Below are 900375 nucleotides of genomic sequence, written 5' to 3'. Positions count from 1 at the left end.
TACGGTGACGGCCATGCCGGGAAGCGGATCGCCGCGGCGATCCGCGCGCGCTGGCAGCCCACCCCGGCCGTACCTGACCTCGGTCAGATGATCCCCTCGGCAAGCCTGGAAGCCGGCATCCCGGCCTGAACCGCATCGAGGAACCGGAACGCCTGCCAGGCGAACATGCCGGCCCAGGAATTCCGGTGCCGGGCCGTGGCGTCGAAGGCCACCGCGCCCTCCGGCGTCACCATGGCGCGCAACGACGCCGCCAGGGCTGCCCGGCCGCGCGGCCAAGCCGGCGCGACCTCCCCGGGCAGGGCGCCGGCCGCCTCCAGCACGAGGCCGGCGCGCAGCATCTGGGCCAGCACATCGCTGCGGAACGCCGGCGGCGGCGCCCCCACCACCGGCGGCATCCAACCGGTCGCCAGGTCGAGCTGGCCGAACGCCCAGGCGAAACCCGTCCGCGCCCGCTCCAGGTCCTGCGCCGCGCCCCCCTGCCCCCACAGCGTCAGCCAGCCTTCGATGCCGTAGAGGAAAGGATGCAGCTCCCGCATCCGCTCGCGGCCGTGGCGATCGAGCAGCCTTGCCTCCCGCGCCACCGTGGCCCGCGCGATCGCGGCGAGCTCTGGCCGCCCCAACCCGGCCAGCGCCGCCGCCGCCTTCAGATGATGCAGGCCGGGCAGGGTGGACCATTTCACCGGCACCGGCACGGATGGCTTCCCCAGCCGCCGCACATGTGAGGCCAGCGCCCCTTCGGCCGTGATGCCGGCGAGCGCGGCGGCATAAGGCTCCATCACCCCCGCCGGCAGCAGCCCCGGCCAGCGTTGCGCGGCGGCGTCGAGACCCCGCAGCACGATGGCAAGGTCGAAGGCAAACAGGCAGTGGTTGCGCCAGTCCCCGGCCTCGGTCTCCGCCCGCCGGTGATACAGGGTCAGCGGCGCCCCACCGGCGCCGACGGCGGCCAGCCAGAGCACGACACGCCGTGCCGCCTCCCGGTGCGGCCCGGCCTCCCCTTCGGGCGCGGCGGCGGCGAGGAACTGCAGGAAATAACCGCAGATCTCCGGATAGGCGCCGTTCCAGCCCCCATCCGGCTCCAGGTAGTTCACCACCGCCCCCGCGCAGCGCCCGGCGGCGGGGCCGAGCTGCGCCTCCGCCAGCAACCAGCGTTCGATGGCAGAGGCAAACCGCCACGCCTCACCGCGGCAATGATCGTCAATAAAGACCACAATACAAATCAGTATATCCGGCGACATCGCACCGCCCCGCTCAACACAACGTGGCCATGCTTTCCATGGCTCCCCGCCCTGTCCCATGCCAACCTCGCCACTCGGCTTGCTTGGAGCAAGGAGACAGGCGCCACGACCCGGCTGCTCGGTCTCGACTTCGCCGCCATGGATCTCGCGCAAACGGCCGCATGGCTCGCGGCCCGGCCCGCCGATGCCCCCTTCGGCTACGTGGTCACGCCCAATGCCGAGCACCTGGTGCAACTGGCCGGTGATCCAGGGCTGGCGGAAGTCTATCGCGCCGCGCTGCTGCGGCTGCTGGATTCCCGCGTGGTGGCACGCGCCGCCGCAGCACTCGGGCTGGCGGCCCCACCGGTGGTGCCGGGCAGCGACCTCGTGGCCACCCTGCTCGCCCGCCATCTCGCGCCCGGGGACAGGCTGACGGTCATCGGGCTGCAGCCCGAGTACCTGCCCCTGCTGCGGCAACGCTGCGGCCCGGTCGCCATCGCGCATCATCTCCCGCCCGTGGCCTTCGAGCACGACCCGACGGCCTTCCGGATCGCGCTGGACTTCGCCCTCGCGCATCCGGCCCGGTTCACGCTGCTGGCGGTCGGCATGCCGCGCCAGGAATTGCTGGCGGCCGCGCTGCGGAACTCGGGCCGGGCGCGGGGAACCGGCCTGTGCATCGGCTCGGCCCTGGAATACTTCATCGGTGCCCGCCGCCGGGCCCCGCGCGTCCTGCAACGGGCCAGCCTGGAATGGGCGTACCGGCTCTGCCACGAACCACGGCGGCTGGGCCGGCGCTACCTGCTGCAGAGCCCCCGGATCTTCCCGTTGCTGCTGCGGGAACGCCTTGGCGCGATCCGGCCGGGCCGCTGAAACGGCCAGTGCCGCCACCGCATTCGGTGGATCGCCGGGCGGCGGGCTGATAAGACGCCGCCCGGCCGGTCCGGCCTGACATCCAGGAGCCCCCGCAGCCTTGTCCAACGTCCTTCTCGCGGTCGCGGCCCTGCTGGTCGTGATCAGCGCCATCCAACCGCTGGCGCGGCGCCTGATGGTTTCCGACGCGGTGCTGCTCGCCCTGGTCGGCACCCTGATCGGCGGCGGCGCCACGTTCCTGCTGCAGACCAACCTGACCACCACCTTCGACGAGATCGCCGCGCTGTTCGTGCATTTTCCGGTGAACTCGCAGGTCTTCCTGTATGTGTTCCTGCCGGTGCTGGTGTTCCACGGCTCGCTGTCGATCGACGTGCGGCGGCTGGCGCGCGACACCGCCCCGGTGCTGGTGCTCGCCGTGCTCGCGGTGGTGGCGACCACGGCCGCGGTCGGCTTCGCGCTGCAGCCGATCGCCGGCCAGCCGCTCGCCGTCTGCCTGCTGCTCGGCGCCATCGTCGCCACCACCGACCCGAGCGCCGTCATCAGCATCTTCCGCGACATCGGCGCCGACGGCCGGCTGACCCGCCTGGTGGAAGGCGAGAGCCTGCTCAACGACGCCGCCGCGATCGCGCTGTTCACCATCCTGCTCGGCGCGGTGACGCGCCAGCAGGAGCCGGACATCGCCACCGCCGCAATGCTGCTCGCGACATCCTTCGCTGGCGGGGCGGTGATCGGGCATATCCTGGCCCGCGTCATGCTGACCATGATGCCGCTGCTCGGCGGCAATCGGGCGGCCGAGTTCACGCTGACCCTGGCCCTGCCCTATCTCAGCTACATCGTCTGCGACGAGTTCCTCGGCTTCTCCGGCGTGGTGTCGGCGGCCTGCGCCGGCCTGACGGTCAGCGCCATCGGCCCCTCGGTGCTGCGCCCGCGCAGCTGGTCCTTCCTGGTCGATGTCTGGGGGCAGCTTTCCTTCCTGGCCACCTCGCTGGTGTTCGTGCTGGCCTCGATGCTGGTGCCGCGGCTGATGCTGGGGCTGCGGCTGTGGGACCTGCTGCTGATCGTGGTGGTGGTGGCGGCGGCCCTGGTGGCGCGCGCGGCGGTGCTGTTCGGCGTGCTGCCGCTGCTGCGCTATTCCCGCCTCGCCCAGCGCGTGCCGTTCCGGCTCAAGCTACCGATGCTGTGGGGGGGGCTGCGCGGGGCGATCACGCTGGCGATGGCGCTGGCGGTCACCGAAAACTGGCGGGTACCGGTCGGGGTGAAGGAATTCGTCGCCATCCTGGCGACCGGCTTCGTGCTGTTCACGCTGCTGGTCAACGGCACCACGCTGCGCTTCCTGGTGCGCTGGCTGCGGCTTGACCAGTTGCCGGCGATCGACCAGGCGCTGCGCCACCAGGTGCTGGCGATCGGACTGGCCGAGGTGCGCGACCGGCTGCACCGGACCGTCACCGAGTTCGGCTTCGTGCCGCAGGCCGCCCAGCAGGTGGTCACCCAGTATGAACGGCGGGTGGCGACGGAAACCGAGGCCAACAGCTTCGACGCCGCGCTGACCGACCGCGACCGGGTCCGGCTCGGGCTGCTCACCTTTGCCTCCCAGGAAAAGGCGATCCTGCTGGAGATCTTCCGCGAACGCGGGGTGTCGCGCACGATCATGGAACAGTTGCTGCGCACCGCCGACAACCTCATCGACGCCACCCGCGCCGAGGGACGGCTGGGCTACCTGCGCGCCGCCAGCCGGCGCCTGCGGCCAAGCCCGCGCCTGCGCCTGGCGCAGGTCCTGCACCGCCGCCTGCGCATCGACGGGCCGCTGACCCGGGTCATGACCGAGCGCTTCGAGATGCTGCTGATCATGCACATGGTGTTCCTCGCCCAGTTGCAGTTCCTGCGCGAGCGCATGGAGCCGGTGCTGGGCGCGCGCGTCGCCGAGGTGGTCACCGACATCGCCCAGCGGCGCCGCACCCTGCTCGAGGACGCCATGGCGGCGCTGCACCTGCAATATCCCGGCTATGCCGAGGCGCTGCAGACCCGCCTGGCGCGCCAGATCGGATTGCGCTTCGAGGCGGACGCCTACACCGCGCTGCACCGGGAAGCCCTGCTGAGCGATGAACTCTTCGGCGAATTGCTGCGCGACATCGAGGCCCGCCGCGACACGCTGCTGCAGCCGATGACCTTCGACCTGCAGGCAGGGCTGACCGGCCGCCTGCACGGCATCCCGCTGTTCAGCACCCTCTCGGAACCGGTGCTGCACGACATCGCCATGCGCCTGACCATGCGCTTCGCGGTGCCGGGCGAGCGCATCCTCAAGCGCCGCCGGGGGACGTCCATGGTCTATCTGATCAGCTCCGGCGAGGTGGAGATCGACCATGCCGGCCGGCAGACCCGGCTTGGCGCCGGCGGGCTGTTCGGCGGCGACGGCATGCTCGGCGAGGCGGAGACCCAGGGCACCGTGACCGCCATGCGCTTCTGCCACCTGCTGGAACTGCGCACCGGCTTCTTCCGCCACCTGCTGGACGACCTGCCGGAGCTGCGGGACCGGCTGGCCGGGCCGGCGGAGCCGCTGCGCCTGCCCGCCCCGGAAACCGCCGCCGAAGCCTGACCCCCACGACGCCGCGCCGGCGTCAGGTCCGGCCGATGCCGTGCCGGCGCAGCTTGTTGGCGATCATGGTGTGCGAGGCCCGCAGCCGCGCCGCCAGCTTGCGGCTGGAGGGATAGCGTGGATAGAGCCGGCGCAGCAGCGTCGCCTCGAACTCCGCCATCGCCTCCTCCCACGACGCCGCCTCCAGGGGCGGCGCATCGGGACCGCCGGCAATGCCCGCGCCGGTGAGGTCGAAATCGGCGGCCTCGAGCAGTGCCCGGTCGCTCATGGCGACGGCGCGGAAGATCGCATTCTCCAACTGGCGCACATTGCCCGGCCAGCGATTGGCCAGCAGCGCCGCCGCCGCCGCGGCACTCAGCCGGCAGGGCGGGCGGCGGGTCTGCGCGCAGGCACGGGCGATGAAATGCCGCGCCAGCAGCAGCACATCCTCGCCGCGCTCGCGCAACGGCGGCACCGCCAGCCGCAGCACGTTCAGCCGGTAGAACAGGTCCTCGCGGAAGCTGCCATCGGTGGCCATGCGCCCGAGGTCGCGATGGGTCGCGCTGATCACCCGCACATCCACCTTCAGCTCGCGCTCCCCGCCCACGCGGCGGAAACTGCCATCGTTGATGAAGCGCAGCAGCTTGGCCTGCAGATAGGGCGACATCTCGCCGATCTCGTCGAGGAACACCGTGCCCTGGTCGGCCAGCTCGAACAGCCCGGGCTTGCCGCCACGCTGCGCGCCGCTGAAGGCGCCCGGCGCGTAGCCGAACAGCTCGCTCTCGGCCAGGCTCTCCGGCAGCGCGGCGCAATTGAGCGCCAGGAACGGCTTGCCAGCCCGCAAGCTGGCCCGGTGGCAGGCCTGCGCCACCAGTTCCTTGCCGGTGCCGGTCTCGCCCAGGATCAGCAGCGGCGCATCCACCCCGGCGATGCGCGCCGCCTGCGCCTTCAGCGCCCGCATCGGCGGCGATTCCCCCAGGATGCGCTCGAACCCGCCCTTGTCGGCATGCTGGATCGCATGCAGCCGCTCGCCGATGCGGCTCGGCGCCTGCAGCGTCACCACCCCGCCCGCGCCTTCCGCGACCGGGCGCACATCCAGCAGGAAAGGCCGGCCGCGCAGCATCACCTCGCGCGCCGGCAGGGCAAAGCCACCGGCGAGGATCTCGGCCGGCAACACCGGGTCGTCGAACAGCGCTGCCAGCGTCATGCCGATCAACGCCCCCGCGTCCGGCACCCCGGCCGCCGCCGCGGCAACGGCATTGGCCACCACGATCCCGCCCGCGCCATCGACCGCCAGCACCGGATCAGCCATCGAGTCCAGCAGCGCGTTCAGGTGCAGCCGCCGCTGCGTGCCTGGCAGCATGGCGACCTCGACCACCTCGTAGACGCCCGGCACCGAAGCCAGCGCCGCGCGCAGCCCCGGCAGGGCCGCCTCCACCAGATCGGGCACGTCGATATGCATGTGCGGCGGATCGACCTCGACCCCGACCACGTTGAGCTGCCGCCGCGCCAGCACGGCCAGGATCTCATGGGCAATGCCGACCCGGTCGGAAAATTGCACGTCGATTCGCATCCACGCCCCCGCTCACGCCGGGTGTAAACAAACGCTGCCAGTGTATGCGACCGCATACGCTTTGGATACTGCTTTGATTTAATTTAACCTATCCACGGCAAGCCGGGGTGCGGCCGGCTGGCTGTAAACATAGGCATACAGCCGGACCATGTCGGGGCGTTGCCCCGAACCCCACCAGGAGGCTTCGCCTCCTGGACCTCCACCAAGGGCTTCGCCCTTGGATCCCTTGCCGCGCAGCGCTTTTGGGGTGCAGGGGTCCCCTGACCCCTGCCGGGTCCAGGGCAGAGCCCTGGCCTTCCTTCACTCTGGCACGTCGCTTGCGATCCCCCCGCCAACGAGAGGGGGATGCATGACGGATTTCAGCTACGCGCGCGGCGCTGCCGTGCTGACCATCGACCTCGGCGCGGTCCAGGCAAACTGGCGTTCCCTGCGCGACCGCCTGCACGGCGCCGCCTGCGGGGCCGTGCTCAAGGCCGACGCCTACGGCCTCGGCGCCGCCCGCATCGCCCAGGCGCTCGCCGCCGCCGGCTGCCGACACTTCGTCACCGCCCATCTCGACGAGGCCATTGCGCTGCGCCCGCACGTGCCCGCGGCGGCCGAAGTCTTCGTCCTGCACGGCCCGCCCCCGGGCCTCGCCGCGGAGTTCCTCGCCCATGACCTGACGCCGGTGCTGAACAGCCTGTCTCAGATCGAGGCCTGGACCACGCTGGCACGGGAAGAGGCGCGCCGGCTGCCGGCGGTGCTGCAGGTCGACACCGGCATGTCGCGACTGGGCCTCTCGCCGGCCGAGCTGGTGCGCCTCGCCGAGGAACCGTCCCGGCTGGAAGGCGTCGCGGTGCGCGCGGTGATGAGCCACCTCGCCTGCGCCGAGCGTCCCGACCACCCGATGAACGCGGCCCAGCTCGCCCGCTTCGCGACGCTGCGCCGGCAATTGCCCGCAGCGCCGGCCAGCCTCGCCGCATCGTCCGGCATCTTCCTTGGCCCGGACTATCACTTCGACATCGTGCGCCCGGGCAGCGCGCTCTATGGCATCGCCCCGGTGGCCGGGCAGCCCAACCCCCTGCGCCAGGCGGTGCGGCTCGATGCCCCCATCCAGCAAACGCGCCGCATCGCGGCGGGCGAGAGCGTCGGCTACGGCGCCACCTGGCACGCCCCCGCCCCGGCCCGCATCGCCACCGTCCCGGCCGGCTATGCCGATGGCTATCTGCGCAGCCTCGGCAACCGCGCGCATGGCTATGTCGGCGGCATCGCGGTGCCGCTGGTCGGCATGGTGTCCATGGACATGGCTACCTTCGACGTCTCGGCGGTGCCGGAGGCGGCACTCGGCCCGGATGCCAGCATCGAACTGATCGGCCCGCACCAGACGCTCGATGCGCTGGCGCAGCGGGCCGGCACCATCGGCTACGAAATCCTCACCAGCCTCGGAAGCCGCTACCAGCGCCGCTATCTCGACGCTCCGGCTGCCGCCCCCACGACCTCCAGCAAGCAGGACGTCTTCGCATGAAAGTTCTCGTTCTCGGCAGCGGCGTCATCGGCGTTTCCACCGCGTATTTCCTCGCCCGCGCCGGCCACGAGGTCACCGTCATCGACCGCCAGCCCGGCCCCGCGCTGGAAACCAGCTACGCCAATGCCGGCCAGGTCTCGCCCGGCTACTCGGCACCCTGGGCAATGCCGGGCCTGCCGCTGAAGGCGATGAAATGGATGTTCAGCAAGCACAGCCCGCTGGTGATCCGGCCCAGCCTCGATCCCGAGTTCCTGCGCTGGAACATCGCGATGCTGCGCAACTGCACCGCCGCCGCCTACGAGCGCAACAAGGCGCGCATGGTGCGCCTGGCCGAATACAGCCGCGACTGTCTGCGCGAGCTGCGCGCCACCACCGGGGTTGCCTATGACGAACGCAGCCAGGGCACGCTGCAGGTGTTCCGCTACCAGAAGCAGGTCGATGCGGCCGAGGCCGACATCGCCGTCCTGCGCCGCTACGGCGTCGCCTTCGACGTGCTCGACCGCGACGGCTGTGTTGCCGCCGAGCCAGCGCTCGCGCAGGTGCGCGAGAAGATCGTCGGCGGGCTGCGCCTGCCCGGCGACGAAACCGGCGACTGCAAGATGTTCACCGCGGGCCTCGCCGAACATGCGCAGCGGCTCGGCGCGCAGTTCCGCTACGGCGTGCGCATCGACGCCATCCGCGCCACCGCCGGCCAGGTCAGCGGCGTCCTCACCGATGCCGGCGAGCTGACCGCCGATGCCTACGTCGTCGCGCTGGGCAGCTACAGCCCGCAGTTGCTGCGCCCGCTCGGCCTGCGCATCCCGGTCTATCCGGTGAAGGGCTACTCGCTGACGCTGCCGATCACCGACGAAACCGGGGCGCCGGTCTCCACCGTCATGGACGAGACCTACAAGGTGGCGGTCACCCGCCTCGGCGACCGCATCCGCGTCGGCGGTACCGCGGAACTGGCCGGCTTCGACCTGAGCCTGAGCCCGAAGCGGCGCGCCACGCTGGATCATGTGGTCACGGACCTGTTCCCGCGCGGCGGCGATGTCGCCAAGGCCGAGTTCTGGACCGGCCTGCGCCCGATGACGCCGGACGGCACCCCGCTGGTCGGGCCCACGCCGATCGGCAGGCTGTTCCTCAACACCGGCCATGGCACGCTCGGCTGGACCATGGCGGTCGGCTCGGCGCGGGTGGTGGCCGATGTCGTCTCCGCGCGGCAGACCGACATCTCGCTGGAAGGGCTGACCGTGGAGCGCCTCTTCGCGCAGCGGAACGCCGGCATGGCGATGCCGCAGGGCGCGACGGCCTGAACCATCGCACCCGGGCCGTGAAACGGCCCGGGTGCCGAGGTCAGCCCGCCAGCCGCCGCACCACCGCATCGGCGAAGTCGCTGGTGCCGGCGGTACCGCCGAGGTCGCGGGTGCGGATATTGTCCTCGCGCAGCACCGCATCCAGCGTGGTGCGCAGCGCCGTGGCGAGATCACCGCGGCCGACATGATCCAGCATCAGCGCGGTCGCCAGCAGCAGCGCCAGCGGATTGGCCACGCCCTTGCCGGCGATGTCGGGGGCCGAGCCGTGCACCGCCTCGAAGATCGCCGCCCCGGGCCCGATATTGGCGCCGGGCGCCATGCCCAGGCCGCCGACCAACCCGGCCATCTGGTCGGACAGGATGTCACCGAACAGGTTGGTGGTGACGATGACGTCGAACTGCCAGGGATTGAGCACCAGTTGCATGGCGCAGGCATCGACGATGCGCTCGTCCATCGCCACGCGGCCCTCGTAGCCACGGGCCACGGCACGGGCGGTTTCGAGAAAGATGCCGGTCAGCGCCTTCAGCACATTGGCCTTGTGCACCACCGTGACCTTCTTGCGCCCGTTGCGCAGCGCGTATTCGAACGCGAACTCGACGATCCGCCGTGCCCCCGCCTTGGTGTTCACGCCGGAGGAAATCGCGACCGCCTGCGGGTCGTCCCCCACCGGGATGTAGTGCTCGAAGGCAACATAGAGCCCTTCGAGATTCTCACGGATCAGCACCAGGTCGATATCTTCGTAGCGGCCGCCGGGCACCATGGTGCGGACCGGGCGCACATTCGCGTAGAGGCCGAATTCTTCGCGTAGCCGCACGTTGACCGACCGGAACCCGCCGCCGACCGGCGTGGTCAGCGGCCCCTTCAGGGCGAGCCGGGTCCGGCGGATGCTTTCGAGCGTGGCGGCCGGCAATGGATCGCCGCAGGCGGCGATGCCGGCAAGCCCCCCTTGCTGGACGTCCCAACTGAAGGGCGAACCCATGGCGTCGAGGATGCGGACGACCGCCTCGACGATCTCGGGGCCAATGCCATCTCCGGGAATGAGGGTTGCAGGGATCGGCGTGCCGGCTTGCTGCTGGGCCATGCTGTCCTCTCTCGCCGCGCTCTGGGGCATGCGCGCGCCTTCGCCTGATCACGCGCTACGCGAACGGCGTCAAGCAAACGATTCCGCCCCCCGGGCAACCGAGTGACCAGACGGCGCGGCCGGACGGAAACGGTTCCAGCCAGGAAAAGCCAGCAGGGCATGACGGCACGATCCGTTGCCACTGCCGATGCATTCCGCATGAGGCCATGGAAATTGCACCATTTCACGAAAGATATGGGCGAATTTGATGCGATCCACACCAACAACAACCATTGATATCAATCACACACCCGCACAGAACGCCAAATACCATTACCCCAATTTCCACAAACTTCTCTGATCGGGCATGCTCATGTCATGAAATTGATTATTTAAATCCCAACATTTGACAGTCTGCATTGAAGTTTTTTCGCTCAGGATGCGTCCTGGAGACAGGTTGATCCGACCAGGGGGCGCAGCAGTGTCATGACGGCACGGCCCACGCATGGCTTACCGACACACGCCGTCCAGGCGACTGCCGAAGCCGGCGGGGCCCCTTTCCCATCGCCCGGTCCCGCGGTCGACGAGGCCTTGCAGGCCGGCGGCATCGGGGTATGGGAGATCGACCTCGCGAGCGGCACGCTGCGGGGCTCGCCAGTGGCCGGGCAGTTGTGGAATCTCCCGCATGTCGCCGCAGCCACCGTCACGGATCTGTTGAACCGGATCGATCCGGCGGACCAGTTCGATTTTGAGTCAGACATGATCGCCCTGAAGGCAGGCGGCCGCATCTGCCGTCGCCTGCGCATGTCCCTGCCGGATGGCCGCGTGCGCTGGCTGTGGTTGCAGGGCGAGGCGCTGGCCCGGGCCGGCGAGGCACCGGCCCGGGCCAGCGGGATCACCGCCGATGTCAGCGCGCTGACGCCGCCCGAGGCGGATCTGGCGTCCGACCGCGACCACGCCGAGCGGCTCGCGGCGATCAGTGAACTGACCGGCGGCATGCTGCACGACCTCAACAACATGTTCACCGTGGTCGGCAGCAGCTACTGGCTGATCGACCGGCTCAGCACCGATCCACGGGTACGCGAGGCGACGGCGGCAGGGGCAAAGGCCACCGAGCACGGGATGCATCTGCTGCGCCGGCTGCTCGGCTTCGTCCGCCAGCGCCCGTCCGCGGCCACGACGATCGAAGTCGCCGGGCTGCTCGCCGGCATTGACCTGTTCATCCGCCAGGCCTGTGGACCGCGCATCCTCTGCGACGTGCAGGTGCGGCCGGGGACCTGGCACGTGATCGCCGACGCCCGCGGGCTGGAAACCGCGCTCATCGCGCTCGCCGTGGAGGCGCGCGAATCCCTGCCGCAGGGCGGCACGCTCCGGGTGGTGGCGGAGAACGTGGCGGCCGAGGTGCCGGGCGGCATGGGTCATGTCGGTTTCTCGATCTCGGCGGAACGCGGGGAGCGGGTGGCGGACGCCCCCGGCTGCATCGCTCCGGGCTTCTTCACCGACCCTGGCAGCCGCTTCGGCCTGACGGTGGCCCGGGCCTTCGCCGAGCGGTCGGGTGGCAACCTGCTCATGGCGGGCGCCCCGGGCGAGGCCGCGCGGGTCACCTTGCTGCTGCCCTGCGTCGGCGGCGCCGATCGCGCGGGCACACCCGCCCAGACCACTCCGCATGGTGGCGCCACTATCCTTTTGGTGGATGATGACCCAGCGTTGCGCACGCTATCGGCGGAAACACTGGTCGAACTTGGCTATGCGGTGCTGGAAGCGGGTGGCAGCGCCACCGCGGTGCTGCTCGCGCGCACCGAGCCGGCCATCGACCTGGCCATACTCGACGTGACGATGCCCGGACGAACCGGCACGTCCCTCGCAGCCCTGCTGCAGGTGGAGCGGCCAGGCCTGCCGGTCCTGTTCATTTCCGGCGACCCCGACGCCAGGGAAGCGTTGCCGGGCGAGGATCTGCTCGCCAAGCCGTTCAGCGGGCCGGATCTGGCCGCCACCGTGCTGCGCAAGCTCGGCCGGCGCAGCGCGGCGGCGCCCCGGCCGGATCCGCTGGCGGCCCGGCTGCACGATGCGCGGCTGCGCGGGGTCTATCAGGCCTGGACCAGGCTCGCCGTCGGCGGCAGCCTGCCGTCCCCCGAGGCAATCGATCTCGCCGCCCTGGATGTCGCCGACCATGCGGCGCTGGTCGAAGTGGATCCCCGTGCCGACCCGATCGCCTTCCGCTTCCTGCGGGTCGGCCGCTCGCTCACGGAGCGGCTCGGCCGGGACCTGGCGGGCGAGCCCCTGCACGCGCAGGCGGATGCGATGATCGGCTCGATCCGCGGTGCCTATGCGCGCTGCGCCAGGACGCGGCGGCCCGGCCTCAGCCATGTCCGGTTCTCGCTCGACGAGAGCCCGCCTGTCCGCATCGAGCGGCTGGTGCTGCCGCTGTCGACGGGCGGCGGCCCGATGACGCATCTGCTAAGCATTGCAATCATCGATTCCGATGCGGAGACCACGCATGACATCCAACGATCTGCCTGATTTCGATCGTCCCGACCTTGCCCGGGTGATCGAGCGACTGACGCCGGCGCAGATCGACGCCCTGTCCTTCGGCGTGATCCGGGTGGATGAGCAGGGCATCGTGCGCCACTACAGCGCCAGCGAAAGGCGGTTGTCCGGCAGCGGCGCGCGCGAGCGGCTGGGCCATACCTTCTTCACCGACATCGCCCCCTGCATGAACACGCCGGACTTCCGGGGCCGGATCGAAGCGGCGCTGGCGCGCGGCACCCTGGACATTCATTTCGAGCACACCGGCGACTTCGAGGATGCCGATCGCGTGCTGCAGGTGCGGGTCCAATCGGCGCGGGCCGGGGGCTTCTGGGTCTTCCTCCAGCGCCCCTGACCAAAACCCGCCGCGCAGCACGAATGGATTCCAGGGACCTTGTGGCCATCACGCGACTGCGTGCCTGCGCAGGACGGCGGGTCAAGGGCAAAGCCCTTGCCTTGCCTTATGCGGCGGCCCGCCCCGCAAGTAGCCGTTGCAGCGCCGGATAATCGATCTTGCCGCTGCCCAGCCGCGGGATCGCATCAACCGGCACGATCACCCGCGGCACCATCATCTCCGCCACGCCCCGCGCCGCGGCATGGACCACCAGCGCACGGGTCTCGGCGTCGCGCCGGGTGGTGACCAGCACCAGGCGCTCGCCCTTGCGCGGATCGGGCTCGGCGAGCACCGCGTGCACGTCATCGGGCCAGAGCGCGGCGACGAGTTCCTCGGCCGCTGCCATGGACACCATCTCGCCGGCGACCTTGGCGAAGCGGCCGGCGCGGCCGCGGATGGTGATGAAGCCGTCGGCATCGACCGTGACGATATCGCCGGTATCCGCCCAGCCATCGGGTGGCGGCTCCAGCACCCCGGGCGCGGTGGTGCGGAAATAGCCGAGCATGACATTCGGCCCGCGCACCAGCAGCCGTCCCCCCTGCGGCATGCCCTCGACCGGCAGCAGGCGGTGCTCGATGCCGGGCAGCAGCCGGCCCGCCGTGCCGGGGCGGTGCTCCATGGGCGCGTTCACTGCCAGGACCGGGGCAGCCTCGGTGATGCCATACCCCTCGAGAATGCGGACGCCGAAGCAGTCGGCATAGGTCCGGCGGGTTTCCTCGCGCAGTTTCTCGGCGCCGGCGACGACGAAGCGGATGGAGCGGAAATCGTAGGGATGGGCGAAGCGCGTCCATCCCGCAAGAAAGGTGTCGGTGCCGATGACAATGGTGGAATCGGTATCGTACAGCAGTTCCGGGATGACCCGGTAATGCAGCGGCGACGGGTAGAGAACGGTGGACACGCCGTGCAGCAGCGGCAGCAGGGTCCCCCCGGTCAGCCCGAAGGCGTGGAACAGCGGCATGGCGTTCAGCATGCGGTCGGAGGGACCGACATCGGCGACCGCGAGGAGCTGCGCGCAGTTGGACAGCAGGTTGCGGTGGCTGAGCACCACCCCCTTCGGCGTGCCCTCCGAGCCACTGGTGAACAGCACTACCGCCGGATCGCCGGCGGCCCCGCGCGCGCCCGGCAGGCGGTCGGCGCGCAACGCGTCCAGCATCCCGCGCAGGCGGGCGCCCCGGCCGATGCCGGCGCGCAGATCCTCGAGCCAGAGAATGCGGTGCCGCTCCTGCAGGCGGGCGACCACGGCGTCGAGCCGCGCCCGCGCGACGAAGGCCCGCGCCGTGACGATGGTGGTGATTTCGGCGGCGGCGCAGGCATGCAGCAGGGCTTCGGCGCCGGCCGAGAAATTGAGCATGGCCGGGACCCGGCCGAAGGCCTGCAGGGCGAAGAAGCTCACCACCGCAGGGATGGAGGTCGGCAGCAGCACGCCGATGCGCTCGCCCGCCGGCACGCGCGCGTCGAGGTGACGGCCGAGCACGACGGCCCCGGTCACCAGGCGGCGATAGCTGATCGGCTGGCGGGCGATGTCCTCGGCGATCGGCAGGCCAGCGCCGAAGCGGTCGCGCGCCGCGAGCAGGGCGCCGAACAGGGTGCGGTCGGTCGCCGCGCTGGCGAAGGCCGCCCCCACCATCACGTCCTGCAGCGCATTGCCGAGCGCACGGCGGCGGGCTCGCCCGGTAAGGGCCGGATCGACGGCGAGGCGCAGCGGCGGATGGATGTGCATCCGCAGCCGCGGCACCAGGCGCCGCCTCATCCGCCCCGGCATGCGCGCGAACGGCGTGAACTGCGTCCCGTCGATATGGATCGGCAGCACCATCGCCCCCGCCCGGTCGGCGACCAACCCGGCGCCGTCATAGACCTTCATCAGCGCGCCGGTCCGCGTCAGCCGACCTTCCGGGAACACCACCAGCTTCCGGTCCTGTTTCACCCAGCCGATGATCCCGCGCAGGGCCAAGGGATTGGCAGGATCGACCAGGAAGGTCTCCACTGCGGCCAGCACCGGCCGCACCCACCATTTCCGCGCCATCCCCAGATTGACGGCGAAGGCGGGCGCGTCCGGCAGGAAGGCGGCGACGAGGGGACCATCGGCCAGCGAGAGGTGGTTGACCACGATCACGACGCGGTCGCCGGCGGCGCGGTAATGCTCGAGCCCGGTGACCTCGGCGCGGCAGAGCCACCGGAGCAGCGGGCGATACAGGGCGCGCAGCGTGGCCGGCGGCAACAGGCGCAGCAGCCACATCGCCACCAGCAGGTTGGCCGCCGCGGTCAGCAGCAGGATCTGCGGGACACCGACATGGGCGGCGGTCAGCCCCGCGGCCACGCCGGAGGCCACCACCATGAAGGCCGCGTTCAGCACGTTGTTCATGGCGATCATGCGCGACCGCTGCGCCGGATCGGCCCGCTGCTGGATGAAGGCATAGAGCGAGACGGAATAGACGCCGCCGCACAACGCCAGCAGGAACAGGTCGGCCAGCAGCCGCCAGCCGACCGGCGCGGCCAGCACATCCATCGGCGTGGCGAGGCGCCCGACCGCGCCGGGCAGCGTGCAGGCATGGGCAAAGTCCGCGGTGAACAATGAGATGCCAAGTGCCGCCAGCGGCACCAGCCGCGGCGAGACCTCGCCATGCAGCAGGCGCGCGCAGCCGACCGAGCCGACGCCGACCCCCACCGAGAACACCGCCAGCAGCAGCGTGATCAGGCCGGCATCCCCGCCGAGCACGTCCTTGGCCGCCACCGGCAGTTCCGACAGCACGATGGCGCCGACCGCCCAGAACCAGGAGATGCCGAGGGCGGAGATCCAGACCTCGCGATTGCCACGGGCCAGGCGCAGCAGCGCCAGTGTCTCGCGCGGCAGGTTCCATCCGATCGGCAGGCGTGGCGCAGCCGGCGGCGCCGGCGGGATCGCCCATGCCGAGGCGATGCCCGCCAGTGAGATCACCACGCCGAGCCCCGCCACGATCTCCGGCCCGTGCGGCGCCCGGACCAGGGCGCTGCCGGCGATCGTGCCGGCCAGGATGCCGAGGAAGGTGCCCGCCTCGATCAGCCCGTTGCCGGCAACCAGGTCATGCCCGGGCAGGTGGTCGGGCAGGATGCCGTATTTCAGCGGGCTGAAGAACGTCGCCTGCACGCCGAGCCCGAACAGCACCGCCATCAGCAACGGGATGCTGCCGAGCAGGAAGCCGACCACGCCCAGCAGCATCAGGCCGAGTTCCCACAGCTTGGTCAGCCGGATCAGCCGCGCCTTGTCGCCGCGATCGGCCAGTTCGCCGGCCAGGGAGGAGAACAGGACATAGGGCAGGATGAAGACGCCCAGGCCGATCGCCACCAGTTCCTTGCCCCAGGCGGCGGAGGCGAACAGGGCCAGCACGCCCAGCGCGTTCTTGAACAGGTTGTCGTTCAGCGCCCCCAGCATCTGGGTGACAAACAGCGGCAGGAAGCGGCGGGCCCGCAGCAGCTTCGCGGAATGGCCGGGGGATGGCGGGGCGGCGAGGCTCATCGAGGCGCCTTTCTGTCCGGGGCGACGCGAGGAGACTACGCGGACAGGCGCCGCGCCAGTGTGACAAGCAAAGGGTCGGGGCCGAAACGCTGTGGGCCGGGACCATTCCCCTGACGGAGAACGATCCCGGCCCACATTGTCCCGACCGGATCCGGCCTTCGGGCGACATCCGGCATGTCACCCGGGACCGGATCAGGGAAGTGACGTCAGCGCGTCAGCTCCGGGTAGTCCTTCACCATGTTTGCCCCATAGAGCGGCTTGTAGGTGCCCTGGTGGCAGGTGGCGCAGTTGACCTTCGGGCTGTCGCCGCCAGGTCCAAGGCGCGAGGCCGGGAAGACGTTCTGCAGCGGAGCCAGGTAGTTCACGTTCAGCGCCCGCGTCATGGCGATGCCCTGGAACGCGGTCACGCGCTGCGGCGTGCTCTGGCTCCAGTCCGCGAACTGCCGGCTGTTGTGGCAGTAGGTGCAGTTTACGCCCAGCGCCGCCGAGAGATGGAACATGAACCCATAGGTCCATTCCGTGTTCTTGATGGTCGCCGGGTAGCCGATCGGCAGCGGGTCGGGAGTCTCGACGCGCAGCGAGTCGGCCTTCAGCAGGAACGGCGTGAACGGATCGGTCGGCAGCGAGGTGTAACCAGCCGCCGGCGAAGCGATGTTCTTGCCGGCGCGGTCACCCAGACCGCCGATGTTCACCGTCTGCGACGCCGGATCCGTGAACCAGATGTTCGCCGGAATCGGCTGGCCACGGTGGCAGGTGTAGCAGGTCACGCCGTTCGCGCCTTCCGGACCGGTCGCGGCGACGTGGTTCTTGTAGTTCTTGTTGATGTCGATGGTCATCTGGAACATCCGGCGCGACACCACCTTGGTGTAGATGTCGTCGGACGCCAGGTTGTTCGCATCAACGTGGCAGTACGTGCAGCCCTGCTGCGGCGCCACCCAGTCCGTCACCGCCGCCATCAGGCGGGTGAACTGCGCGACCGGCAGGTCCTTGAGCACCTGCACGTTCTTGTAGACGTCGCCGGCCTTGCCACCGATCGCCGGCACCTGGATCAGCGCGGGCGGGACGGTGTTGTTCGGGACGGCCTTGGCCACCGTGGCGGGATGGAACAGCTGGTTCATCCCAAGGCCGCGGAAGCCGCGCTGCACGACATCGACCGGCGGGTACTCGATGGTGAACAGCAGCCCGACGCCAATAGCAGCAGCGGCGAACAGCCCGAGGCCGGTTGTAAGGTTCAGCTTCATGACTGATCTCCTACAGCGTCGGGTCGGTCACGCCGGGGAAGATCACCGGATAGTGCGGCGCAATACCGTGCTTCACGCCCCACAGATACCAGTTGTCCACCACGGTGCCGGTCAGGAGGATGCCGATGCCACCGGTCAGGGTGACAAGCACTGCGAACCACCAGGCCCAGCGATGGATCGACTCGGCGGTCGCGTTGAAGCCCATGCACCAGCGCCACAGCAGCGCGCCGCGCTCATAGGCGGTGCCGCGGTCGACGATCTGCTCCACCTCGCGCTCGCCGCCGAAACGGCTGACCGCGAGCACCGTGCCGCCATGCATCGCGAACAGCACGGCCGAGCCGTACAGGAACGCGATCGAGAGCATGTGGAACGGGTTGTAGAACAGGTTGCCGTAGCGGATCGAGAACGCCGCGGTCCAGTCGAGGTGCGGGAAGATGCCGAACGGCGGTGCTTCACCCCAGTTCCCCATCAGGATCGGCCGGATGAAGCCGAGCGACAGGTACAGGAAGATCGCCGAGGCAAAGGCCCACGCCATGTGGGTGCCCATGCCGAGCTGCTGCGCACGACGATAGACGCGGGCCCACCACAGCAGGATCGAAGTGGTCAGGAAGAAGCCGGCCATCAGCCACCAGCCGCCCTGGTTCAGCGGCGGGATGCGCAGGCCATAGGCCGGCGGCGGCGGCTCGAGCGCGAGCCAGAACAGCTGACGGACGAACTGGACCGGGTTCCAGTTCACCGAGGCCAGCATGTTCAGGCCGATGATCTCGAAGGCCACGAAGAAGCACGCGATCGACAGCAAGCCAAGCCGGCCGAGATAGATCGGCCCGATCTGGGCGTCGCCGAACAGGCCGGCCAGGCGCGAGAAGGTCGTCTGCGGAAGGCGCGGCTCATCACCGGCGGGCAGCGGGACCCCGGCATAGGCCGGTCCTTTCACCTGCACGCGGTTGAAAACAACTTGGTATTCAGCCATGTCGGTGCGCTCCCACTACGACCAGATCGGCAGGTTGAGCCACCAGTTCCACCACTCCGGCCAGCCACGGGTCCAGAACGGGCCGCTCAGCACGATGCAGACGGCGCTCCAGAACGCGGCGGAGCAGGCGAGGAACACGCCGAGGCGATGAATGCCGAGGGTGCCCATCGAATAGCCGACGATGTCGCGGAAGAAGGTGTTCTCGTGCTCGGCGAACTTCACCGGCTCACCCTTCGGGGGGTTGGCGGCCGAGAGGATCAGCGAGCCGTGCATCGCCAGGGCCAGGGCGTTCGTGAAGAAGAACGTGATGGCCAGGCAGTGTGCCGGATTGTAGTGGAAGTGCAGGTGCTGGTAGCCGACGTTCGACACCCAGTCGAGATGGCTCATGAAGCCGTACGGGAAGCCATGGCCCCACGCACCCATCAGGACGGGACGAATCACCACCAGCGCGACATAGGCAAAGATCGCGAAGGAAAACGCAAAGGGAACGTGCAGGCCGATCCCGAGCTTGCGCGAAATCTCCACCTGACGCAGAGCCCACGACACGAACGCCCCGAGGGCGCAGATCGTGATCAGCTGCCACAGGCCACCCTCTGCCAGGGGAGCCGGCGACAAGCCATAGCGCAGATCCGGCGGCGCAATGTTGACCCGCCAGAAATTGAGGTCGCCATTCTGAAAGGCGCCCCAGAAGATCAAGGCCGTGCCGAGGGATGCGAAGAAGACCGTCAGAATTCCGAAGAAGCCGACGTAAAGAGGCCCCACCCAGAAGTCAAACAGATCTCCTCCAACTAAAGTACCCCCGCGCACACGGTATTTTTTTTCAAAGCTGAGCATCGCCATCTATCGGCTCCTCCGCCCGGGAGGCAGCTTGGCAACCTGCCTCCTTTCAGCACAGTTGGCTACGGACGAGGCCGATGCGCGCGGGCCCGGCCTCGTCCGCTGCCGTCGTCAGTGGCGCTACTTACTTCGCAGCCGGAGCAGTCTGGACCGCGGCCGGACGCACCGGGCCCTCGAGCCAGTTGAAGCGGCTGGTGCTCAGCAGGATGAAGTGGATCAGCAGGGCCAGCACGAACAGGAACACGCTAACCGCAACGAGCACGCGGCGCGGGTCGAAGAGCAGCCAGAAACGCCAAACGTCGGGCTCGCCAGGAAATTCGGCCATCGTCGATTCTCCTCTGTCTTACGCCAGGAACGCGGTGACGGTGTCGAGCAGGCTGGTGGTGTAGCCCTGCACCGACGGCAGCCACGGACGCCACGACCAAACGAGGACGTGAGCCACGACAGCGATGACGACGAAGGTCAGGAAGCTCGCCCGGTAGATGCGATGGAATTCCTTCGCCTCTTCCTCGGTCAGCCCCGACAGGGACTTTTCAGCCATCTTTAGTGCCCTTCAGATGACGGCCTTGCGGCCAAATTACCGCGCAACTCCCGCGCGGCGGGGATCGCCGGGCGGGCAGAGCCCGACCCGATCGACTCGGTGCCCCGACCGGAACGGCCAGGGGAATTCTGTCTGTGCGCGAGCGAACCGGTCACTCATGCGACCTGCCCCACCCGCAACGCGGCCAGCGTCGCCGCCACCCGCGCCGTCGTCACCCGCGCCTCGCCGGCCGTGCGCGCGTCCCGCTCGGCGCGGTCGCGCACGCGCTTGGCCGCCGAGATGCGCACCAGGAACGGCTCGCTTTCCACATAGGCGTCCAGCATCGCCACTGCGTCGTCGTCCCAGGGCGTCACGTCACGGGCGCGCGCCGGGGTCGGATCGATCCGATCGAGGTCGGTGCCGAGGGGCAGGATGTGGAACAGCGCATCGAACAGGGCGTTGCAATATTCCTGCACGATGTAGGTGGCACCGGCATAGCCCATGAAGGGGGTGCCGGTCGAGCGGCGAATGATGGCTCCTGGGAACGAGGCCGGGATGTAAGTGGCGCGGCTGCCACATTCGGCGGCGTACATCCGCTCGTTGTAGGATCCGAACAGCGCCAGCACCGGCTTGCCGCGCACCGCCTCGCGCACCGCCGCGTTGTCGGGCTTCGCACCGGGCTTGCGGCTGAACGAATAGGCGCAGGGAACGCCCATCTCCTCTTCCAGGAAGCGCCGCAGGCCGCGCACATAGGTTTCCGTGGCGACCACCGCGAAGGCGGCGCTGCCGAAGAAATCCTGGGTGACGCTGCGCCACAGGTCCCAGATCGGCTTGATCGTGGTGTGCTTCTCGCGGGTGATGAACGGCTCGGGATCCAGGCCGGTCAGTTCACCCAGCTTGCGCAGGAAGTTGGTGGTCGCGAACAGGCCGATCGGCGCCTGCAGATAGGGCTTGCCGAGTTCTTCGCAAAGCTGGCGGCCGAACTCGCGATACATGCAGATGTTGACGTCGGCATCGGCAAGTCGGGGGATGTCCTCGACATGCGAGCCGAGCGGGAACACCAGGTTCACCTCGCAGCCGATCCCTTCCACCAGGCGACGGATCTCGGCGAGGTCCGAAGGCATGTTGAAGGTGCCGTAGATCGGCCCGATGATGTTGACGCGCGGCCTGGCGCCGGCCGGCCGCGGCTGCGCCTTGCGCGCCTGCTTCGCACCGAACTCGGACCACAGCCAGTAGATCGCCCGGTCGGCGGCCTGCCACTGGTCCTCGTCGATGGTGCGCGAGAGGAAGCGCCGCATGTTCGAGCCTTCGGGGGTGACGCCACCGCCGATCATCTCGGCGATGCTGCCGGTCACCACCACGGCCGGCAGGTCCGGGTCCTGCGTGTCGGCCGCGCGCTTCAGCGCCCCCTCGGTGCCGCTCATGGTGAGCTGCTCTTCGGAAAGCCCGGTCACCACCACCGGCAATTCGTGCGGCGGCAGCGCGTCGGTGTAGTGCAGCACCGCCGTCACCGGCAGGTTCTCGCAGCCCACCGGGCCGTCGATCACCACGCGCAGGCCGCGCACCGCCGCGAAGGCGTAGATGGCGCCCCAGTAGCCGCCGGCACGGTCATGGTCGAGGACGAGCATGGCGCTAGCCTCCCATGGCCTGGTTGGCGGCAGCCCGGGCGCGGGCTTCACGAGCCCGCCGGGCGCGATCACGCGCACCGGCGGGCTCTTTCGGCACATCGGACCAACCGTAGCCGGCACCCTCGCCGGATCCCACATCGCCGAAGAACTCGACCATGCGCGCGAACCGCGAGGTGCCCCTTGTCTGCGCGGCCACGATACCTGCGAGGGCACCGGCGCCGGCGGGTCCGAAGAGTGGTCGTGCCGAAACCATATTGGTGAAATAAAGGGCTGGAATGCCGAGCGACTTGGCCTTCTGCACCAGCGGCGTGGTGCCGAGCGCGAGATCGGGACGCACGTCCTGCATCGCCGCCACGTCCTGCTCGAGCGAGGCGCGGTACTGCACGTGCACGCCGCGCGCCTGCAGCCATTCGCGGTCCGGATCGCTCCAATCGGTGCGCGGGGCGGCGGTGCCCACATAGGGCACCACCGCGCCCGCCTCGATCAGCAGGCGCGCCACCAGCAGCTCGGAGCCCTCATAGCCCGATACCGTGATGCGCGCGCTGATCGGATTGGCTTCCAGTGCGCCGCGAATGGCCGGCAGCAGCCGTGCCTTGGCCGCGTCCAGCTTATCGGCCGGCACGTCGGCAACCCGCGCGATCGCCTCCAGCCAGGCGGCGGTGCCGTCCACGCCGACCGGGCCGGAGCCCACGACCGGACGGCCGGCTGCCTGGAACTCGCGCGTCGTTGCCGTGTAGAACGGATGCACCGCGGCCGCGGCCACGCAGTCGAGCGCGCCATACAGGTCGCGCCACTCGCGGGAAGGCAATTGCGGGGCGACGGTCAGGCCGAGCGGTGCCAGCAGCGCGCCGATGCCGACCGGATCGGCCGGGAACAGCTCGCCGATCAGGGTGACGCGGCGTTCTTCCTCGACCAGGTCGCGCGGGCGCGCGACCGGGCCGGCCTCGGCTTCCAGCCGGGCGTAGCGCAGCATGGCGCCCGCCAGCACGTCCTTCGCCTCGGCATGGGTCGGTACGCCGAAGCCCGGCACGTCGATACCGATGATGCGCACGCCGTTGATCTGCTTCGGCAGCAGGTCGAGCGGCACGCCGGACGCGGTCGGCACGCAGAGATTGATGACGACGACCGTGTCGTATTGGTCCGGATTGGCACTGTCATAGACGGCCTTCCGGATGTCCTCGAAGAGCTGGCCGGTAACCAGGGTCTCCGAGCTGAACGGCACGTAGCCGACGCTGCGGCGCGCGCCGTAGAAATGCGAGGTGAAGCTCAGGCCATAGACGCAGCAGGCCGAGCCGGAAAGGATGGTCGCGGTGCGACGCATGCGCAGCCCGATGCGCAGCGCGCCGAAGGCCGGGCACATCGATTGCGGCTGGTCGTGCGGGCCGCGCGGATAATCCGCCATCAGCCGCGCCATCGCCTCGCCCTTGCCCGCCGCGCGGGCGGCTTCGAGCATGGTGTCGCGGCCGGCGTGACAGCCGGACCCATCCGCTGCGGGCGGGGCCGGAGGCCGATCCATGGTTGCGTTGCCGGAGGTCATGACCGCATCGCCCCGCTACGAACCCTCGTAGACGACTTCGAGCGACGGCTTCGCCACCACCGGCGCACCGCGCATGTCCTCGTCCGAGGCCGGGTCCAGCACGACGTCACGGCCGACGGTCTCGCCCTTGAACAGGCCGAGCAGGTCTTCCTGCGACAGCGGGTGCGGGCGCACCGGCGGTGCCTCGGCCACCTGGATGGCCAGCGCCTCGAACATCGCGCCCCACGGGCCGCCGGGCCGGCCGACGATCTCGTAGGCGGCGCTCTTGCGGCGGATATCCTCGTTGGCGGGAATGGCGGCGAGCACGGGAATGCCGGCCTTGGCGGCGAAGGCCTGCGCTTCCCCGGTGTGGTCGTCCTTGTTGATCACCATGCCGGCCACGCCGACATTGCCGCCGAGCTTGCGGAAATAATCCACCGCCGAGCAGACATTGTTGGCGACATAGAGCGACTGCAGGTCGTTCGAGCCGACCACGATCACCTTCTGGCACATGTCGCGGGCGATCGGCAGGCCGAAGCCGCCGCACACCACGTCACCGAGGAAATCGAGCAGCACGAAGTCGAAGTCCCAGTCCTGGAAGCCGAGCTTATCCAGCGTCTCGAAGCCGTGGATGATGCCGCGCCCGCCGCAGCCGCGGCCCACTTCCGGGCCGCCGAGTTCCATGGCGAACACGCCGTCGCGCTTGAAGCAGACGTCGCCGATGGTCAGCTTCTCGCCGGCCGCCTTCTTCTTCGCCGAGGTCTCGATGATGGTGGGGGTGCTGCGCCCGCCGAACAGCAGCGAGGTGGTGTCGCTCTTGGGGTCGCAGCCGATCAGCAGCACGCGCTTGCCCTGCTGCGCCAGCATGTAGGACAGGTTGGCGAGCGTGAAGCTCTTGCCGATGCCGCCCTTGCCGTAGATGGCGATGATCTGGGTCTTCTTGGTGGGCTCGCCGCTGGCCGGTGCCTCCGGCTCGATGGACGCTTCCGCTTTCAGTTCGTCGTGCATTTTCTCGTGCGGCCGCGCAGAGCCGGGTACGGTGAATGGTGCGTTCATGCTTGGACCCCCCTCCAGTCCAGGACCATTTTCAGGCAAGCGGGATCGCCGAAGGCCGTCTTGTAGGCGGTCTCCGCCTGGGTCGCGTCCCGCCGGTGCGTGATGAGGCCGTCGAGCGAAAGCCGCCCGGCCTCGACCAGCTCTTTGGTCGCCCGCAGGTCCGGCTCGCGCCATTCCGCGGCGATACGAAGGCGTGCTTCCCGCATGAACGCGGGCGGGAAGGCAAAGGAGAGGGGTTGGCTGTAGAAACCCGCCAGCACGACCTCGCCACCGGGGGCAAGGCGCGCGATCAGGCTGTCGAGAATGGCGGAATCGCCGCTGACGTCGATGATCGACCGGTAGTCGCGGCGCAGGTCGGCATCGGGTTCGAGAACGGTGTAGCCGTCAGCCCCGGCCATGCGGTCCTTGTTGCGCTCCCACACCACCGGGCTGCCGCCCAGGGCCACCACGACCCGCGCCACCAGGCGGCCCAGCACGCCATGGCCGATGACGAGGTCGGGCAGTGCCGCCCCGGGAGCGGCGACGGCATGATAAGCGGTGGCGGCGAGCGCCAGCAGCACGCCCTGCTCGCCGAGCGTGTCATCGATCGGGATCACCCGCGCCGCCGGCACAACCAGGCGGGAGGCGGCGCCGCCGAACAGGCCACGGATCTCGCCGTAGCATTTCGCGCCGGGGACGAACACGCGCTGGCCGGGCCGCAGCCCCGCGCGCGCACCCACTTGGCTGATCCGGCCAACGGATTCATAACCAGGCACGAGCGGGTAACCGAGCCCGGGAAAACTCGGCATCCGTCCGGTGTAAAGAAGGCGCTCAGTCCCCGTGCTGATGCCGCTCCACTCGATGTCGACGACCACGTCCTCCTCGGTGGGGGGAGTCAGGTCGATACGGCTCAGTGAGAGGCGCTCCGGGGCGTTCAGCACCACGGCGATGGTGTCCATGAGGACTCCAAATTCCCAGTCCCGGTCTGCTTCCGGCGTCGATGTCAGCCTACATTGACGTTCGGTAATGTCAAGGCGGATTTACAGCAACCTGACCGGAACCTGACATTGTTGCAACCATGACGCTGGTCAGCATCGGGCTGCGTGTCGGGATTCTGCGGATCACCGAAAAGCCTGCGGATTTCAGCAAGGTTTCAATCGCGGCCGGCGTTCGCGGCCGGCCGCGCCCCATGGCGAACAAATAAAGCCCGAAATAGGCGTCGCCCACCGCCTCGGCGCCCGGCGTGCCGGACATCGGCTCGGCGATCAGCAGCGTGCCCCCCGGCGGCAGGGCACGATGCACCGCCCGCAGCAGGGTCAGCACGGTGGCATCGTCATGATCGTGGATGATGCGCACCAGCGAAACGATATCGGCCCCCGCAGGCAGCGGATCGAGGCGGAAATCCCCCGCGACGGCGCGTGCCCGCCCCTCCAGCCCCGCCGCGGCGAACCGTGTGGCGGCGCTGGCGGCGACCGGCGGCAGATCAAACAGCGTCAATTGCAGCGCGGGCGCCCGGGCAGCGGCGGCAATCAGGAAGGTACCATTGCCGCCGCCGACATCGAGCAGGCAGCGATGGCGCTGCAGCGGATAGGCGTCCAGCACCTCGGCCGCGATCATCGGCTGGGAAGCCGCCATCAACGCGGTATAGCCGGCCACCGCTTCCGGATCGCGGGCGACGGCGGCATCGCTGCCCGCATAAGGCCAGTAACGGCCAAGTTCCGTCGTCGGGCGCTCGCCGCGCAGCAATGCCACCGGATCGGCAAGATCGGCATAGAGCATGGCGTGATGCTCCACCATGGCGGCAATGCCGGCATTGCCCACCAGGGCAGCGCCGAGCCGGCCGAGCCCGTAGCGGCCCACGCCGCGCCGCGACAGCAGCCGCAGCGCCACCGCCCCGTCCAGCAACCGCGCCGCCGCCTCCGGCGGCATCCCCATCCGTGACGCCAGGACATCCAGCTCCTGCGGCGCCCCCTGCAGCATGTCGAACACGCGCAGCCGCACGCAGGCATACAGGATCTGCGAATAGACAAAGCCCGCCACGAGATCGAACAGCGCCTGCGCGTCACGGCGGGCGATGCGGCGGGTCAGCGGGAACCCGGCCGCCCAACGCTGGAACCGCGGATCGCCGAGCACGCGGTCGCGCCAGCCAAGCAGCCGGTCACGCAGGTTCGTGGAAAATGGCATGCGCAGGGACTTCCCTACCGGGCCAGTCCGGATGCCAGGACGCGCGAGTGCCGACCACGGCAACACAACCGAACCCAACGCGGCCTTGCCGCGGCCTCGGACCCTACCGAGGACGCGGGTGACCGGCATCGGCCGGGCGTGACGGGATCAGCCCTGCCGCGCCCGGATCGCGTCCGGCGCGGCGCAGGCTCAGGCGGCCGCGGCCGCCAGCTTCGGCGGCACCAGCCGCTGCGATTCGCTGAGGATATGGGCGCGCAGTTCGGCCGCCCCCGGGCAATCCGGGATCGCGGCGACGGCGCCGGCAGCGAGATCCTTCAGCCGCGCCAGCGCGCCCTGCATGCCAAGCTGTGCCACCGCGCTCGGCCGCCCCAGCGCCGCGTCCTGGCCGATCGGCTTGCCAAGGTCCTCACGGCTGGAAGCGACGTCGCGGATGTCGTCGGCGACCTGATACGCCTCGCCGAGCCGCTCGCCGAGCAGGCGCCAGGGTTCCGCCTCCATGCCCGCGGCCGCCGCCCCCATCACGGTCGCGGCGGCGAACAGCGCGCCGGTCTTTTCCTGCTGGTATTCGGCAAGGTCGATCACCGGCTCGCATTCCCAGGCCTGGCCGGCGATGATGCCGGAGGGCGCGCCGACGGCGCGGCCGAGCGTCAGCATCAGGTGAGACAACCGCTCCGGCCGGCTGACCGTGGCCCAGGCAAGCACCTGGAACGCCATGACGATCAGCGCGTCACCGGCCAATACCGCAATCTGTTCCCCGAAAGCCTTGTGAACGGCGGGTTTCCCCCGACGTATGTCGGCGTCGTCGAAGCAGGGGAGGTCGTCGTGCACCAGCGAACCGCAATGCATCAACTCGATCGAAGCCGCGGCGGCATCGGTGATCGCCGGCTCGTCGTCGCCGCAGGCGCGCGCAACGGCCAGGCAAAGCCGCGGACGGATGCGTGCGCCGCGCGGGAACACGGAGTAATGCATGGCCTCGGCCAGCTTCGGCGGACCGCCCAGGCCCTCGGCTCGTGCCACGGCAGCCGCCAGGGCCCGTTCGATTCGCGAAGTCGCATCCATGGAAGCGCGCCTCCCGCCGGTGCGTAGGACTGTCAAGTTGGGTTGTCAGTTACAAGTGTCATGCCGTATGGACAAGCGAGTCAACGACATTCTTTCGGGGGCAATCAGACCTTGCGCACCAGCCGCGTCGCTGTAATCGGGGCTGGGGTGGGGGGCCTCGTCGCCGCCCTCGAACTCGCCGCCCAAGGCATCGAGGTGATCGTGCTGGAGCGCGCACCGACACCGGGCGGCAAGCTGCGGGAGCTTGCGGTCGGCAATGCCCGCATCGATTCCGGCCCGACCGTCTTTACCATGCGTTGGGTGTTCGAGGAAATCTTCGATGCCATCGGCGAAACCCTCCCGGCGCACCTGGACCTGCAACCGGTCGACGTGCTGGCCCGACACGCCTGGGACGGGCACGCAAGGCTCGACCTCCATGCCGATATCGACCGCTCGGCCGAGGCCATCGGCACGTTCGCCGGCGCGGCCGAGGCGCGCGGCTACCGCGATTTCTGCGCCCGGGCGCAACGGACCTACGCCACGCTCGAGCATTCCTTCATCCGTGTGCAGCGGCCGACCCTGCCGCAATTGACCGCGGCGGCGGGCATCCGCGGCATCGGCGATCTGTGGCGGCTGTCACCCTACACCACTCTGTGGAAAGCCCTGTCCGATCATTTCCGCGACCCGCGGCTGCGGCAATTGTTCGGGCGCTATTCCACCTATTCCGGCTCCTCGCCCTTCCAGGCCCCGGCGACGCTGATGCTGATCGCGCATGTCGAGCAGGAAGGCGTCTGGCTGGTGCAGGGCGGCATGCAGCGCATCGTCACCACCCTGGCCGACCTGGCCACCGCCCGCGGCGCGACGGTGCGCACCGGCGCGGAGGTCACCGAGGTGCTGGTCGCGGGGGGGCGCGCCTGCGGCGTGCGCCTGGCCGGCGGCGAGCGCATCGAGGCCGACGCGGTGATCGCCAATGCCGATGCCGCCGCCATCGCCGCCGGGTTGCTCGGCCGTGGCGCGGCCGCGGCGGCGCCGGGCGCGGACCGGGCGGAGCGGTCCTTCTCGGCGGTCACCTGGTCGATGGTGGCCGAAACCGCGGGCTTCCCGCTGATGCGCCACAACGTATTCTTTTCGTCCGACTATACCCGCGAATTCGACGACCTGCGGCGTGCCCGGCTGCCCGCCGGCCCCACCGTCTATGTCTGCGCGCAGGACCGCGACGCCGCCGGCGGCGCCCTCCGTGGCCCGGAGCGGCTGCTCTGTCTGGTCAACGCGCCGGCCGTCGGCGATACGCGGCCCTTCACCGCATCGGAGATCGCGCTATGCGAGGAGCGGACTTTCACCCACCTTCGGCGTTGCGGCCTGACCGTGCACCGGCGCCCGGAAGCGACGGTGGTGACGACGCCGGCGGGGTTCGAGCGTCTGTTCCCACGCACGGGCGGGGCGCTGTACGGGCGGGCGGTGCACGGCTCGACGACCTCGTTCCAGCGGCCGGCGGCGCGCAGCCAGGTGCCGGGGCTTTACCTGACGGGGGGCAGCGTGCATCCGGGCCCGGGCGTGCCGATGGCCGCGATGTCGGGCCGGCTGGCGGTGGCCAGCCTGCTCGCGGACCTCGCTTCGATGCAGCGGTTGCACCGGGTGGCTATGCCTGGTGGTATGTCGATGCGCTCAGCGATGACGGGCGGCACGGGCTCACGCTGATCGCCTTCATCGGCACGGTGTTCTCGCCCTATTACGCCTGGGCGCGGCGGCGCGGCGGCGGCGATCCGCTGCAGCATGCCGCGGTGAACGTGGCGCTGTACGGCAGCGGCGGCAAGCACTGGAGCATGACCGAGCGCGGCCGTGGCGCGGTGCAGCGCGATGCCACGACGCTGCAGATCGGCCCGAGCGCGCTGGAATGGGACGGCACCAGCCTCACCATCCGCATCGACGAGGTGGCGGTGCCGCTGCCGGTGCGCATCCGCGGCACGGTGCGGGTGCATCCGCAGGCGCTCGCCGGCCAGCCGTACCGGCTGGATGCCGCCGGCCGGCATCACTGGACGCCGATCGCGCCCTGCGCCCGGGTCGAGGTGGCGCTGGACCGGCCGTCCCTGCGCTGGAGCGGCAACGGCTACCTGGACTCCAACAAGGGCGACGAGCCGCTGGAGGCCGCCTTCAAGCGCTGGGACTGGTCACGCGCGGCGCTGCGACGTGGCACGGCGGTGCTGTACGACGTCACCCGCCGCGACGGTGCCGGCCCGCTGATGGGCCTGCGCTTCGATCCGTCGGGTGGGGTCGAACCCTTCGATCCCCCGCCTTTCGTGACGCTGCCCGGCACGTCCTGGCGGGTGCAGCGCGGCACGCGGGCCGATGCCGGGCGCGGCGCCCGCGTGGTGGAGACGCTGGAGGATACACCCTTCTACGCGCGCTCGGTGCTGGAAACGCACTTGTTGGGCGAAACCGCCACGGCGGTGCATGAAAGCCTGTGCCTGGACCGCTTCCGTTCAACCTGGGTGCAGGCCCTGCTGCCCTTCCGGATGCCGCGTGCCTTGCGCTGACGCCGCGCAGCGCGAATGGGTTCCAAGGGCCTTGTGGCCCTTGGTGGGGTCGAGGGGCAAAGCCCCTCGCCTTGCTTCCGGTCAGCCTTCTCCCGGCTGACCGCTGAAGGTAACGATGATTTCCTCGTCGCGCACCACGAACTGGCAGGCCAGCCGGTACGGCGGCGGGATGTCGCGCACTTCCGCGTCCTCGATCTGGGCCTGGGTGATCCGGCCCATTTCCTTCAGCCTGTCCTTTTCCTTCTCGGTCAGGGCCATTCCCATCTTGGGCTTGCCCTCGACGTAATCGACCTTGATCAGACAGGAGCCACACTCGCCGTCGCGGCAGTCATGCGGCAGTTTGACGCCGTTCTTCTCGGCGACGCTCAACAAGGTATGGGTATCGCCGGCGGTCGCATAGGCGCGCACATCGCGGTGCAGGGTGGGGGACGTGAAAGTCACGACTGGCATTTTACTCTCCTGTGGAGGGTGTGCGCCGGCGTCCCAAGTGAAGGCTTTGCCTTCCTGGCTTTACGTGCCTTCTTTTTGTACGGAAATGTTCCAAGTACTTCCGGCCGGCGCGCGTTGATCTGGATCAACGCGCGCACGGGGGAAGATCAGCGCGACCAGGCGATCTCGAAGACGCAGGCGTGGCCGCCCTTCGCCTCGCAACTGGTTTCCGTCACACGGGAACGCCGATGCACCAGCACGCGGAAGAGTCGTTCAAACGTGCCGGCGTAGAAGTCGCAGAGCGGCTCCTGCGCCGTGGCGCCGCGGCAGATCGGGCAGCGCGCGATCGTCACGCGCACCGGCCGGCCGGTTTCGGCGGTAAAGCTGCCGCTGCCCGCGAAGGTCCAGGCGTGGCGGCTGATGGCATTGAGCAGCACGCGCGCGGCCAGTAACGGCGGCAGGATGTGCAGCAGCCATTGCACCGGTCGCGGGATGCGATGTGCCAGCAGGTAATCGGCGGTGCGCACCCCTGCCGCGAAGGCGATCTCGTGTGCCCGCGGCAGCCCGAGAGTGGCGCGCAACGCCTGTTGCAACGCCGTAACCTCGGTTTCGTCGACCATGCGCTCGGGCATGGCGGCGAGGTAATGGTCCAGTCCGGCGGCGCGGAAGAGATCGGCCGTGGCCGCCTCCCCCGCTTCCGCACGCAACACCTCGGCCACCCGGATGATGGCGTTGGGCCCGATCCGCGCCGGCCCGTCATGGGCCGGCGCATCGGCATGCAGCGTCACGCGACGCCGCCCCGGCTCAGGGCTGGGCCGCTTGCTGCGGCGCGGCCTTCGGCGCCGCAGCCGCTTCCTCGGGTTCCTCGTAGACCAGGTCGTTCGGCGCGCCGCAGGCGGAGACCGGGACTTCCTTGATCCGCCGCTGCGGCTTTTCCTGGTAGACGAGGTCGTTCGGCGCGCCGCAGGCGGAGATCGCCACCTTGGGCGTGCCCTTGAAGTCGATGTCGGCGGCCAGTTCCGGACGCGCCGTCTTCAGCTCGGCGATCTGCTCGCGGGTCAGCACCCTGGTCTCGTCGAAGCCGAGATCGACCTCAGCCGACATACCCTTGTACTTGATACGCTCGAGATCGTAGAAGCGCTTCTCCCAGGTGGTCTTGGCGAAGGCCTTCAGGCAGCCGAGCATGTATTTCCGCTTGTACTTGTCGCGGATCCACGGATAGCTGAAGAAGGTCTTGCGCATGTAGAAGCGCGCATAGTTCTTCAGCACGCCCTTCAGCACCTGCTCGCGGGTCATCCCCTCGGGCTTCATGATGGGCGTGACGAAGTTGTACTTCGAGTAGTCGCGCACCTCGACCTTGTCGCCGAGATCCTCGAACAATTCGGCGAAGGGCCAGGGCGTGTAGCAGTTCCAGTTGACCATGTCGGGGGCCCAGTCCAGCGCCAGCCGGTAGGTTTCCTCGATGGTCTCCGGGGTCTCGTTCTCGAGCCCCATGATGAACTGGACCTCGGCGACGATGCCGGCGTCCTTGAGCAGCTTCACCGCGAGCTTGTTCTGCTCGACCGTGGTTTCCTTGCGGAACAGGTCAAGCTTGAGCTGCGCCGCCGCCTCGGTGCCGAGCGAGACATGCACCAGCCCCGCCTTGCGGAACATCGGCAGCAGGTCGCGGTCGCGCAGGATGTCGGTGACGCGGGTGTTGATGCCCCACTGCACCGGCAGGTTGCGCTCGATCAGCGCCTCGCACAGGCGGATGAACTTCTTGCGGTTGATGGTGGGTTCCTCATCCGCGAGGATGAAGAAGCCGACCTTGTGCTCCTTGACCAGTACCTCGATCTCGTCGACGAACTTCTTCGGATCGCGGGTGCGGTACTGGCGCCAGAACTTCCACTGGCTGCAGAACCGGCAGGTAAAGGGGCAGCCGCGCGCGAAGTTCGGCACCGCCACGCGGCAGTTCAGCGGCACGTAGATGTATTTGTCCCATTCAAGCAGGGACCAGTCCGGCGTCAGGCTGTCGAGGTCCTTGATCACCGGATGCGCCGGCGTCGCGACCAGTTGCCCGTCCTCGAGGAAGGCGAGCCCCTTGATCTCGCGCCGCTGCGCCAGATGCGTGCCGTCCTTGATCGCGCGCATCAGGTTGACGCAGATCTCCTCGCCCTCGCCGCGGACGATGTAGTCGATCCACGGCGCCTCGCTGAGCACCTGCGCATACATGAAGGTCGGGTGGATGCCGCCGAGCACGGTGACCGCGTTCGGCGCCGCTTCCTTGGCGATCTTCAGGGTCGTCTGCGCCTGGTAGATCATCGGCGTGATGGCGGTGGCCATCACCACGTCCGGCTGGTTCTGCCGGATGATCTCGCGCAGGCGGTCGTCGTCGATGTAGTTGGTCATCGCGTCGACGAAACGGATATTTTCGATACCCGCTGCCTTCAGCGCGCCACCGACATACGCCACCCAGCCCGGCGGCCAGTTTCCGGCGATCTCGGCGCCGCCTGCGTGATAGTTTGGCTGGATCATCAGCACGCGCATGAGCGACCTCCCGCCGGGCTTCTACAATGGAATTGGCGGGAACTAACCGCTCCCCGCCTCGCCTTCCTTGATCCAGGTCAAGCTGTTCCGCATCGGACCGCGAGGCGGGTTAAGAATTCTCCATGCGGCGACTGCGAACTTCGGTGAAGCGCAACGGCTCAGCGTGGCAGCGGGATGATGCGGTAGCGGGTGTTGATCGAGAACCACACGCCGTAGCCGAGCAGCATGAACAGGAAGCCGCCCAGATCGAAGAAGGAGAAATGACGGCCGCCATCGACAGCCATGTAGGACGCGGTCACCTCAAGTGCCGCCAGCACCAGGACGATCTGGATGATCGGCCGCATCGCCAGGGCAAAGCCCGCGAGCGAGGACATCTTCGGCGTCACGCCCGCCGCCACAGCCGCATGCCAAGAGGCGATCGCCGCACGACGCTTGCGCAGCGCGGAGAAGATCATCCACGCCCCGGCTGCAAACAGGATGGCTCCGGCCCAGTACCGCATCGCTTTTCCCCTTTCTGATGCGGCGCCGGGGCAGGGTGCGCCCTTACTGGGCGATTTCCACCGCCCGTCGCCGCTGTTCCGGCTGCTCCATGCGTTCGAGACGTTCGAGCTTGTCGAAGAGCTGCAGCACCCACGCGACCTTGTGGCCAACGGACGGCTCGGGCACTTCGGGAAACAACGGCCCGCTTTCGCGCGGCGGCGGTGCGTTGATGATCGCATCCACCAGGAAACGCGCCTCTTCCACCGCCGGCCGCTTCGCGTTGCGCGAGACGCCGACCGGGCCGGCGAGCGCGCGCGCGAGCAGCCGCGCCTTGCGGCTGCCCGACACCACGGCGCGGCGGGAGACGGAATCGTAGCCGGCCCGCGCCACCTCGCGGCCGATCTCCGCATACAGGTAACGCGCTGCCCAGATGCCGGGCTGGCAGGCGAGCGGCAGGCAGGCAATGCCGGCACCAGCGCGGGCGTAGAATTCGTCGGCGGCATCGAGCAGGCGCTTCACCACGCCGCCGAGCGCCTCGGTGAAGACCGGCCGCGCCAGGAACGCATCCGGGTCGATGCCGGCCTCGCGCAGCCATTGCCGCGGCAGATAAAGACGGCCGTTGCGCGCATCCTCGCCGACGTCACGGGCGATGTTGGAAAACTGCATGGCGATGCCGAGATCGCAGGCACGCGCCACCACGTCCGGGTCGCGCACCCCCATCAGCATCGCCATCATCGCGCCGACGGTGCCGGCCACGCGCACCGAATAGGCGGTGACGCCGGAGAAATCCTCGTAGATCCGCCCCTCGGCGTCCCAGGCGAAACCTTCCAGCAGGGCCGCGGGAATTTCCTTGGGGATGCCGAAGCGCGCGACGATCTCGGCGAAGGCGCGGTCGGCGGCGATCGGCACGGGCCGGCCGACATAGGCGCGGTCGAGCCGTTCGTACAGCCGCGCCAGCGCACCAGGCAGGTGGCCGTCGATATCGATCGCGTCGTCGGCGACGCGACAGAACGCATAGAGCGCGATGGCCGGGTCGCGCACGCTGCCCGGCAGCAGGAAGGATGCCGCGAAGAAGGACCGCGAACCGCCGCGCAGCAAGGCGCGGCAGGCGGCAAGATCGGCCGCGGTGGCCGGGGAACGTTCAGGTGAAGACACGTACATCCGGGACCACCCTGTCGAGAACCCGCGCGGAGGACAAAACGCCGGGCACCCCAGCTCCGGGATGCGTTCCGGCACCGACGAGGAAGAGGTTCTCGACGTCTTCGCTTTTGTTATGCGGCCGGAAATAGGCGCTCTGCAGCAGCACCGGTTCCATGCCGAAGCCCGCGCCTTTGAAGGAGAGCAGCCGGTCGCGGAAATCCTGCGGCGTGGTGACGCGGGAAGCGACGACGTGCTGCTCGAAGCCCGGGATCAGGTTGGCGTCGAGATAGCGGGCGATCGCCTGCCGGTAGGGTTCGGCCTGCTTCGCCCAGTCGATGTCGGCATCCAAATGCGGCACCGGCGACAGCGCGTACCAGGTGTCGCAGCCCTCCGGCGCCAGCGACGGATCGGTCGCCGTCGGCCGGTGGATGTAGAGGCTGAAATCCTTCGCCAGCACCTTGCGATCGAAGATGTCCTTCAGCAGGCCCTCGTAGCGCGGGCCCAGCATGATCGTGTGGTGCGGCACGTCGTCGTAGCGGCGGTTGGTGCCGAAATACCAGACGAACAGCCCGGTCGAGTAGCTCATCCGCTCGACCTTGCGGTCGGTCCAGCGGCGCCGCACGTCGGGCGGCAGCAGGTGCCGGTAGGTCCAGGCGGAATCGGCGTTGGAGACGACGATATGCGCCGCGATCTCCTCGCCCGTGGACAGCCGCACGCCAACGGCCCGGCCATCCTTGGTCATGATCTGCGACACCTCCGCGCCGTAGCGGATGGCGTTGCCCTGCGTCTCGATCAGCTTGACCAGGCCGCGCACCAGCGCGCCGGTACCGCCGATCGCCCAGTGGATGCCCCAGCGCTGCTGCAGCGATTCGATCATGCCGTAGATCGAGCTGACCCGCAGCGGATTGCCGCCGATCAGCAGCGGGTGGAAGCTCAGCGCGATGCGCAGATGGGGGTGCTTCACATAGCCCGAGACGATCGAGAACACGCTGCGCCAGGCCTGCACGCCGATCAACGCCGGCGCCACCCGCGCCATGTCGGTCAGCGCGCCGAACGGGACGTGGCCGAGTTCCTCGAAACCGACGCGGCACAGCTTGCGGCTGAGCTGCATGAAGCGGTCGTAGCCCTCGACGTCCTCGGGCGAGATGCGCGCCACTTCCGCCCGCACCTTCGCCGGGTCGCCGCAGACATCGAACAGCGTCCCGTCGTCGAAGCGCAGCCGGTAGAACGGGTCGAGCAGCCGCAGGTCGACATCGTCTTCGAGCTTGCGCCCGGCAAGCTGCCAGAGTTCCTCCAGCAGCCAGGGCACGGTGATGATGGTGGGCCCGGCATCGAAGGAGAAACCATCGATCCGGTGCACATAGGCGCGCCCGCCCGGCGCATCGAGGCGTTCGAGCACGGTCACGCGATAGCCGCGCGCACCCAGGCGCACAGCCGCCGCGAGGCCACCGAATCCGCTGCCGATGACCACCGCGTGGGGGGCCGGGCCGGCGTGTCCCGCGCCCGTCAGCGCGGATGCGTGTGTCAGGTCGAGCATGCGGGACGAGTGTAACACCAACTTGACACCCCCCGCCAGTGCCGGCGTGGCTTTTTGGTAATGCCGCAGCAATATCGCCCCCACGGCGCCAGGGCTGAGAACCGCCTCATGGAATGCGCGCGAGGCGACATCACGTCGCCATGCGCGTGACCATGCGGCGGATGGTGCGCAGGCCCAGCGCCGCCAGTCCGGCCACGATCGGCACCGCGACCCCCATCGCCAGCTCGGGATCCACGTACAGGCCGGCCGCCTTCGCGCCCTTGGCCGCATAGCCCACCAGCCCGACCACGTAATAGGTCAGGGCCGCCACCGACAACCCCTCCACCGTGGTCTGCAGGCGGAGCTGGATCTTCACGCGCCGGTTCATCGATTCCAGCACGGCCTGGTTCTGTCGCTCCAGCGTGACATCCACCCGCGTCGACAGCAGCCCGGTCGCCCGCGCCACGCGAAGTGACAAGGATTCCTGCCGTGCCGCCACCGCCGCACAGGTATTCATCGCCGGGGCCAGTCGCCGTTCCGTGAACTCCCGGAAGGTCTGCAGCCCCTCGATGCGCTGCTCACGCAGTTCCTCGATGCGGCGCTGCACCAGCTCGTAATAGGCCGCGGCGGCGCTGAAGCGGTACAGGTTGTCCGCTTCCCGGCTCTCGATCGCCGCCGCCAGCCGGGTCAGCCGGTCGAGCATCTCCGCCTCATCCTCGGAGGCGACATCGATCAGCGAGGCCGCGATCCCGGCCAGCTCGCGCTCGCGCGCGGCCAGATAGGGCGCCAGTTCCCGGGCCACCGGGAAAGCCAGCAGCGCCAGCATGCGGTAGGTGTCGATCTCCAGCAGCCGCTGCACCATGCGGCCGGCCTGGCGATGGGTGGTGCTGCGGTCCAGCACCAGGATGCGGCCGAACCCGTCCGCGTGGATGCGGAAATCGGTCAGCGCCGTCGCCGCCCCGTCCGCGAGCTGGGACCCGACCAGCACGTTGCCGCCGAACAGCTTCGTGGCGATCCCGTCGGTGTCGAGCGGCCCGCGCTTGCCGGAAACCAGCGCCACATGGGTCGCGGTCATCACCTGCCCGGACAGCGTGGCGATCCAGTCCGGCGGCACCGCCGCGATCGCCGGCTCGGCGAAGGGATCCTGCTCGTTCGCCCCGGGCGTGCTGAACAGATAGCGGGTGAACTCGGTATGCTGCTCCCAGCGCACCCGGAAGTTACCCAGGTCGGTGCTGAAATAGGTCGACCCAAGCGGCGGCGGCTCGACGTCGAGCCGCTCGCACAAGTCGCGGATCGGCCGCCAGCCCTCCTCGCGCGACATCCCCTCGGAAAACAGCGCCATGTAGGACAGCCGCAGCGGCGGGCGCAGCGCCTCCGGCGGGCGGGCATGCACCTCGTCATTCAGCTCGCGGCGCTGCGGATGGTCGGAGGGGAGGGCAATGCGTTCCAGCAGGGTGTCAGGCATGGGAGCTCTCCGTATGCGGCGCCGGCAACAGGCCGCTCTCGGTGGCCAGTCGCAGGATCAGTGCGGCGATCTGCTCGGGGTCCTCCTCGTGCGCGAGATGGCCGAGCCTCGGGATGGGGACGACACGCGCCGAGGATAGCAGGGCCTGCACGCGCTGCGCATCCGATGCCGGGATGGTGCGGTCGTTATGCGCCGCCACCAGCACCAGCGGCACCGCCAGCCGGGGCAGATCGCGCTCCAGCGGGCGCAGGTCCCAGTTGGCCATCATCGCCAGCCCCGCGGCGGCATGACCGGGGCTACGAATCAACCTTCGATAGAAATCCACCTGCACCGGCTCCAGGTTCGAGCCGGTGGCACGCAGCAACTGCTCGACCACCTTGCGATCATTGGCCGCCCGCCAGGCGAACAGCCTCGGCGCCAGCGAGGTCGCCGTCAGCAGCCGCGCGATCGGTGAGAACACATGGCCGGGAATGCCGCGCAAAGGCAGCAGCGCGCCGTTGAGGCTGACCAGCAGCCGCGCCGGCAGATGCCCGTCCAGCGCCATGCGCGCCAGGATCGCCGCGCCCGCCGAATGGCCCGCGGCGACCACCGGCCCGGCGCCCAGCGTGTGCAGCAGTTCGGTGACCAGCCCGGCCATGCCGGGCAGCGACAGGCGCTGCGGCGCCGGCGCCTCGGTGAAGCCATGGCCGGGCAGGTCCGGCGCGATCACCCGGAATTGCCGCGCCAGCAAGGGGGCCAGCCCGCGCCAGGAATGGGTGGCGGCGCCGGTGCCATGCAGCAGCAGCAGCAACGGCCCCTGCCCCAGCTCCTGCACATGCCACCGCAGGCCGCCCGCGCGCACGAAGCGGCTCGCCTCCCGGTTCGGCCAATCCCGCCCGTCCCGCTCCCAAACCGGTCTGTCTGCCATCACATCCGCCGCACAGGTGAACACCACGCCTCGCCCTCCCGTCAGCGGATCCGCGCGCGGGGCAGGCGACGCCGGTTCACAGGTATCCCCTTATCAGGGGCGTGCAAGTCCCTGTTCGGACTGCGCGGCCGACTTCACCGCGCGCGAGAGCGTGTCGGCATTGGCGTACGGCAGCGGCAGGTAGCGCGCGCCCATCTCGGCCGCGAGCTTCGCCGCCAGCGGCTGCGGCCGCGGCGAGGTGTCGACCAGCAGCACGGTGATCCGCTCCGCCCGCAGCACCCGGGCCGCGGTCATGGCGTCGGCCTCGGCGCGGGGACGGTCGGGCTTGCCGTCGCGGGCGATATTGGCGCGGCCGTCGGTCATGAAGATCACCACCGGGGTCTGGCCCTTGCGGCGCACCGCGTCAGCCAGCGTCAGCGCCGCGTCGATCGCCGCCGCCACCGGCGTGCCGCCGCCCCCCGGCAACGCCGCCAGGCTGCGCTTGGCCCGCACCAGCGAATTGGTGGGCGGCAGCAGCAGCTCGGCCGCGGTGCCGCGGAAGGCCAGCAACGCCACCTTGTCACGCCGCACGTAGCAATCGGCCAGCAGCAGGTTGACCGCGCCCTTTGCCTCGCCCAGCCGGTGCAGCGCCGCCGAACCGGAGGCGTCCACCACGAAGATCGTGGTGGTCTCGGTGCGCTGCTTGAAGCGGTTGACGCGGAAATCGTCGCGCCGCACCTCGACCCGCTTCGGGCCGTGCGCCGGCCGTTGCGCGGCGGCGGCGGCCGCGGCGGCCTCGCGCCGGCGCAGCGACTGCCAGGGGGCGGCGACGCGCAGCGTCTCCACCAGGTTCAGCCGCGCGCCGGTGCGCGGATCGCCCGCCCGCGTGCCGATCGGCCGGCCACGCTGCTGCGACAGCTTGAGCTGGCCGGCCTTGCCCGAAGAGGGCGAGCGCGCGCGGTTGGAACCGTTCATCTTGAGCTGCGACAGCAACCCGGCCGGAATCGCCGCCTTGGCGGCGGCGAGTACCAGTTCCTGCAGTTCCTGCTCCTGCAGCGGCTCGGCCTTCTCCTGCTCCTCGTTCTGCTCGTCGCTCTGCTCGGGCGGCGGCGGTTCGGGGGGCGGCGGCTCCTGCTCGGGATCGGCCGGCAAGATCGTCGCGCGCGGCCCCAGCACCAGCCTCGCAGCGACACGGGCATCCTCTTCCCCGACCTCGGGTCGCCCGCCCAACGCCGCCGCCGCACGGGCGACCCGCAAGGCCAGGATCGGAGCCCGAATGGAATCGATGCCGAGCGCCATCGCGGTGGAACAGAGCGCCTCGGTCACCTTGTCCGGGGCCGTCACGCCCGGCAGCCGCGCCCGCGCCGCGGCGATGGTGGCGGCAGTCAGCGGCGGGCGGGCGGCGTCCTCCACCCGGATGCCGGTGAAATCGAGATGGAAAGCCAGGCGGTCCAGCAGCGCCGCGGGGGGACGCTCGTCGGGCGACATGCCCTCGTCGAGGGCCACCACGCCGAAGGCCGTGCGCAGCCGCATCGCGATGCCGTCACGCTCGACCAGCACCTCCCCGGCATCCAGCACGGCCGCGAGCCTCGCGGCGATGCCGCCCGGCATGCGTTCGGCGGTGGCAACCATCACCACGCCACCATCCGCCTCGGCCAGCAGGCCCCGCTCGGCGATCGGGCGACCGGCACGCAAGGTGGCAGCCAGGTCCAGGCCACCAAGCAGGCGGCCATCGGTGACATGCACCGGCAGACGGCGCACCGGGGCGCCTTCCGGCAAATATTCACGCACCAGGGCGATCCAGCGCTCGCGCACCGGCCCCGTGAGCGAGCGCAAAGACACACCGCCAACACCGGCAGGGTCCAGGGCGAACAACGCCGCCGCCAACACCACGTCCTCCCAGGGGGACGGGGCGACAACGGACGGGGATGAAGGGGCGCTCATGTCCACGACGACCACCACAGGAAGAAAGGCCAGGGCTCTGCCCTGGACCCGGCAGGGGCCACAAGGCCCCTGCACCCCACTCGTTAGGCGCCGAACTGCTCTTGCAGGGCTCGCTCGACCCGGGTGGTCGCAACCGTCTCGTCGAGCGGATTGCGACGCAGACGATGCCGCAGCGCGGCCGGAGCGACACGACGCAGATGCACGTCGCCGACCACCTTGTCGCCTTCCAGCGCCGCCACCGCACGAGCAGCCCGCACCAGGGTCAGCTCACCACGCAGGCCATCGGTGCCGAGCGCCATGCACAGCTTGGCAGCACGCTCAAGCGTGGCATCGGGCACCTGCACATCGGCGATCCGGTTGCGCGCGGCGACGATGCGGCGACGGATGCGCTCGTCTTCCTTTTTCCAGTGCGCGGTGAAGCCTTCCGGATCGCGTTCGAACGCATCGCGGCGACGCACCACCTCGATGCGCGTGGGCAGGTCCTCGGGCGTGCGCACCTCGACCGACAGGCCGAAACGGTCGAGCAATTGCGGGCGCAGTTCGCCTTCTTCCGGATTACCGCTGCCGATCAACACGAAGCGGGCGGGATGGCGCACCGACAACCCTTCGCGCTCCACCACGTTTTCGCCGGACGCCGCGACGTCGAGCAGCAGATCGACCAGATGATCCTCGAGCAGATTCACTTCGTCGATGTAAAGGAAACCGCGATTGGCGCGCGCCAGCAGGCCCGGCTCGAACGCCTTCACGCCATCGGCGAGCGCGCGCTCCAGGTCCAGCGCCCCCACCACGCGATCCTCGGTGGCGCCCAGCGGCAGGTCGATGACGGGGACCGGCACCTGCGCGCTCTTGGCGGTGCCGCCATGGTCACGCCGCGCCTTGCAGTCCTCGCACAGGCCGCGCTCGCCGGCGGGATCACAGCCATAGCGGCAGCCCACCACGACCTTCATCTTCGGCAGCAGCGCCGCGAGCGCGCGCACCGTCGTGGATTTGCCGGTGCCGCGATCGCCGAAGGCGAGCACGCCGCCGACGGAGGCATCAACGGCTGCGACCAGGAGGGCGAGCTTCATCTCCTCCTGGCCGACGATCGCGGAGAATGGAAACGTAAGAGCCACGGTCATGCCACCCTGCGAAGCCCGGGTCGCCCGGCGAGCAGCCGCTTCGGCTTTGCAGATCGTGTTCCGGGGTCCGGGTGGCACCTGTCGCGGACAGTGCGCCGCGCGACCCACAGTCGAGCCGGCACGGCACCGCTTGCGCCCTCATCCGCCGCCCTGCCACCCTCCGGCCCCGGCTCGGCCCCCCAGCGCTCGTCCTGGGCGACCTCGGCCACTTGGAAGGTGAAGACGAGGAGAGTGTCGGCCCCGAATGATTGCGACGACATGGCACGATGTCGGCGCAACGTCCGCCCGGCGGTCACCGGCCCATGGCGACCGCCGGACGGCGCAGGCCAGTCGGTAGGCCTCAGGCCTTCGGCGCGAAGGCGCCGCACCAGCCGGTCGGGGAGATGTCACCGGCGATGATGGCGCAGGACTTCGGGGCCTGCCAGTGCAGACACTTGTCGCACTGCTGGTCGCCCTTCGGCTTGTCCTGATACATCACGATCGACTTCTCAAGCTTCTGCTGAGCCTTCGCCTCGGTGGCGGCGACGGCGGCGCCAGCCGTCAGAACCGCAACGCCAGCCTGCAGCATGGAGCGGCGAGAAGCCACCATCTTGCAATCTTTGCTCACGTTTAGTCACTCCTCTCTCGTCGGCAGTCGGAGACTTAACGTTTCTGTAAAGTCTTGGCAACGCCTGGACCGAATATCATTCCACCTCCGTCCCGTGACGGAGGTGGAATGCACGGGGAGACCATGCCCAATGGCCTCCGATCCGGACCCTGCGTGCAGGTGCGACCCGTTGGCTCAGGCCGCCCGCTTCAGGCTGAACTGCGACCAGATCTCCGAGAGCGACTGCACCAGATGGTCGATGTCGGCATCGCTGTGCAGCGGCGAGGGCGTGATGCGCAGGCGCTCGGTGCCGCGCGGCACGGTCGGATAGTTGATCGGCTGCACATAGATTCCGTAATTGTCGAGCAGCAGGTCGGTAATCTGCTTGGCCACCACCGGGTCGCGCACCATCACCGGCACGATGTGGCTCGGGTTCTCCAGGTGCGGCACGCCCACCTCGTCGAGCCGGCGGCGCACGGTGCGCACCCGCTCCTGGTGCCGCTCGCGCTCGGCCTGGCTGTTCTTGAGGTAACGGATGCTGGCGATGGCGCCAGCCGCCACCACCGGCGGCAGCGAGGTGGTGAAGATGAAGCCCGAGGCGAAGCTGCGCACGAAGTCGCACATGGCGGCCGAGCCGGCGATGTAGCCGCCACCGACGCCATACGCCTTGCCGAGCGTGCCCTCGATCACCGTCAGCCGGTGCGCGACGCCGTCACGCTCCGAGACGCCGCCGCCACGCTTGCCGTACATGCCGACCGCGTGCACTTCGTCCAGATAGGTCATGGCGTGGTGACGATCGGCCACGTCGCACAGTTCCGCGATCGGGGCAATGTCGCCATCCATCGAATAGACGGACTCGAAGGCCACCAGCTTCGGCCGGTCCGGGTCGAGCGAGGCCAGCTTGCGATCCAGGTCTTCCGGGTCGTTGTGACGGAAGATCATCTTCTCGGCACGGCTGTGGCGCACGCCCTCGATCATCGAGGCATGGTTCAGCTCGTCGGAGAGGATCACGCAGCCCGGCAGCCGGGCGCCCAGCGTGGCCAGCGATGCCCAGTTGGACATGTAGCCGGAATTGAACAGCAGCGCTGCCTCGGTGCCGTGCAGGTCGGCCAGTTCGCGCTCCAGCAGGACGTGGTAGTGGTTGGTGCCGGAAATGTTGCGCGTGCCGCCCGCACCCGCACCGCACTTGTCCAGCGCCTCGTGCATCGCCGCGAGCACCTGCGGCTGCTGGCCCATGCCGAGATAGTCGTTGGAGCACCACACCGTGACCGTCTGGGTCCCGCGCTCGCGATGATGCGTCGCGCGGGGGAAATCACCGCGATGGCGCTCAAGGTTGGCGAACACGCGATAGCGACCCTCCTTGCGGAGGCCGTCTAGCTGCTTATTGAAGATGGCATCGTAGTTCATCCGAGGCCTCCGTTGGGCTTCTTCCCGTTCGCACTTGCGTGATGCTACTCGATACTATTGCCGTATCAAGTATTCGCCGGGGTTAATTTCCGTTCATACCGTCGTTTCCGAGGCGCATGCATCAAATGCCATCTGCAGACGATGCTGATCCACGCGGCGCCCGATGGCGACCACGCGGGCCTCTTCTCCCTCTCGCGCCGCGAATGCGGCCATGCTTGGGCGGCCGCCCGCGACATCGAACCTGATCCAGCCGTCGCGGGTGCGGGCGATCCCTTTCACCCGCTCGACCTCGCCGAAGGCACCACCCGCCGTCGCCTCCAGCACTTCGTCCAACAACGCCGGATCACATGTGCCGGAGAGCACCATGCTCCACGACGTCATGCCCAGGGCTGCCGGCACATGCGCATGCACATGTGCTTCCGCCAGTCTGCCGTGTCCGCCATGGCCATGCGGGGCGTGCGCCGTCTCGTCCGCCTCCGAAGCCCCTGCATCCGTCTCGTCCCGGTGTGGGTCCGCCGCCAGCGCATCCAGAGCGCCGGGACGCACGGCCCCATAGGTCGCGGGCACGACGAGCGCAAGCGGATTCAGGCCATGCAGAGTATGTTCGATCGCACGCAGCTCAGCCGCCGAGACAAGATCGGCCTTGTTGATGACAACCGCATGCGCAAGTTGCACCTGCGCATCGAGCAGCGCATGCATCCTGCCGTAGTCTCGCAGGAACGAGCCGGCATCGACCACCGTGCTGACGCGCAAGGTCTTCACGCAGGCGCGGAGATCACGCCCGTGCAGCACGCCGAGCAACGCGGCGAGATCGGCGACCCCGCTCGGCTCGATCAGCACGCGTGCGGGGCGATAGCGCGCGATCATCGACAGCAGTTGCGCGGACAGGTCCTTGCGCAGCGAGCAGCAGATGCATCCGTTCGGCAGTTCCACCACCTCCGCGCCCCGCCCCCGCAGCAGCGTGGCATCAACGCCGAGGGCGCCGAAATCGTTGACCAGCACCACGGTGCGCTGCGCCGGGTTGGCCTGGTCGAGCAGCCGGCGCATGAAGGTCGTCTTGCCCGCGCCAAGGAAGCCCGCAACGATCTCGATATCGCATTCATGCGCGGCCGGGCGCGAGCGCAGCCCCCAGGCCCACAGCGCCGCCGAGGGGATCGGCAGCACCAGCAACCAGTGTTCCAGGATCGCGAGCGCCAGCATCGCGCCCACGCTCATGTTGCCGGTGACCGTGAAGCCGTCCGCCCCCACGGCGAAGGCCCGCTGGAACACCACCACCGCCGCCACGGTGGACAGCGTGATGGAGAACGGGAACAGCAGGTTCATCGGCTTCTTGGTGAAGAAGCTCTTGAGGAAGGCGACGTGGTCGGGGATGAACTCCTCGTTGAGGTTGCGCACCCCGAGGAAGACATTCAGCTTGGCGCTCTGGTGCATCCACCACAGCACCACGAAGATCCATAGCCCGACCTGGTTCGGCTGCTCCCAGGTCAGCGCCCCCACCACCGCTGCCAGCGCCAGGATCGCCAGTTCGTGCCAGAGGCTCGCCATGATGGCGTGGCCGAAATGGCGCCAACCGGAGCAACCGTCGGCGCAGGTCTCCTTGCGCGGCCCGGTGACGTATCCCAGGTAGAAGCTGACCTCGATCCAGCTCCAGGCGAGCAGCCCATAGGTGAAGGCGGCATAGGCGCCGCCGACGCTGACGTCCCCGCTGCTGTACCACACGCCGTACAGCGAGAACGCCAGCACCAGCGTCGAACCGAGCATCGTCCAGCGATGCGTCCGCCGCGGCAGCCCGTCGAGATAGATCACCACCCCGGTGCTGAACCACCAGACGAACAAGGCATGCAGCGCTGGTGAGAGATATTGCGACATCGGCGCGACGCTGAACCTTGTGAAGGAGCTACCAGGCGGCGGCGAGACGGGTCTGCGCAGGCAATTCGTTGCGCCTGGCAGGAATGAGATAGAGGCGGCCAATGGTGGCCGCCGCAGCGGCGAGCAGGCCGGCCTGCTTCACCCGCCCGACGACACCGCCCTGCGCCTTCGCCGCCGAGAGCGCGCGGGTGATGCGGAACAGCCGGTCGAGGCCACTGCGGAAGGCCGGCGCATCGATATCGAGCGTCAGCGGGAACACCTGCCGGCTGATCTCCGAGCAGACGCGGAAGACGCGATAATCATAGTCGGTGGGATCGATGCCGAGCGCGGCATGGAAGTCCGGCCTGGCATGGTCGCGCACATACATCGTTGTGTACACGGCCAGCAGGAAGAACTTGATCCACAGTTTGTTGAGCCCCGTCAACAGATGCGGGTTGGCGCGCATGACCAGCGCGAAAGCCTCGCCGTGACGGAACTCGTCCTGGCACCAGTTCTCGAACCACTTGAAGATCGGATGGAAGCGCCGCTCCGGGTGACGTTCGAGATGGCGGTAGATGGTGATGTAGCGGGCGTAGCCGATCTTCTCCGACAGGTACACCGCGTAGAAGATGAATTTCGGCTGGAAATAGGTGTATTTCTTCGCGCGCGCCAGGAAACCGAGATCGACGCCGACGCCGAAATCCTTCAGCGTGTCATTGATGAATCCGGCATGCCGCGCCTCGTCACGGCTCATGTAGCCGAACCAGTCGCGGATCTCCGGATTGTGGATGCGCTTCCTGATCTCTGCGTACAGCACGCAGCCCGAGAATTCGGCGGTCACCGAGCTGACCAGGAATTCCAGGAATTCCGCGCGCAGCCCCGGCGACAGGGTCGAGAGATCGACGTCGAATTCGGGAGTGCGGATGAAATGGCCCTTGTTGGTGTCGCGCCGGAACTCGGCCATCAGCTCGTCCCACTCGGCCCGGACGGGACTGATATCAAGGCGGTCCATCGCCGCGAAATCGGTGGTGTAGAAGCGCGGGGTCAGGATCGTGTCCTGGCGCGCCTGGTGTGTGGTTTCGTTCAGTGCCGGACGGAACGCGGCTGCGTCCATCGCATTATCTCCCCCGTTGGAATCCCACTTCGTAAAGCTCCGTCAGCTCGAAGGGGGCGCGGATCTTCGTCCACAGCCTCCCGAGCCATGACGCGCGCACGACCGTGGCGCGGCATTGCAGCGACACGCGGTCGCCGAAGCGGATGTCGGTGGGAATGCCATGCACGATCACGCTGTCACCCGGACGGATCTCGATCCCGTCGGGGATGGCGTGGGCATGCAGGCTTTCGGGGGTTTGTTCGATCTCGACCGTACAGGTCACGTCGACGGTCCGACGGCCGAAGATCATGGTGTGGCGCTCCTCCCGGAGAGCAGGCGTCCAAAGGCCTGCACATTGCTGGAGCCGAAGGCTTCCAGATCGACGCGGCGACCGGTGGCGACATCCTCGAGCGTCAGCCGTCCGTCCGCCCATCGGGTCAGGCGGAACGGCGCGACCGCGCCGAGATCGTCGCGCTTACGCTCGCGCGCCAGTCCGCGCAGCGTGGCGCGGGTAAATCCGTTGGTGCCGGGTGCGAGCACCTCGACGGTGCTGCCATCCTCGGCACTGATCACGACGATGCTGCCATCGGGCCGGTCCTCGAACCGCAGATCGCGGGAGGCAACCGGCGCGGCGGTCGGCGCGAAGACTTCCGTGCTGCCGCTGAGACGCGTCGCCGCGGCAAGGGTGATGGTGAAGGCAATGAGCAGACCCGCCCCGATCAGGACGCCACGAGGGATCGGACGGTTGTGGAACGGATCACTCATCGGGGTCGGTCGTCCTCAGGCCGCGGATGCGGCAGGCGAAGCCGGGGAATCGGGATCGGACACGGGGGTACGGGTCGCCATATCATCGGACAGGGCGCGGGCCAGCAACGCGGCGACCTTGTCGGCGTCAGGGATGCTGCGCAGCATCGGCTCGGCCCGGCGCAGGCGCCACGGCCGCACATGCGGCCAGAGCAGCACCCAGGGGACGCTGTCATCAGCCATCAGGGTCAGCGGAATGTCGCCGGTCCCATCACGCCGCCGGCGCAGCCCGGCCGCCTTGATACGACGGAACGGCAGGTTGATGGAGCCCGGGAAGGCCACGCCGACCCGCAGCACCACGCGCCGGTTGGTGATCGTATAGGTGGTGCTTCGTGCGATCGCCCAGGCGAAGGCCGAGAACAAGCCGATCGCGGTCGCGGCCACCAGCACCAGCCAGAACGCGGCTGCCACGACGTCGTCAGCCGGCACGCCGTCGTTGATGTTGGAAGCCACCTGCCAGGTCAGCAGCAGCGCGAAATAGAGCGCGATCTTGCGGACATGGAAACCCCACCTGGCCAGGGCGCCCCAACGGGGCGCCCCTTGCCAGAGGATCTTCTCACCGTCCGGGAGGCGCTCCGGGAGGCCCCGAACCGGCTTGTCCTCTTGCTCGTTCAAGCCAGCGGTTCCTGACGGGCGGGGACCGCATAGAGGTGACCACCGGCGTAGTAGCCGGCAATCTTGTCCTCTTCGAGCAGCGTGATGACATCGGGGTTCTTGATCGCCGGAACGCCGGCGAACTGCGCCGCGGTGATCGAGGCCACGGTCACGCGCTGCGCGGTGTCGTCGACCACGGCCAGGCGCGCCGGCAGGATCACGGTGCGACCGTCATTCAGCTTGACGTCGTAGTAGTAGACCTGCGGTTCGGCGCGATCGACCCACGCCTCGGTAATCTTGCCGGCCACGACGCCATCGGTGGCAACGACCGGATAGCCGCGCGGATCCGGATCCTCCGGGTCGAGCGAGAACTCGGGCGCGGCGCGCAGCGGCACCAGGCGGGGCTCGCCTTCCCAGGTGGTGTCGGGCTCGTCGGCGCGATCGGCATAGGAAGCCGGGCCGACCGCGTCACGCAGCGGATCGCCGGTCGGAACCGCCGGCGCGCCCTCGGCCGGGTCGGTCTTGCTGAGCGCCAGCGTGCGGGCCTTCTCGGCGCGCGGCAGGGTCAGGGTGCTGCCGTCCTGCAGCAGGTAGGTCTTCGGCTCCGGCGTCGCCGGGAACAGGCCATGGGTGGTCTCGCCGCCCTCGGCCAGAAGCGGATAGCCTTCACGCTTGTCCTCGCGCCGCAGGTAGACGACCAGCCCCGCGAAGAAGAGGATGAACGCCCACAGCGTGAGCTGTGCGACGTCGAAATAGGCAGTAATTGCGCCGGTTTGCATGTGCTTACCTCGGCTGAACAGTGGGAAGAAGTACGGCTCAGGTGGTCAGTTCCAGCGTCGGCACGCGCTGCTTCGCGGGGCGGACGAGCGGAGCGAGTGCGACGAGAGTGGCAACGAGCATGACGATCTCGATGCCGTAGACGACGCCGTATCCCGTCACCGGGACGGCGAGAGAAGGCCCGAATACGCCCTGTTCCGCAAGCGCCGAGACAATGTCCCGGACGACGCCGCCGAGGGCGATCGCCGCACCGGCGGCGAAGGCCTGCACGGCACCCCAGGTGCCGAGCGCAAGGCCGGTCAGACCGCCCTGCGCCTGCCCCATCGCCGCCGACAGCGTGCCGACGATGAACAGGGCACTGCCGAAGCCGATCAGCGCCGTGCCCAGGCCGAACGGGATGGCCGAATAGAGCCGGGCCGCCGACAGCACGCAACTGAAGGCCACGATCCCGCCGAGCACCCCGATGGCGGCCAGCCGGTACGGCGGCATGCCACGGTTGAGCAGCCGCGCCGACAAGGCGAAGCCGCACAGGCCGCCCACCGCGAGCAGCGCGGTCAGGATGGTGGTGGTGCCGACCGCCAGGTGCAGGATCTGGCCGCCGAAGGGTTCGAGCAGCACGTCCTGCGCCTGGAAGCCGAAGGTGCCCAGGCCGACCACGACCAGGGCACGGACCGACTTCGCCTCGTGCATGAAGACCGACCAGGCCTCACGGAAGGCCGGCGGCTTCGGCGCGCTTTTGTTGTTGAGCTGGTAGGCGGGGTTGCGCGCCTCCTGCTTCCACAACGCGATGAAGTTCAGGAACATGGTGACCACGGCCGCGGCCTGGATCACCTGGATCAGCCGGAACGGGCTGAAATCGTGCAGGGCGATGCCGAAGGCAACGGCGCTGACCACCATGCCCACCAGCAGCATGCCGCAGAGCAGCGTGACCACCTGCGGATGCTTGTCCTGCGGCGCGATGTCGGTGGCGAGCGCGAGGCCGATGGTCTGCACCGTGTGCAGGCCCGCGCCGACCAGCAGGAAGGCCAGGGCCGCCGCTGCCTGCCCGAAGATCGGCGGCGCGGTGGTATCACCCGAGAGCAGCATCAGCGAGAACGGCATGATCGCCAGCCCGCCGAACTGCAGCAGCGTGCCTTTCCACAAATAGGGCAGGCGCCGCCAGCCCAGCACCGAACGGTGCGTATCCGACTTGAAGCCGATCACCGCCCGGTACGGGGCCAGGATCAGCGGCAGCGAGATCATCACCGCCACCAGCCAGGCCGGCACGCCGAGTTCCACGATCATCACGCGGTTCAGGGTGCCGATCACCAGCACCACCGCCATGCCGACCGTCACCTGGAACAGCGACAGGCGCAGCAGACGGCCGAGCGGCAACTCGGCGGAGGCGGCATCGGCGAAGGGCAGGAAAGCGGGATTGATCCGCCCCCAGTTCCTCGCGAAGGACAACCTGCTCATCGGGGCACGAGCTCCAGGGCCTGGGACGTGTAGAAGCCTCGCACGATGCGGCGGGTCCGCCCGGCCTGCCAGGCCGACAGGGCGGGATTGCCGTCGATCAGCCGCAGCAAGGTCTTCTCGGCTACCGGCTCGATCGCCGGGGCCCGGTCGCTGCGGGGAAAAAACTTTCCTGCCGCGTGCATGGCCGCCAGCAGGATGGTCCGCGGCGCAAAGGTAAACACCACCGAATGCCTGGTCCGGTCGGCCAGGGTTGCCAGAACGTTGACGATGTCCGGAGCGTGGTAATGGATCAGGCTGTCCATGGCGACCACGTGGTCGAAGGACCCGAGCGCGGGGTCGAGCATGTCGCCGACCTTGAACTCCACCGTGCCGTCGCCGGTTTGCCCTTCGGCCCGTTCACGCGCCATGTCGACGAGGCTTGCCGCGACGTCGATCGCCACTACATGAGCCCCACGGCGCGCCGCCTCGACCGCGAGCGCGCCGGTGCCGCAGCCGGCATCCAGCAGCCGCCGCCCGTGCAGATCGGCCGGCAGCCAGTCGAGCAGGGTGGCGCGCATCTCCTCGCGCCCGGCGCGGACGGTGGCCCGGATGCCGGAAACCGGCGCATCCGAGGTCAGGCGCTTCCACGCTTCCGACGCGGTGCGGTCGAAATAGGTGGTGAGCTGGCCGCGCCGCTCCTGGTAGGTGGTGGAGGGCATCAATCGAATCCCAGCAGGTCGAAGATCTGGCGGTCCTTCAGCGGCGTCGCGATCGTCGGCGGCGTGCCGGCCCAAAGCGTCGCGGCGAGCTGCAGGTATTCCTGCTGCACCCGCTCCACTTCCGGGGTCGGCTCCATCTCGAACAGCGTGGCCTTCTTCAGCCGCGAGCGACGCACCACGTCCAGATGCGGGATGCGGGCGACCGTACGCAGCCCGACCGCCTCGTTGAACTTGTCGATCTGGTCGGTGGCGTCCGAGCGGTTGGCGATGACGCCGCCGAGCCGCACCTCGTAGTTCTTCGACTTCGCCTGGATCGCCGCGACGATGCGGTTCATGGCGAAGATCGAATCGAAGTCGTTGGCGGTGACGATCAGCGCGCGCTGGGCGTGCTGCAGCGGGGCCGCGAAGCCGCCGCACACCACGTCGCCGAGCACGTCGAAGATCACCACGTCGGTGTCTTCCAGCAGGTGGTGCTCCTTCAGCAGCTTCACCGTCTGCCCGACGACATAGCCGCCGCAGCCGGTGCCCGCCGGCGGGCCGCCCGCCTCGACGCACATCACCCCGTTATAGCCCTCGTAGACGAAATCCTCGGGGCGCAGTTCCTCGGGGTGGAAATTCACCTGCTCCAGCACGTCGATGACGGTGGGCACCAGGCACTTGGTCAGAGTGAAGGTGCTGTCGTGCTTGGGATCGCAGCCGATCTGCAGCACGCGCTTGCCAAGCTTGCTGAAGGCGACCGAGAGGTTGGACGAGGTCGTGCTCTTGCCGATGCCGCCCTTGCCATAGATGGCGAAGACCTTGGCCGTGCCGATCTGCAGGGTCGGGTCCATCTGGACCTGGACGCTGCCTTCGCCGTCCGGGCGGGAGGGCGTCGCGCCGCCGCCGCGGATCAATGTCGTGATCGTCATGCCGCCACCCCCACGTTTATGCCTTCGAGCTTGTCCTCGAGCTCTTCGCCGGCGCGGCGCAGGCTCTCCATCGTCGCCTCGTCCGGTGTCCAGTAATTGCGCTCGCTCGCCTCGATCAGCCGGTTGGCGATCTTGGCCGAGGCGGTCGGGTTCAGGGCGGCCATGCGCTCGCGCATCTCAGGGTCGAGCACGTAGGTCTGCGCCAGTTGCTGGTACACCCACGGTGCCACCTGCCCGGTGGTCGCCGACCAGCCCATGGTGTTGGTCACGTGCGCCTCGATCTGCCGCACGCCTTCATACCCGTGCGCCAGCAGCGCCTCGTACCATTTCGGGTTCAGCGCGCGGGTGCGGGTTTCCAGCGCCACCTGCTCGGAGAGCGTGCGCACCGTGCCCTCGCCGCGGGTCTGGTCGCCGATATAGACCGAGGTCGCGCCGCCGCGCGCCCGCCGCACCGCGCCGGTGATGCCGCCGAGCGTGTCGAAGTAGTTGTCGATGGTGGTGACGCCCAGCTCCACCGAGTCGAGGTTCTGGTAGGTGACGTCGACGCTGTTGAGCATGTGCGCCAGCACCTTGTCGCTGCGCGCCGGCCGCCCCGATACGCCGTAGGCGAAGCCCTTGCGCTTGATGAAGGCGTCGGCCAGCTCGTCCTCGTCGTTCCAGGCGCCGTTCTCCAGCATCTGGTTGACATTGGCGCCATAGGCGCCGTCGGCGTTGCCGAACACGCGCAGCGCGGCTTCCTCGATCGTGCCGCCATTCGTCGCCTGGAAGGCCAGCGCGTGCTTGCGGATGAAGTTTTGCTCGATCGACTCGTCCGCCTGCGCGGCCAGCAGCGCCGCCTCGGCGAGCAGCTTGGTCTGCATCGGCAGCAAGTCGCGGAAGATGCCCGAGAGCGTGATGATGGCATCGACGCGCGGCCGGCCCAGCTGTTCCAGCGGCACCAGCTGCGCCCCGGCGAGCCGCCCGTAGCTGTCATGCCGCGGCTCGGCGCCCATCAGCCAGAGCGCCTGCGCGATCGGCCCGCCCTCGGTCTTGATGTTGTCGGTGCCCCACAGCACCATCGCCACCGTCTCCGGCAGGCCGTTGCCGTCGGCGACATGGCGCGCCAGCAGGCGTTCGGCCTGGCGTGCCCCGTCCTTGACCGCGAAGGCGCTGGGGATGCGGAACGGGTCGAAGCCGTGCAGGTTGCGTCCGGTCGGCAGGATCTCCGTCGTGCGCAGCAGGTCCCCACCCACCACCGGACGGATATAGCCGCCATCCAGCGCATGCAGGATCGCCGGCAGCTCGTGGTCGGTGGCCATCAGCGCGTCGAGCTCGGCGCGGCGCACCGGATCGGTGACCCCGGCCGCTTCCAGCATCTCGGCCCGCTCCGCCGGGGTGGGCGGCGTGCCCACCACGTGCAGCCCGTGCGGGATCAGCGTGTATTCCAGCTCCAGCAGCGCCTGGCCGAGCTTTTCGATCTCCGGCGCGGCATCGGCGCCCCAGACCGGCTCGGCCGCGGCCAGTTCCACCTGCACCGCCTGCGCATGCACCAGCGCGGCCAGCGAGGCGCGCTGCTCCGGATCGGTGTCGGGATCGAGCTGGCGCCAGCGGTCCAGCGAGGCCTTCAGGTCGAGCAGGCCACGATACAGCCCGGCATGGGCGATCGGCGGCGTCAGGTAGCTGATCAGCGTGGCCCCGGCGCGGCGCTTGGCCAGCATGCCCTCGGACGGATTGTTCGAGGCATACAGGTAAAGGTTTGGCAGCGTGCCGATCAGCCGGTCGGGCCAGCAGGTGCCGGACAGGCCGGCCTGCTTGCCCGGCATGAACTCCAGCGCCCCATGCGTGCCGTAATGCAGCACCGCATGCGCGCCGAAATCCTCGCTAAGCCAGTGGTAGAACGCGACGAAGGCATGGGTCGGGGCGAAGCCGCCCTCGAACATCAGCCGCATCGGGTCGCCCTCGTAGCCGAAGGCGGGCTGGACGCCGACGAAGATGTTCCCGAAGCGCTCGCCCAGGATGAAGATGTCGCGGCCGTCGGTGTTGTGACGGCCCGGCGCCGGGCCCCAGGCGGCCTCGACGTCACGCAGCCAAGGGGTGCGGCGGACATGCGTGTCCGGATCGACCTTGGCGGCGACATTGGCCGGCATGCCGTAGCGCGCGGCATTGCCTTCCAGCAGGCGGGCGCGCAGCGCGTCCACGCTCTCCGGCACCTCGACCTGGTAGCCGGCCGCCGCCAGCGCGCGCAGCGTGTTGTGCAGCGATTCGAACACCGCCAGGTACGCCGCGGTGCCGACCGTGCCGGCATTGGGCGGGAAGTTGAACAACACGATCGCCACTTTGCGCTCGGCCCGCGCCGCCCGCCGCATCGCCACGATCCGGGCGACCCGGCCCGCCAGCGCCGCTGCGCGCTCCGCATCCGCGCTCATGTTGCGCGTGCAGTTCTTGCGGTCGGTGCGGGCGCAGGCGTTGCAGCGGGCATTGTCACCCGGCACGCCGCAACGGCCGCCGAAGGTCATCGGCAGGATCGCGCCGTCCAGCTCGGGGATCGCCACCATCATGGTGGCCTCGACCGGCATCAGCCCGCGCGGATCGGCCTGCCACTGCTCCAGCGTCTGGAACTCCACCGGATGCGCCGCGACATAGGGCACGTCCAGCTTCGCCAGCAGCGCCTCGGCCGAACGGGCATCGTTGTAGGCGGGGCCACCAACCAGGGAGAAGCCGGTCAGCGAGATCACGGCATCGACGGTGGCGACGCCGTCGCGCATGAAGAAGCGCTCGACCGCCGGCCGTGCATCCAGCCCCGAGGCGAAGGCGGGGATCACCCGCAGCCCCTTCGCCTCCAGTGCCGCGATCACGCCGTCATAGTGGCCGGCATTGCCGGCCAGCACGTACGAGCGCAGCACCAGCAGACCGACTGTGCCCGCCTTGCCCCCGGCCGGCAGGTGATCGATGCGGTCGGTGATCCGGCCCTTGGCCGCGGGGTGGTAGACGCCGATATCGGGATAATCGACCGGAGCGGCGGCGCGCAGCCTGCCGCGCAGGCCCTCGCGCGGGCCGGCGGCGTAGCGGTCCACCAGCAGGCGGATCATGTTGGCCATGTTCTCTTCCGAACCGGCCAGCCAGTACTGCAGCGACAGGAAATAGGCACGCACGTCCTGCGCCGTGCCGGGGATGAAGCGCAGCAGCTTGGGCAGCTGGCGCAGCATCTTCATCTGGCCCTGGCCGCTGGTGCCGCCTTCGGAGGAAGGCTTGCCGCGCAGGCGCTTCAGCCATTCCAGCGCGCCCAGCGCCTCGCCGGACATGTTGAACCGGCCGACGCGCGTCAGCCGCACGATCTCGGCCGCCGACAGCAGGCCGATCATGGCGTCGCACTGCTCGCGCCGCGCCTTCAGCGCCGGCAGCACCGCGCGCACATGCTCGTCGAGGAAGAGCATGGCGGCGATGATGATGTCGCCGCGGGCGATGTCGTCGAGACAGGCCTGCAGCACCACCGGGTCGTTCGCCCATTCATCGGCGGCGTGCACGACCAGGTGCAGACCCGGCAGCTCGGCCCGCAGGGCTGTCACCGCCCGCTCCGCGGCCCCCGTGAGATGGCTGTCCATCGTCACGACGACGACGCGGACCGGCGTGTTGTCAGCGGGCGTAGTGCGCTTTCGCATCGTACAGGGTCTCGACGGTGATCAGTGACACACCACGTTCCTGCGCGAAGCGCTCGGTGTTACGGCGAGCCTTGCCACGCACGAAGAACGGGATCTTCTGCAATTCACGCTCGGCATCGGGCGCCCAGGAGGGCGGTCCGCCGGGCGGGCTCGCGGCTGCCGGCGTGGCCGCGACCGCGACCGCCGGCGCGGGAGAAGGCATGGGCGGGGACTCAGCCCGGCGCTCGACGGCGCCGCCGAGATGCGACGGCGCGGCGGCGTCGTGGAACTCGAAATCTTCGCGGAACATCGTCAGCAGATGCTCCTCGAGCCCCATCATCAGCGGGTGGACCCAGGTGTCGAACAGGACGTTGGCGCCTTCGAAGCCCATCACCGGCGCGTAGCGGGCCGGAAAGTCCTGCACGTGAACCGGCGCCGAGATCACCGCGCAGGGCACGCCCAGGCGCTTGGCGGTATGGCGCTCCATCTGGGTGCCCAGCACCAGCTCGGGATGGGCTTCCGCAATCTTCGCCTCGACCTCGAGATAGTCGTCGGTGATCAGCGGCTCGACATCGTAGCGCTTGGCCGCCTCGCGCAGGTCGCGGGCGAATTCGCGGCTGTAGGTGCCCAGGCCTACCACCTGGAAGCCCAGTTCCTCGCTGGCGACGCGGGCCGCGGCGATGGCGTGCATGGCGTCGCCGAAGATGAACACCCGCTTGCCGGTCAGATAAGTGGAGTCGACCGAACGCGAGTACCAAGGCAGGCGCGACGGGATCTCGGCCAGGATGGGCTCGGGATCGGTGCCGGCCAGCGCCGCCACCTCGCGCGCGAAGTCGCAGGTACCGCCGATGCCGATCGGCACCGCCTTGACGGCGGGCTGGCCGAAGCTGCGGTGCAGCCAGGACGCGGCGATGCCGGCGATCTCCGGATACAGCACGACGTTGAAATCGGCCTCGCCCAGTCGCGCCAGGTCGGCGGGGGTGGCGCCGAGCGGGGCCACCACGTTGACGTCGACGCCGAGCCGCCCGAGCAGGTGGGTGATCTCCTGCACGTCGTCGCGGTGGCGGAAGCCGAGCGCGGTCGGCCCGAGCAGGTTGGCCCGCGCCCGTTCGCCCGGCGCGCGCGCCGGCCGCTTCGTGCCGGGCGGCGGCACCTTCGCGCCGGCGAAGGCGCGCACCAGCTGATAGAAGGTTTCGGCCGCGCCCCAGTTTTCCTTGCGCTGGTAGGACGGCAGTTCCAGCGGCACCACCGGCACCGGCAGGCCGGTGGCACGGGCGAGCCCCGCCGGGTCGTCCTGGATCAGTTCGGCGGTGCAGGACGCACCGACCAGCAGGGCCTGCGGCCGGAAGCGCTCATAGGCCGCGCGCAGCGAGGCCTGGAACAGCCCGGCGGTGTCGCCGCCGAGGTCGCGCGCCTGGAAGGTGGTATAGGTGACCGGCGGCCGTTTCGACCGCCGCTCGATCATGGTGAACAGCAGGTCGGCGTAGGTGTCGCCCTGCGGTGCGTGCAGAACGTAGTGCACCCCCTCCATCGCGGTCGCGACACGCATCGCGCCGACATGAGGAGGACCCTCGTATGTCCAGACCGTGAGCTGCATGATCTCAAACCCGCAGCCGCGTGCGTCGGATCAGCGGCCGCATGAAAAGTTCGGCGAGGTCGGCGGCCTGGTCGTAGCCCTGTACGGGCGTGAACAGCAACTCGATCGACCACTTGGTGGCGATGCCCTCGGCTTCCAGCGGGTTGGCGAGGCCAAGCCCGCAGACCACCAGATCGGGCCGCGCCGCGCGGCAGCGGTCGAGCTGGGCATCGACGTCCTGCCCTTCGCTCAGCGTGATGCCGGCGGGCAGCAGGGCGAGTTCCTCGGCCATGTGCTGACGGTGCAGGTAGGGCGTGCCAACCTCGGTCAGTTCCATGCCCAGCTCGCGTGCGAGGAAGCGCGCCAAAGGCAATTCGAGCTGGGAATCGGGGAAGAAGAAGATCCGCTTGCCGGCTAACTGCGCGCGGGCACGTTCCAGCGCCCCGCGTGCCCGCTGCTCGGCCATCGCGGTGGCGCTGCGGAAGCGCGCGGCATCGATGCCGAAGGCATTGGCCGCCGCCTGCAGCCACAGCGTGGTGCCCTCGACCCCGAGCGGGAAGGGCGCCGGAAGGCGGGTCGCCCCCCGCTTTTCCAGCAGGCGCGCCGTGTCAGACAGGAAAGGTTGCGCCAGCAGCATGCGGGTGTTCGGCCCGACCGCCGGCAGCGCGGTCGCCCGCCGCGGCGGGAAGAACCGGACATCCTCGATGCCCATGGCACCGAGCAGCCGCGTGAGCTGGTCTTCCACAACCTCCGCGAGTGCCCCCACGACCAGCAGCGACGGCGCCGCGTCCGGCGCGTCCACTGGCAGGCTTGGCACCAATGCGGCGAGACAGGCGTCCTCGCCTTGCGTGAAGGTGGTTTCGAGTCCGCTGCCGGAATAGCTGAGTACGCGGACGTCGGGCGCGAACCGTTCCGATAAACGCAGGGCTGCCCTCGACAAATCGAGCTTGATCACCTCTGACGGGCAGCTTCCCACAAGGAATAGAAGCCTAATATCAGGGCGTCGCTCGATCAGGCGGGTGACCACACGATCGAGTTCGGCATTGGCGTCGGCCAGGCCGGCGAGATCACGGTCCTCGATGATCGCGGTGGCGAAACGCGGCTCGGCGAAGATCATCACGCCGGCGGCGGACTGGATCAGGTGGGCGCAGGTACGCGAGCCCACCACCAGGAAGAAGGCGTCCTGGATCTTGCGATGCAACCAGACGATGCCGGTGAGGCCGCAGAAGACCTCATGCTGACCACGTTCACGCAGAACCGGAATCTCGCCGCACCCCCCGGATGCGGTGTCGGGAGAAAGGGCGGCGAGACGGGTCACTTGGCGGCTTCCAGGACGACACCCTCCGCCGCGGTGGCGGCGCCTTCGCGGCGGGCGGCACGCAGTTTCAGGATGAACTGCGTGGCATTGACGACATAGGTGGCATAGGCGGCCAGCGCGATCAGGATCTGCTGCTTCGGTGGCGCGCCGGTGAACAGGGCAACCAGATAGGCGGTGTGCAGCGCCAGCACCAGGAAGCTGAACACGTCTTCCCAGAAGAAAGCCGGCGCCAGCAGGTAGCGCCCGAAGACCTTCTTTTCCCAGATCGCGCCCGTAATCATGATCGTGTAAAGAACCAGCGTCTTCACCACGATCGAGACGGTGGCGGCATAGAGGCCGTTGCCGGTGGCAAGCCAGTAGAGGACGAGGCCCAGACTGACCAGGAAGACCAGGAACTGGACCGGCGCGAGCACGCCCTGCACGATGGTCCAGGCGGATTCATCGCGACGTTTGCGTTCTTCGGGGGTGTAAAGAGGCTCACCCTTGGCTTTCCAGAGGCGTCCGCCGTGGTCGCCGCATCGGCCGGCAGCCGCGGCAAAAGGACAAAAATCCATTGCGTCGACCAAACGGTCCAATACGTTAGAGGTAAACATTGCTTGACAACGTCCTGCCCTCGGCGTCCCGTGGAAACGCAGGTTCGGCGACCCCACCGAAGCTCGCCCGGCGTCCAAAGACATCATTTCCGCCAGACCGAGTGCCGCGGTATCGGCCTCGCTTTCTCCTTGAGCGTAACGCCCATGAGAGGAAGCGTAGATCGCCCACCGCCCAGGTGTCAAGGACACGGAACGTCAACGCGGCTTGACAGTCCCTGCTCAGGATGGTGAATGTGACGGGAGCACAAACCATGATGGCCGAGAGGCACAAGGTCGTGGCGAGCGAAGGCTGGGCGGTTCCTTTCTGCGGTCCGAGTACAAAATGCCAGAAAGTCGCCCGCTGCGATTGGCCGCGGCAGCGATTGACGTTGCTGACCAGCACGATCGAACAGGAGATCGTGCCTCGCCTGGTGCTGGCGCACAACGCCGCCCCGAAACCGGACGCCGTTCCCGTCGGCGACCTGATCGGGGACGAGGATGTCGCCACGCTGGCCCGCCACGCCACCTCCCGCGATCCCAATGCCGCACTGGCCTTTGTCCAATCCGTGCGCGACCGGGGCGTGCCGCTCGAGGGAGTACTCCTGCACTTGCTCGCGCCCGCCGCGCGCCGGCTGGGCGATCTCTGGACGGAAGACCTCTGCGATTTCGCCGACGTCACGATGGGGGTGTGGCGCCTGCAACAAGTGCTGCACGAGCTGGGTGGAACATTCCAGGACGGACTGGCGCAACAGGAGCACAGCCGCCGCGTGCTGCTGGTGCCTGCGCCCGGCGAGCAGCACACCTTTGGCCTGGTCCTGGTCGCCGAGTTCTTCCGCCAGGCCGGCTGGACCGTCTGGAGCGAGCCGCTGGCCTCCAGCAACGACCTGATCGGCATCGTGCGCAGCGAATGGTTCTCGGTGATCGGCTTCTCGCTCAGCTGCGACAGCCGGCTGGAGAGCCTGGCCGCCAGCATCCGCCGCGTGCGCCGCGCCTCCCGCAACCAGGCCGTCGGCATCATGGTCGGCGGCCAGGCATTCGCGCAGAAACCCGACCTGGTCGCCATGGTCGGGGCCGACGCCACGGCCGGGGACGGCCGGCAGGCGGTCTACCAAGCCGAGTCCCTGCTCTCCATGCGGAGGTCAGGCGATTGAACAATAAGACATCACCGGGGAGATGCTGCCGAGGAGAGAGACGGCATCAATAGAGGATCTGGTCTCTCGTGAAGGCTTTCAAAGCCCCGAACAGCACGCTTGGAAATCTCAATGCCGAGGCGGCAGCAACCTTGATCGCGGCAGCTGCCGACGTGTCGCTTATCCTGGACGAAGTCGGCGTGATCCGCGACATGGCCTTTCACAGCGACGATCTGGCGCGCGAGCTCGAAGGGGCCACGAGCTGGATCGGCCGCCGTTGGGGCGAGACGGTCACGGCGGAAAGCCGCGCCAAGGTGGACAGCGCGCTGCGCGACGCGGTGGCGCGGGCGACGCCGCGTTGGCGCCACATCAACCATGCCGCGCCCTCGGGCGAACCAGTCCCCATCCTGTACTCCGTCGTCTGGACCGGGACCGAGGGCCAGCCGGGCCGCGTGGTGGCGTTCGGCCGCGACCTGCGGGCCATCTCCAACCTGCAGCAGCGCCTGGTCGACGCCCAGCAGGCGATGGAGCGCGACTATTCCCGCCTGCGCCATGCCGAGATGCGCTACCGGCTGCTCTTCGAGCTGTCCTCGGAAGCGGTGATGATCGTGGACGCGCTGTCGCAGCGGGTCACCGAGGCCAACCCAGCCGCGCGCGAGCTGTTCGGCGAGACGGCGAAGCGCCTGCCCGGCCGCGGCTTCGGCGAGCTGTTCGACGCCGAGAGCGGCCCGCTCGTGCGCGAGCTGCTGTCCGGCGTGCGGGCCTCCGGCCGGGCGGACGAGATGCAGGCGCGGCTGGGCGAGCAGGACCGCGACGTGCTGGTCCGCGCCTCCCTGTTCCGCCAGGAAAGCTCCGCCTTCTTCCTGATCCGCCTCGTCCTCGTCGCCGAGGAGGCGGAAACGCCGCAGTCGCGCAGCCGCGCCCGCCTGCTCACGCTGGTCGAGCACGCCCCGGACGGCTTCGTCGTGACCTCCCCCGACGGGCGGGTCCTGGCCGCCAATGCCGCCTTCCTCGACATGGCGCAGCTCGCCACCGAGGACCGCGCGCGCGGCGAGCCGCTCGAGCGCTGGCTCGGACGGCCCGGCATCGAGACGGAAGTCCTGCTGGCCAATCTGCGCCAGCACGGCTCGGTGCGCCTGTTCGCCACCCATCTGCGCGGCGAGTACGGCGCCGATTCCGAGGTCGAGGTCTCCGCCATCGCGGTGCCGAACGGCGGCAGCACCTGCTACGGCTTCGCCATCCGCAACATCAGTCACCGCCTGGCCGATACCAAGCCGGGCCGCGAGCTGCCACGCTCGGTCGAACAGCTCACCGAGCTGGTCGGGCGGGTCTCGCTGAAGGACCTGGTGCGCGAGACCACCGACGTCATCGAGCGCCTGTGTATCGAAGCGGCGCTGGAGATGACCAACGACAACCGTGCGTCGGCGGCCGAGATGCTCGGCCTCAGCCGGCAAAGCCTGTATTCGAAGCTGCGCCGGTACGGTCTCGGCGAGCTCGATGCCGAGAGCGGAAACGAAGAATGAGCGAACAAACCGTCACAGCACGCCCGGCCATGCCGGCAGCCCTCGAGGTGCTGCATCCCATCACCTGGTTCGCGCCCATGTGGGCGTTCGGGTGCGGCGTGGTCTCCTCGGGCCTGTCGACCTCGGGGAAATGGCCGGAGATCATCGCCGGCGTGGTGCTGGCCGGGCCGCTGATGACGGCCACCAGCCAGGTGGTCAATGACTGGTACGACCGGCACGTCGACGCGATCAACGAGCCGAACCGCCCGATCCCCTCCGGCCGCATTCCCGGGAACTGGGGCTTCTACATGGCGCTGGGCTGGAGCGCGGTCTCGCTGGCGCTGGCCGCCTGGATCGGCACCTTCGTGCTGATCGCCGCCTCGCTCGGCATGGTGCTTGCCTGGATCTACAGCGCGCCGCCACTGCGGCTGAAGCAGAACGGCTGGTGGGGCAATGCCGCGGTCGGCGGCTGCTACGAGGGCCTGCCCTGGATCACCGGGGCGGCGGTCATGGCCGGGGGCGTGCCGGACTGGCGGGTGTTCCTGCTGGCGTTCCTCTACAGCGCCGGCGCGCACGGCATCATGACGCTGAACGACTTCAAGTCGGTCGAGGGCGACCGCAAGATGGGGCTCGCGTCGCTGCCGGTGCAGCTCGGCGTCGAGCGCGCGGCGAAGCTCGCCTGCGTGGTCATGGCGGTGCCGCAGGCGGTGGTGATCGCGCTGCTGCTCGGCTGGGACCGCCCGGTGCATGCCGCCGTCGTCGGCCTGCTGGTGCTCGCGCAGGGCTTCCTGATGGCGCGCTGGCTGCAGCAGCCGCGCGAGCGCGCGCCCTGGTACAACGCCACCGGCACGACGCTGTATGTGATCGGCATGCAGATCAGCGCCTGGGCGGTCGGCCCGCTGGTGGCCGCCGCATCATGAGCCCGCGCCCGATCGGCTGGCTCGGCATCGTCCGGCTCGGCTGCGTGCAGGCCGCGCTGGGCGCCATCGTGGTGCTGTGCACCTCCACCATGAACCGGGTCATGGTGGTGGAACTGGCCCTGCCCGCCATCCTGCCCGGCGCACTGGTGGCGCTGCACTATATCCTGCAGGTGCTGCGGCCGCGACTGGGCTACGGCTCGGATGTCGGCGGGCGGCGCACCCCCTGGATCATCGGCGGCATGGTGCTGCTGGCAGGCGGCGGCGTGCTGGCATCCCTCGCCACGGCCTGGATGGGCGGGCATCCGGCTTCCGCCATCGCATTGGCGTTGCTCGCCTATACGCTGATCGGCATTGGCGTGGGCGCCTCCGGCACCTCGCTGCTGGTGCTGCTGGCCAAGCGCGTGGCCCCGGCACGGCGCCCGGCCGCGGCCACCATCGTCTGGCTGATGATGATCGCCGGCATCGCCATCACCGCCGGCGTCGCCGGCAAGCTGCTGCACCCGTTTTCCGCGGAACGGCTGGTCGAAATCACCGCCGCCGTCGGCCTGCTCTCCGTCGTCATGACCGCGCTGGCGGTGTGGGGCATGGAAGGCACGCCCGAACGGGTCGAGGCCGCGGCGCCGGCGGCCCCGCAGCCGCCGTTCCGGGTGGCCTTCGCGCAGGTCTGGGCCGAGAAGCAGGTCCGCCATTTCGCCATGCTGGTGTTCATTTCCATGCTCGCCTACAGCGCGCAGGAACTGATCATCGAGCCTTTTGCCGGGGCGGTGTTCCACCTGCCGCCCGGCGCATCGACCCAGCTCGTCGGCGTGCAGCATGGCGGCGTGCTGCTGGGGATGATCCTGCTGGCGCTGGCCGGCGCCGCCTCGGCGCGCTGGCATGTCGGCTCGTTACGTCTGTGGATGGCGGTCGGCTGCTTCGGCTCCGCCATCGGCCTGCTGGCGATGTCGGGCGCGGGCTCGGTCGGGCCTGACTGGCCGCTCGCCACCTCGTTCTTCCTGCTCGGCGTGGCCAACGGCTTCTTCTGCGCCGCCGCCATCGGCTCGATGATGCAGCTCGCCGGCAGCGGGCGGGAATCGCGCGAAGGCGTGCGGATGGGGCTGTGGGGGGCGGCGCAAGCATTGGCCTTCGGCCTCGGCGGCCTGTTCGGCAGCGGCGCGGTTGACCTGGCGCGGCTGCTGCTGGGCTCCCCGCTGGCCGCCTACAGCGTGGTGTTCATGGCCCAGGCGGCGCTGTTCCTGTTCGCCGGCCTGCTGGCCATGCGGGTCGGCCAACCCTCCGCAACCCGGGGCGAAGTGGAAATGTCGGTCGCGGGCGACGCCGGGGTCGTCCGCGCGCGCGGATAAATGGTGGAAACGATGGCTGAACTCGAAACCTTTGACGTCGTGGTGGTCGGTGGTGGCCCCGCGGGTGCGACGGCGGCGACTGATCTCGCCCGCCATGGCCGCTCGGTGCTGCTGCTTGACAAGGCCGGCCGCATCAAGCCCTGCGGCGGCGCGGTGCCGCCGCGGCTGATCCGGGACTTCGAGATCCCCGATCACCTGATCTGCGCCCACATCACCTCGGCGCGCATCATCTCGCCGACCGACCGCCACGTCGACATGCCGATCGACGGCGGCTTCGTCGGCATGGTCAACCGCGACGTCTTCGACGAGTGGCTGCGCGAACGCGCGCGGGACGCCGGCGCGGTGCGCCGCAGCGGCAGCTTCGAGGATATCCAGCGGGAGTCCGACGGCACCGCCGTGGTGCTGTACCGGCCCAAGGGCGCCGCGCCCGACTCCCCACCGGAACGCGTGCGCGCCCGTACCATTATCGGCGCGGATGGCGCCAATTCCACGGTGGCGCGGCACCACGTGCCCGATGCCGGGCGCGCGCCCTTCGTCTTCGCCTACCACGAGATCATCCGCACGCCGACCAAGGCCGAGGCGCCGAATTTCGACGGCACGCGTTGCGACGTCTATTACCGGGGCACGCTCTCGCCGGATTTCTACGGCTGGATCTTCCCGCACGGCGACACCACCAGCATCGGCACCGGCAGCATGCACAAGGGCTTCTCGCTGCGCGAGGCCGTGGGCGAGCTGCGCCGCGCCGCCGGGCTCGAACACGCCGAGACCCTGCGCCACGAAGGCGCGCCGATCCCGCTGCGGCCGCTGAAGCGCTGGGACAACGGCCGCGATATCGTGCTCGCCGGTGATGCCGCGGGCGTGGTGGCACCGGCCTCGGGCGAAGGCATCTTCTACGCCATGACCGGCGGACGGGTGGCGGCGGAAGCGGTGCAGACCTTCCTGGTCACCGGCGACGCCACGTCCCTGAAACTTGCCCGCAAGCACTTCATGGCCGATCACGGGCGCGTGTTCTGGGTGCTGGAGAAGATGCAGAACTACTGGTACTCGAACGACAAGCGCCGCGAACGCTTCGTCTCGATCTGCGGCGATCGCGACGTGCAGCAGATCACCTGGGATGCCTACATGAACAAGCGGCTGGTGCGCAGCCGGCCGTTCGCGCATGCGCGGATCTTCTTCAAGAATATCGCGCACCTGACGGGGCTGGTGCCGGCCTGAAGAAAGCAAGGCCAGGGCTCTGCCCTGGACCCGGCAGGGGCCATAAGGCCCCTGCACCCCGAGTGCGCTGCGCGGCAAGGAATGGGTTCCAAGGGCTTTGCCCTTGGCAGAGGTCCAGGAGGCGGAGCCTCCTGGTGGGGCGCGGGGCAACGCCCCGCCGACACTTCCGAACCCGCAAAAAAGGGCCTGAGAAGACGCGGAAGCGTCCTCTCAGGCCCCTTTGTTCAGTGTGGCCTTCCCTTACGGAAGCGGCTGCGGATTCGCCGACAGGCTGCGCAGCCAGGCGATCACGTTGGCGCGCTGCTTGGCGTCGGGGATACCGGCGAAGGCCATCTTGTTGCCCGGCACGTATTCGGAAGGCTTGGCCAGCCAGTGGTTCAGGTCTTCGTAGGTCCAGGTACCGCCCTTGGACTTCATGCCTTCGGAATAGGCAAAGCCGGTCATATGGGCCTTGGGACCGCCGACCACGTTATAGAGGTTGGGTCCGACCACGGCGCGGCCACCTTCGTTGACGGTGTGGCAGATCGTGCAGATGGTCTTGGCGTAGGTCTCGCCGGCCTTGGCGTCGGCGGTGGCCAGCAGCGGCGCGATCGGCGGCAGCCCGCCCGCGTCGGCCGGGGCGGCGGCTTCCTTCACCTCGGGCAGCGGCTTCGGGTCATGCGAGAGGCTGCGCAGCCAGACGATGACATCGGCGCGCTGCTCCGGCTTGGAGATGCCGCCGAAGGCCATCTTGGTGCCGGGCACGACATCGGCCGGCTTGGCCAGCCACGCATCGAGCGCCTCGTAGGTCCACTCGCCGCCCTTGGCCTTCAGGCCGTCGGAATAGGCGAAGCCCTGCATGTGCGCGCGCGGGCCGCCGACGACGTCGTACAGGTTGGGGCCGACACCGGCCTTCCCGCCTTCGTCGAAGGTGTGGCAGATGCCGCAGGCGAGCTTGCCGAACATCGCGCCGGCCGTTGGATTCGCTTTCGCAAGCAAGGCGGGAAGCGAAGGCTGGGCTTCCTGCTTCGCGGCCGGGGGCGGTGGCGGAGCAGGCGGCTCGATCTTGATTGCCGGTTCTTTCAGGGTCCTGGGGCGAACAAGCAGATCCCCAACCAGGCCCGTGGTGAGAAACGCGATGCCGGAGACCAGGATCGCGGCGAGGCCCTTATTTATATCGCGAGTGTCCATGAAGTGCTCTGTCGGCCCAGGTATGAACGAAAATCCCCGCACGGCAGCGTGGTGCCGGCAGGCTCGGGGCTTCATTGCACTTTAGGGAAGCGGCCGCAACCGTCCAATCAGGTCAGCCTGACGCTTCGCGCAGGGATTGTCAGGCCGGGCTGGCATTGCACGGCATGGGAATGCGCGGAACTTGCGGAAGCCGCAGCATCAGAGCGGGAAATCGGCAAGCTCTCTTGCTTGTGACAGGCGCTGCCCGTCTCATGGGTCCACCGCACGTGACAGCAGGCCATGCGTCCTCAGGTAATGCCGGAACTGGTGGTAAGTCAGGCCCAGACGCTGCGCCGCGATCTTCTGGTTGAACCGCGCCTCCTCCAGCGCCTGCCGCAGCAAGGTGGCCTCATAGGCGCGGACACGACCGGTGAAATCGTCCGCCAGCGCCTCCGGCCGTGCCGCAGGCGGGGCGGCCGGAGGCGCATCCTCCGCCGCCGGGCGATACGGCGAGGCAAAAGGATCGAGGATGATCCTGCGCAGCGGTTTCCCGGGCTGGGTCATGCGCGAAACACTGCGCTCGACCACGTTGCGCAGCTCACGCACGTTGCCGGGCCAGGCATGGTCAAGCAGCGCCTGCAGCGCCGGCGCGGCAAAGCCGGCGAAGTAATCGCGCTTCAGCTCGCTTGTCATTCTGGTTGCGAAATACTCAGCAAGCAGCGGGATGTCGTCGCGGCGCTCGCGCAGCGGCGGCACCGTGACCACGTCGAAGGCAAGCCGGTCGAGCAGGTCGGCGCGGAACTTCCCGGCGGCGACCCGCGCCGGCAGGTCGACATTGGTGGCGGCGATCACCCGCACATCGACCTGATGGGTCTCGTTGCCGCCCACCCTTTCGAAGCTTCCGTACTCGATCACCCGAAGCACCTTTTCCTGTACGGCAAACGTGGCATTGGCGATCTCGTCGAGGAACAGGGTGCCGGTATCGGCCAGTTCGAAGCGGCCGATGCGGCGGCGGGTCGCGCCGGTGAAGGCCCCTGCCTCGTGCCCGAACAATTCGCTGTCGAGCAGGCTCTCGCTGAGGGCGGCGCAGTTCAGCTTGACGAAAGGCCGGTCCCAGCGGGCGGAGAGGAAATTCAACCGGCTTGCGACCAGCTCCTTGCCGGTGCCGCGTTCGCCCACGACCAGCACGGGTCGATCGAGCGGTGCCACCTGGGAGAGATGGGCGAGCATCGCCTGGAACGGCGCCGAGGACCCGATCGGGGTCGGCGGCGACGGGGTCGGATCGGGAGACATCACCATTCTTGGCAAATTCTGCCATTAAGTGGCCAAATTTGCCAACTTCCCCCAGCACTGCCCACCAAGCCCTTCGCAAACACCCCTCTTTTCAGTCTGTTATCCGATCGACGCCGCTGGCACGCCCCCTGCAATACCTGGCGCAACGGGTCCGCACCGGGCCCCGGCCACCATCGGGGAAACATGCCGTGGGAATCTTCTCGCGCCTGACCGACATCGTGAATTCCAACATCAATGCGATCCTCGCCCGCGCCGAGGACCCGGAGAAAATCATCCGCCTGATCATCCAGGAAATGGAGGACACCCTCGTCGAGGTGCGCAGCTCCGCCGTCCGCACCATCGCCGAAAAGAAGGAACTGGAGCGCCGGGCCGAACAACTTCGGCGCGAACAGGAGGAATGGCAGCGCAAGGCCGAACTCGCCCTCATCCGCAACCGCGAGGACCTCGCCCGCGGCGCGTTGCATGCCAAGGCCCGGGTCGGCCAGGCGCTGGCGACGATCGAGCAGCAACTGCCGCAGATCGTCGAGGGGCTGGCCAGGCAGAACGACGACATCGCCAAGCTGCAGGCCAAGCTCGCCGACGCCAAGGCCCGCGAGCGCACCCTGGTGGCCCGTCACAACACCGCCACCACCCGGCTGAAAGTTCGCACGCGGCTGTATGATGAACGCATCACCGATGCCTTCGCCCGCTTCGAGCAGGTAGAGCGCACGCTCGACGAGATGGAAGGCCGGGTCGAGGCCTTCGACCTCGGGCGCAAGAAGGACCTGCATACGGAACTCGCCGACCTGGAGGCCGATGCGGGCGTTGACGACGAGCTCAGGCAGTTGAAGGCCCGCCTGGGCAACCACATGCCGCCGGCCGGACGATAAGGACCCTCGATGAGCGGAGGTGAAGTGTTCCTCGGCCTGATCTTCCTGGTGGTGGTCGCGCCGATCTGGATCTTCGCGCATTACAGCACGCGCTGGCGCGCCGCCCGGATGCTGTCGAAGGACGACGAGCGCGCGCTCGCCGAGATCTGGGACAGCACGCGCCGCATGGAGGCCCGCATCGAGAACCTGGAGCGGATCCTCGATGCCCAGGCGCCGGGCTGGCGCCGCATGGCGGGAGAATGACGACGATGGACGGTTCGTCGGAGAACCCGTTCCGGCTGTACCGGAACACGGACACGCGCTGGATCGCCGGTGTCTGCGCCGGGATCGCCGACTACCTGGGAGTCGGGCCCGGCCTGGTTCGCGTGATCGCCGTGGCCTGCCTGGCGCTGTTCTTCGTCCCCACGGCGCTCGGCTACGTGGTGCTGGCCCTGGTGCTACGCCCCCGCCCGGCGGCGCTGTTCCGTGACCGGGGGGAAGAGGCGTTCTGGCGGGGCGTGGCGACCGACCCGCCAGAGACCGTGCAGGCGCTGCGCCGCAAGTTCCGTGACCTCGACGAGCGGATCATGCGGATGGAAACCCTGGTCACATCCGAGGAGTTCGAGCTGCGCCGCGGCTTCCGCGACCTCGGGCGCTGAGGCGTTCCGCCCGGTCAGACGCCTGCGTGCAGACCTGCACGACTGCGCGCAGGCAAGCCCGCCTCCGCCGCCAGCGCGGCGGAGGCCCGCGCGATGGCCGCATCGAAGCTCGCCAGCAGATCGGCGTGGGTCACGGCATCGTTCATCCGCTCGATCGACTCGAAGCCCTGCGCCCGGGCCAGCGTGGCCAGCGCGGTAGCGGCATCGAGCCTGGAGCGCCGCCCGAAGCGCGCCCCCACCGCTTCCAGCGCGGCGATGACGCAGCGACGATGGCCGATGACGTAGGTGCCCTGTGCCCAATCCCGCTCGTCGGCGATCAGGCTGCGTGCGGCCCGCAGGATCGTGAGCGTCGCCAGCGGCTCGGGACGGTTCGAGGCATTGCGCCGCATCCGCGCGATCCGGTCGCGGATCGCCTGCAGCACCGGGGGCAGGAACGGGGGAACCACCGGGCATGGGCCGGCTCCGGCCGGCACGCCGACCGCGTCGAACGGCATTGCATCCTCCCTTATCGGATCATTGTGGCCGGGCAGATGGGGACGGGACCGGCGGACTGCACGCCGCCGTGCCATATGCCGGGGGCCTGATCCGCCCTTTCCCCGTCCCGTGCCGGTCAAAAGACCGTATGAAGGGATGAAGATTTCGGCTTCAGACCGGATGCATGTCAGCAACATTATGACATAAAATTGAACAAGGCCCTGTTCAACCCCGGGGATCGTCGCCGTGCCGTTGACCCGTCGCCATACCATCGCGTCGCTTGCCGCCATTGCCGGCCCGCTTGGAGCACCGCTGGCAGCCCATGCCAGGCCACAGGTCACGCATCTGGACATCGGCAGCCAGCCTGACACGCGCGACTTCGAGGCCGTCCTGCAGCGCGGCAACCTGCGCCTGCTGGTGCCGTACAGCCGCACCCTGTTCACCGAGGACCGCGGCAACTTCCACGGCCTGCTCGCCACCGGCGCGGAGGCGCTCGAGGACTGGCTGCGGGAGCGCTATCCCGCTGTCCGCAAGACGTTGATCGTCTCGCTTCACCCCGTCTCCCGCGACCGGTTGCTCCCCGACCTGATCGCCGGCCATGGCGACATCGCCGCCGGCGAGATCACCGTCACCCCGGAGCGTGAATCGCTGGTCGCCTTCAGCATCCCGACCCGCGTCGGCGTGCGCGAGATCGTGCTCACTCAGGCCGGCGAGACGCCGATGGCCGCGCCCGAGGACCTGTCCGGACGACGCATCGCCGCCTGCCCCGGCACCACCCCCTACGAAAGCGTGCGTGCGCTCAATGACCGCTTGCAGACGGCCGGACGTGCGCCCGCGGTACTGCTCGACCTCCCCGCCACACTGGAGGCCGAGGACATGATGGAGATGCTCTCCGCCGGGCTGCTGCCGGCGATCCCCGCCGAAACCTGGATGTTCGAGGCGTGGAAGCGGGTCATTCCGGGCCTGATGGCGCATCCTTCGGTCGTGCTGCGCACCGATGCGCGCCTGGCCTGCGCGGTGCGCCCCGGCAATCCCCGGCTGCTGGAGGTCCTCAATGCCTTTCTTCTGAGCGTTTCCGGCTCGCTGGACTCGCTCTATTCGCGCGAGCGCGCCATCGTGCAGGAAGTGGTCCACCTGCATGCCGCCACCACGCCGGCCGAATTGCAGAAATTCAACGCCACGCTGGCCCTGTTCCAGCGCTACGCCCCGGAATACGGCTTCGATGAGCTGATGCTGCTGGCACAGGGCTACCAGGAATCGAAGCTCGACCAGACCTTGCGCAGTTCCGCCGGCGCGATCGGCCTGATGCAGTTGCTGCCGGCCACGGGGGCCGCCATGAAGGTGGGCGATATCCGCGAGCCCGGCCCGAACGTGCATGCCGGGGCGAAGTACCTGCGCCAGTTGCTCGACGTGTATCTTTCCGATGCCAGCTTCGACGAACAGAACCGGACGCTGTTCGCCTTCGCCTGTTACAACGCCGGGCCGAACCGGATTGCCCGGCTGCGCCGGGAAGCGGAGCAGGAAGGGCTGGACCCCAATCTCTGGTTCGACCATGTCGAGCGGATCGCCGCCCGGCGCATCGGCCAGGAAACCGTGCGCTACGTCCGCAACATCTACAAATACTATATCGGCTATCGCCTGGTGCTGGAGCGTCGCCAGACCACGGACGCCACGCGGGCCCGGTTCTCACCGCCGCAATAGCCGCACGCCGCGGAGCCGCCGGAACACGCTTGCCATAGGGTAGCCCCCTATTCTACCTTTTCCATGACGACGGAGCGGGAACCGGCCGATGACCCACACGATCCGTGAGAAGGCCAAGTTGCTCGCCCGGGTGCGCCGCATCCGCGGCCAGGTCGAGGCGATCGAGCGCGCCCTGGAATCCGAAGCCGGCTGCGAGAAAGTCATGCACCTCATCGCCAGCACCCGCGCCGCCATGGCCGGGCTGATGGCCGAGGTGCTCGAGGACCACGTGCGCGTGCATCTGGTCGACCCGGAAAAATACCCGGACGCCCTGAACCCGGATGGCGTCGGGCAGTTGCTCGACGTCATCCGCACCTATCTGAAATGAGGACGTCGCCATGAACGGCCAGGAGACCGCGTCCTTCGTCCACACCCACCATTTCCTCGGCACCGGCCACGCCCGGGCGGAACGCCGGACCTGGGCGGTCATCGCGCTGTGCAGCGGCATGATGGTCGCCGAAATCGTCGGCGGCATGGTGTTCGGCTCCATCGCCCTGGAAGCGGATGGCTGGCACATGGCCACGCACGCGGGCGCGCTGCTGCTCGCGGCCCTGGCCTATCGCTACGCCCGCAGATGGGACGGCGACGCACGCTTCAGCTTCGGCACCGGCAAGTTCGGCGACCTCGCCGGCTTCGCCAGCGCCATCGTGCTGGCGATGATCGCCGCGTTCATCGGCTATGAGTCCGTGCTGCGCGCCATCGCACCGGTGGCGATCGACTTCGACGAGGCGCTGGCCATTGCCGTGCTCGGCCTGCTGGTGAACGTGGCCAGCGTATGGCTGCTGGGCGGCCACGGACACGACCACCCTCATGGCCATCACCACGGCCACGCTCATTCCCATGGCCATGCGGATGAAGATGAACACCGCCTCGCCCTGGCGCAGGGGGCGGCGCGGCTTGGGATCCACGAGGACGGGATCTCGGCCCGGTTCCGTCTCTGCCTGGAGAATGCACCGCGGCCGGTGAGCGTGGCCATCACGACCGAACGTCCCGACGGCGGGCGCCAGTCCTTCCCCCTGGTGGATCGCGGCGCCTACCTGGAAAGCACCGGGGATATCCCGGAACCGCACGAGTTCATCGCCCGTGTCCGGATCGAGGCGGATGGGCGGACCAGCGAGCACAACATCGTTTTTGCCGAACACGACCACGCCGCGCATGAGCACACCCACGCCGCATCGCACCGCGACAACAACCTGCGCGCGGCCATCGTCCATGTCCTGGCCGATGCCGCCGTCTCGGTGCTGGTCATCATTGGCCTGCTGCTCGGTCGCACGCTGGGCTGGATCTGGCTGGACCCGATGATGGGCGTCGTCGGCGCCACGGTGATCGCCATCTGGTCCTGGGGCCTGCTGCGCGATGCCGGCGCCGTGCTGCTCGACATGACCCCGGACCACGAAACGGCCGCCCGGATCCGGAAGGCGATCGAAGCCAGCGGCGACCGGGTGACCGACCTGCATCTGTGGCGGCTCGGCCCCGGGCATCTGGGCGCCATCCTGTCGGTGGCGACGCAGCACCCCCGCGAGCCAGGCTTCTATCGCGAGCGTCTGGGCGGTTTCCCCGCCCTCTCGCACGTCACCGTCGAGGTCAACCGGATCGCCGCCCCGCTGCGGGATGCCGCCTGAAGCCGCGGGAGCGGCTCAGGCGAGCGTGTGCTCGATCAGGATCCGGGTGCCGATGGCGATCAGGCACAGGCCACCGACCAGTTCCGCCGCACGTCCGAACACCGGCCCCATCCAGCGGCTCGCGAGCGTGCCAAGCGTGGCCATCAGGAAGGTGGCGAGCCCGATCGCCAGGGCGGCCGAGACGATATCCACGTTGATGAAGGCCAGGGTGATGCCGACCGCCATGGCATCGAGGCTGGTGGCGATGGCGGTCAGGATCAGCACGCCCAGCGAATGCCGCTCGGGCACCGGCGCGCTTTCATCCTTGCCGCAGAGCGCCTTGAACACCATCTGGCCGCCGATCAGGCCGAGGATGATGAAGGCCGCCCAATGATCGATCCGGGCCACCCAGGCCGCCGCGACGAGACCGGCAGTCCAGCCGAGAATGGGCGTGATCGCCTCGACGGCACCGAAGATCATCCCGGTGCGGAGTGCCTCGGCCAGGCAGGGACGGTTCAGCGCGGCCCCCTTCCCCAGGGCGGCCGCGAAGGAATCCATGGACATGCTGAAAGCCAGGGCAACGATTGCAGCCGCGCTCATCCGAAGTCTCCATCCAGCGATCCACACGCCCCGCGATGGCCTGCATCGAGGCCGTCCGGGAACGTTTGGTCTCGCCAATCCGGTCACTCGGACCGCCGACCGTGCCATGCGCAACTGCGCAAGGATGTTGACACGGCCCTGCCAGCCGGCAGCGGCTACTCCCCAACGTGGGCAGAACTAGCGGCCACCGCCGCCGAGGTCAAAACGTTTCATACGTCGTTATCGCGGAGGCAGGCATGAGCGGAAACCGTCCCTCCCGAAACGGCCGATGGCAGGCCAGGACCTTTTGATTTCGGGAACAATCCGCAAGCGGCCTCGATTTTTGGTTGAGCCCCGACAGCTCGTGCTGGCGTCGCGGCCGATACCACCCGCGGCCTGCCGCTGCCGGTCGGGGCCGCGATCTACAGCACGCCCAGAGTGCGCAACGCGCGGATGGTGGTGCTGGCGCTGGTATGGGTGATCCAGCGCCCTCCCTTGCCGATCCAGAGAGCCTTGTACTTTTCCCAGTCGTCGATCAGGATATCGCCCGGTGCGGCATGGAGGCATTTCTCCTTCGACCGGCAGCATCGGACCTCGACGTGACTTCCCAGGTATTTCCGGACCCATGCCCGCTTGTTGTCGGGCGCCTCCCGCACCGAAGGCGGGACACCGGTCAGGACGATCGGGTCATGCGGCGCGACCGCCGCCCAGAGTTCCCGCATGTCCGGCATCGGCGGCAGGTTCAGATAAAATCCAGGAACGGCGCGGACCTTCTGCCAGTCGACATTGTCGGCCAGTTTGTCAGGCCGGTAGCCGAACACCCGCACGTGGCCGGCATCGAAATCGGCAAGAACACCGTCCATATCAACGAATATCTTCATGCGGCCGTTCCGGTCCATCCATGCCCTCGCGCCAGATGCAGCGCATGGCCCGGATAGCATATCGGCCCCGGACGAAGAACCGAAAGCCACGCCGGGCCCGCAACATCCCGCCCTGGATGAAGACGGCACGCCAATCGGAAACCGGCGCTATTGCGTTGCGGAATTCAAGGAGATGGGATCGACACGAACGCCATAGAGGGGTTGGATCGCAGGCGGCGTGACGGGGATGACGGGATGACGCCTGATGGGAACGGGAATGACCCCATAGAGAGGTTTGGCGACCCAGCCTGCCGCCACGGCATCGAGTTCCCGGTCCGTCAGCGCGCGTGGCGTCTCCACGCCGCCGGCGATGTTCGCCCAGCGTCGCAGGAACTGCCGTTTGGCGTCGGAATCCATATTTCTACTCCCAGAGTTCACCGATTTTCCGCAGGCTGCACGTCTCCACGTCGCTGTCGACGGGATCGAACAGGTGGCAACCGCCCCCCTTGCACAGATCCCAGTGGGCGCAGGCCCGGCATCGTGGTAGGGCCACCGTCTCGCGCTGGCGAAACAGGGTGAAGGCGTTGTTCCAGATCCCGAGGAACGGCGCGTCCCGCAAATGTCCCTGCACGAACCGTCGGGAAACGCTGGGGCAACCGGTCACCTGCCCGTCATACAGGATCGAGCCGATGTTGATGCCGGAACCGCAATAGTGGAAGCTCTCGCGGATGCGGCATTCCCAGTTCGGTCCCCAATAGCCTTCCTCGGACAGCGTCACGTCGATGTCCTTGCGGCTCGCGCGTTGCGTGGCAACGAAAGCCAGCAACTGCCGCGTCTGCTCGCCCGACAGCATCAGCCCGGATTCCGCATCGGCCCGGCCGCGCGAGAACACCGGCGTCAGCCGCACGCCCGGCACGCCGAGCCCGGCCAGGTAGTCGACGAAGGGCCCCAGGTGGTCGATGTTGATCCGGCTGACACAGCAGATCACGTCGAAGGCACGCCAGAACGGATCGGCCACCAACCGGCGCAGGGCGTCGCTGACCCGCAGGAACGCCCCTGGACGGCGGCGCAACGCATCGTGCTGCGCCGCCAGCCCGTCGAGGCTGACCGCGATGCTTGTCAGGCCGGCCGCCTTGAGCGACGCCAGCCGCTTCTCGTCCAGCAGCATGGCATTGGTGGTGATGCCCCAGTTGTAGCCGAGCGCGGCAGCATGCGCGCCCACCGCATCGATGTCCCGGCGCACCAGCGGCTCGCCGCCGATGATGGCGAAGGTGATGCCCCCGGGATCGTACTCCCTGGCGATCGCATCCAGTTCCGCGCAGATGACCTCACCCGCCAGTTCGCGGTCGGCGGTGGAATCGTCGCGCAGGCAATCGCTGCCGCAATGCCGGCAGAACAGGTTGCAACGGAGCGTCGATTCCCAGAACAGGTAGGTCAGCGGATGCTCTGCACGCTGGCGCTCCTTCCAGGTGATCATGTTTTCCAAGGCCTTCGCCCAGGCGTCAGCAGCCTCTGACATCCTTGACCTCGAATCGAAGCCCATCACTTTGGGGAAAATAAGTAAATCAACGCAACATCCAGAGATATGCATATCTATTTCATTGGATATGATGCGTTGTAAATGCAGATTTTCGTTATCGAATGTGATTCGATGTTATAAATAAACGTACAAAAGAACATCCAAGGCCCGGAGTCACGCAGATCGGTTGATCTGTTGATTGAACGATCACTTCACAGTTCCGACCGAAAGTCGGTCAACAGCATCCCAGGTTCCGGTTCTCCTGCGATCTGCGCAGATGCACCACCAGGACTGACCTGGCCTGCCGCGAGACGCACAGCGGCATCCCGAAAAACCCAGGCTGCAATGTAAAGTTTTAGATGATGCCCTTGCGGGACTGCGACTGCTTCGTGGCGGCATGGAAGAGCGAAGCACCGGATACGCGCGATCCGGTAACTTGTGGTTGCATCCCCCGGCGCGGTCCAGGCAACACAGCATGCCGCACCTGGACCTGGTGATTGGTGTCCCCGGCGGGATTCGAACCCACGGCCCCAGGATTAGGAATCCTGTGCTCTATCCGGCTGAGCTACGGGGACAGCCGAGACCTCATATAGCCGAACCCGTCCCGCGCGTCAGCCCATCCCGCGCCACGACGTGCCGGCGCCCCACCCGTCCATTCCCTGCCCGCATTGGATTTGTTCCCTCACCCGCTTGGCCTGCCGCCTCTCCCCGTGCAGAGTTGCCCCCACAAGCAAGCAACCGGGGAGAAAACAACATGTCCAAGGTCATCATTTCCTGTGCCGTCACCGGGGCCATCCACACCCCGAGCATGTCCCCCCACCTGCCGATCACCCCCGAGGATATCGCCGCCCACTCCATCGCCGCCGCCGAAGCAGGCGCCGCCATCCTCCACCTGCATGCGCGCGACCCCGAAACCGGCGAGCCCACGCCCGATCCCGCCGTGTTCATGCGCTTCCTGCCCATCATCAAGCAGAACACCGACGCGGTGGTGAACATCACCACCGGCGGCGGCCTCGGCATGACCGTGGAGGAACGCCTCGCCGCCCCGCTGCAGGCGAGCCCGGAGATGTGCAGCCTCAACATGGGCAGCATGAACTTCAACATCTCCCCGGCCGCCGCCCGCATCAGCGAATGGAAGCATGGCTGGGAGAAGGAGTACCTCACCCGCACGGAAGATTTCATCTTCCGCAATACCTTCAAGGATATCGCTCGCATCGTGGGGCTCATGGGCCACGGCCATGGCACCCGCTTTGAATTCGAATGCTACGACATCGGCCACCTCTACAACCTGGCCCACATGCTCGACCGCAAGGTGGTGGAACCACCGCTGTTCGTGCAGAGCATCTTCGGCATTCTCGGCGGCATTGGCGCCGATCCGCGCAACCTGCTGTTCATGCGCGAGACCGCCGACCGCCTGTTCGGCCGGGACTACGTGTGGTCGGTGCTCGCCGCCGGCCGCCACCAGATGGCCTTCACCACCATGGCCGGCATCCTCGGTGGCAATGTGCGGGTGGGGCTGGAGGACAGCCTCTATATCGGCAAGGGAAGACTGGCCACGTCCAATGCCGAGCAGGTGGCGAAGATCCGCCGCATCCTCGAAGACCTCAGCTTCGAGATCGCCACCCCCGCCGAGGCGCGCGCCATGCTGGCGCTGAAGGGCGGCGATCGCGTGAAGTTCTGATCCCCGGGCAGGCGGCGGGCTTGACGTGGCCCCCGGCCTGCCCCGACCGTCACGGCATGACCGACCCCGTCGCGCTGCACCGCAGTCTGCTCACCCTCGATTCCCATATCGACATCCCCTGGCCCGAAGGCCCCGCCTTCCGCGAGGAAACCTCGCGGCGGGTGGACCTGCCGAAGATGCGCCGCGGCCACATGGCCGCGGGCTGTTTCGCCGCCTATGTCCCGCAGGGTCCACGCAACGAGGACGGCAACGCCGCCGCCTTCGCCCGCGCCAATGGCATGCTGCAGGCGATCGCCGCCATGGGTGACGACACCACCCGTCTCTGCACCACCGCCGACGCCATCGAGCAAGCGCATCGCGACGGCCTCACCGCCATCATTCCCGCCGTCGAGAACGGCCATGCCTGCGGTGGCGACCCCACCCGCCTGCGCGGCTTCCGCGCCCTGGGCGCGCGCTATCTCACCCTCACGCATAACGGCCACAACGCCTTCGCCGACAGCGCCATCCCCCGCAGCGAGTTCGGCGACGCGGCGGAGGAACATGGCGGCCTCTCCCCGCTCGGGCGGGAGGCAATCGCCGAGCTGAACCGGCTCGGCATGCTGGTCGATGTCGCCCATGTCTCCCGCGCGGCGATGCTGCAGGCGGCCGAGGCATCGCGCACCCCGGTCCTGTCCACCCATTCCTGCATCCGCGCGCTGTGCGACCATCCGCGCAACCTCGACGATGCGCAGCTTGACGCCCTGCGCGATGTCGGCGGGGTGGTGCAGGTGACGGCGGTCGCGCATTTCCTGCGCCCGGGCCGCAAGGCCGAGGACGTCACCCTGGCCGATTACGCCGACCATATCGATTACGCGGTGCGGCGCATCGGCATCGAACATGTCGGCATCTCCTCGGATTTCGACGGCGGCGGCGGCTTCGTCGGCTGGCACGACGCGGCGGAATGCCCCAACCTCACCGCCGAACTGCTCAGCCGCGGCTATGGCGCGCGCGAACTGGCCTTGCTCTGGGGTGGCAACTTCCTGCGGCTTCTCCGCATCGCCGAACAAAGGGCAGCCTGATGCGCAGCGTGGCACTTCCGGACGGCACCAAGGTCCCCGCCCTCGGCCAGGGCACCTGGAAGCTCGGCGAGGGCGAGCGCCCGGCGCGGCAGGAAGCGGCGGCCCTGCGCCTTGGGATCGAACTCGGCCTCACCCTGATCGACACCGCCGAGATGTACGGCGACGGCGCCTCGGAAGAAGTGGTGGCCGCGGCGATCGCCGGCCTGCGTGACCGGGTGTACCTGGTCACCAAGGCCTATCCGCAGAATGCCTCGCGCACCGGCCTGCCCGCCGCCTGCATCCGCAGCCTGCGGCGGCTGAAGACCGATGTCATCGATCTGTATCTGCTGCACTGGCGCGGCGGCGTGCCGCTCGCCGAGACCGTCGCCGCCTTCGAGAAACTCAAGGCCGAGGGCAAGATCCGGCAATGGGGGGTCTCGAACCTCGACCAGGACGACATGGAGGAATTGCTGGCCGTGCCCGGCGGCGGCGCCTGCACCACCAACCAGGTGCTCTACAACCCGGAATACCGCGGCATCGAGTTCGACCTGCTGCCCTGGAGCGAGACGCGGCTGCCGCTGATGGCCTATTCGCCGGTCGGCCAGGGCGGCCGGCTGCTGCGCAGCCCGGCCCTGCGTGCAGTCGCCACCCGTCACGGCGTCACCCCGGCCCAGGTCGCCATCGCCTGGTCACTGCGCCATCCGGGCGTGATCTCCATCCCGAAATCCGGCAGCATCGACCATGTCCGCGAGAACGCGGCGGCGGCCGGGCTGAAACTGACGCCGGAGGACCTGGCCGAGATCGATCGTGCCTATCCCCCGCCCCGCCGCAAGGTCGCGCTGGCGATGCTGTAGTGCTGTAGCCCCGCAACCGGCCCGGCCCGCCGGGACCAGGGCGGCGGCGCGACGGCAACATCCGCTAACGCCCTGGCGTCGCCTTTTCCTCTTCCTGGACTGGCCAGCCGGGCGGTGGCTCGAACTGCGCCGGATCCAGCGGGCCGTATTCCACCCGGATGGCCTCCTGCCAGTGCAGATCCCCGTCGAGCGTCATCCGGCTGCGCAGGACCAGCCCGTCCACCGAGACGCACACCGTTCGTGCCGCCTCCTCCGGCTCGTTGCGGTCGCGGATGCGCCAGAGCGAGCAGGGCAGGCCGGCCACGTGGTCCTCCCCGTCCCGGATCACCTGCAGGTCCGGCTGGAGCGCAAGGTCCGGCAATGAGCCGTCCTCCTCGCCCATCCGGCTCATCGTCACCACGCCGGCGGCGGGATCCCCCGGTGTGACGACAAAGAACCAGGCCCGCTTCGCCCGTGGATCCACGATCCGCACGACACCGCCGCTCTCGAACCGTTCCCGTCCGGTCGCGGCGGCGTAGCAGGCGCGGGTCAGGATCTCGCCGTCCCCCAGGCCGCCCCCCACGGACGAGCGATAGGTCACGGCCACGTCGCGGGTCAGCCGGCGCGGCGGCGGCCCATCCTCGGTCCGTGCCGGACGCGACGCGACGAGACAGCCGGAAGCAAGACAGGTCAGGATCAGGACCAGGCGGGTGCAAACAGGCATGCGGCATGCTTCCACAACCACAGGCTGTCGCGGCAAGCGGATGCTGATCACGCCTCCGTGCGCCGTGTCCCCCTCGCCGGCCGGCCTCGCGCAGGCGTCATTGCCGACGGCTCCTTCGGAGCGCTATCGAACCAGCCATCCCCATCCACCGGAAAGCGCATGGCCCGCAACACCATCACGTTGATCTGGATCGCCGGCCTGGTGCTGGCGGTGCTGGTCTATTTCGTCGGCCCCGACCGCTTCATGTTTTCCGCCTTCGACCTGATCAACGGCATCTGGTTCGCCCTGCTCGCAGCGCTGCGCAATCTCTCGGGCATCACCTTCGACCTGGTGCGCGCCCTGGCGATCGGGCTGTGGTTCGTGTTCGCGGTGCTCGCCCTGCTGGTGATCCGTCGCACCGGCACCGGCCATGCGGCCCTTCTCGTCGTTTCGCTGATCTTCCTGGGCCTGATCTGGCATGGCGGCGGATACGCCGGCTTCGGTGCGCACACGCGCTGGGCCGCGGCCCTGATCCTGGTGCTCGTCGCCGCCCTGACGATGACGCGCCGCCTGACCCATCCTGCCGCACGAAGCCCGCTGGGGCCGCCGCCGCATCCATAGCAAAACGTTAATATTTCGTTATAGCATCGATAAATAGCCGGACCCGCAACGATTCTGGTTGCTCCCGGCGGCGCGGCCACGCCATGCTGGTGTCGGGTCGGTCCGGGCGTCGTGCGGCGCAGCCGTCGCCCCCGTGGATGCAAGCAGGTCGCCATGAACGAGCTGCCCCCCCGTGCGCCGCCCCCCGGCACCCCGTCTCTCTCGGGGGCAGGTCGCACAAGCGAGGAGCATGCCCTGATCCACGCCTCGGGCCTGCTGGATGCCGGCTGGTACGAGCAGCGTTATCCGGAAATCGCCGGGACCGGCACTGACCCGGTGATCCATTTCATCACCCGGGGCTGGCGGGAGGGGCGCAACCCCAATCTCTACTTCGATACCAGCTGGTACCTGAAGCAGAATCCCGATGTCAGCCGCGCCGGGCTCAATCCGTTGCTGCACTATATCCGGCGGGGCGAGGCCGAGAACCGCTTGCCCTGCCTGCATTTCGACCTGCCCTGGTACCGTACGCGGCACACGGCCCCGGAAGGCGGCACGCTGCTCGGTCACTACTACACGCATCGCCGTTCCGGCACGGTCACCCCGATCGCCGAGTTCGACCCCGCCTGGTACCTGGCGCAATATCCGGACATCGCCGCCGCCGGGGTCGACCCTTTTGAACATTTCCTGCTCTGGGGCTGGCGGGAGGGGCGCAACCCCTCGGCCGACTTCGATACCCGCTTCTACGTGCGCCGCTACCTCGATCCGGGCCAGGACGAAAACCCGCTGCTGCATTATCGCCGCCTGCGCCACGTCATCCGCCTTCACACGCGCCCGCCGCCGGACGAAACCACCATCCCCGAGGAGGTGCGCCGCTTCACCGCCCCCGGCCCAGAGTTCGAAGAGATCGCGCCGCTGCCTCGCTCGGCTCCGCGCCGGGCGACGGTGCTCGCCTTCTACCTGCCGCAATTCCACGCCATCCCCGAGAACGATGCCTGGTGGGGCCGCGGCTTCACCGAATGGACCTTCACCGCCCGCGGATTGCCGCGCTTCGCCGGGCATTACCAGCCTCGCATTCCCCGCGATCTCGGCCATTACGTGCTCGACAATCCGACGGTGCTGCGCCGGCAGGTGGAGCTGGCGCGCGGCGCCGGTCTCGGCGGCTTCATCTTCTACTTCTACTGGTTCAACGGCCGTCGCCTGCTGGAACGCCCGCTGGAGGCGTTCCTCGCCGATCATTCCATCGACTTTCCTTTTTGCCTGATGTGGGCGAACGAGAACTGGACCCGCCGCTGGGACGGTTCGGACCAGGACGTGCTGATCGCGCAGGACTGGCGCCGGCGCGACGAGACGGCGCTGGTCGACAGCTTCGCCCGCCATTTCCGTGATCCCCGCTATATCCGGCTGCACGGCAGGCCGCTGCTGATGGTGTATCGCGCCGGCCTGATTCCCGAATCCGCCGCCACCCTCGCCCGTTGGCGCGAGGCATTCCGGGTGCGCCATCACGAGAATCCGGTGATGGTGATGTCGCAGAGCTTCGACGCCTTCGATCCGCGCGGCTACGGCTTCGATGGCGCGGTGGAATTCCCGCCGCACAAGCTGGTGCTCGGCCAGAAGCCGATCAATGGCGACCTGGCCTGGTTCGATCTCGCCGCCACGGCCCAGGTGTTCGATTACGGGGCAATCGCCAACGCCTCGCTCGCCGAACCGCCCGCGCCATTCCCGCTGATCAAGACGGCGGTGCCCGGCTGGGACAACGATGCCCGCCGCCAGGGCGCGGGAATGATGCTGCACCGGGCCACGCCGGCGAAATACCAGGCATGGCTGAGCGAACTGATCGACCGCGCCGCCGCCCATCCCTTCTTCGGCGAGCGGCTGGTCTGCGTGAATGCCTGGAACGAATGGGCGGAAGGCGCCTATCTCGAACCCGATCAGCATTACGGCGGGGCCTGGCTGAACGCCACGGCCCGCGCGGTGGCTGCCCGGTTCGCCACCGGGGCTCCGCTGCTGCTGGTCGGCCATGACGGCTTCGCCGCCGGTGCGCAGCAACTGCTGCTGCACCTCGGCCGCATCCTGCGCCGGCGCTTCGGTGTCACAGTCGAATTCCTGTTGCTTGGTGAAGGGACGTTGCGGCCGCGCTATGCCACGACCGCGCCCACGCAGGTGATCACCGATCCGTCCCGACTGCAGCCCTTCCTGCTTGCTGCCGCGGCCCGCGGCATCACCACCGCCCTGGTCAACAGCGCCGCCGCCGCCTGGAGCATCCCGCAACTGCGGGCCGCCGGCATCGAGCCAACCCTGCTCGTGCACGAGATGCCTGGCCTGCTCGCCGAGAAACGGCTGCTTGCCGGCGCCCGCGCCGGCGCGCAGGCCGCCGGGCACGTGATCTTCGCTGCCGAAGCCGTTCGCGCCGGCTTCACCAGCGCCGTGCCGATCGAAGCGGAGCGCAGCGTGGTGCTGCCGCAGGGCAATTATCGCGATGTTGCCTTCTCCATCACCGCGCGCGCCGCCCTGCGGGCGCGGCTCGGCGTGCCGGATGAGACGCCGGTGGTGCTCGGTGCCGGATATGCGGATCTGCGCAAAGGCTTCGACCTGTTCCTGCAATGCTGGCGGCTGACCCGGCACGACCGCCCACAGGTGCGGTTCTGGTGGGTGGGTGAGCTCGATGCCACCCTGCATGCCTATCTCTCCGCCGAGATCGAGGCGGCGGAAGCCACCGGCAGCTTCCACCTCGCCGGCTGGCAGGATGACATCGCTGCCTGGCTCAGCGCAGCCGATCTGTTCGCCCTGCCCTCGCGCGAGGACCCGTATCCGACCATCCTGATCGAGGCCCTGTGCTCCGGGTTGCGGGCGGTCGCGTTCGATCACTCGGGCGGCATGCCCGACCTGCTGCGCGAGCGCGATTGCGGCGAGGTCGTGCCGATGGGCGATGCCGCCGCGCTGTCCGCGGCGATCCTGCGCGAACTGGACCGTCCCGCCGGGGATCGTGCCGCCCTGGCACAGACGGCATGCCAGCGTTTCCGCTTCGACCATTATGCCTTCGCGCTGCTGCAGCAGGCCCGTCCGGGTCTCCCGGCCGTCTCGGTCGCCGTGCCGGCCCACAACTATGCCCGTTACCTTGAACACCGGCTGGTCTCGGTGTTCACCCAGACCCACCCGGTGGTCGAGGTCATCGTGCTCGACGACGCCTCGCGCGACGACAGTGTCGCGGTGGCGCAACGCGTCGCCGCCGACTGGGGACGCGATATCCGGCTCATCGTCAATCCCACAAATTCCGGCTCGCCCTTCGCCCAGTGGCACCGTGCCGCCGAATTGGCCGAGGCCGAATGGGTATGGATCGCCGAAGCCGATGACGCCGCGGAGCCGACACTGCTCGCGACCCTGGCGGCCTTCGTGCACGACGTGCCCGAGTTGGAACTCGCCTTCTGCGACAGCCGCGCCATTGACGCCCAGGGGGCCCCGCTCTGGCCAAGCTACCACGACTACTATGTCCAAAGCGGTGCGCCGGCGCTGACGCAAGGCGGCGTGTTCCCCGCGCCCGACTTTGCCCGGCGCTTCCTGGCCGAACGCAACCTGATCCCGAATGTCTCCGCGGTGCTGTGGCGACGCCGCTCCCTGCTCGCGGCCCTGCACCGCTGCGGGCGCGAGCTATCCGGCTTCCATCTCGCCGGGGACTGGCGAATCTATCTGGAGATCCTGGCCGAGAGCACGGGCCAGGTCGGCGTGGCTCCCACCTCGCTCAACGTGCATCGCCGCCATGCCGCCGGCGTGACGCAATCGACCGCCGCGCGCCGCCATCTCGACGAGGTCACCCGCATCCACGCCATTGCCCGCAGCCGCCTGGATCTGCCACCGGAAACCATACGCCGCCAGGGCGTCTACCGCCGCCATCTCGCGCACACGCTCGGCCTGCGCTAGGGCATTTGCCGGTCGCAGTGGCGCGCGGCAAATGCTCCAGTGCTCTGCGGCTTCATGCCATCGCCCGCTTGTGGCGCAGGACGCGCGGCGCCGTCGCGACGATCCGCTCCAGGCGATCCAGGATGCGCAGGCCGACCGCGTGACGTCCATGGCTGCGCAACACCTCGGCCTGCCCCCGCCGTGCAATGCCGCGGCCACGTTCGGGATCGTCGAGAACGGGTCGCAGCAGGTCCCGGGCATGATCGAGGTCAGGCTCGGCCCATGACTGTCCGCGCCAGTGCGGATGGTCTCCTTTCTTCAACTTCACCAGACGGTGGCGGACCAGCAGCGAATTCTCGCCGGTCATGAGGTCGAGATTCCCTGACCACCCTGTGCCCATCGCCAGCCGGCCCCACGCCATCGCCTCACCCAGGTCACGACCGCCCCCTTCGGCATGATGCAGCGAGACGACGCAGTCGCAGGCGGAGATCAGGCTGCGCAGATGCAGGGAGTCGGGGGGGGTCGTGATCACCTTCACCTGCGGGTCGCCCGCGATCGTCGTGGCCCACGCCTCGTCTTCCGGACCGGCCGCCAGCACCTGCAGCACGAGTTGCACGTCACGGTAGGGATCGTCGCGCCGGAGCCGATCCAGCAGCGCCAGCACCGCATGTGAGTTCCGCTGCCTCACCCACGACGACGGATCGAAAAAATGCAGCAGCACGAAGGCAGATTCACGGACGCCGAAATACCGCCGCGGCAGGCATGGCCCTGGCTGCGGGTCCAGCGTCTGGCCGATCCAGTAGCTGTCCAGCCCGGATGACGCGAGGTTGTCACGGATGAAGCCGGACAGTGCCCAGATCTCGTCGAAACGACGGAGCTGTGTTGCCCATTGCGCTGGAATGACCGGCAGATCGTAAATCGGAACGATGATGTTGTAGCCATCGTCGAAGCGGCCGCCACTCTCCGCGAACGCCATCATCGCCTGCTCCACCTCCGCACCGCCGGCATGGAAGATGCGGATACCGCCGGGCAGGTCGTGCCGCTCACGTGCCGCCATAAGCTGCCGGTGTGCCGGGTCGGTGCGTGTGGTGGGGAAAAGTTCGAACACCCGATGATGCAGGCGCAGCGCGTCACAGGCCATGACATGGCCACGCAACGCCTCACCTGGCGCGACTGGTGCGAAAGGACGACCGATGAACGTCACCGGCACATCGTCCAGCACCGCCGCAGCGCGGCCCCGTCCAGCCGCCACGGCCTCGCCCGTGGTGTCCGGTTTGCCGGAGCCGGGACTGCGGGATCGCTTCATCGAGCAGGGCGCCTCATGGTCGCGCCTTCGCCTCGACCGCGTCGCGCAGGGCCTCCAGCCAACGATGGCCGTAGAAGCTGTCGGGTTCCAGATGCGCACCCTCGCTCCATTCGTTCCAGGCATTGACGAAGAGCAGACGCTGCTCGCCCGTCAGGGAGCGTCGGATATGCTCGATTTTTTCCTCGACATAGACCCGGAATGCTTCCGGGCTGGCGCCATCGAAGCTGGTGCCGCGCAGGCTTTGCCGCGGCGTGTTGTCCCATCCCGGGAACACCGCAGGATAGCGCCGGCACGGCACGGCGTCACGCTGCAGGAAGGCGAGAACCGTTGCCGGGTAGTCATAGCGGTAGCCACTCCAGTCTTCCTTGACGATCTCTGCCGGGCTGGTGGCGGGAACCGCATGCCCATGCGGCGGGAACTCGACACTGGCATCGAAGCCAAGATCGGCGGGATGGAGGTTTCGCGCCGCCGCTTCCACGCTTTCGACATAGGCGAGATGCACGCCCGGGAAACCTGCCGCCGCGAAGCCGGCCCGACAGGCCCGGGCGAAGGCCGGTGCATCGGGCAACAGCAACGGCCGGTAGACCAGGAACAAGGGCAGGCCGTCGACACGAATGTAGCGTGGATCGGCGGCATGTGACACCGCGTCGGCGATGACGGCATCAAGCGTGTCCGGATCATAATTCTGCGCCATCAGGATCTCGCGCTCACCGCCATCCCACTGCCGGGTCCAGTTCTCGTTGGCCCAGCACAGGCACCAGCGAAACGGAATTCCGGGATGCGCGCGCACGGTCGCGAGCGGACGGTCAAGCACGCGACGCTTGCCGAAGTTATAGTAATAGACGCAGAAACCTTCGATGCCGTAGCGGCGCGCGAGCAAGGCCTGGGCGGTCAGCGCCTCCGGCGTACGCAGGTCGTAGAAGCCGAGATCGGCGGGCAGATGCGGCTGGTAATGGCCGACATAACTGGGCTGCGCCTTGGTGACATTGGTCCATTCGGTAAAGCCAGTGCCCCACCACAGGTCGTTCTCGGGCGTCGGGTGGAATTGCGGCAGGTAGAAGGCCAGCACCCGCACCGCATCCAGCCGCCGGATCAGGTCCCCCCAGCGCGCGACCAGGCGTTGCCGGCCACGGATCATGGCGCGGAACGCGTGCACGTCCGGATCGCGGGAGTGGTGCAGCATCATGGCGCCGCCGACATGGCGCACGCGATGTCCGGCCGAGACAAAGCGCAGGCAAAGATCGGCATCCTCGCCGGACTCCGGATCATAGGCGTCGTCGAACAACGTCGCACCGGCGAGCGCCCGGCGAAACATCAGCGCGGCGCCCGAACAACAGGTGACGTCGCGGTCCTGGCAGAACCCGGCCTCGGACGGATCCGCATGCGATCCGACCATGCCGATCTCACCGTTGGCCCGCAGGAAACGTCCGGCCTCCTGCAGGCGGCCATCGGAGGCAAGCAGCCTGGGACCGACCGCCGCCACTGCGGGATCGGCATCCAGAGCGGCCACCAGCGCCTCGATGGCGCCCGGCATCACCTGCGTGTCGTCAGCGAGCAGCAGGACGTACTCGCCCCGGCAGCGGGCGAATGCCTGGTTGCAGGCGGCAGGAAAGGTGGTCTTCGTCGCCCGGCGCAGCCAGACGAGGTTCGGCACGGCCTGCAACCACGCCGAGGCAGAGGCCGGCATGCCGTCATCCACCAGCACAACCTCGAAAGCGAGCTGCGGCTGCACCGTCTGCAATGATCGCAGGCAGGCGATGGCGGCATCGGGCGCGTGCCGCGCGGAAATCAGGATGGACAGTCGCGGCGATGCCGTCCGGGGAAATGTCAGCCTGGCGCTGTCGCCGTTGGGGGAAGCGGCAGGATGCAGCGAAACACGGACCGCCTGACGGCGCTGCTCTCGCGCGGCATCGATGCGCGTGCGCAGGTCACGATCAATCGCGAGGACCGTATCGGGATCGATCGTGACCACCCGGCCGGCCCCGGCCGGAACCGCCAGCGCGGCCCGACGCTCGGTGGGCGCCTGCCGGCCCTCCCGCTCGCCATACTCCAGGTAATGGCGCAAGGGGGGAACCCCGGCCTCGGCAACGTCGGGATAACGCGCGCGGTACAGCGCTCCGTCAAAGGCCGGGCCGGCGGCGCGTCCTTCAGCATCGCCTTGCAGGAGAAAATGGCACATCGCCAGATAAGGATCGTTTGGAACATCATCGTAGCGTTGCGCATACCAGGCCGGATCGAGATGAGGATTCGGTCGTCGGCCGGCCTGCAGGCCATGCTGCAGGAACCGGCGAAGCAACCCGCTTCCGGCGGCCGCGGCGCCATCCGTCGCCAGATAATGGTCTGGATCGAAGTAGGGGCTCGGGCGTGCCAGATTGTGCTCCAGCATATCGGCCAGGGCGTCAGGCCGCGGCACCGCCCCGAGCGCCGCGGCATTCCCGGCAGCCATGTAGGGCAGGTCAACGAGCGGATGCGGCGAGCGCAACCGGGCACAACCACGTTCAATGAAGTGCAGCAGCGGGTCCAGTCCGGTTTCCGCGATGTCCGGATTGGTGGCGAGATAGAAGTCACGATCGAAATACCAAGACAACACTGGCCGCTGCCGCGGCGGCATCCGCAAATAAGCCACAACGCAGGAAATATCGGCGCGACCACCCCCAAGCGCCTGACGGAACAGATCCTCGCTTACGAAATTCGAACACAGCATATTGTGTGCCCGTTTCAGTTCCTCCATTGCCACCGATGGCATCCAAATCGATCCTTTTCGTTGCCGCGGTGCCACTCATAGACGCTTTACAACACGATAACTTCTCTTGCGCCGCATCCAGGGATACCTGGAAAACATTGATACAATAACAAAATTATTTACAGAGGATGGAGGCAGAGCGGCGGCGGCGTCCTGCCCGACGGATCTCCGACAAAATGATTTTTAAATTAAAAAAGTTATAATGCCGCAATATATCATCCCGCTGCATCCCGCAGTTCAATTCTGCACCAGCCTTACCCGGCCACTGTCCTCCCGCCCCTTCGTCGGAAATCCATGGCGGCATGCCCTCGGATCGGGCATCCCTGCCCTCAGGTTTTCGATGAAGATCGACGACAGCCACGAGAAGACAGTTTTCCGGCGACCATCGCACCAGGCATCCGCTCCATATGACTGAAAATCCGAACCCTGAAGCGATCCCAATTGAAACCATAGATTGCTATTGGTGCCCGGTGCTGGCGGGTTATAACGGTCCGATGCAGGCAAAGAGGTAACGGATGCGGGTGTTACTCACCGGTGGATGTGGATTCATCGGGTCGGCCGTTATACGTCATTTGATCCGGTCGACCGGGCACAGCGTGGTCAACGTTGACAAGCTGACATACGCTGCTTCCGAGGATGCCCTGGAAGACGCATCGCGGCATGATCGTCACACGCTGGTTCAGGCCGACATCGCCGACCATGCCGCCATGCGAGAGGTGTTCGCGACCCACGCCCCCGACGCCGTCATGCATCTCGCCGCCGAGACGCATGTGGACCGTTCGATCGACGGGCCGGGTCCCTTCGTCCAGACGAACGTGGTCGGCACATACACGCTGCTCGATGTCGCCCGCGCGTATTGGTCGTCGCTGCCTGTTGCCCGTCGGGATTCGTTCCGATTTCACCACATCTCGACCGACGAGGTGTTCGGGGCGCTGTCACCGACCGACCCGCCTTTCACCGAAACCACCCCCTATGACCCACGCAGCCCCTATTCCGCGAGCAAGGCGGCGTCGGACCATCTGGTGCGGGCCTGGCACCACACCTACGGCCTGCCGACCATCGTCAGCAACACCTCCAACAACTACGGCCCCTGGCAATTCCCCGAGAAGCTGATCCCGCTGGTCACGCTCAATGCGCTCGAGGGCAAGAAGCTGCCGGTCTATGGTGACGGATCCAACATGCGGGACTGGATCTTCGTCGAGGACCATGCCGAGGCACTGGTGCGGGTGCTCGAACGCGGCCAGCCCGGCGGTACCTACGCCCTCTCCGCCCGCCAGCCACGCACCAACCTGCAGGTGGTGCGCGCGATCTGCGCGGCCCTCGATGCCCGCCTCCCCGATCCGGCCGGCCCGCGTGAGCGGCTGATCCACTTCGTCACCGACCGGCCCGGCCATGATTTCCGCTACGAAATCGACCCCACCCGCTCCGAGGCGGCGCTGGACTGGAAGGCCGGGCACGATTTCGAGCGCGGCCTCGGCCGCACCATCGACTGGTATCTCGCCAACCGCGCCTGGTGGGAGCGCATCCGCGCCGCCCGCTATGCCGGTGAACGGCTCGGCCAGGGAACGAGGAACCCGACATGACCATGAAGAAGGGCATCCTGCTGGCGGGCGGCTCGGGCACGCGCCTGCACCCGATGACGCTCGCCGCCTCCAAGCAGTTGCTGCCGGTCTACGACAAGCCGATGGTCTACTACCCGCTGTCGGTGCTGATGCTGGCCGGGATCCGCGACCTCCTGGTGATCTCCACCCCCACCGACCTGCCGCAGTTCCGGCGGCTGCTCGGCGACGGCGAGCGCCTGGGCATGCACATCAGCTACGCCGAGCAGCCGAGCCCGGACGGCCTGGCGCAGGCCTTCCATATCGGCCGCGACTGGATCGCCGGCGAGCCCTGCGCGCTCGCGCTCGGCGACAACCTCGTCTTCGGCGAGCATCTCTCGGTGCTGCTGCAATCTGCCGCCGCGCGGCCGCAGGGCGCCACGGTGTTCGCCTACCAGGTGCGCGACCCGGAGCGCTACGGCGTGGTCAGCATGACCCCCGAGGGCCGCGCCCTCGACATCGTCGAGAAACCGGCGGTGCCGCAATCGAACTGGGCGGTGATCGGGCTCTATTTCTACGACGCCCGGGTCACCGAACTGGCCGCCCGCGTCCGCCCCTCCGCCCGTGGCGAGCTGGAAATCACCGACCTCAACCGCATGTACCTGGAAGAAGGCAGCCTGCAGGTCGAGAAACTGGGGCGCGGCTGCGCCTGGCTCGATGCCGGCACGCCGGATTCGCTGCTGCAGGCCGCCACCTTCGTGCAGACCATCCAGTCGCGCCAGGGCATGCTGGTCGGCTGCCCGGAGGAAGTGGCCTATCGCATGGGCTGGATCGACGCCGCCCGGCTGCGCCAGCACGCCCGCGCCCTCGGCAAGACCGAGCTCGGCCGGGTGCTGACCGAACTCGCCGATACCGGGCTGGAGGCCTGAGACAGCCATGAAAGTCGAACGGCTCGCCATCCCCGACGTGCTGCTGCTCACGCCGCCGCGCTACGGCGATGCACGGGGATTCTTCTCCGAAACCTACAATGCCCGGCGCTACGCCGAGGCCGGCATCGACCAGCCCTTCGTGCAGGACAACCACAGCCTCTCCGCCCGCCGCGGCGTGCTGCGCGGCCTGCATTGCCAGGTCGCGCCGAACGTGCAGGGCAAGCTGGTGCGGGTGATCAAAGGCGCGATCTGGGACGTTGCCGTCGACATCCGCCACGGCTCGCCCACCTACGGGCAGCACGTGGCCGCGGAACTCAGCGCGGAGAACTGGTCGCAGCTCTGGATCCCCGGGGGCTTCCTGCACGGGTTCTGCACGCTCACGCAGGATGTCGAGGTCATCTACAAGGTGACCGGCGACTATGACCGGGCGGCCGAGCGCGGCGTGATCTGGAACGACCCGGACCTCGCCATTCCCTGGCCGGTCGCCCCGGAGGAGGTCCAGCTCTCCGAGAAGGACACCCAGCTGCCCCGTCTCGCCGAATGTGACGTCTGGTTCCGGGCCTGACCGGCGCGGACCGAAAGGGAAACACAGCCATGAGCGTCACCGATGCGACGGGGCCGATCCTGGTCACCGGCGGCACCGGGCAGCTGGCCAGTGCGCTGGCAGAAGCCGCCGACGGGCTGAAGCTGCTGCGGGTCGGCCGCCCCGATTTCGACTTCGACCGACCGGATGCGATCCACCCTCTGCTCGACCGCACCCGGCCGTCACTGGTGATCAACGCCGCCGCCTACACCGCGGTCGATCGCGCCGAGACCGATGCCCTGGCGGCGTGGCGCGCCAACCACGACGGCCCGGCCGCGCTGGCGGCCTGGTGCGCCGCCGCCGGCGTGCCGCTGATCCACGTTTCCACCGATTACGTCTTCGACGGGCTCAAGGGCGCGCCCTATGTGGAGACCGATCCGACCCATCCCTGTGGCGTCTACGGCGCTTCCAAACTTGCCGGCGAGGCAGCGGTGCTTGCCACGGCGGCGCGGGCGATCGTGCTGCGGACCTCCTGGGTCTATGCGCCGCGGGGGCGCAACTTCGTCCTGACCATGCTGAACGCGCGGGCGAAGACCGACCGGCTGCGCGTCGTGGCCGACCAGATCGGCTGCCCCACCCCGGCCGGCGACCTGGCCGCGGCGATCCTGCAGATCGCCCGGCAGATCCGCGCGCAGCCCTGGCAGGAGGGTTGGAACGGCCTCTATCACGCCGCCGGCACCGGCTGGACCAGTTGGCACGGGCTGGCCAGCGCCGTCTTCGAGGAAGCGGCGCGGTACGGCATGGTGCCCCCCACGGTCGAGCCGATCACCACCGCCGACTGGCCGACGCCGGTGCGCCGCCCGCCCGATTCCCGGCTCGACTGCGCCAAACTGGCAGCGACCTTCGGCATCAGCCTGCCGCCATGGCGTTCCAGCTTGGCAAAAGTCATAGATATCGCCTTCGATATTTCACCCACAACGGGAACAAAGCTGTAATATTGCACCGGCGCCGCTAATATGCTCGTCAATGGCGCCGCAAGATCCCGCACCCCGGATCGCGATCCTGCTGTCGACGTACAACGGTGCGCGATGGCTGCGAGAGCAACTGGAGAGCATCCTTCACCAGACCCATGAGGAATGGGTGCTGTACTGGCGCGATGACGGCTCGGCCGACGCCAGCGTCGCCATCCTGCAGGAGTTCAGCCAACGCGCCGGCCAGGGGCGTTGCGTGCGGATCGAGCAGCCGGCGCATCGTCTCGGCGTGACCGCCAGCTTCCTGACCCTGTTGCGCGCCGTCGTCCCCCGGCTCGGGGAGCGCGACGCGATCGCCTTCGCCGACCAGGACGATATCTGGCTGCCGCACAAGCTGGAACGCGGGCTCGCGGCGCTGCACCGTGCCGGCCAGGGCCTGCCGGTGCTGTATTGCGGTCGCCAGATCCTGGTGGATCAGGATCTGAACCGCCTGGGCCTGTCCGGTGCGCTGCGGCGTGCCACCGGCTTTCCGGCGGCGCTGACCCAGAACGTGGCCACCGGCTGCACCGTCATGCTGAACCGCCAGGCCGCCTGCCTGGTCGCGGCCAGCCGCCCCGCCCCGGGCACGCTGCATGACTGGTGGGCCTACCTGATGGTGACCGCCGCCGGCGGGCTGCTCGTCCAGGACAAGGAACCGGTGATCCTGTATCGCCAGCACCGATGCAACCTGGTGGGCGCCCCGGCCTCCTCGCTGCGCCGCGCGGTGGGGGCCCTGCGCCGCGGCCCGGCCTTGTTCATGACGCTGCTGCGGGCCCATGTCGATGGATTGCTGGCCCAACCCGAGCTCATCACCGAGCGGGCCCGGGCCGAGCTCCTGCTGCTCAGCCGGGCGCTGCATGGTGGGATCCGGCTGCGGCTGATGGCCTTGCGGATGCCGGGACTGCACCGCCAGACCTGGCCGGAAACCGCCCTGTTCCGCTGCTGGTTCCTCATCGGCTGATCGCGGCGCCGCAGGCGGCCAGGGCCGCCCGCATATGCGCCGGCACCGGCGCCGTCACCGCCACCGGCGGATCGAGCCCGAGCGAAAGGCTGCGCGCCAGCAAGTGCAGCCGCTCCGCCTCCCCGCCCGGGCCGTACACCGGATCGCCCAGCAACGGACAGCCCAGCACCGCGCAATGCGCCCGCACCTGGTGCGTCCGCCCGGTGCGCGGGCGCAGTTCCAGCCAGGCCATCCCCGCCGCCTGCCCGCGCAGGCACCATTCGGTCACCGCGGGTTGGCCCGCCTCGTCGGCGACCATGCGCCACCCCGCCGGCGTACTGACCTTGCGCAGCTTCGCCTGAATCACGCCCGCCTCGCCCGGCGGCGCCCCGTGCACCACCGCCCAATAGGTCTTCGCCGCCCGACCGGCCGCGAACTCGGCCTGGGCCGCATGCAGCGCCGCCCGTCGCAGCGCCACCAGCAGGCAGCCGGCGGTGTCGGCGTCCAGCCGGTGCGCGAGCCACGGCCCGTCGCGCCGACGCGACAGCGCCGGGAAGCAATCCTCCACGCTGGGGCCGCCGCGCGGCCCGGGATGCACGGGCAGCCCCGCCGGCTTGTCGAGCACGACGAAACGCGAATCGTGGAACAGGATCGGGATGTCCATCGCGTGATGCTATGCCATGCCGCATGAAGCCCGACACGATCTGCGGCGCCAACGCCGTCGACGCCCTGTTCGCCCGTCGCCCCGACGACGTCATCCGCCTGTTCTACGCCACCGAACGGCGCGACCTGGTCGGTCCCTGGTGCAGCCGGCTCGCCGAGGCACGCCGGCCCTACCGCCTGCTGCCGGACGCGGAGCTGGTGAAGGTCGCCGGCACGCCACACCATGGCGGCGTGGTCGCGGTGGCCAAGCCCCGCGAGATCCCGCTGCTCGACCTGCGCGCCCCGCCGCGCGGGAATTTCCTGCTGGTGCTCGACGGCATCGGCAACCCGCACAATCTCGGCGCGATCGCCCGCAGCGCCGCGTGGTTCGGCGTGCCGGCGCTGCTGCTGCACGACATCCCCGGCGCCGCCCTGCCCTCCGACGCCGCCTACCGCACCGCCGAGGGTGGCCTGGAATGGCTGGCCCTGCACCGCACCCGCGACCTGCCGCGCGCCCTGGCCGCCTTGGCGCCCTACTACCGCATCGTGGCGACGACGCTTGCCGCTGATGCAGTGCCACCCGAGGCGATTCCGCGCGACCGGCCCCTCGCCCTGGTGCTCGGCGCAGAGGAACACGGCATCCGCGCCGAGGTGCTGGCGGCCTGCCGCCGCTCGGTGCGCATCCGTGGCACCGGGCGGGTGCAGAGCCTGAACGTTGCGCAGGCGGCCGCGGTGCTGCTGCACGCCCTCACCTGAGCGGACATCTGAGCAGGACAGGCCCTGGCCTTCCCGCAGGGCGGCGTGGCAGGGTTGGTCATGCGCATTCATATCCAGAACCGTTCCGCCTCCGCCCCCTTCGTGCTCACCCCCGCGCAATGGCACGCCGCCGCAGCGCGCGCCGGGGAAACCGACCACGAGGTCAGTTTTGGATTCGATACAGACGCCTTCACCGCCGCCATCGCCGAGGCGGAGATCCTGATCGCCTCGCCAAGCACGATCGGGAGCCTGCTGCCCTTCGCCGGGCCACGGCTGCGCCTGATGTTCACCACCGCCGCCGGGGTCGATGCCCTGCGGCCCTTCGAGCGACTGCCCCCCGGCGTCCTGCTGGTGAACAATCGCGGCGTGCACGGCGCCAAGGTGTTCGAATACGCCGCCATGGCGCTGCTGATGCTGAATACGCGGATTCCCGCCTATGCCGCCGCCCAGCGCCGCGGCAGTTGGGAACCGCAATTCCTGCCGGTCATCCGCGGCCGACGCGCCACCATCATCGGCACCGGCGACCTCGGGGCCGCCGCCGCCCGCGCCGCCCGGATGCTCGGGCTGTCCACCACCGGCCTGCGCACCCGCGCCCTCCCGCATGATGATTTCGACCGCATCCGCCTGATCGCGGAGCTCGACGCGGTGCTGCCGGAAACCGACTTCCTGGTGCTCGCCTGTCCGCTCACCCCCGCCACCGCCGGGCTGCTCGACCGTCGCCGCCTGGAATTGCTGCCGCAGGGGGCGGGCGTGGTGAACGTGGGCCGCGGCGGGCTGATCGACCAGGATGCGCTGTGCGACCTGCTCGATGCCGGGCGACTCGGCGGCGCGGTGCTCGACGTGACGACCCCGGAACCACCGCCGCCCGACCACCGGGTCTGGACCACGCCGAACCTGCTGGTGACGCCACATGTCTCCGCCGACGAGGATCCGGCCACCTACAATGCCGCCACCCTGGAGGTGTTCTTCGCCAATCTCCGGGCCTGGCGCGACGGAGGGATGCCACCGAACCAGGTTGATCCCGGCCGGGGATATTGACACTTCCGGGCGTAATTCTCGCGCATCATCCGTCGCATCAACGACAGCCGCTCGACCATTGATAAAAATAGGCATCACGAGAACCTGATTTCGTGGAACCGCGGTGGGGCCGGGGCCTTTTCCTCGCATGATGAAAAAGGACAGCAGCATCACCCGGCTCACCGCGGCAGCGATCGGCGCCGCGATGGCCCTCGCTCTGCCGGTGGCGGCCCATGCGGAACCGGAACTTTCCGATGGCCCGGCCTTGCGGGAAGCGCGGAAGCTCGCGGAACAACCGCCCGTGGCCGAGCCGCCCGGGCGCCGTCCGCCGATCGATCATTCCGGCCGCAAGCTGCGCGGCAAGGCCAGCTTCTATGGCGAGGAATTCCGGGGCCGCAAGATGGCCAACGGCAAGCGCTTCAACCCCGACTCCACGGTCGCGGCCAGCAAGTCGCTGCCGCTCGGCACCGTCGCGAAGGTCACCAACCTCAAGACCGGCAAGTCCGCCATGGTCAGGATCGAGGACCGTGGGCCCTATGCCCAGGGCCGCGTCGTGGACCTGACGCCGAAGACAGCGAAGAAACTCGACATGATCGGTGACGGCGTGGTGCCGGTGGTGGTGGCGCCGGTCGCGGTGCCGCAACGGTCAGGCGGCGCCAAGGCGGGTGCGGGAGCAGCCGAGGTGCCAGCCTCCACAGCGACCGAAGCGTTGCAACAGGCCGCCGCAGCCGCGCCGCCCGAGGAACCGCAGGCGCGGCGGTAGGATCGGCCCGGCACTGCACATCATTGGACCTATGCCTTCGGGAACAGGCCGGGAAACAGCACTTCGACCGCATCAAGGGGAAAGCGCAGCGAAACCGGTCCCTTGGGGGTATCGGAGCCGAGAATGCCCTCCGCCACCAAGGTGCTCAGGAGATCGCGGGCGGTCCGTTCCTTCAGGCCGGTGACGCGCGCCGCTTCCCCGCGCGGCAGTTCCCCGCGTTGCAGGACCTGTTCCAGAAGCGCAAAGGCTTCCGGCTTCAGCCCCCGCTGTTCCACATAGAATTTCAGGCGCTCGATGAGCGTGTCCAGGGCGAACAGGCCGCTCATGCAGGTGACCTGATCAAGGCAGACCTGAAGGAACCAGGTGGTGAACTCCGCCAGAGCCCGGAGCGAGAGGTTTCCCCGGCCGTCCAGATCGCCCTGCCGTAGCGAATCGGCGTGATCCATCATCCGCTTGTATTCGCCCCGGCTCTCCAGGCCCCGCGCCAGTCCGCGTGACACCGACCAGAGGCCGTGTGCGCCGATGCCGGCATGCAGCGCCATGGCGTGGCTCATCAACCGGCTGACACGCCCGTTCCCATCCAGGAAGGGGTGGATGTAATTCAGCCGGTGATGGGCCGCCGCCATTGCCAGGATGCGACTGCCCATGCGCAGCGGCTCGAAGCGGTAGCGTTTCTCGAAATGCTGCATGAACGCGGCCACGCGCTCGCCGGCCGGCGGCCAGTGCCGGCCAACCATGACCTCATGCTCCGCGGTCGAACGGAACTCGCCCGGCACCATGCGCAACGCGCGACCCGTGCCGCGCACAATCAGCATGGCTTCGGGAGCATCCACGTAGAAGGCGCGATGAACGTCACGGATGAATTCAGCTGAAGCCGGTTCCGGTAGCGCAGCTTCTGCAAAACGACGGTCAATGTCGCGCTGGACACGGATATGCGCGCGCGCTTCGACCTGAAGATTCCGGCGCTCCTCCGTGGGGTCGAGTTGATCGGCCAGAGCCCGCTCGATCTCGCGCGGGGTCGTGTTGTGACCTTCAATCAGGTTCGAATAGTAGCAGTTCATGATCCGCACGGCATCGGCAAGATTGGCCGCGGACCGGGCATGCAGCCGGATTCCAAGTGCGCTGCTGCTGGCCGAGAGGGCGGCGATCAGATCGACAATTTCCGGACCGGTTTCATCGAGAAGGCAGGGTTCGATCCGTGCCGGGGTTTCCTCAAACGCCACTTTGCCGATCCTGAGTCTGGATAACAGACTGACATTATAAGGTAGAATCCGGAAATCTGCCAAAATTCTGCCGATCATCACGCCGATGCGCGAAGCGCCGCCAGGAGCATGAAACAACTATGATTTCCGGGGACGAAAGGGCAGCTTTCCGCCGATCCCGCAGGCAAAGCCCTTCATGCCACTGGCGCGGCTCCGAATCGCCGCTATCGCCAGCTCGTCAGGTAGAAGCGGGGGATTTCGTCGGGGTAGGCCCTGAAGGACACTTCGCGACGTGCCGCATAGGACTGCACGCTCGTCATGATCGGCAGGAAATACATCTGCTCGGTGATCAGGCGGATGGCCGCAGCGTAGTAGCGGCGGCGTTCATCGGCATTGGTGCTCGCTCCGCCCTGCTCCACCAGCCGCTTCAGCTCCGGGTCGCGGGTGTTGTCGTTGTCGCTGAACCCCTCGGTGCCGGCGCTGAAGAACTGCGGCAGGAATGCCGAAACGTCGTTGATGGAGTAGCTGCCCCAGTTGGCGAGGTAGAGCGGATTGCCGCCTTCCAGGTTGCGCCTGAGCGCGGCTTCGGTCTGCAGATGCACCAGCCGGGCGTCGATGCCGACCGCCTTCAGGTAGCCCTGCACCGGGGCCTCGAACTGCGGCAACAGGTAACTGATCATCTCCGTCCGAAACCCGTCCGGATAGCCCGCTTCCGCCAGCAGCGCCCGCGCCCGGGCCGGGTCGTAGGCGTAGCGCACCGCCACCGAGGGATCACAGCCGAACTGCGTCGGGAAGCAGGGCGTGTCGATCGCCCGCGAGCCGCCCTGCATGATGTTCTTCGCGATCGCCTGCCGGTCGATCGCATGCGCGATCGCCTGGCGCACTTTCACCTTGGTCATCGGGTTGCCCGCGCCGGTGCGGCCGGCCGCGTCGAACATCAGGAAGTTCACCCGCATCGTCTCGGCCCGCGTCGTCTGCAGGTGCGGCAGCAGGCCGAGCCTGTCCACGTCATCGGGCGGCAGGTTCCAGGTCCAGTCCGCCTTGTCGCCGAGCAGTTCGCTCTGCGCCGTGGCCGGATCGGCGACCTGGTGGATGCGCAGGCGCCGGATCGCCGGCCTACCTTTCGGGCTGTCCGGAAAATAATCCTCGAAGCGCTCGAGATCGATTTCGGTCCCCCCGTCCACCCGGGTGATGCGGTACGGCCCGGTACCGACCGGCTGCCGGTCATAGGCCGCCTGCCCCACCCGCTCGCGATACACCTTCGGCAGGATCGGCAACGCCATCGCCATGTATTCCATGGCCGCGGGAAAGACGCGCCGGAAGCGCAGCCGCACTTTGTACTCGTCGATGCGGTCGGCGCCCGCAATCCAGGCAAAGTTGGCCGGCACCGCGATCTGCCGATCGGTCAGCACGGTGTTGATCGTATAGATCACGTCGTCGGCGCTGAACGGGCTGCCGTCGTGGAATTTCACCCCGCGCCGCAGGTCCAGCTCCAGCGTGGTGTCGTCGATGGCCTTCCATGACACCGCCAGCAGCGGCTTGATCACGAAGCTGTCCGGATCGCGATGGACCAGCGTATCGAAGGCATGGTGCGCCACCACCAGCCCGGCCCGGAGCTGGTTGTAGTACGGATTGATGTTGGCGATCTGGTCCCACCAGACGATGCGCAGCGTGTCCTGCGCCTTCTGCGCCTGCGCCGGGGCCCAGGTGGCAGCAAGCGCCCCCGCGAGACCGAGTCGTCGCAGCCAACTCCGCGCACGCATATCCGCCCCCACCTCGGCAGGCCCGGCTGACCGAGGCGAAACGGTAGAAGTCCAGGCCGCAGCGGGCAAGCAGGCAACGACAAAGGCGCGGCCGTGCCGCTCAACCCATCGTGCTGTTGAACGCGCCGCCGTCGAGCAGCAGGTTCTGCCCGACGATGAAGCCCGAGGACGCCGCGCACAGGAACACGCAGGCCGCACCGAACTCCTCGGGATCGCCCACGCGCCCGGCCGGTGAGGCGCGCCCGCGCTCGGCGATCACCTCGTCCACCGGCCGCCCTTCGCGCTCGGCCTGCGCCTGCATGGTGCCGCGCAGCCGGTCGGTCAGGAAGGGACCGGGCAGCAGGCCGTTGATGGTGACGTTGTGCCGCGCCACCTGCCGCGCGAGCCCGCCGACGAATCCGGTCAGCCCGGCCCGCGCGCCGTTGCTCATGCCCAGGGTGGGGATCGGCGACTTCACGCTGCCCGAGGTGATATTGACGATGCGGCCGAAGCGGCGCGCGCACATGCCGTCCACCACCGCGCGGATCAGGAAGATCGGCGTCAGCATGTTGGCGTCCAGCGCGCGGATCCAGTCATCGCGCTCCCAGTCGCGGAAATCCCCCGGCGGCGGCCCGCCGGCGTTGTTGACCAGGATGTCGGGCTCGGGGCAGGCGGCCAGCGCCGCCGCGCGCCCGGCCTCGGTGGTGATGTCGCCCGGCACCGCCGTCACCGTCGCGCCGGTGGCCGCACGGATCTCGGCGGCGGTGCGCTCCAGCGTCCCGGCGGTGCGCGCCGTGATCACCAGCTCCACTCCCTCGCGGGCCAGCGCCATGGCGCAGGCCCGGCCCAGCCCCTTGCTCGCCGCGCAGACGATCGCCCGCCTGCCCTTCAGTCCGGTCTCCATCGCGTTTCGCCTTCCTTGTGCGCGCCGTCACGCCGGCACGTGAATCGTCTCCAGCCCCGCGCGCACGGCATCCGGGATCGCGACCGGGCGCATCGTCGCGCGGTCGACATAGACATGCACGAAATGCCCTTCCGCCGAGGCCAGCGTCTCCGCGGCGCGGAACACGCCCACTTCGTAACGCACCGAGGATTTCCCGAGCTTCGCCACCCGGATGCCCACGCATACTTCGTCCGGATAGGAGACCTGGGAGATGTAGCGGCAGCCGGTCTCCGCCACGATGCCCACCACCGGACTGCCGGCCAGGTCCAGCAGGCCATGGTCGAGCAGGAAGCGGTTCACCGCCGTGTCGATCCACGAATAGTAAACAACGTTATTCACATGCCCGTAGGCATCGTTGTCCATCCAGCGCGTGGTGATGGTGTGGAACCAGCGGAACTGGTCGCGCGAGGCAGGCGGGTGACGGCTCATGCATGCATCCGGTCTTGTCGCGGGCCGATCACACCCCAGTTCCGCCCTCGCGTCCACCCGGCCGGCGCGGGCCTTCCGGGCGGGCGAGGTCGTCACATCGCGGCCGAAGCAATGGCCGATCGCAACAGAAGGTCCTGGCGATGACACATCCCTGGTGGCGGGCACTGCCCGTCCTGGCCGCCCTCTGCACCCTGCCGGCGGCGGCACAGGCGCACGCGATCCTGCTGGACATGCGCCCGGCCGCCAGCAGCACCGTCGCGCCCGGTTCCGTGACATTCCAGCTTCGCTTCAACAGCCGCATCGATGCCCATCGCTCCCGCCTGACCCTCACCCGGCCGGATCGCTCCCAGACCGACCTGCCGATCGCGGACGGCGGCAGCGCGGACGTTCTCGCCGCCACCGCCGATCTTTCCCCCGGCGCCTATACGCTGCGCTGGCAGGTGCTGGCGATCGATGGCCACATCACCCGCGGCGACATTGCCTTCAGCGTGAAGGCGCCCTGAACCGTGGCGCTGCTGATCGACCTGTTCGGCTATCTCGGCGTCATCCTGCACGGCGTGGCGATCGTGGCGCAGTCGATGGCGCTCGGCGGTGTGCTGTTCCTGCTGCTGATCGCCCGCCCGCTGCAGGGCATGGGCGCGGCGGGACCGATGGTGTTGCGCGACACCCTCCGCATCACCACCTGGGCGGCAGTCGCGCTGGCGCTGGTCGAAGCCGCGATCGTCGCCATGCAGGTGGCGATCCTGACCGACACGGTGGCGATCCCGACGGTCGATGCGCTGGGCTCGGCCTCCGCGCTCGCCGGCCTGGCCAAGCTGGCGGCGGCGCTGGCGCTGGCGGTGCTGCTGGGACGGCACGGCGCCGACGCCACTGCCCGGACGCTGCTCGGCCTGGGCGCGGTGGTGCTGACGGCGGCCACGCTGACCACCCATGCCGCCGCCCGCATCGAGGACCGGCCGCTTCTGCTGGCCGCCACCGCCCTGCACCAGCTTGGCGCGGCGATCTGGATCGGCGGCATCCCCTGCTTCGTCGCCGCGCTGGCACGGGTGCGGGACGGCCTCTCCTGGCGGGCGATCGGGGCACGGTTCTCGCGCATGTCGATGGCGGGGGTGGGCTGCATCGTCCTCTCCGCCGCCGTGCTCGCGGCGATCTATATCGGGGATTGGGCCGGGCTGTACGGCACCGCCTACGGCGTGATGGTCGGCGCCAAGGCGGTGATGTTCGCCGGCCTGCTCGCGCTCGGCTTCGGCAATTTCCGCGTGGTGGAACGGCTGCGCGCCGATCCCGCCACGCCGGTGCTGCGCCTGCGCCGCTTCGCCGAGGTGGAGATCGGCCTCGGCTTCACCCTGTTCTTCGCCGCCGCCGGCCTGACCTCCGCGCCGCCCGCGATCGACCTGCAGCAGGACCGCGTCACCTGGCAGGAAATCGTCGCGCGCAACACGCCGGTCTGGCCACGTCTGGTCTCGCCCGACCACGACGCGCTGGCGCTGCCGGCCTTGCAGGCGAAACTGGATGCCGAGGCCGCGCAACGGAGCGCCCCGGCCGCCCGCGCCTTCATCCCCGGGGCAGGCGAGCTGGCGGAGCGCAACGCCGCCGACATCGCCTGGTCGGAATTCAACCATCACTGGGCCGGCCTGTCCGTGCTGGCGATCGGCCTGCTCGCGCTGGCCAACCGGGCCGGGGTGCGGCCGGCCCGCCATTGGCCGCTGCTGTTCCTGGTGATGGGATCCTTCCTGTTCGTCCGCTCCGATCCCGAGGTCTGGCCGCTGGGCGAGAACGGCCTGCTGGAGAGCCTGCGTGACGTGGAAGTGCTGCAGCACAAGGCGCTGGTGCTGCTGATCGTTGCCTTCGGCCTGTTCGAATGGCGGGTGCGGCTGGGCCTGGCGCGACGCCGCTGGGCGCCCTACGTCTTCCCGATCGTCTGCGCCATCGGGGGTGCGGCGCTGCTGACGCACAGCCACGCCATCAGCAACGTCAAGGAGCAGTTGCTGATCGAGCTGACGCACACGCCGCTGGCGCTGTTCGGCGTCGCCGCGGGCTGGGCCCGCTGGCTGGAGCTGCGACTCGACGGACGTGCCGCCCGTATCGCCGCCTGGGTCTGGCCCATCTGCTTCGTGCTGGTGGGGCTGACGCTGCTGAACTACCGCGAGGCCTGAGCCCGTGGGGCGGCATTGCCGCCGGGGCTATCCTGCCGCCGCCCTTGCCGCCATGCTCCGCGCCGGCCGCCGCCACTGCGGCGCGGACCCTTTCCGGAGGAAACGGCATGGCCGAGCGAAGCGAAAAGGCGAAGATGCTGGCGGGCGAACTGTACCGCTCCATCGGCCCCGAGATCGAGGCCGACCAGCGACGGGCCCAGGCGCTGCAACAGGTCTACAACGCCAGCGCGGTCGACAGCGACCGCACGGCCCTGCTGCGCGAACTGCTCGGCGGCATCGGCGAGAACAGCGTCATCCGTCCTCCCTTCCATTGCGACTACGGCTTCAACATCCGACTTGGAAAGGGCGTCTTCCTCAATTTCGGCTGCGTGTTCCTCGACGTTGTCGGCATCGAGGTCGGCGACCTCGTGCAGATCGGGCCGGGCGTGCAGGTCTACACGGCGGACCACCCCCGCGACCCGGCACTGCGCCGCGCCGGCTATGAATTTGGCCGGCCGGTACGCATCGGCAGCAATGTCTGGATCGGCGGCGGCGCCATCATCCTGCCCGGCGTGACCATCGGCGAGGATGCCGTGATCGGCGCGGGCAGCGTGGTCACGCGCGACGTGCCGGCCGGGGCGACGGTGGCGGGCAACCCGGCACGAGTGCTGCCGGAACGGACCCCGCCGATCCGATAAACCGGCGTCAGCGCGCGTTCGCCTCGACCAAGGCGCGCAACCCGTCGAGCATCTGCGCCGGCGTCGGCGGGCAACCGCGGATCACCAGGTCCACCGGCACCGCCGCCTCGATCCCCCCGGCAACGGCGTAGCTGCCCTTGAACGCGCCGCCATCGATGGCGCAGTCACCGACCGCCACTACCCATTTCGGATCGGGCGTGGCGGTCCAGGTGCGCAGCAGCGCCTCCTGCATGTTGCGCGTCAGCGGCCCGGTCACCAGCAGCACGTCGGCATGGCGCGGACTGGCGACGAAGCGCAGCCCGAACCGCTCCAGGTCGTAGACGATGCCGTTCAGCATGTGGATCTCGAGCTCGCAGCCGTTGCAACTGCCCGCATCCACCTGCCGGATGGCGAGGCTGCGCCCGAGCGCCCGCTGCGACGCCGCCGCCAGCCGCTCGGCGAGCGCGCGCGTGGCCGCCTCGTCCACCCGCCCCGTCGCCAGCGTCGACGGCCCGTGCCGCAGGGATTTCAGCATCCGGCGCCAGGCCATCAGAGATCCACCCCGGAATAGGAGCAGTTGAACGACTTGTTGCAGAGCGGGAAGTCGGCGACGATGTTGCCGCGGATCGCGCTCTCCAGCAGCGGCCATTGCAGCCAGCTCGGATCGCGCATGAAGACGCTGCCGATCTGGCCGCCATCCAGCCGCAGCCAATGCCAGATATCGCCGCGGAAGCCCTCGGCCCAGCCGATCCCCTCGCCGGAGGCGAGCGGCAGCGGCACGCTGATCGCGCCCTCCGGCAGGTCGAGCAGCAATTCGCGCAACAGCCGCAGGCTCTCGGTGATCTCGGCGAAGCGGATGCGCAGCCGCGCGTCCACGTCGCCCTCGTTCAGCACCGGCACCTCGAAGCTCAACCGCTCATAGGGCGGATAGCCCGGCAGCTTGCGCGCGTCGAAGCCGCGGCCGGAGGCGCGCCCGACATAGCCGCCGGCGGCGAAGGCGGCGGCCAGCTCCGGCGCCAGGATTCCGGTGCCGACCGTCCGGTCGGTCAGCGAGGAATGGGTCTCGTAGACGCGCACCAAGTCCGGCAACTCGGCCTCGATCCCGGCGATCGCGCGCAGGATCGCCTCCGTCCCGCCCGGGGCGATGTCCGCCGCCACGCCGCCCGGCACCACCGCATCCATCATCAGCCGGTGGCCGAACGCGGCGGCGGCGGCGCGCAGCATCGCCTCGCGGTGGAAGCCGCAGCGCGCCAGCAGGAAGGTGTAGCCGGCATCGTTGGGGATCGCGCCGCAATCGCCGAGATGGTTGGCCACGCGCTCCAGCTCGGCCATCACCGCCCGCAGTGCCGCCGCCCGCGGTGGCGCCTCGGTGCCGGTGGCGACCTCGGCGGCGCGGGCGAAGGCCAGCGAATGCGCCACCGTGCTGTCGCCCGACAGCCGCGCCGCGAACCGCGCCGCCGCCCGCGGCGACTTGCCCCGCATCAGGCCGAGCGTGCCCTTGTGCAGCCAGCCGAGCCGCACCTCCAGCCGCAGGATCGTCTCGCCCTGCGCCGAGAAGCGGAAATGTCCCGGCTCGATGATGCCGGCATGCACCGGCCCGACCGGGATCTGGTGGATGTCCTCGCCCTCGACGGGCAGGAACTCCGGGGGATCGGGCGGGGTGGTGCGCGGCTCGGGCTTGGGCGAGAGCGGCATCGCGTGCGCCCAGCGGCCATGGTCGAGCCAGGAGCGCTGGTCGCACCCGCCGGTGGCGACGTGCCCCCACAGGTCGCGGATCATGCGCTCGAACCAGGCGGCCGAGGGCCGGTGCGGCGACAGCGCCGGATAACGGCCCTCCTCCACCCGCACGGACACCGGCAGGAACGCGCCCGCCGCGACGTCGTGCAGCAGCGCATGCACGCTGACGGTGTCGGCCCACAGGGCGAGCAACGACGGCGCCTCCGCCCCGCCGAGGGAAGCCGCCATCTCCGCCCAGGCATCGGCCGCCAGCACATGGCGTGGCCAGGGATGGCAGATCTCCGTCGGCGCGGCGCGGATCAGATCGACCGTGTTCACGGCGCCGCCTCCGCGATGGCGGTGAACCAGGCGGCCACGCCCGCCGGCATGGCGAGGCCGAGCACCAGCACGATGCCGAGATGCACCCAGGCCGGCAGCAGCGCGTACGGACCGGGCGGCGGCCCGCGATCCGGCGTCGCCGCCCCCATGCACAGGGTGATCAGCCGCCGCGTCAGCCCCCAGCCGCCCACCACCAGCCCGAACCCGAGCGGCAGCACCAGCCAGGGCTGGTACCCGACAGCGGCGGTGATCACCAGGAACTCGCTCGGGAACAGGCCGAAGGGCGGCAGCCCGGCAACGCCGACGATGCCGGCGGCGAGCGTCAGCCCGAGCGCCGGATGGCGCAGCAGCAGCCCGCCGATGTCGGAGAAGCGCTGGCTGCCCTTGAGCTGGACGGCGCGGCCGATGCACTGGAAGACGGCCGCCTTGGTCAGGGTGTGCAGGGTGATGTGCAGCAGCGCCGCGAAGGTCGCCGCCGGCCCGCCGAGGCCGATGGCGAAGGCCGCCACACCGGATTGCTCGATGGTGGAATAGGCGAAGAACCGCTTCACGTCCCGCCGCCGCCACAGGCTGAACGCCGCCACCAGAACGGTGATCAGGCCCAGCACCATGATCGGCGGCCCCGGCGAGATCGCCTCCGGGTTATCGTTCAGCACGCCGCGCAGGCGCAGGATCACGAACAGCGCCACGTTCAGGATCGAGCCGGACAGCACCGCCGAAACCGGGGTCGGCCCCTCGGCATGCGCATCCGGCATCCAGGTGTGCAGCGGCACCAGCCCCGCCTTGGTGCCGTAGCCCAGCAGCAGGAAAACGAAGGCGAGGTTCAGCAGGGTCGGCCGGCATTCCGCCGCCGCCGGGATCACCGCGTTCCAGGTCATCGCCGGCAGGCCCGACCCCAGCGCCGGCTGGGCGGCGAGATAGAGGACGATGGTGCCGAAGAACGCCAGCGCGATGCCCACACCGCAGACCAGGAACAGCTTCCAGGACGCCTCGACCGCATCGGCGGTGCGCGGCAACCCCACCACCATCACCGAGGCGATGGTCGCCGCCTCGATCGCCCCCCAGGTCGTGGGCAGGTTGTTCGACAGCAGCGCCAGCAGCATGAAGCCGAGATAGGTCTGGAACAGCGCGTGATAGGCACGCAGCCGCCCCGCGTCGATGCGCCCCGAGGCCAGTTCCACCGCGACATAGCCGCGGCTGAACCAGGCGGTGGTCATGCCCACGAAGCTGGTCAGGATGGCCATGTGCGCGGACAGGCGATCGACCAGCAGCAGGATCCCCGCGCCCTGCTGCCAGGGCAGCAGGCAGGCCAGCAGGAACGCCAGCGTGGCGGCGGCGATGCCGATCCAGGGGGCGATGCTCTGGTCGCGCACGAAGCCCAGCCCGGAGGCGGCCAGCAGCGGGACCATCACCACCAGCCCGGGCAGCGTGAACAGCTCCCGGACCATCGCGAACAGGATGCCGAACTCGCTCATGCCGGGCGGACCGGCGGACAGGTCGGACGCATCACCGGTAGGTCCCCGTCACCCGGTCGAGATGGCTGACATCGAGGCTTTCGAAGCGCTCGCGGATGCGGAAGAAGAACACGCCGAACACGGTCGCGCCGATCAGCACCAGCACCCCCACCGACAATTCCACCACCAGCGGCATGCCCTTCACGCCGACGGCGGCCAGGATCAGCCCGTTTTCCACCGACATGAAGCCGATCACCTGGGTCAGGGCGCTGCGCCGGGTGATCATCATCAACTGCCCGAGCAACACCACCGACAGCGCCAGCGACAGGTCCTCGCGCGTCAGGATCTGCGAATCCATGGTGGTCGGCAGCACCACCATGATGGACAGCACCACCAGCGCCACGCCGACCGCCATGCTCGGGAAGACGCCGAACGCGGTCTCGATGGCGCGATGGATGTTCAACCTGCGGACGATCGTATGCAGCGCCACCGGGATCGCCACCCCCTTGGCGGAAAGCGCGATCAGGGCGGTGACGTAGAGGTCCGCGGAGCCCTGCACCCAGGCCTGCCACGCCGCCGCCGCCGCCAGCACCCAGGCCTGCAGCGTGTAGATGTGGATCACCGCGGTGATGCGCCGCTGGTAGAGCAGGGCGAAGGACAGCACCAGCACCGCGCCGCCGAGCAGGTGCGCAAGATCGTAGGAAAACGCGCCGAATCCCAGAGTTCCGCCCACGCCGCCGACCCCCATCACGCGAATCCCTGGCTGACGAACAGGAACACCGCCGCCAGCAGCCCGAGCAGCAGGGCGACGCCGAGGAATTCCGGCACCCGGAAGATGCGCATCTTGGCCATGGCGGTCTCGAACAGGGCCAGCGCCACGGCCAGCAGGACCACCTTCAGCGTCCACAGCGGCAGCGCCAGCAGCCAGGTGATCGGCCCGGAGTCCAGCGTCGCCGTGCCGAAGGGGACGAAGATCACGCTGATCAGGGAGATCCAGAGCAGCAGCTTCAGCGCCGCGCCCCATTCGATCAGCGCCAGGTGACGGCCGGAATATTCCAGCACCATGGCCTCGTGTACCATGGTGAGCTCCAGGTGGGTCGCGGGGTTGTCGACCGGGATGCGGCCGGTCTCGGCGATGGCGATGGCGATCGTCGCCACCAGCGCCAGCCCGAGCGAGACGCGCAGCCCGAAGCTGGCCTCGCGCAACAGCCCGGCGACGACGTCGAGATTGGTCGAGCCCACCAGCAGCGCGAGGGTGAAGATCACCAGCATCATCGCCGGCTCGGCGAAGGCCGAGAAGGTCATCTCGCGGGAAGCGCCCAGGCCGCCGAAGGCGGTGCCGCTGTCCATCCCCGCCAGGGCCAGGGCACAGCGCGCCAGGGTCAGCAGCCCCAGGATCACCAGCAGGTCGGCCACGGAAGCAGACACCATGCCCAGGGCGAAGCTGGGCACCAGGGTCGCGGCCGCCAGGATGGCGGCGAAGGCGACGATGGGGGCACCGCGGAACAGCCAGGAAGTGCCTTCGGCCAGCACCGGCTGCTTGCGCGACAGCCGGATCAGATCGCGCCAAGGTTGCAGGATGTCGGCGCCGGTGCGCCCGAGCAGCCGTGCCTTGCACAGCCGGATCAGCCCGACCAGCAACGGGGCGGCCGCCAGCATCAATAATAAATGCAACAATTGCGTCGCGATGGAGACCAGCAGGGTCATCGCCTGCCCCCACCCGGGGCGCTGCCCCGGACCCTGCCAGGAGGCTTTGCCTCCTGGACCTCCACCAAGGGCCACAGGCCCTTGGATCCCATTCCTTGCCGCGCAGCGCTTTTGGGGTGCAGGGGTCCCCTGACCCCTGCCGGGTCCAGGGCAGAGCCCTGGCCTTCCTTCAGCCCTGCCATCAAAGCTGCTCCAGCACGGCGACCACGGTCAGGAACATCACCAGCGCCCCGAACATCAGCGACAGGGTACGTCGGATGGTCAGGAACTGGATGACGTCCACGGCCTCCGACAGGCGCTCGCGCACCGCCGCGACCGGGCGGAAGATCAGGGTCTCCGCCGGGTCCTGCAGCGTGGCGGTGATGCGGGCCGGCCGGGTTTCCCCCGGTTCGGGCATATCGACGACCTCCCGCGCCTGCAGCAGCGCGCCGCCGAGCGCCCGGCGCAATGGCTGGCCGAAGCTGGCGCCGCCGTACTGGGTGATCGGATCGCCGAAGGGCAGCCAGGCCGGGGGCGGGCCGAAGCCGCAATCCCAGGCGGGCCCGATCCGGTATCCTGGCGCCCTGCGGATCACCACCAGCCAGACCACCAGGGCCAGCGCCAGCCCGAGCAGGATCGCCAGGGCCAGGGGGATATAGCCCGCCCCGTCCGCCTGCGGCGCCACCATCAGCAGCCCCGCCCGGTCGGCCATCCCGGCCGAGAGCAGCCGCCGCAACGCGGGTTCGGCCAGTCCCAGCACGCCGCCGGGCAGCAGCCCGACCAGGACCGAGGCCACTGCTAGCCCGATCATGCCGCCGCGCGCCCAGGGACCGGCCTCCTCGGCCGCCGAGGCGCGCGGGGAGCGTGGCCGGCCCAGGAACGCTACCCCCACCAGCCGCACCGCCGCGGCGGCGGCCAGGGCGGCGGCCAGCGCCATCAGTCCGGCCACCACGCAGATCAGTGTTTGCAACCAGAGGCCGCCGATGCGCGGCCCGCCGAGCACCGCCTGGAACAGGGTCCATTCGCCCGCGAAGCCCGAGGACGGCGGCAGCGCCGCCAGCGAAGCCGCGCCCACCAGCACGCAGGCGGTGGTCACCGGCATGCGGTGGATCAGCCCGCCGAGCCGCACCATCAGCCGCGATCCGGCGGCGTGCTGCACCACGCCCGCGCACTGGAACAGCAGCGCCTTGAACAGGCCGTGCGCCATCACGTGCAGCAGGGCGCCGCCCAGCGCCAGCGCCGCCAGCGTCGAAAGGTCCGCCGCCCGCGCCGCCAGGGCGATGCCGAGGCCGATGGTGATCAGCCCGATATTCTCGATCGTCGAGCAGGCGAGCACGCCCTTGATGTCGCCTTCCATGTTGGCACGCAGCCCGCCGAGCACCGCGCCGGCGGCGCCGAGCACAAGCAGCGGCACACCCCACCACAGCGGCTGGGCCGGCCCGCACAGGTCGAAAAGGATTCTAATCAGTACGTACAGGGCGACCTTGGTCATCGCCCCGGACATCAGGGCCGAGACATGGCCCGGCGCCGCAGCATGGGCCGGCGGCAGCCAGACATGCAACGGCGCCAATCCTGCCTTCGACCCGGCCCCGACCAGGGTCAGCAGCAGCACCGCCAGCGCTTGCCAGCCTTCGGGCGGGTGCGCCCGGATCGCGGCGAAGCGCAGGTCCCATCCCGAACCTGCGGCCAGCAGCGCCAGCGCCGGGATCAGGCAGACCGCGCCCAGTGCCGCCATGCCGACATAGAGCAGCGCCGCCGCGCGCACCGCCTCGTCCTCGTGGCGCGTCAGCACCAGGGCGAAGGAGGCGAGCGACATCAGTTCGAAACCGAGCACCAGGGCGAAGGCGTCGCCGGCCAGCAGGGTCAGCGCCATGGCGCCAATGAAGACCGGGAAGAACGGCTCGGTGGCGGCGTACTCGCCATGGTCCTCCTGCGCCGTGGCCGCACTTGCCATGCCGGCCGCCATCAGCAGCAGCAGGAAGAAGCCCGACAGGCCATCGAGCGCGAGCGTGGTGGCGCGGCCCGGCAGGCCGATCGGCACCGACAGCGTGGCCGGCGCCGCCCCGCCCAGCAGGAAACCCAGGTCGAGCAGCAGCCCGAGCCCGCACAACGCCAGCGTGCCGGACGCGACGATCCGCCGCGGCACGAACGCGCTCGCGAGGCCAAGCGCCAGCAGCGCCGCCACGACCAGCGAAAGCCCTGTCATCGCGATCGCGCTCAGGACCGGCGCGCCCGTTCCGGCGCGGGAAGGAGGGATGGAGTCACCACAACACGATACAACCCATCCCATGCCTCCGGAAGGAACTGCTGCACGCGATCATGGCCGGGCGGGATCGTTTCAGGCAACAGCGCGGAACCATCACGATTTCCGCACGGACGCCACCTCGCATTGGACGGGTGAGCGATGTCGCGCGCCATGCGACAACCTGAAGATGCCTTGCCGTATCGCATCCATCTCCCGATGACACCGTTCCGCGCCAGCCTCCGTCTTGCCGCCGGCCTGCTCGCCCGCCACCCGCGCATCGAGGCCCTGAATGCCACCATCGCGACCACGGGGCTGACCGTGCTGCGGGACCTGCGCTACGGCCCCGACCCGCGCCACCTGTTCGACGTCTATCGCCCGGCCGCGGCGGCAGGGCCACTGCCCGTCGTGGTGTTCCTCTATGGCGGCGCCTGGCAGAGCGGACGGCGGCAGGATTATGCCTTCGTCGCCGCCCCGCTCGCGCGACGGGGGATGATCGTGGTGGTGCCGGACTACCGCCTGTTCCCGCAGGTCCGCTTTCCCGGCTTCCTCGAGGATGCGGCGCTGGCCGTCGCCGCCGTGCAGCGCGCCGCCCCGGGCTGGGGCGGCGATGCCACGCGGCTGTTCGTGGCCGGGCATTCCGCCGGCGCGTGGCTCGCCGCCATGCTGGCGGTGGCGCCACGCTGGCTGGCCGAGGCCGGGGGCGACCGGGCGGCGCTCTCCGGCGTGGTCGGGCTGGCCGGCCCCTATGACTTCCTGCCGATCCAGGACGAGGACATCCGCGCCGTGTTCTCCTCGGCCCCGGACCTGCGGCTGACGCAGCCGGTCCACCACGTGGACGGGCGCAACCCACCGTTGCTGCTGCTGCACGGGGCGGCGGACCGGGTCTGCTATCCGCGCAACAGCCTCGCTTTGGCCACCCGCGTCCGCGCCGCCGGCGGCCGCGCCGAGGTCCGGCTCTATCCGGGGGTGGGACATATCGGCATCGTCCTGGGATTCGCGCCGCTGTTCGGGTTCATCTCGCCTGTGGCGTCGGATCTGCGGCGCTTCGTGCAATCTCCGGTCGCGTCATTCACCTGCGACTGAACTCCGGGCTATAAGGCGCACCCCGTATCGAGAAGAGGCATCCCCTTGCCCGCGACAGGCCCCACCCTGGTCACCGGTGCCACCGGCTTCGTCGGCTCCGCCGTCGCCCGCGCGCTCGCCGCGCGCGGCCACGCGCTGCGCCTGCTGGCGCGCCCCGGCAACGACCGCAGCAACCTCGCCGGCCTCACGGCCGAGATCGTCGAGGGCGACCTGACCCAACCCGAGTCGCTGGCGCGCGCGGTGCAGGGCTGTCGCTACGTGGTGCATGTCGCCGCCGATTACCGGATCTGGGTGCCGGACCCGGAACCGATGCTCGCCGCCAATGTCGAGGGCACGCGGGCGCTGCTGCGTGCCGCCAAGGCCACCGGGGTGGAACGGGTGGTCCATTGCAGCAGCGTCGCCGCGCTCGGCCTGACCGGCAACAGGACCCCGGCCGACGAAACCACTCCGGTCAGCGAAGAGGCGATCGTCGGCATCTACAAGAAGTCGAAATACCGCGCCGAGCAGGCGGTGCTGGAGCTGGTCCGCACCGAGGGCGTGCCGGCGGTGATCGTCAATCCCACCGCCCCGGTCGGTCCCCGCGACATCAAGCCGACCCCGACCGGGCGCATGATCGCCGATGCCGCCGCCGGCCGCATGCCGGCTTATGTCGATACCGGACTGAACATCGTCCATGTCGATGACGTGGCGGAGGGCCACGTGCTGGCGCTCGAGCGCGGGCGGATCGGCGAGCGCTACATCCTCGGCAGCGAGAACCTGACCATGGCGCATATCCTCGCCCTGGTGGATGACGTGACGGAGGCCCCCCAGAGGCGGCGCCGGCTGCCGGTGCATGCCCTGTGGCCGGTCGCGATCGGCGCCGAGTTGTGGGCCCGCCGCCGCGGCGGCGAGCCGCTGGTGACGCGCGACCACCTGCGGATGGCGCAGAAGATCATGTTCTTCTCCTCGGCCAAGGCGCAGGCGGAGCTCGGCTATCGCGCGCGGCCGGCGCGGCACGCCATCGCCGATGCCATCGCCTGGTTCCGCGCCAACAACCGGATCCCCCGCGCATGATCGCGCCGGCGCTGCTCTCCCTGCTGTCCTGGCTGTATCTCGCCTTCCTGCACGGGCGGTTCTGGCAGGATGGCGAACGCCTGGCCCCCGCCCAGCCCACCACCGCCCCGCCGGTCGCCATCATCGTGCCGGCGCGCGACGAGGCCGAGGTGATCGCGCGCAGTATCGGCAGCCTGCTCGCGCAGGACTATCCGGGGCCGTTCCGCGTCGTGCTGGTGGATGACGGCAGCAGCGACGACACCGCCGCGATCGCCCGCGCCCTGCCCGGCGCCGAGCGCCTGACCGTGATCGCCGGCACGCCCCGCCCGGCGGACTGGGCAGGCAAGCTCTGGGCGGTGCAGCAGGGCGTGGCGGCGACCGAGGAGCCGCTGGTGCTGTTGACGGACGCCGATATCGAGCACGATCCCACGCATCTGGCGACGCTGGTGGCGCATGCCGGGCACCTTGGCGCCGACATGGTCAGCGAGATGGTGGAGCTGTCGTGCGAGAGCCCGGCGGAGCGGGTGCTGATCCCCGCCTTTCCCTACCTGTTCGCCCTGCTCTACCCCTTCGCCTGGGTCAACAACCCGCTGTGGCGCACCGCCGCCGCGGCCGGCGGCACCATCCTGATCCGCCGGCACGCGCTGGAGCGCATCGGCGGCATCGCCGCGATCCGTGGCGCGCTGATCGACGACGTGGCACTGGCGAAGGCGGTCAAGCGCGGCGGACGGATCTGGCTCGGGCATTCGCGACAGGCGCGCTCGATCCGGCCCTATCCCGGCCCGGGCGAGATCTGGGGGATGATCGCGCGCTCGGCCTACGTGCAGCTTGGCTATTCGCCCCTGATGCTGGCGCTGTCGCTGCTGGGGCTGACCCTGGTCTTCCTGGTGCCGCCGCTGGCGGTGCTGACCGGATCCTGGGTGGCCAAGGGGATCGGCCTCGCCGCCTGGGCGATCATGGCGCGGAGCTTCTGGCCGACGCTGCACCGCTTCCGTCTCTCGCCGCTCTGGACGCCGGTCCTGCCCGCGGTGGCGCTGTTCTACATGGCGGCCACGATCGGCTCGGCGATCAACCACCATCGCGGCCGCGGCGTGGTGTGGAAGCGCCGCGCCTATACCGGGCAGCAGGCATGAGCACGACCACCGAGAACGTCGAGGCGTGGTCCGGCAAGGACCGTGGCGACGAGAATTTCCCGGTCGGCTCGCTGCTGGTCAGCGCCCGGCTGCGGCCGCACATCCATGCCTTCTATGCCTTCGCCCGCAACGCCGACGACATCAGCGACAGCCCGGAGCTGACGCCCGCCGGCAAGGTGGCGCGGCTCGATGCCATGGAAGACGTGCTGCTCGGCCGCCGCGATAGCGGCAGCCCGAGCGCGCTCGGGCTGCGCCGCAGCCTCGCCGAGACCGGCGTCACGCCGCAGCACGCGGTGGAACTGCTGGTCGCCTTCCGTCGCGACGCGAGCAAGCTGCGCACCGCGAGCTGGGAGGATCTGCAGGATTACTGCCGCTATTCGGCCATGCCGGTCGGGCGCTACCTGCTCGACCTGCACGGCGAGACCAGGGCGGGCAGGGATGCCTCGGACGCGCTGTGCACCAGCCTGCAGGTGCTGAACCATCTGCAGGACGCCGCGAAGGACCTCGCGGCGCTGGATCGCTGCTACCTGCCGGCGGACCTGCTGGCGGAAGCGGGGGCTGGCATCGAGGACCTGCGCGGGACCGCCGCGACGCCGGGATTGCGGCGCGTGTTCGATGCCCTGCTCGATCGCTGCGACACGCTGAACCAGGTCGCGGCGGGCCTGGCCCGCCACACGCGCGACCGGCGGCTGCGGCTGGAGTCGATGGTGATCGTCGGCCTGGCGCGGCGGCTGACCACGCGGCTGCGACACGGCGATCCGGTGGCGCGGCGGGTGAAGCTGACCCGGCCGGACGTGGTCGCGAGCGTCATCGGCGCGCTGCGGTACCTGCCGTGAGCCCCCCCCTTGGAGCTGCGCCGGCCGACCTCGCGGAGGTCGAGGCGCTGGTGTGCGCCGCCGGCACGAGCTTTCATCGCGGTATGGTGGTGCTGCCGCCCGACCGGCGCCACGCTATGTTCGCGATCTACGCCTTCTGCCGCATCGTCGACGACATCGCCGACGACCCCGCCCCATTCGAGACGCGCCGGCGCCGCCTGGACGAATGGCGCGGGCGGGTCGCCGCCCTGTTCCGGGGCGAGGCGACGGATGCGGTCACCCGCGTGCTGCTGCGCGCGATTGCCGCCTTCGACCTGCGGCAGGCGGATTTTGAGGCTGTCATCGACGGCATGCAGATGGATGCGGAAACGGTGATCGTGGCCCCTGACCTCGCCACGTTCGACCTCTATTGCGACCGGGTCGCCGCGGCGGTCGGACGGCTGTCGGTGCGCGCCTTCGGCGATGCCTCGGCGGCGGCCGACGAGGTCGCCTGGCATCTCGGCCGGGCCCTGCAGGCTACCAACATCCTGCGCGACATCGCCGAGGACGCGGCGCGCGGGCGGCTTTACCTGCCGCGCGAGTTCCTCGACGCCGCCGGCGTACCGGCTGACCCGGGCGCCGTGCTCGGCCATCCAGGGCTGCCGGCGGCCTGCGCGCAGTTGGCGGCGCTCGCGCATGCGCGGTTCCGCGACGCGGATGCGGCCATGGCGCGCTGCGGGCGGCGGGCGATGAAACCGGCGCGGCTGATGGGGGGCATGTACAACGCCATCCTGGCCCGGCTGGAGCGACGCGGCTGGGAGCGGCCGGAGCAGCCGGTCCGGGTTCCCCGCTGGCAGAAACTCTGGATCGCCCTGCGGTACGGCGTGCCGTGATGCGGGTCCATGTCATTGGCGCCGGGCTCGCCGGGCTGGCGAGCGCCGTGGCGCTGGGCGCGCGCGGCGTGCCGGTCACGCTGTACGAGGCGGGGCCGGCGGCCGGCGGCCGCTGCCGCTCCTATTTCGACCGCGGCCTCGGCTGCCGCATCGACAACGGCAACCACCTGTTGCTGTCCGGCAACCAGGCGGCCATGGCCTATCTGGACCGGATCGGCGCCCGGGCGAGCCTGGGCGGGCCGGGAGAGGCGCTGTTCCCGTTCGTGGATCTGGCCAGCGGCACACGCTGGACGCTGCGGCCCGATGCGGGCCGGATCCCCTGGTGGATCCTGCGCCCGGACCGCCGGGTGCCGGGCACGCGGCTGCGCGAGTACCTGCAGTTGCTGGCGCTGCGCCGGGCCGCGCCGGAAGCCAGCGTCACCGATGTGCTGGATCCCGCGAGTCCGCTCTATCGCCGCCTGATCGAGCCGCTGGCGGTGGCGGCGCTGAACACGCCGCCGCAGGAGGCGCTTGCCGGGCTGCTGCGCCAGGTGGTCGAGCAGACGCTGTTGCGGGGCGGCGCGGCCTGCGTGCCGCTGTTCCCGCGCGAGGGGCTGTCCGAAAGCCTGGTCGATCCGGCCCTAGACTTCCTGGCCACGCGCGGCGGGCGGCTGCTGACCGGGCGGCGCATCGCCGCGATCGAGCACGGACCGGAGCGGGTGACGGCGCTGCACGGCCCGGATGGACCGGTCGCGGTCGAGGCGGCGGATGCGGTGGTGATGGCGGTGCCGTCCTGGGTCGCGGCCGACCTGCTGCCCGGCCTGCCCGCGCCGGCGGCGTTCCAGGCCATCCTCAACATCCATTTCCGCGTCAGCGCCCCCCCCGGCCCGGCCGGCTTCGTCGGCGTGGTCGGCGGCACGGCGGAGTGGATCTTCATGAAGGGAGACGTGGTCTCGGTGACCATCAGCGCCGCCAACCATCTGGTCGACCTGCCGGCCACGGACATCGCCGAAAAGGTCTGGTCCGAGGTGCGGCAGGTGCTGGCGCTCGAAGGCCCGATGCCGCCGGTGCGGGTGGTCAAGGAAAAGCGTGCCACCTTCGCCGCCACCGCGGCCGAGGAGCGGCGGCGCCCCGGTCCGTGTTGGCCAAAAGAGACACTGGGACTGCGAAATCTGCTGCTGGCCGGCGACTGGACCGCCACGGGGTTGCCCGCAACGATCGAAGGTGCCATCAGGTCCGGCAACTCTGCTGCCGGGATGATCCTCGCCGGCGTATGATGGAAAAATCACCATTGCCGCACGATCTGCTTGCCACCGTTCCGCACGACCAGTTGTCTGACGCGGTCAACCGCGCGAGGGCGGCGTTGCTGCGGCGGCAGCAGCCGGACGGGCATTGGGTGTTCGAGCTGGAAGCGGATGCCACCATCCCTGCCGAATACGTGCTGCTCGAGCACTTCCTCGACCGCATCGATGCGCCGCTGCAGGACAGGATCGCCACTTATCTGCGCTCGATCCAGGGCGAGCATGGCGGCTGGCCGCTGTTCCACGATGGTGACTTCAATCTCTCGGCCAGCGTGAAGGCCTATTTCGCGCTGAAAATCATCGGCGACGATCCGGACGCGCCGCACATGGTACGGGCGCGCGCGGCGATCCTGGGGGCCGGCGGCGCGGAGCGGGCCAACGTGTTCACCCGCGCGCAGCTCGCCCTGTTCGGAGAGGTGCCGTGGCACGCGGTGCCGGTGATGCCGGTCGAGATGGTGCTGTTGCCGAAATGGTTTCCGTTCCACCTCGACAAGGTTTCGTATTGGTCGCGCACCGTGATCGTGCCGCTGGTGGTGCTGATGGCGCTGCGCCCGCGCGCGCGCAATCCGCGCGGCGTGCATGTACCGGAGCTGTTCCGCACCCCGCCGGAGCAGGTGCGCGACTGGATCCGCGGCCCTTATCGCTCCGCCTGGGGTCGGTTCTTCAAGCATCTCGACTCGGTGCTGCGGGTGGCGGAGCCGCATTTCCCCAAGACGGTGCGCAAGCGGGCGATCGACTGGGCGGTTGCCTTCGTGACCGAGCGGCTCAATGGCGAGGACGGGCTGGGCGGCATCTATCCGGCGATGGCGAACACGGTGATGATGTTCGATTCGCTCGGTTATCCGTCCGATCACCCCGACGCCGCCATCGCCTGGGCGAGCGTGCGCAAGCTGCTGGTGGTCGAGGAAGACCGCGCCTATTGCCAGCCCTGCCTGTCGCCGGTGTGGGACACGGCGCTGTCCGGCCATGCCGTCGCGGAAGCCGACAGCGCTGCCGATCCGACGATCGACAACGCCTGTTCCTGGCTGCGTGGCAAGCAGGTGCTGGACCTGGTCGGCGACTGGGCGGCGTCGCGGCCCGACGCGGTGCCGGGCGGCTGGGCCTTCCAGTACGAGAACGCGCATTACCCGGACGTGGATGACACCGCCGTCGTCGGGATGTTGCTACATCGCAATGGTCAGGCCGGCGGCGATCCGGGCAATGACGAGGCGATCGCTCGCGCCCGCGACTGGGTCATCGGCATGCAGGGCAAGGACGGTGGCTGGGGCGCCTTCGACGCCGACAACAACCATCATTACCTCAACCACATCCCCTTCGCCGACCATGGCGCGCTGCTCGACCCGTCGACGGCGGACGTGACCGCGCGCTGCGTGTCGTTTCTGGCCCAGACCGGCATGCCGGCCGACCATCCGGTGATGGCGCGGGCGCTTGCCTGGCTGCGCTCGGAGCAGGAAGCGGACGGGGCGTGGTTCGGGCGCTGGGGAACCAACTACATCTACGGCACCTGGAGCGTGCTGTGCGCGCTGAACGCCGCGGGCGTGCCGGCCGAAGACCCGGCGGTGCGCCGTGCCGTTGGTTTCCTGCTGGAGACGCAACGCGAGGATGGCGGCTGGGGCGAGGACAACGAAACCTACGCGGACGCTCCGCGTGGCCGGTATCATCGCAGCAACCCGAGCCAAACCGCCTGGGCCTTGCTCGGCCTGATGGCGGCGGGCGAAGCGGAGCATCCGGCGGTGGCGCGTGGCATTGCCTGGCTGGCGGCGCAGCAGAAGCCGGATGGTGAGTGGGACGAGGCGCCGTACACGGCGGTCGGTTTCCCGCGCGTGTTCTATCTGCGCTATCACGGCTACAAGTTGTTTTTCCCGCTGCTGGCCATGGCGCGGTACCGCAACCTGATGCGCGGCAACGACCGCCGCGTGGCCTGGGGCTTTTGACCCGGGATCCAAGGGCTTCGCCCTTGGTGGAGGTCCAGGAGGCAAAGCCTCCTGGCGGGGCCGGGGCAGCGCCCCGGATCGGCGTCGTTACTGGCCTGACCGCCGAAGCCCGCATCGCGACGCCGCTTGGCCTGGTCGCCGCCGGCGGCGGCACCCCCATCGGCGCTGCCACAGCCGCCGAACGATTGGTAGCTCAAGGCGTGAAGGCCCTGGTCAGTTTCGGCCTCGCCGGGGGCCTTGATCCGGCGTTGCGTCCAGGCGACATCGTGGTGCCGGCGGATGTGCTCGACGGCGACTGTCGCCATCGCTGCGATCCTGCCCTGGCAGCGCGGTTCGGCGATGTCGGCGGAACATTGCTCGCGGAAGCCAGTGTGGTGGTCGAGGCCGCGGCCAAGGTGGCCTTGTTTGCCCGCACGGGGGCAGGCAGCGTCGATCTTGAAAGCGGCGCGGTTGCCCGGGTCGCCGCCCGGCATGGGCTGGCTTTCGCGGTCTTGCGGGCGATCTGCGACCCGGCCGGCCGTACCTTGCCCCCGGCGGCCCTGGTCGCGTTGACCGCCTCCGGTCGCATCGGGATGGTGCGGGTGCTGGCCTCGGTCGCGCGCCAACCGTCGCAGATCCCGACGTTGCTGGCGCTGGGCCGCGATGCCGCCGCGGCGCGGCGGGCGCTGCTGCGCCGTGTGGCGCAGGCCGCTGGTTAGCTGAACCGCCGGCGTGACCGGGGATGGAAATCCCCGGCCAGGCTGGTGGCCGCGATCACTCCGCCGCGTCGACGACCGTGCGCGACGGCGGAGTCGCGTGGCGCAGTTCCTCCACCTTCTCCTGGACGTGGCGGCTGAACACGTATTCGGCGGGACGCTGGTGCTCGAGCGGGATCTCCGGCGCCATCGGCCCTTCGGTGCGCGGGCCGCGCAGCGCCACGGTCAGCGGCTTCCAGGGACGGGTGACGGCATCGACCACGGCGGTCGCCTCATACCCGCTGTGCACCATGCAGTCGGCGCATTTCTCGTAATTGCCCGTGCCGTAGCGATCCCAATCGGTGGTCGCCATCAGCTCGGCATAAGTCTTCGCGTAGCCTTCGCCGAGCAGGTAGCAGGGGCGCTGCCAGCCGAACACGTTGCGGGTCGGCTTGCCCCAGGGCGTGCAGCGATAGCGCTGGTTGCCGGCCAGGAAATCCAGGAACAGCGAGGACTGGTTGAACTGCCAGCCCTTGCCTCGGCCGAGGCGGAAGATGTCACGGAAGAGCTGCTTGGATTTCTGGCGATTGAGGAAATGCTCGCGGTCGGGTGCGCGCTCGTAGGCATAGCCCGGCGAGATCATCACCCCGTCGATGCCGATCGCGGTGACCTCGTCGAGGAAGGCGGCGACGCGATCGGCCTGCGCATTATCGAACAGCGTGGTGTTGATGCAGACGCGGAAGCCGCGTGACTTCGCTGTCTTGATCGCCGCGACCGCGCGGTCGTAGACGCCGGCCTGGCTGACGGCGTGGTCGTGCGTCTCGCGGTCACCGTCGAGATGGACATCCCAGGCGAAGTTGCGATGCGGCCGGAAGGCGTCGATCTTCTTCTCGAGCAGCAGGCCGTTGGTGCAGAGATAGACGAACTTGCCGCGGGCGAGGATCTTCTCGACGATTTCCGGCATTTCCCGGTGCAGCAGCGGCTCGCCGCCGGCGATCGCCACCACCGGCGCGCCGCATTCGTCCACCGCGTCCAGGCATTCCTGCACCGACAGGCGCTGGTTCAGGATCTCGGCCGGATAGTCGATCTTGCCGCAGCCCGCGCAGGCGAGGTTGCAGCGGAACAGCGGCTCCAGCATCAGCACCAGCGGATAGCGCCGGCGGCCGAGCAGGTGCTGCTTGACCACATAGGCGCCGACGCGGACCAACTGATTCAGCGGAACGGGCATCGTCTTCTCCTCGGCTGCCGGCTCACGCGTCGGCCAGAACGGGTGGGAGGCGGAAACGCAGGTCCTCGACGTCACCGGCGAGGGTCGTGACCTCGACCACGTCAAGGCGGCGCAGGCGGTCGATCACCTCCTGCACCAGGACCTCAGGGGCGGATGCCCCGGCGGTGAGCCCGATCGTTTGCACCCCCGCGAACCAGTCGGGCTGCAGGTCGCGGGCGTCATCGATCAGGTAGCTGGGCCGGCCGGTCTCGGCGCCGATCTCGCGCAGCCGGTTGGAATTGGAACTGTTGCGCGAGCCGACCACCAGGATCACATCGACGCGGCCAGCGAGGTCGCGCACGGCCTGCTGGCGATTCTGGGTCGCGTAGCAGATGTTGCGCACGTCGGGTCCGACGATGGTGGGAAAGCGTGCCTGCAGGGCGGCGATGATCTGGCGCGTATCGTCCACCGAGAGGGTGGTCTGGGTCACATAGGCCAGGTTGTCCGGGTCGGCGGGCTGCAGCGCCGCCACGTCCCCGACGGTCTGCACCAGATGCACGCGACCGGGGATCTGGCCGATCGTGCCCTCTACCTCGGCATGGCCGGCATGCCCGATCAGCACGATCTCGCGGCCTTGCGTGGCGTAGCGGCGCCCCTCGTTATGGACCTTGGACACCAGCGGGCAGGTGGCGTCGATCACCGGCAGGGCGCGGATATGGGCGTCCTGCTCCACGCTGCGGGGGACGCCGTGGGCGCTGAAGACGGTGATGCCGCCGGGTGGGACCTCGTCGAGTTCGTCCACGAACACGGCGCCGCGCTTGCGCAGGTCTTCCACCACGTGGCGGTTATGGACGATTTCATGTCGTACGTAGATCGGTGGGCCATACCTGCGCAGCGCTCGTTCGACGATGTCGATTGCGCGTTCGACACCGGCGCAGAAGCCGCGGGGCTGGGCAAGCACAACCCGTAACATCACTCACTCCAGATACGAGACGTCGCTGTCCCAATCCATCCGCTCCCGAAAACGGATGAGCCCGTATACCTAATCCCACAAGTCGGATATTACAGGTTGCGTCGCGCGTGCAACGCCTCAAGCCAGAGGCGCTGGCGGTCCCTGTGCCGCGTGCAGGCCGTATGGCATGAATTGCGGGAGCGGAGTAGGGTGTACCGAGATTCGGCGAAATGCTTGGTTTCAGGCCGGGTTCCGCCTATCGGCACCGATATTCGTTGCCCCCTGCCCCCGGGGCGGCGTCGGGTCCGACCTTCGGGGAATAGGGCATTTTTGTCGCGATCGTGGCAATTCCGCCACATCCAATTTTGTTTCTGACAGGAAACCGGTGCCCGCATGACATCGGGTATGAATGACAACGCTGTCCAGGATCTGCCCGCCGCGCTGAGCCGGGTTGCGGCGGAGGTTGAAGCGGCGCTGGAAGACCTGCTGCCGCTGACGGAAGGGGCCGAGCGTCGCGTGATCGAGGCGATGCGGTATGGCTGCCTGGGGGGTGGCAAGCGGATGCGGGCCTTCCTGGTGATGGAAGGGGCGCGGCTGTTCAACGTGGACCGTCGGTGTGCGGCGCGGGTGGGTGCGGCGCTGGAGATGGTGCACGCCTATTCGCTGGTGCATGACGACCTGCCGGCGATGGACGACGACGACCTGCGGCGGGGCAAGCCGTCCTGCCACAAGGCGTTTGACGAGGCGACGGCGATCCTGGCGGGGGACGCGCTGCAGACGCGGGCCTTCGAGGTGCTGGCGGAGGCGGACACGCATTCCAACCCGGAGGCGCGGTGCGAGCTGGTAGCGGCGCTGGCGCTGGCGGCGGGGGCGCGCGGAATGGTGGGCGGCCAGATGATCGACATGGTGGCGGAGGGGCAGGTGCTCACGGCCGAGGAGATCACGCGGCTGCAGGCGCTGAAGACCGGTCGGCTGATCCAGTTCGGTGCGGAGGCGGGGGCGATCCTGGGACGTGCGGGGCCGGCGCAGCGTCATGCGCTGGCGGCGTATGGGCGCGACCTGGGGGCGGCGTTCCAGATTGCCGACGACGTGCTGGACCAGGAGGGGACGGCGGCGGAGCTGGGCAAGACGGCGGGCAAGGACCTGGCGGCGGGCAAGGCGACGATGGTGTCGGTGCTGGGGGTGGCGCGGGCGCGGGCGCAGGCGGAGATGCTGGCGGCGCAGGCGGCGCGGCACCTGGAGAGTTTCGGCGCGAAGGCGGGGCTGCTGCGCGAGCTGGCGGCGTATGTGGTCACCCGGCGCAACTGAGGCGGCGAAGGATCGGACGATGAACGCACCGACAGGAGACGGGCCGGCCACGAGTCCGCGCCCGAAGACGCCGTTGCTTGACCGGGTGCGGGTGCCGGCGGACCTGCGCAATTTCTCGGTCGAGCAGTTGCGGCAACTGGCGACGGAGCTGCGGGCGGAGACGGTGTCGGCGGTGTCGGTGACGGGCGGGCACCTCGGTGCCTCGCTCGGGGTGATCGAGCTGACGCTGGCGATCCACGCGGTGTTCGACACGCCGCGCGACCGGCTGATCTGGGATGTCGGGCACCAGTGCTACCCGCACAAGATCCTGACCGGGCGGCGCGAGCGCATCCGCACGCTGCGCCAGGGCGGGGGGCTGTCGGGCTTCACCAAGCGGGCGGAGAGCGAATACGACCCGTTCGGGGCGGGGCACAGCTCGACCTCGATCTCGGCGGGCTTAGGCATGGCGGTGGCGCGCGATCTGAAGCGCGCGCGCGGCATCGCCGACGACCGCCAGGTGATCGCGGTGATCGGCGACGGCTCGATGAGCGCCGGCATGGCGTATGAGGCGATGAACAACGCCGGGGCGCTGCGCAGCAAGCTGGTGGTGATCCTCAACGACAACGACATGTCGATCGCGCCCCCGGTGGGGGCGATGAGCGCCTATCTGTCGCGGCTGTTGTCGTCGCAGAGCTTCCTCAACCTGCGCGACGTGGCGGCGAAGATGGCGCGGCGCTTCCCGCGCGGGCTGGAGCGGACGGCGCGGCGGGCGGAGGAATTTGCCCGTGGCATCCTGACGGGTGGCACGCTGTTCGAGGAGCTGGGCTTTTACTATGTGGGCCCGATCGACGGGCACAACCTGGATCACCTGCTGCCGGTGCTGCGCAACGTGCGCGAGGCGGATGATCTGGGTCCGATCCTGGTGCACGCGATCACCAAGAAGGGCAAGGGCTACGCGCCGGCGGAGCGCAGCGCCGACAAGCTGCACGCGGTCAGCCGGTTCAACGTGATCACCGGCGAGCAGGTGAAGCCGCCGCCGGGTCCGCCGAGCTACACCAAGGTGTTCGCCAATGCGCTGATCGACGAGGCGGAGCGCGACCCGGCGATCGTGGCGGTGACGGCGGCGATGCCGACGGGAACCGGGCTCGACCTGTTCGGCAAGCGCTTCCCCGACCGCTGCTTCGACGTGGGCATTGCCGAGCAGCATGCGGTGACTTTCGCCGCCGGGCTGGCGGCGGAGGGGATCAAGCCGTTCTGCGCGATCTACTCGACCTTCCTGCAACGCGCCTATGACCAGGTGATGCACGACGTGGTGCTGCAGCACCTGCCGGTGCGCTTCGCGCTGGACCGGGCGGGTCTGGTGGGGGCGGATGGCTCGACGCACGCCGGCAGCTTCGACCTGGCCTATCTGGGGTGCCTGCCGGGGATCGTGCTGATGGCGCCGGCGGACGAGGTGGAGCTGACGCACGCGGTGGCGACCGCGGCGGCGATCGACGACCAGCCGAGCGCGCTGCGCTACCCGCGTGGCGACGGGGTGGGGCTGACCATCCCGCAGCATGGCGAGGTGCTGCCGATCGGGCGCGGGCGGGTGCTGCGCGAGGGCGGCCGGGTGGCGATCCTGTCGCTGGGCACGCGGCTGGCGGATGCGCTGGCGGCGGCGGAGGAGCTGGCCACGCGCGGCCTGCCGGCGACGGTGGCGGATGCCCGCTTCGCCAAGCCGCTCGATACGGCGCTGATCGAGCAACTGGCGCGCCACCACGAGGTTCTGATCACCATCGAGGAAGGCAGCGTCGGTGGGTTCGCGGCGGCGGTGATGCAGCATCTGGCCTGGAAGGGATTGCTCGACCGCGGCCTGCGCATTCGCCCCATGGTGCTGCCCGACCGCTTCATCGACCAGGACACCCAGCCCCGCCAGCTCGCCACCGCCGGGCTGACCGCAAAGGACATCGTTACCACCGTGCTGCAGACACTTGGACAGGACGCCGCCCTGACGGCTGTGGCAGGATAAGGACCACCATGAGCATCCTGCCACGCCGCCTTCTGCTTGCCTTGCTGCTGACCCCTATCGCCGCCCGGGCGCAGGCCGCGCCGGTGGCGCCGGTCCAGGCGCTCAACCAGGCCATCGTGCAACTCATGCGCTCCGCCCGCAGCACCAGCTTCGAGCAGCGCCTGCAGGCCTTCACGCCGGTGGTGCAGCAATCCTTCGATCTGCCGCTGATCCTGCGCACCGCCGTCGGCCCGCGCTGGACCTCGTTCCCGCCCGAGGTCCAGGCCGAGTTGCTGACCGTGTTCACGCGCTTCACGGTTGCCAGCTACGTCGCCAATTTCGACGACTTCAACGGCGAGCGCTTCGAGATCCTGCCGGAAACCCGTCGTGTCGGCGCCGACGAAGTGGTGCAGACGCGGCTGGTGCAACCCAGCGGTGACCCGATCCGGCTGGACTATGTCGTCCGCCCGGCCGGCGAGGCGTGGAAGATCGTTGACGTGCTGCTCAACGGCTCGATCAGCCGGGTCGCGGTGCAGCGATCGGATTTCCGCTCGCTGCTCGGCAACGGCGACGCGGCCCCCCTGATCGCCTCGCTGCGTCAGAAGGTTGCCCGACTGGCCGCGGGCGAAACCGAGTAACACGAACGCCCGGTCCGTCGTGTTTCACTGGTTCGCCCTGTTGCCGGCGGCGCTTGCCGCCGCCGGTGTCTGCCAGGCCGCGATGGGCGCCTTTGCCGCGCATCGCTTCGCCCGGGCGCCATCGCCGTCCGGACATTGCCCCCCCATCACCGTGCTCAAGCCGCTCTACGGCGACGAACCGCTGCTCGAGGACGCGCTCGCCAGCTTCTGCGCGCAGGATTATCCCTGCTTCCAACTGGTCTGCGGCGTGCAGCGGGCGAACGACCCGGCAATCGCCGTGGTCGAGCGCCTGCGCACCCGCTTCCCCGATTGCGACATCACTCTGGTGGTCGATCCCACCCTGCACGGCGAAAACCGGAAGATCGGCAACCTCATCAATATGTTGCCGCAGGCCCGACACGACGTGCTGGTGATCTCCGACAGCGACGTGCACGCCGCCCCGGATGCACTCGCCGCCATCGCCGAGGCGATCGACCAGCCCGGCACCGGGCTGGTCACCATGCTCTATGCCGGCCTGCCGGCGAACCGCAGCCTCGCGGCCCGACTCGGTGCCACCGCCATCACCCATTCCTTCCTGCCCGGCGCCCTGCTGTCCCGGACACTCGGACGGCAGGACTGCTTCGGCGCCGTCATGGCCCTGCGCCGCGAGACCCTTGCCGCAATCGGCGGACTGCAGGCGCTGGTGCACCACCTCGCCGACGACAACATCCTGGGACGGCTGGTGCGCGACCAGGGCCTCGCCGTCCGGCTGGCCCCCACGATCTGCGCCACCACGGTGCCGGAAGCGACGTTGCCGGCATTGTTCCGCCACGAGCTGCGCTGGGCCCGCACCATTCTCGCATTGGTGCCCGCCGGCTTCGCCGCCTCGGCCATCCAGTACCCGGTGTTCTGGGCCGCGCTGGCGGTGCCGCTCTCGGGCGCGGCCTGGTGGTCATTGCTCGGCGTCGCGCTCGCCTGGGCCGGACGCGCCGGCGCGGCCCGCATCCTCGACATGCGTCTCGGGCTTGCCGAATCCGGGCTTGCCACGTCCGCACCGATCTGGCTTCTGCCGCTGCGCGACATGCTTTCCGTGGCGGTCATGCTCGCAAGCACCGCCAGCGACCGGGTAGAATGGCGCGGAGAAGTGCTGCATACCGCGCTCGACAGGCTGGATGGCAAGACCGTTTCGGTTGTCACCACCGGCGATCGGCCGGAAACGGCATGAGGCGAAGACCTTTGGGGATGCTCTCGACATGATGAAGACGCTGTTCCTGCAGCCGCCGAGCTTCGACGGCTTCGACGGCGGCGCCGGCTCGCGCTACCAGGCCAAGCGCGAGATCAAGAGCTTCTGGTTTCCCACCTGGCTCGCCCAGCCCGCGGCCCTGGTCCCCGGCAGCAAGCTGATCGACGCGCCGCCGGCACGCACCAAGCTCAATACGATTCTGGCACAGATCCGCGACTACGAACTGTGCGTGATGCATACCTCCACCCCGTCCTTCGCGGCGGACGTGAAGGTGGCGCAGGCCCTGAAGGACGCCAACCCGTCGCTGAAGATCGGCTTCGTCGGCGCCAAGGTCGCCGTGCAGCCCGAGGAAAGCCTCAAGCGCGGCGCCCCGATCGACTTCGTCGCCCGCAACGAATTCGACTTCACCATCCGTGACGTGGCCGAAGGCCGCGACCTCGGCAGCATCGACGGCATCAGCTATCGCAACCGCGACGGCGCCATCGTGCACAACGCCGACCGCGTCCTCATCGAGGACATGGACCAGCTGCCCTTCGTCACCGAGGTCTACAAGCGCGACCTGCGCATCGAGGATTACTTCATCGGCTACCTCATGCATCCCTACGTCTCGCTCTACACGGGACGGGGCTGCAAGAGCCGCTGCACCTTCTGCCTGTGGCCGCAGACCGTCGGCGGGCACAGCTACCGCGTGCGCAGCCCGGGCCATGTGGCCGAGGAAATCCGGCTGCTGAAGTCGTACTTCCCGCAGGTGCGCGAGATCTTCTTCGACGACGACACCTTCACCGACAACCTGCCGCGCGCCGAGGCCATCGCCCGCGAACTCGGCAAGCTCGGCGTGACCTGGTCCTGCAACGCCAAGGCCAATGTGCCGCGCGAGACCCTGAAGGTGCTGCGCGACAACGGACTGCGGCTGCTGCTGGTCGGCTACGAAAGCGGCAACCAGCAGATCCTGCACAACATCAAGAAAGGCATGCGGATCGAGGTCGCCAAGCAGTTCACCAAGGACTGCCACGAACTCGGCATCAAGATCCACGGCACCTTCATCCTCGGCCTGCCGGGCGAAACCCGCGAGACCATCGAGGAAACCATCAAATACGCGATCGAAATTAATCCGCACACGCTGCAGGTTTCGCTCGCCGCCCCCTACCCCGGCACCTTCCTGCACCGGCAGGCCGTGCAGAACGGCTGGTTCGACGCCGAGCACGCCGAACTGGTCGACGAACACGGCATCCAGATCGCGCCCCTGCACTACCCGCACCTCTCGCACACCGAAATCTTCGAGTCGGTGGAAACGTTCTATAAGCGGTTCTATTTCCGGGCACCGAAGATCGCCTCGATCGTCGGCGAAATGGTGCGCAGCCCACAAATGATGCAACGGCGCCTGCGCGAGGGCGTGGAATTCTTCCAGTTCCTGCGCGAACGCCACCACACCGCGGCATGAAGAAAGGCCAGGGCTCCGCCCTGGACCTGCCGTCGTGCGCAGCGCGCGGTCGCGCGACGGCCACAAGGCCCTTGGATCCCATTCGTTTTCAAATTGCGGAACCAGCCCGCGAAATCATCGCCACCGCTGACGACTTTGGTTTGTCCGAAGCCGTCAACGAAGGCATTGAACGCGCCTTTCGCGACGGCATCCTCAACGCTACCAGCCTGATGGTCGGCGGCGCCGCGGTCGAGGACGCCGTCGAACGCGCACGGCGCAATCCGGGACTCAAGGTCGGACTGCACCTGGTACTCGTTGAAGGACCGGCCGTGCTGCCGCCTTCGGACATCCCCGATCTGGTCAATGCCTCGGGGCAATTTCCGTCGGATCAGGTGCGGCTGGGCGTGGACTATTTCTTCCGCCCGCGCGTGCGCCGGCAACTGGCCGCCGAGATCGAGGCACAGTTCACGGCTTTCGCCGCCACCGGCCTGGACCTCGCCCACGCCGACGCGCACAAGCACATGCACCTGCATCCAACGGTCGGCGCCCTGATGCTGCGCATCGGCCGCCGCTTCGGCCTGCGGCAAGTGCGCGTGCCCGCCGAACCACCCGAGGTGATGGCCGCCTGCGGCGTGGCCCCGACCCTCGGGGCACGCGCCCTGCACGCCTGGTCGCAGGTGCTGCGCCGGCAGGCAAGGCGCGCCGGCATGACCGTGCCCGACGCCGTGTTCGGGCTTGCCTGGACCGGCCACATGACCGAGGCCCGCCTGCTGCGGCTGATCCCCCACCTGCCGCAAGGCCGCAGCGAGATCTACTTCCATCCCGCCGCCCGCCGCGATCCGGTCATCGATGCCCTGATGCCGGACTACGAACACGAGGCCGAACTGGCCGCCCTGCTCAGCCCCGCCGTGCGGTCGGCCCTGGAACAACCCGCCTAAAACAGTCAGCGCAAATCCGGCCGCACCGGGCCTTGCAGCAGATCTCGAGGCCCGCCACCACGCAGCAGGTCCCCCCGAGCGGGGGGCCCCCGCAGCACGTCACCCGGCGGGACAGGCGGTGCGACACAGCGCGTTCCGAAAGCCGGCACATCCGTCACCCCGACAGCGACACCGGTCCGTGGCAGGGATGGGTACGGTCCCGGCCGCCGTGGCGCCTCGACATAGACGTCGAAGGACACCGGCGGACCGACCGGAATGGCGGCACAATCCGCGGGTTGGGCCAGCGCCGGACCGGAGAACAGGACGAGCAGAAGCCACCACATGCGCCCATGCTCGCCCCCCTGGATGAACGACAGCTTACCAGGGCCTCCGGGATCAGTGCGCTTCCGCCCAGCTCCGCCCGATGCCGGTCTCCACCACCAGCGGCACCGACAATGTCGCCGCCGCTTCCATCACCTCGCGAGCCAGCCGGGCGGTGGCTTCCGCTTCAGCCTGCGGTGCCTCGAACAGCAATTCGTCATGCACCTGCAGCAGCAGCCGGGCGCAAAGGCCGGCCTCGCGCAAGGCGGCGGGCAAGCGAACCATGGCACGCTTGATGATGTCGGCGGCACCGCCCTGCAACGGCGCGTTGATCGCCTGCCGCTCGGCATAGGCCCGTCGCATCCCGTTCTTCTCGTCGATGCCGGGGATCCAGCAGCGACGCCCGAACGGCGTGGTGACGTAGCCGGCGATGCGCGCTTCTTCCTTGGTCTTTTCCATGTAGGCGCGGATGCCGGGATAGCGCGCGAAATAGGCGTCGATATAGGCACGCGCCTCGCCCGGCTCGATGCCGAGCTGACGCCCCAGGCCGAACGCCGAAATCCCGTAGATGATGCCGAAATTGATCGCCTTGGCCCGTCGCCGCGTCATCGGATCCATCCCCGCCATCGGGATGCCGAACACCTCGCTCGCCGTACGCGCGTGGATATCTTCGCCGGCCGCGAAACTCTCTTTCAGCGCAGGGATGTCGGCGACGTGCGCCAGCAGGCGCAGCTCGATCTGCGAGTAGTCCGCCGAGATCAGCACATTTCCGGTTTCTGCCACGAAGGCGCGCCGGATGCGGCTGCCCTCCTCGGTGCGGATCGGGATGTTCTGCAGGTTGGGATCGGTCGAGGACAGGCGGCCGGTGCTGGTGATCGCCATGGCGAAGCTGGTATGCACCCGCCCCGTCTCGGGATTGATCTGGCCGACCAGCGCATCGGCGTAGGTGGATTTCAGCTTCTGCAACTGCCGCCATTCCAGCACGCGGGCAGGCAGCTCATGCCCCTTCTCGGCCAGCCCCTGCAGGACCGAGGAATCAGTCCCCCAGGCACCGGTCTTCATCCGCTTGCCGCCGGGAAGCTGCATGTGGTCGAATAGCACCTCGCCAAGCTGCTTGGGGCTGCCGACATTGAAGGCACTGCCGGCGAGGCGATGGATCTCCGCTTCCATCGTCGCCATGCGTGCCTCGAAATCCTTCGACATCGCCCGCAGATCGTCGGCGTCCACCTTCACGCCGGCGCGCTCCATCTCCAGCAGCACCGGGATCAGGCGGCGTTCCACCTGTTCGTAGAGCGCCAGCGATTTCGTGACCCGCAGCTCCGGCCGCAGCGTCCGCCACAGCCGCAGCGTGACGTCGGCATCCTCGGCGGCATAGGGCGTGGCCCGTTCGAGCGGCACCTGGGTGAAGGGCACCCGCGCGCGGCCGGTGCCGGTGACCGAGTCGTAGCTGATGCAGCTGTGCTGCAGGTGCAGCAACGCCAGCTCGTCCATGCCGTGGCCGTGCCGGCCGGCCTCCTGCGCGTAGGAGATCAGCATGGAATCATCCAGCGGCGCGGCCAGCGGAGCGCCGGCCCGCGCCAGGATCATCATGTCGAACTTGGCGTTCTGGAACACCTTCAGCACGCCGGCATCCACCAGCAGCGGCGCCAGCGCCGCGATCGCCTCGGCGACCGGCACCTGCTCGGCGACGCCTTCATGCCGTAACGGCACATAGCAGGCGCGGCCGGGCGCGGTGGCCAGCGAGAACCCCACCAGCGCCGCCCGCATCGCATCGAGCCCGTCGGTCTCGGTGTCGAGCGCGACCACGCCGGCGGCCGTCGCCTCGGCGATCCAGGACTGCAGCGCCGCCAGCGTGGTGACGGTCTCGTACGGCCCATAGGCCGCGCCGGGCCCGCCGGCGGGCACCGGCACCGGCGAGGCCGGCGTCTCGGCGAAGGCAAGCATGCCCTGCCCGGCGGTCCGAGGCGCAGCCGTGGGCGGCGGCGCCATGGCGGCGGGAGCCTGATCCTCGAGCCCCAGCCGCACCACCGTGCTGCGGAATCCCTGCTCGCGCAGCCAGGTGGCCAACCTGTCGCGGTCCGGTTGCCGCACCACCAGCGCCTCCAGTGGCGTTGGCAGCGGCGCATCCGCGCGCAGTTCCACCAGCCGGCGCGACAGCCGCGCCGCCTCGGCATGGGCGATCAGCGAGTCCCGCTTCTTCGACGCCTTCATCCCCGGCGCCGCGGCCAGCACCGCTTCCAGGTCGCCGTATTCCGTCACCAACTGGGCAGCGGTCTTGGGGCCGATGCCAGGCACGCCGGGAACGTTGTCCACCGCGTCGCCCATCAGCGCCTGCACCTCGACCAGCTTCTCCGGCGCCACCCCCCATTTTTCCATCACCTCGGCGGGGCCGATCGGCTTCTGCTTGATCGGGTCCAGCATGTCGACGCCGGGCCGGATCAACTGCATCAGGTCCTTGTCCGAGGACACGATGGTGGCGCGCCCGCCCGCCTCGCGGACGCACCGCGCGTAGGAAGCGATCAGGTCGTCCGCTTCCCATCCGGCCAGTTCGATCGCGGGCACGCCGAAGGCGGCGGTGGCATCGCGCACCAGCGCGAACTGCGGCCGCAGTTCCTCGGGCGGTTCCGGACGCTGCGCCTTGTAAAGATCGTACAGCTCGTTGCGGAAGGTGATCCGGCCGGCATCGAAAATGACGGCGAGATGGGTACCGACATGCTCCTTCACCAGCTTCGCCAGCATGTTGGTGAAGCCGAACACGGCGTTCACCGGCGTCCCGTCCGGCCGGGTCATCGGCGGCAGGGCGTGGAAGGCGCGGAAGATGAAGCCCGAGCCGTCGATCAGGACGAGATGGGGCGGCGTGGCGACGGCCTCGGCGGAGGGGGACACGTCAGTGGTGGTCGCCGCCGCCCGCGCCCGGCGCGAGCACATACAACCGCGAGCAGTACGGGCACATCACCTCGGTGCCGGCGATGCGCAGGAAGACCCGGGGATGGCCGAGCGCGCCGCCCCCGCCGTCGCAGGCGACCGTGCGGTCCTGCACGGTGATGGTCTCGGTCGGGGTGATGGCCGCGGGCGCGGTCACGGAGTCGCCGTCCGGCATGGGGGATCCTTTGATGATCGGGAGTGCCCGGTCGGGCGGGCGGTATGATACCTATGAGGACCGTGCTTTCAACCTTGTCGCCCACCCCGCCTGCCGTGACCGCCTCCCCCGATCGGGAACGATCTGGTATGGGACGTCGCCGCCTGCTCACGCTGGCGGGAGCGCTGGCGGCGAGCGGGTGCATGAGCATGGGAACGCCGCCCGGACCGGGTCTGGAGGCGGCGAGAATGGAGCAGAACGCGTTCACCATGCCGGATGGGGCGCGGCTGCCCTATCGTGCCTGGTTGCCCGAGGACCGGCCACAGGCGGTGGTGCTGGCCCTGCACGGCTTCAACGACAGCCGCGACGCCTGGGAGATGCCGGCGCCGTATTTCGCCGCGTCCGGGATCGCGCTCTATTCGCCCGACCAGCGCGGCTTCGGCCAGGCCCCGGATCGCGGCCTGTGGCCGGGCACCGACAGGCTGGTGGCGGATGCCGCCGAGATGGCGCGGCAGGTACGGGCGATGCATCCCGGCGTGCCGCTGGTGCTGATGGGCGAGAGCATGGGGGCCGCGGTGCTGATGGTGCTGGCCACCGGCCCGCTGGCGCCCGCCGATGCCCGCTACCTGCTGATCGCGCCGGCGGTCTGGGGCCGGGCGCGCATGAACCTGTTCCTGCGCAGCGGCCTGTGGCTGGTGGTCAGCCTGATGCCGGGCCTGGCGATGAGCCGTGGTCCGGTGCAGATCATGGCCAGCGACAACCACGAGGCCCTGGTCCGGCTGACCCGCGACCCGCTGACCATCAAGCGGACCCGCATGGACGCGCTCGGCGGCCTGGTCGACCTGATGGATGCGGCGCTGGCGGCGGCGCCCCGCTTCCGCGCGCCCAGCCTGTTCCAGTACGGCGGCAAGGACGAACTGGTGCCCAAGGCGGCCACTGCCTTCACCTGGCAGGCCCTGCCGCGTGGCAGCGCCGACGGGCCGCGGCTCGCCTACTACCCCAACGGCTACCACCTGCTGCTGCGCGACCTTGGCCGGGTGGTGCCGATCGGCGACGCCATCGCCTGGATTCGCGATCCCGCCGCCCCCCTGCCCTCGGGGGCCGAGCATGCGGCCGCGCAATGGCTCGAGGCCCAAAGCTGAGGCAGGCAGCCGGCGCGGGCGTTTTCCGTTCGCTCCGGCACACGCAAAATACTCGCGTCCTTCGCCTGGACTTGCATGCTTCTCCGCGGCGGCGATCGCCCTGATCCGGGCGGCAGCCCCTGCCGCTCGAAAGGAGATCCCATGCGCATCGCCTTGCTCGTCCTGGTGGTCCTGGCCGGCTGCAGCGCGCCCCGTGTGGTGCTAAGGAATCCGGCCACCGGCAACGTGGCCGAGTGCCAGGCCGATTCCTCCCTGAGCTGGGACCCGAAGAAGGCGGTCGAGATCTGCGCGCAGAGCTACGAGGCGGGCGGCTACCGGCGGATCGGCTCCTTCTGACCCGTGCGACCCCGCCCCGACGCACAACGGTGCAAGGGGTGCTGGCGCTCCCGGATATTCTGCGCTATGGAAAGCTTGGTCAGGACCCGTAGCTCAGCTGGATAGAGCGTCGCCCTCCGAAGGCGAAGGTCGCACGTTCGAATCGTGTCGGGTCCGCCAATTTTCTCAGTGAGTTAGATAAATTTCGCCGGAACCGCCAAAGGCACAAGCTAGCACATAGCTAGCGCCAGAGCGGGCATCGGGGTGTCTGGCGCGAACGAGGCCGCAGCAATGGAACAGCGGATGCCAAATGCGCCTGACGCGATCACTCGGCGGAGCCTGCTTCTTGTTCCGTTCGGCGCCTGCATCGCCCTCGCCGGTTGCGTCGTAGCGCCGCCTCCCAACCCCTACCCAGCCCCGCCGCCACCCCGGGTCGAGGTCGTTCCGTCTCCGCCGCCAGTGCGGGAGCAGGCTGTTTGGCAGCCCGGCCATTGGCATTGGAACGGTGCGGCCTACGAATGGATTCCGGGCCGGTATGTCGCGCGTGTGGTTGGAAGCCGATGGGAACCTGCCCACTGGGCCTGGCGGGGCGGTGCATGGGTCTGGGTGCCGGGACACTGGATCTAGCCCCCTTCTCCACCCTTTTCCGGACCTCGCCGCGGGTCAGGTCGAAGGACGGGGGGGTCTTGCGCTTACCACCCACGTAAGAGAGAGGGCACAGCGTCGGCCGTCACACGGACCTGGTGCCTGTACGGCGAGGTGGACACGCCTCAGCCAGGGTCTGCTGCCATCAGCTCCAGCAGGTTCCCGTCGGGGTCGCGGAAGAAGATGGGTGCGCCGCCCATGGCGAGTTGGCGGACCAGGACCTTCCCGGCCGGGGCGTATTCGTTGACCGGCTGGGCGTCGAACAGGCTGCGGCAGAAGGCGCACGAGGCCTCCATGTCCGACAGCGTGATCGCCACGTGGTCTATGCCAACGATCCTCGCCACGGCTTCCGGCCTTCATCCTCGCTGGGCGGGACGAGCCTGGCGACGAAGGGCACGGCGGCCAACCGAGCATCTGCACCGGGCGGGTGCCGGCGACCGTCTCCTGACTGCTCGTCTCTGGACACCTCCGGGACTACGCTGCGGAGGCCTCCGGCCCGTCCACAGAATGCGTCGCGCAATCGTCATCCGTCCCGGGATGACCAGTCCGGTTCAGGGACGGTCGGTGTCCCGCAGCACGTTGCCGTGCCTTTTTCAGATTTCAGAACGCCCCCGCCACGGCGAACTGAACGAGTATGTGCCATAGTTGTTGATGACGTTGGCGACCTACCGTCCACGGCATCGTCCGCATTGGCGGAACGAAGAACGGCTTTTGCGTCACCGACGCCGCCCGCGCTCCGGGAGGGAGTCAGCTCCCGGGCAATAGGTAGAGGCTGCCTGTACACCCCTCTGCCGGCACGGGGACATCTCCGGCGCCTGATGCACGAAGCGTTCACCGGTCCAGCCGCATAACCAGCGGGGTGAGGGCGTCACGGGTCATATCGGAGGACCGGAACTTCCTGCCCGGCGACATGAAGTTGCCGATGGTTTCCAAGACGGAGGCGTGCTCATTCCCGAACACCTCCGCCACGTCCAGGCTGCTCACCACCGGTACGCCACCGTCAGTCCGGGCCTTCCGCCGCCAGGATGGCGTGGGTGGCCTCGATCCGCGGGGCACCAAGCTGCAACGGCTATGTCTGCTCTTCGGAATCTGATCGAGACCGTAACGTAAAAGCCTTGACTTTCAGTTGAAGTAGATTTGTATGTATTCGACTGAATGGGGAGGCAGGCGGTCGATGCGTGGCCGAGTGGCTTTATGCTTATTGTTGCCTTTGGTCGCCGCTCTTCCTGCTTGCCAGGACCCCGAGTGGGCCAATAAGGCGGCTCTTCAGGTGGGCGCACCGCGGACCGATGCCCTGGTGCTTCGTGAGCGGCAGACAGCAAGATTTGCCTCCATATCTGAAGAGCGCCTTCTGGCTGAAGCCACGCAGGTTCTGCAGGATCTTGGCTTCACCATTGAAGAAAGCGCCCCCCGTTTCGGCGTCCTCGCGGGATCGAAGGATCGCGACGCGGTCGAAACACCGCAGGTCGCAGGGCAGATTGCGATAACTGTTTTCGCGGCCTTGCTGGGGGTTCATTACGACCCGATGTGGGACACAGACCAGGTTATCCGCGCCACCGTTTCCACGCGTTCACTTGGGCCACAGGAAACTTCCTTGCGAATTTCCTTCGAGCGTATTGTCACCAACAACAAAGGCATTTCGCGCGTGGAAGAACTGACCGCACCCGAGTTCTCTACGGGATTTTTCGAAAAGGTGCGCGCAGGCCTGGCGCAGCGTACGTCCTGATGCGCAAGCATATCCTCGTTCTTCCGCTGCTCGCGGGGCTTGCGGCATGCGCTGCATCGCAGCCTCAATTTGTGGCCAGCAAAAAGAGCGCCGTCGAACTGCGTTCCATTCAGGTTCGCACGATTTCCGCCGACGCTGACACCGCGATGCGCGGGGTCATCGAGACCCTGCACGATCTGGGGTACCGGATCACTCGGGTGGAATCGGACGCCAGAACAGTGTCGGCCACACGTCAGACGACGCTCCGCATGGCTGTGGTGGTTCAGCCCCGTGGCCCTGCCGAGAGCACTGTCCGTGCGAATGCCTCGATGATCGCGCCTGGCCAGGAGGCCCAGGTCGACAGCGCAGAGTTTTACCAGCGGAACTTTTTCGCTCCACTTGGTGCCACTCTCGGCCGATCGCTTGCATCTGCCCCTGCCGACATAACCGCGCCGGAAGCGCCTCGTCCTGTTGCTGAAATCAATACGGCCCGGGAGCGTGAGGCTGCTGCACGCCAGCAAGCCAAAGCACCGGCCAACACTGCGGGAGCTTCGCCTCGATGACGCTTTTCCACCGCCTGACTGTCGTTGCCATGGTGCTGTCCTTGGCGGCCTGCACCTCCGCGAGCGAACATGCGCGCAACGTCGCGGCTGGCCAGGATGCCCGCGACCGGCTTACCGTCGGCACCGTCCAGCGCGAAATCCGCCAGGGCATGAGCGGGGCCGAGGTCGCGGCAGCGCTCGGATCGCCAAACATCGTCACCAGTGATGAGCGCCGGCGCGAAACCTGGGTTTACGACCGCATCGCCACCGAGCAGATCTATTCGAATTCCTCGGGCGGGGTGAACGCGCTCTTTCTCGCCGGGGTCGGCGGCAGGTCAGGCGCTGCGCAGACGTCGCAGCGTACGCTCACCATCATCATCCGGTTTGATGAGAACGGACGCGTTCGCGACTTCACCTACCGTTCGTCCTCGTTCTGATGCTCCGTCGGCGAGCCTTCGCTCTCGCGCTGACACCGTGGCTCGCGACGGTTGTCGGCTGCGCCCCGACAGCAGAACAGCAGGCGGCAGCGCTCACCCCCACCGCCTCGGCAGTTGCCGCTCGTGCGCGTCAGACCCGTCGATTCGATACGGGTGATGAAGCATTGATGCTTCAGTCAGCCATTGGTGCCTTGCAGGACCTCGGTTTTACGATTGAAGAAAGCCAGGCTGCTTCAGGTGTGATCGTCGGATCCAAACTCTCCGGGGCTCGAATCCGGGCTCAGGTTTCGGTCAGGCGCATCCCGCAACAGCGGGCCATGCTTGTACGGGCAACCTTTCAGCGGATTGTGCCGCAACCTGGCGCCATGCTTGCTCTGGGTGACACGCTGGACGACCCGGCATTGTACCAGGGGTTCTTCGAGCGCATCGCGCAATCGGTGTTCCTCACAGCCCATGAAATCTAATCACATGCGCTACACGGCTACGATCTGGATCACCGCGGCCTTGCCACTCCTCGGTGGCTGCCAGATGGATAGCCGACAGCAGGTTCTGGCGACCACCAACACGCAAGTCGCACAGCGCGCCATCTCGACGCGGGTCTTCGACACGGGTGACCGTGCCAAGGTTTTCCAGGGCGTACTCGCCGCTTTGCAGGATCTTGGCTTCGTGGTTGATCGCGCGGATCCGGTCCTGGGCACCGTTTCCGCCACGCGATTCGGTGCCGGGCTGGTTCGCTTTACTGTCAGCGTGCGCCCCGGGGAAGGAGCGAGGACGATTGTGCGGGCGTCCGGGCAGCTCAATCAGTCCGAACTCTCCGATCCGGCGCCTTTTCAACGGTTCTATGAGGCGCTCTCGCAGTCGCTTTTTCTACAGGCCAACCAGATCGACTGATTGCGCTGGATCGAGGTGGTCCCTTCGATTGCCGGAGCTTCCCACGGCTCCGGCGGGAAGGAAGGACCGTCCCCCCATCACCTCAATGGCCTCGTGCCGCCGTCCTGCTCCTCCGCGCCGCCCAGATAGGTCGCGACCACGCGCGGGTCGTGCAGCAACGCCGCCGCCGGTCCCGCGAACCCGACCTCGCCGGTTTCCAGCACATAGGCATGCTCGGCGCTCTCCAGCGCCGCCCGGGCGTTCTGCTCGACCAACAGGATCGCCACCCCGGTCTCGCGCAGGCCCCGGATCATGTGGAAGATCTCGCGCACGATCAGGGGCGCGAGCCCCAGGCTCGGCTCATCCAGCATCAACAGGCGCGGCCGGCCCATCAGCGCCCGCCCGAGCGCGAGCATCTGCCGCTCGCCCCCCGACAGCGTGCCCGCGCGCTGGCCGCGCCGCTCGGCGAGGCGCGGGAACCGCCCGAACACCTCGTCGCGCCGCAGCCGCAGCGCCCGCCCCCCGAGCCGCACCGCCCAGGCCCCGAGCAGCAGGTTCTCCTCGACCGTCATGGTAGCGAACAGCTCCCGCCGTTCCGGCACCAGCGCGATGCCGCGCCCGACCCGGTCCTCGACCCCGAGCCGCCCGATCTCCTCGCCCGCGAACACCACCCGCCCGCGGCAGGGCACCAGCCCCATCAACGCCCCGAGCAGCGAGGACTTCCCCGCCCCGTTCGGCCCGATCACGGTGGCGATCTGCCCGGGGGCGAGCGCCACCGACACGCCCCGCACCGCCTCCACCCGCCCGTAGGACACCGAAACCGCCTCGGCCGCGAGCAGCGCGCTCACGCCACCCCTCCGAGATAGGCTTCCTGCACCCGCGCATCGGCGCGGATCTCGGCGGGCGTGCCCTCGGCGAGCCGGACCCCGAAATCCAGCACCACGATCCGGTCCACCAGCCCCATCACGAATTCCATGTCGTGCTCGACCAGCAGGATGGTCATCCCCTCGGCGCGCAGCTCCCGCAACAGCCCCGCGAGTGCCTGTTTCTCCAGCCGCCGCAGCCCCGCCGCCGGCTCGTCGAGCACCACCAGCACCGGATCCGCGGCGAGCGCGCGGGCGATCTCCAGCACCCGCTGCTGCCCGAGCGCCAGGCTGCCCGCCAGCGCATGCGGCGTCGCGTCGAGCCCGACCCGGGCGAGCGCCCGCATCGCCTCGGCCCGCAGCGCCGTCTCCTCGGCGCGATCGAGCCCGAGCGCACCGGCCACCAGCCCGGCCCGGCCACGTAGATGCGCGCCCAGCATGACGTTCTCCAGCAGGGTCATCGAAGGCCGCAGCCGCACATGCTGGAAGGTGCGCGCCAGCCCGAGCGCCGCCATCCGGCGCGCCGGCGCCCCGGTGACGTCGGCGCCCCGGAACCGCACCCGCCCGGCGGTCGGGCGCTGCGCCCCGGTGACCAGGTTGAAGGTGGTGCTCTTGCCGGCGCCGTTCGGCCCGATCAGCCCCAGGATCTCGCCGGCCCGGACGTCGAACGATACCCCGCCGACCGCGACCAGCCCGCCGAAGCGCTTCTCCAGCCCCTCGACCGCCAGCAGCGTCTCGCCGGGCGTGGGACAGGGCCGGCGCGGCAAGGGCGGCGCCGGCTCCGGCGGCGGCGGGTCGCGCCGCGGCAGCCAGCGCCCGAGCGCGGGCAGGATGCCGCCGCGCGCGGTCTGCAGCACCAGGATGAACAACGCCGCGAACACCACGATCTCGGCCCGTCCCATCCCCGGCCCGAACCGCGCCAGCCCGTCCTGCAAGGCATCGCGGCCCAGCGTGACCAGCGCCGCGCCGACCACCGCGCCGCCGACATGCCCCGCCCCCCCGAGCATCGCCATGAACAGCAGCTCGATCCCCGCGCGGAGCTCGAAGGCGCTGGGACTGACCACGCGCTGCACATGCGCGAACAGCCAGCCCGAGAGGGCGGCGCAGAGGGCGGCGATGACGAACACCCACAGCCGCACCCGGAACGTGTCGATGCCCAGGGATTCGGCCATCGCCGTGCCGCCGCGCAGCGCCCGGATGGCGCGTCCCTGCCGGCTTTCCAGCAGCCGTGCGGCCAGCAGCAGCGCCGCCACGGTGGCGCCCCAGACGAGGTAGTACGACGCCGCGGCCGAGCCGAGCGACCAGCCGCCGAGCGTCACCGGCGGGATCGCGCTGATGCCGGTGTGCCGCCCGAGCAGGTCGAGATTGCCGAACAGGAAGAACAGCGCGAGCCCCCAGGCGATGGTCGAGAGCGGCAGCAGATGCCCCGACAGCCGCAGCGTCGCCGCCCCGAGCACCATCGCCACCGCGCCCGCGACCGCGAGCCCGGCGAGCAGGCCGAGCCAGGGCGAGGCCCCGAATTCCGTGGTCAGCACCGCGGTCGCGTAGGCGCCGATGCCGACGAAGGCCGCCTGTCCGAAGGAGGTCAGCCCGCCCACCCCGGTCAGCAGCACCAGCCCGAGCGCGGCCAGCGCCGAGAGGCCGATATAGTTCATCAGCGTGACGCCATACGGCCCGAGCCCGAGCGGCAGCACGGCCAGGACCACCACGGCCAGAAGGCGAAGTGCCAATGTGCGGTGTGTCCGGGCGCGGTTCACAGTTCTTCCTCCGCCTCATTCTCATCCGCGCCGCCGCCCGCGAGCAGCGAGCGCAGCACCAGCACGGGCAGCAGGGACGCGAACACCACCACTTCCTTGAGCTGGCTGTCCCAGAACGCGGTGAAGCTTTCCAGCAGCCCGACGAACAGCGCCCCCGCCACCGCCCCCGGATAGCTCGCGAGCCCGCCGATGATGGCGCCAACGAACGCCTTGAGCCCGATGATGAACCCGGATTCGTAGGCGAGCGTGTTGATCGGCCCGATCAGCACGCCCGCCACGCCCGCGAGCCCGGCCGCGAGCAGGAAGGCGACCGCGCCGGTGCCCGCCGGCCGGATGCCCATCAGCCGCGCCCCCACCCGGTTGACCGCGGTGGCGCGCAGCGCCCGCCCCGGCATGGTGTGCTCGAAGAACAGCCACAGCAGCAGCGACATCGCCGCCGAGGTCCCGAGCATCAGCAGCATCTGCCCGGTGAAGACCAGCCCGCCGATCTCGACCGCGCCGCCCAGCAACAGCCGTGGCCGCATCCCCTCCGGCCCGAAGGCGATCAGCATCAGCCCGGAGAGCGCAAAATGCAGCGCCACCGCGACGATCAGCAGCACCAGCACCGGCGCATCCGCGATCGGCCGGAACACCACCCGGTGCAGCAACGGCCCGAGTGGCAGCACGAGCGCGACGGTCAGCGCCACCAGCACCCCGTCCGGCAGGTCCCACCGCGTCGCGGCCAGCGTCGCCACCACCGGCAGGACGGGCAGCGCCAGCCAGGCGAGCGCCGCGCGCGGCAACCGCGCCGCCGCCCCCGCCCGCCACAGCGTCACCGCCTCGAAGGCGAAGGCCAGCACCGCGAGCGCGGGCACCAGCCAGAGCGTGCCGGGCAGGCGCCGCTCCTCCAGCGTGGCGAGGGTCAGCGCGGTGCAGGCCACGAGGTCGCCGAAGGGGACGAAGATCACCCGCGTGACCAGGAACACCAGCACGATGCCGAGTGCCGCCAGCACATAGATCGCGCCATTGGCGATCCCGTCCTGCGCCAGCAGGGCTGCGAGTTCGGCGGTCATCCTGTTGCAGTGCCTGGCATGGCCGGCATCCCCATCACGCCGGCGGGTCGGGATGGCCCGGCTGCGGCCCCGTGCGCCATCGCGGCGCGCGCGCTCTCAGAGAGCATTCGCGCGGCAGCGTCAATCCGTTGCAACGACACCCCCCGCGTTCCTCCCGCGACTGCGGTGAAACCGTGTGGACAGCCCTGCCGGCCGGGCGGATAGTCCGCCCCCGTTTCGCCGGCATCCGCCTCACGGAGACGCGCCATGAGAAAATCGCCCGCTTATGCCCTGGCCGCGCTTCTCGTGCTGGCGGCCTCGTTGTTCGCCAGCGCCGCCGCGCGGGCCGATGTCACGCTCGGCGTGGTGATGTCGATGACCGGCCCGGTCTCCTCGCTTGGCCAGCCTTACATGAAGGGCTTTGCCGCGGCGGCGGCGGGCACGCCCATGATCGCCGGCCAGAAGGTCCGCGTCATCTCGATCGACGACCAGTCCGACCCCTCGGCCGGGGCGCGGGCGGCCCGCAAGCTGATCGAGGAGGAACATGTCGACGTGCTGGTCGGCTCGGCCGGCACACCGGTTTCCAACGCGGTCTACAGCGTCGCCGCCGAGGCCGGGGTCCCGATGGTCTACACCGCCAACGGCGCGATCGCGGGCGAGCGCGGCGCCTGGGAAGTCAGCATCCCCCAGCCGATGCCGCTGGTGCTCAGCGCGGTCGCGCAGCACATGAAGGCGGCGGGCATCCGCAGCGTCGCCTTCATCGGCTTCAACGACGCCTTCAGCGACACGGTGCTCGCCGGGCTGAAGCAGAACACCGATCCGCTCGGCATCCGCATCGTTACCGACGAGCGCTACGCCCGCAACGACGCCTCGGTAACACCGCAGATCCTCAAGATGATGGCACGCCGCCCGGATGCGATGTTCACCGGCGGCTCGGGCGCGCCCGGGGCACTGCCGCACCTCGCCCTCGCCGAGCGCGGCTGGCAGGGCCCGGTCTACAGCTCGCACGCCATCATCAACACGGAGTTCCTCCGCCTCGCTGCCCGCGCGGCCGACGGCGTGATCGCGCCGGCCGGCCCGCTGGTGGTGGCCGACCAGCTCCCGCCCGGCAACCCGCTCCGCGACGCCGCCGCGACCTTCCGCCGCCTGTATGAGCAGGCCAACGGCGACACGGCGATCAACCCCTTCGCCGGCTATGCCTACGATTCGTTCCTGGTTGCCTTCGACGCCCTCGGCCGCACGCTCGCGACCGGCGCCACCCCGGGCACCCCCGCCTTCCGCACCGCGCTGCGCGACGCCCTGGTCAGCACCCGCAACGTCGTCGGCGTGCAGGCGATCTACAACTTCCGGCCCGGCGAGCGCTTCGGGGTGGACGAACAGAGCCGCGTGCTCGTCACCCTGCAGAACGGCGCCTGGAAACTCCGGCAGTAGCACCGGTCCGGCCGAGCGGGGACACGGCTCATGCCGCGCGGGTGCCGAGGATGAACTGGTTGATTTCCCCCGACAGCCCGGCCGCCTGTTGCGCCAGCTCCCCGGCCGAGGCCAGCACCTGCGCGGCAGCGGCCCCGGTTGCGTGCGCCGCCTGATTGACGTCGCCGATATTGGTCGCCACCGCACGCGTGCTGGACGCCGTGTGCTCGATGCTGCGGGCAATCTCGTCGGTGGCGGCGCGTTGCTGTTCGACCGCCGTGGAAATGGTGGTGGCAATCGCGCTGACCGCTTCGATGGTCGTGGCGATTTCCTGGATCGCCGCCACCGCCTGACCGGTGGTGCCCTGGATGCGGCTGATCTGCTCGCCAATATCCTTGGTCGCCTGCGCCGTCTGCTGGGCCAGGTTCTTCACTTCGGAGGCGACCACGGCAAAGCCGCGCCCGGCCTCGCCGGCGCGGGCGGCCTCGATGGTCGCGTTCAGCGCCAGCAGGTTGGTCTGCCCGGCAATGCCGGTGATGAGATCCACCACCTGCCCGATCCGTCCGGCCCCCTCGGCGAGCGCACGGACCACCGTGTCGGTTTGCCGGGCCTTGGCGACCGCGCCCACCGCGACCGTCGCTGATTGCCCCACCTGCCGACTGATCTCGGCGATCGAGGCGGTGAGTTGCTCCGCGGCGCTCGCCACCGTCTGCACGCTGTTCCGTGCTTCCTCGGTGGCGGCGCCGACCGTCGCGGCGCGGGCATTGGTCTGCGCCGCGGTGGACGACATCGACCGGGCCGTTGCCTCCAGCATGGCCGAGGCGCCAGAGAGTGTCTCGGTCATCCGCGTGATGCGGCCCTGGAAGCCAGCGGTCAGGTCGTTCAGCCGATGCTGCTTCGCCAGTTCGTCCTGCTGGCGCTGGGCTTCACGCCGACCGGTCGTTTGTTGCGTGGCCATGGTATCGCGGAACACCTGCAACGTGACCGCCATCTCGCCGATCTCGTCGCCACGGTCGGTATCGGGGATGGCCGTCTCCAGATCGCCCCGGGCGACCGCCGTCATCGCCTGTTGCAGATGCGCGAGCGGGCGGCTGATGCTGCGGGCGACCAGCCACGCCGTGGCGACGGCGAACAGCACCAGCAGTCCCGCCATCGCCGCCAGGCGCTCCACGCCAGTCCAGAATTCGGCGCGCAGGTCGTCGGTATAGATGCCGGACACCACCGCGAGGTCCCATTGAGGAAACGGCGCGCTGTACATCAGCTTGGGCAAGGCCTCGCTGGTACCGGGCTTGGGATACCAGGCAAAGCTGGTGCCACCGCCGGCGCGGGCCGCGGCCAACTGGAGCTGCACGATCGGCTGGCCTTGCGTGTCCTTGAGATCGAGCCGGTTGATGCCTTCCTTTTCGGGGGTTGGCCCGAGCACGTGCAGCACGCCGTCCATCGTATAGACGACGAAATAGCCGTTTCCATTATCGAATCGCATCGGTCGCACGATGTCGCGGAAGGTGGCGAAGGCCTGCTCACGCGTCAGGGTTCCGCCCTGCACCTGCCTGTCCAGGGTTGCCGCGATCGAGATGACCGAATCGACCAGCGATCGCAGCTTCGCGGTGCGTTCGGCGTACATGGCCCCGTAGCGATCGAAGGCCGCCAACCCGGCCAGCAGGATCAGGGCAAGCGCCGCGATCGCCACGATGGACTGCAGCCGCAGCGCGAGGCGCGGCTTGCGAAACGTCTGCACAAGTGAGGCCATGTTGCGTCTTTGACACCGGTGTGAATTGAAACTGGAAAGTCACAAGCCCAACCGGTCATCGCCACTCTGGTCCGCCGGGCAAATCGATTTCACCGGAACAAACCGCAACAACAAGGTTACGATCATCCGTTGTTATTTGAGGTTTTTCTATTTGTTGTGGGTAATGTCAATGGAAATATAGTTTCTGTTTATTATAGTTTTGGCTTTCAGACCATTGCAGGCACGTCGTTAGCGGTCTGCCACGCGCTATCCTGCGGCACGGCAGAAATGCGGGAAGCATGAAAGAGCGCATCGCGGCCCATCCTGCCCCCTGCATCGAGGCCCTTCCCCTGTTGGCTCACAAATCCAAGGCGTTCCGCCGATACTATAACCTCCGTTATAATACGTATGCGAATCGACTGGACAAATACGCTTGCTTGCTGTCAAGGGATGGAGCGCTCCTGGAATGTGTCATAACATTATTTTACATACGGAATTTCGCAGTGCGACTGCATTTGCCTGATGACGACCTACACTATCACCCCCATTACCATTCCACAGTTCGAATCAGTATTTCACCAAGCCGCCGCCTTGCCGCCAATGCCGTTCCTTAATGAGCACAATGCCGGGGTCGGTGGGATCGTCACCACCCGGCCGGACGAAGCGCCCGTCACCGACTCCCCCCGGCCGGCGCCTGCCTCCCGCCCGAGAGAACACGCAGGGCAGGCGATGAACGATACCCAGGGGCTGCGGGACCTGCTCGCGCGGCGCCGCAAGGTACTGGCCCTCATGGCCGATGAACGGCTGCGCCGCGCCATCGAGGAGGAGATCGACGCCCTGCAGGCCATGCTGGAAGGGGATGACCGCACCGAGGCCCACCCGCCCGCCTGATCCCTCCCCCCGCAGCGGCGCTCACACGCCCCATACCAGGGCAATCAATCCGGTCCCCATCACCGCCACCAGCACGGAGAGCGGCAGGCCGAGCCGCCAGTAATCGCCAAAACTGTAGCCGCCGGGCCCCATCACCAGCAGGTTGTTCTGGTGGCCGATCGGCGTCAGGAAATCGCAGGACGCCCCGAGCGCCACCGCCATCAGGAAAGCGTCCTGGCTGAGCCCCAGATTGCCCGCGACCGCCGCCGCCATCGGCCCCATCACCACCACCGCCGCCGCATGGTGCAGGAACGGCGTGACCGCCATGCTCGCCACCAGCATCAGGCCGAGCGCCAGGATCGGCGGCAGGCCATGCGCCAGCGACGACAGCAGCGCGCCCAGCAGGTCGGCGGCCCCGGTCCGGTGCAGCGCCTCCCCGACCGGGATCAGGCAGCCAAGCATCACCACGATCGGCCAGTCGATCGCCTCGTAGGCCTCGCCCGGCGTCACCGCCCCCACGACCACCACCGCGACGGCACCCAGGAAGAAGGCCAGGTCCACCGGCAGCATGCGGGTGGACGCGAGCACGAGCACGACGACCAGGATGGCGAGCGAGAACGCCCCCGAACGCCGCGGCCGCGGGGCCAGTGAACGCACCGATACCGGCAGGCAGCCGAGCACGGTCAGCGTGTCGGCCAAGGCGAAGCCGCGCCCCTGCAGGACCAGCAGATCGCCGCTGCGCAGCCTGGTGTCACGCAGGCGCGTGCGGATGCGCCGGCCGTTGCGCCCGATCGCGAGCAGGTTCACGCCATGCTCGGTACGCAGGCAGAGGCTCCGGGCCGATTGCCCGACCAGCGGAGAGTCGGTCAGCACGACGGCTTCCACCGTCTCCATCCCGCCCGGGCCGGGGGCCGGCGGCAAGTCCCGCGCGGCGGCCAGGGCAAGCTGGCCGGATTCGAGCAACGGCCGCAGCGCGACAGGATCGACCTGCAGCAACAGGAGATCACCGCCTTCGATCGGGATCGCGGGATCGGGTGCCGGATGCCGCTCCGCGGCGCGCACCAGTTCGATGGTCACGATGTCGCCGGCGCCCTGTTCCTCCATCTGGCCCAGCGTGCGCCCGACCAGGGGGGAATCGGCCGGGACCGTGACCTCGCTGGTCACGCCCTCGCAGGCCGTGTCGGCGCGCAGCGCGGCATCCTTGCGGGGGATCAGCCGCCAGCCCACGGCCAGGAAGACCGTGGCCAGCAGCGCCAGCGGCAACCCGACCGGGGTGAAGTCGAACATGCCGAAGGCCTCCCCGCCGAGATCGCGCCGCACCTGCGAGATCAGCAGATTGGGCGAGGTGCCGATCTGCGTGATGGTGCCGCCGATCAGCGAACCGAAGGCCAGGGGCATCAGGTAGATCGATGGAGACCGCTCGCTGCGCGCCGCGGTGCGCAGCGCGATCGGCATGAACACGCCGAGCGTGCCGACATTCTTCATGAAGGCCGACAACAGCGTGACGCAGGCGGTCAGCGTGCCGACCTGCAATGTCGGCGTACGCAGGGATTGCAGCGCCGGGCGCACCAGCCTCTCGATGATCCCCGAATTCTCGACCGCGCGCCCCATCACCATCACCGCGGCGATCACGATGACGACCGGATTGGAGAAGCCGTCGAACATTGCCCGCGGGGGCACCACACCGGACAGGGCAGCCACCGATAGCGCCAGCAACGCGACGATGTCGTATCGAATACGGTCGGACGCGAACAACACGAGCATTGCGCCCACGATGGCGAATGCAATCCCCTGCTGCAGCGTCATTGCCGGCAAACGGTCATGTTTGCGACAGGTTCCACGCCGGCAGCACCGCCGCCATCATTCGCCATCATGTGGCCCGGCCTTCGCCAGGGTGTTGCCATTCCGGGAATGCAGCATCATGCCCGAAAGCGCATGCATGGATATGACCAATGCGTCAGAACCAACAGCCGCGCTTGACGTTTTGGGATCGTGATCCACAAGGAGCGGATACAGATGACCCGTATGGCCACTGTGACGGCAGCCCTGGGCCTGGCACTCGCCCTGGGCGCCTGCACCAATCCCTATGACCCGAGCCAGCGTGCCATTGGCGGTGGCTTGCTCGGGGCCGGCACGGGGGCGGCCATCGGCGGCCTGGCGGGCGGCGGCCGGGGGGCCGCGACGGGTGCCCTGATCGGTGGCGGCCTCGGCGCCGTCGGCGGGGCCGTCACCACTCCCTCGCCGCCCCCGCGTTACTACGAGGCGCCGCCGCAGCGCGGCTATTATTACGGCTATTGAGCACGGCTGGCCCCTCACGAGCAGGCTTTACCGGCCGACCGTCATCGGTCCGGCCGGCATTGCCCTAAAATGGGCCGGCGTCCACACCGGCCCGGCCGCAGCGGGGGGGGGGAACATGGTCCGACACATCAGCGAAGCAGAGGTCGATCGCGTGCTGTCGATGAAGGACGCGCTGCACGCGGTCGAGCAGGCCTTCCGTGACCGCGCCACCGGCACCGCCTTCGATGCGCCCCGCCAACGCACGCGCGCGCGTCCCGGGACGCTGCACATCCTGCAAGGCACCTCCGTCGCCCTCGGCGTCGTCGGGTTCAAGGCTTATTACGTGCTGCCGCAGGGCCACACCGCCCTGATGGTGCTGCTCGATGCCGCGACCGGCGAGACCCGTGCCCTGATCGATGCCGGGCGACTGGGGGCGCTGCGGACCGGTGCCGCCACCGGTGTGGCCACGCGCGCGCTCGCCACGACCGATGCCTCGGTGCTTGGCTGCATCGGGGCGGGGCGGCAGATGACCACCCAGATCGAGGCGGTGTTCGCCGTCCGTCCGATCCGCACCGTGCGCGTCCATGCCCGCACGACCGACCGCCTGCGCGCCTTCTGCCGCGACATGTCGGCGCGCCTCGACCTGGATGTGGAACCGGTTACCTCGGTCCCCGAAGCGGTCGCCGGCGCCGACATCGTCAACGTGATGACCCGCTCCGCGGCGACCCCGGTGCTGGATGGGGCGATGCTTGCGCCGGGCATGCACATCAATGCCGCCGGGGTGAACCGGCTCGACCATCGTGAACTCGACCTGGAAGCGGTGCGGCGCGCCGATGTCGTCGCGGTCGATTCACGGGAAACGGCCCGGCTGGAATCGGGCGACCTGCTGCCCGCGATCGAGGAAGGCGTGCTGCACTGGGAAACCCTGCCGGAACTGGGGGACGTGCTGCTTGGCAGGCATCCCGGCCGCAGCAGCGAGGAACAGGTCACGGTGTTCAAATCCCATGGCATGGCGCTGCAGGACATCTATGTGGCGCATCACGTGCTGCGGCAGATCGATGCCGGATAATGGCCGGATGCCAAAACGCGATTGATGCGGCCAATTATTGATTCGACCATTCCTGGAATTGCCGCCGGACTCCGGCGGTTCGGGGTGACGCCCCCGAAGCAGGGCAGGAGCCGACATGGAAGAGGTCGAATGCGTGGTGGTGGGCGCGGGCGTGGTCGGCATCGCGGTGGCCCGCGCGCTGGCGCTCGCGGGCCGCGAGGTGATCGTGCTGGAAGCGGCCGGGACCATCGGCACCGAAACCTCAAGCCGCAACAGCGAGGTCATCCACGCCGGCATCTACTATCCCCGGGACAGCCTGCTGGCGCGGTTCTGCGTGCAGGGGCGACGGATGCTCTATGATTTCTGCCGTGATCGCGGCGTGCCCTTCGCCGCCTGCGGCAAGCTGATCGTCGCCACGTCCGAAAGCGAAAACGACCGCCTCGCCGGCATCAAGGCGCGGGCCGAGGCCAATGGCGTGGAGGACATGCGCCTGCTGACGGCGGCGGAGGCGCGAGCACTGGAACCCAACCTCGTCTGCACCGCCGCGCTGTCCTCCCCGGTCACCGGGGTGCTCGACAGCCACGCCTACATGTTGGCGCTGCAGGGTGAGGCCGAGCAGGCCGGCGCCGTCTTCGTCTTCCACAGCCCGGTCGAGGGTGGACGCGTCGGCGAGGACGGCATCGAGGTCGTGGTGGGTGGTGCCGAGGCGATGGCGCTGCGCTGCCGCGTGCTGGTGAACGCGGCAGGGCTGCACGCGCCGGCGCTGGCCCACAGGCTGGCCGGCATGCCGGAACAGTTGGTGCCCACCGCCTATTTCGCCAAGGGCAATTACTTCACCCTGTCGGGCCGCTCGCCGTTCTCACGACTGATCTATCCGGTGCCGGAACCCGGCGGCCTTGGCGTGCACCTGACCATCGACCTGGGCGGCCAGGCGCGTTTCGGCCCGGATGTCGAGTGGATCGACCGCATCGACTACAACGTCGATCCGCGGCGTGCCGACCGCTTCTACGCGGCGGTGCGCCGCTACTGGCCCGGGCTGCAGGACGGTGCGTTGCAGCCCGGCTATGCCGGAATCCGCCCGAAGACGGTGCCGCCCGGCGCGCCCGGCCAGGATTTCACCGTGCAGGGCGTGCAGGCGCATGGCGTGCCGGGGCTGGTGAACCTGTTCGGCATCGAAAGCCCAGGCCTCACCGCGGCGATCGCGCTCGCGAAGCATGTCCGCGACGTGGCGTCCGGCAGGTAATCCGGGAGCGCCCTGCCCCGCCCGCACCGGCGGCGAGTGCCGGCGTTACTGTCGTCGCAAGCGGTTGGATGGTTAAAAAGGGGAGGAGAACCAGCCATGCTCGACCATGTTTCCATTGGTGTGCGTGATCTCGCGGCCTCTTGTCGCTTCTACGACGCGGCGCTTGCGCCGCTGGGGGGGCGCCGTGTTTCGGACGGCACGGAGTCGATCGGATACGGTCGTGAGGAGGGCGTCTTCTGGCTCGGGCCGACGGATGTGCCGGTGCCGCCGGATGAGCGTTCCGGCCTGCATTTCTGTTTTGCCGCCGACAGCCGGGAGGCGGTGGATGCCTTTCATGCCGCGGCTTTGGCCGCCGGTGGCACCGACAATGGTGGTCCCGGCCTGCGTCCGGAATACGGGCCGAAATACTATGCTGCCTTCGTCAAGGATCCGGATGGTTACCGCATCGAGGCGCATTGCGGAAAGTAATGGGATCCAAGGGCCTTCGGCCCGTCACGCGAATGCGTGCATGCGCACGACGTGGAGGTGCAGGAGGCAAAGCCTCCTGCCGGGGCCGGGGCAGCGCCCCGGATTTTCTTCAGGCGGCCGCCTTGAGCGCGACTGCTTTCACTTCCTCGTCCACGTGTTCGGCAAAAGTCGCGAAGTTGGCCTCAAAGCGTGCGAGCAGGTCCCGGGCGGTCGCGTCGTAGGCTGCCTTGTCGCCCCAGGACTGGCGTGGGTCGAGCACCTCGGCCGGCACGTCCGGCACGGCCTCGGGGATCGACAGCCCAAAGAACGGTTCCCGACGGAAGCTGCCCTTGGCCAGGGTGCCGTCCAGGGCCGCGCGCAGCAGGGCGCGGGTGTGGCGGATCGACATGCGGGAGCCCACGCCGTAGCTGCCGCCGCTCCAGCCGGTGTTGACCAGCCAGCAATCGGCGCCATGCCGGGCGATCAGCTCGGCGAGCATGTGTCCGTAGACTTCCGGCCGTCGTGGCAGGAAGGGGGAGCCGAAGCAGGTGGAGAAGGTCGCCTGCGGTTCCGCGCTCAGACCCTTTTCGGTGCCGGCCACACGGGCGGTGTAGCCCGACAGGAAGTGGTACATCGCCTGGGCCGGTGTGAGCCGGGCGATCGGGGGCAGCACGCCGAAGGCGTCGGCGGTCAGCATCACCACGTTGCGGGGCTGCCCGCCGCGCCCGGCCGGCACGGCGTTGGGAATGACGTCGATCGGGTAGCAGGATCGGGTATTTTCGGTGAAGCGCCCGTCGCCAAGGTCGAGCCGCCCGTAGGCATCCGCCACCACGTTTTCCAGCACGGTGCCGAAGCGGTGGCTGGCCGCCCAGATTTCCGGCTCGGCCTCGGCGCTGAGGTTGATCACCTTGGCGTAGCAGCCGCCTTCGAAGTTGAACACGCCGTCCGGACCCCAGCCGTGCTCGTCGTCGCCGATCAGCGGCCGGGCCGGATAGGAAGAGAGCGTGGTCTTGCCGGTGCCGGACAGGCCGAAGAACAGCGCGACCTCGCCGTCGGGGCCGACATTGGCGCTGCAATGCATGGGCAGCACGCCCTGCGGCGGCAGCAGCCAGTTCATGACGGTGAAGATCGATTTCTTGATCTCGCCCGCGTATTCGGTGCCGGTGATCACGATCAGCTTCTGCGAGAAGGACAGCGCGATCGCGGTCGGGCTGCGCACCCCGTCCCGCGCCGGATCGGCCTGGAAGCGGGGGGCGTGCAGGATGACGTAGTCGGGCTCGAAGCCGGCCAGTTCTTCCTCGCGCGGGCGGATGAACATGTTGCGGGCGAACAGGGCCTGCCAGGCGCCGGTGGTGACGATACGCACCCGCACCCGCCGGGCGGGATCGGCGCCGGCGTAGAGATCCTGGGTGAACAGCTCCTGGCCCTGCAAGTAGGCCTGGACGCGGCCCTTCAGCACCTCGAACTTCTCGGGCGCGAGCTTCTGGTTGACCTTGCCCCACCACACATCCGCCGTGGTCGCGGGCTCGTCGACCACGAACTTATCCTGGGGCGAGCGGCCGGTGTGCACGCCGGTGCGCACGATCAGGGCGCCATCGGCCGACAGCGTGCCTTCGTCACGGCGCAGCGCGTGCGCAACCAGCGCCGGCGCGGTCAGGTTGGCATGGACTGCCCGGTCAGGGCACACGCCGGTGCCGTCGAGCGGCGATCCACGCTGATTTTTCGCAAGTGCGAAGGGATAGGTCATGTTTTTGTCCCCCAACGGCCTGGCGCGCAGCGACGCGCCGGCCTGATTTCCTGGATCGGTTCCGTTCGTCATTGGGCCGGGCCGGGCCGCAGGGACCGGTCAGCCGCCGCGGGCGAGTCGAGCCAGGCGTGCCAGTTCGCTGCGCACATCCCCCGGATCGCTGACCGGCGCCTCCCACGCCACGCGGATCACCCGCTCACCGAGTGCCAGATCGCAGCCATCCACGTCCACACCCACCATGTTCCAGGTGTGACTTTCGGCAGGTAAATTCCTGGTCGGTTCCTCCTCCAGCGCCTGCCGGGCGATGAGCCGCAGGGCGTCGGCATGGTCCTGGTTGCAATGGGCCATGATTTCCCCGGCGGCGGCCGCCACCGCCGCGACGGCGGCGGGATCCGGTGCAAGGTCGGCCTCGCGCAGCCGCTTCGCCCGGGCAAAGCCGCCGACGAACAGGCCCTGGCGCGGGCGGATCCGCCACAGCGCGAAATCGGCGAAGTCGGCGTACAGCGCGCCATAGGGGTGCACCGCCAGCCAGCGGGCCTTCAGCGCCGGATCGGCCACTTTCTCGGCAATCCCGGTGATGGTCACCCGCGGCGCCGTCTGCGGGTTGGCGCTGACCGGGGGGCCCACCACCAGCAGCGAGCAGCGCGGATCGGCCATCAGGTGCCGGGTGTGCTCGGAGAGGGTCGAGAGCAACAGCAGGATGGAAAGGTCCGGCGCGGTCGCCGGGGTGACCAGGGTGGTGAAGGGCTGGGCCTCGATCACGGTGCCCAGCGACCCCACGCGCGCCGCCCGCAGCAGCCGGCGGCTGATCAGGGCGGGAGAATCCTCGGCTGTCTCGGCATGTGCCATATTTCGTTCACCCTCCATCCGCAATGCGCCACAATTGAACGTCATATTGCCGTCGCCGCGCGGAAGCTGGGAAGCGCACCGCAAGGCACACTCCGGAGAGATTTCCGATGAAGCAGACGATCGCCCTGGTGGATGATGACCGCAACATCCTCACCAGCGTCGCCATGACCCTGGAGCAGGAAGGTTATCAGGTCCGCACCTACACCGATGGCGAGAGCGCGCTGCAGGGACTGACGTCGCGTCCCGTCGACCTCGCCGTGCTCGACATCAAGATGCCCCGCATGGACGGCATGGAGCTGCTGCAGCGGCTGCGCCAGCGTTCGTCCCTGCCGGTGATCTTCCTCACCAGCAAGGACGAGGAAGTCGACGAGGTGATGGGGCTTCGGCTGGGGGCCGACGACTACATCACCAAGCCCTTCAGCCAGCGCCTGCTGCTCGAGCGCATCCGCACCCTGCTGCGGCGCAACGAGACCAGCCGGGCCGAGGGCTCCGGAGCCGCGCCCACCGGGGTGATGACGCGCGGCGAGCTTGTACTGGATGACAGCAAGCACCAGTGCCTCTGGCACGGCAAGGACATCCAGTTGACCGTCACCGAGTTCCTGCTGGTGAAGTCGCTCGCCACCCGCCCGGGGATGGTGAAGTCACGGGACCAGCTCATCGACGCGGCCTATGGCGAGAACATCTATGTGGACGACCGTACCATCGACAGCCATATCAAGCGTGTACGCAAGAAGTTCCGTGCCGTGGACGATACCTTCAACCATATCGAGACGCTTTACGGCATCGGCTATCGCTACAAGGAGTCGTAGGCTCTTCCGCATGCCCGACAGTGGCATCCTGTCCGCGCCGCTCGACGCCCCGGCCAAGTCGGAGCGGCGCCGGCGCGTGCGCTGGGTGCCGCCGCTGCTGCGCCGCATCCTGGCGGTCAACGCGGTGCCGCTGGTGCTGCTGCTGGCCGCGCTGCTCTATCTGGACCAGTACCAGAACGGGCTGCTGCAGGCCGAGGTCAGCACGCTGCGCGAGCAGGGCCGCATCTATGCCGGCGCGCTCGGCGAGACCGCGGTGCGGGAGGACGAGATCGACAAGCCCCGGCTGGTGCCGGAGATGGCGCGGCCGCTGCTGCGTCGCCTGACCGAGCCCACCCCGAACGCCCAGGCGAAGGTCTATGCGCCGGATGGCATGACCGTGGCCGACAGCCGGGTGCGCGAGGGCGCCGGCGGCGCGGTGGTGACCGAGCCGCTGCCGCCCGCGGTGGATCGCGGCCCGGTGCTCGGCACCATCGGCCATATCTATGACCGGCTGCTGTCCTTCCTGCCGCACGGCAACCAGATTCCGATGCTCGATACCGGCTCCACCGCCGCCGGCGCCGACTGGCAGCCCGACGTACGGGAAGAAGTGCGGCTGTCCGGCACCAACCAGTCGCGCGAGATGCCGCCCTATATCCGTCGTACCCAGGACAACCGCCTGCTGGTGACGGTGGCCGAGCCGGTGCAGCGCAACCGCCACACCGTGGGCATCATCCTGCTCACCCGCGAGGCCCGCGAGGTGGATGACAGCCTGCTGGCGGTGCGGCTGTCGATCCTGGGGCTGTTCTCGCTGGCGCTGGTGCTGACGGTGATGCTGTCCTGGTATCTCTCGCTCACCATCGCCCGCCCGATCCTGCGGCTGGCCGGGGCGGCCGAGCAGATGCGCGAGGGCCGCGGCCGTGCCGGCGCGGTGCCGCCGATGCTGCTGGAGCGCCGCGACGAGATCGGCGAGCTGGCCGGGGCGCTGTCGGATTCGGCACGGGCGCTGTGGGCGCGGATGGACGCGATCGAACGCTTCGCCGCCGACGTGGCGCACGAGATCAAGAACCCGCTTTCCTCCATCCGCAGCGCCATCGAGACGCTGCGCCGCATCGAGGACCCGGAGAAGCAGCGCCGCCTGCTCGCCATCATCGCCGAGGACGTGAGCCGGCTCGACCGCCTGATCTCCGACATCAGCGATGCCTCCCGCGTCGATGCGGAACTCTCGCGCGTGGCCACCGAACCGGTCGACGTGGCGCCGATCCTGGCGACGCTGGCCGAGATCAACGAGACCACCCGCAGCGAGGACGCGCCGCATATCGACCTGAGCCTGGGCGAGGGACGGCTGGTGGTGCGGGCGGTGGAAGGGCGGCTGGTGCAGGTGTTCCGCAACCTGATCGGCAACGCCCTGTCGTTCTCCCCGCCGCGGGGCCGCATCGGGCTCAGCGCGCGCGACGTGGGCGGCATGGTGGAAATCAGCGTCACCGACGAGGGGCCGGGCATCCCCGAGGCCAAGCTCGAGCACATCTTCGACCGCTTCTATTCGGAACGGCCGCAGGGGGAGAGCTTCGGCCAGCATTCCGGGCTGGGGCTGTCGATCAGCCGGCAGATCGTGGAAGCGCTGAAGGGGCGGATCAGCGCCGAGAACCGCCGGGACGAGCACGGCCAGGTGGTCGGCGCGAGCTTCACCGTCCGCCTGCCGAAGGCGGCCTGAACGACGGGCAAGGCGGCTGCGGGCCGGGCACGCAGCCCCGGCCCTATTCCCGGCGCAGCACCCGGTCGTTGATGAAGCGCCCGCACCGCCCGGGGACGAAGCTGCGGGCGATGGCGTCGGGATCGTAGTCCTCCCGCACCCAGTCCAGGAACGCCTTGCGGCCCTCCGCCTCCAGCGCATAGGCCTGGAAGAAGGTATCCAGGATCCCCGCCCGCGAGCGGGCCAGGTGCCCCCAGCGCAACGAGAGCTGGGCGGCGAGCGCCTCGGCGGTCGGCACGCCGTTGAGCAACAGGAACACCACCCCGGCGAAACCCGCCCGGTCGGCGCCCGACTTGCAGTGCACCAGGCCGGGCTCTTCCATGGTCTGCAGCGCGGCCGCCAGCGCCAGCACGCTGTCGCGCGCCGGCGGCTGGCCGCTGGAGAGCGGCATGTCCACGAAGAACAGCCCGAGCTGGCGGGCGCGTTCGCGGGAAAGCGCGTCGGAGCCGTTGCCGGTGGCGCCGCGCAAATTGATCACGGTGCGGATGCCCCAGCGCCCGACCAGCGCGGTCAGCCGGCCGGGCGTGGGATGGTTGCACCGGTAAAGTCGTCCCGGGATGACCGCGCCGGCATTGGTCCAGGCCAGACGCAGCACGGCGTGATCCACCAGCAGGCTGTCCATCCAGGCCAGCCGCCGGCCGCCGGGGGTATCCAGTCCACCGCGGAAGATCGTGTCCATGGCACCGATATACCGCTGACATGCCAGGGGCTTCCAGCGGCGGCCAGGGCACGAACAAGTCAACGCAGCCGGTCAGGCACCGCGGCGTTCTGCGGGCATGATGCCCCATTCCCCGCCCCGTGCCCCGCCGGCACGGTCTGGCCGCCGCCGCTGGCTGTCCGGATTGCGTGTTTTCCTTGCCGCCGGACTCGGCGGCTTCTGGGCCACCATCCTGATCGCCGGCTTCCTGATGGTCGAATCCCTGGCCGCCCGTGCCACCTCGGCCGTGGTGGCACCGCCGGATATCCGACGCGTGGTGCTGCAGATCGGCGACCGCCAGCGCAGCTACGTGTTGCAGGCCCCGCCAAAGGCGACCGGCGCGCGGCCGCTGGTGGTGGCGCTGCATGGCTGGCTCGGCACCGGCGAGGGGCTGGAGGAAATGTCCGGGCTGTCGGAAGCGGCCCTGCGCCGGGGCTTCACGGTCGCCTACCCCGATGGGGTCTGGCGTGCCTGGGGGGTCAGCCCCACCGAGGCAAAGGGGATCGCGGATGCCGCCTTCCTGAAGACCCTGGTGGCGGATGTGGCCGCGCGCATGCCCGTCGACCCGAAGCGGATCTACCTGGTCGGGTTCTCCGCCGGTGGCTTCATGGCGCAGTCCCTGGCCTGTTCAGGCGAGATGAAGGTCGCGGGCGTGGCGGTAGTGGCCTCGAACCTGTTCGCCACCGCCGCGTCCGCCTGCCCGCATCCACCGGCGGTGCCGTTCCTGGTGATCCATGGCACCGCCGATCCGATGGTGCCCTATGGCGGCGGGGAGACACCACGCGGCACCATCCTGTCCATCCCCGAGACCCTGGCCTACTGGGCACAGGCCAATGGCTGCGCCGGGCCATTCACCCGCGCCCCCGCGACATCGGCCGACCCGGTCGTGCCGGTGCTGCGCGAGAGCGCGATGAACTGCCCGGCGGGCCGCGCGGTCGAGGCGCTGCTGCTCGAGGGCGGCGGCCACGACTGGCCGGGCACCGCGGCCTGGCTGCCCTCTTTCATCGTCGGACAGCGCTCGGACGCGGTGAACGCCACCGGCGCGATCCTGGACTTCCTGCTGCGTGGCCAGGACGGCAGCCGGTCAGCCGCCCTTGGCCAGCGCCTTGACCAGGTCGCGCCGGGCGACGATGCCGCGCAACTGGTCGCCCTCCACCACCAGCACGCGGCGGATGTTGTTCCTGGCAATCAGCTTGGCGACGTCGCGCAGCGGCGTTAGCTCGGTGACGGTGACCACGTCGGTCTGCATGACCTTGCTGACCGGCCGGTTCCGCTCGTGAATGGCGGCGAGGTACTCGGGCGAGAGCTCGTCGCCTTCGGCCAGCATGTCGAGCCACCAGCGGGCGCGGTCCTCGGCGATCTCGTCGGGACGAACCAGATCCGCCTCGGAGACGATGCCGAGCAGGCGGCCGTCCTTGAGCACCGGAAGCGCGCCTATGCCGTGGTCCAGCATCAGCTGGGCCGCCTGCATGAGGGTGGCATCCGGCGCCACCGAGATGACCTCGCGTGTCATCACGTCGGTGGCGCAGAGACGGGATGAGTCGAACATGATCTTGGAGCCCCCCGGGGCCGCAGCCCCTAAATGGTCGTGGCAATGATATGACGGCGCGAAGGTGGATCAAGTGTCCCCCGCACCGCCGCGCGACTGGCTGAACCTTCAGCATTACCAGGAATCCGGTAATATCGCCTCCTGGTTGCCGCCACAGGCACAGGCAACGCCGCCTCTCCGCCGGCGTTGCGCCAGGGCATGGACGCGCGCGACCGCCCCCTTCCCGCGCCGGATGACGAGGCCGAGCGCCGGCGGGAGGCGCGCGCCGAAATGGCACGGGCCAACCCCGATGTCGCCACCATCTGCCTGGTGATCCTCACCGTCCTCGCGGTACTGGCGGTGCTGCATGCCGCGGCCGACATCGTCCTGCCGCTGCTGTTCGCGATCGTGCTGAACCTGTTGCTCGGGCCGCCCAAGCGGCTGCTGACCAACCGGCTGCGCCTGCCGCCGGCCCTCGCCGCGCTGGTGCTGATCGCCGGGCTGTTCATGCTGATCGCGGGGGTGGGCACCGCCATCTCGGTGCCGGCGTCGCAGTGGCTCTCGCGCGCGCCGGAAACGCTGCCGAAGCTGCAGGAACGGCTGGTGGTGCTGAGTCGGCCGATCGGCGAGCTGCGCAAGGCGCTCGAGCAGGCACAGCACCTGACTGAACAGCCGCCGCCGGAAGGCACGCAGCGCGTGGTGGTGCAGTCCCCTCCCAATGTCGGCGGGATGGGGGTCTCGGTGCTCCAGGGCACCCGCGCCGCGCTGGGGCAGGCGCTGACGCTCGGGGTAGTGCTGTTCTTCCTGCTGGTCGCCGGCGATACCCTGCTGCGCCGGCTGGTCGAGATCCTGCCGGGGCTCGCCGACAAGAAGCGCGTGGTCGGCATCGCCGAGGAGATCGAGGAGAACATATCGGCCTATCTGCTCACCATCACGGCGATGAACCTGCTGGTGGGCATCGCCAACGGCCTGCAGATGTGGGCGCAGGGGATGCCCGACCCGCTGCTGTGGGGAACGGTGGCGTTCCTGCTGAACTACATCCCCATCCTCGGCCCGGCGCTGGGGATGATGCTGTTCTTCCTGGTCGCCCTGTTCGCGACCGACGGCATCTGGTGGGCGCTGCTGCCGCCCTTCATCTACCTGCTGATCCACATGGCGGAGGGCGAGGCGATCACCCCCATGCTGGTGGCGAAGCGCTTCACCCTCAATCCGGTGCTGCTGATCGTGGCGCTGTTCTTCTGGGACTGGATGTGGGGGGTGGCCGGGGCGCTGCTGGCGGTGCCGCTGCTGGCGATCCTGAAGATCGTCTGCGACCACGTGCCGGCACTCACGCCGCTCGGCCACCTGGTGGGGGCGCCGCGGGGGCGCGGCGTCAACGGAAGTTGAGGCCGCGCGCGTCGCTCAGGCGGTGACGGAGGCGGGGTCGGTATTAGAGCCACAGACCAGCACACCCACCCGCGCACCAGCCGGCGGCTGCCACGCGCCGCAGAGCAGCGCCGCCAACGCGGTTGCCCCGCCCGGCTCGGCCACCAGCCGCACGCGTTCCCACAGCAGGCGCTGCGCCGCGCGGATCGCGGTGTCGGGCACCAGCACCGAGGCGCTCACGCAGGCTTGTGCGATCGGGAACATATGCGCCCCCACCCGACGCGCGCCGAGGGCGTCGGCCGCCACTCCGCCCGCGGGCACGTCCACCGGCTGCCCGGCCGCCAGCGCTGCATGCAGGCTCGGGCAGGCTTCCGGCTCCACGGCGATCACGCCGACGCTGCCGGCGTACCAGGCGGCCATGCCGCCGATCAGCCCGCCGCCGCCGACGGCCACCAGCACATGGGTGAGATCGGGCGCATCGCGTTCGAACTCGCGGGCCGTGGTGCCCTGGCCGGCCAGCACCGCCGGGTGATCATAGGCATGCACTTCCACCGCGCCGGTTTCGCTCGCCCGCATCCGGCTCGCCGCCAGGGCATCCGCATAGCTGGCGCCGCCGCGCACCAGCCGCGCGCCGCAGGCCTCGATCCGCGCCAGCTTGGCCGGCGGCGTGGCCTCCGGCACGAAGATCTCCGCGGGCACCCCGAGCGTTTGCGCTGCGTACGCGACCGCGGCCCCGTGATTGCCGCCTGAGGCGGCGATCACCCCCGCCGGCGGCAGGGAGCCGGTCTCCCGCAATGTTAATAAATGATTGAATGCCCCACGCGTCTTGAAACTTCCGGTATACTGAAGCAGCTCCAGCTTCAGGCTGAGCGCGAGCGGCAGCCCCAGATCGCCGGGGGCCAGTCTCAATACGGGGGTATGACGGATCCAGGGTGCGATGCGGGAAGCGGCCGCCGCAATCTGCTGTCGAAGGAGAGTGCCGGGCATGAACGTCATGATCCCGGACGCTGGCATACCGCTCCGCACCGGGCAAGCGCACCGCGCCGGCAGGCAGGGATGCCGTCCGGGCACCGGGGCCGGGGCAGTCCCGATTTCGGACTTCCGTTGCATGGCAGGAGACGCCATCTTCCACGCCATGCAGATGCACGGGAGTTGCGCAGCACGGAACGGCGCGGGAGTGCTGCTCATCGGCCCTTCCGGCGCGGGGAAGTCGGACCTGCTGCTCCGACTGCTTGACCGGGGGTTCGTCCTGGTGGCGGACGACCGCGTGGATATCAGCGACGGCTGCGCCAGCCCGCCCGCGGTGCTGGCCGGGCTGCTGGAAGTGCGCGGGCTCGGCCTGCTGCGGCTGCCGCATCTGCCACGAGCCCGGCTCGCGCTCGTGGTCACGCTGGGGGGGCGGATGGACCGCCTGCCGCAGCCGGCCCGCCACCCGGTCCTGGACCTGCCCATGATCGTGCTCGACCCCTTTGCCGCCTCGGCGGCGCAGCGTGTGGAACTGGCGCTGGATTGCGCCCAGGGCCGGCGGGAAGCGCTGGCCGGGGCCTTCGCGGCCGGGGATATGGGGACGGTCACATGAGCGAGGGCGCCCCCATCCGGCAACCGGTCGTGCTGGTGACCGGCCTGTCCGGGGCCGGCAAGGCTTCGATCCTGCGGGCACTCGAGGATCTTGGCTACGAGGCGATCGACAACCCGCCGCTCGAGCTGATCGAGGGCATGGTGGCGCCCCCCGCGTCCGGCACGGGACGGCGGATCGCGATCGGCGTGGACGCCCGCAGCCGCGGCTTCGACGCGCAGGGGGTGTTGGACACGCTGGCCCGGCTGCGCCTCAACCCCGCCATCTGGCCGGAGCTGATCTTCGCCTGGGCGGACGAGGCCATCCTGCAGCGCCGCTATACGGAGACACGCCGCCGCCACCCGCTTTCGCCGCGCGGCCGGGTCGCCGAGGGCATCGCCGCCGAGCAGGCGCTGACCGCCAAGCTGCGGGAGGTGGCCGACCTGGTGATCGACACCTCCGAGCTGCCGCTGGCGGAGCTACGCCGCCTGATCGACCAGCGCTATGGTGCGGAAGGGCAGCGCGAGCCACTTGCAGGCCTGTCGGTCACGCTGGTCTCCTTCGCATTCCCTGCGGGCCTGCCCCGCGAGGCCGACATGGTCTTCGACACGCGGTTTCTGCGCAATCCGCACTATGTTCAGGCACTCAAGCCCCATACCGGGCTTGAGCCGGCCGTTGGAGCGTATATCGAATCCGACCCCGACTACCGGGCCTTCTTCATCGCGCTGACTGGTCTGCTGGGGCTGGTCTTGCCGAGGTTCGTGCAAGAGGGCAAGAAGTATGCAACCATCGCGGTGGGGTGCACGGGAGGACGGCATCGCTCGGTTCACATTGTCGAGAGGCTCGCGTTCCATCTGACCCAGGCAGGCTGGCGAGTGACCACGACCCATCGTGAACTGATCCGCGAGGAAGCTCGCGCGCGCGCACCGGCGCTGGCGTCGGACGTTGGATTCCCCGACGCCAGCCGGCCGCCCGGACCGTCCGTCCAGGCACAGGAGGCCTGACAACATCCATGATCGGTCTTGTACTGGTCACCCATGGCCGTCTCGCCGACGAGTTGCGCTCGGCCATGGAACATGTCGTCGGCACGCAGCGGAACGTGGCCACGGTCTGCATCGGGCCCGATGACGACATCGAGGGGCGGCGCGCCGAGATCCAGCGCTGCATCGACACCGTGGACACCGGCGACGGGGTGGTGCTGCTCACCGACATGTTCGGCGGCACCCCGAGCAACCTCGCCATCTCGCAGATGGATCGCCGCAATGTCGAGGTGATCGCCGGGGTGAACCTGCCGATGCTGGTGAAGCTGGCGAAGGTGCGCTCCAACCAGCCGCTCGCGGATGCGGTGGACTGCGCGCAGATGGCCGGGCGCAAATACATCGCCGCGGCCAGCCACGTGCTGCCCAACACCCGCAGAAGCGAAGTCCCCGCGCGCTGCCTGAACGGGGTCTCCGTCGCCCCCATGACCGGCCCCCCGGTGGTGGCCGGCGGGGCCGCCGTCACCGTCGCCCCGGCCGTTCCCGCTGCCAAGGAAGGCGGCGGATGAGCGAGGCCGACGGCCCCGATGCCACTCCCGTCCTCACGCGCACCCTCACCATCACCAATCGTCGCGGCCTGCATGCCCGCGCCGCGGCGAAGTTCGTGACCCTGGCCGAGCGCTACGGGGCCGCGGTGGACGTGGTGAAGGACGGACAGGTGGTTCCCGCGCGCTCCATCATGGGGCTGATGATGCTGGGCGCCGGCCTGGGATCGACGATCGAGCTGCGGGCCGAGGGATGGGACGCCAAGGAAGCGATGGACGCGCTCGCGGCCCTGGTCGAAGCGGGGTTCAACGAGCAGGACTGACGACGCAGCAGCAAGCCGATGCCTGTCGCGCGCCTGCAAGGACGGCAGACATGAAAACGACGGGCAATCCACCCTCCCCTCGCGCCATGCGGGAGCCCGACGAAACCGCCCCGCCGGCCGATCAGCCCGAAGGTGAGGCTGCGCGCCCGCCACGCCGCCGTCCGCGCAGCCCCGTCCCCCAGCAGGACGAACGTCGGCTGAACGGCATCCCGGTCTCCGCCGGGGTCGCGATCGGCCCGGTGTTCGGGGCCACCGAGCCACGGACCAAGATGGTCCGCCAGAAGATTGCAGCCGCCGATATCCCCGCCCAGGCCACGCGGCTGGACGCCGCGGTGGCGCAGTCACGCAAGCAGGTGCTGAAGCTGCGTGCCCGGCTGGGCATGCTGCCCGAGAACAGCCAGGCCGAGATCACCCCACTGCTCGATGCCTATCTGCAGATGCTCGGCCCGTCGCGGCTGGTCCGCGGCGCCCGCCGGCGCGTCACCGAGATGCTGGTCTCGGCCGAAACCGCGGTCGCCGACGAGACCGAGGCGATCGCCGCCGCCATCATGGCAGTGCCCGGTGATGACGACCCCGCCGGCAAGGCTCGCCGGGCCGGGGAAGTCCGCGAAGTCGGCCGGCGCCTGGTGCGCAACCTGACGCAGACGCCGTTCCGCAGCTTCGCCAGCGTTCCCGAAGGCTCCGTGCTGGTCTGTGAGTCGCTGCGCCCGGCCGACGCCGCGCTGCTCGATCCCTCGCGGCTGGGCGGGGTCGCCACCGACGAAGGCGGCTCCGACGGCCATACCGCGGTGATGCTGCGCGCGCTCGGCCTGCCGGCGGTGCTGGGCGTGCCCGGCCTTTCCCAGGCGGCACGGCCGGGCGACACCGTGGTGGTGGACGGCGCTGCCGGCACCGTGGTGATCCATCCCGACCCCGCCACCCTCGCCGCCGCCCGCCGCGCCGTCACCGCCTTCGCCCGCGAGCGCCAGAAGCTCGCCCGGCTGCGTCGCCTGCCCGCCATCACCGCGGACGGCCAGACGGTCGAGTTGCAGGCGAACATGGAGATCCCGGCCGAGCTGCCGCTGGTGGCGCAGGCCGGGGCCGCCGGCATCGGCCTGCTGCGCAGCGAGTTCCTGTTCATGAACCGCGAGACCCTGCCCGACGAGCAGGCGCAGACCGAGACCTACCGCACCATCATCGAGGCGATGGCCGGCGATCCGGTCACCATCCGCGTGCTCGACTGGAGCGGCGAGAAGGACATCGAGGCACTGCAGAGCGAGGGTGTGGTGCCGGAGGTGGGCGAGCAGAACCCGGCGCTGGGCCTGCGCGGCATCCGGCTGCTGCTGCGCCGGCCCGAGCTGTTCGAGACCCAGCTCGCCGCCATCCTGCGCGCCGCCACTGCCGGCCCCACCCGCGTGCTGCTGCCCATGGTCACCACGGTCGGCGAGGTCCGCGCCGCGCGCGAAGTATACGAACGTGTGGTGCGCCGCCTGCGCCGCCGCGGCGAGCGCCTGCCCGACCCGATCCCGCCGCTCGGCATCATGATCGAGACCCCCGGTGCCGCGCTGTCAGCCGATGCACTGGCACTGGAGGCGGATTTCTTCGCCATCGGCACCAACGACCTGACGATGTACACGCTGGCGGTGGACCGCAGCGAAAGCGACGTGGCGTCGCTGTACGATCCGCTGCACCCAGCGGTGCTGCGGCTGGTGCAGTTCGCCACCGAGGCGGCGCTGCGCATCCGCAAGCCCGTCTCGGTCTGCGGCGAACTGGCGGCCAATCCCCGGCTCACCCCGTTGCTGCTCGGCCTGGGGCTGCGCAGCTTCAGCATGAACGCCTCTGCCGTGCCGCGGGTGAAGCAGGCGGTGCGCGCGGTCAGCATCGATGACTGCGCCCGCTTCGCCCGGCGCGTGATGGAGCAATCCGACCCGGTGAAGATCCAGGCCCTGGTGATGGGAGCGGGCGAAGCGGCGGAGTGATCTTCGCGCCGCGCGGCTTCAGTCGCGCTGGCGATGGCCGCTCATCTCGGACGCGGCGTTGCGCGACATGCCCAGGGAGGTCGGCGCCGCCAGCAGCGACACCAGGGCCACGACCAGGAACGCCACCGAGAAATCGCCGAGCCCCGGCGCGGTCTCGCCCCGCAGGGCCATGGCGACGGTCAGCGAGGCCGCCCCCACCGAAATGCCCAGCGTCAGCGAAACCTGCTGGATGGTGCTGTAGAGGCTGGTCGCCGCGCTCATCCGCGTCCGCGGGATGTCATCGAAGGCCAGCGCGTTGTAGGCGGTGAATTGCAGGGAACGGAAAAACCCGCCGGCGAGCAACACCGCGTAGATCGCCACCACCGGCCAGCCCGGATTGAACCCGGCACACAGGGCAAGCAGCAGCGCCGAGAGGATGCCGTTGCAGAGCAAGGTGTCGCGGAAACCGAAGCGACGCAGCACCGCCATGGCAACCGGTTTCATTACCAACGCCCCGGCGGCGCTGGCGAAGGTGATCAGACCGCTCTGCACCGCGCTCTGGCCGAATGTCAGTTGCAGCATCATCGGCAGCAGGAAGGGGATCGCGCCGACGCCGACGCGGAACAACGTCCCGCCGATGACCGAGACCAGGAAGGTGCGGTAGCGCAGCAGGGTGAAGTCGAGCAGCGGCGCCGGATGCCGGCGCGCGTGCAGCGCATAGGCCAGGCCCGCGAGCAGGCCGACGCCGAGCGTGGCACCGGTCAGCCATTCGGGCGCGATGCCCCGTCCCACCGTCTCCAGCCCGAACATCAGGCAGCCCAGCGACAGGCCGGCGAAGGCGAAACCGACCCAGTCGAACCTGGAATCGCTCGGCTCGCGCACGTCCTCGATGAACAGGGTGACCAGCACGATGCCGATGATGCCGATCGGGATGTTGATGTCGAAGACCAGGCGCCAGGAGAAATAAGTGGTGAGAAAGCCCCCGAGCGGCGGCCCCACCACCGGGCCGATCAGCGAGGGCGTGGTGAACCAGGCCATGACCGCCACCAGGTCCGATTTCGGCGTGTTGCGCAGCAGCAGCAGCCGGCCGACCGGAAGCATCATCGCCCCGCCCAGGCCCTGCAGCACCCGGAACACCACCAGGGAGGACAGCGACTGCGCGCTGCCGCACAGCACCGAGGCCAGGGTGAACACCGCGATCGCCACCCGGAACACGTTGCGGGCGCCGAAGCGGTCGGCCATCCAGCCGCTCGCGGGGATGAACACGGCCAGGCTCAACAGATAGGCGGTGAGCGCCACGTTCATGTGGACCGGATCGGCGCCGAAGGCCCGGGCCATGGTGGGCAGCGCGGTGGCGATGACCGTGCTGTCCAGGTTCTGCATGAACAGGGCGCAGGCCACGATCATCGCGGTCAGGCGGGCACGCCGCCGCTCGACCGGGACGACAGGCGACGACCGCGCTGCCCCGGTTGCGGTTGCAAGAGGGGCTGGAGGCGGCGTGCTGTCGCTTTCGGTCATGCCGGCAGGATCGGGGCAGCCGGGCGACAGCAGAAGCGCGCGCAGTGCATGGGCAGGCTGCGTACGCCCCTGTGTCTTTCACCTCTTCGGAGTACGGGCCGCCCTGCCTATGGCAGCAGGACCGTGCTGCCCGTGGTCTGCCGGGCCTCCAGCGCCACATGGGCCTTGGCGGCCTCCTGCAGCGGGAAGGTCTGGTTGACGCGGATCTGCACCGCCCCCTTCCCCACCACCTCGAACAGGTCCTCGGCCGCGCGGACGAGATCGGCCCGCTTGGCGGTGTAGGTCGCGAGGTTCGGCCGGGTCAGGTACAGGCTGCCCTTGGCCGCGAGCAGGCCGACATCGATCGGACCGACCGGCCCCGAGGCATTGCCGAAGCTGACCATCAGCCCGAGCGGCGCCAGGGAGTCGAGGCTGGTGGTGAAGGTGTCCTTGCCGACGCTGTCATAGACCACCGGCACCATGGCCCCGCCGGTGATGCGCTTGACCTCGGCAACCAGCCCGGCATGCCCGACCACGACATGGGCGGCGCCGTGCGCGCGGGCAAGCTCGGCCTTCTCCGGCGTCGAGACCACGCCGATCACGGTGGCGCCGAGATGCTTCGCCCACTGGCACATGATCAGGCCGACGCCACCGGCGGCGGCATGCACCACGATGGTGTCGCCCGCCTTCACCACATAGGTCCGGCGCAGCAGGTACTGCGCGGTCATGCCCTGCAGCATCATCGCCGCGGCGGTGTGGAAATCGATCCCGTCCGGCAACTTTACCAGACGGTCGGCAGCGATGACGCGCTCGGTGGCATAGGCACCGATCGGGGCGGTGGCATAGGCGACGCGATCGCCCGGCTTCACCTCGGTCACGCCGTCCCCGACCGCCACCACCGTGCCGGCCGCTTCCATCCCCGGCACGGCCGGCAGCGCGGTCTTGTACAGGCCGGTGCGGAAGTAGACGTCGATATAGTTCAGGCCGACCGCCCCGTGGCGGACCAGGGCCTCGCCCGGGCCGGGCTCCGGCGTGGGAACGTCCTCCCAACGCAGCACCTCGGGGCCGCCATGGGCGTGGATGCGGATGGCCTTCGTCATGGCTGTTCCATCATGTTCAGCGATTGCAAGCAGAGCAGGGTCACAACAGCGCCGCCTGGATCGGGCGCACCAGCATGCGGCTCTCCAGGTCGAGCAGGAAGCGCTTGGTCGGCAGTCCGTCACCGCCGGAATAGCCGCCGAATCCGTTGGTCGCGACCACACGGTGGCAGGGGATCAGGATCGGGATGGGATTGGCGGCATTGGCGCCGCCGACCGCACGGGGAGATCCCCCGGCGCTGCGGGCAATATCGGCATAGCTGCGGGTCTCGCCCGGCGGGATCGCGCAGAGCGCCTGCCAGACACGACGACGGTACGGCGTTCCCGCGGGTTCGAGCGGCAGGTCGAAGGTGACGCGAAGGCCGTCGAAGTAATCATGCAACTGCTCCCGCGCGCGCAGCAGCAGCGGCGTTTCCGTCTGGTCCCGCCCCCACCCCCAGTCGAGGGCCACGATCGCTCCGTCTTCCTCGGAGAGGGTGAGGTCGCCGATCGGCGTATGCAGGGAAAGCTGGGGCAAGCCAGGGTGTCCTGAGGAAAGGGCGGGCAAGAACGGCCGGATGGCACTGCCAGAGGACGTTTCTGTCAAGTCGGGCCGCGCCGGTGCCGAAGCAGGGCGGCAAGCGCGGCCGGATCGGCGACCGGCGGGGCGCAGACACCACCGCGGCAGAGATAGGCCACGGCCTCGCCGGCAGGGGCCGTCTTGCCATGCGCCGGATGGTCTGGCGGCAAGGGGACGGTCCCTGCCCGCAGCACGGCCAGGGCCGGATCAGGGGCGGCCAGCGCGGTACGCAGCAGTGCCTGCGTCACCCCGGCCACGGGATCACCGGCGATCACGACCAGCGCGCCATCCTCCAGCAGGTCGGCCGCGGCCAGCAGCGTCGGGGCGCTCGCCAGCGCGTTGCCGAGGCCGCCGAACGCCGCCACCAAGCGACGCGCCCGTGTGGCGAAGTCCGGATCGCCGGTCAGGTGGAAAAGGCGGGCCAGCACCTCCGCCAGCATGCCGTTGCCGCTGGGCGTGGCGGTGTCGATGGCGGTGCGCGGACGGGCCTCGGCGCCGAGCGGCACGTCGGTGGCGTCGTCCGCCGTGGCGAAGAAGCTGCCGTCGTGATCACCGAAGCGCGCCTGCGCCGCCGCCACCAGATGCCGGGCCTGATCGAGCCGCCGCGCCTCCCCGCCTGCCTCGAACAGGGCGAGGGCCGCGCGGGCCATCGCCGCCTGGTCGTCGAGCAGGCCGGCGGCGGTGCTGCGCCCCAGCCGCCAGACATGCCGCACCCGCCCGTCCGGTCCGGCCATCGCCGCCATCACCGCGTCGAAGGCCGCACTGGCATGCGCGATCCACTCCGGACGGTCGAACACCGCACCGGCGCGGCAGAGTGCCGCGATCACAAGCCCGTTCCAGTCGGCCAGCACCTTGTCGTCGCGGCCGGGTCGCACGCGGCGGGCGCGCGCGGCCAGCAGGATGTCGCGGCTGCGGGCGAGGCCGGCTTCCGCCATCGCGTCGCCGGTAGGGGTCACCCGGCGCAGGATGGTGCGCCCCTCCCAGTTGCCCACGGGGGTGACGTCATAGGCCTGCTTGAACGCGGCGCTGTCGGGGCCGAGCAGCGCGTCGATCTCCGCCTCGGTCCAGACATAGAAGCGGCCTTCCTCGCCTTCGCTGTCGGCATCCTCCGAGGCGGCGAAGGCAACCCCGCCTCCGACCGGTGCGGCCATGTCGCGCAGCATCCACCCGACCGTCGCGGCGGCACAGGCGGCATAAAGGGGATCGGGCCGGTCGGCCGCGGCCAGTGCCAGCAGTTCAAGGAGCTGCGCGTTGTCGTAGAGCATCTTCTCGAAATGCGGCACCAGCCAGACGGCGTCGGTGGCATAGCGCGCATAGCCGCCGCCAAGATGGTCGTGGATCCCGCCCAACGACATGCGCCGCAGCAGCAGGTGCAGCGCCTCGATGCCGGCCCGGCCGCCGGTGCGGAAACCGTCCTGCCAGAGATAACGGAAAATCGGCGCGTTCGGGAATTTCGGCGCCCCCCGCATCCCCCCTTGCTCGGGATCGGTCGCCTGCAGCAGTGCCGCCGTCACCTGGTCCAGCGTGGCCGGCTCGATCTCCGCCCCCGGACGGGCCGCCGATTGCGCGGCCAGGGCCTGGCGAAGGGCGTCGGCATTCTGGCGGACGGCATCGCGCTGGGCCTGATAGGCCTCGGCCACGCCCTGCAGCACCTGCCGGAAGGAGGGTCGGCCCCAGCGCGGCTCGGGTGGGAAGTAGGTGCCGCCCCAGAAAGGCTCGCCCTCGGGGGTGAGGAACATCGTCATCGGCCAGCCGCCATGCTCGCCCAGGGCATGCAGGGCGGACATGTAGAGATGGTCGATGTCCGGTCGCTCCTCGCGATCCACCTTCACGTTGACGAACAGCCGGTTCATCAGCGCCGCGGTCGCGGCGTCCTCGAAGGATTCATGCGCCATCACGTGGCACCAGTGGCAGGCGGCGTAGCCGACCGACAGCAGGATCGGGCGGTCCAGTGCCCGCGCCTCCGCCAGCGCCGCTTCCCCCCAGGGGCGCCAGTGCACCGGATTGCTGGCGTGCTGCAGCAGATAGGGCGAGGTCTCGTGCTGCAGCAGGTTCTCGGCAGGTGCCATGGCGGGGTCCTTGCGTCGGATCGGTCGATTGCAGATAGGTGCTCGGCCCCGACCCGCGAGGGATGATCCGCCACCGGACCGGGGCCGACCACCGCTCTTCCACCATCCCCGCCCGCCCGCAGGGCGACGCGGGAAGCGAGGTGCCATGCCGAACGCCCGCCGGCCCGATGACCCGCCTTTGCATTTCGAGGCGCATATCTTCGTCTGCTGCAACCGCCGCCCGGACGGGTACCGCCGCGGCTCCTGCGCGGCCAAGGGCTCGGAAGCCCTGCGCGACTACATGAAGGTACGGGTGAAGGAACTCGGGCTCACCAATATCCGCGTGAACATGGCAGGCTGCCTCGATCGCTGCGAACAAGGTCCGGCCCTGGTCATCTATCCCGAGGGCATCTGGTACAAGGTGGCGACGCGCGAGGACGTGGACGCGGTGCTGGAACAGCATGTCCGTGACGGCGGCCGGGTGCCCGCGCTGATGCTGCCGGCCGAACCCGGGAAGGAGTGACGGTGCAAGCCGGCGCGGACCAGGACACGATCTTCGCCCCGGCCTCGGGCGCGGGGCGCGCGGCGCTGACAGTGCTGCGGCTGAGCGGCCCTCGCGCCGGCGACATCCTCGACCGTCTTTGCGGCCGCCGGCCGCCACCGCGGCTGGCCTCGCTGCGCAGCCTGCGCGCGGCGGATGGCGAGGTGCTGGACCGCGGGCTGGTGCTGTGGTTCCCAGGGCCGCGCAGCTACACCGGCGAGGACGGCGCGGAACTGCATCTGCACGGCGGCCGCGCCGTTCTGGCGGCCGTGAGCGACGCGCTGGTCACCGCCGGCGCGCGCCCGGCCGAGCCGGGCGAGTTCACCCGGCGCGCCTTCCTGAACGGAAAGCTCGACCTGCTGGAAGCCGAGGCGGTCGCGGATCTGGTCGAGGCGGAAACCCAGGGCCAGCGCCGGCAAGCCCTGCGCCAGCTCGATGGCGCGTTGGGGGCGATCTATCGCGACTGGAGCGACCGGCTGACCGCGTTGCTGGCCCGGCAGGAAGCGCTGATCGACTTCCCCGACGAGGACCTGCCGCCGGAGCTGGAAGCGGAAGCAGCGGCGGAGATCGCGGCGCTGGCGGCCGAAATCGCGGCGCACCTGAACGACCGCCACCGCGGCGAGCGCCTGCGCGAGGGCCTGGTCTTCGCCGTGGCCGGGGCACCGAACGCGGGCAAATCGACGCTGGTGAATGCCCTGGCGCAGCGGGAAGTCGCGATCGTCTCTCCCCTGCCCGGCACCACCCGTGACGTGCTGGAAGTGCGGCTCGACATCGCGGGCGTGCCGGTGACGCTGCTGGACACCGCCGGGCTGCGCGACACCACGGACCTGATCGAATCCGAAGGCGTGCGCCGCGCGCGGGCACGGGCGGAGACGGCCGATCTGGTGATCGCCGTGCTGGACGCCTCGGCCCCGGAACCGGGCACGGCACTGCCGCAGGCGGCCCCCATCCTGTGGGTCGCCACCAAGATCGACATCGCCCCGGTACCGCCAACCGCCGATCTTGGTGTCTGCGCCCCGACCGGAACCGGGCTCGACCGGCTGCGCGCGCTTTTGGCCGAACGAGCGCGCACTCTGGTCGAGGGCGCCGGGCCACCGCCGCTGACCCGGGCGCGGCACCGGGCCGCCCTGGTGGAAGCGGCGGCGCGGCTCGAGGATGCGCTGGCCGCCCCCCTGCCGGAACTGCGCGGCGAGGATCTGCGGCTGGCGCGGCGGGCGCTCGGCCGCATCACCGGACAAGTCGGGGTCGAGGACATTCTCGATTCCGTGTTCCGGGCATTTTGTATAGGCAAGTAGCCAAGGCGGCCTTGCGCCGCATCTCGTGTTCCGGTCCCGGCAGAGGCGTCCGCTCCTCGCGTGAATCGGAGCACCCACTTCACAGGGAGTGTTCCGGTGCGACGGCCTGTGCCGTCGTGTCGTGACCCTCGCGCCGGAAGAGAGGCCGGGATGAATGAACGCTACGACGTGGTGGTGATCGGCGGCGGCCATGCCGGCTGCGAGGCCGCCGCAGCTTCGGCGCGGATGGGGGCCCGTACGCTGCTGCTGACCCATCGCCTGGACACGATCGGCGAGATGTCCTGCAACCCGGCGATCGGCGGCATCGGCAAGGGCCACCTTGTGCGCGAGATCGACGCGCTGGACGGGGTGATGGGCCGTGTCGCCGATCAGGCCGGCATCCATTTCAAGCTGCTGAACCGCAGCAAGGGCCCCGCGGTCCGTGGCCCGCGCGCCCAGGCGGACCGGGCGCTGTACCGGCAGGCGATGCAGCGCCTGCTGGCCGAGCAGCCAAACCTGACGATCAGCGCCGCGGCGGCGGAGGACCTGGAGATCGTCGCCGGACGGCTGGTTGCGGTGATCTGCGCGGATGGCGCGCGAATTCCGTGCGGCGCCGCGGTGCTGACCGCCGGCACCTTCCTGCGCGGTGTCATCCATGTGGGGCATGAAACCACGCCGGCCGGTCGGGTGGGCGAAGCGCCGTCGCTCGGGCTTGCGGCGACGCTCGCCCGCCTTGAGCTGCCGCTCGGGCGACTCAAGACGGGGACGCCGCCGCGGCTCGACCGGCGCTCGATCGACTGGGACGGGCTGGAAGCGGATCACGGCGATGCCGCTCCGGAACCGTTCAGCGTGCTGACGGAGCGGATCACCAACCCGCAGATCGCCTGCCGCATCACCGCCACCACCCCGGCCACGCACGAGCTGATCCGTGCCAATCTCGCGGCCTCGGCGATGTACGGGGGACAGATCTCGGGACGGGGCCCGCGCTACTGCCCGTCCATCGAGGACAAGGTGGTGCGCTTCGCCGCCCGCGAGCGTCACCAGATCTTCCTGGAACCGGAGGGGCTGGAGGACGACACCGTCTACCCCAACGGCATTTCCACCAGCCTGCCCGCCGCCGTGCAGGAAGCCATGCTCGCCACCATCCCGGGATTGGAGCATGCGCGCATGGTCCGTCCCGGCTATGCCGTCGAGTACGATTATATCGACCCGCGCGCCTTGCTGCCGTCACTGGAACTGAAGGCGGTGGCCGGGCTGTTCCTCGCGGGTCAGGTGAACGGCACCACCGGCTACGAGGAAGCGGCGGCCCAGGGGCTGATGGCCGGTCTCAACGCGGCCCGGCGCTGTGGCGACAGTCTGCCGGTCGTGCTGGACCGGGCCGATGCCTATATCGGCGTGCTGATCGACGACCTGACCACCCAGGGCGTCACCGAGCCGTACCGGATGTTCACTTCGCGCGCCGAGTATCGCCTGACGCTGCGGGCGGACAATGCCGACCTGCGCCTGACCGGGCGTGGCATGGACTGGGGCTGTATCGGCCCGGCGCGCGCCTCGGCCTACCAGGACCACGGCGCGGCAGTGGAAACCGCACGAGCCCGGGCGCGCGCCGAGACGATTGGCACCAGCGTGCTCCGCGCCGTTGGCCTGCCGGTGCGGGCCGACGGCCAGCCGCGCTCGCTGCTCGACCTGCTCGGCCATCCCCGCATCCCGGTCGATTTCATCGAGGGCCAGTTCCCCTGGCTGCGCGACCTGCCCCCACGGGTGCGCGGCCAGATCGAGGTGGAGGCACTCTATGCGGGCTATCTGTCACGCCAGGAGGCGGATGTGCGTGCGTTCCGCCGCGATGAAAGCATGAAACTGGACCACGATCTCGATTATCGGCTGATCGGCGGGCTTTCGACGGAAATCCGCGAGAAGCTGGCCGCCGCTCGCCCGGCCAATTTGGGCGCGGCGGCCCGGATCCAGGGCATGACCCCGGCCGCGCTCACCGCCATCATGGCCTATGTCCGCCAGCGCAACGCCGTGTGTTTCACGTGAAACACGCCCCGACCGAGATACCCGGTGTTTCACGTGAAACACGTGAGCGCCTGGACCTCTACGCCGAGACGCTGCTGCGCTGGAACCGCACGATCAACCTGATCTCGCGGCACGACGAAGCCGAGTTCTGGCAGCGCCACATCGTCGATTGCCTGCAGCTTGCCCCGCTGGTGCCGGCCGGGATCTCCCATGCCATCGACCTCGGGTCCGGCGGGGGGCTGCCGGGGTTGGTGCTGGCAATCGTAACGGGCATTCCTTTCCATCTGGTGGAAGCAGACCAGCGCAAGGCCGCCTTCCTGCGGGAAGCCGCCCGACGCACCGCCGCCCCCGCCACCGTGCACGCCACCCGCATCGAAGCCGTCACCCTGCCCCCCGCCCCCCTGGTCACCGCCCGCGCCCTCGCGCCACTGCCGACCCTGCTCGGCTGGTCGCACCCGCTGCTTGCATCGGGCGGCGTTTGCCTGTTTCTCAAAGGCCGAAGCGTCGATGACGAATTGACCGCCGCGTCCGCAGAGTGGCACATGACGGTCGAGCGGACGCCGAGTCGAACCGACACAGCCGCTTCGATTCTCCGGATCAGCGAGATCGACCGTGTCCGAAATGCCCCCTGAGTCCCTTACCTCCTCCCCTCCCCCGTCCGCGCATGGCGCGCCACGCATCCTCGCCGTGGCCAACCAGAAGGGTGGCGTCGGCAAGACGACCACCACGATCAACCTTGCCACCGCCCTGGCCACGGCCGGCCACCGGGTGCTGTTGATCGACCTCGACCCGCAGGGCAATGCCTCGACCGGTCTTGGCATCGGCCGCAACGACCGCGGCAACGGGACCTATGCCCTGCTGGCCAACGAGGCGCCCTCGGCCGAAGTGCTGCGCCAAAGCTCCGTCCCGAACCTGACGATCATCCCCGCCGAGCCCGATCTGGCCGGCGCCGAGATCGAGCTGGTCGGCGAACCCCGCCGCGAATTCCGCCTGCGGGATGCGCTGCGCGGCAACCCGGAGCTGCGCAACTTCGCCTATGTGCTGATCGATTGCCCGCCCAGCCTCGGCCTGCTGACGCTGAACGGCCTGGTGGCGGCGGATGCCGTCCTGGTGCCCCTGCAGTGCGAGTTCTTCGCCCTGGAAGGCATCAGCCAGATCATGCACACCATCGAACTGGTGCGGCGCGGCCTCAACCCGGGCCTGCGCCTGCAGGGAATCGTCCTGACGATGTTCGATCGCAGGAACAACCTGTCCGACCTGGTTGCCGCCGATGCCCGCGGCTTCTTCGGCGAGCAGGTCTACGAAACCGTCATCCCCCGCAATATCCGTATCTCGGAAGCGCCGAGCCATGGCAAGCCGGTCATCCTCTATGATGCCCGCTCGCCGGGGGCCCAGGCTTACGTCCGCCTCGCCGGGGAATTGCTCAAGCGCGAGCGTGCCCTGCTCGGCCAGGCCGCATGACCCGTCGTGACACGGGCCCACGCCTCGGCCGTGGACTTGCCGCCCTGATCGGTGACGTCAGCTTCGGCGCGGATCTCGCTCCCGCCCCGTCAGCCCTTGCCCCGGCCCCCGCCCCGACCGGCAGCCGGCAGATCCCGGTCGAATTCCTCGAGCCCAGTCCCTTCCAGCCGCGCGGGCCGATCGACCCTGCGAGCCTGACCGAACTGGTGGAGTCGGTGAAGGCCCGCGGCATCCTGCAGCCGCTGCTGGCCCGCCCCCATCCCGACCAGCCCGGGCGCTTTCAGATCATCGCCGGGGAACGCCGCTGGCGCGCCGCCCAGGCCGCCGGCCTGCACGAAGTGCCGGCCCTGGTGCGCGACCTCGACGATGTCGACGCCATGGCCGCGGCGCTGGTGGAAAACCTGCAACGCCAGGACCTGAACGCCATCGAGGAAGCCGAAGGCTATCGCCGGCTGCTCAACGACTACGGCATGACACAGGAAAGCCTGGCTACCGCGGTCGGCAAGTCACGCAGCCATGTGGCGAATACCCTCCGCCTGCTGAACCTTCCCGCCTCGGTGCAGGCAGGGGTGCGCGACGGCGCACTCACTGCCGGCCATGCCCGCGCCCTGCTCGCCTTGCCCGATCCGGAAAAGGCCGCCCAGCAGGTCATCGCCCGCGGCTTGAACGTTCGCCAGACCGAAGCCCTGGCCAACCAGGCCGCCGACGGGGCCGATCCCAGCCGCACGCGCACCCGCAGCAAGGATCCGGAAACCCAGGCGCTGGAGAATGAACTCTCCGAACGCCTGGGGCTCAAGGTCGAGATCAGCTTCGATGGCAAGGGCGGGATGGTGCGCATCCATTACCGCTCGCTCGATCAGCTAGACGGGGTGATCGCACAACTGAACCGGGGCTGACCGCGGCGGGGCGTTGCCCATCGGTCCGCTTCGCGGCCCGATCCTACCAGGAGGCTTCGCCTCCTGGACCTCCACCAAGGGCTTCGCCCTTGGAACCCAATACTCTGTGCCGCGCAGCGAGACTGGGGTGCAGGGGCCTCCTGGCCCCTGCCGGGTCGAGGGCAGAGCCCTCGCCTTCGCTTCAGCGCCGCCGCGCCACCATCGCCCGCTGCGCCAGGCCGATCACCGCATTGCGCGCGATCGTATCCGCCGGTGCACCGGTGCGTTTGCAGGCCCGTTCCGCGTCCCAGAGCCGGTTGGCCGCCCATTCCAGCGCGGCCGGCGACCAGAGGTTCAGCGCCTGGGTAAACGCCGCCACGCGCCGGAAGAACACCGGCGGCCTGGCCGCCCGTGCCGCCTCGGCCGCCGAGAATCCATCCTGCATCAGCGCGCGCGCCCGCTGCAGGCGCTGGATATGTCCAAGCCCGGCCCGCACCACCTGCACGTTGGCGGCCCCTTCCGCCATCGCCAGTTCCAGCGCGCGATCGGTGGCCGCGACATCCCCGGAGGTCGCGGCGAACAACGCGTCTTCCAGCGACAACCCCGCCGCATCGCCCACGCAGGACCGCGCCGCTTCCAGGTCCACGCGCCCGCCCGGCCCCACGAACAGCGCCAGCTTTTCCAGCTCCCCTGCCGTTACCGCGCGATCGCTGCCGAGCTGGCCGGCCAACCAGCCGACCGCCTCATCGTCCACCGAAACCTTCAGCCCCGACAGGGTCGAACGGATCACCTGCTCCAGACCGCGTTCATCGAGCGGATAGCAGCCGATCGCCACGGCATCGCTGGCCCGCTCGATCAGAGCCCTTAATTTCGACTTCGACGCCAGCCCCGGCGCCTCCAGCACCAGCAACGCCTCGCCGCGCCCGGACAACGCCGCCTGCACGGCCGTGGTGGCGGCATCGGTGGCCTCGCGGACGCGCACGACCCGCCGTCCTCCGGTCAGGGCCAGGGCCGCCATCTCCGCCGGGATCGCCCCGAACCCCTCACGTTCCAGCTCAGCCAGACGGAACGGGTCGTCGGCGCCGCCGATCACCGCCCGCACCAGCCGGGCCCCGCGCTCGCGGATCAGTCCCACATCGTCGCCATACAGCAGCACGGCGCGAACCCGCGCCGGATCGCGCAGAACCTCCTCGACACGGCGCGGCTCGAGCTTCATGGGCGTCCCGCCGTTCGGCTTCGCTCAGGTGGGATGCTTGTCGAAGTACGTCGCCAACTGCAGCGTGATCTGGTCCGCCAGGGCCTCGGTGATGCGCTTGGTCACCGCCTCGCCTTCCAGCTCCGTCGCGAAATACTGCTGGTTGAAGACGTTCAGCCCGTCCACGGAACGTGCCGCCCCGGACGTGACGGTCGCCCGCGTGGCATCGCGGGCCGCCAGCGTCCATGTCGCCTGCCCGATATAGCGAATGCGGGTGATCGTCGAATCCCGCTGGATGAAGATGCCTTCCTGCGCCACCGAGACCCCGACCAAAAGGTCATAGCGCTTGGGCTGCTCGGGCCCCCGCTGCAGGCGCGCCTGCAGGGCCTGGCGCAGCAACTGCCCGGTGCGTTCGGGAATCAGGCCCACCGAAATCGCCGACAGCCCGGCCTGCGCCGGGCCTTCGGTTCCAGAGGCGTAGATCGGCCGGAACCCGCAGCCCGGCGCCGTCAGCAGCAGCGCCCCGCCGAGCACCAGGCGTCGTGACAGCATGGGTCGGGATCCGGCCGCCATGGCGTTACCCCGCCACCACGAAGTTGACGATGCGTCCCGGCACGTAGATGCGCTTGACCACGCGGCGCTCACCGATGGCCCGCGCGACATTCGGCTCGGCCGCGGCCGCTGCCAGGACCTCCGCCTCCGTGGCGCCGGGCGCCACCTCGATCGAGCCGCGCAGCTTGCCGAGCACCTGCACCGCGATCGTCACCGTCTCCGCCGCCGCCAGCGCGGCATCCGAATCCGGCCAGCCAAGCTCGGCCACCAGCACCTCGCTGCCGGGCCGCAGCCGCGCGAAGATCTCCTCGGCCAGATGCGGCATCATCGGCGAGACCAGCCGGGCGACGATCTCCACCGCCTCGCGCCGGGCCCAGCGCAGGTCGGGCGAGTCCGCGGCCTTCTCGGCCTCGGCGATGGCGTTGGCGAATTCGTAGACCCGGGCCACCGCCACGTTGAAGGCGAAGCCTTCCAGCGCCTCGGTCACCGCCGCGATGGTCCGGTGGGTGGCCCGCCGCAGCGTCCGCGCCGCCGGCGAGAAATCCTGCGGCACCTCGTCGGTCGCCGGCAATGCGGCGACGCTCTCCGCCAGCCGGAACAGCCGCTGGGTGAAGCGATAGGCGCCGACCACGCCCGACTCGGTCCATTCCATGTCCCGCTCGGGCGGGTTGTCGGAGAGGATGAACCAGCGCGCCGTGTCCGCGCCGAAGCGGTCGATGATCGCCCCGGGATCCACCGTGTTGCGCTTCGACTTCGACATCGCCTCGACGCGCCCGACCGTCACCGGGGCGCCGCTCTGGCGATGCACGGCCGTGCCATCGGCGCGCTTCTCGATCTCTTCCGGGTAGAGCCAGTGCCCGTCGGCGCTCTTGTAGCTCTCGTGCGTCACCATGCCTTGCGTGAACAGCCCGGCGAAGGGCTCGTCGAGCGAGACATGGCCGGTGGCCTTCATCGCGCGGGTGAAGAAGCGCGAATAGAGCAGGTGCAGAATCGCGTGCTCGATGCCGCCGATGTACTGGTCGACCGGCATCCAGTGGTCCACCGCCGCCCGCGTCAGCGGCACTGCCGCGGTCGGGCTGCAATAGCGGGCGAAATACCAGGAACTGTCGACGAAGGTGTCGAAGGTGTCGGTCTCGCGCCGGGCCGGCCGCCCACAGCACGGACAGGCCACGTTCTTCCAGCTCGGATGATGATCGAGCGGATTGCCGGGCCGGTCGAAGCTGACATCCTCGGGCAGCTTCACCGGCAGGTCGGCATCGGGCACCGGCACCACGCCGCAGGCATCGCAATGGATCACCGGAATCGGGCAGCCCCAGTAGCGCTGCCGGCTGACGCCCCAGTCGCGCAGGCGCCAGTTCACCACCCCCGTGCCAATGCCCAGCCGTTCGAGTTCGGCGATCGCCACGGCCTTCGCTTCCTCGGGCGCCGGCTTGCCGTCCAGGAAGCCCGAATTGATCATCACGCCGACGCCGTCGAAGGCCTTGTCGCCGATGGTGAAGCCTGCCGCGTCCTCGCCCGCCGGCAGCACCACCGGGGTCACCGTCAGCCCGTATTTGCGAGCGAAATCCAGGTCGCGCTGGTCGTGGGCGGGGCAGCCGAAGATGGCGCCCGTGCCGTATTCCATCAGCACGAAGTTGGCGATCCAGACCGGATAGGTCGCGTCCGGCAGGAACGGGTGGCGGACCCGCAGGCCGGTGTCGTAGCCCTTCTTCTCGGTCGCCTCGATCGCCGCCTCGCTGGTGCCCAGGCGGCGGCATTCGGCGATGAAGGCCGCCGCATCGGGATTACGGGCCGCGATCGCTGCCGCCAGCGGATGCTCCGCCGCGATCGCCAGGAAGGACATGCCGAACAGCGTGTCGGGCCGGGTCGTATAGACCTCGATCCCGTCGATGCCGGCTTCCGGCGCCGCCAGGGCGAAGCGCAGCCGCGCGCCCTCGCTGCGGCCGATCCAGTTCGCCTGCATCAGCCGCACGCGTTCGGGCCAGCGATCCAGGCCATCCAGCGCCGAAAGCAGCTCCGGCGCGAAATCCGTGATCTTCAGGAACCACTGCGAGAGCTTCTTCTTCTCGACCAGGGCGCCCGAGCGCCAGCCGCGGCCATCGATGACCTGCTCGTTGGCCAGCACCGTGCCGTCGACCGGATCCCAGTTCACCCAGCTCTCGCGCCGCTCCACCAGCCCGGCCTTCAGCATGTCCAGGAACAGCTTCTGCTGGTGGCCGTAATAGGCGGGGTCGCAGGTGGCGAATTCCCGCCGCCAGTCGAGCGACAGCCCCATGCGCTTCAGCTCGGCACGCATGTTGGCGATGTTGTCCCAGGTCCAGCGAGCGGGATGGATGTTGCGCTCGCGTGCGGCGTTCTCCGCCGGCAGGCCGAACGCGTCCCAGCCCATCGGGTGCAGCACCGAACAGCCGCGCGCCCGCTTGTAGCGCGCCACCACGTCGCCGAGCGTGTAGTTGCGCACGTGCCCCATGTGGATTTTCCCGCTGGGATACGGGAACATCTCGAGCACGTAGTATTTGGGCCGGCCGTCCGTGGGCACGTCCTCGACATGGAAACAGGCACGCCGTTCCCACTCGGTCTGCCAGCGCGGCTCGGCGGCCCGGAAATCGTAACGCGGCGCCTCGGCCGCTGGAATGGAGGCAGGTGCGTCGACGGTCACGTTGCTCATGGGGCCGATCTGTCTGAAAACACGTGGCCTGTCTGTATCGGCCAGATCAGCCGCCCCGGCAACCGTCATGGCGCCCCGAACGAATCACCGACGCGACCCGTTCAGGCCGCGTCGCCGCAGCCGCGCGATCAGCTTCCCGTTGCCTGCGTGCGCAATTCCCGTGCCCGCGCCAACACCTTGTTCTCGATGTCGCTGGTGGTCACCGCGCTGACCGGGGCGTCGACCCATTGCCCGCCTTCCTGCACCTGGCGGAACACAGCAATGCGCACGGCGTCGGCCCGCAATTGCCGCCCGAGGATATAGGCGGTCGCCTTGAAGCGCTCGCCCGGCGCCGAGGGGGGCTGGTACCAATCGGTGATGATGACACCGCCGAACGGGTCAGCGGAAGCCAGCGGCATGAACGACAGCGTGTCCAGCGCCGCCCGCCACAGATAGGCATTCACCCCGAGCCCGCTGCCACCTTCCTCCGAAGGTGTCTTGCTGCGCCCGCCGAACAGGATCAGCCCGTCGCTACCGAATGCGCGTCCCTGGCCCGGCCCCGTATAGCGCGGGTCGTTGTATTCGGTCTCGCTCACTGGCGAAGTCTTGCACCCGGCCAGCATCAGGCCGGTCATCAGCAGGACGGAAAAGGTGGTAAGCCTCGGGGACATGCACTGCCTGCGTGAGAAGAAACTGCGCACCAATACAGGACCCCCGTCCCCGCGCCAAGGTCAGGGGGAAAGGCTGCCGGGCCGGAAAAAAGAAAGGGCGGTGGAGACCACCGCCCTTCCGACCGGATCGAGACCCGGCAGAGACTTCAGCCGAAGCCGGCTTACCAGCGCAGCTGCGTGCCGAGCGCGATACCCTGCGCCTTCACGTTGTTGTTCGTGGTGCCGTTGGCATTGTTCAGGAAGTCGAAGCCCGCCTGGTGGCGCTGGCCATACAGGTAGGACAGGAACAGGTAGGCACCCGGCGCCACCGTCAGCGTGCCGCCAACCGCCACGCCGACTTCGTTGCGGGTCTGGCCAACCGAGGTGTTGGTCTGGGTCCACGCACCGGGGTTCTGGAACTGGTAGAAGCTCGCACCGACGATCGCCGGGCCGAACGCATAGGACGCGCCGACCAACCAACCGAACGAGTTGCCAGCGCCCTTCGGCGACAGCGCATAGCCGCTGTTGAACTGACCGGCGTCGATGTGGCCGCCGACCGCGAGGCCGCCATAGGTCAGCTGCAGACCGGCATCGAGGACGCTCAGGCCCTTATAGTCGGTGAGCGACGAGCCGCCGTTGTACTGCACGTGGCCGGACTGGATGGTGCCGACGGTGCCGGCGATCCCGAACGGACCAACCGCGGTGCGCACGCGCGCCACGGCGTCGAGGGTGTTGCGGCGACGGGCCGCTTCGGTGGCAGAGGTCGTCGAGGACAGGGCATCGCAGCCCGTGCCAGCGACCGGGCACTGGCCGCTCGAGTTGCCACCGACGGTGCCGGTGCCCGGCTCATACGACACGCCGAAATCGAGCACGTCGAAGAACTTCGGCGACAGGTACACGACCTTGGTGGTCGAGTACAGGGCGCCGACGTCCGGCGCAATCCAGCCCGGGATCGTGCGGCCGGTGAAGAAGTTCGGAACGTCGCCGTTCCAGCCACCGTCGTTGAAGTTTTCGAAGGTGCCGGTGACGAACAGCGAGGTCGGCTGGTCGGTGGCGCCGAAGCGCAGGAAGCCCAGCTGATCGGTGCCGAAGTAGCCGGTCTCACGACGGAAGTAGAGCGCACCGCGGCTGTTGTTCGACCCCGAGGGGCTCGCCGTCGCGGCGGCACCGTTGTCCTGGCGGATTTCGAGGAAGGCACCGAACTTCAGGCCGTTCGCCGCAACCGCATCGAAGCTGGGATACAGGCGGGCGTATTCCCACATCGAGTAGCCGGAGAGCTTGTTGCCGCTCACGCTGGAATTGTTGCGGCCGCTGTCCGAGCCCGCGGCGAAGTACGCGGTCAGGCGCCCGGCCAGACGCACCGTCACGTTCGACGACGCCAGCGGCGGGTTGCTGGTGAACGACTGGATCGCCGTGCCGGTGCCCGGAGTCGCCACCGGGGTGCTGCCTTGCGGCGCCGTATAGGGGTACTGGGTCTGCAGCTGGGCACTGGCGACAGACGCCAGACCCACCGTGCCGCTCAACATGGCCACGCTGGCCAGCAGGAGCTTGCGCATTCGATCCTCCACATGTCGCCGACAAACCGGCGGGCTTGGCAGGCCCCGCCCCGTTTCCCCTTCAGATCCATCCGCACCGGACGGACGACATCCCCGCACGGGAGGGGCAGCCGGACCTGGGCGGAGTATTGGCGCTCCGTTCCGGAAGCCGCAACCCGCGCAACGAAGCAGGCATGGCATTTCCGAAACACTGTGTCCCAACCGCCACAAGCGATCAGCGCAGACCACCAATCGCGCCGGCCGCGACACAACCCCGCAGGCGCCGCACCGAATCGCCGGTCATGCCGCCCAGCGCCGCGACGGCGCCGCCACTGCGCCGGACCGCCAGCCCCCACCGGCACGGACCGAGTCCCGCTCCCCCGGGATGGCTCGCGGTCGGAAAGACCGGGGAGAGAAAAGCCAATGCCCCCATCCGCCGCGCCCGCAGCAGCTCCGCCACGCCATGCACCGAACTGGTCACCGCCTCCATCCAGCGCGGCGCGCCCGCCGGCCGGCGCCCGCCACGCAGGTGCAGCCCCGCGCGCAGCGCCGCCGCCAGCCGCCAGTCCCCCGCCACGGCGAGCGCCAGTCCGCGCCGGCGGCACAGCCGCGCGACCGCCCGGCCGAGCGCCGCCCGCTCCGGCGCCTCGTCATGCCGCAGCACCACCCCCGCGAGTCCCCGTGGCAGGCGAGCCACCGCCGGCAGCGGGTCGGGCAGCCGCCGCGCATCGGTGAACAGCCACAGCACCGCGCCCCTGGCACGGCCGTTCCAGCGTTGTCGCGACTTGACCGCACGGGCCCAGCCGACAAGCCTCTTGTCCATGCCAGAACTCTCCTCCGCCGATACCGCCGCCCAGCTTGCCGCCCGACTCGCCCAGGTGCGTGAACGGATCGCCGCGGCCGCGTGCCGCGCCGGCCGGCGGCCCGAGGATGTCACCCTCATCGCCGTTTCCAAGACCCATCCGGCCTCTGCCGTGCAGGCAGCGCTCGCCGCCGGGCAACATATCTTCGGCGAGAACCGGGTGCAGGAAGCCACCGCCAAGTTCCCCACCTTGCGCCCCGGCCACCCCGGCCTGCGCCTGCACCTGATCGGCGGCCTGCAGACCAACAAGGCGCGCGAGGCGGTCCGCGTCGCCGATGTCATCGAGTCGCTCGACCGTCCGCGCCTCGCCGATGCGATCGCCGACGCGATCGCCCGCGAGGGCCGCACCCCCGGTCTGCTGGTGCAGGTGAACGTGGGCGACGAGGCCCAGAAATCCGGCATCCCCCGCGCCGAAGCCGACACTTTTATAGAAGAGTGCAAGGCCCGCTTCGGGACGGCCTTGCTCGGCCTGATGTGCATCCCGCCGCTCGAGGGGGATCCGGCGCCGCATTTCGCCTGGCTGGCCGACCGCGCGGCGCGGCACGGGCTGGGGGTGGTGTCGATGGGCATGTCGGCGGACTACGAGACCGCCATCGCCCAGGGCGCCACGCATGTGCGCGTCGGCAGCGCCATTTTCGGCGCCCGCGGCTGAACCAGCCCTCCCCCGCCCTCCACAAGCCCGCGACCCCCGGCCGGGCCGGGTTCCCCCGGCGACGCTGGCGGCGGTATGCTTGCACCGGTCAGGAGGCCCGCGTATCCGTCCGCGCACACACTCCGGGAGGATCTGCAGTTCCCCCGGTTCCAGGGGGTCGCAGATGAACCGAGCCGTCGCCGGCCGACAGGATGATGCCGAAGCTGTCGGGAACGGCGCAGGTCGATGAACGTCGCGGCAATCGAAGCCGCCGGCGCGCGTCCCGGGGTCAGGCTCGGGCTGCTGCTCGGCGTGCTCGGCGTCGTCTACGGCGACATCGGCACCAGCCCGCTCTACGCCTTCAAGGCCAGCCTTGAGGTCTTCAAGGGCGACGGCATGACCACCTGGGAAGTCATGGGCATCCTCTCGCTCATGTTCTGGTCGCTGGTGCTGGTGGTCACCATCAAGTACGTGATCCTGATCATGCGGGCGGACAACCGCGGGGAAGGCGGCATCCTCGCCCTGATGGCGCTGGCGCTGCGCGTCTCCCAGGGCAGCCGCATGCACCGGGTGGTGGCACTGGTCGGCATTTCCGGGGCCTGCCTGTTCTTCGGTGACGGCACCATCACCCCCGCCATCTCGGTGCTCTCGGCCGTGGAGGGCCTGGAGGTCGTCTCCCCCGAGCTGAAGGAATTCGTGCTGCCCGGCTCGGCCGTGGTGATCCTGTTGCTGTTCCTGGTGCAATCCCACGGCACCGAGACCATGGGCCGGGTGTTCGGCCCGATCATGGCGGTCTGGTTCGGCACGCTCGGCGTGCTCGGCGTGATCGAACTGGTTGGCCATCCCTATGTGCTGCAGTCGGTCAACCCGTTCTACGCCTTCGAGCTGGTCGTGCATTACCGCTGGACCGCCTTCGTGGCGCTGGGCGCGATCGTGCTGACGGTCACCGGGGCCGAGGCGCTGTACGCCGACATGGGCCATTTCGGCCGCCGACCGATCCGCCTGGCCTGGCTGTTCTACGTGCTGCCCTGCCTCGTGCTGAATTATTTCGGCCAGGGCGCGCTGGTGCTGAGCGACCCGACCGCGGTGGACAATCCGTTCTTCAAGCTCGGCCCGGACTGGCTGCGCCTGCCGATGGTGATCCTGGCCACCGCCGCCACCGTCATCGCCAGCCAGGCGATGATCTCCGGCGCCTATTCGATCGCCCGCCAATGCACCCAGCTTGGCTTCCTGCCGCGCATGGCCGTCAGCCACACCAGCGCCACCGAGGAAGGCCAGATCTACCTGCCGCAGGTGAATTTCGCCCTGCTGCTGGGGGTGCTGATCCTGGTGGTCACCTTCCGCACCAGCGATTCACTCGCCGCCGCCTACGGCATCGCGGTGACCGGCACCTTCACTTGTACTTGCGTGCTGGCCATGGTGGTGTTCCGTCGCCAGTACGGCTGGTCCCGCCCGCTCGCGGTCGGCGTGTTCGGCCTGTTTTTCCTGATCGATTTCGCCTTCTTCGCCTCCAACGTGTTGAAGGTGCCGGAAGGCGGCTGGGTGCCGCTGGTGCTCGGTGGCGCGCTGGTCGCGATCATGACCTCGTGGAAGCGCGGCCGCGACCTGCTGCTCTCGCGCTGGAAGCAGGACAGCCTGCCGCTGGCGAGCTTCCTGGCCCGCCTGCCGCAATCGCGCACCATCCGCGTCCCCGGGATCGCCATCTTCCTCACCGGCAACCCCGACTACGTGCCCAATGCGCTGCTGCACAACCTCAAGCACAACAAGGTACTGCACGAGCGGGTGCTGTTCGTGACCGTCCACAACGAGGACATCCCGGAAATCCGGCAGGCCGAGCGCACCGGCGTCGAGCAGCTCGCGCCCGGCATCCACCGCGTGGTGATCCGCTACGGCTTCATGGAAAGCCCCAACATCCCCCGCGACCTGGCCGAGCTGCGCGCCAAGGGCGTCGAGTTCGACCCGATGCAGGCGAGCTACTTCCTCGGCCGCGAGACGATCGTGTCGGCCACGACGCCGAAGATGTCGCTGTGGCGGCTGTGGCTGTTCCTGCTGATGGCCCGCAATGCCGTCTCGGCCACCGAATTCTTCCGCATCCCCAGCGATCGCGTGGTGGAACTGGGCGTGCGCGTAGCAATATGACGGCCACGCCGCCGCAGTCCATGAAGAACGGGAACGCCCCGAGCAGGAGGGAGGCCATCGCGTGGCAAAGGTGACGATGCTGCTGGCCTATGCGCCGGACCGGCCGGAAGGGGACCTGGCAGACCGCATCGAGCTGCGCGCCTGCCTCACCCCGCAGGGACAGATCGACGTGCAGGCCTATCTCGCCGACCCGCTGCCCTGGCCGGCGCTGCGGGTGCTGCCCGACGGTACCGAGCGGGCCACCGAACTGGTCCAGGTCGAGAGCGGCTGGGCCTTGCGCAGCACCAGGGGCGGCGATGACGCGCCGCTCTGGACCCTGGACGGGCGGGTGTTCCGCCCCGGCGAGCTGGTGACGTTGCGCGGGCCGGATGCCGCCGGCCTCGTCTTCCGCATCGTCAACGTCGAAGCCGGCTGAGCGACCCGCCCCGCGGCCTACGCCGCCTTGCGCCAGCCGGCCGCATAGGCGCGGCAGGCCTCGCCGAAGGCGCGGAAGATCGCGAGACTGTCCTCGTTCTCCGCGAACTGCCATTCGGGATGCCACTGCAGGCCATAGGCCCAGCCCGGCACGCCGGTCACGCGCACCGCCTCGATGGTGCCGTCCTCGGCGAGCGCTTCCACCGCCACGCCCTCGCCCGGACGGTCGAGCGCCTGCTCGTGCAGCGAATTCACCATGGTCTCGGTCTTGCCCAGCATCAGGGCCAACTGCCCTGACAGCAGCACCTTGTGCTTCGGCCGGTAGCGCTGCTCCGGCGTGCCGGGGCCGCCGCGGTGATCCATCCGGCCGGGCAGGTCCTGCACCTGCTGGTGCAGCGTGCCGCCGAGCGCCACGTTGAGTTCCTGGATGCCGCGGCAGATCGCCAGCACCGGCAGCCCCCGCGCCAGCGCCGCGCGGATCAGCGGCAGGGTGGTGGCGTCGCGCTGCGGATCGTGCCGGTCCGGGGTCAGCGAGTGGGACACGCCGTAAAGCCGCGGCTCCACGTTGCTCGGGCTGCCCGAGAGCAGCAGCCCATCCAGCCGGTCGAGCACCGTGACCAGGCCTTCCCCCACGGGCGGCAACAGTACCGGATGCGCCCCCGCCCCTCCCACCAGCGCCGCCCCGTAGCGCGAGGGCGTCGCGTGCTGGATGGACCCGCTGATTTCCTTGCAGCAGGCGGGGATGCCGACGATCAGGCTCATGGAAGCAGATGTCCTCGTGTGATGCGGCGGTGGCAGACGCCGCCCTTTATGCGCGAACAGGTCGATGCAACGGGAATGCCATGGAAAGAAGGCAGGATTGGGCGCATTGCGCGTCCTCACCGCATCCCCTGGCCCCCGCCGCCGCGCCCCAGTTCGGCCAGGGTCGCCGCCAGCGCGCCGATCGCCAGCAGCGCCGCCATCGGTCGCGCCGTGCCGTCGCTCGCCAGGCCGACCAGCAATCCGCTGACCGCGCCCAGCACGAACATCAGCGTGCCCATCAGCGCCGAGGCACTGCCCGCATGCGCCGCATGCCGGCTCAGCGCGCCCACGGTCGCGTTCGGCAGGATCACGCCGGCGCAGGCCATGGTCACGAAGATCGGGGTGATGACGTACAGGAAATCCGCCGGCCGCGCCCAGGCGATCCCCAGCAGCACGATGTTGGCGAGCAGCATGGTCCGCACCGCCGCGCGCAGCACCCGCCCCGGGCCGAAGCGCATCACCAGGAACGGGTTGAACTGCGAGGCGGCGATGAAGCCGGCCGCGCAGGCGCCGAACAGCGCGCCATAGGCCGAGGGCGACAGTCGGTAGATGTCAATGAACACCGCCGGCGAGCCGCCGAGATAGGCAAACATGCCGAAGGTGGTGAACCCGCCGGCGAGGGCATGGGTGATGAAGCTGCGCTCGTACAGGATCGCGCCGTAGCGGCTGACCAACCCGGCGAGGTTGAGCCGCACCCGCCGCTCCGGCGGCAGCGTGTCGGGCAGCCAGGCCACGACCAGGGCGCAGCAGATCGCCCCGTAGGCGGCACAGATCCAGAAGATTGCCTGCCATCCGGCGAAGGCCAGTACCAGCCCGCCCAGCGAGGGGGCCAGGATCGGCGCCGCCCCCATGATGAGCATCAGCCGGCTCATCATCCGGGCCGCCGCGTGCCCGTCCGTCAGGTCGCGCACGATGGCGCGGGGAATGACCATCGAGGCCGAGCCGCCGAAGGCCGCGACCAGCCGGCAGGCCGACAGCGTCGCAAGGTCGGGGGCCAGCGCGCAGCCCGCGGTGCCCAGCGTGTAGATGGCGGTGCCGGCGACCAGCGGCCAGCGCCGCCCGAACCGGTCGGACAGGCTGCCCTGGGTGACCTGCCCGACCGCGAGCCCGGCGAACCAGGCGGCCAGCGTGGCCTGCGCCGTGCCGGCATGGCCGCCGAGCGCTGCCTCGATGGCCGGGAAGGCCGGAAGGTACATGTCGGTGGAGACGGGCCCGACCGCGGTCAGGAACCCGAGCAACAGGGGCAGCCAGGCGGGGCTCGGCATGCCGCCACCATGGCAGCGCGGGCGCCACGGGCGAAACCCACAAAGGGTCATGCCCGCTTCTCGCGAGACACCCGGGGGCAAGGGGCCCCCTGCCCCTTGCTTTCCCGCGCGTCCACCCTAGCGCCTGGGCTCAGTCGTCGTCGGAAGTCCTGCGCACCAGCACCTCGCGCTTGCCCACGTGATTGGCAGGCCCGACGATGCCTTCCTTCTCCATCTGCTCGATCAGCCGCGCCGCGCGGTTGTAGCCGATCTGCAGGTGGCGCTGGATGAAGCTGGTGCTTGCCTTGCCTTCGCGCGAGACGATCGCCACGGCCTGGTCGAACAGCCCCTTCTCGCCGTCGCTCGCCCCGGCGATGCCGGACATGGCGAGCCCCTCGCCGCCTTCCTCGGCGGCCTCGGTCACTTCCTCCAGATACTGCGGCTCGCCCTGCTCGCGCAGGAAGGCCACCACGTCCTCGACCTCGCGGTCGCTGACGAAGGGACCGTGCACGCGGGTGATGCGCCCGCCGCCGATCATGTAGAGCATGTCGCCCTGGCCGAGCAGTTGCTCCGCCCCCTGCTCGCCCAGGATGGTACGGCTGTCGAACTTGCTGATCACCTGGAAGCTGATGCGGGTGGGGAAATTGGCCTTGATGGTGCCGGTGATCACGTCCACCGACGGACGCTGTGTCGCCATGATCACATGGATGCCCGCCGCGCGCGCCATCTGCGCGAGGCGCTGCACCGCCGCCTCGATTTCCTTGCCGGCGACCATCATCAGGTCGGCCATCTCGTCGATCACCACGACGATGAACGGCAGCTTCTCCAGCGCGAGCGGAACTTCCTCGAAGATCGGCTTGCCGGTTTCCGGATCGAAGCCGGTCTGCACCCGGCGCGTCACCACCTCGCCGCGCGCCTGCGCCTCCGCCACCCGGTCGTTGTAGCCGCCGATGTTGCGCACGCCGAGCTGGCTCATGGCGCGGTAGCGCCGCTCCATCTCGCGCACCGTCCATTTCAGCGCCACCACGGCCTTGGCCGGCTCGGTCACCACCGGCGCCATCAGGTGCGGGATGCCGTCATAGACGGACAGTTCCAGCATCTTCGGGTCGATCAGGATCAGCCGGCACTGGTCGGGCGACAGCCGGTAGAGCAACGACATGATCATGGCGTTGATCCCGACCGACTTGCCCGATCCGGTGGTGCCGGCCACCAGCAGATGCGGCATGCGCGCGAGGTCGGCGATGATCGCCCCGCCGCCGATGTCCTTGCCGAGCGTCAGCGCGAGCCGCGCCGGATGCTTCTGCCAGGCCTCGGTGTTCAGCAATTCGCTCAGGTACACCGTCTCCCGCCGCGCGTTCGGCACCTCGATGCCGATCACGTTGCGCCCGGAGACGGTGGCGATGCGCACCGCCGTGACGGAGAGGCTGCGGGCCACGTCGTCGGCGAGCCCGATCACGCGGGCGCTGCGGATGCCCGGGGCCGGTTCCAGCTCGTACAGCGTCACCACCGGGCCGGGCCGGATCTCCACGATCTGGCCCTGCACGCCGTAATCCGACAGCACCGATTCCAGCAGCCGCGCATTCGCCTGCAGGGCTTCCTCGGTGGGCGCGCCGCTGTTGGCGCGCGAGGGCGGCGGCTTGAGCAGGTCGAGCGGCGGGAAGCGCCAGCCCGCCTCCACCGAGAAGCTCTCCTGCCGTAGTGGCGCCGGGGCCGGGGTCGGCTTCTTCGGCACCACCGGCACCTTCTTCGGCGGTTCGGCCGCGGGAGGGGGTGGCGGGATCGCGGTGCCGGTCAGCGCCCGCGCGGCCGGCGGGGCCGATTCCGCGGCAGGGGGCATGGTGATGCGCGGCTCCCGCCGCGGCATGAACGCCGGCGCGGCCGTCGGCTCGGCCACCGGGACGGGCTCCGGCTCGGACTCGCGCTCCGGCCGCGAGCCGTTGATCCGCTGCAGCACGCCGACCGAGGCCGATCCGGCCCGGCCGAGCGCCCGGCCCAGCATCCCACCGCCCGCCCGCGCCGCGCCGCCGGCGCGCCGGGCCATGCCCAGCGCCACGTGCCATTCCCCCGCGGTCAGTCCCAGGGCCAGCACCACCAGCATGCCGGCGAGGATGGCCGCCAGCGTCCAGACCAGCACCGGGCCGGCCGCCCCCAGCAGGTCCTGCCCTGCCGCCAGCACATCCACTTTCGCCACCGCCCCGGCGGCGCCGCCGGGCCCGGCCTCGGTGGGCCAGGTGATCTGCTCGCCCTTCGGGCCGGGGATTGCCGCCAGCACGGCCGCGCTCACCGGCAGCGCCGCCACCAGCGCGATCACCCGCAGCGGCAGGTTGGCGAGGCCCCGGTGCGAGCCGATCCGCCACGCCCAGGCCAGCAGGGCGATGCCCGGCAGCAACCCGGCGAAGCCGAATCCCTGCAGCAGCAGGTCAGCCACCAGCGCGCCGGGCTGGCCCATCATGTTGCGCGCGACCCGCACCGTCGCGGTGTTAAACGAAGGGTCCCGCGGGTCGTAGCTCGCCAGCGCCAGCAGCAGGGCCACGCCGACCAGCGCCAGCACCACCGCCGCCAGTTCCGCCAGGCGCCGGTGAGCCAGGGAACGCAGCGTGGGGGAAGCAAGTCGGCCCGCCTCGCGGCGGGCCTGAACAGCAGCAGGCATGCGGTATAACCCCCCAGCTTCGCGGACCGATCTGCCGCGCCGTGCGAAGTCTACCGTACAACGCGCTGACCGAAAAACCGTACATGAAGAACCCCCTCCCGCGACGGGAGGGGGTTGGGACGAAACCCGGGGTTGCCGCGGATCAGCCGAGGCGTTCGCCGTGCAGCACCACGTCGAGGCCCTCGCGCTCCTCCTCCTGGCTCACCCGCAGGCCGACCACCGCGCCGACCACCAGCAGGATGACCAGGGTGGCGACGGCGGTGTAGGTGACGGTCGCCGCCACCGCGATCGCCTGGATCTTCACCTGCGCCAGGCTGCCGATGTAGACGCCGTCCGGATGCCCGGCATCGGCCGAGAGCGGGCCATAGGCGAACCAGCCGGTCAGCAGCGCGCCGACGATGCCGCCGACGCCGTGCACGCCGAAGGCGTCCAGGCTGTCGTCATAGCCGAGCGCATGCTTCACCCAGGTCGCCGACCAGAAGCAGATCACGCCGGCGACCACGCCGATCACCAGCGCCGCCCCCGGCAGCACGAAGCCCGAGGCCGGGGTGATCGCCACCAGACCCGCCACCGCGCCGGAGATCACGCCCAGCACCGAGGGCTTGCCCTTGGTGATCCACTCGGCGAACATCCAGCCCAGCGCCGCCGCCGCAGTGGCGATCTGCGTCACCGCCATCGCCATGCCGGCACGGCCCGAGGCCGCCACCGCCGAACCGGCGTTGAAGCCGAACCAGCCCACCCACAGCAGCGAGGCACCGATCACCGCGAGCGCCAGGTTGAACGGCGCCATGTTGTCGGTGCCGTAGCCGATGCGCTTGCCCAGCACCAGCGCGCAGACCAGGCCGGCGACACCGGCGTTGATGTGCACCACCGTGCCGCCGGCGAAGTCGGCCGCGCCCAGCCCGGCCAGCCAGCCGGTCGGCGCCCACACCCAGTGCGCGATCGGCGCGTAAACCAGCAGCGACCACAGCACCATGAACACGCACAATGCCGAGAACTTGAGCCGGTCGGCAAAGGCGCCGGCGATCAGCGCCGGGGTGATGATCGCGAAGGTCATCTGGAACATCATGAACACGGTCTCGGGGACCGTGGTCGGGACCGCCGCGTCCGTGCCCGCGCCCAGGGTGAACGGCTTGTCCCACGCCTCGCCGATGCCGCTCAGCATGAAGCGCGAGAAATCGCCGAAAAAGGCGTTGCCGTTGGTGAAGGCGATGGAGAAGCCAGCCACCATCCATACCACCGTCACCAGGCAGGTGATGGCGAAGGACTGCATCATGGTGGCGAGCACGTTCTTCTTGCGCACCATGCCGGCATAGAACAGCGCCAGGCCGGGGATGGTCATCAGCAGCACCAGCGCCGTGCTGGTCAGCATCCAGGCGGTGTCGCCGGAATCGATCTTCGGCGTCTCCTCGGCCCAGGCCGGGGCGGCGGTGAGCAGCACGCCCAGCACCGGAAGCAACGCCGGGAGGGCGCGCTGCAGCAAACTCTTCATTATGTTGCAGTCCTTATGAAGGGCGTGCGTTTGGCACCCGCCAGGGGCGCCGATCGGCACAAAAGTCCGGTGTTCCGATCGCGACACATGCGTCGGTTCCGTCGCATCGACCGGAACACCAAATCAAGGGCCAGGGCTGCGGCGCGACGGCATTCTCCGCCGCAGTCCTGGCGTCAGAGCGCGTCCCCGTCCGCCTCGCCGGTGCGGATGCGGACGGCACGATCGACATCGACCACGAAGATCTTGCCGTCGCCGATCTTGCCGGTATGCGCCGCCTTCACGATCGCCTCCGTCACCTGCTCGGCGAGTTCGTCCGGCACCACGACCTCGATCTTCACCTTGGGCAGGAAATTCACGTGGTACTCCGCGCCACGATAGATTTCCGTCTGCCCCTTTTGCCGGCCGAACCCCTTCACTTCCGACACGGTAAGCCCCTGCACGCCCAGCGGCGTCAGCGCTTCGCGCACGTCGTCGAGCTTGAAGGGTTTGATGATGGCCATGATCAGCTTCATTTCGCAGCCTTCCCGGTTGCCTGGTGCCAAGCCATAATCAAGAATTGTGCCGCGCGATTCCGGCCCGAAGTCTGACGCCGCCATCCCATTTCTGCCCAAAGCGCAGGCAGACGCTTGCATTCCTGCGCAGGACCGCCTCCTTTCCTCCTGCCCCGGCACCAGGCGCCGGAAGGGAGAGCTGGACACATGGCCGAGACCATCGACGTCGATGTGTGCATCATAGGGGCTGGTCCCGTGGGTGGCACGCTTGCCTGCAGGCTCGGCGCCGCCGGCATTCCCACCGCCATCGTCGACCGCGCGCCGTTGCCGCCGATGGAGCATCCCGATTTCGACGGCCGCGCCTATGCCATCGCCGCCGGCCCGCGCCGCGTGCTGGAAGATGCCGGGCTCTGGGATCGCCTGCCGTTCAGGCCCGGCGCGATCACCGACATCCGCGTGACCGACGGGCGCATCGGCCGCCCCGCCTCTCCCCTGTTCCTGCATTTCGACAGCCGCGATGTCATCACCGCCCCCGATGCCGAGGCCGTGGGCGGCGCATTCGGCTGGATGGTGGAAGCGCGCAGCCTGCGCATGGCGATCAACGCCCGGCTCGCCGCCCTGCCCGACGTCCAGGTCTTTGCCCCCGCCGTCGCCACCGTCGAGCGCCAGCCCAGGACCGCCATCGTCCGGCTTGCCGGCGGCCCGACCGTGACCTGCCGCCTCGTCGTGGCCGCCGAAGGCCGCAATTCCCCGCTGCGCCGCCAGGCCGGCATCCTGGTGACACACCTGCCCTACCGCCAGACCGGCATCGTCTTCGCCATCGCCCATGAACGCCCGCATTTCGGCTGCGCGCTGGAGCACTTCCTGCCGGCCGGCCCCTTCGCCCAGTTGCCGATGGCCCCGACCGACCTGGCCCCCAATGTCTCCGCCATCGTCTGGACCGAGCGCGACGACATCGCGCGACGGATGCTGGCGCTCGACGACGCCACCTTCACCCGCGAGGCCGCGCGCCGGCTTGGTGACCATCTCGGCGCCATCCGCCTGCTTGGCCGGCGCTGGAGCTATCCGCTCTCGGCCATGCTCGCGCATCGCTACATCGACACCCGCCTCGCGCTGGTGGGAGACGCCGCGCACGGGGTGCACCCGATCGCCGGGCAGGGCCTCAATCTTGGCTTCCGCGACGTGGCAGCGCTGGCCGAGCTGGTGATCGCCGCGATCGAATCCCATGAGGACCCGGGCGCGCTGCCGCTGCTGCAGCGCTACCAGGCCGAGCGCCGACCGGACAACATGATGATGCTGGCCGCGACCGACATCCTTGATCGGCTGTTCAGCAACGATGTGCTGCCACTGCGGCTTGCCCGCGATGTTGGCATCGCCGCGGTGCACCGCATCCCGCCGTTGAAGCGGCTGTTCATGCAGCAGGCGATGGGGGCGCTGATGGCATAGCTTGGGGCGTTGCCCCAAACCCTACCAGGAGGCTTCGCCTCCTGGACCTCCACCAAGGGCGAAGCCCTTGGAACCCACTTCAGAAGGTCTCCACCCAGGGCCGCAGCTCCACCTCCCAGCTCCAGGCGCTGCGATGCTGGTGCAGCACCTGCCAGTAGCTTTCCGCGATCGCGTCCGGATCCAGCGTGGCATCCGGCCGCTCTTCCGCGCCCGTCTGGGCCGCACTGCGGATGGCGCCGTCGATGACGAAATGCGCGACATGGATGCCTTTCGGCCCCAGCTCGCGCGCGAGCGTCTGCGCCAGCCCCCGTAGCGCGAACTTGCCCATGGCGAAGCCGGCCGAGCCGGCGAAGCCCTTGACCCCCGCCGTCGCCCCGGTCAGGGCGATCGCGCCGCGACCTTTCGGCAGCATCAGCCGGGCCGCCTGCTGCGCCACCAGGAAGGCGCCGAAGGCAGACACCTCGATCGAGGTGCGCACCGCCTCGGGATCGAGGTCACCGACCGGGCCGCGCACCCGGGCCGAGGCGTTGTAGATCACCAGGTCCGGGGCACCATGCCGGGCCTGCACCTCCTGGAACAGCCCGGCGACGGCGAGCGGATCGCGCGCGTCGCAGGCATGGGCGGAGGCACGGGTGTCGGCGCAGAGCTCGGCGAGCTTCGTGGTGTCGCGTGCGGCCAGGGCAACGTTCATCCCGTTGCGGGCGAACAGCCGGGCGAGCGAGGCGGAGAGCCCAGGGCCGGTGCCGACGATCAGGGCGGTGTGATAGCGCGGCGCGTCCATGAGTCCTCCCGAGCGGTGATGCCGGGGTGTACATGTTGATCGCGCGCGCCCCCGGCAAGCGCGGCGCCCCCCGCACGAGAAGGAACTGCCATGGCCGCGACCGGACGCATCGACGTGATCTCCGACGTGACCTGCCCGTGGTGCTACATCGGCAAGCGCCAGCTCGAACGGGCGTTGCCGCTGCTCGCCGCCCAGGGGCTGGTATTTTCGGTGCAATGGCACCCCTTCCAGATCAATCCGGAGATCGGCGAAGCCGGCATGGACCGGCGCGACCATCGCATCGCCAAATTCGGCTCCTGGGCGCGCTCCCAGGAAGCCGAGGCCCGCGCGGCCGAGGCGGGGGCGGCCGTCGGGCTAGATTTCCGGTTCGACCTGATACGCCGCACGCCCAATACCATCGCCGCGCACCGGGTGATCTGGCAGGCCGGACGGGAAGGCGTGCAGGATGTCGTGGTGGAGGCGTTGTTCCGCGCCTTCTTCACACAAGGCCAGGATATCGGGGATGCCGCGACGCTCGCCCGGATCGCCGGCAGCGCCGGGCTCGATCCGGAAGCGGTCGGCGCGCTGCTGTCCGGTCCGGCGGGACGCGCGGAAGTCCTCGCCGAGGACCAGGCCGCGCGCGCCGCCGGTCTCGACGGCGTTCCCGGCTTCGTCATGAGCAATTACGTGCTGTTCTCGGGGGCCGTGCCGGCGGCGACGATGGCCGAAGCCTTCGCCCGGGCCCATGAGGTCATCTCCCGGCAGTCGACGCCATCGCCGGCATGAGGTGAGGCGGCCGGCCGGGCCGGCCGGTGGTGCAGCCTGGGCTTGCGGGAATCCCGGCAAAAATGCTTGGGAATCGGAAAAATGATCATGTGTGCAGGAATCCCGCCCGCAGCACACGCCCAGGCAACAGGAGGAAACATCCATCCCATGTTCGACGATCCCGAGAACGTCGGCACCATCACCGCGTGGCATGCCCACGTCTATTTCGACCAGGAAAGCCGTGCCACCGCCGCGTGGCTGCGCGAGCGTGTCGCCGAACATCATCCGGCTGCCCGGTTCGGCCATTGGCACGAGGTGAAGGTCGGGCCACACCCTGGGCCCATGTACCAGATCGCCTTCACCTCCGGAGACGCCGCGCTGCTGATTCCCTTCCTGGCGCTGAACCGCCGTGGCCTGACCATCCTGGTACATCCCGATACCGGACGGCCGCGGGCAGACCATCTCGAGCATGCGCTATGGATGGGGGCGGTCCTGCCGCTCGATGCCGCCGCGCTGGTGGAACGCCCGAAGTAACCGACGCCACCGCCGGGCTGGCCCCGGGGGCGGATCCGGGTTCTGCGCGGGCGGGCAGACCGGGCCGTAGCCTATGGTGTGACCTCAACACCTTTCCAGAACGCGACCCGCCCGGCGACCTGCCGGGCGGCCGGCTTTGGCTGCGGGTAGTACCAGATGGCATCGGGATTGGTCCTGCCGTCCACCTGCACCGAGTAGTAATGCGCCGTGCCCTTCCACGGGCAGGTGCTGGTATGGCTGCTCTCGACTACCAGGCTGCGATCCAGGGCAGTGGCGGGGAAGTAGGCGTTGCCTTCCACGGTGACGATGTCGTCGCTTTCGGCGAGCACCCGACCATTCCAGCTTGCCTTCATGGGCGTCTCCTCCTCGAGAAAAGCAGACAGCCTGCCATCGACTCCAAAGCGCAATATTCAAGCAGTGTTTATAAACTATAAGTTGATACCAAACAAGTTACGATAGTGAGATATCAAAATCTCTTGACCGCTCACGCGCATGTGAGTATAGAACTCGTGTTTCCTCCCTGAACTAACAAACTTGGGCCGCCCCTCTTGGGTGGCCCTTTTCTTTTATTTATCGCTATGGATGACAAGTTTTATTTCCCGCGATCATTCTTTACCAACTGTTTGCCTGGACAGCACCACGAGCCCACGCCGGACGCCACCCGGACCCACCGAGCGATCATCCCCGATCGCTGCCAGGCTGGAACGCAGCCTGCAAAGATGTGGTTCCAGCCGATACGTGAGGGGGGAGTCCCTGCGCGCCGCCGCGCTTCAGGGGCCGAGCGGAGAAGGCTGCGCGATCATGACGGCCGGGCATGCCCCGGGCATGAAAACGCCCGGGACCATGCCCGGGCTTGCAACGCAGCGAGATGGTCGCTGCCCACGTCCGCCCCACGGCCGGAAGGCCGGGGGCTCGCGGGGCGCACTGGTTCAGACCGTGATCACGAGCTTCTGGTAGAAGCCGCCGAAATATGAGGCGCGGGCAGTGACCTTGTCGCGATGGGAGGCCGGCAGCCAGGTGTCGACCGGATGGGTCCACAGATCCGGCGCAAAGGGCTCCAACCGGGTCAGCACGGGATGCCAGAGATATTTCAGCGGATGCCATTTGGACGGCTTGGCGAAATCCACGATCACCAGCTTGCCGCCCGGACGCACCACCCGCAGCGCCTCGCGCAGCGTCGCCTCGCGCACCGGCACCGGCATTTCGTGCAGCAGGAAGAACAGCAGGGCCCGGTCGTAGGTGGCGTCCGGCAGATGCATCGCCGAGCTGTCCATCTCGAGCAGCTTCACCGGCGCGTTCTCGGGCAGCTTCCGCCGCAGGTTCCTCAACTGGCCCGGCACCACGTCCAGCACGTCGAGCTGCGAGCCTTCCGGCACGCGCGCCGCCAGACGGGGGGTCAGGTCGCCATACACGCAGGCGATCTGCAGGGTGCGGCCGGGAAGGGTTTCACCCAGCTCCGCCACCGCGGCGTCGCGCATGGTGACGTACTTGCCCCACAGGATCAGGTTGACCAGCCAGGGGCGCTCGAAAAAGCGAATGGCGCGCGGGTGGATATAGGTCCACCAGTAAATCTCATTCAGGTAGTCAGGAATATGATGCTCGGCTCCGCCCGCGTCAGCAACCGACGCATTCGCGGACCCGGCCGAAAGCCCCGCCACGCCACGAGCAACCCCAGGGGAATACGATCCCATCACGCCTCTCCAGCTGTAGCCGCATTTGGCCCATCCCCCTGCTGTCACGATCTTGCGACCAGATCAACAGGTATGGAACCCTCGGCTATCAATGGGCTGATCAGCGTGGCAGGGAAAGCTCGGCGACGCGCCTCAGATCTGCAATAAACATATTGTATTCATTCTGTTTGGCGGCCGCGTCGGGAATGCGCAATAAATATGAAGGATGTACAGTTACAAATATAATGGCTTCCGATAACTTGATGGCCCGGCCGCGCTCTCGCGCGATGGTGATAGTGCGTCCCAATACCGCACGGGCGGCCGAGGCCCCCATCAGCACGGTCAAGGCCGGGTTTACCTCGTTTCGTTCAATATTCAGCCAGAACCGGCAGGCCGCGATCTCCGCGGAATCCGGTCGGGCGTGAATGCGCCGCCGGCCGCGTGTCACGAACTTGAAATGCTTCACGGCATTGGTGACATACAGTTCCCTGCGGTCGAGACCGGCTTCCGCCAGCGCCCGGTCGAGAAGCTGGCCGGCCGGTCCCACGAAGGGACGGCCGGCACGGTCCTCCTGGTCGCCGGGCTGCTCGCCCACCAGCATGATCCGCGCATCCGCCGGCCCCTCGCCGAACACCGTGCCGGTCGCGTGCTGCCAGAGCGGGCAGCGGCGGCATTCCAGCGCCTCGGCCGCGGCCAGGGCCAGCGGGGAACCGGGCGGCGCGGGATGGTCGGGTGAGGGCATGGGCGCCTCCATCGACACCGGCAACGTCGGGAGCGGCGGAAAGATCGGCTGCGACCAAGCTGTCCTCCCGCTGCAAGGGAGCTCCGCCCCGCCCCGTGATGACAGCAGCGGCCACCCGCGCCAGCATTCCGTTACGATTCGGGCCGACGCCCGGACACCCGGGCGGAGGGCGTGATGCAACGGCTGTGGCGAACGGCGTGGCTGCTGATGCTGACCCCGCCCCTGTTCTGGTCCGGCAACTTCATCACCGGACGGGCGGTGCGCGACGCCGTGCCGCCTGTCTCGCTGGCGTTCTGGCGCTGGGTCGGCGCCCTGGCGATCGCCCTGCCCTTCGCCTGGCCCCACCTCGCCCGTGACCTGCCGGTGCTGCGCCGGCATTGGGTGATCACCCTGGCGCTGGCGACGACCGGCATCGCCGCCTTCAACACCATGGTCTACACCGGACTGCGCACCACCACGGCCCTGAACGGCGTGCTGCTGCAATCCGCCATCCCGCTCTGCATCCTGCTGTGGGCAGTCGTGCTGTTCGGCGACCGCCCGCGGACCCGGGAGATCACCGGGACCTTCGTGTCCATGGCGGGCGTCCTGGTGATTGCCGGAGAAGGCTCGTTCGCGACGCTGGCCGCGCTGTCGTTCAATACCGGGGACCTGTGGGTGTTCGGGGCGGTGGTGGCCTATGCGCTCTACACCGCCCTGCTGCGGCGCCGGCCGGTGGTGCATCCGTTGAGCTTCCTGGTCGCGAGCTTCGTGCTCGGCCTGCTGGTGCTGCTGCCGTTCTACCTGGCGGAGCTGGCGGCCGGGCGGCACATCCTGTTCAGCACGGGCGCCGTGGCCGCGATGGCCTATGTGGCGGTGTTTCCCTCCTTCCTGGCGTACCTGGCGTTCAATCGCGGCGTCGAACTGATCGGGCCGGCCCGCGCCGGGCAATACGTGCACCTGATGCCGATCTTCGGCACGCTGCTCGCGGTCGTGTTCCTCGGCGAGCATGTCCACCTCTATCACGCCGCGGGCATCGGCCTGATCGCCGCGGGCCTGGTGATGGCGCAGCGCCGCCGCGCCTGACCCGACGCCCCCTGCCTCTCGGCGCCTTGTCACGCGCCGGGGTGGAATGGCACGCTCCGGCACAAACAACCCTGAGGAAAACGGGAATGGAGGAAGCGATCCGGGTGGAGGCGCGCGATGGCTGGCGTCGTCTCACCCTGAACCGGCCGGACCGGATGAACGCGCTCGACGAGCCGGCCATCGAGGCACTGCTGGCCGCCCTCGCCGATGCCGGCGCCGATGCGTCCTGCCGCGCCTTGCTGATCACCGGCGCCGGACGCGGCTTCTGCGCCGGTGCGGACCTGTCCATGGTCATCCCCGGCACCGACCTGGGCGAGCTCATCGACCGGGCCTGGAATCCGCTCGCCCGCGCGCTGCAGGCGCTGCCCATGCCCACGGTTTGCGCGGTGAACGGCGTCGCCGCGGGGGCGGGGGCCTCGCTCGCGCTGGGATGCGACATCGTGCTCGCGGCGCGCTCGGCGAGCTTCATCCAGGCTTTCGCCAGGATCGGCCTGGTGCCTGATTGCGGCGGCACCCATCACCTGCCCCGGCTGATCGGCGAGGCCCGCGCCCGCGCCGTGACCCTGCTCGCTGATCCCATCCAGGCCGGACAGGCCGAGGCATGGGGGCTGATCTGGCGCGCGGTCGACGATGCCATGCTGATGGAGCAGGCGGAGGCGCTGACGGCCCGGCTGGCCGCCGGCCCCACCCAGGCCTACCGGCTCGCCCGCCACGCCATCGCCGCCGCCGCAGGCAACACGCTCGACCGCCAGCTCGAGGTCGAGCGGGATGCCCAGCGCCGCGCCGGTGCCACGCCCGACTTCGTCGAAGGCGTGCGGGCCTTCCGCGAGAAGCGTCCGCCCCGCTTCACCGGCCGGCCCGCGTGACCCCCCCGGAAGACGCCCAGGCGCTGGCCCGCGCCTGCGCCGAGGCGATGTGGTCGGATGACCGGGCCTGCCGCAGCCTCGGCATCACGCTGGAAGATGTCGGGCCGGGGCATGCGCGCCTGTCGATGCGGGTGCGCGACGACATGGTGAACGGCCACGGCACCTGCCATGGCGGCTTCATCTTCGCCCTGGCCGATACCGCCTTCGGCTATGCCTGCAATGCCCGCAACGAGCGCAGCGTCGCCCAGCACTGCAGCATCACCTTCCTGCGACCGGGCCGGCTGGGCCAGATGCTGGTCGCCACGGCCGAGGAACGCGCGCGGGCCGGGCGGTCGGGCATCTACGACATCGTCGTGTGCAGTGCCGATGGCACGGTCATCGCCGAGTTCCGCGGCCATTCGCGGGGCCTGGGGGAAAAGTTCTTCCCCGGCTGACGCCGACAGGCCCCCTTCCCACGGCGGCTCAGGAAAAGCCGTACAGCGCCGCCGGATTGGTCTCGAGGATCTGGCTGCGGGTGGCCCGGTCGTCGGTCCAGGTTTCCACCACGGCGAGCAGATCCGGCAAAGGGGCCTGGCAGACCGGCCAGTTGCTGGCCCACAGGCAGCGATCCGGTACCTGGCGGGCCAACCGGCGGGCAAGCGCCTGCGGAACATGCGCGCCCAGCTTCACCCAGGCATTGCCGGCTTCCAGCGTGCGCAGCAGCGCCGCCGCCGCGGCCGCATCCGGCTCCTCGCCGAAATCGGCGAACAGCACGACCCAGCCGGGGATGGCGCGCACGCGTTCCTCGCAGGCCGGCCACTCCGAGGCATCGAACACCAGCTCGACATGCCAGCCGCGATCGTTCAGCCGCGGCGCGAGGCGCAGCAGGTGCTCCCAGGTGATGGCGCCGCCGAGGCAGCAGCGCGCGCCGCAAATGCCCTGGGCCGCCAACAGGTCCAGTTCGCGGGGGGTGATGTCCTCGGGCAGGATGACCACGCCGCGCGCCGCCGGTCCGACCGCCGCGACCGCGGCCAGGGTCGCCGCGTTATCGGTGCCGCAGCACTCCGGCTGCACCACCACGCAGCGCCCGATGCCCGCCGCGGCCATCCCGGCGCGGTACTGCGCCAGGGCCGCCGGGTCGCCGGACTCGCCGAGCGCAACATGCGTGTCGGTAATGTGGCTGGTCAGGGCTTGCGGCAAGGTTGGCTCCGACGTGCATGCGACAATGGTTGTGGTCTCGCGGGGGGGCCTGTCAAATCCACGGGCTTCATGACTTCGTCAGTATTCGGGGGCGAAGTCCGCCGGTTCCTGGACGGAAGCTTATCCTGAAGCAGGAACATTTGCCAAATCAATCACTTCGCCGTTGCCGGACGGGTGTTCCACGCCCGGCCCCTCCCTCACCCGGCCGCACGCCTCGCGCAAGAAGCGATGGAGGATCGCCGAAATGGCATGGCAGCACATGCCGGTGCGAGCGAGGGAGTCCCTTGCGTTCGCGGGTCCATTCCCCGATCCTGTGAACAGGACCTTACAGGTCCGGTTGCCAGTCAAGCACGGCCCTCCACAAGACCAGGGTCAGAACAGGGTCCGCCGTCATGTTCATCGAGACCGAAAGCACGCCGAATCCCGCCACCCTGAAGTTCCTGCCCGGTCGGGACGTCATGGGGGCCGCAACCGCCGATTTTGCGTCCGTCGAGGCCGCCGGGCGCAGCCCGCTGGCAACCGCGCTGTTCGCCCTGCCGGGGGTGACGCGGGTCTTCCTCGGCGGCGACTTCGTCACCGTCACCAAGACCGACGACGCATCCTGGCAGGCGCTGAAGCCGCAGGTGCTCGGGACGATCATGGACCACTTCGTCGCCGGCCGCCCGGTGGTCGAGGGCGCGGGCGCGGAAGCCGACGAGGACGTCGACCCGGCCGATGCCGAGGTGGTGGCGCAGATCAAGGAACTGCTGGACAACCGCGTGCGTCCGGCGGTTGCCGGGGATGGTGGCGACATCGTCTTCCGCGGCTACCGCGACGGCGTGGTGAAGCTGCACATGCAGGGCGCCTGCAGCGGTTGCCCGTCGTCTTCGGCCACGCTCAAGCACGGCATCGAGAACCTGCTGCGCCACTACGTTCCCGAGGTGCGCGCCGTCGAGCAGGTCGCGCGCTGAACCAGGACCGGGGCGTCTTGCGTCGGGAGGCATGGGCCCCATCTTGGCCCTGACTGTTCGATATCGAACGAAGGGACGATTCCATGCCGCTCGACGCCGATGCCCTCGACCTGCTGTTCCGCGAGGCGCGCACCCACTTCAAGTGGGCCGACCAACCGGTCAGCGATGACGAACTGCGCCAGGTCTTCGACCTGCTGAAGATGGGTCCGACCTCGGCCAACAGCTCGCCGGCACGGTTCCTGTTCCTGCGCACGCCGGAAGCGCGCGAGAAGCTGCGCCCGGCCCTCTCGGCCGGCAATGTCGAGAAGACCATGACCGCGCCGGTGACGGTGATCGTGGCGCACGACCCGCATTTCTACGATCACCTGCCCAAGCTCTTCCCGCATGCCGACGCGAAATCCTGGTTCAGCGGCAATCCCGAGCTGGCCGAGGAGACCGCCTTCCGCAACGGCACGTTGCAGGGCGCCTACCTGATCATGGCGGCGCGGGCGGTCGGGCTCGATGCCGGGCCGATGTCGGGGTTCGACAAGGCGAAGGTCGACGACGCCTTCCTGTGGGACCGCGGCTGGAAGAGCAATTTCCTGGTCAACCTGGGCCACGGCGACGCCTCGGCGCTGTTCCCGCGCTCGCCCCGTTTCAGCTTCGACGAGGCATGCGTCCTGCTCTGACCCCCCCTGCCCGGCCCCGGCCCCCGTGCCGGGGATCGGGACCATGCTGATCCTCGGATTGGACGCGGCACTGGCCCGTTGCTCGGTGGCCGTGCTGGCGGATGGCGTCCTGCGCGCCGAGCGCTGCGAGGATGGCGGGCGCGGCCATGCGGGCCGGCTGCCCGCCATGACCGCGGCCGTGCTGGCCGAAAGCCGCATTGCCGCGACCGCCCTCGACGCCGTCGCCGTCACCGTCGGACCGGGCAGCTTCACCGGCCTGCGCGCGGCGCTGGCGCTGGCGCATGGCCTGGCGCTGGCGATCGACCGCCCGGTGATCGGCGTCACCACCGCCGAGGCGCTGGCGGCGGCGGTGACCGCCGCCGAGCGCGACGGCCGGTCGCTCTGGGTGGCCATCGACAGCCGCCGCGGACGCGTCTTCCTCGATCGCCTGACCGATGCGGAAGGCGCACGGGCGTTCTCGCCGGAGACGCTGCCCCATCCCGCCGGGGCGCTCGCCCTGGCCGGGGACGCGGCCGAGGCGGTCGCGGCGCGGCTGGCCGCCGCCGGGGTGGACGCGCGCGCGACCGCGGTGCGCCTGCCGCGAGCGCGCGAAGTGGCCGCGGTGGGAGGGCGGCGCCTGGCCGGGGACCTGCCCCCGCTCGCGGCCTGGCCGCTCTATGTCGACCCGCCCGAGGCAAAACTGCCGGAAGGGGGTCTGCGGCCACCGCCCGCGGCGGAATAGACCGCAGTCATTTCTTTCATGTCATCTCCTGTCGTTGCTGCGACGTTCCATGCCCCCGCGATGGCAGCAATACATGCCGGCTGCTTTCCGCCCGGCGAATGCTGGAGCGCCACGGCGATCGCCGACCAGCTCGTGCTGCCCGGCACGTTCGGGCTGATCGACCCGGGCGGGGGGATGGTACTGGCGCGTGTCGCCGCCGACGAAGCCGAGATCCTGACGCTGGCGATGCTGCCGTCCTCGCGCCGGCAGGGACGGGCGCGGCGGCTGTTGCAGGCGGCCGAGGACCAGGCCGGCAGCGCCGGCGCCGGCGTGATGTTCCTGGAAGTTTCGGAGCGGAACATCGCTGCCCGGGCCTTGTATGCGGCTGCCGGCTACCTGCAGGCCGGCCGCCGTCCGCGCTACTACCCGGGCGGGATCGATGCACTGCTGCTGCGCAAGCAGCTTATCCCCGGCGCAACAACAACCGGGTGACGCCGTCCTCGCCGGTGGTCTGCTCCACCACCTGATGCCCCTGCGCGGTCGCGGTCTGCGGCACGTTGCGGACGGGTTCCTCGCCCCGCAGCAGCACCAGCAGGAGTTGCCCGGGACGCAGGCGATCCAGTGCCAGACGGGTGCGAACGAAAGTCATCGGACAGACCTCGGCGGTGATGTCGAGCGTCTGATCCGGCATCGAACTGGATGGGTTGGTATTTGGCATTGTTCGACTGTCTTTTTCCGTCAAAATATCTATTGCGAAACGGGTGGCGCTTAACCTATATGCACTTCCATGGCCAAAGTCGAAAGCCATGGAAGGGAGAACTGATGGCCGACAACTCTCAAAGTTCCGACGTGCTGGGATTGACGGCGCAGATCGTCTCCGCCCACGTTTCGAATAATTCTGTCACACCGGACGCACTTCCGGCACTGATTCAGGACGTCTACAAGACTCTTGCGGGCGTCGGAAAGGACCCTGTTCAGCCGGACAAGCCGCAGCCGGCCGTGCCGATCAAGAAATCAGTGTTCCCGGATCACATCGTTTGCCTCGAAGACGGCAAGAAGCTGAAGATGCTCAAGCGGCATCTGAAGACTGCCTACGATATGACCCCGGAGCAGTATCGGGAACGTTGGAGTCTGCCTCCCGATTACCCGATGGTCGCGCCGAACTACGCCAAGCACCGCTCTTCGCTGGCCAAGAAGATCGGCCTGGGAACCAAGCCGCGCGCCCGTCGCTGACTGTCTCCCCTGCGCCTGGGCATTTGCTCCGGCACTTTCCCCCATGTAGGCTGATGGCCCGATGCCACCGTCCCGGAGCGGCGGGCCACGGCCGTCATCCTTCCGGGCGCGGGTCAGCGCCCGATTGGACAGTCTGCCCCTGATCGGCTACGCCCGCCGCACGCCGCGTCTGCCCCCCACCGGGGGCAGAGCATGGACAGGGTGGCAGAGCGGATGCCGGGTGGTCCGAGGCGCGCCCGGACTTGGAGCCCGCAGCCGGGGCTCACACTTGGGGATCGGATGGAAAGCCGCATCGAACGCCTGTGCGTCGAGAGGGGATTGAAGATGACCGGCCAGCGGCGGGTCATCGCCCGCGTGCTGTCGGAGTCGGCGGATCATCCCGACGTGGAAGAACTCTACCGGCGTGCCGCCGCCCTCGATCCACGCATCTCCATCGCCACGGTCTACCGCACCGTCCGCCTGCTCGAGGAACGAGGCATCCTCGAACGGCGCGATTTCGGCGGCGGCCGGGCCCGTTACGAGGCCACTGACACCGAGCAGGGCCATCATCACCACCTCATCGACATCGAGACCGGACGCGTGATCGAGTTCTCCGACGCCGAACACGAACGGGTGCTGCAGGCGATCGCGGCCCGGCTGGGCTTCGACCTGGTATCCCATCGCCTGGAGCTGTTTGGCCGGCGCAGGCAGCCATCGCGCCCGGCCACGCGCGGCGCCAGCGCTGCCGGCGGCGAAGCCGGCGTGTCCGGAACCCCTGCCAACGGCCAGCGACGATGAGCGGCGGGCCGCAGATGTCCGAGGCCGTCGTGGGCTTCGGGGAATTGCGGAGCGGCAACCTGGGCGTGCGCGTTGCCGTCAGCGCTGCCGAAATCGAGGCGGCGCAGGCGTTGCGCTACCAGGTCTTCTACGACGAGATGGGCGCCATCCCCGATGCCGCCGCGACGGCGAGCCATCGCGACAGTGACGCCTTCGACGCGGTTGCCGACCATCTGCTGGTGGTGGACCACAGCGTCGGTCCGGGGCCCGAGGGCGTGGTCGCCACCTACCGGCTGATCCGCGCCGAGGCGGCGGCCAAGCTCGGACGTTTCTACTCGGCCGACGAGTACGACATCGCGCCGGTGGTGACCTTCCCGGGCCAGGTGCTGGAACTCGGCCGATCCTGCGTGCATCCGCAGTACCGGGGCCGCGCGGCAATGCAGATGCTGTGGCGCGGCATCGCCGCCTACGCCTTCCTGCACCGCATCGACCTGATGTTCGGCTGCGCCAGCCTGCCCGGCACTGACCCGGACGCCCTGGCGACCGAGCTGACCTATCTTCATGCCCACCATCTCGCCCCGGCGGAGATCCGCCCGCGGGCGCTGCCGCACCGCTATATCGACATGCGGCGGATGGATCCGGCCACGCTTGACGCAAGACGGGCGCTCGCGCAGCTACCGCCGCTGGTGAAAGGCTATCTGCGGCTGGGCGGCTTCGTGGGCGATGGCGCGGTGATCGACCACCAGTTCAACACCACCGACGTCGCTGTCGTGGTCAAGACCGACCTGGTGACCGACAAATATATCCGCCATTTCGCCCGCGACACGGTGGATTGATCGCGTCAGGTTGTAAGCCCGGCCGGGCCGCGCGCGCGGACGGCAACATGACACAATGCCGTGCTTGCGCGCGTTGCAGCACGCGTGTAGCGCGCCCCGCATGAGCTCGGTTCTGACACTGCGCGTGGAACCACGGCGCCGCGGACAAACGGTGCTGATGGCCTGCGGGCTTGGGGCGCTTTCGGCCGCGGCGTTGCCGCCGGTGCATGCCCTCCCGGTGCTGCTGATCGCCCTGCCCGGCCTGATCGCCCTGATCGGCTATCAGGCGCGGGCCCGCGACGCGGCCTGGGTCGGTTTCTGGTTCGGCCTCGGCCATCATGTCCCCGGGCTGTACTGGATCACCGAGGCGATCCTGTTCGAGGCGGCGCGCTTCTGGTGGCTGGTGCCGCTGGCAGTGCCGGCGCTCGCGGCCGTACTGGCCCTGTTCATCGCCCTGCCCTGCGCGCTGGCATGGTACGCGCCTGCGGGCTGGCGTCGCGTGGCCGTGCTGGCGGGGGGCTGGGTACTGGCGGACCTGGCACGGCAATTCATCGCCACCGGGTTCCCGTGGAATCCCTGGGGCAGCATCTGGGCGGTGCCCGGCGGCTTCGGCGACGTGATGCTGCAGCCGGCGGCCTGGGTCGGGGTGCACGGTCTGACCCTGGCGACGCTGCTGCTGGCGGCCACCCCGGCGCTGGGCCGGCGTGCCATGGCCGTGGGCGGTGCGGTGCTGCTGCTCTGGGCCGCGGCGGGCCAGGCCCGCCTCGTCCTGGCCGTGCCCGCCACTTCCCCCGGCCTCAACGTCGTCCTGGTGCAGGGCAACGTGCCGCAGGGACAGAAATGGGACCGGGGCTTCATGCTGGCCACCTTCTCACGCTATCTCGCGCTGACGCGGGCGGGCATGGCCAAGGCGGGCACCGGCCCGGCCGTGGTGGTCTGGCCGGAAACGGCGAGCCCGCTCCCGCTGGAGCAGATCGCCGAGGCGCGGGAAGCCATCGCGGCGGCCGCCGGCGTGCCGGCCCTGGTGGGAAGCGTGCGCTGGGACGCGACCGCCCATCCCCGCAACAGCCTGATGGCGGTGACCGGGGCGGGACCGGCGGTGGCGGTCTATGACAAATGGCATCTCGTGCCGTTCGGGGAGTTCCAGCCGGGATGGTTCCCGCTGCCGATCCAGGTGGTCCCGGGCGGCGGCTTCGCCGCGGGAAGCGGCCCGCGCACGCTGCATGTTCCGGGCGTGCCGCCGGTCGGCCCGCTGATCTGCTACGAGGCCATCTTCCCCGCCCAGGCCGCCGACGCCTCGGACCGGCCCGCATGGCTGGTGAACGTCACCAACGATGCCTGGTTCGGCAATTCCACCGGCCCGCGCCAGCACCTGGCCGCGGCGCGACTGCGCGCGGTGGAGGAAGGGTTGCCGTTGATGCGCGCGGCCAATACCGGCATCTCCGCCGGCTATGACGCACATGGGCGCGAGCTTGGCCGGATCGGCATGAACCAGGCCGGGACCCTGGTATTGCCGCTGCCGGGGCCACTGCCGCCGACGCTGTTCGGGCAGCTTGGCCTGGCCATCCCCGGTTCCCTGGCGGTGATCGCGGTACTGGGGGGATTGCTGCCCTGGCGGGCGCGCCGGCGCGACTGATATCGGCCGGCACGTATGAGAGCCGTGCGAAAGGGTCGGATCAGACCGAACGCATTCCGATTGCCTTCCCTCATCATTTATCGTAGCTTGGCAATCCTGAGTTGTGATTGCTGTGTACGGACCTACCCGCATCCTCCGTCCCAGGACTGATTCCCCCGGCCGTCAGCCGCGATGATATCGGTCACGCCACGAGTGATATCGGGCCACGATACTTGCCTCCGGCCAGCGTTTTTGCGATCTGCCCAGGCAAAGCCTTGAAATCATGGCTGATGCCCGGTTGCGCCGCAGACGCCGTTCCACGGGGCCGGCCAGGATGCCAGCGGCAATGTCGATCGCGGGCATGGGAGGGCCACCTGTATCATTTTTTAAAGATTGGATCGGAAATTTGGCCTCGCCTTGACGATCGGCGGTTGCAGCGTTAATGTGTCATCAACCTCGACCGGCGCAGCGGGTGTACGGGAGGCAGCCGATTTCAATCGGACTGGACGGCGAACAGGAGCCGAGAACGGATGTCAGGTGAGGAAGTGTTCCGGCACTCGGAAGAAGCCGGCAGTCTGCCCGATCGTCCCGAAAAGGAATCGCGGCCCAATCCCATCGACATCCATGTCGGATCGCGCATCCGCCTGCGCCGCACCTTGCTTGGCATGTCGCAGGAACGGCTGGGCGAGGCACTGGGGCTGACCTTCCAACAGGTGCAGAAATACGAGCGCGGCGTGAACCGGGTCGGTGCGTCCCGGCTGTACGATCTTTCCCGCGTGCTCGATGTGCCGATCAGCTTCTTCTACGACGACATGCCGGAAAGCCTCGGCGGGCATGGCGTCAATGGCGGGCGGCGTTCCCCGGGCCTGTCGGACGCGCAGGACAGTTTCGGCGACGACACCCTGAACCGGCGGGAAACGCTCGAACTGGTCCGTGCCTATTACCGCATCACCGATCCGAGCGTGCGCAAGCGCGTGTTCGAACTGGTGAAATCGCTGGTCCCCGACGCCGCGGCATAGATTGGTCGCGCGGCCGGCAAGCCGCGCGGATCAGCCACGCAACTGGGGATTATCGAACCGGGGATGGCGGCGGAGCTGCAGCGCCTGCTGCAGCTCCGCCGCCAGCACGCGCTTCGCCTCCTCCCCCAGCATGGTGGCCACTTCCTCCTGCAGGCCCGGCGCCGACAGGATCAGCGCCGGCACCCGTCCCGGCCGATCCCGCAAGGTGACGGACAGCCAGGGAGCCGGCAGCACCACCTCGCGCCGGCGCCCATGCCGGTCAGTGCGCACCACCTGCAGCCCGCTGTCATTCAGGGATAATGTCTCGCTCGTGCGTTCGCCGCCGGCGTGATGGCGCAGCAGCAGGGCAACGAGCAGGATCTCAGCGCCGGTGAAGCCGACCACCGGCCAGGCCCCCAGCGCCACCACGAGCGCGGCGGTCAGGCAGGATGCCGCGACGATCACGCCGATCAGGGTCCTCAGCGCGCGGGGCGAGAGGCTGCGGTGCGGTACGATGACCGCCCGAAACTGCGGCGGCGGAGCATCAGGGGGCATGAACCCGCTATATCTGGACAGGCTCGCCCGCTTGCCAGCCCCCCGCTTGCCAGCCTTCCTGCCGCCGCCGAAACTGTCGCCATGGTGGATTCCATGACTGCCGCGCAGGTGCGCGGCTTCATCGAGGCGCTGCGGCGTGCCAATCCAACCCCCCGCAGTGAGCTCGACTACGTCAATCCCTTCACCCTGCTGGTCGCGGTGGTGCTGTCGGCGCAGGCAACCGATGCCTCGGTGAACCGGGCCACCCCTGGGCTGTTCGCCGAGGCGCCCACGCCGGCGGCCATGGCGGCACTGGGCGCGGAAGGTGTGGCGAAGCACATCCGCACGATCGGGCTTTGGCAGGGCAAGGCACGCAACGTGGTGGAGCTGTCACGCCTGCTGGTCGAGCGCCATGGCGGCGAGGTGCCGCACGAGCGGGAGGCCCTGGAAGCTTTGCCCGGGGTCGGGCGGAAGACCGCCAACGTGGTGCTGAACGTTGCCTTCGGCGAAGCGGCCATGGCGGTGGACACGCATGTCTTCCGGGTGTCGAACCGCACCGGTCTCGCCCCCGGCAAGACGCCACGGGCGGTGGAGGATGCGCTGGTCAGCCGCATCCCGTCCGACCTGCTGCGCGATGCGCATCACTGGCTGATCCTGCACGGGCGCTATGTCTGCAAGGCCCGCACGCCGGAATGCTGGCGCTGCGTGGCGGCCACGTGGTGCCGCTTTCCGGACAAGACCCCGCCGCCGGTGATGAAGCCGGAAAAGCGCCGGCTGGCCTCGGGATAGCGGAAAGCTTTTTCAACGCCATCACCGCTGCATCATCAATCATACCGTCGCATATACTTGTACATTTCTAAATTTTTCGTGCGCCTGCCTTTCCAGATACAATGCGTTACTTCCGGCGCGGCTGTACTGCAGCCGCCCAAGGAAGGAAACGCTCCATGGCAAATGCTCAGGACAGCAGGTTCGTCGCGGCCGCGACAAAGTCAGGCATCGCGGAGATCAGGGAAGGTACGCTCGCGATCCAGCGCTCTCCCAATATCGCGGTCCAGGAATACGGGTTCTGGATGCAAACGGATCATACGGTGCTCAACCAATTGCTTGCCACCGCCGCGCGAGCCGCCGGCATCCCGGTCCCGACCACCCTGGATCCGGAGCAACAGGCCGGGATCGACCGGCTGTCCCGGTTGCACGGCGCGGCCTTCAGCAGGGCCTTTCTTCCCAAGGAGGTCACCGATCACCAGGAAGCCCTGGCGGTGTTCCGTACCGAGGTCCAGCGCGGCCAGGACCCTGGCCTGGTCAGGCTCGCCAGGACATCGATCCCCGTGATCGCGGCCCATCTGACCGAGGCGCAGACCCTGCAGGCGGCCCACGCCTGGAGCTAGGCTTTCGGTCAACGGGATTGCCCGCCGCAGCCAGGAACGGGCCATCCCCGGCCCGTTCCCGGTCGTGCAACATCCGCCGCGCTACAGGATGAAGCGGCTCAGGTCGCCCTTCTGCGCCAGCGGCGTCACCCGCTCGCGCACATAGGCAGCGTCCACCACCACTTCCTGCCCGCCCCGGTCCGAGGCGCTGAAAGAGATCTCCTCCAACAGCTTCTCCATCACCGTGTGCAGCCGCCGCGCGCCGATGTTCTCCACGCGGTCGTTGATGTCGGCCGCGAGATCCGCCAGCGCGTCCACCGCGTCGTCGCTGAAGGTCAGCTTCATCCCCTCGGTGCCGATCAGGGCCTGGTACTGCTTGAGCAGCGAAGCCTCCGGCTCGGTCAGGATGCGGCGCAGATCGGCGCGCGACAGCGGCGCCAGCTCCACCCGGATCGGCAGGCGGCCCTGCAGCTCGGGCAGCAGGTCGGCCGGCTTGGCCAAATGGAACGCGCCCGATGCGATGAACAGGATGTGGTCGGTCTTCACCGGGCCGTATTTGGTGGACACGGTCGTGCCCTCGATCAGCGGCAGCAGGTCGCGCTGCACGCCCTCGCGGGAGACGTCGCCGCCGCGGAACCCGCCCTCCGAGGTGCGCGCGCACACCTTGTCGATCTCGTCGAGGAAGACGATGCCGTTGTTCTCGGCATGCGCCAGCGCATCCTTGGTCAGCCGCTCGTTGTCGAGCAGCTTGTCCGCCTCTTCGCGCTCCAGCGCCCGGCGGGCGGCCTCGACGGTCATCCGGCGCGGCTGGGCATGGCGGCCGAACATGCCCTTCATCATCTCGCCCAGGTTGATCATCTGGGCCGGCGGCATGCCGGGGATGTCGAGCTGGCCGAGCGCGTTCGGCGGCGCCTCGGCGATGGCGACCTCGATCTCGCGTTGCTCCAGCTCGCCATTGCGCAGCATCCGCCGGAACTTGGAGCGTGTGTCGGCGGCGGCGCTCTCGCCGCAGAGCGCGGTGATCAGGCGTTCCTCGGCGGCCAGTTCGGCCTTGGCCTGCACCTCCCGACGGGAGATGTCGCGCAGCATGGTGATGCTGACCTCGACCAAGTCGCGGGCGATGCTTTCCACGTCGCGGCCGACATAGCCGACCTCGGTGAACTTGGTGGCCTCCACCTTCAGGAACGGCGCCTGGGCGAGCTTCGCCAGCCGCCGGGCGATCTCGGTCTTGCCGCAGCCGGTCGGGCCGATCATCAGGATGTTCTTGGGCACCACCTCCTCGCGCAGCGCCTCGGGCAGTTGCTGGCGGCGCCAGCGGTTGCGGAGCGCGATGGCGACGGCGCGCTTGGCGTCATCCTGGCCGACGATGAAGCGGTCAAGCTCCGAGACGATCTCGCGGGGCGAATAGGTCGGGACGTCCATGGTACGGGTCCTCCGTGGGGCATCGGAACGCGGCCGCGCGGGCCGATGCCTGGGCAGACCCTTCCGGGCCTGCGCAGGGGATGAAGGCGGCGCCGGTCACGCGCGCGCCATCAGCCGATCGTTTCGACGATGACCGAATGGTTGGTGTAGACGCAGATGTCGCCCGCGATCTTCATCGCGCGGCGGGCGATCTGCTCGGCGGAGAGATCCGGCACCTCGATCAACGCGCGCGCCGCGGCGAGTGCGAAATTGCCGCCCGAGCCGATGGCGATCAGCCCGTCCTCGGGCTCCAGCACGTCGCCATTGCCGGTCAGGGTGAAGGACCGCTCGCGGTCGGCGACCGCCATCATCGCTTCCAGCCGGCGCAGGTAGCGGTCGGTGCGCCAGTCCTTCGCCAGTTCGACGCAGGCGCGTTCCAACTGGCCGGGGAAGCGTTCGAGCTTGGCTTCCAGCCGCTCGAGCAGGGTGAAGGCATCGGCAGTCGCGCCGGCGAAGCCGGCGAGAATGGTGCCGCCCGGGCCGATGCGCCGCACCTTGCGGGCGTTGCCCTTCACCACGGTCTGCCCGAGCGTGACCTGGCCGTCGCCGGCCATGGCGACCTGCCCGCCGCGGCGAACGCTCAGGATGGTGGTGCCGTGCCAGCCGATCGGGTCATGCGCGAAGCCGGGCGCATAGCCGGGAGAGGATGGGATGTTCATGGTCCGTCGCAGATGGCCCCCGGGAAGGTTTGGCGCAAGACGCATGCGCTGGTCGCGGATCTGAAACGCGAAACCATCACATAGGTCCCGGCCCTGCACCCGGGATCCCGTCCGCGCGTTTCGCCGGCCGATGCGCCGCGAGGACCCGGGGTGCGTCCGCCCACCCTGCCTGAAGCCGTGTTCCCGGCCAAGGCCTATGCCAGCCCCCTCGCCCTGCGCTAACGTTGCAACGGCAACGGAGGGGACGACATGGATATCAGACCAATTCTGCTGCCCCAGGCCGAACGGCAGGCCCGCAAGGCAAAGGAGCTGAAAAGTCGGGGCTATGATCCCGACGAGATCGCCGCCGCCATGGGCCTGCGCACCGAGATCGTCGCTGAATTGCTCGACCAGCCGCCTGGCCATCATGGCGGCAAGGCCGCCGAACGCCGCGCCGCCCGCTGACCCCCAGAGTTCCAAGGGCCTGACGGCCCTTGGTGGAGGTCCAGGAGGCAAAGCCTCCTGGCGGGGCCGGGGCAGCGCCCCGGATCAGGTATTCATCGCGTCGAAGAAGTCCTGATTGGTCTTGCTGTATTTCAGCTTGTCCAGCAGGAAGTCCATCGCATCCATGGTTCCCATGGGATTGAGGATGCGCCGCAGCACCCACATCTTCGACAATGTGGCACGATCCACCAGCAATTCTTCCTTGCGGGTGCCGCTTTTGGTGATGTCGATCGCCGGGAAGGTGCGCTTGTCCGACAGCTTGCGATCAAGGATGATTTCCGAGTTACCGGTGCCCTTGAACTCTTCGAAGATCACCTCGTCCATGCGGCTGCCGGTATCGATCAGCGCGGTGGCGATGATGGTGAGGCTGCCGCCTTCCTCGATGTTACGGGCCGCGCCGAAGAAGCGCTTGGGCCGTTGCAGGGCGTTGGCGTCGACGCCGCCGGTCAGCACCTTGCCCGACGAGGGCACCACGGTGTTGTAGGCGCGGGCGAGGCGGGTGATGGAATCGAGCAGGATCACCACGTCGCGCTTGTGCTCGACCAGGCGCTTGGCCTTTTCCAGCACCATCTCGGTCACCTGGACGTGACGGGTCGCCGGCTCGTCGAAGGTGGAGGCGACCACCTCGCCCTTCACCGTGCGGGCCATGTCGGTGACTTCCTCGGGCCGCTCGTCGATCAGCAGCACCATCAGGAACACTTCCGGATGGTTGTTGCTGATGGCGGTGGCGATGTTCTGCAGCATCACCGTCTTGCCGGTGCGCGGCGGCGCCACGATCAGGGCGCGCTGGCCCATGCCGATCGGCGAGATCAGGTCGATCACCCGCGGCGTGAGGTCCTTCTGCGGCCCTTTCGCGACCGACTGGAAGTTCTCCATCTCCATCTTGAGCCGGCGGTCAGGATAGAGTGGGGTGAGGTTGTCGAAGTTGATGCGGTGGCGCACCGCCTCCGGCGGCTCGAAGTTGATCGTATTGACCTTGAGCAGCGCGAAGTAGCGTTCGCCGTCCTTGGGCGCGCGGATCTGGCCTTCGACCGTATCGCCGGTGCGCAGGCCGAAGCGGCGGACCTGGGCGGGGCTGATGTAGATGTCGTCCGGGCCGGGCAGGTAGTTGGAATCGGCGCTGCGCAGGAACCCGAAGCCGTCGGGCAGGATCTCCAGGGTGCCTTCCCCGTGGATCGCCTGCTCGTTCTCGGCGAGGTTCTTGAGGATCGCGAACATCATGTCCTGCTTGCGCAGGGACGAGGCGTTCTCGATCTGGAGGGATTCGGCGAAGCTCAGCAGGTCCGCCGGGGATTTGGCCTTGAGTTCGGCGAGGTGCATCGGGGGACGCCTCGGTGTGCGATCATTCGGGGGATGAGACAGCGGCCGCATGCCTGGGCATAGGATCGACCCGGCTGGCGGTCCGGCGGCGCGGATCCCGACATCGTCGGGCGGCACCGTCCTGTCCGGAGAAGAAGGAGGGAGCGACGAATCAACACGAACCCGACAGCGCCGCAGGATGCGCCCCGTGCAGGGTCGTGTCACCCGAAGCTAGGCGGGGTCCACCCCGGCGTCAACCCGCGCAGGACAAAAAACGGTCAGGATCAGCCTGATTCAGCCCTTGGGAGGGCGGTGCAGGACCATCTGGGTCTGCGGCGCGGGATGCACGACGAAGCCGAATTTTGCATAGAGCGCGTGGGCGTCGTCGGTCGCGAGCGACCACAGCCCGATCCCGGCGAGGTCCGGGTGATCCAGTGCCGCCCGCACCAGCGCCTGCCCGAAGCCATGGCCGCGCCAGGCCGGCAGCACGAACACATCGGCCAGATGTGCCCGTACGCCGTAGTCGGTGACGATCCGGGCGAAGCCCGCCTGGGCCCCGTCCGGGGCATAGAGTCCGAGACAGAGACTGCCGGCGATGGCCCGTTCGGTCGCCGCCGGCGGCCGTTCCCGCGCCCAGTAGGTGCCCGCCAGGAAGCGGTGCACCACTGTCAGGTCGAGCCGGGCCCGGTCGTCGCTGATTACCCAGCCATCGGCCAGGGGAACCTCGTGAGCCATGCCTGTGGTCGCTTCCCTGGTCCCGGTCAGAACGGCCGGACGATCACCATGATGACGATGACGATCATCAGCAGCGTCGGGATCTCGTTCATGATCCGGAAGAAGCGCTCGGACAGGCGGTTGCGGTCATCGAGGAAGCCGCGCCGCCAGCGTGCCAGCCCGCCATGGAAGCCGGTCATCAGCAGCACGCAGAGCAGCTTGGTGTGCCACCAGCCGGAGGTCCAGTCGATCACGCCCGGGGTCAGCACCAGCAGGATGCCGAACAGCCAGGTGGCGATCATGGCGGGGGTGGTGATCGCCTTCAGCAGGCGCCGCTCCATGACCTTCATCCGCTCGCTCTCGGCGGTGCCGACCGGGACCATGGTGTGGTAGACATACAGTCGTGGCAGGTAGAACAGGCCCGCCATCCACGCGATCAGGCTGATCACGTGCAGGGACTTGGTCCAGAGATAGTAATTGGCAAGCACGTCGATCGTCATGCGGTCCTCCGCGGTGCCACGGCCAGCAGGCCGGGCAGGTCGAACATGGACGTGAACGGAATGGCCCCAAGGGCCCGCAGCGCCGCCCCGTCGGAGTGGGGCGCATAACCCAGGCAATCCATGCCGGCGGCGGCAGCAGCCCTGGCACCGGGCAGGCTGTCCTCGATCACCAGGCATTCGGCCGGCGCGCAGCCCTCGGCGGCGGCGGCGGCCAGGAACAGGTCGGGGGCCGGCTTGCCACGCCCGACGTCGCGATGGCTGTGCAGCCGCCCGGCCACCAGGGCGGTGATGCCCAGGCAGGCGAACTTGGCCGCCATCTCCTCATGCGAGGAATTGGAAGCGATCCGCCAGCCCAGGCCGAGCGCGGTGGTGGCGTGCAGCGCCTCGACGGCGCCGGCGATCGGCCGGGCCTCCCGGGACAGCGCCGCCACCAGCCGATCCTGCAACCGGCCCGGCCAGTCCGGAGGGATGGACCGACCCAGCCGGACCTCGATCAGCGGCATCATGTCCGGAAGGGTCATGCCGAGGAACAACCGCTCGGCCTCGGTCGGCGTCATCGCCCAGCCCAGGGCGGTGAGGTCGGCGGCGACCAGCCGGTTCGCCACCTTCTCGCTGTCCACGATCACGCCGTCGCAGTCGAAGATCACCAGCCGCAGCGCACTGCGGCGGCCGCGCAGCAGTTCGGGCGGGGTCACGTCACCCCCAGCCGCTCGCGCGGATCGGACTGGGCGAAGGGGCAGTCGCGATGATGCCCCGCACAGGTCCGGCCGCCGACGAAGCTGCAGGTGCCGTTGCCGAAGCCCAGGGACCGCCGCACCAGCGCGGCCAGGGCCTTGATGAAGCCCGGATCGGCATTCTGCGTCGGTGCGCGGAAATAGTGCGGCACCCCGACCTGCTCGGCCAGTTCCTTGTACTCGACGTCGAGCTCCACCAGGGTTTCGGAATGCTCCGAGACGAAGGCGATCGGCACGACCAGCACCGCCACCTTGTCGCGCCCGGCACGTTCCAGTTCGTCCTCGGTGGAGGGGGCAAGCCATTCCTGCGGGGTCGCGCGCGACTGATAGCAGACCACGTAGTCCAGGCCGCGGATGCCCAGGCGCTGCACCACGCCGCTGACGCTGAGTTCCACCTGGAACTGGTAGGGATCGCCTTCCTGGATGATGATCTTGGGCAGGCCATGCGCCGAGAACAGGATGCGCAACGGCACGTCCGGCCCGAGTTCCGCCCGGGCCGCGTCCCAGGCGCGGCGGACGAGAGCGGCCTCGGCGCGGATGAAGTCGTCGTCGGCGTAGTAGCAGCACAACGAGACCGTCGGCTTGAACAGCCCCACCTGCGCCGCCGCCTCGCGCCAGGCGGTCAGGCTGCTGCCGGTCGTGGTGGTGGAATACTGGGGATAGAGTGGCAGCAGCATGATCTCGTCGGGATCCCAGGCCGCCACCGCCCGCGCCGTCTCCTCGCTCATCGGATGCCAGTAGCGCATGGCGATGAAGCAGCGGACGTCCATGTCGGGCAGCGCGTCCTCCAGCGCCCGCGCCTGTTGCTCGGTCAGTTCCAGCAGAGGGGAGCGGCCGCCGAGCCTGGCGTAGTTCTCGGTGGCCGGCCTGACGCGGGCGCGGGCGATGATCCTGGCCAGGAACGGACGCAGGAACGGGTTCACCCGCAGGATCGCCGGATCCGTGAACAGGTTGACCAGGAAGGGCCGGATGCTCTCCGGCCGGTCCGGGCCCCCGAGGTTGAACAGGACAATGGCGACGCGCGGCTTGGTCATCGAACGAAAGTGGCGGCCGGGCTCCCTTGGTCAAGCCGCGCGAACGCGGGCGACCAGTGCCGCCACATGATCGGGCGACGTCTGCGGCACGATGCCGTGGCCGAGGTTGAAGATGAACGGCCGCCCGCGCATGGCTGCCAGCAGTTCATCCGCTTCCCGCTCCAGAGCAGCACCGCCCGCGACCAGCGCCAGCGGATCCACATTGCCCTGCAGCGCCACCTTCTCCGGCACCAGGGCCGCGGCGCGCTTCGGGTCGGCCGAAGTGTCCATGCCCACGCCCTGCACCCCGGTCACTGCGGCGTATTCGCCCAGCATGGTCCCGGCGAGGCGCGGGAAGCCGATCACCGGCACGTGCGGATACCGGGCCCGGATCGCCGCGGTGATGCGCCGCGTCGGCTCGATCACATAGGCCCGGAACAGCGAGGGCGCCAATACGCCGGACCACGAATCGAACAGCATTACCGCCTCGGCGCCCGCGTCGATCTGGGCGGAAAGGTAGACGATGGTCTGCTCGGTCACGAGGTCGATGATGCGCCCATACAGCTCCGGCTCGCGCCAGGCCATCATCCGCACATGCTCGTATTCCTTGGAGCCGCGGCCCTCGACCATGTAGCAGCTGACGGTGAACGGGCTGCCCGCGAAGCCGATCAGGGTGGTGTCGCCCATCTGGGCGGCGAGTCGACGCACCGTCTCGATGATCGGGGTGATCGCCTCGGGCAGACGGGCCGGGTCGAGGGCGGCCAGCCCGGCTGCGTCGCGGATCGGCGGCAGCTGCGGCCCCTCGCCTTCGGCGAAGCGCAGTCCCTGCCCCAGGGCCCAGGGCAGCATCAGGATGTCGCTGAACAGGATGGCGGCGTCGAAGCCATAGCGCCGCAGCGGCTGCAGCGTCACCTCGGTGGCCAGGTCAGGACGGGTGCAGAGGTCGATGAAGCTGCCGGCTTCGGCCCGGACCTGTCGGTATTCGGGGAGATAACGGCCAGCCTGCCGCATCAGCCACACCGGCGGGGGCCACACCGCTTCACCCGCCAACGCCCGCAGAAGTTTCTTCGTCATGGTCCGTTCCGCCTGCTTTCGACGCGCCCTTCATAAAGAGAGAAATAAGAAAAGAAATGGGTGAAGAGGTAGATGGGCCTGTGGATAACGGGGTACAGGCTTTTCATTCCTTCATCCCCAGACCTGTCCACAGCCGAGTCTCCGTCCAAGCCGTTGGGAATCCAAACGATTCCGAAGATGTCCCGAATTCCGGAAGATACCCCCGGATTCCATCCCCAGATTCAAACCCGGCGGACTTATCCCCGCTTTCCCGGTCACCGCCTGCGGATCAGGGCTACCTATCCCCGTTATCCCCGTTATTCTCACCCCCATGCCGAACCGGATGAACCTCCACCTGGTCTCTGACGCCACCGGCGAAACGCTGAATTCCATTGCGCGCGCCACGGTCTCACAGTTCGAACACGCCAGCATCGTCTATCACCGCTGGAGCCTGATCCGGACCCGCTTCCAGTTGCACCGGGTGCTCGAAGGCATCGAGGCCGAGCCCGGCCCGGTGCTCTCCACCCTGGTGGAAAAGGGGCTGCGCGCCGAGCTGGAGACCTTCTGCCAGCGCCTCGGCCTGCCGGTGGTCAATGTCCTGGATCCGGTGATGACCATGTTCCAGGACCAGTTCGGCGAGAAATCGCTGGCCCGGCCCGGCCGGCAATACGTGCTGGACGCCGACTACTTCAAACGGATCGACGCCATGCACTACGTGCTGGCGCATGACGACGGCCAGGCCCAGGCCGGCATCGCCGAGGCCGATGTCTGCCTCATCGGGGTCTCCCGCAGTTCCAAGACGCCGACCTCGTTCTATCTGGCCAATCGCGGCATCAAGGCGGCCAATATCCCGCTCGTGCCCGGCCTGCCCGATCCGCCGGGCCTGGACCAGCCGCCCTGCCCCGTGGTCGGGCTGACCCTGGACGCCGAGGCGCTGATCGAAATCCGCCGCCACCGGCTGCGGCTGATCGGCACGATGGCCATGCAGCGCCAGGACAGCAGCGAATACGTCGATCTCGACGCCGTGAAGAGCGAGCTGGTCTGGGCACGCCGGCTGTGCGTGCGGCGCGGCTGGCCGGTGATCGACGTGACCCGGCGCTCGATCGAGGAAACCGCGGCGACGGTGTTGCAACTGATGGAGGCCTGGCACGAGCGGCGCCGCAAGGGCGGCATCGACAGCCCCTCCGCGCGGCCGACCCCCGGGCCATGAGCCTGCAGGCCGACACGCCGCGGCTGGTGCTGGCCAGCGCCTCGGTGACGCGCCGCACCCTGCTGGCGGCGGCCGGATTGCGCGTCGAGGCGCGCACGGCGCAGGTCGACGAGGCCCTCCTCAAGCAGGAGGCCCGCGCCGAGGGGCTGCGCGCGGAGGACACGGCGCTGCGTCTCGCCGAGGCCAAGGCCCGGCATATCGCCTCCGGTGATCCCGAGGCGCTGGTGATCGGCTGCGACCAGATGCTGGTCTGCGAGGACCGGTGGTTCGACAAGCCCGCCGACCTTGCCGAGGCGGCCACGCAGTTGCGGGCCCTGCGTGGGCACACCCACACCCTGGTCACGGCGGTCGCGTGCCTGCGCGGCTCCCAACGGCTCTGGCACGATATCGCCTGCCCGCGCCTGACCATGCGCGGTTTCTCCGACGCCTTCATCGAGGAGTATCTGCGGTTCGAAGGCGCCCACGTCACCACGACCGTCGGCGCCTACCGGCTGGAGGGACCGGGCGTGCAGTTGTTCAGCCGGGTCGAGGGCGAGCACGCCGCCATCCTGGGCCTGCCGCTGTTGCCGCTGCTGGGATTCCTGCGCCAGCAAGGTGTGGTATTGGACTGATTATTCTCGCTTTGATCGGTCTTTGCCTCTGGACCAATCCGGCGCCACGCTCGCGCCCATGCAACCGACCCCTCCCAGCGATTTCGCCCGGCTGCGGCGCAAGCCGCAGCGCGGCGCCTATGACCAGGCGACCATCCACGCCATCCTGGATGCCGCCCCGTTCTGCCATGTCGGCCATGTCATCCAGGGCCGCCCGGTGGTCATCCCCACCTTCCACTGGCGCCACGGCGACACCGTGTTCTGGCATGGCAGCAGCGCCAGCCGCATGATCCGGGCCAATGCCGCCGGCGGCGAGGTCTGCCTGACCGTCTCGCTGCTGGATGCCTGGGTGCTTGCCCGCACGTCATTCAATCATTCGGCGAATTACCGTTCGGTGATGTGCTTCGGCGTCCCGTCCCTGGTGGACGATCCCACGGAGAAGCTGGCGGCGATGCGGGGCTTCGTCGAGCGCCTGTTCCCCGGCCGATGGGAGACGCTGCGCCCGCCGACCGAGCAGGAGGTCAAGGCCACGGCGATCCTGTCGCTGCCCCTGACCGAGGCATCCGCCAAGCTGCGGAGCGGGCCGCCGGGCGACGATCCCGAGGATCGGGACTGGCCGGTCTGGGCCGGCACGCTGCCGCTGCGCCTGGTCGGGGACGCGCCGGTGCCGGATGACGACGTGCAGCCCGGCCAGGAGCCGCCGGCGACGCCCTTCGCGGGCTGACTGCCGTTGGCGAGCCTGTCACTTGCGGCAGAGGCAGGCGGCTTGCATACGCGTCCTTCATGGACACTTCGTATTGGTTGCAAGCCGCTCTGCTCGGCCTCGTCGAGGGGCTGACCGAGTTCCTGCCGGTTTCCTCCACCGGACACCTGATCCTGTTCGGCGACCTGATCGGCTTTGATGTCCCACAAAGCGACGTCTTCGAGGTCGTCATCCAGCTCGGCGCCATCCTGGCCGTCTGCGTGCTGTATGCGCGCCGGTTGTGGAATGCCGTGATCGGGTTGCCGACCGATCCCGCCGCGCGGCGCTTCGCCCTGACGATCCTGCTCGGCTTCCTGCCTGCGGCGGTGCTCGGCCTGATGTTCCACAAGGTCATCAAGACCGTGCTGTTCTCGCCCTGGGTGGTCTCCGTCAGCCTCATCGTCGGAGGCTTCGCCATCCTGCTGATCGAGCGCATCAAGCCGCGGCCGCGCTATGCCGAGGTCGAGGACATGCCGCTCGGTACCGCCCTCGGCATCGGGTTCTGCCAGGCCCTGGCGATGATCCCGGGCGTGTCGCGCTCCGGGGCCACCATCATGGGCGCCCTGATGTTCGGCGTGAACCGCCCGACCGCGGCGGAATACTCGTTCTTCCTGGCCATCCCGACCATGCTCGCGGCGAGCGTGCTCGATCTCTACAAGGCCCGCGAAGGGCTGACGACGGACAGTCTCGGCCTGATCGCGGTCGGCTTCGTCGTTGCCTTCCTGTCGGCGATCGTGGTGGTGCGGGCGCTGGTCGCCTATGTGCAGCGGCACGGCTTCGCGCCGTTTGCCTATTACCGCATCGTCATCGGCGCGGTGATGCTCGGGCTGCTGTCCCTCTAACCGCTTCCGGCCGCCCGCCGCAGCCGTGCCTTCGGCGGGCGGGCCCCGGTATCCAGCAGCGCATGCAGGGCCGCCACCGTTTCCGGCGACAGGCGCCGGATCGACTGCGCGAGACGGTTGGCCAGCGCCGTCTGCTCGGGGGTGAGCCCCGCCGTGTCGACCACCACGCGCGGGTGCGACAGGCGGGCCAGCTCGGCGAGGTTTTCCGCCTCGTCCCAGATCAGGCCGAAGACCTCGCAGACCTGGTGCACCAGTCCGGCGCTGGGGGCGCCGCGGCGGCCGTGCTCCAGGGCGGAGAGATAAGCGGCGGAGACCTGCAGCCGCGCGGCCAGATCCTTCAGCGCCATGGAGTGCTCGGCGCGGAGCGCCCGCACCCTGGCACCGAACGGGGTCATGGCAGACGAATGGGATCCAAGGGCCTTGTGGCCCTTGGTGGAGGTCCAGGAGGCAAAGCCTCCTGGTGGGGTCTGGGGCGAAGCCCCGGTGGTGGTTGTCGCCGGGGCTTTGCCCCAGACCCCACCAGGGCTTTGCCCTGGACCCACCAAGGGCCACAAGGCCCTTGGATCCCGTTCATTTCCTTCACCTTGGCCTCCGCAGCAGCACACGCACGGCCCCCGGATTGGCGGCATGCGGATGGGCGGCCGCCAGCACCAGCCCTCGCAGCCCGGGCAGGTTGAGCCAGAGCGGCAGTTCCCGCCGCAGCACGCCACCCGCCTCGCCGGAACCGCGGCCGGTGATGATCTCCACACAGCGCACGCCATCCGCCTGGGCCGTGTGCAGGAACGCCTGCAGCGCCTGGAAGGCACGCTGGGCGGTGCGGCCATGCAGGTCCAGCGTGCGCGCCGGCGGCAGCTTGCCGGCGCGGAAGCGGTTCCAGGACGCGTTGTCCAGCCCACCCGGCTGGTCGCCGATGCTCACGAAAGGGCTGGGCCGGGGCGGCGGGCGCAGCGGCAGGGACCGCACCGGCTGCGGCAAGGGATCGGCCACGATCGGCAGGACAGCGGGGGGCGGGGGAAGCACGCGGCCCGGCAGCGGCGTGATCTGGCGCGCATAGCTGGCCCAGTCGCTGAGATCCTGCTCAGTCAGCCCCGAACGGCGGAAGGCGGACACACGACGATCATTCGACGGCTCCCGGCACGGCGCCGGGAGCCAGGGTGGAGCGGGCATTCAACACTTCCAGCGCCACCAGCCGGCGGGACGCATCGAAGTCCAGGGTGATGCCGGGCGCCACTGCCTGCGATTCCGCGACAGGCGCATCGGCGAAGCGGACGTAGAACGCGTCCTCGACCGGGTCATAATGCGTCCTCAAGGCGTCGCTCCTCGCTCATACAGGGCAGTAACGATGACTATATCGTCACGCTCCCGGCGGTGGACAACGCAGATGACGCGATCCGAGGGTCCGGGCAGGCGCTTGCGGCTCCAGGTCAGGACCGGTCCGGCCATAACGCTGTCCGGATCGGCGACGACGGCGAGCACGGTTTCCAGCGGCAGCCGCCGTTCCGTCAGCACGATCTGGGCGTGGCGGGACACCATGATCCGGGGCGCGGGCGGGCCGGGATCCTGGTCCGGCATGTCAGGCCAGGGCGTCCGGGTCGTCGTCGACCAGCACGATATGCAGCCGCCGTGGCCCGTGCGCGCCCAGCTCCAGGGTGGATTCGATGTCGGCGGAACGAGAGGGGCCGCTCACCAGCATGACGTTGCGCGGCATGAATCCCCCCGTGGTGGCATCCTGCCGTTCCGCCCGCAGCCGGTCCCAGGCTTCTTCCAGCGCACCGACCACGCGGCTGGCACGCAGCACGACGATCTCGGTGTCGCACAGGATGTTCAGCGTGGTCGGCCGCTCGGGCACGCCCGGCAGCACCAGCGTGCCCGTCTCGGCCACCGCGGCATAGCCGTGCTGCACGCTGACGAGGTCGGAGGCCTCGGCCCGCCCTTCGCGGATGCTCAGCAGGGGACGCTGTTCCCAGGGAATTGCCCGCAGCTCCGGATGCGGTGCCATCACCAGCGTGCTGGGCAGGTTCTGGGCGGCGAGATAGGTGGCGATCGCCTCCGGCACCGCGGCGGCGTCGGGCACGCGGACGATGGTGCCGAACTCCTTTTCCACGTGGCGCATGAACAGCGCGATCTGCCCGGCGCGGGGCAGGCGGCTGCGTGCGGGGATCAGATGGCGCGGATGCCCCGCGAGCCGGGCGCGCAGCTCCTGCTGGCGTTCCTCGGGCAAGGGGCCGCGGTGCAGGCTGCGGCGAATGGCGCCCAGCATGGCTTCCTTCGACATGGTCAGGCCCTCCCCGCCCGCTGCTCGCGGGCATAGCGCGCGAAGAAGGTCTCGCCCTCCGGCGCCGGCAGGTCGCGTCCGGCGGTCCAGCCGCCGGCCAGCGGCAGGGAGGTGAAGCGTCCGCGCCGTTGCCCGAGCCACCCCAGGCCCCGTGCCAGGATCTGCGTCGCCAGCCGGTAAGCACCCGGCCGGCGGGCGAACCACCCCCACAGGCGAAGCCCGGCGCGCGTCGTCGGCGGCGTGAGATGTCGTTCGAATTCCCGCTCGCGCCAGTGCCGCATCAGCTTGGGTAATGGAATCTTCACCGGGCAGACGCTCTCGCAGCGGCCGCAGAAGGTGCTGGCGTTGGGCAGGTGGCCGGCCTTGTCCACCCCGATCAGGCCGGGGGTGAGCACGCTGCCCATCGGCCCGGGATAGACCCAGCCATAGGCATGGCCGCCCACGGTGAAATAGACCGGGCAATGGTTCAGGCAGGCGGCACAGCGGATGCAGCGCAGCATGTCCTGGAACTCGGTGCCCAGCATGGCGGAACGGCCGTTGTCGAGCAGCACGACATGGTATTCCCCGGGGCCGTCCAGGTCGTCCGGCCGGCGGCTGCCGGTGGAAAAGGTCGTGTAGACCGACATGTCCTGCCCGGTCGCCGAGCGCGCCAGCAGCCGCAGCAGCGTGCAGGCATCCTCCAGCGTCGGCACCACCTTCTCGATGCTGGCGAGCGCGATGTGCACCCGCGGCAGCGTCTGGGTCAGGTCGCCGTTGCCCTCGTTGGTGACGATGACGCTGCTGCCGGTTTCGGCGATCAGGAAATTGGCGCCGGTGATGCCCACGTCGGCGGCGAGGAAGCGCTGGCGCAGCTTGCCGCGCGCCTCCGCCAGGATGTCGCGGCGATCAGAGAAGACGCGGTCGGCGGGCAGGTCGGTGTGGGAGGCGCGGAAGCTTTCCTCCCAGTCCTCGCGGTTGAGGTGGAAGGCGGGGGCGATGATGTGGCTCGGCGGCTCGCGGCGGAGCTGGATGATGTATTCGCCGAGATCCGTCTCGACCGGGGTGATGCCGTTCTGCTCCAGGTGGTCGTTGATCCCGAGTTCCTCGGAGATCATCGACTTGCCCTTGGTCACGGTCTTCGCGCCGGCCTTGCGGCAGATCTCCAGCACCGCCGCGCGGGCCTCGTCGGCGGTGCTGCACCAGTGCACCTTGCCGCCGGCGCGCTCGACATTGGCGGCGAAGGTTTCGAGGTAGAAATCGAGATTCGCCAGGGTGTGGTTCTTGATGTCGCGGCCGACCTCCCGCAACTGCTCGAATTCCGGCAGTGCGGCGACGGCGGCGGCGCGGCGGGCGGGAAAGGCCGGCCGGGTATTGGCGAGCGCCTTCTGCAGCCCCGGATCGGCCAGGGCGCGGGCGGCATTTTCCTTGAAGGCAGGGCTGGTGGCGAGCATCGACGTCTCCGGGCGAGAACGACCAATCTAGCGGCCGTCGTCAGTGACGCCAGAGCCGTGTCCGGGGTTTAGACCGGACGGCGGCGCAGCACCCATTTCTGCATCCCCTCCATCACCAGTTCGCGCCGCTGGTTGTGGATGATGCTGTGCAGCCCCACCACGCCGGTGGAGGTGTTCGGCGCCAGCAACGTGACCGTCAGGCGTGGATACAAGGTGTCGCCTTCGTGCGCGGGGCGCAGGAAACGGCTGGATTGCTCGACCATCCCCACCAGCGCGGCCTCCACCATGCGGACGAACTCGCAGGCCCCCGCCGTGGTCTGCGCCGCGACCAGGAAGCCGTGCGCCAGCCTGCCGGGCAGGCCCAGGAGCTGGCAGTACGCAGGATCGGTATGCAGTTCGTGCATCTCGCCGCTGGCTTCGGCATAGGCACGGAAGTGCAACGGACCGAGCGTGCGGGGTGGCAGCGCGAAACTTTCACCGACGCTGAAATCCTCGAACCAGCGCGTCGGCTCCGGCGGTGCAAATTGCCAAATCAAGCCGTCCATGGTTGGAGGTCCCCGCAGAGGTTATTATTTCATGAATCCGATATTCATCTTAAGATTGTATATCATCTGGTGCTATGAACGCAACCGCCCTGCGCCGTCATAATGAATGACGGCGCACATCTAACAAATGATAAGCAACTATTTTACTTTTCGTTTGGTTCGCCGATTGGCGGCACCAGTGCGGTCATGTCCGCCAGGACTTCGGCGACATGGCGCACCTTGACCTTGCTGCCTTCGCGTTCCAGCCGCCCGGCCACGTTCAGCAGGCAGCCGAGATCACCGGCAAGCAACGTGTCGGCGCCGGTCCTGGTCACGTCGCGCGTCTTGTCGGACACCATGCGCGTGGAGATGTCGGGATACTTCACGCAGAACGTGCCGCCGAAGCCGCAGCAGGTTTCCGGCTCCGCCATCTCGGTCAGGGTCAGCCCGCCGACCGTGCCGAGCAGCCGCCGCGGCTGGTCTTTGACGCCGAGCTCGCGCAGGCCCGAGCAGGCATCGTGATAGGTGACGGTGCCCTCGTACCGGGCCTCGACCTTGTCCATGCCCATCACGTCGGTCAGGAAGCTGACCAGTTCATAGGTGCGCTCGCTGACGGCCTGGGCGCGGGTGCGCAGCTCCGGGTCGTCGTCGAACAGCCCGGGCACGTGGTGGCGCAGCATCCCGGCGCAGGAACCGGACGGCACGGCGATGTAGTCGTAGCCGGCGAAGGTCTCGATGAAGGCGCGGGCGAGGTCGCGGGCGGTGGCGCGGTCGCCGGAATTATAGGCCGGCTGGCCGCAGCAGGTCTGCCCGCGCGGCACTTCCACCTCGCAGCCGGCCGCCTGGAGCAGCTTGATGGCCGCGAAGCCGATGGTCGGGCGATGCAGGTCGACCAGACAGGTGACGAACAGGGCCACGCGCGGCCGCGCCGGCGGCGCGGCGGGGGATGACGTTTGCGACATGCGTCTATTCTATCGTGGCGCCCGCGGAAGGCGAGACGGGCGTGCCCTGCTTCGCCAGCCGGCTCGAGGCAATGGCGATGTAGGCGGGGTCGATGTCGATGCCGATCCCGTGCGCCCCTTCCTGCAGCGCCGCCACCACCGTCGTGCCGGTGCCGACGAAGGGGTCCAGCACCACCGGTGCCGCGCGGCCATGCAGGCGGATGCACCAGCGGGGCAGCTCGACCGGAAAGGTGCCGGGGTGGTGGAACTTTTCGGCGCGGCTCTGCACCGTCTCGTAGGGGATGAACCAGGTATTGCCGCGGCAGCGCAGGTCGCGCGGGTGGCCGCGGCGGGCGATGTTGGACTTGTCGGCGTAGGGGACGCCGATCGCCATCCGGTCCAGCTCCACCCGTCCGTCGCGGGTCAGGTGGAAGATGTGCTCGTGGGCGTGGTGCAGGAAGCGGTTGCCGCGCACCGGCTTGAAGTGGCCGACGCTCGCCTGCCCGGTGGTGATCGACTTGATCCAGGTGATGTGGTTCTGCAGCACGAACAGGCTGCGCAGCCGCACGATCAGCTCGAACGGCAGCCAGGGATGGTTCGGGGAGCCGGAAATATTGAGGAAGAACGACGCATCCGGCTTCATCACCCGCTTCAGCGCCGCCGCCACCTGCACCATCCAGTCGAGGTACTCCGCTTCCTCCCGGCTGTCCTCGTAGCTGGCGTAGCGCAGCTTCAGGTTATACGGCGGCGAGGTGACCACCACGTCCACCGACGCTTCCGGCAGGCCGGCCAGCATGGTGAGGCAATCGCCGCAAAGCAGGGTGGGACCGGTACCGATCCCCGAAGACCCGTCCATCGTAACTACCTGGAAGCGGCCTGCACCGCCTTCGGCAGCAGCACGTACTGGGTGCCGGGCTGGCGCATCCGTCCCGCCCGCGCCTCCGCGTCGGGGCCCCAGCCCCAGAACACGTCCGCGCGCACCGGCCCCTTGATGGCGCCGCCGAGGTCCTGCGCCATGGTCAGGCGCTGCAGTTTCGCCCCGGTCAGCGGATCGGTCGTGTCCAGCCACACCGGCGCGCCGAGCGGCAGATAGGCGCGGTCGATCGCGATCGAGCGGCCAGGCGTCAGCCCTGCCCCGAGCGCGCCGGGCGGGCCCTCGTCCTCGCGCACGCCGAGCAGCTCGCGGAAGAAGACGTAGGAGGGATTCTGGTTCATCACCTCCTGTGCCTCGGCCGGGTGGGCATCGAGCCAGGCGCGGATGGCCGGCATGGACACCTGGTCCAGCTTCATCTCGCCCCGCTCGGCGAGCACGCGCCCGATCGGCACATAGGGGCGGCCGTTCTGCGCGGCGTAGCTCACCCGCACCACCCGTCCCTGCGGCAGGCGCACCCGGCCGGAGCCCTGGATCTGCAGCACGAAGGCATCGACCGGGTCGGTCAGCCACAGCAGGCCAAGGCGCTGGCGAGACAGGGCCCCGCCCTCGATGGCGGCGCGGTCCCAATAGGGCAGCAGGCGTCCGCCATCCATCCGCCCGACCAGGCGGCGGCCCTTCAGGTCCGGTGCGAACTCGCCGAGATCGACCTGGATCAGATCGGTGGGCCGGCCCAGCAGCGGCACCCGGTACTGGCCGCCCGGGCTGCGGGCGCCCGCCACTTCCGGTTCGAAATAGCCGGTGAACAGCCCGTTCGGGTTGCCGTTGCCGGCAATCGCCCAGGGTTGGAAATAGCCCTCGAAGAAGCGCCGTGCCGCCGCCTCGTCACCCGGCGGCAGCGCCCGGGCCGCCTCGCAGGACGCCCGCCACTGCAGCGGGTCGCCGCCCCGTGCCGCCGCCTCGCCGGTGCCGCCAAGATCCCCCCCGGGGCGCATGGCGCTGCAGCCGGCCAGGAAGGCCGGCACCGCCTCGGCGGTGCGGTCGGCCTGCCAGCCGGGCAGGCGGTCGAAGCCGACCGGGGCCAGCGTCATGGCGCCGCCCTCCGGGGACGGCGGCGGCGGGGCGACACAGGCGGCCAGCCCCAGCACGGCGAGCGGAACCGCCAGGCGGGCCAGGGCCCGCCGCAACCCTTGACGCATCAGGCGCTGCGCGCGGCCACCAGCCGCCAGGTCGGATCGGTCGAGGTCAGGTCGCGCTCGAAGGTCCAGAGATCGGTGATCTCGGTGACCGCATCCGCGCCGGCCACCGGCAGGCCATTGGCGCCGAAGGTGACGTTCACCTGGTCGGTGACAAAGCGGACGGTGATGTCGGCGATGGTGCCGCGCAGGTCAGCCGCCTCGATGGTGGCGGAGTGGATGGCGCGCAGCTCCGTCTGCTGGCGCTCGTTGGCGGCTTCGCGCGCGGTGATCGCGGCCTCGAAGGCGCGATAGGTGTCATCCGAGAGCAGGGCGCGCAGCGTGGCGCGGTCGCCGGTGGCGAAGGCAGTGACGATCATGCGGAACGCCGCCTCGGCGCCGCCGAGGAACTGGGCCGCATTGAAATTGCGGTCGACGCCCTGCATGCGGGCCAGCGCCTGGCCAGGGGGCGAGGCAGGATCGGGCAAGGGACGTGCAGGCGGGGCCGCAGCGGCTGGCTCGGCCATGCCGTCGATGATCCGGCCCTCGGGCGCGGTACGGGGGGCGAGGCCAGGCTCCTGCATCGGCGGGCGTTCGAATCCGGTCCGCCGGCCCAGAATGCTGCGCAGGCGCAGCACCAGGAATGCCGCGATCATCCCGAACAGGACCAGGTCGATCGGGAAACTGCCGCTGGAACCCATAGCGCCCTCCATCGCGCCCAGATGGAAGTGGGCGCATTGACCCAGACATAGGCCCGACATCGCCGCGAGACAACGCACCACTCAAAGAACAGGGCTGGAAATGGCCCGAGGGAATGGTTGCGACCGGGGACGTGTCCCGCTATCCGATGTCCATGATTCTGCTCCGTCATGGCCAGAGCGAATTCAACGTCCGTTTCGCGGTCGATCGCCGTGATCCCGGTATCGTCGACCCGCCCTTGACCCCGCTCGGCCGGCAGCAGATCGGGCAGGCGGCCGAAGCCCTGGCCGGCGAGCGGATCCGCCGCATCCTGGCCTCACCCTACACCCGCACTTTGCAGACCGCGGCACTGCTGGCCGAGCGGCTGGATCTGCCGGTGCTTGTGCATCCGGTGGTGCGGGAACGTTTCGCCTTCACCTGCGACGTCGGCACCCCCCGCACCGGGCTTTCACGGACCTGGCCGGACCACGATTTTTCCCATCTCGAGGAAGTGTGGTGGCCGGCGCAGGAAGAGCCGTTGCACGCCCTGCTGGACCGGGCCGCCCTGTTCCGGGCCGAGATGGCGGCACTGCCGGACTGGTCGGATACGCTGGTGGTCACCCACTGGGGATTCATCCTGGCCATGACCGGCGAGCGCCTCGAGAACGGGGAATGGCGGCGCTGCGATCCGACCGGTCCCTGCCCGGAGGACGTCACCCTGCGGCACTGACGGCCTGGTGCCGTTGCGTTCGGTGGACAGCCCGCGCTTTCGCTCCGCGACGCGCTGTGCTACCGCGCCCGCGGTCGGTCCTGTCCAGTACGGCCCGCCAGTACACGGAGAAGCCCCCATGTCCGAGACCAACCCGACAGCCCAGCCCCAGGTGCCTCCGCTGGTGGTCAACATCCAGTACGTCAAGGACCTTTCCTTCGAGGTGCCGGGCGCGCCACAGATCTACACCCAGCTCCGCAACGCCCCACGCGTCGACATCAACCTCGATGTCCAGGCCCGCCGCATCGCCGAAGGCCAGGACACCTTCGAGGTGACGCTGGCGATCCGCGCCGAGGCCACCGAAGCCCAGGCCAATGGCAGCGCAGGCAACCGCGTGTTCCTCGCTGAACTCGCCTATGCCGGGGTGTTTACCCTGTCCGGCCTGCCGGAGAACACGGTCGAGCCGGTGCTGCTGGTCGAGTGCCCGCGCATCCTGTTCCCCTTCGCGCGCAACATCCTCTCCGACGTGACCCGCGACGGCGGCTTCCCGCCGGTGCTGCTGCAGCCGATCGACTTCGTCGCCCTGTGGCAGAGCCGCCGCGCCCAGGCACAGGCACCGGGCAACGATACCGTCGCGGGCATCGCCTAAGAAAGGGTCAGGAAGGCGAGGGCTTTGCCCTCGACCCACCAAGGGCCACAAGGCCCTTGGATCCCATTCTCGCTGCGCGGCTTTATTCCGCGGCTTCCTGTTGCGCCGGCGGGGGACGGCGGACACGGATGCGGCGGATGCGGCGGGCATCCGCCTCCAGGATGCGGAACTCGAAACCGCCACTGTGGCCGATCACCTCGCCACGGGCGGGAACCCGCCCGGCCAGGGTGAAGACCAGACCGCCGACAGTGTCGATATCGGCTTCGCGCTCGTCCTCGGTCAGCACCGGGCCGACGCGGGCTTCGAAATCCTCTACCGGCAGCCGGGCGTCGAGGTCGAGCGAGCCGTCGCCGCGCTCGGTCACCATCGGCCCGAGCACCTCGTCGTGCTCGTCGGAGATGTCGCCGACAATGGTCTCGACCAGGTCCTCGATGGTCACCAGGCCATCGATACCGCCGTACTCGTCCACTACCAGCGCCAGATGCATGCGCGCCTGCCGCATCTGCAGCAGCAGGTCGAGCACCGGAACCTGCGGCGCCACCAGCAACGGGCGGCGCAGGATGGATTCCAGTTTGAACCCTTCCGGTCGGCCCACGTAGGAGAAGACGTCCTTGATGTGGACCATGCCGGCAACGTCGTCGAGCTGCTCGCGATAGACCGGCAGGCGGGAATGGCCCTCGCGACGGATCTGGTCGATCGCCTCGTCGAGGGTGACGTCGATGCGCATGGCCACGATGTCGGCGCGCGGCACCATCACGTCGTCGGCCGTGGTGCCGCGCAGGCGCAGCACATTGGCGATCAGCGCGCGTTCCTGCCGGTCGAGCTCGGGGATCTGGCCGGGCACCTGTGGCGCTTGCGCCGCTTCCTGCACCAGTTCGGCGATCGAGGCACGGACCGAATGCTCGTTCTGCCGCCGGCCGAAATGGCCGAGGATGCGGTTGAGCAGACCGGCACGGGAGAGCGAACTCATCGTCCGGCGCCCACGGCGTGCGCTGCCGTTTCTTCGCCCTTGCCGCTGCGACGGCGCGGCCGCGCCGCCGAACGGGGCGTCAGGCCAGCCCCTCCCCTCCCCTGCAAGGGAGGAGCGGAGCAGGTCGGACGCATCAGCGTTTCCACGGATTGGGCACCCCCAGTCGCCGGAGGATGCGTGCCTCGGCCATTTCCATGCGCCGCGCTTCCCCGGCCTCCTCGTGATCGTGGCCCTGCAGGTGCAGGCTGCCGTGCACGATCAGATGCGCGAGGTGATGCGCCGGCCGCTTGCCGGACTGTGCCGCTTCCCGCCGCACCGTGCCCAGGGCGAGCACGATGTCGCCGGGCAGCCCCGGCGCGGCCGGTTCGAAGGTCAGCACGTTGGTCGGCTTGTTGCGGCCGCGATGGCGCGCGTTGAGCTGCTTCACCGCGGCATCGGAGGCAAGCAGCACGGTGCCGTGCACGCAAGCCACCTGGGCGGCGCGGGCGGCCACCCGTTCTGCCTGAGGGACGATGCGGCGCCAGGCCGGCTCGTCCACGATGATCTGGAACCCCGCGGCTGCGGGGCCCCGACTATGAGAAGGATCCATCTACGTCCCAGAGACTCCCACGGCCGCCGCACGACTGCGGCGGGCGTCGCGAGTGTCTTTTTCGGCCGCCTCGCGTTGATCGTAGGCGTCCACGATGCGGGCTACCAAAGGATGCCGTACCACGTCGCGCTTGTCGAACCTGCAAACGGCAATGCCGGCAACACCCTCGAGCGTGTCCAGCGCGTCACGCAGCCCGGAGCGGGTGCCTGAAGGCAGGTCCACCTGGCTGAGATCGCCGGTGATCACCATCCGCGTGCCCTCGCCCATGCGGGTGAGGAACATCTTCATCTGGACCGGCGTGGTGTTCTGCGCCTCGTCCAGGATCACGAAGGCGTGTGCCAGCGTGCGCCCCCGCATGAAGGCCAACGGCGCGACCTCGATCTCGCCGGTGCCCATGCGGCGCAGCACCTGCTCGCCGGGCATCATGTCGTGTAGCGCGTCGTACAGCGGGCGCAGGTAGGGATCGACCTTTTCCTTCAGGTCGCCGGGCAGGAAGCCCAGGCGCTCGCCGGCCTCGACGGCGGGGCGGGAGAGGATGATGCGGTCCACCTTGCCGGCCTGCAGCATAGCTACCGCCTGGGCGACCGCGAGATAGGTCTTGCCGGTGCCGGCCGGGCCGATGCCGAACACCATCTCGTTGCGGGCGAGCGCGTCCATGTAGCCGGCCTGGCCAGGGCTGCGCGGCCCGACCGCGCCGCGGCGGGTGCGGATGGCCGGCAGGTCGGAGAGTGGCAGGCGCGGGTCGTCGATCTCGCTCATGCGGATGGCGGCATCGACCTCGCTGGTGCCGATCGGTTCGCCGCGTTCCAGCCGGCGGTACAGCGCCGTCAGCGCGAGCTGTGCCGCCTCCACGCGCGCCGCCTCGCCCGCGATCGCCACCCGGTTGCCCCGGCAGGACAGCCGGACGCCCAGCCCCTGCTCCAGCCGCACCAGGTGGCGGTCATGGTCGCCGAGCAGCAATGGCAGCAGCGCATTGTCGGCGAAGGTGAGGGTCACGGCCTTTCCGGCCGGGACGACGGAGGCGGTGTCAGGCGTCGGAGACGCGACGGTCTGGCTCAAGCGCAGGCTCGCTCCTGTTCTGGCAGGCTTGCTGAAAGAGAGTTGGTGTGGGCGACCTCGATCTTCACGGGGGCTTCGCGTCCGATCAGGCTTTCCGGGCCGGAAAGATGCACCGGCTGCAGCCAGGGCGAGCGGCCGGCGATCTGGCCGGGATGGCGGCCGGGGCCGGTGAACAGCACCGGCACGGTCAAGCCGACGCAGCCCTGGTTGAAGCGGGTCTGCTGCTCGCGCAGCAACGCCTGCAGCGCCTGCAGGCGGCGGTCCTTCTCGGCTTCCGGCACCTGGGTGGTGGCGGCGGCGGCCGGGGTGCCGGGACGGGGCGAGTATTTGAAGCTGTAGGCCTGCGCGAAACCGATGTCGCGCACCAGGGCCAGGGTGGCCTCGAACTCGGCCTCGGTTTCCCCGGGATGGCCGACGATGAAATCCGAGGACAGGGCAAGGTCGGGGCGGGCTGCGCGCAGCCGCTCGACGATGCGGCGGTACTCGTCGGCGGTATGGCGGCGGTTCATCGCCGCCAGCACCCGGTCCGCCCCGGACTGCACCGGCAGGTGCAGGAAGGGCATCAACTGCGGCACGTCGCGATGGGCGGCGATCAGGTCGTCATCCACGTCGCGGGGATGGGAGGTGGTGTAGCGGATGCGCAGCAGGTCGGGGATGTCGGCGAGGCGGCGGACCAGCCGGCCGAGCGAGGAGGCCATCCCGTCGGCGCCGGCGCCGTGCCAGGCATTGACGTTCTGGCCGAGCAGGGTGATCTCGCGCGCCCCTTGCGCCACCAGCCGGCGGGCCTCGGCCAGCACGGCGGCTTCCGGGCGGCTCTGCTCGGCGCCGCGGGTATAGGGGACGACGCAGAAGCTGCAGAATTTGTCGCAGCCCTCCTGGATGGTCAGGAAGGCGGTCAGGCCCTGCGGCGCGGCGGCTTCCGGCAGGTGGTCGAACTTGTCCTCGGGCGGGAATTCCGTGTCGATCACCGTCCCGGCGGCGCGGCTGGCGCGGGCCACCATCTCCGGCAGGCGGTGATAGGTCTGCGGCCCGAGCACGATGTCGACGAAGGGCGCGCGCGCCAGGATCTCCTCGCCCTCGGCCTGGGCGACGCAGCCGGCGACGGCGAGGATCATCCGTCCGCCTTCCTGGGCCCGCGCCTCCTTCAGCAGGCGCAGCCGGCCGAGTTCGGAGAACACCTTCTCGGCCGCCTTGTCGCGGATGTGGCAGGTGTTGAGGATCACCATGTCGGCGCCCTCGGGCGCGGGGGCCGGGGCGTAGCCGAGCGGGGCCAGGACATCGGCCATGCGGGCGCTGTCGTAGACGTTCATCTGGCAGCCCCAGGTGATCACGTGCAGGCGGCGCGCGGGCGCGGCCTCGCGGGGCTGCTCAAAGCTCGGGGTGATCGGCAGGTCGTTCACGGGCGCCTTCTCCTTCCCGTCCGGGACGCCCGGTCGGAGAAGGCGAGAGACATCGTCAGTGCGGGTCGTCGGGTCAAGCGCAACGCCGCGGAAACACCCCTGTCCCTGGCGAAAGCTTCGCAGATCCGACCGTGGTCATGTCAAGTGACAGGTTATGTGCCGCGACTGATTTGCTGCGCCGGGGGAACGGCCGGCAATGCCGGCCGGGCCGGTCACGCGTAGGCCGGCCGGGCGGCCTCGGCCGCCTGCTCGGCACCGTCCGGAACGACCGGCCGGGCGGGACGGTTCTGCCGCAGCATCGCTGCTCCCTCGGCTGCCGCCGCCCAGGTGGCCTGGGCCAGCGCCTTGCGGCTGGCGAAGGCGCTCGGGTCGAGCGCCGCATGCAGCAGCACGGTCGCGCGCAGGCCGCGATGCTGGGCGAGGCGCCAGAAATGCGAGCCGATATCCATGTCGCCGTACCAGGCGAAGAGCGGGCGGTTGACCCGGCCGGTCGGCAGGCCCGACAGCCGGTCGTACACCACCGACACCGGCTGTACCAGCGCCGGCTTCCCATCCGCGGTCACCGGCAGCTCGGCGATCGAGAGGAAGCAGGAACGGAACGGCAGCACCCGCGAACCGTCGGAGGTGGTGCCTTCCGGGAACAGGATCAGGCTGTCGCCGCCGGCAAGGCGATCGCGCATCTCATCGCGCTCGCGCGCGGTGGAGCTGCGGCGGCGGCGCACGTAGACGGTACGGCCGAGTCGCGCGAGAGTGCCGATCAACGGCCAGCGCGCCACTTCTTCCTTGGCGATGAAGCAGGCTTCGAGCTTGCCCCCGAGCACCGGGATGTCGAGCCAGGAAGAGTGGTTGGAGACATAGACGATCGGTCGCCCGTCGGCGGTGCGGCGGGCCGGCGTACCGATCACGCGCACCGACATGCCGATCAGGCGGCAATTCACCATCCAGTAGAATTTGGCGAAGGCGATCTTTGCCTTTCCCGGCAGCGCGATCAGCAGCGCCTGGATCAATCCGGCCAGCAGCGCCCACAGCAGGACCAGCACCATGCGCCGCAGCGCGCGCAGCCGGCGCAGCATGGAGCGGCCAGGGGGCAGCATGGCGACCCAGTTGGCCGCGTCCGCGTCCAGGTCCGGACGGCGCAGCAGCAGGCGCTTGGCTTTCAGGCGGCGAGGAGTGGCTTGCATTGCAAATCGGACCGATAGCGCGCGACGCGTCCTGGCACAATGACAGGGATGTGACGTTTGCCGGAAATCAGCCAACGATCGTGCCGTCACGCCGGCAACGCGATTGCGCTGCCGGTACTGGCACCGGCACGCGCGGTGCGCGGGCGCAGTTTATTCCTTGATCGGTCTGATATCGCTGCGGGCTTGCCAACCTTGCCGCATCTGTCACGTTTGGAGACCGGATGCCGCGTGACCCTCATTTCCCTGGCAGTCGTCGCCGGCCACGCGCACCGGCCCTGGCCATGCTGTCGCTTGCCCTGGCGTTCTGGCTGAAGGACGAGCGCGGCCATGCTGCCGACCCGCAACCCTACGAGGTCACCATTGCGCCGACCGGCGACGCCGCGCTCGATGCCGCCGCGCAGGCGTCCTCCACGCTGCTATCGCTACATGACACCGCGCCGGTCGGGCCCTTCGCCCTGATCGGTCGGGCCCGCAACGATGTCGGGCGCATGCAGACCGCCCTGAACAGCTTCGGGTACTATGACGGACGCGTGGCCATCACGATCGCCGATCATCCGCTCGACGATCCGGCGCTGGTGGACCTGCTCGACCGGATCCCGCCGGAGACCAGCGTTCCGGTCAAGGTCACCCTGACCACAGGGCCCGAATTCCACCTCCGCAGCATCACCCTGCCGCCGGGCACCCCCGCCGCGGCCCGGGAGGCGTTGCAACTGCAGCCGGGCGATCCTGCCCGCGCCGCCGATGTGCTGGCCGCGGGCGAACGGATGCAGACGGCGCTGCTCAATGCCGGCCATGCCCTCGCCAGGGTCGGCGAGCCGCAGGCGTACCTGATTCCGGATGCCCGGGCGCTGGATGTGTCCTTCCCGGTCGAGGCCGGCCCGCGCGTCGATCTCGGGCGGATCGCCATCACCGGCGAACGGCGGCTGAACGAGTCCTATATCCGCCGCCGCCTGCTGCTGCAGCCCGGCCAGGTCTTCGACCCGGCCGCGATCGCCAAGGCACGCCAGGACCTTGCCGCCGTGCCGGCGCTGGGGGCGGTGCGCATCACCCCCGGCACCGCCCTGGATGCGGATGGGCGCCTGCCGATGACGGTGGACGTATCCGAGCGCCCGCTGCACGCGGTGAACCTGTCGGCCGCCTTCTCCACCGACGAGGGCGGCAGCGTCGGTGCCTCCTGGACCCATCGCAACCTGTGGGGCAACGCCGAGATGCTGACCCTGGGCGCGGCCGCCAGCCAGCTCGGCGGCACCGCGGCGCGGCAGCCGGGGTACAACGCCTATACCACGCTGGTGCTGCCGGACTGGCTGCAGCGCGGCCAGTCCCTGACGTTCAACCTGCTGGCGGTGCGGGAATACCTCGATGCTTACGATCGTACCGCAGCGATCATCGGGGCGACGCTGGCGCGCCGGCTGACCGAAGAGCTTACGGTCAGTGGCGGCCTGCAGTTCGAGAAGGCCTATATCGAGCAGGAGGGAATCGGCCGGAACTACACGCTGCTGCAGGCGCCGCTGGGCGTGACCTGGGACAGCACGCATGATCCGTTCAACCCGGTTTCGGGGGTGCGGGCGAACGTCTTGGTCACCCCCACCTACAGCATGGCTACCGGTGCGGGGCGGGACGCCAGCTTCGTGATCGTGCAGGCTTCCGCCTCCACCTACCTGGATGTGGGCAACTGGCTGCTCGGCACCGAGGGGCGCAGCATCCTTGCCCTGCGCGGCTTCGTCGGCGCGATCAACGGGGCCGCGGTGTTCGATGTCCCGCCCGACCAGCGCTTCTATGCCGGCGGCGGCGGCTCCATCCGCGGCTTCCGCTACCAGTCGGTCGGACCGAAATTTCCCAGCGGAAACCCGACCGGAGGCAATTCCGTGGATTTCGGCAGCATCGAGTTCCGCCAGCGCTTCGGCACCAGTTGGGGGGCGGCGGTCTTCGTCGATGCCGGGCAGGTCGGCACCAATGGCGTGCCGTTCAGCGGCAATCTCGCGGTCGGTGCCGGGGTGGGGGTGCGCTACTACACCGCGATCGGGCCGATCCGGGCCGATGTGGCGGTACCGCTGACGCGCGAACGCGGCGGCGACGATTTCGGCCTCTATATTGGTATCGGACAGGCCTTCTGATGCGCGCGCTGCGGATCCTCGGCTGGGTGACGCTGGCGCTGGGGATCCTGTTGCTGCTGGTGGTGGCGGCCGTGTTCGTGGGGCTCAACACCGATGCCGGGCGCCGCCTGGCCGAGCGGGTCACCGCCCAGGCAACCGGCGGGATGGTGGTGCTGCAGGGGCTCGAAGGCCGCTTCCCCGACCGGCTGCGCCTGGCCCGGGTGGAGATCCACGACACCGGAGGCGCCTGGCTGGTGGTGGAGGACGCGGCGCTCGACTGGTCGCCCACAAAGCTGCTGGCCGGCACCGCCAAGGTCGAGAGCCTGACCGCGGTACGCGTAGCGGTGCCGCGCCTGCCCGTCCCGGCGGAACCGACACCGGCGCCGACCTCCTCTTCTGGCGGCGGCTTCAGCCTGCCGGTGCGGGTGGTGGCCGATCGCGTGCACGTGGACCGGGTGGAGGTTGGTGCGCCGGTGGCTGGTGCCGCGGCGGTGCTGGCGGTGGATGGGCGCGCGGCACTGGACTCGCTCACGCAAGGCAGCGCCGATGTCAGCGTCACCCGGGTGGACTCGCCGGGTACTTATCATGTTTGGGGCGATATCGGGACGGATGCCCTGCAGGCGCGGCTGACCGCGCAGGAGCCGGCCGGCGGGCTGATCAGCCGCATGGCCGGCTTGCCGGATCTGGGCGCGATCGATGCCTACGCGTCGGTCGATGGTCCCTGGACCGGTGCCGCCACCCGCCTCACGCTGCGCGCGGGGGAACTGACTGCCTCGGCGAACGGGCGGATCGACCTGCGGGGTCGCAGCGCCGATCTGGATGTCGCGGCGGCGGCGCCGGCGATGCGGCCGCGCCCGGATCTCGCCTGGCAGGGGATCGCGCTGAAGGCGCACCTGACCGGGCCGCTTGCCACGCCCGAGGCGGCCGGGACGCTGCGGCTGGACCGGCTGGAGGCGGCCGGGGCGGGGCTGCGTCGCCTCGTCGCCGACGCCACGGTACAGCACGGGCTGGCGCGGCTGACCGCCAGTGCCGAGGGAATCCGCCTGCCCGGCCCGCAACCCGGCCTGCTGGAAGACACCCCGCTGCGCCTGACCGCCGAGGCGCGGCTCGACGCGCCGGACCGGCCGGTGCGCTTCGATCTCTCCCACCCTTTGATCGGCCTGCAAGGCACCGCCCGCACCGCCGGCGGGATTGCCGCCGACGCCACGCTCGATGTGCCGGAACTGGGCCGGCTGGCGGCAGCCGGCGGGGTGGCGCTGCAGGGGAGTGCGAAGCTCGACCTGAAGGCGGCCGTCGAGGGCGAGATCACACAGCTTCAGTTGGACGGGACGCTCGGCATCACCGGCGGCATGGCGCCGGTGCCGGCGCTGATCGGTCCCGCCGCTACGCTCACGGCCGCGGCCCGGCTGCACGGCGGCGATGTCACCCTCTCCCGCCTGAAGCTCGATGGCGATGGGGTGACCCTGGCCGCCAGCGGGGGGCTGCAAGGGGGCGCGGTGGCGCTGGACTGGCGGGTCGGGCTGTCCGACCTGAGCGCGCTATCCGACCGCCTGCTCGGCACGCTCAGCGCGCAGGGCCGGGCCGAGGGGCCGACCGATGACCTGACGGTGACCTCCGAGCTGACCGGCCTGCTGGCGACGACCGGCTTTCCCCTGGGGGCGATCCATGCCGCGGTCCGGGCACGGGGCCTGCCGTCCCGTCCGGAAGCGAGCATCACCGCCGAAGGTACGCTCGACGCGGCGCCGCTGACCCTGGCGGTGAGTGCCGCGCGGGCCATCGATGGTGCCGTGCACGTGGCGATCGAGCGCACGGAATGGCGCAGCACCCGGGCCGAGGGCACGCTCGACCTGCCGCCCGGGGCGGTGCTGCCGCTCGGGACCCTGTCGCTGCGGGTCGGCAGCCTCGATGATTTCCGAGGCTTCGTCGGCCGCCCACTCACTGGCGGCATCGAGGCCACGCTACGGACCGAGGCGGAAGGCGGTCCCCCGGTCGCCCGGCTGTCGCTGCGCGTCACCAGGGCCGGGTTGCCGGGCACGGCCACGCTGAACGAGGCCACCCTGACCGCCGAGGTCCGCGATCCCGCCGGCGATCCGGCCACCGACGCGCGGCTGGTGGTCTCCGGGCTGCAGGCGGGCGGGATCGGCGGCACCGTCCGGCTGGACGCAAAGGGACCGCAGCAGGCGCTGGCCCTGCGGCTGAACGCGGCGCTGAGCGGGATCGCCGGCGCCGACCTGGCCACCCAGGCGGCGGCCACGCTCGACGCCCCGGCGCGGACGCTCTCGGTCGGGTCGTTGCAGGCGCGCTGGCAGGGCGAGACGCTGCGCCTGCTCGCCCCGGTGCGCATCGCCTTCGCCGATGGGCTTGCTATCGACCGGCTCCGGCTCGGCCTGCGCGCCGCGGTGCTGGAGCTGGCCGGACGGATTTCGCCGACGCTCGACCTGACCGCGTCGCTGCGCAACGTCACCGCCGATCTCGCCCGCATCGTGGCGCCGGATCTGCAGGCGGACGGCAGGCTGGAGGCGCAGGCACGGTTGCAGGGCACCACGGCGCGGCCGACCGGGACGCTGCGGCTGAGCGCGACCGGCTGGCGCATGACCACCGGGGCGGCGGCGGGGCTGCCGGCGGCATCGCTCAGCGCGGATGCCACGCTGCGCGGCGAAACCGCCCGCATCGATGCCGCCCTGGTCGCCGGTCGCAACCGGCTGACCGTCGCCGGCACCGTGCCGATCGCGCCGGACCGGGCGCTCGACCTGCGCGCGCAGGGCAGCATCGACCTCACCACCCTCAATCCGATCCTGGCCGCCGATGGCCGCCGCCTGCGCGGCGGGGTGATGCTCGATGCGAGCATCGGCGGCACGCTTGCCGCCCCGCGCCCCAACGGCACCGTGCGGATCGTGGACGGCGAAGTGCAGGATTTCGCCCTCGGGGCCCGGCTGGACGAGATCCAGGGGACCATCCTGGTCGATGGCGAGACCATCCGCATCCCGCGCCTGGGCGCGCGCGCCGGTCGTGGTACTATCGTACTTGGTGGTTCGGTCGGGCTCGCCGCGCCGATGCCGGTCGACCTCACCCTGGTCGCCAGCGATGCCAGCCCGTTGCGTTCGGATCAGCTCAGCGTGGTGCTGGACGCCAATCTCGCGTTACGCGGCGCCGTGCAGCAACGGATGGACACCTCCGGCCGGATCCGTATCCAGCGGGCCGAGATCCGCATCCCCGAGAGCATGCCCGCCAAGGTGGCGGTGCTGAACGTGCGCCGGCCCGGCGAGAAGCCGCCACCGCCCCCCTCCCCCGGCCCGGAGATCGGCCTCGACATCACCCTGACCGCGCCGGGACGGATCTTCGTGCGCGGGCGCGGCCTGGATGCGGAACTGGCCGGCGACCTGCATGTCGGCGGCACCACCCTCGCGCCGAAGCCGGAGGGCAGCTTCAGGCTGCGCCGCGGCGAGTTCAACCTCGCCGGCCAGACCCTGACCTTCACCAAGGGCGAGGTGGGATTCGACGGCAGCGGCAAGATCGACCCGACGCTCGACTTCGTGGCGACCACTCAGACCGCCAGCGTCACCGCCAGTCTCGAGGTGACGGGCTACGCCAGCAAGCCGCAGATCACCCTGTCCTCGACGCCCCAGTTGCCGCAGGACGAGGTGTTGGCCCAGTTGCTGTTCGGCCAGAGCGCCACCAGCCTCGGCCCGTTGCAGATCGCCCAGATCGCCCAGGCGGTGGCGCAGATCAGCGGCGTGGGCGGTGGCTTCGACCCGCTCAATTCGGTCCGCAGCACGCTCGGGCTCGACCGGCTCACCGTGTCCGGCGGCGAGGGCGGCCGAGGCGCGGCGGTGGAAGCCGGGCGCTACGTCGCCCCCGGCCTGTATGTGGGGGCGCGGCAGGGCACCAACGGATCAGGCACCGAGGCGGTGGTGCAGATGGACCTGACCCGCGGCCTGAAGCTGGAGGCGACCACCGGGCAAAGCCAGGGCGCCACAGGGTCGAGCACCACCAACGACACCAACGGCACCAGCATCGGATTGCGCTACCAGTTCGAATACTGATCAACCCGATTCCGCCGCCACGTCCCCTTTATGCGCGGGAGGCCTGCGTGCTCGTGGTTGACCCGCGGGCCGCATCTCAGCACGTTGCTGGAAGGAGCGGAGGGAAAGAGACCCCATGCCCACCGAAATGGTCGCCATGCGCGACGGTGTGCGACTTGCCACCGATATCTACCTTCCCGAGGGGACCGGACCCTGGCCGGTCGTGCTGGAACGCACGCCCTATGGCCGCGCCGCGATCCGGCGCAGCGAGCTTTCCCAGGCCGAGCCGGCGCCGGTCGATGGCCCCGGCCTGGCCGCGCGCTTCACCGCGCGCGGCTATGCCGTGGTGCTGCAGGATTGCCGCGGCCGGCACGGCAGCGAAGGCCGTTTCGTGAAATACCTCGCCGATGCCGAGGACGGCGTCGACACCTGCCAGTGGATCACCAGCCAGCCCTGGTGCGATGGACACATCTGTACCATCGGGCTGTCCTACGGCGCGCATGCCGCGGCCGCCCTGGGCTGCCTCGATCCGCCGGGGGTGATCGCGCAGGTGCTGGACAGCGGCGGCTTCAACGACGCCTGGACCAGCGGCATCCGCCACAACGGCGCCTTCGAGCTGCGCCACATCACCTGGGCGCTGCGCGAGGCGCGGCAATCACCGGAGGCGCTCGCCGATCCGGTGCTGCGCGCGGCGCTGGAAGCCGAGGACATCCACGCCTGGATCACCCGCCTGCCCTGGCGGCCGGGCCACTCGCCGCTGCGCCACCATCCCGATTACGAGGCCTATCTGCTCGACCAGCTTCGGCATGGTCCCCGCGATGGGTTCTGGAAGCAGGCCGGCATCTGGGCGGAGGGGTTCTACCATCGCTTCAGCCGGGCCGATTGCGTGCACATGTCGTCCTGGTTCGACGCCTACGTGCCGACGGCGATCGGCAATTTCTGCGGGCTGAGCGCTGCGGGACGGGGGCGGCAGCGGCTGATCCTGGGGCCATGGACCCATGGCGACCGCAGCGGCCGCGTCGCCGGGGATGTCGATTTCGGGCCGGAGGCGCCGATCGACAGTTGGGCCGGCGACTGGCTGTCCTACCGGCTGCGCCATTTCGAGGCCGCGACCCAGGGCACCGCCAACACCGAACCGCCGGTGCGCGTCTTCGTCATGGGCGGCGGCAGCGGGCGGCGGACCGAAGCCGGGCATCTCGACCATGGCGGGCGCTGGATCACGGCGACCGACTGGCCGCCCGCCGAGGTGGCACCGCAGGTGTTGCACCTGCATGCCGACGGGCGGCTCGACGCCGAGGCGTCCGACAATGGCGGCGCCCTGGCCTTCGATTTCGATCCGGCGAACCCGGTGCCGACGATCGGCGGCAGCTTCGCCTCGCTTGAGCCGCTCGCGGTGGCGGGCAGCTTCGACCAGGTGGAATCGCCGGAGTTCTTCGGCTGCCGCCCGCCCTATCTGCCGCTTGCCTCCCGGCCGGACGTGCTGGTGTTCCAGACCGCGCCGCTCGCGGACGCCGTGCAGGTGGTCGGGCGGGTGGAGTTCGAGCTGTGGGTGGCGACCAACGGCCCCGACACCGACTTCACCGTCAAGCTGATCGACGTGCACCCGGCCAATGCCGACTACCCGCGCGGCTACGCGATGCTGCTCGGCGATACCATCCAGCGGCTGCGCTACGCCGAGGACCCGGGCGACCCGCAGATCCGTCGCCCGGGCGAGGTGGTGCGCATCCGGCTCGGCATCAACATCGCCAACCTGTTCCTGCCGGGACACCGCATCCGGATCGACGTGTCTTCCTCCAACTTCCCGAAATTCGATGTGAACCCGAATACCGGGGAACCGGACGGGATGTCGCGACGACACCGCGTGGCGGTGAATACCGTGTTCTGTGATCGCGGCCGGCCCAGCCGGGTCACGCTGCCGGTGTTGCCGCTCTAGCCGCTTCGTCGGGGCGCTGCCCCGAACCCTGCCAGGGGCTCCGCCCCTGGACCTCGCCAAGGGCTCCGCCCTTGGAACCCATTCTGTGCCGCGCAGCGCGAATGGGATCCAAGGGCCTTATGGCCCTTGGCAGGTCCAGGGCGGAGCCCTGGCCTTCAGGACTTCCCTTATGCCGCTTCGCCCCGCCCCTGATGCCGCCCGCACCTGGGCGCTGACCCTGACTGCCATACCCAGCGTCACCGGCACCACCGAGGAAGCCGCCTTCGCGACGCGCTTCGCCGATATGTTGCGCGCTCGTCCCGCCTTCGCTGGGCGCGCCGCGGATGTCTGGACCATTCCGGTCCCGGGGGGGCGTTTCCCGCGTGCCTGCGTCGCCGCCCTGGTGCGTGGCCGTGGCGCGGAGACGGTGGTGCTGACGGGTCATTTCGACACGGTCCGCACCGATGATTACGGCGATCTGCGCGACCTGGCGCTCGATCCGGAGGCGCTGCGGCCGGCCTTGCTCGCCCGTCTCGCCGAGCCGGCCTCGGACGCGGAGCGCCAGGCGCGGGACGACCTGGCCTCCGGTGCCTTCCTGCCGGGGCGTGGGCTGATGGACATGAAATCGGGGCTGGCGGCGGCGCTCGCGGTGCTGGAAGCCTTTGCCGCCGCGCCCGACCGCATCGGCAACCTGCTGTTCCTGGCGGTGCCGGACGAAGAGGCGAACTCCGCCGGCGCCCGCGCCGCCGCCCCGGCCCTGCACGACATCGCCGCCCGGCATGGCCTTGCCATCGTGGCGGCCATCAACCTCGATTCCATCGGCGATCCCGGCGACGGCACGGCGGGGCGGCAGGTGGCGCTCGGCAGTGTCGGCAAGCTGCTGCCGAGCGCGCTGGTGGTTGGCCGCGCCGCCCATGTCGCCGACAGCTTCACCGGCCTGGGGGCCTGTGCCCTCGCCGGCAGCCTGGCTGCGGCGATGGAGTGGGCGCCCGAACTGGTCGAGCGCACCGGCGAGGAGGTTGCCTCCGGGCCGACCCTGCTCGGCATGCGCGACACCAAGCCGGGCTATGACGTGACCATGCCGGGCTCGGTCTGGATGTTCTGGAACGTCGCCTGTCACCGGCAGGGGCCGGTGCAGGTGATGGACGCGGTCCGCGCCATCGCCGGGCGTGCCCTGGCGGACACGGTGGCGGCGCTCGGGGCGCGGCGGCAGGCGGCCCTTGGCGATGGGGCGCTGCCGGAGGTGGCGGTCCTGAGCTATTCGGAGTTGCTTGCCTCCGTGCTGGCGCGCCGCCCGCAGGCAGAGGCCGCGATCGCGGCGCTTGCCGCCGAGGTGGCGGAGGCGGGACTCGACCTGCCTGAACAATGCCGGCGCATCACCGAGAAGGTGTTGTCTCTCTCCGGACGCAGCGGGCCTGCCGTGGTGTTGGGTTTCGCTTCCCTGCCCTATCTGCCGGCGACGCTCGGCCCGGATGCCAACGCCGTCCGGCTCGCCGCCGCCGTGCGGGAGGCCACCTCATGCGTGGGCGCCCGGCATGGCACTTCCATTGGCACCTGCGCCTATTTCCGCGGCATTTCCGACATGAGCTTCATCGGTCAGGCCGACGCGGCGGCGATTCCGGCGATTGCGCGGGACACCCCCTGCTGGGGCGCCGGCCTGCCCTGGCCGGACGGTCCGGCGCTCGGCGAGGTGCCGATCGTCAATGCCGGCCCCTGGGGACGCGATTACCACACGCCGCTTGAGCGCGTGGACGCCGCCTATGCCTTCACGGTGCTGCCCGACCTGGTCGCGGAGATCGTCGAGCGGATGCTGGGGCACGTCGGATAACGATCTGGACGCGAAATATGCATCCGTCCCGTCCCGTGATCCGGGATACCCGATCAGGGGCGGGTGCTATAGCGCACCGCTACGATCCCACCGCAGTCGCAGCACCGGGCCGCCCGGCCTGGCATGGAGGTCCTGACGTGACTCGTTTCTTTCCGCGCTGGCCGGTCAGGACCGGCGGCGACATCGGCCCTGACGAGCGCCTGCCCTGGCCGCAGATGGTGGTCATGGGCGTGCAGCACGTCGTCGCCATGTTCGGGGCGACGGCTCTGGCGCCGATCCTGATGGGCTTCGATCCCAACACCGCGATCTTCTTCTCCGGTGTCGGCACGCTGGTTTTCTTCGTCATCACCGGCGGACGGCTGCCGAGCTATCTCGGATCGAGCTTCGCCTTCATCGCCGTGGTGGTGACGGCGACCGCCTATGCCGGGCAGGGCCCGAATCTGAATATTCCCGTCGCCCTCGGCGGCATCCTCGCGGCCGGCGTGCTTTACACGCTGATTGGCGCCGTCGTGCAGGTTGCCGGCACGGCCTGGGTGGAGCGGCTGATGCCGCCGGTGGTGACCGGCGCCATCGTGGCGGCGATCGGCCTCAACCTGGCGCCGATTGCCGTGCGTGGCATCTCGGCGGATGGGTTCGCGACCGTGATCGGGCTGGCGACGGTGCTGGCGGTGGCGCTGATCGCGGTCAAGGGACGTGGCATGGCGCGCCGCCTGCCGATCCTGCTCGGGGCGGTGTGCGGCTATGGCTGCTATTTCGTGGGGGCCAACCTGCTGGGCTTCGGGGCGCCGATCGACTTTTCCACCCTGGCCGCGGCGCCCTGGTTCGGGTTGCCCCGGTTCGAGCAGCCGGTGTTCTCGCTCTCCGCCATCGTCCTGATCGCGCCGGTGGCCATCATCCTGGTGGCCGAGAACCTGGGGCACGTGAAGGCGCTTGGCGCCATGACCGGGCGGAACTTCGATCCGCTGATCGGCCGGGCCTTCATCGCCGACGGCATCGCCACCATCGCCTCGAGCCTCGGCGGCGGCACCGGGGTCACGACCTATGCCGAAAACATGGGCGTGATGGCGGTGACGCGGATCTATTCGACGCTGGTGTTCGTGGTCGCGGGCTGCTTCGCGCTGCTGCTGAGCCTGTCGCCGAAATTCGGCGCGCTGATCCTGACCCTGCCGGGGCCTGTGATCGGCGGGGTGGCGATCGTCGTGTTTGGACTGATCGCGGCGACCGGCGGGCGCATCTGGGTGCAGAACGGGGTGGATTTCTCGCATGCCCGCAACCTTGTGGTCGCGGCGGTGGCGCTGACCGCAGGTGCGGGCGACCTGACCCTGCGGATCGGCGGTTTCAGCCTGGGCGGCATCGGCACCGCCACCTTCGGCGCCATCATCCTCTATCACCTGCTGGCGGGCTGGGAGCCGGAACGGGAGCGGGCCAGCACCGCCGATTCCGCCATTGGCGATTAGGGCAGGTTTCCCGGCCGCGTTCGCCGCGGCCGGGATCGACTTCTGTCAGTGCACCAGGCGGGTCAGCGGCCAGACATAGGCCTGCCCGAGCACCAGCAGCCCCATCAGCACGGCCAGGGCGACGCTGTGGAAGAACACGAAGCGCAGGATGCTGCCTTCGTGGCCGTACCACTTGGTGGCCGTTGAGGCGACGACGATGCTTTGCGCGTCGATCATCTTGCCCATCACGCCGCCGGAGCTGTTGGCTGCGGCCATCAGCACCGGGCTGATGCCGAGCTGCTCGGCGCTGGTGCGCTGCAGGCCGCCGAACAGCACGTTCGACGCCGTGTCCGACCCGGTCAGCGCGACGCCGAGCCAGCCGATCAGCGCACCAAAGAAGGGATAGAGCCAGCCGGTGCTGGCCAGCGCCAGCCCGAGCGTCGCGTCGGTGCCCGAGTAGCGGGTGACGAAGCCGAGGGCGAGCATGCAGGCGATGGTCAGCAGCGAGAACCGCACGACGTGCAAGGTCCGGCCATACATCCGGATCAGTCCACCCGGGGTGTAGCCGAGCAGGAAGCCGGAGACGACGGCGGCGAGCAGGATGCCGGTGCCGGTGGCCGAGAGCAGGTTGAACAGGTAGATCGCCGGCTCGGCTTTGGGCGTCGGGGAGACGGGCGGCACCTTCATGACCAGGTTGTGCAGGCCCGTGACCGGAAAGCGTGCGACCCAGAGTCCGTCGAGCCAGGCCTTCACCTGCGGAATGCCCCAGAGGAAGACGAACACGCTGAGGATGATCCACGGCAGCCAGGCACGGATCACGGCGCCGCGCGAGCCCGGGGCAGCCGGTCCCTCGCGGGATTCCTCCGGCGGCGAGGACCAGTCGCGCGGGGCTTCCTGCATGACGTTCTTCGGGTGCCAGACCCGCAGGAACAGGGCCAGGGCGCCCATCGAGACGATGGCCGAGACCACGTCGACCAGCCACGGGCCATGGAAGTTCGAGATGAGGTATTGCGGGACGGCGAAGGAGACGCCCGCCACCAGGATGGCCGGCCAGACTTCCAGGGTCTTGCGGAAGCCGACGAAGGCCCAGACCACCCAGAACGGCACGATGATCGAGAAGAACGGCAACTGCCGGCCGATCATGGCGGAGAGTTCCAGCAGGTCGAGCCCGGTGACGGCCGACAGCGCGATCACGGGCGTGCCGAGCGCGCCATAGGCGACCGGCGCGGTGTTGGCGATGAGCGACAGGCCAGAGGCGGCGAGCGGTGAAAAGCCAAGGCCGATCAGCATCGCCGCGGTGACGGCGACCGGTGTGCCGAAGCCCGCCGCGCCCTCGAAGAAGGCGCCGAGCGAAAAGGCGATGAACAGCAATTGCAGGCGACGGTCGTCGCTGATGTTGCGGATGCTGCTCTGCAGGACTTCGAACTCACCTTTGGTGGCGGTGAGCAAGTACAGGAAGATGACGTTCAGGATGATCCAGCCGATCGGCATCAGGCCATAGGCGGCGCCGTAGGCGGCGGACAGGGCGGCCATCGATACCGGCATGCCGAATGCCACGATCGCAATCACCAGGGCGGTGGCCAGGCCCAGCAACGCGGCGAAATGTGCCTTCATCTCGAGGATGCCGATGGCACCGAGCAGCACGATCACGGGAATCGCTGCCGCTGCGGTCGACAGCCAGAAGCTGCCGAAAGGGTCGTACATCTGGCTCCAGGGCATCACTTCGTTTCCTCTTCGGTCGTTGCGTGGTCGGCGGTCATCTCGTCATCAACCGAATGGCCGCATGCCCGGTGCATCGTCCGGTCAGCCGTTCATTGCCATATCGGCGTGAATGCGAGTTTAAGATCGCAAAGCAGACTACCCGGGTCTGGTGCGACCGCCCATTCGGCGGCGGCCGGGCGCGCGCCTTCCGGTTCGCACATCCTTTGGCGCGTGCCAGGAAAATGACCTGCTCCCCCATTTTCCGTTCCCTGGGCGTAGTGGATCCGAGGCTCCGCGGCCGGGGTATATCGTTACTGTATGGCCATGACTATGGCCTTTCCCAGGGCGTTGCGGGATCTCTGCAACAGGTCGTGCCAGCGTGTGCCGGGTGTTGGGGCACCCCTTGCGGTCACCATGTGACGTGATCGGGCGGGCCCATGTGCCTGCCCCGTGCCGCCCGGCGCCTGATCCGGAAGCTAGCGCTTCCGCCGGAATGGCCCATCAGGCGAGGGCACCGCTCGGGTTTTCGGAAGAAGGGCGAGTGTACGGATTATTGCCAAAAGTAGAATAATAACATTTTGCAATGATTATGGCAAAAAAAGGCGGCGCCTATGCGGCGCCGCCAAGTTTAGGGAGGAAACGTCCAAGAAGGCGGCATGCCCAGGGCAACGCCGCGACCTGAAGTATGCCGATTTCCGTTATCGCCTGCAAGGTATTTTTGTGCATCGCAATATGTGTCGATTGCGCAAATAGTTGCAAAAAGGACGGAATTTGGATCGGCAAGTCACTGTGGCCGGTTCCATCCCGTGCGATGCTGCCCGACCTTGGGGCAGCGTGGCCAATATCTCTCCGACATGTGATGGCACCGGATCAAAACATCCCTGTCCGGGCCACGGGTAGAAAGGAAACGGCATCAACCTCGTCCGAAGGGGGAACACCTCCTCGGGCAAGGCGGATCAGGAGACAGAGCAGGATGGATTCGACATGGCCCGGGTGATGCGTTGCAGCAGCCAGGAAATTCCCCGGTTGAGTTTCGCGACGAGAGCCCGCGCGATCTGCTGCTCGCCTTCGTAAGCGAGCAACATGGTTTCGCCCACTCTGATGAAATCGTTCATGATTGTCCTTTCGGGGTAAGATGCCGGCAGACCGGCAAGGTGATCCGAAGGACGCTTCCCTTATTGTGCGATGCAACATGAAGGGGAGCGGATCGCCGGTTTCAAGTCCGTAGCCATGAGCAGGGCGAAAGGGTGTCATTTCGCCGGCGCCACCTGGCCGCCTGTCCAGCCCGACGACGCGTTCGTGATCAGTGCGACTGCTCGCGCGGGCGGCATGATATTCCGTGCAGAAGAAGCCGTTCGAGGTCAGGAGCCGGAACATGGCCCGCATCGACTACGCGCCGATCGACCGTCCCGAGGACACCCGGCTGGTGGCGCAGATTTCCGCCCAGCGTGGCGGCGTGTTGCATCTCTACCGCATGCTGCTGCACAGCCCGCCAGTGGCGCATGGCTGGCTGCATTACCTCACCGCCTTGCGGGAGGGCTGCAGGCTGCCCGGAGCCTTGCGGGAAATGGTCATCCTGCGCGTGGCCATGCTCAATCGCGTCGGCTACGAGGCCGAGCACCACATACCGCTCGCCCGTGCCGAAGGGGTCACCGCGGCGCAGTTGGAGGGGCTGGCGGACTGGCGGAATTCGGATCTCTTCGATGCGCGCGAGCGGGTCGTGCTGGCCCTGACGGATGCGATGACGCGCGAGGTGCAGGTGGCAGAGGACGTCTTCGTCGCCGTGCGGGCGGAATTTGACGAGCGGACGCTGGTTGAACTGGTCGCCACCATCGCCGCCTATAATATGGTGTCCCGCTTCGTCGAGGCGTTCCGGATCGACCGTCGCGATCCGGTCTGAAACCATTCCCGGAATGGTCCGGAGCGGCCTTCGGCTCAGTGGCCGAGCCTGCCGTCCACGCGCCGCCAGACGCCAAGCGGGTTGTCGTCCCGGAGCGCCTCGGGCAACAGCCGTGCCGGCATGTCCTGGTAGCAAACCGGCCGCAGGAAGCGCCGGATCGCGAGTACACCAACCGAGGTCGTGCGCGCGTCCCACGCCAGGGCGCAGGCCCGCTCCGGTTCGGCCTCGCCGGTGAGAGGCATGACCAAGTCTCCTTCACGTTTTTCTTGCTGTTTACCCCAGCGCAGGACCAACGCATCCGGGCGGTGCGCGATCTCGATCAGCCCGGCGCGCGTGGCCGGATGCACGGGCTGCAGCGGATGGCTGGCGCACCGCCTCAGAGGTGATGATACCGCCTTCCCGCATCAGGATCTTGGCCGTCTGCAGGCCGGTCTGCCGGTTCTCGTAGTTGATCAGCGGCAACCAGCGCGCATGGGTGGCGATGGCCTCTTCGCGCCGGCCTGCCGCGTAGGCATCGACGATCTGCCGGATCCCGTCGGGATACCCGTCCCCCGTCATCGCTCCGGTCGCCCCGGCATCGAGATCGGCGAGCAAGGTGATCGCCTCTTCTCCATCCCACGGGCCCTCGATCGCCTCGCCGCGGCCTGCGGCACTTGAAATAGCTGAGATTGGGGATGCCCCGGGCCATGCGCGCGAGCAGTTCCACGGACAGTGCCGTGCCGCTTACCGGTGCGTCCTGGACCATCAAGGGGATGTCGATCGCACCAGCTACCGCACGGAAGAAATCGACAACTCTGTGCTCCGGCACGCGGACCGTGGCCCCGTGACAGGAGGGCATGACCATGGCCGCCCCCGCCGCCTGCGCGCCGGCTGCGGTCGGTACAGACAGGGTGCTGAAATGCGAGGTGGTGACGATCACCGGAACACGACCGGCGACATGGTCGAGCACCGCCTGCATCACCGTTTCCCGCTCGGCGTCGGTCAGTACGAACTGCTCGGAGAAATTGGTGAGGATGCAGATTCCGTGGGAGCCGGCATCGATCATGAAGTCGATACAGCGGCGCTGGCTGTCCAGGTTCAGTTCGCCGCTGGCGGTGAAGGTGGTTGGCGCAACCGGGAACACGCCCTTGTACCGCTCCCGGGCGCTCGTCATTATGCGTTCCTCTCCCTTTGCCGTCCCGGGGAAGCCCTTCGGTCCGCATGCGCTGCGACGGGCTGGTGTCACGATGCGGCGAGCGGGCCGCCATGCTCATGCGGGCGTAACGGTGGCACCACTTCCAGGGTGGCAAAGCCGACGCGCTCCCCTACCTGCGGCATGCACCCCCCAGCGGAGACCGCAGTGATGGACCTACGGCACAACATCCCGACCTCTCCATCCCCCGAGGTGGAAACGGTGATCATCCCGCGCGCCCACGACATTGGCGGCTTCGAGGTGCGCCGCGCCCTGCCGGCACAGCAGCGGCAGATGGTCGGGCCCTTCATCTTCTTCGACCAGATGGGACCGGGGGAGTTCCTGACCGGCCAGGGCCTCGACGTGCGGCCGCATCCGCATATCGGCCTGTCTACCGTGACGTACCTGTTCGATGGCGAGATCCTGCACCGTGACAGCCTCGGCTCCGCCCAGCCGATCCGCCCGGGGGACGTGAACTGGATGACCGCGGGGCGCGGCATCGCCCATTCCGAGCGGACCGATCCCGCAGCACGGAGCCATGCCAACCGCCTGTTCGGCATCCAGTCCTGGGTGGCGCTGCCGCAGGTGGCGGAAGAACGGGAGCCCGACTTCGCGCACCATCCCGCTGCGACGCTGCCGCTCGCCGAGGAGAACGGCCTGCGCCTGCGGCTGATCGCCGGGACAGGTTGGGGTCTCACGGCGCCGGTGGCAACCACCTCACCGCTGTTCTACGCCGACGCGGTGCTCGGCTCCAACGCCCCGGTGCCGCTGCCTGACGAGCACGAGGAACGCGCGGCCTACATTGTCCAGGGCGCGCTGGAAGTTGCCGGCATCCGCTTCGAGTCCGGTCGGATGCTGCTGTTCCGCGCCGGCGATCGACTGGCGCTGCGGGCCGGACCGGAAGGAGCCCGGCTGTTGCTGCTCGGCGGCGCGGCCATGGACGGGCCACGTTTTCTGTTCTGGAATTTCGTGTCGTCCCGCCACGAGCGGATCGAACAGGCGAAGGCCGACTGGAAGGCCGGACGCTTCGCCAAGGTGCCCGGCGACGAGCGGGAGTTTATCGCGCTGCCGGAGGTGCGTTGATCCGGGGCGCTGCCCCGGGCCCCGCCAGGAGGCTTTGCCTCCTGGACCTCCACCAAGGGCAAAGCCCTTGGATCCTTTTCAGGCGCCCTGCTTCAGGGCCTCGCCGACGATCTGCTGCGCTTCGCCCAGGATGCGTTGCAGATGCTCCTGGCTGCGGAAACTTTCAGCGTAGACCTTGTAGATGTTCTCCGTGCCGGAGGGGCGGGCGACGAACCAGCCGCCCTCCGTCACCACCTTCAGCCCGCCGATCGCGGCATCGTTGCCGGGCGCGCGGGTCAGCTTCGCCACGATCGGCTCACCGGCCAGGGTTGCATCTTTCACCGCTTCGGGCGCGAGTTTCTGCAGCCTTGCCTTCTGTTCGGGCGTCGCAGCGGCATCGATGCGCGTGTAGTGCGCCACGCCGAGTTCCTTGGTCAGCGCCGCGTAATGCTCGCCCGGATCGCGGCCGGTGCGCGCGGTGATCTCGGCGGCCAGCAGGTTCATCACCGGCCCGTCCTTGTCGGTCGTCCACACCGTGCCGTCGCGGCGCAGCAGGCTCGCCCCGGCGCTTTCCTCGCCGCCGAAGCAGCAGGTGCCGTCGAACAGCCCGGGGGCGAACCACTTGAAGCCCACCGGCACTTCGGAGAGGCGGCGGCCACGGCGGCGCACCACGCGGTCGATCAGGGCGCTGCTGACAAGGGTCTTGCCGACCGCGGCATCCGTGGGCCAGTCCGGCCGGTGCGTCAGCAGGTAGTCGATCGCGACCGCGAGGTAGTGGTTGGGGTTCATCAGCCCCGCCGAGCGGGTGACGATGCCATGCCGGTCCGCGTCGGGGTCGTTGCCGAAGGCGATGTCGTACTGGTCCTTGAGCCCGATCAACCCGGCCATGGCGTAGGGGCTCGAACAATCCATGCGGATCTTGCCGTCATGGTCGACGGTCATGAAGCCGAAGGTCGGGTCGAGCCGGGGATTCACCACGGTGATGTCGAGGCCATAGATCTCGGCCACCGGCGCCCAGTAATGCAGCGCCGCCCCGCCCAGCGGATCCACGCCGAGGCGCAGCCCGGCGGCACGGATCGCGTCCATGTCGACGACATGACGCAGGTCCTCGACATAGGGCCGCACGAAGTCGCGCGCATGCGTCGTCTCCGCCGCGAATGCGGTGTCATAGGCCACCCGCCGCACCGCGCGGTTGCCCTCGCGCAGCAGCGCGTTGGCACGGTCCTGCACCCAGCGCGTGACGTCGGTGTCGGCCGGGCCGCCGTTCGGGGGGTTGTATTTGAAGCCGCCGTCTTCCGGCGGGTTGTGCGACGGCGTGATCAGGATGCCATCGGCGAGCGCCTCGCTGCGGCCGCGGTTGTGCACCAGGATGGCGCGCGAAACGACCGGTGTCGGCGTCACCCCGTCATCCGGCTGGATGATGGTTTCCACCCCGTTCGCCGCCAGCACTTCCAGTGCCGTACGCTGCGCCGCAGAGGAAAGCGCGTGGGTGTCCTTGCCCATGTAGAGCGGGCCGTCGATGCCCCGGGCCTTGCGGTGCTCGCAGATCGCCTGGGTGATCGCCAGGATATGCGCCTCGGTGAAGGAGCCATGCAGCGAGGAGCCGCGATGCCCGCTGGTGCCGAACTGCACCAGTTGGTTGGGATCGTCGGTATCGGGGCGCCTTGCGTAATACGCGTGCTCGAGCGCGGCGAGGTCGACGAGAAGCTCCTTCGGCGCCGGTTTGCCGGCGAGTGGTGAAATGCTCATGCGTCCGGGTTCTCCGTTCGGCCTCTCGGGCAAGAGGCGCAAGGATATCCGACTCGCCTGGTTCTGCCAAAGGTGTGGGACAGCCAGCAGCGGTTTATTCACAAAAGAGCGAGCAGCGTGGCGCGTCGGGCATTGCAGCCGCCGCGCCGCCGCTGTCTGATCGCCGCACGTCGCGTGCTTGGGGAGGGCAGCGAGGCATGAAGAAGCTGATCAACGCGCCGGAGGCCGTGGTGGCGGAGGCGCTGGCGGGGATGCAGGCCGCGCATGGTGACCTGCTGCGGGTCTCGTTCGACCCTGCCTTCATCGCGCGGGCCGATGCACCGGTGGCCGGCAAGGTCGCCATCGTTTCCGGCGGGGGCAGTGGCCACGAGCCGATGCATGGCGGCTTCGTTGGGCATGGCATGTTGGATGCCGCCTGCCCCGGCGCGGTGTTCACCAGTCCCACGCCCGACCAGATGCTTGCCGCCGCGCAGGCAGTGGATGGCGGCGCCGGGGTGCTGTTCATCGTCAAGAACTACACCGGCGATATCATGAATTTCGACCTCGCGGCCGAGCTGGTCCGCGACGGCGGCATCGCCGTGGAGCAGGCAGTGATCGACGACGACGTGGCGGTGCAGGACAGCCTGTACACTGCGGGGCGGCGCGGCGTCGGCACCACCGTGCTGGCCGAGAAGATCTGTGGCGCGGCTGCGGCCGAGGGCCAGGACCTTGCCGCGGTGGCGGCATTGTGCCGGCGGGTGAACGCGCAGGGCCGCAGCATGGGGACGGCGCTGACCTCCTGCACCGTGCCGCATGCCGGCAAGCCCACCTTCAGCCTCGCCGAGGACGAGATCGAGATGGGCATCGGCATCCATGGCGAGCCCGGCCGCACCCGCATGAAGCTGGCGCCCGCCGACCGCATCGCCGAGCTGCTGCTGGAACCGGTGCTGGCCGACCTGCCGTTCCGCTCAGGCGATCGCGTGCTGCTGTTCGTCAACGGCATGGGCGGCACGCCGCTGATCGAACTTTATGTGCTGTATCGCCGGGCGGCGGAGATCTGCGCGCAGCACGGCCTGGTGATCGCGCGCAATCTGGTGGGCAACTACATCACCAGCCTGGAGATGGCCGGCGCCTCGATCACGCTGCTGAAGCTCGATGCGGAGATGGAGCGCCTGTGGGATGCACCGGTGCGCACGCCGGCGCTGCGCTGGGGGATGTAAGGCGATGGCCGAGGCGATCACCCTGCCGGTTGCGACCGACTGGCTGAACCGGCTCGCCGCACGTTACGCGACGGAACGGGACTGGCTGGTGGAGCTGGATTCCGCGATCGGGGACGGTGACCACGGCGCCAATCTCGCGCGCGGCTTCGCGGCGGTGCGCGACAAGCTGCAGGCGGCGCCGCCGGCGGATGTGGCGGCGCTGTTCCGGCTGGTGGGCATGACGCTGATTTCCACCGTGGGTGGCGCCAGCGGGCCGCTCTACGGCACCTTGTTCCTGGAGGCCGGCAAGAAGGCGGCCGGCGCCGCCAGCCTGGACGTGGCCGGATGGCGTGCCTGCCTGGAGGCTGGCGTGGCCGGCATCCGCGCCCGCGGCAAGGCGGAAGCAGGCGAGAAGACCATGCTCGACGCGCTGCTGCCGGCAGTCGCAGCCCTGGACGGGACAGCGCTGCCGGCGGCGCTGCTGGCTTCCGCGGCGGCGGCGACGCATGGTTCCGACGCCACCATCCCGCTGATCGCGCGCAAGGGCCGGGCAAGCTATCTCGGCGAGCGTTCGGTGGGGCATCGCGATCCGGGCGCGGCGTCCTCGGTGATGTTGCTCGACGAACTGGCGCAGGCAGCCGCCTGATGCCGGCGCAGGTGGGGCTGCTGCTGGTCTCGCACAGCCGCCCCCTGGGTGAGGCGGTGGAAGTGCTGGCACGCCAGATGGTCGGGCCGGCGCTGCCGATTGCGGTGGCTGCGGGCGCCGGGCCGGACGGCGCCGAGCTTGGCACCGATGCCGTCGCCATCGCCGCCGCCCTGGAAGAACTTGCCGCCGATCCGCAGGCCGGGGTGCTGGTGCTGATGGATCTGGGCAGCGCCATCCTCAGTGCCGGGATGGCGCTGGAGCTGGTGGCACCAGAGATCGCCGCGCGGGTGCGGCTCTGCGCGGCTCCGCTGGTGGAAGGCGCCGTCGCGGCGGCGGTGAGTGCCGCCGCCGGGGCGTCGCTGGAGGTGGTGACGGCCGAGGCGGAGGCGGCACTTACACCCAAGCGTGACCAGCTCGGGCCGACGGAGGATGGGGCGCCGCCTGCGGAAGCAACGTCGATCGCGAAGGAGGACACAGCGGAAGATGCCGAGGTTGCCGATCCGCTCGGCCTGCATCTGCGGCCGGCAGCGCGGATCGTTGCCTGTGCCGGCGGGTTCGCGGCGCAAGTGAGCCTGCGCAATCTCGCCACCGGGGCCGGGCCGGCTTCGGCCGCAAGCCTGACGGCGCTGACCGGCCTGGGCGTGCGGGCCGGGCAGCGGGTGCGGGTTGCGGCCAGTGGGACGGATGCCGCGGCGGCGGTGGCTGCGATCGCCGGCATTTTGCGTGCGCCGCCCGGGACCCCGGCCGATGTGGAGGTTGCGCCATCGGTGCCGGTTACGGGGCGGGCGATTCCGGTGGTGCCCGGCGTGGCGTTTGGGCCTGTGCTGCGGCTTGGGACGGTACGCCCGCCGATTGCGCGCGCGCCCGTGGCCGATCCAGGGGCCGAGGCAGCCCGCCTGCGACAGGTGGTCGCGGCGAGTGCCGCCGAGATCGAAGCAGAGGTGCGGGCCGGGGTCGGTGGCGACATCCTGCTGGCGCATGCGGCGCTTCTGCGCGATCCGGCGATCCTGGAACGGGCCTTGTCGCTGGTGGCGACGCAACGTTGCCCGGCCGCTGCCGGCTGGAACGATGCGATCGAGGAAACGGCTCGCACTTATGACGGGTTGGCCGATCCGGTGCTGCGCGGGCGTGCCGCCGATGTGCGCGATGCGGGCGCGCGTGTGCTGCGGGGGTTGCTTGGTGGGGAAGCGGCGGAGCTGCCGCCGGGGCCGCCGGCGGTACTGGTGGCCGAGGACCTGCTGCCTTCGCTCGCGGCGCGGCTCGATCCGGCGCGGGTGCTGGGAGTGATTGATCGGCGCGGTGGTCCGGCCTCGCATGCGGCGATCCTGCTGCGGGGGGCCGGGATTCCGACGGTGATGGGGGCGGCCGCGCTGGTGCCCGCGACCGGCGGCGGGGTCGCTGCGCTGGATGGTGGCAGCGGCGAGGTGTGGATCGACCCCGATGACGCAACGCTGGCGCAGGTACGGCAGCGTCAGGCGTCCGCCGCATCGGTGACGGCAGGTGTTGCTCTGGTGGATGGCGTTCTGCGGCTTGCTGATGGGCGGGGTATCGAATTCTGGGCCAATGTCGCGTCGCAACGCGATGCCGAGGCCGCCGCGCGGGCGGGGGCGCGGGGCATCGGCCTGTTGCGGACCGAGATGCTGTTCCTCGACCGCGCCGATCCGCCGGATGAGGCGGAGCAGGCCGCGTTGGTGGCCGCCATCATGGAGCCGTTCCGTGGCAGGCCGGTGGTGGTGCGTACGCTCGATGCCGGGGCCGACAAGCCGTTGCCCTGGCTTGGCATGGCGCCGGAGGCGAACCCGTATCTGGGTGTGCGCGGCGTGCGATTGTTGCTGGCCCGTCCGGCGGTGTTCGAGACGCAGTTGCGGGCGCTGTTGCGGGCCGGCAGTGGGCTTGACCTGCGCATCATGCTGCCGATGGTGACCTGCGCGGAGGAAGTCACTGCGGCGCGGGCCGCGTTGGAGTGCGCCCATGCAGCGCTGGTGGCGGCGGGTCTTGCGCATGCATGGCCGGTGCCGCTCGGGATCATGGTGGAGGTGCCGGCGGCAGCGCTGGAGGCAAAGGCCTTGGCGGGCTGTGCGGATTTCTTCTCGATCGGCACGAATGATTTGACGCAGTACGTGCTGGCGGCCGAGCGGGGACATCCCGCACTCGGGCGTTTTGCCGATGCGTCACATCCGGCTGTGCTGCGGCTGTGCCGGGACGTGGTGGAAGCCGGTTGTGCCTGTGATCGCCCGGTATCGGTCTGCGGCGAGGCCGCAGGTGATCCACGGATTGCGGCCTTGCTGGTGGAGCTTGGGGTGACGCGGCTGAGCATGAGCCCCGCCGCGTTCGCTGTGGTGGCCGGGGCTTTGCGCAACTGAAGAATAGGCAGTTCCCGGCTATCTTTCTTCCTTGCGGAACGGGATCAGCAGGCTGGCCGGTGCGCGGGCATCGCGTGAGACCAGCGCCATCACCGCGATGGTCAGCACGAAGGGCAGCATGAGGAACACTTCGTAGGGCAGTTGCAGGATGTTGGCGGCCTGCAGCCGCAACTGCAGGGCTTCCAGCAGGGCGAACAGCAGGGCCCCCGCGGCGCTCCGCCAGGGCCGCCACTGGCCGAACACCACCAGGGCGATGCAGACCCAGCCGCGTCCGGACACCACGCCGAAGGTGAAGGAGCTGAACTGGGCCAGCGAGAGATAGGCGCCGCCGATGCCCATCAATGCGCCGGCCAGCACCACGGCCTGGGTACGCATCGCCGCCACGTTCACGCCGGCCGCGTCCGCCGCGCGAGGATTTTCGCCCACGGTGCGCAGGTTCAGGCCCCAGCGCGTGCGGAACAACACGAGCCCCGTCAGCGGCACGGCGAGCAATGCCAGATAGGTCAAAGCGGTCTGTTGGAACAAAGCCGGGCCAAGCCAGGGCAGTGATGCCAGTCCCGGTACCGGCAGTGGCGCGAACGGAACTACCGCAGGGGGAACAGCGGGTTGTCCAAATACCAAACGGTAGAAGAAGAACGCGAGTCCGGTCGCGAGCAGGGTCACGCCGATGCCGCAGACGTGCTGGCTGACCCCCAGGCCCACGGTGAAGCTCGCCAGCAGGGCGCCGCAGGCGGCGCCGGCGAGGGCGGCGGCCAGGATGCCCAGCCACAGGCTGCCGCTGGCATGGGCGGCGGTGAAGCCGACCATGGCGCCGAGCAGCATGGTGCCTTCGATGCCCAGGTTGAGCACGCCGGCGCGTTCGCTGAACAGCTCGCCGAGGGTGGCAAACAGCAGTGGCGTGGCGATGCGCAGCAGGGCCGCGACGAAGCCGGCTTCCAGGAAGGGTTGCAGCAGGTCAGGCATGATCGCGTCCCACTCGCAGGCGATAGGTCGCGAACAGCCGGATGCCGACCATGGCCAGCAGGGCGACGCCCTGGATGACCTGGGCCAGGTACACGGGCACCCCGGTGGCGCGCGACATCGATTCCGCCCCGGTCAGCACCATCGCGAAGAACAGCGCCGCCGGCACCACGCCGAGCGGATTCAGCTCGGCCAGCATGGCGACGACGATGCCGGCATAGCCGTAGCCCGGCGAGATGTCGGAGATGACCAGGAAATGCACTCCGCCCACCTCGCCCGCCCCGGCCAGGCCGGCGAGTGCGCCGGAGATCGCCGCGGCGGTGACAAGCACGCGGTCGACGCGGATGCCGGCGTAGCGTGCCGCCGGGGCCCCTGCCCCCACGGCCCGGATGGCAAAGCCGAGCGTGGTGCGCGCGATCAGGGCCCAGGTCAGCACCGCCGCGACCAGCGCGACCACCACGCCGAGATGCAGGTCGCTGCCGCCGAGCATCGGGAATTCCGCTTCCGGCCGGATCGGCGCGGAGCTGGGGAAGCCGCCATGCGGATCCTTCCAGGCTCCTTCCAGCAACGCCATCAGCGCGTAAAGCGTGATGGAATTGAGCAGCAGCGTGGTGACCACATCGTCCACCCGCAGCCGCACCCGCAACAAGGCGGGCAGCAGGGCGATAGCGGCGCCCCCCGCGGCCCCGGCCGCCAGCATCAGGGGAACCAGCGCCACGTCCGGCAGGATCATGCGCTGGCCGACGAACCCGGCGGCGACCGCACCGGCGAGCAGTTGCCCTTCGGCGCCGATGTTCCAGAACTTCGCGCGGAAGGCCACCGTGACCGCAAGTCCGGTGAGCACCAGCGGTGCCGTCTTGATCAGCGTCTGCTGCAGGTCGAAGCTGCTGCGCACCGGGCCAAGGAACAACTCGGCATAGGCATCCAGCACATCGGCCCCCGCCAGGCGCACCAGCGCCGCGCACAGGAGCAGGGTGACGAGGACAGCCGCCAATGGCAGCACCAGTTGCAGCCAGAGGGGCGTGGTCTCGCGGCGTTCCAGGCGCAGGTGCATCATGCCGCCTCGGCCACGCCGGCCATCAGCAGGCCGATGCGCTCGACGCTCGCCTCGGCCACGGGCAGGTCGGCGACGATGCGGCCGGCGAACATCACCGCGATGCGGTCGGAAAGCGCGAACAATTCTTCCAGGTCCTCGCTGATCAGCAGCACCCCGCCACCCGCGCGGCGCAGGTCGAGAAAGCAGCGGTGCACGCGCTCGGCGGCCCCGATATCGATGCCGCGCGTCGGCTGCGCCACCAGCAGCAGGCGCGGATTCCAGGCAAGCTCGCGTGCCAGCAGCGCCTTTTGCAGATTGCCGCCAGAAAGCGTGCCACTGCGCGCCTGCGGCCCGCTGGTGCGGATATCGAAGCGGAAGATCTGCTCCTGGGCGAAACGCCGCATGGCGGCGCGGTCGAGCAGGCCGAAGCGGCTGAACGGCTTCTGGCCGAAGCGTGGCAGCGCCATGCTCTCGGCCAGTGACAGGCTGGGGATCATGCCGGTGACCAGCCGGTCCTCCGGCACGCGACCGATCCCCCGTGCCTGCATCTCCCTGGGATCGGGACGCGGCACGGGGACCCCTTCCACCAGCACGCGGCCCCGTTCCGGCGACAGCACGCCGGCAACAAGGTCCGCGAGTTCCCGCTGGCCGTTGCCGGCGACCCCGGCGATGCCGACGATCTCATGCGCGCGCACTGTCAGCGAAACCTCGTGCAGCGCACTGCGGCCCCGGCGGGCGGAGACGGTCTCGATCTGCAGCAGGGGACGGCCTGGCGCGAGCGCCTCGCGCACCGGCGGCGCCAGTTCCCGCCCGCACATCATGCGCGCCAGACCGGCCCTTGACAGCGTGCCGTCGTTGTCGCACGCCGCCACCACGCGGCCATGGCGCAGCACGGTGATGCGCGAGGTGAGATCAAGCACTTCGCCAAGTTTGTGGCTGATGAAGATCACGCCGAGCCCACGCGCCGCCATCGCCCGCAAGGCGGCGAACAGGCCACGGCTTTCCTCGGGCGTCAGCGTGGCGGTGGGCTCGTCCAGCACCAGCACGCGCGCGCCACGCACCAGGCTCTTGGCGATCTCGACCCGCTGCTGCTCACCCACCGACAGGTCACCGACCAGCGCATCCGGGGCGAGCATGAGACGGAAGTCACGGCCGATTGCTTCCAGCCGCGCCAGCGCGGTGGCGCGGTCGAGGCCACGGCCGACCAGCAGATTTTCCAGCACGGTGTGTCGCGGCACGAGCTGGAAATGCTGGTGCACCATGCCGATGCCAAGCCGCAGCGCATCCGCGGAACTGGCGACGCGCACGGGACGACCATCCACCTCGATCGATCCCGCATCGGCCGCATAGGTGCCGAACAGGATGTTCATCAACGTGGTCTTGCCGGCACCGTTCTCGCCCAGCAAACCCAGGATCTCGCCGGCATGGACCGTGAGATCGATCCCGGCGCAGGCCTGCACCGTGCCGAAACGCTTGGAAATCCCGCGCATGGCGACCAGCGCGCCGGGGCGCTGCCCCGGACCCCGGCAGGGGCTCTGCCCCTGCACCTCGCCAAGGGCCGGAGGCCCTTGGATCCCGGACATGAATGCTACTCGGATTTCGGCGTGGTCTCGATCACCGGTACGCGGAACGTGCCGTCGATGATCTCGGCCTGCTTCTGCGCCACCAGCTTGCGCACATCGGCGGGCAGCTTCTGCTCCCAGGCATGGAACGGGGCCAGCTTCGCGCCACCCTTGGCCATGAAGGAGAAACTGCCGAGATCCTGCGCGGTGAACACACCGGCCTTCACCATCTTCACCACCGCGTCGATCGTCGGCCACATATCCCAGACCGGGCCGGTGATGACCGTGTCCGGCGCCAGCGCCGATTGGTCGGACATGTTGGAGATGGCCAGGATGTTTCGTTCCTTTGCCGCCTCGATGACGCCGAAGCGCTCGGCGAAGATCACGTCCACCCCGGCCTCGATCTGCGCGACCGCGGCTTCCTTTGCCTTGGGGGGATCGAAGAACGAACCGATGAAGGTGACCTTGCACTTCACGTCCGGACGGGCATCACGGGCGCCGAGATTGAAGGCATTCACCAGCCGGGCGACCTCCGGGATGTCCATGGCGGCGACCGAGCCGACCACGCCCGACTTCGTCATCTTGCCGGCGATCATGCCGCTGAGATAGGCGGGCTCGTGAATCCAGTTGTCGAATACGCTGAAATTCGGATTGACCGGGCCCTGGCCGGAGCCGAAGGCAAAGGCTACCTTGGGATAGGATCGCGCGACGCGGCGGGCGATGGTTTCGGCGGCGAAGGCGTCACCCACCACCAGGGCACAGCCCTTCTCGGCATATTCGCGCATCACCCGGCCGAAATCGGCGGCGGCGACGTGCTCGGACCATTGATAGGCGATGCCGTGCACCTTCTGCGCCTGCACCAGGGCGACATGGATCTGGTGGTCCCACGGCTCCTCGATCGGGGTGGAGAAGATGGCGCCCACCTTCAGCGGTGCCGCGGCATGCCCGCGCGCCGGCAGGGCCCCGAGCAGGGTGGCAGCGCCAAGCGTCAGCGCGCCGCGGCGGCCGAGGCCGGCGGGGGAATCGGTTCGAGTCGTCATTGATATGCCTTCACCCTGGGATGCGCCCGGTTTGGACCTGCGGGCAGCGAACGACACCCCGCGCAGGAAAACCCGCGGAGAGGCAAATATCGTGCCGAAGGCGGCGCGCTCGTGCTCACGGCCGCGCAGTCTGGCGGATGGGCGAGCCGGGGCCAAGCCGTCATAATCATGACCAGATCGCCCGAGCGCGGAGGCCCTGATGAGCTTCGACCTGATCATCCATGACGCCTGCCTGCCGGATGGGCAGCGTGGCGTGGACATCGCCTGCGCCCAGGGCAGGATCCAGGCCGTCGCCCCCGGCATCACCGCCGCCGCCGGGCGGGTGATCGATGCCGGCGGGCGACTGGTCTCGCCGCCTTTCGTGGATGCTCATTTCCATCTCGATTCGACCCTTTCGCTCGGGCTGCCGCGGCTGAACCAGTCCGGCACCTTGCTGGAGGGGATCGCGCTGTGGGGGGAACTGAAGCCGACCCTGACCCGGGAGGCAGTGGTGGAACGCGCCCTGCGCTACTGTGACCTGGCGGTGGCGCAGGGGCTGCTGGCGATTCGCAGCCATGTGGATGTCTGCGACCCACGCCTGCTCGCGGTCGAGGCCCTGCTGGAGGTGCGCGAGTGCGTCCGGCCCTGGATCGACCTGCAACTGGTCGCCTTTCCGCAGGACGGCTATCTACGCGCACCCGGGGCCGCGGCCAACCTGGAGCGGGCGCTCGACATGGGCGTGGACGTGGTTGGCGGCATCCCGCATTTCGAGCGGACCATGGCCGATGGCGCGGAGTCGGTGCGCGCGCTCTGTGCCATCGCCGCACGCCGTGGCCTGATGGTGGACATGCATTGCGACGAGAGCGATGACCCGCACTCGCGCCACATCGAGACCCTGGCCGCCGAGACGCAGCGCCTGGGCCTGGCGGGCCGCGTGGCCGGGTCGCATCTGACCTCGATGCATTCGATGGACAATTACTACGTCTCGAAGCTGCTGCCGCTGATGGCGGAGGCCGGGGTCGCCGCGATCGCCAATCCGCTGATCAACATCACGCTGCAGGGGCGGCACGACACCTATCCCAAGCGGCGCGGCATGACGCGGGTGCCGGAGCTGCGTCAGGCGGGGGTCACGGTGGCGTTCGGTCATGACTGCGTGATGGATCCCTGGTACCCGCTCGGCGGCGCGGACATGCTGGACGTGGCGCATATGGGGCTGCACGTGGGCATGATGACCAGCCGCGAAGGCATGCGGTTTTGTTTTGATGCGGTGACGACCAATGCCGCGCGCATCCTCGGGCTGGCGGAGTATGGCCTGTCACCGGGGTGTCATGCCGACATGGTGCTGCTGGACGCGGCCGATCCGATCGAGGCGATCCGCCTGCGCGCCGCGCGGCTTGCCGTGGTGCGACGCGGAACCGTCATTGCGGAATCGCCGCCGCGTCACACGCGGCTGCATCTGCCCGGCCGGCCGGCGGCGGTGGCGCAGGCCGGGTACGCCCCGCCCTGAGCGGTAGCAGCGGACCACTGGCCCCGACGCTGCGGTGCGACCCACGGGAACGTCATCCGGCCCGGGACGATGCCATCTCCCCGGCGCCGGACCCGACCGGTATCAAAAGGAGGTGCCACGACGCAGCCGCCGCCGGTGGCCGTGGTCGTGCACAGGTCGGGGACGGGAGGGGGCATTCATGACCGGACACGTCTACAAGATGATCGACCTCGTTGGCACCTCGCGTGAGAGCGTCTCGGACGCGATCCAGGTGGCCATTGCCAGGGCCGCCGAGACAGTTCGCAACATCCGCTGGTTCGAGGTGGTCCAGGTGCGGGGCGAGGTGGTGGACGGCAAGGTCGGCCATTACCAGGTGACGCTCAAGGTCGGCTTCACCCTCGAAGAGGCATAACCAAAGGTCGAGGCTGTGCCGGAGGGTCCTCACCGGCCCGGCCATGCCGGGCGGCGGTGCCTCAGGGGGCTTGTTCTCCGCCACCCATGCGTGGAACCATGACCGGGATCGCCATCCCGGGCGAGCGGGACGGTGCATGCGGCCTCCCTGCGGGGTCGTCTGTCCGATTGGGCCGGATTTCGAACGAATGCGGGTTCGCATCCGATCAAATGGCTGTATCCTGTCCGCTCGGCAGAAGGCATACTCCGGAGCAGGGAAGCGGTGCGGTCAGCGTCGCCGGCATGGCGATCCGAACTGATCGCAACGGGTCCAGACACCTCGGTTGCTGCTGTCCGTGGTTTCAGGGCATTTTCGAATGAATGCCATCGCGCCGGGGGGATGCCGGCCACTGATCAGGCGCCGTTCGCCTTCTCTCAACCCACGGCGATACCGGCGCGCCAATCGGGAAGGATCGCATGATGGATGCTATTGCAACCGCACCAGACACCATCACCAACAAGAAGCTGCTTGCCTGGGTCAACGAGATGGCCGCTCTCTGCAAGCCCGATACGGTTGTCTGGACCGACGGCTCGCAGGCGGAATACGACCGGCTTTGCGAGATGATGGTGAAGGCGGGCACCTTCATCCGGCTCAACCCGGAGAAGCGCCCGAATTCGTTCCTCGCGCGCTCTCATCCATCCGACGTCGGGCGGGTGGAGGACCGGACCTTCATCTGTTCGCTAAACCGGGAAGACGCCGGCCCGACCAATAACTGGGCACCGCCGGCAGAGATGCGTGCCACGTTGAACGGGCTGTTCGACGGCTGCATGCGCGGCCGCACCATGTATGTCATTCCGTTCAGCATGGGGCCGATCGGCTCACCCATTGCCAAGATCGGGGTGCAGATCACCGACAGCCCCTACGTCGTCGCCAACATGAAGATCATGACACGCATGGGCAAGGCGGTGCTCGATGCGCTTGGCGACGGCCCGTTCATCCCCTGCATGCATTCGGTGGGCGCGCCGCTCGCACCGGGCCAGGCCGACGTGCCCTGGCCCTGCGAGGCCGACATCAACCGCAAGTACATCGTCCATTTCCCCGAGACCTACGAGATCTGGTCCTATGGCTCGGGCTATGGCGGCAACGCCCTGCTTGGGAAGAAGTGCCTGGCCCTGCGCATCGCCTCGGTGATGGCCCGCCACGAGGGCTGGATGGCCGAGCACATGCTGATCATGGGCATCGAATCCCCGGAAGGCGAAAAGACCTATCTCGGTGCCGCCTTCCCCAGCGCCTGCGGCAAGACCAACCTCGCCATGCTGGTGCCGCCGGCCGCGCTGACCGGCTGGAAGGTCACCACGGTCGGCGACGACATCGCCTGGATCAAGAAAAGCGAAGACGGCCAGTTGCGGGCGATCAACCCCGAGGCCGGCTTCTTCGGCGTTGCCCCCGGCACCAACCTCAAGTCGAATCCCAACGCGGTGGCGAGCTTCGAGCGCAACGCGATCTTCACCAACACCGCCCTGACCGATGATGGCGATGTCTGGTGGGAGGGCATGACTGATGAGGTGCCGGCGCATCTGATCGACTGGACCGGCAAGGACTGGACGCCGCAAAGCGGCCGCCCGGCGGCGCATCCAAACGCGCGCTTCACTGCCCCGGCCAGCCAGTGCCCGAGCCTTGATCCGGACTGGGAGAAGCCAGAAGGTGTGCCGATCCGCGCCTTCGTGTTCGGCGGGCGCATGAGCAAGAACATGCCGCTGGTGTTCCAGGCCTTCAACTGGGCGCATGGCGTCTATCTTGCCGCCACCATGGGATCGGAGGCGACGGCGGCGGCGATCGGCGTTACCTCGATGCGGCGCGACCCGATGGCGATGTTGCCGTTCTGTGGCTACAACATGGCCGATTATTTCAGTCACTGGCTGAACATCGGCCGGCGCGTGGCCAACCCGCCGCGGATCTTCCGGGTCAACTGGTTCCGCAAGGACGAGAACGGCAAGTTCCTGTGGCCGGGCTTCGGCGAGAACATGCGCGTGCTGAAGTGGATCGTCGACCGCGTGCACGGCCGTGGCTACGGCGTGGAGAGCCCGATCGGCTGGATGCCGCGCCGCGAAGATATCGACTGGCGTGGGTTGGATTACGATTCCGATACATTCTACGAGCTGATGGCGGTCGGCCGCGAGGCCGGGACGCAGGAAGCACGCTCGCACGAGGAACTGTTCGACCGCTTCTTTGACCGGCTGCCCAAGGAATTCATCTTCGAGCGAGAGCTGCTGCGTTCGCGGCTGTGGCGCTCGGCGGATCGTTGGGAGCTGGCACACGAAGCCTGAGCCGCACAGCTCGGATCTGCCTGCAGGCAGGGTGAAACCAGGGACGGGTGGCTTGCCACCCGTCCTTCGGCGTCGCCGATGTGTCACGGGGAATCGGACTCGTGATTTTTCGTACCCTTCAACGGATCCCGGCACTGTTGAGCAATCGACCGTGATGAGGGACACTGTGCGTCATGGAAGACGCAGGATGCCGGCGAAAGGGCAAAGAGTGACGGGGACCTTGCGTCCATACCGCCATGCTCGTCCGGCAAGACGAAACACAGGAGGGCGTCCATGCTTGGCAGGCTGAACCATGTCGCGATCGCCGTGCCCGATCTCGAGGCGGCGGCCCGGACCTATCGCGAGAAGCTCGGTGCCACGGTGTCCGACCCGCTGCCGCAGCCCGCGCACGGTGTCACCGTGGTCTTCGTCGATGTCGACAACACCCGCATCGAGCTGATCAACCCGCTGGGCGAGCGCTCGCCGATCGCGGCCTTTCTTGAAAAGAATCCCTCGGGCGGCATCCATCACATGTGTTTCGAGGTGGACGATATCCTGGTCGCCCGCGACCAGTTGAAATCCGTCGGATTGCGGGTGCTGGGCGACGGCGAGCCGAAGATCGGCGCGCATGACAAGCCGGTCCTGTTCCTGCATCCAAAGGATCTCAACGGCACGCTGGTGGAGCTGCAGCAGGCCTGACGCAACGATGCGGGCACCGCCGCGAGGGCGGTGCCTGGCGATGCAACGACGGGTGGAAAGAATGACGCTGTCTGCCAAGCTTTTGGAAGAACTGCGCGAGCGCAGCGCCAGGATCGCCACTGCTGGCGGCGAGGACAAGGCCAAGGCCCGCCACGAGCTGGGGCAACTCACCGCCCGCGAGCGGCTGAATGGGCTGTTCCAGGAGGGCACCTTCCAGGAAATCGGCATGCATATTCGCGCCAACCCGCAGGGTGGCGTGACCAAGGACTTCCCGGCCGATGGCGTGGTGGCCGGCACCGGCTATGTCGATGGTCGGCCGGTCGCTTCCTTCAGCCAGGATTTCATGGTGGCCGCCGGCACGCTCGGGAAGATGCATGCCGCCAAGATCGTGCGGGCCATGCAGCTTGCCGGCCGCGCCGGGATGCCGGTGGTGGCGTTCAACGACTCCGGCGGGGCGCGCATCCAGGAAGCGGTGGACGCGCTCTCGGGCTATGGCGAGGTGTTCTTCCAGAACGTCCTGCTCTCGGGCGTGGTGCCGCAGATCGCGGTGGTCTGCGGGCCCTGCGCGGGGGGCGCGGCCTATTCGCCGGCGCTGATGGACTTCGTCGTCATGACCCGCAACAACGCCCGCATGTTCATCACCGGCCCGGAGGTGATCAAGGCGGTGACCGGGCGAACGGTGACGATGGACGAGGTCGGCGGCGCGGCGATGCATGCCGCGGTCAGCGGCAACGTGCATTTCCTCGCCGAGGACGATGCCCATGCCGTTTCCCTGGTGCGTCGGCTGCTCAGCTACCTGCCGTCCAACAACGCCGAGGATCCGCCGCACCGGCCGAGCCTGGACATCGACGAGACACCCGACCTCGCCATCCACGACCTGATCCCCGATGACCCGACGCTGCCGATGGATGTGCGGCCGGTGATCGCGAGGCTGGTCGATGACGGCGAGCTGCTGGAAGTGCATGCCGACTTCGCCGGCAACCTGATCGTCGGCTTCGCCCGCATCGGCGGCTTCGTGGTGGGGCTGATCGCCAACCAGTCGCTGGTGAAGGCGGGCGCGCTGGACATCGACGCCGCCGACAAGGGGGCCCGCTTCATCCGCTTCTGCAACGCCTTCAACATCCCGCTGGTCACGCTGGTCGACGTGCCCGGCTTCCTGCCGGGCGTGGAGCAGGAGCGCGGCGGCATCATCCGCCATGGCGCCAAGATGCTGTTCGCCTATGCCTCGGCGACGGTGCCGAAGGTCACGGTGATCCTGCGCAAGGCCTATGGCGGGTCCTATCTTGCCATGTGCAGCCAGGAAATGGGGGCGGATTTCGTCTATGCCTGGCCGACCGCCGAGATCGCGGTGATGGGGGCCGAAGGCGCGGTCAACGTGCTCTACAGCAAGGAACTGAAGGCCGCCGAGGATCGTCGCGCCAAGGCCGCCGAGCTGGCCGCTGCCTATCGCGCCGAATTCGCGACACCCTATCTGTCCGCCGGCCACGGCTACATCACCGATGTGATCGATCCGGCGGCGACCCGCTGGACGGTGGTGCTGTCGCTGCGCAAGGCCGCGACCAAGCGAGAGACCCGGCCGCCCAAGAAGCACGGCAACATCCCGCTGTAGCGCGCAGGGCAAGGAGGTTTCCCCCATGTATGAGCCCCTCTTCCGCGGCCAGATCGGTGACTGGCTGGCCGTCATCGGGCTGCTGAGCTGCTTCTACTGGGGATGGCGCCTGCTCGTGGCGCTGATCCGCTACGCGCAGGACTCGCCGACCGACACCCGCGCCCCCACGACCGAGCTGGTCTCGGCGCGGGCCGCGGTGGCGGCGACCTCCCCGCCCGGGCTTGCCGAGGATCTGCCGGTGATCGCAGCCGCGGTCGCTGCCATGTTCGACAGCCATCGCATCGTGCATATCGAGGACACTGCCCGTGGGCAGGTCTGGTCCTCGCAGGGACGGTGGCTGCACCAGACATCCCATCGCCCCCACTGAGCCGGCCGGCGCGGAACCAGGACGAAACGCTCATGCCATCGCCAACCCGCCGCCCGGCCCTGAATGAAGATGCAAGCCCGCAGCGGTTTGCGTCGCCAGACGCCTGAACCCGGAAAATCGAGGAGCCATGCAGAGGACTTTTCGGATCACCGTCGATGGCCGCAGCTACAATGTCGTCGTCGAGGATCTCACCGCACCGGCCCAGCCGGGCGCGCCGCAGCCGGCTTCAGCCCCTGCTGCATCCGTCGTTCCCGCCGCCGCTCCGTCGGCGGCAGCCCCAGCCCCGGCTGCGGCGTCCCCGGTGGCCGTGCTGGAGGGCGGCGGCGCCGGTGCCGAGGTCGCACCCCTGGCCGGCGTCGTGGTCGCCATCGACGCGCATGTCGGGCAGGCGGTGAAGCCGGGTGACCGGATCGCCACCATCGAGGCGATGAAGATGAAAACCTTTGTGCTCGCCAAGAATTCGGGCACGGTCACCACCATTGCCGTCAAGCCGAATGACAGCGTCGAAACCGGCCAGGTGCTGATGACGCTGGGCTGACACCGAAGACCATGCAAGCCGGCGCCCCAGCCCGGGTCGGCCACAGGAGGCTCGAATGATCGTTCCGGATTCGCTGCAAGGTGCCATCATCCTGAGCGTGATCGATTTCTTCCTCAGCATCGTCATGATCGGCGGCATCGGTGTGGTGCTCGCGCTGCTGCCGCTGCTCAACCGGGTCGTCCGGCTCGATGACGACAGCCTCCGCCATCACTGAGCCGAAAGGAGGTTGACCGTCATGTTCAGCCAGTTCGAGGCCTTCTTCGCGGCGCTCGCGGCCCAGACCGGCCTTGCCCATTTCTGGTGGGGCAACCTGGTGATGATCGCCGTTGGCATCACCATGATCGGGCTGGCGATCATCAAGAAATACGAGCCGCTGCTGCTCGTCGGCATCGGCTTCTCCTGCGTCGTCTCCAATGTCCCGGGGTCCGACCTGATCCTGGAAGGAGGGCTGTTCCACTACGCCTACAAGGGCGTGGAACTGCTGATCCTGCCGCCGCTGATCTTCTTCGGCGTCGGCGCGATGACCGATTTCGGGCCGATGATCGCCAACCCGAAGCTGGTGGTGTTGGGCGCGGCCGCGCATCTGGGCATCTTCGTCGCCTTGATTTTCGCCAAGGTGATGGGCTTCACCATCAACGAGGCCGGTGCGATCGGCATCATCGGCGGTGCCGACGGGCCGATGGCGATCTTCATGGCAGTGAAGCTGGCGCCGCATCTGCTGCCGCAGATCTCGGTCGCCGCCTATTCCTACATGGCGCTGATGCCGCTGATCCAGCCGCCGGTGATGAGGCTGCTGACCAGCAAGCGCGAGCGCATGATCCGCATGCCGCAGATGCGCCCGGTCTCGCGCATCGAGCGGATCGCCTTCCCCGTCGTCATCGCCATCATCGTCAACCTGTTCCTGCCGCCGGTGGCGCCGCTGATCACCATGCTGATGCTGGGCAACCTGTTCCGCGAGGTGCTGGTGACGGAACGCCTGGCGCGGACCGCCGCGAATGGCGTGATGAACGTGGTGATCGTGATCCTGACGGTGGCAATCGGCTCCACCATGGCGGCCGACCGCTTCCTGACCGTGCAGACCATCATGATCGTGTTCCTGGGGCTGGTGGCCTTCGTCTTCGGCACCGCTTCCGGCGTGCTGGGCGCGAAGGTCATGAACCTGTTCCTCAAGGAGCCGATCAACCCACTGCTCGGTTCGGCCGGCATCGCTTCTGTGCCGATCGCGGCGCGCGTGACGCATGTGGTGGCGCTGAAGGACGATCCGGAAAACTTCCTGATCTATCATGCGATGGGGCCGAATCTGGCCGGCGTGTTCGGCACGGCCCTGTCGGGCGGGATCATGCTGGCGCTGCTGATGCCGTCGTAAGATCCGGGGCGCTGCCCCGGCCCCGGCAGGAGGCTCCGCCTCCTGCACTTCCACCAAGGGCTTCGCCCTTGGAACCCGATTTTCTGTGCCGCGCAGCGCTAGTGGGGTGCAGGGGCCTTGTGGCCCCTGCTGGGTCCAGGGCAAAGCCCTGGCCTTGCTTACTTCAGAGACGGCAACCCAAGTGCCCCCAGGATCATATCGGCCCCGCTCATCGGCGAGAGCGTGCCGGCCCGCACTTCGATTTCGACCTCGGCCGCGGTTCGTCCGATCATGTCGCCGGCCCGCAGCATGGTGCGGATATGCTGGTCGACCAGTGACCACATCCACACCGTGTTCTGCCGGGCGCGGCGGGCCGCCAACGACCCGGAGCGTTCGCGTTCGGCCTGACGGTCGCTGATGGCCTGCCAGATTTCTGCGAGTCCGGTGCCTTCCAGGGCGCTGCAGGTGGTCACCACTGGTTCCGGCTCCCCAGGCTCGCACAGCAGGTGCATGGCGAAGCTGTACTGGGTTGCCGCCCGCCGGGCCGCGGTGACGTTGCTGCCATCGGCCTTGGTGATGGCGATCATGTCGGCCAGTTCCAGCAGGCCGCGCTTGATGCCCTGCAATTCGTCGCCGGCACCGGCCAGCATCAGCACCAGCAGGAAATCCGTCATGTCGGCGACCGAGACCTCGGACTGGCCGACGCCGACGGTCTCGATCAGCACCACGTCGTAGCCGGCCGCCTCGCACAGCAGCATGGTCTCGCGCGTGGTCCGGGCGATGCCGCCGAGCACCAGCCCGCTCGGCGAGGGGCGGATGAAGGCGTTGGGATCGGCGCTCAGCCGCGTCATGCGGGTCTTGTCGCCGAGCAGGCTGCCGCCGGAGCGGGTGGAGGACGGATCGATCGACAGCACCGCGACGCGATGGCCGCGCGCGGTGAGCCAACTGCCGAGCGCCTCGATCAGGGCGCTCTTGCCCGCGCCGGGCACCCCGGTCAGGCCGACGCGGATGGCGCGGCCGGTGTGCGGCAGCAACCGGTTGATCAATTCGGCGGCCATCGCCTGATGCTCGGGCCGGCGTGATTCCACCAGGGTGATGGCGCGGGCGAGCATGCCGCGGTTGCGGGCGAGCAGTCCCGCGGCGTACTCGTCGACCCCTGGCCCACGCCGGGGCGCCGGCTCGGTCATCGCGGACATGCGCGCTGTCAGTCCGCCGCCGCCCGCCGGTCCAGCATGTCCAGCAGGGCCCCGGCGGAGTCGGCGATCACCGAACCGGGCCCGAAGATCGCGTCGATGCCGTTGCGCCGCAGCTCGTCGTAGTCCTGCGGCGGGATCACGCCGCCGGCCACCACCAGGATATGCGGCGCGCCGAGGGCGACCAAAGCGCGCTTGAGCGCCGGGATCAGCGTCAGGTGCCCGGCCGCCAGCGAGCTCGCGCCGACGATGTGCACGTCGTTGTCCACCGCTGCCTGCGCGGCTTCCTCGGGGGTCTGGAACAGCGGGCCGATATCCACATCGAAGCCCAGATCGGCGAAGGCCGAGGCGACCACCTGCTGGCCGCGGTCATGCCCATCCTGGCCGAGCTTGGCGACCAGGATGCGCGGGCGTCGTCCCTCGGCCTCCAGGAAGGCGTCGACCCTTTCGCGGATGCGCTGCACGATGGTGATGCCTTCTCCCATCTGGCGGGCGTAGACGCCGGTGGCGAGCTGGGGCTGCGGCTGGAAGCGGCCATAGACCTTTTCCAGTGCGTCGCTGATCTCGCCGACGCTGGCCTTCAGCCGGGCCGCCTCGATCGACAGCGCGAGCAGGTTGCCCTCGCCGCTGCGGGCGCTGGCGGTCAGCGCCTCCAGCGCCGCGGTCACCGCGTTTTGGTCGCGCGACGCCCGCAGTTCCTGCAGCCGGCGGATCTGCGCCTCGCGCACCGCGGTGTTGTCGATCTTCAGCACGTTGATCGGATCGTCATGCGTGGGCCGGTAGCGGTTGAGCCCGACGATGGTTTGCTGGCCGCTGTCGATCAGCGCCTGGGTGCGGGCCGCGGCGTCGGCGATGCGCATCTTCGGCAGCCCGGCCTCAATGGCCTTGGTCATGCCGCCATGCTCCTCGCATTCGACGATATGGCTCCAGGCCTTCTGGGCGAGCTCGTTGGTCAGCCATTCGACGTAGTAGCTGCCGCCCCAGGGATCGATCACCAGGTCGGTGTCGGTTTCCTCCTGCAGGAAAAGCTGGGTGTTGCGGGCGATGTTGGCGGAGAATTCGGTCGGCAGGCCGAGCGCCTCGTCCAGCGAATTGGAATGCAGGCTTTGCGTCTGGCCCTGGGTCGCCGCCATGGCCTCGACGCAGGTGCGCACGACGTTGTTGAATACGTCCTGCGCCGTCAGGCTCCAGCCGCTGGTCTGGCTGTGCGTGCGCAGCGACAGGCTCTTGGGGTTGTGCGGGTCGAACTGATTGACGATCTTCGCCCACAGCATGCGCGCGGCGCGCATCTTGGCGACTTCCATCATGACGTTCTTGCCGATCGACCAGAAGAACGACAGCCGCGGCGCGAACTCGTCCACCTTCAGTCCGGCGGCGATGCCGGTGCGCAGGTATTCCAGCCCGTCCGCGAGCGTGTAGCCGAGCTCAAGGTCGGCGGTCGCCCCAGCCTCCTGCATGTGATAGCCGGAGATGCTGATGCTGTTGAACGCCGGCATATGCTGGCTGGTGTAGCGGAAGATGTCGCCCACGATCTTCATGCTTGGCGTGGGCGGATAGATGAAGGTGTTGCGGACCATGAACTCCTTGAGGATGTCGTTCTGGATGGTCCCGGTCAGTTGCGCCTGCTTCACCCCCTGCTCTTCCGCGGCGACGACGTACATCGCCAGCACCGGCAGCACGGCGCCGTTCATTGTCATCGACACGCTGATCTGATCGAGCGGCAGGCCGTCGAACAGGATGCGCATGTCAAGGATGCTGTCGATGGCGACGCCGGCCATGCCGACATCGCCGGCCACGCGCGGGTTGTCGGAATCGTAGCCACGATGCGTCGGCAGGTCGAAGGCGATGCTCAGCCCCTTCTGCCCCGCCGCCATGTTGCGCTTGTAGAACGCGTTGGAGGCCTCGGCGGTGGAGAAGCCGGCATATTGCCGTACCGTCCAGGGGCGCGTGACGTACATCGACGCGTACGGGCCGCGCACGAAAGGCGGGAAGCCCGGATAGGTATGCAGATGCTCCAACCCGGCGATATCGGCGCCGGTATAGAGCGGCCGGATGGCGATGCCTTCTTCGGTGTTCCAGGCCAGTTCGGCCGGCGGCCGCCCGGCCTGCCGCGTGGCGGCCTCCTGCCAGGATTGCGGGGCGGTGGCCGCGGGACGGACGTCCGCCCAGGACTTGGTGGCGAAGTTCGGGATCCGGCTCATTACACCGCCTCCTCCGCGCGCAGCAGCGACCACAAGGTTTCCAGGACGTCGCAGCGAACAAAGATGAACCGGTCCACGCCGGCTTCCCGGTAGGCTGCTTCCGCCGCACCGGGATTGCCGGCCAGGATGACATGGCGCGCACCGGCCGCCTTCAGCTTCGGCGCCAGCTCGGGCACCACGGCCGGGTAACGCTTGTCGGTCGAGCAGATCACCGCGACCGTGGCACCGCTCTGCGCGAAGGCAGCAGCAGCCTGTTCCACATCCGTGGCGGCCTCGTGGCCGAGCACCTCGAAGCCGCCGCTCTCGAACAGGTTGCGGCTGAAGTTGCGGCGGGCCGTCTGCTCGGCGATGCTGCCGATGCCGGCGAGCCACACGCGCGGCGGATGGCCCTTGCGGGTCGCGAAAGCCTCGGCGGCGTCACGCAGGTCTTCGAAGGCTTCGTCGTAGGGATGCACGACCAGCGGCGACACATGGGCCGGCTCGCTGCCCGGCGGCACCAGCGCAGCGGCGATTTCGCCCAGGGTCGCACCGGCTTGGGCCGCCGCGATCGCGGCCGCGGTCCGTCCGTCCTGGGAGGCGGCGAGCGCGGCCAGCGCCGTACCCGATGCGTGCCCCGACCGCCACGCCGCCAGCTTCCGGGCCGTGGCGTCGCGCAGGGCGGCCCGGTCGATCACCTGTTGCGGCGTGCGCAATTCGTGGATGCTGGGATGCTCACTGATGCCGGTGATCGGCACCTTGCGGCTGGCGATGTCACGCTCGCGTTTCGTCTCGACGGCGGCGATGCGCTCTGCCACCCAGCCGTTGGCGATGGCTGCGATCATGCCGCCCTGCGCCTCGATCTGCTGGAACAGCGCCCAGGCCTGTTCAACGAAGGTTTGCGTATACCACTCGATGTACCAGGCCCCGCCGGCCGGATCGACGACATGGTTGAGGTGGCATTCCTCGGCCAGCACGATCTGCGTGTTGCGGGCGTTGCGCCGGCTTTGCTCTGTGCTGATGCCGGTCGGCGCGTCGAAGGGAATGGTGGTGATGGCCTCGGCGCTGGCGATCGCGCCGGCATAGGCGGCCACGGTGTTGCGCAGGATGTTGACGGACTGGCCGCGCGTGGTCAGCACGCGGCGCCCGGTCGCGACCCGCATCCGCATGGCCTGCGCGTCCGGGGTGCCTCCGGCGGCCGCCACCACCGCGGCCCACAGCACCCGTGCCGCCCGCAGCTTGGCAATTGCCTGGTAGAACCGGGCGCCGACACTGATGCTGAACTGGATCTGCCGGGCGGCCAGGCTCACGTCGAGCCCCGCATCGGTCAGCGCCCGCAGGTAGGCGACCCCGCTCCCGAGCAGGAATGCCAGGTCCTGCACCGAATTCGCGCCGGCATCATGATAAGGCGAGGTGTTCACCTCGACCGCGGTCATGCGCGGTGCGTTCGCCGCGGTCCACGAAGCAAGGTCGGCGGTGTCGGCGAGCGCCCGTTCCACCGGCACCGGCAGGCTGCCATCATGCATCAGCGTGCCGAGCGGATCGGCGTTGAAGCCGCCGAGCAGCCGGTCGGGCGTGACGCCGTTGGCCTGCGCCGTGGCGACATAGAGCGCCGCGGCCGGCAGGAAGGCCGCGCCCGCATGCAGCCATGCCCCGGCGACGTCGAGCCGGATCTTGTCCAGCACCTGCGCCAGATCGGCCGTGGTGGAGATCGCGACGCCATCCCGGCCGAACCACTGCCCGGCCTGCGGGGCGTCGGCATCGAGGCCGTGCCATGCGGCCGCATCCAGGCGCAGCGACACCGAAGTGCCGCCCCCCGCGAGATCATCAAGGATCTGCGCATTCGCCTGCGCCGGATCGGGATGATCGGGTTCCTGGCGGATGTCCCAGCCCTGCAGACGGTTGCCCAGGACCGAGGCCGCACGGGCGAAGGGCGGATGGCCCGGTACGCCGGACGGATCCTCGCGGGTCGGGAAGATGTCCTCGGTGTAGAGCGGCTGTAGCTCGATTCCCTCGTAGCCGCGCGAGATCATGCGTTTCTCGAAGGGAGCCCCTTTGAGATCGCCTTCCACGGCCTTGCGCCAGTCGGCGTAGCTGACCTCGGGGAAATCCGCGCCGAGTTGAAAATGCCTGGTAATCACCCCACCCCCCCTGATCGTCTCCGGTTGGGCGGGTGGTCCGGAATGGACGCACCCTGCCGGCGGGGGGAGTATAGGAAGGCCGGCGCGGCCTTCAAACACGTTTAGCGCGTCCCCTCGTCACCGGGGGGACGCCGCCGCATCATCGCGCCTTGCGAAAGTTCCGGATTTCGCCGCAGGATATCAGTTTGCCATCATGGCTTTCACGAACAGCGGCACATTGTGACGGAACATTTTCAGATAAGTATCCGCGGGCCCGCCCGGCTGTGAGAGCGCGTCGGAATAGACTGCCGGGCCGAGCACGGCGCCGCTTTCCCGTGCCACCGTGCGAGCGATGCGCGGGCTCGTCATGTTCTCCACGAAGACGGCCTTGATGCCTTCCTCATGGATGAGTTTCACCAATGCCGCGATGCTCGCCGCGGAGGGTTCCGATTCGGTGCTGATGCCTTCGATGCCATGGAACTCGATCCCGTAACGTGCCCCGAAATAGCCGAACGCATCGTGGCTGGTGAGAATGCGGCGCTTGCCGGGAGGCACTGCGGCAATCTGCTTTTCGATCCAGGCATCGGTCTCGGCGATGCGACGGGCATAGTCGGCGGCCGCAGCCCGGAACGCCGCCGCATGGTCGGGCACTGCCTTGGCCAGTCCCTCGCCGATGTTGCGGGCATAGATGACGCCGTTGCGCGGATCCTGCCAGGCATGCGGATCGGTTGCCACTTGCCCGCTTTCCTCGCGCATGGTCCGCGACGTCACGCCCTCGGTCGTGGTGACGACCGGCCCCTGATAGCCGGAGGCCGGCAGCAGGCGTTGCATCCACCCTTCGAAGGCAAGGCCGTTGATCACCACAAGACGTGCGCTGTGTACCGCCTGTAGATCGGAGGGGCGCGGCTCGTAGGTGTGGGCATCGCCATCGGGTGGTACCAGGGAGCGCACCGAGACGGCCGAGCCGCCGATCTGGCGAACCATGTCGGCGAGAATGGAGAAACTGGCCACGACCGGCACGGTCTGCTCTGCGCGTGCGATGGGGCCGGCGATGGCGGCTCCGGCCAGAGTGAACAGCATCCTGCGTCGATACATGGCGCCTTCCTTTGCATCTGCATTCGCCGGATGCCGGCACGGTGGGGAGTGGACCAGGCGGTTCCGTCGCTGACCTTGAGTGTAATGTTATAACGTTATATCCCTGGCGTCCAGGCCCGTGGCGGATGGCGGCGGTTGAAGCCGCCCCCGCGCGCCACAGGTCATGGTCGCGAGGACGAACCCGTTTCATGGAGGCAGTGCATGGGCGACGAGACCGCGACATCCATGCTGAAGCGTCAGGCCGCGGAGCACGCCGTGGCGTTCGTCCAGTCGGGGATGACCGTCGGGCTGGGGACCGGTTCGACCGCGATCTTCGCCACGCGCCACATTGCCGCCCTGTTGCAGGAAGGGGCGCTGCGTGAGGTCGTCGCCTTCGCCACCTCGGTGGCCGTTCGGCGCGAAGCTGAAAGCCTCGGCATTCCCCTGCTTGCCGACGACATGCCGCGTGCGATCGACCTGACCATCGACGGCGCCGACGAGATCGATCCACGGCTCGACCTGATCAAGGGCGGCGGCGGCGCGCTGCTGCGCGAGAAGATCGTGGCCGAGGCAAGCCGCCGCGTCATCATCGTCGCCGATGACGGCAAGCTGTCCCCGTGCCTCGGCACGCGCTGGCCGGTGCCGGTGGAGGTGCTGCCCTATGGCTGGCAGTCGCAGGCGCGCTACCTGGCCACGCTCGGCGCGGAGGTGGCGCTGCGCCGGGACGCGGCCGGCGCCGAGCTGCGCACCGACCAGGGCAACCTGATCCTGGACTGCCGGTTCGGTCCGATTGCCGATGCCGCGGACCTGGCGCGGTCACTCGCCGCCCGTGCCGGGATCATGGAGCACGGGCTGTTCCTCGGCATCGCGCATGACGTGGTCATCGCCGGTTGCGACGGCATCCGGCACCTGCGTCGCGGCGGCGGGGGCGCAGCCGGACTGGAGGGACGTCCATGACCCGGATGGCGGCGCGACCCGGCCTCAGTGCCGGACCAGGATGAAGTTCAGCGTCAGCAGCAGGTCGGCGCGATCCTGCGGTGTCGACAGCGGGAATGGCGGCAGCATCGCATTGCGGAAGATCGCGAGCGAGCCCAGGTCCAGCCACTGGCTGCCCGAGCGCATCTCCAGCTCGACCTTCTCCACCCGGCCGGAGCGGTTGACGACCACACGGATGCGTGTGGTGCCGTCCTCGCCCGCCGCCGCCGCCTGTGGCGGGTAGTAGCTGTGGCGGTTCCACCACTCGTGCAGTTGCCGCAGCCAGTCATCGCCGAGATCCGCGCCCTCGACCCGGACCATGCCGTTGGCCACGGTGGGATTGCGCGGGATCGCGCCCTTGCTCGCGCGGGCCGCCGGGCCGATGGCGAGGTCCATGCCCCGCATGCGCGGCGGCGAGGCGGGCGCGGACGGCGCGGCCCGCAGCACGGCGGCCGAGCCGAAATCCAATGACCGGGCCATGGGCTGCGGAAAGGCGGGCGACGGGCGGGGTGCCGCCGTCGTGGGTGGCCTCGGCACGGACAGTGCCGCCTGTCGCTGCGGCATGGGCGCGGGTTCCGGCGGCGGGATCGGTGGCGTGGGCAGTGGTTCTTCCGCCTCTGACGGCGCCTGTGCGCTGGCGGGCGGCGCCGGTGGCTGGGCGGGGATCTCGGCCGGGCGAGGCGCGGGGGCGGGTGGCGGTGGAGGCGAGGCAGGGGCGGGTTCGACCGCTGCCCTCGGCGCGGGCGCCGGCGTGGGTTCGGGGGTTGGCTGCGGGGGCGATGGGGTCGGCAGCGGCGGTGCTGGGACCCCGTTCCTGCCGGCCTCCGGGCTGGTCGGGTTGGGTTCGGGGGTTGGTGAGGGCGCCGCATCCGGGCTGCCGGGCTCGACCATCACCATGTCCACCGAGGGCGGCTGGGCGGCCTGCGGCAGTGTCACCTCGCGCTGCGGGTGGACCAGGATGGCGATGAGGATTGCCAGGTGCAGCAGCAGCGACAGCACCACCCAGGACGGCAGGCGCCAGCGCCGCGCGTGCCGTGACCTGGTGGCGGACCGCCGGTGCCGGCGGGCGGCGGTCATGCTGTCTGCCAGTCGCATTCCCGGATCCCTGGGGCCTGCAAATCCCATCGTCATCCTACGAATGGGGGAAGGTGTCGCCGGGGCCGGGCGGGCACGGAAGCGGGTGCAGCCCGGGGCCGGGGGAAGCAGGACGACGCAGCAAGGAATCTGGTGTCAAGGAACGGCAATCCAACCGTTGGGCCGATGGACCGGCGTGACGGCCGCCGGAGGCAAGGGGGCTCCGGGGCGGCAGCAACCTATCAGGCTGGGGCGGGGGTTCCCAGGGGCGCATTCGATGGCGCATTCGATGGCGCACTCGGTAGGGCAGAGCTTCTCGCTTCCGAGATTGCAATTGCAAGTTACTTGCAATTGCGCTAGCCAGCCCTGCGTCATTGTTCCGTTTCGTCCAGAGGCCATCATGCGCATCCCCCGACTGCTTCCCCTGACTCTTGCCGCCCTTGCGCTCGCCGGCGGCACCGCCTTCGCGCGCGAATACCCGATCGGCAAGCCGGTCAAGCAGTCCGGCATGGAAATCGGCACTGTCTATCTGCAGCCGATCGAAATGGATCCGCTGGGCATGATGCGTGCCGCCGCTGACTCCGACGTCCATCTCGAAGCCGACATCAAGGCCACCGCCGGCAACCGCAACGGCTTTCCCGACGGCGAGTGGGTGCCGGCCCTGGCCGTGCGCTACGAGGTGGTCAGGATCGACAACGGCCAGAAGGTCGAAGGCGACATGATGGCGATGGTCGCCAATGACGGCCCGCATTATGGGGACAACGTGAAACTGTTTGGTCCGGGCAAGTACAAGCTGACGGTGACCATTGCCCCCCCGGGCGAGATGCAGCATTTCGGCCGCCATGTCGACAAGGAGACCGGCGTCGGTCCGTGGTTCAAGCCGTTCCAGGTTTCCCATGAATTCACCTTCGCCGGCATCGGCAAGAAGGGCGGCTACTGAGGCCCGCATGCAGGGGCGCTTCCTCCTTCTGGTCAACGCGCTGGCTTTTGCCGGCGCGCTGGCCGCGGCGCCGGTTGCCCGGGCCGACGAGATGCCGGTGTTCCGCATCATCATGAAGGACGGCACCATCGAGCCGACGCGGCTGGAGGTTCCCGCGAACCAGCCATTCAAGCTGGAAATCAGCAATACCGGCGTGTCGCCGGTGGAATTCGAAAGTGCATCGCTGCACAAAGAGAAAGTATTGATCGGCGGTGCTACGTCGAGTCTTGTGTTTCGGCGACTCGCTCCTGGTGAGTACGATTTCTTCGATGACTTTCACCCGGATGCCAAGGCCGTTCTGATTGCGCGCTAGGATCAGTTCCGTGTCGTCGGTCATGCTTGCCCGCCCGCCGGGCCGCGTCGCGCTGCACCAGGCGCTGGCGCGGTTCGGCGACTGGCTCGCCCGCAACCGGCACCGGATCCGGATCCTGCAATGGGGGGTCGTCGGCTGCTACGTGGTGCTGGTGGCGGTGCCGGCCTTCCTGCCGCTGCCGCCGCGCACCGCGCATGTGTGGAACGACCTGACCCTGTTCGCCCAGTTTGCCTTCTGGGGCATCTGGTGGCCCTTCGTGCTGCTCAGCATGGTGCTGGTCGGGCGCAGCTGGTGCGGCCTGTTCTGCCCGGAAGGCGCGCTCAGCGAATTCGCCAGCCGCCGCAGCCTCGGCCGGGCGGTGCCGCGCTGGATCACCTGGCGCGGCTGGCCCTTCGTCGCCTTCGTCGCCACCACCGTCTACGGCCAGATGGTCAGCGTCTACCAGTATCCGGCGCCGGTGCTGGTGGTGCTCGGCGGCTCGACGCTGGCGGCGATCGCGGTCGGGCTGGTCTATGGCCGCAACAAGCGGGTCTGGTGCCGCTATCTCTGCCCGGTCAACGGCGTGTTCGACCTGCTCGCCCGCCTTGCCCCTGTTCATTTCCGGGTCGATCCGGTGGCGTGGCAGGCTTCGCAACGCCGCCGCGAGATTCCGCCGCCGGTGAACTGCGCGCCGCTGGTGCCGATCCGCACCATGACCAGCGCCGGCGGTTGCCATATGTGCGGCCGCTGCAGCGGCTTCCGCGACGCCATCACCCTCGCCGCCCGCTCCCCCGCCCACGAGGTCGTGCACGTGGCCGGCTCCCGCGCCAATCCCTGGGAAACGGCGCTGATCCTGTTCGGCCTGATGGGGGTGGCGGTCGGTGCCTTCCACTGGTCGTCCAGCCCCTGGTTCATCGCCGCCAAGCAATTCGCCGCCGACTGGCTGGTCGAGGCCGGCGTGCTCTGGCCGCTGGAGCGCTCGGCGCCGTGGTGGCTGCTGACTGACTATCCCGCGCAGAACGACGTGCTGTCGCTGCTCGATGGCGCCATGCTGCTGGCCTATGTCGGCGCCACCGCGCTGGCCTGGGGCCTGTCGCTTGCCGCCCTGCTGGCCGCGGGCGTGCGCCTCGCCGGTCCCTGGTCCTGGGGCCGTTTCCATCATCTCGCCCAGACGCTGATCCCGATGGCCGGCTGCGGCGTCTTCCTTGGCCTCAGTGCCACCACCATCACCCTGCTGCATGCCGAGGGCGTGAGCGTCCCGGGCCTCGCTGTCATCCGTGCCTTGCTGCTGGCCGGCGCGCTGGCCTGGTCGAGCTGGCTGGCCTGGCGGGTCGGCGGCACCTGGCCCGTCGCCAATCGGATCCACCGGGCCGCGACCACGGGCTGTGTTGCGCTTGCCGCCGGCTTCTCGGCCTTCGCCTGGGTTCTGCTGTTCTGGGTGTGGTGATGCCCCTCGTGCCCCTCCGTACCTCCCGCGAACGTCGAAAGAAGCGTAGATCCACGATGCATCCGCATTCATCATTCCGTCCGGCCGTCCTGGCATCATCGCCTGCGGTGTCCCGGTCCCTCCTCGCCTTGCTGCTTGCGAGCGTCGCCGCGCTGCCGGCGCTGGCGCAGACACCACTTCCGGCCGCCCCCGAAACCCGTGAGCAGCAGCCGCTCGGTGCCGGCCCGCAGACCGGGGCCGAGCCGGAAAAAGGCTTCTGGGAACGCGAGCACATGCTCGGTGATCTCGGCGGGCTCCGCTCCCGGCTGGAGGATGCCGGCGTCACCCTGACCCTGCAGGAGACCAGCGAGGTGCTCGGCAATGTCAGCGGCGGCTTCCGCCAGGGCGCGGTCTACGAGGGCGCCACGCTGATGGGGGTGCAGGTCGATACCGGGAAGGCGTTCGGCCTGCCCGGCGGCACCTTCAACGCCAGCGCCTACCAGATCCACGGCCGTGGCCTGAGTTCCAACAACATCGGCAACATCAACACCGTCAGCGGCATCGAGGCCACCCGCGCCACCCGGCTGTTCGAGCTGTGGTACGAGCAGGCGCTGTTCGACGACCGCGTCTCGGTGCGCGTCGGCCAGCAGGCGGCCGACCAGGAATTCCAGGTTTCCCAGTATGGCGGGCTGTTCATCAATGCATCGTTCGGCTGGCCGACCCTGGCGGCGGTAGACCTGCCCTCCGGCGGCCCGGCCTATCCGCTGGCCACCCCCGGCGTGCGGCTGAAGGTGAAGCCGCGCGAGGATCTCGCTGTCCTGCTCGGCGTCTACAGCGGCGACCCCGCCCCGGTCGGGGAGAATCCGGATCCGCAGGTGCGCAACCCCTCCGGCACCTCGTTCACCCTGAACCGCGGCGTCTTCGTCATCGGCGAGGTGCAGTACAGCATCAACGGCGGCGAGGACGCGACCGGGCTTCCCGGCACCTACAAGGTCGGTGGCTGGTACAACTCCAACCAGTTCTCCGACCAGCGCTATGCCAATGACGGCCTGCTGCTCGCCGATCCGTCGAGCAGCGGGGTGGCGCTGGGCCGCACCAACAACTGGAGCCTCTATGCCGTGGCCGACCAGATGGTCTGGCGCAAGCCCGGCACCAAGGACCAGGGCATCGGCGTGTTCGGCCGCATCACCGGCACCACCAATGACCGCAATCCGGTGAACTTCTTCATGAACGTGGGCGTCACCTGGAAGGGGGCGATCCCCGCCCGCGAGGACGACACGATCGGGTTGGGCATCGGCTATGCCCATATCGGTGCCAAGGCCCGCCGCTACGATCGCGACGTGACGTATTTCACCGATGCGTCCTATCCGATCCGCAACAGCGAGACGGTGCTGGAACTGACCTACCAGGCGCAGGTCACGCCATGGCTGATCGTGCAGCCGGACTTCCAGTACGTGTTCCGCCCGGCCGGCGGCGTGCCCGATCCGCTCGATCCCACCAAGCGCATCGGCGACGCCGCCATCTTCGGACTGCGCAGCACCATCACCTTCTGACGCGGCTTGGGCCCCATGCCGTTTCGGCATGGGGCCCGGCCGCTTGTCCCGTTCAGGCCCGGGTCCACAGCAGAACCAGTTCGCCCAGCAGGGCCAGCAAGACCCGCGCGAACAGCCCCAACGCCGCCGCGACCGCGCCGGCAGGGGGCGGGTTCACCGTGCGGAAGGCAAGGCCGCGCCGCACCCCGCCGAGGAAGGCCAGGATGGTGGCCGCCCACAGCACGGTCAGGTCCACCAGCCTTGTGGTGGTTCGGCCCTCGGCATGTCAGGCCAGCGCGGCCCCAATCAGGATCAGCACCGTGGCGCCGTAGCCGAGCAGCATGCCGGAAAGGGGCGTGCCCGCGGGCTCCTGCGGCCCGCCGCGGCGGCCGGGGTATCCTCTAGGGCCGTCTGCATCGCCCTTGAACATGGAAGGGCAACGTGCCGGCCGCGATCTATTGCCGTTGCACCATGCTGCTGTGGATCCACCCCCACGGCGCGGCGTCGCCGACCTGATACCAGCCGCCGGGCGCTTCCCCGAAGACCCGCAAGGTCGTGTCCCTGGGCACGACGCGGATGACCTCGCCGCCGCCGCTCGGGCCTGCGCGCAGGTTTCCGGGCTGCCGCAGCACCACGCTGCCGGAGGCCGGCGCCCTGGCCGGTGTGTCAGCCGTGACCTTGGGCGGGGTTGGTTCGCGCGCCGGCGTGACGGCCGGCGGGTGCGGCACCTCCCGGGGGGGCGGCGGAGGGGGCGGGGCTTCCCGCGGGCTGGCCGTTGCCGGGTCCTTCGTGGCCGTGCGCTCGCGGCGGGGCGGGGGCTGGGCATGGCCGCTGTCCGCCGGGGTGGCGGCCGACGCCGCCGGCGGCGTGGCCGCAGGTTCGGTCGCGGCCGTCGCCGGGGGCTGGGGTGCGCTCGCGGCGGTGGGTGGTGGAGGCGGCGGCGGCCCGCCGTTCTCGTAGCAGTAGGTGATCATCTTGGCCCACACCCGGTTTGCTGCCTCGACCGTCTCGGCAACGGTCTGGTCCACCTGGAAGCCGGGGGGTTTCGCGCCGGATCCGTCCTCGTAGGACACCACGGAGACGAACAGCGTGAACATGCCGCCATTGCCGCGCGCAAGGTCGACCTGGCCGCAGACGGCGATCTGCCGTGGCATGGCCTGCGGATACACCTGCACGCCGCGGATCCTGACGGCGGGCGGCGAGTCCGAAAGGGCACGCAGGTTCTGCTCGACGAGCTGCCGGGCATAGCCGGTCATGTCGAAGGCCGGCTGCAACGTCTCCTGCTTTTTATCGTCCTTGCATCCGGCAAGCAGCAGAGCCGGCAGGCTCACAGCGGCAACGATCCTGGTCCAGCGCATGCGCACATGAAGCCTTTCTGATCCTGGACCGGAGGGCGAGACGGCAGCTCGGCGGGCCAGCAGAGAGAAACGGTCAAACTCGAAGGTCAACTTATAGGGTTTCAGCGCCATGATCGGCACCGGGCCAGTCCGTGGCTGCCCGCAAGGCGGCCGCGCGGAATTTTCGCTAGTGCCGCGGTTTTGGCAGAAAGTAGCTGGGGTAAGCAGGATTGGTTCCTGTTTTCGCATCACGATTCACGTGACAAAACGCACATATTCCTCGTGAGCGGAGCACAGGTGTTCCGTTCGCGGTGCTACTTCCCGTTGCTGCTTCGATGCTGGTCTTTGATTTGATCGGGCTCGCCAGCCAGGGGCCGCCGCGGCCGCGTCGGGGGCCGCGGCGCAGGGGGGTCAGGCGGAGCCCAGGGTCGAGAGGTCGATCCGGTTGCGGAACGCCACGGACGCCGAGACCGGCCACAGCACGAACCCCTTGGCGGCCACGCCGGGCAGCCAGGCCGCCAGCCCGTCCAGGGTCTTCGGATGCGGATGGCCGATGGCGATGGCGTAGCCGCGATGCCGCGCGATGTGCTCCACCCGCGCGAGCTGCTCCATCACCGAATAGGTGCCCTTCACCGGGTCGAGGAAGATGTCGTTGCCCGCGGCCGGCACGCCGGCCTGCAGCGCGCAGGGCAGGCCCTGGCTGTGCGGGATCACCACGCTGTCAAGGAACAGCATGCCCTGCCGGTGGGTCTCGGCCGCCACCAGTGACATCAGGGCGGGGTCGCGCGTCGCCACGCTGCCCATGTGGTTGTTCAGCCCCACCGCCTCCGGCACCGCCGCGATCGCCGTGCGCAGCCGCGCCAGGTTCACTTCCGGGCGCAGGTCGATGCGCAGCGGATCGGGCCCGGTCTGGCTGGTGCTGTTGGAGAAGGACTGCATCGGCATGTGCAGCAGCGCCTCGTGGCCCCGGGCGGCGGCGGCGGCCACCTGCTCGGGCAGGCGCGGCGCGAACGGGAACCAGGCCAGCGTCAGCGGCCCCGGCAGCGCCACCGTGCGCTCCGTCAGGCGCGTCGCCCCGAGGTCGTCGATGACGATGCTGATCACCGGTTTCCCCTCGGCGGCGGCGGGGGAGATGGCATAGCGGCGCCAGGGCGGCAGCAGCGTGGCCGGACGGGCCGGTACTGTCGGCGGCAACACCGCCGGCTGCAGCACCGGCGTGGTCAGCGCCACCGGCTGCGGCACCGGGGCAGGCGGCGGCGGGGCCGCCGGGGCCGGCGCTGGCGCCGGCGAGCTCGTCAACAGGGGCACGGCCCCGAGCGCTGCCGCACCGCCGATCAGGCCCGCCACCACACCACGCCGCAGCATCATGGTCATCGTCCGTTGAAATCCTGCTTCACCCTGTCTCATAGCTTCCCTGACCAGGACATTCCAATGTCCTGATTGCCGGGCCGCTTCGCGCCATGCCGATACGCCCGCGCAATCGCCGCGCGGTTGGACCGGTTGCGTGCCGGGGCGATCGGGCCTAACACCTGGGGCAGGCGCCGGTGCCCGCAAGGGCTGAAACGGGAACGCGCCCGGGCCGCAATGGCAGTCCGGGGCGCGGCTGCTCCCGCAACTGTTGGCAGCGAGCCGGGTCCAACGAGCCATTGCCTCGCCACCGGGGTGAGAAGGCGGACACCGGCGAGGACCTGCGAGCCAGGAAACCGGCCGGCGTCGAGAATGCGCGCGTGCGCCCGGGCGGGATGAACCGGACGCGGCGGGAGAAAGACCCGCAGGCGGCACTCGCCGTATCGGATCGGCCGCGGTGCAGCCCACCCGGCACGCCTGCAGGACGCCATGCATGCCCGACGATCCCCCTGTCAGAGAGGTCCCATGAAGGCGCTTGGCGTGCTCGGCACCGGATCGGGTGCCGGCAAAAGCTGGATGACCGCGGCGCTGTGCGCCTGGCTGCGCCGCGAAGGCGTGCGCGTCGCGCCATTCAAGGCGCAGAACATGTCCAACAACGCCTGGGTCACCCTCGACGGCGGCGAGATGGCACGCGCCCAGGCGGTGCAGGCCGAGGCCTGCGGCCTGCTGCCGACGGTGGAGATGAACCCGGTGCTGCTCAAGCCTTCCGGCGGCATGGGATCGCAGGTGATCGTGCTCGGCCGCGCCGAGGGCCATTGCGCCGCCCGCGATTATTACGGCCGCGCCGAGCGGCTCTGGCAGGTCGTCGCCGACACGTTGGAAACCTGGCGGTCACGCTGCGACGTGCTGGTGATGGAAGGCGCCGGCAGTCCGGTGGAACTGAACCTGATGGCCCGCGACATCGCCAACCTGCGGCCGGTCCGCCACCTGGACGGACGCTGGCTGCTGGTGGGCGACATCGACCGCGGCGGCATCTTCGCCCAGCTCGCCGGCACCTGGGCCCTGCTGGACGAGGCGGATCGCGCCCGCTGCCTCGGCGCCATCGTCAACCGCTTCCGTGGCGACGCGTCGCTCTTTCCAGACCCGCAATCCTGGCTCGCCCCCTACGCGCCCGGCTTCCCCGTGCTCGGCACCGTGCCGCTGCGCCGCGACCTGCAGCCCGAGGAGGAGGACGGCTTCTCCGCCGCCGACCAGGATCGCGGACAGGGCGACACCCTGGCCTGGGTGCGCACCCCGCACGCTTCCAACCTCACCGACTGCCAGCCCTGGTGGGACGATGCCGGCGTGCGCGTGCGCTGGACCGAGGACGCCGACGTGCTGGCCCGCGCCCGCGCCATCGTGCTGCCGGGCTCGAAGAACACCATCGCCGACCTGCGCTGGCTGCGCGCCCGCGGCCTGGACCGGGTGATCCGCGACGCCGCCGCCGCCGGCACGCTCGTGGTCGGGCTGTGCGGCGGCTACCAGATGCTGGGGGAATGGCTGCACGATCCCACGGGCGTGGCCGGGGATGCCGGCGACGAAGCCGGGCTCGGCCTGCTGCCGGTGGCCACCACCTTCCACGCCGCCAAGACCCTGCGCGCGACCGAAGCCGAATGCGACGGTGACCGCTGGTCCGCCTACGAAATCCACATGGGCGAAACCATCGCCACCGGGCCCTGCACGCCCCTGCACCAGGTGTGGAACGACGGAACCCCACGCCCGGAAGGGACACAGGCTGGGCGGGTCTGGGGCACCTACCTGCACGGCTGGTTCGAATCCCCCCGCTCCCGCGCCCGCCTTGCCACGGCCGCGGGGTTCACAGACTACAAACCACATGCCGTTCCTTGGGCGGAACAGCGCCGCGCGCTCTACGCCGCCATGGCCGAACACGTCGCCGCACACGTCAACCTTGATCCGGTGCGGCGATACCTTGGGATCTGAACGCCCGGGGCGCTGCCCCGGCCCCGGCAGGAGGCTTTGCCTCCTGCACCTCCACCAAGGGCCAAAGGCCCTTGGATCCCCTTTTTCCCCGAAGTGACACCTCCATGAGCCATCCCGCGTCCTGGCAGGCCCCCGCGATCCCGCCGCTTGCCCACGATCTCACCACCGCCCTGCAGGCCCGCATCGACGCCAAGACCAAGCCACCCGGCTCATTGGGCCGGCTCGAAGACCTCGCGCTGCGGCTCGGGTTGATGCAGGGCACCACACGGCCGGTGCTGACCGCGCCGGCGGTGCTGGTCTTCGCCGGCGACCACGGCTTCGCCCGCGACGGCGTCAGCCCTTTTCCGCCGGAAGTGACGCCGCAAATGGTGGCCAACTTCCTCGCGGGCGGCGCCGGCATCAACGTGTTCGCCCGCCTCGCCGGCCTGCCGGTGAAGGTGATCGACGCCGGCGTCGCCGTCGACCTGCCGCCCCATCCCGACCTGATCGACCTCAAGGTCCGCCATGGCACCCGCAACGCCCTGCAGGAGACCGCGCTCACGCCGGACGAGGTCGCGCTCTGCCTCGACCGCGGCGGACAGGTGGTGGCCGACCTCGCCGCCCGGGGCTGCAACGCCATCCTGCCGGGCGAGATGGGCATCGGGAATTCCTCGGCCGCCGCGCTGATCACCAGCGCCCTGCTCGATATCCCGCTTGCCGACTGCGTCGGCATCGGCGCCGGGCACGACCCGGCCGGACACGCCCGCAAGCGCGAGATCCTGGCGCGGGTGCAGGCCCGCCACCCCGGCGTGCGCGACCCGCTGGAAGCGCTCGCCGCCTTCGGCGGTTGCGAGATCGCCATGATGGCCGGCGCCATGCTGGCGGCAGCATCGCGGCGCATGCTGGTGCTGGTGGACGGCATCATCGCCACCTCGGCCGCCCTCGTCGCCGCCCGGCTCGCGCCGGCCATGCTCGACTACGCCGTGTTCGCCCATGTCTCGGGCGACGGCCCGCATCGCCTCGCCGTCGAGGCCCTCGGTGGGCGCCCGCTGCTCGATCTGGGCCTGCGCCTGGGCGAAGGCACCGGCGCGGCCCTGGCCTGGCCGCTGGTGCGCGCCGCCGCCGGCTTCCTGGAGGAGATGGCGACCTTCGAGGCCGCCGGGGTCAGCGAACGGACGGGCGTGGCGCCGCAGCCATGACGCTGCTGGTCCGCGAGGCGCGCGCCGTCTGGGCGGCGGCGATGTTCTTCACCCGGGTGCCGCTGCCCTCGCTGCCGGAGCTGGTTCCCGAGGACCAGCGCCGCGCCAGCGCCTACTGGCCCCTGGTCGGCGCGGCGGTGGGGGCGGCGGTCGCCGGCGTCTGGGCGGTGTCGGCGACGCTGTTCCCGCCCGGCGTGGCGGTTGGCCTGGCCCTGGCCGCGGGGCTGCTGCTGACCGGCGCGCTGCACGAGGATGGCTTCGCCGATGTCTGCGACGGCTTCGGCGGCGGCACGACGCGGGACCGCGTGCTGGAGATCATGCGCGATTCCCGCATCGGCGCCTTCGGGGCGATCGGGCTGGTGATGCTGCTCGGGCTGAAATGGCAGGCCATGGCCGCCTTGCCGCCGGCACTGCTGCCCGCCGCGGTCATCGCCGCGCATGCGCTCAGCCGCGGCGCCGCGGTGGCGATGATGGTGGTGCTGCCCTATGCGCGCACCGACGCCAGCCGCGCCCGCCCGATCGTGGGCCATCCCGGGGCGCGGCTGATCGGCGTTGCCATCACCGCCCTGATGCCCTTGCTGCTCCTGCCGCCCCCTGCCCGGCTGGCCGGACTGGTGGTGGTGGCCGGCATCTGGGGGCTGTGCTTCCTGTGGTTCCGCCATCGCCTCGGCGGCTACACCGGGGATTGCCTGGGCGCCCTGCAGCAACTGGGCGAGATCGGAATGCTGCTCGCCGTGCTGGCGCAGGCATGAGACTGGCCCCATGAAACTTATCCTGGTGCGCCATACCGCGGTCGCGGGCGTGCAGGGCCTGTGCTACGGCCGCACCGAGGTCGCGCTGGCCGACAGCTTCCCGGCCGATGCCGAAGCGGTGCGCGCCGCCCTCCCGCCCGGTCCCTGGGTGCTCCAGGCCAGCCCCGCGCAACGTTGCCGCCGGCTCGCGGACCGGCTGGGCGGTCCGGTCGGCATCGATCCGCGGCTGCACGAACTCGATTTCGGCGCCTGGGAAGGCCAAAGCTGGGACGATCTGCCGCGCCCGGAGCTCGACCGCTGGTGTGCCGGCTTCGTCACCCTCTCCCCGCCCGGCGGTGAATCCTTCACCGATCTCGCCACCCGTGCCCTGGCCTTTGCCGCCGACATGGCACGCCGCCATCCCGGCGCCTGCGTGGTGGCCGTGACCCATGCCGGGGTCATCCGGGCCCTGCTCGCGGCCCGGCGCGGCATCCCCTATGCCGATGCCTTCAGCATCGCCGTCCCCCCCGGCAGCGTGCACCGTCTCGAAGCCGCCGCCTGATCCGCCCCCTCCTGCAAGGTTGGCCCGGGGTCACGCCGCTGCGCGCGCGGGATCGGGAATGAAAACGCGTGGCCGCTTGTTCATAAACGAACCAAAAAGAAAATTGACCTACGCCATTCGAATCGCCTAACAGTAGAACACAAGCAAAACATCAGCGGTTTTGCGATATATAACTATCGTCAACCATTTATGAGAGGCGGCCGGCGTGACTCGCCAGGTACTGACGTCCCCGAGTTTTCTCCAGTGTGACCGAGACTGGCTAGAGTTCGCCTCTGCGCGTGCGACTGAAATCACCGCGGAACTCCAGCAGACGTTCCTCAAGCCTTGCGCTCTGGCCATCCAGGAACGCAGCGAGGCAGAGCGCTACGTGGTCGCGGCGTCCGCTGCGGATTTCCCCCTCGACGACTTCCAGAAGCAGTTGGCGACCATGGCCCGCGGCATGGAAATGGCCGCCGCTGCCGAGGAAAAATACCAGAACGCCATCAGGACATTCCTGCTTTCCAACGAGACCTGGGGCAATCTGTTGCTGCGCTACGTGGGCAGCCTGTTCGCCCCCGAGGCCCGCGAAACCGTCCGCAGCGAACTGAGCGAAAAGCTGAGCGGTGCCTCTGTCGATCCGCGGACGGCACAGGAGCATTTCCGGCTTGAACGGGCCCCCGCGCTTGAACTGGTGGCGAACGCGGGCGAGCACGCGGCGCTCTGGATGGTCGAAGCCTGGCTGACGGCGCTGCTGCAGGACCGGCTTCCCAATACCGCGGTGCTGGAGGCGGCGGGTGGCTATGCCCAGGCCGTCAAGCCGCGTCGCGCGGTGTTCGGGCGCAATCTGGACCTGAAGGTGGCCGGCCGCAGATGCCGGCTGGAACTGCAGGTGCCGGAACGCACCAAGAAGCCGCCGGTGCTGATCTGGCCGGCGGTGCTGGGGGCGGACCTTCCCGCCGCGGTCGACAAGCCGCTGGACTGGGCGGTCAAGGTCGGTGCCTCGCATGTCGAGTTCACCGACGAAACCTGCGTGATGGATGTCGGCCAGTGGGTGGTGCGCCTGCCGCTCTCTATCGCGGGCAAGGCTTTCCTGGCGGACATGGCCCGCAAGCTGGGCCAGCAGGAGACGATGTTCTTCAGCTTCGCCGGCGTGCCGGAGGGGGCCGAGTCGTTGCGCCTGTTCCGGGAAAGGATCAGCCTGGATCGCTACCGCTATACCGTGTCCCTTTACTATCCGGTCCAGGCGCCCATCCTCAAACCGAAGGTCGCCTGAGACCGCCCGGGTCGGCGCCGGTCATGACATCATCGCGATGGCCGGTCCGGCCTGGGGGGGCAGGATGGTGCCGATCCAAAGGCACGGGCAGGAAGATGGGGCCGGCCTCGCTTCCCCGCCCGGCATGAAACCATTCCGACGCGACCCCGACCGACAGATGTCACGCAGCCTGCATCGGACCGTCACCGAAGAGACATGGTGGGTCGCGTAAACGCCGCCTGCGACGCGCGATACGCGGCCCTGGTGGCCGCGGGCGCAGTGACAGGAGCGATGACGGATGATGACGGACGGCGTGCAGAGCGTGCTTGCGCGGGTTGAGTTCTCCACGCCCGGCATCGACGAGCCTCCGGCCCAGCCCACGGCCGTTGCCCGTCCGGCCTTGTTCCTGCGCCGGTGGCTCGCGCATCCGTTGCGCACCGCCTCCATCGTGCCGTCCTCGGAGACGCTGTGCCGCCATATCGCCCGCCTCGCCTGGCCGGCGCCGGGCAAGGCGGTGCTCGAACTCGGCGCCGGCACCGGCGTGGTGGCCCGTGCCATGCTGGCGGCGGGCCTGGCGCCGGAGCGCCTGATCCTGGTGGAGATCGACCCGCAGATGGCCGCCCACCTGCGCGCCTGCTTTCCCGAGGCCACGGTGATCGAGGGCGATGCGCGGGCCCTGCCGGAGCTGCTGCCGGCCCGCTGGCAGGGGCGGATCGGCAGCGTCATCTGCGGCCTGCCGCTGGTCATGCTGCCGATTGAGGAGCAGCGCCGCTTCATCGACGCCATGACCGCGGTGGCGCCGGGGCGCGGGTTCCTGCAGTACAGCTATTGCCTGACCTCGCCGCTGCCGGCGCGCCGCCACGGGCTGGTCGCCCGCCGCGAGGCCTGGACTCCGCTGAACCTGCCGCCGGCGAGCGTCTGGCGCTATTCCTCGGCCGCCTGACCGGGCCGTCATCGCCGGCCTGGACATCCGGCGGCGCGACCGCATCTCCGCCTGATCCCTGCAAGGATGCCGACCGTGAACGGTCGCCACCTTGTGGGGCTCAGGGAGGAGAACACCATCCATGTCCGGCTTCGCCAGCCCCCGCGCTCAGGCCGAGGCAACGACGTCGCCCGGCTATCTCTCGGGTTTCGGCAACGGCTTCGAGACCGAGGCGCTGCCCGGCGCCCTGCCCGTCGGCCGCAATTCGCCGCAGCGCTGCGCCTACGGACTCTATGCCGAGCAGCTCAGCGGCTCGCCCTTCACCGCGCCACGCGCTGCCAACCAGCGTTCCTGGCTGTACCGCATCCGCCCGAGCGTGCGGCACTGGGGCCGCTTCGAGAAGATCGATGCCGGCTGGTGGCGCACCGCGCCCTGCACCGAGGTCGAGCCGCCGATCGCGCCGATGCGCTGGGATCCCATTCCCATCCCCGAGGCGAAGCTGTCCTTCATCGACGGCGTGCACAGCATCACCACCGCCGGCGATGCCGCGATGCAGAGCGGCATGGCCGCGCATGTCTACCTGGTCACCCGCTCGATGCAGGACGAGGCGTTCAGCAACGCCGACGGCGAGATGCTGTTCGTGCTGCAGCAGGGCGGGATGCGCTTCGTCACCGAGTTCGGCGTCATTGATGCCGCGCCCGCCGAGATCGTCGTCATCCCGCGCGGCGTGAAGCTGCGCGTGGAACTCCGGGACGGGCCGGCGCGCGGTTATCTCTGCGAGACCTACGGCAGCCCCTTCACCTTGCCCGAGCGCGGCCCGATCGGCGCCAATTGCCTCGCCAATCCCCGCGACTTCCTCACCCCCGTCGCCGCCTACGAGGACCGTGAGACGCCGTGCCGGCTGGTGGTGAAATGGGGCGGCACGCTGTGGCGCACCGATCTCGATCATTCCCCCTTCGACGTGGTCGCCTGGCATGGCAACTACGTGCCCTACAAATACGACCTGCGGCGCTTTTCGCCGGTGGGGCCGCTGCTGTTCGACCATGCCGATCCCTCGATCTTCACCACGCTCACCGCGCCCTCGGAGATACCGGGTACCGCGAACGTCGATTTGGTGATCTTCCCGGAACGCTGGATGGTGGCCGAGGACACGTTTCGCCCGCCCTGGTACCACGTGAACATCATGAGCGAGTTCATGGGGCTGGTCTTCGGCCAGTATGATGCCAAGCCGCATGGCTTCGTGCCCGGCGGGTTTTCGCTGCACAACTGCATGCTGCCCCACGGCCCCGATGCCGCCGCCTTTGCCGCCGCGAGCGAGGCGGAGCTGAAACCCCACAAGCTTGCGGACACCCTGGCCTTCATGTTCGAGACCCGCTTCCCGCAACGGTTGACGCAGTACGCCGCCGCGCTGCCCGGGCTGCAGCAGGACTACCTCGCGTGCTGGAGCGGGCTGCGCCGGCACTTCACGCCCGGGCGGAGGTGACAGGCGCCGGGCGATTGCATAATGCGAAGCCGTTACGACCGGTTCATGGTCGTACCTGACCGGCGAGAAGGAGAGGCCCCTCGATGATCATCCCCCGCCGTGGCGCTCTTTGCGGGGCACTCGCCGCCGCCGTGCCTCTGTCGCGGGCCCGTGGGCAGGACGCGGCGGTGCTGCGCCTCGGCGTACTCACCGACCTGTCCGGGCCGTTTCGCGACACCGCCGGTCCGGGCGCGGTCGCGGGCGTGCGGCTGGCCGCCGAGGAGGCGCAGGCCGCCCTGCCCGGCCTGCGCGTGGAGGTGCTGCAGGCCGACCACCAGAACAAGGCGGATGTCGGCGCCGGCATCGCCCGGCAATGGTTCGATCGCGACGATGTCGATGCCATCGTCGATGTGCCGAACAGTGCCGTGGGCCTGGCGATCGCCGGGGTGGCCCAGGAAAAGGACAAGGTGTTCCTCGCGACCGGTGCCGCCACCACCGACCTGACCGGCCCGCGCTGCGCCCCCACCACGGTGCACTGGACCTTCGATACCTACATGCTCGCCCGCTCCACCGGCGGGGCGCTGGTGCAGGCGGGGCACGACCGCTGGTTCTTCCTGGTCGCTGACTATGCCCTCGGCCATTCCCTGCAGCGCGACGCCACCGGCGTGATCGAGGCGGCGAAGGGCCGGGTGCTGGGGGCGGTCCGCTATCCCTTCCCGCAGACCACCGATTTCTCTTCCTTCCTGCTGCAGGCACAGAGCAGCGGCGCCAGGGTGCTCGCCCTGGCCAATGCCGGCGCGGACACCATCAACGCCATCAAGCAGGCCGCCGAGTTCGGCCTGACCCGGCCCGGTGCCGGCGGCATGCGCATCGCCGCCATGCTGATCTTCATCGGCGACGTCCACGCCCTTGGCCTGCGGGCGGCGCAGGGGCTGTTGCTGACCGAGAGCTTCTACTGGGATCTCGACGACCGCACCCGCGACTTCACCCGGCGTATCCTGCCGAAGATGCGGCCGGACTGGCGGCCGAACATGGAACATGCCGGCTCTTACGCGGGGGCGCTGCACTACCTCAAGGCCGCTCACGCCCTCGGGGCCGCGGCGGCGAAACGCTCCGGCAGCGCCACGGTTGCCCGCATGAAGGCGATGCCCACCGACGATGACGCTTTCGGCCCCGGCCATATCCGCGAGGACGGGCGCAAGCTGCACCCCGCCCACCTGTTCATGGTGAAGTCGCCCGCCGAGAGCCGGGGGCCATGGGATTATTACAAACGGGTCGCGACCACGCCGGCCGAACAGGCGGCACGCCCGCTCGGGGCCGGTGGCTGCCCGATGCTGCGGACCTGAGCCGAGGCTCCTGCCCCCCGAACCGGGATCCAAGGGCTTTGCCCGTCGTGCGCAGCACGCCTTCGCGTGACGTGGAGGTCCAGGAGGCAACGCCTCCTGGCAGGATCGGGCCGCGAAGCGGACCGATGGGCAGCGCCCCGGAGCGGCTCAGGCGCCTGACGCGGCAATGGCCTCGGCCAGCACCTGGACGGCCTCGCCCACCCAGTCCGCCTCCACGGCGGCGAAGCTCAGGCGCAGATAGGTGCCGGGTGGTTCGGCGGGAAACCAGTGGCGGCCGGCACTGACCAGCACGTCGCGGCGCGCAGCCGCGCGGACCACCTCCAGGTCCGACACGCCGCGTGGCAACTGCACCCACAGATGCAGGCCGCCGGGGGGCACGTTGGGCAGGCTTTCGGTCCCGAGCCGGCTGCGCACCGCCTGCGCGAGCAGGTCCCGCCTCTCCCGCAGGGACGTGCGCAGGGCGCGCAGGTGGCGTGGCCAGGCCGGTGCGGTGACCAGTTGCAGCGCGGTTTCCTGCATGATCCCGGGCACGAAGAAATCGTCCACCAGCCGGGCCATGCGCAGCCGCTCCAGCGCCGCGCCGCGGGCGCAGACCGCGCCGATGCGCAGGCCGGGGGAAGCGCATTTGGTGAGCGAGCGGACATAGACCACGTGCCCGTCCCGTGCGGCCGAGGCCAGCAGCGGCGGCTGCGGGCCGTCGAAATAGAACTCGTGTGCCCAGTCATCCTCGATCAGGAAGGCGCCGGCGCGCACCACCACGTCCAGCACCTCGGGCCGCCGTGCGGCTGAGAGCACGGTGCCGGTGGGATTGGCGCAGTTGGGCTGGCAGTAGAACAGGCGGGCGCCGCTGCGCCGGAACGCTTCCTCCAGCAGGTCCGGGCGTACTCCCTCGGCATCGGTCGGCACCGGGATGACGCGCAGCCCCGCCATCTGCGCCGCCGCGATCGCGCCGCTATAGGTCGGGCTTTCCACCAGCACTGCATCGCCCGCGGCGGCCAGTGCGCGGAACGCCGCGGCATTCGCCGGCTGGGTGCCTGGGCAGATGGTGACCTCGTGCGCGGCATAGGCACCGCCGGTCGCCTCGGCGAACCAGGCGCGCAGCTCCGCCAGCCCCTCCAGTGGCATGCGCCCCCACACGCCCGGCCGCCGCAACGCCCGCGCCGCCGCCGTCCCGAGCAGCGCGGTCGCCTGCAGGTCCTCCGGCAGGTAGCCGATATTGAGCAGATGCGCCCGCGACGGGGCCAGGGCGGTCAGTGCCGCCAGCCCGTCCGCCACCGCCCGCCCCGGGCCGAGGGCGATGCTCTGCCACGCCATGTCGGCGGGGGCGGCCGCCGGAGCAGGGATTTCCGCCACGAAGGTGCCCTGCCCCGGCCGGGCCTCCAGCACGCCTTCCCGCCGCAGCCGCTCCAGCGCCTGCTGCACCGTCACCGGGCTGACCCGCAATTCCCGCATCAGCTCGCGCACCGACGGCAGCCGTGTGCCCGGCGGCGCACCGGCCGCCAGGGCACGCAGGTGTTGAGTAACGCGGTCGGAGCTGTTATTAGTATTCATGAACATAATCAGTAACGCTACACCTTCTCTCCCGATAACGCAACCGGACCGGCCGTCGCTGCGGACGTGGCTCTCAAGGACCGCGCGGCGCGGCTGGCATCGCCTGTTGCACATGGCCGAGGTGATACGGACCCGGCGCATGCTCGCCGCCATGGATGCGCGCATGCTGGCCGATATCGGCCTCTCTCCGGGCGACGCCCGCATCGAGGCGTCGCGCTGGGCGTGGGATATCCACCCCTCGCCCCGGCATGCCGGGGACCGTGATCTTGACCCCTGATGCCCGGACAGGGCGGCCATGACCGGCGGGTGAGATTGATCAGGATCAGGCGCGGGTCAGGCGGTTGCCGCTATGCTGAGTAACACCAAGGGCGAGGGCGAGGCGGATTGCTCTCCAACCGCCGGCGGCCCGCCCGTATCCGGGAGGAGTGGGCAATGGACGCAGCAAGTGTCATGACACGGGACGTGCTCTCCGTTGGCCCCGACGACACCGTCGCCGAGGCCGCGCGCAAGCTGGCCGGGCGTGGCGTCAGTGCCGCACCGGTTCTGGATGCCGAGGGCCGGTTGCTCGGCATCGTCAGCGAGGGCGACCTGATGCGGCCCTTTGGTCGCGAGAAGCAGATGCACCGGGCCTGGTGGCTCAACGTCATCGCCGAGGGCCTGGAGTTCGCGCCGGACTTCCTGGAGTACATTCGCCTCGACCAGCGGCGGGTGCGCGAACTGATGCAGCCCTCCGTGGTCACCGTGACCGAGGAGGCGTCCCTGCCGGCGATCGCCGATCTGCTCGACCGGCACCATCTGAAACGGGTGCCGGTGCTGCGCGATGGCCGGGTGATCGGCATCGTCAGCCGGGCCGACATCGTGCGTGCCGTGGCGACGGCGCCGGCCGAGATCGTCGAGCCGGTCTGACCGTGACGCGCCGGTCGTCACGGGCCGGCGCGGCGGAAGAGGGACGCGGACATGCAGGGGCGGCGCCGGCGGGCGCAGGCGTGGATGGCGATGCTGCTGGCCGGCGCCGTCCTGCTCGGGGCGGGTGGTGCTGCGCGGGGCGACCGGCCCCTGGTTCCGGTGATCGCGCTCGACGGGGCGATCGGGCCGGCGACCGCGGTCTATGTCGTGCGCAACCTGCATCTCGCCGTGCAGGACCATGCGACGGCGGTCGTGCTGCGGCTCGACACCCCCGGTGGCCTGGACAGTGCGATGCGCGAGATCGTGCGCGCGATGCTGGCCTCGCCGGTGCCGGTGATCGGTTATGTCGCCCCGGCCGGGGCCCGGGCGGCCAGCGCCGGCACCTATATCCTCTATGCCAGTGCCATCGCGGCGATGGCGCCGGGCACCAATCTCGGGGCCGCGACGCCGGTGCCGCTGGGCGGCGAGGCGCCGCTGCCCGGGCCGGCACGCCCCCTCGATGCCGGGCGGCTCAAGGCCGTCAATGACGCCGCCGCCTATATCCGCGGGCTCGCCGCGCTGCACGGGCGCAATGCCGCCTGGGCGGAGCGCGCGGTACGCGAGGCGGTCAGCCTGTCCTACGAGGCGGCGTTGCGCGAGCATGTGGTCGACCTGGTCGCCTCCGGGCTGCCGGACCTGCTCGCTGCCGCCGATGGCCGCGAGGTGGTGGCGGCGGGCCGGCCGGTCCGGCTGGCCACGCGGGACGCGGTGATCCGTCCCGTGGCGCCGGACTGGCGTGACCGCCTGCTCGCCACCCTCACCAATCCCGGCCTGCTGTATCTGCTGCTGCTGGCCGGGATGGCCGGGATTGCCTTCGAGCTGTCCCATCCCGGCATCCTCGCCCCGGGCGTGCTCGGCGTGATCTGCCTGTTGCTCGCCTCCTATGGCCTGAACCTGCTGCCCATCGACCATGCCGGCGCCGCCCTGCTGCTGTTCGGCCTGGCACTGATGGTCGCCGAAGCCTGGGTGCCGAGCTTCGGGGCGCTGGGGATCGGGGGTGCCGCGGCCTTCCTGATCGGCTCGCTGATGATGTTCGAGGACCCGGGCTTCCGGCCGCCGCTCGCGCTGATCCTCGGCGCCACCCTCGCCTGTCTGGCGCTGTTCGCCGGCGTGCTGGCGATGCTGCTGCGGGCGCGGCGGCGGCCGGTGGTGAGCGGGGATGCGATGCTGATCGGGGCCGCCGGGCAGGTCACCGCCTGGCACGGCACCGAAGGCCAGGTGTGCGTGCGGGGCGAATACTGGAATGCCCGCTCGAATGCCGGCCCGGGGCGGGCGCTGGTGGTCGGCGGCAAGGTCCGGGTGACCGGCCGCGACGGGTTGCGCCTGCTCGTCGAGGCGGTCTGAACCGGGCGCCGGCGCGCCCACAGGAGGATCCGATGGGGAGCTTCGGCCCCGGCGTCCTGATGTTCCCGCTGGTCATCGCGGTGCTGGTCGCCATCCTGGCGGCGACGGTGCGCGTGCTGCGCGAGTACGAACGGGCGGTGATGTTCACGCTCGGCCGCTTCACCGGGGTGAAGGGGCCCGGCCTGATCATCATCATTCCCCTGGTGCAGCAGGTCGTGCGCGTCGATCTGCGCACCGTGGTGCTCGACGTGCCGAGCCAGGACGTGATCTCGCGCGACAACGTCGCGGTGAAGGTCAATGCGGTGCTGTATTTCCGGGTGGTCGACGCCGACCGCGCGGTGATCCAGGTGGAGAATTTCCTGCTCGCCACCAGCCAGCTCGCCCAGACCACGTTGCGCTCGGTGCTCGGCAAGCACACGCTCGACGAGATGCTGGCCGAGCGCGACCGCCTCAACAGCGACATCCAGGAGATCCTGGACGCGCAGACCGAGACCTGGGGCATCAAGGTCTCCAGCGTGGAGATCAAGCAGGTCGACCTCAACGAGAGCATGGTGCGCGCGATCGGCCGCCAGGCGGAGGCCGAGCGCCTGCGCCGGGCCAAGGTCATCAATGCCGAGGGCGAGCAGCAGGCGGCGGAAAAACTGACCGAGGCCGCCCGCGTGCTGTCTGCGACCCCGGGCGCGATGCAACTGCGCTATCTCGGCACGCTCGGCGAAATCGCCATCGAGAAGAACTCCACCATCGTGTTTCCCTTCCCGGTCGACCTGCTCAGGATCCTCACCCCGCCCCCCGCCTGACGGCGACGCCCGGGGCACCTGTCACGTCTTCGTCAGCTTCGGGGGCGCCGCCGGCGTCCGGCGGCCGGGTTGCCGGTGCCGGGTCCGGTCGTAGGAGGGCGCGGTTCAGCGGTATGCCGTTGTTCCGGCGGGTGACTTCCCCGCGATCCGGTGGTCCCGGACGCGTCCTGGCCCGCTTCCAGTGCATGCATGCCATGAGGAGCCCTGATAATTCAGTACCCCTGCCATAAGCTTGCACCCTCACACTGGGCCCCTACCTATGTTGCATCGCAACATAGGAAAAAAGCCATGGACTTCCGAGGTCTCCCGAGCAAGGGGGAGAGCTTGCTGCTGGCCTGCGCGACCATGCTCGCCACCACGGTCACGCTGGTCGGTGCCAGCAAGGCGGTGACCGGGCCGCACCAGGCCGCCGCCCGCGTCGGCCAGATCATCGTCTTCGAACGTCCGGCCCAGGCAAAGGCCGACGGGTTCACCTATGCCGACCTGCCCGTGCGGGCGCGTGTTCCGTCCGGCAACGAGGTCGCCCGCGCTTCCTGCGTGCTGGAGCCGCAGACCCTGGCCGCCGAGCGCGGCAGCCTGCTGGTGCATGGCTACGAGCCGAATGACGCCCAGGGCAGCTATCGCGTGCACTGGGAAGGCGGGCGCACCAGCTTTTCCGCGGAGGATTGCGGTCCTTCGGTCGACCTCACTGTCTCCAGGCGCGAACTGGACCAGTTGACCGCCGCGTCCTGGGAACTCAGGCATCCGGAGACGGCGCAGGCCTTGCACGACAAGCAATGGGCGACCGTCGCCGGCCTGCAGTGACGAGCGCATTGCCTGCGTCGGTGAAGGTGACCGGCAGCCCGGACCGGGCTTCCCGCCTTCCGCCGGCGCCCGGTTTGCCGACCCGCCTGTGTCTTTGCCGCGGTCGCTTCAGGCGGCCCGTGCCGTGGCCTGTTTCGGCGACTGCCGCAGCATGACCATCCTGGAGGCCGAACGGCCGAAGAAGTGATGGCCCGAGCCGCCCTCGGCCAGCACGTCCAGGAAGGTTTCCGGCGCAGTGATGCGCACGCCACCCAGGATGTCCACGCCGCGACGCAGGAATGCTTCCGGCATCAGTCCCACGGTCGGTCCGACCACCACCACCCGTGCCTCAGGGCGCGCCAGCAGCAGCAGATCCTCGAGCGTGTCGTTGAGCAGCGTGCTGCCGGTCAGCAGCACCACGTCGCCATGCGGGATCACCTCGGCGGCCGCAGCGGCGGGCCGGAAATGCGGCAGTTCCTCGGGCTTGAGCATGTCCGCGCTCAGTTCCAGCACGGTGTAGTCCTGGCGCATGCGCTTGAGCGCGCGTAGGAAGGGCACGAAGGCGCCCACCAGCACGACATGCTCGCCCGGTGCGATGGCGGCCGCGTCGAAGGCGTCCATATCCGGCCGCAGCAGCACGTCCGGATGCGGCCGGCGCTGCCAGCAGGTTTCGGCGAGCGCGTTCAACGTGGCGATGGCGAGCGCGCGGCGCAGCGGATGCGGTGAAGCGATTTCGTCGAGCAGGTCCACGGCGCGTCGGCCACGCAGCGTGCCCGGGGCCACGACGGTGTCGTCGGCGGTGGGGCAGCAGGTGGCATGGATCGCGGTCTTCGCCGGTGTGACGCACACGCCCGCGCTGCCGGTGTCGAGCGCCACGCCGGTGAAATAGAGGCCGACCACGGCGCGCGTGACGGCGATGTCCGCCAGCCCGGTCCCGAGTGTGGCGGCGACATCGGCGATGATGTCGGCGAGAATGCCGTCCTGGGGCATGGTCACGTCTCCTGGGTCGGCGTGGATATAGCGCCGTTGCGGCGCCGCTCCTACCGACGCGTGAGCCGTTCTCCCGTGGCGGCGGCGCTTGAACCAGCGGCGGGGCTATGGTGCGTTGCCGTGCCGATGAACGCGACGAGTGCACCCATGTCCTTCCCGATCCCGGATTCCGAGCTTCTCCGCCTGGTGCAGGAGGACGTCCCGTACGACGACGTCACCACCGAGGGGCTCGGCATCGCCGCCAGGCCGGGCCGGGCCGGCTTCACCGCCGCGGCGGACATGGTGGCCGCCTGCGTCGAGGACGCCGCGCGGCTGCTCGATCTGTGCGGCTGCCGCAGCGTCTGCCATGTGCGCAGCGGCACCGCCGTCGCGCGCGGCACGTTGCTGCTGGAGGCCACCGGCGATGCGGGCGCGCTGCACCGGGCCGGCAAGACGGCGCAGGTGCTGATCGAACTGGCCTCGGGCATCGCCAGCCGTGCCGCCGCCATCGTCGCCGCCGCGCGTGCCGTCGCGCCGCAGGTCGCCGTCGCCTGCACCCGCAAGCACATGCCGGGCGCCAAGCGGATCGCGCTCAAGGCGATCATGGCCGGGGGCGCGGTGCCGCACCGCCTGGGCCTGTCTGATTCCGTCCTGGTCTTCGCCGATCACCGCGTCTTCCTCGCCGAGGGCACCGACCTCGCGGCGGTGTTCCGGCGCCTGCGTGCGCACGCGCCGGAACGCTGTCTCCGCGCCGAGGCCGAGACCGAGGCAGAGGCCCTGGCGTTGGCCAGGGCCGGGGTGGACGTGGTGCAGATCGACAAGGCAACCCCCGAGAGCGTCGCCCGGCTCGCGGCCGCGTTCCAGGCGTGCTCACCCCGGCCGCTGCTTGCTGCCGCTGGTGGCATCAACGAAACCAACGCCGCGGCCTTCGCAGCCGCGGGCGCCGACCTGTTGGTGACCTCGGCGCCGTACTACGCGACGCCGCGCGACGTTAAGCTGCGGATGAGTCCCCTGCCCGCGGGGCAGGGAGCATGAGACGGGGTTGGGCGACCTGCATGCGGTCGGATGAAGATCCGGTCCGGCAGTCGCCCGGGGGCAGGAGGCGCGGTCCGGTCAGGCGGCCAGCCAGCCAGCCAACACTTCCGGTGTCGGGTGGCCGCTTGTCGTGGTGGCCTCCACGCGTTGCGGCGGGGCACGTTCGGCGGTGATCCGGTCCTGCGTCTCAGGGCTTTCGATCGTCGCCGTCTCGCCGTTCCTGTCTTCGCAGCCGAGCACCGTCAGGTCACTCATGATCATGGCCTTTCTCGTCAGTGAGAGACACGGGGCTGAACAGGCGGCCTAAACGCCAAGCCTGTCGCTTACGGGAGCGGTAAGGGGCTCCCGTAAACTCTTCATGAACGTTATCGATGGTGGTTGCAAGCACTACGCTCGGCCGGGGAACGAATTGTACCGTCCCCCTGCCGGCAGCGGGACCGCCCATCGTCAATTTCGATTTCTACGCGATGTTCTGTTGAAAAATAGTTATTTTTGAGAATGTGTCCTACTCTTGGCTGGGGGCGCCGGTGACGGTGGATAGGGCTTGCCCCGCAAGGACGCTTCCCGGGCCGCGTGGCGTGGCTGGCCAGATCGGCCATGCCCCATCGTCGCGGTGATCTGTTAAAGCAACGCCGGACATCCCAGGCGCCGCCTATCCGGTGCGGCGCATCGTCACGCCTCGTTCCTGCCCGCCGGATGCACGGGCGGGACATCAGTCTGGAAGGATCGGCTGCACGCCTCCCCATGCTCATGCTCGAACTGCTTCTCATCCTCGTTCTCGTCGTCCTGAACGGCGTCTTCGCCCTGGCCGAACTGGCGGTGGTGTCCGCCCGGCGGCCGCGGCTGCGGGCGCTGGCCGAGGCGGCGCGGCCCGGCGCGAAGGCGGCGCTGGCGCTGGCCGAGGATCCCGGCCGTTTCCTCTCGACCGTGCAGATCGGCATCACCCTGGTTGGCGTGCTGGCGGGGGCCTTCTCGGGCTCGACCTTCGGCGCGCGGCTGGCGGTCTGGTTCGCCGCCACCGGCCTGCCGCCGGCCGTGGCCGAGCCGCTCGGCTTCGCGCTGGTGGTGGTGGCGGTGACCTATCTCTCCATCGTTGTCGGCGAGCTGGTGCCCAAGCGGCTCGCCTTGCGCAATGCCGAGGGGCTGGCCTGCGCGATGGCGCCGGCGATGGCGATCCTCTCGCGGGTGGCGGCACCGGTGGCGTGGCTGCTCGACAATTCGACCGACCTGGTGTTCCGCCTGATCGGGCTGGCCGAGGAACCGGATCAGCGCGTCACCGAGGAGGATGTCCGTGTCCTGGTGGCCGAGGCACAGCGCCACGGCGCCATCGAGCCGGCGGAGCGGCGCATGATCACCGGCGTGTTGCGGCTCGGTGACCGGCCGGTGCGTGGCGTGATGACGCCGCGTGGCGAGGTGGACTGGCTGGACGCACGGGCGGATCTTGCGTCGCTGAAAGAGATCACGCTGGCGACCCGGCACACGCTGCTGCCGGTCGGCGAAGGCGCGCCCGACGTCATCGTGGGCGTGGTGCGCACGCGCGACGTGCTGGCCGCCCTGCTGCGCGACGGCCAGCTCGACATCCGCGCGCTGGTGCGAACGGCGCCGGTGGTGCCGGATGGCGCTGATGCGCTCGATGTGCTGGCGGTGCTGCGCGACGCCGAGGTGCCGATGGCGCTGGTGCATGACGAGTACGGCAATTTCGAGGGCGTGGTCACGCCGACCGACCTGACCGAAACGATCGTCGGGGCCTTCCGTGCCGATGCCGAAGGGATGGGCGAACCCCCGGCAGTGCAGCGCAACGATGGCTCCTGGCTGCTGTCGGGCTCGATGCCTGCGGACGAGGCGGCCGATCTGGTCGGCCTGCAACTGCCGGAGCCGCGGGCCTACCAGACGGTGGCCGGGCTGGTGCTGCAGGCGATGGGGCGCGTGCCGCAGGCGGGCGATGTGGTGGAGACGCTGGGCTGGCACTTCGAGGTGATGGACATGGACGGGCACCGCATCGACAAGGTGCTCGCCGCGAAGATCTCGGCGGCGGTGCGCCCCGTGGGGCTGCGGCGGCCGGGGGCAGGCGCCGACTGACCGGGGCGGGGGGCGGTCAGCTTTCCGCGTCGGAGCTGCTGCGGCTCACCAGGTCGATGCGCACGCGCATGAGCCCCTTGTCGCCCACGCCGAGCCGGGTCGCCGCCCGTTCGCTCAGGTCGAGGATGCGCCCCTTGATATAGGGGCCGCGATCGTTGATCCGGCAGGTCACCTGGGTGCCGGTGGCGACGTTGGTGACCGCGACGACCGATCCCAGCGGCAGGGTGCGGTGCGCGCAGGTCATCGCCCTGGGGTTGAAGCGTTCGCCATTGGCGGTCAGCCGCCCGGCATGCGAGCGGCCATACCACGATGCCGTGCCGATCTGGCTGGCGGCAGCCTTGGGCGGGGGCGGCGTGCCCTTGTGCATGGGGTGCTGGGGATGCTGTCCGGCATAGGCGGGCAGCACCTGCAGGAATGCCAGGAAAGGTATGAAAGCAAGCAGGTTCTTCAACGTTCCGTTCCCCTCGTTGTGGCACCCCCTGCCGATGCGTCCGGCAGCCGCGCGGCGGCTGCGATGGGGCGGTGCCAAGGTCGGCGACGTGCGATCTGCGGGTCGCATGCTGCTGCTCCGGCAACGCCGGGCAGGCGCATACGATCAAATACCGTGATGGGCTGGTTCAGGCGGGTGACCCAGCCGCGCCGGCGGCGTCATCCGGTAAGAGCATCTTTGAATTCTACGCGAAAACGCGTCGAAAAAAATGCTCTGGAGCAATATCGGCCCGACCTGTGCGGCCCACCGATGCAATTGCTCGCCAGCACCAGGAAGCAGAGTTCCTGGTCAAGCTGGAAACGCCCTCGTGCCGTGACTGCGACGGTTGCGGCCGTCGCGTCGCGGCACGGCCCTTGATAAGGCGGGACGACTCACGCGGCGGTGTTGAAAGCCTGGCCGGCCGCCTTCACGCGATCACCGAGCGGCGCCAGCGCGTCGGTGGCGAGCTTGGTTGACGCCGTGGTGAAGCGGGTGGTCTCGGCGAGCGCCTTTTCCATGGTGCTGCGGGCGTACGCGGTCTGCAGGTCAAACAACTGCTTCACCGACTTCGCCGCGGCGAACGCCTTCACAGTGGCCACGCCTTCATCGAGATGTGCCTGCGTGGTGCTGGCAAGATCCTGGGCAAGTGCCTGCACCCCGGCGCTCCAGACCTGTCCGGAGGCCACGAACGCCTCGACGTTTCCCTTGCCGAAATTGGCGAGTTCTTCGGAGATCCTGAAGGCCTTTTCCATCTTCTTCTTGCCTTTTCTTACCTGTTCGACCCGTCTCGCCGGGGTGGCGGGCGGGATTGGTCAATCCGCGAGGACCCAGGTCCTGCGGTGGCAACGATGCAGTACCGAAAGATCATGCTGCAGTGCAGCAATCGATAGATAGGGAAGGCATTGTCCCGGGTCAAGGCGAGAATGCTGCGCTGCAGCATTCTGCAATGTCAGATCAATCTGATAGCCGTGTCGCAGGATATCACAATATTGTGATCAAAAAATGCCGACATATGCCCAGGAGGATTTGAAACCTTCAGGAGCATCCATCATCTCGTCTTGCCGGATCAGTCCAGGCGCCTGAGGCCGGCGGCGAAGCGGTGGGCATTGGCGACGTAATGCTGGGCCGAGCCGCGCAGCAACGCGACCGTGGCCGCGTCGAGCGTGCGCACCACCTTGGCGGGGGCGCCGACGATCAGGCTGTTGTCGGGGAACTCCTTGCCCTCGGTGACCAGGGCATTGGCGCCGACCAGGCAGCCCGCGCCGATGCGGGCGCCGTTGAGGATCGTGGCGCCCATGCCGATCAGCGCGCCATCGCCGATGCTGCAGCCGTGCAGGATGGCGTGATGCCCGACGGTGACGTCGGCGCCGATGGTCAGCGGGAAGCCCTGGTCGGTGTGCAGCATCGCGCCATCCTGGATGTTGCTGCGCGCCCCGATGTCGATGGGGTCGTTGTCGCCGCGCAGCACGGCGGCGAACCAGATGCTGACATCCTCCCCGAGCCGCACCCGCCCGATCACCTGCGCATCGGGCGCGATCCAGAAGCGCCCGGGGCCGGGCAGGGAGGGGGCATGTTCGTCCAGGGCATAGATGGGCATGGTCAGCAGCCTTTCATGGGAAACAGGAACGGGGGAGCCACGGCACTATCCATTGCCGGAACGGTGCTCCCAGCGGCGCAGCGGTCGCACCGCCATCGCCGCGAGCGCCACCACGCCGGTGCCGCCGGGGAAGCACAAAGTGTGGCCGGGCCGGGGCTCCGCGACTTCCGGCCGCGGCAGCACGCGGAAGGCCACGATCACCGCGGCGATGCCAAAGGCGACCGACCCGAGCGCCTGGCCGACCAGCACGCCCTCGGGGCCGAACCGGGCGCCCAGGGTGACGAAGGGAATGGTCCCGAGCGTGGCGCGCCCCCAGTTGAACAGCGTGGAGAGCAGCGGGTGGCCGAGATTGTTGAAGGCGGCATTCGCCACGAACAGCGAGCCGGTGAACATGAAGCTGAAGGCGAGCACCGAGCAGAACAGCCGCACCAGCTCCGCGGTGATGCCCTCGGCCGAGAAGGCGCGGACGATCAGGCCCTGCCCGAGCGCCAGGACGACCCAGGCGCCGCAGACCGCGGCCAGCGCGAACACCAGGCTGTCGCGGAGCGTGCGCCGCACCCGGTCGGGCCGGTGGGCACCGTGATTCTGTGCCAGGATCGGGCCGACCGCGCCTGAAAGGGCGTAGACCAGCCCGAACGCGACCGGCGAGATGCGGTCGATGGTGGCCAGTCCGGCAACCGCTTCCGGCCCGAAGGTCGCCATGCTGTAGGTGACATAGGCCGCCCCCACCGGGGTGGCGATGTTGGTCGCCATCGCCGGAAGGGCGACCCCCAGGATCGCGCGCAGGTCGCTGCCCAGCCGCCCCGGTACGACCTTCCCCAGCAGGCCGTGCCGGCGGGCCACGCCGTGCCAGGCGGCCCCGGCGAGGATCAGGCGCGAGATCACCAGGCTGATCGCCGCCCCCTCCAGCCCGAGGCCCAGGCCGAAGATCAGCACCGGATCGACGGCGGCGGTGGCGACCGCGGCCAGCAGGGTGGTGTTCATCGCCCGCCGCGGATCTCCCGCCGAGCGCAGCACGCCCGAGAGGCACATGCCCACCCCCATCAACGGCAGCGAGGGCGCGCTGATGGTCAGGAAGCTCGTGGCAAGCCGGCGGGTTTCGCCGCTCGCCCCCAGCAGGTCCAGGATCGGGCCGAGCAGGGCGACCGTGCCGAGGCCGATGACGGCGCACAGGATCACGCTCAGCAGGGTGCTCACGCTGGCGAGGTGCCGGGCCTCGGCGACCGCGCCAGCCCCGAGCGCCCGCGAAACCGTCGCGCTGGCGCCGATGGCCAGTCCGATCGTCAGCGAGATCTGGAAGAACCCGACCACGCCGGCGAAGCCGACCGCTGCCGCGATGGCGCGGTCGCCGAGGCGCGAGATGTAGAACAGGTTCACCAGGTCGACGGCGAACACCGCCACCAGCCCGATCGCGCCGGTGCCCGCCATCACCACGACATGGTGCATGGTCGGGCCGGTGACGAAACGCGGCGCCACGCCCGCCATGGGCGCACCGGGGTCGCGCATCCGGGCCCTCCCTGCTTCCTTGTTGGTGGTCATCGGCTCGTGGCGTGCAGGATCGCGCCGTCCGGGGGCGGCGGGAAGTGTCGGATGCGGCACGAATCGTCACCTGTCTGTTGGCCGCCGCGGCACCACCAGTCGGGCGGTGAGGATCTGGACGACATCGCCATGCTGGTTGCGGGTCTCGCTGCGCAGCGTGACCATGCCCCGGTCCGGGCGCGAGCGCGAGGGCGTGATGTCCAGCACTTCGCTTTCCACCCGCAGCACGTCGCCCGGCCGGGTGGGACGCGGCCAGGAGATCTCGCCCCCCGCGCCGACCACGCCCCCGGCGATCGGAGCACCGCCGCCGACCAGCAGGCGCATGGTGATGGCGGCGGTATGCCAGCCGCTCGCGGCGAGGCCGCCGAACAGCGTGCGCTGCGCCGCCTGGGCATCGAGATGGAAAGGCTGTGGATCGAACTGCGCCGCGAACTGCCGGATCTGGGCTTCGTCCAGGGGATGCGTGGCACTGGCGAAGCGCTGCCCCACCTGCAGGTCGTCGAGGTAAAGGGAGTCCGCCGGTGCGTCGTGTGCGGTCACATCAGCGTGATGATCCGGTCGGTCAGGCGGGCTCTCGGGCATGGTGGCGTGGGTTTCCGTTGCGGTTGGCTGGCGCGGCTCTGAACGCGCGGGAAACGGTCGAGGTGCATCGCCGGATCGGAACGAAACTTGACCAAAGTCAAGGTGGCGCTGAGCGGGTGCCGCTAACGTATCAGCGGTCGTTCTGAAGGAACGGTCCCAGGCGGGGAGCGCGTCGATGAAAGCAATATTGCTGCTGACGGCCAGCGGAGCGGTGGTGTTCCTCTCCACTTATCCTTCGCTCACGCATCCGGGATTATTGAAGCGCCTGAAGCGAAAAGGGATCGGCAAGTTCATCGCCTACGAGATTCCGCTCGAACTGGCACGGCAGCGCTATGCCGGGCATTTCTTCGTGGTCGAGCAGGATCTCGATGACATCGATGATCTGCGTGTCCTCGACCTCGACGGCCAGCGCGCGTTCCGGCTGTTCCGGTTCGAGGAACTGGGCGCGCCGCTCCTGCAGGAAGCCGAAGCGGAGACGTGACGGGCCGCATCGCGGCGCTGTCCGGCTTGCACCCGTGTCGTCGCCGGGTGGAAAGATACACGCGCTTAAAAGAGACAGGGGCCTGCCGCGCCACCCTGCGCGGCAGGGCGCCGGTCAGGAGAGCGATGATGCGGTCCTCGGCGATTTTCGTGGCGGCTCTGGCAATGTCGGCGGTGCCAGCCGCCGCGCAGCAGAGCGGTGATCCGGCGACCGGGCGGGAAATCGCGCAGGCCTGGTGCAGCGAATGCCACATGATCGAATCCCGGCAGGCCCGGGGCAACGACGCCGTGCCGTCCTTCCCCGCCATTGCCGCGAGGTCGGACACCACGTCGATGGGGCTGCACGCCTTCCTTGCGACGCCGCATGCCAACATGCCCAATCTCCGCCTCTCGCGGGCGGAGATGGACAATCTCGTGGCGTATATCCTGAGCCTGCGCCACTGAGCCTGTGGCGGGGGGCTCAGCCGGCCGGCGCGGGTTGCGGATGGTGATCGTGCCCGGCCTCGTCCTCGCCATGGCACGAGCCGGCGCAGTCGCAGCCGACCACCGGCAGCAGCATGCCGGTGGCGCGGCGCGCGAGGTAGTCCTTGACCGCCTCGACGGGATCTTCCCGGTCGGTGATGGCGACCTCGATGCCGCGCTCGGCCATGACCTGGGCGAAATGGCCGCCGAAGCCGGCGGACAACAGCACATGCACGCCGTCGATCGGATGGGCGCCGACACCTTCCATGTCGTGGAAGGACTGCCCGGCCTCGAGATCGAGGCGGGCGGTTTCCTGCGGGGCGGCACCGGGCTGCACGTCATAGATCAGGAAGCGGCGGGCCCGGCCGGCATGGCCGGTGACCTGGCGGAAATTCTGGCTGGTGACGGCGATCTTCATGATGGGCGCGATCCTGCGATGGCGCCACGCCGGAGCGGCGCGGCAGATACGATATATCTTACGTACGACATATCATATCTGTCCCGTCGCGCAAGGCGCCCGGCCGGGCGGGTGCCTCAGCGCCGCCCGCCGACCTCGTCGAGATGGCGCAGCAGGTCGCCCGGATCCTCGTAGACGCGCACGGCGCCGGCGCGCTCAAGTTCTTCCTGGCCGTAGCCACCGGCGAGCAGCCCGACCCCGAGCGCACGGCAGCGGCGGGCGGCGAGCATGTCCCAGATGCTGTCGCCGACCACGACGGCGCTTTCGATCGGGGCGCCGATCCGCTCGGCGGCGGCGAGGAACAGGTCCGGATCGGGCTTGGCGTATTTCACGTCGTCGCGGGTCACGATCGCCACCTGGGCGGGGTCGATGCCGAGCGCATCGAGATTCCGCTTCGCTGTTTCCATGCGTCCGCTGGTGGCGATCGCCCAGGGGATCGCGGCGTCGCTGAGCGCCTGCAGCAGCTCCAGCGCCCCGGGCAGCGGCCGCACCCCGGCGGCGAGGTCCCCGTAGGCCTCGGCATGCAGGCGGCGGAGGCGGTCGATGCGCTCCGCGTTGATCTCCACATGCGTCTCGCGCAGCAACTGGTTGGTGAACAGGCCGCCGCTCATGCCGATGCGGCGATGGATCCGCCAGACCGACAGCTCGATGCCTTCCTGGTCGAGCGCCGCCTTCCAGGCGAGCACGTGCTGGTAGACGCTGTCCACCAGGGTGCCGTCGAGATCGAACAGGAAAACGGTTTCAATACGCATGGCTTCTCCTCGTGTCCGGAGATGTCCGGCTGCCTGATGGCGTGGGCAGGATGGCAAAGGCGGTCCGGCTTCGCACGCTGCCGCATGCACGTACAGGGGAGAGGGGGGGCGGGGTTGCATGACGGTGGCGAAAATTTGCTGATCGGCACAGCACTTCATCAGGTCCTGGCCACGCGGCTGCGATTGGCGAAGTGCCTCCATCCGCATGCATGATGGGCGGATGGACTGGCTGCCGGATCACCCTTCCGTGGTTTGCGGGACCCAGGGCGTCGTCGCCTCCGGGGTCTATGTCGGCGGCCGGCGTATCGCCGATGTCGCGATCGAGGAAGCCGGCCAGTGGGCGCGCCGTCCCGGCCATGTCGTCTGGCTGGGCCTGTGCGAACCCTCGCCCGAATTGCTGCACCGGGTGCAGGTCCAGTTCGGCCTGCACGACCTGGCCATCGAGGACGCCGGCAAGGCGCACCAGCGTCCCAAGATCGAGCAATATGGCGATGCGCTGTTCGTTGTGGCGCGGACGGCGCAGATGGTCGAGGGCCGCATCGCCTTCGGCGAGACGCATCTGTTCGTCGGCCACGGCTATGTCGTTTCGGTCCGGCACGGCGCCTCGACCTCCTATGCCGGGGTCCGGGGCCGTGCCGAGGCATCGCCGCTGATGCTGGCGCATGGCGAGGACTACATCCTCTACGCCATCCTCGACTTCATCGTGGACAATTACCGGCCGGTGCTGGAGACCATCCAGGCCGAGGTGGAGGAAATCGAGGATTGCGTGCTGGCCTCCAATCTCGGCGAGCATGCGGTCGAGCGGCTGTACATGCTGCGCCGCGACCTGCTGCGCCTGCGCACGGCGGTGCGGCCGCTGGTGGAGGTGTGCCGGCGGCTCGAGCATGTCGAGGCGCTGGCGATCGACGCGGCCATGCAGCCGCTGTTCCGCGACGTCACCGACCATGTCTACCGGGTGCAGGAGGAGATCGACGCGCTGCGCGAGGTGCTGGCCTTCGCCTTCGAGGCCAGCCAGATGATCGGGCAGGCGCAGCAGACGGCGATCACCCGCAAGCTTGCCGCCTGGGCGGCGATTCTCGCGGTGCCGACGGCGGTGGCCGGCATCTATGGCATGAATTTCGAATACATGCCGGAGCTGAAATGGCATGTGGGCTATTTCGCCGTGCTCGGCGTGATCCTGCTGAGCTGCGCCATGCTGTACCGGAAATTCCGGCGCGACCGCTGGCTGTGAGTTACCGGCGGTAGACTTCCTTCGGGAAGCGCCGGTGCAGCCATAGCCAGGATTCCGGCTGCGCGCGGACCCACTGCTCCAGCCGGTCATTGATCGCCTGGGTCAGGGCCGCGATATCGGCATGCCGGTCGCCGGTCGCGGGCAGGTCGAGCGGCGCGTCCACCAGCACGCGAAAGCGTGCCGGGCCGAGGCGTTCCACATGGGCCGCGATCACCGGGCAGCGGAAGCGCAGCGCGAAGGCGGCGGCGGCAACCGGCGTCATGACGGGGTGCCCGAACAGCCGTGCCTCGATGCCCTCGTTCATCTTCTGGTCGACCAGCATGGCGACCGCGCCGCCGCGGGCGAGATAGGCCAGGGCCCCGCGCGCGCCGGATGCCCCTTTGGAAAAGGCGGGCATGTCGGCCCCGACCGCGGAGGTGCGCAGGTCGGCGATGATACGGTTGGTGACCGGGTTGGAGGCAGTCCGGTAGAAGCTCGCGCAGGGAAGCCCGCAGGCGGCGGCGGCGCGCGGCAGCAATTCCCAGTTCCCGAAATGGGCTGACACGAAGACCAGCGGGCCGCCCCGGAGAGCCTGGGCGCGGACAATCTCTTCGCCAACCATCTCCCACCCCGGGCCGTGCGCGGTGCGATGCAGATCCGGCAGATGCGGCAGTTCGGCGACGGTGCGGCCGAGATTGTCCCACACGCCGTGGATGATGCGTCGCCTTGCGGGCGGGTCGAGCTCCGGCAGGGCATGGCGCAGGTTGGTCTCGGCGATGCGCGACGCCGCCAGCAGCGGGCCGACCGTCCGGCAGACCGCCCCGCCGAGATTGGAGGCCGTGACGGGACCGAGCGCCCGTAACAACGCGAGTGCCAGGCGCGCGAGCATCGCCTCACTGTGGAACCGCAGGCTTCGCCGCCAGGTCAGGCTTGTCATTCCCGGACTGCAGCATAACCCGGGCCGGTCGTCGAGCATGGGCAGGCGAGCGCCGGCCAGCCTTGGGGGCGGGGGCCTCGTGGGGCTCGACGGATGGACGCGGCGATGATAGCGGCCGGTCACCGGCAGGTTGAACCCCGCAATCCGCCGCCCCGATGAAGGAGGCACCGATGCTCCCGATCACACGCCGGCGCGCGACGGCCGGGCTGGCGACCATCCTGTCCGCCCCGCTCTGGGCCGCGCCGTCTGCCGCGCGCGCCGAGACGCTGACCGTGACCTTTGCCCATGTGAACGACATCTACCAGCACGAGCCGGTGGACGGGCGGGGCGGGCTGGCCGAGCTGGACACGCTGCTGACCGCGGCGCGGGCGCAGGCGCGCGGGCCGTTCTTCGTCACCTTCGGCGGTGACCTGATCTCGCCGTCGCTGACCTCCAGCGTCACCCAGGGCGCGCACATGATCACGCTGCTGAATGCGCTTGGCGTGGACGTGGCGGTGCTGGGCAACCACGAGTTCGATTTCGGCTCGGCGGTGGCGCGGCAGCGCATCGCCGAATCCCGTTTTCCCTGGCTCGGGGCGAATGTGCTGGCGGCGGATGGCCGGCCGTTCTCCGGCGCCGGCACGGTGCTGCTGGAGCGCGACGGGATGAAGGTGGGCTTCGTTGGCGTGCTGACCCGGCGGACGGGGGAACTGGCGGTGGGCGTCACCGACGTGACCTTCGGCGCGGAGGAAGCGGCCCTGCGCGCTGGGGCGGAGGCGTTGCGGGCCCAGGGCGCGGAACTGGTGGTGGCGCTGACGCACCAGGACCTCGCCGATGACATGCGCATGGCGCGCACGGTGAAGGGCATCGACCTGATCCTGGGCGGGCACGACCACGACCCCTACGCGCTGCAGGAAACCGGCGCCCCGGTGATGAAGGCCGGATCGGATGCGCAGTGGCTGGGCGTGGTGGAATTGCGTTTCACCCGCCCCGATGCAGGGGCACCCGGGCGGTCGCGCGTGGCGGCGGTGGGCTGGCGCCTGGTGCCCAATGTCGATGTGGCGCCGTCGCCGCGCCTGGCGCCGCTGGTGGCCGGCGTGGCGGCGCAGCTCGAGGGCATCCTCTCGCAGCCGCTGGCCACGCTGGCGGCACCGCTGGACAGCCGGACCGCGGTGGTGCGCCGGCAGGAATCGGCGCTCGGCGATGTCGTTGCCGATGCGCTGCGCGCGCATTTCGGGGCGGATGCCGCGCTGATCAATGGCGGTGGGTTGCGCGGCAACCGGGTCTATCCGGTCGGCCATGTGCTGACCCGGCGCGATTTGCTGGCCGAGATGCCGTTCAACAATGCCGTCACGCTGCTGGAGGTGAACGGGGCGGTGCTGCTGGCGGCGCTGGAACACGGGCTGTCCGGCATCGAGAAAGGGGCAGGGCGGTTCCCGCAGGTGTCCGGCATGAAGGTCACCTATGACCCTGCGGCCACGCGCGTCAGCCGGGTCAAGGCGGTGGAGATCGGCGGCAAGGCGCTGGACGTGACCCGGACCTATCGTCTGGCCACCAGCGACTACCTGGCCGGTGGTGGCGACGGCTATGCCATGCTGGAGACAGCGAAGGTACTGGTGGATGCGAGCGGCGGGCCGTTGCTGGTCAACGTCGCCGCCGAGGCGCTGCTGCGTGCAGGGACATTGGCTGTTGCCCAGGACGGACGGCTCGCGGCGGTCGAACGTCCGTAAGGCGTTTCCGGGAAACCGGGGCTGTGGATCTGCTCAGTGTCTGGCGTCTGGTGGCATCGGCATCCCCGGCTGCACCTGGGCGGCTCCTCCCGTGCCGCCACGCTTGCGACTTTGCCTGTACCGGCCGTCCGAAGTATTGGTCCAATGTCGGATCGGTCAGCCCTTCGGGCTGCCGGTATCAGATGTCGATCACCACGTCCTCCTGGGGCCGGGAGCAGCAGATCAGGACATTTCCTTCCGAAGGCAAATCGAGCGGATCGGGCTGGTAGGCGACGGACCCAGAGATCAATCCGCTCTCGCAGTTGTGGCAGACGCCAGTGCGGCACGACCACCGGACGGGCACGTCGCACGCCTCGGCCAGCTCCAAAAGGCTCTGATAGGATGTGGCCTTCCAGTGTGCGGCGATACCACTGCGTGCGAACGACACCAGCGGACCGGTGTTGGCATCGTCCGCCGGCGGGTGCGGGGTTCGCGCCGGCGCGCCCACGATGCCAGGGGTCATCGACTGACCGCCGTTGAAGGCTTCGACGTTGATATGTTCCGGTTTTACACCCAGATCTGAAAGTACTTCTTTCATCTCCGCCATGAAGCGGGTCGGCCCGCAGAGATAGACATCTGCTTCTCGTGGGACCTCCAACTCTTCAAAGGCCGATCGCGACAGGTGGCCGGTCGCGTCGAAATCCTCCCCCACCACATCGCGCGACCCTGGCCTGCTGTAACAGACATAGCTGCGGCCGTGCGCGAGCGCGGGCATGAGCCGACGGACTTCGGCGGAAAACGGATGATGCTGCCGATCACGAGCGCCGTGCAGCCACCAAACCTGCCGTGTCGACCGGACAGCCGCCAGCGCGTGCAGCATCGCCAGAACAGGGGTCGCCCCGATTCCCGCGCTGAGCAGCACCAGCGGTTGTTCTCCGGGCTGCAGAACGAAGCTTCCGCGGGGCGTGCTGACCTCGAGAACGTCGTTCACCCGGACATGCTCCCCCAGGTAGGTCCCGGCTGCTCCATTCGGCTCGAGTTTCACGCTGATCCGATAGCGCTCCGTTGAGAGGGGACCCGAGAGCGAATAGCTCCGCAGGAGCGGGGGATCGCCGGCGGTCGGCTGCAGCCGCACGACCACGTACTGGCCGGGCAGAGCCTCTCGCAGCGGCTGCCCGTCCAGGCTCTGCATCGTCAGAGAGCGGACATCCGCCGACTCCTGATCGATCGCCGTCACGGCGAGCCGCCGAAATCCTGGTGCGGCCGGTTGCGCGGCTGCTGCCGGCACCAGGCCCGCGTTGCCACGTCCGGTCGTTGGGCCGTTCACCAACGCCTCGAAGGATGCGCGCCACCCGGGTGAAAGCGCTTCGATCCGCAGTGCGCGTTCCAGTCGATCCTGCGCATGATTGGGCAAATAGAGAAGCGCGTTGATCTCTGCGACGGTCATTCGCTCCGTCGCCTCGCCCACCTTTACGATTTCGTCGCCGGCGCCCACATCGCCTTCCTCCACGACGCGGAAGTAGAACCCGGGCCGTCCGCTCGATGTCAGCAGCGCCGGCATGCGGGGCTCGTTCATGCGAATGCCGACGCGATAGCAGGTAACGCGCGGTTGCGTGATCTCGAACAACGCGCTGCCGATCCGATAACGGTCGCCGATGCACACCGCATCGTCGGGCAATCCCTCGATCGTGAAGTTCTCGCCGAACTGTCCGTGGACGAAATCGGTTCTCCCCAGTTGCTCCCGCCAATAGCCATACGATTCGATCTGGTAGACGAAAACGGCGCGCTGCTCGCCGCCATGCCCAGTCAGGTCGCCTTGACCGTCTCCGTCCAGGTTCAACCGGCCTACCCGACAGCGGCCACGCACCGGATTCTTCCAGATCCCGGTGTGCACAATGCGCCCCTTCCACGCGATGTCGCGCGGAAGTCCGACATTCACCGACAATAGTCGAGCCATGTCGCTCCCCCTTCCCCGTGCAACATCGGCCGGACTGGCGCCAGTCCGCCGATAAAATTTCTTGTTGAAAGAAACGGCAAGAGCATTCCGAACTCCACAGTCAGCCCGGAAATGCTCTAGTAACCGGAAGCTTCCTGTTGGGATGTCAAGGCAATTTCTCTGCCCTCGCGCGCGCGGTGCTTCTCCGCGCGAAACAGGACCCACAACGCCGTTCGAACGGACCGGTCTGTGACGGGTCCATCCTTGGGTGGGGCGGCAGCGGCCGAAAGACTGCCCGGGTCAGGTTCCGGGATGGGGCGTTGCGCGCTCGAAGAAGCACCGCTCGGGCAAAACCGGGCGTTCCGCGCCGAAAGAGAGCCGTACGCTCAGGATCCGACCACCTCGACGGCGCGGCGGCGTCGTACCACCCTGCCGGCAAGGCGCGAGAGATCATCGAGCAGCGTAAACACCACCGGCACCACCACCAGACTCAGCAGCGTGGAGGTGATCAGCCCGCCGATCACCACCAGCGCCATCGGCGAGCGAAATTCCGAATCCGCACCGATCCCCGCGGCGATATGGGCCATGCCCGCGGTCATGGCGATGGTGGTCATCACGATCGGCCGGGCGCGTTTGCGGGCGGCCTCGACCAGGGCGGCGGTGCGCTCCAGCCCGGTTCGCCTTGCCACGATGGCGTATTCCACCAGCAGGATGGAGTTCTTGGCGACAATGCCCATCAGCATCAGCACGCCGATCACCGCGGACACGCCCAGCGCTTTTTGTGCCAGCAGCAGCGCCATCAGCGCCCCGCCCAGCGACAGCGGCAGAGCCGACATGATGGTCAACGGCTGCACGAACCCGCCGAACAGCAGCACCAGCACCAGATAGACCAGCAGCACCCCGGTGCCGAGCGCCACGGCGAACCCGCCGAACAGCTCGCGCATGACTTCCTTGTCGCCGGTCTCGCGTTCGCGGATGCCGTCGGGCAAGACGTGCATGATCGGCAGCGCCGCCACCAGCTTGGTGGCGGTACCCAGCGGCATGCCGTTGAGTTCCGCTTCGATGGTTGCCTTGCGCACCCGGTCCAGCCGGTCGATCTGTGCCGGGCCGGCGCCGTAGCGGATCTCCGCCACCGCATCCAGTGGCACGGCGAGGTCGTTGCGTCCGGCGACCCGCAGCGCGCGCAGCGTGTCCAGGTCGCCGCGCGCGGCTTCCGCCAGCATGACCCGGATCGGGATCTGCCGGTCCGGTAAATTGAAACGCGCGAGGTTCTGGTCGATATCGCCGATGGTGGCGATGCGGGCGGTGGCGCCGATGGCGGCGGCCGAGATGCCGAGTTCCGCCGCGCGTGCCTCCCTCGGCAGGATCTGCAATTCCGGCCGGGCGAGGCTGGCGGTGGAGCGCGCCCCGGCAAGAGCGGGGATGCCGCGCATCTGCCGTTCCAGTTCCCGTGCCGCGTCGGCGAGCTTTCCCTGGTCGTCACCGATCAGGGTGATCGAGACCTTGGCCCCGCTCTGCCCGTCCGCGCCGAAGCGCACGCGCGCGCCGGGGATGGCTTCCAGTTCCGGCCGCACCAATGCCTCGACGCGCTGCTGGCTCAGCCGGCGCTGGTCACGCGGCACCAGCGTGACCGTCAGGTTGGCGGTGCGCGGGTCGCCCGAGCGGGTGACGTTGCCAAGCATCGGCGCGCCGCCGCCGGTGCTGGCGGTGCCCAGCGAGGCGAACACCGATGCCACTTCCGGCCGCGCCTTCAGGATGGCGGTGGCGCGCTGCACCACCACCTCGGTGTCGGTGAGGGTGGCGCCGGGGGCAAGCTCGATCGACAGCGCCGAGCGGCCGCGATCGGCGGCCGGCATGAAATCCGAAGGGATCAGCGGCACCAGCGCGATCGACAGGCCGAAGAACCCCAGCGCCCCGGCGATCGCCGCCCAGCGATGGCGCAGGCACCAGCGCAGCAGGCCCAGGTAGCGCCGCCCGATCGCCCCGTCGCCGACCTCGCCGGTAGGGCGGCCTTCGGCCGGCTTCAGCAGATAGGCGCTCATCAGCGGCGTCAGCAGCCGCGCCACCACCAGGGAGAAGGCGACGGCGGCGGCGACGGTCAGGCCGAACTGGCGGAAGAACTGGCCGGGGATGCCCGGCATGAAGGCGACCGGCACGAACACCGCCAGGATGGCGCCGGTGGTGGCGACCACTGCCAGCCCGATCTCGGCCGAGGCGTCCATCGCCGCCTGCCAGGCGCCGCGCCCTGGCCGGGTGCGCAGGTGGCGGACAATGTTTTCGATCTCCACGATGGCATCGTCGACCAGCACGCCGACCACCAGCGTCAGCCCGAGCAGCGTCACGTTGTTCAGCGAGAAGCCAAGCCACTTCATCAGCAGGAAGGTCGGGATCAGCGAGAGCGGCATGGCCAGGCAGACGATGCCGGTCGCCCGCGTGTCGCGCAGGAACAGCCAGACCACCAGCACCGCCAGCGTCGAACCCACCACCAGCGCCTCGATGGCGGCGTGGAACCCGGCCTCGACGAAGGTGACGGTGGAGGCGACCCGGCGCAGCTCCACGCCGGGATGCGCGGCCTGGACCGCGGCGGTCCGTTGCGCCACCTCGGCGGCGACCGTCACTTCGGACGAGCCACGGGTGCGCAGCACCTCGAAGCCGACCACTGGCCTGCCATCCAGCCGGGCGGCGCTGCGCACCTCGGCGGTGGCGTCGGTGACGTCGGCCAGATCGGCCAGCCGTGCGGTGCGCCCGCCCGGCAGGATGATCGGCCGTTCCCGCAGCGCCTGCACCGAAACAGCGGAACCGAGCGTGCGGATGGTCTGCTCGCTCGCCCCCAGCGTGCCGCGCCCGCCCGGCAGGTTGAGGTTCCAGTCGCGCAGTTGCTGGTTCACCTGCACCGCGGTGATGCCCAGCGCCAGCAGCCGGTCCGGCCGCAGCGCCACCCGGATCTCGCGGTCGACGCCGCCCACGCGGTTGACCTGGGCCACGCCGGGGATGGCCAGCAGCGCCTTGGCGACGGTGTCGTCGACGAACCAGGAAAGCTGTTCCTGGTTCATGAACGGGGCGGCGACGGTGTAGGTCAGGATCGCGCCGCCGGTGGCCTCGACACGGGTGATGATCGGGTCGCGGATGCCGGCCGGCAAATCGGCACGGATTTGCGCCACCTTGTCGCGCACGTCATTGGTGGCGCGGTCGGGATCCTTGCCGAGCGCGAATTCCACCGCCGTGGTGGAAGCGCCGTCCACCACGGTCGAGGTGATGTGCTTGACGTCGCCCAGCCCGGCGATCGCGTCCTCGACCCGGCGCGTGACCTCGGTTTCCAGGTCGGCCGGCGCGGCCCCGGGCTGCATCACCGTGACCACCACCGCCGGCAGCTCGATGTCGGGCGTGGTGTTGATGCGCAGCGACGGGAAGGCGACCAGCCCGCCGAAGGTCAGCAGCAGGAACAGGACGATGGTCGCGACCGGGTTGCGAATCGCCCAGGCGGAGATGTTGCGGGGCTCGCCTTGCTGCAAGGTGCGCGCCTCAGTGGCCGGTGGCGACGCGCACGCGGTCGCCGTCGGAGAGGAACCCGGCGCCGGCCGCCACCACGCGATCCCCGGCGGCGAGGCCCTGCGTCACTTCCACCAGCCCCTCGCGCCGCGCGCCGGTGCCAAGCGGGCGCTGCACCACGCGCTCGCCGCCCTCGGGCAGCACGAAGACGACCGGGCCGCCCTCGCGGAACACCACGGCTTCCTGTGGCACGGTCAGCACCGCGGCGGCGTCCGGCCGGATCTCGGCACGGGCGAACATGCCGGGGCGCAGGAAGCTGTCCGCCGGCAGGGCGACATGGACGACGCCCAGCCGGGTGTCGCTGGCCACCACCGGGGCGAGGGCACGGATCTGTCCCTCGATCTCCCGCTCGCCATGCAGCACCCGCACCTTCTGGCCGGGGCGCAGGCCGGCGAGTTCCAGTTCGGGAATGCGCGCATCCAGTTCCAGCCGGCCGTCGCGGATCAGCCGGAACAGCTCCTGCCCCGGCTGGACGACGGCGCCGGGCAGCACCCCGCGCTTGCTGATCACCCCATCGGCCGGGGCGCGGATGCGGGTCTGGTCGAGCCGCGCCACCGCCTCGTCGCGCCGGGCCCGCGCCGAGGCCAGCCTTGCCTCTGCCTGCCGCGCCGCGGACTGGCGCTGGTCAAGCGTCTGGCGGGAGACGGAGTCGCTGCGGGTCAGCTCCACGGAGCGGTTCAGGTCGATCCGGGCGAGTTGCAGCACCGCCTCGGCCTCGGTGACGGCCGCTTCCGCCTGGGCCGCCTGCGCGGCCGGCACGGCATCGTCCAGCCGGGCCAGTACCTGCCCGCGCGTGACCTTGTCGCCTTCCTCGACCGCGACTTCGCTGACGCGCAGCCCCCCGGTTTCGGTGCCGACCACCAGTTCCTGCCAGGCGACCACCGAACCGTCGCCGCTGACCGTGCGGGCGAGCAGCCGCGGCGTGGCCGGAGTGAGCAGGACAGTGAGCGCCGGCGGCGGCTCCGCCGGGACAGCCGCCGGCGCCACCGCCGCCGGCCGGCGTGCCGCCAGATGCGGCGCCGCCAGGACCACGGCGATGCCGGCAAGCAACACCACGCCGGCGCCAGCCAGCAACAGGGCGCGCCGCTGTGGCTGTGCCGCCGCAACTGCGGCAAGCTGCCTCCGGTCGGAGGAAACGTGGTCCTGCATGTGATCTCCCGGCGGGGCGGCTGCTTGCATCTTGACCGCTCGGTCAATATCTCGCCGCGTATCTAAGGTTGTTGACCGGAAGGTCAATCACCCTGGAGAAGGACGTCGCATGGTGGATGCGCAAGGCGCGGCCACGGTTGAAAACCACACGCGCCGGCGCCTCGCGCCCGCGGAGCGCATGCCCCAGATCCTGGAGGCGGCTCTCGGAGAATTCACCGCACGCGGCTACGCCGGCGCCAGCATGGCCGCGGTCGCGCTGCGCGCCGGAATCGCCAAAGGGTTGATTTACCATTACTTCCCGTCCAAGGCCGCCCTGTTCCGGGCAACCGTCCAGGCACGCATCCAGCCGGTGCTGGAAGAGGCGGAGCGACTGGTGGCGGAATTCCGCGGCCCGGCCTGCGACTTGCTCCGCTTGCTCCTGGCCCTGGCCTACGCCCGCGTAGCCGCCGCCCCCCAGGAACGGGCCCTGTTCCGCCTGATCGTCACCGAGGCCGAACGCTTCCCCGAACTGGCGAATCTCTACCAGGAAGACGTACTCGCGCGCGCCTTCCGGATCGTCGCCACCGTGCTGCGGGCGGGGGCGGAATCGGGAGAATTCCGGGCGGAAGTGGGCACGACGCCGGGCCTCGCCGAGACGGTGATCGCACCGGTGATCACGGCTTCGGTCTGGCAAATGATCCTGGGCCCGGCCGCCCCGGACGTGGCGTCGCTGCAGGCCGCGCAACTGGACCTGTTGGTGCATGGATTGACGAAAAGATAAGGGAAGTAATTGTAGGGCGGATAAGCGTAGCGCAATCCGCCAATGGAAGCCGATTACCTTACAGCGCTTTGCAATGGCGGATTGCGCTACGCTTATCCGCCCTACATTTTTGCTGCGCGGCGCTCATGCGGTGGAGACAGCGGCTCCGCCCCTGCAGCCAACCCGCCGATACTCGCCAGGACTGACCGCCATCCATTTGCGGAATGCCCGGTGAAAGGCACTCGGCTCGGCGAAGCCGAGCGCAGCGGCGATGTCGCTGACGTCGCGGTCGGAGTTGGTCAGCCAACCCAGGGCGAGATCACGGCGGATCTCGTCCTTGATCATCCGATAGCTCTGGCCTTCTTCGCGCAGGCGGCGACGCAAGGTCGAGGCAGGCAGGCGTAGCTGGCCGGCCAGTGCCTCGAAATCTGGCCAGTCGGCCGGCGGCAGCGCCCGTAGGCGCCGGCGGATCCCCGCGCCGAGCCCGGCATCGTGGCGATAGCGGACCAGGATGTTCATCGGCGCCCGGCGCAGGAAATCCTGCAGCGCCCGCTCGCTGCGATTGACCGGCAGGCGCAGGAAACCGGCATCGAAGGCCAGCCGGCTGGCAGGCTGGCCGAACCGCACCGGGGCGCCGAAGAACGAGTGGTACTCCGCGCCGTGGCTGGGCTCGGCACAGCGGAAATCGACGTGGCGCAGCGGGATGCGGCGCCCGACCAGCCAGCAGGCCACCCCGTGCAGCAGGATCCAGTAGGTGCGATAGGCGAAGGCGGACCGGGCGGCACCGCCATCCCGCAGCGTGATCCAGGCCAGGCCGCCCGCGACCGACACCTCGCCGCGCGGGTCGTCAAGCATCAGCGCCAGGAAGCGCGTCGCCCGCCGCAGCGCCTGCCCGAGCGTGGTGCTGTGCAGCACGCACAGGCACAGCATATCGAAGCCGCCCGGCCGCATCGGACGGGCGGCAAGGCCAAAGAACTCGTCGTCCAGCGCCGCCGCGACCTCGCGCCAGAACAGGCCGTACTGCTCGGCCGAGACCCGGCCGTCCCGGCCTTGCACCTGCTCCGGCGCGATGCCGGCGGCCTGCAGCAACGGCCCGGCCGGCAGCCCGCGTTCCCGCGCGCAGTCGAGCGCGTCGTGGACAAAGCAGGCCGCGATCATCCGTCGTTCCATCGCTTTTCCGCCGCCGGCCACGCCCTGGGAGATTGCAGAATCGCTCATGAATTTAGATCGGTCCGGGCATGGATTGCCACTTGCTTGCTGGTCTAGCCTCCCTTTCAGCGGTCGAGGCCGGTCAGGCCAGCCGACAAGAAGAACCCGTCGCGGAGGAAACGCCATGAGCGAGTACGCTCAGGGCCCCGGGCATCCGCCCCGGGGCCCCGACTACCAGGATGCCGTCGCCGCGTTCCGGCTGCAGGCCCTGGCGGCCAGCCTGCGGGGCAGCCTGGAGACGGGACTGAACGCCTGCGTGGAGTGCTGTGACCGCCACGCCGACGATCCCACCCGCATCGCCCTGCTCTGGGAAAGCCATGACGGCCGCAGCGAGACGCTGACCTTCGCCGCGCTGAAGGAGCGTGCCGCCCGCTTCGCCGGATTCCTGCGGGCGCGGGGCGTGCAGCCCGGCGAAGTGGTGGCCGGCATGCTGCCGCGGGTGCCCGACCTGCTGGCGGTCATTCTCGGCACCTGGCGTGCCGGTGCGGTCTACCAGCCCTTGTTCACCGCCTTCGGCCCGAAGGCGATCGAGCAGCGGCTGCAGACCAGTGGCGCGATGCTGGTGGTGACCGACCCGGTGAACCGTCCCAAGCTCGACGAGATCCCGGGCGCGCCACCGGTCGCCGTGATAGGGGGCACCGGCATCCGGGCCGGGGATTTCGACCTTGCCGCCGAACTCGCCCGGCAGGCGCCGGAGTTCGCGCCGGTGCCGCGGCGCGGCGAGGATCTGTTCCTGATGCTGTCGACCTCCGGCACGACCGGGCTTCCCAAGGGGGTGCCGGTGCCGTTGAAGGCGCTGCTCAGCTTCGCCGTCTACATGCGCGACGCGGTCGATTTGCGGCCGGAGGACCGGTTCTGGAACATCGCCGATCCGGGCTGGGCGTACGGGCTTTACTACGCCGTCACCGGCCCGCTGCTGCTCGGCCACGCCACCACCTTCTATGACGGGCCGTTCACCGTCGAGAGCACCTATCGCCTGATCGCGAAGCACGGGATCACCAACCTCGCCGGTGCGCCGACCGCCTACCGGCTGCTGATCGCCGCGGGGCCGGAAGCGGCGCGCCCGGTGAAGGGGCAGCTTCGTGCCGTCAGCAGCGCCGGCGAACCGCTCAATCCCGAGGTGATCCGCTGGTTCGCCGAGCATCTGGCGGCGCCGATCTACGACCATTACGGCCAGACCGAACTGGGCATGGTGGTGTGCAACCATCATGCGCTCAGCCATCCGGTGCGGCCCGGCTCGGCGGGGCTGGCGATGCCGGGCTACCGGGTCGCCGTGCTGGACGAGCAGAACCGGGAACTGCCGCCGCACCAGCCGGGGGTGCTGGCCATCGACATGACGCGGTCGCCGCTGCTGTGGTTCGGCGGCTACTGGCAGCAGCCGACGCCGGCGATCGAGGGCGGCTATTACCGCACCGGCGACGTGGTGGAACTGGGCGAGGACGGCAGCATCGCCTTTGTCGGGCGGGCCGATGACGTTATTACCTCGGCGGGGTACCGGATCGGCCCGTTCGACGTGGAAAGCGCGCTGATCGAGCATCCCGCCGTGATCGAGGCGGCGGTGGTCGGCAAGCCCGACCCCGAGCGCACCGAGATCGTCAAGGCCTTCGTGGTGCTGGCCGATGGGTACGCGCCGTCGGAGGAACTGGGCGAGGAACTGCGCCAGCACGTGAAGCGGCGGCTCTCGGCGCATGCCTATCCGCGCGAGGTTGCCTTCGTGCCGTCCTTGCCGAAGACGCCGAGCGGCAAGCTGCAGCGTTTCATGCTGCGCAACCAGGAAGTGGCGGCGTCCCGGCCGGTTTCGGCCTGAGCGGCAACGGAGTGGGCGGATGCGGATCGAGAATCGCGTTTTTCTGGTCTCCGGCGGCGCCTCCGGCCTGGGGGCGGCGACGGTGCGGGCGCTGGCGGCGGCAGGGGCGCGGGTGGTGATTGCCGACCTCGCGCGCGAGGCAGGGCTGGCGCTGGCGGCGGAGCTGGGCGAGCGGGCGCGGTTCGTCGCCACCGACGTCACCAGCGCCGCGGATGGCGAGGCGGCGGTGGCGCTGGCGCGCACGGCGTTCGGTGGGCTGCACGGGCTGGTCAACTGTGCCGGGGTGGCGCCCAGCGAGCGGGTGCTCGGCCGCGCCGGTCCGCATGGGCTCGACAGTTTCGCCCGCACTGTCGCCATCAACCTGGTCGGTAGTTTCAACATGATCCGGCTGGCGGCGGCGCTGATCGCCGAGGGCGAGCCGGATGAAGGGGGCGAGCGGGGGGTGATCGTCAATGCCGCCTCGATCGCCGCCTTCGACGGGCAGGTCGGGCAGGCGGCCTATGCGGCGTCCAAGGCCGGGGTGGTGGGCCTGACCCTGCCGGTGGCGCGGGAGCTGGCCCGGGTGGGCATCCGCGTCGTCACCATTGCCCCCGGTGTGTTTGAGACCCCGATGATGGCGGCGATGCCCGCCGATGTCCGGGAATCGCTCGGCCGCACCGTGCCGTTCCCGTCGCGCCTGGGTGATCCCGCCGAGTTTGCCGCGTTGGTACGGCACATCTGCGAGAATCCGATGCTGAACGGGTCGGTGATTCGCCTGGATGGCGCGCTGCGCATGCCGCCCCGCTGAAACGAATGGGGTCCAGGGGCCTTGTGGCCCCTGGCGGGTGCAGGGCGGAGCCCTGCCCTTAAACGGGAGGAACCGATGAGTGCCAAAGATCCCATCGTGATCGTGGGCTCTGCCCGCACGCCCATGGGTGGCTTCCAGGGCGACCTGAAGGACCTGACGGCACCGGCCCTGGGGGCCGCCGCGATTTCCGCTGCCATCGCGCGGGCTGGCATTGCCCACGATGCGGTGGATGAACTGCTGTTCGGCTGCGTGTTGCCGGCCGGGCAGGGCCAGGCGCCGGCGCGCCAGGCGGCGCTGGGGGCCGGGCTGCCGCTCGGGGTCGGGGCGACCACAATCAGCAAGGTCTGCGGCTCCGGCATGAAGTCGGCGATGCTGGCGCATGACCTGATCCTGGCCGGCAGTGCCGGGGTAGTGGTGGCCGGCGGCATGGAGAGCATGTCCAACGCGCCGTATCTGCTCGACCGTGCCCGCGCGGGCTACCGCATGGGGCATGGGCGGGTGCTGGATCACATGTTCCTCGACGGGCTCGAGGATGCCTACGACCGTGGCCGACTGATGGGCACCTTCGCCGAGGATTGTGCCACCGACTACCAGTTCACCCGGGCAGCGCAGGACGAGTACGCCATCACCTCGCTGACCCGGGCGCGGCAGGCGATCGCGGATGGCAGTTTCGCCGCCGAGGTGGTGCCGGTGACGGTGCGCACCGGCAAGGCCGAGCGTGAGGTTGCGCAGGACGAGCAGCCACCGAAGGGGAAGCCGGAGAAGATCCCGACGCTGAAGCCGGCGTTCCGCGAGGGCGGCACGGTGACGGCGGCCAATTCCAGCTCGATTTCCGACGGGGCCGCGGCGCTGGTGCTGATGCGCCTGTCGGAGGCGGAGCGGCGCGGTCTGACGCCGAAAGCCGCGCTGGTCGGCCATGCCACGCATGCGCAGGCGCCGCATCTGTTCCCGACCGCGCCGGTCGGCGCGATGCGTCGCCTGCTGGAACGCACCGGCTGGCGGCATGACCAGGTCGATCTGTACGAGATCAACGAGGCCTTCGCGGTGGTGGCGATGGCGGCGATGCGGGACCTCGACCTGCCGCATGACAAGGTGAACGTGCATGGCGGGGCCTGTGCGCTCGGGCATCCGATCGGGGCCTCGGGGGCGCGGATCATGGTGACGCTGCTGGCGGCGCTGGAGAAGTATGGGCTGCGTCGCGGGGTGGCCTCGCTGTGCATCGGTGGCGGCGAGGCGACCGCGGTCGCCCTGGAACGGCTGTCGTGAAGGGGGGGCGGGCATGATCCTGACCGACGCACAGGCGCAGATCCGCGAGGCGGCGCGCAGCTTCGCGCAGGAGCGCCTCGCCCCGTTCGCGGCCGAATGGGACCGGGCGCACCGCTTCCCGGCCGAGGCGCTGCGGGAGATGGGGGAGCTTGGCTTCCTCGGCATGCTGCTGCCGGAGGAGTACGGCGGCTCGGATGTGGGCGAAGTCGCCTATGCGCTGACGCTGGAGGAGATCGCCGCTGGCGACGGCGCCTGCTCCACCATCATGAGCGTGCACAGTTCGGTCGGCTGCATGCCGATCCTGCGCTTCGGCACCGAGGCGCAGAAGCGGCATTTCCTGCCGAAGCTGGCGAGCGGGGAATGGATCGGCGGCTTCGCCCTGACCGAGCCGCAGGCGGGCTCGGACGCGTCGAACCTGCGCACGCGGGCGCGGCGCGACGGCGATGACTACGTGCTGTCCGGAACCAAGCAGTTCATCACCTCGGGCCAGAACGGCCGGGTGGTGATCGTCTTCGCCGTGACCGACCCGGCGGCCGGCAAGAAGGGGCTGACCGCCTTCATCGTGCCCACCGACACGCCGGGCTACGAGGTAGTGCGGGTGGAGGAGAAGCTCGGCCAGCACGCCTCGGACACCTGCCAGATCGCCTTCAACGACATGCGCCTGCCGGCCTCGCTGCGGCTGGGCGAGGAAGGGCAGGGCTACCGGATCGCGCTGGCCAACCTGGAAGGGGGGCGCATCGGCATCGCTGCCCAGTCGGTGGGCATGGCGCGTGCCGCGCTGGAGGCGGCACGGACCTACGCGCACGAGCGCACCACGTTCGGGCGCAAGTTGATCGAGCACCAGGCGGTCGCCTTCCGGCTGGCCGACATGGCGACGCGTGTCGAGGCCGCCCGCCAACTGGTGCTGCACGCGGCGGCGTTGCGCGAGGCGGGGCAGCCCTGCCTGACCGAAGCCTCGATGGCCAAGCTGTTCGCCTCAGAGGCGGCCGAGGCGGTGTGCTCCGCTGCCATCCAGATCCACGGGGGGTACGGGTACCTGGCCGATTTCCCGGTAGAGCGGATCTATCGGGACGTGCGCGTCTGCCAGATCTACGAGGGCACCAGCGACGTGCAGCGGATCGTCATCTCCCGCAGCCTGTGAGGCGCGGGGGGCGCGCCTCGCCCCATGACGATGGGATGAATGGCATGGACAGGAGGCGGCATTCCGCCTCTACATGCCCCCATGCTCCCGGCCCCGATTGCTCCCCGACTTCATCGTCATGCGCCGCCCCCGCGCGATGTCCGTTCCCGTGGGGGCGTGGCGCTCGCTCTCGTGTTCGTGTTGGCTGGATGCACGTCCAGGCCGGATTTCCTGGCGCGCAGCCAGCAGGATTGCGGCCTGGGCGACCGCGAGGCCTGCCGGATGCTGCAGGTCCTGGACCCGCCCAGGATGGGCAAGGCGCCCTTGTCGCGGGCCACGCAAACCGAGAAGGACGTGCAGGCCATCCTGCAGGGCATGGCCCGGGCAAAGGCCTCGCCGCGCACCGGCTATCGCGAGAACGTTCCCTTGCCGGAGGCACCGGCGCAGGTGGCACCGGCAGCCCCCCAGCCCATGCCGGCGCAAGCCCCGGCGCAGGAACCGGGCCCGCAATAGGGTGATCGTGGCCCGTTTCCGACAGATGGATCTCTCCCGTCGCGTGACGCCGGACATCCGCTGACGGCGATGCAGCGCGCTAAAAGACAGCACGATGTTGACTTTCAATTGTATCCACGACTTTTTTCTCGCGCACTGCGTCCATTTCGTTCTGTATCCATCTCAGGTGCGACCTTGCTGAAGAATTCGAAGAAGCGGATTGGTGGCAGGAAGCTTGCCAACTTCATCAATATGCCCGGTCATTTGCTGCGCCGGTGTCACCAGATTTCCGTTGCGATCTTTCTTGACGAATGTCAGGCCTTCGACCTGACCCCCTTGCAATTCAGCGTTCTTGCGGCCCTGTCCAGTTACGGGGCGCTCGACAAGGCGACGCTCAGCCGCGTTGCCGCACTCGATCGCACGACGGTCTCGGTCGTGCTGAAGAACCTGCAGGAGCGCGGCTTCGTGGCGAGTCGGGCGTCCGATCAGGACCGCCGTGCCACATTGAATGACATCACTGAGGACGGGCTGGCGACGCTGCGCGCCGCACAGTCGGACGTCGTGCGGGCGCAGGAGCGGATGCTTGCCCCGCTCAATGAGGATGAACGCGTGGAATTCCTTCGTCTGCTGGCGAAGATGGCGGATGCCAACAACATGTTCAGCCGCGCACCGCAGCGTACGCCGAAAGCCTGACATCCCCCTGCGCGACGTTTCGCCGTTTCGCGTCGTTCCGGGTTTGACATACGCATAATTGTGCATTTAGCTATGCGTATCGCCGCGAAGCGGCGGCCAACAGGGGGAAGAAGCGGAATGGGCGCGTCCAAGGGGGACGTCGTCATTGCCGGTGGTGGCATTGGCGGCGTATCGGCAGCGATCGGGCTGGCGAACCTGGGCTACAAGGTGACGGTGCTGGAACAGGCACCCCAGTTCGGCGAGATCGGCGCCGGCATCCAGATCGGTCCAAATGCCTTTCACGCCATGGATTATCTTGGCGTGGGTGATGCCGGCCGTGCCAAGGCCGTGTACATCGACCGGCTGGTCATGATGGATGGCCTCACCGGGTCGGAAATCGCTCACATCGATGTCGGTGAGGCGTTCCGGGCCCGCTTCCGGAACCCGTACGCGGTGATCCATCGCGCGGATCTGCACGCGGTTTTCCTGGAAGCCTGCCAGGCCCACCCGAATATCCGCCTCGTGAACAACCAGCTTGTCCTGGGCTATGCCAACACCCCGCGCGGCGCCAAGGTGATCACTGCCTCGGGTGACAGTTTCGAAGCCGACGCGGTGATCGGCGCCGACGGCGTGCGGTCACGCATTCGTGCCCAGCTCGCGGGCAATGACGAGCTGAAGCTCTCTGGCCATGTCGCCTATCGCGCCGTGCTGTCGATCGACGAGATGCCCGAGGATCTGCGCTGGAACGCCGCCACGCTCTGGGCTGGGCCGAAATGCCACATGGTGCATTATCCGCTGCAGGGCTGGAAGACGTTCAATCTGGTGGCAACGTTCGTCACCAATGTCGCGGATGTCGGCAGCAACGAGCCGGGCACGCGCGAGGAAATCCTCGACCAGTTCGGGCAGATCGTGCCCAAGGCGCGCAAGCTGCTGGAGGTGCCGAAATCCTGGCGGCGCTGGGTGCTGGGCGACCGGGACCCGATCGAAAACTGGGTGGACGGACGCGTGGTGCTGCTCGGCGACGCGGCGCATCCGACCCATCAGTATTTCGCCCAGGGGGCCTGCATGGCCATGGAAGATTCGGTGATGCTGGCTCACCAGTTGGAAAAGCACGGCGGCGACTTTGCCGCGGCCTTCGCGGAATACCAGCAGGCCCGTATCGTGCGCGCCTATCGCGTGGTGCTGTCCTCGCGCGCCATCGGCAAGCATGTCTACCACGCCGAGGGCGCCGAACGCCTGGTACGCAATGCGGTGATGGGCGCGAAGACCCAGGACGAGTGGTGCGAGAGTCTGGCGTGGCTTTACGGCGGCACCGGCCTGACCACCATCACCCTCCAGGCCGCGGCGTAGGGGGCGTGGTCATGACCCAGCTTGGCACGCTCGAAGATCTTCCGGCCGCGTATCGCGACGCATTGACCGCCCACAATCTCGTGCCGCTCTGGCCCAGCCTGCGCGCGGCGCTGCCCTACGACATTCCGGCACGCCGCACCCGGCCGATCGCCTGGCATTACGCCGATATCCGGCCGCGCCTGCTGCAGGCAGGCGAGCTGACGCCGATCGAAAAGGCGGAACGTCGCGTGCTGGTCCTGGCGAATCCCGGCCTGGGCCTGGCCAACATGCAGGCGACGCCGTCGATCTATATCGGCCTGCAACTCATCCTGCCCGGAGAGACTGCCCCGAACCACATGCACAGCCCCAGCGCCGTCCGCTTCGTGGTGGAAGGGCAGGGGGGCTATACGGTGGTGGATGGCGAGAAGCTGCCGATGGACAAGGGCGACCTGATCCTGACGCCATCCGGCCTGTGGCATGAGCACGGCCATGAGGGCAGCGGCCCCGTCATATGGCTGGACGCACTCGATCTGCCGACCGTCTTTGCACTGGAGGCATCGTATTGCCTTGAAGGCGCACCGCAGGTCCTGCGTAACCAGCCGGACGCCTCGCAGACCTTCTATACCCGCTCGGGCTTCGTTCCCTTCGCATCGCTCAATGCGACGAAGCCCCGCTATCCGTTGCGACGTTTCCCCTGGAAGGACGCCAAGGCGGCGCTGACGGCCCTGGCGGGCGTGACCAATCCCGGGCAGCCGGTGCAACTGGCCTATGTCAATCCCGAGACCGGCGAGCCGTGCATGCCCGTGCTGGGTTTCTCGGCCATCATGCTGCGGCCAGGGGAGACCATCACGCCATGGCGCCGCTCGGCCTCCGCGGTGCTGCATGTCATCGAGGGCGAAGCCCAGGCGCAGATCGACGGCGTGACGCTCGATCTCGTCGAGAGCGACACCGTGGCGGCACCGACGCATGCGCGCGTCACGCTGGCCAACCGGTCCACTCTGCGGCCGGCCTTCCTGTTCCAGGTGGACGACGCGCCGATGCAGCGCAAGCTCGGGTTTTTCGAGGAATTCGAGTCCTGATAAACGCTTTTCGGTCACCGCCGCACAGCGCGTGACCGGCTGCCGGCTACGACACCGCGCATGCAAACATGCTCGGCCGAGGGGGAAAACCAATGAACGACTATCTGTGGACGCCGCCGTCGATCGCCTCTCTGCCGGTGCGGGGCGAGACCAGGCGACTGCCGGTCAACCGGCTGTTCTTTGTCGGCCGCAACTACCATGCGCATGCGGTGGAAATGGGCCGGCCGGTCGACAAATCCGTCGAACGGCCCTTCTACTTCACGAAGTCTCCGCAAACCATCGTGGAAAGCGGCGCGATCACGCCCCTGCCGCCGCAGACCACGGACTTCCAGCACGAAATGGAACTGGTTGTCGTCATCGGCAGGTCCGGTTTCCGCGTACCGCCGCAGGATGCGCACGCACTTGTCTATGGCTATGCCTGTGGCCTGGACATGACACGCCGCGATCTGCAACTGGCGGCGCGCGACAAGGGACGGCCCTGGGATCTGGGCAAGGATGTCGAAGCGTCTTCGGTTCTGTCGGAGATCGTGGCGATGCCGGGGATCGTGCTGGAACACGGCGAGATCGCCATGACGGTCAACGGCGAGATCCGCCAGCGTTCCGACCTGGGCAAACTGATCTGGAACATCCGCGAGATCATCGCTGATCTTTCGCTGTTCTACCACCTGCAGCCAGGCGACATCATCTTCACCGGCACCCCCGAGGGGGTCGGCCCGGTGGTGGCAGGCGATGTCATCGAAGGCAGCATCGCGGGGGTTGGCTCGATCCGGCTGACGATTGGGCCGTCAGCCTAGAGCAGCAGCATCCGAGGTACTGCCCCGGATCAGGTTGCGCATCGAAACCAAAATCATAACAAGCGCCTTTCCATGAATCTGCCACCAAGGCAGAAGGGGGAACTCATGTCCGGAGTCGTCAATGTCTCCGATCTGATCAATCATCGAAGGATTGGTCGTTTCCAGGTGGTGGTTGCCACGCTCTGTTTTCTGATCGTGGCCCTCGATGGCTTCGACACCGCGGCGATCGGCTTTCTTGCCCCGGCGATCCGGGCCGAATGGCAGCTTGGGCCGGCCGAGCTGGCGCCCCTGTTCGGCGTTGGCCTGGCGGGCCTGATGGCGGGGGCCTTCCTGTTCGGCCCGCTGGCTGACCGAATCGGCCGAAAGATGGTGCTGCTGATTTCGGTGATGCTGTTCGGTTTCGCGAGCCTGGTGTCGGCGTACGCGCCGTCGCTTGCGACGCTGCTGGTGTTGCGTTTCATCACCGGCCTGGGCCTGGGCGGCGCCATGCCGAACTCGGTGACGCTGACCTCCGAATACTGCCCAGAACGGCATCGCCTGTTCCTGGTTACCACCATGTTCTGTGGCTTCACCATCGGCTCCGCCCTCGGCGGCCTGGTCTCCGCCCACCTGGTCGAAGAGTACGGCTGGCGTTCGGTATTGCTGATCGGTGGCGTGCTGCCGCTGCTGCTGCTGCCCCTGCTGGCCTGGAAACTGCCGGAATCGGCACGGTTTCTGGTGATCGCGCAGCGTGGCAACAAGCGCATCACCGCCGTGCTGCGCCGGATCGCGCCGGAGATGACGTTCCAGGATGTGCGCTTCGTTCTCAATCATGCCAAGCCCAAGGGGCTGCCGGTCGAGCACCTGTTCAAGCCGGATCTGGTGCGTGGAACGTTGCTGCTCTGGCTTGCCTTCTTCGGCAGCCTTCTGATTATCTATTTGCTGTCCTCGTGGCTTCCGACGCTGGTCAAAAGCACCGGCGTGTCGTTGAGCACGGCTTCTGTCGTGACGTCGATGTTCCAGGTCGGTGGCACGCTTGGCGCCATCGTGCTCGGCTGGTTGATGGATCGTTTCGAGGCAAGCCGGGTGCTGGCGCTCAGCTATGCGCTGGCGGCCGTGTTCATCGCGGCCATCGGCAGTCTGACCGCGTCTCCCTGGCTCGTCGGGGTCGCGGTGTTCGGCGCCGGGTTCTGCCTGTCAGGCGGTCAGGTGGGAGCGAATGCATTCTCGGCCAGTTACTACCCGACCGATTGCCGGGCAACCGGCGTGGCCTGGGCGAATGGGGTGGGGCGCTTCGGGTCAGTGCTCGGCTCGATGGGCGGCGGCCTGCTGCTGGCGGCAGATCTCTCGCTGCCGACCGTGTTCCTGCTGGTGGGCGCTCCGGCGCTGGTGAGCGCGCTGGCGATGGCCATGATGGGGCGTCGCAGCGAGACCGTCGTTGTCACCGGAGAGCCGGCATGAAGCTCTACAATTTCTTCCGTTCCGGCACGTCGCACCGGCTGCGCATCGCCATGAACCTCAAGGGCGTGCAGGCCGAGTATATCGGCGTGGATCTACGCCGGGAGGAACACAGGCAGGACGCCTACCGCGCCATCAATCCGCAGATGCTGGTCCCGGCGCTGGTGGAGGACGGCGACGTGTTCATCCAGTCGACGGCGATCATCGAGTGGCTGGAGGAACGCTACCCGGATCCGCCCTTGCTGCCCCGGCAGGTCCGGGACCGGGCCCATGTCCGTGCCATGGCGTCCATCATCGGCTGCGATATCCACCCGCTCAACAACCGGCGGGTGTTGGAGTCCCTGCGCCGGAATTTCGCGGCTGATGCCGCGGCGGTCGACTGCTGGTGCGCCGAGTGGATCGGTGCCGGCTTCGATGCCATCGAGGCGCTGTTGGCGGCAGACCGGCACCGCGGCGCCTTCTGTTTCGGTGAGGCGCCGGGGCTGGCGGATGTCTATCTCGTCCCGCAGGTCGAGAGTGCGCGACGCTTCAATGTCGATCTGCAAAGATGGCCGCTGATCCTGGCGGTGGATGCGGCATGCGCGGAGCTGGACGCCTTCCGGCAGGCGGCACCGGGCCGACAGCCCGATGCCGGTGCCAATACCGGCCATGCCGGGATTGGTGTGAAGCAGGCCAGTCAGGCCCCGGCCGGATAATGAGCGATTCCGCCGTCGCCATGCGGCGACGGCGGAACGCTATGGTTTCGGCTTTTCCTGGTGGCCGCCGAATTCCCAGCGCAGGGCCGAGAGCAGCCGGTTGGCGAAATCCGCGCTGCCGCGTGACTCGAACCGATTGAACAGGGCCGCGCCGATGACCGGTGCCGGGACGCCTTCCTCGATGGCGGCCTGCAGGGTCCAGCGCCCTTCGCCGGAATCCGAGACCCGCCCGCTGAACGCGGCAAGATCGGGGCTGGCGCGCAACGCATGCGCCGACAGGTCGAGCAGCCATGAGCCGACGACGCTGCCGCGCCGCCACAGCTCGGCCACCCGGGCGATGTCGATGTCATAGGCATAGCGCTCGGGATGGCGCAGCGGCGTGGTCTCGGCGTCCTTGTCCCGCTTGACCAGCCCCGCATCGGCATGGCGGAGGATGTTGAAGCCCTCGGCGTAGGCGGCCATCAGCGCGTATTCGATGCCGTTGTGCACCATCTTGACGAAATGCCCGGCGCCATGCGGGCCGCAATGCAGGTAGCCCCATTCGGCCGGCTCGGGCGGGCCACTTGCGCCCGTGGTGCGCGGCGCCGCCTCCACCCCTGGGGCGAGCGTGCGGAAGATCGGGTCGAGATGCTGCAGGATCGGTTCCTCGCCACCGATCATCAGGCAATAGCCCCGCTCGCGCCCCCAGACCCCGCCGCTGACGCCCACATCCACATAATGCACCGCCCGAGGCCGCAATGCCTCGGCGCGGCGGAGGTCGTCGTGGTAGTAGGAATTCCCGCCATCGACCACGATGTCGCCCGGCTCGAGCAACGGGGTCAGGTCGTCCAGCACCGGATCGACCACCGCCGCGGGCAGCATCAGCCAGACCAGGCGCGGCTTTTCCAGCTTGCGGACGAAGGCTTCCAGGCTGTCGCTGCCTTCGGCGCCCTTGCCGACGAGGTCCATCATCGCGGCGGCGTGTGCGTCATAGACCACGCAGTCATGGCCCGCGGCGAGCAGGCGCTCGACCATGTTCGCGCCCATCCGCCCCAGTCCGATCATGCCGAGCTGCATCCCGGGTGTCCTTCTCCGTGGGTCTACCAGGGCCGAGCATGGGCCATGCGGCGGCGGTAGGCGATGGAGTACTTTTATTTTGAACACGTTATAAAAAACCGATCGCCGGTTGGTACTTTGTGATGGGACTGAATCTGCGGGATTGACGCAATAACAGTCCCGGTAATAAATGGTTCAGGAAGCGACACGGCGGCGGAGGGTGCGATGCGGAAGAAGCCGGGACAGGCCGTCGGGCGTGCGCTCCGGGCCCAGTTGCAAAACGCCTCCGGCTCCGCGGCATCGGTCGCGGACCGCTTCGGGGTGAATCCCAAGACCGTTCTGAAATGGCGCCATCGCGATGGGGTGGAAGAGCAGCGCCGGGGACCGGCGGTGTCGCGCTCGACCGTGCTCAGCCTGATTGAAGAGGCGGTGGCGGCCCTGGTCCGCCACCAGAGCCGGCTGCCCCTCGACGACGTCCTTGCCGCGTTGCACCCGGTCCTGCCGCGCCTCACCCGGTCCGGCCTGCACCGGCTGTTCCGCCGCCATGGCCTCGGCCGCCTGCCGGAAGCTGCCCCGGGGGACGAGGCCGAGGGCACGTGGCGGCTCGACGTCATCTCCCTGGCGGCACCGGCCGGCACGCGGGCAGTCTTCGTGGCTTTCGATGCCGCGTCGAAATTCGCCTGTGCCAGCCTGCACAGCGGCGCGACCGCGGCGGAGGCGGAAGCGGCCCTGGCCGCGTTGCTGCAGGCTGCGCCCGAGCGGCCGCGCGTGATCGTCACGCCCGATGCCCCGCCTTTTTCCGGCGACGACGCCTTTGCGCGGGCCTGCCGGGCTGTCGGCGCAACGCACCGGATCATGCCGGCCGATGTGCCGCTCACATCGATCCGACAGGTGCTCGCCGCCGACGGCACGTTGGCCGGTGTCAGCGATGCGGCGTTGACGCAGCATCTGGCCGATGCCCTGGCGGCGTACAACCGTTCCTGCACGTTGCGTGTGCTCAAGGGCAGGGCGCCGCTTGATGTTCTCGCGGCACGCCAGGCGCGCCCGCGCGGTCGCGCCGCCACCGTCCGCGACGTCGCCGCCCAGGTCGGCGTCTCGCCGATGACCGTCTCGCGCGTAGCCAACAACGACCCGGACGTGAGCGACAGCACCCGCCAGGCCGTGCTCGCCGCCATCGAGGCGCTGGGCTACGTCCCCAATGCCTCGGCGCGGCGCCTTGCGGGACGATGGGTGGCGCAGCTCGGCCTGCTCTACAGCAATCCCAGCGCCGCCTATCTCGGCGAGATCCTGGTGGGGGCCATCGAGGAAACCGGTCGGTCCGGCCATCACCTCGTGCTCGAACGCTGCCAGGACGCCGAGGATGAGCGGGCCATCGTGCGTCGCCTGATGCGGCGCAACATCGATGGGGTCATCGTTCCGCCGCCGCTGTGCGATTCGCCGGCGGTGCTGCAGGCGCTGCGCCAGGCCGACATCATCGCGGTCGCCGTCGCCGGCGGCAGTGCCGATACCGCGGAGTTGTCGGTGCGCATCGACGATGCCGCCGCCGCCGAGGCGATGACCCGCCATCTGATCTCGCTGGGGCACCGGGACATCGGCTTCATCAAGGGCAATCCCAACCAGCGTGCGAGCGGCCTGCGGGAGGCCGGGTTTCTCGCCGCCTTGCGCGCGGCGGGCCTGCCGGCGCCGCCGGAGCGCCGGGCGCAGGGCTATTTCTCCTACAAATCCGGCATCGCTGCCATGCATGAGCTGCTGAGCGCCGGCCGTCCCACCGCGGTCCTGTGCAGCAATGACGACATGGCCGCAGCGGCCGTTTCCGTGGCGCATCAAAATGGCCTTGCGGTGCCGCGCGACCTCAGCGTCGTGGGCTTCGACGATACCCTTGCCGCCACCATCGTCTGGCCGGCGCTGACCACGGTGCGCCAGCCGATCGCGCAGATGGCCGAGCGCGCGGTGAAGCTGCTCGCCGCCGCGCTGAAGGCGCGCGAGGCCGCCACGAAGCCGCCGGCCCCGCATGTCGTGATCCCCTACACCATTACGTTGCGGGACAGCTCGGCACCCCCTCCCATGTCGTCGCGGTGATGCAGACGCGCGGAGTTGACGGCATCGGCGTCTGATTGTTATCGGTAACGGAGACGACTGCGGCTGCCACGGGGGACCGGGCATGCCTTTGTCGCGCAGCCCTGCTGCGGCCTTGCGGCACCGATCCCCGGCTGGCCACCACGGCACCGTCAATGCCGCGTACCCCGGTTGTTGGGGCACCAATTGGAAACGCAAAGAATGCCGAAGATCAGAGGGCTCCGGTGGTGGATGATCGGCCTGATCATGTTGGGCTCGATCATGAACTACCTGACGCGGAGCACGCTCGCCGTCGCCGCGCCGACAGTGCTGCAGGAACTTCACATCACCACGCAACAATATTCCTGGATCCTGGGCGGATTCCAGGCCGCCATCATGGCGCAGCCGGTTGCCGGCTACGTGCTCGACGTGATCGGGCTCAAGATCGGCCTGGCCATCTTCACCACCGCCTGGGCGCTGATCAACATGGCCCATGGCCTGGCCGGTTCCTGGCAGGCCCTCGCCGGGCTGCGCGTCCTGCTTGGCTTCGCCGAAGGGTCGGCCAACCCTGCCGGCATGAAGGCGACCGCCGAATGGTTCCCCGCCCGTGAGCGTGGCATCGCCGGCGGTGTGTACAACATCGGCGCGTCGGTCGGCTCGATGATCGCGGCCCCGCTCGTGGTCTGGACCATCCTGCACTACAACTGGCAGATGGCCTTCGTGATCACCGGCGTGATGGGCCTTGCCTGGGTCGTGCTGTGGCTGATCTTCTACCAGGCGCCGGAGAAGCATCCCGCGCTCTCGCAGGAAGAAAAGGACCATATCGCCGCCGGGCAGGAGACGCATCTGCAGAGCGACGGCCGGCGTCCGGCCATTCTCAGCATCCTCCGCCAGCGTCAGTTCTGGGGCATCGCCATCCCCCGCTTCCTCGCCGATCCCACCTGGGGAACGCTGAGCTTCTGGCTGCCGCTCTATCTGACCAGCGTGCGGCATTTCGATCTCAAGGAGATCGCGATGTTCGCCTGGATGCCGTTCCTGGCGGCGGATTTCGGCTGCCTCTTCGGCGGCTTCGTCGCCGCGAGCCTGCAGAAATACGCCGGCTTCACCCTGCTCAACGCAAGGCGATCCGCCTTCACCCTCGGCGCCTGCATGATGATGGGTGTCGCCTTCGTCGGCATGGTCGACAATCCCTATCTCGCCGTTGCCCTGCTCAGCCTGGCGGGCTTCGCCCACCAGACGCTCTCGGTCACGGTGATCACCATGTCCTCCGACCTGTTCCGCAAGAACGAGGTCGCGACCGTCGCGGGCATGGCCGGAACCTGCGGCAATGCCGGGCTGTTCCTGTTTTCGCTGGCGATCGGCGCGCTGGTGACGACGGTGGGCTACACGCCGTTCTTCGTCTGCCTGGGCGTGCTCGATCTCATCGGCGCCTGCGTGCTCTGGACCCTCGTGCGGGACCGTCCCGCCCCGGCCGCCGCGCCGGCGCTGCAGCCGGGGAACTGAGAAGATGTCAGCCGACGCGACGAAAATCCTCAACCCCATTCTGCCGGGGTTCAATCCCGATCCGTCGATCCTGCGGGTGGGGGACGACTACTACATCGCCACCTCGACCTTCGAATGGTTCCCCGGCGTGCAGATCCACCACTCGCGGGATCTCGTCCACTGGCGGCTGCTGACACGCCCGCTCCGTCGCGCGAGCCAGCTCAACATGCTCGGCGACCCGGATTCCTGCGGGATCTGGGCCCCCTGTCTCAGCTACAGCGACGGGCTGTTCTACCTCGTCTACACCGACGTCAAACGCTACGGCCGCACGACCGTGGCCGGAAGCTCGGGCGCCTCGCTGCGCGACATGCACAATTACGTCGTCACCAGTCCGCGCATTGATGGCGACTGGTCGGATCCGGTGTTCCTCAACAGCGCCGGCTTCGATCCGTCGCTGTTCCACGACGACGATGGACGGAAATACCTCGTCAACCTCGTGTGGGATCACCGACCCGGCCGGAACCGTTTCGGCGGCATCCAGCTCCAGGAGTATTCGCCGCAGGAGCAGCGATTGCTCGGGCGCCCGCAGGTGATCTTCCAGGGGACGCCGCTTGGCCTGACCGAAGGCCCGCATCTCTACAAACGACAGGGCTGGTACTATCTGCTGACGGCGGAAGGCGGCACGGGATGGAACCATGCCGTCACCTGCGCACGGTCACGCTCGCTGACGGGGCCGTACGAATTGCACCCTGATACCTACATCCTTTCTTCGCGGCACCGTCCGGACGTCGCGCTGCAGCGGGCCGGGCACGCGGATCTTGTCGAAACGCAGCAGGGCGAAACCTATCTCGTCCATCTCTGCGGCCGGCCACTGCGCAATCGCGGACGCTGCACGCTCGGTCGCGAGACGGCGATCCAGCGCATGGTCTGGTCGGAAGATGGCTGGCCCCGCACGGAAGATGGCCAGGGCCTGCCGCACACGGAGATCGCGGCGCCGGATTTGCCGCTGCATCCGTTCCCGCCTCCGGCCAGCCACACGGAGTTCGATTCACCGGACCTGCCATTGGAGTTCCAATGGCTGCGTTCACCCTGGCCGGAGGAACTGTTCAGCCTCACCGCCCGTCCCGGCCATCTGCGCCTGTTCGGACGGGAGTCGCCCGGCAGCCAGTTCCGCCAGGCCCTGGTCGCGCGGCGGCAGCAGGCGTTCTGCTACAGCGCGACCACGATGCTCGACTTCGAGCCCGAGGACTTCCAGCAGATGGCCGGGCTGATCTGCTACTACAACGGCGCGAAGTTCCATTATCTCCACATCACGCATGACGAAGCCATCGGCAAGCATCTGCGGGTGATGTCCGCCCTGCCGGACAGCCCGCAGGCGGATGCGTTCACGGCACCGATTCCGTTGCCGTCTGGCCTGCCAGTGCATCTGCGCGCCGAAGTCGATGAGGAGCGGCTGTATTTTGCGTATTCGCTGAACGGACGCGATTGGCAGTGGCTGCCCGGGCAGTTCGATGCCAGCATCCTCTCGGACGAGGCGGCGGCGCCAGGCACCCCCAATTTCACCGGAGCCTTCGTGGGATTGTGCTGCCAGGACCTCGCCGGCGGGCGGCGCCCGGCCGACTTCGATTACTTCGACTATCGCGAACGTCCCTTCACCGCCGATCCACGCGGTGCCGCAGGCGCCTGAAGACGACGTAAAAGCCGGGATCCTTGCCAGACTTCTTTAGGAAACGATCGACCTATGAGTGCCCCTTTCTTCGGCGATCTCACCCCGCTCCGCTACGAGGGCCCCGAGACCGACAATCCCCTTGCCTATCGCTGGTACAACCCTGACCAGGTGGTGCTCGGCAAGCGCATGGAGGAGCATCTGCGCTTTGCCGCCTGCTACTGGCACAGCTTCTGTTACGCCGGTTCCGACCCGTTCGGCGCGGCGACGCTGGAGCGGCCCTGGTTCGGCGGCGACGCGATGGACGCGGCGCGCCGCAAGGCCGATGCCGCTTTCGCGCTGTTCGACATCCTTGGCGTTCCCTTCTTCACCTTCCATGATCGCGACATCGCGCCAGAAGGCGGCAATTTCGGCGAGTCTCTGCGCAACGTCCGCAGCATCGCCGAGCTGCTGGCCCGCAAGATGGAACAGAGCAAGGTGCGCCTGCTGTGGGGCACGGCGAACCTGTTCTCGCATCCCCGCTACATGGCCGGGGCGGCGAGCAATCCCGACCCCGACGTGTTCGCCTACGCGGCGGCCACGGTGAAGAACTGCATGGACGTCACGCGCGAGCTGGGCGGCCAGAACTACGTGCTGTGGGGCGGGCGCGAAGGCTACGAGACACTGCTCAACACGGACCTCAGGCAGGAACTCGACCAGCTCGGCCGGTTCCTCAACCTGGTGGTCGAGTACAAGCACCGGACCGGCTTCACCGGCACGATCCTGATCGAGCCCAAGCCGAAGGAACCAACGAAGCACCAGTACGACTTCGATGTTGCCAGCATCTACGGCTTCCTGTGCCGCTACGGGCTCGAGCGCGAGGTGAAGGTCAATATCGAGGCCAACCACGCGACGCTGGCCGGCCACAGCTACGAGCACGAGATCGCGCTGGCCAATGCGCTGGGCATCTTCGGTTCGCTTGATGTCAATCGCGGCGACCCGCTGCTGGGCTGGGACACTGACCAGTTCCCCAACAACGTCCCGGACATGGCGCTGGCCGTCTATCACGTGCTGCAGGGCGGTGGCTTCACCACGGGTGGCATGAACTTCGACGCCAAGATCCGCCGCCAGTCGCTGGCGGCCGAGGATCTGGTCGCGGCCCATGTCGGAGGCATTGATACCTGCGCCCGCGCCCTGCTCGCGGCGGCGCGCATGATCGAGGACGGCAAACTCGCCGGGGCAGTGCAGCAGCGTTACGCCGGATGGCAGAATCCTGCGGCGCAGGCCATGCTGGCCGGCAAGGAATCACTCGAGGCCATCGCCGATCGGGTGGCACAGGGCGGCATCGAGCCCAGGCCGGTTTCCGGCCGCCAGGAACAGCTTGAGAATCTCGTGAATCGCTACGTTTGAAGAAAAGGCCAGGGCTTTGCCCTGGACCCAGCAGGGGCCACAAGGCCCCTGCACCCCATTCGCGCTGCGCGGCACAGACTGGGTTCCAAGGGCGTAGCCCTTGGTGGAGGTCCAGGAGGCAAAGCCTCCTGGCAGGGTCCGGGGCAGCGCCCCGGAAACCTCTCAGTCGTCGCTGCCCTTCGCCTCCGCGGCCTCCGGCAGATACAGCGCCGACCCATGGGCCTTGAAGGACGCGCTCATTTCCTCCATCCCCGCCATCCGCTCGGAATCGGCGCGGATATCCTGGCTGATCTTCATCGAGCAGAATTTCGGCCCGCACATGCTGCAGAAATGCGCGACCTTGTGCGCTTCCTTCGGCATCGTCTCGTCGTGGTACTGCCGTGCGGTGTCGGGATCGAGGCCAAGATTGAACTGATCCTCCCAGCGGAACTCGAAGCGCGCCCGGCTGATCGCGTCGTCGCGCAGCCGCGCCGCCGGATGGCCCTTGGCAAGATCGGCCGCGTGCGCGGCGATGCGGTAGGTGACCACGCCCACCTTCACGTCGTCGCGGTCGGGCAGGCCCAGATGTTCCTTCGGTGTCACGTAGCAGAGCATCGCCGTGCCGAACCAGCCGATCATCGCCGCCCCGATCGCCGAGGTGATGTGGTCGTAGCCCGGCGCGATGTCGGTCACCAGCGGCCCGAGCGTGTAGAACGGCGCCTCGCCGCACTCGCGCAGCTGCTTGTCCATGTTGACCTTGATCTTGTGCATCGGCACGTGGCCGGGGCCTTCGATCATCACCTGGCAGCCCTTGTCCCAGGCCACCTTGGTCAGCTCGCCCAGGGTCTCCAGCTCGGCGAACTGCGCGCGGTCGTTGGCGTCCGCGTTGGAGCCGGGCCGCAGCCCGTCCCCGAGCGAGAAGCTCACGTCGTATTTGCGCATGATGTCGCAGATGTCGCCGAAGCGCTCGTACAGGAAGCTCTCGCGGTGATGGGCGAGGCACCAGCGCGCCATGATCGAGCCGCCGCGGCTGACGATGCCGGTCACGCGCTTCGCCGTCAGCGGCACGTAGGCGAGCCGCACGCCGGCATGGATGGTGAAGTAATCGACGCCCTGCTCGGCCTGCTCGATCAGTGTGTCCTTGAACACTTCCCAGTCGAGCTTGTCGGGATCGCCGCCGACCTTTTCCAGCGCCTGGTAGATCGGCACCGTGCCGATCGGCACCGGGCTGTTGCGCATGATCCAGGAGCGGATGTTGTGGATGTTCCGTCCGGTCGAGAGATCCATGACGGTGTCCGCACCCCAGCGGATCGCCCAGACCAGCTTCTCCACTTCCTCGGCGGCCGAGGAGGTGACGGCGGAATTGCCGATATTGGCGTTGATCTTGACCAGGAAGTTGCGGCCGATGATGACCGGCTCCAGCTCCGGGTGGTTGATGTTGGCGGGGATGATGGCGCGGCCCGCCGCGATCTCGGCACGGACGAATTCGGGGGTGATGAAGGGCGGGATCGCGGCGCCGAAATCCTCGCCGTCGGCCCGCCGTTCCTCGGCCCCTGCCACCATCTCCTGGCGGCCGAGATTCTCGCGGTGGGCGGCGTAGATCATTTCCTCGGTGATGATGCCGGCGCGGGCGAATTCCAGTTGCGTGACCGGCCGCCCGGCGACGCCGCCGAGCACCTCGCGCGGGGCGGGGCAGGCGGGGACCAGCTTGTCGTCGCCGATATTGCCGTTGTCCTCCGGCTTGACCGCGCGCGCGGCGATGGTGGTGAAGCCCCGCCCGGCGAGCCAGGGCCCGCGCAGCGGCGTCAGGCCGGCCTCGAGGTCGATATGCGCGGCGGGGTCGGTGAAGGGTCCGGAGGTGTCGTAGATGCGCACCGGCGGCTCATTGGCGCTCGGGTGCAGGTCGATCTCGCGGAACGGCACCCGGATGTCGGGTCGGTCGGCGGGGCTGGTGTAGAGCTTGCGGCTGCCGATCACCGGGCCGGTGGTGACGGAGGCGGGCTTCTGCTGGACGGTCACGGGCGATTTCCCCTTCTGTGTGGGTTTCCGGCCGGACGGAGAGCGTGGGCGCGCTGATTCCGTCCCTACGCCGGTGCAACCCGGATCAGGTTCAAAGGGTCACCGCGCCGGCCCATGCCCTGGCGGTATCTCAGCCCCCTGCCGGGGCCCCCCTCGGAATGGTCCACACTGTGGCGGCACGATCCGCCTGTCAATGTCACGCCTGAGTGGTGCTATGCCGCCGCCACCCGGGGCAGCCGGATCGGCAGGTTGAAGGCCGCCGCCACCAGCCCCGAGGCGGCGGTGGCGATGAAGCCGATGTCGTAGCTGCCGGTGGCGGTGAACACGAGCCCGCCGGCCCAGGCGCCCAGGAAGCCGCCGATCTGGTGGCTGATGAAGCAGACGCCGAACAGCGCGCCGATATCCCCCACGCCGAATTGGCGGGCGATCACCCCGTTGGTCAGCGGCACCGTGCCCAGCCACAGCAGCCCCATCACGATCGCGAACAGCGCCGTGGTCAGGTCGCCCTTGGGCGCCAGCCAGAAGGCCAGGATTGCCGCCCCGCGCACGGCATAGATCGCGGCGAGGCAGAAATGCGGCGGCAGGCGCTGCCCGGCATGGCCGCACAGCCAACTGCCGAGGATATTGGCTCCGCCCACCAGCATCAGCGCCCAGGCGCCGCTGCTCGCCGGCATGCCGCACAGCGACAGGTAGCCGGGCAGGTGCGTGGCCAGGAAGGCCAACTGGAAGCCGCAGGTGAAGAAGCCGAGCGACAGCAGCACGAAGCTGCGCTCCGACAGCGCCACCCGCACCGCCGCCCCGGAGCGCCGTGGTGCCGGCCTGACCAGCGCGGCCTGATCCAGCGGCCGCCCCAGCGGCAATGCCAGCAGCAGCATGGCGCCGAGCACGACCAGCCCCGCAGTGGCGCCGCCCCAGGCGATCGCAGCCGCGGTCACCGGCAACAGCAGCATCTGCCCGACCGAGCCGCCCGCGCTCGCCGCCCCCGTCGCCGCGGTCCGCTGCTCGGGCGGGAAGGCGCGCGCCACCCCCGCCATGGCGACGCCCCAGCCAAGGAAGGCCATGCCCACCCCGGTCAGCAGCCCGATTCCCAGCATCACCGACCATGTTGCCGGCCACAGCGCCGGCAGCGCGAAGCCCAGTGCATACATCACTGCGCCGAACACCTGCGGCCAGGTCGCGCCATGGCGGTCGGCGATTGCCCCGGCCACCGGTTGTGCCAGGCCCCAGGCCAGGTTGTGCACGCCGATCGCGAAGGCGACATCGGCCACACCGACGCCAAGCAGGTCCAGGGGGACCAGGAACAGCCCGAAGGTGGCCCGCGCGCCCAGGGCAAGAGACAAGGTGACGGAGCCGGCGATCAGCGCCCGGGTCCGGGCACGCGCCTGGATATCGATAACAATGGAACCGGACTGGTCCTGCGGCATGGCGGCGTTCCCCCGTTTTGACGGCGCCGCAGGCTTACATGATTGCCATCACGAATGAAGCGCCACTCCGGCGCGGGCAGGGCAGACCAATCACGCGGGTCTTTCACGCCCGGTCCGCGCCAGAGTAGCCGCCAATATCAGTCGCGCTGGCGTTCCAGCATCCGCCCGAGCGGACGGCCACCGAAGAGATGGACGTGGAAATGCGGCACTTCCTGGCCGCCATGCTCGCCCATGTTGGCGACCAGCCGGTACCCCGATTCCCACAGGCCGAGCTTCTTGGCGACATGCGCCACCACGCGCCAGAACCCGGCGACCTCGTCGGTCGAACCGTGGGAGGAGAAGTCGGCGACCGAGATCCACTTGCCCTTGGGGATCACCAGGACATGGATCGGCGCCTGCGGCGAGATGTCATGAAAGGCGAGTGCCCATTCGTCCTCGTAGATCTTCTTGCACGGTATTTCGCCGCGCAGGATGCGTGCGAAGACGTTCTGATCGTCGTACTCGCCCAGGCCCTTCACTGCCATCGTCCGCCTCCTGAGAGTGGTATCCCCATGCTGCGCAAACCGGCCGGCAGGAGCAAGTCAGGGGATCTTGGTGGTCCGCAGCCCGAACGACATCGGCAGTTGCCGCACGCGGCTGGCCTTCTCGGCGATGCCGGAGATGCCTTCGCGCCGCTGCAGTTCCGCCCAGACCTCTTCCGACCGCACGCCGGCATCAACCCACATGACCAGCAGGTGATAGAGCACGTCGGCACTCTCGGCGATCAGCGCCTCGCGTTCGCCGCGAGTCGCCTCGATCAGGCATTCGACCGCCTCCTCGCCGAATTTCTGGGCGATCTTGGCGGTGCCGCGCGAGAGCAACCGGGCCGAATGGCTGACCGAGGGATCGGCGTTGCGCCGGCTCATGACCACGGACCACAGCCGGTCCAGCACCGCCGGCGAGGCGCCGAGCGCCATCGGGGGCACCGGCGGCACCGGCGTCTGCGCGGGGGCGGCGACCGGCCCGGGCGCCGCGCCGTCAGCGTCCTTCTTCTTGGCCCCGCGCTTCTTGTCGGCGTTCTTCTTGAGCGCGCTCTTCTTGAGCGCGCTCTTGCGGGTCAGGTCCTTCAGGGCCGCGTCTTTCGGCAGCTTGGACATCTTCAGGCCGCCTCCGGCAGCGGGAAAGGGGGAACCGGCCGGGGCAGCCGCACCGGCAGGCCGGCCGCGGCGAGCGCGGCCTTCACATCGGCGATGGTGAAGGTGCCGAAATGGAAAACGCTGGCGGCGAGCAGCCCGGTCGCGCCGGCCTGGGCGCCCTCGACGAAATGCTGCAGGGTTCCCACCCCGCCCGAGGCCACTACCGGCACCCGCACCGCGCCGCAGACGGCGCGCAGCAGGTCGAGATCGAAGCCCGCGCCGGTGCCGTCGCGATCCATGCTGGTCAGCAGGATCTCACCCGCGCCGAGCCCGGCGACCTGGCGGCACCAGCCGAGCGCGTCGATCCCGGTGTCGCGCCGCCCGCCATGGGTGAACACGTTCCACCGTCCCGGGCCCACCTGCTTGGCGTCCACCGCCACCACCACGCACTGGCTGCCGAACTTGCGGGCCGCCTCGGCGACCAGCTCCGGCCGCGCCACCGCGGCCGAGTTCACGCTGCACTTGTCGGCCCCGGCCAGCAGCAACCGCCGCATGTCCTCGACCGAGCGGATGCCGCCGCCCACGGTCAGCGGCAGGAACACCCGCGCCGCGGTACGCGAGACCACGTCGAGGATGGTGTCGCGATTCTCGTGGCTCGCGGTGATGTCGAGGAACGTCAGCTCGTCCGCGCCGGCGGCGTCGTACACCGCGGCCTGCTCCACCGGATCGCCGGCATCGCGCAGCGAGACGAAGTTCACGCCCTTGACGACGCGTCCGTCCTTGACGTCCAGACAGGGAATGACCCGCAGCTTCAGCACCTGCACCTCCTTGGGGAAGTGTTTGCGCCGTTCTCGCCCGACGGCGCAAGCGGCGATCACGAAGGGTCGGATATCGTTCCGCCGCGAGCGAAAATAAAGAGCAAACCCGACCGGCTCAGGCGGCCAGCAAGGTCAGGGCCTCACGCGGATCGACGCGCCCGTCATACAGCGCCCGCCCGACGATGACGCCATCGATCCGCCCCGCGGGGTTGGCGGCCACGGCCTGCTTCAGCGCCGCCAGGTCCTGCAGGCTGCCGACGCCGCCCGAGGCGATCACCGGCGTCGAGATCCGTGCTGCCAGCTCCAGCGTCTGCCCCACGTTCAGCCCGCACAGCATGCCGTCGCGGCCGATATCGGTGTAGATGATCGCCGCCGCTCCGGCGTCCTCGAAGCGCAGCGCCAGCTCCAGCGCTGACATCGAGGAGGTTTCCGCCCAGCCTTCGGTCGCGACCCGGCTCTCGCGCGCGTCGATGCCGACGGCGATGCGGCCGGGATGGGCGCGGCAGGCCGCATGCACCAGCGCCGGGTTCTTCGCGGCGGCGCTGCCCAGGATGACCCGGCGCACCCCGGCTTCCAGCCAGGCCTCGATGCCGGCCATGTCGCGGATGCCGCCGCCGAGCTGCACCGGCACGGTCACCGCGGCCAGGATGGCGCGCACCGCCTCGGCGTTCACCGGCCGCCCGGCGAAGGCGCCGTTGAGATCGACCACGTGCAGCCAGTGGCAGCCGGCATCCTGCCAGGCCCGTGCCTGCGCGCCGGGATCGGCGGAATAGACGGTGGCGTCGGCCATCTCGCCGCGGCGCAGCCGCACGCAGGCGCCGTCCTTGAGGTCGATGGCGGGATAGAGCGTCAGCGGCATCAGGCGATGCGTCCCCCGGGCTGCAGCAGTTTGAAATAGTGGATGCCGCGGATGGTGCGCCCGCCCACCCGCGCATAGGCAGGATGCACGCCCCAGCGGATGTAGCCCAGGCCCTCGTACAGCGCGATCGCCGCTTCCTGGGTCTCGCGCACGTCCAGGTTCAGCACCTGGTAGCCGAGCGCCCGGGCCGCTTCCTCGACCCGCAGCGTCAGCCGGCGCGCGAGCCCGAAGCCACGGGCATAGGGGGCGATGAAGGAATGCATCAGCGTGGCGGTGAAGGCCTGCGCCTCGTTGTTGCGGGGCGGGCGGACCAATTGCGCCGAGCCGACGATGATGCCGTCGAGCCGGGCCAGGAACAATTCGCGCTCCGGCACCAGCAGCACGCCGCGGAAATAGCGTTCCAGCGCCATCCGGCCGGGCGGGTTGACCCAGCCGAACCCGCCACCGTCGATGATGGCGGCGTCGGCCGCCTCGCACAGCGCGTGCAGGTCCTCCTCGGTGAACTCGCTCGCGCGCTCGACCGAGAGGCTGTGCTGCAGGTTGCCCACGACGGAGGATGTGGTCGCGCTCATGGGGTCCACCGCAGGAAGTTGCCGAGGATGCGCAGGCCGACCTCCTGGCTTTTCTCGACATGGAACTGGGTGCCGGCGCGGTTGCCGCGGGCGACGATGGCGGTGACCTCGCCGCCATATTCGGTGGTGGCGACCAGCTCGGCCGGATCGCCGCCGCTGAGCGCGTAGCTGTGCACGAAATAGGCGTGATCGCCCGGTGCCAGCCCTTCCAGCAGCGGATGCGCGCCGGGCGTGAAGCGCAGCTCGTTCCAGCCCATCTGCGGCAGGCGCAGCCCGCCGTCCGGCTGCATCGCAGTGATCTCGCCGTGAATCCAGCCGAAGCCGGGGGTGACGGCGTGTTCCAGCCCGCGCTCGGCCATCAGCTGCATGCCGACGCAGATGCCCAGGAAAGGCTTGCCGCCCTCCACCCCGGCCAGCACCGCCTCGCGCAGCCCCGGGATGGCGGCGAGTCCCGCGGCGCAATCGGCGAAGGCGCCCTGTCCGGGCAGCACCAGCCGCTCGGCCTTCGCCACCGCGGCCGGATCGGATGTCACCTCGATGTCGGCGGCGATGCCCGCCCGCTCGGCGGCCAGCGCCAGCGCCCGCGAGGCGGAGGCAAGGTTGCCGCTGCCGTAATCGATCACTGCGACCTTCATGGCCGGCTCCCGCATGTCGTCGTGATCGGCCCACCGCGTCCGGGCCGGGGCGTTACCGCAAGCGAGCCGCGCGGGCGGATCATGCCACCGCCTCCGCGATCAGCTCGGGCCGTCCTTCCAGCAGGCGCGCCAGGGCCCCGTCGTCGTCCGGCGCCGCCACCACGCCGGCCAGGCGCCAGCCGCGCTGCTCCAGCGACCAGCGCCGCAGGTCCTGTCCGGTCAGGCCGAGGAACCAGGCGAGCGCCAGCGCCGCCAGCGTCCCGGCCGGCGCGGGCAGGGCAAGCCCGAGCGCGAGGCCGGCGCAGAGCGCCAGCACCGCGGCGATCCAGGCGCCGTGCACCGCCAGCCACAGCGGCCCGAACAAGGCGGCGCCCCAGGAAAACGTTTCCGGCACCAGCACCGGCGGACGGCCTTGGCGCAGATAGGCGGTCCAGATCGTCACAACGCCCCCTTGGTGGAGGGAATCGCGCTGCCCGCCCGCGGGTCGGCCTCGACCGCCATGCGCAGCGCGCGCGCGACCGACTTGAAGCAGGCCTCGGCGACATGGTGCGCGTTGCTGCCGGCCTTGCGGGTCACGTGCAGCGTCATCAGCGCGTTGAAGGCGAAGGCGCGGAAGAACTCCTCGAACAGCTCGGTGTCCATCTCGCCGATCTTGTCCCGCGGGAAGGGAACGTCCCAGGCCAGGAACGCGCGGCCGGACAGGTCGATCGCCGCCTCGGCCAGGGCTTCATCCATGGGCACGATCGCGTGGCCGAACCGCCTGATGCCCCGCTTGTCGCCAAGGGCGGTCCGCAGCGCCGCGCCGAGCACGATGCCGACATCCTCGGTGGTGTGGTGGAAGTCGATATGCAGGTCGCCCTTCGCCCGCACTGTCAGGTCGAACAGCCCGTGCCGCGCGAGCGCGGTCAGCATGTGGTCGAGGAAACCGATACCGGTGTCGATCTCCGCCCGGCCGGAGCCGTCGAGATCGAGCGTCAGCGAGATGTCGGTTTCGGACGTCGTCCGCGTGAGGCTCGCGGTGCGCGGCGGAGAGGGAAGCATGGGGGCGAGCACTAGCCGAAACGGAGGGCTGCAGCAAATCTTTGAAGTGTGTTGGCGGAGCTTCCGCAAGCGGTCCGGATGAGGGGATCGCGCGCCTGCGACTCGGTGGGACGGAACCGTTGCGCCGGCGTCTGCGTCGCGCGGGCTTCCGGCCGCGGAGCCGGCCGGGGGCGGGCAAAGCTTGCGGACATCAAGATATCCTTATATACGCCCGCCGAACGTCAGGAGCCTAACGCCATGCCCGCCACCGCCGACTACAAGGTCAAGGACATCAGCCTCGCCGAATGGGGCAGGAAAGAGATCTCCATGGCCGAGGACGAGATGCCCGGCCTGATGGCGATCCGCGCGGAATATGGCGACAGCAAGCCGCTGGCCGGCGCGCGCATCGCCGGCTGCCTGCACATGACCATCCAGACCGCCGTGCTGATCCAGACGCTCGAGCATCTCGGCGCGACCGTGCGCTGGTCGTCCTGCAACATCTTCTCGACCCAGGACCACGCCGCCGCCGCCATCGCCGCCGCCGGCACCCCGGTCTTCGCCTGGAAGGGCATGAACGAGGACGAGTTCTGGTGGTGCATCGAGCAGACCGTCCGCGGCCCGGACGGCTGGACGCCCAACCTGATCCTCGATGACGGCGGCGACCTGACGCTGCTGATGCACAACCGCTATCCCGAGATGCTCAAGGACGTGCGGGGGATCTCCGAGGAGACCACCACCGGCGTGCACCGGCTGTGGGAAATGGCGCGCGCCGGCACCCTGCTGGTGCCCGCGATCAACGTCAACGACAGCGTCACCAAGTCGAAGTTCGACAACCTCTATGGCTGCCGCGAGAGCCTGGTGGACGCCATCCGCCGTGGCACCGACGTGATGATGGCCGGCAAGGTCGCGCTGGTGAACGGCTTCGGCGACGTGGGCAAGGGCTCGGCCGCCTCGCTGCGCCAGGCCGGCTGCCGCGTCATGGTCACCGAGGTCGATCCGATCTGCGCCCTGCAGGCGGCGATGGAAGGCTACCAGGTGACCACCATGGAGGATGCGGCCCCGCTCGCCGACATCTTCGTCACCGCCACCGGCAACGTCGATGTCATCACCATCGACCACATGCGGGCGATGAAGCACCGCGCGATCGTGTGCAATATCGGGCACTTCGATTCCGAGATCCAGATCGCGGCGCTGCGCAACTACAAGTGGGAGAACGTGAAGCCGCAGGTGGACGAGGTCGTCTTCCCCGACGGCAAGCGTCTGATCGTGCTGTCCGAGGGCCGGCTGGTGAACCTTGGCAACGCCACCGGCCATCCGAGCTTCGTGATGAGCGCGAGCTTCACCAACCAGGTGCTGGCGCAGATCGAGCTGTGGACCGCCCCGGAAGGCCGCTACCAGCGGCAGGTCTATACTCTTCCGAAACATTTGGATGAGAAGGTGGCCGCCCTGCACCTCGCCAAGGTCGGCGCCAAGTTGACCAAGCTGTCTCCCAAGCAGGCCGAGTACATCGGCGTCACCGTCGCCGGGCCGTTCAAGCACGACCTCTATCGCTACTGAGGTCCTGCATCGACGGGGCGGCCAGCGGCCGCCCCGGACGCCGGGCATGTGGTCCTGTTTGACATGCCCGTGATGTCATCAACAGATCATCTGTTTGAAGGGCGCGGTAAACCGAAAAAGCGCTATGGACTCTCCCGTAGGATGGGCATGGCGGTCTGCCCCGACCCTGTGCTGTCTTTTTTTCCGGATCCCGGGGGGGAGTTCATATCGATGCCGGATACGATTGCTGCGACTCAGGTCGCCGCATTGCGGCGCCCATTGACCGCGGCCGTGCAACGCGCCTTGTCGCATTTTCGCGACGAATCTTCTGCATCCGACCTGCTGTTCCTCGAGCGGTGGGAAATCACCCCGATGCCGGGTGCCGCCGCTGCCCTGCGGGTCGGGCAGCTCCGGCGCGCCAACCCTGGCCTGGTGGCGGAGATCCGCGCCGAACTTGCCCGTGGCCGTCCGCTGACCGCGCCCGAGCGGGATGCGCTGCCCCCTGTTTCTGCCGCCCGCACCGCCAGGCTGCGTCCGGTCGCATGACCCGGGCCATCCCCGCATAAGGCGAATGCCGCGGCGCGATGAAGCCATGCGTCGCGGCAAACTCATTGTTCCCATCGACACGCACGGGCCGGGACCTTGTTCCCGGCCCGTTTTGCTTTGCCGGTCCTGACGCGGAATTGCGTGGCTTTGGTCGGAGTTGCAGCGGAACAGAATCACGTGACGTCAGGGTGGCGTCAGATTGTCGGCCATGTCCGCCGATGGCAGGCTCGCCGGCAGCGAACAGGAGGGAATGGATGGCGGTAGACAAAGTATATTCCGACGCCACGTCAGCACTTGAGGGGCTGCTGCATGAAGGCATGACCATCATGTCGGGTGGTTTCGGCCTCTGCGGCATTCCTGCAGTGCTGATCGATGCCATCCGCCAGTCCGGCGTCAAGGATCTCACCGTCATCAGCAACAATGCCGGCGTGGATGATTGTGGCCTCGGCCTGCTGCTGCATACCCGTCAGATCCGCAAGATGATCAGTTCGTATGTGGGGGAAAACGCCACCTTCGCGCGCCAGTACTTGGCCGGCGAACTGGAGATCGAATTCAACCCGCAGGGCACGCTCGCCGAGCGCATCCGTGCCGGCGGTGCCGGCGTGCCCGCCTTCTACACCCCGACCGGCGTGGGCACCCAGGTTGCCGAAGGCAAGGAAGTGCGGGAGTTCGACGGTCGCAAATACGTGATGGAACGCGGCCTGTTTGCCGACCTGGCCCTCGTGCATGCCTGGAAGGGCGATACCGAGGGCAATCTCGTCTATCGGAAGACCGCGCGGAACTTCAATCCGATCATGGCCACCGCGGCCAAGGTCACCGTCGCGGAGGTCGAGATCCTCTGCGAGCCCGGCGAGATCGAGGCGGACCACATCCACACGCCCGGCGTCTACGTCAAGCGCATCGTGCCGCTGCTGCAGGTGCACAAGCGGATCGAGCAGCGGACCGTGCGCAAGTGGCAGGCGCAGCCGGCATAAAGGAAAGGGAGAGGAGATGGCCTGGACAAGAGAGGAGATGGCGGCCCGCGCCGCCCGGGAATTGCAGGACGGGTTCTATGTGAACCTGGGCATCGGCATCCCCACGCTGGTGGCGAACTACATCCCCGAGGGGATGCGGATTCAGTTGCACAGCGAGAACGGCATGCTCGGCATGGGCCCTTTCCCCTTTGAAGGGGAGGAGGACGCCGACCTGATCAATGCCGGCAAGCAGACCGTGACCCAGGTGCCGACCACCAGTTTCTTCGACAGCGCGGCGAGCTTCGGCATGGTGCGGGGCGGCCATATCGACCTGTCGATCCTGGGCGCGCTGCAGGTCTCCGAGACCGGCGACCTGGCCAACTGGATGATCCCCGGCAAGATGGTCAAGGGCATGGGCGGCGCCATGGACCTGGTGGCGGGGGTGCGCCGCGTGGTCGTGGTCATGGAGCACACCGCGGGCGGCAAGCCCAAGCTGCTGCGCCGCTGCACCCTGCCGCTGACCGGGGCGGGGGTGGTGAACAAGGTGGTGACCGATCTCGGCGTCTTCGAGATCGGCCGGCACGGCGTGGTGCTGGTCGATATCGCCCCCGGCGTCAGCGTCGACGAGATCGTGCAGAAGACCGAGGCGACCTTCACCGTCCATCCGGACCTGGCGCTGGCGGCCTGACCGGCGCTGCGGGCGGCCAGGCGGGCGCGCGGTCGAAGCAGCGCGCCCCCGTCGGGTCCGCCACCAGCGCCGCGCCGGTCACGGCCAGCCCCGCAAGCGCCGGATCGGCCTGGTCGCCGGCCCAGAACACGCGGTCATCCGGCCGCACGCCCGCCCCCAGCAACCATCCGGCCGCCGCGTCCAGTACCGCCGCCGCGGCGGTCATGCCGGCGAACCCGGCGAAGGCCGCCCGGAATGCCGCCGGGTCGGCGCGTGCCCAGGCCCGCAGCGCCGCCGGGTCGGCCAGCGCCTGGCCGCGCACCGCGCGCAGCCATTCCAGCAGCACCGCCTCGGCCCCCACCGCCTCGGTTTCGTCGCGGGGGGGGCTGCTCTCAGGTGAAGTCGGGTCGGTCATGCAAAAACCTGCGTTTCCAGGCCTTGATCAAAGGACGGAGTCAGGCCTATATGCGCGCCTCCGCCGTCGGGACCCAACCCTGACGAACGGGCGGATGTGGGGCCATAGCTCAGTTGGGAGAGCGCCTGAATGGCATTCAGGAGGTCAGGGGTTCGACTCCCCTTGGCTCCACCATCCCTTCCCGGAGAACCCGGGCCAGGGATTGACGTTTCGGAAAACATTCCCAGGTAACATCACGGCTTCCGGGCCTGCGTCGGTTCATGGCGAATCGCGGCCAGGAAGTCTCGTCTGGCTTTCGGGAGGAAATGCCAGCCCCCCTGTCTGTCTGGAAGGTTCGAATGACCGTGAAGCCTGTCTTGGTCCGTCTTGTGCTTGCCACCACGGCATTGGTGGTGTTGTGGACCCTGTCCTGGGGCGCCCAGGAGGCGCTGGATGACCTGACCGACCCGGTGCTCGCCGTGGTTGATCGCCTGGTGCAGGATCCCATCCTGAACAGCCGGATCGGCGTGGTCCTCGACTTCCTGTACGAGATCGCGCAGGCGACCATCGCCGTGTTCTGGATCCTCGGCACCCTGGTACTGGTGATTGGCGCCGCCTGGGCCGTCCGCACCGGCGGCCGTCGCCCGCGCCTGACCTGGCGTTGATCCGGCCGCGCGACGAAACACTGGCCTCATTTGGTCATAACCCGTAGGTAGGGGGCTGCCATGCGGCCCCCTTTCCATTTTGTCCGGCCCGCCCGATCCTGGCCGACAATATTCCTTAAGCTGACGGTGGCCGTCGTGCTCGCCCTGCTCGGGCCGGCCGCCACGGTGCCGTCCGGTCGCAGCGATCCCTTCGTGACGCAGGGGGGGATCTGTGGGCCCGGGCACAGTGATCCGGGCCTGCCTGCTTCGTCCTCCGATCACCTGGACTGTCCGTGCTGCCAGAGTGGCACACTGCCGGCGTTGCCGCCGTCCGTGGCGGCGCTGCCGGTCGTACGGATGTCCCTTCTTCCGGCCGTGTCCGTGGCCTGGATCGCGCCGCTCGCTCAGGCTCCGGCACCCCCCTATGCGTCCCGCGCGCCACCCCGCCTCGGCTGACCTCCTGTTGTATCCGCCCAGAAATTTCCTGCCAGGAGTACCCGATGCGCCAGATTCTTCCCTTCTCCGGCCTGCCTGTCCGGGTCGCCGTTTTCGCCACCCTGCTGATCGCCGCCGCCCCTGCCTGGGCGCAGACCGCCAAGGTGACGCAGCCCTGGGCCCGTGCCACCGCCCCGAACGCCCAGACCGGGGCCGCCTTCGTCACCGTCGAGGCCAGCGGTGCGCCCGACCGGCTGACCGGCGGCAGTTCGCCCGTCGCCGGCAAGGTGGAGGTGCACGAGCACATCCACGACAACGGCGTCATGCGCATGCGCGAGGTCGCCGGCGGCCTGGCGCTGGAGCCGGGCAAGCCGGTCACGCTGCAGCCCGGCAGCTACCATCTGATGCTCATGGGCCTGAAGCAGCAGCTCAAGCCCGGTGAGAGCTTCCCGCTGACCCTGACCTTCGCCAAGGCGCCGCCCGTTACGGTGACCGTCGCGGTGGCGGCGGCCGGCGCGAGCGCCCCGCCGGCTCACGCGCACTGACGAAAGAACCGCCTACCGACACGCGGCGTTCTTGCCCTGTCACCGCCTCGGGGCGGACTCAAGGGGAGGACCTCACGTGTCGGTCATCGGATGGATCATTCTTGGCCTGATTGCCGGCTTCATCGCCAGCAGGCTCTCGGAAGGCTCCGGTCAGGGGATCCTTCTGGACATCGTGCTGGGAGTTGTCGGTGCTGTCGTCGGCGGTTTCATCTTCAATGCGTTCGGCGGCGTGGGCGTCACCGGATTCAATATCTGGAGCCTCATCGTCGCTGTGATCGGGGCGGTCGTGGTGCTCTGGCTGTACCACGCGATCGTGGGCAGAACCCGCAGCGTCTGACCTTCCCGGCGTCATGAATCGGAACGGGCCGGCAATCTCTGCCGGCCCGTTTGCGTTCCAGGCCCGTGGGGGGCGGCGGCGGCTATTTCAGGGTTTCGAGGTAGCTGACCAGGTCGGCGCGCTGCTTGTCGTTGCGCAGCCCGGCATAGGCCATGATGGTGCCCGGGATCACCACGCGCGGGTTGATCAGGTAGCGGTCCAGGATCTCGGGGGTCCAGATCAGGTTCGCGTTGCGGTTGGCATTGGAGTACCTGAAGCCCTCGACCGCACCGGATTGTCGGCCCACCAGGCCCGCTAGGCTGGGTCCGACCCGGTTCTTGCCGGGTTCGATCGCATGGCAGGCACTGCACTGCGCCTTGTAGACGCGCTCACCGGCAGCGGGATCACCAGCCAGGGCCGGAAAACTCAGTACGGTTGTACCAATAATTGCCAGCAACGCGAGAAGGCGGGGCGAGGGCATGCGGGGATCTTTCCTGTCCGGCAGTTATCCTGCCCGTCGTATATTCAGGACCCGCGGGATCGCATAGGGATGGGTCGGATCGCTGTCCCGCTGGTATGTCCTCGTCATCATGCAGTCCGTTTTCCCTCCGGCCGCCCTGGCGTTGCTGTGCCTGGCGGCCACGCCGGTGGACGGGACGCAGCCGCCGGTCCCTGCCGCCGCCGGGACGCCCCTGCTGCTGCCGGTCCGGCCCGCCTGCATCTCTTCCCCCTTCGGGGCCCGTGGCGTGGTTGGCCCGCATGCGAGCCGGATGCACAACGGTATCGATCTGCCTGCCCCGGCCGGCACCTGGGTGACGGCTGCCGCGGCGGGGCGGGTGGTGGCGGTGCGGCGGCTCGGCGCATCCGGGCTGGAGGTGGATATCGCCAGCGGGACCGCCGGGCAGGGCGCCTATGTTGCCCGCTATGCCCATCTGGGCAGCGTGGCACCGGCGATCGCGAACGGCCGTGCCACGGTGGCGGCGGGCGAGCGCGTCGGACGGGTCGGACGGACCGGCATCACCTACGGCACGCATCTGCATTTCGAGATCCGCAGCGGCGGTCAGCCGGTCGATCCCGCGCCCTGGCTGGGGGTCAGGCCGTGCTGATCGGGGAATAGGTACCAGTTAAAACCTTTTTGCTTGCCTGACATGCACGGGAATGTTACCGGGCGTGTATGCATATCCGAGGACGCCTCTGCCTCGCTCTGCTGCTGACGCTGGTGTTCCAGGCCACCGAGGCCGGCGCCGCCTGTCGCAGCATGCTGATGCCGGCTGCCCAACTGAAAACAGTCGGGCGCGGCATCGTTCTGGTTCGCGGCGAGATGGTGCATACCGGCATCGACCTGCTGGCTCCGCATGGCTCGCTGGTCCGGGCCGCGGCGCCGGGGCGGGTGATCTTCGTGGGGCGCTGGTACGGCTACGGCAACATGGTGGACGTGGAGCATCCGGACGGGGTGGTGACGCGCTACGCCCATCTCTCCCGCTTCGCGGCCGGGATCCAGCCGGGGGCCACGGTGCGGGTGGGCGCCCTGCTCGGTGCCGTCGGGGCCACCGGACGCGCCACCACGGCGCATCTGCATTTCGAGGTCCGGATCGACGGAAGACCGGTCGATCCGCGCCCCAACCTCGCCCTTGCCGCCTGTGCCCGCCCGCCCGCCGAGCGTGAGCCGCTCGAGGAAGCGCGCGCGCCCGACCGCTCCCGGGGCGGCTGAACCGCCGGATACGGCGACCGGACGTTTTTAGCGAGCGAGGCTCATGCCGCGGCGGGCCTGCCCGACAACCGGGCGGGAAGCCCGTGCATCCGCTCCGCGGTCGTGGCATCGAGCGTGAACGCAACGTGCAGCATGTCCGCCTCGACGGCCCGCACCACGAAGGGCAGCGGGACACCGACCGCATCCACGTGCAGGATGCCGCTCGTGCCGGCCGGCAGGGCCGGAGCCTCCTGCAGCCAGGCGCCGCCTTCGGACAGGTCGGCGAGCCGCGCCCGCATCTCCCGGCCATCGGCGAGCGTCATCCGTCCCGTGAGTGAGACCGGGAAGCGGGTGCCGGTGCGTCGGTTGACCTCCGGGGCGGCGTTGCGCACGGTGGCCACGACCATGCGCCGCAGGGCCTCGGTTTCGTCCGCCAGGGCCTGGGCATTGCCATGCACCATGCTCGCGCGGTCCCGTACGGTCCCGGCCTCGGTGGCGACGTCGGTGATGCGGGCAGCGAGCGCATGGGTGACCTCGGCCACCTTCCCCATGCCCCGGGTGATCCGGTCGGTCGCGGCGTTTTGCTGCCCGACGGCGGTCGCGACCGAACCAGCGATCACCTCCACCTCGCCGATCGTGTCCGCCATCCGTCCCACCGCCGCCACCGCCTCGCCAGTGCCGGCATCGATTTCGGCGATGGTGCGGCCGATTTCATGGGTGTAGCGCGCGGTCTGCGCCGCCAGCGCCTTCACTTCCCCGGCCACCACGGCGAAGCCGCGGCCGGCTTCGCCGGCGCGGGCGGCCTCGATGGTGGCGTTCAACGCCAGCAGGTTGGTCTGGCCGGCCAGCGCGTTGATCATGTTCGCGACATCGCCGATCTTCGCCACCATCTGCCCCAGGATGGTGATCGCGTCGCGCGCCCCCTGACCGGCCACGACCGCGCGGGCGATCACCGTGCCCGCATGCGTCATCTGCCCGGAGATCTCGTGGATCGACGCCGCCAGCTCCTCGGTCGCGGCGGAGACGGTCTGCACGTTGGCCAGCGACAGCGCCGCGGCGGTCGAGGCCTCGCCGGCGGCTTCCCCGGTGCGGTCGGCCGAATGCGTCATCTCGCCGGCGATGCGCACCAGTTCGGTGCCGCGGCCGCCGACGGCGCGGGCGGCCTCGCCGGTATCGGCCTCTACCTTGTCGGCCATCGCCAGCAACACCTTGTGCTTCTCCGCCTCGGTGCGGGCCCGGCCGGCGGTGGCTTCGGCTTCCAGCGTGCGCGCATGCGCGGCGGTGTCGCGCAGCGACCGCAGCGCCCGCGCCATGGCGCCGATCTGGTCGGAGCGGTTTGCGCCCGGCACGGTCCTGTCCAGCGTCCCGGCCGCGATCGCGCGCATCACCTCGGCGAACTGCGTGAGCGGCACCAGGCTGCGCCGCAGCAGCCAGGCGGTGAGCAGGCAGCAGGACAGCGCCGCCGTCAGCCCGCCGATCAGGGCGTCGCGGGTGATGCGGTCGAGCAGGGCATAGACACGGGCGACCGGCACGCCGACGAACAGGATGCCCACCGGCCGGCCCGTCGCGTCCCGTATCGGCTCGTAGATGGTGCGATGGGCGATATCGAGGATGACGTTGTCGCCCTGGTAGCTGCGTCCCGTGCCGATCACCGCATCCCGGGCCGGGCCCGCCGCGAGGGGGGTGCCGGTGCCGCGTGTGCCATCGGGGCGGGTGATGTTGGTGGCGATCCGCCTGTCCCCGAGGAAGATCGTGGCGGCCGCGCCGGTGGCCGCCTTGACCGCATCCACTACATCGTTGCGCCCGTTCAGGGGTGTCGTGCCGAGCCGCAACTGTCCGTCCTCGCCCGCCGACCACTCGGTCCCGAAGGCACGCAATTGTCCCTTCAGGTACTCCAGGCTGTGCTGTAGCTCGGCGGCCACCCGCGCTTCCTCGCTGGTGGCGACCGCGTGGATGGTCCAGGCCTGCAATCCGGCCATGGCGAGGATGACGACGAGCGTCGTCGGCACGACCAGGCGCCAGATAATGCCGATTCGATCGGAAAAACGCTTCTGGTTGGCCTGGGGCGAAGCCACATCGATCACAGCCGAAGCTCCAGATGAAAAATCAGGAAAATCCGAAAAAGATTTTCTGTTTATCGGATCGGAATCTTCTCATCCAATAGATGATACTGCAATCATCATATGATTGACGCACGTCAGGCATTCGTATGAACATAAACAATATTGACCATTATCAAAATGGATCATTATCGATCCATTTGGTTTCTGTGATCCGTCAGCCCGGGGCGGCGCCTTGTGTCTGTACCTGCAGCACGTACAGCGACTGGCTGGCGCAAATGAGCAAGTGGTTGCGCTTGGGGCCACCGAAGGTCAGGTTGGCCGCGACCTCGGGCAGTCGCAGCCGGCCGATCAGCCTGCCCGCGGGATTGAACACCAGCACGCCGGCATAGCCGAGCGGCGCATTGGCGCTGCACCACACCGCGCCGGTCACGTCGGTGCGCACCCCGTCCGGACCGCAGTGGACGCCGTCCACCACCATGTCGGTGAACAGGCGCATGCCCCCGAGCTTCTGTCCCTGTACGTCGAAGGCAAAGATGCTGTTCCGGCCGCCGGGGCCGGTGTCGCCCGGCCCCTTGCCAGTGCTGCAGACATAGAGCGTGCGGTGATCCGGCGAGAAACAGAGCCCGTTCGGGTCGGGGATCTGGTCCTCGGTGATCACCACGTCGAGTCGCCCGCCCGGGTCCCAGCGATAGACATTGGTCGGCAACGCGCGCCTTTGCCCGCCGATCGCCTCGGCATTTTCGGCGCCGATGCGCGGATTGAGCAGGCCCTGCGGATTGGTGGGGCCGCCGGCCACGTCCGGATGGCCTTCCGACAGCGTGGCGCCATAGGCGGGATCGGTGAACCAGATGCTGCCGTCCGGATGCGCCACCAGGTCGTTGGGGGAGTTCAGCGGCTTGCCCTCGAAGCGGTCGGCGATGACGGTCAGGGTGCCGTCATGTTCCCAGCGCACCACGCGGCGGAAGAAATCCTGCGTGGAGAGCTGGCGCCCCTGGAAATCGAAGGCGTTGCCATTGCTGTTGTAGGACGGCCGGCGGAAGGCGGTGACGCGGCCGTCGTCCCAGAGATAGCGGTACTGCGTGTTGGCCTGCACGTCGCTGAACACCAGGTACTGTCCCTGTGACGACCAGGCCGGCCCTTCCGTCCATTTGAACCCGGTGGCGAGGCGGTGCATCGCGGTGATCCCGAGCATGTACTGGGCGAACGAGGGATCGAGTACGATGATGTCGGGATCGGGATAGATCGTCGGCGGGCTGGCGCGGCCCCATTGCCGGGGCGGATTGGTCACCACGCTCGGGGGCGTGCCGGGCGTTGCGGCCGGCTGTGCCAGCGCGGCGGGGCCGAGCACCGCCGCGCCGGCCAGGGCGGTGGCGCCACGGATGATACCACGGCGCGTCGGGTCGACGCGGCGCAGGGCTGCGTGCTGCATGGGACTGCCTCCCCCGGTTCTTGGCCGTGCCGCCGGGTGGCGGCGGCATGACGGCGGAGGCAGCCTAGCATTACAGTTGCTTTTTTCTGTTCCCTCTCCATGTGTGATGCGCTGGTGGGAGGAACGGATGAGCAGTGCAGGCATGGAGACGACGCTCGAACTCTGGGCGTCGTCGCTGCGGGATGTGAAAGCCCGCATGCGTTCTCTGTTCACGCAGGACCGGGTGGCGGCCTCTGCGGGGCAGTTCCTGGATGGGTTGCTCGGGCCTGAGCGGCGCAAGACCGGTTGGATGCGTGCCGAGGCGGCAGGCGATTCGGGCCCCTGGCGGCAACAGGCCATTCTCGGTCGTGGTCGCTGGGACGCCGACGCCTTGCGCGACATTGTACGCGACTATGCGCTGGAGACGCTGGCCGACCCGGAAGCGGTGCTGGTGATCGACGAGACCGGCTTCCTCAAGCAGGGTAAGTCGTCTTGCGGGGTGGCGCGGCAATACACCGGCTCGGCGGGCAAGATCACGAACTGCCAGATCGGGGTGTTCGCCGCCTACGTGTCGCGCCATGGCCACGCCTTCATCGACCGTGCCCTCTACCTGCCGAAAGCCTGGACCGACTCCCCGGCGCGCCTTACGGCCGCGCATGTGCCGCCCGGGGTGAGCTTTGCCACCAAACCGCGGTTGGCGATGGAGATGATCAGGCGAGCCATTACCGCAGGCGTACCGTTTGCCTGGGTGGCGGCGGATACGGTCTACGGCGTGGGCGAGATCGAGATGGCGCTGCGCAAGGCGGGCAAGGGTTACGTGCTCGGCGTCAAATCGAACCAGACCTTCCAGTCCTGGATCGGCAAGCCGGAGATATCGGGCACCGCCGAAGACATTGCGAAGGATCTTGCCCCCTCCGCCTGGAAGCGCCTCTCGGCGGGCGCGGGCACCAAGGGAGCGCGGCTCTATGACTGGGCCTACTTTGAACTGGCCGACCTCAAGGCGGCCGAATACGACGATAGCCAGAGTGGGCTCTGGACCCGCGGTCTGCTGATCCGGCGCAACATCACCGACGGCGAATATGCCTACTTCACCACCTGGTGCCCGGCCGGAACCGGCATCGAGAGGTTGGTGACCGTCGAAGGCCAGCGCTGGACGATCGAGGACAGCTTCGAAACCACGAAGAACGAGCTCGGTCTCGACCACAACGAAACCAGGTCCTGGCACGGTTGGCACCGCCACGTCTCCCTGGTGATGCTTGCCTTCGCCATGCTGGCGACCATCCGCCACCATGCCAACTGCCTGCCACCCCCAAAAACAATCCTGCGGACAGCAACAAACCTGCCGAGCTCATCCGCTGGTCCATGCAGGAAATCCGACGCGTCGCCACACGTCTTGCGCAACGACGCATCCAGCCCGCACACGTTATCGCCTGGTCGCTCTGGCGACGCGCCCACCAAGCCGCTGCACAACGCTCGCATCTGAAACGAAAAATGCAACTGTAATGCTAGCCCTGGCGACAGGCGCCAGGGCAGTCACGATCGGGTTGTTTCAGACGCGCAGGAAGCCGACCAGATCCTCGGCCTTCTTCACGATCGGCTCGGCGATCGCCTCGGCCTGGCGGGCGCCGTCGCGCAGGATCGCGTCCATGGTGGCGGGATCGGCGAGCAGCCGCCGCATCTCGCCCGCGATCGGCGACAGCTTGTCCACCAGCAGCTCGGTCAGCGCCCCCTTGAAGGCGCCGAAGCCCTGGCCGCCATGCTCGCGCAGCACGCCCGCATGGTCGCTGTCGGTCAGGGCGGCGTAGATGCCGACCAGGTTGCGCGCTTCCGGCCGGCCCTCGAGTCCGGCGGGCTCGCCCGGCAACGGTTCCGGGTCGGTCTTGGCGCGGCGGATCTTCAGCGCGATCGTGTCGGCGTCGTCGGTCAGGCTGATGCGCGACTGGTCGGACGGGTCGGATTTCGACATCTTCTTGGTGCCGTCGCGCAGCGACATCACCCGCGCCGCCGGGCCCATGATCACGGGCTCGATCACCGGGAAGAAGGGCTCGCCGCCGCAGAAGTCGAAATTGAATTTCTGCGCAACGTCGTTGGCCAGTTCCAGGTGCTGGCGCTGGTCGTCGCCCACCGGCACGCGGGTGGCGTGGTAGGCCAGGATGTCGGCGGCCATCAGCGCGGGATAGGTATAGAGCCCGGCCGAGACGTTCTCGCGGTCCTTGCCGGCCTTGTCCTTGAACTGCGTCATGCGGTTCAGCCAGCCGATGCGCACCACGCATTCGAAGATCCAGGACAGCCGCACATGTGCATGCACCGCCGACTGGTGGAACAGGATGGAATGCTTCGGGTCGATGCCGCTGGCGATCAGGGCGGCGGCCATCTCCCGCGTTGCCTGCGCCAGTGCCTTGGGGTCGTGCGCGACGGTGATCGCGTGCAGGTCCACCACGCAGTAGATGCAGTCGTGGTCGTGCTGCAGCTTCACCCAGTTCCGCACCGCCCCGAGATAATTGCCGAGGGTGGGAATGCCGGTGGGCTGGATGCCGGAGAAGATGCGCTGCATGGGGATTCGGTGGCCTCCTGGGGTGGGGCCGCTCCACGGTTGGCGGGTGCTCGTCGCGGGAGGCCGGGGTATGGCCTGGACAGACGAAAGCCGCCTTGGCGGGGCGGCTTCGGTGTCGTCGGATGGAGCGTGGACCTAGGCCGCTGACTTATGACGCCAGCGCCGCCAGAGGCGATCGGTTCGAGGCTTCATCCGGACCATGACGGCAAGCCTAGCCGCGTCGCTTATGCAACGCAAGCTGCCGCCGGCTTGGGTCATTCCGCCGGCGCGCGGCGCCGCCGCAGCACGGCCTGCGCCGCCTTGCGCAGGTCGAACCCTCCCAGCAACTGGCCCGCGACGCCATAGGCGGCCAGCCCGGCCGAAACCAGCAGCGCCAGTGCCACCCAGCGCAGCCCGAAGCTGCCGCCCAGCGCCGCGAACACCGTCCGCTCCACCATCCACAGCACGGCGGTCATCGCCAGCCCCGCCGCCAGCATGCGCGGCACCCGCCGGCGCAGCTCGGCATCCGTCGCCAGGTGCCCGCGGCGGTGCAGTAGCCAGGCCAGCAGCACCACGTTGAACCAGGCCGCGATCGAGGAGCTGAGCGGCGGCCCCATGTGCTGCAGCGGCCCCATCAGGGCGAAGTTCAGCGCGAGGTTGACCACCACCGCCAGCGTGCCGGTCCAGACCGGGGCCTTGGTGTCGCCGCGGGCGAAGAAGGCGGGCACCAGCACCTTCACCAGCACGAAGGCGGGCAGCCCGACCGCGTAGGCCGCCAGCGCCTCGGCGGCGCGCTGCGCGTCCTCGGGCGTGAAGGCGCCGCGACCAAACAGCACGGAGACGATCGGCAGCGCCGCCACCACCAGCGCCAGCGCCGCCGGCAGGGTCAGCAGCAGCGCGAACTCGATGGCGCGGTTCAGCGTGGTCACCGCCTGGCCGGGTTCGCCGCCGCGCACCTGGCGTGACAGCGTCGGCAGCAACGCCGTGCCGACCGCGACCCCGATCACGCCGAGCGGCAACTGGTTCACCCGGTCGGCGTAATAGATCACCGAGACCGTGCCCGCCGGCAGCAGGCCGGAGATGAAGGCATCCACCGCGAGATTGAGCTGGATCACCCCCGAGCCGAGCAGGCCCGGGCCCATGCGGCGGAACAGCAGGCGCATCTGTGGCGTCAGCCGCGGCCGTGGCAGGCGCAGCGACATGCCGGCGCGGCGCACCGCCCAGTATAAAAGTACGATCTGCGCCACGCCGGAGACCGAGACGCCCCAGGACAGCGCATGCCCGACCGTCGGCACGAAGGGGGGCAGGGCCAGCATGAAGCCGATCGAGACCACGTTGTAGATCACCGGCGCGGCGGCCGCGGCGGCGAAGCGGTCGAGCCCGTTCAGCACGCCCGACAGCAGCGCGGTCAGGCAGATCAGCGGCATGTAGGGGAAGGTGATCCGCGCCAGCTCCACCACCAGCGCGAATTTCTCCGGCTCGTCGGTGAAGCCCAGGGCGTAGAGGCCCATGATCTGCGGCATGAAGATCTCGGCCAGCACGGTCAGGCCGAGCAGCCAGAAGGTCATGACCGCGAGCGCTTCCTCGGCGAAGCGGCGCGCCGCGGCTGGGCCCTCGGAGGCCAGCACCCCGGCGAAGCCCGGCACGAAGGCGGCGTTGAACGCGCCCTCGCCGAACAGGCGGCGGAACAGGTTGGGCAGCCGGTTGGCCAGGAAGAAGGCGTCGGCCACCGGACCGGCCCCCAGCATGGCGGCGATCAGGATGTCGCGGAGAAAGCCGAGGACGCGGCTGACCATGGTCCAGCCGCCGACGGTGAGGATGCTGCGCAGCATGCGGCTGCTCTAGCCCAGGCCGGGGCCGCGCCGCCATCCGTCGCCGTACAAACGAAAAGGCCGGCTACCTTTCGGCGCCGGCCCTTCGTTCCGTCCTGGATCAGCTCGCCTGATTGGTCACCACATAGTCGCCGCTGTCGGCGACCTGCTGGTTGGTGACGACATAGTCGCCGCCATCGGCGGTCTGCTGGTTGGTGACGACATAGTCGCCCCCGTCGGCGGTCTGCTGATTGGTGACGACGTAGTCGCCACCATCGGCGGTCTGGTTGGTCACCACGTAGTCACCACCGTCGGCGACGATGTCGCGGGCATCGGCGAAGGCGGGGATCGCGGCCAGCAAACCGAACGCCGCGACGGTCGCGAAAAGGGTGCTCCGCATGGTCATGCTCCTCGTGCAACAGGTCCGGCAAACGCTGCGCCCAGAGACCTGAACTCCCCCTGATCCCCTTGTTCATCCGCCGTTCATCTCCCTCGGGAGGGGCGGGCGTGGGGTTGGATGAGATGGGCTCGTCTGCCGTCGACGCGGAACATGGCCTGCGCGGCGCCATTCCAGAACGCGCGGGGTTCTCCTAAGACTTATGCGCCAAAGTATGAAACCAAGCCGAAAAACCCGTCATTCATCCTTCCGGGGACGGGAAAGCAGCGTTTCCATGGCCTGCAGCACCGTCATCTGCCCGGTCACCACCGCCGCAACCGCGGCACAGACCGGCAATTCCTCGCCAAGCTCGGCCGCGCGGGCGATCAGGGCGGGCGCCGTCATCACACCTTCGGTCACGGCGCTGCGCCGGCCCAGTATGTCTTCCAGCCGCTCGCCGCGGCCGAGCGCCAGCCCCAGGCTGTAGTTGCGGCTGGCCACGCCGGCACAGGTCAGCATCAGGTCGCCCAGCCCCGACAGCCCGGCCACCGTTTCGGCCCGGCCGCCCAGCGCCACCGCCAGCCGCGCGATCTCCGCCAGGCCGCGCGTGACCAGCGCCGCGCGGGCGTTCTCGCCCAGCCCGGCGCCGACCACCGCGCCGGCCGCGATCGCCACCACGTTCTTCGCCGCCCCCCCGACCTCGGCCCCCACCGGGTCGTCATTGCCGTAGATGCGGAAAGAGGGAGTGCCGAGCGACGCGGCCACCGCCTCGCGCAGCGCCGGGTCGAGGGCGGCGATCACGGTGGCCGCCGGCAGCCCGGCGGCCACTTCGTGGGCGAAATTCGGCCCCGTCAGCACCCCCGCCGTCCGTCCGGGCAGGATCTCGGCCAGCACTTCCAGCGGCAGGCGCCGCGTGCCCGCCTCCACGCCCTTGGCGCAGACCGCCAGCGGCCCGCCGGGGGGCAGCCGGGCCGCCACCTCGCGCATGTGCTGCAAAGGCACCACCAGCAGCACCAGCGGCGCCGAAGGCAGCTCGCCGGTCACCGTGACCGTTTCCGGCAGGCGGATGCCGGGCAGGCGCGGATTCTCGCCATCCACGATGTTTCCGGGATGGCGCGCCCACAGGGTCACGCGGCTGCCGGCCCGCGCCGCCTGCACCGCCAGCGCCGTGCCCCAGGCGCCGGCCCCGATCACCGCCAGGTCTCTCACTGTCGGGTCATTCATCGACGATCCGCGTCACCGCGACGCCCTCCCCGTGTTCGCGCGTGCCCAGGCGCTGCAACAGGGCGCGCAGGATATCGTTGGCTGCCGCCTCGAATTGCCAGGGCGGGTTGACCACCAGCAGGCCGCAGCCGTTCAGCCGGGCCGGATCCAGCGGCTCGCGCAGCCACAGCTCGGCCGCGACCACGTCGCGCAGGCCGCTCTCGCGCAGGGCGGTGTGGAAGGCGCGGACCGGGGCGCGGTGCTTGACCGGATACCAGGCCGCCAGCACGGCGGCGGGGAAGCGGGCATGCGCCCGCCCCAGCCCCGCGGCCAGCCGGTCGAACTCGTCGGGGACCTCGTACGGCGGATCGACCAGCACCAGCGCCCGCCGCAGCCCGCTCGGGGGCGGCAGCAATGCGCCCAGGGCTTCCCAGGCATCCCGATGATGCACGGCGATCCCGCTGCCAGCCAGCGTCCGGCGCAGCGTTGCATGATCCTCCGGGTGCAGTTCGCAGCAGGCCAGCCGGTCCTGCGGGCGCAACAGCGCCTGCACCAGCACCGGCGAGCCGGGATACAGGCCGCACTCTCGTACCAGGGTGACGTAATCGGCCAGCGCCGGCGGCGGATCCTCGAGCAGGCGGCCGATGCCGCCACGCCACTCCCCGGTGCGCTCGGCCGGGCCGGAAGAGAGGTCGTAGCGGCCGATCCCGGCATGAGTGTCGAGCACGAACACGCCGCCCGGCTTGGCCTGCATGGCCCGCAGCAGCCAGACCATCAGGGCGTGCTTGACGCAGTCGGCGAAATTGCCGGCGTGGAAGGCGTGCCGGTAATTCACCGGGGCATGTCCGCGGGCCCGGCCCCGGTCGGGCTCATGTCGGCGGCATCCAGCGGCCAGCGCGGCCGCGGCGCATGGTCCAGCGCGTCGGTCAGCCCGAGGCGCAGGCGTTCGATGCCGACCCAGGCGACCATCACCGCGTTGTCCCCGCACAGCCGCAGCGGCGGCGCGGCGAAGCCGAAGCCGCGCGCGGCGGCGACCCGCTCCAGCGCCGTGCGCAGCGCGGTGTTGGCGGCGACCCCGCCGCCCACCACCATCAGCCGTCCCTCCGGCTGCCGGGCCCGGAACAGCTCGATCGCCCGCGCCGCCCGGTCCGCCATCACATCCACCACCGCCGCCTGGAATCCCGCGGCGATGTCGGCCGCGTCCTGGGCGGGCAGCGGTCCCGGTGGATAGGCGGCGACCACCTGCGCCACCGCCGTCTTCAGCCCGGAGAAGGAAAAGTCGCAGCCAGGCCGCCCCCGCAGCGGCCGCGGGAAGGCGAAGCGCGTGGGATCACCCTGCGCCGCCAGCCGCTCCACCGCCGGCCCGCCGGGCCAGCCCAGCCCGATCATCTTCGCCACCTTGTCGAAGGCCTCGCCGACCGCGTCGTCGATGGTCGAGCCGAGCCGCACGTGCCGCCCCACCCCTTCCACCGCGATACATTGGCAATGCCCCCCCGAGAGCAGCAGCAGCAGGTAGGGGAAGGGCGCGCCGCCCAGCACCAGCCCCGGCAGGCGGGCGGTCAGTGCATGCGCCTCCAGGTGGTTGACGGCGACGAAGGGCAGGCCACGGGCGAGCGCGATGCCCTTGCCGACGCCGCTGCCCACGATCAGCCCGCCGATCAGCCCGGGGCCGCTGCTCGCGGCGATGCCGGCGAGCCCGTCGAAGCCAAGCCCGGCCTGCCGCATCACCTGCCCGACCAGCCCGGGCAGATGCGCCAGATGGGCGCGTGCCGCGATTTCGGGCACCACGCCGCCATAAGTGGCATGATCCGCCTGGCTCAGCACCGCCTCGGCCAGGATCTGCCCATCCGGTGCCAGCACCGCGGCGGCGGTTTCGTCGCAGGACGATTCCAGCCCGAGCACCGGCCCCGGGCGGAGGCGACTCCATCTGTCAGGCACACTTGACTCCTGGACAGCAAAAGTGACAAGCGGATTGGACATGCCGTTCCACCCTTGTACCTGACCGAACTTCCCCTCAGGGAGCGGCTGGTTCTAGAGTAAACACATGAATGAAGCCCACCCCGCCTCGGCGCATGCCGCCCCTCCCGGCAGCAATCCGGCCTACCCACATGGCCATACGGCGCGGGTGAAGCCCCACGCCCGTGACCTGCCCCTGCGGGTCGGCACGCGTGGTTCGCCGCTTGCGCTCTGGCAGACACGTCACTTCCTGGGCATCCTCCGCACCTTCTGCCCGGTGCTCCGCAGCATGGACGTGTTCGAGGAACACGTGATCGCCACCACCGGCGATACCAGCCAGGCCAGCGGGCAGCGCCTTGCCGATATCGGCGGCAAGGGGCTCTGGGCCAAGGAAATCCATGAGGCCCTGCTGGACGGGCGCATCGATTTCGCCGTCCACAGCCTGAAGGACCTGGAAACCGAGATGCCCCCGGGCATTTCGCTGGCCTGCACGCTCAAGCGGGAAGACGCGCGCGATGCGCTGATCCTTGGCCCGCGCTGCGGCGAGGTCGATCCGGCGCATCCCTTCGCCGCCCTGCCCAAGGACGCGGTGATCGGGTCCAGCTCGGTGCGCCGGCAGGCGCAGCTGATGGCGACGCGGCCGGACGTCAAGGTGCAGATCCTGCGCGGCAACGTGCAGACGCGCATCGACAAGGTGCGCAAGCACGGCGAGGTCGACGCCACCTTCCTGGCGCTGGCCGGGCTGCGCCGGCTGGGCCTGGAGGACCAGGTCTCGGTGGTGATCGATTCCGAGGCGATGGTGCCGGCTGCCTGCCAGGGCATCGTCGGCATCACCGTCCGCACCGATGACACCGAGCTGCTGGAACTGCTCTCCGCCATCGAGGATCCCGAAGCGCGCGCCGTCTCCACGGCCGAGCGGGCCTTCCTGGGCGAGCTCGACGGCTCCTGCCGCACCCCGATCGGCGGCCATGCCCGGTTGCTGCCCGACGGCAACCTGCATTTGACCGGGCTGGTGGCGCGCGCCGATGGCAGCTTCATGCTCAAGCGCACGCTTACCGGCGCCAAGGCGGATGCCGCCCGGCTCGGCCGGGAGCTCGGCTGCAGCCTGCGTGCCGACAGCCCGCGCGACATCTTTGCCTGAGGCGGTCTTGCCTCGGGCACCTGCCTTGATCCCGGTCGGATGACCGGATCGTCTGCCTTGTCGCGGGCGGAGGCGTTGCCTCCGCCCGTCTTGCGTTTCCAAGGGTCCCGAGAGGCGGCCCCGACCGGGGCCGGAATGGTGTGATGACAGCAGCGTCCGTTTCCCCGCAACTGAATGGTGAGAGGGCGCTGGTGCTGGTGACGCGGCCACAGCCCGGCGCGACCGAGACGGCGCGCCGGCTGGCCGCCATGGGCTATGAATCGGTGGTCGCGCCGGTGATCGAGGTCACCGCGCTGCCGGCCCGCCTGCCCCGGCCGGAAAAGCTGCAGGCGGTGCTGGTGACCAGCGGCAACGCCCTGCCCGCGCTGACCGGGCACACCGCCCTGCCGTTGCTGGCCGTCGGTGACGCCACCGCGGCGAAGGCGCGCGCGATCGGCTTCACCAATGTGCAAAGCGCCGGCCGCGATGCCGAGGCGCTGGCCGCGCTGGTGGCCCGCAACTGCGATCCCGCCGGCCTGCCGCTGCTGGTGGCCAGCCAGCGTGGCCAGGCGCGTCCGCTGACCCGGGCGCTGCGTGCTGCCGGGTTTACGGTGGTGCACCGCCACGTCTACGCCGTCCAGCCGGTCACCGCCCTGCCGGAACCGGTCCGCGCCGCCTTTACCGAGGGGCGCCTCGGGGCTGTGCTGTTCTTCTCCCCCGCAACTGCTCGCACTTTCGTGACCCTCGCGGCCGGTCTACCGTCGGCAGCCTTCGCGCGTGTCGAGTCGCTGGCGATCTCGAAGACGGCGGCGGCTGCGCTCGCTTCCTTGCCGTGGCAACGTATCCGTGTTGCTTCTGCGCCTAACCAGGATCAACTGCTGGGCCTTCTGTCATGATTGAAAACGATCCCACCCCGGACAAGACGCCCAAGGATCCGCTGCGTCCCCCGGTGCCTCCTGCCGCACCGTCCCGGGTGGAGCCGAAGGCCGCGGACCCGGCAAAGCCGGCCGCCGGCAGCGTTCCTCCGGCCGCCGGCAGCGTTCCTCCGGCCGCCGGCGCCGTGCCGCCGCCGGCCCGGCCGGCGACTCCGGCTACGCCCCCGGTGACCAAGGCCGCCGAGCCGGCCAAGGCGCCGGCCCCGCCGCCCCGTGCGGCCGAGCCGGCGAAGACGCCCGCCCCGCCCAAGGCCGCCGAGCCGCCGAAGCCCCATGGCCACGGCGGGGTCGTGTTCTTCCTGCTGCTCGGCTGGGCCGCGACCGCCGCCGGCGGCTACTGGCTGTGGCAGGAGCAGCAGAAGCTCGCCACCGCCGTCCGCGAGGCCGCGCAGCAGCCGCCGCCTCCGCCGGTGCCATCGGTGCCGTCGGTCGATCCGGCCCAGGTGGCCGCGCATGAAAGCCGGCTGAGCAACCTGCAGCAGCGGCTGAGCCAGCTTGAGCAGCGCCCGGCCCCCGCACCCGTTCCCGCTTCCGGCGGTGTCGCGCCGGCCGCGGATCTGGGGCCGCTCCAGGCCCAGCTGGCGCAGCTTGCGGCCAGGTTGGACAGCCTGCAGGCAGCGCAGAATCCCGCCGCCTCCCAGGCCTTTGCCGACCGGCTGCAGAGCTTCGAGCAGCGCCTCGCCGAGGACGAGCGGCGCAGCCAGGCGGTGACCTCCAGCGCCGCGCTGATCTCGCGCCTGCAGACGGCCACGGCGGCCCTGGACGCCGGCAAGCCACTCGGCGCCATCCCGGGCGCGCCGCCCGAGCTCAGCCGCTTCGCCACCACCGCGCCCCCGACCATGGCCTCGCTGCGCCTGTCCTTCCCGGCCGCCGCGGCCGCGGCCGAGCAGGCGAGCGACCCGCAGGCCGCCGAGAAGACGGCACTCGAACGGATGTGGGACCGCGCGCAGGCGCTGGTGACGGTCCGCCAGGGCGACAAGGTTCTGGTCGGCGCCCCGGCCTCGCGTGTCCTGGCGCAGGCGCGCGCGCGGCTGGATGTCGGCGACCTCGAGGGCGCGGTGATCGCTCTCGACAAGCTGGATCCGCCGGCCGCCCAGGCCATGGCCGGATGGCGTGGACAGGCCCAGTCGCTGCTCGATGCCCGGGCGGCGCTGGCCAAGATGGCGCGCTCCTGATGTTCCGGGTCATCCTGTTCGTTGCCACCGGGGCCATCGCGATTGCGGTGGCCTGGTGGCTTGCCGAACTCCCCGGCACGGTGTCCGCCACGGTGGCGGGCGTCACGATCGAGGCCTCCACCTCGGTCGCCATCGTCGGTGTGGCGGTGCTGATCCTGGTGGTGCACCTGCTGCTCCGCCTGCTGGGCGGCCTGCTGCGCGTGCCGGGCCGGGTCGGCTACTGGGCCGGTCGCCGCAACCGCGCGGCCGGTGACGCCGCGGTCAACCGCACCCTGGTGGCCCTGGCCGCCGGCGAGGCGAACCACGCCAAGCGCGATGCGGAACGGGCCCGGCGCCTGCTCGGCGACACGCCGCAGACCATGCTGCTGGCCGCCGAGGCGCGCCGGCTCGCCGGAGAGGAAAACATCGCCGAAGCCATCTACCGGTCGATGGCCGAGCGCAAGGACTCCGCCTTCCTCGGGCTGCGCGGCTTGTACCGGCAGGCGGTGGCGCGGGAGGACTGGGACGCCGCGGCGGCGATCGCACGCCAGGTGGAGGCGGCCCATCCCGGCGGGTCCTGGCTGCGCGAGGAACGGGCGCAGCTTGCCGTGCGCACCGGCAACTGGATCGACGCGCTGGCGCTGAGCGGGCCGCAGGAACCGGTCGCCGACTTCGCCGTCGCCGCGGCCGCGGCCGAGGCCGATCCGTACGAGGCGGCGCGGCTGGCCAAGCGGGCCTGGAAGGCCGATCCGGGGCTGACCCCCGCGGCCATCGCCTATGCCACCCGGCTGCGCGAGACCGGACGCGAGAAACAGGCGCTGGAGGTGATCCAGACCGCCTGGGCCAAGTCGCCGCATCCCGACCTCGCCACCTTCGCCCTGGCCAGGGAACCGGATCCGGAGGCGCGGGTGCGCGCCGCGGTGCAACTGGTGGAGCGCAACGCCGACCACCCGGAGAGCCATTTCCTGCTGGCGCAGGAGCATCTCGCGGCCGGGCTGACCCAGGCGGCGCATCGCCACGCCGAGGCGGCGCGCCGGGCCGGGGTGACGCAGCGGCGGCTGTGGGTGCTGCTGGCGGACCTGGCGATCCAGGAACTGGGCGATACCGAGGAAGGGCGCGCCGCCCAGCGCGACGCCCTGCGCAAGGCCGCCGCGGCCGAGGACGATCCGGCCTGGCGCTGCGAGAGCTGTGGCACCGTGCACGAAAGTTGGAAGCCGGCCTGCCCGGCCTGCCATACCGCCGGGCGGATTCGCTGGGGCGTTCCGTCCCGGCTCGCTTTGCCGGGCCCGGCCTGAGCCAGGCGAGGGAGGGGGAGCAAACCGGCGCCAACGCGGGCGCGGCGAGGAAGCCCCCCTCCCACCAGAAACCGAACAGCACACGAGATCCGCCGTGAACCGGTCTGACCGGCACGGCGGACGGTGCCGGGGTCATGGGTCCGCGAGCAGCATTTCGATTCTGTCGACCAGTTCGGAAATGCTGACCGGCTTGCGCAAGAGCGAGAAGGTTCCGCTGACCGCCCCGCGCATTGCCAGCGTGACATCGTCGCCCACGTAGCCGGTCAGCAGAAGCGCCTGCAGGCCGGCACGTCTTGCCTGTGCCTCACGGATCAGGGCAACGCCATCCATTTCCGGCATCAGCAGGTCGGTCACCAGCACGTCAACCACCTCACCTGCTTCAAGCAGTGCCAGGGCTTCGGCACCGCTCCGCGCCGTCACCACGGCAAAGCCGCATGTCCCGAGGCTTGCAGCCAGGGTGCTCAGAATAACGCTCTCGTCGTCCACGATGAGTATCCGCCGGCCGGCACCCTTGGCCGGAACGTGCCCCTGGATCGCAGGGGGGGGCTCCCACGCTTCATGGTCATCGGGAACCGGCAGCCAGAGCGTGACGGTGGTGCCCCGGCCTGGTTCGCTTTCGATCGTCAGCCCGCCGCCGCTCTGCTCGGCGAACCCCCTGGCCATGGACAGGCCAAGGCCGGTGCCCTGGCCAAGCGGTTTCGTGGTGAAGAAGGGCTCGCAGGCACGCGCCAGGGTCGTGCTGTCCATGCCCATCCCGGTATCGTTGAGACTGAGGTGGATATAACGGCCAGGCTCAAAGCCCATCAGGCAGGCAGCCTCTGCTGCGATCACTTCGGTCCTGGACGCGATCGTGAGGGTGCCGCCATCCGGCATGGCATCGCGCGCGTTGACAGCGAGATTGATCAGAACGGTTTCGAGCTGGCCCCGATCGGCCAGCAAGGTGGGCAGTCCGGGCCGGACGTCAAAGCGTAACAGCATCGTGCTTGCGAGCGTGTGCGACAGCACCTCGCGCAGGTTGTCCAGCAATTCCGCAAGGTCGATTCTTTCCTTGCGCAGATCCAGCCGCCGGGCGAAGGCCAGCAATCGCTGGGTAATGGCGCTGCCGCGTTCCGTCGCATCGGAAATCATGCTGGTGTATTGGCGGATGTTGCCGGTGCCGGACAACTCGCTGTCTATGAGCGTCGCGCAGTTCTCCACGATCTGCAGGAGGTTGTTGAAATCGTGCGCGACCCCGCCGGCGAGCTGGCCGAGCGCGGCCAGGTTCTCGCTTTGGCGCATCGCCTTTTCCGCGTGCCGCCGCTCCTCGGCCTCGCGGATCAGCGCGGCAGTGCGCCGTTCCACCAGGCGTTCCAGCTCGGCGTGGCTCCTTGCCAGCGCCTCGCGCGCTTCCTTCTGCACCGTGATGTCCTCGGCAGAGACGGCGATGCGCTCGGCGTCGAGCACGACGGCGCCATTGCGGAACCATCCGCTGATGCTCTCTGCGCCATAGCGCAGTTCCACCTCACGGTCCGCGTCCTCGCCGTTGAGGAGGCGGACATAGCGTGGAAAGAGCAGCGGGTGGTCGCGATGGTTGGGGAAGCGCTGCAGCAGGCTTTGCCCGAACAGGTCATCCCCGGCTTTCGTCATGCGCAGGGTGGCCGGGTTGGCATACTCCCATTCGAAGTCCATGACCGCGCCATGCGCGTCCCGCACCGCCCGCAGGATGGCAAAAGGAATGGGGGAGAGTTCCTGCGAGGCCCTGAGCCTCGCCTCGCTCTCGCGTTGTGCTGCTTCGGCGCGATGCCGCGCCGTCACATCAAGCAGAATGCCGGCGCCGCGCACCGGCTGTCCGGCCCTGTCACGCTCCACCCTGCCGCGCGCGAGCAGCCACCGCTCCTCGCCGTCCGGGGCGAGATAGGCGGAGCGGTAGATCGTCTCGTAAGGCCCGCCGCCCTCAGCGGCCCGTTGCCAGGCATCGGCGACCACGGCGCGGTCGTCGGGATGGATGTCCTCCACCCAGTCCTGTGCCGTGAAGAAGGCACGCGTGGTGCCGAACAACACCATCGTTTCCGCCGACCGGCGGCCTTGGCCGGTCACGAAGTCCAGTTCCCATATGCCTACCCTGGCGCTCTCGGTGGCCAGGCGCAGCCGTGCCTCGCTCTCGCGCAGCGCTGCCTCGGCGGCTTTGCGGTCGGTGATCTCCAGTAAGGCCAAGCTGATACCGGTGATGGTCTCGCCCTCCCGGACCGGGCAATAGCCGGCCAGGAAAGTCCGGCGTACTGCCGGCATATTCGGAGCCGGTTTCTCGACCTCCACGTTTTCCAGGGCCTCGCCGGTTTCCAGCACGCGCAGAAGGGCCGGCTCCATTACCTCCGCCACGGGTGGCAGCAACTCGCGGAGCGTCCGGCCGATATGCGCGGCAACCGGAATGTCGTGTATCGTCGCAAGGCGCTCGTTCACCTCGCAGAAGCGCAGGTCGCGGTCGAGCCGGGCCAGCCCGACCGGTGCCACCGCATAGGTCGCCGCCAGCCGTGCCCGCTCCGCCGACAGCGCCGCGAGGACGCGTCGTTCCTCCGTCACGTCGCGGGCCACCGCGGCAACTCCGATCACCACGCCGCTGCGTGGGTCGCGGAGCGGCGCCTTGTTGCACTGCCAGACCTTGATCTGTCCGGTTTGCCCGTGCGGGCCACCTAGGTCGAAGGTGACCGCCTCACCGCTTTCCAGGACGCGGCGATCGGTCTCCGCCGAGACCTGGGCCAGCGCACGGTCGCTGCTATATGCGTCAACGGTGAGACCGAGGATGTCCTCTTCCCTGGCAAAGCCGAGCGCAGCCAGCGCTGCGGGGTTGGCGTAGAGTACCCTCCCACATCTATCCTTGGTCATGAGGGTGTCAGGCGTCGCCTCCCCCATAGCCCGCAGCATCTGCTCGCGCTCGGCCAGTCGGGACGCGGTCCTGCGTTCCTCGGTGATGTCCCGGAAGAACACGGTGATGCCGCCATCATCGGCGGGGAAGGCACGCGCCGAAAACCACCGGCCCAGGGAGGCATGGAACTGCTCGGCCTCGGTTGGTATGTGCTCGGCCATACAACGATGGCACGCATGCCAGAACGCGCTGCCGGCGGGTTCGGGGAAGGCATCCCAGATGTTCCGCCCGATCAGGTCGCGTCCGCCCGTGATCAGCGCGCGGGCGCGGCCATTGAGAAAGGTGAACCGCCAGTCGGGCGACAGCGCGAACACTCCTTCGCCGGTGCTCTCCAGCACATTGCGCAGGGCGTGGTCACGCGCCTCGGCCACCTCCGCCATGGCGTCGAACGCGCGGCCGAGGCGGCCGAACTCTGAACTGTCCTGTTGCAAGCCCGAGCGGGCGCCGAGATTGCCGAGCCGCCACTGATCGGCCACGTCGAGCAATTGCCCGACCGGCCGACGGATCAGCAGGAAACAAAGAAGAAAGGTTATCGCCAGAGCCGAACCGGTTCCGGCAAGAACCAGGATCAGCCCCGCACGATTTGCCTGTGTCACGTTGGCGAAGGTGACATCCTTGTCCAGCTCGACCGTGATCAGCAATTGCCTGGGCTGGGCGCCCAGGGGGGAATAGCTGACGATACGTTCCCGGCCATCCCGACCGGCCAGCGGGATGGCCTCGTCCTGAGACCCCTCCAGCATGAAGCGGTCCTCTTCCGGCATGCGGTGGCCGACCTGCTGCCGCCCCCCGGGGGTTTTCGCCAGTATGGTGCCGTTGCGGTCCATGATCGCGACGGTGGCTCCCGGCGGCAGCGACAGGCGCCCGAGCTGCCGGTTCAGCCACTCGATGCTGAGGCCCAGTTGCACCACGCCCGCGGGGGTTCCGTCCTTGTGACGGAACGGCTTCGCCATGTGAATGGTCGGTGCATGCGACAGCCGGCCCATGGTGTAATCAGCCAGGACGAAACCTTCGGTTTCCAGGGCCAGGCGGAAGAACGTGCGGTCTGATGCATTGACCCCGGAGTCGAATGGACCCGACGCACAGATGACCTGCCCGTCCAGTGCAATGACTGCGGCGGCGTTATAGCGCGGCTGCTCCCGCACGATATTGGCCAGCAGGTGGTGGCATGCCGCAGGCTGCTTCTCCTCCACCGCTTGTGCGCTGTCGATCCCGCTCAGCAACTGCTCCGCGCCCTGGATCATTTGCTGCTGCTCGGAGGCGACGTGGCGCATCAGGCGGAACGCCTCGTCGTACATGAGCTGCTGCCGGATATGGCGTGCCTCGCGTTCCGTGTGGGTCTGGAACACCAAGGTTGGCACCAAGGCCAGAAATACAGTCAGAAGCATCCGAAGCGAGATGCTTTTCATGTACACCATATCGAAGCTTTAATCTGGAATGGTGACTAATGATATCCTAATGCCAGGGGATGGATTGGTCTGGCTGAAATCGGCTAAAATTTCGCCTGTGCATTTAAGTTTTGGTCTGAGGTGCATGCCCGGCCGGACCTGCGCCTGACTGGTTTATCTTGCCATTATTGCAAGTGGTGGGAATATCCGCATCGGAACCCATCACAACACCAAAGGCGGTGTTTCGAGGCGGATTCCTGCGCTTGCTGACCTGAATGACCGGATGCCAAGGCAGCTGCGAAGCTGGACCTGACGCCGGAATCCTGGCGAGTTATGACGTTGATGCTGAAAGCGGTACTCGCTTGGCCCGCCAACGCCCCGGGTCTGGTCCGGGTTGGCGCGTCAATGCGGTCGCCAGCGTGGGCGGCGAGGCTTCAGGCCGATCCGGGGATGTCGGCACCTGTTGCGCGGCCATGGCAGTACGAAAAAAAACCCGGCGCACGTGCCCCATCGGCGCCGGGTTCAGGTATTTGCCCTGGCCCGCTGTTCTCAAGCGGCGGGTCGGGCTTGGCGGCAGCGGCCGGGTCCGGGACGGGGTCCCCCCCCGCCCCCGACCGCCGCCGAAGTCACGTCACTTGGCCAGTTCGTGGCCATGCACCTTGTCGTCGTGGAACTGCGCCGCCTCGGTGCTGCCGGCGAAGGCCGTGGTCGAGGACTTGCCGCCGCTCGCCGCCGTGGCGACCGCGTCGAAGTAGCTGACGCCGACCTCGCGCTGGTGGCGCACCGCGGTGAAGCCCTGCGCCTCGGCCGCGAACTCGGCCTGCTGCAGCTCGGAATAGGCGCCCATGCCGCGATCCTTGTAGGCGTGGGCCAGCTGGAACATCGACAGGTTCAGGCTGTGGAAGCCAGCGAGCGTGACGAACTGGAACTTGTAGCCCATCGCGCCGATTTCACGCTGGAACTTCGCGGCCGCCTCGACGCCCATCTTGCGCTGCCAGTTGAAGGACGGGCTGCAGTTGTAGGCGAGCAGCTTGCCGGGGAACTGCTTGTGGATCGCCTCGGCGAAGGCGCGCGCGTCATCCAGATCCGGATCAGAGGTTTCCCACCACAGCAGGTCGGCATACGGCGCGTAGGCCAGGCCGCGGGCGATGGCGTATTCCTTGCCCACGCCGGGCTTGATGCGGAAGAAGCCTTCGGCGGTGCGCTCGCCCGACAGGAATGGCCGGTCGCGCTCGTCCACGTCGGAGGTCAGCAACTGCGCGCTCTCGGCGTCAGTGCGGCAGAGCAGCACGGTCGGCACGCCTTCCACGTCGGCGGCGAGGCGCGCGGAGTTCAGGGTGCGGATGTGCTGGCTGATCGGGATCAGCACCTTGCCGCCGAGATGGCCGCACTTCTTCTCCGACGCGAGCTGGTCCTCGAAGTGCACGCCGCCGGCGCCGGCCTCGATCATGGCGCGCATCAGCTCGAACACGTTCAGGGCCCCGCCGAACCCGGCCTCGGCGTCGGCGACGATCGGCGCCATCCAATGCGTGGAGGTGTTGCCCTCCATCTTGTGGATCACGTCCTGCCGGCGCAGCGCGTTATTGATGCGGCGCACCACCGTGGGCACCGAATCCACCGGATAGAGCGACTGGTCGGGATAGGTCTGGCAGCCGGTATTGGCGTCGGCCGCGACCTGCCAGCCCGACAGGTAAATTGCTTTCAGCCCCGCCTTCACCTGCTGCACGGCCTGCAGGCCGGTCAGCGCACCCAGGGTGTTCACATAGGGCTCGGTCTTCAGCAGCTGCCACAGGCGCCGCGCCCCCATTTCCGCCAGCGTGTGACGGACCCGGAACGTGCCGGAGAGACGCTCGACATCGGCAGGCGTATAGTCACGCACGATACCGGCGAAGCGATCGGGATCGACTGCGGGGGTACCGGGGAGGCCATCCGGCATCTGCGGAATGTCGTAAGGCTGGGGCATGGTCGGCTTCTCCTTGGAGGCGCGCCTGGGGTCGCGCCGACGGCGTGAACTATTCACAGATTTTCGGAGAAGCGTATCCATAAACTGCGTGACTCCACGCAATGGCGTAATCATCTTAACCACATTGGGCGGTAAAGTTGTAAAGGCTGTGAAGGCATGTCTCGACCTCTGATTGGGCGCACCCTCCGCCGCTTGCGCCAGGAGCGGGGCCTGACCCAACAGGCGCTGGCCACCCGGCTGGGCATTTCCGCCAGCTACCTGAACTTGATCGAGCACGATCAGCGCACCGTCACCGCCAGCCTGTTGATCAAGCTGGCGGAAACGTTGCAGGTCGAGCTCGCGGCGCTGTCCGGCGCGGCCGAGCGGCAGCTCGAGGCGCAGCTGCGCGAGGTGTTCGCCGATCCGCTGCTGGGGCCGGAGGAGGTGGCCGACACCGAGATTTCCGCCCTGGTCGGCGGCAGTCCGGGGGCGGCGCGGGCGGTGCTGGCGCTGTACCGGGCGTGGCGGGTGGCGCGCGAGGACGCCGGCGGCATTGCCCTGCCGTCCGGGCGGCGCATCCTGCTGCCCACCGAGGAGGCGCGCGACGTCTTCAACGACCGCTCCAACCACTTCCCCCAGATCGAGGAGGCGGCCGAGGCGCTGGGCACGGATCTCGCCGTGCGCCCATCGGAGATGAACCATGCCATCGCCGAGCGGTTGCGCCGGCGCCACGGCCTGACCGTGACGGTGGGGCCGTTGCCGGGGGCGTTGCGTCGCTATGATCCGGTGGCGCGCAGCCTGGTGCTGTCCGAGCAGCTTCCGCGTGAGAGCCGTGGCTTCCACCTGGCCTTCCAGCTGGTGCTGCTGGAGGCGCGCGAGCCGGTGGAGGCGTTGCTCAAGGAAATCGCGCCGTCCTCGCCCGAGGCGACGGCGCTGATCCGGATCGGCTTCCTGAACTATGCCGCGGCGGCCCTGCTGATGCCCTACGGCGCTTTCCTCGAGGCGGCGCAGGAACTGCGCCACGACGTCGAGGCCCTGGCCGCCCGGTTCGGCGTGAGCTTCGAGCAGGCCAGCCAGCGCCTGGCCTCGCTGCAGCGGTCGGGGGCGCGGGGCGTACCTTTTTTCTTTTTACGGGTGGATCCGGCGGGGAACGTCTCCAAGCGGTTCTCGGCGGCGGGGTTCCCGTTCGCCCGGTTCGGTGGGTCCTGTCCGCGCTGGGTGGTGTACGGGGCGATGGCGACGCCGGGACGGGTGGTGGTGCAGGTCGCCCAGTTGCCGGATGGCGGGACCTTCCTGTGCTTCGCGCGGGCGGTGATCGCGCCGGCGGCGCGCTGGGGGGACCCGCCCCCGGTGCGCATCATCGCCATGGGCTGCGACATCGCCCATGCCGAGCAGGTGGCCTATGCGGATGGGATCGACATCGAGCGGGCGATGGTGGCGATCGGCCTGTCCTGTCGGCTGTGCGACCGGCCGGACTGTCGCAGCCGCGCCTTCCCGCCGCTTGAGCATCGTCTGGCGCTCGATCCCATGACCACCGGAACCAGCCCCTATCGTTTTGAGCCCCGGCGGGGGTAAACCCGCCGCATGTCGTCGCGTCGTCCCGTCTGCGCCGTCTGCGGCGCCTCTGTCCGTTCGCCGTTCCGTCCCCCGCCGGCGGAGATGGCGCCCGATCTCGATCTGCGGCCGGGGGAGCCGACCCGCTCGACGCTGCCGCGCTGGCTGCAGGTCTGTGGGGGATGCGGCGCGGTGGCCCCGGATCTGGCCGCCTTGCCGCCCACCGCCGCCGCGGTGCTCGGCTCCGCCGAATTCGCCGAGTTGCGGACCAGGCTGCCGGGCTGCCTGCCGTTCCTGCGCTGGGCCATGCTGGCCCGGCCGGAGGAGCGGCGCGAGGCGTTGCTGCAGGCGGCCTGGGTCGCCGACGATGCCGGGGACCTGGCGGAAGCGGTGTCGCTGCGACGGCTCACGGCCTCGGCCTGGGGGGAGCCGGAGAGTCCCGAAAGTGCGTTGCGGCTGATCGATGTGCTGCGCCGGGCCGGCGAGTTCGAACTGGCCCGCGCCCGGGCGGCGGCGCTCGATCCGGATGCGATGGACGAGGTATCCGCCCAGATCCTGGTGTTCCAGCGGGCCCGCATCGCCGCGGGGGATGCGGGGCGGCATCTGATGAGCAGCGTGGTGCGGCCGCCGGCAAGCCGTCCGCATGTGGCCCAGGCGCGGCGGCCGAAACCCGCCCGCCGCGGCCTGTGGGGCCGGCTGCTGGGCGGGTAACGCGATCCGGCGGAGCGCGGAGGTTTACCGCAGCTCCGGCAATGCCGTGGCCTCAACCGGGGCCAGTCCCGGCTGCAACTGCACGAGCAGCACGCCGAAGCGCGGCAGCAGGGCGGTCCCGGGGCCGACCTTCGGCGCGAAGCCGCTCTCGGCCAGCACGTGGAACGAGGGATAGCCCTCCAGGTCCACCTGCACCGGTGTTTCGCTCAGGTTGAACAGGCACAGGATGCGCTCGTCCTGATCCTCCCGCAGGAAGCCGACCAGCGGCTCCGGCAGTTCGACCGGGGTCAGCGATCCCCATCTCAGGGCGGGGCGGGTGCGGCGCCAGGCAAGAAAGCGGCGCCAGCCGGCCAGCACGCTGGTGGGGGTCTCCTGGGTATCCACCGCGCGCGCCCGGTGGGACGCCGGCACCGGCAGCCAGGGCCTTGCGGTGGTGAAGCCGGCGTGGTCGGCGGAGGCGGTCCAGGGCATCGGGGTGCGGCTGCCGTCGCGGCCGCGGAATTCCGGCCAGAAGGCGATGCCGAACGGGTCGCGCATGTCCTCGAAGGCCAGCTCGGCTTCCGGCAGGGCCAGTTCCTCGCCCTGGTAGACGCTGACGCTGCCGCGCAGGCACAGCAGGAAGGCCATCAGCAGGCGGGCGAAATCGGTATCATTTTCCCCCGCGCGGCCCCGCGGGTGCCAGCGGGTGACGGCGCGCTCGACGTCGTGGTTGGAGAAGCTCCAGCACGGCCAGCCGTCGCGCATCGCGCCGATGTCCTGGATCAGCGTGCGCACGGTCGGCCAGTCGAAGCCGTGGCGCAGCGGGCGGAGCGTATAGGCCATGTGCAGGTGCTCGCTGCCGGCTGTGTACCGTTGCAGCCGGGCAAGGGCGCCGTCCTGGCTGGAGACCTCGCCGAGCGTGGTGGCGCCGGGGAACTGGTCGGTCAGGGCACGGATGCGGGCGAGCACGCCCATGGCCTGGGGCTGCAGCATGTCGTGCAGGTGTTGCTGCAGGCCGAAGATCTTGGCGGGCAGGGGGCCGGGCGGGCGCGGGGCCGCCGGGTTGGATCGCAGGGCCGGGTCGTGCATCAGGAAGTCGATCGCATCCAGGCGGAACCCGTCGACGCCGCGCGCGAGCCAGAAGCGGCCCCCTTCCAGGATGGCGTCCACCACGGCGGGGCTGTGCAGGTTCAGCGCCGGCTGGTGAGTGAGGAAATGGTGCAGGTAGTACTGGCGTCGCCGTGGTTCCCAGGTCCAGGCGCTGCCGCCGAACACCGAGAGCCAGTTATTGGGCGGGGTGCCGTCCGGGCTGGGGTCGGCCCAGACGTACCAGTCGGCGCGGGGATTGTCGCGGCTGGCGCGGCTTTCCAGGAACCAGCCGTGGCGGTCGCTGGTATGGCTCCAGACCTGGTCGATCAGCACCTTCAGCCCGAGCGCATGGGCGCGGGCGAGCAGGGTGTCGAAATCCGCCATCGTGCCGAAGATCGGATCGACGGCGAGGTGGTCGGAGACGTCGTAGCCGAAATCCTTCTGCGGCGAGGTGAAGAACGGGCAGAGCCAGATCGCGTCCACCCCGAGCCGCGCGACGTGATCGAGACGGGCGGTAATTCCCGGCAGGTCGCCGATGCCATCGTTATTGCTGTCGAAATAACTGCGCGGATAGATCTGATAAATGACCGCGCCGCGCCACCAGTCCATGTCGTTCCTGCCGTCCGTTGGTCTCGCGTAATCTTGATAGCGATCGCGCCGACGCAACCTCAAGCAGAAAATCTTCCGGCAAAATATTAATCATAAATTGTGACGCTTCCGCGTGGACCGGCTATTCCGCGGCGCTGCGCAGGGCGGCTCCGGCGGCCAGCGGGCAGAGCGGCAGCGCCGCCGCCAGCAGGGCGCTGAGCAGCAGCAGGTGTGGTCGCGGCGACAGTCCGCCGGAGGCGGCGTCGGCGGCGGCGACGCCGAAGATCAGCACCGGGGCGGCCAGCGGCAGCACCAGCAGCGGCAGCAGCACCCCGCCGCGTCGTGCCCCCAGCACCAGCGCCGCCCCTGTCGTGCCCAGCAGCGAGAGCAGCATCGTGCCCGGCAGCAGCCCGAGCAGCAGCACCGGGATCGCCTCTTCCGGCATGCGCAGCATGATCGCCAGCGGCGCGGCGGCGGCGAGCAGCGGCACGCCGGTGACCAGCCAGTGCGCGACGGCCTTCGCCAGGGTCACGCCCGAGGCCGGCAGGCCGCAGAGCAGCAGCAGGTCGAGCGAGCCGTCGTCGTGGTCGGCACCGAACAGCCGGTCCAGCGGCAGCAGGGCGGCGAGCAGGGCGCAGACCCAGATCACGCCCGGAGCGATGCGCCCCAGCGTCTCGGGGGCCGGCCCGATGGCCAGCGGGAACAGCGCGGCGGCGATCAGGAAGAACAGCAGCGCGGCCAAAGTGTCGCTGCCGTGGCGGAGCGACAGCCGCAGCTCGCGCGCCAGCAGGCCGGTCAGGGGGTGCATCGGATCCTCCGCGGGAAAGCGCGGTGCTGTGGGGCGGGCATCGGGATTTATCCGGCGGTGTTGGCGACCCAGGTGGCGTGGCGGGCCCCTGGCAACCGGGCGAGGCGATCAACCACCGCGTCCAGCTCCTGCGCATGCACCGAGGTGGTCATCAGCCGGGCGGCGATCTCGACCCCGTCGCCGGTTGGGGCGATGGTCAGCTCGGCCACCGGGAAGCGGGCGCTGTCCAGCAGCTCGATGATGGCGTCGGGCAGCTCCGGCGTGTCGGACACTGCCCGCACCCGCACGGTGTAGGTCGCCTCGGTGGCGCGTTCGTCCACGGGGATGCGATTGATGGCGTTGACCAACGGGCGCAGCAGCGTGTTGGCGGACAGCACGGCGAGCGTGACCACGATTGCCTCCACCATCATCCCCGCCCCGGCGCAGGCGCCGACCGCGGCGGCGCCCCAGAGCGTGGCGGCGGTGTTGAGGCCACGGATGTTGCGGCCTTCCTTCATGATCACGCCGGCGCCGAGGAAGCCGATGCCGGAGACCACATAGGCGATGACGCGCACCGCGCCCTCGGCGCCGCCGAGGCGCATGCCGAGATCGACGAAACCGGCGGCGCCGACCGCCACCAATACGGTGGTGCGCAATCCGGCGGTGCGTTGGCGATACTGCCGCTCGGCGCCGATCAGCGTGCCGAGCACGAAGGCGGCAAGCAGGCAAGCCAGGGTCTGCGCCTGTTCGGCCAGGGCCGCAGTGTGAAGAAACGACATCGTCCGCTCAGGCCAGGCGAAATTCGGTGGCGTCGGGCAGCGGCAATGGCAGGTGGGTAGCCGCCACGACGATACCGCCGCGGCTGCGATGCGCCGCCAGCAGCTCCCCGAAGCGCCCTACCGAGGCCACGTCCAGCCCGAGTGTCGGCTCGTCCAGCAGCCACAGCGCCGCGGGCGTCATCGCCATTCGCGCGATCGCCAGCCGACGCTTTTGCCCCGCCGAGAGCATCCGGCCCGGCAGGTCCGCCAGCCGGGCCAGGTCAACCGCTTCCAGCGCCCGGGTGATCGCCGTCGGGGCGCCCCAGAAGCGCAGGTTCTCGGCCACCGTGAGTCCCGGTTTCACCGCATCCTGATGACCAAGGTACCGCACCCGGCCGGCATGGGTCGGCAGGTCGGCGAGCGCATCCTGCCCGTCCCACAGCAGCCGTCCCGCCTCGACCCGCCCGAGCCCGGCCAGCAGCCGCAGCAAGGTGGACTTGCCCGAGCCGTTGGGCCCCACCAGCAGCATCGCGCCGCCCGCGGCCACGCTGAACGACAGGCCGGCAAACACCAGCCGCTCGCCGCGAAACGCCGCGAGGTTCTCCGCCTGAAGCACGACCCCTCCGCATACCGTTGACGCAACAATCTGGCAGGTTTGACCGTGGACGCCCCTGCCGGGGTGTGGTTTAAGCCGCCGCGCCGGAAACAACATGATCCGCGCGCTGCGGGAAAGCTTCCCGCCGCCTTTTCGCGCGGATGAACTGACGGGGCAATCGGGATGAAAGCAATCGGGCAGGACAGCCTCAAGACGCGCCGCACCCTGACGGCGGCGGGCCGCAGCTATGACTACTTCTCCATCCCCGAGGCCGCCAAGACCATCGGCGATGTGTCCCGTCTGCCGGTCAGCCTGAAAGTACTGCTTGAGAACGTGCTGCGCTTCGAGGACGGGCAGAGCTACACCGTCGACGATGCCAAGGCGATCGCGGGCTGGCTGGAAAAGGCCAGCAGCGTCCAGGAAGTGCCGTTCCGGCCCGCGCGCATCCTGATGCAGGACTTCACCGGCGTGCCCGGCGTGGTCGACCTTGCCGCGATGCGCGACGGCATCCTCCGCCTCGGCGGTGATCCCCAGAAGGTGAATCCGCTGGTGCCGGTCGATCTGGTGATCGACCACTCGGTGATGGTGGACGTCTCCGGCACCCCGGACTCGCTGCAGAAGAACGTCGACATCGAGTTCGAGCGCAATGGCGAGCGCTACACCTTCCTGCGCTGGGGCCAGAGCGCCTTCCGTAACTTCCGCGTGGTTCCGCCGGGCACCGGCATCTGCCACCAGGTCAACCTGGAATACCTCGCCCAGACGGTCTGGACCGCCGAGGTGGACGGCACGACCATCGCCTATCCCGACACCCTGTATGGTACCGACAGCCACACCACCATGGTGAACGGCCTGGGCGTGCTGGGCTGGGGCGTCGGCGGCATCGAGGCCGAGGCGGCCATGCTCGGCCAGCCCATCGCCATGCTGATCCCCGACGTGGTCGGCTTCCGCCTGACCGGCAAGCTGCCGGAAGGCGCCACCGCCACCGACCTGGTGCTGACCGTCACGCAGATGCTGCGCAAGCTGGGCGTGGTCGGCAAGTTCGTCGAGTTCTTCGGCCCGGGCCTGAACGAGCTGGCGCTGGCCGACCGCGCCACCATCGCCAACATGGCCCCCGAATACGGCGCCACCTGCGGCTTCTTCCCGGTCGACAAGCTGACGCTGGACTATCTGCGCCTCTCCGGCCGCGACGAGGCGCGCATCGCGCTGGTCGAGGCCTACACCAAGGCGCAGGGCCTGTGGCGCGACGAGACCACGCCCGATCCGGTGTTCACCGAGACGCTGGAACTCGATCTCTCCACCGTGCAGCCCAGCCTCGCCGGCCCGAAGCGCCCGCAGGACCGCGTGCTGCTGAAGGACGCCTCCGCCGCCTTCAAGACCGAGCTGACCAAGACCCTGGGCGTCGCCGCCAATGACCTCGGCACCAAGGCGAAGCCCGAAGGCAAGAACTACGAGATCGGCCATGGCGACGTGGTGATCGCCGCCATCACCTCCTGCACCAATACGTCCAATCCCTCGGTGCTGATCGCCGCCGGGCTGGTGGCACGCAAGGCCCGTGCGCTCGGGCTCACGCCGAAGCCGTGGGTGAAGACCTCGCTTGCCCCGGGCTCGCAGGTGGTGACCGATTATCTGGACAAGTCCGGCCTGACCCAGGACCTGGACGCGCTCGGGTTCAACACCGTCGGCTATGGCTGCACCACCTGCATCGGCAATTCCGGCCCGCTCGAGGACGCGATCGTCGACGCGATCGAGGACAACAAGCTGGTCGCGGTCTCCGTGCTGTCGGGCAACCGCAACTTCGAAGGCCGCGTCCACGCCAATGTGCGGGCGAACTACCTGGCCAGCCCGCCGCTGGTGGTGGCCTACGCGCTGCTCGGCACGATGAACGAGGACATCACCACCGCGGTCATCGGCACGTCGAAGGACGGCAAGCCGGTCCACCTCAAGGACATCTGGCCGACCAACAAGGAAATCGCCGACACCCTGGCCGCCGCTCTCACCCGCGAGCAGTTCGTCAGCCGCTATGGCGACGTGTTCAAGGGCCCGACGCAGTGGCAGGCGATCGGCGTCGAGGCCGACGCCGCCACCTATCGCTGGAACGACGGCTCCACCTACGTGAAGAACCCGCCTTACTTCGAGGGCATCACGCTGGAGCCGGCGCCGCGCAGCGATATCAAGGGGGCGCGCGTGCTGGCGGTGCTGGGCGACTCCATCACCACCGACCACATCAGCCCGGCCGGCAACATCCGCAAGACCTCGCCCGCCGGCGAATACCTGCTGGAACGGCAGATCCAGGCGAAGGACTTCAACAGCTACGGCGCCCGCCGCGGCAATCATGAGATCATGATGCGCGGCACCTTCGCCAATATCCGTATCCGCAACGAGCTGGTGGCGGGCGTGGAAGGCGGCTACACCCGCCACCTGCCCTCAGGCGAGCAACTTTCCATCTACGACGCGGCCATGAAGTACAAGGCCGAGAACGTGCCGCTGGTGGTGATCGGTGGCAAGGAATACGGCACCGGCTCCTCGCGCGACTGGGCGGCCAAGGGCACCCTGCTGCTGGGCGTGAAGGCAGTCATCGCCGAGAGCTTCGAGCGCATCCATCGCTCCAACCTCGTCGGCATGGGCGTGCTGCCGCTGACCTTCAAGCCGGGCACCGATCGCAAGACCCTCGGGCTCACCGGCGAGGAAGTGCTCGACATCGTCGGGCTCGATGACCTCTCGCCGCGGATGGACCTGCAGCTTGTGATCCACCGGCCGGACGGGAAAGTGGACACCGTGCCGGTGCTGTGCCGCGTCGATACCCTCGACGAAGTGGCCTACTACCGGCATGGCGGCATCCTGCACTACGTGCTGCGCGGGATGGCGAAGGCCGCCTGATAAAGAAAGCAAGCAAGGCCAGGGGGCTTTGCCCCCTGGACCCCCACCAAGGGCCACAAGGCCCTTGGAACCCACTCTTTTCCCTATGACTGCACCAAGGGGGCCCCACGGCCCCCTTCTTTGCGCCGCGCGAAAACGAATGGATTCCAAAGGCTCCGCCTTTGGTGGGGGAGCAGGGGACAAAGCCCCCTGGTCTGCCCGCCTGACCGGTCTTCCCTCTGCCATCGTCTTTAATCCACGCGCCATCAGCCTGGCCGAAGGCGTGCGGGCGGCCCTGGCCGTGGCGGTGATCATCGCCGCCAGCGAGGGACTGGGGTGGCCGCGACTGATTGAAACGGCCCTGGCGGCCTGGCTGACCTGCCTGTGCGACGCCGGCGGGCCGATCCGCAAACGCGTGCCCTTCCTGCTGGGCTTCGGCATCGTCGGCGCCCTCGTCACCGCCGGGTACGGCCTGCTGGCGACGATCATGCCCATCCAACTGGCGATCGCCGTCGCCAGCGTCGGGATATTCTGCGCCAGCCTGCTGCGCATCTACGGACAGCCGATGATGCAGGTCGGCAACCTGCTGACGGTGGTGCAGGTCCTGGCGCTCACACGCGAGGTCCCGAACCTGCACGAGGCGGCGCTGCAGGCCTCGCTGTTCCTGGCCGGCAATTTGTGGGCGCTGCTGCTGACCATGGTGATCTGGCGGGTGCATCCCTACGCCCCGGCACGGCGGGCGGTTGCCGATGCCTGGCGGGCGCTTGCCGTGCTCAGCGGCGACCTGCGCGGGGTGCTGCTGCATCCGGACCCGCATGAAACCGAATGGGACCGCCATGCCCGCGAGCATCGCCGCGGCGTGCGCGAGGCGATCGAGACGGCGCGTACGGCGGTGTTGCAGACCGTGCGCCAACGCGGGCCGATCAGCGGCCGGGCGGCGCAGAGCTCGATCCGCCTGGAAGCGGCCGACCAGATCTTCGGGGCCCTGATCGCGCTCTCGGATCTGCTGCAGGGCGACTGCACGCCGCAGGAACGGGTGGCCGCGGCCCGCATGCTGCGCCGGCTGCGGCCGATGCTGGTGCTGCTCGCCGCGGCGATCGAGACCGACGCGCCGGAGCGGTTGGACCAACTGAAGCGGGCGGCCGACAAGATTGCCACGACCGCGGCCTTGCTTCCGGACTGCCCGGTGCACCGGATCGCCGACACCATCGCCGAACGCCTGCGCGTCGCTATCCTGGTGACCACGCCGGAAGCCTTCGTGCCGGGCGAGGGGCCCGGCGTCACCTCGCAGGGCTGGCGCACCCGCGTGCTTAGCCCGCTGCGGGCGAACCTCAATTCGGCCTCGGCGGCGTTGCGTCATGCGCTGCGGGCCGCGCTGGCGGCGGCGGTCGGCCTCGCGCTCACGGTGGATGCGGTGGCCAGCCATGGCTACTGGCTGACGATCACGCTGGTGCTGACGATGCAGCCCTATTTCGCCGTCACCATCATGCGCGCGGCCGAGCGCATCGCCGGCACGGTGGTGGGCGGCGTGATCGGTGCGATCATCGCCAGCAATTGCACGACGCCGGTCTCGATGGCGGCGGCGCTGTTCCCGCTTTCAGTGGTCGCGCTGGCGGTGCGCGGGGTGAATTTCGGACTGTTCATGGCCTGCATCACCCCGGTGGTGGTGCTGCTGGTGGAACTGGGTCGGCCGGGACAGGGCAGCGAAGTGAGCGTGGCGGTGCTGCGGGCGCTCTACACCGTCGGCGGCGGCGTGCTGGCACTGCTTTTCAGCGCGTTGCTCTGGCCGGTCTGGGAGCCGGGGCGGTTGTTGGTCGAGTTGCGCGCCGCGATCGTGGCGCATGGGCGCTACGCCGCGTCCGAGATCGCTGCGGTGCTGGGCGAGGCGACGCCGCAGGAGGTCGAGCAGGCGCGCCGCGCCGCCGGCGTGGCCAGCAACAATGCCGAGGCCAGCCTGCAACGCGCGCTGCTGGAGCCGTCGCGCACCGACCGGGACCGGCTGGAGGCGGCGCTGACCATTGACGCGGCGTTGCGCCGGATCGCCGGGCGGGTGTCGGCCATGCAGGTGGACGCCGCAACCCACCCGCATGAACGCGCCGCCTGGCAGGCGTGGCGGGACTGGATCCTGGAAGCGACGACCCGGCTGGCCAGTGGGCGTGCCGACCTGCCGCCTCGCCCGCCGGTGCCGCGCGACGACGTGGATGGGCTGTCGCTGGCACGGATCGCGCGGCAGCTGGAACTGGCGGCCGGCGCGCTCCCCCGGCTGGGATGAGGCGGCGCCCCGATCCGGCTGCTACAGGTCCAGTTCCATGCGGTAGGCGCCGAGGATCTCGGCGCCGAAGGCGACGAAGCTGACCGTCTTGAGGGTGGTGTCGCCACTAAGGAACGCGTTGGTTTCGCGCACCGCGATCGCCGTCGCCCGGTCGATCGGATAGCCGTAGATACCGCAACTGATCGCCGGGAAGGCGATGCTGCGCAGCCCATGAGCAACAGCCAGCGCCAGGCTGTTGCGGTAGCAGGCGGCCAGCAGGTCCGGCTCGCCCTGCGTGCCGCCCTGCCAGACCGGCCCGACGGTGTGGATGACGTGCCGGGCCGGCAGGCGGTAGCCCCGGGTGATCCGTGCCTCGCCGGTCGGGCAGCCGCCGAGGCCGCGGCATTCGGCCAGCAATTCCGGCCCGGCGGCGCGGTGGATGGCGCCATCGACGCCGCCGCCGCCAAGCAGGGAGCTGTTGGCGGCATTGACGATGGCGTCGACCTCCAGGCGGGTGATGTCACCCTGCAGCACCCGCATGCGGGAGTCGTGCTTCGGTGGCGCCATGCCGTCCTCTCCCCGGGCCGTCTCCCGCCTCAGTCCGGCTTCAGGCCCTCCGCGAGGCGGCGGCGCAGCTCGAACTTCTGGATCTTGCCCGTCGACGTCTTGGGCAGTTGCACGAAGCTGACATGGCGCGGCGTCTTGAAGCCGGCAAGGTTGGCCCGGCAATAGGCAATCACGTCGGCTGCGGTCAGCGTGTCCTCGGCCCCCGGCTTCGGCGTCACGAAGGCGTGCGGCACCTCGCCCCATTTCTCGTCCGGATGGGCGACCACGGCCGCTTCCATGATGTCGGGGTGGCGGTACAGCACTTCCTCGACTTCCAGCGAGGAGATGTTCTCGCCGCCGGAGATGATGATGTCCTTCGAGCGGTCCTTGATCTCCAGGTAGGAATCGGGATGGCGCACGCCGAGGTCGCCGGAGTGGAACCAGCCGCCGGCGAAGGAAGCCTGCGTTGCCTTCGGGTTCTTCAGGTAGCCCTTCATCACGGTGTTGCCGCGCAGCATGAGCTCGCCGATGGTTTTGCCGTCGGCGCGCATCGGGTTCATGGTCACGTCCATGATGGTGGCGTCCTCGGCGGTCGGGTGCGGCACGCCCTGGCGCGAGAGGAAATGCGCGCGTTCGGTCAGCGGCAGGTCCTCGTGGCCGGGCTGCCAGATGCAATAGGTCAGCGGGCCATAGACCTCGGTCAGGCCGTACACGTGGTGCATGGTGAAGCCGAGCTTCTCCATCGACTCGATCACCGCCGAGGGCGGTGCGGCGCCGCCGGTGGCGATGTTCACGGTGCGGCCGCCGAAATCGCGGCGCACGGTCTCCGGTGCGTGGATCAGCATGGTCAGCACCACCGGGGCCGCGCACATATGCGTGACCTTGTGCTCGACGATCAGCGGATAGATCAGCGCGGGATCGACGCGGCGCAGGCAGACATGGGTGCCGCCCAGCATGGTGATGGCCCAGGTGAAGGTCCATCCGTTGCAGTGGAACATCGGCAGCGTCCAGAGATAGACGCTGCGCGGCGTGATGCCGAAGGCGAAGGCGTTGCCGATCGCGTTCAGGTAGGCGCCGCGGTGATGGCAGACCACGCCCTTCGGGTCGCCGGTGGTGCCCGAGGTATAGCCGAGCGAGATCGCGTCCCACTCATTGCCGGGATAGCTGACCGGGAAGTCGGGATCGCCGGAGGCGACGAAGTCTTCGTACTCGATCTCGCCAAGAAGTTCGCCCGCGGTGGTCAGCGCATCGTCGATGCCGATGACCAGCGGCTTCTCGCCCTTGACCAGCGCGAGCGCGGCCTTGGCGACGGGGGCGAGTTCCCGGTCGACGAGGAAGATGCGGGTTTCGGAATGCTCGAGGATGAAGGCGACGATCGGGGCGTCGAGCCGGGTGTTGATGGTGCACAGCACGCCGCCGGTCATGGGAACGGCGTAATGCGCTTCCAGCATCGCCGGGGTGTTCGGTGCCAGCACGGAGACGGTGTCGCCGCGGCCGATGCCATGGCGGGCGAGGGCGGAGGCGAAGCGCCGGCAGCGCTCCAGCATCTGGGTATAGGTGATGCGGCGATCGCCGTGGATGATGGCGATGCCGTTGGGGAACACCCGGGCCGCCCGCGAGAGGAACGAGATCGGCGTCAGCGGAACATAGTTGGCCGGATTCTGGTCGAGATCCTGGTCATATATCGACGATGGCATGGCGTTCCTCGCCTCTTGGACTGGTTCGCCGATTACACCAGGCGGGGTTGTTCCGCTAGTACCATGATCGCGACGGAATATTTCGTCCCGATCCAGTACTGATCGGGGCTTTTCCGTTCCGATTCATGCGCTTCCGCCCGGTTCAGCCCAGCGCCTTCGGCGCGCTGATGCGGCAGCGCGCCTCGGCGAGGCGGAGCAGGGCCGAGGCAGTTTCCTCATACATAGGTGTGCCAGGATCGCAGCGTCCGGCGCGGATGTCGCGGCACAGGGAGGCGGGATTGCCCAGCCGCGCCAGCAGCGGGGCGAGGTCCGTGGTGCCGAGCCGGGCCGCGCGGGCGGCGATCGCCATGGCGTTGGCTGCCATCAGCGCCTTGAAGCGGGCATCGCCGGACAGCCGGGGCACGATCTCGTCCAGCAGGGTGCGCCTGGCGGTTTCCAGCAGGTCCGGCGCATGGGGCAGTTCGGTGCCGTCCCAGGTCATGGCTGGCCTCCGGTGGTCATGCGCATCACCTCCAGCTCCAGTTCGGGGACGATGTGGCCGGTCAGCGCCAGTTCCAGGCTGGGCTCGCGGCCGCTGACATGGCGTTCCGCCTGGGCGATGGCGATTGCCGCCCAGCGGATATGCGCGGCGAGTTCCCACCAGCGGACGCGGTCCGGGTCGATGCTCCGGCCCGCCGCCTGTTCATAGGCGAGCACGAAGGGCCGGCGCGGGGCGATGCCGCCGACCTCGCCCTCGGCGCCGAAGCGCCAGCAGCGGGCGCAGAGCCAGCCGATATCGGCATGCGGGTCGCCCCAGCCGGCGAATTCCCAGTCCAGCACGGCGGTGATGCCGGCTTCGGTCACCATGTAGTTGCCGGTGCGGAAGTCGTTGTGACAGAGCACGATGTCGGCGGGCGGGGCGGCGTCGCGCTCCAGGTGGCGCAGGCCCCATTCCAGCATCGGCCGCGGCAGCCGCCCGGCATCGAGCTGCGCCTGCATCGTCGCGACGAAGCCGGTGCAGGGATCGGCTGGCGGGTCGCCGAGGAAGGCCAGTTCCGCGCACGGGGGCCGAATCGCATGGATGCGCGCGAGTTCCCGGCCGAGCGATGCCGCCAGGGCCTCGCGCCCGCCGCCGAGCGTGTCGGAGCGCACGACGCGGTGGCCGGCGGCGATGCCGTCGGCCTTGCGCATGACGAAGAACGGGCTGCCCAGCAGGGTCGGGTCGGCACACAGGAACAGCGGTTCCGGCACGGTGACGCCGGCGCCATGGGCGGTGCGCAGCAGGGCGAACTCCTGGTCGCGGGGGTGGCTGATGCCGGGCAGGGTCGCCGGGGCGTCCATGCGCAGCACCCAGGATTGCGCGACACCATCGGTTCTGACGTCGAGTTGCCAGTTCTGCTGGATGGCGCCGCCCGAGAGCAGGCGGACCTCCACGAGGTCGAAGGTGGATGTGCCGCTGCTTTGCTTCAGCCAGGCGGCGAGGTTGCTGCGCTGCCGGTCATCCATGCGGTGCCCCTGTTCCCCAGGCGTAGAAATCCGCCCCTTCGGCCAGCATCGCCCGGGCCAGCACCATCCGGTGGATCTCGCTGGCGCCGTCGACCAGTCGGGCCTGGCGGGCGTAGCGGTAGATCCACTCGACCACCGTATCCCTGGAATAGCCGCGCCCGCCCTGGAGTTGCAGCGCGGTGTCGGCGGCGCGGTGCAGCGCGTCGGCCACCACGATCTTCGCCATCGAGATTTCCTTGCGGGCGAAGTCGCCCTGGTCGAGCTTCCAGGCGGCGTGCATGGTCAGCATCCGGCCGATCTGGATCTGCATCCCGGCCTCGCCGAGCAGCGTCTGCACGGTTTCATGGTCGACCAGCCGGGCGCCGAAGGAGCGGCGGCGCTGCACGTAGTCGCCGGCGATCTCCAGGCAGCGGCGCGACAGGCCGAGCCAGCGCATGCAATGGGTCAGCCGGGCGGGGCCGAGGCGGATCTGCGTCACCTTCAGCCCGTCGCCTTCCCGCAGCAGCAGGTTCTCCCGCGGGATTTCCAGCCCGTCGAAGGAGATCTCGCAATGCCCGCCGTGTTCTTCGGGGCCCATGATCGGGATGCGGCGCTCGATGCGCCAGCCCGGCTGGTCGGCATGGTAGAGGAAGGCCGAGAGGCCGCGGCGGGTGTCCTCGCCGGTGCGGGCGATCAGGATGAAGTGGCGGGCTTCCCCGGCGCCGGTGATGAACCACTTGCGGCCGTGCACCCGCCAGCCATCGGCGGTGGGCAGCGCGGTCGTGTAGGTGAGCGCCGGATCGGAGCCGCAACCCGCTCCGTCCTCGTTCTGCGGCTCGGTCATGGCGAAGGCGCTGCGCACCCGGCCGTCGATGATGGGCTGCAGCCAGCGCCGTTTCTGTTCCGGGGTGCCGACGCGATCGAGCAGCATCATGTTGCCGTCGTCGGGGGCGGCGCTGTTGCACACGACCGGGCCGAAGATGGAGCGGTTCATTTCCTCGTAGCAGGCGGCCATGCCGAGCTTCGGCAGGCCGCCGCCGCCGAATTCCTTCGGCATCTGCAGTGCCCACAGCCCTTCGGCGCGGGCTTCCGCGCGCAGCCGGCCGAGCAGGTCCGGCGCGATGTTCTCGTGCGCGTCGTAGCTGGCGGGATCGGATTCCAGCGGGATCAGGCGGTCGGTGACGAAGGCGCGGAGCTTCCGGCGCAGTTGCTCGATGTCGGGTGGCAAAGTGAAGTCCACCTGGTCGTTCCTCCGGCGTTGTGTTTGGCGATCATGATGACCCGATCGCGCCACGAGGGCCAGGGTCGTCCCGAACATGTGGCGGGGTGATGCGTTGCCACGGTCGGATCGGTTTTCGATGGGGGACCAGGATGGCGAAGCAGAGCGATGCCCAGAAGGAGACGGTCGGTCGCGTGATGCACGAGTTCAAGCATGGCGAGCTGGAAAGTGGCCGCACCGGCCGGAAGGTGCGCAATCCCCGGCAGGCGATCGCGATCGCGCTGAGCGAGGCCGGTGCGTCGCGCGAGCAGGACGAGGGCAAGCGGCAGAGGGGTGCCAAGGCGAGGCGCTGACTGATCGTTCGGGATCCAAGGGCCTTCGGCCCTTGGTGGAGGTGCAGGAGGCAAAGCCTCCTGCCGGGGCCGGGGCAGCGCCCCGGATTTCATCTCCGGCGCAGCCCGATGCGGCGCGGGACGAGCAGGGTGGCGAACACGGCGAGCCCCACGGCGACGGCGAGGCGGTGGTGTTCACCCCACATCTGGGCGCTGCTGGCGAAGGCCTCGCGGCCGAACGGCCCGTGTACCAGGGCGGAGGTGGTGGGGGGATGGAACAGCGCGGGGTCGCGCAGGCGCTGCACTTCCTCGTTCGTGGTGCGCTGGGCGGGAAAGCCGATCACGGCCATGAGCCGGTCGGCCAGGCCGGGCGCCAGCTTGTCGAGCCAGGAGAGTTGCAGGGTGCTGCCGGTGATCCGGATTTCCCGCCGGCGTTCGGTGGCGGCGAGCCAGATTGCGTCGGCGATGATCTCGGGCTGGTAGACCGGTGGCAGCGGGCGTGGTTCGCCGGCCATGCGGGCGCCGGCATGGCTGAAGAAGGGGGTGTTGACGCTGGGCGGGTGGACGATGCCCAGGTGGATCGGGCTGCGGTCGTGGATCAGTTCGCTGCGGATCGCCTCGGTAAAGCCACGCACGCCGAACTTGGCGGCGGAGTAGGGCGCCTGCAGGGGGGTGCCGCGATAGGCCACGGCCGATCCGACGTTGATGATGGTGCCGTGCTGGCGCGGGCTCATGCGCTGCAGGGCGATGCGCGTGCCGTTGACGGTGCCGAGCAGGGTGGTGTGCAGGACCCGGTGGAACTCTTCTTCGGTGATGTCGAGGAACCGTCCGTAGAAGCTGGCCCCGGCGTTGTTGATCCAGAGCGTGACCGGGCCGAGCGCCGCTTCGATCGTGGTGGTGGCGCGATCGAGTGCGGCGCTGTCGGCGACGTCGGCCTCGGCGGTGGCGACATCGCCGCCGGCGGCACGGATCTGTGCGGCGGCTTCCGCGAGTCCCTCGGCCCCGCGGGCGATCAGGCCGACGCGCCAGCCGCGGGTGGCGAACAGCCGGGCGGTGCACAGGCCGATGCCCGAGGAGGCTCCGGTGATGACGGCGACGCGGCTCGGCACGAGCTCGGACATGCGGCTTGCTCCTGCATGGGATGTGCAGGGGGCAACGCGGCAGGGCGGGAACGGTTGAGGCGCCGGATCAGGGCGTCGGCAGCCCCATCAGCGCCGCCACGGCGGGAAAATCCGTTGCGCTGGGATGCTGTTCCACCGGGGGCGCATCGTTGCGCAGCACCTGGCAGGTGCGCATGCCCGCGGTCGCCGCGGCGTCCAGCTCTGCCTCGTCGTTGGAGAGATAGAGGATCTCCGCCGGGGGCAGTCCCATGCCGATGGCGAGGCGGGAAAAGCTCTCGGGCTCGCGCTTGTTGCCCACGCGGGTGTCGAAGCAGCCGCGGAACAAGCCCGACAGGTCGCCGGCGGGGCTGTGGCCGAAGATCAGCCGCTGCGCCTCGGTCGAGCCGTGGGAGAAGGAATAAAGCCGCAATCCGGCGGCGGCCCAGCGGCGCAGGGCCGGCGGCACGTCGGGATAGATGGCGCAGACGAGTCCGCCCGCGCCGTAGGCTTCCCGCCAGATCATCCCCTGCAGCACCTTCAGGGGCCGCGCCTTGGAATCCCGGTCGGTCCAGTGCAGCAGGGTCTGCAGTTCCGGCCGTCCCGGCGCCATGCGGCGCACTTCGGCCAGTTCGGCGAGCACCACCGGGTCGTCTTCGTGCGCCTGCAAAAAGGCAGGGAAGCGCTCGCGCGCGAGCGGGAACAGAACGTCGCGGATGAAGCTGAGCGGCGTGGTCGTGCCCTCGAGGCTGGTCACGACCGCGACGAGCGGCAACACCGCCGGTGCGCCGCCGGCCGGGTGCCGGTCAGACCTTTTGCGTCGTGTGCGGCTGCGCGCTGCCGGCCTGGGTGGCGGTGGGGCCGGGAATCGAGCCGGCCGGCTTCTGCTCGGCGCTGGCTTCCATCGAGGCGTCGGACTCGTCCGCCATGTTCTTCTTGAACGCCTTGATGCCCTTTGCGAAGTCACCCATCAGGTTGCTGACCTTGCCGCTGCCGAACAGCAGCAGGACGACCAGCAGCACGACGAGCCAATGCCAGATGCTGAAGCTACCCATAGCGTGTCCTCCAACCGGAGCGTGCCGCCCCGCCGCCTCGACATGGCTTGCCGGTGATCCCGATGCAAGCGATGTTTCCCGCCCTGCTAGCCCGGTTCGCCCGGAAAGGCGAGGGGCAACGATTTACGCTTCGGTCACCCGCCATAGGACCGCGCCCGGGACGGGGTGCGCAGATAGCGGGCCTGCAGGGCCAGCCGCGCGGCCGGCCTGGCGTTGCGGCGCAGCGCGTCATGCGTGGTGGGGCCGGGTGGCAGAATGAAGCCGTAGGCCGGATAGACGCGGATGCCGAGCGTGTTGGTGGGCGGCCACCACATGCGCACCGCGCTCCAGTCGTTGCGGGGTGACACGTCGATGGCGAGCTGATCCTCGGCCAGTTCGTCCGGCACCCAGTTGGCCTGGATGACATGCACCTGACGCGGTCCCAGCACCCGCGACACCACCGCGGCATGGCCGGCGTTCAGCCGGCTGGAACGGCGCAGGATCAGCACGGCGCCGATTTCCGGCTGGGAGCTGCGCTCGTAGCGGCCGGCGGCGGCGTCCCACCAGTCGGCGGCGTCGCCGTAGATCTCGATGCCGGAGAGCGCGCGGGCGAAGGGGGCGCAGGTGATGCCGGGATGGCGGCTGGTCGCGGCGACATTGGGGCCGGTGACGGAGCGTGACGAGGCGCAGGCCGACAGCAGCCCCGCCAGCAGCAGGGGGACCAGGGAGAATGTGCGCCAGGCCAAGGATCTGCGGGACATCTTGAGTGCGAAGTATGAACGGAGTCGGTCCGCCTGGGCAATCCACCGTGACTCACGCAGGGGTGAAGAAGCTGCGCTATTCGCGACTCTCGTGTCGCACGCCGTTAACGCTGCAGTGACAGCCGCAGTGCAGGATCACTGATGAAGCCCGGTTGGCTTCGGACTCCCTCCCCTTCCGCAGTCCCCTCTTTTGGGCAGGTCTGCGGCCACCTGCGGCGGCGCAGATCATGCGCCGCCTCTTTTTTTCCGGTCGGGCGCATTGCACCATGGCCGGGGCGGCGAAGGGCAGGCCATGGACGAGCAAACGATGGCGGCACTGGCCCGGCTGGCGGGCCTGGAGCGCGCGCAGGCAACTTTCCCGGACGACGTACTGGCCGCGGCGGCGCAGGCGATGTCCTGGCGTGAGGCCCTGCAACAGGCGCCCGCCGACCTGGCGGCCGAACCCTGGCCGCCGATGCGGGCCGGGACGGGGGCATGACTGCGCCCTGGTGGCTGACGGCCTCCGGCGCCGCGCGCGCCTTCTCGCGTCGGCTGGTCTCGCCTGTGGAGCTGGTGCAGGCGCTGCTCGACCGCATCGCCGCCCTGGATCCCCATCTGCATGGCTTCGTGCGAGTGGACGCCGAGGCGGCCTTGGCGGCTGCACGGGCGGCCGCGGAGGAGATCGCGGCGGGACGGGTACGCGGCCCCCTTCACGGCGTGCCGGTCGGCATCGAGGATCTGATCGACATCGCCGGGTTGCCCACGACCTGCGCCTCGCGCCTGCGGCTCGATCATGTCGCTTCCGCCGATGCGGCCTGTGTCGCGAAGCTGCGCGCGGCCGGAGCCATCTTGCTGGGCAAGCTGACGACGCATGAATTCGGGCTCGCCGGTCCGGACGCCGACGGGCCGTTCCCGTCGGCTCGCAATCCGTGGAGCCCGGCGCATCATGCCGGCGGGGCGGGTGTGGGGCTGGCGGCGGGGTTGTTCCCGCTGGCGGTGGCGGCCGACCATGCCGGTGGGGTGCGGCATCCGGCCGCTGCCTGCGGCGTGGTCGGCCTGAAGCCCAGTGCCGGCCTGGTGTCCCGGCGCGGGGTGGTCCCGGTGTCGTTCACCTGCGGCCAGGTCGGGCCGATGGCGCGGACGGTAGCGGATGTGGCGCTGCTGCTGGATGCGCTCGCCGGCCACGATCCGCTGGATCCGGGCAGCGTCGTGCCGCCGCGGCGCAATTTCGCGGCCATGCTGGGGCGCGGGGCCGCGGGGCTGCGCATCGGCTTCGTCCGCCATTTCCACGAGCGCGACCTGACAGCGGATGCGGCAACGGCGGCGGCGCTGGAACAGGTGCTGCGCACCCTGGCGCAGGAGGGGGCGGAGGCGCGCGAGGTCACGCTGCCGCCGCTGGCCGATTTCACGGTGGTGGGTGGCGTGCTGACCGCCGGCGAGGCATGGGCGGTCCACCAGCCCTGGCTGCGCGCGCGGCCGGGCGAGTACGGGCGGCCGGCGCGGCGGTTCCTGATGACCGGTGCGTTCCTGGGGGCAGGGGACTACGTGGCCGCGCAAAGCCGGCGGCGCCACCTGATCACCGCGGTCGAGGCGGTGCTGCGCGAGGTGGATGTGTTGCTGTGCGCCGCCTTGCCGGAGCCGGCCGGAGCGTCCTGCGATGCGTTGATGCCCTTCAACGTGACCGGGCATCCGGCGCTGACCATGCCGGCCGGGCTGTCCCCGAGCGGCATGCCGGTGTCCGTGCAATTCGTCGGCCGGTATTTCGAGGAAGCCACGCTGTTGCGGGCGGCCGGTGCCTGGGAACGGGCAGCGGGGACGGACGCACTGCATCCATCATCTGCCTGAATCGATAATCGGTCGGCAATAATTATTAATGTTGTCGAATTATTGTGGAGTTTTCCACTTTTAATTGAATGTATTGCTGCGTCGGAAGGCCGCATGGTCTATCACCCCGCCGATCATCATGGCGACCAGATGTCGTCGCGGGGACCAGATGTCGCTTGCCGTTCGAATCCTTTTGGCTGTCTCTTTTCTTGCGATAATTGCCATATCCTTGCTGGGCAGCCAGGTTGTGAACGCCTTCGGCGAGGCCGCGCAGGCTCGGGCGCACCAACGCCTCAATATGGCGAGCGCCGGGCTGACCGACGCGGCCGGGGCGTTCGCGGTCGAGCGCGGCCTGACCGCCGGGCTGCTTGCCGCCAACGGGGCCGCCAACCCGGCGGCACGGACCACGATGGCCACGGCGCGTGCCCGCGGCGAGACGGCGCTGCGGCAGGCTTTGGACGGGCTTGTGGCCATGGGGGGTGGGCCGGATCCGGCACCGCTGCAGGCGGCCCACGCCCGCCTCGAGGCATTGCGCGGCGATGTCGACCGCGCCCTGGCCGGTGACCGGGCGGGCGCACCCGCGCCGGCCGTCTGGTTCGCCGCGGCGACTGCGCAGATCGAGGCGGCGGTGGCGCTGCGCCGCGGCCTGGATGCCGCGGCCGATGTCGAGGGGCGGGTGACCCGCCTGGTGGCGGTGCGCGACCGGCTGGGGGAAATGAGCGAATATGCCGGCCGGCAGCGAGGCTCGCTGAACGGCCTGATCAGTGCCGGGGCGGTGGCATCGCTGGAGCAGGTGCTGGCGGCGGTGACCGCGGAAGGCCGGATCGACGGCGCCTGGGCCCAGGCCAGGGCCTTGCTGATCGACGCCTCGTCGCCGCTGCAGGCGAAGGTGAGCGCGGCGGAACAGTCCTGGTACCGCGATTTCGCGCCGATGCGGCGGCAGGTGCTGGCGGCTGCCCTGCAGGGGACGCCCTGGCCGGTCGCCGCGCCCGAATGGTTCGCCGGGGCGAGCCGCGGGATCGATGCCCTGTTGCAGGCGCAGGCGCAGGCCGGCGAGGACATCGCCGCGCTGCTGGCGACACAGCGCGCCGCCGGCGAGACCGGCGCCACGTGGCACCTGGTGATCCTGGTGGCCGCGGTGCTGCTGGTGGCGGTGCTCGGCTGGTACGTGCTGCGCCGGATCGTGCGCCCGCTGCGCGAGACCACCAACGTGATCGAGCGCCTCGCGCAGGGCGATCTGGAGACCGAGGTGCCGGCGGCCAGCAGCCAGGACGAGGTCGGCCGGCTGCTGATCGCCACGGCGCATTTCCGCACCACCGCCCGCGAGGCGCGGGCACTGACCGAGACCCAGGCGAAACTGCGGGCCGAGGCCGAATCCGCCCGGGTGGCGGCGCTGCAGGAAATGGGCCAGATGGTCGAGGAGATCGGGGCCCGCGCCATCGCCACGGTCCGCGGCAAGGCCGACGACCTCGCCGCGGTGGCCGAGCGCCTGCAGGGCGGCGCCGCGACGGTGGCGGATGCGACCGGGCTCGCCCGGGCCGATGCCGATGCGGCGCGGGCGCGCACCGACGCCGGGGCGGCGGCGGCGGCGGAACTGACCGCCTCGATCCGCGAGATCGCGACCCAGATGGACCGCGCCGCCGGGGCAAGCCGCAACGCGGTCACCTGCGGCGTGCGGGCGCAGGAGGTGTTCACCGCCCTCGAGACCAGCGTCCGCGAGATCGGCGAGGTTGCCGGCCTGATCAACGAAATTGCCGGCCGCACCAATCTGCTGGCGCTGAACGCGACCATCGAGGCGGCCCGTGCCGGCGAGGCCGGGCGCGGCTTCGCGGTGGTGGCGGGCGAGGTGAAGGCGCTGGCCCTGGAGACCGCGCGCAGCACCGGGCGGATCACCCGCCGCATCGCCACGATCGAGGAACATAGTCGCGCGGCCAGCGGCGCCATGGCCAGCATCACCGCCTCGGTGGCCGAACTCGATACCGTCGCCAGCGCGGTTGCCGCCGCGGTGGAGCAGCAATCCGCCGCCACCGCCGGCATTGCCGAGGCGGTCCGCGACGCCAACGCCGCGGCTGGCCGGGCCGCCAGCCGCATGGCCGAGGCCGCAGAGGGAACCTTGCATTCGATGCAGACCTGCGGCGAGGTGAACGAGATCGCCCATGTGGTGGCAGGCAGCGTGGGCGAGATGAAGACCTCGCTGGTCTCGGTGCTGCAGGCGCGCATCCGGGACCTGGATCGCCGGGCGGACCGTCGCCAGACGGTGCGGATGCCGGCGCGCCTGGAACATGCCGGCGGGACCTGCCAGGGGACGCTGGTGGATCTGTCGCTCGGTGGCGCCCGGCTGGAACCTGCGGCCGGCACCGGCCCCGCTCCCGCGGCCGGTGCCCTGGGGCGGCTGATCGCCGAGGGCCTGCCGCCCCTGTCCGTGACACTGGTGCAACGCACCGCCAGGTCGCTGCACCTGCGGTTCGACTTCGCCGACGCGGCCGAGAAGGCGCGGGTGCAGGCGGCTCTGGCCGGGCCGATGGGGCGCGCCGCCTGACCCGGCGGCGCCGCCGGTCAGCCGCGGCGCAACGCGGCGACCAGGGCCTCGGCCGTCTCCGGATCGCTGGCGAGCGCGCGCGCGGCGATGTCATGGGAAAATCCCGCGCGGGCCAGCACGCCGAATTCCCGCTTCGGATCCGCCACCGTGCCTTCCGGCCGGAACGGCCCGATGCGGCGGCGCCGCGCGCAGGCCAGGGCCGCCGCGAGTTCGGCATCGGGGGCGTCGGGCAACGCCGCTTCGGTCATGTCGCTGCCGACGCCCCGCGCGGCGAGATGGGCTGCGATGGCGCGGCGCGACCGTCCGCTGCGGGCGAGGCTGCGGGCGCGGGCCTCGGCGAAGGCGGCGTCGTCCACCACCCCGGCGGCGGCCAGCCGCGCCACCACCGCGCGCACCGTCTCGCGCAGCGCCGGGCGGGCGGCCTCGGCCACGTCCGGGGCGGCCGTGCGGGCCCAACGGTCCACCCGGCGGTCGAGCACGCGCGTCAGGCCCGTCCGCGTGGTTGCGTAGCGGGCCAGATGGGCGAGCGCCGCCTCATGCAGCGCGGCTTCGTCGGGGGGCGGGGAAGCAGGGGAGCCGGTGTCGGGTTTCCGCATGGATTTATTGGTACGATTGCATTCCGGGGCCAGGAACAAAACCAACCCCGGCAGGGAATGGAAAGGCTGGTCTGCTGTCGCGTCGCCGGTCCCGGGTTTGACTTGTCATGCAGGGGCAGGACATTCTGTTCGTTTCCCGCCACCGCTCGCGCAGGGGCGCGAGAGGGGGAACGCATGCGGGATGCCTGAGGACCATGCGGATATGATCCCCGCTTTGATGCCGACCTACAACCGCGCTGACCTCGCCTTCGAGCGGGGCGAGGGCGCCTGGCTGTGGACGGCGGATGGGCGACGATTCCTCGATTTCGGGTCGGGCATCTCCACCTCCTCGCTTGGCCACGGCCACCCGCACCTGACCGCGGCGATCGCTGAGCAGGCGCGCAAGGTGATGCACGTCTCCAATCTCTACCGGGTGCCCCAGGCCGAGACGCTGGCGCAGCGTCTGGTGGCGGCGACCTTCGCCGACAGCGTGTTCTTCTGCAACTCGGGCGCGGAAGCGAACGAGGGCATGGTGAAGATGATGCGCCGCGCCATGCACGAGACCGGCCGGCCGGAACGCTACCGGGTGCTCTGCTTCGAAGGCGCCTTCCACGGCCGCACCCTTGCGATGCTGGCCGCCACCGGGAAGGAGAAATACCTGCACGGCTTCGGCCCGCAGGTGGACGGCTTCGACCACGTGCCGTTCAACAACCTCAACGCGGTGCGCGACGCCATTGGGCCGCAGACCGCCGGCATCCTGGTCGAGCCGGTGCAGGGCGAGGGCGGCATCCGCACCGCCCACCTGCAGTTCCTGCGCGACCTGCGCAGCACCTGCGATGAATTCGGCCTGCTGCTCGGACTGGACGAGGTGCAGTGCGGCATGGGCCGCACCGGCAAGCTGTTCGCGCATCAATGGGCGGGCATCGAGCCCGACGTGATTTCCGCCGCCAAGGGCATCGCCGGCGGCTTCCCGATGGGGGCGATCCTGGCGAAGGAGCACGTCGCCAAGTACCTGACCGCCGGCAGCCATGGCACCACCTTCGGCGGCAACCCGCTGGCCTGCGCCGCCGCCAACGCCGTGCTGGACGTGATGCTGGCTCCGGGCTTCCTCGACGAGGTGACCCGCAAGGGGCAGGTGCTGTGGGATGCCCTGTCCGCTGTCGTGCGGGAAGAGCCCGAGGTGTTCGAGGAGGTGCGCGGCGCCGGCCTGATCCAGGGGCTGAAATGCGTGGTGCCCGCCGGCGAAGTGCAGGCGGCCTTCATGGCCGAGGGGCTGCTGTCGGTGAGCGCCGGCGAGAATGTGGTCCGGCTGGTGCCGCCTTTGGTGCTGACCGATGCGGATATCGCGGCCGGAGTCGCGATGATCCGGCGAGGGGCTGCAAGATGCCGGCCCTCTCTGGCCAAGGTGGCCGCGAAGTGAGCGGGGCGGTGCGACGCATGGCCCCCGCCGGCGGCCCGGGCGAGGCCCGGGAAGCCCCTCGCAACTTCATCGACCTGCGCGACCACGACACCGCGACGCTGCGGCAGATCCTCGACATCGCCAGCGGTTTCAAGGCGACGGGCAGCTCCCGCCCGCTCGCCGGCCGCACCCTGGCGATGATCTTCGAGAAGCCCAGCACGCGCACCCGCGTCAGCTTCGAGGTGGCGATGCGCCAGCTCGGCGGCGAGGTGATCACCCTCAGCGGCAAGGAAATGCAGCTCGGCCGCGGCGAGACCATCGCCGATACCGCCCGCGTGCTGTCGCGCTACGTCGACGCGATCATGATGCGCACCGACGCACACGAGAAACTGCGCGAGCTGGCGGCCTACGCCACCGTGCCGGTGATCAACGGCCTGACCGCGGACTCGCATCCCTGCCAGTTGATGGCCGACGTCCTCACCTTCGAGGAACATCGCGGCCCGATCGCGGGCCAGGTCGTGGCCTGGTGCGGCGACGGCAACAACGTCGCCCGCAGCTTCATCGAGGCGGCGGCCCGCTTCGGCTTCACCCTGCGCCTCGCCACCCCCGACAGCCTGCAGCCCCCCGCCGAACTGGTGGCCTGGGCCCGCGCCCAGGGGGCGACGATCGAACTGACCGACGATCCGGCGGCGGCGGTGGCCGGCGCACGCTGCGTCGTGACCGATACCTGGGTGTCGATGTCGGACGACCCGAATACCAGCCGGCATAACCTGCTGGCGCCGTACCGGGTGACCTCGGCGCTGATGGCAAAGGCGGCGACGGACGCGATCTTCATGCACTGCCTGCCGGCCCACCGCGGCGAGGAAGTGACTGAAGACGTCATCGACGGACCGCAAAGCGTCGTCTTCGACGAGGCGGAAAACCGCCTGCACGCCCAGAAAGGCGTGCTGGCCTGGGTGCTGGGGGCGGCGCGGTAAAGTAAGGCAAGGCCAGGGCTTCGCCCTGGACCCAGCAAGGGCCACAAGGCCCCTGCACCCCAATCGCGCTGCGCGGCACAGTAACCGTAGGGCGGATAAGCGCAGCGCAATCCGCCGCCCCGCAATCCCGGTTCAGGGACCGGGCAACTGCTTTTCCATGTCCACGAATGTCGGTTGCGCATAGCCCGGATGGGCATGCAATTCCGTCTCGATGAAGCCGCAACTGGCGAACAGGCGCCGGTTGTCGACCAGCATCAGGCGGGTGGACAGATGCAGCCAGGGCAACCGGCGTTGGCGGGCTTCGGCCTCGGCCGCCCCCACCAGGGCACGGGCAATGCCGTAACCACGCCAGCACGGCGCCACCGCGAGCCGGCCCATGTAGAGCCCCCCTGCCCGGGTCGCCCATAGCACCGCGCCGGCGAGCGTGCCGTCGGCGGCTTCGGCGACCGCGCCGCCCTCGAAGCCGAGCACGCCCGCCGCGGTCTCGCGCAGCGCCGAGGACGGCGGATCGGTGGCAACGCTCTGGCGGGCGAAGGCCGTCCGGATCAGCGCGGCCACCGCTTCGGCCTCGGCGGTCCGCAGGGCGCGCAGGCGCCATTCGTCGGTCGAACTCATGACCGGACGATACGCCCGCGATGCGACCTTGCGCAGCCATGCGCCCCCGCCGCACGGACATGAGTGACTCCCGGTGGCAGGGGCGCGCACGGCACCTTATTTCTGCGGCATGTCCAATACCCCTGCCTTTCTCGACAGCGGGCGTCCCGATGTGCCCGATCTCGTGGTGCCGCGCGGCGTCACCCCCTTCTACCTGCCGCGCCGGCCGGTGCGCGGACGGCTGGTGCGGCTCGGCCCGCTCGCCGACGCGCTGCTGACCCGCCACACCAATGCCGATGCGGTCACGCGCGTGCAGGGCGAGGCCCTGGCGTTGGTGGCCGCCCTGGCCTCGGCGCTGAAATTCCGCGGTTCGTTCAGCCTGCAGGCGAAGGGCGATGGGCCCCTGAGCATGCTGCTGGCCGATTGCACCGACCAGGGGGAACTGCGCGGCTATGCTCGCGCCGATGCCGAACGGCTGGACGGGTTGCTCGCGGAGGAACCGGCGCCGGCCGCCGGGCGGATGCTGGGAGAAGGCTACGTGGCCTTCACCATCGACCAGGGGCCGGACATGGAACGCCACCAGGGCGTGGTGGCGATCGAGGGCGAGAGCCTGGCTGACCTCGCGCTGCATTATTTCCGCGCCAGCGAGCAACTCCAGGTCTGGCTGCGCCTGGCCTGCGCCCGCACCCAGGCCGGCTGGCGGGCGGCGGCGCTGATCCTGGAGAAGATCGCCGGCAGTGGCGGCATCGATCCGGATCTGGACGAGCAGGCCCGGACCGAAAGCTGGCTGACCGCGACCACGCTGGCCGAGACATTGACCGAGGCCGAACTGCTGGACGACGACCTGCCGCCCGACCGGCTGCTCTATAACCTGTTCCACACCGAGGGCGTGGCCGCGGACCGGCCGCGGGCCCTGGCCTATGGCTGCCGCTGCTCGCGCCAGCGCCTGTCGGGTATCCTGGAAGGCTTCGATACCGACGATCTCGACCACATGGCGGTGGATGGCGACATCGTCATGACATGCGAATTCTGCAATCTCGACTTCCGCTTCCCTCGCGCCGAGGTGCGCGGGCGTCCGCCCGGGGAAGGGCACGGCAGCGCGCGCGGTTGAGTGCCGCCGGACGGTCATTGACCTCTGGGCTTTTGCTCCGCAGGGTGCCGCGTACTGAATCCACGCCGGCCTGACCGTGGTCATGCCGGCGTGGGTCGATGCCGCCATCCAACCGGACGGACTTGCTGCCCATGATGCCCCCCCGGATTTCGCGCCGTGCCGCCCTTGCGCTGCCGCTCGTGCTGGCGGCCTGCGGCGGGCGTGACGTGCCCACGACCTTCGAGCCGCTGGGATGGGACTACCTGTCCCGGCTGAAGCTGAACGTCGGGTCGATCGAGATCGACGATTCCTGGAAGCCGCGGCCCGGGACCCGTGATGTTGGCCACCTCGCGCCCACCCCGCCGGTCAAGGCGCTGCGGCAGATGGCCGAGGACCGCCTGATCGCGGGCGGCATGACGGGAGAGGCAACCTTCGTCATCGACGAGGCCTCGATCGTGGAGCAGCGCGAGAACTACGTGGGGAATTTCGCCGTCCACATCGCCCTCAGCACGCCGGACGGAACCCGCAGCGGCTACGCCGAGGCGCGGGTGACGCGCACGCGCACCATTGATGATGACAGTCCCGCCGTGGTCCGCGCCGATCTCTACGACATGGTCCGGCAGATGATGACCGACATGAACGTGGAGCTGGAGTACCAGATCCGCCAGCGCATGCGTGACTACCTGCAGACCACGGCGCCCTCGGCCCCCGAACCCGGTCCGGTTGAACAGCAGGATCTGGGATCGCCTGGGACGTCAACCCCGGCGCCGGCCCCGACCTTGGCACCGACGCTGACGCCGCCGCCCCCCGCCGCCGCCCCGGCCGGCCGGACGGCTCCGTCGGCGGTTCCGTTCACGAGCCCGGCGCCGACGAACTTATTACGTTAGAAAACAAAGTGCTCTCGCGTATGTCAAACGGCGTTGGTTGCAATCCGTTGCAACTGCCGGTGTCCGGTCGTATCGTTCCGCTCAGCGGCTGGCAACGTCCCCCGGACAAGAGGGCGAGGAGTCGTGCAGGCAGTGGGTGCGCCGAAGCTTGCACCCGCATGAAGGAGGCGGCACGTCTATGCCTAAGGGCACTGTCAAGTGGTTCAACCCCACCAAGGGGTACGGGTTCATTGCGCCGGATACCGGTGGCAAGGATGTCTTTGTCCACATCAGCGCGGTCCAGAAAGCTGGCCTGCGCACGTTGAACGAGGGCCAGAAGGTCGGGTTCGATGTCGAGCAGCAGCAGAACGGGCGCACGGCCGCCGTCAATCTGAGCGGCGGGGACTGACCCCGCTCTCCACAGCATCGCCAACAGGCTGATCTGGCCTGGATCAATCCAGGCGGGTTGGTCCTGTCTTCGTGTACGGTGATCACGATCGGATGCTGGCTTGCCTTCGCAAGCGGCAAAGGCGTTTGTCTGCCTTCGGGCTATCGAAGGGACCGCGTCACGCTGCCTGTGGAAGGCAGCCCCACTGCTGCGCAACCATGACTTCCGGGATCATGGGGCGTAACCAGCCTGTCCGACTTTGCTGCACAGGGTGTGATCGTGATCGCATCCGGTCTGCTCCCGTCTTTCATCCCTGGCGGGTCCGGGATATTGCGCTTTACGTAAAGGTCGGGGCTGCCATGCGTTCCTCGATCGACATCGACGTGTTAGACAGCCAAGGTCACCGTGGTGCGCCGCGCGTCTCGCTGCGCCCTCTTTCCACGATGTCCAGAGCGGACGGACCCAGAACATGAGCCATAGTACTATCTCCCCACAGCGTCGGGCGGAGCCGGCGGCGGCCCTGGATGCCGAGGCCGTGCGCCGGGCCTATCGGCGTTGGGCGGCGGTGTACGACGCCGTGTTCGGCGGCGTTTCCGCCTGGGGGCGGCGTCGCGCCGTGGCCGAGGTGAACCGGCTGCCGGGCAGCCGCGTGCTGGAAGTCGGCGTGGGCACCGGCCTTGCCCTGCCGCATTACCGGCCGGAAAAGCGCATCACCGGCATCGACCTGTCGGTGGACATGCTGGAGCGTGCGCGCTCGCGGGTGGAGCGCGAATCCCTCTCCAACGTCACCGCGCTGCTGGAAATGGACGCGGAGGCCACGGGATTTCCCGACGGCAGCTTCGACATTGCGGTCGGCATGTTCGTCGCCTCCGTCGTGCCCAACCCCCGCCGGCTGCTGGCCGAGATGAAGCGGGTGGTCCGTCCGGGTGGCCACATCCTGTTCGTCAACCACTTCGCCGCCGAGCGCGGGCCGCGCTGGTGGGTGGAGCGGGCCCTCGCGCCGGCCTCGCGCAAGCTGGGGTGGCATCCGGATTTCGCGCTTGAGGCGTTGTTCCCCGAAGAAGACCGCGCCAAAGCCGCGCTGGTGCCGATGCATCCCTTCGGACTGTTCACACTCGCGCGACTGGATATCTGATTCCCGCGGAATCAACTCTCGGTCAGGCACATCCGGCCTGATCGAGCCTTGATCCAGATCAAGCCGTCCTGTAGCCCATCCTCCTGAACTGCGCGGCGTTAACGCCGTGAAAATGATCAGGGGGATGGTCCGACGATGCATCGGATCCGGCGGCGTATTGCCGCGCTCGGCCTTATGACGATCGGGGCGTTCATCGCGCCTGCCGATCTCTTCGCCGCCGCACCGCAGCCATGGCAGACCGGCATGCAGCCGCCGGCGAGCCCCGTCCAGGCCGGCATCAATTCGCTCCATGACCTGGTGCTGGTGATTATCACCGCCATCACGCTGCTGGTGGCGGTGCTGCTGGCCTGGGTGCTGTTCCGCTACAACGCCCGTCGCCACCCAACGCCCAGCCAGACCAGCCACAACACCGTGCTGGAAGTGGCCTGGACCGTGCTGCCGGTGTTGATCCTGGTGGTGATCGCGATCCCCAGCTTTCGTCTGATCTACTTCCAGGATCGCACCGTGCAGGCCGACCTGACCGTCAAGGTCACGGGGCACCAATGGTACTGGGAATACACCTATCCCGATAACGGCGGCCTGAACTTTTCCAGCTACATGGTGCCCGACGACCAACTGAAGCCGGGGCAATTGCGGCTGCTCGACGTCGACAACCAGGTGGTCGTGCCGGTGGGCAAGAATGTCCGCATCCTCACCACCTCGGCGGATGTGATCCACAGCTTCTACATCCCGAGCCTGGGGGTACAGCGTTACGCCATTCCGGGCCGCACCATCGAGACATGGGTCCGGGTCGATCGACCGGGGGTCTACTACGGCGAGTGCAACCAGATCTGTGGCACCAACCATTCCATGATGCCGATCGCCGTCCGGGGGGTGCCGCCGGCGGAGTTCACCTCCTGGCTCGAGCAGGCGAAGACCCAGTTCTCGGACACCACGCCGGCCCCCGTGCCCGCCCCGGGCCAGCGCCTTGCCGAGGCCGCGCCCCAATGACCGGTCGATGCGTGCAGGAGATGCAGACATGAGCGTCACGACGCATGGGCATGCCCATCACGACCACGCCCCGGGTTTCATCCGTCGCTGGCTGTTCAGCACCAATCACAAGGACATCGGCACGCTGTACCTGATGTTCGCCGTCGTGGCGGGCATCGTCGGCACCGCGCTGTCGGTGTGGATGCGGATGGAGCTGCAGAATCCGGGGATGAAGTTCTTCGCCTCCGGCCAGCAATGGAATGCCGTGGTCACGTCGCATGGCCTGGTGATGATCTTCTTCGTGGTCATGCCGGCGCTGATCGGCGGCTTCGGCAACTGGTTCGTGCCGATCATGATCGGCGCCCCCGACATGGCCTTCCCGCGGCTCAACAACATCAGTTTCTGGCTGCTGGTGCCGGCCTTCACGCTGATCATGGCCGGGCTGTGGACCGGCAGCGGCGCGGGCTCGGGCTGGACGCTCTATCCGCCGCTGTCGAATGCGACGTACCAGAGCGACCCGTCGATGGATTTCGTGCTGTTCGCCCTGCACCTGGCGGGTATTTCGTCGCTGCTCGGCGCCATCAACTTCATCACCACCATCTTCAACATGCGCGCCCCCGGCATGACGCTGCACAAGATGCCGCTGTTCGTGTGGAGCATGCTGGTCACCGCCTTCCTGCTGCTGCTGGCGGTACCGGTGCTGGCCGGCGCCATCACCATGCTGATCACCGACCGCAACTTCGGCACCGCTTTCTTCGACCCGCAGGGCGGCGGCGACCCGGTGCTGTTCCAGCACCTGTTCTGGTTCTTCGGCCATCCCGAAGTCTACATCATGATCCTGCCGGCCTTCGGCATCATCAGCCACGTCGTCTCCACCTTCAGCCGCAAGCCGATCTTCGGCTATCTCGGCATGGCCTATGCGATGGTGGCGATCGGCGTGGTCGGCTTCGTGGTGTGGGCGCACCACATGTTCGTCTCCGGCATCGGCGTCGATACCCGGGCCTATTTCATGGCGGCGACGATGATCATCGCCGTGCCCACCGGCATCAAGATCTTCTCCTGGATCGCCACCATGTGGGGCGGCTCGATCCGCATGGAGGTGCCGATGCTGTGGGCGGCGGGCTTCATCTTCGTCTTCACCATCGGCGGCGTCACCGGCGTGGTGCTGGCCAATGCAGGGCTGGATCAGATCCTGCACAATTCCTACTACGTCATCGCCCATTTCCACTACGTGCTGAGCCTGGGCGCGGTGTTCGGGATCTTCGCCGGATTCTACTACTGGATCGGCAAAATGAGCGGCCACCAGTATCCCGACCTGCTGGCGCGCATCCATTTCTGGATGTTCTTCGTCGGCGTGAACCTGACCTTCTTCCCGATGCATTTCCTCGGGCTCGCCGGCATGCCGCGTCGCTACCCGGACTATCCGGACGCCTTCGCGGGCTGGAACCACGTGGCCTCGATGGGCGCCTATATCAGCGCGGCCTCGCTGGTGCTGTTCCTTGTCATCTGCTGGCGCACCTTCACATCCCGCGCTGCAATCGCCGGCAACTACTGGGGCGAGGGCGCGACCACGCTTGAATGGAGCCTGACCTCACCGCCGCCGTTCCACACCTACGAGGAACTTCCCCGCTTCCGCTGAGCGGGATCGAGCGAGGTGCTGCATGACCCATCCTGCCACCGGGGCCGAGCGGGCGGCGGACAGCCTGTCCGCCTTCCCGCTGCCCGGCCCGGATCTCGCCGTTTCCACCGTCGCCGACTGGGTCACCCTGCTCAAGCCCCGGGTGATCCTGCTGGTGCTGTTCACCGGCGTCGTCGGCCTGCTGGTCGCCCCGGCGACGCTGCATCCGGTGCTGGCCTTCACTGCCATGCTCTGCATCGCGGTGGGCGCGGGCGCGGCCGGGGCGATCAACATGTGGTACGACCGCGACATCGACGCGGTGATGCGGCGCACCGCGCGGCGGCCGATCCCGGCGGGGCGGATCGAGCCGGGCGAGGCGCTTGGCTTCGGGGTGACGCTGGCCGCCGCTTCGGTGATCCTGATGGGGCTTGCTGTCAATCTCGCGGCGGCGGCGGGGCTTGCGTTCTCGATCGGCTTCTACGTTCTGGTCTACACGATGTGGCTGAAGCGGCGCACGCCGCAGAACATCGTCATCGGCGGTGCCGCGGGGGCGTTCCCGCCGGCGATCGGCTGGCTCGCCGCCACTGGCGGGCTGGACGTGATGCCGCTGCTGCTGTTCGCCATCGTGTTCTTCTGGACGCCGCCGCATTTCTGGGCGCTGTCGCTGTGGGCGCATGGCGACTACGCCCGCGCCGGGGTGCCGATGTTGCCGGTGGTGGCCGGGGCGCGGGAAACCCGCCGGCAGATCCTGCTCTACACCGTGCTGCTGGTGCTGCTGTCCCTGGCCCCCTGGGCGCTGGGACTGAGCGGCTGGATCTATGGCGTGACGGCGCTGCTGCTTGGCGCGCGTTTCCTCGAACGAGCGTGGCGGGTGCTGCGCGACCGGCAGGATGCGCGCGGCGTCAGCCTGTCCGGTGACGCGCCGGCCCGCGCGGCGTTCCGGTTCTCGATCCTCTATCTGTTCGCGTTGTTCGGAGCCCTTGCCGTGGATCACTTCCTTGTCTGATGTCGTGACCCGCGCCGATGCGTCGCTCTCCCGCGCGGAGAGCGACGAGCTGCAGCGCCGGCGCCGCGGCCGCAACGTCGCGCTGATGCTGGTGCTGCTGGGGGTGTGCGGGCTGTTCTACCTGATCACCCTGGCCAAGCTCGCCGGGCACTGAGGCATGGCGCGGCGGCAGGCCCATCCGGATCGCGGGCGGCGCAACGGCGTGATCGCCGCGGCGCTGGCTTCGGTGATCCTTGGCATGGTGGTGCTGTCCTTCGCCGCGGTGCCGCTCTATCGGATGTTCTGCGCCGCGACCGGCTTCGGCGGCACGCCGCGTATCGGCCCCGCCGCCAGTCCCGGCGCGGTCGGACGGATGGTGACCGTGCGGTTCAACGCCGACACCAACCCGGCGCTGCCCTGGCGCTTCCGGCCGGAGCAGGTGGAGCTGCGGTTGCAGCTCGGCGCGGAGAGCGTGGCGTTCTACGCCGCCCGCAACCTGGCCGACCGGCCGGTGACGGGTGTCGCCGTCTACAACGTCACGCCCGAGAAGGTCGGCCGGTATTTCCACAAGACCGCCTGCTTCTGCTTCGATTCGCAGACGCTCGCGGCCGGGCAGGACATGCAGTTCCCGCTGAGCTTCTGGGTCGATCCGGCGCTGGCGACGGATCCGGACACGGCGGATGTGCGGACGATCACGCTCTCCTACACCTTCTTCCGCAGCCTCGAAGACGCCGCAGGCAGTGGCGCGGTCGCCACCGCGGGGCCGCATGTCGGGCCGGTCGTGCGATGAATGATGTCGCGTTGGGGGATGATGGCATGAGCAGCGATACCCAGGGGGCAACCCTCGGCGGCCACGGGGCGAGGCTTCCCGCCGAGTCCGGCCTGAAGCAGCCGTATCATCTCGTCGATCCCAGTCCCTGGCCGCTGGTCGGGGCGCTCGGTGCCGGGTTGACCGTGCTCGGCATCGTCTTCGCCGCGCATTACGGGAATTACGTGGCGCTCGGGATCGGCATCGCCGTGCTGCTGGTGGTGATGTTCGGCTGGTGGCGCGACGTGCTGCGCGAGAGCCGCGCCAAGGGTGTGCACACGCCGGTGGTGCAGCTGGGCCTGCGCTACGGCATGATGCTGTTCATCGCCAGCGAGGTGATGTTCTTCGTCGGCTTCTTCTGGGCGTATTTCCACTTTGCCCTGTTTCCCGGCCATGTGCTGGGCACCGCCACGCCGAGCTGGCCGCCGCAGGGCATCCACACCTTCGATCCGTTCCACCTGCCGTTCCTGAACACGATGATCCTGCTGTTGTCGGGCACCACGATCACCTGGGCGCATCACGGCCTGATCGAGGGCGATCGCCGGGCGCTGATCCGTGGCCTGATCCTGACGGTGTTGCTCGGCCTGAGCTTCACCACCTTCCAGGCCATCGAATATTCGGAAGCGCCGTTCAAGTTCTCCGGCGGCGGCATCTATCCGTCGGTGTTCTTCCTCGCCACCGGCTTTCACGGCTTCCACGTGATCGTCGGCACCTGTTTCCTGATCGTCTGCACCTTGCGGGCGATCCGGGGCGATTTCACGCCGCAGCGTCATTTCGGCTTCGAGGCGGCGGCGTGGTACTGGCATTTCGTCGACGTGGTCTGGCTGTTCCTGTTCGTGTGCATCTACTGGGCGGGCCAGGGCCCGGTCCTGCACGAGTGACCGTTCCGCCGTCCTGGTGGCAGGCCGGCCTGGGCTGCCGCTGCCCGCGTTGCGGCGAGGGCCGCCTGTTCATCGGCCTGCTGACGGTGCGCGACCGCTGCGAGATCTGTGGCCTCGACCTGCGGGCCAGTGACACCGGCGACGGGCCGGCGGTGCTGGTCATGTTCGTGCTGGGCACGGTGGTGGTGACGCTGGCCTTCTGGGTGGAGTTCCGCTTCGAGCCGCCGCTCTGGGTGCATGCGGTGTTGTGGCCGGTGGTGACGGTGCCGCTGGCGATCGGGATGATGCGTCCGTTGAAGGCGGCGATGGTGGCGCTGCAGTTCCGCTACCGTGCCAGCGAGATGAACCCGCCATGAGCGGAGCGGTGCGGCCGGGGCCGCGTCGCCTGCTGGTGCCCGGCCTGATGACGGCCGGGATGCTGGCGGTGCTGATCGGGCTCGGCGTGTGGCAATTGCAGCGCCTGGCATGGAAGCGTGATCTGCTGGCCCGGCTGGATGCCGCCGAGGCGGCCGCGCCGGTGCCCCTGCCGGCGACGCCCGGCCCGTTGCAGAAGGTGCGGGCCGAGGGGGACTGGCTGGACGGGCCGGTCGCCTGGTACGGCAGTGCGGTGCATGTCCTTTCCGGTGGTCCGGTACTCGGCTCCGATCTCATCGCTCCGCTGCGCCTGCCGGACGGCGCGGTGCTGCTGGTGGATCGCGGCTGGATGCCGGCGGGACAGGAGCCGGGCCTGTCCCCCGGCCGGGCGACGGTCACGGGCTGGCTGAGGCCGGCGGAACGGCCCGGCCTGTTCTCGGCGCGGGACGATCCTGCCGCGGGGCGTTTCTATACCCTGGATCCCCAGGCGATGGCGCGGACTCTGGGGGTTGCGCCGGTCCTGCCCTTCGTGCTCATCGAACTGGCAGACGCGGGGCCGGCGGCGGGGACTCCGATCCGGCCCGCGCACCTGCCGCGCCCGCCCAACGACCATCTCGGCTATGCGCTGACCTGGTTCGGCCTGGCCGTGGCGCTGCTCGTGGTGTTCGCGGCGTATGCGCTGCGACGACGGACGGGAGAGGAATGACGTGACCACGCCCTGGACCGAGGATCTCGCACCACCGCCGGAAACCTTGCCGACCCTCGCGGCGGTCGAGCCGGCGCCGGCCTATGAGCGGCTGGTGGCGCGCTTCGCCCGCATCGCCACCGTGCACGAGGCCGCCGGCATGCTGAACTGGGACGCCGCAACGATGATGCCGTCCGGCGGCGGCGCTGCCCGTGGCGACCAGTTGGCGGTGCTGGCGGGGCTGGCGCACGGCCTGCTGGTGGCGCCGGAGGTGGCCGAGGACCTGGCGCTGGCCGAGGCGGCGGGGGCGGACTCCGATCCGTGGCAGGCGGCCAATCTGCGGCTGATGCGCCATGCCCATACCAGGGCGACGGCGCTGCCGGCGGATCTGGTGGAAGCGCAGGCGCGGGCCAACTCGGCCTGCGAGAAGGTCTGGCGGGAGGCGCGGCGCACCAGCCATTTCGCCCTGGTGGCTCCCGCGCTCACCCAGGTGCTGGCGCTGGTGCGCGAGCAGGCGGCGGCGCTGTCGGGGGCGCTGGGCCTCTCGCCCTATGATGCGCTGATGGATGGGTTCCAGCCGGGCATCGGCGCGGCCGACGTGGCGCCGGTGTTCGCCGCCTACGAGGCATTCCTGCGTGACGCATTGCCGCGGGCCGAGGCGTTGCAGGCCGCGCGGCCGGCGCCGCTGCGCCTGCCCGGCCCGTTCCCTGCCGCGGAGCAGGAAGCGCTGTGCCGGCGGTTGCTGCTGCGGGTCGGGCTCGACGCGGACCATGCCCGACTGGACCGCTCCACCCATCCGTTCTGCGGCGGCATCCCGACCGATGTGCGCATCACCACCCGCTATGACGAAGCGGAGGTGGCGCAGGCGGTGATGGGCGTGCTGCACGAGGGCGGCCACGGGCTGTACGAGCGGGGCCTGCCGGCGGAATGGGCACGCCAGCCGGTGGGGCAGGCGGCCGGCATGGGCATGCACGAGAGCCAGAGCCTGATCATGGAAATGCAGGCCTGCCGTTCCGATCCGTTCCTCTCCTGGCTGGGGACGGAGCTGCACGCCAGCTTCGGCGGCGATCCGGAACCGTATCGCGGCGACAACCTCGCCCGGCTGTGGCGCCGGGTGAAGCGCGGCTTCATCCGGGTGGATGCCGACGAGATGACCTATCCGGCGCATGTGATCCTGCGCTTCCGGCTGGAACAGGCCCTGGTGGCGGGCGATCTGGCGGTGGCTGACCTGCCCGGCGCCTGGGCCGAGGGCATGCAGGCGCTGCTGGGGATCACGCCCCCGGACGATGCGCAGGGGTGCCTGCAAGACATCCATTGGTATGACGGCGCCTTCGGCTATTTCCCGAGCTACACGCTGGGCGCGATGGCGGCGGCGCAGTTGATGGCGGCGGCGCGGCGCGAGGTGGCGGGGCTGGATGCGGCGCTGGGACGCGGCGACGTCGCCCCCCTGCAGGGCTGGCTGCGGTCGCGCGTGCATGCGATGGGCAGCCGGATGGGGTTCAACGACCTGCTGCGCCATGCCACCGGCAAGCCGCTCGACCCGCAGGATTTCGAGGCGCACCTGACGGCCCGTTACCTGCGGGGATAAGCGGCCCCCGGTCGGTCCCGCCTATTCCGGGGCGGGCGAGGCGAGCGGCTTGTCCTTCTCGACCACATAGGTGACGGCGACGCGGGTCCTGGCCGGGCCGTTGCGCACGCTGTGCGGCACCCCCGGCGGGATCTGGAAGGCTTCGGACGCCTTGACGGTGCGGTCGGGCTGGCCCTGCACGAACAGCCTGGTTTCGCCCTCGATGACGATGCCGCTCTCGACGCCGGGATGGGTATGGCGTGCCACGGTGGCGCCACCCTCGATTTCGACCAGGACCTCGATGGTGGCGTATGTGTCGCCGGGGAAATCGGTCCGGCTGAGGATGGTGCGTTTGACCCCTCCGGTCGGCTGGGCCGCCACCCCAGTGGCGGTCAGGCCGGTGGCGGCGCAGATGGCGCAGGCCACGAAGCGTCGTCTCGCGAGCATGCCACTCCTTTCTGGTATTGCGGCCTGGACGCTAGCAGGCAACCGTTCCTGTTTGGTGACAAATGCCCGGCATGAGCCCGGCCGACCCGGCCCCGTCCCAGCAATGCATTGATCCCGGCGGCGTCCCGGTCCAGATAGGCCGTTCGATCAGACGCGGATCCGGCATCATGCGCTACGTCTCCACCCGCGGGCAGGCGCCCGTGCGCGATTTCTCCGGCGTGCTCCTCGCGGGGCTGGCCGAGGATGGCGGCCTCTATGTGCCGGAGACCTGGCCGTCGCTGTCGCACACCGACTGGCGGGCGCTGCGCGGCCTGCCCTATCCGGAACTGGCCGCGCGGGTGATCCAGCCTTTCGTCGGCACCTCCATTCCCTTCGCCACGCTGCAGCGCCTCTGCCGGGAGTCCTATGCCGGGTTCGGCCATCCCGCGACCGTGCCGCTGGTGCAGCTCGACCACGACCTGTTCGCCTGCGAGCTGTTCCACGGGCCCACGCTGGCGTTCAAGGACATGGCGATGCAGTTGCTCGGGCGGCTGTTCGACCATGTGCTGACGGCGCAGGACCGGCGCGTGACCATCGTCGGCGCGACGTCTGGCGACACCGGCTCGGCGGCGATCGAGGCCTGCGCCAATCGCGACCGGGTGGACATCGTCATCCTGCACCCGCAAGGCCGGACCAGCGAGGTGCAGCGGCGGCAGATGACCACGGTGCTGGCGCCCAATGTCGCCAATGTCGCGGTGGACGGCACCTTCGACGACTGCCAGGACCTGGTGAAGGCGATGTTCGCCGACGCCCCGTTCCGGGCGGAGCTGCATCTCTCGGCGGTGAACTCGATCAACTGGGCGCGGGTGGCGGCGCAGATTCCCTACTACGTGGCGGCGGCGCTGGCGCTCGGCGCCCCGGACCGGGACGTGGCGTTCAGCGTGCCCACCGGCAATTTCGGCAATGTGCTGGCGGCCTGGGCGGCGCGGCGCATGGGCCTGCCGATCGCGCGGCTGGTGGTCGGTTCCAACCGCAATGACATCCTGACGCGATTCCTCGCCAGCAACGACATGTCGGTGCGCGGGGTGGAGCCGTCGCTGTCGCCGAGCATGGACATCCAGGTCAGCTCCAATTTCGAGCGGCTGCTGTTCGAGCTGCTCGATCGCGACCCTGCCGCCACCGCCGCCGCCATGGCCGAGTTCCGGGCGCGCGGGCAGATGCCGGTGCCGGTGCCGGCCTGGCAGCGCGCGGCGAAGCTGTTCCACGGCTTCGCGCTGGATGACGAGGGGACGCTGGCGGAAATCCGCCGCCTGCATGCCGCCACCGGCTACCTGGCCGACCCGCATTCGGCGATCGGGATCGCGGCGGCGCGGGCCTTGCCGTGCCCGGGCGTGCCCATCGTGGCGATGGCGACCGCGCACCCGGCCAAGTTCCCGGATGCGATGGAGCGCGCGACCGGCTGCCGTCCCCCCCTGCCGTCGCGCCTGGCCGACCTATATGAGAGGGTGGAACGCTATCATCGCGCGCCCAACGACCTCGCTGCCATCGAGGCCCTGGTCCGTGCCACTGCCCTGAGGAATGCCGCATGAGCGAGACGCTTGCCGAGCAAGGGGGCGCCGTCCGCGTCACCCGCCTGCCATCCGGACTGACCGTGGTCACCGAGCGGATGGAGCGGGTGGAGACGGTGTCGTTCGGCGCCTATGTCGCCTCCGGCACGCGTCATGAGCTCGCCGAGGAAAACGGGGTGTCCCATTTCCTCGAGCACATGGCCTTCAAGGGCACCGAGCGGCGCAGCGCCGCCCAGATCGCCGAGGAGATCGAGGCGGTGGGCGGTCACATGAACGCCTATACCGCGCGCGAGCAGACCGCCTTCTACGTCAAGGCGCTGAAGGAAGATCTCGGTCTCTGCACCGACATCATCGGCGACATCCTGAGCCACTCCACCTTCGATCCCGCCGAGGTAGAGCGGGAGCGGGGGGTGATCCTGCAGGAGATCGGCCAGGCCAACGACACGCCGGACGACATCATCTTCGACCATTTCCAGGAAGCCGCCTATCCGGGCCAGCCGATGGGCCGGCCGGTGCTCGGCACCGAGGAGCTCCTGCGCGGCATGAGCCGGCAGACGCTGATCGACTACATGCGCAACCATTACACCACGGCAAACACCGTGGTGGCCGCCGCCGGCAACCTGCGGCACGAGACGGTGCTGGAACTGGTCGAGCGCCACTTCGCCGACCTGCCGCGCACGTCCGCGCCGCCCGCTTTGCCGGGGCTCTATGGTGGCGGTGAGTTCCGCGAGGCGCGGGACCTCGACCAGGTGCACATCGTGCTGGGCTTCCCGGCGGTGTCGTACGGCGATCCGGACTTCTACACGGTCATGCTGCTGTCCACCCTGCTGGGTGGCGGGATGTCCTCGCGCCTGTTCCAGGAAGTGCGGGAGCGTCGGGGACTGGTCTATTCCATCTATTCCTTCACCGCGCCGTACGTGGATGGCGGCCTGTTCGGCATCTACGCCGGCACCGGCGAGAGCGAGGCAGCCGAACTGGTACCGGTGATGCTGGACGAGCTGCAGAAGGTACAGACCGCGGTGACCGAAGCCGAGCTGGCGCGGGCGCGGGCGCAGGTGAAGGCGTCGCTGCTGATGTCGCTGGAGAGCACCGGCAGCCGCTGTGAGCAGCTCGCGCGGCATCTGCAGGTGTTCGGGCGGGTGCTGCCCACCGCCGAGACGGTGGCGCGCATCGAGGCGGTGACCATGGATGACGTGGTGAAGTCGGCGGTGCGGCTGTTCCGTGGCGCGCCGACGCTCGCCGCCATGGGGCCGGCCGGCCACGTGCCCGGGCTGCCGGCCATCGCGGAGCGGCTGGCGGCATGAAGGCCAGGGCTCTGCCCTGGACCCGGCAGGGGGCAGGGGCCCCCTGCACCCCAATCGCGCTGCGCGGCAAAACGGGTTCCAAGGGCGAAGCCCTTGGTGGAGGTCCAGGAGGCGAAGCCTCCTGGTGGGGCGCGGGGCAACGCCCCGCCCATGGTGCAAGGTCCCGGTGAAGCCGTTCACGATGCCGCCGCCGCCGCAGTCCCTGGACGTGCTGCGCAAGCTCGTCCGCCGGGCGCGGATGGATATCTGGCTGGTGCTGCACCCGCAGACGCTGCTGCGGTCCGCCGGGGTGCGGTTCGGCCTGATCTATGCGGGTCTGTTCACGATCAGCGCGCTCGCCTTGTCGGCCTTCCTGTGGTGGTCGACCGCCGGGCTGCTCGACCGTCAGACCGAATCGGCGATCAATGCCGATGCGCAAGGGCTGGTCGAGCGTGCACAGGACGGCCCGCTGCCGCTGATCGAGACCATCCAGGACCGGCTTGCCGCCAATATCGACGATGACGCGATCTACCTGCTGGCCGATCCGGTGCACCGGCCGGTGGCCGGCAACCTGGAGCAATGGCCGCGCGCGATCACCGACGACGTCGAATGGAGCGAGATCCCGATCGACCGCGCCGGCATCCGCGGCCTCGCCCGCATCCGCCAGATTCCCTTGCCGCAGGGCTATCACCTGCTGGTCGGGCGCGACGTGCGGGCGCGGGCGCAGTTGCGGCGCATCCTGGCCGATGCCCTGGTCTGGGCGCCGCCGATCGTGGTGGCGCTGGGCACGGCGGGGGCGCTGCTGGTGCGGGGATTGTTCCGCATCACCATCGCCGACGTGGCCGCCACCGCCGCCGCGTTCAGCCGCGGCGACATGACGCGGCGGGTGCGGGTGACCGGGCTGGGTGACGAGTTCGACCGGCTGGCCGAAGAGATCAACGACATGCTCGACCGCATCGCCCAGTTGATGGACGGGGTGCGGCAGGTCTCCAACGCCATCGCGCATGACCTGCGGACGCCGATCACCCGGGCCCGCGCCCGGCTGGAGGACGCGGCCAACCACGCCCGCGACGAGGCCGACCTGCGGGCGGCGATCGAGCGGGCGCAATCGGACCTCGACGGCATCGTCGCGGTGTTCCAGGCGCTGCTGCGTATCGCCGAGATCGAGGCGGGGGCGCGCCGCTCGGCCTTCGCGCGGGTGGATCTGGGGCCGCTGCTGTTCGACCTGGCGGAGCTGTACACCGCCGCCGCCGAGGAGCGGGAGCAGGCGCTGGATGCCGATATCCCACCCATCCTGCCGGCCTTCGGCGACCGCGACATGCTGCAGCAGGCGGTCGCCAACCTGCTGGACAACGCCCTGAAATTCTCCCCGCCCGGCAGCACGATCCGGCTGGCCGGGCGCAGTGCCGGGCGGATGGTGGAAATCGTCGTGGCCGACCAGGGGCCGGGCATCCCCGCCCAGGACCGCTCCCGCGCCACCGAGCGCTTCTACCGTGGCGAGACGGCCCGCAGCACGCCCGGGTCCGGGCTCGGGCTGTCGCTGGTGCAGGCGGTGGCGACGCTGCATGGCGGCGGCCTGCGGCTGGAGGACAACAAGCCCGGCCTGCGCGCGGTCATCACCCTGCCGGCCCTGACGGTCGCGCACACGCGGCCGGTCCGTTCCTGAACGGTCCGTCACCCACGGACCACGCGCCTGTCAGGGGCAGGCGCTTACGATGAAGGTGATGATTGGTCATTCCACCCTGCTCTGTCGTCGCCTGACCGCCGGGGTCTTCCTCGTGGGGTTGGCGGTGACCACCCAGGCCGAGTCGGTGGCGCATGACGTGGAGCCGACCCGGGTCACCACCGACAGCGCCGCGTATTGCGACGAACTGGCCACCCAGTTGGCAAGCGAGGACCGGGAGGGAAAGGACATGCCGGGGGAGGCGCGCGTGCTGGCCACGGAAGGCCAGCGCATGTGCCGGGATGGGCTGGTGCGGCCGGGAATCTACCGGCTGCGGCGGGCCCTGCAGATCCTGCACGGGGATCCCTGAGCGCCCGCCGGGAGGCGCGCCAGGTGTGATCGAGCGCGGGTGATCGAGCGATCGTCAGTGCATAATCCCGCCGATGCGTTGCATGCAGTCGGCGTGGCCCCGCATGAGCGATCCGTCCGGGGCACCCTGGCTTTAATATATCCGCTGACAGCGATCACCCCTGACCCGGTCCGGCAGAGTGCGGGCCGGGCCGACGAGCAGGAACCGGACGCCCCCATGAGCCCGCCCCGGCAGGCCCTCGACGCCATCGGACACTTGCCAGACCCCGAGATCGACATCGCCGACGCGGCGCTGCAGTTCGCCCGTGTCGACGCCCCGGAGGCCGACTGGCAGGAAGCACGCGCACATCTGTCGGAACTGGCCCGCGATGCGGTGGCGGTGGCCCACGGGATCGCGGAGGACGACCTGGTGTCGCGCGCCAACGCCCTGGCCGCGTTGATCACCGGCCGGCATCGTTACCAGGGCGATGCCAACGACTACGACAATCTCGACAATGCCAACCTGATCCGGGTGATCGCCCGGCGCCGCGGCCTGCCGGTGGCGCTGGGCATCCTGTGGCTGCATGCGGCGCGGGCGGCGGGATGGGGCGTGCACGGCGTCGATTTCCCCGGGCATTTCCTGGTGGCGCTGGAAGGGAGCCGCGAGCAGGTGGTGCTGGACGTCTTCGCCGGCGGCGCGGCCATGGACGGGCGCGAATTGCGGGCGCTGCTCAAGCGGGTCGAGGGCCCGCAGGCCGAGCTGCGGCCCGGCGTGCTGGCGCCGATGTCGCAGCGCGCGGTGCTGCTGCGGCTGCAGAACAACATCAAGATCCGCCGCCTGCATCTCGGCGATGTCGCCGGCGCCCTGGCCTGCACCGAGGACATGCTGCGCATCGCCCCGGACACGGCGTCGCTGTGGCGGGAGGCCGGGCTGATGAACGAGCAGCTCGACCGGGTGGCGGCGGCGCTGCGCTGCTTCGAGACCTTCCTGGGCCTTGTGCCGGAGGGGGAGGCGGCGGTTCGCACCCGGGCCGCGGTGGAGGCGTTGCGCTCGCGGTTGAACTGAACGGTGCCACGCGGCAGCGAGGCCGCCTTGCCGGCCGCCCGGCCCGGCGATAGACCGTGAGTCCAGACGAGCCCGGTGGAGACCAGGATGGCGCGGACGCTGACTGTCGCGGTCCAGATGGACCCGATCGAGACCATCAATATCGATGGCGACTCCACCTTCGCGCTGATGCTGGCGGCGCAGCAGCGTGGCCATACGCTGTGGCACTACGAGGTGAAGGACCTGACCCTGCGCGAAGGCATGCTGAAGCATGGCATCGCCCGCGAGGAGCGCCTGTTCGCCCGTGCCCGCCCGGTGACCGTCCAGCGCGTGCGCAACGACCATTACCGGTTCGGCCAGCCCTCGCTGGTGGACCTGGGCAAGATGGACGTGGTGCTGATGCGCCAGGACCCGCCCTTCGACATGGCCTATATCACCGCCACCCACCTGCTCGAGCACATCCATCGCGACGACGGATCGGGCACGCTGGTGGTCAACAACCCGGTTTCGGTGCGCAACTCGCCGGAGAAATTGCTGGTCACGCATTTCGCCGACCTGATGCCGCCCACCATGATCACCTGGGACCCGGAGGCGATCCGCGGCTTCCGCGCCACCCACAAGGACATCGTGGTCAAGCCGCTGTTCGGCAATGGCGGCTCGGGGGTGTTCCTGATCCGCCACGACGACCCCAACCTGAACGCCCTGGTCGAAATGCACTTCGCCCGCTCGCGCGAGCCGCTGATGATCCAGCGCTACGAGCCGGCGGTGCGCCAGGGCGACAAGCGCATCATCCTGGTCGACGGCGAGCCGGTCGGCGCGATCAACCGCGTCCCGGCCGCCGGTGAGGCCCGCAGCAACATGCATGTCGGCGGCCGGCCGGAGCCCTGCGAGCTGACCGCGCGCGACCGCGAGATCTGTGCCCGCATCGGGTCGACGCTGAAGCAGCTCGGTCTGGTCTTCGTCGGCATCGACGTGATCGGCGAATGGCTGACCGAGATCAACGTCACCTCGCCGACCGGCATCCAGGAAATCCAGCGCTTCGACGGCATCGACATCGCCGGCCGGATCTGGGATGCGATCGAGGCCAGGCTGGCACCCGTGGCTTGATCCCGTTGCAACCCCGCCGCATATCCGCCCCATGACCACCGATCCCTTCGTCGTCCCCGAGGACGCTTCCGCTGCCGACGCCATCGCCGCGATCGGCGAGGACCTGGCGCTGTTCGACGATTGGGAGGACCGCTACCGCTACATCATCGAGCTCGGCCGCAAGCTGCCACCGTTCCCGGAAGCCTGGACCGACGATGCGCACCGCGTGCCGGGCTGCCAGAGCCGGGTATGGATGGAAGCGGCGCTGCGTGACGGGCGGATGTACTTTGCCGGCCTGTCCGACGCGGCAATCGTTTCCGGCCTGGTTGCCCTGTTGCTGCGCGTCTATTCCGGTCGCACCCCCGCCGAGATCGCGGCGACCGATCCGGTGTTCCTCAAGGATCTGGGCCTGCTGGAGGCGCTGTCCACCAATCGCGGCAACGGCATCGCCGCGATGGCGCGCAAGGTGCGGGAAGTGGCGGCCCTGCATCACGCGCCGGCCTGAACGAAGCGGCTGCCAGGGAAGCCCAAACAAAGGCTTGCCTGGACTTCTTCGAATGGCATGATAATCACCATGCCGATCGGATTTCGTTTTGCCGCGCTCCGGGCCTGTGCCTGGCCGAAGCTTCTGGCCGCGCTGTTGCCGCTGGTGCTGACCGCAGCGGGGGCGCCACCTTCCATCGGCACGGAAACCGGCCAGCCATTGCCGCGGTTCGCCGCGCTCCGCTCCGACGAGGTCAATCTTCGTCGCGGTCCCGGAACGCGCTATCCGATCGACTGGGTGTTCCATCGCGCCGGGCTGCCGGTGCAGATCCAACGGGAATTCGATGCCTGGCGCCTGATCCGCACGTCGGACGGAACGCAGGGCTGGGTGCATGTCGCGCTGCTGACGCCCCGTCGCTCGGTGCTGGTGACCGGGGCGCCGCGGGTGCTGCGCAAGGCGCCGGCGGATGACGCGCCGGCGGTGGCGCGGCTCAAGCCGGGGGTAATCGGCCGGCTGCTGACCTGCCCGGCGGACACGCCGTGGTGTCGGGTGGCCGTCCGCTCCTATCGTGGCTGGCTCAGGCAAAACGAGGTCTGGGGGGTTTCCCCGGGCGAGACGGTAACCGGGTGACATGACGGAAACTCCGACCGGCCGGCGCTTCGTCCTTGGCGGCTTGCTGGCGACGCTCGGCCTGGCGCCGATCGGCGCCGAGGCGGCCCGGCGCCAGACGTCCCAGGCCCAGCCGAAATCCGGCACGAAACCGGTCCCGAAGACGAAGTCGTCGGCGAAAGCGCAACCGAAGGCCCCCGCCGCGAAGCCGCGGCCGGCGCGCGGGAGGCAGGCCGTCGGGTCGAAGCCGGCCGCGCCCCGGCCGGCGCCGGCCCCGCTGCCCTTGCTGGTCATCGATCCCGGCCATGGCGGCCATGATCCTGGCGCGATCGGCCCATCCGGCACGACGGAGAAGTCGGTCACGCTGGCCACGGCCCTGGAGCTGAAACAGCAGCTCGAGGCCACACGGCGCTATCAGGTGCGGCTGACCCGCAGCGACGACCGGTTCGTCAGCCTCGCCGACCGCGTGAGCTTCGCGCGGGAGAATGGGGCGACGCTGTTCATCTCGATCCATGCCGATTCTTCGTCCGACCACCGCGCCCGTGGGGCGAGCGTGTACATCCGCTCCGCCGCCACGCCGGCGAAGCTGAAGCGGGTGCCGCCGCGCTCGCGCGCCATTGCCCGCGCGCTGGTGGGGGAACCGCCCTCGCCCCGCTCGGCGTGGCTGCGCACCGCGCTGCTGGACAGCCTGGGCGAGGAAGTCGAACTGACCAACGATCCCGCCCGCGAGGCGCATTTCCACGTGCTGGGGGCAAGCGGCATCGCCAGCGTGCTGCTGGAGATGGGGTTCATCTCCAACCGCCAGGACGAGGCGGCGCTGAAGCGCCCGGCGCATCGGCGTCTGGTCGCCCGGGCGATCCGCGACGCGGTGGGAGATTATTTCACCCAGCTCCGCCAGCCGTCGCACCGCACCTGATCCTGACATCCTGCCCCGGTCCCGGCCGATGTCCGCGCGGCTGAGCACGGCCCTGTTCCTGACGGCGATGTTCGCCGCGGCCGGCGTGTCCATGGCCTTCCTGCCGTTGTGGCTGGTGGCCTGCGGGTTGACCCCGGCGGCGGTGGCGCAGGTGCTCGGTCTTGCCGCGATCCTGCGGCTGGCGGCGACACCGGCCTGGGGATGGCTCGCCGACCGCGTCGGCAGCCTGCGGCTGGTGCTGGTCCTGGCCGCCGCGGGCAGCACCGCCGCCACGCTCGGCTGGCTGCCGGCGCGGGGATTCGAGGCTGTGCTGGCGGTGACGCTGCTGCAGGGCTTCGCGGCGGCGGCGCTGCTGCCGCTGATGGACACGCTGTGCATGGCCCTGGCGCGGGAAGGGCGGGTCGAGTACGGGCGGATCCGCTCGGCCGGCTCGGCGGCGTTCATGGCGGCGACCGCCCTGGCCGGCCCGGTGGTGGCGGCGGCCGGTCCGGTGGCGGCGCCGATGCTGATGGCAGTCTGCTACGCCCTGGCCACGGCGATCGGGCCATTCCTGCCGGGCACGCGTGCCGTGCCAAAGGTGCCCGGCCCGGCGGGCGGCGTCCGCCTGCTGCGCCATCGCCCCTTCCTGCTGACCATCGCCGCGAGCGCGCTGATCCAGGGCTCGCACGCCGCCTATTACGCGCTCTCGACCCTGCACTGGCGCGCCCAGGGCCTGTCCGACACGGCGATCGGCCTGCTCTGGGCCGAGGGCGTGGTGGTGGAAACCGCCCTGTTCTTCTGGAGCCGCCGCCTGACCGGCCGGATCGGTCCGGCCGGCCTGACCGCGCTGGCCGGTGGGGCGGCGCTGCTGCGCTGGACCGTCACCGGCCTGACCACCGAGCTGGCGGCGCTGGTGGCGGTGCAGGCGCTGCACGCGGCGACCTATGGGCTGCAACATCTCTCGGCGATGCGCATGCTGGGGGAGACGGTGCCGCCGGACCGCGCCGCCACGGCGCAGACGCTGCATGCGGCCCTGGGTAACGTGGCGCCGATCGGGCTGCTGATGTGGGTCTGCGGGATCCTGTACGACGAGTCGGGCCGCGTGTTCCTGGCCATGGCGGTGCTGGGCGGTGCGGGCCTGCTGCTCGCCCCCCTGCTGCGGTCAGGACAGGGCGATGAGGTGCTCCAGCAGCCGTCGCGCATGCGCCGGTAGGGCGTCGCGTCGTCGCGCCAGCAGCAACAGCCGCCGCTCCGCCCACGCATCCGTCAGCCGCACCAGGTGCAGGGCGCCGTCGCGCCCGCCGCGCCGGGCCGCCGCTTCAGGCACCACGGCGATGCCGGCCCCGCCCGCCACCATGCGGCAGGCCACGTCCAGCCCGCGCACCCGCGCCCGCAGCCGCATCCGTCCCCCCGACCGGGTGGCGTGCCCGGCCAGGTGAAGCTGCAAGGCGTTGTCCTCGGCGAGGCCGATGAAGTCGTGCGCCAGCGCCTCGGCGAAGGGGATCCGGTCGCGCTGCGACAGCGCATGCCCGGGGGGAACCGCCAGCACCAGCCGGTCGCCACGGAAGGGGAAGCACTCCAGCCCGGTGACATCGGCATGGTCGGCGGCCACCCCCAGCTCGGCCAGTCCCTCGGCCACGGCGCGGGCCACCGCGGGGCTGGGCCGTTCGTCGAGGTCGATGTCCACATGCGGATGCGCGGCCAGGAAGCTGGCCAGGGCCTCGGGCAGGAATTCCGCCATCGCCGCCGTGTTCGCCAGCAGGCGCACATGGCCCTTCACGCCATGGGCATAGTCGCCGAGGTCCCCGCGCATGCGCTCGATCTGCCCGATGACCAGCCGGGCGTGGTGCAGCAGCGCCCGCCCGGCCGGGGTCGGGCGGACGCCACGGCGGCCCCGTTCCAGCAGGGCAACGCCGACCTGCGCCTCCATGCCGCGCACCCGCGCGCTGGCCGAGGCGAGGGCGAGACCGGCACGGACGCTGCCGGCGGTGATGCTGCCGGCATCGGCCACGTACAGGAACAGGCGCAGGTCGGTCAGGTCGAAATGCATCGTCAAGGTCCGTGGAAGCAGCCTTCGTCCTGACCGAAGCCAGGCTCAGTGACTCCCGCATTGTGCCGATCGATCACGCGGTGGAAAAGCCGTTCCATGTCGGATCTTCTGCTACAGGCGACCTTCGTCGCTGCCACCTTTCTGCTGGCTGGTGTGGTCAAGGGCATGATCGGCCTGGGTTTGCCCACGATTTCGATGGGGCTGCTCGGGCTGGTCATGGCCCCGTCCCAGGCCGCCGCCCTGCTGCTGGTGCCTTCGTTGGTGACGAATGTCTGGCAATTGCTGGCCGGCTCGGGCTGCGGTGCGTTGCTGCGCCGGTTGTGGGGCATGATGCTCGGCATCTGCCTGGGCACCGCGGCCGGATCGGGCATCATCGCCGGTGGCGACACAAGGCTCGCCACCGCGGGGCTGGGCGGGGCGCTGATTCTTTACGCCCTGGTCGGACTGGCGCGGGCGCGGCTGCGGGTGCCCGCCTGGGCGGAACGCCGGGCCGGGCCGGTGGTGGGGGCGGTGACCGGCCTGATCACCGGCGCCACCGGCGTGTTCGTCATCCCCGCCGTGCCTTTCCTCGGCGCGCTGGGGCTGGAGCGGGACGAACTGGTGCAGGCGCTCGGGCTGTCCTTCACCGTGTCCACGCTGGCGCTGGCGGCGGGGCTGGCCTGGCACGGCGCGGTGCCGGCGGCATCGCTGGGCCTCTCGCTGCTGGCGCTCGCGCCGGCGCTGCTCGGCATGGCGGCCGGGGGATGGTTGCGCGCGCGGGTGAGCCTCGGGGCTTTCCGGCGGTGTTTCTTCCTCGGGCTGCTCGGCCTGGGGGGCGAGATCGCGTGGCGGGCGCTGGCCTGATGGCCGCCGTCAGCCGCCGTGGTTCCAGGCGGCCCGCAGCGTCGCACCGATTATGGCGATCGTCATGTCCGAGGCGCGGATCATCCGGCCCATGGTCAGGAAGCCATGCATCTGGTCGGACAGGTGCACGCGGGTGACCTGTCCGCCTTCGCGTTCCAGCCGGTCGGCATAGGCCAGGCCCTCGTCGCAGAGCGGATCATGCGTGCAGGTCAGCACGAAGGCCGGCGGCAGGTCGGACAGGTCGGGCGCCCGCAGCGGCGAGGCCCGCCAGTCGATCGCATCGGCGGGGTTGGCCAGGTAATGCGCGACGAACCAGTGCACCGAGCGCGTCACCAGCGGGAAGCCGTCGGTCACGCGCGAATAGGAGGGGTGGCGCGCGGTCAGGTCGGTCGCCGGATAAATCAGCACCTGGTAGCCGATCGGTGGCACCGCACCGTCGCGGGCCATGATCGCCATCACCGCGGCGAGGTTGCCGCCGGCGCTGTCGCCGCCGACGGCGAGCCGGGCCGGATCGATGCCCAGGTCCTCGGCCTCGGCGACGACGAAGCGCAGCGCCGCGGCACAGTCCTCCACGGCGGCGGGGAATTTGTGCTCGGGCGCCAGCCGGTAATCGACCGAGATCACGGCGGCCCGGGCGGCATTGGCGAGCCCGCGGCAGACCACGTCGTGGGTGTCGATGTCGCCGATCACCCAGCCGCCACCATGCAGGTAGACCAGGGCGGGGAGGGCAGCGGCAGGATCGGTGCCGGCGCCACGATAGAGGCGCAGTGGGACCGGGCCGGCGAGGTCACGCACCAGCGCCACCTCGGGCGGATCGGGCTGCAGCACCGCCCGGCCGTTGCGATACAGCGCGCGGGCATCGGTCGCGGCCAGGGTCTCGACCGGCGGCAGGCCGGACGCGCGGATGAGATCCAGGACGCCCTGCACGTCCGGATGAAGGGTCCAGGTCATGGCGGTGGTGCTCCTTGGAGGGAAGCCATCACGACAGGAACCGCGCCAGGTCTCAGTGGCGGATGACGGCGGCGGCCAGCAGGAAACCCAGCGCCGCGAGATTGAGCCCGGCGCCGGCGGCGTGGGAATATTCCCATTGGGCTCGCAACGCTTCCCAGCCTTCGGGCAACATGGTCCATTGCGCCGTCGCGGCGTTGGCGGGGTAGGTCCAGCCCCAGAACACCACCTGCGTGCCGGCGGCGCAGAGGAAGGCGATCAGCACCAGCGACCCGCCGATCCTGCCGCGCAGTCGCCAGGCAAGCACGCCGCAGAGCAGGATCTGCAGGATCACCACGATGCCCAGCAGCGCCCAGCCGTGATAGATCTGCTGCACCAGCAGATAGGCCTCACGCGACAGCCCGATCTTGTTGGGCAGTTCCAGCGCGTGCGCGAGCGCCGGGCCGAGCGCGAGCGCGGTGAGGGCGATGGTGATGGCGTGCTGGCGACTCATCATTTCCGTTCCCGGGCGGCCTTGAAGCCGGCGACGAAGCGGGCGAGCGTGTCCGAGGTTCCGCCACGCGGCAGCATCGCCTCGATCAACTGGAAGCGCCCGCGCGTCGTGTGGGCGCGGGCGAGTGCCTCGGCCAGTTCACGGCGGGTGCGCACGCGCACGCCATCGCCGCCCAGCGGCCCGGCCAGTTCGGCGAAGCGCCAGTCATCGAGGTCGTTGAAGCGACTCTCGGGCTGGAACACCCGCAGCATTTCCCAGCTTGTGTTGTTGAACACGATCACGATCGGGTCCCAGCCATAGCGGCGGCAATTGCCGAGCTCGAAGCCGGTCATCTGGAAGGCGCCGTCGCCCACCAGGATCAGCGGCCGCGCCCCGGTGGCGACCGCGGCGCCAAGGCCGGCGGGCACGCCGAATCCCATCCCGGCATAGTAGCCCGGTGCCACCAGCGGCGCGTTGGCGATCTCCATGCCGGTGAACAGGCAGTCGCCCATGTCGGCGGCCATCGGCATCGGGCCGTGGCGGGTGAACAGGTCGTTCACCGCGGCGGCGATGTCGGACGGCCGCAACGGCGCGTCGTCGGCAAGCAGCGTGCTCGGCCGGGCGGCCGGCGGGGCGGTCCCGGCGGCGCCGGGCGCGGGCAGGCGGGCGAGCAGCGCGTCGAGCAACTCGTCGAGCGGAATGGCGGCGTAGCTGTGATGGCCGACCCGCACCTCGCGGCTGAGCGCCAGCATGGTGCGGCGCATGTCGATGCGGCGTTCGGAGACGGCGAAATTGGTGTCCGACAGGATCACCCCAAGCAGCAGCAGCCCGTCGGAGTCCTCGACCAGCGCGGTGACGGCGGGATCGCCGGCGGCGCCGAGATAGGTGCCGCGCACGACGTCGGGATGCGCCGAGAGCAGGCCGCGCCCCATGAAGGTGGTGACCACCGGCAGGCCGAGCGCGCGCGCCAGCGCCGCCACCTTGTCTTCGACGCCGTAGCGGCGCGTCTCCACGTCCACCATCACCACCGGCCGCTGCGCCACGCGCAGCCGGGCGAGGATTTCCTCGGCGCATTCGCCGAGCGCATCGGGATCGGCGGGGCGGCGCGACAGCACCTCGACCGGGTCTACCTCGGCGCCGACCAGGTCGCGCGGCAATTCGATATAGACCGGCAACGAGTATTCACGGGCGCTGCGCAGCACCCGGGCGATCTCGGCGGGGGCGCGGACCGGATCGTCCAGGATCGCCTGGTCGCAGGTGATCTCGCGGAACACCCGCGCCTGCGTGTCCATGGCGCGCGACATGTGGTGGATCTGCCAGCCTGCCAGGCGCTCGCCCACGCCGGGCGCGCCGGAGATCACCACCACCGGCGAGCGTTCGGCATAGGCGCCGGCGATCGGATTCACCAGGTTGAACGCGCCCGCCCCCCAGGTGACGACGGCGGCCGAGATCGAGGCGCGGAAGCGGGCCGCGGCATCCGCCGCGAAGCCGACCGCGGGCTCGTGGCTGAGCGTGTGGAACGGCAGGATGCCGCTGTCCTCGATGGTCTTGAAGAAGGGCAGGACGAAGTCGCCGGGAATGCCGAAGATCTCGCCCGCGCCATGGGCGTGCAGGGCCTCGAGCAAGGCGTGTCCAAGCGTGGGCATGGCAGTCTCCGGCGGAAGGAATGGAGGGGTGATGGCCGCTCAGGCCGGCGGTGGCGGCTCATCGGAAACGATGTTGCGCAGCACGCCGAGCCCGGTCGCCTCGATTTCCACCACGTCGCCCGCTTTCAGCCAACGCGGCGGATCGAAGCCGGCCCCCGCGCCCGCGGGCGTGCCGGTCAGGATGATGTCGCCAGGGGCGAGCGCGGTGAAGGTGGAGATATAGGAGATGATCTTGTCCACCGGGCAGAGCATGCGATCGGTGCTGTCATCCTGGCGCACCTCGCCGTTGACGCGGGTGATGAGGTGGAACGGCCCGTCGCCCACGGCGGTCCGGGTGGTGATCCAGGGGCCGAGCGAACCGGAGCGGCAGAAATTCTTCCCCGCCGTCACGTCGCCCATCTCGCGGCGCGTCCAGTCGCGCAGGGAGCCGTCATTGGCGAGCATGTAGCCGGCGACATGGTCCAGCGCACGTTCGCGCGGAATGCGCCGGCCGGCGGTGCCGATCACCACCACGATCTCGGCCTCGTAGTCGAACTGGGTGGATTCGGGCGGGCGCAGCAGCGGTTCCTCGGGGCCGGAAAAGCTGTCCGGCACGCGCTGGAACAAATAGAGCGGCATGGTGTCGGGGCCGCTCATGCGGCCGGGATAGTTCCGGCCGATGCAGAAGCATTTTCCCGGCCGCTCCAACGGCTTGAGCAGGCGGAAGTGACGCACCTCGGGCTGCGCCGAGGCGAAGCCCAGCGCCTTTTCCAGCAGCCCTTCGGCCAACATCGTCTCCATGTCCGGGACGTCCAGGCGATTTGCCAGATCGATGATCCCGCCGGCGGTCAGGATGCCGAAGGAGCGATTGAGCCCGTCCTCGTAGGTCGCCAGCCGCATATCGTTGCTTCCCTCATTGGGTACCGTGGCCGAGATAGAGTTCCACGACCCGGGGGTCGGAAGCCAGTTCCGCGCTCGGTCCCTGTAACGTGACGCGACCGGTTTCCAGCACGTAGCCGTGCGCGGAGACCTGCAGCGCCGCCCGGGCGTTCTGTTCAACCAGCAGGATCGCCACCCCGGTACGGCGCAGCTCGGTGATGGTGTGGAAGATGTCGCGCACGATCAGCGGGGCGAGGCCGAGGCTCGGTTCGTCGAGCATCAGCAGGGCCGGGCGGGCCATCAGCGCGCGACCCATCGCCAGCATCTGCCGCTCCCCGCCCGAGAGCGTGCCGGCCTTCTGCCGCCGGCGTTCCTGCAGGCGGGGGAACAGCGCGTAGATTTCTTCCAGCGCCCGGTTCGCGCTCGCGCGGCCGGCGGCGCGGTGGCGGAAGGCGCCGAGGCGGAGATTGTCCTCCACGCTCATGGTCGCGAACAGCTCGCGCTTCTCCGGCACCAGCGACATGCCGGCCTGCACCCGTGACTCGATGTCGCGGCCGCGCAGCTCCTGGCCCTGGAAGCGGATGGTCCCGCGTGCCGGCAGCACCCCCATCACCGCATTGAGCAGGGTCGACTTGCCGGCACCGTTGGGGCCGATGACGCTGACGATGCTGCCGGCCTCGACCCTCAGCGAGACATCGGAGACCGCCGGGATGCCGCCATAGGAAACGGCGACGTCGGCGAGTTCGAGGATCGTGCTCACGCGACGCTGCCCAGATAGGCTTCGATCACCGCCGGATCGTTGCGCACGGCGGCGGGCGCGCCCTCGGCGAGCTTGACGCCGAAATCCATCACCACCAGCCGGTCGGTCAGGTTCATCACGAATTCCATGTCGTGCTCGACGAGCAGGATGGTCACGCCCTCGCCGCGCAGGCGCCGCAGCAGCGCGGCGAGTTCGGCCTTCTCGTTGTGGCGCAGCCCCGCCGCGGGCTCGTCGAGCAGCAGCAGCACCGGGTCCAGGCACAGCGCCCGGGCGATTTCCACCACGCGTTGCTGGCCGAGCGCGAGGCTGGTCGCCGGCCGGTCGGCCTGTTCGGCCAGTCCGACGCGGGCGAGCTGGCGTGCCGCCTCGGCATGGAGCTGCGCTTCCTCGGCGCGGTCGAGCCGCAGCAGGCCGCGCAGCGGGCCGGCCCGGCCGCGCAGATGCGCGCCGATCACCACGTTCTCGATCACCGACATGCTCGGCACCAGCTTCACGTGTTGGAAGGTCCGGGCGATGCCCAGCCGGGCGATGGCAGGGGCGCCGAGCCCGACCAGACGGTGGCCGAGGAAGCTGACGCTGCCCGCGGTCGGGCGATCGACGCCGGTGAGCAGGTTGAAGGTGGTGCTCTTGCCCGCGCCGTTCGGGCCGATCAGGCCGACGATCTCGCCGGCGGCAAGGCGGAAGGAGACGTCGTTGACGGCGACCAGTCCGCCGAAGGCGCGCCGCAACCCCTCGACCTCCAGCACCGGCGAGCCACGCGGCGGCATCTGCCGGTGCGGCAGGCTCGGCGCGTCGTACCTGATCCGGCGGCGCCGCGGCCGGTGGCGGGCCAGCAGCGGCCAGAGCCCGTCCGGCGCGGTCTGCAGCGCCAGCACCAGGATGGCGCCGAACACGATGGTCTCGAAATTGCCGTGCGCGCCCAGGATCCGGGGCAGCCAGTCCTGCAGCAGGTCGTTGACCACGGTGACCAGACCGGCGCCGAGGATGGCGCCCGGAATCTGCCCGGCCCCGCCCACCACTGCCATCAGCAGGTACTGGATGCCGGCATTGATGCCGAACGGGGTGGGGTTCACCGAACGTTGCATATGCGCATAGAGCCAGCCGGCGAAGGCGGCCAGCATGGCGGCGTAGACGAAGGCCAGGGTGCGCGATTGTGGCGTGCGCACCCCGAAGCTCGCGGCCGCCAGCGCGCCGCCGCGCAGGGCGCGGATGGCGCGGCCGGCGCGGCTGTCCAGCAGGTTGCCGGTGGCCAGCGCCGCCAGCACCACCCCCACCCAGATCACGCTGCAATAGGCGCGCCCGTCCACCAGCGCGACGCCGAACAGGCGCAGCGGCGGGATGCCGGAGATGCCGTCATTGCGGCCGAACAGGTCGAGATTGGCGAAGGTGTAGTAAAGCGCGACCCCCCAGGCGATGGTGCCGAGCGCCAAATAGTGGCCGGACAGGCGCAGCGTGACCGCGCCGATCACCAGCGCCGCCAGCGCGGCCACCAGCAGGGCGGCGGGCAGGGTCAGCCAGGGCGAGAGCCCGGCCTGTGCCGTCAGGATCGCGGTGGTATAGGCGCCGAAGCCCAGGAAGCTCGCCTGGCCGAAGGAGGTGATGCCGCCCACCCCGGTCAGCACCACCAGCCCGATGGCGACGATGGCGGCGATGCCGATGTAGTTGGCCAGCGTGATCCAGAACGGCGGCAGCACCGGCAGCCAGGGCAGCAGCAGGCAGGCGGCCAGCGCCGGCAGCGGCCAGAGGACGGCGGCGCGGCTCATTCCTCGTCCTCCACCACGGCGCGGCCCAGGCTGCGCCAGAGCAGCACGGGGATGATGACGGTGAAGACGATCACCTCCTTGAAGGCGCTGGCCCAGAACGAGGCGAAGCTTTCCAGCACGCCGACGAAGATGGCGGCGAGGGCGGCGACCGGGTAGCTGGCGAGCCCGCCGATGATGGCGGCGGTGAAGCCCTTCAGCCCGATCAGGAAGCCGGTGTCGTAATAGATCGTGGTCAGCGGCACGATCAGGATGCCCGACAGCGCGCCGATGGCGCCGGCGAGGCCGAAGGCGACCTCGCCGGACTGCGCCGTGGCGATGCCGACCAGCCGCGCGCCCAGCCGGTTCACCGCGGTGGCGCGCAGCGCCTTGCCGAACAGGGTGAATTCGAAGAAGCCGAACAGGCCGAGCATCAGCCCCAGGCTGAGCCCGACGATCCACAGCGACTGCCCCGGCACCATCAGCGGGCCCAGGGTGAAGCTGGCATCCGAGAAGCCGGTGGCGCGCGAGCCCTCGGGGCCGAAGAACACCAGCCCGAGCCCGACCAGAGCGAGGTGAACGCCCACCGCCGCGATCAGCAGGACCAGCACGGAGGCCCGGGCCAGCGGGCGGAAGGCGACCCGGTACAGGTAGGGCGCCATCGGCGTGACGATCGCGAGCGCCAGCAGCGCCTGCACCAGCACGCCCGGCTGCAGCGGCAGCAGCAGGCGGGTCAGCCCCAGGACCAGCCCGGGCAGCAGGATGGTGCCGGCGAGCAGGCGCAGCACGCGGCGCGCCGACAGCGCGTGGCGCTCCGCCCAGAGCGAGGCGAGGCAGGACGCCGCCCCCAGCCCGCACAGCAGCCAGATGCTGCCGGGCACCTGCCCGGCGTCGAGGGCGGCATAGGTCAGCGCGCCGAAGGCCACGAACTCGCCCTGCGGGATGAAGATCACGCGGGTGACGGCGAATACCAGCACCAGCGACAGTGCCAGCAGGGCGTAGATGGCGCCGTTGACGACGCCATCCTGCACCAGGATCAGCAGGATCGCCGGATCGATCATCCGGCGGCCCCGCAGGCAACGAAAAGAGTCAGGGCCGGATCTTTCTGATAACGCACTAAACCAATGCCCCCGGCCGCACCGGCGGGCTGACACCGGCGTGGCTGCGTGGGGGCATGGGAACGATGCCGGGGGAGGCGCCGATCAGGGGAGCAGCTTCCAGGTGCCGTTCTGGATGGTGACCATCACGCGGGCGCGCTGGTCGAAGCCGTTGTGGTCCTGCGGCGTCAGCGTGGCGACCCCGTGGGTCAGCGGCAGTTCCTTCCGGCTTTCGATGGCGTCACGCAGCGCGGCGCGGAAGGCGGGGGTGCCCGGCCGGCCCTTCTCCAGCGCCACCGGGATGGCGGCCTGCAGCAGCAACCCGGCGTCATAGGCATGGGCGCCGAAGGAATTGGCGCTGCCCGGACCGTTCGCCGCCTCGTAGCGGGCGATGTAGTCGAGCCCCACCGCGCGGACCGGGTTGCTCTCGGGCAGCTGGGCGGCGACCATCACCGGGCCGGTCGGCAGCACGGTGCCCTCGACGTCCTTGCCGCCGATGCGCAGGAAATCGGCGTTGGCGGCGCCATGGGTCTGGTAATAGCGCCCCTTGTAGCCGCGCTCCTTCAGCGTCTTCTGCGGCAGCGCGGCCGGGGTGCCGGCGGCGCCGACCAGCACCGCGTCCGGCTTCGCCATCATCACCTTCAGCACCTGCGCGGTCACGCTGGTGTCGGTGCGGGCATAGCGCTCGGCGGCGACGACGCGGATGCCGTGCGCCTTGGCGGCGCGCTCGAACTCGGTGAACCAGCCGTCGCCGTAGCCGTCGTTGAAGCCGATGAAGCCGGCCGTCTTCACGCCCGACTTCGCCATGTGCTCGGCGATCGCGTCGGCCATCAGGCTGTCGTTCTGCGGCATCTTGAACGTCCAGCGCTTCTCCGGCGTCATCGGCACGATCACCGAGGCCGAGGCGCACAGCGCCAGCATCGGCACCTGCTTCTCGGCCGCCACCACGCTCATCGCCGCCGAGGCGGGGGTGGCGGTGGAGCCGATCACGGCATCGACATGGTCCTCGTCGATCAGCTTGCGGATATTGGCGACGCCCCGGGTCGCGTCGGTGCCGTCGTCGAGCACGACGTACTCGACCTCCTGGCCGGCGACCTGGCGGGGCAGCAGGGCGATGGTGTTGCGCTCAGGGATGCCGAGCGAGGCGGCGGGTCCGGTCGAGGAGACGCTCACGCCGACGCGGATGGGCTGGGCGAGCGCCGGTCCCACCGAAAACGCGAGGGCGGCGATCGCCGACAGCAGGGTGGCGCGCGAACTGGACATGGCCGTCTCCTGAGGGTGCCGTGCGGCCGGTCGCAGTCACGGTCTGGTGTGGCGGGAACGGCCGGGGGGGTGTGTAGTGGCGGGCTGCAAACGGCGTCAATACGGACGCCGGCCGTATCACCAGGTCCGGAATTGCCAGGATGAGACTGACCACCGCCGAGGCCACCCTGGACGCCCTGCTGCGCCATGGGGTCGACACGCTGTACGCCTTGCCCGGCGTCCACAACGATCACCTGTTCGACGCCGTCCAGCGCTCCGGCCGGATGCGCCTGTTGCACCCCCGCCATGAACAGACCTCGGCGTACATGGCCCTCGGGGCGGCGCTGGCGACCGGGCGGCCGCAGGCCTTCGCCGCCGTGCCCGGGCCGGGCATCCTCAATTGCACCGCCGCCCTGCTGACCGCCTATGGCACCGGCGCGCCGGTGCTGGCGATCGCGGGCCAGGTGCCCTCGGACGCGATCGACCGCGGCTGGGGGCATCTGCACGAACTGCCCGACCAGATCGGCCTGCTGCGGCACATGACGAAATGGGCGGCGCGCATCCCCGACGCCGCCGCGGCGCCGCGGCTGGTGGCCGAGGCGATCGGGGCGGCGCTGGGCGGGCGGACCCGGCCGGTGGCGCTGGAATGCGCCGTCGATGTCTGGGGCCGGCCGGGCAAGACCGCGCCGGTAGCCCCGCTGGCGCCCTGGAAGCCGCCGGTCGATCCGGAGGCGATCGCCGCGGCGGCGCGGCTGCTGGGCGCGGCCGAGCGCCCGATCATCCTTGCCGGCGGTGGTGCGCTGGGGGCGGGGCCGGAGCTGCTGGCGCTGGCCGAGATGCTGGAGGCGCCGGTGGTCACCTATCGGCGTGGCCGCGGCGTCATCCCGACCGGGCACCGGCTGGCGGCCTCGCTGCCGGTGGGGCAGCGCCTGTGGCAGGAGGCGGATGTGGTGCTGGGCGTGGGCAGCCGCATGCATTTCGCGCAATCGGTGTGGGGTACCGATCCGGGGCTGAAGATCGTGCGGCTCGACATCGATCCGGAGGAGCCGTCCCGCTTCCGCCGTCCGGACTGCGCGGTGGTGGCGGATGCCGCCGAGGGGCTGCGTGCGCTGCTGGCGGCCCTGCCGGCGCAGAACCGGACCCGCCGCCCGCGCCCGGAGGTTGCCGAGACGCAGGCCTGGTTCGCCGACCGGATCGCCCGCCAGGAACCGCAGATGGGTTTCCTGCGCGCGCTGCGGACCATTCTGCCGGAGGATGGCATCGTCGTGGAGGATGTCACCCAGGTCGGCTTCGTGGGCCGGCTGGCCTTCCCGGTGCAGGCGCCGCGCCGCTACATCTCTCCGGGCTACCAGGACAACCTGGGCTGGGGCTATGGCACGGCGCTCGGGGTGCAGGCGGCGTTGCCGGGGCGTGCGGTGGTGGCGCTGTGCGGCGATGGCGGGTTCATGTACCAGGCCCAGGAACTGGCGACGGCGATGCGCCACCGCCTGCCGGTGGTGGCGGTGGTGTTCGACGACGGCGCCTTCGGCAATGTGCGCCGCATCCAGGCCGAGCAGTTCGGCAACCGCCTGATCGCCTGCGACCTCGCCAATCCCGACTTCGTCGCCTTCGCCCGCAGCTTCGGCATGGCGGCGTACCGGGCGCGGGACGCGGCGGAGCTGGAACGCGCGCTCGGTGAGGCCCTGGCGGCGCGCGCCCCGGCACTGATCCATGTGCCGGTGGGGGAGATGCCCAGCCCCTGGGACATGCTGGCGCCAAGGCGGGTGCGCGGGCTGCACGACGCCTGGCGGCCGGCCTTGCCATAACCCATTGGCCTGACCGCGAATCTGATCGCGGCCTGGCCCGGCTGGCGCCGCGATCTCTGTAAAGCTTGCTTGTCATGGCCATTGTCGTGGTTTATTGACATAAACGGCGGCAGGACTTCGAAGGAGAAATGAATGCAGCCCGCAGCCCCTGGTCAGGCCGGGGGTGGTGTTCCGCTGCCGGGCCGGGACCATCGCATCCGGGGCGCGCGGCGGGGCTGCGCTCCGGCCCGTGGCGACATGGCACCGCGCCTGGCGCGGCGTCGCCATGCCCGCCCGTGTCCTGAAGTCGCACCGTCCGCCGAGACCGCGCGGACCAGCTTCACCTGTCCGGCGCTGGCCGGAGAACGAATTCGTCGTGACCGGCCGTGTCACGGCGAGTCCGGCTGTGTGCAGAAGCGCCGGCCGGCATCCACGGCCGCAATTCAAAGAGAGAGCGTATGGCAGACGAGAAAGTGTCCGCCTCCGGCCTGACCGAGGCCGAGGCGAAGGAGTTCCACGCGGTTTTCCGGCAGAGCTTCCTGATCTTCGTGGGGATCGCCGTTGTCGCGCACGTGCTGGTCTGGTCGTGGCGGCCGTGGCTGCCGTCCGTGGAGGGCTACACCACGTCGATGATCGACGGCGTGCAGCAGATCGTCTCGTTCCTGGTCTGAGGAGGCACCGATCATGTCATTCCTGAAGGACGATCCTTCCTGGCAACTGTGGCTGTTCTTCGACCCGAAGAAGGTGGTTCCGGCGACGCTGGCGGGCCTGTTCGCCTTCGCGCTGTTCATCCATGCCGCGCTGCTCACGACCCATCGCTTCAACTGGATCGAGAGCTTCGGTCAGCGGGCTTACCCGGCCCAGGCGCTGCCGCTGCCGGTGGTGGGCAAGTAACACCAGCCTGATGGCCGCCGCCCTGCCTGCCACGCGGCAGCCGGGGCGGCGGCCGAAGTCGGCGCGCCGGATCCGTCCTGGCCCGGATCCGTCCTGGCGATGTGATCAGCCGAAGCGGGTGATTGCTTCGGCGAGGTTTGCTGTGCCCGGTTGAGGCCATGCCTGCCCGGCCTGAAGCGGGCCGCAGGCGTCCTGTCGTTCTCCACGCTCTCTCCGCGTTTCCGGTCTCTGCCCGATGCCGCATCGGGCAGGCGCCGGTGGTTGGCCGCCCCGACGCCGGCTTCCGGCGTGGGGAACTGCCCGGATGGTGGCCTCGTTCTGGCCGCCGGGGCGCCGCTGACAAGGCGCCGAAAGGCGGGGGCGGTGCCGGATGGCGGCGATCTTCACGCCAGGCGCCAATCTGGCGGCGAAACTCGTCCTGATCGGCGGGGTCGCGGCAGGGGCGGGAGGGCTTGGCTGGTGGTGGCTCTGGCCGCGCACGAATTATGCCCGCCGGGTCGGTTTCCCGGTGGAGCAGCCGGTGCCGTTCAGCCATGAGCACCATGTCGCCGGGCTCGGTATCGATTGCCGGTTCTGCCACGCGGCGGTGGAAAGCTCGGCCGCGGCGGGATTGCCACCTACCTACACTTGCATGACCTGCCATTCGCAGGTCTGGACCAATGCCGCCGTGCTCGCGCCGGTGCGGCAGAGTTTCGCGCGGCACCGCCCGATTGCCTGGCAGCGCGTCACCGACCTGCCGGACTACGTCTATTTCCATCACGCGATCCACATCGCCAAGGGCGTGGGCTGCGAGGAGTGCCATGGCCGGATCGACCGCATGGCGCTCACCGCCAAGGCCCGGCCGATGACCATGGGCTTCTGCCTCGACTGCCATCGTGATCCGGGTCCCCGGCTGCGTCCGCGCGCGGCGGTGACGGAGATGGGGTGGCGGCGCGGGCCCGCCACACCGCCGGCGCAGGCGCTGCTGGCCGCGTACCATATCGGGGCTCGGCGGCTCACCGATTGCTCGATCTGCCACCGATGACCGTGCGGGACCGACCCGGTCGGGACGCACTGGCTCCACCGTTGGCGCAGCGGCGGCGGGTGCTGGGCCTGATGGCGGCGTCGATGGCATTGGCGGGCTGCGATCCGGGCGGAGAGGACCGCGCTTTGCTGCCTCCGGTGCGCCAGCCGCCCGGCATCCAGCCCGGCGGGGTCAACCGCTATGCCAGCGTCCTGACCGCCGGTGGCGAGGCCAGCGGCGTGGTGGTGACGCACCGCTCTGGCCGGCCCGTCAAGATCGAGGGGAATCCCAACCACCCGGCCAGCCTCGGAGCCACCGACGCGGTCGGCCAGGCGGCGATCCTGGATCTCTATGATCCCTGGCGTGCCGCTTCGCTGTCCCGGCAGGGGGTGCCGCAGGCGGAAGGGGTGCTGCTGGAGGCGCTCGCGGCGCTGCGGACCGGCTTCGCCGCCGATCACGGCGCCGGGCTGCGGTTGCTGACGGGCAGCGTGGTCTCGCCGAGCCTCGCGCGCGCGATCGATGCGGTGCTGGCGGCCTGGCCCGGCGCGCGGTGGCATCAATGGGACGGCATTCCCCGCGACAACGTGCTGCACGGGGCCATGCTCGCCTATGGACAACCCGTGGCCGTGGTGCCGCGGCTGGAGGCGGCCGGGCTGGTGCTCGGGCTCGACAGCGATCTGCTGGAAACCGCGCCCGGGCATCTGCGCCATGCCCGTTTCCTCGCCGCCGGCCGCAATCCCACGCGCGCCGACACACGCAACCGGATCTATGCCGCCGAGGCGACGCCGACGCTGCTGGGCGTGCGCGGCGATCACCGCCATCCCGCCGGCCCGCAGGAAATGCACCGCATCGTCATGGGGCTCGCCGCCTCGGTGCTGCGCAACGAGCGGCCAGAAGGCTGGATCGCCGCGGTGACCGGGGATCTCAAGGCGCATCCGGGACGTGCGCTGGTGCATGCCGGCCCCGACCTGCCGGCCGAGGCGCAGGCGCTGGTGCATGCGGTCAACGAGGCGCTGGGCGGGCGTGGCCGCACCTTCGAGGTGATCGATCCGCCGCAGCGGGATCCGGTGCTGCAGGAAGACAGCCTGCGCGCGCTGGTCGCTGACATGGCGGACGGCCGGGTGCGGGTGCTGGTGATTCTGGGCAGCAACCCGGTGTTCACCGCACCGGCCTCGCTGGGCTTCGCGGCGGCGCTGGCGCGTGTGCCCTCCAGCCTGGCGCTGGCGAGCGCGCCCGACGAGACCACCGACGCCGTCACCTGGTTCGTGCCGGCGGTGCATGAGCTGGAGGACTGGGGGGATGCGCTGGCCTTCGATGGCACGGCCGCGATCGCCCAGCCGCAACTGCTGCCGCTGCAAGGCGGACGCAGTCCGTTCGAGCTGTTGCCGTTGCTGTACGGTTTCACGGCCGGCGATGCCCGCGCCTGGGTGCGCGACACCTGGCGTGACCGGCTGGACGATACTGCATGGCGCGAGGCGCTGAGCCGCGGGGTAGTGCCGGGCAGTGCCGCCCCGGCGCTGCCGGTGGCGCTGCGCGCCGAGGCTGCCACGCTGGCCCCGCCCGCGCCGCCGTCCGGCCTGGCGCTGCGGATTCGTCCCGATTCGCATCTCGGCGACGGTCGTCACGCGGGCAATGCCTGGTTGCAGGAGGCGCCACGGCCGCTGACCCGGGTGGCCTGGGAAACGCCCGTGCTGATCTCTCCGCAGATCGCGGCGCGGGAGAGGCTGGCGAACGGCGACGTGGTCCGGCTGGCCTGTGGCACCGCCACGGTGACGGCGCCGTGCTGGATCATGCCCGGCCAGGCGGCGGAGGTGGTGGTTGCGGTGGCCGGTGGCGGGCGGTGGCAGGCCGGGCCGGTCGGCACGGGGGTGGGGAGCGATGTCACGCCCCTGCGCGGCCAGTCCGGAGTGGTGGGACTGCGGCGCACCGGCGACCATGTGGCGATCGCCTGTGGCACGCGGGCCGATGGTGGCCTCGAACTCTCGCGCGACGTTGCGAAGCGCATGGCTGCGGCGCAGCAGCAGCCGAAGCCTTCGCCGCAGCCGAGCCTCTATCCGCCGCGTTCCGGCGGGGGGGCGGTGCAATGGGGCATGAGCATCGATCTGAATGCCTGCATCGGCTGCAATGCGTGTGTGATTGCCTGTCAGGCGGAGAACAACGTTCCCGTGGTCGGCTGCGAGGAGATGCTGCGACATCGCGAGATGCACTGGCTGCGGATCGATCATTACGACGAAGGTCCCGTCGAGACGCCCCGCACAATGCTGCAGCCGATGCTGTGCCAGCATTGCGAACAGGCCCCCTGCGAGATCGTCTGTCCGGTGAACGCCACGGTGCATGATGCCGAGGGCTTGAACCTGCAGGTCTATAATCGCTGTGTCGGCACGCGGTTCTGTTCCAACAACTGCCCGTACAAGGTGCGGCGATTCAATTTCGGGGCCTATGCCCGCGAGGAATCGCGACCGCCGGCCACGCGCAACCCCGAAGTCAGCGTGCGCGGCCGAGGGGTGATGGAGAAGTGCAGCTTCTGCCTGCAGCGCATCGCCGAGGCCCGTGTTGCCGCCGACACGGCCGGGCCTGCGGCTGCCGAAGCCGGGGTGGTGACCGCCTGCCAGGCGGCCTGTCCGACACGGGCCTTCAGTTTCGGAAACGTCGCCGATCCTGACAGCGAGGTGTCACGCCGCAAGGCAGCGCCGTTGAGCTATGCGGCGTTGGAAAAGCTCTCGACCTCGCCGCGCGTCAGCTACGAGGCGCGGCTGGACAACCCCAATCCGGCGCTCGACCAGGATGACTGAGTCGATAAGCGACCTCGCGATCCCGCCTGTCATTGCCCCGGGGGAAACGGAAGCTGCCGTCACCGACCAGATCAGTGCCCTGGCTTTGCGCGAGGGCACGTGGCGCTGGTGGTGGATCGGCTTCGCCCTGTCCGTGGCTTTGCTGGTCCAGGGCATCTTCGCCGCCTGCTGGGCCTTCGCCCAAGGCATCCGGGTCTGGGGCAATGACTGGCCGGTGATGTGGGGCTTTCCGATCATCAACTACGTCTGGTGGATCGGCATTGCCAGTGGTGGTACCTTCATCTCCGCGTTCTTCTTCCTGGTGCGGGTGGAGTGGCGCACCTCGCTCTCGCGCATCGCCGAGACGCTGACCGTGTTCGCCGCCGCCTGTGCCGGGCTGTATCCGATCTTCCATCTCGGCCGGCCCTGGCTGTTCTACTGGCTGTTTCCCTACCCGAACACGATGGGGCTGTGGCCACAATTCCGCAGTCCGCTGTTCTGGGACTTCGCCGCGATCTTTGCCTATGTCACCGCCTCGGTCCTGTTCTGGTATTTCGGACTGCTGCCGGATCTGGCGACGCTGCGTGATCGTGCCTCCCGCCGTGGCACGCAGGTCTTCTACGGCGTGCTCGCACTGGGCTTTCGCGGCTCGGGGCGCGAGTGGGGACATTACCGCGCGGTCTATGCGGTGCTGGCGGCGATCATGGCGCCGATGGTGGTGTCGGTTCACAGCATCGTCGGGCTGGATTTCGCCGGCGCGCTGACCACCGGCTGGCATTCCACCCAGTTCCCGCCGTTCTTCGTGTTCGGCGCCGTGCATTCGGGGTTTGCCGCGGTGCTGTTCCTGGTGCTGCCGTTGCGGCGCCTGCTGGGGCTTGAACCTTTCATCACCGGCCGGCATGTCGATGTGCTCGGCCGGCTGCTGCTGACCACGGCGCTGTGCGTCGGCTATTCCTACATCATGGACGCGTTCTTCGCTTTCTATCGTGGCGAGGCCGCGGAACGGCTCTGGTTCCTTGATCGGGTCAGCGGTGTCCATGCCTCGGTGTACTGGGCGACCCTGGTGCTGAACGTGGCGCTGCCGCAAATGCTGTGGTGGCGGTCGCTGCGGGCGAGCCAGCCATTGCTGATGCTGGTGTCGGCCGGGGTGATCGCCGGTATGTGGCTGGAACGCTACGGCATCGTGGTGACCAGTCCGCAGCATGACCACATCCCCTCGGCCTGGGGGGCCTATGCGGCGACGGTCTGGGACTGGTCGCTGTTCACCGGCACGGTCGGGCTGTTCTTCACCGGTTTCCTGTTGTGCGTGCGGCTGCTGCCGGTGATCTCGATCTTCGAATTGCGCGAGCTGGTGCGAGGGCAACGGTGATGGCGCATCTGCTCTTCGGTTTCGCTTCGCCCGAGGCATTGCAGGAAGCGGCGCGGCGGTTGCGCGTGGAGCGGCTCGGCGCGGTGGAGACGTACACGCCGGTCCCGCTCACCGGAGGCGGCAGCTGGATCCCATGGCTGATCCTGGCCGCCGGCATGCTGGGCGCGACCGGAGCGTTCCTGCTGCAGAGTGTCGCCACGGTCTGGTCTGACCCGCTCAATGTGGGGGGACGCCCGGATTTCAGTTGGCCTGCCTTCATGCCGATGGCACTGGAATCCGGCCTGCTGTGCGGTGTGGTCGCAGGGGTCATCGGATTCCTCGTCGCCGCGCGGCTGCCGATGCCCTACCGGCCGGTCGACGAGGCGGAGACGTTTCGCCGGGCCAGTCGCGACCTGTTCTTCGTGGCGCTGCGCAGCGGCAACGCGGCGGCATTGGCACATGCGCGGGCGCTGCTGCACGATTTGCGCCCGGCGGTCATCGAGGAGGTGGCGGCGTGAGCCGGGGGGGCGGCAACGGCGTCCTCGCGCTTGTCGCCTGTGGCCTGCTCTGTGGCTGTGACGACATGTCGGATCAGCCGAAGCCGGGGCCGTATTCGGGCGATGTGGTGCGGCCCGCGGGCGTCGTCGCCTTCGGGGAGGCGCCGGACCCGGTGCCGCCGCTGACGCCGGCCTTGCTGCGACGCGGCCAGGAGCGCTTCCACATCTACTGCACGCCCTGCCATTCGGAACTCGGTGACGGCAACGGCATGATCGTGCAGCGCGGGTTTCCGTCTCCGCCCTCGTACCACATCGACCGGTTGCGTGCGGCGCCGCCCCGGCATTTCGTCGACGTCATCACCAACGGCTATGGCGTGATGTATTCCTTTGCCTATCGGGTGGCGCCGGCCGACCGCTGGGCCATCGCCGCCTACATCAAGGCGTTGCAGCGCAGCCAGCACGCCCGTCCCGAGGAAATTCCGCCTGATCAAAGGCAGGCTTTGCGATGAAGGCCGCCCTTGCCGCCATCGCCGGGCTGCTCGTTGCTATCCTCGCCTGGAAGCTCGATCCCGGCCGGTTCCAGCATGCGTGGCTGGCGGCGCTGTCGCTGTGGCTGGGCTGGCCGCTGGGCTCGCTTGCCTTGTTGCTGGCCCATGCGTTGACCGGCGGACGCTGGGGCGAAGCCGTGCAGCCGGCCCTGCTCGCGGGGGTGGCGAGCCTGCCGCTGCTGGTGCCCGCGCTGGTACCGCTCGGGCTCGGTCTGGAGGTGCTGTATCCCTGGACGCATGGGCCGCATGCGGCGGGCCATTTCTACCTTTCGGTGTCGTTCCTGGCCGGGCGGGCGGTGCTTTATCTGGTGGCCTGGCTTGGCCTCGCCGCGCTGGTGCTGCTGCGTGGGGCGACGTCGCAGATTGCCGCGCCGGGCCTGATCGTGTTGGCGGTGACCGTCACCTTCGCGGCGATCGACGGCACGATGGCGCTGGATCCGGCGTTCGGATCCTCGGTGTGGGGGATGGTGACGGCCGCCTCCATGGGCGTGCTGGCGCTGGCGCTGGCGACCTTCATGGCTGCGCCTGCGGTGTTACCGAACATCCGCTCCGATCTCGGCAGGCTGCTGCTCGGGCTCGTGGTGCTGTGGGCCTATCTCGAATCCATGCAGTTCCTGATTGTGTGGGAGTCCGACCTGCCGACGGAAGCCGGCTGGTATCTCGCGCGGGTGCAGGGCTCATGGCTCTGGGGCACGGTGGCGCTGGCCCTGGCGCATGGCGTGGTGCCGTTCTTTGCCTTGCTGTCCGCGCGTGTGCGCCGGTCGGCCGGTGGCCTGTCCGCCGTCGCCTGCCTGCTGGTCGCGGCCGAGGCGCTGCGAGCGCTCTGGATCGTGCTGCCGGCCGCGCCGCGCCCGATCGCCTGGACCGACCTTGCCTGCATCTTCGCCTTTGCCGCGCTTTCGCTGGGGATGGCATGGGTACGGCCGGCGTGGACGCCCGCCCATGCCTGAGCTGCGCCTGTCGCCGCCACGGCATGAGCGGCAGGATGTCGGCCCGCGCTTTGCCCTGACGGTCGCGGCGGGCCTGATCGCCGTGCTGCTGGTGGTGGCCGGGCTTGCCGGCTGGCTCTATCCGGCGGCATTGCACGGCCGGCAACTGGTCCTGCCGGCCCAACCGCATCCGCCGCTGCAATCGAGTCCGCGCCGCGACATGCAGCGCTTTCGGCAGGAGGAACTGCAACAGCTGAATTCGGCGGGCTTGATCGACCGCGAGCATGGCATTGTTCACATCCCGATCGACGCCGCCATGGACCGGATTGCCGCGGAAGGCATTCCGGGATGGCCGGGGCGATGAGGATAATGCTGGTCCTGCTGCTGCTGGCAGCACCCGTGCGCGCGGAGGATCTGCAGTGGACCCCGCATCCCGGCGCCGCCGTGCCGGATACGGCGGCGCTGCTGACCTCCGATGGTGAGGCAATGTCGTTCGGGGCACTTGCCCCGGGGCGTCCGCTGGTGCTGGCCCTGGGCTACTACCGGTGCACGACGCTCTGCGGCGTGGTCCGTGACGATTTGATCTCGGCCTTCATGGCATCCGGGCTGCGGGCAGGGCGTGACGCCGATCTGGTGGTGCTGTCGATCGATCCGCGCGACCAACCGGCGGATGTGGCACAGGCGTGGCACGCGGCGTTGGCGCGGCACGGTGGCGACGGAACGGGCTGGCATTTTCTGACCGGCGACAGCACGGCGGTGCAGCGTGCAGTCGGCTTCCGGGCACGCTGGGACGCGACGCTGCAGCAATTCATGCATCCGGCTGGCGCGGTGATCGTGGCACCCAATCACCGGGTTGCTGCCTATCTGTTTGGCGTCGGCTTCGACCCTGGTGCTCTCCGCAAGGCGGTGCAGGGCGCGCGCACGGGCGAGGTGCAGCCGCCGCCGTCGCTGGTGCAGTTGCTCTGCTTTCGCCTCGATCCGGTCACCGGCCACCGCACCCTCGCGATCGAGCGCGTGGTCAGCCTGGCCGCAGCGGTGACGGCCCTGTTGGTTGGCCTGCTCCTGTGGCGCGCGCATCGTGGCGGCCGGGGACGGGGCGATCCGGCATGAACCCGTTGCTGCTGGTGCAGGGCTCCAACCACGCGCCTGAGCTGGATCTGCTGTTCGGCGCCCTGCTGCTGATCACCGCCGCCGTGCTGCTGCTGGCCTTCGGCCTGATCTGGACCTACGTGATCCGCTACCGCGCGAGCAATCCGCTCGATCGTGGCGGGCTCGCGCAGAAGACCTGGCGGATGGAAGTCGCCTGGACGACGGCGACGCTGCTGGTGTTCTTCGGCCTGTTCATCTGGGGGGCGGATCTCTACACGCGCCTGTTCCTCCCGCCCGAGGACACGCTCAAGGTCTGGGTCGTGGGCAAGCAATGGATGTGGAAGGTCCAGCATCCGGGCGGCCAGCGCGAGATCAATGCGCTGCACGTGCCGGTGAACCGTCCGGTGCAGTTGATCATGACCAGCGAGGACGTGATCCATGATTTCTTCATCCCGGGTTTCCGCATCAAGCGCGATGTGCTGCCGGGGCGTTACACGACGCTGTGGTTCCGCGCCGATCGGCTCGGCAGCTACCACCTGTTCTGCGCTCAGTTCTGCGGCACCGACCATTCCCGCATGATCGGCGAGGTCATCGTGATGGAACCGGCCGATTTCGACATCTGGCTCGCCGAGAACGGCGGCGGTGCAACGTTGGCCGAGGCAGGGCAGGGCCTGTTCATCCGCTACGGCTGCAGCGGTTGCCATGGCGGCCGATCCAGCGTGCATGCGCCGCCGTTGGAAGGGGTCTATGGCAGCCCGGTGCCGCTGTCGGACGGCAGTGTCGTGGTGGCGGATGACCGCTACATCCACGACTCGATCCTGTATCCGGGGGCGCAGGTGGCGGCAGGGTACGCGCCGCTGATGCCGTCCTTCGCCGGGCAGATCATCGAGGAGGATCTGGTGAAGCTGGTCGCCTATATCCGCTCCCTGGCCGGGGCAAGGCCAGTCCCATGAGCATCGCTTTGGGCACGGACGCGCGCGTGGCGCCAAGCTATCTTCATCACGGAACCACGCTGGCATCCTGGCTGTTCACCACCGACCACAAGCGCATCGCGCTGCTGTATTTCGGCAGCATCACGGTCTTCTTCTTCCTCGGTGGCGCCGCCGCGGCGCTGATCCGCTGGCAACTGATCTCGCCCGAGGGCGCCCTGGTCTCGCCCGAGACCTATAATCGGTTGTTCACGCTGCACGGCGTGGTGATGGTCTGGCTGTTCCTGGTGCCGGCGGTGCCGGTGACGCTGGGCAATTTCGTGGTGCCGCTGATGCTGGGGGCGCGCGACCTGGCCTTCCCACGACTGAACCTGCTGAGCTGGTACATCTTCATCGCCGGCGGGCTGCTGGTGGTGGCCGGGCTGTTCGCGGGCGGGCTCGATACCGGCTGGACCTTCTACACGCCGCTGTCCACGGCCTTCGCCAAGGGGCATCTGGTGCTGGTGGCGGGCGGGGTGTTCGTCACCGGGTTCTCCTCGATCGCCACCGGGCTCAACTTCATCGTCAGCATCCACCGCCTGCGTGCCCCGGGCATGACCTGGTACCGGCTGCCGCTGTTCCTGTGGTCCCTGTACGCGACCAGCGTCATCCTGGTGCTCGGCACGCCGGTGCTGGCGATCACGCTGACGCTGCTGGTGTTCGAGCGCGTCTTCGGCGTCGGTGTGTTCGACCCCACGCTCGGCGGCGATCCGCTGCTGTTCCAGCACCTGTTCTGGTTCTACTCGCACCCGGCGGTCTACATCATGATCCTGCCGGGGATGGGCATCGCCAGCGAGGTGGTAACCACGTTCAGCCAGAAAGGGATCTTCGGCTACAAATTCATCGCCTGGGCCAGCATCTCGATCGCCGTGATCAGCTTCTTCGTGTGGGGCCACCACATGTTCGTGGCCGGCACCAGCATGTACGCCGCGATCGTGTTCTCGCTGCTGAGCTACCTCGTCGCCGTGCCCTCGGCGATCAAGGTGTTCAACTGGATCGGCACTCTGCACAAGGGATTCATCCGCTTCGACGCGCCGATGCTGTACGTGCTCGGCTTCATCGGGCTGTTCACCTCGGGGGGGTTGACCGGGCTGTTCCTGGCGGCGCTGGCGGTCGATGTCCACGTGCACGACACCTATTTCGTAGTGGCGCATTTCCACTTCATCATGGTCGGCGGCATGGTCAGCGCCTATTTCGCCGGCCTGCATTACTGGTGGCCGAAGATCACCGGGCGCCTCTATCCCGAGATCTGGGCCCGCATCGCCGCCTTCGTGATGTTCCTCGGCTTCAATCTGACCTTCCTGCCGCAGTTCGTCCTCGGCTGGCTCGGCATGCCCCGCCGCTACGCCACCTATCCGCCGGAATTCCAGGTGCTGCACGTGCTGTCCTCGGCCGGCGCCACCATCCTGGCCGCGAGCTACTTGATGCCGATGGTCTATCTGACCTGGTCGCTGCTGCGCGGCCCCCGCGCCCCCGCCAATCCCTGGCACGCGACCGGGCTGGAATGGCAGACGCCCTCGCCGCCGCCCTTCTGCAATTTCGAGGTCACCCCGGTCGTCACCGGCCCGCCCTATGCCTATCCCCCGCCCGAGGAAGTGGGCAGCCATGCCTGAACGGCTCGGCCCGCACCACCAGTTCCAGTTCGAGAGCCCCGCGCACCAGGCGGATACGGCGATCGCCGGCATGTGGCTGTTCCTGGCCACCGAGGCGCTGTTCTTCGGCGGGCTGTTCCTGGCATTCATCTTCTGCCGCCACCAGCACCCAGCGGGGTTCGACCTCGCGGCCCGGCACACGAAGCTGTGGATTGGTGCCGTCAACACCGCCCTGCTGCTGACCAGCAGCGCCGTCATGGCCGCTGCCCCGGTCCTGGCCGGGCACGGCCGAGGCCGGCAGGTGCGCTGGATCTGCGCCGTCACCGCCGCGTTCGGCATCGCGTTCCTGGCGCTGAAGGGGGTCGAGTGGAAAGGCGATTTCGACGAGCATCTCTGGCCGGGCCCGGATTTCGCCCTGGCCAGGGAGGCGGGGGGAGGGGCCGCCCTGTTCTTCGCGTTCTACTTCGTGGCGACCGGCCTGCACGGGCTGCACATGCTGATCGGGCTCGGCCTGCTGACCTGGCTGGGGCTGCGCGCCCGGGCGGGGGCGCTGGACGGCGGCCACGCGGTCCCGGCCGAGGTGGTGGGACTCTACTGGTCCTTCGTCGACATGATCTGGGTGGTGCTGTTCCCGCTGATCTACCTGCTGGGACGGGTGGGGGCATGAGATGACCGCGCCAGGCCCCCATCTGCGCCGGCTGGGCGGGAGCTGGCTGGCGGTGCTGGGCCTGCTGGCGGCGCAGCTCTGGGCGGTGCCGTTGCTGCCGGGCTGGCTGGCGGCCCCGGCCCTGGTGTTGCTCATGGCAGCCATGCTGATCGTGATCGGAACGGCATTCATGCGAATGTACTCAGTCTCTGGTCTGGCGCAGGCTTTCGCGGTGGCGGCGCTGCTGTGGCTCGTCATCCTGCTGGGGCTCGGCAGCGTGGACCCGCTGACCCGGACCGACTATTCGGTGCCGGTCACGCGTCATCCCTGACACCCGCCGAAACGGACCCTCCTGCCGATGTCGCTCTCCCGCCTGCTGGCCACCTTCGCCGAGGGGTGCCGCCGCCGTGCCATCCTGGTGCTGGTCGGTGCCCTGCTGCTCACGACCCTCTCGGGCTGGCTTGCCGCCACGCGCCTGGGCGTCACCACGGATACGGACACCTTGTTCGCCTCCAGCCTGCCCTGGCGGCAGCGCGCGATGGCCATGGACCGGGCCTTTCCCCAGTTCACCGACCTGCTGGTCGCCGTGGTGGACGCCGCGATCCCCGAGCAGGCGGAGCAGACCGCCGCCGCGCTCGCCCAGGCGCTGTCCTCCGACACGACCCATTTCCGCTCGGTCCGCCAGCCGGATGCCTCGCCCTATTTCGACGCGAACGGGCTGATGTTCCTGGACGAGGCGACGCTGAACGAGCTGATGGAACGCACCATCGACGCGCAGCCCTTCCTCGGCCAGCTCATCGCCGATCCTTCCGCCCGCGGCCTGTTCGCCGCGCTCGGCCTGCTGGGCATGGGGGTGGATCGTGGCCAGGCCGACCTCGCCCCGGTCCGCTCGGCGCTGGAGGCGTTCCGCCGCACCCTCGCCGATGCCGCCGCCGGCAAGCCGCGCCCGCTGTCGTGGCAGACGCTGCTGGGCGGCAAGCTGGTCGATCTGGCCGGGCAGTACCGCTTCGTGCTGGTGCAGCCGAAGCTCGACCATGGTGCGCTGGCCCCCGGCGGCGCCGCCACCGACGCGATCCGGGCCGCCGCCGCGCAACTGCCCTGGGTGAAGGCCGGGCAGGCGCATGTCCGTATCACCGGCTCGGTGGCGCTCGCCGACGAGGAATTCGCCACGGTCGCCGAAGGCGCGGTCGCCGGCATGATCGGCAGCATGCTGCTGGTGACGCTGTGGCTGGTGCTGGCGGTGCGGTCCTGGCGGCTGATCGTGCCGATCCTGCTCACGCTCGGGCTCGGCCTGGCGCTGACCACCGGCTTCGCCGCCCTGGTGGTGGGCACGCTGAACCTGGTCTCGGTCGCCTTCGCCATCCTGTTTGTCGGCATCGCCGTCGATTTCGCCATCCAGTTCTGCGTGCGCTACCGCGAGATGCGGCTGCAGGCCGGCGAACCGGTGGCGGCGCTGCAGATGACCGCCGCGCGGGTCGGGCCGCAGATCCTGGTGGCCGCCGCCGCCACCGCGGCCGGCTTCCTGGCCTTCGTGCCGACCGATTTCAGCGGCGTGGCCGAACTCGGCCTGATCGCGGGGGCGGGCATGGTGATCGCCTTCGCCTGCACCCTCGGCTTCCTGCCCGCCGCCCTGGCGCTGTTCCGCCCGCGCGGCGAGCAGGCCGAGATCGGCTTCGCCTGGGCCGGCCTGCTGGAGACGCAACTGGTGCGCCGGCGCGGTCCGGTGCTGGCGATCTTCGCCGCGCTCGCGGTGGCGGGCGCGGTGCTGCTGCCGCGGCTGGCCTTCGATTCCGACCCGCTGCACACCAAGAACCCGCACACCGAGGCGATGCGCACGCTCTCGGACCTGATGGAATCGCCGCTGACCAACCCCTACACCATCGACATCATCGCCCCCTCCCAGGCCGAGGCCGACGCGCTGGCAGTGAAGCTGCGCAAGCTGCCGCTGGTGGAGGACGCGCTGACGCTGTCCAGCCTGGTGCCAGAAAACCAGCCGGCCAAGCTGGCGGTGATCGCCGATGCCGCCAGCATCCTGACCGCGACCCTGGCGCCGCGCTCCCCGGCCGCCCCGGTCTCCGCCGCCGACCTCCGCCTTGCGGCCAAGGCTGCCCTGTCCAACCTGGAACGCGCCGCCGCCAAGGCCCCCGACACGCCGGTGCCGGGGATCGTGGAGGCGTTGCGCCGGCTGGTGGCCGCCCCCGATCCGGTGCTGCTGGAAACCGACGCGGCGCTCACCCGCTATTTGCCGCTGCAACTCGGGCGGCTGCGCACCGCGCTCGACGCGAAGCCGGTCACTCTGGCCTCGATCCCGCAGGACATCGCGCGCGACTGGCGCCTGCCGGACGGGCGCGCGCGGGTGCAGGTGCTGCCGCGCGCCCAGGCCCGCGATTCCGTCGGGCTGCACGCCTTCGTGGCCGAGGTTCAGGGCATCGCCCCGGAAGCGGCCGGCTCGGCGGTGACCATCGTCGGCAGCGCCACCACCATCGTCGGAGCCTTCCGCTCGGCGGCACTCCTCGCCCTGGGGGCGATCGCCATCATCCTGGCCCTGGTGCTGCGGCGCGTGATCGACGTGCTGCTGGTGATGGCGCCGCTGCTGCTGGCGGCGCTGATGACCGTGGTCGGCGCGACCGTCTGGCAGCTGCCGCTGAACTTCGCCAACATCATCGCCCTGCCGCTGCTGCTGGGCGTGGGCGTGTCGTTCAACATCTACTTCGTGATGAACTGGCGCGCCGGCGCCGACCGCTTCCTCGGCACCGCGACGGCCCGCGCGATCATCTTCTCCGCGCTGACCACCGGCACGGCCTTCGGCTCGCTCGCGCTCAGCGCCCATCCGGGCACGGCCAGCATGGGCGACCTGCTGATGCTCAGCCTCGGCTGCACGTTGATTGCGACGTTGTTGTTCGTGCCGACCTTGCTGCGGGCGCTCAATCTTTGGAGTCGCGGCAGCAGGTAGCGTTGGAAGGCGTAGGGCGGATAAGCGCAGCGTCATCCGCCGACGCAAGCTTCCGCAAGGTGGCTGGCTTGCGTTGGTGGACTGCGTCCGCCCTACGCCAAAGGACGGCTAGGGCGTGGTCCAGATCGGTTCCTTGAGCTTGCCCAGGAACGTCGCATGGGCCGCCAGTTCCGCTTCGTTCGGCGTGATGATCCGGGGCGAGCGGGGGCCGACCGCGTCGTAGACGGCCACCGGCATCGTCGCCTGTCCCGCGTCTGCCAGCGACAAGCCGCGTTGACGGCCCCCGGTCAGCTCGACATAGACCTCGGCCAGCAGCCGGCAGTCCAGCAGGGCGTTGTGCGTCGTGCGTTCGGACAGGTCGATGTCGAAGCGCCGGCACAGCGCGTCCAGACTGTTCGGCATGCCAGGGAAGCGGGCCTTGGCCAGCGCCAGCGTATCCACCATGCGCTCCATCGCCAGCGCCGGCCGGCCGAGGCGCGCGAACTCGGCGTTGAGGAAGCCGAAGTCGAACGGCGCATTGTGCGCAACCAGCGGGCCGTCACCGAGGAAGTCCAGCAGTGCGTCGGCGATCTCGGCGAAGCGCGGCTTGCCCACGAGCTTGTCGAGGGTGATGCCGTGCACGCGCGCCGCTTCTTCCGGGATGTCGCGCTCGGGGTGGATCAGGGTGTGATAATGCTGGCCGGTGGGCAGGTCGTTGATCAGCTCCAGGGCGGCGACCTCGATCACGCGGTCGCCGCTCAGCGGGTTGAGGCCGGTGGTCTCGGTGTCGAACAGAACTGAACGGGTCATCCGCGAAGTCTCCTGATCAGGCGCCGGATCGCTCGCAACGCATGATGTTTCGAAAGCCCGGTCCGCACTACCACATCGGCGCGGCGGCGCTTCTCGGCATCGGGCATCTGCCGCGCCAGCACCGCGCGCACCTGCGCCGGGTCCATGCGGCGGCGCCGCGCCACCCGGTTGATCTGCACCGAAGCGGGGGCGGACACCACCAGCACCAGGTCGGTGCGGATCCTACCCCCCGTCTCGAACAGCAACGGGATGTCCAGCACCGCGATCCGGGCCCTGGCACGGCGGGCGCGGGCAAGGAAGGCACGTGCCTCTTCGTATACCATCGGATGCAGGATCTGCTCCAGCCGCCGCAATGCCCCCGGATCGGCGAGGGCGATGTCACGCAGGGCGGCACGGTCCAGCACCGGGCGGTCGCGCGCGTCGGTGCGGACGGCCCGGGGAAAGGTCGCGGCGATGGCGCGCAACGCCCGCCCGCCCGGGGCCTGCAGCCGGTGCACGGTGGCGTCGGCGTCGAAGACCGGGATATGGGCGCGCCGGAAGGCGGTGGCGGCGGTGGACTTGCCCATGCCGATCCCGCCGGTCAGCCCGATCACCCGCATCTGCCGCTCCATGCCATGGTCCAGGCAACAAGCACGCGCGAGGGCAGGGGGCAAGACTGCTGAAATCATCAAACTGACACATGCCCTGCGCCACCGGCGCCGCTATCGGTGGACAAGGAAAATGATCACCGAGCCCCCCATCTCCCGCGCCGCCCCGGGCGGGCCTGCCGGCGCGTCCGTGCGGTTGCATGGCGTGAGCCGTCGTTTCGGCGCCGTCACCGCGCTCGATGCCGCGTCATTGCACGTCGCGGCCGGCAGTTTCTGCGTGCTGCTCGGCCCGTCGGGCTGCGGCAAGACCACATGCCTGCGCATCGTCGCCGGCCTGGAACAGGCGAGCGACGGACGGGTGGAAATCGGCGGGCGCGACGTCACCGCCCTGCCGCCGGCGCAGCGCGGTGTTGCGATGGTGTTCCAGTCCTATGCGCTGTTCCCGCATCTGAACGTTGCCGAAAACATCGTCTTCGGCCTGAAGGCGCGCTCCGTGCCGAAGCCGGAGCGCGCCCGGCGGTTGGAGCGGGCCGCCGCGATCCTGGGCATCGGGCACCTGCTGTCGCGCCGGCCCGGGCAGTTGTCCGGCGGGCAGCAGCAACGCGTGGCGCTCGGCCGCGCCATCGTTGCCGAGGCGCCCGTCTGCCTGATGGACGAGCCGCTGTCGAACCTGGATGCGCAACTGCGTGCCGACATGCGGCGTGAGATCCTGGCGCTGCAGCGCCGGCTTGGCATCACCATGCTGTACGTCACCCATGACCAGACCGAGGCCATGGGCATGGCCGATCAGGTGGTGCTGCTGCGCGAGGGCCGCATCGAGCAGGATGCGCCGCCGGCCGACATCTACGCCCACCCCGCCACCGCTTTTGCCGCGAGCTTCATCGGCACGCCGCCGATGAACCTGCTGCCGCTCGTGCCTGCCGCCGGCGGGATGGTGGTGCGCGGCACCGACGGCCCGGTGCTGGTACCGCCGCATCCCGCCGCGGCGCAGGCCGGCATCCGGCCGGAGGCGTTGCGCCTCGCCGGACAGGGCCTGCCCGCGACCGTGCTGCATGCCGAGTATCTCGGCGCCGACACGGTGCTGGCCTGTCTCGCGGGGGACGGGGTGCGGTTGCTGGCCCGGCTGCCGGGCCGGACGGTGCTGCCCGATGGGGCCGGCGTGCGCCTCGCCATCGATCCCGCCGACATCCACCTCTTCGATGCCGCCGGGCAACGCATCGCGCCCGTTCCGCACTTTGCCTGAGTCCTGCCCTTTCCTTCGAGAGGTCCGCATGTCCCTCACGCGCCGTACCTTGCTCGCCCTCCCGCTCGCGGCCCCCGCGATCACCAGGGCACAAGGCGTGACCGAGATCGAGTTCTATTTCCCGGTCGCGGTCGGTGGCCCGATCACGAAGATCGTCGATCGCTACGCCGCCGATTTCATGGCCGCCCATCCGGACATCCGGGTGAAGCCGATCTATGCCGGCAGCTACGTGGACACGCTCGCCAAGGCGATGACGGCGGTGAAGGCGGGGCAGGGGCCGGCGCTGGCGGTCACGCTGGCGGTGGATGCGCACTCGCTGGTGGACAACGAGCTGATCGTGCCGCTGGACACGCTCGCCACCAGCGTGGAGGACCGCGCCTGGCTCAACAGCTTCTATCCCGCCTTCCTGCGCAATGGCCAGATCGGTGGCCATGTCTGGGGCGTGCCGTTCCAGCGCTCCACCATCGTCATGTATTGGAACAAGGACGTGTTCCGCGAGGCCGGGCTCGATCCGGATCATGCACCGGCGAACTGGGAGGAGATGACGGCCTTCGCGCGCAAGACCACGAAGCGTGAAGGCGACCGCGTGACCCGCTGGGGCATCCAGGTGCCCGCCACCGGCTTTCCCTACTGGCTCTACCAGGCCTTCGCCATCCAGGCCGGTGCCGAGCTTGCGAACGCGGCCGGGAACCGGGTGAACTACAACGCCCCGGCCTGCGTCGAGGCGCTGCAGTACTGGATCGACCTGACGCGCAAATACGGCGTGCATCCCGACGGCATCGTGGACTGGGCCACCACGCCGCGCGACTTCCTGGAAGGCAGGGTCGCGATGATCTGGCACACCACGGGCAACCTGACCAATATCCGCGGCAATGCGCGTTTCCCGTTCGGGGTGGCGATGCTGCCCGCGCACAAGCGCCGCGGCAGCCCGACCGGTGGCGGCAATTTCCATCTGTTCAAGGGCGCCTCGCCAGCACAGACGGCGGCGAGCCTGCGCTTCGTGAAATGGATGACCTCGCCTACGCGCGCGGCGCAATGGGGCATCGATACCGGCTATGTGGCGACCCGGCCCGATGCCTGGACCACGCCGGAAATGCGGGCCTATGTTGCCGACTTCCCCGCCGCCGCGGTCGCGCGCGACCAGCTGGAATACGCCGTGCCCGAGCTGTCCACGCACGACAACCAGCGCGTGACCCAGGTGCTGAACGACGAGTTGCAGGCGGCCCTGCTCGGCCGCAAGTCGCCGAAGCAGGCGCTCGACGACGCGCAGGCCAATGCCACGCGCCTGCTGCGCCCCTATGCCCGTTGACCGTGGGAGTCCGACGATGATCCGCCGCCGTACGCTGCTTGCTGCGTCCGCCGCGACGCTGGGTGCGCCCGCCATCCTGCGGGCGCAGACCGTGACCGAGCTGTCGTTCTACTACCCGATTGCCGTGGGTGGCCCGATCCCCGCGGTGATCGACGGCTATTGCCAGGACTTCCAGAAGCAGAGCGGCATCGCCGTGAAGCCCGTCTATGCCGGCAACTATGCCGAGACCATGACCAAGGCGGTCACGGCCCTGCGCGCCGGCGGCGGTCCGCAGCTCGCCGTGCTGCTGGCGGCGGAGATGCACAGCCTGCAGGATCTCGGCGTGCTGGTCAGCCTCGACGAGATCGGCCTGGATACCGAGGCAAAGCGCTGGCTTGCCGGTTTCTATCCCGCCTTCATGGCCAACAGCCGGGCCCAGGGGAAGACCTGGTCGGTGCCGTTCCAGCGCTCGACGGCGATCCAGTACTACAACAAGACCGCGTTCGAGGAAGCCGGGCTCGACCCCAACGCCTATCCGCGCACCTGGGCCGAACTGGCGGCGGCGGCGACGAAGCTGACGAAGCGCGACGCCTCCGGCCGCGTGACGCGCTGGGGCATCAAGCTCGCTTCCGATCTTGGCAATGCGCAATGGACCTTCGGCGCGCTGGCGCACCAGGCCGGCCATCGCCTGATGAACGAGGCCGGCACCGAGGTCTATTTCAACCATCCCCGGGCGATCGAGGCGCTGACGTACTGGCGCGCCTTCGCCTTCGAGCGTCATGCGACGCCCGAGGGCCTCTCCGCCTGGCCGCAGCTCTCGCCCGACTTCCTTGCCGGCAACACGGCGATCATCCAGCACACAACTGGCAACCTGACCAACCTGCGCACCAACGCGACCTTCCCCTTCGGGGTCGCCGGCCTGCCGGGCAAGGACGGCCCGCGCACCGTGGTGGGTGGCGGCAACCTGTATTTTTTCAAGGCGGCGAGCCCGGCCGAGCGCACCGCGGCGCTGCGCTTCGCCCGCTTCCTGACTGCCCCCGAGCGGGCGGCCGACTGGTCAATCCGCACCGGCTACATCGCCAGCAGCCCGGCGGCGTATGAGACGCCGGCGATGAAGCAATACGTTGCCGATTATCCCCCGGCCGACATCGCCCGCAGCTTCCTGCCGGTTGCCACCGGGGAACTCTCCACCTTCGAGAACCAGCGCGTGTACAAGGCCCTCACCGACCAGATCCAGGCCTGCCTGAACGGGGCTAAAACGCCGGCGCAGGCGATGGCCGAGGCTCAGGCCGAAGCCGACCGCATCCTCCGGCCGTTCCGGCGTGCCTAGTGCGGAGGTGCTTTCCTCCTGCCATTGCCCCGTTTCAACGGGGCAATGGCGAAGGCGGAGATGCCCATGAAGCGTGAAACCCTCCACGCCTGGCTGCTGGTCCTGCCGGCCCTGGTGCTGCTGGTCGGCTTCACCCATTGGCCGGCCCTGACCACGATCCTCGACAGCCTCCACACCACGCCTCGCGGCAGCCGCCCGTCGGTCTTCGTCGGGCTGGAGAACTACGCCGACCTGCTCGACGATCCGGTGTTCCTCCAGGCATTGTGGAACAACACGATCTACGCCGCCGTCACCATCCCTGCCTCCGTGGTGATTGCCCTGGTCATGGCGCTGGCCGTGAACCAGGCGCTGCCGGGCCGGCCGTTGCTGCGCATGGCCTATTTCACCCCGACCATCCTGCCGATGATCGCGGTGGCCAATATCTGGTTATTCTTCTACACGCCCGATTACGGCCTGTTCGACCGCGTGCTCGGGCTGTTCGGCGGTGGTCGCCATAACTGGCTCGGCGACCGCGACACCGCGCTGCCTGCCATGATCCTTGTCGCGGTCTGGAAGGAAGCCGGGTTCTTCATGATCTTCTACCTCGCGGCGCTGCAGTCCATGCCGCCCGACCTGAAGGAGGCCGCCGCGCTGGAAGGCAGCTCGCGCTGGAATTTCTTCCGCCGCGTCACCCTGCCGTTGCTGATGCCCACCACCCTGTTCGTGCTGGTCAATGCCGTGGTCAACGCCTTCCGCATGGTGGACCATGTGGTGGTGATGACGCGCGGCGGCCCGGACAACGCCACTACCCTGCTGCTGTATTACATCTACGAAGCCGGCTTCCGCTTCTGGGACACCGCCATGGCGGCCGCCCTCACCACGGTCCTGCTCGCTATCCTCGCCACCCTGGCCGCCCTGCAGTTCGGCCTGCTCGGCCGGCGGGTGCATTACCGATGAGCACCACGTTCTCCCTGCCGCCACTTGCCGGCACGGGACGGGCGGTGTCCGCGACCGGGGGAATGGGATGGCGCGGCACGCGGTGGCTTGAGATCACCGGCGCCTGGCTGCTCGGCATTCTCTGGGTGCTGCCGTTGCTTTACGCGGCCTGGACCGCCTTCCATCCGGCCGCCTACGCCACCCGCTTCGATCCGTTCGCGCCGCTGACGCTGCACAACCTGGAACTTGCCTGGAACGCGGCCCCCTTCGCGCGCTACCTGGTCAATACCGTGCTGCTGGTCACGCTGGTCCTGGTTGCGCAGTTCGTGCTGTGCACGCCCGCCGCCTTTGCCTTCGCGCGCCTGAATTTCCCCGGGCGGGACACGCTGTTCGCGATCGTGCTGCTGCAACTGATGATCATGCCGGACGTGTTGCTGGTAGGAAATTACCGCACCCTGGCACAGCTCGGGCTGGTCGATTCCATCCTGGCGATCGCGCTCCCTTATCTCGGCTCGGCCTTCGGCATCTTCCTGCTGCGCCAGACCTTCCGCACCGTGCCGCAGGAGCTCGACGACGCCGCGCGGCTGGAAGGCTGCTCATTGCTCGGGCGGCTCTGGCGGGTCTACGTGCCCCTGGCGAAGCCGACCTATATCGCCTACGGCCTGGTGTCTGTCAGCTATCACTGGAACAACTTCCTCTGGCCGCTGGTTATCACCAATTCGGTCGGTACCCGTCCCTTGACGGTGGGGCTGTCGGTGTTCGCCTCCACCGACCAGGGCATCGACTGGTCGATCATCACCGCCGCGACGCTGATGACATCGGCGCCGTTGCTGGTTGCCTTCCTGCTGTTCCAGAGGCAATTCGTGCAAAGCTTCATGCGCGCGGGGATCCGATGACGGCACTCGAACGACGACTGGACACGGCCATTCGCATCGCGGAACAGGCGGCCGCGCTGGCACTCAGCATGCGCCCGCCCCCAGGGGCCGCCACCGCCGCGACGCTCAAGAGCGCCCAGAACTGGCTGACCGAGGCCGACGGCGCCACCGAGGCTTTCGTTGCGAAGGCGCTTGCCGAAGCCTTCCCGGAGGACGGGTTCCAGGGTGAGGAAACCGGCAAAGGCCGCGAGGGACGGTTGCGCTGGGTGCTCGATCCGATCGACGGCACCTCCAATTTTGCCCGCGGTGCCGATCGCTGGTGCGTCTCGCTCGGGTTGATCGAGGATCATACCGCCCTGCTCGGGGTGCTGGTGGCACCGGCCCTGCGCGAAACCTTCGCTGCCCGGCAAGGCAACGGCGCCACGCTGAACGGCCGGCCGATCCGGGCCGCCGCCACCACCGAACTCACCCGCGCCATGATCGAATGCGGCTGGTCGCCGCGCCGGCCGAACGATCGCTACTGGAAACTGGTCAGCGACGTGATGGGCGCGGGGGCGATGATGCGCTCCGGCGGATCAGGGGCGATGGGGCTTGCCGACGTCGCTGCCGGGCGACTCGATGCCTATGTGGAACTGCACATCAATCTGTGGGACGTGGCCGCCGTACTGGCGATCCTGGCCGAGGCCGGTGCCCATGTCTCGCCGTTCCTGGAAGGGGACGGCATGGAACGCGGCAACAAGATCATCGCTGCCGCGCCGGGGATTGCGGGGGAACTGGCCGGCGTTGTGGGGTTTGAAAGCTGGAAAGTCTAAGGAAGGCGAGGGCTCTGCCCTCGACCCGGCAGGGGCCACAAGGCCCCTGCACCCCAGTCTCGCTGCGCGGCTCAGTCGATGCTGCCGGCCGGGGAACGACCGATCATCGCCAGCAATTCCCGCCGCGTGCTGGCGTCCTCGCGGAAGGCGCCGAGCATCCGGCTGGTCACCATCGACACGCCCGGCTTGTGGACGCCACGCGTGGTCATGCACTGGTGCTGCGCCTCGATGATGACGGCCACTCCGCGCGGCTGCAGCACCTCGTTGATGGTGTTGGCGATCTGCGCGGTCATCTTTTCCTGGATCTGCAGCCGCTTGGCATAGGCATCCACCACGCGGGCGAGCTTGCTGATGCCGACGACGCGGCGATGCGGCAGGTAGGCCACGTGCGCACGGCCGATGATCGGCACCATGTGATGCTCGCAATAACTCTCCAGCCGGATGTCACGGAGCAGCACGATCTCGTCGTAGCCGTCGGTTTCCTCGAAGGTGCGCTCAAGCAGGGCCACCGGATCGATCCGGTAACCTTCGAAGAACTCCTCGTAGGAGCGCACCACCCGGTCGGGGGTGCCGAGCAATCCTTCGCGCTGCGGATCTTCGCCGGCCCACAGCAGCAGCGTGCGGACCGCCGCCTCGGCTTCTTCCCGCGTGGGGCGCTTCGTGCTCACGGACATGGACGGGCCCAGGCGGTCAGGAGGGGTCACGATATTCACCGCAGCATTCCTCGCACAGGTGATGGCTGATCTTGGATGTGGGCGAGGGACGTTGGCGCCTGTTGTCCGGCTCACCGTGAAGGCATATGGGCCAGACCGTCCGGCCCACAAGATGAGCGCGGTACGAATCCGGTGCGGTTGCGGAGCCCATCGAACCTGTCCGTCACGTCTCAGTGAACCCGGCCGTCCTGGTGCGGGCTGTCCAGGCTGAAGGCAGGGATGGCCACGTCGAATGCCTCGCCGCTGTCCGGCACGACCATGTGATAAGCGCCGACCATGAAGCCGGACGGCGTCTCCAGCGGCGTGCCGGAGGTGTATTCGAAGGTCTCGCCGGGCTCGAGCACCGGCTGCTGGCCGATCACGCCGGCACCGTTCACGGTCTGGGTGCGCCCGTGCGCGTCGGTGATGTGCCAGGTGCGCCGGAGCAACTGCACCGTCTCGCGCCCGAGATTGTGGATGCGGATGCGGTAGGCCCACATGAACCGCCCCTCCTCCGGCCGCGACTGGTCGGCGAGATAGAATGACCGCACGTCGACGCGGATCTCCCGCGTGGTCTGGCTGTAGTCCACACTCATGTTCGCCTCCCGGCGGGGATGACACACCGCCCGCCGGGAGCTTGTCCAGCCTTCAGGCCGTCGCGCGGCTGGCAAGTCCGTCGAGCGCCCGGGCGAGGTCCTCCTTCAGGTCCTCGACATCCTCGAGCCCCACCGACAGCCGGATGACGCCGTCGGTGATGCCCAGCCGCTCCCGCTCCTCGGGGCCGATGCGCATATGCGTGGTGGTGGCCGGATGTGTCGCCAGCGACTTTGCATCGCCGAGATTGTTGGAAACCCGCACCAGCCGCAGCCCGTTCAGCACCCGGAACGCGCCTTCCTTGCCGCCGGCGACCTCGAAGGTCACCATGGTGCCGCCGGCGGAGGCCTGCGCCATCGCCAGCGCATGCTGCGGATGATCGGTGCGGGCGGGGTACCAGACCCGCGTCACCCCCGGCCGGGTCGCCAGGAAATCGGCGATCGCCGCGGCATTGCGGCAGCCGGCCTCGACGCGCAGGGCCAGCGTCTCCAGCCCCTTCAGCAGCAGCCAGGCATTGAATGGCGAGATCACCGGGCCGGTGTTGCGGATGAAGGGGGACAGCACCTCCTCGATCCATTTGCGGCTGCCGAGCACGGCACCGCCGAGCACACGGCCCTGGCCGTCGATATGCTTGGTACAGGAATACACCACCACGTCGGCGCCGAGGGCGAGCGGCTTCTGCAGCAGCGGGGTCGCGAACACGTTGTCGACCACCACGAGCGCCCCGGCGGCATGCGCCAGCGCGGAGACGGCGCGCAGGTCGACGATCTCCAGCATCGGGTTGGACGGGGATTCCAGCAGCACCAGGGCGGCCGGTCGGGACAGCGCCGCCCGCCACTGCTCCAGGTCGGCGCAATCGACGAACTCGGTGGCGATGCCGAAGCGCGGCAGCAGCGTGGAGACGATCCAGTGGCAGGAGCCGAACAGCGCCCGCGAGGCGACCACGCGATCACCCGCCTTCAGCCCGGCCAGCAGCGCGGCGTTCACCGCGGCCATGCCGGTCGCGGTGGCGCGGCAGGCCTCGGCCCCCTCGATCCGGGCCAGCCGCTCCTCGAACATCGTGACGGTGGGATTGCCGAAACGGGAATACTGGTAGTGGTCGGTGGTGCCGTTGAACGTGGCTTCCGCCTGGTCGGCATCGTCGTAGACGAAGCCTGAGGTCAGGAACAACGCCTCGGCGGTCTCGGCGTACTGGGTACGTTCGATGCCGCCCTGCACCAGCAGGGTGGCGGGACGATAATGGGGGGTGCTGGACATCGGTACCGGGCCCTCGCGGCGGGTGGACCGACCGTGGACGCCGCGGGTGCGTGAAAAACTGCGGTCCCGCTGGCCTCTTTAGCGCGCTTGTTTCACCTCGCCGCAATCCGGCCGGACAAATCACGAGGTCCGGTCACGCGATGTCGGCCGGAGCCGCCCGTATGGACCCTCGGGCCGCCCGCGTCAATTCCCGGGCGTTGCAGAGCGCGCCAGGCTTGCGTATATAGGGACCGGCTTGCGGTGGCACTCCCGTTCGTTCGGGCGCCGCATGCGGGTGTAGTTCAATGGTAGAACGGCAGCTTCCCAAGCTGCATACGAGGGTTCGATTCCCTTCACCCGCTCCATCCTTGCTTCCCGATGATCATGCCGTTGTGGCCCCGCCCTCCGTCGCGGGCAGGGCGCCTGTGGCGATTGCGCCCCCCTCGGCCGTGACCTACCGTTGCAATGGAACCGTTTTCATTTCGAGTCGCACAGCAGACCGGACAATCTGAAACCGGTTCCCAACGGAAACCTCTCCGGTCGGAACGCTCTCATGCGCACGCATACCATGGCGAAACCAGGCTCCTTCGGTGCGGCATTGCTGCTGGCCCTGGTCCTTTCCCCAACGCAATCCCCCGCCCAGGGCACCTATGTGGAACTCCGGCGCGAGGCCTTCCAGAAGCAGGTCGATGGGCTGCAGACCGATCTCTTCACCATCCGCAACCCGGCGGGAATGGTGGTGAAGATCACCAATTATGGCGCCAAGATCGAACAGATCCTCGTGCCCGACCGTGACGGGCGGCTCGGCGACGTGGTCGCCGGCTACGACTCGATCGACGCGGTGATGGCCGGCCAGCCCTCGATGGGCGCTTTCATCGGCCGGGTCGCCAACCGCATCGCCAAGGGGCGCTTCACTCTCGACGGGCAACAATATCAGGTCACCATCAACAACCCGCCCAACTCCCTGCATGGTGGCACCAAGGGGTCCCGTCTGCTGGTCTTCGAGGCTCGTCAGCTCGCCCCCAACGCGGTCGAGATGACCCATGTCTTCAAGGACGGCGAGGAAGGCTATCCCGGCACCCTGCCGGTGCGCGTGGTCTACGCCGTGACCGACGACAACCAGCTGGTGCTGAGCTGGCAGGCGGTGGCGGCCGATAAGAAGACCATCGCCAATTTCACCGGGCACACCTTCTTCAACCTCTCCGGCGTGCCCGGCAGTTCGATCCTTGATCACGTGGTGACGTTGAATGCGGACCGCGTGCTGGACATCGACGAGACCCTGATCCCCACCGGCAAGCTGCGTGACGTGGCCGGCTCGCCGATGGATTTCCGCCAGCCCAAGCCGCTGGGGCGCGACATCGACCAGCCCTATGACCTGCTGAAGGCCGGCAACGGCTATGACAGCACCTGGGTGGTGAACAAGCCCGAAGGCCAGCTCGGCTTCGATGCGCGGGTGCTTGACCCGAAATCCGGCCGTATCATGGAAGTCTGGTCGACCGAGCCCAGCCTGCAACTGTTCTCCGGCAACAATCTCGAGGCCAAGGCGCCGCGCGACCAGGGCAAGGGTGGCGTGCTTTACCCGTTCCGCAGCTCCTTCGCCATGGAACCGGCCCACTACCCGGATTCGGTGAACCACCCGGAATTTCCCTCGACCGTGCTGAACCCGGGGCAATGGTACGTCGGACAGATCGTCTATAAATTCTCGACCAGCCGGTAAGGATCGGCAGGGAAGGCCAGGTCCCCGGAAGGGGGCCTGGTGCTCAGCCGCTCTGGATCCGGTTGTTCTCGACGCGCAGCACCAGGTCGGCGCCGCTGGCGATGTCGGGCCGGTGGGCGACGTTGATGCGGGTGATTTCCAGCCGGCGCAGATTCTCGTTGATCACCTTTTCCTTCGCCACGTCCAGATGCGCGGTGCCCTCGTCGAGGAACAGGATCTTCGGCTGGCGGTACAGCGCGCGCGCCAGCAGCACCCGCTGCTTCTGCCCGCCGGAGAGTGAACTGCCCATGTCGCCGATCAGGCTGTTATAGGCCATCGGCATGGCCATGATCTCGTCGTGGATCGCAGCGAGTTCGGCGCAGCGGATCATTCGCTCCTGGTCGAAATCGGGGTCGAAGAAGCAGATATTGTCGGCGACCGACCCGGAGAGCAACTGGTCGTCCTGCATCACCGCGGCCACCTGTTCGCGGTAGCATTTCACGCCCATGGTGGTGAGCGGCACGCCGTCGATCAGCACCTCGCCGCTGCTCGGCTCGATCAGGCCGAGCATGATCTTGATCAGGGTGGTCTTGCCGCCGCCGGAAGGGCCGGTGATGGTCACGAACCGGCCTGCTTCCACGCTGAAGTTGATGTTCTCGAGCACGAAGGGCTCGCTTTCGGCGTAGCGGAACGACACGTTGCGCAGCTCGATGCCGCCGCGGATCTCGCGCATATAGGCCAGCGGCTGGTCGTGGCCACGTTCGAGCGGATGCAGGGCGATGTCGGCCAGCCGCTCCAGGTGCAGGCCGAGCAGCCGGAAGTCGATCGCCCGTTCGACCAGCTCGATGGTCTTCTGGCTGAAATGGGTCTTGTAGCTGATGAAGGCGAAGACCATGCCGACGGTCAGCGCGTTCCCCAGCACCAGCCGGGCGGCGATATAGATCGTGACGATGGCCTCGATGCCGAAGATCAGCGTGTTCAGGGTCTTGAAGGTGATCTGCGCGCGGCCGAGCCGGACATTGGCATTGATCACATCGGCGAAGCGGTTCAGCCACTGGCCCTCGCGCTCGCTCTCGCGGTTGAACAGCTTCAGGCTCTGCGCCGCCCGCACCGTCTCGATGAAGGTGGAATCCTCCTGCGCGTGGGCCTGGATCGCGGTCTCGCTGCGCATGCGGAACATGCGGAACAGGCCGAGCCGCAGCGCGGTGTAGAGCACCAGGGCGCAGACGACGACGGCCGCCAGCTTCGGGGCATAGATGCACATCATCGTCAGCGTCGCGATCGCCATCACCCCGTCGAGCAGGGCGGTGATCAATCCTTCGGCCAGCAGGTTGCGGATCGGCTCGATCGAGCCGAAGCGCGACATGATGTCACCGACATGCCGCTTCTCGAACCAGGTCAGCGGCAGGCGCAGCAGATGGTGGAACAACCGGGCGCCGATCTGGAAATGCACGGCGTTCTGCACCACGAGCACCAGGTGCGAGCGCAGCGCCGTGGCGGTCACCGAGATCAGGGTCAGCAGCCCGAAGCCAAGCGCCAGCACCGTCAGCAGGTCCGCGTCCCCGCGTGCGACCACCTCGTCCAGCACGATCTGCATGTAGAACGGGCTCGCGATCACCAGCGCTTCCAGGATGACCGAGAGCACCAGCACCTGCACCAGCGGATGGCCGAGCCCGCGCATCTGGGCCCAGAACACCGAGAAGGGCAGCCGCCGGCGTTCGTCCTGGCGGATGAATTTCTCGGTGGGGGAGAGCTCCAGCGCAACGCCGGTCAGGTGCTTGGAGGCCTCCACCAGCGACATCCGGCGCTCGCCGCTGGCGGGGTCGTGTACTACCACGTTGCGGCCGGTGACCGCCTTGAGCACCACGAAGTGGTTCATGTCCCAGTGGACGATGGCCGGCAGGCGCAACAGCCTGAGCTGCTCGATTTCGAAGCGCAGCGGCCGGCAGGTCAGGTCCATGTGGGTCGCCACCTGGATCAGGCCGCGCAGCGTCACGCCTTTCAGCGACACCGGATGGCGCCGGCGCAGCGTGTTCAGGTCGATGCGGTGCCCGTAATAGGACGTGACCATGGCCAGACAGGCGAGACCGCATTCCGCGGCCTCGGTCTGCAGCACCAGGGGAAGGCGCTTGCGCCCGGCGAAATCCAGCAGCGAGCCGATCACGGCTGCATCCCGCGCAGGCTTGTTCCAAGCAATGAGCTCACCAGCCACTCCATCAGCGAGCGCCGGTCGAGGATGATGTCGGCGCGCAGCAGCATGTCGGGTTGCAGGGATCGTCGCTGTCCATGGGCCTCGACATCCGGTCGGTCGAGCGCGGCGCTGACGCGGTAGACGGGTTCGGTGGGGGTCAGCGGGCCGGTCATGTCGGTGCCGGTCAGCACCGTCCGCGACACCCGCACGATGTGTCCGCCATAGGTGCCGAAGTTCTGGTACGGGAAGGCTTCATAGAGAATGCGCACGCGCTGGCCGAGGCGCACGAAGCCCATCGCCCGTGTCGGCACCAGCAGCTCCGCCTGCATCGTGCCACCGGCGGGAACGATGCTCATCTGCTGGCGGCGCGGGTCTGCCTGTTCGCCGACGGTCGCCTGCACGGCGGAAACGCGGCCGGAGATCGGGGCGCGGATGATGTAGGCGCGCTTGCCGTTCACCTCGAAGATGCGCTGTTCCAGCGAGGACAGCTCGACATTCATGGCATGGGTGCGATCGGCCGCCGTCACCGGCAGTTGCTCAAGGGCGGATTGCTGCTCGGTCAGCTGGTTGCGGCGTTCGGCCAGTTGCTGCGACAGCGAGTCGAGGGAGATCTTGTGCTCGAGCACCGCCTCCTTGCGCTTGTTGAGGTCGAGGCCGGAGATGTAGCCCTTTTCGTAGAGCTTGACGGCGGGATCGACCAGCGCCTGCGCCAGGGTGATCCGCTCATGCTGCAGTTCGATCTGTGCTTCGAGATGCGTCACGCTGTCGGTCAGGCCCAGGATCAGGGTTCGCAGCCGGCGGGCCTCGGCGGCGGTGCGGTTGGCCTCCGCCTTGATCCGGGTGTTGAGGCGGTCGCGCTGCTGCAGCAGCGCGTCGAGGATTTCGCCGTTGACGTCTGCACCGTCGGTTGAGACCTGGGGGGTGGTGATGCTCAGCAGCGGTTGCCCGTCGACGACGTCCTGGCCTTCCTCGACGAAGACGGTGCTGATCACGCCGGGCTGCTGCGCGTAGATCCGCGCGGTGCCGGCGGTCGGCATCAGGTAGCCGGACACCGTTTCCTTGCGCGTATAGGGCGCCTGGCTGAGGAAGACGACGATGGCGGCGACCACGACGGTGACGAACCAGACCGTGATGCGCATCGACAGCGGTTGCAGCAGCGCGATTTCGCCCCACTGGCGATGATGCTGCTGGAATTCGATGGCTTCCTGGCGGAACAGGGTGCGCGGAACTGCCAACGCGGGTCTCCGGTCGAGAGGAAGCTTGGTCGGATCTTCGGCCCGCGCCCGCCGCATCGGCGCGACATCGCCCCTTCCCCGCGCAGGGCGCCGGGAAGGGGGAGGGAAGATGCCCGGCCGGGACCGGTGCTGCGGATCCTGGCAGGGCTCTTCCCGGCGATGATCAGGCGCTGTTTACGATTGGTTGATGCTGACGTTCACCTCGACATTGACGGTGGCGGTATTGGTGCTGGTCGGGGTGGACACGGGCTTCGAGGCATCCTTCTTGTGGCCCCAGTTATGGCGATGGCCGTGGTGACGCCAGCGGCGCGAGGCATGCCAATGTTCATTGAAGCCGTAGGAGCCGTGACCGGCGCCGACGAGATCCAGCTCGGTTCCACTGAGTTCGAGAAGTTGGTGCTGCATTCTCTTTGTTCCTCTTCCTGCGTATCGTGGGGAAGGTGTTCGGAGGCCTGCGCTTCGGCGTTTTGTGGGCGCTGAAGGCCGGCACTCTGGAACCTGAGGCGGCGGGATCTTGACCCATGCCGCCAGGTCCACCGCGACGTTGGCAGAGAGGGTCGGCGAAGGCCATTAGTCCGAAGCGTACAAGGTACCGGTACCCTTGATCATGAGGGGGCAGGTACCAGGCCCCGCGGAACACAGGAGTTTGCCGGCTGGCACGTCTGAAACCCCAAGGCGACGACTTTGCCGGGCCATTGCCCTCGCGGCTGGACGGCTGCCCCGCGCGGGAGGGTCGGCCGTCCATGACGCCGCAGGACCGGGCCACCTTCCGGGGCGGCTGCGGTCGCGCCATGGATCGGCCTGCCCCGGACCGGTTCGTCAGTTTCCGTTGCACATGGAATGGCTGAGCGCCTCGCCATGGCGGCGCAGCCGCGCCGCTGCCTCGCCGCGTCCGCGGGCCCGCAACTTCCGCAGGATGCGATGGATGTGGTTCTTGACGGTCGCAGGGCCGATCCCGAGTTCCCGGGCGATTTCCTTGTTGGAGAGTCCCTGTTCGACCAGGCTCATGACCTGGCGCTCCCGCGTGGTGAGCAACTCGGCTGTCTCGTTCGGGTAGCGCCGCTCCGACAACTCGGCGATGCGCGCGAACAGGCGGCCGGTGACACGGGCAGAGCAGCTTATTTCCCCGCGCAGCGCGGCTTTCACCGCTGCGATCAGGTCGCTGCCCGACCCGTTCCGTGCCACATAGCCGCTCGCGCCGGCCTCGGCCCAGGCCATGATGTCGGCTTCGTTGCTGGCAACGCCGAAGACGACCACGCACAGGCCGGGAACCAGCCGGCGTAGCAGGGGCGGCAGGGTGAAGCCGTTGCTGGCGCCGGCATCGAGCAGGACCACGTCGGGCCGCTCCGTCGCGACCCGCGCCGGCCCCTCGGTGCTGTCCGCCCAACCGATCACGTTCATATTGTCGCTATGCGACAGGCCGACAACAACGCTTTCCTGTAATAGTCGAATATCACTGATCACGAATACTCTTGCACAATCAGTGATGGACATTTCCTCTGCAGGGTTATCCCCATTCGGGATTAGTTCCAGATCGACTTCGTCGGTATCATCGAAGTCATTTGGTTCGTTCCCATCAGGTGCCATTTTGAACTTTCCGAAACCCTGATAAATATTCCGCCCCGTGTGTCATAATGCATATGCGGCCATAAAGGGAGAGCGATGGTATTCTTGAATATACATGTAACGAAGTTCTGAAATGGGATAGGGGCATGGAATCAAAATATCCACGGCAGTGTCTATGATGGCTGTCAAGCCATCAATTTGACTCAATTTTTAACTGCTGCGCACAATTCATGAGAGGTAATCAGTTTCAGGGAGAATTTAACATTTTGCAAAAATGGGTGGTGAGTGCGGTGCCGCGCCAGGCTGTGCTGGAAGTAATTTATTAATCGACCGTTCTTTTACGGAAGTCGTAATTGATATTCCGGCGCATGAATGTCCCATCGCATGATGGGGTGGTTTGTCCCGCGCAATTCAATAAATAATCGAGATGATTGGGCGGATTTGTGCTGGCGGATTCTCGGAATGTCGTGATTTCCGGAAATGGGCCCGGGACGTATCTGGCCGCGCGCAATGGCCGGGCCGTGGGCCGGGCCGTGTTCCGGACAGCCCGGTTGCGGGGTCGTTCAGGCCGGGCGGCAGGCGGGGTTTCAGCGGCTCAGGGCTCAGCGGGTCAGGGCATTGAACAGGGCGTAGGCGCGCTGGCTCGGCGGCCATGCCGCCATGATCTCCTCGCGCCAGTGCCACGCGGCATATCCCGCCCCACCCAGCAGAGCCAGGCTTAGCACCCACGCCGCCGCCGCGGCTGCCAGCGGGGCGCCGGCCGAAGGGGGGGCGGGGGGCATTTCCAGCTCTTCCGGCAGGACGCTGAGGGGCACGGGCCGCACCTTTGCCGTCAGCCTTGGTTCTGGCCTGCTGACGGGCGAGGGGGGCGGAGCAGGGGGGGCGTCGGCCGGGGAGGAGGGGGGAGGCGCCGGTTCTGGCGGCGTGAACACTGTTGCGCAACGGGCACACCGGACCGGTCGCGGCGGGGTCCCCAGCAATGTGTCGGGGACATCATAGGTGGCATGGCAGGACGGACAGGCGAGATGCATGCAACGACACTCTCGGATCGGGCGGGATACTGGGAGAAGAACACCGGCCTTGCAACGGCTGGCGGTCGTGCGGAGCGACCTTCCGGCACGATGGGATTCGATGGCAGAACACCGGCATGGTGTCCCTCGATGAGGTTGGTCTGCAGTATGGCGGGGCGAGTGGCGGGCGCTCCGCCCCGGAGGTCCTGCGTGGACTGACCTTCACAATTCCTGAAGGCGGCTTCCGGTGGCTGCTCGGTCCCTCCGGGGCCGGCAAGTCCAGCCTGCTGCACCTGCTTCACCTCGCCATGCGGCCGAGTCGGGGTCGCCTGGTGGTGCTCGGTACCGATGTAGGCCTCGCCGGGCGGCGCCAGTTGCCGCGGCTGCGTCGGCGCATCGGCATGGTGTTCCAGGATTTCCGCCTGCTCGCCCATCTCTCGGCCTACGACAACGTGGCGCTGCCGCTGCGCATCGCCGGCCGGCCGGAAGGCCAGATCCGGGCCGATGTGCTCGAGATGCTGCGCTGGGTCGGGCTGGAGGGAAAGGCCGGCGTGTTCCCCTCCGAGCTGTCCGGCGGCGAGCAGCAACGCGTGGCGCTGGCCCGCGCCGTAGTGCCGCGCCCGGCCTTGCTGCTCGCCGACGAGCCCACCGGCAATCTCGACGAGGTCCAGGCCGAGCGTCTGATCGTGTTGCTCAAGCGGCTCAACCGGCTTGGCACGACCGTCGTCATCGCCACCCACAACGACGGGTTGGTGGCGCGGCATCCGGGACCGTCGTTGCGGCTGGAACGCGGGCGGTTGGTCGGCGATGGCTAGGACCCATCTGCGACCCGCGCATTTCGACGACCTCGGCCTGCGCCGCGCGCTGGGCGACCGCATGCTGCCCTTGCTGGTCGCCGCCATGGCCTTCCTGGCGGCGCTGGCCCTGGCCGGCGTGGTCGGCGCGCGGGCCCTGGCCGGACACTGGCAGGCCGGAGCGGGGTCGACGCTGACGGTACAGGTGCCCGATCCCGGAACGATGGAGGCCGGGCAGAGCCGCCGCGATCGCGCTTTGGCCGCGCTGCAGGCGATGCCCGGGATCGCCTCCGTGCGGGCCCTTTCCGAGGGGGAGCTTGCGGATCTGCTGCGGCCCTGGCTCGGCGACGCCGCCGAGGAGATCGCCCTGCCCTTGCCCGCCGTGATCGAGGTGCGCCTTGCGCCCGATGCGCCGGCCGAGGTCGCCGACATCGCGGCACGGCTCGCGACTGCCGTGCCGGGAACCCTCGCCGAGGGGCATGGCGAGTGGGTGCAGCGCCTGGCCGTGCTGGCGCACAGCCTGCAGGCCTGTGCCTGGCTGGCGCTGGGCGTGGTGGCGGCGGTGGCGGCGGCGGTGGTCGCGGTTGCCACCCGGGCCGGCCTCGCCGCCCGCCGCGAGGCGATCGAACTGGTGCATCGCCTCGGCGCCTCCGATGGCTATATCGCCGGGCGTTTCTCCCGCCGCATCACCCTGCTTGCGGCCTTCGGCGGGGTGGTGGGGGCGCTGGCGGCCTTGCCTGTGCTGCTGCTGCTGGCGCAGTTCGCGGCGCCCTTTGCTTTCGCGCGGGCCTCCCAGGCCGAACCGCTCGCCATCGGCCTGCTGGCGGCGTTGCCGGCGCCGCTATGGGCGGCCCTGCCTGCCTTGCCCTGCGCCGCCGCGGCGATCGGTGCGGTGACGGCCCAGGCCACCGTGCGCCGCTGGTTGCGGCGGCTGCCATGATCGTGACGCCCCTGCAACGCCGGTTGGGCGCGCCATGGCGAGCGGATCCGCGATGATGCCGGCAGGAGCCTTGCTTGCCTCCCGGCGCATGGCGCGCTGGGTGCGCGGGATCTGCCTGTTGCTGGGCGGGCTGGTCGCGCTCGCCGGGCTCTGGCTGGCCGGCTTCGCCTGGTTCGTTCAGGTCGCCTGGACCGCCACCGCCGCGCCACCGCCGCAGGCGGACGGCATCGTCGCGCTGACCGGCGGGTCCGAGCGGGTCGAGACGGCGCTGCGGCTGCTCGCCGGGGATCGTGCCCGGCTGCTGCTGATCTCGGGGGTTGGCGGGACCACCGACTTCGCGGCGCTGGCGCATCGTGCCGGGGTCGATCCGGGCCTGGGCGAGCGCGTGACCCTGGGACGCAACGCCGCCTCCACCCGCGGCAACGCGGTCGAGACCGCGGAATGGGCGCATGCCAACGCCATCCGCTCGGTCATCGTGGTCACCGCGGCCTATCACATGCCACGCGCGCTCGCCGAATTGTCGCGCGCCCTGCCGGAGGCCACGCTGCATCCTGTTCCCGTGGTCCCGCAGGCTCTGCGCCAGCAGGGGGCGGGGGCCCTGCGCCTGCTGGCGAGCGAATACACGAAATGGTTGGCGGCGGAGGTGGGGCTGTCGGCGCTGGCCTCCCGCAGCGATGCGCATCCGCCGGCACGCGAGGAGAAACACGGCGGATGATCCTGCTCCGGTCCCTGGTCTTCAATATCTGGTTCTATGGTCTCACCACGGTCATCTGCCTCTGGTACGGCCTGTTCGGTCGTGATCCGGGGCGGGCCCGTGACGCCGCGCGGCTCTGGGCGCGGCTGGTGCTGGGTGGCCTGCGCCGCATCTGCGGCATCGACTGGGAGGTCAGCGGACGCGAACATCTCGCCTCCGGCCCTGTTGTTATTGCGCCAATGCACCAATCCGCTTTCGACGCGATCGTCTGGGTGCTGCTGGTGCCGGAGTTCGTCTATGTCCTCAAGCGGGAGCTCACTCTTATCCCGCTGTTCGGGGCTCTGCTGCTGCGGGCGGGCATGATCCCGGTGGACCGGCGGGCCGGGGCGACCGCGCTGCGGGACGTGATGCGCCGGGCTGAACGGGCCACGGCGGCCGGGCAGCGGATTGTGATCTTCCCGGAAGGTACCCGCGTGGCCCCCGGGGTGCGGGCGAAACTGCAGCCTGGCGTCGCCGCCGTGGCGGCGCGCACCGGCCTGCCGGTCATCCCGGTGGTGACGGATTCCGGTCATTACTGGGGGCGCCGGGCCTTTCTCAAGCGGCCCGGCACGATCCGCCTCGCCATCATGCCGCCGTTGCCGGCCGGACTGCCACGCGAAGCGGTGATGACCAGACTGAGCGATGCCTATGCCACAGGCTATGCCGAGCTGCGCGGCGGAACACCTGTGGACAAGTTCGGGAACGGGGGAAAGCCTGTGGACAACTCTGTGGGTTTTGCCGGTTCATTCCGCATAAAGAACTGAAAAATGCACATTCAAAACGTTGAAAGTAATAGTGTTTTCGACCTGTGCACGACAGCGGCGCGGTGCGCCCGTACGTTGGGGATTATGGCGCCTGGATGCACCCGGAAGTGCAGAGTCCGCGTAGCTGCCCGGCCGCGGATGAAGTCCTAGGGGCCGGTCATGGCAGTCTCTCGCGGTCGTTCCGGCCTGCGTCGCGCCCTGGCCGGCGTTCTCGCTGTCGCCCTGGTCGCCGCGTTGGGCCACCTGGCATTGTGGCTCGTCGCGGTCATCCGGCTCGAGGCCGAATTCGTCGCCTGGCAGACACAATGCCGCGACGCCGGCTGGACCGTGACCTCGGACCTGCCGTCCTGGGGAGGCTGGCCGTTCGAGGCGGCCCTGGACGTGCCGCGGCTTTCCCTCGGCGGTGGCGCGGCCCAGATCCCCGGCGGCTTCACCTGGCAGGGCACGGGGGTGCGGCTCGCGGTGACGCCGATGCAGCCGCGTGTGCTGCAGATCCGGCTGGGCGGGCCGCAGCGCCTGCGCGTCGCCGCCCTGCCCGAGGTGGTGATCCAGGCCGATCGCCTGACGTTCATGCTGAAGCTGGACCGCTCCGGGCCGGCTGAACTCGCTGCGAGCGGGCTGCGGCTGCGCACCGACGCGGGCGAGACCATGGTCGGGACGCTGACGGGGCAGGGCATGGCGCAGCGTGCGACCGGGCCTGATGAGGCGGCGCTGGCGGTCTCGCTGGCGGCCGAGGCGGTCAGCCTGCCGGGGAACTGGGGGCTGGGGTCGCGGATCGCCACGGTGTCCGCCGATGCGACCCTGACTGGTCCGCTGCGCCCGGCGAGCACGGCTGCTGCCTATGCCGCCGCCTGGCGCGACGGTGGTGGCACGCTGCAGGTCAGTCGGTTCGCGCTCGGGTGGGGGCCGCTGGGCCTGAGCGCGGGGGCCACGTTCCGGTTGGATGCCCAGTTGCAGCCGGCCGGCAGCGGCACGGCGCGCATCGTCGGCTATGGCGAGACCCTGGATGCGCTCGCCGCCGCGCGTGTCGTGGCCCCGCGCGCGGCGACGGCGGCGAAGGCGGTGCTGGGATTGCTCGCGACGGCGCCTGAGGGCGGCGGTGCGCCCCGGATCGATGTGCCGTTCGAGCTGCAGGACCGCCTGTTCTCGGTGGCGCGGTTTCCGCTCGCCCGGGTTGTGGAATGGGTCTGGCAATAGGCCATCGGTTCTGGTAGGGTTTTCGCATGACCATTCGGACGGGGATCGCGCGAATTATTTGCCGGGTTGCCTGAGCAGCCCGGTCAAGACGCGCCTGCGATCCAATCGCCTGATATCTCCGTCCGGAGTATTCTCCCATGTCGTTCGAGCCTTGGGCCCTGGTGGGCCTGCATGCGTCTGTCCGCTTCACCGTGGTGGCGGAGGCGTCGCCGGGTTTGTTGCCCCGGCTGCTGGAGCCTTTCGCCAGGCGTGACCTGACCCCCGACAGCTTCGAATCGGTCCGCCAGGGCGCCGACCTGCGGGTCGAGATCTTCATGCATGCGATGCCCGCCGAGGTGGTGCATCTGGTCGAGGGCAATCTGCGCCAGGTGGTTGGCGTGCGTTCGCTGGTGCGTCGCCAGGAGATCACCGGCTCGGTCCGTCGCCGGGCTGCCTGATCGGGAAACGAACAAACGTAGGGCGGATCAGCGCAGCGCAATCCGCCATCGCATGCCGCCGCGAGGGAATCACCTTGCGTTGGCGGACTGCGTCCGCCCTACATCCTGTGCGCGACCGCCCCGCTCAGGCCTGCTTCAGTTCGATCAGGCTGCGGCGAATAATCCGTCCCCGCCGGATCTTATCTTCGATATAGGCGGCGTCGCCCCATCGCACCGCCCGGGCCATGGCCTGGGCGTCCTCGGTGAAGCGTGCCAGCATTTCCAGCAACGCCTCGCGGTTGTTGAGGAAGACGTCGCGCCACATCACCGGGTCGGAGGCGGCGATGCGGGTGAAATCGCGGAAGCCGGACGCGGCGAATTGCAGCACCTGTTGCCGGCTTTCCCCTTCCAGGTCGTCGGCGGTGCCGCAGATGGTGAAGGCGATCAGGTGCGGCAGGTGGCTCACGATCGCCAGGACCCGGTCGTGGTGTGCCGCTTCCATGGTCTCGACCATGGAGCCGCAGCGCCGCCACAGCTCCGCGACCTTCTCGACCGCCGCCTCGTCCGCGCCCGGTGGCGGTGTCAGCAGGCACCAGCGACCCTCGAACAGCGTGGCGAAGCCGGAATCGGGGCCGGAATATTCGGTGCCGGCCAGCGGGTGGGCCGGCACGAAGTGCACGCCTTCCGGCAGCAGTGGCCCGACGTCGCGCAACACGGACTGCTTGGTCGAGCCCACGTCGGTCACGATGCAGCCGGGCGCGAGGTGCGGCGCGATCGCCTGGGCCAGTTCCGCGTAGGCACCGACCGGCGCGCACAGGATCACGCAGTCCGCGCCTTCGACCGCGCGTGCCGGGTCGGCTTCGACCCGGTCGGCGATGCCGAGCTCGCGCACGCGCGCCAGCGTGGCCTCGCTGCGGGCGTTGGCCACGATCTCGGCGGCGATGTCGCCGGTCTGCCGGGCCCGCCGCGCGATCGAGCCGCCGATCAGCCCGAAGCCGAGCAGGGCGACGCGCCGGAACAGCGGTTGTTCAGCCATGCCGTTGGCCGGCCATGAAACTGCCCAGGGCATCGGCGACCAGCGCGCATTCCTCGCCGTTGCCGATGGTGATGCGCAGGCAGTGCGGCAGGTCGTAGGCGGCCATGCCGCGCACGATGATGCCCCGGCCGCGCAGGAAGGCATCGGCGGCCTCGGCCCGGGCGGGCGTGCCGAAATCGGCCAGGATGAAGTTGCCGTGGCTGGGCCACACCTTGATGCCCACGCTTTCCAGGAAGCTGGACAGCTTGGCGCGGAATTCGGTGTTGTGGGCGATCGCGCAGTCGATCCAGCCCTGTTCCTCCAGCGCGGCGATGGCCGCCGCCTGGGCGCCGAGATTGACGTTGAACACGCCGCGCACCCGGTTGAGCACGTCGGTCACGGAGGCGGGCGCATAGCACCAGCCCACCCGCAGGCCGCCGAGCGCGTACACCTTGCTGAAGGTCCGCAGCATCACGGTGTTCTCGCCGGCATCGACCAGCTTCACGCCGGGGTCGTAGCCGGGCTCGGTGACGTATTCGGCATAGGCGGCGTCGATGGCCAGCAGCACCTCGGGCGGCAGGCCCGCGCGCAGCCGTTCCATCTCCGACTGCGGCAGCAGGCTGCCGGTGGGGTTGTTCGGATTGGCCACGAACACGATGCGGGTGTCGGGGGTGACGGCGGCGAGGATGGCGTCGACGTCGGTGGTCAGGTTGCGTTCCGGGGCCTTCAGCACGCGGCTGCCGGCATAGGTGCCGGAGATCTGGTACATGCTGAAGCCGTGCATCGACATGATGATGTCGGTGCCGGGGCCGCCGTAGATGTGGCAGAGATGCTGGATCAGCTCGTCGGAGCCGGTGCCGCAGACGATGCGCTCCGGGTCCAGCCCGAAGCGCTTGCCGAGCGCCTCGCGCAACGCCACCGAGCCGCCGTCGGGGTAGCGGTGGATCTCGGCCGCGACGCGCCGGTAGGCTTCCTGCGCGGCGGGGGCGGGGCCGAAGGCGCCTTCGTTGGACGACAGCTTGATGATGCGGTTGACGCCCTGAACCTTGGACTGGCCGGCGACATAGGCGTCGATGGTCAGGATCTCGGGGCGTGGCCTAGGCGCGGTCATGCGGCATCTCCCTCCACGGGCACGGCGTAGGCCCCCAGTACCACCGGCGGGCGCTGCGCGTCGACAAGAGCGGCCAGGCGGGGATCGCCGTCGGTCACGAAGCCTTCGACGTCGACCAGGGCCAGGGTGGCCTCGCTGTGCGCGTCGCGCCGCAGGATGGCGTGTCCGGGCACCAGGCCGGCGGCCGACAGCCCCGCGGTGAAGCGGGCCCGGCTCAGCCCGGCCGGCAGTTCCAGGCCGATCAGGGAACGGTCATCCCCGCTGGGATCGGGCGGCACGGCGGCGAGCACCAGCGCCTGCGCGCGTGGGGTGCCCTCGGGTCGGGGGGACCAGAAGGGCAGGCGGGCCACCACATGGATGCGGGGTTCGCCCTGGTGCAGCAGCGTGGTCCACCAGGGCGAGGGTTCGCCATCGACCGGCAGCGGCAGCACCGCGACAGTGGCGGTGCCCGCGGCGATCTCGGCCAGCGCCAGCGCCGGGGTGCGGTGCACCCTGAGCGGCGTCAGGGCGCCGAAATGCTCGCGTGCGCATTGCGCATAGCTGCCGTCCGCGGTCACTTCGCAGGCAGCGATGCTGTAGGGCGCCTGCATGGCGGTGGTCGCCGCCAGCAACTCACGCCAGATGCGCACGACGGCGCGGCGCGGCAGGTCGCCCTCATGGCGGGCGAGCAGGCGGCGGATGATGGCGGCCTCGCGGCCCGGCCGCAGGGCGATCCGGCCCTTGCCGCCAAGGCTTCCCACCTGGGTCACCACCTGTGCACGCGCCATCAACAGGTCATGGATCGTGTCATCCAGCCGGTTGATTTCGGCACGCAGTTCGGACAGCGTGGCGACGGGGGAATCCTGGTCGGGGTCGGGGATCGGGTCGGTCCTGGACATCGTTGTTGCCGTTTGGGGGCGCCTGAAATAGCGGAACCCGGCCGGCCTGCATAGGCAGAGCTGCCCGCGTCGAGGTTGCAGCCGCCGCCGCACGCCCTTATGCGTTCTCCCGCCATGGACACTGCCCTGCCCCCCGTAAACCATCAGCACGTCGCCTTCGACGATGGCTTCGTGCTGGAGTGTGGCGTTGCTCTGAAGCGGTTGGTCGTTGCCTATCGAACCTATGGGCGGTTGAACGCGGACCGCAGCAACGCGGTGCTGGTCTGCCATGCGCTCACCGGCGATCAGTACGTTGCCGAAACCCATCCCGTCACCGGCAAGCCGGGCTGGTGGGAGATGGTGGTGGCACCGGGGGCGCCGATCGACACCGACCGGTATTTCGTCATCTGCGCCAACGTGCTCGGCGGCTGCATGGGCTCGACCGGGCCGCTCTCGCCGCGCGACGACCAGGAGGTTGCAACCCCCTGGGGCACCGATTTCCCGCCGGTGAGCATCGGCGACATGGTGCGGGCGCAGAAACGGCTGGTCGAGCATCTCGGCATCACCCGGCTGTTCGCCGTGGTGGGCGGCTCGATGGGCGGGATGCAGGTGCTGGAATGGGCGGCGACCTTCCCGGAGATGGTGTTCGCCGCGGTGCCGGTGGCCACCGCCGCCTACCACACCGCCCAGAACATCGCCTTCCACGAGGTGGGGCGGCAGGCGATCCTGGCCGACCCGGACTGGCAGGGCGGGCGCTATTGGGAAAGCGGGCGCATTCCCGCGCGCGGCCTCGCGGTGGCGCGCATGGCCGCTCACATCACCTATCTCTCGGAAGAAGCGCTCAGCCGCAAGTTCGGCCGCCGGCTGCGCCCCGGTCCCAACCTCGCCCATGGCGGCCTGACCATGTTCGGCGAGATGTTCGAAGTGGAAAGCTACCTGCAGTACCAGGGCAGCACCTTCGTGCAGCGTTTCGACGCCAACAGCTACCTGACCATTACCCGGGCGATGGACCAGTTCGACCTGATCGCCGAGCACGGGGGCGACCTCTCGCGCGCCTTCGCCGGCACGCGCACCCGCTTCTGCCTGGTCAGCTTCTCCAGCGACTGGCTGTTCCCCACCGCCCAGAGCCGGGCCATCGCCCGCGCCCTGAACCGCGCGGCGGCCAATGTCAGCTTCGTCGAGATCACCTCCGACAAGGGCCACGACGCCTTCCTGCTCGACGAGCCGGATTTCCATCGCACCCTCGCCGGGTTCCTGGGCGGCTGCGCCGAGCATGCGGGGCTGCCGGCATGAACGCGCTCGATGGCGTGCGCTACGTCGCCAAGAACATGCGGCTCGACCTGCGCCTGATCGCCGAGATGGTGGCACCCGGCTCGCGCGTGCTCGACATCGGCTGCGGCGACGGCACGCTGATCGATTACCTGTACCGCACCCGCGGCTGCGATGCCCGCGGCATCGAGATCGACATGGCCGAGGTGACGCGGGCGGTCGCGCATGGCCTGCCGGTGATGCACGGCGATGCCGACACCGACCTCACCCAGTATCCCGACGGGGCCTTCGACTATGTCGTGCTCTCGCGCACCCTGCAGGCGGTCGAGCGGCCGCGCGAGGTGCTGCGGCAGATGCTGCGCATCAGCGAGCGGGCGGTCGTCAGCTTCCCCAATTTCGGCCACTGGCAGGTGCGCTGGCAGTTGCTGTCGAAGGGGCGGATGCCGATGACCTCGGTCTGGGACCGGCCCTGGCACGAGACACCGAACATCCATCCCTGCACCATCCGGGATTTCTTCGCGCTCTGCGCCGAGGAGGGGGTGCGGGTGGAACGTTGGCTGGCGGTGGACGATGCCGGCCAGCGCTCGCCCTGGCGGCGCTTCCCGGGCCTCGCCAACCTGTTCGGCGAGCAGGCCCTGTTCCTGCTGAAGCGGGGCTGAGGCCGCCGATCCGGCGTCAGAACTGGCGCAGCAGCCGGTCGATGTAGTCCAGCTCGGGCTGTGGCCGCGTCTTCTCGGCGCCGCGGCGGCGCAGCTCTTCCTGGATGGCGTGCGAGCGCGCTTCCTCCATCTGGTCGGGCACCTTCACCCCGCCTTCGTCCGGGCTCTGGCCGAGCCCGTCCTCGCGCAGCGGACGGCCGAGCGGATCGCGCCGGTCGGCCTCGCGGCGGTCGCCGGGGCGATTGCCCCAGCGTCCGTCGCGGTTCCAGTTGCCATAGCGCCCGCCGCGGCCCTTGCCGTCCTGCTCGCCCTGGCCCTCGCCGTCCTGCTCCCCGGCCATCTCGCCGTCGGCGTCCTCGCCCTCGTCGCCGGGCCCCCCCTGGCCGAATTGCTGGGCGAGCTGCTGGCTCATCGACCGCCCGCCCTTCTGCAGCGCCTCGATCGCCTTCTGGATCGCGGCCGCGGCGGTGGCGTCGTCGCCGGCCTCCAGCGCCCGCGCGGCGTCGCGCATGGCGATGTCCGCCTCGTTCAGCGCGTCCGGCACCTTGCCGGTCAGGTCGCCATGCTGCTGCATCAGTTCGCCGAGGACGTGCCGCAGCGCCGTCTGCGTGCGGCTGTCGCTGCGGTGTTGCGCCGAGGCGACCGGCGGCGGCGCGGGGGAGGCGGGCGGCATGGCGGGGCCTTGCGCCCAGGCTTCCTGCACACAGACGGGGCCGCCGCCGAGCAGCAGCGCCAGCGCCGCCCACCTGCCGGCGCGGCTCACGGGCGCCACCGCGGCGGCACGGGCGGGGCGTCGCCGCGCTCGTGCACGTGGTCCAGCAACGTTCCCAGGCGCTGCACGATGTCCTGCAGCGTGTTCATCTGCTGCTGGCCCTTCTGCCGTTTCTCCGCGCGCTCGCGCTCGCGTTCGGTCATGCGGCCCGGGCGGAAGTTCTTCATCTCCTCGAGCATCTTCTCGAGCTCCGCCAGTTTCTGCCGCGCCTCGTCCATGCGGCCCTCGCGGGCGGCATCGCGCATCTGCTCGGCCAGGCGCTGCATGTCGCGCGTGTCCAGCCGGTGCGCGTTGGGGTCGAACGCCTCGGAATCGGGGTTACGCCGGGCCTGTTCCGCCAACGCCTGCAGATTGCGCTGCAGGGCTTCCTCCACCGCCTGCATGCGACGGTCGATCTCGGCCGGATCGACCTTCTCGCCGCGCTGCTGCGCCTCCAGTGCTTCCCGCAACGCTTCCCGTGCCTGTTCCAGCGCCCGCGCCGTGCGGTCGGTGGCCCCTTCCTCCAGGTGCAGCGCCAGCGCCCACATCCGGTTCTGAGCCTCGTCCACCGCAGGCTGGCCACGGCCGCGGTCGAGCAGGGCGGTGATCGCGCGCAGGTTCAGGAAGGCCGGTTCATCGTCCTTCCAGATCTCGTCCATCGCGGCAATCAGGTCGAGCGCCTCAATGACCGGCGTGCGGTCTTCCGGGCGCAGCGTGAGCTGGCGGCGCAGCTCCATCAGCAGGCGCGCGGCCGGGTTGTCGAAGCGGCGCTCGGGCAGGGTGAACGCTTCCTCGGCGCTGCTGCCGGCCAGGCCGGACGCGTCGCGCGCCACCAGCCGGGCAATGACCGGCAGGCCGGCCCAGGGATGCGCCGTCAGGTCCTGCTGCCGGGCGCCTTTCGCCTGCTTCGGGGTGCCGCCCGGCAGCGGAACCGGCACCACCAAAGCGGGGGCCTGTGGCCGGTCACGCAGGTGCAATTCGGCCTGCAGCGCGACCACGCCATAGGCATGGCTGACCTGCCAGGGCAGCCGGGTCTGCGGCATCCGTCCGCCCGAGGGCGCGGCGCCCGGCGGTTCCGGCCAGCTCACCAGCGGGGCGGCGTTGGCCACCACCGTCAGGTCCCAGGCGGCCAGCTCGGTGCCGCCGCGCCGCACCGCCAGCCGCCCGCCGCCGGCGAGCTCGGCATCCGCCTGGAAGCTCGCCCCGTCCAGCGCCTGCATCGGCAGCGCCGTCCCGGCGAGCGAGAGTGCGGGCATGCCGCGTCCGCCTGTCACGCTGACGGTCAGGTGGGACCCGGCCGGCACCGTTGCGGCGCCACCTTCGGCCTTCAGGAAGACCGGTGCCTGCCGGGTATAGGCGGGTGGGGTGATCCAGGCCTGCAGCTCCGTCGCCGGCGCGGCGGGCGCGGGGGCCCAGGACGGCCAGAGCGCCCGCGCCAGCCGTGAAGGGGCCTCGTCGCCGGCTATGCCCAGGCTGGCGGCCAGCGCCACCACCAGGGCGCCGCGCAGCGCGCGCGGGTCGCGGGCGGCGAGGCCGGGATGCGGCAGGCCGACGCGCAGCCGGCCCAGTTGCGCCACCGTGCGGGCGACATGAGCGCGCCAGAGCGCGTCCGTTCCAGGCAGCGCCGGCTGGTCATGCAGCACCGTGAGCGGGCGGTGCCGCAGCCCGGACGCCTGTTCCAGCCGCCTGTCGGCATCGGCATCGTCCGGGCGGGAGATCCGGCGCAGCCCGCGCACCAGGGGAACGATGACCGCGACCACCGCCGCGGCCAGCAGCGCGGCATGCAGCCAGGGCGGCAGCAGCGGCAGCACGTCCAGCCAGGCCAGGCAGAGGAAAACCCCCGCCACCCCGAGCGGCGGCCACAGGGCCGGCCAGGTCCGCTCGAACAGCAGCACCGCCCGCGCCCAGGCGCGTTGCCGGTGCAACCGCTGCAGCAACACGGCCCGCCTGTCCTCGGTCTCCGCCGGTTCCCCCGTCATGCCGCCTCGTTGGTTCAGATGAACTCGGGAACGCGCTCCCCGGCCCACAGATCGGCATGGGCCTGCCGCTCGCGGATCACCGCCCAGCGGTCGCCATCCACCAGGGCAATGGGCGCCAGCGGGCGACCATTGTACGTGGAACTCATCACCGCACCATACGCGCCGGCATCCAGCAGCGCGACCCGGGCGCCCCGCTCCAGCCGGGGCAGCGCCCGCCCTCGCGCGAACGTGTCCGAGCTCTCGCAGACCGGGCCGACCACGTCCACCGGCGTGGTGGCGCCCACCGCAGTGCCGGCGGCGAGCGGCACGATGCCGTGCCAGGCATCGTACATCGCCGGGCGCATCAGCTCGTTCATGGCGGCATCCAGCACCACGAAGCGCTCCTGGCCCTTCACCAGCACGACGGTCGCCAGCAGCACGCCTGCCGGCCCGACCAGCCAGCGGCCCGGCTCGACCATCAGCTCCAGGTCCATGCCGCCGAACGCCGTCCGCATCGCCCCGGCCAGCGCCGCCGGCGAGCCGTCCGGTTCATCGCGATAGCCGATGCCGAGCCCGCCGCCGCAATCCATGCGCGACACCGCGAGCCCCTGGGCCCGCAGCGTCCGCACCATCTCGGCGGCGCGGGCGAAGGCGGCACGATAGGGCGCCGTCGACATGATCTGGCTGCCGATATGCAGCGCCAGCCCGACCGGCTCCACCCCCGGCAGCGCCGCGGCCCGCGCGTAGACGGCGGGCACGTCGTCATAGGGGATGCCGAACTTGGTCTCGGCCGTGCCGGTGGTGATCTTGGCGTGGGTGCCGGCATCCACGTCCGGATTGACCCGCAACGCCACCCGCGCGCGGCCCCCGAGCGCGCTGGCGATGGCCGAAATGACCTCCAGCTCCTCCGCGCTCTCGACATTCAGCTGGTGGATGCCCTCGGTGATCGCGAGCCGGATTTCCCGTTCCGTCTTGCCCACGCCGGAGAACACGATCGCACTGGCCGGAATGCCGGCCGCCCGCGCCCGGCGCAGCTCGCCCTCGCTGACCACGTCGGCGCCGGCACCCCCGGCCGCCATGATCCGCAGCACGGCGAGGTGGTCGTTCGCCTTGACAGCGTAGTGTACATCCGCCGGCAGCCCGGCCATGGCGGCTTTCAACTCCGCCAGCCGCGCCCGCATCGCCCCCGCCGAATAGACCCAGGCCGGGGTGCCGAGCACGTCGGCGATGCGCGCGAGCGGTACCTGCTCGAGTGTCAGACCGTCAAAGGCATGCATTGAAAGCTGCGGCCGCGCGGCAATCAACGCGGCGACAGAGGGCTCGTCATCGAGGACGGCGGAAGCGGGTGCGGCCATGCCGCCATGCTAGGGCGCGGCAGCCCGGTCTTCCAGTCTCCGCACCGTCGCGGCAGGGACTTCCCCAACGCACGGATCCGGTTCAGAAACACCGCGCCCCCGCACCGATGCGCCGCCATCCCGGGCCCGCGGCTGGCGCAAGACTGGAGTCGCAGACCCATGGAATTCTATGGCTACGAGATCCCCAAGACCGCGATCTTCGTCGTGGTGCTGGTGGTCCTGTTCTTCGCCGTCACCCGGCTGATGCCGTTGGCCTTCTCCAGCGCCGCCCGAATGCTCGGCGTCGCCGACCAGCCGCCGGGCATGGCCCCGCGCCGGTCCCGGCGTACGGCGGTGATCCCGACCGTCCTGCCGGCGAAAGCCCCCGCGGTCGCCTTCGGCCGCGCCGATGTGGTCGACGCCGGCGCCGACTGGCCCGCCATCCAGGAGCTGAACGCCGTGTTCGCCCGGCTGCAGGCCCGCCGCAAGCCCACGCTGCCGCGCGAGGGCGACCTGCTGAAATCCAAGGCCGCCTGGAAGCTCGCGGTGTTCGAACAGGCCATCCTGCACCGCATCCTGGCGCTGGTGTCCGGCACGACCGCGCTGTGGGATGCCCGCAACCCCCTCGGGGCCGCCCTGTGCGCCCGCAGCCTGCTCGAATCCGGGGCGATCGTGCTGGAGATCGAGCGCCAGATCCGCCGCCTGCTCGGCCGCGGCGACCTCGCCGGCATCGACGCCTGCCTCACCGAACGCGGCTTCGCCAGCAACCCCGACGGCTGGATCGAACAGGCGCGCAAGGCCCGCGGTCCCGACCTGCTGAAGATGATCGACGAGGCCGAGAAGGTCAGCCCCGGCGCACGCTTCTACTACGACCGGCTGTGCGAGATCGCCGCGCCGGAAGCGACCGGGCAACATGCCGTGTTCGGGTCGCTGGACAAGAACGGGACTTCGGCAACGTTTTCCGAGGACGAGAGCCTTGAGCCCTCGACCTTCCTGCTGATCCTCGGCGCCGCGAAGATCGTTGCCGCGGTCGAGACGGCGGTGACCGGGCTCGACGAGATCGCGCAGAAGACCGTGGAACTGGAGAAGGTCTGATCCGGGGCGCTGCCCCGGCCCCGCCAGGAGGCTTTGCCTCCTGGACCTCCACCAAGGGCCGAAGGCCCTTGGATCCCAAAGCTATCTTGACGGATAGGTGCGGGGATAGATGACCTGGTCGGGCGGGCCAGGGGGCTGCGGCCAGCCCTTGCGGCCGCAGCCCGCCAGCACCAGCAGCAGCGCCAGGGCCAGGAACAGCCTCATGCCAGGGCCGCCTGCCATTTCGCGGCCTGCTTCGCGACGTTCACCGGGGCCGTGCCGCCATAGACCGTGCGCGAGGCGACCGAAGCGTCCACCGTCAGCACCGAGAACACATCGGCGGTGATGCCCGGTTCCTCCGCCTGCATCTCGGCCAGTGAAAGACCGGACAGGTCCACCCCCTTGGCCTCGGCCGCCGCCACCAGCCGGCCGGTGACATGGTGCGCGGTGCGGAACGGCAGCTTCAGCACCCGCACCAGCCAGTCGGCGAGATCGGTGGCGGTGGCGAAGCCCGAGCCGGCGAAGTCACGCATCCGCGCCTTGTCCGGGGTCATGTCGCGCACCATCCCGGCCATGGCCGCCAGGCTCAGCGCCCAGGCGCCGGCGGCGTCGAACACCGGCTCCTTGTCCTCCTGCGTGTCCTTGGCATAGGCCAGCGGCAGCCCCTTCATCACCGTCAGCAGCCCGACCAGCGCCCCGGTGACGCGGCCGGTCTTGGCCCGCACCAGCTCGGCGGCATCCGGGTTGCGCTTCTGCGGCATGATCGAGCTGCCGGTGGTGTAGGCATCCGACAGCCGGATGAAGCGGTAGGGGGCGCTGCACCAGATCACCACTTCCTCGGCCAGACGGGACAGGTGCATCGCCGAGATCGCCGCGGTGGCGAGGAACTCCAGCGCGAAATCCCGGTCCGACACCGCATCGAGGGAATTGGCGGCCGGCCGGTCGAAGCCCAGCGCCGCCGCGGTGGCCTCGCGGTCCAGCGGGAACGACGTGCCGGCCAGCGCCGCCACGCCCAGCGGGCATTCGTTCAGCCGCTTGCGGCAATCGGCCAGCCGCCCGCGGTCGCGCGCCAGCATCTCGACATAGGCGAGCAGGTGGTGCCCGAAGGTCACCGGCTGGGCCGTCTGCAGATGAGTGAAGCCGGGCATCGGGTCGGCGGCATGGGCGGCGGCCCGGTCGGCGAGCGCGCGCATCAGGTCCACGACCTGCGCATCCAGCCCGTCGATCGCGTCGCGCACCCACAGGCGGAAATCGGTCGCCACCTGGTCGTTGCGGCTGCGCCCGGTATGCAGGCGCTTGCCGGCCTCGCCGATCCGCTCGGTCAGCCGCGCCTCGATGTTCATGTGGATGTCTTCGAGCGCCTCGGTGAAGGGGAAGCGCCCCGCCTCGATCTCGGCGGCGATCGTGGTCAGGCCCTCGGCGATCGCCCTCTCGTCCTCGGCGGAGATGATCCCTACCTTGGCGAGCATGGCGGCATGGGCGAGCGAGCCGCGGATGTCCTGGCGCCACAGTTTCTGGTCGAAGGCGATGGAGGCGTTGATCTCCTGCATCACCGCCGACGGACCCGCGGCGAACCGCCCGCCCCATTGCTGGTTGGTTTCGAGGCGGCTGGAAGCAGAGCGGAGGTCGGGCGTGTCGGTCACGGAGAGGCATCCATGCGGTATGACGTGAAGCGCCGGGGGCTGCTGGTCGCGGGTGCGGTCCTGGCGGGGGGGACCCTAGCGGCAGCGTGGCAGGCAGGCAAACCCGGAACCGGGCCGGTGGTGCACACCCCGTCCGCCGATCCCCCGCCGCCGCAGCCCGCCCTGGAGGGGCTCGCGGCCCTGACGCGCACCGATCCGCCGCTTCCCTTGCCCCCGGCGAAGCTGGTGGACGAAGCAGGGGTGGCGCACGGCCTGGACAGTTTCGCCGGCAAGGGGGTGGTGCTGAACCTCTGGGCCACCTGGTGCGTGCCCTGCGTCGCCGAGATGCCCTCGCTCGCCGCCCTGGCGCGGCGTGTGGCGGGGGAAGGGATCCTGGTGGTGGCCGCTTCCTCGGATCGCGGCGGGGCGGAGGCGGTCACGCGCTTCTTCGCCCGTCACCGGATCGAAGGGCTGCCGGTCTGGCTCGACCCGAAGGGGGAGGCCGGACGCGCCTGGGGCACGCGCGGCATTCCCACCACCATCATCCTCGACCGCGCCGGCCGCGAGCGCGCCCGGTTGGAAGGCTCGGCCGACTGGGCGAGCGATGCGGCGGTGGCGGAGATCCGGCGGCTGACCGGCTGAGGCCGGCGGTCAGGGCCAGGTGATCCCGCCCCCTGCCACCGTGGGCGCCAGGCTCTGCGTGATGCTCGGCACCACCATGGTGCCGCGGCCGATGACGACCCCCGCTGCGCCGCCGGCCTGCTCCTGGGCAGGGGTGGGGGGCGGCGGGGCGGCCATGACGGTGTCGGCCGGGGGTGGGATGCAGATGTCGCGCAATGTCGCCTCGATCAGCGGCAGGAAGCGCAGGGCGAACCGGTCTTCTTCCGCATTGGTGATTTCATCACGATTTAGGAAATAACTGTCATCGTAGCGGTCGGCCAGGTCCGTGCCGCTGAAGCGCCTTTGCTTGGCGCGAAACTCCTGGAGGGATTTCAGCAGATAGTGGTGCAGGCGCAGCGGCCCGGTCGTGACGATCCGCCGGGCCTTGCCCGGATGCGGGGTTCCTGGCTCGTAGGGCGTGCCGTCGGGGAACACGCAATGCCCGGTGTTGAGCTCGACGCTGTGCACGGTGCGGAACGGCAGCAGGCATTCGGGGCGTGCGATCGACTTGACGAAGCAATGTTCCGGCGAGTCCAGGCTGGCCCGGCGGGTGAACCGGCCCAGGACGGGCGCGGGCTGGTACTTGTCGTGCCAGGATGATCCGAAGCAGCGCTGGTTCACCGCGATCGCACCGACCGAATGATCATAGCCGGCCAGTGCCTCCGGCAGGCTCATCCCCTCCGCGGGCAGCAGGAATTCGTCGAGGTCGATGAAGGCGACGAAATCCGCGCGGCCGATGTACCAGGCGGCGGCATCGTCGAACGCCGCCCGCTGGACCGTGTCGTGGCCGGCGCCCGGCTGTGTCCAGGGAACCCGGACCAGCCGGAAATGCTGCGACAGGCGCGAGGCAAGCTCGGCGGTGTCGTCGTCGCTGCCGTTGTCATAGAGGCGGATCTCCCTGACCCCGAGGGCGAAATGGCAGGCAGCCCACTCCGCGAGCGCGCGTCCCTCGTTGCGGGCCATGGCGCAGATTGAAATCGAGGCCGTCACGATGCCTCATTCCCTTCCGGCGACAGTGCCACCGTCGCCACCGCGGCCGACAACCGGTCGCAGTCGATCGCGAACGAGGCGTCCTCTGGGGTGACCCTGGCGAGATAGAGATGCCAGCGATGGGCGAACAGGCAGCACATGGCCCGCGTCGCGCCATCGACGCAGGCATCGGGCTGGATTTCCAGGACCAGCGTGCCGGGTTGGCAGAAACCGAGACCGGCCATCGCCGGGCCGGACTCGCCGACCACCACCCGGGCCTCGCCCATCAGGCGGACCTGCTCGCGCAAGGTCAGCGAGGCCGGCCGGATGATGTCGAAGCCGATGGCCGCGAGCCGGGCCTCCACCTCTGCGCGGTTGCGCAGGGGGCAATGCGTATCCGTCCCGGCGCGGGAGAGAAACACCTTGCGCGTGGGCCGGCAACCCGATCCGCCGAACCGGAAGCGCAGGACATCGAAGATTGGGCGGACGAAGCCGGTGGGATAGGCCGCGTGCAGCGCCAGCATCGTCGTGGTCAGCACCTTCGCGAACACGACCGGGCCGGAAACCGGCCGGTAGCGGTCCAGCAGGTTCAGCGCCGCGAGAATGTCCTCCTGCCACGGCGCCAGGGCGGGCCCGACGATGGTCAGGTCGATATCGGGGAAAACCTGCCGGTGCAGCAGGATTCCCGGCAGTCCGTCGCACAGGAAATGGCGGTAGTCGTTGAACCCGCCGCCGCAGACCGGGGCGGCGATGGCGTCGATCCGCTCCGCCCTGCGGATGAAATCGTTGTCGAGGATCAGCCCCCCGCCTGCATCCAGGTGGTATTGCGGATCGAACCGGGCCAGTTCGGCTGGATCCGGCAGGTTTTCGATGGCCGGGACGAACACGCGTCGATGCCGGTCGAGCAGTGACATCGAACTGACGACGAAGCTGCAGTCGTTCAGGACAACCGAGGCGATGTCGCGCATCCGGCCAGGGCCGAGCGGGCTGCCGGTCATGGCCGGGGACTCGCCATCGCCGAACAGGGCCTCGCCCGGCGCCAGTCCCGCCGGCGTCATCGAAATTATATTGTTGTCAGAATGAAACAGACACAGGTCATCCGAGACCTCGGTGGCCAGGCCATGCCGGAATTCCTCGATCGTCCGGGTTCGCCGCAGGTCGTTCAGGCGGCAGGGAGTTACCGGGGGCACGTGCTGCCGTCAGCCATGTTGTTGCGAAAGCCGGCATTCCGATCCCGACGGAGGCATGCGCCCCGCCGGGTGAACCGGAACACCGGCTCCAGGGTCAGCGCGTCGGCCGCGGCGGTGTCTGGGTGTAGTCGTAGAACCCGCGCCCGGTCTTGCGCCCGAGCCAGCCGGCCTCGACGTATTTCACCAGCAGCGGGCAGGGCCGGTACTTGCTGTCGGCCAATCCGTCATGCAGCACCTGCATGATCGACAGGCAGGTATCCAGCCCGATGAAGTCGGCCAGTTCCAGCGGCCCCATCGGATGGTTGGCGCCGAGCTTCATGGCGCTGTCGATCGAGTTCACATGACCCACGCCCTCGTACAGGGCATAGACCGCCTCGTTGATCATCGGCACCAGGATGCGGTTGACGATGAAGGCGGGGAAATCCTCGGCCACCGCCGTGGTCTTGCCCAGGCGCTGCGCCAGGGTCATCACCGCCTGGAAGGTCGGCTCGTCGGTGGCGATGCCGCGGATGATCTCCACCAGCTTCATGACCGGCACCGGGTTCATGAAGTGCATGCCAATGAATTTCTCGGGCCGGTCGGTCACCGCCGCCAGCCGCGTGATCGAGATCGACGACGTGTTGGAGGCGATCAGGGCCGAGGGCTTCAGATGCGGCACGAGTTGGCCGAAGATGATCTTCTTGACCTCTTCGCGTTCGGTCGCCGCCTCGATGACGATGTCGCAGTCACCGAACGCGGCGTAGTCGGAGGAGGTCGAAATGCGCGCGAGCGCGGCCGCCTTGTCCTCGGCGCTGAGCAGGCCCTTGGACACCTGTCGGTCGAGATTGCGGTTGATCGTGGCGACGGCTTTCTCCATCGCTTCGGGCTTCGCATCCAGCATCACCGCCGGCAGCCCCGCGACGGCGCAGACATGGGCGATGCCGTTGCCCATCTGGCCGGCACCGATCACGCCGACGCGGGCGATCACGGGGGGCTCGAGCAGCGCGTCGGCTGCAACAGGCGCGGCTTTCACTTCGATATTCATCAGGAGTGCTCCAGCTCTGCCGCTAGTTCGGGCAGCGCAGTGAAGAGGTCAGCCACCAGGCCGTAGTCCGCCACCTGGAAAATGGGCGCTTCCTCGTCCTTGTTGATTGCCACGATGACCTTGCTGTCTTTCATCCCGGCAAGGTGCTGGATGGCGCCGGAGATACCCACGGCGACATACAGATCCGGAGCAACGATCTTACCGGTCTGGCCGACCTGATAGTCATTCGGCACGAACCCGGCATCCACAGCGGCGCGCGAGGCGCCGACAGCGGCCCCCAATTTATCAGCTATTTTGTCGAGAAGGTGAAAATTCTCGCCGCTGCCCATGCCGCGCCCGCCCGAAACCACCACGCGCGCGGCGGTCAGTTCCGGCCGCTCGCTCTTGGACAGCTCGGCCGAAACGAAGCGGGAAATGCCGGGCACCGCCACGGGGGCGACGTCCTCGACCGGGGCGTTGCCGCCTTCGGCGGGCACCGGGTCGAAGCTGGCGGCCCGCACGGTCAGCACCTTCTTCGCATCGGCGCTGCGCACCGTTGCCAGAGCATTGCCGGCATAGATCGGCCGCACGAAGGTGTCCGGCCCTTCAATGGCGGCGACGTCGCTGATCGGCTGCGCGTCGAGCAGGGCCGCCACGCGCGGGATGACGTTCTTGCCCAGGGCGGTGGAGGCCGCCACCACATGTTCGTACGCGGGGGCCAGCGAAACCAGCAGGGCCGCCACCGGCTCGGCCAGCATGTTCTCGTAGATCGGTGCCTCGGCCACCAGCACGCGGGCCACGCCCGGCAGCTTCGCGGCCGCAGCGGCGGCGCCGTGCGCGCCATGGCCCGCCACCAGCACGTGCACCTCGCCCAGGAGTTGCGCCGCCGCCACCGCGGACCGGGCCGGCTGCTTGATGCCGTGGCCGTCGTGATCGAGAAGAACCAGGGCCGTCATCTCAGATCACCTTCGCTTCGTTGCGCAGCTTCTCGACCAGCTCGGCCACCGAGCCCACCTTCTTTCCTGCCTGCCGCTTTGGCGGCTCGGCAACCTTCAGCACGGTCAGGCGCGGCGTCGGATCGACGCCGAGATCGGCCGGCTTCACCGTTTCGATCGGTTTCTTGCGCGCCTTCATGATATTGGGAAGGCTGGCATAACGTGGTTCATTCAGGCGCAGATCTGTCGTTACCACAGCGGGCAGGTCTAAATCGACAGTTTCCAACCCGCCGTCCACTTCGCGCGTTACTGTGACATTCCCGCCACTGACGACGATCTTGCTGGCGAATGTTCCTTGCGGCCAGCCCAGAAGGGCCGCCAGCATTTGCCCGGTTGCATTCATGTCATCATCGATCGCCTGCTTGCCCAGCAGCACCAGGCCCGGCTGTTCGCGATCCACCAGCGCCTTCAGCAGCTTGGCCACCGCCAGCGGCTGCAGGTCGACATCGGTCTCCACCAGGATGCCGCGGTCGGCCCCCATCGCCAGCGCGGTGCGGATGGTTTCGGAGCAGGCGGCGATGCCGAGGGAAACCGCCACGATCTCGGTGGCGACGCCTTTTTCCTTCAGCCGCACCGCTTCCTCGACGGCGATCTCGTCGAAGGGATTCATGGACATCTTGACGCCGGAGGTCTCGACGCCGGTGCCGTCCGACCTGACGCGAACCTTGACGTTGTAATCGACGACCCGCTTCACGGGGACGAGAATTTTCATTGACTGAGCCGCTTCCTGAACTTGCCGGACGTTGCCGGGTCGGATCTCGGCGGCGGCTCTTTGGGTCAGGACTGTTCCCGCGACAGCCCCCGCCTGTTCGCACCTGCAATATGAAAACCTTAGGGGGGCGCCGGCCTTGCTGTCAAACGCCGGTACGCAACAAAAAATACGCCCCCGCCGCGGATTACCGGGCCGGCTCAGCGCCCGAGCAGACTCAGCAGCAGCGCGAACAGCGCCAGGGCCGCGAATTGCAGGATCACGCGCCAGCGCATCAGGCGATTGGACCGGGCCGGATCGCCGCCCCCGCGCACCAGGCCGACCATGCCGGCAACCAGCACGCCGAGCACCCCGGCCATGGCCATAACCAGCAGAATGATAAGAAGAGTATTCATCGACACCTCGTGGGCGCTTGTTTCCGACGCGGCAAATGCGTCCCCACCAATGACGTGGTGAGCGATCGGAAAGATTGACATCCTGCGCCCTGGCATGGTCCGCCTCCCGCCATGATGCGCATGATCCTCGCTCTGTTACTGCTCGCGTCGGCGCTGGCCCCGGGAGCGGCCCTGGCCCAGGCTCCCGCGCCGGTGCAGCGCCAGCAACCTGCCCTTTCGCGCGCCCAGGCGGAATCCGCGCTGGAGGTGCTGCGCGACGATGGTCGCCGCGCCCAGTTTATCAATGTTCTCGAGGCGATCGCGCGTGCGGCCCCGCCTGCCGCGCCCGCGTCCGCCCCGGCCTCGCCCGCCCCCGCCCAGGCGGCCGCGGGGGATCCCGCGTCGCCACCCCCGGACCTGGTCGTGCTGGAGGAGACGGCCGCGCCGCCCCCGGAAGCCGCGGCCCCGGGCAAGCCGCCGCCCGCCGCCCCGGCCGCTCCCGCCGCCCCGGCCGAGGCGCCCGCCCTCGCCATTCCACTCGCCCCCGACAGCGTTGCGGCCCAATTGCTGACGGATGCCTCCGAGCATCTGTCCCAGATCATCGACGACGTCGCCACCAGCGCCCAGGCCGCCGGCGATATTGCCGTGATCGGCGACTGGGTGGCCCGGCTGGCGACCGATGCCCAGCGCCAGCGCCAGTTGCTTGCCGTGGGCTGGCGCCTGCTGCTGGTACTGTCGATCAGCCTCGGCGCCGAGTACCTGATTGCCCGGGCGCTGCGCCGGCCGGCCCGGGCCCTCGCCAACCGTGCCCCCTCACTCTCCGGGCTCTCCGGGGCAGGGGCGGGCGCCGAGGAGGACAGTGACGGCGCCGAGCCCCCGGTCACGTCGTCGCGCCGTGCTCCCGTCCTGCTGTTGCTGCGTCGCCTGCCCTATGCGTTCGGCCGTCTCGTGCTGGAGCTGGTGCCGCTGCTGGTCGTGCTGATCACGCTGGTGCTGCTGGAAACCGCGGGCACGCTGCGGGCCGGCTCGACCCTGATCGACAGCAACACCACCCGCCGGGTGCTGCTCATGGTGCTGCAGAGCTACATCGTCTGCCGTGTCACCGTGGCCCTGGTGCGGTTCCTGGTCGCCCCCGGCACGCCGCGGCTGCGCCTGCTGCCGGTGCCGGAGGACAGCGCCGGCTACACCGTGCGCTGGACCCGCCGCCTCGCCGGCGTCGCGGTGTTCGGCTACGCCTTCGCCGAGATCGGCCTGCTCTTCGGCATGTATCGCAACGCCTACGATGGCATGATGAAGCTGCTGTCACTGGCCGTGCTGGTCTGCCTGGTGATCATCGTGCTGCAATGCCGTGGCACGGTCGCCGCGCGGCTGCGCGCCGCTCCGGGCGGCGCCCTGGCCGGGCTGCGCAACCGCCTCGCCTCGATCTGGCACGTGGCGGCGATCTCCTATTTCCTGGCGCTCTGGCTGGTCTGGGCCTTCGAGGTGCCGAACGGCTTCACCCGCCTGCTGCGGGTGGTCGCTTCCGCCGTCGTGATCGCCCTGCTGGTGCGCCTGCTGGTCGCCGTCACCCATGGGGCGCTCGAGCGCGCGGTGACGGTTTCGCCGACGACCACGGTCCGCCATCCCCTGCTGGAGCCGCGGCTGCGCAGCTACCTGCCGGTGGCGCGGGCGGTCACCACCTTGCTGATCACCCTGCTCGGCGGCGTCGGGCTGTTCCAGGCCTGGGGCTTCGACGCCATCGGCTGGTTCTCCTCGCGGTCGCTCGGCGGGCGGCTGCTTGGCTCGATCGGGACCATCTTCACCACGCTGGTGGTGGCGCTGGTCGTGTGGGAAGCGGTCAACATCGGCATCCAGCGCCATCTCGCCCGGCTGGCGCGGGAGGCGCAGGCGGCCCGCTCGGCGCGGCTGCGCACGCTGCTGCCGATGCTGCGCACCACCCTGCTGGTCGGCATCTGCGTCGTGTCGGGCCTGATGATCCTGAGCGAGATCGGCGTGAACATCGCCCCGCTGCTGGCCGGTGCCGGCGTGGTCGGCCTGGCCATCGGCTTCGGCTCGCAGAAGCTGGTGCAGGACATCATCACCGGCCTGTTCCTGCTGCTCGAGAACGCCATGCAGGTCGGCGACGTGGTCAGTCTGGCCGGCATGAACGGCACGGTCGAGGCGCTGTCGGTGCGGGCGATCAGGCTGCGGGCGCTTGACGGCTCGGTGCACATCATCCCGTTCAGTGCCGTCACCACGGTCACCAACATGACCCGCGACTTCGGCTATGCGGTGGTGGACGTGAACGTGGGCCTCAACGAGGACCTGGACCAAGTGGCCGATCTGGTGCGTCAGGTCGCCAAGGAAATGCGCGAGGAGCCGCGCTGGGAGAGTGCCATCCGCGACGATCTCGACGTGCTGGGCATCGAGAAATTCATCGATACTGCGTGCGTGTTGCGCACGCGCATCAAGACCGTGCCGGGCCAGCGCTGGGCGGTCGGGCGGGAGCTCAACCGGCGCATCAAAATCCGTTTCGACGAGCTTGCGGTGGAGAGCCCCTGGACGAGCTACCGGGTCCTCAGCGGCGCCCCCCAGCCGCAGTCACGGGTCAGGCTGGCGGAGGACCTGACCGGAAACGGATAGTCTTCCTGCCGCGCAGCGCTTATGGGATCCAAGGGCCTTGTGGCCCTTGGTCGGTCCAGGGCGAAGCCCTGGCCTTTACCGATCGCAAACGCAATTGCGCTCTGATGTCCTGGGTTTGTCGTCGTTGGGCGATGCCGGGAATGGGAGTTGCGCGTGCGCTGGTGGAAGACGGTCTGTCTTGGTGTTCTCCTCGCCCTCGGCGGTGGCTGTGCCCCGCGGGTCGCGGGTGGCACGGCGGCGCCGAGTACGCTTGGCGGGACATGGATGTTCGGCATCGAGCGCATGCGCGACGATCCGTTGCCACTGCTGCCGTCCACCAACCGTTTCCTGGCCACGCTTGCGGCCATGCCGCGAGTGCAGGTGGTCTATCTCGACGCCGACCACAATGCCCGGCTGTTCGATGCTTATACGGGCAACAAGCTGCGGGTGCTGTCCTGGCTGCGCGGCGAGGGCCATTGCATGGAGATCACCTACACGATCAGCCAGGCCGGCCAGCAAGGCGGCGCTTTCGGCCTGGTCATTCCCGCCCTTCCCGCGGGACAGGAGCCCGACCCGGTCTGTGTCGACCGGGCGGCGTCCCTGTTCTACCAGGCCCTGGCGCGCCAGGGCCTGTGAGCGCCGGATCGGTCAGGGCCGCGCCAGCGACAGCACGATCTCGACCGCGATCAGCACCAGGATGGCGGTTTCCAGCAACTCGGCGCGGCTGCCCGCGGCCTCGCTGTGCAGCGCCGTGTAGGTCTCGCGGATGATGGCGAGCTTGCGATCCACCGCGGTGCTGACATTGGGAACCCGGAACAGCTCGATCGCCGCCGCGTAGACGCGGGCGAGATAGACGTCCTCGGTCACCTGCAACGCGTTGTCCACGCGTTCAGCCAGTTCGGTGACTTCCGCCACCAGGGCATAGAGCCGCCGGGCGAGCCGGGCATAACGGCGGGCGGCGAGCAGGTCGGCCCGGCCCCTGGCCGCTTCCACCAGGTCGTGCATGCGCGGCATCTCCGCGTCCAGCATCTCGTCATAGGTGCGCATTTCCAGAAGCTGGGCGTTGGCGATTTCCAGCACGTCGGCGACATCGGTCTCGTGCCGTGGCTCGTAGATGAAGGCGCGGTCCCAGGTGATCACGACGAAGTCGTCGGGATGGTACGAAAAGCGATGCCGCAGCAGATCGCGTCGCGCGCCTTCCGAGAGCGGCCGCTGCTCGCCCGAGAGCAGCGGCACCAGGTCCACGCGTTCCTGCAGCGCCTCGGCCGTCACCGCCTCGTCGAAGGATTCGGCCAGGGCGATCAGGTAGTCTTCCTGCAAGGGGGCGATGGTGGGGCGGTCGAGCGCCCCGCCGATCAGCTCCTGCATCTGGCTCAGCAGCCGCTCCCAGACCGGGCTGTTCGCCTCGGGCCCCACCGCGTCATGGGTGGCATTGACCAGCCGGGTGAAGTCGCTCCAGGGCAGGTCCTGCACCGGCAGCCGCAGCGCGAAGGCGACGATGCCGAAATTGTACAGGCGCAGGCCCGCCATGGCCTGCACCGATGTGCCATCCACCTCCAGGGTGAGCGGACCGAACTCCAGCGCCAGCGGCGGCACGCCGAAGGAGACCGCCTTGGCGGGCGTGCCGACCAGCCGGCTGCGCGCGCTCGGGCCCTGGGCCCGTTGCGCCCACAATTCCTCGGCGCGGCGGAGGTTGATTTCATAGGCGACGTCGAACAGGCGCAGCACGACCACCTGCCCGGACTGCACCTTCAGTTCATTGCGCGACATGATGTCCCCACTGCTGGAGTCCGGCCGCGACCGGGGGCGGCAGCATGGCATCGCCCCGCCGGCACAATTGCACGTTTGCACGCTTGCACGCCAGATGCTGCGCGACCTATGCTGACCTGTCGGTGGGTGGGGTCAGTCCACCCGTCCGGAATCGAAAGGATCGTGCTCGTCATGGGCCGTTTCCGTGCACTCCGCCGGGCGGCCGGGTGATGGCGAGACGCCAGACAACAGGAAACAGACAGATGCCGCGCTCCGATGATGAATCCGTGACCCCGAAGCGATCCGCAAGCCGGCGCACCGAGAGCGCCACGCCGGCGCCGGACGCCGTCGAGGCCGCGCCAGCGGAGCCGTCCGCCAGGAAGGGCAAGCACCACAAGCATGAGGGCAAGGTCGCCAGCCCCCCGTCCAAGGAGCGGACCGAGCCGCTGAATTTCCGCGTCGCGCCCGATTTCCGGCGTGCCTTCAAGCGGGCCGCGGCGGTGCAGGACTGCAAGAAGGTTGAGTTGCTCGAACGGATCTTCGCCGAATGGAGCGAGCGCAATCCGGCCTGAGCGGACGGGCAGCCGACCTGCCGGGGTGATGTGGCGGGTCGGGCGGCAAGGGTGGCAGGCAAGCATGTCATATGAATTCCTGACTTCGGGCGGCGCGGTCCGCCTCGTCAGTGTCGAGCGTCACTGGCTTCTGGAGTTTTCGGGACGCCGCCGCGGCGCCTGGCGCACCGCCGATGACGCGGCGGCGGCCGTGGCCCATCACAAATCGGGCCTGCGCCAATGGGATCGGCAGTCCGACGAGGTGTCGGAGGATCTGCTGGACTGGCGGCCGCTGGCTGAATCGCTCTGAGGCTCCCCCGCAAGGACCGGTGCGGCGGAACACGATCAGCCGCCGCGCAGGCTTGCGGAGACCGGTGCCCGCCAGGCGGCGAGGGCCGGGGCAAGCGAGAGCAGGCTGCCGGCGCCGATGAGCAGCAGGGTCAGTGACAGTTCCGGCCAGCCGGGGGCCACGCTCAGGTGCAGGCCGGTCTGCGCGGCGATCACCTCGGACAGGGCGTAGGATGCCGCCCAGCCGGTCAGCAGTCCGGCCACGCAGCCGGCAGTGAGCAGGCTGGCGGCGCCGAGCCAGGTGACCAGCAGCACATAGCCGCGCGGGGCCCCGAGCGCCCGCAGCACGGCGTAGCGGCGGCGGCGCAGGCTGACCAGGGTGACGCTCAGCAACAGCACCGCGGCGAACACCAGCAGGTTGTTCAGCGCCGAGGCCAGCACCAGCGCGTCCCGCACATCGCCGACGGTGCGATACAGCGACACCAGCACCTCGGCCGGGAACAGTGCCATGGTGCCGCCCTGGCGGTACTGGGCGCGCAGGGCGTAGGCATCGGCGACGCCCCGAGGCTTCACCACAAGCGCCGGCACGCCAGGCACGTGCCCGGCCTCGAAGGGCGGACCGAGCGGCGCCGGATCGGCTTCATGGCCGTTGCCCAGGCCATGCGTTTCCCACACGCTTTCGACCGGCACCAGGATGGCGCGGTCCCAGGGGCTGCCGAGGCGCGGCAGGCGGCCGACCACCTCGTATTGCACCCCTTCGTGGCGATGCGCGTGCTCCTCCTCGGTTTCCTCGCCCGGATGGGCGTGGCCGGCGGTGCCGTGCGACGGCGTCACCCGCTCGCCGAGTCGCAGGCGCACATCGGCGCCGATGATGGCCTCGTCCTCGGCCGCGAACAGGTGGCCCTCGGTGGGGGTGAGCCGGCCCCAGCGGGCGGCGAAGTCGCGCGTGGTGCCGACCACCGGCCAGCCGCGCACGATGTCGCCGAAGGCGATCGGGGCGACCCCGGCCACCCGCGGATCGGCGGCGAGCCGGTTCAGCAGGGCGCCCTCGACCAGCGGCAATGCCTCGGGCTGCAGGAACACGCTGGTGAGCACCAACTGCGTCTGACTGCCGGGCGCGCCGACCAGCAGCGGGAAATCGTCGGCGGCCCGCGCGGTGCCCTGGCGGATCGCCCGTTCCTGCGCGCCGACGGCGATGCCGATGGCGACGGCCAGCGCCACCAGCACCACCACGGCGATGGCGCTGCCGCGCATCGCGCGCAGGTCGGCGCGGACCATGGGGAAGGGGTTCATGCCAACCGGCCCTTGTCGATGCGGTGCACCACGTCCATGCGGCCAAGCAGCGCGGCGTCGTGCGAGACCGCGAGCAGCGTCGCGCCGACCGCGCGGGCGCTGGCCACCAGCAGGTCCGCGACCGCGGCGCCGGTGACGGCATCGAGGCTCGCGGTCGGCTCGTCGGCGAGGATCAGCGCCGGGCGGTGCAGCAAGGCGCGGGCGATCGCCACGCGCTGCTGCTCGCCGCGCGAGAGCAGGCCGGCGCGGCGGGCCGGGTCGGGGATGCCGACCTCCCGCAGCAATCCGGCGGCGCGGGTGGTGTGCCGGCGGGCCGACCAACTGCCGAACCAGACCGAAAGCAGCACGTTGTCCAGCGCCGTCAGTTCCGGCACCAGATGGAAATCCTGGAAGACGAAGCCGGCCATGCGCCGCCGCCAGCGGTCGCGCGCGGCTTCGCCCATGCGTGCGAGGTCGTCCTCGCCCCAGTTGATCTCGCCCGCCTGCGGGTGCAGCAGGCCCCCGGCGGCGTGCAGCAGCGTGGTCTTGCCCGAACCCGAGGGGCCAGAGATGCCGCACAGCGTCCCCGGCGGGATTTCCAGCCGGTCGATGGTCAGGGCGCGCAGCACGCCCTCGCGCTGGCGGTATTCGACCGCGAGGTCGCGCAGCAGCAGCGGCGGGACCTCACGCGCGGCGGTACTCGGCATCGACGAGTCGCAACAGGCTGACAAAGCCACTCTCCGGATCGGTCCAGGAGCCGATGTCCAGCCGCCCCAGCACCCGGACGGGTTCGCCCGCGCCGACCAGCGTGCCGGCGCGGCGCAGATAGATCACCACGATGTCGACCGGCCATTCCGCGTCGGACTGGCAGAAGGGGCAGAGCGACAGCGGTTCGCGGGTCAGCACGAAGAACGGGCTTTCGGCCTTCAGCGGCGGCGCCATGTAGCCGCGCATGCCGACCCGCCTGCCGGCCAGGGCCTTCACCCGGTCGGAGAACACCAGGCCACGCACCCCCCAGCCGCTGTAGAGCGTCTCGAAGGTGAGCGTCTCGTCCTCGGCCCGGGCCGGCCGCGACGCCAGCAGGGCGGCGCCCCCCAGAAGGGAGCGCCGCGTGGGAAGGCCGCCGCCGCTCACTCGCCGAGCGTCAGGGCGGTGGCGATCGTCCGGAACACCCGGGTGTTGTCGATGCGGCCGCGGAACTGCTCGCTGCCCGGCCCGGTCGCGGTCAGCACCACGTCGTCGGCGGCATGCACGCCCGAGTTCGCGTCCACCGGCAGGTTGCCGGTGATGCGGACCGCGCCCGGGGCGGTGCAGTATTTCTCGTTGGCAACGTAGGTTCCCGGCTTGCTGCCGGCGACGGCCGGCACGTTCTCGCCATCCAGGTAGGGCCGGGCGTTGAAGCAGAAATCCGGATAGCTGCCGAAGACGAAGCCCAGGCGGCGCGAGACATCGACCTTTTCGGGGTAGCCCTGGGCGTTGGCCGGCGGGTAGTTCGGATAGCCCGCCTCGGCATAGGTGCCGAGCTTCTCGCGCGGGGTTTCGCCGCGGGCGTCGTCATAGGTGCCGATGACCGACACCGGGTGGCCATGGTCGCCGACCACCACGATCATGGTGTCGTTGCCATGCGCGGCCGCCCAGTCCTTGGCCAGCTTCACCGCGTTGTCGAGCATGATGGTGTCGTAGATGGCGCGTTCGGCATCCAGCGAGTGGCTGTACTTGTCGATCCGCCCGGACTCGACCATCAGCACGAAGCCCTTCTGGTTCTTCTGCAGGATGTCCAGCGCGGCGCGCACCTGGTCGGTCAGGTCGGGCTGGTCCTGGAAGCGGGCGACGGTGCCTTTCTTCAGGAAGAACCGGTCCAGCGCGCCGTCGATGTTGCCGGTGTTGAACAGGCCGAGCAGCTTGGTGGCCCCGCCCTGCGCCGCGTCCTTCATCTCGGTCTGGGTGGAGGCGAACTTCCAGCCCGCCTTCTCGAACAGGCCGATATAGTCGGTCTCGTCGGTGCGCTTCGAGCCCGGGGTGGACTTGGCCAGCCAGTTCGGCGAGCCGCCGCCCATGATCACCTCGGGCTTCACCTCCCAGAACATCCGCACGATGTCGTTGTAGTCGGCGCGGCGGCGGGTATGCGCCACCATGCCGGCGGGGGTGGCGTCCTCGATCTCGGTGTTGGTCACCACGCCGACCGCCAGCCCCTTGCGCCGGGCGATCTCGCCGAGGGTCTCGACCTTCGGGTGTTCCAGCGTGTTCTTGTTGCGCGCGCAGTAGACGCCGAGCGCATTGACGCAGGATTTGTGGCCGGTGGTGTAGGCGCTCATGGCGTTGGCGCTGTCGGTCACGATCGAGTCGGTGCCCGAGGTGGAGACCAGCGCCATGTGCGGCATGTCGTCGATTGCCAGTTCGCCGCCGTAGCGGCCCTCGGCGATGCCCTTGGAGAGCATGCGCGCCGCGGTGCGATGGGCGACCGACAGCCCGTCGCCGATGAACAGGATCACGTTCTTCGCCGCGCGGGGGCGCTTCGTGTCGAACACGTCCCAGCCGACGCTCGCGCTGCTGCCGCCCGCCGAGGCCTCCACCTTGTAGTGCGTGGCGCCGGTCAGCTTCACGTCGCGGATGACATAGGCGGAATAATCCTGCCCGTCCTCGCGCTGCACGAAGCTCGCGGGCTTGCCGAACACCGCGGCGGGGTCGCGGCCGTTGATCGTGACCTTCACCTCGTTCTGCGCGGGGGCGCCTGGAAACTCGACCTTGAAGTCGAATTTCGCGCCCGAAAGGATCTCGGCGCGGTTCAGCGGGTAGATGGTCTGGGCGTGGACCGCCGGGGCGACGGCGCAGGCCAGCAGGGCCGCCGAGGCAAGTCTCGACTTGAGCATGCAGTGATGTCCGACCTTGGTTGGCACAGGAAGGCCGGTAGGAATAAGCGAGCCGCCCGGAGCCAGGCAGGGGCGAACCAAGAAGTTTCGATGACAATGCGACCGTTACCCCTGCGTGCCGGCCCCGCGGAGTCGGTACGGATGGCCGGCATTTCTCCCCCTCCGGCCGGCCTGCCGTAATGATCAAAAAATGTGTGATTACCGTTAACTATTCGCCGTCTTGAGAATTTTCGGTCGGGCATGATGCCGGCAGCCCCTTGTTTTCTCAGGATCTTGCGACAATGCGCTGATGTTCATGGGAACTCTCGCCACGCGAATGCCTCATGCTGCCATAAAACCGCCATGACGTGGAAACGAGAATGCCCGTGTGTTTCGGCCAGGGATCCCTGGCAGCCGTGATGTGCCGATCGCCTTACTCGTGACGAGCCGGAGGGAAGCATGACGTACCCCGACGCGGACCGGGAACTGTCCTACGAGAGCATGCTGACGGACCCGCTGATCCGTTTGGTGATGGACAGCGATGGTGTGACTCCGCAGCAACTCAGGGTCCTGCTGGAGGCGACCGCGCAGGCCGTGGCCGCACGCAAGGCGGCAGCGACCGATTGAATCCCGTTCCTGGGTGGCCGGGACCGTTGTGATCCGGCCTCAGGCGGGGAACGGTTGCGGGCGGGGGCCGAACAGTCCCCGCAATTCGTCACGACGCCGGTAGAGCAGCGCCACCGCCACCAGGTTGACGATCATCTCGGTCACCGTGAGGGCCGCGGCCACCCCGACCGCGCCGTACTGCCAGGCCAGCCAGGGCATGTAGAGCAGGCTCGTGGTTCCCGGCAGCGCCACCATCAGCAGGAAATCGCGGCGGTGGCCCAGTGGCAGCAGCAACTGGATGCCCAGCACGTTGCTCAGCCCCACCAGGAACGGCACGGGGGCCAGCGCCCGCAGCACGTCCACCGCGTCGGCGAAGTCGCGCCCGAGCAGCAGGCGCACCGCCAGCGGCGCGAACACCCAGGTCGCGACCGACAGGGCGGCGGTGAAGGCCCCCTGCCATCGCAGCAGGCGCCCCACCATCGCCAGCATGGCTCCCCGGTCCTGCGCCGCCAATCCTGCCAGATGCGGGTACATCACCAGGCTCACCGGTGTGATCAGCCCCTGCACGGCGTTGCGGAGCTTGTCGGCGCCGACGAACAGCCCCGCCTGCACCGGCCCCGCGATCGCCGCGACCATGATGGTATTGAGGTTGATGTACAGCGTCGTCGCCGCCGAGGACAGGAACAGCGCGGCGCCTTCCCGCAGGTAGTGCCACATGCGCCGCCAGGACAGCGCAGGCCGTCCGATCCGCCCGGTCCGCGCGGCCATGTGCAGCGAAACGCCCCCCGCGACGATGCTGGCCAGTGCCTGCAGGAACACCGCCATGCCCACGTCCGCGGGGCCGTGTACCAGCAGGAAGATGAAGGGAATCGGCACCGCGCGGCCGATCATCGCCGCGGTGGCGAAGCGTCCCATCAGTTCAAGCCCCTGCAGGAACCAGTCCGCCGTCATGATGCTGCCGAGCACCTGCAGCCAGCCCAGCAACAGGACCACGCCATAAGGGCGCAGCGCCGGCACCGCCACGACCAGCCCGGCCAGCAGCAGCAGCGACACCACGCCCAGGCAGGCCTTGGCGAACATGGTGTTCCAGAAGATCTCGGTCAGCGCCGCCGGGTCGTGGCGCCGCGCCGCGACCTGCTGGGTGGCGCTCAGCCCGAATCCCCAGCCGGTGAACAGGACGAAATAGGCGATGATGCTGTTGACGAAGCCCAGCACGCCATACTGCCCCGGCAGCAGCGTGCGGGCGAGATAGGGCAGGGTGATCAGCGGCAGGACGTAGCTCATGCCCTGCCAGGCGAACATGGCGGCAAGGTTGCGCAGCAGCGGGCCCCGCATGGATTCGGTGCCTCTCCTTCAGTCGGCGTGATGCACCGCCGGATCGGCGGTGGCTGGCGCGGCCGGCGGCTTGCTTGCCGTGCGCCAACTGCCGCGCAGGATCTCGCGGGCCAGGGGGCGTCGTGCCATGGGGGTATGCCAGAGTGACGGGAGGGTCCCGAGCAGCAGGCGCAGCGTCAGTTCCATCCGGCCCATCGTTGGCCGCAGCGGCGTCCCGTTCCGGGCCACGGCCGCATGCGTGCGGGGCTTCACGTCATGGGCAAGCCCGAGTGCCTCGCAGAACCGGGCCTTTTCCTCGTCCGCGGAGAGTCCGGCCGCACGCAGGCTCTGGTAGTTCGGCCCGCCTACCGGCCGTGTGTGGCGCACGCTCACGGCGTCGATCACTGCGATGCCGCGTGCGGGATCGTGGACGATGCGTGGCCATGCATGGTCGATGCCCCAGCCGCTCAGGCTGGCATCGAACAGCGGCAATGCCCGCTGCAGCGTCGGCGCTGACAGGCAAGGCGCCATGATCTCGACGAAATCGGTGAAGCGCAGCAGGGTGCCGGCATTGCGCAGTGTGATCGGGTGGCTGATGTAGCTGTTCCAGGTCAGGGCCGGCTGTGCCACTTCCAGTTGCCAGTCGCGGCAGATGTCGAACATGCGGTCGATCTCGGCCCCGCATGTCATCAGGTCATCATCCGGAAGCCAGATATAGCGGTAGCCGGTGGTGAATTCCGGGTGGCGGGTCAACAGGGCATGCAGCGCCGGCCATTTCGGGCCCTTGGTGTCCAGCCGCAGCACGTCGGGGGCGCGGAAACGATCCGGATCGTCGCCGTAGTAGCTGACCACCAGGTCCCAGTTCCGGCGCGTGGCGCCGGCCAGCCAGGCCGGGTGCAGCGACGCGTCGCCGGCCCGCACGATGACGAGGTTGTCGCGGGCGGCCATGGGGCGCTGCCGCCTTCGCTCAGGCCGGGACGACAAGCGGCATCACCTCGCGCTCGAAGGCCTTGAGCGCGGCGCCGATCGCCTGGTGCATGTCGAGATAGCGGTAGGTGCCGAGCCGCCCGCCGAACACCACCTGTGTTTCCTGCGCGGCGAGGGCGGCGTACTGGTCGTAGATGCGCCGGTCCGCCGGCGTGTTCACGGGGTAGTAGGGTTCGTCGGTGGCGGTGGCGAAGCGCGAATATTCGCGCATGATGACGGTACGGTCGCAGCGGTAGCGCCGCTCCGGGTGCAGGTGGCGGAATTCGTGGATACGCGTGAAGGGCACGTCCTGCTCGGCGTAGTTCACCACGGCTGTCCCCTGCCAGTCCGCCACCGGCGGGCGCTCGATCTGGAAATCCAGCGTCCGCCAGGACAGGCGCCCACAGCAATAGTCAAAGTAACGGTCGATCGGCCCGGTATAGATCACGATTGCATCCGGCCGAAGCAACGCGCGTACGTCGAAGAAGTCGCAGTTGGTGACTGCGTGAATCAATGAATTGGCGAAAATACGATCGAATATCGCGTGATAGCCATCGACCGGGAGGCCCTCGTAAATATCGTTGAAGTAAAAATCGTTGTAGTTGAGCCGCACCGGCAGCCGGGTGATCACGTCCGCCGGCAGTTCGCGCGGGTCGGTTTCCCACTGTTTGGCGGTGTAGCCTTTGATGAAGGCTTCATACAGACGGCGCCCGACCAGGGAGATGGCCTTTTCCTCGAGATTGGCGGGATCGGGATAGGGCTCACGCGCCGCCTCCCCGGCCAGGAAGCCCCGGGCCTGTTCCGGGGTCAGGTCGAGGCCGAACAGCGTGTTCAGCGTCATCAGGTTGATCGGCATCGTATAGGTCCGCCCCCGGTAGCGGGTGAACACGCGGTGACGGTAATGGGTGAAGCGGGAGAACCGCCCGATCCATTGCCAGACCGCGTCGCTGGATGTGTGGAACAGGTGCGATCCGTAGGGATGGATCTCGATGCCGGTCTCGGGATCCGGCACGGAGTAGGAGTTGCCTCCGAGATGATGGCGTCGTTCCAGCACAAGAACGGGCTCGCGCAGGATTGTGGCGATGCGCTCAGCCATTGCGGCGCCAAAAAAACCACTGCCGACAACAATGAATCGGAATTCTGACAAATTATTCATGTGCAATTTCGTATGGATCTAAATGAATTGGCATTCTATGCTCTGAGTCTCGAACGTATTGATCGTTAATTACATGTAGCAGAGATGCTCTGCAATCTTTTGCAATCTTTTGCAACACATCCTTGGGTTCCCGATTACGCGAGCCTGCACCATTGGTTGATAGTTACTGGTCGCTGAAAGAGTGATCCGGTTGATTTGCAACCGATTGGCATCACTGGCCCCGATCCGATCACCGGTGGCGACCTTCATGCGCGGGTTCATGTGCGGGACTGAATCCCGCTACGCCCATCTGTGCCGGCCGTGCCTTCTCCGGGCTCTGCGTTGAACCCCCGCCGTTGAGCAACTGCCCGCACGGCCCCGGCGTTCTGGCCGCAACGGCCCGGATCGGTCGGGGCGATTCCATTGCTTCGTGCCATGGCCGGGCTTCGGGGGGAGCGCGCGCCATGGCCAGCACGGTTGGTGATTTCCTGTGGCAACGCCTGCATGGCTGGGGCGTGCGCCGGGTCTACGGCTATCCCGGCGACGGCATCAACGGCCTGATCGGCGCACTCGACCGTGCCCGCGAACAGATCGACTTCATCCAGGCGCGCCACGAGGAAATGGCCGCCTTCATGGCCTGCGCGCACGCGAAATACACCGGTGAGGTCGGGGTCTGCCTCGCGACCTCGGGGCCGGGTGCGATCCACCTGCTGAACGGCCTGTACGACGCGCGACTCGACCACATGCCCGTGCTCGCCATCGTCGGCCAGCAGGCGCGCGCCGCCCTCGGCGGGCACTATCAGCAGGAGGTGGACCTTGCGACCCTGTTCAAGGACGTTGCCGGCGCCTTCGTGCAGCAGGCGAGCGTTCCCGAGCAGATCCGCCATCTGGTGGATCGCGCCATGCGCATCGCCTGGGCCGAGCGCCGCGTCACCTGCCTGATCCTGCCCAACGACCTGCAGGAGCTCGATGCGGTGGAAACGCCGCCGCGCACGCACGGCACCATCCATTCCGGCCTGGGCTATGTGCCCCAGCAGGTGGTCGCCTCGGAAGCGCAGTTGCGTGATGCCGCCGCGCTGCTCAATGCCGGGCGCAAGGTCGCCATGCTGGTGGGGGCCGGCGCGCTGGGGGCGACCGACGAGGTGCTCGCCGTCGCCGACCGGCTCGGCGCGGGCATCGCCAAGGCGCTGCTCGGCAAGGCCGCCGTGCCGGACGACCATCCTTTCGTCACCGGTTCGATCGGCCTGCTCGGCACCAGGCCGTCCTGGGACATGATGCAGGGCTGCGACACGCTGTTCATGATCGGCTCGGGCTTCCCCTATTCCGAGTTCCTGCCGAAGGAAGGCCAGGCTCGTGGCGTGCAGATCGACATCGATCCGGCGATGCTGAGCCTGCGCTACCCCATGGACGTGATGCTGCAGGGGGATGCCGCCGCCACGTTGCGCGCGCTGCTGCCGCTGCTGGAGCAGAAGCAGGACCTGTCCTGGCGCGAGCAGATCTCCAAGGGGATCGCGGAGTGGTGGGAGGTGCTGCGCGCGCGGGCCATGCACGCGGCCGATCCGCTCAATCCGCAGCGCGTGTTCTGGGAACTCTCGCCGCGCCTGCCGGATCGGGTCATCATCGCCGGCGATTCCGGCTCGCACACCAACTGGTACGCGCGCGACGTGAAGCTGCGGCGCGGCATGATGGCTTCGCTTTCCGGCGGGCTCGCCAGCATGGGCTCGGGCATGCCCTATGCCGTGGCGGCGAAGTTCGCCCATCCCGATCGCCCGGTGCTGGCCATCGTCGGCGACGGCGCCATGCAGATGAACGGCATGAACGTGCTGATCACCGTGCAGAAATACTGGCAGCGCTGGGCCGATCCCCGCCTCGTCGTGCTGGTGCTGAACAACCGCGACCTCAACCAGGTGACCTGGGAGCAGCGGGTGATGGCGGGCGATCCGAAATTCCTCGGTTCGCAGGAGCTGCCCGACTTCGCCTATCACCGCTATGCCGAGCTGCTCGGCTTCAAGGGCGTGCTGGTGGACAACCCGGACCGCGTCGCCGAAGCCTGGGACGAGGCATGGGCCGCCGATCGCCCGGTGCTGCTGGAAGCGCGCACCGATCCCAACGTGCCGCCGCTGCCGCCGCACATCACCCTTAAGCAGGCGCGCGCCTTCCTGGCCAGCATGGGCGGAGAGCCGGAACTCGGCAGCGTGCTCGCCAATACCGCCAGGGAAGTCGTCAGCACCATCCTGCCCGGGCGCGGCTGAGCCGTGCCGGGCATGGTGGGGTGACCTGATGCGCAACGTGGTCGTGACCGGCGCGTCCGCCGGCGTGGGCCGGGCGGTGGCGATGGCCTTCGCCCATCGTGGCGACAACCTGGCCCTGATCGCGCGCGACCCTTCGCCACTGGAGGCGACGCGCGCGGATGTGCAACGGGAAGGGGCGGGGCAGGTCCTCGCCCTGCCGGCCGACGTCGCCGAGAGCGAGGCGGTGTTCGCCGCCGCCGATGCCACGGTGGCGGCCTTCGGCGGCATCGACGTTTGGGTGAACGACGCGATGGCCACCATCTTCGCGCCGGTGGCCACGATCACGCCCGAGGAGTTCCGCCGCGCCACCGAGGTCACCTACCTGGGCACCGTGCACGGCACGCTCGCGGCGCTGCGCCACATGCGCCCGCGCGATCGCGGCAGCATCGTGCAGGTCGGCTCGGCGCTGTCCTATCGCGCGATTCCGCTGCAGGCGCCGTATTGCGGGGCCAAGTTCGCCATTCGTGGCTTCACCGATTCCCTGCGCTGCGAACTGGCGCATGATCGCAGCCGCATCCGCCTCTCGATGGTGCAGTTGCCCGCCGTCAACACCCCGCAATTCGACTGGGCCCGCAACCGCATGCCGCGTCGTCCCCGGCCGATGGGGCAGGTGCATCAACCCGAGGCGGTCGCCCACGCCATCCTGCGGGCCGCCGATGCCGGCCCGCGCGAGCTCTGGGTCGGCTGGCCGAGCCTGCAATCCATTCTCGGCACCCTGGCCGTGCCCGGGCTGCTGGACCGGGTGCTTGGCCGCGCTGCCTGGGATGGCCAGATGACCGCCGACGGCGTCGCAGGCGAGCAGCCCGGCAACCTGTTCGTCCCCGGCCCGGCACCGCACCGGATGCACGGCCGTTTCGATGCCCTGGCGCGGTCGGAGGTTCCGGTCTTCAACCCGACGGTGCTGCGCCTCGCCGCCCTTACCGGGGCCGCCATGCTGCCTTTCCTCTGGCCACGCCGGCACACGCGGAGATTGACACAGGTCAAGGTCAACCGGGCCTGACCCGCTAGACTGTTCCGCGCCGGGGCCGAAAAGATCACGGCACCCGGCAGGGAGATCCGCATGTCCCAAGCCGGGCCGCAGCCAACGGGCACTGCGGTGCCTGGGCCGACAGGGCTGGAAGGACCGACCGTGGTACGCATCGTCCACGGTGGGTTGCCTTGCGGCCTGGCGGGACGTGACGGGGCCGGTGTCTCCGGCCATTCCCCTTTTCTGTCGGTGGGCCGCAACGAGCGCCAGGACGTGCTCGTGCCGGCGGCCGGAAATGTCGTACAAGCTCGCATCATGGCATGGGCCGTTCAGGGCTCCCGGCTGCGGTGGCTGCGGGCATCACATCATCCGGTGCCCGCGGGCACCGGCATCACCGCGGAGGCCAGAGCCTTCCAGGAGGACCGCCATGGAAATGCTTGACCAGATCCTGCTCGCCCAACCGTTCTTCTCCGGGCTGTCCCCCCGCATTGCCGCCCTGATTGCTTCCTGCGCGCGCAACCATGTGTTCCATGCCGGTGACTACCTGTTCCACGAAGGCACCGAGGCCCGCACCTTCTATCTGATCCGCGAGGGCGAGGTGGCGCTGGAGATCGATCCGCCCGGCCACCTCACGATGGTGCTGAACACGTTGCACGAAGGCGACATCGTCGGCGCCTCCTGGCTGGTGCCGCCGTATCGCTGGAATTCCGACGCGCGGGCCGCCACCCGCGTGCGCGCGCTCGGCTTCGATGCGATCTGCCTGCGCCGCAAATGCGAAGCCGATCCCGATGTCGGCTACGCGCTGATGAAGCGGTTCGTGCCGTTGCTGGTCTCGCGCCTGCAGGCGGCGCATCTGCAACTGCTGGACGTCTACAGCCCGCATCGTGTCTGATCCGGACGGCGTCGCAGGCCACCGCCCGGGCCGGGCTGGCGCCCGTCGTGCTTGCGCGGCCTTCCGGCCATCGCCATCTCCGGCCTGGGATGGCGGGGCGGGCGCATGCCAGGGAATGGAAGATCGCGCTGTCCGCCTCCTGCTCCGGTGAGACGGGGCGAAAGGAGCGGGATGCTGCGCAACTGGCTTCTCGGCTGCCTGGCGATCGCGATCTGGCTGGTGAACTACCTGGCCTATTTCGCACCGGACATCCTTGCCTGGTGGCGACGGCGCCGGCTCGACGCCATGATGGATGCCGGGGGGCGGGGCCTGGACGGCCGCCTGCCCTTCGCGTCGCCCCCCTCACGGTCCGGCCGGATGCCGGCCCCGCGTCCATCGCGCCCCGCCCCGCCGCCGGCCGCCCCTCCGCCCCCCGCTGTCCCGCCACGGCGGGAAGCCGAGATCATTCCCTTCCCGCAGCGGCGCCGTCCGCGGCCGTGAGCCGGATTGATCCCGATCCGCGGGCGTGATTGGGTGTGCCCGCATGTCCGCGTTTCCATCCCGTTCCGTCGCCGGTCGCCAGCCCGCCCACCGGCTGAGCATCCGCATTGACCTCGCCTCAGGGGCCCGCATCGGCCCGGGCAAGGTCGCGCTGCTCGAGGAGATCGCCCGGGTCGGCTCGATTTCGGCGGCCGGCCGCGCGCTCAAGATGTCCTATCGCCGGGCCTGGGAACTGGTGGAGGATCTCAACCGCCATCTCGGCCAGCCCGTCGTCAGCACCGCCGCGGGCGGCGCCGGCGGGGGCGGCGCCCGCCTGACCCCGGCCGGGGAGGCGGTGGTCGCCGAGTACCGCGCCATCGAGGCCGCCAGCCGGCGCGCGGCCGAGCGCCATCTCGCCGCCATCGACCGCGCCTGCGGAGGGGCATGATGCACGAAGCTGCCGACGACCTGCTGAGCGACCTCTCCGGCCTGTTCGCGGGCGAGACCGACCCGATCGCCAACGCCGCCAACGCCGCGGCGGCGATCTGGCAGCACGTGCCCGACATCAACTGGGCCGGGTTCTACTTCCTCAAGGGCGAGGACCTGGTGCTCGGGCCCTTCCAGGGGCGCCCCGCCTGCGTGCGCATCCCGCTCGGCCGGGGCGTCTGCGGCACCGCCGCCCGGCGGCGTGCCACCGTGGTGGTGCCGGACGTGCACGCTTTCCCGGGGCATATCGCCTGTGACGCCGCCTCGCGCTCCGAGATCGTGGTCCCGCTGCTGCGCGCGGACGCGCTGCTCGGCGTGCTGGACATCGACAGTCCGCGCCCCGACCGCTTCGGGGAGGCCGAGCGCCTCCTGTTCGAGGCGGTGGCGCGGCTCTGGACCGCTTCGCTCGGCGCCTGACCGGCGTCGCGTCAGCTCACCACCACCCGGATCGGCGCCGGCGCGTCACTGATCGTCAGCGGTCCCAGCCCGGCCGGGTCGCCATCGGTCTGGGCCGGCACCGGTGCCTCGATCTCCACCCGGGTAGCGCGTACCTGCCGCACCCCGGGCATGCGCGGCAGCAGGTCGAGCGGCAGCGCCGCCCCGTAAGCCAGCGCCGCGAACGGGCCGCTGCGCTCGAACAGCACCGTCGTCAGGCCGGCCTCGGTCGGGCAGGTGCCGGGGGCGAGCCGGTAGCGGCCGGCATAGAAATGCCCCTTGGTCACGATCACGCTGGCCGCCTGCATCGCCTGGCCGTCCACCTGCACGCGGATCGGCTGGAACGGGTAGCGCACCAGTTCCCGCATGGTCTGCAGCACATAGGCCTGCCGTCCCAGTGCGCGCTTGAGCCGGCCCGGCAGCTGGTGCACCACCTGGGCGTCGAACCCGGCGCCGAGCATCTGCACGAACAGCCGCTCGCCCGCGCTGCCGCGCGCGATCCCGGGCCAGATCCGCCGGGTCCGCCCGAAGGCCAGCGCCGCCGCCACCGCCCGCGGCGCGAAGGGCAGATCCAGTTCGTGCGCCAGCACGTTCGCCGTGCCCAGCGGGATCACCCCGAGGCGGCAATCGCTGCCGGCCAGCCCGTTGGCCACCTCGGCGATGGTGCCGTCGCCGCCGGCCGCGACCACCATGCTCGCCCCGTCACGCACCGCCGCGCGCGCGAGCTCGGTGGCATGGCCGCGAAAGCTGGTTTCCGCCACTTCCAGCCGCACGCCGCTCTCCGACAGCACGTCCAGCACCCGCCACAGCCGCCAGGCACGCCGCCGCCCGGCGACGGGGTTGAACACGATCAGCATGAGGACGTCATTGGTGGCGCGACCCGTTTCAATATCAGCGCAGCAATAGACCAAGATCGTCGCGAACGATGACAGGCCCATGGCACGTCCGTTGCTGTGTCATGATTTTCATCCCTGGCGTGCAAAGCGGTGCCGGTCATCGAATATTCACAAGCCCCGCGCGAGGGCGCGGCGTATCTGCTGTGGCGCAACAGGGGCTTCAGATCGCATGAACGCTTCCGCTCATCCTCCGCAGCTTGCCAGCGTCCGTTATCGTTCCGTTTTTATTTCGGACACGCACCTTGGCACGCGCGGCTGCCGGAGCGATTTTCTTGCCGATTTCCTCCGCCGCATGAGCTGCGAGCGCCTCTATCTGGTCGGTGACATCATCGATGGCTGGCGTCTGCGCAAGTCCTGGTACTGGGACGAGATGCACGACGAGGTGCTGCGGCTGCTGCTGCGCCACGCCCGCAGCGGCACCGAGGTGACCTACATCCCCGGTAACCACGACGAGATGTTCCGCGCCTGGCTGCCGATGCTCTCCGTGCCCGGGCTGGAGATCTCCGGCATCCGGCTGCGGCAGGAAGCGGTGCACGTCACCGCCGACAACCGCCGCCTGCTGGTGCTGCATGGCGACGAATTCGACAGCGTGGTCCGCTACGCCAAGTTCCTCGCCCTGCTGGGCGACTGGGCCTATTCCGCGGCGCTGACCCTGAACCGCTGGTTCAATGCGGTGCGGCGGCGCCTGGGCCTGCCGTACTGGTCGCTCTCGGCTTTCCTCAAGCGCCAGGTCAAGGAAGCGGTGAAGGCGATCGACCGCTTCGAGGCGGCGCTGATCGGGGAAGCGCGGCGGCGCGGCATGGACGGCGTGGTCTGCGGCCATATCCACCATGCCGAGATCCGGGATGCCGACGGCGTGCTGTATCTCAACGGTGGCGACTGGGTGGAAAGCTGCACCGCCCTGGTGGAGCATCATGACGGACGGCTGGAACTGGTGGACTGGGCGGCGCTGAACCGGCTGTCCTTCTATGAGCCCCGCCAGACCGCCGTGCTGCAACCGGCCTGACCCCTATCCCCGGACCGACTCTTGAACGACGAGGGCGCCCGTGAATTTCATCCGCGGCTGGTGACGTCCGGCCCCATGCCAGCACGCATCCTGATCGTCTCCGACGCCTGGACCCCGCAGGTCAACGGCGTCGTCCGCACCCTTGCCACCGTCGCGGCGGAGCTCTCCGCCATGGGCCATACCGTGGAAGTGGTCGGCCCCGACCGCTTCCGCACCATGCCCTGCCCGACCTATCCGGACATCCGGCTGTCGCTGCTGCCGCGCCGGCGGCTGATCCGCATCATCGAGGCTTTCAACCCGGACGCCCTGCACATCGCCACCGAAGGCCCGCTGGGGCTGGCCGCCCGTGCCTGGGCACGCCGGCGCGGCTTCGCCTTCACCACCGCCTTCCACACCCGCTTCCCCGAATACGTCCAGGCGCGCATCGGGCTCAGCCCCGGCCTGGCCTATCGCTTCCTGCGGCGCTTCCACGGGGCTGGCCAGGGGGTGATGGTCGCCACCGACAGCCTGCGCGCCGAACTGTCCCGGCGCGGCTTCCACCGCCTGCGCCACTGGTCGCGGGGCGTCGATCTCGAGCTGTTCCGGCCAGAGCTGCGCACCGAGGCGCCGGATTTCGTCGATCTGCCGCGTCCGGTCTTCGCCTATGTCGGTCGCGTCGCGGTGGAGAAGAATATCCGCGCCTTCCTCGATCTCGACCTGCCCGGTTCCAAGGTGGTGGTCGGCGGCGGTCCCCAGTTGGCTGACCTGAAGCGCTCCTACCCGGGCGTGCATTTCACCGGCGCCCGCTTCGGCACCGACCTCGCCCGGGCCTATGCCAGCGCCGACGTGTTCGTGTTCCCGAGCCTGACCGACACCTTCGGCCTCGTGGTGCTGGAGGCACTGGCCTGCGGCACGCCGGTCGCCGCCTATCCCGCCACCGGCCCGCGCGACATCCTGGCCGGGGCCACGGTGTCGGTGGGCGCCATCGACGCCGATCTGCGCCAGGCTGCCCTGCGTGCCTTGCAGGCCGACCGCGCCGACTGCCGCGCCTATGCCGAGACCTTCAGTTGGCGGGCCTGCGCCGAGACCTTCCTGACCCATCTCGTTCCCCTGCACGCGCTGCACCGCGAGGCCGCGTAACCGGCGAAAAACCAGCCATCCGGGCCGGCCTCTCCCCTTGCGCCCCCAAGGGGAGAGGCACAGTGCGGTAACGAATCTAAAAAGGAACGATCCCCGGCCGCCTGTCTTCGATATCTTTCGCAATTTGCCGCGAGCGCGGCCGCATGCTACCCGCCGCGGCCATCATGCTCCGCGGCCGATTCCCCCCATCATGCTGAAACGCCTGCTGCGGCGCCCTTCGGTGCAGGCGCTGCTGGCTTCCCTGCTCGGTCGCTATCTCGCCTTCGCGCTCGGCACCACGCGCTGGACCCTGCACGGCGAGGCGCATCTCGCCGCCGTGCTCGCCGGTGGTCCCGCCGTGGATGCCTTCTGGCATGAACGCCTGCCGCTGATGCCGGCGCTCTGGCTGCGCGCGCAGGCGCAGGCGCCGGCGCTGCGGGGTCATGTCCTGGTCAGCCGCCACCACGACGGGCGCTTCATCGGCAGCATCATGCGGCGTTTCTCGGTCGGTGCCGTGCATGGCTCGACCGCGCGCAACGGCCAGGACCGCGGCGGGGCCGCCGGGCTGCGGGCGCTGCTCGGCGTGCTCGCGGCCGGCGAGCACGTGGTCATCACCCCCGACGGCCCGCGCGGACCGCGTCGCATGGCCGCCCCCGGCGTCGCCCAACTCGCCGCCCTGTCCGGCGCCCCGGTGCTTCCCTGTGCCGCGCAGATCTCGCGCCGCATCACCCTCGGCACCTGGGACCACATGGTGCTGCCGCTGCCCTTCGGCCGTGGCGTCCTGGTCTGTGCCGCGCCGATCACGGTGGCGCGCGATGGCTGGGAAGCGGCGCTGCCGGCGATCGCGGCGGCCATGACCGAAGCGGCCGGGGAGGCCGACCGGCTGTGTCCCTGATCGGTTCCGCCCTGATTTCCCTCTACGCCGCCGGGACCACGCTCGGCGCCCCCGCCCTGCGGTTGATGCTTTCCCGCCGCGTGGCCCGCGGCAAGGAAATCGCCCCGCGCCTGCCAGAGCGCCGGGGCATCGATGCCGCCCCGCGCCCGCCCGGCCGCCTGATCTGGCTGCACGCGGCGAGTGTCGGCGAGACCATCTCGGTGCTGCCGCTGCTGCAGGCGCTGGCCACCGCCCCGGGGACGGTGCTGATGACCACCGGCACGGTCACCTCGGCGGCGCTGCTCGCCCGCCGCCTGCCGGAACTCGGCCTCGAGGGCCGGGTGCTGCACCGGTTCGTGCCGCTCGACGTGCCTGCCTGGGTGGCGCGTTTCCTCGATCACTGGCGTCCCGATGCCGCCGGCTTCGTGGAAAGTGAGATCTGGCCGAACCTGATCATCGCCTGCCGGCGCCGGGGCATCCCGCTGATGCTGGTCAATGCCCGGCTCTCGGCGCGCAGCTTCGCGCAGTGGCAGCGGCTGCCCTGCCTCGCGCGCACCCTGTTCGGCGCCTTCGATCGTGCCCAGGCGCAGTCCGAGGCCGATGCGGCACGTCTGCGGCGGCTCGGCGCGCGCCATGTCTCGGCCCCGGGCAACCTGAAATTCGCCGCCCCGCCGCTGCCGGCCGACACCACTGAACTCGCCCGTCTGCGTGCCCGGGTCGGGGACCGCCCGGTCTGGCTCGCCGCCAGCACCTACCAGGGCGAGGACACGCTGGTCCGCCGCGTGCACGAGACCCTGCTGCCCGCCCATCCCGGCCTGCTGACCATCCTGGTGCCGCGCCATCCCGAGCGGGGGGCGGAGATCGCCACGCTGCTCGCCGGCCTGCCGGTCAGCCGGCGCGCCCTCGGCGAGGACCCGCCGGAGCAGGCCGGCATCTGGATCGGCGACACGCTGGGCGAGCTCGGCCTGCAGTACCGCCTGGCTCCCATCGTGTTCGTGGGCCGCAGCCTCGTGCCGGAAGGCGGGCAGAACCCGCTGGAAGCGGCCCGGCTCGGCGGCGCCGTCGCCATCGGGCCGCATGCCTTCAATTTCGTCGAGCCGGTCGCCGTGCTGCGCGCGGCCGGCGCGCTGACCGAGGTGGCGGATGCCGATGCACTCGCCGCCTGGGTGGACGCGCTGCTGCGCGATCCCGGGCGCCGCGCGGCGATGGGGCGGGCCGGGACCGAAGCCGCCTCGCGCCATGCCGGGCTGCCGGACGAGGTCACGGCGATGCTGCTGGGGCTGCTGCATGCGCGCTGATGCCGCCTGGCGGGGCGTTGCCCCGCACCCTACCAGGAGGCTTTGCCTCCTGGACCTCCACCAAGGGCAAAGCCCTTGGAACCCATTCTTTGCCGCGCAGCGCGAATTGGGGTGCAGGGGTCCCCTGACCCCTGCCGGGTCAAGGGCGGAGCCCTTGCCTTTCTTTTCTTCATGACCCGTCTGTTCGCCACATCGCCCGGATTCTGGCGCCATGGCCAGGGCGGCTGGCCGGCGCGGCTGCTCGCGCCCGCGGCTTGTGTCTATGCCGCCGCCACCGCGCAACGAGTCGCCCGCCCGGGCTGGCGGGCGCCGGTGCCGGTGATCTGCTGCGGCAATGCCACCGCGGGCGGGGCGGGCAAGACCACGCTGGCGCTCGATCTCGGGGAACGGCTGGCGGGGCGGGGGGTGGCGTTCCTCACCCGCGGCCATGGCGGGCGGGTGCGCGACGTGCACCGGGTCGATCCCGGCCGTGATGCCGCCGCCATCGTTGGGGATGAGCCGCTGCTGCTGGCTGGCTGTGCCCCCACGTTCGTTGCCGCCGACCGTGCCGCCGCCGCGCGGGCGGCGATCGCGGCGGGGGCGGGGGTGCTGGTGCTCGATGACGGGCTGCAGAACCCGACGCTCGCCAAGGACCTGTCCCTGTTGGTGATCGATGGCGCCAGCGGCTTCGGCAACGGCCATGTCATCCCGGCCGGGCCGCTGCGCGAGCCGGTCGCCGCCGCCGCCGCGCGCTGCGCCGCCGCCGTGCTGATCGGCGAGGACCGCACCGGCGCGGCCGCCCTGCTGCCGCCCGCGTTGCCGGTGTTGCGGGCGCGGCTGCAGCAGACCGGCGCCGACGATCTGGCCGGCCGTCGCGTGCTGGCTTTCGCCGGCATCGGCATTCCCGGCAAATTCTTCGCGGGCCTGGCCGCTGCCGGCGCCACGCTGGCCGATGCCATCCCGTTCCCCGACCACCATCCCTACACCGAAACCGAGATCCGCGTCCTGCTGGCCCGTGCGGTGTTGCTTCGCGCGCTGCCGGTGACCACGCCGAAGGATGCCATCCGGCTGCCGCCGGAGCTGCGCGCGCAACTGCGCCAGGTGGGCGTGCGTCTGGTCTGGGATGATCCGGCCGCGCTCGATGCCCGGCTTGCCTCCATGTTCCTGTCCCTCCCATGACCCGGCCGACCTTGCCGCGCCGCCTGCGATTCCGCGCCGAGGCCGCGCTTGCCCGGCTCGCGCTCGCGCTGCTGCGCGGGCTTGGGCCGGTTGCCGCTTCCAATCTCGGCGGTGCCGTGGCTCGCGCCATCGGACCCCGCCTGCCGGTGTCGCGCATCGCCGAGATCAACCTGCGCCATGCCCTGCCGGAGCTGGGTGCCGCCGCCCGCCGGCGCATCATCCGCGGCGCCTGGGACAATCTCGGCCGTACCGTCGCTGAGCTGCCGCATCTGCCCCGGCTGCGCCGCACCGCGGACGGCCCCGGCTGGGAGGTGGTCGGCGAGGCCATCCTGCACGATCTCGCCGTGCGTGGCGGGCCGGTGATCTTTGTCTCCGGGCATGTCGGCAACTGGGAGGTGCTGCCGCCGGCGGTGGCCGCCTGTGGCCGGCCCTTCGCCAGCTTCTACCGCGCCGCCTCCAACCCGATCGCGGACGGGCTGATCGGCGGGCTGCGCGCCCGGGCGCTCGGCATCGACCTGCCGGCCTTCGCCAAGGGCGCGGCCGGGGCCCGCGCGGCCATGGCGCATCTCGGGCGCGGCGGGGCGCTCGGCATGCTGGTCGATCAGAAGATGAACGAGGGCATCGAGGCCCGCCTGTTTGGTCGCCCCGCCATGACACCGACCGCCGCCGCTGCCTTCGCGCTGCGCTTCCGCTGTCCGGTGGTGCCCGGCCATATCGAGCGCCTCGGCCCCGCGCGCTTCCGCCTGATCGTCGATCCGCCGCTGACGCTGCCCGAAAGCGGCAACCGCCTGGCCAACATCGCCGCGCTGACCCAGGCGATCAACGACCACATCGAGCAATGGGTCCGTGCCCGGCCGGAGTCCTGGCTGTGGCTGCACCGACGCTTCCCACAGGAGGTCTACCGGCCATGAGCGCAGCCCCCGTGATGCTGATCGACCTCGACGGCACGCTGACCGATTCCCGGCCCGGCATCATCGACTGCCTGCGCCGCACGCTGCGGCTGTTCGGCCACGAGCCCGATCCCGCCGACGACCTGAGCTGGGTGATTGGTCCGCCGATGGAACAGACCATCGGCCGCATCCTCGCCCCTTACGGTGACACCCGAGAGGCCGAGGCGACCGCCACCTACCGGCGCCTCTATGCCGAGGGAGGCATGTTCGACAATTCCGTCTATGCCGGCATTCCCGAGGCGCTCGACGCCTTCACCGCCGCGGGCTGGACGCTGTACGTCGCCACCGCCAAGCGCACCCGCTTCGCCCGCCCGATCCTCGAGCATTTCGGACTGGCACGGTATTTCCAGGAGATCCACGGTTCCGAGGACGGGCCACGGCTGGATACCAAGCCCGAATTGCTGGCCCATATCCGTGCCTGCCACGGCTTCGACCCCGTGCGCGCCGTGATGATCGGCGACCGCCATCACGACATCCAGGGCGCGCATGCCAACGGGATTCGCGCGATCGGCGTGGCCTGGGGCTATGGCGGTCGGGCCGAGCTGGAGGAAGCCGGGGCGGATGCGATGGCGGAGCATCCCGGCGACCTGATTGCGCTGGCCGGGGCCCTGCTGAAGTAGCAAGGCAACACAGGCCGGAGATGGTGCAACGGCTCCGGGTGACGGCCGTTTCAGTGCACGTCACCGCGTGGGTCGCATCATGGGCAACCGCGACACGCCGCGCCTGCAGGCGATGCGGGCGCGGGCCTTCATCATTCCGACCGACCGCCCTGAGGGCGACGGGACGATGCAATGGGACTCCACCACCCTGGTCGTGGTGGAGGTCGAGGCGGGCGGCGAGATCGGGCTCGGCTATACCTACACGCACGGATCGGTCGCGCGGCTGATCGACGGCCGGCTGACCGAGCTGGTCATCGGGCAGGATGCGATGGACGTGCCTGCCATGACCGCTGCGCTGTGGCGGGGCGTGCGCAACATGGGCCGGGACGGGCTGGTGGCGAGCGCCATCTCGGCCGTCGATGCGGCGTTGTGGGACCTGAAGGCGAAGCTGCTGGGCCTGCCGCTGGCGACGCTGTTGGGACGCGTGCGCGAGGATGTGCCGATCTACGGCAGCGGCGGATTCACCACCTACACCGATGACGAACTGCGCGCGCAGCTCTCCGGTTGGGTGGAGCGCGACGGTTGCCGTTGGGTGAAGATGAAGATCAGTGCTCATCCGGGCCAGGATCCGCACCGCGTGGCGGTCGCGCGCGCGGCGGTCGGCGAGCATGGGTTGTTCGTGGACAGCAACGGCGCCCTTTCCGCCCGGCAGGCCATGCACGTGACGCGGCGCTTCGCAGACGCGTTCGGGGTGCTGTGGCACGAAGAGCCTGTCTCTTCCGATGATCTGGAGGGACTGCGGCTGGTGCGCCAACACGCTCCGGACATCACCGACATCGCCGCCGGGGAGTATGGCTACGACCTCGACTATTTTCGTCGCATGCTGAACGCCGGGGCGGTGGACGTGCAGCAGGCCGATGCCACGCGGTGCGGCGGCATCACCGGATTCCTGAAGGTCGGCGTGCTCTGCGAGGCGCATCACATCGACCTCTCGGGCCATTGCGCGCCGTCACTGCATTTGCACGCCGCCTGTGCCGTGTCGCGGCTGCGGCATCTGGAATGGTTCCACGACCACGTGCGGATCGAGCGGATGCTGTTCGATGGCGCGCCGGTGCCGCGCCAGGGGGCGATCCGTCCCGATCTGTCGCGGCCCGGATTCGGTCTGGCGTTCAAATGGCAGGATGCCGGGCGCTACGCGAACTAGGAAAGGCGCGACATGATCGGAGTGCCGATGCGCAGGTCCATGCCGCGAGAGCGCGGTGGGGTCCCGGCAGCCAGCCCCGATACGGCGACGGTCAGGGCGGCGCGGCGGCTGAACCGCGCGAGCGGCCTGCTCGCCACCTCGGTGCTGCTGGACAGTGCGCTCGCGCATTACCGCGGTGCCTTCGAGAACCGGGCAATGTACACACCCCTGGCCGTCGCCACGCTGACGCTCGCCACCGGTGCGCATGGTGACGTGGACCGGCGCGAGGGCGGCCATCTCCTGCGCGATGCGATCTACGATCTGGCGGCGCTCACCGGCCTCGCCGGAACCGGCTTTCACATCTACAACATTGCCAAGCGCCCCGGCGGCTTCTGCTGGCAGAACCTGTTCTACGCGGCGCCGATCGGCGCGCCGATGGCGCTGCTGCTGGCCGGGCTGCATGGTGCGGTGGCGGAGCGGGTGCGTGACACCCCGTCGCGTCGCGCGCCGCGCCTGTTCGGCTTGCCCGCCGGCCGGGCGATGGCGGCGCTGACCAGCGTGGGACTGCTCGGCACCGCCGGCGAGGCGGGGCTGCTGCATCTGCGCGGTGCCTACCACAACCCGTTCATGTTCGCGCCCGTCACCGTGCCGCCGGTCGCCGCGGCTCTGTTGGCCGATGCGGCCATCGGCCCGCGCCGCGCGCGTCCGTTCACCCGGTGGTGGCTGCGCCTGACGGCGTGGCTCGGCTTCGCCGGTGTCGGATTCCACATCTTCGGCGTGCAACGCAACATGGGCGGCTGGCGCAACTGGAGCCAGAACCTGCTGAACGGGCCTCCGATTCCGGCGCCGCCCGCCTTCACCGGCCTGGCCCTGGCCGGGCTCGCCGCGCTTGGCCTGATGGAGGATCATCCCGATGCCTGATCCTGGCTCGCGTGATCGCTATCCCGGCTATGACGTGCTGGCCAAGCGCAACACGCCGTCCTGGAATGCCAGGACCCGGGAGGTCATCGACCAGCGGCTGGCGCTGCCGCGCGAACCACGCTTCTTCACCGAGGCGGAATACGCCACCGTCATTGCCGTTGCTGACCGCATCGTGCCGCAACCGGGGGACCGCCCGCCCATCCCGGTCGCGGCCCTGGTCGACCACAGGCTTTTTATCGACCAGGGCGACGGCTACCGCCACGCCGGCATGCCGCGCGCCCGCGATGCCTGGCGGCAGGGGCTGCGTGCCCTCGATGCCGAGGCGCAACAGGCGCATGGCCGGGATTTCCGTTGCCTGCACGCGGCCGAACAGGACGCGCTGCTGCGGCACATGCAGGACGGCACGCTGCAACACCTTGCCTGGGGCGGCATGCCGCCGCAATTGTTTTTCCGGCAGCACCTGGGCCATGACATCGCGCTGGCCTACTACGCGCATCCGATCGCCTGGAACGAGATCGGCTGGGGTGGCCCGGCCAGTCCGCGTGGCTATGTCCGCACCGGGTATGACAGGCGCGATCCGTGGGAAGCCGCCGAGGTGAAGGACGGCGATGCGGCGGCGGCACGTCGGAAAAACGTCCATGTCGGATGAGGATCCCTGTCACGTCCCCCGTGCCCGGGGCGGTCGCGTCCCCGACGTGTTCACGCCCGGCGGCTGGGTGCCGATGCGGCAATACGGCGAGGCCGAAGAGGTCGACTTCGTGATCGTCGGCACCGGTGCCGGCGGCGGCACGCTGGCCTGCAAGCTGGCGGAAGCGGGGTTTTCCGTCGTTGCCATGGATGCCGGGCCGTACTGGCGGCCGCTCGAGGACTTCGCCTCCGACGAATCCGAGCAGAGCAAGCTCTATTGGACCGACGATCGCATCGTCGATGGCGAGAACCCGATCCAGTTGGGCAGCAACAACAGCGGCAAGGCGGTCGGCGGCAGCACCGTGCATTTCGCCATGGTGTCGCTGCGCTTCCGTCCCGAATGGTTTCGATCGCGCAGTCAACTGGGCTATGGCTTCGACTGGCCGCTCGATTGGCGGGAGATGTGGGGCTACTACCGCGAGGTCGAGCAGGCGCTGAAGATCGCCGGCCCCATGACCTATCCCTGGGGCCCGCCGCGGCCGCGCTATCCTTATCGCGCGCATGAGCTGAACGCCGCCGCCCTGGCCCTGGCCGAAGGCTGCGAGGCGATGGGCATTCCATGGTCGGAGACGCCACTTGCGACCTTGTCCGCGCCGCATGGCCGCGCGCCGCCCTGCGTCTATCGCGGTTTCTGCGTGCTGGGCTGTTCCACCAACGCCAAGCAGAGCGTGCTGGTCACCTGGCTGCCGCGCTCCATCGCCGCGGGGGCCGAGATCCGCGACCTGGCGATGGTCGGGCGGGTGGAGACCAATGCGGCGGGCCTGGTCACCGGTGTGCAGTATCATCGTGAAGGGCGCTGGCGTTTCCAGAAGGCGCGCCATGTCGTGGTCGCCGGCTATGCCATCGAGACGCCGCGGCTGCTGCTGAACTCCGCCAGCCCCTGTTTCCCGCAGGGTCTGGCCAACAGCTCCGGCCTGGTCGGGAAATATCTCATGGTGCAGGCCAACCAGGCGGTGTGGGGCGTCTCGGCGAAGGAGATCCGCTCCTACAAGGCACCGCCGTCGCTCGCGTTGACCGAGCACTGGAACTACGAGGACAGGGGCAAGGATTTCTTCGGCGGCTATGCCTACATGAGCCAGGGACCGCTGCCACAGCTCTGGGCCAACACGCAGCTCACCGCGCATGGTCTGTGGGGCGAGCGGCTGATTGCCGAGATGGCGAAGTACAACCATCAGGTCGGGCTGAAGATGGTTGGTGAGATGTTGCCGCAGGAGCGCAACGGCGTGTCGCTCGCCGGGGACAAGGACCAGTACGGCCTGCCGGTTCCGCGCGTGACCTATTCCTGGCACGACAACGACAGGCGGCTGATCGCCCATGCGCTGCGCTTCATGGGACAGGCGCTGCAGGCGATCGGATGCCGGGAAATCTGGGAACAGGCCGATGACACCTGCCATCTGAACGGCGGGGCCCGCATGGGCAATGATCCGCGCCGCAGCGTCGTTAATGCTGATTGCCGCAGTTGGGACATCCGCAATCTGTGGATCTGCGACGGCTCGGTGTTTCCGACTGTCGGTGGCGTGAACCCCTCGCTCACCATCCAGGCCATTGCCTGCCGCACCGGCGACCGGATCAGGGAGCTGGCGCGGCGAGGGGAGTTGTGACGATCGCGCGGCAGGGCGGCGCTACGCCCCGGTCCCGGGCGGAGGAGCGGGACGAACGCCGCTGTTCTGCAGCACGCGGCCGAGCCGCTCCAGCAGCGCCTCCGCCGCCACCGGCTTGCGCAGCAGCGCGAACGGTCCCCCGCGCTCGGCTTCCTCGATCTTGCCGGGCCCGGCATCCCCCGCATGCCCGGTCACCAGTACCGCCGGCAGCCGCGGCACCCGCAATCGCGCCTCGCGCAGCAGGTCGAGCCCATCCAGTCGGCCGGGCATGGTGAGATCGGTGACCAGGGCGTCGGGCCGGAATCCTTCATCGAGCAAGGCAAGCGCCGCAACGGCGTCCTCGGCCTCGCGTGTCGTGTAGCCGTGATCCTCCAACTGGGCCGCGATCACCGTGCGCACCTCGGCCTTGTCCTCGGCCAGCAGGATCGTCGCGCCGGTCGACGCCGGTGCCGCCCTTGTCGCATCTGTCGCCTCGGTCACGGGCGCCAGTCCCGCCGGCGCGCGGGGCAGCCAGAGCGAGACGGTGGTGCCGCGTCCGGGGGCGCTGCGGATCGACAGCCCGCCGCCCGATTGCTCGGCGAAGCCACGGGCCATGGACAGGCCCAGCCCGGTGCCCTGACCCTTTGGCTTGGTGGTGAAGAACGGCTCGGTGACGCGTTCCAGCACCTCGGCTGACATGCCCTCGCCATCATCGATGACGGAAAGGCGGAGATAGCAACCGGGCGGCAGGCCCGGCGGCGCGTCCTGCGATCCGGGGCTGTCCACCGCCTCTGCCGAGATCACCAGGGTGCCGCCCGCCGGCATGGCGTCGCGGGCATTGTTGGCGAGATTGACCAGCACCGCTTCAAGTTGGCTGCGATCGGCGAACAGCGGCGGCAGCTCCGGCACCACCTGCAGCGTCAGGGTGACATTCGCGCCCATGACCGGCCCCAGGAACGCCGCGAGCCCTTCCAGGAAGGGCGCGGGGGGCACCGGCTCGGAGCGGAGTTCGACCCGGCGCGCGAAGGTGAGCAACCGCCCGGTGACGGAGGCACCCCGCTCGGCCGCACTGGCGGCGAGGTCAAGGTAGCGCCGTATCTGCGGCGCCTCGTGCGTCAGGCGTCTGGATGCGAGGGTGATGCCGCCCTGCACGGCCTGCAGGATATTGTTGAAGTCGTGCGCGATGCCCCCGGCGAGCCGCCCCAGCGCTTCCATCCTGCTGGCCTGGGCGAGGCGGGCCTCGCTGACGGCAAGGGCCTGGCCGCGTTCTTCCGCCAGCCGGTCGAGCTGTTCCGCCTCGCGCGCCAGCAATGCCTCGGCCTGGCGCCGGGCGGTGACATCGAAATGCAGGCCGACCATGCGCCTGGCCCGTCCGCCCGCATCGGCCAGGGCATGGCCATGGGCGGCGATCCAGCGGATCTCGCCGGCGGGCAGCACCACCCGGAATTCGTGGCCGAAGGCGCCGTTCCCGGCGGCGATGGCGGCGTCGGTCACTGCCTTCAGGCCCGGCAGATCCTCCGGATGCAGGCGCGCATACACCTGTTTCCCGCTCGGCTGGCCGCTGGCGGGATCGATGCCGAAGAGCTCGAATTCCCGCGCATCCCATTCCAGCCGGTCGGTCACGAGGTCCCACGACCAGAAGCCCATGCGCCCCGCCTCGAGGGCAAGCCGCAGCCTTGCCTCGTTCTCCCGCAATTGCTCCGCCGCCGCGTGGCGCTCCTCGATGTCGAGCAGAACACCGGGAAAGCGCAGCGGCGTGCCGTCGGGGGCATGGTCGACACGACCATTCGCCTGGATCCAGCGATAGACGCCATCGTGTTGCCGCACCCGGTACTCGCAGGCATAGGGGCCGCCGCGGGCGATCACCTCGGCGATCGCCTGGCGCAGCCGCGGCAGGTCCTCGGGGTGGACCGAGGCGACGACCTGCTCGATGCCGAGCCCGCTGCGGCAGGTTTCGGGATCGAGGCCGAAGGATTGCGCGAAGCGTGCATCGGCGGTGAAGTGGTCGGTCGGCAGGTCCCAGGTCCAGGTGCCGACGATCGCGCCTGCCTTGAGCGCAAGATCCACCCGCTCGGCGGCGAGGCGCAGGCGGCTTTCGCTGTCGCGCAGCGCCGCTTCGGTGCGCTTGCGGCCGTCGATGTCGGTGCAGGTGCCCACCCAGCGACTGACCTGCCCCGCCTTGTCGCGAACCGGTACGCCCCGGCCAAGGAACCAGCGATAGGCGCCATCGTGGCGGCGGAAGCGGTACTCGATCTCGTAGGTTCCGCCCGCGCGCACCGCCTCCATCCAGGTCGCCAGGGTGCGGTCGCGGTCATCGGGATGCAGGATCGCGAGCCAGCCCTCTCCCATGAGCTCATCCATGGCCACGCCTGCATATTCGGCAAAGCGCGGGTTCAGGTAGACGACCTGGCCCTCGGCGTCCGTCTCGAAGAGCAGCGAGGGAATGGCCTCGGCCAATGCCCGGAAACGGGCTTCCCCCGCGGCCAGCGCGGCGGCGGCGGCCTTGCGGGAGGTCAGGTCGCGCGCGACGGCGACCCGCATCGGACGGCCCTGGTAATGAACGGCACGCCCTTCGATCTCGAGCGGGAAGGTGGATCCGTCCCGGCGCAGTCCGAGCGTCTCGTAGGGGGCCCGGGACTCCTGCCGGATGGCCTCGGCGACCGTCCGGCGTCCCTCGGGCGCGATCAGGTCCATCACGTTGCGACCGATCACCTGCTCGCGTGCGGCGAAACCATGCATGCGCCAGAAGGCGTCGTTCACGTCGCAGATGATGCCGCCGTCGTGGAAGACCACCCCTTCCCGCGTCGCCGCCGAAAGGGCCCGGAACCGCGCCTCGCTCGCGGCGAACTCGGCGCGTCCCTGACGTTCCCGGCGGAGCGAGGTGGTCATGACATGGATGACCGCGCAGTCCACCAGCAGGACGACGCCAAAGAAGCCGGTGGCGATGACGTCCGACCCTTGGGCGAAGGTAAAGGACCCGGTTGGAGCAATGAAGAAGTACTTCGCGGCGGCGATGCTGAGCAACGAGGCCAGCAGGGCGGGGCCGAGGCCGGCGAAGAGGGCCGTCAGCACCACCGCGGGGAAGAAGGCGAGAAACGGGAATTTCGCCAGCGGTGCGGCCAGGGCGAAACGCAGTGCCAGGGCGAGCGCGGTGGCGGCGATGGCCAGCGCATAGCCGCTGGCGCGGCCGTGCAGGGCGAAAATGCGGCTTTGCCAGGTCGGGCGGAGGACAGGCGAAGGTGGCGCGGCCACGGGGGAGGATGGATCCACGGGAGCGGTCACGGATCGGGCTTCAGGCGCGGTCAGGGCCGGCATGTCTTTGTTCCCCCTGCGGACCTGTTTTGTGCAGCGTTCCGCGACAAATGGGGGCATATGGTGCAGCAAAAATCAATTAGCCAGTGATGGGCCACGATATCAAGAAGGGCGTGGCGCGACGAAAATCAATATGGCGCTGTCAATCTGCGTATTATTCCTGGGGTTTACTATTATTAAACTGATGGATCTGGAAGTATTATGAAATCGATGTTTTATGATCCGACCATCATGCGGAAATCGTTCGCTATTTGTTCTAGATAAAAATTGTAACCTCCTGCCTTTGATGCGGTTCCACCGGGCCTCCGGTGGAACCGCATCGCCCCGAGACTTGTGCCCGACGCCGGTTCAGACGTCGAGATTCGCCACTTTCAGCGCATTGCCGACAATGAATTCGCGTCTTGGTTCAACAACGTCACCCATGAGGGTGGAGAACACCTGCGCCGCATCCTCGACATCGCCGACCTTGACCTGCAGCAGCGTGCGGGCCGCCGGATCGAGCGTGGTCTTCCACAACTGGTCGGGGTTCATCTCGCCCAGGCCCTTGAAGCGCTGGATGGTCAGGCCGCGCCTGCCATGCCCGAGGATCCGGTCGAAGGCGCTGGCGGGGCCGGCCGCCGGCTGGGTGTCGCGATCGAGCCTGAGCACGGCCGGTTGGGCGAAGCGGGTGACCAGCGCCTGCGTGCGCTCGGCCAGCCAGCGCGCATCGGCGCTGCGCAATGCCGAAGCCTCCAGCATGTGCCGCTCCGCCACCCCGCGCACCGTGCGCGTCAGCTTGAGGCCCTGCCCGTCGGCGGCCACCACCCAGGTGCGCTCGCTCGGCAGCGAGATGGCGTTCAGCCGTTGCACCAGCGTCTGTGCCGCCGCGGTGGCCCGCGCCGTATCCGCGGTCAGGGCGCCGGCGATGGCGGCCTGCTCGAGCAGGGCGGTCGGAACGTCGCCGGCCAGCCGGCGCAGCCGCAGGCTGGCCTCGCGCAGCCAGGACGCTTCCTCTTCCAGCTCCGGCCCCTGCAACTCGCGGCCATCGGCATAGGTCAGCCGCGCCTCGGCCAGCGCCTTGTCGAGCAGGAAGCGTTCGAGCGCCGCGTCGTCCTTGAGGTAGCGCTCCTCGTTGCCGCGCTTGGCCCGGTAGAGCGGTGGCTGCGCGATGAACAAATGGCCGCGTTCGATCAATTGCGGCATCTGGCGGAAGAAGAAGGTCAGCAGCAGCGTGCGGATATGCGAGCCGTCCACGTCCGCGTCGGTCATGATGACGATGCGGTGGTAGCGCAGCTTGGCGACGTCGAAGCCGCCCTGGTCGGCCTCGGCGCGGCCGATGCCGGCGCCGAGGGCAGTGATCAGCGTGCCGATTTCGGCGCTGCCGAGCATGCGGTCGAAGCGCGCGCGCTCGACGTTCAGGATCTTGCCTTTCAGCGGCAGGATCGCCTGGAACTTGCGGTCACGTCCCTGCTTGGCCGAGCCACCGGCCGAATCACCCTCGACGATGAACATCTCGCATTTCGAGGGGTCGCGCTCCTGGCAGTCGGCGAGCTTGCCCGGCAGCGTGGAGATATCCAGCACGCCCTTCCGGCGCGTCAGCTCGCGCGCCTTGCGGGCGGCCTCGCGCGCCGCGGCGGCGTCCATCACCTTGCCGATGATCGACTTCGCTTCCTTCGGATGCGTCTCGAACCAGTGCGCGATGGCGTCCGCGGCCACGGCCTGCACCACCGGCTGCACCTCGGAGCTGACCAGTTTCTCCTTGGTCTGCGAGGAGAATTTCGGATCGGGCACCTTCACCGACAGCACCGCGGTCATGCCTTCGCGCATGTCGTCGCCGACCAGGGACAGGCTGTCCTTCTTGCCCATCCCCTCGGCGTATTTCGTCACCACGCGGGTCAGCGCCTGGCGGAAGCCGGCCAGGTGGGTGCCGCCGTCACGCTGCGGGATGTTGTTGGTGAAGCACAGCATGGTCTCGTGGAAACTGTCGTTCCAGGACAGCGCGAACTCCACGCGGATGCCGCTGCCATTGGCCTCGGCCGAGACGCTGATCGGCGGCGAGAGCACCGGCGTCTTGGCCCGGTCGAGCCATTCGACGAAGGCGATCAGCCCGCCTTCGTAGTGGAATGAGATTTCGGTGGCCGGGGCGTGCCGCTCGTCGCGCAGGACGATGGCGAGGCCCGAATTGAGGAAGGCGAGTTCGCGCAGCCGGCGCTCCAGCACCGTGATGTCGAACTCCGTCTTTGTGAAGGTTTGCCCACTCGGCTTGAAGGTCACCTCGGTGCCGTTCGGGCGGTCCTGCGGCCCCACCTTGGCCAGCGGCGCCACCGCGTCGCCGTGCACGAAGCGGATGAAGTGCTCGGACCCGTCGCGCCAGATGCGCACGTCCATCCATTCGGACAGTGCGTTCACCACCGCCGCGCCGACGCCGTGCAGGCCGCCCGACACCTTGTAGGAGTTCTGGTTGAACTTCCCGCCGGCGTGCAGGCGAGTCAGCACCACCTCCGCGGCCGAGATCCCTTCCTCGGGATGGATATCGACGGGAATGCCGCGCCCGTCATCGCGCACGGTCACGCTGCCATCGCCGTTGAGCACAAGCTCGACGCGGGAGGCGAAGCCGGCCTGCGCCTCGTCCACGGCATTGTCGATGATCTCGAAGGCCATGTGGTGCAGCCCGGAGCCGTCATCGGTGTCGCCGATATACATCCCGGGTCGCTTGCGCACGGCATCAAGGCCGCGCAGCACGGAGATGGACGAGGCATCGTAGGCGTCGGACTCGGGAAGCGGCGCGGCGTTTTCGGACATGCCGACGAGGTGCTCCGGGGTGGTGGGATTCTTGCTATCTTATATAGCTCCCGCGCGCGTTCGGCCACCCGCTCAGGCGGGATGGAATTCGGGATCGGGCCGCACTGTGTCTTCGCCAGTACGCAGGCCCTCGGCCAGGTCGCGCAAAGGCAGGAACGTCTCGCGATCGGTGCCGGTCAGGAACACCTGGGCGGGCAGGGAGGCCAGCGCCGCGAACAGCGCCTGGCGGTGATCCGGATCGAGATGCACCGCCGGTTCGTCCAGCAGCAGCAGCGGGGCGGCGCCGCGCGCCTGCGCGATCAGGGCGGCATGGCCAAGCACCACGGCAACCAGCAACGCTTTCTGCTGGCCGGTGCTGGCCAGGCCGGCCGGCCGGCCGGTGACGGCATCGGTCAGCGCCATGTCGGCGCGGTGCGCGCCAAGCCCCGCGGAGCCGGCGCGGGCATCCGCCCCCCGTCCGGTGGCGAGCGCCGCGCGCAGCCAGTCTTCCACCGCCAGCGCCGGATCCCGCGCCAGTCGCTCGGCGATCGGGCAGACCAGCCCAAGCCGTGCCACCGGAAATGCCCCGGCGATGCCGCCCGCCAGCGCCGCGTTCAGATGCCCGACCAGCGCCGCGCGGGACGCCGCGGCGGCCACCGCATGACGGGCCATGGCTTCCTCCAGCCCCGCCAGCCACGCCGCATCCGCCCGCCCCTCGGCCAGCAGCCGGTTGCGTTGCGCCATCGCGCTGTCGTGAGCGGACACTTCCCGGGCATGGCCGGGCTCCAGCGCGAACACCAGCCGGTCGAGGAAGCGCCGCCGGCCGGACGCCCCTTCCTGGAACAGCCGGTCCATCTGCGGCGTCAGCCAGACCGCGGCCACCCGTGCGGCGATCTCGGCCTGGCTGCGCGGCGCGGCGCCGTCCAGGCGGAACACCCGCCGTTCCGCCGGGCCGCCGGGCGGCGTGCCGGTGCCGATGTCGAACCCTTCCTCCGGCGCCTCGAATCGCCCGGCCACCGCCCAGGCCCGTCCGCCATGCCGCGCCAATTCGCCCAGCCGCGCCCCGCGCAGGCCCCGGCCGGGCACCAGCAGCGAAATCGCCTCCAGCAGGTTGGTCTTGCCACTGCCATTGGGGCCCCAGATCGCCGCCACCCGACCCCGCGGTTGCCAGGTGAGCTCGGAGTAGTTGCGGAAATCCGTGAGCGCCAGTCGCGCGAGCCGCATGGATGGACCTGTTGGCGGGGCGTTGCCCCGCGCCCCACCAGGGCTTCGCCCTGGACCGACCAAGGGCTTCGCCCTTGGAACCCGATTTTCTGTGCCGCGCAGCGAGACTGGGGTGCAGGGGCCTTGTGGCCCCTGCCGGGTCCAGGGCAGAGCCCTGGCCTTGCTTTCTTCCCTTACACGCGCATCGGCATCAGCACGTACAGCGCGCTGGCGTCGGCGGCATCGCGCACCACGGTGGGCGCGGCGCCGTCGGAGAAGCGGAACTCCACGTCGCCGGCGATCTGGTCGGTGATGTCGTTGAGGTAGCGGGCCTGGAAGCCGATCTCGAGCGGTCCGGCGTCGTATTTGACGTGGTCGGCGTCGAGTTCCTCGGTGGCGGTGCCCTGGTCCGGGCTGGACGCCGAGAGCACCAGCAGGTCGCGGTTGAGCGCCATCTTCACCGGCCGCGAGCGTTCCGAGGAGATGGCGGCGACGCGGGCGACGGCGTCGGCGAAGTCCTTCTTGCCGACGCGCAGGACCTTGTCGTTGTCGCGCGGGATGACGCGTTCGTATTCGGGGAAGGTGCCGTCGATCAGCTTGCTGGTCAGGGTGATCGGGCCGACCTTGAACTGGATGCGGGTATCGGACAGCGCGATTTCGACGTCGCTGCTGACCTCGTCGAGCAGCTTGCGCAGCTCGCCCACGGTCTTGCGGGGCACGATGACGCCAGGGATGCCGGAGGCGCCCTCGGGCAGCGGTTCCTCAACCCGGGCGAGGCGGTGGCCATCGGTGGCGACGGCGCGCAGCACGGGGGTGCCGTCGGCCTCGGCCGCGTGCAGGTAGATGCCGTTGAGGTAGTAGCGGGTTTCCTCGGTGGAGATGGCGAAGCGGGTGCGGTCGATCAGGCCGCGCAGCGCCAGCGCCGGCAGGGCGAAGCGGTGGGGCAGGGTGCCCGCGGTCATCGAGGGGAAATCCTCGGTGGGCAGCACGACCAGGCTGGTGGCGTAGCGGCCCGAGCGCAGCGTGAGCTGGGCATCGCCGCCGGGGTGGTCGAGTTCGACCTCGGCGCCTTCCGGCAGCTTCCGGACGATTTCGTACAGCGTGGCCGCCGGGGCGGTGCAGGCGCCGTTGCGGCTGGTCTCGGCGGTGATATCCTCGACCACCGCGATTTCCATGTCGGTGGCGGTCAGCGTGAGCTGGCCATCGCGGACGGCGATCATGACATTGGCGAGGATGGGGATGGTGTTGCGCTTCTCCACCACGCTTTGTACGTGCGCCAGCGCCTTCAGGAGCGTCGCTCGTTCGGCCTTCAACCTCATGGCGTCATCCTCTTGGACCGGCGCGTCGGGAACCGACGGGGCACGGACCCAAAAGCACGCCGCCGGCCACGACTCGGGTCGATCAGTTTAGCAACCAGCTTGTCCAGCGAAAAGTGCGCCAGTGGCGAAAGCCCTATGATTCCAGCATCCGGCGCAGCAGTTCGACATCCTCGGCGAAGCTGGCGTCGCGTTCCATCAGCTCGGCGACGCGCTGGACGGCGTGCATGACGGTGGTGTGATCGCGGTTGCCGAACTTGCGGCCGATCTCGGGCAGGGAGCGGCTGGTAAGCTGCTTGGCCAGGTACATGGCCACCTGGCGCGGGCGGGCGACGTTGCGGGCGCGCCGGGCCGAGGACATGTCGGTCAGGCGGATGTTCCAGTGCTCGGCGACCTTGCGCTGGATTTCCTCGATGGTGACGCGGCGGTCATGCGCCTTGAGGATGTCGTGCAGCACCTCCTGGGTGGATTCCAGGGTGATGGTGCGGCCGAACAGGTTGGCGTGCGCGATCAGGCGGTTCAGCGCGCCTTCCAGCTCGCGGACGTTGCTGGTGATCTTGTGGGCGAGGAATTCAAGCACCTTGGGTGGCACGGGCACGCCGGCGCGGGCGGCCTTGGCCTCCAGGATGGAGACGCGCAGCTCGAAGGTGGTGGCGTGCAGGTCGGCGACCATGCCACAGCCAAGGCGGGTGCGGACGCGCTCCTCGAGCCCGGAGAGGTCGGAGGGCGACTTGTCGGCCGACACCACGATCTGTTTGCCGGCGTCCACCAGGGCGTTGAAGGTGTGGAAGAATTCTTCCTGGGTGGCGTCCTTGCCGATCAGGAACTGCAGGTCGTCGATCATCAGCACGTCGACGCTGCGAAGTTGTTCCTTGAACTCCATGGTCGATTGATTGCGGATGGCGGCAATGAAGCGGTACATGAACTTCTCGGCCGACATGTAGGCGACCGAGACCGGCACGCTGCCGCGCGGGCCGTCGCCGGTGAGTTCCCAGGCGATGGCATGCATCAGGTGGGTCTTGCCCAGGCCGACCCCGCCGTACAGGAACAGCGGATTGAAGCCGACGCTGGCCGGTTTCTCGGCGACGCGCCGGGCGCAGGCATAGGCGAATTCGTTGGGCTTGCCGACGACGAAGCTGTCGAAGGTGAAGCGCGGATCGAGCGCCGCGGCCAGTTCGGCGCGCGGGTCGGCATGGGCCGCCTGCGGCTGGCCACTGGCGGCGAGGCCGGATGGGATCGGTTCGGCAATGGGTTCGCCGATCGGCTCGCCCACGACGAGCGGCTCGGCGAGGCCGTCATCGCCGGCATTGCCGCCGACGCGGATATCCACCCGCCGGACCCGGCGGTTTTCGCTTTGCCAGAGCGCGTTGAGGCGATCGCCGTAATGGGTGCGGACCCAGTCGCGCAGGAAACGGGTGGGCAGACGAACGGTGATCTCGTCGCCATCAAGGCCGCCAAGCGTCATCTGGCGCAGCCAGGTACGGTATTCGACTTCGCCGACCTCGCTTTGCAGCCGGCTGCGCACACGGTTCCACTGGGCCGCCAGTTGCGCTTCCTCCAGGGAGCGCTGGTCGGTCATGACAGAGGCGTCACTGCCGATGTTTCCGCCGTTCGTCACGCACGCCCCCCTGCCCCGACCGGTCAGTCACGCGATCGCGGCCCACCGAATAGTTCCGGGTGAAGCCTGCCCCTCCTCATCCCGGCCGATATCAGCAGCAACACTGCCGATCAGGTAATGGTTAAGCATGATCGGGACGGAAGGCAACCGCATTTTGGGAAGTGCAAATAAAGATCAAATGAAGCTACCAACAGAGCAAGACAAAGTTCAGAAAATAACGATCCGCTCTGCGTCGCGTGATCCGGTATCGAAACAATAATCCGATATCGAAACAATACTTGCCGACTCCGGCCCGGGCACGGCGTGCCCGGCCGGGACGGAAATCAGGCGACCGGCAGCGCCTTGATGCGGGCGGACAGGCGCGAGATCTTGCGTGCCACGGTGTTGTCGTGGACCACGCCCTTGGTGGCGGCGCGCTGCAGCTCGGGCTGCGCGACGCGCAGGGCCTCGGCCGCCGCCGTCTTGTCGCCGCTGGCGATCGCCGCCTCGACCTTCTTCACGAAGGTGCGCATGCGTGACTTGCGCGCCTGGTTGCGCGCCGTGCGGCGCTCGGTCTGGCGGATGCGCTTGCGCGCGGACGCGGTATTGGCCATGGGCTCTCTATATCGACAAGTGGTGCAGAAGTCTGATTCGGGATGGTCGCTCGGCCCGGGCGCCGCAACCTTCCGGTGCGCCCGCCGAGATGAGGGGACGTGGTTTAGGCAGGGCAGCCCAGGGAGTCAAGGAAACCGGCTTGCGGGGGCCTGCATACCGCCGCCGCGGGGCATGCAGGCTCGCTGCCGGCCGGCGCCCTGGCGCCGGTTCAGGCCGAAAAGTCGGGCTTGCGCTTCTCCACGAAGGCGGCCATGCCCTCGCGCTGGTGCGGGGTGCCGAACAGCGACAGGAACAGCGCACGTTCGTAGCGCACGCCCTCGGTCAGGGTGGTCTCGAAGGCGCGGTTGACGCAATCCTTGGCGAAGCCGACGGCGACGGGCGAGAGCGCGGCGATGCGCTCGGCGACCTTCAGCGTCTCGGCAAGCAGCTGGTCGGCGGGGAAGATGCGGCTGACCAGGCCGGCGCGCTCGGCCTCGGCCGCGTCCATCATGCGGGCGGTCAGCACCAGGTCCATCGCCTTGGCCTTGCCGACCGCGCGGGTCAGGCGCTGCGTGCCGCCCGCCCCGGGGATGACGCCGAGATTGATCTCGGGCTGGCCGAACTTCGCGGTATCGGCCGCGAAGATGGTGTCGCACATCATGGCGAGTTCACAGCCGCCGCCCAGCGCGAAGCCGGCGACCGCGGCGATCACCGGCTTGCGGATGCGCAGGATGCTCTCCCAGCGCTTGCCGATGAAGTCTTCCAGCGGGTAGGTGCGGGGCTGCATCTCCTTGATGTCAGCCCCGGCGGCGAAGGCCTTTTCCGAGCCCGTCAGCACGATCGCGCCGATCGCGGGATCGGCATCGAAGGCGGCGAGCTGGCTGCCCAGCTCTTCCATGAGCTGGTCGCACAACGCATTCAGTGCCTGGGGACGATAGAGACGGATCAATCCGACGCGTCCCTGCGTTTCCACCTGGATCATCTCGGCCATGGACGTCCTCCGATGCTGCGGTGCAGCAGAATTTTACCTAGCGTTGCATGCGGCGGCAATAGAAGGTGCTGCGCCCGGACTGGACGATGCGGGCGATGCCGGTGCAGCCGGGCGGGCCCGGGCACTGTTCACAGGCCTCGCCTTCCCGGCCGTACACTTTCCAGGCGTGCTGAAAGTAGCCCAGTTCCCCGGAGGGCTGAACGTAGTCGCGCAGGGATGATCCGCCGGCGGCGATTGCCTCGGTCAGCGTGGCCTGGATCGCCGGCACCAGCCGCCGCACGGCGGCCCCGGCGACGGTATGGGCGAGTCGGCGGGGGCTGAGTCCGGCCCGGAACAGCGCCTCGCACACATAGATATTGCCCAGGCCTGCCACCGTACGCTGGTCGAGCAGCGCCGCCTTGATCGGGGTGATGCGTCCGGCCAGGGCCGCTTCCAGCACCGCCGGGGTGAATGCCGCCTCCAGCGGCTCGGGGCCGAGCCCGGCGAGCAGCCGGTGCGCGTCTTCCGCGGCGGTGGCCAGCAGGTCGACGCAGCCGAAGCGGCGGGGATCGACGAAGCCGATGCGCCAACCTTCCTCGGTCTCGAGCGTCAGGTGCTCATGCGCCGGCACGGTGTTGGCGCCGCAAGGCGTGATCACCATGCGCCCGGACATGCCGAGATGGATCAGCACCGACTCCCCGCCCGCCAGGCGCATCAGGATGTACTTGCCCCGCCGGCGGAAACCCAGGACGTGCGCGCCGGTGAGGCGCGCGGCGAGGCCGGCGGGGAAGGGCCAGCGCAGGTCGGGGCGGTGGATGCGGGCAAGCCGGATGGTCCGCCCTTCCAGCCGGGCGGCCAGACCTCGCATCACTGTTTCGACTTCGGGGAGTTCCGGCATGACCGGGAGGCAGGCTATAGAGGCCGGCCATGACCGACAACCCAACGCCTTCGGGCGCCAGCACCATCGATTTCGGCTACCGGCAGGTGCCGTATTCCGAAAAGCGGACCCTCGTTCGCGAGGTGTTCGACAGCGTGGCGACCCGCTACGACCTGATGAACGACCTGATGTCGCTGGGCATCCACCGCATCTGGAAGCGCATCTTCATCGGTGCCCTCGACCCGCGGCCCGGGCGGACCCTGCTCGACCTGGCCGGCGGCACCGGCGACATCACCTTTGGCTGGCTCGGCCGCGGCGGTGGGCCGGCGATCCTGTCCGACATCAACGCCTCGATGCTCTCGGTCGGGCGCGACCGTGCGCTCGGGCGCGGCTTCGCCAGGGACCTGTCCTTCCTGGTGGCCGATGCCGAGCGCCTGCCGCTGCCGGATGGCTGCGTCGACACGGTGTCCATGGCGTTCGGGCTGCGCAACTGCACCGACAAGCCGGCGGTGCTGCGGGAAGCCCGGCGCGTGCTGCGGCCGGGCGGGCGGTTCCTGGTGCTGGAGTTCAGCCGGGTGCAGGTGGCGGCGCTGTCGCCGGTGTATGACCTGTGGTCGTTCCAGGTGTTGCCGCGGCTGGGTCGCTACGTCGCCCGCGACGAGGACAGCTACCAGTATCTTGCCGAGAGCATCCGCATGATGCCGGACCAGGAGACGCTGGCGGGGATGATGCGCGAAGCCGGGCTGTCGCGGGTCAAGGTGCAGAATCTCTCGGGCGGGATCGCGGCGATCCACACCGGCTGGCGGCTGTGATGCCGGCGGGGCGGCGGATCCTGCTGATCGTCACCGGCGGCATTGCCGCCTTCAAGATCCCTGAGCTGATCCGCCTGCTCCGTCGCGAGGACCATGCCGTCCGTTGCGTGCTGACCGCGGGCGGCGCGCAGTTCGTCACCCCGCTCACGCTGCAGGCGCTGAGCGAGGATCGTGTGTACACCGACCTTTTCTCGCTGACCGACGAGAGCGAGATGGGCCATATCCAGCTTTCGCGCAGTGCCGACCTGGTGGTGGTGGCGCCGGCGACCGCGGACATCCTGGCGCGCATGGCAGCCGGAATTGCCAATGATCTCGCGACCACGCTGCTGCTGGCCACCGACAAGCCGGTGCTGGTGGCACCGGCGATGAATGTGCGGATGTGGCTGCATGCGGCGACCGTCGCCAACATGGCGACGCTGCGGGCGCGCGGCGTGCACGTGGTGGGGCCGGACGAAGGCGTGATGGCCTGCAACGAGGTCGGGCCGGGGCGGATGAGCGAGCCGCCGGCGATCCTGCAGGCCATCGATGCCCTGCTGGCCCCCCGGCCGGCCCCGGTGGTGGCGCCGGAGCAGGGGGCCGCGCCATCGCTCGCGGGGCGGCATGTGCTGGTGACCAGCGGGCCGACGCACGAGCCGATCGACCCGGTACGCTACATCGCCAATCGCAGCAGCGGCCGGCAGGGGCACGCCATCGCCGCGGCACTGGCCGGGCTTGGCGCGCGCGTGACGCTGGTCAGCGGGCCGGTGGCCCTGCCGGATCCCGCCGGGGTGACGGTGCGGCATGTGGAGACGGCGCAGCAGATGCTGGCGGCCTGCCAGACCGCGCTGCCGGCCGATGCCGCTGTCTTCGCCGCCGCCGTCGCCGACTGGCGCGTCGCGCACGAGGCGGCCTTGAAGCTGAAGAAGAAGCCCGGCGGGACGCCGCCGGAGCTGGCGCTGGTGCCCAATCCCGACATCCTCGCCGCGATCGCGGCGCCGGGACCGCAACGGCCGCGCCTGGTGATCGGTTTCGCCGCCGAGACGCACGAGATCCTGATGCATGCCGAAGGCAAGCGGCAGCGCAAGAACGCCGACTGGATCGTCGCCAACGATGTCCGGCCGGAAAGCGGCATCATGGGCGGGACGGAAAACCAGGTGCAGCTGGTGACGGCGGCGGGGGTCGAGGCCTGGCCGCGGCTGGACAAGGACGCGGTGGCGCAACGGCTCGCCGCCCGCATCGCCACGGCATTGGCCGCCCAGGCAACAGGGGCGGGCGACTGATCAGGCCGCGGAGCGGCCGGCCTGCAGCAACTGCGTGAACGCCTCGGGCGACATTGGCCGGCCGTACAGATAGCCCTGCACCTCTGCGCAGCCTTCGCTGCGCAGCAGGTCCGCCTGCGCCACGGTCTCCACGCCCTCGGCATTGGTGGTCACGCCGAGCGCCTCGCTGAGCCCGACCACGGCACGTACGATGGCGATCGCGTTGGGGTCCTCGTCGAGGCGCTTCACGAAGCTGCGGTCGATCTTGATCTTGTCGAAGCGGAATTTCTGCAGGTAGCCCAGGCTGGAATAGCCGGTGCCGAAATCATCCATGGCAATGTGCACGCCGAGCTCGCGGATGCGGCTCAGTTCGGCGAGCGTGTCGTCGGTGTCCTTCAGCAGCACGCCTTCAGTGATTTCCACTTCCAGCCGTGAGGGCGCGAGGCCGGATGCCTCCAGCGCGGTCCGTACGGTTTCGTGGAAGCCGGGCAGGCGGAACTGTACCGGCGAGACGTTGACGGCGATGCCGATCGGGTCCGGCCAGGTGGCGGCGACGCGGCAGGCTTCCTGCAGCACCCAGGCGCCGATCTGGCCGATCAGGCCGATTTCCTCGGCCAGGCCGATGAAGCGGTCGGGCGGGACCAGCCCGTGCTCCGGACGGTTCCAGCGCAGCAGCGCCTCGGCCCCGATCACCTGGCCGGTGCGCACGTCCACCTGGGGCTGGTAGTTCAGGAACAGGCTGCCATTGCCGAGTGCCGCCCGCAGGTCGAGCTCCATGGCGCGGCGCTCGAACAGGCGTGCGTTCATCTCGGGGGCGAAGAAGCAGAAGCCGCCCCGGCCGGCATCCTTGGCCTGGTACAAGGCGACGTCCGCATCCTTCAGCATCTGCCCGGCGTCGCTGTCGCCATTGCCGAAGGCGATGCCGATGCTCACGCCCACGCTCGCCTGCTGGCCGTTCAGGATGATCGGTTCCTCCAGCGCCTTCACCAGGCGGCTGGCCACGGTCTGGGCATCTTCCGAACGGACCGGGCGTGGCTGGATCACCGCGAATTCGTCGCCGCCCAGGCGGGCCAGCGTGTCGCTCTCGCGCAGGCAGGCGCGCAGCCGCGCCGCCACGGTGCGCAGCAACTGGTCGCCGGCGGCGTGGCCGAGGGTGTCGTTCACCTCCTTGAAGCGGTCGAGGTCGAGGCAGAGCACGGCGATGTGCCCGCCTTCGCGCCGGGCCATGGCCAGGGCCTGCTCCAGCCGGTCGCTGAACAGGCTGCGGTTGGGCAGGCCGGTCAGCACGTCGTGCGCCGACAGATAGCTTGCGCGTTCCAGCGCCTGGTGCAGCAGGCGCAGCGGGATGACGCGCAGCACGATGAACAGCAGCGCCCCGGCCAGCGCGGAGCCGAGCCCGATCAGGGCTGTCGTGATCAACGGCGCGCGAAACGAGCGCGATGCCTCGGCCTCGCCCAGCCGGCTCTCGCCGTCCATGACCGGGGCGCGTTGCGACAGCACCGGCCAGGCGAGATCCTCCGGGGGCACTGATTCAAGCACAAGGCGGCCCGAGGGATCGAAGACCCGGCGGCGTTCGGGAGGGGTGAGCGACTGGCCTTCCGGCGTGGCCGCGGACACCCGCAGCCCGTCGAATTCCCAGAAGGAGGGGGTCTGGCGGGCCAGGATCGTCACTTCCGCCGCATGCAGCCTGGCGCTGGTCTCGAGGGCGCCCTGCAGGCGCGAGAGATTTGCGAAATAGGATGAGACAGGGGGTGCCAGGGCAAAGGCCGTGGCGGCCAGGGCAGCCAGGATGGTGACGGTGAGCGTCACGGAGCGATCGGCGATCTGCCGCGTCGATCCGGCAAGGGAACGCAGGAGCGCAGCGCATTTCGCAAAAAGGCTGCGGTGATGCACGAAGCGGAAGGATGCCACGACCTGGTTCCCGAAAGAGGCATGCTCCGCGACGGGCGAAGCCCGGCAAACTATGCAAAACACGCCTCTTAAAGCCAGCGAAATTGCAGTGGGCATAAAGGGGTGTCCAGGGAGATGACCGGCCGTGTCCCGGACGCCACGTGATCAGAAGAACCCAACCTGAGGTAAAAAATCTCTCGCGTTCACTGCTGTCTCAGGTTATGCGAAATACAGAAAATTTGCGGATGCTGGCCGTCGCCGGCGACATCGCGAACCCTGACGTGGTGCGACTTGTGGACCTTCCCTGATCGCTGTGCCGTGCGGCATGTCTGTGCGAAAGGATGGCGTCATCCTGGGCGCCCAGGCCTGTGGCGAATGGTGATGGGCCTGATGGTTGCGCTTGCCGGCCTGGCCATGCCGGCACAGGCCGAGACCGGTGCCCGCGACCTGCAGTTGATTGCCCGCACGATGGGCTTCCTCGCCCGCCCGCCGAGCGGGACGGTCGAGATCGGGATCGTCCATCCTGCCGGCTCCGACCCCGGGCGAACGGAAGCCGAGCGCATCGCCGCCATCTTTGGCAGCGGGCTGGTGGTCGGTGCCCTCACGCTCCACCCGCGGGTGATGACGATCGAGGACGCGGCGCGCGCACCGGTGCCGGTGTTGCTGTTGACCAATGCCGCCTTGCCGCAGGCCACCTCGCTTGCCACTGCCCTGGCGGGGAAGGGCGTGCTCACTGTCAGCACCGACCCGGCCAGCGTGGATGCGCGTCAGGTCGTGGTCGCCGTCCGCAGCCAGCCCCGTGTCGAGATCTTCGTCAGCCGCGCCGCCGCCCTGGCCGCCGGCCTGGAGTTCTCTTCCGCCTTTCGAATGCTGATCCAGGAACGTTGAGCGATGTGCCCGGCTTGCCAGAAGGCCAAGGGGACAACCAGAAGGCTGTCGCGTCTGCTGCTGGTCCTGGCATGGGGCGGGGGGCCGGCGGCCGCTCTCGCCGAGAGCCTCGACCGCACCGCGCTGGAGCAGTTGTTCGGCGAGCCGGTCACCACCAGCGCCACCGGTAAGCCGCAGCGCGCCTCCGACGTGCCGGTGGCGATGGACATCATCACCGCCGAGCAGATCCGCCGGTCCGGTGCCCGCGATATCCCCGGCGTGCTGGCCCGCTATACCAGCCTCGACATCATGCGCTACGGGCCGGACGATTACTCCGTGAGCGCCCGCGGTTACGCGCTTCCCAACACGCCTCGCATGCTGGTGCTGGTGGATGGGCGGCAAGTTTATCTCGACGACTACGGCCGGACGATCTGGTCGGCGATCCCGGTGCAACTGGCCGAGATCCGCCAGATCGAGGTGGTGCGCGGCCCCAACAGTGCCCTGTTCGGCTTCAACGCCGTCGCCGGCGTGATCAACATCGTCACCTGGAATCCCGCGCGTGATCTGGTGAACAGCATCGTCCTGCGCGGCGGCACCGGCCGTTACGGCGAGCTGTCGGCGGTGGGCACCGCGAAGCTGCCGGCCGATGGCGGCCTGCGCATCTCCACCGGGCTGCGCCGGCAAAATGTCTTCTCCGACGGCTATGGCCCCGACGAGCAGCGGACGGCCCCGCGCAACGCCCAGCTCGCGACCACGGCGGAGATCGGCGTAGCTGAAGGCGTCCGGGTCGGGTTCGACGCCAGCTATGTGCGGGCCAGCGCCGACGCATTGGTGCCAAGTTTTTTCGTGCGCGAGCGCACCGAGACGTGGAGCCTGCGCGGTCGGGGCTCCGCCGAGACCGACGCCGGCCTGATCGAGATGTCAGCTTATCATAACGGCCTGAGCTATCGCGTGAGCGGTACGCCGGCGTGGCAGCAGGGCGTCACCACGATCGAGTTGAGCGACACCGTCAAGCTCGGCGCCGCACACACCGTGCGGCCGTTTCTCCAGTACAGGCGCAACGAGCTGCGGGAGAGTGAGGCGTTCAGGGTCAGCAACTACAGCACGGGCGCCTCGGTACGCGTCGGCTATCAGGTCGTTTCCGCCGGCGGCATGTGGAACTGGGCGATCGCCGATGGTGTGGAGTGGACGGCGGCGGTTCGTTATGATCACCTGTGGCTGAATGGCACCGGGTATGACGGGCCGCAGCAACCCTTCCCGACCCGCGACTACGACCACCGCGCCATGGGCACCCTCGCCTGGAACGCCGCTCTGGTCTGGAAACCGACCGGGGTGGACACGCTGCGCCTCTCGGCGGCCCGCGGCATTGAATCGCCGAGCCTGCTCGAGTTCGGTGCCCGCGTCAGCGGCGCATCGGGTGGCCAGTTCGGTTCGCCCTTTGCGCCCACCACGGTGGTGGACAATTACGAGGCCGGGTATCGGCGCCGTCTCGAACGCCTGTCGACCGACCTTGACCTCGCGGGCTTCATCCAGGCCAATCGCGCCCTGAGCAGTTCGTTCTGGGGCATGCCGATCCTGATGCCGCCTGCCGTTGCCATGCCGGTCACTGTTCCCTACAGCCTCGGCACATCAAAGCAGGCCGGTGTGGAGATAGCCCTCACCATCCATCTCGGCGCATTCGAGATCGGGACGAAATACCGCGGCGCCTTCATCGGCGGCGACCTCGCATCGAGCATGGTCGACTATGTCCATGCCTCGCCGCGGCACATCGCGACGGCCCATCTCGGCTGGACCCGCGATCGCTGGGAAGCAGACCTGTTCGCCCGCTACGCCAGTTCCTCGAGCGGCGTGCGCCTGCTCGCCACGGGCACGACGGTGGTCACCGTGAAGGACTACGTCACCGCGGCAGCCCGCATCGCCTGTCGCATCACGCCGAAGCTGACCGTGGCACTGGAAGCAGAGGACATGCTGCAGGCACGGCAGGCGCAGAGCATCGGAACGTTCGCGGAACGGAGGGTTTATCTCTCCCTGCGCGCTGATTTCTGAGATCCGGCCCGACGCAAAGCGGAGCGGCGAGCGAGCCGCTTCGTGTGCGGGACGAAGCGCGAATTTGTCGCGTCGTTAAAATATTTCGATAACGAAACAAATCTTGCGCTCTACCTTCGCAGGGAGACTGCCGATACGCCGGTTGCAAAAGGTCGTTGCAGCCGCGCGGTGGCTCTCAGGCAGCCTCCTCGCGCTTGTCGCGAACCTTGACGTACGCCAGCCCGGCATGTTCGGCGCAGTACGGCTTGCCGGGAAGGGCTTCGGCGTCGCAGAAACGGAAGCTGCGCGTGCCGGGCTCGCCAAGCGGCCAGCAGCAGGTATGGGCCCGCACGGGACGCACCGCGGCGACGGGGCGGATCGGCGCCACCTTGGGCGGCGGCTCGCTGACCGTCACGGAGGCGGTAGCCCGCGGTGCCGTCGCGGCCGCCGGTTCGGCGGCGACCAGCGGTGGCAAGGTCGGACCGGTCACCCGTCGCGCGGCAGCCGGGCGCGGCAAGGCGACAACGCCGTCACGGCGGATGGGCGAAGGGCGCGCCGGCAGGTTCAGCCGGTGGGCTTTGCCCACCACTGCATTCTTGGAGACGCACATGCGCCGTCCGATTTCTGCGGTGGAATGGCCCTCGGCCCAAAGTTCGCGCAGACGGGCAATGGTTTCGTCATTCCACTCCATATCGCGGGATCCCCCTCGGTGTGGCTACAACATATGGTAACGGGCGGAGCGCCGGCGTCAATCGCAACAACTGTGGGTAACTCAAAAACTTGGGGATAACAGCTCAGATGAGTCTCAAGATATAGGTTTCGTAAATTCATCGATCCGATATCGGAATCGACCCGTTCGCTTCATCTTAACATTTCCGCAATGCAAAATCACGACCTCTGTCTCCGATGGGGTTTCCCTTGGCATGCATGCCGGAAGTCCAGAAAATCCCGTGCCGGATACTTGAAAATCAGAAAATGAGTCCCTTGCGCAGCATTCCGTGCACACCTTTTTCGCCGTTCACGGTCTGGGTGATCCGGAAATCCACCGCAAGCGAGCAGAACTGGTACGCCTGCTGGCGTGAAAGGCGGGTGCGGCTGCAGATCACCGCGATCATCTCACGCAGCGCCTGCTTCATGGCGAGATCCAGATCTTCGTTCATGCCCATGGTGATGACATGGGTGGCGGTTTCGGCCCGCGGATAGGTCAGCAACGGCGCGTCCTGCGTCCGCTTGTGCAGGATCAGCCGGAAGGTGCCAGAGAGGCACATTTCCAGCGCATTGATACAGACCTCGCCATCACCCTGCACACCGTGGCCATCCCCTACGGAGAACAGTGCGCCGGGCGCCCAGACCGGCAGGTAAAGCGTGGCGCCTTCGCCAAGTTCCTTGTTGTCGAGATTGCCGCCGTGTTCGCGTGGCTGGATGGTGGAGATGATGCCGTAGGCCGGCGGCGGCGCCACGCCCATCACCCCGAAGAACGGCGCGAGCGGCAACTCCACGCCGTAGGGCAGGCGGCAGGTGCGCCGGGCGCGGTCGACCGGGATATGGGTCAGGAAGTGCTCCGGGAAATCCTCGGGCAGGGTGCCGGCGAGCGGACGGAAGCCGCAATAGCCCCAGTCGGTATCGAGCGTGATCTTCTCGATGCGCACTTCCAGCATGTCGCCGGGCTCGGCGCCGAGCACCGCGACCGGGCCGGTGAGGATGTGGCCCGGGCCGCGCGGGACCATGTCGTGGATCGCCGCCAGCGCCGGTGGCACCTGCATCCCCAGGCCCGGCGGCGGCATCACTTCAGGTGCGCCTGAGACGCATTCGATGACCACCGTGTCGCCCGAGGCCACCGTGAGCGCCGCCGCGTGGGACGCACTGAACGTGCCCCAGCGGACGGTCGCGGGCGTGGCGGGAAGGCGGTGCGTGGCCATGAGTGTGCTCCGGCGGGGCGAGGGACGATGGTTGCCCGGCGTGCCGGGCGGGGCAACGGTCACCGGCGCGCGGCAGGCGGCCGCGCAAGCAAGCTTGACCGCGCTCACGCTGTCCCCGCAGCGACCCCGCCGGACGCCGGCGCGGTCATTGCAGCGCGAACTTCGCGGCCGAGGCCACCGCGATCAGCCACACCGCGCCACCGACCTCGCGTGGCCGTCCGGCCAGCGTCTTGACCAATGCGTGCACGATGAAGCCCACGCCGATGCCGGTCGCGATCGAGAAGGTGAAGGGCATGGCGATGGCGGTGACGATGGCGGGCAGGTAGTCGGTCATGTCGTCCCAGTTCACGTCGCGCAGCGCGCGCGCCATCAGGCAGGCGACGAACACCAGCGCGGGGGCGGTGGCGAAGCCGGGGATCGAGGTGGCCAGCGGGGCGAAGAACATCGTGGCCAGGAACAGCAGGCCGGTGACCACGGCGGCGAGCCCGGTGCGTCCGCCCGCCTGGATGCCGGCGGCGCTTTCGATGTAGCTGGTGACCGTGCTGGTGCCGAGCACGGATCCCATGATGGCGCCGCCGGAATCCGCCGTCAGCGCCTGCCGCAGGCGCGGCACCGTGCCATCCGGGCGCATCAGCCCGGCCCGGTGCGTGGTGGCGATCAGCGTGCCCGCGTTGTCCAGCAGGTCGACCAGGAAGAAGGTCAGCACCACGCTGACGATGCCGAGCCCGAGCGCGCCGGAGATGTCCATCTGCAGGAAGGTCGGCGCGATCGAAGGCGGGGCCGAGACGATGCCGGTGAAGTTGGTCAGGCCGAACGGAATGCCCGCGGCGGCGGTGACCAGGATGCCGATCAGCACCGAGGCGGAGACGCCGCGTGCGGCCAGCGCCGCCATCACCACGAAGCCGAGGCAGCCGAGCAGCGTCTTGGTGGTGGCGAGATGGCCGAGCGTGACCAGGGTGGCGGGATGGGCGACGACGAGGCCCATGCCTTCCAGCCCGATCAGGGCGAGGAACAGGCCGATGCCCGCGCCGATGCCAAGCTTGAGCGACAGCGGAATGGTGTTGATCAGCCATTCGCGCAGGCGCAGCAGCGATACCGCGAGGAACAACAATCCCGACAGGAACACCGCCCCCAGCGCCACCTGCCAGGGCACGTGCATGCCGCCCACCACGACGAAGGCGAAATACGCGTTGAGCCCCATGCCCGGCGCGAGCGCGAGCGGATAGTTCGCATAGAGCCCCATGGCGATGGAGGCGAGGCCCGCACCGATGCAGGTGGCGGCGAAGACCGCGCCATGGTCCATGCCGGTGGTCGCGAGGATGCCCGGGTTCACCGCCACGATGTAGACCATCGCCAGCCAGGTGGTGATCCCGGCCAGGATCTCGGTGCGCAGGTTCGTCCCGGCCTCGGCGAACCTGAAATAGGCACTCACGACGTTCATGGATAACCCCTCGGGATAGGTCCGTGCTGTTCGGCGAGGGGTTCTTGCCCACGATGCATCGGCTGCGCAATCACGTGAGCGGCTGCCGGCCGGCGCTGCGCCAGGAAAACGGCCTGTCGGGGTGTCCGCCGGGAACAGCTCAGCCCTCGGCGCGCGGCCGTGGCGGGGCTGCGGCCATGACGGGCACGGCCAGGGCGGGGAGGTGTCTGCGGGAGAATATCACGGCAGGGCTCCGGACCGGATCATGCTCAGGAAACAGGTGAACCAGGCTGTGTAGCCGCCTGATATATTTTATGAAGCATTTCCCGATGATGGTGCAAGGAAATTTGCTCTGCCGGCATGGCTGGCGGAGGGGCGGGGGCCGGCGCGGGATGAGGCGGCGCGCCGGAACAACGGGTTAAATCAGGCAGAGCTCCTGCAGCGCGCGCCGCAGGGCCGGGGGCAGGGCGTCTGCCCCGGCCACGGGGGTGTCGGCGGTGAGATCGGGGGGCGCGGCCTCGGCGGCCAGATAGCGCCAGCCCTGGAAGGGCTTGGTGGGACGCCCGGCGACCGGCACCAGGACGGGATCGAAATGCAGCGCCGCACAGGCCGAGCCGTCCTCGTAGCGGTCCTCGCGGATGGCGGTGATGCGCTGGCGCACCACCATGGCGCCGGCGATGACCCAGAACATCGAGCCGCCGTCGAGGATCTCTCCGGCGCGACGGGGCAGGCTGCGGGTCAGGTGGCGCAGGTCCTCCTGCGCCGCCAGCCGTGCCGCCTGCAGCTCGCGCAGATGCGCGATGTCGCGGACGCCCACCGCGAGCTTCATCATATGGAGCATGCGCGCGATGTGGCGAAGGACCGGCCGCGCGGCAAGCGCCGGCGTGTGCAGACCCGGTCCGATGTCCGCGCCCCCCTGTCCTGGCGACAAGTGTCCTGGCGACAAGTGTCCTGGCGACAAGTGTCCTGGCGACAAGTGTCCTGGCTACAAGGCGGCGCGATGCGCCACGCCGGCCTTGAACACGGCACGGATGCTGCGCTCGGGGCTGGCGAGCACGGTGACATCGGCCAGCGGGTTGCCGTCCACCACCAGCAGGTCGGCGATCGCCCCGGGCGCCATCACGCCCAGCCGGCCTTCCATGCCGATCAGCTTCGCCGCGATCGTGGTGGCGGCGGCGAGCACGGTGCGGTTGTCGAGCACGCGGGCGCGGATGGCGAATTCCTCGTTCTGGCGCGGGTGCGTCTCGCCGAGCAGGTCGGAGCCGAAGGCCATGGCCAGGCCGGCCTCGCGCATATGCGCCAGGCTTTCCAGCCCGGCCCCGCGCACGGCTTCGATCTTGGCGATCGAGGCGGGCGGCAGGCCGAGCCGGGCGCCGTCGCCGGCCAGGGCCTCGTAGGCCACCAGCGTGGGCACCGCCACGCAGCCGGCGGCGGCGGCGAGCCGGGCGGTCGGCAGGTCGATGCGGTTGCAGTGTTCCAGGGAATGCACGCCGCAGCGGATGGCCCGCTCGATCGCGGCGGGGGTGTAGAGATGCGCGGCGACGTAGGTCTCGGCGTCGGCGGCTTCCTGCACCGCCGCGGTGATCTCCTCGACCGAGTAGCCCTGCCAGCCGACCGGGTCGGTGGGGCTGGTGACGCCGCCATTGGCCATGATCTTGATGAAGGCGGCGCCGTCGCGCAGTTCCTCGCGGCAGGCGTGGCGGATCCCGTCCACCCCGTCGGCGATGCGGCCGAGCGCGCCGGCGTTGCGGTGCCAGCGATTGGCGTCGTGGCGGTCGTGCCGTGGGCGCAGGTCGCCATGGCCGCCGGTCTTGGACAGTGACTTGCCGCAGACCACAAGCCGCGGCCCGACCGCGAGCCCCTGTTCCACCGCCTGCGCGAGGGCGCCGGAGGCGCCGCCGGCGTCGCGTACGGTGGTGAAGCCGCGGTCGAGCATGCCCTTGAGGATGGGCAGGGTGCGCAGCACCGCGATGGGGTCCGGCAGGGCCGCATTGGCGCCGAGATCCATCATGCCGGCAACGACATGGACGTGGCAGTCGATCAGGCCGGGCATGAGGGTGCGGCCGCGCAGGTCCATGACCATCCGGTCGGCGGCGGCGACCGGGCGGGCGGCGAGGTCGCGGATGACGCCGTCTTCCACCAGCACGTGGCCCTCGCGCGGCTCGGGCTGGGTGGCGTCGACGATGCGTGCGTTCTTGAACAGGATCTGCATGGGTGTCCGTGCCGGGGCGAGGGGAGGATGGGGCCGCCGCTGCGGGGCTGGCGATGATCTTCGTCCGAGGCGCGGATCCACGCGATCGGATGCGGCTCTCTAGCAGATCGGTCACGGGGCTGCGATCCGGGGCCGTGGCGCATTGCCCCGCCCGGGGGGCTCTCCCAAAGTCCCGGCCTGCGCGGGCGGACATCCCCGCCCGGCTTGGGAGCGTCGTTCCGATGATTCGACCCACCATCCTCTTCGCCGTGCTGGTCGCCGGCGTGCTTGGCGTGGCCGTGCCGGCGCACGCCCAGGGCAGTGGCTCGGCCACTCTCGATGCCGTGCGGGCCCGCGGACAACTGGTCTGCGGCATCGCCGGCGCGGTGCCCGGCTTCTCGTTGCCCGACAGCCAGGGCGTGATGCGCGGGCTGGACGCGGATTCCTGTCGCACCGTCGCCGCGGCGGTGCTGGGGGATGCCACGAAGATCCGTTTCGTGCCGCTGACCACCACGAACCGCTTCACCGCGCTGCAATCGGGCGAGGTGGACCTGCTGGTGCGCAGCACCACCTGGACGCTGGGGCGCGAGGCCAATCTGGGGCTGCTGTTCGCCGGCGTGAATTATTACGACGGCACCAGCTTCCTGGTGAAAAAGGCGCTGGGGGTGAAGTCGGCGAAGGAGCTGGATGGCGCCACGATCTGCGTGCAGCCCGGCACCTCGACCGAACTGGCCATCTCCGACTACTTCCGCATCAACGCCATGAAGTTCACGCCGATCCTGATCCAGGACCTGTCCGAGATCCAGCAGGCCTTCCTTTCGGGGCGGTGCGATGCCTATTCGACCGACGGCTCGGCGCTGGCGACCTTCCGGGCGACGCAGCCGAACAAGGACGATTTCGTTCTGCTGCCGGAAGTGATCAGCAAGGAGCCGCTCGGCTATGTCGTCCGCAAGGGTGACGACAAGTGGTTCGACATCGTGCGCTGGACTTACTTTGTGCAACTGATTGCCGAGGAATACGGCATCACCGGCAAAACCATCGACGGCTTCGCCGACAGCAAGGTGCCGGAAGTGCGCCGCCTGCTTGGGCTGGAAGGCGACATGGGCAAGGCGCTGCTGCTCGACAACAGGTTTGCCTACAACGTGGTCAGGCAGGTCGGCAATTTCGGCGAGATCTGGGACCGCAACATCACCGCGCTCGGCGTGCCGCGTGGCATCAACAATCTCTGGAACAAGGGGGGACTGCAATACGCGCCGCCGATGCGCTGAACGGCCCACCTGCGTCGTGGCGGGGCCGTGCCGAATGGCGGGGCGGCCCCGTAACAATGATAGTGATGCATTGATCGCACGGCAGGCTTGCGTATGTTTGGGCATGCGACCGCTCGGGTCGCTCCTGCAACGGAGGCTTCATGTTCCGACCGCTTGCCGTGCTCGCCAGCACCATCGTGTGTACCACCCTGCTCGCAACCAGCTCCGCCCCGGCCCAGGCCCAGGGCAGCGGTTCGGCCACCCTCGATGCCGTGCGCGCGCGCGGCCAACTGGTCTGCGGCATCGCCGGTGTGGTGCCTGGCTTCTCGCTGCCCGACAGCACCGGCGTGATGCGCGGGCTGGACGCGGATTCCTGCCGCACCGTTGCCGCGGCCGTGCTTGGTGATGCCAGCAAGATCAAGTTCGTGCCGCTGACCACGACCAGCCGCTTCACCGCGCTGCAGTCGGGCGAGGTGGACCTGCTGGTGCGCAGCACCACCTGGACGCTGGGACGCGAGGCCAATCTGGGCCTGCTGTTCGCCGGCGTGAATTATTATGACGGCACCGGCTTCCTGGTGAAGACGTCGCTGAAGGTGAAGTCGGCGAAGGAACTGGATGGCGCCACGATCTGCGTGCAGCCCGGCACCTCGACCGAGCTGGCCATCGCCGACTATTTCCGCGTGAACAAGATGAAGTTCACGCCGATCCTGATCCAGGACCTGGCCGAGATCCAGCAGGCCTTCCTCTCGGGGCGGTGCGATGCCTATTCGACCGACGGTTCGGCGCTGGCGACCTTCCGGGCGACGCAGCCGAACAAGGACAATTTCGTTCTGCTGCCGGAAGTTATCAGCAAGGAGCCGCTCGGCTACGTCGTCCGCAAGGGTGACGACAAGTGGTTCGACATCGTGCGCTGGACTTACTTTGTGCAACTGATTGCCGAGGAATACGGCATCACCAGCAAGAACGTGGACAGCTTCAACGACAGCAAGGTGCCGGAAGTGCGCCGCCTGCTCGGCCTGGAAGGCGACATGGGCAAGGCGCTGCTGCTGGATAACAAGTTCGCCTACAACGTGGTCAAGCAGGTCGGCAATTTTGCCGAGATCTGGGATCGCAACATCACCGTCCTCGGCGTGCCCCGCGGCGTGAATAACCTGTGGAACAAGGGCGGGCTGCAGTACGCGCCGCCGATACGCTGATCCGCGCACGCCCTATCACGGCTGCGCGAAGGGCCGTTCCCGGGCGGACGGCCCTTTTTATTTGCCTCGCACGGGTTGATCTGATGCCGATCCCTGGCGCAGGATAATGGATCCTGGCCCGCGGATTGTGCAACCCCATTCGGCCCGGTTCTTGCTTCCACCTTTCGCCGCCTACGCAGGAGCCTCTGCCCCCCATGTCCGGAACGACCGTCGATCCGCGCCTGTCCAGCCGAGCCGCCCCCAGGCGGCAGCATCGCCTGTCCTGGTCCGACCCGCTGGTGCGCAACATCGTCTGGCAGGTGCTGATCATCGGTGCCGTGATCGGCGTACTCTGGTACTTGATCGGCAATACCAACCGCAATCTCGAGGCCCGGCGCATCGCCACCGGCTTCGCCTTCCTCGGCCGCACCGCCGGCATCCCGATCGGCGAGCACCTGATCGACTACGATCCGGCCATCAGTACCTATGGCGATGCCCTGGTCGTCGGCATCCTCAACACGTTGAAGGTGGCGCTGGCCGGTGTGGTGCTTGCCACTATCCTGGGCACGCTGGTCGGCATTGGCCGCCTGTCGCGCAACTGGCTGGTGGCCAAGGCCACCGCGATCTATGTCGAGGCCCTGCGCGACCTGCCGCTGCTGCTGCAACTGCTGTTCTGGTATGGCCTGTTGCAGTCGTTGCCGGCCCCGCGCCAGGCCATCACGCTCGGCGAAGCCATGTTCCTGTCCAACCGGGGCATCAAGGTGCCGCTGCTGGACTGGCAGCCGGCGCATTGGTGGGCGCTGGCGGCTTTCCTGCTTGGCCTGGTCGGCACCTGGGCGTGGAACCGGACCAGTCACCGGCGACAGGAACAGACCGGGGTGCGTCCGCCGGTCTGGCCGGTCGCGGTGGGGCTGCTGATCGGCTTTCCCGCCCTGATCTGGGCCGCGCTCGGCGCCCCGTTCACGCTCGAATACCCGGTCCTGCGCGGCTTCAACTTCCAGGGCGGCGGCACGATCAGCCCCGAATACGGCGCGCTGCTGATCGGGCTGACGACCTATACGTCTTCCTTCATCGCCGAGATCGTGCGCTCGGGCATCCTGGCGGTGCCGAACGGCCAGAGCGAGGCCGCGGCGGCGCTGGGATTGCGGCAGGGCACGATCCTGCGGCTGGTGGTGCTGCCGCAGGCGCTGCGGGTGATCATTCCGCCGATGACCAGCCAGTACCTGAACCTGACCAAGAACTCCTCGCTGGCGGTGGCCATCGGCTACCAGGACCTGGTGTCGGTGGCCAGCACGACGCTCAACCAGACCGGGCAGGCGATCGAGGGCATCGCCCTGATCATGGCCGTCTACCTGACCATCAGCCTGGCCATCAGCCTGTTCATGAACTGGTATAACGCGCGCATCGCGCTGGTGGAGCGCTGAGACATGAGCGAGTCCGCCGTGACCGGAACCGTTCCCGTTCCCACCACTGCCCGCGCCCGTCCCCCGGTCGGAACCGTGGGGCCGGTGGCCTGGCTGCGCGCCAACCTGTTCAATTCGTGGTGGTCGAGCGCGATCACTATCCTGCTGGGCTATCTGCTGGTCCGCTGGGGCGTCGGCTTCATCGACTGGGCGGTGGTCAGCGCCATCTGGTCGGTGCCGACCGGCGCCACCGGCCAGCCGGATGCCACGGTCTGCCGCGCCGCCGAGCACGCCGGCGCCTGCTGGGCGGTGATCGGCGACAAGTACCGCTTCATCCTGTTCGGCCGCTTTCCCTACGACGAGCAGTGGCGGCCGGCGCTGTGCGTGGCGATCTTCATCGCGCTGTTCGCGATCTCGGCCAATCGCCGGTTCTGGCGCAAGGAACTGGCGCTGGTCTGGATCGCCGCCCTCGGCGCAATCGGCGTGCTGATGTGGGGCGGCGTGCTGGGCATGGAATACGTGCCGCAGGACGTGTGGGGCGGGCTGCCGCTGACGTTGATCCTCGCCACCTTCGGCCTCGCCTTCGCCTTTCCGCTGTCGGTCCTGGTGGCGCTGGGCCGGCGCTCGACCTCGCTGCCGGCGGTGCGGCTGCTCTGCGTGCTGTATGTCGAGCTGATCCGCGGCGTGCCGCTGATCAGCCTGCTGTTCATGGCCAGCGTGATGTTCCCGCTGTTCATGCCGGTGGGCATGAACCCCGACAAGCTGCTGCGGGCACAGATCGCCATCGTGCTCTTCGCCGGCGCCTACCTTGCCGAAGTGGTGCGCGGCGGGTTGCAGGCGCTGCCCAAGGGGCAGTACGAGGCGGCCGACGCGCTCGGCCTGTCGTACTGGAAGAAGACCTGGCTGATCATCCTGCCACAGGCGCTGCGGCTGGTGATCCCGCCGCTGGTGAACACCTTCATCGGCTTCTTCAAGGACACCTCGCTGGTGCTGATCATCGGCATCTTCGACCTGCTGACCGCGGGCAAGGTGGCGATGAGCGACCCGACGTGGCAGGGCTTCTCCACCGAGGTCTACCTTTTCCTTGGCGTCATTTATTTCGCTTTCTGCTACGCCATGTCCCGCTACAGCCGCGGCCTGGAGCGGGACTATGCCCGCGCCCGTGGCCGCTGATACAGGAACCCGCCGATGAGCCTGGCCGCCCGACAGAGCCCCGACCTCGCCAACGATCCCGTCATCACGCTCGATCGCGTCAACAAGTGGTACGGCAGCCTGCACGTGTTGCGCGACGTGTCGCTGAGCATCGCCGAGCGTGAGCGCATCGTGGTGTGCGGTCCCTCCGGTTCGGGCAAGTCCACCATGATCCGCTGCATCAACCGCCTGGAGACGCACCAGGAAGGGCGGATCGTCGTCGACGGCACCGAACTGACCGACGACCTGCGCGCGTTGGACACGATCCGGCGCGAGGTCGGCATGGTGTTCCAGTCCTTCAACCTGTTCCCGCATTTGACGGTGCTGGAGAACTGCACCCTCGCGCCGATCTGGGTGCGCAAGATGCCCAAGGCCGAGGCCGAGGAGCTGGCGATGGAGTACCTGCGTCGGGTGCGTATCCCCGAGCAGGCGAAGAAATACCCGGGCCAGCTTTCGGGCGGGCAGCAGCAGCGCGTGGCGATCGCGCGCGCGCTGTGCATGAAGCCGAAGATCATGCTGTTCGACGAGCCGACCTCGGCGCTCGATCCGGAGATGATCAAGGAAGTGCTCGACACCATGATCGAGCTGGCGGAATCCGGCATGACCATGGTGTGCGTGACGCACGAGATGGGGTTCGCCCGGCGCGTCGCCGACCGGGTGGTGTTCATGGACCGCGGCGAGATCGTCGAGATCGGCACCCCGCACGACATGTTCGAGAACCCGCAGACCGAGCGCCTGCAGCTCTTCCTTAGCCAGATCCTGCGCGGGCACTGACCCGGTTGGTTCAGGCCGCCGGCCGCAGCCGCTTGAAGAAGGCGGAGATGCGATGCCGGCGCAGCTCCGCTCGGGCGGCGCGGTCATTGGCCATGTAGTTGAGCTGGACGACGTAGCGCTGCCCGACATATTGCCGGTGACCGTGCCAGGCGGCCGGACCATTGGGAAAGACCAGCAGGGTGCCGTTGGTGGGCGGCACCTCGACGGCGTAGTTCTCGATGTCGTCCGGCCCGCGCAGCAGGCGCAGGCAGCCTTCCTGGCGGGCCCAGCAATCCTGCTCCGGGTTGAGATAAAGCAGGATGGTGACGCGCTTGGCGGTGGAATCGCAATGGATCCGCCCGTCGCGTTCGCCCGAACGGCCGCGCAGCGTCAGCATCGTGGCTGCCCCGCGCAGGTCGAGCCCGAACCGCCGGGCAATCACGTCGCGAAATCGTGAATCCGCCAATTCCCGCATCAATGCCGCGGCGGCAGGGCCGAGCGTGAGCGAGGTGAGCGGGAAGGAGCCGCGGCGGCTGATCGGCGGCAGGTCGGCGCGCACCTGCACAAGCCCGGCAGCCGGCACGAAGCCGGGCACCAGCAGATGCGGAAAGGGATCGCCGGCGATCGGGACCGTTTCCAGCAGGTCGTAGGCAAGGCGCATGGAGGCACTCCGAGGGAGGGCCGCGCCCGACCGGGTCGACGGCTCAGCCGCGCAGGCGCGTGCGGGGTTCAGGCGGAATACTGGTACCGAGGTGGCCCGCGCATTTCACGTCTGCGGGACAGCAATCAATGCGCCGAGGCCCGGTCGCCGCCGTGCGCAGCAGGCGGAGCCCGACATCGCGGCACACGCTCGGCGGCAAAGGTTGCACGTCCGACCAGGTCAGGGCGGCCGCGCGGCCCGGCATCGCCAGGATCGCCGCAGCCAGGATCATTGCGCCGGCCAGCAGCACGGCCTTCATCCGACGACTCCGTTCCCGTGGAGTTGCTGCGACATCAACGGCTAAATATTTGACAGGTTTTCGCCGGCGTCGGGTTCATTGATGCGCGAGCGGATTCCGGTTATGCGCGCCGCATCATGGACACTCACGCCGTCGATCCCGCCTTGCTCGCCCAGGGGCCCTTGCCGGCGTATCGCGCCCGCGTCGCGGCCAGGGACCTCGCACCCGATTCGTGCCAGGAACTGGCGGCCGAGCGGCTGCAGGACCTGTGGACGAAGCTGCGCGGCTACGATCCCTCGCCACGGCCGGTGCCGAACAGCGGCGGGTCGGGCATGTTCGGCCGCCTCATGCGGCGCAAGCCGGTGGAGGAGGCAGGGGCCGACCGGCGCAACGGGCTCTATCTCGTCGGCGAGGTCGGGCGCGGCAAGTCCATGCTGATGGACCTGTTCTTCGCCGCCGCCCAGGTGAAGCGCAAGCGCCGCATCCACTTCCATCGCTTCATGCAGGACGCGCACAAGCGGATCTTCGCCTGGAAGCGTGACAACCCGAAAGGTGCCGATCCGATCCCGCCGCTGGCCGACACGATCGCCGCCGAGGCGGCGCTGCTCTGCTTCGACGAATTCCAGGTCAACGACATCGCCGACGCGATGATCCTCGGCCGCCTGTTCCAGGCCCTGTTCGAGCGCTCGGTGGTGGTGGTGGCGACCTCGAACACGCTGCCCGACAACCTGTTCAAGGGGCAGCCGGGGCGGGATGCGTTCCTGCCTTTCATCGCCCTGCTCAAGCAGAACCTGGACGTGCTGGTGATGGAGGCCGGCCGCGACTATCGCCGCGAGCGCTTGCGCGGCATGCCGACCTGGTACGTGCCGGCCGACGCCCGCGCCGAGCGGGCGCTGGATGCCGCCTTCGCCGAGCTGACCGGCCATGAAGCGGTGCGGTCGGAGACGCTGCTGGTCATGGGGCGGCGGCTGCTGGTGCCGATCGCGGCCGCGGGGGTGGCGCGGTTCGACTTCCAGGCCCTGTGCGCGACTGCGCTCGGGCCCGGCGACTACCTGGCGCTGGCGACGCATTTCCACGCTTTGGTGCTGGATGGCATCCCCCGGCTCTCGCCCGCCAATTTCGACGAGGCGCGGCGCTTCATCATCCTGATCGACGCCCTGTACGATCACCGCGTGAAGCTGGTCGCCTCGGCCGATGCCCGGCCCGACCAGCTCTACGAGCGCGGAGAAGGGGCGAAGATGTTCGAGCGTACTGCCTCCCGGCTCGAGGAAATGCAGAGCCAGGAATACCTTGCCCTTCCGCACCTGACCTGAGGCAGAGTACGGGGATTTTGTTCCAGGTGACAGCGAGTGCACGCGTTCGTGCGGTGATAGGGGGGCGACTTGCTCGCTCCGCTGTGATGGGCTAGCAACGGTCGCCTTCCGGGCCCCCGGCCAGGTGGGCACAAGCTTTTGGTTTTGTTTGGAACGGCTGTTCCAGCCCCCACCCGCTTCGGAAGGTTCCCCGCGATGGCACGCAAGAAGATTGCCCTGGTCGGCGCCGGCAATATTGGTGGAACGCTCGCCCATTTGATCGGCCTCAAGGAACTCGGCGACGTCGTGCTGTTCGACGTGTTCGGCGGCGTGGCCGCGGGCAAGGCGCTGGATATCGCCCAGTCCGCCCCGGTGGACGGCTTCGACGCCCGGCTGAGCGGCGGGTCGGATTATGCCGCGATCGCCGGGGCCGACGTGGTCATCGTGACCGCCGGCTTCCCCCGCCTGCCCGGCATGAGCCGCGACGACCTGCTGACCAAGAATGCCGGGGTGATCGGCCAGGTCGCCGAGGGCATCAAGACCTATGCCCCGAACGCCTTCGTCATCTGCATCACCAACCCGCTCGACGTGATGGTGTGGGTGCTACAGCAGCGCTCGGGCCTGCCGGCGAACAAGGTGGTGGGCATGGCCGGCGTGCTGGATTCCGCCCGCTTCCGCCACTTCCTCGCCGAGGAGTTCGGGGTCTCCGTGGAAGACGTGACCGCCTTCGTGCTGGGCGGGCATGGCGATACCATGGTACCGCTGACCCGCTACTCGACGGTGGCCGGCATCCCGGTGCCCGACCTGGTGAAGATGGGCTGGACCACCCAGGAGCGGATCGACGCCATCGTCAAGCGCACCGCCAATGGCGGCGGCGAGATCGTGAAGCTGCTGGAGAAGGGAAGCGCCTTCTATGCCCCCGCGACCAGCGCCATCGCCATGGCCGAAGCCTATCTGAAGGACAAGAAGCGGGTGCTGCCCAGCGCGGTCTACCTGAACGGCGAGTACGGCCAGAAGGACCTGTATGTCGGCGTGCCCGTGGTGATCGGCGAGGGCGGCGTCGAGCGCATCGTCGAGGTGCAGTTCACGCCGGAGGAGAAGGCCGCCTTCGAAAAGTCCTGCGGCGCCGTGCGCGACCTGATCGAGGCCTTCAAGAAGCTGGGCGTCTGAGCCGATGAACATCCACGAATATCAGGCGAAAGAACTGCTCAAGCAGTACGGCGTCGCGGTCCTCGAGGGCCATGCCGCCTGGACCCCCGAGGAAGCGGAGGCCGCGGCGCGCAAGCTGCCCGGCCCCATCTACGTGGTGAAGTCGCAGATCCATGCCGGCGGCCGCGGCGCCGGCCGCTTCGCTGACGACCCGAACGGGAAGGGGGGCGTGCGGCTGGCGAAATCGCCCGAGGAAGTGCGGGCGGCGGCCGAGGCCATGATCGGCCACGTGCTGGTGACGAAGCAGACGGGACCGGCGGGCCGCAAGGTCCGCCGTGTCTATGTGGAGGCCGGTTGCGACATCGCACGCGAGCTGTATCTCTCGCTGCTGGTCGACCGCGCCACTGCCCGCGTGACCATCATTGCTTCCACCGAGGGCGGCATGGAGATCGAGGAGGTGGCGGCCCACCACCCCGAGAAGATCCTGCGCGCCGCCGTGGACCCGGCCACCGGGATCTCCGGCTTCCACTGCCGCAAGCTGGCCTATGGGCTGGGGCTGCAGGGCAAGCAGATCTCGGCGTTCAGCAAGTTCGTCACCGGGATGTACAAGGCCTTCACCAGCCTCGACTGCGCCATCGTCGAGGTCAATCCGCTGGTGGTCACCGGCGCGGGCGAGGTGGTGGCGCTGGATGCCAAGGTCAGCTTCGACGACAACGCCCTGTTCCGCCACCCGGAGCTGGAGAAGCTCCATGACGAGGCGGAAGAGGACCCGAAGGAGCTGGAAGCCGCCAAGAACAGCCTGAGCTACGTGGCGCTGGACGGCACCATCGGCTGCATGGTCAACGGCGCGGGCCTGGCCATGGCGACCATGGACATCATCAAGTTGTACGGTGCCGAGCCGGCCAACTTCCTCGATGTCGGCGGCGGCGCCACCAAGGAACGGGTGACTGCGGCGTTCAAGATCATTCTGTCCGATCCGAACGTCGAAGGCATCCTGGTCAACATCTTCGGCGGCATCATGCGCTGCGACGTCATCGCCGAGGGCGTGGTGGCGGCGGCGCGCGAGGTCAGCCTGAACGTGCCCCTGGTGGTGCGGCTGGAAGGCACCAACGTGCAGCTCGGCAAGGAGATCCTGGCCCGCTCCGGCCTGCCGATCATCGCGGCCGACAATCTTGCCGATGCCGCCGAGAAGGTGGTGAAGGCCGTGAAGGAGGCTGCCTGATGGCCATTCTCGTCGACGCCAACACCAGGGTCATCACCCAGGGCTTCACCGGCGCGCAGGGCACGTTCCATTCGGAACAGGCGATCGCCTACGGCACCAAGGTCGTGGGCGGGGTGACGCCGGGCAAGGGTGGCACCACGCATCTTGACCTGCCGGTGTTCGACACCGTGGCCGACGCGGTGGCCGCGACCGGCGCCACCGCCACCGCCATCTACGTGCCGCCGCCCTTCGCCGCCGATGCCATCCTCGAAGCGATCGACGCCGAGCTGCCGCTGATCGTGTGCATCACCGAAGGCATTCCGGTGCTGGACATGGTCAAGGTGAAGCGGGCGCTGGAAGGCTCGAAGTCGCGGCTGGTCGGGCCGAACTGCCCGGGGGTGATCACCCCGGATGCGTGCAAGATCGGCATCATGCCGGGGCATATCCATCGCCGCGGCAAGGTGGGCATCGTCTCCCGCTCCGGCACGCTGACCTATGAAGCGGTGGCGCAGACCACCGCCGCCGGGCTCGGCCAGTCCACCTGCGTGGGCATCGGCGGCGATCCGGTGAAGGGCACCGACTTCATCGAGGTGCTGGAGCTGTTCCTCGCCGACCCGGAAACCGAGTCGATCGTCATGATCGGCGAGATCGGCGGCCAGAGCGAGATCGACGCGGCCGAGTTCATCGCGGCAAGCAAGACGACGAAGCCGGTGGTCGGTTTCATCGCCGGGGCCACGGCGCCGCCGGGCCGGCGCATGGGCCATGCCGGTGCGGTGATCAGCGGCGGCAAGGACACCGCCGCCGCGAAGTTCGAGGCGCTGCGGGCCGCCGGCATCCACGTCGCCGACAGCCCGGCTGCCCTCGGCTCCACCCTGGTCAAGGCTCTGCGCGGCTAGGAGACGGTCGCGACCAGATGCGTCCGTTCCGTCGCGTCAACCGGAACACTCCCTCACAGGCGCGTGTCGCGGCGCGACGGTTTCTGCCGTCGCGTTCGCCGCACGAGTGAGGCGCAATGCTTCCGCGGCCGCCATGCATCGGAAGCAACCCTGCGGTACCGCCCGGCCAGCCCCCTCCCGGTAGGGGCTGGCCGGAGGTGTCGCCTATATGTTGGTGGCGGGATGCGCATTCCGCCCCCCGGACCGCCGGGGCCATATAAGGGGAGCACCATGGCTGGGGTCGATTTACTCGCCACTGCCTTCAACGGCGCCAACGCAGCCTTCATCGCCGATCTCTATGCCAAGTGGGCGGCCAATCCAGGCTCCGTCGACCCGAGCTTCGCCGAGCTGTTCGCCGCCCTGAACGACGAGGCGCGCTCCATCCTCACCGATTCGACCGGTGCTTCCTGGGCGCCGCGGCGGTGGGATTTCGGCGAGCCCGAGCCGGTGAAGCCGGCCGCGAAGGGCAAGGGCGCGCCGGCACCCAAGGAAGCCCCGATCAGCCAGGAGGCGGTGCGCGCCGCCACCAAGGACAGCCTGCGCGCCCTGATGATGATCCGCACCTATCGCGTGCGCGGCCATCTGGAGGCGCGGCTTGATCCGCTCGGCCTGCAGGTCCCCGATCCGCATCCCGAACTCGACCCCGGCACCTACGGCTTCACCGCCGCCGACATGGACCGGCCGATCTTCATCGACCACGTGCTCGGCCTGGAAGTCGCGCCGCTGCGGCAGATCCTGCAGATCCTGCGCGAGACCTATTGCGGGCCGGTCGGCGTCGAGTTCATGCACATCCAGGACCCCGACCAGAAGGCCTGGATCCAGCGCCGCGTGGAAGGCGCGCCCTGGCGGACGCATTTCGATGCCGAGGGCAAGCAGACCATCCTGCGCCAGCTCACCGAGGCCGAAGGGCTCGAGGCGTTCTGCCAGAAGCGCTATGTCGGCACCAAGCGCTTCGGGCTGGAAGGCGGCGAGGTCACCATTCCCGCGCTGCACGCCATCATCGTCACCGCGGCCAAGCGCGGCGTCCACGAAATCGCCATCGGCATGCCGCATCGCGGCCGGCTGAACACGCTGGTCAACGTGGTGCGCAAGCCCTACGCGGCGCTGTTCAGCGAGTTCAGCGGCACCAGCTTCAAGCCCGACGACGTGCAGGGCTCGGGCGACGTGAAGTACCACCTGGGCACCTCCACCGATGTCGAGATCGGCGGCAAGATGGTGCACCTGTCGCTGCAACCCAATCCCTCGCACCTGGAAGCCGTTGACCCGGTGGTGGTGGGCAAGGTGCGCGCGCGCCAGGACATGGCCGGCGACACCCGCTCCCGCCGCGGCGTCATGGGCATCCTGATGCACGGCGACGCCGCCTTCGCCGGCCAGGGCCTGGTCTACGAGACGCTGGCGATGAGCCAGTTGATCGGCTACCGCACCGGCGGCACCATCCATGTCGTGGTGAACAACCAGATCGGCTTCACCACGGTGCCGGCGCATGCCTATTCGGGCCTCTATTGCACCGACGTCGCCAAGTCGATCCAGGCGCCGATCCTGCACGTGAACGGGGACAACCCGGAAGCGGTGGTGTGGTGCGCGCAGACGGCGGCCGAGTTCCGCATGACCTTCGGCTGCGACATCGTGCTCGACATCGTCTGCTATCGCCGCCACGGCCATAACGAGACCGACGAGCCCGCCTTCACCCAGCCGCTGATGTACCGCGCCATCCGCGACCGCAAGACCACGCGGGCGCTGTACGCCGAGCAACTGGTCGGCGAGGGTGTGCTGGGTGAGGCCGAGGTCAAGCGGCTGTGGGACGAGTTCACCGCCACACTTGAGGACGCCTACCGCGCCGCGCAGGGCTACAAGCCCAACAAGGCCGAATGGCTCGAAGGCCACTGGGCCGGGCTGTCGCTGCCTTCACCGGACGCGGAATGGTCCGAAGGCGCCACCGCGGTGGCGCCGGAGACGCTGCGCCAGGTCGGTTTGGCGTTGGCCCGCGTGCCCGAGGATTTCGACGTCAATCCCAAGATCGCCCGCCAGCTCGATGCCAAGCGGGAGATGATCGAGAGCGGCAAGGGCATCGACTGGGCGACCGGCGAGGCACTGGCCTTCGGCACGCTGCTGGTGGAAGGCAACCGCGTGCGGCTGTCGGGCGAGGACTGCCAGCGCGGCACCTTCAGCCAGCGCCACGCCGTGCTGGTCGACCAGACCAGCCAGAACGAATACGTGCCGCTCAACAACATCGCGCCGACCCAGTCCAAGATCGAGATCTACAACTCGCTGCTCTCGGAAGTGGGCGTGCTTGGCTTCGAGTACGGCTACTCGCTGGCCGATCCGCGCACCCTGGTGCTGTGGGAAGCGCAGTTCGGTGACTTCGCCAACGGTGCCCAGGTCATCATCGACCAGTTCATCGCCAGCGGCGAGACCAAGTGGCTGCGCATGTCCGGCCTGGTGATGCTGCTGCCGCACGGCCACGAGGGGCAGGGGCCGGAGCATTCCTCGGCGCGGCCGGAGCGCTACCTGCAGCTCTGTGCCGAGCGGAACATCGTGGTCGGCAACTTCACCACCCCCGCCAACTACTTCCACGGCCTGCGCCGGCAGTTGAAGCGGAACTTCCGCAAGCCGCTGGTGCTGATGACGCCCAAGAGCCTGCTGCGTCACAAGCTGTGCGTCTCCACGCTCGCGGAGATGGGGCCGGGCACCCGCTTCCTGACGGTGATCCCGGAAACCGACGCGCTGGTGGCACCCGAGGAGGTGAAGCGCATCGTGCTGTGCAGCGGCAAGGTCTACTATGACCTTGTGGCCGAGCGGCGCGAGCGCGGCCTGCGCGACATCGCCATCGTCCGGCTGGAACAGCTCTATCCCTTCCCGCACATCTCGCTGCCCAAGGCGTTGGCGCCCTATCGCAACGCCGAGGTGGTCTGGTGCCAGGAAGAGCCGGAGAACATGGGCGCCTGGATGTTCGTGGACCGCCGCATCGAGCAGATGCTGGCGAAGATGGACATGGCTGCGAAGCGCCCGGCCTTCATTGGCCGGCCCTCGGCCGCGAGCCCGGCGACGGGCCTGGCCAAGACGCATGCCGCCGAGCAGGCCGCGCTGGTGAGCGCGGCGCTGACGCTCGGCTGACACTCGACGCAACGAAGGACGGACTTGCCGCCATGGCGACCGACATCAAGGTGCCCACCCTGGGCGAAAGCGTCACTTCCGCAACCGTCGCAAGATGGCTCAAGAAGGCCGGTGAGCCGGTGAGCGCGGACGAGCCGCTGGTCGAGCTGGAAACCGACAAGGTGACGGTGGAGGTGAATGCCCCCGCCTCCGGCACCCTTTCGGAGATCAGCGTCGCCGAAGGGAGCGAGGTCGAGGTGGGCGCCCTGCTCGGCGTGGTGTCGGACAGCGTCGGCACGGTGACGCCGGCGCGCTCCCCGGCGCCGCGGCCGGTCGAGCGCGACCGTCCCGCCGCCAATCCCGATGCCGGGATCCATCCGCCGCCGACGCCGTCGGGCCCGGTGGCGCGGCCGGGCATGGCGCATGCCGCCCATCCGGTGGCGGTCGCGGACGTGGTGCCGCTGCCGGCGGCCGCCAAGCTGATGACCGAGCGCGGCGTCAGTGCCGCCCAGCTCGGTGCCGGTTCCGGCAAGGATGGCCGCATCACCAAGGGGGACGTGCTGGACTTCCTTAGCCGCCCCGCCGCGCCGGTCGCCCCGGCCCCTGCCCCGGCGCCCCGCGCTCCGCGCGCGCTGGAGGAAGGCGAGGAGCGGGTGAAGATGACGCGCCTGCGCCGCACCATCGCGGCGCGGCTGAAGGAGGCGCAGAACACCGCCGCCATGCTCACCACCTTCAACGAGGTGGACATGAGCGCGGCGATGGCCCTGCGCGCCGAGTACAAGGACGCTTTCGAGAAGCGCCACAACGGGGTGCGGCTCGGCTTCATGAGCTTCTTCGTGCGGGCCTGCGTCGCCGCGCTGCGCGAGTTCCCGGCGGTGAACGCCGAGATCGAGGGCGACGAGATCGTCTACCGCAACTTCGTCCACATGGGCATCGCCGTCGGTGGCCCGAACGGGCTGGTGGTGCCGGTGGTCCGCAACGCCCACCGCATGGGCTTCGCCGAGATCGAGCGCACCATCGGCGATTTCGGCCGCCGCGCGCGCGACGGGGCGCTGAAGCTGGACGAACTCGCCGGCGGCACCTTCAGCATCACCAATGGCGGGGTCTACGGCAGCCTGATGTCCACGCCGATCATCAACCCGCCGCAATCGGCCATCCTGGGCATGCACAAGATCCAGGAACGGCCGATGGCGATCGGCGGCAAGATCGAGATCCGGCCGATGATGTATCTCGCGCTGTCCTATGACCACCGCATCATCGACGGCAAGGAGGCGGTTTCCTTCCTGGTGCGCGTCAAGGAAGGCGTCGAGGATCCCCGCCGCCTGCTGCTGGACCTTTAAGCCATGGCCGACAGTTTCGACGTCATCGTCATCGGCGCCGGCCCGGGCGGCTATGTCTGCGCGCTCCGGGCCGCGCAGCTCGGCATGCGGGTGGCCTGCGTGGAGAAACGCCCCACGCTCGGCGGCACCTGCCTCAATATCGGCTGCATCCCGAGCAAGGCGCTGCTGCAGTCGAGCGAAAGCTACCACGAGGCCACGCACGCCTTCGCCGAGCACGGCATCGTGCTCGAGGGCGTGAAGCTCGATCTGGCGAAGATGCAGGCCCGCAAGGCCGAGGTGGTCGGCGCCAACGTCAAGGGCGTCGAGTACCTGTTCAAGAAGAACAAGGTCACCTGGCTCAAGGGCCTCGGGCGCATCACCGCTCCCGGCCGCGTCGCCGTGGGCGGCACCGAATACGAGGCGAAGCACATCGTCATCGCCACCGGCAGCGAATCCATGCCGCTGCCCGGCGTGGAGGTGGACGAGGAACGCATCATCACCTCGACCGGCGCGCTGGAGCTGGAGGCGGTGCCGAAGCACCTGGTGGTGATCGGCGGCGGCGTGATCGGGCTTGAACTCGGCAGCGTCTGGCGCCGGCTCGGGGCGGAGGTCACCGTCATCGAGTTCCTCGACCGCCTGATCCCCGGCAATGACGGCGAGGTGGCCAAGCAGTTCGAGCGCATCCTCGCCCGGCAGGGATTGAAGTTCCGCCTGTCCTCCAAGGTGACGGAGGCGAAGCAGACCAACGAAGGCGTGGTGCTGACCGTCGAGCCCGCCGCCGGCGGCAAGGCCGAGCAGGTGGTGGCGGACGTGGTGCTGCTGGCGATCGGCCGGCGCGCCTATACCGAAGGGCTCGGGCTGAAGGATGTCGGCGTCGCCACCGACGAACGCGGCCGGGTGAAGACCAACGGCCACTTCGCCACCAACGTGCCCGGCATCTACGCCATCGGCGACGTCATCGCCGGCCCCATGCTCGCCCACAAGGCCGAGGACGAGGGCGTGGCCCTGGCCGAGATCCTGGCAGGCCAGGCCGGACACGTGAACTACGACGCGATCCCCGGCGTGGTCTACACCTGGCCGGAAGTCGCGGGCGTCGGCAAGACCGAGGAACAGCTCAAGGCCGAAGGCACCGCCTACAACGTCGGCAAGTTCCCCTTCACCGCCAACGGCCGCGCCCGCGCCATGGGCGCCACCGACGGCTTCGTGAAGATCCTGGCCGACAAGCAAAGCGACCGCATCCTGGGCTGCCATATCATCGGACCGGACGCCGGCACCCTGATCGCCGAAATCGTGACCGCGATCGAGTTCGGGGCGAGCGCCGAGGACGTGGCACGGATCTGCCACGCCCACCCCAGCCTGAACGAGGCAGTGAAGGAAGCGGCGCTCGCGGTCGAGGGGCGGGCTCTGCACATCTGACGACAAGGAAGGCCAGGGCTCTGCCCTGGACCCGGCAGGGGCCACAAGGCCCCTGCACCCCATTCGCGCTGCGCGGCACACACGCATGACCATGCCCCTCGCCCTGACCATGGGCGATCCCGCCGGTATCGGCGGGGAACTCACCTTGAAAGCCTGGCTGGCCCGGCGCCACGCCGCGCCGTTCGTCGCCCTCGACGATCCCGGCCGGCTGCAGGCACTGGCACGCAAGCTGAGCCTCGACGTGCCGATCCGCGAAGTACCGACGATCGACGTGGCAGCGGGCGTGTTCCGCGACGCGCTGCCGGTGTTCCCGGTGCCGCTTGGCACCCCGCCGGTGCCGGGCACGCCCGATCCGGCCAACGCCGCCGCCGTCATTGCCTCGATCGAACAGGCCACGCGGCTGACCCTGGCCGGCGAGGCGGCCGCGGTGGTGACCAATCCGATCCACAAATCCACGTTGTACGGCGTGGGCTTCCCGCATCCGGGCCACACCGAGTTCCTGGCCGCGCTCACCGGCACGGCGCTGCCGGTGATGATGCTGGCCAGCCCGGTGCTGCGGGTGGTGCCGGTCACGGTGCATGCCTCGCTGCGGCGGATGCTGGAGATGATCACCGTCGAGCGCATCGTCGCGGTCTGCCGGGTCACCGATGCGGCGCTGCGGGCGCAGTGGGGCATCCCCGCGCCACGGCTGGCGCTGGCCGGGCTCAATCCGCATGCCGGCGAGGACGGCACCATGGGCGAGGAGGAGATCCTGACCATCGCCCCCGCCATCGCGCAGCTCCGCGCCGAGGGCATCGATGCGTTCGGTCCCTTCGCCGCCGACAGCATGTTCACCCCGACGGCCCGTGCGGGCTACGATGTTGCCATGGGGATGTACCACGACCAGGCGCTGATCCCGCTGAAGACGCTGGACATGGCGCAGGGGGTCAATGTCACGCTCGGCCTGCCGGTGGTGCGCACCTCGCCCGACCACGGCACCGCCTTCGCCATTGCCGGCCAGGGCCGGGCCGATCCATCCAGCCTGATCGCCGCGATCGATCTCGCCGCCGACCTGGCATCCCGCAAGGAGGCAACTGCATGACGCCGATCCGCCTGGGCGTGAACATCGACCACGTTGCCACGCTGCGCAATGCGCGCGGCGGGGCGCATCCCGATCCTTTGCGGGCGGCGCAAATGGTGCTGGCGGCGGGGGCCGACGGCATCACCATGCATCTGCGCGAGGACCGGCGGCACATCCGTGACGCCGACGTGCAGGCGGTGAAGGCTGCCATCACCGCGCCGCTGAACCTGGAGATGGCCGCGACCGAGGAGATGGTGCGCATCGCCTGTGCGCTGCGCCCGCATGCCTGTTGCCTGGTGCCGGAGAAGCGGACCGAGGTCACTACCGAGGGCGGCCTCGATGTCGCCGGCCAGCGTGCGACGCTCGCGCCGGCGGTCGCGGCGCTCTCTGCCGCTGGTATCCGGGTCTCGATGTTCATCGATCCCGATCCGGAGCAGCTTGAGGCGAGTGCGGCCGTGGGTGCGCCGGTGGTGGAACTGCATACCGGCGCCTATGCCGAAGGCCGGGGTGGTGAACTCGACCGCCTGCGGGCGGCGGCGCGCCTGACGGCGCAACTGGGCCTGGAGTGTCATGCCGGCCATGGCCTGACCTTCGACAATGTCGGCCCGGTCGCCGCCTTCCCGGAAATCCGCGAGCTGAACATCGGCCATTACCTGGTCGGCGAAGCGATCTTCGAGGGCCTGCCTGCGGTGATCCGCCGCATGAAGGAGCTGATGGCTGCCGCCCGGTCATAATGGGATCCAAGGGCCTACGGCCCTTGGTGGAGGTCCAGGAGGCAAAGCCTCCTGGTGGGGCCGGGGCAACGCCCCGGATCTTTTTCACCGTTTCCCGGATTCCAATCTGGCCTCGATCCGTGCGGCCAGGGTGCGTCCGGCGACTGGTTTGCGCACCAGCGTAAAGGCATCCCCCGCATCAAGGGCGGCGCGTTCGCCGACGTAGCCGGTCAGCAGGAAGCAGGGCAGGTCCGGCCGCAGCAGGCGGGCCTTCTGGATGGTGACCACCCCGCTCATGCCGGGCATGGACAGGTCGCTCACCAGGGCGTCCACCACTTCGCCGGCTTCCAGCAGTGCCAGTGCTTCGGCTCCGTTCGCGGCGATCAGGGTAGCGAAGCCCATGTCCTCGAGCTGGGCGGCCAGGGTTTCGCGCACGAGGTCGTCGTCGTCGACCAGCAGGATGCGTGCCGATGGCGTGCCGGTGGTGGCGAGGCCGGGGTCATCGCCGTTGCGGCGGGTCGCGTCGCTGCGGGCCTGGCGCAGCCACAGGGTGATCGTGGTTCCCTGGCCGGGCGTGCTGGTGATCGACAGTGCCCCGCCTGATTGTTCGGTGAAGCCCTTCACCATGGCCAGCCCGAGGCCGGTGCCCTGGCCTTCCGGCTTGGTGGTGAAGAACGGTTCGGTGACCCGGGCGAGCGTGGCCGGGTCCATGCCGGTGCCGGTATCGGTGACGCGCAGGCTGATGTAGTCGCCGGGTGTCAGGCCATCCGGATGCGCGCTGCCCTGGGCGACATGCTCCGGCGCCGCCGACAGCATCAGCGTGCCGCCGTCCGGCATTGCGTCGCGGGCGTTGGTGCCGAGGTTGACCAGCGCCGTTTCCAGTTGCCCGCGATCGGCGAGCAGGGCGGGGAGCTCGGCGGGGGCTTCGATGCGGACCGTGATATGCGTGCCGAGCGTGTGCGCGAGCACCTCGCGCACGCTGTTCAGCAGCTCGGTGGTGGCGATCGCTTCCAGGCGCGGTTCGCCGCGGCGGGCGAAGGAGAGCAGGCGCTGGGTGATCGAGGCGCCGCGCGTGGTGGCGTCGATCGCCGTGCGGGCAAGGCGGCGGGTTCGCTCGTGGTCTTCCGGGCGTCGCTCGATCAGCATCGCCGCGCCGGAGACGGTTTGCAGGATGTTGTTGAAGTCGTGGGCGATGCCGCTGGCGAGCTGGCCGAGCGCCTGCACTTTCTGCACCTGGGCGAGTTGCCCGGCGAGTTCGCGCTGTTCGGTGATGTCGCGGCCTTCGGCGATGATCCACAGGACGTCCTGTGTCGCGGGGGCGCGCACCGGCGTGAGCGAGAAATCGACGTGGATGAGGCGTCCACCAGCGCCGTTGTATTCCACTTCGTGGCGGATCAGCACGCCCGCGGCGGCCCGCGCGATGTCCTGGCGCAACCGGTCGCGCGCGGCCTGCAGCCACCAGCCGGTTTCCCAGAACGGACGGCCGATGACTGCGCCGCGGGTCAGCGCCGCCGCATCGAGCGCGGTGCGGTTGACTTCCAGCACGATGCCGTCGGGCGCGAGCAGGGTGATGAACTGGAACTGGGAGTCGAAGATGGCGCGGAACCGTGCTTCCGCCGTGGCCAGCGCGGCGGTGCGCTCGACGACGTGGCGCTCGAGGGTGGCGGCGCTGCGTCGGGCCGCGGCGGAGGCCAGCAGCATGCGGGCCAGGACCACCCCGCTGAGCGCGAGGGTCAGGGCGGCGATGCCGGCCATGCCGTTCAGCACCAGCCGGCGCCGCCGCTCGACGCGTTGCTCCCCGGCCCGGCGCTGTTGCAGCAGGCCCTGTTCCTCGGCCTGGAGAGTGGCGATCATCTGGCGGATCGAGGTTGCGAGGTGCCGGTTCTCGTCGGCCCGCACCACCGCGCGCGCGCCCGCGAGGTCATCGGCGCGAGCGAGTTCGACGGATTGGTCGATCAGCAGCATCCGTTCGCGCAGCAGGTCCGAGAGGGCCTGCACCCGTCCCTGCTGGGCCGGGTTGTCGGCGGTGAGGTCCTGCAGCACGGGAATGGTGGCCCAGACCGCCTGTGAGCCGGTGTGGTAGCGCGGCAGGAAGGTGCCGTCTCCGGTCAGCAGGAAGCCGCGTTGCCCGGTTTCGACATCCTGGATGGCGGTGAGCAGGCGTTCGGCGGTTTCGATCACCGTGTGCGTGCGCTCGGTCAGCGCGGAGGCCGAGCGGGCGTCCCGCTCGCCGCGGGCGGACAGGTAGAGGGTGGCGCTGGCGATCGCGACCGCGCCGAGCAGGGTGCCGACGACGAGCAACCGGACGAGGTGCTGGCGATGCGGGGAGGGAGCGGCGGGACGCGGTGGGGACGCGGCGCCTCGGGGCAGCGGGCGGGCGTGATCCTCGGGCGTCTGGCTGTCCGTCACCTTGGTCTCCGGAAGCGTCTGCCGTGGCCTCACATGATTGTGAAGTCGTGTGATTTATGGAAGCTGTTGTCGTTAAATCCAAGAAGAAAATCACGAGATATAAAGCAATTATTCGGCGATCTAAACTGTGCTGTGGAAATCGGCTAATTTCGGGTGATTGTTTTACAATATATTACAGGAGCTTGGCCAAAATCGACTGATTGCATGCAATGGTATGCATCATTGGCCTGATATACTCCGGCGGGCCGAATCGTCCGATCACAGGCAGCGGCGTGGCGGCCTTCAGCCGCGCGGATGTGTCCGCCGCCAGACCTCCAGCAGCTTCGCCGCGTCCACCTCGGTGTAGCGCTGGGTGGTGGAGAGGCTGGCATGACCGAGCAATTCCTGGATCGCCCGCAGATCCGCCCCCGCCGCGAGCAGGTGGGTGGCGAAGGAATGGCGCAGGGCGTGCGGCGTGGCGTGGTCGGGCAGGCCGCGATGCGCGCGGAACTGCCGCATCCGCCGCTGGGCCACCCCGGCCGCGAGCCGGCCCCCGCGCGCGCCCACGAACAGCGGCGCGTCGGGCGAGGGGGCGGGGTGGCGACGCAGCCACTCGGCCATGGCCACCCGCACCGCCGGCAGCACCGGCACCAGCCGCTCCTTCGCGCCCTTGCCGAGGATACGCAGCATCGCCTCGGACCCTGGCAGGGGGGCGTCGCGCACATCCAGCGCGAGCGCCTCGGAGATGCGCAGGCCGCAGCCATAGAGCAGCGTGAACAGGGCGGTGTCGCGCGCCTGCTGGGCGATGTCGTCGGTTTCCTCGCCGATTTCCTCGGCGACCGCGCGTGCTTGCGGCGGTGCCAGCGGCCGGGGCAGGGGGCGGCGCGCCTTCGGTGTCTCCAGCAGCCGGAGCCGGGGGTTTTCGATGCCGTGCCGGCGCGCCAGGAAGCGGAAGAAGGTGCGCACGGCGGCAAGATGGCGCCCGCGGGTCGCAGCCCCCGCGCCCGCCATCGCTTCCTCGGCGAGCCAGGCGCGCAGGTCGGCGACCGTCAGGGCGCCCAGGGCGGCGAGGTCGGGTGGCGCGCCCAGATGCCGCACCAGGAAGCCGAGGAAGCTGGCCACGTCGTGGCCATAGGCCTCGACCGTCAGCTTCGCGGCCCGGCGTTCATGGGCGAGCCAGTCGCGGAATTCCCCGAGCGCCGCCTCGGCGGAGGCGGCCGCCCCGCCGGGCATCAGCGCCGCAGCGCCGCCGCGACGGCACGGCCGAGGAAGGTCAGCGCGCCCGCGCCCTGGGACGGATCCAGGGTCCAGCGTTCCCGCGCCGAGAGCGCGAGCAGGGCCGGCGGCTGGCCGGGCACCAGCACCAGGGCGTCGTGCTGCGCCAGCGGCGCCGCTTCCCCGTGCAGCAGCCGCGCCTCGCTGCCGTCGCTGCGATAGACGACGGCGCGCCCGCCGAGCAGCCGGTCCACCGTGCCCCCGGGGATCGCCCGCGTGCCCGGCAGGATCGCCTCCACGCACAGCGCCGCGGCGTCCACCGCCAGCAACACCGGGAATTCGCCGGTGATGCAGTCGGTGGGGGTCTCGGCCGCGATCAGCGCCAGCACCGCTTCCTGCACCCGGGCGGCGAGGCCGGCGGCGGCACGGCCGGCCGCCAGCACGTCGTCGGCCCGCTCGGCCATCGCCGCCGAGCGGGCGCGCTCGACCCGCAGCATCGCCGCCATGTGGTCGGTCAAGGCCTCGCCATGCACGCGCACCGGCGGCGCCAGGGCCCGGTACAGCTCCGGGCGTTCGGCCAGGAACAGCGGGTTCTCGCGCAGATAGGCGGCCACCGCCTCGGGGGAGACGGGGGACGAGGCCGCCGCGGTCTGTGCCGTCACGCCTGTTCCAGCTCCACGATCTGCTGGCCGGTCTTGGCCCAGTCGGCCAGGAAGGCGGCGAGGCCCTTGTCGGTCAGCGGGTGGTTATACAGCGCGCGCAGCACCGCCGGCGGCAGGGTGGCGACATGGGCGCCGAGCTTGGCCGCTTCCACCACGTGGATCGGGTGGCGGACGCTGGCCACCAGCACCTCGGTGGTGAGCGCGGGATAGTTGCGGTAGATCGTTACGATGTCCGAAATCAGTTTCATCCCATCGGTGCCGACGTCGTCCAGCCGGCCGACGAAGGGGGAAATGAAGGTGGCGCCGGCCTTGGCCGCCAGCAGCGCCTGGGCGGCGGAGAAGCACAGCGTCACGTTCACCATCACGCCCTGGTCGGCGAGCCGGCGGCAGGCGCGCAGCCCGTCCGGCGTCAGCGGCACCTTGATCGTGACGTTGGAGGCAATACGGCGCAGCACGTCGGCTTCGCGCAGGATCTGCTCGTATTCGGTGGCGGCGACCTCGGCGCTGACCGGGCCGGGCACGACCGAGCAGATCTCGGCGATCACGTCGAGGATGCGCCGGCCGGACTTGGCGATCAGCGTGGGATTGGTGGTCACGCCATCCAGCAACCCGGATGCGGCGAGCGCACGGATCTCGGCGATGTCCGCAGTGTCGACGAAGAACTTCATGAATGGCGTCCCATGGCGGAGGAAGGGCTGTCGCGGCTGCGATGAATCGGGCACATCCTAGCCGATGGCCGGCATGGACCGAAAGCGCGGGCGGCAGGATGCCTTGCCCATTGCCCCCCCCGCATCCGGGAGCACCCCCCAACGCCGGGTCCCGGTGCTGCTGCCCTATCCCTTCGCCGGCCCGTTCGACTACCGCGTTCCCGCAGGGCTGGAGGTGGCCCCCGGCGACCTGGTGCTGGTGCCGCTGAACCGGCGCGAGGAAGTCGGCGTTGTCTGGGACGGGCCGGCCGACGGCACGGTCGGCGACAACCGGCTGCGCCCGGTCTCCGCCCTGATCGACGGCCCGCCGATGCGCGCCGACCTGCGCCGGCTGATCGACTGGATCGCTTCCTATACCCTGGCCCCGCCGGGGGATGTGCTGGCGATGGCGCTGCGGGTGAACGCGCTGCGTCCGGACCCGGTCCCGGTCGGCTGGTGCCTGGCCGCGCCCTTGCCGGAGACCCGGCTCACCGAGCCGCGCCGGCGCGTGCTGGACGCGCTTGCCGGGGGCGGCATGGCGGGGGCGGAGCTCTGCCGGGTGGCCGGGGTCTCGCCGGGCGTGCTGCGCGCCATGGCGGAGGCCGGCCTGCTGCTGCCCTGCGCGGTGCCCCGTCCCGTGCCGTTCGAGCGTCCCGCGCCCGACCATCCGGGGCCGCAGCTCTCGCCCGGGCAGGAGGCGGCGGCGACGGCGCTGCGCGAGGCGGTGCGGGCACGCGGCTTCTCGGTGACGCTGCTCGACGGGGTCACCGGTTCTGGCAAGACCGAGGTCTACCTGGAGGCGGTGGCGGACTGCCTGCGCATCGGCCGGCAGGCGCTGGTGCTGCTGCCGGAGATCGCGCTGTCGGCGCAATGGCTGGATCGTTTCACCCGCCGTTTCGGCGTGGCGCCGGCGATCTGGCACTCCGACCTGACCGCGAAGCTGCGACGGACCACCTGGCGGGCGGTGGCGGCGGGGGAGGCGCCGGTGGTGGTGGGGGCGCGCTCGGCGCTGTTCCTGCCCTTCCCCGATCTCGGCCTGGTGGTGGTGGACGAGGAGCACGAGACCGCGTTCAAGCAGGAGGACGGGGTCGTCTATCACGCCCGCGACATGGCGGTGGTGCGGGCGCGGCTGTGCGAGGCACCGGCGGTGCTGGTTTCGGCAACGCCGAGCCTGGAGACGGTGGCGAATGTCGAAGCCGGCCGCTACCGCCGCGTCCATCTGCCTTCCCGGCACGGCGGTGCCTCGCTGCCCGGCATCGTGCTGGTCGACCTGCGCGTCACCCCGCCCGAGCGTGGCCGGTTCCTCTCCCCGCCGCTGGTGGAGGCCGTGCGCGCGACCTTTGCCCGCAACGAGCAGGCGATGCTGTTCCTCAACCGGCGGGGCTATGCGCCGCTGACGCTGTGCCGCGCCTGCGGGCACCGCATCCAGTGCCCGAACTGCACGGCGTGGCTGGTCGAGCACCGGGCCCGGCGGGAACTGCAGTGCCACCATTGCGGCCACGCCACCGAAATTCCGGCGCGCTGCCCGGAATGCGGCGCCGAGCACAGCCTCGCCCCGGTCGGACCGGGGGTGGAACGCATCACCGAGGAAGCGGCCGCCCTGTTCCCCGATGTGCGGCGCCTGGTCATGGCTTCCGATACGCTGCCGGGGCCGCATGCCTCGGCCGAGGCGGCGCGGGCGATCGCGGCGCGCGAGGTCGACCTGATCATCGGCACCCAGATCGTCGCCAAGGGCTGGCATTTCCCGCATTTGACGCTGGTGGGGGTGGTGGATGCCGATCTGGGGCTGGCGGGGGGCGATCTGCGCGCGGCCGAGCGCACGGTGCAACTGCTGCACCAGGTCGCCGGCCGGGCCGGCCGGGCCGAGGCGCCCGGGCGGGTGCTGCTGCAGACCTTCTCGCCCGAGCATCCGGTGATGCAGGCGCTGCTCTCGGGCGATCTCGCGGAGTTCATGGCGCGCGAGGCAGCGCAGCGACGGCCGGGCAACTGGCCGCCCTATGGGCGGCTGGCGGCGCTGATCGTCTCGGCCGACACGGCGGAGGCGGCGGACGTGACGGCGCGCGACCTCGGCCGCGCCGCCCCGACGGGGGAGGGGATCGTGGTGCTCGGCCCCGCCCCGGCGCCGCTGTCGATCCTGCGCGGCCGGCACCGGCGTCGGCTGTTGCTCAAGACCCGGCGCGACATCGCCGTGCAGCCGCTGCTGCGGGACTGGCTGGCGGCCGTGCCGGTGCGCGGCAGTGTACGGGTGGATGTAGATGTGGACCCCGTGAGCTTTTTGTGACGATCGCGCCCCCGGATCGAAATCGCCTCTCGGGGCGGATGGGGATCGAATCGACGTGGTGACGGTCGCGGCGGGCGTGGTGTCGCGGGGCCGGGGAAGAGATTCGGAACGGACCAAGCATGAACCGTATCCGGGCCGTGTTGCGCGGTCCGAAACCCCATGCTAGACGCCCCGCGCGCCAGGCATGGCGACGTGCCGGCGAATGTCCACGGCCGCGTCTGCGGCCTCAGCAGACGGAATCAGCAGCCTTGGCGTCTGGCGGAACAACGATCCCCACCGGCGGCCTCGCAGATCGCTACGCGACCGCACTGTACGCGTATGCCGACGAGCAGCATGCGCTCGATGCCACCATCGACCAGATGGAGGCGCTCGGGCGGCTGATCGACGAAAGCTCCGACTTGCGGACGCTCCTGCTTTCGCCTCTCGTGGACGTGAACACGGCCGGCAGGGCCGTGCGCGCGGTTCTGGAGGAGCAGGGCTTCGGCAAGATCGTTCAGGATTTCGTCGGCGTCGTCATCGCCAACCGTCGCATGAACGCGCTGCGCGGCATCGTCACGGCCTTCGTGGCCCTGGTGGCGCAAAAGCGCGGCGTGGTGGTGGCGCATGTCGCCTCCGCCCATCCGCTGACGGACGTCCAGGAGCAGCAGCTCCGCGCCCGCCTCATCGAGGCCGGTTACGGCAATGTGAACATCGTTCGCAGCGTTGATCCGTCCCTCCTCGGTGGCCTCGTCCTCAAGGTGGGCGCTCGCCTCTATGACACCTCGCTCAAGTCCCGGCTGCAGCGCCTGCAGTACGCCATGAAGGGAGCCGCCTGATATGGAGATCCGTCCCGCCGAAATCTCGGAGATCCTGAAGAAGCAGATCGCTTCCTTCGACACCGAGGCCAACGTCGCCGAGACCGGGCAGGTTCTCAGCGTCGGTGACGGCATTGCCCGCATCTTCGGGCTGCAGAATGTGATGGCCGGCGAACTGGTCGAGTTCCCCTCGGCCGGCCAGCGCGGCATGGCGCTGAACCTCGAAACCGACAATGTCGGCGTGGTGATCTTCGGCGACGACCGGGCGATCCGCGAGGGTGACACCGTCAGCCGCACCGGCCGCATCGTCGACGTCCCGATTGGCAAGGGGCTGCTCGGCCGCGTGGTCGACGCGCTCGGCAACCCGATCGACGGCAAGGGGCCGATCGAGGCCACAGAGCGCCGCCTCGTCGAGGTGAAGGCGCCGGGCATCATCCCGCGCAAATCCGTGCACGAGCCGATGCAGACCGGCATCAAGGCGATCGACAGCCTGATTCCGATCGGCCGTGGCCAGCGCGAGCTGATCATCGGCGACCGCCAGACCGGCAAGACCGCGGTGATCCTCGACACGATCATCAACCAGAAGCAGATCAACGCCGGCGACGACGAGAGCAAGAAGCTCTATTGCATCTACGTCGCGGTCGGCCAGAAGCGGTCCACCGTGGCGCAGCTTGTGCGCACGCTGGAAGAAAACGGCGCGCTGGAATACTCGATCATCGTTGCCGCCACCGCCTCTGACCCGGCGCCGATGCAGTTCCTGGCCCCGTACACCGGTTGCGCCATGGGCGAGTATTTCCGCGACAACGGCATGCACGCGGTGATCTTCTACGACGACCTGTCCAAGCAGGCCGTCTCCTACCGCCAGATGTCGTTGCTGCTGCGCCGCCCGCCGGGACGCGAGGCCTATCCGGGCGACGTGTTCTACCTGCATTCGCGCCTGCTCGAGCGCGCCGCCAAGATGAACGACGATTACGGCGCGGGCAGCCTGACCGCCCTGCCGGTGATCGAGACCCAGGCGGGCGACGTCTCGGCCTATATTCCCACCAACGTGATCTCGATCACGGACGGGCAGATCTTCCTGGAGACCGAGCTGTTCTTCAAGGGCATCCGCCCCGCGGTGAACGTCGGCATCTCGGTCTCGCGCGTCGGTTCGGCGGCGCAGATCAAGGCGATGAAGCAGGTGGCCGGGCGCATCAAGCTCGAACTGGCCCAGTATCGCGAGATGGCGGCCTTCGCGCAGTTCGCCTCCGACCTCGACGCCTCGACGCAGAAGCTGCTCGCCCGTGGCGCCCGGCTGACCGAGCTGCTGAAGCAGCCGCAGTTCCATCCGGTCCCGGTCGAGGAGCAGGTGGTGGCGATCTTCGCCGGCACGCGCGGCTATCTCGACAGCATCCCGGTCGGCAAAATTGGCGCCTTCGAGCGGCAGTTGCTGTCCGAGCTGAAGGCGCGTGAGCCCGGCATCCTGGAGGCGATCCGCACCGCGCGCGAGATCAAGCCCGAGACCGAGAAGAAGCTCTCCGCCTTCCTCGACAGCTTCGTCAAGTCGTTCGCCTGATCGCGCCGGCAGGGAACCAGCACCCATGCCCAGCCTGAAGGATCTGCGCGGCCGCATCACCAGCGTGAAGTCGACGCAGAAGATCACGTCGGCCATGAAGATGGTCGCGGCCTCCAAGCTGCGCCGCGCCCAGACCCAGGCCGAGGCGGCGCGGCCTTACGCCCAGCGGATGGAGCGCATGCTCGCATCCCTCGCCGCCAACGTGGCGGGCAGCCCGACTGCGCCGAAGCTGCTCGCCGGCACCGGCCGCGACCAGGTCCACCTGCTGATCGCCGTCACCGGCGATCGCGGCCTGGCCGGCGCGTTCAACGCGAATGTCGGCCGCCTGACCCGCAATCTCGCGCGCAAGCTCGAGGCCGAGGGCAAGACGGTCAAGATCTTCGCGGTGGGCCGCAAGGGCCGTGACTATCTGCGCCGCGAGTTCCCGAACGCCGTCATCGGCGACGTGAACTATGTCGGCCGCAAGACCATCGAGTTCGCCGATGCCGCCGCCATCGCCCAGCGCGTGGTGGCGATGCTGGACGCGGGCGAGTTCGATGTCTGCACCCTGGTCTACAACCGCTTCCAGTCGGTGATGACGCAGATCCCGACCGAGGTGCGGCTGATCCCGGCGCCCTTGCCGGAGCAGGTGGTGCAGGCCGGTCCCGGTGCGCGCGCGCAATATGAATTTGAGCCGGACGAGGAGGCCATCCTCGCCAGCCTGTTGCCGCAGAACCTCGCGATCCAGATCTACCGCGCCCAGCTGGAGAGCGCCGCTGGCTTCTTCGGCGCGCAGATGACGGCGATGGACAGCGCCACCCGCAATGCCGGTGACATGATCAAGCGCCTGACCCTGAACTACAACCGGGCCCGCCAGGCCAACATCACCAAGGAACTGATCGAGATCATCTCCGGCGCCGAAGCCGTCTGACGATCGCGAGCAAGACACAGGAGTCGACCCCATGGCCAGCAACAATGTCGGGCGCGTGACGCAGGTGATGGGCGCCGTCGTGGACGTCCAGTTCGACGGCGAGCTCCCGTTCATCCTGAACTCCCTCGAGACCAAGATCGGCGATCGCCGCCTGGTGCTCGAGGTCGCCCAGGAGCTTGGCGAGAAGACCGTGCGCACCATCGCCATGGACAGCACCGACGGCATGGTGCGTGGCCAGGAAGTGGTGGACACCGGCAAGCCGATCGCCATGCCGGTCGGCCCCGGCACGCTCGGCCGCATCCTGAACGTCATCGGTGAGCCGATCGACCAGCGCGGCCCGGTGACGGCGACCAAGACCTACCCGATCCACCGCGAGGCTCCCTCCTTCGAGGAACAGGCCGCCGCGGCCGAGATCCTGGTCACCGGCATCAAGGTGGTGGACCTGCTCGCCCCGTACCTGAAGGGCGGCAAGGTCGGCCTGTTCGGCGGCGCCGGCGTGGGCAAGACCGTGCTCATCCAGGAGCTGATCAACAACATCGCCAAGGCGCATGGTGGCGTGTCGGTGTTCGCGGGCGTCGGTGAGCGCACCCGCGAGGGCAACGACCTCTACCACGAGATGATCGACGCCGGCGTCATCAAGCTGAACGACGGCAACACCGACGGCTCCAAGGTGGCGCTGGTCTATGGCCAGATGAACGAGCCGCCGGGCGCGCGTGCCCGCGTGGCGCTGTCCGGCCTGTCGGTCGCGGAGTACTTCCGCGACGAGGAAGGCCAGGACGTGCTGTTCTTCGTGGACAACATCTTCCGCTTCACCCAGGCGGGCGCCGAGGTGTCGGCGCTGCTCGGCCGCATCCCCTCCGCGGTGGGCTACCAGCCGACGCTGGCCACTGACATGGGCGCGCTGCAGGAGCGCATCACCTCGACCAAGAAGGGCTCGATCACTTCGGTGCAGGCGATCTACGTGCCGGCCGACGACCTGACCGACCCGGCGCCGGCGACCTCCTTCGCCCACCTCGACGCCACCACCGTGCTGTCGCGCCAGATCGCCGAGCTCGGCATCTATCCGGCGGTGGACCCGCTCGACTCGACCTCGCGCTCGCTCGACCCGCGCATCGTCGGCGAGGAACACTACACGGTGGCCCGCGAAGTGCAGCGCATCCTGCAGACCTACAAGTCGCTGCAGGACATCATCGCCATCCTGGGCATGGACGAGCTGTCGGAAGAGGACAAGCTGGTGGTGGCGCGCGCGCGCAAGATCCAGCGCTTCCTCTCGCAGCCCTTCCACGTCGCCGAGGTGTTCACCGGCTTCCCCGGCGTGTTCGTGCCGATCGCCGACACCGTGCGCAGCTTCAAGGCGATCGTGGCCGGCGAGTACGACCACCTGCCGGAAGCGGCGTTCTACATGGTCGGCACCATCGAGGAAGCGGTGAAGAAGGCCGAATCCATGAAGGCGACGGCCTGATCCGGGCCTCGGCAAGGAGCGGACCATGCCTGTCGACCTGGAGATCGTGAGCCCGGAGAAGCTGCTGCTCTCCCGGCCCGTGGACATGGTGGTGATCCCGGCCGCCGAAGGCGAGCTCGGCGTGCTGCCGAACCACGCGCCCATGATCGTGCTGCTGCGCGGCGGCACGATCCGCCTTTACGAAGGGGCGAAGGTCACCGACCGGTTGTTCGTGGCCGGTGGCTTCGCCGAGATCACGCCCGAGCGCGTGACCGTGCTGGCCACCGAGGCGACCCCGGTGACCGAGCTATCCCGCAGCGAGGCCGAGCGGCGTCTTGCCGCCGCCCAGGCCGAGTATGACGGGGCGAACAAGCTGGACGTGCCGGCGCTGGATGCCGCCATGGCCCGCATCCAGTCCGCCAGCGCCATGCTGCAGGCCGCGCAGGCGGCCTGAGCCGGAACGAAACCGACGGAGTGACGGCGCCGGGGGCTGCCCCCGGCGCCGTTTTTCGTTCACGAACATCATCTTCCGGGCTTGAGCTGGGCCTTGGAACGACTCACATGCCATGGCAACGGGTGCCTCGCGTCACCCGTTAAGGCCGGGGCGCGGCAGGCGCCCGGGGCTGGCATGGAGGCGGACGACCGCAATGAAACACTGGCGCATCGAGGATGTGCCCTGGGATCGGTTCGATCGCAGCCTGGTGGATCCCGGGATCGTGCCGCTGGTCAAGGCGGCCGCGATGGTGGAGCGCAACGGCACTGATTACGGGATCTATCTGAACAACGTCTTTCCCGATGATCCAGATTTCCGGGCCGCCGTCGCCACCTGGAGCCTCGAGGAAGTGCAGCACGGCGACGCGCTCGGGCGCTGGGCGATGCTGGCCGATCCCGGCTGGGACTACCAGGCAGCCTTCGCGCGGTTCCGCGCCGGCTATCGCATTCCGCTCGACGCCGATGGCTCGGTGCGGGGCTCGCGCACCGGCGAACTGATCGCACGCTGCATGGTGGAGACCGGGACCTCCAGCTACTACACCGCGCTGGCCGAGGCGGCGGCCGAGCCGGTGCTGCGGGAGGTCTGCCGGCTGATCGCCGCCGACGAGTACCGCCATTTCAAGTTGTTCTATGACCACATGCGGCGCTGGCTCACGCGGGAGCGCATCTCCCTGCCGCACCGGCTGCGCATCGCCGCCGGCCGGATCGGCGAGAGCGAGGACGATGAACTCGCCTATGCCTATCATTGTGCTAACGAGCCGGCGGACCTGCCCTATGACCGGAACCGCTCCGTCGCCGCCTACATGAGCGGCGCCATGACGTTCTACCGTTTCCACCATGTCGAGCGGGGCGTGGGGATGGTCCTCAAGGCGGTCGGGCTGCCGCCGCGCGGGCGCTTGTCGGGCGCCTCCGCCCGGGTGGCCTGGGCCCTGGTCCGGCATCGCCGTCGCCAATTGGTCGCGCGTGCGGCGCAACGCCGCAAACAATCATCGGCCGCATGACGTCATTGGCGGGCATTGTCCGCTTGCTTTAACCAGATGATCCGGCATTCGTGGATAGGACGAACGATTCGAACATGGCACAACGTTTCCTTGTGACCGGCGGCGCGGGCTTCGTCGGCAGCCATCTGGTCGCGGCGCTGCTGGACCGCGGGGCGGAATGCGTGGTGCTGGACAGCCTGGTGCTCGGACATCGCGCGGCGGTGTTGCCGGGCGCGCGGTTGATCGAAGGCGATCTTAGTGATGCGGCGGTGCTGGACGCGGTGCTCGCGGACGGTCCGTGGGATGGCGTGTTTCATTTCGCCGCGCGTTCGCTGGTGGGCGAGAGCATGCGCGATCCGATGCGCTATTTCATCGAGAACGCCGGCAACGGGGCCCGGCTGATCGACGCCTGCATCCGCCATGGTGTCCAGCGCTTCGTGCTGTCCTCCACCGCGGCGCTGTTCGGCCGGCCCGCGGACGGTCCGCTCGACGAATCGACGCCGGTCGAGCCGGCCTCGGCCTATGGCGAGAGCAAGTGGATGATCGAGCGCATGCTGGCCTGGGCCGGGCAGGTGCATGGCCTGCGCAGCGCCTGTCTGCGCTACTTCAACGCCGCCGGCGCCGATCCGGCGGGGCGGCTCGGCGAGGACCACCGGCCCGAGACGCATCTGATCCCGCTGGTGATCGATGCCGCGCTGGGGCGGCGCGACACGCTCGACGTCTTCGGCAACGATTTCGACACCCCGGACGGAACCTGCATCCGCGATTACGTGCATGTCGCCGACCTGGCGGAGGCCCATCTGCGGGCGCTGGCCCGGCTGGACCAGGGCAGCGTGTCCTACAATCTCGGCACCGGCCATGGGCACAGTGTCATGGAGGTGATCCGCGCGGTGGAGCGGGTGGGCGGCCGTCCGGTGCCGTTCCGCGTGGTCGGCCGACGTGCCGGTGATCCGCCGGTGCTGGTGGCTTCCTCCGCCCGCATCGCCACGGAGACCGGCTGGCAGCCACGCTTCACCAAACTCGATGACATCGTCGCGACCGCGCTGCGCTGGCGGGAGCTTCACCCGAACGGGTACGCCGGATAGGACCGTGCCGGCCGCCGTTATGCCCGCCGGGGGACTCGAACCCCCACGCCAGAAGGCTGCGGATTTTAAGTCCGCTGCGTCTACCATTCCGCCAGGCGGGCGACGGTGGCGTCCTTTTTATTCGGTTGCCAGGCGTTTGGCGATGTCCAGTGCGCGGCGCACCAGCGTTTCGCTGGCTTCCGGGGTGCGGAAGGCGCTGTGCGCCGACAGCGTCACGTTCGGCAGCGTCGCCAGCGCGTGCCCGTGCGGCAGCGGCTCCTGCTCGAACACATCGAGCGCGGCATGGCGCAACTGCCCGGAGCGCAGCGCCGCCAGCATCGCCGCCTCGTCCACCAGCGCCCCGCGTGCGGTGTTGACCAGGATCGCCCCCGGCCGCATGCGGGCGATCCGCTCCGCCGAGAGCATGCCGCGGGTCGCCTCGGTCAGCAGCAAATGCAGGCTGAGCACGTGGCTTTCGCCCAGCAGCGTGTCGAGATCGACGAAGCGTACCCCCGGCGCGGTCTTCGGCGAGCGGTTCCAGGCCAGCACCCGCATGCCCATGCCGCCGGCGAGGCGGGCGACCTCGGCGGCGATGCCGCCGAAGCCGAGCAGGCCGATGGTCTTGCCGGTCAGTTGCACGCCTTCCGTGCGCGGCCAGTCATGGACGCGGATGGCGCGGTCCATCGCCGCGAGGTCGCGCGCGGCCGCCCACATCAGGGCGATCGCGTGCTCGGCCACCGCGGTGTCGCCATAGCCGCGGATGGTGTGGACGGTGACGCCGAGGGCGGCCAGTTCCGCCGGGTTCATGTAACTGGACGCACCGGTGCCCAGGAAGACGATGTGGCGCAGGTCGGTGCAGCCGCGCACGGCGTCGGTCGGCATGAAGCTGCGGTCCACCAGCACTACCTGGTAGCCCGCCAGCAGGCGCGGCAGATCGGACGGCGCGACATGCGGGGTGACCTGCACGTCGACCGGCGGGTCGTCGGGCCGCACCACGCGGCGGAACACGGCTTCCAGTTCCTCGGTGGCGTCGACGAACAGCCCGCGCATGCTTTCCCCCAAACCGGCGCACGCATCCTGCGCGGGCAACCCCGGCGCTGGCAACCCGAACGCGGTTGACGCCCCGCCCGCTGCCGGTCACATGCTACCGTCATGAATCGATGTGCCGTTCTCGCCGCCGGTCTCGTGGCGGCGCTCGTCGTCGCCACCCCGGCCGGGGCCCAGAAGCCGCCGCCGCTGGGGGCGCCGGACGTGCCATCCGGCAAGCCACCGCCGCTCGGCGCGCCGGAAGCCGGCCGTCCGCCGCTGCGCGAGCCGCCGCCCACCGCCGGGGAACGGCCCGCCGCCAGCGGCAGCGGCTTCCTGGTGGCGGACGGTCGGGTACTGACCAATGCGCATGTGGTGGCGGGCTGTCGGCGCATGACCGCGCGCAATATCCGCGGCGAACGCGTCCCCGCGCGCATCGATGCCCAGGACGAGCAGCGCGATCTCGCTTTGCTGACGGTCTCGCCCGGCTTCGGGCCGGCGCTCGCCTTCCGCAACACCCCGCCGGTGCTGCGCGGGGAGATGGTGGTGACCTACGGCTTCCCCTTGTCCGGCCTGTTGTCCTCCGGTCCGACGCTGACCAGCGGCGACATCAGTGCCCTGTCGGGGCTGCGTGACAACCCGATCCATTTCCAGATCAGCGCACCGGTGCAGCCGGGCAATTCCGGCGGACCGTTGCTCGACGCCCAGGGGCACGTGGTCGGGGTGGTGGTTTCCAAGCTGAACGCCGCGCGCATCGCCAAGATGACTGGCGGCGACATCCCGCAGAACGTCAACTTCGCCATCAAGGGCACCGAGGCGCAGGCATTCCTGCAGGGCCATGGCGTGCAGCCGATCCTCGAGGCCAGCACCGGCCCGGACCGCCGCGCGGCGGAAGTGGGTGAAATCGCCCATCCCGCCACCGTGTTCCTGCAGTGCTTCCGCTGATCCGGCTACGCCGTCCGCCGCAGCGCCATTCCGGCGCCGCACAACATCAACCCCATTCCCACGGCCTGCAGGGCGTCGATCTTCTCCCCCAGCAGCACCACGCCCAGCACCACCGCGATCACCGGTGAGATAAAGGCATAGGTGCCGGCACGGCTGGCTCCCCAGTCGCGCACGAGCAGGAAGTAGATGACGCTCGCCCCGAGTGAGCCCGGCAGCACCAGCCATAGCCAGCCGAGCCAGGCGGCCCACCCCCAGGCGAAGCCGGCGGCTTCCCAGGCGCCCGGCTCGAAGGGCAGTGACAGCACCAGCAGCGCCAGCCCGCCCAGCAGGTTGGTCAGTCCGGCAAGCTGCACCGGCGGCAGCGCGCGCATGACCGGGCGCGCCAGCACCGAGCCGACGCAATAGAGCAAGGTGCTGAAGGCGACGGCCACGGCCCCCAGCACTTCCGCCGTGTCCAGCCTGCCGGTGATCGCGCCCGGCCCGAACAGCAGCAGGATGCCGAGAATGCCGGTGGCGATGGCGGCGGCCTGATGCCAGCCCGGCCGTTCCTGCCGCAGCGCCACCGCGAAGCCCAGCAATCCGAGTGGGGTGAGCGCCGCGCTGATCACGGAGGCCAGTCCGCTGCTCATCTCGCGCACGCCATAGAGCTGGATGGTGGAAGTGAGGCTGATCATCAGGAAGGCGAGCAGCAGCACGCGCGGCAGCAGTCGCGGTGTCAGCAGGACCGGCTCGCCATGAAAATGACGCCAGGCCAGCAGCACCACCCCTGCCACCGTCCAGCGCACGCCCGAGAAGAAGGCCGGCGGCACCACCGAGATGCCCAGCTTCATGGCAAGCCAGGTCGTGCCCCAGACGAAGCAGAGAATCGCGAACAGCAGGCGCTGCCGCGCCAGCGGCGAAAGCGCAGGGAATGAGGCCACGGCGGTGCGAAAGATGCGTTTCCGGCGCGATCATAGGCAGCGGAGAGGGACGCTGTCGCCAGACGCGGGGACAGGGCTGCCCAGCTCGCCGATTGCGCGGGGCGTTGCCCCGCCCCCACCAGGGCTTCGCCCTGGACCGACCAAGGGCTTCGCCCTTGGAACCCACTCTGTGCCGCGCAGCGCGAATGGAATCCAAGGGCCTTGTGGCCCTTGGCAGGTCCAGGGCAGAGCCCTGGCCTTTACTTTCTTCCTGCGCGAGCTGACGCCACGAAGGCGCGGATGCGCTCGGGGTCCTTGACCCCCTTGGCCCGTTCCACGCCCGACGACACATCGACGGCCGGTGCGCCGGTGTTGCGAATGGCCTCCGCCACGTTCTCCGGCGTCAGGCCGCCGGCCAGCATCCAGGGCAGGGGCGCCTGCCAGCCGGCGAGGATGCTCCAGTCGAAGGTGGTCGCGTTGCCGCCCGGCCGGGACGCGTCCTGTGGCGGCTTTGCTTCAATGACGAATCCATCCACGCCATCAGCGCTGCGCGGCAGGTCGGACGGGGCGGCGACGCCGACGGCGCGCCACACCGGGCAGCCAAACCTTGCGCGGATCGCGGTGGCCCGCTCGGCGTCGGCATAGATCTGCAGGACGTCCAGGCGCAGGGCGGCGAGGGTGGTGGCGATGTCGTCGTCGGTGGGTTTGACGAACAATCCCACCCGGGCCGGCACGCCAGCGGCAAGCGCGGCCGCCTGCGTCGGCGTCACCGCGCGGGGCGAGGCGGGGAAGAACACGAAGCCCAGCCAGTCGGCACCGGCGGCAAGAGCCGCGTCACGGCCGGCGACATCGTTGATGCCGCAGATCTTCACGCGCACGGGTGGGGTCAAGGGACCGACGCGATCTCGGCGGCGATTTCGGCGGCGGCGGCGGCGGGATCCGGGGCAGAGGTGATCGGGCGGCCGACCACCAGCCAGTCGGCGCCGGCCTCGGCAGCCTGGCGGGGCGTCATGGTGCGGACCTGGTCGCCACTCGGGAAGCCGGCGGGGCGGATGCCCGGCACCACCAGGATGGCGGTGCGGTCCAGCGCCGCGCGCAGGGCGGCGACTTCATGCGCGCTGCACACCAGCCCGTCGGCACCGGCCTCCATGGCCAGCTTGGCCAGGCGCAGCGCCTGCTGGCGCGGGCCACCGGAAATGCCGGTCGCGGCCAGGGTCTCGGCATCGAGGCTGGTCAGCACGGTCACGGCCAGCAGGATCGGGCGGTCGGGCCCGGCCTGCTCGGCAGCGCGGCGCGCGGCCGTCACCATGGCGGGGCCGCCAGCGGCGTGCAGGGTCAGCATCCGGGGGCGCAACGGCAACACCGCCCGCACCGCGCCGGCGACGGTGTGGGGGATGTCGTGCACCTTGAGATCAAGGAAAACCGGGCGTGCCGCCACCGCGCGCACACCCGGTGCTCCGTTCGCAAGATAGAATTCCAACCCGAGCTTCACCAGGCCACAATGGGGTGCGACCTGACCTGCCCAGGCCCCGGCCTGCGCGACGTCAGTCGTGTCGAGCGCCGCGATCAGGCCGGCCATATCAGCGCGCGGCCACCGCGGTGGTGGGGGCCTTGGCCTTCTTCAGCTCGGCCACCTGGGTCCGGAGCTGCTGCGCGGTACGTTCGGCCCGACGGGCGCGGCCACGGGCGAACACGGCCGGCAGCCAGGTCGAGAAGGCACCGAGCAGGAACGCGCCGCCCATGCCGACGAGAATGGCGAAGGAAAGAGGCGCGGTCAGCGTGTAGTCAGTCGGCCAGAACTTCAGGGTGGCCGGTCCCGGGTTCGACAGAGCGAACACGATCAGTATCAGAAGGAACGGGAAGGCGATCAGGATGCGAAGCATGGCTTGACCCACCAAAAATAAACACAAGGGAAACTAACCCAAATTTCATCAGGCTGCCACCCCTTGGTCAGTGCGTCCCTTTGCATCAGACGCAGCGCGTCCCTCGCGCTTTCCGCGGTTTACCCGCTCGCGCAACTCCTTGCCAGCCTTGAAAAACGGCACCGCCTTTTCATCGACAGGTACTGCCTCGCCGGTGCGGGGGTTGCGGCCGGTGCGCGCTTCCCGCCGCTTCACCGTGAAGGCCCCGAAGCCACGCAGCTCAACCCGCTCACCGCGCGACAGCGCCGCCGTGATTTCGTTGAAAATGGTGGCGACGATCAGCTCGACGTCCTGCCCCCGCAGATGCGGGTTGGCGGCCGACAGCTCGGCGATCAGCTCCGACTTGGTCATGGACTCCGCCCCGCCTTTCGGCCTCAATTCTTCACAGGCGCGAAGGCTGCCAGAGTGCACGCACTTCGTCAAGCATAAGCCCTTGAGAGAGCACGCTTTTCAGAGTGTCGCCCAGAACGGTTGAAAGTCCGTCCGCAAGCGCCCGCTCGGCCAGGCCGCCGACCCGCACGTCGCGCACCGGCAGAGTCTCGGGAATGCCCTTCGCCTCGGCCAGCCAACTGCGTGCTTCCGGCTCGCCGCCGATCGCGTCCACCAGCCCGAGCGCCAGGGCCTGCCGTCCGGTATAGGCGCGGCCGTCGGCGACGTCCCGCACCTTTTCGGGGGCCATGTGGCGGCGCGTGGCGACCATGGCAACGAACTGTTCGTACATATCCATCACCAAGCCCTTCAACACATCGCGCCCGGCCGGGGAGAGCGGCCGGACGAAGGCCGGTTCGCCCTTGAGCGGACCCGAGGTGATGACATCGGCGGTGATGCCAACGCGCGAGAGCAGGCCGGAGATCTCGCCGGTTTCGAGCAGCACGCCGATCGAGCCGGTCAGCGTCGCCTCGCGCGCGAAGATCCGGGCGGCCGGCAGCGAGACCATGTAGCCCGCCGAGGCCGCGGTGCCGCCCATGACGGCGACCACCGGCTTCTGTTCGGCCACCCGGCCGATCGCGCCATACAGGCTTTCCCCGCCGGCGACGCTGCCGCCGGGGCTGTCGACGAACACGATCAGGCCGCGGACGGAGTCGTCCTTCGCCAGGGCCGACACCGCCTCGGTCAGCTTGCGGTTTTCGGTGATCAGGCCGGTCACTGAAAGCCGGGCGAGATGGGGGCCGCCGACGCGATCGAGCCGCGGCCCAAGCAGCAGCAGGGCGCAGCCGAAGGCGGCCAGCACTGCCAGGGTCCGCCAAAAGAACAGGCGGCGCTTGAGGCGCCGCCTGTCGATCAGCAGGTCAGATTCGAATGACATGCAGATCTGGCCGGATCAGTTCTCCGACTGGGCCTGCATGTTGCGCCGACGGATCGCCGCACCCAGGATGTCGCCCAGCGAAGCGCCCGAATCCGAGCTGCCGTACTCGGCCATCGCCTGCTTGTCCTCGTCCTGCTCCTTGCCCTTGATGGTGAGCTGGAGCTTGCGGCCGGCGCGATCGACCGACACCACCTTGGCGTCGACCTTCTCGCCGATCGCGAAGCGGTCGGGCCGCTGCTCGGACTTGTCGCGGGCCAGCTCGGCGCGCCGGATGAAGCCGGTCAGCACCTCGTCGACCTTCACCTCGATGCCGTTCGACTGCACCGCGGTGACCACGCAGGTCACGATGGTACCCTTGTGGACGCGGTCCAGAACGGTCGCGGCCGGGTCATCGGCGAGCTGCTTGATGCCGAGGGAGATGCGCTCCTTCTCGACATCGACGTCCAGCACCTTCGCCTTGACGATCTGGCCCTTCTCGAACTTCGCCATGGCCGCCTCGCCCGCCTCGTCCCAGGACAGGTCGGACATGTGGACCATGCCGTCGATGTCGGCGGTGAGGCCGACGAACAGGCCGAACTCGGTGATGTTGCGGATCTCGCCTTCGACCACCGACCCGATCGGGTGTTCGTCGACGAACTGCTCCCACGGGTTGCGCTGCACCTGCTTCAGGCCCAGCGAGATGCGGCGCTTGCCCGAATCCACGTCGAGCACCATCACCTCGACCTCCTGGGAGGTGGCGACGATCTTGCCCGGATGGACGTTCTTCTTGGTCCAGCTCATTTCGGAGACGTGGACCAGGCCCTCGACGCCCGGCTCCAGCTCCACGAAGGCGCCGTAGTCGGTGATGTTGGTCACGCGGCCGGTGTACTTGGCCCCCGGCGGGTACTTCGCGGCCACACCCTCCCACGGATCGGCCTCGAGCTGCTTCATGCCGAGGCTGATGCGCTGGGTCTCCGGGTTGAACCGGATCACCTGCACCTTCACCTGCTGGCCGATCTGCAGCGCTTCGGACGGGTGGTTGATGCGGCGCCAGGCGATGTCGGTGACGTGCAGCAGGCCGTCCACGCCGCCCAGGTCGACGAAGGCGCCGTAGTCGGTGATGTTCTTCACCACGCCATCGAGGATCTGGCCTTCACGCAGGCCCTGGATCAGCTCACTGCGCTGCTCGGCGCGGGTCTCTTCCAGCACGGCGCGGCGGGAAACCACGATGTTGCCGCGGGCGCGGTCCATCTTCAGGATCTGGAAGGGCTGCGGCGTGCCCATCAGCGGGCCGACGTCGCGCACCGGGCGGATGTCGACCTGGCTGCCCGGCAGGAACGCGACCGCGCCGCCGAGATCGACGGTGAAGCCACCCTTGACGCGACCATAGATGGTGCCGTTGACGCGCTGGCCGCCCTCGAACGCCTTCTCGAGATTGGTCCACGCCTCCTCGCGCCGCGCCTTCTCGCGCGAGAGCACGATGGAGCCGTCGCGGTCTTCGTAGCGTTCGACGTACAGCTCGATGACGTCACCGGGCTTCACGTCGGGCTTGGTGCCGGGAGGTCCGAACTCCTTCAGCGCCACGCGGCCCTCGCTCTTGAGACCAACGTCGACGATGGCGAACTCGTCGGTGAGGCGGACGACCCGGCCGGTGACGACGGACCCGTCAAAGCCGCTGTCGCGGCCGAGTGTCTCGTCGAGCAGGGCGGCAAAGTCTTCGACGTCGGGCTCTTGGGTGGAGCGGGAGGCGGTGGCGACGGCGCTGGATGCCATGAGGTTGGATATATCCTTGCTGGGCGACACGGGCCGCCCTGGGTGAGTGCGCCCCTCCCGGCCAGCCCCGAAACAAGACCGGGACCTGGGAAAGCACGACTTGCCCGCCCCGGTCTTGTTTCGGGGACGGGCCGGGTTGCTGATGAAGCCGGGAGAAGACAGGTCACCCGGCAGCGCGACAGGTTCGCCGCACGTAAGGCTGACAGATAATCCGCGTCCATCCGGAGTCAAGCGAAACCGGGATGACGAGGACGCCACCCGGCGCATGCCGACCCGGCCGTGGACGCTGCCTCAGTTTCCGGGGGCGAGAAGGGGGCGCAGCAGTTGCAACGCTGCCGCGAAGGCCCCGTCCGGGTCGAGGTCGGTGGTGTCCAGCAGCATCGCGTCCGCGGCCGGCTTCATCGGCGCGGTGGCACGGGCGGCATCGGCGGCATCGCGGGCGCGCACCTCCGCGGTCACCACGGCCAGTTCCGCCGCCACCCCGCGCTGCTGCAGTTCCAGCCAGCGGCGCCGGCCCCGGGCTTCGGGGCTCGCGGTGACGAACAGCTTGGCGGTGGCGTCGGGGAACACCACGGTGCCGATGTCGCGACCGTCCAGCACCGCGCCGCGGGCACGGCCGAAGCCACGCTGGAATTCCAGCAGGGCAGCCCGCACGCTGGGGATCGTCGCCACCGCGCTCGCCGCGGCATCGGCCGGCGGGCCGCGCAGGTCGTCGCGCGTCAGGTCGCCGGGCACCAGCGCCCGCGCGGCGGCGGCGGCGATGGCGGGGTCGTTCGGGTCGGCGCCGGCATCCAGCACCCGGCGCCCGACCGCGCGATACAGCAGGCCGGTGTCGAGGTAAGGCAGGCCAAGATGCGTCGCGAGGCGACGGGCCAGCGTGCCCTTGCCGGCGGCGGCGGGGCCGTCGATGGCGATGATCAGGGGCCGGACCGGACCTTCAGCCTCCGCCCCCCTGTTCGGGGCCGCTTGGTTCCCGTTCATACTGCGTTCCCCTCAGGCGCGGCGATCGGCGCCGGGCCGGCGATGAGGCCGTTCATCAGGTCGACGAAGCCCGGGAAGCTGGTGTCGATGAAGGCGGAATCGTCCACCGCGACCGGTGCCTCGGCGGCCAGGCCGAATACTAATGCACTCATTGCCAGGCGATGGTCCATATGGGTCGCCACGGTGGCGCCCCCGGCGGGGGGGCGGCCGCCATGGACGATCAGGTCGTCGCCCAGGATCTCCACCCGCACGCCGTTGGCGGTGAGCAGGGCGGCGGTCGCGGACAGGCGATCGCTTTCCTTCACCCGCAGTTCCTGCAGCCCGCGCATATGGGTGAGGCCCTCGGCGAAGGCGGCGGCGACGGCCAGCACCGGGAATTCGTCGATCATGCTCGGGGCGCGCTCGGGCGGCACCTCGACGCCGCGCAGCGGGGCGTGGTTGGCGACGATGTCGCCGACCGGCTCGCCGCCTTCCACCCGCTCGTTCTCCACCCGCAGGTCCGCGCCCATCTCGCGCAGCGTCGTGAACAGGCCGCAGCGCAGCGGATTGAGCCCCACCCCGGTGATGCGCACCGAGGAGCCCGGCACCAGCAGCGCCGCCACCAGCGGGAAGGCGGCCGAGGAAGGGTCGCCCGGCACCGCCACGTCGGCGGCATGCAGCTCCGGCTGGCCGACCAGGGCGATCACCCGGCCGGCGCCGCGCGTCTCCACGACGATTTCGGCGCCGAAATGGCGCAGCATGTTCTCGCTGTGGTCGCGGGTGGCCTCGGGTTCCTCGATCCGGGTGATGCCGGGCGCGTTCAGCCCGGCCAGCAGCAGCGCCGACTTCACCTGCGCCGAGGGCACCGGCACGCGGTACTCGATCGGCAGCGGATCGGCCGCGCCCTCGATCGCCAGCGGCAGCCGTCCGCCGCTGCGCCCGGTGAAGCGGGCGCCGCAGGCGGCCAGCGGCTCGGTGACGCGCCGCATCGGCCGGCGGCGCAGGCTGGCATCGCCGGTCATGACCGAGAAGAACGGGTGACTGGCCAGGATGCCGGCCAGCAGCCGCGCCGCGGTGCCGGAGTTGCCCATGTCCAGCACGTCCGCCGGCTCGGCAAGGCCGCCGACGCCACGCCCGGCGACCCGCCAGGCGCCGGGCCCGTCCTGGGTCACCTCGGCGCCGAGCATGCGCATGGCGGCGGCGGTGCGCAGCACGTCCTCGCCTTCCAGCAGGCCGCTGATGCGGGTCTCGCCCACCGCGAGCGCGCCGAACATAAGGGCGCGATGGCTGATCGATTTGTCGCCGGGAACGCGGAGGGTGCCGGCGAGCGGGGCGGCGGGGCGGCGCGCAACGAGCGGGCGGAGAGCGACATTGTGCATGGCCGGCGCGCTTAGCATGGAGAGAGTGCGTTTGACAGGCGCGCGCGACGGTGGCATGGGGCGCGCCCTCCGGCGAAGAGAGGCAAGGCGTACCTCATATGGCGAAGCCCGAACTCGGCAACAAGCGCGTCTGCGTGGCCTGCAGCGCCCGCTTCTATGACCTCAACAGGCAGCCGGCGGTCTGTCCGAAATGCGCCACCGAGCAGCCGGCCGAACAGCCCCGTCTGCGCCGCACCGGCGGCAACGTGGCGCTGGAAGAAAAGCGCCGTCCCAAGGTCCTCCCCGTTCCCGGCCTCGAGGACGCCGATGTCGACACGGTCGAGGGGGTCGAGGAAGAGGTCGAGGAGGATGTGCTGGAAGACACCTCCGACCTCGAAGGCGGCGACGAAAGCGTGGTCGACGTCGAAATCGAGCCCGAGGGCGGCGAAGAAGAGCGCTGAGCCGCTCTTTCTTTTCCGATCCTGTCCCTGGCTGCCGCCAGACGGCGGCAGCCAATCGCGCCTATAGCCGCCGCGAAGCCCGCAGCCACAGCACCAGCGCCGCATCCCATGGCAGCGCGGGCAGTTCCCGCAATCGCCAGTACCAGCGTGTGCGAAAGCGGGTGGCGGCCGGCCAGGGCGGCGGCGGGCAGCCATGCGCCGGCAGCCCTGCCAGCCGCAGCAGCAGCACGCAGCGGGGCAGGTGGTAGGCGCTGGTCGCCGCGAAGACCGGGCCGGCATGGCCATGGTCCCGCAGCAGCCGCCGTACCGCGCGCACCGAGGAGAGCGTGTCCGTCCCGGTGCGCTCGGCCAGGATCCGTGCCGGCTCCACCCCTGCGTCCCGCAGCAGCCCGGCCATCACGTCGGCTTCAGCCGGCGGGTGCCGGCCCAGCCCCCCGGTCGGCACGTACAGCGCCCGCGGATGGGCGCGGCCGAATGCCACCGCCGCCGCCACGCGGCGCAGCAGCGCCCGACTCGGCCGCCCGCCGGGACGCACCGCCGCGCCGAAGATCACGATTGCCGGTTGCATTGGGGACTCGGTGTCCTCAGGCCGGTGGGGCGAGCAGGATCCGGTTCAGCCCGACCAGCTTGGTCCAGACCTCCCGCCAGGCCCGCATGAACGCCGCCTGGTCGGTGCCGCGCCCGGCCAGTGCCGCGGCGATGTCGCCGACGCTGCGCCGGCCGTCGATCAGGCGCAGGATCGCGCCGGTGAGCGGCGGCAGCGCCACCGGGACCCGCAGCCCGTCGAACAGGAAGGACAGCGTGCCGTCCGGCCGCAGCGCGCGCGCGAGTTCCTCGGCCGGCATCTCGCGCGCCACCGGCACGGCGGCGGGATCCATCGCATCGGCGGGGGCCACCTGCTCGGCGGCCCGGACGCAATAGGCCACGTGGGTGCTCATGTTGCCGGTCAGCGATTCCGCGAGCGCCGCCCGCGCGACCGGGTCGAGCTCGCCGATCAGGCCGCGCAGCCGGGGATCGGGCAGATAGGTGGCCGGGTCGTAGCGCATCGGCTCCATCAACGCGGTCACCGCCAGTCCGGCGCCGGTCAGCAGGGCATGCAGGGCCGGGACGTCGAAGGCGCGGTCGCGCGGATTGAGCAGCAGGTCATAGAGCCCGGCATCGCCGCCGGTGATGTGGTCGGCAAAGGAACGGTTGAAGCGCAGCCAGTTGCTTTCCGGCAAATGCCGCATCACCCGCTTCGCGACATCCAGCCGTGCCGCCGGCGTCTGGTCGGGCGGCGCCAGCAACCGCAGCGCGTCCTGCACCATGTAGACGCCGGTGCGCCCGTGCGGCGCATAGACCATCAGCCCGAGTCCGCCCCCCGGCGCCAGCACGGACAGCAGCGCCGCCAGGCCCTCGGCCGGGTCCGGCAGGTGATGCAGCACGCCGCAGCAATCGATGTAGTCGAACGGCCCGAGCCCCGATCCCGGCAGGTCGAGCAGCGAGCGCTGCTCCCAGACGATGTTGTCCAGCCGGCGCGCCGCCGCCCGCTCCTGCGCGACGCGCAGCGCGGCGGTGGAGCGGTCGAGATAGGTGACCGTTCCCGGCTGGCCGAGCCGCGCCATCTGCGTGGCCAGCATGATGGTCGCATCTCCGGTGCCGCCACCGGCGACCAGCGCGCGCAGCGGGCGGGACCGTGGGCGGCGGGCGCCGAACACCCACCAGTCGACCTCGCGCAAATGGCTCGGACTGCCCACGATCAGCCGCTTCGCTTCCTCCCGCGGGTCGCGCTGCGGGTAGGGGTAGGCCTCGTACTGGGCGGCCAGCCGGTCATCGGTTGCATCGGTCATGGCCGGCGGCATAGAGCACCCGCATGCATCCCGCCAGAACCCGTGGCTATTTCGGCATCGGCGCCGAGGGCGTGTCGAAATCCGCCAATGTCGGCGCCCTGTTGCGCACCGCCCATGCCTTCGGCGCCGCCTTCTGCTTCACCATCGGCGCCGGCTTCGACGCGCGCGCCGGGCGGCAGGCCGATACCGCCGACACCCCGGCGCACGTGCCGCTGTGGCGCTTCGCCAGCCCCGACGACATCGTGCTGCCCGCCCGCTGCGAGCTGGTGGGCATCGAACTGACCGAGGACGCCGTCGACCTGCCGAGCTTCCGCCATCCGCTCAGCGCCGCCTATGTGCTCGGGCCGGAGCGGTCGAGTCTGTCGCCGGCCCTGCTGGCGCGCTGCCGCCATGTCGTGCGCATCCCGACCCGGTTTTCGCTGAACCTGGCGGTGGCGGGGGCACTGGTGCTGTACGACCGGCTGCTGCAGCACGGCCGCTTCGCCGAACGCCCGGTCATGGCCGGCGGCGCCGAGGCTCCTCCACCGCCGCGGCGCGGCCATGGCGATCCGGTGTTCCGCCAGCACATCCCGGACTGGAAGGCGACGCATGACACTGCGCCGCCTGCGGGAAAAACGCTGCACGAGCGCACAGGAAAGGAGACATGAGCGCGCGGCGCTTGTTCCTGTGCACGGCGAACCGTATCTGTTGATCCTATGCGCGCACTCCAGATCCTGGCGGCGGTCCCGGTCGTGGCCGCCCCGCTGCTTCTCTTCCCGCTCGTCGTCGCCCCGGGCGCTGCCGCCGAGAAGCCGGCAGCCAAGCCGACGGCCGCTCCCGCCGCCGCCAAACCGGGCGGGCCGAAAGCAATCGGCAAGTTCGATGACTGGACGGCGGCCACCACCGCCGAAGGCGGGCAGACCATCTGCTACGCCTTCGTGCGCGCCGAACGCTCCAGCCCGGCCGTGCCCGGCCGCGGCGACGTCATCCTGACGGTGACGCAGCGCGCCGTCGGCCGCGACGCGGTGGCGATCAGCGCCGGCTTCACCTATCCTGCCCGGGCGGCGGTGACCGTCCAGGCGGACCAGACCGCGCTCGATTTCTACACCGCCGGCCGCAGCGCCTTCGCCCGCGAGGGCGGCAAGGCGGTGGCGACCTTCGAAAAGGCCCGCCAGGTCACGGCGCGCTCCCCCGGGCCGAAGAACGCACCCGTGGTCGATACGTTCAGCCTGAAGGGTTTCGGCAAAGCCTACGACGCCATCAGCAAGGCCTGTCCACCCAAGTGAACATCCCCAGCCCCGGCCTGCCCAGCCCCGCCCAACATAGTCCCGACCTCACCGAGGCGGATCGCGAGCGCATCCTCGCCAAGACCGCCCGCTTCGCCCCGCCGCCCGCCCTGACCGCGGACGGGCGGCGCGACCTGGTCGGGCTGTCGCGCGCCGAACTGCGCGCCGAGCTGGAAGCCATCGGCGAGGCGCCGTTCCGCGCCAAGCAGGTCTGGCACTGGATCTACTACCAGGGCGTCACCGATTTCGCCCGCATGTCCTCGATCGCGCGGCCGACCCAGGCGAAGCTGGCCGAGCACTTCGTCATCGGCCGCCCCGAGGCCGCCACGGTGCTGACCAGCACCGATGAGACCCGCAAATGGCTGTTCCGCTTCCGTGACGGACAGGAAGCGGAAACCGTCTACATCCCCGACCGGCAGGAGGATCGCGGCGCCGTCTGCATTTCCTCGCAGGTCGGCTGCACCCTGTCCTGCCGGTTCTGCCACACCGGCACCCAGCCGCTGGTGCGCAATCTCGGCCCGGCCGAGATCGTCGGCCAGTTCATGGCCGCCCGCGACGCCTACGGCGAATGGCCCAGCCCCAAGGGCGAGACCCCGCGCCTGCTGTCCACCATCGTCATGATGGGCATGGGCGAGCCGCTGTACAACTACGAAAACGTTGCGCAGGCGCTGACCATCGTCATGGACAACGAGGGCATCGCGCTGTCGCGCCGGCGCATCACCCTCTCCACCTCCGGCGTGGTGCCGATGATGGATCGCTGCGGCGCGGAGCTGGGCGTCAGCCTCGCCGTCTCGCTGCACGCCGTGCGCGACGAGCTGCGCGACGAGATCGTGCCGCTGAACCGCAAATACCCGATCCGCGAGGTGATCGCCGCCTGCCGCCGCTACCCCGCGGCCAGCAACGCCCGGCGCATCACCTTCGAATACGTCATGTTGAAGGGCATCAACGACAGCGAGGCCGATGCCCGCGAACTGATCCGCCTGATCGCCGGCATCCCCGCCAAGGTGAACCTGATCCCGTTCAACCCCTGGCCCGGCAGCCCCTACGAGACCAGCACGCCGCGGGCGATCGAACGCTTCGCCCGCATCGTCAACGACGCCGGCTTCTCCTCGCCGGTGCGCACCCCCCGCGGCCGCGACATCCTCGCCGCCTGCGGCCAGTTGCGCACGGAGTCCCGACGGCAGCGGGCGTCCGCGACGGCGTGAGCGGCCCTGTCACGCTGCCGCTGACCCTGCTGGCCGCCGCGGGGTTCCTGTCCTCGGCCGGGGCAAGGGTGATCGATCCGTTGCTGCACGTGATCGCGACCGATTTCGGCACGACGGTGCCGGCGGTCTCGATCGTGGTGGCCGCTTTCACCTTGCCCTATGGCCTGTGCCAGCTGGTGCTGGGGCCGCTCGGCGACCGCTTCGGCAAGCTGCGGCTGATCCTGGTGATGCTGGTCTGCTATGCCCTGGCGACCGCCGCCTGCGCGCTGGCCGGGTCGTTGCCGGCGCTGACGCTGCTGCGGATCGGGGCCGGGGCGGCCAGTGCCGCGCTGATCCCGGTGAGCTTCGCCATCATCGGCGATTCCGTCCCCTACGCGGAGCGCCAGGTGACGCTGAGCCGGTTCCTGACCGGCATGGTGCTGGCACAGCTGCTGGCCGGCCCGCTCGGTGGCGTGTTCGGCGAGTATGTCGGCTGGCGGGGCGTGTTCCTGCTGCTCGGGGCCGGGGCCCTGGTGGTGGCGGCGGCTCTGGGCCGGCGCCTGCGCACCTGGTCGGACCGGCGCCATGCGGGGACGGATCTGACCCTGGCCAACTACCTGATGCTGGCGCGGCGGCCGTATTCCCGCCGGCTGCTGGGGCTGACGTTTTTCGACGGCATGCTGCTGATGGGCTGCTTCCCGTTCCTGGCACCCTACATGCACGAGCGGTTCGGGCTGTCCTATGCCGCGGTCGGGCTGGTGCTGTCCTGCGCCGGGCTCGGGGCGCTTGCCTATACCCGCATGGCAAAATTGCTGGTCTCCCGGCTTGGCGAGGCGAGGATGATGCTGGCCGGGACGTGGCTGATGGCGGCCGCCTTGGGTGCGGCCGTGCTCACGTCGCATTGGAGCGCCCTGGTTCCGGCCGAGATCGGCATGGGAATGGGGGCCATGCTGTTCCACAGCGTGCTGCAGGCGCGCGCCACCGAGATGCTGCCGCAGGCACGCGCCACCGGGGTGGCGGCCTTCGCCTTCATGCTGTTCCTGGGGTGCAGCGTGGGGGCGCTGGCGATCGGCGCCCTGATCGACGCGGTCGGCTACGGGGGAGCCTTCCTGCTGGATGCCGCGGCGATCCTGGCGCTGGGCGGGGTGGCGTGGCTGATGCCGGGGCGCTCAGCCGCCGCCTGAGACCTGGTTGCGCTCCAGCCAGGCGAGGATGCAGTCCAGGGCGCGCGGCCAGTCAGGGTCCATCATCATGGTATGGGACAGGCCGGGCAGCACGTCCGGATTGGTGCCGTACCAGGCGGCGGTCATCCACAGGTCGGACAGGCCGACGAAGCGGTCCTCGCCGCCGCCCATCACCAGCATCGGCGGCGCCATCCAGGCGGGCGGGGCGAAGGGGCGCCAACCCTGCAACTCCAGGCCGATGAAACGGCTCTCGTCATGTGCCCGGGCGGCGAAGGCGGCGAACTCCGCGGCGCTGATCCGGTTGGCGAACAGCCCGTCGCGCAGCACCGCCGGATCGGCGTGGCGCACTCCGGCGACCGACATCACCGCGACCTCGCGCCACAGCCTGGGATGGCGCGTCAGCATGGCGAGGTTTGCCGGCCACAGCCCATAGGGCGGCACCGAGGCCATCAGCACGGCGCCGGCGAAGCGGGCGCCGCCGGCGATGGCGGTCTGCACCACCGCGCCCCCGAGCGAATGGCCCACCACCACCACGGGCCGGCCGATTTCCGCGGCGACCGCGCGCACGTCCTCGGCATAATGGGCGAGGCCATAGCCGTGCAGACCGTCGCGGCCGGGGCTGCCGGCATGGCCGCGCAGGCTGAGCGCATGCACGTTGTAGCCGGCGGCGGCGAGGCCGGGCAGGAAGTGCCGCTCCCAGATCCAGGCACCGACGCAGATGCCATGGACGAGCAACAGGTCAACCGGGCGGGGCGTGCCCCGGGCGGGCGCACGCAGGACTTCAAGCTGCATCGGGGGCGGCCGTTCCTTGTCTGTTCGTTGCGCGGGGATGGAAGGGTTTGTTCCATCCGGGGCCGGCTTGCGCAAGCTTGAGCAGGGGTATACCTGCCCGACCCGGTCACAGCAGCCGAAGGATGACGCCCCCATGCGTGTGAAGGACGTGAAGAAAGTCGTGCTTGCCTATTCCGGCGGGCTCGATACCAGCGTGATCCTGAAGTGGTTGCAGACCACCTACAACTGCGAGGTGGTCACCTTCACCGCCGATCTCGGCCAGGGCGAGGAGCTCGAGCCGGCGCGGCGCAAGGCCGAGATGTTCGGCGTGAAGGAGATCTTCATGGACGACCTTCGCGAGACCTTCGTGAAGGATTTCGTCTTCCCGATGTTCCGGGCCAACGCGCTGTACGAGGGCCAGTACCTGCTGGGCACCTCGATCGCCCGCCCGCTGATCGCCCAGCGCCAGATCGAGATCGCCGAGCAGGTCGGCGCCGACGCCGTGGCGCACGGCGCCACCGGCAAGGGCAACGACCAGGTGCGCTTCGAGCTGAGCTATTACGCGCTCAAGCCCGACATCAAGATCATCGCCCCCTGGCGCGAGTGGGAGCTGACCAGCCGCACCAAGCTGCTGGAATTCGCCGAGCACCACCAGATCCCCATCGCCAAGGACAAGCGCGGCGAGGCGCCGTTCAGCGTCGACGCCAACCTGCTGCACTCCTCCTCGGAGGGGAAGATCCTGGAAGACCCGGCGGTCGAGGCCGACGAGATCGTCTACCAGCGCACCATCCGCCCCGAGGACGCGCCCGACAAGGCGACGGTGATCGCGATCGATTTCGAACACGGCGACCCGGTGGCGATCGACGGGGTCAAGCTGTCGCCGGCGGCGCTGCTGACCCGGCTGAACGAACTGGGCAAGGCCAACGGCATCGGCCGGCTGGACCTGGTGGAGAACCGTTTCGTCGGCATGAAGAGCCGCGGCGTCTACGAAACCCCTGGCGGCACCATCCTGCTGGCGGCGCACCGGTCCATCGAGAGCATCACCCTCGACCGCGAGGCGGCGCATCTCAAGGACAGCCTGATGCCGCGCTTCGCCGAGCTGATCTACAACGGCTTCTGGTTCAGTCCGGAGCGGCGCATGCTGCAGGCGCTGATCGACGAGAGCCAGAAATCCGTTTCCGGCCGGGTGCGGATGAAGCTCTACAAGGGCAACGTCACCTGCGTCGGCCGCGAGAGCCCGAACAGCCTCTATTCGATGAAGCACGTCACCTTCGAGGACGACCAGGGCGCCTATGACCAGTTCGACGCCCAGGGCTTCATCAAGCTGAACGCGCTGCGCCTGCGCCTCGGCGCCATCGCCGGCCGCCGCGGCGGGAGCCTGTAGCCGCATGCCGGTGTCGATGTACCAGGCCAGCATCCCGCTGTTCCGCCAGCTGCTGCAGGCGTTGTCGGACGTGCTCGACAAGGGCGCGGCCTTCGCGGCGGCGAAGGGGATCGATCCGCTGGTGCTGACCGGTGCGCGGCTCGCGCCCGACATGTTCCCGCTCAGCCGCCAGGTGCAGATCGCCTGCGACATGGCGCGCATGGCAGGCAGCCGGCTGTCCGGGCAGGTCCCGGAGAACTGGCCGGACGAGGAGCGGAGCTTCGAGGAGCTGAAGGAGCGGATTGCACGGACGCTGGCGTTTCTCGACAGCATCCCCGCCGGGCAGATCGACGGCTCCGAAGACCGCGAGATCACCGTGCCGACCCGTACCGATGCGCTGAAGTTCCGCGGCCAGCGCTATCTGTTCGGCTGGGTGATCCCGAACCTGACGTTCCACTGCACCACCGCCTACGCGATCCTGCGCCACAACGGCGTGGAGATCGGCAAGCGGGACTTCCTCGGGGCGTTCTGACCCCGGTCCGAACGGCCCCCTCCCGCCAGGGGAGGGGGCCGGGTTCGGGGAGCTACGACGACAACCGGCCGATGATGAAGCCGATGCCGAGCGCGACCAGCGCCGAGGTCAGCGGCTGGTCCCGGATCAGGTCGCTGGCCTGGCCGGTATAGCGTTCCGCCTGCCCGTAGGCCTGGTTGGCCACGCCCTGGGCGCGGGTGCGGGTATCACCGACGGCATTGCCGACCGTGTCCTGGACCCGCCCGGCCATGTCGCGCGCGGTGCCGCTGATCGTGTTGGTGTCGACCATGTCTGTCCTCCCTGACTTGGGTGTCCTGTTAAGGTCGCGACCCCGCCGCGGGTTGCACGTGGCAGGACTAATGACGGGACCGCAAGCTGCCGGTAAGACGAAGACCCGCAGCGGAAGCACCAAGCAAAAGGGGAAGACGATTCGATGCCCGTGATCGACCGCATCGCCGCCATGGCCGGCGAGCTGACCGCCTGGCGGCAGGACCTGCACGCCCATCCCGAGCTCGGCTTCGAGGAGCGGCGCACCAGCGAGCAGGTCGCCGCCCTGCTGCGGTCCTGGGGGATCGAGGTCACCACCGGCATCGCCACCACCGGCCTGGTGGGCACGCTGCGCCGCGGCAACGGCAACCGTGCCATCGGCATCCGCGCCGACATGGATGCGCTGCCGATGGACGAGGCCAATGATTTCGCGCATCGCAGCCGCAATCCCGGCCGGATGCATGCCTGCGGCCATGACGGCCATACCGCCATGCTGCTCGGCGCTGCCCGCTACCTTGCCGAATCCGGCACCTTCGACGGCACCGTCCACTTCATCTTCCAGCCCGCCGAGGAAGGCGGTGGCGGCGGCCGGGTGATGGTGGAGGAAGGGCTGTTCGAGCGTTTCCCCTGCGACATGGTTTTCGGTGCCCATAACGACACCACCCTGCCGGTCGGCACGATCGTGGCGGCGGAAGGGGTGGCCTCGGCCAATTCCGACCGGTTCCTGCTGACCATCACCGGGCGCGGCGGCCATGCGGCGCGGCCGCATGTCAGCATCGATCCGGTGGTGGTCGGCGCACATGTCGTGCTGGCGCTGCAGTCGATCGTCTCGCGCCGCACCGACCCGCTGGAGTCTGCGGTGATCTCCATCACCCAGTTCCATTCCGGCAGCGCCAGCAACGTCATCCCGCAGGAAGCCGTGCTGCACGGCAGCGTGCGCACGCTGAAGGACACGGTGCAGGACGAGGTGCAGCGTCTGGTGGAGCGGGTGGCGGCGGCCACCGCGGCGGCGCACGACGCCGTGGCGGAAGTGGATTACCGGCGGGGCTACCCCTCGATCATCAACGATGCGGAGGCGACCGAGCGCGCGGCACTGGCGGCGGCGCGGCTGGTCGGGGAGCAGCACGTGGTGCGCCGTCGGCCGTCCGGCCTGGGCGGCGAGGATTTCAGTTTCATGGCCCGCAAGGTGCCGGGATGCTTCGTGCGCTTCGGCCAGGCCAATGGCGAGAAGGGCAGCGTGCCGGTGCACCATCCCCGCTACGACTTCAACGATGAGATCCTGCCCCTGGGCGCCAGCTACTGGGCGAGCCTGGTGGAGCAGGAACTGCCGCGGCGATAGCCCCGCTTCCGCAGCCATACGGGGAACCGCATGACCTCGGTGAGCGCCTTCCTGCTGGCCTTTCCGGCCTTCTTCTCGATCGTCAATCCGCCGGGGGCGGCGTTCATCTTCAATGAGGTGGCCGCCGGATACAGTGCAGCGGAGCGGGCGGCGCTCGCCAACCGGGTGGCGTTCTATTCGCTGCTGGTGATGCTGGCCTCGCTGTGGGGCGGCGCCTATGTGCTGAACTTCTTCGGCATCTCGCTCGGGGCGCTGCGCATCGCCGGCGGGCTGGTGGTGGCGTTCCGGGCCTGGGACCTGCTCAATGCCCCCGAACTGCAGGAAGCCCGCAAGAGCGAACAGGCCTCGGCGCGGGCGGGGCGGGTGGACGAGGTGGCGTTCTTCCCCCTGACCATGCCGTTCACCACCGGACCCGGAACGATTTCGGTGGCGGTCACGCTGGGCGCGGAGCGGCCACGCGGCGGGGAAGCGCTGCTGGACTTCTTCCTCGGCGTCTCGGCGGCGGCGCTGGTGACCGCGGTGCTGGTCTGGCTGTTCTATCGGTCGGCCGAGCGGATCGCCGGCCTGCTCGGCGACACCGCCCGGCGCACCATCGCGCGGCTTTCGGCATTTTTGCTGCTGTGCATCGGCGTGCAGATTGTCATCAACGGCATCGCCGATGTCCTGGCCACGATGGAGCATGGATAAGGGGGCGGCGCATCAGCCTTCCGCCGCGGCGGCCGCCACGGGGGCTTTCGTGATGCCGGGCCAGGAATAGAGGATGTCCGGCTGCTCCTGCGCATCGGCCTCTTCGTCCGAGAGGCCGATGGCGGTGAAGCCGTGGTGTTCATAGAACATGCGGGCGCGGCTGTTGCAGCGGAAGCAGTAGCAGGTGAGGCCGTGCGGATGCCGTTCCTGCACCAGCCGGAGCAGGAGGGTGCCGACACCATGCCGCCAGTGCGTGGGACGGACGTGCAACTGGTCCACCCAGGAATCCCGCACGGCGATGTAGCCGACGATCCGCCCGCCCTGTTCGGCGACGAAGACGCCCCCGGACGGGATCAGGCTCTCGGCGATCCACTGGCGAATTTCCTCTGGGGAATGCACGCAATCGACATCCGGCAGGGCGGCCGAACGCGCGGCGAGGTCGACCTCGGCGACCTGACTGGCGTCGGCCGGACTGGCGGGCCGGAGGATCACGATCTCAGGGCAGTTGCTCGCTGGCCAGGGATCCCGGGGGCAGGTCCGGCCCCGGCGGGGCTGCGCCGATCTCCGCGGTCACCAGCCGGGGCTGCAGCCAGACGCTGATCACCTTCGCATCGGCCGGCAGGTTGCCCTGGGCCGCGTCGAAGCGCTCGCTGGCGAGTTGCCTGGCGTCCTGTTCGTTTCCGGCGTTCACCCAGACCGTGCCGCGATGGCCGGTCAGGCGCCAGTCAGGATCTTCCAGCAGGCCGACCACGGGTTTGAGCCGGTAGAGGGGCATGCGCGTTGCTCCTGTCAGCGGAGAGGGGCGGCTGAGGAACGCGGCGTCGGCCGGGTCGTTCATCGCTGAACGGCAACAATCACCCGGCTTCGTGTCGTCTTCGGCAACAGGGTCGGGATCGAGGCGGCGACGGGCGGGGGCGCCGTGCCCCCGCCCGTCCCGTGGTTTGCGTCAGCGCACCCGGTTCTCGACCAGCTCGGTGACCACGCCGGGATCGGCGAGCGTCGAGGTATCGCCGAGCCCGTCGGTCTCGTTGGCCGCGATCTTGCGCAGGATGCGGCGCATGATCTTGCCGCTGCGGGTCTTGGGCAGGCCCGGCGCCCACTGGATGGCGTCGGGGGCGGCGATCGGCCCGATCTCCTTGCGCACCCAGGCGACCAGTTCCTTGCGCAGCTCCTCCGACGGCTCCTCGCCGGCGGTGAGCGTCACATAGGCGTAGATGCCCTGGCCCTTGATGTCGTGCGGGAAGCCCACCACGGCGGCCTCGGCCACCTTCGGGTGCGCCACCAGCGCGCTTTCTACCTCGGCGGTGCCCATGCGGTGGCCGGAGACGTTGATCACGTCGTCGACGCGGCCGGTGATCCAGTAATACCCGTCGGCATCCCGCCGGGCGCCGTCACCGGTGAAGTAATAGCCCTTGAAGGTGGAGAAATAGGTCTGCACGAAGCGCGGGTGGTCGCCGAACACCGTGCGCATCATGCCCGGCCAGGGACGCTTCAGGCACAGATTGCCCTCGGCCGCGCCCTCCAGCTCGCGGCCGTCGGCGTCGAGGATCACCGGCTGCACGCCGGGCAGCGGCAGGGTCGCCGAGCCGGGCTTGAGCGGCGTGGCGCCGGGCAGCGGGCTGATCAGGATGCCGCCGGTCTCGGTCTGCCACCAGGTGTCCACGATCGGGCAGCGATGATCGCCCACCACGCGATGGTACCACAGCCAGGCTTCGGGATTGATCGGCTCGCCGACGCTGCCGAGCAGGCGCAGGCTGGCGCGCGAGGTGCTGTGCACCGGGGCCTCGCCTTCGCGCATCAGGCTGCGGATGGCGGTGGGGGCGGTGTAGAAGATGTTGACCTTGTGCTTGTCCACCACCTGCCAGAAGCGGCTGGCATCGGGGTAGCTGGGCACGCCCTCGAACATCAGGGTGGTGGCGCCGTTGGCCAGCGGCCCATAGACGATGTAGGTGTGGCCGGTCACCCAGCCCACGTCGGCCGTGCACCAGTAGATCTCGCCGGGCTTGTAGTCGAACACGTACTGGTGGGTGAAGCTGGCCCACACCATGTAGCCGCCCGTCGTGTGCAGCGCGCCCTTCGGCTTGCCGGTGCTGCCGGACGTATACAGGATGAACAGCGGATCCTCGGCCGCCATTTCCACGGGCTCGCACTCCGGCGAGGCCGCGGCGCAAAGCTCGTTGTAGGACTTGTCGCGCGGCGCGGTCATCTCGACCTTGCCGCCGGTGACGCTGGCCACCAGCACGTGCTCGACGCCCGGGCACTGCTTCAGCGCGGCGTCGGCATTCGCCTTCAGCGCGACTTTGCGGCCGCCGCGCCGGCCTTCATCGGCGGTGATCAGCACGCGGCAGCCGGCATCCTGGATGCGGCCGGCGAGGCTGTCGGGCGAGAAACCACCGAACACGACGGTATGGATGGCGCCGATGCGCGCGCAGGCGAGCATCGAGACCGCCGCTTCCACCACCATCGGCAGGTAGATGCAGACGCGATCCCCCTTCTGCACACCAAGCGATTTCAGCACATTGGCCAGCCGGCAGACGCGCGCGTGCAGGTCGCGATAGGTGACGTGCTCGTGCACGTTGGGGTCGTCGCTTTCCCAGATGATCGCCACCTGGTCGCCGCGTTCGGCGAGATGGCGGTCCAGGCAGGAGACCGATGCGTTCAGCGTGCCGTCCTCGAACCATTTCACCTGCACGTCGCCGGTGAAATCGCCGGAGAGGATCTGGGTCGGCGGCTTGATCCAGGCGATGCGCTTCGCCTCGGTGGCCCAGAAACCGTCCGGGTCCGACACGGAGGCTGCATACAGCTGCTGGTATTTCTCGGCGTTGATATGGGCCGCGGCGGCCACTTCCGGCTTTACCGGAAACAATTCTTCATGCATTGCTGCGTTTCCTCGTGCTGGACGCATGGGTGAACGGGCCGCCCTACGTGCGCAAGGCCGCCACCAGACTTAAAGACCGGCGTCCGGGGGCACGAGGATCGATCCGTCCCTGATCTGCATCATAACTACTTCCAGCGTGGCGCCAAGACAGGGGCCACGGGTGCAAACCCCGTCCTCGATGCGGAATTCCGCGCCATGCGTGGCGCAGACGATGCGGCTGCCGTCGACCGAGAGGAACCGGTCCGGCGCCCAATCGAGCGGTGTGCCGAGATGCGGGCACGAATTGACGTAAACGAGCACTTGTTCGCCCCGGCGCACGGCGAACAGGCCGGTGAAGCCGCCGGGGGCGGGGCCGAAGCCCTTGCTGCCGCCATCGGGGATCTCGTCGATGCGGCAGAGCGTGCGCCATGGCGGATCGGGCAACAGAGGCATGGGTTTCCTCCCGTGCTGCGACGGCGAGGGTCTTCGCCGTCGCAGCACGCACATGCGATCGTCTTCAGGCTTGCCAGTGTCCAAGCCGGCAGATGTGCTGCCAGTGCGATGCCGAGACCGGCAGCACCGACAGCCGGGACTGGCGGATCAGCGCCAGCCCCTCCAGCGCCGGGTCGGCCTTCATCGCCGCGAGCGTCACCGCCACCGGCATCGGCCCCACCGTGCGCATGTCCACCGAGACCCAGTCGCCCTCCGTGGCGGTCGGGTCCGGATAGGCTTCGCGCGCGACTTCCACCACGCCGACGATCTGTCGGCCGATATTGGAGTGGTAGAAGAACGCCAGATCCCCCGCCCGCATCGCCTTGAGGTGGTTGCGGGCCAGGTGGTTGCGCACGCCGGTCCAGGGCTCGGTGCCGTTGGCCACCTGCTGGTCCCAGCTGAAGGCGTCCGGCTCCGATTTGACCAGCCAGAACGCCATCAGCCGAGTTTCTCGCCGTCCTTGAAGATCGCCCGGAACGGCCGGATGATCACGCTTTCGAACAGCCCGGCCTTGGCGTAGGGATCGCCCTCGGCGAAGCCTTCGGCCTCGGCGCGGTCGGCGACGTCGATCACCAGGAGCGAGCCGCAGGGGCGACCGTCCACGTCCAGCATGGCTCCGGCATGCGCCAGCTTGGACTGGTAGGTTTCGAGATAGGCCAGATGCGCCGGCCGCGTCGCCATGCGGGTATCCAGCCTGCCGGGGCGGTCAGTGCAGATCAGGGCAAACAGCATCGAGCTTTCCTTTGTCAGGAGGCGATGACATTACGGTAATGCCCGGCGGCTTCAAACTGCCCCCCGCGCGGCGCTAGTGTCGTATGGCAAGGAACCTACCCGTGGACGCCAGCATCACCCCACCGCCGCAGCCCGGCCGCAACCTCCATCGCTTCGCCAATCCTGGCCGGTTTCTGCGCCTCTCGGGGCTGGTGCTGCCCTGGGTGGCGGCGCTGGGCCTCGGCCTGACGCTGACCGGCTTCGCCTGGGGCCTGTTCTTCGCCCCCGCCGACTGGCAGCAGGGCGACGCCGTGCGGATCATGTACGTGCATGTGCCCTCGGCCTGGCTGGCCTCGTTCGGCTATCTCTCGCTGGCCGTGTGCTCGGTGCTGTCGCTGGTGTGGCGGCATCCGCTCGCCGACCTCGCGGCGGCCGAGATCGGACCGGTCGGGGCGGCCTTCACCGCGCTCTGCCTGGCCAGCGGCAGCCTGTGGGGCAAGCCGATGTGGGGCGCGTGGTGGGTGTGGGATGCCCGGCTGACCTCCGTGCTGGTGCTGTTCTTCCTGTATCTCGGCCATGTCGCCCTGGTGCGCGCCTTCGACGACCCGCAGCGCGGCTACCGCGCCGGCGCGATCCTCGCCCTGGTGGGCGTGGTCAACCTGCCGATCATCAAGTTCTCGGTGGACTGGTGGAATACCCTGCACCAGCCTTCCACCATCAAGTTCACCAGCGCGCCCAGCATGTATGTCGGCATGCTGTGGCCGCTGCTGCTCTGCGCGCTGGGCTTTTCCTTCGGTTTCGTCGCCATCGTGCTGATGCGCACCCGGGCGGCGGTGATGGAACGGCGCATCCGCGGCCTGCTGATGGCGCGCGCACAGGAGGCGGGCTGAGGCCATGGACCATTTGACCTACATCATTGCCGCTTACGGTCTGACCATGCTGGTTGCCGGCGGCTTCACCGTCGACGCCTGGGCCCGCATGCGACGGGCGCGCCGGCGTCTGGCGGCGATCGATCCGCGCGAAGCCCGCATGGAACAGAGGTCCGCGAACCGCCCATGACACGCAAGCGCCGTCGGCTCGTCCTCCTGCTCGTCTGCGGCCTTGGCCTCGGCACCGCCACGGCCCTGGTGCTGACCGCGTTCAGCGACAATATGGTCTTCTTCGTCGCGCCCTCGGAGGTCGCCACCAAGGCCCCCACCGGCGGGCGCATCTTCCGCCTCGGCGGCCTGGTGGAGGCCGGCAGCGTCGAGCGGCTGCGCCAGGACGGCAAGCCGGCCGTGCGCTTCCGCATCACCGATGGCGCCGCCGCGGTGGCCGTCACCTATATCGGCATCCTCCCTGACCTGTTCCGGGAAGGCCAGGGCGTGGTGACGCTCGGCGCGCTGCAGCCCGACGGCGGCTTCCGGGCCAGCGAGGTGCTGGCCAAGCACGACGAGACCTACATGCCCCGGGAAGTGGCCGAGGCGCTGAAGAAGTCGGGCCACTGGAACCCCGAGAACGGGGCGCCGCCGCCCGCGTCCACCTGGAATACCCTGGTGCCGAAGACCAAGGCCGGTAGCTGAGCCATCCGCATCAGGGCGGCGGGATCTCGATTCGCGTCGTCTTGCACAGGTCCACGCCGGCGATGTCGCTGCCGGCGTCTGGACCGCTGAACACCACGTGGGCGCTGTAGCGGCAACTCGTGGTCCGGGCCAGCGTCAGGGTGATGGTGCCGCCATCCGGCAGCACCGTGGTGCCAAGCAGGTCGCGGCTGTTCGCCGGCGTGCCCTCGGCCAGCAGATACAGTTCGGTGACCGGCCGGCCGGAGCGGTTCACCACGACGATGCCGGTGGCCGGGCCGTCCTTCGGCCGGGGCGGCACGTCGGCGGTGGTCCAGCCGGGCTCGATGCTCAGGGCCGCGCTGGCGCACAGATCCAGGTCGCGGCGTTCCTCGGCCGAGCGGTTCTCGAACACCACCCGCAGGTCCATGGTGCAGGGCCCCCGCCAGGACAGGTCACGCTCATCGCCGACCGAGAGGCTGGCATCGGCGAGCCGGTCCTCCCCCCATTGTGCGGCCTCCGCCGCGGAGAGATAGACCTGCTTGATCGGCCGCGCCGACTGGTTGAGCAGGGTGATCCGATGCTCGGCCCCGATCTCCGGGGGCGCGATGGCGGCACTGCCGTCGAAGGCGACCTGGCGGCTGCGGCAGATGTTCTGCCCCCGGCGTTCCTCCTGGCTGGCGTCCTCGTAGATCACCTTCACGTCGTACAGGCAGTCACGCGACCGGCCGAGCTGAATCCGCAACGATCCGCCGGCCCGCAGGGGGCTTTCCCCCAGCCGGTCGAACCCCCATTGGTCGACCGTTGCCGGAGAGACGTACAGCTCGCTGACATTGACCTGGGTGTGGTTGACGATGGTCATGGCGCGCAAGGCAGGCTGGGTCTGTCCGCGCGGTGTTTCGGCCCGGCCGGGCGGCGCATGCAGCACCAGCCCCAGTGCCACGGCCGCACCACCCAGCCCCATCCGTCTCTGACCATGCGCCGCTGCCATGCGGTCCCCGTGATCCGTTTCGACCGGGTTTTGCTCCTTCGCCGCGGCACTGCAAGCGGCACCAGCCGGCGAGGGGCGATTTCACGCGAGAGTGTTGCATCCCTCCCGCAATTATCGCCCGACGCAAGTGAAGATCGTTCCTCCGTCGCGGACCGGCAGGGCAGAAGGGCATGGAGGGGTTGCCGGGAGTAGCGGGCGGGCCAATCATGGTCGGCATGAGCGATACCGAGACCCAGTCACCCCCCGACCCCGCGCCAGCCACCGGGCAAACGCCGGCCGCGCCCGCGGCCCCGAAGCTGCCCAAGGAAATCGGCGGCGCCCCTGGCCCTGAGCCGACGCGCTACGGGGACTGGGCGCACAAGGGACGCTGCACCGATTTCTGAGCCGGCCCGGTTGCTGAAGCCGGCCCGGCGAAACCGGGCCGGCTTCGGTCAGCCGCGCCGTGCCTGCGCGGCCGTCAGGGTGTTCTCGAGCAGGCAGGCGATCGTCATTGGCCCGACGCCGCCGGGCACCGGGGTGATCGCCGCGGCCCGGCCGGCGCATTCGGCGGTGGCGCAATCGCCCACGAGGCGCCCGTCCGGCAGACGGTTGATGCCGACATCGATCACCACCGCCCCTTCGGCCACCCAGTCGCCCCGCACCATCTCCGGCCGGCCGACGGCCGCCACCAGCACTTCGGCGCGGCGGCATTCGGCGGCGAGGTCACGGGTGCGCGAATGCGCGACCGTGACCGTCGCATCCGCCTGGGTCAGCAGGGCGGCCATCGGCTTGCCGACGATGCCGGAGCGGCCGAGCACCAGCGCGCGGGCGCCGCGCAGGGCGACGCCGGTGCTCGCCAGCAGCTTCATGACGCCGAGCGGGGTGCAGGGTACCAGCGTGGGCCGGCCCTCGTGCAGGTGGCCGACATTGACCGGATGGAAGCCGTCGACGTCCTTGGCCGGGTCGATCGCCTCGATCACCGCGCGAGCGTCGATCTGCGGCGGCAGCGGCAGTTGCACCAGGATGCCGTCCACCGTCGGATCGGCGTTCAGGGCCGCGATCGTCGCCAGCAGTTCGGCCTGCGCGGTGGCGGCGGGCAGGCGGATGGTGCGGGCGGCGATGCCGGCGGCGGCGGCGGCCCGGTCCTTGCTGCGGACATAGACGGCGCTGGCCGGGTCGTCCCCGACCAGCACCACCGCCAGCCCTGGCTGGTAGGGAAGGGTCGCGACCTTCGCCGCCACCTCGGCCCGCAATGCAGCGGCCACCTGCTTTCCGTCGATCAGAACGCCTGTCACAGTGTTTCCAGCCTTCGTCCGATGGCGTCAGGATCACCCTGAACGTGCAAAGTCTTCTCGCGGCTTGTCGCCCCCGCGACCACGGCGACCGCCGAGGCCGGCAGGTCGAGCGCCCGTGCCAGCGTGGCGCAGGCGGCGCGGTTGGCGCGGCCATCCTCGGCGGCCTCGCTGACCCCGATGCGCAACCGTTCCCCGCTCGCCGAGGGGGCGCGGCCCTGCAGCCCGGGCCGGCGTGACTTCGGTTGCACCTTCACCGCCACCGTGACACCGCCGGCGGCCGGGCGCCAGAACTCAGCCATGGCCGCCCGCCCCGGTGCGGATCAGAACAGCAGCCCGCTGATGTTCCCGTAGACGATCGCGGCATAGACGCGTGACAGGATCATCTGCACCACCGTGATCAGCACGATCAGGATGATGGGGCTGATGTCGATGTTGCCGAAGCTCGGCAGCAGGTTGCGAATCGGTCGCAGCGCCGGTTCGGTCACGCGGTAGAGGAAGTCGCCGATCGTCCATACCAAGCGGTTGCGGCTGTCCAGCACATTGAAGGCGAGCAGCAGGCTGAACACCGCCGCCAGAATCACGGCCCAGCGGTACAGATCCAGCAGGACTTGCAGTATCTGGAACAGGATGGTGATCACGCAGAGGTCCCCAAACAAACGGGGCGCAAGCTATCCGCGCAAGCGCCGTTCCGCAACCGGCCACCCCTCGCGCAGCGCGCGCAGAAACCTTGCACGAGGGCGCTTGACTTGGCCGCCCGTCATGCGCATGTTCCGCCCCCACGACGCCACGGCGTCGTGGTCGAAGCGGGATGGGGCTGTAGCTCAGTTGGGAGAGCGCCTCGTTCGCAATGAGGAGGTCAGGGGTTCGATTCCCCTCAGCTCCACCACCATTCCGCAATTTCAGACATTTGGCGTGTGGCGACCCGGCCTTGTCACGCAAGGTGCTGCACGGACCTGGTTGCCGCCCTTCAATCCATCCCGCCCGGCGGTTGCACGGCTGCGTGCCGCTGCAGCTTTCGCCGGCCGGGTCAGGCAGGTCGTGACCGGGGGGCGGGCCGTAGGCTGTACCGCGGGTCATTGCTGCAAGTAATGGCGCCAGGAAATCAGAGGCACCCGTTACGAAATCCGAGTGCCAATGGCGGTCAGATGCCTTGGCCTGGTTGAGCGTCAATGCCAAACCGGGTCACGAGCTCGTCCTCTGTGACTTCATAATCCCTGAACAAAGCGCTGGCCTTTGATGAGCGGGCTTTTGCGGGATTCGTGGTCAGGAAAATCGCGCGGGTTGCCTGCCCATCGGAAGCTACCGTGATCCGTGCGACGTCGGAATATGGAACGCAGAACATCACGTAGGGGCTCGATCGGTTTTTATAGCTATCGGACCAGCGGGTGTCTTTTTCACCGATCAGAATAAGAAAATCATACTTCTTTGCCCCAAACATTCCGAATGGCCTTTGCCACACCCATCGCAAGGTCGTTGCGGCGGGGTGTGGCTTGTTCAGGGCGGAATACTTGACCTCCAGGATGGCGCCGCTGGGTGTTTCCACATCGGCGCTCGCCGTTGGTTTCGTCAACAGTCCGGCGGTCAGAGTGGCGACAAGCGTTTCCCCTGCCATTCCCCTTGCCAGGGTGGGATGCCCGCGAAGGAAGGCAATCTCCTGTTCCAACCGGGCGATGCGTTTCCGCAGCGCCTGGTTTTCCTGTTCGAGAACAGAGATTTCAGGCGGCAGCTCGACCAAGGCCAACTCTCTTGCACGATCAATCGGAATTCGCTGGTTAGTCTGGTTACGAAATCGTTTCAATATTGGATGGGAACCGACGCGCATGACCAGCCTTGGCGCTCGCACCCCATCACGGTGCCCACTGGCCCTTTGATGTCATGGCGCCCGGTGGGGGCGAGGGGGCAACGTCCGACGAGCCTCGTCGTGACCCGATGTCTTCGAGATGGGAGGCGGCGATTTGAGAAGCCGGCACGTCCGGGCGGCCCAGGCCCCGGCCGGAAATCATTCCCGGGATCGCTTTCCGAAATATCCTTGACAGCCGATGCGGCTGGTCTCACAGTTTCACCATAAACAGAGAAGGAGGGCTAATAGATAGCATGACTCCACCGGGGTATTTTTAGTTGCCGAACTGCTTGGCGTCGGCGACTGACAGTCAAAGTCCAAGTTTCCTCTGGGATATAAAGCCCAGTGTGCGAGGATTATTCTTCGCACCATGACCCCCGCTTGACGCCAAGGGCGCACGGGGGTCTATGCTTTTCAGGGCCTTTCATTTTCTTCGGCCACTCTTTACGGCCGGAGCTGACAAGCCATGAATGCCTTCCGTCAGCACGTGATCCTGCGCTGAGGCCCTGCCTGCATCCTCTGCGTCCCGCCTGACGACGGCGCGGACCGCGTCCGTGTCAACGAAAGCCGTCCGCCCGCTGCAAGCCGAGGGCCCGGATCTTGCGGTGCAACGTCGCGCGGCTGATGCCCAGCAGGGATGCGGCCTGGCCCACATGGCCCTGGGACTGGGCCAGGGCCGCCGAGATGACGCCACGTTCCGCCGCCCTGAAGGTCCTGGGCTCGGCCTGCAACCCGTCCAGGGCTCCGGTGATGCTCACCCCGCGTTCCAGCGCGGCATCGTCCAACCGCAGGGCGGCGCGGGCCGCCCGTGTCGCGCCCTGGATCCGGCGATCCGCATCCAAGGCCAGTAACGGCACGGAGGTGTCGTCAGTGCGACCATCCTGGGGCCGCGGCAGCGCCAGGATCAGGAACCGCGCATGGATGTCGTGGAAATATGCCGCCTCGATCCGCCGCGCGGCTTCCTGCACGGCGGCCATGGCCAGCGGCAGGATGCAGCCTTCCGGGCCGGGCCGGAAGCAGGAAATGTCGAGCGCCCCGGCCAGCCGTCCCGCGGCATCGAAAAGCGGCGTCACGGTGCAGGTCAACGCGGTGTGGCGGCGGCGGAAATGCTGGTCGCGATGGACGCTGACCGGGCGTTCCTCGGCGAGGCAGGTGCCGACGCCGTTGGTGCCTTCGACTTCCTCGCTCCAGAGCGCGCCGGTCCAGAGCCGCCAGTCCCGGCAGCCGCGTTCGTCCCGCTCCGCCACGCGCCGGGCAATGACCGCGCCCTGACGATTCGTCATCAGCACGGAATAGCCGATGCCGTGCACCAGGCCGTGCAGCCGGTCCAGTTCCGGATCGGCGACGCGCATGAGCCGGCCGGCATGGCCGCGGACGTAGCGCAGTTCCAGGTTGCTGAGCAGGGTGGGCGGGTGGGGATGTTCGGGATCGAGGCGATGCTGCAGCAGACAGCGGCGCCAGGACGCGGCGATCCCGTCGGCTTCCGCGGGCTGTTGCAGCACGGCAAGAACCCGGTCGGCATGATGCGCCGCACTGGTACGGGCCATGGTTTCCTCTCCTGCGCCGTCTCTGGGGGACGGTCGCGGGAATTGTTGGCATGGTCAGGTCCCGGATGGAACACATCGCGTGCGCGACAGCGGAAATGCCGCGCCGCAGCATCATTGGTTTGCGCCCCGGTTGTCGCAGATGCGCGACACTTTCCCCGGTACACGAAAATATTGACGATGCCGGCGCGGTTCTCCCTTCCCCCGCCCGGGGCAGATCCGCCTGACTTCGCCCTGGCGAGCCGGAAACCGGCCGCACCCGGCCGCAGGCCGGGGCCATGGGAGGTAACGCGCGACATGGCCTGCGCCAGGGCCAGCCGGCACGACCGGCCTGCATGCGATCCGTTGTCCCGGCACGGCTGTGGCGCCGGTGCAATGACGGCGCGTCGCTTCCCTCCGCACCTGGGCCTGGGCCGTACGGATACTCCAGGTTCCGGCCGGACTGAAACGACACAGTTCCACACAGGGAGATTCCAGGAATGCAGATGAGCCGCGAGGACCTGCTCCGCGCCTACCGCATCATGCGGACGATCCGCGACTTCGAGGAGCGGCTGCACATCGAGTTCGCCACCGGTGAGATCCCGGGCTTCGTGCATCTCTATGCCGGGGAGGAAGCCTCGGCGGCGGGGGTGTGCATGCATTTGACCGAGCAGGACAGCATCGCCAGCACGCATCGCGGTCATGGCCACTGCATCGCCAAGGGCGTCGCGGTGGAGGGGATGATGCACGAGATCTATGGCCGCAAGCAGGGCGTCTGCGGCGGCAAGGGCGGATCGATGCACATCGCCGATCTCTCGAAAGGCATGCTTGGCGCCAATGGCATCGTCGGCGGCGGCCCGCCGTTGATCTGCGGCGCGGCGCTGACGGCGAAGGTGCTGAAGACCGGCGCGGTGGCGGTGGCGTTTCTTGGTGATGGCGCCTCGAACCAGGGCACGACGCTGGAAAGCTACAACCTGGCCACGATCTGGAAGCTGCCGGCGATCTTCGTCGTCGAGGACAACGGCTATGCGGAATCGACCGCCTCGTCCTATTCGGTCGGCGGGTCGCAGGCGAAGCGGGCCGAAGGCTTCGGCATGCCGTGCCATGAAGTCGACGGCTTTGACTTCTTCGCCGTGCACGAGGCCGCCGGCATCGCCATCGCCCGCGCCCGTGCCGGCGAGGGGCCGAGCATGCTGCATGTCCGGCTGGCCCGCTACTACGGGCATTTCGAAGGCGACGCCACGACCTATCGCGCACCCGGCGAGGTGGACCAGTTGCGCGAACGGCAGGACTGCCTCAGGCGGTTCCGCAGCCGTGTGACCGATGCGGCGTTGCTGCAGGCTGCGGATCTGGATGCCGTGGACCATGCGGTCGCCGGGGAGGTCGATGGCGCGGTGCGCCACGCCAAGGCCGCGCCGCTGCCCACCGAGGCCGAGCTGCTGACCGACGTCTACGTCAGCTACTGACCGACAGGGGGAGGAAAAACGATGAGCAGGAAAAGCTATCGCCAGGCCATCAACGAGGCCCTGCGCCAGGAAATGCGGCGTGACCCGACCGTGGTGCTGATGGGCGAGGACATCGCCGGCGGCGCCGGCGCGCCGGGCGAGGACGATGCCTGGGGCGGCGTGCTCGGCGTGACCAAGGGGCTGGTGGGGGAATTCGGCCGCGATCGCGTGCTCGACACGCCGCTGAGCGAGAGCGCCTATGTCGGCGCCGCGGCCGGCGCCGCCGCCACCGGCCTGCGCCCGGTCGCCGAGCTGATGTTCGTCGACTTCATGGGCGTCTGCTTCGACCAGATCTTCAACCAGGCAGCCAAGTTTCGCTACATGTTCGGCGGCAAGGCAAGCACGCCGATGGTGATCCGCACCATGTATGGCGCGGGCTTCCGGGCGGCGAGCCAGCACAGCCAGTGCCTGTATCCGGTCTTCACCCATATCCCCGGCCTGAAGGTGGTGATCCCGTCCTCGGCCTATGAGGCGAAGGGGCTGCTGATCCAGGCCATCCGCGACGACGACCCGGTGATCTTCTTCGAGAACAAGGTGCAGTACGACGAGGAGGAGGAAGTTCCCGACGAGAGCTACACCATTCCCTTCGGCGAGGCGAACCTGACCCGCGAGGGCGATGACGTCACCATCGTCGCCTTCGGCCGCATGGTCGGCATGGCCAACATCGCGGCGGACCGGCTGGAGAAGCAGGGCATTTCCTGCACCGTGGTGGACCCGCGCACCACCTCGCCGCTCGATACCGGCACCATCCTGGAATGCGTGGAAGCGACCGGCCGGCTGGTGATCGTCGACGAGGCGAGCCCGCGCTGCAACATGGCCACCGACATCTCCGCCCTGGTGGCACAGGAGGCGTTCGACGCCCTGAAGGCGCCGATCCGCATGGTCTGCCCGCCGCATGTCCCGGTGCCCTTCGCGCCCAATCTGGAGGATGCCTACATCCCCAGTGCGGAGAAGATCGAGGCGGCCGTGCAGGGCCTGATGGGCCGGGCGAGGAAGGCGGCATGAGCACGAGCACCGGCGCCATCATCCCCATCACCATGCCCAAGTTCGGGCTGGCGATGACGGAGGGCAAGATCGCCTCCTGGGCCAAGCCGGAAGGCGCGGCCGTCGCGGTGGGTGACGAACTGGCCGATATCGAGACCACCAAGATCACCAATGCCTATGAAAGCCCCGTGGCCGGGGTGCTGCGTCGCCACGTCGCGCCGGAGCAGGAAGACCTGCCGGTCGGCGCGCTGATCGCCGTCGTGGCGGATCCCTCCGTGCCGGAGGTCGAGATCGACGCCTTCGTTACCCGCTTCCAGGCGGAGTTCGTCACCCGCCAGTCGGTGGAGGCGACGCAGGGCGCGCCCGCCCCGGCCACGATCGAGGCCGGCGGCCACAGCCTTCGGTATCTCGAACTCGGGCAGGCCCATGAGGGCCGTCCGATCGTGCTGATCCACGGCTTCGGCGGCGACCTGAACAACTGGCTGTTCACCCAGCCCGCTTTGGCCGGGCAGGTGCGGGTCATCGCGCTGGATCTGCCCGGCCATGGCGGATCTTCCAAGCAGGTCGGCGCGGGCGATCTCGCCGCGCTCTCCGGGGCGCTGCTGGCGTTCCTGGCGGCGAAGGACATTCCCAGGGCGCATCTGGTCGGCCATTCCCTGGGCGGCGCGGTGGCGTTGCGCACGGCGCTGGACAAGCCGGCCCATGTCGCCTCGCTGACGCTGATCGCCCCGGCCGGGCTGGGGACGGAGATCGATGGCGCGTTTCCGGCCGACTTCATTTCCGCCGGTCGCCGCAAGCAACTGCAACCGGTGCTGCAGAAGCTCTTCGCCGACAAATCCCTGGTCAGCCACGACATGGTGGAGGACCTGCTGCGGTTCAAACGCCTGGACGGGGCGAAGGAGGCGCTGAGCGCCATCGCCGAGGCGAATTTCGGCGGCGGGCGACAGCAGGAGATCCTGGCGGGACGCCTGCCGGAACTGGGCGACCTTCCGGTTCAGGTGATCTGGGGCGAACTGGACGAGATCATCCCGGCCTCCCAGGCGCGGTCCTTGCCTGGCTCCGTGCGCGTGCAGGTCCTGCCGGGCGCCGGGCACATGCCGCACATGGAAAAGTCCGCCGAGGTCAACCGGATGATCCTGGGTCTCGCCCTGGGGTGAGGCCGGGCGCGGTCATCAACGAAGCAACAATCAGGGGGATCCATGTCGAACAGCGTGCAGGGCCGGGTGATCATCGTCACCGGCGCCGGCAGGGGCATTGGCGAGGCCATCGCGCGCGGCCTCGCCGCCGATGGCGCGCGTCTCGTCATCGCCGATCTGGACGGCGTCAGGGCGCGGTCAGTGGCCGAGGGCATTGCCGGGGAGGGTGGCGCGGCGATTGGCGTCGAGGTTGACGTGGCACGGCGCGACAGCGTCCGTGCCATGGTGCAGGCGACCGTCGATCGCTTCGGCCGGCTGGACGTGATTTTCAACAATGCCGGCATCGCCCAGACCCGCCCGTTCCTGTCCATCACCGAGACGGACTGGGACCGCGTCATGTCGGTCAACGCCCTGGGCGTGTTGCTCTGCACGCAGGAGGCGGTGAAGCAGATGCTGGCGCAGGGCGGTGGCGGCAAGATCGTCAACACCGCCTCGATTGCCGGCAAGCAGGGCTACGAGCCGCTGGCCCATTACTGCGCCAGCAAGTTCGCCGTGGTGGCGCTCACCCAGGCCGCGGCGCGCGCCTTCGGGCGGCATCGCATCAACGTCAATGCCATCTGCCCCGGCGTGGTGGCGACCGAGATGTGGAAGGTGATCGACAAGGGCTTCCAGGATGAGGGGCTGACCAGCCGCGAGAACGAGGCGTTCGAGCGTTTTTCCAGCGACATCCTGCTGGGGCGGCCATCGCGTCCCGACGATCTGCTCGGGGTGGCCCGCTTCCTGGCGTCCTCGGATTCGGATTACATGACGGGCCAGTCGCTGCTGGTCGATGGCGGCATGGTTCTGGTCTGAGCCGACCGTCGGAGGCCGGGGCAAGGACTGAAAGCGTTGCTGGCCTGCGCCGGCACACCGGTCCTTGCCACGGCCCATATTCCAGACCTTTGCCAGCCGGTGTTGGCCGAATCCTGGCTGGCATTCTCGGTCCGGCAAAATAATTCTTACAAATAGCATATGTCTGCGCAACAAAGATTATTTATTAAATAATGCTTAAATGTAATTTATCTTGGTCCATCGAAATTCTTTACGGCTAAGTCATATCAGATTATTATTCTGCTGATCTGATTTCGCGGGGCGTCGCGTTGTTTGCTGCGGAATCGTCGAATGGATTCCTGACGGTAAGGAACGTGGTCGTGAAGAAACTGGCCCCGCTGTTGCTCGGCGGGCTTTGGGTGGCGTTTTCCGCCCATGCGGCCCTGGCGCAATGGTACCCGCCGCCGCCTGACCGGCCGTATGCCGACCGGCCGTATGCTCGTCCCCGCGGTTACTATGAACCGCCGCCACGCCAGTACGGGCCCTGCGGGCCGTATATGCGGCCTTATTATCCGCCGCCCTATTATGGGGCGCAGTGGGTCTGCGGCCACCGTTCCGGTCAATGGCATTGGCGGTAGGGCGGCCATAATGCGCAGGCTTTGTCTGCCGCTCGCGATGGTCATGCTGCTGACGGGATGCGCGCAGCGGCTGGCCGGTTACGACAGGTATGGAAATCCCGTCTACGAAGAAGATTCCACGGGCGAGGTGGTCGGGATCGTCGCCCTCGTTGGGGCGGCGGCATTGCTTGGTGCCGTTCTGGCCAGCGACAATGACAAGCACGACGGCCGTCGTGCGTCACATGGCAAACGCTATCGCAGGTCCGACCGGGATCGATACTGAAGCCCGGCCGGACCGTTCAATGTTGGAGAATGCAAGTGTTGCTGCCGGCGCCAGAATGGCAGCACGGTGATTATTCGAAGGAAGCGCGGGTCACGTCATTGTTCTTGTCGTAGCGGATGGTGATCTTGCTGACTGAGCAAAGATCGATGTTGCTCCAGACCGCGCTGGAACTGTCCACCGTATAGACCACCTTCAGGTCCCAGCGGCAGGTGCTGGTGTTCCGGGAGAAATGGATATTGGTGCGCTCGCCGTCACCCAGGGTGTCCCGGCCGAGGACGTCTTCCTGCCAATCGTTGGATTTGCTGGGGGAGACGTAGACCTCACTGAGTTCATAGCCGGTCTTATTGATCAGGGTGAAGTCTTGCTTTGCCCCTTCTGCGTGCGCCACGCCGGCAAGAGAAGCCAGCACGATTGCGGACATTGCCGTGATGTGCATCTGGGTGTCTGTCCGCGAGGATCTTGAATTTGGGTAATGAGTTACCAGTTTCCTCGTATGTGGACCAAGGAGAACCGAGCCCGCTACGATCGTAGCGGTCTGCGCTATGAGAGCGACCTGACCGACGCTGAATGGGCGTTGGTGGCACCGTTGATTCCGCCGGCCAAGCATGGTGGTGCCACACGCAGTGTCGACGAGCGGGAGATCGTCAACGGGCTGATGTACATCCTGAGCACCGGTTGCCAATGGCGGGCGATCCCGAAGGACCTGCCACCGCGCAGCACGCTGTGGGGTTATTTCGACCGCTGGGAATGGGACGGCACGCTGAAGCGCATCCATCATGCGCTCTACGTGCAATGCCGCGAACAGGCTGGGCGTGAGGCCAGCCCGACGGCCGCGATCATCGACAGCCAGAGCGTGAAAAGCGCCGAAAAAGGGGGAAGTCGATCGATCCGCCTGCGTACGATTCGGGCAAGAAGATCAGGGGCAAGAAGCGCCATATTCTCGTAGATACCGAGGGCTTCGTGCTGGAGGCGATCGTGCATGCCGCCGACCTGCAGGATCGGGACGGCGGCGTCCTGCTGTTGGCCGCCCTGTTCGGCCTGTTCCCGTTCCTGCGCAGGCTCTACGCTGATGCGGCCTACCAAGGCCCCAAGTTCGAGGCGGCAGTGAAGCGTCTCCTGCGGCAGGTCAAGCTGGAGATCGTCCGTCGGGCCGATGCCGCCAACGGCTTTGTGGTGTTGCCGAAACGCTGGATCGTCGAGCGCACGATCGGCTGGCTCAACCGTTGCCGCCGCCTCGCCAAGGACTGGGAGAACCTGAACCGCAAGGCGCTCGCATTCCTGCGACTCGCCTCAATTCGCCTGATGGTCCGAAGGCTCTGCCAACCCGCATGAACTTCTCGGACAGACACTGGGACATCCTTGTAAAGTGGTGCATTATTCAAGAATAAATAATCAAATAACAAGCGTCAACTCTGAAAATTATGGAAGATTATTTGAATATCACGCACAATAAATAAATATTGCTGCCAATCCATATCAAAATTGGATGTATTTTATAATCGTATTTCATCGTGTTTGTAAATTCAGAGGTTGCCGGCTGAAACACGCCAGATTCCGAAAATATCCTGCAAATCATTGCAAATATGCGTCGTATTTGATGTGATGCCCTGCGTCGCATGCGTATCTGCACTCGGGGCACCTGGGGACACCAACCACCGAAGGCGGGACGCCGGAAACCTCGGCGGTGTCACCGGCATTGCACGGCGATCCTCCGGGAACAGTTGACCAGGCCGTGGCCGCTTCGGGGCGTGGCAGGGAGGCAGTGGAGAGGGCGCGCATGGATATTGACATTCCGCCAATGGTCGAGCGGATAGAAAGCCGGCTGGAGCGCCTCGATATCCCTGCTGAAGAGGCGTGCCGGCGGGCGGGGCTTCCGCCGGATTTCCTGTTCAGGTTGCAGGCGGGCAAGCAGCCGGTGCCGCGGGGGCGGCGGCTGGTCCGGCTTGCCGAAGCGTTGGAGACGTCCGTGTCGTATCTTGTCGGCCTGGATCCGGACACCCAGCCGCCGCCCGAACTGCTCGAGGAAGACCAGGGCTCGCTGGGGCTGCTGGCCGGGGATGAGGAAGCCTTGCTGCGCGCCTATCGTCGCCTGGACGTCTCTTCGCGCGCCGCGATCCTGCGGGTGCTGCACAAGATGGCGGGCCCTGAGCCGGAACCTGAAGTCACGACGGCGAAGCGTCGTCGGAAGGGCTGACCCCGCTGGCACCGGGGGCGCATTACGACGATTGCGGCAGCAGGCGGACGGTCGCCTCTTCCGGCACGCGGGTGAGCGCGGCGGCTCGGCGCAGGACGGAGGGGAACAGGGACGCGGCCAGCATGATCGCCGACTGACCCGTCCTCCCGCGGCCAAGGCAGTACAGCGCCATGGCGCGACCCACGGGCATGGCGAGATCGGCACGCAGTTGGCGATGATAGGCCGCCGCCGCCTGGCCCGCCAGGAACATGCGGGCCGCCAGGGCAGCGCTGTGCAGTGCGATTGCCATGCCATCCCCGGTGAAGGACGGAATCACTGCCGCCTGATCGCCCAGGCGCCAGAGCGCGGCCGGGTCGGCGGCGGAGGGTGCGTGCAGATAGCCATAGGGCACGCGGCAGATCGTCAATGGCGGCTCGAACAGCGGCACGGCGCCATCCAGCCGCGCATCGAGATGCCGGCTGGCGTGGCGCAGCGCCGGCAGCAGCGCGTCCCAGGTGCCGCCGGCCCGGGTCAGCCAGCCGCGGCGCACCAGCAGGCACAGATTGGCCCGGTCGGCTTCGACCGGCTGCAGGCCGGCATAGCCTTCGCGGAACAGGATCACTTCGACATGCCGGCGCAATGCCTGTCGCTGCGCCGGTGCAAGCCGGTAATGCAGCTTGAAGCCGACCAGATCATCGGGGTGGCCAGGCAAGGGGCGCCGCATCCCGCGCAGATCGTGCTTGCCGGTGGCCAGGAACAGCGCGCCGGTGCGGCAGGTGGTTTTTCCGTCCGTGCCTGTCAGCGCGATGGCGGTCCCGGCCTGTGGCGCGGCCCGGAGGATGGCCTCGCCGCGGCGCAGCGTGGCGCCGGCGGCGGCGGCGCGGGCCAGCAACGCCTCGTCGAGCACACGGCGCGACAGGCCGAAGGCCGGGAAGGGCAGGTCTGTCTCGACCTTTCGCCCGTCGCGCACCAGGCGCAGCGCGTGGATCCTTTCCCCACCCAGCGCGCCCAGGTCCACCCCCAGCGCTGCCAGGTGGCGGCAGGCTTCCCCGCTCAGGAATTCGCCGCAGATCTTGTCGGTGGCCCTGGCATGGCGTTCGAACAGCACCACCGGATGGCCGGCGCGGGCAAGCAGGAGGGCAGTGGCCGCGCCGGCCGGGCCGCCGCCCACGACGACGGCAGGCGATATCACCGCAGCCGCGCGACGCAGAGGCGGAACGGCATGTGCCATCGCACCCTGGCCTGCGTGACCCCTGCCTCGGTCAGCAGCGCCCGCCACTCGCCGGGGCGGAAGGCACGGGCGATGGAAATGGTGCCGTCCTCGCGGATGATGCGGTGCCAGCGCATCATCCGCGCCAGCAGGCGGAACCCGTAATAGGGCAGGGCATGGCGATGCAGGTCGGAGATGAACCAGCCCCGCCGCGCGTGCAGATCCATCCAGCGCAGGAAGGCCAGGATCTGTGCGTCGTTCAGATGGTGGGCGAACTGGGAACTGACGATGAAGTCCGGCGGCGGGTTGGGGACATGGTCGAACACGTCGCCGGTTTGCCAGGCGATCGTCATGTCCGCGGGCGTCGCGGCGGCGGCGATGCCGGCGCTGCGCGGGTCGAGGTCGAGGCCGGCCAGCACCGGCACCAACCCCGCGCGCAGGGCCCACCGATGGACGGCACGCAACAGGTCGCCCTGGCCGTACGCCACGTCCAGCACCGAGACAGGCGTGCCGCGCGGCCAGTCGCGCGTCGCCCGCGCCAGGAAGCGCAAGGTCGGGCGGTGGGTCAGGGTCAGCCGGTTGACCGTGGCGAGATCGGCGAGGCAGCGCGCCAGCACCTCCGGCGGGGTGGCGGGGTCGTTCATCACTTCCGGCAGATCGCTGCGACGCGACAGGTCCATGGATCATCCCACCCGGTGGAAGCGGAAGCTTTCCGCGGCCATGCCGGGCCCGAACGCCATGGCGAGGCCGCGCGCGCCCTTCGCCCGATCGGCCGCGGGGCCGTCGAGCAGGCGGCGCAGCACGAACATTACGGTCGCCGAGGACATGTTGCCATGCCCGCGCAGCACGGCACGTGACGCGCCCAGTGCGTCGGGGCCGAGCCGCAGGCCGATTTCCACCGCGTCCAGCACGGTGCGCCCGCCGGCATGCACGGCCCAGAGATCGACTGCCTGCGGTCCCTCGCCGCGCAGGATGCCGGCGGGGTCGGCGCGCGTCAGGTCGTCGCGCAGCGCCGCCGCGATGCGGCCGGGCACCTGGCCGGAGAGGTGCATCAGGAAGCCGCCATCGCCGATGTGCCAGGTGATCAGACCGGCGCTGTCGGGGATCAGCGTGCTGCGGAAATCGCCGAGGGCGAAACCGGTCGGGTCGGCCGAAACCAGCGCCGCGGCGGCACCGTCGCCGAACAGCAGGAAGGACAGCACCGTTTCCAGGTCGGCGGTTTCCTGGAAGTGCAGGGTGCAGAGTTCCAGGGTGACGACCAGCACGCGCGCGGAGGGATCGGCCCGCACCGCATCACGAGCCATGCGCAATGCCGGCACGGCGGCGGCACACCCCATGAAGCCGATCAGGCTGCGTGCGACACCGGGGCGCAGGCCCAACCGTGCCACGAGTTGCAGATCAAGCCCAGGCGCCGAGAAACCGGTGCAGGACGCGATGACCAGATGGGTGATGCGCGCCATCGCGGCGGCATCGAGGCCGAGATCGCCCACCGCCCGCACCGCCAGGTCCGGCGCGCCGCGCTCATACAGCGCCATGCGCGCGGCGGTGCCGGGGAAGCGGCCGCGCCCATAGAACCCGTCGGCGTCCACCTCGCCGGCGGCGAGATTGCCCGGGCGCAGCAGCGACCAGCGGCGCTCGATGCCGGCGCGCTCGGCCATGCGGTCGAGCACCAGCCGGGTGCGCGCATCGGGCAGCAGGGTGCGGGCGAAGGCGACGAAGGGGGCGTGGATGTCGTGCGCCGGCACCGCGGTGCCGATGCGGTTGAGATACGCCTCTGCGCTCATGGCCCGGCCCGCCGCGCCACCAGCACGGCGTTCAGCCCGCCAAAGGCGAAGGAGTTGGACATTGCCACCTCGATCGCAGCCGCCCGCGCCACATTCGGCACGCAGTCGAGATCGCATTCCGGATCGGGTTCGCGGAAATTGATCGTGGGCGGCAGCAGGCCGCGGCGCAGCGCCGCGACGGTGGCCAGGAACTCCAGCGCGCCACCCGCGCAGAGGCAATGTCCGAGCATCGATTTCACCGAGGAGACCGGCGGCGGGTGCGGGCCGAACACGCGGCGGATGGCGGCGGTTTCGGTGCGGTCGTTCAGTCGCGTGCCGGTGCCGTGGGCGTTGATATAATCGATCGTGGCGGCCGGCAGGCCGGCATCGGCGAGCGCCGCCTGCATCGCCTCGGCGGCGCCCTCCGCGCTCGGGGCGGTCAGGTCGGCGGCGTCGGCCCCCATGCCGAAGCCCAGGATCTCCGCATGGATCGTCGCCCCGCGGGCGTGGGCGTGTTGGTATTCCTCCAGCAGGAACACGGCGGCGCCTTCGCCCAGGACGAGGCCGGTGCGGTCGCGCGAGAACGGCCGGCACAGATCGGGGCTGAGCACGCGCAGCGCTTCCCAGCCCTTGACGCAACCGGGCGTGATCGAGGCATCGCTGCCGCCGGCCAGTGCCAGGTCGAGCAGGCCGCCGCGGATCATGTGGAAGGTGAGCCCGATCGCGTGGGTCGAGGAGGCGCAGGCCGAGGCGGGGGCGAAGCAGGGGCCGCGCAGGCCGAATTCCATGGAAACCAGGCTGGCCGCGCCACTGGGCATGCAGCGAGGAAGGGTGAGCGGAGGAAAGCGGTTGAGGCCCTCGGCGTAGAAGTCGTGATAGGCCGTCTCGTAGGTGCCCTGGCCGATGGCTGCCCCCAGCACGACCCCGGCGCGCGTCGGGGCAAGGCCGGCAAGTGCGTCCCCCTGCATTGCCTGCCGCGCGGCGACCAGGGCGAATTGCGCGGTGCGATCGAGCTGGGCGAGGCGGCGCGGCTCGAAATGCACCGCGGGATCGAAGCCGGTGACCTCGGCGGCGGTGCGGATGGAAAGACGGTCGGTCGGGATATTGGCGATCGGGCGGATGCCGCAGAGTCCGGCTGCCAGTGCTGACGCCAGCGCGACCGCGTCATGGCCGGTCGCGGCGATGCCGCCGAGGCCGGTGACGGCGACGCGCCGCAGGGTCAAGCGATGACACCGGGTGCGGTGTTCCCCGTCGTGGGACGGGGGCGATCGAGGGTGGCGAGCACATGCGTGACCAGTTCGGCAACCGTCGCGAACTCGGCCCCGGCGCGATCGGCGACGACCGGGATCTCGACATCGAAATGCGATTCCAGGGCGAACAGGGTCTGGGCCATGTCCAGTGAGGCGATGCCGAGGTCCTGGATGGTGGCGTCCGACCGCAGTGCGGCCTGCTCAACCCCGGTTTCCCTGGCGATGATCGCCAGGATCTCGTCGACCCGCGGGTCGGCGGCTCGCGGCATGGCCTCGGTCATGCGGGGTACGGGCTCCTTGTTCATCGCAGCTATCGTCGCCACGCAGATATAGTTGCGCTCGGTACAGCGAAACCCACTGCCCTGGCCCCACAATCCCGGCATCGTGCCTCACCTTTCACCGCCTGCCGCTCTTGCAGTCCCGCAAGCAACCAGGGCGCGCCGGCGCGAGTTTTCCTCCGCTGAGGGAGGACACGCCCATGCCCGACGACAAAACCGGAAAGAGACGCGAAACCACCGGAAAGCTGTCAGTCCAGGCGGAAAGCAACGGACGCACCAAGGCACCTCCGGCGGCGTCCTCCGGCATTTCATCTGGCTGCAACCTGGCAGCATATTGCCTGCGACTGGATCGCTCTGCGGCCTTCATTCGGTGGGGACGCGTGGCGGCTGCAGCAGGGGGCAGCACGCCCGAAACGGTTCCCGGTCGGGATCTGGGCGGTTTGCGGGCGTGATCGCCGCCGATGCCCCAACCCATCTTCTGGAAGCGGCCAATCCCGCTATCTCCCCCTATCTGCCGATCGATATCGGGCGGCGGGATGTGCGTGCGCCCGATGCGCCGCTGCGTCAGATGATCGAGGTCCTGGGGCAGGTGCTCGCCGAACTGGGCTCGGCTGAGGCGCTGGTTGCGCATGACTTGCCGGATGGTGACGATGACGACCTGCTCAATCTTGCCGGCGTACTGGCGCTACGGGGTGACGGCGGGGCCTTCACCCGGGCCTGCACAGACCACATGCCGCGCCAGACGCCGGTCGTGGCCACGTTGCGCTACTGAGGACGGAGATGCATGGAACGACCCCTCGAGATCGCCTTTCACGGCGTCCAATCCTCACCCAGCATCGAGGCGGAGCTACGCGAATATGTCAGCAAGCTCGAAACTCGCTTCGGGCGGCTGCTGATCGGCTGCCGCGTCTCGGTGGAGGCGCTGCACCGCCAGCACCAGACCGGGAACCTCTACGAGGTGCATGTCGTGCTGTCGGTGCCCGGGCGCGATCTCGCCGTCTCCCGCGAGCCGCAGAAGGCCAGGGAGCGCTATGCCCGTCCCGATCTGCGGACCGCCATCCGCGACGCCTTCAAGGCAGCAGAGCGGCAGTTGATGGGCTTCAAGGAGCAACTGCGCGAGGACACGACGGCGCCTTCAGGGTCTTCGCTCACCGGCCAGGTGACCTTGATCGAGCCGGGGCAGGACCATGGTTTCATTCTGACCAGTACTGGTTCACAGCTTTATTTCCATCGCGACAGTGTCACCAATGGCCGGTTCGAGGATCTGCGCCAGGGGGACCCGGTTACCTATGTCGAGGAAGAGGGCAATGCCGGTCCGACTGCCACGAAAGTACGGGTGGTGGCCGGCTGAGGCAGTCCCGGGCTTGACTTCCCCTGCCATGCTGCTGCACTGGAGGGCGTGGAGCGCGGGTGTAGCTCAATGGTAGAGCCCCAGCCTTCCAAGCTGGTTGTGCGGGTTCGATTCCCGTCACCCGCTCCAGTCTCCACTCCGCCGATCCCTGGCCGGGCCGCACTCAAGGCATGCAGCGCCCGTTCATGACGGGTGCTCCGGCATCGGCGCGCGTCCCGGCAGCAGGACGGCGACGGCGTCGCAGAGTCGGTTGGCCGGCACCGGCTTGCGCAGCACCAGGATCGTACCATCCCCAGCCGTGCGCACAGCGCGCCGCAGGCTCGCGCCGGCATAATCGCTCAGCAGCACGGCCGGCAGTCCGGGATCGCGCTGCCGAGCCGCCTGGATCAGCGCCAGACCGTCCATGCCAGGCATCGCCAGGTCGGTGATCAGCACGTCCACGTTTCCGCTTACGCCCAGCCGCTCCAGCGCCGCGGGGCCGCTTGTGGCCAACGTGACCTCGTACTCCGCCGATTCCAGGGCAATGGCCAGCGTCTCCAGAGTCAGCGGATCGTTGTCGACCAGCAGCACGCGTCCGGCCCGCGCTGTAACCGTCCCTGCGGACTCGCAAGCGGTCGGCACTTCGCCCGTCGTCTCGCCACATGGCAGCCAGAGCGTGACACTGGTGCCATGCCCCAAGGCGCTCTCAAGGCGCAACACGCCCCCCTGCTGCTCGGCGAATTCCCGGGCCATCGACAGGCCGAGGCCTGTCCCCTTGTCCTCCGGCTTGGTGGTGAAGAACGGTTCCGTGGCCCGGGCCAGCGTCGTCGCGTCCATGCCATGCCCGGTATCGGTGACGGCAATGCGCAGATACGGCCCAGGGGCGAGCATGGCATCGCCCGGCGCGATGCTTCCGGCCGAAGCGGTCAAGGTCAGCGTGCCACCCTCGGGCATGGCGTCGCGGGCATTGGCAGCGAGATTGACCAGCACCACCTCCAGTTGCCCCTTGTCGGTACGCAGCATCGGCAGCCCGCCGGGTGTGTCCACCTGCAGGGCGATCTGGCGGCCGAGCGTGTGCCGCAGGACATCCTGCAGGCTTTGCAACACCGCCGCCACATCGACCTGTCCGGCGGCGATCTCGCCGCGCCGGGAGAACGCCAGCAGCCGGCTGGTAACGGCAGAGCCGCGCTCGGCCGCCTCCGAGATCATGCGGACCAGGCGCTGCAGACGCGCCGGGTCGCCGGTACTGCGCTCCATCAGCGACGCCGCCCCGGCAATCGTCTGCAGGATGCCGTTGAAGTCATGCGCCATCCCGCCGGCAAGCTGCCCGAGTGCCTGCATCCGCTCGCCGTGCACCAGCCGCTCCTGCATCCTGCGGGCAGCGGTCACGTCGCGCGCACTGAACAACACCAGCGGCTCGGCGCTGTCGGCATCGTCGAGCGGCACAACCACGATGTCCATCTCGACGTGAGAGCCGGCATAGTCGCGTGTCGCTTCGTAGCGGACGGGCGCCCGGCTGTGCAGGCAGGCCCGGGCATGCGCTTCGGCCTCCTGGGCAAGCGTGGGCGCGAACAACTCCGCGAAGCGCCGGCTGATAAGCTCGGCCCGGGGACGCCCAAGCAATCGCTCGGCCGCGGCATTGACGAATTCCAGGACGAAGCCGTCCACGCCCGCCCGCGCGACGGTGATGGTTTCCGGCAAGTGCTCGATCATCCGCCGCAGCCGCGCCTCGCTCTTTGCCACCCGCCGCTCCATGGCGCGCAGGTCGGAAAGGGCGCGGCCCTCCGGGATCAGCAGGGTGACCGCGCCGGTGGTGCGGTCGCGCACCGGCTTGAGCGAGAAATCGAAGACCGCTTCCTGGCCGTCAGCGCCGGCCAGGATCACCTCGTAGCGGATGAAACTTCCCGCGGCGGCACGCCGCACGGCTTCACGCAGCCGCGATTGCTGCGCCGGATCACCCGTCCACCACTCGGTCTCCCAGAAGGGCCGCCCGACCACGTCCTCGGCGCGCCGGCCGATGAAGGCGAGCGCCGCCGCGTTGGCCTCCAGCAGCGTGCCATCGGGGGCGAGCAGGCCAATGAACTGGAACTGGGCTTCGAAGATGGCGCGCAGCCGTGCGTCGCGGTCGGCGAGGCGGCGGGTGTGCTCGTCCACCTCGCGCTCGAGCAGCCCGGCATAGCCGCGCAGCGTTGCCTCGGCCTCGATGCGGGCGGTCACGTCCTGTACGATTGTCACCGCGCGCCGGGGGGCGCCGGTCGTCGGGGCGCGCTCGACCACGGCGCCGGAGACGCTGATCCAGCTCCAGCCGCCGTCGGGCCGGCGCATGCGGAATTCCGCGCCGAGCCGATCCCCGGTGCCCTGCAGCAGGCTGTGCCGCAATGCCTCGTGTCGCTTCCGGTCCTCGGGATGCACGTTCGCAGCGAAGGCGGCGAGCCTCGGATCATCGAAGGCGATCCATTCCTTTTCCGGAAATATCCCCCCGGTCATCGCGGCGCCGCGCAGGTCCAGCCGGCCGGTCATGCGTTCGAAGTCGAATTCCCAGACGCCCAGATCGGCAGCTTCCATGGCCAGGCGCAGTCGCGCCTCGTTCTCCGCCAGCGTGGTCTCCGCCTGCCTGCGGGCGTCGATGTCCTCGATGGTGCCAAGAATCCACTGTGGCATGCCGGTCGTGGGATCGCGGGCAAGGGTCGCGGAGGCACGCACCCAGACCGGCGTGCCGTCGTGGCGCAACTGGCGGAGTTCGCGCAGGAAGACCTGGATCTCGCCGGCGAGCAGGCTGGCGAGCCCTGTCTGGTGGGTGGCCCGGTCGTCGATGTGGGTGAAGTCCCAGGCGCTTCGCCCGATCATCGCCTCCGGCGGGTGGCCCAGGGTCCGTGCGAAGGCGGCATTGACGCGCAGGATGCGGCCGGTGGCGGCATCCGCCTGCAGCTTCCCCACGTCGTCCAGTTCGAAGTTTGAGGAGAACGTTTCTTCCTGGGCCGTCATCGCCTCCAGGGCCTTGCCTGCCGTCGCCGCGTGGTCGTGCTGGCCTGGCGCGTCCGCTCGGGAGGGGACGGGGGCAGGCGTCATCCCTTCGCTCATGGGCGCGGCCACCAGCAGCCGCGGTTCCGGGCGGTATCCCTCATGCTTGCCGGCCGCTCCACCGGCAGCGGCTCACGTGCCATCGGGGCCACTGTTCTATGGTGCATGATCGTCACTCTGACCTCGACCTTCGCCTTCTCCCCGGGTGACGAGACGTCGATGATTCGGATCACCGCTGATCCGGTGATGATGTCGGGGCCTCCGGTGTCGCAGCGGTCGGACGAAGACAGCGGCGGTGTCGCTCCTGCGGATGTGTGGCGCGCCAGGGGCGGTGCCAGAGGGCAATCTGACGGATTTGCATTCAACCCGGGTTCGCATCATTTCAAATGAAATAATATGTGCGAACTGATCAGCGTTGTTGATTAATCCGCATTCGTGGAGTCATGTCCATTCCATGAATATTGTGGATTATAAAATAAACTACTTAATGACGGCCGCCAAGGTTGGAGATTTGATTGTGCGTTTTAGCATGTAAACTAATGCGATATAATAGGTTATTTGAAAATGACCTGTATTGCACGTATATATTCACGGTTGTGCGCTGGCGTCATGATGGTCGACAGATCCATGAAGGCGCGAGCGGCGCATATGCGCAGGTGGCGCGAGCCGGCGGCGTGCAGGGAAGGGGGCGGGAACGGGCTGTCATGATCGGGCAGCGCTGCCATGCGGCAGTTGCCGGGGACAATTCCACGAAGCCAGGGGTGCCGTGCCCCGGCCCTTGGTTTTGCTGCTCCCGCCGGGGCAATCCCGGCCCGGGAGCCCCCGGACGGGGGGACACATGCCGCACCCGCCATCATGGGGGGCTGCGACTGCGTCCGGGTGGCCGTGTCCGTGAGGCAATTTTTTGAATTTTCAGGGAAAATTCTGGCGGGCCGCGGAGTCCCGGCAGGGCGCGCGTGATCCGTGGCGTGCCACCCCGCCCGGTCAAAGACAGGCCCGGAAGCGGCAGGCCGGCGCATAAGGCGGGTGCTTGCACCGGTCCGAAGGGGGCACATGGGCCATGGCGGCATGTCGTGGGGGGAGGGATCCGTTGCACGGGGCCTTGACAGAATGCCCGCCACCCTCTTTTTAGCCGCTCTCCGCTCCCTGCGTGTCGGGCGGTGCCTTCGGGCGCCGCGGCACCGTGCGGGAGCCGGTAGGGGTGTAGCTCAATTGGCTAGAGCGCCGGTCTCCAAAACCGGAGGTTGGGGGTTCGAGACCCTCCACCCCTGCCATTCTTTTCCGGACATGGAAGGCGACTCAGGAGTATGAGCGGCGTGGCGTTCGAACCGGTCAAGTTCTTCCGTGAGGTGCGTAGCGAGGTGGTCAAGGTCACCTGGCCCACCCGCAAGGAGACTCTCGTCACGACCGGCCTGGTGTTCGCCATGGCGGCGCTGGCTGCCCTGTTCTTCTTCCTCGCCGATCAGGTGATCGGCATATTCGTGCGCCTCCTGTTCGGCGTGGCGGGCTGAAGGGGACCGGCTGATGGCGAAGCGCTGGTACGTCGTCCACGTCTACTCCGGCTTCGAGAAGAAGATCGCCCAGCAGATCAAGGAGCAGGCCGCCCAGAAGGGGCTGGACGACCAGATCGAGGATGTGCTGGTCCCGTCGGAGCAGGTGGTCGAGATGCGGCGCGGCCAGAAGGTCAACGCCGAGCAGAAGTTCTTCCCCGGCTACGTCCTGGTGAAGATGGAGCTGACCGACGACGCCTGGCACCTGGTGAAGGACACACCCAAGGTCACCGGCTTCCTCGGCAGCAAGACGCGCCCGAGCCCGATCTCGGACTCCGAGGCTGACCGTATCCTCCGCCAGACCCAGGAAGGCGTCGACCGGCCGCGCCCCTCGGTGGTGTTCGAGGTCGGCGAGCAGGTGCGGGTCGCCGACGGCCCGTTCACCAGCTTCAACGGCGTGATCGAGGAAGTGGACGAGGAAAAGGGCCGGGTGAAGGTCAGCGTCTCGATCTTCGGCCGCTCCACCCCGGTCGAGCTGGAATACAATCAGGTCGAGAAGGTCTGATCCCGGCGACAAGGCCGCCGGCCTGTCGCACCGCATACCGCGCGCCGCGGGGGGCTCCCCCGTGGCAGCAGCCCCGTCTCTTCCGGCCCGATCCTGCCGCCCTTGCGCCGGGCCGGCCGCTCACGGGGCCCGGTTGCGCATCACCCGTTTCAGATCGCGTTCAATCCATTCGGCAGCGGTGCTGCCTGTCTGCCGCACCACCTCGCGCCATTCCGCGATATCGGCGACCTCGCCGGGATTGCGCTGCAGCAACTCCCGCTTGATGAAGGGGAAGCCGCTTTCCAGCAGGTCGCGCCACAGATCCGAGGTCGGATTGAGGGGTGTCCGCTTGCTGGAGGCCGTGCGGATATACTGGCGGTGGGTCAGGCGGCTCTTCACCATCGGGTCGAGCATGCCCGGGTAAGCCTTGGCCTCCGCGTCTGCTTCCGGTTCCATTTCGGCCTGGATCCCCCCGAGCGGCGGCACGCGGCGTACCAGGTCGCTGTAGCGCCAGACCGCTTCCACCCGCAGGCCTGCCTTCACCATCGCCTGGGTCAGGCCGATCTCGTAGCGGGAGATCACCCACCATTTGGAGGTGACCGGCCGCACCTTGCGCCAGAAATTGCGGAAGGCGGGATCGGTCAGCGCCGTGCGGCCGAACGCCAGGAAGAATGATTGCAGGTGATAGCGGCGCTGCCAGCTTTCGGTCAGGCCCCAGACATCGGCCTGGTTGAAATCCATGCGTGCCAGAATGTCGTCAAGCGGACGCAGTGGGCCATAGACGCTGTCATTGACCAGCAGCAGCATCTCGGTATCTGCCCGTGGCAGGTCGAGATGCTCGATCACCTCCCGCATGGCGCCGAAATCGTAGCCGATATTGCGCCGGATGATGATGCCGGCGCAGAGCGACTGCAGGGCGAACAGCGCCTCGCGACGCAGCCGGCCGGAATTGGTGACGAATATGACCGAAAAACCTGCGGCCTTGAGGGCTGCGACATGGTCCAGCACGTCCTGCCGCACCGCCCCGCCGCGATCGAAGTGAACGAAGGCGGCGATCCGCGGCCCCAAAGGGATCCCGTTCGCCGGCCAGACCTCCACGATCTGCGAGGGTTTGCGCAGGAAGCTCGCGCCATAGGACAGGATGGGGAGCCCGCGTTGACTGAAGATGCGCCAGCCGGTGACCGACAGGCGCAGGAATCGGCGAAACGTGCTCAAGATGGGGGGGCTCGCATCGGGCTGGAGGACAGAAGTCCTTGCCGGCACAGGGCGGAACGTGTCGGCGCAGGTTGAAGGTCAGACCCCGCATAAAACCACGGGCAGCACGGTCGCAAGCATGTTGTGCCCGGCTCCCCTGCCGGGGCGGCGTTGCGCGGGGGGAGGCGATCAGACCGTGAACTGCTCGGCGATGATCCGTTCCGACAGCCCCTGGTCGGGGTCGAACAGCACGGTTGCCGCCACGTGGTGGTCCTCGCTGACCGCAACCGAGACGACATCGCGCACTTCGGTATCGTCGGCGACCGCGGCGACCGGGCGCTTTTCGGATTCCAGCACCTCGAACAGCACCTCGGCGCTGGCCGGCAGCAGCGCGCCGCGCCAGCGTCGCGGCCGGAAGGCGGAGATCGGCGTCAGCGGCAGCACATTGGCCGAGAGCGGCACGATCGGCCCGTGCGCCGAAAGGTTGTAGGCGGTCGAGCCGGCCGGGGTGGACACCAGCACGCCGTCGCACATCAGTTCGGCCAGGCGCACCCGCCCGTCGATGGTGATGCGGATCTTGGCGGTCTGGCGGAACTGGCGCAGCAGCGACACTTCGTTCAGCGCCAGCGCCTCCTCGACCGTGCCGGTCGCGGTCACCGCGTGCATGCGCAAGGGCCGTAGCACCGCTGCCTGCGCGCGCGCGAGGCGCCCGTGCAGGTCATCCTCGCTGAAGGGATTCATCAGGAAACCGACCGAGCCGCAGTTCATGCCGTAGACCGGAATGTCGCGGCCGAGGATGCGGTGCAGCGTTTCCAGCATGAAGCCATCGCCGCCGAGCGAAACGATCATCTCCGCCTGTTCGATCGGGCAATTGCCGTAGCGTTCGGTCAGGCGTTCCCGCGCGGCGGCGGCGAGCGGGGTGGCGGAGGCGAGGATGGCCACGCGGTCGGTGCGCACCATCTGCTCGGTGTCGGGTTCGCTCCGCCCCACACCCGGAACCAGAGGGGCCATGGTCGGCTCAGGCCAGGCGCCGGTGCTCCAGCACCGGCATGTCGCGGCGCACCCTGGCGGTCATCGCCGGGTCGATGCGTGCGCTTGCCCAGCCGGTGCCGTCCGACACCTTCGCCACCACATGGCCCCAGGGATCGCAGATCAACGAATGGCCGTAGGTGAAGCGCGGCTCCAGCTTCGCGCCGTCCAGGTGGCGGCCCCAGCAGGCGGGGGCGGCGAACCAGCACTGGGTTTCGATGGCCCGGGCGCGGATCAGCGTTTCCCAGTGATCCTTGCCGGTTTGCAGGGTGAAGGCGGCCGGCAGGAAGATCAGCTCGGCGCCGGCGCGACGGAGTGCCAGGAACAGTTCGGGGAAGCGCACATCGTAGCAGATGGCGCAGCCGATCTTCAGCTCGCCGGCCTGCCAGGTGACGATCTCCTCGCCGGCGCCGTAGGTGGCGCTCTCGCGATAGCCCTGGCCGTCGGGGGTGACGATGTCGAACAGATGGATCTTGCGGTAGCGCGCCAGTTCCCGCCCGTCCGGGTCGAACACCACGGTGGTGTTGAACAGGCGGTCGCCGCCACGCTCGCCGATCGAGCCACCATGCACGTGGATGCGGTGCTCGCGGGCCACGCTGCGCAGGAACTCGTAGGCGGGGCCGCCGGTTTCGTTGCTGCCGCGCGGCGGCAGGTCCTCGGCCTGTTCGAACTTGGCGGCGCGGTCGCCGCCAAGGCAGGTCCAGATCTCCGGCAGGCTGACGATGTCGGGCCGGTCGGAAGCGATGGCGCCGGCGATCAGTGTCCGGGCCTGGGCGATGTTGTCCGCCTTCACATGACCCGGATTCATCTGCACCACGCTGACGCGCATTCCTTCCCCTCCTTGATCGCGGCACAGGCCGCAGGGCGGGGCCGAGGCTAGCAGCCGCGGCTCACCGTGGCCAGTCGAGCCGCGGTTCGCTGCGCCGGGCCGGCTGGCCGGGCGTGCGCCGGCGCGGGGCCTCGTCCTCCGGGGCGGTCGCCTGATCCGGCGGCGGTTCCTCGGCCCGCCGGATCAGCGGCGTGCTGGGATCCGGGGCGGGGCGCCAGCTCGGCTCGATCGGCGGCGTGCGGCGCGGGGCCGGCATCGGCGCGGGCGGGATCGGCGGGCGGACGAGTCGTTCCTCGGTGTCGCGGGGCGGTGGCGCGATCGGCGGCGGATCCGCCCAGGTCGAGCCCGATCCGCCGCCGCGCAATTCCGGCAGGCGCAGCACGATGGTGCGGATTTCCGCCTGGATCTCGTCCAGCCGCTCCTCGATCGCGTCCAGCCGGCCCTTGAGGCCGAACACGCTGAACGGCATCAGCAGGAACACGAGCAGGTACAGCAGTCCCGGCACCAGCACGGCGACGGGCACCCACCAGGGCAGCCAATCAGGCAACGGGAAGGGAAGCGTCATATCGGCAATGTAGCAGCGTGACCCGTGCAGGGCGAACCTCATGGCGGCTGGATTCCGCGACCCTCCCGTGTCAAATCTGAGCGCCTTCAACGAGGTACCGTCGATGCTGCTTTTGATCCCCGGTCCCGTCACCACCCGGCCGGAGGTTCGGGCGGCGATGGCGCAGGATTTCGCCCCCTGGGATAATGATTTCCGCATCCTCTATGCCGATCTGCGCGGGCGGGTGCGGGCCATTTCGGGCGGCGCGCGCGAAACCCACAGCGCCATCGCGTTGCAGGGCTGTGGTCATTTCGCAACCGAAGCGTCGTTGCGCAGCTTCGTGCCCCCCGGCGGGCGCATCCTGGTACCGGCGACCGGCCAGTATGCCGAGCGCATGATGCGCCTGGCGCGCGAGGCCGGCCGGGTGCCGGTGCCGCTCGCCGTTCCCGGGAACGGGACCGTCCAGCCGGAGGCGGTGGCGGCGGCGCTGGCCGCCGACCCCGGCATCGGCCATGTCGGGCTGGTCTACAGCGAGACCAGCTCGGGCGTGGTGCACGATCCCGCGCCGGTGGGGAAGGTGGTGCGCGAGGCGGGACGGCGGATGATCCTGGATGCCGTCTCGGCCTTCGGCGCGCTGCCGCTCGACGTCGCGGCGATGCCGGAGCTCGACGCGGTCGCCTTCACCTCGAACAAATGCCTGGAGGGCATGCCTGGCCTGTCCTTCTCGGTCGTCCGTCTCGACCGGCTGGAGGCCTGCGCCGGCCAGGCCGGAAGCTGGTCGTTCAATCTCGCGGATGTGCAGGCCCAGTACCGGCGCAGCGGCGATGGCAGCTTCCGCTTCACCCCGCCTGCCCAGGTGCTGGCGAGCCTGCGGGTGGCGCTCGACCTGTACGACGCGGAAGGCGGCCAGGCCGCGCGGCTGGCCCGCTACCGGGAGAACGCACGCGTGCTGTATGACGGCATGGTCTCGCTCGGCCTGCAGCCCTGCCTGGCGTGGGAGGTGCAGGGGCCGATCGTGGTGAACGTGCGGGCGCCGGCCGATCCGGCCTGGAGCCTGCAGGGCTTCGTCGATGCGCTGAAGTCGCGTGGCTTCCTGATCAGCAACTTCTACAACACCGCCGAACCGAGCTTCCGGGTCGGCTGCATCGGGGCAGTGACGCCCGAGGACATGCAGCGCTTCGTCGCGGCGGCGGATGCGGCGTTGCACGCGCTTGGCATCCGCAACCGCGCCCCGGTCGCATCGGCGGCCTGATTGCTTCCGGCGCCGCTTCCGCCCGGGCGGGCGGAAGCGGCGCCGGAACGATCTATTTTTGCCGCCGCCGGGCGCCGGTCTGGCATCCGCCCGGCCGGCTTGTCGGTAAAGACCGAGCTGTCGGATAAGTAATGACGCGGCAAGGCAAATGGCCCGGCCGCTACGCGTGGGGACGAGACGACACATGGCCACCGACATCGAGATTGCTCGCGCGACCAGGCTCCGCCCGATCGCCGAGATCGCGGCCCGCGCCGGCATTCCTGCCGATGCGCTGGAGCCCTATGGGCGTTACAAGGCCAAGGTCGGCCTCGATTTCGTCCGCTCGGTGGAGGATCGTCCGGAAGGGGCGCTGGTGCTGGTCACCGGCATCAATCCGACCCCCGCGGGGGAGGGCAAGACCACCACGACCATCGGCCTCGGCGACGCGCTGAACGCGCTCGGCCAGCGTACGCTGATCTGCCTGCGCGAACCCAGCCTCGGCCCCTGCTTCGGCCTCAAGGGCGGTGCCACCGGCGGCGGGCGCGCCCAGGTCGCCCCGATGGAAGAAATCAACCTGCATTTCACGGGGGATTTCCATGCCATCACCGCGGCCAACAACCTGCTCGCGGCGATGGTGGACAACCACCTCTACTGGGGCAACGAACTCGGCCTCGATCCGCGCCGCATCACCTGGCGTCGCGCCATCGACATGAATGACCGCGCGCTGCGCAGCATCGTCACCAGCCTGGGCGGGGCGGCCAACGGCTTCCCGCGCGAAGACGGGTTCGACATCACCGTCGCCTCCGAAGTGATGGCGGTGTTCTGCCTCGCCCGCGACTTCGACGACCTGCGCGACCGGCTCGGCCGCATGGTGGTGGGCACGCGGCGCGACGGGTCGATGGTGCGGGCGAGCGACCTGAAGGCGGATGGCGCCATGGCGGCATTGCTGCGCGATGCGCTGCAGCCCAACCTGGTGCAGACCCTGGAAGGGTCCCCCGCGCTGGTGCATGGCGGCCCCTTCGCCAATATCGCGCATGGGTGCAATTCGCTGCAGGCGACCCGGTTGGGCATGCGGCTGGCCGACATCGTGGTCACCGAGGCCGGGTTCGGCGCCGACCTGGGCGGGGAGAAGTTCCTCGACATCAAGTGCCGGGTGGAGAAGATCGCGCCGTCCTGCGCGGTGGTGGTGGCGACGCTGCGGGCACTGAAGATGCATGGCGGCGTCGCCAAGTCCGCGCTTGGCCGCGAGGATCCCGCGGCGGTCGCGCGCGGCGTGGTCAACTTGGTGCGCCACGTCGAGAACATGGGCAAGTTCGGCCTGCCCGTGCTGGTGGCGCTGAATCGCTTTACATCCGACACGGATGCCGAGATCGCGGTGGTGCAGGAGGCGATGGCCCGGCTGGGGACGCAGGCCTATCTCTGCACGCACTGGAGCGATGGTGCCGCCGGGGCGACGGACCTGGCGCGCGCCGTGCTGGAACGCATCGGCGCGCATACCGCGCGCTACCATCCGCTTTATCCCGACGAGATGAAGCTGGCCGAGAAGATCCGCACCATCGCCCGCGAGATCTATCGGGCCGCCGATGTCAGCCTGCCCCCTGCGGTCGTGAAGAAGCTGGCGGCCTGGGAGGCGGCGGGCTTCGGCCACGTGCCGGTCTGCATCGCCAAGACTCAGTACAGCTTCAGCGCCGATCCGACGCAGCTCGGCGCCCCCGAGGGCCACGTGCTGCCGGTGCGCGACGTCCGCCTTTCGGCCGGGGCTGGTTTCGTGGTCGCGATCTGCGGCGACATCATGACCATGCCCGGCCTGCCGCGCGTGCCGGCCGCCGAGGCAATCAGCCTGTCGGCGGACGGGTTGATCGACGGCCTGTTCTGACAGGCGATCCAGGATCGTGCTCCGGCGGGACCAAACATCCCGCCGGAAGGGTCATTCCACGGTTTCCATGGCATCGAAGGCCCGGCACAGCTCCTCCGGCCATGGCGGATCATCCGCCGTCCCGTAGGCCCGGGCGAGCTGGGTTTTCAACCAGACATCGAACGCAGATTTCTCTCGCCCTGGGGGCGGGAGGGGCTGCCGTCCGTCGAGGGGCCACGTGCCATCCATGCCGGCCTAAAAGACCGAAGGGCCCCGGTGGTTCCAAATATTGCGGTCGGCCAACCGTTTCGCACCGATCATGAGGTCGTGTGACGGCCGGGTTCCCTCATTGCGCCAGTCCCGCCCCGCGCAGGAGCGTGGCGGCCAGGGCCTGACCGAGGCAGGCACTCAGGCGATCGGCGATTTTCGCCCGGTCCGCCCGTCGCGCGGTTTCCAGGTCGACCCCGCCGGCTTCCACCCAGTGGCGGATCAGGTCGAAGCGGTGGAACAGCACGATCTGGTTGCGGCGCGCCACCTGGTCGAGCGCCTGCCGGTAGGGAACCAGTTCGGCATGGGACTGCAGCAGCCGGCTGAACTGCGGATCCACCAGCACCAGGTCGGCGCCGACGCGCCGCACCGCCTCGGCGCCCGTATCGAGCGTCCGGCCCAGCTCCGCCGCCGGCAGTCGGCGCACCGCCTCGACCGTGCCGGTCTGCCAGATCACCAGGTCGATGCCGTGGCCATCGAGTTCCTGGATCAGCATGGGAAGCATCGCCGTGGCGGTCATGCCGCGCTGCCCTTGCACGGTTAGCCGGATATCGACGCCGGGGAAGGCGGCCCGCAGATCCTGGGCCATATGGTCGGCGAAGGACCCCTCGCTGCGGCCGTTCGGGCCTAGTACGGAGCCGGACCCGAGTGCCAGGATATCCAGCCTGCTGGCCTTCAGGGCGGCGGCCACATGGGGCAGCGACCCTGGGGCGACGGTGGGGGCGGCGATATCGGGGGAGAAAGGGCAATCCGGGCTTGCCATGGCCGGGCGGATCGCAACCGAGGCCAGCAGCAGGGCAGCAAGAAGGATGCGGCGCATGGACGCTCCGCGTATCAGTGCCGTCCCGATGCGACAAGGGTGGCTGGCGCGGGATCAGCCGTGTGCGAGGCGGGAAAGGGCCTGGGGCCGCTGCCTTGCAGCAGGCGGGTGGCGAGCAGGTCGGGCGTCAGCGGGACCAGCCCATCGGCGGCTCCCGCACCGATCCCGGCTTCCGCCAGGGCCAGCCCGGCCTGGGCCGCCGCCAGCACCCCGCCAAGCCGGCGGGCCTGATCCAGCCGGGTCGCGATCAGCTTGCGCGCGCCCCACGCCGCGTAGGCGCCAGCGAGGTCAGCCGCCTCGGCGGCGTCGAGCCCGGCCGGCAGCACCACCACCGGCTCCGCTTCGGCGATGCCGGCCAGGGCCATGGTTTCCTCGCGCTGAGCGGGATCGAAAGGATCGGTGCCCGGCGTGTCGATCAGGACGGGGGCCGCTTGCGCCCGGTGGGCGAGGCCGCGAGCCAGGGCCGGGGGGGTGCTGGCGACCAGAAGCTGCAACCCGAGCAGGCGGGTAAAGGCGGCGAGCTGTTCGGCCGCGCCGGCCCGTCGGCCGTCGGTGGTGATGACCAGGGGGGTGATGCCGCCCATCACCAGACGGGTCGCGAGCCGGGCCACGCTGAGCGTCTTGCCCGCTCCCGGCGGGCCGACCAGCAGCAGCGGCTTTGCCCCTGGCTGCAGGTCCAGCGACGCGAAACGCAGCGCGACCGACAAGGCGAAGGGAAGCGGGCCTGTCTGCAGCCGGCGGGCCAGATCGGCCGGCAAATTGTGCCAGAGCAGCGCCTGGGCGCGCTGTGGCGCGGGGGGTGAAGGCTCGACCACGGTCGTGACCTCGACGCCGCCGGTCACGGGGCGGGTTTCGAGAATGACCGCGTCCGGGCCGAGTTCGGATCGGATCAGGGCGACAGCTTCCGCCGTGTCGGCCGCGCGGTACCGTTTCAGCCGCATGGTCTGGCCCCTTTCAGGGTTCCGGCGTGGCAAGGAAGGCCAGGGCTCTGCCCTGGACCCGGCAGGGGCCAGGGGGCCCCTGCACCCCAATCGCGCTGCGCGGCAAAGAATGGGATCCAAGGGCCGATGGCCCTTGGTGGAGGTCCAGGAGGCAAAGCCTCCTGGTAGGGTCCGGGGCAACGCCCCGGCGCAGTCGCCCCGTTGGCATCAGATGCTTCCCACCGTGCGGATCCGTACCCGCGGGAAGATCTCCGCCTGTGCGAGCACGGGCGTCAGTGGCCGGATCCGTTCGACGATGGCCCGCACATGCAGGCGAATGCCGCCGCTGGTGAGCAGCACGGCCGGCTCGCCCGCCGCCGCGGCGGCGTCGAAGGCCGTGCGCAGGCGCTGCATAAAGTCGCTGACCTGCGAGGGGGGCATGGCGAGCTGGCGGTCCTCGGGGGGGCCGACCAGCGCCGTGGCGAAGGCGCTTTCCCATTCGGGGGACATGGTGACCAGCGGGATATAGCCGGACGGCCCAAGATGGGCATCGCTGATCTGGCGCGCGAGCCGTGCCCGCACATGCCCGACGATGGCCGGGATCACGCGCGCACCGCCGGTGCAGGCTTCCTGCACGCCTTCGAGGATGGTCGGCAGGTCGCGGATGGAGATGCGCTCGGCCAGCAGCATCTGCAGCACGCGTTGCACGCCGCTCACGGTGATCTGGCCCGGGATCAGCTCGGCCACCAGCTTCTGCTGCTCGCGTGGCAGGTCGTCGAGCAGCTTCTGGGTCTCGGCGAAGCTGAGCAGCTCCGGCATGGTCTGCCTGACGATCTCGGTGAGATGGGTGGCCAGCACGCTGGCGGGATCGACCACGGTGCAGCCCCGGAACACCGCGTTCTCCCGCGTGGCGGGATCGATCCAAAGGGCGGGCAGGCCGAAGGCAGGTTCGATGGTGCGTTCGCCGGGCAGGTCGGGCACGCCGCCCGATGGATCCATCGCCAGCAACTGGCCGGCGCGGATCTCGCCCTTTCCGGCCTCGATTTCCTTGATGCGGACGGAATAGGCGTCGGCTGCGAGCTGCATGTTGTCCTGGATCCGCACCGGCGGCAGCACGAAACCCATTTCGACGGCGATCGACCGGCGCATCACCTTGATCTGTTCGGTCAGCCGCGGCGTCTCGCCGCCAGCGAGCCCAAGCAGGCCGAGACCGAGCTCGAGCCGGATCATGTCCATGCGCAAGGCTTCGGCGATCGGCGGCTCGGCCGGCGCGGCCGGGGCCGGTGGCTCGGCCTGCGCCGTGGCGGTGCCGGCGTGGTGGCGGGCATAGGCGCCCGCGGCGGCGAGGCCGGCGATGGCCAGGAACGGCAGGGCGGGCAGACCGGGCATCAGCGCCAGCAGGGCGGCCGCGCCGGCGGCCAGGGCGAGTGGCTTGGGATTGCCGCCGAGCTGGCGCATCAGCGCCGCATCCGCGGAGCCCTCGGTGCCCCCCTTGGTCACCACGATGCCCGCGGCGGTGGAAACCAGCAGGGCGGGGATCTGCGAGACCAGCCCGTCGCCCACGGTCAGCGTGGTGAAGGTGGTGGCGGCGTCGGCGAAGGGCATGCCGTGCCGCACCAGGCCGATCGCGAGCCCGCCCAGGATGTTGATGAAGGTGATCAGCAGGCCGGCGATGGCATCGCCGCGCACGAACTTGGCGGCGCCGTCCATCGCACCGTAGAAGCCGCTTTCCTCTTCCAGTTCACGTCGGCGTACCCGTGCCGTCGCTTCGTCGATCGCGCCCGAGGACAGCTCGGCGTCGATCGCCATCTGCTTGCCCGGCATCGCGTCCAGGCTGAACCGGGCGGCGACCTCGGCGATGCGGCCCGAACCCTTGGTGATCACCATGAAGTTCACCACCAGCAGGATGGCGAACAGGATCAGGCCGATCACCACGTCGCCGCCCATCAGGAAGCCGCCGAAGGCCTGCACCACATGGCCGGCGGCGGCCGGGCCTTCGTGGCCGTGCGAGAGGATCAGCCGGGTGGTGGCGACGTTCAGCGACAGGCGCAGCAGCGTGGTCAGCAGCAGCAGCGTGGGAAAGCTGGTGAAGTCGAGCGGCCGGTGCAGGAACAGGGCCACCATCAGCACCAGCACCGAAGCGGTGAGCGAGATGGCGAGACCAAGATCGAGCACCACCGGCGGAAGCGGCAGGATCAGCACCGACAGCAGGGCCACCACGCCGAGTGCCAGCCATATATCCGTCCCCGGCGCGCGGCCGCGCAGCCTGGCGGCGAAGTCCTGGAGGTTGAGCGGAATTCCCTCGGCCATGGCGGATCAGGACCCGAGCGGGATGGCGAGGCCGGCCGGCGGTGGTGGTACCGCCAGCCCTTGCCCGGCATAATCCCGCAGCTTGTTGCGCAACGCGCGGATGGAGATTCCCAGGATGGTCGCCGCATGCGTGCGGTTGCCCAGGGTGTGGACCAGTGTCTGCAGGATCAGGTCACGCTCGACATCGTCCATGCGCCGACCGACCAGTCCGGCGACCGCATCTCCCCCCCAGGCGCAGGGCGACATCGTCGTCGGTACGGCCATGATCGCTCCCGCCGGGGCCTCGCCGGCAGCGGCCGTACCGCAGGCAGTCCCCGGCGCGAGCTCGATGGCACCGGCATCGAGCTCCGCGCCATCGGCGAGCAGGACGGCGCGATGCAGCGTGTTCTCCAGCTCGCGCACATTGCCGCGCCAGGTATGGTTGGTGAGGCGAAGCAGCGCCGCCGGCGTGAGGCGGCGTTGCGGCAGGCCGTTCACCTCCGCATAGTGTCGCGTGAAATGCTCGGCCAGCACGGCGATGTCGCCGGGGCGCTCACGCAGCGCGGGAATGCGCAGCGTCACCACGTTCAGGCGGAAATACAGATCCTCGCGGAAGGTGCCGCGTGCCACTTCGCCCGGCAGGTCGCGGTTGGTGGTGGCCAGGATGCGGACATTCACGCGCACCGGCGCATTGCCGCCGAGCCGGTCGATCTCCCGCTCCTGGATGGCGCGCAGCAGCTTGGCCTGCAGCCGCACATCCATCTCGCTGATCTCGTCGAGCAGCAACGTGCCGCCGTTGGCCGCCTCGAACTTGCCCACCCGGCGTGCCACCGCGCCGCTGAAGGCCCCCTTTTCGTGGCCGAACAGCTCGGATTCCAACAGATGATCGGGGATGGCAGCGCAGTTCAGCGCCACGAAGGGGCCGCCGGCCCGGCGCGAACGACGGTGGATGTGGCGTGCCAGCACTTCCTTGCCGGTGCCGCTCTCGCCGGTGATCAGCACCGAGGCATCCGCGCTGGCCACCTGCTCGGCCCGCCGGATGGCGGCGAGCATGACCGGGTCGCGTGCCACCAGGGTGTGGCTTTCGCCGCTCGCGGCCTGCAGGATGGCGGCGATCAGGTCCGGGTCGGCCGGCAATGGCAGGAACTCGCGCGCCCCGGCGCGGATGGCGCGCACGGCGGCATCCGCATCGGCATCGATGCCGCAGGCCACCACCGGGATCGCCATGCGCTCGGCGGCAAGCGCCCGCACCAGGGCCGCCACGTCGTGCGCGACATCGCACAGCACCAGATCGAAATGGCCGTCCCCGCGCAGGCGGGCGAGTCCGGGCTCGGGGGCGTCGGCCTGTTCGAGCCGGGCGCCACGCGCCATCGCCATGCGGGCCGCCTGCCCCAGCTCGCCTGCGAGCGAGCCGATGATCAGAACGCGCATCATCCTCGCTCCGTCAGCCTGGCCGCTCGCCCTTGACGATCTCGGTCATGGTGACGCCCAGCCGGTTGTCATCCACCATCACCACCTCGCCGCGCGCGACCAGGCGGTTATTGACATAGATGTCGATGGCCTCGCCGAGCTTGCGGTCAAGCTCGACGACGGCGCCGCGGCCGAGCTTGAGCAACTGGCTGACCTGCATGGTGGCCTTGCCGAGCACGGCGCTGACGGTGACGGGAATGTCGTAGACCGCTTCGAGGTCGCGCGCACTGCGCGGCCCGCTTTGCTCGGGCGCACCGTTGCCGGCATCGCCAAGATCAGTGAGGTCCATGGCATCGGACATGGCAGTGTTTCCTTGACGGTCAGGCGGGCACGGAGGGGGAGGGGGCAAGCAGGCCAAGTGGCGCCAGGGCCGCGGAAGCCGCCTGCAGCAGGGATGCGGAATCGCGGATGGCGGCGCCATCATGCCAGGTGATGCGCACATCGCCCGGCGGCACCGCCTCGCTTGCCGTCAACGTGACGCGTCCCTGCAGTTCCGGGTCGAGGGCGGCAAGTTCGCGTTCGATGTCCTGCACGAGATGCGGGCTGAGGCGGATGGTGACGCGCGGCTCGCGCGTGAGCGCGGGCAGGACCGCGCGCACCACCGCCGCGACTTCAGCGGCGCCGTGCCGGGCGCAGAGCGCCGGCAGCATGGTCATCAGCGTGCCCATCAGCAGCCGGGCCACCGCCTCGGCCGATTCCGCGGCGACGCGGCCGGCCTCGGCCTGGGCGCCGTCGAGCCGCTCGGCGATCAGGGTGAGCATCTGGCGGGTGATTTCCGCGCGGTCCGCCGCGGCCTGGGCGAGGCCGGTGCGATGGCCTTCCGCATAGGCTTCTTCCCGCGCGGCGGCGAGGTCTTCGGCAGTGATGGCAGGTGGGGGCGGAGGTGCGGGTGGGGCGGGGGGGGGGGGCGCGGGGGGATCGTCGAGCACGGTGATGCCGGAAGGTGCGTCGAAATCCTCGGCAAACACGATGGCCGGCCGGGGCCTGGCCGCGACGGTCGCATGGGATGTGCGTGAGTACATGGCCTAGTAAACCATCTCCTCGTCCTTGCTGTCGGAGATCTCGATCTGCCCTTCGGCGGCGAGGTCCTTCGCCAGGGCGACGATCGCCGCCTGCGCCTCGTCGACGTCGCGCAGTTTCACCGGGCCGAGCGCCTCGATTTCCTCGCGCAGGATGCGGCCGGCGCGCTCGGAGAGATTGGCGAAGAACAGGTCCCGCAACTTTTCCGATGCACCCTTCAGGGCCAGCGGCAGCTTGTCCTTCTCGACCGTGCGGATCAGCATCTGCATCGCCGGGGGGCGCAGGCGGTGCAGGTCGTCGAAGGTGAACATCAGCGCCTTGATCCGTTCGGCGGCTTCGCGGTTGCGTTCCTCCAGTGCGCCGAGGAAGCGGTGCTCGGCCTGGCGATCAAGGCTGTTGAAGATCTCGGCCATCATCTCGTGGGCATCACGACGGCTGCTGCGCGCGAGGTTCGACATGAACTCGGACCGGAGTGTGCGTTCCACGCCGTCGAGCACATCCTTCTGCACGCTTTCCATGCGCAGCATGCGCATGACGACTTCCATGGCGAAGCTCTCGGGCAGCAGGCCGAGCACCCGCGCGGCATGTTCCGGCTTCACCTTCGACAGCACCACGGCGACGGTCTGCGGATATTCATTCTTGAGGTAATTGGCGAGCACTGCCTCGTTGACGTTGCCGAGCTTGTCCCACATGGTACGACCGGCCGGGCCACGGATCTCTTCCATGATCTGGGCCACGCGCTCGCGCGGCAGGGTCCGCAGCAGCAGCTTTTCGGTGTTTTCAAAGCCGCCGACAAGATTGCCGGCACCGCCGATATTCTCCGTGAACTCGGTGCAAAGCTGCTCGACCACATCAGAGCGCACCGGGCCGAGCTGGGCCATGGCCGCGGAGATTTCCTTGATCTCGTCCTCGTGCATCATGCTGAACAGCCGGGCGCTCTGTTCCTCGCCGAGCGCCAGCATCAGGACGGCCGCTTTCTGCACGCCGTTCAAGGCACGATAATCGTCGGTCATCCCCGGCATCATGCATTCTCCTGCTGCATCCAGGCCCGCAAGATCATCAGGCTTTCCTCGGGATGCTTGTCCACCAGCTCCGCCAGACGGCGCAGCGACGAAGCGCGCATCTGGCCATCGATGTTGGCGAGGCGAACCATGCTTTCGTCCTGCAGCAGTGGCACGGTGGCGGCTTCCGCCCCGGCCAGCATGGCTGCGGAGGTGCCCCCCGGCAGGGCCGGCGCGCCCATGCCGCGGCCGCCGGCCAGCACCGCGGCGGCCGCGTCGGGGCCGGCGAGCGCGGAGGCATCGGCCGCGGCGGTGATCCGCAGGGCCATGGGGCGCAACACCAGCAGCAGCGCAGCCAGGGCAACGATCGCGAGCACCCCGGTTTGCGCCAGCCGCATCAGGTCGGCCCGTTCCAGCGGCAGGCCCAGCAAGCCCTGCGCGTCCGCCGCCCCGGCGGGATCGGAGAAGAAGCGCATGTTCACGACTTCAACATGGTCACCGCGGCGTTCATCGAAGCCGATGGCGCTGCGCACCAGGCGGTCGATGCGCTCCAGCTCCTCGGGGGTGCGGGCGCGCCAGAGGACGGTACCGTCGGGGGCGCGTTCCTCGGCGCCATCCACCAGCACGGCGAGGCTGACGCGGCGCAGTTGCGGCTGCTCGCGCACCAGGGTGCGGACGGTCTTGCCGATCTCGTAATTGGTCGTCTCTTCCTGCTTCTGTTCCTGGCTGCCGGCGCCTTCGCGCCCGGCATCGGCGTTCGGCAGGTTGTTCTGGACGGAGACGTTGCTGGCGGCCTCGGTGCTGCGGCTGTTGCCGTTGACGGTCTGCGAGCTGCGGACCACCTGGCCGTCCGGATCGAAGCGTTCCTGCGTCTCGTGCACCTGATCGAAATCCATTTCGATGCTGGCTTCGGCGCGCGAACGGCCCGGGCCAAGCCCGCGATCGAGCATGTCCTCGACGGCGCGGGCGATGCGCATCTCGATGCCGCGGCGCAGTTCCTCGGCATTCTGGGCCGCGGCGGCGGCGACCGGCGCGCCGGCGCGCGCCAGCACGTTGCCACGGTTGTCGATGACGGCAACGTTCTGGGCCCGCAGGCCGGGCACCGCGGAGGAGACGAGATTGAGGATCGCCTGCACGCCCTCGTGGTCCATGCGCGCGGTACCGACCATCGTGAGCACCACCGAGGCCTGCGCGTCCTGCCGGTCGCGGGCGAAGGGCTCGCGCCGTGGCAGCACCAGGTGGACCCGGGCGGCACGCACGCCGGAGAGGCTGCGGATGGTGCGGGCGAGCTCGCCTTCCAGCGCGCGGGCCTGGTTCAGGTTCTGCTGGAACTGGCTGGAGGTCAGGTTATCGCTGCGGTCGAACAGCTCGTAGCCGATCGAGCCGCCGGTCGGCAGGCCGTCCTTGGCCAGCAGCAGGCGGGCGCGCGCCACCTGGTCGGCCGGCACCAGGATCTGCGCCCCGCCGGCACCGAGCTGATGGGGGACGCGCTGCCGATCGAGCAACTCGGCCATCTGGCCGGCCTCGCGCGGGTCGAGCTCGGCATAGAGCAGCGCCATGCGTTCGGTGGGGCCGCGCAGCATCAGCAAGGCAAGCAGACCCAGCATGCCGGCGCCGACGGCCGCCATCGCGGCGAGCCGTGCCGTTCCGAGGGCCTTCAGGCCATCGAGCAGTGCCTTCACGACAGGTGCCTCCCCGATGCGGGGAGATGGCGTGACGGCAGAGCGAAGGGGAACGTCGTCATGGCGGCCCGTTCATGCACAACGCCCGGCCGGGTTGCCGGGCGGGATGCACGCTGCACGGGAGAAGTTGCGCGTCGGTTAAGGCCGGCACTTTTTGCCGCCCTTAACCGTTCGGCATCATCCCCGCCAGCCGGACAACTGAGCCACCTTGGACCGGCCCACCTTGCGGCAGGCCGGCTTCACTGCACCACGGATTGCACGTCGGCGAGGTCGGCGGTGAGCCCGCCGAGCTGGACCTGCAGCGTCGAGCCGCTTTTGCTGATGCCGGTCACGGTGCCGACCACGGTGAAGGGCAAGGCCGTGGCTGTGCCCTTGCTGTCATGGCCGGTGATGGTCACCTTGTACGCCCCGTCGACCATTTGCTTGCCGGACGAATCCTTGCCGTCCCATGTCCAGATATTGGCGCCCTTGCTGGCGGTCACCGTGGTTTCCATCACCTTGGTGCCGCTGGCGGTGCTGACCACGACCGACGCTTCTCCCGCCGTGTCGGCGGTGAACTGCAGCATTGCCGCATGGTCCTGCAGCGTGAGCTGGTCGCTGTCGAGCAGCACCGTGTGGCCGACCATCGAGGAGCCCTGCAGCATCTGCCCGGACTGCGTGAGCGAGATGAGCTGCGTGAGGTTGGTGTTGGCGTTGATCTGCTGCTCCACGCTGGCGTACTGCACGAGCTGATTGGTGAACTGATTGGTGTCCAGCGGGTCGGTGGGATCCTGGTTCTGCAGTTGTGTCATCAGCAATTTCAGGAAATTCTGCAGGTTGCCGGACAGCGAACCCAGCGCGGAGCTGGTCGTGCTCGTGGTGCCGGTGCTCGTCGTGGTGCCGGTGGCGCTTGTGGTGGTCATGGGATTGGAGATCCTTCAGGCGGTGATGTCGATGCCCGCGCGCAGCCAGCGTGCCGGTGCGGTGTCGTCGTCCTGGACGAGAAGGGAAGCCGGTCTGTGGTTCCGGCTGCCCGGACCTGTGTCGCGTTGCGTGAAGCCGCCGGCCCCATGATCGGCGCCGGCATTCGCTTGCGCTGATCCGCCCGAGGCGTCGGTCCCGGCCTGGGGGGCAGGTAGCTGCGTCGTGGCCGGCGCGGCATGCGGCGCGGCGGCGTGGGCCGACGGCACGACGCCCGACAAGGCTGTGGAGGCACCGGAGGCCACATCGGGGGAGGCCGCGGCGACGCGTACCTCGATCGAGCGGCCATCCGCCGGCAGCCCGGCCTGATCGAGCGCGCGGTGCAGGGCCGGCTGGTCACGTTGCAGCAGTTCCGCGGTGGCGGCACGCTCCGTGGTGAGGATGATGCGGGTGGGACCGTCCCCGCGACGCTCGATGCGGATCTGCAGGCCGCCGAGTTCGACGGGATCGAGCCGGACGGTGACCTGTTGCGCACCCGGGCGGCTGACCAACGAGATCAAGGCGGGAGCGGCCTGCTGCGCCGGCCCGGCCTGGGGGAGGGGGACTGCCGGCGTGGCCGCGGCTTGTGGGATGGATGGCGACGGGGAAGTGACGGCGGCGACGGGCATGTCCGGGACCTGTGCCGCGACCGTGAGGGTGGTGGGACTGGTCGGAGATGCGTCGCCTCGCGCCGGCATATCCCCCATCTCACCCGTGCCGGAGGCCGCCATCGGTGGCGGCGCGAAGGCGATGTCCCCCACCGCGTCCTGGCCGCTGCTCGCGGGCGCCCGCCTGTCCCCGGCGATGCGTCCACTGGCGGACACGGCTTCCCCGGCAGCAGAGGGCGATGCCGTGGGCATGGATGGCTCCGCTGGTGCCGGTTCGGCCCTTCGCGGGTCCTGCGGCATCCTGTCCGGCGATGTAGCCCCTTGGTGCGTGGTGCCAGGGCCGGCATCGGCGCTGGCCGGCAGCGCCATCATCTTTGCCGGGGGGGCGGCCGGTGCCGTCGGGCGCGCGGTCGCTGCCATGGGCGGGCGCGTGGAGGTGATGTCGTCCCGCGACGGCACGAGGCCGGAAGCCGGCGTGGTGTTGCCGTCGTCCGGCGCTTCCTGGCCAGGGCTGCCATCGGCGACGTCGGGCCGGGACTCCGCCTTTGCCTGCAGGTCGGCCGGCGGCTTTCCGCTGCCCGGGACGGCAGCCGCCGTCACGGCGACGTCCGTGGGGGCCGTCCGGGGCTGCGGACCTGCCATGGCCGGGGAAGCGGCGAAGGCATCGACGGGCGCGGCGGAAGCGTCCGGTTGCGGGAGGTCCGTGGCGGATGGCGACGGCGAGGCGGCGGTGGCCGCAATGCCGGGACCCGGGCAGCCGGCTTGTGCCGATGGGGCCGGTATGGACGGCGCGATGACGGGGGGGGGCGCGAGACTGGCGGCCATGCCTCCGGCCGTCACCACCGCGGCGTCGGTCGGTTCCTCGTCCGCATCGCTCCTGTCCGCATCGGCCGAAGGGGTTTCGCGTGCATCGGAGGGTGAGCGCAGCGCGCGGGACGGCGATGTCGTGGCCGTGGCGTGAGCCGGATTTGACGAAGGGGGAAGGTGCGTGGGCGCTGTGGCCTGTTCCCCGGCGGGCGGGGAGGCCGCGTCCGCCGGGGACGGCCCGGGAGTCCCATGGGCTGCGGTGGGGACGCTGCCGGCCGGGGGGGGCGCGTTGCCATCGTCGCCGGCCGCGTGGGGCATGACCGTTCCTGCCTTCATGCCCGGTGGAGATGCGACCGGCGTTCCCGGCGGGATCTCCGGCCCGCCGGCCGAAGGCGCGGTCGGAACAAGATCAGCGCCGGCCTGAGCGAGGGACTGCTCCGTTATCGCCGCCTCCGGGGCGGCGGCTGCCATGGCGACGCTTCCGTCCGACGGGGCTTTGTCCGGACGCGCCGGCACTCCGGGCTGGATCGTCTCTGGTTGCGTCATGCCCCGTGCCGACGGAAGCCCGGGCGAGCCCTGGGGGGCGACGAGAGCCTGGGCCATCTGCAGCGCGAACGCCGCGGTGCCTGCGGCCGTCGTGGGGGCGGCTTGCGGACTTCGACCGGCAAAGGCGGAAGAAATCGATGGGCAGGGGACAGGAGACATTGCAGGGTCCTCTGGCGGGTGATGCAGGACGTGCCCTCGCCGGCTGCCCCGCGAAGCAAGCGGCGCGCCAGTTCCGGCCGGGCCGGAAAGCCCAGGCTGCCGGGCTCTCCGGGCAGGTCGAGCGGCACAACCTGCCGGGTCCGGCGTGCCGGGCGGCAGCACGGGACGGGGCCGGACGAGGGGAAATTGCGGATTCCCGCGGGGCAAACGCTGGCACGCTTCCTGCGATGCGCAGGGCACCGCACGGTCCAGGCCCGCGGGTCACGCCAGCGCCGCGCGCACCGTCCCTTTACGCACGCAGGAGATTCGCATGTCACTCTTCGGTGCCATGAACACCGCGATCGGTGGGCTGAACGCTCAGTCCGTCGCGTTCGGCAACATCAGCGACAATGTCGCCAACAGCCAGACCGCCGGCTACAAGCGGGTGGACACCAGCTTCATGGATTATCTCACCACCAGCACGGCCACGGTGAACGAGCCCGGTACGGTGGTGGCGCGGCCGGACTACGTGAACACGGTGCCCGGCACCATCTCGCAAACCGACAACACGCTCGCCATGGCGATCACCGGCCAGGGCTTCTTCACCGTCAGCCATCCGGCCGGCACCGACGTGAACGGCAATGTCACCTTCGCGCCGCAGAGCTATTACAGCCGCGCCGGCGACTTCAGCCGCAACGACAATGGCTACCTGACCAACGGGTCCGGCGAATACCTCAATGGCTGGCTGGCCGACCCGGTCACCGGGGTGCTGGACCGGAGCACAGTGAAGCCGATCCAGGTCGCCGAAAGCGTCTACAAGCCTGTGGCGACGCAGAACCTTGTCATGGGTGCCAACCTGCCGACCGGCGCGATCAAGACCGTTGCACTCGACGCCAGCGGCAACGTCACCAAGATGTACGACTCCTCCGGGGCCCAGGTCTCGGCGATTCAGCCGCAGGTGCAGATCTACGATGCCCAGGGCGTCACCCATACGGTGCAGTACACCTGGACCCCGCAGCCCAGCGCCACGGCGAATCCCGACGGCAGCTACGACACCGTTGCCAACACCTGGACGCTCCAGGCCAAAATCGACGGTACCGACATGGGCAAGGTCACGGTGACCTTCGCCAAGGATGGCACGCTGTCCGGCATCAGCTCGAGTGGCACGCCAGTGGCCAGCAGCACGTCGGGCAAGTGCCTTATCACCTACGATACCGGTCTCCCGACCACCACCGGCACCCAGAGCATCACGCTCGATCTCGGCACGATCGGCCAGACCAACGGGGTGACCCAGTTCTCCAGCACCTACACCCTGCGTGGCCTGACCCAGGACGGTGTGCCGCCGGGCAGCTTCAGCAGCCTCACCACGACCAGCTCGGGTGATATCTATGCCAACTACGACAACGGTCAGAACCGCCTGATCGCCCGCGTGCCGATCGCCACCTTCCCCAATGCCGACGCGCTGCAGCGCCAGAACGGCAGTTCCTTCACCGTGACGACGGAATCCGGCAATCCCTCGCTGCAGGATGCCGGCACCAACGGGGCCGGCACCCTGGTGACCAAGGCCGTGGAAGGCTCCAACGTCGACATCGCCAGCGAGTTCAGCAAGCTGATCGTGGCGCAGCGCACCTATTCCGCCAACACCAAGATGGTCACCACGGCCGATGAGCTGCTGCAGCAGACCATCGACATGAAGCGCTGAACCAGGGAGGACCGGAGATCGTGTCATGAGCCTCGATGCCACACTCGCGATTGCCTCGGGGGGGCTGGCGAGCATCACGCGCCAGATCGGGGTGATCTCGCACAACGTCGCCAATGCCAGCACGCCGGGATACACGCGGCAGGTGGGACGCCAGTCCGCCCTCGTCGGCGACGGTGTCGGTGCCGGCGTTCGCACCGGGACCACGACCCGCAGCATCGACAGCCTGTTGCAGGAGACACGGTGGCAACAGCAGGGCGATGTCGCCGCGCTGCAGGTGCGCTCCGACGCGTTGGCGGCGATCGACGCGGCACAGGGGACGCCCGGGCAGGGCGACGACCTCGCCAGCCTCGCCGGGGCGCTGCGCAATGCCTTCACCGAGTTGTCCGCCGATCCCTCGAAGGTGGTGCAGCAACGTGCGGTCGTCAGCGCGGCGGACCGGCTGGCCGATGGCATCAACCGGGTGGCGGCCGCCTCCACCGGCCAGCGCCAGGCCGCGCAGGATGCGCTGGTTGCCGATGTGGACACGCTGAATGCCGCCCTCGCCGATGTCGGTCGGCTCAGCACGCGCATCACCCTGTTGCGCGCGCAGGGCGACAGCACCGCGGACCTGGAGGACCAGCGGGACGCCGCCATGGGCACCATCGCCGGGCTCGCGGATGTCCGCTTCGCCGAGGAGGCGAACGGCGACATGCTGGTGTTCACGGCGTCGGGCGTGCAACTGCCGACGCGTGCCACCACCGGTCCGCTCACGATGGCCCGGGCCGCGCTCGGCGCCACGGGGGATGGCCCTGCACTGATGCTGGGCGGTACCGATGTCACGGCCCAGTTCTCCGGGGGAGAGATCGGCGCCAATCTGGCGTTGCGGGACGTCGAGCTGCCGACCATCCAGGCCGAGCTGGACGAGTTCGCGCACGACCTGGCGAGCCGGTTCGATGCCGTCGGATTGCAGCTCTTCACCGATGGCGCCAACCCGGTGGCAGCGGCGGCGACTACGCCACCGGTGCAGGCCACCTATCTGGGGCTGGCCGGCCGGATCCAGGTGAATCCCGCGGTTGCCGCCGATGCGACTCTGGTGCGCGACGGCACGGCGGGAACCGCCAACGGGCAGGCCGGCTACGGCGAGGTGATCGGCAAGGTGCTCACCCAGGCACTGGGCACGGGCAATGTGTCGAGCACCACCCCGCCGGCGACGAGCGGGCTTGGCGCATCGGGCTCGCTCGCGGCGCGCTTCGCTGCCCCTGGCTCGGTGGCGGGCTTCGCCACGGCGTTCGCCGGGGCGCAGGCCGGGGCGGCGGCCGATGCGGCGACGGACCTGTCCGATGCGCAATCGGTGCAGTCCATCCTGGATGACAAGGCGGCCAGCGTTTCGAAGGTGTCCGTCGACACGGAGATGTCCACCATGATCGCCCTGCAGAACGCCTATTCCGCCAATGCGCGGATCATCAGCACGGTCCAGCAGCTCTGGCAGGACGTGCTGAACATGGTCGGAGGCTGACGATGACTTCGATGATGACGACCGGACTGGCCGGCGGTGGCCTGCTCGCGCATCTGGTGGCCGACAACGTGGCGGCGCGCGCGCAATTCGAGCGACTGACCCGCCAGTCCTCCGATGGCAAGGTGGCGTTGACCTATGCCGGCCTTGGCACGGGCGCGGCGACGTCGCTCAACCTGCGGCCGCAGGTGGCGCAGACCGAGGCATGGGGACGCAATGTCACGAAGGCGCAAACCCAGCTCACGGCGACACAATCGGCCCTGACGGGGCTGGCGGATACGGCAACCCGACTCTCGAGCGCCGCGCTGCAGCTCGGCACCCTGCAAGGCAATACGCCGGAGGTCCTGGCCGGGCAGGCGCGGTCGGCGCTTGCAGAGCTCAGCTCGGTGCTGAACACGCAGGTGGGTAACGTCTACATCTTCTCAGGCACCGACTCGGCGACCCCGGCCATCGATGCGACGGCACTCGACGGCTTCGTGGCTTCGGTCGGAACGAGGGTTGCCACGCTGGCGACGGATGGAGCAGCGGCGGTGACCGCTGACGTGCTCGATGCGGCCGCCGCGCAGGACTTCATGCCGGGCAGCACTGGCGCCGCGGTTGCGCAGGTCGAGACGGATGCCGGCCGCAGCGTGCCGCTTGGGGTGACGGCCTGGCAGAACCTGTATGCAACCCAGTCCGGCACGGATACCACCGGATCCTATATGCGCGACCTGGTTGCCGGCCTCGCCATGCTGGCCGGGCTGGATCAGGCGGGCACGCTGTCGAGCGAGCAACTGCAGGATTTCGGCACACGCGCGGCGAAGCTGTTGCAGGGCGCACAGGCGGCGATCACCGTGGATTCGGCGGGATTGGGTGATGTGCAGGCTGGTCTGAAGACCCGCGCGACCAGTCTTACGGAGCTGCACGATACGCTGAAGGACCAGATCAAGTCCGTTGAGGAAGTGGACATGGCGACGACGGCGGCGACGCTGGCGCAGGTGAAGACGCAGCTTGAAGCCTCGTACCAGTTGATCGCATCGATGCGGGAGATGACACTGACCGCCTATCTGTAGCCGCCCGCCGGGCGGGGCGTGACCATCATCGCACCTTTCATCAAATCTTCATTCTTACCGCACATCATTCCGGAACGTGAGGCCGTCAGAACGGTGGACCTCCGTTCCGGAAATTTCATTATAGGAAGTGGGAAAATCCCATGTCCGTCCTGGTTCTTGAAATGCGCCCTGGCGATATGATGATCGTCAACGGCGCTTCCTTGCGTTTCCGCTGCAAGACACGGCTGGAGCTGGCCGCGCGGGCGCGGTTCCTGTTCGGCAAGCAGATCATGTCGCCGGAATCTGCCGACACACCGGCGCGGCGCATCTATTTCGCGCTGCAGACGGCCTATATCGGCTCCGAGGAAGAGCGCACCGGTGGCCTCACGGATGCGCGCAGGCTGATCCATGCTTTCCAGGAAGCGACGACATCGGCGCTGGCGCGCGGGATCCTGGCCCGTGCCCTCGCGCTGGCCGAGGCAGACGATTGCTACACCGCGTTGAAGCTGGTGCGGCGCGTGATCCGCCACGAGGATGCGGTGCTGGGCCACGGCCCGGCTGAATGATCCGGGCCAGCCGGCTCCCCCTTCGCGTCCCGAAGGGGGAGGGCGTCCGGGGGCACGACGGTGCCGGTGCGTTCAGGCGAACAGAGCGAGCATGGGATCACTGCCGGAGGAGCTACTCCCCGTCTTGCCGCCGAGGATGCTCAGGATCGGGTCGGTTGTGGTGGCGGACGCCAGCAGCGAGGCGAGCGAGTATTTTTCCTTGTCCTTGGCGCCGCATTTCGTCGGATCATCCGCGGCCTTGATCAGGAACTGCTCGGCCATGCGATCCACCTTGGCGGGATCCTGCAGATCGTCGATGTCGATTGTGCTGGTCAGCAGCTTGACCTGCCGGTCGTAATCCATCGCGCCATAGCTGGTCCAGTCGAGCCCGGTCTGCACGACGGCGACCTTCAGCGCCGGCAGGTTCGACATGAGCTGGGCGATGGTCGTGATCCCCGAGGCCTGCCGCTTGAAGGCAAGCGCCTGCTCCATGCCGGGAATCTGTGTGCCCTGGTCTTTCTCGAAGCTGTTGAGCGTGTAGGCGTCCGTCACCGCCTGAACGCCGTCTCCCGTGGCAAAGGGATTGCTGGCGTACTGGGCCATTGCCTTGGCGAAGGCCAGGTAATTGGTGTTGCCGATTCTCTGCGCGGTGGAGCTGGTGCTGGTCGGATCCTCGGTGATCAGTTTGCGGATCAGCGCCGGGTACTGGATCTGATCGCTCATTCCATAGGCGCCGAGCAGGATGCCGAGCGCCCGGTAATCCTTCATCAGAGCGTCCGCGGTGTCGAGCGTTGGAGCCTTGCTTTCGAAGTAGTCGATATCGGCTTTGGCCTGAGGGTTGGTCTGCGCGAATTTCGCCGCGAGCTTCTCTTCGTCCTTCGAGGCAATGAGATAGGCGGGGATGGGCGGCAGGCCGGTGGCGCCGGTGCCCGTGCCGATCGTGGTCATGCGTCTGCTCCATGGGCGCGGCCGGAATGGCCTGCGCATGTCGATGAAGATTGCGCCTGGCGTCTCAAGGAGTGGTTAAGCAATTCGTCGCATGCTGCGTCTCGCGGCGGGGCAAAAGCCACGCTTGCAGCGGTCCAGCAAAAGGAAATTTCCGCATGTTCTCCGTGAACACGAATACCGGTGCCATGGCTGCCCTGCAGTCGCTCGGCGCGACGCAGAAGGCCCTCGAAGAGACCCAGAGCCGGATCTCGACCGGCAAGAAGGTCAGCCAGGCGACTGACAGCCCTGCCGTCTACACGATCTCCCGCACCATGGACGGGACGCTGGCCGGTCTGTCCGCGGTGTCGGACAACCTGAACTTCGCGCAATCGGTGATTGGCACCTCGCTCGATGCGGCCGACAAGATCTCCGAGCAGCTTTCGTCTCTGAAGAAGCTGGTCACCACGGGGCAGCAGACCGGCATCGACACCACCACGGTCAACAACCAGATCGGGGCCGTCCTCAAGGCCATCGATTCCTTCGCTGCCAGCGCGAGCCTCAACGGCGTGAACCTCGCCAATGGCGGTGGTGCGAATATGACCACGACCACGGACGTTTCCGGTGGCACGCTCACGGTCAATGCGGAAAACATGACCTCCAGCGGCTTGTCGTTGACCGGGCTGAACGTGAGCAGCGGTGGGCTGCGGCTGAACATCGACAGCACCACCGAGTTTGCGCAGAATGACTACATCAAGCTCGGCGACGGCACCGATTCGACCTATTTCGTGCTGAGCGACGGTTCGGGGGCTCCCACCGCGCCGGCCGCGTCCGACGCGCACAACAAGGTCGTCTTCGTGAATTTCGAGACGACCGACTCGACCGCCACCGTGATGTCGAAGCTTTCCTCCGCCATGCGGGAAGAAGGCTATGGCGCGTCGATCGCGACCTCTGCGATTGACGGTGGTGCGGGTGCTGACATCACCGCCGGTGATCTGGTTGTCACCGGAAAGGGGGTCACTTCTGCTGGGTCCGCGGTGACTCTTGCCACCGCGGGTACGGCGACGCTGGCCGCAGTGACCGGGTCGACGGCCGCGATCGCGACCGTGGATAACGCGATCAGCGCCCTCAATTCGAGCATCGCCAAGCTTGGCCAGAACTCCCAGCTGGTGACGGGCCTGCAGAACTATACGTCCAGCCTGTCCGACTCGCTCACCACTGGCCTCGGCGCCCTTACCGACGCCGACATGGCGGCGGAAAGCGCTCGCCTGCAGTCGCTGCAGACCAAGCAGCAGCTCGGCATCCAGGCGCTGTCGATCGCCAACCAGGCGCCGCAGTCCCTGCTGAAGCTGTTCCAGTAACCGACAGGGCGGTCGGGCCTGGTGGGGCCTGACCGCTCCCTTCCTGCTGAACCACTCAAGCGGATCATCCGATGCAGCGCAGTCTCAGCTACTTTCGCACGCCGCAGCTCGGCGGCGCCTCACCGCAGGAGACGGAGATCCTGGCCTTCGGATTGTGCAACGACCGCCTCGGCAAGGCGGCCACGGCACGGGAGCGGATCGAGGCGCTGCACAAGACACACCAGCTCTGGTCCTTGCTGGTCACGGATCTTCAGTCGGAGGGCAACCGGCTGCCGGATGTCCTGAAGCGCCAGCTCATCGCGCTCGGCTTCTGGGCGATGGCCTACAGCACGCGGGCGATGACCGCCGCAATGTCGCTGCAGCCGCTGATCGACGTGCACCAGAACATCATCGATGGTCTGCGCGCCCAGACGCCGTCCGCATCGCCTCTCCCTCTGCCCAAGGCGCCACAGGCTCTGGCGGCGCTGAGCGTCTGATCCTGAGTGTCGGCCGGGGCGCCAGGGCGTCTCAGGCCGGCCGCCAATTGAGGCGCATCGCCAGCCAGCGGCGCAGTTCCAACATCCTGGCCGCGTCGCAGGCCATTGTCGTCGTCGCCGCACTGGCTTCCGCACCGGCGAGCAGGCGCAGCCCGCGCGTCTGCGTCTGCAGATCCGGGGCGGCCTCGGTGCCGGCATGCCGCCACATCGCGACCAGCGTCGCCGGCGTCAACGGCGGCAGCACCAGGGCGAATTCCGTCACGGCCGCCGCCGCGGCAGCGCGCCAGGCGGCGACCAGCCCTGCCGTGGGGGGCGGCCCACGCAGCCGCCCAATCAGTTCAGGCGCGATCGGCAGGCCGGGCAGCAGCGGATCGCGGGCCGTGCCGCCCGCAGTCGGCATGCCCAGCGTGAACAAGGGGGCGGCCCCCAGCGCGGCGGCATCCGCCAGTTGTTCCCGTGTCATCGGGCCGCTGAGCAGCACCGCATCGGCGGCCTGGGTCGCCAGGGCCTGGCGCGCCGCGGCCGCATCATGGACACCCCGTACCGGCAGCGGCTCGATCCCCATCAGGTCGAGCCCGAGCAGGGCCGCCAGTTCGGGGCCGGTCTGCGAGGCACAGGCCACCCGCAACGATATCCCCGGATGCAGCGCCGTCGCCGGGATCCGGCTGCACAGCACGCCGGAGGTCAGGCCGGCGAGCACCGGCAGCCAGCCGGCCGCATCGAAACGGGCACGGGGGTCGCCGGCGAGCCACGCCAGCACGGTCTCGCCGGGCACCAGCAGGGCGGTGCCGCCATCGGGCGTGACGCGCGCGGTGAACTGATTGGCGGCGGTGACACCGTCCGCTCCCCCCCTGGAGAGATGCCGCAGCCGGGTTCCCGGCGGCATCGCGTCACGCAGCGCCGGCCCGATCAGCCCGGCCCAGCGCTCCATGCGACCGTCCTGTGGGCCGGGGACAAGCAGGCCGACCGTCTCCGGGAACGGCTCGGGCGGCGGGGCGCCAACGGGGGAAGCGGTGACACCGGTCGCGCGGGCAGTGCCGCTGAGCGCCATCAGCGCCGCGACACTGCGCAGCAGGACACGCCGGCCGGTTTGGTCGGGCGGAAGGCGGGTCGATGAGGACCCCGTCGGCGTCGGCAGGACGTCTCGCATCCAGACCCCCTCCCAGGCACAGGATCGCCTGTCGGCAGGGCGATCAGCCTTCTCCCTGCACCGGATGCGAGGGCTTGTCAAAATCCCCGGTCAGGAATCGTAGGAAACCAGGGTTTCGCAGGGCACGTCGAGGCGGCTGCGGCCCTGCAGGAAGGTCAGTTCGATCAGGGTGGCGGCCGCCGGGACAACGGCGCCGATGTTGCGCAGCAACTGGATGCCGGCGGCCATCGTGCCCCCGGTGGCCAGCAGGTCATCGACCACCACCACGCGCTGGCCGCGCTCGATGGCGTCGGCCTGGATCTCGATCCGGTCGGTGCCGTATTCCAGGCCGTAATCCAGCGGGATGGTCTCGCCGGGCAGCTTGCCGCGCTTGCGCAGCATCACGAAGCCGCAGCCCAGCTTCAGTGCGAGCGGGGCGGCCACCAGGAAGCCGCGGCTCTCGATGCCGGCGAGCAGATCGGGCTGGTGGGCGCGGACGGCGCGCGCCATGCGGCCCATCGCCACCTGCCAGGCATCGGCATGCCGCAGCAGGGTGGAGATGTCGTAGAAAAGGATTCCGGGTTTCGGAAAATCCGGGATGCTCCGGATGTGGTCCTTCAGATCCATCGGCTCGGCCCTCGTTGCCAGTGCAGCGCGTGTAGAACCCCCGCTCGGTCGCGGCAAGGCCGGTTGCAGGCGCGTGACGGTACCGGGACAGCGGAAAGCAGGGGATTCGCTGCGCCGCGATGGGACGCGCCCATCCTGGCATGGGCCACCCCGTATACCTGGATACCGGCGGCCAGGGCACGGTGCCGCGCAACCTGCCGGTTCCCGAGGCTTCGTCGAGGGTGCTGGCGCACACCAAAGGGGCGCGGTAACGGTGGGGGCATGTCACGCACCCCTCTCGCCCTGATCGCGGGCATCCTGGGATTTGGCGCCTACGTGGTGGGCGTGGTTTCCCTTGCCGACGCGCTCGCGCCCATGCATCCGCTGGCGGAACTGCTCTATTTCGGCGTGGCCGGGGTGGCCTGGGCCTTGCCGGGACGGTGGCTGCTGCTCTGGGCGGCCCGCCGGCGCTAGGGCGAAGTCGCGTGGCTTCAAGCAACCGTCATGATACTGTCATGGGATCGTCTCACGGAACGGCTACCCACCCCGCCGTCCGCAAGAAGAAGGAGGACCCGCGATGAACCGCCGCACACTGCTGGCCGGCGCGGCCGCTCTGGCTGCCGCGCCTGCCCTGGCACCGATGGCGCGCGCCCAGGCCGCCAGGACCCGGATCGTCTTCTGGCATGCGATGGAGGCCGCGCTCGGCGATGAGGTGAATCGCATCGCCACCGAATTCAACGCCAGTCAGCCTGCCTACGAGGTCGTGCCGGTCTTCAAGGGCACCTACGGCGAGACGCTGACGGCCACGATCGCCGCCTCGCGGGCCGGCCAGGCACCGCATCTGGTGCAGGTGTTCGAAGTGGGAACCGGCACCATGCTGACCGCCGGGCCGGCGGTGAAGCAGATCTGGCAGCTTGCGAAGGAGACCGGCGTCACCCTGGACCCTGCCGCTTATCTGGGCGGCGTGCGCGGGTACTATAGCCTGCCGGACGGGCGGCTGGCCTCGATGCCGTTCAACTCGTCCAGCGCGCTGATGTGGTACAACAAGGATGCCTTCGAGAAGGCCGGGCTCAATCCGGACGCGCCGCCTGCCACCTGGCAGCAGGTGGTCGAGGCCTGCCGTGCGCTGAAGGCCAAATCCGCGACCTCGGTGCCGATGACCACCGCCTGGCCGACCTGGATCCAGCTCGAACAATACGCGGCAATGCACAACCTGGTGTATGCCACCCGCGCCAATGGCTTCGAGGGGTTGGACACCGAGCTGCGCATCAACACCCCGCCTTTCGTCAAGCATATCCAGCGCCTTCTGGATATGTCGAAGGAGGGGCTGTTTCGTTACGGCGGCCGTGGTGACGCGCCCAACCCGCTGTTCATTTCCGGCGAGGCGGCGATTACCTTCGGCTCGTCCGGCTCACGGGCGAATATCGCGCGCGGCGCCAAGTTCCGCTGGGCGCCGGCGCTGCTGCCGACCGACCCGGAAGTGGACCCGAAGCCGATCAATTCGATCATCGGCGGCGCGAGCCTCTGGGCGATGACCGCCCCGGGGCGCAATCCCGCCGAGTACAAAGGCGTTGCGGAATTCCTGAAATTCCTGGCGGTGCCCGCGAATGACGCCACCTGGCACCAGCACACCGGCTATGTGCCGGTGACCTTCGCCGGCTACGAATTGTCGCGGCAGCAGGGCTTCTACGACCGCAACCCCGGCGCTGACCTGCCGATCAAGCAGCTCACCCGTGGGCAGGTGACGCCCAATTCGCGTGGCTTCCGGCTCGGGCGGATGCCGGAAATCCGCAATATCATCGAAGAAGAGCTGGAGCGGGCGCTGCAGGGCCAGCAGGGCGCGCAGGCGATGCTGGACACCTCGGTGGTGCGCGGCAACCGCGTGCTGCGCGAGTTCCAGAAATCGGTCAAGGCCTGAGCGGGCCAGGCGGGCGGCCGCATCGCCGCCCGCCGCCGTTTGCTGTCCATGGAACGTCGCACGATCTTCCCGGGCTGGCTGTTGCCGGTAGCCTTGCTGCTGCCGCAACTGCTGCTGACCTTCGTCTTCTTTTACTGGCCGGCCGGGCAGGCGGTCTTTTCCAGCCTCACACAGGCTGATCCGTTCGGCCTGCAAACCCGCTTCGTCGGTTTCGACAACTTCACCGATCTTCTGGCCGATCCGCTCTATCTTGAGTCGATCGGCCGTACCGTGGTGTTTTGCAGTGCGGTCACCGCGCTGGCGATGGGGGTGGCGCTGCTGCTGGCGCTGGCGGCCGATCACGAGATCCGCGGCCGCAATCTCTATCGGACCTTGCTGATCTGGCCTTATGCCATCGCCCCGGCGGTCGCGGCGGTGCTGTGGATCCTGATCCTGCATCCCCAGGTCGGCCCGGTCGGGCGCTGGCTCAACGGCATCGGCATTGCCTGGGATTTCCGGCTGAACGGGCTGCAGGCGATGCTGGTGGTGATCCTGACCAGTGCCTGGAAGCAGGTCAGCTACAATTTCATCTTTTTCCTGGCCGGGCTGCAGTCGATCCCGCGCAGCGTGCTGGAAGCCGCTCGGATGGACGGCGCGCGCGGCTTCTTCCGCTTCCGCACCGTGATCCTGCCGCTGCTGACACCGACCATGCTGTTCCTGCTGGTGGTGAACCTGGTCTATGCCGCCTTCGATACCTTCGGCACCATCCAGGCGCTGACCCATGGCGGCCCGGGCAAGGCCACCGAGACCCTGGTGGTGAAAGTCTACCGCGATGGCGTGGTCAATCTCGATATCGGCTCCTCCTCGGCGCAATCGGTGGTGCTGATGCTGGGCGTGGTGCTGCTGGTGATGCTGCAGTTCCGGCTGATCGGCCGGAGGGGCGGGGCGTGAACGGACGGACCGACTGGCCCGCGCATGCGGTGCTGCTGCTCGGCGTGGTGCTGTTCGTGCTGCCGATCTGGCTGGTGCTGGCGGGATCGACGCTGGATCCGGCCGCGGTCGATCGTGGGGAACTGTCGCTGATCCCGCGGCTGGAAGGGTTTTCCGTCTATGCCACGGTGCTGCGCGAGGGCGCGCCGGGGGTGGGGCCGGTGTGGCGGATGCTGCTCGTCAGCGCCGCCATGGCGCTGGCGATTGCCTTCGGCAAGATCGTCATTTCCATCCTCTCGGCCTACGCGGTGACGTTCTTCCGCTTCCCGTTCCGCCGGACCGCGTTCTGGATGATCTTCATCACCCTGATGCTGCCGGTGGAGGTGCGCATCATCCCGACCTACGCGGTGATGTCCGACCTGTCGCTGATCAACAGCTTCACCGGACTCACCGTGCCGCTGATCGCCTCGGCGACCGCCACGCTGCTGTTCCGGCAGACTTTCCTCGCGGTGCCGGACGAGCTGGTGGAGGCGGCGCGGATGGATGGCGCGGGGCCCTGGCGCTTCCTGGTGGACATCCTGATCCCGGTCTCGGCGGCCAATCTGGCCGCGCTGTTCGTGATCCTGTTCGTCTATGGCTGGAACCAGTATCTCTGGCCGCTGCTGGTGGCGACCGACCCGCGTCTCGACACCATCGTCATCGGCATCGTCAAGATGATCGGCAACGAGACGCAGACCGAATGGAACCGGGTGATGGCGACCGCGGTGCTGGCGTTGCTGCCGCCCGTCGCGGTGGTGATGCTGATGCAGCGCTGGTTCGTCAAAGGCCTGACGGAAGGCGACAAATAGATGACATCGCTGGTCCTGCAGGATCTGCGCAAGAGTTTCGGCGCGGTGCCCGTGCTGCACGGCATCGACCTGACCATGGCGGCCGGCGAGATGCTGGTGATCGTCGGTGCCTCGGGCTGCGGCAAGTCCACCCTGTTGCGGCTGGTGGCGGGGCTGGAGACGCCCACTGGCGGGCGCATCCTGCTGGACGGGCGGGATGTCGCCGGGCTCGACCCGGCGGAGCGGGACATCGCCATGGTGTTCCAGAACTACGCGCTCTACCCGCACATGACCGTGTTCGACAACATGGCGTATGGGCTGCGCATCCGTGGCCTGCCGCGCCCGGAGATCCGCCGGGAGGTGGAGCAGGCGGCGGAGATGCTCGGGCTCACGCCGCTGCTCGAACGCAAGCCGCGGCAGCTTTCGGGCGGGCAGCGCCAGCGCGTGGCGATGGGGCGGGCGATCGTGCGCCGGCCGAAGCTGTTCCTGTTCGACGAGCCGCTGTCCAATCTCGATGCCAAGCTGCGCGTGCAGATGCGTGCCGAGATCCGGCGGCTGCAGCGGCGGCTTGGCGTCACCAGCCTCTATGTCACGCATGACCAGGTGGAGGCGATGACGCTCGGCGACCGGCTGCTGGTGCTGCACCAGGGGCGGCCGGTGCAGCTTGCCACCCCCATGGACGTGTTCGAGCGCCCGGCCGATGCCTATGTCGCCGGCTTCATCGGTGCGCCGGCGATGAATTTCCTGCCGGCCCGGCTCAGCCATGGCGGCACCGCGGCGACGCTGGAACTGGGCGTGGTGCTGCCCTTCGCCGATGGCAGGCGCCCGGGGGCGGACGGGCAGCGCCTGACGATCGGCATCCGGCCGGAGCATCTGCGCCCCGAGCCCGCGGGGATCGGCATCGAGATCGACCTCATCGAGCCGCTGGGCTCGGAGACCGTGGTGATCGGGCGGCTGGCGGATGGGGAATTGCTCTCGGTCAAGCTGGCCGGGTCGGCCCCGGGCGGGGAGAGCATGACCGTCGCCATCCCGCCCGAGCACATCCATGTCTTCGATGCCGCGACCGGGTTGCGCGTGGATCCGGCCTGACAGCACCGACGCCCGAAGGGATCCGCCTCCGCCACCCCCTGCCGTGAGGCGGCAGATGCGGACAGGCGCACCTCAGAATCCATAGCGCAGGCCCACCATCAGATCGTGGCTGGCGGCATGGATATGGGCATGCAGGGGCTCGCTGCCGCCTGTGCCGATCGTGCTGTCGCCGGCGTCGATGTAGCGATAGCCGAGGTCGAAGGTGATGTGGGGGGTGGTTGCCCAGGAAATCCCGGCCCCCACCGACCATGCGAAATTGGTGGCGTTGCGGGCGTTGGAGAAGCTTTCCACCTCGCCCTGGCTGTCGAGCGAGAAGGTGCTGGCGTGGTTGAGGAAGGCCACGCCGATGCCGCCGCCGACATAGGGGGTGACGCTGCGGCCGGTGGGGATATCGATCCAGGCATTGGCCATCAGGGTCTGCAGGAACAGGCTGTCACGCTGGCTCATCCGGCCGGGGATGGTCATCGGCGTGCCGTTCCAGGTCATGTCATAGGTGACGTCGTGGCTGGCATCCGCCGTGGCGCGGTCACGGGCGACGTAGTCGAGTTCCAGGCGCAGCGGCAGCCGCAGCGCCGGGCGGAAATCGTAGCCGAGCGAGACGCCGCCGCCGAAGACCGGCTCCGTGCGATCCCCCATGGCCCAGGACTGCGCGGCACCGGAGTAGTCGTTCACGCCATCGGTCAGGCTGTAGGAATCCTGCAGGACACGACGGTCGCTGACGCTGAGCAGGCTCGCCCCGATTTTCGCGCCCACATAGATGCCGCTGCGGCTTTCCTCGGCCACGGCGGGGAAGGGGGCGAGCAACAACGCGGCGAGGAACGCCGGGAAATATCGCATGGCGAAGCTCATTGTTCCTGAAAAGGGTCGTTGCCGTATCGTTAGATGCAATTGATAATCATTCTTATGATCAGGTCAAGCCTGCCTCCTTTGCCCACGATGTGTCGGCAAAGAAGGGAAGGCGGAGGGCGGGGGGATTTTTCGTCCCGACCAGGGCAGGTCGCCGCGACCGGAAAGAATGCAGGATTAACGTGAAAATAATGAAATGATGACGTTTCCAGGCGGATCAGGCCGTAACGTTCCCTGATGTCCATAAGGACGGGCCAGGTTCGGGCGTTCACGATGATCGGCACGCAGGCCGTGCCGGCGATCGTCCGCGCGAGCGCTTCATCAGGGCCATCGTCCCTCCAGGTGACAGGGCTCCCCGAGGGATCGGCAACGCCGCTCGGCCGGCATGTCATTGCCGTGCTGTCCCGGTGTGGCGTGGACGTGACCGGAGCGCTGATCATCGACGTACGGCCCCCGCGGACAGAGGCAGGAGCGGGGCTTGATCTCGCTGTTGCGCTGGCCCTGCTGGTCGCCAACGGCACGATTGGGCAGGACCGGCTGGCGGATGTCGTCGCCGCCGGTGGCCTTGCTTCCGATGGGGGCCTTGAGCCGATCGACGATATGGACGCGGTGGCGATCCAGGCCGCTGCCCGTGGCCTCCTGCTGTTCTGCCCTGACGGTCAGGCCGAAGCGGCCGCCGCGGCCGGCCATGGTCATGTCATCGGCGCGCAGGGACTGGCCGCGGTGGTGGCGTATCTGAGCGATCAGCAATTCCTGCCGCCCTGGCAACAAGGCGATGGTGTTGCCCCGCCACGCTGGGGGGGGCTTGCCGAGCGTGCCGCCCCGGCGATCAGGCCGGTCATGCTGCCGGTTTCCGCCGATGGGATCATCCAGCCGCCCGCCCCGGCCTCGGCTGCGGTCGCCTCTCCCGTTTTTCCCGGCACGGGCCCCCAAGGCCATCGCAATCGCATGCGGGAGAAGGTGCTGATCCGTGGCACCGACGCGCTGGCCGACTACGAGCTGCTCGAGATGCTGCTCTTCCTGGCCTTTGCGCGGGGCGATACCAAGCCGCTGGCGAAGCGGATGATCAATGCCTTCGGCTCTTATGCCGGGGTGCTGTCGGCTTCTCCCGAGGCGTTGCTGGCCACGCCCGGCGTGAACGATCACGCGGCCACCGCGATCGCGGTCGTGCGCGCATCGGCCGAGCGCCTCGCGCGGGCCGGGGTTGCCGACCTGCCGGTGCTCAACAACTGGGACCGGTTGATGGCCTATCTCAATGTCACGATGGCGCACGCGCCGGTCGAGCAACTCCGGGTGCTGTTCCTGGACACGAGGAACCGGCTGATTGCCGACGAGGTGCAGGCCCGCGGGACGGTCAACCACACGCCCGTCTATCCACGCGAAGTGGTCAGGCGCGCGCTCGAACTGCACGCCACCGCCTTGATTCTGGTCCACAACCACCCGAGTGGCGATCCCACCCCGTCGCAGGACGACATCGCCATGACCCAGGAGGTGAGGGTGGCGGCAGGGGCCATGTCGATTGTCCTGCATGACCATGTGATCATCGGGAAAGGAAGCTGGTGCAGCCTGAAGAAGGAGCGGCTGCTGTAGGGGCCCGTCGCCTGCCAGGAGTCCTTCATGTCCGCGCATCCGCGCCCGGATGACGACGCCATCGGGGGTGGCACCATCCCGGGGGGAGCCTATATCCGCCTGAAACAAAGGGGATGGTTCCATGCGGCGCATCGTGTGTTGGCTTGGTCTGGCCATGCTGACGGCAGCGGGGATGGCGCGCGCCGAACTGCCCGCGGGGCAGGTCGCCCCCGACTTCACCGCGCCGGCCGCGATCGGCGGCGATGAGTTCAGTTTCACGCTGTCCGAGGCGCTGAAGCAGGGGCCCGTGGTGCTGTATTTCTACCCGGCCGCCTTTACGCGGGGATGCACCGCGGAGGCGCATGAATTCGCCGAGGCGCTTGACCGCTACAAGGCGCTTGGCGCGTCAGTGGTCGGCGTCTCCGGCGACAGCATCGCCACGCTCAAGAAATTCTCGGTCAGCGAGTGCCAGAGCAAATTCCCGCTCGTGGCCGATACCGATCTCAGGATCATGACGGCCTATGATTCCGTGCTGTTCCGGCTCACCGGCCATGCGAGCCGCACGTCCTACGTCATCACGCCCGACGATCGCGTGCTGTACGCCTACACGGCGATGAGCCCGGAGGATCATGTCGCCAACACATACAAGGCGCTGGCCGCCTGGCGGGCGCAGCACCCCGCCGAGTAGGCGGGCCATTGTCTGCCCGCCGTTTTCACGATCCGGTCGTCTCGCCAAAGGGCCGCGTCTGTGGATACGAAAGAGGGGCCGACGCGGAGGCGCTTTCTGCGCGCCGCGCCGGCCTGCCTGGCCCCCGTGGTTTCATGGAGCGGATCAGGCTGGCGCATTCCTACGCCATTTGGCGCTGGTATTCCGGTAAGAATTTTCAGGAATGTTCAACCCCCACATGGTCGGACCTTGATGGTGATCCGTTGGTGAGCCCGGATCAGCCGGTCACGGCATTCCCCAACGGGGGTGATGCCGTTGCGGGTCATGTGTGGGAACGAAGGGCTGTCTGCACTGGCCTGTCGGGACGGCCAGGCCATTGGAAAAACTGGTCGGAGTGAGAGGATTCGAACCTCCGGCCCCTGCGTCCCGAACACAGTGCTCTACCAGGCTGAGCTACACTCCGGCCGTGGGCGGGGCATATAGCCGCGCCTTGGCCGGGGCGCAAGCGGCTGCGAAGCGGAACCAGGGCTGTGGTTTCCCCGGTTTGCTCCGCGGCCCGGCCATGGCAGGGGCCGCGGCCCCGGGCCCTCAGAGCAGCGCCGCGGCGCCGCCCCGGGCCGCATTGAGGTGCTCCAGCCGCTCCACCGTGGCGGCGACGCCGTCCACCAGTTCGAACAGCTCGCGCACGTCCGGCTTGGCGAAACCGGCCGCAATCGCCGCATCCACGGCCGCCACCAGCGGTTCCGCCGAGCCGGCGACGTTGCAGATCAGGATCGGCTTGTCGTGCAGCCGGAGCTGGCGCCAGGTCAGGATCTCGATCGTTTCGTCCAGCGTGCCGAGCCCGCCGGGCAACGAAACGAAGGCGTCGGACAGCTCGAACATGCGGGTTTTGCGGCTGTGCATGCTGTCGGTGACGATCAGCTCCGCGACCCCGTCATGGGCCACTTCCCAGCGCGTCAGGAATTCGGGGATGACGCCGATCACATGCCCGCCCTGCGAGATCGCGCCATCGGCGACCGCCCCCATCAGCCCGACCCGGCCGCCGCCATAGACCAGGCGCATGCCGGCGCGGGCGAGGGCACGCCCCAGTTCGGTGGCGGCGTCGTGGAAGATGGGGGCATTGCCGGGATGGGCGCCGCAGAACACGGCGACGGCGTGGATGTCAGGCATGGCGCTGCTTCCTGCGTTCATCTGCAACTGCCGATGTCGGTTGCTCCAGGGGGGGGAGGCAAGCGAATTTGCGGCGATGCTTGTACCGCGACTGCGGCCGGGATGGAGCGCTGCGCTGCGCCTGCTGGATGCTGTGTCCGTCCCGGCCGCTGCCGCGCTGGCGTGCGCGTGTTCAGACCCGTGCCAGCAGCCAGACGGCGATGCCCGCCACGACGAAGATGGCCGCCGCCAGGATGGGGCTGGCCATGCGCGGCTGGCGGGTGGCAGCGGGCAGGCGCTTGATGCCAGTGATCATCGGCCGCACCAGGTCGTGCTTCTTCAACACCTTGTACGCCAGGACCGCCGCCACGTGCAGGATGATGACCAGCAGCAGCAGGTTGAAAGTGGCCCCGTGGATGAAGCCGGCGACCTTGGTCACGCCTTCGCCGACATATTTCACCAGGGGACCGGCGGCGGCGTAATCCGCGCCGTATTCCTCGGTATTGAACAGGCCCGAAACCACCTGGATGCCCAGCAACGCCAGCATGACCAGCACCACCCAGCCGCCGGCGGCGTTGTGGCCGATCTGTGTGTCGGGGGTCTGCTCGCGGAATTTGGCCAAATGCTGCAGGCCTTTCGCCGGGCTGGTCAGGAAGGCGCGGAAGCGCGCGGTCTCGCTGCCGACGAAGCCCCAGACCAGCCGGAAGATCAGCAGTGCCAGCACCAGGTAGCCCGAGATCAGGTGCAGCCCCATCCAACTGGCCTGGACGCTGACATAGCTCAGCAGCACCAGCAGCACGATCAGCCAGTGGAACAGGCGGATCGGCAGGTCCCAGACGCGCATCGGCAACAGCATCGTCCGGTTGAAGTCACGCAGCGCCATGCAGGCCTCCTCATTGCGAACCCGGCGCGACATTCTGGCGCAAGAACGCCGTTGGCGCGATGCCTCATGGCATGCGGGCTTCCGGATCCCCGGACGTCGCCGCGGCGCCGGCAAGACTGCCGGCCGGGCCTTGCGTCGGCCCGGCTATTCCGGGCCAATCCCGGGTGCTTCCGCACCCGCGGTCCCGGCCGGCTCGAAGGGCAGGGAGGCATCGGCAAGTTCGAGATACGGCGCCATCTGCAACAAAAACAGCGTGATCCCGGTGATCAGGGCCTCCGCGCTGGTCGGCAAGGTGATGGTGGCGCGGGCGTTGACCGCGACCCGGTGGTCGGGCAACAGGGCCAACCTCCATTCCTGCGGCAGCACGGTGCGCAGCGCCTGCAGCGCGGTGAAGGCTGCTTCACGCTGCGCGGTGCCCGGCGCCTCCGCGCGGCCGGTGCTGGGGATGCGCCCGATCACTGTCTGCAAGGCCAGCGTCCCGCCTGCCGCGTCGTGCGCGGCCAGCCGCGCCTGCAGCCGGTGGCCACGCCAGCGGACGTGGAAGGACGGGAAATGCTCGGGCGTGCTGGGGGCGAGTCGTCCATCCGGCTCGACCCTGAACGGTCCGATGGTGAAGGGAATGTCCAGCGGCATCGCGATCTCCTGCTCCGGGGCGATCCTTGCCGTGGCAGGGTGAAACATCCATAAACGCCGCCTTCCGCCCGCTTGCCCGACCGGAGTGCCATGTCCATTCCCGCGTCTTTCCGCCTTGTGCTCGCGCCGCCGCATCCGGCGGGCAAGCCCTTCATCCTGGCCGGTCTGGTCGCCTTCGCGGCCGGTCTGGCGCTGGCGGGCTGGCTGGCCTGGCTTGGCGCGCTGTTCGCCCTGTTCTGCCTGTATTTCTTCCGCGACCCGGAGCGTGTGGCGCCGGAGCGGACCGGCCTTGCCCTGGCCCCCGCCGATGGCAAGGTCGTCTCGATCGTCGAGGCGCCGCCGCCGCCGGAACTCGGGCTTGGCGACGCGCCGCGCTGGCGGGTGGCGACCTTCCTCTCGGTCCTGGACGTACACGTCAACCGCGTGCCGGTGGACGGCAAGGTCGAGCGCATCGCCTATCGCCATGGCAGCTTCATCGACGCCAGCCTCGACAAGGCGAGCGCCAACAACGAGCGCAATGCCCTGGCGATTCGCCTGCCCGACGGGCGGGACGTGGCCGTGGTGCAGATCGCCGGCCTGGTCGCGCGCCGCATCCTGTGCGACCTGCATGAGGGCGAATCGGTGCGCGCCGGCGCGCGCTTCGGCATCATCCGCTTCGGCAGCCGCACCGATCTGTACTTGCCGGTCGGCGTGCGCCCGCTGGTGTCGGTCGGCCAGAAGATGGTCGGCGGCGAGACCGTGATCGCGGACCTCTCGGCATGACCGAGCGCCCATCCTTCCTGGGGCCACGTCCCTTGCCATCGCCGATGCGGCGGCTGCGCAGCCGCTTCCACCGGCGCAGCCGGCCGCGCTTCAAGGGGCCGTCCTTCAACCACGTGATCCCCAACATCCTGACGATGCTGGGGCTCTGCGCCGGTCTGACCGCGATCCGCTTCGCGCTGGAAGGACGTTTCGGGGCTGCTGCCGTGTCCATCGTGGTGGCCGGGTGCATCGATGGCCTGGACGGGCGGATCGCCCGGCTGCTCAAGGCCACGTCCCGCTTCGGTGCCGAGTTCGACAGCCTCGCGGATTTCCTCTGCTTCGGCGTGGCGCCGGCGATCGTGCTGTACCTGTGGTCGCTGCAGAGCGCGCACGGCTTCGGCTTCATGCCCTGCCTGATGTTCGCCGTCTGCATGGCGCTGCGGCTGGCGCGGTTCAACGCCGCCCTGGATGCGCCGCATCCCGCCTACACCTATAATTTCTTCACCGGCGTGCCCGCGCCGGCCGGGGCCGGACTGGCCCTGTTCCCGCTGTTCCTCGGGCTCGAGGCGAAATCGCTGGAGCTCGACTGGCTGCTGCGGGTGGCGAACTTCCCCGGTTTCGTCGCCGCGGTGCTGATCGGCACCGGGATCCTGCTGGTTTCCACCCTGCCGGTGTGGAGCTTCAAGAACTTCAAGGTGCCGGCGGAATACGTGCTGCCGCTGCTGCTCGGCACCGGCCTGTTTGCCGCCCTGCTGGTCGCTGACCCCTGGGCCGCGCTGGCCGCGGCGGGGCTGATCTACATCGCCATGCTGCCCTTCAGCGTGCGCAGCTACCGCCGCCTCAAGCGCGAGGCCGAGGCGGCGGAGAGCGAGCAGCAACAGCAGCAGCCGGCCTGATCCACGGCGGCCCCGCCGGCCGCCAGTCGGACCTCAGCGCGGCTCGCGGGCGGTGGAGGGGGCCAGCGCTTCGCCGGCTTCCTGGGCGGCTTTCCGCAAAGCGGACTCGCGATCGGCGACGCTGTCCTCGGCGCCCAGCCATGAATGCAGCAACCCGGCCGCGACGGCGCCCGCGATCGGGGCGACCCAGAACACCCAGAGCTGCGACAGGGCCCAGCCTCCTACGAAGATCGCCTGGGAGGTGCTGCGGGCCGGGTTCACGCTGGTGTTGGTCACCGGGATGCTGATCAGGTGGATCAGCGTGAGGCACAGGCCGATGGCCAGGGGGGCGAAGCCGGGGGGCGCCCGCTCCGAGGTGGCGCCGAGGATGACCAGCAGGAACAGGAAAGTCATCACCACCTCGCTCACCAGCGCGGCGCCGAGGCCGTAGCCACCCGGCGAGTGCTCGCCATAGCCATTGGCGGCGAAGCCGGCATCAAGGCTGAACCCGGCCCCTCCCGAGGCGATCACATAGAGGATGGCCGCCCCGGCCAGGCCCCCGAGGAGCTGGGCGATGATGTAGCCCGGTGCTTCGATCAGCCGGACCCGGCCGGCGCTGACCAGGCCGAGCGTGACGGCGGGGTTGAAGTGGGCACCCGAGATATGCCCGACGGCATAGGCCATGGTCAGCACTGTCAGGCCGAAGGCGAACGCGACCCCCAGCAGGCCGATGCCGATGCCGGGGAATTTCGCCGCCAGCACGGCGCTGCCGCATCCGCCCAGGACAAGCCACAACGTTCCGAGGAATTCAGCCGTCAGTTTGCGTGACACCTTCGTCCTCCCGGGTCAATCCGAGCGCGACCTTAAATCGAGAGGGATGGAGGGCGTCACACATCATGTTTTGATCGCAGGTTATTGTTCAAACAGATCGCCTTTTGCTAAATTTGATGGATTCTGTATCAATTGCTGTGCATTTATTTCTGGAAAGATCACTTTCTTCTTTCTGTCATAATGACGCCTTCATGCCGGAGGGCCGTGATGTCCGCTGCGTCGAATCCGTGTTCGGCCAGGATTTCCTCGGCATGCTGGCCGAAGCGGGGTGGCTTGCCGCGCGTGCCGCCCGGCGTGCGCGACAGCTTGATGGGGGTGCCGAGCGCGCGATAGCCGTCGCATTCCGTCACCATCTGCCGGGCCGCCGTGTGCGGTGCCGCCAGCGCCTCGTCCACCGGCAGCACCGGCCCGGCGGGAACCCCGTTGCACAGCAGCCGCCCGGCGATCTCGTGTCCGTCCATCCCGGCGAGGATGTCGGAAAAGATGGCGATCATCGCCGGCCGGTTGGCCAGCCGGTCGGCGTTGTGCAGGAAGCGCGGGTCGCTTGCCATGTCCGGACGGCCGAGCAGGTCGCACAGCCGGCGGAACTGCCCGTCATTGCCCACCGCGACGAAGATCTCGCAGGTCCGCGTCGGATATTTCTCATAGGGCGCGAGGTTCGGGTGCGGATTGCCCAGCGGCATCGGCCGGCGGCCGTTCAGCAGATAGTTGGCGGCCTGCGGATGCAGCAGCGCCATGCCGCAATCATGCAGCGTCATGTCGAGGAACTGTCCGCGTCCCGAGCGATGCCGTTCCTGCAGCGCCATCAGGATGGCGATGGCGGAATAGAGCCCGGTCGCCAGATCGACGATCGGCGTGCCCATGCGCATCGGCCCGGTCGAGGGATCGCCGTTGATGCTCATCAGCCCGGTCATCGCCTGCAGGATGGCATCGTAGCCGGGCAGGCCGCCGAGCGGGCCCTCCGCCCCGAAGCCCGAGACCCGGCAATGGATCAGGCCGGGGAAGCGGGGGGCGAGGTCCTGCTCGTAGCCGAGCCCCCATTTCTCCATGCCGCCGGGCTTGAAGTTTTCCACCAGCACGTCCGCGCCCGCGAGCAGGCGCAGCAGCACCGCCCGCCCTGCCGGCTTGCCGATGTCCAGCGCGATCGAGCGCTTGTTGCGGTTGACCCCGATGAAGTAGCTGGCGTCGCCGTCCAGGAAGGGCGGTCCCCAGTCGCGCGTCTCGTCGCCCTGCGGCGGTTCCACCTTGATCACGTCGGCGCCGTGGTCGGACAGGATCATGGTGCAGTACGGCCCGCCCAGCACGCGGGTCAGGTCGATCACCTTCAGCCCGGCGAGCGCGCCCGGCGAGGTGGCCAGGCCCTGGCCCTTCGCGTCCGGTGGTGCCGGCGGTGTTTCCTCCATGGTCAGGCAGCCCTTTCAGCGTTGCTCCCACGCCCCCAGACGCGGCGGCAGAACGCGGGATAAGTCTCGAGCATCTCGTCACACACCGGGCCGCGCATCAGCTCGATCTGGTGCGGGGTCGGATCGGGGGTGCAGGGCGGGTTGGCATCGCCGTCGAAATCGAAGCCGGTGGCCATCCGCACGCTCTCCGCGGTCTCGCCCGGATGCACCGAGGCGAGGCGGAAGCGGGCATGCGCGCGGTTGAAGCGGAAGACGCATTTGCCGGTGACCAGGGCCTGGGCGGTGCCGCGCCGCCAGACGCCCGGCGGTGAGACGCCGGGGGCCGAGACGATGTCCACGCGCGGCACCAGCACGCGGCGGGAGTGTTCCTCGCGGAAGAGGATGGTGCGGGGCACCGCGAAATACATGAAGGCCGAGCCGAAGCTGCCGGGGAAGCGCACCCCGGTGCCCGGCCATTCGCCGGTGCCGATCAGGTTGAGGTTGGCCTGGGCGTCGATCTGCCCGCCACCGAGGAAGAACAGGTCGATGCGGCCCTGTCCGGCGAGGTCGAACAGCTCGCGCGAGCCCTCGGTGAAGGGATTGCCGTGCGGCCGGTGCAGCAGCGACAGGCGGAGCGGGTGGCCCTGCCTGGCCACCAGCCAGCAGGCAGCGGCCGGAATCGCGGAGGCGGCGCCGACCGCGGCATGGCGGACCGGCGGTGCCTCCGGATCGAGGATCAGCGCCGCGATTGCCGCGATCAACCTTTCCTCCGGCGCGATCGTGCTCATGCCGCCACCTCGTTCATGACATGGCGGGCGAGGTAGTCGCGGAACCCCTCGGCGCTGCGCGCCGCGCCGGCATATTCCGCGAGATGGGCCGCATCGATCGGGTAGTCCCCGGGCAGCCCGGCCGGCCAGGCGCCACGGGGGGCGAGGGCGATCGCCTCGACATAGGCGGCGCTGATGGTGCCGGCGGCCAGGTGCTCGTCTTCCAGCAGGTTGCCCGGCACCACGCGCTCGACAGTCACCAGCACGCGGCGGGAGGCATGCGCCAGGGTGGCGAGCTCGCGGCGGCGCCCGACATGGACATTGCCCACCGCGTCGGCGTAGCCCGCGTGGAAGGCCGCCACCTCCGGCGACAGTGCGGGCAGCAGCAGGATCGGGTCGCCGGACGCGGCGAAGGGGTTGTCGATCACCTTCCAATCCGGCCGGTGGGCAAGAAGATCACTGCCGATCACGCCGCGCAGCGGCATGAACGGCACTCCTTTCTCGGCGGCCTGCAGCATGGTGTGGATGGCCGGGCAGGTGGCGTCGATCACCGTGATCGTGCCGCGGGCAAGGGCCGCGGCGAAGCGCGGCGCCAACCCGGCCTCGCCGATCGTGGCCGCGCTGGTCTGCACCGAGGCAACGCATCCCGCGCCGATCAGTAGGTCGGTCGCATAGCCGGAAACCGGCACGCCCAGCAGCCGCAATCCGCGGGCCCCCCGGCGCACCAGCGCCCGGGCCAGCGCACCTGGCGACAGCGAGGTGTCCGGCGGCAATGCCAGGAGCGTCCCGTCGGGGATCAGCTCCGCCAGCGCCGCGAGTGCGATCGGCGTCATGCGCATTTCCTCCCATGCCCGGTCAGCTCAGGCGTCGGCGATATTGCCGTGAATTGCGACGGGACATCACTCATGTCCGCCCGTCGTCGGACGGCACGCAATCGTGCCGGGACAATCCTGCACCGCGATGATGCCGTGTGGCAACCGCCTGATGGTCGGGTGCCGGCGCAGGATGAGTTGCTCGGCCGGACGGAAATCAGACCAACAATATATAAGAACACCCGTGTGTCGGCGTTTGCTATATCAACCAGGGGTGGCAAGTTTCGGAGTGCTCTTGTGTCGATCCAGGCCAGATTGCTGTCTGTTGTTTCGCTGCTGATTATTGTGTTGCTTGGAATTTGTGGGGCAACCCAATCATTTTCGCTTCAGCAGGTCGCCAGTCTGGTGCAGGCCCGGCACGATGCGACCCGGCTGATCGCCGATCTGAGGCCGCTGCAACTGGCGGTCCAGGGCATCCAGGTCCACATCATCCAGGTGCAGCAATTCCTCCAGGATGCGGCCGCCACCCATCATGAGGACGGATTCGAGGAGGCCGCCAAGCACGCCACCAGCTTTGCCGACCGGCTGCGCGACGCCAGGGCGGTGCTCGGGCGCCTGCCGGCTGGCGCGGCGCTGGCAGGGCTGGACACGGAGCTCGACACCCTGGCCGCTGCCTTCGCCGGCTACCATGCGCTCGGCGTGAAGATGACGCGCATCTACATCGACCAGGGCATCGAGGCCGGCAACGCGTTGATGGAGGAATTCGATGCGGCGGCCGATGCCCTGACCGGGAAATTCGAGGCGATCGACCAGCGCGTCGAGGCGGCGATGCAGGCCGCCGGGCAGCAGACGCTGGGATCGGTCGAGGCCGCCGAGCAACTCGCGGTGCTGGCCAGCCGGGTCGTCAACGGCCTGACGGTCGTTGGCGTGGGCGTCTGCATCCTGGTGATCTGGATCCTGCGCCATTCCCTGATCCGGCCGATCATGGCGAGCATCGCGGCCATGCGCGACCTGGCGCAGGGCAACCTCGACATCACCGTGACCGGCCTGGGCCGGCGCGACGAGATCGGCCGGATGGCCGAGGCGCTGGAGGTATTCCGGGTGCAGGCGAGCGAGAACCGCCGGCTTGCCGCCGCCCAGGAAGAAACCCGCCGCGCCGCCGACGCCGACCGGCGCAGCGCCGTGACCACCATGGCGGCGACCATTGAATCGGAGACCAGGAAGGCGCTGGACCAGATCGAGCAGCGCACCGGGGCGATGGAAGCGGTCGCCAACACCATGACCGGGTCGGCTGCCCGTACCGGCGCCTCGCTGCAGGGTGCCTCGGCTTCGGCCACGCGGGTGACCGCCAATTCCCAGGCGGCGGCGAGCGCGGTCGGGCAGCTCTCGGCGGCGATCCAGCAGATCACCGCCCAGGTCGGGCAGTCGAGCGTGATCGTCGGTCAGGCAGTCACCGCCGGCAACGAGACCTGCGCGGCGATCGCGGCGCTGGACGAGCAGGTAACACGGATCGGCACGGTCGCCGACCTGATCCGCGATATCGCCAGCCGCACCAACCTGCTGGCCCTGAACGCCACCATCGAGGCCGCCCGCGCCGGCGAGGCAGGGCGGGGCTTTGCCGTGGTGGCCGGCGAGGTGAAGACGCTCGCGGCCCAGACCACCCGCTCGACCGAGGAGATCGCCCGCACCCTCGCCGAGGTCGGGCAGGCCACCGCCACTTCCGTCGCCGCGGTGCACCGCATCGAGCAGACGATCGGCGAGATGAATGCCATCGCCGGGGCGATCGCCACCGCGGTGCAGGAGCAAGGACTCGCGGCCAACGAGATCGCTCGCAACGTGACCGAGACCGCCGCCGCCACCACCGAAATGACGGCGCTGATCGGCGGAGTGCTCGCCGAGGCGGAGCGGACCGGCCATGACGCCGCCGAGGTGCACGGGAACGCCGCCGACCTTGCCGCGGCGGTCGGGCAGTTGAAGGCCTCCGTGGTGCGGGTGGTGCGCAGCGCGACCGAGGATGTGGACCGGCGCCTGTTCAAGCGCCATCCGGTTGCCTTGCCGGCACGGCTCAGCCTGGACGGGCGGGGCGGCACGGCGGTGGAGGTAACCGACATCAGCGAGGGTGGCGCGCGGCTGCGGGGCTGCGCCGGGCTGCGCATGGGTCAGCAGGCCAGCATCGATATCGGCGACGTGCGGGGGCTGGCCTGCGTGATCGGCCATGTCGAGAAGGATGGGGCCGGTGTCGCGTTCCGCCTGGACGAGGCGGGCCGGACGCGGCTGCGCCGGCTGTTGCAGCACGAGACGGGATCGGCTGCCGCCTAGGCGGCAGCAGCCATCGACGGTTCAATCCAGGGCGGCGGCCAGGGCCTCGGCGCTGCGGCCATTGGCGATCCAGGCCGAGCGCGCATGCCAATGCACCCCGCCGACCCGGGCAAAGGCGTGGTTGGCGTTCGGATAGACGTAGGCGCGGATCGCCGGATGGTCCTTGGCTGCGGCGATCACCTTCGCGCGGCCTTCGGGTGGGAAGAACTCGTCCTGGTCGGCGATGTGCAGCAGCAGCGGCTTGCTCACCCCGGCCAGCGCCCCGGCGAATCTGTCGAGCCCGACGCCATAATAGGAAACGTTCACGTCGGCGTCCGATTCCAGCGCCATGCGGACGGCCAGCAGGCCGCCGAGGCAGTAGCCCATGGTGCCGGCGCGGCCGTTGCCGCCGGGCAGGGCGCGCGCGGCGGCGAGCGTGGCCTTGAGGTCGGCGATGCCCTTGTCGTGGTCGAAGCCGTTCATCAGCGCGAACGCCTTGTCCCACTCGGCCTGCGACTTGTCGGTCAGGTCGACATTGCGTTCCTGCCGCCAGAACAGGTCGGGGGCGACGGCGAAGAAGCCGAGTTCCGCGACCTGTGCCGCGGTTTCCCGCAACGAGGCGTTGACGCCGAAGATTTCCTGGATCAGCACCACCGCGCCGGCCGGCCGGCCCGTGGGCTCGACCACGTACGCGTCGAAATGGCCGGTGCCGTCGCCGGCCTGGATGCTGATGCTCGCCATGGGGACCCCCTTTGCCGCTTGTTGTCGCGGCCGAGGATACCCGGGACTCTCCGTCCTGCCTCCTCCCCGCGCGGGGGAGGAGGCTTCAGGAAGACGTCAGATGTAATGCTCGGCGAGCGGGGCGAAGCCGTTGAAGGCCTGGCTGGCATAGGTGGTGACGTAGGCGCCGGTCGAATGCAGTTCCACCCGGTCGCCGCAGGTCAGCGCCATGGGCAGGCGGTAATTGCTGCGCTCGTACATGATGTCGGCGCCGTCGCAGGTCGGGCCGGCGATCGCCACCGGGCCGGTCGTCCCGCCGTCATGCGGCGTGGTGATGCGGTAGCGGATCGCCTCGCCTTCGGTCTCGGCCAGCCCGCCGAAGCGCCCGATGTCGAGATACACCCAGCGCACCGGTTGTTCCTCGCTGCGGCGGCTGACCAGCACCACCTCGGCGCTGACCACGCCGGCATCGGCGACGATGAAGCGGCCCGGCTCGATCACCATCTCGGGCAGGGCGTTGCCGAAGGCTTCGGTCATCGCATGCATGATGGCGTTGCCGAAGGCGTCGATGCCCGGCACCTCGTCGCGGTAGCGGGTCGGGAAGCCGCCGCCGAGATTGAGCATGCGCAGGTTCACCCCGGCCTCGCGCAGGTCGGTGAACAGCATGGCCACCCGGCCGATCGCCGCCTCGTAGCTGGCGGTGGAGGTCTGCTGGCTGCCGACATGGAAGGACAGGCCGTACGGATCGAGCCCGAGCTCGCCGGCGCGCAGCATCAGATTGCGCGCGGTTTCCACCGTGGTGCCGAATTTGCGCGACAGCGGCCAGTCGGCGCCGGCGTTCTCCACCAGGATGCGGCAATAGACACGGCTGCCCGGCGCGTGCTGGGCCAGCTTCTCCAGCTCCTCGACGGAATCGAACGCATACATGCTCACGCCGGCGGCGAAGGCGCGGCGGATCGCCGAAACCTTCTTGATGGTGTTGCCGAAGCTGACCGCCTCGGGCCGCGCGCCGGCGCGCAGGCAGGCCTCGACCTCTTCGAAGCTGGCCGCGTCGAAACGGCTGCCGAGGCCGACCAGACGCTCCAGGATGGGATGCGCCGGATTCGCCTTCACGGCGTAATAGATCTGGGCGAGCGGCAGGGCATCGCGCAACGCGCGGAAGTTACCTTCCACGCGGTCAACGTCGAGCACCAGGCACGGGGTTGCCGGCTGCTGCTCAGCAAGGAATCGGGCGATCTTGGGCGTCATCGCACCGTGCCTCCCTCTGATGAAGCGCCCACCTGTCAAGGCGATGGGCGTAGATTGCGAAACGGTCGAACGAACCAGCGAAAAGCGGCAGACTCATCACCCCGGAAACCGGGACGAGAATCCCTTGCCAGAACGCTTGACGTCGTTGCGTAACCCGAGGGCCAGAGGCACGTGCGTTGCTGCGTGGGGATCGCACATAGGCGCAGCCCCCCTGGGGTGCAAGTGGTTTTTTCCGTGATGGAAGCGGGCCTGACCAGAGGTGAGGACATGCCGCCGGCAAACCGTCCGGGGGCTGGTTGCGTTGGCCGGACACGGGGGGATGTCTGTCTGCAGGAGGGCGTGATGCGGTCGCCGGCACCTGAACCACGCGATGACCTGGCGGAGATCGTCCAGCGCGGCCACGGGCTCGGCCGCGGTGCCCGCAGCCCTGTCGCCATCCCCTGGCGCGGCTGGCGGCAGGTGCTCGGACGGACCTGGCGGGAGATCATTTCCGACCGCGTCTCCCTGGCCGCCGCCGGCAGCGCCTTCTTCGCGACGCTGGCGCTGTTCCCGGCGCTGTCGATGCTGATCTCGCTCTATGGGTTGATCTTCGATCCGGCCACGGTCGAGCCCCAGCTCGAGGTCTTGCGCGACCTGTTGCCGCCCGCCGCCTTCGCGTTGATCGCCGACCGCGTGCACACGCTGGTCTCGCATGGCCGTGCCGAACTGGGCCTGTCGTTGCTGATCAGCACCGGGGTGGCGCTCTGGAGTGCCACGACCGGCACCAAATCCCTGATCGCCGCCCTGAACCTTGCCTACGAGGAAGAAGAGAGCCGCGGCTTCCTGGAGTACCAGAAGACCAGTCTGCTGATCACGCTTTGCATGGTGCTCGGCGCCATCCTGGGCCTGGCCTTGCTGGTGGCGTTGCCGGCGACGATCAGTTTCCTGGGGCTCGATGCGCATGCGCGCGGGCTGGCGCGGCTTGGCTCGACCGCGGTGCTGGTGGGGTTCGTCCTGCTGGCGCTGGCGCTGCTGTACCGCTTCGGCCCGTCACGGCAGAAGGCACGCTGGCACTGGGTGACGCCGGGCTCGATGCTGGCGACCGCGCTATGGCTTGTCGCCTCGGTGCTGTTCTCGCTCTATGTCGTGCACTTGGCCAGCTATGACGCGACCTATGGGCCGCTCGGCGCCGTGGTCGGCGTGATGATGTGGTTCTGGGTCTCCGCCTACGCGGTGCTGGTCGGGGCAGAGCTGAACGCCGAGCTGGAACTGCAGACGGCCGAGGATACCACCACCGGCCAGCCGCGGCCGATCGGCAAGCGCGGGGCCTTCGTGGCCGACAACGTGGTGGTCGACGACAAATCCTGAACCGGCCGTTCCGGGCGGGGGCCTGCTCCCGGGCAGGAACGGGTCCCCGCGGCCGGGATCAGCGGATCAGCCCGGTGAGCGGGCTCGACGGATCGGCCCCCATCCGGCGCGGCATGCGGCCGGCAAGGTGGGCCAGCCGGCCTGCCTCCACGGCGTGGCGCATCGCCCGCGCCATCCGCACCGGATCGCGGGCATGCGCGATCGCCGAGTTCAGCAGCACCGCGGTGCAGCCAAGCTCCATGGCGATGGCGGCATCCGAGGCGGTGCCGACGCCGGCATCGACCAGCAGCGGCACCTTCACCGTCTCCAGCATCAACGAGATCATCGCCGGGTTCTGCAGCCCGAGCCCCGAGCCGATCGGCGCGCCGAGCGGCATGATCGCGACGCAGCCCATGTCCTCCAGCCGCTTCGCCGCCACCGGGTCGTCGGCGCAGTAGACCATCACCTCGAAGCCGTCCTTGATCAGGGCGGCGGCGGCCTCCAGCGTGGCCGGCATGTCCGGATACAGCGTGGGCGGCGGCCCGAGCACCTCCAGCTTCACCAGGTTCCACCCGCCGGCCTCGCGCGCCAGCCGCAGGGTGCGCACCGCGTCCTCGGCGGTGTGGCAGCCCGCGGTGTTGGGCAGGTATGTGTATTTGCGGGGGTCGACATAATCCTGCAGCATCGGCGCCTTGGGATCGGCGAGGTTCACCCGGCGCACCGCCACGGTGACCATTTCCGCCCCGCTCGCCGCGATCGCCGCGGCGGTTTCCTCCAGGTCCTTGTATTTGCCGGTGCCCACGATCAGCCGCGAGCGGAAACGCCGTCCCGCGACGGTCCAGCCGTCATCCTCCGTCTGGCCGTCCGTCGTCTGGATGTGGCCATCCATGTTCAGCCTCCGCCGATGAAATGCACGATCTCGAGGGAGTCGCCGGGGGCCAGCCAGGTTCCGGCATAGGCCGAGCGTGGCACGATCTCCCGGTTGCGCTCGACCGCGACCTTGCGCGGGTCGAGTCCGATCCGCTCGAGCAGGCCGGTCACCGTCAGGCGCCCGTCCAGCACGTGGGGCTCACCGTTCAATGTGAGCGTCAGGTCTTGCTCTCCCATGGTGTCGAGTATGGGGATCGGCCCCGTTGCGAACAAGCGAGCGTCCGGCCGATGCCGGGTTGCATGGGCGGCCATGCCGCCACGCATTGATGCGACGCTGTACCCGTGCTAGGGGGCGCCGCCATGTCGCCCGGACCCTCCCTGCCGCTGATCGCCGTCTTCAACGGCCCGAACATGAACATGCTCGGGCTGCGTCAGCCACATCTTTATGGCAGCGCGACGCTGGACGACGTGGAGGCGCTCTGCGCCGAAATCGCCGATCAGCTCGGGCTCGCCATCGATTTCCGCCAGACCAACGGCGAAGGCGAACTGGTGTCCTGGGTGCAGGAATGCCGTGGCCGTGCCGCTGGCATCATCATCAACCCGGCCGGCTACACCACCACCTCGATCGCGCTCATGGACGCCCTGCTGGCGACCGAGCTGCCGGTCATCGAGGTGCATGTCACGAATATTCACCGGCGCGAAGAGTTCCGGCAGCACTCCTATGTTTCGAAGGCGGCGGTGGGTGTGATCTGCGGCCTCGGAATCAACGGATACAAGCTGGCGCTGACCGCCATGGCCGACCTTCTGGAGGCGCCCGACGAATGAACGCCGTCAGTATTGACCCGGAGACGGTGAGGCAGCTCGCGCTGATCCTGACCGAGACGGGGCTGACCGAGATCGAGATCGAGGGCAAGGATGGCCGCGTCCGCGTGGCCCGGGCGCATCCGCCCGCCGCCCCGGCGCCGGTCTCCACCGTCCCGGTTGCCGCCCCGGTTACGGTGGCGCCGCCGGTCGCCACCGCCGGCCCCTCGGCCAACCCGGCCCCGCCGGCGGATGAATCGCAGCATCCCGGCGCGGTGCTCAGCCCGATGGTCGGCGTCGCCTATCTCTCGCCCGAGCCAGGGTCGCAGCCCTTCGTCACCGCCGGCCAGACCGTGGCCGCGGGGCAGACGCTGATGCTGATCGAGGCCATGAAGACCTTCAATCAGATCAAGGCGCCGAAGGCGGGCACGGTCACGCGCATCCTGATCGGGTCGGGTGCGCCGGTCGAGTACGGCCAGCCTCTGCTGATCCTCGAATAGCCCGAGGACGCGGGCACCGTGTTCCAGAAGATCCTGATCGCCAACCGGGGCGAGATCGCGCTGCGAATTCAGCGCGCCTGCCGCGAGATGGGCATCCGCACCGTCGCGGTGCATTCCACCGCCGACGCCGCCGCCATGCATGTGCGCCTCGCCGACGAGAGCGTCTGCATCGGCCCGCCGGCTGCCCGCGATTCCTACCTCAACGTGCCGTCGATCCTCTCGGCGGCCACCATCACCGGGGCGGATGCCATCCACCCCGGCTACGGGTTCCTCTCCGAGAACGCTTCCTTCGCCGAGATGGTGGAGGCGCACGGCCTGACCTTCATCGGGCCGTCGCCTGCGCATATCCGCATGATGGGCGACAAGATCGCGGCCAAGGCGGCGATGGGCGCGCTCGGCGTGCCACTGGTGCCGGGCTCGGCGGGGGCGATCGCCGACATCGACGAGGCGCGGCGCATCGCCAGCGATATCGGCTATCCGGTGCTGATCAAGGCGGCGGCCGGTGGTGGCGGGCGCGGCATGAAGGTGGCGGCGGGCCCCGACGAGCTGGAGGAGGCGTGGCAGCTCGCCCGCACCGAAGCCCGCGCGGCGTTCGGCAACGACGCCGTCTACATGGAAAAATACCTCGACCGGCCGCGCCATATCGAGCTGCAGATCCTGGCGGACAATTTCGGCCAGGTCGTGCATTTCGGCGAACGCGACTGCAGCCTGCAGCGGCGCCACCAGAAATTGCTGGAAGAGGCCGGCTCCCCCGCCCTGACCCCGGGCCAGCGCGATGCCCTTGGGTCCACCGTCACGGCGGCGCTCAGCCAGCTTGGCTACCGCAACGCCGGCACGCTGGAATTCCTCTACCAGGACGGGCATTTCGCCTTCATCGAGATGAACACCCGCCTGCAGGTCGAGCACCCGGTGACCGAAATGGTCTGCGGCGTCGACCTGGTGCGCGAACAGATCCGCATCGCCGCCGGCCGCCGGCTCTCCTACGAACAGTCGGAGATCGCCTTCACCGGCCACGCCATCGAGTGCCGCATCACCGCCGAAAACCCGGAAACCTTCATGCCCACCCCGGGTCGGGTGACCGCGTTCCACGCGCCCGGGGGGCTGGGGGTGCGGGTCGATTCCGCGCTCTATGCCGGCTACGTGGTGCCGCCCTATTACGACAGCATGGTGGCCAAGCTGATCGTCCACGCGCCCACCCGGGCCGAGGCGATCGCCCGGCTGCGGCGCAGCCTCGCCGAATTCGCCGTGGTTGGTATTGAAACCACCGTGCCACTGCACCAGCGTATCGTCGAACATCCCGATTTCATCGCGGGGCAGTACACGATCCACTGGCTGGAGCGGTTTGTCTCGCAGCAGGGGTAATAAAGGAAGGCAAGGGCTCTGCCCTTGACCCGGCAGGGGCCACAAGGCCCCTGCACCCCAAAAGCGCTGCGCGGCACGTTCCTTCCCTTCGCCGCGCCGCTCAGGCAGTATCGTCCGATGTCCCGCCGTTCCTTCGAGGTTACGCCGGATCTGATGCTGCGCGCCTATCGCGCCGGACTGTTTCCCATGGCGGAGACACGGCGGGGCGATCGACTGTACTGGCTCGATCCCGAACAACGCGGCGTGCTGCCACTTGAGGGATTCCACCTCTCGCGGCGACTGCTGCGCACCGCGCTCAACGGCGGGTTCGAGGTGGTGGCCGACCGCGACTTCCCCTCCACCATCGCCGCCTGCGCCGAGGCGGCGCCAGGGCGGGAAGACACCTGGATCAATCCGGAAATAGAACGGCTTTTCACCGATCTGCACCGGCTGGGACACGCCCATTCCATCGAGTGCCGGCTGCATGGCTGCCTGGTGGGCGGGCTCTATGGGGTCGCACTGGGCGGCGCGTTCTTCGGCGAGAGCATGTTCAGCCGGGTTCGGGATGCCTCCAAGGTCGCCCTGGTGCATCTGGTGGCACGGCTGCGGCTCGGCGGGTTCACCCTGCTCGACACCCAGTTCGTCACCAGCCACCTGGCCCAGTTCGGCGCGATCGAGATTCCCCGCGACGCCTACAAGACCTTGCTCGCCCAGGCGGTGGATACGCCGGCACGCTGGATCCTCGAGGTGGATCCAGGTCGGCTGGAGGCCGAGATGCGGCTTCTGGCCGGGCGTGGCGGGGCTGGGGACGAGGCCGGAAAGGACTGAATTTCATGCGAAACCTGCCCAGGATGGGGGGATTGGCCGCGGGTGCGCTGGCCGCCCTGGTGATGGCCGTGGGGATCGCCCGCGCCGCGCCCCGGGACCGTCCCGTCTTCCCGCCCACGCGCGACGTCGCGGTGACCTACGCCACCTCCCTGCCGCAGCCGGGCGCGCCGAAGCAGGTGCTGCTGCGCTACTCGGCGGCATCCGGGCTGGTGCGCATCGATGGCGCCCTGCCGGGCTGGATCCTGGTCGATCCGCGTGAGCGCCGTGCCAGCGTGGTGATGGAACAGCTCGGGGTGCTGCTCGACGCCCCGGCCAAGGCAGGATTGGATCAGGCCCTGGTGCTGGAGAACGGCCGGCACTTCACCCGGCGGGGCAGCGATCAGGTGGCCGGATTGCGCTGCACCGTGTGGGATGTCGCCGGCGAAGCCGCCAGCGGCACCGTCTGCGTGACCGGCGACGGCGTGGTGCTGCGCGCCAGCGGACATGACCGGTCCGGGCAGGAAAGCCGCGTCGAGGCCACCGGCGTGGACTATGCCGCGCAGCCGGACGCCTTGTTTCAGCCGCCGGGCCATCTGCGCCGGGTGAACATGCAGGCGCTGCTGGATGCCGGCGGCCTGACCGGCGGCCTCCCCTCTGGCGGCAGTGCCGGCGCCATCCTCGACCGCCTGCGCGGACGGCAATGACCCGGCTTCCGCCGCTGCTGGTGGCGGCGGCGCTGCTGGTGGCGGCGCAACCGGCGATGGCGGCCGGGGATCGCCCCCCGGTTACCCCGACCCGCGATGTCGATGTCGTCTACATGATGGTGCAGCCCGACCGGCCGGGCGGGCCGCGCGTGGTGGAACAGCGCATGCGCTGGGCCGCCGGGTCGCAATTGCTGCGCCTGGACCCGCCGACGCCGGGGATGTGGGTGGTCGTGGACATGCGCGCACACCGCCTCTCCGCGGTGCGCGAGGCGGACCGGTCGGTGCTGCAAATGCCGGCCGACCAGGCCCGGTTCAGCCCCGGCGCGCCGCCGGGGGCGGTGACGTTCCAGCGGCAGGGCCAGGCGGAGATCGCCGGTCTGTCCTGCACCGAATGGCGCACCGCCGATGTGACCGGCGCGCCCACCCTGGCCTGCATCACCGCCGACGGCGTGCTGTTGCGGGCCGCCGCCGCGGGGCGGGTGGTGGTGGAGGCACTGCGTGTCACCTATGCCGCCCAGCCCGAATCCGTGTTCCGGATTCCCCCGGATTACCGAAAGCTCACGCCGCCCCCTGGGCAACGCTGAGATCCGCCCCCTGATCATGCGGGCATGAACGCGAAGACGCGGATGGCGGCGCTGGCGGTGTGGCGGGACCATGCCGGGCGGTTTTCCTGGCTCAAGGCCGTGGTGCTGGGGCTGGTGCTCTGTCCGGGCGCCGAGCTGGCGGTGCTCTGGGCGACGCAGGGCCTCGGCCCGCGGCCGGTCACCGAGGTGCTGCACGGCCTGGGCGAGTGGACGGTGTGGTTCCTGCTGCTCACCCTGGCGGTGACGCCGGCGCGCACGGTGTTCGACTGGCCGCGTGTCGTGCAACTGCGCCGCCTGCTCGGTCTTGCCACCGCCGCCTATGCGCTCGCGCATCTGACGCTGTTCTGCGTCGACCAGAAATGGCGGCTCGGCACCGTTGTCACCGAGATCGCGCTGCGCTTCTACCTGGCGATCGGCTGCGCCGCCCTGGTGATGCTGCTGGTCCTCGCCGCCACCTCCACCGATGGCTGGCAGAAGCGGCTGGGACGGGACTGGAAGCGGCTGCATCGCCTGGTCTTCGTGCTGCTGCCGCTGGCGCTGTGGCACTATTTCCTGCAATCCAAGGCCGATGTCGGCCCGGCGGTGCTGGCCACCGGCGCCGCGTCCTGGCTGGTGCTGTGGCGGGTGGCGCCGCGCCCCTGGCGGGGGCGGTTCTGGCTGCTGCCCCTGCTGGCGCTGGTGGCAGGCGGCGTGGCGGCCGGGATCGAGGCGGCATGGTACGCGCTCGCCAACGGCGCGCAGGCCGGGCGCGTCCTGGCTGCCAATCTGGATATTGCCTTCGGGCCACGGCCGGCGGTGCAGGTGGCGATCTGGGGAGGCGTGGTGGTCGTGCTCGCACTGGCGCGGCGGGTCGGCCGGCGTCTGGGTGGGGCGCGCCGGCCTCGCGGGGCCGGGCCGCTCGGGGCGGCTACGCCGGGGGAATGAGGTCGGGCCACGCCGGGGCCACCCGACCATCGCGCCACGGTCACTCGACGCTTGCGTTGTTCTCCCTCAGAGTGGCAACCCTTCCGGCGATGCTTGCGTCCAATCGCATGTGCCGGGCATTGGCACTGGCCGATCGACCTCGCGGCGGCCCGGCCGGCCGTTCACCGACCGCAGGCGATGGACGCGAGCAAACGAAGGGGGATTCCGCATGACCGACGATGCCAGGCTGGCGGCGCTGCGCGCGCGCTATGCCGATGCCCGCAGCGACCAGACGGATGATCCTGATTTCCGCAAGGCGATCGGCCTGGCCTTCACCGGCGAGAACCGCCGCAGCCTGCCCTTTGCCGGCGTCTCGACCCTGCTTGGCGCGCCGTTCCGGCCGGAAGCGCCGGATCTGCCAGATTTCGGCGGGCTGCAGGTGGCCCTGGTCGGTGTGCCGACCGATCTGGGCGTCACCAACCGCTCGGGCTCCCGGTTTGGCCCGCGCGCCGTGCGCGCCGTCGAGCGGGTCGGCCCGTTCAACCACGCCCTGCGCGTCACGCCGCTGGCGGAACGGCGGGCCGCCGATATCGGCGACGTGCCGTTCCGCGGGCGCTTCAGCCTCGAGGACAACATCGCCGACATCGCCGGCTTCTATGCGCGCCTCGCCGCCGCTGGGGTGGTGCCGCTGTCGGTGGGGGGCGACCATTCCATCACCGGGCCGATCCTGGGGGCGCTCGGGCGCGACCGCCCGGTGGGGCTGGTGCATATCGACGCCCATTGCGACACCTCCGGGCCGCAGGAGGGTACCCGGTTCCACCATGGCGGACCGTTCCGGCAGGCGGTGCTGGAGGGCGTGCTCGATCCCGCGCGCACCATCCAGATCGGCATCCGCGGCTCGGCCGAGATGCTCTACGAGTTTTCCTACGTCTCCGGCATGACGGTGATCCATGCCGAGGATGTCGACACCATGGGCATCGATGCCGTGGCGGCGAAGGCGCGGGAGGTGGTGGGGGACCAGCCCTTCTATATTTCTTTCGACGTCGACGGGCTCGATCCGGCGTTCTGCCCGGGCACCGGCACGCCGGAGGTGGGCGGGCTGACCCCGCGCGAGGCCCAGCGGATCCTGCGCGCGCTTGTCGGGTTGCGCGTGATCGGTGGCGACGTGGTGGAAGTGGCGCCCCAATACGATCCCACAACCGTGACGGCGCAGGTCGCCGCCCAGATGCTGTTCGAGATGTTTTCCCTCGTCGCGCTGGCGCCATAATTACGGCCGTGATGGACACGGTCAATCTGGGGTGGCGGATCTTCTACCGGTTCGGGTTCCGGCTGGCGCGCCTGGCCTGGTGGGTGTGGCGGCCGGCGCATGCGGGCGCGCTGGTGGCGCTGTGGCATGAGGGCAGGCTGCTGGCGGTGCGGCTGAGCTACCGGCCCGGCCTGAACCTGCCGGGCGGCGGCGTCCATCGCGGCGAGGATCCCTGCGCGGCGGCCTGCCGCGAGCTGGAGGAGGAACTCGGCCTGGTGCTGCCCGCCGAGGCGCTGGTGCTGGCCTATGAAAAGCGCGCCCCCTGGGATTTCCGCAAGGAACATGTGCGGGTCTTCGAGGCCCGGCTGGCGGCGGTGCCGCCGTTGCGGCCCGACCGGCGCGAGGTTACCGCGGCCGGGTTCTTCCACCCCGCGCAGGTGCTGGCCGAGGCGACCTCCCCCTTCGTGCGCGGCTATGTCGCGCAGGCGCTGGCACGGCGGGAGCGGCCGGACGGTGATCCGCTGCCCCATCACGCGGCCGTGGCGAGCGGGGCCGCGGCCTCGCCGTGACCGGCGGGGAACCGGGGGGTGTTCAGCCTGGGTTCATCTGCGCCCGGTCACGATCAGCCATGTTCCGTCGCTCTTTTCTCCTGGCCCTGCTGGCGGCAGCTTCTCCGGCCCGTGCGCAGGACGACAGCGATTCCGCCCGGGCCCGTGCCGCGCTGCGTCGCGGCGAGATCCGTCCGCTGGCCGACCTGCTCGACATGGTGGAGGCGCGCTACGACGGTCGCGTCATCGAGACCGAGCTGGAGCAGAGGCATGAGCGCTGGATCTACGAGTTCAAGCTGCTGCCGCAGAGCGGCCGGATGTGCAAGGTGATCGTCGACGCCGCCACCGGCGAGGTGATCGCGACCCGTGGGCCGGCGCGGGAGCGACGCTGATGCGCGTGCTGGTGGTCGAGGACAATGCCGCGCTCGCCGGGCAGACCCGGGGCGCGCTGACGCAGGCCGGCTTCGCCGTGGACCTCGCGCCGGACGGGGAGGAAGGCCAGTTCCTGGGTGAAACCGAGACCTACGACGCCGTGGTGCTCGACCTGGGCCTGCCGAAGCTGGACGGGCTGTCGGTGCTGCGTCGCTGGCGCGCGTCCGGCCGGGCCATGCCGGTGCTGATCCTGACGGCGCGCGGCACCTGGACGGAGAAGGTGGAAGGGTTGAATGCCGGCGCCGATGATTATCTCGCCAAGCCCTTCGCCATGGCCGAGCTGGTGGCGCGGCTGCATGCGCTGATCCGTCGTGCCCATGGCCATGCCCAGCCCGAGATCGCCTGCGGGCCCTTGCGCATCGACATCGCCGGCCAGGCGGTCACGCTGGAGGGGATGCCGGTCCGCCTGACCGCCATGGAGTTCCGCCTGCTCGAATGCCTCGCGCACCATCTCGGCCGGCCGGTTTCCAAGACCCATCTGACCGAGCACCTGTACGCCCAGGATTTCGACCGGGATTCCAATACGATCGAGGTCATCGTCGGACGCCTGCGGCGCAAGCTCGGCGACCCGCTGATCGAGACGGTGCGCGGCCAGGGCTACCGGCTGGTGCCGCCCCTCGCCGCCGGGTGAGGGGGAGGTGATCCGGAAGTTGACGCGGGTGGTTCCTGCGTCGCTGACCGCGCGCCTGTCGCTGCTCACCTGCGCCTGGGTCGCCTGCGGGCTGGTTGCCGCCTGGCTGCTGGTTTCCGGTCAGGCCGCCGCCTATATCGAGCGCGCCTTCGACGAGCGCCTGACCGGCCTGCTGGACGCGGTGGTGGCGGGGACGGACCTGAATGCCGACGGCACGCCGGTGATGCGCGGCCTGGTGTCGGAGCCGCGCTTCGACCGGCCGTTTTCCGGCGTGTACTGGCAGATCGAGGGGCCGGGCGGGCGGATGGCCACCTCGCGCTCGCTGTGGGACCAGATCCTGCCGCGCGAGACGGTGCCGCATGACGAGGTGCTGATGCGCAAGGTGCCTGGCCCGGCCGGCCAGCATCTGCGCATCGCCGAGCGCGACATCGCCCTCGCCGAGGAAGGCGGCCGCCTGCGGGTGCTGGTGGCGATGGCGCATGACGAGACCTATCACGAGATCCGGCGGCTGCGCGGCGGGCTCGCGGTCGGCTTTGCCCTGCTCGGGGCGGGGCTGGTGGTGGGCACGGCGTTGCAGGTATCGTTGCTGCTGGCCCCGCTGCGCCGGTTGCGCCGCGCCGTCGCCGACCTGCGCGCCGGCCAGCGCGGCCGGCTGGAACTCACCGCCGGGGCGGAGGTGCAGCCGCTGATCGGCGAAATCGACGCATTGGTGGCGCAGAACCGGGCTACGGTCGAACGCGCGCGCGGCCATATCGGCAATCTGGCGCATGCGCTGCGCACCGATCTCGCGGTGATGCGCAACGCGTTGGAAGCACCTGACGGTACGGATCTTGCTTTAATTCGTCATCAGCTCGCTGCCACCGAGCGCCTCGTCCAGCATCACCTGGCCCGCGCCCGCACCGCGGCGCTGACCGGGGCAACCGCCGAGGACGTGCCTGTGCGCGCGGTGGTAGAAGAACTTTCGGTTGTACTGCGACGCCTGTTTGCCGCCCGTGGGATGCAGATCAGGGTCGACGGGGATGGAGAGTTGCGCGCCCGGTGCGAACGGCAGGATCTGGCGGAGATGCTGGGCAACCTGATGGAGAATGCCTGCAAATGGGGCCGCACTTTGGTGACGGTAACAGTGGCATACGCACCCGCACAGGTGCTAGTCGAGGTATCCGACGACGGGCCCGGCCTTCCGGAGCAGGAGATCCCGCAAGCATTGTCCCGCGGTGGCCGGTTGGACGAGGCTGCCCCTGGCACCGGCCTCGGACTGGCCATCGTCGCGGATCTCGCCTTGCTCTATGGCGGTGCCCTCAGCCTGGGCCGTGCCACGCTCGGAGGTTTGCGGGCGGGGCTTTCCTTGCCGGCTGCACCTGCGATCGGAACGCCGCGCCGTCCGGGCGGTGAAAATTGAAGCTTTCCCTGCCACGGATGCCTACAAAGACCTTCAAAGACCAGAGCGCTTGCAAGGAAGAGAGACGGCACATTGATTTCTGCCACAGCGACCGAACGGACTGACCCAGCATGAATGATCAGCCCCATTCCGCCAACGTCACTCTCCCGCGTGACGAGGATGTCGGCCGCCTGCGTGCCGCGATCCTGGAGAAGCTTGCCTATACCATAGGCAAACGGCGTGTGACCGCCAATGACCATGACTGGTTTGTCGCCACCGCGCTCGCCGTGCGCGACCGCGTCGTGGATGGCTGGATGGCCAGCATCGAGCAGGCCTACCGGCAGGAAGAACGGCGTGTCTACTACCTGTCACTCGAATTCCTGGTCGGCCGCCTGCTGTTCGACAACATGCAGGGGCTCGGCCTGACCGAGACCGTGCGCGCGGCGCTGTCCGGGCTTGGCGTGGACCTCGACCGCCTCGCCCAGCTCGAGCCCGATGCGGCGCTGGGCAATGGCGGCCTGGGCCGTCTTGCCGCCTGCTACATGGAAAGCATGGCCTCGGTGGGCATTCCCGCCCATGGCTACGGCATCCGCTACGAACACGGGCTGTTTCGCCAGGTCATCGTCAATGGCTGGCAGCACGAATATCCCGAGGAGTGGCTCTCCGCCGGCAATCCCTGGGAGTTCCACCGCCCGGAGGTGGTGCACGAGATCGGTTTCGGCGGCACGGTGCATGCCGTCCCGGTGGCCGGCCACATGGTGCGCCAGGTCTGGCATCCGGCCGAGAAGATCGAGGCGGTGGCTTACGATACGCCCGTGGTGGGCTGGCGCGGCCGACGCGTCAACACGCTGCGGCTGTGGTCGGCACGGCCGGCCGATCCGCTGCGGCTCGATACCTTCAACCTCGGCGATCACGCCGGCGCGCTGGTTGACCAGATCCGCGCCGAATCAATCTCGAAGGTGCTTTATCCGAGCGACGAGAGCCTGGCCGGCCAGGAATTGCGGCTGCGGCAGGAATACTTCTTCGCCTCCGCCTCGTTGCAGGATCTGGTGCGGCGGCATGTCGGTGCATCCGGCGACATCCGCACCCTGCCCGACAAGGTGGCGATCCAGCTGAACGACACCCATCCGGCGATCGGCGTCGCCGAGATGATGCGCATCCTGGTCGATCTGCACGACATCCCCTGGGATGAGGCGTGGCGGATGACGCAGGCGATCTTCTGCTACACCAATCACACCCTGTTGCCGGAGGCGCTGGAAAGCTGGCCGGTGGTGCTGATGGAGCGGCTGCTGCCGCGCCACATGCAGATCATCTACCTGATCAACGCCCTGCATCTCGACCGCGTCCGCGCCGCCGCCCCCGGCGACGAGGCGGTGCTCTCGCGGGTCTCGCTGATCGAGGAGAACCACGACCGGCGCGTGCGCATGGGCCATCTCGCCTTCGTCGGCTCGCGCCGCATCAACGGCGTGTCGGCGCTGCACACCGATCTGCTGAAGGAAACGGTCTTCCACGATCTCAACACGCTGCTGCCCGGGCGGATCGTCAACAAGACCAACGGCATCACCTTCCGCCGCTGGCTGCAGCAGGCCAATCCGCGGCTGACCGGTCTGCTGGTGGACACGATCGGCCCGGACGTGCTGGACCGGCCCGAGATCGCGCTGGAACGGCTGGAGCCGCTGGCCGAGGATGCCGGCTTCCGCCGCGACTTCGCCGCTGCCCGGCGCGCCAACAAGCAGGCGCTGGCTACGCTGATCCGCGAAAGGCTGGAGCTGCGGGTCGATCCGGATGCGATGTTCGACGTGCACATCAAGCGCATCCACGAGTACAAGCGCCAGCTGCTGAACATCCTCGAAACCATCGCGCTCTATTATTCCATCCGCGCGCAGCCGACGCGCGACTGGGCGCCACGGGTGAAGATCTTCGCGGGCAAGGCGGCGGCGAGCTATCACCGGGCCAAGCTGATCATCAAGCTCGCCCATGACGTGGCCCGCGTCGTCAACACCGATCCCACGGTGCGCGACCGGCTCAAGGTGGTGTTCCTGCCCAATTACGGTGTCAGCCTGGCCGAGTCGATCATCCCGGCGGCCGATCTTTCCGAGCAGATCTCCACGGCGGGCATGGAGGCCTCGGGCACCGGCAACATGAAGCTTGCGTTAAATGGCTCGCTGACCATCGCCACGCTCGACGGTGCCAATGTCGAGCTGCGCGAGCATGTGGGCGAGGACAATATCTTCATCTTCGGCCTCACCACCGAGGAAGTGGAGGCACGGCGGCGCCAGGGCATCAGCGCCGAAGCGGCGATCGCCGCCTCGCCGCGGCTGGCCGAGGTGCTGGGCGCGATCGAATCCGGCCTGTTCTCCCCGGATGAACGTGATCGCTACCGCGATCTGGTGTCGACTCTGCGCCATCACGACCACTTCATGGTCTGCGCGGATTTCGAATCATATTGCCAGATGCAATCATACCTGCATGGTCTTTGGCGCGAGCCTGAGGCATGGTGGCGCAAGAGTATCTTGAATGTGGCCCGGGTCGGGTGGTTTTCCTCCGACCGGGCAATCCGGGAGTATGCGGATGACATCTGGCGCGTGCCTGTCCTTCCCCAGTAGCACGCAGGCCGGTTCGGCAGCGTGGCATGCTGCCGAGCCCGATGTCATTGCCCTGGTCGCCGGGCGACATGGCGATCCCTTCGCCGTCCTGGGCCCGCACCGCACCCCCGCAGGGGTGGCGCTGCGGGCCTTCGTCCCCGGGGCGGAAGAGGTCGAGGCGTTGCTGCCGGGCCAGCGCAGCCCGGTGAAGCTGCAATTGCGCCACGAGGCGGGCTTCTTCGAGGCGAAGCTGCCGGGCAACCCTCCGGACCCCGGCTACCGGCTGCGTGCGAGGAACGCCCAGGCCACCTGGGAGTTCATCGATCCCTATGCGTTCGAGCCCATCCTTGGGCCGCTCGATGACCATCTCCTGGTCGAAGGCACGCATCGCAGCCTCTATGAGCGCCTCGGCGCGCATGTGCTGACCCACCAGGGCGTCGAGGGCGTGCATTTCGCGGTCTGGGCCCCGAACGCCGCCGTGGTGTCGGTGGTGGCGGATTTCAATTTCTGGGACGGCCGCCGCAACCCGATGCGGAAACGTATCGACAGCGGGTTGTGGGAGATCTTCATCCCCAGCCTGGGCGAAGGATCGGCCTACAAGTTCCGCATCCTCTCGCGCGACGGCGTGGAAATGCCGCTGAAGGCCGATCCTTTCGGCTTCTCGGCCGAATTGCGTCCGGCCACCGCCTCGGTGGTGGCGCGCACCGATCATTTCACCTGGACCGACGACGCCTATCTGCAGGCGCGTCACCGGCTCGATCCGCGGCGCGCGCCGATCTCGGCGTATGAAGTGCATCTTGGCTCGTGGCGGCGCGGCCCGGACGGACGCTTCCTGACCTGGGACGAACTGGCCGACACGCTGGTGCCCTATGCCGCGGATCTCGGCTTCACCCATCTGGAACTGCTGCCGATCACCGAGCACCCGCTCGATGCCTCCTGGGGCTACCAGCCGGTCGGCATGTTCGCGGTCACGCGCCGCTTCGGCCCGCCCGAGGGTTTCGCCCGTTTCGTCGATCGCGCCCATGCCGCCGGCCTCGGTGTGATCCTCGACTGGGTGCCGGCGCATTTCCCCACCGACGAACACGGCCTTGGCTGGTTCGATGGTTCGCCATTGTATGAACATGCCGATCCGCGCCGGGGGCGGCACGAGGAATGGGGCACGGCGATCTTCGATTATGGCCGGCGCGAGGTGTCCGCCTACCTGATCGCGAGCGCGCTCTACTGGCTCGACCGTTTCCATGTGGATGGGCTGCGGGTCGATGCCGTGGCCTCGATGCTGTATCTCGACTATTCGCGCCGGCCGGGTGAATGGCTGCCCAATCCGGACGGGTCGAACGACAACAAGGATGCCGTCGCCTTCCTGCAGCGCATGAACGCCGCGGTCTATGGCGCCCATCCGGGGGCCTTTACGGCGGCCGAGGAATCCACTGCCTGGGCCGGCGTCACCCTGCCCACCGATGTCGGCGGACTGGGCTTCGGCCTGAAGTGGAACATGGGCTGGATGCACGACACGCTGGACTACATGTCGCTCGAGCCCGTGCATCGTGCCTGGCATCACGACCGCATCACCTTCGGCCTGCTCTACGCCCATAGCGAGAACTTCGTGCTGCCGCTCTCGCATGACGAGGTGGTGCACGGGAAACGCTCGATCCTCGGCCGCATGCCCGGCGATGACTGGCAGCGCTTCGCCAATCTGCGGTCGCTGTATGCGATGATGTGGAGCTATCCCGGCAAGAAGCTGCTGTTCATGGGCCAGGAATTCGGCCAGTGGCGCGAATGGGACCATGCCGGCCAGCTCGACTGGAACCTGCTGGACTATCCGTTCCATGTCGGGGTGCAGAAGCTGATCCGCGACCTCAACCGGCATTATCGCGCCGTCGCCGCGCTGCATGCGCGCGATTGCGAGGGCGAGGGATTCCGCTGGCTGGTGGTGGACGACAACACCCAGTCCGTGTTTGCCTGGGCACGCCTGGCGCCGAATGCCCCGCCGCTGGTCTGCATCGCCAATCTCACGCCGGTGCCGCGTTCCGGCTATCGGGTGGGCCTGCCGCTGCCGGGCCGCTGGCGCGAGGTTTTGAACACCGACGCAACGGACTATGGTGGTTCCGGGGTCGGGAATCTCGGCTTCGTTGAGGCGGAGGAGCAAAGCGCGCATGGGATGCCAGCCTCGGCGGAACTGACGCTTCCACCGCTCGCGACATTGTGGATTGTCCCTGACCCGGACTAGACGGCGCGGCCGCTCAGGCCATTTGCTATCATTCGAGACCAGACGTCCGTGCGTGGCCCGTGGCGGCCGCCCGGATCCAGCAGCGGAGTGTAGGGGGATGTCCATGGCGGGACAGGGCAGGCGGCCTTCGACGACTGCCCCGATAGCACGTACGGCCATGGCCTATGTGCTCGCGGGCGGACGTGGCAGCCGGTTGCTCGAACTGACCGACCGGCGCGCCAAGCCCGCGGTCTATTTCGGCGGCAAGTCGCGCATCATCGACTTCGCGCTGTCGAACGCGCTGAATTCGGGCATCCGTCGCATCGGCGTCGCCACCCAGTACAAGGCGCACAGCCTGATCCGGCACATGCAGCGCGGCTGGAACTTCTTCCGTCCCGAGCGTAACGAGAGCTTCGACATCCTGCCGGCCAGCCAGCGCATGGATGACGAGAACTGGTATGCCGGCACCGCCGATGCGGTCTACCAGAACATCGACATCATCGACCCCTACCAGACCGAGCACATCGTCATCCTCGCCGGTGACCACATCTACAAGATGGACTACGAGAAGATGCTGCAGCAGCATGTCGAGCAGCAGGCCGACGTCACCGTCGGCTGCCTCGAAGTGCCGCGCATGCAGGCCACCGGCTTCGGGGTGATGCATGTGGACGAGACCGCCCGCATCATCGACTTCGTCGAAAAGCCCGCCGATCCGCCGGCGATGCCGGGCCGGCCCGACACCGCGCTGGCCAGCATGGGCATCTACGTCTTCAACACGCGGTTCCTGTTCGACCAGTTGCGGCGCGACGCCGCCGACAAGAACTCCAACCGCGATTTCGGCAAGGACATCATCCCGTACATCGTCAGGAACGGGAAAGCGGTCGCGCATTACTTCTCCCGCTCCTGCGTCCGTTCCGGTACCGAGTCCGAGGCCTACTGGCGCGACGTCGGCACGGTCGACGCCTACTGGGAAGCCAATATCGACCTGACCGCCGTGGTGCCCGCCCTCGATCTCTATGATCGCAACTGGCCGATCTGGACGTACGGCGAGATCACCCCGCCGGCCAAGTTCGTGCATGACCAGGAAGGCCGGCGCGGCAGCGCGGTTTCCTCGCTGGTCTCGGGCGGTTGCATCGTGTCCGGCGCCACCCTGAACCGCACGCTGCTGTTCACCGGGGTGCGGGTGCATTCCTATGCCAAGGTGGACAGCTCGGTCATCCTGCCCGAAGTGGACATCGGCCGGCATGCCCGGCTGCGTAACGTCGTGGTCGATCATGGCGTGCGCATCCCACCCGGGCTTGTGGTGGGCGAGGATCCCGAGCGCGACGCCCGTTATTTCCGCCGCACCTCGCGCGGCATCTGCCTGATCACCCAGGCCATGATCGACCGGATGACCGCGTGAGCGCGCTCTCCGTTCTTTCGGTCGCTTCCGAGGCCTTCCCGCTGGTCAAGACCGGCGGCCTCGCGGATGTGGTCGGTGCCCTGCCGGCGGCCCTGGCGGCTGAGGACGTGCAGGTCTGCACGATGCTGCCCGGCTACCCCGCCGTGATGGATGCACTGACCGAGGCGAACGAAGTCTTCGCCTACGCCGATATGTATGGCGCGCCGGCGAGGGTGTTGCGCGGCCGGGCTGCCGGGCTCGACCTGATCGTGCTGGACGCGTCGCATCTGTACCTGCGCGTGGGCAACCCCTATCTGGGTCCCGATCGCCGTGACTGGTCGGACAATTCCGTGCGCTTCGCCGCGCTCTCCGGCGTGGCCGCCGAGGTCGCCGCCGGGCGGGCGGGCCTGCCCGCCGCCGATGTTGTGCATGCGCATGACTGGCAGACCGGGCTCGTGCCCGCCTATCTGCGCTACCGCGGCGGCCCGCCCGCGGTGATGACGGTGCACAACCTGGCTTTCCAGGGCCAGTTCGGGCCCGGATTGTTTCCGACGCTGGGGCTGCCGCCGCAGGCCTGGTCGGTCGAGGGCGTCGAATATTACGGCGATGTCGGCTACCTGAAGGCCGGGCTGTCGCTGGCCGACGCGGTCACCACCGTCTCGCCCACCTACGCTGCGGAGATCCGTACCTCCGCGGGCGGGATGGGGCTCGACGGGCTGCTGCGTGCGCGCGGCAACCGGCTGGTCGGCATCCGCAACGGCATCGACGTCACGGTCTGGGACCCGGCCACCGATCCGCTGCTGCCGGCCGTATTCGAGGTCGGGCAGCTGAGCGGGCGGAGCCTGTGCAAGGCGGCGCTGCAGGCCCGGCTCGGTCTCGCCCGCGATCCGGACGCGTTGGTTTATGGCGTGGTCAGCCGCCTGACCTGGCAGAAGGGCATGGACCTGCTGCTGCAGTCGCTGCCGGCGCTGCTGGAGGGCGGAGGGCAATTGGCCGTGCTGGGTAGCGGTGAACGTTGGATGGAGGAGGGCTTCGCCCATGCGTCGCGGGTCCATCCGGGCCGTGTCGGCTGCATGTTCGGCTATGACGAAAGCCTCGCCCACCAGATCCAGGCCGGGTCGGATGCATTGCTGGTGCCGTCACGCTTCGAGCCCTGTGGCCTCACCCAGCTTTGTGCCCTGCGCTACGGCGCGCTGCCGGTGGTGGCCCGGGTCGGCGGCCTCGCCGACACCGTGGTCGATGCCAACGAGATGGCGCTGCAGGCCGGCGCCGGCAGTGGCGTGATGTTCGCCCCCGGCCAGCAGGAGATGCTGGAAGCCGCGCTGCACCGGACCGCGGAACTCTGGCGCGATCGCGCCCTCTGGCGTCAGCTCCAGCGCAACGCCATGCGCACCGACGTGTCCTGGGAGCGTCCGGCCGCCCGCTACGCCGCGCTCTTCCGCGACGTGGCGGGGCACGGAACCCTCTCGCGCGCCGCATGATCGCGGAAGGGCGCCCCGAACCGCTCGGCGTGGTTCCGGAAGAGGACGGGGTCAATGTCGCCGTCTTCTCCGCGCATGCCGAGGCGGTTGAGATCTGCCTCTTCGATGCGACGGGGGAGATCGAACTGGCCCGGCTGCGCCTGCCCGGCCGCACCGGCGCCGTGTTCCACGGCTATCTTCCCGGCGTGGCCCCCGGTGCCCGCTACGGGCTGCGGGTGCACGGGCCGTGGCAGCCGGCGCAGGGGCACCGGTTCAACCCGGCGAAGCTGCTGCTCGATCCGCATGCCGCCGCGATCGATCGTCCGTTCCGGCTCGATCGCGCGCTGTTCGACCCACCCGATGCGGCGCGTCCCGATCCGATCGACAGCGCCCCGGTGATGCCCAAGGGCATCGTGCTGCCACCGCCCGATCCCATCGCCCCGCGCCCGCCCTTCGACTGGAGCCGGGCGGTCATCTACGAACTGCATGTCCGCGGCTTCACCATGCGCCATCCGGACATCCCGGTGGAGCAGCGCGGCACCTTCGCGGGGCTGGCCCATCCGGCGGCGATCGCGCATCTGCGGCGGCTCGGCGTCACCGCGGTCGAACTGCTGCCCTCGGCCGCCTGGATCGACGAGCGGCATCTGCCGGCGCTCGGCCTGACGAATTACTGGGGCTACAACCCGGCGAGCTTCCTCGCCCCCGATCCGCGCCTCGCCCCTGGCGGCTGGGCGGAGGTGCGTTCGGCGGTGGCGGCGCTGCAGCAGGCCGGCATCGCCGTGCTGCTGGACATCGTGCTGAACCATACCGGCGAGAGCGACCGGCTCGGCCCGACCGTGTCGCTGCGCGGGCTCGATCACGCCACCTATTACCGGCTCGCGACCGACGATCCCGGCCGCTGCGTCGACGATACCGGCTGCGGCAACGCCCTCGCGGTCGATCGCCCGCCGGTGATGCGCCTAGCCATGGACGCGCTGCGCTGCTGGGCGCTGCGCGCGGGGGTGGACGGGTTCCGCTTCGATCTGGCCGCCACGCTCGGCCGCCGGCCCGGCGGCTTCGATCCGGCCGCGCCGCTGCTCGACGCGATCGCGCAGGATCCGCTGCTGCGCGGTCTGGTGCTGATCGCCGAGCCCTGGGATCTCGGCCCCGGTGGCTACCGGCTCGGCGCCTTCCCCCCGACCTGGGGCGAGTGGAACGACCGATTCCGCGACGGCATAAGGCGGTTCTGGCGCGGCGATGCCGGCATGCTCGGCGAACTCGCCACCCGCGTCGCCGGCAGCGCCGATTTCTTCCCCCCGCCACGGCCGGTCTCGCGCAGCATCAACTTCGTTACCGCGCATGACGGCTTCACCCTGGCCGATCTGGTCGCCTACACGGTCAAGCGCAACACGCCGAACGGCGAGGGCAACCGCGACGGCACCAACAACAGCTTTTCCTGGAATTGCGGCATCGAGGGGCCGACCGACGATCCCTCGGTGCGTGCCGCCCGTGTCCGCGACGCCCGCGGCCTGCTGACCACGCTGCTGTTCGCGCGCGGCACGCCGCTGATCTCCATGGGCGACGAGGCCGGCCGCACCCAGCACGGCAACAACAACGCCTATGCCCAGGACAATGCCGGCTCCTGGTTCGACTGGGAGGGCATGGACGAGCCCCTGGTGGCCTTCACCGCGGCGCTGATCCAGGCCCGGCAGGACTGCCCGGCGCTGCGGGCGGCGCAGGCGCTGACCGGGCGTTCCCCGGATGGCAACGGCCTGCCCGACGTGATCTGGCGCACCGCGCGCGGCCAGCAGATGACCTCGGCGCGCTGGCAGGACCCGTCCAACCGCACCCTGGTCGCCGTGCTCTACACCCCGGCCACCCCGACCGAGGCGGCCGACCGCGTGCTGCTGGTGCTGCATGCCGGCACCGAAGCGGAAACCATCGCGCTGCCGAGCCCACGTGCCGGCTTCGCCTGGTACCTGCTGACCGACAGCGGCAGCGGCGAGGTCGGCGGCGTCGGCGCGGGCGAGGCGATCGATCCACTGCCGATCGGCCCGCGGTCGGCGGTGCTGCTGCGCGAGCTGCCGGCGCCGCGCCGGCGCAGCATCGACGACACCGAGGCGCTGCACCGGCTCGGCCGTGCCGCCGGCATCGCGCCGGAGTGGTGGGATGTCGAGGGGCGCCGCTACGTGGTCAACGAGGACACCACGCGGGCGCTGCTGCAGGCGATGCGCCTGCCGGCGGGCAATCCCGGCGAGGTCATCGACAGCCTGGGGCTGCTCTCCGAGGACATGGGGCGCAAGTTGCCGCCGGCGCTGGTGGTGCGGGCCGGCGAGCCGGTGACGCTGCGCCTGGGCCCGGCCGTCCCCTGGGGGCGGCTGCGGCTGCTGGTCGAGCGCGAGGATGGCGCCCAGGTTCCCCTGGCCGTCGCCGCGACCGAGGGCGTGGCCGAGCCGCTTCCTACCCCGGATGGGCGCGTGCTGGTGACGCGGCGCGTGGCGCTGCCGCCGCAGCCGATCGGGCGGCACCTGATCCGCATCGACGGCGAGCCTGATGGCGCGTGCTGCCGGCTGACGGTGGCCCCGCCGCGCTGCCACCTGCCGCCGCTGCTGCGCGCCGGCAACCGCGTGTTCGGCGTTGCCGCCCAGCTCTATTCGCTGCGCCGCGCCGGCGGCGACCAGGGCGTGGGCGACTACACCGCGCTCGCCCGGCTTGCCCGAGAGGCGGGACGGGAAGGGGCCTCGGTGATCGGCCTCAATCCGCTGCACACGCTGTTCCGTCACGACCGGATGCGGGCGAGCCCGTACCACCCCTGCGACCGCCGCTTCCTCGACGCGATGCCGATCGACGTCGCCGTGCTGCCGGTGCCGCCGGATGCCGTGCGCACCCGCACCGCCCTCGCCGGCGCGGCGCCCGCCTTCGCGAAACTGTCCGAGGTGTCGCTGGTCGACTACCCGGCGGTCTGGGAAGCCAAGCAGCGCGTGCTGGAAGCGGCCTTCGCCGATTTCCAGGCGCGGGAAACCGCCGCCCCCACTGATCCGCTGGTGCAGGATTTCGCCCGGTTCGTGGCCGAGGGCGGCACCGAGCTGCAGGATCTCGCCCGCTTCGAGGCGATCACCGAGCTGCGCGGCAGCTCACACTGGCAGGTCTGGCCGGCCGAGTTGCGCGATCCGCGCAACCCGTCGGTGGCCGCCGCGGCGCCGTCCGAGCGGGTGCGGTTCGGCTGCTTCCTGCAATGGGTCGCCGATCGCCAGCTTGCCGCCGCCGCGGCTGCCGCGCGGACCGCCGGCATGCCGCTGGGCTTCTATCGTGACCTCGCGGTGGGGGCGGCCCCCGACGGCGCCGAGGCATGGTCGGCCGGGGCGTCGTTGATGGACCGGGTCTCGGTCGGCGCTCCGCCCGATCCCTTCGCGCCGCAGGGCCAGGTCTGGGGCCTGCCGCCACCCGACCCAAGGGCGATGCGGGAAAGCGGATACGCCGCCTTCGCCCGGCTGCTGCGCGCCAACATGCGGCACGCCGGTGCGCTGCGCATCGACCATGTCATGGGGCTTGCCCGGCTGTTCATCGTGCCGGACGGTGCCCCCGGCCATGACGGCGCCTATGTCGCCTATCCCTTTGACGACCTGCTCGGCGAAGTGGCGCTGGAGAGCGTGCGCAACAACTGCCTGGTGGTGGGCGAGGATCTCGGCACGGTGCCGGAAGGCATCCGCGAGCATCTCGGCGGCGCCGACGTGCTGTCCTACCAGGTGCTCCGCTTCGCCCGCGAAGGGGCGGGGCTGCGGCCGCCAGGGCGCTATCCGGTGAACGCCGCCGCCTGCGCGGCCACCCACGACCTGCCGACGCTCGCGGGCTGGTGGAGCGGCACCGACATCCTGGAACGCCGCGCGCTGGGCCTGCTCAGCGCTGCCGGGGCCGATGGCGCCGCCCGGGCGCGGGCGCTGGAAAAGGCCGAGCTGCTGGTGTTGCTGCGGGCCGAAGGGCTGGAGATCGGCAGCGGCGCGGTCGACGAGCCGATGACCGAGCTGCTGATGGCGTCGATCCATGCCCTGCTGGCGCGCACGCCATGCCGGCTGGTGCTGGTGCAGGCCGACGACCTCGTGGGCGAGCTGACCGCGGTCAACCTGCCCGGCACCGACCGGGAGCGGCCGAACTGGCGTCGCCGCCTGCGGCTTGGGGTGGAAACGCTGTGTGGCGCAGCGCCTTCGGTGTTGGCCGCGCTGCGGCGGCGGGAGGTGGCGCCGGCCCGGCGAGCCAGCCCGCCGGCGGGGCCGGTGGGGGACAGCGGCCGGCACGGATAAGGCAAGGGCTCCGCCCTTGACCCGCCAAGGGCCACAAGGCCCTTGGATCCCATAAGCGCTGCGCGGCACAGAGTCATGGGTTCCAAGGGCTTTGCCCTTGGTGGAGGTGCAGGAGGCGAAGCCTCCTGCCGGGGCCGGGGCAGCGCCCCGGAGACTATTCCAGTGTCGCGTCCAGCGTGATCTCGGCGTTCAGCACCCGCGACACCGGGCATCCGGCCTTGGCGCGTTCGGCGATCTCGCGGAACTGCGCCGCATCGATGCCCGGCACCTTGCCGTGCAGTACCAGCCGGGAGCTGGCGATCCGCCAGCCTTCGCCTTCCTGTTCCATGGTCAGCGTCGCCTCGCAGCGCAGCGTTTCCGGCTGGTGTCCGGCGCCGCCGAGCTGGAAGGCCAGGGCCATGCAGAAGCAGCCGGCATGGGCCGCCGCGATCAGTTCCTCGGGGTTGGTGCCCTGGCCGTCGCCGAAGCGGGCGACGAAGGAGTAGGGCGTTTCCTTCAGGGTGGCGCTCGGCGTGGTCAGGGTACCTTTGCCGTCCTTGCCGGTGCCATTCCAGACGGCGCTGGCGTGACGTTTGATGGCCATGGGTTCTTCTCCCCTTGTTGCGCGTCCGCGTGAGGCGCGACGCTACTCCAACCCGTGATCGTGGTGGAGGTCACGTGACGACGGCGCGAGTGTCGTCAGCGAAACGGTGGTTCGTCGAAGCTGCGCAGCTTGCGTGAATGCAGGGACCCGATCTGTCCGCGCAGGATGTCGAGCGCCGCCAGGCCGATCTTCAGGTGCTCGCCGACGGCGCGCTGGTAGAATGCGGTGGCGGCGCCGGGCAGCTTGATCTCGCCGTGCAGCGGCTTGTCGGAGATGCAGAGCAGCGTGCCGTAGGGCACCCGCAGCCGGTAGCCCTGGGCGGCGAGCGTGCCGGATTCCATGTCGACCGCGATGGCGCGGGAGAGATTGATGCGCCGCCGTTCCTGGGACCAGCGCAGTTCCCAGTTGCGGTCGTCGTAGGTCACGACGGTGCCGGTGCGCAGCCGCTTCTTCAGCGCCTCGCCGCGTTCGCCGGTGACCTGCGCCGCCGCCTCCTGCAGGGCCACCTGCACTTCCGCGAGCGCCGGGATCGGCACTTCCGGCGGCACCAGGTCGTCGAGGATGCGGTCCCGCCGCAGATAGGCATGCGCCAGGACATAGTCGCCGATCACCTGCGACTGCCGCAGCCCGCCGCAATGCCCCACCATCAGCCAGCAATTCGGCCGCAGCACGGCGAGGTGGTCGGTGATGTTCTTGGCGTTCGAGGGGCCGACGCCGATGTTGATGATGGTGACGCCGCCGGCATCGTCGCGCCGCGTCAGGTGGTAGGCGGGCATCTGGAAGCGGGTCCAGGGCGCCGCCGCCACCAGCGCATCGGCCGCGGCCGCGTCGAGCCCGGGGCGCACCACGCCACCGCCCGGCAGCACCAGGCTGTCGTACGGGCTGTCCGGATTGGCCAGTTCCTCGAGCGCCCAGCGCACGAACTGCTCGACATAGCGTTGGTAGTTGGTCAGCAGGATCCAGGGCTGGACAAGGCGCCAGTCGGTGCCGGTGTAGTGCACCAGGCGCCGCAGCGAGTAATCCACCCGCACCGCGTCGAACAGGGCGAGCGGTCGCGGCTGCCCCTGTTCGAAGGCCCACAGCCCGTCGGCGACCTCGTCGCCCACGGCGGAGAGCAGCGGGGTTGGGAAGTGCCGTGCGAGTTCGCCGGTGGCGACTTCGCCGCGGGCCTCGTCGCCGAGTTCCAGCACATAGGGATAGGGAATTTCCTGCGCGCTGTCGCCGACCGCGATGGTCGCGCCGAATTCCTCGACCAGCGGCCCGAGCTGGTCGAGCAGGTAGCGACGGAAGAAGCCTGGCTGGGTCACGGTGGTGCCGTAGCTGCCCGGCCCCTGGAACTTCGCCCAGGCACGCCGGGTGAAGGGGATATTCCCCGTCGGCGTCCAGGTTACGCGCAGTTCGGGGTAGCGGAACCGGGTCCGTTCCGTGGGTGTGGGAGGGGTTCCGGTGCGGATGAACCGCTCGAGCGCGGCTCGCAGCGCCGCGGTGGCGCCGGCGTGCCGGGCCTCGAGCAGATCGACGGCCTGTTCGGGGCTGAGCGAGGGGGGAGGCGGTTCGGTCATGGCAAGGGCTCTCGACAGGCGCGGAAAGAAGGGGAGTACCACTGCGGCAACATGGGATGTCATGTAGTGCGGCGCGGCGGTTGATCCATGTGCGCCCGCGCTTGCTCAGCGGTGGTCAGCCGTGTCGAGGCGCGCAGGCGCCGCGCGAGGGGCGCCTGCGGCGGTGATCATGCCATGATGTCGGGGGTCCAGCGCAGCAACGGCGCGGCGGCCAGGGCCGCTTCCAGCGGGGCGCCGTTGCGGTCGATGCGGGCGGCCAGTCTCTCGCCGAAAGGTGGCTCGGTCAGCAGGTCACGCCAGCCTGCGGGCAGGGCGGATCGATCGAAGCGGGCAAATCGCTCTTCGGTCGCAAGGAAGACGGACTCACGGTCCATCGCCTCGATCCGCAATCGGGATATCCTGGACATTGGTTCGCTCCCACCGAGATGATTGTCTGTGTTCCGATCCTGGCCAGGCGAACCACCTGACCAAGATCTTCAGATCTCTATAATAGTGCTTCTTTGTTGGGCGTTGACCGAAGTCAATACCTTTAATTATATGTTTGTGAACTATTTTGAAATTTATGAAAAAGTTTGGTCATCACTGAAGTTGGGCGGTGGGACTGATCGGGCCGTCGTCCGGCCGTGCGTCTATTCGCCGATGATTTTCACCAGCACCCGCTTGGCGCGCCGCCCGTCGAACTCGCCGTAGAACACCTGCTCCCACGGGCCGAAATCGAGCCGTCCGGCGGTGATGGCGATCACGACTTCCCGCCCCATCACCTGACGCTTGAGATGGGCGTCCGCGTTGTCCTCGCCGGTGCGGTTGTGATGATAGGTGGACGGCGAGGCATCGAAGGGGGCCAGGCGTTCCAGCCAGCGCCGGTAATCCGCATGCAGCCCCGGCTCGTCGTCGTTGATGAAGACGGACGCGGTGATGTGCATGGCATTGCACAGCAGCAGCCCTTCCTGCACCCCGCTGCGGGCCACGAGTTGCTCCAGCCGGTCGGTGATGTTCACGAATCCCATTCGCTCGGGGACGGTGAAGGTCAGGTACTCCGTCAGCGCTTTCATGCCGTGGTTCTCTCGTGCTCGCGCGGCGCGGGAAGCTGCCGCCAGGGGATGGGAAAGGACCACGATGCAAAGCCGGTCCCTGACAGGCAATGGCCGTCATGAGGCGCTCTTCCGGCAGCGCGGCCTCATCCCGAAACGACGGGGCCGGCAATTGTCCCAGCCAGGCTTTCACTGTCGGGTTTCGTTCATTTAATTGGCGCAGTGTATCGAAACGAACAATTGGCGAAATGGCGAATGTCGCTGGACGAGAACAGATGATTGGCGTTATGTGCTCACGTTCCGCCAGCACATGGCAGTTTCGCGTCTTCATGCCGGACACGTTTGCACCCACGCACCGGCATATCATTCAACTGTTAAATGCAACTTCAAGGTGCTATTCAGTCCCCGCTAAGCTTTCCCTGTCATTGAAACAAAGCTCGCGCGCACAGGTAGCCGATACCCCCTCGCCATGACGAAGATCATCAGTTGGAATCTCCTGCGCCTGACCGGTGCGTCCGTGGACGAGATCGTGAACCTGATCCGGCGGGAGCGGCCGGATCTCCTGCTGATGCAGGAAGCCACCCAGGATATCCGCCAGTTGCCCGAGCGGATCGGTGGATTTTATGCGCATGCCTTTCTGCCCGGCCGCATCCATGGGCTGGCGATGTGGAGTCCGAAGGCCCCGCTGCAACCCCCCGTGGTCATGCCGATTCCCCCCGGAGCCTTGATCGACCGCGTCAGCATGATCGTCGACCTCGGCGATTTCGCCATCGCGAATGTGCATCTCTCGCATGGCCAGGTGCTCAACCGCCGGCAATTGCGGCGCATCGCCCGGGAATTGCCGCTGAATGCCGCCGTCATCGGCGATTTCAACCTGATCGGGCCGTGCCTGCTGCCGGGATTCCATGATGTCGGCCCGCGCCGGCCGACGCATGTGGCGGGGGACATCGTGCCGCTGCGAATCGACCGCTGCCTGATCCGGGGCCTGCATTGCAGTGCCGCGGAAGCCTTGCCCCGTGCCTCCTCCGATCACCGGCCCATCATGGTCCGGCTGGAAGCCGCCAGCCACCACATGCTGGCCGCTGCCTGAGGGCGGCCAGGGAGCGTTTCAGAACGGCCGTCGCGCCCTGAGCGCCGCCGCCAGCGTGCCATCGTCCAGCACGTCGAGTGCCCCCCCGATCGGCACCCCCTGAGCCACCCGGGTGATCGTCACCCCGGTCGGCCGCAGCCGTTCCGTCAGCCAATGGGCGGTGGTGGCGCCGTCCACGGTGGCGCCGAGCGCGAGAATCACCTCCCGCACCTCGTCCCCCTCGATCCGCCCGAGCAGCGGTGCCAGGTTCAGGTCTTCCGGCCGGGTGCCGGCCAGCGCCGAGAGCGTGCCGCCGAGCACGTGGTAGATCCCGCGATGCACATGCGCGCGTTCCAGCGCCCACAGGTCGCCCACGCCCTCCACCACGCAGATGGTGGCATGGTCGCGGTGCGGATCGTCGCAGATCGAGCACGGATCACGGCTGTCGAGATTGCCGCAGAGGCGGCAGGGTTTCACCGCACGGGCCGCCTCGGTCAGCGCCGTGGCGAGGGGCAGCATGCGGGATTCCGGGTGTTGCAGCAGGCGCAGGGCGGCACGGCGGGCGCTGCGGGGCCCCAGGCCCGGCAGCTTCGCCAGCAATCCGATCAGCCGTTCGATCTCGGGACCGCCCATCGCCGCGGCGAGGCCGGGATCAGAAGGGCAGCTTCATCCCGCCCGGCAGGCTCAGCCCGCCCGTGACCTTCTGCATCTCGGCGGCCGCGGCGGCCTCGATCTTGCGGCGGGCGTCGGCGTGGGCGGCGACGATCAGGTCCTGCAGCATTTCCATCTCGGCCGGGTCGGCGAGCTTCGGGTCGATCTTGACCCCGCGCATCTCGCCCTTGCCGTTGAGGGTGATGGTGACCATGCCGGCGCCCGCGGTGCCTTCGAGCGTCATGCTCTCCAGCGTCGCCTGCATCTCCTCCATCTTCTTCTGCATCTGGCTGGCCTGCTTCATCAGGCCGGCGATGTTCTTCATCTTTCAGGTCTCCCATTCCTCGGGGGGGCCATCCGCGAACCCGGCGTCCGCGGGGGCGAATTCCAGATCGTCGGTGAATTCCGCCTCGCCGCCCAGCACCGGTTCGGCGGCGGGGTCCTGTGCGGTTAATCCATACGCGTCGGCACGGGTGTCATGCACGGCCTCGATGCGCGCGCCGGGGAATGTTTCCAGGATGGCGCGCACCAGCGGGTGGGCGGCGGCGGCGCTGCGGCGGGCGGCCTCGGCGGCGCTGCCCTGTTCGCCCAGGGTCGGCTCGCCCTCGGTGGTGGACAGGGCGATGGTCCAGCGCGTGCCGGTCACCTCGGTCAGCAGCGCGCCGAGCCGCGCCGCCAGGTCGCGAGGGGCGTCCGGCTCCGGGCGCAGCTCGATCACCGGCGGGGCGAAGCGCACCAGGTGCATGGAATGCACCAGATGCGCGTGCAGCATGATGTCCTGTCGCTCGGCGACCAGGGCGGCCACGTCGCGGAAGGAGGCCAGCCGCGGCGCCCCGGCCGGTACCGTCGCCCCGACCATGCCGCCATTGGCCACCGCGCGGACGCCGCCATGGCCGCCTTGCGGCACGCCCGGCCCCGGTCCGCCGGCGGGCGGGGTCTCGGTGAGGCGCCGGACCAGCTCGCCCGGCGGCGGCAGCTCGGCGACGTAGCACAGTCGGATCAGCACCATCTCGGCGGCGGCGCGGCGGTCCGGGGCCGCTTCCACCTCGGCGATGCCCTTCAGCAGCATCTGCCAGGCCCGGCCCAGCGTGGCCATGGACAGGTGCTCGGCCAGGGCGGTGCCGCGGGTGCGTTCGGCTTCCGGCAGGTCGGGCGAGTCGCGCAGGGCCGGCACCGCGCGCAGGCGGGTCAGGGTATGGACCAGCTCCAGCAGGTCCTGCAGCAGCACGCCGAGATCGGCGCCATGGGCGTGCGCCCGGTCGGTGATCGCCAGCACCTCGGCGGGACGGCCGGCCATCACCGCCTCAAACAGGTCGAACACCGCGGCGCGGTCGGCGAGCCCCAGCATGTCGGCGACGGCGGCGGCGCTGATCGGCACGTCCGGCTGCCCCTGTGCGATCGCCTGATCCAGCAGCGACAGCCCGTCGCGCGCCGAGCCGTCGGCCGCGCGCGCGATCAGCGCCAGCGCTTCCGGATCGGCCGCCACGCCTTCCTTCTCCGCGATCCGGGCGAAATGCGCGGCCAGCTCGGCGGTGCCGATGCGGCGCAGGTCGAAGCGCTGGCAGCGCGACAGCACCGTCACCGGCACCTTGCGGATCTCGGTGGTGGCGAACACGAACTTCACGTGCGGCGGCGGTTCCTCCAGCGTCTTCAGCAACGCGTTGAACGCGTTGCGGCTGAGCATGTGGACCTCGTCGATGATGAAGACCTTGGCGCGCGCCTGCATCGGGCGGAAGCGGGTGGCCTCGATGATCTCGCGCACGTCCTCGACCCCGGTGCGGGAGGCGGCGTCCATCTCCTGCACGTCGGGATGGCGGTCGGCCAGGATCGCCTGGCAGTCGGGGCAGACGCCGCACGGATCGGCGGTCGGTCCGCCCGTGCCGTCGGGTCCGGTGCAGTTGAGCGCGCGGGCGATGATGCGGGCCGTGGTGGTCTTGCCCACCCCGCGCACCCCGGTGAGCATGAAGGCATGCGCCACGCGCCCCATGGCAAAGGCGTTGCGCAGCGTGCGCACCATCGCTTCCTGCCCGACCATGTCGGCGAAGCTGGTGGGCCGGTATTTCCGGGCGAGCACGCGATAGGGCGTGGCGGCCGGGGCGGGGACGGGCGCCTCGGGCAGCGCGTCGCCGAACAGGCCCGGGCTGGATGGCGCCGGGGGTGGCGGCAACGCGTCGGGCGCGTCTTGTCCCGTGGGCGGGTCGTCCTGGAACAGGCCGGACATGCGCGGCGCCAAGCTCCGGCCGCCGCGGCGGCGCTGGGTAAGGGATAGGGTGGGAGGCCGGACAGACGACCCGAGCGAAAACTCGTTGCGGCTGCTTCCTTCCGGACCTGACCGGGTTGGCGAGGCGCCCGTCCGCCCGCCGACCTCCCGGAAACACATATCATCCATCCCGCGTCCGGACGCAAGGTTGCCGCGACCAGGTCCGCATGGCAGGGTCGCTGCCCCACCCGCCCCGCATGGGTTCGCCGTTCAGGACATGCCGTGCCCCTGATCCTCGCCAGCCGCCCCAATGCCTATACCGGCAGCCCGCTCGACCGGGCCGGCCATCTCCGCGAGGACGCCGGCTTCATCGCCGGCGCGCTCGCCCATCCCCAGACCCTGTTCGTGCCGGTCTGGCGCGCCCGCAACCTGATGCGCGGCGTCGCCGAGGGCCGCCCGGAGGCGGTGTTCCTGGCCGGCGAGGTCGCCGGGGCGGTGCGCATGTCCGGTGGCCCCTGGGCCTTCCTGGGCCTGAAGGGGCAGCAGGCGGTCTTCGCCGTCGATCTCAGCGAGGCCGAGGACCCGTTGCCGTTGCTGCCGCCGGACCTGGGCGGCTTCACCGACCTGCGCACGGTCGCCGGGCTGCTCGCGCCCGAGGACGCGTCCATCCTCGCGCATGCGCGCGGCCTGATGTACTGGCGGCTCCGCCATCGTTTCTGTGGCGTCTGCGGCACCGCCTGCGAGGTGCGCGGCGCCGGCCACGTGATGGCCTGTCCCGGCTGCGGGGCGCAGCATTTCCCGCGCACCGATCCGGCGGTGATCATGCTGGTGCACCGGGGCGGGCGGGCGCTGCTCGGCCGGTCCCACCGTTTCGCCGCCACCATGTTCTCGACGCTGGCCGGCTTCGTGGAGCCGGGGGAGAGCCTGGAGGAAGCGGTCGCCCGCGAGGTGCTGGAGGAAACCGGCGTGCGGATCGGTGCCGTGCAGTATCATTCCAGCCAGCCCTGGCCGTTCCCGGCCAGCATCATGCTTGGCTTCTATGCCGAGGCGCTGTCGGAGGACATCACCATCGACACCACCGAATTGCAGGATGCGCGCTGGTTCACCCCCGCGCAGCTACGCGACCCGGACGCGCACGGCTTCGCCCTGCCGCGGCTGGACAGCATCGCCCGCCGGCTGATCGAGGACTGGATGGCGGCGGCATGAGGCACGGGATCCTGCTGCTCGCGTTGCTGGCCGGGGCCTGTTCCAACTGGACCAGCTACGCCGCGTTCGACGACACCAGCCCGGACACGCTGCGGGGGCAGTGCGAGCGCGCCGCCTATGACGATCCGGCGGTGAAGGAGGAACTTGCCAAGGCCGCGGGGGTGGTCGGCACCTCGCAGGACCAGTGGGTGCTGCCGGTGAAGAAGATCAAGGAGGCGGCGGTGCAGCGCTGCATGCTCAAGCGCGGCGGCCCGATGAAGGGCGGCGGGGTCGAACTGCCGATTCGCTGATGTCCGCGCCGGTTCCGGTCCCCGACCTGTTCACCATCGGCTACGAGGGCAGCACCGTCGATCGGGTGATCGCGGCGCTGCGCGAGGCCGGCGTCACCCATCTGGTCGATGTCCGCGCGGTGCCGGGTTCGCGCAAGCCCGGCTTTTCCCGGCGCCAGTTGGAGGCCGCGGCAGTGGAGGCGGGGTTGCACTACACCCATCTCCGGGCGTTGGGCACGCCAAAGCCAGGTCGTGACGCCGCGCGGCGCGGCGACGCGGCGACGATGCACCGGATTTTCACGGCGCATCTGCAGGCGCCGGAAGCGCAGGCGGACCTGGCCCGTGCCGCCGCCATCAGCGCCGAGGCACCCGTTTGCCTGTTGTGCTTCGAGCGGGACCATCGGATGTGCCACCGTGACATCCTCGCCGGCCTGTTGCGTGGTCGAAGCGGCGTCGTTCACCACCTGCTTGCCGAAGGGGCAAGGCAGGGAGAATGAACGCGGTCCGAAGGTGAAGCCACCCGGTGGCGGCACCGCCGTCTCTGTTGAGTGCGGGGCAGGTTCCCCCGCGACCGCCAGTTCGTTAATGCTGTGATCCGGATGCGGCGGGCCGAGGCCCGGTTCCGCTCCCTCACGTGCCGCCGACGGCCTGCCCCATTCCCTCGCATCACAATCTAGGAGCGTCCGACATGCTGGAACTCACCCCGGAAGGGCGTCGGACCATCGAAGACGTGGCTCGCCGGCATGGCGTCAGCGGCGATGCCGTGCTGGTCCTGCTCGGCGCGCTGGTGGCCGGTGGCGGCACCATGGCCCAGTTCAGCCATCCCGATCTGGGGGGCATGGGCCAATGGTCGCAGGGCGGCATGATCATGGTCGGCGACATGTTCAACCAGGCGCTGAAATACCGGGTGGATGCCTTGTGTTCGGAGCTTGCCGGCCTGCTGCAGCGGGAGCAGCCCCGGCTGATCGCGCCCCCGCCGTCGCAGTCCCAATTCCAGTCGCAGGGCGGCGGATTGTTTGCCGGCGGCCAGTCGCCGATGCAGTGGTGGCCCGCAGAGCTTGGGTCCCCCGATACCGCCGGGGCCCAGAACGGGCTGCGCTACGCCTATTTCCGGGCGGCGCGGCGGCTGGCCGTCGAGCGTGACGGCCGGCTGACCCTGCATGATACCGGCGACCACCAGATCGGCGGCGTCTCCCAGCAGCAGGGCGGGGAGCAATCCCTGACCTTCACCAGCCAGTACGGCCCGGTGCGCGTCTCCGACCTGCCGGTGATCGGCCCGGCCCCCGCCAATGCGCCCGAGCCGTTCGTGGCGGCGCCCCAGGCCCCGGTTCCTTCCACCAATTTCGCGCCCGAACCGCCCGAACCGCCCGCGCCGGCGCCCCAGGCAGCGGCCGTGCTTCCTGTCGATGCAGGCAGTGCGCGCCCGGCCGGCGATCCCCTGGCCATGATCGAACGCCTCGCCGAGCTGCGGCAGAAGGGCATCCTCACCGAGGAGGAATTCGCCGCCAAGAAGGCCGAGCTGCTCAGCCGGCTGTAACCTTCCGCACCCGGACTGGTCCCGGTGTCGCGACCAGTCCGGGCCGGCGGCGGTCAGATCGTCAGCGTGCCGCCCTTGGCCGCCCCGAAGCGGGCCGAGATCTTCTCCCAGTCCAGCACGTTCCACCAAGCCGCGAGGTAATCGGCGCGCCGGTTCTGGTATTTCAGGTAATAGGCGTGCTCCCACACGTCGTTGCCGAACAGCACGCGCCCGCCCTCGATCAGCGGGGTGTCCTGGTTGGGCCGCGCCACGATCGCCAGCCGGCCGGTGCCGTCCACCACCACGAACACCCAGCCCGAGCCGAACTGCGCCGCGCCGGCCCGGTTGAACGCGGTCTTCAGCGCCTCGAACCCACCGAGATCGCGGGTGATCGCCTCGGCCAGGGCCCCGCTGGGCGCGCCACCCTTGCCCCCCATCACCTGCCAGAACATGGTGTGGTTGGCATGGCCGCCGCCATTGTTGCGCACCGCGGTGCGGATCGTGTCGGGAACCTCCGGCAGCCTGGCCAGCAAGGTTTCCAGTGGCAGGGCGGCGAGCTGTCCGTGGTCCTTCAGCGCCGCGTTCAGGTTCGCCACATAGGCCGCATGGTGGCGGTCGTGGTGGATCTGCATCGTCAGCGCGTCGATATGCGGCTCGTTGGCGTCGGCGGCGTAGGGCAGGGGCGGCAGGGTGAACGGGCCGGCGGACTGGGCGAACACGGGGCGGGCGAAGGCCCCGGCCAGGGCGGTGGCGAGCAGCGCGCGACGTGGCAGCATGGGCAGGTCCCCTCCTTTATGTCTCTGCGTCGCAGATGTCGGGCGCCGCCGGTCAGGTGCAAGCCGGCGGCGTCATGATCATGCCGCGGCGGCCGGCGCCGGCTCCGGCACCAGCTCGACCGGCACCGGACTGTTCCGGCGGACGGTATCGGCGAAGCTGCCATGCACCAGGTCACTGAGGTCTCCCGTGTGCCGGGTTCCCAGGACGATCGTATAGGCACCGCTCGCTTCCGCATGGCACAGCAGGGCCAGCGGGGCGCGGGCGGCGATGTCTTCCAGGCAGGTGCCCTCGACGGGTATGCCGTCCGCCCGCAGCGTCGCCACCGCCGCCTGCACCAGCGCTTCCGCGCCGGCCCGGCTTTCCTCGGCCGCCGACTGGTCGGCGAACACCTCGATGCTGCGGACATGGACGACCTCAACCGGCGCGCCACGGTCGGCGGCCAGCAGGCGGGCGCGGGCCAGCACCGCGGGGTCCGTGGCCGAGCCGTCGACGGCGGCGATCACCTTGCGCACCGGCGGCGCCTCGCCGGTCGGCGGCGCGGCGAAGCGGCCGAGATGGCGGCGCATGCCCCACAGCACCACCGGCGCGATCGCCGCGCCGGCGGCGGCCACCAGGAAGCTGACCCGGGCATTGCTGTGCTCGGCGATCAGCGGCGCGGCATAGGGCGCGATCACGCCGGCGAACCAGCGCACGAAATTATAGGCGGCGGAGGCGATCGGCCGCTGCGCCGGCGACACCTCCAGCGCCATTTCGGTGTAGACGGTGTTGTTCAGCCCCATCAGCGCGCCGGCGAGCACCACGCCGATCGCCACCACCAGCCGGTCGCCGAACGCCATCCCCACCAGCAGCAGCGCCAGCAGCAGCAGCACGACCGAGAGCAGCCCGAGCGGGCTGAAGCGGGCCTGCAGCCGAGGCGCCACCAGCACCGAGAACAGCGCCAGCATCACCCCCCAGCCGAAGAAGATCACCCCGACCGCATGCGGCGAGAGCTGCAGCACGAAGGGCACGAAGGCCAGCACGGTGAAGAAGGCGTAGTTGTAGAAGAAGGCGCTGACCGCGGTGGCGGCGAGGCCGCGATGCGTCAGCGCCTTGAGCGGATCGACCAGGCGGGATTTCACCGGCGGTTTCGGCTGGGCGGGCAGGAACAGCGCGATGGCGACGAAGCCGATCGCCATCAGCGTCGCCGTGCCGAAGAACGGATAGCGCCAGGACAGGTCGCCCAGCGCGGCACCGATCAGCGGCCCGACCGACAGTCCGAGCCCGAGCGCCGCTTCGTACAGCAGGATGGCGGTCGCCGTGCCGCCATTGGCCGCGCGCACGATCACCGACAGCGCCGTCACCACGAACAGCGCATTGCCCAGCCCCCAGCCGGCGCGGAAACCGACCAGCTCGGCGACCGAGGTGGAGGTGCCGGCCAGCGCGGCGAAGACGGCGATCAGCCCCGCCCCCAGCAGCAGCGTGCCCCGTCCGCCCAGCCGGCTGGAGACATAGCCGGTGACCAGCATCATCGCCGCGGTGACGGCGAAGTAGCTGGTGAACAGCAGCGATACCTGGCTCGGGCGGGCATTCAGCCCGGCCGCGATCGAGGTCAGGATGGGATCCACCAGCCCGATGCTGGTGAAGCCGATCGTGGCGGCGAAGGCGGTGGCCCAGACGGCACGAGGCTGCTGGAAGAACCGGGCGAAGGCGCCCGGTCCGGCACTGGGGGCATGCATGCACGGACCTTTCTGCGCCCGGGGGCGCGGCGGGGAGGGAAGAAGCTGTATGATGCAGATATTGGAGCGCCGGAAAGGAAACAAGATGTGTGCCTTACCCGATCATGCCTGGGGCGACGCGCAGCCATGACGTCGCGGGACACCCTGGTGCAGGCGATCGAGCACGACCTGACCTTCCTTGCCCGCGCGCTTGAGGGACTGAGCCGCCGCCGCGCCTGGCCGCTGGAACGGGCGCACTACCTGCTGCTGAATCTCGTGGGCAGCGAGGGGCCGCAAACCATCGGCACGCTCGCGGCCCGGCTGGCCCTGGATGGCTCGACCGTGACCCGGCAGGTGGCGCAGATGGAACGGGACGGGCTGGTGGAGAAACACCTCCACCCGGACGACGCGCGCAGCTTTGTGGTCAGCGCTACTCCCCGTGGCAGCGCGGCTGCCGCGGCGATGCGGGCGGCGCGGCGGGAAAATACCGGCCGGCTGCTGCAGGGCTGGAGCACGGCGGAAATGGCGGGGCTGGCGACCGCGCTGGCGCACCTGAATGCGTCGGTGGCGGCCGTGCTGGAGGATCCGGCGCCATGAACAAGCGTAGGGCGGATAAGCGCAGCGCAATCCGCCATGTCGCGGTGGCGGATTGCGCTGCGCTTATCCGCCCTACAGCACCTGATCGCCCGTCCCCTCAGTCCGGGTCGGTGCCCAGCGACATGATCGAGGCGCCGATCGCCGCGGAGCCGAAGGTGATCATGAAGCCGGCCGACAGCAACCCGACCGGGACAAGTCCCCCCGCCGGCCCCAGCACCAGCGTGCCCAGCGAACCGACATCCAGGAACAACAGACCAGCCACCGCCACCAGCCCGCCCAACGCTCCGGCGAGCCCTGGCAGAACCATGTAGCGGACGATTTCCATGAAGCCCCAACGCCGTCTCCGGCGCCGGGTGGTTATCACGACTGGACGACTCCAGTTTCGTCCGCTTCCAGCGAGAACGCCGCGGCCATCAGCGCCCTGGTGTAGTCCTCGCGCGGCTGCGCGAACACGACATCGGCCGGGCCTTCCTCGACCACCTTGCCGTGCCGCAGCACCACCACCCGATGCGCCAGCGCCCGCACCACGCGCAGGTCATGGCTGATGAACAGGTAGCCAAGGTCGCGATCCTGCTGCAGCCGGCGCAGCAGATCCACGATCTGCGCCTGCACGCTCATGTCGAGCGCACTGGTCGGCTCGTCGAGCACCACGAAGCGCGGCTGCAGCACCATCGCCCGCGCTACCGCGATGCGCTGGCGCTGCCCGCCGCTGAACTCGTGCGGGTAGCGGCCGAGGCACTCGCCCGGCAGCCCGACCTCGTCCAGCGCCGCCGCCACCCGCGCGTCGCGCTTGGCCCGCGACAGGCCGGGCTCGTGCACCGCGAGACCCTCGGCGATGATCTCGCCCACCGACAGGCGTGGCGAGAGGCTGCCGAACGGATCCTGGAAGACGATCTGCATCGATGCCCGCAACCGCCGCAGCGCGCGCCGGTCGAGCGTGTCCAGCTTCTGGCCACGGAAGCGGATATCGCCCTCGGCCCGTTCCAGTTGCAGCAGGGCGAAGCCGGTGGTGGACTTGCCGGACCCGCTCTCGCCGACCAGCCCGACCGTCTCGCCGGCATGCACGGTAATATCCAGCCCGTCCACCGCCTTCACATGGCCGACGGTGCGGCGCAGCACGCCGCGGCGGATCGGGAAATGCACGCGCAATCCCTTCGCCTGCATCAGCACTTCGGCGTCGTTGGCAATCGGGCGCGGCGTCCCGCGCGGCTCGGCGGCCAGCAGCGCGCAGGTATAGGGATGCTGCGGCACGGTGAACACCTGGTCGACCCGACCGCTCTCCACCACGCGCCCGTCCTTCATGACGCAGACGCGGTCGGCATAGCGCCGCACCACCGCGAGGTCATGACTGATCAGCAGCAAGGCAAGCCCCCGCGCCGCCTTCTCGGCGGCCAGCAGCTTCAGGATCTGCGCCTGGATGGTCACGTCCAGCGCCGTGGTGGGCTCGTCGGCGATCAGCAAGGCGGGGTCGTTGGCCAGCGCCATCGCGATCATCACGCGCTGGCGCTGCCCGCCGGAGAGCTGGTGCGGAAACGCCTCCAGCCGCTGCCCGGCATCCGGGAAGCCGCATTCCGACAGCAGCTCGATCACCCGCGCCCGCAGCGCCCCGTTCGACATGGGCCGGTGCAACTGGATCGCCTCGCCCACTTGCCGCCCGATGCGGGCGAGCGGGTTGAGGCTGTTCATCGGCTCCTGGAACACCATGCCGGCGCGGGCGCCGCGCAATTGCTGCAGCACCGCCTCCGGCGCGCCGATCATGGACTGGCCGTCCAGCTCGACATGGCCGCCGCAGCTTGCCCCGGGCGGCAGCAATTGCAGCAGCGACAGCGCGGTCAGCGACTTGCCCGATCCGCTCTCGCCGACCAGCGCCAGCGTCTCGCCGCGTTCGAGGGTGAAGGACACCCGATCAACCACCCGCCGCTCCCCGAAGGCGACGGTCAGGTCCTCGACCCGGACGAGGCTCATGCGGGCGTCCTCATGCTGTGGTCCGCCGCGGGTCGAAGGCGTCGCGCACCGCCTCGCCGACGAAGACCAGCAGGGTCAGCATGCCGCCGAGGACGACGAAGGCGGTGATGCCGAGCCAGGGCGCCTGCAGGTTGTTCTTGCCCTGCGCCACCAGCTCGCCGAGCGAGGGCGAGCCCGGCGGCAGGCCGAAGCCGAGGAAATCGAGCCCGGACAGCAGCGTCACCGACCCCGACAGCGTGAACGGCAGGAAGGTCAGCGTCGCCACCATCGCGTTGGGCAGGATGTGCCGCCACATCAGCGCGGCGTCGGAGACGCCGAGCGCGCGGGCGGCGCGCACATAGTCCAGGTTGCGCCCGCGCAGGAACTCCGCCCGCACCACCCCGGTCAGCGTCATCCACGAGAACAGCAGCAGGAAGACCAGCAGCACCCAGAAGCTCGGGGTGATGACGCTGCCGAGGATGATCAGCAGGTAAAGCTGCGGCATGCCCGACCAGATCTCGATGAAGCGCTGGAAGAACAGGTCGAGCCGGCCGCCGTAGAATCCCTGCATCGCGCCCGCGGCGATGCCGACCACCGAGGAGATCGCGGTCAGGGTGAAGCCGAACAGCACCGAGATGCGGAAGCCGTAGATGACGCGGGCGAGCACGTCGCGCGCCTGGTCGTCGGTGCCGAGCAGGTTGCGCCAGGAAGGTGGCGCCGGGGCGGGGACGGGCAGGTTCTTGACGATGGTGTCGTAGCGGAACGGGATCGGTGGCCAGATCATCCAGCCCTTGGCCTCGATCTCCTGCTGCAGCGTGGGGTCGGTGAAGTCGGCGAGGGTGGGCATCAGGTCGGCGCCAAAGGTGTCCTCGCTGTAGTCGCGCAACACCGGGACGTACCAATGGCCGTCGAAGCGCACCAGCAGCGGGCGGTCATTGGCGATCAGCTCGGCACCCAGCGACAGCCCGAACAGGACCAGGAAGATCCACAGCGACCAGAAGCCGCGCCGGTGGGCCGTGAAGGCGGCCAGCCGGCGCCGGGTGAGGGGGGTGAGGGTCATGGACGGGGCAGCGGCGCGGCGGGCGGTACCGGGGAGAAGGTCAAGATTGTCGCGCCTCGAAATCGATGCGCGGATCGACCACCGTATACATCAGGTCGCCGACGATCTGCATCAGCAGCCCGAGCAGCGTGAAGATATAGAGCGTGCCGAACATCACCGGGTAATCGCGCCGGATCGCCGATTCGAAGCCCAGCAATCCCATGCCGTCGAGCGAAAAGATGATTTCCATCAGCAGTGCCGAGGAAAACAGGATGCTGATGAACGCCGCCGGGAAGCCGGCGACGATCAGCAGCATGGCATTGCGGAACACGTGCCGGTACAGCACCCGTTGCTCGGACGCTCCCTTGGCGCGGGCGGTCACCGTGTACTGCTTGCGGATTTCCTCGAGGAAGCAGTTCTTGGTCAGCATGGTCAGGCTGGCGAAGCCGCCGATCACCAGGGCGGTGGTCGGCAGCACCATGTGCCAGAGGTAATCCAGCACGCGTTGCCACCACGGCCAGTCCGCCGCTTCCGGACTGGTCAGGCCGCGCAGCGGGAAGATGTGCAGGAAGCTGCCGCCGGCGAACAGCACCACCAGCAGGATGGCGAACAGGAAGGACGGCACGGCATAGCCGACCAGCACCATCGCCGAGGTGGCGAGGTCGAAGCGCGAGCCGTGCCGCACCGCCTTGGCGATGCCGAGCGGGATCGACACCAGGTAGACCAGCAGCGTCGACCACAGCCCGAGCGAGATCGAGACCGGCATCTTCTCCCGGATCAACTGCAGGACCGTCTTGTCGAGGAAGAAGCTGCGGCCGAAATCGAAGCCGAGATACCCCTTCAGCATCAGCACGAAGCGCTCGCCGGCGGGCTTGTCGAAGCCGAACATCTTGCGGATGTCGGCCACCATCTGCGGATCGAGCCCGCGCGCGCCGCGATAGGCGCCCTGCTCGCCGCTGCCCGGGGTGCTGCTGCTCACCGGCGCCACTTCCGACCCGCCCTGGCCGGTCATGCGCCCCATCGTCTCGCCGCCGCGGTTGCGCAGCTCGGAGATCATCTGCTCGACCGGGCCGCCCGGGGCGAACTGCACGACCACGAAATTGATGGCGATGATGCCGAACAGCGTCGGGATGATCAGCAGCAGCCGGCGGACCAGATAGGCGCCCATCGGATCAGGGACCGGCCCGCCGCGCGGCCTGCAGGGCGGTGTCCTTCTCCGGCGAGACCCACCAGGAATCGAACACCACGCCCGGCCGCACCGGGGCGGACGGGCGCCCGAAGCGGTCCCAGTAGGCGATCCACACCGATTGCAGGTGCCAGTTCGGCACCATGTACCAGCCCCACAGCAGCACGCGGTCGAGCGCGTGCACGGTGGTGAGCAATTGCGTCCGGTCGGCGGCGGTGACCACCTGCGGCACCAGCGCGTCCACCACCGGGTCGCACACGCCCATCAGGTTGTCGCCGCCTTCCAGGTTGACCGCGCCGCAGGTCCAGAACCCGACCTGCTCGTTGCCCGGGCTCTCCGACTGGGGAATCACCATCATCGTCATGTCGTAGTCGTAGGTGTCCAGCCGCCGCTGGTACTGGGCGGCGTCCACGGTGCGCACGCTGGCCTCGATGCCCAGGCGCGACAGCCACTGCTTGTAGGGCAGCGCCACCCGCTCGAAGGTCGGCTCGCTGAGCAGAATCTCGAAGGTGAAGGGCCGGCCCTGGGCGTCCACCAGCTTGCGGTCCTTCACCGTCCAGCCGGCTTCCTTCAGCAGCGCCAGGCCCCGCCGCAGCCCCTCGCGGTTATTGCCCGAGCCATCGGTCACCGGCAGGCGGAAGGGCTGGGTGAACAGCTCGGGCGGCAGCTTGCCGCGCCACTTGTCCAGCAGCGCCAGTTCCGCCCCCTGCGGCGTGCCGGAGGAAGCGAGGTCGCTGTTGCTGAAATAGCTCTCGGTGCGGGTATACTCGCCGTAGAACAGATTGGCGTTGGCCCATTCGAAATCGAAGGCCAGCGCCAGCGCCTCGCGCACGCGGCGGTCCTGGAACAGCGGCCGGCGGGTGTTCATCGCCCAGCCCTGCATGCCGGTGGGCAAACGGTGGCGGATGCTTTCCTTGCGCACCAGGCCCTTCTGCACCGCCGGAAAATCATAGGCAGTGGCCCAGTTCTTGGCGATGTTCTCGCTGCGGTAGTCGATCTGCCCGGCCTTGAACGCCTCCATCGCCACCGTGCCGTCGCGGAAATACTCGGTGCGGATGCGGTCGAAGTTGTACAGTCCCTTCGCCACCGGCAGGTCGCGTCCCCACCAGTCGGGCACACGCTCCAGCGTGATGCTGCGGCCGAAATCGACCTTGCCGATCCGGTAGGGGCCGGAGCCGAGCGGCACATCGGTCAGCGGGCGGTCGAACTCGCGGCCCTCCCAGAACCGCCGCGGCAGCACCGCCAGATCGCCCAGGATCATCGGCAGCTCGCGATTGGCATGGGTGCGGAAGCGGAACACCACCCGGCGCGGGCCTTCCACCACCGCCTCGGTGACGTCGCCGTAGTACTGCCGGTAATTCGGCCGCCCCTTGTCGCGCAGGGTGTTGAAGCTCCAGACCACGTCATCGGCGGTTACCGGCGTGCCGTCGTGGAACCGCGCCTCCGGCCGCAGCTCGAAGGCCACCCCCATGTGGTCGGCGGGGATCTCGATGACGCCGGCGAGGTTGCCGTACTCGGTCTGCGCCTCGTCGAAGTTGCGCACCATCAGCGTGTCGTAGATGCGCCCCGCCGCCCCGGCGGCGCGGCCGCGCACGATGAAGGGGTTGAGGCTGTCGAAGGTGCCGACCGCGCCGAGCGCGACCTCGCCGCCCTTCGGCGCATCCGGGTTGACCCAGGGGAAATAGGGGAAATCCGGCGGCAGCGCCGGGGCGCCCAGCAGCGAGACGCCATGGCTGCGCGTGGGCGCCTCGGCATGGGCGGGCGGCGCGCCGGCAACCGGGGCGCAGGCAAGCAGGGCCGTGATGAGGGCGATGATGCGCAAGAGGGTTACTCCCGTCGGCCGTCACATGTCATGGCAGGCGCGCCCGGCGGTCAGCCTTTGGCCAGCAGCCGGATCGCGTCCCCGAGCAGGGCGGGGTCGCCGACGGCGAGCACCTGCCCGTTGCCATCGGGGCGCAGCGCCGCGCCCTCCCAGTCGGTGAGCCGGCCGCCCGCGCCTTCGATCACCGGCTGCAGCGCCGCCCAGTCCCAGACCTTCATGTCCGATTCGGCGACGATGTCGATCTGCCCGAGCGCGAGCAGCCCGTAGGCGTAGCAATCCCCGCCGAAGGAGCTGCGCCGCGCCGCCGCCGACAGCCGCATCCAGCGCGGCAGGTCGTTGCCGAACATCTCCGGGCTGGTGCAGGACAGCTCGGCTTCCCCGACCCGGGCGCAGGGACGGCAGCCGGCGGTGCCGCCGAACGGTCCGCGGAACCGGGTCGGCCGGCCGACGGCGCCGATCCAGCGTTCGCCGGTGACGCACTGGTCGATCACCCCCAGGATCGGGATGCCGTCCTCGAGCAACCCGATCAGCGTGCCGAAGACCGGGCGGCCGGTGATGAAGGCACGGGTCCCGTCGATCGGGTCGAGCACCCAGCGCAGCCGCGCCGACGGGTTGTCCAGCCCGAATTCCTCGCCGAGGATGCCGTGATCGGGGAAAAGCTGGGACAGCACCGCGCGCATGGCCTGCTCGGCGGTGCGGTCGGCCAGGGTCACGGGGCTCGCATCCAGCTTCAGGTCAGCCGCGAGCCCGGCGCGGAAATGCGGGCGAATGACCGCCCCCGCGACATCGGCCGCCGCCTCGGCGGCGCGGATCAGCGCCTCGATCGGCGGCCGGGGCAGGTGTGTGCGCTCGTCATCAGGCTGCAAGGTTTGTGTCATCCGTCGTGACCGGCCATCCGCAGAGAAGAATCCGTGCGGCACATGGAGGCCCCTGACGGGGGCGGTGTCAAACCCTGCAGCCTGCCCCCATCAGGGTTGCGGCAGCGGGGCGGGGCTGGCGGAGAGGCTGCGCAGATAGGCGATCACGTTGGCGCGGTCCTGGTCGTTGCTGATGCCGGCGAAGGCCATCTTGGTGCCCGGGGCATAGGCCGCGGGCTTCTTCAGCCAGTGATTCAGCGCCTCGTAATCCCAGTTGCCCGGCTTGTCCTTCAGCCCGGCGGAGTAGCTGAAGCCCTGTTGGTGGCCGTGCGGGCCCATCACCACGCCATAGAGATTGGGGCCTACCCCCGGCTTGCCGCCTTCGTTGAAGGTATGGCAGGCCACACAGAGCTTCTTGACGGTCGCCTCGCCCTTGGCAGGATCGGCCTTGGCCAGCAGCGGCCCGATCGGCGGCACCGTCTCGGCGGCCGGAGCCGCGGTGGCGGCGACGGGCGCGCCGGTTTCGATCGGGATGGCGACCTTTTCCAGTCGCTTCGGCCTGACCAGGACGTCGCCGATCAGGCCGGCGACCATGAACGAGATGCCGCCGATCAGAACCGCGGCCACGGCCTTGTTGATTTCCAGCGTATCCATGCGGCGCCTCGTTCCCCCGGGCGATTGTGATGGCTGACGGGCCCACGTTGCACGCGAGGCCCCGGCTACCTAAGGTGCGGCGCAGCTTACGGGAACCGCTTCCCCCGCTTCAACCCGCGACCCCTGGTCCGGCTGCCGGACATTATCCTCATGAATTCGCTGTCATGACCCCGATCGTCGTCATTCCCGCGCGCATGGCTTCCACCCGCCTGCCCGGCAAGCCCCTGGCCGATATCCATGGCCGCCCGATGATCCTGCACGTGCTCGACCGGGCGCGCGAGGCCGGGATCGGCCCGATCGCGGTGGCCTGTGCCGAATCCGAAATCGCCGAGGCGGTGCGCGCCGCAGGGGCGATCGCGGTGATGACCGATCCCGCCCTGCCGCGCGGCTCGGACCGGGTGCACGTCGCCCTGGCCGCGCTCGACCCGCAGGGGCAGCACGACGTGGTGGTCAACCTCCAGGGCGACCTGCCGACCATCCCGCCGGAATACCTGCGCACGGTGCTGGCCCCGCTTGCCGACCCCGCGGTGGACATCGCCACGCTGGTGGCGCCGATCACCTCGCCCGAGGAGGCGGCGTCTCCTTCGGTGGTGAAGGCGGCCTGCGGCTTCGACCGTGGCCGCGCGGTGGCGCCGGCGCTCTATTTCTCGCGCGCCGCCATCCCTGCGGGCGAGGGGCCCCTGTGGCACCATATCGGCATCTACGCCTTCCGCCGCGCCGCCCTGGCGCGCTTCGTCGCCCTGCCGGAATCGCCGCTGGAGAAGCGCGAGGCGCTGGAGCAATTGCGTGCGCTGGAGGCGGGCATGCGCATCGCCTGCGCCCGCGTCGAGCGCCCCCCCTTCGGCGTCGACACCCCGGCCGATCTCGAACGCGCCCGCGATGAGCTCGATCCCGCCCGCCGGAGCCGTCCGTGACCGAGGCGCAGCCAGCCGCCCCGGTCGCCGCGCCGCAGACGATCGCCTTCCAGGGGCGGCCGGGTGCCTATTCGGACCTGGCCTGCCGGGCGGCCTATCCCAGTTGGCAGACCTTGCCCTGCCCAACCTTTGCCGCGGCCATGGAAGCGGTGCGCGACGGCACCGCCGGCCTCGCCATGATTGCCTGCGAGAACAGCCTGGCCGGGCGGGTGGGCGATGTGCACCAGTTGCTGCCCGGGTCCGGCCTGTTCGTGGTCGGCGAGCACTTCCAGCGCGTCGAGCACTGCCTGCTTGCCCCCCGGGGCGCCCGCATCGAGGGGCTCAGGCGCGCGCATTCGCATGAAGTCGCGCTGGGGCAGGTGCGGGGCATTCTCAGGGATCTGAAGCTGGAAGCCGTGGTGCAGGCCGACACCGCGGGGGCGGCGGAGATGGTGGCCGCCTGGAACGACCCGGCGCAATGCGCCATCGCCTCCTCGCTCGCCGCCGAGCTGTTCGGGCTCGACATCCTGCGTCACAATGTCGAGGACGCCGCGCACAACACCACGCGGTTCTACGTCATGTCCCGCCAGCCGGTGCAGCCGGCCCCGGAGACGCCGGGGCTGATGACCACTTTCGTATTCCGGGTCCGCAACGTGCCGGCGGCCTTGTACAAGGCGCTCGGCGGGTTCGCGACCAACGGGGTGAACATGACCAAGCTCGAGAGCTACATGCTCGGCGGCCATTTCACCGCGACCCAGTTCCTGTGCGACGTCGAGGGGCACCCCGGCCAGCCCGCGCTGCGCCGGGCGCTGGAGGAACTGTCCTTCTTCTCCCGCGAGGCAAAGATCCTGGGGGTCTACCCCGCCTCTCCGGCCCGCAAGGAACAGGCCAGGGCAGGGGATGACTGATCGCGGCTGAGACCAATACCATCCACCCGTCGTGTCGATCCGGTGTCGCGGAACGGCGCGGCGGGCGGATGATATGATCGTCTTCGGTCGGTTCGCGGGCGGCCCCGACCTTTGCGCCGGATTCGACACGGCGTCGGTTCACACGGCATTGCAACGATGGGGCGATGAAAGGCTGGCCGGTGGAAGCCGGGGCCCTGTGGCCCGACAATCGACATCGACAGGCAACTGCGGCGACGTTCCGACGTTACCCGCTTTGAATGAAACCGGTCGAATACGGTTTCCCGTATGGACGGGCCGCGTTGCCGCGGCCCGGTGGGAACACATCGCCTGAGCTTCCCGTCACGCCCGACGGAGCGATGGGTGCCCCCGGGGGCCGCCGGCCAGGGCCCCCCGCCCTGGCCCGCAGCGGCTCAGGCTCGGCCTTCGGACGGCGTCGAGTGTGACTGGGAAGCGAGGGCCCTGGCCATCTGGCTGAGCGCTTCCTGGTGCTTCTCGTTGTCAATGGCCGCGAAATTGCGCGCGAGCTCCAGGCACATGCGCTGGCGCTGCGTCATTTCCGTGGGCGCATCGGCGGTCGAGAGGCCGTCGAAGAACCAACTGACAGGCACACCGAGAACCTGGGCGATCTCGTACAGGCGTCCTGCCGAGATGCGGTTCAGGCCACGTTCGTATTTGTGTGCCTGCTGGTAAGTCACGCCGATCATTTGCGCGAGTTGCTGCTGGGACAGTCCCAGCATGATGCGGCGTTCACGGATACGGGCGCCAACGTGGTGGTCCGCGGCATTCGCCCGGGGGCTCGGCCGTGTTTCGACGTCCGGATCCTCCCGCGGTCCGTGGGCGGGCTCTGCCGGAACGGCAGCGGCGGGCGCCGGGCGGTCCGGGTCAAAGCCAGGCGCTGCAGCGTGGTCGCTGATATCGGGCATGCTGTGGATCCCTCCTACATCCGGAGCAAATGCCACACACTGACCACGATGTGGAATTAAAAGTTCCCCCCTCGCGCGAACGCTACTAATCGACTTGAGCGCCCAGAGTGCTCACGCCGCGTTGCATCAGTTCATGGGCGATCTGTTTTCAGCCTTATTATTGTATTCACTAGATGTAACCGTGCCGGTTACTTCTGTTCTCGCTTCGCGACATCGGCGGCTAAATCCTGTCGCGCCTGGGCCAGTTGCTGCTGCAGGCTCTCCACCGTTTCGCGAAGTGTCACCAATTCTTTTTCCACCTCTGGTGGAATCCGGACGGAGCGGCCACTCTCCTGTTCGTGCGGCTGGTAGAATGGTGAGAACAGACTCATGGCACGTTCGATCATGGCGAGGTTCTGGCGGCTGACCTCTTCCATGTCGAAGGGAAAAAAGTTACCCATCGTCTGCTTCATGGCGGCACGCATCTGTTCCTGCTGATGCGCGAAGTTCGTCATGGCCTGGTCGAGGTAGCGCGGCACCAGGTTCTGCATGGAATCGCCATAAAATCCGATCAACTGCCGCAGGAAACTGGTCGGCAGCAAATGACGTCCCTTGTTTTCTTCCTCGACAATGATCTGAGTCAGCACGCTTCGCGTAATGTCGTCACCTGTCTTGGCGTCGTACACCACGAAGTCGCGACCGTCTCGAACCATCTCCGCAAGTGTATCGAGAGTGATATAGCTTGAACTTTCAGTATTGTACAAGCGTCGGTTGGCGTACTTTTTTATTACGATCGGCGTCTTCTCGGCGGAGGACGCGCTGGTATCGGATTGCGCTGGCTGCGACATCTGGCCCCCTGCTGCCGGGCGAGCGTTCGCCACTGAAACGAACATGAACGGTCAAGGTAGCATGCCGCGGCGCAACATCCAAAATCCGCCCGGCCCTGCTATCCTACGCCCTGGAGGTTGCCGGAGTCGCGGCAGGAGGATGGATGAGGCATGACGGGAGGCGATCGATCCGGCCCCCCGCAGCCAGACGGGGCCGGAGAGGATCTGCGGGATCTTGCCCGCGACTGGATCACGCTATGGCAAAGCGAGTTGGCAGCACTGGCCGTCGATCGCGAATTGCAGGAGACATGGCACGTGGTGCTGGCGCTGTGGGCGGGGGCCGCCGGCGCGATGCTGCAGGGGCTGCCCCGCGGCATGCCCGATGACGGCCACGGTCCTGGGAACGGCGCCGGGGCCGCTGCTGCGCCGCGGCCCGCGCCCGCTGCTCATGCACCTGATGCTCGCGATGCTGAAGTCGAGCAGCTCCGTCACCGCGTCGCTGAACTCGAGCGCCGGCTGGCCGGGCTGGAGCGGCGCAGCCGCTGAGCGCGCCCGCGTGATCGCCGCCGCCGCCCGGGAGGCCGCCGGGGGGCGGCCCGAGGCCTTCCCACAGGCCGTCGTGATGGAAGCGCTGCAGCAGGATCGCGAGCTGGTGGCCGGCATCGCTGCCTACCGCCGCCATCCCTGGCGGCGCGAGCTGCCCGATCCGCCGGTCCTGTGGACGGAAGGCGAGACAAGGCTGCTCGATTTCGGCCGCGGGCGGGGTCGTGGCGGGCCCACCCTGCTGCTGGTGCCGAGCCTGGTGAACCGGGCCTATATCCTCGATCTCGCGCCCGGCCGCTCGATGGCGCGTTTCCTGGCAGATGCGGGCGTGCGGGTGCTGCTGCTCGACTGGGGCTGGCCGGGCGAGGTGGAGCGCAGCTTCACCCTGACCGACTACATCGCCGGCCGGCTTTCCCGCGCCCTGCAGGCGGCCTGTGCGCAGCCGCGCAGCTCGCGCGTCGTCCTCGGCGGTTACTGCATGGGCGGATTGCTCGCGGTCGCGGCGGCACAGGGGCTGCCGAGATATGTCGCCGGTCTCGCCTTGCTGGCGACACCCTGGGATTTCCATGCCGACGACCCCGATCGCGCCCACACCCTCGCCCGGCTCGCGCCGCTGCTCGAGCCGGCCATGGCCATTGGCGGGGCGCTGCCGGTCGACCTGTTGCAGGTGCTGTTCGCCCTGCTCGATCCCTGGGGCATCGCTTCCAAATATCGCGGCTTCGCCCGCCTGCCGCAGGACAGCGAGCGTGCCCGCCAGTTCGTGGCACTCGAGGACTGGCTGAACGACGGCGTCCCGCTCGCCGCCCCGGTGGCGCGCGAGTGCCTGCAGGGATGGTACGGCGCCAATGCCCCGGCCGCCGGAACCTGGCGGGTTGCCGGGTTGCCGGTCATGCCGGGCAGGCTCGACCTGCCCTGCTTCGTGGCGGTGCCCGCCCGCGACCGCATCGTGCCGCCCGAAAGCGCTCGCCCGCTCGCCGCCCTGATTCCCGGCGCGGTGCTGCACCAGCCGCAGGCCGGGCATATCGGCATGGCGGCCGGTTCGGGCGCCGAGGCGGCGCTGTGGCGGCCGTTGCTGGAGTGGCTGCGCGGGTTGCCCGGCCGGGCCTGACATTCTCGCTGCACTGCACCATAATCAGGGGGCTGGTATCGGCGGTACGCATGCAGGCAGCCGCCTTCAACGACGTGCGGGTCCAGCCCCGCGCAGAACGCAGCGGGCGCCTGCCCGCAGGGAGAAACCAGAATGGACGACATCGTCATCGTCGCGGCGGTACGGACGCCTGTCGGCAGCTTCAACGGTGCCCTTGGCACCTTGCCGGCGCATGCGCTCGGCGCCACGGCGATCCAGGCGGCGATCGCCCGGGCCGGCATCGAGGCCGGCGACGTGGACGAGGTGATCCTCGGCCAGGTGCTGACCGCCGCCCAGGGGCAGAACCCCGCCCGCCAGGCCGCCCGGCTCGCCGGCATCCCCGACGGCAAGACCGCCTTCGGCATCAACCAGGTCTGCGGCTCGGGGCTGCGCGCCGTGGCGCTGGCCGCCCAGCAGGTCCGCACCGGGGAAAGTGCGATCGTGCTGGCCGGCGGACAGGAGAGCATGAGCCAGTCTACCCACGCGGCCTATCTGCGCGCGGGGCAGAAGATGGGCGATCTGGGCCTGATCGACACCATGATCCGGGACGGGCTGTGGGACGCCTTCAATGGCTACCACATGGGCGTCACCGCCGAGAACGTGGCCCGGGCCTACGGGATCAGCCGCGAGGACCAGGACGCCTTCGCCCTGGCCAGTCAGCAGAAGGCATCGGCCGCGCAGCAGGCCGGCAGGTTCCGCGACGAGATCGCCCCGGTCACCATCAAGGGCCGCAAGGGCGAGGTGCTGGTGGAACAGGACGAATATATCCGCCACGACGCCTCGGCCGAGAGCATGGCGAAGCTGCGCCCGGCCTTCAGCAAGGACGGCACCGTCACCGCCGGCAATGCCAGCGGCATCAATGACGGCGCGGCGGTGCTGGTGGTGACCTCGGCGGCCGAGGCGTCCCGGCGCGGGCTGGCGCCGCTCGCGCGCATCGCCGCCTTCGCCACCGCCGGCGTCGATCCGGCGGTGATGGGCACCGGCCCGATCCCGGCCACCCGCAAGGCGCTCGCGCGGGCCGGCTGGACCCCCGGTGACCTCGACCTGATCGAGGCCAACGAAGCCTTCGCCGCCCAGGCCTGCGCGGTGAACAAGGATCTGGGCTGGGATACCGCCCGGGTGAACGTCAATGGCGGCGCCATCGCCATCGGCCATCCGATCGGGGCCTCCGGCGCCCGCGTGCTGGTGACGCTGCTGCACGAGATGCGGAAGCGGGACGCGAAGAAGGGCCTGGCCACGCTGTGCATCGGCGGTGGCATGGGCGTGGCGCTGGCGGTGGAGCGGTAACGCCATCGCGCCCGGGAGGCGATTTGCCTCCCGGGATTGCGGGCGGGCCTGGTCAGCACGCGTCTCTTCGCCTTCATCCGGCCATGCCGGCCCGGTCACGTCTGCTGCTGCATGCCTACGTGCAGATGTCATATGGTGCCTTTCGGCGCATCATGGACAGGCCCACCGGCAGCATGGTGCCGCGGCCCCGGCGGCTGTGCCGGGCGGAGGAGGGGGAGGTATGACCGACACGGCACGAGCCTGCCAGGACAAGGTGATGCTGATCCAGGCCGAGCTGGATGGGGAGTTGTCCGCCACCGAAGCAGCGCTGTTGCGGGCGCATCTGCGCGCCTGTCCGGCCTGCCGGGCACTCCGCTCCGAGCTCGCGCGCCTGTCCGATGCGGCGCGTGCCGAGGTGCCGGTAAACACGTTGCGGCCGCCGCCACGGGTGGCGGCGCCGCGCTCCGTGCCGCAGCGACGCCGGGGGGGCGTGCGGCCTCTCGTCGCCTTCGGCGCCGGCATGGTGCTGGCCGCGGCCATCGTGCTGCTGCTGCTGCCGGGGCCGGCCGAGCGGCTTTCGGAACAGGCGATCGCCAACCATGTCCGGGCGCTGCAGCCGGGCCATCTGACCGACCTGGTGTCTTCCGATCGCGACACCCTGCGCGACTCGTTCACTGGCCGCCTCGACTACCTGCCGCCGGTGCGCGACTTCGCGGCCGCCGGTTTTCTCCTGGCCGGGACGCGCCTCGACTATCTGGACGGCCGGGCGGTCGCTGTCCTCGTCTATCTTCGTAACCATCACCCGATCGACGTCTTCATCTGGCCGGCGGCCGGCACGACGGCGCCGGTGGTGGACGAGCGGCAGGGCTATGGGGTGGTGCACTGGCGGTCGGAAGGGATGGCATTCGTTGCCGTTTCCGACATCGACGCCGGCGAACTCGCCGCCTTTGCCCGGCTCTGGCTGGTCACCCGCGGCGGCTAGGGCGGGCCTGCCGACGACGTTTCGGCCTTCCCCTCACGATCGCTCATGTTGCGGTTGCGAACGTCACGCCCGTCGTGGTTACGGCAAGGGCGCAGGCCCCGACACGAGGGTTCGATGATGCTGTCGCGCAACATCGCCCCTGCCGCCCCGGATCCGCCGGTTGCGGTCAATCCTGCGAGATCCGTGCGGCGGTTCAACGCGCGACGGTGGAGGGGCGGCAACCGTGGCAACGTGACGGTTCATTTCCGGCCGTGATTGGCTGAATTCCCGGGGCGGACCGGGCGGGGGCGGCCGGGAAACAGACGATGTGTTTACTTTCGTCAACGGTTGCTGGCGCGCGCTGCCGTTATGATCCCTTCTGCCAGCCGTGCCTGCGGGCGCGGCCGGTCACTGTCTGCAAGGAGGGACCCAAGGAATGAGCAGGATCGCACTGGTAAGCGGCGGTACACGCGGCATCGGCGCCGAGATCAGTCGTGAACTGAAGGCCGCGGGACGTACCGTGGTCGCCAATTATGCCGGCAATGACGCCGCGGCACAGGCCTTCCGCGAGGAAACCGGCATTTCCGTCTACAAGTTCGACGTCGCCAACTTCGAAGCCTGCCGTGACGCGATCGAGCGGATCCATGCCGAGGTCGGCAAGATCGAAATCGTCGTGAACAATGCCGGCATCACCCGTGACAGTCCGATGAACCGCCTGTCGCGGGAGATGTGGGATGCGGTGGTTGATACCAATCTCGGCGGTTGCTTCAATCTCTGCCGGCTGGTCTGGGACGACATGCGGGCGGCGAAGTTCGGCCGTATCGTCAATATCGGTTCGATGAACGGCCAGGCCGGCCAGTACGGGCAGGTGAACTACGCCGCCGCCAAATCCGGCATCCATGGCTTCACCAAGGCCCTGGCGCAGGAAGGGGCGCGCTACGGCATCACCGTCAACGCGGTGGCCCCTGGCTACGTCGATACCGAGATGGTGCGGGCGGTGCCGGAAGACGTGTTGCAGAAGATCATCGCCCGGATCCCGATGGGCCGGCTCGGCCACGCCGACGACATCGCCCGTGGCGTGACCTTCCTGACCTCGGACGAGGCCGATTTCATTACCGGCTCGACGCTGTCCATCAACGGCGGGCAGCACATGTACTGAGATCCTGGTTCCGGGTTTCATCGATGCCGCCGCTCCCGGCCATGCCGGCCGGGAGCGGTCCGGCCCTACCGGTCCTGTACGGCCTGTCCCGGCTGCCAGCCGGGCGGGGCGAGTTCGAAGCCCTCGAAGCGGAAGGCCGGGCTCACCGTGCAGGTCACCAGGGTCCAGCCGCCCAGGCTGCTCGCCGCCTGCCAGACGCCGCGCGGCGCCACCTGCTGCAGGCTCTGCCCGCGGCGCGGCTCGGGGCCAAGGGCATGATGCGTCACCGCCATTGCATCGGCCGACAGGCGCAGCGCCAGCGGTGCACCGGCCTGCCAGATCCACAGCTCGTCGGCATCCACCCGGTGCCAATGGCTGCGTTCACCGGCGGCGAGCAGGAACAGGATGGCGGTGCCGGCGCCGCGGCTGCCATCGGGCGGCGTGTCGCGCCAGGTCTCGCGGTAATGGCCCCCCTCGGGGTGCGGCAGCAGCCCGAGTTCCCGGATGACCGCTGCCGCCGGCAGCGTCGGGTCGCGCAGGTCCATCGGGCGGCTCAGGCGGCCGGCGGAGCGGTCCGCGCCAGGGCCGGTTCCCGGCTGATCGCCGCGAACCAGGTGGCCAGCGCCGGGTGGTCGCGGCGCCAGTCATCAGCGGGGAAGCGCAGGTCGAGATAGCCCAGCGCGCAGGCCACGCTGATCGTGCCGATGTCGAGCACGCGGTGCGGCGGGTCCTTCTCCAGTTCGTCGAGGCTACGCTGGACGACCGCGCCCTGGCGGGCGATGACCGCCTGCCGCGCGGGATCCTCCGGCCGTTGGGCCTCCATCCGGCGCAGCACCGCCGCATCCATGATGCCATCGGCCAGGGCCTGGTATTTCAGCGCCTTCCAGCGGCCGCCGGCGGTGCGCGGGTAGAGCGATACCGCGCCGTCCAGGCTGTCGAGGTACTCGCAGATCACCGGGCTGTCGAACAGCGCCAGCCCGTCATCGGTGATGAGGCAGGGCACCTTCGACAGCGGGTTCGAGGCCAGCAGCTCCGCCGGCGATTCATGCGGGTTGGTGGGAACCAGCTCGATCTGCCGTTCGATCTCGCGGGCGATCGCGCAGGCCATGACCTTGCGCACATAGGGGCTCGTGGATGAGTGGAACAGCTTCACGGCGGTGGTTTCCTCAGAATTTGTCCTTGCGGGCGCGCAGGTCGGCGAATGTGGCAACATCCGGCGCGCGCAGGAAGGGGTTGGCGGCGAGTTCCTCGGCCAGTGTGCTGGGCACGCTCGGCCGGCCCTGGGCCCGCAGCGCCCTGACCTTGTCGGCATAGGCAAGCAAGGCCGCATTCGCGGGATCGACATGCAGCGCGAAACGGGCATTGCCCTCGGTGTATTCGTGGCCGCAGCAGACCAGTGTCTCGGGCGGCAGGGCGGCGAGTTTGCGCAGGGAGGCGAACATGTCCTCCGCCGTGCCTTCGAACAGGCGGCCGCAGCCCAGGCTGAACAGCGTGTCGCCGCAGATCAGCACGCCGCCCTCGGGGAAATGGAAGGCGACCTGCCCGCGCGTGTGGCCGGGGGTGCCGATGACATGGCCGCGGCTTTCGCCCAGGGCGACCACGTCCCCTTCGGCGACCTCGATGTCGAGCTTGGGCAGACGGTGGGCATCGGCCCTGGCGCCGACCACGCGGGCCCCGGTGCGGGCGCGGATCTCGTCGGTGGCGGCGACGTGGTCGCCGTGGTGATGGGTCAGCAGGATCAGGTCGAGCCGCCCGCCGGCGGCCTCGATCGCGGCGGCCACCGGTGCGGGCTCGGCCGGGTCGACGATGGCGGTGCTGCCGGTCGCCGCGTCGCGCAGCAGCCAGGCATAATTGTCCTGCAGGAGGGGCACGGGCTGGGCTGTGATCATGCGGCACTGTAAGGCGGTGGCCGCCTCGGGCAAAACGGCGAAGGCGTGAACGTGCGGGCCGTGCGACGGGCCGGCGGTGGCGTGGTATAAGGCAATGCCATGGGGACGGATTGTTGCGCGACGGCTGATTTCTATGCCACGCCACGCGGGGCCATGGTGGCGCGCTTGTTGCGGGAACGGATCGGCGTGATCTGGCCCTCGCTGCGCGGCCAGTCGGTGCTCGGGCTCGGCTATGCCGCCCCCTATCTGCGCCTGTGGCGGGAAGAAGTGCAGCGTTGCGTTGCCGTGATGCCCGCCCAGCTCGGGACCGCCCGCTGGCCGCTGAGCGGGCCCAATCTGTCCTGCAGCGTCGAGGAAGCCTGCCTGCCTTTTCCCGATCTCTGCTTCGACCGCATCCTGCTGGTGCACGGGCTGGAAGTGGCCGAGCACGCGCGCCGGCTGCTGCGTGAGGTCTGGCGGGTGCTCAAGGATGACGGGCGCCTGCTGGTGGTGGCGCCCAACCGGCGCGGCATGTGGGCCTATGTGGAGACCACCCCGTTCGGCCACGGCCAGCCCTATTCCGCGGGCCAGATCGGCCGCCTGCTCGCCGCCTCGATGTTCCGGGTGGAGCGGCGCGATGCCGCGCTGTTCATGCCGCCGCTGCGTCTGCGCCCGGTGCTGCGCAGCGCCCGGCTGTGGGAGAGCGGGGCGCGGCTGATGCTGCCGCTCGGGATGGCCGGGCTGACCATTTCCGAGGCGGTGAAGGATGTCTACGCCGCCATGCCGGTGGCCGCCGCCACGCCGCCCCGGCGGATGGTGATCGCCGAGGCGGCGTGGCGGCCGGCCGCGCGGGTCAGCGCAGCGGAAGAGCGTACATCAGACCCCCACGGGTCCACAGGTCGTTGAGCCCCCGGTCAAGGCCGATCGGGCTGCCACGGCCGAGATTGCGGTCGAACGCCTCGCCGTAGTTGCCGACCGCCTTGATCATGCGATAGCCCCAGCCTTCCTCGATGCCGAGTGCCTTGCCGAGCCCGGCCTCGACGCCAAGCAGGCGCCGGATGTCGGGATCGGTGCTGGTGCGCATCGCGTCGACATTGGCCTGGGTGACGCCGAGCTCCTCGGCGGCGATCAGGCCCATCAGCACGTATTTCGCGATCGCCGCCCATTGCTCGTCGCCGCGGCGCACGAACGGGCCAAGCGGTTCCTTGCTGATGCGCTCGGGCAGGATGACATGCGCCGAGGGGTCGCGCATGGCCGAGACGCGCAGCGCCGCGAGCTGGCTCGCGTCGGTCGTCATCGCATCGCAACGGCCGGACTGGTAGGTGTCCACCATGGTGTCCATGGAATTCAGGACCACCGGCTGGATCTTGATGTTGCTGCGCCGCGCGAAATCGCCGAGGTTGAGCTCGGTGGTCGAGCCGGGCAACACGCAGACGGTGGCGCCGTCGAGCTGCTTCGCGCTGGTCAGTTTGGTCGCCTTGGGCACCATGAAGCCCTGGCCGTCGTAGAAGTCGACGCCCACGCCGAGCAGCCCCAGCGCGGTCTCGCGCGTCAGCGTCAGGGTGACGTTGCGCGCCAGCACGTCGAGCTCGCCCGATTGCAGCGCCACGAAGCGGGTCTGGTAGGTGGTGGGAACGTATTTCACCTTCGCCGGGTCGCCGAGCACGGCGGCGGCGACGGCACGGCAGTAATCCACGTCGAGGCCGCGATAGACGCCCTGCGGGTCAGGGGCGGAGAAGCCGGCAACCCCGGTGTTCACGCCGCACACAAGCTGGCCACGCGAGCGCACCACATCCAGCGTCGCCGCATGGGCGCCGGTTGCGAACAATAACAGACAGGCAAGCATCGTGGGAAAACGGGGCATCGAAGCGGGCACTCCCGAACGTTGGTGATGAGACAGCTTGGCTCGCCCGCAGGGCGTGAACAAGCCGGCGTGATTGCGGTGCGGCCCTGGGCGGGGGGGGCGGCGAGGTTCGCCCCGGCCGCGCGGCATGCGTCTTTTCTGGACGGCGGGGGCGATCCCGGTGGATCGTGCCCGTGGCGATGACAGGGAGGCGCAGATGGACTGGCAGGCCGCGACGGTTGAAGCGGGGCGCATCGCGCAGGCCTGGACGGCGGAGGGCGGTCCCGGCGGCGCGGTGCTGCTGTTCGACGCCGACGATATCCGTGCCGAGGCGTGCGGCGGCCTGGCCAGCCTGGAACTGGCGATGCCGTTCCGCACCGACACCGTGGTGCGCTACGCCTCGATCAGCAAGCATTTCCTGGCTGCCCTGGTGCTGCGCGAGGGCTTCCCCGGCCTTGATGACTTCCTGGGCACGCATCTCGCGGTGCAGCCGGCGCTGGGCGCGGTCACGGTCGGGCGGGCGCTCGACATGACGGGCGGGCTGCCCGATGCGATGGAGACGCTGTGGCTGCTGGGCGTGCCACCCGGCGTGCCGATGGACCATGGCGCGCTGCTCGCGTTCCTGCAGCGCCTCGACCGTCCCGACTTCGCGCCGGGAACGGAGATCTCCTACTCCAACAGCGGCTATCGCCTGGTGCAGGCGGTGCTGGAGGCGAAGGGGATCGATATCGCCGACACGCTGCGCCGGCGCTTCCTGCGTCCGCTCGATCTGGCGCTCCGGCTGCCCTATGACGAGACCGAGCCGGTGCCCGGCCTGGCCGGTGGCTACTGGAAGTCGCCCGCGGGCTGGCGGCGCGGACGCTACGGGCTGCACATCTCGATGTCCGGCGGGCTGGCGGGCAGCGGACTCGACCTGGCGATATGGGCGCAGGCGCTGATGGTCGGGCGGGGCAATCTCGACGGGATGCTGCCGAAGCTCGCCCGCCTGCGCCATCTCGCCGACGGCCGGCCGACCGGCTATGGGCTTGGCCTTGCCCGCTATGGGCTCGGGCGGCGGGTGCTGGTCGGACATGGCGGTTCGTTGCCAGGATTCAAAAGCCATTTCCTGATCGACGCCGAGGCCCGGGCCGGGGTGGTCGTGGTCGCCAACCGCGAGGATGCCGACACGGCGACCCTGGCCCTGCGGGTGATGGCCGCGCTGCACGGCGTGACGGTGCCGGGGCCGGCCCGGGGGATCCTGCCCGAGGGACTCTATGCCATGCCCGGCACGCCGTTCTGGCTGGAACATGCCGGCGGCGTGGTGACCTGCCTGGGGGCGCAGGAAACCGTCTATCCCGAGGCGGACGACACGGTGTGCGGCCGCTCGGCGCACCTGCCGCTGCGGCTGACGGTGGCGGACGGCGCCATCTCCGGCGAGGTGGGGCATGCCCCGCGCCGCTTCGTGCCGGTCCAGGCCGGGCTCGCGCCCGATCCCGCCTGGGCCGGTGCCTGGACCTGCCTGGCCCAGAACGCCCGCCTGGACGTGGTCGTCACCGGCGAGACGGCCTATTTGCGCATCGGCGCGGGAGCGTTGCTGCGGGATCTGCCCCTGCGCCCGATTGGCGAGGGGCGGGCGCTGACGCTGCGCAGCGAAGGTCCCTGGACCCAGCGCGCCTGCCTGCAGTTCACCGGCGGGGAATTGCGGCTGGTGACCAGCCGGTCCCGCACGCTGCGCTTTACGCGGGCATCTTAAGGCAAGGGCTCCGCCCTTGACCCGCCAAGGGCCACAAGGCCCTTGGATCCCGCGACGCGCTGCGCGGCACAGAGTCTTGGGTTCCAAGGGCGTAGCCCTTGGTGGAGGTCCAGGAGGCGAAGCCTCCTGGCGGATCGGGCCGCGAAGCGGACCGATGGGCAGCGCCCCGCGATCAGCGTCCGCGGCGTCCGCGTTTCGCCTTCTTCGGATCGTATCCCCCCCCGCCGGGCCCGAGCGGCTCGGGGGTGCGGTCGCGCCGGGGGCGCAGCGAGGCGGAGGGTGCGGGCGGCGGCTCCAGGCCGAGGTCCAGGGCTTCCAGCCGCTTGATCTCGTCGCGCAGCCGGGCCGCTTCCTCGAATTCCAGGTCCGCGGCGGCGGCGCGCATCCGCTTTTCCAGCTCGGCGATGCTGGCCCTGAGGTCCTTGCCGACGAATTCGGTGGTGGCCGTATCGGCGACCGGGGCAACGGTCACGTAGTCCTGTTCGAACACGCTCTCCAGCACCTTGCCGATCTGTTTCTTCACCGATTGCGGGGTGATGCCGTGTGCCTCGTTCCAGGCCTGCTGCTTGGCGCGGCGGCGCTCGGTTTCCTCGATGGCGAAGCGCAGGCTGCCGGTCATGGTGTCGGCGTACAGGATCACCCGGCCCTCGACGTTGCGGGCGGCGCGGCCGATGGTCTGGATCAGGCTGGTCTGGCTGCGCAGGAAGCCTTCCTTGTCGGCATCCAGGATCGCCACCAGCGCGCATTCCGGGATATCGAGTCCCTCGCGCAGCAGGTTGATGCCGACCAGCACGTCGAACACGCCGAGCCGCAGGTCGCGGATGATCTCGATCCGCTCCAGCGTGTCGATGTCGGAGTGCAGGTAGCGCACCTTCACCCCGTTCTCGTTGAGGTATTCGGTGAGGTCCTCGGCCATGCGCTTGGTCAGGGTGGTGACCAGCACGCGCGCGCCGCGGGCGGTGGTGGCGCGGCATTCGGCGAGCAGGTCGTCCACCTGCCGCTCGACCGGGCGGACTTCCACCACCGGGTCGATCAGCCCGGTCGGGCGGATGACCTGCTCGGCGAAGCTGCCGCCGGTGCGTTCCATCTCCCACGGCCCGGGGGTTGCCGAGACGAAGATCGTCTGCGGGCGGAAGCGCTCCCATTCCTCGAATTTCAGCGGGCGGTTGTCGAGGCAGGAGGGCAGGCGGAAGCCGAATTCCGAGAGCACCGACTTGCGGGCGTGGTCACCGCGCTCCATGCCGCCGATCTGCGGCACGGTGACGTGGCTTTCGTCCACGATCAGCAGCGCGTTCTCCGGCAGGTACTCGAACAGGGTGGGGGGCGGCTCGCCCGGGTTGCGGCCGGAGAGATAGCGGGAATAGTTCTCGATGCCCTTGCAGGAGCCGGTGGTCTCCATCATCTCGATGTCGAAGGTGGTGCGCTGCTGCAGCCGCTCGACCTCCAGCAATTTTCCCGCCGCGGTGAACGCCTCCAGGCGTTGCTTCAGTTCGACCTTGATGTCGGCGATCGCCTGGGTCAGGGTCGGCCGCGGCGTCACGTAGTGGCTGTTGGCGTAGACGGTGACGGCATCCAGCTTCGTCGCCACCGTGCCGGTCAGCGGGTCGAATTCGCCGATGCTTTCGATCTCGTCGCCGAACAGCGTCACGCGCCAGGCGCGGTCCTCGTAATGGCTCGGCCAGATGTCGACGACTTCGCCGCGCAGGCGGAAGGTGCCGCGCGAGAAGCCGGCATCATTGCGGCGGTATTGCAATTCCACCAGTGCCTTGGCGAGCGCATCGCGGTCGATCCGCCCGCCCGCCTGCAGCTTGACCACCATGCGCGCGTAGGTTTCGACCGAACCGATGCCGTAGATGCAGGAGACCGAGGCGACGATGATGACGTCGTTGCGTTCGAGCAGGGCCTGGGTCGCGGCGTGGCGCATGCGGTCGATCTGCTCGTTGATCTGCGCGTCCTTCTCGATATAGGTGTCGGTGCGCGGGACGTAGGCTTCCGGCTGGTAGTAATCGTAGTAGCTGACGAAGTACTCGACCGCGTTGTCCGGGAAGAACGCCTTCATCTCCCCGTAGAGCTGGGCCGCCAGCGTCTTGTTGGGGGCGAGGATCAGGGTGGGCTTCTGCACCGCCTCGATCACCTTCGCCATGGTGAAGGTCTTGCCCGAGCCGGTCACGCCGAGCAGCACCTGGTCGCGCTCGCCGGCCTCGACGCCGGCCACCAGATCGCGGATGGCCTGAGGCTGGTCGCCGTTGGGCGCGAAGTCGGAGACCACGCGCAGCCGGTTGGTCAGCGGCCTGGCCGCCTGTTTCTGCGGGATGAACAGGACGGGGGCGGCGCGGGTCAGGACCTGGGGCATGACGATATCTCCTTATCCGTGAGATGGCGCCGCGGCCCCGCAGGTCCAGCGCACGGTGCCATTATGCACCGTGGCCCCGTCTTTAAGAGTCAGGCGCCGGCGGCGACCGCGCGCGCCGGGATCACGGGTGCCGGAAGGGCGGTCCGCCGCCGTTCCCGCATGCCGCGCCACAGGCCGATCAGGATCATGCTGACCGCCATGGTGTCCGCGGTCAGGCCCCAGACCGAGCCGACCACCAGGTTGTGGTTGGTCCAGAATGCCTCCGAGCCGAGGAAGGCGAGGCGCAGATGCTGCGGGTCACGCTGCAGCCGGCCGCAGGCCGCCATCAGCAGGCCGCCGAGCGCGAGTACCGAGGGCAGGCCCGACCAGGTGAGCGCGGTCACGACCAGGCTGAAGACGATGGTGGCGGCAACCGCGAGGTTGCGCAGCAGCGGCTTGCGCAGCAGCGAGACCGCCAGGCCCTGGGTCGCGCCGGTGGCGCACATCGCGGCGGCGGTGGGCGCGCCGAGCAGGCCGTAATGCAGGGCGAACAGGCAGGAGCTGAGTACCTGCACGGCCAGGATCCGCTTGCGTGTGCGCAGCAGCGGCCACAGGCAGTTCGCCGTGACGCCGAGCGCGCCGGCGACAGCAGCAGGGGTGATGCCGGCGAGGATCGCCGGCAGGATGTCGGAGAGGAAGTGCATCGGGGCAGGCCATTCTGGAACGGAAGAAGACGTCGTAGAACAACGAGGGCCGCAATGGGCGCGAGCTATCGACAGGTCTGTCATGGGCTTCGGGTGCAGCAGGGATCCAGGTGGCGCGGAGCCGCGTTACCTTGGCGCTGCCGCTCTCTCCTGCTACTCTGCACGCGGCCGACCCGCCATCCGGATTACGGTGTTACCGAATCCTCTCCCCGCGTAGAGCCCCGATGGGCGATTTCCAGGAAGGGATGACCTTCCCGGCAGCGCGCCATTGCCCGGCGCCGGAGGCATCTAACCTGCAGCAGGCCGACTCTGCGCGCTGACCCTGTATTCCAGGTTGTTGGTGATCCGCCCGAAGATTATGCAGGTCACAATTCCATACCATCATCCTGGGAGTTCCTAGATTGTCTGTTGCAGGACCACACGCTGTCCCTGGCCAAGAGTCTGCTTCTATTGTTGCAGACATCGAGTGGTTGTCCGATATTCAGACAGGGACAACGGAGATTCGATGCCCAAATTGTGACGATTTTGGTGCAAAGCGGCCAGTCCTGCGCGTCCCGCAACGGAAGCAGGCAAACGAAGCCGAATGGTCAACCTTGTTCCGCTGTTCCCATTGCGGATGTGGGTTCTTCCATCCCTATGACAGCGCGGATTACCGGGCCGAGCCGTCAGGGGGCGATGCAGCTCTGGCCTTCTATCTGCAGCAAGGCGCCGGCCTGCGGGGAATAACGTCGAATCTGATCACTCTGGGCAGGCCGGCTGGCTCTCAGTACCTCGAGGTTGGCTGCGGATTTGGATTCGGGGTGGACTTTGCGCGGCGCGCGCTTGGCTGGAATGTCCTGGGGCTTGATCCGTCTCCGTTCGCCCAGGCCGGGCGTTCCATGTTGGCGCTGCCAATCGAGTCCCGGTATCTGACGGCCGACGATGCTTCGTTACAAAATAGATTCGATGTCGTGATGGCATCGGAAGTCATCGAGCACGTGGTGTCCCCCTTGAGCTTCGCGCGGACGCTTTGGGCTTCTCTGCGCGACGGCGGCAGCCTGGTTCTGACAACCCCGGACGTTGACGCCGTGGATCCGGGGACGCCGGCTGGCCTTCTCGTTCCGCTCCTGTCGATCGGCTACCATCCGGTTCTTCAGAGCCAGGCCAGCCTCGCCGCGTTGCTCCGTGACGCGGGCTTCGTGGATGTTGCCGTGCGCCGCACAGGGGGCGCCTCGCTGGAGGCCCGGGGGCGACGGGGGCAAGCCGCAAGCGCTGCCACGGTCGTTGACGGTGACAGGCTGTACCGACGCTACCTCGACGACGTCCGGGCGGCGATTGAGCGCGATGGGGATCTGTGGCTTGGCTTCACGGCCCGCGCCTATCGCGAGGCCGTCAATGCAGGCGATCTGCCGGCCGCCGATACCATCTGGAAGGAATTCTCCGCGGCGTGTTCCCGGCGCTTTGGCTTTGATCCGGACGCTGGTGCGGCCCAGGCCCGGCTTCCGGGCGGCGAGACACTCGAGGCTTTGGTGAAGCGCGAGCCCCTTTGCCTGGGGCCCGTGCTGGCGCACCGGGCCTTGCATCGTCTGGTGGCCGGGGCGCCGCGGCCGGCGGTCGAACCCGTGTTCATGCGCGCGGTGGCGGCATGCCAGCGGCTGCGGATGGCGCTGCAGCGGATCGGCACGGATGACGCTGACGCCGAGGACATCGCCTGGGTGGCGCAAGCGGAAATCATCCTCTGTGCGGCCGCGCGCGGTGCCAGGGATGTCCCGGAGCGTATCGAGGCCCTTGGCCCTTCCCCCGCCGACGCGCAGGCGGCCCGCGGCGGCGTCCATCCGCGCCACGCCTTGCTCAGGCGGCGGGCCTTTGTCGGACTCGTCAACGCGGCCAGCCTCGATGAGGCAGGGCGCCTGGCCGGGGTCGTCGCGGAGGTCGAAGCGCATGCCACCACGCCAGGCGCGATTCTGGCGGATGACGAACTCGACGTTCTTTATTGCTCGGCCGCGCGGGAACTGCAGGTGCCGAAGGGGTCTGCGGCGCGGGCGCTCGATCTTCTGACCCTGCTCGACGCCGCGTGCGCGGCCGCGCGGCAGGCCGGGCGAACCGGGGGATCGGCCGTGACACTGGTCACGCCAGTGCGGGAGGCGAAGGCCCTCGCGCTGAAGGTTCTCGGCCGGACCGAGGAGGCAGAGCGCGAGCGGGCTGCTCGTCAGGGGTAACGGTTGCCCTGAACGGCAACAGGCCCGGCAAAGGAGCACTTTGCCGGGCCTGCAGGAGTGTACCGGTCATCTCGCCCGGCGTCAGGAATCAGCACCAGGGCCGTTTTACGACGGGCGCAAGCACCGCCTGGAAAACGGCCCTGGTTTCCTCTCGCTCAGACGAAGTCAGAGCTCTTCAGGTTCGAAACACCGAGGACGGTGATCTTCGATCCATCCGAAAGCGTGATGGTCGTATTGCCGCCACTCAGTGTCTGGCTGGCGAGGGCCTGGTTGACCGCGCCGGTGTCTCTCTGGGTGACGTCACCATTGAGGTACCCATGCAGCGACAGGTGGTCGATGCCGCTCACGAAGTCGGAGATGATGACGTTGGTGCTGGAGGAGGTCTGATTTGCGTTGAAAACAAACAGATCCTTACCGCCGCCACCCCAGATCGTCGCATTCCCGGAACCGGCAAAGATGGCGTCATCGCCAGTGCCTGCGCCGATCAGTGCGTTGGTGCTGTTGGAAGCGAAGTAGGTGTTGTTGCCCGTCGACTGGCCCCCCGAAAGGGTCTGGTCGCCTGTGCCGGCCACCAGCACGTCCGAGGCACTTCCGGCCGCGAACAGGGTGCTGTTGCCGCCACCGCCGAACAGGGTGGTGGTCTGCTCGCCGGCGACGAGCACGTTGTTGCCACCGTAACCGCCAGCAAAGTAGCCGCCGCCTGCGCCACCGAAGGTGGTGCTGCTGCCGCTTCCGCCGACCACCGTCGCAACGCCGGTGCCATTGACGAAAGTCAGCTTTCCGGACCCACCGAATGCCAGAACGTTACCGCTCTCTGCGCCGATGGTATCGTAGCCGCCGCCGGCCACGACGGTATCAGCGGTGCCCTGGCTGTAGACCACGTTGTTGCCAAGGGCGATGCCGATGAGGTTGTTGCCGCTTCCCGCCAGGATCGTGTTGTTGCCGACCGCAGCCACCACCGTGTCGTTGCCGCTACCGGTGGAGAAGAGGTTGTCGCCGCCCGCTGTCGCGTTGGTGCCGATGAGGTCGTTGCCGTCACCGGAGTACACGAACTGTTGAGCGGACCCGGCCGTAAACTGCAACGGAGAGCTGCCGGATACGATCGTAGCAACATCCGTGCCGCCAGCCACGGTTGCCGTTCCGGTGACCACCAGGGCCTTGTAGCCTGCGGGCACGGAAATCGCGGAATCGCTATCCGAGATGTATCCGACCGCTTGCTCGCCGCCCGGGACAGTCGGGAGCGCGCTGCCGGATGCTGCAAGTCTAATCGTAGGAGTAGTCGATTGGGTGAGTATATCCTCAACGTTTTGTAAAACTTGTGCTGCAAGCTTGGCAGACTGCTCAGTCGTAAACTCAAGTTTTACCGGTGTATCCCCCACACCTGGCACCGTTACGTCAAAACCCACCTGTAGACCTCCTTCACCTGACCCAGCCCAAGCCAAAACACCCACAAACCAATTTCAAATGTCAGAAATTTACGATTGAGAAACTATCTATGTGCGATCTAGCAAAGATTGCATGGAAGCACAAGCTTGTGAGGCAGCCATGCGAAAAACTGTTTGGTGACACGCATGGTGAGCGATGTGCGCCAGCCGGCGTCGTGCATTTTCCTTGACTGTAGCCGCTGCGCCGCGCCCGCTTTCACGGGTGTTGCGGACAGCCGTATGCGTTCCCGTCACGGCGGTTCGGGTGCAAGCCCGGCTCTGTAGGGGGGGGGGCTAGTGGTTCGGGCGAGAAGGCGTCAGCCGCCACGCGCGAACGCGCTCGCGGCGTTGCCGGCAAAAACGGCATCGATTGACGTGCGCGAAACCAACAAGACGTTCGCACGCCGCGGTGAGGGAACCATCAAATCAGGATGCCCCTGGCCATGGAAGGAACACCTCGCTGACCGCATCGAGGGTGAGCCCCGAAAGAAGGGCGACCGACATGCATCATTTTTTTCATGATACATATCAAGGAACATGCGTACAAGCAAAATTTCACGACAGAACAGCATAAGATGGAAAAACATACGCCGTGCTATTGATATTTTTGCGCCAGGGACTGTGAAGCCGGTCAGTTGAACGAGGGCGCCTGTCTGTCTGTTTCTCTCAGGTGTGGTCTGTCTTTCCCGACACGGCCACCCGCGCGCAAAAATCCAGGGAGATCCAGATGAAAGCGATGGACGACTTGTTCCTTTATATGCTCCAGGACGTCTATTACGCCGAGCGGCAGATCCTGAAGGCACTGCCGAAGATGACCAAGGCAGCGCAAAATGAACAGCTCCGTCAGGCCTTTACGCAGCATCGCGAGGAGACGCAGGGACAGGTGGACCGCCTGCAGCAGGTATTCGAACAGATCGGCAAGCGGGCTCGTGGCAGCACCTGTGAAGCGATCCAGGGTCTGATCGAGGAAGCCGAGGAAGTCATCAGCGAATTCGAGCAGGGCCCGGTGCGGGATGCCGGTCTCGTGGCCTGTGCGCAGGCGGTGGAGCATTACGAGATTGCCCGTTACGGCGCGCTGCTGGCCTGGGCGAAAGCCTGCGGCCTGAATGAGGCGGCGACGTTGCTGGAAGAGACGTTGCAGGAAGAAAAGAAGACCGACCAGTTGCTCAACGACCTGGCGAACAGCGAGATCAACCAGCAGGCTGCCAAACAGGCGAAGGCGGCGTAAGGCGATGGCGGTGCCTGCCGCGCGCAGGCACCGCCCGTCCGCGGCGAGACGGAACTTTCGTTCCGGACGGTTTGCGGCCTGGTCCTGCCCTTCTCCTTTCCCGGTAACCGGGGGCGGGCATGCCGTGCGCTACACCACCTGGGGCGGAGGAGGGGTGGTCGGTGGCTCATGAGGCATCGGCTGTGGGGGCAGCTCGATGGGAGGAGGCGGAACTTCCGGCTGTGGTGGCGGCGACTCGGGCACTTCAGGTGGCGACGGAGGGGGGTCAAGCGGGCGATCGCTGAACTGGCCCATGGGCATCTCCTGCAGGGGAAGGATGCGCTGACCGTTTTCCCGGGCCAGCGCGTCCTGGCTCTTGTGGTTTCTGTGGGCAACCAGATCGGTGGGCTGCCCCCGGTCTGGCTGATGTTGTTCTAGCGTTAACCGTTGACGACGGTTCCACCGTTCGGATGCAACACCTGACCGGTCATGCAGGCGGCATCGGGCCCGGCGAGGAAAATATAGCAGGGAGCCACGTCATCGGGGTGGCAGCGCCGCTGCAGGGCCGTGGTGTTCCCGTGCGCGGCGGCCTGCCCGGCCGGGAAGCTCACAGGAATGAGTGGCGTCCAGAAGGGGCCGGGGGCAACCGCATTCACGCGGATGCCGCGCTCGGCCAGATTGAGCGCGAGCGAGCGGGTGAAGGCAACGATGGCTCCCTTGCTGGCGGACTCATCGATCAGGTCCGGGTCGCCCTTGTAGGCGCTGACCGACGTGGTGTTCACGATGGCCGCTCCCTCCGCCATGTGCCGCAGGGCTGCCCGCGTCATGAAGAACGTGCCGAAGACGTTGGTGCGAAAGGTCCGCTCGATCTGTGCGTCGGTGATCTGCTGGAAGGCGGGTTGCGGATGCTGCTCCCCGGCGGTGTTGACGAGGATGTCGATCTGGTCGAAGCGGGCGACGACCTGGGTCAGGGCGTCATCGCAGAACGCGGAATTGCCGATGTCGCCGCAGATGGCCAGGGTCTGGCAGCCTGTCTCCTGGATCAGGCGCATGGTTTCCTGCGCATCCTCGTGCGCGTCGAGATAGATGATGGCGACATCCGCTCCTTCCTTGGCGAATCCGATCGCAACGGCGCGCCCAATGCCGCAATCGCCGCCGGTCACCAGGGCCACGCGGCCGGCAAGCTTGTTGGCGGCCCGGTAGCCGCGCATCTCGGCGGCGGAACACGGTGCCATCGTCGCTTCCTCCCCGGGCGGCCGTGGCTGGCTCTGCGGAGGCACGTTGGCCTGATCTGTGCTGCTCATGGGCCTCTTCCTCCCCCTGTTCAGGAGAGAACGGCCGTGTGCGGGGCGGGGTTCTCAGGGATGCGGAAACGGATGGAGTCACGCCGCGGCAGCCTGGCCGAGGGATTGGTTCCATTCATGAACGATTTCGGATGCGTGCCGTCGCCCGTCGTAAGCAGGCATGGCGGTTCAGCCGGTGATGCGGCTGCGGAAACCGATCAGGCTTCCTCACGACGCGCGAGCCGAACCGCCGTGCGCAGCAGCAGCGCCTGGTCCTCGGGCGTGCAATCGGCATAGGCGCGCAGGAGCGCCATTTCATCGGCCCGCGTTGCGATCGGAGGGGCAGCCGGACGATCCTGGCCCGTCAGCAGGAATTCGGCCGAGGTGCCAAGCGCGCGCGCGATCCGGGCGAGGTTGCCACCGACCTGGCCCGCCCGTCCGGTTTCCCATTGTGCGACCGCGCTGCGCGTGACGCCGACGGCGCGGGCGAGCTGATCCTGCGTCAGGCGCTGGGCCCGGCGTGCGGCACGGATCCTTTCCCCAAGGGCAGGAACGGTGGTGCTGTCCGGTTCTGACGACATGGTTCCCTGTATAGGTGAGTCCGCCTAACGGAGGAAGGGAGGGATATTGACGGGTGATGTTAATTATACTAACGTAATAACGTTAGTTGGAGGGTTTCATGCCAACCGCAAGACCTCTCTGGACGCCACCTCGCGATGCCCAACTCCGCCGGCTCCGTGCCGAAGGGGCCACATGGGCAGAGATCGCGGCGGCCCTCTCGGTGACCCGCATTGCCGCGATCGACCGGGGCAGGCGGATCGGGGCGCGCGCTCCTTTCAAGGCTGCGGCGCCTGCTCATGACGATCCTGCCCGGGATCCGCTGCCTGCCGGCCATCCTCGTGCCTGGGCGGTGCTCACGGCGGGGACGTGCCTGGCCGGCACCCTCTATCCGTTGTCGCTGGTCAGGGGGGCCTGATCCGCATCCGTCGCGGGATGCCTGCGTGCGATCGTCGCTGCCCTGGCCGGGCCGGTTCGGACGCGGTCAGGTGTCAGGGCAGCAGGCTGGGGCGCTGGCGTGGCAGGCGGAAGCTCACCTGGCATCGCGGCGTGGCAAAAGTCCCTTGGGCGGCTTCCTCGTCGAGGTGGCCGCTGACCTTCAGGACGAAGGCCGGTTTCGTGGTGGACTGCCCGATGTCGCGGCGGGGCGGGGCCGTGGTGAGCTGGCCGGAGAAGCCGCCGTCGGGTGACACGGTTCCTGAAATGACCAGGGAGCCGTCGTCGGGGGCGAAGCTGAAGCCGTCGCCGACCCGCACCAGCGTCGCCTGTGTCGGCGCGGCGGGCGCGGGCGCACAACCGGGGATGGTGCCGGCGTAACGAAACTGGGCAGTGAGCCGCGGCGTGCAGGCGGCGACGATCACCGCCCCCAGGGCCAGGGCCGCGAGCCCGGGCAGAGGCAGCCTGAGGGGGCCGGTGGCCCCTGCCGTGGCTGCAATGCGAATGGTCGTTGCAGTGCGGGGCCGGCTTCTGCCGGAGAGATCCGTCTCACGCGGCGCGTCGGTCACGATCGGACCCTCTGTATCGTCCGCCGGCCGGGTTGCCGGTCCAGGCAAGGCTCTGGAGTTCGCCACCCGCGCAGGGGTGGCGAAGCCGTTCCGGGTCAGAGTGAGGTGAGCGTGACGCGGGCGACGCCGCGGTCGAGGATGCCGAGAGCCTGGGCGGCCCCGCGCGAGAGGTCGATGATGCGGGTGCGGGTGCCGGGGCGATCATTGATGGTTACCACCACGTCGCGCTTGGCGCCGGCGAGGGCGACGCGCACCCGTGTGCCGATGGGCAGGGTGGCATGGGCGGCGGTCAGGGCGTTCTGATCATAGATTGCGCCGCTGCTGGTGCGGCGTCCATGCCATTCCGGGCCACCATACCAGGATGCCATGCCGGTCTGGACGAAGCTCTGTTTTGCCTGCGGGCCGTCGTCATGATCGACGAAGGCCGCCGTATGGGATGAATGTGAAACGAATTTGGTGGAAACGGCGGGAGGGGTGGGCGCCGGCTTGCGCAGCCTTGCATGCGAATGCGCGACCGGCCGACCGGGCCGCGCATGGGCGGATTTGCGGTGTTCAACGGAATTTGGAGCCCGGCGTGCCGCCGAATCCTGCGCCAATGAGGGGGTTGCCAATGCGGGTGCAACCAAAAGCACGGAAGCCACGACGCCCGAAAGGGCGGTTCTTGAGGGATTGAACATCAATCATCTTCCCATACTGGTGCCGCTGTCCCGTGTCGGGAACAGCGACAAGAATGGTTGTATCCCGCCAGCGCGAAGGCACAGCGGGAATGACCAGGATTAAACAGCGGCATACAGCCAAGGAAACGTGTGACGATCAACCCCGGAATTGAGGCTGAAGTATGGCTCGAGCCCAGGATGCTCAATCGGATGGTGCTTCGTAACTCCATCGCATCGGATGATTCGCAGAAGGACTGGACTATTCTGATTGAATTACAAATGCTTCCGATACGTTCCGAATGTGATGGGACGGACTGCGGACAGCAATCTTCTTCATGAGATTAGATTCCTTGACAAAGTGCCGTTGGGCATTTCTGCGCGGCTGCGTGCCCGGGGTCGATCCGGGGGCGTGACGACGGGTCCGCCGGCCGGTGGGGCGGACGTGCCGCTTCAGCCTGTTCCGGTGCCGCGACGCAGCAATCCCATGCGGGCCAGGAACAGTGGCGTCTGCACCGCGAGCGCGGAGCCGGCCTGGGCGAGGAAGCCGGGCAGGTCCGCGGGCGGGATCACCGCCAGGCTGCGGTATTCGCCGTCACCTGCAGCGGCGTGCGCGGCCCGGATCTCGGCTGCCCGCAGCCGCGTGCGCAGCGCGATGCCGAGGTCGAGGACATGGCTGCCCGCATGCTCGACGATGCCGAGCAGGCGGGGATCGTGCACGGCATCGGCCGGCAATCCCACTTCCTCGCGCAGTTCGGCGAAAAGCGCGGCGAGCACGTCCACGCTGCCATCCGGCCGGGCCGACCGGATATCGACGCTGCCCGCCGGCGGCGCCTGCCACTGGCCGGGCTGGTACACGGCATCGGCCGGCCGCTGCCCCAGCACCACCCCGTCGGGTCCCAGCAGGATGCCGTTGACCGCCAGCGGCCGCAGCCTGAGTGCCTCGAACAGCCCGGGTTGGTCCATCTGCGCCACGATGCGGCGGAACTCGGTCCAGTGGCCGGTGAGGTGGTCCGGGGCGATGGCGTCGGCGCTGAACACCCGGCCATTGAACAGCCGTCCATCCATGCGTCGCTGCGCCGCCGCCCAGAGCCGGTCGATTTCGGCTTCCAGCGCCGGCGACAGTCCGGGCATGTCACGCACCACGCGCATCTGCAGGTGTGGCACGATATCGTGGACGTGCCAGCCGGCCGGGCATGCAGGGTGCGGTGCCGGCATGATCAGCTCAGTTCGGGCTCCAGCCAGCGGGCCCAGGCATTGTAGTTGTTGGCGGCCCCCGGCGCCATGTCCGTGCGCAGCACCACCCGGTGCGGGCCCGAGAGCGCCGGCAGCCGCACCGACCACGGCATGCGCTCGCGTGAGGCCACCACCTGCTCGGCGCGCAGCAATTCCGCACCCGCCGCATCCTCGATCGCCAGCGAGAACACCACCGCCGCGGCCGGTCCGCCGGCATGATGCAGGGTGGTCGTGAACCGTGTCTGCCCCGCGAGGTCGCGGGCGAAGACGGCACAGGCGGATGGTTGTCCCGGCATGTTCGGATGCAACTGCATCGATCGCCCGTCGAAGGTGAAGAACGCCCAGGGCACGGCTTCCAGGTTCCGTGTCGCCACGGCCGCCGGCTGTGGCTCGGGGCTGATCAGTGGCAGCGGCGGTGGCGCGGGCGGATAGGCCCGCAGCGGCACGCGGCGCAGGAAGGTGGTGATCTCGTCCTGCGACCGGCGCTCGAACTGGTTGGCATCGAAACATCCGGCCAGTGCCGGTTCCAGCCCGGCGGGCAGCTTGCCCGGCAGCATGGCCGCGTCCAACTGGTCCAGCCAGCGGGCGGTGGGATCGGCGAATACCGCCGTTTCCGCCGCGCCGCCGGTGTCGCAGACCAGCAGGTCGAGCTGTGGCCAGCCCAGGTGGCGCAGCAGATCGGTGACGGTCAGGGCAGGAATGGTTCGTTCCGCCTCGTTCATCTGGTCATGCAACTGCACCAGCCAGTCCCCGATCACCCGCGCACCGACGCCCAGGCGGGTCGGGCTGTGCCAGGCCGCGGCCTGGATCATGCGGATTCGGGGCCATGGTCCGGCATTGAGCGCCAGCAGCCTGGCATTCGTTGCCAGCGGCTCGACGCAGGCGATCATTGCCCGCGGATGCCGCCATGCCAGCCATACGGCCGCATAACCCACATACCCGCCCAGCACCAGGATGCGCCGTGGCGTCGCCCGCATCTCCACATCCAGGCAACCGTCGCGGAACACCCGGGTCAGGCTGCCGATATCGGCGCTGGCACCGCGGAAATGCAGCGGCTGTCCCAGTTCCGGCAGCAAGGCGTGCGACAGGCCGGTGAACTGTGCCGCCATCTGGCCGAGATGGTCGAAATAAGCCCCGCGCAACGTCGTGTTCTGCGGATCGGCCAGCAACGCCGCTTCCAGCTCCGCCTTGTGGCGCTGCATCTGCTGCAGGAAGCCGGCGGGCGTGCCATCCGGCCCGGTGGTGGTCATGTCATGGGTTTGCATGGAATCCTCGCCGCCGCAGTCTCCGCAATCGGCGATGAAAAAGCGAGCGCCACTGTTTCCGTCAGGCACCCGCTGCGGATCCGGCATTTCCCGGGTGGCGGAAATACGGGAAAAATTGCAAAATAGAAACATTGCGATTTGAGCTCGGAAGGAAATCGCGATGCCAGATATCCGAATGTCGGCCGAGCACCTCTCCGGGGTGTTTCATCATGTCGTCATCGATATGGTGCGGCGGGATGGCCCCGATCTGTCGGCGCGGCAGTTCGCGGTCTTCATGATCTGCACGCTGCAGGATGGGCCCCATACCATCCGCGGTCTCGCGATGGACCTGAAGGTCTCCAAGCCCGCCATCACCCGCTGCCTCGACCGGCTGGGGATGCTGGGTCTCGTGCAACGCTTTCCGGACCCGCGCGATCGCCGCAGCGTCATCGTGCGTGCGACCGAAGGCGGGCTGAAGCTGCTCTCGGACCTGCGCGGATTGCTGGTCGGCGCCGACGCGGACCTTGCCGGGGTCCGGCCGGCCGGCGCCAGGTCGGGGGCGATCGGCTGAATCACGGCCGCTGCCGCGGTTGATGTTGCTCTATCGGAACAGCGGGGAGGCGCCGTCCGTCATGGCGATCTCGCTGATCAGCTTGCGCGTCATCGCCGCGCCGAAGCTGCGGAAATCCTGTATCTCGATGACGAAGCTGCCGGGACCACCGATGACGTGCTCGCGGTACCAGTTCGGCAGTCCTCCGGGGGGCTGCACATGGGCGAAGGTCCAGGACACCGGGTTCTCGTTGACGATGGCCAGCCCGTTCACCACCACGCCGCTTTCCACCGCGCGATCGCGGACCAGCTCGACGTCGGGGCCATTGTTGTTGGTGCCGTCACCACAGACATCGATCACCCGGCGCTGCGCCTCGAACGGGGCCGTCTCCAGCGCCTTCAGCGCATGCTCCATCCCCGCGCCGATCGCGGTGCGGCCCCAGAAGCTGCGCGGGGCATCCCGCAGCTTCTGGGCGAAGGCCTGCGCGCTCGGCTCGTCGCGGATCACCGTCCAGTCCACCACGGTGCGAACCTCGTAGCCGCTGGCGAACTCGATATAGGTGACGGCGATCGCGCCGAGCGGCCCGCTGCGGATGGCCTCGATGACTTCGCCGCTGGTGAAGGCGATCCGATATCCCTCCTTTTCCAGGGCGAATTCGGCATCGTCGACGCTGCGCGAGACATCCGTCACCAACGTGAGCAGAAGGTCCACCGGCTCGGCCGCCCGCGCGCGCGGGGAGGGCAGGAGGGAGGCGACCAGCAGGGAAACCATGAGCAGCCACCGCATCGGGCCATGCTCGCGGATTCCCACCTGCAAGGGGATAGTGCCGGCTACTGACTCGCCCACACGATGCGGTGAAGCCAGGTCACCTGCGGCAGTTCGAGACTGCGGTCGGGATAGGCCGGGTTCAGGCTTCTCAGGTCCACCCGCCGGGCCGAACGCCGGGTGAGCTGGCGGACCATCACCTCGCCGTCCTGGGTCCGCACCACCACGCGGTCGCCGCGCCGGATCGGGGCGACGGGGGAGACAATGACGACGTCGCCGTCGCGGAACACCGGTTCAGTCGAGGTACCGGCGATCTCCAGGGCATAGGCATGCGGATCGGCGATCTCGGGCAGTGCCATCTCATCCCAGCCGCCCCCGACCGGATAGCCGCCGTCATCGAAGAACCCCTCGCCGCTGGCCTGGGTCAGCCCGAGCAACGGGATGCGGCGCGCCGTGACCGGCGTGGCCCGGCCGCCCGCCGGCAGCGCCCGCGCCCCGGTCACCAGGGCGGTGAATCCCTCCAGCGAGGCGCCGGTCGCTTCCAGCACCTTGGCCAGGCTCTCGGTACTCGGCCAGCGCGCCCGCCCATCGGGCATGCGGCGTTTCGAAGGGTTGAACGTGGTCGCATCCAGTCCCGCCCGCCGCGCCAGGCCGGAAGCCGACAGCCCGTGCTCGGCCGCGAGCGTGTCCAGCGCTCGCCAGATGTCTTCGTGCTTCATGGTATGCAGTCCTGACCGCGCCGCGACGGTGCTTGCGATCCGAATGTGACGGCAATCGTGAACATGGTGTTATAGGAATTGCCGCCGAAGGGAACTAGGAAGATGTGCACAACATGCCTGCGGCCATCTTCCTGCCTGGCCGCCGCTGCTTGACCGCCGCCACCCGCGCGGCAGATTGGCGTCATGACCGTCTTCGCCAGCCCGTACCAGTACCGGATCGGCCTTGATCTCGGCGGCACCAAGATCGAGGCCGCCGCCCTGCTGCCTGACGGCAGCCTGCGGATGCGCCGCCGCATCCCGACGCCGGCCGGCTACGAGGCCCGGCTCACGGCCATGGCCGATCTCATCGGCGGCATCGAGGCGGAGCTGGGCGGGCGCGGCAGTATCGGCCTCGGCATTCCCGGGGCGATCAGCCCCGCCAGTGGCGTGGTGAAGAACGCCAATTCCGTGGTGCTGAACGGCCGCCCGCTCGACCGCGACCTGGCCGCCCTGCTCGGGCGCGAGGTGAGGGTGGCCAACGACGCCAATTGCTTCGCCCTCTCCGAGGCCGCGGACGGCGCGGGGGCCGGCCGGTCCTGCGTGTTCGGCGTCATCGTCGGCACCGGCTGCGGCGGTGGCATCGTGCATGACGGCCGCCTGCTGGAAGGCCGCCACCGGATCGCCGGCGAGTGGGGCCATATGTCGCTGCCCTGGCCCGACGCCGGGGAATTGCCTGGCACGACCTGCTGGTGCGGCCGCCGCAACTGCCTGGAAACCTATATCTCCGGCACCGGACTCGCCATGGACTGCGACGGTCCGCAGGCGCGGGATGCCAGTTCCATCCCGGGCCGCGCCGCCGCCGGCGAGGCGCGCGCCCAGGCCGCGCTTGCCCGTCACGCCGATCGCATGGCGCGCGGGCTGGCGATGGTGATCGACCTTCTCGATCCCGATGTCATCGTGCTCGGCGGCGGTCTGTCGAACATGGCGCATCTCTATGTCGACATCCCGCGCCTGCTGCCGAACTACGTGTTCTCCGATGTGGTTCACACCCCGGTGGTGCAGAACCTGCACGGCGATTCCTCGGGCGTGCGCGGGGCGGCCTGGCTATGGCCTGCCCCGCCGCCCTGAACCGTTCCCGCGATTGCCGTACTTTATTTAGGTACGTTCCGGGGCTTGCCCGGTGGCGCGTGCCCAGGGCGCGCCGGCCGCGATGGCCCGTGCGGCCACCGGGCAGTCCTCGGCATGCGCCCCCGGCAGGTACCCCAGGCTCATCAGGAACTCGCCCACGATTTCCCCGCCGGTGAACAGGAAGGTCTTGCGGAACAACCTGACCCAGTCGGGTTTTTCGCGGGGATGGTGCGCCTGGAGCCATGCGGCGAATCCGCCGTGGCTTTCCCGGAATGCCTGCACCCGCCGCGCATTCTCGATCACCGCCGCCACTTTCAGGCGGTTGCGGATGATGCCGGGATCGGCCAGCAGCCGGGCAGCGTCTGCCGGTCCCAGCGCCGCCACCCGATCCACCTCCCAGCCCAGGAACGCCCGCCGCAGGCTCTCGCGCCGCCTGAGCACCAGTTCCCATGACAGCCCCGCTTGCATGATCTCCAGGCAAAGCCGTTCGAACAGCACGGTTTCATCCGATGACGGGAAGCCGTATTCGTGGTCATGGTAGGGGCCGTGCAGCGGATGCCCGGGAGCGATCCGGCAGTAGCCGCTCATCGTGGTCCGGTCCTGCGCTGTGTGCCGTGGCCACGCGGCGACGTACCGTCAGGCCGCGGGCGGAGCTGGCGTGACCGGAACACCGGCGGACGCGCCGAAATGGTCAGAGAGCCGCCAGGATCGCTTCGGCCCGGCTGACGTCGAAGCCGCCAGGAGCCTCGATCGCCAGTTGCGTCACCTTGCCGTCCTCGGCGACCAGGGCGAAACGCTGGCTGCGCACGCCCAGGCCGCGCGCCACCAGATCCAGTTCCAGCCCGAGCGCCCGGGTGAACTGGCCCGACCCGTCGGCCAGCATCAGGATCCGGTCGCCCACGCCCTGGTCCTTCGCCCAGGCCCCCATGACGAAGGCGTCGTTCACCGCCATGCAGACGATGGTGTCGACGCCCTTTGCCTTCAGGGCCTCGGCCTGCTCGATGAAGCCCGGGAGGTGCTTGACGCTGCAGGTTGGCGTGAACGCGCCCGGCACGGCGAACAGGACGACTTTCTTGCCTTTGAAGATCTCGTCGGTGGAAATTTCCTTGGGGCCGTCGGCCGTGGCGGCCATCAGTTTCATGGATGGAATATTATCGCCGACCTTGATCGTATTCATGCCCCTGCCTGCTTCCCCTTTCGGGCGCCTGCGGCCGTTCCGCGGCGCGTAAGGCGGCATTCCTAGCCGCCCGTGCCACGGGAGTCACTGTGCGCTCCCTGCGGCCTTGCCGCGAGATCTCCGCCGTGGCGCTTGCGTCACGGCGTTGTCCCGCCAAGATAGGGGGCATGGCACACACTCCCACCGAACCGGACGTCTCCGAGACATCCCTCGCCGGTCAGATTCTCATTGCCATGCCGACGCTGGGCGACCCGCGCTTCGCCCATAGCGTGATCTATCTCTGCGACCATTCCGACAAGGGGGCGATGGGCATCGTCGTCAACCGCCCGCTCGAGACCCCGAGCTTCGAGGATCTGCTGCGCCAGCTCAATGTCGATCCGGTGCCGCCGGCCCGCTCCATCCGCCTGTGCAGCGGCGGCCCGGTCGACAATGCCCGCGGCTTCGTCCTGCACACCGCCGACTGGACCGGCGAGGGCAGCCTGCGCGTCGATGACCGCTTCGCGCTGACCGCTAGCCTCGACATCCTCAAGGCGATCGCCGGGGGCGGTGGTCCCCGCCAGGGCGTGCTCGCGCTGGGCTATGCCGGCTGGGGCCCCGGCCAGCTCGACACCGAGATCCAGCACAATGCCTGGCTGTCGGCCCCCGCCGATCCGGCGCTGGTGTTCGATGCCGATAACGACACCAAGTGGCGCCGTGCCCTGGCCGCGCTGCACATCGACCCGCTGCTGCTCTCGGCCACGGCCGGTCATGCCTGAGCGTTTCCATTCCACCGTGCACACGGTTTTCTGATTTTTTCTTCCTGCGCGAGAGATCGGCGTGAACCGGCCGCCGCTGGCGCCGTTTGTACTCCGGACGGCCCCGACGGTGGCGCGATGCGCTCCGGCGTGGCCGTTTGCCACAGGAGGAACACGCATGAAGACACTGCTTCTCGCCGGTGCCGCCCTGGTCATGACCGTGGGCATCGCGGCCGCCCAGACCGGGGGCCAGACCGGGGGCACGTCATCCGGATCCGGCTACTCGGGCGGCAACACGCATAGCGGTGCCACGGGAACCGGCAACAACACGCTGTCGGGGAACAAGGGAACCAGGATGCAGGACAGCGGCACCGTCCCGAGCCAGACCCCCGGCGGTGACATCTCAACCGGCGGCAGCAGCGGCGTGCCCGGTGGCGGCGGCGGTAGTGGCACCGGCAGCGGCACCGGCAACTCCCGCTGACATTCGATCAGGGGTCGGGCGCCTTGGGCGCCCGGCCGCCTACCAGATGAAGGACGGCACAGCGGCGACCGGCGCCAGCCCGGCCTGCCGGGCGGCCGCTTCCACCGCCCCGGGATTCCCGCCCAGCTCGGCGCCGTGGATTCCCCCCAGCACCCAGCAGGCATCGATGCCGACCCCGGTGGCACCGGCGATGTCGGTGCGCAACGCGTCACCCACCGCCAGCACGCGGTGCTTCGGCACCCCGAGCATTTCGACCACCGGCGTGTAGATCGCCGGGTCGGGCTTGCCGATCCAGCGCGTCACCCCGCCCAGCGCCTCGTAGCATTGCGCCAGCGTCCCCGCGCAGATCAGCCGCACCCCGCCGCGGATCACCTCCAGGTCGGGATTGGCGCAGACCATCGGCAATCCGGCCGCGAGGCAGGCCCGCAATTCCGGCATGTAGGGGCCGGGATCGGTGGGGCTGCGGTCATCGTCCGGGCCGGTGTTGAGCAGGAAGGTCGCCTGGTCCGGCCGGTTCACCGGCGTGATCGGCAGCCCTTCGAAGACGTTGCGATCGCGTTCCGGCCCCAGGTGGTACACCCGGTCGCCGAGGCCGGCGAAGAACGGATCGGTGCGGTCGCGCAGCATCCAGTGCGTCGCCTCGCCGCTGGTCAGGATGTCGGTGTACAGCGCATCGGCGATGCCCATCGCCCGCATGCCCCGCTGCGCCATGAAGGACCGCCGCGGCGCGTTCGACAGCAGCACCGAGCGCTTGCCCATGGCCTGCAGCCGCGCCAGCACGTCCACCGCCCCGGGATAGGGGCTCACCCCGTCATGCAGCACGCCCCAGAGATCGATGATGAATCCGTCGTAGCGGCTGGCCAGGGGCGCGAAGCCGGTCAGGTGTTCCATGGCCGTCACCTCAGGTCCGCGCCGACCGCCTCGGCGACCGAGGCAAATCCCTGTTCCTCCAGCGCCGCCAGCAATTCCCGGCGCAGGCGCCCGACCAGGGCCGGCCCCTCGAACACCAGCGCCGAATAGACCTGCACCAGCGAGGCTCCGGCGCGGATCTTCGCCAGCACGTCGCGCCCGCTGCCGATCCCGCCCACGCCGATCAGCACCAGCCGCCCGGCCGCGAGCCGCGCCGCCCGGCGCAGCATCTCGGTCGAGAGCGCGAACAGCGGCGCCCCCGACAGCCCACCGGCTTCCCGCGCCTGCGGCGAGCGCAGCCCGGCCGGGCGGGAAATCGTGGTGTTCGACACGATCAGCCCCGTCACGCCGCCGGCCACGCAGCTTTCCACCACGCTCGCGAGCCCGTCTTCCGACAGGTCCGGCGCCACCTTCACCAGCAAGGGCGGGTGCGGCCCGGCCCCCGCGCGCACCGCCTCCAGGATGCTCCGCAGCCGTGCCTCGCCCTGCAGGTCGCGCAGCCCCGGCGTGTTGGGGGAGGAGATATTGATCACTACGTAGTCCGCGTGCGGCGCCACCGCGGCGACCAGGGCCGGGTAGTCGCGCTCGGGGTCCGCGCCTTCCTTGTTGATGCCCACGTTGGCGCCGACCGGCACCCCGCCGGACGCGGCCCGTCCGGCGGCGAGGTGGCGCACATAGGCCTCGATCCCGCCGTTGTTGAAGCCGAACCGGTTGATCACCGCCCGGTCCTCGGTCAGCCGGAACAGCCGCGGCCGCGGATTGCCCGGCTGCGGCCGTGGCGTGACCGTGCCGGTCTCGACGAAGCCGAAGCCAAGCCGGGTCAGGGGGGCGACCGCCAACGCGTCCTTGTCGAACCCGGCGGCGAGGCCGATCGGGTTGGCGAAGCGCTGCCCCAGCACCGAGACCGCCAGCCGCGGGTCGGAGGGTTCGGTGTCCCGGCCCGCCAGGCCGAGCCGCAGGGCCCGCAAGGCCAGGCCATGCGCCTGTTCGGGGTCGAGGGTGTACAGCAGCGGCAGCAGCGCCGAGGCAAGTTGGGGCATCATGCCGGGCAACCTGTCGGAAAGCCGGGCCGAAGGAAAGCTTGCCTCCCCGCATGTCCGACCCGACATGCCGGGCATGTGGAACGAGCCCTATCTCGAAACCTGTTGCCGCTCGGCGCTGCACCGGGTGTCGCTGTGCGGCGCGGTCGGGCGGCCTGCCGGGCTGAAGGACGGCCCCTGCCTGGAACGGCTTGCCGGCATGGGCCTGGTGCGCCGGCGCGGGGACGGGCGCTACGAACTGACGCCGTCGGGCACGGCACGCCATGCCAGCGAGGTACTGAAGCGGGCCTGACCACGCCCCCGGGGGATGCACGCCTGCGTGTGACGGGCCGGGATTCCCCGGTTCCCACTCTTGCCCTGTCAGCTTCCCTCGCCGCAGGATAGGGCATGAGTGAGACGGTTCTCGACGTCAAAGGCATGACCTGCCCGTTGCCGGTTCTGCGGGCCAACCGGGCGTTGCGCGCACTGGCTCCGGGCGAGCGATTGCGCGTGCTGGCCACCGACCGTGCGGCGGTGTCCGATTTCCAGGCCTTTTGTCGGGAAACCGGTCATGCCTTGCTGGCCTGCAGCGAGGAGGAGGGGGTGTTCAGCTTCCTGATCCGCAAGCGGGCCGAACCATAAAAGGGAGACGTCCGTGGCGGTCGCGCTGATCACCCATCCTGCCTGCCTCGAACACGATACCGGGCCCTGGCATCCCGAATGCGCCGACCGCCTGCGCGCCGTGCTGCGGGCGCTGGAGACCGAGGAATTCCTGCCGCTGATCCGCGAGCACGCCCCGGTGGCGACCGAGGAACAGCTGCAGCGCGTGCATCCCGCCGACTATATCCAGGCCATCCTGAACATCCGCCCCGAGCCCGGCCTCTCGGTGCCGATCGACAACGACACCGTCATGAGCAGCGGCAGCGCCGAGGCGGCGCTGCGCTCGGCGGGCGGCGCGATCATGGGGGTGGACGCGGTGATGGAGGGCTGGGCCCGCCAGGCCTTCGTCGCCACCCGTCCGCCCGGCCACCATGCCGAGCGCTCGAAGCCGATGGGCTTCTGCCTGTTCTCCAACGCCGCCATCGCCGCGCGGCATGCCCAGGCCCGCTGGGGCCTGAAGCGGGTGGCGGTGGTGGATTTCGACGTCCATCACGGCAACGGCACCCAGGACATCTTCGCTTCCGACCCGACGCTGTTCTACGCCTCCAGCCACCAGTTGCCCTGCTTCCCCGGCACTGGCGCCGCCTCCGAGCGCGGGGTGGCCAACAACATCATCAATGCGCCGCTGCCACCGGGCTCGACCGGCAGTGATTTCCGCCAGGTGTGGGACGACATGCTGCTGCCGGCGCTGGAGGCGTTCGGCCCCGACCTGCTGATCATCTCGGCCGGGTTCGATGCCCACAAGCTCGATCCGCTGGCGCAACTGCGGCTGGAGACGGCGGATTTCCGCTGGATCACCGAACGCCTGCTGCAGATCGCCGGCCGGCACTGCCGGGGCCGCCTGGTCTCGCTGCTTGAGGGGGGCTACGACCTCGATGCGCTGGCGGCTGCGACGGCCGCGCATGTCCGGGCATTGTTGCACGGATGACTATCTGGTCCGCCGCGGGGTTGGCGCCGCCGGTCTGAAGGGCTACGAACGGGCACTTCTGTGACAGTTGTGTCCGATCGAGGAGACTGCGGATGTCCGGCCCCCGCCAGATGCCACCTCCAGCGGCGGCCGCGGCCGAACCCGCTCTCGCCACCCTTTCCTTCGAAGACGCCCTCGCCGAGCTCGAGAAGATTGTGCGCGGCCTGGAAGGCGGCCAGCAGAAGCTGGAAGAGGCCATCGCCGCCTATGAGCGCGGCGCCCGGCTGAAGGCGCATTGCGAGGCCAAGCTGGCCGAGGCCGAGGCGCGGGTGCAGGCGATCGTCGCCGGCACCGATGGATCCCTTTCGCTGCGGCCGGTGGAGTGATGAGCGAGTCGTTGACCGCCGCGCTGAGCCGGGTTGCGGCGGAGGTTGAAGCGGCGCTGGAAGACCTGCTGCCGCTGACGGAAGGGGCCGAGCGTCGCGTGATCGAGGCGATGCGGTATGGCTGCCTGGGGGGTGGCAAGCGGATGCGGGCCTTCCTGGTGATGGAAGGGGCGCGGCTGTTCAACGTGGACCGTCGGTGTGCGGCGCGGGTGGGTGCGGCGCTGGAGATGGTGCACGCCTATTCGCTGGTGCATGACGACCTGCCGGCGATGGACGACGACGACCTGAGGCGGGGCAAGCCGTCCTGCCACAAGGCGTTTGACGAGGCGACGGCGATCCTGGCGGGGGACGCGCTGCAGACGCGGGCCTTCGAGGTGCTGGCGGAGGCGGACACGCATTCCAACCCGGAGGCGCGGTGCGAGCTGGTAGCGGCGCTGGCGCTGGCGGCGGGGGCGCGCGGAATGGTGGGCGGCCAGATGATCGACATGGTGGCGGAGGGGCAGGTGCTCACGGCCGAGGAGATCACGCGGCTGCAGGCGCTGAAGACCGGCCGGCTGATCCAGTTCGGTGCGGAGGCGGGGGCGATCCTGGGACGTGCGGGGCCGGCGCAGCGTCATGCGCTGGCGGCGTATGGGCGCGACCTGGGGGCGGCGTTCCAGATTGCCGACGACGTGCTGGACCAGGAGGGGACGGCGGCGGAGCTGGGCAAGACGGCGGGCAAGGACCTGGCGGCGGGCAAGGCGACGATGGTGTCGGTGCTGGGGGTGGCGCGGGCGCGGGCGCAGGCGGAGATGCTGGCGGCGCAGGCGGCGCGGCACCTGGAGAGTTTCGGCGCGAAGGCGGGGCTGCTGCGCGAACTGGCGGCGTACGTGGTCACCCGGCGCAACTGAGGCGGCGAAGGATCGGACGATGAACGCACCGACAGGAGACGGGCCGGCCACGAGTCCGCGCCCGAAGACGCCGTTGCTTGACCGGGTGCGGGTGCCGGCGGACCTGCGCAATTTCTCGGTCGAGCAGTTGCGGCAACTGGCGACGGAGCTGCGGGCGGAGACGGTGTCGGCGGTGTCGGTGACGGGCGGGCACCTCGGTGCCTCGCTCGGGGTGATCGAGCTGACGCTGGCGATCCACGCGGTGTTCGACACGCCGCGCGACCGGCTGATCTGGGATGTCGGGCACCAGTGCTACCCGCACAAGATCCTGACCGGGCGGCGCGAGCGCATCCGCACGCTGCGCCAGGGCGGGGGGCTGTCGGGCTTCACCAAGCGGGCGGAGAGCGAATACGACCCGTTCGGGGCGGGGCACAGCTCGACCTCGATCTCGGCGGGCTTAGGCATGGCGGTGGCGCGCGATCTGAAGCGCGCGCGCGGCATCGCCGACGACCGCCAGGTGATCGCGGTGATCGGCGACGGCTCGATGAGCGCCGGCATGGCGTATGAGGCGATGAACAACGCCGGGGCGCTGCGCAGCAAGCTGGTGGTGATCCTCAACGACAACGACATGTCGATCGCGCCCCCGGTGGGGGCGATGAGCGCCTATCTGTCGCGGCTGTTGTCGTCGCAGAGCTTCCTCAACCTGCGCGACGTGGCGGCGAAGATGGCGCGGCGCTTCCCGCGCGGGCTGGAGCGGACGGCGCGGCGGGCGGAGGAATTTGCCCGTGGCATCCTGACGGGTGGCACGCTGTTCGAGGAGCTGGGCTTTTACTATGTGGGCCCGATCGACGGGCACAACCTGGATCACCTGCTGCCGGTGCTGCGCAACGTGCGCGAGGCGGATGATCTGGGTCCGATCCTGGTGCACGCGATCACCAAGAAGGGCAAGGGCTACGCGCCGGCGGAGCGCAGCGCCGACAAGCTGCACGCGGTCAGCCGGTTCAACGTGATCACCGGCGAGCAGGTGAAGCCGCCGCCGGGTCCGCCGAGCTACACCAAGGTGTTCGCCAATGCGCTGATCGACGAGGCGGAGCGCGACCCGGCGATCGTGGCGGTGACGGCGGCGATGCCGACGGGAACCGGGCTCGACCTGTTCGGCAAGCGCTTCCCCGACCGCTGCTTCGACGTGGGCATTGCCGAGCAGCATGCGGTGACTTTCGCCGCCGGGCTGGCGGCGGAGGGGATCAAGCCGTTCTGCGCGATCTACTCGACCTTCCTGCAACGCGCCTATGACCAGGTGATGCACGACGTGGTGCTGCAGCACCTGCCGGTGCGCTTCGCGCTGGACCGGGCGGGTCTGGTGGGGGCGGATGGCTCGACGCACGCCGGCAGCTTCGACCTGGCCTATCTGGGGTGCCTGCCGGGGATCGTGCTGATGGCGCCGGCGGACGAGGTGGAGCTGACGCACGCGGTGGCGACCGCGGCGGCGATCGACGACCAGCCGAGCGCGCTGCGCTACCCGCGTGGCGACGGGGTGGGGCTGACCATCCCGCAGCATGGCGAGGTGCTGCCGATCGGGCGCGGGCGGGTGCTGCGCGAGGGCGGCCGGGTGGCGATCCTGTCGCTGGGCACGCGGCTGGCGGATGCGCTGGCGGCGGCGGAGGAGCTGGCCACGCGCGGCCTGCCGGCGACGGTGGCGGATGCCCGCTTCGCCAAGCCGCTCGATACGGCGCTGATCGAGCAACTGGCGCGCCACCACGAGGTTCTGATCACCATCGAGGAAGGCAGCGTCGGTGGGTTCGCGGCGGCGGTGATGCAGCATCTGGCCTGGAAGGGATTGCTCGACCGCGGCCTGCGCCTCCGGCCCATGGTGCTGCCCGACCGCTTCATCGACCAGGACACCCAGCCCCGCCAGCTTGCGACCGCCGGGCTGACCGCAAAGGACATCGTTACCACCGTGCTGCAGACACTTGGACAGGACGCCGCCCTGACCGCCTGATCCGGGGCGCTGCCCCGGCCCCGCCAGGAGGCTCCGCCTCCTGGACCTCCGCCAAGGGCCGAAGGCCCTTGGATCCAATGGGGTGCAGGGGCCTTTCGGCCCCTGCTGGAGTCCAGAGGCGAAGCCTCTGGCCGGGCACGGGGCAGCGCCCCGTACGGCTATGCCGCCACGTCCACCATCACCACTTCGGCGTCCTCGGTCGCGGTGATCGTGATCGTGTCCTCTTCGGTCACGGTCACCCCGTCACGCGTGCCAGCCGGCGTCCCGTTCACCGTCACCGCCCCGGTGGCCGCCACCAGATAGCCGACCCGTCCGGCGCCGAGTGCCTGGGTCACGCTCTGTCCGGCGCGCAGCCGCCCGGCCAGCACGGCGGCGTCTGCATGCAGCGGCAGCGCCTCGCCATTGGCGCCGGCCCGTCCGTCGGCCAGTGGTGTCAGCGTGCCCTCGACCCTGGTAGGAAAGCGTCGCGTGCCCCAGCCCGGCGCCACGCCCTGCGTGCCGGGCAGGATCCAGATCTGGAACAGCCGGGTCGGTCCGGGTTCCAGGTTGTACTCGGCATGAACGATGCCGGTGCCGGCATGCATCACCTGTACGTCGCCGGCCTCGGTGCGACCCTCATTGCCCAGGCTGTCGCGATGGGTGATCGCGCCTTCCCGCACATAGGTGACGATTTCCATCTCCCGGTGCGGGTGCGGGTCGAAGCCCGTGCCGGGGGCGATCTCGTCGTCGTTCCACACGCGCAGGCCGCCGACCCCCATGCGGGCCGGGTCGTAGTACTCGCCGAAGCTGAAATGGTGCCGTGCGTTCAGCCAGGTGTTGCGGAACCGGCCGAGCGTGGCGAAGGGGTGGACCTCGATCATGGCGCGTCTCCTGCATCGTTCGATATCGAACGGTCAGGCGCTGAACTATGACCGCGCCACCTCCTCTTCAAGGGACGGGGCTGCTTCGGTCTGCTGCAGGGCTCCCATGCCCAGCCGGCGCAGCATGTCGCCCAGTTGCTCCAGTTCGGGCTGGGTCAGCGCGCCCATGGCCTGGGCGATGTCGGCGGCGTGGCGTGGGAACAGCTCACGGATCAGCGCGCCGCCGGCCTCGGTCAGCTCCACCCGGACCGCCCGGCGATCGGTGCAGTCACGCACGCGGCGCACCAGGCCCCGGCGTTCCAGCTTGTCCACCACGTCGGTCATGTTGCCGGCGCTGGTCAGCACGCGGCGGCCGAGCTCCCGATGGGTCATCGGCCCCTTGTGCAGCAAGGCCTCCAGCACCCCGAGCTGGGTCGGGGTCAGCCCGCAGGCGGCCAGCAGGGGCTCGATGCGGGCCACCACGGCGCGGCTGGCGCGCATCAGCTTCACATAGGTGCGGACCGCCTGCGCGACCGCGGGGTCATCGACGCCGAACACGTCACCTGTTCATCAGCACGGGGAGGTCGGCATGCTCCAGCACGTGACGGGTGACACCGCCCAGGATCAGTTGGCGCAGCCGCGAATGCGAATACGCCCCCATGCACAGCAGGTCGGCGCCGAACTCCCGCGCCGCCTTCAGCAGCCCGGCTCCGACCTCGCGGTCCACCGGCCGGAAGGTCGCCGGCTCGGCGCGGATCTCGTGCAGCGCCAGGTAGTCGAGCAGCTCCGGGGCGCAGGGACCGCGGCGCTGGTATTCGTCGGCCGAGAGCACCCACACCGCCTCGGCCCGCTTCATCCAGGGGATCGCCGCCCAGACCGCGGTGGCCGATTCGGCGGTGCCGTTCCAGGCGATGGCGATGCGGCGCCCGATCTGCTCGGGCGGAATCTGCGGGGCGATCAGCACCGGCCGTCCGGAATCGAACAGCACGGCATGCAGCGCATCGGAGGAGGAGACATCCTCGCCCGCCTCGGGATGCGGCACCACGGTCAGGTCGGCCAGCCGCGCCTGCTGCGCCACCAGCTCTTCCTCGCGGCCGGTCACGGCGGCGAAGCTCGCGGTGGCGGTGCTGGCACCGGCGCGCGCCTCCATCACCGGCACCCCGTGCGCGGCGACGAAACGGTCGAACATCGTGCGCACGGCGCGGGCGCGGTCGGCGCTTTCCTTCTCGGTGGCCGACATCATCTCCTCGATCATCGCGCCCGACAGGCCCTCGCCGGCCAGGGGGGCGACGTCGCGGCTGTCGATGCGAACATGCAGGGCGGTGACGTGGGCGTTCCAGCTACGCGCGATCATCAGCGCGGTCGACAGGGCCGCCTCGCCGGCGACAGTGCCGGAAAGCGGCAGGAGCAGCTTGCGGATGGCCATCATGCGGTCTCCCCAAACGGATCGCGGCCGGTTTTCATCTCGTGAGTCTTTCCTCCAAGGCGCTGCCGCACGGTCGCGAGCGCGGTCGCAGCCTCGGTGGCGTCCACCGCCAGCCAGTCGCCCGGTCCGGGATCGGCCAAGGCGGCCCGGCGCAGCACGGTGATGTCGGCGTCGGACGCATCCCCCCGGCGCGCCTCCAGGCGAGCTTCCAGCACGGCGAGCGGCGCCTGCAGCCACACGCCCAGAAAATGAACCCCGCCTGCCGCTTGCGCAACGGCGTCGCGATGGGTGGGGTTCAGGAACGTGGCATCGGCGATGGCGGCATGGCCGGCCCGCAGGGTTCCGGCGACGGCGCGGGCGAGCTCCGCGGTCACCGCCGCGGTGACCGGCGCGGCATAGGCGTCCGGCCCAAGCCGTTGTTCCGGCGGCACGCCTTGCAGGCGCTTGCGGATTTCGTCGCTGCGCAGCACCAGCGCGCCCGGGGCGGCCCCCAGCCCCGGGGCCAGGGCGCGGGCCAGTGTGGACTTGCCGGTTCCCTGCAACCCGCCCACCGCCAGGGCGACCGGCGGGGCGGGGCGCAGATAGGCCTCGGCGGCGTCCAGATAGCCCTGCCAGTCGCCGCGCCCGCGCGTCGCCTCGACATGGGCGCGGACCATTGCCCGCAGCGACAGGAACACCGGCAGGCCGCGCACCAGGTCCCAGTCGCCGTTGCGGGCGACGTAGCGGTTCAGCACCCGGTTCGCCGCCGCCCGCCCCACCCGCACGTCCAGGTCCATCAGCAGGAAGGCGAGGTCATAGCCGAGGTCGATGGTGGCCAGGTCCTCGTCGAATTCCAGCGCGTCGAACGGCACCGGCCGCCCTTGCCAGAGGCAGATATTGCCCAGGTGCAGGTCGCCATGGGCGCGGCGGACGAACCCCGCCGCGGCGCGGGCGTCCAGCCAGTCCGCGCGCGCGGCCAGCGCCGCCAGCATGGTGTCCTGCCAGGCCTGCACGCGCGCTTCCGGCAGCCCCGCCGCCCGGGCCGAGTCGGCATTGCCGAGCGCGATGCGCCGCATCGCCGCCGGGTGGTCGCGGGTGAGGGGGGGCAGGCGCGCGTGCCAGGCGGCGACGGCATCGCCCAGCCCGTCCAGCAGCGCCGGGGTCAGCCCGTCCGGCAGGCGGTTTTCCAGGAAGTCGCCTGCCGGCACGCGCGCCATGCGCACCACCCAGTCCACCGCCTCGCCCGGCGCGTCGAGGGCAAGCCGCCCGTCGGCGCGGCGCACCACCGGCACCACGTCGCGATAGAGGCCCGGCGCCGCGTCGCGGTTGAGCGCCAGTTCGCGCTCGGCGGTCCGCCGCCGCTCGGCCGGCGAGGAGAAGTCGAGGAACGGCAGCCGCACCGCCTTGCGCAGTTTCCAGACCGTGTCCGTGCCCAGGAACACGGCGGAGATATGGGTCTCGATCGGGTCGGCGCCGGCGAGGCCGCGCAGCAGCGCGGCGGTTTCGGCCTGCCCGGCGGGAATGGCCATGGCGCACAGCTCCCGGAAGCGGGGGGGAATGATACCGCAGTGCGGCCCGGCCTGTCCGGTTCAGGGATAGAGTTTCGTGATGTCCCAGCCCGACTCCGTGCGCCGGTACACCGCCCGGTCGTGCAGGCGGAACGGCATGTCCTGCCAGAACTCGAACGCCTCCGGCACCACGCGGAAGCCGGACCAGTAGGGCGGGCGCGGGATCTCGTCGCCGAAATAAGTGGCTTCGTATTTCGCTACCCGCTTCAGCAACTCCCCCCGTCCCGGCAGCGGGCGCGACTGCAGCGAGGCCCAGGCGCCGATGCGCGACAGCCGCGGCCGCGAGGCATAGTAGGCATCGGCCTCGGCATCGCTCACGGACTCCACCGGGCCTTCGATGCGGATCTGCCGCGCCAGGCTTTTCCAGTGGAACAGCAGCGCCACATGCGGATTGGCGGTGAGCTCGCCGCCTTTGCGGCTTTCCTTATTCGTGTAGAAGACGAAGCCGCGCTCGTCCCAGCCCTTCAGCAGCACCATCCGCGCCGAGGGCCGGCCCTCGGGGGTGGTGGTGGCCAGGACCATGGCATTGGGATCCTTCGGTTCGGCGGCTTCTGCCTCGGCGAACCAGGTCTGAAACTGCCGGAACGGATCAGCGGGAGCGGACATGCGGGGCCTCCTTGCGCAAGGGTTATGTGGCAGGGTGCCCGCGTCCCGCCAAGCCGCCCGCCTGGCCGGCAGCCCTGCCAGGAAAGCCCTCCACCTTGCCCGCCCGCCGCGCCTGTGCCACCACGTGGCTGAAATGACGATACAACCCGGGATGACGAGATGACCCACGCCGAGCAAACCCCTCCGCCGGTGAAAGGCACGCTGATGCAGGGCAAGCGGGGTCTGGTCATGGGTGTGGCGAATGACCGCTCGCTCGGCTGGGGCATTGCCGCGGCCTGCGCGGCGCAGGGCGCGGAGCTGGCCTTCAGCTATCAGGGCGAGGCGCTGGAGAAGCGGGTGCGGCCGCTGGCCGCCGGCATCGGCAGCTCCCTGCTGATGCCCTGCGATGTCGGCGATGACGACAGCATCGACGCCGCCTTCGCCAGCCTCGCCCAGCATTGGGATGGCATCGACTTCCTGGTGCATGCCATCGGTTTCGCCGACAAGCAGTATCTGCGCGGCCGCTATGTCGACACCCCGCGCGCGGCCTTCCTGCAGGCGCTGGATATCTCCTGCTACAGCTTCAGCGCGGTGGCGCGCCGGGCGGCGGCGATGATGCGGCCTGGTGGAGCGATGCTGACCCTGACCTACCTGGGCGCGGAGCGCTGGACCCCCCACTACAACGTGATGGGTGTGGCCAAGGCGGCGCTGGAGGCGTCGGTTCGTTATCTTGCCGCCGATCTGGGGCCGCAGAACATCCGGGTGAACGCGCTCAGCGCCGGCCCGATCCGCACCCTGGCTGCTTCGGGCATTGGCGATTTCCGCTACATCCTGAAGTGGAACCAGTACAACTCGCCGCTGCGCCGCAACGTCACCATCGAGGATGTCGGCGGGGCGGGGATGTATCTGCTGTCCGAGCTCGCCGCGGGCGTGACCGGCGAGGTCCACCACGTCGATGCCGGCTACCACATCCAGGGCATGAAGAACCCGGACGCGCCGGACATCACCATCGCCAACGAATAGTCGCAAAAGGGAGCGCCGCGGCGGGGCGGGGCAGACGCGATGTCGCACAACAGCTTCGGCCATCTGTTCCGCGTCACCACCTGGGGCGAGAGCCATGGGCCGGCGATCGGCTGCGTGGTCGATGGCTGCCCGCCGCGCCTGCCCTTGTCGGAGGCCGACATCCAGCCCTGGCTGGACCGTCGCCGCCCCGGCCAGTCGCGCTTCACCACCCAGCGGCAGGAGCCCGACCAGGTTCGCATTCTCTCCGGCGTGTTCGAGGGCCGCACCACCGGCACCCCGATCGCGCTGCAGATCGAGAACGTGGACCAGCGGTCGAAGGATTACGGCGACATCGCCGACCGTTTCCGGCCGGGTCATGCCGACCTGGCCTACGAGATCAAGTACGGCATCCGCGATTATCGCGGCGGCGGGCGCAGTTCGGCGCGCGAGACGGCGATGCGGGTGGCCGCCGGCGCCGTTGCCCGGCGCGTGCTGGGCGAAGGCGTTCGCATCCGCGGCGCGCTGGTGCAGATGGGCCCGCACGGCATCGACCGTGGCCGCTGGGACTGGAACGCGGTGGAAGGAAACCCGTTCTTCTGTCCCGATCCGGTCGCCGCGGCCCAATGGGAAGAATACCTTTCGGACATACGTAAGGCCGGGTCCTCCTGCGGGGCGGTGATCGAGGTGGTGGCCGACGGCGTGCCGCCCGGCCTCGGCGCCCCGATCTACGGCAAGCTCGATGCCGACCTTGCCGCCGCGCTGATGGGCATCAATGCGGTGAAGGGCGTCGAGATCGGCGATGGCTTCGCCGCGGCGGCCCTGACGGGCGAGGCCAATGCCGACGAGATGGACATCGCCGATGGCCTGGTCAGCTTCCGCGCCAATCATGCCGGCGGCATCCTCGGCGGCATTTCCACCGGTCAGCCGGTGGTGGCGCGGTTCGCGGTCAAGCCGACCAGCTCGATCCTGACGCCGCGCGCCTCGGTCGATCGGCACGGCAAGGCGGTCGAGGTGGCGACGCGGGGCCGGCATGATCCCTGTGTCGGCATCCGCGCCGTGCCGGTGGGCGAGGCCATGATCGCCTGCGTGCTGGCCGACCATCTGCTGCGCCATCGCGCGCAGAATCCCGACGCTCCGGACACGCTGCGCCTGCCGCGCAACTGACCCGGGGCGGGCTGCGCCGGCCCGCGACGACGACATTCCGATATGTCCTAGGTATAATTGCGTATAGGCCGGCAATCCTCTGATACGGAAAAATACCGTACCACACCAGTCCGGTCTGAACCGGACTGGTAGCGATATGATCAGAAGGGGCGACGATCCACGTCGCCCAGGGGAATGAGGTCGGCAAGATGGCAACCTCTGGCAGTTCCACCGTCGCCTCTCTCGATGCCTTCGTTGACATCGTCGGTGGCCGGCTGTGGCGTGATCGCCTTGCTACTCTCGGGCGCGAGGCTTCCGGTGGCCCGCGACTCGGCCAGGCGCTGTTGCAGCGCCATGCCATCGAGGCGGCGATCGAGCGGCAACGGCGTCCGTCCACCCGTCCCCCGACCGAGGCCGAGCGGCGGCTGGCGGTGCTGGCGGCCGATGCGGTGGCGTTGCACCAGGACCTCCCCCCTGACGGCCGTGCCCGTCTGCGGGTGGCCCTGCAGCAGGCGCTGACCGGCGCGCATACGCTGGTGCCGCTGTTCCATCTGCTGCGCACCGCGGCAATGCAACGCGCCCGTGGCTTCGACGTCGTCTTCGCCGGCTTCGCCGAGGCGGCGCCGTTCGATCTGCTGCTCGCACGGGGCTGCACCGAGGCCGAAATCGTCTGTGACGTGGTCTCGGCCGAGGATGGCCATGGCGTGCATCGCGGGGCCTGGGTGCGGTTGATGGACCGCATCGATCCCGATCTGCAGACCTGGCTTGCCGCGCATCCGGGGCGGTACCTGCTCAAGCTGACCCTGCCGCAGGGATTGCGCACCGATGTCACCGACCAGGACCAGCTCGCGGTCCTGCACCAGCGCATCCGCGCCATGCTGGCGGCCAGTCGCCGGGCCGATCATGACGAGGCGGCGGTGCTGCGGCTGGATCCGCTCATGCTCGCCGCCGCCCAGGCTGACGAGCTGGGCCTGATGTCGTCGCTGCGGCGGGAATTCGGGCACGAGGCGCATCTGGCGGTCACCGCCGCCGGGGGCGGGGTGTTCGTCCTGGCCGCCCGGTCGGCGCAGGAGAACGATGTGGCCGTGGCGATACGCCGGCGCATGGCTGCCATCGCCCCTGCGCGCTTCAGCGGCACCCGCCCGGGGATCCTCGCCATGTTCATCGAGGACACCGACCGCATGGAATGGCGCCACCTGCGCGAGAAGCTGGAGCTGGAAGGCGAGGCGCGGCAATTCCTGACCCTGCCCGAAGCCCGTTCGGTGGTGGCGGTCACCTGTGCGTCCCGCCAGGAGCTGTTCGGCGCGACGGATGGCGAGCCGGACGGAGAGCTGCGTTTCCGCAATCCCGGCCATCCGGCGGCGAAGGCGCCGGCCCTGGCGCCGGCGGTGATGTCATCGCTCTGACGTCATCGACGCGCCGATGGGTCGGGTCAGCGCGTCGCGCCGTGGCGTAACCCATTGATCTGGCATTTCGGTTCACCCGGTGCGGCGGATGGTTCCGCTGCGACGGGGGGACGAAATGTCATCTTTTTGTGATATTTTGCTGGCGGCCTGGGAACAGTTCGTGCTGGGGTCCGGTTTGCGACTATCATGTGCTGGCGACGTTTCTGGTCAGATTTCTTCCAGATGCGACGATTGCAGGGGCGAGCAGATGACAGAGGCTGATTACGCTCGAAAGCTTACCGAACTCGACCAGTTGCTGAACGACCCGGATGTGCCGATGCAGGCCGCGCGGGTCTGGTCGTTGTTGGCGGAGCTGTCGGAGCAACAGACGACTGCGACCGTGGCGCCGACACCGGAATAGCAACGGCCGGCAGGAGTGGCATTTTTCGCCACCTGCCAGGAGACCTCGATTACGGATGCCCGGGCTGGTCCCGGGCATCGTCGTTTCCGGCCCCCGGCTCCGGGACCGGCCGGCGCGCGGCGATCAGGAATTCGCGGTTGCCCTCCGGCCCGGTGATCGGGCTTTCGGTGATGCCAAGCACCTGCCAGCCCGGCAAGGCTTCCCACCATGCGCGCACCCGGTCGCAGACGGCTGCGTGCACGGCCGGGTCACGCACCACGCCGCCCTTGCCGACCAGGGCCGGCCCCGCCTCGAACTGCGGCTTGATCAGCGCCACGGCCCAGGCCCCCGGCGCGCACAGCGCCAAGGGCGCCGGCAGCACGGTGGCGAGGCCGATGAAGCTGGCATCGCAGGTCAGCACGCCGATCGGGTCGGGGATGGCATCCCGGGTCAGGGTGCGGGCATTGGTCTTCTCGTGCACCACCACCCGCGGGTCGGTGCGCAGCTTCCAGGCGAGCTGCCCATGCCCCACATCCACCGCATGCACCCGTGCCGCCCCGTGCGCCAGCAGCACATCGGTGAAGCCGCCGGTCGAGGCGCCCACGTCCAGCGCCGTCCGTCCCGTCGGGTCGAGCGCGAAGGCATCGAGCGCGCGGGCGAGCTTCAGCCCGCCGCGGGACACCCAGGGATGGTCCTGGCCGCGCACCTCCAGCGGCAGGTCCTCCGCGAGCGGCTGGCCGGGCTTTTCGATCCGTCGCTCACCCGAGAACACTTTTCCCGCCAGGATCAGGGCCTGGGCCCGGCTGCGGGACTCCGCGAGTCCGCGGTCCACGAGGAGTTGGTCGGCGCGCTGTTTCACGCACAGGCGCTTACACCCGTCCTACAGCGCGGAGAAGCCCGCGAACCCTCACCCGCCGCGCAGCGCCAGCCTCGCCGCCATCGCCCCGCCCAGCATCGCGCCGGTATAGCCGCCGCCTGCCGCCCAGGCGGAGGCCAGGTAGAGTCCCGGCACCGCCGTCGCCGGGGAGCGCAGCAGCGTCTCCGGCGCGAAGCCGTAGACCGCGCCGCCCGGCGTGTTCAGGTAGGCCTGCATGGTCGTCGCGGTGGCCATCTCCCGCTGCGTCACCGCCCTCGCGAGCCCGGGAAATTCGGCGTCCAGGGCGGCGACCAGGCGATCCATCCAGCTCTCCCGCCGGCGACGCGCGGTCGCCTCGTCCAGCCCGTCCCAGTTCGCCAGCCGGTCCATGCCGCACAGCGTGACCAGATGCGGCGGCCCCTCGTTCAGCCCGCTGTCGATGCGCCCGTAATCGGCCAGGATCATCGGCGGCAGGCGGTCGCCGTCCGGGTCGGCCAGCACGGCGGTCGCCTGCCGGTAGTCGGCGAGCGTCGTCATCCAGGAGGGCAGCAGGATGGTTTCGTAGGCGCGCAGGCCGAACCGCGCCGCCGGCTCCGACAGGCCCAGCGCCACCGTCCACAACGAGACCGATATCGGCCGGCGGGCGTACGGCGCGGCGAAGGGCCCCTGCCAGGCTTCCGGCAGCATCCCGGCCAGCACGGCCGGGGCGGCGTTGCCGAACACCACCGGCGCCAGTGCCTTGCGCACGTCGTTGCCGCCGCGGCGGCGATGCGCGACCCCGGCGATGCGCTGGCGGTCCACCACCAGGTGGAAGGCCTCGCGGTCGGTTTCGATGCGCCCGCCCGCTTCCTCTACCCGGGCGGCCAATTGTGCCGAGAGGGTGCGTGACCCGCCGCGCAGGTAATGCCCGCCGCCGGCCAGGAACGAGCCCTGTGCCACGGCATAGGCCAGGAACAGCATGCGTTCCGGGTCGTCATGGTAGTAGGGCAGGGCGGCGGCGAGCGCGCATTTCACCGCCTCGTCCGCCCCGAACAGGCCGCGCAGCACGTCGCCCACGGTCGCCCGTGCGTGGCGGATCAGCGGCCAGAGCCGGGTCGCCGCCTCCGGCAGGTGGCGCAGCCACCAGCCCGGCTCGTCCATGTGCGCGGTCAGCACAGTGGCCCCGCTGCGCACCGCCAGCACCGCGTCGATGTAGCGGCGCAGCGCGTTCTCGTGGCGGGGGAAACGGGCGATGCAGGCGGAAAGCGCCGCCTCCGGGCCGGCCGGCAGGGTGAACGGCGCGCCCACCGGCCCGCCGCGCACCTCGTACAATTCCGCCGGTTCGACATAGTCCAGGCCGTGATCCAGCCCCAGCGCGGCGAACAGCGGCGTCTTCGGGTCCTGGGGATCCAGCCCGTCGAGGGCGTGCAGCGAGGCCTCGATGGTCAGCGCGCCGTGGCGATAGACGGTGGCGGCGCCGCCGATGCCGGGGTTGCGCTCCAGCACCAGGACCCGCCTGCCGGCCCGCGCGACCAGCGCCGCAGCAGTGAGCCCGCCGAGCCCGGAGCCGATGACGACCGCGTCGAAGCGTTCTTCCACCATTGCCGCACCTCGGAGGAAGCCCTGCGCTGACCGCCGCCCGCGCCTCCTCGCCCCGTGCCTCTTCGCAACGTGGCCCGAGGGATTAGGAGCGGGCCGGGCGCGGCGCCTTGACTTCCGTCAACCGCGCCCCCAGCAGCAGCACGAAGAGTGTCGTCGCATAGACCAGGACCTGCAAGCCAGTGGGGCGGTCGGTGTAGCCGATCAGGGTATGCAGCACCCGGCCCGGCAGCGAGGCATCCGACAGCAGGGCCGAACTGTCCCAGAGCGTCGCATCCAGCGCCTCCACCACGCCGGCCTGCTGCAGCAGCGCCGCCGCCTGGGCGGCGAGGCCGGCGGCGAGCAGGGTGATCAGCCAGCCCGTCGCCGCGAACAGGGCGCGCGCGGGCAGCCTGACCATGCCGGCCCAGGCCAGCACCGACAGCCCGGCCCCGAGCGCCAGCCCGGCGAGCCCGCCGGCGAACATGCCGGCCGCGCCGGTGCCGCCGGTGGCGGCGATGCCGTAGAGGAACAGCACCACTTCCGCGCCTTCGCGCAGCACCGCCATCGCCACCACCACGACCAGGGCAGTGGGGGTGCGGCGGCCGGCGACGATCTCCTGGCCCACGCCGCGCAGCTCGGCGGCCATGGCGCGCCCGTGCCGCGCCATCCAGAGTGTGTGCCAGCCCAGCATCACCGCGGCGATGCCGAGGATGGCGGCGTTCAGCAATTCCTGGCCGCTGCCGGCGAAGGCATCGGTGATGGCGCCGGCGAAGGCCGCCACCAGGCAGGCCCCGGCCACGCCCGCGGCGATGCCGCCGGCGATACGCAGGCCGCGCCCGGGCATGCCTTCGGTCGCCGCCAGCACGATGCCGACGATCAGACCGGCCTCGACGACCTCGCGGAAGACGATGATGAGGGTTGCAAGCACGGCCTAGATCCCGTTCCCGACCACCAGCACGCCCCGCGCGGTGTCTGCTTCGCAGTCGCCGACGAAGCTGTAGCATCCGCTCGCCTGGGCGGGGATGCGCAGCACCGCCTGCCGCTGCCCGGCCACCACCGCGCCGAGCTTCAGCGCCGCGCTGCCGAATTCCGCCGCGGTGGCGTCCTCGTTGCGCACGGTCAGCACGATCGGGGTGTCGGCGGGGGCGTGCAGTTCGGCCGGTTCGAAACGGTGCCGGCGCAGCGTTACCTGCAGTTCGGTGGGCGGGGGGACGCAGGGGGGGCGGCAGCCGAAGGTGATGGTCAGCCCGGTGGCCAGCGCGATGGTGCGGGAGAGAGGGAGGTCGGGCTCCGTCAGGTAGGCGGGATGGGGTCGCATTGCGCAAGCCCTGCAATTGAGAGTCACTTGCAATTGCTTGATCACGGACCCCCTGTCAAGCGCCAGGGCAGGGCGTGCCAGGGCGGGGGATCAGGACCGGGGCGGCGGAGCAGCCCCCGAGGCGAGCAGCCGGAACAGCGTGACCTCGCGCACCGTGCGGTCCTCCAGCTCGGTGGTGGTCGGCACGGCGAAGGTCGCGAACGGGTCGAGTCCCTCGCGCGGCAGGTAGGCGCGGCCGGGATCGGCCACCCAGATCTCGGCCTGGCCGGCCATGCCGCGCAGCCAGGGCAGGATGTGCCGGGTCATCGGCGCCTCGTAGCAGACGTCGCCGCACAGGATCAGGTCCCAGCGACAGGGCGTCCCCACCAGATCCCCGGTCAGCGCCGTCACCGCCGCCGCGTTCGCCTGCGCATTGACGCGGATGGAGGCGGCGGCGATCGGGTCGATCTCGGCCGCCTCCACATGCGCGGCCCCCATGCGGGCGCAGGCGATGGCGGCCAGCCCGCATCCGGCGGCGAAATCCAGCACGCGCCGCCCGGCGACCACGCCGGGATGATCCAGCACGAAGCGGGCCAGGGCCTGCGCCCCCGGCCAGGCGAAGGCCCAAAACGGTGGCGCGGTGCCGGTCTCGGCCAGCCATGCTTCCGTTGCCTGCCAGATCGGCGTGATTTCGCTGGCAAGCTGCAGCGTGATCTCGGGCACCAGCGGCGCTGCCTGCGGCGCCGTCTGGGCGCGGACGAAGGCTTCCGCGTCCCTCACAGCCGCCCGAGCAGGATCGCCAGCGCCACCGCCAGCCCGACCTCCCGGTTCGACCTGAACAAAGCAAGGCAGAGCGGCGAGTCGTGGATGTCGACCCGGATCACCTGCCGGGCCAGCAGCCCCGCCGGCAGGATCAGGGCGACGAAATAGACCCAGGACAGGCCGGCCAGCCATCCCGCCAGGGCCAGCATCGCCACCGTGATGCCGTAGCAGACCGCCACGAAGGGTCGCGTCTGTTCGTTCCACAGCCGCGCCGTCGAGCGCACGCCGATCAGCGCGTCGTCCTCGCGGTCCTGATGGGCGTAGATCGTGTCATAGGCCAGGATCCAGGTGATCGTGCCGAGGTAAAGGGCGACGGGCGCCCAGTCCAACCGCCCCGAGGCGGCGGCGTAGCCCATCGGCGCCCCCCAGCCGAAGGTGAAGCCCAGCATCATCTGCGGCCACCAGGTCACCCGCTTGGCCAGCGGGTAGAGCAGCACCAGCAGCAGCGACGACACCCCCAGGATCTGCGCGGTCGGGTGCAACTGCAGCAGGATCAGCAGGCTCGGCGTGCACAGCGCGGCGAGGAAGACCAGGGCCTGGAACATGCTCAGCGCCCTGCTGGCCAGCGGCCGTCCCGCCGTGCGGGTCACCCGCCGGTCCATGTCGCGGTCCCACATGTCGTTGACCACGCAGCCGGCGCCGCGCATCAGCACGCTGCCGATGAAGAACAGCACGATCAGCCAGGCGCTGTATCCGGGCGACGCCTGGGCCAGCAGGATCGACCACAGCCCCGGCAGGAACAGCAGCCAGATGCCGATCGGCCGGTCGAATCGGCCGAGCAGGGCATAGGGAACCAGCTTGCGTGGCAGCCGGCCGATCCAGCCGCCCGTCACGATATCTGTATGCCCCCCCAGAGGGGTGGGATCTGTCGCTGCGCTCATGCCTGCTAATCTCTCCCGTGCCATGGATGCGTCAATCACCTCGCCGCGCCTGTTCGTGCCGGCGTCCCTCGCCGCCGGCGCCGCGATCGCCGTCACCCCCGCCCAGGCCCATCATCTCGGCACCGTCCTGCGTCGTGCCGTGGGCGATCCGGTGCGCCTGTTCAACGGCAGCGACGGCGAATGGGCCGGCCGCATTGCCATGGTGCGGCGTGATCGTTGCGAAGTCGTCCTTGAAACGCAACTCCGCCCGCAGGCGCCCGAGCCCGATCTCTGGCTCGCCTTCGCGCCCTTGAAGCGCGATGCCATCGATCTCGTGGCCGAGAAGGCGACCGAGCTCGGCGCCGCCGCCCTGCTGCCGGTGCTGACCGAGCGCACCGTGGCGTCCCGCGTCAACACCGAGCGGCTGGCCGCGATCGCCACCGAGGCGGCCGCGCAATGCGAGCGGCTGAGCGTGCCGCGCATCGAAGCGCCGGTGCGCCTGCCCGCATTGCTGGCGTCCTGGCCCGGCACACGCGCGTTGGTGGTGGCGGTGGAGCGCAGCACGGCGCCGCGCATCCATGGCTGCCCCGGCCCGGCTGCGTTGCTGGTCGGTCCGGAAGGTGGCTTCACGGGAGCAGAGCTTGACCTTCTCGCCCGGCATGCCTTTGTTCAACCCGTCAGTCTCGGGCCGCGCATCCTGCGCGCCGAGACGGCCGCGATCGTCGGGTTGGCGCTGTTGCAGGCGCCGGCCGGCGGCTGACCCTTCCCTGCGCGCCGCCGTGCCCGCCAGCAATGGAAAAGGCTGAATGTCCAACCCCGGAGATGCCGACGCGACGCCGATCACCTCCCTGCGCGAGCTGGCCGACTTCCTTGCCCAGGGGTGCCGGCCGCCGAGCGGGTTCACGATCGGCACCGAACACGAGAAATTCGGCTTCCGCCCGGATTTCTCCGCCCCGCCCTACGAGCCGCAGGGCATCCGCGCGCTGCTGGAAGGCATGGCGGCGGCCGATGACTGGGAGCCGATCGTCGATGCCGGCCATCCGATCGGCCTGAAGCAAGGCAGCTCATCGGTTTCGCTGGAACCCGCGGGGCAACTGGAGCTGTCCGGTGCGCCGCTCGCCACCCTGCACGAGACCCATGCCGAGATCGAGGCGCACAACGCCCTGGTCCGCCGCGTCGCCGGCCCGCTCGGGCTCGGCTTCGCCCCGCTCGGCTTCCATCCCACCCTCACGCGCGCGCAGATGCCGTGGATGCCGAAGGGCCGCTACGCCATCATGCGGCGCTACATGCCCCAGGTCGGCGGGCTCGGCCTCGACATGATGACGCGCACCTGCACCGTGCAGGTGAACCTCGACTTCGCGAGCGAAGCCGACATGGTGCGCAAGCTGCGGGTTTCGCTGGCGCTGCAGCCGCTGGCGACCGCGCTGTTTGCCAACTCGCCCTTTACCGAGGGCAGGCCGAACGGCTTCCTGTCCTATCGTGGTCAGATCTGGACCGATACCGATCCGCACCGCACCGGCATCCAGCCGGTGTTCTTCGAGGACGGTTTCGGCTTCGAGCGCTATGTCGAGTGGGTCGTCGATTCCGTGCCGATGTATTTCGTCCATCGCGACGGACGCTATATCGACCTCGCCGGCCGCTCCTTCCGCGACTTCATGGAAGGCCGGCTCGCCGATACCGGCGCGGGCCCGGCCACGATCGGCGACTTCGCCGACCACCTGACCACCGTGTTCACCGATGTCCGCCTCAAGCGCTTCCTGGAGATGCGCGGGGCGGATGCCGGCAGCGTCGGGATGATGGTGGCGCAGTCGGCCCTCTGGGTCGGTCTGCTGTACGACGATGCGGCGCTCGCCGCGGCCGAGGCGCTGGTGCACCAGCATCATTGGACCGAGTTCGCCGCTTTGCGACCTTTGGTTGTAAAATCCGCGCTGCAGACGCCGTGGCAGCGCGGCACGCTGCGCGATCTCGCCCGCGAGGTCGTGGCGATCGCCCGGGACGGGCTGCGCGCCAGGGCACGGTACGATGCGGCCGGCCAGGACGAATCCGTCTACCTGCAACCGCTGGAAGCGATCGTGTCCGGCGGCCCCACCCAGGCCGAGGCCTGGCTCGACCGCTTTCACGGCGCCTGGCAGGGCGATGTCACACGCATTTTCCAGGAGGCCGCCATCTGAGACCATCCCGCAGGGGGCAACATGAGCGCCATTGTGACCACCACATATGCCCCAGGCCCCTAGGATGCCCGGCAGTTGTGCGAAACACGGCTTGCTCGATACATCTTGCACGCTATGATTGCAGAGGCCCTTGCCGGCCGCAGTTGAACAAGCTTGTAATGGGCATATGATCGTAAGCGCGGTTCAACGTGGCATGATGCCGGCATCACCCTCGCATGGTGATCCCGTTCTCGTAAGGCTCCGGCTGATCGGCCAGATGGAAGCCTGGACGCTGACCAGCGAGAACGTCCTGCCCTCTGGCCGCAAGACGCGGGCCCTGCTGGCCATCGTGGCGCTGTCGGCGCCGCGGCCGGTGCTGCGGGGGCGGCTGGCGGAAATGCTCTGGAGCCGCCGGCCCGAGGAACAGGCCCGCGCCTCGCTGCGCCAGGAAATCCACCGCCTGACCGAGGCGCTCGCGCCGGTGGGGGCGCCGATCCTGACGGTCAATCGCGACCACCTGATGCTGCGGCCAGGCACGGTCTGGATCGACGTGGACGAGGTGCTGCGGGCCAGCCCCGAGCGGCCGGCCGCGCTCGGGCTGCTCGATGGCGACCTGCTCGAGGACCTCGACGGGCTCGACCCGACCTTCGATGCCTGGCTCGCCAGCGAGCGGGAACGGCTGATCGACCGCGCCCGGGTCCTGGCCGAACAACTCCTGCGCGAAAAGAGCGAGCCTGAACCCACCATCGCCGCCGCGCAGCAATTGCTGGCGATCGACCGCTCTCATGAAGGGGCCTGGCGGGCGCTGATGCGTGCCTATGCCGCCCGCGGTGAGCGCGGCATGGCGATCCAGGCGTACGAGCGTTGCCGCACGGTGCTGTCCGACCTGCTGGATGCGCATCCCTCCGAGGAAACCCAGCGCGTCGCCGCCGAAATACGGGCAGTGGCCCCGGTTCCGCGCTCCGCCCCCGTGACCCAGCCGGGGTCCGTCCCGCGGGATCTGGAGTCCCGCTCCGTCGCCCGCGGGCCGGTGCGCATGGATGTGCGGCACGAGGCCCGCGCCGAGCCCCATGCGGAGGCGCGCCCGCAGGCGCCACGCGGCGGGGCTCGCATTGGCGTGCTGCCGTTGCAGCCGATCGGCACCACCGAGGCCGAAGCGCATCTCTCCGCCGGCCTTGCCGACGAGATCACCGCGGCGCTCGCCCGGTTCCGCTGGATGTTCCTGGTGTCTTCTTCCTCGCTTGCGCGCTTCGCCACCCAGACGCGCGACGAGGCGGCGATCCGCCGGACCTTCAACATCGATTTCCTGCTCGATGGCACCATCCAGCGCGTACCCGACCGGCTGCGGGTGGCGTTGCGGCTGCTGGACCTGCGGGCGGGCAACCAAGTGGTCTGGTCGCGTCGTTTCGATCGCGAGATCACGGACCTGCTGACCCTGCAGGACGAAGTCGCCGCCGAGGTGGTCGCCCAGATCGATCCCGAGATCCTGCTGATCGAGGCGCAGCGCGTCACCGCCCGTCCGCCCGCCGACAGCACCGCCTATGACCTGGTGCTGCGGGCCATTCCGCTGCTCTCGCGGATGGACCGGGTGCAGTTCATGCAGGCGGGGGAATTGCTGCGCCAGGCGATCACGCTTGAGCCCGACTATGCCGCGGCATCGGCATGGTTCGCGTTCTGGCATATCTTCCTGTACGGCCAGGGTTGGACCAACGATCCGGCCGCGGTGATGGCCGAGGCCGGACGGCTGGCCAACCGCGCCATCACCCTCGATCCCCAGGACGCGCGGGCCCTGGCCATCGCCGGACATGTCAGGGCCTTCCTGCACAAGCGCCTGCGCGAGGCGCTGTCGCTGCACGAACGGGCGCTGACGGTGAACCCGAACCTGGTGATGGCCTGGGCGCTGTCGGCCGCCGCCTTCGCCTTTCTCGGCGACCTCGATACCGCGACGACGCGGATGGAGCGCTACAAGAAGCTCTCCCCCTACGACCCGCATGCGTTCTTCTACGACACCATCTTCATCCTGATCGCGCTGCTGCGGCATGACCACGAGGAAGCGGTGACCCGCGGCCGCGAGGTCAGCGAAATGAACCCGGCCTTCTCGGCGCCCTGCAAACCCTACCTGGCGGCGCTGGGCCATCTCGGCCGCGTCGAGGAAGCCGCCCTGGTGCGCGAGCGCCTGCTCGCGATCGAGCCGGAATTCACCATCGCCCGGTTCGTGGCGAGCAGCCCGTTCGACCGCATCGAGGATTGCGAGCACTATGTCGCCGGGTTGCGGCTCGCGGGGGTTGCCGAAGGGTAAAAGGCCAGGGCTCCGCCCTGGACCCGCAAGGGGCCACAAGGCCCCTTGACCCCATTCGCGCTGCGCGGCTCAGAAAAATCGGGTTCCAAGGGCGAAGCCCTTGGTGGAGGTCCAGGAGGCAAAGCCTCCTGGTGGGGTTCGGGGCAACGCCCCGACGGAGGGGGCCATGCACAGGCTGATGCGACGCCTCTGGCGCCGGCCGGTGCCGCGGCGGGCCGGGCCGATGCATCCGGAGATCGGCATCGGGCCGGGGGTGGGGCGCTACGACTGGGGGGATCCCTATTACCTCGCGCTGGCGTTGCCCTGGCGCTGGTTCCTGGCCCTGACCATGGCGTACTACCTGCTGGTCAACCTGCTGTTCGCGGCGCTGTATGTCGTGCAGCCCGGCAGCGTCGCCAACATGCGCGACGGTTCGCTCAGCGACGCCTTCTTCTTCAGCGTGCAGACCTTCGCCACCGTCGGCTATGGCGCGATGGCGCCGCGGACGACCTATGGGCACATCGTTTCGGCCATCGAGATCTTCTGCGGCGTGCTCTCGATCGCGGTGATTGCGGGGCTGATGTTCGTGCGGTTCTCCCGCCCACGCTCGCGCCTGTCCTTCGCTCGCAACATGGTGGTCGGGCCGGTCGATGGCGTGACCACGCTCGGTGCCCGGGTGCTCAACCGGCGCTTCAATCCGATCTACCAGGTGGAGGCGCGGATGGTGCTGATCATCCGTGACCGTGACGCCACCGGCCGCAGTGTCTGGCGGATCCGCGACCTGCCGCTGCTGCGCGAGCATTCACTGGTGGAGATGATGAGCTGGACGCTGGTGCATGTGATCGACGCGCGCAGCCCGCTGGCCGGGCTGGATGCCGCGGACCTGGCGCGGGCACAGGCACAGGTGATGGTCGTGGTGACCGGCAGCGAGGGCACCACTTTCGCGCCGGTGCGGGCCATGCACCTGTTCCACGCCGCCGACATCCTGTTCGATCACGCCTTCGCCGACCTGATCGCCGAGGATGCCGCCGGGCGGCCGAAATTCGATGTCTCCCGGGTCGATCAGGTGGTGCCGCTCAAGTAACGTCTGCTCTGATGCTATCCCGTTACAAAAGCACCAGGTCGTCGCGATGGATCAGCTCGGTGCGGCCGCGCCAGCCCAGGATCGCCTCGATGTCCTCGCTGCGGTGGCCGATGATGCGGGCGGCATCTTCGCTGGCATAGGCGGACAGCCCCCGCGCCAGCCGTGTCCCGTCCGGCCCGCACACTTCCACCGCATCGCCCCGGCTGAAGCTGCCCGCCAGCGCGGTCACGCCCGCCGGCAGCAGCGACCGGCCGTCCGCGAGCGCGCGCGCCGCCCCGGCATCGATGGTGAAGCTGCCCTGCGGCTGCAGCGTCCCCAGGATCCAGCGCTTACGCGCCGAGCGCCCTTCCGGCGCGGGCAGGAACCAGGTGCAGCGTGCCCCGGCTTCCAGGGCGGCGAGCGGGTGTTCCACCTGCCCGATGGTGATCGCCATGGCGCAGCCCGCGCCGGTGGCGATGCGGGCGGCCAGCAGCTTGGTGCGCATCCCGCCCGAGGAATAGCCCGGCGGCGGCTCGCCCCCCATCGCCTCGATCTCGTCGGTGAGGCGGGAGACGACAGGGATGTGCCGGGCTTCCGGGTCCCGGCGCGGATCGGCGGTGTAGAGCCCGTCGATGTCGGAGAGCAGGATCAACTGGTCCGCCTCCACCATCTCGGCGACGCGCGCGGCGAGGCGGTCGTTGTCGCCGAAGCGGATCTCGGCGGTGGCGACGCTGTCGTTCTCGTTGATGACCGGGATGCAGCCCAGGCCCATCAGCGTGGTCAGCGTCGCCCGGGCGTTGAGGTAGCGGCGGCGGTCCTCGGTATCGTCCACCGTCAGCAGCAATTGCGCCGCGGTCAGGCCGTGCCCCGAGAGCACTTCGGTCCAGGCCTGCGCCAGCCGGATCTGCCCGACCGCCGCGGCGGCCTGCTTTTCCTCCAGGCGCAGCCGCTTCTGCGTGAGCTTCAGCGTTCGCCGCGCCAGCGCGATGGCGCCCGAGGAGACCACGATCACGTCCACCCCGCGCGCGCGCAGCGCGGCGATGTCGGCGGCGATCCCCGCAAGCCAGGCCATGCGCGGCGCGGCATGTGCCGCGTCCACCACCAGCGCGCGGCCGATCTTCACCACCAGCCGGCGGGCCGTGCCGAGCGAGAGCCCCGACTCGGCCTGCCCGCCTTCCGGGATGGCCGGGGCAGGGGAAGCCACCGCGTCGTCGCCGGGGGCGGCATGCGGTGCCCCCCGGCCGTTGCGATGGCTGTTCATACGGTGCGCTCCTCCGCCAGGCCCTTCCGCTGTGCCCGTGCCGCCGCGACCTCCTGATACAGCGCCTGCAGCACCTCCGGCACGCCCTGGCCGGACACGCCGGAGATCAGCATCACCTTCCGGCCGGACGCCTTCTGCAAGGCGGTGCGGCGCGCGGAGGCTTCCCGCGGCGTCATCGCGTCGGCCTTGTTCAGCACCAGCACTTCCGGCTTGTCGGCGAGGCCCCCGCCATAGGAAACGAGTTCCTCGCGCACCGTGCGCCAGGCCTGCACCACGTCGCCGGCGGCGCCGTCCACCAGGTGCAGCAGCACCGCGCAGCGTTCGACATGGCCGAGGAAGCGGTCGCCCAGCCCGGCGCCCTCATGCGCGCCCTCGATCAGGCCGGGGATGTCGGCCAGCACGAATTCCTGGGTGGTGGACAGCCGCACCACGCCAAGCTGCGGATGCAGGGTGGTGAAGGGGTAATCGGCGATCTTCGGCCGCGCCGCCGAGACCACCGAGAGGAAGGTGGACTTGCCGGCATTGGGCAGCCCGACCAGCCCGGCATCGGCGATCAGCTTGAGCCGCAGCCAGATCCAGCGTTCCTCGCCCGGCCAGCCCTTGTCGGCGCGGCGCGGGGCGCGGTTGGTCGAGGTCTTGAAATGGGCGTTGCCGAACCCGCCATCGCCGCCGCGCAGCAGCACCACCTGCTTGCCCGGCACGTCGAGGTCGGCGAGCAGCGTCTCGCGGTCGTCATCCAGGATCTGCGTGCCGACCGGGACCTTGACGATGACGTCCTTCGCCCCCGCCCCGGTGCGGTTGGCGCCGGCGCCGTTGCCGCCCTTGGGGGCACGGAAATGCTGAGTATAGCGGAAGTCGATCAGCGTGTTCAGGTTCTCGACCGCTTCAAAGATGACGTGGCCGCCCCTTCCGCCGTCACCGCCATCCGGCCCGCCGAACTCGAGGAATTTCTCGCGGCGGAACGCGGTGACGCCGTCGCCGCCATCGCCGGAGCGGCAGTAGATCTTCGCCTGGTCGAGGAATTTCATGACACTTTTAACGAAAACGGGGGCCGGCGCGGCGCCGACCCCCGGAAAACGTGGTGCGTGCGGGAGGGCGCCGTTACTCGGCGGCCACCGGCAGCGGCGTCACCGAGACATGCACGCGGTCGTCGGCCTTGCGCTCGAAGGTGACGTGGCCGTCGATCAGCGCGAAGATGGTGTGGTCGCGGCCGAGGCCGACATTGCGGCCCGGCTTCCAGCGGGTGCCGCGCTGGCGGAGGATGATGTTGCCTGCCACCACCGCCTGGCCACCGGACTTCTTGAGGCCGAGGCGCCGGCCTTCCGTATCGCGCCCGTTGCGGGACGAACCGCCTGCCTTTTTATGTGCCATCTGAGTCTCTCCTTAGGCCGCGGTGATCTCGGCGACGCGCAGCACGGTCACGTGCTGGCGGTGGCCGTTCTTGCGACGGCTGTTCTGCCGGCGGCGCTTCTTGAAGATGATGACCGTGTCCAGCCGGTCCTGGGCGATCACGGTCGCGGTCACGGTGGCGCCGGCGACGGTGGGGGTGCCCACGGTGAGCCCGGACTCGCCGCCGACGGCGAGGACGTCGGTGAAGGTGACGGTGGCGCCGGGTTCGGCTTCCAGCTTCTCGACCTTCAGCACGGCGTTCGGGGTGACGCGGTACTGCTTTCCGCCGGTGCGGATGACTGCGAACATCGATCTGGCATCCTGTCGTCGATCATCGCCCTGGCGGTTGCGCCGGGGGTCGACCGACCCATGAGCATTCTTGTGACACGATTGCGGCGGCCAGGAGGAACCGGCCGCCGGAGAGAGGCGCGTTTACAGCGCGGAGGGGGGCGGAGTCAACGCGCAAGCAAGGGAAGGGGCGGCAGCGGGGCAATCCCCGCTGTCGCCCCTTCCCGTTGCGGTGTCATCGGCCCGCGCGGGTCACCGAGCTGATCTCGGGGCGGGGCTTGCCGGATGCCCGGCCGATCTCGATGTCCTGTGCCTCGATGATGGCCTTGGCCGGTTCATCGCCGTCCAGTCCACCAAGCGCCGTCATTGGCACCTTGCGGTTCGAGCTGCGCGAGCCGTCCACGTACAATACGTCGAACAGCACGAAGCTGGTTTCGGAGCGCCGCTTGAGCGCCATGTCTCATCCTCGCGATGGCCCCCTGATCAGGAGGCCGGTTCAGTGTCCGATGGGGAAGGCGGCGAGGACGGGTCCGAGGTGGCCTGCATGGCTTTCCGACGCGCGCGCGCCTCTTCCTGCTCCCGCAGTTTCTCGTCCTTCTTCGCCTGCTTGAGTCGGTTGCGCTCGGCGCGTTGCTGGTTGTAGTTCGGCTTGAACGCCATATCGGCTCCCTGGCTGGTCTGTTTTGACTGCGGCCGACCAGAATGCCCGACGGGGTAGCTTGCTTCCGCCGGGGATGCCCTGACGGCACCGGCCCGATGGGGAAGCTCCGGTCCCGCGAAGGGGGCGGAGCTTCGTCAATCGGGCGGACAGGTGTCAGGCGGACCGGAGATTGACGGCCGACACCTTGCCCTGCTGGCCACGCTCCAGGTCGAAGGACAGCTTCTGCCCTTCATTCAGCCGGCCTAGACCGGAACGTTCGACGGCGGAGATGTGCACGAAGACATCCTTCGAGCCGTCCTCGGGCTGGATGAAGCCGAACCCCTTCTGGGCGTTGAACCACTTGACGGTGCCGACGGTCATATCGCGGCGTCCCCTGATCAACGGCGAGTCACGGAATGCGACCCGGATTACTTTCCGGCAGTGGGGGGAGCGCGAACAGGCACGTTGACGCGTGACCGGGAGACGCGAGCCCAAACGCGGAAAGTGCCGTCAGGGAGGGTATGAGTACATGCGGAAGGAAATGCAAGGCGCAGATAGTCACGGCACCGTAATGCCCTTGGCCGCAAGCCGGCTGCAGACCTGCCCCCGCCCGGCACGGCCTTTGTTCCCGTCGTGCCGCCCCATATAAAGCACGCCATGGATGTGCCCTTCCTCAAGATGCATGGCTGCGGGAACGATTTCGTCGTGCTCGACCTGCGTGCCGGCCTCGCGCTCACGCCCGCCCGCGCCGCTGCCATCGCCAACCGGCGCACCGGCGTGGGGTGCGACCAGGTGATCGGCATCGAGCCCGCCCCCGCGGGAAGCAGGGCCGCGGCCTTCATGCGCATCCGCAATCCCGACGGCAGCGAGGCCGGGGCCTGCGGCAACGCCACGCGCTGCGTCGCCTCCCTGCTCGCGGCCGAGACCGGCCGGACCGTGCTGGCCATCCAGACCATCAGCGGCACCCTGCCGGCCGAACTCCTGCCCGACGGGCGCGTCCGCGTGGACATGGGCCCCGCGCGGCTCGGCTGGCAGGAAGTGCCGCTCGCCGAAGCGGCGGACACGCTGCACCTCGACCTCACGACGGGTCCGGTGTCCGACCCGGCCGCCTGCTCCATGGGCAATCCACATGCGACGTTCTTCGTGGATGACCTCGGCACCCTGCCGATCACCACGATCGGGCCGGTGCTGGAACACGCCCCCCTGTTCCCCAACCGCGCCAATATCGGCTTCGCCCAGGTGCTCGCCCCTGACCGCATTCGCCTGCGGGTGTGGGAGCGCGGCGCCGGCCTCACCCTGGCTTGCGGTTCCGGCGCCTGCGCCACGCTGGTGAACGCCGCCCGCCGTGGCCTGACCGGGCGCCGCGCCACGGTGGTGGTGGATGGCGGCGAGCTCGGCATCGAATGGCGGGATGATGGCCATGTGCTGATGACCGGGCCGGTGGCCACCGCCTTCCGCGGCAGCCTCGCCTGGGAGGCGCTGCCGCCGTGAGCGTCGACATCCTGACCTTCGGCTGCCGCCTGAACACCTACGAGAGCGAGGTCATCCGCGGCCACGCCGCCGGGCTCGACGACACCATCGTGGTGAATACCTGCGCGGTCACCGCCGAGGCCGAGCGCCAGGCGCGGCAGGCGATCCGCCGTGCCCATCGCGAGCGCCCGGGGGCGCGCATCGTCGTCACCGGCTGCGGCGTGCAGATCGATCCGGCGAAATGGGCGTCGCTGCCCGGCGTCAGCCGTGTCCTCGGCAACGAGGACAAGCTCCGGCCCGAATCCTGGGCCCCCGATGCCGTTTCCGTCGTCTCCGACATCGCCGCCGCGCGCGAGACCGCGCCGCAACTGGTCACCGAGTTCGCCGGGCGCAGCCGCGCCTTCGTGCAGGTGCAGCAGGGCTGTGATCATCGCTGCACCTTCTGCGTGATCCCGCAGGGGCGCGGCCCGAACCGGTCGGTCCCGCTCGGCGCCATCGTCGGTCAGGTGCGCACGTTGATGGCCGGCGGCTACCGCGAGGTGGTGCTGACCGGGGTCGATATCGCCAGCTATGGCAGCGACCTGCCGGGACGGCCCACGCTCGGGCAGGCGATCCGCCGGCTGCTCGCGCAGGTGCCTGAACTGCCACGGCTGCGGCTGTCCTCCATCGATCCGGCCGCGATCGACGATGATCTGTGGCGCCTGCTCGCCGAGGAGCCGCGGCTGATGCCGCATCTGCACCTGTCGCTGCAGGCCGGCACCGACCTGATCCTCAAGCGCATGCGCCGCCGTCATCTGCGGGCGGATGCCCTGGCGGTGATCGCCCGCGCCCGCGCGCTGCGCCCCGGCATCGCCATCGGCGCCGACCTGATCGCCGGCTTTCCCACCGAAACCGACGCGTTGTTCGAGGACACCCTGGCGCTGGTGCGGGAAGCCGAGATCCCCTTCCTGCACGTCTTCCCCTACAGCGAGCGCCCCGGCACCCCGGCCGCGCGCATGCCGCCGGTGCCGGTGCCGGTGCGCCGCGAGCGCGCCGCCCGGCTGCGCGAGGCCGGGCTGGAGGCCGCGCGTCGTTTCTTCGCCGCCCTGGTCGGCCACGAGGCAAGCGTGCTGGCGGAAACCGGCGAGGCCGGGCATACGGAGCACTTCGCGCCCATCCGGGTGCACGCCGCCCCTGGCGAGATCCTGCGTGCCCGGGTGGTGGCGGCCAACGACGACGGACTTCTGGCGGAGCCGGCCTGATGGCACTCGGATTCTTCTCGCGGCTGAAGGAAGGTCTCTCCCGCAGCACCCAGAAGCTGACCCAGAACCTGGGCTCGGTGCTGACGCGGAAGAAGCTGGACGAGGAAGCGCTGCAGGAGCTGGAGGACGCGCTGGTCGCGGCCGATTTCGGCACCGAGGTCGCCGCCCGCGTAATCGCCAATTTCCGCCGCAGCCGTTTCGGCCGCGAGGTGACGGACGAGGAAGTCCGCACCGCGCTGGCCGAGGAGATCGCCGAGATCCTTCGCCCGGTGGCGCAGCCTTTCGAGCCCGATCCGAAGCTGAAGCCGCACGTGGTGCTGGTGGTCGGGGTGAACGGCACCGGCAAGACCACCACCATCGGCAAGCTGGCGCAGAGCTATGCCGAGCAGGGCAAGCGGGCGATCCTGGTTGCCGGCGACACCTTCCGCGCCGCCGCGGTCGAGCAGTTGCAGGTCTGGGGCGAGCGCACCGGGGCGCCGGTGATCAAGGGGCCGCCCAATGCCGATGCCGCGGGCCTTGCCTTCGATGCGCTCACCCGCGCCCGGACCGAGGGCGCCGACGTGCTGCTGGTCGATACCGCCGGCCGGCTGCACAACAAGTCGGCGCTGATGGAGGAGCTGCGCAAGATCATCCGCGTCATGCGCAAGCAGGACGAGGCGGTGCCGCATTCGGTGCTGCTGGTGCTGGATGCCACCACCGGGCAGAACGCGCTGCAGCAGGTGAATGTTTTCAAAGAGATGGTGGACGTCACCGGCCTGATCGTGACCAAGCTGGACGGCAGTGCGCGGGGCGGGATCGTGGTGGCGCTGGCGCAGGAGTTCGGGCTGCCGGTGCATGCCGTGGGCGTCGGTGAGAAGGCAACCGATCTCAGGCCCTTCGACCCGATGGATTACGCCCGCGGGTTGGTCGGCATCGCCTGATCGGGTTCCAAGGGCCGATGGCCCTTGGTGGAGGTCCAGGAGGCGAAGCCTCCTGGTGGGGCTCGGGGCAACGCCCCGAAAATCCTTGTCCCCTACTGCAGCGGAACCTTCAGGTTGATCCCCGGGCTGGGCCGGAAGCCGCGTGTCTCGTTCGGGTCGTATTCCGCCGCCGAGCCCGGCAGGTAGCCTTCGCCCTTGCGGCGGTCGCGATGGTTGAACAGGCTCGGGCTCAGTTCCGTGCGGGGCCGGTCGGTCAGTTTGTCCAACGGTGTCCGGTCGAAGTCGATATTGGGCACCGGTGCCGGCGTGTAGTCCTTCAGGGTCTGCAGCGGCTGGACCTGTTGCAGCGGCTGGGCCGGTTGCGACAGTGAGGGACCGCTTTGCGGATCCGCCCCGGCCGACAGGGGCAGTGCCAGGGCCAGCAGCGTGACCGGCAGCAACCCGCCCGGTTTCACAGCGCCGCCTCCGCCGGCAGGTGCACGGTGCCGCGCGGATCCTCCGGAGGGTTGCCGGCCGGCGCCCCAAGCGGTCCGGTCCCCACGGCCCGCCAGGCATCGAGCGCCCAGCGCACGGAGGGAAATGCGATCGAATCCCATGGGATATCCTCCCATTCGAACAGCCGGACTTCCTCGGTCTCCGGTCCGGCTGCGAAGCTGGGCGGGCCGTCGAAGCGGGAACGGTAGATCAATTGCACCTGGCCGATGCGGCTGATGCTGTAGACGGCCAGCAGCCCTTCCAGGACCAGTCGGACCTGGGCTTCCTCCCAGGCCTCGCGGCGGGCGCCTTCCTCGGGCGTCTCCCCCATCTCCATGAAGCCGGCGGGCAGGGTCCAGAAGCCGCGGCGAGGTTCGATGGCGCGCCGGCACAGCAGCACGCGGCCCCGCTCGGCGACCACCGCGCCGACCACGATCTTCGGGTTCTCATAGTCCACGAACCCGCAGGTCGAGCACACGAGCCGCTCGTGGGTATCTCCGGCGGGGATCTGGCGCACGAATTCTGGCATCGTTCTAGCATTGCGCGCTTGCCCACAGCCGTTCAATGGTCGTGCTAAGCATGGCCGTGCGCACGCGCCCCGCCATGGCCGCTTCCTGCCGCCATGTGTTCCCGGAGCCACAATGTTGCGGCGCAATATTGCTCCGGAAGGTTTGGAAAGCGCGTGACGATTATCTCGCCGCGCGGGAAGCGGTCGTTGGTCAGACCGACAGGTTCAACAGGGACCCGCGCGGCAGCTTCTTCCCGGGGGCGGGTTCCCCGCCGGGGACGGCGAGCGGGTTCTGCGCCGGTGCCCCCGTTTCGCTCTCGGCCTCGGCCTGGGGGCGTCGCCTGCCCGTGGCTGCCTGCGTCCGGGGGGCGGCGGTGGACAAGGCGGGCAGGCTGACGGGGGAGATCATGCCGCCAGCCTGCGCCCTGGAAATGAGCAGGCGATGAAGAAGTTTCAGTCCAACTGGAACAACTGGCCTTTCAGATAGGCGCTCTCGGGCAGTTGCGGATGCACCGGATGGTCGGCTCCGGCGCCGCAGGTGGCCAGGATGCGGCCACCGCGGCGGGCGCGGTACAGGCCCTCGGCGATGGCGGCGGCAAAAGCCTCCAGCGGCGCGTGGTGGCTGCAGGAGGCGACGAACAGGAACCCGCCCGGCGACACCAGCGGCGCCGCGACCCGCGCCATCCGGCCATAGGCGCGCAGGCCCGCCGCCTGGTCCTTCTTCGACTTGGCGAAGGCCGGCGGATCGCACACCACGATGTCGTAGCGCTCGCCGGCCTGCGCGGCCTCGGCCATCACCTCGAAGGCGTCACCCCGGCGCACACTCACCCGCCCGGCGACACCGTTCAGCGCCGCCGCCGCTTGCGCGCGCTCGAGCGCCGGGGCGCTGGCATCGACCAGCACGACTTCCTTCGCGCCCGCAGCCGCGCAGCGCAGGCCGAAGGCGCCGACATGGCAGAACACGTCGAGCACCCGCGCGCCCTCGGCCAGGGCCGCCACCCGGTCGCGATTGGGCCGCTGGTCGAAGAACCAGCCGGTCTTCTGGCCAGAGAGCGGATCGACCGGAAAGCGCACCCCGCCTTCCTCGACCATGGCCGTCGCATCGCTGCCATGCAGCAGTGTCACCTCGGCGGGCAGGCCCTCATGGGCGCGCACCGGCGCATCGTTGCGCGCGACCACGGCCCGCAACGGCAACGACCCGGTCAGGGTCGCCACGATCGCGGGCGTCAGCCGGTCCATGCCGGCGGTGTTGGCCTGCAGCACGACGACGTCGCCATAGCGGTCGATCACCAGGCCGGGCAGCCCGTCGGCCTCGGCGTGCACCAGGCGGTGGAACGGTCCATCGGTGATGCGGGCCCGCAGCGCGATCGCGGCGTCGAGGCGCCGGCGCACCCAGGCGGCGTCGATCGTCGCCGCCGGATCGCGGTCGAGCAGCCGGGCGGCGATCAGGCTGTGAGGATTGAAGGCAAAGGTGCCGAACCGCCAGCCGTCATCGCCTTCCAGCCGCACCGGCGCGCCCGGCTCCATCTGCCGGTACTCCGGCTTCATGGCGATTTCGTTGGAGAAGGCCCAGGGATGGCCGGATTTCAGCCGGCGTTCCTGGCCAGGGTTGAGACGGATCAGCGGATGTTCGGTCATGCGCGGCGGCGTATCACCCCCGCGAGGCCAGGACGACCCCCGACACCGTCATGGCCAGCGCGACTCCCTGCCGCCATCCCAGCGGCTCGCCGAGCGCCAGGCCGGCCCCGAGCACGCCGATCATCGGCACCAGCAGCGTGCCGATGGTGGCGGTGCCGGCCGGCAGCAGCCGCAAGGCCCGGAACCAGGCGAAATAGGCCAGGCACAGCGCCACGAACGCCACGTAGAACGCCGCCAGCCAGCCACCGATGCCGATCGTCGTGACATCCCAGCGCTCGAAGGCCAGCGCCGCCCACAGGATCGGTACGGTGCCGAGCAGGATCTGCCAGGCCAGTCCGGACAGCGGCGGCATCCCCGTCGGCAGCCGCTTGGTCAGCACCGCGCCGGCCGCGAACATCACCGCCGTTCCCAGGATGCAGGCGATGCCCGGCCATTTCGCCGCCAGCGTTCCCATCGGCGCCCCCGACCCGGTCGCCACCAGCGGCCCGAGCAGCACGCCCACGCCCATGAACCCGACCGCAAGCCCGGCCAGACGGGGCAGTGTCGGCCGCTCGCCGAGCACCGGCCAGGCCAGCATCGCCGCCCAGATCGGCATGGTGTAGGCGATGATCGCCGCCTCCGAGGCGTCGAGCCAGCGCAGCGACAGCGTGCCGAGTCCGACGAAGGAGGTGATGTTCAGCACCCCCGCGAGCGACAGCCGCCCCCATTGCCGCCGGTCGCGCGGCCACAGGGTTTCGCTGCGCGCGGCGGCCAGGGCCAGCAGCAGCGCGGCGCCCGCGAGGCTGGTCACCACGCGGAAGGTGAAGACCGGCCATTGCGACAGGGCGAACTTCATCATCGGCCAGTTCAGGCCCCAGCCCAGGGCGGTGACCAGCACCCAGAGCAGTCCCTGCCACCGAAACGAGGAGTCTTCGCCCGCCGGGCGCGGCGCCCGGCTCATGCGCCGTCGCGACGGGTCCCGAACGGCATGCCGGGCTCAGCGCACATAGACGCGCACTTCCCGTGCCGGCGAACCGGGATCGCCACGCAGGCCGAGTCGGATCTGTCCGGGTGGCACGCCTTCGGTCGCGAGCGCGTCGGCGACGGCCCGCGCATCCGCAGTCCCGCGCCGCACGAAGGCATCCTGTGCCGCCGCCGGCTGCGCGCTCGGCACCGGCGTGACCACGTCGAACACCGCGTCCTGCTTGCGCGCCAGTGCTGCCTGCGCGGCTTCGGCCAGCACCGGGCGGTAATCGATGTCGGGCGTGTCGAAGCGGATGGTGACCAGCGGCCGTTCCGGCAGGGTGGCGCCGGCGAGATCGGCTTCGCTCGGGGCCTGGCGAGGCGATCCGAACCAGCGGGCAACGGTGCGCTGGTCGACCAGCTCGCAGCCGGTCAGCAACAAGGACAGGACGAGCAGGGAAGCGCGCATGGCCGCAGGCTTGCAGGAAGTGCCGCCCGGAGCAAGATGGCCGCAGATGACCAGGGTGTCCGGCCGGGAATGCAACGCCTGCGCCACGAGTGCCCGACTCCGGGACCGGGACTTGCCCGCCCGGTCCCCCCTCACTAAGACCGGCCGCGCGCAGGAGGTCTCATGGCTGCAATTACCGATATCACGGCGGACAACCCCGCGCTGGCCGCGCAGGCCGCCATCCTGGCCCGGCCGGTCACCATTGAACGCCAGATGGCCGACGCCGTCCGCATGCTGGCCGTCGACGCGGTCGAGGCGGCCAAGTCCGGCCATCCCGGCATGCCCATGGGCATGGCTGACGTCGCCACCACGCTGTGGACACGATTCCACAAATTCGATGCCGCCGATCCCCGTTGGCCCGACCGCGACCGGTTCGTGCTTTCCGCCGGGCATGGCTCGATGCTGCTGTATGCGCTGCTCAACCTGACCGGCCATGCCGGCATGGAGATCGAGCAGCTCCGGCGCTTCCGCCAGTTGCACGCCCATACCGCGGGCCATCCCGAATACGGCGAGCATCCGGCGATCGAGACCACCACCGGCCCGCTCGGCCAGGGCATCGCCACCGCCGTCGGCATGGCGCTGGCCGAGCGCATGCTCGCCGCCCGTTTCGGGAAAAGCCTGGTCGATCACCGCACCTGGGTGATCGCCGGCGATGGCTGCCTGATGGAGGGGATCTCCCAGGAGGCGATCACGCTCGCCGGGCACCTGAAGCTCGAGAAGCTGACGGTGCTGTGGGACGACAACTCGATTTCCATCGACGGCCCCACCAGCCTTTCCACGTCGGAGGACCAGTTGCGCCGCTTCGCCGCGGCGGGATGGGCGGTCAAGCGCATCGACGGCCATGACCCCGCCCAGATCGCGGCGGCCCTGTCGATGGCGGTGCGTTCGAAGAAGCCGACGCTGATTGCCTGCAAGACCATCATCGGCTTCGCCGCCCCCACCAAGGCCGGCACTGCCGCGGTTCACGGCGCCCCGCTCGGGACCAGCGAGGCCGATGCCACCCGGCAGGCGCTCGGCTGGACCCATCCGCCCTTCGAGGTGCCCGAGGCGTTGCGGGCGCGCTGGCAGCAGGCCGGCAGCCGGGGGGCCACCGCGCGCCGCGGTTGGCTGAAGCGGCTGGCCCGCCATCCCCAGCGCGCCGAGTTCGAGCGCGTCATCGCCGGGCGCCTGCCCGAAACCTTCCACGAGGCGATGGCCGCGCTGAAGGCGCAGTTGGCTGAAAGCAAGCCCAAGCTCGCCACCCGCGCCGCCAACCAGAAGGTGCTGGAGGCGTTGGTTCCGGCGGTGCCCGAGCTGGTCGGTGGCTCGGCCGACCTCACCGGTTCGAACCTTACGCTGGTCCGGAACATGGGGGCGGTCGCGCCGGGCAGCTATGGCGGGCGCTACATCCATTACGGCATCCGCGAGCACGGCATGGCCGCGGCCATGAACGGGATCGTGCTGCATGGCGGGCTGATCCCCTATGGCGGCACGTTCTTCTGCTTCTCCGACTACATGCGCCCGGCGATCCGGCTGGCGGCGCTGATGCGCATCCGGGTCGTGCACGTGCTGACGCATGATTCCATCGGCCTCGGCGAGGACGGCCCGACGCACCAGCCGGTCGAGCATCTCGCCAGCCTGCGCGCCATGCCGAACGTGTATGTGATGCGCCCGGCCGACGCGCTGGAGACCGCCGAGTGCTGGGAACTGGCGCTGCGCCGCAGCGAGGGGCCGAGCCTGCTGGTGCTCTCCCGCCAGGCCCTGCCGGCGCTGCGCGGCGACAGCGCCGAGAACCGCTGCGCGCGTGGCGGCTATATCCTTGCCGAGGCCGATGGTCCGCGCCAGGCGACCCTGATCGCCACCGGCTCGGAGGTGTCCATTGCCATGGCCGCCCGCGACGCCCTCGCCGCCGAGGGCATCAAGGTCGCCGTGGTATCGCTGCCGTGCTGGGAGCTGTTCGCCGCCCAGGACGAGGCCTGGCGGGCCGAGGTGCTCGGCGGCGCTCCCCGTTTCGGCATCGAGGCGGCGGCGCCGTTCGGCTGGGAACGCTGGCTTGGACCCGACGGATGCTTTATCGGCATGACCGGCTTCGGTGCCTCGGCGCCGGCGGACGATCTGTATCGACACTTTGGAATCACGGCGGAGACGGTGGCGGCCGCTGTGCGCAAGCGGGTATCGTAGGGCCGAGGAAACTAGGTCCTAGAGAAACAAGGAAGGGACATTCATCATGGCCGTGAAAGTAGCGATCAACGGTTTTGGACGTATTGGGCGTCTTGTTCTTCGCGCACTGGTCGAGAGCGGTCGCGATGACGTGGAAGTTATTGCCATTAACGATCTCGGCAGCACCGAGTCCAACGCGCATCTGTTCCGTTACGACAGCGTCCATGGTCGTTTCCCCGGCACGGTCGAGGTTTCGGGCAACACCATCACGGTTCGCCACAACGGCCGCGTCTATGGCCCGATCACGGTCTCGGCCGAGCGCGACCCGACCAAGGTGCCGTACCAGGGCGTGGACATCGCCTTCGAGTGCACCGGCATCTTCACCTCCAAGGAGAAGGCCTCGGCCCTGCTGCAGGCCGGCGCGAAGAAGGTGCTGATCTCGGCCCCGGGCGAAGGGGCGGACGCCACCATCGTCTACGGCGTCAACCACAAGACGCTGACCCGCGACATGACCGTGGTGTCGAACGCGTCCTGCACCACCAACTGCCTCGCGCCGGTGGCCAAGGTACTGCACGACAGCTTCGGCATCGAGCGTGGCTACATGGTGACGATCCACTCCTACACCGGCGACCAGCCGACGCTCGACACGCTGCACAAGGACCTGCACCGTGCCCGCGCCGCCGCGCTGTCGATGATCCCGACCAGCACCGGGGCGGCGAAGGCGGTCGGCCTGGTGCTGCCCGAGCTGAAGGGCAAGCTGGACGGCACCGCCATCCGCGTGCCGACGCCGAACGTCTCGCTGGTGTCGCTCGACGTGGTGCTGAAGAAGCCGGCGACCAAGGAAGAGGTCAACGCCGCGGTGAAGGCGGCCTCCGAAGGCGAGCTGAAGGGGATCCTCGGCTACAACACCGACAAGCTGGTCAGCTCCGACTTCAACCACAACCAGGCTTCGTCGACCTTCGATGCCACCCAGACCGCGGTCGTCGACGGCGCGCTGGTGCGGGTCATGAGCTGGTACGACAACGAATGGGGCTTCTCCAACCGCATGTCGGACACGGCGGCGTACTGGGGCAGCCTGTAAAACCAGGGAGAGAAGAGTCCATGGCCTTCCGGACGCTCGACGGCGTCGCGGTCGCGGGCAAGCGGGTGCTTGTCCGGGCCGACCTGAACGTGCCGGTGCGTGACGGCAAGATCACCGACCTGACCCGCATCGAGCGGCTGACACCCACGATCCGCGAGCTCTCCGAAAAGGGCGCGCGGGTGGTGGTGACCAGCCATTTCGAGCGCCCGAAGGGCAAGCGGGTGCCGGAGATGTCGCTCGCGCCCATCGCGGTGGCGCTCGGCGAGGTGCTCGGCCGCAAGGTGCGCTTCGCCGAGGACTGCGTGGGCCTGCCCGCGCAGCAGGCGGTGGAGACGCTGCACGACGGCGACGTCGTGGTGCTGGAGAACACCCGCTTCCATCCGGGCGAGGAGAAGAACGATCCGGCCTTCGCCGCCGAGCTGGCGAAGCTGGCCGATCTTTATGTCAACGACGCCTTCTCGGCGGCGCACCGGGCCCATGCCAGCACCGAGGGGGTGGCACGGCTGCTGCCGTCCTATGCCGGGCGGCTGATGCAGGCCGAGCTGGAAGCGCTCGGCTCCGCCCTGGGCAATCCGGTGCGGCCGGTCGCGGCGATCGTCGGCGGGGCCAAGGTCTCCACCAAGCTCGACCTGCTGGGCAACCTGGTCTCCAAGGTGGATGTGCTGGTGATCGGCGGGGCGATGGCCAACACCTTCCTCGCCGCCCAGGGCATCGGCGTCGGCAAGTCGCTGCAGGAAGCCGACCTGCACGCGACCGCGCTGGAGATCCTCGGCAAGGCCAAGGCCGCCGGGTGCGAGGTGGTGCTGCCGGTCGATGCGGTGGTGGCCACCGAGTTCCGGCCGAACCCGCCGACCCAGACGGTGCCGGTCGATGCCGTGCCGGCCGATGCCATGATCCTCGATGTCGGCCCGGCCACGGTGGCGAAGCTGCAGGAACGCCTGGCCGGGGTGAAGACGCTGGTCTGGAACGGCCCGCTCGGCGCCTTCGAGACCCCGCCTTTCGATACGGCGACGGTGGCGCTCGCCCGCGCGGTGGCCGCGCGGACCGAGGCCGGCGCGCTGCGCAGCGTGGCCGGCGGTGGCGACACCGTCTCGGCGCTGCGCCATGCCGGGGTGACGGAGAAGATCAGCTACATCTCCACCGCCGGCGGTGCCTTCCTGGAGTGGATGGAAGGCAAGACCCTGCCGGGCGTCGCCGCGCTCGAGGGCTGACCGGAGTCCGTGCTGCGGCGCCGGCGGATCGTTCCGTCGCGCCGCAGCACGGACGATCGGTCCGCTCTCGGCATTGTGCCTTCGGGGCAGCGAGGTGATGCGGCAAGGCTCGTGGTCGGAGGGATCCGATGCATCGAGCCTGGCAGTTTGCCTCGCTGTTCGTCCCCGCCGTGCTGGGACTGGCCCCGGGTGGGCCGGCGTCCGGCCAGACCATCGGTTTCGAGCTGCGCGCGTCCGGGGCGATCGAGGCCACCATTGCGGCGTCCCATGCCATGGATGCCGCGCATTTCTGCTCCGCCGCCGCCGATCCCTGGGGCGGTGACCGGCGCATCGATATCCGGCCCGCGCCGTTTCCGTTCTATCGCATGGTATTCGGCCAGTCCGGCCCGGGCGAGAAGCTGGCATCGCCCGGCCCGTCTTTGGCCATCACGCTGTCGCGCTGGTCGTCGCCCGCCCATCCCGGCTGGATCGAGGATCACGAGGACCCGGCCAACGATTCCGTCGAGGTCCTGCTCGACGGCCGCCATTTCGTCGGCCATGCCGAGTTGCCGGAACCCGGATCACGGCTGCAATTCGCCTACCGCCCCGATGGCGCCGGCGGCGGCTTCCTGGCCCGTGGCCTGCGGGAACTGGGCGGGCAGGGGGTGCTGGACATCGAAGGCACCTGGTCCTGTCCGCCGATCGACACGGCGCTTCCCGAAGTCGTGGTCGGGGTGCGTCCGCTGTTCGCGGCGGCCAGCGCCACCGCCATCGTCCCGGTGCTGCCCTTCAGGCTGCGCCACCGTGGCGAGGCGTGGCAGGCGGTCGGCCCCGATGGCGAGGCCTTTGCGGTCACCGTTCGCTTCGTGCAACCCAGGCCGGATGCCGTGCTTGGCTGGGCCGGGCGGGGCGAGGTGGATCTGCTGGTCGAAGCCGAGCTGCAGGGCGGCGCACCGCCGGAACTGGTGGTGCGCCGCCTGACCGGGATGCTGCCCGCGCAACGCTGAATGAACGCATCCGGGGGCGAGGCGCCCCGAGGCGTTATTGTTTCTGGCCTTGCCGCGTCGCCGCGATCGCCGATTGCAGGTCGGCCAGCTCCACCGCGCCCGGCATCATGCGGTCGCCGATCACGTAGGCGGGGGTTCCCTGGATGCCCAGCCGCCGGGCCAGCGTCAGGTTCGCATCGATCCGGGCCTGCACCGCCGGATCGGTCATGTCCTTCTGCAGCTTGTCCCAGTCGAGCCCGGTGCGCTCGGCCGCCGCCCGCAGCGTGTCGGTGGTGATGTCGGCGGGGCCGCTCATCAGGGCCGTCCGCAGCTTGAGGTAGCCGCCCTGCTTCTGGGCCGCCAGCACCGCGCGGGCCCCCAGCATGCTTGCCGGCCCGAGGATCGGGATATCCTTGTAGACGATCCGGACATTGCCGTCGCGGCGCAGCAACTCCGCAGCCACCGGCAGCATCCGCCGGCAATAGGGACAGCGGAGGTCGTAGAACTCGACCACGGTCACGTCGCCCCGGACGTTGCCCTCCACCGGGTCGCCCGGCGTCTTGGTCAGGGCGTTGCCCGCGGCGGCGATGGCGCTGCGCATGGCCGCCTGCTGCTGGGCGCCGTCGGCGTCCTGCAAGGCGGTGATCGCGTCGCGCAGGATACCGGGGTCGGTCTTCAGCGCATTGCGCAGGATCTCGACGATTTCGGCGCGCTGCGCCGGCGTGAAACTTTCCGCCGCCGCCAGGGTGGTCCAGCTCCCCAACAGCAGCATGGCCAGCAGGGCCAGGAATCGCCTCATGCGGAATCCCTTCCGGTTCGTTCTGGGTGGCGCCGCCGCCGGCAGCGGGATGTGCGCCGGCGCCAGGAATCGACGCCCCGGTGCCCGCGTGCAAGCGCCGATTGTGGGGGGATGCCTGCCGCCGTGTGTCGAGGACCCGCGAACAGCCGATTGCCGGTGCTCACGAACGAGTTTATGGCAACGTCCCTCGTCACGATGATGCGGACCAGGTTCACGTCGAGGCCGGCCGCGCGGAACAAGGGGTTGGCACAGGTGCGCAGCAGCGTCTTGGTCTCGGCGTCGCGGATGACAGCCAGTTTTCCAGGGGCGCCCTGCGGCGAGCCGACGGGCCGCAGCCAGGGCGGGCGACGCCGGGCCGGGCGGCGCGGGCTGGCCGGCGCTCTGCTGCTGGCCGTCGCTCTGGCCGGATCGGGGTGCTCGACCATCGATTCGGCCGCGACCTCGGTCGGCGACATCCTGACCGGCAACGGCGGTCCGCAGGCGGGGACGCCCGGCTATGTGAAGGGCTTTCTCGGCGGCGTGGTGGCCGACGAGCCGCGGGCGGCGCTGGTGGCGCGGGAGGTGCTGTCCTCCGGCGGCAATGCCGCGGACGCGGCGGTGGCGCTCGGGTTCATGCTGACGGTCACGCTGCCCTCGCGCGCGGGGCTGGGCGGCGGCGGCGCCTGCCTCGCCTATGATCCCGACCCGAAGAGCGTCAATGGCGGCGTGCCGGAGGCGATCCTGTTCGTGGTGCCGCCGGGCGGCGGCAGTGGCGACCGGCCGGCGGCGGTGCCGATGGTCCCGCGCGGGCTGTTCGCGCTCAGTGCCCGCTACGGGCGCCGGCCCTTCGAATCGCTCACCGTCTATGCCGAGCAGTCGGCCCGCTTCGGCATTCCCGCCAGCCGCGCCTTTATCCGCGATCTCGAGGTGGTGGCCGGGCCGCTGTCCGGCGACCCGCAGGCCCGCGCGGTGTTCTTCCAGCCGGATGGCAAGCCGCTGGCCGAGGGCATGACGCTGATGCAGCCCGATCTCGGCGCCACGCTGGCACAATTGCGCGTGGCCGGGGTGGGTGACCTGTATATCGGCGGGCTCGCCGCCCGGTTTGCCGCCGCCAGCCAGCAGGCCGGCGGCGGCGTCCAGCCTGCCGCCCTGCGCGCCAGCCTGCCCCGCACCGAACCGGCGCTGGTCACCGACGGGCTGCGCAACAGCCAGGTCGCCTTCCTGCCGCCGCCGGCCGATGGCGGCCTGGCCGCCGACGCTGCCTTCCAGCTGTTGCGGCGCGACCCGGCCGGGATTGATGCGGCGCAGGCCCGCGCCGTCGCGGTGGCCGCCGCCTGGCGCGCTTCCCGTGGCGCGGCGGACCCGGCCACCTTGCTCAACGCCTCGCTGCCGGCCGGCACGCTGCCGCCGCTGCCGGCGTCCACCAGCTTCGTCACCCTCGATCGCGACGGCCGCGCGGTGGTCTGCGCCATGACCATGAACAACCTGTTCGGCACCGGGCGGATCGCCCCGGGGACCGGCATCGTGCTGGGGGCCTCGCCGGCCTGGATGCCGCCGCCGCTGCTGGCGGCGGCGCTGGCCTGGAATCCCTACGTGCACGCCTTCCACGCGGCGATCGGCGGCTCGGGCCAGGAAGCGGCGGCCCTGGCGGTGGCGAGCGGGATGGTGCAGGCGCTCGGGCCGCGGGGCACCGGCAAGGCCTTTATGGCGCCGCCCTCCGGCAGCAATGCCGCCCTCTCCAATATCATCGATTCCGCGGCCCCGGTGGTGGACCCCACGGCGCCGGTCCCGCGCGCGGTGCCGGAGCCGGGCCGCACCAATGCCATCGCCTGCCCGGGACTGCTGCCGGAGTCGCAAACGAGCTGTGCCTGGGCCACCGACCCGCGCGGGTCAGGCCTGGCGATCGGGGGGGATTGATGGCGCTCAAGATCGGCCGCGGCGCCGAGGCGCCGCCGTTCATTGTCATGGACGTCATCACCGCGGCGAATGCGCGCCAGGCGGCGCTGCCACCCGGCGCGCCGCACGTGATCCGCATGGAAGTCGGCCAGCCCGGCACCGGCGCCCCCGCCGGCGCGGTTGCGGCCGCTGCTGCCGCGCTGCAGGCCGGCGCGCCGATGGGCTATACCGAGGCGCTCGGCCTGCGTTCGTTGCGTACCCGCATCGCCCGGCACTACGCCGACTGGTACGGCGCCGATATCGCCCCGGGCCGGATCGCGGTGACGGTGGGCGCGTCCGGCGCGTTTCCGCTGGCTTTCCTCGCCGCCTTCGATCCGGGTGACCGGGTGGCCATGGCGGCGCCGTTCTATCCGCCCTACGTGAACATCCTCGCGGCCCTTGGCATCACCCCGGTGATGCTGGAGGCCGGGCCGGAGACGCGCTTCCAGCCCACGGTCGAGATGCTGGAGCGGCTCGATCCGCGGCCGGACGGGCTGATCGTGGCCAGTCCCTGCAATCCGGCCGGGACCATGCTGCACCCGGACGAACTCGCCGCCATCGCCGCCTGGTGCCACGAGGCCGGGGTCCGGCTGATTTCCGACGAGATCTATCACGGCCTGACCTACGACAATCCGATCGCGACCGCGGCAGCGCTCAGCCCGAGCGCGGTGGTGGTCAACAGCTTCTCGAAATATTTCTCGATGACCGGCTGGCGCATCGGCTGGATGGTGCTGCCCGACGACCTGGTGCGGCCGGTCGAATGCCTCGCGCAGAACATGTTCATCAGCGCGCCGCACATCGCGCAGGTGGCTGCCGAGGCGGCGATGGACTGCACCGCGGAACTGCAGGCGAACGTGGCCCGCTACCGCCGCTCGCGCGACCTGCTGCTGCGCAGCCTGCCGGCAGCGGGATTCCCGAAGCTGTCGCCGGCGGAAGGCGCCTTCTATCTCTACGCCGACGTTACCGACCGTACCAATGACAGCCGCGCCTTCTGCGCGCGCATGCTGGCGGAAGCCGGGGTGGCGGCCTCACCCGGGGTCGATTTCGACCGCGCCCGCGGCAACCGCTTCATCCGCTTCAGCTATTGCGGGCCGGAAGCGGATATGGCCGAGGCGGCCTCGCGGCTGGCGGGGTGGCGGTAAAGGCAAGTAAGGCCAGGGCGCTGCCCTGGACCCGGCAGGGGCCATAAGGCCCCTGCACCCCAGTCTCGCTGCGCGGCAAGGAATGGGATCCAAGGGCCTTGTGGCCCTTGGTGGAGGTCCAGGAGGCGAAGCCTCCTGGTGGGGTTTGGGGCAACGCCCCAAGATCCCCGTTCAGCGTTTCCACCACCCCCGTTTGCGTTCCGTGACCGGTACCGTGTCCTGGCCGATGATCACCGGCTTCACCGCCGAACCGACGACCGGTTCGGACGGCGCAGGAGCGGCTTCCGCTTCCGCTTCCGGCTCCGGTGCCACCACCGCGGCTTCCGGTTCCGGCGCCGGTGCCTCGATGGCCGGCGGTGGGGCCTCGGGTTCGGCCGGTTGTTCGGCGCCGGCGTCATCGGGGGCGGCAACCGGGGCGGGCCGGGGGGCCTGCTGGGCGTGCTCCTGCTGCTCGATCAGGTCGAAGATGTCGTAGGTGTGACCGGCGAAGGGATCGGCCGGTGTCGGACCCGACCACGCGGCAGCCGCCGGAGCCGGCGCGGCCTGCGGGGCTTCGGCTTCGCCTTCGGTGGTCCCATCACGGCGCCGGCGACGGCCGCCGCGCCGGCCGCGACGCCGGCGGTTGGCGTCGCCTTCCTCCTCGCTTTCCTCCGTCGGAGCGGCTTCGGGGCGCTCGGCCGCGGCGGCCGGTTCGGCCGATTGTGGCGGTGCGACCGGTTCGGCCGGCTCCGCTTCCACCGGTTCGGGGGCGGCAACCTGCTCCGCGGGGGCGGCCACCTCTACTGCCTCTGCCGCCTCGGGTATCTCTGCCACCTCGGCGACGTCCGAAGGTTCGGTCACGCCGGCCGGCTCGGGGATGTCCACCGGGGCGAACTGGCGGAGCGATTCAGGCTGCTCGGGCACGACCGGGAAGGCACCGATCGGGATATCCGGCTGCTCGGCGCCCTCGATGGGGAAGGGCTCCTCATCGCTCTCGTCGCCGTCTTCCGTCTCCTCGCCGGAGACCACGCCGTTGCCTGCCGCGTCACGGCCGCCGCGCCGCCGCCGCCGCCGCCGCCGCCGGCGGCGTTCGCTCTCATCCCCGTTCCGTTCGGGCGCGGCGCTCTCGGCGGCCTCGACGATGACCTCGGCTTCCTCGACCTCGATCAGCGTTTCCTCGACATCGGCGGGCTCGGGCAACGGCGCGGGCGCGACCGGGATGACCGCCGGGGCGGGGCGCTCGGCCTCGATGACCGGTCCGCGCAGCTTCTCGACGCGCACCTGCGGCGGCACCAGCGTCTCGTCCGCCGCGAATTGCACGCGCATGCCGGTGCGCTGCTCGATCTCGGCCAGCCGCTCGCGCTTGTTGTTGAGGATGTACATGATCACCTGGCTGGCGACGTGCACCATGACCAGGCTCGCCCGGGCGCGGGCGCCCTCGTCCTCGATGGCGCGCAGCACGTGCAGGGCGCTGCTCTCCACGCTGCGGACCTGGCCCAGCCCGTTGCAGTGCGGGCAGGTGATGAAGCTGGTCTCGGCGAGCGAGGGCCGCAGGCGCTGGCGGCTCATTTCCAGCAGGCCGAAATGGCTGATATGGCCGACCTGGATGCGGGCGCGGTCGGTCTTCAGTGCTTCCTTCAGCCGGCGCTCGACCGAGGCGTTGTTCTTCTTCGACTCCATGTCGATGAAGTCGATGACGATCAGGCCGGCGAGGTCGCGCAGGCGCAACTGCCGGGCCACCTCGTCGGCGGCCTCGAGGTTGGTGCGCAGCGCCGTCTCCTCGATGCCGCGCTCGCGGGTGGAGCGGCCGGAATTGACGTCGATCGCGACCAGGGCCTCGGTCTGGTTGATCACCAGGTAGCCGCCGGAGCGCAACTGCACCGTGGGCGAGACCATGGCGTCGAGCTGCGCTTCGACCTGGTGCCGGCTGAACAGCGGCTGCCCGCCCCCTTCATATGAATTGGGGCGCCAGAGCTGCACCTTGCGGGCGTGGCTCGGCATCAGCATGCGCATGAAATCGTGGGCGGCGCGCCACGCGTCCTCGCCGTCGACGAGGATTTCCTCGATGTCGCGCGAGTAGACGTCGCGGATCGCGCGCTTGATCAGGCTCGCTTCCTCGTAGATCAGCGCGGGCGCGACCGAGCGCAGCGTGTGTTCACGGATGTCGTCCCACAGCCGCATCAGGTACTCGCAGTCACGCTTGATCTCGGGCTTGGGCCGGTTGGCGCCGGCGGTGCGCACGATCAGGCCCATGCCCTGCGGGATGTCGAGCTCGGCGGTGATCTCCTTGAGCCGCTTGCGATCGGCGGCCGAGGTGATCTTGCGGGAGATGCCGCCGCCGCGGGGGGAGTTGGGCATCAGCACGCAATAGCGGCCGGCGAGCGAGATGTAGGTGGTCAGCGCCGCGCCCTTGGTGCCCCGCTCTTCCTTGACCACCTGCACCAGCATGATCTGCCGGCGCCGGATCACCTCCTGGATGCGGTAGTTGCGCAGGAAGCGGGCCGTGCGCCGGGGGGTGACTTCCTCGGCGGCGTCGGCGTCGCCACCATCGCCACCGATGGTCTCGGGCGGCGGCAGGTGCGGGATCGGCTCGGCCTCGTCGGGTTCCTCGACATCGGCGGCCTCGGCCGGGGCCGGTTCGCTCGCCGGTTCCTCGCCGCTCACCACCGGGGCGGGGGGGATTTCACCGAGGCTGGCTTCGCCGACGCCGAACTCGCCATAGCGCACGTCGTGCGGCATCGATGCCGGCTGTGCCCGCGGGGGGCGTGCCTCTGTGATGTCGTCAGGGGCAGGGGCCTCGGGTGCCGCGGCGATGGGGGCATCAGTGCCGTTGTCGTCGGATGCGGGCTGCGCCGGTTCGGGCTCCACGGGCGCAGCCGCAGGCTCGGCCGCGGGAAGGGCCGTGGCCTCGGGGGCTTCAACCCGTGCCTCCGGCGCGGGCTCCGCGGCCGGTTCGGCAGTTGCCGTCGCTTCGGACGCCTCGGGCGGCTCCACCGGCGCGGGCTCGGTGGGGGCGGGGGCTTCCGTCGCCTGGGCCGCTTCCTCCGACAGGGGCTCCGGCGTCACGGCCGGGGCGGCCGCGAGCGGTGCATCATCCTGTTCGCCGCGCCGGCGAGGGGGCGGGGGGGCAGCGGGCTCCTCGTCCTCATCCTCGTCGCGGGCTTCCTCGGCCTGCATGGCGAGCAGGCGTTCGCGGTCGGCGATCGGGATCTGGTAATAGTCGGGGTGGATCTCGCTGAAGGCCAGGAAGCCGTGGCGGCCGCCGCCGTATTCCACGAAAGCCGCCTGGAGGCTCGGCTCCACGCGGACCACCTTGGCCAGATAGATATTTCCCTTCAGTTGCTTCTTGGTCGATGTCTCGACGTCGAAATCTTCGAGGCGGCTACCGTCCAGTACCACCACGCGGGTTTCTTCCGCGTGGCTGGCGTCGATCAGCATGCGTTTCGTCATTCGGTCCAGGGCTCCGGTGCGCCGCCCCGGGCGCGGTTGCGCGCCGATCGGGGCGGGAATCAAGTGAGGGCGGGAGGGGGCAGGACCGCAGACCAGGCAGGACGGAGGAAAGCAGGGGCGCACTGACCGGCCGGCCGCGCGTCATCCCTGGCGCCGCTGCGCGCGCGACGCGCGCATGGCAGGCAGGATAACCGCTTGCGGCGGCAATCCTCTCAGGGTGAAGCGGCGGGAAGGCGGTCATGAAAACCCTGTGTCTGCGGGCCGTGCGCGCCAGACGGCGCGCTGCCCCGGTTGTTCTGTGCTCGTCGACCGTCGTCCGTCGGTCCCCTTCGCCCCGCCGCGCGGCCTGCTGATGCAGATAGCGAGCATCTTGCCGGCGCAAAGACCTGGGCGTCGCCCCAGACCGTCCAACGAGGCTGGATTTCTGGGGGCGGCACGGGCGGCGACACGGATCCGGCTGCCGTCGTGCCCCTTTGCTCGGCCAATGGGCCACGGGGCGAGGCAGCCCCGATCGTAACCCGGAGGGCATGCCGCCCCCCGGCGCGGCGCCGGAGCGAGCCCAGACGATGAAGCAAACGCCGGCATATCGCAAGCAAAGCGTGGAGAGCCATGGCGGCAATGCCATTTCCGCGACATGAATCTGCCGTCATCAATGTGCAAGCTGCGGTTATCGAACGGTCATGTTAGACCTGCAGTAGATACTCGCTTCCATCGGAAGTTCAGCCCGTGATCACCCGCCGATTCCTGCTCGGTTCCGGTGTGGCCGCCAGCTTCCTGCTGCCGGCCGCGCACGCGCTTGCCGCGCCCCGGCCGGGGTCCGCGCTCGGCGGGGCGCCCACCCTGGCGCTGCCGCGCTCCGCCCCCCTGCCTCCACGGAGCCAGCCCCCGCGGACGCTGTCGCCGCCCCTGGTGCTGCTCGATCCCGGCCATGGCGGCAAGGATCCGGGGGCCACCGGCGTTTCCGGCACCTATGAAAAGCACATCGCCCTGGCCGCGGCGCTGGAATTGCGCCGCCAGTTGCTCGCCTCGGGCCGCTACCGGGTGGAGCTGACCCGCACGGGCGACGTGTTCATTCCGCTTGAGGAGCGGGTGGCGATCGCCCAGCGCCGTGGCGCCGGCCTGTTCGTCTCGATGCATGCGGACGCGGTGGGCGACCATGGGGTGCGCGGCGCCAGCGTCTACACCCTGGCCGATACCGCCTCGGACGCGCAGAGCGCCGCCCTCGCGACCCGGGAAAACGCGGCCGACCGCTTCGGCGGCCCGGCTTTCCGCAACGCTCCCCCCGACGTCGCGCGCATCCTGGCCAGCCTGGTGCGCCAGGAGACCCGGGCCGGATCGGCGCGCATGCAGCGTGGCGTGGTGTCCGCGCTGCAGGGCGACCTTCGCCTGCTGCAGAATCCCGCCCGGCATGCCGGCTTCGTCGTGCTGAAGGCGGCGGATATCCCCAGCGTGCTCGTGGAAATGGGGTTCATGTCAAATCGTGAGGACGAGGCGGCCCTGCGTCGTCCCCAGTACCGCGCACGCATCGCGGCTGCTATGAAACGTGCCGTGGATGCCTATTTCAACGGGGCGCCGGCCGGACCGCCGCAAGGCGGGCGCATGGCCGGATGACCGCCGCCGCGCCGGCCAGTGGCGCGGAGCCAGACAGGTGTGACGAACCACAATGACCGACAAGCTGACCGCGGGTGCAAGGCTCGTGCCACCGGCTCCCACGCCGCAGCCTCCCCCCTCGCAGCCGCCGCGCCAGGGGAAGGGAAAGGGCAAGGGCAAGCCGCGGGGCGCCCTGGCCTGGATCGGGCGGATCATGGGCCTGTTCGCGGGGCTGCTCACGCTTGGCGTGGCGGGCGCGGTGCTGGCGGGGTTCATCGCCTATCAGCGCTTTGCCGCCGACCTGCCGGACGTGACCGGCCTGCGCAACTACCAGCCGCGCATGATGAGCCGCATCTATGCCGGTGATTCCCGTCTGCTCTCGGAACTCGCGGTGGAGCGGCGCATCTTCGTGCCCTACACCGCCATCCCCGAGATCGTGAAGCGGGCCTTCGTCTCGGCCGAGGACCAGAATTTCTTCCTCCATGGCGGCGTCGACCCGATCGCGATCGCGCGGGCCGCGGTCACCGACCTGATGACCTACCGCCAGGGACGGCGCCCGATCGGTGCCTCCACCATCACCCAGCAGGTCGCCAAGAACATGCTGCTCGGCAGCAGCGAGGTCTCGCTCGCGCGCAAGGCGCGCGAGGCGATCCTGGCGATCCGGCTCGACCAGTCGCTGAGCAAGGAGCGCATCCTCGAGCTGTATCTGAACGAGATCTATCTCGGCCTGCAGTCCTACGGCGTCGCCGCGGCGGCGCAGAGCTACTTCAACAAGCCGCTCGACGAGCTGACCGTGCAGGAAGCGGCGTTCCTGGCGGCGTTGCCCAAGGCGCCGAACAACTACAACCCGTTCCGCTTCCCCGACGCGGCCAAGGCGCGGCGTGACTGGGTGCTCGACCGCATGGCCGAGGACCGGGTGATCACCGCCGAGCAGGCGGCGGCGGCGAAGGCGCAGCCGATCGCGCCGGCGCAGTACCGGCGTCCGGACATGGTGGCCGGGGCAGATTACTTCGCCGAGGAGGTGCGCCGGCGGCTGATCGACCGTTTCGGCGCCGACCAGACCACGCAGGGCGGGCTGGTGGTGCGCACCTCGCTCGATCCGGTGCTGCAGGCCGCGGCCGACACCGCGCTGCGCGAGGGGTTGATGCGTTACGACCGTCGCCGCGGCGGCTGGCGCGGCCCGGTGGCACGGCTGCCGGCGGGGCCGGCGCTGCGCACCGGCTGGGAAGGCCAGCTCGGCCAGGTGCAGCGTCCGCCCGGCATGCTGCCGGACTGGAAGCTCGCGGTGGTGCTGGAAGCCTCGGACACCGAGGCGAAGCTGGGTTTCGTCGACCGGGCCGCGGGGGCGGTGCCGCGGGTGCTGCCGATGCAGATGGCCGATCTCGGCTGGGCCCGGGTCGCGCATCTGCCGCCCGGGGCGCTGGTGCCGCCGCCCAACCTGCAGCTCGGCCCGACGCCGCGGCGCATCGCCGACGTGGTGAAGCCGGGCGACGTGGTGATGGCCGAGCTCGCGCCGGCGACGGCAGGGCAGGGGCGCAATGCCGGCCGGCCGGAGCGGCTGCTGCTGCGGCAGATCCCGCTGGTGCAGGGGGCGCTGGTCTCGATCGAGCCGTCCACCGGCCGGGTGCTGGCGCTCTCCGGGGGCTGGAGCTTCGAGATGTCGCAGTTCAACCGCGCCACCCAGGCCAGCCGGCAGCCCGGGTCGAGCTTCAAGCCCTTCGTCTACCTGACCGCGCTGGCGAACGGGATTTCCCCGTCGCAGCGCTTCCTCGACGCGCCCTTCGTGCTCGACCAGGGGGCGGCGGGGAAGTGGCGGCCCAACAACTACGAGATGGACTTCCTCGGCGCGGTGCCGTTGCGCATCGCGCTGGAGAAGTCGCTCAACCTGGTCACAGTGCGGGTGGCCAACCAGGTGGGCATGGACGCGGTGGCGCAGACCGCGATCGGCTTCCGCCTGTTCGACAACATGCCGCGGGTGCTGCCGGCGGCGCTCGGCGCGGTGGAAACCACGGTGCTGCGCGAGGCCGGCGCCTATGCGGGGCTGGCCATGGGCGGGCGCGAGGTGGTGCCGACGCTGATCGACAGCGTGCAGGACCGCGACGGCCACGTGATCTGGCGGGCCGGGGCGCGCAGTTGCCACGGCTGCGAGGATCCCCTGCACCTGCCGGTGCTGGCCGATGACCGGCGTCAGGTGGTCGATCCCGCCTCGACCTTCCAGCTCGTCATGATGATGCAGGGGGTGGTGAGCCGGGGCACCGGCGGCGCCGCCGCCAAGGGGCTCGATCGCGCCATCGCCGGCAAGACCGGCACCAGTCAGGACTTCCAGGACGCCTGGTTCGGCGGCTTCACGCCCGACCTGGTCACCGTGGTCTGGATCGGCTTCGACACCCCGACTTCGCTCGGCAACAACGAGACCGGCGGCGCGCTGGCGGCGCCGATCTGGCACGATTACATGGCTGTGGCGCTCAAGGGGCGGCCGAAGCTGGCCTTCGTGCCGCCGCCCGGCGTCGCCCTGGTCGCCTGGGATTCCGGCTGGGGCACCGTGACCGACGCCTTCAAGCCCGACCAGGTGCCGGGTGCCTCGGGTCCGGTCGGCGGCGGCGGGATTCCGCAGGCCGAAGGGCCGGGCGCCGACATCGCCGCGCCGGCGCCGTCAAGCGCCGGCGGGGTCGACAGCGCCCTGGGCGGGCTGTATTAGCCGCCGCTCCCCCGTTGCTCCTGGAAACACGATGTCCACGGAATCCGACGCCCTCAACGAACAGATCAAGCAGTCCGTGGCGCTGCTGAGGAGGCATCTTTGACTGGGATGTCGCCATCGCACGCCTCGCGGAACTGAACCATCGCGCCGAGGACCCGAATCTCTGGAACGACGCCGCCGCCGCCCAGGCGGTGATGCGCGAACGCAACCGCCTGGCCAGCCAGGTGGAGGGCGTGCAGCGCCTGGAGCGTGAGGTCGCCGACACGATCGAGCTGATCGCCCTGGCCGAGGCCGAGGGCGACGAGGCCATGGTCGGCGACGGCATCGCCACCCTGAAGGCCCTGGCCGGGGAGTCCAAGCACCGCGAGATCGAGAGCCTGCTCTCCGGCGAGGCCGACGGCAACGACTGCTACGTCGAGATCAACTCCGGCGCCGGCGGCACCGAGGCCCAGGATTGGGCCGAGATGCTCATGCGCATGTACACCCGCTGGGCCGAACAGCACGGCTACAAGGTGCAGTTGATGGAGGAGAGCGAAGGCGAGCAGGCCGGCATCAAGTCGGCGACGTTGCAGGTCTCCGGCCCGAACGCCTATGGCTGGCTGAAGACCGAGGCGGGGGTGCACCGGCTGGTGCGCATCAGCCCCTTCGACGCGGCGGCGCGACGGCAGACCAGCTTCGCCTCGGTGTGGGTCTATCCGGTGGTGGACGACAATATCGAGATCGAGATCAACGAGGCCGACCTGAAGGTCGACACCTTCCGCGCCTCCGGGGCGGGCGGGCAGCACGTCAACAAGACGGAAAGCGCGATCCGCATCACCCATATCCCGACCGGGATCGTGGTGGCCTGCCAGACCGACCGCAGCCAGCACCGCAACCGCGCCACCGCCATGGGCATGTTGCGCGCCCGGATGTACGAGCAGGAACTGCAGAAGCGCGAGGCGGCGGCGAGCGCCCAGGAAGCCGCCAAGACCGATATCGGCTGGGGCCACCAGATCCGCAGCTATGTGCTGGCGCCGTACCAGTTGGTGAAGGACCTGCGCACCGGGGTGGAAAAGGGCAACCCGGATGCCGTGCTGGACGGGGCGCTCGACGAGTTCATGGCCGCGGCCCTGGCCGCCCGCGTGGGGGCGACCCGCAGCGAGGCCAGCGCGCAGGCGCAATAGCCTTCGGCTATGCCCGTCCGGGGAGTGGACCCCCGGCGGGCAATGGCTGCACGATATTTCGGCAGTGTGACGTTTTTTCGTCTGGCCCCGGCGTTTCGCCGCGATGCCCGCGCGGGCGTCGCCGCAGCGTTGCCTGGGTTTTGCTGCGTTTTCTTGCCGGTTGCCTGTCAGGACGGGGCTTTGCTCGTTGCGGGTGATGCGCATAGGCTGCATGTCAGCCGCGCGACCCCTGCGGCAGAACTCCTGCATACGAAACACCTGCACACGCACTCCTGCAGACCCAGAAAACGAGGGACGAAGCATGATCAGAAGGACTTTGTTCGCCGGCGTGGCGCTGCTCGCGCTCGGCGCCCTGGCGCCGGCCAAGGCGGACATCCGGATCGCGACCGCGGGCCCGATCACCGGCAACTACGCGAGCTTCGGGGCGCAGCTGAAGGCGGGCGCCGAGCAGGCGGTCGCCGACATCAACGCGCGCGGCGGCGTGCTCGGCCAGAAGCTGGTGCTGGAAGTGGGCGACGACGCCTGCGACCCGAAGCAGGCGGTGTCGGTCGCCAATGACTTCGCCGCCAAGGGCGTGAAGCTGGTCGCCGGGCATTTCTGTTCGGGCAGCTCGATCCCGGCCAGCAAGGTCTATGCCGAGGAAGGCATCCTGCAGATCTCCCCGGCCTCGACCAATCCCAAGTACACCGATGAAGGCAGCTGGAACACCTTCCGCACCTGCGGCCGCGATGACCAGCAGGGCGTGGTGGCCGGCAAGTTCATTGCCAGGGAATTCAAGGACCGCAAGGTCGCCATCCTGCACGACAACTCAGCCTACGGCAAAGGCCTGGCCGACGAGACCAGGAAGGCCCTGAACGCCGCCGGGATGAAGGAGACGCTGTACTCGCCGTATACGCCGGGCGAGAAGGACTATTCGGCGCTGGTCAGCCGCCTGAAGCAGGCCGGCGTGACCGTGATCTATGTCGGCGGCTACCACACCGAGACCGGCCTGATCATGCGCCAGGCCAAGCAGCAGGGCCTGAACCCGACCATCATCGGTGGCGACGCCCTGGTGACCAACGAGTACTGGCAGATCACCGGTGACACCGGCGAAGGCACGATGATGACCTTCCCCTCCGATCCGCGGACGCGCCCGACCGCGGCGGCCGTGGTGAAGGAGTTCAAGGCGAAGGGCATCGATCCCGAGGGCTACGTCCTCTACACCTACGCCGCCGTCCAGATCTGGGCGGAAGCGGCGCAGAAGGCCGGCACCACCGATCCGAAGAAGGTCGCGGCGGTGCTGAAGGCGAACGGCCCGTGGGAGTCGGTGCTGGGCAAGATCGCCTACAACAAGAAGGGCGACCCCGTGGAATCCGACTACGTCGTGTATCGCTGGCACGCCGGCAGCTACGGCGAGATGTAAGGCCCCGCCGCGTCAGGTTGCATCCGCCATGGCCGGTCGGACCGGCCATGGCGGGTACCCCGCTGCCCGGCGCAGGGAGCACCGGGCGGGTCAGTCCGGCGTCGCCGCGCCGACGGGATGGTAACGGCGCCCGAAATAAATCAGCCCCGCCTTGCCCTCGCCCGGCACGATGGCCGCGACCTCGCAGAACAGCACCGAGTGGGTTCCGACTTCCACCACCTGGGCGATGCGGCAATCGAAGACGACCAGCGCCCCTTGCAGCACCGGTGCCCCGGTGACGGCCTCGCCCCAGGCGCCGGCCGCGAAGCGTCCGGCCATGTCGCATTCGGTCAGGCCGGCGAAGACCGATGACAGGTCCTGATGGGCATCTGCCAGCGTGTTCACGCAGAGTACGCCGTTGCGCTTGAAGGCGGCGTTGCTGTCGCTCGTGCGCTTCTGGCAGACGAGCAGCGTCGGCGGATCGTCGGTGACGCTGCACACCGCCGAGGCGGTGAAGCCGTGGCGCCCCGCCGGGCCGTCCGTGGTAATCACATGCACGGCTGCGCCGACGCGCGCCATCGCCTCTCGATAGAGTTGCCGATCTACTGCCATGTGTGCGCCTCCGGTTGGCATCATGCCCGGAAAAGCGCGGCTCCCCAAGGGGGAAGCATCATCGGGGACTGAGAATGATTTCATCCCTGACCAACAAATACATGGACCTCACGAATGCGTGATCGTTGCGTCGTTTCGCAGCCGTATGACAGACTCGCGAAACCGTGAGCGGCAAGGGCCGCGACGAGTGGAGCGTGTCCGATGACCGTAGCGCCGATCTTCGATTTCGATGCCGAGGCCAATGAAGCCTGCGTCCAGGCGGTGCCCGGTGCCGTGTTCCTGCGCCTGCGCCGCAATGTGGGGGGGGATATCCTGCGCCGCATGTTCGTCGAGATGACGCCGCAGCAGGCGCGGGCCTTGTCGCGGGACCTGCAATCCTGCATCCGCAAGGCCGAGCGCAACAATCGCCGCCTGTCCGAAGGCACGGCGGGGTAGGCGACGCACCCGTCCGGATTGCCTGACCCGTACAGGAAAGGGCGCCGCAGTCCGGCGACTGCGACGCCCCTGTTCATCCGAGCGGCCTGAGGCTGGCTACTCGGTCGCGTCGCGCACCGCGTCCTTGGCGCCCCCGACCGTGTTCTGCACCTTGCCTTCGGCCTTGTCGGCCTTGCCTTCGGCCTGGGTGCTGGTATCGCCGGTGACCTTGCCGACGCCTTCCTTTATCGCCCCCTTGGCCTGTTTCAGCGAACCTTCGACGCGATCTTTGTCGACCATTGCTGTTTTCCTCCATTTTCTTGCCGTCTGCTTTATCAACGGCTGAGCTCGGAGACGGTTGCAGGCTCCGCGATGGCCGCGGACAGCGGCGGGGCGATTTCCTCGAGCTGCTTGCGTTCGGCCGGCACGCCGAGCGCGGCCTCGAAGGCCGCGGCGACCAGCATCAGCCCGCCCCCCAGCAGGTAGCCATACAGGATCTCCGTCCGCGAGCCGCCCTCGATCAGCGCGCCGAACAGCACCGGCCCGGCGACGCCGCCGATGCCGGTGCCGAGCGCATAGAACAGGGCGATGGCGACCGCCCGCATCTCCAGCGGGAAGCTTTCGCCCACGGTGAGATAGGCCGAGGACGCGGCGGCGGAGGCGACGAAGAAGATGCCGGTCCACGCGGCGGTCTGCTCGACGGCGGTCAGCGACCCCTGGGCAAACAGCCAACCGGTGACGGCCATCAGCACGCCCGACAGCGCATAGGTCGCGGTGATCATGATGCGGCGGCCGACCGTGTCGAACAGCCGCCCGAGCACCAGGGGGCCGAGGAAATTGCCGATCGCGAAAGGCAGGATGAACAACCCGACCTGCCCGGACGGGATCGCGTAGAATTTGGTCAGGATCAGCGCGTAGGTGAAGAACACCGCATTGTAGCAGAACGCCTGCGCCCCCATCAGCGCGGTGCCGAGGATGGTGCGGTCCCGATACCTGTGCAGCAGGGCATGCACGCTGGGGCCGAACCAGGCGTTCACGTCCCTGCGCAGTCGCAGCCTTTGCGGCGGGACCGGCGGCAAGTCCCCGAACTGGACACGCACGCGGTCCTCGATCTCGCGCATGGCGGCCTCGGCGGCTTCCGGATGGCCATGGGTCATCAGCCAGCGCGGGCTTTCCGGGATCCAGCGGCGCAGGAACAGCACGACGAAGCCAATCAGGCCGCCGAGGACGAAGGAGCCGCGCCAGCCGATCTCGGGCGGAACCAGGGTGGGATCGAGCGCTACCAGCGCGCCGAGCGCGCCGAGCGCCGCCCCGAGCCAGAAGCTGCCGTTGATGACGAGGTCGGTGAAGCCGCGCCGGCGGGCGGGGATGAGTTCCTGGATGGTCGCGTTCACCGCGGCGTACTCGCCGCCGATGCCGGCGCCGGTCAGGGCGCGGAACAGGGCGAAGGACCAGAAATCCCAGGCGAAGCCGGTGGCGATGGTGGAGAGCAGGTAGACCAGGACGGTGATGGTGAAGAGTTTCTTGCGGCCCCAGCGGTCGGTGAGCCAGCCGAAGAGCAGCGCGCCGGACACGGCGCCGACCAGGTAGGCGCTGGCGGCGGCGCCGATCTGGGCGCCGGTCAGGCTGATCGTCTGGCTCTCCACGATGGCGCCGGACAGCGAGCCCACCAGCGTCACCTCCAGGCCATCGAGGATCCAGGTGATACCGAGCGCGATGACGACCAGCCAGTGGAACCGCCCCCAGGGCAGGCGGTCCAGCCGGGCGGGGATGTCGGTCTCGAAGATCTGCGAGGCGGGGGGCCTGTCCATGCGCGGGGCGAACGGTCCAGCCTGTGAGTGGTTCCCTGATGGTCCTTTCATCAGGAAGGATCCCGCGATTCAAGTGTGGCTCCCTGGCCTCGACCCGAGGGCGTGGCGGCGGTGTCACGATCTGCCCGGGCTGCAATCCCTCCCTGCATCGGGGCCGGGGTGCGTGGTCTCAATCCTTTTGGGGAAGGCAGTGATTCCAGGGGCCTTTCCGCCTGGCGCGAGGCCGTGGCGAAGCCATTGCGCGAACAGGCGTGATGGATTTTCGTTGCAAATGGTAATCCCGGCCGCGACGGGGGGCGTCCAGGGGGCGCTGCCCCTGGCCTTCCTCTCCCGAAACCGCTAGGAAGCGGCACCCTTCATCACAGAAATGTCGTGATGGCATGATCGTCGAGACCGGGCATTTCGCCCTGATCCTCGCTCTCCTGGTGGCGCTGGTGCAGTCGGTCGTGCCGCTGATCGGGGCCGCGCGCCGCGATCCCGCCTGGATGGCGGCCGGCCGCTCCGCCGCGGTCACGCAGTTCCTGCTGGTCGCGATGGCGCTGGCGGCGCTGATGCACGCCTACGTGGTGTCCGATTTCTCGGTCCTGAACGTCTTCCAGAACAGCCATTCGGCCAAGCCGCTGCTCTACAAGATCAGCGGCGTGTGGGGGAACCACGAGGGCTCGATGCTGCTGTGGGTCGCCGTGCTCGCCTTCTGCGGCGCCGCGGTCGCGGCCTTCGGCGGCAACCTGCCGCCCGAGCTGCGCGCCCGCGTGCTGGCAGTGCAGGGGATGATCGGGGTCGGCTTCCTGCTGTTCATCCTGTTCACCTCAAACCCGTTCCTGCGCGCCATGCCGCCGCCGCCGGACGGGCGCGGGCTCAACCCGATCCTGCAGGACCCGGGCCTCGCCTTCCATCCGCCCTTCCTCTACCTGGGCTATGTCGGCTTCTCGGTGTCCTTCGCCTTCGCCGTCGCCGCCCTGATCGAAGGCCGCGTCGATCCGGCCTGGGCCCGCTGGGTGCGGCCCTGGGCGCTGGTGTCGTGGTGCTCGCTCACGCTCGGCATCGCGCTCGGCAGCTGGTGGGCGTACTACACGCTGGGCTGGGGCGGCTGGTGGTTCTGGGACCCGGTCGAGAACGCCTCGCTGATGCCCTGGATCGTCGGCACCGCGCTGATCCATTCCGCCATCGTGGTGGAGAAGCGCGACACGCTGAAAAGCTGGACGATCCTGCTCGCCATCATCACCTTCTCGCTGTCGCTGGTCGGCACCTTCCTGGTGCGCTCGGGCGTGCTGAGCTCGGTGCATGCCTTCGCCACCGATCCGGCGCGCGGCACCTTCATCCTGGCGCTGCTGGCGCTGGCGATCGGCGGCTCGCTGACGCTGTATGCGGTGCGGGCGCCGGCGCTGAAGGGGGGCGGGCTGTTCGCGCCGGTCTCGCGCGAGGGCGCGCTGGTGATGAACAACCTGCTGCTGGCCTGCGGCGCCGCCACGGTGTTCATCGGCACGCTGTATCCGCTGTTCCTCGATGTGGTGGGCGGCGACAAGATCTCGGTCGGCTTCCCCTTCTTCAACCAGACCTTCGTGCCGCTGATGGTGCCGCTGCTGCTGATGGTCGGCCCGGGCTCGATGCTGGCCTGGAAGCGCGGCGACCTGCTCGGCGTTCTGCAGCGGCTGTGGGCTGCCTTCGGCATTGCCATCCTGGTCATGCTGGCCGCCTTCTGGGCCAGCCATGGCGGCCCGGTGCTGGCTGTGCTCGGGCTTGGCCTCGCCGCCTGGGTCTTTGCCGGCGCGGCCGTGGAGTTCGCCGAACGCATCCGGCTGTTCCGCATCCCGGCCTGGGAAAGCCTGCGCCGCGCCATCGGCCTGCCGCGCGCGGCCTGGGGCATGACGCTCGCCCATATGGGGGTGGCGGTCACCGTGGCCGGCATCGCCGCCTCGGCCTTCGAAAGCGAGAGCATCGACATCGTCCGCCCCGGCGGCGAGCTGAAGCTGGCCGGCTACACGCTGCGGCTCGACGGGGTGGAGCGCCGCAACGGCCCCAACTACATCTATGACGACGCCGCCATCGCCGTCCTGCGCGATGGCCGGACGGTGGCGGTGGTGCATCCGCAGCGCCGCTTCTTCCCGCTGCAGCAGCAGACCACCGCCGAGACCGCCATCCGCACCAACCTGCTCGCCGATCTCTATGTGGCGCTCGGCGATCCCGATCCCGCCGGCGGCTGGACCATCCGGGCCTACTACAAGCCGCTGGTTCCCTGGATCTGGCTCGGCGCCCTCGTCATGGCCTTCGGTGGGGTCGTCAGCCTGAGCGACCGGCGCTGGCGGGTCGGCATCGCCGCCCGCGCCCGCCAGGCGGTGCTGCAGCCTGCCCCGGGAGAGTGACCGTCGTGAAGCGCGTCCTGTACTTGCTGCCGCTCGTCGCGTTCCTCGCGGTCGCCGGCTATTTCGTGGTGGCCTTGCGCCCAGGCTTCGATCCGCGTGAGCTGCCCTCGGCGCTGATCGACAAGCCCGCCCCCGATTTCGACCTGCCGCCGCTCGGGGAGGGGAGCAATCTTTCCAGGGCGGGCCTCGCCGGGCAGGTGGCGGTGGTCAATTTCTTCGCTTCCTGGTGCGTGCCCTGCCGGATCGAGCATCCGGTGCTGATGCGCCTGGCCAGGCAGGAGAAACTGGCGCTCTACGGCATTGCCTACAAGGATAAGCCGGCGGATGCGCAGCGGCTGCTCGATCAGTCGGGCGATCCCTACCGCGGCATCGGCCTGGACCTGTCGGGGCGCACCGGCATCGATTTCGGCGTCTATGGCGTCCCGGAGACCTACGTGATCGACAAGTCCGGCCATATCCGCAAGCGCTTCGTGGGGCCGCTCAATCCCGATTCGGTCGAGCGTGAGTTGTTGCCGCTGGTCCGCCAGCTCGAGGGCGGCTGATGCGCGCGCTGCTGTTGCTGCTGCTGCTGCTGCCGGGGCTCGCCGGTGCGGTGGAACCGCGCGAGCGCCTGCCCGATCCGGCCATGGAGGCGCGGGCGCGCGAGGTCAGCCGGACGTTGCGCTGCCTGGTCTGCCAGAACGAATCGATCGACGATTCCAACGCCGACCTCGCCCGCGACATCCGCGTGCTGCTGCGCGAGCGCCTCAGCAGCGGCGATTCCAATGACCAGGCGCGGCAGTTCATCGTCGATCGCTACGGCGATTTCGTGCTGCTGAAGCCCCCGCTCAAGGGCGCCACGCTGCTGCTGTGGTTCGGCCCGGCGCTGGTGCTGCTGGTCAGTGGCATCGGCGTCGTCCTCTGGCTGCGTCGCCGGCCGCAGGCGGCCGTCCTGCCGGCGCCGTTGAACGAGGCCGAGCGGGCACGCCTCGCGCGGCTGCTGCAGGAGCCCGAGGCGTGACCGCCTTTGTCTTCACCTGCGCCCTGCTCGCGCTGGGCGTGCTGACCTTCGTCGTGCTGCCGCTGGTCGGCGTCCGTCGGGCGCTGCCCTCGCGTGCCCGCTTCGATCAGGCGGTCTATCGCGACCAGCTCAAGGAACTGGACCGCGACATCGCCCGCGGGGTCGTCGGCGAGGCCGAGGCCCAGACCGCCCGGCTGGAAATCGAGCGCCGCCTGCTTGCCGCGTCGGATCGGCAGGAGCCGGAACTGCCGCGGGCGCCGCTGCGCCGCAGCTCCCTGATCGCCGGCGTGGTCGCCGTGCTGGTCGTGGCCGGTGCCTCGGGGCTTTACCTGATGCTGGGGGCGCCGGGCATCCCGGATGCCCCCTATGCGCTGCGGATCGCCGAGCGCAAGGGCGGCGCCACCGACCCGCAGCACGCCGAGATGGCGAAGATGGCGCAGACCCTGGCCGAGCGCCTGCGCCAGGATCCGAACAACCGCGAGGGCTGGCAGCTCTATGCCCGCACCGAGGCGACGCTCGGCAACTGGCAGGAGGCCGCCGCCGCCTGGCGCAACCTGATCGCCCTGGGCAACGCTGACGCCGATGCCTATGCCGGCTATGGCGAGATGCAGGTGCTGGCGGCCCAGGGCACGGTGACGCCGGCCGCGCGCGAGGCCTTCGCACAGGCGCTCAAGGCCGATGCCGTCAACCCGATCGCCCGATTCTACCTGGCCGCGGCCGACGCGCAGGCGGGCGAGGGCCAGAAGGCGATCGACGCGTGGCTGAAGCTCGCCGGCGAGATCGCCGATCCGGACATGCGCGCCGAGCTCGGGCGCCGCATCGCCCAGGCCGCCCGGCTCAGCGGCGTGCCGGTGCCGACATTGCCGCCGCCCGCGCCCGAGTCGGCGCCTGAACCCGGGCCGACCGGACAGGATGTCGCCGCCGCGGCGAACATGTCCGAAGCCGAGCGCGCCACCATGATCCGCGGCATGGTGGAGAAGCTTGCCGCGAAGTTGCAGGCCGAGCCCAACGATTACGACGGCTGGCTGCGGCTTGGCCGGGCCTATGCGGTGCTGGGCGAGCACGATCAGGCGGGCGATGCCTTTACGCGGGCCGCTGCCCTGCGGCCCGGCGATGTCACGCCCCTGCTGCAGGGGGTGCAGGCGCTGGCTCAGGCACAGAAGGAAGGCGCACCGCTGCCGCAGCGCGCCATCGCCCTGTTGCACGAGGCCGAGCAACGCGATCCGAAGCTCCCGGAGACCCTGTGGTATCTCGGCATGGCGGAGGCTCAGTCCGGCCGAGTCGACCAGGCCCGTGGCTACTGGGAGCGCCTGCTGCCCCTGCTGCCGGAGGGCAGCAACGAGTCCAGGCTGGTCACCGAGGCCATTGCGACACTGAAGGCACACTGACGCGGCTTTTCGGGCACGGCACCGCCGGTTTCGCCCCGGCAGTGCCCCTGGCCATTGATCTGGGCCGGGAAGCACAGCTACATCAGCCCAATCAACGCCGTTGCCCGGCATGGAAAAGCGCCTGCGGCCGGCGGAAAATCTGCGGCCCCCGGTGGCAGCCAGGACGGGGGCGACGCGTTGCGGTGCTGCCGGGCGAGGGGTCCGGCACGAGACAGCGGGAGTGCAGCGACCATGGCACCCAAGACCGAGACCACGGCCGTCGAACTCGACCCGGGCGAAGTCGCCCTTGTCGTAGGGGAAGAGAGCGGCTCCATGTCGGTGCGCGTCGTCGCGGCATCCGACGTGGATACGGACGCAACCGATCTTTCCGCGGCGCCGGAAATCGTGCTGGCGCTGGCAATGCGCCTGCTCAAGGATCCGGATTTCCATGACGAGGTGCTCGACTGGTACTACGAGCACCAGGACGAGGACGACGACGAGGAAGAAGAAGAGGAAGAAGAAGAGGACGGCGAGAAAGAGAAGTAGGCAAGGCCAGGGCTCTGCCCTGGACCCGGCAGGGGCCATAAGGCCCCTGCACCCCGGTCGCGCTGCGCGGCTGTCCGGTCAGTCCGCCGTTGCTCCCATTTTTTCCGCCAGCGCGGGCATGGAACTGGTCCGCTTCGGCGCGAGCCAGCGTTGCAGGCGTTCCAGGTAAAGATAGATCACCGGCGTCGTATACAGCGTCAGGATCTGGCTGAGGGCCAGGCCACCTACCATCGCGAAGCCGAGCGGGCGGCGCAGTTCCGACCCGGCGCCGGTGCCGATCATCAGCGGCAGGCCGGACAGCAACGCCGCCATCGTCGTCATCAGGATGGGGCGGAAACGCAGCAGGCAGGCCTGTCGGATGGCGTTGAACGGGGTTTCGCCGTCGCGCCGCTCGGCGGTGATGGCGAAGTCCACCATCATGATGCCGTTCTTCTTGACGATGCCGATCAGCAGGATGATGCCGATCAGCGCGATCACCGACAGCTCGTAGCCCGCGCCCATCAGGATCAGCAGCGCCCCCACCCCGGCCGACGGCAGCGTCGAGAGGATGGTGATCGGCAGGATGTAGCTCTCGTACAGGATGCCCAGGATGATGTAGACGGCGATCAACGCCGCCGCGATCAGGTAAGGCTGGCTGGAGAGCGAGGACTGGAACGCCTGGGCGGTGCCCTGGAAGGTGCCGGAGATGGTGATCGGCGCGCCGAGATCGCGCATCGCCCCCTGGATGGCGTCCACCGCCTGGCCGAGCGCCACGCCCTCGGCGAGGTTGAAGGACAGCGTCACCGCCGGGAATTGCGACTGGTGGCTGATCGACAGCGGCGCCGTCCGGGTGGTGTCCACCTTCACGAAGGTCGAGAGCGGCACCGCCTGGCCGGCACTGGATTTCACGTACAGCTTGTCCAGCACAGTCAGATCGCCCTGCAGCTCCGGCAGCACTTCCAGGATGAGTTCATAGGTGTTCACCTGGGTGAAGTACTGGGTCACCTGGCGCTGGCCGAGCGCGCTGTACAGCGTGTCATCGATCTGGCGGGGCGAGATGCCGAAGCGGGCGGCGGCGTCGCGGTCGATGGTGATCATCACCGTGGTGCCGCCGTTCTGCTGGTCGGTGGCGACGTCACGCAATTGCGGCAGGGTGCGCAGCTTCGCGAAGACCTTCGGCGCCCATTCGTACAGCTCGTTCGCGTCGGCGTCCTGCAGCGTGTACTGGTACTGCGTCTTGGAGATGCGCCCGCCTACCCGCACGTCCTGACCGGCCTGCAGGAAAAGCTGTCCGCCCTCGATGCGTGCGAGCTGCGGCCGCAGCCGTGCGATGATCTGTTGCGCCGAGGCATGCCGTTCCTCGAACGGCTTGAGCGCCACGAAGAAGCGCGCGTTGTTGCCGGTCTGCCCGGACACGCCCGCCCCGACCAGCGAGACATAGTTGGCTATATCGGGATCCTGCAGCAGCACGGCGCCGAGTTCCCGGTTGATCCGCACCGCTTCCTTGAAGGAGACGTCCTGCGCGGTCTCGGAGACGCCGAGCAGCAGGCCGTTGTCCTGCTCGGGGAAGAACCCCTTGGGGATCTGGATGTACAGCACCACCGTCAGCGCCACGGTGGCCAGGAAGGTCAGCAGCGTCACGAACTGGTGGCGCAGCGCGATGTCGAGCGTGCGCCGGTAGCCGGCGAGCAGCAGGTCGAAGCCGCTCTCGATCACCCGGTAGAGCCGTCCGTGCCGGCCGGTTTCATGGTGCAGGAAGCGCGAGCACATCATCGGCGTCAGCGTCAGCGACACCAGCGCCGAGACGAGCACCGCCACGCTGACGGTGACCGCGAATTCCCGGAACAGCCGCCCGACGATGCCGCCCATCAGCAGCAGCGGAATGAACACCGCGATCAGCGAGGCGCTGATCGAGACGATGGTGAAGCCGATCTCGCCCGCCCCGCGGATGGCGGCGTCCATCGGCTTCATGCCGTCCTCGATATGGCGGTAGATGTTCTCCAGCATGACGATGGCGTCGTCGACCACGAAGCCGACCGCGATGGTCAGCGCCATCAGCGAGAGATTATCCAGGCTGAAGTCCAGCAGGTACATCACCGCGAAGGTGCCGACCAGCGCGATCGGCACGGTGATGCCGGGGATGATGGTGGCCCACAGGTTGCGCAGGAACAGGAAGATCACCATCACCACCAGGGCGATCGTCAGGATCAGCGTGAACTGAACCTCGTGGACCGAGGCGCGGATGGTCTGCGTGCGGTCCATCACCTTGTTGACCTCGATCGAGGGCGGAATCGCCGCCCGCAGCCGCGGCATGGCTGCTTCGATGCGCTCGACCGTGTCGATGATGTTGGCGTCCGGCTGCTTGAAGATCACCAGCTGGACGCCGGGCCTGCCGTTGCGGAAGCCGCCGACGCGCACGTTCTCGGCGTCGTCGACGGCCTGGCCGATGTCACGCACCCGCACCGGCGCGCCGTTGCGATAGGCGATCACCAGGTCCTGGTACTGGGATGCCTTGGTCAACTGGTCGTTGGCGTAGACGGTGAAGCTGCGCTTCACCCCGTCGATCGTGCCCTTCGGCGCGTTCACCGTGGCGGTGGCAAGGGCGCTGCGGGCGTCTTCCAGCGTGATGCCCATCGCCGCGAGCTTGGCCGGATCCACCTGCACCCGCACCGCCCGCTTGCGCTCGCCGCCGATGAAGACCTGGCTGACGCCGGAGATCTGGCTGATCTGCTGGGCGAGGATGTTGTCGGCATAGTCGTCGACATCGATCAGAGGGTGCAGGTCGGACTGCACCGCATAGATCATGATCGGGCTGTCGGAGGGATTGACCTTCCAGAAGGTCGGCGGCGAGGGCAGGTCCTTGGGCAACTGGCCCTGGGCGGCGGTGATGCGCGACTGCACGTCCAGCGCGGCGGAATCGATGCTGCGGTTGAGGTCGAACTGGATGGTGATGGAGCTCTGCCCCAGCACGGATGTCGAGGTCATCTGCGCGATGCCGGGGATCTGGGCGAATTGTCGCTCCAGCGGCTGCGCCACCGCGGTCGCCATGGTTTCCGGGCTCGCGCCGGGAAACTTGGCCGAGACGTTGATGGTCGGGAACTCGACGCGTGGCAGCGGGGCGACGGGCAGCAGCGGATAGGCGGCGATGCCGACCAGGACGATCGCCGCCATCAGCAGGGAGGTGCCGACCGGACGGCGGATGAAGGGGGTGGAGATGCTCATGCGCCGTCGTGCCTGTTGCTGTGCCGCATCATCGGCGGCGCGTCATCGGGGCCGCGTCATCGTGTGGGGTCAGCTCGCGGGGGAGCGGGTCTCCGCCACGCGGGTCCCGTCCTGCAGTCGCGACATGCCGCCCACGACCACGTGCGTGTCCGCGTCGAGGCCGCGCGATACCACCGCGATCCGGCCGTCGTCCTGGCCGATCTCGACGCGCTGCACCGCGACCGTCGAATCCGGCTTCACCACGAAGACATAAAGGCCGGAGGCGCCGCGCTGCACGGCGATGCTCGGCACGGTCAGCGCCGCGGTCCTGAGGCCGATCTGCAGCCGCACGTTCACGAACTGCCCGGGCCAGAGCCGGCTGTCGGGGTTCTGGAACACCGCCTTCAGCCGGATCGTGCCGGTGGCCTGGTCGATCGCGTTGTCGGCGGTCAGCAGCTCGCCGGTGCCAAGTTCGGTGCTGTCGTCCGGGGCGAAGGCGAGCACCGGCAGCGGGCCGGTTTTCATCGCCGTCTGGATCCGCGGCAGATCGGCCTGGGGCAGGGTGAACGTGACCGCGATCGGGTGGATCTGGGTGAGGCTGACCAGCCCCGTCGTGTCGGTGGCGCGCACCATGTTGCCGGGGTCCACCAGCCGCAGCCCGACCCGGCCGTCGAACGGCGCGGTGATGTGGCAGTATTCGAGATTGAGCCGGGCCGCCGCGATGGCCGCCTCGTCGCCCTGCAGCGTGGCGCTGATCTGTCCCACCTGCGCCGTCTGGTTGTCCACCTGCTGGCGCGAGGCGAAGTCGTTGCGGACCAGCGACTGGTAGCGGGCGAGGTCGCGCTTCGCATTGGCGAGCTGGACCTCGTCATAGGCCTTCTTCGCCTGGGCCTGTGCGAGGGCCGCGGCATAGGGGCGCGGGTCGATCAGGGCGAGCGGGTCGCCCTTCTTCACTTCCTGGCCTTCGTTGAAGAACACGCGCTCGAGCGTGCCGTCCACGCGCGCGCGGATCAGGGCCGCCTGAAAGGCCTGCACCGTGCCGATATTGCGCAGCAGGACGGGCACGTCCTGGCGGATGACCGCGGCCGTGGTTACCGGGACGGCGGGGGGGCTGGGCTGGGCGGGCTGGGCCTGGGCCGGCAGCCGGGGCAGCAGAACGGCGGCGGCGAGCACCGCCGCCAGCCCGATCGCGCGGGCGCGGCGCGGCCGCGCAGGGGAAGCTGTCATGGCCGGGCTGTCGTCATGGCGCGGAACGCCGCAACATCAGGGGCCGGATCCAGGCCGGCTCCGGCGGATAGGGTGTTGGCGTCGTCCTGCACGCGTTCAGCCCCCGTATTCGCAGGCCGGCGCGGCCGGCATGGGTCTCAGTGACATGGACCCGCTCACGAACCATTCAACGCGAGCTGGCGGGGATGAATAAACAAAATACGGGCCATTGGGGCGTGGCTCAGTCGTTTCATATCATCTGCTGCGACGCATCATAGGCTGCCGACCTGAACCTGACCTGAACGCGGGGGCGGCGGAGCGCGGTTTTCATGTCGCCATGCCAGCGAATGCGGGGACGGTTCAGACGATCTGCATGCCCACCCAGGTCAGCAGCAGGCTGGCGGCGATGCCGAGCGCTTGCAGCATGGCCCGGCCCGACGGCTCGCGCACGATGCGGGTGGCCCGGTCATCCGTCTCGTCGGCGATGTCGTCACCGTCTTCGATGGGGAGGGCGTCGGTGTCGGGCAGGGGATGCAGCACGGAAGCGCTGGCGGCCCGCTCGGCCAGATCGGCGTCGATCGCCACGACCCGCGCCACCACGTCCGATGTCTTCTCGCAAAGGGCCTGCGCCATGGCCGCGAAGGTTGCCGCGGTCGGGAGAGGCTGCGATCCGGAACCCTGCAGAGCCATCGTGATCATGGCGGGCACTCCAAAGCGTTCACGATGATGGGACCATACATGTTCACGGCTTCGTGATCAAACGATAAATCGTGATCCGGTGAAGAATTCCATTGTAAAGCCAAGGCCATGGCCTGGGCATCTGAAGTAGAAAACCAGAAACGTCGATTAACCCAAAATTGATTTCGCGTAGATATTTTTTTCGTTTGATTGGGATTGTCTGGTGAGGATTGAATTCATGCCGGAACCATAGCGCGCGGCCGTCATCCTGGCTGTGAGCCGGCGCACATGGGGGCAGGAAATGAAAAACGGGCCGGAGAGGCGTGGCGATGCCTCATCCGGCCCGTGTCGTCGGACCCGAAGATGCCGGGGGAAGCGGTGTTCCCCGGCCGTGCCGTCAGCGCGTCTGCTGGATCGCCGAAAGCACCCAGCGTTCGCCCGGCGCGCGCAGGAACGTCCAGATCTCGGTCGTTTCGGTGCGCCGGGCCGGATCACCCTCGATCACGCGGCCGCTGCCGTCGCGGGTCACGTCGATCATCGAGAAGCGCATGGCGACGGTGGCGTATTCGCGCGCCCCTTCCGACCAGGCTTCCGACAGGTCGCCCTGTTCCAGCCGCACCTCCGACACCGTGTTGCGCACGCCGCGGCGGGCCTGCTCGCCGATCTGCTCGGCGAAGTAGCCGGCCATCTCGGGCGTGGAGACCGCGCGCAGTGCGTTCAGGTCGTGGTTCGACCAAGCGCCCTGCACGGTCTGCAGCAAGTGTTCGAAGTTCTGGTAATCGGCCGGGGTGATCTGCACCGGCCGCTGCGCCTGGGCGGAACCCGCGCTGCCGCCCATCATCGGCCGCGGGCCAGGGCTGGCATTGTCGGTGTTGCCGCGGGCGAACAGGTTCGGCCCGGCGAAGGCCGTCTGGGCCCGGTTGCGCATGAACCAGCGGTACAGGAACCGCACCAGCAGCGCGACCAGGGCGATCTGCACCAGGAACCAGAAGAAGCTGCCGATGCCGTTGATGCCGCCGAACAGGCCGCCACCGAACAGCAGGCCGCCGATGCCGGCGCCGATCAGCCCGCCCATCAGGCCGGACATGAAGGCCGAGCGGCCACTCATCGGCGCGGCCGCCGGCGATGATGCCAGGGACGACGGCGCCGAGGGGCCGGCCTGCGGCGTCATGCTGCGCTGCATCGGCATGGTGGTGGAGGGGGCCGTGTTGGTGGGCGGCGGCGCCGAATAGGTCCGGCTGCCACGGCTGCCCATCGATCCACCGCCGCCCGCCTTCGCCCAGGCGAAGCCGGGCGCAAGCGCGAGCGACAGGGCCGCTGCGGCGGCGATCAGGGACGAAGTGCGACGCATGGGGTGCTCACGTTTCCTCGACATACCAACGCGAATATAGGGGGCCGCCCCTTCGTAATGAAGGGGAAGCCGCGTGATGTACTGTTACAGAGGAAACGCGTGCGGCGGCGTCAGGCGCCAGCCATGGTCATGCCGTCGACCCGGATCGTCGGGGCGTCGGTGCCACGGCGGAACACCAGGTCATTGGCCGGGGTCAGGTGGAGGAACATCTCCGGCATGGTGCTGGCGATGGTGATTTCCGCCACCGGCTCGGCCAGGGCGCCGTCGCGGATCATGAACCCGGCCGCGCCCCGGCTGTAGTCGCCGGTCACCATGTTGATGCCCATGCCGATCAGCTCGGTGACGTAGAGCCCTTCCTTGATGTCGGCCATCAGCTCGGCCGGGGAGAGCGGGCCCGGCTGCAGGTAGAGATTGGTGGGCGAGGGGCTCGGCGGCCCGCCGGTGCCCCGGCTGGCATGTCCGGTCGAGCGCAGCCCGAGCTGGCGGGCGCTGCGCGTATCCAGCAGCCAGGTGGTCAACACCCCGTCATCGGCGAGCTTGCGGGCCTCGGTCGGCAGGCCCTCGCCGTCGAAGGGGCGGGAGCGCAGGCCGCGCACCCGGCGGGGGTCGTCCATCACCACGATGCCGGGGGCGAACACGCGCTGCCCGAGCCGGTCCTTGAGGAAGCTGGTGCCGCGCGCCACCGAGGCGCCGTTGATGGCGCCGGCGAAATGCGAGATCAGCCCGCCGGCCACGCGCGGATCGTAGATCACGGGCAGTTTCGCCGTCTTCGGCCGGCGCGGATCCAGCCGCGCCACCGCCCGCTCGCCGGCGCTGCGGCCGATGCGGACCGGGTCATCGAGGTCGGCGAGGTGCACGCTGGTCGCGTAGTCGTAGTCGCGTTCCATGTGCGTGCCACTGCCGGCCAACACCGTCGCCGAGACCGAATGGCTGCTGCGGGCGAAGCGGCCGGCGAAACCGGTGGAGGTCACCAGCCCGATCTTGGTGCGGCCCCAGGAGGCCTCGGCCCCTTCGGAATTGGTGACGCCGGGCACCGCCAGCGCCGCTTCCTCGGCGGCGGAAGCGCGGGCGATCAGCGCCTCGGCATCCGGCTCGGTCGGGTCGTCCATGTCGAGCACCGCCCCGTCCGGCGCGGCCACGCTCTCATCGGGCAGGCCGGCATAGGGGTCTTCCGGCACCACCCGCGCCATCGCCACCGCGCGCTCGGCAAGCAGCGAGAATCCGGCGGGATCGACGGAGGTGGAGGAAACGATGGCCTGGCGCCTGCCGACGAACACCCGCAGCCCGAGGTCCCGGCCTTCGGAGCGCTCGAGATGCTCGGTCTGCCCGAGTCGCCGCTGCACGCCAAGCGAGGTCCCGGCCACCAGCAGCGCATCCGCCGCGTCCGCCCCGGCCTTGCGGGCGCGGGCGATCAGGTCGGCAAGCAGGTCGAGGTCGTCCATGCGATGGCTCCCAGACGATGCGTCCCCGCCAGGCGGCGCGGGGACGGGAACAGGCGATCGGACAGCAATATGGGCGCCATGCCCCGGCGTGGTGAGGGGCGGCGGCGGCGTTCCCTCACTCGGACCGCAACATGTAGCCGGCGTTGCGCACGGTATGGATCAGCGAGGTCGGGAAGGGCTTGTCGACCTTCTGGCGCAGCCGGGAGACGTGCACGTCGATCACGTTGGTCTGTGGGTCGAAATGGTAGTCCCAGACGCCTTCCAGCAGCATGGTGCGGGTGACCACCTGGCCGGCGTGGCGCAGCAGGTATTCCAGCAGCCGGAACTCGCGCGGCTGCAGGTCGATCTTCTGCCCGGCGCGGCGGACGGTGCGCGACAGCAGGTCCATCTCCAGGTCGCCGGCGGCCAGCTTGGTCAGCGGCGCCTCGGTCTTGCCGCGGCGCGTCAGCGCCTCCACCCGGGCGAGCAGCTCGGAGAAGGCGAAGGGCTTGGTCATGTAGTCGTCGCCGCCCGCCTTCAGGCCGCGCACCCGGTCGTCCACCTGCGCCATGGCCGAGAGGAACAGCACCGGCGTCACGTTGCCCTGGCCGCGCAGGGTTTCCAGCAGCCGCAGCCCGTCCACCCCGCCCGGCAACATGCGGTCGAGCACGATCGCATCGAAATTCTCGCTTGCCGCCAGGAACAGGCCGTCGCGGCCGTTATCGGCGTGCTCGACGATATGTCCGGCTTCCTTCAGGCCCTTCACCACGAAGCCGGCGACGTCCTTGTCGTCCTCGACCACCAGGATTCGCATCTGTTTTCAGTCCTCGTTGCTTGGTCGCCGGCCCACCGTCACGGGCAGCTCCAGTTCGCGTCCCTGGCGGCGCAGCTGCAGCCGTGCCGTCTGGCCCGGTGGAATGGCGGCGACCGAGCGCAGCATACCCCGTGCGTCCTCGACCGTCTGTCCGTTGACCCCGATGACGATGTCCCCCGGGCGCAATCCTCCGCGCGCCGCCGGTCCGCCGCGCACCACCTCGGCGATTGCCACTCCCCGGTCGCGCCGGCCTTCGCCGCTGCCGCCCAGGTCCTGCATGGTCACGCCCAGCCAGCCGCGCTCGATCCGCCCCTTCTCCCGCAGGTCGGCGGCGATGCGGCTGGCGATCTCGCTGGGGATCGCGAAGCCGATGCCGACCGAGCTGCCGGTCGGCGAGTAGATCGCCGAGTTGATGCCGACCACCTCGCCATCGGCATTGAACAGCGGACCGCCGGAATTGCCCGGATTGATGGGGGCGTCGATCTGGATGAAGTCGTCGAACGGCCCCGAGCCGATGTCGCGTCCGCGCGCGGACACGATGCCCGCGGTCACCGAGCCGCCCAGGCCGAAGGGGTTGCCCGCGGCGACCACCCAGTCCCCCACCTCCAGCTTGCGCGAATCCCCCCAGACCGCGCTCTGCAGCGAGGTGGCGCGGTGCACCCGGATCAGCGCGATGTCGGTCAGGTCGTCCACCCCCACGATCTCCGCCGGCATCTCGGTGCCGTCCAGCAGGGAGACGACGATGCGGCTGGCATTGCCCACCACATGGGTGTTGGTGACGATGTAGCCCGACGAGTCGATCACGAAGCCCGAGCCGCTGCCGCGCACCTCGCGCCGGCGCTGCGGATAGCGGCCGCGGAACTGGCGCTGGATCTCCGGCGGGAACATCGACAGCGGGTCGTTGCCGGAGGTGACCGATTCCACCACCGCGATATTGACCACGGCCGGCAGCACCCGCCGGACCAGGGGGGCGAAACTCTCGGGCCCTGAGCGTGCCACCGCCGGCCCGGCGCAGCCCGGCGCCGCAAGGCCGGCGCAGGCGAGGGCGAAGACGGCACGGCGAGGCAGCGGGGCACTCATGGGTTCGGCTCCATATGAACCTGAAGGTGAGTACGGAGGGGAGACGTAGCAGGTTGGGACTCGGTGCGACCCCAACAAGATTGCGTCAAGCCCGCCGCGGTGGCGAGGTGGCGGGATCGTCGGGCCAGAAATGCTTGGGGTAGCGCCCGCGCATGTCCTTGCGCACATCGGCCCAGGCGCCGCGCCAGAATCCGGCGAGGTCGGCGGTGATCGCCACCGGCCGCCCGGCCGGCGACAGCAGCGCCAGCCGCAGCTCCACCCGTCCGCCGGCCAGACGCGGGGTCTCGGCCAGCCCGTAGAAGAACTGCGCCCGTGCCTCGGCCACCGGCACCGGCTGGGTGTAGTCGACCGTGGCGCGCCCGCCCGGCAGCGGCAAATGCGACGGCAGCTCCCGATCCAGCCGGCTTGTCTGCTCCCAGCTCAGGGTCGCCCGCAGCACCGCGTGCAGGTCGAGCTTGTCCACCTCGGCGAGCCGGGAGCAGCCGTGCAGATGGGCGGCCAGCCAGGATCGGTCGGCGGCGAGCGCCGCATCCGAGAGGTCCGGCCAGTCCGCGCCTTCCAGCCCGCGCATCAGCGCCACCCGCGCCTGCAACTGGCGGGCGGCATCGCTCCAGGGCAGCCCGGCGATCGGCGCCGCCGCGGCCAGGGCGGCGGCCAGGTCCGCCGGATCGGCGGCCTCGGTGCGGTCTTCCAGCACCAGGGCGCCGAGCCGCCGGCGTCGCCGCGACAGCACCGCGCCGGAGACGGAATCGAAGCCGCTCTCCACCGTCTCGGTGATGCGCGCGGCGACCGAGGAGGGCAGCCGTGCCGGATCGAGCGGCGCGGCCAGCCGGATGCGGGCCGCGCCCTTGGCCTCCAGGCTGGCCACCGCCAGGAACGGCGCGCGGGCGAGCGGGTCGGCCAGCGGCAATTTGGCGCCGCCGCCGCCGGAGAGGCGGAAGCTGCCGGGCTCGCCACGGCGCTGGGCGATGCGGTCGGGAAAGGCGGCGGCGAGCAACGGCGCCGGGTCGCCCGCCGCCGTGGCATTGACCCGCAGGCGCCGGCGGTACTGGCTCGCCGCCCGGCGAATGCGTGACACGGCGCCCCGGTCGGCCTCCGCGGCAGCGCCTTCCAGGGCGGCGAGCCGCAGCCCGACATCGCAGGGGGCGTCGGGGCTGCGCAGCGGGTCGCGTTCTTCGAGCAGGGCGGCGAGGTCGGCCGCCAGCGCCGCTTCCGCCGGGTCGGCGGCGGCCAGCATCATCGCCGCCAGCCGCGGATGCGCCCCGAGCACGGCCATGCGCCGCCCCGTCGCGGTGATCCGCCCGTCCGCCAGTGCGCCCAGCTCGGTCAGCAGCGACGCCGCGGCGGCCAGGGCGCCGGGCGGCGGCGGGTCGGGGAAGGGCAGGTCGGCGGGGGCCGCGCCCCACGCGGCGCAATCCAGCAGCAGCCCGGACAGTTCCGCTTCCAGGATTTCCGGGCGGTCGAAGGCCGGCAGGCCGCGATGCAGCGCCTCGGTCCAGAGGCGGATGGCGACGCCCGGTCCCTCGCGGCCGGCGCGCCCGGCCCGCTGATCGGCCGCCGCCCGGCTGATCCGCCGCGTCACCAGCCGCGTCAGCCCGGTCGCCGGGTCGAGTGCCGGCGCGCGCCGCCAGCCGCCATCGACCACGATGCGCACGCCCGGCACGGTCAGCGAGGTCTCCGCGATCGAGGTGGCCAGCACCACCCGCCGGGTTTCGGCCGGCCGCAGGGCGCGATCCTGCTCGGCCGGCGGCAGGTCGCCATGCAGCGGCAGCACCAGCGCGCCGCAGCCCTCCAGCGCCGCCTGCGCCCGGCGGATCTCGCCCATGCCCGGCAGGAAGGCGAGCACGTCGCCGTCGTGCTCGGCCAGGGCGCCGCGTACCGCCCGCGCCAGCGCCTCCGGCAGGTCGCGCGCCGCGGCGAGGTCGCGCTTCGCATGGGTGACGGCTACCTTGTGGGCTCGTCCCGCGCTCTCGACGATCACCGCATCCAGCAGCGGCCCGAGCCGGGCCGCGTCGGCGGTCGCCGACATCGCCAGCAGGCGCAGCTCCGGCCGCAGATGCCGTTGCAGGTCCAGGCAGAATGCCAGCGCCAGGTCGGCTTCCAGCGCGCGTTCGTGCACCTCGTCGAGGATGACGCAGCCGACTCCCTCCAGGCCGGGGTCGGATTGCAGGCGGCGCACCAGAAGCCCCTCGGTGACGACCTCGATGCGGGTGGCGTCGGACACCGCGGCATCCAGGCGCGTGCGATAGCCCACCACCTCGCCGGCCCGCTCGCCGCGCAGGCTCGCCATGCGGGTGGCGGCGGCGCGGGCGGCGAGGCGGCGCGGTTCGAGCATGACGATGCGCCCGCCGCCGAGCCAGGGCGCGTCCAGCAGCGCCAGCGGCACCAGCGTGGTCTTGCCCGCGCCGGGCGGGGCGATCAGGACGGCGTTGCGCCCCTCGGCCAGGGCCGGGAGCAGGGCGGGCAGTGCCTCGGTGACGGGCAGGTCGGGCGGATCGGCGTTCACGACGCCCCGCTTAGCATCGGGCGATGACCCTGGACAGGCGCAGCACCGGCTGGCACAGACCCGACGGGAGAACGAGATGACACCAGTCTTGCGGAGTCTCGCCGCGGGCCTGCTGCTGATGCTGGCGGTTCCGGCGCATGCCGCCGAAAGCCTCGCGGTCAGCAGCCCCCGGGCGACCGCCACCCTGATCTCTGACACGGATCGCATCGCGCCCGGCACGCCCTTCAAGGTGGGGCTGCGCCTGCGCATGGCGGAGGGATGGTACACCTACTGGCGCAATCCCGGCGATGCCGGGGCACCGCCGGAGCTGTCCTTCACCCTGCCCCCGGGGGCGAGCGCTGGCCCGATCGCCTGGCCCACGCCGCAACGCCACGCCGAGGGGCCGTTGATGACCTATGGCTACAGCGGCGAGCTGGTGCTGGCCGTGCCGGTGAGCGGTCCGGCGCACAGTGTGCGCGTGCACGCCACCTGGCTGGTGTGCAAGGAGATCTGCGTTCCGGAGGAAGGCGATTTCCAGCTCGACCTGCCGGCCGGCACGCCCGCGCCCTCGGCGCAGGCGAAGCTGTTCGTCGCCGCCGCTTCGGCTTTGCCGCGTCCCTTCCCGGGCACCGCGCAGATCGGGCCCGATGGCACGCTGACCGTGACCGACGCGGCCATCGCCCCCGCCGCGGTCCGTGACGCCTGGTTCATGCCGGAGACCTCGGGGGCGGTGGAAGCGCCGGCCCCGCAGAAGCTGCGGGTGGGCGAGGGCGTGCTGACCCTGGCGCTGACGCCGGGACAGGCTTTCAGGCCGGACGCGCCGCTGCCCGGCGTGCTGGTGCTGCGCGATGCCGGCGGCCAGCAGGTGGCACTGCAGCTTTCCGCCGCTCCCGGCGGGCCTGTGGCCGAACCGGAATTACCACTCGGGCGGGTCCTGGGACTGGCCTTCCTGGGGGGGCTGATCCTCAACCTGATGCCCTGCGTCTTTCCCGTGCTGGCGATCAAGGCGGTGAAGCTCGCCAGCCTGTCCGGGGCGGCGCGACGGCACGCGGCGGCGCATGCACTGACCTATACCGCGGGGGTGATCACCACCTTCCTCGGGATCGGCGGCCTGCTGCTGGCCTTGCGGGCCGGCGGCGACGCCGTCGGCTGGGGCTTCCAGTTCCAGTCACCCGCCTTCGTGGCGGCGACCACCTGGGTGCTGTTCGCGGTCGGGCTGAACCTGTCGGGCGTGTTCGCGGTGCAGAGCCGCGCGGCGGGGCTTGGCCAGGATCTCGCCGCCAGGGGCGGGCATGCCGGCAGCTTCTTCACCGGCCTGCTGGCGGTGCTGGTGGCGACGCCCTGCACCGCGCCCTTCATGGGGGTGGCGATCAGCGCGGCACTCTCGGCCAGTGCCCTGATGACCGTGGGGGTGTTCGCCGCCCTGGGGCTCGGGCTCGCCGCGCCCTACGTGGTGCTGGCGGCGGTGCCTGCGTTCGGCCGGCTGATGCCGCGGCCCGGGGCGTGGATGGAAGTGCTGCGGCAGGCCCTGGCCTTCCCGATGTACGGCTCCTGCGTCTGGCTGCTCTGGGTGATCAGCCAGGAGGCCGGATCCACCGGGGTGGTCGGCGCCGCCGCCGGGCTGGTGCTGGTCGGCTTCGCCGCCTGGGCGGTCGGGCTCGGGCAGCGGGCCAAGGCCCGGGGGCGGCGCCTGGCAATGGCCGCGGCCGGGGCAGCCGTGCTGGCGGCCCTGACGGTGCTGTCGGGGCTGGCGGCCACGCCGGCCGGACAGGTCTCCGAAGCCGGCATCGAACCCTATTCCCCGGACCGGCTGGCGGCCCTGCGGGCGGAAGGGCGGCCGGTATTCGTGAACATGACCGCGGCCTGGTGCGTCACCTGCCTGGTCAACGAACGGGTGGCACTGTCGCCCGCGGCGGTGCGGCGGCAATTCGCCCAGCGCGGCGTCACCTATCTCAAGGGCGACTGGACGCTGCGCGATCCGGAGATCACCCGCTTCCTGCGCAGCCATGGCCGGGATGGCGTGCCCTTGTACGTGCTTTACCCGTCCGGGGGGGGGACGCCGGTGCTGTTGCCGCAGATCCTGACCGAGGCGGTGGTGATCGCGGCGCTGGAACGGATGGGGGAATAGAGGGAAGGCAAAGGCTCTGCCCTCGACCCGGCAGGGGCCACAAGGCCCCTGCACCCCCAAAGCGCTGCGCGGCAAAGAATGGGTTCCAAGGGCGTCGCCCTTGGTGGAGGTCCAGGAGGCAAAGCCTCCTGGCGGGGGCGGGGCAGCGCCCCGCGATTCAGCTCAGCCCGGTCGAGCCAAAGCCGCCCTCGCCCCGTTCCGTCGCATCGAGGCTTTCCGCCTCGACCAGCGGATATTGCGGTGCCGGTGCGATGATCGCCTGGGCGATGCGGTCGCCGCGCCGGATCGGGAACGGTTCGGACCCGAGGTTGATCAGGCAGACCGCCAGCGGCCCGCGATAGTCGCAATCCACCGTTCCGGGGCTGTTGAGCACGGTCACGCCGTGGTTCACGGCCAGCCCGGAGCGTGGCCGCACCTGCATCTCGAGGCCGGGTGGCAAGGCCACCGCGAATCCGACTGGCACCAGCAGGCGCTGGCCGGGCAGCAGAACGGTGGGCTCCCCCGCGGGCACGGCCGCGCGCAGGTCGAAGCCCGCGGCGCCGGCCGTTGCGTAGGTGGGGATCGGCAGGTCGGTGTTGCCGTCCAGGCGCAGGAAGCGGATGGCGGGCGAGGGCGGTTGGGTCATGTCGGCAGCCTTGTCAGTCCGGGCCTGTCTCGCACACCGGCGTCATCGAAGCGACACCATTGGCCGGGTGGCGGGAGCACGGCGGTTGCGCTAAGGGGCGGCCCGATCCTTTCCATTTACCGATCGGATGCGCCGATGCCCCGCACCATCACCTCGGCCGCGCTATCGCTCCGACGCCTGCCGAATGTCTGGGACATCGCCGCCCTGCTCTGCGTGGTGGGCGTGATCGTCGCGGTCGGGAGTGCCGCGCGCGGCTCGCTGGTGCCGCTGCAGGCGCTGGAAGCCACGCCGATCGACCTCGACCCGGGCGTCCTGCCGGGCTACGCGCTGCGCACCACGGTGCGCATGTTCATCGCGCTGTTCTTTTCGGTGGTGTTCACGTTCCTGTTCGCTCCGCTCGCGGCCAAGAGCCGCCGGGCCGAGCGGATCATGATCCCGGTGCTCGACATCCTGCAGTCGGTGCCGATCCTGGGCTTCCTGTCCTTTACCGTCATTTTCTTCATGAGCCTGTTCCCCGGCCGGGTGCTGGGGCTGGAGCTGGCGGCGATCTTCGCGATCTTCACCAGCCAGGCATGGAACATGGCGTTCAGCTTCTACCAGTCGCTGACCACGGTGCCGCCGGACCTGGACGAGGCGACGCGCATGTACCGATTGACCGCGTGGCAGCGGTTCTGGCGGCTGGAAGTGCCTTTTGCCATGCCCGGCCTGGTGTGGAATGCCATGCTGTCGATGTCGGCCGGCTGGTTCTTCGTGGTGGCCTCGGAGGCGATCACGCTGGGCAACCAGACCTGGAAGTTGCCGGGCATCGGCTCCTATGTCGCGGCGGCGCTGGAACAGCGTGACATCGGTGCCGTGTTCTGGGCGATCGCGGCCATGCTGGTGGTGATCCTGGTCTATGACCAGTTGCTGTTCCGCCCGCTGACGGCCTGGTCGGCGAAGTTCCGCGTTGAAACGATCGCCGGCGCCACCGCGGGGGATCCCTGGCCGCTGAAGTTGGCGCGCCGCACCACGGTGCTGCGCCTTGCCAGCGAGGCGCTTGGCACCCTGTTCGGCATGGTGACAGGGCTGCGGCTGGGGCGGCCGCCGGCGGCGGCGTCCCGGGCGGCACCGGCGCGCCTGGGCGATGCCGTGTTCGCGGGCGTGGTCGGACTGGCGGTGGCGCTGGCCGTGGCGAAGGTCGCCGCATACGTGGCGGCGGAGCTGAGTTGGGGCGATCTGCTGGAAACGCTCCTGCTCGGTTGCCTGACCCTGCTGCGGGTGATGGTGATGATGGTGCTGGCCTCGGTGATCTGGGTGCCGGTGGGCGTCTGGCTGGGCCTGCGGCCTGCCTGGGCGCGGCGGGCCCAGCCACTGGCCCAGTTTCTCGCCGCCTTTCCGGCCAACCTGCTGTTCCCGCCTTTCGTGCTGATCATCGTCCACTTCGACCTGAACGTGGACGTGTTCCTGACGCCGCTGATGGTGCTGGGGACACAGTGGTACATCCTGTTCAACGTGGTCGCCGGCGCCGCCGCCTTCCCCGGCGATCTGCAGGAAGCCGCGAGCAACCTGCGCATCGGCGGCTGGCTGTGGTGGCGCCGGGTCATGCTGCCGGGGATCATGCCGTACTACGTGACCGGGGCGATCGCCGCCTCGGGCGGATCCTGGAACGCTGCGATCGTGGCGGAGGTGGCGTCCTGGGGCGACACGAAGCTGGCCGCGCACGGGCTCGGCGCCTACATCGCGGCGGCGACCGATGCCGGGGACTTCCACCGCATCGTGCTGGGGGTGGTGGTGATGTCGTTGTTCGTGGTGCTGTTCAACCGTTTCTTCTGGCGCCCGCTGCATGCCTATGCCAGCCGCCGGGCCCTGGGGTGAAGGAGATCCCGATGGACGCGACCCTCGCCACCCCGCTGCTGCAGGTTCGTGCCTGCCGGCAGGCCTACACCAAGGACAGCAGCGCCGATCTGGTGGTGCTCGACGGCGTCGACATAACGCTGCACGAAGGCGAGATCGTCGGCCTGCTCGGGCGGTCCGGATCGGGCAAGTCGACCTTGCTGCGCATCGTCTCCGGCCTGCTGCTGCCGACCGCGGGGGAGGTCATCTGGCAGGGCCGGCCCCTGCATGGCCCGGCGCCGGGGGTGGCCATGGTGTTCCAGAGCTTCGCCCTGTTTCCCTGGCTGACCGTGCAGGAGAACGTGGAGCTTGGCCTGCAGGCCCAGGGGCTGCCGCGGGCCGAACGGGAGGAGCGCGCCGAGGCGGCGATCGACCTGATCGGCCTGGGTGGCTACGAGAGCGCCTATCCCAAGGAGCTGTCCGGCGGCATGCGCCAGCGCGTGGGTCTGGCGCGGGCGTTGGTGGTGCATCCCGATCTGCTGCTGATGGACGAGGCGTTCAGCGCGCTTGACGTGCTGACGGCCGAGACGCTGCGCACCGACCTGGTCGACCTGTGGGTGGAACGACGGCTGCCGGTGAAGTCGATCCTGATGGTGACCCACAACATCGAGGAAGCGGTGCTGCTGTGCGACCGCATCCTGGTGTTCTCCTCCAATCCCGGGCGGGTGTCGAAGGAGATCCGGGTGCCGTTCCCGCATCCGCGCAACCGCCTCGACCCGGCCTTCCGCCAGTTGGTGGACGAGATCTACGCGACCATGACCCGGCGGGCCCCGGCCCCGGCCCCCGCGGTCCCGGCCGCGCCGGACACCGGCTTCGCCACGCCGCTGCACCATGTCTCGACCAACCTGCTGGCCGGCCTGCTGGAGACGCTGACGGACCGACCCTACGAGGGACGCGCCGACCTGCCGGCGCTGGCCGCGCATTTGCAGCTCGAGTTCGACGAATTGCTGCCGCTGGGCGAGACGCTGCAGATGCTGCGCTTCGCCGAGATCGAGGAAGGCGACATCAAGCTGACCGAGGCCGGGCGGCGCTTCGTGCAGGGCGATATCGACGAGCGCAAGAAACTGTTCGCCCAGGCACTGCGCACGCATGTGCCGCTGGCGGCGGCGATCCGGCGCACGGTGGACGAACGCTGGAACCACCGTGCCTCGGCCATGCGCTTCCGCGACGAGCTGGAAGACCACATGTCGCCCGATTACGCGGACGAGACGCTGCATGCGGCGATCTCCTGGGGACGCTACGCCGAACTGTACAGCTTCGACGAGGAAGCCCAGCAGTTCAGCCTGGAGGACATCGACACCGAGGCCTGACCCATCAATCCCGAGGCGGCGGATCAGCCGCCCGGACCGCAGGGAGACGCAACGTGCCGCAACCCGACCACATCTCCGCCCTCGGCGTGCCCGATCCGGCGACGCTGGACGATGACCTGCAGGCGATCTGGGGGAAATGCGTGGAGAAGCTCGGCTTCGTGCCGAACGTCTACGCCGCCTACAGCCTGAAGCCGCAGCGGCTGCGGCATTTCATGCAGATGTACAACGAGATCATGCTGGCGCCGTCCGGGCTGTCGAAGCTCGAGCGCGAGATGATCGCCGTGGTCGTGTCGAGCGCCAATCGTTGCTATTACTGCCTGGTCGCGCACGGGGCGGCGGTGCGCCGCCTGTCGGGCGATCCCGAACTCGGCGAGATGATGGCGTTCAACTACCGGGTGGCGAAGCTGCCGCCGCGCCAGCGGGCGATGCTGGATTTCGCCCACAAGCTGACCACGGCGCTGCACGAGGTGAACGAGGCCGACCGCGAGGGATTGCGGGCGCTCGGCTTTTCCAACGAGGACATCTTCGACATCGCCGAGACGGCGGCGTTCTTCAACCTGTCCAACCGGATGGCGGCGGCGACCGACATGATGCCGAACCACGAATACCACGCCGCCGACCGATAGGGGCGGCGCCCTGGCGTCAGTTCCCGGTCGCTGCCAGCCGGGGGCGACGCTTGCGGGGGGCCGGGGCATGGGCCGTGAGCAGCCGGTCGAAATAGGTGATGGTCCGCGCCAGGCCCTCGGCCAGGACGATTCGTGGCTCCCAGCCCAGTGTCTCGCGGGCGCGCCGGATATCCGGGCAACGCTGCACCGGGTCGTCCACGGGCAGGGGCCGGAACACCAGCCGGGAGCGTGAACCGGTCATCGCCACGATGTGGTCCGCCAGGTCGCGCACCGGGATCTCGACCGGGTTGCCCAGGTTGATCGGCCCGGTGACCGCCTCCGGGCTCGCCATCATGCGCACGAGACCGTCGACGAGGTCGTCCACGTAACAGAAGGCGCGCGTCTGCCGGCCATCGCCATGAATGGTGATGTCGCGGCCCTGCAGCGCCTGGACGATGAAGTTGGAGACCACGCGGCCGTCATCGGGATGCATGCGCGGGCCGTAGGTGTTGAAGATCCGCACCACCTTCACCCGCAGCGCGTGCTGGCGGCGATAGTCGAAGAACAGTGTCTCGGCGCAGCGCTTGCCTTCGTCGTAGCAGGCGCGCGGCCCGATCGGATTGACGTTGCCGTGGTAGTCCTCGGCCTGCGGGTGGGACGTGGGGTCGCCGTAGACCTCCGAGGTGCTGGCCTGCAGCACGCGCGCCCGGGTGCGCCGCGCCAGCCCGAGCATGTTGATGGCGCCCATGACGCTGGTCTTGGTGGTCTGCACCGGATCGAACTGATAGTGCACCGGGGAGGCCGGGCAGGCGAGGTTGTAGATCTCGTCGACTTCGACATGCAGCGGGAAGCAGACATCGTGGCGCAAGGCCTCGAAGCCTGGCTCGCCGATGAGATGGGCGATGTTGTCGCGGCGTCCGGTGAAGTAGTTGTCGACCGCGAGAACGTCGTGGCCGTCCTCGATCAGCCTGTCACAGAGATGCGAGCCCAGGAATCCCGCGCCGCCGGTGACGAGAATCCGTTTTCTCACCATTCTCCTTCCCCGCGGGCCTGCCGTCGTCCAGGCAAGACACACCGCGGGGAGGAAAGTTCCCTATGGGATTACTCGGCCGTGGAGGGGCGGCCGATGGAATGGTAGACGAATCCTTCAGCCCGCATCGCCACGGGGTCGTAGACGTTGCGCAGATCCACCACCACGTTGCCGCGCATGGCGGCGCGCAGCTTGGCCGGGGCGAGGTTGCGGAACTCGTTCCATTCGGTCACGACCACCAGCGCGTCCGCTCCGGTGGCGGCATCGATCGCGTCCTGGCAGTACTGGACAGCCCCGGGCAGCAATGGCCGGGCCTGTTCGGTGCCCTCGGGGTCGAAGGCGCGCACCGTGGCCCCGTCCTCGACCAGGCGGGCGACGATCGGAATCGACGGGCTGTCGCGCATGTCGTCGGTCTCGGGCTTGAAGGTCAGCCCGAGCACGGCGATGGTGCGGCCACGGATGTTGCCGCCGCAGGCGGCGATCACCCGCATGGCCATGCCGGCCTTGCGGGCATCGTTCACGGCGACCACGGTTTCCACCAGGCGGGCGGCGGCCCCGGCATCCTGGGCGATGCGCACCAGCGCCAGCGTGTCCTTGGGGAAGCAGGATCCGCCGAAGCCCGGGCCGGGATGGAGGAACTTGCGGCCGATGCGCCCGTCGAGCCCGATGCCGCGGGCGACATCGTGCACGTCGGCGCCGACCCGCTCGCACAGGTCCGCGATCTCGTTGATGAAGGTGATCTTCATCGCCAGGAAGGAATTGGCGGCGTACTTGGTGAGTTCCGCCGTCTCGAGGCCGGTGAACAGGATCGGCGCCTCGATCAGGAACAGCGGGCGATACAGCCGGCGCATCACCTCGCGGGCGCGCTCGCTCTCGGTGCCGATCACCACGCGGTCGGGCCGCATGAAATCGCCGATGGCGCTGCCTTCGCGCAGGAATTCCGGATTGGAGGCGACGTCGAATTCCAGGTCCGGCCGGGTGTCGCGGACGATCTGGGCGATGCGCCGCCCGGTGCCGACCGGCACGGTCGATTTCGTCACGATGACGGTATAACCGCGCAGCGCCCGTGCCACCTGCTCGGCGGCGGCATAGACGTAGCTGAGATCGGCATGGCCGTCGCCGCGGCGCGAGGGGGTGCCGACCGCGATGAACACCGCTTCCGCGTCCGCGACGGCCGCGGCGATATCGCTGCCGAAGGACAGGCGACCGGCAGCCACGTTCTCGGTGACCAGACGATCGAGGCCCGGCTCGAAGATCGGGATGCGGCCTTCCTGCAGGGCCGCCAGCTTGGCCGGATCGGCTTCGACCACGGCAACGTCGTTGCCGAATTCGGCGAAGCATGCGCCGGACACCAGTCCGACATAGCCGCCCCCGATCATTGCGATCCGCATAAAGCTGCTGTCCCCGCTGTTTGTTCAGCCGTCAGACGTTGAAACGGAACAGCAACACATCACCGTCCCGCACGACGTAGTCTTTCCCTTCGACGCGCATCTTTCCAGCATCCCGCGCACCGACGTCACCCTTGTAGGTGACATAGTCATCATAGGCGATCGTCTCACAGGCGATAAAGCCTCGTTCGAAGTCGTTATGAATGACGGCCGCCGCCTGTGGCGCCTTGGTACCGCGCACGATGGTCCAGGCCCGGGTTTCCTTGGGCCCGACGGTGAAATAGGTGATCAGCCCGAGCAGGTCGTAGCCGGCGCGGATCACCCGATCGAGCCCGGAATCGTGCAGGCCGAGACCTTCGAGGAATTCGCCGCGATCCGACTCGGGCAACTGGCTCACTTCCGCCTCGATCGCCGCCGAGACCACCACCATGCGCGCGCCTTCGCTGACGGCGCGCTCGGCCACGCGGGCGGAATGGGCGTTGCCGGTGGCGGCGGAGGCTTCCTCGACGTTGCAGACATAGAGCACGGGCTTGGAGGTCATCAGTTGCAGGCGCTTCGCCGCCTCGGCGTCGGCCGGGGCGATCGCGGTGCGGGCCGGCCGGCCGGCCTGCAGCGCCGCCACGATCGGCTCGATCAGGGCGGCCTGGGCGGCGCTTTCCTTGTCGCCGCCGCGGGCGCGCTTCTGCAGGTTGGGCAGGCGCTTCTCCAGGCTGTCGAGGTCGGCGAGCATCAGCTCGGTTTCCACCGTCTCGGCATCGCGGATCGGATCGACGCTGCCTTCCACATGCGTCACGTCGCCGTCCTCGAAGCAGCGCAGCACGTGGATGATGGCGTCCACCTCGCGGATATTCGCAAGGAACTGGTTGCCGAGCCCTTCGCCGCGGCTGGCGCCGCGCACCAGCCCGGCGATGTCGACGAATTCCAGGCTGGTCGGCACCACCTTGACCGACTTGCCGATGACCGCCAGCGCGTCCATCCGCGCATCCGGCACGGCGACGCGGCCGACATTCGGCTCGATCGTGCAGAAGGGATAGTTCGCCGCCTGCGCCGCGGCGGTCGCGGTCAGAGCGTTGAACAGGGTGCTCTTACCGACATTCGGCAGGCCGACGATGCCGCAGTTGAAGCCCATTATCGTACATCCTCGGTCAGCAGTGCCACGCGGGTCATGAAGTCCTCGGGCTTGCCGGCTGCCAGCAGTGGCGCGGCGTCGGCCACGGCGTCAAGCATGGCCGTGAGCAACGGCTGCTCGGCCTTGGCGAAATCGCCGAGCACGTGGCCGGTGACGCGGTCCTTGCTGCCGGGGTGCCCGATGCCCAGCCGCACGCGCCAGTAATCATTGGAGCCGAGCATGCGGTCCATGCTGCGCAGGCCATTATGCCCGGCCGCGCCACCGGCGCGCTTGACCCGCATTTTGCCCGGCACGAGGTCGAGCTCGTCATGGAAGGCGGTGATGTCGCCGGGTGCCAGCTTGTAGAAGGCGGAGGCGGCCTGCACGCTCTCGCCCGATGCGTTCATGTAGGTCATGGGCTTGAGCGCCAGGACCTTGACGCCCGCGATGGACCCTTCCGACACCAGGCCCCGGAAGCGCTGCCGCCACGGGGAGAACCCGTGGCGGTGCGCGATGGCGTCGAGCGCCATGAAGCCGATGTTGTGCCGGTTGCGGGCCATCCCCGGCTCGGGGTTGCCGAGGCCGACCCAGAGCAGCACGGCGATATCTTACTTCTTGGCGGCCGGCTTGGCGGCGGCCTTCGCCGGCGCGGCCTTGGCGGCGGCCGGGGCGGCGGCAGCGGCGGCACCCTCGGCCGGCGCGGCTTCCGCCATCTTGGTCGGCGGCGCTACCGTGGCGACCACGAAGTCGCGGTCGGTGATGGTCGGCTTGATGCCTTCGGTGCCCTTCAGGTCGGACCAGCGCACCGTGTCGTTGATGTCGAGGGCCGCGAGGTCGACATCGAAATGCGTCGGCACGTGGTCCGGGTCGCAGTAGCACTCGACCGCGTGGCGCACGACGTTCAGCACGCCGCCGCGCTTGAGGCCGACCGAGGTCAGTTCGTTGTGGAACTGCACGGCGACGGCGACGCGGATCTTCTCGCCCGGCGCGAGGCGCTGGAAGTCGACATGCTCGGGCTGGTCGGTCACCGGATGGAACTGCACGTCGCGCATCAGCGCGCGGGTGGTCTGCCCGTCCACCGTGACCTCGTACAGGCGCGAGCGCCAGCCGGTCTGGGAGATCTCGCGCAGCACGGCGCGCGGGTCGAGGGCGATCAGGGTGGGGTCCGCGTGGGCACCGTAGATCACGGCGGGCACCTTGCCCTGCCGCCGGGTCGCGCGTGCTGCCCCCTTACCTGCACGCTCGCGCGCCTCGGCCGTGATGGACGTGAAGTTGGCCATGGTTCGCTCCTGAAACTGCAAGCGCCGGCCTCCAGGGGTGCCGGCGCGGGCGGGGGTGTAGCAACACCGCGCCAGGGGCGCAAATCCCTTGACCGGAGAGCAGGACTGCGTCTGCGATCATCGCATGGAGATCATTCTCGGCCTGGTCGTCATCCTGGTCGTCATCGGGGGATGGCTGCTCGGCATCCTCGGTTTCATCCGCGCCGCCCGCGCCGAGCGGGGGCTGGCCGCCTTGCGGCGCCAGGTCGAGGGCCTGATGACGGCAGCGGCCCCGGCCCCGCCACAGGTCCCGCCACAGGTCGCGCCCTGGCAGCCGGTGGCCCCACCGCCGCCTGTCGCGACACAGCCGCCCCCGATCCCCACCGCTGCCCCCGCACCCGGTTCCGCCCGTGATGTCGAGGCGCTGCTGACCCAGCGCTGGGGGACCTGGCTGGGGGCCGCGGCGCTGCTGCTCTCCGGCGTCTTCCTGATCCGCTACGCCGTGGACAATGGCCTGCTCGGCCCGGCGGCCCGCTGCCTGCTGGCCTTGCTGCTCGGGGCGGGGCTGCTGGGCGGGGCCGGGTGGTTGCGGCGGCGCGCGGAAACCGGGGCCGCCGCTGCGCTGGCCGCGGGCGGGGTCGCGGTGCTGTTCGGGGCGGCGTACGGCGCCGGCCCCTTCTATGGGCTGTTGCCGCCGCTCGTTGGGTTTGGGCTGATGGCGCTGGCCGCCGCCACCGGCCTGCTGGCCGCGCTGCGCTTCGGGCCCCTGGTGGCCGCGATCGGCGTGACCGGCGCCTTCGCCACGCCGGCGCTGGTGGCAACTTCCTCGCCCTCGCTGCCGGGACTCTTCGCGTATCTGCTGCTGGTTACCGCCGCCGCCCTGGCGGTGATGCGCCGCACGGCCTGGGTCTGGCTCGGTTGGGCGGCGACGATCGCGGGGGCGCTGTGGGTGGCGGTGATGGCGGGCGAGGCCGGCGGCATGGACGCCTGGGCGCCGGCGTTGTTCGTGCCCGCGGCGGCGGCGCTGCATCTGGGGCTGCTGCCGGCGGCCGCGCTGGACCACGTCGCCGGGCGGCGGTTGAGCTGGATCCCCTTCGCCGTGCTCGGCGTGGCCGGCCTGCTGCTGGAAGCGGTGGCGGGCGGGGCGGCGCCGCGCGTGGGCGTGCTGTTGCTCTCACCGCTCGCGGTCTGGAAAGGGTGGGCGGAGCCGCGCCTGGACCGCCTGCCCTGGCTCGCCGCCGGGCTGGGATTGCTGGTGTTGCTGCTCTGGGCCTTGCCGGACTGGCAGCCGACCGGCGAGGTCATCAGCATCGAGGGCGTGGTCCAGGCGATCCTGCCCGGAGCCTGGGCACCCGAGGTGATCCGGCCGCTGTTGCTGACCGCCGCGCTGCTGGCGGCGTTCCATGCCGCCGCGGGACTGCTGCTGGAGACGCGGGCGGCGCGGCCGCTGCCCTGGGCGACCCTGGCGGCGGCGATGCCGGTGCTGACGCTGGCGGTAACCTATGCGCAGGTCGCCCGTTTCCAGCGCGATGCGCTCTGGGCCCTGGCGGCGGGCCTGCTGGCCGGGGGGCTCGCCGCCGCCGCGGCGCGGGCGCGGCGGCAGGACAGCCTGCAGCGGGCGGGGGTGTACGCGGCCGGCGTGTTGGCGGCGCTGGCCCTCGGCTGCGCGATGCTGCTGCGCGCGCACTGGCTGACACTGGCGATTGCGCTGTTCCTGCCGCCGCTCGCCTGGGTGGAGGCGAAGGCGGATCTGCCGCCGTTGCGTTCCCTGGCGATGGCGATCGCCGCCGTGGTGCTGGTGCGGCTGCTGCTCAATCCCGCGGTACTCTCTTATGATTATGGTACGACCCCGCTGCTGAATGGCCTGATCCCCGCCTATGGCGTTCCGGCCGCCGGCTTCGCGCTGGCCGCGGCCATGCTGCGCCGGCGCGCGGATGACCGCAGCGTCGCCGTGCTGGAAGCCGGGGCGATGGCGCTGACCGCAGCGCTGGTGGCGCTGGAGATCCACCACCTGCTTGCCGGCGGCGCGTTGCCGGGACGGGTGACATTCCTGGATGCCGCGTGGCAGGTGGCGGCGCTGGCGCTGCAGGCGGCGTTGCTGCTGGGATGGGCGCAACGGCCGGTCCCGCGCGAAGCGGGGCGAGTGCTGGGCGGGATGGCTCTGGCCGGGGGCGGCGTGCTGATCCTTGCCAATCCGATTGTCACCGGCGCACCGGCCGGCTGGTCCGCTTTGGTTGCGGGCTATCTGCTGCCGGCGGCACTGGCCGCGCTGTTGCTGCACCGCCCGGCGCTGCGGGACGTGGCCAGTCTTGTCGGCGGCTACGCGGTGCTCGCGGCGGGCGTGGGGATCGGGCTCGCCATCCGCCTGGCCTTCCATCCGGACGGCGCGCTCGCGGCCCCGCCGGTCGGCGAGGGGGAGCAATGGGCCTATTCCGGGGCCGGCCTCGCCTATGGCGGGGCGCTGCTGGCGCTCGGCATCCGGCGGCAACAGCGAGGGCTGCGGCGGGCCGCGCTGGCGATCGCCGCGCTGGTGACCGGCAAGGCGTTCCTGCTGGACATGGGCGACCTCGCCGGGCTGTGGCGGGTGCTGTCCTTCCTCGGCCTCGGGCTCGCCCTGATCGCGCTTGGCGCGGTCTACCGCCGCTTCGTCATCCCGCCGGCGTCGAGACCGGACTGAGCACCCAGGGGCTGCCCGGCTCGCAGAGGAAGGGAATCCCGTTGGGCGTGCGCACATGCGCCGGCAGCCCCATCTCGGCGCGCAGGGCGCGGAACAGGGCGCCATGCGAGACGATCAGCACCGGCGCGGGACGGGCGAGCGCCCGGTTGGCCGCCGCCACCCCGCGCGCCCGCAGCGCCGGGAAGCTCTCCGCGCCCTCCGGCGTGAAGCGGCCCTCCACCCAGTCGTCGAACCAGGTGCCCATGGACTGGCCTTCCTGCACCCCGAACGAGACCTCCTTCAGCTCGGGGTCGAAGGTGACCGGCAGGCCGAGCGCCTCGGCGACGATTTCGGCGGTGGCCCTGGCCCGTGACAGCGGCGAGGCCATGACCGTGGCGATGCCGCGGTTGCGCAGCACCTGCGCGGCCGCGCGCGCCTGGGCGATGCCGTTGGCATTCAGCGGGATATCGACATTGCCCTGCGACAACCCCTGGGCATTCCAGTCGGTCTCGCCGTGGCGGAGGAACCAGAACGCCCGCGGGACGAGCGTCTGCACCGGGGGGCTCAGGCGAAGCCCTCGGTCTTGAGCACCGCGGCGACCGCGGGCCGGGCCTGCAGCCGGGCGAAATGCGCCGTGCAATGCGGCGGCAGCGCCAGTTGCAGCCGTTTGCTCGCCCAGAGCTCGATGTAGAACACCGCCGCATCGGCGACCGAGAAGCGGCCGGTGACGAAGTCGCGGCCGGCGAGCTGGTGGTCGAGCACCGCGAGTCCCTTGGTGAAGATCTCCATCCCCTGCGCCTTGACCGCCTCGTGGTCGGCCGGGTTCGGGGCGAAGCGCTCGGGGCGGTTGATGCGGGCGAAGCCCTGCATGTGCAGCGTGGCGACGCAGTAGTCGATCGTCTCCAGGGCGCGCGCCTGGCCTTCCAGATCCTCGGGGAGCAGGCCGGCCTCGGGATTGCTGCGGGCCAGCCAGTAGGCGATCGCCGGGAACTCGGTCAGCACCGAGCCGTCCGGGCGCACCAGCGTGGGCACCTTCGATTTCGGGTTGAGCCCGGTCAGCGCCCGGTGCCCCGGCGGCTCGCGCAGGTTGACCGCTTCGGCCGCGAAGGGGCGGCCGATCTCGGCGAGCAGGATGTGGATGCCGATCGAGCAGGCGCCCGGCGCGTAGTAGAGTTTGTTCATCGTCTCCCCTTCGGCCGCCGCGCCGGCGGCATCAGTCGAACAGCGAACTGACCGAGCTTTCGTCGCTGATGCGCCGCATTGCCTCGGCGATCAGCGGGGCGATGGTGATCTGGCGGATATTGGAGGCCAGCCGCACCGCCTCGGTCGCGAGGATGCTGTCGGTGATCGTCATCATCTCGATCGGCGAGGAGGCGATGCGCGCGACGGCACCGCCCGAGAGCACGCCATGGGTGACGTAGACCGAGGCGGACCGGGCGCCTTCCTTGATCAGCGCCGCGGCGGCGTTGCACAGCGTGCCGCCGGAATCGACGATGTCGTCGACGATGATGCAGTCGCGGTCGCTGACATCGCCGATCACGTTCATCACTTCCGACACGCCGGCGCGTTCACGCCGCTTGTCGATGATGGCCAGATCGCAATTCAGTCGCGTGGCGATGGCGCGCGCACGGACGACGCCGCCCACGTCGGGCGAGACGATCATCACGTTGCGGCCCTTGTAGCGCTCCTGGATGTCACGGCTGAACAGCGGGGCGGCGTACAGGTTGTCGACGGGGATGTCGAAGAAGCCCTGGATCTGCCCGGCATGCAGATCCATGGTCAGCACGCGCTGCGCGCCGGCCTCGGTCATCAGGTTGGCGACCAGCTTGGCGCTGATCGGCGTGCGCGGGCCCGATTTCCGGTCCTGCCGCGCATAGCCGAAATAAGGAACCACCGCGGTGACGCGGCGGGCCGAGGCCCGGCGCAGCGCGTCCAGCGTGATCAGCAGTTCCATCAGGTTGTCGTTGGCGGGGTAGGACGTCGATTGGATGACGAACACGTCCTCGCCGCGGATGTTCTCGTGGATTTCCACGAACACTTCCATGTCCGCGAAACGGCGGATGGAAGCGCGGGTCAGCGGCAGGTTCAGGGCGGCAGCGACTGCCTCGGCCATCGGCCGGTTGCTGTTGCAGGCAACGATCTTCATGAGGTCCGATCCAGACAGTCGATCCCGGGGCGCACGCGTGGCTTCTAGCAACGGCCCGGGGTGCTGTCCATGAAACGCGTGACGCTTCCGCGACAGTCCCGGCATGTGGTCACGACGATACACGCATGGCCCGGTCCCGTGCTCCCTGGCAGACTGGCTTTCCTTCAGCCGCCGGAGGTCCGCCCACCGGACTGCCGGATGAGCACGTCGTTCACGCCTCCGGCGGCTTCCTGCACCACCACCACCGCCACGTCGCCCCAGTAGCCGTCGAGCGATCCGGTCGGCACTTCATTCAGTTGCAGCACCCGGCCGAGTTCGCGGCCGTCGGGTGCGTTGATCAGCCACTGGATCTCCACCCGCGTCATCTTGCCGGCGATGGGGACGGCGGCGACGTGGCCATCCAGCACGTAGTCGGCGCCGGCCTGCGTGTCCTGCACCACCGGGCCGAGCCGCGGCAGTTGATCGCGCATCTGCCGGGCGAGCGAGGTGTCGCCGTCCCCCGGTGCGCCGGCGACGCCCTTGAAGAAGACCCGGGCCGGGCGGTTGACCAGGCTGTTGGGATCGCTCTGGCGCCGGGCCGCCTCGATGCGGGTCAGCAGGGACCCGATGCCCGGCGCGGCCTGGGTAGCCACCTCGTGCAGCAGCGCCGGCGTGGCCTGGGCCCAGGCGGCGGCCGGGACCGGCGCTCCCTGGGCAGCGCCCTGGTCCTCTCCGGCGGGGTTCTGCACGGTGAAGACCGGCACGACCTGCTGTTCGCGCAGTTCGGCGGTGGTCACCAGGCGCCAGTCACCGTCCCCGGGCTTCTCGGCGATCGCGGGGACTTCCTGGGCCTGCAGCGCTTCGGCCAGATTCCTGGTGAGCTGGCTTCCGGCCTCGTCCGACAGCAGGGCGGTGGTGGGGGGCGCCACGGCAAGCCGCGCCGGCGGCGGCTGCGCCAGCCGGCGGGCGGTGGCGCCGGGATTGCCCATGAACGGGCGCGGCAGGTCGCCGCAGCCCGCCAGCAGGGCGACCAGCAGGGCGGCGAGCAGGCGCTCAGGCCAGGACACAGCACACCAGCGCGGTCAGGAGGCTCAGGATCAGCAGCATCTTTATGTACGGCATGATGAACCGGCCCTACAGCACGATCGCCGACATCTGGTGCCCGATCGGGCCGCCGCCGGCGAGGGTGCGGCGGCGATGGCTGAAGAACCGCGCCGCATCGGCCTGGGTGTCGGTGCCGAGCGCCGCCACGCGGCCGATGCCGGCCGCGCGCAGCCGGGCCGCGCAGAAACCCGGCAGGTCGAACTGCCAGTGGCCGGGGCGGGCACCGGCGGCGAAGAACCGCTCGCGCGTGGCATCCTCCGCCAGCACCGCATCGCGCAGGTCCGCCCCCACTTCATAGGACGCCTGGGCAATGCATGGCCCGATGGCGGCGACGCAGCGGGCGGGATCGGCGCCGAGCCGGACCATGGCGGCGAGGGTGGCCTCCAGGATGCCGGCGACCGCGCCGCGCCAGCCGGCATGGGCGGCGCCGATCACCCCGGCCTCGGGGTCGGCGAACAGCACCGGGGCGCAGTCGGCGGTGACGATGCCCAGCACGATGCCAGGGCGGTCCGTGACCATGGCATCGGCCCTGGGGCCGGCGCCGGCCGCCCAGGGCGTCTCCACCGTGACCGCGAGCGCGCCATGCACCTGGGTCAGTCCGACCAGGTCGGCCGGCGCGGCGCCGAGGGAGGCGGCGATGCGGGCACGGTTCTCCATCACCGCGGCGGGATCGTCGCGGCCCGAGAGGCTGCAGTTGAGGCTGGCGAAGGGACCCTCCGACACGCCGCCGCGCCGGGTGAAGAACCCGTGGCGGAGCGGCAGGATGTCGATGGTGAGGGCCTCGGGGTCGGTGCGAAGGTCGCTCATGCGAATCCGGGCAAGGAAGGCAGGGCAGGGTGGCAGAGCGCCAGGGCCTTGAACAGCCGGCCCATGGCGTGCGGCTCGGTCAGCCGGCGGGTGCCGGCGAGCAGCGCGGCGGCGGCGGCGGGCGGCTGGGTGCGGGCCAGCGCCTCCACCCGTTGCGGCAGGCCGAGCCGGGCCAGGAACAGGCCCTGCGGCACCGGCCCCTGCGCCGCCGCGCCCGCCGCGCGGGCCAGGGTGGCGAGGGCGGCGAAATCGACATGCGCGGTCAGGTCGGCGGTGCCGGGGTCAGCCAGGGGGGGCGCGGGGGCGCCGTCGCGCAGCGCCTGCAGGCTGTCCCCGGCCATGGAGGCGGCCGGGCCGTAATCGACGAACAGGGCGGCGCCGCCCTGCGCGACCAATCTCGCCCCGAGGGCGGCGGCGAGGGCACGGGCGGGCTCGCAGATCTCCACCACCTCGTCCTCGGTGGCCGGGGGGCAGGGGGGCTCGGGGGCATCGGCCGGACGCTCGGCGAAGGCACCGTCGGCGACCCAGCGCTCGGCCCAGCCGGCGCCGCGGCGGAGGAACTGGCGGATCGGCAGGGCATCGAGGAATTCGTTGCCGATCAGGATCAGTGGGCCGGCCGGCAGGTCGGCGATGCGGTCATGCCAGACCGCCCCGGGCAGGCGCCCTGCCTGCAGCGCGCGCAGCCGCGGCGAGGTCTCCACCAGGTGCAGGCGCAGCGCCGCCCGGAAGGCCGGGACGGCGCGGGCGATGGCGCGCAGCGCGTCCGCCATCAGCGTGCCGCGGCCGGGGCCGGCTTCGGCCAGGATCACCGGATCGGGGGATCCCATGGCCTGCCATGTCACCGCCGCCCACAGCCCGAGCACCTCGCCGAAGGCCTGGGAGATCTCCGGGGCGGTGGTGAAGTCGGCGAAGGGGTCGCGGGCGGCGTAGTAGGCGGCGTTCGCCCGCGCCATGAAGGCGTCGAGCCGTTCCATCAGCCCGGTCGGCCGGGCGCGCGGGCGCGGAGGATCAGCCAGATGCCGGCGACCGCCATCGGGATGCAGAGCAACTGGCCCATGGTGGCGCCGGCATACAGGAAGCCCAGGAAGGGGTCGGGCTGGCGGAAGAATTCGCCGGTGCTGCGCGCGATCGCATAGCCCAGCAGGAACACCCCGGTGAGCAGGCCGAACCGGGACCGCAGCCGCTCCTGCCGTGCCAGCAGCAGCATGATCGCCAGCAGCACCGCGCCTTCCAGCAGCGCCTGGTAGATCTGGCTGGGATGGCGCGGGATCGGGCCGGCATGGGGAAACACCATGGCCCAGGGCAGCCAGTCCGGCGCCGGGCGGCCCCACAACTCACCATTGATGAAATTGGCGATCCGCCCCAACCCGAGCCCGAGCGGGGCCACCACGGCGATGCGGTCGGCGAACCCGAAGATGGGGATGCCCTGGCGGCGGCAGAACCAGATGATGGCCACCGCCACGCCCAGCATGCCGCCGTGGAAGCTCATGCCGCCCTGCCACAGCGCCAGGATTTCCCAGGGCGCGCCCAGGAACCGGCCGGGCTGGTAGAAAAAGACGTACCCGAGCCGTCCGCCGATCACCACGCCCAGCGTGGCCCAGGTGAGGAAATCGTCCACCTGCTCGCGCGAGGCGACCGGCGGGGCGAGGGCGGCAAGGCGGCGTACCAGCAGCCAGGCGAGCACCAGGCTGACGATATAGGCCAGCGCATACCAACGGATGGCAAGTGGCCCGACCTGGAGCAGCACCGGGTCGAACTGGGGGAACAGCAGGACGGGGATCAAGAGTGGCACTCCGGCCACATGACGGGGAGTGGCGAGGGCCTGCCCTTCTCCCACACGGTTGGATCGCCCATGTTCCCCGCTGCGCCTTGGTGTTGCGGCGGCGTCACGGGAACCTGCGGCTGGGAAGCGGTGGGATGCATGGCCAGGGATCTGGCGCCGGCGGTGTCCAGGAGCATGGGCGCAGGATATACGGGGGGGCTGCGGTGGGCGAAAGCCGTCCGCCGCCATTCTGACAGGAGATGATGATGGCCGAACGACCGCGTTTCTTCGATGATCTGGCCGGCGTGGCCGGAGGCGCCATTTCAGCGCTGACCGGCCTGCGCGACGAGGTCGAGTCGCTGGTGCGCGCGCGTATCGAGGAAGCGATCCGCCGGCTCGACCTGGTCAAGCGCGAGGAACTCGATGCGGCCATGGAGCTGGCGGCGAATGCCCGCGTCGGCCAGGAAGCCGCCGAGTCCCGGCTGGCCGCGCTGGAAGCCCGCGTTGCGGCGCTCGAGGAAAAGAAGGCTCCGGTTGGGGGTGGTCCCGGCATGATCGCCTGAGCCGGGCCGGTATCGCGTTGCAAACAATTGCTGTTGCATTGCAACATGAAGTGAGACGTGAAGTTCGGATGTCGCCGCGTTGACCCCTTGCGGCACGAATCCGCGCCCTTCTAGGCTAGCCTCGTGCCGTCGCGGGGCGGTTACACGACAGTGTGACTCCCGACGGCGCCCCGCTGACCCTGGTTGCCGGTGTGTGGCCAGGTGCCTACCGGCCTTCCTCCAGTTGGGAGACCTCGCATGTCAGCTCTGATGAGCAGCATCACCGAAGAAAGATCGGCCAATCCGCTCGACATGCTGGAACAGATCGCCAGCGCGAACGATTGGGCCTTCGACCGCCGCAACGATGCCGAGATGGCGGCCGAGGCGCCCGGCAAGTGGTGCGACTACGGGCTCTATTTCAGCTGGTCCGACGAGATCAGCGCCATGCACTTCACCTGCACCTTCGACCTGAAGGTTCCGGAGAAGCGGCGCGGTGCCCTTTATGAATTGCTGGCGCTGGCCAACGAAAGGCTGTGGATCGGCCATTTCGGGATGGACAGCGACGACGGGATGCCGGTGTTCCGCCACGCCGTGCTGCTGCGCGGCGCGCCCGGGGCATCGGTCGAGAGTTTGGAGGACATGGTGGATATCGCCATCACCGAATGCGAGCGCTTCTTCCCGGCCTTCCAGTTCGTGCTGTGGGGCGGCAAGTCCCCGGCCGAGGCACTGGCCGCGGCCATGCTGGAATGTGCGGGCGAAGCCTGAGGCGATGACCAAGACTGCGATCCCGCCCATCCTGCTGGTTGGCTTCGGCAAGATGGGCGGGGCCATGCTCGCCGGCTGGCGCGAGCGCGGCCTGGCTCCCTCGGTGGCGGTTGACCCGCAGCTTCCGCTCCCCCCCGGCCCGGAGGTGACGGTGGTGGCCGACGCCGCCGCGATCCCGGCGGATTTCGCGCCCGCGGCGGTGGTGCTGGCGGTCAAGCCGCAGAACGCCGCCGCCGTGCTGCCGCACTACGCCCGCTATGCCGGCAAGGCGGTCATGATCTCGATCATGGCCGGCCGGACCATTGCCGGGCTGCGCGCGGTGCTCGGCGAGCAGGCGGCGGTGGTGCGCGCCATGCCGAACACCCCGGCCGCGGTGCGGCAGGGGATCACGGTCGGCTGCGCCGGGCCCGGGGTCACGGCGGCGCAGCGCGCCCTGGCCGACACGCTGCTCTCGGCGATCGGCAAGGTGGCCTGGATCGACGACGAGGCCCTGATCGACGCGGTGACCGCCATTTCCGGGGGCGGCCCGGCCTATGTCTTCCTGCTGGCCGAGCTGCTGGAGCAGGCGGCGATCGCGCAGGGCATTCCCGCCGACCTCGCCCGGCTGATGGCCCGCCAGACGGTGTCGGGGTCGGGCGCGCTGCTGGCGGCGAGCCCGGAGGATGCGGCGGCGCTGCGGCGCGCGGTGACCAGCCCCAAGGGCACCACCGAGCGGGCGCTCGCCGTGCTGATGGCCGAGGATGCCTGGCCCGCCCTGGTTCCGCGGGCCATTGCCGCGGCGACCGAACGTTCCCGTGAATTGTCGGGCGGCTGAACGGTCGCCCCGAACGTCCTGGCCCTGTCCACGTTGAGCGCGCTCTTGGAATGAATGAAGCCCATGGATGATACCGCATTCGATCAGGCGCTGGTGGCCAGCGCCCTGCGGCTGGCCGCGGAGCGTGGCTGGACCGGCGTGAGCGTGGCGCAGGCCGCGCGCGATGCCGACCTGCCGCTCGACCGGGCCCGCCGCCGCTTCCCCAGCCGGCTCGCCATCCTGCTGCGCATCGGTCGGCTGGCCGACGAGGCGGCGCTGGCGCTGGCCGCCAGCGAAGGCTCCCGGCGCGACCGGCTGTTCGACAACCTGATGCGGCGGATCGATTACTTCCAGGCCAACCGGCCCGGCATCCTCGCGATCCTGCGGGCGCTGCCCTGCGATCCGCCCACCGCCTTCCTGGTCAGCACGCAGGTGCTGGCCAGCATGGGCTGGATGCTGGAGGCCTCCGGCATTTCCACCAGCGGGCCGCGCGGCCTGCTGCGCACCAAGGGGCTGCTGGGGGTGTGGCTGTGGACCCTGCGCGCCTGGCAGCGTGACGACAGCCAGGACCTCGCGGCGACCATGGCGGCACTGGATGCGGCGCTGTCACGGGCCGAGCAGGCCGATGGATGGCTGGGCGGCCACCGGTCCGGGCCTTCGCCCGAACCGCCAGACGGGGAGCCCGATTTTCCCCCGCCCCAGCCCACCTCGCCGCCCGAGGAACCCCCGCCGGAGCCGCCGCCACCCCCTCCGCCCGCTTCCCCGCCGGTATGAGCAAAACCGTCTCTTTTCCTGCTTCATGATTTTTACGGGAGGCTTCATTGAGTCGGCCCCTCCGCTCGCGTAAACCGGAATCGGCCCGTGCCGGGACGGTGCGGGAAGGGCCGCTGTCGACCGGGGGGACGATGGCGACCGAGCGGCTTATCAACGCACAGCAGGAGCCGACCATGGCGAACGAAACCACCAAGACGGGCGCCGACTCTCCGTTCTCCCAGGCCTTCGGACAGGCAAAGAGCGCCGCCGAGGACTTCACCCGCATCTTCTCGGAACTGAAGTTCCCGGCCGTGCCGGACCTGGAATTGCTGCTGAATGCGCACAAGCGCAACCTTGAGACGCTGTCGGCCGCCAATCGCGTCGCGCTGGAAGGGGCGCAGGCGGTTGCCAAGCGTCACATGGAAATCCTCCAGCAGACCGTGTCGGAACTGTCGGAGACGGTGCGCTCATTTACCAACGCCGGCGAGCCTCCGCAGGCCAAGGCCGCCAAGCAGACGGAATTGCTGAAGCGTTCCTACGAGCGGGCGGTGGCGAACACCCGCGAGCTGTCGGACCTGATCTCGCGTTCGAACACCGAGGCGCTGGAACTGCTGAACCGGCGCGTGTCGGAAGCGCTCGACGAGGTCAAGACCCTCGTCGAGAAGGCCGGCATCAAGGCCGGCTGATCCTGCGGGGCCGGCCGTCCTGCCCAGGGATGACCGGCCCTTTCTCTTCTCGGCGCTTTCCCCGCGCGGCCACCCGATCTCAGGCGGCACGCACCGCGCTGACGAAGCCCTGCACTTCCTTGGACAGATCCCCCGTGCGTCGTGACAGGTCCCCCGCGGCGCCAAGCACCCGCACGGCCGCCGCGCCGCTGGTCTGTGCCGCCTCGCTCACGCCGGAGATGTTGTGCGTGACCGTCTGCCCGGCGGATGCCGCCTGCTGGACGTTGCGCGCGATTTCGGATGTGGCGGCGCCCTGTTCCTCGACCGCCGAGGCGATGGTGGTCGCGATGGCGCTGCTTTCCTCGATCGTCGCGGTGATGCGGCGAATGGCCTCGACCGCCTGGTTGGTGGTTTCCTGCAAGGCGGCCACCTGTTCGCTGATCTCGCCGGTGGCCCTGGCCGTCTGCTGGGCGAGATTCTTGACTTCCGAAGCCACGACCGCGAAGCCGCGCCCGGCTTCCCCCGCCCGTGCCGCCTCGATGGTGGCGTTGAGCGCGAGCAGATTGGTCTGGCCGGCGATGCTGCTGATCAGGTCGATCACCTTGCCGATCTTCCCGGCGCCGTCGGCCAGCGCGCGGACGGTGGTGTCGGTGCGGCGCGCATCGGCCACCGCGCGTTCGGAGATCCGGGCGGATTGCGAGACCTGCCGGCTGATCTCGCTGATCGAGGACGAGAGTTCCTCGGCTGCCGAGGCCACGTTCTGCACGCCCGCGCCGGAGGTCAGCGCCGCATCCGCCGCCGTGGTGGCCTGACGGGTGGTCTGCTCCGCCGTCGTCGCCATTGAGGTGGCGGTTCCCTGCATCTCGGTCGCGGCGGAGGAGAGATGCTCGACCAAAGATGCGACCTTCCCTTCGAAATCCCGTACGATCCGGGTCAGTTGCGTGGCCCGCTGTTCCCTGGCCTGGCGTTCGGCTTCCTGCGCGGCGGCCAGCCGCCCGGCCGTGGCCAGGCCGTCGCGGAACACCTGCATCACCCCAGCCATGGCCCCGATCTCGTCACGCCGGTCAGCACCCGGAATCGGGACCGTCAGGTCGTTCTCGCTCATCCGGCGCATCGCCGCGGTCATGGCCGCGAGCGGGGCGGCGATCACCTTGGTCAACAGTGCGCCTGCTGCCAGTGCCGCAAGTATCGATATGATCGTGTCGCCAATGGTGATGAGTCGCGGGGTCGAGAACGCGTCACCCTGCCTGGCACTGCGCTGCGCCAGAAGCTGTTCCTCGACCTGTTTGATCTCATTCAACTTCGCCCGAATGCCGTCCATCGCGGCTTTGCCGGCGGCGGAGGCTTCCAGACGGCGGGCTTCGTCCTGGGTCTCGGCACGGCTCATCAGCGTGATTTCGCGCTCGGCGATATCGCGTTGCCAGATTTCGACCAGGCGGTTCATTTCCTGCAACCGCTGTTGCTGCGCCGGATTGTCGGCAGTCAGTTGCCGGATCTGCGCATAGCCGGTGGCGTAGGCGGTTCGTCCGGATTCGGTAGGCTCGAGGAAACGCCGATCGGCGGACACCAGATAGCCCCTGACGCCGGTTTCCTGATCCGTCATGGAGGCCTGTATCCGCTCGGCCTGACGCAGAACGTCCTGGGTATGCAGTGTCCAGCCGATGCTTTCCTGGATCGTGGAAAGTTGCTGATAGGTCATGATATTGGCAAGGAGCACAATCCCGATGATGGCGCCGAACGACATCAGGAATTTGCGATTTGTTGGCAAATTTTCGAAGAAAGATGCCACGCTGAATCTTTCGCTAATTGTGTTGTTGGTAAATAATTTATCGCAGAATTTTGTTTCGATGTGCAAGCGCATAATTAATTTCGATATCTATATACTTATGAAAGCATGTTGCGGATTATTTTAAAATTAATGCGCAAGATGAATTATTAATTTCCGGCACGAAAATGCTTTGGCCGGTTGATCCGACCCGTACCCCCGACAGGACGGATGATCCACAGCTTCGCCATGTGGCCGGGCACTGATGGTTGATCCGGCCGATGGCGGTCTATACGGGCAAAAGGAGCGGTCTATACGGGCAAAAGGATGCGCGCGCGCAGCCCACCGAGCGGGCTGTCCTCCAGCGTGATGTCGCCGCCATGCGCGCGCACGATGTCACGAGCGATGGTCAGCCCAAGACCTGTGCCGCCATCCTTGCCGCTTTCGAAGGGGCGGAAGGCGCCTTCACGATGGTCGGGGTGAATGCCGGGCCCGTCATCATCCACCGTGACCTGCACGTTGCGCACGCCGATCGGCGTCGCCGCCAACATGACACGCTGCGCATGGCGGCAGGCATTGTCGACAAGATTGGTGATCGCGCGCCGCAGCGCATCGGGGCGCAGCCGCAGCGTCAGCTCGCCCGGCAGGTCGAGCCCGATTTCCGTGCCGCTGCGGCGGGCGCCGGCCGCCACGTCCTTCAGCAGGTCCGACAGATCGATCAGGCGCGCCTGCTCGATGGCCTCGCCGCGGGCGAAGGCCAGGTAGCCGCGCACCATCCGCTCCATTTCCTCGACATCGGCGGTCATCGCGGTGATGTCCTCGCGCAGCTCCTCCTGCGCGGGCAACATGGCCAGGGCCAGCCGCAGCCGGGTCAGCGGCGTGCGCAGGTCGTGCGATACGCCCGCAAGCATTTCTGTCCGCTGCTGCAGGAAACGCCGGATGCGTTCCTGCATGCGGTTGAAGGCCGCGGCGGCCTGGCGGACCTCGGTGGCGCCCTCGGGCCGGATGGGCCCGATGTCGCGGCCCATGCCGAACGCCTCGGCGGCGGCCGCGAGGCGGCGGATGGCACGCACCTGGTTGCGCATGAACAGGGCGGCGATGATGAACAGCAGCACCGCCGAGCCGACCAGCCACAGGAAGAACAGGTAGATCGTGCCGGTGTACAGCCGCTTGCGCGGGGCCTGCACGTCCAGCACCGCATCGGGCAATTGCACGCGCACCAGCACCGACACCGGGTCGGAGGCCCAGTCGATGCTGAAGGGCAGACTGAGGCGCTGGCGCAGCGAGCCGGTGAGGTCGTCGTCCACCGGCCCGATCAGGCTGGCGCGCCGCCCGCGCGGCAGGCTTGCCCCCGGCTCGACGCGCATCGCGATCTCCCATTGCCGCCAGGCGTTCTGCAGGATCCACACGCGGTCCTCCGGCGAGGGATAGCGCTGCAGCAGCTCGACCGTGGTGGCGATCTCGCCGGAGATGGCGAGCGCGAAGCGGCGGGAGATGATGTCGAGATGGGTGCCGTAGAAGATCTGCAGCGCCACCGCCTGCACGATGACCAGCGGCACCAGGATCATCAGCAGGCTGCGCCACAGCAGCGTCTTGGGCAGGAAGCGCTTGACCAGGTGGCCCTTGGGGATGTGGACGCGCACCGCTCAGCGCCCGGGCTTGAGCACGTAGCCGCGGCCGCGCACGGTGTGCAGGAAGCGGGGCTCGCGCGGGTCGGCCTCGATCTTGCGGCGCAGCCGGGTGACCATGACGTCGATCGCGCGCTCGCCGGTCTCGTCCATGCTGAGCGCGGCGACGATCTGCTCGCGGGAGAACACGTCGCCGGGCTTGCGCGCCAGCACCGTCAGCAGCGCGGCCTCGCCGCCGGTCAGGCGGACCGGCCCGCCCGCGCCGCGCAGCTCGGAGCGGACGGGATCGAATTCCAGCACGCCGAGCGGCAGCGGGCCGGTCGGCGCGTCGGGGGGGGCGGGCGGCGGCGCGATGCGGCGCAGCCGGGCGCGGATGCGCAGCAGCAGTTCCTTGGGATCGAAGGGCTTGGGCAGGTAGTCGTCGGCGCCGGCCTCGAAGCCGGCGATGCGGTCTTCCGGCGTGCCGCGGGCGGTCAGCAGCAGCACCGGGATGTCGGCGGCCTCGCCGCGCAGCGCCTCGGTCAGCTCCAGGCCGCTCTCGCCGGGCATCATGATGTCGAGCACGAGCATGTCGGGCTGCAGGAAGCGCAGCTTCTCCCGCGCCTCGGCCGCGCTGGCCGCGGTGGTCACGCGAAACCCGTTCTCGGTCAGGTAGCGCGACAACAACGTGCGCAGCCGCACATCGTCGTCCACCACCAGGATCAGCGCGTCGTCGGACATCGGCGTCTCCGTCAGGCCGAGCGGGTCAGCCGCGGCCGCGGCAGCTCGGCCCGCTCGGTATAGCTGCGGGCGGCCTCGTCCATGATCCCCCGCATCACCCGCCGGAACCCCTCCACCGCCTGCGGCCCGGCATCGCGGTAGGCGGCGACCACGCGTTCGCGCTGGCGCTCGAACAGCCGGCGCTCCAGCGCCTCGCCGGTGGTGGTGAGGGTGAGCAGGCGCTGGCGGCGGTCGGCACGGCCCTGGGTCTGCGCCACGTAGCCCTGCGCGACCAGGGCGCCGAGCACGCGCGCCAGGCTCTGCTTGGTGATGCGCAGGATGGCGAGCAGGTCGGTCACGGGGATGCCAGGGTTGCGCCCGATGAAATGCAGGGCCCGGTGGTGCGCACGGCCGAGTCCCAGTTCGTCCAGGATCACGTCGGCCGCGTTGGTGAAGTCGCGATAGGCGAAGAACAGCAGGTCCTGGGCGGCGCGAATTTCCTCCTCGCGCAGGAACAGCAGGTTGCTGCCGGCAGGGGCGGGGGGCTGGGTCTTCAGGTCAGACATGCGCGCAGGACCTTGGTGGGCCGGAATGGCTGGGCTGGCATGGCTGGGTTGCCTCCCGGTTAGGACAGTCCGTTTGACGTATCATGAGCTCGATTATAACGTCAGGCCAACTTGAGCAACAATCTTGCGAGGAGAGCCGCGGTGGCGCTGGTTCCTTTCGACGACCGGGATGGTTTCATCTGGTATGACGGTGCTCTGGTGCCGTGGCGGGACGCGAAGCTGCACGTGCTTTCGCATGGGCTGCACTATGCCAGCGGCGTGTTCGAGGGGGAGAGGGCCTATGGCGGCAACATCTTCAAGCTCCGCGCCCATACCGAACGCCTGATCCAGTCCGGGCGGTTGCTCGGCTTCGACATTCCCTATACCGCCGAGCAGATCGACGCCGCCTGCAAGCAGGTGCTGGCCGCGAACGGCCAGGTCGAGGCCTATGTCCGCCCGATCGCATGGCGTGGCTCCGAGCAGCTTTCGGTCTCGGCGCAGGCGACCAAGATCCACCTTGCGATCGCCACCTGGGCCTGGCCGAACCTGTTCGGTGAGAACCGGATGAAGGGCGTGCGCCTGGGCATCGCCGAATGGCGCCGGCCACATCCGCAGACCGCGCCGAGTGCCTCGAAGGCGGCCGGCCTCTACATGATCGGCACGCTGTCCAAGCACAAGGCCGAGTCCGAAGGCTTCGATGATGCGCTGATGCTGGACTGGCGCGGCCAGGTGGCCGAGGCGACCGGCGCCAACGTGTTCTTTGCCATCGACGGGGAACTGCACACGCCGACGCCGGATTGCTTCCTCAACGGCATCACCCGCCGCACCGTGATGTCGATCGCGCGCCGCCGGCAGATCCCGGTGGTGGAGCGGGCCATCCAGCCCGAGGAGATCAAGCGGGCGAGCGAGGTGTTCCTGGCCGGCACCGCCGCCGAAGTGACCCCGGTGCGCCAGATCGGCGAACTGCACTTCACGCCGGGCCAGATCACCGAGACGCTGCTCGGGGATTACGAGGCGCTGGTGCGGATGAGCCCGGAAGAGGTCGAGCAGCGCGCCCCGATCTGATCGGAAGCAAGGCCAGGGCTCTGCCCTGGACCCGGCAGGGGCCACAAGGCCCCTGCACCCCGCGACGCGCTGCGCGGCAAGGAATGGGTTCCAAGGGCTTTGCCCTTGGCGGAGGTGCAGGAGGCGGAGCCTCCTGCCTGGGCCGGGGCAGCGCCCCGGATCAGGTCCTTTCCCAGCGTGCCGCCGCCGCGTCGTCGGCGTCCCGTGCCTCTACCCAGTGCTCGCCCCCGTCGGCGAAGCGTTCCTTCTTCCAGAACGGCGCGCGGGTCTTGAGCCAGTCGATCAGGAAGGCGGTCGCGTCCAGCGCCGCCTGGCGATGCGGCGCGGCGGCCAGCACCAGCACGATGTTCGCACCGGGCGTCAGCGTGCCGACGCGGTGGATCAGCGTGCAGCCAAGCAGGCTCCAGCGTGCCTCGGCCTCCGCGGCGATGGCGGCGAGGGCCCGTTCAGTCATGCCGGGATAGTGCTCGAGCGTCATTGCCGTGATCGGGTGGCCGCCGGCGCTGTCGCGGACGGTGCCGACGAAGCAGCCGATGCCGCCGATATCGGCGCGACCCGCGGTCAGGGCCGCGATCTCGGCGCCGATGTCGAAATCCGCGTCCTGGATGCGGATCGTGGCCATGCTCACCCGCCCGTCACCGGTGGGAAGAACGCCACCTCGTCGCCGGCGGCGACCGGCGTGCCGGGGTCGGCGAAATCCTGGTTGACCGCGCAGCGAATGCTGCGGGCAGCGGCGAAGGCGGCCTCGTGGCCGCTGCTGCGTCCGCGCAGCCAGGCGATCAGGTCGGTGACGGTGGCCACGTCCGGCGGCAGCGGCAGCTCTTCCTCAGAGGTGCCGACGCGCTCGCGCAGCCAGGCGAAATAGAGCAGGCGGATGGTGCCAGGGGGCATGGCGGTGCAACGTCGTCGTTCAGCGTGGGTTCGGGACCGTGGTGACCGTGCCGTCCGGCGCGATCATCGTGCTCGTGCCGTTCGCGTTGGGCACGATGATGCCGATCTGGCCCTTGGGATCGGTATAGGTCTGCACGCCATTGCCGGTCTGGGTGCCGGGCACGGCGCCACCGGGGGCGGGATAGCTGCGCACCGACGGCGGTGGGTTGGCCGGCAGATCGGGGGGTATCGTGGGGCCCTGGGCTGGCGGCGGCGCGGTGATGGAAGGCTGTGCCCCGGGCGGGGTGGAACTGCCGCGCCGCGGCGCGGGCTGTTCCGGCCGGCCGGACTGGTCCTGCTGGTTCTGCTGGTGCTGGATGTCCTGCAGCGTCGGTTCCGGCGGAGCCTGGCCAGGCCAGACATTGCCTGCCTCGGGGGTCAGTGGCTCGACCTCGGCGGTCCGGCCTTCGACCCGCAGGACATTCGGGCTGTCGCCGACCGGGCGATTCGGGTTGGCCTGGAAGCTGTGAGTGTCAGCGATGAAGCCGCCGAAGCCCACGAAAGGGCTGCCGGCATAGCTCTCGCAGCCCGCCAGAAGCAGAACGAGGCCGGGCAGGACGATGCGCCGCATGGGTTTGTCCTTGTCGCGCAAGGGAATGGGCGGTCCGACCGCCCGGTCGGGGCCAATCTGCCCCCGCAATGGCCTGATTTTCAAGGCGTCATGTGCATTGCACCGGTCCCCGGGGCGAGGCAAGGCCGCAATTGGCCGCCTTGTCGGGCGGTTGCGGGGCCATCCCGACCGACCCACCGGTCGGGCCGGGCGGCGTCACCCGAGTCGGACCTTCACTTGCTGACGGCGCCGCGGGGCGTGGTCGCGTGGCGCACGCCGGCGGTCAGGTAGTCCCAGCCGGTCACCAGGGTGAGGATCGCCGCGACCCACAGCATGGCCTCGCCGATGCCGGAGACCGGCAGCCAGGACAGATGCAGCCACGCCGCGCTGGTGTCCCCGGCCAGCAGTGTCCCGAGCGCGCCCATCTGGAAGCCGGTCTTCCATTTCGCCAGCCGCGTGACCGGCAGGCCGATGCTGATGCCGGCGAGGTATTCGCGCAGGCCGCTGACCAGGATCTCGCGCAGCATGATGACGATCGCGGGGTAGAGTCCCCAGAAGCTCAGCCGGTTCATGCCGGCCAGCATCATCAGCGCCGCGCCGACCAGCAGCTTGTCGGCGATCGGGTCCAGCATGCGGCCGATATCGGAGAGCTGCCGGCGCTCGCGGGCCAGCTTGCCATCGAAATAGTCGGTGATGGCGGCGGCGCTGAACACGATGCACGCCAGGAAATCGCTTGCGGGGGTGCGCACGGCCACCAGCGCCACCAGCACCGGGATGGCGGCGATGCGCGAGAGGGTCAGGAGGTTGGGAAGATCGGTCAGCATCTTTCCTCACACTAGGACGAAACCGCCGCCGGGTCAGCCCTGGTCGCGGGTCGCAGGGTGGCGGTCATGCGACCCGCGCGGGGCAAACCGGAACGGGATGTCCTTCGCCGGCATCCGGTTGAACCTCTATGCGTTCTTCACCCGCCACGACAAGCGCCACTCCTTGACAGATTGCAGGCTCAGGCCGCGCCTTCCACCCGCACGCCGGGATGGAAATGCGCGTAGACCCGCCGGGCAATCTCTCGCGAGATGCCCGGGGCCGCCTCCAGGTCGTGCAGGCCCGCCTGCTTCACGCCGCGCGCCGAGCCGAAATGGTTCAGCAACGCGCGCTTGCGGCCGGGGCCGATGCCCGGGATCTCGTCCAGCTCGCTGGTGACCAGGGCCTTCGAGCGGCCGGCGCGATGGGTGGAGATGGCGAAGCGGTGCGCCTCGTCGCGCAGGCGTTGCAGGAAATACAGCACAGGGTCGCGTGGCGGCAGTTGGAACGGCGCCCGGCCATCCATGTGGAACCACTCGCGGCCGGCGTCGCGGTCGGGTCCCTTGGCGATGCCGACCAGGCGCACGTCGTGCGCCCCAAGGTCGCTCAGCACCGCCCGTGCCGCCGAAAGCTGGCCGGCGCCGCCGTCGATCAGCACCAGGTCGGGCCAGCCGGGGGGCGGGGCGTCCGGGGCGGTGTTCTCGCGCAGGGCCCGGCCAAAGCGGCGTTCCAGCACCTCGCGCATCATGGCGAAGTCGTCGCCGGGCGTGACCGGGCCGCGGATGGAGAACTTGCGATAGGCGGATCGGGTGAAGCCCTCGGGCCCGGCCACGATCATCACGCCATACGGGTTGGCGCCCATGATGTGGCTGTTGTCGTAGACCTCGATCCGCTCGGGGCGGCCGGGCAGGCCGAACAGCTCGGCCACGCCCTCCAGCAGCTTCGCCTGCCCGGCGCTCTCGGCGAGCTTGCGTTCCAGCGCCTCGCGCGCGTTCAGCTCGGCATGGGCGACCACGGCGTGCTTCTCGCCGCGCCGTGGCACCGCGATCTCCACCCGCCGCCCGGTGCCGAAGCCTTCCGCCTTCAGGCGCAGCGCCTCCTCGATCAGGGGCTGCTCGGGCAGGTCGTGGTTGAGCAGCAGCAGCGGCGGCGGCGGCTTGTCGTCGTAGAACTGGCCGAGGAAGGCGGCCAGCACCTCGGGGGCTTCGTCGGCCTTGGCGTGGGCGGGGAAGAAGGCACGGTTGCCGTTGTTGCGCCCGCCGCGGATGAAGAACACCTGCACGCAGGTCTGGCCGGCGATCTGCCAGGCGGCGATCACGTCGGCATCGGTCAGGCTCGCCGGATTGATGACGTCGGTGCCCTGGACATGGGTCAGCGCGCGGATACGGTCGCGGATGGCGGCGGCGCGCTCGAATTCCAGGGCCTCGGCGGCGGCCTCCATCTCGGCGGCCAGTTCCCGCTGCACCGCGGTCTGCCGGCCCGAGAGGAAGGCACGCGCCTGCGCGACCAGGGCGGCGTAGCCATCGCGGTCGATGCGCCCCGCGCAGGGGGCCGAGCAGCGGCGGATCTGGTACAGCAGGCAGGGGCGCGAGCGGTTGGCGAACACCGTGTCGGCGCAGGAGCGCAGCAGGAACACGCGCTGCATCGCCGTCACCGTCTCGTTCACCGCCCAGGCCGAGGCGAAAGGCCCCCAATACCCGCCCTTGCGGGTGCGCGCGCCGCGATGCTTGGCGATCTGCGGGAAGTCGTGGTCCTCGGTCAGCATCAGCCAGGGGTACGACTTGTCGTCCCGCAGCACGATGTTGAAGCGCGGCTTGAGGCGCTTGATCAGGTTGGCCTCGAGCAGCAGCGCCTCGGCCTCGGTGTGGGTGGTGACGATCTCCATCGCCACCGTCTCCGACACCATGCGCCGCAGCCGCTCGGGCAGGCGGGCGAGCTGGGTATAGGCGGTCACCCGCTTCTTCAGCGAGCGCGCCTTGCCGACATAGAGCGCCTCTCCGCCGGCATCGAGCATCCGATAGACGCCAGGGGCGAGCGGCATGGTCGTGAGCGCCGCCTCGATGACGGCGACGCCGCGCGCGGGGGGAGGGGCCTGTTCGTCCGGAGCGGTCATGTCAGGGCATTAGGGGAGAAGCTGCCCGCCTCTCAAGCGGCTGTCGCTTTCGGTGGCAGAACCGGCCACGCCATTATCCCAATGATCCACCGAACCTGTGGATAACTTTGTGGGAAAGCTGTCGGCCAACATGTGCAAGGCGGCGGAATCCCTGCCTTTCACGAAATTGCCCAAATTCCATGCAGGACCATTAAGCTGCTGAAAATCAAAGCTATTTATGTTTCAGTGCGATTAATCGGCGGCCTTGACGTGCCATGTCCCTGGAATCCTTGCAGCCTCTGCCGGGGGGTGGACAAAAATCAGCGCCGACGTCGTTCCACCTCGACGCCGACACTCACGGAGTCGTGAAACACGTCAAGCTTTTCGACCCTCACGCGAGCGAACAGGACGCGAGAATCCGCGAGCGATGCCTGCGCGATGCGTTCGGCGAGGGTTTCCACCAGGCTGACATGGCCGGCCGCGACGATGGCGCGCACGGCATTGGCGACCGCCTCGTAATCCACCACGCGCGGCAATTCGTCGCGCCCGACGGCGGAGCGGGAGAGGGCAGGCATCCCTTCGGCGATGGCCGCGCGCGCGCCCTCGTCCTCCACCGCGAGGTCGACGTTGATGCGCACGCGCTGCGAGCCGTGGTGCTCGTGCGGATGCACGCCGATGCGCGCCGGCAGCACCATGTCGCGGATGAAGACGTGGCGCAGCCCGCGAACGGCGTCGGCGATGCGGGGGGTTTCCATCGGGTTACTCCTCGGGCGGCACGGGGTGCGCCGGGCTCCATTGCAGATGCTGTCCCCCGTCGAGCGCCAGCATCTGACCGGTCAGCGAAGGCAACGACAGGATGGCGAGGGCGGCGCGGGCGACCTCTTCGGGGCCGGTGCCGCGGCCGAGCGGCACCGAGGCGCATTGGCGGGCGAACTGCGCCTCGGTCTGGCGGGGGCTGGGCAAGGCGGGGCCAGGCCCGATCGCATTCACCCGGATGCGGGGAGCCAGGGCCAGCGCCATCGTTTGGGTCAGCGTCCACAGCCCGGCCTTGGACAGGGTGTAGGTGACGAAATGCGGGGTCAGCGACCAGACCCGCTGGTCGAGCAGGTTGATCACCACCCCGTCCGCGTCCGGCGGCAAGGCGCGGGCGAAATCCTGCATCAGCACGAAGGGGGCGCGCAGGTTCGGCTCGATGTGCTTGTCCCAGCTTTCGCGCGTGGCGTCGTGCCATTCGTCGCGTTCGAAGCTGCTGGCGTTGTTGACCAGCACGCCGATCGGGCCGAGCGCGGCGGTCGCCGCCGGCAGCAGGCGCCGCACCGCCGCTTCCTCGGCGAGGTCGGCCGGCAGCACCGCGGCGGCGACGCCACGGGCGCGGATTTCCGTGGCGGTGGCCTCGGCTTCCTCGGAACTGGCAAGGCAATGCACGCCCACGGCGAAGCCGGCATCGGCCAGGGCCAGGGCGATGGCGCGGCCGAGGCGACGCGCGCTGCCGGTGACCAGGGCCGCGCGGGGAATGCCGGGGGGGATGGCGAACATGCGCGCTGCTCTACGCCGGTGGTTTCATGGCCACAAGCACGCCTGAATGAATGGGATCCAAGGGCGAAGCCCTTGGTGGAGGTCCAGGAGGCGAAGCCTCCTGGTGGGGTCTGGGGCGAAGCCCCGGCGGCCAGATTGGCGGGGCGTTGCCCCGCGCCCCACCAGGGCTTCGGCCCTGGACCGACCAAGGGCCACAAGGCCCTTGGATCCCGTTCATTCAGGCGGCGTTCGCCCGCTTGCGCCTGGCCGGCGCCGGCACCGGGGCCGGCGGGTCCTCGGGATTGGCCAGCGCCGCCAGCAGCGCCTCGCGCAGCTTCTGCAGCTTGCGCTCGTTCTCCACCTTCAGCCCGAACACATCCTTCACGTAGAAGGAGTCGACCGCCCGCACGCCATAGGTGGTGACATGCGCCGAGGCGATCTGCAGGCCCTGATCGCTGATGGCGGAGGTCACGTCATGCAGCAGGCCCGGCCGGTCGCGGCCGTTCACCTCGATGACGGTGTAGCGGTTGGAGGCGTGATTATCGATCACCACGCGCGGCGGCACATGGATCGCCCGCATGCGCCGCCCGAGCAGCGCCTTCGACGCCTTGCGGATCTCCGCGCCGAGCTTGATGCGCCCGGTCAGCGCCTGCTCGATCAGCACATACAACCGCGCCAGCCGGTGCGGCGCGTCGAAGGCGCCGCCGGCGGCATCCTGCACCCAGAACGTATCCAGCGCCATGCCATTGGTCAGGGTGTGGATGCGCGCGTCCACGATCGAGGCGCCGGCGACGGCGAGCGCGCCGGCGATCTGGCTGAACAGCCCGGCATGGTCGGCGGCATAGACCGTGACCTCGGTCACCGCGCGCGCCGGCAAGGGCTGGGTTTCCACCGTCAGCGGCGCGCCGCGCGCCTCGGCGTCGCGGATCATGCGGGCGTGGCGGGCATGCGTCTCCGGGTCGAAGCCCAGCCAGTAGCCGCCATAGCCGAGCGAGAGGAAGCGCTCGCGCTCCTCCGCGGTCCAGTCGTCGAGCAGCAGCGCCGCCGCTTCCTTGGCGCGCTGCACCCGCACATCGCGTTCCGTGGTGGCCAGCCCCCCCGCCAGCACCTCGCCGACGCGCGCATACAGTTCGCGCAGCAGCGTTGCCTTCCAGCCGTTCCACACCTTGGCCGAAACCGCGCGCATGTCGGCGACCGTCAGCACCAGCAGCAGCCGCAGCCGCTCGGGCGACTGGATCACCTCGGCGAGGTCGAGGATGGTCTTGGGGTCGTCGATGTCGCGCTTGAACGCGGTCTGGCTGAGCAGCAGGTGGTGCAGCACCAGCCAGGACACCGTTTCGGTCTCCTCGGCCGAAAGCCCGAGCGACGGTCCGACATCCAGCGCCAGCTCGGCACCGAGCTCGGAATGGTCGCCGCCGCGGCCCTTGGCGATGTCGTGCAGCAGCATCGCCACGTACAGCGCTCGCCGCGACTGCAGGTTATGCACGATGTCGGAGGCGACCGGCGCGATCTGCGCGAGTTCCCCGTGTTCCAGCGTGTTGAGCACGTGGATCGCCTCGATCGTGTGCTCGTCGACGGTGAACACGTGGTAGGTGTCGAACTGCATCTGCCCGACGATGCGGGCCCAGTCCGGCAGGAAGCGGCCGAGCACGCCGGTTTCGTTCATGATCTTCAGCCACACCGCGCCATCGGCGTGGTGGTGCTCGCTCTCGCGGCCGCACAGCAGGTCCATGAACAGCGCCGCCGCCTCCGGGTCGTCGCGCAGCTCGACGGCGCGGCGCTCGTTGCGGATCAGCGCGCGCATGGCCAGGGGATGCAGCCGGAGATTGCGGTCGCGCGCCACCTGCAGGATGCGCAGCATCTGGATCGGCTCGCGATCGAAGGAGCGGCCCTTGGCGCTCAGCAACTGCCCGTCGGCGAGCACGAAGCCGGCGGCAGCGAGCTGCGCGTCGGTCTCCTGCGCCAGCGCCGGCGGGCCGAGGGCGGCGCGCATCAGCGCCGGCTCCAGCACATGGGTCAGGCGGGAGACCTCGCGGGCGGTCAGGAAGTAGTGGCGCATGAAGCGCTCCACCCCGTCCTGGCGGCCGTGGCGGGTATAGCCCATGCGCGCGCCGACCACCGGCTGCAGGTCGAAGGTCAGGCGTTCCTCGGCGCGGCCGGCGACGTAGTGCAGGTGAAAGCGCAGCGTCCACAGGAAGTCCCAGGACCGCCGCGCCAGCCGTGCTTCCGTCTCGGTCAGGATGCCGCCGGCCGGGCCCGCGGGATCGGCGAGCTCGGCCATGATGTTGGTGCCGAAGACGTAGCGGGCGATCCAGTACAGCGTCTGCAGGTCGCGCAGCCCGCCGCGGCCTTCCTTGATGTTGGGCTCCACCACGAAGGGGGAGTCACCGTAGCGGCGGTGGCGGGAGGCCCGCTCGGCCTGCTTGGCGGCGATGTAGGTGGCGGCCCCCGCCTCGGCGCAGGCGGTGCGGAAACGGGTGGCGAATTCCTGGAACAGCACCGCGTCGCCCGCGATCGGCCTGGCGTCCAGCAGCGAGGTGCGGATGGTGGCGTCGCCGTTCGCCTCGGTCAGGCAGTCGGCGACCGAGCGGGTGGCGTGGCCGACCTTGAGCCCGAGGTCCCACAGGAAATACAGCATGAACTCGACGCTGCGCAGCACCGAGGGGCTCGGTTCGTCGGCGGTCAGGAACAGCAGGTCGATGTCGCTGAACGGGGCCAGCACGCCGCGGCCGTAGCCGCCGGTGGCGGCGAGGGCGAGGCGCCCGATGCCGTTGGACTGCGCCGCGGCGGGCGGGTGCAGCGACAGCGCGTAATCGTGCAGGGCCCCGATCAGCCCGTCGGTCAGTGATGCCAGCCGGCGCGCCGCGCCCAGCCCCGAGGTGCCGCCTTGCTCGAACGTGTCGCGCACATGGTTCTGGATGCGCGCCAGGTGGCGACGGAAGGCAGCAAGGGCGGCCTCGCGCGGCACGACGCCCGCGTTCTCGGCTGCCAGGGCGGACAGCGCTTCCTGCAGGGCGGTCGCGGCAGGATCGGGGTCGGCCAAATGAGCGGTTGGGGACATCGTCTTCATTGTACCGGGTCGATGCGCGCTGTGACAGGCACGCTGTCGGGGGGCAGCAGTGCCCGGAGGCGATACAGGGCCTCGAGTGCCTCGCGGGGGGTCAGGCAGTCCGGATCGATCGCCGCCAGTTCCTCTCGCAACGGGTCGGCGGGCGGCAAGGTTTCTGGTGTGGCGGGCGGGCGGGGCTCCGGCTCGGCGGCCGCCGGGGTGGCCGCGGCGAACAGCGGCAGCGCGCCGGCATCGGTCAGGTCGCCCGCGCGGCGCTCCAGCGCGGCCAGCAGGGTGCCGGCACGGCGCACCACCGGGGCCGGCACGCCGGCCAGCCGCGCGACATGCACGCCCCAGCTCCGTCCCGCCGCGCCGGCGGCGACCTCGTGCAGGAACACCACCTCTCCCTTCCACTCCTTCACCCGCATGCTGTACGGCGCGAGATGCGCAAGTTCGCCCTCGAGCCGGGCGAGTTCATGGAAGTGGGTGGCGAAGATCACCCGGCAACGGGCGGCATTGTGCAGCGCTTCCAGGACCGCCCAGGCGATCGCCAGCCCGTCGAGGGTGGCGGTGCCGCGGCCGATCTCGTCGATCACGGCCAGGCTGCGCGGGCCGGCCTGGTGCAGGATGGCGGCGGTCTCGGTCATTTCCACCATGAAGGTGCTGCGCCCGCGCGCGAGGTCGTCGGAGGCTCCGACGCGCGAGAACAGCCGGTCCACCACGCCGATGCGTGCCGCGGTCGCCGGCACCGGCAGCCCCGCCTGCGCCAGCACCACGATCAGCGCGTTCTGCCGCAGGTAGGTGGACTTGCCCGCCATGTTCGGCCCGGTCAGCAGCAGCACGCGCCGCCCGGGCGAGAGGTCGCAGTCATTCGGCACGAAGGCGATGGTGCCCGCCAGCGCCGCCTCGACCACCGGATGGCGCCCCGCCGTGACCTGGAACGCCGCCGTGTCGGTCACCTCCGGACGGCACCATGTGCCGGGGGCGGCGAGGGCGGCGGCGGACTGGGCGACGTCCAGCAAGGCGAGGGCGGCGGCGCACCCGGCCAGGACCTCGCTCTCGTGCAGCGCCGCGGTGACCAGGTGGGCGAACACCGCGCGCTCGCGGACGGCGGCGCGATCGGCCGCCTCGGTGATGCGGCGGTCGAGGTCGGACAGTTCGGGCGAGGAGAAGCGGGCGCCGTTCGCCATGCCCTGGCGCAGGGTCAGGTCGGGATGCGCCCGCAGTTTCTCGACCGCGGCGGCCGGTGCCTCGATGACGTAGCCGAGCTGGGCATGGTGGCGGATCTTGAGGCTGGCGACACCGTATTTCTGTGCGTAGTCGAGCTGCAGCGTCGCCACCACCCGGCGGCTGTCGTCGCGCAACGACCGTTCGGCGTCCAGTTCGGCATCGAAGCCGGTGGCGATGGCGCCGTCTTCGAGCCGCGCCGGCACCGGCTCGGCGAGGGCCGCGTTCAGTTCGGCGCGCAGCGCCGGGGCGACGGGCAGGGCCGCGCGGGCCTCGGCCAGCAGCGCCGGCAGCGTGCCCTCGAGCGCCGCCTCGGCCTCCGCCGCGGCGGCGAGCCCGTCGCGCAGGGCGCCAAGGTCGCGCGGTCCGCCGCGGCCCAGCGAGAGCCGGGCCAGCGCGCGGGCCATGTCCGGGGCCCGGCGCAGCGCCGCCCGCAACGCCGTGGCCGCCGCCGGATTGACGAGCAGCCAGGCCCAGCTTTCCTGGCGGGCGCCGATCGCGGCGGGGTCGGTCAGCGGCGCGGCCAGCCACTCCGCCAGCAGCCGCGCCCCCGCGGCGGTGAGGGTGCGCTGCACCGCGGCGACCAGGGTGTGGGTGGTGCCGCCGTCCCGCGCGCGCAGGATCTCCAGGCTTGCCCGGGTGGCCCCATCCAGTTCCAGCCGCCCGGCCTCGCCGAGCGGGGCGGGGCGGGAGAGCAGCGGCAGCTTGCCCGCCTGGGTGGCCCGCACGTAGTCGAGCGCCTGCAGCGCCGCGACCGCCTCGACATCGGAGAAATTGCCGAAGGCGTCCAGGCTGGCGGCATGGAAGGTCTCGGCCAGCCGCCGCCGTGCCACCGCCGCGGGGGTGGCGCGCTGCTCCGGGGCGCGGCGCCCTTCCCATTCGCCGAGCGGCAGGACGGCCGGGGCGAGGATCTCGGCCGGATCGATGCGGCCGAGCGCGGCGGGCAGCGCGTCGGCGTGCAGCGCCTGGGTTTCGAAGGCGCCGGTGGAGACATCGAGCCAGGCGGCGCCGATGCGCCCCTCCGTCGGGACCAGCGCCAGCAGCAGGTTGGGCCGGCCGGGCTCCAGCAGCGCTTCCTCGGTGAGCGTGCCGGGGGTGATCAGCCGCACCACCTCGCGGCGGATCGGCGTCTTGCCGGTGCGGGTCTTCGGGTCTTCCATCTGCTCGGCGACGGCGACGCGGAAGCCGCGACGGATCAGCCGGGCGAGATAGCTTTCGGCCGCATGCACCGGCACGCCGCACATGGGGATCGGTTCCCCGGCATGCTCGCCGCGTTTGGTCAGCGCGATGTCGAGCGCGGCAGCGGCGGCCTCGGCGTCGCCGAAGAACAATTCGTAGAAATCGCCCATGCGGAAGAACACGAGCGCATCGGGATGGTCCGCCTTGGCGGCGAACCACTGCGCCATGGCGGGCGTGGCGCCCTCGGCGGCGGGGGAGCGGGCGGGGCCTGGCATCGCCATGGTGTAGCCAATCACGGTCGGGAGTGCGAGCAGAGGAGGGCTCGGGCCGTGCCGCCGGATCCTTTCTGCCGGTTCATGTGAAACTTATGGCCTTGTCAAAGCTTCGGCAACCCGCCGCAAAGCCGGCAACCGTTGCCGTCGCGCCTGCTCCCGGTGCATGGCGGAAATGCCGGAATGCGTCCGGATGCCTCGGTACCATTGCGTGCCGACACGCGTGCGACTTCCCCCTCTGGCGGCATGCCGCCATGATGCGCGGGCCGGCACGTTCGGCTCGCAGGAGGAATAAAAGTCATGACCAATGGCAGCTCCGATCCGCGCACGGCGCGCGTTTCGGCGGAGGAGGCCTTGGCGCTGCATGCCTCGGGTCGGCCCGGCAAACTGGAGACGCGGATCTCCAAGCCGTTGACCACGGCACGGGATCTCTCGCTCGCCTATTCGCCGGGCGTTGCCGAACCCTGCCTGCGCATCCATCGCGATCCGGCGGCGGCCTACGACTACACCACCAAGGGCAACATGGTCGCGGTGGTGTCCAACGGCACGGCGGTGCTCGGCCTGGGCAACCTGGGGGCGCTCGCCGGCAAGCCGGTGATGGAAGGCAAGGTCGCGCTGTTCAAGCGCTTCGCCGATGTCGATGGCATCGACCTCTGCATTTCCACCGAAAATATCGACGAATTCGTCAACTGCGTGCGCTATCTCGGCCCCAGTTTCGGCGGCATCAACCTCGAGGACATCAAGGCACCGGAGTGCTTCGTCATCGAGCAACGCCTGCGCGAGCTGATGGACATCCCGGTATTCCACGATGACCAGCACGGCACCGCGATTGTCGCCGCCGCCGGGCTGATCAATGCCTGCCACCTGACCGGGCGCGACCTGGCCCGCACGAAGCTGGTGGTGAACGGCGCCGGCGCGGCGGCGATCGCCGGGGTGGAACTGCTCAAGGCCCTGGGGATGCGGCAGGAGAACATCCTGCTCTGCGACACCAAGGGCGTGGTCTACCAGGGCCGCACCGAGGGCATGAACCAGTGGAAGAGCGCGCATGCCGCCACAACGAGCGCGCGCACGCTCGCCGAGGCGCTGGAAGGTGCCGACGTGTTCTTCGGCCTGTCGGTGAAGGGGGCGCTGACCCAGGAGATGGTGCGCGGCATGGCCGCCCGGCCGATCATCTTCGCCCTGGCCAACCCCGATCCGGAGATCACCCCGGAGGCGGCGCGCGCCGCCAGCCCGGAGGCGATCATCGCCACCGGCCGCAGCGACTATCCCAACCAGGTCAACAACGTGCTCGGCTTCCCCTACATCTTCCGCGGCGCGCTGGACGTGCGGGCGAGCACCATCAACGAACGCATGAAGATCGCCGCCGCCCAGGCGCTCGCCCAGCTCGCGCGCGAGGACGTGCCCGACGAGGTGAACGCCGCGGCCGCCGGCAACCGGCTGCGCTTCGGGCCTGACTACATCATTCCCAATGCCTTCGATCCGCGGCTGATCAGCCGCCTGCCGCCGGCGGTGGCGAAGGCCGCCATGGACTCCGGTGTGGCGCGCCACCCCATCACCGACCTGCGCAAATACGCCCGCGAGCTGTCCGGCCGGCTCGACCCCACCGCCAATGCGCTCGACGCCATCATGGAAAGCGTGCGCGCCGAGCCGCGCCGGGTAGTGTTCGCCGAGGGCGAGGAGGAGAAGATCGTCCGCGCGGCGGTGGCCTTCCGCAACGCCGGCTACGGCACGCCGGTGCTGATCGGGCAGGAAGACCGGGTGCGCGCCACGCTCGCCACGCTCGGCCTGGGCGATGGCAACGGCATCGAGATCCTGAACGCCCGGCTGTCGCAATCCACCGCCCGCTACACCGACTTCCTGTACCAGCGGCAGCAGCGGCGCGGCCTGCTGCTGCGCGACTGCCAGCGCCTGGTCAACCAGAACCGCAACGTCTTCGCCGCCTGCATGGTCGCGACCGGCGAGGCCGATGCGATGATCACCGGGCTGACCCGTGCGACCTCGGTCTGCCTTGAAGATATCGGCCGGGCGATCGATCCCGCCCCCGGCGGCATCGCCTTCGGGCTCACGCTGATGGTGGGCATCCGTGGCGCCACCATCTTCATTGCCGACACGCTGGTGCATTTCCGCCCCTCGGCCGAGCAGTTCGCCGACATCGCCGTCGGCGCCGCGGCGGCGGCACGCCGGCTCGGCCACGAGCCCCGGGTGGCGTTGCTGTCCTATTCGACCTTCGGCAGCCAGATCTCGGCGGCGGGCAATGCCATTCGCGACGCGGTGGCCATCCTCGACGGCCGCGGCGTGGACTTCGAATATGACGGCGAGATGAGCCCCGACGTGGCGCTCGACGAGTCCTACCGGGCGCTCTACCCGTTCTGCCGCCTGACCGGGCCGGCCAACGTGCTGATCATGCCGGGGCTGCACTCGGCCCTGATCACCTCGCGGCTGGCGCCACGGCTGGGCGGGGGCGGCACGATCGGGCCGCTGATCATGGGCCTGTCGCACGCGGCGCAACTGGTGCCGATGGACGCGACGGTCAGCCAGATCGTCGACATCGCCACTCTCGCCGCGCACCAGACGCTGCAACGCTGAGATCGTCTGCGCCCGCCGGGGGCGGCGTCATCCCCTGGCGGGCAGGCCCTGCCCGCTGCCGGGATCGAGGCGGTGCAGGCAGGTGCGTTCGCTGACCCGTGCCGCCCGTCGCCAGGCGGCATGGGCCACGCGGGGTTCGTCGCTGTCAGGAAACAGGATCAGGTCGAGCCGGCACTCCACGCCCGCCACGTACAGCCAGACCTCGGCGGGGCCGTCGCGCCGGCGCAAGGCCGGGCGCCCGAACATGGCGAACAGGTCCTCCGCCGAGGCGCCGATCAGGTCCTGGGTGGCGGCGGGCGGGGGGCGCTGTGGCGGGGGCGCCGCAGGGGCGGAGGTCCGCTCCGCCGATGGCGGGGCGGACACGCAGGCGGGGGCCAGCAGCGCCACCCCCAGCGCTGCGGCGCGAAACGTCCCGCTCAGTCCTGTTCGATGGACGCGGTCGGGGCGGCAGCCGGCACCGGCGCCGAGGTACGAAGCGGCGAGACCGGGGCGGGGTCGGTCAGCATTTCCATGCGGCCGCTGATCTGCCCGCCGTCCTCGACCTGCAGGCGGCGGCAACGGGCGGTGCCGAGCAGCTTGCCGCTGGCACGCAGGATCAGGTTGCCGCGCGCGGTCAGGGTGCCGTCGATGGTGCCGGCGACCTCGGCGTCCTCGACCTCGACCTCGCCCTTGAACACGCCGCCGGGGGAGACCACCAACTCGGCGGCCTGGATCATCGAGGCCTCGACCGTGCCCTCGACCACCAGGCGCTCGGCATCCTGCACCGTGCCCTGCAGCGAGATGCCACGGCCGACCACGAGCGTGCGGCGCTCGGTCGGCTCACGCACCTGCGGGCGCACCGGGGCCATGCCGGGGCGTGGCACGCCGGACCCTGGCTGCGGCTGCGGCTGGATCCCGACGGGTGCAGTGGGATTGGCGGCGAACGGCGCGCGGCTCATGGGCGGAGCCTCCTTCGGCGGAGCAGGGCGAAACGGGGGAACACCGAGGCCGGAATCGGTCGAACGCGTCGCGTCGTCCGGTCCGGGGGCCGCGTTTCCGGCCGGGCGCACCTGGTCCTGCCCACTGGCCGGGGCATTCAGGGTCGGCTCGGCAGCCGGGGCTTCATCGGGTTTGCGGCGCTTGAACACGAGGGCTCCGATTCACTCGGGTGAACGTTGGCGCCGTTGGCCTATCACAGTGGTGCGCGGGCGAACAACCAGGACGTGAAGATGGATTGAGTGCTGGAACGAGCACTGCGTTGCAATCATGACTGGACTGCAGCCGGTTCGGAGAAACAGGCACACAATTGCATTACCTCTTTCCATCTCCGGCGCCACCGATATTGGGCCATGGCGCGGCCGGATCGGGTGTCAATGCTCGGTGCGTGCCATGATCGTGTCATGGGGGAAGCCGAACCGGGTATCAGTCGCGGGCGTGCAGCACATGCACCATCGCCGCCGTGCCCAGGACCGGCGCGAGCAGGTTGAGCAGCGGTATCACACCCATCGCCGCCATCAGGCCCCCTTGCACGATCACCGCCCCACGCTGGCGCCGGTACAGCGCGGTGGCGGTGTCCCGGTCCATGCGGCGCATCGCCACCGCCACGAACAGCCCGCGGCCGATCGCCCAGGCGGCGATCAGCCAGCCCAGCACCAGACCGATTCCAGGCAGCAGCAGCGACAGCAGCAGCGCCACCACCTGCAGCGCCAGCACCCGCGCGCCGAGCGCGATGCCGTCCCATATCTGCACGCTCAGGGCGGCCGGGCGGGCCGGCGGGATGGCGGGGTAGTAGCGGTGTTCCACCGCGTCGGCCACGCGATCGACGAACAGGCTCGCGATCACGGTCGCGACCGGCAGGAACAGGAACAGCGCCAGCAGCCCGCCGCCCACCGGGCCGGCGGCATAGCCGAGCCAGCCGGCCCAGTTCGGCCCCCAGCTCTGCCCGGCCTCGTGCCCGGCCCAGGCCAGCAGCCCCGCCACCGCCGCGAAGGCCAGCACGGCCCAGGCGATGCTGCGCAGCACCACGCCCAGGAACACCGGGTCGTCGAGCTGGGACACGGCGCGGATCGGGGGCAGCAGCAGCGTCATGATGAACTCCGGTGAGTGTGGGGGCCGGGCGGGCGGGTTGCGGGGGCGCGGGTTGCGGGGCAGGGGGGCGGGTGATAGGCGGGGCGCGACCCCGCCCGTGGAGATCCTGCAGCACATGACAAGTTCCGCGCCCGCCGGAAAGGCCCGCTTCGACATCCTTGGCATCGGCAACGCCATCGTGGATGTGGTCGCGCCGGTGCACGAGGCGTTCCTCTCGAAGCACGACATGCACAAGGGCGCGATGGCGCTGATCGACGAAGCGACCGCCGAGCGCCTCTATGCCGACCTGCCGGCTGGCCAGGAGAGCAGCGGCGGCTCGGTGGCGAACAGCTGCGCCGTCGCCGCGGCGCTCGGCGCGCGGGTGGCGTTCCTCGGGCGGGTGGCCGACGACCAGCTCGGCCAGGTGTTCCGCCACGACATCGCCGCGGCGGGCGTGCATTTCCCGACCCCGCCGCTGGCGGGCGGAGCCTCCACGGCACGCTGCCTGATCGCGGTGACGCAGGACGGGCAGCGCACCATGAACACCTATCTGGGTGCCTGCGTGGCGTTCGGGCCGGACGAGGTGGACGCGGCGCTGGTGGCGGAGTCGGCCATCACCTACCTGGAAGGCTACCTGTTCGATCCGCCGGCGGCGCAGGCGGCCTTCCGCAAGGCCGCCGCCGCGGCGCATGCGGCGGGGCGGCAGGTGGCGCTGTCACTGTCGGACGCGTTCTGCGTGAACCGCCATCGCGACGGCTTCCGCGAGCTGGTGGCCGGGCATGTGGACATCCTGTTCGCCAACGAGGCCGAGATCTGCGCCCTGTACCAGTGCGACAGCTTCGAGGCGGCGGCCGCGTCGGTGCGGGGCGAGGTGGCGCTGGCGGCGCTGACCCGCAGCGAGGCCGGCAGCGTGATCCTGCGCGGCGCCGAGACGGTGACCGCCGCGGCGGTGCCGACCGAGGTGGTGGACACCACCGGCGCGGGCGATGCCTATGCCGCGGGGTTCCTGGCGGCCTACACGGCCGGGCGCTCGCTCGCTGCCGCCGCGCGGCTGGGCAGCATCGCCGCAGCCGAGGTGATCAGCCATTACGGCGCCCGGCCGCAGCGCGAACTGGCCGGTGAGATGGCGGCGCTGGCGGATTGATGGCCAGGGGGGCCGGGCCCGTCCCGGTCCCCGCCGGTGCGTGCCGTTCGCCCGGACGTTGTTTCAGACTGTATCAGAACCCATCGAGGCGTTTCGGCGTTCCCTGTCTGCCGGACCCGGGTGAATTTCCCCGGGTCCGGCGACGCTTTCACGGGAGAACGCCGAATGCACAAAGTGCTTCTCGCTTCGGTCGCGCTGCTCGCGCTGACCGCAGGTGGCGTGTCGGCACAGCGCGCGGGCGACGCCAGCCCCGAGCAGTTGCTGCGCAACGCGCAGGACGCCCTGCAACACCATCGTACCGCCGCGGCCTCGGAGGCGCTGGAGCGGGCCGAGACCCGCCTGCTCGACCGCTCGGTGGTGGGATCGGCCGCCGACCAGCCGGATGCCAGCCCGATGATCGAGAATATCACGGCGGCCCGGCAGGCGCTCGGACGCGGCGATTTCAACGGTGCCAGCCAGCAGGTGGACCAGGCGCTCGCGGCGGGCGGGGGCACCGGCATGAACCCGGCCCCGGCCGCATCGGCCATGCCGCAGGGCGGCCCGGGCATGCCCAATAACATGCCTGATAATATGCGCGGGACCGAGGATGGCGCCCTGGGCGCCGGTGGTGCCGCCGGCACGGCGGGTGGCATGCAGCAGCCTTATAGTGGGTCCGCCACCCCCGTTCCCGCGGGCGAGCCGGCCGGCACAGGTCAGTAGCCACAGCGGCCCGGGCCTTCGTCGGATGCATGCCGGAGGCCCGGTTCGCGACGCCGTGACATGTCCGGGTGAACCGTTTCGGCGCTCTGGTCGTTGGGGGGGTGACGCGCCCGCCTGCAGGCGGGCGCATCGCACTCGCAAGGGAGAATGCCAGATGCGCAATCTGCTTCTTGCCTCGGCGGCCCTGCTGGGGCTGGCCGTGGGGGGCGCTTACGCCCAGACGACCTCGCCCGGGCTGGGCAACGCCTCCCCGTCCGGCAGTGGCACCGGGCTCCAGGATCAGGGAAGCGGCGCCTGGACCGGCGGCACCGCGCCGCGCAGCAACCGGTCGAGCAATACCGGCACGGGTGACGTGCACAGCACCCAGGCCCAGCGCCTGCCCACCCCCCGTGTCGGCACCGACGCCGATCCCGACCAATACCTGCGGGCGGCCCAGACCGCGATCACCCAGCGCCGCACCGGCGCCGCCCAGGAAGCGCTGGAACGGGCGCAGACGCGTCTGCTCGACCGCGCGGTGGCGCCCTCGCTCGCGGCCGAGCCGGTCGCCGATCCGCTGGTCCAGCAGCTCTCCGATGCGCGCCAGGCGCTGGGCCGCGGCGACCTCGCCGGGGCCAACCGCATCATCAACCAGGTGCTGGCCGTGTCCGGGGGGACGGAAGCGGGAGGCGGCAGTCGGGCCGGCCTGGGACCCGCCGACACCGGCAGCCCGGTCGGGGGCGGCGCGCTCGGGGCGGGCGGTGGCGCCGGCATCGGTCCGGGCGGCGGCATGGGCGCCGACGGCAGCGGCATCGGTGGCCCGGGCGGAGGGGCGGGGACGGGCGAGCCCACGGTCGGCACGCCGGGATACCCGCGCTGATGATCTGAGCTGCCGGATCGGGACTCGAAAATCGCGTCCCGATCCACTATCTGGGGGCCAGAGCTTGGCGGGCCGTCGCGGGGGAACCCTTTCGCGACGGCTCTTGCCGCATGCGACAAAACCTCCCGAAGGCCCCAATGGACATCCGCAACATCGCGATCATCGCCCATGTCGATCATGGCAAGACCACGCTGGTCGACCAACTGCTGCGGCAGTCCGGTGCCTTCCGCGAGCACCAGCAGGTTGCCGAACGCGCGCTCGACCGCAATGACCTCGAGCGCGAGCGCGGCATCACCATCCTGGCGAAATGCACCTCGGTGGTGTGGCACGACACCCGCATCAACATCGTCGACACCCCCGGCCACGCCGATTTCGGCGGCGAGGTGGAGCGCATCCTCGGCATGGTGGATGGCGCCATCGTGCTGGTGGACAGCGCCGAGGGTGTGCTGCCGCAGACCAAGTTCGTGGTCGGCAAGGCGCTGGCGCGCGGGCTGCGGCCGATCGTGGTGGTGAACAAGATCGACCGCCAGGACGCCCGCCCCGACGAGGTGCACGAGGAGGTGTTCGACCTGTTCGCCGCCCTCGGCGCCACCGACGCACAGCTTGACTTCCCGATGCTGTACGCCTCCGGCCGTCAGGGCTGGGCGGACGTGGCGCTGGAAGGGCCGCGCAAGGACCTCTCGGCGCTGTTCGACCTGGTGCTGCGCCACGTGCCGGCGCCCGTGCTGGATACCGAGGCGCCCTTTGGCATGGTCGCCTCCATCCTCGACTACGATAACTACCTGGGCCGCGTGCTGACCGGCCGGGTCGAGCAGGGCCGCGCCCGGGTGAACATGCCGGTGCGGGTGCTGCGCGCCGACGGCTCGGTGGTGGAGATCGGGCGACTGACCAAGCTGATGTCTTTCCGCGGGCTGGAGCGCGTGCCGGTGGAAGAGGCGGAGGCGGGCGACATCATCGCCGTCGCCGGGCTCGCGGAGGCGACCGTGCCGGATACCATCGCCGCGCCCGAGCTGCCGGCGGCACTGCCGGCGATCCCGGTCGATCCGCCGACCCTGGCCATGACCTTCCGCATCAATGACGGTCCGCTCGGCGGGCGCGAGGGCAAGAAGGTCACGTCGCGCCAGATCCGCGACCGCCTGCTGCGTGAGGCCGAGGGCAACGTCGCCATCCGCATCACCGAGAGCAGCGAGAGCGAGGCTTTCGAGGTCGCCGGGCGCGGCGAACTGCAGCTCGGCGTGCTGATCGAGACCATGCGGCGCGAGGGCTTCGAGCTGACCATCGGCCGCCCGCGCGTGCTGACCCGCCAGAATCCGGAGACAGGCGAGCGCGAGGAGCCGATGGAAGAGGTGCTGGTCGATGTCGACGAGCCCTATACCGGCATCGTCGTGGAAAAAATGAGCCTGCGCAAAGGCGAGATGCAGGACATGCGCCCCTCGGGCGGCGGCAAGGTGCGGCTGACCTTCCTGATGCCGAGCCGCGGCCTGATCGGCTACCACGGCGAGTTCCTGACCGACACCCGTGGCACCGGCATCATGAACCGGCTGTTCCACGGCTACGGCCCCTGGAAGGGCACGATCGAGGGGCGCCGAAACGGCAGCCTGATCAGCACCGAGAATGGGGAAGCGGTGCAGTACGCGCTGTTCTACCTGCAGGAGCGCGGCACGCTGTTCGTCGATCCCGGCGACAAGGTGTACGTGGGCATGATCCTGGGCGAGCACTCGCGGGACAACGACCTCGAGGTCAACCCGATCAAGGAGAAGAAGCTCACCAATATCCGGGCCGCGGGCAAGGACGAGGCGTTGCTGCTGACCCCGCCGCGGCGGATGTCGCTCGAACAGGCGATTGCCTATATCGAGGATGACGAGCTGGTGGAGGTGACCCCGTCCGCCGTGCGCCTGCGCAAGCGCTACCTCGACCCGCACGAGCGCAAGCGTTTCGAGCGGCGGGTGGAGAGCGACGCGGTCGCCTGAGGTCTTCCCCGATCTGGTTTCATGCGATGGCCGGGCCTGTCCCGGCCATTTGCATGTACACGGCCGGCTTGTGGCGGGGGGATTGCGGCGCCTCCGCCACAGTACGCGCAGGGCGCGTGCCGGTCGTGAGGCGATCGGCTTGCAGTTGCTTCCGGCCGTGTGGTAACAAATTCGTCAATCACAGGGAGGTGATCTTGCGACGAGGCAAGTAAGATCGCCTGGGAAGATGCGCTCGCTGGCAGTTCTCTTCGGAAGATAGTCCCGAAATGCCATGCGTCGGCTCTGGTTCCTGGCGGCAACGTCGAGGAGAGCAGACCATGCAGCGTGCGAACACGATCAACGGCCTTGTCTTTCCCGGCGACGGGCAGGAACGACTCAATTTCCTCACGGCGGCGCTGCTGACCGGCTTCGGGCCGTTCATCGTCGTCTATCTCACCCGGCAAGGCTGGAGCCCGGCCGAGATCGGCTGGGCGGTGACGACCGCCACCGTGGCGGCGATGGCCGGCCAGGTGCCGGCCGGGGTGTTGGTGGACCGCCTGCCCTGCAAGCGATGGGCGGCAGGGGGAGCACTGATCGCCATCGGCGTGGCCGCCGCCCTGCTGGCCTCCTGGCCAGGGCTGGTGCCAGGGCTGTTCGCCAGTGTGGTGCAGGGGTTCGGTGGCTGCCTGCTCGGGCTGGCGCTGGCGGGGATCGCCGTCGGGTCGGTGGATCGCGGGGCCCTGACATTGCGGTTGGCGCGCAATCTGCGGTTCAGCGCCGCGGGGAACGCGTGCGGCGCCGTGGTGATGGGCGGTTGCGGCATGCTGCTGTCCCCGGCGTCGGTGCTGTGGTTGGCCGCGTTGCTGTGCCTGCCCTGCCTGCTGGTGCTGCGGGCGATGCCCGCGTCCGGCCCCGCTTCCGGCCACACCCCGGCATCGTCGCGAGATCCCCGCCCGAAGCTGTGGCCCTCCGATTGTCCGGGGATGTTGCCCTTCGCCGCGGTGGTGGTGCTGTTCCAGTTCGGCAATGCCGCGCTGCTGCTGCTCAAGGCCGCTGACCTCGGGGCCGCCGAAGGCGCGCGCGCCAGCCTGGTCGTGGCCGGCTGCATCGTGCTGCCGCAACTCACCATGATCATGGTGTCCCCCTTGCTCGCCCGGGCCACGGAACTTTGGGGCAGGCGCCATGTCATGGCGCTGGCCCTGGCCATGCTGCCCTTGCGCGCCCTGCTGTTCGCGGTGGTGAGCGACCCGATGGTGCTGGTGCTGGTGCAGGCACTCGACGGCATCAGCGGCGCGGCCTTCGGCCTGCTGGTACCATTGACGGTGGCCGACCTGACCCGTGGCAAGGGGGGGTTCAACGTGGTCGCGGCGGCGATCGGCCTGGCCGGCGGGATGGGGGCGGCGCTCAGCGCCGGCTGCGGCGGCAGCCTGGCGGCGGTGGTCGGCACCACCCCGGCCTTCCTGGCCTTCGCCGTGATCGGCCTGGCCGCAGTCGGGCTGTATGCGATGGTGGTCGGCCCGGCGCCGGTGATCCGGCCGAACCGGGTGCCCGGCAATGCGGCGATCGCTTCGGGCGGCCGGAAGGCACCGGGGGCGACCGGCCGGTCGGGAGGCAGGCCGGGGCTGGCCGAGCGCGTCCGTTCCGGAGGGGGCTGGCGCCATGCCATGGCGCCGAAGCAGAAGGCCCCGGGCCCCTTGCTGCCGATGCCCCCCGCCGCCCCGCCGTCTCCTTCCGCTTCATTGCTGCCGGTGCGCAGCCAGGCGGCATAGATCCCCCGCCGCCCCGGCCGCGGGCTGCACAAAGCACGGCATCACTGGTGAGCGGGCGCAACCGGGGTCGGGGCGTATCGTTTGTCGGGCCATGCAGTTCGCAGCACCCCCCGCGCACGCGGCATCAACATCCTCGGCCGAGCGGCTGCTTGCCGAGTACCAGATCGTCCGGGGGCACACCGAACGCCTCGCCGCCGCGCTGACCCCGGAGGATCAGTGCGTCCAGTCCATGCCGGATGCGAGCCCGGTGAAATGGCATCGTGGTCACACCACCTGGTTCTTCGAGGAGTTCGTGCTCGGCCCGCATGCGCAGGGGTATGCGGGGTTCGATGCGGCCTGTCGCTTCCTGTTCAACTCCTATTACGACACCGTCGGTCCCCGGCAGCCGCGACCTCGCCGCGGATTGATCACGCGTCCCTCGGCCGGGGAGGTCGGGCGCTATCGGGCGCATGTCGACCAGGCCATGGCCGCGCTGATCGGGGCGGGCGAGGCGCCGGGCGCGCTGGTGCTGCTGGGCCTGCAGCACGAGCAGCAGCACCAGGAATTGCTGGTCACCGACATGATGCACGCCTTCGCCGCCTCGCCGCTGGCCCCCGCGGTGCTGCCCGGCTGGCGTGAGCCGGCCGGCATGGAGGGGGAAGCAGGCTGGCTGGATCTGGCCGGTGGGCTCGCCACCATCGGCCATCGCGGCGGCGGGTTCCGTTTCGACAACGAGACTCCCTCGCATCTGGCCTTGCTGCGCCCCTATCGGCTGGCGGATCGCTGCGTGCGCAACCGCAACTGGCTGGAATTCATGCAGGACGGCGGCTACCGCACACCGACGCTGTGGATGTCGGATGGCTGGGAGGTGGTGCAGCGGGAAGGCTGGACCGCGCCGCTTTACTGGCGGGACAACGAGGCCGGATGGGCGCAGATGGGGCCGGGCGGGCTGGCGCCGCTCGATCCCCGGGCGCCGGTGCGGCATGTGAGCTGGTACGAGGCCGACGCCTTCGCCCGCTGGGCCGGCGCGCGATTGCCCACCGAGGAGGAGTTCGAGCATGCACTCGGGCTGGTGGCGCTGCACGAGGTCACCGGGCATGTCTGGCAGTGGACCGCCTCGCCCTACCGTCCCTATCCGGGCTTCGTGCCGGCTGCCGGGGCGATCGGCGAGTACAACGGAAAATTCATGGTCAACCAGATGGTGTTGCGCGGCGGATCCTTCGCCAGCCCCCCCGGTCACGCCCGCCCGACCTACCGCAACTTCTTCCATCCCGACCGGCGTTGGCAGGTGAGTGGCCTGCGCCTGGCCCGGGACGCCTGATCATTCCGGGCAAATAACAACAGAAACAGAACGGGAGAGAGGACATGCTCGACATGTCCGGCACGCTCGACGCCGCGGTCGCGGCGGAGGCGCTGGCGGGACTCGGGCGCAGCCCGAAGACCTTGCCGGCCAAGCTGTTCTACGATGCCAAGGGGTGCGCGTTGTTCGACGCCATCACCCGCCTGCCCGAATACTACCCGACCCGCACCGAGCTGGCCTTGTTGCACGCGACCGTGCCTGCGATCGCGCGGAGGGTGCCGCCGCGCAGCGTGCTGGTCGAGTACGGCGCGAGCAGCGAGGACAAGGCCGAAATCCTGCTCGAATGGCTGCAGGCTCCGGCGGCCTACGTGCCGATCGACGTGGCGGCTGCCGCCCTGGCGGCGCTGCGCCGGCGCATGCAGGCGCGCCTGCCGGTGCATCCCCTGGTCGCGGATTTCCTCCGCCCGCTGGTGCTGCCGCGCGAGGTCGCGGGTCACCCGGTGTTCGGCTTCTTTCCCGGATCGACCATCGGCAATCTCGAGCCCGATGTCGCCATCTGCTTCCTGCAGCAGGTGCGCGACACACTCGGCGCCGGGGCGCTGTTCCTGGTCGGCGTGGACCTGCGCAAGGACCCGGCGGTGCTGATCCCGGCCTATGACGATGCCGCCGGGGTGACGGCGGCCTTCAACCTCAATCTGCTGGCGCGGCTCAACCGCGAGGCCGGCGCGGCGTTCGACCTGTCTTCCTTCGTCCATGACGCCCGCTGGAACGAGCAGGAGGGACGCATCGAGATGCATCTGGTCAGCCTTCGCGCGCAGACCGTGCGCGTCGCCGGGCACAGCGTGCGTTTCGAGGCCGGCGAGAGCATCCATACCGAGAACAGCTACAAGCACACTGTCGGGGGCTTCATCGCCCTGGCCGCGCGCGCGGGCTGGCGCAGCGCCGGGCTGTGGCGCGATGCCGCCGGCCTGTTCTCGCTGCATCTGTTGACCACGGAGGATCGGGATGAAGCATGAGCTGCGGGCGGCACTTTGCGGGGTCGCCGCCGCCGGGATTCTGTTCATCGCCGCGCCGGCGGCCGCGCAGGGACCGGCGCCGGGATCGCGCGCCGATACCCCGACGGCACCGCCATCGAAGAATGAGGGATCGATGGGCGGAGATGCCGGC

Annotated in this window: 851 protein-coding genes, 10 tRNA genes, 1 other RNA gene, 6 pseudogenes and 4 riboswitches (2 of these 872 cut by a window edge); of the genes and pseudogenes, 439 read left to right on the top strand and 429 right to left on the bottom strand. The window is 69.4% G+C overall.

Annotated elements, in window-relative coordinates; translation table 11 throughout:
• On the top strand, positions 1-129 hold the 3' portion of the coding sequence (wecB, locus tag NBY65_RS11540) for a non-hydrolyzing UDP-N-acetylglucosamine 2-epimerase (protein ID WP_203330425.1). The gene continues 1083 nt to the left of window position 1, outside the view; only the last 129 of its 1212 coding nucleotides appear in the window; its start codon lies off the left edge, out of view; it ends in the stop codon at positions 127-129.
• Here wecB and NBY65_RS11535 read toward each other — a convergent pair.
• A complete protein-coding gene (locus NBY65_RS11535; RefSeq protein ID WP_150040096.1) occupies positions 84-1208 on the bottom strand; it encodes a hypothetical protein in 1125 nt (374 codons plus the stop codon). The two genes, wecB and NBY65_RS11535, sit on opposite strands and share 46 nt — an antisense overlap.
• A gap of 165 nt (positions 1209-1373) precedes the next feature.
• Between NBY65_RS11535 and NBY65_RS11530 the strand changes: the two genes are divergently transcribed.
• Both NBY65_RS11530 and NBY65_RS11525 read left to right on the top strand, forming a co-directional pair.
• Positions 1374-2084 (top strand): WecB/TagA/CpsF family glycosyltransferase, encoded by a 711-nt coding sequence (locus NBY65_RS11530; RefSeq protein WP_150040097.1) that lies wholly within the window; start codon positions 1374-1376, stop codon positions 2082-2084.
• A 100-nt stretch (positions 2085-2184) separates the two neighbouring features.
• On the top strand, positions 2185-4677 hold the full coding sequence (locus NBY65_RS11525; protein ID WP_239002730.1) for a cation:proton antiporter: 2493 nt from the start codon (positions 2185-2187) through the stop codon (positions 4675-4677).
• A 22-nt stretch (positions 4678-4699) separates the two neighbouring features.
• Here NBY65_RS11525 and NBY65_RS11520 read toward each other — a convergent pair whose 3' ends face one another.
• The gene (locus tag NBY65_RS11520; RefSeq protein ID WP_250265663.1) at positions 4700-6217 is read right to left on the bottom strand and encodes a sigma 54-interacting transcriptional regulator; all 1518 of its coding nucleotides are present in this window, start codon (positions 6215-6217) and stop codon (positions 4700-4702) included.
• A 361-nt stretch (positions 6218-6578) separates the two neighbouring features.
• Between NBY65_RS11520 and alr the strand changes: the two genes are divergently transcribed.
• Together alr and NBY65_RS11510 are read left to right on the top strand one after the other, a co-directional pair.
• Positions 6579-7733, top strand: a complete 1155-nt coding sequence (gene alr / locus NBY65_RS11515) for an alanine racemase (RefSeq protein ID WP_150040099.1) — start codon at positions 6579-6581, stop codon at positions 7731-7733.
• A complete protein-coding gene (locus tag NBY65_RS11510) occupies positions 7730-9028 on the top strand; it encodes a D-amino acid dehydrogenase (protein ID WP_150040100.1) in 1299 nt (432 codons plus the stop codon). Before alr ends, NBY65_RS11510 begins: the two co-directional genes overlap by 4 nt.
• A gap of 40 nt (positions 9029-9068) precedes the next feature.
• Here NBY65_RS11510 and NBY65_RS11505 read toward each other — a convergent pair whose 3' ends face one another.
• Entirely contained in the window at positions 9069-10109 is a 1041-nt protein-coding gene (locus NBY65_RS11505; protein WP_150040101.1) for an isocitrate/isopropylmalate dehydrogenase family protein, read from the bottom strand.
• Between the two features lie 465 nt (positions 10110-10574).
• Here NBY65_RS11505 and NBY65_RS11500 point away from each other — a divergent pair, with 465 nt between their 5' ends.
• Positions 10575-12608 carry a response regulator gene (locus tag NBY65_RS11500; RefSeq protein WP_150040102.1) on the top strand — a complete coding sequence of 678 codons (2034 nt, stop codon included), beginning with the start codon at positions 10575-10577 and terminating at the stop codon, positions 12606-12608.
• On the top strand, positions 12586-12969 hold the full coding sequence (locus NBY65_RS11495) for a PAS domain-containing protein (RefSeq protein WP_150040103.1): 384 nt from the start codon (positions 12586-12588) through the stop codon (positions 12967-12969). Before NBY65_RS11500 ends, NBY65_RS11495 begins: the two co-directional genes overlap by 23 nt.
• A gap of 106 nt (positions 12970-13075) precedes the next feature.
• Here the strand turns inward: NBY65_RS11495 and NBY65_RS11490 are convergent, their stop codons facing one another.
• From NBY65_RS11490 to NBY65_RS11435, 12 genes are all read right to left on the bottom strand, one after another.
• On the bottom strand, positions 13076-16501 hold the full coding sequence (locus NBY65_RS11490) for an acyl-[ACP]--phospholipid O-acyltransferase (RefSeq protein ID WP_203330427.1): 3426 nt from the start codon (positions 16499-16501) through the stop codon (positions 13076-13078).
• Between the two features lie 206 nt (positions 16502-16707).
• Positions 16708-17742 carry a photosynthetic reaction center cytochrome PufC gene (gene pufC, locus NBY65_RS11485; protein WP_150040104.1) on the bottom strand — a complete coding sequence of 345 codons (1035 nt, stop codon included), beginning with the start codon at positions 17740-17742 and terminating at the stop codon, positions 16708-16710.
• A 10-nt stretch (positions 17743-17752) separates the two neighbouring features.
• The gene (gene pufM, locus NBY65_RS11480) at positions 17753-18712 is read right to left on the bottom strand and encodes a photosynthetic reaction center subunit M (protein WP_150040105.1); all 960 of its coding nucleotides are present in this window, start codon (positions 18710-18712) and stop codon (positions 17753-17755) included.
• A 15-nt stretch (positions 18713-18727) separates the two neighbouring features.
• Positions 18728-19552: a photosynthetic reaction center subunit L gene (pufL, locus tag NBY65_RS11475; RefSeq protein WP_150040106.1), complete on the bottom strand. Its 825-nt coding sequence runs from the start codon at positions 19550-19552 to the stop codon at positions 18728-18730.
• Between the two features lie 121 nt (positions 19553-19673).
• A complete protein-coding gene (gene pufA, locus NBY65_RS11470; RefSeq protein WP_150040107.1) occupies positions 19674-19874 on the bottom strand; it encodes a light-harvesting antenna LH1, alpha subunit in 201 nt (66 codons plus the stop codon).
• Positions 19875-19892: 18 nt separating this feature from the next.
• Positions 19893-20090, bottom strand: a complete 198-nt coding sequence (gene pufB / locus NBY65_RS11465) for a light-harvesting antenna LH1, beta subunit (RefSeq protein WP_150040108.1) — start codon at positions 20088-20090, stop codon at positions 19893-19895.
• 155 nt (positions 20091-20245) lie between these two features.
• Positions 20246-21697, bottom strand: coding sequence for a chlorophyllide a reductase subunit Z (gene bchZ, locus NBY65_RS11460; protein ID WP_150040109.1), 1452 nt, complete (start codon positions 21695-21697; stop codon positions 20246-20248).
• 4 nt (positions 21698-21701) lie between these two features.
• The gene (gene bchY / locus NBY65_RS11455; RefSeq protein ID WP_203330428.1) at positions 21702-23213 is read right to left on the bottom strand and encodes a chlorophyllide a reductase subunit Y; all 1512 of its coding nucleotides are present in this window, start codon (positions 23211-23213) and stop codon (positions 21702-21704) included.
• A 36-nt stretch (positions 23214-23249) separates the two neighbouring features.
• A complete protein-coding gene (locus NBY65_RS11450; protein WP_239002731.1) occupies positions 23250-24269 on the bottom strand; it encodes a chlorophyllide a reductase iron protein subunit X in 1020 nt (339 codons plus the stop codon).
• Positions 24266-25207 carry a chlorophyll synthesis pathway protein BchC gene (gene bchC / locus NBY65_RS11445; protein ID WP_150040112.1) on the bottom strand — a complete coding sequence of 314 codons (942 nt, stop codon included), beginning with the start codon at positions 25205-25207 and terminating at the stop codon, positions 24266-24268. Before bchC ends, NBY65_RS11450 begins: the two co-directional genes overlap by 4 nt.
• 70 nt (positions 25208-25277) lie before the next feature.
• The gene (locus NBY65_RS11440; protein WP_150040113.1) at positions 25278-26432 is read right to left on the bottom strand and encodes a methyltransferase; all 1155 of its coding nucleotides are present in this window, start codon (positions 26430-26432) and stop codon (positions 25278-25280) included.
• A 189-nt stretch (positions 26433-26621) separates the two neighbouring features.
• Positions 26622-27491 carry a polyprenyl synthetase family protein gene (locus NBY65_RS11435; RefSeq protein WP_150040114.1) on the bottom strand — a complete coding sequence of 290 codons (870 nt, stop codon included), beginning with the start codon at positions 27489-27491 and terminating at the stop codon, positions 26622-26624.
• Positions 27492-27602: 111 nt separating this feature from the next.
• On the opposite strand from NBY65_RS11435, the gene crtD reads away from it, so the two are divergent.
• Both crtD and NBY65_RS11425 read left to right on the top strand, forming a co-directional pair.
• The gene (gene crtD, locus NBY65_RS11430; RefSeq protein ID WP_203330429.1) at positions 27603-29168 is read left to right on the top strand and encodes a 1-hydroxycarotenoid 3,4-desaturase CrtD; all 1566 of its coding nucleotides are present in this window, start codon (positions 27603-27605) and stop codon (positions 29166-29168) included.
• 17 nt (positions 29169-29185) lie between these two features.
• A complete protein-coding gene (locus NBY65_RS11425; protein WP_203330430.1) occupies positions 29186-30004 on the top strand; it encodes a carotenoid 1,2-hydratase in 819 nt (272 codons plus the stop codon).
• 81 nt (positions 30005-30085) lie between these two features.
• Here the strand turns inward: NBY65_RS11425 and NBY65_RS11420 are convergent, their stop codons facing one another.
• The 25 genes from NBY65_RS11420 to bchF form a co-directional block, all read right to left on the bottom strand.
• Entirely contained in the window at positions 30086-30454 is a 369-nt protein-coding gene (locus NBY65_RS11420) for a 2Fe-2S iron-sulfur cluster-binding protein (protein WP_150040116.1), read from the bottom strand.
• A gap of 146 nt (positions 30455-30600) precedes the next feature.
• Positions 30601-31221, bottom strand: coding sequence for a bacteriochlorophyll 4-vinyl reductase (bchJ, locus tag NBY65_RS11415; protein WP_150040117.1), 621 nt, complete (start codon positions 31219-31221; stop codon positions 30601-30603).
• 16 nt (positions 31222-31237) lie between these two features.
• On the bottom strand, positions 31238-32959 hold the full coding sequence (gene bchE, locus NBY65_RS11410) for a magnesium-protoporphyrin IX monomethyl ester anaerobic oxidative cyclase (protein WP_150040118.1): 1722 nt from the start codon (positions 32957-32959) through the stop codon (positions 31238-31240).
• A gap of 158 nt (positions 32960-33117) precedes the next feature.
• Entirely contained in the window at positions 33118-33459 is a 342-nt protein-coding gene (locus NBY65_RS11405) for a hypothetical protein (RefSeq protein ID WP_150040119.1), read from the bottom strand.
• A 43-nt stretch (positions 33460-33502) separates the two neighbouring features.
• Positions 33503-34594 (bottom strand): phytoene/squalene synthase family protein, encoded by a 1092-nt coding sequence (locus NBY65_RS11400; protein WP_239002732.1) that lies wholly within the window; start codon positions 34592-34594, stop codon positions 33503-33505.
• Positions 34581-36134, bottom strand: a complete 1554-nt coding sequence (locus NBY65_RS11395; protein ID WP_338110402.1) for a phytoene desaturase — start codon at positions 36132-36134, stop codon at positions 34581-34583. Before NBY65_RS11395 ends, NBY65_RS11400 begins: the two co-directional genes overlap by 14 nt.
• Before the next feature lie 112 nt (positions 36135-36246).
• Positions 36247-37560 (bottom strand): DUF3422 family protein, encoded by a 1314-nt coding sequence (locus tag NBY65_RS11390; RefSeq protein WP_203330431.1) that lies wholly within the window; start codon positions 37558-37560, stop codon positions 36247-36249.
• Entirely contained in the window at positions 37553-38467 is a 915-nt protein-coding gene (bchO, locus tag NBY65_RS11385; protein WP_150040121.1) for an alpha/beta fold hydrolase BchO, read from the bottom strand. The genes NBY65_RS11390 and bchO overlap by 8 nt, the downstream gene beginning before the upstream one ends.
• A gap of 93 nt (positions 38468-38560) precedes the next feature.
• Positions 38561-40390: a magnesium chelatase subunit D gene (locus tag NBY65_RS11380; RefSeq protein WP_150040122.1), complete on the bottom strand. Its 1830-nt coding sequence runs from the start codon at positions 40388-40390 to the stop codon at positions 38561-38563.
• Between the two features lie 83 nt (positions 40391-40473).
• Positions 40474-41508 carry a magnesium chelatase ATPase subunit I gene (gene bchI, locus NBY65_RS11375; protein ID WP_203330432.1) on the bottom strand — a complete coding sequence of 345 codons (1035 nt, stop codon included), beginning with the start codon at positions 41506-41508 and terminating at the stop codon, positions 40474-40476.
• A gap of 340 nt (positions 41509-41848) precedes the next feature.
• A complete protein-coding gene (locus NBY65_RS11370) occupies positions 41849-42115 on the bottom strand; it encodes a hypothetical protein (protein WP_250265662.1) in 267 nt (88 codons plus the stop codon).
• A 174-nt stretch (positions 42116-42289) separates the two neighbouring features.
• Positions 42290-43501 (bottom strand): 5-aminolevulinate synthase, encoded by a 1212-nt coding sequence (hemA, locus tag NBY65_RS11365; RefSeq protein ID WP_150040124.1) that lies wholly within the window; start codon positions 43499-43501, stop codon positions 42290-42292.
• A gap of 93 nt (positions 43502-43594) precedes the next feature.
• Positions 43595-45370 (bottom strand): putative photosynthetic complex assembly protein PuhE, encoded by a 1776-nt coding sequence (gene puhE / locus NBY65_RS11360; protein WP_150040125.1) that lies wholly within the window; start codon positions 45368-45370, stop codon positions 43595-43597.
• A 28-nt stretch (positions 45371-45398) separates the two neighbouring features.
• Complete coding sequence (gene acsF, locus NBY65_RS11355; RefSeq protein ID WP_150040126.1) at positions 45399-46463, bottom strand: magnesium-protoporphyrin IX monomethyl ester (oxidative) cyclase; 1065 nt, start codon at positions 46461-46463, stop codon at positions 45399-45401.
• 4 nt (positions 46464-46467) lie between these two features.
• Positions 46468-46752, bottom strand: a complete 285-nt coding sequence (locus tag NBY65_RS11350) for a ferrochelatase (RefSeq protein ID WP_150040127.1) — start codon at positions 46750-46752, stop codon at positions 46468-46470.
• Positions 46749-47207, bottom strand: a complete 459-nt coding sequence (puhC, locus tag NBY65_RS11345) for a photosynthetic complex assembly protein PuhC (protein ID WP_150040128.1) — start codon at positions 47205-47207, stop codon at positions 46749-46751. The genes NBY65_RS11350 and puhC overlap by 4 nt, the downstream gene beginning before the upstream one ends.
• Positions 47208-47222: 15 nt before the next feature.
• Positions 47223-47861, bottom strand: coding sequence for a photosynthetic complex putative assembly protein PuhB (puhB, locus tag NBY65_RS11340; protein WP_150040129.1), 639 nt, complete (start codon positions 47859-47861; stop codon positions 47223-47225).
• Positions 47858-48619, bottom strand: a complete 762-nt coding sequence (puhA, locus tag NBY65_RS11335) for a photosynthetic reaction center subunit H (RefSeq protein ID WP_150040130.1) — start codon at positions 48617-48619, stop codon at positions 47858-47860. Before puhA ends, puhB begins: the two co-directional genes overlap by 4 nt.
• 37 nt (positions 48620-48656) lie before the next feature.
• Positions 48657-50072, bottom strand: a complete 1416-nt coding sequence (locus NBY65_RS11330; RefSeq protein WP_150040131.1) for a BCD family MFS transporter — start codon at positions 50070-50072, stop codon at positions 48657-48659.
• Complete coding sequence (gene bchM / locus NBY65_RS11325; RefSeq protein ID WP_150040132.1) at positions 50069-50770, bottom strand: magnesium protoporphyrin IX methyltransferase; 702 nt, start codon at positions 50768-50770, stop codon at positions 50069-50071. The genes NBY65_RS11330 and bchM overlap by 4 nt, the downstream gene beginning before the upstream one ends.
• Positions 50770-51678, bottom strand: coding sequence for a ferredoxin:protochlorophyllide reductase (ATP-dependent) iron-sulfur ATP-binding protein (bchL, locus tag NBY65_RS11320; protein WP_150040133.1), 909 nt, complete (start codon positions 51676-51678; stop codon positions 50770-50772). The genes bchM and bchL overlap by 1 nt, the downstream gene beginning before the upstream one ends.
• Entirely contained in the window at positions 51675-55316 is a 3642-nt protein-coding gene (locus tag NBY65_RS11315; protein ID WP_150040134.1) for a magnesium chelatase subunit H, read from the bottom strand. The genes bchL and NBY65_RS11315 overlap by 4 nt, the downstream gene beginning before the upstream one ends.
• On the bottom strand, positions 55291-56892 hold the full coding sequence (gene bchB / locus NBY65_RS11310; protein WP_150040135.1) for a ferredoxin:protochlorophyllide reductase (ATP-dependent) subunit B: 1602 nt from the start codon (positions 56890-56892) through the stop codon (positions 55291-55293). The genes NBY65_RS11315 and bchB overlap by 26 nt, the downstream gene beginning before the upstream one ends.
• Before the next feature lie 4 nt (positions 56893-56896).
• Positions 56897-58189 carry a ferredoxin:protochlorophyllide reductase (ATP-dependent) subunit N gene (locus NBY65_RS11305; protein WP_150040136.1) on the bottom strand — a complete coding sequence of 431 codons (1293 nt, stop codon included), beginning with the start codon at positions 58187-58189 and terminating at the stop codon, positions 56897-56899.
• The gene (gene bchF / locus NBY65_RS11300) at positions 58186-58743 is read right to left on the bottom strand and encodes a 2-vinyl bacteriochlorophyllide hydratase (protein ID WP_239002733.1); all 558 of its coding nucleotides are present in this window, start codon (positions 58741-58743) and stop codon (positions 58186-58188) included. The genes NBY65_RS11305 and bchF overlap by 4 nt, the downstream gene beginning before the upstream one ends.
• Before the next feature lie 407 nt (positions 58744-59150).
• On the opposite strand from bchF, the gene NBY65_RS11295 reads away from it, so the two are divergent.
• The 5 genes from NBY65_RS11295 to NBY65_RS11275 all read left to right on the top strand — a co-directional run bounded on the left by NBY65_RS11295 (position 59151) and on the right by NBY65_RS11275 (position 64871).
• The gene (locus tag NBY65_RS11295) at positions 59151-59912 is read left to right on the top strand and encodes a cobalamin B12-binding domain-containing protein (RefSeq protein ID WP_162530480.1); all 762 of its coding nucleotides are present in this window, start codon (positions 59151-59153) and stop codon (positions 59910-59912) included.
• A gap of 68 nt (positions 59913-59980) precedes the next feature.
• Positions 59981-61414: a transcriptional regulator PpsR gene (gene ppsR, locus NBY65_RS11290; RefSeq protein WP_150040138.1), complete on the top strand. Its 1434-nt coding sequence runs from the start codon at positions 59981-59983 to the stop codon at positions 61412-61414.
• The gene (gene chlG / locus NBY65_RS11285; RefSeq protein ID WP_150040139.1) at positions 61411-62313 is read left to right on the top strand and encodes a chlorophyll synthase ChlG; all 903 of its coding nucleotides are present in this window, start codon (positions 61411-61413) and stop codon (positions 62311-62313) included. The genes ppsR and chlG overlap by 4 nt, the downstream gene beginning before the upstream one ends.
• Entirely contained in the window at positions 62310-63656 is a 1347-nt protein-coding gene (locus NBY65_RS11280) for a BCD family MFS transporter (protein ID WP_150040140.1), read from the top strand. Before chlG ends, NBY65_RS11280 begins: the two co-directional genes overlap by 4 nt.
• A 12-nt stretch (positions 63657-63668) precedes the next feature.
• Positions 63669-64871: a geranylgeranyl diphosphate reductase gene (locus NBY65_RS11275; protein WP_150040141.1), complete on the top strand. Its 1203-nt coding sequence runs from the start codon at positions 63669-63671 to the stop codon at positions 64869-64871.
• A gap of 240 nt (positions 64872-65111) precedes the next feature.
• Here the strand turns inward: NBY65_RS11275 and NBY65_RS11270 are convergent, their stop codons facing one another.
• The gene (locus NBY65_RS11270; RefSeq protein ID WP_162530481.1) at positions 65112-66041 is read right to left on the bottom strand and encodes a c-type cytochrome; all 930 of its coding nucleotides are present in this window, start codon (positions 66039-66041) and stop codon (positions 65112-65114) included.
• A gap of 249 nt (positions 66042-66290) precedes the next feature.
• On the bottom strand, positions 66291-67319 hold the full coding sequence (gene pspF, locus NBY65_RS11265) for a phage shock protein operon transcriptional activator (RefSeq protein WP_239002735.1): 1029 nt from the start codon (positions 67317-67319) through the stop codon (positions 66291-66293).
• 182 nt (positions 67320-67501) lie between these two features.
• Between pspF and pspA the strand changes: the two genes are divergently transcribed.
• Genes pspA through pspC form a run of 3 tightly spaced genes read left to right on the top strand, consistent with a single transcriptional unit; the run spans position 67502 to position 68820 of the window.
• Complete coding sequence (gene pspA / locus NBY65_RS11260) at positions 67502-68182, top strand: phage shock protein PspA (protein WP_150040143.1); 681 nt, start codon at positions 67502-67504, stop codon at positions 68180-68182.
• 9 nt (positions 68183-68191) lie between these two features.
• Entirely contained in the window at positions 68192-68425 is a 234-nt protein-coding gene (pspB, locus tag NBY65_RS11255) for an envelope stress response membrane protein PspB (RefSeq protein WP_150040144.1), read from the top strand.
• 5 nt (positions 68426-68430) lie between these two features.
• A complete protein-coding gene (pspC, locus tag NBY65_RS11250) occupies positions 68431-68820 on the top strand; it encodes an envelope stress response membrane protein PspC (RefSeq protein ID WP_162530482.1) in 390 nt (129 codons plus the stop codon).
• Between the two features lie 14 nt (positions 68821-68834).
• Here pspC and NBY65_RS11245 read toward each other — a convergent pair whose 3' ends face one another.
• A complete protein-coding gene (locus NBY65_RS11245) occupies positions 68835-69314 on the bottom strand; it encodes a hypothetical protein (RefSeq protein ID WP_150040146.1) in 480 nt (159 codons plus the stop codon).
• A 226-nt stretch (positions 69315-69540) separates the two neighbouring features.
• On the opposite strand from NBY65_RS11245, the gene NBY65_RS11240 reads away from it, so the two are divergent.
• The 3 genes from NBY65_RS11240 (at position 69541) to dmeF (ending at position 72656) form a co-directional block, all read left to right on the top strand.
• On the top strand, positions 69541-70995 hold the full coding sequence (locus NBY65_RS11240; RefSeq protein ID WP_150040147.1) for an MltF family protein: 1455 nt from the start codon (positions 69541-69543) through the stop codon (positions 70993-70995).
• Between the two features lie 88 nt (positions 70996-71083).
• Positions 71084-71362, top strand: a complete 279-nt coding sequence (locus NBY65_RS11235) for a metal/formaldehyde-sensitive transcriptional repressor (protein WP_150040148.1) — start codon at positions 71084-71086, stop codon at positions 71360-71362.
• Positions 71363-71372: 10 nt separating this feature from the next.
• Positions 71373-72656 (top strand): CDF family Co(II)/Ni(II) efflux transporter DmeF, encoded by a 1284-nt coding sequence (gene dmeF, locus NBY65_RS11230; protein WP_150040149.1) that lies wholly within the window; start codon positions 71373-71375, stop codon positions 72654-72656.
• A 15-nt stretch (positions 72657-72671) separates the two neighbouring features.
• Here the strand turns inward: dmeF and NBY65_RS11225 are convergent, their stop codons facing one another.
• The 5 genes from NBY65_RS11225 to NBY65_RS11205 form a co-directional block, all read right to left on the bottom strand.
• Positions 72672-73235, bottom strand: a complete 564-nt coding sequence (locus NBY65_RS11225) for a manganese efflux pump MntP (protein ID WP_150040150.1) — start codon at positions 73233-73235, stop codon at positions 72672-72674.
• Positions 73236-73250: 15 nt separating this feature from the next.
• Positions 73251-73411, bottom strand: a riboswitch (yybP-ykoY riboswitch).
• A gap of 225 nt (positions 73412-73636) precedes the next feature.
• Complete coding sequence (locus NBY65_RS11220) at positions 73637-74095, bottom strand: HAD family hydrolase (protein WP_162530483.1); 459 nt, start codon at positions 74093-74095, stop codon at positions 73637-73639.
• A gap of 147 nt (positions 74096-74242) precedes the next feature.
• Positions 74243-74491, bottom strand: coding sequence for a hypothetical protein (locus NBY65_RS11215; RefSeq protein WP_150040152.1), 249 nt, complete (start codon positions 74489-74491; stop codon positions 74243-74245).
• Between the two features lie 4 nt (positions 74492-74495).
• Positions 74496-75593: a radical SAM/SPASM domain-containing protein gene (locus NBY65_RS11210; protein WP_162530484.1), complete on the bottom strand. Its 1098-nt coding sequence runs from the start codon at positions 75591-75593 to the stop codon at positions 74496-74498.
• Positions 75594-76091: 498 nt separating this feature from the next.
• A tRNA-Arg gene (locus NBY65_RS11205) sits at positions 76092-76168 on the bottom strand.
• A gap of 179 nt (positions 76169-76347) precedes the next feature.
• On the opposite strand from NBY65_RS11205, the gene NBY65_RS11200 reads away from it, so the two are divergent.
• The 3 genes from NBY65_RS11200 to NBY65_RS11190 are packed head-to-tail and all read left to right on the top strand — an operon-like array spanning position 76348 to position 79165.
• Complete coding sequence (locus NBY65_RS11200; RefSeq protein WP_150040154.1) at positions 76348-77274, top strand: BKACE family enzyme; 927 nt, start codon at positions 76348-76350, stop codon at positions 77272-77274.
• A 56-nt stretch (positions 77275-77330) separates the two neighbouring features.
• Positions 77331-78332 carry a dipeptidase gene (locus NBY65_RS11195; RefSeq protein WP_150040155.1) on the top strand — a complete coding sequence of 334 codons (1002 nt, stop codon included), beginning with the start codon at positions 77331-77333 and terminating at the stop codon, positions 78330-78332.
• Complete coding sequence (locus NBY65_RS11190) at positions 78332-79165, top strand: aldo/keto reductase (protein WP_150040156.1); 834 nt, start codon at positions 78332-78334, stop codon at positions 79163-79165. The genes NBY65_RS11195 and NBY65_RS11190 overlap by 1 nt, the downstream gene beginning before the upstream one ends.
• A 64-nt stretch (positions 79166-79229) precedes the next feature.
• On the opposite strand, the gene NBY65_RS11185 is transcribed toward NBY65_RS11190, so the two are convergent.
• Complete coding sequence (locus NBY65_RS11185; RefSeq protein ID WP_150040157.1) at positions 79230-79868, bottom strand: hypothetical protein; 639 nt, start codon at positions 79866-79868, stop codon at positions 79230-79232.
• Between the two features lie 159 nt (positions 79869-80027).
• Between NBY65_RS11185 and NBY65_RS11180 the strand changes: the two genes are divergently transcribed.
• Entirely contained in the window at positions 80028-80468 is a 441-nt protein-coding gene (locus tag NBY65_RS11180; protein ID WP_150040158.1) for a hypothetical protein, read from the top strand.
• Positions 80469-80621: 153 nt separating this feature from the next.
• Entirely contained in the window at positions 80622-84362 is a 3741-nt protein-coding gene (locus NBY65_RS11175; protein WP_150040159.1) for a glycoside hydrolase family 99-like domain-containing protein, read from the top strand.
• A 52-nt stretch (positions 84363-84414) separates the two neighbouring features.
• Here NBY65_RS11175 and NBY65_RS11170 read toward each other — a convergent pair whose 3' ends face one another.
• Together NBY65_RS11170 and NBY65_RS11165 are read right to left on the bottom strand one after the other, a co-directional pair.
• A complete protein-coding gene (locus tag NBY65_RS11170) occupies positions 84415-85647 on the bottom strand; it encodes a glycosyltransferase (RefSeq protein WP_150040160.1) in 1233 nt (410 codons plus the stop codon).
• A gap of 13 nt (positions 85648-85660) precedes the next feature.
• Positions 85661-88234 (bottom strand): glycoside hydrolase family 99-like domain-containing protein, encoded by a 2574-nt coding sequence (locus NBY65_RS11165; protein ID WP_250265661.1) that lies wholly within the window; start codon positions 88232-88234, stop codon positions 85661-85663.
• 671 nt (positions 88235-88905) lie between these two features.
• Between NBY65_RS11165 and rfbB the strand changes: the two genes are divergently transcribed.
• From rfbB to NBY65_RS11140, 5 genes are read left to right on the top strand one after another with little or no spacing between them, the layout of a single operon-like run.
• Positions 88906-89973, top strand: a complete 1068-nt coding sequence (rfbB, locus tag NBY65_RS11160; protein WP_150040162.1) for a dTDP-glucose 4,6-dehydratase — start codon at positions 88906-88908, stop codon at positions 89971-89973.
• Positions 89970-90857 (top strand): glucose-1-phosphate thymidylyltransferase RfbA, encoded by an 888-nt coding sequence (rfbA, locus tag NBY65_RS11155; protein WP_408894961.1) that lies wholly within the window; start codon positions 89970-89972, stop codon positions 90855-90857. Before rfbB ends, rfbA begins: the two co-directional genes overlap by 4 nt.
• 7 nt (positions 90858-90864) lie before the next feature.
• Positions 90865-91422 (top strand): dTDP-4-dehydrorhamnose 3,5-epimerase, encoded by a 558-nt coding sequence (gene rfbC / locus NBY65_RS11150; RefSeq protein WP_150040163.1) that lies wholly within the window; start codon positions 90865-90867, stop codon positions 91420-91422.
• A 29-nt stretch (positions 91423-91451) separates the two neighbouring features.
• Positions 91452-92375, top strand: a complete 924-nt coding sequence (gene rfbD / locus NBY65_RS11145; RefSeq protein WP_150040164.1) for a dTDP-4-dehydrorhamnose reductase — start codon at positions 91452-91454, stop codon at positions 92373-92375.
• 31 nt (positions 92376-92406) lie between these two features.
• On the top strand, positions 92407-93351 hold the full coding sequence (locus NBY65_RS11140) for a glycosyltransferase family 2 protein (protein ID WP_150040165.1): 945 nt from the start codon (positions 92407-92409) through the stop codon (positions 93349-93351).
• On the opposite strand, the gene NBY65_RS11135 is transcribed toward NBY65_RS11140, so the two are convergent.
• The gene (locus NBY65_RS11135) at positions 93341-93994 is read right to left on the bottom strand and encodes an RluA family pseudouridine synthase (protein ID WP_150040166.1); all 654 of its coding nucleotides are present in this window, start codon (positions 93992-93994) and stop codon (positions 93341-93343) included. The genes NBY65_RS11140 and NBY65_RS11135 overlap by 11 nt on opposite strands.
• A 23-nt stretch (positions 93995-94017) precedes the next feature.
• On the opposite strand from NBY65_RS11135, the gene NBY65_RS11130 reads away from it, so the two are divergent.
• The 3 genes from NBY65_RS11130 (at position 94018) to NBY65_RS11120 (ending at position 96508) form a co-directional block, all read left to right on the top strand.
• The gene (locus NBY65_RS11130) at positions 94018-94728 is read left to right on the top strand and encodes a TrmH family RNA methyltransferase (RefSeq protein ID WP_239002736.1); all 711 of its coding nucleotides are present in this window, start codon (positions 94018-94020) and stop codon (positions 94726-94728) included.
• 60 nt (positions 94729-94788) lie between these two features.
• Positions 94789-95766, top strand: coding sequence for a D-2-hydroxyacid dehydrogenase (locus NBY65_RS11125; protein WP_150040168.1), 978 nt, complete (start codon positions 94789-94791; stop codon positions 95764-95766).
• Between the two features lie 127 nt (positions 95767-95893).
• The gene (locus tag NBY65_RS11120) at positions 95894-96508 is read left to right on the top strand and encodes a septal ring lytic transglycosylase RlpA family protein (RefSeq protein WP_239002737.1); all 615 of its coding nucleotides are present in this window, start codon (positions 95894-95896) and stop codon (positions 96506-96508) included.
• A 29-nt stretch (positions 96509-96537) separates the two neighbouring features.
• Here NBY65_RS11120 and NBY65_RS11115 read toward each other — a convergent pair whose 3' ends face one another.
• The 4 genes from NBY65_RS11115 to NBY65_RS11100 form a co-directional block, all read right to left on the bottom strand.
• Positions 96538-97848: a Fic family protein gene (locus NBY65_RS11115; protein WP_203330433.1), complete on the bottom strand. Its 1311-nt coding sequence runs from the start codon at positions 97846-97848 to the stop codon at positions 96538-96540.
• Positions 97849-97934: 86 nt separating this feature from the next.
• Positions 97935-99473 carry an ABC transporter substrate-binding protein gene (locus tag NBY65_RS11110; protein ID WP_150040169.1) on the bottom strand — a complete coding sequence of 513 codons (1539 nt, stop codon included), beginning with the start codon at positions 99471-99473 and terminating at the stop codon, positions 97935-97937.
• A 100-nt stretch (positions 99474-99573) separates the two neighbouring features.
• Positions 99574-100356: an SDR family oxidoreductase gene (locus NBY65_RS11105; RefSeq protein WP_150040170.1), complete on the bottom strand. Its 783-nt coding sequence runs from the start codon at positions 100354-100356 to the stop codon at positions 99574-99576.
• A 27-nt stretch (positions 100357-100383) separates the two neighbouring features.
• A complete protein-coding gene (locus NBY65_RS11100) occupies positions 100384-100824 on the bottom strand; it encodes an acyl-CoA thioesterase (RefSeq protein ID WP_150040171.1) in 441 nt (146 codons plus the stop codon).
• Between the two features lie 140 nt (positions 100825-100964).
• Between NBY65_RS11100 and NBY65_RS11095 the strand changes: the two genes are divergently transcribed.
• The 3 genes from NBY65_RS11095 to NBY65_RS11085 all read left to right on the top strand — a co-directional run bounded on the left by NBY65_RS11095 (position 100965) and on the right by NBY65_RS11085 (position 103657).
• On the top strand, positions 100965-101327 hold the full coding sequence (locus NBY65_RS11095; RefSeq protein ID WP_150040172.1) for a copper resistance CopC family protein: 363 nt from the start codon (positions 100965-100967) through the stop codon (positions 101325-101327).
• A gap of 3 nt (positions 101328-101330) precedes the next feature.
• Positions 101331-102980 (top strand): copper resistance D family protein, encoded by a 1650-nt coding sequence (locus NBY65_RS11090; protein WP_150040173.1) that lies wholly within the window; start codon positions 101331-101333, stop codon positions 102978-102980.
• Positions 102981-103087: 107 nt separating this feature from the next.
• Positions 103088-103657 (top strand): sugar O-acetyltransferase, encoded by a 570-nt coding sequence (locus tag NBY65_RS11085; protein ID WP_150040174.1) that lies wholly within the window; start codon positions 103088-103090, stop codon positions 103655-103657.
• Between the two features lie 7 nt (positions 103658-103664).
• Here NBY65_RS11085 and NBY65_RS11080 read toward each other — a convergent pair whose 3' ends face one another.
• The 6 genes from NBY65_RS11080 to NBY65_RS11055 form a co-directional block, all read right to left on the bottom strand.
• The gene (locus NBY65_RS11080) at positions 103665-104186 is read right to left on the bottom strand and encodes an NADH-quinone oxidoreductase subunit B family protein (RefSeq protein WP_239002738.1); all 522 of its coding nucleotides are present in this window, start codon (positions 104184-104186) and stop codon (positions 103665-103667) included.
• Positions 104186-105691 carry a hydrogenase large subunit gene (locus tag NBY65_RS11075; RefSeq protein ID WP_203330434.1) on the bottom strand — a complete coding sequence of 502 codons (1506 nt, stop codon included), beginning with the start codon at positions 105689-105691 and terminating at the stop codon, positions 104186-104188. Before NBY65_RS11075 ends, NBY65_RS11080 begins: the two co-directional genes overlap by 1 nt.
• Positions 105688-107166, bottom strand: a complete 1479-nt coding sequence (locus NBY65_RS11070; RefSeq protein ID WP_150040175.1) for a hydrogenase 4 subunit F — start codon at positions 107164-107166, stop codon at positions 105688-105690. Before NBY65_RS11070 ends, NBY65_RS11075 begins: the two co-directional genes overlap by 4 nt.
• A 31-nt stretch (positions 107167-107197) precedes the next feature.
• A complete protein-coding gene (locus tag NBY65_RS11065) occupies positions 107198-107893 on the bottom strand; it encodes a hydrogenase-4 component E (RefSeq protein WP_150040176.1) in 696 nt (231 codons plus the stop codon).
• The gene (locus NBY65_RS11060; protein ID WP_150040177.1) at positions 107893-108852 is read right to left on the bottom strand and encodes a respiratory chain complex I subunit 1 family protein; all 960 of its coding nucleotides are present in this window, start codon (positions 108850-108852) and stop codon (positions 107893-107895) included. The genes NBY65_RS11065 and NBY65_RS11060 overlap by 1 nt, the downstream gene beginning before the upstream one ends.
• 181 nt (positions 108853-109033) lie before the next feature.
• Positions 109034-111037 (bottom strand): proton-conducting transporter transmembrane domain-containing protein, encoded by a 2004-nt coding sequence (locus NBY65_RS11055; protein WP_162530908.1) that lies wholly within the window; start codon positions 111035-111037, stop codon positions 109034-109036.
• Between the two features lie 210 nt (positions 111038-111247).
• On the opposite strand from NBY65_RS11055, the gene NBY65_RS11050 reads away from it, so the two are divergent.
• Genes NBY65_RS11050 through NBY65_RS11015 form a run of 8 tightly spaced genes read left to right on the top strand, consistent with a single transcriptional unit; the run spans position 111248 to position 119923 of the window.
• Positions 111248-112159, top strand: a complete 912-nt coding sequence (locus NBY65_RS11050; protein ID WP_162530907.1) for an alpha/beta hydrolase — start codon at positions 111248-111250, stop codon at positions 112157-112159.
• A gap of 45 nt (positions 112160-112204) precedes the next feature.
• Positions 112205-113212, top strand: coding sequence for a hopanoid-associated sugar epimerase (hpnA, locus tag NBY65_RS11045; protein WP_150045617.1), 1008 nt, complete (start codon positions 112205-112207; stop codon positions 113210-113212).
• A complete protein-coding gene (locus NBY65_RS11040; protein WP_150045616.1) occupies positions 113209-114324 on the top strand; it encodes a glycosyltransferase in 1116 nt (371 codons plus the stop codon). Before hpnA ends, NBY65_RS11040 begins: the two co-directional genes overlap by 4 nt.
• Positions 114321-115160, top strand: coding sequence for a squalene synthase HpnC (gene hpnC, locus NBY65_RS11035; protein ID WP_150045615.1), 840 nt, complete (start codon positions 114321-114323; stop codon positions 115158-115160). The genes NBY65_RS11040 and hpnC overlap by 4 nt, the downstream gene beginning before the upstream one ends.
• On the top strand, positions 115157-116011 hold the full coding sequence (gene hpnD / locus NBY65_RS11030; protein WP_239003260.1) for a presqualene diphosphate synthase HpnD: 855 nt from the start codon (positions 115157-115159) through the stop codon (positions 116009-116011). The genes hpnC and hpnD overlap by 4 nt, the downstream gene beginning before the upstream one ends.
• Positions 116011-117267 carry a hydroxysqualene dehydroxylase HpnE gene (hpnE, locus tag NBY65_RS11025; protein WP_150045614.1) on the top strand — a complete coding sequence of 419 codons (1257 nt, stop codon included), beginning with the start codon at positions 116011-116013 and terminating at the stop codon, positions 117265-117267. The genes hpnD and hpnE overlap by 1 nt, the downstream gene beginning before the upstream one ends.
• Positions 117267-119225, top strand: coding sequence for a squalene--hopene cyclase (gene shc, locus NBY65_RS11020; protein WP_150045620.1), 1959 nt, complete (start codon positions 117267-117269; stop codon positions 119223-119225). Before hpnE ends, shc begins: the two co-directional genes overlap by 1 nt.
• Positions 119226-119251: 26 nt before the next feature.
• Positions 119252-119923: a phosphorylase family protein gene (locus NBY65_RS11015; RefSeq protein WP_239003261.1), complete on the top strand. Its 672-nt coding sequence runs from the start codon at positions 119252-119254 to the stop codon at positions 119921-119923.
• 55 nt (positions 119924-119978) lie between these two features.
• Here the strand turns inward: NBY65_RS11015 and hpnH are convergent, their stop codons facing one another.
• Positions 119979-121127, bottom strand: a complete 1149-nt coding sequence (gene hpnH, locus NBY65_RS11010; RefSeq protein WP_150045612.1) for an adenosyl-hopene transferase HpnH — start codon at positions 121125-121127, stop codon at positions 119979-119981.
• Positions 121128-121149: 22 nt separating this feature from the next.
• A complete protein-coding gene (gene ispH / locus NBY65_RS11005; protein ID WP_150045611.1) occupies positions 121150-122079 on the bottom strand; it encodes a 4-hydroxy-3-methylbut-2-enyl diphosphate reductase in 930 nt (309 codons plus the stop codon).
• A 384-nt stretch (positions 122080-122463) separates the two neighbouring features.
• Between ispH and NBY65_RS11000 the strand changes: the two genes are divergently transcribed.
• From NBY65_RS11000 to hpnK, 6 genes are all read left to right on the top strand, one after another.
• Positions 122464-123366, top strand: a complete 903-nt coding sequence (locus NBY65_RS11000) for a polyprenyl synthetase family protein (protein ID WP_250265660.1) — start codon at positions 122464-122466, stop codon at positions 123364-123366.
• Between the two features lie 19 nt (positions 123367-123385).
• Complete coding sequence (gene dxs / locus NBY65_RS10995) at positions 123386-125353, top strand: 1-deoxy-D-xylulose-5-phosphate synthase (RefSeq protein WP_250265659.1); 1968 nt, start codon at positions 123386-123388, stop codon at positions 125351-125353.
• An 8-nt stretch (positions 125354-125361) separates the two neighbouring features.
• Complete coding sequence (locus tag NBY65_RS10990; RefSeq protein WP_150042563.1) at positions 125362-125970, top strand: ABC transporter substrate-binding protein; 609 nt, start codon at positions 125362-125364, stop codon at positions 125968-125970.
• 19 nt (positions 125971-125989) lie between these two features.
• Positions 125990-127174, top strand: a complete 1185-nt coding sequence (gene hpnI, locus NBY65_RS10985; RefSeq protein ID WP_150042564.1) for a bacteriohopanetetrol glucosamine biosynthesis glycosyltransferase HpnI — start codon at positions 125990-125992, stop codon at positions 127172-127174.
• A 28-nt stretch (positions 127175-127202) separates the two neighbouring features.
• Complete coding sequence (hpnJ, locus tag NBY65_RS10980) at positions 127203-128633, top strand: hopanoid biosynthesis associated radical SAM protein HpnJ (RefSeq protein ID WP_150042565.1); 1431 nt, start codon at positions 127203-127205, stop codon at positions 128631-128633.
• A 140-nt stretch (positions 128634-128773) separates the two neighbouring features.
• Complete coding sequence (gene hpnK / locus NBY65_RS10975) at positions 128774-129550, top strand: hopanoid biosynthesis-associated protein HpnK (RefSeq protein WP_408895389.1); 777 nt, start codon at positions 128774-128776, stop codon at positions 129548-129550.
• Between the two features lie 5 nt (positions 129551-129555).
• Here hpnK and NBY65_RS10970 read toward each other — a convergent pair whose 3' ends face one another.
• Genes NBY65_RS10970 through NBY65_RS10960 form a run of 3 tightly spaced genes read right to left on the bottom strand, consistent with a single transcriptional unit; the run spans position 129556 to position 132950 of the window.
• Positions 129556-129873, bottom strand: coding sequence for a hypothetical protein (locus NBY65_RS10970; protein ID WP_150042567.1), 318 nt, complete (start codon positions 129871-129873; stop codon positions 129556-129558).
• 52 nt (positions 129874-129925) lie between these two features.
• The gene (gene polA, locus NBY65_RS10965; protein ID WP_150042568.1) at positions 129926-132778 is read right to left on the bottom strand and encodes a DNA polymerase I; all 2853 of its coding nucleotides are present in this window, start codon (positions 132776-132778) and stop codon (positions 129926-129928) included.
• Entirely contained in the window at positions 132738-132950 is a 213-nt protein-coding gene (locus tag NBY65_RS10960) for a zinc-finger domain-containing protein (RefSeq protein WP_150042569.1), read from the bottom strand. Before NBY65_RS10960 ends, polA begins: the two co-directional genes overlap by 41 nt.
• 128 nt (positions 132951-133078) lie before the next feature.
• Between NBY65_RS10960 and NBY65_RS10955 the strand changes: the two genes are divergently transcribed.
• The 4 genes from NBY65_RS10955 (at position 133079) to NBY65_RS10940 (ending at position 135013) form a co-directional block, all read left to right on the top strand.
• Positions 133079-134071 carry an alpha/beta fold hydrolase gene (locus tag NBY65_RS10955; RefSeq protein WP_162530688.1) on the top strand — a complete coding sequence of 331 codons (993 nt, stop codon included), beginning with the start codon at positions 133079-133081 and terminating at the stop codon, positions 134069-134071.
• Between the two features lie 141 nt (positions 134072-134212).
• Positions 134213-134407 (top strand): hypothetical protein, encoded by a 195-nt coding sequence (locus tag NBY65_RS10950; protein ID WP_150042571.1) that lies wholly within the window; start codon positions 134213-134215, stop codon positions 134405-134407.
• 82 nt (positions 134408-134489) lie between these two features.
• Positions 134490-134566 (top strand) — tRNA-Arg (locus NBY65_RS10945).
• Between the two features lie 111 nt (positions 134567-134677).
• Positions 134678-135013, top strand: a complete 336-nt coding sequence (locus NBY65_RS10940) for a YXWGXW repeat-containing protein (protein WP_203330591.1) — start codon at positions 134678-134680, stop codon at positions 135011-135013.
• A gap of 143 nt (positions 135014-135156) precedes the next feature.
• On the opposite strand, the gene NBY65_RS10935 is transcribed toward NBY65_RS10940, so the two are convergent.
• A complete protein-coding gene (locus NBY65_RS10935) occupies positions 135157-135375 on the bottom strand; it encodes a VOC family protein (RefSeq protein ID WP_150042572.1) in 219 nt (72 codons plus the stop codon).
• Between the two features lie 487 nt (positions 135376-135862).
• Positions 135863-136015 (bottom strand): Rha family transcriptional regulator, encoded by a 153-nt coding sequence (locus tag NBY65_RS10930; RefSeq protein ID WP_162530689.1) that lies wholly within the window; start codon positions 136013-136015, stop codon positions 135863-135865.
• A 190-nt stretch (positions 136016-136205) separates the two neighbouring features.
• Here NBY65_RS10930 and NBY65_RS10925 point away from each other — a divergent pair, with 190 nt between their 5' ends.
• From NBY65_RS10925 to NBY65_RS10905, 5 genes are all read left to right on the top strand, one after another.
• A complete protein-coding gene (locus NBY65_RS10925; protein ID WP_150042573.1) occupies positions 136206-136757 on the top strand; it encodes a hypothetical protein in 552 nt (183 codons plus the stop codon).
• Entirely contained in the window at positions 136757-137299 is a 543-nt protein-coding gene (locus NBY65_RS10920; protein ID WP_150042574.1) for a hypothetical protein, read from the top strand. Before NBY65_RS10925 ends, NBY65_RS10920 begins: the two co-directional genes overlap by 1 nt.
• A complete protein-coding gene (locus NBY65_RS10915; RefSeq protein WP_150042575.1) occupies positions 137296-137715 on the top strand; it encodes an outer membrane protein assembly factor BamE in 420 nt (139 codons plus the stop codon). Before NBY65_RS10920 ends, NBY65_RS10915 begins: the two co-directional genes overlap by 4 nt.
• A gap of 167 nt (positions 137716-137882) precedes the next feature.
• Positions 137883-138179 (top strand): hypothetical protein, encoded by a 297-nt coding sequence (locus NBY65_RS10910; RefSeq protein ID WP_150042576.1) that lies wholly within the window; start codon positions 137883-137885, stop codon positions 138177-138179.
• Between the two features lie 4 nt (positions 138180-138183).
• A complete protein-coding gene (locus NBY65_RS10905) occupies positions 138184-138606 on the top strand; it encodes a hypothetical protein (protein ID WP_150042577.1) in 423 nt (140 codons plus the stop codon).
• Positions 138607-138683: 77 nt separating this feature from the next.
• On the opposite strand, the gene NBY65_RS10900 is transcribed toward NBY65_RS10905, so the two are convergent.
• Genes NBY65_RS10900 through NBY65_RS10890 form a run of 3 tightly spaced genes read right to left on the bottom strand, consistent with a single transcriptional unit; the run spans position 138684 to position 142257 of the window.
• A complete protein-coding gene (locus NBY65_RS10900; RefSeq protein ID WP_150042578.1) occupies positions 138684-139433 on the bottom strand; it encodes an ABC transporter ATP-binding protein in 750 nt (249 codons plus the stop codon).
• Positions 139430-141178, bottom strand: a complete 1749-nt coding sequence (locus tag NBY65_RS10895; RefSeq protein ID WP_239002909.1) for a branched-chain amino acid ABC transporter ATP-binding protein/permease — start codon at positions 141176-141178, stop codon at positions 139430-139432. The genes NBY65_RS10900 and NBY65_RS10895 overlap by 4 nt, the downstream gene beginning before the upstream one ends.
• A gap of 23 nt (positions 141179-141201) precedes the next feature.
• Positions 141202-142257 (bottom strand): branched-chain amino acid ABC transporter permease, encoded by a 1056-nt coding sequence (locus tag NBY65_RS10890; RefSeq protein WP_150042579.1) that lies wholly within the window; start codon positions 142255-142257, stop codon positions 141202-141204.
• A 246-nt stretch (positions 142258-142503) separates the two neighbouring features.
• On the opposite strand from NBY65_RS10890, the gene NBY65_RS10885 reads away from it, so the two are divergent.
• On the top strand, positions 142504-143667 hold the full coding sequence (locus NBY65_RS10885) for an ABC transporter substrate-binding protein (protein ID WP_150042580.1): 1164 nt from the start codon (positions 142504-142506) through the stop codon (positions 143665-143667).
• A 28-nt stretch (positions 143668-143695) separates the two neighbouring features.
• Here the strand turns inward: NBY65_RS10885 and NBY65_RS10880 are convergent, their stop codons facing one another.
• Positions 143696-145396, bottom strand: a complete 1701-nt coding sequence (locus tag NBY65_RS10880) for a methyl-accepting chemotaxis protein (protein WP_150042581.1) — start codon at positions 145394-145396, stop codon at positions 143696-143698.
• A 708-nt stretch (positions 145397-146104) separates the two neighbouring features.
• Between NBY65_RS10880 and NBY65_RS10875 the strand changes: the two genes are divergently transcribed.
• Positions 146105-146266: a hypothetical protein gene (locus NBY65_RS10875; RefSeq protein ID WP_250265658.1), complete on the top strand. Its 162-nt coding sequence runs from the start codon at positions 146105-146107 to the stop codon at positions 146264-146266.
• Positions 146267-146287: 21 nt separating this feature from the next.
• Here the strand turns inward: NBY65_RS10875 and NBY65_RS10870 are convergent, their stop codons facing one another.
• Positions 146288-147778 carry an SLC13 family permease gene (locus tag NBY65_RS10870; protein ID WP_150042582.1) on the bottom strand — a complete coding sequence of 497 codons (1491 nt, stop codon included), beginning with the start codon at positions 147776-147778 and terminating at the stop codon, positions 146288-146290.
• Here NBY65_RS10870 and NBY65_RS10865 point away from each other — a divergent pair.
• The 6 genes from NBY65_RS10865 (at position 147745) to NBY65_RS10840 (ending at position 151281) form a co-directional block, all read left to right on the top strand.
• Positions 147745-147816 (top strand) — tRNA-Cys (locus NBY65_RS10865). The genes NBY65_RS10870 and NBY65_RS10865 overlap by 34 nt on opposite strands.
• A gap of 8 nt (positions 147817-147824) precedes the next feature.
• Positions 147825-148241, top strand: a complete 417-nt coding sequence (locus NBY65_RS10860; RefSeq protein ID WP_150042583.1) for a hypothetical protein — start codon at positions 147825-147827, stop codon at positions 148239-148241.
• A gap of 20 nt (positions 148242-148261) precedes the next feature.
• Positions 148262-148543: a cell envelope biogenesis protein OmpA gene (locus tag NBY65_RS10855; protein ID WP_150042584.1), complete on the top strand. Its 282-nt coding sequence runs from the start codon at positions 148262-148264 to the stop codon at positions 148541-148543.
• Between the two features lie 115 nt (positions 148544-148658).
• Entirely contained in the window at positions 148659-149591 is a 933-nt protein-coding gene (locus NBY65_RS10850) for an ornithine cyclodeaminase family protein (protein ID WP_150042585.1), read from the top strand.
• A gap of 115 nt (positions 149592-149706) precedes the next feature.
• Positions 149707-150813, top strand: a complete 1107-nt coding sequence (locus NBY65_RS10845) for an NAD(P)/FAD-dependent oxidoreductase (RefSeq protein WP_150042586.1) — start codon at positions 149707-149709, stop codon at positions 150811-150813.
• A 96-nt stretch (positions 150814-150909) separates the two neighbouring features.
• Positions 150910-151281, top strand: a complete 372-nt coding sequence (locus NBY65_RS10840; protein WP_150042587.1) for a VOC family protein — start codon at positions 150910-150912, stop codon at positions 151279-151281.
• 109 nt (positions 151282-151390) lie between these two features.
• On the opposite strand, the gene NBY65_RS10835 is transcribed toward NBY65_RS10840, so the two are convergent.
• Positions 151391-153007: a phosphoenolpyruvate carboxykinase gene (locus tag NBY65_RS10835; protein ID WP_250265657.1), complete on the bottom strand. Its 1617-nt coding sequence runs from the start codon at positions 153005-153007 to the stop codon at positions 151391-151393.
• Positions 153008-153106: 99 nt separating this feature from the next.
• Entirely contained in the window at positions 153107-153856 is a 750-nt protein-coding gene (locus tag NBY65_RS10830) for a HugZ family pyridoxamine 5'-phosphate oxidase (RefSeq protein WP_150042589.1), read from the bottom strand.
• Between the two features lie 107 nt (positions 153857-153963).
• Here NBY65_RS10830 and NBY65_RS10825 point away from each other — a divergent pair, with 107 nt between their 5' ends.
• The gene (locus tag NBY65_RS10825; RefSeq protein WP_150042590.1) at positions 153964-154665 is read left to right on the top strand and encodes a response regulator transcription factor; all 702 of its coding nucleotides are present in this window, start codon (positions 153964-153966) and stop codon (positions 154663-154665) included.
• Between the two features lie 10 nt (positions 154666-154675).
• Positions 154676-156355, top strand: a complete 1680-nt coding sequence (locus tag NBY65_RS10820; protein ID WP_150042591.1) for a sensor histidine kinase — start codon at positions 154676-154678, stop codon at positions 156353-156355.
• Positions 156356-156398: 43 nt separating this feature from the next.
• Here the strand turns inward: NBY65_RS10820 and NBY65_RS10815 are convergent, their stop codons facing one another.
• On the bottom strand, positions 156399-157073 hold the full coding sequence (locus NBY65_RS10815) for a tyrosine-protein phosphatase (RefSeq protein ID WP_150042592.1): 675 nt from the start codon (positions 157071-157073) through the stop codon (positions 156399-156401).
• Positions 157074-157170: 97 nt separating this feature from the next.
• Between NBY65_RS10815 and NBY65_RS10810 the strand changes: the two are divergent.
• Positions 157171-158124, top strand: a pseudogene (locus tag NBY65_RS10810) (alpha/beta hydrolase family esterase); the annotation flags it as partial.
• Positions 158125-158175: 51 nt separating this feature from the next.
• Here the strand turns inward: NBY65_RS10810 and NBY65_RS10805 are convergent.
• Entirely contained in the window at positions 158176-158640 is a 465-nt protein-coding gene (locus NBY65_RS10805) for a CBS domain-containing protein (protein ID WP_150042594.1), read from the bottom strand.
• A gap of 198 nt (positions 158641-158838) precedes the next feature.
• On the opposite strand from NBY65_RS10805, the gene NBY65_RS10800 reads away from it, so the two are divergent.
• Positions 158839-160005 (top strand): AI-2E family transporter, encoded by a 1167-nt coding sequence (locus NBY65_RS10800; protein WP_150042595.1) that lies wholly within the window; start codon positions 158839-158841, stop codon positions 160003-160005.
• Positions 160006-160020: 15 nt separating this feature from the next.
• On the opposite strand, the gene NBY65_RS10795 is transcribed toward NBY65_RS10800, so the two are convergent.
• On the bottom strand, positions 160021-160971 hold the full coding sequence (locus tag NBY65_RS10795; RefSeq protein WP_150042596.1) for a threonine/serine dehydratase: 951 nt from the start codon (positions 160969-160971) through the stop codon (positions 160021-160023).
• 121 nt (positions 160972-161092) lie between these two features.
• On the opposite strand from NBY65_RS10795, the gene NBY65_RS10790 reads away from it, so the two are divergent.
• The 5 genes from NBY65_RS10790 (at position 161093) to ptsP (NBY65_RS10770) (ending at position 165342) form a co-directional block, all read left to right on the top strand.
• The gene (locus NBY65_RS10790) at positions 161093-161563 is read left to right on the top strand and encodes an HPr kinase/phosphorylase (protein WP_250265656.1); all 471 of its coding nucleotides are present in this window, start codon (positions 161093-161095) and stop codon (positions 161561-161563) included.
• Complete coding sequence (gene rapZ / locus NBY65_RS10785) at positions 161560-162543, top strand: RNase adapter RapZ (RefSeq protein WP_150042597.1); 984 nt, start codon at positions 161560-161562, stop codon at positions 162541-162543. Before NBY65_RS10790 ends, rapZ begins: the two co-directional genes overlap by 4 nt.
• 8 nt (positions 162544-162551) lie before the next feature.
• Positions 162552-163085, top strand: coding sequence for a PTS sugar transporter subunit IIA (locus tag NBY65_RS10780; protein ID WP_150042598.1), 534 nt, complete (start codon positions 162552-162554; stop codon positions 163083-163085).
• Complete coding sequence (locus NBY65_RS10775; RefSeq protein ID WP_150042599.1) at positions 163082-163384, top strand: HPr family phosphocarrier protein; 303 nt, start codon at positions 163082-163084, stop codon at positions 163382-163384. Before NBY65_RS10780 ends, NBY65_RS10775 begins: the two co-directional genes overlap by 4 nt.
• Before the next feature lie 86 nt (positions 163385-163470).
• Entirely contained in the window at positions 163471-165342 is a 1872-nt protein-coding gene (gene ptsP / locus NBY65_RS10770) for a phosphoenolpyruvate--protein phosphotransferase (protein WP_150042624.1), read from the top strand.
• An 18-nt stretch (positions 165343-165360) separates the two neighbouring features.
• Here the strand turns inward: ptsP (NBY65_RS10770) and NBY65_RS10765 are convergent, their stop codons facing one another.
• From NBY65_RS10765 to NBY65_RS10750, 4 genes are all read right to left on the bottom strand, one after another.
• Positions 165361-166839: an MDR family MFS transporter gene (locus tag NBY65_RS10765; protein WP_150042600.1), complete on the bottom strand. Its 1479-nt coding sequence runs from the start codon at positions 166837-166839 to the stop codon at positions 165361-165363.
• A 107-nt stretch (positions 166840-166946) separates the two neighbouring features.
• Positions 166947-167918: a quinone oxidoreductase family protein gene (locus NBY65_RS10760; RefSeq protein WP_150042601.1), complete on the bottom strand. Its 972-nt coding sequence runs from the start codon at positions 167916-167918 to the stop codon at positions 166947-166949.
• A 40-nt stretch (positions 167919-167958) separates the two neighbouring features.
• The gene (locus tag NBY65_RS10755) at positions 167959-168432 is read right to left on the bottom strand and encodes a methylated-DNA--[protein]-cysteine S-methyltransferase (protein WP_150042602.1); all 474 of its coding nucleotides are present in this window, start codon (positions 168430-168432) and stop codon (positions 167959-167961) included.
• A 65-nt stretch (positions 168433-168497) separates the two neighbouring features.
• Positions 168498-170543 (bottom strand): thioredoxin domain-containing protein, encoded by a 2046-nt coding sequence (locus tag NBY65_RS10750; protein ID WP_150042603.1) that lies wholly within the window; start codon positions 170541-170543, stop codon positions 168498-168500.
• Between the two features lie 145 nt (positions 170544-170688).
• Here NBY65_RS10750 and NBY65_RS10745 point away from each other — a divergent pair, with 145 nt between their 5' ends.
• From NBY65_RS10745 to NBY65_RS10720, 6 genes are all read left to right on the top strand, one after another.
• Entirely contained in the window at positions 170689-171045 is a 357-nt protein-coding gene (locus NBY65_RS10745) for a (2Fe-2S) ferredoxin domain-containing protein (protein ID WP_150042604.1), read from the top strand.
• Positions 171046-171047: 2 nt separating this feature from the next.
• Positions 171048-172358: a tRNA uridine-5-carboxymethylaminomethyl(34) synthesis GTPase MnmE gene (gene mnmE / locus NBY65_RS10740; protein ID WP_150042605.1), complete on the top strand. Its 1311-nt coding sequence runs from the start codon at positions 171048-171050 to the stop codon at positions 172356-172358.
• Positions 172359-172508: 150 nt separating this feature from the next.
• Positions 172509-174374 carry a tRNA uridine-5-carboxymethylaminomethyl(34) synthesis enzyme MnmG gene (gene mnmG / locus NBY65_RS10735; RefSeq protein ID WP_150042606.1) on the top strand — a complete coding sequence of 622 codons (1866 nt, stop codon included), beginning with the start codon at positions 172509-172511 and terminating at the stop codon, positions 174372-174374.
• Positions 174371-174985 (top strand): 16S rRNA (guanine(527)-N(7))-methyltransferase RsmG, encoded by a 615-nt coding sequence (gene rsmG / locus NBY65_RS10730; protein WP_239002911.1) that lies wholly within the window; start codon positions 174371-174373, stop codon positions 174983-174985. The genes mnmG and rsmG overlap by 4 nt, the downstream gene beginning before the upstream one ends.
• Positions 174975-175814, top strand: a complete 840-nt coding sequence (locus tag NBY65_RS10725; protein ID WP_150042625.1) for a ParA family protein — start codon at positions 174975-174977, stop codon at positions 175812-175814. The genes rsmG and NBY65_RS10725 overlap by 11 nt, the downstream gene beginning before the upstream one ends.
• The gene (locus NBY65_RS10720; protein WP_150042607.1) at positions 175811-176710 is read left to right on the top strand and encodes a ParB/RepB/Spo0J family partition protein; all 900 of its coding nucleotides are present in this window, start codon (positions 175811-175813) and stop codon (positions 176708-176710) included. Before NBY65_RS10725 ends, NBY65_RS10720 begins: the two co-directional genes overlap by 4 nt.
• A 181-nt stretch (positions 176711-176891) precedes the next feature.
• On the opposite strand, the gene holA is transcribed toward NBY65_RS10720, so the two are convergent.
• From holA to NBY65_RS10690, 6 genes are all read right to left on the bottom strand, one after another.
• Entirely contained in the window at positions 176892-177905 is a 1014-nt protein-coding gene (holA, locus tag NBY65_RS10715; RefSeq protein WP_150042608.1) for a DNA polymerase III subunit delta, read from the bottom strand.
• 24 nt (positions 177906-177929) lie between these two features.
• On the bottom strand, positions 177930-178436 hold the full coding sequence (lptE, locus tag NBY65_RS10710) for an LPS assembly lipoprotein LptE (RefSeq protein ID WP_162530692.1): 507 nt from the start codon (positions 178434-178436) through the stop codon (positions 177930-177932).
• Positions 178437-178461: 25 nt separating this feature from the next.
• Complete coding sequence (gene leuS / locus NBY65_RS10705) at positions 178462-181104, bottom strand: leucine--tRNA ligase (protein ID WP_150042610.1); 2643 nt, start codon at positions 181102-181104, stop codon at positions 178462-178464.
• Positions 181105-181232: 128 nt separating this feature from the next.
• The gene (locus tag NBY65_RS10700; protein WP_239002912.1) at positions 181233-181754 is read right to left on the bottom strand and encodes a DUF3576 domain-containing protein; all 522 of its coding nucleotides are present in this window, start codon (positions 181752-181754) and stop codon (positions 181233-181235) included.
• Positions 181755-181915: 161 nt separating this feature from the next.
• Positions 181916-183289, bottom strand: coding sequence for a porin family protein (locus NBY65_RS10695; protein WP_150042611.1), 1374 nt, complete (start codon positions 183287-183289; stop codon positions 181916-181918).
• Between the two features lie 214 nt (positions 183290-183503).
• Positions 183504-184091, bottom strand: a complete 588-nt coding sequence (locus tag NBY65_RS10690) for a thiamine phosphate synthase (protein WP_150042612.1) — start codon at positions 184089-184091, stop codon at positions 183504-183506.
• Here NBY65_RS10690 and NBY65_RS10685 point away from each other — a divergent pair.
• The 3 genes from NBY65_RS10685 (at position 184090) to NBY65_RS10675 (ending at position 187315) form a co-directional block, all read left to right on the top strand.
• The gene (locus tag NBY65_RS10685) at positions 184090-184782 is read left to right on the top strand and encodes a YggS family pyridoxal phosphate-dependent enzyme (RefSeq protein ID WP_150042613.1); all 693 of its coding nucleotides are present in this window, start codon (positions 184090-184092) and stop codon (positions 184780-184782) included. The genes NBY65_RS10690 and NBY65_RS10685 overlap by 2 nt on opposite strands.
• Positions 184783-185007: 225 nt before the next feature.
• A complete protein-coding gene (locus tag NBY65_RS10680; RefSeq protein WP_150042614.1) occupies positions 185008-186900 on the top strand; it encodes a potassium transporter Kup in 1893 nt (630 codons plus the stop codon).
• A gap of 61 nt (positions 186901-186961) precedes the next feature.
• Positions 186962-187315 (top strand): hypothetical protein, encoded by a 354-nt coding sequence (locus tag NBY65_RS10675; protein WP_150042615.1) that lies wholly within the window; start codon positions 186962-186964, stop codon positions 187313-187315.
• A 17-nt stretch (positions 187316-187332) separates the two neighbouring features.
• On the opposite strand, the gene NBY65_RS10670 is transcribed toward NBY65_RS10675, so the two are convergent.
• The 5 genes from NBY65_RS10670 to NBY65_RS10650 all read right to left on the bottom strand — a co-directional run bounded on the left by NBY65_RS10670 (position 187333) and on the right by NBY65_RS10650 (position 194013).
• Positions 187333-188076: a gamma-glutamyl-gamma-aminobutyrate hydrolase family protein gene (locus NBY65_RS10670; RefSeq protein ID WP_150042616.1), complete on the bottom strand. Its 744-nt coding sequence runs from the start codon at positions 188074-188076 to the stop codon at positions 187333-187335.
• 116 nt (positions 188077-188192) lie between these two features.
• A complete protein-coding gene (locus tag NBY65_RS10665; RefSeq protein WP_150042617.1) occupies positions 188193-189380 on the bottom strand; it encodes a multidrug effflux MFS transporter in 1188 nt (395 codons plus the stop codon).
• A gap of 130 nt (positions 189381-189510) precedes the next feature.
• Positions 189511-192009 (bottom strand): FtsK/SpoIIIE family DNA translocase, encoded by a 2499-nt coding sequence (locus NBY65_RS10660; RefSeq protein ID WP_150042618.1) that lies wholly within the window; start codon positions 192007-192009, stop codon positions 189511-189513.
• Positions 192010-192151: 142 nt separating this feature from the next.
• Positions 192152-193501 carry an ammonium transporter gene (locus tag NBY65_RS10655; RefSeq protein ID WP_284347512.1) on the bottom strand — a complete coding sequence of 450 codons (1350 nt, stop codon included), beginning with the start codon at positions 193499-193501 and terminating at the stop codon, positions 192152-192154.
• A 173-nt stretch (positions 193502-193674) separates the two neighbouring features.
• Positions 193675-194013: a P-II family nitrogen regulator gene (locus tag NBY65_RS10650; RefSeq protein ID WP_150044867.1), complete on the bottom strand. Its 339-nt coding sequence runs from the start codon at positions 194011-194013 to the stop codon at positions 193675-193677.
• A 186-nt stretch (positions 194014-194199) separates the two neighbouring features.
• On the opposite strand from NBY65_RS10650, the gene NBY65_RS10645 reads away from it, so the two are divergent.
• Complete coding sequence (locus NBY65_RS10645; protein ID WP_150044870.1) at positions 194200-195438, top strand: UbiH/UbiF/VisC/COQ6 family ubiquinone biosynthesis hydroxylase; 1239 nt, start codon at positions 194200-194202, stop codon at positions 195436-195438.
• Between the two features lie 79 nt (positions 195439-195517).
• Here NBY65_RS10645 and NBY65_RS10640 read toward each other — a convergent pair whose 3' ends face one another.
• Complete coding sequence (locus NBY65_RS10640; RefSeq protein WP_150044873.1) at positions 195518-196219, bottom strand: SDR family NAD(P)-dependent oxidoreductase; 702 nt, start codon at positions 196217-196219, stop codon at positions 195518-195520.
• 90 nt (positions 196220-196309) lie between these two features.
• On the opposite strand from NBY65_RS10640, the gene NBY65_RS10635 reads away from it, so the two are divergent.
• Positions 196310-196984, top strand: coding sequence for a DsbA family oxidoreductase (locus NBY65_RS10635; protein ID WP_150044876.1), 675 nt, complete (start codon positions 196310-196312; stop codon positions 196982-196984).
• A gap of 147 nt (positions 196985-197131) precedes the next feature.
• Entirely contained in the window at positions 197132-197497 is a 366-nt protein-coding gene (locus NBY65_RS10630) for a DOPA 4,5-dioxygenase family protein (protein ID WP_162530837.1), read from the top strand.
• Positions 197498-197568: 71 nt separating this feature from the next.
• On the opposite strand, the gene NBY65_RS10625 is transcribed toward NBY65_RS10630, so the two are convergent.
• From NBY65_RS10625 to NBY65_RS10615, 3 genes are all read right to left on the bottom strand, one after another.
• Positions 197569-197850, bottom strand: a complete 282-nt coding sequence (locus NBY65_RS10625) for a DUF427 domain-containing protein (RefSeq protein ID WP_150044882.1) — start codon at positions 197848-197850, stop codon at positions 197569-197571.
• 576 nt (positions 197851-198426) lie between these two features.
• Positions 198427-199188 (bottom strand): rhodoquinone biosynthesis methyltransferase RquA, encoded by a 762-nt coding sequence (gene rquA / locus NBY65_RS10620; RefSeq protein ID WP_150044885.1) that lies wholly within the window; start codon positions 199186-199188, stop codon positions 198427-198429.
• Between the two features lie 100 nt (positions 199189-199288).
• Complete coding sequence (locus NBY65_RS10615) at positions 199289-199909, bottom strand: UdgX family uracil-DNA binding protein (RefSeq protein ID WP_239003135.1); 621 nt, start codon at positions 199907-199909, stop codon at positions 199289-199291.
• A 174-nt stretch (positions 199910-200083) separates the two neighbouring features.
• Between NBY65_RS10615 and NBY65_RS10610 the strand changes: the two genes are divergently transcribed.
• The 3 genes from NBY65_RS10610 to paaI all read left to right on the top strand — a co-directional run bounded on the left by NBY65_RS10610 (position 200084) and on the right by paaI (position 202271).
• Positions 200084-200971, top strand: coding sequence for a DMT family transporter (locus NBY65_RS10610; protein ID WP_150044888.1), 888 nt, complete (start codon positions 200084-200086; stop codon positions 200969-200971).
• A gap of 86 nt (positions 200972-201057) precedes the next feature.
• Positions 201058-201837: an enoyl-CoA hydratase-related protein gene (locus NBY65_RS10605; RefSeq protein ID WP_150044891.1), complete on the top strand. Its 780-nt coding sequence runs from the start codon at positions 201058-201060 to the stop codon at positions 201835-201837.
• Positions 201834-202271, top strand: a complete 438-nt coding sequence (gene paaI / locus NBY65_RS10600) for a hydroxyphenylacetyl-CoA thioesterase PaaI (protein WP_239003138.1) — start codon at positions 201834-201836, stop codon at positions 202269-202271. Before NBY65_RS10605 ends, paaI begins: the two co-directional genes overlap by 4 nt.
• Before the next feature lie 28 nt (positions 202272-202299).
• Here paaI and NBY65_RS10595 read toward each other — a convergent pair whose 3' ends face one another.
• Positions 202300-203016, bottom strand: a complete 717-nt coding sequence (locus NBY65_RS10595) for an amidohydrolase family protein (protein ID WP_150044894.1) — start codon at positions 203014-203016, stop codon at positions 202300-202302.
• Positions 203017-203408: 392 nt separating this feature from the next.
• On the opposite strand from NBY65_RS10595, the gene NBY65_RS10590 reads away from it, so the two are divergent.
• The 4 genes from NBY65_RS10590 to NBY65_RS10575 all read left to right on the top strand — a co-directional run bounded on the left by NBY65_RS10590 (position 203409) and on the right by NBY65_RS10575 (position 205826).
• On the top strand, positions 203409-203966 hold the full coding sequence (locus tag NBY65_RS10590; protein WP_150044897.1) for a NifU family protein: 558 nt from the start codon (positions 203409-203411) through the stop codon (positions 203964-203966).
• A gap of 83 nt (positions 203967-204049) precedes the next feature.
• On the top strand, positions 204050-204634 hold the full coding sequence (locus NBY65_RS10585) for a malonic semialdehyde reductase (protein ID WP_150044899.1): 585 nt from the start codon (positions 204050-204052) through the stop codon (positions 204632-204634).
• Between the two features lie 43 nt (positions 204635-204677).
• On the top strand, positions 204678-205355 hold the full coding sequence (tsaB, locus tag NBY65_RS10580) for a tRNA (adenosine(37)-N6)-threonylcarbamoyltransferase complex dimerization subunit type 1 TsaB (protein WP_150044902.1): 678 nt from the start codon (positions 204678-204680) through the stop codon (positions 205353-205355).
• An 18-nt stretch (positions 205356-205373) separates the two neighbouring features.
• A complete protein-coding gene (locus NBY65_RS10575; RefSeq protein WP_150044905.1) occupies positions 205374-205826 on the top strand; it encodes a GNAT family N-acetyltransferase in 453 nt (150 codons plus the stop codon).
• On the opposite strand, the gene NBY65_RS10570 is transcribed toward NBY65_RS10575, so the two are convergent.
• The gene (locus tag NBY65_RS10570) at positions 205798-206025 is read right to left on the bottom strand and encodes a sulfurtransferase TusA family protein (protein WP_150044908.1); all 228 of its coding nucleotides are present in this window, start codon (positions 206023-206025) and stop codon (positions 205798-205800) included. The two genes, NBY65_RS10575 and NBY65_RS10570, sit on opposite strands and share 29 nt — an antisense overlap.
• 131 nt (positions 206026-206156) lie before the next feature.
• Here NBY65_RS10570 and NBY65_RS10565 point away from each other — a divergent pair, with 131 nt between their 5' ends.
• The 5 genes from NBY65_RS10565 to NBY65_RS10545 all read left to right on the top strand — a co-directional run bounded on the left by NBY65_RS10565 (position 206157) and on the right by NBY65_RS10545 (position 210772).
• Positions 206157-206567, top strand: a complete 411-nt coding sequence (locus NBY65_RS10565; RefSeq protein WP_150044911.1) for a MucR family transcriptional regulator — start codon at positions 206157-206159, stop codon at positions 206565-206567.
• 279 nt (positions 206568-206846) lie between these two features.
• Entirely contained in the window at positions 206847-207344 is a 498-nt protein-coding gene (locus tag NBY65_RS10560) for a Fur family transcriptional regulator (protein WP_150044914.1), read from the top strand.
• A 14-nt stretch (positions 207345-207358) separates the two neighbouring features.
• Positions 207359-208159 (top strand): GNAT family N-acetyltransferase, encoded by an 801-nt coding sequence (locus tag NBY65_RS10555; protein ID WP_150044917.1) that lies wholly within the window; start codon positions 207359-207361, stop codon positions 208157-208159.
• 100 nt (positions 208160-208259) lie between these two features.
• Positions 208260-209774, top strand: a complete 1515-nt coding sequence (gene lnt / locus NBY65_RS10550) for an apolipoprotein N-acyltransferase (RefSeq protein ID WP_162530839.1) — start codon at positions 208260-208262, stop codon at positions 209772-209774.
• A gap of 509 nt (positions 209775-210283) precedes the next feature.
• Positions 210284-210772 carry a helix-turn-helix domain-containing protein gene (locus NBY65_RS10545; protein WP_150044923.1) on the top strand — a complete coding sequence of 163 codons (489 nt, stop codon included), beginning with the start codon at positions 210284-210286 and terminating at the stop codon, positions 210770-210772.
• Between the two features lie 30 nt (positions 210773-210802).
• Here the strand turns inward: NBY65_RS10545 and NBY65_RS10540 are convergent, their stop codons facing one another.
• Positions 210803-211306 (bottom strand): DUF2244 domain-containing protein, encoded by a 504-nt coding sequence (locus tag NBY65_RS10540; RefSeq protein ID WP_150044926.1) that lies wholly within the window; start codon positions 211304-211306, stop codon positions 210803-210805.
• Positions 211307-211399: 93 nt separating this feature from the next.
• Between NBY65_RS10540 and nth the strand changes: the two genes are divergently transcribed.
• Positions 211400-212074 carry an endonuclease III gene (nth, locus tag NBY65_RS10535; protein ID WP_150044929.1) on the top strand — a complete coding sequence of 225 codons (675 nt, stop codon included), beginning with the start codon at positions 211400-211402 and terminating at the stop codon, positions 212072-212074.
• A 155-nt stretch (positions 212075-212229) separates the two neighbouring features.
• Positions 212230-212673, top strand: coding sequence for a DUF4142 domain-containing protein (locus NBY65_RS10530; protein ID WP_162530840.1), 444 nt, complete (start codon positions 212230-212232; stop codon positions 212671-212673).
• Positions 212674-212754: 81 nt separating this feature from the next.
• On the opposite strand, the gene hslU is transcribed toward NBY65_RS10530, so the two are convergent.
• A complete protein-coding gene (gene hslU, locus NBY65_RS10525) occupies positions 212755-214074 on the bottom strand; it encodes an ATP-dependent protease ATPase subunit HslU (RefSeq protein WP_150044935.1) in 1320 nt (439 codons plus the stop codon).
• Between the two features lie 110 nt (positions 214075-214184).
• Entirely contained in the window at positions 214185-214772 is a 588-nt protein-coding gene (hslV, locus tag NBY65_RS10520; RefSeq protein WP_150044938.1) for an ATP-dependent protease subunit HslV, read from the bottom strand.
• 249 nt (positions 214773-215021) lie between these two features.
• Here hslV and NBY65_RS10515 point away from each other — a divergent pair, with 249 nt between their 5' ends.
• Positions 215022-215216, top strand: coding sequence for a hypothetical protein (locus NBY65_RS10515; RefSeq protein ID WP_150044941.1), 195 nt, complete (start codon positions 215022-215024; stop codon positions 215214-215216).
• A gap of 84 nt (positions 215217-215300) precedes the next feature.
• Here NBY65_RS10515 and rho read toward each other — a convergent pair whose 3' ends face one another.
• The 6 genes from rho to hemE all read right to left on the bottom strand — a co-directional run bounded on the left by rho (position 215301) and on the right by hemE (position 220589).
• The gene (gene rho / locus NBY65_RS10510) at positions 215301-216575 is read right to left on the bottom strand and encodes a transcription termination factor Rho (protein ID WP_150044944.1); all 1275 of its coding nucleotides are present in this window, start codon (positions 216573-216575) and stop codon (positions 215301-215303) included.
• A gap of 273 nt (positions 216576-216848) precedes the next feature.
• Entirely contained in the window at positions 216849-217289 is a 441-nt protein-coding gene (locus NBY65_RS10505) for a GNAT family N-acetyltransferase (protein WP_150044947.1), read from the bottom strand.
• Between the two features lie 26 nt (positions 217290-217315).
• On the bottom strand, positions 217316-217768 hold the full coding sequence (gene hemJ / locus NBY65_RS10500; RefSeq protein WP_150044950.1) for a protoporphyrinogen oxidase HemJ: 453 nt from the start codon (positions 217766-217768) through the stop codon (positions 217316-217318).
• A complete protein-coding gene (locus tag NBY65_RS10495) occupies positions 217765-218463 on the bottom strand; it encodes an HAD family hydrolase (RefSeq protein WP_239003140.1) in 699 nt (232 codons plus the stop codon). The genes hemJ and NBY65_RS10495 overlap by 4 nt, the downstream gene beginning before the upstream one ends.
• On the bottom strand, positions 218460-219536 hold the full coding sequence (hemH, locus tag NBY65_RS10490) for a ferrochelatase (protein ID WP_150044954.1): 1077 nt from the start codon (positions 219534-219536) through the stop codon (positions 218460-218462). Before hemH ends, NBY65_RS10495 begins: the two co-directional genes overlap by 4 nt.
• A gap of 30 nt (positions 219537-219566) precedes the next feature.
• Complete coding sequence (hemE, locus tag NBY65_RS10485) at positions 219567-220589, bottom strand: uroporphyrinogen decarboxylase (protein WP_150044958.1); 1023 nt, start codon at positions 220587-220589, stop codon at positions 219567-219569.
• A 310-nt stretch (positions 220590-220899) separates the two neighbouring features.
• Here hemE and NBY65_RS10480 point away from each other — a divergent pair, with 310 nt between their 5' ends.
• Genes NBY65_RS10480 through NBY65_RS10465 form a run of 4 tightly spaced genes read left to right on the top strand, consistent with a single transcriptional unit; the run spans position 220900 to position 223952 of the window.
• The gene (locus NBY65_RS10480; RefSeq protein ID WP_150044961.1) at positions 220900-221778 is read left to right on the top strand and encodes a pyruvate, water dikinase regulatory protein; all 879 of its coding nucleotides are present in this window, start codon (positions 220900-220902) and stop codon (positions 221776-221778) included.
• Positions 221775-222389: a Maf family protein gene (locus NBY65_RS10475; protein WP_150044964.1), complete on the top strand. Its 615-nt coding sequence runs from the start codon at positions 221775-221777 to the stop codon at positions 222387-222389. The genes NBY65_RS10480 and NBY65_RS10475 overlap by 4 nt, the downstream gene beginning before the upstream one ends.
• 58 nt (positions 222390-222447) lie before the next feature.
• A complete protein-coding gene (locus NBY65_RS10470) occupies positions 222448-223092 on the top strand; it encodes a pyridoxamine 5'-phosphate oxidase family protein (protein ID WP_150044967.1) in 645 nt (214 codons plus the stop codon).
• A gap of 59 nt (positions 223093-223151) precedes the next feature.
• Positions 223152-223952, top strand: coding sequence for an undecaprenyl-diphosphate phosphatase (locus NBY65_RS10465; protein WP_150044970.1), 801 nt, complete (start codon positions 223152-223154; stop codon positions 223950-223952).
• Here the strand turns inward: NBY65_RS10465 and NBY65_RS10460 are convergent.
• The 11 genes from NBY65_RS10460 to NBY65_RS10410 all read right to left on the bottom strand — a co-directional run bounded on the left by NBY65_RS10460 (position 223949) and on the right by NBY65_RS10410 (position 231869).
• Positions 223949-224347 (bottom strand): helix-turn-helix domain-containing protein, encoded by a 399-nt coding sequence (locus tag NBY65_RS10460; protein ID WP_150044973.1) that lies wholly within the window; start codon positions 224345-224347, stop codon positions 223949-223951. The two genes, NBY65_RS10465 and NBY65_RS10460, sit on opposite strands and share 4 nt — an antisense overlap.
• A gap of 184 nt (positions 224348-224531) precedes the next feature.
• Complete coding sequence (locus NBY65_RS10455; RefSeq protein WP_239002998.1) at positions 224532-225062, bottom strand: Smr/MutS family protein; 531 nt, start codon at positions 225060-225062, stop codon at positions 224532-224534.
• A gap of 7 nt (positions 225063-225069) precedes the next feature.
• Positions 225070-225261, bottom strand: a complete 192-nt coding sequence (locus NBY65_RS10450) for a DUF2283 domain-containing protein (protein ID WP_150043527.1) — start codon at positions 225259-225261, stop codon at positions 225070-225072.
• Positions 225258-225524 (bottom strand): DUF4258 domain-containing protein, encoded by a 267-nt coding sequence (locus tag NBY65_RS10445; protein WP_150043529.1) that lies wholly within the window; start codon positions 225522-225524, stop codon positions 225258-225260. Before NBY65_RS10445 ends, NBY65_RS10450 begins: the two co-directional genes overlap by 4 nt.
• Position 225525: 1 nt before the next feature.
• Entirely contained in the window at positions 225526-226227 is a 702-nt protein-coding gene (locus tag NBY65_RS10440) for a LutC/YkgG family protein (RefSeq protein ID WP_150043530.1), read from the bottom strand.
• A gap of 2 nt (positions 226228-226229) precedes the next feature.
• Positions 226230-227657, bottom strand: a complete 1428-nt coding sequence (locus NBY65_RS10435; RefSeq protein ID WP_150043532.1) for a lactate utilization protein B — start codon at positions 227655-227657, stop codon at positions 226230-226232.
• 68 nt (positions 227658-227725) lie between these two features.
• Positions 227726-228202 (bottom strand): MaoC family dehydratase, encoded by a 477-nt coding sequence (locus NBY65_RS10430; RefSeq protein ID WP_150043534.1) that lies wholly within the window; start codon positions 228200-228202, stop codon positions 227726-227728.
• Positions 228203-228345: 143 nt separating this feature from the next.
• Positions 228346-229143, bottom strand: coding sequence for a (Fe-S)-binding protein (locus NBY65_RS10425; protein ID WP_150043536.1), 798 nt, complete (start codon positions 229141-229143; stop codon positions 228346-228348).
• Between the two features lie 4 nt (positions 229144-229147).
• Complete coding sequence (locus NBY65_RS10420; protein WP_150043538.1) at positions 229148-229978, bottom strand: DNA-methyltransferase; 831 nt, start codon at positions 229976-229978, stop codon at positions 229148-229150.
• Positions 229979-229983: 5 nt separating this feature from the next.
• Positions 229984-231192, bottom strand: coding sequence for a murein transglycosylase A (gene mltA, locus NBY65_RS10415; protein ID WP_150043540.1), 1209 nt, complete (start codon positions 231190-231192; stop codon positions 229984-229986).
• Positions 231192-231869 carry a Tim44/TimA family putative adaptor protein gene (locus NBY65_RS10410; protein ID WP_150043542.1) on the bottom strand — a complete coding sequence of 226 codons (678 nt, stop codon included), beginning with the start codon at positions 231867-231869 and terminating at the stop codon, positions 231192-231194. Before NBY65_RS10410 ends, mltA begins: the two co-directional genes overlap by 1 nt.
• Positions 231870-232021: 152 nt before the next feature.
• On the opposite strand from NBY65_RS10410, the gene NBY65_RS10405 reads away from it, so the two are divergent.
• Positions 232022-232576, top strand: a complete 555-nt coding sequence (locus NBY65_RS10405) for a histidine phosphatase family protein (RefSeq protein ID WP_150043544.1) — start codon at positions 232022-232024, stop codon at positions 232574-232576.
• Positions 232577-232694: 118 nt separating this feature from the next.
• Positions 232695-233204, top strand: coding sequence for a protein-export chaperone SecB (secB, locus tag NBY65_RS10400; RefSeq protein ID WP_150043546.1), 510 nt, complete (start codon positions 232695-232697; stop codon positions 233202-233204).
• A gap of 82 nt (positions 233205-233286) precedes the next feature.
• Here secB and NBY65_RS10395 read toward each other — a convergent pair whose 3' ends face one another.
• The 5 genes from NBY65_RS10395 to NBY65_RS10375 form a co-directional block, all read right to left on the bottom strand.
• The gene (locus NBY65_RS10395; protein WP_150043548.1) at positions 233287-234174 is read right to left on the bottom strand and encodes a hemolysin family protein; all 888 of its coding nucleotides are present in this window, start codon (positions 234172-234174) and stop codon (positions 233287-233289) included.
• A gap of 133 nt (positions 234175-234307) precedes the next feature.
• A complete protein-coding gene (gene ybeY / locus NBY65_RS10390; RefSeq protein WP_150043550.1) occupies positions 234308-234763 on the bottom strand; it encodes an rRNA maturation RNase YbeY in 456 nt (151 codons plus the stop codon).
• Positions 234764-235822: a PhoH family protein gene (locus NBY65_RS10385; RefSeq protein WP_150043551.1), complete on the bottom strand. Its 1059-nt coding sequence runs from the start codon at positions 235820-235822 to the stop codon at positions 234764-234766.
• Positions 235819-237222, bottom strand: coding sequence for a tRNA (N6-isopentenyl adenosine(37)-C2)-methylthiotransferase MiaB (gene miaB / locus NBY65_RS10380; protein ID WP_275266332.1), 1404 nt, complete (start codon positions 237220-237222; stop codon positions 235819-235821). The genes NBY65_RS10385 and miaB overlap by 4 nt, the downstream gene beginning before the upstream one ends.
• A 212-nt stretch (positions 237223-237434) precedes the next feature.
• On the bottom strand, positions 237435-238403 hold the full coding sequence (locus NBY65_RS10375; RefSeq protein ID WP_150043556.1) for a lysophospholipid acyltransferase family protein: 969 nt from the start codon (positions 238401-238403) through the stop codon (positions 237435-237437).
• A 221-nt stretch (positions 238404-238624) separates the two neighbouring features.
• Between NBY65_RS10375 and NBY65_RS10370 the strand changes: the two genes are divergently transcribed.
• The 5 genes from NBY65_RS10370 to NBY65_RS10350 all read left to right on the top strand — a co-directional run bounded on the left by NBY65_RS10370 (position 238625) and on the right by NBY65_RS10350 (position 249715).
• On the top strand, positions 238625-240517 hold the full coding sequence (locus NBY65_RS10370; protein WP_150043558.1) for an autotransporter assembly complex protein TamA: 1893 nt from the start codon (positions 238625-238627) through the stop codon (positions 240515-240517).
• Complete coding sequence (locus NBY65_RS10365) at positions 240517-244539, top strand: translocation/assembly module TamB domain-containing protein (protein ID WP_150043560.1); 4023 nt, start codon at positions 240517-240519, stop codon at positions 244537-244539. The genes NBY65_RS10370 and NBY65_RS10365 overlap by 1 nt, the downstream gene beginning before the upstream one ends.
• Before the next feature lie 115 nt (positions 244540-244654).
• Positions 244655-246451 carry a CocE/NonD family hydrolase gene (locus NBY65_RS10360; protein WP_150043562.1) on the top strand — a complete coding sequence of 599 codons (1797 nt, stop codon included), beginning with the start codon at positions 244655-244657 and terminating at the stop codon, positions 246449-246451.
• Positions 246452-246620: 169 nt separating this feature from the next.
• A complete protein-coding gene (locus NBY65_RS10355; RefSeq protein ID WP_150043564.1) occupies positions 246621-248258 on the top strand; it encodes a M20/M25/M40 family metallo-hydrolase in 1638 nt (545 codons plus the stop codon).
• 137 nt (positions 248259-248395) lie between these two features.
• Positions 248396-249715, top strand: a complete 1320-nt coding sequence (locus tag NBY65_RS10350) for a solute carrier family 23 protein (RefSeq protein WP_239003006.1) — start codon at positions 248396-248398, stop codon at positions 249713-249715.
• Positions 249716-249760: 45 nt separating this feature from the next.
• Here the strand turns inward: NBY65_RS10350 and NBY65_RS10345 are convergent, their stop codons facing one another.
• Both NBY65_RS10345 and NBY65_RS10340 read right to left on the bottom strand, forming a co-directional pair.
• Positions 249761-251413, bottom strand: a complete 1653-nt coding sequence (locus tag NBY65_RS10345) for an L-lactate permease (RefSeq protein WP_150043568.1) — start codon at positions 251411-251413, stop codon at positions 249761-249763.
• A 938-nt stretch (positions 251414-252351) separates the two neighbouring features.
• Positions 252352-252510, bottom strand: coding sequence for a hypothetical protein (locus tag NBY65_RS10340; protein ID WP_162530777.1), 159 nt, complete (start codon positions 252508-252510; stop codon positions 252352-252354).
• A 260-nt stretch (positions 252511-252770) separates the two neighbouring features.
• Between NBY65_RS10340 and NBY65_RS10335 the strand changes: the two genes are divergently transcribed.
• Positions 252771-253295, top strand: coding sequence for a carboxymuconolactone decarboxylase family protein (locus NBY65_RS10335; RefSeq protein WP_150043570.1), 525 nt, complete (start codon positions 252771-252773; stop codon positions 253293-253295).
• Between the two features lie 35 nt (positions 253296-253330).
• On the opposite strand, the gene NBY65_RS10330 is transcribed toward NBY65_RS10335, so the two are convergent.
• The 3 genes and pseudogenes from NBY65_RS10330 to NBY65_RS34265 form a co-directional block, all read right to left on the bottom strand.
• Positions 253331-253537 (bottom strand): hypothetical protein, encoded by a 207-nt coding sequence (locus tag NBY65_RS10330; RefSeq protein WP_456313105.1) that lies wholly within the window; start codon positions 253535-253537, stop codon positions 253331-253333.
• Positions 253538-253568: 31 nt separating this feature from the next.
• Positions 253569-253889 carry a beta/alpha barrel domain-containing protein gene (locus NBY65_RS34270; RefSeq protein ID WP_338110433.1) on the bottom strand — a complete coding sequence of 107 codons (321 nt, stop codon included), beginning with the start codon at positions 253887-253889 and terminating at the stop codon, positions 253569-253571.
• Positions 253890-254007: 118 nt separating this feature from the next.
• Positions 254008-254448 (bottom strand): annotated as a pseudogene (locus NBY65_RS34265) (dihydrodipicolinate synthase family protein); the annotation flags it as partial.
• Positions 254449-254637: 189 nt separating this feature from the next.
• Between NBY65_RS34265 and NBY65_RS10320 the strand changes: the two are divergent.
• Positions 254638-255549, top strand: coding sequence for a pirin family protein (locus NBY65_RS10320; protein WP_150043572.1), 912 nt, complete (start codon positions 254638-254640; stop codon positions 255547-255549).
• A 78-nt stretch (positions 255550-255627) separates the two neighbouring features.
• On the opposite strand, the gene pgm is transcribed toward NBY65_RS10320, so the two are convergent.
• Entirely contained in the window at positions 255628-257277 is a 1650-nt protein-coding gene (pgm, locus tag NBY65_RS10315; protein WP_150043574.1) for a phosphoglucomutase (alpha-D-glucose-1,6-bisphosphate-dependent), read from the bottom strand.
• Between the two features lie 197 nt (positions 257278-257474).
• Here pgm and dhaK point away from each other — a divergent pair, with 197 nt between their 5' ends.
• Genes dhaK through ptsP (NBY65_RS10300) form a run of 3 tightly spaced genes read left to right on the top strand, consistent with a single transcriptional unit; the run spans position 257475 to position 261464 of the window.
• Complete coding sequence (gene dhaK, locus NBY65_RS10310; protein ID WP_150043576.1) at positions 257475-258476, top strand: dihydroxyacetone kinase subunit DhaK; 1002 nt, start codon at positions 257475-257477, stop codon at positions 258474-258476.
• 4 nt (positions 258477-258480) lie between these two features.
• Positions 258481-259101 carry a dihydroxyacetone kinase subunit DhaL gene (gene dhaL / locus NBY65_RS10305; protein WP_150043578.1) on the top strand — a complete coding sequence of 207 codons (621 nt, stop codon included), beginning with the start codon at positions 258481-258483 and terminating at the stop codon, positions 259099-259101.
• Positions 259101-261464: a phosphoenolpyruvate--protein phosphotransferase gene (gene ptsP, locus NBY65_RS10300; RefSeq protein WP_150043580.1), complete on the top strand. Its 2364-nt coding sequence runs from the start codon at positions 259101-259103 to the stop codon at positions 261462-261464. Before dhaL ends, ptsP (NBY65_RS10300) begins: the two co-directional genes overlap by 1 nt.
• An 18-nt stretch (positions 261465-261482) precedes the next feature.
• Here ptsP (NBY65_RS10300) and NBY65_RS10295 read toward each other — a convergent pair whose 3' ends face one another.
• Genes NBY65_RS10295 through NBY65_RS10280 form a run of 4 tightly spaced genes read right to left on the bottom strand, consistent with a single transcriptional unit; the run spans position 261483 to position 266062 of the window.
• A complete protein-coding gene (locus NBY65_RS10295; protein ID WP_150043582.1) occupies positions 261483-262427 on the bottom strand; it encodes an ABC transporter permease in 945 nt (314 codons plus the stop codon).
• The gene (locus NBY65_RS10290) at positions 262420-263481 is read right to left on the bottom strand and encodes an ABC transporter permease (protein ID WP_239003008.1); all 1062 of its coding nucleotides are present in this window, start codon (positions 263479-263481) and stop codon (positions 262420-262422) included. Before NBY65_RS10290 ends, NBY65_RS10295 begins: the two co-directional genes overlap by 8 nt.
• On the bottom strand, positions 263478-265043 hold the full coding sequence (locus tag NBY65_RS10285) for an ABC transporter ATP-binding protein (protein WP_203330643.1): 1566 nt from the start codon (positions 265041-265043) through the stop codon (positions 263478-263480). Before NBY65_RS10285 ends, NBY65_RS10290 begins: the two co-directional genes overlap by 4 nt.
• A 5-nt stretch (positions 265044-265048) precedes the next feature.
• Complete coding sequence (locus NBY65_RS10280; protein ID WP_150043584.1) at positions 265049-266062, bottom strand: BMP family protein; 1014 nt, start codon at positions 266060-266062, stop codon at positions 265049-265051.
• A 199-nt stretch (positions 266063-266261) separates the two neighbouring features.
• Here NBY65_RS10280 and NBY65_RS10275 point away from each other — a divergent pair, with 199 nt between their 5' ends.
• From NBY65_RS10275 to NBY65_RS10235, 9 genes are all read left to right on the top strand, one after another.
• Positions 266262-267548 carry an amidohydrolase family protein gene (locus NBY65_RS10275; RefSeq protein ID WP_150043586.1) on the top strand — a complete coding sequence of 429 codons (1287 nt, stop codon included), beginning with the start codon at positions 266262-266264 and terminating at the stop codon, positions 267546-267548.
• A 178-nt stretch (positions 267549-267726) separates the two neighbouring features.
• Positions 267727-267939 carry a dodecin gene (locus NBY65_RS10270; protein ID WP_150043588.1) on the top strand — a complete coding sequence of 71 codons (213 nt, stop codon included), beginning with the start codon at positions 267727-267729 and terminating at the stop codon, positions 267937-267939.
• 455 nt (positions 267940-268394) lie between these two features.
• Positions 268395-270245, top strand: coding sequence for a phosphoenolpyruvate carboxykinase (GTP) (locus NBY65_RS10265; protein ID WP_456313101.1), 1851 nt, complete (start codon positions 268395-268397; stop codon positions 270243-270245).
• A gap of 273 nt (positions 270246-270518) precedes the next feature.
• Positions 270519-270923: a methylmalonyl-CoA epimerase gene (gene mce / locus NBY65_RS10260; protein WP_150043590.1), complete on the top strand. Its 405-nt coding sequence runs from the start codon at positions 270519-270521 to the stop codon at positions 270921-270923.
• 61 nt (positions 270924-270984) lie between these two features.
• Complete coding sequence (locus NBY65_RS10255; RefSeq protein ID WP_150043592.1) at positions 270985-272532, top strand: acyl-CoA carboxylase subunit beta; 1548 nt, start codon at positions 270985-270987, stop codon at positions 272530-272532.
• A 25-nt stretch (positions 272533-272557) separates the two neighbouring features.
• Complete coding sequence (locus tag NBY65_RS10250; protein ID WP_150043594.1) at positions 272558-272899, top strand: hypothetical protein; 342 nt, start codon at positions 272558-272560, stop codon at positions 272897-272899.
• Positions 272900-273026: 127 nt separating this feature from the next.
• A complete protein-coding gene (locus NBY65_RS10245) occupies positions 273027-273437 on the top strand; it encodes a biotin/lipoyl-containing protein (protein ID WP_150043596.1) in 411 nt (136 codons plus the stop codon).
• A gap of 55 nt (positions 273438-273492) precedes the next feature.
• Positions 273493-273651 carry a hypothetical protein gene (locus NBY65_RS10240; protein ID WP_203330644.1) on the top strand — a complete coding sequence of 53 codons (159 nt, stop codon included), beginning with the start codon at positions 273493-273495 and terminating at the stop codon, positions 273649-273651.
• Positions 273652-273672: 21 nt separating this feature from the next.
• Entirely contained in the window at positions 273673-274803 is a 1131-nt protein-coding gene (locus NBY65_RS10235) for a sodium ion-translocating decarboxylase subunit beta (RefSeq protein WP_150043598.1), read from the top strand.
• A gap of 158 nt (positions 274804-274961) precedes the next feature.
• Here the strand turns inward: NBY65_RS10235 and meaB are convergent, their stop codons facing one another.
• From meaB to NBY65_RS10215, 4 genes are all read right to left on the bottom strand, one after another.
• Positions 274962-275978: a methylmalonyl Co-A mutase-associated GTPase MeaB gene (gene meaB, locus NBY65_RS10230; protein ID WP_239003264.1), complete on the bottom strand. Its 1017-nt coding sequence runs from the start codon at positions 275976-275978 to the stop codon at positions 274962-274964.
• An 8-nt stretch (positions 275979-275986) separates the two neighbouring features.
• Positions 275987-278176 carry a methylmalonyl-CoA mutase gene (gene scpA / locus NBY65_RS10225; protein ID WP_150045654.1) on the bottom strand — a complete coding sequence of 730 codons (2190 nt, stop codon included), beginning with the start codon at positions 278174-278176 and terminating at the stop codon, positions 275987-275989.
• Positions 278176-280293 carry a methylmalonyl-CoA mutase family protein gene (locus tag NBY65_RS10220; protein WP_150045655.1) on the bottom strand — a complete coding sequence of 706 codons (2118 nt, stop codon included), beginning with the start codon at positions 280291-280293 and terminating at the stop codon, positions 278176-278178. Before NBY65_RS10220 ends, scpA begins: the two co-directional genes overlap by 1 nt.
• Positions 280294-280473: 180 nt before the next feature.
• Complete coding sequence (locus NBY65_RS10215) at positions 280474-281367, bottom strand: metal ABC transporter solute-binding protein, Zn/Mn family (protein WP_150045656.1); 894 nt, start codon at positions 281365-281367, stop codon at positions 280474-280476.
• Positions 281368-281568: 201 nt separating this feature from the next.
• Between NBY65_RS10215 and rpiA the strand changes: the two genes are divergently transcribed.
• Positions 281569-282303, top strand: coding sequence for a ribose-5-phosphate isomerase RpiA (gene rpiA / locus NBY65_RS10210; protein ID WP_150045657.1), 735 nt, complete (start codon positions 281569-281571; stop codon positions 282301-282303).
• A gap of 24 nt (positions 282304-282327) precedes the next feature.
• On the opposite strand, the gene NBY65_RS10205 is transcribed toward rpiA, so the two are convergent.
• Positions 282328-283416, bottom strand: coding sequence for an energy transducer TonB (locus NBY65_RS10205; protein ID WP_150045658.1), 1089 nt, complete (start codon positions 283414-283416; stop codon positions 282328-282330).
• Between the two features lie 256 nt (positions 283417-283672).
• Between NBY65_RS10205 and NBY65_RS10200 the strand changes: the two genes are divergently transcribed.
• The 4 genes from NBY65_RS10200 (at position 283673) to NBY65_RS10185 (ending at position 287645) form a co-directional block, all read left to right on the top strand.
• Positions 283673-284335, top strand: coding sequence for an iron transporter (locus tag NBY65_RS10200; protein ID WP_239003265.1), 663 nt, complete (start codon positions 283673-283675; stop codon positions 284333-284335).
• A 7-nt stretch (positions 284336-284342) separates the two neighbouring features.
• A complete protein-coding gene (locus NBY65_RS10195; protein ID WP_150045659.1) occupies positions 284343-284687 on the top strand; it encodes a cupredoxin domain-containing protein in 345 nt (114 codons plus the stop codon).
• 10 nt (positions 284688-284697) lie between these two features.
• A complete protein-coding gene (locus NBY65_RS10190; protein WP_203330755.1) occupies positions 284698-286113 on the top strand; it encodes a 4Fe-4S binding protein in 1416 nt (471 codons plus the stop codon).
• A 107-nt stretch (positions 286114-286220) separates the two neighbouring features.
• On the top strand, positions 286221-287645 hold the full coding sequence (locus tag NBY65_RS10185; RefSeq protein ID WP_250265655.1) for a carbohydrate porin: 1425 nt from the start codon (positions 286221-286223) through the stop codon (positions 287643-287645).
• 52 nt (positions 287646-287697) lie between these two features.
• On the opposite strand, the gene NBY65_RS10180 is transcribed toward NBY65_RS10185, so the two are convergent.
• The 4 genes from NBY65_RS10180 to NBY65_RS10165 form a co-directional block, all read right to left on the bottom strand.
• Complete coding sequence (locus tag NBY65_RS10180; protein ID WP_150042374.1) at positions 287698-287880, bottom strand: hypothetical protein; 183 nt, start codon at positions 287878-287880, stop codon at positions 287698-287700.
• A 30-nt stretch (positions 287881-287910) separates the two neighbouring features.
• Positions 287911-288054 (bottom strand): hypothetical protein, encoded by a 144-nt coding sequence (locus NBY65_RS10175; RefSeq protein ID WP_162530673.1) that lies wholly within the window; start codon positions 288052-288054, stop codon positions 287911-287913.
• Between the two features lie 25 nt (positions 288055-288079).
• Complete coding sequence (locus NBY65_RS10170; RefSeq protein ID WP_162530672.1) at positions 288080-288955, bottom strand: SH3 domain-containing protein; 876 nt, start codon at positions 288953-288955, stop codon at positions 288080-288082.
• Positions 288956-289372: 417 nt separating this feature from the next.
• On the bottom strand, positions 289373-290335 hold the full coding sequence (locus NBY65_RS10165; RefSeq protein ID WP_150042372.1) for a divergent polysaccharide deacetylase family protein: 963 nt from the start codon (positions 290333-290335) through the stop codon (positions 289373-289375).
• Positions 290336-290486: 151 nt separating this feature from the next.
• Positions 290487-290687, top strand: a riboswitch (cobalamin riboswitch).
• Between the two features lie 146 nt (positions 290688-290833).
• On the opposite strand from NBY65_RS10165, the gene NBY65_RS10160 reads away from it, so the two are divergent.
• From NBY65_RS10160 to NBY65_RS10125, 8 genes are all read left to right on the top strand, one after another.
• Positions 290834-292288, top strand: coding sequence for a cobyric acid synthase (locus NBY65_RS10160; protein ID WP_250265654.1), 1455 nt, complete (start codon positions 290834-290836; stop codon positions 292286-292288).
• Between the two features lie 104 nt (positions 292289-292392).
• Entirely contained in the window at positions 292393-293466 is a 1074-nt protein-coding gene (gene cobT, locus NBY65_RS10155) for a nicotinate-nucleotide--dimethylbenzimidazole phosphoribosyltransferase (protein WP_150042370.1), read from the top strand.
• Complete coding sequence (locus tag NBY65_RS10150) at positions 293463-294218, top strand: adenosylcobinamide-GDP ribazoletransferase (protein WP_203330569.1); 756 nt, start codon at positions 293463-293465, stop codon at positions 294216-294218. The genes cobT and NBY65_RS10150 overlap by 4 nt, the downstream gene beginning before the upstream one ends.
• Positions 294219-294228: 10 nt before the next feature.
• A complete protein-coding gene (gene cobC / locus NBY65_RS10145; RefSeq protein WP_150042369.1) occupies positions 294229-294759 on the top strand; it encodes an alpha-ribazole phosphatase family protein in 531 nt (176 codons plus the stop codon).
• Between the two features lie 205 nt (positions 294760-294964).
• Positions 294965-296011 (top strand): hypothetical protein, encoded by a 1047-nt coding sequence (locus NBY65_RS10140; RefSeq protein WP_150042368.1) that lies wholly within the window; start codon positions 294965-294967, stop codon positions 296009-296011.
• Positions 296012-296288: 277 nt separating this feature from the next.
• Positions 296289-296933 (top strand): class I SAM-dependent methyltransferase, encoded by a 645-nt coding sequence (locus NBY65_RS10135; RefSeq protein WP_239002891.1) that lies wholly within the window; start codon positions 296289-296291, stop codon positions 296931-296933.
• 121 nt (positions 296934-297054) lie between these two features.
• A complete protein-coding gene (gene hmgA / locus NBY65_RS10130; protein WP_150042367.1) occupies positions 297055-298395 on the top strand; it encodes a homogentisate 1,2-dioxygenase in 1341 nt (446 codons plus the stop codon).
• A gap of 83 nt (positions 298396-298478) precedes the next feature.
• The gene (locus tag NBY65_RS10125) at positions 298479-299720 is read left to right on the top strand and encodes an ABC transporter substrate-binding protein (RefSeq protein ID WP_150042366.1); all 1242 of its coding nucleotides are present in this window, start codon (positions 298479-298481) and stop codon (positions 299718-299720) included.
• 147 nt (positions 299721-299867) lie between these two features.
• Here NBY65_RS10125 and NBY65_RS10120 read toward each other — a convergent pair whose 3' ends face one another.
• Positions 299868-301271, bottom strand: coding sequence for an aminotransferase-like domain-containing protein (locus tag NBY65_RS10120; RefSeq protein WP_150042365.1), 1404 nt, complete (start codon positions 301269-301271; stop codon positions 299868-299870).
• A gap of 112 nt (positions 301272-301383) precedes the next feature.
• Between NBY65_RS10120 and NBY65_RS10115 the strand changes: the two genes are divergently transcribed.
• The 5 genes from NBY65_RS10115 to NBY65_RS10095 all read left to right on the top strand — a co-directional run bounded on the left by NBY65_RS10115 (position 301384) and on the right by NBY65_RS10095 (position 305161).
• Positions 301384-301548, top strand: coding sequence for a DUF1127 domain-containing protein (locus NBY65_RS10115; protein WP_203330568.1), 165 nt, complete (start codon positions 301384-301386; stop codon positions 301546-301548).
• A gap of 155 nt (positions 301549-301703) precedes the next feature.
• The gene (locus NBY65_RS10110; RefSeq protein ID WP_150042363.1) at positions 301704-302177 is read left to right on the top strand and encodes a CBS domain-containing protein; all 474 of its coding nucleotides are present in this window, start codon (positions 301704-301706) and stop codon (positions 302175-302177) included.
• 51 nt (positions 302178-302228) lie between these two features.
• Positions 302229-303560 (top strand): NfeD family protein, encoded by a 1332-nt coding sequence (locus tag NBY65_RS10105; RefSeq protein WP_150042362.1) that lies wholly within the window; start codon positions 302229-302231, stop codon positions 303558-303560.
• A gap of 32 nt (positions 303561-303592) precedes the next feature.
• Positions 303593-304357 carry a slipin family protein gene (locus NBY65_RS10100; protein WP_150042361.1) on the top strand — a complete coding sequence of 255 codons (765 nt, stop codon included), beginning with the start codon at positions 303593-303595 and terminating at the stop codon, positions 304355-304357.
• 288 nt (positions 304358-304645) lie between these two features.
• Positions 304646-305161, top strand: coding sequence for a hypothetical protein (locus NBY65_RS10095; RefSeq protein ID WP_150042360.1), 516 nt, complete (start codon positions 304646-304648; stop codon positions 305159-305161).
• Between the two features lie 108 nt (positions 305162-305269).
• On the opposite strand, the gene NBY65_RS10090 is transcribed toward NBY65_RS10095, so the two are convergent.
• Complete coding sequence (locus tag NBY65_RS10090) at positions 305270-306130, bottom strand: DUF364 domain-containing protein (RefSeq protein ID WP_150042359.1); 861 nt, start codon at positions 306128-306130, stop codon at positions 305270-305272.
• A gap of 147 nt (positions 306131-306277) precedes the next feature.
• Between NBY65_RS10090 and modD the strand changes: the two genes are divergently transcribed.
• Entirely contained in the window at positions 306278-307144 is an 867-nt protein-coding gene (modD, locus tag NBY65_RS10085; protein ID WP_150042358.1) for a ModD protein, read from the top strand.
• Between the two features lie 78 nt (positions 307145-307222).
• On the opposite strand, the gene NBY65_RS10080 is transcribed toward modD, so the two are convergent.
• Positions 307223-307405, bottom strand: a complete 183-nt coding sequence (locus NBY65_RS10080) for a hypothetical protein (protein ID WP_150042357.1) — start codon at positions 307403-307405, stop codon at positions 307223-307225.
• A 483-nt stretch (positions 307406-307888) separates the two neighbouring features.
• Here NBY65_RS10080 and NBY65_RS10075 point away from each other — a divergent pair, with 483 nt between their 5' ends.
• Entirely contained in the window at positions 307889-309223 is a 1335-nt protein-coding gene (locus NBY65_RS10075) for a hemolysin family protein (protein ID WP_150042356.1), read from the top strand.
• 16 nt (positions 309224-309239) lie between these two features.
• Here NBY65_RS10075 and NBY65_RS10070 read toward each other — a convergent pair whose 3' ends face one another.
• The 5 genes from NBY65_RS10070 to NBY65_RS10050 form a co-directional block, all read right to left on the bottom strand.
• Complete coding sequence (locus tag NBY65_RS10070) at positions 309240-309674, bottom strand: septal ring lytic transglycosylase RlpA family protein (RefSeq protein WP_203330567.1); 435 nt, start codon at positions 309672-309674, stop codon at positions 309240-309242.
• 410 nt (positions 309675-310084) lie between these two features.
• Positions 310085-310444 carry a phasin family protein gene (locus NBY65_RS10065; protein ID WP_150042354.1) on the bottom strand — a complete coding sequence of 120 codons (360 nt, stop codon included), beginning with the start codon at positions 310442-310444 and terminating at the stop codon, positions 310085-310087.
• A gap of 314 nt (positions 310445-310758) precedes the next feature.
• Positions 310759-311289, bottom strand: a complete 531-nt coding sequence (locus tag NBY65_RS10060; RefSeq protein ID WP_150042353.1) for a gamma carbonic anhydrase family protein — start codon at positions 311287-311289, stop codon at positions 310759-310761.
• Positions 311290-311334: 45 nt separating this feature from the next.
• The gene (locus NBY65_RS10055; protein WP_239002890.1) at positions 311335-312888 is read right to left on the bottom strand and encodes an MATE family efflux transporter; all 1554 of its coding nucleotides are present in this window, start codon (positions 312886-312888) and stop codon (positions 311335-311337) included.
• Between the two features lie 6 nt (positions 312889-312894).
• Positions 312895-313368 (bottom strand): MaoC family dehydratase, encoded by a 474-nt coding sequence (locus NBY65_RS10050; protein ID WP_239002889.1) that lies wholly within the window; start codon positions 313366-313368, stop codon positions 312895-312897.
• A gap of 217 nt (positions 313369-313585) precedes the next feature.
• Here NBY65_RS10050 and NBY65_RS10045 point away from each other — a divergent pair, with 217 nt between their 5' ends.
• Positions 313586-313891, top strand: a complete 306-nt coding sequence (locus NBY65_RS10045) for a cytosolic protein (RefSeq protein WP_150042351.1) — start codon at positions 313586-313588, stop codon at positions 313889-313891.
• 125 nt (positions 313892-314016) lie between these two features.
• Complete coding sequence (locus NBY65_RS10040) at positions 314017-314334, top strand: c-type cytochrome (protein ID WP_150042350.1); 318 nt, start codon at positions 314017-314019, stop codon at positions 314332-314334.
• Between the two features lie 16 nt (positions 314335-314350).
• On the opposite strand, the gene NBY65_RS10035 is transcribed toward NBY65_RS10040, so the two are convergent.
• Positions 314351-314770, bottom strand: coding sequence for a NifB/NifX family molybdenum-iron cluster-binding protein (locus NBY65_RS10035; RefSeq protein ID WP_150042349.1), 420 nt, complete (start codon positions 314768-314770; stop codon positions 314351-314353).
• Between the two features lie 116 nt (positions 314771-314886).
• Positions 314887-315561, bottom strand: coding sequence for an HAD family hydrolase (locus NBY65_RS10030; protein WP_150042348.1), 675 nt, complete (start codon positions 315559-315561; stop codon positions 314887-314889).
• A gap of 220 nt (positions 315562-315781) precedes the next feature.
• Between NBY65_RS10030 and NBY65_RS10025 the strand changes: the two genes are divergently transcribed.
• Positions 315782-316792, top strand: a complete 1011-nt coding sequence (locus tag NBY65_RS10025) for a magnesium and cobalt transport protein CorA (RefSeq protein ID WP_150042347.1) — start codon at positions 315782-315784, stop codon at positions 316790-316792.
• A 1-nt stretch (position 316793) separates the two neighbouring features.
• Here the strand turns inward: NBY65_RS10025 and NBY65_RS10020 are convergent, their stop codons facing one another.
• Positions 316794-317708: a lysophospholipid acyltransferase family protein gene (locus tag NBY65_RS10020; RefSeq protein ID WP_150042346.1), complete on the bottom strand. Its 915-nt coding sequence runs from the start codon at positions 317706-317708 to the stop codon at positions 316794-316796.
• A 170-nt stretch (positions 317709-317878) separates the two neighbouring features.
• Here NBY65_RS10020 and NBY65_RS10015 point away from each other — a divergent pair, with 170 nt between their 5' ends.
• A complete protein-coding gene (locus NBY65_RS10015) occupies positions 317879-319417 on the top strand; it encodes a bifunctional metallophosphatase/5'-nucleotidase (RefSeq protein ID WP_150042345.1) in 1539 nt (512 codons plus the stop codon).
• A gap of 178 nt (positions 319418-319595) precedes the next feature.
• Here the strand turns inward: NBY65_RS10015 and NBY65_RS10010 are convergent, their stop codons facing one another.
• The 3 genes from NBY65_RS10010 to NBY65_RS10000 all read right to left on the bottom strand — a co-directional run bounded on the left by NBY65_RS10010 (position 319596) and on the right by NBY65_RS10000 (position 326030).
• The gene (locus NBY65_RS10010; protein ID WP_150042344.1) at positions 319596-321353 is read right to left on the bottom strand and encodes an MOSC and FAD-binding oxidoreductase domain-containing protein; all 1758 of its coding nucleotides are present in this window, start codon (positions 321351-321353) and stop codon (positions 319596-319598) included.
• 365 nt (positions 321354-321718) lie between these two features.
• Positions 321719-324844 (bottom strand): efflux RND transporter permease subunit, encoded by a 3126-nt coding sequence (locus tag NBY65_RS10005; protein WP_150042343.1) that lies wholly within the window; start codon positions 324842-324844, stop codon positions 321719-321721.
• Positions 324845-324854: 10 nt separating this feature from the next.
• A complete protein-coding gene (locus tag NBY65_RS10000; RefSeq protein ID WP_162530671.1) occupies positions 324855-326030 on the bottom strand; it encodes an efflux RND transporter periplasmic adaptor subunit in 1176 nt (391 codons plus the stop codon).
• Positions 326031-326139: 109 nt separating this feature from the next.
• Here NBY65_RS10000 and NBY65_RS09995 point away from each other — a divergent pair, with 109 nt between their 5' ends.
• The gene (locus NBY65_RS09995; protein ID WP_150042341.1) at positions 326140-326790 is read left to right on the top strand and encodes a TetR/AcrR family transcriptional regulator; all 651 of its coding nucleotides are present in this window, start codon (positions 326140-326142) and stop codon (positions 326788-326790) included.
• Positions 326791-326913: 123 nt separating this feature from the next.
• Here the strand turns inward: NBY65_RS09995 and NBY65_RS09990 are convergent, their stop codons facing one another.
• On the bottom strand, positions 326914-327987 hold the full coding sequence (locus NBY65_RS09990; RefSeq protein WP_203330566.1) for an AraC family transcriptional regulator: 1074 nt from the start codon (positions 327985-327987) through the stop codon (positions 326914-326916).
• Positions 327988-328102: 115 nt separating this feature from the next.
• Here NBY65_RS09990 and NBY65_RS09985 point away from each other — a divergent pair, with 115 nt between their 5' ends.
• From NBY65_RS09985 to maiA, 11 genes are all read left to right on the top strand, one after another.
• Positions 328103-329785 carry an AMP-binding protein gene (locus NBY65_RS09985; RefSeq protein ID WP_150042340.1) on the top strand — a complete coding sequence of 561 codons (1683 nt, stop codon included), beginning with the start codon at positions 328103-328105 and terminating at the stop codon, positions 329783-329785.
• 19 nt (positions 329786-329804) lie between these two features.
• Entirely contained in the window at positions 329805-330572 is a 768-nt protein-coding gene (locus tag NBY65_RS09980) for an SDR family NAD(P)-dependent oxidoreductase (protein WP_150042339.1), read from the top strand.
• Positions 330573-330647: 75 nt separating this feature from the next.
• The gene (locus NBY65_RS09975) at positions 330648-331838 is read left to right on the top strand and encodes an acetyl-CoA C-acyltransferase (RefSeq protein ID WP_150042338.1); all 1191 of its coding nucleotides are present in this window, start codon (positions 330648-330650) and stop codon (positions 331836-331838) included.
• Between the two features lie 13 nt (positions 331839-331851).
• A complete protein-coding gene (locus NBY65_RS09970) occupies positions 331852-332979 on the top strand; it encodes an acyl-CoA dehydrogenase family protein (RefSeq protein WP_150042337.1) in 1128 nt (375 codons plus the stop codon).
• A gap of 156 nt (positions 332980-333135) precedes the next feature.
• Complete coding sequence (locus NBY65_RS09965; RefSeq protein WP_150042336.1) at positions 333136-333471, top strand: hypothetical protein; 336 nt, start codon at positions 333136-333138, stop codon at positions 333469-333471.
• 174 nt (positions 333472-333645) lie between these two features.
• Positions 333646-334143, top strand: a complete 498-nt coding sequence (locus tag NBY65_RS09960; protein ID WP_203330565.1) for a MarR family winged helix-turn-helix transcriptional regulator — start codon at positions 333646-333648, stop codon at positions 334141-334143.
• Between the two features lie 117 nt (positions 334144-334260).
• Positions 334261-335472, top strand: coding sequence for a 3-hydroxybenzoate 6-monooxygenase (locus NBY65_RS09955; RefSeq protein WP_150042335.1), 1212 nt, complete (start codon positions 334261-334263; stop codon positions 335470-335472).
• 11 nt (positions 335473-335483) lie between these two features.
• A complete protein-coding gene (locus tag NBY65_RS09950) occupies positions 335484-336530 on the top strand; it encodes a cupin domain-containing protein (protein ID WP_150042334.1) in 1047 nt (348 codons plus the stop codon).
• 92 nt (positions 336531-336622) lie between these two features.
• Positions 336623-337324, top strand: coding sequence for a fumarylacetoacetate hydrolase family protein (locus NBY65_RS09945; RefSeq protein WP_150042333.1), 702 nt, complete (start codon positions 336623-336625; stop codon positions 337322-337324).
• Positions 337325-337429: 105 nt separating this feature from the next.
• The gene (locus NBY65_RS09940; RefSeq protein WP_150042332.1) at positions 337430-338764 is read left to right on the top strand and encodes an MFS transporter; all 1335 of its coding nucleotides are present in this window, start codon (positions 337430-337432) and stop codon (positions 338762-338764) included.
• On the top strand, positions 338761-339456 hold the full coding sequence (gene maiA / locus NBY65_RS09935; protein WP_150042331.1) for a maleylacetoacetate isomerase: 696 nt from the start codon (positions 338761-338763) through the stop codon (positions 339454-339456). Before NBY65_RS09940 ends, maiA begins: the two co-directional genes overlap by 4 nt.
• A gap of 39 nt (positions 339457-339495) precedes the next feature.
• Here the strand turns inward: maiA and gnd are convergent, their stop codons facing one another.
• Entirely contained in the window at positions 339496-340512 is a 1017-nt protein-coding gene (gene gnd / locus NBY65_RS09930; protein ID WP_150042330.1) for a phosphogluconate dehydrogenase (NAD(+)-dependent, decarboxylating), read from the bottom strand.
• A gap of 204 nt (positions 340513-340716) precedes the next feature.
• Between gnd and NBY65_RS09925 the strand changes: the two genes are divergently transcribed.
• The 4 genes from NBY65_RS09925 (at position 340717) to xylA (ending at position 347083) form a co-directional block, all read left to right on the top strand.
• Positions 340717-342570 (top strand): substrate-binding domain-containing protein, encoded by a 1854-nt coding sequence (locus tag NBY65_RS09925; protein WP_239002888.1) that lies wholly within the window; start codon positions 340717-340719, stop codon positions 342568-342570.
• 198 nt (positions 342571-342768) lie between these two features.
• Positions 342769-344049: an MFS transporter gene (locus NBY65_RS09920; RefSeq protein WP_150042329.1), complete on the top strand. Its 1281-nt coding sequence runs from the start codon at positions 342769-342771 to the stop codon at positions 344047-344049.
• A gap of 4 nt (positions 344050-344053) precedes the next feature.
• The gene (locus NBY65_RS09915; RefSeq protein ID WP_150042328.1) at positions 344054-345715 is read left to right on the top strand and encodes a glycoside hydrolase family 43 protein; all 1662 of its coding nucleotides are present in this window, start codon (positions 344054-344056) and stop codon (positions 345713-345715) included.
• Between the two features lie 54 nt (positions 345716-345769).
• On the top strand, positions 345770-347083 hold the full coding sequence (gene xylA / locus NBY65_RS09910) for a xylose isomerase (protein WP_150042327.1): 1314 nt from the start codon (positions 345770-345772) through the stop codon (positions 347081-347083).
• 162 nt (positions 347084-347245) lie between these two features.
• Here the strand turns inward: xylA and thiC are convergent, their stop codons facing one another.
• The 10 genes from thiC to hisB all read right to left on the bottom strand — a co-directional run bounded on the left by thiC (position 347246) and on the right by hisB (position 355545).
• Positions 347246-349081: a phosphomethylpyrimidine synthase ThiC gene (gene thiC, locus NBY65_RS09905; protein WP_150042326.1), complete on the bottom strand. Its 1836-nt coding sequence runs from the start codon at positions 349079-349081 to the stop codon at positions 347246-347248.
• 45 nt (positions 349082-349126) lie between these two features.
• Positions 349127-349245, bottom strand: a riboswitch (TPP riboswitch).
• 48 nt (positions 349246-349293) lie between these two features.
• Positions 349294-350505, bottom strand: a complete 1212-nt coding sequence (locus NBY65_RS09900; RefSeq protein ID WP_150042325.1) for an MFS transporter — start codon at positions 350503-350505, stop codon at positions 349294-349296.
• 137 nt (positions 350506-350642) lie between these two features.
• Positions 350643-351029 carry a histidine triad nucleotide-binding protein gene (locus NBY65_RS09895; RefSeq protein WP_150042324.1) on the bottom strand — a complete coding sequence of 129 codons (387 nt, stop codon included), beginning with the start codon at positions 351027-351029 and terminating at the stop codon, positions 350643-350645.
• A gap of 57 nt (positions 351030-351086) precedes the next feature.
• Positions 351087-351641 carry a phosphoribosyl-ATP diphosphatase gene (locus NBY65_RS09890; RefSeq protein WP_239002887.1) on the bottom strand — a complete coding sequence of 185 codons (555 nt, stop codon included), beginning with the start codon at positions 351639-351641 and terminating at the stop codon, positions 351087-351089.
• Between the two features lie 2 nt (positions 351642-351643).
• On the bottom strand, positions 351644-352438 hold the full coding sequence (gene hisF / locus NBY65_RS09885; RefSeq protein WP_150042323.1) for an imidazole glycerol phosphate synthase subunit HisF: 795 nt from the start codon (positions 352436-352438) through the stop codon (positions 351644-351646).
• A gap of 115 nt (positions 352439-352553) precedes the next feature.
• The gene (hisA, locus tag NBY65_RS09880; protein ID WP_150042322.1) at positions 352554-353297 is read right to left on the bottom strand and encodes a 1-(5-phosphoribosyl)-5-[(5-phosphoribosylamino)methylideneamino]imidazole-4-carboxamide isomerase; all 744 of its coding nucleotides are present in this window, start codon (positions 353295-353297) and stop codon (positions 352554-352556) included.
• A complete protein-coding gene (locus tag NBY65_RS09875) occupies positions 353297-353869 on the bottom strand; it encodes a GNAT family N-acetyltransferase (protein WP_150042321.1) in 573 nt (190 codons plus the stop codon). Before NBY65_RS09875 ends, hisA begins: the two co-directional genes overlap by 1 nt.
• Positions 353866-354504 (bottom strand): imidazole glycerol phosphate synthase subunit HisH, encoded by a 639-nt coding sequence (gene hisH / locus NBY65_RS09870; protein WP_150042320.1) that lies wholly within the window; start codon positions 354502-354504, stop codon positions 353866-353868. The genes NBY65_RS09875 and hisH overlap by 4 nt, the downstream gene beginning before the upstream one ends.
• A gap of 79 nt (positions 354505-354583) precedes the next feature.
• Entirely contained in the window at positions 354584-354946 is a 363-nt protein-coding gene (locus NBY65_RS09865; protein ID WP_162530669.1) for a DUF2628 domain-containing protein, read from the bottom strand.
• The gene (gene hisB / locus NBY65_RS09860; protein ID WP_150042318.1) at positions 354943-355545 is read right to left on the bottom strand and encodes an imidazoleglycerol-phosphate dehydratase HisB; all 603 of its coding nucleotides are present in this window, start codon (positions 355543-355545) and stop codon (positions 354943-354945) included. The genes NBY65_RS09865 and hisB overlap by 4 nt, the downstream gene beginning before the upstream one ends.
• A 237-nt stretch (positions 355546-355782) precedes the next feature.
• Here hisB and ahcY point away from each other — a divergent pair, with 237 nt between their 5' ends.
• From ahcY to NBY65_RS09840, 4 genes are all read left to right on the top strand, one after another.
• Positions 355783-357081, top strand: a complete 1299-nt coding sequence (gene ahcY / locus NBY65_RS09855; RefSeq protein ID WP_250265653.1) for an adenosylhomocysteinase — start codon at positions 355783-355785, stop codon at positions 357079-357081.
• 48 nt (positions 357082-357129) lie between these two features.
• A complete protein-coding gene (locus NBY65_RS09850) occupies positions 357130-357606 on the top strand; it encodes a hypothetical protein (RefSeq protein ID WP_250265652.1) in 477 nt (158 codons plus the stop codon).
• A gap of 254 nt (positions 357607-357860) precedes the next feature.
• Positions 357861-358580, top strand: a complete 720-nt coding sequence (locus NBY65_RS09845; RefSeq protein WP_150042317.1) for a CoA transferase subunit A — start codon at positions 357861-357863, stop codon at positions 358578-358580.
• Between the two features lie 16 nt (positions 358581-358596).
• On the top strand, positions 358597-359247 hold the full coding sequence (locus NBY65_RS09840; RefSeq protein WP_150042316.1) for a 3-oxoacid CoA-transferase subunit B: 651 nt from the start codon (positions 358597-358599) through the stop codon (positions 359245-359247).
• Here the strand turns inward: NBY65_RS09840 and NBY65_RS09835 are convergent.
• Positions 359213-359641 (bottom strand): hypothetical protein, encoded by a 429-nt coding sequence (locus tag NBY65_RS09835; RefSeq protein ID WP_150042315.1) that lies wholly within the window; start codon positions 359639-359641, stop codon positions 359213-359215. The genes NBY65_RS09840 and NBY65_RS09835 overlap by 35 nt on opposite strands.
• 98 nt (positions 359642-359739) lie before the next feature.
• Between NBY65_RS09835 and NBY65_RS09830 the strand changes: the two genes are divergently transcribed.
• The 4 genes from NBY65_RS09830 to NBY65_RS09815 all read left to right on the top strand — a co-directional run bounded on the left by NBY65_RS09830 (position 359740) and on the right by NBY65_RS09815 (position 361581).
• Positions 359740-359815: transfer RNA gene (locus tag NBY65_RS09830), tRNA-Ala, on the top strand.
• A 164-nt stretch (positions 359816-359979) separates the two neighbouring features.
• Positions 359980-360285 carry a hypothetical protein gene (locus tag NBY65_RS09825; protein WP_150042314.1) on the top strand — a complete coding sequence of 102 codons (306 nt, stop codon included), beginning with the start codon at positions 359980-359982 and terminating at the stop codon, positions 360283-360285.
• Between the two features lie 479 nt (positions 360286-360764).
• The gene (locus NBY65_RS09820; RefSeq protein ID WP_150042313.1) at positions 360765-361244 is read left to right on the top strand and encodes a copper chaperone PCu(A)C; all 480 of its coding nucleotides are present in this window, start codon (positions 360765-360767) and stop codon (positions 361242-361244) included.
• A 76-nt stretch (positions 361245-361320) separates the two neighbouring features.
• On the top strand, positions 361321-361581 hold the full coding sequence (locus NBY65_RS09815) for a GlsB/YeaQ/YmgE family stress response membrane protein (RefSeq protein ID WP_150042312.1): 261 nt from the start codon (positions 361321-361323) through the stop codon (positions 361579-361581).
• 82 nt (positions 361582-361663) lie between these two features.
• Here NBY65_RS09815 and NBY65_RS09810 read toward each other — a convergent pair whose 3' ends face one another.
• The gene (locus NBY65_RS09810) at positions 361664-362041 is read right to left on the bottom strand and encodes a c-type cytochrome (protein ID WP_150042311.1); all 378 of its coding nucleotides are present in this window, start codon (positions 362039-362041) and stop codon (positions 361664-361666) included.
• Positions 362042-362150: 109 nt separating this feature from the next.
• Between NBY65_RS09810 and NBY65_RS09805 the strand changes: the two genes are divergently transcribed.
• Both NBY65_RS09805 and NBY65_RS09800 read left to right on the top strand, forming a co-directional pair.
• Positions 362151-362666, top strand: coding sequence for a M23 family metallopeptidase (locus NBY65_RS09805; protein WP_150042310.1), 516 nt, complete (start codon positions 362151-362153; stop codon positions 362664-362666).
• Positions 362667-362734: 68 nt separating this feature from the next.
• Positions 362735-363271: a M23 family metallopeptidase gene (locus tag NBY65_RS09800; protein WP_150042309.1), complete on the top strand. Its 537-nt coding sequence runs from the start codon at positions 362735-362737 to the stop codon at positions 363269-363271.
• A gap of 41 nt (positions 363272-363312) precedes the next feature.
• On the opposite strand, the gene NBY65_RS09795 is transcribed toward NBY65_RS09800, so the two are convergent.
• Positions 363313-365259, bottom strand: coding sequence for a methyl-accepting chemotaxis protein (locus NBY65_RS09795; protein WP_150042308.1), 1947 nt, complete (start codon positions 365257-365259; stop codon positions 363313-363315).
• Positions 365260-365275: 16 nt separating this feature from the next.
• On the opposite strand from NBY65_RS09795, the gene NBY65_RS09790 reads away from it, so the two are divergent.
• Positions 365276-365437, top strand: coding sequence for a hypothetical protein (locus NBY65_RS09790; RefSeq protein WP_162530668.1), 162 nt, complete (start codon positions 365276-365278; stop codon positions 365435-365437).
• 90 nt (positions 365438-365527) lie between these two features.
• Here the strand turns inward: NBY65_RS09790 and NBY65_RS09785 are convergent, their stop codons facing one another.
• Positions 365528-366742, bottom strand: a complete 1215-nt coding sequence (locus tag NBY65_RS09785; RefSeq protein WP_150042307.1) for an SMP-30/gluconolactonase/LRE family protein — start codon at positions 366740-366742, stop codon at positions 365528-365530.
• 127 nt (positions 366743-366869) lie between these two features.
• Between NBY65_RS09785 and NBY65_RS09780 the strand changes: the two are divergent.
• Positions 366870-368048: pseudogene (locus tag NBY65_RS09780) on the top strand (IS701 family transposase); the annotation flags it as partial.
• 222 nt (positions 368049-368270) lie between these two features.
• Here the strand turns inward: NBY65_RS09780 and trpS are convergent.
• The 6 genes from trpS to tsaD all read right to left on the bottom strand — a co-directional run bounded on the left by trpS (position 368271) and on the right by tsaD (position 374582).
• A complete protein-coding gene (gene trpS / locus NBY65_RS09775) occupies positions 368271-369275 on the bottom strand; it encodes a tryptophan--tRNA ligase (RefSeq protein ID WP_150039653.1) in 1005 nt (334 codons plus the stop codon).
• A gap of 254 nt (positions 369276-369529) precedes the next feature.
• Positions 369530-371086: a murein biosynthesis integral membrane protein MurJ gene (gene murJ, locus NBY65_RS09770; protein ID WP_150039654.1), complete on the bottom strand. Its 1557-nt coding sequence runs from the start codon at positions 371084-371086 to the stop codon at positions 369530-369532.
• Positions 371087-371186: 100 nt separating this feature from the next.
• Positions 371187-371465: a hypothetical protein gene (locus NBY65_RS09765; RefSeq protein WP_150039655.1), complete on the bottom strand. Its 279-nt coding sequence runs from the start codon at positions 371463-371465 to the stop codon at positions 371187-371189.
• A gap of 234 nt (positions 371466-371699) precedes the next feature.
• Positions 371700-372665, bottom strand: a complete 966-nt coding sequence (locus NBY65_RS09760) for an NAD(P)H-dependent glycerol-3-phosphate dehydrogenase (RefSeq protein WP_150039656.1) — start codon at positions 372663-372665, stop codon at positions 371700-371702.
• On the bottom strand, positions 372658-373479 hold the full coding sequence (locus NBY65_RS09755; RefSeq protein ID WP_150039657.1) for a 23S rRNA (adenine(2030)-N(6))-methyltransferase RlmJ: 822 nt from the start codon (positions 373477-373479) through the stop codon (positions 372658-372660). Before NBY65_RS09755 ends, NBY65_RS09760 begins: the two co-directional genes overlap by 8 nt.
• Positions 373476-374582, bottom strand: a complete 1107-nt coding sequence (gene tsaD / locus NBY65_RS09750; RefSeq protein ID WP_250265651.1) for a tRNA (adenosine(37)-N6)-threonylcarbamoyltransferase complex transferase subunit TsaD — start codon at positions 374580-374582, stop codon at positions 373476-373478. Before tsaD ends, NBY65_RS09755 begins: the two co-directional genes overlap by 4 nt.
• Before the next feature lie 106 nt (positions 374583-374688).
• On the opposite strand from tsaD, the gene hemC reads away from it, so the two are divergent.
• From hemC to NBY65_RS09730, 4 genes are all read left to right on the top strand, one after another.
• Entirely contained in the window at positions 374689-375741 is a 1053-nt protein-coding gene (gene hemC, locus NBY65_RS09745; RefSeq protein ID WP_150039659.1) for a hydroxymethylbilane synthase, read from the top strand.
• A gap of 143 nt (positions 375742-375884) precedes the next feature.
• Positions 375885-376616 (top strand): uroporphyrinogen-III synthase, encoded by a 732-nt coding sequence (locus tag NBY65_RS09740; protein WP_150039660.1) that lies wholly within the window; start codon positions 375885-375887, stop codon positions 376614-376616.
• Positions 376613-377830: a COG4223 family protein gene (locus NBY65_RS09735; RefSeq protein ID WP_150039661.1), complete on the top strand. Its 1218-nt coding sequence runs from the start codon at positions 376613-376615 to the stop codon at positions 377828-377830. Before NBY65_RS09740 ends, NBY65_RS09735 begins: the two co-directional genes overlap by 4 nt.
• Positions 377830-379104 carry a heme biosynthesis HemY N-terminal domain-containing protein gene (locus NBY65_RS09730; RefSeq protein ID WP_162530451.1) on the top strand — a complete coding sequence of 425 codons (1275 nt, stop codon included), beginning with the start codon at positions 377830-377832 and terminating at the stop codon, positions 379102-379104. The genes NBY65_RS09735 and NBY65_RS09730 overlap by 1 nt, the downstream gene beginning before the upstream one ends.
• Positions 379105-379236: 132 nt before the next feature.
• Here the strand turns inward: NBY65_RS09730 and NBY65_RS09725 are convergent, their stop codons facing one another.
• Positions 379237-383352: a PAS domain-containing protein gene (locus NBY65_RS09725; protein ID WP_250265650.1), complete on the bottom strand. Its 4116-nt coding sequence runs from the start codon at positions 383350-383352 to the stop codon at positions 379237-379239.
• Positions 383353-384022: 670 nt separating this feature from the next.
• The gene (gene aceA / locus NBY65_RS09720; RefSeq protein WP_456312041.1) at positions 384023-385354 is read right to left on the bottom strand and encodes an isocitrate lyase; all 1332 of its coding nucleotides are present in this window, start codon (positions 385352-385354) and stop codon (positions 384023-384025) included.
• Positions 385355-385510: 156 nt separating this feature from the next.
• Here aceA and NBY65_RS09715 point away from each other — a divergent pair, with 156 nt between their 5' ends.
• Both NBY65_RS09715 and NBY65_RS09710 read left to right on the top strand, forming a co-directional pair.
• Positions 385511-386908 carry a helix-turn-helix domain-containing protein gene (locus NBY65_RS09715; RefSeq protein WP_150039664.1) on the top strand — a complete coding sequence of 466 codons (1398 nt, stop codon included), beginning with the start codon at positions 385511-385513 and terminating at the stop codon, positions 386906-386908.
• Positions 386909-386917: 9 nt separating this feature from the next.
• The gene (locus NBY65_RS09710; protein ID WP_150039665.1) at positions 386918-387598 is read left to right on the top strand and encodes a hypothetical protein; all 681 of its coding nucleotides are present in this window, start codon (positions 386918-386920) and stop codon (positions 387596-387598) included.
• Between the two features lie 24 nt (positions 387599-387622).
• On the opposite strand, the gene NBY65_RS09705 is transcribed toward NBY65_RS09710, so the two are convergent.
• From NBY65_RS09705 to ccmA, 4 genes are all read right to left on the bottom strand, one after another.
• A complete protein-coding gene (locus NBY65_RS09705) occupies positions 387623-389275 on the bottom strand; it encodes an alpha-glucosidase (RefSeq protein WP_150039666.1) in 1653 nt (550 codons plus the stop codon).
• Between the two features lie 121 nt (positions 389276-389396).
• On the bottom strand, positions 389397-390062 hold the full coding sequence (gene ccmB, locus NBY65_RS09700; protein WP_150039667.1) for a heme exporter protein CcmB: 666 nt from the start codon (positions 390060-390062) through the stop codon (positions 389397-389399).
• Positions 390063-390109: 47 nt separating this feature from the next.
• Positions 390110-390820, bottom strand: a complete 711-nt coding sequence (locus tag NBY65_RS09695; RefSeq protein WP_150039668.1) for an MgtC/SapB family protein — start codon at positions 390818-390820, stop codon at positions 390110-390112.
• Between the two features lie 7 nt (positions 390821-390827).
• Positions 390828-391415, bottom strand: a complete 588-nt coding sequence (gene ccmA / locus NBY65_RS09690) for a heme ABC exporter ATP-binding protein CcmA (RefSeq protein WP_239002697.1) — start codon at positions 391413-391415, stop codon at positions 390828-390830.
• Positions 391416-391577: 162 nt separating this feature from the next.
• On the opposite strand from ccmA, the gene acnA reads away from it, so the two are divergent.
• Positions 391578-394271, top strand: a complete 2694-nt coding sequence (gene acnA, locus NBY65_RS09685; RefSeq protein WP_150039670.1) for an aconitate hydratase AcnA — start codon at positions 391578-391580, stop codon at positions 394269-394271.
• Positions 394272-394410: 139 nt separating this feature from the next.
• The gene (locus tag NBY65_RS09680) at positions 394411-396522 is read left to right on the top strand and encodes an FUSC family protein (protein ID WP_162530453.1); all 2112 of its coding nucleotides are present in this window, start codon (positions 394411-394413) and stop codon (positions 396520-396522) included.
• A 21-nt stretch (positions 396523-396543) separates the two neighbouring features.
• Here NBY65_RS09680 and NBY65_RS09675 read toward each other — a convergent pair whose 3' ends face one another.
• From NBY65_RS09675 to NBY65_RS09655, 5 genes are all read right to left on the bottom strand, one after another.
• Entirely contained in the window at positions 396544-397068 is a 525-nt protein-coding gene (locus NBY65_RS09675) for an O-acetyl-ADP-ribose deacetylase (protein WP_150039672.1), read from the bottom strand.
• A gap of 29 nt (positions 397069-397097) precedes the next feature.
• Positions 397098-398744 carry an acyl-CoA synthetase gene (locus NBY65_RS09670; RefSeq protein ID WP_150039673.1) on the bottom strand — a complete coding sequence of 549 codons (1647 nt, stop codon included), beginning with the start codon at positions 398742-398744 and terminating at the stop codon, positions 397098-397100.
• 142 nt (positions 398745-398886) lie between these two features.
• On the bottom strand, positions 398887-399225 hold the full coding sequence (locus tag NBY65_RS09665) for a DUF6285 domain-containing protein (RefSeq protein WP_150039674.1): 339 nt from the start codon (positions 399223-399225) through the stop codon (positions 398887-398889).
• Entirely contained in the window at positions 399222-400229 is a 1008-nt protein-coding gene (locus NBY65_RS09660) for a phosphotransferase family protein (protein WP_150039675.1), read from the bottom strand. The genes NBY65_RS09665 and NBY65_RS09660 overlap by 4 nt, the downstream gene beginning before the upstream one ends.
• Entirely contained in the window at positions 400222-401448 is a 1227-nt protein-coding gene (locus NBY65_RS09655) for an acyl-CoA dehydrogenase family protein (protein WP_150039676.1), read from the bottom strand. The genes NBY65_RS09660 and NBY65_RS09655 overlap by 8 nt, the downstream gene beginning before the upstream one ends.
• A gap of 131 nt (positions 401449-401579) precedes the next feature.
• On the opposite strand from NBY65_RS09655, the gene NBY65_RS09650 reads away from it, so the two are divergent.
• Positions 401580-401780, top strand: a complete 201-nt coding sequence (locus NBY65_RS09650; RefSeq protein WP_150039677.1) for a DUF6496 domain-containing protein — start codon at positions 401580-401582, stop codon at positions 401778-401780.
• 89 nt (positions 401781-401869) lie between these two features.
• Here NBY65_RS09650 and NBY65_RS09645 read toward each other — a convergent pair whose 3' ends face one another.
• The 4 genes from NBY65_RS09645 to NBY65_RS09630 form a co-directional block, all read right to left on the bottom strand.
• Positions 401870-402880, bottom strand: coding sequence for an SDR family oxidoreductase (locus tag NBY65_RS09645; protein WP_150039678.1), 1011 nt, complete (start codon positions 402878-402880; stop codon positions 401870-401872).
• Positions 402881-402947: 67 nt separating this feature from the next.
• The gene (mtnC, locus tag NBY65_RS09640; protein WP_150039679.1) at positions 402948-403634 is read right to left on the bottom strand and encodes an acireductone synthase; all 687 of its coding nucleotides are present in this window, start codon (positions 403632-403634) and stop codon (positions 402948-402950) included.
• Between the two features lie 28 nt (positions 403635-403662).
• Complete coding sequence (locus tag NBY65_RS09635; RefSeq protein ID WP_150039680.1) at positions 403663-403911, bottom strand: twin-arginine translocase TatA/TatE family subunit; 249 nt, start codon at positions 403909-403911, stop codon at positions 403663-403665.
• 134 nt (positions 403912-404045) lie between these two features.
• Positions 404046-404651 (bottom strand): CHAP domain-containing protein, encoded by a 606-nt coding sequence (locus NBY65_RS09630; RefSeq protein ID WP_150039681.1) that lies wholly within the window; start codon positions 404649-404651, stop codon positions 404046-404048.
• A 292-nt stretch (positions 404652-404943) separates the two neighbouring features.
• Here NBY65_RS09630 and NBY65_RS09625 point away from each other — a divergent pair, with 292 nt between their 5' ends.
• From NBY65_RS09625 to NBY65_RS09615, 3 genes are all read left to right on the top strand, one after another.
• Positions 404944-405129, top strand: a complete 186-nt coding sequence (locus NBY65_RS09625; protein WP_150039682.1) for a hypothetical protein — start codon at positions 404944-404946, stop codon at positions 405127-405129.
• Positions 405126-406475, top strand: coding sequence for an amidase (locus NBY65_RS09620; RefSeq protein ID WP_150039683.1), 1350 nt, complete (start codon positions 405126-405128; stop codon positions 406473-406475). Before NBY65_RS09625 ends, NBY65_RS09620 begins: the two co-directional genes overlap by 4 nt.
• Before the next feature lie 226 nt (positions 406476-406701).
• Positions 406702-408993, top strand: a complete 2292-nt coding sequence (locus NBY65_RS09615; RefSeq protein WP_150039684.1) for a methyl-accepting chemotaxis protein — start codon at positions 406702-406704, stop codon at positions 408991-408993.
• A gap of 17 nt (positions 408994-409010) precedes the next feature.
• Here NBY65_RS09615 and NBY65_RS09610 read toward each other — a convergent pair whose 3' ends face one another.
• Positions 409011-409589 carry a RecX family transcriptional regulator gene (locus NBY65_RS09610; protein ID WP_150039685.1) on the bottom strand — a complete coding sequence of 193 codons (579 nt, stop codon included), beginning with the start codon at positions 409587-409589 and terminating at the stop codon, positions 409011-409013.
• A gap of 202 nt (positions 409590-409791) precedes the next feature.
• On the opposite strand from NBY65_RS09610, the gene NBY65_RS09605 reads away from it, so the two are divergent.
• Together NBY65_RS09605 and argF are read left to right on the top strand one after the other, a co-directional pair.
• Positions 409792-410988, top strand: a complete 1197-nt coding sequence (locus tag NBY65_RS09605) for an aspartate aminotransferase family protein (protein ID WP_150039686.1) — start codon at positions 409792-409794, stop codon at positions 410986-410988.
• Between the two features lie 17 nt (positions 410989-411005).
• Positions 411006-411944, top strand: coding sequence for an ornithine carbamoyltransferase (gene argF / locus NBY65_RS09600; RefSeq protein ID WP_150039687.1), 939 nt, complete (start codon positions 411006-411008; stop codon positions 411942-411944).
• A 132-nt stretch (positions 411945-412076) separates the two neighbouring features.
• Here the strand turns inward: argF and NBY65_RS09595 are convergent, their stop codons facing one another.
• Positions 412077-412559: a GNAT family N-acetyltransferase gene (locus NBY65_RS09595; RefSeq protein ID WP_150039688.1), complete on the bottom strand. Its 483-nt coding sequence runs from the start codon at positions 412557-412559 to the stop codon at positions 412077-412079.
• A gap of 109 nt (positions 412560-412668) precedes the next feature.
• Between NBY65_RS09595 and hslO the strand changes: the two genes are divergently transcribed.
• The 13 genes from hslO to NBY65_RS09530 all read left to right on the top strand — a co-directional run bounded on the left by hslO (position 412669) and on the right by NBY65_RS09530 (position 423905).
• Positions 412669-413649, top strand: coding sequence for an Hsp33 family molecular chaperone HslO (hslO, locus tag NBY65_RS09590; RefSeq protein WP_150039689.1), 981 nt, complete (start codon positions 412669-412671; stop codon positions 413647-413649).
• Positions 413650-413780: 131 nt separating this feature from the next.
• Positions 413781-414515: a hypothetical protein gene (locus NBY65_RS09585; protein WP_150039690.1), complete on the top strand. Its 735-nt coding sequence runs from the start codon at positions 413781-413783 to the stop codon at positions 414513-414515.
• Between the two features lie 178 nt (positions 414516-414693).
• Positions 414694-414903: a cold-shock protein gene (locus NBY65_RS09580; RefSeq protein WP_150039691.1), complete on the top strand. Its 210-nt coding sequence runs from the start codon at positions 414694-414696 to the stop codon at positions 414901-414903.
• A 448-nt stretch (positions 414904-415351) separates the two neighbouring features.
• Entirely contained in the window at positions 415352-416017 is a 666-nt protein-coding gene (locus NBY65_RS09575) for a class I SAM-dependent methyltransferase (protein WP_150039692.1), read from the top strand.
• Positions 416018-416152: 135 nt separating this feature from the next.
• The gene (gene coxB, locus NBY65_RS09570; RefSeq protein ID WP_150039693.1) at positions 416153-417007 is read left to right on the top strand and encodes a cytochrome c oxidase subunit II; all 855 of its coding nucleotides are present in this window, start codon (positions 416153-416155) and stop codon (positions 417005-417007) included.
• 28 nt (positions 417008-417035) lie between these two features.
• Positions 417036-418625, top strand: a complete 1590-nt coding sequence (ctaD, locus tag NBY65_RS09565) for a cytochrome c oxidase subunit I (protein WP_150039694.1) — start codon at positions 417036-417038, stop codon at positions 418623-418625.
• A gap of 22 nt (positions 418626-418647) precedes the next feature.
• Positions 418648-419610: a heme o synthase gene (locus tag NBY65_RS09560; protein ID WP_150039695.1), complete on the top strand. Its 963-nt coding sequence runs from the start codon at positions 418648-418650 to the stop codon at positions 419608-419610.
• Positions 419603-419764 (top strand): hypothetical protein, encoded by a 162-nt coding sequence (locus tag NBY65_RS09555; protein ID WP_162530450.1) that lies wholly within the window; start codon positions 419603-419605, stop codon positions 419762-419764. The genes NBY65_RS09560 and NBY65_RS09555 overlap by 8 nt, the downstream gene beginning before the upstream one ends.
• A gap of 3 nt (positions 419765-419767) precedes the next feature.
• Positions 419768-420379, top strand: coding sequence for a cytochrome c oxidase assembly protein (locus NBY65_RS09550; RefSeq protein ID WP_150039696.1), 612 nt, complete (start codon positions 419768-419770; stop codon positions 420377-420379).
• A 26-nt stretch (positions 420380-420405) separates the two neighbouring features.
• Positions 420406-421278, top strand: a complete 873-nt coding sequence (locus NBY65_RS09545) for a cytochrome c oxidase subunit 3 (protein ID WP_150039697.1) — start codon at positions 420406-420408, stop codon at positions 421276-421278.
• Positions 421275-421634, top strand: a complete 360-nt coding sequence (locus NBY65_RS09540; RefSeq protein WP_150039698.1) for a DUF983 domain-containing protein — start codon at positions 421275-421277, stop codon at positions 421632-421634. The genes NBY65_RS09545 and NBY65_RS09540 overlap by 4 nt, the downstream gene beginning before the upstream one ends.
• Complete coding sequence (locus NBY65_RS09535) at positions 421631-422338, top strand: SURF1 family protein (protein WP_150039699.1); 708 nt, start codon at positions 421631-421633, stop codon at positions 422336-422338. The genes NBY65_RS09540 and NBY65_RS09535 overlap by 4 nt, the downstream gene beginning before the upstream one ends.
• A 46-nt stretch (positions 422339-422384) precedes the next feature.
• Positions 422385-423905, top strand: coding sequence for a carboxypeptidase M32 (locus NBY65_RS09530; protein ID WP_239002710.1), 1521 nt, complete (start codon positions 422385-422387; stop codon positions 423903-423905).
• A gap of 21 nt (positions 423906-423926) precedes the next feature.
• Here the strand turns inward: NBY65_RS09530 and NBY65_RS09525 are convergent, their stop codons facing one another.
• Positions 423927-424331: a cupin domain-containing protein gene (locus tag NBY65_RS09525; RefSeq protein WP_150039701.1), complete on the bottom strand. Its 405-nt coding sequence runs from the start codon at positions 424329-424331 to the stop codon at positions 423927-423929.
• A gap of 167 nt (positions 424332-424498) precedes the next feature.
• Between NBY65_RS09525 and thrC the strand changes: the two genes are divergently transcribed.
• The 10 genes from thrC to NBY65_RS09475 all read left to right on the top strand — a co-directional run bounded on the left by thrC (position 424499) and on the right by NBY65_RS09475 (position 434504).
• Positions 424499-425899 carry a threonine synthase gene (gene thrC, locus NBY65_RS09520; RefSeq protein ID WP_150039702.1) on the top strand — a complete coding sequence of 467 codons (1401 nt, stop codon included), beginning with the start codon at positions 424499-424501 and terminating at the stop codon, positions 425897-425899.
• Positions 425896-427182: a M16 family metallopeptidase gene (locus tag NBY65_RS09515; RefSeq protein ID WP_150039703.1), complete on the top strand. Its 1287-nt coding sequence runs from the start codon at positions 425896-425898 to the stop codon at positions 427180-427182. The genes thrC and NBY65_RS09515 overlap by 4 nt, the downstream gene beginning before the upstream one ends.
• 166 nt (positions 427183-427348) lie before the next feature.
• Complete coding sequence (locus NBY65_RS09510; protein WP_239002698.1) at positions 427349-428827, top strand: sensor histidine kinase; 1479 nt, start codon at positions 427349-427351, stop codon at positions 428825-428827.
• Positions 428828-428876: 49 nt separating this feature from the next.
• Positions 428877-429194 carry a hypothetical protein gene (locus tag NBY65_RS09505; protein ID WP_150039704.1) on the top strand — a complete coding sequence of 106 codons (318 nt, stop codon included), beginning with the start codon at positions 428877-428879 and terminating at the stop codon, positions 429192-429194.
• A gap of 216 nt (positions 429195-429410) precedes the next feature.
• Positions 429411-430238: a SirB1 family protein gene (locus NBY65_RS09500; RefSeq protein WP_150039705.1), complete on the top strand. Its 828-nt coding sequence runs from the start codon at positions 429411-429413 to the stop codon at positions 430236-430238.
• A gap of 87 nt (positions 430239-430325) precedes the next feature.
• On the top strand, positions 430326-431324 hold the full coding sequence (gene gshB, locus NBY65_RS09495; protein WP_150039706.1) for a glutathione synthase: 999 nt from the start codon (positions 430326-430328) through the stop codon (positions 431322-431324).
• A 31-nt stretch (positions 431325-431355) separates the two neighbouring features.
• Positions 431356-431808, top strand: coding sequence for a SufE family protein (locus tag NBY65_RS09490; RefSeq protein WP_150039707.1), 453 nt, complete (start codon positions 431356-431358; stop codon positions 431806-431808).
• Positions 431809-431877: 69 nt separating this feature from the next.
• Positions 431878-432417, top strand: coding sequence for an SH3 domain-containing protein (locus NBY65_RS09485; protein ID WP_150039708.1), 540 nt, complete (start codon positions 431878-431880; stop codon positions 432415-432417).
• Position 432418: 1 nt separating this feature from the next.
• Entirely contained in the window at positions 432419-433312 is an 894-nt protein-coding gene (locus NBY65_RS09480) for an N-acetylmuramoyl-L-alanine amidase family protein (protein ID WP_150039709.1), read from the top strand.
• 28 nt (positions 433313-433340) lie between these two features.
• Positions 433341-434504, top strand: a complete 1164-nt coding sequence (locus NBY65_RS09475; protein ID WP_150039710.1) for an MFS transporter — start codon at positions 433341-433343, stop codon at positions 434502-434504.
• Here the strand turns inward: NBY65_RS09475 and NBY65_RS09470 are convergent.
• Positions 434454-435341 carry a LysR family transcriptional regulator gene (locus NBY65_RS09470; protein ID WP_150039711.1) on the bottom strand — a complete coding sequence of 296 codons (888 nt, stop codon included), beginning with the start codon at positions 435339-435341 and terminating at the stop codon, positions 434454-434456. The genes NBY65_RS09475 and NBY65_RS09470 overlap by 51 nt on opposite strands.
• Before the next feature lie 96 nt (positions 435342-435437).
• Here NBY65_RS09470 and NBY65_RS09465 point away from each other — a divergent pair, with 96 nt between their 5' ends.
• Entirely contained in the window at positions 435438-436184 is a 747-nt protein-coding gene (locus NBY65_RS09465) for a sulfite exporter TauE/SafE family protein (RefSeq protein WP_150039712.1), read from the top strand.
• A 9-nt stretch (positions 436185-436193) separates the two neighbouring features.
• Here NBY65_RS09465 and NBY65_RS09460 read toward each other — a convergent pair whose 3' ends face one another.
• The 8 genes from NBY65_RS09460 to NBY65_RS09425 all read right to left on the bottom strand — a co-directional run bounded on the left by NBY65_RS09460 (position 436194) and on the right by NBY65_RS09425 (position 444967).
• Positions 436194-437135 carry an alpha/beta hydrolase gene (locus tag NBY65_RS09460; RefSeq protein ID WP_150039713.1) on the bottom strand — a complete coding sequence of 314 codons (942 nt, stop codon included), beginning with the start codon at positions 437133-437135 and terminating at the stop codon, positions 436194-436196.
• Between the two features lie 52 nt (positions 437136-437187).
• Positions 437188-437625, bottom strand: coding sequence for a DUF1772 domain-containing protein (locus tag NBY65_RS09455; RefSeq protein ID WP_150039714.1), 438 nt, complete (start codon positions 437623-437625; stop codon positions 437188-437190).
• Entirely contained in the window at positions 437625-439250 is a 1626-nt protein-coding gene (gene ipdC, locus NBY65_RS09450; RefSeq protein WP_150039715.1) for an indolepyruvate/phenylpyruvate decarboxylase, read from the bottom strand. Before ipdC ends, NBY65_RS09455 begins: the two co-directional genes overlap by 1 nt.
• Before the next feature lie 39 nt (positions 439251-439289).
• Positions 439290-440129 (bottom strand): fumarylacetoacetate hydrolase family protein, encoded by an 840-nt coding sequence (locus NBY65_RS09445; RefSeq protein WP_150039716.1) that lies wholly within the window; start codon positions 440127-440129, stop codon positions 439290-439292.
• A gap of 13 nt (positions 440130-440142) precedes the next feature.
• Positions 440143-440868 carry an ABC transporter ATP-binding protein gene (locus NBY65_RS09440; RefSeq protein WP_150039717.1) on the bottom strand — a complete coding sequence of 242 codons (726 nt, stop codon included), beginning with the start codon at positions 440866-440868 and terminating at the stop codon, positions 440143-440145.
• Positions 440865-442631: a branched-chain amino acid ABC transporter ATP-binding protein/permease gene (locus tag NBY65_RS09435; protein ID WP_150039718.1), complete on the bottom strand. Its 1767-nt coding sequence runs from the start codon at positions 442629-442631 to the stop codon at positions 440865-440867. Before NBY65_RS09435 ends, NBY65_RS09440 begins: the two co-directional genes overlap by 4 nt.
• Entirely contained in the window at positions 442628-443668 is a 1041-nt protein-coding gene (locus NBY65_RS09430; RefSeq protein ID WP_239002699.1) for a branched-chain amino acid ABC transporter permease, read from the bottom strand. Before NBY65_RS09430 ends, NBY65_RS09435 begins: the two co-directional genes overlap by 4 nt.
• A gap of 141 nt (positions 443669-443809) precedes the next feature.
• Entirely contained in the window at positions 443810-444967 is a 1158-nt protein-coding gene (locus NBY65_RS09425; RefSeq protein ID WP_150039720.1) for an ABC transporter substrate-binding protein, read from the bottom strand.
• Positions 444968-445107: 140 nt separating this feature from the next.
• Between NBY65_RS09425 and NBY65_RS09420 the strand changes: the two genes are divergently transcribed.
• From NBY65_RS09420 to NBY65_RS09345, 16 genes are all read left to right on the top strand, one after another.
• Positions 445108-446751: a thiamine pyrophosphate-dependent enzyme gene (locus NBY65_RS09420; RefSeq protein WP_150039722.1), complete on the top strand. Its 1644-nt coding sequence runs from the start codon at positions 445108-445110 to the stop codon at positions 446749-446751.
• A gap of 437 nt (positions 446752-447188) precedes the next feature.
• The gene (gene pufB, locus NBY65_RS09415; protein ID WP_150039724.1) at positions 447189-447401 is read left to right on the top strand and encodes a light-harvesting antenna LH1, beta subunit; all 213 of its coding nucleotides are present in this window, start codon (positions 447189-447191) and stop codon (positions 447399-447401) included.
• A 13-nt stretch (positions 447402-447414) separates the two neighbouring features.
• The gene (gene pufA, locus NBY65_RS09410) at positions 447415-447624 is read left to right on the top strand and encodes a light-harvesting antenna LH1, alpha subunit (protein WP_150039726.1); all 210 of its coding nucleotides are present in this window, start codon (positions 447415-447417) and stop codon (positions 447622-447624) included.
• A gap of 370 nt (positions 447625-447994) precedes the next feature.
• Positions 447995-448648, top strand: a complete 654-nt coding sequence (locus NBY65_RS09405; protein ID WP_150039728.1) for a cytochrome c3 family protein — start codon at positions 447995-447997, stop codon at positions 448646-448648.
• The gene (locus NBY65_RS09400) at positions 448645-451419 is read left to right on the top strand and encodes a 4Fe-4S dicluster domain-containing protein (protein ID WP_150039729.1); all 2775 of its coding nucleotides are present in this window, start codon (positions 448645-448647) and stop codon (positions 451417-451419) included. The genes NBY65_RS09405 and NBY65_RS09400 overlap by 4 nt, the downstream gene beginning before the upstream one ends.
• Complete coding sequence (nrfD, locus tag NBY65_RS09395) at positions 451412-452767, top strand: NrfD/PsrC family molybdoenzyme membrane anchor subunit (RefSeq protein WP_150039731.1); 1356 nt, start codon at positions 451412-451414, stop codon at positions 452765-452767. The genes NBY65_RS09400 and nrfD overlap by 8 nt, the downstream gene beginning before the upstream one ends.
• Complete coding sequence (locus NBY65_RS09390; RefSeq protein ID WP_150039733.1) at positions 452767-453264, top strand: DUF3341 domain-containing protein; 498 nt, start codon at positions 452767-452769, stop codon at positions 453262-453264. The genes nrfD and NBY65_RS09390 overlap by 1 nt, the downstream gene beginning before the upstream one ends.
• On the top strand, positions 453261-453752 hold the full coding sequence (locus tag NBY65_RS09385; RefSeq protein WP_239002700.1) for a c-type cytochrome: 492 nt from the start codon (positions 453261-453263) through the stop codon (positions 453750-453752). The genes NBY65_RS09390 and NBY65_RS09385 overlap by 4 nt, the downstream gene beginning before the upstream one ends.
• Positions 453749-454741, top strand: a complete 993-nt coding sequence (locus tag NBY65_RS09380; RefSeq protein ID WP_150039734.1) for a hypothetical protein — start codon at positions 453749-453751, stop codon at positions 454739-454741. Before NBY65_RS09385 ends, NBY65_RS09380 begins: the two co-directional genes overlap by 4 nt.
• Entirely contained in the window at positions 454734-455084 is a 351-nt protein-coding gene (locus NBY65_RS09375) for a hypothetical protein (protein ID WP_150039736.1), read from the top strand. The genes NBY65_RS09380 and NBY65_RS09375 overlap by 8 nt, the downstream gene beginning before the upstream one ends.
• A complete protein-coding gene (locus tag NBY65_RS09370) occupies positions 455081-455830 on the top strand; it encodes an SCO family protein (protein ID WP_150039737.1) in 750 nt (249 codons plus the stop codon). Before NBY65_RS09375 ends, NBY65_RS09370 begins: the two co-directional genes overlap by 4 nt.
• Positions 455827-456762: a cytochrome c oxidase subunit II gene (coxB, locus tag NBY65_RS09365; RefSeq protein WP_150039739.1), complete on the top strand. Its 936-nt coding sequence runs from the start codon at positions 455827-455829 to the stop codon at positions 456760-456762. The genes NBY65_RS09370 and coxB (NBY65_RS09365) overlap by 4 nt, the downstream gene beginning before the upstream one ends.
• The gene (locus NBY65_RS09360) at positions 456759-458390 is read left to right on the top strand and encodes a cytochrome c oxidase subunit I (RefSeq protein WP_150039740.1); all 1632 of its coding nucleotides are present in this window, start codon (positions 456759-456761) and stop codon (positions 458388-458390) included. The genes coxB (NBY65_RS09365) and NBY65_RS09360 overlap by 4 nt, the downstream gene beginning before the upstream one ends.
• Positions 458383-459036 carry a cytochrome c oxidase subunit 3 gene (locus tag NBY65_RS09355; RefSeq protein WP_150039742.1) on the top strand — a complete coding sequence of 218 codons (654 nt, stop codon included), beginning with the start codon at positions 458383-458385 and terminating at the stop codon, positions 459034-459036. Before NBY65_RS09360 ends, NBY65_RS09355 begins: the two co-directional genes overlap by 8 nt.
• A gap of 1 nt (position 459037) precedes the next feature.
• The gene (locus NBY65_RS09350; RefSeq protein ID WP_150039744.1) at positions 459038-459346 is read left to right on the top strand and encodes a hypothetical protein; all 309 of its coding nucleotides are present in this window, start codon (positions 459038-459040) and stop codon (positions 459344-459346) included.
• 27 nt (positions 459347-459373) lie between these two features.
• A complete protein-coding gene (locus NBY65_RS09345; protein WP_150039745.1) occupies positions 459374-461968 on the top strand; it encodes an MMPL family transporter in 2595 nt (864 codons plus the stop codon).
• Between the two features lie 108 nt (positions 461969-462076).
• Here NBY65_RS09345 and dnaQ read toward each other — a convergent pair whose 3' ends face one another.
• Together dnaQ and coaE are read right to left on the bottom strand one after the other, a co-directional pair.
• Positions 462077-462757: a DNA polymerase III subunit epsilon gene (gene dnaQ / locus NBY65_RS09340; RefSeq protein ID WP_150039747.1), complete on the bottom strand. Its 681-nt coding sequence runs from the start codon at positions 462755-462757 to the stop codon at positions 462077-462079.
• Positions 462754-463356, bottom strand: coding sequence for a dephospho-CoA kinase (coaE, locus tag NBY65_RS09335; RefSeq protein WP_150039874.1), 603 nt, complete (start codon positions 463354-463356; stop codon positions 462754-462756). The genes dnaQ and coaE overlap by 4 nt, the downstream gene beginning before the upstream one ends.
• 121 nt (positions 463357-463477) lie before the next feature.
• Between coaE and NBY65_RS09330 the strand changes: the two genes are divergently transcribed.
• The 6 genes from NBY65_RS09330 to NBY65_RS09305 all read left to right on the top strand — a co-directional run bounded on the left by NBY65_RS09330 (position 463478) and on the right by NBY65_RS09305 (position 469807).
• Positions 463478-464587 carry an ABC transporter ATP-binding protein gene (locus NBY65_RS09330; protein WP_150039749.1) on the top strand — a complete coding sequence of 370 codons (1110 nt, stop codon included), beginning with the start codon at positions 463478-463480 and terminating at the stop codon, positions 464585-464587.
• A 28-nt stretch (positions 464588-464615) separates the two neighbouring features.
• Positions 464616-465896, top strand: a complete 1281-nt coding sequence (locus NBY65_RS09325; RefSeq protein ID WP_150039751.1) for an ABC transporter substrate-binding protein — start codon at positions 464616-464618, stop codon at positions 465894-465896.
• A 16-nt stretch (positions 465897-465912) separates the two neighbouring features.
• Positions 465913-467205, top strand: a complete 1293-nt coding sequence (locus NBY65_RS09320) for an ABC transporter substrate-binding protein (RefSeq protein WP_150039752.1) — start codon at positions 465913-465915, stop codon at positions 467203-467205.
• Positions 467206-467271: 66 nt separating this feature from the next.
• On the top strand, positions 467272-468141 hold the full coding sequence (locus tag NBY65_RS09315; RefSeq protein WP_338110392.1) for a carbohydrate ABC transporter permease: 870 nt from the start codon (positions 467272-467274) through the stop codon (positions 468139-468141).
• Entirely contained in the window at positions 468138-469016 is an 879-nt protein-coding gene (locus NBY65_RS09310; protein WP_338110393.1) for a carbohydrate ABC transporter permease, read from the top strand. Before NBY65_RS09315 ends, NBY65_RS09310 begins: the two co-directional genes overlap by 4 nt.
• Positions 469013-469807, top strand: coding sequence for an inositol monophosphatase family protein (locus tag NBY65_RS09305; protein WP_150039756.1), 795 nt, complete (start codon positions 469013-469015; stop codon positions 469805-469807). The genes NBY65_RS09310 and NBY65_RS09305 overlap by 4 nt, the downstream gene beginning before the upstream one ends.
• A 71-nt stretch (positions 469808-469878) precedes the next feature.
• Here the strand turns inward: NBY65_RS09305 and folE are convergent, their stop codons facing one another.
• From folE to metZ, 3 genes are all read right to left on the bottom strand, one after another.
• Positions 469879-470481, bottom strand: a complete 603-nt coding sequence (gene folE, locus NBY65_RS09300; RefSeq protein WP_150039757.1) for a GTP cyclohydrolase I FolE — start codon at positions 470479-470481, stop codon at positions 469879-469881.
• Between the two features lie 209 nt (positions 470482-470690).
• On the bottom strand, positions 470691-471095 hold the full coding sequence (apaG, locus tag NBY65_RS09295) for a Co2+/Mg2+ efflux protein ApaG (protein WP_150039759.1): 405 nt from the start codon (positions 471093-471095) through the stop codon (positions 470691-470693).
• Positions 471096-471147: 52 nt separating this feature from the next.
• Positions 471148-472350 (bottom strand): O-succinylhomoserine sulfhydrylase, encoded by a 1203-nt coding sequence (gene metZ, locus NBY65_RS09290; protein WP_150039761.1) that lies wholly within the window; start codon positions 472348-472350, stop codon positions 471148-471150.
• 57 nt (positions 472351-472407) lie between these two features.
• Positions 472408-472487: riboswitch (SAM riboswitch) on the bottom strand.
• A 133-nt stretch (positions 472488-472620) separates the two neighbouring features.
• On the opposite strand from metZ, the gene NBY65_RS09285 reads away from it, so the two are divergent.
• Positions 472621-472694: transfer RNA gene (locus NBY65_RS09285), tRNA-Gly, on the top strand.
• Between the two features lie 188 nt (positions 472695-472882).
• Complete coding sequence (locus NBY65_RS09280) at positions 472883-474046, top strand: aldose epimerase family protein (RefSeq protein ID WP_239002701.1); 1164 nt, start codon at positions 472883-472885, stop codon at positions 474044-474046.
• 43 nt (positions 474047-474089) lie between these two features.
• Here the strand turns inward: NBY65_RS09280 and NBY65_RS09275 are convergent, their stop codons facing one another.
• The 6 genes and pseudogenes from NBY65_RS09275 to NBY65_RS34065 all read right to left on the bottom strand — a co-directional run.
• Positions 474090-476189: a peptidase domain-containing ABC transporter gene (locus NBY65_RS09275; RefSeq protein ID WP_239002702.1), complete on the bottom strand. Its 2100-nt coding sequence runs from the start codon at positions 476187-476189 to the stop codon at positions 474090-474092.
• Positions 476186-477451, bottom strand: a complete 1266-nt coding sequence (locus NBY65_RS09270) for an HlyD family secretion protein (RefSeq protein WP_150039763.1) — start codon at positions 477449-477451, stop codon at positions 476186-476188. Before NBY65_RS09270 ends, NBY65_RS09275 begins: the two co-directional genes overlap by 4 nt.
• 174 nt (positions 477452-477625) lie before the next feature.
• Complete coding sequence (locus NBY65_RS09265) at positions 477626-477856, bottom strand: hypothetical protein (RefSeq protein ID WP_150039765.1); 231 nt, start codon at positions 477854-477856, stop codon at positions 477626-477628.
• Positions 477857-478270: 414 nt separating this feature from the next.
• Positions 478271-478945: a LuxR C-terminal-related transcriptional regulator gene (locus tag NBY65_RS09260; RefSeq protein ID WP_239002711.1), complete on the bottom strand. Its 675-nt coding sequence runs from the start codon at positions 478943-478945 to the stop codon at positions 478271-478273.
• A gap of 674 nt (positions 478946-479619) precedes the next feature.
• Positions 479620-479832 (bottom strand): hypothetical protein, encoded by a 213-nt coding sequence (locus NBY65_RS09255; protein ID WP_239002703.1) that lies wholly within the window; start codon positions 479830-479832, stop codon positions 479620-479622.
• 120 nt (positions 479833-479952) lie between these two features.
• Positions 479953-480048: pseudogene (locus NBY65_RS34065) on the bottom strand (zinc-ribbon domain-containing protein); the annotation flags it as partial.
• A 116-nt stretch (positions 480049-480164) separates the two neighbouring features.
• Between NBY65_RS34065 and NBY65_RS09250 the strand changes: the two are divergent.
• The 6 genes from NBY65_RS09250 (at position 480165) to NBY65_RS09225 (ending at position 484892) form a co-directional block, all read left to right on the top strand.
• On the top strand, positions 480165-480842 hold the full coding sequence (locus NBY65_RS09250; protein WP_150039770.1) for a cell division ATP-binding protein FtsE: 678 nt from the start codon (positions 480165-480167) through the stop codon (positions 480840-480842).
• A complete protein-coding gene (locus tag NBY65_RS09245; RefSeq protein WP_150039772.1) occupies positions 480835-481761 on the top strand; it encodes a cell division protein FtsX in 927 nt (308 codons plus the stop codon). Before NBY65_RS09250 ends, NBY65_RS09245 begins: the two co-directional genes overlap by 8 nt.
• Before the next feature lie 52 nt (positions 481762-481813).
• A complete protein-coding gene (locus NBY65_RS09240) occupies positions 481814-482476 on the top strand; it encodes a YdcF family protein (RefSeq protein ID WP_150039773.1) in 663 nt (220 codons plus the stop codon).
• A complete protein-coding gene (locus NBY65_RS09235; RefSeq protein ID WP_150039775.1) occupies positions 482473-483258 on the top strand; it encodes a lysophospholipid acyltransferase family protein in 786 nt (261 codons plus the stop codon). Before NBY65_RS09240 ends, NBY65_RS09235 begins: the two co-directional genes overlap by 4 nt.
• A 159-nt stretch (positions 483259-483417) precedes the next feature.
• Complete coding sequence (locus tag NBY65_RS09230) at positions 483418-484455, top strand: DUF2125 domain-containing protein (RefSeq protein WP_150039777.1); 1038 nt, start codon at positions 483418-483420, stop codon at positions 484453-484455.
• A 137-nt stretch (positions 484456-484592) separates the two neighbouring features.
• The gene (locus tag NBY65_RS09225) at positions 484593-484892 is read left to right on the top strand and encodes a hypothetical protein (RefSeq protein ID WP_150039779.1); all 300 of its coding nucleotides are present in this window, start codon (positions 484593-484595) and stop codon (positions 484890-484892) included.
• Between the two features lie 124 nt (positions 484893-485016).
• Here NBY65_RS09225 and NBY65_RS09220 read toward each other — a convergent pair whose 3' ends face one another.
• From NBY65_RS09220 to NBY65_RS09210, 3 genes are read right to left on the bottom strand one after another with little or no spacing between them, the layout of a single operon-like run.
• Positions 485017-485907, bottom strand: a complete 891-nt coding sequence (locus NBY65_RS09220) for a prephenate/arogenate dehydrogenase family protein (RefSeq protein WP_150039781.1) — start codon at positions 485905-485907, stop codon at positions 485017-485019.
• Complete coding sequence (gene hisC, locus NBY65_RS09215) at positions 485900-486997, bottom strand: histidinol-phosphate transaminase (protein WP_150039783.1); 1098 nt, start codon at positions 486995-486997, stop codon at positions 485900-485902. The genes NBY65_RS09220 and hisC overlap by 8 nt, the downstream gene beginning before the upstream one ends.
• The gene (locus NBY65_RS09210) at positions 486994-487875 is read right to left on the bottom strand and encodes a chorismate mutase (RefSeq protein ID WP_150039785.1); all 882 of its coding nucleotides are present in this window, start codon (positions 487873-487875) and stop codon (positions 486994-486996) included. Before NBY65_RS09210 ends, hisC begins: the two co-directional genes overlap by 4 nt.
• Positions 487876-487989: 114 nt before the next feature.
• Here NBY65_RS09210 and metX point away from each other — a divergent pair, with 114 nt between their 5' ends.
• Entirely contained in the window at positions 487990-489147 is a 1158-nt protein-coding gene (metX, locus tag NBY65_RS09205; RefSeq protein WP_150039787.1) for a homoserine O-acetyltransferase MetX, read from the top strand.
• Positions 489148-489182: 35 nt separating this feature from the next.
• Positions 489183-489782 carry a methionine biosynthesis protein MetW gene (gene metW / locus NBY65_RS09200; RefSeq protein WP_150039882.1) on the top strand — a complete coding sequence of 200 codons (600 nt, stop codon included), beginning with the start codon at positions 489183-489185 and terminating at the stop codon, positions 489780-489782.
• Between the two features lie 16 nt (positions 489783-489798).
• Here metW and NBY65_RS33785 read toward each other — a convergent pair whose 3' ends face one another.
• The 3 genes from NBY65_RS33785 to lysA are packed head-to-tail and all read right to left on the bottom strand — an operon-like array spanning position 489799 to position 493846.
• A complete protein-coding gene (locus tag NBY65_RS33785; RefSeq protein WP_150039788.1) occupies positions 489799-490545 on the bottom strand; it encodes a DUF4175 family protein in 747 nt (248 codons plus the stop codon).
• The gene (locus tag NBY65_RS09195; protein WP_150039790.1) at positions 490542-492512 is read right to left on the bottom strand and encodes a DUF4175 domain-containing protein; all 1971 of its coding nucleotides are present in this window, start codon (positions 492510-492512) and stop codon (positions 490542-490544) included. Before NBY65_RS09195 ends, NBY65_RS33785 begins: the two co-directional genes overlap by 4 nt.
• A 14-nt stretch (positions 492513-492526) precedes the next feature.
• Positions 492527-493846 carry a diaminopimelate decarboxylase gene (gene lysA, locus NBY65_RS09190; RefSeq protein ID WP_150039792.1) on the bottom strand — a complete coding sequence of 440 codons (1320 nt, stop codon included), beginning with the start codon at positions 493844-493846 and terminating at the stop codon, positions 492527-492529.
• A 159-nt stretch (positions 493847-494005) separates the two neighbouring features.
• On the opposite strand from lysA, the gene NBY65_RS09185 reads away from it, so the two are divergent.
• Positions 494006-494920 carry a hypothetical protein gene (locus tag NBY65_RS09185; protein ID WP_150039794.1) on the top strand — a complete coding sequence of 305 codons (915 nt, stop codon included), beginning with the start codon at positions 494006-494008 and terminating at the stop codon, positions 494918-494920.
• A gap of 81 nt (positions 494921-495001) precedes the next feature.
• On the opposite strand, the gene lptM is transcribed toward NBY65_RS09185, so the two are convergent.
• Positions 495002-495124: an LPS translocon maturation chaperone LptM gene (lptM, locus tag NBY65_RS09180; protein ID WP_239002704.1), complete on the bottom strand. Its 123-nt coding sequence runs from the start codon at positions 495122-495124 to the stop codon at positions 495002-495004.
• Positions 495121-496542 (bottom strand): argininosuccinate lyase, encoded by a 1422-nt coding sequence (argH, locus tag NBY65_RS09175; RefSeq protein WP_150039796.1) that lies wholly within the window; start codon positions 496540-496542, stop codon positions 495121-495123. Before argH ends, lptM begins: the two co-directional genes overlap by 4 nt.
• Before the next feature lie 12 nt (positions 496543-496554).
• On the opposite strand from argH, the gene NBY65_RS09170 reads away from it, so the two are divergent.
• Entirely contained in the window at positions 496555-497163 is a 609-nt protein-coding gene (locus tag NBY65_RS09170; protein WP_150039798.1) for a TlpA disulfide reductase family protein, read from the top strand.
• A 9-nt stretch (positions 497164-497172) separates the two neighbouring features.
• Here the strand turns inward: NBY65_RS09170 and NBY65_RS09165 are convergent, their stop codons facing one another.
• The 6 genes from NBY65_RS09165 to NBY65_RS09140 all read right to left on the bottom strand — a co-directional run bounded on the left by NBY65_RS09165 (position 497173) and on the right by NBY65_RS09140 (position 502442).
• Positions 497173-498171 carry a glycosyltransferase family 2 protein gene (locus NBY65_RS09165; RefSeq protein ID WP_150039800.1) on the bottom strand — a complete coding sequence of 333 codons (999 nt, stop codon included), beginning with the start codon at positions 498169-498171 and terminating at the stop codon, positions 497173-497175.
• Positions 498168-499340, bottom strand: coding sequence for a glycosyltransferase family 61 protein (locus NBY65_RS09160; protein ID WP_250265649.1), 1173 nt, complete (start codon positions 499338-499340; stop codon positions 498168-498170). Before NBY65_RS09160 ends, NBY65_RS09165 begins: the two co-directional genes overlap by 4 nt.
• Before the next feature lie 94 nt (positions 499341-499434).
• The gene (locus tag NBY65_RS09155) at positions 499435-500364 is read right to left on the bottom strand and encodes a 3-hydroxybutyryl-CoA dehydrogenase (RefSeq protein ID WP_150039804.1); all 930 of its coding nucleotides are present in this window, start codon (positions 500362-500364) and stop codon (positions 499435-499437) included.
• The gene (locus NBY65_RS09150) at positions 500364-501299 is read right to left on the bottom strand and encodes an FAD-binding protein (protein ID WP_150039805.1); all 936 of its coding nucleotides are present in this window, start codon (positions 501297-501299) and stop codon (positions 500364-500366) included. The genes NBY65_RS09155 and NBY65_RS09150 overlap by 1 nt, the downstream gene beginning before the upstream one ends.
• A gap of 1 nt (position 501300) precedes the next feature.
• Positions 501301-502050, bottom strand: coding sequence for an electron transfer flavoprotein subunit beta/FixA family protein (locus NBY65_RS09145; protein WP_150039807.1), 750 nt, complete (start codon positions 502048-502050; stop codon positions 501301-501303).
• 197 nt (positions 502051-502247) lie between these two features.
• Positions 502248-502442, bottom strand: a complete 195-nt coding sequence (locus NBY65_RS09140; protein ID WP_150039809.1) for a twin transmembrane helix small protein — start codon at positions 502440-502442, stop codon at positions 502248-502250.
• A gap of 120 nt (positions 502443-502562) precedes the next feature.
• On the opposite strand from NBY65_RS09140, the gene NBY65_RS09135 reads away from it, so the two are divergent.
• Both NBY65_RS09135 and NBY65_RS09130 read left to right on the top strand, forming a co-directional pair.
• Positions 502563-505043: a mechanosensitive ion channel domain-containing protein gene (locus NBY65_RS09135; protein ID WP_150039811.1), complete on the top strand. Its 2481-nt coding sequence runs from the start codon at positions 502563-502565 to the stop codon at positions 505041-505043.
• 153 nt (positions 505044-505196) lie between these two features.
• Entirely contained in the window at positions 505197-505658 is a 462-nt protein-coding gene (locus NBY65_RS09130) for a hypothetical protein (protein WP_150039813.1), read from the top strand.
• A 12-nt stretch (positions 505659-505670) separates the two neighbouring features.
• On the opposite strand, the gene NBY65_RS09125 is transcribed toward NBY65_RS09130, so the two are convergent.
• Entirely contained in the window at positions 505671-506792 is a 1122-nt protein-coding gene (locus tag NBY65_RS09125) for an RMD1 family protein (protein WP_150039815.1), read from the bottom strand.
• Between the two features lie 242 nt (positions 506793-507034).
• On the opposite strand from NBY65_RS09125, the gene NBY65_RS09120 reads away from it, so the two are divergent.
• Complete coding sequence (locus NBY65_RS09120) at positions 507035-507343, top strand: hypothetical protein (protein ID WP_150039817.1); 309 nt, start codon at positions 507035-507037, stop codon at positions 507341-507343.
• Between the two features lie 64 nt (positions 507344-507407).
• Complete coding sequence (locus NBY65_RS09115) at positions 507408-507632, top strand: hypothetical protein (RefSeq protein ID WP_150039819.1); 225 nt, start codon at positions 507408-507410, stop codon at positions 507630-507632.
• A gap of 35 nt (positions 507633-507667) precedes the next feature.
• Here the strand turns inward: NBY65_RS09115 and NBY65_RS09110 are convergent, their stop codons facing one another.
• The 4 genes from NBY65_RS09110 to NBY65_RS09095 are packed head-to-tail and all read right to left on the bottom strand — an operon-like array spanning position 507668 to position 511752.
• On the bottom strand, positions 507668-508903 hold the full coding sequence (locus tag NBY65_RS09110; protein WP_239002705.1) for an FtsX-like permease family protein: 1236 nt from the start codon (positions 508901-508903) through the stop codon (positions 507668-507670).
• Positions 508900-509589, bottom strand: coding sequence for an ABC transporter ATP-binding protein (locus NBY65_RS09105; protein ID WP_150039821.1), 690 nt, complete (start codon positions 509587-509589; stop codon positions 508900-508902). The genes NBY65_RS09110 and NBY65_RS09105 overlap by 4 nt, the downstream gene beginning before the upstream one ends.
• Positions 509567-510016 (bottom strand): hypothetical protein, encoded by a 450-nt coding sequence (locus tag NBY65_RS09100; protein WP_150039823.1) that lies wholly within the window; start codon positions 510014-510016, stop codon positions 509567-509569. The genes NBY65_RS09105 and NBY65_RS09100 overlap by 23 nt, the downstream gene beginning before the upstream one ends.
• Positions 510013-511752: an alkaline phosphatase gene (locus NBY65_RS09095; RefSeq protein ID WP_150039825.1), complete on the bottom strand. Its 1740-nt coding sequence runs from the start codon at positions 511750-511752 to the stop codon at positions 510013-510015. Before NBY65_RS09095 ends, NBY65_RS09100 begins: the two co-directional genes overlap by 4 nt.
• A gap of 438 nt (positions 511753-512190) precedes the next feature.
• Between NBY65_RS09095 and NBY65_RS09090 the strand changes: the two genes are divergently transcribed.
• The gene (locus NBY65_RS09090) at positions 512191-512358 is read left to right on the top strand and encodes a hypothetical protein (RefSeq protein WP_162530455.1); all 168 of its coding nucleotides are present in this window, start codon (positions 512191-512193) and stop codon (positions 512356-512358) included.
• 39 nt (positions 512359-512397) lie between these two features.
• On the opposite strand, the gene NBY65_RS09085 is transcribed toward NBY65_RS09090, so the two are convergent.
• The 3 genes from NBY65_RS09085 to glf are packed head-to-tail and all read right to left on the bottom strand — an operon-like array spanning position 512398 to position 515773.
• Positions 512398-513672, bottom strand: a complete 1275-nt coding sequence (locus NBY65_RS09085) for a flippase (RefSeq protein ID WP_150039826.1) — start codon at positions 513670-513672, stop codon at positions 512398-512400.
• 18 nt (positions 513673-513690) lie between these two features.
• Positions 513691-514599: a DUF707 domain-containing protein gene (locus NBY65_RS09080; protein ID WP_150039828.1), complete on the bottom strand. Its 909-nt coding sequence runs from the start codon at positions 514597-514599 to the stop codon at positions 513691-513693.
• A gap of 19 nt (positions 514600-514618) precedes the next feature.
• A complete protein-coding gene (gene glf / locus NBY65_RS09075; protein WP_150039830.1) occupies positions 514619-515773 on the bottom strand; it encodes a UDP-galactopyranose mutase in 1155 nt (384 codons plus the stop codon).
• Between the two features lie 443 nt (positions 515774-516216).
• Between glf and NBY65_RS09070 the strand changes: the two genes are divergently transcribed.
• The 6 genes from NBY65_RS09070 to NBY65_RS09045 all read left to right on the top strand — a co-directional run bounded on the left by NBY65_RS09070 (position 516217) and on the right by NBY65_RS09045 (position 521264).
• Positions 516217-518004, top strand: a complete 1788-nt coding sequence (locus tag NBY65_RS09070) for a thiamine pyrophosphate-requiring protein (protein WP_150039832.1) — start codon at positions 516217-516219, stop codon at positions 518002-518004.
• Positions 518005-518032: 28 nt separating this feature from the next.
• A complete protein-coding gene (locus tag NBY65_RS09065) occupies positions 518033-519043 on the top strand; it encodes an SDR family oxidoreductase (RefSeq protein WP_150039834.1) in 1011 nt (336 codons plus the stop codon).
• A 394-nt stretch (positions 519044-519437) separates the two neighbouring features.
• A complete protein-coding gene (locus tag NBY65_RS09060) occupies positions 519438-519902 on the top strand; it encodes a cyclic nucleotide-binding domain-containing protein (RefSeq protein ID WP_150039836.1) in 465 nt (154 codons plus the stop codon).
• 171 nt (positions 519903-520073) lie between these two features.
• Entirely contained in the window at positions 520074-520382 is a 309-nt protein-coding gene (locus tag NBY65_RS09055; protein ID WP_150039838.1) for a hypothetical protein, read from the top strand.
• A gap of 43 nt (positions 520383-520425) precedes the next feature.
• Complete coding sequence (locus NBY65_RS09050; RefSeq protein ID WP_150039840.1) at positions 520426-520809, top strand: winged helix-turn-helix domain-containing protein; 384 nt, start codon at positions 520426-520428, stop codon at positions 520807-520809.
• Positions 520809-521264, top strand: coding sequence for a GAF domain-containing protein (locus NBY65_RS09045; RefSeq protein ID WP_150039843.1), 456 nt, complete (start codon positions 520809-520811; stop codon positions 521262-521264). Before NBY65_RS09050 ends, NBY65_RS09045 begins: the two co-directional genes overlap by 1 nt.
• An 11-nt stretch (positions 521265-521275) precedes the next feature.
• Here the strand turns inward: NBY65_RS09045 and NBY65_RS09040 are convergent, their stop codons facing one another.
• On the bottom strand, positions 521276-522139 hold the full coding sequence (locus NBY65_RS09040; RefSeq protein WP_150039845.1) for a diacylglycerol/lipid kinase family protein: 864 nt from the start codon (positions 522137-522139) through the stop codon (positions 521276-521278).
• A gap of 208 nt (positions 522140-522347) precedes the next feature.
• On the opposite strand from NBY65_RS09040, the gene NBY65_RS09035 reads away from it, so the two are divergent.
• The 11 genes from NBY65_RS09035 (at position 522348) to NBY65_RS08985 (ending at position 533553) form a co-directional block, all read left to right on the top strand.
• Positions 522348-523184, top strand: coding sequence for a UDP-2,3-diacylglucosamine diphosphatase (locus NBY65_RS09035; RefSeq protein WP_150039847.1), 837 nt, complete (start codon positions 522348-522350; stop codon positions 523182-523184).
• A gap of 75 nt (positions 523185-523259) precedes the next feature.
• Positions 523260-524303, top strand: coding sequence for a glycosyltransferase family 4 protein (locus NBY65_RS09030; RefSeq protein ID WP_150039849.1), 1044 nt, complete (start codon positions 523260-523262; stop codon positions 524301-524303).
• Positions 524304-524493: 190 nt separating this feature from the next.
• Positions 524494-525177 carry a lysophospholipid acyltransferase family protein gene (locus tag NBY65_RS09025; RefSeq protein ID WP_150039851.1) on the top strand — a complete coding sequence of 228 codons (684 nt, stop codon included), beginning with the start codon at positions 524494-524496 and terminating at the stop codon, positions 525175-525177.
• Positions 525168-526454, top strand: a complete 1287-nt coding sequence (locus tag NBY65_RS09020) for a 3-deoxy-D-manno-octulosonic acid transferase (RefSeq protein ID WP_239002707.1) — start codon at positions 525168-525170, stop codon at positions 526452-526454. The genes NBY65_RS09025 and NBY65_RS09020 overlap by 10 nt, the downstream gene beginning before the upstream one ends.
• A gap of 171 nt (positions 526455-526625) precedes the next feature.
• The gene (gene lpxK, locus NBY65_RS09015; protein WP_150039853.1) at positions 526626-527612 is read left to right on the top strand and encodes a tetraacyldisaccharide 4'-kinase; all 987 of its coding nucleotides are present in this window, start codon (positions 526626-526628) and stop codon (positions 527610-527612) included.
• On the top strand, positions 527609-528523 hold the full coding sequence (locus NBY65_RS09010) for an LpxL/LpxP family acyltransferase (RefSeq protein ID WP_150039854.1): 915 nt from the start codon (positions 527609-527611) through the stop codon (positions 528521-528523). The genes lpxK and NBY65_RS09010 overlap by 4 nt, the downstream gene beginning before the upstream one ends.
• Positions 528520-529182, top strand: a complete 663-nt coding sequence (locus tag NBY65_RS09005) for an HAD hydrolase-like protein (protein ID WP_150039856.1) — start codon at positions 528520-528522, stop codon at positions 529180-529182. Before NBY65_RS09010 ends, NBY65_RS09005 begins: the two co-directional genes overlap by 4 nt.
• Before the next feature lie 67 nt (positions 529183-529249).
• Positions 529250-530365 (top strand): enolase C-terminal domain-like protein, encoded by a 1116-nt coding sequence (locus NBY65_RS09000; RefSeq protein ID WP_239002708.1) that lies wholly within the window; start codon positions 529250-529252, stop codon positions 530363-530365.
• Between the two features lie 12 nt (positions 530366-530377).
• Positions 530378-531265: a hypothetical protein gene (locus NBY65_RS08995; RefSeq protein ID WP_239002709.1), complete on the top strand. Its 888-nt coding sequence runs from the start codon at positions 530378-530380 to the stop codon at positions 531263-531265.
• Positions 531258-531914 (top strand): gluconate 2-dehydrogenase subunit 3 family protein, encoded by a 657-nt coding sequence (locus NBY65_RS08990; RefSeq protein WP_150039858.1) that lies wholly within the window; start codon positions 531258-531260, stop codon positions 531912-531914. Before NBY65_RS08995 ends, NBY65_RS08990 begins: the two co-directional genes overlap by 8 nt.
• Positions 531904-533553 carry a GMC family oxidoreductase gene (locus tag NBY65_RS08985; RefSeq protein WP_150039860.1) on the top strand — a complete coding sequence of 550 codons (1650 nt, stop codon included), beginning with the start codon at positions 531904-531906 and terminating at the stop codon, positions 533551-533553. Before NBY65_RS08990 ends, NBY65_RS08985 begins: the two co-directional genes overlap by 11 nt.
• 21 nt (positions 533554-533574) lie before the next feature.
• Here the strand turns inward: NBY65_RS08985 and NBY65_RS08980 are convergent, their stop codons facing one another.
• From NBY65_RS08980 to mutM, 8 genes are all read right to left on the bottom strand, one after another.
• Positions 533575-536814, bottom strand: coding sequence for a PAS domain-containing protein (locus tag NBY65_RS08980; protein ID WP_162530456.1), 3240 nt, complete (start codon positions 536812-536814; stop codon positions 533575-533577).
• Positions 536815-537192: 378 nt separating this feature from the next.
• Positions 537193-539625, bottom strand: a complete 2433-nt coding sequence (gene gyrB, locus NBY65_RS08975) for a DNA topoisomerase (ATP-hydrolyzing) subunit B (protein ID WP_150039863.1) — start codon at positions 539623-539625, stop codon at positions 537193-537195.
• Positions 539626-539697: 72 nt separating this feature from the next.
• Positions 539698-540828 carry a DNA replication/repair protein RecF gene (recF, locus tag NBY65_RS08970; RefSeq protein ID WP_250265648.1) on the bottom strand — a complete coding sequence of 377 codons (1131 nt, stop codon included), beginning with the start codon at positions 540826-540828 and terminating at the stop codon, positions 539698-539700.
• 173 nt (positions 540829-541001) lie between these two features.
• Positions 541002-542126, bottom strand: a complete 1125-nt coding sequence (gene dnaN, locus NBY65_RS08965) for a DNA polymerase III subunit beta (protein ID WP_150045446.1) — start codon at positions 542124-542126, stop codon at positions 541002-541004.
• Between the two features lie 133 nt (positions 542127-542259).
• On the bottom strand, positions 542260-543702 hold the full coding sequence (gene dnaA, locus NBY65_RS08960; RefSeq protein WP_150045447.1) for a chromosomal replication initiator protein DnaA: 1443 nt from the start codon (positions 543700-543702) through the stop codon (positions 542260-542262).
• 362 nt (positions 543703-544064) lie between these two features.
• Complete coding sequence (gene rpsT / locus NBY65_RS08955) at positions 544065-544334, bottom strand: 30S ribosomal protein S20 (protein WP_150045445.1); 270 nt, start codon at positions 544332-544334, stop codon at positions 544065-544067.
• A 209-nt stretch (positions 544335-544543) separates the two neighbouring features.
• A complete protein-coding gene (locus tag NBY65_RS08950) occupies positions 544544-545305 on the bottom strand; it encodes an enoyl-CoA hydratase (RefSeq protein WP_150045444.1) in 762 nt (253 codons plus the stop codon).
• A 37-nt stretch (positions 545306-545342) separates the two neighbouring features.
• Complete coding sequence (gene mutM / locus NBY65_RS08945; RefSeq protein ID WP_150045443.1) at positions 545343-546182, bottom strand: bifunctional DNA-formamidopyrimidine glycosylase/DNA-(apurinic or apyrimidinic site) lyase; 840 nt, start codon at positions 546180-546182, stop codon at positions 545343-545345.
• A gap of 29 nt (positions 546183-546211) precedes the next feature.
• Between mutM and NBY65_RS08940 the strand changes: the two genes are divergently transcribed.
• Entirely contained in the window at positions 546212-546973 is a 762-nt protein-coding gene (locus NBY65_RS08940) for a class I SAM-dependent methyltransferase (protein WP_150045442.1), read from the top strand.
• Positions 546973-548232 carry a bifunctional phosphopantothenoylcysteine decarboxylase/phosphopantothenate--cysteine ligase CoaBC gene (coaBC, locus tag NBY65_RS08935; RefSeq protein ID WP_150045441.1) on the top strand — a complete coding sequence of 420 codons (1260 nt, stop codon included), beginning with the start codon at positions 546973-546975 and terminating at the stop codon, positions 548230-548232. Before NBY65_RS08940 ends, coaBC begins: the two co-directional genes overlap by 1 nt.
• On the opposite strand, the gene NBY65_RS08930 is transcribed toward coaBC, so the two are convergent.
• A complete protein-coding gene (locus tag NBY65_RS08930; protein WP_162530884.1) occupies positions 548233-550122 on the bottom strand; it encodes a putative bifunctional diguanylate cyclase/phosphodiesterase in 1890 nt (629 codons plus the stop codon).
• 360 nt (positions 550123-550482) lie between these two features.
• On the opposite strand from NBY65_RS08930, the gene NBY65_RS08925 reads away from it, so the two are divergent.
• Positions 550483-550989 (top strand): YfiR/HmsC family protein, encoded by a 507-nt coding sequence (locus NBY65_RS08925; protein WP_162530883.1) that lies wholly within the window; start codon positions 550483-550485, stop codon positions 550987-550989.
• A gap of 3 nt (positions 550990-550992) precedes the next feature.
• On the top strand, positions 550993-553014 hold the full coding sequence (locus NBY65_RS08920) for a TonB-dependent receptor plug domain-containing protein (protein ID WP_150045438.1): 2022 nt from the start codon (positions 550993-550995) through the stop codon (positions 553012-553014).
• A 175-nt stretch (positions 553015-553189) separates the two neighbouring features.
• Here the strand turns inward: NBY65_RS08920 and NBY65_RS08915 are convergent, their stop codons facing one another.
• The 5 genes from NBY65_RS08915 to NBY65_RS08895 all read right to left on the bottom strand — a co-directional run bounded on the left by NBY65_RS08915 (position 553190) and on the right by NBY65_RS08895 (position 558544).
• Positions 553190-553684, bottom strand: coding sequence for a GcrA family cell cycle regulator (locus NBY65_RS08915; protein WP_150045437.1), 495 nt, complete (start codon positions 553682-553684; stop codon positions 553190-553192).
• Positions 553685-553961: 277 nt separating this feature from the next.
• Positions 553962-554912, bottom strand: coding sequence for an acetamidase/formamidase family protein (locus NBY65_RS08910; RefSeq protein ID WP_150045436.1), 951 nt, complete (start codon positions 554910-554912; stop codon positions 553962-553964).
• A gap of 145 nt (positions 554913-555057) precedes the next feature.
• Positions 555058-556353 carry an NCS2 family permease gene (locus tag NBY65_RS08905; RefSeq protein ID WP_150045435.1) on the bottom strand — a complete coding sequence of 432 codons (1296 nt, stop codon included), beginning with the start codon at positions 556351-556353 and terminating at the stop codon, positions 555058-555060.
• Positions 556354-556750: 397 nt separating this feature from the next.
• Positions 556751-557173: a DUF1489 family protein gene (locus tag NBY65_RS08900; RefSeq protein WP_150045434.1), complete on the bottom strand. Its 423-nt coding sequence runs from the start codon at positions 557171-557173 to the stop codon at positions 556751-556753.
• Between the two features lie 144 nt (positions 557174-557317).
• Positions 557318-558544: a metal-dependent hydrolase family protein gene (locus tag NBY65_RS08895; protein ID WP_150045433.1), complete on the bottom strand. Its 1227-nt coding sequence runs from the start codon at positions 558542-558544 to the stop codon at positions 557318-557320.
• 221 nt (positions 558545-558765) lie between these two features.
• On the opposite strand from NBY65_RS08895, the gene NBY65_RS08890 reads away from it, so the two are divergent.
• The 5 genes from NBY65_RS08890 (at position 558766) to NBY65_RS08870 (ending at position 564313) form a co-directional block, all read left to right on the top strand.
• Complete coding sequence (locus NBY65_RS08890) at positions 558766-559791, top strand: amino acid ABC transporter substrate-binding protein (protein WP_250265647.1); 1026 nt, start codon at positions 558766-558768, stop codon at positions 559789-559791.
• Between the two features lie 140 nt (positions 559792-559931).
• On the top strand, positions 559932-560966 hold the full coding sequence (locus tag NBY65_RS08885) for an amino acid ABC transporter substrate-binding protein (protein WP_150042510.1): 1035 nt from the start codon (positions 559932-559934) through the stop codon (positions 560964-560966).
• A 194-nt stretch (positions 560967-561160) separates the two neighbouring features.
• Positions 561161-562369, top strand: coding sequence for an amino acid ABC transporter permease (locus NBY65_RS08880; protein ID WP_150042509.1), 1209 nt, complete (start codon positions 561161-561163; stop codon positions 562367-562369).
• A gap of 3 nt (positions 562370-562372) precedes the next feature.
• On the top strand, positions 562373-563521 hold the full coding sequence (locus tag NBY65_RS08875; protein WP_150042508.1) for an amino acid ABC transporter permease: 1149 nt from the start codon (positions 562373-562375) through the stop codon (positions 563519-563521).
• A gap of 15 nt (positions 563522-563536) precedes the next feature.
• Entirely contained in the window at positions 563537-564313 is a 777-nt protein-coding gene (locus NBY65_RS08870) for an amino acid ABC transporter ATP-binding protein (protein WP_150042507.1), read from the top strand.
• A 10-nt stretch (positions 564314-564323) separates the two neighbouring features.
• On the opposite strand, the gene NBY65_RS08865 is transcribed toward NBY65_RS08870, so the two are convergent.
• On the bottom strand, positions 564324-564953 hold the full coding sequence (locus NBY65_RS08865) for a 2OG-Fe(II) oxygenase (protein WP_150042506.1): 630 nt from the start codon (positions 564951-564953) through the stop codon (positions 564324-564326).
• Between the two features lie 43 nt (positions 564954-564996).
• Positions 564997-565251, bottom strand: a complete 255-nt coding sequence (locus NBY65_RS08860) for a hypothetical protein (protein WP_150042505.1) — start codon at positions 565249-565251, stop codon at positions 564997-564999.
• 116 nt (positions 565252-565367) lie between these two features.
• Here NBY65_RS08860 and zapE point away from each other — a divergent pair, with 116 nt between their 5' ends.
• The 9 genes from zapE to NBY65_RS08815 all read left to right on the top strand — a co-directional run bounded on the left by zapE (position 565368) and on the right by NBY65_RS08815 (position 577429).
• A complete protein-coding gene (gene zapE / locus NBY65_RS08855; protein WP_150042504.1) occupies positions 565368-566543 on the top strand; it encodes a cell division protein ZapE in 1176 nt (391 codons plus the stop codon).
• A 195-nt stretch (positions 566544-566738) separates the two neighbouring features.
• On the top strand, positions 566739-567692 hold the full coding sequence (gene mdh / locus NBY65_RS08850; RefSeq protein ID WP_150042503.1) for a malate dehydrogenase: 954 nt from the start codon (positions 566739-566741) through the stop codon (positions 567690-567692).
• Positions 567693-567696: 4 nt separating this feature from the next.
• Positions 567697-568893 carry an ADP-forming succinate--CoA ligase subunit beta gene (sucC, locus tag NBY65_RS08845; RefSeq protein WP_150042502.1) on the top strand — a complete coding sequence of 399 codons (1197 nt, stop codon included), beginning with the start codon at positions 567697-567699 and terminating at the stop codon, positions 568891-568893.
• Positions 568893-569768, top strand: a complete 876-nt coding sequence (gene sucD / locus NBY65_RS08840) for a succinate--CoA ligase subunit alpha (protein WP_150042501.1) — start codon at positions 568893-568895, stop codon at positions 569766-569768. The genes sucC and sucD overlap by 1 nt, the downstream gene beginning before the upstream one ends.
• A 270-nt stretch (positions 569769-570038) precedes the next feature.
• On the top strand, positions 570039-572921 hold the full coding sequence (locus NBY65_RS08835) for a 2-oxoglutarate dehydrogenase E1 component (protein ID WP_150042500.1): 2883 nt from the start codon (positions 570039-570041) through the stop codon (positions 572919-572921).
• Positions 572922-572953: 32 nt separating this feature from the next.
• Positions 572954-574240, top strand: a complete 1287-nt coding sequence (gene odhB, locus NBY65_RS08830; RefSeq protein WP_150042499.1) for a 2-oxoglutarate dehydrogenase complex dihydrolipoyllysine-residue succinyltransferase — start codon at positions 572954-572956, stop codon at positions 574238-574240.
• 3 nt (positions 574241-574243) lie between these two features.
• The gene (lpdA, locus tag NBY65_RS08825; protein WP_150042498.1) at positions 574244-575635 is read left to right on the top strand and encodes a dihydrolipoyl dehydrogenase; all 1392 of its coding nucleotides are present in this window, start codon (positions 574244-574246) and stop codon (positions 575633-575635) included.
• Positions 575636-575720: 85 nt separating this feature from the next.
• Positions 575721-576716, top strand: coding sequence for a 4-hydroxythreonine-4-phosphate dehydrogenase PdxA (pdxA, locus tag NBY65_RS08820; protein ID WP_150042497.1), 996 nt, complete (start codon positions 575721-575723; stop codon positions 576714-576716).
• A complete protein-coding gene (locus NBY65_RS08815) occupies positions 576713-577429 on the top strand; it encodes a pyridoxine 5'-phosphate synthase (RefSeq protein ID WP_150042496.1) in 717 nt (238 codons plus the stop codon). The genes pdxA and NBY65_RS08815 overlap by 4 nt, the downstream gene beginning before the upstream one ends.
• Before the next feature lie 84 nt (positions 577430-577513).
• Here NBY65_RS08815 and NBY65_RS08810 read toward each other — a convergent pair whose 3' ends face one another.
• From NBY65_RS08810 to fsa, 4 genes are all read right to left on the bottom strand, one after another.
• Entirely contained in the window at positions 577514-579817 is a 2304-nt protein-coding gene (locus NBY65_RS08810) for a CHASE3 domain-containing protein (RefSeq protein ID WP_150042495.1), read from the bottom strand.
• Positions 579818-580099: 282 nt separating this feature from the next.
• On the bottom strand, positions 580100-581029 hold the full coding sequence (locus NBY65_RS08805) for a tyrosine recombinase XerC (protein ID WP_150042494.1): 930 nt from the start codon (positions 581027-581029) through the stop codon (positions 580100-580102).
• Complete coding sequence (locus NBY65_RS08800; protein ID WP_162530681.1) at positions 581029-581673, bottom strand: DUF484 family protein; 645 nt, start codon at positions 581671-581673, stop codon at positions 581029-581031. The genes NBY65_RS08805 and NBY65_RS08800 overlap by 1 nt, the downstream gene beginning before the upstream one ends.
• The gene (gene fsa, locus NBY65_RS08795) at positions 581670-582341 is read right to left on the bottom strand and encodes a fructose-6-phosphate aldolase (protein WP_150042492.1); all 672 of its coding nucleotides are present in this window, start codon (positions 582339-582341) and stop codon (positions 581670-581672) included. The genes NBY65_RS08800 and fsa overlap by 4 nt, the downstream gene beginning before the upstream one ends.
• A gap of 73 nt (positions 582342-582414) precedes the next feature.
• On the opposite strand from fsa, the gene NBY65_RS08790 reads away from it, so the two are divergent.
• The 8 genes from NBY65_RS08790 to galE all read left to right on the top strand — a co-directional run bounded on the left by NBY65_RS08790 (position 582415) and on the right by galE (position 591897).
• Positions 582415-584640 carry a primosomal protein N' gene (locus tag NBY65_RS08790; RefSeq protein ID WP_150042491.1) on the top strand — a complete coding sequence of 742 codons (2226 nt, stop codon included), beginning with the start codon at positions 582415-582417 and terminating at the stop codon, positions 584638-584640.
• Between the two features lie 248 nt (positions 584641-584888).
• Entirely contained in the window at positions 584889-585455 is a 567-nt protein-coding gene (locus NBY65_RS08785) for a F0F1 ATP synthase subunit delta (protein ID WP_239002902.1), read from the top strand.
• A 1-nt stretch (position 585456) separates the two neighbouring features.
• Positions 585457-586989 carry a F0F1 ATP synthase subunit alpha gene (gene atpA / locus NBY65_RS08780; protein WP_150042489.1) on the top strand — a complete coding sequence of 511 codons (1533 nt, stop codon included), beginning with the start codon at positions 585457-585459 and terminating at the stop codon, positions 586987-586989.
• Positions 586990-587014: 25 nt separating this feature from the next.
• A complete protein-coding gene (locus NBY65_RS08775) occupies positions 587015-587899 on the top strand; it encodes a F0F1 ATP synthase subunit gamma (protein ID WP_150042488.1) in 885 nt (294 codons plus the stop codon).
• A 31-nt stretch (positions 587900-587930) separates the two neighbouring features.
• The gene (gene atpD / locus NBY65_RS08770; RefSeq protein ID WP_150042487.1) at positions 587931-589361 is read left to right on the top strand and encodes a F0F1 ATP synthase subunit beta; all 1431 of its coding nucleotides are present in this window, start codon (positions 587931-587933) and stop codon (positions 589359-589361) included.
• A gap of 25 nt (positions 589362-589386) precedes the next feature.
• Complete coding sequence (gene atpC / locus NBY65_RS08765; protein ID WP_150042486.1) at positions 589387-589794, top strand: ATP synthase F1 subunit epsilon; 408 nt, start codon at positions 589387-589389, stop codon at positions 589792-589794.
• A 193-nt stretch (positions 589795-589987) separates the two neighbouring features.
• Positions 589988-590833, top strand: a complete 846-nt coding sequence (locus NBY65_RS08760; protein WP_150042485.1) for a ferritin-like domain-containing protein — start codon at positions 589988-589990, stop codon at positions 590831-590833.
• 74 nt (positions 590834-590907) lie between these two features.
• Positions 590908-591897 (top strand): UDP-glucose 4-epimerase GalE, encoded by a 990-nt coding sequence (gene galE / locus NBY65_RS08755; protein WP_150042484.1) that lies wholly within the window; start codon positions 590908-590910, stop codon positions 591895-591897.
• Between the two features lie 20 nt (positions 591898-591917).
• Here the strand turns inward: galE and NBY65_RS08750 are convergent.
• Both NBY65_RS08750 and NBY65_RS08745 read right to left on the bottom strand, forming a co-directional pair.
• Positions 591918-591998: transfer RNA gene (locus tag NBY65_RS08750), tRNA-Leu, on the bottom strand.
• 16 nt (positions 591999-592014) lie between these two features.
• Positions 592015-592926 carry an NAD(P)-dependent oxidoreductase gene (locus NBY65_RS08745; RefSeq protein WP_150042483.1) on the bottom strand — a complete coding sequence of 304 codons (912 nt, stop codon included), beginning with the start codon at positions 592924-592926 and terminating at the stop codon, positions 592015-592017.
• A gap of 102 nt (positions 592927-593028) precedes the next feature.
• Here NBY65_RS08745 and NBY65_RS08740 point away from each other — a divergent pair, with 102 nt between their 5' ends.
• A complete protein-coding gene (locus tag NBY65_RS08740) occupies positions 593029-593847 on the top strand; it encodes a S1C family serine protease (RefSeq protein WP_150042482.1) in 819 nt (272 codons plus the stop codon).
• 5 nt (positions 593848-593852) lie between these two features.
• On the opposite strand, the gene NBY65_RS08735 is transcribed toward NBY65_RS08740, so the two are convergent.
• From NBY65_RS08735 to aroA, 9 genes are all read right to left on the bottom strand, one after another.
• The gene (locus NBY65_RS08735; RefSeq protein WP_150042481.1) at positions 593853-594767 is read right to left on the bottom strand and encodes a DMT family transporter; all 915 of its coding nucleotides are present in this window, start codon (positions 594765-594767) and stop codon (positions 593853-593855) included.
• Positions 594768-595006: 239 nt separating this feature from the next.
• On the bottom strand, positions 595007-595624 hold the full coding sequence (locus tag NBY65_RS08730) for a phosphoribosylanthranilate isomerase (RefSeq protein WP_150042480.1): 618 nt from the start codon (positions 595622-595624) through the stop codon (positions 595007-595009).
• Positions 595625-595632: 8 nt separating this feature from the next.
• The gene (pyrF, locus tag NBY65_RS08725) at positions 595633-596325 is read right to left on the bottom strand and encodes an orotidine-5'-phosphate decarboxylase (RefSeq protein WP_150042479.1); all 693 of its coding nucleotides are present in this window, start codon (positions 596323-596325) and stop codon (positions 595633-595635) included.
• A gap of 1 nt (position 596326) precedes the next feature.
• Positions 596327-596629 (bottom strand): lipopolysaccharide assembly protein LapA domain-containing protein, encoded by a 303-nt coding sequence (locus tag NBY65_RS08720; RefSeq protein ID WP_150042478.1) that lies wholly within the window; start codon positions 596627-596629, stop codon positions 596327-596329.
• Positions 596630-596677: 48 nt separating this feature from the next.
• Entirely contained in the window at positions 596678-597019 is a 342-nt protein-coding gene (locus NBY65_RS08715) for an integration host factor subunit beta (protein WP_150042477.1), read from the bottom strand.
• Between the two features lie 31 nt (positions 597020-597050).
• Positions 597051-597974 (bottom strand): signal peptide peptidase SppA, encoded by a 924-nt coding sequence (gene sppA, locus NBY65_RS08710; RefSeq protein ID WP_150042476.1) that lies wholly within the window; start codon positions 597972-597974, stop codon positions 597051-597053.
• Between the two features lie 15 nt (positions 597975-597989).
• A complete protein-coding gene (gene rpsA, locus NBY65_RS08705; RefSeq protein WP_150042475.1) occupies positions 597990-599726 on the bottom strand; it encodes a 30S ribosomal protein S1 in 1737 nt (578 codons plus the stop codon).
• A gap of 291 nt (positions 599727-600017) precedes the next feature.
• Positions 600018-600707: a (d)CMP kinase gene (gene cmk, locus NBY65_RS08700; RefSeq protein WP_150042474.1), complete on the bottom strand. Its 690-nt coding sequence runs from the start codon at positions 600705-600707 to the stop codon at positions 600018-600020.
• A complete protein-coding gene (gene aroA, locus NBY65_RS08695) occupies positions 600704-602065 on the bottom strand; it encodes a 3-phosphoshikimate 1-carboxyvinyltransferase (RefSeq protein ID WP_150042512.1) in 1362 nt (453 codons plus the stop codon). Before aroA ends, cmk begins: the two co-directional genes overlap by 4 nt.
• A 98-nt stretch (positions 602066-602163) precedes the next feature.
• On the opposite strand from aroA, the gene NBY65_RS08690 reads away from it, so the two are divergent.
• Positions 602164-602505, top strand: a complete 342-nt coding sequence (locus NBY65_RS08690; RefSeq protein WP_150042473.1) for a TIGR02300 family protein — start codon at positions 602164-602166, stop codon at positions 602503-602505.
• Between the two features lie 61 nt (positions 602506-602566).
• On the opposite strand, the gene NBY65_RS08685 is transcribed toward NBY65_RS08690, so the two are convergent.
• Positions 602567-603073: a YdcF family protein gene (locus tag NBY65_RS08685; RefSeq protein WP_150042472.1), complete on the bottom strand. Its 507-nt coding sequence runs from the start codon at positions 603071-603073 to the stop codon at positions 602567-602569.
• 16 nt (positions 603074-603089) lie between these two features.
• Positions 603090-604334, bottom strand: coding sequence for a class I SAM-dependent methyltransferase (locus tag NBY65_RS08680; RefSeq protein ID WP_150042471.1), 1245 nt, complete (start codon positions 604332-604334; stop codon positions 603090-603092).
• A gap of 23 nt (positions 604335-604357) precedes the next feature.
• On the opposite strand from NBY65_RS08680, the gene NBY65_RS08675 reads away from it, so the two are divergent.
• Genes NBY65_RS08675 through NBY65_RS08660 form a run of 4 tightly spaced genes read left to right on the top strand, consistent with a single transcriptional unit; the run spans position 604358 to position 607967 of the window.
• Entirely contained in the window at positions 604358-604981 is a 624-nt protein-coding gene (locus NBY65_RS08675; protein WP_150042470.1) for an RNA methyltransferase, read from the top strand.
• 48 nt (positions 604982-605029) lie between these two features.
• Positions 605030-605599, top strand: coding sequence for an invasion associated locus B family protein (locus tag NBY65_RS08670; protein WP_203330584.1), 570 nt, complete (start codon positions 605030-605032; stop codon positions 605597-605599).
• Between the two features lie 2 nt (positions 605600-605601).
• Positions 605602-606804, top strand: a complete 1203-nt coding sequence (gene rlmN, locus NBY65_RS08665) for a 23S rRNA (adenine(2503)-C(2))-methyltransferase RlmN (RefSeq protein ID WP_239002903.1) — start codon at positions 605602-605604, stop codon at positions 606802-606804.
• Complete coding sequence (locus tag NBY65_RS08660; protein ID WP_162530680.1) at positions 606801-607967, top strand: MFS transporter; 1167 nt, start codon at positions 606801-606803, stop codon at positions 607965-607967. The genes rlmN and NBY65_RS08660 overlap by 4 nt, the downstream gene beginning before the upstream one ends.
• On the opposite strand, the gene NBY65_RS08655 is transcribed toward NBY65_RS08660, so the two are convergent.
• Positions 607953-608759: an alpha/beta hydrolase gene (locus tag NBY65_RS08655; RefSeq protein WP_162530679.1), complete on the bottom strand. Its 807-nt coding sequence runs from the start codon at positions 608757-608759 to the stop codon at positions 607953-607955. The two genes, NBY65_RS08660 and NBY65_RS08655, sit on opposite strands and share 15 nt — an antisense overlap.
• Positions 608760-608892: 133 nt before the next feature.
• Here NBY65_RS08655 and NBY65_RS08650 point away from each other — a divergent pair, with 133 nt between their 5' ends.
• Together NBY65_RS08650 and NBY65_RS08645 are read left to right on the top strand one after the other, a co-directional pair.
• The gene (locus tag NBY65_RS08650; protein ID WP_150042466.1) at positions 608893-610122 is read left to right on the top strand and encodes an argininosuccinate synthase; all 1230 of its coding nucleotides are present in this window, start codon (positions 608893-608895) and stop codon (positions 610120-610122) included.
• Positions 610123-610126: 4 nt separating this feature from the next.
• Positions 610127-610633: a DUF1993 domain-containing protein gene (locus NBY65_RS08645; RefSeq protein ID WP_150042465.1), complete on the top strand. Its 507-nt coding sequence runs from the start codon at positions 610127-610129 to the stop codon at positions 610631-610633.
• Positions 610634-610685: 52 nt separating this feature from the next.
• Here the strand turns inward: NBY65_RS08645 and NBY65_RS08640 are convergent, their stop codons facing one another.
• Positions 610686-610922: a CsbD family protein gene (locus tag NBY65_RS08640; RefSeq protein ID WP_150042464.1), complete on the bottom strand. Its 237-nt coding sequence runs from the start codon at positions 610920-610922 to the stop codon at positions 610686-610688.
• 144 nt (positions 610923-611066) lie between these two features.
• Here NBY65_RS08640 and NBY65_RS08635 point away from each other — a divergent pair, with 144 nt between their 5' ends.
• Together NBY65_RS08635 and NBY65_RS08630 are read left to right on the top strand one after the other, a co-directional pair.
• Positions 611067-612239, top strand: coding sequence for a M20 aminoacylase family protein (locus NBY65_RS08635; protein WP_150042463.1), 1173 nt, complete (start codon positions 611067-611069; stop codon positions 612237-612239).
• A gap of 30 nt (positions 612240-612269) precedes the next feature.
• Positions 612270-612926, top strand: coding sequence for a MarC family protein (locus tag NBY65_RS08630; RefSeq protein WP_150042462.1), 657 nt, complete (start codon positions 612270-612272; stop codon positions 612924-612926).
• A gap of 12 nt (positions 612927-612938) precedes the next feature.
• Here NBY65_RS08630 and NBY65_RS08625 read toward each other — a convergent pair whose 3' ends face one another.
• The 6 genes from NBY65_RS08625 to NBY65_RS08600 form a co-directional block, all read right to left on the bottom strand.
• The gene (locus NBY65_RS08625; RefSeq protein ID WP_162530678.1) at positions 612939-613418 is read right to left on the bottom strand and encodes a GNAT family N-acetyltransferase; all 480 of its coding nucleotides are present in this window, start codon (positions 613416-613418) and stop codon (positions 612939-612941) included.
• Between the two features lie 4 nt (positions 613419-613422).
• Positions 613423-613701, bottom strand: coding sequence for a hypothetical protein (locus NBY65_RS08620; RefSeq protein WP_150042460.1), 279 nt, complete (start codon positions 613699-613701; stop codon positions 613423-613425).
• 171 nt (positions 613702-613872) lie between these two features.
• Positions 613873-615804 carry an acetate--CoA ligase gene (acs, locus tag NBY65_RS08615; protein ID WP_150042459.1) on the bottom strand — a complete coding sequence of 644 codons (1932 nt, stop codon included), beginning with the start codon at positions 615802-615804 and terminating at the stop codon, positions 613873-613875.
• A gap of 69 nt (positions 615805-615873) precedes the next feature.
• Positions 615874-616236, bottom strand: a complete 363-nt coding sequence (locus NBY65_RS08610) for a Rieske (2Fe-2S) protein (RefSeq protein WP_150042458.1) — start codon at positions 616234-616236, stop codon at positions 615874-615876.
• A 64-nt stretch (positions 616237-616300) separates the two neighbouring features.
• Positions 616301-616714 carry an EVE domain-containing protein gene (locus tag NBY65_RS08605; RefSeq protein WP_150042457.1) on the bottom strand — a complete coding sequence of 138 codons (414 nt, stop codon included), beginning with the start codon at positions 616712-616714 and terminating at the stop codon, positions 616301-616303.
• A complete protein-coding gene (locus NBY65_RS08600; RefSeq protein ID WP_150042456.1) occupies positions 616714-617007 on the bottom strand; it encodes a YciI family protein in 294 nt (97 codons plus the stop codon). Before NBY65_RS08600 ends, NBY65_RS08605 begins: the two co-directional genes overlap by 1 nt.
• 101 nt (positions 617008-617108) lie before the next feature.
• On the opposite strand from NBY65_RS08600, the gene NBY65_RS08595 reads away from it, so the two are divergent.
• From NBY65_RS08595 to ccmE, 3 genes are read left to right on the top strand one after another with little or no spacing between them, the layout of a single operon-like run.
• Complete coding sequence (locus NBY65_RS08595; RefSeq protein WP_239002901.1) at positions 617109-617876, top strand: heme ABC transporter permease; 768 nt, start codon at positions 617109-617111, stop codon at positions 617874-617876.
• Between the two features lie 4 nt (positions 617877-617880).
• On the top strand, positions 617881-618045 hold the full coding sequence (gene ccmD / locus NBY65_RS08590; protein WP_150042454.1) for a heme exporter protein CcmD: 165 nt from the start codon (positions 617881-617883) through the stop codon (positions 618043-618045).
• Entirely contained in the window at positions 618042-618548 is a 507-nt protein-coding gene (gene ccmE, locus NBY65_RS08585; RefSeq protein WP_150042453.1) for a cytochrome c maturation protein CcmE, read from the top strand. Before ccmD ends, ccmE begins: the two co-directional genes overlap by 4 nt.
• Positions 618549-618558: 10 nt before the next feature.
• On the opposite strand, the gene NBY65_RS08580 is transcribed toward ccmE, so the two are convergent.
• A complete protein-coding gene (locus NBY65_RS08580; RefSeq protein WP_150042452.1) occupies positions 618559-619515 on the bottom strand; it encodes a hypothetical protein in 957 nt (318 codons plus the stop codon).
• Between the two features lie 215 nt (positions 619516-619730).
• On the opposite strand from NBY65_RS08580, the gene NBY65_RS08575 reads away from it, so the two are divergent.
• The gene (locus NBY65_RS08575) at positions 619731-619898 is read left to right on the top strand and encodes a DUF1674 domain-containing protein (RefSeq protein ID WP_239002900.1); all 168 of its coding nucleotides are present in this window, start codon (positions 619731-619733) and stop codon (positions 619896-619898) included.
• Between the two features lie 48 nt (positions 619899-619946).
• Here the strand turns inward: NBY65_RS08575 and folD are convergent, their stop codons facing one another.
• Genes folD through NBY65_RS08560 form a run of 3 tightly spaced genes read right to left on the bottom strand, consistent with a single transcriptional unit; the run spans position 619947 to position 621427 of the window.
• The gene (gene folD, locus NBY65_RS08570; RefSeq protein ID WP_150042450.1) at positions 619947-620789 is read right to left on the bottom strand and encodes a bifunctional methylenetetrahydrofolate dehydrogenase/methenyltetrahydrofolate cyclohydrolase FolD; all 843 of its coding nucleotides are present in this window, start codon (positions 620787-620789) and stop codon (positions 619947-619949) included.
• Positions 620786-621088 carry a DUF167 family protein gene (locus NBY65_RS08565; RefSeq protein ID WP_150042449.1) on the bottom strand — a complete coding sequence of 101 codons (303 nt, stop codon included), beginning with the start codon at positions 621086-621088 and terminating at the stop codon, positions 620786-620788. Before NBY65_RS08565 ends, folD begins: the two co-directional genes overlap by 4 nt.
• Before the next feature lie 21 nt (positions 621089-621109).
• On the bottom strand, positions 621110-621427 hold the full coding sequence (locus tag NBY65_RS08560; RefSeq protein WP_338110427.1) for a YggT family protein: 318 nt from the start codon (positions 621425-621427) through the stop codon (positions 621110-621112).
• Positions 621428-621599: 172 nt separating this feature from the next.
• Between NBY65_RS08560 and NBY65_RS08555 the strand changes: the two genes are divergently transcribed.
• Positions 621600-621675: transfer RNA gene (locus tag NBY65_RS08555), tRNA-Ala, on the top strand.
• Positions 621676-621930: 255 nt separating this feature from the next.
• On the opposite strand, the gene NBY65_RS08550 is transcribed toward NBY65_RS08555, so the two are convergent.
• Both NBY65_RS08550 and NBY65_RS08545 read right to left on the bottom strand, forming a co-directional pair.
• Entirely contained in the window at positions 621931-622524 is a 594-nt protein-coding gene (locus NBY65_RS08550) for a hypothetical protein (protein ID WP_150042448.1), read from the bottom strand.
• Between the two features lie 662 nt (positions 622525-623186).
• A complete protein-coding gene (locus NBY65_RS08545) occupies positions 623187-624176 on the bottom strand; it encodes a helix-turn-helix domain-containing protein (RefSeq protein WP_150042447.1) in 990 nt (329 codons plus the stop codon).
• A 476-nt stretch (positions 624177-624652) separates the two neighbouring features.
• Between NBY65_RS08545 and NBY65_RS08540 the strand changes: the two genes are divergently transcribed.
• The 5 genes from NBY65_RS08540 (at position 624653) to NBY65_RS08520 (ending at position 629487) form a co-directional block, all read left to right on the top strand.
• Positions 624653-625618 carry a thiamine pyrophosphate-dependent dehydrogenase E1 component subunit alpha gene (locus NBY65_RS08540; RefSeq protein ID WP_150042446.1) on the top strand — a complete coding sequence of 322 codons (966 nt, stop codon included), beginning with the start codon at positions 624653-624655 and terminating at the stop codon, positions 625616-625618.
• Positions 625619-625639: 21 nt separating this feature from the next.
• Positions 625640-626662 carry an alpha-ketoacid dehydrogenase subunit beta gene (locus NBY65_RS08535; protein ID WP_150042445.1) on the top strand — a complete coding sequence of 341 codons (1023 nt, stop codon included), beginning with the start codon at positions 625640-625642 and terminating at the stop codon, positions 626660-626662.
• Positions 626659-627798, top strand: coding sequence for an acetoin dehydrogenase dihydrolipoyllysine-residue acetyltransferase subunit (locus NBY65_RS08530; protein ID WP_150042444.1), 1140 nt, complete (start codon positions 626659-626661; stop codon positions 627796-627798). Before NBY65_RS08535 ends, NBY65_RS08530 begins: the two co-directional genes overlap by 4 nt.
• A gap of 42 nt (positions 627799-627840) precedes the next feature.
• Positions 627841-628629, top strand: a complete 789-nt coding sequence (locus tag NBY65_RS08525; protein WP_150042443.1) for an SDR family NAD(P)-dependent oxidoreductase — start codon at positions 627841-627843, stop codon at positions 628627-628629.
• Between the two features lie 633 nt (positions 628630-629262).
• Positions 629263-629487, top strand: a complete 225-nt coding sequence (locus NBY65_RS08520; RefSeq protein ID WP_150042442.1) for a hypothetical protein — start codon at positions 629263-629265, stop codon at positions 629485-629487.
• Positions 629488-629557: 70 nt separating this feature from the next.
• Here the strand turns inward: NBY65_RS08520 and NBY65_RS08515 are convergent, their stop codons facing one another.
• Positions 629558-629923 (bottom strand): argininosuccinate lyase, encoded by a 366-nt coding sequence (locus NBY65_RS08515; RefSeq protein ID WP_150042441.1) that lies wholly within the window; start codon positions 629921-629923, stop codon positions 629558-629560.
• 57 nt (positions 629924-629980) lie between these two features.
• Between NBY65_RS08515 and NBY65_RS08510 the strand changes: the two genes are divergently transcribed.
• Positions 629981-630819 (top strand): IS5 family transposase gene (locus tag NBY65_RS08510; protein ID WP_250265759.1). Its coding sequence is split into 2 segments (ribosomal slippage): positions 629981-630365 and positions 630365-630819, totalling 840 coding nucleotides; the frame shifts between segments, so codons are not numbered across the junction.
• A gap of 445 nt (positions 630820-631264) precedes the next feature.
• Positions 631265-631681: a helix-turn-helix domain-containing protein gene (locus NBY65_RS08505; protein ID WP_150040590.1), complete on the top strand. Its 417-nt coding sequence runs from the start codon at positions 631265-631267 to the stop codon at positions 631679-631681.
• Positions 631682-631703: 22 nt separating this feature from the next.
• Here the strand turns inward: NBY65_RS08505 and NBY65_RS08500 are convergent, their stop codons facing one another.
• The 5 genes from NBY65_RS08500 to NBY65_RS08480 are packed head-to-tail and all read right to left on the bottom strand — an operon-like array spanning position 631704 to position 636164.
• Complete coding sequence (locus NBY65_RS08500; RefSeq protein ID WP_250265646.1) at positions 631704-632891, bottom strand: NAD(P)/FAD-dependent oxidoreductase; 1188 nt, start codon at positions 632889-632891, stop codon at positions 631704-631706.
• The gene (locus tag NBY65_RS08495; protein WP_150040589.1) at positions 632849-633550 is read right to left on the bottom strand and encodes a methyltransferase domain-containing protein; all 702 of its coding nucleotides are present in this window, start codon (positions 633548-633550) and stop codon (positions 632849-632851) included. The genes NBY65_RS08500 and NBY65_RS08495 overlap by 43 nt, the downstream gene beginning before the upstream one ends.
• 3 nt (positions 633551-633553) lie before the next feature.
• Positions 633554-634654 carry a type III polyketide synthase gene (locus NBY65_RS08490; protein ID WP_150040588.1) on the bottom strand — a complete coding sequence of 367 codons (1101 nt, stop codon included), beginning with the start codon at positions 634652-634654 and terminating at the stop codon, positions 633554-633556.
• Positions 634651-635856, bottom strand: coding sequence for a beta-ketoacyl-[acyl-carrier-protein] synthase family protein (locus NBY65_RS08485; RefSeq protein WP_239002767.1), 1206 nt, complete (start codon positions 635854-635856; stop codon positions 634651-634653). The genes NBY65_RS08490 and NBY65_RS08485 overlap by 4 nt, the downstream gene beginning before the upstream one ends.
• Complete coding sequence (locus NBY65_RS08480) at positions 635853-636164, bottom strand: acyl carrier protein (RefSeq protein ID WP_162530521.1); 312 nt, start codon at positions 636162-636164, stop codon at positions 635853-635855. Before NBY65_RS08480 ends, NBY65_RS08485 begins: the two co-directional genes overlap by 4 nt.
• A 445-nt stretch (positions 636165-636609) precedes the next feature.
• Between NBY65_RS08480 and NBY65_RS08475 the strand changes: the two genes are divergently transcribed.
• The 3 genes from NBY65_RS08475 (at position 636610) to NBY65_RS08465 (ending at position 637641) form a co-directional block, all read left to right on the top strand.
• Positions 636610-636933, top strand: coding sequence for a hypothetical protein (locus tag NBY65_RS08475; protein ID WP_150040586.1), 324 nt, complete (start codon positions 636610-636612; stop codon positions 636931-636933).
• A 12-nt stretch (positions 636934-636945) separates the two neighbouring features.
• Positions 636946-637512, top strand: a complete 567-nt coding sequence (locus tag NBY65_RS08470; protein ID WP_150040585.1) for an HPF/RaiA family ribosome-associated protein — start codon at positions 636946-636948, stop codon at positions 637510-637512.
• Positions 637513-637567: 55 nt separating this feature from the next.
• Positions 637568-637641, top strand: a tRNA-Gly gene (locus NBY65_RS08465).
• 54 nt (positions 637642-637695) lie between these two features.
• Here NBY65_RS08465 and NBY65_RS08460 read toward each other — a convergent pair.
• Positions 637696-640560, bottom strand: a complete 2865-nt coding sequence (locus NBY65_RS08460; RefSeq protein ID WP_162530520.1) for a hybrid sensor histidine kinase/response regulator — start codon at positions 640558-640560, stop codon at positions 637696-637698.
• Between the two features lie 117 nt (positions 640561-640677).
• Between NBY65_RS08460 and NBY65_RS08455 the strand changes: the two genes are divergently transcribed.
• The 4 genes from NBY65_RS08455 to nusG all read left to right on the top strand — a co-directional run bounded on the left by NBY65_RS08455 (position 640678) and on the right by nusG (position 642567).
• On the top strand, positions 640678-640902 hold the full coding sequence (locus NBY65_RS08455) for a hypothetical protein (protein ID WP_150040583.1): 225 nt from the start codon (positions 640678-640680) through the stop codon (positions 640900-640902).
• A gap of 807 nt (positions 640903-641709) precedes the next feature.
• Positions 641710-641786: transfer RNA gene (locus NBY65_RS08450), tRNA-Trp, on the top strand.
• 42 nt (positions 641787-641828) lie between these two features.
• Positions 641829-642023, top strand: a complete 195-nt coding sequence (gene secE / locus NBY65_RS08445; RefSeq protein WP_150040582.1) for a preprotein translocase subunit SecE — start codon at positions 641829-641831, stop codon at positions 642021-642023.
• Between the two features lie 13 nt (positions 642024-642036).
• The gene (gene nusG / locus NBY65_RS08440) at positions 642037-642567 is read left to right on the top strand and encodes a transcription termination/antitermination protein NusG (RefSeq protein WP_150040581.1); all 531 of its coding nucleotides are present in this window, start codon (positions 642037-642039) and stop codon (positions 642565-642567) included.
• Positions 642568-642687: 120 nt separating this feature from the next.
• Here nusG and NBY65_RS08435 read toward each other — a convergent pair whose 3' ends face one another.
• From NBY65_RS08435 to NBY65_RS08420, 4 genes are all read right to left on the bottom strand, one after another.
• Positions 642688-643761 carry a rhamnan synthesis F family protein gene (locus NBY65_RS08435; protein ID WP_239002766.1) on the bottom strand — a complete coding sequence of 358 codons (1074 nt, stop codon included), beginning with the start codon at positions 643759-643761 and terminating at the stop codon, positions 642688-642690.
• A 168-nt stretch (positions 643762-643929) separates the two neighbouring features.
• Positions 643930-644700, bottom strand: a complete 771-nt coding sequence (locus NBY65_RS08430) for an NAD kinase (RefSeq protein WP_239002772.1) — start codon at positions 644698-644700, stop codon at positions 643930-643932.
• A 58-nt stretch (positions 644701-644758) separates the two neighbouring features.
• A complete protein-coding gene (locus tag NBY65_RS08425; RefSeq protein ID WP_150040579.1) occupies positions 644759-645598 on the bottom strand; it encodes a carbon-nitrogen hydrolase family protein in 840 nt (279 codons plus the stop codon).
• A 61-nt stretch (positions 645599-645659) separates the two neighbouring features.
• Positions 645660-646205: a hypothetical protein gene (locus NBY65_RS08420; protein ID WP_150040578.1), complete on the bottom strand. Its 546-nt coding sequence runs from the start codon at positions 646203-646205 to the stop codon at positions 645660-645662.
• A 61-nt stretch (positions 646206-646266) separates the two neighbouring features.
• On the opposite strand from NBY65_RS08420, the gene NBY65_RS08415 reads away from it, so the two are divergent.
• Complete coding sequence (locus NBY65_RS08415) at positions 646267-647394, top strand: 2-aminoethylphosphonate--pyruvate transaminase (protein ID WP_150040577.1); 1128 nt, start codon at positions 646267-646269, stop codon at positions 647392-647394.
• 184 nt (positions 647395-647578) lie between these two features.
• Positions 647579-649249, top strand: a complete 1671-nt coding sequence (locus NBY65_RS08410; protein WP_150040576.1) for a formate--tetrahydrofolate ligase — start codon at positions 647579-647581, stop codon at positions 649247-649249.
• Between the two features lie 325 nt (positions 649250-649574).
• On the opposite strand, the gene NBY65_RS08405 is transcribed toward NBY65_RS08410, so the two are convergent.
• The 10 genes from NBY65_RS08405 to NBY65_RS08360 all read right to left on the bottom strand — a co-directional run bounded on the left by NBY65_RS08405 (position 649575) and on the right by NBY65_RS08360 (position 660844).
• Positions 649575-650315 (bottom strand): SGNH/GDSL hydrolase family protein, encoded by a 741-nt coding sequence (locus NBY65_RS08405; protein WP_150040575.1) that lies wholly within the window; start codon positions 650313-650315, stop codon positions 649575-649577.
• A gap of 14 nt (positions 650316-650329) precedes the next feature.
• A complete protein-coding gene (locus NBY65_RS08400; protein ID WP_150040574.1) occupies positions 650330-651256 on the bottom strand; it encodes a flagellar biosynthesis protein FlhF in 927 nt (308 codons plus the stop codon).
• A 207-nt stretch (positions 651257-651463) separates the two neighbouring features.
• Complete coding sequence (gene flhA / locus NBY65_RS08395) at positions 651464-653545, bottom strand: flagellar biosynthesis protein FlhA (RefSeq protein WP_150040573.1); 2082 nt, start codon at positions 653543-653545, stop codon at positions 651464-651466.
• A gap of 6 nt (positions 653546-653551) precedes the next feature.
• Positions 653552-654955 (bottom strand): sigma-54 interaction domain-containing protein, encoded by a 1404-nt coding sequence (locus NBY65_RS08390; RefSeq protein WP_150040599.1) that lies wholly within the window; start codon positions 654953-654955, stop codon positions 653552-653554.
• A gap of 13 nt (positions 654956-654968) precedes the next feature.
• Positions 654969-655283 (bottom strand): flagellar motor switch protein FliN, encoded by a 315-nt coding sequence (fliN, locus tag NBY65_RS08385; protein ID WP_239002771.1) that lies wholly within the window; start codon positions 655281-655283, stop codon positions 654969-654971.
• 31 nt (positions 655284-655314) lie between these two features.
• Positions 655315-656016: a FliH/SctL family protein gene (locus NBY65_RS08380; RefSeq protein WP_150040571.1), complete on the bottom strand. Its 702-nt coding sequence runs from the start codon at positions 656014-656016 to the stop codon at positions 655315-655317.
• A gap of 3 nt (positions 656017-656019) precedes the next feature.
• Positions 656020-657027: a flagellar motor switch protein FliG gene (gene fliG, locus NBY65_RS08375; RefSeq protein WP_456312289.1), complete on the bottom strand. Its 1008-nt coding sequence runs from the start codon at positions 657025-657027 to the stop codon at positions 656020-656022.
• Between the two features lie 8 nt (positions 657028-657035).
• Positions 657036-658697, bottom strand: coding sequence for a flagellar basal-body MS-ring/collar protein FliF (fliF, locus tag NBY65_RS08370; protein ID WP_150040570.1), 1662 nt, complete (start codon positions 658695-658697; stop codon positions 657036-657038).
• A 239-nt stretch (positions 658698-658936) separates the two neighbouring features.
• Positions 658937-659599, bottom strand: a complete 663-nt coding sequence (locus NBY65_RS08365; RefSeq protein WP_150040569.1) for a flagellar hook assembly protein FlgD — start codon at positions 659597-659599, stop codon at positions 658937-658939.
• Positions 659600-659614: 15 nt separating this feature from the next.
• Entirely contained in the window at positions 659615-660844 is a 1230-nt protein-coding gene (locus NBY65_RS08360; protein WP_162530519.1) for a flagellar hook-length control protein FliK, read from the bottom strand.
• 1222 nt (positions 660845-662066) lie between these two features.
• On the opposite strand from NBY65_RS08360, the gene NBY65_RS08355 reads away from it, so the two are divergent.
• The 4 genes from NBY65_RS08355 (at position 662067) to NBY65_RS08340 (ending at position 666526) form a co-directional block, all read left to right on the top strand.
• Positions 662067-663437 (top strand): flagellar hook protein FlgE, encoded by a 1371-nt coding sequence (locus NBY65_RS08355; RefSeq protein ID WP_150040567.1) that lies wholly within the window; start codon positions 662067-662069, stop codon positions 663435-663437.
• Between the two features lie 25 nt (positions 663438-663462).
• Positions 663463-664932 (top strand): flagellar hook-associated protein FlgK, encoded by a 1470-nt coding sequence (gene flgK / locus NBY65_RS08350; protein ID WP_150040566.1) that lies wholly within the window; start codon positions 663463-663465, stop codon positions 664930-664932.
• Between the two features lie 2 nt (positions 664933-664934).
• The gene (locus tag NBY65_RS08345; RefSeq protein WP_150040565.1) at positions 664935-665981 is read left to right on the top strand and encodes a flagellin; all 1047 of its coding nucleotides are present in this window, start codon (positions 664935-664937) and stop codon (positions 665979-665981) included.
• Between the two features lie 140 nt (positions 665982-666121).
• Positions 666122-666526, top strand: a complete 405-nt coding sequence (locus NBY65_RS08340; RefSeq protein ID WP_150040564.1) for a flagellar biosynthesis repressor FlbT — start codon at positions 666122-666124, stop codon at positions 666524-666526.
• Positions 666527-666598: 72 nt separating this feature from the next.
• Here the strand turns inward: NBY65_RS08340 and NBY65_RS08335 are convergent, their stop codons facing one another.
• Complete coding sequence (locus tag NBY65_RS08335) at positions 666599-667453, bottom strand: DUF1217 domain-containing protein (RefSeq protein WP_162530518.1); 855 nt, start codon at positions 667451-667453, stop codon at positions 666599-666601.
• Positions 667454-667608: 155 nt separating this feature from the next.
• Between NBY65_RS08335 and NBY65_RS08330 the strand changes: the two genes are divergently transcribed.
• Together NBY65_RS08330 and NBY65_RS08325 are read left to right on the top strand one after the other, a co-directional pair.
• Positions 667609-668790 carry a flagellin gene (locus NBY65_RS08330; RefSeq protein WP_150040562.1) on the top strand — a complete coding sequence of 394 codons (1182 nt, stop codon included), beginning with the start codon at positions 667609-667611 and terminating at the stop codon, positions 668788-668790.
• Positions 668791-668861: 71 nt separating this feature from the next.
• Positions 668862-669266, top strand: coding sequence for a flagellar biosynthesis regulator FlaF (locus tag NBY65_RS08325; RefSeq protein WP_150040561.1), 405 nt, complete (start codon positions 668862-668864; stop codon positions 669264-669266).
• A gap of 31 nt (positions 669267-669297) precedes the next feature.
• Here the strand turns inward: NBY65_RS08325 and NBY65_RS08320 are convergent, their stop codons facing one another.
• Positions 669298-670416, bottom strand: coding sequence for a hypothetical protein (locus NBY65_RS08320; protein ID WP_150040560.1), 1119 nt, complete (start codon positions 670414-670416; stop codon positions 669298-669300).
• A gap of 90 nt (positions 670417-670506) precedes the next feature.
• Positions 670507-671022, bottom strand: a complete 516-nt coding sequence (locus tag NBY65_RS08315; protein ID WP_150040559.1) for an adenine phosphoribosyltransferase — start codon at positions 671020-671022, stop codon at positions 670507-670509.
• A gap of 261 nt (positions 671023-671283) precedes the next feature.
• Between NBY65_RS08315 and NBY65_RS08310 the strand changes: the two genes are divergently transcribed.
• The 5 genes from NBY65_RS08310 to NBY65_RS08290 all read left to right on the top strand — a co-directional run bounded on the left by NBY65_RS08310 (position 671284) and on the right by NBY65_RS08290 (position 675744).
• Complete coding sequence (locus tag NBY65_RS08310) at positions 671284-671475, top strand: DUF2842 domain-containing protein (protein ID WP_162530517.1); 192 nt, start codon at positions 671284-671286, stop codon at positions 671473-671475.
• Between the two features lie 103 nt (positions 671476-671578).
• A complete protein-coding gene (ugpB, locus tag NBY65_RS08305) occupies positions 671579-672919 on the top strand; it encodes a sn-glycerol-3-phosphate ABC transporter substrate-binding protein UgpB (protein ID WP_150040557.1) in 1341 nt (446 codons plus the stop codon).
• A 48-nt stretch (positions 672920-672967) separates the two neighbouring features.
• Positions 672968-673849 (top strand): ABC transporter permease subunit, encoded by an 882-nt coding sequence (locus tag NBY65_RS08300; RefSeq protein ID WP_150040556.1) that lies wholly within the window; start codon positions 672968-672970, stop codon positions 673847-673849.
• Positions 673846-674676, top strand: coding sequence for a sn-glycerol-3-phosphate ABC transporter permease UgpE (ugpE, locus tag NBY65_RS08295; RefSeq protein WP_150040555.1), 831 nt, complete (start codon positions 673846-673848; stop codon positions 674674-674676). The genes NBY65_RS08300 and ugpE overlap by 4 nt, the downstream gene beginning before the upstream one ends.
• Positions 674677-675744 carry an ABC transporter ATP-binding protein gene (locus NBY65_RS08290; protein ID WP_150040554.1) on the top strand — a complete coding sequence of 356 codons (1068 nt, stop codon included), beginning with the start codon at positions 674677-674679 and terminating at the stop codon, positions 675742-675744. It begins immediately after the preceding gene.
• A 72-nt stretch (positions 675745-675816) separates the two neighbouring features.
• On the opposite strand, the gene NBY65_RS08285 is transcribed toward NBY65_RS08290, so the two are convergent.
• Positions 675817-676581 carry an outer membrane protein gene (locus NBY65_RS08285; protein WP_162530516.1) on the bottom strand — a complete coding sequence of 255 codons (765 nt, stop codon included), beginning with the start codon at positions 676579-676581 and terminating at the stop codon, positions 675817-675819.
• Between the two features lie 282 nt (positions 676582-676863).
• On the opposite strand from NBY65_RS08285, the gene radC reads away from it, so the two are divergent.
• Both radC and NBY65_RS08270 read left to right on the top strand, forming a co-directional pair.
• Positions 676864-678180, top strand: coding sequence for a RadC family protein (radC, locus tag NBY65_RS34060; RefSeq protein WP_162530515.1), 1317 nt, complete (start codon positions 676864-676866; stop codon positions 678178-678180).
• A 121-nt stretch (positions 678181-678301) separates the two neighbouring features.
• On the top strand, positions 678302-678847 hold the full coding sequence (locus tag NBY65_RS08270; RefSeq protein WP_150040551.1) for a peroxiredoxin: 546 nt from the start codon (positions 678302-678304) through the stop codon (positions 678845-678847).
• Between the two features lie 365 nt (positions 678848-679212).
• On the opposite strand, the gene NBY65_RS08265 is transcribed toward NBY65_RS08270, so the two are convergent.
• The 4 genes from NBY65_RS08265 to NBY65_RS08250 all read right to left on the bottom strand — a co-directional run bounded on the left by NBY65_RS08265 (position 679213) and on the right by NBY65_RS08250 (position 681491).
• Positions 679213-679289 (bottom strand) — tRNA-Pro (locus NBY65_RS08265).
• Between the two features lie 125 nt (positions 679290-679414).
• Entirely contained in the window at positions 679415-679996 is a 582-nt protein-coding gene (locus NBY65_RS08260) for an LOG family protein (RefSeq protein ID WP_150040550.1), read from the bottom strand.
• A gap of 172 nt (positions 679997-680168) precedes the next feature.
• The gene (locus NBY65_RS08255) at positions 680169-680858 is read right to left on the bottom strand and encodes a cytochrome b/b6 domain-containing protein (RefSeq protein ID WP_239002765.1); all 690 of its coding nucleotides are present in this window, start codon (positions 680856-680858) and stop codon (positions 680169-680171) included.
• Positions 680859-681002: 144 nt separating this feature from the next.
• Entirely contained in the window at positions 681003-681491 is a 489-nt protein-coding gene (locus NBY65_RS08250) for a hypothetical protein (protein WP_150040549.1), read from the bottom strand.
• A 90-nt stretch (positions 681492-681581) separates the two neighbouring features.
• Between NBY65_RS08250 and NBY65_RS08245 the strand changes: the two genes are divergently transcribed.
• Both NBY65_RS08245 and NBY65_RS08240 read left to right on the top strand, forming a co-directional pair.
• Positions 681582-682253, top strand: a complete 672-nt coding sequence (locus NBY65_RS08245) for a phosphatidylserine decarboxylase (protein ID WP_150040548.1) — start codon at positions 681582-681584, stop codon at positions 682251-682253.
• Positions 682250-683128: a CDP-alcohol phosphatidyltransferase family protein gene (locus NBY65_RS08240; RefSeq protein WP_150040547.1), complete on the top strand. Its 879-nt coding sequence runs from the start codon at positions 682250-682252 to the stop codon at positions 683126-683128. Before NBY65_RS08245 ends, NBY65_RS08240 begins: the two co-directional genes overlap by 4 nt.
• Positions 683129-683161: 33 nt before the next feature.
• Here NBY65_RS08240 and aqpZ read toward each other — a convergent pair whose 3' ends face one another.
• From aqpZ to NBY65_RS08220, 4 genes are all read right to left on the bottom strand, one after another.
• Positions 683162-683938, bottom strand: coding sequence for an aquaporin Z (aqpZ, locus tag NBY65_RS08235; RefSeq protein WP_150040546.1), 777 nt, complete (start codon positions 683936-683938; stop codon positions 683162-683164).
• Positions 683939-684096: 158 nt separating this feature from the next.
• On the bottom strand, positions 684097-685341 hold the full coding sequence (locus NBY65_RS08230; RefSeq protein ID WP_150040545.1) for a CaiB/BaiF CoA transferase family protein: 1245 nt from the start codon (positions 685339-685341) through the stop codon (positions 684097-684099).
• A gap of 2 nt (positions 685342-685343) precedes the next feature.
• Entirely contained in the window at positions 685344-686108 is a 765-nt protein-coding gene (locus NBY65_RS08225; RefSeq protein WP_150040544.1) for a CoA-transferase, read from the bottom strand.
• Positions 686105-686920, bottom strand: coding sequence for a CoA transferase (locus NBY65_RS08220; RefSeq protein WP_150040543.1), 816 nt, complete (start codon positions 686918-686920; stop codon positions 686105-686107). The genes NBY65_RS08225 and NBY65_RS08220 overlap by 4 nt, the downstream gene beginning before the upstream one ends.
• Before the next feature lie 948 nt (positions 686921-687868).
• On the opposite strand from NBY65_RS08220, the pseudogene NBY65_RS08215 reads away from it, so the two are divergent.
• Positions 687869-689218 (top strand): annotated as a pseudogene (locus NBY65_RS08215) (methyl-accepting chemotaxis protein); the annotation flags it as partial.
• Positions 689219-689239: 21 nt separating this feature from the next.
• Here NBY65_RS08215 and NBY65_RS08210 read toward each other — a convergent pair.
• Both NBY65_RS08210 and NBY65_RS08205 read right to left on the bottom strand, forming a co-directional pair.
• Positions 689240-689938: a dienelactone hydrolase family protein gene (locus NBY65_RS08210; RefSeq protein WP_150040541.1), complete on the bottom strand. Its 699-nt coding sequence runs from the start codon at positions 689936-689938 to the stop codon at positions 689240-689242.
• A 96-nt stretch (positions 689939-690034) separates the two neighbouring features.
• Entirely contained in the window at positions 690035-691165 is a 1131-nt protein-coding gene (locus NBY65_RS08205) for a type III PLP-dependent enzyme (RefSeq protein WP_150040540.1), read from the bottom strand.
• 342 nt (positions 691166-691507) lie between these two features.
• Here NBY65_RS08205 and NBY65_RS08200 point away from each other — a divergent pair, with 342 nt between their 5' ends.
• Positions 691508-692512 carry a YihY/virulence factor BrkB family protein gene (locus NBY65_RS08200; RefSeq protein WP_162530514.1) on the top strand — a complete coding sequence of 335 codons (1005 nt, stop codon included), beginning with the start codon at positions 691508-691510 and terminating at the stop codon, positions 692510-692512.
• A 58-nt stretch (positions 692513-692570) separates the two neighbouring features.
• Here the strand turns inward: NBY65_RS08200 and NBY65_RS08195 are convergent, their stop codons facing one another.
• Together NBY65_RS08195 and thiS are read right to left on the bottom strand one after the other, a co-directional pair.
• The gene (locus NBY65_RS08195; RefSeq protein ID WP_150040538.1) at positions 692571-693380 is read right to left on the bottom strand and encodes a thiazole synthase; all 810 of its coding nucleotides are present in this window, start codon (positions 693378-693380) and stop codon (positions 692571-692573) included.
• 2 nt (positions 693381-693382) lie between these two features.
• Positions 693383-693571, bottom strand: coding sequence for a sulfur carrier protein ThiS (gene thiS / locus NBY65_RS08190; protein ID WP_239002764.1), 189 nt, complete (start codon positions 693569-693571; stop codon positions 693383-693385).
• 150 nt (positions 693572-693721) lie between these two features.
• Between thiS and aroQ the strand changes: the two genes are divergently transcribed.
• The 17 genes from aroQ (at position 693722) to glgX (ending at position 715145) form a co-directional block, all read left to right on the top strand.
• Positions 693722-694186 carry a type II 3-dehydroquinate dehydratase gene (aroQ, locus tag NBY65_RS08185; RefSeq protein WP_150040536.1) on the top strand — a complete coding sequence of 155 codons (465 nt, stop codon included), beginning with the start codon at positions 693722-693724 and terminating at the stop codon, positions 694184-694186.
• Positions 694183-694662, top strand: coding sequence for an acetyl-CoA carboxylase biotin carboxyl carrier protein (gene accB / locus NBY65_RS08180; RefSeq protein ID WP_150040535.1), 480 nt, complete (start codon positions 694183-694185; stop codon positions 694660-694662). The genes aroQ and accB overlap by 4 nt, the downstream gene beginning before the upstream one ends.
• Before the next feature lie 18 nt (positions 694663-694680).
• Complete coding sequence (gene accC, locus NBY65_RS08175; RefSeq protein ID WP_150040534.1) at positions 694681-696024, top strand: acetyl-CoA carboxylase biotin carboxylase subunit; 1344 nt, start codon at positions 694681-694683, stop codon at positions 696022-696024.
• A gap of 117 nt (positions 696025-696141) precedes the next feature.
• A complete protein-coding gene (gene aat, locus NBY65_RS08170; RefSeq protein WP_150040533.1) occupies positions 696142-696831 on the top strand; it encodes a leucyl/phenylalanyl-tRNA--protein transferase in 690 nt (229 codons plus the stop codon).
• A 5-nt stretch (positions 696832-696836) separates the two neighbouring features.
• Positions 696837-697514: a hypothetical protein gene (locus NBY65_RS08165; RefSeq protein WP_150040532.1), complete on the top strand. Its 678-nt coding sequence runs from the start codon at positions 696837-696839 to the stop codon at positions 697512-697514.
• Complete coding sequence (locus NBY65_RS08160) at positions 697511-698098, top strand: hypothetical protein (protein WP_150040531.1); 588 nt, start codon at positions 697511-697513, stop codon at positions 698096-698098. Before NBY65_RS08165 ends, NBY65_RS08160 begins: the two co-directional genes overlap by 4 nt.
• 24 nt (positions 698099-698122) lie before the next feature.
• On the top strand, positions 698123-699022 hold the full coding sequence (locus tag NBY65_RS08155) for a protein-methionine-sulfoxide reductase heme-binding subunit MsrQ (protein ID WP_150040530.1): 900 nt from the start codon (positions 698123-698125) through the stop codon (positions 699020-699022).
• 208 nt (positions 699023-699230) lie between these two features.
• Entirely contained in the window at positions 699231-700268 is a 1038-nt protein-coding gene (locus NBY65_RS08150; protein WP_150040529.1) for an agmatinase, read from the top strand.
• An 11-nt stretch (positions 700269-700279) separates the two neighbouring features.
• Positions 700280-700816: an NUDIX domain-containing protein gene (locus tag NBY65_RS08145; protein ID WP_150040528.1), complete on the top strand. Its 537-nt coding sequence runs from the start codon at positions 700280-700282 to the stop codon at positions 700814-700816.
• Positions 700817-700875: 59 nt separating this feature from the next.
• A complete protein-coding gene (locus NBY65_RS08140; protein ID WP_150040527.1) occupies positions 700876-701187 on the top strand; it encodes a PepSY domain-containing protein in 312 nt (103 codons plus the stop codon).
• Positions 701187-701858, top strand: a complete 672-nt coding sequence (locus tag NBY65_RS08135) for a response regulator transcription factor (protein WP_150040526.1) — start codon at positions 701187-701189, stop codon at positions 701856-701858. The genes NBY65_RS08140 and NBY65_RS08135 overlap by 1 nt, the downstream gene beginning before the upstream one ends.
• 7 nt (positions 701859-701865) lie before the next feature.
• Positions 701866-703257: a sensor histidine kinase gene (locus NBY65_RS08130; protein ID WP_150040525.1), complete on the top strand. Its 1392-nt coding sequence runs from the start codon at positions 701866-701868 to the stop codon at positions 703255-703257.
• A 110-nt stretch (positions 703258-703367) separates the two neighbouring features.
• On the top strand, positions 703368-705842 hold the full coding sequence (locus NBY65_RS08125; RefSeq protein WP_150040524.1) for a glycogen/starch/alpha-glucan phosphorylase: 2475 nt from the start codon (positions 703368-703370) through the stop codon (positions 705840-705842).
• Positions 705808-708048 carry a 1,4-alpha-glucan branching protein GlgB gene (gene glgB, locus NBY65_RS08120; RefSeq protein WP_150040523.1) on the top strand — a complete coding sequence of 747 codons (2241 nt, stop codon included), beginning with the start codon at positions 705808-705810 and terminating at the stop codon, positions 708046-708048. Before NBY65_RS08125 ends, glgB begins: the two co-directional genes overlap by 35 nt.
• A 97-nt stretch (positions 708049-708145) precedes the next feature.
• A complete protein-coding gene (gene glgC / locus NBY65_RS08115) occupies positions 708146-709429 on the top strand; it encodes a glucose-1-phosphate adenylyltransferase (RefSeq protein WP_456312273.1) in 1284 nt (427 codons plus the stop codon).
• Positions 709426-710889, top strand: a complete 1464-nt coding sequence (gene glgA, locus NBY65_RS08110; protein WP_150040522.1) for a glycogen synthase GlgA — start codon at positions 709426-709428, stop codon at positions 710887-710889. The genes glgC and glgA overlap by 4 nt, the downstream gene beginning before the upstream one ends.
• On the top strand, positions 710886-715145 hold the full coding sequence (gene glgX, locus NBY65_RS08105) for a glycogen debranching protein GlgX (protein ID WP_150040521.1): 4260 nt from the start codon (positions 710886-710888) through the stop codon (positions 715143-715145). Before glgA ends, glgX begins: the two co-directional genes overlap by 4 nt.
• A gap of 154 nt (positions 715146-715299) precedes the next feature.
• On the opposite strand, the gene NBY65_RS08100 is transcribed toward glgX, so the two are convergent.
• The 4 genes from NBY65_RS08100 to NBY65_RS08085 form a co-directional block, all read right to left on the bottom strand.
• Complete coding sequence (locus tag NBY65_RS08100) at positions 715300-715728, bottom strand: OsmC family protein (RefSeq protein ID WP_150040520.1); 429 nt, start codon at positions 715726-715728, stop codon at positions 715300-715302.
• 95 nt (positions 715729-715823) lie between these two features.
• Positions 715824-717290: an AMP nucleosidase gene (locus NBY65_RS08095; protein ID WP_150040519.1), complete on the bottom strand. Its 1467-nt coding sequence runs from the start codon at positions 717288-717290 to the stop codon at positions 715824-715826.
• Positions 717291-717457: 167 nt separating this feature from the next.
• Positions 717458-717697 (bottom strand): hypothetical protein, encoded by a 240-nt coding sequence (locus NBY65_RS08090; RefSeq protein ID WP_150040518.1) that lies wholly within the window; start codon positions 717695-717697, stop codon positions 717458-717460.
• A 222-nt stretch (positions 717698-717919) separates the two neighbouring features.
• A complete protein-coding gene (locus tag NBY65_RS08085; protein WP_150040517.1) occupies positions 717920-718342 on the bottom strand; it encodes a secondary thiamine-phosphate synthase enzyme YjbQ in 423 nt (140 codons plus the stop codon).
• 448 nt (positions 718343-718790) lie between these two features.
• Between NBY65_RS08085 and NBY65_RS08080 the strand changes: the two genes are divergently transcribed.
• Entirely contained in the window at positions 718791-719411 is a 621-nt protein-coding gene (locus NBY65_RS08080) for an endonuclease/exonuclease/phosphatase family protein (RefSeq protein ID WP_150040516.1), read from the top strand.
• An 18-nt stretch (positions 719412-719429) separates the two neighbouring features.
• Here NBY65_RS08080 and recR read toward each other — a convergent pair whose 3' ends face one another.
• The 4 genes from recR to ffs all read right to left on the bottom strand — a co-directional run bounded on the left by recR (position 719430) and on the right by ffs (position 722409).
• A complete protein-coding gene (recR, locus tag NBY65_RS08075; protein WP_150040515.1) occupies positions 719430-720023 on the bottom strand; it encodes a recombination mediator RecR in 594 nt (197 codons plus the stop codon).
• A gap of 19 nt (positions 720024-720042) precedes the next feature.
• Positions 720043-720366, bottom strand: a complete 324-nt coding sequence (locus tag NBY65_RS08070; RefSeq protein WP_150040514.1) for a YbaB/EbfC family nucleoid-associated protein — start codon at positions 720364-720366, stop codon at positions 720043-720045.
• A 3-nt stretch (positions 720367-720369) separates the two neighbouring features.
• Positions 720370-722262, bottom strand: a complete 1893-nt coding sequence (locus NBY65_RS08065) for a DNA polymerase III subunit gamma/tau (protein ID WP_150040513.1) — start codon at positions 722260-722262, stop codon at positions 720370-720372.
• Positions 722263-722312: 50 nt separating this feature from the next.
• An RNA gene (gene ffs / locus NBY65_RS08060) (signal recognition particle sRNA small type) lies at positions 722313-722409 on the bottom strand.
• Between the two features lie 114 nt (positions 722410-722523).
• Here ffs and nudC point away from each other — a divergent pair.
• The 4 genes from nudC to NBY65_RS08040 all read left to right on the top strand — a co-directional run bounded on the left by nudC (position 722524) and on the right by NBY65_RS08040 (position 725253).
• Complete coding sequence (gene nudC / locus NBY65_RS08055; protein ID WP_150040512.1) at positions 722524-723447, top strand: NAD(+) diphosphatase; 924 nt, start codon at positions 722524-722526, stop codon at positions 723445-723447.
• Positions 723444-723737, top strand: coding sequence for a hypothetical protein (locus NBY65_RS08050; RefSeq protein ID WP_150040511.1), 294 nt, complete (start codon positions 723444-723446; stop codon positions 723735-723737). Before nudC ends, NBY65_RS08050 begins: the two co-directional genes overlap by 4 nt.
• Entirely contained in the window at positions 723737-724213 is a 477-nt protein-coding gene (locus NBY65_RS08045) for a DUF488 domain-containing protein (protein ID WP_150040510.1), read from the top strand. The genes NBY65_RS08050 and NBY65_RS08045 overlap by 1 nt, the downstream gene beginning before the upstream one ends.
• Positions 724214-724404: 191 nt before the next feature.
• Positions 724405-725253 (top strand): SHOCT domain-containing protein, encoded by an 849-nt coding sequence (locus NBY65_RS08040; protein WP_150040509.1) that lies wholly within the window; start codon positions 724405-724407, stop codon positions 725251-725253.
• A gap of 53 nt (positions 725254-725306) precedes the next feature.
• Here NBY65_RS08040 and NBY65_RS08035 read toward each other — a convergent pair whose 3' ends face one another.
• Together NBY65_RS08035 and NBY65_RS08030 are read right to left on the bottom strand one after the other, a co-directional pair.
• Positions 725307-726008, bottom strand: coding sequence for a superoxide dismutase (locus NBY65_RS08035; protein WP_150040508.1), 702 nt, complete (start codon positions 726006-726008; stop codon positions 725307-725309).
• 78 nt (positions 726009-726086) lie between these two features.
• A complete protein-coding gene (locus NBY65_RS08030) occupies positions 726087-727724 on the bottom strand; it encodes an MFS transporter (RefSeq protein WP_150040507.1) in 1638 nt (545 codons plus the stop codon).
• Between the two features lie 126 nt (positions 727725-727850).
• Here NBY65_RS08030 and NBY65_RS08025 point away from each other — a divergent pair, with 126 nt between their 5' ends.
• Positions 727851-728300, top strand: a complete 450-nt coding sequence (locus NBY65_RS08025) for a MarR family winged helix-turn-helix transcriptional regulator (protein ID WP_162530513.1) — start codon at positions 727851-727853, stop codon at positions 728298-728300.
• A 97-nt stretch (positions 728301-728397) separates the two neighbouring features.
• Here the strand turns inward: NBY65_RS08025 and NBY65_RS08020 are convergent, their stop codons facing one another.
• The 7 genes from NBY65_RS08020 to NBY65_RS07990 form a co-directional block, all read right to left on the bottom strand.
• Positions 728398-728607, bottom strand: a complete 210-nt coding sequence (locus tag NBY65_RS08020) for a hypothetical protein (RefSeq protein WP_150040505.1) — start codon at positions 728605-728607, stop codon at positions 728398-728400.
• Positions 728608-728660: 53 nt separating this feature from the next.
• Positions 728661-730265 carry an ABC transporter ATP-binding protein gene (locus tag NBY65_RS08015; RefSeq protein ID WP_150040504.1) on the bottom strand — a complete coding sequence of 535 codons (1605 nt, stop codon included), beginning with the start codon at positions 730263-730265 and terminating at the stop codon, positions 728661-728663.
• Between the two features lie 10 nt (positions 730266-730275).
• Positions 730276-731304, bottom strand: a complete 1029-nt coding sequence (locus NBY65_RS08010; protein ID WP_150040503.1) for an ABC transporter permease — start codon at positions 731302-731304, stop codon at positions 730276-730278.
• 40 nt (positions 731305-731344) lie between these two features.
• On the bottom strand, positions 731345-732451 hold the full coding sequence (locus NBY65_RS08005) for a microcin C ABC transporter permease YejB (protein ID WP_150040502.1): 1107 nt from the start codon (positions 732449-732451) through the stop codon (positions 731345-731347).
• Positions 732452-732455: 4 nt separating this feature from the next.
• Positions 732456-734291, bottom strand: coding sequence for an extracellular solute-binding protein (locus NBY65_RS08000; protein WP_150040501.1), 1836 nt, complete (start codon positions 734289-734291; stop codon positions 732456-732458).
• A 50-nt stretch (positions 734292-734341) separates the two neighbouring features.
• The gene (locus tag NBY65_RS07995) at positions 734342-735169 is read right to left on the bottom strand and encodes an inositol monophosphatase family protein (RefSeq protein WP_150040500.1); all 828 of its coding nucleotides are present in this window, start codon (positions 735167-735169) and stop codon (positions 734342-734344) included.
• A 90-nt stretch (positions 735170-735259) separates the two neighbouring features.
• Complete coding sequence (locus NBY65_RS07990; RefSeq protein WP_150040499.1) at positions 735260-735802, bottom strand: c-type cytochrome; 543 nt, start codon at positions 735800-735802, stop codon at positions 735260-735262.
• A gap of 164 nt (positions 735803-735966) precedes the next feature.
• Here NBY65_RS07990 and NBY65_RS07985 point away from each other — a divergent pair, with 164 nt between their 5' ends.
• Positions 735967-736716 (top strand): 3-deoxy-manno-octulosonate cytidylyltransferase, encoded by a 750-nt coding sequence (locus NBY65_RS07985; RefSeq protein WP_150040498.1) that lies wholly within the window; start codon positions 735967-735969, stop codon positions 736714-736716.
• Positions 736713-737603 (top strand): prephenate dehydratase, encoded by an 891-nt coding sequence (locus NBY65_RS07980; protein WP_203330459.1) that lies wholly within the window; start codon positions 736713-736715, stop codon positions 737601-737603. The genes NBY65_RS07985 and NBY65_RS07980 overlap by 4 nt, the downstream gene beginning before the upstream one ends.
• Before the next feature lie 410 nt (positions 737604-738013).
• Here the strand turns inward: NBY65_RS07980 and NBY65_RS07975 are convergent, their stop codons facing one another.
• Both NBY65_RS07975 and phaR read right to left on the bottom strand, forming a co-directional pair.
• Positions 738014-738526: a helix-turn-helix domain-containing protein gene (locus NBY65_RS07975; RefSeq protein WP_150040497.1), complete on the bottom strand. Its 513-nt coding sequence runs from the start codon at positions 738524-738526 to the stop codon at positions 738014-738016.
• Positions 738527-738714: 188 nt separating this feature from the next.
• Positions 738715-739353, bottom strand: coding sequence for a polyhydroxyalkanoate synthesis repressor PhaR (gene phaR / locus NBY65_RS07970; protein WP_150040496.1), 639 nt, complete (start codon positions 739351-739353; stop codon positions 738715-738717).
• Between the two features lie 150 nt (positions 739354-739503).
• On the opposite strand from phaR, the gene NBY65_RS07965 reads away from it, so the two are divergent.
• The 5 genes from NBY65_RS07965 (at position 739504) to phbB (ending at position 744387) form a co-directional block, all read left to right on the top strand.
• Positions 739504-739878: a hypothetical protein gene (locus NBY65_RS07965; protein WP_239002762.1), complete on the top strand. Its 375-nt coding sequence runs from the start codon at positions 739504-739506 to the stop codon at positions 739876-739878.
• Positions 739799-740983, top strand: coding sequence for an alpha/beta fold hydrolase (locus NBY65_RS07960; protein WP_239002761.1), 1185 nt, complete (start codon positions 739799-739801; stop codon positions 740981-740983). The genes NBY65_RS07965 and NBY65_RS07960 overlap by 80 nt, the downstream gene beginning before the upstream one ends.
• Before the next feature lie 132 nt (positions 740984-741115).
• On the top strand, positions 741116-742288 hold the full coding sequence (locus tag NBY65_RS07955) for an acetyl-CoA C-acetyltransferase (protein ID WP_150040494.1): 1173 nt from the start codon (positions 741116-741118) through the stop codon (positions 742286-742288).
• Between the two features lie 220 nt (positions 742289-742508).
• Positions 742509-743249: an anti-sigma factor family protein gene (locus NBY65_RS07950; RefSeq protein ID WP_150040493.1), complete on the top strand. Its 741-nt coding sequence runs from the start codon at positions 742509-742511 to the stop codon at positions 743247-743249.
• A gap of 415 nt (positions 743250-743664) precedes the next feature.
• Entirely contained in the window at positions 743665-744387 is a 723-nt protein-coding gene (gene phbB, locus NBY65_RS07945; RefSeq protein ID WP_150040492.1) for an acetoacetyl-CoA reductase, read from the top strand.
• A 65-nt stretch (positions 744388-744452) separates the two neighbouring features.
• Here the strand turns inward: phbB and NBY65_RS07940 are convergent, their stop codons facing one another.
• Genes NBY65_RS07940 through gloB form a run of 3 tightly spaced genes read right to left on the bottom strand, consistent with a single transcriptional unit; the run spans position 744453 to position 746255 of the window.
• Complete coding sequence (locus NBY65_RS07940; protein WP_150040491.1) at positions 744453-744911, bottom strand: cupin domain-containing protein; 459 nt, start codon at positions 744909-744911, stop codon at positions 744453-744455.
• Between the two features lie 8 nt (positions 744912-744919).
• Complete coding sequence (locus tag NBY65_RS07935; protein ID WP_150040490.1) at positions 744920-745519, bottom strand: glutathione S-transferase N-terminal domain-containing protein; 600 nt, start codon at positions 745517-745519, stop codon at positions 744920-744922.
• Between the two features lie 13 nt (positions 745520-745532).
• Positions 745533-746255 (bottom strand): hydroxyacylglutathione hydrolase, encoded by a 723-nt coding sequence (gene gloB / locus NBY65_RS07930; RefSeq protein WP_150040489.1) that lies wholly within the window; start codon positions 746253-746255, stop codon positions 745533-745535.
• Positions 746256-746354: 99 nt separating this feature from the next.
• Here gloB and NBY65_RS07925 point away from each other — a divergent pair, with 99 nt between their 5' ends.
• On the top strand, positions 746355-747140 hold the full coding sequence (locus NBY65_RS07925) for a class I SAM-dependent methyltransferase (RefSeq protein ID WP_150040488.1): 786 nt from the start codon (positions 746355-746357) through the stop codon (positions 747138-747140).
• Here NBY65_RS07925 and NBY65_RS07920 read toward each other — a convergent pair.
• Entirely contained in the window at positions 747088-748098 is a 1011-nt protein-coding gene (locus tag NBY65_RS07920) for an amino acid ABC transporter substrate-binding protein (RefSeq protein ID WP_150040487.1), read from the bottom strand. The genes NBY65_RS07925 and NBY65_RS07920 overlap by 53 nt on opposite strands.
• 127 nt (positions 748099-748225) lie before the next feature.
• On the opposite strand from NBY65_RS07920, the gene NBY65_RS07915 reads away from it, so the two are divergent.
• Positions 748226-749809, top strand: a complete 1584-nt coding sequence (locus tag NBY65_RS07915) for a serine hydrolase domain-containing protein (protein WP_150040486.1) — start codon at positions 748226-748228, stop codon at positions 749807-749809.
• Positions 749810-749981: 172 nt separating this feature from the next.
• Here NBY65_RS07915 and uvrB read toward each other — a convergent pair whose 3' ends face one another.
• Positions 749982-752162, bottom strand: coding sequence for an excinuclease ABC subunit UvrB (gene uvrB, locus NBY65_RS07910; protein WP_150040485.1), 2181 nt, complete (start codon positions 752160-752162; stop codon positions 749982-749984).
• Positions 752163-752251: 89 nt separating this feature from the next.
• Positions 752252-752845, bottom strand: a complete 594-nt coding sequence (locus tag NBY65_RS07905) for a YgjV family protein (RefSeq protein ID WP_162530512.1) — start codon at positions 752843-752845, stop codon at positions 752252-752254.
• Positions 752846-753438: 593 nt separating this feature from the next.
• Here NBY65_RS07905 and NBY65_RS07900 point away from each other — a divergent pair.
• On the top strand, positions 753439-755043 hold the full coding sequence (locus tag NBY65_RS07900; protein WP_150040483.1) for a class I SAM-dependent methyltransferase: 1605 nt from the start codon (positions 753439-753441) through the stop codon (positions 755041-755043).
• Between the two features lie 155 nt (positions 755044-755198).
• Here NBY65_RS07900 and NBY65_RS07895 read toward each other — a convergent pair whose 3' ends face one another.
• On the bottom strand, positions 755199-756449 hold the full coding sequence (locus NBY65_RS07895; RefSeq protein ID WP_150040482.1) for a calcium-binding protein: 1251 nt from the start codon (positions 756447-756449) through the stop codon (positions 755199-755201).
• A 745-nt stretch (positions 756450-757194) separates the two neighbouring features.
• On the opposite strand from NBY65_RS07895, the gene NBY65_RS07890 reads away from it, so the two are divergent.
• On the top strand, positions 757195-757695 hold the full coding sequence (locus NBY65_RS07890; protein WP_150040481.1) for a YciE/YciF ferroxidase family protein: 501 nt from the start codon (positions 757195-757197) through the stop codon (positions 757693-757695).
• 419 nt (positions 757696-758114) lie between these two features.
• Here NBY65_RS07890 and NBY65_RS07885 read toward each other — a convergent pair whose 3' ends face one another.
• The 6 genes from NBY65_RS07885 to NBY65_RS07860 form a co-directional block, all read right to left on the bottom strand.
• Positions 758115-758978, bottom strand: coding sequence for an SDR family oxidoreductase (locus NBY65_RS07885; protein ID WP_150040480.1), 864 nt, complete (start codon positions 758976-758978; stop codon positions 758115-758117).
• Positions 758979-759175: 197 nt separating this feature from the next.
• Positions 759176-759538: a helix-turn-helix transcriptional regulator gene (locus NBY65_RS07880; RefSeq protein WP_150040479.1), complete on the bottom strand. Its 363-nt coding sequence runs from the start codon at positions 759536-759538 to the stop codon at positions 759176-759178.
• Positions 759539-760006: 468 nt separating this feature from the next.
• Positions 760007-760519, bottom strand: coding sequence for a hypothetical protein (locus NBY65_RS07875; protein ID WP_150040477.1), 513 nt, complete (start codon positions 760517-760519; stop codon positions 760007-760009).
• Between the two features lie 95 nt (positions 760520-760614).
• Complete coding sequence (locus NBY65_RS07870) at positions 760615-760887, bottom strand: septal ring lytic transglycosylase RlpA family protein (RefSeq protein WP_203330458.1); 273 nt, start codon at positions 760885-760887, stop codon at positions 760615-760617.
• Positions 760888-761625: 738 nt separating this feature from the next.
• Entirely contained in the window at positions 761626-762390 is a 765-nt protein-coding gene (locus NBY65_RS07865) for an NUDIX domain-containing protein (protein ID WP_150040475.1), read from the bottom strand.
• Positions 762391-762392: 2 nt separating this feature from the next.
• On the bottom strand, positions 762393-763673 hold the full coding sequence (locus NBY65_RS07860) for a class I SAM-dependent methyltransferase (protein WP_150040474.1): 1281 nt from the start codon (positions 763671-763673) through the stop codon (positions 762393-762395).
• A gap of 160 nt (positions 763674-763833) precedes the next feature.
• Here NBY65_RS07860 and NBY65_RS07855 point away from each other — a divergent pair, with 160 nt between their 5' ends.
• Positions 763834-764223 carry a MarR family transcriptional regulator gene (locus NBY65_RS07855; protein WP_338110408.1) on the top strand — a complete coding sequence of 130 codons (390 nt, stop codon included), beginning with the start codon at positions 763834-763836 and terminating at the stop codon, positions 764221-764223.
• A gap of 30 nt (positions 764224-764253) precedes the next feature.
• Here the strand turns inward: NBY65_RS07855 and NBY65_RS07850 are convergent, their stop codons facing one another.
• Together NBY65_RS07850 and NBY65_RS07845 are read right to left on the bottom strand one after the other, a co-directional pair.
• Positions 764254-764988 (bottom strand): DUF1194 domain-containing protein, encoded by a 735-nt coding sequence (locus NBY65_RS07850; RefSeq protein WP_150040473.1) that lies wholly within the window; start codon positions 764986-764988, stop codon positions 764254-764256.
• A 44-nt stretch (positions 764989-765032) separates the two neighbouring features.
• Positions 765033-765686, bottom strand: a complete 654-nt coding sequence (locus tag NBY65_RS07845; protein ID WP_150040472.1) for a S24 family peptidase — start codon at positions 765684-765686, stop codon at positions 765033-765035.
• 183 nt (positions 765687-765869) lie between these two features.
• Between NBY65_RS07845 and NBY65_RS07840 the strand changes: the two genes are divergently transcribed.
• Entirely contained in the window at positions 765870-766793 is a 924-nt protein-coding gene (locus tag NBY65_RS07840; protein WP_150040471.1) for an ROK family protein, read from the top strand.
• Between the two features lie 27 nt (positions 766794-766820).
• Here the strand turns inward: NBY65_RS07840 and NBY65_RS07835 are convergent, their stop codons facing one another.
• A complete protein-coding gene (locus tag NBY65_RS07835) occupies positions 766821-767381 on the bottom strand; it encodes a DNA-3-methyladenine glycosylase I (RefSeq protein ID WP_150040470.1) in 561 nt (186 codons plus the stop codon).
• A 103-nt stretch (positions 767382-767484) separates the two neighbouring features.
• The gene (locus tag NBY65_RS07830; protein WP_150040469.1) at positions 767485-767970 is read right to left on the bottom strand and encodes a peroxiredoxin; all 486 of its coding nucleotides are present in this window, start codon (positions 767968-767970) and stop codon (positions 767485-767487) included.
• Positions 767971-768137: 167 nt separating this feature from the next.
• On the opposite strand from NBY65_RS07830, the gene NBY65_RS07825 reads away from it, so the two are divergent.
• Both NBY65_RS07825 and NBY65_RS07820 read left to right on the top strand, forming a co-directional pair.
• The gene (locus NBY65_RS07825) at positions 768138-768725 is read left to right on the top strand and encodes a YqgE/AlgH family protein (protein ID WP_150040468.1); all 588 of its coding nucleotides are present in this window, start codon (positions 768138-768140) and stop codon (positions 768723-768725) included.
• Between the two features lie 157 nt (positions 768726-768882).
• The gene (locus tag NBY65_RS07820; RefSeq protein ID WP_150040467.1) at positions 768883-769185 is read left to right on the top strand and encodes a hypothetical protein; all 303 of its coding nucleotides are present in this window, start codon (positions 768883-768885) and stop codon (positions 769183-769185) included.
• 39 nt (positions 769186-769224) lie between these two features.
• On the opposite strand, the gene NBY65_RS07815 is transcribed toward NBY65_RS07820, so the two are convergent.
• Both NBY65_RS07815 and NBY65_RS07810 read right to left on the bottom strand, forming a co-directional pair.
• A complete protein-coding gene (locus NBY65_RS07815; protein ID WP_150040466.1) occupies positions 769225-770076 on the bottom strand; it encodes a TIGR01459 family HAD-type hydrolase in 852 nt (283 codons plus the stop codon).
• Between the two features lie 5 nt (positions 770077-770081).
• A complete protein-coding gene (locus NBY65_RS07810; RefSeq protein WP_203330461.1) occupies positions 770082-771134 on the bottom strand; it encodes a quinone-dependent dihydroorotate dehydrogenase in 1053 nt (350 codons plus the stop codon).
• 76 nt (positions 771135-771210) lie between these two features.
• On the opposite strand from NBY65_RS07810, the gene NBY65_RS07805 reads away from it, so the two are divergent.
• The 6 genes from NBY65_RS07805 (at position 771211) to dxs (NBY65_RS07780) (ending at position 775934) form a co-directional block, all read left to right on the top strand.
• Positions 771211-771426 (top strand): helix-turn-helix domain-containing protein, encoded by a 216-nt coding sequence (locus tag NBY65_RS07805; protein WP_150040593.1) that lies wholly within the window; start codon positions 771211-771213, stop codon positions 771424-771426.
• A gap of 95 nt (positions 771427-771521) precedes the next feature.
• A complete protein-coding gene (locus NBY65_RS07800; protein WP_150040464.1) occupies positions 771522-771755 on the top strand; it encodes a sulfurtransferase TusA family protein in 234 nt (77 codons plus the stop codon).
• 13 nt (positions 771756-771768) lie between these two features.
• Positions 771769-772701, top strand: a complete 933-nt coding sequence (locus tag NBY65_RS07795; RefSeq protein ID WP_150040463.1) for a histone deacetylase family protein — start codon at positions 771769-771771, stop codon at positions 772699-772701.
• A 110-nt stretch (positions 772702-772811) separates the two neighbouring features.
• Positions 772812-773066, top strand: a complete 255-nt coding sequence (locus NBY65_RS07790; protein ID WP_150040592.1) for an exodeoxyribonuclease VII small subunit — start codon at positions 772812-772814, stop codon at positions 773064-773066.
• On the top strand, positions 773066-773956 hold the full coding sequence (locus NBY65_RS07785; RefSeq protein ID WP_250265645.1) for a polyprenyl synthetase family protein: 891 nt from the start codon (positions 773066-773068) through the stop codon (positions 773954-773956). The genes NBY65_RS07790 and NBY65_RS07785 overlap by 1 nt, the downstream gene beginning before the upstream one ends.
• 19 nt (positions 773957-773975) lie before the next feature.
• Positions 773976-775934: a 1-deoxy-D-xylulose-5-phosphate synthase gene (dxs, locus tag NBY65_RS07780; RefSeq protein ID WP_250265644.1), complete on the top strand. Its 1959-nt coding sequence runs from the start codon at positions 773976-773978 to the stop codon at positions 775932-775934.
• 158 nt (positions 775935-776092) lie between these two features.
• Here dxs (NBY65_RS07780) and NBY65_RS07775 read toward each other — a convergent pair whose 3' ends face one another.
• Genes NBY65_RS07775 through pdxH form a run of 5 tightly spaced genes read right to left on the bottom strand, consistent with a single transcriptional unit; the run spans position 776093 to position 780352 of the window.
• Positions 776093-776794, bottom strand: coding sequence for a pirin family protein (locus NBY65_RS07775; RefSeq protein WP_150041892.1), 702 nt, complete (start codon positions 776792-776794; stop codon positions 776093-776095).
• Between the two features lie 45 nt (positions 776795-776839).
• Complete coding sequence (locus NBY65_RS07770) at positions 776840-777331, bottom strand: MarR family winged helix-turn-helix transcriptional regulator (protein ID WP_150041893.1); 492 nt, start codon at positions 777329-777331, stop codon at positions 776840-776842.
• Position 777332: 1 nt separating this feature from the next.
• Complete coding sequence (locus NBY65_RS07765) at positions 777333-778199, bottom strand: universal stress protein (RefSeq protein ID WP_150041975.1); 867 nt, start codon at positions 778197-778199, stop codon at positions 777333-777335.
• Positions 778199-779707, bottom strand: coding sequence for a bifunctional aminoglycoside phosphotransferase/ATP-binding protein (locus NBY65_RS07760; RefSeq protein ID WP_150041894.1), 1509 nt, complete (start codon positions 779705-779707; stop codon positions 778199-778201). The genes NBY65_RS07765 and NBY65_RS07760 overlap by 1 nt, the downstream gene beginning before the upstream one ends.
• Positions 779708-779767: 60 nt before the next feature.
• Entirely contained in the window at positions 779768-780352 is a 585-nt protein-coding gene (pdxH, locus tag NBY65_RS07755; protein WP_150041895.1) for a pyridoxamine 5'-phosphate oxidase, read from the bottom strand.
• 159 nt (positions 780353-780511) lie between these two features.
• Here pdxH and fabI point away from each other — a divergent pair, with 159 nt between their 5' ends.
• The 4 genes from fabI (at position 780512) to NBY65_RS07735 (ending at position 784282) form a co-directional block, all read left to right on the top strand.
• Positions 780512-781354 carry an enoyl-ACP reductase FabI gene (gene fabI / locus NBY65_RS07750; RefSeq protein WP_239002858.1) on the top strand — a complete coding sequence of 281 codons (843 nt, stop codon included), beginning with the start codon at positions 780512-780514 and terminating at the stop codon, positions 781352-781354.
• Positions 781355-781393: 39 nt separating this feature from the next.
• Entirely contained in the window at positions 781394-782497 is a 1104-nt protein-coding gene (gene aroC, locus NBY65_RS07745) for a chorismate synthase (RefSeq protein ID WP_150041896.1), read from the top strand.
• A gap of 188 nt (positions 782498-782685) precedes the next feature.
• Positions 782686-783882, top strand: a complete 1197-nt coding sequence (locus NBY65_RS07740; RefSeq protein ID WP_150041897.1) for a hypothetical protein — start codon at positions 782686-782688, stop codon at positions 783880-783882.
• Between the two features lie 247 nt (positions 783883-784129).
• A complete protein-coding gene (locus NBY65_RS07735; protein ID WP_150041898.1) occupies positions 784130-784282 on the top strand; it encodes a peptide chain release factor 1 in 153 nt (50 codons plus the stop codon).
• 49 nt (positions 784283-784331) lie between these two features.
• On the opposite strand, the gene NBY65_RS07730 is transcribed toward NBY65_RS07735, so the two are convergent.
• The 6 genes from NBY65_RS07730 to ubiA form a co-directional block, all read right to left on the bottom strand.
• On the bottom strand, positions 784332-785120 hold the full coding sequence (locus NBY65_RS07730) for a TlyA family RNA methyltransferase (RefSeq protein ID WP_150041899.1): 789 nt from the start codon (positions 785118-785120) through the stop codon (positions 784332-784334).
• A gap of 48 nt (positions 785121-785168) precedes the next feature.
• The gene (locus NBY65_RS07725) at positions 785169-786698 is read right to left on the bottom strand and encodes a phytoene desaturase family protein (RefSeq protein WP_150041900.1); all 1530 of its coding nucleotides are present in this window, start codon (positions 786696-786698) and stop codon (positions 785169-785171) included.
• Positions 786699-786780: 82 nt separating this feature from the next.
• The gene (locus NBY65_RS07720) at positions 786781-787605 is read right to left on the bottom strand and encodes an FTR1 family iron permease (protein WP_150041901.1); all 825 of its coding nucleotides are present in this window, start codon (positions 787603-787605) and stop codon (positions 786781-786783) included.
• Between the two features lie 3 nt (positions 787606-787608).
• The gene (locus NBY65_RS07715; RefSeq protein ID WP_150041902.1) at positions 787609-787995 is read right to left on the bottom strand and encodes a cupredoxin domain-containing protein; all 387 of its coding nucleotides are present in this window, start codon (positions 787993-787995) and stop codon (positions 787609-787611) included.
• A 90-nt stretch (positions 787996-788085) separates the two neighbouring features.
• Positions 788086-788754 (bottom strand): class I SAM-dependent methyltransferase, encoded by a 669-nt coding sequence (locus NBY65_RS07710; protein ID WP_150041903.1) that lies wholly within the window; start codon positions 788752-788754, stop codon positions 788086-788088.
• On the bottom strand, positions 788751-789677 hold the full coding sequence (ubiA, locus tag NBY65_RS07705) for a 4-hydroxybenzoate octaprenyltransferase (RefSeq protein WP_150041904.1): 927 nt from the start codon (positions 789675-789677) through the stop codon (positions 788751-788753). The genes NBY65_RS07710 and ubiA overlap by 4 nt, the downstream gene beginning before the upstream one ends.
• On the opposite strand from ubiA, the gene NBY65_RS07700 reads away from it, so the two are divergent.
• The 4 genes from NBY65_RS07700 to NBY65_RS07685 all read left to right on the top strand — a co-directional run bounded on the left by NBY65_RS07700 (position 789676) and on the right by NBY65_RS07685 (position 795168).
• Complete coding sequence (locus NBY65_RS07700; protein ID WP_239002859.1) at positions 789676-790416, top strand: 16S rRNA (uracil(1498)-N(3))-methyltransferase; 741 nt, start codon at positions 789676-789678, stop codon at positions 790414-790416. The two genes, ubiA and NBY65_RS07700, sit on opposite strands and share 2 nt — an antisense overlap.
• Before the next feature lie 46 nt (positions 790417-790462).
• Positions 790463-791827 (top strand): glutamate--cysteine ligase, encoded by a 1365-nt coding sequence (locus NBY65_RS07695; RefSeq protein WP_150041905.1) that lies wholly within the window; start codon positions 790463-790465, stop codon positions 791825-791827.
• A gap of 193 nt (positions 791828-792020) precedes the next feature.
• On the top strand, positions 792021-794105 hold the full coding sequence (locus NBY65_RS07690; RefSeq protein ID WP_150041906.1) for a BTAD domain-containing putative transcriptional regulator: 2085 nt from the start codon (positions 792021-792023) through the stop codon (positions 794103-794105).
• 166 nt (positions 794106-794271) lie between these two features.
• A complete protein-coding gene (locus NBY65_RS07685; protein WP_150041907.1) occupies positions 794272-795168 on the top strand; it encodes an ion channel in 897 nt (298 codons plus the stop codon).
• Between the two features lie 22 nt (positions 795169-795190).
• Here the strand turns inward: NBY65_RS07685 and proB are convergent, their stop codons facing one another.
• From proB to NBY65_RS07650, 7 genes are all read right to left on the bottom strand, one after another.
• Positions 795191-796408 carry a glutamate 5-kinase gene (proB, locus tag NBY65_RS07680; RefSeq protein ID WP_250265643.1) on the bottom strand — a complete coding sequence of 406 codons (1218 nt, stop codon included), beginning with the start codon at positions 796406-796408 and terminating at the stop codon, positions 795191-795193.
• Positions 796405-797436, bottom strand: a complete 1032-nt coding sequence (obgE, locus tag NBY65_RS07675) for a GTPase ObgE (protein WP_150041909.1) — start codon at positions 797434-797436, stop codon at positions 796405-796407. Before obgE ends, proB begins: the two co-directional genes overlap by 4 nt.
• Positions 797437-797509: 73 nt before the next feature.
• Entirely contained in the window at positions 797510-797779 is a 270-nt protein-coding gene (rpmA, locus tag NBY65_RS07670; protein WP_150041910.1) for a 50S ribosomal protein L27, read from the bottom strand.
• A 12-nt stretch (positions 797780-797791) separates the two neighbouring features.
• Entirely contained in the window at positions 797792-798106 is a 315-nt protein-coding gene (gene rplU / locus NBY65_RS07665) for a 50S ribosomal protein L21 (RefSeq protein WP_150041911.1), read from the bottom strand.
• 214 nt (positions 798107-798320) lie between these two features.
• Positions 798321-798542: a hypothetical protein gene (locus NBY65_RS07660; RefSeq protein ID WP_150041912.1), complete on the bottom strand. Its 222-nt coding sequence runs from the start codon at positions 798540-798542 to the stop codon at positions 798321-798323.
• Between the two features lie 26 nt (positions 798543-798568).
• A complete protein-coding gene (locus tag NBY65_RS07655; RefSeq protein ID WP_162530636.1) occupies positions 798569-798745 on the bottom strand; it encodes a hypothetical protein in 177 nt (58 codons plus the stop codon).
• Positions 798746-798899: 154 nt separating this feature from the next.
• A complete protein-coding gene (locus NBY65_RS07650; protein ID WP_150041913.1) occupies positions 798900-799106 on the bottom strand; it encodes a cold-shock protein in 207 nt (68 codons plus the stop codon).
• A 276-nt stretch (positions 799107-799382) separates the two neighbouring features.
• On the opposite strand from NBY65_RS07650, the gene dapF reads away from it, so the two are divergent.
• The 3 genes from dapF to ftsY are packed head-to-tail and all read left to right on the top strand — an operon-like array spanning position 799383 to position 802356.
• A complete protein-coding gene (dapF, locus tag NBY65_RS07645) occupies positions 799383-800216 on the top strand; it encodes a diaminopimelate epimerase (RefSeq protein ID WP_150041914.1) in 834 nt (277 codons plus the stop codon).
• Entirely contained in the window at positions 800213-801436 is a 1224-nt protein-coding gene (mtaB, locus tag NBY65_RS07640) for a tRNA (N(6)-L-threonylcarbamoyladenosine(37)-C(2))-methylthiotransferase MtaB (protein WP_150041915.1), read from the top strand. The genes dapF and mtaB overlap by 4 nt, the downstream gene beginning before the upstream one ends.
• On the top strand, positions 801436-802356 hold the full coding sequence (gene ftsY / locus NBY65_RS07635) for a signal recognition particle-docking protein FtsY (RefSeq protein WP_150041916.1): 921 nt from the start codon (positions 801436-801438) through the stop codon (positions 802354-802356). The genes mtaB and ftsY overlap by 1 nt, the downstream gene beginning before the upstream one ends.
• Positions 802357-802448: 92 nt before the next feature.
• Here the strand turns inward: ftsY and NBY65_RS07630 are convergent, their stop codons facing one another.
• The 6 genes from NBY65_RS07630 to NBY65_RS07605 all read right to left on the bottom strand — a co-directional run bounded on the left by NBY65_RS07630 (position 802449) and on the right by NBY65_RS07605 (position 806474).
• A complete protein-coding gene (locus tag NBY65_RS07630) occupies positions 802449-802811 on the bottom strand; it encodes a hypothetical protein (protein ID WP_150041917.1) in 363 nt (120 codons plus the stop codon).
• Positions 802808-803359, bottom strand: a complete 552-nt coding sequence (locus NBY65_RS07625) for an NUDIX hydrolase (RefSeq protein WP_150041918.1) — start codon at positions 803357-803359, stop codon at positions 802808-802810. Before NBY65_RS07625 ends, NBY65_RS07630 begins: the two co-directional genes overlap by 4 nt.
• 190 nt (positions 803360-803549) lie before the next feature.
• Entirely contained in the window at positions 803550-803747 is a 198-nt protein-coding gene (locus tag NBY65_RS07620) for a hypothetical protein (RefSeq protein WP_150041919.1), read from the bottom strand.
• Between the two features lie 44 nt (positions 803748-803791).
• Positions 803792-804976: a class I SAM-dependent rRNA methyltransferase gene (locus NBY65_RS07615; RefSeq protein ID WP_150041920.1), complete on the bottom strand. Its 1185-nt coding sequence runs from the start codon at positions 804974-804976 to the stop codon at positions 803792-803794.
• A 13-nt stretch (positions 804977-804989) separates the two neighbouring features.
• Positions 804990-805916 carry a DMT family transporter gene (locus tag NBY65_RS07610; RefSeq protein ID WP_150041921.1) on the bottom strand — a complete coding sequence of 309 codons (927 nt, stop codon included), beginning with the start codon at positions 805914-805916 and terminating at the stop codon, positions 804990-804992.
• 36 nt (positions 805917-805952) lie between these two features.
• On the bottom strand, positions 805953-806474 hold the full coding sequence (locus NBY65_RS07605) for a hypothetical protein (RefSeq protein ID WP_250265642.1): 522 nt from the start codon (positions 806472-806474) through the stop codon (positions 805953-805955).
• 75 nt (positions 806475-806549) lie between these two features.
• Between NBY65_RS07605 and tkt the strand changes: the two genes are divergently transcribed.
• The 4 genes from tkt to NBY65_RS07585 all read left to right on the top strand — a co-directional run bounded on the left by tkt (position 806550) and on the right by NBY65_RS07585 (position 811843).
• Complete coding sequence (gene tkt / locus NBY65_RS07600; protein ID WP_150041923.1) at positions 806550-808586, top strand: transketolase; 2037 nt, start codon at positions 806550-806552, stop codon at positions 808584-808586.
• A 46-nt stretch (positions 808587-808632) separates the two neighbouring features.
• Complete coding sequence (gap, locus tag NBY65_RS07595; protein WP_150041924.1) at positions 808633-809646, top strand: type I glyceraldehyde-3-phosphate dehydrogenase; 1014 nt, start codon at positions 808633-808635, stop codon at positions 809644-809646.
• 20 nt (positions 809647-809666) lie between these two features.
• Positions 809667-810857, top strand: a complete 1191-nt coding sequence (locus tag NBY65_RS07590) for a phosphoglycerate kinase (RefSeq protein ID WP_150041925.1) — start codon at positions 809667-809669, stop codon at positions 810855-810857.
• 128 nt (positions 810858-810985) lie between these two features.
• Positions 810986-811843, top strand: coding sequence for a hypothetical protein (locus NBY65_RS07585; protein WP_150041926.1), 858 nt, complete (start codon positions 810986-810988; stop codon positions 811841-811843).
• 34 nt (positions 811844-811877) lie between these two features.
• On the opposite strand, the gene NBY65_RS07580 is transcribed toward NBY65_RS07585, so the two are convergent.
• Positions 811878-812621: a DsbA family protein gene (locus NBY65_RS07580; RefSeq protein WP_150041927.1), complete on the bottom strand. Its 744-nt coding sequence runs from the start codon at positions 812619-812621 to the stop codon at positions 811878-811880.
• A 285-nt stretch (positions 812622-812906) separates the two neighbouring features.
• Between NBY65_RS07580 and NBY65_RS07575 the strand changes: the two genes are divergently transcribed.
• Both NBY65_RS07575 and NBY65_RS07570 read left to right on the top strand, forming a co-directional pair.
• Complete coding sequence (locus NBY65_RS07575; RefSeq protein ID WP_150041928.1) at positions 812907-814517, top strand: gamma-glutamyltransferase; 1611 nt, start codon at positions 812907-812909, stop codon at positions 814515-814517.
• The gene (locus tag NBY65_RS07570) at positions 814517-815677 is read left to right on the top strand and encodes a pyridoxal phosphate-dependent aminotransferase (RefSeq protein WP_150041929.1); all 1161 of its coding nucleotides are present in this window, start codon (positions 814517-814519) and stop codon (positions 815675-815677) included. Before NBY65_RS07575 ends, NBY65_RS07570 begins: the two co-directional genes overlap by 1 nt.
• 171 nt (positions 815678-815848) lie before the next feature.
• On the opposite strand, the gene NBY65_RS07565 is transcribed toward NBY65_RS07570, so the two are convergent.
• Positions 815849-819106, bottom strand: a complete 3258-nt coding sequence (locus tag NBY65_RS07565) for an Rne/Rng family ribonuclease (RefSeq protein ID WP_150041930.1) — start codon at positions 819104-819106, stop codon at positions 815849-815851.
• Between the two features lie 726 nt (positions 819107-819832).
• Here NBY65_RS07565 and NBY65_RS07560 point away from each other — a divergent pair.
• From NBY65_RS07560 to NBY65_RS07545, 4 genes are all read left to right on the top strand, one after another.
• Positions 819833-820717, top strand: coding sequence for an N-acetylmuramoyl-L-alanine amidase family protein (locus NBY65_RS07560; protein WP_150041931.1), 885 nt, complete (start codon positions 819833-819835; stop codon positions 820715-820717).
• A gap of 52 nt (positions 820718-820769) precedes the next feature.
• The gene (locus NBY65_RS07555; protein ID WP_150041932.1) at positions 820770-823394 is read left to right on the top strand and encodes a penicillin-binding protein 1A; all 2625 of its coding nucleotides are present in this window, start codon (positions 820770-820772) and stop codon (positions 823392-823394) included.
• A gap of 31 nt (positions 823395-823425) precedes the next feature.
• Positions 823426-824557 (top strand): peptide chain release factor 2 gene (prfB, locus tag NBY65_RS07550; protein WP_150041933.1). Its coding sequence is split into 2 segments (ribosomal slippage): positions 823426-823494 and positions 823496-824557, totalling 1131 coding nucleotides; the frame shifts between segments, so codons are not numbered across the junction.
• Between the two features lie 301 nt (positions 824558-824858).
• A complete protein-coding gene (locus NBY65_RS07545; RefSeq protein WP_203330541.1) occupies positions 824859-825959 on the top strand; it encodes a branched-chain amino acid ABC transporter substrate-binding protein in 1101 nt (366 codons plus the stop codon).
• A gap of 90 nt (positions 825960-826049) precedes the next feature.
• Here the strand turns inward: NBY65_RS07545 and NBY65_RS07540 are convergent, their stop codons facing one another.
• Positions 826050-826550 carry a flavin reductase gene (locus tag NBY65_RS07540; RefSeq protein ID WP_162530637.1) on the bottom strand — a complete coding sequence of 167 codons (501 nt, stop codon included), beginning with the start codon at positions 826548-826550 and terminating at the stop codon, positions 826050-826052.
• A gap of 201 nt (positions 826551-826751) precedes the next feature.
• On the opposite strand from NBY65_RS07540, the gene NBY65_RS07535 reads away from it, so the two are divergent.
• Positions 826752-826985 (top strand): hypothetical protein, encoded by a 234-nt coding sequence (locus NBY65_RS07535; protein WP_150041935.1) that lies wholly within the window; start codon positions 826752-826754, stop codon positions 826983-826985.
• Between the two features lie 96 nt (positions 826986-827081).
• On the opposite strand, the gene NBY65_RS07530 is transcribed toward NBY65_RS07535, so the two are convergent.
• Together NBY65_RS07530 and NBY65_RS07525 are read right to left on the bottom strand one after the other, a co-directional pair.
• Positions 827082-827264, bottom strand: coding sequence for a CsbD family protein (locus NBY65_RS07530; RefSeq protein ID WP_150041936.1), 183 nt, complete (start codon positions 827262-827264; stop codon positions 827082-827084).
• Between the two features lie 35 nt (positions 827265-827299).
• The gene (locus NBY65_RS07525) at positions 827300-828775 is read right to left on the bottom strand and encodes an MFS transporter (RefSeq protein WP_150041937.1); all 1476 of its coding nucleotides are present in this window, start codon (positions 828773-828775) and stop codon (positions 827300-827302) included.
• A 380-nt stretch (positions 828776-829155) separates the two neighbouring features.
• Between NBY65_RS07525 and NBY65_RS07520 the strand changes: the two genes are divergently transcribed.
• The 5 genes from NBY65_RS07520 to NBY65_RS07500 all read left to right on the top strand — a co-directional run bounded on the left by NBY65_RS07520 (position 829156) and on the right by NBY65_RS07500 (position 834051).
• Positions 829156-831138, top strand: coding sequence for a heme lyase CcmF/NrfE family subunit (locus NBY65_RS07520; protein ID WP_150041938.1), 1983 nt, complete (start codon positions 829156-829158; stop codon positions 831136-831138).
• Between the two features lie 5 nt (positions 831139-831143).
• Positions 831144-831680: a DsbE family thiol:disulfide interchange protein gene (locus tag NBY65_RS07515; RefSeq protein ID WP_150041939.1), complete on the top strand. Its 537-nt coding sequence runs from the start codon at positions 831144-831146 to the stop codon at positions 831678-831680.
• Positions 831680-832138: a cytochrome c-type biogenesis protein gene (locus NBY65_RS07510; protein ID WP_150041940.1), complete on the top strand. Its 459-nt coding sequence runs from the start codon at positions 831680-831682 to the stop codon at positions 832136-832138. Before NBY65_RS07515 ends, NBY65_RS07510 begins: the two co-directional genes overlap by 1 nt.
• The gene (gene ccmI, locus NBY65_RS07505) at positions 832135-833526 is read left to right on the top strand and encodes a c-type cytochrome biogenesis protein CcmI (RefSeq protein WP_162530638.1); all 1392 of its coding nucleotides are present in this window, start codon (positions 832135-832137) and stop codon (positions 833524-833526) included. The genes NBY65_RS07510 and ccmI overlap by 4 nt, the downstream gene beginning before the upstream one ends.
• A 231-nt stretch (positions 833527-833757) precedes the next feature.
• The gene (locus NBY65_RS07500; protein WP_150041942.1) at positions 833758-834051 is read left to right on the top strand and encodes a hypothetical protein; all 294 of its coding nucleotides are present in this window, start codon (positions 833758-833760) and stop codon (positions 834049-834051) included.
• A 78-nt stretch (positions 834052-834129) separates the two neighbouring features.
• On the opposite strand, the gene NBY65_RS07495 is transcribed toward NBY65_RS07500, so the two are convergent.
• The 8 genes from NBY65_RS07495 to hrpB form a co-directional block, all read right to left on the bottom strand.
• Positions 834130-837252, bottom strand: a complete 3123-nt coding sequence (locus NBY65_RS07495; protein WP_150041943.1) for a multidrug efflux RND transporter permease subunit — start codon at positions 837250-837252, stop codon at positions 834130-834132.
• Between the two features lie 69 nt (positions 837253-837321).
• A complete protein-coding gene (locus NBY65_RS07490) occupies positions 837322-838458 on the bottom strand; it encodes an efflux RND transporter periplasmic adaptor subunit (protein ID WP_150041944.1) in 1137 nt (378 codons plus the stop codon).
• A 339-nt stretch (positions 838459-838797) separates the two neighbouring features.
• Complete coding sequence (locus NBY65_RS07485; protein ID WP_150041945.1) at positions 838798-839136, bottom strand: hypothetical protein; 339 nt, start codon at positions 839134-839136, stop codon at positions 838798-838800.
• Positions 839137-839512: 376 nt separating this feature from the next.
• The gene (locus NBY65_RS07480) at positions 839513-840466 is read right to left on the bottom strand and encodes a TIM44-like domain-containing protein (RefSeq protein ID WP_239002860.1); all 954 of its coding nucleotides are present in this window, start codon (positions 840464-840466) and stop codon (positions 839513-839515) included.
• A 110-nt stretch (positions 840467-840576) separates the two neighbouring features.
• The gene (locus NBY65_RS07475; RefSeq protein ID WP_150041947.1) at positions 840577-841908 is read right to left on the bottom strand and encodes a TldD/PmbA family protein; all 1332 of its coding nucleotides are present in this window, start codon (positions 841906-841908) and stop codon (positions 840577-840579) included.
• A 115-nt stretch (positions 841909-842023) separates the two neighbouring features.
• A complete protein-coding gene (locus NBY65_RS07470; RefSeq protein ID WP_150041948.1) occupies positions 842024-842701 on the bottom strand; it encodes a response regulator transcription factor in 678 nt (225 codons plus the stop codon).
• Positions 842702-842707: 6 nt separating this feature from the next.
• Positions 842708-843781 carry a trypsin-like peptidase domain-containing protein gene (locus NBY65_RS07465; RefSeq protein WP_150041949.1) on the bottom strand — a complete coding sequence of 358 codons (1074 nt, stop codon included), beginning with the start codon at positions 843779-843781 and terminating at the stop codon, positions 842708-842710.
• A gap of 85 nt (positions 843782-843866) precedes the next feature.
• On the bottom strand, positions 843867-846287 hold the full coding sequence (hrpB, locus tag NBY65_RS07460) for an ATP-dependent helicase HrpB (RefSeq protein WP_203330542.1): 2421 nt from the start codon (positions 846285-846287) through the stop codon (positions 843867-843869).
• Positions 846288-846363: 76 nt separating this feature from the next.
• Between hrpB and NBY65_RS07455 the strand changes: the two genes are divergently transcribed.
• On the top strand, positions 846364-848394 hold the full coding sequence (locus NBY65_RS07455) for a protein-disulfide reductase DsbD family protein (RefSeq protein WP_150041951.1): 2031 nt from the start codon (positions 846364-846366) through the stop codon (positions 848392-848394).
• Between the two features lie 157 nt (positions 848395-848551).
• Here the strand turns inward: NBY65_RS07455 and dut are convergent, their stop codons facing one another.
• Complete coding sequence (gene dut, locus NBY65_RS07450) at positions 848552-849019, bottom strand: dUTP diphosphatase (RefSeq protein WP_150041952.1); 468 nt, start codon at positions 849017-849019, stop codon at positions 848552-848554.
• Positions 849020-849154: 135 nt separating this feature from the next.
• Between dut and NBY65_RS07445 the strand changes: the two genes are divergently transcribed.
• From NBY65_RS07445 to NBY65_RS07435, 3 genes are read left to right on the top strand one after another with little or no spacing between them, the layout of a single operon-like run.
• A complete protein-coding gene (locus NBY65_RS07445; RefSeq protein ID WP_150041953.1) occupies positions 849155-850873 on the top strand; it encodes an ABC transporter permease in 1719 nt (572 codons plus the stop codon).
• Between the two features lie 11 nt (positions 850874-850884).
• Positions 850885-852201 carry an ABC transporter ATP-binding protein gene (locus NBY65_RS07440; protein ID WP_150041954.1) on the top strand — a complete coding sequence of 439 codons (1317 nt, stop codon included), beginning with the start codon at positions 850885-850887 and terminating at the stop codon, positions 852199-852201.
• Positions 852202-852254: 53 nt separating this feature from the next.
• A complete protein-coding gene (locus NBY65_RS07435; RefSeq protein WP_150041955.1) occupies positions 852255-852827 on the top strand; it encodes a peroxidase-related enzyme in 573 nt (190 codons plus the stop codon).
• A 16-nt stretch (positions 852828-852843) separates the two neighbouring features.
• Here NBY65_RS07435 and NBY65_RS07430 read toward each other — a convergent pair whose 3' ends face one another.
• The 5 genes from NBY65_RS07430 to NBY65_RS07410 form a co-directional block, all read right to left on the bottom strand.
• Positions 852844-853839, bottom strand: coding sequence for a UDP-glucuronic acid decarboxylase family protein (locus tag NBY65_RS07430; RefSeq protein WP_150041956.1), 996 nt, complete (start codon positions 853837-853839; stop codon positions 852844-852846).
• Positions 853840-853907: 68 nt separating this feature from the next.
• Positions 853908-855227, bottom strand: a complete 1320-nt coding sequence (locus tag NBY65_RS07425) for a UDP-glucose dehydrogenase family protein (protein ID WP_203330543.1) — start codon at positions 855225-855227, stop codon at positions 853908-853910.
• Between the two features lie 31 nt (positions 855228-855258).
• On the bottom strand, positions 855259-856353 hold the full coding sequence (gene ychF, locus NBY65_RS07420; protein ID WP_150041957.1) for a redox-regulated ATPase YchF: 1095 nt from the start codon (positions 856351-856353) through the stop codon (positions 855259-855261).
• Positions 856353-856931, bottom strand: a complete 579-nt coding sequence (gene pth / locus NBY65_RS07415; protein ID WP_150041958.1) for an aminoacyl-tRNA hydrolase — start codon at positions 856929-856931, stop codon at positions 856353-856355. Before pth ends, ychF begins: the two co-directional genes overlap by 1 nt.
• Before the next feature lie 9 nt (positions 856932-856940).
• On the bottom strand, positions 856941-857612 hold the full coding sequence (locus NBY65_RS07410) for a 50S ribosomal protein L25/general stress protein Ctc (RefSeq protein WP_150041959.1): 672 nt from the start codon (positions 857610-857612) through the stop codon (positions 856941-856943).
• Between the two features lie 124 nt (positions 857613-857736).
• Here NBY65_RS07410 and NBY65_RS07405 point away from each other — a divergent pair, with 124 nt between their 5' ends.
• Positions 857737-860268 carry a DUF2339 domain-containing protein gene (locus NBY65_RS07405; protein ID WP_150041960.1) on the top strand — a complete coding sequence of 844 codons (2532 nt, stop codon included), beginning with the start codon at positions 857737-857739 and terminating at the stop codon, positions 860266-860268.
• Here the strand turns inward: NBY65_RS07405 and NBY65_RS07400 are convergent.
• The 7 genes from NBY65_RS07400 to lgt all read right to left on the bottom strand — a co-directional run bounded on the left by NBY65_RS07400 (position 860240) and on the right by lgt (position 866066).
• Positions 860240-860803, bottom strand: a complete 564-nt coding sequence (locus tag NBY65_RS07400) for a histidine phosphatase family protein (RefSeq protein ID WP_150041961.1) — start codon at positions 860801-860803, stop codon at positions 860240-860242. The genes NBY65_RS07405 and NBY65_RS07400 overlap by 29 nt on opposite strands.
• An 8-nt stretch (positions 860804-860811) precedes the next feature.
• On the bottom strand, positions 860812-861429 hold the full coding sequence (locus NBY65_RS07395; RefSeq protein ID WP_150041962.1) for a glutathione S-transferase family protein: 618 nt from the start codon (positions 861427-861429) through the stop codon (positions 860812-860814).
• 31 nt (positions 861430-861460) lie between these two features.
• Positions 861461-862393: a ribose-phosphate pyrophosphokinase gene (locus NBY65_RS07390; RefSeq protein WP_150041963.1), complete on the bottom strand. Its 933-nt coding sequence runs from the start codon at positions 862391-862393 to the stop codon at positions 861461-861463.
• 164 nt (positions 862394-862557) lie between these two features.
• Positions 862558-863439, bottom strand: a complete 882-nt coding sequence (locus tag NBY65_RS07385; RefSeq protein ID WP_150041964.1) for a hypothetical protein — start codon at positions 863437-863439, stop codon at positions 862558-862560.
• Between the two features lie 67 nt (positions 863440-863506).
• Positions 863507-864283 (bottom strand): peptidoglycan editing factor PgeF, encoded by a 777-nt coding sequence (gene pgeF, locus NBY65_RS07380; RefSeq protein WP_150041965.1) that lies wholly within the window; start codon positions 864281-864283, stop codon positions 863507-863509.
• Positions 864280-865257, bottom strand: a complete 978-nt coding sequence (locus NBY65_RS07375; protein ID WP_150041966.1) for a class I SAM-dependent methyltransferase — start codon at positions 865255-865257, stop codon at positions 864280-864282. The genes pgeF and NBY65_RS07375 overlap by 4 nt, the downstream gene beginning before the upstream one ends.
• Positions 865257-866066 (bottom strand): prolipoprotein diacylglyceryl transferase, encoded by an 810-nt coding sequence (gene lgt / locus NBY65_RS07370; protein WP_150041967.1) that lies wholly within the window; start codon positions 866064-866066, stop codon positions 865257-865259. The genes NBY65_RS07375 and lgt overlap by 1 nt, the downstream gene beginning before the upstream one ends.
• A gap of 245 nt (positions 866067-866311) precedes the next feature.
• Between lgt and NBY65_RS07365 the strand changes: the two genes are divergently transcribed.
• From NBY65_RS07365 to NBY65_RS07345, 5 genes are all read left to right on the top strand, one after another.
• The gene (locus NBY65_RS07365) at positions 866312-866608 is read left to right on the top strand and encodes an accessory factor UbiK family protein (protein ID WP_150041968.1); all 297 of its coding nucleotides are present in this window, start codon (positions 866312-866314) and stop codon (positions 866606-866608) included.
• A gap of 237 nt (positions 866609-866845) precedes the next feature.
• A complete protein-coding gene (locus tag NBY65_RS07360) occupies positions 866846-867352 on the top strand; it encodes a type III secretion system chaperone family protein (protein ID WP_203330544.1) in 507 nt (168 codons plus the stop codon).
• A 4-nt stretch (positions 867353-867356) separates the two neighbouring features.
• A complete protein-coding gene (proC, locus tag NBY65_RS07355; protein ID WP_150041969.1) occupies positions 867357-868166 on the top strand; it encodes a pyrroline-5-carboxylate reductase in 810 nt (269 codons plus the stop codon).
• A 63-nt stretch (positions 868167-868229) separates the two neighbouring features.
• Positions 868230-868919, top strand: a complete 690-nt coding sequence (locus tag NBY65_RS07350) for a TetR family transcriptional regulator (protein WP_150041970.1) — start codon at positions 868230-868232, stop codon at positions 868917-868919.
• 131 nt (positions 868920-869050) lie between these two features.
• Positions 869051-869584 (top strand): phasin family protein, encoded by a 534-nt coding sequence (locus NBY65_RS07345; protein WP_338110420.1) that lies wholly within the window; start codon positions 869051-869053, stop codon positions 869582-869584.
• A 79-nt stretch (positions 869585-869663) separates the two neighbouring features.
• On the opposite strand, the pseudogene NBY65_RS07340 reads toward NBY65_RS07345, so the two are convergent.
• From NBY65_RS07340 to NBY65_RS07325, 4 genes and pseudogenes are all read right to left on the bottom strand, one after another.
• Positions 869664-871208: pseudogene (locus NBY65_RS07340) on the bottom strand (methyl-accepting chemotaxis protein); the annotation flags it as partial.
• Positions 871209-871639: 431 nt separating this feature from the next.
• Positions 871640-872971, bottom strand: coding sequence for an ATP-binding protein (locus NBY65_RS07335; RefSeq protein WP_239002862.1), 1332 nt, complete (start codon positions 872969-872971; stop codon positions 871640-871642).
• Positions 872972-872974: 3 nt separating this feature from the next.
• Positions 872975-873676 carry a response regulator transcription factor gene (locus NBY65_RS07330; protein ID WP_150041972.1) on the bottom strand — a complete coding sequence of 234 codons (702 nt, stop codon included), beginning with the start codon at positions 873674-873676 and terminating at the stop codon, positions 872975-872977.
• Positions 873677-873687: 11 nt separating this feature from the next.
• Positions 873688-874221: a MarR family winged helix-turn-helix transcriptional regulator gene (locus tag NBY65_RS07325; RefSeq protein ID WP_150041973.1), complete on the bottom strand. Its 534-nt coding sequence runs from the start codon at positions 874219-874221 to the stop codon at positions 873688-873690.
• 141 nt (positions 874222-874362) lie between these two features.
• Between NBY65_RS07325 and NBY65_RS07320 the strand changes: the two genes are divergently transcribed.
• Positions 874363-875265 carry a branched-chain amino acid aminotransferase gene (locus NBY65_RS07320; RefSeq protein ID WP_150041974.1) on the top strand — a complete coding sequence of 301 codons (903 nt, stop codon included), beginning with the start codon at positions 874363-874365 and terminating at the stop codon, positions 875263-875265.
• 160 nt (positions 875266-875425) lie between these two features.
• Here NBY65_RS07320 and NBY65_RS07315 read toward each other — a convergent pair whose 3' ends face one another.
• The 9 genes from NBY65_RS07315 to mutS all read right to left on the bottom strand — a co-directional run bounded on the left by NBY65_RS07315 (position 875426) and on the right by mutS (position 886889).
• On the bottom strand, positions 875426-875887 hold the full coding sequence (locus NBY65_RS07315; RefSeq protein WP_203330410.1) for a molybdenum cofactor biosynthesis protein MoaE: 462 nt from the start codon (positions 875885-875887) through the stop codon (positions 875426-875428).
• 2 nt (positions 875888-875889) lie between these two features.
• Complete coding sequence (gene moaD / locus NBY65_RS07310; RefSeq protein ID WP_203330411.1) at positions 875890-876156, bottom strand: molybdopterin converting factor subunit 1; 267 nt, start codon at positions 876154-876156, stop codon at positions 875890-875892.
• Between the two features lie 19 nt (positions 876157-876175).
• The gene (locus NBY65_RS07305) at positions 876176-876766 is read right to left on the bottom strand and encodes a hypothetical protein (RefSeq protein ID WP_150039889.1); all 591 of its coding nucleotides are present in this window, start codon (positions 876764-876766) and stop codon (positions 876176-876178) included.
• A 212-nt stretch (positions 876767-876978) separates the two neighbouring features.
• Complete coding sequence (gene pgsA, locus NBY65_RS07300; protein WP_150039891.1) at positions 876979-877569, bottom strand: CDP-diacylglycerol--glycerol-3-phosphate 3-phosphatidyltransferase; 591 nt, start codon at positions 877567-877569, stop codon at positions 876979-876981.
• Positions 877570-877748: 179 nt separating this feature from the next.
• Positions 877749-879659: an excinuclease ABC subunit UvrC gene (uvrC, locus tag NBY65_RS07295; protein ID WP_150039893.1), complete on the bottom strand. Its 1911-nt coding sequence runs from the start codon at positions 879657-879659 to the stop codon at positions 877749-877751.
• Between the two features lie 299 nt (positions 879660-879958).
• Positions 879959-880393, bottom strand: a complete 435-nt coding sequence (locus NBY65_RS07290) for a dihydroneopterin aldolase (RefSeq protein WP_150039895.1) — start codon at positions 880391-880393, stop codon at positions 879959-879961.
• A gap of 4 nt (positions 880394-880397) precedes the next feature.
• Positions 880398-881174 (bottom strand): SDR family oxidoreductase, encoded by a 777-nt coding sequence (locus NBY65_RS07285; protein WP_150039897.1) that lies wholly within the window; start codon positions 881172-881174, stop codon positions 880398-880400.
• A gap of 217 nt (positions 881175-881391) precedes the next feature.
• Positions 881392-884223: a [protein-PII] uridylyltransferase gene (locus NBY65_RS07280; RefSeq protein WP_150039899.1), complete on the bottom strand. Its 2832-nt coding sequence runs from the start codon at positions 884221-884223 to the stop codon at positions 881392-881394.
• Positions 884220-886889, bottom strand: coding sequence for a DNA mismatch repair protein MutS (gene mutS / locus NBY65_RS07275; protein ID WP_239002713.1), 2670 nt, complete (start codon positions 886887-886889; stop codon positions 884220-884222). Before mutS ends, NBY65_RS07280 begins: the two co-directional genes overlap by 4 nt.
• A 291-nt stretch (positions 886890-887180) precedes the next feature.
• Here mutS and NBY65_RS07270 point away from each other — a divergent pair, with 291 nt between their 5' ends.
• Positions 887181-889466 (top strand): NADP-dependent malic enzyme, encoded by a 2286-nt coding sequence (locus NBY65_RS07270; protein ID WP_150039901.1) that lies wholly within the window; start codon positions 887181-887183, stop codon positions 889464-889466.
• 27 nt (positions 889467-889493) lie between these two features.
• Here the strand turns inward: NBY65_RS07270 and NBY65_RS07265 are convergent, their stop codons facing one another.
• From NBY65_RS07265 to NBY65_RS07255, 3 genes are all read right to left on the bottom strand, one after another.
• Complete coding sequence (locus tag NBY65_RS07265) at positions 889494-889853, bottom strand: hypothetical protein (RefSeq protein ID WP_150039903.1); 360 nt, start codon at positions 889851-889853, stop codon at positions 889494-889496.
• Between the two features lie 29 nt (positions 889854-889882).
• Positions 889883-890404, bottom strand: coding sequence for a bactofilin family protein (locus NBY65_RS07260; RefSeq protein WP_203330412.1), 522 nt, complete (start codon positions 890402-890404; stop codon positions 889883-889885).
• Positions 890405-890867: 463 nt separating this feature from the next.
• Positions 890868-891533 (bottom strand): EI24 domain-containing protein, encoded by a 666-nt coding sequence (locus NBY65_RS07255; RefSeq protein ID WP_162530457.1) that lies wholly within the window; start codon positions 891531-891533, stop codon positions 890868-890870.
• 115 nt (positions 891534-891648) lie between these two features.
• Between NBY65_RS07255 and NBY65_RS07250 the strand changes: the two genes are divergently transcribed.
• The 8 genes from NBY65_RS07250 to NBY65_RS07215 form a co-directional block, all read left to right on the top strand.
• Positions 891649-892656 carry an adenosine kinase gene (locus tag NBY65_RS07250; protein WP_150039906.1) on the top strand — a complete coding sequence of 336 codons (1008 nt, stop codon included), beginning with the start codon at positions 891649-891651 and terminating at the stop codon, positions 892654-892656.
• A 165-nt stretch (positions 892657-892821) separates the two neighbouring features.
• A complete protein-coding gene (locus tag NBY65_RS07245) occupies positions 892822-893355 on the top strand; it encodes a hypothetical protein (RefSeq protein ID WP_150039908.1) in 534 nt (177 codons plus the stop codon).
• Positions 893356-893509: 154 nt separating this feature from the next.
• A complete protein-coding gene (locus NBY65_RS07240) occupies positions 893510-894211 on the top strand; it encodes a hypothetical protein (protein ID WP_162530458.1) in 702 nt (233 codons plus the stop codon).
• A 137-nt stretch (positions 894212-894348) separates the two neighbouring features.
• Positions 894349-896181, top strand: coding sequence for a translational GTPase TypA (gene typA, locus NBY65_RS07235; RefSeq protein ID WP_150039910.1), 1833 nt, complete (start codon positions 894349-894351; stop codon positions 896179-896181).
• A gap of 317 nt (positions 896182-896498) precedes the next feature.
• Positions 896499-897929, top strand: a complete 1431-nt coding sequence (locus NBY65_RS07230; RefSeq protein ID WP_162530459.1) for an MFS transporter — start codon at positions 896499-896501, stop codon at positions 897927-897929.
• 91 nt (positions 897930-898020) lie between these two features.
• A complete protein-coding gene (gene egtB, locus NBY65_RS07225) occupies positions 898021-899229 on the top strand; it encodes an ergothioneine biosynthesis protein EgtB (protein WP_150039912.1) in 1209 nt (402 codons plus the stop codon).
• Between the two features lie 44 nt (positions 899230-899273).
• Complete coding sequence (egtD, locus tag NBY65_RS07220) at positions 899274-900224, top strand: L-histidine N(alpha)-methyltransferase (RefSeq protein ID WP_150039913.1); 951 nt, start codon at positions 899274-899276, stop codon at positions 900222-900224.
• Positions 900214-900375: the 5' portion of a hypothetical protein gene (locus NBY65_RS07215; protein WP_150039914.1), read on the top strand. It continues 144 nt past the right edge of the window; only the first 162 of its 306 coding nucleotides appear in the window; its start codon is at positions 900214-900216; its stop codon lies off the right edge, out of view. The genes egtD and NBY65_RS07215 overlap by 11 nt, the downstream gene beginning before the upstream one ends.

The sequence above is a fragment of the Rhodovastum atsumiense genome (genome assembly GCF_937425535.1).
Classification (GTDB): Bacteria; Pseudomonadota; Alphaproteobacteria; order Acetobacterales; family Acetobacteraceae; genus Rhodovastum; species Rhodovastum atsumiense.
This window is presented reverse-complemented; position numbering and strand designations above follow the sequence as displayed.

What these genes read in the sequence shown, in the direction of transcription:
- NBY65_RS11530 (WP_150040097.1), top strand. Translation starts at nt 1,374, where the DNA reads ATGGATCTCGCGCAAACGGCCGCATGGCTCGCGGCCCGGCCCGCCGAT.
- alr (WP_150040099.1), top strand. Translation starts at nt 6,579, where the DNA reads ATGACGGATTTCAGCTACGCGCGCGGCGCTGCCGTGCTGACCATCGAC.
- NBY65_RS11510 (WP_150040100.1), top strand. Translation starts at nt 7,730, where the DNA reads ATGAAAGTTCTCGTTCTCGGCAGCGGCGTCATCGGCGTTTCCACCGCG.
- NBY65_RS11505 (WP_150040101.1), bottom strand. Translation starts at nt 10,109, where the DNA reads ATGGCCCAGCAGCAAGCCGGCACGCCGATCCCTGCAACCCTCATTCCC.
- NBY65_RS11500 (WP_150040102.1), top strand. Translation starts at nt 10,575, where the DNA reads ATGACGGCACGGCCCACGCATGGCTTACCGACACACGCCGTCCAGGCG.
- NBY65_RS11495 (WP_150040103.1), top strand. Translation starts at nt 12,586, where the DNA reads ATGACATCCAACGATCTGCCTGATTTCGATCGTCCCGACCTTGCCCGG.
- NBY65_RS11490 (WP_203330427.1), bottom strand. Translation starts at nt 16,501, where the DNA reads ATGAGCCTCGCCGCCCCGCCATCCCCCGGCCATTCCGCGAAGCTGCTG.
- pufC (WP_150040104.1), bottom strand. Translation starts at nt 17,742, where the DNA reads ATGAAGCTGAACCTTACAACCGGCCTCGGGCTGTTCGCCGCTGCTGCT.
- pufM (WP_150040105.1), bottom strand. Translation starts at nt 18,712, where the DNA reads ATGGCTGAATACCAAGTTGTTTTCAACCGCGTGCAGGTGAAAGGACCG.
- pufL (WP_150040106.1), bottom strand. Translation starts at nt 19,552, where the DNA reads ATGGCGATGCTCAGCTTTGAAAAAAAATACCGTGTGCGCGGGGGTACT.
- pufA (WP_150040107.1), bottom strand. Translation starts at nt 19,874, where the DNA reads ATGGCCGAATTTCCTGGCGAGCCCGACGTTTGGCGTTTCTGGCTGCTC.
- pufB (WP_150040108.1), bottom strand. Translation starts at nt 20,090, where the DNA reads ATGGCTGAAAAGTCCCTGTCGGGGCTGACCGAGGAAGAGGCGAAGGAA.
- bchZ (WP_150040109.1), bottom strand. Translation starts at nt 21,697, where the DNA reads ATGCTCGTCCTCGACCATGACCGTGCCGGCGGCTACTGGGGCGCCATC.
- bchY (WP_203330428.1), bottom strand. Translation starts at nt 23,213, where the DNA reads ATGGATCGGCCTCCGGCCCCGCCCGCAGCGGATGGGTCCGGCTGTCAC.
- NBY65_RS11450 (WP_239002731.1), bottom strand. Translation starts at nt 24,269, where the DNA reads ATGAACGCACCATTCACCGTACCCGGCTCTGCGCGGCCGCACGAGAAA.
- bchC (WP_150040112.1), bottom strand. Translation starts at nt 25,207, where the DNA reads ATGGACACCATCGCCGTGGTGCTGAACGCCCCGGAGCGCCTCTCACTG.
- NBY65_RS11440 (WP_150040113.1), bottom strand. Translation starts at nt 26,432, where the DNA reads ATGCCATTTTCCACGAACCTGCGTGACCGGCTGCTTGGCTGGCGCGAC.
- NBY65_RS11435 (WP_150040114.1), bottom strand. Translation starts at nt 27,491, where the DNA reads ATGGATGCGACTTCGCGAATCGAACGGGCCCTGGCGGCTGCCGTGGCA.
- NBY65_RS11420 (WP_150040116.1), bottom strand. Translation starts at nt 30,454, where the DNA reads ATGCCAGTCGTGACTTTCACGTCCCCCACCCTGCACCGCGATGTGCGC.
- bchE (WP_150040118.1), bottom strand. Translation starts at nt 32,959, where the DNA reads ATGCGCGTGCTGATGATCCAGCCAAACTATCACGCAGGCGGCGCCGAG.
- NBY65_RS11405 (WP_150040119.1), bottom strand. Translation starts at nt 33,459, where the DNA reads ATGCGGTACTGGGCCGGAGCCATCCTGTTTGCAGCCGGGGCGTGGATG.
- NBY65_RS11390 (WP_203330431.1), bottom strand. Translation starts at nt 37,560, where the DNA reads ATGCCTGACACCCTGCTGGAACGCATTGCCCTCCCCTCCGACCATCCG.
- bchO (WP_150040121.1), bottom strand. Translation starts at nt 38,467, where the DNA reads ATGGCAGACAGACCGGTTTGGGAGCGGGACGGGCGGGATTGGCCGAAC.
- NBY65_RS11380 (WP_150040122.1), bottom strand. Translation starts at nt 40,390, where the DNA reads ATGAGCGCCCCTTCATCCCCGTCCGTTGTCGCCCCGTCCCCCTGGGAG.
- bchI (WP_203330432.1), bottom strand. Translation starts at nt 41,508, where the DNA reads ATGACCGTGGCTCTTACGTTTCCATTCTCCGCGATCGTCGGCCAGGAG.
- hemA (WP_150040124.1), bottom strand. Translation starts at nt 43,501, where the DNA reads ATGAACTACGATGCCATCTTCAATAAGCAGCTAGACGGCCTCCGCAAG.
- puhE (WP_150040125.1), bottom strand. Translation starts at nt 45,370, where the DNA reads ATGTCGCAATATCTCTCACCAGCGCTGCATGCCTTGTTCGTCTGGTGG.
- acsF (WP_150040126.1), bottom strand. Translation starts at nt 46,463, where the DNA reads ATGGACGCAGCCGCGTTCCGTCCGGCACTGAACGAAACCACACACCAG.
- NBY65_RS11350 (WP_150040127.1), bottom strand. Translation starts at nt 46,752, where the DNA reads ATGATCTTCGGCCGTCGGACCGTCGACGTGACCTGTACGGTCGAGATC.
- puhC (WP_150040128.1), bottom strand. Translation starts at nt 47,207, where the DNA reads ATGAGTGATCCGTTCCACAACCGTCCGATCCCTCGTGGCGTCCTGATC.
- puhA (WP_150040130.1), bottom strand. Translation starts at nt 48,619, where the DNA reads ATGCAAACCGGCGCAATTACTGCCTATTTCGACGTCGCACAGCTCACG.
- NBY65_RS11330 (WP_150040131.1), bottom strand. Translation starts at nt 50,072, where the DNA reads ATGAGCAGGTTGTCCTTCGCGAGGAACTGGGGGCGGATCAATCCCGCT.
- bchM (WP_150040132.1), bottom strand. Translation starts at nt 50,770, where the DNA reads ATGCCCTCCACCACCTACCAGGAGCGGCGCGGCCAGCTCACCACCTAT.
- bchL (WP_150040133.1), bottom strand. Translation starts at nt 51,678, where the DNA reads ATGACGATCACGACATTGATCCGCGGCGGCGGCGCGACGCCCTCCCGC.
- NBY65_RS11315 (WP_150040134.1), bottom strand. Translation starts at nt 55,316, where the DNA reads ATGCGAAAGCGCACTACGCCCGCTGACAACACGCCGGTCCGCGTCGTC.
- bchB (WP_150040135.1), bottom strand. Translation starts at nt 56,892, where the DNA reads ATGCAGCTCACGGTCTGGACATACGAGGGTCCTCCTCATGTCGGCGCG.
- bchF (WP_239002733.1), bottom strand. Translation starts at nt 58,743, where the DNA reads ATGGATTTTTGTCCTTTTGCCGCGGCTGCCGGCCGATGCGGCGACCAC.
- chlG (WP_150040139.1), top strand. Translation starts at nt 61,411, where the DNA reads ATGAGCGAACAAACCGTCACAGCACGCCCGGCCATGCCGGCAGCCCTC.
- NBY65_RS11280 (WP_150040140.1), top strand. Translation starts at nt 62,310, where the DNA reads ATGAGCCCGCGCCCGATCGGCTGGCTCGGCATCGTCCGGCTCGGCTGC.
- NBY65_RS11275 (WP_150040141.1), top strand. Translation starts at nt 63,669, where the DNA reads ATGGCTGAACTCGAAACCTTTGACGTCGTGGTGGTCGGTGGTGGCCCC.
- NBY65_RS11270 (WP_162530481.1), bottom strand. Translation starts at nt 66,041, where the DNA reads ATGGACACTCGCGATATAAATAAGGGCCTCGCCGCGATCCTGGTCTCC.
- pspF (WP_239002735.1), bottom strand. Translation starts at nt 67,319, where the DNA reads ATGGTGATGTCTCCCGATCCGACCCCGTCGCCGCCGACCCCGATCGGG.
- pspB (WP_150040144.1), top strand. Translation starts at nt 68,192, where the DNA reads ATGAGCGGAGGTGAAGTGTTCCTCGGCCTGATCTTCCTGGTGGTGGTC.
- pspC (WP_162530482.1), top strand. Translation starts at nt 68,431, where the DNA reads ATGGACGGTTCGTCGGAGAACCCGTTCCGGCTGTACCGGAACACGGAC.
- NBY65_RS11245 (WP_150040146.1), bottom strand. Translation starts at nt 69,314, where the DNA reads ATGCCGTTCGACGCGGTCGGCGTGCCGGCCGGAGCCGGCCCATGCCCG.
- NBY65_RS11235 (WP_150040148.1), top strand. Translation starts at nt 71,084, where the DNA reads ATGACCCACACGATCCGTGAGAAGGCCAAGTTGCTCGCCCGGGTGCGC.
- dmeF (WP_150040149.1), top strand. Translation starts at nt 71,373, where the DNA reads ATGAACGGCCAGGAGACCGCGTCCTTCGTCCACACCCACCATTTCCTC.
- NBY65_RS11225 (WP_150040150.1), bottom strand. Translation starts at nt 73,235, where the DNA reads ATGAGCGCGGCTGCAATCGTTGCCCTGGCTTTCAGCATGTCCATGGAT.
- NBY65_RS11220 (WP_162530483.1), bottom strand. Translation starts at nt 74,095, where the DNA reads ATGAAGATATTCGTTGATATGGACGGTGTTCTTGCCGATTTCGATGCC.
- NBY65_RS11215 (WP_150040152.1), bottom strand. Translation starts at nt 74,491, where the DNA reads ATGGATTCCGACGCCAAACGGCAGTTCCTGCGACGCTGGGCGAACATC.
- NBY65_RS11210 (WP_162530484.1), bottom strand. Translation starts at nt 75,593, where the DNA reads ATGTCAGAGGCTGCTGACGCCTGGGCGAAGGCCTTGGAAAACATGATC.
- NBY65_RS11200 (WP_150040154.1), top strand. Translation starts at nt 76,348, where the DNA reads ATGTCCAAGGTCATCATTTCCTGTGCCGTCACCGGGGCCATCCACACC.
- NBY65_RS11195 (WP_150040155.1), top strand. Translation starts at nt 77,331, where the DNA reads ATGACCGACCCCGTCGCGCTGCACCGCAGTCTGCTCACCCTCGATTCC.
- NBY65_RS11190 (WP_150040156.1), top strand. Translation starts at nt 78,332, where the DNA reads ATGCGCAGCGTGGCACTTCCGGACGGCACCAAGGTCCCCGCCCTCGGC.
- NBY65_RS11185 (WP_150040157.1), bottom strand. Translation starts at nt 79,868, where the DNA reads ATGCCTGTTTGCACCCGCCTGGTCCTGATCCTGACCTGTCTTGCTTCC.
- NBY65_RS11180 (WP_150040158.1), top strand. Translation starts at nt 80,028, where the DNA reads ATGGCCCGCAACACCATCACGTTGATCTGGATCGCCGGCCTGGTGCTG.
- NBY65_RS11175 (WP_150040159.1), top strand. Translation starts at nt 80,622, where the DNA reads ATGAACGAGCTGCCCCCCCGTGCGCCGCCCCCCGGCACCCCGTCTCTC.
- NBY65_RS11170 (WP_150040160.1), bottom strand. Translation starts at nt 85,647, where the DNA reads ATGAAGCGATCCCGCAGTCCCGGCTCCGGCAAACCGGACACCACGGGC.
- rfbB (WP_150040162.1), top strand. Translation starts at nt 88,906, where the DNA reads ATGCGGGTGTTACTCACCGGTGGATGTGGATTCATCGGGTCGGCCGTT.
- rfbA (WP_408894961.1), top strand. Translation starts at nt 89,970, where the DNA reads ATGACCATGAAGAAGGGCATCCTGCTGGCGGGCGGCTCGGGCACGCGC.
- rfbC (WP_150040163.1), top strand. Translation starts at nt 90,865, where the DNA reads ATGAAAGTCGAACGGCTCGCCATCCCCGACGTGCTGCTGCTCACGCCG.
- rfbD (WP_150040164.1), top strand. Translation starts at nt 91,452, where the DNA reads ATGAGCGTCACCGATGCGACGGGGCCGATCCTGGTCACCGGCGGCACC.
- NBY65_RS11140 (WP_150040165.1), top strand. Translation starts at nt 92,407, where the DNA reads ATGGCGCCGCAAGATCCCGCACCCCGGATCGCGATCCTGCTGTCGACG.
- NBY65_RS11135 (WP_150040166.1), bottom strand. Translation starts at nt 93,994, where the DNA reads ATGGACATCCCGATCCTGTTCCACGATTCGCGTTTCGTCGTGCTCGAC.
- NBY65_RS11130 (WP_239002736.1), top strand. Translation starts at nt 94,018, where the DNA reads ATGAAGCCCGACACGATCTGCGGCGCCAACGCCGTCGACGCCCTGTTC.
- NBY65_RS11125 (WP_150040168.1), top strand. Translation starts at nt 94,789, where the DNA reads ATGCGCATTCATATCCAGAACCGTTCCGCCTCCGCCCCCTTCGTGCTC.
- NBY65_RS11120 (WP_239002737.1), top strand. Translation starts at nt 95,894, where the DNA reads ATGATGAAAAAGGACAGCAGCATCACCCGGCTCACCGCGGCAGCGATC.
- NBY65_RS11110 (WP_150040169.1), bottom strand. Translation starts at nt 99,473, where the DNA reads ATGCGTGCGCGGAGTTGGCTGCGACGACTCGGTCTCGCGGGGGCGCTT.
- NBY65_RS11105 (WP_150040170.1), bottom strand. Translation starts at nt 100,356, where the DNA reads ATGGAGACCGGACTGAAGGGCAGGCGGGCGATCGTCTGCGCGGCGAGC.
- NBY65_RS11100 (WP_150040171.1), bottom strand. Translation starts at nt 100,824, where the DNA reads ATGAGCCGTCACCCGCCTGCCTCGCGCGACCAGTTCCGCTGGTTCCAC.
- NBY65_RS11095 (WP_150040172.1), top strand. Translation starts at nt 100,965, where the DNA reads ATGACACATCCCTGGTGGCGGGCACTGCCCGTCCTGGCCGCCCTCTGC.
- NBY65_RS11085 (WP_150040174.1), top strand. Translation starts at nt 103,088, where the DNA reads ATGGCCGAGCGAAGCGAAAAGGCGAAGATGCTGGCGGGCGAACTGTAC.
- NBY65_RS11080 (WP_239002738.1), bottom strand. Translation starts at nt 104,186, where the DNA reads ATGGCCTGGCGCCGGATGCTGAAATCCCTGCGGCACGGGCCGTCGACG.
- NBY65_RS11070 (WP_150040175.1), bottom strand. Translation starts at nt 107,166, where the DNA reads ATGAGCGAGTTCGGCATCCTGTTCGCGATGGTCCGGGAGCTGTTCACG.
- NBY65_RS11065 (WP_150040176.1), bottom strand. Translation starts at nt 107,893, where the DNA reads ATGGGGGTCGGCGGCGTGGGCGGAACTCTGGGATTCGGCGCGTTTTCC.
- NBY65_RS11060 (WP_150040177.1), bottom strand. Translation starts at nt 108,852, where the DNA reads ATGACCCTGCTGGTCTCCATCGCGACGCAATTGTTGCATTTATTATTG.
- NBY65_RS11055 (WP_162530908.1), bottom strand. Translation starts at nt 111,037, where the DNA reads ATGACAGGGCTTTCGCTGGTCGTGGCGGCGCTGCTGGCGCTTGGCCTC.
- NBY65_RS11050 (WP_162530907.1), top strand. Translation starts at nt 111,248, where the DNA reads ATGCGACAACCTGAAGATGCCTTGCCGTATCGCATCCATCTCCCGATG.
- NBY65_RS11040 (WP_150045616.1), top strand. Translation starts at nt 113,209, where the DNA reads ATGATCGCGCCGGCGCTGCTCTCCCTGCTGTCCTGGCTGTATCTCGCC.
- hpnC (WP_150045615.1), top strand. Translation starts at nt 114,321, where the DNA reads ATGAGCACGACCACCGAGAACGTCGAGGCGTGGTCCGGCAAGGACCGT.
- hpnE (WP_150045614.1), top strand. Translation starts at nt 116,011, where the DNA reads ATGCGGGTCCATGTCATTGGCGCCGGGCTCGCCGGGCTGGCGAGCGCC.
- shc (WP_150045620.1), top strand. Translation starts at nt 117,267, where the DNA reads ATGGAAAAATCACCATTGCCGCACGATCTGCTTGCCACCGTTCCGCAC.
- hpnH (WP_150045612.1), bottom strand. Translation starts at nt 121,127, where the DNA reads ATGCCCGTTCCGCTGAATCAGTTGGTCCGCGTCGGCGCCTATGTGGTC.
- ispH (WP_150045611.1), bottom strand. Translation starts at nt 122,079, where the DNA reads ATGTTACGGGTTGTGCTTGCCCAGCCCCGCGGCTTCTGCGCCGGTGTC.
- NBY65_RS11000 (WP_250265660.1), top strand. Translation starts at nt 122,464, where the DNA reads ATGAATGACAACGCTGTCCAGGATCTGCCCGCCGCGCTGAGCCGGGTT.
- dxs (WP_250265659.1), top strand. Translation starts at nt 123,386, where the DNA reads ATGAACGCACCGACAGGAGACGGGCCGGCCACGAGTCCGCGCCCGAAG.
- NBY65_RS10990 (WP_150042563.1), top strand. Translation starts at nt 125,362, where the DNA reads ATGAGCATCCTGCCACGCCGCCTTCTGCTTGCCTTGCTGCTGACCCCT.
- hpnJ (WP_150042565.1), top strand. Translation starts at nt 127,203, where the DNA reads ATGATGAAGACGCTGTTCCTGCAGCCGCCGAGCTTCGACGGCTTCGAC.
- NBY65_RS10970 (WP_150042567.1), bottom strand. Translation starts at nt 129,873, where the DNA reads ATGTGGTGGCTTCTGCTCGTCCTGTTCTCCGGTCCGGCGCTGGCCCAA.
- polA (WP_150042568.1), bottom strand. Translation starts at nt 132,778, where the DNA reads ATGTGCTCGCGCCGGGCGCGGGCGGCGGCGACCACCACTGACGTGTCC.
- NBY65_RS10960 (WP_150042569.1), bottom strand. Translation starts at nt 132,950, where the DNA reads ATGCCGGACGGCGACTCCGTGACCGCGCCCGCGGCCATCACCCCGACC.
- NBY65_RS10955 (WP_162530688.1), top strand. Translation starts at nt 133,079, where the DNA reads ATGGGACGTCGCCGCCTGCTCACGCTGGCGGGAGCGCTGGCGGCGAGC.
- NBY65_RS10950 (WP_150042571.1), top strand. Translation starts at nt 134,213, where the DNA reads ATGCGCATCGCCTTGCTCGTCCTGGTGGTCCTGGCCGGCTGCAGCGCG.
- NBY65_RS10940 (WP_203330591.1), top strand. Translation starts at nt 134,678, where the DNA reads ATGGAACAGCGGATGCCAAATGCGCCTGACGCGATCACTCGGCGGAGC.
- NBY65_RS10925 (WP_150042573.1), top strand. Translation starts at nt 136,206, where the DNA reads ATGCGTGGCCGAGTGGCTTTATGCTTATTGTTGCCTTTGGTCGCCGCT.
- NBY65_RS10920 (WP_150042574.1), top strand. Translation starts at nt 136,757, where the DNA reads ATGCGCAAGCATATCCTCGTTCTTCCGCTGCTCGCGGGGCTTGCGGCA.
- NBY65_RS10915 (WP_150042575.1), top strand. Translation starts at nt 137,296, where the DNA reads ATGACGCTTTTCCACCGCCTGACTGTCGTTGCCATGGTGCTGTCCTTG.
- NBY65_RS10910 (WP_150042576.1), top strand. Translation starts at nt 137,883, where the DNA reads ATGCTTCAGTCAGCCATTGGTGCCTTGCAGGACCTCGGTTTTACGATT.
- NBY65_RS10905 (WP_150042577.1), top strand. Translation starts at nt 138,184, where the DNA reads ATGCGCTACACGGCTACGATCTGGATCACCGCGGCCTTGCCACTCCTC.
- NBY65_RS10890 (WP_150042579.1), bottom strand. Translation starts at nt 142,257, where the DNA reads ATGACCGCCGAACTCGCAGCCCTGCTGGCGCAGGACGGGATCGCCAAT.
- NBY65_RS10885 (WP_150042580.1), top strand. Translation starts at nt 142,504, where the DNA reads ATGAGAAAATCGCCCGCTTATGCCCTGGCCGCGCTTCTCGTGCTGGCG.
- NBY65_RS10880 (WP_150042581.1), bottom strand. Translation starts at nt 145,396, where the DNA reads ATGGCCTCACTTGTGCAGACGTTTCGCAAGCCGCGCCTCGCGCTGCGG.
- NBY65_RS10875 (WP_250265658.1), top strand. Translation starts at nt 146,105, where the DNA reads ATGAACGATACCCAGGGGCTGCGGGACCTGCTCGCGCGGCGCCGCAAG.
- NBY65_RS10860 (WP_150042583.1), top strand. Translation starts at nt 147,825, where the DNA reads ATGATCCCCGAATTCTCGACCGCGCGCCCCATCACCATCACCGCGGCG.
- NBY65_RS10855 (WP_150042584.1), top strand. Translation starts at nt 148,262, where the DNA reads ATGACCCGTATGGCCACTGTGACGGCAGCCCTGGGCCTGGCACTCGCC.
- NBY65_RS10850 (WP_150042585.1), top strand. Translation starts at nt 148,659, where the DNA reads ATGGTCCGACACATCAGCGAAGCAGAGGTCGATCGCGTGCTGTCGATG.
- NBY65_RS10845 (WP_150042586.1), top strand. Translation starts at nt 149,707, where the DNA reads ATGGAAGAGGTCGAATGCGTGGTGGTGGGCGCGGGCGTGGTCGGCATC.
- NBY65_RS10840 (WP_150042587.1), top strand. Translation starts at nt 150,910, where the DNA reads ATGCTCGACCATGTTTCCATTGGTGTGCGTGATCTCGCGGCCTCTTGT.
- NBY65_RS10835 (WP_250265657.1), bottom strand. Translation starts at nt 153,007, where the DNA reads ATGACCTATCCCTTCGCACTTGCGAAAAATCAGCGTGGATCGCCGCTC.
- NBY65_RS10830 (WP_150042589.1), bottom strand. Translation starts at nt 153,856, where the DNA reads ATGGCACATGCCGAGACAGCCGAGGATTCTCCCGCCCTGATCAGCCGC.
- NBY65_RS10825 (WP_150042590.1), top strand. Translation starts at nt 153,964, where the DNA reads ATGAAGCAGACGATCGCCCTGGTGGATGATGACCGCAACATCCTCACC.
- NBY65_RS10820 (WP_150042591.1), top strand. Translation starts at nt 154,676, where the DNA reads ATGCCCGACAGTGGCATCCTGTCCGCGCCGCTCGACGCCCCGGCCAAG.
- NBY65_RS10815 (WP_150042592.1), bottom strand. Translation starts at nt 157,073, where the DNA reads ATGGACACGATCTTCCGCGGTGGACTGGATACCCCCGGCGGCCGGCGG.
- NBY65_RS10805 (WP_150042594.1), bottom strand. Translation starts at nt 158,640, where the DNA reads ATGTTCGACTCATCCCGTCTCTGCGCCACCGACGTGATGACACGCGAG.
- NBY65_RS10800 (WP_150042595.1), top strand. Translation starts at nt 158,839, where the DNA reads ATGGACGCGCGCGACCGCCCCCTTCCCGCGCCGGATGACGAGGCCGAG.
- NBY65_RS10795 (WP_150042596.1), bottom strand. Translation starts at nt 160,971, where the DNA reads ATGCCCGGCACTCTCCTTCGACAGCAGATTGCGGCGGCCGCTTCCCGC.
- NBY65_RS10790 (WP_250265656.1), top strand. Translation starts at nt 161,093, where the DNA reads ATGGCAGGAGACGCCATCTTCCACGCCATGCAGATGCACGGGAGTTGC.
- rapZ (WP_150042597.1), top strand. Translation starts at nt 161,560, where the DNA reads ATGAGCGAGGGCGCCCCCATCCGGCAACCGGTCGTGCTGGTGACCGGC.
- NBY65_RS10780 (WP_150042598.1), top strand. Translation starts at nt 162,552, where the DNA reads ATGATCGGTCTTGTACTGGTCACCCATGGCCGTCTCGCCGACGAGTTG.
- NBY65_RS10775 (WP_150042599.1), top strand. Translation starts at nt 163,082, where the DNA reads ATGAGCGAGGCCGACGGCCCCGATGCCACTCCCGTCCTCACGCGCACC.
- ptsP (WP_150042624.1), top strand. Translation starts at nt 163,471, where the DNA reads ATGCGGGAGCCCGACGAAACCGCCCCGCCGGCCGATCAGCCCGAAGGT.
- NBY65_RS10765 (WP_150042600.1), bottom strand. Translation starts at nt 166,839, where the DNA reads ATGACCGAAAGCGACAGCACGCCGCCTCCAGCCCCTCTTGCAACCGCA.
- NBY65_RS10760 (WP_150042601.1), bottom strand. Translation starts at nt 167,918, where the DNA reads ATGACGAAGGCCATCCGCATCCACGCCCATGGCGGCCCCGAGGTGCTG.
- NBY65_RS10750 (WP_150042603.1), bottom strand. Translation starts at nt 170,543, where the DNA reads ATGGCACCTGCCGAGAACCTGCTGCAGCACGAGACCTCGCCCTATCTG.
- NBY65_RS10745 (WP_150042604.1), top strand. Translation starts at nt 170,689, where the DNA reads ATGCCGAACGCCCGCCGGCCCGATGACCCGCCTTTGCATTTCGAGGCG.
- mnmG (WP_150042606.1), top strand. Translation starts at nt 172,509, where the DNA reads ATGAATGAACGCTACGACGTGGTGGTGATCGGCGGCGGCCATGCCGGC.
- NBY65_RS10725 (WP_150042625.1), top strand. Translation starts at nt 174,975, where the DNA reads ATGCCCCCTGAGTCCCTTACCTCCTCCCCTCCCCCGTCCGCGCATGGC.
- NBY65_RS10720 (WP_150042607.1), top strand. Translation starts at nt 175,811, where the DNA reads ATGACCCGTCGTGACACGGGCCCACGCCTCGGCCGTGGACTTGCCGCC.
- holA (WP_150042608.1), bottom strand. Translation starts at nt 177,905, where the DNA reads ATGAAGCTCGAGCCGCGCCGTGTCGAGGAGGTTCTGCGCGATCCGGCG.
- lptE (WP_162530692.1), bottom strand. Translation starts at nt 178,436, where the DNA reads ATGCTGTCACGACGCCTGGTGCTCGGCGGGGCGCTGCTGCTGACGGCG.
- leuS (WP_150042610.1), bottom strand. Translation starts at nt 181,104, where the DNA reads ATGAGCAACGTGACCGTCGACGCACCTGCCTCCATTCCAGCGGCCGAG.
- NBY65_RS10700 (WP_239002912.1), bottom strand. Translation starts at nt 181,754, where the DNA reads ATGTCCCCGAGGCTTACCACCTTTTCCGTCCTGCTGATGACCGGCCTG.
- NBY65_RS10695 (WP_150042611.1), bottom strand. Translation starts at nt 183,289, where the DNA reads ATGCGCAAGCTCCTGCTGGCCAGCGTGGCCATGTTGAGCGGCACGGTG.
- NBY65_RS10685 (WP_150042613.1), top strand. Translation starts at nt 184,090, where the DNA reads ATGCCAGAACTCTCCTCCGCCGATACCGCCGCCCAGCTTGCCGCCCGA.
- NBY65_RS10690 (WP_150042612.1), bottom strand. Translation starts at nt 184,091, where the DNA reads ATGGACAAGAGGCTTGTCGGCTGGGCCCGTGCGGTCAAGTCGCGACAA.
- NBY65_RS10680 (WP_150042614.1), top strand. Translation starts at nt 185,008, where the DNA reads ATGAACGTCGCGGCAATCGAAGCCGCCGGCGCGCGTCCCGGGGTCAGG.
- NBY65_RS10670 (WP_150042616.1), bottom strand. Translation starts at nt 188,076, where the DNA reads ATGAGCCTGATCGTCGGCATCCCCGCCTGCTGCAAGGAAATCAGCGGG.
- NBY65_RS10665 (WP_150042617.1), bottom strand. Translation starts at nt 189,380, where the DNA reads ATGCCGAGCCCCGCCTGGCTGCCCCTGTTGCTCGGGTTCCTGACCGCG.
- NBY65_RS10660 (WP_150042618.1), bottom strand. Translation starts at nt 192,009, where the DNA reads ATGCCTGCTGCTGTTCAGGCCCGCCGCGAGGCGGGCCGACTTGCTTCC.
- NBY65_RS10655 (WP_284347512.1), bottom strand. Translation starts at nt 193,501, where the DNA reads ATGAAGAGTTTGCTGCAGCGCGCCCTCCCGGCGTTGCTTCCGGTGCTG.
- NBY65_RS10650 (WP_150044867.1), bottom strand. Translation starts at nt 194,013, where the DNA reads ATGAAGCTGATCATGGCCATCATCAAACCCTTCAAGCTCGACGACGTG.
- NBY65_RS10645 (WP_150044870.1), top strand. Translation starts at nt 194,200, where the DNA reads ATGGCCGAGACCATCGACGTCGATGTGTGCATCATAGGGGCTGGTCCC.
- NBY65_RS10640 (WP_150044873.1), bottom strand. Translation starts at nt 196,219, where the DNA reads ATGGACGCGCCGCGCTATCACACCGCCCTGATCGTCGGCACCGGCCCT.
- NBY65_RS10635 (WP_150044876.1), top strand. Translation starts at nt 196,310, where the DNA reads ATGGCCGCGACCGGACGCATCGACGTGATCTCCGACGTGACCTGCCCG.
- NBY65_RS10630 (WP_162530837.1), top strand. Translation starts at nt 197,132, where the DNA reads ATGTTCGACGATCCCGAGAACGTCGGCACCATCACCGCGTGGCATGCC.
- NBY65_RS10625 (WP_150044882.1), bottom strand. Translation starts at nt 197,850, where the DNA reads ATGAAGGCAAGCTGGAATGGTCGGGTGCTCGCCGAAAGCGACGACATC.
- rquA (WP_150044885.1), bottom strand. Translation starts at nt 199,188, where the DNA reads ATGGGATCGTATTCCCCTGGGGTTGCTCGTGGCGTGGCGGGGCTTTCG.
- NBY65_RS10615 (WP_239003135.1), bottom strand. Translation starts at nt 199,909, where the DNA reads ATGCCCTCACCCGACCATCCCGCGCCGCCCGGTTCCCCGCTGGCCCTG.
- NBY65_RS10610 (WP_150044888.1), top strand. Translation starts at nt 200,084, where the DNA reads ATGCAACGGCTGTGGCGAACGGCGTGGCTGCTGATGCTGACCCCGCCC.
- NBY65_RS10605 (WP_150044891.1), top strand. Translation starts at nt 201,058, where the DNA reads ATGGAGGAAGCGATCCGGGTGGAGGCGCGCGATGGCTGGCGTCGTCTC.
- NBY65_RS10590 (WP_150044897.1), top strand. Translation starts at nt 203,409, where the DNA reads ATGTTCATCGAGACCGAAAGCACGCCGAATCCCGCCACCCTGAAGTTC.
- NBY65_RS10585 (WP_150044899.1), top strand. Translation starts at nt 204,050, where the DNA reads ATGCCGCTCGACGCCGATGCCCTCGACCTGCTGTTCCGCGAGGCGCGC.
- tsaB (WP_150044902.1), top strand. Translation starts at nt 204,678, where the DNA reads ATGCTGATCCTCGGATTGGACGCGGCACTGGCCCGTTGCTCGGTGGCC.
- NBY65_RS10575 (WP_150044905.1), top strand. Translation starts at nt 205,374, where the DNA reads ATGTCATCTCCTGTCGTTGCTGCGACGTTCCATGCCCCCGCGATGGCA.
- NBY65_RS10570 (WP_150044908.1), bottom strand. Translation starts at nt 206,025, where the DNA reads ATGCCGGATCAGACGCTCGACATCACCGCCGAGGTCTGTCCGATGACT.
- NBY65_RS10565 (WP_150044911.1), top strand. Translation starts at nt 206,157, where the DNA reads ATGGCCGACAACTCTCAAAGTTCCGACGTGCTGGGATTGACGGCGCAG.
- NBY65_RS10560 (WP_150044914.1), top strand. Translation starts at nt 206,847, where the DNA reads ATGGAAAGCCGCATCGAACGCCTGTGCGTCGAGAGGGGATTGAAGATG.
- NBY65_RS10555 (WP_150044917.1), top strand. Translation starts at nt 207,359, where the DNA reads ATGTCCGAGGCCGTCGTGGGCTTCGGGGAATTGCGGAGCGGCAACCTG.
- lnt (WP_162530839.1), top strand. Translation starts at nt 208,260, where the DNA reads ATGAGCTCGGTTCTGACACTGCGCGTGGAACCACGGCGCCGCGGACAA.
- NBY65_RS10545 (WP_150044923.1), top strand. Translation starts at nt 210,284, where the DNA reads ATGTCAGGTGAGGAAGTGTTCCGGCACTCGGAAGAAGCCGGCAGTCTG.
- NBY65_RS10540 (WP_150044926.1), bottom strand. Translation starts at nt 211,306, where the DNA reads ATGCCCCCTGATGCTCCGCCGCCGCAGTTTCGGGCGGTCATCGTACCG.
- nth (WP_150044929.1), top strand. Translation starts at nt 211,400, where the DNA reads ATGACTGCCGCGCAGGTGCGCGGCTTCATCGAGGCGCTGCGGCGTGCC.
- NBY65_RS10530 (WP_162530840.1), top strand. Translation starts at nt 212,230, where the DNA reads ATGGCAAATGCTCAGGACAGCAGGTTCGTCGCGGCCGCGACAAAGTCA.
- hslU (WP_150044935.1), bottom strand. Translation starts at nt 214,074, where the DNA reads ATGGACGTCCCGACCTATTCGCCCCGCGAGATCGTCTCGGAGCTTGAC.
- hslV (WP_150044938.1), bottom strand. Translation starts at nt 214,772, where the DNA reads ATGAACATCCCATCCTCTCCCGGCTATGCGCCCGGCTTCGCGCATGAC.
- NBY65_RS10515 (WP_150044941.1), top strand. Translation starts at nt 215,022, where the DNA reads ATGGATATCAGACCAATTCTGCTGCCCCAGGCCGAACGGCAGGCCCGC.
- rho (WP_150044944.1), bottom strand. Translation starts at nt 216,575, where the DNA reads ATGCACCTCGCCGAACTCAAGGCCAAATCCCCGGCGGACCTGCTGAGC.
- NBY65_RS10505 (WP_150044947.1), bottom strand. Translation starts at nt 217,289, where the DNA reads ATGGCTCACGAGGTTCCCCTGGCCGATGGCTGGGTAATCAGCGACGAC.
- hemJ (WP_150044950.1), bottom strand. Translation starts at nt 217,768, where the DNA reads ATGACGATCGACGTGCTTGCCAATTACTATCTCTGGACCAAGTCCCTG.
- hemH (WP_150044954.1), bottom strand. Translation starts at nt 219,536, where the DNA reads ATGACCAAGCCGCGCGTCGCCATTGTCCTGTTCAACCTCGGGGGCCCG.
- hemE (WP_150044958.1), bottom strand. Translation starts at nt 220,589, where the DNA reads ATGACGAAGAAACTTCTGCGGGCGTTGGCGGGTGAAGCGGTGTGGCCC.
- NBY65_RS10480 (WP_150044961.1), top strand. Translation starts at nt 220,900, where the DNA reads ATGCCGAACCGGATGAACCTCCACCTGGTCTCTGACGCCACCGGCGAA.
- NBY65_RS10475 (WP_150044964.1), top strand. Translation starts at nt 221,775, where the DNA reads ATGAGCCTGCAGGCCGACACGCCGCGGCTGGTGCTGGCCAGCGCCTCG.
- NBY65_RS10470 (WP_150044967.1), top strand. Translation starts at nt 222,448, where the DNA reads ATGCAACCGACCCCTCCCAGCGATTTCGCCCGGCTGCGGCGCAAGCCG.
- NBY65_RS10465 (WP_150044970.1), top strand. Translation starts at nt 223,152, where the DNA reads ATGGACACTTCGTATTGGTTGCAAGCCGCTCTGCTCGGCCTCGTCGAG.
- NBY65_RS10460 (WP_150044973.1), bottom strand. Translation starts at nt 224,347, where the DNA reads ATGACCCCGTTCGGTGCCAGGGTGCGGGCGCTCCGCGCCGAGCACTCC.
- NBY65_RS10445 (WP_150043529.1), bottom strand. Translation starts at nt 225,524, where the DNA reads ATGCCGGACCAGGATCCCGGCCCGCCCGCGCCCCGGATCATGGTGTCC.
- NBY65_RS10440 (WP_150043530.1), bottom strand. Translation starts at nt 226,227, where the DNA reads ATGTCGAAGGAAGCCATGCTGGGCGCCATTCGCCGCAGCCTGCACCGC.
- NBY65_RS10435 (WP_150043532.1), bottom strand. Translation starts at nt 227,657, where the DNA reads ATGCTCGCCACCAGCCCTGCCTTCAAGGAAAATGCCGCCCGCGCCCTG.
- NBY65_RS10430 (WP_150043534.1), bottom strand. Translation starts at nt 228,202, where the DNA reads ATGGACGGCTTGATTTGGCAATTTGCACCGCCGGAGCCGACGCGCTGG.
- NBY65_RS10425 (WP_150043536.1), bottom strand. Translation starts at nt 229,143, where the DNA reads ATGTCGCAAACGTCATCCCCCGCCGCGCCGCCGGCGCGGCCGCGCGTG.
- NBY65_RS10420 (WP_150043538.1), bottom strand. Translation starts at nt 229,978, where the DNA reads ATGGACGGGTCTTCGGGGATCGGTACCGGTCCCACCCTGCTTTGCGGC.
- mltA (WP_150043540.1), bottom strand. Translation starts at nt 231,192, where the DNA reads ATGCGTCAAGGGTTGCGGCGGGCCCTGGCCCGCCTGGCGGTTCCGCTC.
- NBY65_RS10410 (WP_150043542.1), bottom strand. Translation starts at nt 231,869, where the DNA reads ATGGGTTCCAGCGGCAGTTTCCCGATCGACCTGGTCCTGTTCGGGATG.
- NBY65_RS10405 (WP_150043544.1), top strand. Translation starts at nt 232,022, where the DNA reads ATGATTCTGCTCCGTCATGGCCAGAGCGAATTCAACGTCCGTTTCGCG.
- secB (WP_150043546.1), top strand. Translation starts at nt 232,695, where the DNA reads ATGTCCGAGACCAACCCGACAGCCCAGCCCCAGGTGCCTCCGCTGGTG.
- NBY65_RS10395 (WP_150043548.1), bottom strand. Translation starts at nt 234,174, where the DNA reads ATGAGTTCGCTCTCCCGTGCCGGTCTGCTCAACCGCATCCTCGGCCAT.
- ybeY (WP_150043550.1), bottom strand. Translation starts at nt 234,763, where the DNA reads ATGGATCCTTCTCATAGTCGGGGCCCCGCAGCCGCGGGGTTCCAGATC.
- NBY65_RS10375 (WP_150043556.1), bottom strand. Translation starts at nt 238,403, where the DNA reads ATGCAAGCCACTCCTCGCCGCCTGAAAGCCAAGCGCCTGCTGCTGCGC.
- NBY65_RS10370 (WP_150043558.1), top strand. Translation starts at nt 238,625, where the DNA reads ATGCCGCGTGACCCTCATTTCCCTGGCAGTCGTCGCCGGCCACGCGCA.
- NBY65_RS10365 (WP_150043560.1), top strand. Translation starts at nt 240,517, where the DNA reads ATGCGCGCGCTGCGGATCCTCGGCTGGGTGACGCTGGCGCTGGGGATC.
- NBY65_RS10360 (WP_150043562.1), top strand. Translation starts at nt 244,655, where the DNA reads ATGCCCACCGAAATGGTCGCCATGCGCGACGGTGTGCGACTTGCCACC.
- NBY65_RS10355 (WP_150043564.1), top strand. Translation starts at nt 246,621, where the DNA reads ATGCCGCTTCGCCCCGCCCCTGATGCCGCCCGCACCTGGGCGCTGACC.
- NBY65_RS10345 (WP_150043568.1), bottom strand. Translation starts at nt 251,413, where the DNA reads ATGCCCTGGAGCCAGATGTACGACCCTTTCGGCAGCTTCTGGCTGTCG.
- NBY65_RS10340 (WP_162530777.1), bottom strand. Translation starts at nt 252,510, where the DNA reads ATGAACGATTTCATCAGAGTGGGCGAAACCATGTTGCTCGCTTACGAA.
- NBY65_RS10335 (WP_150043570.1), top strand. Translation starts at nt 252,771, where the DNA reads ATGGCCCGCATCGACTACGCGCCGATCGACCGTCCCGAGGACACCCGG.
- NBY65_RS10330 (WP_456313105.1), bottom strand. Translation starts at nt 253,537, where the DNA reads ATGCCTCTCACCGGCGAGGCCGAACCGGAGCGGGCCTGCGCCCTGGCG.
- NBY65_RS10320 (WP_150043572.1), top strand. Translation starts at nt 254,638, where the DNA reads ATGGACCTACGGCACAACATCCCGACCTCTCCATCCCCCGAGGTGGAA.
- pgm (WP_150043574.1), bottom strand. Translation starts at nt 257,277, where the DNA reads ATGAGCATTTCACCACTCGCCGGCAAACCGGCGCCGAAGGAGCTTCTC.
- dhaK (WP_150043576.1), top strand. Translation starts at nt 257,475, where the DNA reads ATGAAGAAGCTGATCAACGCGCCGGAGGCCGTGGTGGCGGAGGCGCTG.
- dhaL (WP_150043578.1), top strand. Translation starts at nt 258,481, where the DNA reads ATGGCCGAGGCGATCACCCTGCCGGTTGCGACCGACTGGCTGAACCGG.
- ptsP (WP_150043580.1), top strand. Translation starts at nt 259,101, where the DNA reads ATGCCGGCGCAGGTGGGGCTGCTGCTGGTCTCGCACAGCCGCCCCCTG.
- NBY65_RS10295 (WP_150043582.1), bottom strand. Translation starts at nt 262,427, where the DNA reads ATGCCTGACCTGCTGCAACCCTTCCTGGAAGCCGGCTTCGTCGCGGCC.
- NBY65_RS10290 (WP_239003008.1), bottom strand. Translation starts at nt 263,481, where the DNA reads ATGATGCACCTGCGCCTGGAACGCCGCGAGACCACGCCCCTCTGGCTG.
- NBY65_RS10285 (WP_203330643.1), bottom strand. Translation starts at nt 265,043, where the DNA reads ATGTCCGGGATCCAAGGGCCTCCGGCCCTTGGCGAGGTGCAGGGGCAG.
- NBY65_RS10280 (WP_150043584.1), bottom strand. Translation starts at nt 266,062, where the DNA reads ATGACGACTCGAACCGATTCCCCCGCCGGCCTCGGCCGCCGCGGCGCG.
- NBY65_RS10275 (WP_150043586.1), top strand. Translation starts at nt 266,262, where the DNA reads ATGAGCTTCGACCTGATCATCCATGACGCCTGCCTGCCGGATGGGCAG.
- NBY65_RS10270 (WP_150043588.1), top strand. Translation starts at nt 267,727, where the DNA reads ATGACCGGACACGTCTACAAGATGATCGACCTCGTTGGCACCTCGCGT.
- NBY65_RS10265 (WP_456313101.1), top strand. Translation starts at nt 268,395, where the DNA reads ATGATGGATGCTATTGCAACCGCACCAGACACCATCACCAACAAGAAG.
- mce (WP_150043590.1), top strand. Translation starts at nt 270,519, where the DNA reads ATGCTTGGCAGGCTGAACCATGTCGCGATCGCCGTGCCCGATCTCGAG.
- NBY65_RS10255 (WP_150043592.1), top strand. Translation starts at nt 270,985, where the DNA reads ATGACGCTGTCTGCCAAGCTTTTGGAAGAACTGCGCGAGCGCAGCGCC.
- NBY65_RS10250 (WP_150043594.1), top strand. Translation starts at nt 272,558, where the DNA reads ATGTATGAGCCCCTCTTCCGCGGCCAGATCGGTGACTGGCTGGCCGTC.
- NBY65_RS10245 (WP_150043596.1), top strand. Translation starts at nt 273,027, where the DNA reads ATGCAGAGGACTTTTCGGATCACCGTCGATGGCCGCAGCTACAATGTC.
- NBY65_RS10240 (WP_203330644.1), top strand. Translation starts at nt 273,493, where the DNA reads ATGATCGTTCCGGATTCGCTGCAAGGTGCCATCATCCTGAGCGTGATC.
- NBY65_RS10235 (WP_150043598.1), top strand. Translation starts at nt 273,673, where the DNA reads ATGTTCAGCCAGTTCGAGGCCTTCTTCGCGGCGCTCGCGGCCCAGACC.
- meaB (WP_239003264.1), bottom strand. Translation starts at nt 275,978, where the DNA reads ATGTCCGCGATGACCGAGCCGGCGCCCCGGCGTGGGCCAGGGGTCGAC.
- scpA (WP_150045654.1), bottom strand. Translation starts at nt 278,176, where the DNA reads ATGAGCCGGATCCCGAACTTCGCCACCAAGTCCTGGGCGGACGTCCGT.
- NBY65_RS10215 (WP_150045656.1), bottom strand. Translation starts at nt 281,367, where the DNA reads ATGTATCGACGCAGGATGCTGTTCACTCTGGCCGGAGCCGCCATCGCC.
- rpiA (WP_150045657.1), top strand. Translation starts at nt 281,569, where the DNA reads ATGGGCGACGAGACCGCGACATCCATGCTGAAGCGTCAGGCCGCGGAG.
- NBY65_RS10205 (WP_150045658.1), bottom strand. Translation starts at nt 283,416, where the DNA reads ATGCGACTGGCAGACAGCATGACCGCCGCCCGCCGGCACCGGCGGTCC.
- NBY65_RS10200 (WP_239003265.1), top strand. Translation starts at nt 283,673, where the DNA reads ATGGCGCATTCGATGGCGCACTCGGTAGGGCAGAGCTTCTCGCTTCCG.
- NBY65_RS10195 (WP_150045659.1), top strand. Translation starts at nt 284,343, where the DNA reads ATGCAGGGGCGCTTCCTCCTTCTGGTCAACGCGCTGGCTTTTGCCGGC.
- NBY65_RS10175 (WP_162530673.1), bottom strand. Translation starts at nt 288,054, where the DNA reads ATGTTCAAGGGCGATGCAGACGGCCCTAGAGGATACCCCGGCCGCCGC.
- NBY65_RS10165 (WP_150042372.1), bottom strand. Translation starts at nt 290,335, where the DNA reads ATGACCATGATGCTGCGGCGTGGTGTGGTGGCGGGCCTGATCGGCGGT.
- NBY65_RS10160 (WP_250265654.1), top strand. Translation starts at nt 290,834, where the DNA reads ATGAAGGCGCTTGGCGTGCTCGGCACCGGATCGGGTGCCGGCAAAAGC.
- cobT (WP_150042370.1), top strand. Translation starts at nt 292,393, where the DNA reads ATGAGCCATCCCGCGTCCTGGCAGGCCCCCGCGATCCCGCCGCTTGCC.
- NBY65_RS10150 (WP_203330569.1), top strand. Translation starts at nt 293,463, where the DNA reads ATGACGCTGCTGGTCCGCGAGGCGCGCGCCGTCTGGGCGGCGGCGATG.
- cobC (WP_150042369.1), top strand. Translation starts at nt 294,229, where the DNA reads ATGAAACTTATCCTGGTGCGCCATACCGCGGTCGCGGGCGTGCAGGGC.
- NBY65_RS10135 (WP_239002891.1), top strand. Translation starts at nt 296,289, where the DNA reads ATGATGACGGACGGCGTGCAGAGCGTGCTTGCGCGGGTTGAGTTCTCC.
- hmgA (WP_150042367.1), top strand. Translation starts at nt 297,055, where the DNA reads ATGTCCGGCTTCGCCAGCCCCCGCGCTCAGGCCGAGGCAACGACGTCG.
- NBY65_RS10125 (WP_150042366.1), top strand. Translation starts at nt 298,479, where the DNA reads ATGATCATCCCCCGCCGTGGCGCTCTTTGCGGGGCACTCGCCGCCGCC.
- NBY65_RS10120 (WP_150042365.1), bottom strand. Translation starts at nt 301,271, where the DNA reads ATGAATACTAATAACAGCTCCGACCGCGTTACTCAACACCTGCGTGCC.
- NBY65_RS10115 (WP_203330568.1), top strand. Translation starts at nt 301,384, where the DNA reads ATGGCCGAGGTGATACGGACCCGGCGCATGCTCGCCGCCATGGATGCG.
- NBY65_RS10110 (WP_150042363.1), top strand. Translation starts at nt 301,704, where the DNA reads ATGGACGCAGCAAGTGTCATGACACGGGACGTGCTCTCCGTTGGCCCC.
- NBY65_RS10105 (WP_150042362.1), top strand. Translation starts at nt 302,229, where the DNA reads ATGCAGGGGCGGCGCCGGCGGGCGCAGGCGTGGATGGCGATGCTGCTG.
- NBY65_RS10100 (WP_150042361.1), top strand. Translation starts at nt 303,593, where the DNA reads ATGGGGAGCTTCGGCCCCGGCGTCCTGATGTTCCCGCTGGTCATCGCG.
- NBY65_RS10095 (WP_150042360.1), top strand. Translation starts at nt 304,646, where the DNA reads ATGGACTTCCGAGGTCTCCCGAGCAAGGGGGAGAGCTTGCTGCTGGCC.
- NBY65_RS10090 (WP_150042359.1), bottom strand. Translation starts at nt 306,130, where the DNA reads ATGCCCCAGGACGGCATTCTCGCCGACATCATCGCCGATGTCGCCGCC.
- modD (WP_150042358.1), top strand. Translation starts at nt 306,278, where the DNA reads ATGTCCTTCCCGATCCCGGATTCCGAGCTTCTCCGCCTGGTGCAGGAG.
- NBY65_RS10080 (WP_150042357.1), bottom strand. Translation starts at nt 307,405, where the DNA reads ATGATCATGAGTGACCTGACGGTGCTCGGCTGCGAAGACAGGAACGGC.
- NBY65_RS10075 (WP_150042356.1), top strand. Translation starts at nt 307,889, where the DNA reads ATGCTCATGCTCGAACTGCTTCTCATCCTCGTTCTCGTCGTCCTGAAC.
- NBY65_RS10065 (WP_150042354.1), bottom strand. Translation starts at nt 310,444, where the DNA reads ATGGAAAAGGCCTTCAGGATCTCCGAAGAACTCGCCAATTTCGGCAAG.
- NBY65_RS10060 (WP_150042353.1), bottom strand. Translation starts at nt 311,289, where the DNA reads ATGCCCATCTATGCCCTGGACGAACATGCCCCCTCCCTGCCCGGCCCC.
- NBY65_RS10045 (WP_150042351.1), top strand. Translation starts at nt 313,586, where the DNA reads ATGAAAGCAATATTGCTGCTGACGGCCAGCGGAGCGGTGGTGTTCCTC.
- NBY65_RS10040 (WP_150042350.1), top strand. Translation starts at nt 314,017, where the DNA reads ATGATGCGGTCCTCGGCGATTTTCGTGGCGGCTCTGGCAATGTCGGCG.
- NBY65_RS10035 (WP_150042349.1), bottom strand. Translation starts at nt 314,770, where the DNA reads ATGAAGATCGCCGTCACCAGCCAGAATTTCCGCCAGGTCACCGGCCAT.
- NBY65_RS10030 (WP_150042348.1), bottom strand. Translation starts at nt 315,561, where the DNA reads ATGCGTATTGAAACCGTTTTCCTGTTCGATCTCGACGGCACCCTGGTG.
- NBY65_RS10025 (WP_150042347.1), top strand. Translation starts at nt 315,782, where the DNA reads ATGGACTGGCTGCCGGATCACCCTTCCGTGGTTTGCGGGACCCAGGGC.
- NBY65_RS10020 (WP_150042346.1), bottom strand. Translation starts at nt 317,708, where the DNA reads ATGACAAGCCTGACCTGGCGGCGAAGCCTGCGGTTCCACAGTGAGGCG.
- NBY65_RS10015 (WP_150042345.1), top strand. Translation starts at nt 317,879, where the DNA reads ATGCTCCCGATCACACGCCGGCGCGCGACGGCCGGGCTGGCGACCATC.
- NBY65_RS10010 (WP_150042344.1), bottom strand. Translation starts at nt 321,353, where the DNA reads ATGGCTCGACTATTGTCGGTGAATGTCGGACTTCCGCGCGACATCGCG.
- NBY65_RS10000 (WP_162530671.1), bottom strand. Translation starts at nt 326,030, where the DNA reads ATGCAGGACCACGTTTCCTCCGACCGGAGGCAGCTTGCCGCAGTTGCG.
- NBY65_RS09995 (WP_150042341.1), top strand. Translation starts at nt 326,140, where the DNA reads ATGGTGGATGCGCAAGGCGCGGCCACGGTTGAAAACCACACGCGCCGG.
- NBY65_RS09990 (WP_203330566.1), bottom strand. Translation starts at nt 327,987, where the DNA reads ATGAGCGATTCTGCAATCTCCCAGGGCGTGGCCGGCGGCGGAAAAGCG.
- NBY65_RS09985 (WP_150042340.1), top strand. Translation starts at nt 328,103, where the DNA reads ATGAGCGAGTACGCTCAGGGCCCCGGGCATCCGCCCCGGGGCCCCGAC.
- NBY65_RS09980 (WP_150042339.1), top strand. Translation starts at nt 329,805, where the DNA reads ATGCGGATCGAGAATCGCGTTTTTCTGGTCTCCGGCGGCGCCTCCGGC.
- NBY65_RS09975 (WP_150042338.1), top strand. Translation starts at nt 330,648, where the DNA reads ATGAGTGCCAAAGATCCCATCGTGATCGTGGGCTCTGCCCGCACGCCC.
- NBY65_RS09970 (WP_150042337.1), top strand. Translation starts at nt 331,852, where the DNA reads ATGATCCTGACCGACGCACAGGCGCAGATCCGCGAGGCGGCGCGCAGC.
- NBY65_RS09955 (WP_150042335.1), top strand. Translation starts at nt 334,261, where the DNA reads ATGGGCGCGTCCAAGGGGGACGTCGTCATTGCCGGTGGTGGCATTGGC.
- NBY65_RS09950 (WP_150042334.1), top strand. Translation starts at nt 335,484, where the DNA reads ATGACCCAGCTTGGCACGCTCGAAGATCTTCCGGCCGCGTATCGCGAC.
- NBY65_RS09945 (WP_150042333.1), top strand. Translation starts at nt 336,623, where the DNA reads ATGAACGACTATCTGTGGACGCCGCCGTCGATCGCCTCTCTGCCGGTG.
- NBY65_RS09940 (WP_150042332.1), top strand. Translation starts at nt 337,430, where the DNA reads ATGTCCGGAGTCGTCAATGTCTCCGATCTGATCAATCATCGAAGGATT.
- maiA (WP_150042331.1), top strand. Translation starts at nt 338,761, where the DNA reads ATGAAGCTCTACAATTTCTTCCGTTCCGGCACGTCGCACCGGCTGCGC.
- gnd (WP_150042330.1), bottom strand. Translation starts at nt 340,512, where the DNA reads ATGCAGCTCGGCATGATCGGACTGGGGCGGATGGGCGCGAACATGGTC.
- NBY65_RS09925 (WP_239002888.1), top strand. Translation starts at nt 340,717, where the DNA reads ATGCGGAAGAAGCCGGGACAGGCCGTCGGGCGTGCGCTCCGGGCCCAG.
- NBY65_RS09920 (WP_150042329.1), top strand. Translation starts at nt 342,769, where the DNA reads ATGCCGAAGATCAGAGGGCTCCGGTGGTGGATGATCGGCCTGATCATG.
- NBY65_RS09915 (WP_150042328.1), top strand. Translation starts at nt 344,054, where the DNA reads ATGTCAGCCGACGCGACGAAAATCCTCAACCCCATTCTGCCGGGGTTC.
- xylA (WP_150042327.1), top strand. Translation starts at nt 345,770, where the DNA reads ATGAGTGCCCCTTTCTTCGGCGATCTCACCCCGCTCCGCTACGAGGGC.
- NBY65_RS09900 (WP_150042325.1), bottom strand. Translation starts at nt 350,505, where the DNA reads ATGCCGCAGGACCAGTCCGGTTCCATTGTTATCGATATCCAGGCGCGT.
- NBY65_RS09895 (WP_150042324.1), bottom strand. Translation starts at nt 351,029, where the DNA reads ATGGCAGTGAAGGGCCTGGGCGAGTACGACGATCAGAACGTCTTCGCA.
- NBY65_RS09890 (WP_239002887.1), bottom strand. Translation starts at nt 351,641, where the DNA reads ATGTCCAAGCTGCCGAAAGACGCGGCCCTGAAGGACCTGACCCGCAAG.
- hisA (WP_150042322.1), bottom strand. Translation starts at nt 353,297, where the DNA reads ATGCCGCTGACGCTCTATCCCGCCATCGACCTCAAGGACGGCGCCTGC.
- NBY65_RS09875 (WP_150042321.1), bottom strand. Translation starts at nt 353,869, where the DNA reads ATGAGCGCGACCACATCCTCCGTCGTGGGCAACCTGCAGCACAGCCTC.
- hisH (WP_150042320.1), bottom strand. Translation starts at nt 354,504, where the DNA reads ATGAAGGTCGCAGTGATCGATTACGGCAGCGGCAACCTTGCCTCCGCC.
- hisB (WP_150042318.1), bottom strand. Translation starts at nt 355,545, where the DNA reads ATGCTTCCCTCTCCGCCGCGCACCGCGAGCCTCACGCGGACGACGTCC.
- ahcY (WP_250265653.1), top strand. Translation starts at nt 355,783, where the DNA reads ATGCCCGCCACCGCCGACTACAAGGTCAAGGACATCAGCCTCGCCGAA.
- NBY65_RS09845 (WP_150042317.1), top strand. Translation starts at nt 357,861, where the DNA reads ATGGCGGTAGACAAAGTATATTCCGACGCCACGTCAGCACTTGAGGGG.
- NBY65_RS09840 (WP_150042316.1), top strand. Translation starts at nt 358,597, where the DNA reads ATGGCCTGGACAAGAGAGGAGATGGCGGCCCGCGCCGCCCGGGAATTG.
- NBY65_RS09835 (WP_150042315.1), bottom strand. Translation starts at nt 359,641, where the DNA reads ATGACCGACCCGACTTCACCTGAGAGCAGCCCCCCCCGCGACGAAACC.
- NBY65_RS09825 (WP_150042314.1), top strand. Translation starts at nt 359,980, where the DNA reads ATGACCGTGAAGCCTGTCTTGGTCCGTCTTGTGCTTGCCACCACGGCA.
- NBY65_RS09820 (WP_150042313.1), top strand. Translation starts at nt 360,765, where the DNA reads ATGCGCCAGATTCTTCCCTTCTCCGGCCTGCCTGTCCGGGTCGCCGTT.
- NBY65_RS09810 (WP_150042311.1), bottom strand. Translation starts at nt 362,041, where the DNA reads ATGCCCTCGCCCCGCCTTCTCGCGTTGCTGGCAATTATTGGTACAACC.
- NBY65_RS09805 (WP_150042310.1), top strand. Translation starts at nt 362,151, where the DNA reads ATGCAGTCCGTTTTCCCTCCGGCCGCCCTGGCGTTGCTGTGCCTGGCG.
- NBY65_RS09800 (WP_150042309.1), top strand. Translation starts at nt 362,735, where the DNA reads ATGCATATCCGAGGACGCCTCTGCCTCGCTCTGCTGCTGACGCTGGTG.
- NBY65_RS09790 (WP_162530668.1), top strand. Translation starts at nt 365,276, where the DNA reads ATGCCGATTCGATCGGAAAAACGCTTCTGGTTGGCCTGGGGCGAAGCC.
- NBY65_RS09785 (WP_150042307.1), bottom strand. Translation starts at nt 366,742, where the DNA reads ATGCAGCACGCAGCCCTGCGCCGCGTCGACCCGACGCGCCGTGGTATC.
- trpS (WP_150039653.1), bottom strand. Translation starts at nt 369,275, where the DNA reads ATGCAGCGCATCTTCTCCGGCATCCAGCCCACCGGCATTCCCACCCTC.
- murJ (WP_150039654.1), bottom strand. Translation starts at nt 371,086, where the DNA reads ATGCTGCGCAGCATCCTCACCGTCGGCGGCTGGACCATGGTCAGCCGC.
- NBY65_RS09765 (WP_150039655.1), bottom strand. Translation starts at nt 371,465, where the DNA reads ATGCGGAGCACCCTTTTCGCGACCGTCGCGGCGTTCGGTTTGCTGGCC.
- NBY65_RS09760 (WP_150039656.1), bottom strand. Translation starts at nt 372,665, where the DNA reads ATGAATGACCCGACAGTGAGAGACCTGGCGGTGATCGGGGCCGGCGCC.
- hemC (WP_150039659.1), top strand. Translation starts at nt 374,689, where the DNA reads ATGAATGAAGCCCACCCCGCCTCGGCGCATGCCGCCCCTCCCGGCAGC.
- NBY65_RS09740 (WP_150039660.1), top strand. Translation starts at nt 375,885, where the DNA reads ATGACAGCAGCGTCCGTTTCCCCGCAACTGAATGGTGAGAGGGCGCTG.
- NBY65_RS09735 (WP_150039661.1), top strand. Translation starts at nt 376,613, where the DNA reads ATGATTGAAAACGATCCCACCCCGGACAAGACGCCCAAGGATCCGCTG.
- NBY65_RS09730 (WP_162530451.1), top strand. Translation starts at nt 377,830, where the DNA reads ATGTTCCGGGTCATCCTGTTCGTTGCCACCGGGGCCATCGCGATTGCG.
- aceA (WP_456312041.1), bottom strand. Translation starts at nt 385,354, where the DNA reads ATGCCCCAGCCTTACGACATTCCGCAGATGCCGGATGGCCTCCCCGGT.
- NBY65_RS09715 (WP_150039664.1), top strand. Translation starts at nt 385,511, where the DNA reads ATGTCTCGACCTCTGATTGGGCGCACCCTCCGCCGCTTGCGCCAGGAG.
- NBY65_RS09710 (WP_150039665.1), top strand. Translation starts at nt 386,918, where the DNA reads ATGTCGTCGCGTCGTCCCGTCTGCGCCGTCTGCGGCGCCTCTGTCCGT.
- NBY65_RS09705 (WP_150039666.1), bottom strand. Translation starts at nt 389,275, where the DNA reads ATGGACTGGTGGCGCGGCGCGGTCATTTATCAGATCTATCCGCGCAGT.
- ccmB (WP_150039667.1), bottom strand. Translation starts at nt 390,062, where the DNA reads ATGCACCCCCTGACCGGCCTGCTGGCGCGCGAGCTGCGGCTGTCGCTC.
- NBY65_RS09695 (WP_150039668.1), bottom strand. Translation starts at nt 390,820, where the DNA reads ATGTCGTTTCTTCACACTGCGGCCCTGGCCGAACAGGCGCAGACCCTG.
- acnA (WP_150039670.1), top strand. Translation starts at nt 391,578, where the DNA reads ATGAAAGCAATCGGGCAGGACAGCCTCAAGACGCGCCGCACCCTGACG.
- NBY65_RS09680 (WP_162530453.1), top strand. Translation starts at nt 394,411, where the DNA reads ATGGATTCCAAAGGCTCCGCCTTTGGTGGGGGAGCAGGGGACAAAGCC.
- NBY65_RS09675 (WP_150039672.1), bottom strand. Translation starts at nt 397,068, where the DNA reads ATGGCGCCACCGAAGCACGACTCCCGCATGCGGGTGCTGCAGGGTGAC.
- NBY65_RS09670 (WP_150039673.1), bottom strand. Translation starts at nt 398,744, where the DNA reads ATGCCATCGTCGATATATGACCAGGATCTCGACCAGAATCCGGCCAAC.
- NBY65_RS09665 (WP_150039674.1), bottom strand. Translation starts at nt 399,225, where the DNA reads ATGACCTGGGACGGCACCGAACTGCCCCATGCGCCGGACCTGCTGGAA.
- NBY65_RS09660 (WP_150039675.1), bottom strand. Translation starts at nt 400,229, where the DNA reads ATGGATGACCGGCAGCGCAGCAACCTCGCCGCCTGGCTGAAGCAAAGC.
- NBY65_RS09650 (WP_150039677.1), top strand. Translation starts at nt 401,580, where the DNA reads ATGGCGAAGCAGAGCGATGCCCAGAAGGAGACGGTCGGTCGCGTGATG.
- NBY65_RS09645 (WP_150039678.1), bottom strand. Translation starts at nt 402,880, where the DNA reads ATGTCCGAGCTCGTGCCGAGCCGCGTCGCCGTCATCACCGGAGCCTCC.
- NBY65_RS09635 (WP_150039680.1), bottom strand. Translation starts at nt 403,911, where the DNA reads ATGGGTAGCTTCAGCATCTGGCATTGGCTCGTCGTGCTGCTGGTCGTC.
- NBY65_RS09630 (WP_150039681.1), bottom strand. Translation starts at nt 404,651, where the DNA reads ATGTCCCGCAGATCCTTGGCCTGGCGCACATTCTCCCTGGTCCCCCTG.
- NBY65_RS09625 (WP_150039682.1), top strand. Translation starts at nt 404,944, where the DNA reads ATGGACGAGCAAACGATGGCGGCACTGGCCCGGCTGGCGGGCCTGGAG.
- NBY65_RS09620 (WP_150039683.1), top strand. Translation starts at nt 405,126, where the DNA reads ATGACTGCGCCCTGGTGGCTGACGGCCTCCGGCGCCGCGCGCGCCTTC.
- NBY65_RS09610 (WP_150039685.1), bottom strand. Translation starts at nt 409,589, where the DNA reads ATGCGGAAACCCGACACCGGCTCCCCTGCTTCCCCGCCCCCCGACGAA.
- NBY65_RS09605 (WP_150039686.1), top strand. Translation starts at nt 409,792, where the DNA reads ATGATCCCCGCTTTGATGCCGACCTACAACCGCGCTGACCTCGCCTTC.
- argF (WP_150039687.1), top strand. Translation starts at nt 411,006, where the DNA reads ATGGCCCCCGCCGGCGGCCCGGGCGAGGCCCGGGAAGCCCCTCGCAAC.
- NBY65_RS09595 (WP_150039688.1), bottom strand. Translation starts at nt 412,559, where the DNA reads ATGAGTTCGACCGACGAATGGCGCCTGCGCGCCCTGCGGACCGCCGAG.
- hslO (WP_150039689.1), top strand. Translation starts at nt 412,669, where the DNA reads ATGTCCAATACCCCTGCCTTTCTCGACAGCGGGCGTCCCGATGTGCCC.
- NBY65_RS09585 (WP_150039690.1), top strand. Translation starts at nt 413,781, where the DNA reads ATGATGCCCCCCCGGATTTCGCGCCGTGCCGCCCTTGCGCTGCCGCTC.
- NBY65_RS09580 (WP_150039691.1), top strand. Translation starts at nt 414,694, where the DNA reads ATGCCTAAGGGCACTGTCAAGTGGTTCAACCCCACCAAGGGGTACGGG.
- NBY65_RS09575 (WP_150039692.1), top strand. Translation starts at nt 415,352, where the DNA reads ATGAGCCATAGTACTATCTCCCCACAGCGTCGGGCGGAGCCGGCGGCG.
- coxB (WP_150039693.1), top strand. Translation starts at nt 416,153, where the DNA reads ATGCATCGGATCCGGCGGCGTATTGCCGCGCTCGGCCTTATGACGATC.
- ctaD (WP_150039694.1), top strand. Translation starts at nt 417,036, where the DNA reads ATGAGCGTCACGACGCATGGGCATGCCCATCACGACCACGCCCCGGGT.
- NBY65_RS09560 (WP_150039695.1), top strand. Translation starts at nt 418,648, where the DNA reads ATGACCCATCCTGCCACCGGGGCCGAGCGGGCGGCGGACAGCCTGTCC.
- NBY65_RS09550 (WP_150039696.1), top strand. Translation starts at nt 419,768, where the DNA reads ATGGCGCGGCGGCAGGCCCATCCGGATCGCGGGCGGCGCAACGGCGTG.
- NBY65_RS09545 (WP_150039697.1), top strand. Translation starts at nt 420,406, where the DNA reads ATGAGCAGCGATACCCAGGGGGCAACCCTCGGCGGCCACGGGGCGAGG.
- NBY65_RS09535 (WP_150039699.1), top strand. Translation starts at nt 421,631, where the DNA reads ATGAGCGGAGCGGTGCGGCCGGGGCCGCGTCGCCTGCTGGTGCCCGGC.
- NBY65_RS09525 (WP_150039701.1), bottom strand. Translation starts at nt 424,331, where the DNA reads ATGCTCGCGAGACGACGCTTCGTGGCCTGCGCCATCTGCGCCGCCACC.
- thrC (WP_150039702.1), top strand. Translation starts at nt 424,499, where the DNA reads ATGCGCTACGTCTCCACCCGCGGGCAGGCGCCCGTGCGCGATTTCTCC.
- NBY65_RS09515 (WP_150039703.1), top strand. Translation starts at nt 425,896, where the DNA reads ATGAGCGAGACGCTTGCCGAGCAAGGGGGCGCCGTCCGCGTCACCCGC.
- NBY65_RS09505 (WP_150039704.1), top strand. Translation starts at nt 428,877, where the DNA reads ATGAAGGTGATGATTGGTCATTCCACCCTGCTCTGTCGTCGCCTGACC.
- NBY65_RS09500 (WP_150039705.1), top strand. Translation starts at nt 429,411, where the DNA reads ATGAGCCCGCCCCGGCAGGCCCTCGACGCCATCGGACACTTGCCAGAC.
- gshB (WP_150039706.1), top strand. Translation starts at nt 430,326, where the DNA reads ATGGCGCGGACGCTGACTGTCGCGGTCCAGATGGACCCGATCGAGACC.
- NBY65_RS09490 (WP_150039707.1), top strand. Translation starts at nt 431,356, where the DNA reads ATGACCACCGATCCCTTCGTCGTCCCCGAGGACGCTTCCGCTGCCGAC.
- NBY65_RS09485 (WP_150039708.1), top strand. Translation starts at nt 431,878, where the DNA reads ATGCCGATCGGATTTCGTTTTGCCGCGCTCCGGGCCTGTGCCTGGCCG.
- NBY65_RS09480 (WP_150039709.1), top strand. Translation starts at nt 432,419, where the DNA reads ATGACGGAAACTCCGACCGGCCGGCGCTTCGTCCTTGGCGGCTTGCTG.
- NBY65_RS09475 (WP_150039710.1), top strand. Translation starts at nt 433,341, where the DNA reads ATGTCCGCGCGGCTGAGCACGGCCCTGTTCCTGACGGCGATGTTCGCC.
- NBY65_RS09470 (WP_150039711.1), bottom strand. Translation starts at nt 435,341, where the DNA reads ATGCATTTCGACCTGACCGACCTGCGCCTGTTCCTGTACGTGGCCGAT.
- NBY65_RS09465 (WP_150039712.1), top strand. Translation starts at nt 435,438, where the DNA reads ATGTCGGATCTTCTGCTACAGGCGACCTTCGTCGCTGCCACCTTTCTG.
- NBY65_RS09460 (WP_150039713.1), bottom strand. Translation starts at nt 437,135, where the DNA reads ATGACCTGGACCCTTCATCCGGACGTGCAGGGCGTCCTGGATCTCATC.
- NBY65_RS09455 (WP_150039714.1), bottom strand. Translation starts at nt 437,625, where the DNA reads ATGAGTCGCCAGCACGCCATCACCATCGCCCTCACCGCGCTCGCGCTC.
- ipdC (WP_150039715.1), bottom strand. Translation starts at nt 439,250, where the DNA reads ATGCCCACGCTTGGACACGCCTTGCTCGAGGCCCTGCACGCCCATGGC.
- NBY65_RS09445 (WP_150039716.1), bottom strand. Translation starts at nt 440,129, where the DNA reads ATGCGGCTGGCGACCTACGAGGACGGGCTCAATCGCTCCTTCGGCATC.
- NBY65_RS09435 (WP_150039718.1), bottom strand. Translation starts at nt 442,631, where the DNA reads ATGAGCCGCGCCGCCGTCCTCTGGCCGCTGCCGGCGCTGGCCGCCTGC.
- NBY65_RS09430 (WP_239002699.1), bottom strand. Translation starts at nt 443,668, where the DNA reads ATGATCGATCCGGCGATCCTGCTGATCCTGGTGCAGGATGGCGTCGTC.
- NBY65_RS09425 (WP_150039720.1), bottom strand. Translation starts at nt 444,967, where the DNA reads ATGTCCAGTTCGCGCGCCACCCTGCTGTCGGCGATCGCCGCCCTCGCG.
- NBY65_RS09420 (WP_150039722.1), top strand. Translation starts at nt 445,108, where the DNA reads ATGAGACTGACCACCGCCGAGGCCACCCTGGACGCCCTGCTGCGCCAT.
- pufB (WP_150039724.1), top strand. Translation starts at nt 447,189, where the DNA reads ATGGCAGACGAGAAAGTGTCCGCCTCCGGCCTGACCGAGGCCGAGGCG.
- pufA (WP_150039726.1), top strand. Translation starts at nt 447,415, where the DNA reads ATGTCATTCCTGAAGGACGATCCTTCCTGGCAACTGTGGCTGTTCTTC.
- NBY65_RS09405 (WP_150039728.1), top strand. Translation starts at nt 447,995, where the DNA reads ATGGCGGCGATCTTCACGCCAGGCGCCAATCTGGCGGCGAAACTCGTC.
- NBY65_RS09400 (WP_150039729.1), top strand. Translation starts at nt 448,645, where the DNA reads ATGACCGTGCGGGACCGACCCGGTCGGGACGCACTGGCTCCACCGTTG.
- nrfD (WP_150039731.1), top strand. Translation starts at nt 451,412, where the DNA reads ATGACTGAGTCGATAAGCGACCTCGCGATCCCGCCTGTCATTGCCCCG.
- NBY65_RS09390 (WP_150039733.1), top strand. Translation starts at nt 452,767, where the DNA reads ATGGCGCATCTGCTCTTCGGTTTCGCTTCGCCCGAGGCATTGCAGGAA.
- NBY65_RS09380 (WP_150039734.1), top strand. Translation starts at nt 453,749, where the DNA reads ATGAAGGCCGCCCTTGCCGCCATCGCCGGGCTGCTCGTTGCTATCCTC.
- NBY65_RS09375 (WP_150039736.1), top strand. Translation starts at nt 454,734, where the DNA reads ATGCCTGAGCTGCGCCTGTCGCCGCCACGGCATGAGCGGCAGGATGTC.
- NBY65_RS09370 (WP_150039737.1), top strand. Translation starts at nt 455,081, where the DNA reads ATGAGGATAATGCTGGTCCTGCTGCTGCTGGCAGCACCCGTGCGCGCG.
- coxB (WP_150039739.1), top strand. Translation starts at nt 455,827, where the DNA reads ATGAACCCGTTGCTGCTGGTGCAGGGCTCCAACCACGCGCCTGAGCTG.
- NBY65_RS09360 (WP_150039740.1), top strand. Translation starts at nt 456,759, where the DNA reads ATGAGCATCGCTTTGGGCACGGACGCGCGCGTGGCGCCAAGCTATCTT.
- NBY65_RS09355 (WP_150039742.1), top strand. Translation starts at nt 458,383, where the DNA reads ATGCCTGAACGGCTCGGCCCGCACCACCAGTTCCAGTTCGAGAGCCCC.
- NBY65_RS09350 (WP_150039744.1), top strand. Translation starts at nt 459,038, where the DNA reads ATGACCGCGCCAGGCCCCCATCTGCGCCGGCTGGGCGGGAGCTGGCTG.
- NBY65_RS09345 (WP_150039745.1), top strand. Translation starts at nt 459,374, where the DNA reads ATGTCGCTCTCCCGCCTGCTGGCCACCTTCGCCGAGGGGTGCCGCCGC.
- dnaQ (WP_150039747.1), bottom strand. Translation starts at nt 462,757, where the DNA reads ATGACCCGTTCAGTTCTGTTCGACACCGAGACCACCGGCCTCAACCCG.
- coaE (WP_150039874.1), bottom strand. Translation starts at nt 463,356, where the DNA reads ATGCGGGTGATCGGGCTGACCGGCGGGATCGGCATGGGCAAGTCCACC.
- NBY65_RS09330 (WP_150039749.1), top strand. Translation starts at nt 463,478, where the DNA reads ATGATCACCGAGCCCCCCATCTCCCGCGCCGCCCCGGGCGGGCCTGCC.
- NBY65_RS09325 (WP_150039751.1), top strand. Translation starts at nt 464,616, where the DNA reads ATGTCCCTCACGCGCCGTACCTTGCTCGCCCTCCCGCTCGCGGCCCCC.
- NBY65_RS09320 (WP_150039752.1), top strand. Translation starts at nt 465,913, where the DNA reads ATGATCCGCCGCCGTACGCTGCTTGCTGCGTCCGCCGCGACGCTGGGT.
- NBY65_RS09315 (WP_338110392.1), top strand. Translation starts at nt 467,272, where the DNA reads ATGAAGCGTGAAACCCTCCACGCCTGGCTGCTGGTCCTGCCGGCCCTG.
- NBY65_RS09310 (WP_338110393.1), top strand. Translation starts at nt 468,138, where the DNA reads ATGAGCACCACGTTCTCCCTGCCGCCACTTGCCGGCACGGGACGGGCG.
- NBY65_RS09305 (WP_150039756.1), top strand. Translation starts at nt 469,013, where the DNA reads ATGACGGCACTCGAACGACGACTGGACACGGCCATTCGCATCGCGGAA.
- folE (WP_150039757.1), bottom strand. Translation starts at nt 470,481, where the DNA reads ATGTCCGTGAGCACGAAGCGCCCCACGCGGGAAGAAGCCGAGGCGGCG.
- apaG (WP_150039759.1), bottom strand. Translation starts at nt 471,095, where the DNA reads ATGAGTGTGGACTACAGCCAGACCACGCGGGAGATCCGCGTCGACGTG.
- metZ (WP_150039761.1), bottom strand. Translation starts at nt 472,350, where the DNA reads ATGTCCAGCACCCCCCATTATCGTCCCGCCACCCTGCTGGTGCAGGGC.
- NBY65_RS09280 (WP_239002701.1), top strand. Translation starts at nt 472,883, where the DNA reads ATGCGCACGCATACCATGGCGAAACCAGGCTCCTTCGGTGCGGCATTG.
- NBY65_RS09265 (WP_150039765.1), bottom strand. Translation starts at nt 477,856, where the DNA reads ATGCAGCACCAACTTCTCGAACTCAGTGGAACCGAGCTGGATCTCGTC.
- NBY65_RS09260 (WP_239002711.1), bottom strand. Translation starts at nt 478,945, where the DNA reads ATGTCCATCACTGATTGTGCAAGAGTATTCGTGATCAGTGATATTCGA.
- NBY65_RS09250 (WP_150039770.1), top strand. Translation starts at nt 480,165, where the DNA reads ATGGTGTCCCTCGATGAGGTTGGTCTGCAGTATGGCGGGGCGAGTGGC.
- NBY65_RS09245 (WP_150039772.1), top strand. Translation starts at nt 480,835, where the DNA reads ATGGCTAGGACCCATCTGCGACCCGCGCATTTCGACGACCTCGGCCTG.
- NBY65_RS09240 (WP_150039773.1), top strand. Translation starts at nt 481,814, where the DNA reads ATGATGCCGGCAGGAGCCTTGCTTGCCTCCCGGCGCATGGCGCGCTGG.
- NBY65_RS09235 (WP_150039775.1), top strand. Translation starts at nt 482,473, where the DNA reads ATGATCCTGCTCCGGTCCCTGGTCTTCAATATCTGGTTCTATGGTCTC.
- NBY65_RS09230 (WP_150039777.1), top strand. Translation starts at nt 483,418, where the DNA reads ATGGCAGTCTCTCGCGGTCGTTCCGGCCTGCGTCGCGCCCTGGCCGGC.
- NBY65_RS09225 (WP_150039779.1), top strand. Translation starts at nt 484,593, where the DNA reads ATGTCGTTCGAGCCTTGGGCCCTGGTGGGCCTGCATGCGTCTGTCCGC.
- NBY65_RS09220 (WP_150039781.1), bottom strand. Translation starts at nt 485,907, where the DNA reads ATGGCTGAACAACCGCTGTTCCGGCGCGTCGCCCTGCTCGGCTTCGGG.
- hisC (WP_150039783.1), bottom strand. Translation starts at nt 486,997, where the DNA reads ATGACCGCGCCTAGGCCACGCCCCGAGATCCTGACCATCGACGCCTAT.
- NBY65_RS09210 (WP_150039785.1), bottom strand. Translation starts at nt 487,875, where the DNA reads ATGTCCAGGACCGACCCGATCCCCGACCCCGACCAGGATTCCCCCGTC.
- metX (WP_150039787.1), top strand. Translation starts at nt 487,990, where the DNA reads ATGGACACTGCCCTGCCCCCCGTAAACCATCAGCACGTCGCCTTCGAC.
- metW (WP_150039882.1), top strand. Translation starts at nt 489,183, where the DNA reads ATGCGGCTCGACCTGCGCCTGATCGCCGAGATGGTGGCACCCGGCTCG.
- NBY65_RS09195 (WP_150039790.1), bottom strand. Translation starts at nt 492,512, where the DNA reads ATGACGGGGGAACCGGCGGAGACCGAGGACAGGCGGGCCGTGTTGCTG.
- lysA (WP_150039792.1), bottom strand. Translation starts at nt 493,846, where the DNA reads ATGGCCGCACCCGCTTCCGCCGTCCTCGATGACGAGCCCTCTGTCGCC.
- NBY65_RS09185 (WP_150039794.1), top strand. Translation starts at nt 494,006, where the DNA reads ATGGAATTCTATGGCTACGAGATCCCCAAGACCGCGATCTTCGTCGTG.
- lptM (WP_239002704.1), bottom strand. Translation starts at nt 495,124, where the DNA reads ATGAGGCTGTTCCTGGCCCTGGCGCTGCTGCTGGTGCTGGCGGGCTGC.
- NBY65_RS09170 (WP_150039798.1), top strand. Translation starts at nt 496,555, where the DNA reads ATGCGGTATGACGTGAAGCGCCGGGGGCTGCTGGTCGCGGGTGCGGTC.
- NBY65_RS09155 (WP_150039804.1), bottom strand. Translation starts at nt 500,364, where the DNA reads ATGAATATCGAAGTGAAAGCCGCGCCTGTTGCAGCCGACGCGCTGCTC.
- NBY65_RS09150 (WP_150039805.1), bottom strand. Translation starts at nt 501,299, where the DNA reads ATGACGGCCCTGGTTCTTCTCGATCACGACGGCCACGGCATCAAGCAG.
- NBY65_RS09145 (WP_150039807.1), bottom strand. Translation starts at nt 502,050, where the DNA reads ATGAAAATTCTCGTCCCCGTGAAGCGGGTCGTCGATTACAACGTCAAG.
- NBY65_RS09140 (WP_150039809.1), bottom strand. Translation starts at nt 502,442, where the DNA reads ATGAATACTCTTCTTATCATTCTGCTGGTTATGGCCATGGCCGGGGTG.
- NBY65_RS09135 (WP_150039811.1), top strand. Translation starts at nt 502,563, where the DNA reads ATGATCCTCGCTCTGTTACTGCTCGCGTCGGCGCTGGCCCCGGGAGCG.
- NBY65_RS09125 (WP_150039815.1), bottom strand. Translation starts at nt 506,792, where the DNA reads ATGTCGCGCAATGAACTGAAGGTGCAGTCCGGGCAGGTGGTCGTGCTG.
- NBY65_RS09120 (WP_150039817.1), top strand. Translation starts at nt 507,035, where the DNA reads ATGCCGCGCTCCGATGATGAATCCGTGACCCCGAAGCGATCCGCAAGC.
- NBY65_RS09115 (WP_150039819.1), top strand. Translation starts at nt 507,408, where the DNA reads ATGTCATATGAATTCCTGACTTCGGGCGGCGCGGTCCGCCTCGTCAGT.
- NBY65_RS09110 (WP_239002705.1), bottom strand. Translation starts at nt 508,903, where the DNA reads ATGAACCCCTTCCCCATGGTCCGCGCCGACCTGCGCGCGATGCGCGGC.
- NBY65_RS09105 (WP_150039821.1), bottom strand. Translation starts at nt 509,589, where the DNA reads ATGCCGAGTACCGCCGCGCGTGAGGTCCCGCCGCTGCTGCTGCGCGAC.
- NBY65_RS09095 (WP_150039825.1), bottom strand. Translation starts at nt 511,752, where the DNA reads ATGCTCAAGTCGAGACTTGCCTCGGCGGCCCTGCTGGCCTGCGCCGTC.
- NBY65_RS09090 (WP_162530455.1), top strand. Translation starts at nt 512,191, where the DNA reads ATGACGTACCCCGACGCGGACCGGGAACTGTCCTACGAGAGCATGCTG.
- NBY65_RS09085 (WP_150039826.1), bottom strand. Translation starts at nt 513,672, where the DNA reads ATGCGGGGCCCGCTGCTGCGCAACCTTGCCGCCATGTTCGCCTGGCAG.
- NBY65_RS09080 (WP_150039828.1), bottom strand. Translation starts at nt 514,599, where the DNA reads ATGGCCGCCCGCGACAACCTCGTCATCGTGCGGGCCGGCGACGCGTCG.
- glf (WP_150039830.1), bottom strand. Translation starts at nt 515,773, where the DNA reads ATGAATAATTTGTCAGAATTCCGATTCATTGTTGTCGGCAGTGGTTTT.
- NBY65_RS09070 (WP_150039832.1), top strand. Translation starts at nt 516,217, where the DNA reads ATGGCCAGCACGGTTGGTGATTTCCTGTGGCAACGCCTGCATGGCTGG.
- NBY65_RS09065 (WP_150039834.1), top strand. Translation starts at nt 518,033, where the DNA reads ATGCGCAACGTGGTCGTGACCGGCGCGTCCGCCGGCGTGGGCCGGGCG.
- NBY65_RS09060 (WP_150039836.1), top strand. Translation starts at nt 519,438, where the DNA reads ATGGAAATGCTTGACCAGATCCTGCTCGCCCAACCGTTCTTCTCCGGG.
- NBY65_RS09055 (WP_150039838.1), top strand. Translation starts at nt 520,074, where the DNA reads ATGCTGCGCAACTGGCTTCTCGGCTGCCTGGCGATCGCGATCTGGCTG.
- NBY65_RS09050 (WP_150039840.1), top strand. Translation starts at nt 520,426, where the DNA reads ATGTCCGCGTTTCCATCCCGTTCCGTCGCCGGTCGCCAGCCCGCCCAC.
- NBY65_RS09045 (WP_150039843.1), top strand. Translation starts at nt 520,809, where the DNA reads ATGCACGAAGCTGCCGACGACCTGCTGAGCGACCTCTCCGGCCTGTTC.
- NBY65_RS09040 (WP_150039845.1), bottom strand. Translation starts at nt 522,139, where the DNA reads ATGCTGATCGTGTTCAACCCCGTCGCCGGGCGGCGGCGTGCCTGGCGG.
- NBY65_RS09035 (WP_150039847.1), top strand. Translation starts at nt 522,348, where the DNA reads ATGAACGCTTCCGCTCATCCTCCGCAGCTTGCCAGCGTCCGTTATCGT.
- NBY65_RS09030 (WP_150039849.1), top strand. Translation starts at nt 523,260, where the DNA reads ATGCCAGCACGCATCCTGATCGTCTCCGACGCCTGGACCCCGCAGGTC.
- NBY65_RS09025 (WP_150039851.1), top strand. Translation starts at nt 524,494, where the DNA reads ATGCTGAAACGCCTGCTGCGGCGCCCTTCGGTGCAGGCGCTGCTGGCT.
- lpxK (WP_150039853.1), top strand. Translation starts at nt 526,626, where the DNA reads ATGACCCGTCTGTTCGCCACATCGCCCGGATTCTGGCGCCATGGCCAG.
- NBY65_RS09010 (WP_150039854.1), top strand. Translation starts at nt 527,609, where the DNA reads ATGACCCGGCCGACCTTGCCGCGCCGCCTGCGATTCCGCGCCGAGGCC.
- NBY65_RS09005 (WP_150039856.1), top strand. Translation starts at nt 528,520, where the DNA reads ATGAGCGCAGCCCCCGTGATGCTGATCGACCTCGACGGCACGCTGACC.
- NBY65_RS08995 (WP_239002709.1), top strand. Translation starts at nt 530,378, where the DNA reads ATGATCGGAGTGCCGATGCGCAGGTCCATGCCGCGAGAGCGCGGTGGG.
- NBY65_RS08990 (WP_150039858.1), top strand. Translation starts at nt 531,258, where the DNA reads ATGCCTGATCCTGGCTCGCGTGATCGCTATCCCGGCTATGACGTGCTG.
- NBY65_RS08985 (WP_150039860.1), top strand. Translation starts at nt 531,904, where the DNA reads ATGTCGGATGAGGATCCCTGTCACGTCCCCCGTGCCCGGGGCGGTCGC.
- gyrB (WP_150039863.1), bottom strand. Translation starts at nt 539,625, where the DNA reads ATGTCCGAAAACGCCGCGCCGCTTCCCGAGTCCGACGCCTACGATGCC.
- recF (WP_250265648.1), bottom strand. Translation starts at nt 540,828, where the DNA reads ATGCGGCTCGCGCGACTGGCGCTCACGGATTTCCGCAACTACTCCGAG.
- dnaN (WP_150045446.1), bottom strand. Translation starts at nt 542,126, where the DNA reads ATGAGGTTGAAGGCCGAACGAGCGACGCTCCTGAAGGCGCTGGCGCAC.
- dnaA (WP_150045447.1), bottom strand. Translation starts at nt 543,702, where the DNA reads ATGACCGACCAGCGCTCCCTGGAGGAAGCGCAACTGGCGGCCCAGTGG.
- rpsT (WP_150045445.1), bottom strand. Translation starts at nt 544,334, where the DNA reads ATGGCCAATACCGCGTCCGCGCGCAAGCGCATCCGCCAGACCGAGCGC.
- NBY65_RS08950 (WP_150045444.1), bottom strand. Translation starts at nt 545,305, where the DNA reads ATGGCCGAGATGATCCAGGTGGAAACGCAGGGACGCGTCGGATTGATC.
- mutM (WP_150045443.1), bottom strand. Translation starts at nt 546,182, where the DNA reads ATGCCGGAACTCCCCGAAGTCGAAACAGTGATGCGAGGTCTGGCCGCC.
- NBY65_RS08940 (WP_150045442.1), top strand. Translation starts at nt 546,212, where the DNA reads ATGACCGACAACCCAACGCCTTCGGGCGCCAGCACCATCGATTTCGGC.
- coaBC (WP_150045441.1), top strand. Translation starts at nt 546,973, where the DNA reads ATGCCGGCGGGGCGGCGGATCCTGCTGATCGTCACCGGCGGCATTGCC.
- NBY65_RS08925 (WP_162530883.1), top strand. Translation starts at nt 550,483, where the DNA reads ATGGGCCTGATGGTTGCGCTTGCCGGCCTGGCCATGCCGGCACAGGCC.
- NBY65_RS08920 (WP_150045438.1), top strand. Translation starts at nt 550,993, where the DNA reads ATGTGCCCGGCTTGCCAGAAGGCCAAGGGGACAACCAGAAGGCTGTCG.
- NBY65_RS08915 (WP_150045437.1), bottom strand. Translation starts at nt 553,684, where the DNA reads ATGGAGTGGAATGACGAAACCATTGCCCGTCTGCGCGAACTTTGGGCC.
- NBY65_RS08910 (WP_150045436.1), bottom strand. Translation starts at nt 554,912, where the DNA reads ATGGCCACGCACCGCCTTCCCGCCACGCCCGCGACCGTCCGCTGGGGC.
- NBY65_RS08905 (WP_150045435.1), bottom strand. Translation starts at nt 556,353, where the DNA reads ATGAACGTCGTGAGTGCCTATTTCAGGTTCGCCGAGGCCGGGACGAAC.
- NBY65_RS08900 (WP_150045434.1), bottom strand. Translation starts at nt 557,173, where the DNA reads ATGCTCCATATGATGAAGCTCGCGGTGGGCGTCCGCGACATCGCGCAT.
- NBY65_RS08895 (WP_150045433.1), bottom strand. Translation starts at nt 558,544, where the DNA reads ATGCAGATCCTGTTCAAGAACGCACGCATCGTCGACGCCACCCAGCCC.
- NBY65_RS08890 (WP_250265647.1), top strand. Translation starts at nt 558,766, where the DNA reads ATGATTCGACCCACCATCCTCTTCGCCGTGCTGGTCGCCGGCGTGCTT.
- NBY65_RS08885 (WP_150042510.1), top strand. Translation starts at nt 559,932, where the DNA reads ATGTTCCGACCGCTTGCCGTGCTCGCCAGCACCATCGTGTGTACCACC.
- NBY65_RS08880 (WP_150042509.1), top strand. Translation starts at nt 561,161, where the DNA reads ATGTCCGGAACGACCGTCGATCCGCGCCTGTCCAGCCGAGCCGCCCCC.
- NBY65_RS08875 (WP_150042508.1), top strand. Translation starts at nt 562,373, where the DNA reads ATGAGCGAGTCCGCCGTGACCGGAACCGTTCCCGTTCCCACCACTGCC.
- NBY65_RS08870 (WP_150042507.1), top strand. Translation starts at nt 563,537, where the DNA reads ATGAGCCTGGCCGCCCGACAGAGCCCCGACCTCGCCAACGATCCCGTC.
- NBY65_RS08865 (WP_150042506.1), bottom strand. Translation starts at nt 564,953, where the DNA reads ATGCGCCTTGCCTACGACCTGCTGGAAACGGTCCCGATCGCCGGCGAT.
- NBY65_RS08860 (WP_150042505.1), bottom strand. Translation starts at nt 565,251, where the DNA reads ATGAAGGCCGTGCTGCTGGCCGGCGCAATGATCCTGGCTGCGGCGATC.
- zapE (WP_150042504.1), top strand. Translation starts at nt 565,368, where the DNA reads ATGGACACTCACGCCGTCGATCCCGCCTTGCTCGCCCAGGGGCCCTTG.
- mdh (WP_150042503.1), top strand. Translation starts at nt 566,739, where the DNA reads ATGGCACGCAAGAAGATTGCCCTGGTCGGCGCCGGCAATATTGGTGGA.
- sucC (WP_150042502.1), top strand. Translation starts at nt 567,697, where the DNA reads ATGAACATCCACGAATATCAGGCGAAAGAACTGCTCAAGCAGTACGGC.
- sucD (WP_150042501.1), top strand. Translation starts at nt 568,893, where the DNA reads ATGGCCATTCTCGTCGACGCCAACACCAGGGTCATCACCCAGGGCTTC.
- NBY65_RS08835 (WP_150042500.1), top strand. Translation starts at nt 570,039, where the DNA reads ATGGCTGGGGTCGATTTACTCGCCACTGCCTTCAACGGCGCCAACGCA.
- odhB (WP_150042499.1), top strand. Translation starts at nt 572,954, where the DNA reads ATGGCGACCGACATCAAGGTGCCCACCCTGGGCGAAAGCGTCACTTCC.
- lpdA (WP_150042498.1), top strand. Translation starts at nt 574,244, where the DNA reads ATGGCCGACAGTTTCGACGTCATCGTCATCGGCGCCGGCCCGGGCGGC.
- pdxA (WP_150042497.1), top strand. Translation starts at nt 575,721, where the DNA reads ATGACCATGCCCCTCGCCCTGACCATGGGCGATCCCGCCGGTATCGGC.
- NBY65_RS08815 (WP_150042496.1), top strand. Translation starts at nt 576,713, where the DNA reads ATGACGCCGATCCGCCTGGGCGTGAACATCGACCACGTTGCCACGCTG.
- NBY65_RS08805 (WP_150042494.1), bottom strand. Translation starts at nt 581,029, where the DNA reads ATGCCCGGCGGGGCGGCCGCCTCCGCCGAGGCGGCGCTCGGGGAATTC.
- fsa (WP_150042492.1), bottom strand. Translation starts at nt 582,341, where the DNA reads ATGAAGTTCTTCGTCGACACTGCGGACATCGCCGAGATCCGTGCGCTC.
- NBY65_RS08790 (WP_150042491.1), top strand. Translation starts at nt 582,415, where the DNA reads ATGGACCGAAAGCGCGGGCGGCAGGATGCCTTGCCCATTGCCCCCCCC.
- atpA (WP_150042489.1), top strand. Translation starts at nt 585,457, where the DNA reads ATGGAGATCCGTCCCGCCGAAATCTCGGAGATCCTGAAGAAGCAGATC.
- NBY65_RS08775 (WP_150042488.1), top strand. Translation starts at nt 587,015, where the DNA reads ATGCCCAGCCTGAAGGATCTGCGCGGCCGCATCACCAGCGTGAAGTCG.
- atpD (WP_150042487.1), top strand. Translation starts at nt 587,931, where the DNA reads ATGGCCAGCAACAATGTCGGGCGCGTGACGCAGGTGATGGGCGCCGTC.
- atpC (WP_150042486.1), top strand. Translation starts at nt 589,387, where the DNA reads ATGCCTGTCGACCTGGAGATCGTGAGCCCGGAGAAGCTGCTGCTCTCC.
- NBY65_RS08760 (WP_150042485.1), top strand. Translation starts at nt 589,988, where the DNA reads ATGAAACACTGGCGCATCGAGGATGTGCCCTGGGATCGGTTCGATCGC.
- galE (WP_150042484.1), top strand. Translation starts at nt 590,908, where the DNA reads ATGGCACAACGTTTCCTTGTGACCGGCGGCGCGGGCTTCGTCGGCAGC.
- NBY65_RS08745 (WP_150042483.1), bottom strand. Translation starts at nt 592,926, where the DNA reads ATGCGCGGGCTGTTCGTCGACGCCACCGAGGAACTGGAAGCCGTGTTC.
- NBY65_RS08740 (WP_150042482.1), top strand. Translation starts at nt 593,029, where the DNA reads ATGAATCGATGTGCCGTTCTCGCCGCCGGTCTCGTGGCGGCGCTCGTC.
- pyrF (WP_150042479.1), bottom strand. Translation starts at nt 596,325, where the DNA reads ATGGCCGGCCTGATCGCGGCGCTCGACACGACTGACGTCGCGCAGGCC.
- NBY65_RS08720 (WP_150042478.1), bottom strand. Translation starts at nt 596,629, where the DNA reads ATGCTTCGCATCCTGATCGCCTTCCCGTTCCTTCTGATACTGATCGTG.
- NBY65_RS08715 (WP_150042477.1), bottom strand. Translation starts at nt 597,019, where the DNA reads ATGACCAAGTCGGAGCTGATCGCCGAGCTGTCGGCCGCCAACCCGCAT.
- sppA (WP_150042476.1), bottom strand. Translation starts at nt 597,974, where the DNA reads ATGTCATTCGAATCTGACCTGCTGATCGACAGGCGGCGCCTCAAGCGC.
- rpsA (WP_150042475.1), bottom strand. Translation starts at nt 599,726, where the DNA reads ATGGCATCCAGCGCCGTCGCCACCGCCTCCCGCTCCACCCAAGAGCCC.
- cmk (WP_150042474.1), bottom strand. Translation starts at nt 600,707, where the DNA reads ATGAACGGGAACCAAGCGGCCCCGAACAGGGGGGCGGAGGCTGAAGGT.
- aroA (WP_150042512.1), bottom strand. Translation starts at nt 602,065, where the DNA reads ATGCACAATGTCGCTCTCCGCCCGCTCGTTGCGCGCCGCCCCGCCGCC.
- NBY65_RS08690 (WP_150042473.1), top strand. Translation starts at nt 602,164, where the DNA reads ATGGCGAAGCCCGAACTCGGCAACAAGCGCGTCTGCGTGGCCTGCAGC.
- NBY65_RS08685 (WP_150042472.1), bottom strand. Translation starts at nt 603,073, where the DNA reads ATGCAACCGGCAATCGTGATCTTCGGCGCGGCGGTGCGTCCCGGCGGG.
- NBY65_RS08680 (WP_150042471.1), bottom strand. Translation starts at nt 604,334, where the DNA reads ATGACCGATGCAACCGATGACCGGCTGGCCGCCCAGTACGAGGCCTAC.
- NBY65_RS08675 (WP_150042470.1), top strand. Translation starts at nt 604,358, where the DNA reads ATGCATCCCGCCAGAACCCGTGGCTATTTCGGCATCGGCGCCGAGGGC.
- NBY65_RS08670 (WP_203330584.1), top strand. Translation starts at nt 605,030, where the DNA reads ATGCGCGCACTCCAGATCCTGGCGGCGGTCCCGGTCGTGGCCGCCCCG.
- NBY65_RS08655 (WP_162530679.1), bottom strand. Translation starts at nt 608,759, where the DNA reads ATGCAGCTTGAAGTCCTGCGTGCGCCCGCCCGGGGCACGCCCCGCCCG.
- NBY65_RS08650 (WP_150042466.1), top strand. Translation starts at nt 608,893, where the DNA reads ATGCGTGTGAAGGACGTGAAGAAAGTCGTGCTTGCCTATTCCGGCGGG.
- NBY65_RS08645 (WP_150042465.1), top strand. Translation starts at nt 610,127, where the DNA reads ATGCCGGTGTCGATGTACCAGGCCAGCATCCCGCTGTTCCGCCAGCTG.
- NBY65_RS08640 (WP_150042464.1), bottom strand. Translation starts at nt 610,922, where the DNA reads ATGGTCGACACCAACACGATCAGCGGCACCGCGCGCGACATGGCCGGG.
- NBY65_RS08635 (WP_150042463.1), top strand. Translation starts at nt 611,067, where the DNA reads ATGCCCGTGATCGACCGCATCGCCGCCATGGCCGGCGAGCTGACCGCC.
- NBY65_RS08630 (WP_150042462.1), top strand. Translation starts at nt 612,270, where the DNA reads ATGACCTCGGTGAGCGCCTTCCTGCTGGCCTTTCCGGCCTTCTTCTCG.
- NBY65_RS08620 (WP_150042460.1), bottom strand. Translation starts at nt 613,701, where the DNA reads ATGCCCCTCTACCGGCTCAAACCCGTGGTCGGCCTGCTGGAAGATCCT.
- acs (WP_150042459.1), bottom strand. Translation starts at nt 615,804, where the DNA reads ATGCATGAAGAATTGTTTCCGGTAAAGCCGGAAGTGGCCGCCGCGGCC.
- NBY65_RS08610 (WP_150042458.1), bottom strand. Translation starts at nt 616,236, where the DNA reads ATGCCTCTGTTGCCCGATCCGCCATGGCGCACGCTCTGCCGCATCGAC.
- NBY65_RS08605 (WP_150042457.1), bottom strand. Translation starts at nt 616,714, where the DNA reads ATGGCGTTCTGGCTGGTCAAATCGGAGCCGGACGCCTTCAGCTGGGAC.
- NBY65_RS08600 (WP_150042456.1), bottom strand. Translation starts at nt 617,007, where the DNA reads ATGCTGTTTGCCCTGATCTGCACTGACCGCCCCGGCAGGCTGGATACC.
- ccmD (WP_150042454.1), top strand. Translation starts at nt 617,881, where the DNA reads ATGGACCATTTGACCTACATCATTGCCGCTTACGGTCTGACCATGCTG.
- ccmE (WP_150042453.1), top strand. Translation starts at nt 618,042, where the DNA reads ATGACACGCAAGCGCCGTCGGCTCGTCCTCCTGCTCGTCTGCGGCCTT.
- NBY65_RS08580 (WP_150042452.1), bottom strand. Translation starts at nt 619,515, where the DNA reads ATGGCAGCGGCGCATGGTCAGAGACGGATGGGGCTGGGTGGTGCGGCC.
- NBY65_RS08575 (WP_239002900.1), top strand. Translation starts at nt 619,731, where the DNA reads ATGAGCGATACCGAGACCCAGTCACCCCCCGACCCCGCGCCAGCCACC.
- NBY65_RS08565 (WP_150042449.1), bottom strand. Translation starts at nt 621,088, where the DNA reads ATGGCTGAGTTCTGGCGCCCGGCCGCCGGCGGTGTCACGGTGGCGGTG.
- NBY65_RS08545 (WP_150042447.1), bottom strand. Translation starts at nt 624,176, where the DNA reads ATGGCCCGTACCAGTGCGGCGCATCATGCCGACCGGGTTCTTGCCGTG.
- NBY65_RS08540 (WP_150042446.1), top strand. Translation starts at nt 624,653, where the DNA reads ATGCAGATGAGCCGCGAGGACCTGCTCCGCGCCTACCGCATCATGCGG.
- NBY65_RS08535 (WP_150042445.1), top strand. Translation starts at nt 625,640, where the DNA reads ATGAGCAGGAAAAGCTATCGCCAGGCCATCAACGAGGCCCTGCGCCAG.
- NBY65_RS08530 (WP_150042444.1), top strand. Translation starts at nt 626,659, where the DNA reads ATGAGCACGAGCACCGGCGCCATCATCCCCATCACCATGCCCAAGTTC.
- NBY65_RS08525 (WP_150042443.1), top strand. Translation starts at nt 627,841, where the DNA reads ATGTCGAACAGCGTGCAGGGCCGGGTGATCATCGTCACCGGCGCCGGC.
- NBY65_RS08520 (WP_150042442.1), top strand. Translation starts at nt 629,263, where the DNA reads ATGGTCATGCTGCTGACGGGATGCGCGCAGCGGCTGGCCGGTTACGAC.
- NBY65_RS08515 (WP_150042441.1), bottom strand. Translation starts at nt 629,923, where the DNA reads ATGCACATCACGGCAATGTCCGCAATCGTGCTGGCTTCTCTTGCCGGC.
- NBY65_RS08505 (WP_150040590.1), top strand. Translation starts at nt 631,265, where the DNA reads ATGGATATTGACATTCCGCCAATGGTCGAGCGGATAGAAAGCCGGCTG.
- NBY65_RS08500 (WP_250265646.1), bottom strand. Translation starts at nt 632,891, where the DNA reads ATGGCACATGCCGTTCCGCCTCTGCGTCGCGCGGCTGCGGTGATATCG.
- NBY65_RS08495 (WP_150040589.1), bottom strand. Translation starts at nt 633,550, where the DNA reads ATGGACCTGTCGCGTCGCAGCGATCTGCCGGAAGTGATGAACGACCCC.
- NBY65_RS08490 (WP_150040588.1), bottom strand. Translation starts at nt 634,654, where the DNA reads ATGAGCGCAGAGGCGTATCTCAACCGCATCGGCACCGCGGTGCCGGCG.
- NBY65_RS08480 (WP_162530521.1), bottom strand. Translation starts at nt 636,164, where the DNA reads ATGACCGAGGCCATGCCGCGAGCCGCCGACCCGCGGGTCGACGAGATC.
- NBY65_RS08470 (WP_150040585.1), top strand. Translation starts at nt 636,946, where the DNA reads ATGGAACGACCCCTCGAGATCGCCTTTCACGGCGTCCAATCCTCACCC.
- NBY65_RS08460 (WP_162530520.1), bottom strand. Translation starts at nt 640,560, where the DNA reads ATGACGCCTGCCCCCGTCCCCTCCCGAGCGGACGCGCCAGGCCAGCAC.
- NBY65_RS08455 (WP_150040583.1), top strand. Translation starts at nt 640,678, where the DNA reads ATGATCGTCACTCTGACCTCGACCTTCGCCTTCTCCCCGGGTGACGAG.
- nusG (WP_150040581.1), top strand. Translation starts at nt 642,037, where the DNA reads ATGGCGAAGCGCTGGTACGTCGTCCACGTCTACTCCGGCTTCGAGAAG.
- NBY65_RS08430 (WP_239002772.1), bottom strand. Translation starts at nt 644,700, where the DNA reads ATGGTGCGCACCGACCGCGTGGCCATCCTCGCCTCCGCCACCCCGCTC.
- NBY65_RS08425 (WP_150040579.1), bottom strand. Translation starts at nt 645,598, where the DNA reads ATGCGCGTCAGCGTGGTGCAGATGAATCCGGGTCATGTGAAGGCGGAC.
- NBY65_RS08420 (WP_150040578.1), bottom strand. Translation starts at nt 646,205, where the DNA reads ATGAGGTTCGCCCTGCACGGGTCACGCTGCTACATTGCCGATATGACG.
- NBY65_RS08415 (WP_150040577.1), top strand. Translation starts at nt 646,267, where the DNA reads ATGCTGCTTTTGATCCCCGGTCCCGTCACCACCCGGCCGGAGGTTCGG.
- NBY65_RS08410 (WP_150040576.1), top strand. Translation starts at nt 647,579, where the DNA reads ATGGCCACCGACATCGAGATTGCTCGCGCGACCAGGCTCCGCCCGATC.
- NBY65_RS08405 (WP_150040575.1), bottom strand. Translation starts at nt 650,315, where the DNA reads ATGCGCCGCATCCTTCTTGCTGCCCTGCTGCTGGCCTCGGTTGCGATC.
- NBY65_RS08400 (WP_150040574.1), bottom strand. Translation starts at nt 651,256, where the DNA reads ATGCGGCTGAAACGGTACCGCGCGGCCGACACGGCGGAAGCTGTCGCC.
- flhA (WP_150040573.1), bottom strand. Translation starts at nt 653,545, where the DNA reads ATGGCCGAGGGAATTCCGCTCAACCTCCAGGACTTCGCCGCCAGGCTG.
- NBY65_RS08390 (WP_150040599.1), bottom strand. Translation starts at nt 654,955, where the DNA reads ATGCGCGTTCTGATCATCGGCTCGCTCGCAGGCGAGCTGGGGCAGGCG.
- fliN (WP_239002771.1), bottom strand. Translation starts at nt 655,283, where the DNA reads ATGGACCTCACTGATCTTGGCGATGCCGGCAACGGTGCGCCCGAGCAA.
- NBY65_RS08380 (WP_150040571.1), bottom strand. Translation starts at nt 656,016, where the DNA reads ATGTACTCACGCACATCCCATGCGACCGTCGCGGCCAGGCCCCGGCCG.
- fliG (WP_456312289.1), bottom strand. Translation starts at nt 657,027, where the DNA reads ATGACCGACGATTATCGTGCCTTGAACGGCGTGCAGAAAGCGGCCGTC.
- NBY65_RS08365 (WP_150040569.1), bottom strand. Translation starts at nt 659,599, where the DNA reads ATGACCACCACAAGCGCCACCGGCACCACGACGAGCACCGGCACCACG.
- NBY65_RS08355 (WP_150040567.1), top strand. Translation starts at nt 662,067, where the DNA reads ATGTCACTCTTCGGTGCCATGAACACCGCGATCGGTGGGCTGAACGCT.
- flgK (WP_150040566.1), top strand. Translation starts at nt 663,463, where the DNA reads ATGAGCCTCGATGCCACACTCGCGATTGCCTCGGGGGGGCTGGCGAGC.
- NBY65_RS08345 (WP_150040565.1), top strand. Translation starts at nt 664,935, where the DNA reads ATGACTTCGATGATGACGACCGGACTGGCCGGCGGTGGCCTGCTCGCG.
- NBY65_RS08340 (WP_150040564.1), top strand. Translation starts at nt 666,122, where the DNA reads ATGTCCGTCCTGGTTCTTGAAATGCGCCCTGGCGATATGATGATCGTC.
- NBY65_RS08335 (WP_162530518.1), bottom strand. Translation starts at nt 667,453, where the DNA reads ATGACCACGATCGGCACGGGCACCGGCGCCACCGGCCTGCCGCCCATC.
- NBY65_RS08330 (WP_150040562.1), top strand. Translation starts at nt 667,609, where the DNA reads ATGTTCTCCGTGAACACGAATACCGGTGCCATGGCTGCCCTGCAGTCG.
- NBY65_RS08325 (WP_150040561.1), top strand. Translation starts at nt 668,862, where the DNA reads ATGCAGCGCAGTCTCAGCTACTTTCGCACGCCGCAGCTCGGCGGCGCC.
- NBY65_RS08320 (WP_150040560.1), bottom strand. Translation starts at nt 670,416, where the DNA reads ATGCGAGACGTCCTGCCGACGCCGACGGGGTCCTCATCGACCCGCCTT.
- NBY65_RS08315 (WP_150040559.1), bottom strand. Translation starts at nt 671,022, where the DNA reads ATGGATCTGAAGGACCACATCCGGAGCATCCCGGATTTTCCGAAACCC.
- NBY65_RS08310 (WP_162530517.1), top strand. Translation starts at nt 671,284, where the DNA reads ATGTCACGCACCCCTCTCGCCCTGATCGCGGGCATCCTGGGATTTGGC.
- ugpB (WP_150040557.1), top strand. Translation starts at nt 671,579, where the DNA reads ATGAACCGCCGCACACTGCTGGCCGGCGCGGCCGCTCTGGCTGCCGCG.
- NBY65_RS08300 (WP_150040556.1), top strand. Translation starts at nt 672,968, where the DNA reads ATGGAACGTCGCACGATCTTCCCGGGCTGGCTGTTGCCGGTAGCCTTG.
- NBY65_RS08290 (WP_150040554.1), top strand. Translation starts at nt 674,677, where the DNA reads ATGACATCGCTGGTCCTGCAGGATCTGCGCAAGAGTTTCGGCGCGGTG.
- NBY65_RS08285 (WP_162530516.1), bottom strand. Translation starts at nt 676,581, where the DNA reads ATGCGATATTTCCCGGCGTTCCTCGCCGCGTTGTTGCTCGCCCCCTTC.
- radC (WP_162530515.1), top strand. Translation starts at nt 676,864, where the DNA reads ATGATCGGCACGCAGGCCGTGCCGGCGATCGTCCGCGCGAGCGCTTCA.
- NBY65_RS08270 (WP_150040551.1), top strand. Translation starts at nt 678,302, where the DNA reads ATGCGGCGCATCGTGTGTTGGCTTGGTCTGGCCATGCTGACGGCAGCG.
- NBY65_RS08260 (WP_150040550.1), bottom strand. Translation starts at nt 679,996, where the DNA reads ATGCCTGACATCCACGCCGTCGCCGTGTTCTGCGGCGCCCATCCCGGC.
- NBY65_RS08255 (WP_239002765.1), bottom strand. Translation starts at nt 680,858, where the DNA reads ATGGCGCTGCGTGACTTCAACCGGACGATGCTGTTGCCGATGCGCGTC.
- NBY65_RS08250 (WP_150040549.1), bottom strand. Translation starts at nt 681,491, where the DNA reads ATGCCGCTGGACATTCCCTTCACCATCGGACCGTTCAGGGTCGAGCCG.
- NBY65_RS08245 (WP_150040548.1), top strand. Translation starts at nt 681,582, where the DNA reads ATGTCCATTCCCGCGTCTTTCCGCCTTGTGCTCGCGCCGCCGCATCCG.
- NBY65_RS08240 (WP_150040547.1), top strand. Translation starts at nt 682,250, where the DNA reads ATGACCGAGCGCCCATCCTTCCTGGGGCCACGTCCCTTGCCATCGCCG.
- NBY65_RS08230 (WP_150040545.1), bottom strand. Translation starts at nt 685,341, where the DNA reads ATGGAGGAAACACCGCCGGCACCACCGGACGCGAAGGGCCAGGGCCTG.
- NBY65_RS08225 (WP_150040544.1), bottom strand. Translation starts at nt 686,108, where the DNA reads ATGAGCACGATCGCGCCGGAGGAAAGGTTGATCGCGGCAATCGCGGCG.
- NBY65_RS08220 (WP_150040543.1), bottom strand. Translation starts at nt 686,920, where the DNA reads ATGACGCCGATCGCACTCGCGGCGCTGGCGGAGCTGATCCCCGACGGG.
- NBY65_RS08210 (WP_150040541.1), bottom strand. Translation starts at nt 689,938, where the DNA reads ATGGCGAGCATCAGCATCCAGGCCGGCGACGGCACCGGCCATTTCGAC.
- NBY65_RS08205 (WP_150040540.1), bottom strand. Translation starts at nt 691,165, where the DNA reads ATGACGCCCAAGATCGCCCGATTCCTTGCTGAGCAGCAGCCGGCAACC.
- NBY65_RS08200 (WP_162530514.1), top strand. Translation starts at nt 691,508, where the DNA reads ATGCGGTCGCCGGCACCTGAACCACGCGATGACCTGGCGGAGATCGTC.
- NBY65_RS08195 (WP_150040538.1), bottom strand. Translation starts at nt 693,380, where the DNA reads ATGGATGGCCACATCCAGACGACGGACGGCCAGACGGAGGATGACGGC.
- aroQ (WP_150040536.1), top strand. Translation starts at nt 693,722, where the DNA reads ATGTCGCCCGGACCCTCCCTGCCGCTGATCGCCGTCTTCAACGGCCCG.
- accB (WP_150040535.1), top strand. Translation starts at nt 694,183, where the DNA reads ATGAACGCCGTCAGTATTGACCCGGAGACGGTGAGGCAGCTCGCGCTG.
- aat (WP_150040533.1), top strand. Translation starts at nt 696,142, where the DNA reads ATGTCCCGCCGTTCCTTCGAGGTTACGCCGGATCTGATGCTGCGCGCC.
- NBY65_RS08165 (WP_150040532.1), top strand. Translation starts at nt 696,837, where the DNA reads ATGCGAAACCTGCCCAGGATGGGGGGATTGGCCGCGGGTGCGCTGGCC.
- NBY65_RS08160 (WP_150040531.1), top strand. Translation starts at nt 697,511, where the DNA reads ATGACCCGGCTTCCGCCGCTGCTGGTGGCGGCGGCGCTGCTGGTGGCG.
- NBY65_RS08155 (WP_150040530.1), top strand. Translation starts at nt 698,123, where the DNA reads ATGAACGCGAAGACGCGGATGGCGGCGCTGGCGGTGTGGCGGGACCAT.
- NBY65_RS08150 (WP_150040529.1), top strand. Translation starts at nt 699,231, where the DNA reads ATGACCGACGATGCCAGGCTGGCGGCGCTGCGCGCGCGCTATGCCGAT.
- NBY65_RS08145 (WP_150040528.1), top strand. Translation starts at nt 700,280, where the DNA reads ATGGACACGGTCAATCTGGGGTGGCGGATCTTCTACCGGTTCGGGTTC.
- NBY65_RS08140 (WP_150040527.1), top strand. Translation starts at nt 700,876, where the DNA reads ATGTTCCGTCGCTCTTTTCTCCTGGCCCTGCTGGCGGCAGCTTCTCCG.
- NBY65_RS08135 (WP_150040526.1), top strand. Translation starts at nt 701,187, where the DNA reads ATGCGCGTGCTGGTGGTCGAGGACAATGCCGCGCTCGCCGGGCAGACC.
- NBY65_RS08125 (WP_150040524.1), top strand. Translation starts at nt 703,368, where the DNA reads ATGAATGATCAGCCCCATTCCGCCAACGTCACTCTCCCGCGTGACGAG.
- glgB (WP_150040523.1), top strand. Translation starts at nt 705,808, where the DNA reads ATGACATCTGGCGCGTGCCTGTCCTTCCCCAGTAGCACGCAGGCCGGT.
- glgC (WP_456312273.1), top strand. Translation starts at nt 708,146, where the DNA reads ATGTCCATGGCGGGACAGGGCAGGCGGCCTTCGACGACTGCCCCGATA.
- glgX (WP_150040521.1), top strand. Translation starts at nt 710,886, where the DNA reads ATGATCGCGGAAGGGCGCCCCGAACCGCTCGGCGTGGTTCCGGAAGAG.
- NBY65_RS08100 (WP_150040520.1), bottom strand. Translation starts at nt 715,728, where the DNA reads ATGGCCATCAAACGTCACGCCAGCGCCGTCTGGAATGGCACCGGCAAG.
- NBY65_RS08095 (WP_150040519.1), bottom strand. Translation starts at nt 717,290, where the DNA reads ATGACCGAACCGCCTCCCCCCTCGCTCAGCCCCGAACAGGCCGTCGAT.
- NBY65_RS08090 (WP_150040518.1), bottom strand. Translation starts at nt 717,697, where the DNA reads ATGTCCAGGATATCCCGATTGCGGATCGAGGCGATGGACCGTGAGTCC.
- NBY65_RS08085 (WP_150040517.1), bottom strand. Translation starts at nt 718,342, where the DNA reads ATGAAAGCGCTGACGGAGTACCTGACCTTCACCGTCCCCGAGCGAATG.
- NBY65_RS08080 (WP_150040516.1), top strand. Translation starts at nt 718,791, where the DNA reads ATGACGAAGATCATCAGTTGGAATCTCCTGCGCCTGACCGGTGCGTCC.
- recR (WP_150040515.1), bottom strand. Translation starts at nt 720,023, where the DNA reads ATGGGCGGTCCCGAGATCGAACGGCTGATCGGATTGCTGGCGAAGCTG.
- NBY65_RS08070 (WP_150040514.1), bottom strand. Translation starts at nt 720,366, where the DNA reads ATGAAGAACATCGCCGGCCTGATGAAGCAGGCCAGCCAGATGCAGAAG.
- NBY65_RS08065 (WP_150040513.1), bottom strand. Translation starts at nt 722,262, where the DNA reads ATGTCCGGCCTGTTCCAGGACGACCCGCCCACGGGACAAGACGCGCCC.
- NBY65_RS08050 (WP_150040511.1), top strand. Translation starts at nt 723,444, where the DNA reads ATGAGGCACGGGATCCTGCTGCTCGCGTTGCTGGCCGGGGCCTGTTCC.
- NBY65_RS08045 (WP_150040510.1), top strand. Translation starts at nt 723,737, where the DNA reads ATGTCCGCGCCGGTTCCGGTCCCCGACCTGTTCACCATCGGCTACGAG.
- NBY65_RS08040 (WP_150040509.1), top strand. Translation starts at nt 724,405, where the DNA reads ATGCTGGAACTCACCCCGGAAGGGCGTCGGACCATCGAAGACGTGGCT.
- NBY65_RS08035 (WP_150040508.1), bottom strand. Translation starts at nt 726,008, where the DNA reads ATGCTGCCACGTCGCGCGCTGCTCGCCACCGCCCTGGCCGGGGCCTTC.
- NBY65_RS08030 (WP_150040507.1), bottom strand. Translation starts at nt 727,724, where the DNA reads ATGCATGCCCCCAGTGCCGGACCGGGCGCCTTCGCCCGGTTCTTCCAG.
- NBY65_RS08025 (WP_162530513.1), top strand. Translation starts at nt 727,851, where the DNA reads ATGACGTCGCGGGACACCCTGGTGCAGGCGATCGAGCACGACCTGACC.
- NBY65_RS08020 (WP_150040505.1), bottom strand. Translation starts at nt 728,607, where the DNA reads ATGGTTCTGCCAGGGCTCGCCGGAGCGTTGGGCGGGCTGGTGGCGGTG.
- NBY65_RS08015 (WP_150040504.1), bottom strand. Translation starts at nt 730,265, where the DNA reads ATGAGCCTCGTCCGGGTCGAGGACCTGACCGTCGCCTTCGGGGAGCGG.
- NBY65_RS08010 (WP_150040503.1), bottom strand. Translation starts at nt 731,304, where the DNA reads ATGACCCTCACCCCCCTCACCCGGCGCCGGCTGGCCGCCTTCACGGCC.
- NBY65_RS08005 (WP_150040502.1), bottom strand. Translation starts at nt 732,451, where the DNA reads ATGGGCGCCTATCTGGTCCGCCGGCTGCTGCTGATCATCCCGACGCTG.
- NBY65_RS07995 (WP_150040500.1), bottom strand. Translation starts at nt 735,169, where the DNA reads ATGACACAAACCTTGCAGCCTGATGACGAGCGCACACACCTGCCCCGG.
- NBY65_RS07990 (WP_150040499.1), bottom strand. Translation starts at nt 735,802, where the DNA reads ATGGATACGCTGGAAATCAACAAGGCCGTGGCCGCGGTTCTGATCGGC.
- NBY65_RS07985 (WP_150040498.1), top strand. Translation starts at nt 735,967, where the DNA reads ATGACCCCGATCGTCGTCATTCCCGCGCGCATGGCTTCCACCCGCCTG.
- NBY65_RS07975 (WP_150040497.1), bottom strand. Translation starts at nt 738,526, where the DNA reads ATGCCCGATATCAGCGACCACGCTGCAGCGCCTGGCTTTGACCCGGAC.
- phaR (WP_150040496.1), bottom strand. Translation starts at nt 739,353, where the DNA reads ATGTCGCAGCCAGCGCAATCCGATACCAGCGCGTCCTCCGCCGAGAAG.
- NBY65_RS07965 (WP_239002762.1), top strand. Translation starts at nt 739,504, where the DNA reads ATGACGGGAGGCGATCGATCCGGCCCCCCGCAGCCAGACGGGGCCGGA.
- NBY65_RS07960 (WP_239002761.1), top strand. Translation starts at nt 739,799, where the DNA reads ATGCTGAAGTCGAGCAGCTCCGTCACCGCGTCGCTGAACTCGAGCGCC.
- NBY65_RS07955 (WP_150040494.1), top strand. Translation starts at nt 741,116, where the DNA reads ATGGACGACATCGTCATCGTCGCGGCGGTACGGACGCCTGTCGGCAGC.
- NBY65_RS07950 (WP_150040493.1), top strand. Translation starts at nt 742,509, where the DNA reads ATGACCGACACGGCACGAGCCTGCCAGGACAAGGTGATGCTGATCCAG.
- phbB (WP_150040492.1), top strand. Translation starts at nt 743,665, where the DNA reads ATGAGCAGGATCGCACTGGTAAGCGGCGGTACACGCGGCATCGGCGCC.
- NBY65_RS07940 (WP_150040491.1), bottom strand. Translation starts at nt 744,911, where the DNA reads ATGGACCTGCGCGACCCGACGCTGCCGGCGGCAGCGGTCATCCGGGAA.
- gloB (WP_150040489.1), bottom strand. Translation starts at nt 746,255, where the DNA reads ATGATCACAGCCCAGCCCGTGCCCCTCCTGCAGGACAATTATGCCTGG.
- NBY65_RS07925 (WP_150040488.1), top strand. Translation starts at nt 746,355, where the DNA reads ATGGGGACGGATTGTTGCGCGACGGCTGATTTCTATGCCACGCCACGC.
- NBY65_RS07920 (WP_150040487.1), bottom strand. Translation starts at nt 748,098, where the DNA reads ATGCCCCGTTTTCCCACGATGCTTGCCTGTCTGTTATTGTTCGCAACC.
- NBY65_RS07915 (WP_150040486.1), top strand. Translation starts at nt 748,226, where the DNA reads ATGCGTCTTTTCTGGACGGCGGGGGCGATCCCGGTGGATCGTGCCCGT.
- uvrB (WP_150040485.1), bottom strand. Translation starts at nt 752,162, where the DNA reads ATGCCCCAGGTCCTGACCCGCGCCGCCCCCGTCCTGTTCATCCCGCAG.
- NBY65_RS07905 (WP_162530512.1), bottom strand. Translation starts at nt 752,845, where the DNA reads ATGCACTTCCTCTCCGACATCCTGCCGGCGATCCTCGCCGGCATCACC.
- NBY65_RS07890 (WP_150040481.1), top strand. Translation starts at nt 757,195, where the DNA reads ATGAAAGCGATGGACGACTTGTTCCTTTATATGCTCCAGGACGTCTAT.
- NBY65_RS07885 (WP_150040480.1), bottom strand. Translation starts at nt 758,978, where the DNA reads ATGAGCAGCACAGATCAGGCCAACGTGCCTCCGCAGAGCCAGCCACGG.
- NBY65_RS07880 (WP_150040479.1), bottom strand. Translation starts at nt 759,538, where the DNA reads ATGTCGTCAGAACCGGACAGCACCACCGTTCCTGCCCTTGGGGAAAGG.
- NBY65_RS07870 (WP_203330458.1), bottom strand. Translation starts at nt 760,887, where the DNA reads ATGGCATCCTGGTATGGTGGCCCGGAATGGCATGGACGCCGCACCAGC.
- NBY65_RS07865 (WP_150040475.1), bottom strand. Translation starts at nt 762,390, where the DNA reads ATGCCGGCACCGCACCCTGCATGCCCGGCCGGCTGGCACGTCCACGAT.
- NBY65_RS07860 (WP_150040474.1), bottom strand. Translation starts at nt 763,673, where the DNA reads ATGCAAACCCATGACATGACCACCACCGGGCCGGATGGCACGCCCGCC.
- NBY65_RS07855 (WP_338110408.1), top strand. Translation starts at nt 763,834, where the DNA reads ATGCCAGATATCCGAATGTCGGCCGAGCACCTCTCCGGGGTGTTTCAT.
- NBY65_RS07850 (WP_150040473.1), bottom strand. Translation starts at nt 764,988, where the DNA reads ATGCGGTGGCTGCTCATGGTTTCCCTGCTGGTCGCCTCCCTCCTGCCC.
- NBY65_RS07845 (WP_150040472.1), bottom strand. Translation starts at nt 765,686, where the DNA reads ATGAAGCACGAAGACATCTGGCGAGCGCTGGACACGCTCGCGGCCGAG.
- NBY65_RS07840 (WP_150040471.1), top strand. Translation starts at nt 765,870, where the DNA reads ATGACCGTCTTCGCCAGCCCGTACCAGTACCGGATCGGCCTTGATCTC.
- NBY65_RS07835 (WP_150040470.1), bottom strand. Translation starts at nt 767,381, where the DNA reads ATGAGCGGCTACTGCCGGATCGCTCCCGGGCATCCGCTGCACGGCCCC.
- NBY65_RS07830 (WP_150040469.1), bottom strand. Translation starts at nt 767,970, where the DNA reads ATGAATACGATCAAGGTCGGCGATAATATTCCATCCATGAAACTGATG.
- NBY65_RS07825 (WP_150040468.1), top strand. Translation starts at nt 768,138, where the DNA reads ATGGCACACACTCCCACCGAACCGGACGTCTCCGAGACATCCCTCGCC.
- NBY65_RS07820 (WP_150040467.1), top strand. Translation starts at nt 768,883, where the DNA reads ATGAAGACACTGCTTCTCGCCGGTGCCGCCCTGGTCATGACCGTGGGC.
- NBY65_RS07815 (WP_150040466.1), bottom strand. Translation starts at nt 770,076, where the DNA reads ATGGAACACCTGACCGGCTTCGCGCCCCTGGCCAGCCGCTACGACGGA.
- NBY65_RS07810 (WP_203330461.1), bottom strand. Translation starts at nt 771,134, where the DNA reads ATGCCCCAACTTGCCTCGGCGCTGCTGCCGCTGCTGTACACCCTCGAC.
- NBY65_RS07805 (WP_150040593.1), top strand. Translation starts at nt 771,211, where the DNA reads ATGTGGAACGAGCCCTATCTCGAAACCTGTTGCCGCTCGGCGCTGCAC.
- NBY65_RS07800 (WP_150040464.1), top strand. Translation starts at nt 771,522, where the DNA reads ATGAGTGAGACGGTTCTCGACGTCAAAGGCATGACCTGCCCGTTGCCG.
- NBY65_RS07790 (WP_150040592.1), top strand. Translation starts at nt 772,812, where the DNA reads ATGCCACCTCCAGCGGCGGCCGCGGCCGAACCCGCTCTCGCCACCCTT.
- NBY65_RS07785 (WP_250265645.1), top strand. Translation starts at nt 773,066, where the DNA reads ATGAGCGAGTCGTTGACCGCCGCGCTGAGCCGGGTTGCGGCGGAGGTT.
- dxs (WP_250265644.1), top strand. Translation starts at nt 773,976, where the DNA reads ATGAACGCACCGACAGGAGACGGGCCGGCCACGAGTCCGCGCCCGAAG.
- NBY65_RS07775 (WP_150041892.1), bottom strand. Translation starts at nt 776,794, where the DNA reads ATGATCGAGGTCCACCCCTTCGCCACGCTCGGCCGGTTCCGCAACACC.
- NBY65_RS07765 (WP_150041975.1), bottom strand. Translation starts at nt 778,199, where the DNA reads ATGGCCATCCGCAAGCTGCTCCTGCCGCTTTCCGGCACTGTCGCCGGC.
- NBY65_RS07760 (WP_150041894.1), bottom strand. Translation starts at nt 779,707, where the DNA reads ATGGCCATTCCCGCCGGGCAGGCCGAAACCGCCGCGCTGCTGCGCGGC.
- pdxH (WP_150041895.1), bottom strand. Translation starts at nt 780,352, where the DNA reads ATGTCCGCTCCCGCTGATCCGTTCCGGCAGTTTCAGACCTGGTTCGCC.
- fabI (WP_239002858.1), top strand. Translation starts at nt 780,512, where the DNA reads ATGACCCACGCCGAGCAAACCCCTCCGCCGGTGAAAGGCACGCTGATG.
- aroC (WP_150041896.1), top strand. Translation starts at nt 781,394, where the DNA reads ATGTCGCACAACAGCTTCGGCCATCTGTTCCGCGTCACCACCTGGGGC.
- NBY65_RS07740 (WP_150041897.1), top strand. Translation starts at nt 782,686, where the DNA reads ATGGCAACCTCTGGCAGTTCCACCGTCGCCTCTCTCGATGCCTTCGTT.
- NBY65_RS07735 (WP_150041898.1), top strand. Translation starts at nt 784,130, where the DNA reads ATGACAGAGGCTGATTACGCTCGAAAGCTTACCGAACTCGACCAGTTG.
- NBY65_RS07725 (WP_150041900.1), bottom strand. Translation starts at nt 786,698, where the DNA reads ATGGTGGAAGAACGCTTCGACGCGGTCGTCATCGGCTCCGGGCTCGGC.
- NBY65_RS07715 (WP_150041902.1), bottom strand. Translation starts at nt 787,995, where the DNA reads ATGCGACCCCATCCCGCCTACCTGACGGAGCCCGACCTCCCTCTCTCC.
- NBY65_RS07700 (WP_239002859.1), top strand. Translation starts at nt 789,676, where the DNA reads ATGCCTGCTAATCTCTCCCGTGCCATGGATGCGTCAATCACCTCGCCG.
- ubiA (WP_150041904.1), bottom strand. Translation starts at nt 789,677, where the DNA reads ATGAGCGCAGCGACAGATCCCACCCCTCTGGGGGGGCATACAGATATC.
- NBY65_RS07695 (WP_150041905.1), top strand. Translation starts at nt 790,463, where the DNA reads ATGTCCAACCCCGGAGATGCCGACGCGACGCCGATCACCTCCCTGCGC.
- NBY65_RS07690 (WP_150041906.1), top strand. Translation starts at nt 792,021, where the DNA reads ATGATGCCGGCATCACCCTCGCATGGTGATCCCGTTCTCGTAAGGCTC.
- NBY65_RS07685 (WP_150041907.1), top strand. Translation starts at nt 794,272, where the DNA reads ATGCACAGGCTGATGCGACGCCTCTGGCGCCGGCCGGTGCCGCGGCGG.
- proB (WP_250265643.1), bottom strand. Translation starts at nt 796,408, where the DNA reads ATGAACAGCCATCGCAACGGCCGGGGGGCACCGCATGCCGCCCCCGGC.
- obgE (WP_150041909.1), bottom strand. Translation starts at nt 797,436, where the DNA reads ATGAAATTCCTCGACCAGGCGAAGATCTACTGCCGCTCCGGCGATGGC.
- rpmA (WP_150041910.1), bottom strand. Translation starts at nt 797,779, where the DNA reads ATGGCACATAAAAAGGCAGGCGGTTCGTCCCGCAACGGGCGCGATACG.
- rplU (WP_150041911.1), bottom strand. Translation starts at nt 798,106, where the DNA reads ATGTTCGCAGTCATCCGCACCGGCGGAAAGCAGTACCGCGTCACCCCG.
- NBY65_RS07660 (WP_150041912.1), bottom strand. Translation starts at nt 798,542, where the DNA reads ATGGCGCTCAAGCGGCGCTCCGAAACCAGCTTCGTGCTGTTCGACGTA.
- NBY65_RS07655 (WP_162530636.1), bottom strand. Translation starts at nt 798,745, where the DNA reads ATGGCGTTCAAGCCGAACTACAACCAGCAACGCGCCGAGCGCAACCGA.
- NBY65_RS07650 (WP_150041913.1), bottom strand. Translation starts at nt 799,106, where the DNA reads ATGACCGTCGGCACCGTCAAGTGGTTCAACGCCCAGAAGGGGTTCGGC.
- dapF (WP_150041914.1), top strand. Translation starts at nt 799,383, where the DNA reads ATGGATGTGCCCTTCCTCAAGATGCATGGCTGCGGGAACGATTTCGTC.
- ftsY (WP_150041916.1), top strand. Translation starts at nt 801,436, where the DNA reads ATGGCACTCGGATTCTTCTCGCGGCTGAAGGAAGGTCTCTCCCGCAGC.
- NBY65_RS07625 (WP_150041918.1), bottom strand. Translation starts at nt 803,359, where the DNA reads ATGCCAGAATTCGTGCGCCAGATCCCCGCCGGAGATACCCACGAGCGG.
- NBY65_RS07620 (WP_150041919.1), bottom strand. Translation starts at nt 803,747, where the DNA reads ATGATCTCCCCCGTCAGCCTGCCCGCCTTGTCCACCGCCGCCCCCCGG.
- NBY65_RS07615 (WP_150041920.1), bottom strand. Translation starts at nt 804,976, where the DNA reads ATGACCGAACATCCGCTGATCCGTCTCAACCCTGGCCAGGAACGCCGG.
- NBY65_RS07610 (WP_150041921.1), bottom strand. Translation starts at nt 805,916, where the DNA reads ATGAGCCGGGCGCCGCGCCCGGCGGGCGAAGACTCCTCGTTTCGGTGG.
- tkt (WP_150041923.1), top strand. Translation starts at nt 806,550, where the DNA reads ATGGCTGCAATTACCGATATCACGGCGGACAACCCCGCGCTGGCCGCG.
- gap (WP_150041924.1), top strand. Translation starts at nt 808,633, where the DNA reads ATGGCCGTGAAAGTAGCGATCAACGGTTTTGGACGTATTGGGCGTCTT.
- NBY65_RS07590 (WP_150041925.1), top strand. Translation starts at nt 809,667, where the DNA reads ATGGCCTTCCGGACGCTCGACGGCGTCGCGGTCGCGGGCAAGCGGGTG.
- NBY65_RS07585 (WP_150041926.1), top strand. Translation starts at nt 810,986, where the DNA reads ATGCATCGAGCCTGGCAGTTTGCCTCGCTGTTCGTCCCCGCCGTGCTG.
- NBY65_RS07580 (WP_150041927.1), bottom strand. Translation starts at nt 812,621, where the DNA reads ATGAGGCGATTCCTGGCCCTGCTGGCCATGCTGCTGTTGGGGAGCTGG.
- NBY65_RS07575 (WP_150041928.1), top strand. Translation starts at nt 812,907, where the DNA reads ATGACAGCCAGTTTTCCAGGGGCGCCCTGCGGCGAGCCGACGGGCCGC.
- NBY65_RS07570 (WP_150041929.1), top strand. Translation starts at nt 814,517, where the DNA reads ATGGCGCTCAAGATCGGCCGCGGCGCCGAGGCGCCGCCGTTCATTGTC.
- NBY65_RS07565 (WP_150041930.1), bottom strand. Translation starts at nt 819,106, where the DNA reads ATGACGAAACGCATGCTGATCGACGCCAGCCACGCGGAAGAAACCCGC.
- NBY65_RS07555 (WP_150041932.1), top strand. Translation starts at nt 820,770, where the DNA reads ATGACCGACAAGCTGACCGCGGGTGCAAGGCTCGTGCCACCGGCTCCC.
- NBY65_RS07545 (WP_203330541.1), top strand. Translation starts at nt 824,859, where the DNA reads ATGATCAGAAGGACTTTGTTCGCCGGCGTGGCGCTGCTCGCGCTCGGC.
- NBY65_RS07540 (WP_162530637.1), bottom strand. Translation starts at nt 826,550, where the DNA reads ATGGCAGTAGATCGGCAACTCTATCGAGAGGCGATGGCGCGCGTCGGC.
- NBY65_RS07535 (WP_150041935.1), top strand. Translation starts at nt 826,752, where the DNA reads ATGACCGTAGCGCCGATCTTCGATTTCGATGCCGAGGCCAATGAAGCC.
- NBY65_RS07530 (WP_150041936.1), bottom strand. Translation starts at nt 827,264, where the DNA reads ATGGTCGACAAAGATCGCGTCGAAGGTTCGCTGAAACAGGCCAAGGGG.
- NBY65_RS07525 (WP_150041937.1), bottom strand. Translation starts at nt 828,775, where the DNA reads ATGGACAGGCCCCCCGCCTCGCAGATCTTCGAGACCGACATCCCCGCC.
- NBY65_RS07520 (WP_150041938.1), top strand. Translation starts at nt 829,156, where the DNA reads ATGATCGTCGAGACCGGGCATTTCGCCCTGATCCTCGCTCTCCTGGTG.
- NBY65_RS07510 (WP_150041940.1), top strand. Translation starts at nt 831,680, where the DNA reads ATGCGCGCGCTGCTGTTGCTGCTGCTGCTGCTGCCGGGGCTCGCCGGT.
- NBY65_RS07500 (WP_150041942.1), top strand. Translation starts at nt 833,758, where the DNA reads ATGGCACCCAAGACCGAGACCACGGCCGTCGAACTCGACCCGGGCGAA.
- NBY65_RS07495 (WP_150041943.1), bottom strand. Translation starts at nt 837,252, where the DNA reads ATGAGCATCTCCACCCCCTTCATCCGCCGTCCGGTCGGCACCTCCCTG.
- NBY65_RS07490 (WP_150041944.1), bottom strand. Translation starts at nt 838,458, where the DNA reads ATGACAGCTTCCCCTGCGCGGCCGCGCCGCGCCCGCGCGATCGGGCTG.
- NBY65_RS07485 (WP_150041945.1), bottom strand. Translation starts at nt 839,136, where the DNA reads ATGATCACGATGGCTCTGCAGGGTTCCGGATCGCAGCCTCTCCCGACC.
- NBY65_RS07480 (WP_239002860.1), bottom strand. Translation starts at nt 840,466, where the DNA reads ATGCGTCGCACTTCGTCCCTGATCGCCGCCGCAGCGGCCCTGTCGCTC.
- NBY65_RS07475 (WP_150041947.1), bottom strand. Translation starts at nt 841,908, where the DNA reads ATGGACGACCTCGACCTGCTTGCCGACCTGATCGCCCGCGCCCGCAAG.
- NBY65_RS07470 (WP_150041948.1), bottom strand. Translation starts at nt 842,701, where the DNA reads ATGCGAATCCTGGTGGTCGAGGACGACAAGGACGTCGCCGGCTTCGTG.
- NBY65_RS07465 (WP_150041949.1), bottom strand. Translation starts at nt 843,781, where the DNA reads ATGAGTGCCCCGCTGCCTCGCCGTGCCGTCTTCGCCCTCGCCTGCGCC.
- NBY65_RS07455 (WP_150041951.1), top strand. Translation starts at nt 846,364, where the DNA reads ATGACACCAGTCTTGCGGAGTCTCGCCGCGGGCCTGCTGCTGATGCTG.
- dut (WP_150041952.1), bottom strand. Translation starts at nt 849,019, where the DNA reads ATGACCCAACCGCCCTCGCCCGCCATCCGCTTCCTGCGCCTGGACGGC.
- NBY65_RS07445 (WP_150041953.1), top strand. Translation starts at nt 849,155, where the DNA reads ATGCCCCGCACCATCACCTCGGCCGCGCTATCGCTCCGACGCCTGCCG.
- NBY65_RS07440 (WP_150041954.1), top strand. Translation starts at nt 850,885, where the DNA reads ATGGACGCGACCCTCGCCACCCCGCTGCTGCAGGTTCGTGCCTGCCGG.
- NBY65_RS07430 (WP_150041956.1), bottom strand. Translation starts at nt 853,839, where the DNA reads ATGGTGAGAAAACGGATTCTCGTCACCGGCGGCGCGGGATTCCTGGGC.
- NBY65_RS07425 (WP_203330543.1), bottom strand. Translation starts at nt 855,227, where the DNA reads ATGCGGATCGCAATGATCGGGGGCGGCTATGTCGGACTGGTGTCCGGC.
- ychF (WP_150041957.1), bottom strand. Translation starts at nt 856,353, where the DNA reads ATGGGCTTCAACTGCGGCATCGTCGGCCTGCCGAATGTCGGTAAGAGC.
- NBY65_RS07410 (WP_150041959.1), bottom strand. Translation starts at nt 857,612, where the DNA reads ATGGCCAACTTCACGTCCATCACGGCCGAGGCGCGCGAGCGTGCAGGT.
- NBY65_RS07405 (WP_150041960.1), top strand. Translation starts at nt 857,737, where the DNA reads ATGGAGATCATTCTCGGCCTGGTCGTCATCCTGGTCGTCATCGGGGGA.
- NBY65_RS07395 (WP_150041962.1), bottom strand. Translation starts at nt 861,429, where the DNA reads ATGAACAAACTCTACTACGCGCCGGGCGCCTGCTCGATCGGCATCCAC.
- NBY65_RS07390 (WP_150041963.1), bottom strand. Translation starts at nt 862,393, where the DNA reads ATGAAGATCGTTGCCTGCAACAGCAACCGGCCGATGGCCGAGGCAGTC.
- pgeF (WP_150041965.1), bottom strand. Translation starts at nt 864,283, where the DNA reads ATGAGCGACCTTCGCACCGACCCCGAGGCCCTCACCATCGACATCCTG.
- NBY65_RS07375 (WP_150041966.1), bottom strand. Translation starts at nt 865,257, where the DNA reads ATGGAACGGCTCGACGCCTTCATGGCGCGGGCGAACGCCGCCTACTAC.
- NBY65_RS07365 (WP_150041968.1), top strand. Translation starts at nt 866,312, where the DNA reads ATGGCCGAACGACCGCGTTTCTTCGATGATCTGGCCGGCGTGGCCGGA.
- NBY65_RS07360 (WP_203330544.1), top strand. Translation starts at nt 866,846, where the DNA reads ATGTCAGCTCTGATGAGCAGCATCACCGAAGAAAGATCGGCCAATCCG.
- proC (WP_150041969.1), top strand. Translation starts at nt 867,357, where the DNA reads ATGACCAAGACTGCGATCCCGCCCATCCTGCTGGTTGGCTTCGGCAAG.
- NBY65_RS07350 (WP_150041970.1), top strand. Translation starts at nt 868,230, where the DNA reads ATGGATGATACCGCATTCGATCAGGCGCTGGTGGCCAGCGCCCTGCGG.
- NBY65_RS07345 (WP_338110420.1), top strand. Translation starts at nt 869,051, where the DNA reads ATGGCGACCGAGCGGCTTATCAACGCACAGCAGGAGCCGACCATGGCG.
- NBY65_RS07330 (WP_150041972.1), bottom strand. Translation starts at nt 873,676, where the DNA reads ATGTCCGACGACGCGCTGATCCTGGTGGTGGACGACGATGTGCGGCTG.
- NBY65_RS07325 (WP_150041973.1), bottom strand. Translation starts at nt 874,221, where the DNA reads ATGTCTGACCTGAAGACCCAGCCCCCCGCCCCTGCCGGCAGCAACCTG.
- NBY65_RS07315 (WP_203330410.1), bottom strand. Translation starts at nt 875,887, where the DNA reads ATGGCCACGATCCGCATCCAGGACGCGGATTTCGACATCGGCGCCGAG.
- moaD (WP_203330411.1), bottom strand. Translation starts at nt 876,156, where the DNA reads ATGCCCCCTGGCACCATCCGCCTGCTCTATTTCGCCTGGCTGCGCGAG.
- NBY65_RS07305 (WP_150039889.1), bottom strand. Translation starts at nt 876,766, where the DNA reads ATGCGGCGCATCGTCCTGCCCGGCCTCGTTCTGCTTCTGGCGGGCTGC.
- pgsA (WP_150039891.1), bottom strand. Translation starts at nt 877,569, where the DNA reads ATGCTGACCGATCTTCCCAACCTCCTGACCCTCTCGCGCATCGCCGCC.
- uvrC (WP_150039893.1), bottom strand. Translation starts at nt 879,659, where the DNA reads ATGACCGCTCCGGACGAACAGGCCCCTCCCCCCGCGCGCGGCGTCGCC.
- NBY65_RS07290 (WP_150039895.1), bottom strand. Translation starts at nt 880,393, where the DNA reads ATGGAAACCCCCCGCATCGCCGACGCCGTTCGCGGGCTGCGCCACGTC.
- NBY65_RS07285 (WP_150039897.1), bottom strand. Translation starts at nt 881,174, where the DNA reads ATGTTCGCCATCCCCCCCGGCATTCCCCGCGCGGCCCTGGTCACCGGC.
- NBY65_RS07280 (WP_150039899.1), bottom strand. Translation starts at nt 884,223, where the DNA reads ATGAAGACGATGTCCCCAACCGCTCATTTGGCCGACCCCGATCCTGCC.
- mutS (WP_239002713.1), bottom strand. Translation starts at nt 886,889, where the DNA reads ATGGCGATGCCAGGCCCCGCCCGCTCCCCCGCCGCCGAGGGCGCCACG.
- NBY65_RS07270 (WP_150039901.1), top strand. Translation starts at nt 887,181, where the DNA reads ATGACCAATGGCAGCTCCGATCCGCGCACGGCGCGCGTTTCGGCGGAG.
- NBY65_RS07260 (WP_203330412.1), bottom strand. Translation starts at nt 890,404, where the DNA reads ATGAGCCGCGCGCCGTTCGCCGCCAATCCCACTGCACCCGTCGGGATC.
- NBY65_RS07255 (WP_162530457.1), bottom strand. Translation starts at nt 891,533, where the DNA reads ATGACGCTGCTGCTGCCCCCGATCCGCGCCGTGTCCCAGCTCGACGAC.
- NBY65_RS07250 (WP_150039906.1), top strand. Translation starts at nt 891,649, where the DNA reads ATGACAAGTTCCGCGCCCGCCGGAAAGGCCCGCTTCGACATCCTTGGC.
- NBY65_RS07245 (WP_150039908.1), top strand. Translation starts at nt 892,822, where the DNA reads ATGCACAAAGTGCTTCTCGCTTCGGTCGCGCTGCTCGCGCTGACCGCA.
- NBY65_RS07240 (WP_162530458.1), top strand. Translation starts at nt 893,510, where the DNA reads ATGCGCAATCTGCTTCTTGCCTCGGCGGCCCTGCTGGGGCTGGCCGTG.
- typA (WP_150039910.1), top strand. Translation starts at nt 894,349, where the DNA reads ATGGACATCCGCAACATCGCGATCATCGCCCATGTCGATCATGGCAAG.
- NBY65_RS07230 (WP_162530459.1), top strand. Translation starts at nt 896,499, where the DNA reads ATGCAGCGTGCGAACACGATCAACGGCCTTGTCTTTCCCGGCGACGGG.
- egtB (WP_150039912.1), top strand. Translation starts at nt 898,021, where the DNA reads ATGCAGTTCGCAGCACCCCCCGCGCACGCGGCATCAACATCCTCGGCC.
- egtD (WP_150039913.1), top strand. Translation starts at nt 899,274, where the DNA reads ATGCTCGACATGTCCGGCACGCTCGACGCCGCGGTCGCGGCGGAGGCG.